At 66.0% G+C, this 653,609-nt stretch carries 484 protein-coding genes, 4 tRNA genes, 87 pseudogenes and 2 riboswitches (1 of these 577 only partly in view); of the genes and pseudogenes, 281 read left to right on the forward strand and 294 right to left on the reverse strand.

The annotated features are described in order from the left end of the window. From eccCa to SHTP_RS23395, 6 genes and pseudogenes are all read right to left on the reverse strand, one after another. Positions 1 to 891, reverse strand: the 5' end (the start) of a protein-coding gene (gene eccCa, locus SHTP_RS23370; protein WP_096371927.1) for a type VII secretion protein EccCa. The gene continues 3,108 nt to the left of window position 1, outside the view; only the first 891 of its 3,999 coding nucleotides appear in the window; its start codon is at positions 889 to 891; its stop codon lies beyond the left edge, outside the window. Continuing rightward, positions 888 to 2,489 (reverse strand): type VII secretion protein EccB, encoded by a 1,602-nt coding sequence (eccB, locus tag SHTP_RS23375; protein ID WP_096371928.1) that lies wholly within the window; start codon positions 2,487 to 2,489, stop codon positions 888 to 890. Before eccB ends, eccCa begins: the two co-directional genes overlap by 4 nt. Continuing rightward, positions 2,486 to 4,348: a type VII secretion system ESX-3 AAA family ATPase EccA3 gene (eccA3, locus tag SHTP_RS23380; RefSeq protein ID WP_231991205.1), complete on the reverse strand. Its 1,863-nt coding sequence runs from the start codon at positions 4,346 to 4,348 to the stop codon at positions 2,486 to 2,488. The genes eccB and eccA3 overlap by 4 nt, the downstream gene beginning before the upstream one ends. A 441-nt stretch (positions 4,349 to 4,789) precedes the next feature. Beyond that, a pseudogene (locus tag SHTP_RS23385) lies at positions 4,790 to 5,695 on the reverse strand (class I SAM-dependent methyltransferase). Between the two features lie 18 nt (positions 5,696 to 5,713). Further along, positions 5,714 to 7,324: a PPE family protein gene (locus SHTP_RS23390; protein WP_172900593.1), complete on the reverse strand. Its 1,611-nt coding sequence runs from the start codon at positions 7,322 to 7,324 to the stop codon at positions 5,714 to 5,716. Positions 7,325 to 7,551: 227 nt separating this feature from the next. Beyond that, positions 7,552 to 8,454, reverse strand: coding sequence for an oxygenase MpaB family protein (locus SHTP_RS23395; RefSeq protein ID WP_096371931.1), 903 nt, complete (start codon positions 8,452 to 8,454; stop codon positions 7,552 to 7,554). An 88-nt stretch (positions 8,455 to 8,542) separates the two neighbouring features. Between SHTP_RS23395 and SHTP_RS23400 the strand changes: the two genes are divergently transcribed. Then, positions 8,543 to 9,235 carry a TetR/AcrR family transcriptional regulator gene (locus SHTP_RS23400; RefSeq protein ID WP_172900594.1) on the forward strand — a complete coding sequence of 231 codons (693 nt, stop codon included), beginning with the start codon at positions 8,543 to 8,545 and terminating at the stop codon, positions 9,233 to 9,235. Here SHTP_RS23400 and SHTP_RS23405 read toward each other — a convergent pair. Continuing rightward, a pseudogene (locus tag SHTP_RS23405) lies at positions 9,189 to 9,736 on the reverse strand (hypothetical protein). The gene SHTP_RS23400 and the pseudogene SHTP_RS23405 sit on opposite strands and share 47 nt — an antisense overlap. A gap of 23 nt (positions 9,737 to 9,759) precedes the next feature. Here SHTP_RS23405 and SHTP_RS23410 point away from each other — a divergent pair. Both SHTP_RS23410 and SHTP_RS23415 read left to right on the forward strand, forming a co-directional pair. Further along, positions 9,760 to 11,946: pseudogene (locus SHTP_RS23410) on the forward strand (acyl-CoA dehydrogenase). A gap of 235 nt (positions 11,947 to 12,181) precedes the next feature. Continuing rightward, complete coding sequence (locus tag SHTP_RS23415) at positions 12,182 to 13,534, forward strand: WS/DGAT/MGAT family O-acyltransferase (protein WP_172900699.1); 1,353 nt, start codon at positions 12,182 to 12,184, stop codon at positions 13,532 to 13,534. A 445-nt stretch (positions 13,535 to 13,979) separates the two neighbouring features. On the opposite strand, the gene fadD2 is transcribed toward SHTP_RS23415, so the two are convergent. Beyond that, positions 13,980 to 15,653, reverse strand: a complete 1,674-nt coding sequence (gene fadD2, locus SHTP_RS23420) for a long-chain-fatty-acid--CoA ligase FadD2 (protein ID WP_096372632.1) — start codon at positions 15,651 to 15,653, stop codon at positions 13,980 to 13,982. A 67-nt stretch (positions 15,654 to 15,720) separates the two neighbouring features. On the opposite strand from fadD2, the gene SHTP_RS23425 reads away from it, so the two are divergent. Next, entirely contained in the window at positions 15,721 to 16,986 is a 1,266-nt protein-coding gene (locus tag SHTP_RS23425) for a DNA polymerase domain-containing protein (protein WP_172900595.1), read from the forward strand. Here SHTP_RS23425 and SHTP_RS23430 read toward each other — a convergent pair. Beyond that, positions 16,987 to 18,351: pseudogene (locus tag SHTP_RS23430) on the reverse strand (MFS transporter); the annotation flags it as partial. A 284-nt stretch (positions 18,352 to 18,635) separates the two neighbouring features. On the opposite strand from SHTP_RS23430, the gene SHTP_RS23435 reads away from it, so the two are divergent. The 8 genes from SHTP_RS23435 to SHTP_RS23470 all read left to right on the forward strand — a co-directional run bounded on the left by SHTP_RS23435 (position 18,636) and on the right by SHTP_RS23470 (position 25,996). Continuing rightward, positions 18,636 to 19,628, forward strand: coding sequence for an ABC transporter substrate-binding protein (locus tag SHTP_RS23435; protein WP_096371936.1), 993 nt, complete (start codon positions 18,636 to 18,638; stop codon positions 19,626 to 19,628). Positions 19,629 to 19,740: 112 nt separating this feature from the next. Continuing rightward, the gene (locus tag SHTP_RS23440) at positions 19,741 to 20,412 is read left to right on the forward strand and encodes a 5-oxoprolinase subunit B family protein (RefSeq protein WP_096371937.1); all 672 of its coding nucleotides are present in this window, start codon (positions 19,741 to 19,743) and stop codon (positions 20,410 to 20,412) included. A gap of 15 nt (positions 20,413 to 20,427) precedes the next feature. After that, a complete protein-coding gene (locus tag SHTP_RS23445; RefSeq protein ID WP_012392490.1) occupies positions 20,428 to 21,297 on the forward strand; it encodes a 5-oxoprolinase/urea amidolyase family protein in 870 nt (289 codons plus the stop codon). Positions 21,298 to 21,323: 26 nt separating this feature from the next. Further along, the gene (locus SHTP_RS23450; protein WP_012392489.1) at positions 21,324 to 21,869 is read left to right on the forward strand and encodes a GNAT family N-acetyltransferase; all 546 of its coding nucleotides are present in this window, start codon (positions 21,324 to 21,326) and stop codon (positions 21,867 to 21,869) included. A gap of 229 nt (positions 21,870 to 22,098) precedes the next feature. Next, on the forward strand, positions 22,099 to 23,502 hold the full coding sequence (locus SHTP_RS23455) for a nitrate/nitrite transporter (protein ID WP_096372633.1): 1,404 nt from the start codon (positions 22,099 to 22,101) through the stop codon (positions 23,500 to 23,502). A gap of 78 nt (positions 23,503 to 23,580) precedes the next feature. Next, positions 23,581 to 24,732: a uroporphyrinogen-III synthase gene (locus SHTP_RS23460; RefSeq protein ID WP_096371938.1), complete on the forward strand. Its 1,152-nt coding sequence runs from the start codon at positions 23,581 to 23,583 to the stop codon at positions 24,730 to 24,732. Then, positions 24,723 to 25,484 carry a sirohydrochlorin chelatase gene (locus tag SHTP_RS23465; protein WP_096371939.1) on the forward strand — a complete coding sequence of 254 codons (762 nt, stop codon included), beginning with the start codon at positions 24,723 to 24,725 and terminating at the stop codon, positions 25,482 to 25,484. The genes SHTP_RS23460 and SHTP_RS23465 overlap by 10 nt, the downstream gene beginning before the upstream one ends. Positions 25,485 to 25,540: 56 nt before the next feature. Further along, positions 25,541 to 25,996: a TetR/AcrR family transcriptional regulator gene (locus SHTP_RS23470; RefSeq protein ID WP_096371940.1), complete on the forward strand. Its 456-nt coding sequence runs from the start codon at positions 25,541 to 25,543 to the stop codon at positions 25,994 to 25,996. Between the two features lie 136 nt (positions 25,997 to 26,132). Here the strand turns inward: SHTP_RS23470 and nirD are convergent, their stop codons facing one another. Beyond that, positions 26,133 to 26,489 (reverse strand): nitrite reductase small subunit NirD, encoded by a 357-nt coding sequence (gene nirD / locus SHTP_RS23475; RefSeq protein WP_012392485.1) that lies wholly within the window; start codon positions 26,487 to 26,489, stop codon positions 26,133 to 26,135. A gap of 25 nt (positions 26,490 to 26,514) precedes the next feature. Further along, positions 26,515 to 29,091, reverse strand: a complete 2,577-nt coding sequence (nirB, locus tag SHTP_RS23480; protein ID WP_096371941.1) for a nitrite reductase large subunit NirB — start codon at positions 29,089 to 29,091, stop codon at positions 26,515 to 26,517. A 215-nt stretch (positions 29,092 to 29,306) separates the two neighbouring features. Between nirB and SHTP_RS23485 the strand changes: the two genes are divergently transcribed. Next, positions 29,307 to 29,765, forward strand: a complete 459-nt coding sequence (locus SHTP_RS23485) for an Hsp20/alpha crystallin family protein (RefSeq protein ID WP_015354258.1) — start codon at positions 29,307 to 29,309, stop codon at positions 29,763 to 29,765. Positions 29,766 to 29,839: 74 nt separating this feature from the next. Here the strand turns inward: SHTP_RS23485 and SHTP_RS23490 are convergent, their stop codons facing one another. Further along, on the reverse strand, positions 29,840 to 30,610 hold the full coding sequence (locus SHTP_RS23490) for an isocitrate lyase/PEP mutase family protein (protein ID WP_096371942.1): 771 nt from the start codon (positions 30,608 to 30,610) through the stop codon (positions 29,840 to 29,842). Positions 30,611 to 30,725: 115 nt separating this feature from the next. On the opposite strand from SHTP_RS23490, the pseudogene SHTP_RS23495 reads away from it, so the two are divergent. Beyond that, positions 30,726 to 30,863 (forward strand): annotated as a pseudogene (locus tag SHTP_RS23495) (hypothetical protein); the annotation flags it as partial. A 20-nt stretch (positions 30,864 to 30,883) separates the two neighbouring features. Here SHTP_RS23495 and SHTP_RS23500 read toward each other — a convergent pair. Then, positions 30,884 to 32,086 (reverse strand): ISAs1-like element IS2404/ISMul1 family transposase, encoded by a 1,203-nt coding sequence (locus tag SHTP_RS23500; protein ID WP_420873045.1) that lies wholly within the window; start codon positions 32,084 to 32,086, stop codon positions 30,884 to 30,886. A 144-nt stretch (positions 32,087 to 32,230) separates the two neighbouring features. Between SHTP_RS23500 and SHTP_RS29340 the strand changes: the two are divergent. From SHTP_RS29340 to SHTP_RS28095, 5 genes and pseudogenes are all read left to right on the forward strand, one after another. Further along, a pseudogene (locus tag SHTP_RS29340) lies at positions 32,231 to 32,398 on the forward strand (hypothetical protein); the annotation flags it as partial. Positions 32,399 to 32,476: 78 nt separating this feature from the next. After that, positions 32,477 to 33,298 (forward strand): succinate dehydrogenase subunit SdhC, encoded by an 822-nt coding sequence (locus SHTP_RS23510; RefSeq protein WP_096371944.1) that lies wholly within the window; start codon positions 32,477 to 32,479, stop codon positions 33,296 to 33,298. A 46-nt stretch (positions 33,299 to 33,344) separates the two neighbouring features. Next, positions 33,345 to 35,273 carry a fumarate reductase/succinate dehydrogenase flavoprotein subunit gene (locus tag SHTP_RS23515; protein WP_096371945.1) on the forward strand — a complete coding sequence of 643 codons (1,929 nt, stop codon included), beginning with the start codon at positions 33,345 to 33,347 and terminating at the stop codon, positions 35,271 to 35,273. Next, on the forward strand, positions 35,273 to 36,019 hold the full coding sequence (locus tag SHTP_RS23520; RefSeq protein ID WP_012392478.1) for a succinate dehydrogenase/fumarate reductase iron-sulfur subunit: 747 nt from the start codon (positions 35,273 to 35,275) through the stop codon (positions 36,017 to 36,019). Before SHTP_RS23515 ends, SHTP_RS23520 begins: the two co-directional genes overlap by 1 nt. A gap of 50 nt (positions 36,020 to 36,069) precedes the next feature. Next, positions 36,070 to 36,225: a hypothetical protein gene (locus SHTP_RS28095; RefSeq protein WP_015354256.1), complete on the forward strand. Its 156-nt coding sequence runs from the start codon at positions 36,070 to 36,072 to the stop codon at positions 36,223 to 36,225. 40 nt (positions 36,226 to 36,265) lie between these two features. Here SHTP_RS28095 and SHTP_RS23530 read toward each other — a convergent pair whose 3' ends face one another. The 3 genes from SHTP_RS23530 to SHTP_RS23540 all read right to left on the reverse strand — a co-directional run bounded on the left by SHTP_RS23530 (position 36,266) and on the right by SHTP_RS23540 (position 38,444). After that, positions 36,266 to 37,516: an MFS transporter gene (locus SHTP_RS23530; RefSeq protein ID WP_096371946.1), complete on the reverse strand. Its 1,251-nt coding sequence runs from the start codon at positions 37,514 to 37,516 to the stop codon at positions 36,266 to 36,268. Between the two features lie 6 nt (positions 37,517 to 37,522). Then, positions 37,523 to 37,726, reverse strand: coding sequence for a hypothetical protein (locus SHTP_RS23535; RefSeq protein ID WP_015354254.1), 204 nt, complete (start codon positions 37,724 to 37,726; stop codon positions 37,523 to 37,525). Positions 37,727 to 37,955: 229 nt separating this feature from the next. Further along, positions 37,956 to 38,444, reverse strand: coding sequence for a flavin reductase family protein (locus SHTP_RS23540; RefSeq protein ID WP_012392475.1), 489 nt, complete (start codon positions 38,442 to 38,444; stop codon positions 37,956 to 37,958). A gap of 543 nt (positions 38,445 to 38,987) precedes the next feature. Here SHTP_RS23540 and SHTP_RS23545 point away from each other — a divergent pair. Beyond that, positions 38,988 to 40,823, forward strand: a complete 1,836-nt coding sequence (locus SHTP_RS23545; RefSeq protein WP_096371947.1) for an acyl-CoA dehydrogenase — start codon at positions 38,988 to 38,990, stop codon at positions 40,821 to 40,823. 283 nt (positions 40,824 to 41,106) lie between these two features. On the opposite strand, the gene SHTP_RS23550 is transcribed toward SHTP_RS23545, so the two are convergent. Beyond that, on the reverse strand, positions 41,107 to 42,432 hold the full coding sequence (locus SHTP_RS23550) for an acetyl-CoA C-acetyltransferase (protein WP_096371948.1): 1,326 nt from the start codon (positions 42,430 to 42,432) through the stop codon (positions 41,107 to 41,109). A 169-nt stretch (positions 42,433 to 42,601) separates the two neighbouring features. On the opposite strand from SHTP_RS23550, the gene SHTP_RS23555 reads away from it, so the two are divergent. Further along, positions 42,602 to 43,966 carry a 3-oxoacyl-ACP reductase gene (locus SHTP_RS23555; protein WP_096371949.1) on the forward strand — a complete coding sequence of 455 codons (1,365 nt, stop codon included), beginning with the start codon at positions 42,602 to 42,604 and terminating at the stop codon, positions 43,964 to 43,966. Positions 43,967 to 43,984: 18 nt separating this feature from the next. Further along, positions 43,985 to 44,836, forward strand: a complete 852-nt coding sequence (locus SHTP_RS23560) for a MaoC/PaaZ C-terminal domain-containing protein (protein ID WP_096371950.1) — start codon at positions 43,985 to 43,987, stop codon at positions 44,834 to 44,836. 11 nt (positions 44,837 to 44,847) lie between these two features. Here SHTP_RS23560 and SHTP_RS23565 read toward each other — a convergent pair whose 3' ends face one another. The 3 genes from SHTP_RS23565 to SHTP_RS23575 all read right to left on the reverse strand — a co-directional run bounded on the left by SHTP_RS23565 (position 44,848) and on the right by SHTP_RS23575 (position 48,068). Beyond that, the gene (locus tag SHTP_RS23565; protein WP_172900700.1) at positions 44,848 to 46,143 is read right to left on the reverse strand and encodes a chloride channel protein; all 1,296 of its coding nucleotides are present in this window, start codon (positions 46,141 to 46,143) and stop codon (positions 44,848 to 44,850) included. Between the two features lie 18 nt (positions 46,144 to 46,161). Further along, positions 46,162 to 46,788, reverse strand: coding sequence for a TetR/AcrR family transcriptional regulator (locus SHTP_RS23570; protein WP_096371952.1), 627 nt, complete (start codon positions 46,786 to 46,788; stop codon positions 46,162 to 46,164). A gap of 86 nt (positions 46,789 to 46,874) precedes the next feature. Then, positions 46,875 to 48,068, reverse strand: a complete 1,194-nt coding sequence (locus SHTP_RS23575) for a glycoside hydrolase family 3 N-terminal domain-containing protein (protein ID WP_096371953.1) — start codon at positions 48,066 to 48,068, stop codon at positions 46,875 to 46,877. Positions 48,069 to 48,171: 103 nt separating this feature from the next. Here SHTP_RS23575 and SHTP_RS23580 point away from each other — a divergent pair, with 103 nt between their 5' ends. The 3 genes from SHTP_RS23580 (at position 48,172) to SHTP_RS23590 (ending at position 52,938) form a co-directional block, all read left to right on the forward strand. Further along, positions 48,172 to 48,429: a DUF2613 domain-containing protein gene (locus tag SHTP_RS23580; protein ID WP_015354250.1), complete on the forward strand. Its 258-nt coding sequence runs from the start codon at positions 48,172 to 48,174 to the stop codon at positions 48,427 to 48,429. 68 nt (positions 48,430 to 48,497) lie between these two features. Further along, on the forward strand, positions 48,498 to 48,671 hold the full coding sequence (locus tag SHTP_RS23585) for a DUF2613 domain-containing protein (protein ID WP_012392467.1): 174 nt from the start codon (positions 48,498 to 48,500) through the stop codon (positions 48,669 to 48,671). A 79-nt stretch (positions 48,672 to 48,750) separates the two neighbouring features. Continuing rightward, positions 48,751 to 52,938: an alpha-(1->3)-arabinofuranosyltransferase domain-containing protein gene (locus SHTP_RS23590; RefSeq protein WP_172900701.1), complete on the forward strand. Its 4,188-nt coding sequence runs from the start codon at positions 48,751 to 48,753 to the stop codon at positions 52,936 to 52,938. 3 nt (positions 52,939 to 52,941) lie between these two features. Here SHTP_RS23590 and SHTP_RS23595 read toward each other — a convergent pair whose 3' ends face one another. Next, a complete protein-coding gene (locus SHTP_RS23595; RefSeq protein ID WP_096372634.1) occupies positions 52,942 to 53,487 on the reverse strand; it encodes a carbonic anhydrase in 546 nt (181 codons plus the stop codon). Positions 53,488 to 53,665: 178 nt separating this feature from the next. Between SHTP_RS23595 and SHTP_RS23600 the strand changes: the two genes are divergently transcribed. Continuing rightward, complete coding sequence (locus SHTP_RS23600) at positions 53,666 to 54,427, forward strand: glycerophosphodiester phosphodiesterase family protein (RefSeq protein WP_197706259.1); 762 nt, start codon at positions 53,666 to 53,668, stop codon at positions 54,425 to 54,427. 124 nt (positions 54,428 to 54,551) lie between these two features. After that, positions 54,552 to 55,975, forward strand: a pseudogene (locus tag SHTP_RS23605) (lipase maturation factor family protein). 81 nt (positions 55,976 to 56,056) lie between these two features. Here SHTP_RS23605 and SHTP_RS23610 read toward each other — a convergent pair. Both SHTP_RS23610 and SHTP_RS23615 read right to left on the reverse strand, forming a co-directional pair. Further along, positions 56,057 to 58,429: a PE family protein gene (locus tag SHTP_RS23610; protein WP_096371956.1), complete on the reverse strand. Its 2,373-nt coding sequence runs from the start codon at positions 58,427 to 58,429 to the stop codon at positions 56,057 to 56,059. Between the two features lie 189 nt (positions 58,430 to 58,618). Continuing rightward, on the reverse strand, positions 58,619 to 59,803 hold the full coding sequence (locus tag SHTP_RS23615; RefSeq protein WP_096371957.1) for a PPE family protein: 1,185 nt from the start codon (positions 59,801 to 59,803) through the stop codon (positions 58,619 to 58,621). Between the two features lie 436 nt (positions 59,804 to 60,239). Between SHTP_RS23615 and SHTP_RS23620 the strand changes: the two genes are divergently transcribed. Continuing rightward, entirely contained in the window at positions 60,240 to 61,616 is a 1,377-nt protein-coding gene (locus SHTP_RS23620) for an NADP-dependent succinic semialdehyde dehydrogenase (RefSeq protein WP_096371958.1), read from the forward strand. Between the two features lie 121 nt (positions 61,617 to 61,737). Here SHTP_RS23620 and SHTP_RS23625 read toward each other — a convergent pair whose 3' ends face one another. Further along, positions 61,738 to 62,409, reverse strand: coding sequence for a TetR/AcrR family transcriptional regulator (locus SHTP_RS23625; protein ID WP_096371959.1), 672 nt, complete (start codon positions 62,407 to 62,409; stop codon positions 61,738 to 61,740). Positions 62,410 to 62,507: 98 nt separating this feature from the next. Continuing rightward, positions 62,508 to 63,541 (reverse strand): annotated as a pseudogene (locus tag SHTP_RS23630) (acyl-CoA dehydrogenase family protein); the annotation flags it as partial. Between the two features lie 144 nt (positions 63,542 to 63,685). On the opposite strand from SHTP_RS23630, the gene SHTP_RS23635 reads away from it, so the two are divergent. Then, the gene (locus SHTP_RS23635) at positions 63,686 to 64,888 is read left to right on the forward strand and encodes an ISAs1-like element IS2404/ISMul1 family transposase (RefSeq protein WP_420872975.1); all 1,203 of its coding nucleotides are present in this window, start codon (positions 63,686 to 63,688) and stop codon (positions 64,886 to 64,888) included. Between the two features lie 17 nt (positions 64,889 to 64,905). Here SHTP_RS23635 and SHTP_RS23640 read toward each other — a convergent pair. Next, positions 64,906 to 65,586 (reverse strand): annotated as a pseudogene (locus SHTP_RS23640) (acyl-CoA dehydrogenase); the annotation flags it as partial. Positions 65,587 to 65,727: 141 nt separating this feature from the next. Here SHTP_RS23640 and SHTP_RS23645 point away from each other — a divergent pair. Beyond that, positions 65,728 to 67,254 carry a PE family protein gene (locus SHTP_RS23645; protein WP_172900596.1) on the forward strand — a complete coding sequence of 509 codons (1,527 nt, stop codon included), beginning with the start codon at positions 65,728 to 65,730 and terminating at the stop codon, positions 67,252 to 67,254. A gap of 42 nt (positions 67,255 to 67,296) precedes the next feature. On the opposite strand, the gene SHTP_RS23655 is transcribed toward SHTP_RS23645, so the two are convergent. After that, entirely contained in the window at positions 67,297 to 68,517 is a 1,221-nt protein-coding gene (locus SHTP_RS23655) for an exonuclease domain-containing protein (RefSeq protein ID WP_096371961.1), read from the reverse strand. 723 nt (positions 68,518 to 69,240) lie between these two features. Here SHTP_RS23655 and SHTP_RS29345 point away from each other — a divergent pair. Further along, a pseudogene (locus tag SHTP_RS29345) lies at positions 69,241 to 69,666 on the forward strand (hypothetical protein); the annotation flags it as partial. 383 nt (positions 69,667 to 70,049) lie between these two features. Here SHTP_RS29345 and SHTP_RS29350 read toward each other — a convergent pair. Next, complete coding sequence (locus tag SHTP_RS29350) at positions 70,050 to 70,532, reverse strand: hypothetical protein (protein WP_231991207.1); 483 nt, start codon at positions 70,530 to 70,532, stop codon at positions 70,050 to 70,052. A 300-nt stretch (positions 70,533 to 70,832) separates the two neighbouring features. Here SHTP_RS29350 and SHTP_RS23675 point away from each other — a divergent pair, with 300 nt between their 5' ends. From SHTP_RS23675 to SHTP_RS30555, 7 genes and pseudogenes are all read left to right on the forward strand, one after another. Then, positions 70,833 to 71,132 (forward strand): hypothetical protein, encoded by a 300-nt coding sequence (locus tag SHTP_RS23675; protein WP_231991669.1) that lies wholly within the window; start codon positions 70,833 to 70,835, stop codon positions 71,130 to 71,132. A gap of 2 nt (positions 71,133 to 71,134) precedes the next feature. Further along, the gene (locus SHTP_RS23680; RefSeq protein ID WP_420866631.1) at positions 71,135 to 72,187 is read left to right on the forward strand and encodes a hypothetical protein; all 1,053 of its coding nucleotides are present in this window, start codon (positions 71,135 to 71,137) and stop codon (positions 72,185 to 72,187) included. Between the two features lie 46 nt (positions 72,188 to 72,233). Continuing rightward, on the forward strand, positions 72,234 to 72,503 hold the full coding sequence (locus SHTP_RS23685; protein ID WP_011739336.1) for a hypothetical protein: 270 nt from the start codon (positions 72,234 to 72,236) through the stop codon (positions 72,501 to 72,503). Positions 72,504 to 72,853: 350 nt separating this feature from the next. Then, a complete protein-coding gene (locus tag SHTP_RS29355; protein WP_083866393.1) occupies positions 72,854 to 73,147 on the forward strand; it encodes a hypothetical protein in 294 nt (97 codons plus the stop codon). Beyond that, positions 73,148 to 73,288: pseudogene (locus SHTP_RS29360) on the forward strand (hypothetical protein); the annotation flags it as partial. Between the two features lie 79 nt (positions 73,289 to 73,367). Continuing rightward, entirely contained in the window at positions 73,368 to 73,607 is a 240-nt protein-coding gene (locus SHTP_RS28100) for a hypothetical protein (RefSeq protein ID WP_020727865.1), read from the forward strand. Positions 73,608 to 73,709: 102 nt separating this feature from the next. Beyond that, positions 73,710 to 75,557: pseudogene (locus tag SHTP_RS30555) on the forward strand (PE family protein); the annotation flags it as partial. Between the two features lie 269 nt (positions 75,558 to 75,826). On the opposite strand, the gene SHTP_RS23710 reads toward SHTP_RS30555, so the two are convergent. Then, positions 75,827 to 77,071 (reverse strand): acyltransferase family protein, encoded by a 1,245-nt coding sequence (locus SHTP_RS23710; RefSeq protein ID WP_420866632.1) that lies wholly within the window; start codon positions 77,069 to 77,071, stop codon positions 75,827 to 75,829. 101 nt (positions 77,072 to 77,172) lie between these two features. Here SHTP_RS23710 and pgfA point away from each other — a divergent pair, with 101 nt between their 5' ends. Both pgfA and SHTP_RS23720 read left to right on the forward strand, forming a co-directional pair. Continuing rightward, a complete protein-coding gene (gene pgfA / locus SHTP_RS23715; protein ID WP_172900598.1) occupies positions 77,173 to 78,453 on the forward strand; it encodes a cell envelope lipid trafficking protein PgfA in 1,281 nt (426 codons plus the stop codon). Between the two features lie 10 nt (positions 78,454 to 78,463). After that, the gene (locus SHTP_RS23720) at positions 78,464 to 80,263 is read left to right on the forward strand and encodes an MmpA family trehalose lipid delivery protein (RefSeq protein ID WP_096371965.1); all 1,800 of its coding nucleotides are present in this window, start codon (positions 78,464 to 78,466) and stop codon (positions 80,261 to 80,263) included. 9 nt (positions 80,264 to 80,272) lie between these two features. On the opposite strand, the gene SHTP_RS23725 is transcribed toward SHTP_RS23720, so the two are convergent. Beyond that, positions 80,273 to 81,436 (reverse strand): glycosyltransferase family 4 protein, encoded by a 1,164-nt coding sequence (locus SHTP_RS23725; protein ID WP_096371966.1) that lies wholly within the window; start codon positions 81,434 to 81,436, stop codon positions 80,273 to 80,275. Between the two features lie 55 nt (positions 81,437 to 81,491). Between SHTP_RS23725 and SHTP_RS23730 the strand changes: the two genes are divergently transcribed. Both SHTP_RS23730 and SHTP_RS23735 read left to right on the forward strand, forming a co-directional pair. After that, complete coding sequence (locus tag SHTP_RS23730) at positions 81,492 to 82,259, forward strand: class I SAM-dependent methyltransferase (RefSeq protein WP_096371967.1); 768 nt, start codon at positions 81,492 to 81,494, stop codon at positions 82,257 to 82,259. A gap of 44 nt (positions 82,260 to 82,303) precedes the next feature. Further along, the gene (locus tag SHTP_RS23735) at positions 82,304 to 83,770 is read left to right on the forward strand and encodes an aldehyde dehydrogenase (protein ID WP_096371968.1); all 1,467 of its coding nucleotides are present in this window, start codon (positions 82,304 to 82,306) and stop codon (positions 83,768 to 83,770) included. 64 nt (positions 83,771 to 83,834) lie between these two features. Here the strand turns inward: SHTP_RS23735 and SHTP_RS23740 are convergent, their stop codons facing one another. Continuing rightward, complete coding sequence (locus SHTP_RS23740; protein ID WP_408582106.1) at positions 83,835 to 84,644, reverse strand: crotonase/enoyl-CoA hydratase family protein; 810 nt, start codon at positions 84,642 to 84,644, stop codon at positions 83,835 to 83,837. Positions 84,645 to 84,805: 161 nt separating this feature from the next. Between SHTP_RS23740 and SHTP_RS27690 the strand changes: the two genes are divergently transcribed. Both SHTP_RS27690 and SHTP_RS23745 read left to right on the forward strand, forming a co-directional pair. Beyond that, the gene (locus tag SHTP_RS27690; RefSeq protein ID WP_157756522.1) at positions 84,806 to 84,964 is read left to right on the forward strand and encodes a hypothetical protein; all 159 of its coding nucleotides are present in this window, start codon (positions 84,806 to 84,808) and stop codon (positions 84,962 to 84,964) included. After that, on the forward strand, positions 84,961 to 85,581 hold the full coding sequence (locus SHTP_RS23745; protein WP_096371969.1) for a TetR/AcrR family transcriptional regulator: 621 nt from the start codon (positions 84,961 to 84,963) through the stop codon (positions 85,579 to 85,581). The genes SHTP_RS27690 and SHTP_RS23745 overlap by 4 nt, the downstream gene beginning before the upstream one ends. A 77-nt stretch (positions 85,582 to 85,658) precedes the next feature. Here SHTP_RS23745 and SHTP_RS29390 read toward each other — a convergent pair whose 3' ends face one another. The 14 genes from SHTP_RS29390 to SHTP_RS23810 form a co-directional block, all read right to left on the reverse strand. Further along, the gene (locus SHTP_RS29390) at positions 85,659 to 86,474 is read right to left on the reverse strand and encodes a hypothetical protein (protein WP_231991671.1); all 816 of its coding nucleotides are present in this window, start codon (positions 86,472 to 86,474) and stop codon (positions 85,659 to 85,661) included. Beyond that, a complete protein-coding gene (locus tag SHTP_RS23750; protein WP_231991209.1) occupies positions 86,447 to 90,322 on the reverse strand; it encodes a thioester reductase domain-containing protein in 3,876 nt (1,291 codons plus the stop codon). The genes SHTP_RS29390 and SHTP_RS23750 overlap by 28 nt, the downstream gene beginning before the upstream one ends. Positions 90,323 to 90,433: 111 nt before the next feature. Further along, positions 90,434 to 92,188, reverse strand: coding sequence for a fatty acyl-AMP ligase (locus SHTP_RS23755; protein ID WP_096372636.1), 1,755 nt, complete (start codon positions 92,186 to 92,188; stop codon positions 90,434 to 90,436). Between the two features lie 549 nt (positions 92,189 to 92,737). Next, positions 92,738 to 93,034 (reverse strand): hypothetical protein, encoded by a 297-nt coding sequence (locus tag SHTP_RS23760; protein WP_012392439.1) that lies wholly within the window; start codon positions 93,032 to 93,034, stop codon positions 92,738 to 92,740. Beyond that, positions 93,031 to 94,518 carry a class I adenylate-forming enzyme family protein gene (locus tag SHTP_RS23765; protein WP_096371970.1) on the reverse strand — a complete coding sequence of 496 codons (1,488 nt, stop codon included), beginning with the start codon at positions 94,516 to 94,518 and terminating at the stop codon, positions 93,031 to 93,033. Before SHTP_RS23765 ends, SHTP_RS23760 begins: the two co-directional genes overlap by 4 nt. A 98-nt stretch (positions 94,519 to 94,616) precedes the next feature. Beyond that, positions 94,617 to 95,399, reverse strand: coding sequence for a crotonase/enoyl-CoA hydratase family protein (locus tag SHTP_RS23770; RefSeq protein ID WP_012392437.1), 783 nt, complete (start codon positions 95,397 to 95,399; stop codon positions 94,617 to 94,619). Beyond that, positions 95,396 to 96,835: a WS/DGAT/MGAT family O-acyltransferase gene (locus SHTP_RS23775; protein WP_096371971.1), complete on the reverse strand. Its 1,440-nt coding sequence runs from the start codon at positions 96,833 to 96,835 to the stop codon at positions 95,396 to 95,398. The genes SHTP_RS23770 and SHTP_RS23775 overlap by 4 nt, the downstream gene beginning before the upstream one ends. A 44-nt stretch (positions 96,836 to 96,879) precedes the next feature. Next, entirely contained in the window at positions 96,880 to 98,076 is a 1,197-nt protein-coding gene (locus SHTP_RS23780) for an alpha/beta hydrolase (RefSeq protein WP_172900703.1), read from the reverse strand. Between the two features lie 137 nt (positions 98,077 to 98,213). Beyond that, a complete protein-coding gene (locus tag SHTP_RS23785) occupies positions 98,214 to 98,732 on the reverse strand; it encodes a hypothetical protein (RefSeq protein WP_011739319.1) in 519 nt (172 codons plus the stop codon). A 1-nt stretch (position 98,733) separates the two neighbouring features. Continuing rightward, a complete protein-coding gene (locus tag SHTP_RS23790) occupies positions 98,734 to 100,080 on the reverse strand; it encodes a molybdopterin-dependent oxidoreductase (RefSeq protein ID WP_096371972.1) in 1,347 nt (448 codons plus the stop codon). Next, on the reverse strand, positions 100,077 to 100,778 hold the full coding sequence (locus SHTP_RS23795) for a class I SAM-dependent methyltransferase (RefSeq protein WP_015354213.1): 702 nt from the start codon (positions 100,776 to 100,778) through the stop codon (positions 100,077 to 100,079). Before SHTP_RS23795 ends, SHTP_RS23790 begins: the two co-directional genes overlap by 4 nt. A 318-nt stretch (positions 100,779 to 101,096) precedes the next feature. Then, positions 101,097 to 102,398 (reverse strand): amidohydrolase family protein, encoded by a 1,302-nt coding sequence (locus SHTP_RS23800; protein WP_096371973.1) that lies wholly within the window; start codon positions 102,396 to 102,398, stop codon positions 101,097 to 101,099. After that, the gene (locus SHTP_RS23805) at positions 102,398 to 103,564 is read right to left on the reverse strand and encodes a CoA transferase (RefSeq protein WP_231991672.1); all 1,167 of its coding nucleotides are present in this window, start codon (positions 103,562 to 103,564) and stop codon (positions 102,398 to 102,400) included. The genes SHTP_RS23800 and SHTP_RS23805 overlap by 1 nt, the downstream gene beginning before the upstream one ends. Before the next feature lie 68 nt (positions 103,565 to 103,632). Further along, positions 103,633 to 104,640 (reverse strand): MaoC family dehydratase, encoded by a 1,008-nt coding sequence (locus SHTP_RS23810; protein ID WP_096371974.1) that lies wholly within the window; start codon positions 104,638 to 104,640, stop codon positions 103,633 to 103,635. Positions 104,641 to 104,740: 100 nt separating this feature from the next. Here SHTP_RS23810 and SHTP_RS23815 point away from each other — a divergent pair, with 100 nt between their 5' ends. Together SHTP_RS23815 and SHTP_RS23820 are read left to right on the forward strand one after the other, a co-directional pair. After that, on the forward strand, positions 104,741 to 105,868 hold the full coding sequence (locus SHTP_RS23815) for an acyl-CoA dehydrogenase family protein (protein ID WP_096372639.1): 1,128 nt from the start codon (positions 104,741 to 104,743) through the stop codon (positions 105,866 to 105,868). Between the two features lie 110 nt (positions 105,869 to 105,978). After that, positions 105,979 to 106,377 carry a CD225/dispanin family protein gene (locus SHTP_RS23820; RefSeq protein ID WP_096371975.1) on the forward strand — a complete coding sequence of 133 codons (399 nt, stop codon included), beginning with the start codon at positions 105,979 to 105,981 and terminating at the stop codon, positions 106,375 to 106,377. On the opposite strand, the gene SHTP_RS23825 is transcribed toward SHTP_RS23820, so the two are convergent. The 5 genes and pseudogenes from SHTP_RS23825 to SHTP_RS23845 all read right to left on the reverse strand — a co-directional run bounded on the left by SHTP_RS23825 (position 106,374) and on the right by SHTP_RS23845 (position 113,589). Beyond that, positions 106,374 to 107,342 (reverse strand): enoyl-CoA hydratase/isomerase family protein, encoded by a 969-nt coding sequence (locus tag SHTP_RS23825; protein ID WP_096371976.1) that lies wholly within the window; start codon positions 107,340 to 107,342, stop codon positions 106,374 to 106,376. The genes SHTP_RS23820 and SHTP_RS23825 overlap by 4 nt on opposite strands. 2 nt (positions 107,343 to 107,344) lie before the next feature. After that, a pseudogene (fadD4, locus tag SHTP_RS23830) lies at positions 107,345 to 108,868 on the reverse strand (fatty-acid--CoA ligase FadD4). A 9-nt stretch (positions 108,869 to 108,877) separates the two neighbouring features. Beyond that, positions 108,878 to 110,707, reverse strand: coding sequence for a phosphoenolpyruvate carboxykinase (GTP) (locus tag SHTP_RS23835; RefSeq protein ID WP_096371977.1), 1,830 nt, complete (start codon positions 110,705 to 110,707; stop codon positions 108,878 to 108,880). 202 nt (positions 110,708 to 110,909) lie between these two features. Then, complete coding sequence (locus SHTP_RS23840; RefSeq protein WP_231991557.1) at positions 110,910 to 112,463, reverse strand: hypothetical protein; 1,554 nt, start codon at positions 112,461 to 112,463, stop codon at positions 110,910 to 110,912. Next, positions 112,460 to 113,589, reverse strand: a pseudogene (locus tag SHTP_RS23845) (hypothetical protein). The gene SHTP_RS23840 and the pseudogene SHTP_RS23845 overlap by 4 nt, the downstream one beginning before the upstream one ends. A gap of 144 nt (positions 113,590 to 113,733) precedes the next feature. On the opposite strand from SHTP_RS23845, the gene trmB reads away from it, so the two are divergent. The 3 genes from trmB to mmpL3 all read left to right on the forward strand — a co-directional run bounded on the left by trmB (position 113,734) and on the right by mmpL3 (position 118,333). Continuing rightward, positions 113,734 to 114,570: a tRNA (guanosine(46)-N7)-methyltransferase TrmB gene (trmB, locus tag SHTP_RS23850; RefSeq protein ID WP_172900704.1), complete on the forward strand. Its 837-nt coding sequence runs from the start codon at positions 113,734 to 113,736 to the stop codon at positions 114,568 to 114,570. Positions 114,571 to 114,607: 37 nt separating this feature from the next. After that, entirely contained in the window at positions 114,608 to 115,345 is a 738-nt protein-coding gene (locus tag SHTP_RS23855; RefSeq protein WP_096371980.1) for an NYN domain-containing protein, read from the forward strand. A 105-nt stretch (positions 115,346 to 115,450) separates the two neighbouring features. Continuing rightward, positions 115,451 to 118,333 (forward strand): trehalose monomycolate exporter MmpL3, encoded by a 2,883-nt coding sequence (mmpL3, locus tag SHTP_RS23860; protein WP_096371981.1) that lies wholly within the window; start codon positions 115,451 to 115,453, stop codon positions 118,331 to 118,333. Positions 118,334 to 118,393: 60 nt separating this feature from the next. Here the strand turns inward: mmpL3 and SHTP_RS23865 are convergent, their stop codons facing one another. After that, positions 118,394 to 119,563: an AI-2E family transporter gene (locus SHTP_RS23865; protein WP_096371982.1), complete on the reverse strand. Its 1,170-nt coding sequence runs from the start codon at positions 119,561 to 119,563 to the stop codon at positions 118,394 to 118,396. Between the two features lie 182 nt (positions 119,564 to 119,745). Here SHTP_RS23865 and SHTP_RS23870 point away from each other — a divergent pair, with 182 nt between their 5' ends. Continuing rightward, positions 119,746 to 120,963: a lysylphosphatidylglycerol synthase transmembrane domain-containing protein gene (locus SHTP_RS23870; RefSeq protein WP_096371983.1), complete on the forward strand. Its 1,218-nt coding sequence runs from the start codon at positions 119,746 to 119,748 to the stop codon at positions 120,961 to 120,963. A gap of 1 nt (position 120,964) precedes the next feature. Here the strand turns inward: SHTP_RS23870 and SHTP_RS23875 are convergent, their stop codons facing one another. After that, positions 120,965 to 121,474: a hemophore gene (locus tag SHTP_RS23875; RefSeq protein ID WP_012392419.1), complete on the reverse strand. Its 510-nt coding sequence runs from the start codon at positions 121,472 to 121,474 to the stop codon at positions 120,965 to 120,967. Positions 121,475 to 121,828: 354 nt separating this feature from the next. Here SHTP_RS23875 and SHTP_RS23880 point away from each other — a divergent pair, with 354 nt between their 5' ends. Beyond that, on the forward strand, positions 121,829 to 124,846 hold the full coding sequence (locus SHTP_RS23880; RefSeq protein WP_096371984.1) for an MMPL family transporter: 3,018 nt from the start codon (positions 121,829 to 121,831) through the stop codon (positions 124,844 to 124,846). Next, positions 124,843 to 125,382: a helix-turn-helix domain-containing protein gene (locus tag SHTP_RS23885; protein ID WP_096371985.1), complete on the forward strand. Its 540-nt coding sequence runs from the start codon at positions 124,843 to 124,845 to the stop codon at positions 125,380 to 125,382. The genes SHTP_RS23880 and SHTP_RS23885 overlap by 4 nt, the downstream gene beginning before the upstream one ends. Here the strand turns inward: SHTP_RS23885 and SHTP_RS23890 are convergent. Both SHTP_RS23890 and SHTP_RS23895 read right to left on the reverse strand, forming a co-directional pair. Continuing rightward, a complete protein-coding gene (locus tag SHTP_RS23890; protein ID WP_096371986.1) occupies positions 125,369 to 126,058 on the reverse strand; it encodes a hypothetical protein in 690 nt (229 codons plus the stop codon). The two genes, SHTP_RS23885 and SHTP_RS23890, sit on opposite strands and share 14 nt — an antisense overlap. Continuing rightward, a complete protein-coding gene (locus SHTP_RS23895; protein WP_012392416.1) occupies positions 126,055 to 126,702 on the reverse strand; it encodes a hypothetical protein in 648 nt (215 codons plus the stop codon). Before SHTP_RS23895 ends, SHTP_RS23890 begins: the two co-directional genes overlap by 4 nt. A gap of 42 nt (positions 126,703 to 126,744) precedes the next feature. Here SHTP_RS23895 and SHTP_RS23900 point away from each other — a divergent pair, with 42 nt between their 5' ends. After that, entirely contained in the window at positions 126,745 to 128,739 is a 1,995-nt protein-coding gene (locus SHTP_RS23900; RefSeq protein WP_012392415.1) for a M13 family metallopeptidase, read from the forward strand. A 56-nt stretch (positions 128,740 to 128,795) separates the two neighbouring features. Here the strand turns inward: SHTP_RS23900 and SHTP_RS23905 are convergent. The 5 genes and pseudogenes from SHTP_RS23905 to ricR all read right to left on the reverse strand — a co-directional run bounded on the left by SHTP_RS23905 (position 128,796) and on the right by ricR (position 134,611). Then, positions 128,796 to 131,032: pseudogene (locus SHTP_RS23905) on the reverse strand (molybdopterin-dependent oxidoreductase). Continuing rightward, on the reverse strand, positions 131,019 to 131,615 hold the full coding sequence (locus tag SHTP_RS23910) for a TetR/AcrR family transcriptional regulator (protein ID WP_012392413.1): 597 nt from the start codon (positions 131,613 to 131,615) through the stop codon (positions 131,019 to 131,021). The pseudogene SHTP_RS23905 and the gene SHTP_RS23910 overlap by 14 nt, the downstream one beginning before the upstream one ends. Positions 131,616 to 131,801: 186 nt before the next feature. Then, the gene (locus SHTP_RS23915) at positions 131,802 to 132,827 is read right to left on the reverse strand and encodes a L,D-transpeptidase (RefSeq protein WP_096371987.1); all 1,026 of its coding nucleotides are present in this window, start codon (positions 132,825 to 132,827) and stop codon (positions 131,802 to 131,804) included. A 119-nt stretch (positions 132,828 to 132,946) separates the two neighbouring features. Beyond that, positions 132,947 to 134,203, reverse strand: coding sequence for an MFS transporter (locus tag SHTP_RS23920; RefSeq protein ID WP_096372640.1), 1,257 nt, complete (start codon positions 134,201 to 134,203; stop codon positions 132,947 to 132,949). 117 nt (positions 134,204 to 134,320) lie between these two features. Beyond that, positions 134,321 to 134,611: a copper-sensing transcriptional repressor RicR gene (gene ricR, locus SHTP_RS23925; protein ID WP_096371988.1), complete on the reverse strand. Its 291-nt coding sequence runs from the start codon at positions 134,609 to 134,611 to the stop codon at positions 134,321 to 134,323. A 139-nt stretch (positions 134,612 to 134,750) separates the two neighbouring features. On the opposite strand from ricR, the gene ilvD reads away from it, so the two are divergent. The 3 genes from ilvD to mymT all read left to right on the forward strand — a co-directional run bounded on the left by ilvD (position 134,751) and on the right by mymT (position 139,778). Then, complete coding sequence (gene ilvD, locus SHTP_RS23930) at positions 134,751 to 136,445, forward strand: dihydroxy-acid dehydratase (protein WP_096371989.1); 1,695 nt, start codon at positions 134,751 to 134,753, stop codon at positions 136,443 to 136,445. 225 nt (positions 136,446 to 136,670) lie between these two features. Further along, positions 136,671 to 139,502, forward strand: coding sequence for a PE family protein (locus SHTP_RS23940; RefSeq protein WP_096371990.1), 2,832 nt, complete (start codon positions 136,671 to 136,673; stop codon positions 139,500 to 139,502). 114 nt (positions 139,503 to 139,616) lie between these two features. Further along, positions 139,617 to 139,778, forward strand: coding sequence for a copper-binding metallothionein MymT (gene mymT / locus SHTP_RS23945; protein ID WP_231389811.1), 162 nt, complete (start codon positions 139,617 to 139,619; stop codon positions 139,776 to 139,778). Positions 139,779 to 139,823: 45 nt separating this feature from the next. Here mymT and SHTP_RS23950 read toward each other — a convergent pair. From SHTP_RS23950 to SHTP_RS23975, 6 genes and pseudogenes are all read right to left on the reverse strand, one after another. Beyond that, positions 139,824 to 140,570 (reverse strand): annotated as a pseudogene (locus SHTP_RS23950) (glycoside hydrolase family 3 C-terminal domain-containing protein); the annotation flags it as partial. Between the two features lie 19 nt (positions 140,571 to 140,589). After that, complete coding sequence (locus SHTP_RS23955) at positions 140,590 to 141,792, reverse strand: ISAs1-like element IS2404/ISMul1 family transposase (protein ID WP_420873046.1); 1,203 nt, start codon at positions 141,790 to 141,792, stop codon at positions 140,590 to 140,592. Between the two features lie 142 nt (positions 141,793 to 141,934). Then, positions 141,935 to 143,276: pseudogene (locus SHTP_RS23960) on the reverse strand (glycoside hydrolase family 3 protein); the annotation flags it as partial. A gap of 56 nt (positions 143,277 to 143,332) precedes the next feature. Next, positions 143,333 to 143,857 carry a TIGR04338 family metallohydrolase gene (locus tag SHTP_RS23965; protein WP_012392407.1) on the reverse strand — a complete coding sequence of 175 codons (525 nt, stop codon included), beginning with the start codon at positions 143,855 to 143,857 and terminating at the stop codon, positions 143,333 to 143,335. Next, entirely contained in the window at positions 143,854 to 144,603 is a 750-nt protein-coding gene (locus SHTP_RS23970; RefSeq protein ID WP_096371992.1) for a DUF2786 domain-containing protein, read from the reverse strand. The genes SHTP_RS23965 and SHTP_RS23970 overlap by 4 nt, the downstream gene beginning before the upstream one ends. Before the next feature lie 46 nt (positions 144,604 to 144,649). Beyond that, a complete protein-coding gene (locus SHTP_RS23975; RefSeq protein WP_096371993.1) occupies positions 144,650 to 145,489 on the reverse strand; it encodes an alpha/beta hydrolase in 840 nt (279 codons plus the stop codon). On the opposite strand from SHTP_RS23975, the gene SHTP_RS23980 reads away from it, so the two are divergent. The 5 genes and pseudogenes from SHTP_RS23980 to SHTP_RS24000 all read left to right on the forward strand — a co-directional run bounded on the left by SHTP_RS23980 (position 145,437) and on the right by SHTP_RS24000 (position 151,546). Next, the gene (locus SHTP_RS23980; RefSeq protein WP_096372641.1) at positions 145,437 to 146,582 is read left to right on the forward strand and encodes a sigma-70 family RNA polymerase sigma factor; all 1,146 of its coding nucleotides are present in this window, start codon (positions 145,437 to 145,439) and stop codon (positions 146,580 to 146,582) included. The genes SHTP_RS23975 and SHTP_RS23980 overlap by 53 nt on opposite strands. Positions 146,583 to 146,584: 2 nt before the next feature. Beyond that, complete coding sequence (locus SHTP_RS23985; protein WP_096371994.1) at positions 146,585 to 148,009, forward strand: alpha/beta hydrolase domain-containing protein; 1,425 nt, start codon at positions 146,585 to 146,587, stop codon at positions 148,007 to 148,009. A gap of 199 nt (positions 148,010 to 148,208) precedes the next feature. Continuing rightward, positions 148,209 to 148,933: pseudogene (locus SHTP_RS23990) on the forward strand (pirin family protein). A gap of 49 nt (positions 148,934 to 148,982) precedes the next feature. Beyond that, positions 148,983 to 150,356: a YhgE/Pip domain-containing protein gene (locus SHTP_RS23995; protein ID WP_096371995.1), complete on the forward strand. Its 1,374-nt coding sequence runs from the start codon at positions 148,983 to 148,985 to the stop codon at positions 150,354 to 150,356. An 86-nt stretch (positions 150,357 to 150,442) separates the two neighbouring features. After that, positions 150,443 to 151,546, forward strand: a complete 1,104-nt coding sequence (locus SHTP_RS24000; protein ID WP_096372642.1) for a phosphodiester glycosidase family protein — start codon at positions 150,443 to 150,445, stop codon at positions 151,544 to 151,546. Between the two features lie 67 nt (positions 151,547 to 151,613). Here SHTP_RS24000 and SHTP_RS24005 read toward each other — a convergent pair whose 3' ends face one another. The 13 genes from SHTP_RS24005 to fadD5 all read right to left on the reverse strand — a co-directional run bounded on the left by SHTP_RS24005 (position 151,614) and on the right by fadD5 (position 166,491). Beyond that, the gene (locus SHTP_RS24005; RefSeq protein ID WP_096371996.1) at positions 151,614 to 152,408 is read right to left on the reverse strand and encodes a mammalian cell entry protein; all 795 of its coding nucleotides are present in this window, start codon (positions 152,406 to 152,408) and stop codon (positions 151,614 to 151,616) included. After that, complete coding sequence (locus SHTP_RS24010) at positions 152,375 to 152,932, reverse strand: Rv1363c family protein (protein WP_096371997.1); 558 nt, start codon at positions 152,930 to 152,932, stop codon at positions 152,375 to 152,377. The genes SHTP_RS24005 and SHTP_RS24010 overlap by 34 nt, the downstream gene beginning before the upstream one ends. Further along, positions 152,929 to 153,918 (reverse strand): RDD family protein, encoded by a 990-nt coding sequence (locus tag SHTP_RS24015; protein ID WP_096371998.1) that lies wholly within the window; start codon positions 153,916 to 153,918, stop codon positions 152,929 to 152,931. The genes SHTP_RS24010 and SHTP_RS24015 overlap by 4 nt, the downstream gene beginning before the upstream one ends. Then, positions 153,915 to 154,700: an Rv1363c family protein gene (locus SHTP_RS24020; RefSeq protein ID WP_096371999.1), complete on the reverse strand. Its 786-nt coding sequence runs from the start codon at positions 154,698 to 154,700 to the stop codon at positions 153,915 to 153,917. The genes SHTP_RS24015 and SHTP_RS24020 overlap by 4 nt, the downstream gene beginning before the upstream one ends. Then, positions 154,670 to 156,223, reverse strand: a complete 1,554-nt coding sequence (locus SHTP_RS24025) for an MCE family protein (RefSeq protein WP_096372000.1) — start codon at positions 156,221 to 156,223, stop codon at positions 154,670 to 154,672. Before SHTP_RS24025 ends, SHTP_RS24020 begins: the two co-directional genes overlap by 31 nt. Further along, the gene (locus SHTP_RS24030; RefSeq protein WP_096372001.1) at positions 156,217 to 157,368 is read right to left on the reverse strand and encodes a virulence factor Mce family protein; all 1,152 of its coding nucleotides are present in this window, start codon (positions 157,366 to 157,368) and stop codon (positions 156,217 to 156,219) included. The genes SHTP_RS24025 and SHTP_RS24030 overlap by 7 nt, the downstream gene beginning before the upstream one ends. Before the next feature lie 71 nt (positions 157,369 to 157,439). Continuing rightward, complete coding sequence (locus SHTP_RS24035) at positions 157,440 to 159,047, reverse strand: virulence factor Mce family protein (RefSeq protein WP_096372002.1); 1,608 nt, start codon at positions 159,045 to 159,047, stop codon at positions 157,440 to 157,442. After that, positions 159,044 to 160,609 (reverse strand): virulence factor Mce family protein, encoded by a 1,566-nt coding sequence (locus SHTP_RS24040; RefSeq protein ID WP_012392393.1) that lies wholly within the window; start codon positions 160,607 to 160,609, stop codon positions 159,044 to 159,046. The genes SHTP_RS24035 and SHTP_RS24040 overlap by 4 nt, the downstream gene beginning before the upstream one ends. Beyond that, positions 160,606 to 161,646: a virulence factor Mce family protein gene (locus tag SHTP_RS24045; RefSeq protein WP_096372003.1), complete on the reverse strand. Its 1,041-nt coding sequence runs from the start codon at positions 161,644 to 161,646 to the stop codon at positions 160,606 to 160,608. The genes SHTP_RS24040 and SHTP_RS24045 overlap by 4 nt, the downstream gene beginning before the upstream one ends. After that, positions 161,643 to 162,947 (reverse strand): MCE family protein, encoded by a 1,305-nt coding sequence (locus tag SHTP_RS24050; protein WP_096372004.1) that lies wholly within the window; start codon positions 162,945 to 162,947, stop codon positions 161,643 to 161,645. Before SHTP_RS24050 ends, SHTP_RS24045 begins: the two co-directional genes overlap by 4 nt. 4 nt (positions 162,948 to 162,951) lie before the next feature. Then, positions 162,952 to 163,821: an MlaE family ABC transporter permease gene (locus tag SHTP_RS24055; protein WP_012392390.1), complete on the reverse strand. Its 870-nt coding sequence runs from the start codon at positions 163,819 to 163,821 to the stop codon at positions 162,952 to 162,954. Position 163,822: 1 nt separating this feature from the next. Then, complete coding sequence (locus SHTP_RS24060; protein ID WP_015354177.1) at positions 163,823 to 164,599, reverse strand: MlaE family ABC transporter permease; 777 nt, start codon at positions 164,597 to 164,599, stop codon at positions 163,823 to 163,825. A 242-nt stretch (positions 164,600 to 164,841) separates the two neighbouring features. Next, entirely contained in the window at positions 164,842 to 166,491 is a 1,650-nt protein-coding gene (gene fadD5, locus SHTP_RS24065) for a fatty-acid--CoA ligase FadD5 (RefSeq protein ID WP_096372005.1), read from the reverse strand. A 159-nt stretch (positions 166,492 to 166,650) separates the two neighbouring features. Here fadD5 and SHTP_RS24070 point away from each other — a divergent pair, with 159 nt between their 5' ends. Beyond that, entirely contained in the window at positions 166,651 to 167,343 is a 693-nt protein-coding gene (locus tag SHTP_RS24070) for a GntR family transcriptional regulator (protein WP_096372006.1), read from the forward strand. A gap of 24 nt (positions 167,344 to 167,367) precedes the next feature. On the opposite strand, the gene SHTP_RS24075 is transcribed toward SHTP_RS24070, so the two are convergent. The 3 genes from SHTP_RS24075 to SHTP_RS24085 all read right to left on the reverse strand — a co-directional run bounded on the left by SHTP_RS24075 (position 167,368) and on the right by SHTP_RS24085 (position 169,730). Then, complete coding sequence (locus tag SHTP_RS24075) at positions 167,368 to 167,808, reverse strand: SRPBCC family protein (RefSeq protein WP_015354174.1); 441 nt, start codon at positions 167,806 to 167,808, stop codon at positions 167,368 to 167,370. An 89-nt stretch (positions 167,809 to 167,897) separates the two neighbouring features. Next, complete coding sequence (locus tag SHTP_RS24080) at positions 167,898 to 169,100, reverse strand: ISAs1-like element IS2404/ISMul1 family transposase (RefSeq protein ID WP_420873047.1); 1,203 nt, start codon at positions 169,098 to 169,100, stop codon at positions 167,898 to 167,900. 156 nt (positions 169,101 to 169,256) lie between these two features. Further along, positions 169,257 to 169,730: an acyl-CoA thioesterase gene (locus tag SHTP_RS24085; protein WP_096372008.1), complete on the reverse strand. Its 474-nt coding sequence runs from the start codon at positions 169,728 to 169,730 to the stop codon at positions 169,257 to 169,259. 38 nt (positions 169,731 to 169,768) lie between these two features. Between SHTP_RS24085 and SHTP_RS24090 the strand changes: the two genes are divergently transcribed. Further along, positions 169,769 to 170,875: an alcohol dehydrogenase catalytic domain-containing protein gene (locus SHTP_RS24090; protein WP_197706205.1), complete on the forward strand. Its 1,107-nt coding sequence runs from the start codon at positions 169,769 to 169,771 to the stop codon at positions 170,873 to 170,875. A 4-nt stretch (positions 170,876 to 170,879) separates the two neighbouring features. Here SHTP_RS24090 and SHTP_RS24095 read toward each other — a convergent pair whose 3' ends face one another. The 9 genes and pseudogenes from SHTP_RS24095 to SHTP_RS24135 all read right to left on the reverse strand — a co-directional run bounded on the left by SHTP_RS24095 (position 170,880) and on the right by SHTP_RS24135 (position 179,586). After that, positions 170,880 to 171,794: an alpha/beta hydrolase fold domain-containing protein gene (locus SHTP_RS24095; protein WP_096372643.1), complete on the reverse strand. Its 915-nt coding sequence runs from the start codon at positions 171,792 to 171,794 to the stop codon at positions 170,880 to 170,882. Beyond that, positions 171,731 to 173,323 (reverse strand): flavin-containing monooxygenase, encoded by a 1,593-nt coding sequence (locus tag SHTP_RS24100; RefSeq protein ID WP_096372010.1) that lies wholly within the window; start codon positions 173,321 to 173,323, stop codon positions 171,731 to 171,733. The genes SHTP_RS24095 and SHTP_RS24100 overlap by 64 nt, the downstream gene beginning before the upstream one ends. Beyond that, complete coding sequence (locus SHTP_RS24105; protein WP_096372011.1) at positions 173,320 to 174,054, reverse strand: SDR family NAD(P)-dependent oxidoreductase; 735 nt, start codon at positions 174,052 to 174,054, stop codon at positions 173,320 to 173,322. Before SHTP_RS24105 ends, SHTP_RS24100 begins: the two co-directional genes overlap by 4 nt. After that, positions 174,051 to 174,812: an HpcH/HpaI aldolase family protein gene (locus SHTP_RS24110; RefSeq protein ID WP_096372012.1), complete on the reverse strand. Its 762-nt coding sequence runs from the start codon at positions 174,810 to 174,812 to the stop codon at positions 174,051 to 174,053. Before SHTP_RS24110 ends, SHTP_RS24105 begins: the two co-directional genes overlap by 4 nt. Then, on the reverse strand, positions 174,809 to 175,777 hold the full coding sequence (locus SHTP_RS24115) for a zinc-binding dehydrogenase (protein ID WP_096372013.1): 969 nt from the start codon (positions 175,775 to 175,777) through the stop codon (positions 174,809 to 174,811). The genes SHTP_RS24110 and SHTP_RS24115 overlap by 4 nt, the downstream gene beginning before the upstream one ends. A 1-nt stretch (position 175,778) precedes the next feature. Beyond that, positions 175,779 to 176,987: pseudogene (locus SHTP_RS24120) on the reverse strand (cytochrome P450). Continuing rightward, the gene (locus tag SHTP_RS24125) at positions 176,984 to 177,688 is read right to left on the reverse strand and encodes a hypothetical protein (RefSeq protein WP_012392377.1); all 705 of its coding nucleotides are present in this window, start codon (positions 177,686 to 177,688) and stop codon (positions 176,984 to 176,986) included. Before SHTP_RS24125 ends, SHTP_RS24120 begins: the two are co-directional and overlap by 4 nt. A gap of 37 nt (positions 177,689 to 177,725) precedes the next feature. Further along, positions 177,726 to 178,274, reverse strand: a complete 549-nt coding sequence (locus SHTP_RS24130; protein ID WP_096372014.1) for a hypothetical protein — start codon at positions 178,272 to 178,274, stop codon at positions 177,726 to 177,728. 142 nt (positions 178,275 to 178,416) lie between these two features. Then, complete coding sequence (locus SHTP_RS24135; RefSeq protein ID WP_096372015.1) at positions 178,417 to 179,586, reverse strand: CoA transferase; 1,170 nt, start codon at positions 179,584 to 179,586, stop codon at positions 178,417 to 178,419. Between the two features lie 117 nt (positions 179,587 to 179,703). Here SHTP_RS24135 and SHTP_RS24140 point away from each other — a divergent pair. Together SHTP_RS24140 and SHTP_RS24145 are read left to right on the forward strand one after the other, a co-directional pair. Further along, positions 179,704 to 180,857 (forward strand): annotated as a pseudogene (locus SHTP_RS24140) (phosphotransferase). Beyond that, complete coding sequence (locus SHTP_RS24145) at positions 180,854 to 181,531, forward strand: DUF427 domain-containing protein (protein WP_096372016.1); 678 nt, start codon at positions 180,854 to 180,856, stop codon at positions 181,529 to 181,531. Before SHTP_RS24140 ends, SHTP_RS24145 begins: the two are co-directional and overlap by 4 nt. 22 nt (positions 181,532 to 181,553) lie before the next feature. Here the strand turns inward: SHTP_RS24145 and SHTP_RS24150 are convergent, their stop codons facing one another. Together SHTP_RS24150 and SHTP_RS24155 are read right to left on the reverse strand one after the other, a co-directional pair. Next, the gene (locus SHTP_RS24150; protein WP_096372017.1) at positions 181,554 to 182,474 is read right to left on the reverse strand and encodes an LLM class F420-dependent oxidoreductase; all 921 of its coding nucleotides are present in this window, start codon (positions 182,472 to 182,474) and stop codon (positions 181,554 to 181,556) included. A 14-nt stretch (positions 182,475 to 182,488) separates the two neighbouring features. Then, positions 182,489 to 183,378, reverse strand: a pseudogene (locus SHTP_RS24155) (acyl-CoA thioesterase). Positions 183,379 to 183,470: 92 nt separating this feature from the next. Between SHTP_RS24155 and SHTP_RS24160 the strand changes: the two are divergent. Genes SHTP_RS24160 through SHTP_RS24170 form a run of 3 tightly spaced genes read left to right on the forward strand, consistent with a single transcriptional unit; the run spans position 183,471 to position 185,787 of the window. Continuing rightward, a complete protein-coding gene (locus SHTP_RS24160) occupies positions 183,471 to 184,328 on the forward strand; it encodes an SMP-30/gluconolactonase/LRE family protein (protein ID WP_096372644.1) in 858 nt (285 codons plus the stop codon). A 39-nt stretch (positions 184,329 to 184,367) separates the two neighbouring features. Further along, complete coding sequence (locus SHTP_RS24165; protein WP_096372018.1) at positions 184,368 to 185,183, forward strand: thioesterase family protein; 816 nt, start codon at positions 184,368 to 184,370, stop codon at positions 185,181 to 185,183. A 58-nt stretch (positions 185,184 to 185,241) separates the two neighbouring features. Continuing rightward, positions 185,242 to 185,787, forward strand: coding sequence for a TetR/AcrR family transcriptional regulator (locus tag SHTP_RS24170; RefSeq protein ID WP_096372019.1), 546 nt, complete (start codon positions 185,242 to 185,244; stop codon positions 185,785 to 185,787). Between the two features lie 6 nt (positions 185,788 to 185,793). Here the strand turns inward: SHTP_RS24170 and SHTP_RS24175 are convergent, their stop codons facing one another. The 3 genes from SHTP_RS24175 to SHTP_RS24185 are packed head-to-tail and all read right to left on the reverse strand — an operon-like array spanning position 185,794 to position 188,997. Beyond that, positions 185,794 to 187,134: an FAD-binding oxidoreductase gene (locus SHTP_RS24175; protein ID WP_096372020.1), complete on the reverse strand. Its 1,341-nt coding sequence runs from the start codon at positions 187,132 to 187,134 to the stop codon at positions 185,794 to 185,796. Positions 187,135 to 187,154: 20 nt separating this feature from the next. After that, positions 187,155 to 187,895, reverse strand: coding sequence for a glucose 1-dehydrogenase (locus tag SHTP_RS24180; RefSeq protein ID WP_012392366.1), 741 nt, complete (start codon positions 187,893 to 187,895; stop codon positions 187,155 to 187,157). Between the two features lie 19 nt (positions 187,896 to 187,914). Continuing rightward, complete coding sequence (locus SHTP_RS24185; protein ID WP_096372021.1) at positions 187,915 to 188,997, reverse strand: NAD(P)H-dependent amine dehydrogenase family protein; 1,083 nt, start codon at positions 188,995 to 188,997, stop codon at positions 187,915 to 187,917. Between the two features lie 105 nt (positions 188,998 to 189,102). On the opposite strand from SHTP_RS24185, the gene SHTP_RS24190 reads away from it, so the two are divergent. The 3 genes from SHTP_RS24190 (at position 189,103) to SHTP_RS24200 (ending at position 193,319) form a co-directional block, all read left to right on the forward strand. Next, positions 189,103 to 190,011 (forward strand): alpha/beta hydrolase, encoded by a 909-nt coding sequence (locus SHTP_RS24190; protein WP_015354157.1) that lies wholly within the window; start codon positions 189,103 to 189,105, stop codon positions 190,009 to 190,011. Positions 190,012 to 190,138: 127 nt separating this feature from the next. Then, entirely contained in the window at positions 190,139 to 191,656 is a 1,518-nt protein-coding gene (locus SHTP_RS24195) for a PE family protein (RefSeq protein ID WP_096372645.1), read from the forward strand. A 151-nt stretch (positions 191,657 to 191,807) separates the two neighbouring features. Beyond that, positions 191,808 to 193,319, forward strand: a complete 1,512-nt coding sequence (locus tag SHTP_RS24200; protein ID WP_096372022.1) for a PE family protein — start codon at positions 191,808 to 191,810, stop codon at positions 193,317 to 193,319. Here the strand turns inward: SHTP_RS24200 and SHTP_RS24205 are convergent. Continuing rightward, positions 193,316 to 194,518: an ISAs1-like element IS2404/ISMul1 family transposase gene (locus SHTP_RS24205; protein WP_420811867.1), complete on the reverse strand. Its 1,203-nt coding sequence runs from the start codon at positions 194,516 to 194,518 to the stop codon at positions 193,316 to 193,318. The two genes, SHTP_RS24200 and SHTP_RS24205, sit on opposite strands and share 4 nt — an antisense overlap. 365 nt (positions 194,519 to 194,883) lie before the next feature. On the opposite strand from SHTP_RS24205, the gene SHTP_RS30560 reads away from it, so the two are divergent. Continuing rightward, on the forward strand, positions 194,884 to 195,384 hold the full coding sequence (locus tag SHTP_RS30560; protein WP_231991211.1) for a PE family protein: 501 nt from the start codon (positions 194,884 to 194,886) through the stop codon (positions 195,382 to 195,384). A 21-nt stretch (positions 195,385 to 195,405) separates the two neighbouring features. Then, positions 195,406 to 196,365: pseudogene (locus SHTP_RS30565) on the forward strand (PE-PPE domain-containing protein); the annotation flags it as partial. 13 nt (positions 196,366 to 196,378) lie between these two features. Here SHTP_RS30565 and SHTP_RS24215 read toward each other — a convergent pair. Continuing rightward, positions 196,379 to 197,002: a TetR/AcrR family transcriptional regulator gene (locus SHTP_RS24215; RefSeq protein WP_011742251.1), complete on the reverse strand. Its 624-nt coding sequence runs from the start codon at positions 197,000 to 197,002 to the stop codon at positions 196,379 to 196,381. A 167-nt stretch (positions 197,003 to 197,169) separates the two neighbouring features. On the opposite strand from SHTP_RS24215, the gene SHTP_RS24220 reads away from it, so the two are divergent. Next, positions 197,170 to 197,295 carry a hypothetical protein gene (locus SHTP_RS24220; RefSeq protein WP_012392360.1) on the forward strand — a complete coding sequence of 42 codons (126 nt, stop codon included), beginning with the start codon at positions 197,170 to 197,172 and terminating at the stop codon, positions 197,293 to 197,295. A gap of 42 nt (positions 197,296 to 197,337) precedes the next feature. On the opposite strand, the gene SHTP_RS24225 is transcribed toward SHTP_RS24220, so the two are convergent. The 5 genes from SHTP_RS24225 to SHTP_RS24245 form a co-directional block, all read right to left on the reverse strand. Beyond that, positions 197,338 to 198,762, reverse strand: a complete 1,425-nt coding sequence (locus SHTP_RS24225; protein ID WP_096372023.1) for an NAD(P)(+) transhydrogenase (Re/Si-specific) subunit beta — start codon at positions 198,760 to 198,762, stop codon at positions 197,338 to 197,340. Beyond that, positions 198,759 to 199,097, reverse strand: a complete 339-nt coding sequence (locus tag SHTP_RS24230) for an NAD(P) transhydrogenase subunit alpha part 2 (RefSeq protein WP_011742254.1) — start codon at positions 199,095 to 199,097, stop codon at positions 198,759 to 198,761. Before SHTP_RS24230 ends, SHTP_RS24225 begins: the two co-directional genes overlap by 4 nt. A gap of 15 nt (positions 199,098 to 199,112) precedes the next feature. Beyond that, positions 199,113 to 200,201 (reverse strand): Re/Si-specific NAD(P)(+) transhydrogenase subunit alpha, encoded by a 1,089-nt coding sequence (locus SHTP_RS24235; protein ID WP_096372024.1) that lies wholly within the window; start codon positions 200,199 to 200,201, stop codon positions 199,113 to 199,115. Positions 200,202 to 200,444: 243 nt separating this feature from the next. After that, the gene (locus SHTP_RS24240) at positions 200,445 to 200,906 is read right to left on the reverse strand and encodes a nuclear transport factor 2 family protein (RefSeq protein ID WP_096372646.1); all 462 of its coding nucleotides are present in this window, start codon (positions 200,904 to 200,906) and stop codon (positions 200,445 to 200,447) included. Between the two features lie 74 nt (positions 200,907 to 200,980). Continuing rightward, a complete protein-coding gene (locus SHTP_RS24245; protein ID WP_096372025.1) occupies positions 200,981 to 201,859 on the reverse strand; it encodes a hypothetical protein in 879 nt (292 codons plus the stop codon). Positions 201,860 to 202,013: 154 nt separating this feature from the next. Here SHTP_RS24245 and SHTP_RS24250 point away from each other — a divergent pair. Then, positions 202,014 to 203,234 (forward strand): annotated as a pseudogene (locus SHTP_RS24250) (acyl-CoA dehydrogenase family protein). Continuing rightward, positions 203,227 to 204,057: pseudogene (locus SHTP_RS24255) on the forward strand (tyrosine-protein phosphatase). The pseudogenes SHTP_RS24250 and SHTP_RS24255 overlap by 8 nt, the downstream one beginning before the upstream one ends. Positions 204,058 to 204,185: 128 nt before the next feature. Here the strand turns inward: SHTP_RS24255 and SHTP_RS24260 are convergent. Next, positions 204,186 to 205,388, reverse strand: a complete 1,203-nt coding sequence (locus SHTP_RS24260) for an ISAs1-like element IS2404/ISMul1 family transposase (RefSeq protein ID WP_420873048.1) — start codon at positions 205,386 to 205,388, stop codon at positions 204,186 to 204,188. A gap of 169 nt (positions 205,389 to 205,557) precedes the next feature. Here SHTP_RS24260 and SHTP_RS24265 point away from each other — a divergent pair. From SHTP_RS24265 to SHTP_RS24290, 9 genes and pseudogenes are all read left to right on the forward strand, one after another. After that, a pseudogene (locus tag SHTP_RS24265) lies at positions 205,558 to 207,209 on the forward strand (PE family protein). 99 nt (positions 207,210 to 207,308) lie between these two features. Then, positions 207,309 to 209,057, forward strand: coding sequence for a PE family protein (locus tag SHTP_RS24270; protein ID WP_096372027.1), 1,749 nt, complete (start codon positions 207,309 to 207,311; stop codon positions 209,055 to 209,057). 169 nt (positions 209,058 to 209,226) lie between these two features. Continuing rightward, positions 209,227 to 210,879, forward strand: a complete 1,653-nt coding sequence (locus SHTP_RS24275) for a PE family protein (protein ID WP_096372028.1) — start codon at positions 209,227 to 209,229, stop codon at positions 210,877 to 210,879. Positions 210,880 to 211,286: 407 nt separating this feature from the next. After that, positions 211,287 to 213,056, forward strand: a complete 1,770-nt coding sequence (locus SHTP_RS24280; RefSeq protein WP_096372029.1) for a PE-PPE domain-containing protein — start codon at positions 211,287 to 211,289, stop codon at positions 213,054 to 213,056. Positions 213,057 to 213,785: 729 nt separating this feature from the next. Then, positions 213,786 to 217,670, forward strand: a complete 3,885-nt coding sequence (locus SHTP_RS30210; RefSeq protein ID WP_338101591.1) for an acyl-CoA dehydrogenase family protein — start codon at positions 213,786 to 213,788, stop codon at positions 217,668 to 217,670. 45 nt (positions 217,671 to 217,715) lie between these two features. Then, the gene (locus tag SHTP_RS30215; RefSeq protein WP_338101617.1) at positions 217,716 to 218,372 is read left to right on the forward strand and encodes a condensation domain-containing protein; all 657 of its coding nucleotides are present in this window, start codon (positions 217,716 to 217,718) and stop codon (positions 218,370 to 218,372) included. A gap of 17 nt (positions 218,373 to 218,389) precedes the next feature. After that, positions 218,390 to 219,124: a condensation domain-containing protein gene (locus tag SHTP_RS30220; protein WP_338101592.1), complete on the forward strand. Its 735-nt coding sequence runs from the start codon at positions 218,390 to 218,392 to the stop codon at positions 219,122 to 219,124. Beyond that, positions 219,090 to 223,355, forward strand: a complete 4,266-nt coding sequence (locus SHTP_RS30225) for an amino acid adenylation domain-containing protein (RefSeq protein ID WP_338101593.1) — start codon at positions 219,090 to 219,092, stop codon at positions 223,353 to 223,355. The genes SHTP_RS30220 and SHTP_RS30225 overlap by 35 nt, the downstream gene beginning before the upstream one ends. Positions 223,356 to 223,360: 5 nt before the next feature. Then, positions 223,361 to 223,801 (forward strand): thioesterase II family protein, encoded by a 441-nt coding sequence (locus tag SHTP_RS24290; RefSeq protein ID WP_231507263.1) that lies wholly within the window; start codon positions 223,361 to 223,363, stop codon positions 223,799 to 223,801. Here the strand turns inward: SHTP_RS24290 and SHTP_RS24295 are convergent, their stop codons facing one another. After that, a complete protein-coding gene (locus SHTP_RS24295; protein WP_420873049.1) occupies positions 223,802 to 225,004 on the reverse strand; it encodes an ISAs1-like element IS2404/ISMul1 family transposase in 1,203 nt (400 codons plus the stop codon). A gap of 122 nt (positions 225,005 to 225,126) precedes the next feature. Between SHTP_RS24295 and SHTP_RS24300 the strand changes: the two genes are divergently transcribed. Then, positions 225,127 to 225,462 (forward strand): thioesterase II family protein, encoded by a 336-nt coding sequence (locus SHTP_RS24300; RefSeq protein ID WP_231991559.1) that lies wholly within the window; start codon positions 225,127 to 225,129, stop codon positions 225,460 to 225,462. 181 nt (positions 225,463 to 225,643) lie between these two features. Here SHTP_RS24300 and SHTP_RS24305 read toward each other — a convergent pair whose 3' ends face one another. The 3 genes from SHTP_RS24305 to SHTP_RS24310 all read right to left on the reverse strand — a co-directional run bounded on the left by SHTP_RS24305 (position 225,644) and on the right by SHTP_RS24310 (position 231,792). Beyond that, complete coding sequence (locus SHTP_RS24305) at positions 225,644 to 228,583, reverse strand: protein kinase domain-containing protein (RefSeq protein WP_096372032.1); 2,940 nt, start codon at positions 228,581 to 228,583, stop codon at positions 225,644 to 225,646. A 224-nt stretch (positions 228,584 to 228,807) separates the two neighbouring features. Further along, entirely contained in the window at positions 228,808 to 229,668 is an 861-nt protein-coding gene (locus SHTP_RS29410; RefSeq protein WP_231991213.1) for a hypothetical protein, read from the reverse strand. 45 nt (positions 229,669 to 229,713) lie between these two features. Then, on the reverse strand, positions 229,714 to 231,792 hold the full coding sequence (locus tag SHTP_RS24310; protein WP_231991214.1) for a protein kinase domain-containing protein: 2,079 nt from the start codon (positions 231,790 to 231,792) through the stop codon (positions 229,714 to 229,716). 608 nt (positions 231,793 to 232,400) lie between these two features. On the opposite strand from SHTP_RS24310, the gene SHTP_RS24320 reads away from it, so the two are divergent. Then, positions 232,401 to 232,976, forward strand: coding sequence for a nitroreductase family protein (locus tag SHTP_RS24320; RefSeq protein ID WP_096372034.1), 576 nt, complete (start codon positions 232,401 to 232,403; stop codon positions 232,974 to 232,976). A gap of 25 nt (positions 232,977 to 233,001) precedes the next feature. Next, positions 233,002 to 233,358, forward strand: coding sequence for a DUF6092 family protein (locus tag SHTP_RS24325; protein WP_015354139.1), 357 nt, complete (start codon positions 233,002 to 233,004; stop codon positions 233,356 to 233,358). An 81-nt stretch (positions 233,359 to 233,439) separates the two neighbouring features. Here SHTP_RS24325 and SHTP_RS24330 read toward each other — a convergent pair whose 3' ends face one another. The 8 genes and pseudogenes from SHTP_RS24330 to SHTP_RS24365 all read right to left on the reverse strand — a co-directional run bounded on the left by SHTP_RS24330 (position 233,440) and on the right by SHTP_RS24365 (position 241,569). Further along, positions 233,440 to 234,408 (reverse strand): NADPH:quinone oxidoreductase family protein, encoded by a 969-nt coding sequence (locus tag SHTP_RS24330; protein ID WP_096372035.1) that lies wholly within the window; start codon positions 234,406 to 234,408, stop codon positions 233,440 to 233,442. 4 nt (positions 234,409 to 234,412) lie between these two features. Beyond that, a complete protein-coding gene (locus SHTP_RS24335) occupies positions 234,413 to 235,273 on the reverse strand; it encodes an SDR family oxidoreductase (RefSeq protein ID WP_096372036.1) in 861 nt (286 codons plus the stop codon). A 72-nt stretch (positions 235,274 to 235,345) separates the two neighbouring features. After that, on the reverse strand, positions 235,346 to 236,830 hold the full coding sequence (locus SHTP_RS24340; protein ID WP_096372037.1) for an aldehyde dehydrogenase family protein: 1,485 nt from the start codon (positions 236,828 to 236,830) through the stop codon (positions 235,346 to 235,348). Between the two features lie 149 nt (positions 236,831 to 236,979). Continuing rightward, a pseudogene (locus tag SHTP_RS24345) lies at positions 236,980 to 237,916 on the reverse strand (SAM-dependent methyltransferase). After that, complete coding sequence (locus SHTP_RS24350; RefSeq protein WP_085981891.1) at positions 237,916 to 238,848, reverse strand: class I SAM-dependent methyltransferase; 933 nt, start codon at positions 238,846 to 238,848, stop codon at positions 237,916 to 237,918. The pseudogene SHTP_RS24345 and the gene SHTP_RS24350 overlap by 1 nt, the downstream one beginning before the upstream one ends. A 22-nt stretch (positions 238,849 to 238,870) precedes the next feature. Then, positions 238,871 to 239,803 carry a class I SAM-dependent methyltransferase gene (locus SHTP_RS24355; RefSeq protein ID WP_096372038.1) on the reverse strand — a complete coding sequence of 311 codons (933 nt, stop codon included), beginning with the start codon at positions 239,801 to 239,803 and terminating at the stop codon, positions 238,871 to 238,873. Positions 239,804 to 239,947: 144 nt separating this feature from the next. After that, entirely contained in the window at positions 239,948 to 240,583 is a 636-nt protein-coding gene (locus tag SHTP_RS24360) for a TetR/AcrR family transcriptional regulator (protein ID WP_012392337.1), read from the reverse strand. Further along, entirely contained in the window at positions 240,583 to 241,569 is a 987-nt protein-coding gene (locus tag SHTP_RS24365; RefSeq protein WP_096372039.1) for a pirin family protein, read from the reverse strand. The genes SHTP_RS24360 and SHTP_RS24365 overlap by 1 nt, the downstream gene beginning before the upstream one ends. A gap of 97 nt (positions 241,570 to 241,666) precedes the next feature. Here SHTP_RS24365 and SHTP_RS24370 point away from each other — a divergent pair, with 97 nt between their 5' ends. Further along, positions 241,667 to 243,112 (forward strand): chloride channel protein, encoded by a 1,446-nt coding sequence (locus SHTP_RS24370; RefSeq protein WP_231991215.1) that lies wholly within the window; start codon positions 241,667 to 241,669, stop codon positions 243,110 to 243,112. Positions 243,113 to 243,205: 93 nt separating this feature from the next. Here SHTP_RS24370 and SHTP_RS24375 read toward each other — a convergent pair whose 3' ends face one another. Next, on the reverse strand, positions 243,206 to 244,117 hold the full coding sequence (locus SHTP_RS24375) for a DNA-3-methyladenine glycosylase family protein (RefSeq protein ID WP_015354132.1): 912 nt from the start codon (positions 244,115 to 244,117) through the stop codon (positions 243,206 to 243,208). A 72-nt stretch (positions 244,118 to 244,189) separates the two neighbouring features. On the opposite strand from SHTP_RS24375, the gene SHTP_RS24380 reads away from it, so the two are divergent. Next, positions 244,190 to 244,591, forward strand: a complete 402-nt coding sequence (locus SHTP_RS24380) for a nuclear transport factor 2 family protein (protein WP_012392333.1) — start codon at positions 244,190 to 244,192, stop codon at positions 244,589 to 244,591. On the opposite strand, the gene SHTP_RS24385 is transcribed toward SHTP_RS24380, so the two are convergent. The 3 genes from SHTP_RS24385 to SHTP_RS24395 all read right to left on the reverse strand — a co-directional run bounded on the left by SHTP_RS24385 (position 244,578) and on the right by SHTP_RS24395 (position 246,593). Then, positions 244,578 to 244,958 carry a DUF427 domain-containing protein gene (locus SHTP_RS24385; protein ID WP_011742280.1) on the reverse strand — a complete coding sequence of 127 codons (381 nt, stop codon included), beginning with the start codon at positions 244,956 to 244,958 and terminating at the stop codon, positions 244,578 to 244,580. The genes SHTP_RS24380 and SHTP_RS24385 overlap by 14 nt on opposite strands. A gap of 109 nt (positions 244,959 to 245,067) precedes the next feature. Next, positions 245,068 to 246,090, reverse strand: coding sequence for an NAD-dependent epimerase/dehydratase family protein (locus tag SHTP_RS24390; protein ID WP_096372040.1), 1,023 nt, complete (start codon positions 246,088 to 246,090; stop codon positions 245,068 to 245,070). Continuing rightward, positions 246,087 to 246,593: a nuclear transport factor 2 family protein gene (locus SHTP_RS24395; RefSeq protein WP_096372648.1), complete on the reverse strand. Its 507-nt coding sequence runs from the start codon at positions 246,591 to 246,593 to the stop codon at positions 246,087 to 246,089. Before SHTP_RS24395 ends, SHTP_RS24390 begins: the two co-directional genes overlap by 4 nt. Positions 246,594 to 246,752: 159 nt before the next feature. On the opposite strand from SHTP_RS24395, the gene msrA reads away from it, so the two are divergent. Next, positions 246,753 to 247,289, forward strand: coding sequence for a peptide-methionine (S)-S-oxide reductase MsrA (msrA, locus tag SHTP_RS24400; protein WP_096372041.1), 537 nt, complete (start codon positions 246,753 to 246,755; stop codon positions 247,287 to 247,289). Positions 247,290 to 247,304: 15 nt separating this feature from the next. Here msrA and SHTP_RS24405 read toward each other — a convergent pair whose 3' ends face one another. Then, positions 247,305 to 248,630, reverse strand: a complete 1,326-nt coding sequence (locus tag SHTP_RS24405; RefSeq protein WP_096372042.1) for a cytochrome P450 — start codon at positions 248,628 to 248,630, stop codon at positions 247,305 to 247,307. Between the two features lie 129 nt (positions 248,631 to 248,759). On the opposite strand from SHTP_RS24405, the gene SHTP_RS24410 reads away from it, so the two are divergent. From SHTP_RS24410 to SHTP_RS24420, 3 genes are read left to right on the forward strand one after another with little or no spacing between them, the layout of a single operon-like run. Continuing rightward, entirely contained in the window at positions 248,760 to 249,365 is a 606-nt protein-coding gene (locus tag SHTP_RS24410; RefSeq protein ID WP_011742284.1) for a TetR/AcrR family transcriptional regulator, read from the forward strand. Positions 249,366 to 249,410: 45 nt separating this feature from the next. Continuing rightward, positions 249,411 to 249,623 carry a TOBE domain-containing protein gene (locus tag SHTP_RS24415; protein ID WP_011742285.1) on the forward strand — a complete coding sequence of 71 codons (213 nt, stop codon included), beginning with the start codon at positions 249,411 to 249,413 and terminating at the stop codon, positions 249,621 to 249,623. 6 nt (positions 249,624 to 249,629) lie between these two features. Next, a complete protein-coding gene (locus SHTP_RS24420; protein ID WP_096372043.1) occupies positions 249,630 to 250,673 on the forward strand; it encodes a zinc-binding dehydrogenase in 1,044 nt (347 codons plus the stop codon). Between the two features lie 63 nt (positions 250,674 to 250,736). On the opposite strand, the gene SHTP_RS24425 is transcribed toward SHTP_RS24420, so the two are convergent. Next, positions 250,737 to 251,627: an alpha/beta fold hydrolase gene (locus tag SHTP_RS24425; RefSeq protein WP_096372044.1), complete on the reverse strand. Its 891-nt coding sequence runs from the start codon at positions 251,625 to 251,627 to the stop codon at positions 250,737 to 250,739. A 38-nt stretch (positions 251,628 to 251,665) separates the two neighbouring features. Next, on the reverse strand, positions 251,666 to 252,829 hold the full coding sequence (locus SHTP_RS24430; RefSeq protein WP_231991560.1) for a sulfotransferase family protein: 1,164 nt from the start codon (positions 252,827 to 252,829) through the stop codon (positions 251,666 to 251,668). Between the two features lie 106 nt (positions 252,830 to 252,935). Here SHTP_RS24430 and SHTP_RS24435 point away from each other — a divergent pair, with 106 nt between their 5' ends. Both SHTP_RS24435 and SHTP_RS24440 read left to right on the forward strand, forming a co-directional pair. After that, positions 252,936 to 253,535: a TetR/AcrR family transcriptional regulator gene (locus tag SHTP_RS24435; RefSeq protein WP_011742288.1), complete on the forward strand. Its 600-nt coding sequence runs from the start codon at positions 252,936 to 252,938 to the stop codon at positions 253,533 to 253,535. Beyond that, entirely contained in the window at positions 253,532 to 254,644 is a 1,113-nt protein-coding gene (locus tag SHTP_RS24440; RefSeq protein WP_096372046.1) for a DUF1214 domain-containing protein, read from the forward strand. Before SHTP_RS24435 ends, SHTP_RS24440 begins: the two co-directional genes overlap by 4 nt. A 1-nt stretch (position 254,645) precedes the next feature. Here the strand turns inward: SHTP_RS24440 and SHTP_RS24445 are convergent, their stop codons facing one another. The 4 genes and pseudogenes from SHTP_RS24445 to SHTP_RS24460 form a co-directional block, all read right to left on the reverse strand. Further along, positions 254,646 to 255,695, reverse strand: a complete 1,050-nt coding sequence (locus SHTP_RS24445; RefSeq protein WP_096372047.1) for an LLM class flavin-dependent oxidoreductase — start codon at positions 255,693 to 255,695, stop codon at positions 254,646 to 254,648. Further along, the gene (locus SHTP_RS24450) at positions 255,695 to 256,219 is read right to left on the reverse strand and encodes an SRPBCC family protein (protein ID WP_096372048.1); all 525 of its coding nucleotides are present in this window, start codon (positions 256,217 to 256,219) and stop codon (positions 255,695 to 255,697) included. The genes SHTP_RS24445 and SHTP_RS24450 overlap by 1 nt, the downstream gene beginning before the upstream one ends. Positions 256,220 to 256,488: 269 nt before the next feature. After that, complete coding sequence (locus SHTP_RS24455; protein ID WP_096372049.1) at positions 256,489 to 257,622, reverse strand: fatty acid desaturase family protein; 1,134 nt, start codon at positions 257,620 to 257,622, stop codon at positions 256,489 to 256,491. Positions 257,623 to 257,657: 35 nt separating this feature from the next. Continuing rightward, positions 257,658 to 258,775, reverse strand: a pseudogene (locus tag SHTP_RS24460) (flavin reductase family protein). A 70-nt stretch (positions 258,776 to 258,845) separates the two neighbouring features. Between SHTP_RS24460 and SHTP_RS24465 the strand changes: the two are divergent. Continuing rightward, entirely contained in the window at positions 258,846 to 259,514 is a 669-nt protein-coding gene (locus SHTP_RS24465; protein WP_012392318.1) for a TetR family transcriptional regulator, read from the forward strand. A gap of 168 nt (positions 259,515 to 259,682) precedes the next feature. Here the strand turns inward: SHTP_RS24465 and SHTP_RS29415 are convergent, their stop codons facing one another. Together SHTP_RS29415 and SHTP_RS29420 are read right to left on the reverse strand one after the other, a co-directional pair. Beyond that, on the reverse strand, positions 259,683 to 260,072 hold the full coding sequence (locus SHTP_RS29415; RefSeq protein ID WP_231991216.1) for a hypothetical protein: 390 nt from the start codon (positions 260,070 to 260,072) through the stop codon (positions 259,683 to 259,685). Positions 260,073 to 260,093: 21 nt separating this feature from the next. Further along, on the reverse strand, positions 260,094 to 260,240 hold the full coding sequence (locus tag SHTP_RS29420; protein ID WP_231991217.1) for a hypothetical protein: 147 nt from the start codon (positions 260,238 to 260,240) through the stop codon (positions 260,094 to 260,096). Between SHTP_RS29420 and SHTP_RS30785 the strand changes: the two genes are divergently transcribed. Next, positions 260,234 to 261,742 (forward strand): cyclic nucleotide-binding domain-containing protein, encoded by a 1,509-nt coding sequence (locus tag SHTP_RS30785; protein WP_477497724.1) that lies wholly within the window; start codon positions 260,234 to 260,236, stop codon positions 261,740 to 261,742. The two genes, SHTP_RS29420 and SHTP_RS30785, sit on opposite strands and share 7 nt — an antisense overlap. On the opposite strand, the gene SHTP_RS24475 is transcribed toward SHTP_RS30785, so the two are convergent. Continuing rightward, positions 261,739 to 262,320 (reverse strand): GNAT family N-acetyltransferase, encoded by a 582-nt coding sequence (locus tag SHTP_RS24475; protein WP_096372649.1) that lies wholly within the window; start codon positions 262,318 to 262,320, stop codon positions 261,739 to 261,741. The genes SHTP_RS30785 and SHTP_RS24475 overlap by 4 nt on opposite strands. Before the next feature lie 161 nt (positions 262,321 to 262,481). Here SHTP_RS24475 and SHTP_RS24480 point away from each other — a divergent pair, with 161 nt between their 5' ends. After that, positions 262,482 to 263,777, forward strand: coding sequence for an acyl-CoA dehydrogenase family protein (locus tag SHTP_RS24480; protein WP_096372050.1), 1,296 nt, complete (start codon positions 262,482 to 262,484; stop codon positions 263,775 to 263,777). Between the two features lie 80 nt (positions 263,778 to 263,857). Here SHTP_RS24480 and SHTP_RS24485 read toward each other — a convergent pair whose 3' ends face one another. Beyond that, positions 263,858 to 264,313 (reverse strand): MaoC family dehydratase, encoded by a 456-nt coding sequence (locus SHTP_RS24485; protein ID WP_096372051.1) that lies wholly within the window; start codon positions 264,311 to 264,313, stop codon positions 263,858 to 263,860. 36 nt (positions 264,314 to 264,349) lie between these two features. Between SHTP_RS24485 and SHTP_RS24490 the strand changes: the two are divergent. The 4 genes and pseudogenes from SHTP_RS24490 to ag85C all read left to right on the forward strand — a co-directional run. Then, positions 264,350 to 264,751, forward strand: a pseudogene (locus tag SHTP_RS24490) (metallophosphoesterase family protein); the annotation flags it as partial. Positions 264,752 to 264,894: 143 nt separating this feature from the next. Then, positions 264,895 to 266,097: an ISAs1-like element IS2404/ISMul1 family transposase gene (locus tag SHTP_RS24495; RefSeq protein ID WP_420873050.1), complete on the forward strand. Its 1,203-nt coding sequence runs from the start codon at positions 264,895 to 264,897 to the stop codon at positions 266,095 to 266,097. Between the two features lie 21 nt (positions 266,098 to 266,118). Then, a pseudogene (locus SHTP_RS29435) lies at positions 266,119 to 266,223 on the forward strand (YfcE family phosphodiesterase); the annotation flags it as partial. Positions 266,224 to 266,575: 352 nt separating this feature from the next. After that, positions 266,576 to 267,616 carry a diacylglycerol acyltransferase/mycolyltransferase Ag85C gene (gene ag85C / locus SHTP_RS24505; RefSeq protein WP_011742299.1) on the forward strand — a complete coding sequence of 347 codons (1,041 nt, stop codon included), beginning with the start codon at positions 266,576 to 266,578 and terminating at the stop codon, positions 267,614 to 267,616. 79 nt (positions 267,617 to 267,695) lie between these two features. On the opposite strand, the gene SHTP_RS24510 is transcribed toward ag85C, so the two are convergent. From SHTP_RS24510 to SHTP_RS24530, 5 genes and pseudogenes are all read right to left on the reverse strand, one after another. Further along, complete coding sequence (locus SHTP_RS24510; protein ID WP_096372053.1) at positions 267,696 to 268,376, reverse strand: YoaK family protein; 681 nt, start codon at positions 268,374 to 268,376, stop codon at positions 267,696 to 267,698. A gap of 114 nt (positions 268,377 to 268,490) precedes the next feature. Then, positions 268,491 to 269,858: a maltokinase N-terminal cap-like domain-containing protein gene (locus tag SHTP_RS24515; protein ID WP_096372054.1), complete on the reverse strand. Its 1,368-nt coding sequence runs from the start codon at positions 269,856 to 269,858 to the stop codon at positions 268,491 to 268,493. Beyond that, positions 269,859 to 271,716 (reverse strand): annotated as a pseudogene (gene treS / locus SHTP_RS24520) (maltose alpha-D-glucosyltransferase). A 121-nt stretch (positions 271,717 to 271,837) separates the two neighbouring features. After that, positions 271,838 to 272,911 (reverse strand): S1C family serine protease, encoded by a 1,074-nt coding sequence (locus tag SHTP_RS24525; protein ID WP_015354116.1) that lies wholly within the window; start codon positions 272,909 to 272,911, stop codon positions 271,838 to 271,840. A gap of 112 nt (positions 272,912 to 273,023) precedes the next feature. After that, positions 273,024 to 273,524: a nuclear transport factor 2 family protein gene (locus SHTP_RS24530; protein WP_011742303.1), complete on the reverse strand. Its 501-nt coding sequence runs from the start codon at positions 273,522 to 273,524 to the stop codon at positions 273,024 to 273,026. Between the two features lie 61 nt (positions 273,525 to 273,585). On the opposite strand from SHTP_RS24530, the gene SHTP_RS24535 reads away from it, so the two are divergent. The 3 genes from SHTP_RS24535 (at position 273,586) to SHTP_RS24545 (ending at position 276,815) form a co-directional block, all read left to right on the forward strand. Further along, positions 273,586 to 273,996: a TIGR03668 family PPOX class F420-dependent oxidoreductase gene (locus SHTP_RS24535; RefSeq protein WP_011742304.1), complete on the forward strand. Its 411-nt coding sequence runs from the start codon at positions 273,586 to 273,588 to the stop codon at positions 273,994 to 273,996. A gap of 170 nt (positions 273,997 to 274,166) precedes the next feature. Continuing rightward, entirely contained in the window at positions 274,167 to 276,323 is a 2,157-nt protein-coding gene (locus tag SHTP_RS24540; RefSeq protein ID WP_096372056.1) for an elongation factor G-like protein EF-G2, read from the forward strand. Positions 276,324 to 276,338: 15 nt separating this feature from the next. Further along, positions 276,339 to 276,815, forward strand: a complete 477-nt coding sequence (locus SHTP_RS24545) for a DUF2231 domain-containing protein (protein WP_096372057.1) — start codon at positions 276,339 to 276,341, stop codon at positions 276,813 to 276,815. Here the strand turns inward: SHTP_RS24545 and SHTP_RS24550 are convergent. Beyond that, the gene (locus SHTP_RS24550) at positions 276,812 to 278,446 is read right to left on the reverse strand and encodes a FadD7 family fatty acid--CoA ligase (protein ID WP_096372058.1); all 1,635 of its coding nucleotides are present in this window, start codon (positions 278,444 to 278,446) and stop codon (positions 276,812 to 276,814) included. The two genes, SHTP_RS24545 and SHTP_RS24550, sit on opposite strands and share 4 nt — an antisense overlap. A 266-nt stretch (positions 278,447 to 278,712) precedes the next feature. On the opposite strand from SHTP_RS24550, the gene oxc reads away from it, so the two are divergent. Next, a complete protein-coding gene (gene oxc / locus SHTP_RS24560; protein ID WP_096372650.1) occupies positions 278,713 to 280,476 on the forward strand; it encodes an oxalyl-CoA decarboxylase in 1,764 nt (587 codons plus the stop codon). On the opposite strand, the gene SHTP_RS24565 is transcribed toward oxc, so the two are convergent. Both SHTP_RS24565 and SHTP_RS24570 read right to left on the reverse strand, forming a co-directional pair. Next, on the reverse strand, positions 280,460 to 281,392 hold the full coding sequence (locus SHTP_RS24565) for a LysR family transcriptional regulator (protein ID WP_036451764.1): 933 nt from the start codon (positions 281,390 to 281,392) through the stop codon (positions 280,460 to 280,462). The two genes, oxc and SHTP_RS24565, sit on opposite strands and share 17 nt — an antisense overlap. A gap of 182 nt (positions 281,393 to 281,574) precedes the next feature. After that, on the reverse strand, positions 281,575 to 282,777 hold the full coding sequence (locus SHTP_RS24570; protein ID WP_420873051.1) for an ISAs1-like element IS2404/ISMul1 family transposase: 1,203 nt from the start codon (positions 282,775 to 282,777) through the stop codon (positions 281,575 to 281,577). A gap of 406 nt (positions 282,778 to 283,183) precedes the next feature. Here SHTP_RS24570 and SHTP_RS24580 point away from each other — a divergent pair, with 406 nt between their 5' ends. Then, a complete protein-coding gene (locus SHTP_RS24580) occupies positions 283,184 to 283,939 on the forward strand; it encodes a L,D-transpeptidase (protein ID WP_096372061.1) in 756 nt (251 codons plus the stop codon). 51 nt (positions 283,940 to 283,990) lie between these two features. Here the strand turns inward: SHTP_RS24580 and SHTP_RS24585 are convergent, their stop codons facing one another. Both SHTP_RS24585 and SHTP_RS24590 read right to left on the reverse strand, forming a co-directional pair. Further along, entirely contained in the window at positions 283,991 to 285,739 is a 1,749-nt protein-coding gene (locus SHTP_RS24585) for an NRAMP family divalent metal transporter (RefSeq protein ID WP_011742310.1), read from the reverse strand. Positions 285,740 to 285,846: 107 nt separating this feature from the next. Next, a complete protein-coding gene (locus tag SHTP_RS24590; protein WP_012392300.1) occupies positions 285,847 to 286,062 on the reverse strand; it encodes a hypothetical protein in 216 nt (71 codons plus the stop codon). A 298-nt stretch (positions 286,063 to 286,360) separates the two neighbouring features. Continuing rightward, positions 286,361 to 286,531, reverse strand: a riboswitch (M-box (ykoK) riboswitch). 105 nt (positions 286,532 to 286,636) lie between these two features. Between SHTP_RS24590 and SHTP_RS24595 the strand changes: the two genes are divergently transcribed. Continuing rightward, entirely contained in the window at positions 286,637 to 287,302 is a 666-nt protein-coding gene (locus SHTP_RS24595) for an O-methyltransferase (protein WP_011742312.1), read from the forward strand. Positions 287,303 to 287,305: 3 nt separating this feature from the next. Here the strand turns inward: SHTP_RS24595 and SHTP_RS24600 are convergent, their stop codons facing one another. From SHTP_RS24600 to SHTP_RS24630, 7 genes and pseudogenes are all read right to left on the reverse strand, one after another. Further along, the gene (locus tag SHTP_RS24600; protein ID WP_096372062.1) at positions 287,306 to 289,318 is read right to left on the reverse strand and encodes an SGNH/GDSL hydrolase family protein; all 2,013 of its coding nucleotides are present in this window, start codon (positions 289,316 to 289,318) and stop codon (positions 287,306 to 287,308) included. 237 nt (positions 289,319 to 289,555) lie between these two features. After that, the gene (locus SHTP_RS24605) at positions 289,556 to 290,776 is read right to left on the reverse strand and encodes a CaiB/BaiF CoA transferase family protein (RefSeq protein ID WP_012392297.1); all 1,221 of its coding nucleotides are present in this window, start codon (positions 290,774 to 290,776) and stop codon (positions 289,556 to 289,558) included. Beyond that, positions 290,769 to 291,704 (reverse strand): SDR family NAD(P)-dependent oxidoreductase, encoded by a 936-nt coding sequence (locus SHTP_RS24610; protein WP_096372063.1) that lies wholly within the window; start codon positions 291,702 to 291,704, stop codon positions 290,769 to 290,771. Before SHTP_RS24610 ends, SHTP_RS24605 begins: the two co-directional genes overlap by 8 nt. Next, a pseudogene (locus SHTP_RS24615) lies at positions 291,704 to 293,557 on the reverse strand (flavin-containing monooxygenase). The gene SHTP_RS24610 and the pseudogene SHTP_RS24615 overlap by 1 nt, the downstream one beginning before the upstream one ends. Before the next feature lie 5 nt (positions 293,558 to 293,562). Then, complete coding sequence (locus SHTP_RS24620) at positions 293,563 to 294,744, reverse strand: LLM class flavin-dependent oxidoreductase (protein ID WP_012392294.1); 1,182 nt, start codon at positions 294,742 to 294,744, stop codon at positions 293,563 to 293,565. 14 nt (positions 294,745 to 294,758) lie between these two features. Further along, entirely contained in the window at positions 294,759 to 296,120 is a 1,362-nt protein-coding gene (locus SHTP_RS24625) for an aromatic ring-hydroxylating oxygenase subunit alpha (protein WP_096372651.1), read from the reverse strand. A 34-nt stretch (positions 296,121 to 296,154) separates the two neighbouring features. Beyond that, complete coding sequence (locus SHTP_RS24630; protein ID WP_096372064.1) at positions 296,155 to 297,030, reverse strand: SDR family NAD(P)-dependent oxidoreductase; 876 nt, start codon at positions 297,028 to 297,030, stop codon at positions 296,155 to 296,157. Positions 297,031 to 297,166: 136 nt separating this feature from the next. Between SHTP_RS24630 and SHTP_RS24635 the strand changes: the two are divergent. From SHTP_RS24635 to SHTP_RS24650, 4 genes and pseudogenes are all read left to right on the forward strand, one after another. Beyond that, positions 297,167 to 298,790, forward strand: a pseudogene (locus SHTP_RS24635) (SMP-30/gluconolactonase/LRE family protein). A gap of 12 nt (positions 298,791 to 298,802) precedes the next feature. Then, the gene (locus SHTP_RS24640; RefSeq protein ID WP_096372065.1) at positions 298,803 to 299,582 is read left to right on the forward strand and encodes a GntR family transcriptional regulator; all 780 of its coding nucleotides are present in this window, start codon (positions 298,803 to 298,805) and stop codon (positions 299,580 to 299,582) included. A gap of 9 nt (positions 299,583 to 299,591) precedes the next feature. Beyond that, positions 299,592 to 301,202 carry an AMP-binding protein gene (locus SHTP_RS24645; protein WP_096372066.1) on the forward strand — a complete coding sequence of 537 codons (1,611 nt, stop codon included), beginning with the start codon at positions 299,592 to 299,594 and terminating at the stop codon, positions 301,200 to 301,202. A gap of 1 nt (position 301,203) precedes the next feature. Beyond that, complete coding sequence (locus SHTP_RS24650) at positions 301,204 to 301,992, forward strand: SDR family NAD(P)-dependent oxidoreductase (protein ID WP_096372067.1); 789 nt, start codon at positions 301,204 to 301,206, stop codon at positions 301,990 to 301,992. Here the strand turns inward: SHTP_RS24650 and SHTP_RS24655 are convergent. From SHTP_RS24655 to SHTP_RS24675, 5 genes and pseudogenes are all read right to left on the reverse strand, one after another. Next, on the reverse strand, positions 301,974 to 302,435 hold the full coding sequence (locus SHTP_RS24655; protein ID WP_096372068.1) for an SRPBCC family protein: 462 nt from the start codon (positions 302,433 to 302,435) through the stop codon (positions 301,974 to 301,976). The genes SHTP_RS24650 and SHTP_RS24655 overlap by 19 nt on opposite strands. Positions 302,436 to 302,469: 34 nt before the next feature. Beyond that, a complete protein-coding gene (locus SHTP_RS24660) occupies positions 302,470 to 303,339 on the reverse strand; it encodes a rhomboid family intramembrane serine protease (protein WP_012392287.1) in 870 nt (289 codons plus the stop codon). A gap of 92 nt (positions 303,340 to 303,431) precedes the next feature. Next, entirely contained in the window at positions 303,432 to 305,027 is a 1,596-nt protein-coding gene (locus tag SHTP_RS24665) for a PE family protein (protein ID WP_231991218.1), read from the reverse strand. A gap of 27 nt (positions 305,028 to 305,054) precedes the next feature. Beyond that, positions 305,055 to 305,426 (reverse strand): annotated as a pseudogene (locus SHTP_RS24670) (ISAs1 family transposase); the annotation flags it as partial. 21 nt (positions 305,427 to 305,447) lie between these two features. Beyond that, positions 305,448 to 306,650 carry an ISAs1-like element IS2404/ISMul1 family transposase gene (locus SHTP_RS24675; RefSeq protein WP_420873052.1) on the reverse strand — a complete coding sequence of 401 codons (1,203 nt, stop codon included), beginning with the start codon at positions 306,648 to 306,650 and terminating at the stop codon, positions 305,448 to 305,450. A gap of 578 nt (positions 306,651 to 307,228) precedes the next feature. Here SHTP_RS24675 and SHTP_RS24680 point away from each other — a divergent pair. After that, positions 307,229 to 307,462 carry a hypothetical protein gene (locus tag SHTP_RS24680; protein ID WP_015354093.1) on the forward strand — a complete coding sequence of 78 codons (234 nt, stop codon included), beginning with the start codon at positions 307,229 to 307,231 and terminating at the stop codon, positions 307,460 to 307,462. 468 nt (positions 307,463 to 307,930) lie between these two features. Further along, positions 307,931 to 312,793, forward strand: coding sequence for a cation-translocating P-type ATPase (locus tag SHTP_RS24685; RefSeq protein WP_096372070.1), 4,863 nt, complete (start codon positions 307,931 to 307,933; stop codon positions 312,791 to 312,793). Here the strand turns inward: SHTP_RS24685 and SHTP_RS24690 are convergent. From SHTP_RS24690 to mrf, 4 genes are all read right to left on the reverse strand, one after another. After that, complete coding sequence (locus SHTP_RS24690) at positions 312,766 to 314,352, reverse strand: AMP-binding protein (RefSeq protein WP_096372071.1); 1,587 nt, start codon at positions 314,350 to 314,352, stop codon at positions 312,766 to 312,768. The two genes, SHTP_RS24685 and SHTP_RS24690, sit on opposite strands and share 28 nt — an antisense overlap. Before the next feature lie 2 nt (positions 314,353 to 314,354). Next, the gene (locus tag SHTP_RS24695) at positions 314,355 to 315,254 is read right to left on the reverse strand and encodes an SDR family NAD(P)-dependent oxidoreductase (protein WP_011742326.1); all 900 of its coding nucleotides are present in this window, start codon (positions 315,252 to 315,254) and stop codon (positions 314,355 to 314,357) included. A gap of 169 nt (positions 315,255 to 315,423) precedes the next feature. Then, complete coding sequence (locus SHTP_RS24700; protein WP_011742327.1) at positions 315,424 to 315,696, reverse strand: type B 50S ribosomal protein L31; 273 nt, start codon at positions 315,694 to 315,696, stop codon at positions 315,424 to 315,426. Continuing rightward, entirely contained in the window at positions 315,693 to 316,889 is a 1,197-nt protein-coding gene (gene mrf / locus SHTP_RS24705) for a ribosome hibernation factor-recruiting GTPase MRF (RefSeq protein WP_096372652.1), read from the reverse strand. Before mrf ends, SHTP_RS24700 begins: the two co-directional genes overlap by 4 nt. Before the next feature lie 129 nt (positions 316,890 to 317,018). On the opposite strand from mrf, the gene rpmB reads away from it, so the two are divergent. From rpmB to rpsR, 4 genes are read left to right on the forward strand one after another with little or no spacing between them, the layout of a single operon-like run. After that, positions 317,019 to 317,255, forward strand: coding sequence for a 50S ribosomal protein L28 (gene rpmB, locus SHTP_RS24710; protein WP_011742329.1), 237 nt, complete (start codon positions 317,019 to 317,021; stop codon positions 317,253 to 317,255). Then, the gene (gene rpmG, locus SHTP_RS24715; protein WP_011742330.1) at positions 317,255 to 317,419 is read left to right on the forward strand and encodes a 50S ribosomal protein L33; all 165 of its coding nucleotides are present in this window, start codon (positions 317,255 to 317,257) and stop codon (positions 317,417 to 317,419) included. The genes rpmB and rpmG overlap by 1 nt, the downstream gene beginning before the upstream one ends. After that, positions 317,420 to 317,725 carry a 30S ribosomal protein S14 gene (gene rpsN / locus SHTP_RS24720; RefSeq protein ID WP_011742331.1) on the forward strand — a complete coding sequence of 102 codons (306 nt, stop codon included), beginning with the start codon at positions 317,420 to 317,422 and terminating at the stop codon, positions 317,723 to 317,725. It begins immediately after the preceding gene. Positions 317,726 to 317,731: 6 nt separating this feature from the next. After that, positions 317,732 to 317,995, forward strand: a complete 264-nt coding sequence (gene rpsR / locus SHTP_RS24725) for a 30S ribosomal protein S18 (RefSeq protein ID WP_011742332.1) — start codon at positions 317,732 to 317,734, stop codon at positions 317,993 to 317,995. Positions 317,996 to 318,015: 20 nt separating this feature from the next. On the opposite strand, the gene SHTP_RS24730 is transcribed toward rpsR, so the two are convergent. Further along, positions 318,016 to 318,966 (reverse strand): oxygenase MpaB family protein, encoded by a 951-nt coding sequence (locus tag SHTP_RS24730; RefSeq protein WP_096372072.1) that lies wholly within the window; start codon positions 318,964 to 318,966, stop codon positions 318,016 to 318,018. A 187-nt stretch (positions 318,967 to 319,153) separates the two neighbouring features. Between SHTP_RS24730 and SHTP_RS24735 the strand changes: the two genes are divergently transcribed. Both SHTP_RS24735 and SHTP_RS24740 read left to right on the forward strand, forming a co-directional pair. Continuing rightward, positions 319,154 to 319,759, forward strand: coding sequence for a TetR/AcrR family transcriptional regulator (locus tag SHTP_RS24735; RefSeq protein WP_096372073.1), 606 nt, complete (start codon positions 319,154 to 319,156; stop codon positions 319,757 to 319,759). Between the two features lie 2 nt (positions 319,760 to 319,761). Continuing rightward, on the forward strand, positions 319,762 to 321,138 hold the full coding sequence (locus tag SHTP_RS24740) for a bifunctional lipase/adenylate cyclase LipJ (protein WP_096372074.1): 1,377 nt from the start codon (positions 319,762 to 319,764) through the stop codon (positions 321,136 to 321,138). Positions 321,139 to 321,207: 69 nt separating this feature from the next. Here SHTP_RS24740 and SHTP_RS24745 read toward each other — a convergent pair whose 3' ends face one another. Both SHTP_RS24745 and SHTP_RS24750 read right to left on the reverse strand, forming a co-directional pair. Next, the gene (locus SHTP_RS24745) at positions 321,208 to 322,725 is read right to left on the reverse strand and encodes a cyclic nucleotide-binding domain-containing protein (RefSeq protein ID WP_096372075.1); all 1,518 of its coding nucleotides are present in this window, start codon (positions 322,723 to 322,725) and stop codon (positions 321,208 to 321,210) included. Positions 322,726 to 322,878: 153 nt separating this feature from the next. Next, a pseudogene (locus tag SHTP_RS24750) lies at positions 322,879 to 323,775 on the reverse strand (phospholipase C); the annotation flags it as partial. Between the two features lie 147 nt (positions 323,776 to 323,922). Here SHTP_RS24750 and SHTP_RS24755 point away from each other — a divergent pair. Beyond that, positions 323,923 to 325,125: an ISAs1-like element IS2404/ISMul1 family transposase gene (locus SHTP_RS24755; RefSeq protein WP_420873053.1), complete on the forward strand. Its 1,203-nt coding sequence runs from the start codon at positions 323,923 to 323,925 to the stop codon at positions 325,123 to 325,125. A 229-nt stretch (positions 325,126 to 325,354) separates the two neighbouring features. Here SHTP_RS24755 and SHTP_RS24760 read toward each other — a convergent pair. Continuing rightward, a pseudogene (locus SHTP_RS24760) lies at positions 325,355 to 326,709 on the reverse strand (cytochrome P450). 863 nt (positions 326,710 to 327,572) lie between these two features. On the opposite strand from SHTP_RS24760, the gene idsB reads away from it, so the two are divergent. From idsB to SHTP_RS24825, 13 genes and pseudogenes are all read left to right on the forward strand, one after another. Next, a complete protein-coding gene (idsB, locus tag SHTP_RS24765; RefSeq protein WP_096372653.1) occupies positions 327,573 to 328,607 on the forward strand; it encodes a geranylgeranyl diphosphate synthase IdsB in 1,035 nt (344 codons plus the stop codon). Between the two features lie 12 nt (positions 328,608 to 328,619). Beyond that, complete coding sequence (locus SHTP_RS24770) at positions 328,620 to 330,008, forward strand: cytochrome P450 (RefSeq protein WP_096372077.1); 1,389 nt, start codon at positions 328,620 to 328,622, stop codon at positions 330,006 to 330,008. A gap of 115 nt (positions 330,009 to 330,123) precedes the next feature. Continuing rightward, positions 330,124 to 331,010 (forward strand): annotated as a pseudogene (locus SHTP_RS24775) (terpene synthase family protein). Between the two features lie 57 nt (positions 331,011 to 331,067). Beyond that, complete coding sequence (locus SHTP_RS24780; RefSeq protein WP_096372078.1) at positions 331,068 to 331,790, forward strand: hypothetical protein; 723 nt, start codon at positions 331,068 to 331,070, stop codon at positions 331,788 to 331,790. 119 nt (positions 331,791 to 331,909) lie between these two features. After that, complete coding sequence (locus SHTP_RS24785; protein ID WP_420873054.1) at positions 331,910 to 333,112, forward strand: ISAs1-like element IS2404/ISMul1 family transposase; 1,203 nt, start codon at positions 331,910 to 331,912, stop codon at positions 333,110 to 333,112. Between the two features lie 136 nt (positions 333,113 to 333,248). Next, positions 333,249 to 334,265, forward strand: a complete 1,017-nt coding sequence (locus tag SHTP_RS24790; protein ID WP_096372080.1) for a hypothetical protein — start codon at positions 333,249 to 333,251, stop codon at positions 334,263 to 334,265. After that, positions 334,262 to 335,261 (forward strand): annotated as a pseudogene (ispH, locus tag SHTP_RS24795) (4-hydroxy-3-methylbut-2-enyl diphosphate reductase). The gene SHTP_RS24790 and the pseudogene ispH overlap by 4 nt, the downstream one beginning before the upstream one ends. Positions 335,262 to 335,290: 29 nt before the next feature. Further along, a complete protein-coding gene (locus SHTP_RS24800) occupies positions 335,291 to 337,111 on the forward strand; it encodes a 1-deoxy-D-xylulose-5-phosphate synthase (RefSeq protein ID WP_420866681.1) in 1,821 nt (606 codons plus the stop codon). Next, positions 337,108 to 338,271, forward strand: a pseudogene (gene ispG, locus SHTP_RS24805) (flavodoxin-dependent (E)-4-hydroxy-3-methylbut-2-enyl-diphosphate synthase). Before SHTP_RS24800 ends, ispG begins: the two are co-directional and overlap by 4 nt. After that, entirely contained in the window at positions 338,272 to 339,567 is a 1,296-nt protein-coding gene (locus tag SHTP_RS24810; RefSeq protein WP_096372081.1) for a cytochrome P450, read from the forward strand. It abuts the pseudogene before it with no gap. Further along, positions 339,554 to 340,358: pseudogene (locus SHTP_RS24815) on the forward strand (amidohydrolase family protein); the annotation flags it as partial. The gene SHTP_RS24810 and the pseudogene SHTP_RS24815, both read left to right, overlap by 14 nt. 138 nt (positions 340,359 to 340,496) lie before the next feature. Continuing rightward, positions 340,497 to 341,699: an ISAs1-like element IS2404/ISMul1 family transposase gene (locus tag SHTP_RS24820; protein WP_420873055.1), complete on the forward strand. Its 1,203-nt coding sequence runs from the start codon at positions 340,497 to 340,499 to the stop codon at positions 341,697 to 341,699. After that, a pseudogene (locus SHTP_RS24825) lies at positions 341,663 to 342,193 on the forward strand (amidohydrolase family protein); the annotation flags it as partial. The gene SHTP_RS24820 and the pseudogene SHTP_RS24825, both read left to right, overlap by 37 nt. Positions 342,194 to 342,264: 71 nt before the next feature. Here the strand turns inward: SHTP_RS24825 and SHTP_RS29445 are convergent. After that, positions 342,265 to 342,552: a hypothetical protein gene (locus SHTP_RS29445; RefSeq protein ID WP_157756524.1), complete on the reverse strand. Its 288-nt coding sequence runs from the start codon at positions 342,550 to 342,552 to the stop codon at positions 342,265 to 342,267. Positions 342,553 to 342,684: 132 nt separating this feature from the next. Between SHTP_RS29445 and SHTP_RS24830 the strand changes: the two genes are divergently transcribed. The 4 genes from SHTP_RS24830 to SHTP_RS24845 all read left to right on the forward strand — a co-directional run bounded on the left by SHTP_RS24830 (position 342,685) and on the right by SHTP_RS24845 (position 347,524). After that, positions 342,685 to 343,896, forward strand: coding sequence for a cytochrome P450 (locus SHTP_RS24830; protein WP_231991673.1), 1,212 nt, complete (start codon positions 342,685 to 342,687; stop codon positions 343,894 to 343,896). A gap of 92 nt (positions 343,897 to 343,988) precedes the next feature. After that, positions 343,989 to 344,795, forward strand: a complete 807-nt coding sequence (locus SHTP_RS24835) for an SDR family NAD(P)-dependent oxidoreductase (protein WP_096372084.1) — start codon at positions 343,989 to 343,991, stop codon at positions 344,793 to 344,795. A 244-nt stretch (positions 344,796 to 345,039) separates the two neighbouring features. Next, entirely contained in the window at positions 345,040 to 347,313 is a 2,274-nt protein-coding gene (locus SHTP_RS24840) for a heavy metal translocating P-type ATPase (RefSeq protein ID WP_096372085.1), read from the forward strand. Beyond that, positions 347,306 to 347,524, forward strand: a complete 219-nt coding sequence (locus tag SHTP_RS24845; RefSeq protein ID WP_012392261.1) for a heavy-metal-associated domain-containing protein — start codon at positions 347,306 to 347,308, stop codon at positions 347,522 to 347,524. Before SHTP_RS24840 ends, SHTP_RS24845 begins: the two co-directional genes overlap by 8 nt. Before the next feature lie 16 nt (positions 347,525 to 347,540). Here the strand turns inward: SHTP_RS24845 and SHTP_RS24850 are convergent, their stop codons facing one another. Beyond that, positions 347,541 to 349,517: a cytochrome c oxidase assembly protein gene (locus SHTP_RS24850; RefSeq protein ID WP_096372086.1), complete on the reverse strand. Its 1,977-nt coding sequence runs from the start codon at positions 349,515 to 349,517 to the stop codon at positions 347,541 to 347,543. A 164-nt stretch (positions 349,518 to 349,681) separates the two neighbouring features. Between SHTP_RS24850 and SHTP_RS29900 the strand changes: the two genes are divergently transcribed. Then, complete coding sequence (locus tag SHTP_RS29900; protein WP_096372087.1) at positions 349,682 to 350,434, forward strand: DUF5134 domain-containing protein; 753 nt, start codon at positions 349,682 to 349,684, stop codon at positions 350,432 to 350,434. A 35-nt stretch (positions 350,435 to 350,469) separates the two neighbouring features. Here the strand turns inward: SHTP_RS29900 and sigC are convergent, their stop codons facing one another. Then, the gene (gene sigC / locus SHTP_RS24860) at positions 350,470 to 351,024 is read right to left on the reverse strand and encodes an RNA polymerase sigma factor SigC (protein ID WP_011742342.1); all 555 of its coding nucleotides are present in this window, start codon (positions 351,022 to 351,024) and stop codon (positions 350,470 to 350,472) included. A gap of 124 nt (positions 351,025 to 351,148) precedes the next feature. Between sigC and SHTP_RS24865 the strand changes: the two genes are divergently transcribed. Then, positions 351,149 to 353,440 (forward strand): heavy metal translocating P-type ATPase, encoded by a 2,292-nt coding sequence (locus SHTP_RS24865; protein WP_096372088.1) that lies wholly within the window; start codon positions 351,149 to 351,151, stop codon positions 353,438 to 353,440. A 20-nt stretch (positions 353,441 to 353,460) separates the two neighbouring features. Here the strand turns inward: SHTP_RS24865 and SHTP_RS24870 are convergent, their stop codons facing one another. Together SHTP_RS24870 and SHTP_RS24875 are read right to left on the reverse strand one after the other, a co-directional pair. Next, positions 353,461 to 354,174: a zf-HC2 domain-containing protein gene (locus SHTP_RS24870; protein WP_172900600.1), complete on the reverse strand. Its 714-nt coding sequence runs from the start codon at positions 354,172 to 354,174 to the stop codon at positions 353,461 to 353,463. An 81-nt stretch (positions 354,175 to 354,255) separates the two neighbouring features. Beyond that, a complete protein-coding gene (locus tag SHTP_RS24875) occupies positions 354,256 to 355,065 on the reverse strand; it encodes a class I SAM-dependent methyltransferase (RefSeq protein WP_096372089.1) in 810 nt (269 codons plus the stop codon). Between the two features lie 327 nt (positions 355,066 to 355,392). On the opposite strand from SHTP_RS24875, the gene SHTP_RS24880 reads away from it, so the two are divergent. From SHTP_RS24880 to SHTP_RS24905, 6 genes are all read left to right on the forward strand, one after another. After that, positions 355,393 to 356,811 (forward strand): PPE family protein, encoded by a 1,419-nt coding sequence (locus tag SHTP_RS24880; protein ID WP_096372090.1) that lies wholly within the window; start codon positions 355,393 to 355,395, stop codon positions 356,809 to 356,811. Between the two features lie 193 nt (positions 356,812 to 357,004). Further along, positions 357,005 to 357,874: a (3R)-3-[(carboxymethyl)amino]fatty acid oxygenase/decarboxylase gene (gene scoE / locus SHTP_RS24885; RefSeq protein ID WP_096372091.1), complete on the forward strand. Its 870-nt coding sequence runs from the start codon at positions 357,005 to 357,007 to the stop codon at positions 357,872 to 357,874. Beyond that, positions 357,871 to 358,425, forward strand: a complete 555-nt coding sequence (locus SHTP_RS24890; RefSeq protein WP_096372092.1) for an FcoT family thioesterase — start codon at positions 357,871 to 357,873, stop codon at positions 358,423 to 358,425. Before scoE ends, SHTP_RS24890 begins: the two co-directional genes overlap by 4 nt. Before the next feature lie 28 nt (positions 358,426 to 358,453). After that, on the forward strand, positions 358,454 to 360,049 hold the full coding sequence (fadD10, locus tag SHTP_RS24895) for a fatty acid--CoA ligase FadD10 (protein ID WP_172900601.1): 1,596 nt from the start codon (positions 358,454 to 358,456) through the stop codon (positions 360,047 to 360,049). Between the two features lie 4 nt (positions 360,050 to 360,053). Then, the gene (locus SHTP_RS24900) at positions 360,054 to 360,293 is read left to right on the forward strand and encodes an acyl carrier protein MmaB (RefSeq protein WP_041299872.1); all 240 of its coding nucleotides are present in this window, start codon (positions 360,054 to 360,056) and stop codon (positions 360,291 to 360,293) included. After that, positions 360,290 to 364,540 (forward strand): AMP-binding protein, encoded by a 4,251-nt coding sequence (locus SHTP_RS24905; RefSeq protein ID WP_096372094.1) that lies wholly within the window; start codon positions 360,290 to 360,292, stop codon positions 364,538 to 364,540. Before SHTP_RS24900 ends, SHTP_RS24905 begins: the two co-directional genes overlap by 4 nt. Positions 364,541 to 364,563: 23 nt before the next feature. Here SHTP_RS24905 and SHTP_RS24910 read toward each other — a convergent pair. From SHTP_RS24910 to SHTP_RS24940, 7 genes and pseudogenes are all read right to left on the reverse strand, one after another. Further along, positions 364,564 to 367,406 (reverse strand): annotated as a pseudogene (locus tag SHTP_RS24910) (MMPL/RND family transporter). Positions 367,407 to 367,556: 150 nt separating this feature from the next. Next, a complete protein-coding gene (locus SHTP_RS24915) occupies positions 367,557 to 368,360 on the reverse strand; it encodes an SDR family NAD(P)-dependent oxidoreductase (RefSeq protein ID WP_096372095.1) in 804 nt (267 codons plus the stop codon). A 101-nt stretch (positions 368,361 to 368,461) separates the two neighbouring features. Next, positions 368,462 to 368,947, reverse strand: coding sequence for an SRPBCC family protein (locus tag SHTP_RS24920; protein WP_096372096.1), 486 nt, complete (start codon positions 368,945 to 368,947; stop codon positions 368,462 to 368,464). Between the two features lie 357 nt (positions 368,948 to 369,304). Next, complete coding sequence (locus tag SHTP_RS24925; protein WP_096372097.1) at positions 369,305 to 370,060, reverse strand: 5'-methylthioadenosine/adenosylhomocysteine nucleosidase; 756 nt, start codon at positions 370,058 to 370,060, stop codon at positions 369,305 to 369,307. Between the two features lie 111 nt (positions 370,061 to 370,171). Continuing rightward, entirely contained in the window at positions 370,172 to 370,996 is an 825-nt protein-coding gene (locus SHTP_RS24930) for a hypothetical protein (protein ID WP_012392246.1), read from the reverse strand. Beyond that, on the reverse strand, positions 370,993 to 371,622 hold the full coding sequence (locus tag SHTP_RS24935; RefSeq protein ID WP_096372098.1) for a TetR/AcrR family transcriptional regulator: 630 nt from the start codon (positions 371,620 to 371,622) through the stop codon (positions 370,993 to 370,995). The genes SHTP_RS24930 and SHTP_RS24935 overlap by 4 nt, the downstream gene beginning before the upstream one ends. A 45-nt stretch (positions 371,623 to 371,667) precedes the next feature. After that, entirely contained in the window at positions 371,668 to 372,528 is an 861-nt protein-coding gene (locus tag SHTP_RS24940; RefSeq protein ID WP_096372099.1) for an SDR family oxidoreductase, read from the reverse strand. 69 nt (positions 372,529 to 372,597) lie between these two features. Between SHTP_RS24940 and SHTP_RS24945 the strand changes: the two genes are divergently transcribed. Beyond that, complete coding sequence (locus SHTP_RS24945) at positions 372,598 to 373,212, forward strand: PaaI family thioesterase (protein WP_096372100.1); 615 nt, start codon at positions 372,598 to 372,600, stop codon at positions 373,210 to 373,212. 24 nt (positions 373,213 to 373,236) lie between these two features. Here the strand turns inward: SHTP_RS24945 and SHTP_RS24950 are convergent, their stop codons facing one another. Further along, the gene (locus SHTP_RS24950; RefSeq protein ID WP_231991675.1) at positions 373,237 to 374,061 is read right to left on the reverse strand and encodes a DUF2127 domain-containing protein; all 825 of its coding nucleotides are present in this window, start codon (positions 374,059 to 374,061) and stop codon (positions 373,237 to 373,239) included. Between the two features lie 251 nt (positions 374,062 to 374,312). On the opposite strand from SHTP_RS24950, the gene SHTP_RS24955 reads away from it, so the two are divergent. Continuing rightward, positions 374,313 to 375,113, forward strand: a complete 801-nt coding sequence (locus SHTP_RS24955; RefSeq protein ID WP_096372657.1) for an enoyl-CoA hydratase/isomerase family protein — start codon at positions 374,313 to 374,315, stop codon at positions 375,111 to 375,113. Between the two features lie 57 nt (positions 375,114 to 375,170). Here the strand turns inward: SHTP_RS24955 and SHTP_RS24960 are convergent, their stop codons facing one another. After that, entirely contained in the window at positions 375,171 to 375,770 is a 600-nt protein-coding gene (locus SHTP_RS24960) for a class I SAM-dependent methyltransferase (protein WP_096372101.1), read from the reverse strand. Positions 375,771 to 375,886: 116 nt separating this feature from the next. Between SHTP_RS24960 and SHTP_RS24965 the strand changes: the two genes are divergently transcribed. Further along, complete coding sequence (locus SHTP_RS24965; RefSeq protein ID WP_096372102.1) at positions 375,887 to 376,699, forward strand: SDR family oxidoreductase; 813 nt, start codon at positions 375,887 to 375,889, stop codon at positions 376,697 to 376,699. 153 nt (positions 376,700 to 376,852) lie between these two features. Here SHTP_RS24965 and SHTP_RS24970 read toward each other — a convergent pair whose 3' ends face one another. After that, positions 376,853 to 378,460 (reverse strand): PE family protein, encoded by a 1,608-nt coding sequence (locus tag SHTP_RS24970; RefSeq protein WP_231991221.1) that lies wholly within the window; start codon positions 378,458 to 378,460, stop codon positions 376,853 to 376,855. Positions 378,461 to 378,610: 150 nt separating this feature from the next. Here SHTP_RS24970 and SHTP_RS24975 point away from each other — a divergent pair. Continuing rightward, positions 378,611 to 379,769, forward strand: a pseudogene (locus SHTP_RS24975) (Zn-dependent alcohol dehydrogenase). Here SHTP_RS24975 and SHTP_RS24980 read toward each other — a convergent pair. From SHTP_RS24980 to SHTP_RS24990, 3 genes and pseudogenes are all read right to left on the reverse strand, one after another. Continuing rightward, positions 379,653 to 381,329, reverse strand: a complete 1,677-nt coding sequence (locus SHTP_RS24980; protein ID WP_096372104.1) for a flavin-containing monooxygenase — start codon at positions 381,327 to 381,329, stop codon at positions 379,653 to 379,655. The pseudogene SHTP_RS24975 and the gene SHTP_RS24980 sit on opposite strands and share 117 nt — an antisense overlap. Further along, positions 381,326 to 383,125 (reverse strand): annotated as a pseudogene (locus SHTP_RS24985) (flavin-containing monooxygenase). Before SHTP_RS24985 ends, SHTP_RS24980 begins: the two are co-directional and overlap by 4 nt. 102 nt (positions 383,126 to 383,227) lie before the next feature. Then, the gene (locus SHTP_RS24990; protein WP_096372105.1) at positions 383,228 to 383,857 is read right to left on the reverse strand and encodes a TetR/AcrR family transcriptional regulator; all 630 of its coding nucleotides are present in this window, start codon (positions 383,855 to 383,857) and stop codon (positions 383,228 to 383,230) included. Positions 383,858 to 384,006: 149 nt separating this feature from the next. Between SHTP_RS24990 and SHTP_RS24995 the strand changes: the two genes are divergently transcribed. Genes SHTP_RS24995 through SHTP_RS25005 form a run of 3 tightly spaced genes read left to right on the forward strand, consistent with a single transcriptional unit; the run spans position 384,007 to position 386,278 of the window. Then, complete coding sequence (locus SHTP_RS24995) at positions 384,007 to 384,669, forward strand: TetR/AcrR family transcriptional regulator (RefSeq protein ID WP_096372106.1); 663 nt, start codon at positions 384,007 to 384,009, stop codon at positions 384,667 to 384,669. After that, a complete protein-coding gene (locus SHTP_RS25000; protein ID WP_096372107.1) occupies positions 384,666 to 385,676 on the forward strand; it encodes an LLM class flavin-dependent oxidoreductase in 1,011 nt (336 codons plus the stop codon). The genes SHTP_RS24995 and SHTP_RS25000 overlap by 4 nt, the downstream gene beginning before the upstream one ends. A 38-nt stretch (positions 385,677 to 385,714) precedes the next feature. Next, positions 385,715 to 386,278 (forward strand): pyridoxamine 5'-phosphate oxidase family protein, encoded by a 564-nt coding sequence (locus SHTP_RS25005; protein WP_096372108.1) that lies wholly within the window; start codon positions 385,715 to 385,717, stop codon positions 386,276 to 386,278. 23 nt (positions 386,279 to 386,301) lie between these two features. Here SHTP_RS25005 and SHTP_RS25010 read toward each other — a convergent pair whose 3' ends face one another. Beyond that, on the reverse strand, positions 386,302 to 386,775 hold the full coding sequence (locus SHTP_RS25010; RefSeq protein ID WP_096372109.1) for an SRPBCC family protein: 474 nt from the start codon (positions 386,773 to 386,775) through the stop codon (positions 386,302 to 386,304). A gap of 200 nt (positions 386,776 to 386,975) precedes the next feature. Here SHTP_RS25010 and SHTP_RS25015 point away from each other — a divergent pair, with 200 nt between their 5' ends. Genes SHTP_RS25015 through SHTP_RS25025 form a run of 3 tightly spaced genes read left to right on the forward strand, consistent with a single transcriptional unit; the run spans position 386,976 to position 390,455 of the window. Continuing rightward, the gene (locus tag SHTP_RS25015) at positions 386,976 to 387,206 is read left to right on the forward strand and encodes a heavy-metal-associated domain-containing protein (RefSeq protein WP_096372110.1); all 231 of its coding nucleotides are present in this window, start codon (positions 386,976 to 386,978) and stop codon (positions 387,204 to 387,206) included. Positions 387,207 to 387,223: 17 nt separating this feature from the next. Next, complete coding sequence (locus SHTP_RS25020) at positions 387,224 to 388,075, forward strand: DUF8832 domain-containing protein (protein ID WP_096372111.1); 852 nt, start codon at positions 387,224 to 387,226, stop codon at positions 388,073 to 388,075. Positions 388,076 to 388,085: 10 nt separating this feature from the next. Continuing rightward, entirely contained in the window at positions 388,086 to 390,455 is a 2,370-nt protein-coding gene (locus SHTP_RS25025; protein ID WP_096372112.1) for a heavy metal translocating P-type ATPase, read from the forward strand. A gap of 28 nt (positions 390,456 to 390,483) precedes the next feature. Here the strand turns inward: SHTP_RS25025 and SHTP_RS25030 are convergent, their stop codons facing one another. After that, on the reverse strand, positions 390,484 to 391,683 hold the full coding sequence (locus SHTP_RS25030) for an aromatic ring-hydroxylating oxygenase subunit alpha (protein WP_096372113.1): 1,200 nt from the start codon (positions 391,681 to 391,683) through the stop codon (positions 390,484 to 390,486). A gap of 44 nt (positions 391,684 to 391,727) precedes the next feature. Here SHTP_RS25030 and SHTP_RS25035 point away from each other — a divergent pair, with 44 nt between their 5' ends. After that, a complete protein-coding gene (locus tag SHTP_RS25035) occupies positions 391,728 to 392,534 on the forward strand; it encodes a PaaX family transcriptional regulator C-terminal domain-containing protein (RefSeq protein WP_096372114.1) in 807 nt (268 codons plus the stop codon). 44 nt (positions 392,535 to 392,578) lie between these two features. On the opposite strand, the gene SHTP_RS25040 is transcribed toward SHTP_RS25035, so the two are convergent. Then, complete coding sequence (locus SHTP_RS25040; protein WP_011742373.1) at positions 392,579 to 393,028, reverse strand: MarR family winged helix-turn-helix transcriptional regulator; 450 nt, start codon at positions 393,026 to 393,028, stop codon at positions 392,579 to 392,581. Between the two features lie 105 nt (positions 393,029 to 393,133). On the opposite strand from SHTP_RS25040, the gene SHTP_RS25045 reads away from it, so the two are divergent. After that, positions 393,134 to 394,045, forward strand: a complete 912-nt coding sequence (locus tag SHTP_RS25045; RefSeq protein WP_096372658.1) for an extracellular catalytic domain type 1 short-chain-length polyhydroxyalkanoate depolymerase — start codon at positions 393,134 to 393,136, stop codon at positions 394,043 to 394,045. Positions 394,046 to 394,095: 50 nt separating this feature from the next. On the opposite strand, the gene SHTP_RS25050 is transcribed toward SHTP_RS25045, so the two are convergent. From SHTP_RS25050 to SHTP_RS25060, 3 genes and pseudogenes are all read right to left on the reverse strand, one after another. Continuing rightward, entirely contained in the window at positions 394,096 to 394,704 is a 609-nt protein-coding gene (locus SHTP_RS25050; protein ID WP_096372115.1) for a TetR/AcrR family transcriptional regulator, read from the reverse strand. Between the two features lie 355 nt (positions 394,705 to 395,059). Further along, positions 395,060 to 395,679: pseudogene (locus SHTP_RS30570) on the reverse strand (hypothetical protein). 120 nt (positions 395,680 to 395,799) lie between these two features. Beyond that, a complete protein-coding gene (locus SHTP_RS25060) occupies positions 395,800 to 396,405 on the reverse strand; it encodes a TetR/AcrR family transcriptional regulator (protein WP_020727702.1) in 606 nt (201 codons plus the stop codon). Positions 396,406 to 396,465: 60 nt separating this feature from the next. Between SHTP_RS25060 and SHTP_RS25065 the strand changes: the two genes are divergently transcribed. Next, entirely contained in the window at positions 396,466 to 397,296 is an 831-nt protein-coding gene (locus SHTP_RS25065; RefSeq protein WP_096372116.1) for an alpha/beta fold hydrolase, read from the forward strand. Positions 397,297 to 397,359: 63 nt separating this feature from the next. Here the strand turns inward: SHTP_RS25065 and SHTP_RS25070 are convergent, their stop codons facing one another. Further along, positions 397,360 to 397,953 (reverse strand): TetR family transcriptional regulator, encoded by a 594-nt coding sequence (locus SHTP_RS25070; RefSeq protein ID WP_096372117.1) that lies wholly within the window; start codon positions 397,951 to 397,953, stop codon positions 397,360 to 397,362. 62 nt (positions 397,954 to 398,015) lie between these two features. Here SHTP_RS25070 and SHTP_RS25075 point away from each other — a divergent pair, with 62 nt between their 5' ends. Both SHTP_RS25075 and SHTP_RS25080 read left to right on the forward strand, forming a co-directional pair. After that, positions 398,016 to 399,113 carry a DUF1214 domain-containing protein gene (locus SHTP_RS25075; RefSeq protein WP_096372118.1) on the forward strand — a complete coding sequence of 366 codons (1,098 nt, stop codon included), beginning with the start codon at positions 398,016 to 398,018 and terminating at the stop codon, positions 399,111 to 399,113. Continuing rightward, positions 399,110 to 400,324, forward strand: a pseudogene (locus tag SHTP_RS25080) (sulfotransferase family protein). The gene SHTP_RS25075 and the pseudogene SHTP_RS25080 overlap by 4 nt, the downstream one beginning before the upstream one ends. Here the strand turns inward: SHTP_RS25080 and SHTP_RS25085 are convergent. Then, positions 400,290 to 401,492, reverse strand: coding sequence for an ISAs1-like element IS2404/ISMul1 family transposase (locus tag SHTP_RS25085; RefSeq protein WP_420873056.1), 1,203 nt, complete (start codon positions 401,490 to 401,492; stop codon positions 400,290 to 400,292). The pseudogene SHTP_RS25080 and the gene SHTP_RS25085 sit on opposite strands and share 35 nt — an antisense overlap. A 144-nt stretch (positions 401,493 to 401,636) precedes the next feature. On the opposite strand from SHTP_RS25085, the pseudogene SHTP_RS25090 reads away from it, so the two are divergent. The 7 genes and pseudogenes from SHTP_RS25090 to SHTP_RS25120 all read left to right on the forward strand — a co-directional run. Beyond that, a pseudogene (locus SHTP_RS25090) lies at positions 401,637 to 402,902 on the forward strand (aromatic ring-hydroxylating oxygenase subunit alpha); the annotation flags it as partial. Positions 402,903 to 403,219: 317 nt separating this feature from the next. Continuing rightward, positions 403,220 to 403,310, forward strand: a riboswitch (glycine riboswitch). Between the two features lie 256 nt (positions 403,311 to 403,566). Beyond that, positions 403,567 to 406,358: pseudogene (gene gcvP / locus SHTP_RS25095) on the forward strand (aminomethyl-transferring glycine dehydrogenase). A 17-nt stretch (positions 406,359 to 406,375) separates the two neighbouring features. After that, positions 406,376 to 407,503 (forward strand): annotated as a pseudogene (gcvT, locus tag SHTP_RS25100) (glycine cleavage system aminomethyltransferase GcvT). A gap of 46 nt (positions 407,504 to 407,549) precedes the next feature. Continuing rightward, positions 407,550 to 407,954, forward strand: coding sequence for a glycine cleavage system protein GcvH (gcvH, locus tag SHTP_RS25105; protein WP_096372121.1), 405 nt, complete (start codon positions 407,550 to 407,552; stop codon positions 407,952 to 407,954). Further along, a complete protein-coding gene (gene glyA / locus SHTP_RS25110; protein ID WP_096372122.1) occupies positions 407,951 to 409,228 on the forward strand; it encodes a serine hydroxymethyltransferase in 1,278 nt (425 codons plus the stop codon). The genes gcvH and glyA overlap by 4 nt, the downstream gene beginning before the upstream one ends. Beyond that, positions 409,225 to 410,610 carry an L-serine ammonia-lyase gene (locus SHTP_RS25115; protein ID WP_096372123.1) on the forward strand — a complete coding sequence of 462 codons (1,386 nt, stop codon included), beginning with the start codon at positions 409,225 to 409,227 and terminating at the stop codon, positions 410,608 to 410,610. The genes glyA and SHTP_RS25115 overlap by 4 nt, the downstream gene beginning before the upstream one ends. 117 nt (positions 410,611 to 410,727) lie before the next feature. After that, positions 410,728 to 412,341: an FAD-binding protein gene (locus SHTP_RS25120; protein WP_096372124.1), complete on the forward strand. Its 1,614-nt coding sequence runs from the start codon at positions 410,728 to 410,730 to the stop codon at positions 412,339 to 412,341. 58 nt (positions 412,342 to 412,399) lie between these two features. Here the strand turns inward: SHTP_RS25120 and SHTP_RS25125 are convergent, their stop codons facing one another. Then, positions 412,400 to 412,957, reverse strand: a complete 558-nt coding sequence (locus tag SHTP_RS25125) for a TetR/AcrR family transcriptional regulator (RefSeq protein WP_172900603.1) — start codon at positions 412,955 to 412,957, stop codon at positions 412,400 to 412,402. Positions 412,958 to 413,034: 77 nt separating this feature from the next. Then, positions 413,035 to 414,126, reverse strand: a complete 1,092-nt coding sequence (locus SHTP_RS25130) for a PPE domain-containing protein (RefSeq protein ID WP_420872922.1) — start codon at positions 414,124 to 414,126, stop codon at positions 413,035 to 413,037. Here SHTP_RS25130 and SHTP_RS25135 point away from each other — a divergent pair. The 4 genes from SHTP_RS25135 to SHTP_RS25150 all read left to right on the forward strand — a co-directional run bounded on the left by SHTP_RS25135 (position 414,044) and on the right by SHTP_RS25150 (position 417,832). After that, positions 414,044 to 415,246, forward strand: coding sequence for an ISAs1-like element IS2404/ISMul1 family transposase (locus tag SHTP_RS25135; protein WP_420811867.1), 1,203 nt, complete (start codon positions 414,044 to 414,046; stop codon positions 415,244 to 415,246). The genes SHTP_RS25130 and SHTP_RS25135 overlap by 83 nt on opposite strands. 112 nt (positions 415,247 to 415,358) lie before the next feature. Beyond that, a complete protein-coding gene (locus SHTP_RS28105) occupies positions 415,359 to 415,514 on the forward strand; it encodes a DUF6131 family protein (RefSeq protein ID WP_096372126.1) in 156 nt (51 codons plus the stop codon). Positions 415,515 to 415,635: 121 nt separating this feature from the next. Next, on the forward strand, positions 415,636 to 416,340 hold the full coding sequence (locus SHTP_RS25145; RefSeq protein WP_015357566.1) for a response regulator transcription factor: 705 nt from the start codon (positions 415,636 to 415,638) through the stop codon (positions 416,338 to 416,340). Continuing rightward, the gene (locus SHTP_RS25150; RefSeq protein WP_096372127.1) at positions 416,318 to 417,832 is read left to right on the forward strand and encodes a sensor histidine kinase; all 1,515 of its coding nucleotides are present in this window, start codon (positions 416,318 to 416,320) and stop codon (positions 417,830 to 417,832) included. Before SHTP_RS25145 ends, SHTP_RS25150 begins: the two co-directional genes overlap by 23 nt. A gap of 114 nt (positions 417,833 to 417,946) precedes the next feature. Here the strand turns inward: SHTP_RS25150 and SHTP_RS25155 are convergent, their stop codons facing one another. Then, the gene (locus SHTP_RS25155) at positions 417,947 to 418,432 is read right to left on the reverse strand and encodes a lipoprotein LpqH (protein WP_096372128.1); all 486 of its coding nucleotides are present in this window, start codon (positions 418,430 to 418,432) and stop codon (positions 417,947 to 417,949) included. 179 nt (positions 418,433 to 418,611) lie between these two features. Here SHTP_RS25155 and SHTP_RS25160 point away from each other — a divergent pair. After that, a pseudogene (locus SHTP_RS25160) lies at positions 418,612 to 420,491 on the forward strand (alkyl/aryl-sulfatase). A gap of 6 nt (positions 420,492 to 420,497) precedes the next feature. On the opposite strand, the pseudogene SHTP_RS25165 reads toward SHTP_RS25160, so the two are convergent. The 7 genes and pseudogenes from SHTP_RS25165 to SHTP_RS25195 form a co-directional block, all read right to left on the reverse strand. Continuing rightward, positions 420,498 to 421,467 (reverse strand): annotated as a pseudogene (locus SHTP_RS25165) (NADPH:quinone oxidoreductase family protein). After that, the gene (locus SHTP_RS25170; RefSeq protein ID WP_096372129.1) at positions 421,468 to 422,070 is read right to left on the reverse strand and encodes a TetR/AcrR family transcriptional regulator; all 603 of its coding nucleotides are present in this window, start codon (positions 422,068 to 422,070) and stop codon (positions 421,468 to 421,470) included. Next, positions 422,067 to 423,374: an acyl-CoA dehydrogenase family protein gene (locus SHTP_RS25175; protein ID WP_096372130.1), complete on the reverse strand. Its 1,308-nt coding sequence runs from the start codon at positions 423,372 to 423,374 to the stop codon at positions 422,067 to 422,069. Before SHTP_RS25175 ends, SHTP_RS25170 begins: the two co-directional genes overlap by 4 nt. A 17-nt stretch (positions 423,375 to 423,391) precedes the next feature. Then, positions 423,392 to 424,156, reverse strand: coding sequence for an SDR family NAD(P)-dependent oxidoreductase (locus SHTP_RS25180; protein WP_096372131.1), 765 nt, complete (start codon positions 424,154 to 424,156; stop codon positions 423,392 to 423,394). 1 nt (position 424,157) lies between these two features. Next, positions 424,158 to 425,210: a phosphotransferase family protein gene (locus SHTP_RS25185; RefSeq protein ID WP_096372660.1), complete on the reverse strand. Its 1,053-nt coding sequence runs from the start codon at positions 425,208 to 425,210 to the stop codon at positions 424,158 to 424,160. A 172-nt stretch (positions 425,211 to 425,382) separates the two neighbouring features. Continuing rightward, entirely contained in the window at positions 425,383 to 427,746 is a 2,364-nt protein-coding gene (locus SHTP_RS25190; protein WP_096372132.1) for a PE family protein, read from the reverse strand. A gap of 208 nt (positions 427,747 to 427,954) precedes the next feature. Next, positions 427,955 to 431,068 carry a PE family protein gene (locus SHTP_RS25195; protein WP_096372661.1) on the reverse strand — a complete coding sequence of 1,038 codons (3,114 nt, stop codon included), beginning with the start codon at positions 431,066 to 431,068 and terminating at the stop codon, positions 427,955 to 427,957. Between the two features lie 408 nt (positions 431,069 to 431,476). Between SHTP_RS25195 and SHTP_RS25200 the strand changes: the two genes are divergently transcribed. Together SHTP_RS25200 and SHTP_RS25205 are read left to right on the forward strand one after the other, a co-directional pair. Further along, the gene (locus SHTP_RS25200; RefSeq protein ID WP_096372133.1) at positions 431,477 to 432,085 is read left to right on the forward strand and encodes a histidine phosphatase family protein; all 609 of its coding nucleotides are present in this window, start codon (positions 431,477 to 431,479) and stop codon (positions 432,083 to 432,085) included. A gap of 85 nt (positions 432,086 to 432,170) precedes the next feature. Further along, positions 432,171 to 433,223 (forward strand): annotated as a pseudogene (locus SHTP_RS25205) (phosphotransferase family protein). A 62-nt stretch (positions 433,224 to 433,285) separates the two neighbouring features. On the opposite strand, the gene SHTP_RS25210 reads toward SHTP_RS25205, so the two are convergent. Next, the gene (locus SHTP_RS25210; protein ID WP_197706207.1) at positions 433,286 to 433,663 is read right to left on the reverse strand and encodes a LapA family protein; all 378 of its coding nucleotides are present in this window, start codon (positions 433,661 to 433,663) and stop codon (positions 433,286 to 433,288) included. A gap of 132 nt (positions 433,664 to 433,795) precedes the next feature. Between SHTP_RS25210 and SHTP_RS25215 the strand changes: the two genes are divergently transcribed. The 5 genes and pseudogenes from SHTP_RS25215 (at position 433,796) to SHTP_RS25235 (ending at position 437,870) form a co-directional block, all read left to right on the forward strand. Further along, a complete protein-coding gene (locus SHTP_RS25215; protein ID WP_096372134.1) occupies positions 433,796 to 434,725 on the forward strand; it encodes an ABC transporter substrate-binding protein in 930 nt (309 codons plus the stop codon). Positions 434,726 to 434,744: 19 nt separating this feature from the next. Next, positions 434,745 to 435,833: pseudogene (locus SHTP_RS25220) on the forward strand (ABC transporter ATP-binding protein). A 9-nt stretch (positions 435,834 to 435,842) separates the two neighbouring features. Continuing rightward, positions 435,843 to 436,523: an ABC transporter permease gene (locus SHTP_RS25225; protein ID WP_096372135.1), complete on the forward strand. Its 681-nt coding sequence runs from the start codon at positions 435,843 to 435,845 to the stop codon at positions 436,521 to 436,523. Further along, positions 436,520 to 437,266, forward strand: a complete 747-nt coding sequence (locus tag SHTP_RS25230; RefSeq protein WP_096372136.1) for an ABC transporter permease — start codon at positions 436,520 to 436,522, stop codon at positions 437,264 to 437,266. Before SHTP_RS25225 ends, SHTP_RS25230 begins: the two co-directional genes overlap by 4 nt. Positions 437,267 to 437,270: 4 nt before the next feature. After that, positions 437,271 to 437,870, forward strand: a complete 600-nt coding sequence (locus tag SHTP_RS25235) for a putative glycolipid-binding domain-containing protein (RefSeq protein WP_096372137.1) — start codon at positions 437,271 to 437,273, stop codon at positions 437,868 to 437,870. On the opposite strand, the gene SHTP_RS25240 is transcribed toward SHTP_RS25235, so the two are convergent. Further along, the gene (locus SHTP_RS25240; protein WP_051045895.1) at positions 437,833 to 438,777 is read right to left on the reverse strand and encodes a prephenate dehydrogenase; all 945 of its coding nucleotides are present in this window, start codon (positions 438,775 to 438,777) and stop codon (positions 437,833 to 437,835) included. The genes SHTP_RS25235 and SHTP_RS25240 overlap by 38 nt on opposite strands. A 131-nt stretch (positions 438,778 to 438,908) precedes the next feature. Here SHTP_RS25240 and SHTP_RS25245 point away from each other — a divergent pair, with 131 nt between their 5' ends. The 5 genes from SHTP_RS25245 to SHTP_RS30580 all read left to right on the forward strand — a co-directional run bounded on the left by SHTP_RS25245 (position 438,909) and on the right by SHTP_RS30580 (position 444,735). After that, complete coding sequence (locus SHTP_RS25245) at positions 438,909 to 439,430, forward strand: tRNA adenosine deaminase-associated protein (protein ID WP_011741974.1); 522 nt, start codon at positions 438,909 to 438,911, stop codon at positions 439,428 to 439,430. Then, positions 439,427 to 439,885: a nucleoside deaminase gene (locus SHTP_RS25250; RefSeq protein WP_012396801.1), complete on the forward strand. Its 459-nt coding sequence runs from the start codon at positions 439,427 to 439,429 to the stop codon at positions 439,883 to 439,885. The genes SHTP_RS25245 and SHTP_RS25250 overlap by 4 nt, the downstream gene beginning before the upstream one ends. Before the next feature lie 29 nt (positions 439,886 to 439,914). Beyond that, positions 439,915 to 440,004 (forward strand) — tRNA-Ser (locus SHTP_RS25255). Positions 440,005 to 440,461: 457 nt separating this feature from the next. Further along, complete coding sequence (locus tag SHTP_RS30575; protein WP_420866636.1) at positions 440,462 to 442,681, forward strand: PE family protein; 2,220 nt, start codon at positions 440,462 to 440,464, stop codon at positions 442,679 to 442,681. Then, positions 442,564 to 444,735 carry a hypothetical protein gene (locus SHTP_RS30580; RefSeq protein ID WP_420866637.1) on the forward strand — a complete coding sequence of 724 codons (2,172 nt, stop codon included), beginning with the start codon at positions 442,564 to 442,566 and terminating at the stop codon, positions 444,733 to 444,735. The genes SHTP_RS30575 and SHTP_RS30580 overlap by 118 nt, the downstream gene beginning before the upstream one ends. 91 nt (positions 444,736 to 444,826) lie before the next feature. Here the strand turns inward: SHTP_RS30580 and SHTP_RS25265 are convergent, their stop codons facing one another. The 3 genes from SHTP_RS25265 to SHTP_RS25275 form a co-directional block, all read right to left on the reverse strand. Then, positions 444,827 to 445,186 carry a hypothetical protein gene (locus tag SHTP_RS25265; protein WP_172900605.1) on the reverse strand — a complete coding sequence of 120 codons (360 nt, stop codon included), beginning with the start codon at positions 445,184 to 445,186 and terminating at the stop codon, positions 444,827 to 444,829. Positions 445,187 to 445,244: 58 nt separating this feature from the next. Then, positions 445,245 to 445,628, reverse strand: a complete 384-nt coding sequence (locus SHTP_RS25270; protein ID WP_020726924.1) for a YbjQ family protein — start codon at positions 445,626 to 445,628, stop codon at positions 445,245 to 445,247. 209 nt (positions 445,629 to 445,837) lie between these two features. Further along, positions 445,838 to 446,410: an NINE protein gene (locus SHTP_RS25275; protein ID WP_338101595.1), complete on the reverse strand. Its 573-nt coding sequence runs from the start codon at positions 446,408 to 446,410 to the stop codon at positions 445,838 to 445,840. On the opposite strand from SHTP_RS25275, the gene SHTP_RS25280 reads away from it, so the two are divergent. The 3 genes and pseudogenes from SHTP_RS25280 to SHTP_RS25290 all read left to right on the forward strand — a co-directional run bounded on the left by SHTP_RS25280 (position 446,316) and on the right by SHTP_RS25290 (position 449,588). Beyond that, positions 446,316 to 447,587 carry a sulfotransferase family protein gene (locus SHTP_RS25280; RefSeq protein ID WP_096372139.1) on the forward strand — a complete coding sequence of 424 codons (1,272 nt, stop codon included), beginning with the start codon at positions 446,316 to 446,318 and terminating at the stop codon, positions 447,585 to 447,587. The two genes, SHTP_RS25275 and SHTP_RS25280, sit on opposite strands and share 95 nt — an antisense overlap. A gap of 14 nt (positions 447,588 to 447,601) precedes the next feature. After that, positions 447,602 to 448,842, forward strand: a pseudogene (locus tag SHTP_RS25285) (MBL fold metallo-hydrolase). Continuing rightward, positions 448,839 to 449,588 carry an SDR family NAD(P)-dependent oxidoreductase gene (locus SHTP_RS25290; RefSeq protein ID WP_012396794.1) on the forward strand — a complete coding sequence of 250 codons (750 nt, stop codon included), beginning with the start codon at positions 448,839 to 448,841 and terminating at the stop codon, positions 449,586 to 449,588. Before SHTP_RS25285 ends, SHTP_RS25290 begins: the two are co-directional and overlap by 4 nt. 129 nt (positions 449,589 to 449,717) lie before the next feature. Here SHTP_RS25290 and SHTP_RS25295 read toward each other — a convergent pair whose 3' ends face one another. Further along, positions 449,718 to 450,101 carry a hypothetical protein gene (locus SHTP_RS25295; protein ID WP_012396793.1) on the reverse strand — a complete coding sequence of 128 codons (384 nt, stop codon included), beginning with the start codon at positions 450,099 to 450,101 and terminating at the stop codon, positions 449,718 to 449,720. A gap of 545 nt (positions 450,102 to 450,646) precedes the next feature. Here SHTP_RS25295 and SHTP_RS25300 point away from each other — a divergent pair. Beyond that, positions 450,647 to 450,982: a PE family protein gene (locus SHTP_RS25300; RefSeq protein WP_096372140.1), complete on the forward strand. Its 336-nt coding sequence runs from the start codon at positions 450,647 to 450,649 to the stop codon at positions 450,980 to 450,982. A gap of 64 nt (positions 450,983 to 451,046) precedes the next feature. Then, a complete protein-coding gene (locus tag SHTP_RS25305; protein ID WP_096372141.1) occupies positions 451,047 to 451,433 on the forward strand; it encodes a DUF2237 family protein in 387 nt (128 codons plus the stop codon). A 12-nt stretch (positions 451,434 to 451,445) separates the two neighbouring features. Here SHTP_RS25305 and SHTP_RS25310 read toward each other — a convergent pair whose 3' ends face one another. The 4 genes and pseudogenes from SHTP_RS25310 to SHTP_RS25325 all read right to left on the reverse strand — a co-directional run. Beyond that, entirely contained in the window at positions 451,446 to 452,753 is a 1,308-nt protein-coding gene (locus SHTP_RS25310) for a M1 family metallopeptidase (RefSeq protein WP_420866638.1), read from the reverse strand. A 14-nt stretch (positions 452,754 to 452,767) separates the two neighbouring features. Beyond that, positions 452,768 to 455,500 (reverse strand): annotated as a pseudogene (locus SHTP_RS25315) (Pls/PosA family non-ribosomal peptide synthetase); the annotation flags it as partial. 17 nt (positions 455,501 to 455,517) lie between these two features. Continuing rightward, positions 455,518 to 456,720, reverse strand: coding sequence for an ISAs1-like element IS2404/ISMul1 family transposase (locus SHTP_RS25320; protein WP_420872940.1), 1,203 nt, complete (start codon positions 456,718 to 456,720; stop codon positions 455,518 to 455,520). A 144-nt stretch (positions 456,721 to 456,864) separates the two neighbouring features. Beyond that, positions 456,865 to 458,070: pseudogene (locus tag SHTP_RS25325) on the reverse strand (AMP-binding protein); the annotation flags it as partial. A gap of 122 nt (positions 458,071 to 458,192) precedes the next feature. Here SHTP_RS25325 and SHTP_RS25330 point away from each other — a divergent pair. Further along, positions 458,193 to 459,227, forward strand: a complete 1,035-nt coding sequence (locus tag SHTP_RS25330; protein ID WP_096372143.1) for a D-2-hydroxyacid dehydrogenase family protein — start codon at positions 458,193 to 458,195, stop codon at positions 459,225 to 459,227. Positions 459,228 to 459,261: 34 nt separating this feature from the next. On the opposite strand, the gene SHTP_RS25335 is transcribed toward SHTP_RS25330, so the two are convergent. Beyond that, positions 459,262 to 460,035: an SDR family NAD(P)-dependent oxidoreductase gene (locus SHTP_RS25335; protein ID WP_096372144.1), complete on the reverse strand. Its 774-nt coding sequence runs from the start codon at positions 460,033 to 460,035 to the stop codon at positions 459,262 to 459,264. Beyond that, positions 460,032 to 461,117, reverse strand: a complete 1,086-nt coding sequence (locus SHTP_RS25340) for an NAD(P)H-dependent amine dehydrogenase family protein (RefSeq protein ID WP_096372145.1) — start codon at positions 461,115 to 461,117, stop codon at positions 460,032 to 460,034. The genes SHTP_RS25335 and SHTP_RS25340 overlap by 4 nt, the downstream gene beginning before the upstream one ends. A gap of 305 nt (positions 461,118 to 461,422) precedes the next feature. On the opposite strand from SHTP_RS25340, the gene SHTP_RS25345 reads away from it, so the two are divergent. Beyond that, entirely contained in the window at positions 461,423 to 462,958 is a 1,536-nt protein-coding gene (locus tag SHTP_RS25345; RefSeq protein WP_096372146.1) for a flavin-containing monooxygenase, read from the forward strand. 16 nt (positions 462,959 to 462,974) lie between these two features. Continuing rightward, entirely contained in the window at positions 462,975 to 464,324 is a 1,350-nt protein-coding gene (locus SHTP_RS25350; RefSeq protein WP_096372662.1) for a WS/DGAT/MGAT family O-acyltransferase, read from the forward strand. Positions 464,325 to 464,415: 91 nt separating this feature from the next. Here SHTP_RS25350 and SHTP_RS25355 read toward each other — a convergent pair whose 3' ends face one another. Further along, on the reverse strand, positions 464,416 to 465,435 hold the full coding sequence (locus SHTP_RS25355) for an AraC family transcriptional regulator (RefSeq protein ID WP_096372147.1): 1,020 nt from the start codon (positions 465,433 to 465,435) through the stop codon (positions 464,416 to 464,418). A gap of 259 nt (positions 465,436 to 465,694) precedes the next feature. Here SHTP_RS25355 and SHTP_RS25360 point away from each other — a divergent pair, with 259 nt between their 5' ends. Further along, positions 465,695 to 467,497 (forward strand): AMP-dependent synthetase/ligase, encoded by a 1,803-nt coding sequence (locus SHTP_RS25360; protein ID WP_096372148.1) that lies wholly within the window; start codon positions 465,695 to 465,697, stop codon positions 467,495 to 467,497. 16 nt (positions 467,498 to 467,513) lie between these two features. Here SHTP_RS25360 and SHTP_RS25365 read toward each other — a convergent pair whose 3' ends face one another. Both SHTP_RS25365 and SHTP_RS25370 read right to left on the reverse strand, forming a co-directional pair. Next, the gene (locus tag SHTP_RS25365) at positions 467,514 to 468,023 is read right to left on the reverse strand and encodes an adenosine-specific kinase (RefSeq protein WP_012396782.1); all 510 of its coding nucleotides are present in this window, start codon (positions 468,021 to 468,023) and stop codon (positions 467,514 to 467,516) included. 44 nt (positions 468,024 to 468,067) lie between these two features. Further along, complete coding sequence (locus tag SHTP_RS25370; protein ID WP_096372149.1) at positions 468,068 to 468,874, reverse strand: lysophospholipid acyltransferase family protein; 807 nt, start codon at positions 468,872 to 468,874, stop codon at positions 468,068 to 468,070. A gap of 185 nt (positions 468,875 to 469,059) precedes the next feature. On the opposite strand from SHTP_RS25370, the gene SHTP_RS25375 reads away from it, so the two are divergent. The 3 genes and pseudogenes from SHTP_RS25375 (at position 469,060) to SHTP_RS25385 (ending at position 472,065) form a co-directional block, all read left to right on the forward strand. Then, positions 469,060 to 470,139, forward strand: coding sequence for an SDR family oxidoreductase (locus tag SHTP_RS25375; RefSeq protein ID WP_096372150.1), 1,080 nt, complete (start codon positions 469,060 to 469,062; stop codon positions 470,137 to 470,139). A gap of 69 nt (positions 470,140 to 470,208) precedes the next feature. Beyond that, positions 470,209 to 471,575: pseudogene (locus tag SHTP_RS25380) on the forward strand (WS/DGAT/MGAT family O-acyltransferase). 7 nt (positions 471,576 to 471,582) lie between these two features. Beyond that, positions 471,583 to 472,065 (forward strand): NUDIX hydrolase, encoded by a 483-nt coding sequence (locus SHTP_RS25385; protein WP_096372151.1) that lies wholly within the window; start codon positions 471,583 to 471,585, stop codon positions 472,063 to 472,065. 19 nt (positions 472,066 to 472,084) lie between these two features. Here SHTP_RS25385 and SHTP_RS25390 read toward each other — a convergent pair. Then, positions 472,085 to 473,178, reverse strand: a pseudogene (locus SHTP_RS25390) (DUF2330 domain-containing protein). Positions 473,179 to 473,257: 79 nt separating this feature from the next. Between SHTP_RS25390 and SHTP_RS25395 the strand changes: the two are divergent. Then, positions 473,258 to 474,514, forward strand: coding sequence for a cytochrome P450 (locus SHTP_RS25395; protein WP_096372152.1), 1,257 nt, complete (start codon positions 473,258 to 473,260; stop codon positions 474,512 to 474,514). A 20-nt stretch (positions 474,515 to 474,534) separates the two neighbouring features. Here SHTP_RS25395 and SHTP_RS25400 read toward each other — a convergent pair whose 3' ends face one another. After that, a complete protein-coding gene (locus SHTP_RS25400) occupies positions 474,535 to 475,140 on the reverse strand; it encodes a hypothetical protein (RefSeq protein ID WP_096372153.1) in 606 nt (201 codons plus the stop codon). Between the two features lie 97 nt (positions 475,141 to 475,237). Further along, entirely contained in the window at positions 475,238 to 476,314 is a 1,077-nt protein-coding gene (locus SHTP_RS25405) for an ATP-dependent DNA ligase (RefSeq protein WP_096372154.1), read from the reverse strand. Between the two features lie 37 nt (positions 476,315 to 476,351). Here SHTP_RS25405 and ligD point away from each other — a divergent pair, with 37 nt between their 5' ends. Then, entirely contained in the window at positions 476,352 to 477,392 is a 1,041-nt protein-coding gene (ligD, locus tag SHTP_RS25410; RefSeq protein WP_096372155.1) for a non-homologous end-joining DNA ligase, read from the forward strand. Between the two features lie 38 nt (positions 477,393 to 477,430). Then, positions 477,431 to 477,826, forward strand: a complete 396-nt coding sequence (locus SHTP_RS25415) for a hypothetical protein (protein WP_096372156.1) — start codon at positions 477,431 to 477,433, stop codon at positions 477,824 to 477,826. A 17-nt stretch (positions 477,827 to 477,843) separates the two neighbouring features. On the opposite strand, the gene SHTP_RS25420 is transcribed toward SHTP_RS25415, so the two are convergent. Together SHTP_RS25420 and SHTP_RS25425 are read right to left on the reverse strand one after the other, a co-directional pair. After that, a complete protein-coding gene (locus SHTP_RS25420; protein ID WP_096372157.1) occupies positions 477,844 to 479,130 on the reverse strand; it encodes a PPE family protein in 1,287 nt (428 codons plus the stop codon). Beyond that, positions 479,130 to 479,441: pseudogene (locus SHTP_RS25425) on the reverse strand (PE family protein). The gene SHTP_RS25420 and the pseudogene SHTP_RS25425 overlap by 1 nt, the downstream one beginning before the upstream one ends. A gap of 246 nt (positions 479,442 to 479,687) precedes the next feature. On the opposite strand from SHTP_RS25425, the pseudogene SHTP_RS25430 reads away from it, so the two are divergent. The 5 genes and pseudogenes from SHTP_RS25430 to SHTP_RS25445 all read left to right on the forward strand — a co-directional run. Then, positions 479,688 to 482,081 (forward strand): annotated as a pseudogene (locus SHTP_RS25430) (ATP-binding protein); the annotation flags it as partial. Positions 482,082 to 482,163: 82 nt separating this feature from the next. Beyond that, positions 482,164 to 482,295 (forward strand): hypothetical protein, encoded by a 132-nt coding sequence (locus SHTP_RS29910; protein WP_265338857.1) that lies wholly within the window; start codon positions 482,164 to 482,166, stop codon positions 482,293 to 482,295. Positions 482,296 to 482,398: 103 nt separating this feature from the next. Continuing rightward, positions 482,399 to 482,700 (forward strand): annotated as a pseudogene (esxB, locus tag SHTP_RS25435) (type VII secretion system ESX-1 WXG100 family target CFP-10). Positions 482,701 to 482,736: 36 nt separating this feature from the next. Then, positions 482,737 to 482,838: pseudogene (locus tag SHTP_RS25440) on the forward strand (WXG100 family type VII secretion target); the annotation flags it as partial. Between the two features lie 143 nt (positions 482,839 to 482,981). Next, positions 482,982 to 483,822, forward strand: a pseudogene (locus SHTP_RS25445) (ISAs1 family transposase). Positions 483,823 to 484,001: 179 nt separating this feature from the next. Here the strand turns inward: SHTP_RS25445 and SHTP_RS25450 are convergent. The 7 genes and pseudogenes from SHTP_RS25450 to SHTP_RS25485 form a co-directional block, all read right to left on the reverse strand. Beyond that, entirely contained in the window at positions 484,002 to 485,147 is a 1,146-nt protein-coding gene (locus SHTP_RS25450; RefSeq protein WP_096372158.1) for a PPE family protein, read from the reverse strand. A 541-nt stretch (positions 485,148 to 485,688) separates the two neighbouring features. Beyond that, positions 485,689 to 485,976, reverse strand: coding sequence for a WXG100 family type VII secretion target (locus SHTP_RS25455; RefSeq protein ID WP_096372159.1), 288 nt, complete (start codon positions 485,974 to 485,976; stop codon positions 485,689 to 485,691). Positions 485,977 to 486,208: 232 nt separating this feature from the next. Next, positions 486,209 to 486,403 (reverse strand): annotated as a pseudogene (locus SHTP_RS25465) (WXG100 family type VII secretion target); the annotation flags it as partial. Positions 486,404 to 486,424: 21 nt separating this feature from the next. After that, positions 486,425 to 487,627 (reverse strand): ISAs1-like element IS2404/ISMul1 family transposase, encoded by a 1,203-nt coding sequence (locus SHTP_RS25470; protein WP_420873057.1) that lies wholly within the window; start codon positions 487,625 to 487,627, stop codon positions 486,425 to 486,427. Between the two features lie 141 nt (positions 487,628 to 487,768). Next, positions 487,769 to 487,981 (reverse strand): annotated as a pseudogene (locus SHTP_RS25475) (PE family protein); the annotation flags it as partial. A gap of 144 nt (positions 487,982 to 488,125) precedes the next feature. Then, positions 488,126 to 489,606, reverse strand: a pseudogene (locus SHTP_RS29915) (PE family protein). 174 nt (positions 489,607 to 489,780) lie between these two features. After that, on the reverse strand, positions 489,781 to 490,725 hold the full coding sequence (locus SHTP_RS25485) for a class I SAM-dependent methyltransferase (protein WP_020785583.1): 945 nt from the start codon (positions 490,723 to 490,725) through the stop codon (positions 489,781 to 489,783). A gap of 124 nt (positions 490,726 to 490,849) precedes the next feature. On the opposite strand from SHTP_RS25485, the gene SHTP_RS25490 reads away from it, so the two are divergent. Both SHTP_RS25490 and SHTP_RS25495 read left to right on the forward strand, forming a co-directional pair. Continuing rightward, positions 490,850 to 491,197, forward strand: a complete 348-nt coding sequence (locus tag SHTP_RS25490) for a nuclear transport factor 2 family protein (RefSeq protein ID WP_015357604.1) — start codon at positions 490,850 to 490,852, stop codon at positions 491,195 to 491,197. Between the two features lie 5 nt (positions 491,198 to 491,202). Next, a pseudogene (locus tag SHTP_RS25495) lies at positions 491,203 to 491,994 on the forward strand (phosphotransferase family protein); the annotation flags it as partial. A 15-nt stretch (positions 491,995 to 492,009) separates the two neighbouring features. Here SHTP_RS25495 and SHTP_RS25500 read toward each other — a convergent pair. After that, entirely contained in the window at positions 492,010 to 493,212 is a 1,203-nt protein-coding gene (locus tag SHTP_RS25500) for an ISAs1-like element IS2404/ISMul1 family transposase (protein ID WP_420872940.1), read from the reverse strand. A gap of 143 nt (positions 493,213 to 493,355) precedes the next feature. Between SHTP_RS25500 and SHTP_RS25505 the strand changes: the two are divergent. Beyond that, positions 493,356 to 493,607, forward strand: a pseudogene (locus tag SHTP_RS25505) (phosphotransferase family protein); the annotation flags it as partial. Between the two features lie 105 nt (positions 493,608 to 493,712). Here the strand turns inward: SHTP_RS25505 and SHTP_RS25510 are convergent. Next, positions 493,713 to 493,785: transfer RNA gene (locus tag SHTP_RS25510), tRNA-Arg, on the reverse strand. Positions 493,786 to 493,817: 32 nt separating this feature from the next. Further along, positions 493,818 to 493,906, reverse strand: a tRNA-Ser gene (locus SHTP_RS25515). Between the two features lie 86 nt (positions 493,907 to 493,992). On the opposite strand from SHTP_RS25515, the gene SHTP_RS25520 reads away from it, so the two are divergent. Continuing rightward, positions 493,993 to 495,078, forward strand: coding sequence for an aromatic amino acid aminotransferase (locus SHTP_RS25520; protein ID WP_096372162.1), 1,086 nt, complete (start codon positions 493,993 to 493,995; stop codon positions 495,076 to 495,078). Continuing rightward, positions 495,075 to 495,533, forward strand: a complete 459-nt coding sequence (locus SHTP_RS25525) for a DUF4334 domain-containing protein (RefSeq protein ID WP_015357607.1) — start codon at positions 495,075 to 495,077, stop codon at positions 495,531 to 495,533. Before SHTP_RS25520 ends, SHTP_RS25525 begins: the two co-directional genes overlap by 4 nt. Before the next feature lie 26 nt (positions 495,534 to 495,559). Here SHTP_RS25525 and SHTP_RS25530 read toward each other — a convergent pair whose 3' ends face one another. Next, positions 495,560 to 496,144: a TIGR03086 family metal-binding protein gene (locus SHTP_RS25530; protein ID WP_096372663.1), complete on the reverse strand. Its 585-nt coding sequence runs from the start codon at positions 496,142 to 496,144 to the stop codon at positions 495,560 to 495,562. A 23-nt stretch (positions 496,145 to 496,167) separates the two neighbouring features. Between SHTP_RS25530 and SHTP_RS25535 the strand changes: the two genes are divergently transcribed. Both SHTP_RS25535 and SHTP_RS25540 read left to right on the forward strand, forming a co-directional pair. Further along, a complete protein-coding gene (locus SHTP_RS25535) occupies positions 496,168 to 496,992 on the forward strand; it encodes a crotonase/enoyl-CoA hydratase family protein (RefSeq protein WP_012396834.1) in 825 nt (274 codons plus the stop codon). 36 nt (positions 496,993 to 497,028) lie between these two features. Then, positions 497,029 to 497,808 (forward strand): annotated as a pseudogene (locus SHTP_RS25540) (serine hydrolase); the annotation flags it as partial. Positions 497,809 to 497,884: 76 nt separating this feature from the next. Here SHTP_RS25540 and SHTP_RS29500 read toward each other — a convergent pair. Both SHTP_RS29500 and SHTP_RS25550 read right to left on the reverse strand, forming a co-directional pair. After that, positions 497,885 to 498,370, reverse strand: a pseudogene (locus SHTP_RS29500) (PPE family protein); the annotation flags it as partial. A gap of 510 nt (positions 498,371 to 498,880) precedes the next feature. Beyond that, positions 498,881 to 498,970 (reverse strand) — tRNA-Ser (locus SHTP_RS25550). A gap of 48 nt (positions 498,971 to 499,018) precedes the next feature. On the opposite strand from SHTP_RS25550, the gene SHTP_RS25555 reads away from it, so the two are divergent. Then, positions 499,019 to 500,002 (forward strand): NAD(P)H-quinone oxidoreductase, encoded by a 984-nt coding sequence (locus SHTP_RS25555; protein ID WP_197706261.1) that lies wholly within the window; start codon positions 499,019 to 499,021, stop codon positions 500,000 to 500,002. Positions 500,003 to 500,041: 39 nt separating this feature from the next. Here the strand turns inward: SHTP_RS25555 and SHTP_RS25560 are convergent, their stop codons facing one another. Further along, the gene (locus SHTP_RS25560; protein WP_096372164.1) at positions 500,042 to 501,238 is read right to left on the reverse strand and encodes a cysteine desulfurase-like protein; all 1,197 of its coding nucleotides are present in this window, start codon (positions 501,236 to 501,238) and stop codon (positions 500,042 to 500,044) included. A gap of 130 nt (positions 501,239 to 501,368) precedes the next feature. On the opposite strand from SHTP_RS25560, the gene SHTP_RS25565 reads away from it, so the two are divergent. Genes SHTP_RS25565 through wzm form a run of 5 tightly spaced genes read left to right on the forward strand, consistent with a single transcriptional unit; the run spans position 501,369 to position 506,483 of the window. After that, positions 501,369 to 503,342 carry a DUF6541 family protein gene (locus SHTP_RS25565; RefSeq protein WP_096372165.1) on the forward strand — a complete coding sequence of 658 codons (1,974 nt, stop codon included), beginning with the start codon at positions 501,369 to 501,371 and terminating at the stop codon, positions 503,340 to 503,342. A gap of 12 nt (positions 503,343 to 503,354) precedes the next feature. Further along, positions 503,355 to 503,888 carry a bacterial proteasome activator family protein gene (locus SHTP_RS25570; protein WP_096372166.1) on the forward strand — a complete coding sequence of 178 codons (534 nt, stop codon included), beginning with the start codon at positions 503,355 to 503,357 and terminating at the stop codon, positions 503,886 to 503,888. Between the two features lie 3 nt (positions 503,889 to 503,891). Then, complete coding sequence (gene wzt, locus SHTP_RS25575; RefSeq protein ID WP_096372167.1) at positions 503,892 to 504,734, forward strand: galactan export ABC transporter ATP-binding subunit Wzt/RfbE; 843 nt, start codon at positions 503,892 to 503,894, stop codon at positions 504,732 to 504,734. Then, the gene (gene glfT1, locus SHTP_RS25580; RefSeq protein ID WP_015357614.1) at positions 504,727 to 505,656 is read left to right on the forward strand and encodes a galactofuranosyltransferase GlfT1; all 930 of its coding nucleotides are present in this window, start codon (positions 504,727 to 504,729) and stop codon (positions 505,654 to 505,656) included. The genes wzt and glfT1 overlap by 8 nt, the downstream gene beginning before the upstream one ends. Continuing rightward, complete coding sequence (gene wzm / locus SHTP_RS25585) at positions 505,653 to 506,483, forward strand: galactan export ABC transporter permease subunit Wzm/RfbD (protein ID WP_015357615.1); 831 nt, start codon at positions 505,653 to 505,655, stop codon at positions 506,481 to 506,483. Before glfT1 ends, wzm begins: the two co-directional genes overlap by 4 nt. A gap of 44 nt (positions 506,484 to 506,527) precedes the next feature. Here the strand turns inward: wzm and SHTP_RS25590 are convergent, their stop codons facing one another. Continuing rightward, a complete protein-coding gene (locus SHTP_RS25590; protein WP_096372168.1) occupies positions 506,528 to 507,883 on the reverse strand; it encodes an alpha/beta fold hydrolase in 1,356 nt (451 codons plus the stop codon). Between the two features lie 286 nt (positions 507,884 to 508,169). Between SHTP_RS25590 and SHTP_RS30585 the strand changes: the two are divergent. Next, a pseudogene (locus SHTP_RS30585) lies at positions 508,170 to 510,467 on the forward strand (PE family protein). 110 nt (positions 510,468 to 510,577) lie between these two features. On the opposite strand, the gene SHTP_RS25600 reads toward SHTP_RS30585, so the two are convergent. Together SHTP_RS25600 and SHTP_RS25605 are read right to left on the reverse strand one after the other, a co-directional pair. Further along, positions 510,578 to 510,994 carry a VOC family protein gene (locus SHTP_RS25600; RefSeq protein ID WP_096372169.1) on the reverse strand — a complete coding sequence of 139 codons (417 nt, stop codon included), beginning with the start codon at positions 510,992 to 510,994 and terminating at the stop codon, positions 510,578 to 510,580. Continuing rightward, positions 510,991 to 511,296, reverse strand: coding sequence for an ArsR/SmtB family transcription factor (locus tag SHTP_RS25605; RefSeq protein WP_011738479.1), 306 nt, complete (start codon positions 511,294 to 511,296; stop codon positions 510,991 to 510,993). Before SHTP_RS25605 ends, SHTP_RS25600 begins: the two co-directional genes overlap by 4 nt. Positions 511,297 to 511,478: 182 nt before the next feature. On the opposite strand from SHTP_RS25605, the pseudogene SHTP_RS30590 reads away from it, so the two are divergent. Then, positions 511,479 to 513,324: pseudogene (locus SHTP_RS30590) on the forward strand (PE family protein). Positions 513,325 to 513,353: 29 nt separating this feature from the next. Here the strand turns inward: SHTP_RS30590 and SHTP_RS25615 are convergent. After that, positions 513,354 to 513,887: pseudogene (locus SHTP_RS25615) on the reverse strand (amidohydrolase family protein); the annotation flags it as partial. Positions 513,888 to 514,027: 140 nt separating this feature from the next. Between SHTP_RS25615 and SHTP_RS25620 the strand changes: the two are divergent. Together SHTP_RS25620 and SHTP_RS25625 are read left to right on the forward strand one after the other, a co-directional pair. Further along, positions 514,028 to 515,230 (forward strand): ISAs1-like element IS2404/ISMul1 family transposase, encoded by a 1,203-nt coding sequence (locus SHTP_RS25620; RefSeq protein ID WP_420873058.1) that lies wholly within the window; start codon positions 514,028 to 514,030, stop codon positions 515,228 to 515,230. A gap of 21 nt (positions 515,231 to 515,251) precedes the next feature. After that, positions 515,252 to 515,839, forward strand: a pseudogene (locus tag SHTP_RS25625) (NAD-dependent epimerase/dehydratase family protein); the annotation flags it as partial. A gap of 10 nt (positions 515,840 to 515,849) precedes the next feature. Here the strand turns inward: SHTP_RS25625 and SHTP_RS25630 are convergent. Next, positions 515,850 to 517,076 (reverse strand): peptidoglycan DD-metalloendopeptidase family protein, encoded by a 1,227-nt coding sequence (locus tag SHTP_RS25630; protein ID WP_096372171.1) that lies wholly within the window; start codon positions 517,074 to 517,076, stop codon positions 515,850 to 515,852. A 327-nt stretch (positions 517,077 to 517,403) separates the two neighbouring features. On the opposite strand from SHTP_RS25630, the gene SHTP_RS25640 reads away from it, so the two are divergent. The 10 genes from SHTP_RS25640 to SHTP_RS25685 all read left to right on the forward strand — a co-directional run bounded on the left by SHTP_RS25640 (position 517,404) and on the right by SHTP_RS25685 (position 535,198). Then, positions 517,404 to 518,537, forward strand: coding sequence for an SPFH domain-containing protein (locus SHTP_RS25640; protein ID WP_096372172.1), 1,134 nt, complete (start codon positions 517,404 to 517,406; stop codon positions 518,535 to 518,537). Positions 518,538 to 518,731: 194 nt separating this feature from the next. Continuing rightward, complete coding sequence (locus tag SHTP_RS25645) at positions 518,732 to 519,217, forward strand: GreA/GreB family elongation factor (protein WP_012396854.1); 486 nt, start codon at positions 518,732 to 518,734, stop codon at positions 519,215 to 519,217. 134 nt (positions 519,218 to 519,351) lie between these two features. Next, positions 519,352 to 519,717 carry a GtrA family protein gene (locus SHTP_RS25650; protein WP_096372664.1) on the forward strand — a complete coding sequence of 122 codons (366 nt, stop codon included), beginning with the start codon at positions 519,352 to 519,354 and terminating at the stop codon, positions 519,715 to 519,717. Between the two features lie 99 nt (positions 519,718 to 519,816). Then, positions 519,817 to 521,208 (forward strand): decaprenylphosphoryl-beta-D-ribose oxidase, encoded by a 1,392-nt coding sequence (locus SHTP_RS25655; RefSeq protein WP_096372173.1) that lies wholly within the window; start codon positions 519,817 to 519,819, stop codon positions 521,206 to 521,208. Then, positions 521,209 to 521,973, forward strand: a complete 765-nt coding sequence (locus SHTP_RS25660) for a decaprenylphospho-beta-D-erythro-pentofuranosid-2-ulose 2-reductase (protein ID WP_096372174.1) — start codon at positions 521,209 to 521,211, stop codon at positions 521,971 to 521,973. Between the two features lie 2 nt (positions 521,974 to 521,975). Next, complete coding sequence (locus tag SHTP_RS25665; protein ID WP_096372175.1) at positions 521,976 to 523,940, forward strand: galactan 5-O-arabinofuranosyltransferase; 1,965 nt, start codon at positions 521,976 to 521,978, stop codon at positions 523,938 to 523,940. Beyond that, entirely contained in the window at positions 523,940 to 527,212 is a 3,273-nt protein-coding gene (locus SHTP_RS25670) for an arabinosyltransferase domain-containing protein (RefSeq protein ID WP_096372176.1), read from the forward strand. The genes SHTP_RS25665 and SHTP_RS25670 overlap by 1 nt, the downstream gene beginning before the upstream one ends. A gap of 209 nt (positions 527,213 to 527,421) precedes the next feature. Further along, positions 527,422 to 530,763 (forward strand): arabinosyltransferase domain-containing protein, encoded by a 3,342-nt coding sequence (locus SHTP_RS25675; RefSeq protein ID WP_096372177.1) that lies wholly within the window; start codon positions 527,422 to 527,424, stop codon positions 530,761 to 530,763. Next, positions 530,760 to 533,987: an arabinosyltransferase EmbB gene (gene embB / locus SHTP_RS25680; protein WP_096372178.1), complete on the forward strand. Its 3,228-nt coding sequence runs from the start codon at positions 530,760 to 530,762 to the stop codon at positions 533,985 to 533,987. The genes SHTP_RS25675 and embB overlap by 4 nt, the downstream gene beginning before the upstream one ends. 65 nt (positions 533,988 to 534,052) lie before the next feature. Next, positions 534,053 to 535,198 carry an MBL fold metallo-hydrolase gene (locus tag SHTP_RS25685; RefSeq protein WP_420866639.1) on the forward strand — a complete coding sequence of 382 codons (1,146 nt, stop codon included), beginning with the start codon at positions 534,053 to 534,055 and terminating at the stop codon, positions 535,196 to 535,198. A gap of 120 nt (positions 535,199 to 535,318) precedes the next feature. On the opposite strand, the gene SHTP_RS29520 is transcribed toward SHTP_RS25685, so the two are convergent. After that, a complete protein-coding gene (locus tag SHTP_RS29520; protein WP_231991678.1) occupies positions 535,319 to 535,465 on the reverse strand; it encodes a hypothetical protein in 147 nt (48 codons plus the stop codon). Positions 535,466 to 535,607: 142 nt separating this feature from the next. Here SHTP_RS29520 and SHTP_RS29525 point away from each other — a divergent pair, with 142 nt between their 5' ends. From SHTP_RS29525 to SHTP_RS25700, 3 genes are read left to right on the forward strand one after another with little or no spacing between them, the layout of a single operon-like run. Continuing rightward, complete coding sequence (locus tag SHTP_RS29525; protein WP_231991679.1) at positions 535,608 to 536,036, forward strand: hypothetical protein; 429 nt, start codon at positions 535,608 to 535,610, stop codon at positions 536,034 to 536,036. Then, on the forward strand, positions 536,000 to 536,506 hold the full coding sequence (locus SHTP_RS25695; RefSeq protein WP_096372179.1) for a hypothetical protein: 507 nt from the start codon (positions 536,000 to 536,002) through the stop codon (positions 536,504 to 536,506). The genes SHTP_RS29525 and SHTP_RS25695 overlap by 37 nt, the downstream gene beginning before the upstream one ends. 52 nt (positions 536,507 to 536,558) lie before the next feature. Then, entirely contained in the window at positions 536,559 to 538,364 is a 1,806-nt protein-coding gene (locus tag SHTP_RS25700; RefSeq protein ID WP_096372180.1) for an acyl-CoA dehydrogenase family protein, read from the forward strand. Here the strand turns inward: SHTP_RS25700 and SHTP_RS25705 are convergent. Next, positions 538,350 to 539,552, reverse strand: coding sequence for an ISAs1-like element IS2404/ISMul1 family transposase (locus SHTP_RS25705; protein WP_420873051.1), 1,203 nt, complete (start codon positions 539,550 to 539,552; stop codon positions 538,350 to 538,352). The two genes, SHTP_RS25700 and SHTP_RS25705, sit on opposite strands and share 15 nt — an antisense overlap. 312 nt (positions 539,553 to 539,864) lie before the next feature. Between SHTP_RS25705 and SHTP_RS29935 the strand changes: the two are divergent. After that, positions 539,865 to 544,459, forward strand: a pseudogene (locus tag SHTP_RS29935) (PE family protein). Positions 544,460 to 544,488: 29 nt separating this feature from the next. Here the strand turns inward: SHTP_RS29935 and SHTP_RS25715 are convergent. From SHTP_RS25715 to glf, 11 genes are all read right to left on the reverse strand, one after another. Continuing rightward, positions 544,489 to 546,069, reverse strand: coding sequence for an acyl-CoA carboxylase subunit beta (locus SHTP_RS25715; RefSeq protein ID WP_012396866.1), 1,581 nt, complete (start codon positions 546,067 to 546,069; stop codon positions 544,489 to 544,491). Next, the gene (gene pks13, locus SHTP_RS25720; protein WP_096372182.1) at positions 546,069 to 551,420 is read right to left on the reverse strand and encodes a polyketide synthase Pks13; all 5,352 of its coding nucleotides are present in this window, start codon (positions 551,418 to 551,420) and stop codon (positions 546,069 to 546,071) included. The genes SHTP_RS25715 and pks13 overlap by 1 nt, the downstream gene beginning before the upstream one ends. Positions 551,421 to 551,442: 22 nt before the next feature. Continuing rightward, positions 551,443 to 553,332 carry a long-chain-fatty-acid--AMP ligase FadD32 gene (fadD32, locus tag SHTP_RS25725; protein ID WP_096372183.1) on the reverse strand — a complete coding sequence of 630 codons (1,890 nt, stop codon included), beginning with the start codon at positions 553,330 to 553,332 and terminating at the stop codon, positions 551,443 to 551,445. Positions 553,333 to 553,648: 316 nt separating this feature from the next. Further along, positions 553,649 to 554,662, reverse strand: coding sequence for a carboxylesterase Culp6 (gene culp6, locus SHTP_RS25735; protein ID WP_096372184.1), 1,014 nt, complete (start codon positions 554,660 to 554,662; stop codon positions 553,649 to 553,651). 236 nt (positions 554,663 to 554,898) lie between these two features. Further along, complete coding sequence (locus SHTP_RS25740; protein ID WP_096372667.1) at positions 554,899 to 555,804, reverse strand: esterase family protein; 906 nt, start codon at positions 555,802 to 555,804, stop codon at positions 554,899 to 554,901. A gap of 175 nt (positions 555,805 to 555,979) precedes the next feature. Then, positions 555,980 to 556,993: a diacylglycerol acyltransferase/mycolyltransferase Ag85A gene (gene ag85A / locus SHTP_RS25745; protein ID WP_096372668.1), complete on the reverse strand. Its 1,014-nt coding sequence runs from the start codon at positions 556,991 to 556,993 to the stop codon at positions 555,980 to 555,982. Positions 556,994 to 557,389: 396 nt separating this feature from the next. Then, positions 557,390 to 559,381: a terminal beta-(1->2)-arabinofuranosyltransferase gene (gene aftB, locus SHTP_RS25750; RefSeq protein WP_197706208.1), complete on the reverse strand. Its 1,992-nt coding sequence runs from the start codon at positions 559,379 to 559,381 to the stop codon at positions 557,390 to 557,392. Next, positions 559,356 to 560,264 carry a decaprenyl-phosphate phosphoribosyltransferase gene (locus tag SHTP_RS25755; protein ID WP_011742458.1) on the reverse strand — a complete coding sequence of 303 codons (909 nt, stop codon included), beginning with the start codon at positions 560,262 to 560,264 and terminating at the stop codon, positions 559,356 to 559,358. Before SHTP_RS25755 ends, aftB begins: the two co-directional genes overlap by 26 nt. Continuing rightward, positions 560,261 to 560,806: a phosphatase PAP2 family protein gene (locus SHTP_RS25760; RefSeq protein WP_096372185.1), complete on the reverse strand. Its 546-nt coding sequence runs from the start codon at positions 560,804 to 560,806 to the stop codon at positions 560,261 to 560,263. The genes SHTP_RS25755 and SHTP_RS25760 overlap by 4 nt, the downstream gene beginning before the upstream one ends. Continuing rightward, complete coding sequence (locus tag SHTP_RS25765; RefSeq protein ID WP_096372186.1) at positions 560,799 to 562,697, reverse strand: glycosyltransferase; 1,899 nt, start codon at positions 562,695 to 562,697, stop codon at positions 560,799 to 560,801. The genes SHTP_RS25760 and SHTP_RS25765 overlap by 8 nt, the downstream gene beginning before the upstream one ends. Beyond that, entirely contained in the window at positions 562,694 to 563,902 is a 1,209-nt protein-coding gene (gene glf / locus SHTP_RS25770) for a UDP-galactopyranose mutase (RefSeq protein ID WP_020726978.1), read from the reverse strand. The genes SHTP_RS25765 and glf overlap by 4 nt, the downstream gene beginning before the upstream one ends. Positions 563,903 to 564,190: 288 nt before the next feature. On the opposite strand from glf, the gene SHTP_RS25775 reads away from it, so the two are divergent. Together SHTP_RS25775 and SHTP_RS25780 are read left to right on the forward strand one after the other, a co-directional pair. Further along, positions 564,191 to 565,075 (forward strand): hypothetical protein, encoded by an 885-nt coding sequence (locus SHTP_RS25775; protein ID WP_096372670.1) that lies wholly within the window; start codon positions 564,191 to 564,193, stop codon positions 565,073 to 565,075. Positions 565,076 to 565,248: 173 nt separating this feature from the next. Further along, entirely contained in the window at positions 565,249 to 566,901 is a 1,653-nt protein-coding gene (locus SHTP_RS25780) for an LGFP repeat-containing protein (protein ID WP_197706209.1), read from the forward strand. 15 nt (positions 566,902 to 566,916) lie between these two features. Here the strand turns inward: SHTP_RS25780 and SHTP_RS25785 are convergent, their stop codons facing one another. From SHTP_RS25785 to SHTP_RS25800, 4 genes are read right to left on the reverse strand one after another with little or no spacing between them, the layout of a single operon-like run. Then, positions 566,917 to 567,744 (reverse strand): HAD family hydrolase, encoded by an 828-nt coding sequence (locus SHTP_RS25785; RefSeq protein ID WP_096372187.1) that lies wholly within the window; start codon positions 567,742 to 567,744, stop codon positions 566,917 to 566,919. Then, positions 567,741 to 568,526 carry a lysophospholipid acyltransferase family protein gene (locus SHTP_RS25790; protein ID WP_096372188.1) on the reverse strand — a complete coding sequence of 262 codons (786 nt, stop codon included), beginning with the start codon at positions 568,524 to 568,526 and terminating at the stop codon, positions 567,741 to 567,743. Before SHTP_RS25790 ends, SHTP_RS25785 begins: the two co-directional genes overlap by 4 nt. Before the next feature lie 33 nt (positions 568,527 to 568,559). Beyond that, the gene (locus SHTP_RS25795) at positions 568,560 to 569,315 is read right to left on the reverse strand and encodes a lysophospholipid acyltransferase family protein (RefSeq protein ID WP_015357646.1); all 756 of its coding nucleotides are present in this window, start codon (positions 569,313 to 569,315) and stop codon (positions 568,560 to 568,562) included. Positions 569,316 to 569,318: 3 nt separating this feature from the next. After that, a complete protein-coding gene (locus SHTP_RS25800; protein ID WP_096372189.1) occupies positions 569,319 to 570,098 on the reverse strand; it encodes a lysophospholipid acyltransferase family protein in 780 nt (259 codons plus the stop codon). A gap of 72 nt (positions 570,099 to 570,170) precedes the next feature. Here SHTP_RS25800 and SHTP_RS25805 point away from each other — a divergent pair, with 72 nt between their 5' ends. From SHTP_RS25805 to SHTP_RS25815, 3 genes are read left to right on the forward strand one after another with little or no spacing between them, the layout of a single operon-like run. Then, positions 570,171 to 571,001, forward strand: a complete 831-nt coding sequence (locus SHTP_RS25805) for a phosphotransferase (protein WP_157756526.1) — start codon at positions 570,171 to 570,173, stop codon at positions 570,999 to 571,001. After that, a complete protein-coding gene (locus SHTP_RS25810) occupies positions 570,965 to 572,515 on the forward strand; it encodes an MBL fold metallo-hydrolase (RefSeq protein WP_015357649.1) in 1,551 nt (516 codons plus the stop codon). Before SHTP_RS25805 ends, SHTP_RS25810 begins: the two co-directional genes overlap by 37 nt. Further along, on the forward strand, positions 572,512 to 572,844 hold the full coding sequence (locus tag SHTP_RS25815) for a hypothetical protein (RefSeq protein ID WP_096372190.1): 333 nt from the start codon (positions 572,512 to 572,514) through the stop codon (positions 572,842 to 572,844). The genes SHTP_RS25810 and SHTP_RS25815 overlap by 4 nt, the downstream gene beginning before the upstream one ends. A 4-nt stretch (positions 572,845 to 572,848) precedes the next feature. Here the strand turns inward: SHTP_RS25815 and SHTP_RS25820 are convergent, their stop codons facing one another. Continuing rightward, positions 572,849 to 574,426 carry a phytoene desaturase family protein gene (locus tag SHTP_RS25820; RefSeq protein ID WP_096372191.1) on the reverse strand — a complete coding sequence of 526 codons (1,578 nt, stop codon included), beginning with the start codon at positions 574,424 to 574,426 and terminating at the stop codon, positions 572,849 to 572,851. A 50-nt stretch (positions 574,427 to 574,476) separates the two neighbouring features. Next, on the reverse strand, positions 574,477 to 575,124 hold the full coding sequence (locus tag SHTP_RS25825; RefSeq protein ID WP_096372192.1) for a TetR/AcrR family transcriptional regulator: 648 nt from the start codon (positions 575,122 to 575,124) through the stop codon (positions 574,477 to 574,479). Positions 575,125 to 575,205: 81 nt separating this feature from the next. On the opposite strand from SHTP_RS25825, the gene SHTP_RS25830 reads away from it, so the two are divergent. Next, complete coding sequence (locus SHTP_RS25830; protein ID WP_096372193.1) at positions 575,206 to 575,688, forward strand: DUF2834 domain-containing protein; 483 nt, start codon at positions 575,206 to 575,208, stop codon at positions 575,686 to 575,688. Here the strand turns inward: SHTP_RS25830 and serS are convergent. Then, positions 575,685 to 576,944, reverse strand: a complete 1,260-nt coding sequence (gene serS / locus SHTP_RS25835) for a serine--tRNA ligase (protein WP_096372194.1) — start codon at positions 576,942 to 576,944, stop codon at positions 575,685 to 575,687. The genes SHTP_RS25830 and serS overlap by 4 nt on opposite strands. Before the next feature lie 120 nt (positions 576,945 to 577,064). Here serS and SHTP_RS25840 point away from each other — a divergent pair, with 120 nt between their 5' ends. The 3 genes and pseudogenes from SHTP_RS25840 (at position 577,065) to SHTP_RS29550 (ending at position 579,078) form a co-directional block, all read left to right on the forward strand. Then, positions 577,065 to 578,447, forward strand: coding sequence for a septum formation family protein (locus SHTP_RS25840; RefSeq protein ID WP_096372672.1), 1,383 nt, complete (start codon positions 577,065 to 577,067; stop codon positions 578,445 to 578,447). A gap of 4 nt (positions 578,448 to 578,451) precedes the next feature. Further along, positions 578,452 to 578,872, forward strand: a pseudogene (locus SHTP_RS25845) (metallopeptidase family protein). After that, positions 578,869 to 579,078 carry a hypothetical protein gene (locus tag SHTP_RS29550; protein WP_036451211.1) on the forward strand — a complete coding sequence of 70 codons (210 nt, stop codon included), beginning with the start codon at positions 578,869 to 578,871 and terminating at the stop codon, positions 579,076 to 579,078. The pseudogene SHTP_RS25845 and the gene SHTP_RS29550 overlap by 4 nt, the downstream one beginning before the upstream one ends. A 3-nt stretch (positions 579,079 to 579,081) precedes the next feature. Here the strand turns inward: SHTP_RS29550 and SHTP_RS25850 are convergent. Beyond that, a pseudogene (locus SHTP_RS25850) lies at positions 579,082 to 579,768 on the reverse strand (histidine phosphatase family protein). Further along, complete coding sequence (gene pheA, locus SHTP_RS25855) at positions 579,765 to 580,712, reverse strand: prephenate dehydratase (protein ID WP_096372196.1); 948 nt, start codon at positions 580,710 to 580,712, stop codon at positions 579,765 to 579,767. The pseudogene SHTP_RS25850 and the gene pheA overlap by 4 nt, the downstream one beginning before the upstream one ends. A 97-nt stretch (positions 580,713 to 580,809) precedes the next feature. Here pheA and SHTP_RS25860 point away from each other — a divergent pair, with 97 nt between their 5' ends. From SHTP_RS25860 to SHTP_RS25870, 3 genes are all read left to right on the forward strand, one after another. Then, entirely contained in the window at positions 580,810 to 581,607 is a 798-nt protein-coding gene (locus SHTP_RS25860; protein WP_096372197.1) for a DUF2470 domain-containing protein, read from the forward strand. Positions 581,608 to 581,687: 80 nt separating this feature from the next. After that, the gene (locus tag SHTP_RS25865) at positions 581,688 to 582,917 is read left to right on the forward strand and encodes an LCP family protein (protein WP_096372198.1); all 1,230 of its coding nucleotides are present in this window, start codon (positions 581,688 to 581,690) and stop codon (positions 582,915 to 582,917) included. A 192-nt stretch (positions 582,918 to 583,109) separates the two neighbouring features. Next, positions 583,110 to 583,655 carry a ferritin gene (locus SHTP_RS25870; RefSeq protein ID WP_096372673.1) on the forward strand — a complete coding sequence of 182 codons (546 nt, stop codon included), beginning with the start codon at positions 583,110 to 583,112 and terminating at the stop codon, positions 583,653 to 583,655. On the opposite strand, the gene SHTP_RS25875 is transcribed toward SHTP_RS25870, so the two are convergent. Next, a complete protein-coding gene (locus SHTP_RS25875; protein WP_096372674.1) occupies positions 583,652 to 584,497 on the reverse strand; it encodes a glycerophosphodiester phosphodiesterase in 846 nt (281 codons plus the stop codon). The genes SHTP_RS25870 and SHTP_RS25875 overlap by 4 nt on opposite strands. Positions 584,498 to 584,502: 5 nt before the next feature. Continuing rightward, positions 584,503 to 585,576 (reverse strand): DUF4328 domain-containing protein, encoded by a 1,074-nt coding sequence (locus tag SHTP_RS25880; RefSeq protein WP_172900608.1) that lies wholly within the window; start codon positions 585,574 to 585,576, stop codon positions 584,503 to 584,505. Positions 585,577 to 586,042: 466 nt separating this feature from the next. Here SHTP_RS25880 and SHTP_RS28115 point away from each other — a divergent pair, with 466 nt between their 5' ends. From SHTP_RS28115 to rraA, 9 genes and pseudogenes are all read left to right on the forward strand, one after another. Further along, complete coding sequence (locus SHTP_RS28115) at positions 586,043 to 586,198, forward strand: hypothetical protein (protein WP_012396896.1); 156 nt, start codon at positions 586,043 to 586,045, stop codon at positions 586,196 to 586,198. A 148-nt stretch (positions 586,199 to 586,346) separates the two neighbouring features. Further along, positions 586,347 to 586,970, forward strand: a complete 624-nt coding sequence (locus SHTP_RS25895) for a superoxide dismutase (protein ID WP_011742484.1) — start codon at positions 586,347 to 586,349, stop codon at positions 586,968 to 586,970. 216 nt (positions 586,971 to 587,186) lie between these two features. Beyond that, a complete protein-coding gene (locus tag SHTP_RS25900; RefSeq protein ID WP_096372675.1) occupies positions 587,187 to 587,720 on the forward strand; it encodes a peptidase in 534 nt (177 codons plus the stop codon). Between the two features lie 253 nt (positions 587,721 to 587,973). Beyond that, positions 587,974 to 588,640 (forward strand): annotated as a pseudogene (locus SHTP_RS25905) (TMEM165/GDT1 family protein); the annotation flags it as partial. Positions 588,641 to 589,140: 500 nt separating this feature from the next. Further along, positions 589,141 to 589,539, forward strand: a complete 399-nt coding sequence (locus tag SHTP_RS25910; RefSeq protein ID WP_096372676.1) for a transcriptional regulator — start codon at positions 589,141 to 589,143, stop codon at positions 589,537 to 589,539. A 124-nt stretch (positions 589,540 to 589,663) separates the two neighbouring features. After that, positions 589,664 to 590,320: a DUF6474 family protein gene (locus tag SHTP_RS25915; protein ID WP_096372202.1), complete on the forward strand. Its 657-nt coding sequence runs from the start codon at positions 589,664 to 589,666 to the stop codon at positions 590,318 to 590,320. A 6-nt stretch (positions 590,321 to 590,326) separates the two neighbouring features. Next, positions 590,327 to 590,644: a hypothetical protein gene (locus tag SHTP_RS25920; RefSeq protein ID WP_231991680.1), complete on the forward strand. Its 318-nt coding sequence runs from the start codon at positions 590,327 to 590,329 to the stop codon at positions 590,642 to 590,644. Between the two features lie 115 nt (positions 590,645 to 590,759). Then, positions 590,760 to 591,230 carry an Rv3852 family protein gene (locus SHTP_RS25925; RefSeq protein ID WP_096372677.1) on the forward strand — a complete coding sequence of 157 codons (471 nt, stop codon included), beginning with the start codon at positions 590,760 to 590,762 and terminating at the stop codon, positions 591,228 to 591,230. A 3-nt stretch (positions 591,231 to 591,233) separates the two neighbouring features. After that, positions 591,234 to 591,731: a ribonuclease E activity regulator RraA gene (rraA, locus tag SHTP_RS25930; protein WP_036456791.1), complete on the forward strand. Its 498-nt coding sequence runs from the start codon at positions 591,234 to 591,236 to the stop codon at positions 591,729 to 591,731. Positions 591,732 to 591,750: 19 nt separating this feature from the next. On the opposite strand, the gene SHTP_RS25935 is transcribed toward rraA, so the two are convergent. After that, a complete protein-coding gene (locus tag SHTP_RS25935; RefSeq protein WP_096372204.1) occupies positions 591,751 to 593,220 on the reverse strand; it encodes a flavin-containing monooxygenase in 1,470 nt (489 codons plus the stop codon). A 75-nt stretch (positions 593,221 to 593,295) separates the two neighbouring features. Here SHTP_RS25935 and SHTP_RS25940 point away from each other — a divergent pair, with 75 nt between their 5' ends. After that, positions 593,296 to 593,943: a TetR/AcrR family transcriptional regulator gene (locus SHTP_RS25940; RefSeq protein ID WP_011742493.1), complete on the forward strand. Its 648-nt coding sequence runs from the start codon at positions 593,296 to 593,298 to the stop codon at positions 593,941 to 593,943. Between the two features lie 31 nt (positions 593,944 to 593,974). After that, a complete protein-coding gene (dinB, locus tag SHTP_RS25945) occupies positions 593,975 to 595,174 on the forward strand; it encodes a DNA polymerase IV (protein WP_096372205.1) in 1,200 nt (399 codons plus the stop codon). Here the strand turns inward: dinB and SHTP_RS25950 are convergent. Continuing rightward, positions 595,163 to 596,170, reverse strand: coding sequence for a PHP domain-containing protein (locus SHTP_RS25950; protein WP_096372206.1), 1,008 nt, complete (start codon positions 596,168 to 596,170; stop codon positions 595,163 to 595,165). The genes dinB and SHTP_RS25950 overlap by 12 nt on opposite strands. Before the next feature lie 10 nt (positions 596,171 to 596,180). Continuing rightward, positions 596,181 to 596,612 carry a hypothetical protein gene (locus SHTP_RS25955; RefSeq protein WP_096372207.1) on the reverse strand — a complete coding sequence of 144 codons (432 nt, stop codon included), beginning with the start codon at positions 596,610 to 596,612 and terminating at the stop codon, positions 596,181 to 596,183. A gap of 200 nt (positions 596,613 to 596,812) precedes the next feature. Between SHTP_RS25955 and SHTP_RS25960 the strand changes: the two genes are divergently transcribed. Together SHTP_RS25960 and SHTP_RS25965 are read left to right on the forward strand one after the other, a co-directional pair. Next, positions 596,813 to 597,064 (forward strand): hypothetical protein, encoded by a 252-nt coding sequence (locus SHTP_RS25960; protein ID WP_036426103.1) that lies wholly within the window; start codon positions 596,813 to 596,815, stop codon positions 597,062 to 597,064. Positions 597,065 to 597,267: 203 nt separating this feature from the next. After that, positions 597,268 to 597,960: an esterase gene (locus SHTP_RS25965; protein WP_096372208.1), complete on the forward strand. Its 693-nt coding sequence runs from the start codon at positions 597,268 to 597,270 to the stop codon at positions 597,958 to 597,960. A gap of 13 nt (positions 597,961 to 597,973) precedes the next feature. Here the strand turns inward: SHTP_RS25965 and SHTP_RS25970 are convergent, their stop codons facing one another. Then, positions 597,974 to 598,894, reverse strand: a complete 921-nt coding sequence (locus SHTP_RS25970; protein ID WP_096372209.1) for a universal stress protein — start codon at positions 598,892 to 598,894, stop codon at positions 597,974 to 597,976. 263 nt (positions 598,895 to 599,157) lie between these two features. Here SHTP_RS25970 and SHTP_RS25975 point away from each other — a divergent pair, with 263 nt between their 5' ends. Beyond that, positions 599,158 to 600,009 (forward strand): LLM class F420-dependent oxidoreductase, encoded by an 852-nt coding sequence (locus SHTP_RS25975; protein WP_096372210.1) that lies wholly within the window; start codon positions 599,158 to 599,160, stop codon positions 600,007 to 600,009. Between the two features lie 367 nt (positions 600,010 to 600,376). On the opposite strand, the gene SHTP_RS25980 is transcribed toward SHTP_RS25975, so the two are convergent. From SHTP_RS25980 to SHTP_RS25995, 3 genes are all read right to left on the reverse strand, one after another. Further along, on the reverse strand, positions 600,377 to 601,843 hold the full coding sequence (locus SHTP_RS25980) for a glutamate synthase subunit beta (RefSeq protein WP_096372211.1): 1,467 nt from the start codon (positions 601,841 to 601,843) through the stop codon (positions 600,377 to 600,379). After that, entirely contained in the window at positions 601,836 to 606,419 is a 4,584-nt protein-coding gene (gltB, locus tag SHTP_RS25985; RefSeq protein WP_096372212.1) for a glutamate synthase large subunit, read from the reverse strand. Before gltB ends, SHTP_RS25980 begins: the two co-directional genes overlap by 8 nt. A 1,420-nt stretch (positions 606,420 to 607,839) precedes the next feature. After that, positions 607,840 to 609,042: an ISAs1-like element IS2404/ISMul1 family transposase gene (locus tag SHTP_RS25995; RefSeq protein WP_420873059.1), complete on the reverse strand. Its 1,203-nt coding sequence runs from the start codon at positions 609,040 to 609,042 to the stop codon at positions 607,840 to 607,842. 154 nt (positions 609,043 to 609,196) lie between these two features. On the opposite strand from SHTP_RS25995, the pseudogene SHTP_RS30595 reads away from it, so the two are divergent. The 6 genes and pseudogenes from SHTP_RS30595 to SHTP_RS26025 all read left to right on the forward strand — a co-directional run. Further along, positions 609,197 to 609,538: pseudogene (locus SHTP_RS30595) on the forward strand (hypothetical protein); the annotation flags it as partial. Between the two features lie 91 nt (positions 609,539 to 609,629). Then, positions 609,630 to 609,931: pseudogene (gene esxB, locus SHTP_RS26005) on the forward strand (type VII secretion system ESX-1 WXG100 family target CFP-10). A 36-nt stretch (positions 609,932 to 609,967) separates the two neighbouring features. Beyond that, positions 609,968 to 610,255: a WXG100 family type VII secretion target gene (locus SHTP_RS26010; RefSeq protein WP_015357697.1), complete on the forward strand. Its 288-nt coding sequence runs from the start codon at positions 609,968 to 609,970 to the stop codon at positions 610,253 to 610,255. A 115-nt stretch (positions 610,256 to 610,370) separates the two neighbouring features. Beyond that, positions 610,371 to 613,019 carry a MinD/ParA family ATP-binding protein gene (locus SHTP_RS30600; RefSeq protein WP_096372214.1) on the forward strand — a complete coding sequence of 883 codons (2,649 nt, stop codon included), beginning with the start codon at positions 610,371 to 610,373 and terminating at the stop codon, positions 613,017 to 613,019. Continuing rightward, positions 613,016 to 614,476, forward strand: a complete 1,461-nt coding sequence (gene eccD, locus SHTP_RS26020; RefSeq protein ID WP_265338859.1) for a type VII secretion integral membrane protein EccD — start codon at positions 613,016 to 613,018, stop codon at positions 614,474 to 614,476. Before SHTP_RS30600 ends, eccD begins: the two co-directional genes overlap by 4 nt. A 61-nt stretch (positions 614,477 to 614,537) precedes the next feature. After that, on the forward strand, positions 614,538 to 615,740 hold the full coding sequence (locus SHTP_RS26025) for an ISAs1-like element IS2404/ISMul1 family transposase (protein ID WP_420873060.1): 1,203 nt from the start codon (positions 614,538 to 614,540) through the stop codon (positions 615,738 to 615,740). On the opposite strand, the gene SHTP_RS29940 is transcribed toward SHTP_RS26025, so the two are convergent. After that, entirely contained in the window at positions 615,741 to 615,875 is a 135-nt protein-coding gene (locus tag SHTP_RS29940) for a hypothetical protein (protein WP_265338860.1), read from the reverse strand. A 43-nt stretch (positions 615,876 to 615,918) separates the two neighbouring features. Between SHTP_RS29940 and SHTP_RS26035 the strand changes: the two are divergent. Next, positions 615,919 to 616,086: pseudogene (locus SHTP_RS26035) on the forward strand (type VII secretion integral membrane protein EccD); the annotation flags it as partial. 126 nt (positions 616,087 to 616,212) lie between these two features. After that, positions 616,213 to 617,049, forward strand: a complete 837-nt coding sequence (locus SHTP_RS26040) for a hypothetical protein (protein ID WP_096372216.1) — start codon at positions 616,213 to 616,215, stop codon at positions 617,047 to 617,049. Here the strand turns inward: SHTP_RS26040 and SHTP_RS26045 are convergent. The 9 genes and pseudogenes from SHTP_RS26045 to SHTP_RS26075 form a co-directional block, all read right to left on the reverse strand. After that, complete coding sequence (locus SHTP_RS26045; protein ID WP_231991231.1) at positions 617,035 to 617,685, reverse strand: EspA/EspE family type VII secretion system effector; 651 nt, start codon at positions 617,683 to 617,685, stop codon at positions 617,035 to 617,037. The two genes, SHTP_RS26040 and SHTP_RS26045, sit on opposite strands and share 15 nt — an antisense overlap. Before the next feature lie 159 nt (positions 617,686 to 617,844). Further along, positions 617,845 to 619,047 (reverse strand): ISAs1-like element IS2404/ISMul1 family transposase, encoded by a 1,203-nt coding sequence (locus tag SHTP_RS26050; RefSeq protein ID WP_420811867.1) that lies wholly within the window; start codon positions 619,045 to 619,047, stop codon positions 617,845 to 617,847. A 147-nt stretch (positions 619,048 to 619,194) separates the two neighbouring features. Further along, a pseudogene (locus SHTP_RS26055) lies at positions 619,195 to 620,133 on the reverse strand (secretion protein EspK); the annotation flags it as partial. Between the two features lie 3 nt (positions 620,134 to 620,136). Continuing rightward, positions 620,137 to 620,283, reverse strand: coding sequence for a hypothetical protein (locus SHTP_RS27820; protein ID WP_153234315.1), 147 nt, complete (start codon positions 620,281 to 620,283; stop codon positions 620,137 to 620,139). A 318-nt stretch (positions 620,284 to 620,601) separates the two neighbouring features. Beyond that, a pseudogene (gene eccE, locus SHTP_RS26060) lies at positions 620,602 to 621,153 on the reverse strand (type VII secretion protein EccE); the annotation flags it as partial. Further along, positions 621,150 to 622,488, reverse strand: a pseudogene (mycP1, locus tag SHTP_RS26065) (type VII secretion system ESX-1 serine protease mycosin MycP1). The pseudogenes eccE and mycP1, both read right to left, overlap by 4 nt. A gap of 256 nt (positions 622,489 to 622,744) precedes the next feature. After that, positions 622,745 to 623,296 (reverse strand): annotated as a pseudogene (locus SHTP_RS26070) (type VII secretion AAA-ATPase EccA); the annotation flags it as partial. Further along, positions 623,294 to 623,398, reverse strand: a pseudogene (locus SHTP_RS28220) (hypothetical protein); the annotation flags it as partial. The pseudogenes SHTP_RS26070 and SHTP_RS28220, both read right to left, overlap by 3 nt. A 3-nt stretch (positions 623,399 to 623,401) precedes the next feature. Further along, positions 623,402 to 624,277, reverse strand: coding sequence for a transglycosylase SLT domain-containing protein (locus SHTP_RS26075; protein WP_086085812.1), 876 nt, complete (start codon positions 624,275 to 624,277; stop codon positions 623,402 to 623,404). Between the two features lie 883 nt (positions 624,278 to 625,160). Here SHTP_RS26075 and SHTP_RS26080 point away from each other — a divergent pair. Together SHTP_RS26080 and SHTP_RS26085 are read left to right on the forward strand one after the other, a co-directional pair. Next, positions 625,161 to 627,500: a putative alpha/beta hydrolase gene (locus SHTP_RS26080; RefSeq protein WP_096372219.1), complete on the forward strand. Its 2,340-nt coding sequence runs from the start codon at positions 625,161 to 625,163 to the stop codon at positions 627,498 to 627,500. A 10-nt stretch (positions 627,501 to 627,510) separates the two neighbouring features. Beyond that, on the forward strand, positions 627,511 to 628,359 hold the full coding sequence (locus SHTP_RS26085; RefSeq protein WP_231991232.1) for a hypothetical protein: 849 nt from the start codon (positions 627,511 to 627,513) through the stop codon (positions 628,357 to 628,359). A gap of 106 nt (positions 628,360 to 628,465) precedes the next feature. Here the strand turns inward: SHTP_RS26085 and SHTP_RS26090 are convergent, their stop codons facing one another. From SHTP_RS26090 to SHTP_RS26130, 9 genes and pseudogenes are all read right to left on the reverse strand, one after another. After that, positions 628,466 to 628,735, reverse strand: coding sequence for a hypothetical protein (locus tag SHTP_RS26090; protein ID WP_231991233.1), 270 nt, complete (start codon positions 628,733 to 628,735; stop codon positions 628,466 to 628,468). 44 nt (positions 628,736 to 628,779) lie between these two features. Next, entirely contained in the window at positions 628,780 to 628,989 is a 210-nt protein-coding gene (locus SHTP_RS26095) for a hypothetical protein (RefSeq protein ID WP_020785475.1), read from the reverse strand. Positions 628,990 to 628,993: 4 nt separating this feature from the next. After that, entirely contained in the window at positions 628,994 to 629,284 is a 291-nt protein-coding gene (locus tag SHTP_RS26100; RefSeq protein ID WP_096372221.1) for a WXG100 family type VII secretion target, read from the reverse strand. Further along, positions 629,277 to 629,588, reverse strand: coding sequence for a WXG100 family type VII secretion target (locus SHTP_RS26105; protein WP_096372222.1), 312 nt, complete (start codon positions 629,586 to 629,588; stop codon positions 629,277 to 629,279). Before SHTP_RS26105 ends, SHTP_RS26100 begins: the two co-directional genes overlap by 8 nt. Before the next feature lie 110 nt (positions 629,589 to 629,698). After that, positions 629,699 to 630,220, reverse strand: coding sequence for a lipoprotein LppJ family protein (locus SHTP_RS26110; protein ID WP_231991682.1), 522 nt, complete (start codon positions 630,218 to 630,220; stop codon positions 629,699 to 629,701). Positions 630,221 to 630,266: 46 nt separating this feature from the next. Next, positions 630,267 to 632,222 carry a putative alpha/beta hydrolase gene (locus SHTP_RS26115; protein WP_172900706.1) on the reverse strand — a complete coding sequence of 652 codons (1,956 nt, stop codon included), beginning with the start codon at positions 632,220 to 632,222 and terminating at the stop codon, positions 630,267 to 630,269. A gap of 428 nt (positions 632,223 to 632,650) precedes the next feature. Further along, positions 632,651 to 632,965, reverse strand: coding sequence for a DUF2563 family protein (locus SHTP_RS26120; RefSeq protein ID WP_096372679.1), 315 nt, complete (start codon positions 632,963 to 632,965; stop codon positions 632,651 to 632,653). Between the two features lie 131 nt (positions 632,966 to 633,096). Further along, positions 633,097 to 633,580 (reverse strand): annotated as a pseudogene (locus SHTP_RS26125) (pullulanase). A 24-nt stretch (positions 633,581 to 633,604) separates the two neighbouring features. Further along, positions 633,605 to 635,050, reverse strand: coding sequence for a CCA tRNA nucleotidyltransferase (locus SHTP_RS26130; RefSeq protein ID WP_096372224.1), 1,446 nt, complete (start codon positions 635,048 to 635,050; stop codon positions 633,605 to 633,607). A 165-nt stretch (positions 635,051 to 635,215) separates the two neighbouring features. Here SHTP_RS26130 and SHTP_RS26135 point away from each other — a divergent pair, with 165 nt between their 5' ends. The 8 genes and pseudogenes from SHTP_RS26135 to SHTP_RS26170 all read left to right on the forward strand — a co-directional run bounded on the left by SHTP_RS26135 (position 635,216) and on the right by SHTP_RS26170 (position 646,262). Then, a complete protein-coding gene (locus SHTP_RS26135) occupies positions 635,216 to 635,962 on the forward strand; it encodes an NUDIX hydrolase (RefSeq protein ID WP_096372225.1) in 747 nt (248 codons plus the stop codon). Then, the gene (locus SHTP_RS26140; RefSeq protein WP_096372226.1) at positions 635,959 to 638,340 is read left to right on the forward strand and encodes a hypothetical protein; all 2,382 of its coding nucleotides are present in this window, start codon (positions 635,959 to 635,961) and stop codon (positions 638,338 to 638,340) included. The genes SHTP_RS26135 and SHTP_RS26140 overlap by 4 nt, the downstream gene beginning before the upstream one ends. Next, positions 638,337 to 641,998 (forward strand): annotated as a pseudogene (gene murJ / locus SHTP_RS26145) (murein biosynthesis integral membrane protein MurJ). Before SHTP_RS26140 ends, murJ begins: the two are co-directional and overlap by 4 nt. Before the next feature lie 61 nt (positions 641,999 to 642,059). After that, the gene (gene sigM, locus SHTP_RS26150) at positions 642,060 to 642,647 is read left to right on the forward strand and encodes an RNA polymerase sigma factor SigM (protein WP_096372227.1); all 588 of its coding nucleotides are present in this window, start codon (positions 642,060 to 642,062) and stop codon (positions 642,645 to 642,647) included. Between the two features lie 75 nt (positions 642,648 to 642,722). Further along, positions 642,723 to 643,472 (forward strand): RsmA family anti-sigma factor, encoded by a 750-nt coding sequence (locus tag SHTP_RS26155; RefSeq protein ID WP_096372228.1) that lies wholly within the window; start codon positions 642,723 to 642,725, stop codon positions 643,470 to 643,472. An 89-nt stretch (positions 643,473 to 643,561) separates the two neighbouring features. After that, positions 643,562 to 644,560 carry a thioredoxin-disulfide reductase gene (gene trxB / locus SHTP_RS26160; RefSeq protein WP_096372229.1) on the forward strand — a complete coding sequence of 333 codons (999 nt, stop codon included), beginning with the start codon at positions 643,562 to 643,564 and terminating at the stop codon, positions 644,558 to 644,560. Beyond that, positions 644,557 to 644,910, forward strand: coding sequence for a thioredoxin (gene trxA, locus SHTP_RS26165; RefSeq protein WP_015357726.1), 354 nt, complete (start codon positions 644,557 to 644,559; stop codon positions 644,908 to 644,910). Before trxB ends, trxA begins: the two co-directional genes overlap by 4 nt. 131 nt (positions 644,911 to 645,041) lie before the next feature. Then, positions 645,042 to 646,262 carry an N-acetylmuramoyl-L-alanine amidase gene (locus SHTP_RS26170; RefSeq protein WP_020727088.1) on the forward strand — a complete coding sequence of 407 codons (1,221 nt, stop codon included), beginning with the start codon at positions 645,042 to 645,044 and terminating at the stop codon, positions 646,260 to 646,262. 39 nt (positions 646,263 to 646,301) lie between these two features. Here SHTP_RS26170 and SHTP_RS26175 read toward each other — a convergent pair whose 3' ends face one another. The 9 genes from SHTP_RS26175 to rpmH all read right to left on the reverse strand — a co-directional run bounded on the left by SHTP_RS26175 (position 646,302) and on the right by rpmH (position 653,078). Then, on the reverse strand, positions 646,302 to 647,033 hold the full coding sequence (locus SHTP_RS26175; protein ID WP_096372230.1) for an acetyltransferase: 732 nt from the start codon (positions 647,031 to 647,033) through the stop codon (positions 646,302 to 646,304). Positions 647,034 to 647,503: 470 nt separating this feature from the next. Further along, positions 647,504 to 648,487, reverse strand: coding sequence for a ParB/RepB/Spo0J family partition protein (locus SHTP_RS26180; RefSeq protein WP_096372231.1), 984 nt, complete (start codon positions 648,485 to 648,487; stop codon positions 647,504 to 647,506). After that, entirely contained in the window at positions 648,484 to 649,617 is a 1,134-nt protein-coding gene (locus tag SHTP_RS26185; protein WP_231991234.1) for a ParA family protein, read from the reverse strand. Before SHTP_RS26185 ends, SHTP_RS26180 begins: the two co-directional genes overlap by 4 nt. Beyond that, positions 649,614 to 650,300 carry a 16S rRNA (guanine(527)-N(7))-methyltransferase RsmG gene (gene rsmG / locus SHTP_RS26190; protein ID WP_096372232.1) on the reverse strand — a complete coding sequence of 229 codons (687 nt, stop codon included), beginning with the start codon at positions 650,298 to 650,300 and terminating at the stop codon, positions 649,614 to 649,616. The genes SHTP_RS26185 and rsmG overlap by 4 nt, the downstream gene beginning before the upstream one ends. Before the next feature lie 152 nt (positions 650,301 to 650,452). After that, complete coding sequence (locus SHTP_RS26195) at positions 650,453 to 651,001, reverse strand: Jag family protein (protein WP_011742526.1); 549 nt, start codon at positions 650,999 to 651,001, stop codon at positions 650,453 to 650,455. 113 nt (positions 651,002 to 651,114) lie between these two features. Next, positions 651,115 to 652,230 (reverse strand): membrane protein insertase YidC, encoded by a 1,116-nt coding sequence (gene yidC / locus SHTP_RS26200; RefSeq protein ID WP_096372233.1) that lies wholly within the window; start codon positions 652,228 to 652,230, stop codon positions 651,115 to 651,117. Beyond that, on the reverse strand, positions 652,214 to 652,552 hold the full coding sequence (yidD, locus tag SHTP_RS26205) for a membrane protein insertion efficiency factor YidD (protein WP_420866640.1): 339 nt from the start codon (positions 652,550 to 652,552) through the stop codon (positions 652,214 to 652,216). Before yidD ends, yidC begins: the two co-directional genes overlap by 17 nt. Next, complete coding sequence (gene rnpA / locus SHTP_RS26210; protein ID WP_096372235.1) at positions 652,549 to 652,911, reverse strand: ribonuclease P protein component; 363 nt, start codon at positions 652,909 to 652,911, stop codon at positions 652,549 to 652,551. Before rnpA ends, yidD begins: the two co-directional genes overlap by 4 nt. A 23-nt stretch (positions 652,912 to 652,934) precedes the next feature. Further along, positions 652,935 to 653,078, reverse strand: a complete 144-nt coding sequence (rpmH, locus tag SHTP_RS26215) for a 50S ribosomal protein L34 (RefSeq protein ID WP_011742530.1) — start codon at positions 653,076 to 653,078, stop codon at positions 652,935 to 652,937. Between the last annotated feature and the right edge of the window lie 531 nt (positions 653,079 to 653,609).

Here is a 653,609-nt window from a genome sequence, read left to right on the forward strand (position 1 = left end):
TATCGCGGGAGCCAACATTTCGACCAGGTCATCGGGGTCGGCCGCCAGGTAGCGGGCCGGGCCCACGCCGTCGGCCTGACCGGGGATGTCGACGTGCGGCAACCACTTCAGCCAGGACCACTGGCCGCTTTCCAGGTCGCGGGTGGCCAGCGCCACTCCCAGCACCGTCGGGTCGTGCCAGGTCACCGCTTGGGCAACCCAGGCCCGCAGCGCGTCGCGCACCTGGGCACGGTCCCCGACGAGGGTGACCCGCGAGACCTTGGTCAGATCGATCCCGGTCGGCACGTCACGAACCGTGCGTTGGGTGTCGAGCAGGCTACGTAATGCACTGTGCGACACCGGCTCCAAGTCGATTTCATCCGCGGTGTCGCTAACCCGCAGGGTGGTGGTGAGCGGCACGGAATGGCGGCCGGCCCGCAGCACCAGGAAGTCGGGATCGTGCGGGTCGCGCTCCCATTGCCGACGAGATCCGGGTACCGCGGCCAACGCGTCCGGGTCGGGATGGGACCACTGCGCCGCGGCCCGCTGCTGAGCCGCCTGGGCCCGGATGTTGTCCCGCACCACCGACAGATAACGCAGGTAATCGGCCCGTTCGGCGTCGACTTCCTCGGTGCGCATCTTCTTGTCGTTGCCGCGGAAGAGCGCGGTCGCGGCCAGCAGCAGCACGAAGGGGAAGAACAGGGTCTGCGGGGAAATCATCTTCATCCCGGTCGCCACCAGGGCGATGATCATTCCGACGATGAGGATCACGATCAGAACAGGCATCGCACGCCGCAACATCGACGGCGGAATCACCCGCGGCAACTCCGGCGGAGCTTCGATGGTGATGGTGCCCTTGCGGGTATTCGGCGGCGCCAGCCGCCGGCGGGCCTCGAAGATCAGTCTGCTCATCGGGGCTCCCCCTCGGCCGATGCCGGACGACCCGGCTTGCTGTCAGGTGCCAACCCGTCGTGGGCCATCAGTGCGTCGGCGCGGGACAGCGTCGGGCCTGGCGCGAACAACGACAGGACGGACCACGGAATCAGTACCGGGGGATCTTGCAGCCCAAGCGCCTCAACCGTCTTGCGGCCGCCTTCCCCTTCGGTGTCGATGCCGTAGCGCACCCCGGTGTCGGAGACCCAGAACAACGACCCGGTGGGCGGCGCCGCAGGGCCACCACCAGCGGTCTGGGTGAAGTAGCCGGTACCTGGCGCCAGGGCAACTCGGGTTGCCACAGCACCGTTTTGCGATCCGCCACCCACCAAGTCGACGGTGTGGACCGCGTCGGGCACCGGCAACGCCGCTCCGGACAACAAGGTCAGCGAGCTGGTCGTCGCACCGACCGGTTTGCTCCAGTAGGCGCAGGTGATGGGATTGCTTTCGGTGTCGACAAGGTGCATCGGTGTGGCGGGATAGCGGGTGGTATCCAGCATTCGCGACACCGGCAGCTTGGCGACGTCATCGGCACCGATCCGCGGCGGCTGCTGCAGACCGTAGGAGTTGGTGTTGCGCAGGATGGCAGCCAGCACCGGCGAGATCGGCTGCAGTCCGTCCGGCAGCACGGCATAGTACTGAATGCTGTTGTCACCCAGGGTGTAAGCCTGAACCACTGAGCCAATAGGCCCGGGCACGGCAAAGGCCGCCGGATTGCCTGCGTCGGGAATGGCCGGTGCCGCCAGCGGTGCCGCCTCCGGTATCGCGTTGAACAAACCCGGCGCGATGGGTCGCGGCGCGGGCAGGTCGGTGCCAAATCCCAGCGCATTGGTGACCGCATGGTCGGCCAGGTCCATCCGGCTGCGCTTGCCGTCCCACAGCAGCCAGCTACTGGTGCCGTCATTGACCAGAATCACCTGCCCGGCGCCGAGCGCGGTTGCCCGGTGGCCGCTGGGCTCCGGCGAGCCGGCGATCACCGTAACGCCGGTGCTGTGGGCGGCGCTGCCGCCTTGCGACCCACTGCTGATGGCGTCGCACACCGTCCAGTCGGAGTCGCGGGCCTCGCTCTGCACCATCCGCTCGGGGGCACCAGGAATGCCGATCAGGTTGCCGCGCGGAAAACGGTCCAGCTCAGTACTTTTCACCGTCGTGGGGTTGACGGGGTGGCCAACGATCAGCCGGGCGGAGGTCAGGTTGAGCACCGGGTGCAGGGTGTCTCCGACCCGCACGTACAGCGCGGCGGTGGACCGATCGGCGAATACCGCGTTGCTCCCCACCTGGCCGTTGGGCCGGATGAGCGAGAATACGAAGCAGCCAACCAAACCGGTGATGAAGATCAGCACACCCATCAGGACCGAACGCGACTGGGTGCGCAACGGGTCGACCAGCATCCGGGTGTCGTGCAACGCGATACCCGAAGCGATGCGGCGCATCACGAACCGCCAACCGGTCACCTGGTGACGGGTGACGAAACCGCGCCGGTACTCGACCTTGTCGGGGTTGTCGTTGACCGGGGTACGCGACGTGAACGATCGCCGGGCACCGGCCCATTCGCCATCGGGCTCATTGGTCGTCATGCGGGCACCGAAAGACCCAGGCCGCGCAGCAGCGGTTCAACCGACCTGCCCACGTCGGAGCCGGTGATTGTCATTAGCTCGTCATCGCTGAACTCGCCGGATCCAGCGTGCTCGGAGTGGTCGAGCCGGAATTCGCGTTCTTCTTCGGAACGTTCGACGATGTTACGCACGAACCGGCCGTTGCCGGCGATGTCGAGGCTGCGCCGCGAGACTCCGTTGGAGTCCGGAGTTGAGCCGGCCGCCAGCCTGGCGAACAGTCCCTCCAAGTCCTGCAGCGCCGCCGGTTCGAAGATGCTGTCGCGCTGTTCGGCCATCTTGTGTGCGATCTCCACCAGCTCGTGTGAGGTGTACGAGGGGAAGTCGATGCTGCGGGTGAATCGCGAGCGCAAGCCCTCGTTGGTATCCAGAAACTTGTCCAGGTCGGCCCGGTAACCGGCGATGATCACCACCAGCCGATCACGGTCGTTTTCCATGCGGGCCAGCAAGGTGTCGATGGCCACCAGCCCGAAGTCGTTCTTGGCGCCGGTTGCTACCAGCGCGTAGGCCTCATCGAGGAACAGCACCCCGTCCAGTGCGCTGTCGATGATGGCGTTGGTCTTGGCCTCGGTTTCGCCAATGTGTTGGCCGATGAGGTCGGCGCGGTGCACCTCCCTGATGTTCTCCCGCTTCAACAGACCAAGGCCGCAATAGATCTTGGCAACCACGCGCGCAATCGTCGTCTTACCGGTCCCGGGCGGGCCGGCGAAGATCAGGTGGTGGGTGCGCTGAGCTACGGCAAGCCCCCGCTGCTTACGCACCAGCTCCATGGCCACCGAACTCTTCAGCCGGGAAACCTGGTTTTTCACCTCTTCCAGTCCGATGAACTCGGCCAGCTGAAGCTCGGCCTCGTGCAGCAGCACGCCCTTGCGCTCGTGGGCGGAGGGGTCGACGAAGTCGTCGGCGCTAGGCTCGGTTTCGGGATCCCAGGGGTCCGTACGAGCGTCGATCTGACCTGTCGTGGTGGTCACAATCCCAAAGCTGGTGTCGGAGAGCGCGTGCTCGATTTGCTCGTTCTCCGGATGGGCGGCATACAGGTCCTGCAGGACTTCGCTTGCCGACTCCTCGTCCACGTGGGCACGCAACACCAACGCCTTGGCCAGTGCGCCATCGACCGCGGCGACCGGAACGGGGCCGTCCGGTTCCTCGAGGTAGGACAGCGCCGGGGCAAACATGCCCAACCGGGCCAGCGCGGTGCCCAGGGTGATCTTGGCCGCGTGCGCAAAGGCCTCGTCAAGTTCGGAGTCGTTGACGATCGGGGTCAGCAGCTTGACGACATCCGACCAACGCTGGGCGCGGTAGTTGATGCCGACCGCGAGCCAGCGCGCGTCGCGCCAGCTCGGCCGGCGGTCGACAATGCCCGACACCAACTCGTTGGCCTTGGCGAATTGCGTCGATTCGCCCGCCAGCGCCAGTGCCGCCGCGTACGCGAGATGAAAGCCATCCGGGTCGGTCGCCCGAAACCGCAGATAAAGGCCGGTGTCGTAGAGAAAGCCCAACGACCCGGCCGCCAACTCCACGTGGCGCTGCAACGTACCGGCCGTACCCGCGGTCCGCGAGACCGCCTCGAGGACTCCAATTGACTGATCTCCGGCGGCCGCCAATCCGGTCCATGCGTCACACTGATCGCTGGCGACCCGGGTCAGCGCACCGAAACCCGATCGTGCGGCGTCCAGGTCAGCTGGGCGCTTGCGGTCATAAACCGCGATGCCAAGCGCGCGGCAGCAGGTCGCGAACCGGCTGACAACGTCAGCGTCCACCCGGCCGCTTACCCGCGACGTAGGGGACTGAGCAGCAGGCATGCCGATATCACCACGTTTCACGCTTCTGCTGTCTCCTGAACCTCGCGTTGTTCTGAACTACCGTCAAAATCAGCCCTGAAGTTAGCATTGCATAAGCTAACTGTCGAGGTGATTGCGAGCACGTTACTCGCCACCGGACCTCGCGCCCCAGTGCGCTGAACTGCAACTTATAGTCCCCCGGCGGACTACTGCACACAGCTTGCATCCACATGATGAATATTTCCTCCCCAGACGAGCCCACCGAGCGTCACCAAGCACTCCAGAGTAGTGACCATGATTTTCATTATCAAACCTTGGTTGACGCCCGGACCACCCACCAGCCGACCCCTCACCACGGTTGATCACCCGCAGAACGCATCGCCTGGGCGGCGTAAACCACAAGCCGCCCAGTGGTCGGATCCGGGCATCCAGAAGTTCCGAGCCGAACCGAATCCGGCATCGATAACGGCATCGAATCGCTGATCAGGGCTTGGTGGCGCTCATCAGGGTGTTGCGCGCGAACATCGCCGCAACCTCGGACCCGGGACCGGGTACCGGTCGGCCCACCTCGCGCAGGTAGTTGTTCAACGGGGTGCCCAGCGCGGTCCAGCCGTGTTCGCTAAACCAGTCGGCGGCCGGGGCACATCGCTAGTTGTAGAGCAGCTCGAAAAACGGCCGCTCACCTCCAGCAGCCACGGCGGCGCGTTCTTCCTCCAACTTGGCGGCGAACTCCGCGTCGGGCAGCGGTGCACCATCCTCCACCGCGACATGACTGCCGAGGCAGGCCAGGCTGTCGATGCCGGTAAACAGTTGCTCTTGCGCCGCAGCGGGCAGATAAATCAGCAACCTTTCGGCGATCCACGCCGACGGAGCTTCGGCATCAAAGCCGCTGTCCCGTAGCGCCTGGGCCCAATCGTCTCGGAGATCGACGGCGATCTCCCGACGCTCGGTGCGCGGCCGAACACCATGGCCACCGAGCACCTCACGCTTGAAATCGAGGACCTGAGGTCGGTCCAACTCGAAGATGGTGGTCCCGTCCGGCCAGGACAATCGGTAGGCGCGCGAATCCAGCCCCGCCGCCAAGACCACCACCTGCCGCACCCCCGCCTCGACCGCGCGGCGGAAGTAGGCGTCGAAGTACTTGGTGCGGGCACCCTGGAAATTGACGAAGCGCTTGCCAAAGTCGTCGCTCTGCAATTCGTGGTCCGCTGCGTTGCCGTCCAAGACGTCGGCCCAGGAACCGCCGACGGCGCGGCAGAACAGCTCCGCGTACGGGTCCACGGCCAAGGGGTCGGGCTTCAGCACCTCTAGTGCACGTGCCGTGGCGACGAATAGTGCCGTCGACCCAACACTGGTGGTGATGTCCCAGCTATCGCCTTCGCTACGCACCCAACCGACATTACGCGGCTAGTCGCTCGGCGCATCCGAGTCGGTGTCCCAGGTACCCGGAAGCATCGGCATCTTCGGACCGCCACCGAACTCGTCGGCGACCAGGGTGGTCAACCCCGCCGCCGTGGCGGCCGATTCGCTGTGCACCGTGCCGGCGAATCCCAGTCGCCCGGCACCCTGCGTCGAGGCCACCGGCTCATCGTCACGGGGTCCGCCCCAGTCCGGATCGACCTCCACGTCCATGAACTCCTCGCCGTAGCCACGTTCCGTCTTGCGCTTGCGCCGACGCCGACGTGCCTCCTCGCGCGCGGCCGCCGCGGCGGCCAGCGCCGCGGAATCCGGCTCCGGCGCCTTTCTCCTGGCGCTCGCGGCCGCGCTGGCGCTCATGCCTTCGCCATAGCCGATACCGGGACCACCCCCCACCACGAAGGGGAACCCGAAGCCCGCTGCGGCCGGGGCGGGCGGGGGCGGCGGCGCGGCGTTGGCCACCGTGCTCGCCGCGGACGGCGGTGCAGATGGCGGCGTGGGCGCCGCCACCGACGCGGCGACCGTGGGGGCCAACGCAACGCCGGGCGGCATCGGCGCGGCGATCGGCGCGATGGCGGCCGGAAGGGCGGCCGAATGCAGACCGGCCAGCCCGGATAGCCCGGCCAATCCCGATATCGCCCCCAGATTGGCAACAACGCCGCCGAGTGCAACGGCGAGCAACTGCGGGGATTGCGCCAGCGCTTGAATGATCTGGGCGATGTGCGTCGGCCAATCGAACAAGACGAGTTCGACCATGAACTCGATGGCGCCGATCGGATTGGTGAACAATTCCTTGATGAAGGTCTGAAAGTCCTGACCGAACTCCAGGGCACGAACCAGCCACCAGATCGGTTGGGCTGCGTTGACGTAGTCGTCGTAGGGGATGCCGTTCACGGTCCCTTCGGCGGGATCCCAGATGATCCTGCCGCCGCTGATGATGCGCAGTACCTCGGCAACGAAGTAGTCGATCGGGGTGGGATCGCCCCCATGGTCATGGTCATGGTCATGGGCGGCGGCCGGCGCTGCCAGGATGCGCGGAGCCGGAGTGCTCGGTGGCGTCGACGCCACGGCGGCCGCGGATACCGCTTGATAGGTCGACATGGTGGTCGCCGCTTGAATCCACATTCGGACGTAGTCGGCCTCGTTGGCGGCGATCGGAATGGTGTTGATGCCGAAGAAGTTCGTCGCCATCAAGACCCCGTGGATGACGTGGTTGGCGGCCAGCTCCGGCATGGTCGGCATGGCCGCCAATGCGGTGGTGTAGGCGGCGGCCGCCGCCTCATGCTGTGCAGCCGCCTGCGCACTGGTCGCGCTGGCCCGCATCAGCCACATCAGGTATGGCACATGGGCGGCCACATACAGCTCTGCGCTCAACCCCTCCCAGGCCCTGCCCTGCACCGCTGCGAGCACGCCCATGAGTTCGTCTGCCACCGACGCGTACTCGGTGCTCAACCCCGCCCACGCCGCAGCCCCCGACAGCAGCGACGCCGGCCCCGGGCCGCTGCTGAGCAGGGCCGAATGCACCTCAGGCGGCGAGGCGAACCACACCGGAGCCACCACGGCCAGCACTGCCAGCACTGCCAGCACTGCCAGCACTGCCATAGATGAATATGATTGTCATTATCGACATTCGACACCACGGACGGCCACATTGCAAGTCCGGCGGGAAACCACTTCCTGGGGGTTTTGGAGGCCGCCATCAGGCCCATCAACGCCGGTGGGCGGCCCAACGGATCGGGCCGAACGGATCTGGTCAGGGCGCGCCGAAGTCCACGCCCCTTCCGCAAGATGGAGAGTCAGCCGCGTTGGCCGGACCGCCCGCTCGGGCGTTACACCAACCGACGGCCGGTCCTGATCCGGCGGTCCAGGTCCCAGAGCATGAAATTGAACGGGAACTCGCGCACGATTCGCGGCATCATCCGATTCAGCGCACCCACCACGGCAATCAACCGATCGAACCGCCGTTGCTTGGCCGCATCCCAGGGCAACCGCATCTCGTCACGGAACCGCTGCGGCAGAAAACCGGTGGTGATCAGCAGCGCCAAGCCTTCCGACCACCGCCGCAGCGGGCCCGGCAGGGCAACCCCGCGCACCCGGGACGCGGCGATCGGATACAGATATTCGCGCACGGCGTCATCAATGTGGATCTTCTGCAGCGACTCCTGCCAGTACCGATCAAAGGCGGCCCGATCCGGCGGCCACAGCTCGGCGGGCACCTGCAGGGTGGTGCCCATCGACATGCCGTCGCGATAGTGGCGATCGGCCTCCTCGTCGTCCATCTCGCCGACGAAAGTTCGATAGATATCAACGCCGCCCTTATACAGGCAGGCCGCCACCCACAGCTGCAGCTCCACGTCGAAGGCGCTGTAACTCACCGGGCTCTCCGGTGTCGAGTAGACCTGGGCATGGACCCGGTTCACGGCACGGCGAAAGGCGGCCTTTTGCTCATCGGTGCCGGCGCTGGCCACCGCAACGTAGGTGAAGGTGGTTCGGGCCCGTTTTATCGGGTGGCGGTCGATTCGACCGCTTTCGACCCGACTTTCCATCACGCCGTGTCCAACTCCAGGACGCGCCAACTCCATGATCACGTTGGCCGGACCGGCCAGCAGCGCCACCCCCATCAGCCCATTCCCGAAACCGCCGCGTTTTCGCTGCCTGACCTGGCGCGGCGGGTCAGAGATCGGCCGCTCGGCATGCGGCGCAAGCCGGCCCGCCGCCTCCTGGATCGTCACCGAAACCCCCTGCCCGCGGGTATCAATTGTGAAAACACCTGTTTCCCGATGGTGTCGTGCTACCGCTTTAATGTCAAGATATTTGGCAATGACTAGTAATACCGAGGGGTCCAGCGCCCCAAGCATGCGTCCGTACCGGGGAGTGGAGGCGACCGAACGGCTCGCAGCTCGCCGCAGCCAGCTACTCGAGTCCGGGCTGGAACTGCTCGGTTCCAGCGATCGCGATATCGCCGAGCTAACGGTGCGGGGCATCTGCCGCCAGGCCGGCCTGTCGGCACGCTATTTCTACGAGAGCTTCCCCGACAAGGATGAATTCATCGGCGGGGTCTTCGACTGGGTGGTCGGCGATCTGGCCACCACCATCCAGGCCGCGGTTGCGACGGTGCCCCCTCCCGAGCAGGCCCGCGCCGGGATCGCCGAAATTGTGCGCACCATCGTCGGTGACGCCCGCATCGGGCGGCTGCTCTTCAGCACCCACCTGGCCAATCCCGTGGTCGTGCGCAAGCGCACCGAATCCAGCGCACTGTTCGCCATGCTGTCGGGCCAGCATGCCGGCGATGCGCTCAGAATCCCGGCCAACGACCGGATCAAGGTGGGCGCGCACTTCATCGTCGGCGGCGTTGCCCAGACCATCAGCGCCTGGATCGAGGGCGACGTCGAACTCGAGCCCGGCCAGCTCGTCGACCAGCTGGCTTCGCTGCTCGATGAACTCTCCGATCCCAGGCTTTACGGCCTCAGGGGAAGAAGGGCAGGTGCCACAGCCGCGTCCCCGGCTCAATAAGCCACAGCCGCGCCAGCGTGAGTCGCATGATGCGTTGCGCCCCGGTGATCATCACGACGGCTATCGGTAGCTCGATGAACAGCGCGGACCCCACCGACCACCAGCGGTCGCTGGGCCCCGCCGTCATCAGATCGAACCAGGCGTCACAGATCAGCAGCACACCGGTGGTGAAAGCGGTCAGCAGCAGCAGTTGGCGGCGCAGATAGCCCAGCGCCGCGGTAGCCGCCATGAAGGCCACCAACAGGATGTCGAAGCCCACCCAAGTGGCCGGCCAGTTGTGCGCCACGTAGTTGCCCGCAAGGTCAGCCCCAGAAATACCGTCCACGGGATCAGCACCAGCGCGCAACTGATGATGAGCCGCAGTCGGATACGACGAGTCCGGGAGAGGATCGTCGGGTCCACCAACTCGCCAAGCGGCCGTTCCAGCCAGGAAATCAGATCACGCCGTTGCTGCGGGCTCAGTGCCGCGATTTGATCGTCGGTCAAGATAGCGTCGGTCACGCTTAAGCAAGGGAAGGCGAGCAATGCCGATCGCGATAACCCCTGAGCATCGGGACCTGGCCGATTCGGTGCGATCACTGGTAGCGCGCGTGGCGCCGTCGGAAGTGCTGCACGCGGCTATGGAAACTCCGGTCGAGAATCCACCGCCCTACTGGCAAGCGGCGGCCGAACAAGGCTTGCAGGGTGTTCATCTCGCCGAGTCCGTCGGCGGACAGGGTTACGGGATCCTCGAGCTGGCTGTGGCGCTGGCCGAATTCGGCTACGGGGCGGTCCCCGGTCCGTTCGTCCCGTCGGCGATCGCCAGCGCACTGATTTCGGTGCATGACCCCGAGGCCAAGGTGCTTTCCGAACTCGCCAGCGGTGCCGCCATCGCGGCCTACGCGCTGGACTCGGGGCTCACCACAACGCGCCAGGGGCTAGAGGACGGTGGCGTGCTGGTCATCCGCGGCGAGGTCCGCGCGGTTCCAGCCGCAGCCCAGGCCTCCACTCTGGTGCTGCCGGTCGCCATCGATAGCGGCGACGAGTGGGTGGTGCTGCGCGCCGAGCAACTTGAAATCGAACCGGTCCGCAGCCTCGACCCGCTGCGCCCCGTCGCACACGTCCGCGCCAACGCCGTCGAGGTTGGCGATGACGTGGTGCTGAGCAATCTGAGCATGACCACCGCCCACGCGCTGATGTCCACCCTGCTCTCGGCCGAGGCGGTGGGTGTAGCCCGCTGGGCCACCGATGCCGCGTCGGGTTACGCCAAGATCCGCGAACAGTTCGGCAGGCCGATCGGCCAGTTCCAGGCGATCAAGCACAAATGCGCCGAGATGATCGCCGACACCGAGCGCGCCACCGCCGCCGTGTGGGACGCGGCCCGCGCGCTAGACGAGGACAGCCCGCACATCGAGTTCGCCGCGGCCGTCGCCGCGACACTGGCACCGGCCGCAGCCCAGCGCTGCACCCAGGACTGCATACAGGTGCACGGCGGCATCGGCTACACCTGGGAGCACGACACCAACGTCTACTACCGCCGGGCCCTGATGCTGGCGGCCTATTTCGGCCGCAGCGTCGAGTACCCGCAGCGGGTGGTGGACACCGCGACCACCACGGGCATGCGAGCGGTGGACATCGACTTGGATCCCGACACCGAGAAGCTGCGGGCCGAGATTCGCGCCGATGTGGAGGCCCTCAAGCGGATGGATCGGGAGCCCCGAAAGGCCGCGATCGCCGAAGGCGGCTGGGTGCTGCCATATCTGCCCAAGCCCTGGGGACGGGCCTCCAGCCCGGTCGAGCAGGTCATCATCGCCCAGGAGTTCAGCACCGGTCGGGTAAAACGGCCCCAGGTCGGCATCGCGGCGTGGATCCTCCCGTCGATCGTGGCGTTCGGTACCGAAGAGCAGAAGCAACGATTTCTGCCGCCCACCTTCCGCGGCGAGATGATCTGGTGCCAGCTGTTCTCGGAGCCCGGCGCCGGCTCGGACCTGGCCGGTCTGAGCACGAAGGCGACACGGGTAGACGGCGGCTGGCGCATCACCGGACAGAAAATTTGGACCACCGCCGCTCAGTACTCGCAATGGGGCGCGCTACTGGCCAGAACCGACCCGAACGCACCCAAGCACAACGGCATCACCTAATTCCTGCTGGACATGAAAAACGAAGGCGTACAGGTAAAGCCGCTGCGCGAGCTGACCGGCCACGAAATGTTCAACACCGTCTACATCGACGATGTGTTCGTCCCGGACGAGTGTGTCCTGGGCGAAGTCAACCGGGGCTGGGAAGTCAGCCGCAACACCCTGACCGCCGAACGAGTATCGATTGGCAGCACCGACAACAACTTCCTGGCCACCTTGCCGCAGTTCGTCGAGTTCGTCCGGGACGGCCAGTTCGATCAGGTCGCCCAGCACCGCGCCGGACACCTGATCGCCGAGGGTCACGCCGCCAAGGTGCTCAACCTGCGCTCCACCCTGTTGACCCTCTCGGGTGGGGACGCCATGCCGTCGGCGGCGATATCCAAGCTGTTGTCGATGCGCACCGGTCAGGGGTATGCGGAGTTCGCCGTGTCGTCGTTCGGCACGGATGCCGCGATCGGCGACACCGACGAGTTGGCCGGTAAGTGGGGCGAGTACCTGCTATCCAGTCGCGCCACCACGATCTACGGCGGCACCTCCGAGGTGCAGCTCAACATCATCGCCGAGCGGTTGCTGGGCCTGCCCCGCGACCCGTAAGCCGCAAGCGGTCTGTCTGCGATTCGATTCGATCCGCGGCGGGCTTCGCGCACCGGCCAGTTCCTTGAACCAAGGCTCGATCAGGTTCAGCCAGCAACTCGACGTCGCCATGAAATGAAGATGCCGGCGGCGGCCTGTTGTGCGCCGCACATTTCACGATCTCTACTGTGGGATCCGCCGACAGTTTCATCGAGGCCGGTTGCTCGCCATGGGCCCCCGCTGTCTAATGACTTCGATGGAATTGATGATGCCGACCGATGCGTCCTTCCTGTTCACCGAGTCCCGCGAGCACCCCATGCATGTGGCCGGTTTGCAGCTGTTCATTCCTCCCGACGCGGCCGGTCCGGGATTTGTCGATGAGATCTATAGATGCCTGGCGGCAAATCGAGAGGGACAACCCGCATTCCGCAAGCACCCCGCAACATTGTTGGGCGGTATTACCAACCTGGGCTGGCAGTACGACAACGAGATCGATACCGACTATCACGTGCGGCGTTCGGTGCTTCCGTATCCCGGGAGGGTACGCGAGTTGCTCCAATTGGTTTCTCAGCTACACAGCCACCTGCTCGATCGCCATTACCCGTTGTGGGAAATGCACGTGGTGGACGGGTTGGCAGACGGCCGGTTCGCGATCTACTCCAAGTTCCACCATGCCCTGCTCGACGGTGCCTCGGCATTGATGCTGCTGCAGCGCGCACTTTCGGATGACCCTCGCGACACCGAAGTGCGGGCACCATGGAATCTGCCCCCGCAGCCGGATCACGCGGTTGGCTCTTCCAGGCTGGGATCGCTGGCCAACACGGCGGGATCTCTGATGGCACTCGGTCCATCGACAGTGTCCTTGATCCGCGCTGCGCTGGTTGAGCAGCAGTTGACCCTGCCATTTGGGGCTCCGCGCACCCTGTTCAACGTGAAGGTCGGCGGCGCGCGCCGATGCGCAGCGCAGTCATGGTCGTTGGATCGGTTCCGGGCCGTAGCGAAATGCGCGGGAGTCACCATCAACGATGTAGTGCTGGCAATGTGCGCCGGTGCGCTGCGCCAGTACTTGCTCGAGCAGAATGCGCTACCGGATGCGCCGCTAGTTGCCTTGGTCCCGGTTAGCCTGCGTTCGCAAACCGATGACTCCGGCGGCACCATGGTCGGGACCGTGCTTTGCGGTCTCGCGACCGACACCACGGATCCGGCGAAACGACTGGAAATGATCAGTCAGTCGATGCGCCGAAACAAGAAGGCATTTTCCGAATTGTCCCCGCTGCAGGCAAAAGCGTTGTGGGCCTTCAATATGGCGCCTTTGACGCTGACAGCTGTTCCGGGCTTCGTCCCATGGACAAAGCCGTCGTTCAATGTCATTGTGTCGAACCTGCCGGGACCGACCAAACCCATGTACTGGCACGGGGCCCGGCTGGACAGCATCTATCCACTGTCGATCGCTCACGACGGTCAGGCGCCGAGCATCACTCTGCTCAGCAACGCCGGCACGCTCGAATTCGGCCTAGTCGGGTGCCGTCGCAGTGTCCCGCACTTGCAGCGACTCCTGCTACACCTGGAGACGTCACTGTATGGCCTGGAACAGGCCGTCGGACTCTAGAAGTTCACTGCCAGCGTGGCGCGCCCGGCGAACTGCTCATCACGGATCGTCAGACAGGCAAGCAAGAATGAGTCGATCACTGATGAATTCGGCATGACTCCGTCCTCGTTTCCAAAGCGAGGCGCCTCCCCGGCTCAGCCGAGCACTGGGCATCGACGTGCCCCGCCCCGGATTGTTCACCGGTGATTGAGGTCGTCGTCCTGTAGATGTACGGAAGTGTCTGTCCAGCAGGGAATTCGTGGGATTGCGGCGGCTCAGGTTCTCGAACCGGAAGGCACTTCGTAGGTGCAGGGCAGTTAGTGGTGGTGGACACCGACCGCCCGGTGCGATGCCGGTGGGGATGTCGCCGACGGCCGGGCGATACCAGGCGGTCGTCACCAACACCGCCACCTGACAACTAGCGCAGCCGCTACGGGCAGCGATGAACTGCGGAGCCAGTGACCGGCTACTCGATCTCCATCTCACGCAGCTCGCGTTTGAGGATCTTGCCGGTGGGGTTGCGCGGCAACTCCTCGAGGAAGATCACTTCCCTGGGCACCTTGTAGCGGGCCAGGTGGTCGCGCACGTAGTGCTTGACGGTCTCCTCGTCGAGGTCGGTGTCGGGCTTCTTGACCACGAACGCGCGCAGCCGCGTGCCCCACTCCTTGTCGTCGACGCCGAGCGCGGTGGCCTCCACCACGTCGGGATGCCCGCTGATCAGATCCTCGACTTCGGCCGGGAACACGTTTTCCCCGCCGGAGACGATCATCTCGTCGTCACGACCGCTGACGTAGAGCAGCCCGTGCTCATCGAAGTAGCCGACGTCACCTGAGGACATCAGACCGTCGATGATCTGCTTGTGGCCGCCACCGGTGTAGCCCTCGAAGGGGAAGGCGTTGCCCACGAAGATCCGGCCGACTTGGCCCTGCGAGACCTCGTTGCCGTTGTCGTCGAGGATCTTGACCTTGACGCCTTTGACGACAGGTCCCACCGTCGCGGCGTTGCGTTGCAGGTCCTCGGGCCCGGCGATGGTGGCAAATGCGATCTCGGTCGAGCCGTACATGTTGTAGATAACGGGACCGAGGTCTTTGAGTGCGCGGCTGGCCAGTTCGGCGCCCAACTGGGAGCCGGATACGAACACGATCTTCAGGCTGGACAGGTCTGGCTTCTTGTCTATCTTCTCGACCGCGTCGAGAAGACGCGACAGCATCACCGGCACCACGACCATGGCGGTCACTTTGTGCTTCTCGATGTCTTCGAGCACCAGCTGCGGCTTGAACTTCCGTCGCAACACCAGCGTCGAGCCCAGGAACATCGCGATGGTGGCGTGCAGGTACCCCAGCGCGTGGAACATCGGCGCCGGCAGCGAGGTCACCTCGTTGGCCTTGAACGGGACGTGCGACAAGATGCCCCCGACCGGCGCCAGCGTCGGCGGGGTACTGCGGTTGGCGCCCTTGGGGGTGCCGGTGGTGCCACTGGTCAGAATGATGATCGACGCATGCTTGCCGGCCTTGGGCGCCGGCGCGGTGCTGCTGCGGGCGATGAGTTCGGCCAGCGTTTCGTCGGTGCTGCCCGAGTCCTCCTCGGAATCGGGGTTGACGCCCAGCGCCCGCAGCTTGCCCAACGGCGGCTCGGCTTTGCTGACCGCACCGGTGTACTCGTCGTCATAAATGATCAGCTTGGCGCCTTCGCGCTCCGAGACCTCTTTGATTTGTGGACCGGAGAACTCGCTGTTGAGCAAGATGATGCGGGCGCCTGCCCGGGCAGCGCCATAGTTGGCGATCAAAAACCAACGGTGGTTGCGCGCCAGGATGGCGACCCCGTCGCCGGCGGATACCCCCTTGGCCAGCAGGGCGTTGGCCACGGCGTGGGCGGCTTCGTCGAGCTGCTGGTAGGTGAATTCGCCCTCTTCGTCGATGCACGCCGCGCGGTGCGGATGACGTCTGGCGTTGAACGAGGGCAGCATGCCGAACTCGCCCCACTTCGCGATTTCGGTTGCCATCGCGGCGTAGTTCAGCGGCGACTCCAACCGGAACGCACCTGATTCGATGATCTTGCGCACGTAGTGCAGTTCGGCCGCCCCGCGGTCGACGTATTGCTGAATTTTTGCGACCCCGGGCAGGTCACTGAGGTTAGGCATAAGTTCACCATATGTGACGCCGGTCGCACCGCGACCATAGAGTGCATCGAAATTACGATTGATTCCCATGACCGGCCCGGTGGTGTCATTGGAGTTGGCCGGTCGGCAGGTCAAGATCACCCACCCAGACCGAGTGGTCTTCCCCGGCCAGGGCGACCGGCCGAGCCGCACCAAGCTCGATCTGGTCCGCTATTACCTGTCGGTGGCCGATGGCGCGCTGCGCGGGGTGGCCGGCCGGCCGATGATGCTCAAGCGCTTCGTCAAAGGGATCGACGTGGAAGCGGTGTTTCAGAAGCGCGCCCCCACCAACCGCCCCGACTGGGTGGACGTTGCCGAGCTGCGCTACGCGTCAGGCACCTCCGCCCAGGAAGCGGTCATCCACGATGCCGCGGGACTGGCCTGGGCGATCAACTTGGGTTGCGTCGATCTGAATCCACATCCGGTGCTTGCCCGCAACCTCGATCACCCCGACGAACTACGGATCGACCTGGACCCGATGCCCGGTGTCGAGTGGCGCCGCATCCTCGACGTCGCGCAAGTGGTCCGCGAAGTGCTCGAAGATTATGGGCTCACGCCCTGGCCCAAGACCTCTGGTTCACGGGGCTTCCACGTCTATGCCCGGATCGCGCCACAGTGGTCGTTTTCCCAGGTTCGGCTGGCCGCGCAGACCGTCGCGCGCGAGGTCGAACGGCGGATGCCCGGCGTGGCAACCAGCCGTTGGTGGAAGGAGGAACGCGAGGGAGTGTTCGTCGACTTCAACCAGAACGCCAAGGACCGCACGGTCGCCTCGGCCTATTCGGTGCGGGCCAACCCCGACGCCCGGGTGTCCACGCCGCTGCACTGGCACGAGGTGGCCGACTGCGATCCGCAGGACTTCACCCTCGACACCGTCCCCGATCGGTTCGCAGAATTGGGCGACCCGTGGTCGGGCATGGACGGCGCCGTGGGAGCGCTGGACCGGCTGCTGATGCTGGCCGAGGAACTGGGCCCGCCCCAGCGCGCTCCCGCCGGCGCGGGCAAGCGCAGCGATGGCCGCCGGCAGCCGAGCATGCCGCTGATCGAAGTCGCCCGCACCAAGACCAAGGACGAGGCGATGGCCGCCCTGGACACCTGGCGCGCTCGCCATCCCGCGGTGGCGGATCGGCTGCAACCCGCCGATGTGTTGGTGGACGGCATGCGCGGGCCGAGCTCGATCTGGTACCGCATCCGGATCAACCTGCAGCACATACCGCCCGAGGCGCGTCCCCCGCAGGAGGAGCTGATCGCCGAGTACAACCCGTGGCACGGCTACCGGCCCCCCGATGGCCGGGGCAGGCCCGGAGCCGACGGCTGATCACACCCCTAGCTGCGCCATCGGAGTCTTGGTGCGTAGGTAGCAGTGCCAGGTGACGAATAGCAGCGCGAGGAAAAAGACCACATAGAAGCGCAGCGCGGGTTCGATATTGCCGAACTGGGCCTTCGACCACGCGTAGGCCAGGGGCACCAGGAACCCACCGAAGGCGCCGACCGCCGAGATGACGCCCAAGGCACCGGCGGCTTGGCGGCGCATCTGCACCATCGTGTCGGGGTCACCGCCCGCGAGCTCACCTTTGACCTTGAAGATCCGCGAGATCATGCGATAGGTCGATCCGTTTCCGATGCCGGTGGCCACGAACAAGAACATGAAGCTGGCGAAGAACAGCGGCAAGTTGACGTTCTGCACCGACCACAGCGCGGCGGCCGCCCCGATCGCGAGCATCAGAAAGCTGACCGCGGTGACGCGGGCGCCGCCAACGCGATCGGCCAGCCTGCCGCCCAGCGGCCGGATCACCGATCCGATGCCCGCCCCCAGAAAGGCCCAGCCCAAGGCGATGTCGCCGCGATCGAAGACGGTCTTGAGCAGTGTCGGAAACGCCGCCGAGTAGCCGATGAAGGATCCGAAGGTACCGATGTACAACAGGGCCAGGATCCAGGTGTCGGCGTGGCGCAGCGACTGCCAAACCGGCTTCACGTCGGCCTTCGCCTCGGCGAGGTTGTTCATGAACGCAAAGGCGCAGACCGCGGCGACGACCGCCAGCGGCACATAGAACAATCCGGCCCGCGCCAGCGCCATCCCGCCACCGGCGACCACGATCGGCGGGATGATCTTTTGCACTACCGCGACGCCAATGTTGCCTCCGGCCGCGTTGAGGCCCAGTGCCCAGCCTTTGTCCTTCTCGGGGTAGAAGAACGAAATGTTGGCCATCGACGAGGCGAAGTTGCCGCCGCCCACACCGGCGGTCGCGGCAATCAGCGTCAGCAGCACAAAGGGTATGCCGGGGTGACTTACCGCCCAGGACAGCAGCAGACAGGGAATCACCAACAAGCTTGCGGAGATGGTCGTCCAGTTGCGGCCGCCGAAAACCGGGATCGCGAAGGTATAGGGCAATCGCAACAGTGCGCCGACACCGCTGGGAACAGCGACCAGGCACAGGGCTTGGCTGGGCGAAAGTGCCCAGCCCGACGCGGCGGGATGGCTGGGATGCCCCGGTGCGCCAACGGCCATCATCTGCACGACCACGATGCTCCACAACATCCACACGCTGAACCCGATGTGCTCGGCGAAGATGGAGAAAACCAAGTTGCGCCGGGCGATCGGCCGGCCGATCGTGTCCCAGAATTCGGGATCTTCGGGGCGCCAGTCATGAATCCAGTGGCGTCCGACGTGCTGCTCGCGCGGTGCGGTGTGCTGGCACCGGGGTGATGGTCATCTACGTCTCCTGTGCAAGAGAGCGGCCAATCCGCGGCCGAATGGGCCGAGGACGCACGAACGAGTCGACGCTAACGACGGGCTGTTACCGAACTAGGTGGTCGCAGTTACGTCGTCGCAACGCAAAAATCACAACGGTCGCGGCCCCGCTGTTAGAAAAATCGCCGCACCCACGCACGCACGGTGCCCCGGCCAAGCGTGCACCAGCCGGTGCTGTGGCGGGGTGACGGTCAGGCACGCGATAATCTCACGCGATGCAACAGGGATGGAGTCGGCGCGGATTCCTGCAGGTCGCGGCGGCCACAGGGCTGCTCGCCAACGGGGTCGCGGCGTGCTCGTCATCCAAGCCGCAGGCGGGCACCGCTGATACCGGGGCGGTGACCATCACCCACTTGTTCGGCCAGACCGTCATCAAGGAGCCGCCCAAGCGCGTGGTCAGCGCCGGTTATACCGAACAAGACGACTTACTCGCGCTGGGGGTCGTGCCCATCGCCGTCACCCGATGGTTCGGGGACCAGCCGTTCGCGGTGTGGCCCTGGGCGCAGCCCAAACTCGGCGCGGCACAGCCGGTGGTGTTGAGCCTCGACGACGGGATTCAGGTCGACCAGATCGCGAACCTCAAACCCGATCTCATTGTGGCCATCAACGCCGGAGTCGACGCCGAGACCTATCAGAAGCTGTCTGCGATCGCCCCCACCATCCCGCAATCGAGCGGTGACGCGTTCTTCGAGCCCTGGAAGCTGCAGGCCAGCACAGTCGGTGAGGCGGTGTTTCAGAGGGCGCAGATGAAGTCCCTGATCGACGCCGTCGACCAGAAGTTCGCCGCTGTGGCACAACAGCATCCGCAATGGATGGGCAAAAAAGCACTGTTACTGCAGGGGCGGCTTTGGCAGGGCAATGTCATCGCAACGATGGCCGGCTGGCGGACCGACTTTCTCAACGAGATGGGTCTGGTCATCTCCGAGGGCATCAACCCCTTCGCCGTCGATCAACGCGGTGTGATCCCGCGCGATCACATCAAGGAGGTGCTCGATTCCGCCGACGTGCTGATCTGGCTGACCGAGAGCCCCGAAGACGAACAGGCGTTGCTGGCCGACCCCGAGATTGCGGCATCAGCGGCGACCGAGCAGAAACGCCATGTCTTCACCACCGGCGATCAGGCCGGCGCGATCGCGTTTGCGTCGCCCCTGAGTTATCCCGTGGTGGCCGACGAATTGCCCGCGCTGATCGCGAAGGTATTGGGCTGAGATTGCCGATTATTCGGCCACCGACCGCGCGGGTCTGAGCATCCGCTAAGGCCCTTCTGGCAGTGCTCGAAAATTTCTCGCCCACCGTCGAATCCGGGGCTAACGTCGAAGAATGAGTATGACCGATATCTCAACCGAGCTTGCGGCGGACATGGTGACGCGCAACATTTTCGACTACGGCGATCAAGCGCTGATGCTGGAGTGTGACAGCACCGCGCAGGTCTTGGCGTGGACGCAGACCCTACGCGCCGCTGCGCTGCCCGGCGTGGTCGACATCGTCGGGGCCTCCCGCACGGTGTTGGTGAAGCTCGCCGGTCCCCGCTTCCAAGGGGTTACCCGGCAGCGGATACGCCGGCTGCCCGTCGACCCCGACCTGCTCGCGTCCGAGCACCAGGGCGAACCGCTGCCGGCGCCGGTCATCGACGTCATCTACGACGGCCCTGATCTTGCCGAGGTCGCCAGCCATACCGGTCTGACCACCGCACAGGTCATCCACGCCCACACCGCCACCCGGTGGCGCGTCGGGTTCAGCGGATTCGCGCCCGGGTTTGCCTACCTCATCGGCGGCGATCCTCGGCTGCAGGTGCCCCGCAGGTCCGAGCCGCGGACCTCGGTGCCGGCCGGGTCGGTCGCGCTGGCAGGCGAATACAGCGCGGTATACCCGCGGCACTCCCCCGGCGGGTGGCAGATCATCGGCCATACCGAAGCGGTGTTGTGGGACATTGACCGGCCCAACCCGGCCCTGCTCATCCAGGGCATGTGGGTACAGTTCCGGCCGGCGTAGCGAGGAGGATCTGTCGTGATAACCCTGGAAATACTGCGCAGCGGGCCGTTGGCCATCGTCGAGGACCTCGGCCGGGCCGGTCTGGGCCACCTGGGAGTCGGGCGGTCCGGGGCGGCCGACCGTCGCTCGCACACGCTGGCGAACCGCTTGGTCGCCAATCCCGACGACTGGGCGACCGTCGAGGTCACGCTGGGAGGCTTTTCGGCCCGGGTTCGTGGCGGCGACATCGACATCGCGGTGACCGGAGCCGACACCGACCCAACCGTCAACGGAACGTTGTTCGGCACCAACAGCATTCATCATGTCCGCGATGGCTCGGTAATCTCACTGGGAACTCCCAATGCGGGACTGCGTACCTATCTAGCGGTGCGCGGTGGTATCAGCGTCACCCCCGTGCTGGGTTCACGCAGCTATGACGTGATGTCGGCAATCGGCCCGGCGCCATTACGGACCGGGGATGTGCTGCCGATCGGCGACCGTTCGCAGGATTATCCGGAACTCGACCAGGCGCCGGTGGCCGCCATCACCGACCGGGTGGTCGAACTGCGGGCGATACCGGGACCGCGCGATGACTGGTTCGTTGATCCCGAAGCGCTGGTACACACCGACTGGGTGGTCTCCGGTCAAAGCGACCGGGTGGGAACGCGATTGGTCGGCCGCCCGCTGACGCACCGCAATCCAGACCGCCAGTTGCCCAGCGAAGGGACCACTCGCGGCGCAATCCAGGTGCCGCCCAACGGATTACCGGTGATCCTGGGGCCCGATCACCCGATCACGGGCGGCTACCCGGTGGTGGGTGTGGTGATCGATGACGACATCGACAAGGTGGCCCAGGTGCGGCCCGGTCAGCACGTATGGCTGCACTGGGCACGCCCTCGCCGCTGACGCGCGGGCACTGGTAGACAGAAATAGTGCATACCGAGGTTCACACGGCTCGGCTGGTCCATACCGCCGATCTGGACAGTGAGACGCGTCAGGGCATTCGCCAGATGGTCACCGCCGCCTTTGCCGGCGACTTCACCGATCACGATTGGGAACACGCCCTGGGCGGTATGCACGCCCTGATCTGGCATCGCGGCGCGATCATCGCGCACGGCGCCGTGGTGCAGCGGCGCCTTATCTACCGCGGTAGCGCCCTGCGTTGTGGCTATGTCGAAGGTGTTGCGGTGCGAGAGGATTGGCGTGGCCAAGGACTGGCGACTGCGGTGTTGGACGCCACCGAGCAAGTGATTCGTGGCGCCTACGAACTGGGGGCGCTCAGTTCCTCGGCGGGCGCCCGCCGGCTGTACACATCTCGAGGCTGGTTGCCGTGGCACGGCCCGACATCGGTGCTGTCCCCCACCGGCCCCACTCCCACACCCGATGATGACGGAACCGTGTTTGTGCTGCCGGTCGATGCCAGCCTGGACACCTCCGCCGAATTGATGTGCGACTGGCGCGCGGGAGACGTCTGGTAATACCTCGGCGCCGCGCCTTCCTGCCAGCCAGTTTTCAGATAACTGCGATTCAACTTTCAGCCCATATCCACCCCTTCGAGTTGACCGGCTTGCATGATCGATGTGAGCATCGAAACAGGCGGTGGCGCATGCCTCTTCATTCGTGATTCATCTCGAGACTCGCCTGACTTCTCAACGCATGCTTGCCGGAAAAGCGGCGCCACCGTCGGCGAAAGGTGCAGACGCCAACATGAACCGCAACCATCGGATCGAGCACTGGGATCCCGAAGACGCCCAGGCTTGGGAGGCCAGCAACCACGCCGTCGCTCGCCGCAACCTGCTGTGGATCACCGCATGCGACCACGTCGCCTTTGGGGTTTGGACGCTCTGGCCGGTGTTGGTGCTGTTCATGCCCTACGACGTTTACGGCTTCTCCGCTGCGGACAAATTCCTGCTCGGCGCCACAGCCACCTTTGTTGCGGCCTGCCGGCGCATCCCGTATCCGCTGGGTAACGCCACCTTCGGCGGCCGGAACTGGACCGTGTTTTCGATTGCGGTGCTGGCCATTCCCACCATCGGCACGATCTGGTTGCTGAGCCACCCGGGGTTGCCGCTGTGGCCGTATCTGGCATGCGCCGCATTGACCGGATGCGGTGGCACCAACTACGCGGCGTCGATGACCAACACCAACGCCTTCTACCCGCATCGGCGCAAAGGCTTCGCTCTCGGGTTCAACGCCGGCGCCGGCAATCTCGGCGTCCCCATGATTCAGCTGGTGGGGCTGCTGGTGATCGCGATCGCCGGCTATCACCAGCCGTATTGGGTGTGTGGACTGTATCTGTTGCTGTTGACGGTCGTCGCCGTCGGAGCGGCCCGCCAGATGGATAACCTGGCGCACGCCACCTATGGCGTGGGCCATTTGCGGGCCATCCTCACCCAGCGCGACACCTGGGTACTGGCCCTGCTCTATCTGGGCACTTTCGGCTCCTGGATCGGGTTCTCCTTCGCGTTTGGCCAGGTGCTGCAGATCAACTTCGTCGGTAGCGGACAAAGCCACGCACAGGCCGCCCTGCACGCGGCCGAGTTCGCCTTCATCGGGCCGGCGCTGGGCTCGCTGGCCCGGATCTACGGCGGCCGACTGGCGGATCGGGTCGGCGGCAGCCGGGTCACCCTGGCGGTCTTCATCACGATGGCGTTGTTTACCGGGCTGTTGGTGGCCATCAGTACCCACGGCGACCACACGCCAGGTCCGGCCACCGTGGCGATGACGGCGGGCTACATCGGCGGCTTCCTGGCCCTTTTTGCGTTCGCCGGCCTGGGCAACGGTTCGGTGTACAAGATGATCCCCTCGGTCTTCGAGGCGCTCAGCCACCGGAACCAGATCACCGAATTCGAGCGACGCCGCTGGTCACAGGCCATGTCGGGAGCGGTGATCGGATTTGTCGCCGCCTTTGGCGCCCTCGGGGGCGTGGGCATCAATCTGGCGCTGCGACAGTCCTATCTGAGCACCGGAACAGACACCTCCGCCTATTGGGTCTTCCTGCTGTTTTACGTCGGCGCCGCGCTTCTGACCTGGTCGAGATACGGGCGCCGAGCGGTCCCGGTCGCCGGTACCGCGGGGACGGCATCCGGATCCCGGCTGGCCCGAGTGTGACTGGGGTCGCAGGGGTGGGCAATGCGGCAGCAATTGCTTGGTAACGCATCCGAAACCTCACACGCTTAGACACGACATATGGCCCAGCAAAAATCTGAGCCACTGCGAGGCTACCGGATTGCGGTGACGTCTTCTCGCCGGGCCGAGGAGTTGTGCGCACTTCTGCGCCGCCACGGTGCCGACGTCTGCAGTGCCCCTGCGATCAACATGATCGCGCTGCCCAAAGACGACGAACTCCAGGGCAATACGGAGGCGTTGATCGCCAACCCACCCGACATCCTGGTGGCCCACACCGGTATCGGTTTCCGGGGCTGGGTAGCCGCGGCCGAGGGGTGGGGGCTGGCCGGCGAACTCGTTGATGCGTTGTCGGTAGGCCGGACCATATCGCGCGGACCGAAGGCGACCGGCGAGCTACGCGCGGCGGGCTTGCGCGAAGAATGGTCGCCAGAATCGGAATCCTCGGAAGAAGTTCTGGAATACCTGCTTGAATCCGGGGTCGCCGGTCAGCGGATCGCCATTCAGCTACACGGCGCGGCCGATGGCTGGGATCCCTTCCCCGAGTTTGTCGGCGGCCTCCGCGCGGCGGGGGCCGAGGTTGTGCCCATTCGGGTGTACCGCTGGAAGCCAACGCCATTGGGCGGCGCGTTCGACCAATTGGTCACCGAGATCGCCCGGCGACAGTTCGACGCGGTGAGTTTCACCTCTGCGCCCGCCGCGGCCGCGGTGCTCGAGCGTGGCCGCGAGCTGGATATCGAAGAGGAACTGCTGGAGGCGCTGCGCAACGACGTACACGCGATGTGCGTCGGCCCCGTCACCTCTCGCCCCTTGATCCGCAAGGGGGTGCCCACCTCATCGCCGGAGCGAATGCGGCTGGGCCCCTTGGCCCGTCATATCGCCGAGGAACTTCCGCTACTTGGCTCCTGCACCGTGAACGCCGCAGGCCACGTCGTCGACATCCGCGGAACCTGCGTGCTCGTCGATGGCTCCATCAAGACACTGTCGGGGTCGGGCATGGCGATATTGCGCGCCTTGACCAAGCGCCCCGGAGACGTCGTCGCCCGCAGCGAGCTGCTGAATGTGCTTCCCGGAAACGGCGACGACACTCACGCGGTAGACACCGCCGTATTGCGGCTGCGCACGGCGCTGGGCGACAAAAACATCATCGCGACGGTGGTCAAGCGTGGTTACCGGCTGGCGCTCGACACCCAGGACGACACCGCATGCACCTGATACTCACGGCGCACGGCACCCGCCGGCCGGCCGGTGTCGCGATGATCGGCGACCTGGCGGCGCGGGTGAGCGCGCTGCTGAAGCAGACCGTGCAGGTGGCGTTTGTCGACGTGTTGGGTCCCACACCCAGCGAAGTGCTCGGCCGACCTGCGCCGGGACGGGGCTCGGCGCAATCGGCAATCGTGGTACCCGCCTTCCTGTCCCGCGGCTACCACGTCCGCATCGACCTGCCAGCGCACGTCGCGGCCAGTGGCCACCCCGAAGTCACCGTCACCCCGGCACTGGGCCCCAGCCGGGAGATCGCCAGAAACCTCATCCAGCAGCTGCTGGAATCCGGCTGGCGCCCGGATGATTCGGTGATATTGGCCGCGGCTGGGACATCGGATCGACGGGCGCTCGACGACCTGCGCACGGCGCGCGCGTTCCTGTGCGCACTTACCGGTTCACCGATGACCCTCGGGTTTGCCGCAACCGGCCGTCCCGACCTCCGCACCGCTGTTCGCGCCGCGCGGCGCAACGGCGCCCGCCGGGTCGTGGTCGTCTCCTATCTGCTGGCCGAAGGCCTGTTCCAGGAGCGGCTGCGCGCCTGCGGCGCCGACGTGGTGACCCCGCCGCTGGGCAACCACCCCGGCTTGGCCGAACTGATCGCGACGCGGTTCCACAGCGCCATCTCGGCTGCGGTGCCTACGGTTCCACGATCACCGATGCACACCCGAGCCGAATCACATGAAACACAAAGCATTGTTGGTTGAGAACGCCGACGTGGACAATGCTTGATCTTTGACCATATCCGGGTGATCCTGACACCATGGCCAATAACGAAGAGCCCTCCCGCGGGCTCCTCGATCCGGTGGCGAAGATGCTGCGTTTGCCCTTCGGCACACCGGAGTTCATCGACAAGATTGTCGCCGGCAGTGTCAACCAGGTCGGCCGCCGGACTCTGTACATGCTGATCACCACGTGGGACGCGGCGGGCGGCGGCCCGTTCGCCGCCAGCGCTGTCGCCTCCACCGGCCTGGCCAAGACGGCCGAAATCGTCCAGTCGATGTTCATCGGGCCCATCTTCAACCCACTGCTCAAAATGCTCGGCGCGGATAAGATCGCCGTCCGCGCGTCATTATGTGCCTCGCAATTGGTCGGCTTGGGCATCATGCGCTACGGGTTGCGCTCCGAACCAATGCATTCAATGTCAGTGGATGCGTTGGTGGACGCCATCGGCCCCAACATGCAGCACTACCTTGTCGGCGACATCAGCCGGGGGTAGGCGCCCAAGCCGCCTGCCACGATATCGGGCGGGCATCCTGGGGCTTGACCGTGCGCATGGGGCGTCACATCGCGAGCTGGATCGCCACGGCTGCACCCCCGGATCCGTGGGCTCACGCCCAAATCCGTAGACCCGGTCAGGCGGCCAACCGCGCGACCTGAATCTTGCCTTCCGCAGTGACACGCGCCGGGTACACCGGCACCGAAACGCGTGGATCATCAAGGCAGCTACCGTCGTCGAGCGCGAACGCCTGTTTCTGAATCGGAGATTGAACTGCCGCACGGCCGTCCCGATCACCGACGATGCCACGGGACAGCACGGCCGCACCGGAGAACGGGTCGATGTTTCCCAGCGCGTGCACCGAGCCGTCGTCCAGCCGGAACAGAGCCGCCTGACTGCCGTCATCGAGCAGCACACCCACACCCCGGCCGGGGATCAGATGGTCGTATGCACAGGCGGTGGTCCATACCTGAATGTCGTTGAGAAGTGTCACACTACCTCCTAGAATCTTCGCGACTTCATGATCGGACCCGCGGAATGCCAATGGAGACAGGAACTTTACGTCCCGCACGCTCGGTGAATGTCACTGTCGGGTCGGCGGCGTCGGGGGCATTGACGAAAGAGACGAACCGCGACAGCTTGTCCGGGTCCTCCAGCACGCCCTTCCACTCGCACTTGTAGTTGGCGACGTGGTGCTGCACCGCCGCTTCGAACTCTTCGGCCAGGCCCAAGGAGTCGTCACACACGACCTCGCGGACGTGATCGAGTCCGCCCTCAAGTGATTCGACCCACGGCGCGGTGCGCTGTAGTCGATCGGCCGTTCGGACGTAGTACATCAGGAACCGGTCGATGTAGCGGACCAGCGTCTCAGTGTCGAGGTCGCTGGCCAGCAGCTGAGCATGCTTGGGAGTCATGCCGCCATTGCCGCCGACGTACAGGTTCCAGCCCTTTTCGGTGGCGATGACGCCGACGTCCTTGCTGCGGGCTTCGGCACACTCGCGCGCGCAACCCGAAACGCCCAGCTTGAGCTTGTGCGGCGCCCGCAGGCCTCGGTAACGCAGTTCCAGGTCGATGGCCAGCTGCACCGAATCCTGTTGCCCGTAACGACACCAGTCACTACCCACGCAGCTCTTCACCGTCCGCAACGCCTTGCCATAGGCGTGGCCGGACTCCATGCCCGCATCGACCAGCCGCTTCCAGATCAGCGGCAGCTGATCGACTCGCGCACCGAACATGTCGATCCGCTGGCCGCCGGTGATCTTGGTGTAAAGCCCGAATTCCTGGGCGATTTGGCCGATCAGAATCAGATGCTCCGGCTTGATGTCGCCACCAGGGACCCGCGGCACCACCGAGTAGCTACCGTTCTTCTGGATGTTGGCCAGGAAGTGATCGTTTGAATCCTGCAGCGAAGCCTGCTCGCCGTCCAGGATGTGGTCGGACCCGGTGGACGCCAGGATCGACGCGACCACGGGTTTGCAGATGTCACAACCCTTTCCGCGACCAAAGCGTTGTAGCAGTCCCGAGAAGGTCCGGATTTCGGTAGCCGAAATGATCTGGAAGAGTTCCGCGCGCGATTGGCTGAAGTGCTCGCAGAGCGCCTTGGACTGTTCGACACCCTCGGCTTCCAGCAGTTGCTTCAGCAGCGGCACGCACGAACCGCACGAGGTACCGGCCGCGGTGCACGCCTTGAGCGCGGGCACATCGGCGCAGCCGTCGGCGATCGCACACTTCAGCTCGCCCTTGGTTACGTTGTTGCAGGAACAGATCTGTGCCGAATCGGGCAGTGCGCCAATGCCCAAGGCACCAGCACCGTCGCCAGAGGCGGGCGAGATCAGCGCCAACGGATCGCCGGGCAACTTGCTGCCGACCATCGGGCGCAACACCCCGTACGCGGAAGCGTCGCCCACCAGCACGCCGCCCAGTAGCGTCTTGGCGTCATCGGAGAGCACCAGCTTGGCGTAGGTGCGATTCACCGCGTCGTTGACGGCTACCTCGAGGCAGTTCTCGGTAGCACCCATCGCGTCGCCGAAGCTGGCCACGTCAACGCCGAGCAACTTGAGCTTGGTCGACAGGTCGGCTTCGGGGAACTCCGCGACACCGTTGAGCAACCGGTCGGCCACCACCTCGGCGCTGGTGTAGCCGGGCCCGACCAATCCGTAGCAGCGCCCCTCGATGGCGGCCACCTCACCGACCGCGTAGATGTCGGGATCGCTTGTCTGACAGGACAGATCGGTGAGCACGCCGCCGCGCTCGGCGATCGCGAGGCCGGCCGCCCTGGCCAATTCGTCGCGGGGCCGGATACCCGCCGCGAAAATCAATGCGCCGGCGTCGATGACGTCGCCGCCGGCCAGCCGCACCCGTAGCGACGTCGCGCCATCGGAATGCTCGACAGACTCAATCGAGTCGGTGCCCGTCCCGACGTGCACAGCGATCTCGAGGTCGGAAACCATCCGGGCCAGTAGCGCGCCCCCGGCCTCATCGATCTGTTGGGCCATCAACCGCGGCATCATCTCGATGACGTGCGTCTGCAACCCGAACTGGCGCAACGCGTTGGCGGCTTCCAGCCCGAGTAGGCCACCGCCGATGACCACGCCGGCGCCACCGTGGCCATCGCGCAGTGCGCGTTCGGCGCAGGCATCGATAGCGTCGAGGTCATCGAGCGTGCGATACACGTGGCAGCCGGGCAGGTCATGGCCGGGCACCGGAGGGACAAAGGCGTAGGACCCGGTGGCCAGCACCAGGGCGTCATAACCGTGTCGCGTGCCGTCGGCGGTGACCACCGACTTGGCCGCGCGGTCGATCTCGGTGACCCGCGTGTTCAGCAGCACCCGAACCCGCTCGTCACCGGCGTAGTCGTTGCCCGGCAATGCCAGCTGAGCCCGATCCCAGGTTTCGGTGTAGGAGGTCAGGCCCACGCGGTCATATGCCGCATCCGCTTCCTCGGCCAGCACCGTGACCCGCCAGCGATCGTCGGTGTCGCGGGCCCGAAGCGCCTCGACCATCCGGTGGCCCACCATGCCGTGGCCCACCACGATGACGTGTCGCGGGACACCGGGGTTCGCATCGTGCGCACGCACAGTTCCGCCTGGGGCCATGGCATGAAGGCTAGAGGCGGGAAATTACCGAAAAATCGCCAAATGTGACACGTGGGTGACGTGGCGCTCACACCTGCCAACGGACTGTGTGACCCCGTTCGCTCTGGGCGAAACCCCAGATGGAACTTTAGCGTGGTCGACTCATGTTCTTGCTAGTAGCCGACCGGCGAGGAGCCGGACACAGCTAACTCACACGGAAGCATAAGGAGAAAATCATGAGCAATCTCGCGTTGTGGTCGCGTCCGGCCTGGAGCACCGATCGCTGGCTGCGGGACTTCTTCGGACCAGCGGCGGCATCCGATTGGTACAAGCCGCTGGCCACCGGATTCAATCCGGCCGCGGAGATCGTCAAGGACGGCGACGACGCAGTGGTCCGCCTCGAGCTGCCCGGCGTGGACGTGGAAAACGACGTCAATGTCGAGGTGGAGCGCGGCGAGCTGGTCATTCGCGGCGAACACCGCGACGAGCACGCCCAGGAAGCTGGGGAAGCCGACCGCCGCACGTTGCGCGAAATCCGGTACGGATCGTTCCGCCGGTCGTTCCAGCTGCCCGAACACGTCACCAGCGAGGCCGTCTCGGCTTCCTACGACGCGGGCGTGCTGACCGTGCGGGTGCAAGGCGCCTACCGGGATCCGGCGGCGAGTGAGCCGCAGCGCATCGCAATCACCAAGTAGGTCCGGCCGGCTCGCTGGGCGCACTGATCCGGCGGAGTGAACGGCTCCGCCGGGTCAGCGGCATTCGACTCCGGTCAGCGCCAGCGGGCCAGCAGCTCGGTCGCCCGGCCGGACAGGGCGGCCTGCAGAAAGGGGTCGAAGCTGATCCGGGCGACACCCAACCGGCCGAATGAGGCTGGATCGTCCTGGTCGGGCAGCGCGATCGCGTTGATCGGCAGCGGCAACTGCGCCGCCAACCGCCGCAACGTATCCGGGTCGTGACGGCCCACCGGGTACAGCACATCGGCGCCGGCGGCCGCGGCCTCGGTCAAGCTCGCCACGGCCCGCTCGAAGCGGTCTGCCGGGTCACCGTCGCGACGCAGGAAAAGATCGGTGCGCGCGTTGAGGACGACATGCACGCCGGCCGCGTCGGCGGCCGACCGTAACGCGCCGACCAACTCGGCGTGTTCGCGGCGAGACCTCAGTCTTGCACCTTCGGAGTGCACCGTGTCTTCGATGTTCAGCCCAACAGCGCCCACGCTCAGCAAGCCCTCGATCAACCGCTGCGCATCCAGCCCATACCCGGATTCGATGTCCACCGACACCGGGATGTCGACGGCCGCCGTGATCTGCGCGACCCGGGCGAGCACGTCGTCGAACGACATCCCCTCGTTGTCAGGTTTTCCGATCGAATCGGCCAGTGGGTGGCTGCCCACCGTCAGGGCGGCGAAGCCGGCGTTGGCGGCCAGCCGCGCCGACCACGCGTCCCACACCGTCGGCAGCACCACCGGGTTGCCGGGCTGATGCAGCGCGAGCAACGCCAGGGCGCGCTCGGCGGTGACATTCAAACCTTGCTCGGATGGCATGGCGACCTTAGTTTCCTGCCCGCGCTATGTCTTGACTACCGTCTGGCGGCGACTGTGGATAGTATCGGTGGGCGTACTGTGATCCGTAACACCATCAGCCCGTAGGGAGCATGCGTTGTCCCCCACAAACGAACTCGCCGAACTGCACGATCTCATCGGCGATCTGAGGCGGTGCGTGACCTCGCTGAAGTCGCGATACGGCGACGATTCAGGCATGCGCCGCGTCGTCATCGATGCCGATCGGATCCTCACCCAGGGCTCCGGCGTTGTTGATTAGCAGGCTTGTGAGCTGGGGAATTGTGGATTGAGGAGGTCTAGGCGGCGGTTGGCGGTCAAAGCGGTGATCCGGCAGGCTTCGGCGATGTTGTCGGCGCCGTTGAGGCGGTGCAGATTGATCGCGGTGTTGCGTAGCGTTGCTAGGACCTGTGCGCCGTTTCCGGTATGTGCCCTTTGACGGTCTTCGTCGAAGGTGACGTCGCGTATCCAGTGCAGGCTGTTCTCGATTCCCCAGTGTTGACGCATCCAGGTCATGATCGCGGTAGGGCGGGCGTGCTCGAACGGCAGGCTGCAGATGGCATAGACCACCTCCACGCTGCGCTGGTCGGTGGCGGTGATCAAGCGTTCACGAGTGATCCGGATGATTTGTTTTGCGTAGGGGAAGCCGATTCCTCGTGCAGCGGTGATGATTTGCAGGGTGCGGGTCTCGACACGGCCGTGGCCGCGGGAGTCGTCGGTAGCGGCTGCGGGCACCTCGGCCCAGGGCAGCGCGGTGATACGCGCAAGTATTTTGGCTTGGTTGGACTTGACGATCATCAGGTAGTGCGACTTCAAGGTGGCGCAGATCAACTTCGCGGTGACGACCTGGGTATGCATCGCATCCACGGTGACCAGCCACCGCAAGCTACCCGGCAGCAGCGTGAGCAGGGCACGTACACAGGGAATTTCATTGCTTTTCTCGGCGACAGCGAGTTGACCGAGCACCAATCGGGCACGGTGGGCGAACACCGACACGAGATGCGTGGCTGTCGCTTTGGCGCGTAAAGCACCACGCAGCATCTTGCCGTCCAACGCGATCGGCACCAATCCACTGGGGTCGCTGCTGGCCACGTGTGCAGTGAAGTAACTGCCCATCCTGGCGTTGAGGTCGGCGGGGTCTAGCCGAGACAAAACAGCGCGGAAGGTCTTCTCACTGGGCCGCCGGAACCGGACCCCTAATTGGGCCAACACATCATCGGGAGCGGTGGCCGCCCATGTGGCAAAACCAGCATAGCCGCGCATCCCCGCGGCAGTGGCCAGAACCGCGATCGCCAACAAAGCCATCAGCGAATACCTCCGACCGCGTGGGTCCCTCGGGTCTGGCACCGAGGCCAACACATCGAGAAACTCCGATCCGATGAGCCCGCTGCGCCCACCAGGACTCCAGCGGTCGAACACCTCTGGAACCGACGACACAGGCAATACTGAAACGGTAGGCACGGGCAACTCCAGACCAACGACGAACAGTAACCAACTCGATCGTTCTCCAGATAGCCCGTGCCTACACTCCGGCCCCAATAGCGCGGCACCAAAGATCATCAACCCAGCTCACAAGCCTGCTAATCAACAACGCCGGAGCCCTGGATCCTCACCGACATCCAATTACTCGACACCGATATCGCAGAATTGGACCTGGATCGAGCTTCGGTGCAGCAATCCGTCGAGAAGATCGCCATCCCCGCCACCGACTATGACCGCGATTTCTGGCGCGATGTCGACGACGAAGGTGTCGGGGGTCACAGTAGATACTGACAATCAAGCCCCGCCGAAATCAGGGTCCTCTATCTGTGTACCCTTCGACGAGATACCACTCGAAGAGGATCACACTAGATGAGCGCACCCACGGCGAACCGTCCTGATACTGGCGTTTTCTCACCCAGCCGGGCCAAAATCCCGCAGCGGACGCTACGTACCGACCTCTGGTGGTGGGCGCCGCTGGTCACCATCATCGGATTCCTGGCGTTCATCGTCTATGCCACCACCCGGGCGTTTTGGGGCAGTGGCTACTGGGTGGAGAAATACCATTACCTGACACCCTTTTACTCGCCGTGCGTCAGCGCGTCCTGCGCACCGGGCGCAAGCCACCTTGGTGTCTGGTTCGGGCACTTTCCCTGGTGGATTCCGTTGGGAAGTCTGGTATTACCGTTCCTGCTCGGTTTCCGGCTCACCTGCTACTACTACCGCAAGGCTTACTACCGTTCGGTATGGCAATCACCGACCGGCTGCGCGGTACCCGAACCACGCGCGCACTACACCGGGGAAACCCGTCTGCCGCTGATCATTCAGAACAGCCATCGGTATTTCTTCTACGTTGCGGTAGTGGTGTCACTTATCAACACCTACGACGCAATTATGGCCTTCCACTCGCCCACGGGTTTTGGATTCGGTTTAGGCAATGTCATTTTGGTGACCAACGTGCTCTTACTCTGGGCCTACACCATTTCCTGCCATTCATGCCGGCACGCAACAGGCGGCCGTCTAAAGCATTTCTCCAAACACCCAGTGCGTTACTGGATCTGGACACAAGTGAGCAAGCTCAATACCCGGCACATGCTATTCGCGTGGATCACGCTGGGCACCCTGTCGCTCACCGACTTCTACATCATGCTGGTGGCTACTAAAACCATCACAGATCTCAGATTTATTGGCTGACAAGCCGTTTCAGGATTTATCAAGAAATAGCTGAGCGAGGTTTTCAATGGTTGAGGTCGAACGGCACTCCTACGACGTTGTCGTGATCGGTGCCGGCGGCGCGGGGCTGCGGGCGGTCATCGAGGCACGCGAGCGCGGCCTGAAAGTCGCGGTCGTGTGCAAATCGCTGTTCGGCAAGGCCCACACGGTGATGGCCGAGGGTGGCTGCGCGGCCGCGATGGGTAACAGCAACCCCAAAGACAACTGGAAGACCCACTTCGGCGACACCATGCGAGGCGGGAAGTTCCTCAACAACTGGCGCATGGCCGAACTGCACGCCAAGGAAGCCCCGGACCGGGTCTGGGAGCTCGAAACCTACGGCGCGCTGTTCGACCGCCTCAAAGACGGCAAGATCAGCCAGCGCAACTTCGGTGGGCACACCTATCCGCGGCTGGCCCACGTCGGTGACCGCACCGGCCTGGAGTTGATCCGCACCATGCAGCAGAAGATCGTGTCGCTGCAGCAGGAGGACTTCGCCGAGGTCGGCGACTATGAGGCTCGGATCAAGGTGTTCGCCGAATGCACGATCACCGAGCTACTCAAAGACGGTCCCGAAAACGGCGGGCGGATCGCCGGAGCCTTCGGCTACTGGCGGGAAAGCGGCCGCTTCATCCTGTTCGAGGCGCCCGCCGTGGTGATGGCCACCGGCGGGATCGGCAAGTCCTTCAAGGTCACGTCCAACTCCTGGGAGTACACCGGCGACGGGCATGCCCTGGCACTGCGGGCCGGCGCGACGTTGATCAACATGGAGTTCGTTCAGTTCCACCCGACCGGCATGGTGTGGCCGCCCAGTGTGAAGGGGATCCTGGTCACCGAAGGTGTTCGCGGTGACGGCGGGGTGCTCAAGAACTCCGATGACGATCGATTCATGTTCGGTTACATCCCGCCGGTGTTCAAAAGCCAATACGCGGAGACCGCCGAAGAATCCGACCAGTGGCTCAAAGACAACGACTCGGCCCGTCGCACCCCTGACCTGTTGCCGCGAGACGAGGTGGCCCGCGCCATCAACTCCGAGGTCAAGGCGGGCCGGGGCACCCCGCACGGCGGCGTCTACCTCGACATCGCGTCGCGGCTGACCCCCGAGGAGATCAAGCGCCGGCTGCCGTCGATGTATCACCAGTTCATGGAGCTGGCCGGGGTCGACATCACCAAGGAGCCGATGGAAGTCGGGCCGACCTGCCACTACGTGATGGGCGGCATCGAGGTCGACGCCGACACGGGCGCGGCCACGGTCCCCGGGCTGTTCGCCGCCGGCGAGTGCTCGGGCGGCATGCACGGCTCCAACCGGCTGGGCGGGAACTCGCTGTCCGACCTGCTGGTCTTCGGTCGGCGGGCCGGCCTGGGCGCCGCCGACTACGTGCGCGCGCTGAGCAGCCGTCCGACCGTCTCACCGGAGTCCGTCGACGCCGCCGCCAGGCTGGCCCTGGCGCCGTTCGAAGGGCCCACCGACGGCACCGCTCCGGAAAACCCGTACGCGCTGCAGATGGACCTGCAGTTCCTGATGAACGACCTGGTCGGCATCATCCGCAACGCCGACGAGATCAGCAAGGCGTTGACCCTGTTACGGGAGCTGTGGGCACGCTACGAGCATGTGCAGGTCGAAGGCCACCGCCAGTACAACCCGGGCTGGAACCTCGCGATCGACATGCGCAACATGCTGACCGTCAGCGAGTGTGTGGCTCGGGCCGCGCTGGAACGCACCGAGAGCCGGGGCGGGCACACCCGCGACGACCATCCCGGCATGGACCCGAACTGGCGCAACGTCTTGTTGGTCTGCCGGGCCGCCCAAGAAGCCACCGACGGTTCCCACATCACCATCACCCGCCAGCCGCAGGTACCAATGCGGCCGGACCTGCTGGACCTCTTCCAGATTTCCGAGCTGGAGAAGTACTACACCGCCGAAGAGTTGGCCGACCATCCAGGACGGAGAACGTAATGGGTTACAACGCGAGCTTGCGCGTGTGGCGCGGCGACGAGAGCAACGGCGAGCTGCGCGACTTCACCGTCGAGGTCAACGAGGGTGAAGTGGTGCTCGATGTCATCCACCGTCTGCAGCAGACCCAAACGCCCGACCTGGCGGTGCGCTGGAACTGCAAGGCCGGCAAGTGTGGATCCTGCTCGGCGGAGATCAACGGCAAGCCGCGACTGATGTGCATGACCCGAATGTCGACCTTCGCCGAAGACGAGATCGTCACCGTGACGCCGCTGCGCACCTTCCCGGTGATTCGCGACCTGGTCACCGATGTCTCGTTCAATTACGAAAAGGCACGCGAGATTCCCTCTTTCGCGCCTCCCAAGGAGCTGCAGCCGGGCGAGTACCGGATGGCCCAGGTCGACGTCGCGCGCTCGCAGGAGTTCCGCAAGTGCATCGAGTGCTTCCTGTGTCAGAACGTCTGCCACGTGATCCGCGACCACGAGGAGAACAAGAAGGCGTTCGCCGGTCCGCGGTTCTTGATGCGCATCGCCGAACTGGAAATGCATCCCCTCGACACTCGGGACCGGCGCAACGAGGCACAAGAGGCGCATGGCCTGGGGTACTGCAACATCACCAAGTGCTGCACCGAGGTATGCCCGGAAAACATCAAGATCACCGACAACGCACTGATCCCGATGAAGGAGCGCGTGGTCGACCGCAAGTACGACCCGGTCGTGTGGCTGGGCAACAAGCTGTTCCGACGCTGACTTGGCGGCCCTAGCGTTAGGCCCGGGGCCGCACCGGGTACCCCGCAGTGATGCGAGAAACGACCAGCATTAGCGACATCCGAACCGCGATCCGCGAGTTGACCGTCCGCGCTGAACTCGCGCACAAGCAGGGCCGCCACGATGACGCCGCGGAGATCGAGCGCCGTATCGCGGGCTACCGAGACGAACTCGGGGACCGCCCGTAGCGGATTGGCCGCGGACAGAAATCGGGTAGCCGAGGCAGGCCTAGTCGGCGGGAGCGAGCCGCTTGGCCGAGTAGGCCGCCGCCACATTGAGCAGCAGAACGATCATCACCGGCCACACCACATCGTGGAACTGGGCGAGGATGCCTAGCAGCGAACTCAACCCCACCAGGCCCGCGCTGATGACAAGTCGCCCGAAGGCGATCAACGAGATTCTCAGCGTGGGATCGGCATTGTGGGCAATCCACAGTTGCCCCGCGGTGAACACGCTTTGGTTGGCGATTGACGCCAATGCGATCACCAGTCTGATGGCCACCAGGTTGGGCCAGAATCCGGCCAGCTGAAACGCGATGGCGATCACTGCCGCGGCGATGCTGAGAATCGCACTGCCCGCAAACAAGCCGACCAGCCCGAATCTTTCGCGGATCCGATTCCACACCCGTATCCCTCCCACGAGTCCGACACAGACGAACAAGACCAAGACGACGACGTTGTCGTGCTCGTCCCCGGGTATTGCGGCAACGCGGATGCTGTAGAACGAGCTCCCCAGCACGACCGATCCGAACAGCAGCTGAACTGCCAGGTAGCGGCGATACCAACTTTCGCGACGCAGGGCCGCCAGCCCGACGTGCACGACCTTGTTCAGTCCCGGGGCCTTGTGCACGGGCGGGACGATCCGCTGCGGCAACCCCAGACAAATCAGCCCGGAGATTGCCATCGCCGCAGTGGCGGTCCACAGCAGGCGGATGTTGTTGGGCAAGTGGTCTTCATGGGGCACGAAGGACAACGCCACGGTGACGATCGCCGTCAACGCCGCGCCGACGCCGGCTTCGGTGAGCAGCACCTGCGCCCTATCGGTTCCCGACGGCATCGCTGCCACCAAATCCGCGAACGCCACGAAGGAGAAGGCTGACACCGCCCCGATAAAGAGCACATTCACCAAGAACAGCGATCCGGCTTCGTTTTCGTCGCCCATGGTTGCGCCCATCGCATTGACGGCGGCCAGGACGGTCAGCCCGAACACAATAATGACCAATCGGCGGCGTCTCGGGACCGCGGCGAGCACGGCGGGCGCGAGCATATTTCCAATTGCCGCTCCGGCTGTGAACGCGGGAAAAATTAGTGCCGCCATCCACAATTCCGCGTGGAGTTCGGCCACCACAAACGGCAAAACGATGGGGACATTGCCAAGCTGAAGTGCCGTCCGGTAGAAGCCACTTTGCGTGATGACCAGCCACAGAACACGCTTGCTCGGGCCATCGATGCGTCCTTCCGGACGCGATGTTTCCACCACGTTCTGCTACCCGCCGGCCACCCGGGTCGCCCCCACGTCGGGCGCATTCGCAAACCAGCACGAATGGCCCGAGGGGCCCTTCCAGCGCATGGGTGACGCGATCAATCCGGCAACGCCCTCAGCCCCACCAATGATCGCCGCAAAAGCATCAGAATCTGCGGTATCGGGGGCACCAGGAATCGAGTGGGCGAAGTCGCGGTCGATTCCCATCTGCACCTCCTGCACGGGAACGCAAAAAAACAGGGTACTAATTAGTACCGCCGCGGCGCCAGGCATTCGTGTCCACAATTTGGCGCCCCACACCCGCACCCGCACGAAAAGAAAGCGACCCCCGCGCGCTACGCCGGCCCGAAAATGGTGCGCCGGATCATCACCGCCAGGTCAAGACCCGTGATTCCCCACCAGAACACGGCGGATCGTGTTCGAGAAGTTCGACTGGTCACACGCCCAGGCGACGAAACACACTTCGGTGAAATACGATCGGCGCCACCTGCGCGTCCACGGTGACCTCGCTGACCCGCAACACCACGATGGTGTGGTCCCCGGCGGGAATCAGCTGCTCAATGGCGCTTTCCAGCCACAAACTGGTGCCCTTGATGAAGACGGCACCGCTGTCGTTGCACACCGTCTCCAAACCGGCGAAGCGGTCCCCCGTCTTCGCGGCCAGCGTGCGCGCCGCCTCGTCATGAGCTTCGCCGAGCACGCTGATACCCAGCATGGGTGCGCCTTTGAGTTTGGGCCAGGTCGTCGAAACGTTCTGCACACAAAAAGAAACCAGCGGCGGATCCAGCGAGACGGGAACAAAGGTGCTGGCCGCGAGGCCTTCCCGCGCGCCATTGATCTCCGCGGCGATCGCCACCACACCGGATGGAAAGTGGCCAAACGCTTCGCGCAGCGACGATGGTGTCAGGTTGCTCTGTGGATTCACCAGACTTCAAGCGCCCCTTGAGCCGAGGACAATTTCTGGTCACCGACCCTACTCGCCGGATACCCGCGGGCAGTGACCAGATCGGGATGACCGGCAATCGGGCTGTCCAGAGCTGGCGGCGCGAGTCCGCACCCCCAACTGAGCCCGCCGCCCCGATCGGGGGAGCCGAACTAGGCATGAATCGCTGACCGACACCAATAAACGGGTCGCGCGCACCGCCTCCGAGGAAATGGCACAAACGCAGTGCGTGGGCGGCCACGCGGCGGCCATTACGCAGGCCCGGTCGGCCCGCAGATCCGCCATTCGACCCCGTGGTGACGCGCCCCACATCCGCCATGCCGCCGCCATCACCGCAGCTAGAGGACACCGCCGGTGGATCGGAAACCATGGTCCCAACCGGTTAGTTGGTTTGGTCGTGCAATGTACCTCACATCAACTTGCGAACAAGTATCAAACCGATAATATTTTATCGGTGTTACTGGTGGGTAACTTAGAACCTAGTACCCAACCATCATGTGGCATTCTTCAACGAGGAGGACCGTAGTGAGCCACTACAAGAGCAACGTCCGTGACCAGGTATTCAACCTCTTCGAGGTGCTGGGCGTTGACAAGGCTTTGGGCGAAGGTCAGTTCAGCGATCTGGACACCGACACCGCCCGCGAAATGCTGACCGAGATCAGCCGGCTGGCCGAAGGCCCGGTCGCCGCGTCGTTCATCGAGGGTGACCGCAACCCGCCGGTTTTCGACCCGAAGACCCACACGGTGACTCTGCCGGAGTCTTTCAAGGACTCGGTGCGTGCCGTCATCGAAGCCGGTTGGGACAAGGCCGGCCTGGACGAGGAACTCGGCGGCATGCCGATGCCCCGGGCCCTGATGTGGGCGCTGCACGAGCACCTTCTCGGCGCCAACCCGGCGGTGTGGATGTACTCCGGCGGCGCTGGCTTCGCCCAGATCATGTACCACCTCGGTACCGAGGAGCAGAAGAAGTGGGCCGTGATGGCCAGCGAGCGCGGCTGGGGTTCGACGATGGTGCTCACCGAGCCGGACGCCGGCTCGGACGTAGGCGCCGGGCGGACCAAGGCCGTCGAGCAGGCCGACGGTTCCTGGCACATCGACGGGGTCAAGCGGTTCATCACCTCGGGTGACTCCGACGACCTGTTCGAGAACATCTTCCACTTGGTGCTGGCCCGCCCCGAGGGCGCCGGTCCGGGCACCAAGGGGCTGTCGCTGTTCTTCGTGCCCAAGTTCCTGTTCGACTTCGAGACCGGCGAGCTGGGCGAGCGCAACGGCGTATTCGTCACCAACGTCGAGCACAAGATGGGCCTGAAGGTATCCGCGACCTGCGAGCTGTCGCTTGGCCAGCACGGCGTGCCGGCCAAGGGCTGGCTGATCGGGGAGGTACACGAGGGCATCGCGCAAATGTTCGAGGTCATCGAGCAGGCCCGCATGATGGTCGGCACCAAGGCGATCGCCACGCTGTCGACCGGCTACCTCAACGCACTCGAGTACGCCAAGTCCCGCGTACAAGGCGCCGACCTGACCCAGATGACCGACAAGACGGCACCCCGGGTCACCATCGCCCATCACCCCGACGTGCGTCGTTCGCTGATGACCCAGAAGGCATACGCCGAGGGCCTGCGTGCGCTGTACCTCTACACCGCCACCTTCCAGGACGCCGCGGTCGCCGAGGCCACGCACGGTGTGGACGCCAAGCTGGCGGTCAAGATCAACGACCTGCTGCTGCCGGTGGTCAAGGGTGTCGGCTCCGAGCAGGCGTACGCCAAGCTCACCGAGAGCCTGCAGACCCTCGGTGGGTCCGGCTTCCTGCAGGACTACCCGATCGAGCAGTACATCCGGGACGCCAAGATCGACTCCCTGTACGAAGGCACCACCGCCATCCAGGCTCAGGACTTCTTCTTCCGCAAGATCGTCCGCGACAAGGGTGTGGCGCTGGCCCACGTTTCCGGCCAGATCCAAGAGTTCGTCGACAGCGAGACCGGCAACGGCCGTTTGAAGACCGAACGCGCACTGCTGGCCAAGGCGCTCACCGACGTGCAGGCAATGGCAGCCACCCTGACCGGCTACTTGATGGCCGCGCAGCAGGACATCAACAGCCTCTACAAGGTCGGCCTGGGTTCGGTGCGCTTCCTGATGAGTGTCGGCGACCTGGTCATCGCCTGGTTGCTGCAGCGTCAGGCAGCGGTGGCCGTCGCGGCACTCGACGCGGGCGCCACCGGCGACGAGCGGTCGTTCTACGAGGGCAAGGTGGCGGTGGCGTCGTTCTTCGCCAAGAACTTCTTGCCCCTGCTGACCAGCACCCGCGAGGTGATCGACACGCTGGACAACGACATCATGGAGCTCGACGAAGCCGCCTTCTAGAGCACCCCGATCAACAGTTGAGCCCCCGTTCCAGGAACGGGGGCTCAACTTTTTTCTCAACCAAAAAGACCGCCGCTGGCTCCCCTCGTTCCAGCGGCGGCCCTTTTCGTACGCCCGTCAATACCGATGACCGGCGGTCGATCTAACGGATTGCCCCGCGTTGCGGTCGGGGTCGGGGATCAGACCACAACACGGGGCTTTCCAATCAGTTAGATACCCATCAGATGGGGTTACAAACCGCGGGCACCGAAGTTCCGCCGAGCGGCCGGCGTCAACTGGGGGTTCAGGCCTCCAGGATTGCGGCCACGCCCTGACCGCCGGCAGCGCAGATCGAGATCAGCGCGCGCACGGGCTGGGCCGATCCCTTGCGCTCGGCCTTCTTCTCGGCCAGCTGCTTGGCGGTCTGCGCCAGTATCCGTCCACCAGTCGCCGCGAACGGGTGCCCGGCGGCCAACGATGAACCGTTGACGTTGAGCTTGGACTGGTCGATCGAACCAAGCGCGGCGTCCAGTCCCAGGCGCTGCTTGCAGTACTCCTCGGACTCCCATGCCTGCAGGTGCGCCAACACCACCGAGGCGAAGGCCTCGTGGATCTCGTAGAAGTCGAAATCTTGCAGCGTCAACCCGTTGCGGGCCAGCAATCGCGGCACGGCGTAGGTGGGCGCCATCAACAGACCGTCGTTGCCGTTGACGTAGTCCACCGCGGCCGTCTCGGCGTCCACGAGGTAGGCCAGCGGCGACAACGAATGCTCCTGCGCCCATTGCTCGCTGGACAGCAACGCAACCGAGGCACCGTCGGTCAGCGGAGTCGAGTTGCCCGCCGTCATGGTGGCGTCGCCGGCCTTGACGCCGAATACCGGGCGCAGCGAGGCGAGCTTCTCGACGCTCGAGTTGGGGCGCAGGTTGTCGTCGCGGTACAGCCCCAAGAATGGCGTCACCAGGTCGTCGAAGAATCCGCGGTCGTAGGCGTCGGCCATGTTGCGATGACTGGCCGCAGCCAGTTCGTCCTGGTCAACGCGTTTGATACCCATCTGCTTGGCGGTGATGGCGGCGTGATCGCCCATCGACAGCCCGGTCCGGGGCTCGCTGTTGGCCGGGATCTCGACTCCCAGATTGGCCGGCAGCCCACCCACCAGGCGCAGCCTGTGCACGTTGGACTTGGCCCGACGCAGCCGCAGCAGGGTGCGGCGCAGGTCCTCACCCAGCCCGATCGGCGGGTCCGAGGTGGTGTCCACGCCGCCGGCCGCCGCAACCTCATAACGTCCGGCGGCGATCCCGTCAGCGGCAGCGATCGCGGCCTGCAGGCCGGTCCCGCAAGCTTGCTGCAGGTCACACGCCGCGGTGTACGGGGACAGCTCTGATCCCAACACGCATTCGCGCATCAGGTTGAAGTCGCGGCTGTGCTTGAGCACGGCACCACCGACGACGGCGCCCAGCCGTTGCCCGCGCAGGTCAAACCGGTCCACCAGCCCGGCCAGCGCCGCGGTGAACATGTCCTGGTTGGACGCTTCGGCGTAAGCGCCGTCGGACCGGGCGAAGGGGATTCGATTACCCCCCAGGACGGCGACTCGCCGCTTGGTCTGGGCATTCTTCTCAGCAGCAGGGGCCACTTTTCTCTCCGTAGGTACTTGAGCTCTCGGTATGTACGTATGTACTTGAGCTTTGGGTTTTGGGGGATCGGCAGTCGGGGGCCATACTACCCACTGTTCTTACTATGAAGTAAGTTCGTCCTCGATACGGTGGCTCCTACATCGCACACCCGACACGGAAGGCAGCTCAGTGGCACCCAGGCTCTCGTCCGATCTGTTCTCGCAGGTCGTCAACTCCGGCCCCGGAACGTTTGTGGCCAAGCAACTTGGTGTTCCGCAAGCCGAGACGCTGCGCCGTTACCGCCCGGGGGACCCGCCGCTGGCCGGTTCGCTGCTGATCGGGGGTGAGGGCCGGGTGGCCGAGCCGCTGCGCGCCGCCCTCGCCAAGGACTACGCCCAGGTGAGCAATAACCTGGGCGGGCGCTGGGCCGACTCGTTCGGCGGCCTTGTTTTCGACGCTACCGGCATTACCGACCCGGCCGGACTCAAAGGGCTGCACGACTTCTTCAAGCCCGTCCTGCGCAATCTGGGCGCCTCCGCGAGGGTGGTGGTGGTGGGCACCACACCCGACGCCATCGACAACAGTCATGAGCGGATCGCGCAGCGGGCGCTGGAGGGCTTCACCCGGTCGCTGGCCAAGGAATTGCGCCGGGGCAGCACCGCGGCGCTGGTCTACCTGTCGCCGGAGGCCAAACCGGCCGCCACCGGGCTGGAATCGACCGTGCGGTTCATCTTGTCGGCGAAGTCGGCATATGTCGACGGCCAGGTCTTCTACGTCGGCGCGGCCGACTCCACACCGCCGGCCGACTGGGACCGGCCGCTAGAGGGCAAGGTCGCCATCGTGACCGGCGCCGCCCGCGGCATCGGGCAGACGATCGCCGAGGTGTTCGCCCGTGACGGCGCCAGCGTCGTCGCGATCGACGTGGAGTCCGCCGCAGACGCGCTGGCCGAGACGGCCGCCAGCGTCGGCGGCACCCCGCTGTGGCTGGACGTGACCGCCGACGACGCCGTGGACAAGATCACCGAGCATCTACGCGACCACCACGGCGGGAAGGCCGACATCCTGGTCAACAACGCCGGCATCACCCGAGACAAGTTGCTGGCCAACATGGACGACGCCCGCTGGGACTCGGTCATCGCCGTCAATCTGCTCGCCCCGCTGCGCCTCACCGAGGGCCTGGTCGGCAATGGCAGCATCGGTGCGGGTGGCCGGGTGATCGGGCTGTCCTCGATCGCCGGAATCGCGGGCAACCGTGGGCAGACCAACTACGGCGCCACCAAGGCCGGCATGATCGGCATCGCTCAGGCGCTGGCACCGAGCCTGGCCGAGAAGGACATCACGATCAACGCCGTCGCGCCGGGATTCATCGAGACCAAGATGACTGCCGCCATTCCGCTGGCCACCCGCGAGGTGGGACGCCGGCTGAACTCCTTGCTGCAGGGTGGACAGCCCGTCGATGTCGCCGAAGCCATCGCGTATTTCGCCAGCCCGGCATCAAACGCAGTGACCGGAAACGTCATTCGCGTCTGCGGCCAGGCCATGATCGGCGCCTGACCGCGAAGGGGAATCAAAGTGAACCAGCCAAGCGGCCTGAAAAACATGCTGCGCGCGGCGGCAGGGGCATTGCCCGTGGTGCCGCGTGGGGACGCGCTGCCCAACCGCACGGTCAGCGTCGAGGAACTCCCGATCGACCACACCAACGTGGCGGCCTATGCGGCGGTCACCGGCTTGCGGTACCGCAACAACGTGCCGCTGACCTACCCGTTCGTGCTGGCCTTTCCATCGGTGATGACACTGGTCACCGGGTTTGACTTTCCCTTTGCCGCAATGGGATCGGTGCACACCGAGAACCACATCACGCAGTACCGGCCGATCGCGGTGACCGACACCGTCGGTGTCAAGGTGCACGCCGAGAACCTGCGAGAGCACCGCAAGGGCCTGATGGTCGACCTGGTGACCGACATCAACGTCGGCAACGAACTCGCCTGGCACCAGGTGACGACGTTCCTGCACCAGCAACGCACGAGCCTGTCCGGCGAACCCAAGCCGCCGCCGCAGAAGCAGCCCAAGCTGCCGCCGCCGGCAGCGGTGCTGCGGATCACGCCTGCCCAAATCCGCCGCTACGCGGCGGTCGGCGGCGATCACAACCCGATCCACACCAATTCGATCGCGGCGAAACTGTTTGGCTTCCCTACCGTTATTGCGCACGGGATGTTCAGCGCTGCAGCGGTATTGGCGAACATCGAAGCCAAGATCCCGGATGCGGTGCGGTATTCCGTCCGGCTCGGAAAGCCGGTGTTGCTGCCGGCCACCGCGGGCCTCTATATCGACGAGGCCGACGCGGCCGACCCCGGCTGGGAAATTGCGTTGCGCAACATGTCCAAGGGCTACCCGCACCTGACCGCGACCATTAAGCCGCTCTAGGGCGGTGGGGCTCAGCCCGCCCGGTGGTCGCGCAGGGGCAGTCGACGCCCCAGCACGAGCGTCTTGAGCCCGTGGGCGCCCACCGCGGTGACCAGAAAGACCACCAGCATCCAAATCGGTGGCCGGGCCAGCTCCCAGACGAAGATCGCCGCCCAGATGGGTGAGCCCTGAGTGACCGCGAGCACTCCGGCGGCAGCGGCCAGCGAGATCACCGGCCCATGCAGGTGGGTTCCGGCGACCGCGTCGATTGCCAGGACCAGCAATGATCCGGCGGCGGCGCCGGTGGCCAACGACGGCGTGAGCATGCCGCCCGCTCCCCCGACCCGCAAGAACAGCGCGGTGAGCAGCGGTTTGAGCACCAAGATCACGGCCGCGGCCGACAGCGTCATCCCGCTGGCAAGGCTGACCGTGAGGATGCTCTTGCCGTTGCCGGGTAGCTCCGGCCGCCAATGCGAACAGATGCCGATCGCCAGCCCGGCGGCGGCGAGGCCGGGGATCAACGTCCAGGACCGCACCAGGCTGGCCGGCCGCGCCGCGGCCATGATGCGATTGAAGGCCACACCCACCACGAAGGCCACCGGGGCCAACGCCAACGCATGTGCACTCAGTAGATACGTTGATTCCGCACTGGGCCAATCGAGTTCGGGCCGATCGTGGGTGACGAGCGAACCGATCGCGACGGCCAGGCTGGACGTGATCAGCGCCGCACCGAGGGCCCGGATATTCCAGGTGTTCAACATGATCCGCAGCGCGAAAAGCGCCCCTGCCAACGGGACGGCATAGACCGCCCCCAGCCCGGCCCCGGCCGCACAGGCCAGCAGAATCTCTCGATCTCCGGGTGACAGCCGCCTCAACCACGTAGTCGCGAAATCGCTTAACGCCGCTGCGAATTGACGTGGGGCGCCCTCTCGGCCCAGCGAAGCACCCGAGCCGACCAACACAACTTGCAGCAGCGCATCGATGCTCCAGGTCCGCCGCGGTATCCGGGCGTGATCGGCGATGGTTCCCGCCAGCGGCGGCACATCGGTTCTGCGGCGCAGTAACCACCAGCCCAGGCCCGCCAACGCTCCCCCAACCATCGGCCCCAGGGCCCGGCGAACGGGGCTGCTGCCAGTGATGCCTTCCAGCAGGGAGCCGAAAGCGTAGTGGTAGGTGAGGTGTTCGACGAAGCGCAGCACCACGGTGGTGGACAATCCGGCGACCCCGGCCAGCAGCCCGACAATGACTACCGCACAGAAGAAGTCGACATCGGGCCGGGATGCTCGCCTGAGGACGGACGCGAAGCGACCCGAGAAGGAGGCGGGCAATATGGTCACCGCCCGAATCTAGCCCGCGGCGAAGTTCGAGCCGATCTCCCGATCCGACGGCGCGCCCTTGAGGCCGCGCCAGAAGAGATCGATCATCATCTCGGCCGCCTCGTCGACATCGGTGTCACCAGCGCTGAGCCGGTTGGCCACGGCCTCGCCCGCGCCCACCAGGGCGGCCGCCATCATGTCGATTTCGGCGTCGGAGCGCGGGCTCCGGGTGCCGGCGCGCAGCATCCCGGCCACCAGTTCGACGATCTGCTCGCGCCCCGCCCGCACCGTCTGAGCGAAGGCCTGTGAGCTGACCGCCTGGGTGTACATCACGATCCACGACGCCTGGTTTTGGTCGATATAGCGCAGGAAGGACACGATGGCGTTGCGCAACAGGTCCTTGGGGCTCTGACTCAAGTCGATGTCGGCGCGCACCGCATCGATGAACCGGCTCATCTCACGGTTCAGACAGGCGCCGAACAAATCTTCCTTCGAGCCGTAGTACAGGTAGAGCATCGGCTTGGAGATCTGCGCCGCGGCGGCAATCGTGTCCATCGAGGTCTCGTGGTACCCGTTGGCCGAGAACATCTGCACGGCCGCATCAAGCATCTGCTGCTCACGGATGGCGCGCGGTAGCCGCTTGGTGCCACCTGCCATTGCTATCCCCTTTTTGGCCCTTTCTTGGCCTCACTAGCCGGTCTATCTGACCCTAGAGTAGGCAATACCGCCTCACCGCACACCCGCTAGTGCCCACAGCTGGCGCTGACGTTCTTCATCCGCGCCACCCGGACCAATGATGCGTCGACCGCCGACATCTGCAGCTCACCGGCGGCCAGCGCCTGTTCCAACCGATCCAGCACGGCGGGCACCTCTTCAGTACTTACCCACAATGCGATGTCGGTACCGGCCTGCAAGCTGCGCAGCACCGCCTCGGTCACGCCGTAGCGGTCGGAGATCGCGGCCATGCTGGATAGGTCGTCACTGAAGATCGGGCCATCGAACGGCGGTCCGCCATAACCGGTGCCGTTACGCAGCAGGTCCACCGCGTTCTTGCTGAGGCTGGCCGGCTCGTCGCCGGTCAGACCCGGGACCTGGAGGTGGCCGAGCATCACCGCCACCGGGGTTTGGGTCACCAGCGTCCGATAGGGCACCAGATCGCTGTCCTGCAAGTCACTCAGCGGCGGCGTAGCGACCCCGCCGGTGTGCGAATCACCCGAGGCACGCCCGTGCCCGGGGAAGTGTTTGAGCACCGGCAACAGCCCGGCGTCGCGCAAGCCGCGCGCGTAGGCACCGGCATATTCGGTGACCGTCTCCGGGTTAGAACCAAACGACCGGTCCCCGATCACGGTGTCGTCCGGGGCATCGGTGACATCAACCACCGGCGCCAGGTCAACGGTGATGCCCAGCTCCTTCATCTTGCGGCCCCGCTGCAGCGCCACGTCGTAGACCTGGTCGACGGTGTCGGTGCGGGCCAGCTCCCGCGCCGAGGGCCCCCGGCCTCCGAGCAATGACTTCAGCCGGGACACCCGGCCGCCTTCTTCGTCGACGCTCACCGCCACCGGCAGCGGGCCGGAGCCGGCAACGATGTCCTTCAGCACACCGTTGGTCAAGATCGACAAATCGGTGTCGCTACCGATGAGGATCCCGCCCACGCGGTAGTTGGTGACCACGGCCCTGGCGTCATCGCCATCGCGGACGCCGACCATGAGCAACTGGGCCAGTTTGTCTCGAACGTTGGGCATCGCCGCCGGCACGGCCGCGGGGTCAGCACAAATCCGGGGGGCCGCAGCGGCCATCGGGGTCGAGCTGGTGGCTGACGGGCTAGCACCCGCCGAGGTCGTGGTCGAGGAGGATCCGGTGCGTGTTCCGCCGTGGCTGCAGGCCGCCACCAGCGCTGACGCGGCGGCAAGTACCGCCAGTGTGCGCGGAAAAGCCATCCGGACATGCTGTCACGCTGTGTTTCATCGCGGGCCCGGGGGGCAACCCCTGTTACGTTGTCGACCGACCCCGTACCGAAGTGGGGCTAGAGGGACGAGCTGTATGCCCGGGTTCACCCTGGCCGCGGCGGCCAGCATCGCGGCCGGCCTGTCGATCGGTGCGGCGGCCACCGTTGGCCTAACCCTCGTGGTGCACAGCGGCAGCACGGTCTCCACCGATGTGCCGTCGGATCCCGCAGCGCCCACCATCGTGGAGTACGGGGACCGTTGCCTGCATGACTACTGCCCACCCCCATGCGGTGAGACGACACCGTGTTTGAACAGTCAACAACGCCCGGCCGATCGCTCCCGGCAGCCATGAGCGCTTGTTCTGCTAGGTTGACGGCTAGGTTTTTCTAGCCACGACCCCACGCCTCAAGGAGCCATTCGATGAACCGGATCGTCGCGCCTGCCGCCGCGAGCGTGGTGGTTGGTCTGTTGCTGGGCGCGGCCGCAATCTTCGGGATCACCGTGATGGTGCAGCAGGACACGAAACCGCCACTTCCCGGGGGCGATCCGTCGTCGTCAGTGCTCAACCGGGTCGAGTACGGCAACCGTAGCTAGTCCGGCGGCGCAGGCCCCCGAGGCCGGAGCTGCACAAACGGCAGCTCGCCCGCCGGTCACACCGCTTTCGCGCCGATGGCTGCTGCTGGTGGCAGCCGTCTCGTTGGCGCTGACATTCGCCCAATCCCCCGGGCGCGTCTCCCCCGACACCAAGCTCGATCTCACCGCCAATCCGCTGCGGTTCCTGGCCCGCGCAACCAGCCTGTGGAACAGCGAACTCCCGTTCGGCCAATCCCAGAACCAGGCCTACGGCTACGTGTTTCCGCACGGCACGTTCTTCCTGGTCGGACACCTGCTGCAGCTACCCGGGTGGATTACCCAACGGCTGTGGTGGGCGCTGCTGCTGACAATCGGTTTCTGGGGGTTGCTGCGGGTTGCCGAGGCGCTGGGCATCGGTAGCCCGACCTCGCGCATCATCGCGGCCGCGGCATTCGCGCTGTCGCCCCGGGTGCTGACCACCCTGGGCTCGATCTCGTCGGAAACCCTGCCGATGATGCTGGCGCCTTGGGTGCTGCTGCCCAAGATCTTGGCCCTGCGGGCGACATCGGAGCGACCACTACGAACGCTGGCCGCCCAGGCCGGGTTGGCGGTCGCGTTGATGGGCGCGGTGAATGCCATCGCGACGTTGGCGGGTTGTCTACCCGCGATGATCTGGCTGGCCTGCCATCGGCCCAATCGGCGGTGGTGGCGCTACACCGCATGGTTCATGTTGGCGCTGCTCCTGGCGACGCTGTGGTGGCTGGTCGCATTGACCCAACTGCGTGGTGTCAGCCCGCCGTTCTTGGACTTCATCGAATCCTCCGGTGTGACGACCCAGTGGTCTTCGCTGGTCGAGATGCTGCGCGGCACCGACAGCTGGACTCCGTTCGTGGCGCCCAACGCCACCGCCGGCGCACCGCTGGTGACCGGGTCCGTCGCGATACTGGGGACCTGCCTGGTGGCGGCCGCGGGACTGGCCGGTCTGGCGAGCCGGGAGATGCCGGCCCGGGGCCGGCTGGTGACGATGCTGCTGGTGGGGGTGGTCCTGCTGGCCGTCGGTTATAGCGGTGGCCTGGGTTCGCCACTCGCCCATCAAGTCCAGGCGTTTCTCGACGCCGAGGACACACCGCTGCGCAACGTGCACAAGTTGGGGCCGGTGATTCGGCTGCCACTGGTGCTGGGCCTCGCGGAGCTGCTGGGGCGCAGTCCGCTGCCCGGCAGCGCACCGAAGCCGGTGTGGCTGGGCGCATTCGCCCACCCCGAACGGGACAAACGGGTCGCGGCGGGAATCGTCGCGCTGACGGCGCTGCTGGTCAGCACCTCGCTGGCATGGACGGGCCGGCTCACCCCGCCCGGCACGTTCACCGCGATACCTGCGTACTGGCACCAGGCCGCCGACTGGCTCAGCGAGCACAACACCGGCGCTCCAGCGCCGGGGCGGGTGCTGGTGGTCCCGGGCGCGCCGTTCGCCACCCAGGTCTGGGGCACCAGCCATGACGAAGTGCTGCAGGTTTTGGGCGCGAGTCCATGGGGTGTGCGCGACTCCATTCCGCTGACCCCGCCGCAAACCATCCGCGCCCTGGATTCGGTGCAGCGCCTGATCGCGTCCGGACGCCCCTCGGTGGGGCTGGCCGATAGCCTTGCCCGCCAGGGAATCTCATATCTGGTGCTACGCAACGACTTGGATCCCGAATCATCCCGGTCGGCCCGTCCGATCCTGGCGCATCGCGCCATCACGGGATCACCGCGACTGCAGAAGGTGGCCGAGTTCGGGGAACCGGTGGGGCCGGGTTCGCTGGCGGGTTTCGTCAACGACAGCGGACTGCGGCCCCGGTATTCCGCCATCGAGATATTCCGGGTGATCGACCAGGTGGGTGGCGCCGGCAATCCGGGCTCACCGTATTTCGCCGACACCGCGTCGCTGCCGCGCGTTGATGGCGGCCCCGAGGTGCTGCTGCGCCTCGACGAACGCCGACGGCTCTTGGGACAGGCGGCGCTGGGCCCGGTGCTGCTGACCCAGGATGCTCGGGCCGCGCAGCTGCCGGTCCCCGTCGTCACGGTCACCGACACTCCGGTCGCACGGGAAACCGACTATGGCCGGGTCGATCAGCACTCCTCGGCGGTCCGGGCCCCGGGCGACGCCCGGCATACCTACAACCGGGTACCCGACTATCCGGTACCCGGCGCCGAGGTGGTTTACGGGGGGTGGACCGGCGGCCGCATCACCGTTTCGAGTTCGTCGTCGGACTCCACCGCCATGCCCGACGTCGCCCCGGGGGCCTCGGCGGCGGCCGCGGTCGACGGCGACCCGGCGACCGCGTGGGTGTCCAACGCGCTTCAAGCCGCGGTCGGGCAGTGGCTGCAGGTGGACTTCGACCATCCGGTGACCAACGCCGTCATCACATTGACGCCCAGCCCGACCGCCGTCGGCGCCCAGGTGCGCCGCATCCTGGTCGAGACCGTCAACGGCAGCACCACCCTGCGGTTCGACGACGCGGGAAAGCCCCTGACCGCGGCGCTGCCCTACGGGGAGACTCCGTGGGTGCGGATCACCGCGGCCGGTACCGATGACGGATCCCCCGGGGTGCAGTTCGGCATCACCGACCTGACGATCACCCAATACGACGCATCCGGATTCGCACACTCGGTCCAGTTGCGCCATACCGTTTTGGTGCCGGGGCCCCCACCGGGCGCGGAAATCGCACGCTGGGACCTGGGATCGGAACTGTTGGGCCGGCCGGGTTGCGCCCCGGCACCGGACACGATGCGCTGTGCGGCGTCGATGGCTCTGGCGCCGGAAGAGCCGGTCAATCTGAGCCGCACGCTGACGGTGTCGCACCCGATGACGGTGACCCCGACGGTCTGGGTGCGACCACGTCAGGGCCCAAAGCTGGCCGATCTGATCGCCCAACCGGACACCACCCGCGCCCGCGGCGATTCCGACGGTCTGGAAGTCCTCGGCTCGGCGTATGCGGCCACCGATGGCGATCGGGCAACCTCGTGGACGGCGCCGCAGCGGGTGGTACAGCGCAAAACGCCGCCGACGCTGACGCTCACCCTGCCGCGGCCCACCGAGGTGACCGGGCTGCGGGTGGCTCCCAGCCGGTCGGCACTGCCCGCCCATCCGACGATGGTGGCCATCAACTTGGGCGACGGTCCGCAGATCCGGAGCCTGAGCCCCGACGGCGGGCCGCAGACCGTCTCGTTGCATCCGCGCGTCACCGGCACCGTCACCGTCAGCCTGCTCGACTGGGAAGACGTCATCGACCGCAACGCTCTGGGCTTCGACCAGCTCAAGCCCCCCGGGCTGGCCGAGCTGGTAGTGCTGGGTGCGGGCGGTCGCCTAATCGCGCCTGCCGATGCCGCACACAACCGCGCGCGCGAGGTCAGGATCGGCTGTGACCATGGCCCGGTCATCGCGGTGGCCGGCCGTTTCGTGCACATGTCGGTGCGAACCACGGTCGGCGCACTGTTGGACGACGAACCGATTCAGGCGCAGCCATGCGAGCCCGAGCCGATTGCGCTGCCGCCCGGCCAGCAAGAGCTGTTGATCAGCCCCGGCACCCCGTTCGTCGTCGACGGCGCCCAGCTGACGCCGCCGGCGGCTGGCGAATTACCCGGCGCCGCGGCGGTACCCGCGAAGCCCGGCGCCTGGAGTGCGACTCGTCGCGAGGTGCGGGCCCCCGCGTCACAAACCCCCCGGGTGCTGGTCATCCCGGAAAGCATCAATCCGGGCTGGGTGGCCCGCACCGGCGCCGGAGCCCAGCTGACACCCGTCGCGGTCAACGGATGGCAGCAGGGTTGGGTGGTACCCGCCGGAGACCCGGGCACCATCACACTGAGCTTTGCCGCCAACTCGCTGTACCGCGCCGGCCTGGCGATCGGGTTGTCCTTGCTGCCCGTATTGGTTCTGCTCGTCCTGTGGCGGGCGCGCCGACGCGGTCCGGACGACCCACCGGCGCGGCCATGGACAACCGGGTGGGCGGCCGCGGTCGCGGCCCTGGCGGCCGGTGCGCTGATTGCCGGGCCCCTCGGAGCGGAGCTGGTGGGAGCCGCCCTCGGTGTCTGTTACGCCTTGCGCCGACGGGAGCGCCTGCGTGACCGACTCACCATCGCAACCAGTGCGGGTGGGCTGATCTTGGCCGGCGCGGCGCTATCCCGTCACCCCTGGCGCTCGGTGGACGGCTATGCCGGCCATTCCGCGATCGTGCAACTGCTGGCACTAATTTCGATCGCCGCGTTGGTGGCGGCCACGGTGGCGCCAGGCCTTACGCGTGGGGAAAAGTGAGCGCTACGGGCCGATCTTCTGGACCGTGCCATCAAGTGCCATCAACCAGGTCTCCACATCGATACCCGGATGGCGCCTGAGCGCTTCCTGCCGAAAAGTGCCGAGGATTCGTTCGTGGGTGGCGGTCTCGATTTCCGGCGTGGAGATCGAATCCTCGCCGTAAGCGATCTGCACGGCGCCGCAATCGCGGTGATTGACCGCAATCACTCCGTCAATCGAGTGCAGCTCGATCGAGGCCGCGACGTTATCCCAGAAGGTGTTGTGCCACGACTCCCAGTGTTGGGAAACGGCTCCGGCGGCGGCCCCGGCCAACGCAAACTGGCTGTACCGGTTGAGCAGACCGCGCTGCACCATGTACTCGTTGGTGGGGTGCACGAAGCGGGGGTCGATACACATCAGCAGCAACGCTACGTAGCCCTCCGGCGGCGGGTCGGTTGTCGCGTTGCCCGGCGCGTTGGAAGCCAGCGCACCCAGCCCGAGAGTCCCGGCGCCAAGCGCTAGTAATCGCCGGCGCCCCAATTTCAAGCCAATGTGTCCAGCGCTGTTCACGTTCCCCTCCATCAACGATCAAACGACGCGGATGATGAAACCTAGCAAAGGGGTCGCACCCCACATGCGCTGGCCCCGAGATGAGTCTGGCAACACCGCGACCGCCGATCATGCCGTTGGCTGCCGCCGCCGCATGGGAGATACTTAGCCGATGGGCGGAGATGTTCACCCGCAGGAGGTGGAATTCCTTCGCGATGCGCGGCGGATTGCCATGGCGCACCGAGGATTCACCTCGTTCAGGTTTCCCATGAACAGCATGGGAGCGTTCCACGAGGCGGCCAAGATCGGGTTCCGGTACATCGAGACAGATGTTCGGGCCACCCGCGACGGCGTCGCAGTGATCCAGCATGACCGCAAGCTGGCACCCGAATCGGGAGTGGCCGGCGCGGTCGACCAGTTGACCTGGCCGGAGGTCAGCATCGCGGACCTAGGGGGCGGAGAACCGATCCCGACCCTCGAGGAGCTGCTCGTGGCGCTGCCGCAGATGCGGTTCAATATCGACATCAAAGCCGATTCGGCGGTCGAGCCGACGGTCGAGGTCATCGAGCGGTTGCAGGCACATCGCCGAGTGCTGATCGCGTCGTTCTCCGAACGCCGTCGCCAACGCGCGCTGCGTCTGATGTCCCAGCGGGTCGCCAGCGCGGCCGGCATGGGGGCATTCCTGGGGTTCATGGCCGCGCGAACGGCCGGTCGACGGGCATCGGCGATGCGGATGCTGCGCGACAGTGACTGCCTACAGCTGCCCGCGCAATTCGGCGGCCTGCCCGTCATCACCCCGGCACTGGTGCGGTCGGTTCACGCATCGCGGCGGCAGGTTCATGCCTGGACCATCGATGACCCGGCCATGATGCACGCGCTGTTCGACATCGGCGTGGACGGAATCATCACCGATCGCGCGGATGTGCTGTGTGATGTGCTCGGCGCGCGGGGAGAGTGGTAGCGCGAAACCGCCTGGAGCAACAGACATGATTGATCTGTTGGACCGACGTGCCGGGGGCACTCGGGCAAGCACGCTTTGACTTGTTATGGGCTTCTAGGGCTGTCACCGGCTGAGGAGTACTGCCATGGAATGGTTTTCGGCATCCGAATACTGGCTGGGCCGCCTCGTGCTCGAACGTGGCGTTGCGGCCGTCTATCTCACCGCGTTTGTCGCCTCGGCACTGCAGTTCCGGGCCCTCATCGGCCAGCACGGCATGCTGCCGGTGCCGAGGTATCTGGACCACCGGTCCTTTTGGAGGACGCCGAGCGTATTTCACTTCCGCTATTCTGACCGGCTTTGCGCCGGAGTCTGTTGGTTGGACGCAGCACTGTCGGCGGCGGTGGTCGGCGGGACCGCCGACCTGGTGCCGCTGTGGGGCGCAATGCTGATGTGGCTGACGCTGTGGGTGCTGTATTTGTCGATCGTCAATGTGGGTCAGGTCTGGTACGGGTTCGGCTGGGAATCATTGCTGTTGGAAACCGGCTTCCTGGTGGTCTTCCTCGGCAATGACCGGGTTGCCCCACCGCTGGTGATGCTGTGGCTGGTGCGCTGGCTGCTGTTTCGGGTCGAATTCGGCGCCGGACTGATCAAAATGCGCGGTGACGCGTGCTGGCGCAACCGGACCTGCCTGTACTACCACCACGAGACACAGTCGATGCCGGGACCGCTGAGCTGGTTCTTTCATCGCATGCCCCGACCACTGCACCGTATCGAGGTGGCGGGCAACCACTTTGCTCAACTCGTGGTGCCGTTTGGACTGTTCGCTCCGCAACCGATCGCCAGCATCGCGGCCGTGATCATCATCGTCACCCAACTGTGGTTGGTGATGTCGGGCAATTTCTCCTGGCTCAATTGGCTGACGATCTTGCTGGCGTGCAGCGCGATCGAGCAGTCGCCGCGCGCAAGGTGCTACCCATACCCGTGCGGGCCGCACTGCCGCCGCCGCCAACGTGGTTTGCCGCACTCGTGCTGATCTTCGCGGCAACAGTGTTGGTCCTCAGCTACTGGCCGGCACGCAACATGCTCTCCCCCCGGCAGCGAATGAACATGTCGTTCAACCCCGTGCACCTGGTCAACACCTACGGCGCGTTCGGCAGCATCTGCCGCACCCGGCGCGAGGTGGTGATCGAGGGCACCAGCGAGGCAGAGCTCAACGCGCAGACGGTATGGCAAGAGTACGAATTCAAAGGCAAGCCCGGCCGGGTGGGGCGGCTGCCCCGGCAGTGGGCGCCCTACCATCTGCGCCTGGACTGGCTGATGTGGTTCGCCGCCATTTCCCCGGGCTACGCGCTGCCGTGGATGACGCCGTTGCTAACCCGGTTGCTGCGCAACGATCGAGCCACCCTGCGGCTGTTGCGTCGCAATCCATTTCCCGATACACCACCACGCTATGTGCGAGCCCAGCTCTACCAGTACCGCTTCACCACGCTGCAGGAGCTGCGCCGTGATCACGCCTGGTGGCATCGCACGCTGATCGGCAAGTATGCCGCCCCGATGTCGCTGGACTGACCCAGCCCCGAACGGATCCCGTTGTCCTGAAACGACCGCCCGGCAAGGCGGCTGGCGCCCGGTCCGGCAGGGCATATCCCACTAGGGCGACCCGTTTTGACCCGGTGTGCCGCCAACCTGGCCGGCGCTACCGCCCTTGCCGCCGCTTCCGCCGTTGACGCCGTTGCCGCCGTTGCCGCCGTTGCCGTACGGCGACGCTTCGTAAGTACCGTTGATGACCAACCCGGCGTTGCCGCCGTTACCGGTGGGCGCCGCACCACCGTGCCCGCCGGCACCGCCGATGCCAACCCCCAATCCACTGGCGGCCCCGCCCGCAACGCCGTTGCCGCCCGCCCCACCCGTCCCGGTGGCGGCTCCACCGTCTCCGCCGGCACCGCCGCTGTAGGCGCCGAAGAGCGGCGTCGTCCCCGAGCCACCGTTGCCGCCGGCCCCGCCGATTCCACCGGCACCGGAGGCCGCACCACCGGAGCCGCCGTCGCCGCCATGGGCCACACCGAACCCAAAGAAGTCGAAATTCTCGACGAAGCCACCATTTCCGCCGCTCCCAGCGGTCCCGGTGGTCGCCGTGCCGCCGTCGCCGCCCGCACCGCCCAGGTTCACGTCGATGGCAAAGATGCCCTCGGAAATGCTGACGCCGCCCGCGCCGCCGTCGGCGCCACTATTACCCGAACCGCCGTGCCCGCCGGCACCACCGATACCGATGTCGATCCCGATGGGGCTGTGGGCTACGGCCACTCCGCCGTTGCCGCCGAATCCACCGCCGCCGGTGGAAGCGTCGCCGCCGGCGCCGCCGGCCCCACCGATGCTGAAAAACAGGCTCTCCGCACTGCCACCGGATCCACCGAACCCGCCGAAACCACTGGTACCGGCCTGACCCTGACCTCCGGATCCGGCAATGGCGGCCAGCACTGCGTGGGCGCCACCGCCCCCACCACCGTCACCGCCGTTGCTGCCGACACCGGTGCCGGCGCCGCCACCGTCGCCGCCCGCCGCGATCAACCCGAAGCCCGTCCCGCCGAGACCGCCAGCGCCGCCGGTGCCAGCGGAAGCGGCGCCACCAGCGCCACCAGCGCCGGCGGTACCGCTCAACAACCCGAAGCCGTGAGCGCCGGCGCCTCCGGCGCAGCCGGTCCCCGCGCCTACCCCGCCGGCCCCGCCGGCCCCGCCGGTACCCGAGCCCACGGCCGCCAATCCGAGACCACCAGCGCCGCCGGCCGCGGCGGTCGCGCCGGCACCGGTGGCCGCCCCACCAACCCCGCCGACTCCGCCCACGCCCGAGCCCACGATCGCCACGCCGAGGCCACCACTGCCGGCGACCCCAGCGGTGGCGCCCACGCCGGTGGCGGCCCCACCGGTGCCGCCAGCACCGCCATGGGCCGCGGCAAAGCCGACGAAATCGAATGCGACGCAGCTGCCGCCGCTACCGCCCGCCCCGGCCATCCCCGTGCTCGCCGCACCGCCGATGCCTCCAGCGCCGCCTTGGCCGAAGGCGATTCCGACATAGCCCGAATAAGCGGAACCACCGCCACCTCCAGCACCGCCCGTAGCGCCGGCGCCCCCGTGCCCGCCAGCACCGCCGACGTTGAAATTGATCCCCGCGGGGATACGAGCGGTGGCCATGCCTCCGGCGCCGCCGGCACCGCCGATTCCCGTGGTGGCATCGCCGCCGTGTCCGCCGGCTCCGCCGAGGCTGACGATCAGGCCGTCCGCGTTGCCTCCGGCGCCGCCGACTCCGCCGGTTCCGCTGCTAGCGGCGCCGCCATCGCCACCGACTCCGCCGATCGCGATGAATGCCCCTCCCGCGCCTCCGGCCCCACCGGCCCCGCCGTTGCCGGCACCGCTGGCAGCCCCGCCGAGTCCGCCGGCCCCGCCGCCGCCCCACAACCATCCGCCGGCGCCGCCGGGGCCGCCTGCCGCGTCCGCGCCTCCGGCACCACCAGCCCCGCCGTTGCCGATCAGCCCGGCCGATCCGCCGGCGCCCCCGACCATCCCCGCCGAACCCGATCCGCCGTTGCCGCCGTTGCCGAACAACAGCCCGCCGGGTCCGCCGGCGTCCCCGCTTCCCGGGGCACCGTTGGTGCCGTTGCCGATCAGGGGGCGCCCCAACACGGCGGCGGCGGGCGCGTTGACCATCCCCAACAGGTCTTGCCCGAGGGTCTGCAACGACGCCATATTAGCGGTCTCGGCGGCCGCATACATCTGAACGCCACCGGTCAGCGCCTGGACGAACCGGCCGTGGAACGCCACCGCCTCAGCGCTCACGGCCTGGTACTGCAGGGCATGGTCGGAGAACAACGCCGCGATGTCGGCCGACACCTCATCACCGGCAGCGGCCATCAGCCGGGTGGTCGAAACCGCGGCTGCCGCATTGGCCGCATTGATAGCCGCACCGAGACCGGCCACATCCGTGGCGACCGCCGTCAAGGTGTCCAGGGCCGCGATCACACCAGACATGAGCTCCCCTTACCCCAGCCAGCCGTCGATCCAGATTCAAGCACAACTCCGGTGCCCCATCCGGGGATTGCGCTGACAGGCACTCCGGCCGACGCAGCCGCGGCTTCGCGGCACCGGCCAGCACCGCCCCCGGCACGGGCCCTGGATTGAAACTCCTTGCAGGACTGGATGGTTTGATGCTGACCGCGCTTACGCCAGTGCTACCCAACTGGCCGGCAGCATCGGCACCCGCGCGCCGGCGCACGGGTCGGCGCCGCCGACGGTGACCAACCCACCGGCCGGCAGGGTTGTCGGGTTGGGCATGGTTGCGGCGAATCCGACCAGGCCAACGCCTTGACCGGGCGCCGCGGCGGCTGCGGCGGTCACCGCTGCCGCGCTCGTCAGCACCCCCAGTGAACCCACCGCGGCATCCGCGACCGGCGCAGCCGCAACGGCCGGCAGCGCCAACCCCGCGGCAAGATTGGCACCCAACGCCCCAACCGAGCCCAAAGCCGCACCGCCACCGAGAATCCATTCGATCACCGCGGCGACGACCAACAACGGATCGAACACGATCTGCAGCGCCGGCAGCACGACAAAGCCAAACCAGAGCATTGCGTAATTCCATAGCAGGGAAAGCGCAACGGAAAAGTGGCCGGTCAAGAAATCCAATAGCGCCAGCGGCGGGAGTTTCAGTCCGTACGTCGACAGCACAACGATGCCGACAATCAATTCAAATACATTGATGAATTCGCCTCCGACCAGCGTCGCCAACTCGAGCAATAACCGCTGGATCGGCGTTTCAGCGACAGCCTGGACGACGGCGCTGGCGAATTGCGCTGCGGCATCGGCCCCGGGCTTGATGATGACCGGCGCCGGGGGCGTGCGCGGTACGGCGAGTAGCGCATCAGCCGCAACCGCCTGGTAGACGCTCATGGTGGTGGCGGCTTGGATCCACATCCGCACGTAGTCGACCTCGTTGAGCGCAATGGGGATGGTGTTGAGGCCGAAGAAGTTGGTGGCCACCAACACCGCGTGGGTGGCATGGTTAGCCGCCAACTCGCCCAGCGTCGGCATCGCGGCCAGGGCGCCGGTGTAGGCCGTCGCGGCGGCCTGATGGGCCGCTGCTGTTGCCGCACTGTCGGCGCTGGCCTGCATCAACCAGGACAGGTACGGGAGATAAGCCGCGATGCAACACTGCGCGCTGGGGCCGTCCCAGGCGCCGGCTTGGACACCGGTCAATATCGCGGTCAGTTCTTCGGCCACCGCCAGGTATTCGGCGCTGAGCTCCGTCCAGGTTTGCGCCGCCGCCAGCAGTGAACCTGGTCCCGGCCCCGCGCTCAGCAGCGCCGAATGCGCCTCCGGCGCAGAAGCCATCCACAGCGGCGCTGTCATGTCGAGTCCGCCGGGCCCGCGCTTCGCCCCTCACCGCGGCCCCCGAACGCCGTTGCCGCCCGCAACGGCGGCCGCGTCGCCGAACCGACAGTCAGCGACCCACCGGGATCTGCTTGAACGCCCAAAACTTGTCCTCGAGATGTGTCATATTCGCAGGCTGCACCGGGCCGCCGGCGCTGGAATAACCAATCACGGATCGCGTATTGCGAATCGATCTAAACAATCCGTTCGCAATGCCTGCAAGATCTGGTTAATTCGTTCTCGTTTTAACGTGATAAAGAAAAACTATGAGCGCAGGCGGCCTCGGCCACCGGCCCGATCTCCGGGCACCGTTGGCCCGGCCGCGCCCGCATCTGGCACCTCTCTGCAAGCGCCGTAGTGGCAGGCTGGATACTGGCCCGATTCATGTAATCAACCCAGCGATAAGGAAGTCAGCGTGCCAATCGCCACGACCAACCCGGCGACCGGGGAGACAGTCAAGACTTTCACTGCAGCATCCAACGATGAGGTCGACGCCGCGATAGCGCGCGCCTACGCGCGGTTCCAGGACTACCGCCGCAACACCACGTTCGCCCAGCGCGCCGAGTGGGCTCACGCCACGGCCGATCTGATAGAGGCCGAGGCTGACCAGACTGCCGCCCTGATGACGCTTGAAATGGGCAAGACGATCACATCGGCCAAGGCCGAACTCCTCAAGTCCGCCAAGGGTTTTCGCTACTACGCCGACAACGCTGCGGCGCTGCTCGCCGACGAGCCCGCGGACGCCGGCAAGGTGGGCGCCTCTCAGGCCTACACCCGCTACCAGCCGCTGGGTGTGGTGCTGGCCGTGATGCCGTGGAACTTTCCGTTGTGGCAAGCCGTCCGGTTCGCCGCGCCCGCTCTGATGGCCGGCAACGTCGGGCTGCTCAAGCACGCCTCGAACGTGCCGCAGTCCGCGCTCTACCTCGCCGACGTCATTGCCCGCGGCGGCTTCCCGGACGGCTGCTTCCAGACGTTGCTGGTCTCCGCCAGCGCGGTGGAAGGCATCCTGCGTGACCCCCGCGTGGCCGCGGCCACGCTCACCGGTAGCGAGCCCGTGGGTCAGTCGGTCGGCGCCATCGCCGGCGACGAGATCAAGCCCACCGTGCTCGAGCTCGGCGGCAGCGACCCGTTCATCGTGATGCCGTCGGCAGACCTGGACAAGGCGGTCAGCACGGCGGTGGCCGGACGGGTGCAGAACAACGGCCAATCCTGCATCGCCGCCAAGCGATTCATCGCCCACGCCGACATCTATGACGCGTTCGTCGACAAGTTCGTCGAGCAGATGTCGGCGCTGACAGTGGGTGACCCGACCGATCCGCAAACCCAGGTCGGTCCGCTGGCCACCGAACAAAGCCGCGACGAAATCGCCCAGCAGGTCGATGACGCCGCCGCGGCCGGGGCCGTGATCCGCTGCGGCGGCAAGCCCCTGGCCGGCCCCGGCTGGTACTACCCGCCGACGGTGATCACCGACATCACCAAGGACATGAACCTCTACACCGAAGAGGTCTTCGGCCCCGTCGCCTCGGTGTACCGGGCCGCCGACATCGATGAAGCGATCGAGATCGCCAACGCCACCACCTTTGGGCTGGGATCCAATGCCTGGACCCAGGACGAGGCGGAGCAGCGCCGTTTCATCAACGACATCGAAGCCGGCCAGGTCTTCATCAACGGCATGACGGTCTCCTACCCCGAACTCCCATTCGGCGGCATCAAGCGGTCCGGCTACGGCCGCGAGCTCGCCGGGCACGGGATCCGCGAGTTCTGCAACATCAAGACCGTCTGGGTCGGCTAGACGCGCGGCGGCTTCGGCTCGAGGTCGACGTTTTGCAGGAAGGTTCGAGCAACGTCCTGCGAAACGTCGCCCTGGCCGCGACGGCCTCACTCCGCCAGCGGCGCGCGCGCCCACACGCGCGTCAGGTGACCTTTCGAACCTCGACGGTCAGGCTCGGGGAGTAGGCCGCCGTCAGCACCGCCACCAGCCGACGCACGGCCAGCGCAGGCTGCTCCGGGGTGGGCTCATCGAGCCCGAGGATGGGGTCCAGACCACGCATGTAGGGCGCCAGCGCCAGGTGCGGAAAAATCATCAGCAGCAGCGACAACAACGCATCTGTATCCGAATCCGCACGCAGATCCCCGCGGCCCAGCGCATCTCGCACCAGCGGTCGCAGCACCTCCAGGTAATGGCGATGTATGACGCTGCGCACGCTGATGCGGGCATCGGTGTCGACCTCTAGGGTCGCGGCGGCATGCAGCGCGCGTTCGCGCGGCTGCTCGGCGAAGTAGGCCACCCAGCCGTCGAGTAGGTCGGTGAGGAATTCGAAGAATGGCCGGCTGGAGTCGAGTTCCCGGATCAGACCTTCGATGTGGGTGCGCACCCGCTGACTGGCGATGTCGGCGATGTACGCATACAGGTCGCGCTTGTCCGCGAAGTACTGGAACAGGCTGCCCTTGGCGACCCGAGCACGGCGGGCAATGACGTTCAGGCTGCCCTGGGAGAAGCCGTGTGCCCCGAATTCGGCCTCTGCGGCTTCCACGATGGCCGCCCGACGAGCCGGATCCACCCGCGCCCAAGTCACCGTCGGCATCAAGCCTCCTCGCGCCAATGACCGTTGGTCATTTCACTGTGCGGGGCTCACGGTCAACGATTACCGCCCCGCACCGAGGTTGCCACGGTTTTACCGAATCAGGGGCGCATTTCGTAGGCGCCGTTGAGCGGCAGGACGTGTTCCTTCCAGACCTGGTCGTAACGCGCCGCGTCATGCGCCGGGCGGCGGATCATCCGCATCGCGAACTGGGCCTGTTGGTCGGTCGTGGCCGCCTTGTCATTCAGTTCGACGGCGTAGCTGTTGAAGTCCCGCACCAGCAGGCCGAAGATCTCGTCGAGCAGCGCGTCGTCCACGCCCGACAGCGGCGCCTCCTCCAAGATCAGCTGCGCATAGGGCACCAGCGCGAAGATCTGGCCGACACCGAACGCGAAGGATGTCCTTCTGCTGGGACGCATCCGGGGTGGCGCCGGCCAGCATCTCGGTCAGCACGTCGATCTGCTCCCGCAGCAGCGCGACATTGGGCAGGTGACCGTAGCTGTCGAACGGGGCGCGCCAGTCGTGGAAGCGCACCTTGCCCAGCCCGCCGGTGGGGCCCTGGTTGAACAGGAAGGTGTCGTCGGCCGCGTCGTCGCGACGGGGAATCAGCGGCAGCGCGGCGTCGGGGGCGAACAGGAAGTTGGGCATGAACTTGGCCAACAACCCGATATTGATGTGGACGGTTCCCTCCAGCCTGGGCAGCAGGCCGATCTCGCGGGCCACGGTCTCGAAGAAGGTGTCCTTCTCCACTCCCTTGGCGGCGATGACGTCCCACAACGCGGCAATCACGCGCTCGCCCTCCCTGGTGACCTTGGCCTTGGTCAGCGGGCTGTAGAGCAGGTAGCGACGATCCTCGGCCGAGGCGCTGCGCATGTAGTCGCTGGCCCGGCTGGCCACCAGCCGCATGGCGACCAGGCGCGCATAGGCTCGGTCAACAACCGACGCACGTGGCTGAAGTCGGTGACGACGGTGCCGTACAGGTGGCGGTTGGCCGCGTGCGTGATGGCCTCGTAGAAGGCGTGGGTGCACATGCCGACCGCGCCCCAGCCCAGGTTGTACTTGCAGACGTTGACCGTGTTAAGCGCGGCATGGAAGGCCCCATCCCGCGGTGCAGCAGGTCGGCCTCGGTGACCGGGCAGGGCTCCGGCGTTGTTGATTAGCAGGCTTGTGAGCTGGGTTGATGATCTTTGGTGCCGCGCTATTGGGGCCGGAGTGTAGGCACGGGCTATCTGGAGAACGATCGAGTTGGTTACTGTTCGTCGTTGGTCTGGAGTTGCCCGTGCCTACCGTTTCAGTATTGCCTGTGTCGTCGGTTCCAGAGGTGTTCGACCGCTGGAGTCCTGGTGAGCGCAGCGAGCTCATCGGATCGGAGTTTCTCGATGTGTTGGCCTCGGTGCCAGACCCGAGGGACCCACGCGGTCGGAGGTATTCGCTGATGGCTTTGTTGGCGATCGCGGTTCTGGCCACTGCCGCGGGGATGCGCGGCTATGCTGGTTTTGCCACATGGGCGGCCACCGCTCCCGATGATGTGTTGGCCCAATTAGGGGTCCGGTTCCGGCGGCCCAGTGAGAAGACCTTCCGTGCTGTTTTGTCTCGGCTAGACCCCGCCGACCTCAACGCCAGGATGGGCAGTTACTTCACTGCACACGTGGCCAGCAGCGACCCCAGTGGATTGGTGCCGATCGCGTTGGACGGCAAGATGCTGCGTGGTGCTTTACGCGCCAAAGCGACAGCCACGCATCTCGTGTCGGTGTTCGCCCACCGTGCCCGATTGGTGCTCGGTCAACTCGCTGTCGCCGAGAAAAGCAATGAAATTCCCTGCGTACGTGCCCTGCTCACGCTGCTGCCGGGTAGCTTGCGGTGGCTGGTCACCGTGGATGCGATGCATACCCAGGTCGTCACCGCGAAGTTGATCTGCGCCACCTTGAAGTCGCACTACCTGATGATCGTCAAGTCCAACCAAGCCAAAATACTTGCGCGTATCACCGCGCTGCCCTGGGCCGAGGTGCCCGCAGCCGCTACCGACGACTCCCGCGGCCACGGCCGTGTCGAGACCCGCACCCTGCAAATCATCACCGCTGCACGAGGAATCGGCTTCCCCTACGCAAAACAAATCATCCGGATCACTCGTGAACGCTTGATCACCGCCACCGACCAGCGCAGCGTGGAGGTGGTCTATGCCATCTGCAGCCTGCCGTTCGAGCACGCCCGCCCTACCGCGATCATGACCTGGATGCGTCAACACTGGGGAATCGAGAACAGCCTGCACTGGATACGCGACGTCACCTTCGACGAAGACCGTCAAAGGGCACATACCGGAAACGGCGCACAGGTCCTAGCAACGCTACGCAACACCGCGATCAATCTGCACCGCCTCAACGGCGCCGACAACATCGCCGAAGCCTGCCGGATCACCGCTTTGACCGCCAACCGCCGCCTACACCTCCTCAATCCACAATTCCCCAGCTCACAAGCCTGCTAATCAACAACGCCGGAGCCCTGGGTGACCGGGTAGTCGTGCAGCGCGTAATTCGCCACGTAGTTCTGCGAATTCACCACGTTCTTCTTCAGCTCATACCGATCGTGCTGCGAGTCGGCGGCGAAGAAGACGTACTCCGGTTCCTTTGACGAGTCCTCGATCTTGCCGAAGGTCGAGACCATCCGCGCAACGTTGGCGTTGCCGATGTAGTACTTCTCGCCGCTGGCGGTCCAGCCGTGCTCGGACGGCGTCAGGATCATGTCGGTCTGGTAGACGTCGGCGCCGTGGGCCTGCTCGGACAGTCCGAAGGCGAAGACCTCGCCCTGCTCCAACTGCGCGGCCGCCTTGCGCTTGGCGTCCTCGTTGTCACTCATCCAAATCGGGCCCAGGCCCAACGCCGTCACCTGGAACGGGTACCAGTAGCTCAGCCCGTAGAAACCGATAATCTCGGCGAACTCACTGATGCGGTAGGTGTCCCAGCGGCAATCGTCAGCGCCATATTCGGACGGCGTCAACAACGAGGCGAAGATGCGGTGCTCGGCGATGTGGTTGAGAAAGTCCGAGTACCAGGCCCGGTCGTGGTCGTCGCGCTTGAGGCGCGCCTTTCCGCGGGACTCGAAAAAGTCCACTGTCGCGGCCATGATCTCCGCCGAGCGCGCGTCCGGGTATTTGCGTTGCAGGCGGTTGGGGTTGAGCAGCATGAGGGGAGCTCCCATGACCAGGGCTCCGGCGAAGCGCCGGATCGGCAACCCGGAATGCGATATGCTCGCCGCGCGGCCGAATACTCAATCCAGCTGACCAGGCACGATGGTCGGTAAGCGGGAGAAGAGAGGGGTAGCAGCGTGCCCTTTGTGGTCACGATTCCCGAGCAACTATCAATAGCAGCAACAAGTCTGGCGAACATCGGTTCGACCATCGGCACGGCCAATACGGCCGCGGCCGCCCCCACCACCACGCTGCTAGCCGCCGGGGCTGACGAAGTATCGACGGCCATCGCCGCACTGTTCGGCTCACACGGCCAGGCATTTCAGGCACTGAGCGCCCAGGCCGAAAACCTGCACGGACAATTCGTCACGACCCTCAACTCCAGCGCGTTCTCGTATGCGAGTGCCGAGGCCGCCAACGCGAGCCAGAACCTGGTCAACGCGCTCAACATGCCCGCCGAGGGGCTGCTGGGCCGGCCCCTGATCGGCGATGGCACCGACGGCGCGCCCGGGACCGGACAAGACGCTTGCGACGGCGGCATCCTGTGGGGCAACGGCGGCAACGGCGGCTCCGGCGCGCCCGGCCAGCGCGGCGGCGACGGCGGGGATGCCGGGCTGTTGGGCAAGGGCGGTTACGGCGGCAACGGAGGAGCCGGCCAAACCGGCGGAACCGGCGGGTCCGTTGGGCTATTCGGCAACGGCGGAGGCGGTGGCGGTGGCGGCGGCGGAGCCGGCGGCGGCGCCGGCGGACTCGGCGGGGATGCCGGCCTGGTGTTCGGCGTCGGCGGACCCGGCGGCGACGGCGGCGACGGCGGAGGTACCGGCGGGGCGGGAGGAGCCGGCGGCACCTTCTGGGGCCCGGGCGGCGCCGGCGGCAGCGGCGGCCACGGCGGAGCAGGTATCGCCGGCAACGGCGGGGCAGGTGGGCCGGGCGGCGCGGTGTTCGGTACGGGCGGCGACGGCGGGGAAGGGGGCCTTGGCGGCTCTGGCGGCAACGGCGGAGCAGGCGGCGACGGCGGCTTGCTGTTCGGCACGGGCGGGCAGGGCGGCGAAGGGGCATCCAACAACAACACGGGGGGCGCGGGTGGAGCGGGCGGCAATGGCGGCCTGCTGTTGGGTGACGGCGGGCAAGGCGGGGCGGGCGGAAAGGCGAGCGTCGCCGGCGGCGGGGCCGGCGGCGCCGGCGGCAGCGCCGGCCTGCTGATCGGAAACGGCGGAGCCGGCGGCGACGGCGGGATAGGAACCACCGGCGGCGGGCACGCCGGAGCCGGTGGCGGCGCGGCCCTGCTCATCGGCAACGGCGGCGATGGCGGACAGGGCGGCAACGGTATCAATGGCACCGGCGCGAACGGCGGGGCCGGCCGCGATGCTGGCCTGCTGCTAGGCACCGGTGGCAACGGCGGGGGCGGCGGGACCGGCACGGGTGCCGTGGGTGGAAACGGCGCGACTGGAGGCAAAGCCGGGCTGATCGGCGGCGGCGGAAGCGGCGGGGCCGGCGGGAACGGCAGCAACGGCGGTAACGGCGGCAACGGCGGCAACGCCCAGCTGATCGGCAACGGCGGCCACGGCGGACATGCGGGAATCGGGGCAATTCGGGGCACCGCTGGTACCGGCGGCTACGGCGGGCTGCTGCTTGGGCAGAACGGGTCGAACGGGTCCGCTTAGCAGGGTGGGCTGCGTGTGCTGCTGAAGCCGCGGGGTAGGACTTCATTCGCCAGAGGTTCGAGCTCCTAGCAGACGACTGAGCGCATCCTCGTTAATGATGGGGATGCCGTACTTGCGCGCCTTCCTTGCCTTTCCAGTGGCCGAGTCGGGATCGGCAGCGACCAACAGGCGCGTCCTGCGGGTAAGCGACCCGACCTCGATGCCGCGCTGAGCTAGTTCTGCCTCCCACTCAGACCGGCGGCGCCGCATCGACCCCGTGAGGCATAGAACGTCGCCCGCCGCCAACGCGAACTCGGCGCAGGCCGAACGTGCAGAAGCCATTGCCAGAGCGGCATCCACGCGGTCGGCGGACAGCCCGAGGAGTTCAGCGACCTGAAGCAGGTCAGCGCGCTCGTCGTCGGTGACAACCCCATCGGCAACCGCAACCCTCGCCATCGACCGCAGGTAGTCGTGGTGGATCTCGTCGAGCAGCCGACGCGAGAGGCCCAAGCTGTCGGCCATCTCAACCAGCGCATCCTCCTCGTGGCAGGACAGGTAACAGTCGAGGAGGGCGGATTCGAGGATTTCGAGGTAGGACTCGACGCGAGGGTCGTCCTCGTGGGGCATGCGCGCGACGATGCGATCAAGCCACCCTGCCGGGGGACGTGGAGGCGCTGCCCCCCACGCCGCGCGCGTCACCAACCGCACTTCCGGGCCGGCCACCTGCGGCCACTCAAAGTCCTCGGCGCCGTCTATCTCCTTAGCCCATGGCGGCGGGCTCCCGCAATGGTCGATAAGGTACTTCAGCAGACTCGTCGTAGCCCGGGCATCTGCGAGCGCGCGATGGGCGTCAGTGAGGACGACGCCAGCGGCATCGCAACAATCCGGCAGCTTCCGCGACGCAGCCGGAAGCAGGCGACCGGCCCACCTCATCGTGCACAATCCGGTCAGCCACGGGTTATCGAACGGCACTCCGGCCCGACGCAACTCTGCCAGCAAAAATCGCTGATCAAAGTTGACGTTGTGGGCCACGAAAACCCGCCCACGGAGGTCCCGCAACAACCTCGGGATGATCGCCTCGAAGGCGGGCGCGCCGAGTAAGTCACGCGCCCGGATTCCATGCCTCTCGGTAGCACCAACATCGCGATGAGGATTGATCAGAGTTGACCACTCGTCCTCGATGTCCCCCTCCGCCGACAGCAGCACGAGGCCAACCTCGACCACACGGTCGTACTCGGCGGCGAATCCGGTGGTCTCGAAGTCCAGGACGGCAAAACCGGCCACGTCTACTACTCCTCGATTCGGCGGCTCCCATCCTGCCGAAGAGTAAACGGACCCCCAACAGGAAGCCTGGCGTTCAATCAAATTAGAACGCGCGACGGGAACTACTTTGAAGTCATGGAGTTCACCACGAGACGGCTGTGGGGCCAATGTTTGACCCGTTCTGTAGAGAATTACCCACCAAGGAGCGGCCCGCTCCCCGAGCAGCAACGGCGACTACGCAAAGAGGGGCTGTTGCCCGAACTCGTCCCAAAGGGGCATTTGTTCGGGCGATCGTGGAATCACGAGGACTCAAAGATGACAAATAGGGATCACCGCGTCAGCGGGGCGCGCGGGATCATGTATGCACTCCAAATGCCCCCGTGTGGACCGGGCGCTTTTGGGAAACAATTTGGGGACAACAAGATTCGATTCTCACTCAGGTCGGTGATCGTTCGGGCCACGTCGGTCACGAAGCAGCCAAGCCGGTCGATGGCAGCAACGACCACGGTGTCTCCAAGGCGCGAATAGTCGGGCATCGCCGACAACCCGGTCGGGCCCCCTTGGCCGATCCCAACAGTTTGTCGGCAATGACGCGTTCCAAGGCATGCCTGGTCGCAGCAAGCGCCACGAGCAGGGCGTCGAGGTCCTGACCGGTGGTGCTGACGCAGGCGTAGCCCACGGTATGGCGCCAACGAAGAGACCGCAGCGGCCGAGATGGCCGCCGTGCGACCCAGGTTGGTCTAGATGGTGCTGACCCTTTCCCAAGTCCAGGCATGGAGCACCGAGCACCTGATCGAGGCGGCCACCTACTGGAGCAAGACCGCCGATCAGTGGGAAGACGTGTTTCTCCAAATGCGCAACCAATCCCACACCCTCGTGTGGGAAGGCGCTGGCGGTGATGCGCTACGGCAGCGAACCGGTGCTGACCTGGCGATCGTGAGCACCAAGGCCGACGAACTACGCCAAGCCAGCAAAATCGCCCGCGATGGCGCCGGAACCATCGGCATTGCCCAACGCAGGGTGCTCCATGCCGTTGAAGACACCCACAACGCCGGTTTCACTGTCGGAGAAGACTTCTCAGTCACCGATATCCGAACCAGCCGCAGCTCCGCCGAGCAAGCAGCCCGCCAAGCACAAGCACAAGCACTCGCTACCGACATCCGCCAACGCGCAGTCGAGCCGCTGCCGCCTCCTGCCCCGGGACGGCTGCCGCCCCTGACCCCAGGCGAAATGGCGACCCCCAGACTGCCAGCACCCCCACCGCAGCCTCCGATACGGGGCGGCGCCGATCTCGCGCCGGCCGAACCCCCACCTGTTGTGCGCACACCTATGGAGCCACCAGCCCGTCTAGGCGGCCCCATTGCGGGCGGCCCGGTACCGCCAGAATCCATCCCACACCCCGTTCAACCGCCGCACAGCCACCACGGGCCACCTGTGCTGGGCAAAGACGAGATACCGGACTTAGGTGAATTCAACCCAGGATGACAAGAGGAACTTAATTACTTTCTAAGACAACGGATTAGAGCGTCTCAAAGTGCTGCGTGACCAGACGATTACTCCCCAGAAAGGGACTGTCGCCTCCGCTGCTCGCGACGTATTCCTTCCCCCCACCGTTCGATATTCTCAATTTCCTCGGCCGTGCGGATGCGGCCGCCGTTCGGAAACAATAATTTGGTGCGCTCATAGCCGCCGATTTTGCGTTGCAGGCCACGCAGCAAGCCCATTGCCTCGGCGTCAGAGAACCTTGTACCGATCTCGAAATCCAGACCCGCACCGATCAAGCTGCTGGCGAACGTGACTTCAGACAATAACAGCACCCGCGCCCAATCCAGATCTGTCAAGGGCTCACGATCGGTGACAGCACGCTCAAGACGCACGATGAGTTCGCCGAACTGCTCCCAGGTTGATAACCCCAGCACCTGGAACGGAAACGGCTTCCCGGCCGCCGACCTCCGCCACTCGTCCAATGTCTGCCGAATGAAATCGCGCTCATCCCCGGTCAGATCGACCGCCACCAACTCAGAGGAATTTGTCATTGAGTCGATCGTACGGCCAGCACCTGACGTACGAGGGTGTCGACTGCCACGATGATGGGGCTACCTTGACCAGGTTTTAGCCAGTCCAGCAATCTTGCGACTCCCGACGACGACACGCCCGTAGTCCCTGACCCGTGTCTCGCGCCAACTCGACGCCCGTGAAGCCCTCCGGGTCCGGGCACCCTCTGAGACAAGATGTGAGGCGTCTCGGTTCTCTAGAAGTGAGACACGTCGGGCGTTCGCCCAAGCCCCTGGGATGGTGGCTGGCCGCCGTTGTTGTGTTTGCCTACACTTCGGTTCGTGGGGTCTTCGTTGCGTGTGTATACCGCGGGCGTGCAGGCGATGGCCTGGCGGTGGGGTATCGCAGCTGGGGAGCTGACCAGCATGGATGCGCCGGCGGGGCTGGGGTTGTCCTGCCAGCTCAGCGCGGCCGCAGTCGATGCCGCCCATGGTGAGGTGGCGGCGTTTACTACCGGGCTAGCCATTCAGGTGAACGCACGCACCGCGGGCGTGACTCAAGCCGATAGTGGCTATCTGGCCAATGAAGCTGCCTCGGCCGATGTGCTGGCAGCGGTGGCTCCATCGGTGACCCGCGTGTAGTAATGGCAGCGTCGGGAATTCCGGACCTGTCAGCGTTGTTGGCTTGGCCCACCGATCATCTCACTGAGGCGGCTGCTCATTGGGACAACGTAGGCGAGCACACCTATGCGGTGGCCCACCAGCTGTGGCGCGATGCAACGTCGATTGATTGGAGCGGCCATGCCGCCGGCGCGTTGCGCGCCGCAACGCACGCCGACCTGCAAACTACCAGCGCGGCAGCCGACCAGTTGCAGGAAGCGGACCGTGTCGCGCGTAATGGGGCCTCGGATCTTTACGCCGCCCGTTCGCGGGTGCGGTACGCAGTCACCGACGCCCAGGCAGCGGGATTTCAAGTAGAAGAAGACCTTTCGGTCACCGATCGCATGACGGGCGGATCAGCGGCCCAGCGCGCGGCCCGGCAAGCCCAAGCCCAGGCCTTCGCCGGCGACCTCCGTCAGCGTGCCGCCCAACTGGTGGGCCTGGACGCTCAAGTCGCCACAAAAGTTACGGCCGCGGTGGCCAGGATCGGCAGCAGTTTCCCGCAAATTCCTGCACCCGCCGCCCCGCCAATGGGCAACCCGGTCCGCGCCGTCGACAACCGCACGTTCAAACAAAACCCGCCACCAGCGCCGGTCGACCCCAAGGACATGACCGCAGAGGAGGCTCGCGCAGCATGGGCGGACATCAACAGTGAAATAGGCAAGTACAACGCCCGGTGCGGGCGCACCTTCGTCTTGCCGACCGAACAGGGCGCTTACGACGCCTGTATCGCCGACAAAGGACCCCTACTCGATCGCCAAGCTGCCATCCGAGCCCGCCTCGGGCAACTCGGTATACCCGTCGAAGGCGAAGACCCAACCCACCCAGGAACCGCGGAACCACCATTTCCACCACCCACCCGAATCAACGGGCTGACAGAACATGGAGCACAACGTGTCGAAGTGCGAGACGGCCACGGGGTCAACGACAATGCAATGCAAGACGCCGTCGCGCATCCGATAGAGCCACCACAGTTCATCCTGATCAATATGGTGGCACCTGGCGATATATCGGCAAAGACGCGACGGTTAGTCTGAACGAAAACGGGCAAGTGACAACGGCCTGGGCAAATAGCCGCAATGGATGGAGGAATCCGTGAACAACATTCTCGATGTCGTTCCATCCGAGCACCGCGTTCTTATCATGGATGAGCTGACACGCCGTAACCCCGATCTCCTTGCGGAGCTTCGCACCGTGCAGAAGCCAACCAACGACCAGAGCGACGCCGTTGTGGATGCGCTGTCGCATGCGTTGAGCGCGAACTACGGGCCAGGGCATGTACCAAACGACTATGGACTAGCGGTTGAACGCGCAATTGACGCCTACCTCGAAGCGTGGCCCATATACAGGTAGACACCGTGTCCCCGAGGACAGGACAGCGTTCCCATCATCGTGGCACCTTCGGCCGGGGACAAGAACCCAGTCGTCACGTTTCTTTATAAACGAGACTGTGCAAGGCGGGTGAGCTTGCAACAGTGGGCGGCTCGGCGGTCCAGCGATACGTCGGCAGGATCGAGACGAGATTCGAGCTCAAATCTCTAGAAAAGAGACATCCATAGCTGATCTAAGTAGCGTCACGTCGAGCAAGACTCCCGCGCGACCGCAGAGCACGGAACCGCGCGTGATTGAGCCATTGTGGCGCGATGGCCATCTGGCTTGCGATGTGAGTTGTTATCCATGAGCTCGCCGTTAAACCCCCAAGAATGCAACCGGGTCAGCTGCGGGTCGAGGTCCCTCAGCTAGAAGCCACGGCTGGCGAATGGAGTCAACGAAGCGCCACTCTGGCCGCCTTAACACCCCCTTCACCAGGACAGCCGTTTCAGCCCACCACAGCCGCGGTGAGCAGTGCCCACACAGCTGTTGGCCTCGCCGCAGCAGCGCTTACAACCCGCACCCAAGAGACAATCGTTGCCGTCGAGAGCGGTGCGACACGGTATGCCACCAACGAAACGACCTCACCAGCCGAGATGGCTGCCGTGCAACCCAGGTTGGTCTAGGTGGTGCCGACCCTGTCCCAGGTTCGGGCATGGAGCACCGGGCATCTGATCGAAGCGACTAGCTACTGGACTCAGACCGCCGATCAGCGGGAAGACGTGTTCTTGCAGATGCGCCACGAAGTAGCGTCGCACGGCCCGGGCCAGGTGGTCCGATTACGCGGCTGCACGATGGCTCGGCCTACGATGGGTGCCCCTGAGCCCGCCGTCACACTTTCCGGGGATGGAGCCGGGTCTGCTGCGGGTCGCTGTCCGACAGCTGCAAACCACCGCCATTCAATGGAGTCAACAAGCCGTTGAACTTGCCGCTGCCTCCCTCACCAGGGGAGCCGCTTCAACCCGCCGCGGCGGCGGGCAGGGCCGGGAGCGGTTGGCGCGTTCCACTGGGGGTATCAGCGTTCGGGCCCCAGGTCCGGCCGGCGGTGACGACATGCCCGACTACCAGCGCGTCAACGTTGGATGAACTGCCCATCGCGCCCACCAGATCGCGATACGCTGTATTCCTGACTGATTCCTCGACCCACTGACCAGGCGGCGGCCGGTGAGCTGACGAGAGGACTGGCTCATGTCGTTCGTTTCCGTCATCCCTGAACAGCTGACTGCGGCAGCCACGAACCTGGCCGGTGTCGGATCGACGATCAGCACGGCCAATGCCACCGCGGCCGGCCCCACTGCCGCGGCGTTGGCCGCCGGCGCCGATGATGTTTCGGCGGCCGTCTCATCATTTTTCGGCGCCTACGCGCGGGACTACCAGGCGTTCAGCGTGCAGGTCGAGGCCCTTCACGACCAGTTCGTGCGCGCCGTCACCTCCGGTGCGGCGTCGTATGCGGGCGCCGAGGCCACCAGCGTCCAACAGATCCTGCTCGACGCGATCAATGCGCCCACCCAAGCGCTGCTGGGACGCCCGCTGATCGGCAACGGCGCCAATGCGGCCCCGGGATCCGGGGCAAACGGGGGCGACGGCGGCATCTTGTACGGCAACGGCGGCGCGGGTGGCTCCGGAGCGGCCGGCGGCAACGGCGGGGCCGGCGGCGCCGCCGGACTCGTTGGCAACGGCGGCGCTGGTGGAGCCGGCGGGAACAATGCCGCGGGCGGCTCCGGCGGGGCGGGGGGGCCTGCTGTACGGCAATGGCGGGGCTGGCGGCATCGGAGGCACCAGCGCCGGCTCGGGCGGAGCCGGCGGGGCGGGAGGCCTGCTGTACGGCAATGGCGGGGCTGGCGGCATCGGAGGCACCAGCGCCGGCTCGGGCGGAGCCGGCGGGGCGGGAGGCCTGCTGTTCGGCACCGGCGGATCCGGCGGCACTGGCGGGTTCGGCGGCGGCCTAATGACCAGTGGGGGCGCCGGCGGGACCGGTGGGGCCGGTGGCTTGCTGTTCGGCACCGGCGGATCCGGCGGCGCCGGCGGCGGCAGCAACGCCTTCACCGCGGGTGACGGCGGGGCCGGCGGGGCCGGCGGCCTGCTGTTCGGCACCGGCGGATCCGGCGGAGACGGCGGGCTCGCTCCAGGCGCCATGTTCGGAAACGGGGGTCACGGCGGCACCGGCGGGGCCGGCGGCACGTTGTCCGGCATCGGCGGGCACGGTGGAGCCGGCGGGCTCGGCCAAGTCAGCGGGGGCGCGGGCGGGGACGGCGGAAACGGCGGCGTGTTCTTCGGTGGGGGCGGCGACGGCGGTATCGGCGGGCACGGCATAACCGGCAGCGGCGGCAGCGGCGGGAGCGGCGGGAGCGGCGGCTTCCTGCCCGGCGGCGCCGGAGTCGCCGGGCTGATCGGCGATGGCGGAGCGGGCGGACACGGCGGCAGCGGCGGCAGCGGCGGCGGGACCGGCGGCAGCGGCGGGAGCGCCGGCACGCTATTGGGCAATGGCGGGGCCGGCGGCGGCGGTGGATCGGGCAGCACCACCGCGGGCGGTGGCGGCAGCGGTGGCGACGCCGGCGCGCTGTTCGGCAATGGCGGGGCCGGCGGAGCGGGCGGATCCGGCGCCGCCACCGGCGGATCCGGGGGAACCGGCGGCTCCTCCGCGCTCCTGTTCGGCACGGGCGGGGTCGGCGGGGTCGGCGGCAGCGGCGGCGACAGCGGCGGGACCGGCGGGGCCGGCGGACAGGGGGGCGCGATGTTCGGCAACGGCGGGGCCGGCGGAGGCGGCGGAGACGGCATCAACGTCGGAGGCAAAGGCGGGGCCGGAGGAGCGGCCGCCACACTGTTCGGCAGCGGAGGCACCGGTGGGGACGGCGGAAACGCCGGCGCCGGCGTCACCTTCGGGGCGCCGGCGGGGAGGGCGGGGCCGCCGCCTTGCTCGGCGGAAACGGGGGTTCCGGCGGGCACGGCGGAATCGGAAATGTCGGCGGCAAGGGCGGGGCCGGAGCTGCCGGCGCGATGCTGCTCGGCAACGGCGGCGACGGCGGCGATGGTGGAAATTCCCTTGCCAGTCTCGCCGGTGCGGGAGGAGCCGCCGGTAACGCGGGGCTGATCGGCAGCGGCGGCACCGGCGGGGCCGGGGGCCAGAGCTTCTCCGGCACCGGCGGTAAGGGCGGCGATGGCGGCAGCGCCCTGTTGATCGGCGACGGCGGCAACGGCGGCAACGGCGGGACCGGGGCTACCGCTGGTGTCGGCGGCACCGCGGGCACGGGTGGCTTCCTGTTCGGACTGGACGGGATGAACGGGTCGCCGTAGCTGTGCGGCGCTCAGGGCGCAATCGCGTCCGCTTCCCGGTCGATGTCCTGCCCGGCGCTGTGCTCGGTCCGTTTCTCCCAGCGGCGCAATGCTTCTCGACAGGGTGACTCCACCAGCGCATAGCTGACGGCGGCGATCGCGAAGCCAAAGATCAACGTCAGCACCAGCACCGTCGGCATCCGTCCGGTGAACGCAAAGGTGCCGATCACCGGGAACACCATGTCCAGGGCGGCCAAATGCCAGATGAACAGCCCGTAGGACCAGCGCCCCAGGGTCACCATGGTGGTGCTGCCCAGTAGCCGGTGGGGCGTGCCGGGCCGGTCCAGCACCAACGGCGCCACCAGCGCGAACGCCACCACGGCACCCATCGCGGTCTTCACCGCGAATTGCGTCGCCGAGCCCTGGACCAGGCCGGCCGGACCGGCCAGCGGTGATGCCGCCACCAGATACGCCAGCATCGCCACCACACCGATCAGCACGCGGTGGCGCGCCAACCAGTGTACCAGCCCGATCGGGCTGTGCACCCACTCGGCCAGCAACATGCCGGCGGCGAACCAAGAGAAGAAGGCCGGCGGCCAGTTCAGCGGGTTCATCCCGGAACCGGCGGCCACCGGCAACCACGCCCAGGCCAGACTGAGCGCGGCCGCGGCGGCGATGACGGGCACCCGGGCCCCGACTGGCACACGGCGGGCCAGGAACGCGAGCATCGGCAACGCCAGGTAGAAGCCGACCTCGACGGACAGGCTCCACATTTGGGTGAGGCCCCCGGTCAGCGTCAATGGCACGTAGATCTGGGTAAGGGTCAAGTTCGCCAGCCACACGGTCAAACTCGCGTGGTCCGAATCCGGCAGCAGGGACAAGATCACAACCACCGCGACCACGTAGGCGGGCATGATCCGGACCGCCCGCGACCGCAGATAGTGACCCGTGCGGGGACGCGGTGATCCGCCCCGAGCGGCCGCAGCGTGCCCCCGCCACAACAGAAACCCCGACAGCGCGAAGAACACCGCCACCGCCAGATCGAAGCGGCCGAACAGCCGGCCGGCGACTCCACTGGAGTGGCCGGTCTGGAAGGCGACATGGGTGACGACCACCCCCATTGCCGCGCAGGCACGCATGCCCTCCACGGGAGGCAGAAAGCTGCGTGTCCCCCCCACCTGCTGGCCGTCGGTCACCATCACAGTCTGCCCGTCATCGACTGGCGGCCGAATCGGGTATACCGGCAAAGTTGGGGCAGGTTCGCACACCGGGACCATACGTTCTGCTGTTAGGGTCAAACGGGTTTGACTGCCTGCTTATTCGGGTGGGAACAGGTCGCGGCCAACGAGTCTTTGGTCCAGAAGGAGGTCACAGCAACGTGAACCGAGCAGTCATGTTGCGGATCGCCGCATTGGGAACGATCGGACTCGGGTCCGCTCTCCTGATCGCCGCGCTGCTGCTGTCGACCTATACCAGCAGCAAGATCACCAAAATCCCGCTCGATATCGATGCCACCCTGATCAGCGAAGGCAAGGGATCGGCGCTCGACTCGGCCTCGCTGGCCACCGACCACATCGTCATCAACCAGAACGCGCCGTTGGTGTCCCAACAGCAGATCACGGTCGAGTCACCGGCCAATGCCGATGTGGTCACCCTGCAGGTCGGAACCTCGGTCCGGCGTACCGACAAGCAGAAGGACACCGGTCTGCTGCTGGCGATCGTGGACACGGTCACCCTCAACCGGCACACGGCGATGGCCATCTCCGACGACACCCACACCGGGGGAACGGTCCAGAAACCGCGTGGCTTCGGCGACGAAAGCCCGCCAACCGCTATCCCGCTGCGGCACGAGGGCTTGTCCTACCGCTTCCCGTTCCACACCGAGAAGAAGTCCTACCCCTACTTCGATCCGATCGCACAGAAGCCGTTCGACGCCAACTATGACAGCGAAGAGGACGTCAACGGCCTGACCACCTACCGGTTCACCCAGAACATCGGCTACAACTCCGAAGGCAAGCTGGTCGCACCGGTCAAGTACCCGTCGCTGTACGCCGGCGACGAAGACGGCAAGGTCACCACGACCGCCGCGATGTGGGGTGTTCCGGGAGAGCCGGACGAAGAGATCACGATGACCCGCTACTACGCGGCGCAGCGCACCTTCTGGGTGGACCCGGTCACGGGCACCATCGTCAAGCAGACCGTGCACGCCAACCACTACTTCGCCCGTGAGGCGATGAAGCCAGAGGTAACCCTGGCCAACTACAAGGTCACCTCCAACGAAGACACGGTCGAGACCCAGGTCAACACCGCCCGCGGCGAACGTGACCGGCTGGCGCTGTGGTCGCGGGTGCTGCCGATCACGTTCACCGCAATCGGCTTGGTCGCGCTGGTCGGCGGCGGGCTGCTCACCTCGTTCAGCCTGCGGACCGAAAGCATCCTGATGGATCCGAGCCTGGACCGCGACGACACCGACTTCCTGCGGCGCGTCGGACTCGAGCAGCCGGTGCCGGGAGCCGAAGCCGAGACCGAGAAGCTGCCCGCGCAGCGTCCAGACTCGTCGGACGACGGTCCTGACTCGGACAAGACTCCGCCCGATTCGGCCGAATCGTCGTCGGAGTCGGGCTCGGCTGAGCCCTCTGGTCCCGAGGAACGGACCTAGCCCGCCGACGATGCGGGCCAAGATGGCCCGGGGAGAAGGCGCAGGTTGGGCCTCGCCGCGCTGCGCGCGCTGGTGGCGGCCGGGGTACGCGCTGGTGCTGGCGCTGCTGGTGGTCGGGCCGGTGCTGGGGCCCGGATATCTGCTGCTGCGCGACGCGGTATCCACCCCGCGGTCATATCTCTCAGACAGCGCCCTGGGGTTGATGGCTGCGCCGCGGGCGACGCCGCAGGATTTCGCGATAGCGCTGGCCTCCCAGGTGATAGACGGCGGGATCCTGGTCAAGGCACTGCTGGTCTTGGGGCTGTGGCTGGCGGGCTGGGGTGCGGCCGTGCTGGTAGCGCGGGCACTGCTTGCGGCCGGCGCCGGAGGCCAGTTCGTCGCGATCACCTTGGCGATCTGGAATCCCTACGTGGCCGAACGCCTCCTGCAAGGCCATTGGAGCCTGCTGCTCGGCTACGGCTGCCTGCCCTGGGTCGCGGCCACCATGCTGGGGTTGCGCGCACCGGAGGCAAGCCAGACCGGATTCTTCGGGCTGGCCTTCTGGATCGCGCTCGCCGGTCTCACCCCAACTGGGTTGCTGCTGGCCGCGACGGTAGCCCTGACCTGTGTAGCTGCTCCCGGTGGCGGCAAACCACGGTGGCTGTGCGCAACGGCCGCGTTAGCGGCCGCGCTGGTCGGTGCCCTGCCTTGGCTGACGGCGTCGGCCTTCGGTTCGTCGCTGACCACCCACACGGCCGCCAACGGACTCGGCGTTGCCGCGTTCGCGCCGCGCGCCGAACCGGGTCTGGGCACGCTCCTCAGCTTGGCCAGTCTTGGTGGAATCTGGAACGGCGATGCCGTGCCCGGTTCGCGAACCACTCTTTTCGCGGTGGCCTCCGCCGCGGTCCTGTTGGTCGTGGTGGCGGTCGGACTCCCCACCGTGGCGCGACGGCCGGCGCTGGTGCCGCCGCTAGTGCTGGCCGCGGTGTCGGTGCTGGTGCCCGCCGCCCTGGCAACCGGCCCGGGCCTGCACATCTTGGCTGCCGCGGTCGATGCCGCACCCGGGTTGGGGGTGCTCCGCGACGGGCAGAAATGGGTGGCGCTGGCGATGCCGGGTTATGCCGTATCCGCCGCGGCCGCGGTGTCGACCCTGTCACGCTGCAAGACGGCCGCAACGCCCCTGAAATCGACACTGGCGGCGTCGGCGTGCTGCCTGGCGCTCGTGCTGGCCCTGCCCGATCTGGCATGGGGCGTGCTGGGCCGGGTTGCGCCGGTGCATTACCCGCCGGGGTGGACCGCCGTGGCGACCGCGATCAACCATCAGCCTGGGACCGTCGCGGTCTTGCCCATCGGCACCATGCGGCGATTCTCCTGGTCCGGTCGGGCGCCGGTGCTCGACCCGCTCCCCCGCTGGGTTCGACCGGACGTGTTGAGCAGCGGCGATCTGGTCATCTCCGGGGTGCTGGTGCCCGGCGATGGCGTGCGCGCCCGAACGGTCCAAAAGTTGCTGCTCGCCGGGGCTGATCCGGAGGCCCTGGCCCAGGCCGGGGTGGGCTGGCTCGTCGTCGAAGTGCACGGCGGCGGCGAGGTGGGCGAAGCCGGACGCACACTGGACCGCCTGACGCCGACCTACCGCGACGATGAGCTGGCCCTGTACCGGATCGATGGCCGGTCCACGGGTGTCCCGGCCGGGGGTCGTCGGGCAATGATGCTCGCGCATTGGGCGTGGTTGTCGATGTTGCTCGCGGGTGGCGCCGGGATGGCCGCCGGCCGGGTCCGCCGACACTTAAGCGGTCGCGAGGAATCGCCGACGGATCTCGCAGCGGATTAAGTCTCGGGGCTACACAACGCCGCTGACGAACCGACCGGCCGGTACGGCTTCCAGGACGCTACGCATCCCGTCGACACTTTCCTGCCAGGAGAACTCGGCACTGCGCACCTGAGCCTTGGCGCCGAGCTGATCGCGCAGCACCGGATCGGCCAGCAGTCGTTCGAGCTGATCCACCAGTTCGGCGTGGCTGTCGACCAGGATGCCGGTCACTCCGTCGATGATCGAATCGGATAGACCACCCGAGGATCGATACCCGATGGTGGGCACCCCGTGTTGGGCCGCCTCGACCACCGCCAGCCCCCAGCCTTCCTTGCGCGACGGCAGCAGCTGCACCCATGAACTCTGCAGCACGTGGTGTTTGGTCACGTCGTCGACGTGACCGTGGAAAGTCACCGCGTCGGAAATGCCGAGCCGGTGCACATGATCGATCAGCCGTTGTCGCCACCAGCCGCCGCCGACGACGTCGATGTGCAGATTCGGGCTGCCCGGCGTGCGTCGCCGCAGCTGCGCGACAGCCTCCAGCGCGTCCTCAATCTGCTTGTGCGGCACCAGCCGGGACAACACCACCACCCGCGGCGTCGCCGCCCGCGGTCCGGACAGGGTTTGCCCGGGCGCCTCGTCGAGGCCGTTGCGGACCACGGCAATTCGCTCGTTGTCGACACCGAGCGCGACGAGATCGCGGGCCGAGGGCAGCGACACCGTCACGTACTGGTTGCGCCGGTTCAGCCATGGCGACAACTTCGACTCCACGAACCAGCCCAACCGCCCGAGCATCGGACCCGCCACCGGCCACTGCTCGCGATGACAGTGGTGCACCAGCACCACCACCCGCCGGCCGTACACCAGACGGGCCAGGAAAGGGAGCCCGTTCTGGGTGTCGATGACCGCCGCGGGCCGCACCCGTCGCAGCGGACCCAGACCCATTCGCGCCGCGACCATCGCCAACAGCGCCCACACGTATACCGAGTAGCGGCCACCCGCGCGGTTGACCCGCACCCCGTCGACCAGCTCCCATCGCGGAGCACCCGGGTAACGGGCGGTGCGCAAGGTGACCTCGATCCCCGAGGCCGCCAGTTGCGCGCCGATGCGCTGCAGATATGTTTCGCTACCGCCCCCCTGTGGGTGTCCGGTGTCGCGCCAACACAGCAGCAGCACGGAGCGCAGATCAGACATCAGTGGCTAGCCTAGCCCGCGCGAGCGTCCCCAACGCCAGCCGTAGGGTGTGCCGATGGCCGTCACCTACAGGTTTGCGCGGCGGGCAACGCTGTCCCGGTCGCTGCGGTTGCTGTCCGAATTCCGCTACGAGCAACCCGACCCGGCGCGCTTCTACGGAGCACTCGCAGCCGACACCGCGACGTTGGTGAGCGACTTGTGGCTGGCCGCCCGCGGTGAATCGGTGGCCGGCCGCACGCTGCTCGACGTCGGCGGGGGTCCCGGATACTTCGCGTCCGCGTTCGCGGCCGCTGGCGTCGGGTACATCGGCGTCGAACCGGACCCCAACGAAATGCATGCGGCCGGGCCCGCGCACGCGGGTGGGCCCGGTTCGTTTGTCCGCGCCTCGGGCATGGCCCTACCGCTCGCCGACGACTCGGTGGACATCTGCCTGTCTTCCAATGTCGCCGAGCATGTGCCGCGCCCCTGGCAACTGGGGGCCGAGATGTTGCGGGTGACCAGGCCGGGTGGGCTTGCCGTGCTTTCCTACACCGTCTGGCTGGGCCCGTTCGGCGGGCACGAGATGGGCCTGAGCCACTACCTGGGCGGCGCGCGAGCCGCCGCACGGTATGCCCGCAGGCACGGCCATCCGGCAAAGAATAACTACGGGTCGTCGTTGTTCGCGGTGTCAGCCGCCGAGGGCCTGCGATGGGCGGAGGGCACGGGAACCCTGATCGCCGCATTTCCCCGCTACCACCCCCGATGGGCCTGGTGGATGACTTCGGTGCCAATGCTTCGCGAGTTCCTGGTGAGCAATCTGGTCCTGGTGCTGTCGCCCCGGTAATGGAACGTGTTCTTGTTTTGCTTTCGCTTGGGTAGGGTGGCGCCATGGGCGAGAAGACCGAATACGACAAACTCTTCATCGGCGGCAGGTGGACGGAGCCGTCGACCTCGGACGTGATCGAGGTGCACTGTCCGGCCACCGGCGAGTACGTGGGCAAGGTGCCGTTGGCGGCCGCCGCCGACGTCGACGCTGCGGTTGCCGCCGCGCGCGCGGCATTCGACAACGGTCCGTGGCCATCCACGCCGCCAAAGGAACGCGCGACCGTCATCGCCAATGCCCTCAAGCTGCTCGAGGAGCGCAAAGACCATTTCGCCAAGCTGCTCGCCGACGAGACCGGCCAACCGCCGATGACCGTCGAAACGATGCACTGGATGGGCTCGATCGGGGCGCTGAACTTCTTCGCCGGCCCCGCCGTGGACCAGGTCAGGTGGAAAGAGATCCGCAACGGGTCCTACGGGCAGACCATCGTCCACCGGGAGCCGATCGGTGTGGTGGGCGCGATCGTGGCCTGGAACGTGCCCCTGTTCCTGGCGATCAACAAGCTGGGTCCGGCGCTGCTGGCGGGCTGCACGGTGGTGCTCAAACCCGCTGCCGAAACACCGCTGACCGCAAATGCGTTGGCGGAGGTGTTCGCCGAGGCGGGCCTGCCCGAGGGCGTGCTGTCGGTGGTGCCAGGCGGGGTTGAGACCGGGCAAGCCCTGACCTCCGACCCCGGGGTGGACCTGTTCACCTTCACCGGCAGCTCGGCCGTCGGCAAAGAGATCGGGCGACGGGCCGCGGAGATGCTCAAGCCGTGCACCTTGGAACTCGGCGGAAAATCGGCGGCCATCCTGCTCGAGGATGTCGATCTGAGCACCGCGGTCCCGATGATGGTCTTCTCCGGGATCATGAACACCGGGCAGGCCTGCGTGGGCCAGACCCGCATCCTGGCCCCCCGGTCCCGCTACGAGGAGATCGTGGAGGCGGTAAGCGCCTTCGTACAAGCACTACCGGTCGGGCCGCCGTCGGACCCAGCCGCCCAAATCGGGTCGCTGATCTCGGAGAAGCAGCGGGCCAGGGTCGAGGGCTACATCGCCAAGGGCATCGAGGAAGGCGCCCGGCTGGTTTCCGGCGGCGGCCGCCCGGAGGGTCTGGACAACGGATTCTTCGTGCAGCCCACCGTCTTCGCCGACGTCGACAACAAGATGACGATCGCGCAAGAGGAGATCTTCGGGCCGGTGCTGGTGGTGATCCCCTATGACACCGAGGAGGATGCGATCAAGATCGCCAACGACTCGGTGTACGGTCTGGCCGGCAGCGTATGGACCTCCAACGTGCCCAAGGGCATCGAGATCTCGGAGAAGATCCGCACCGGCACGTATGCGATCAACTGGTACGCCTTTGATCCGTGCTGCCCATTCGGCGGCTACAAGAATTCCGGCATCGGTCGCGAAAACGGGCCCGAGGGCGTCGAGCACTTCACCCAGCAGAAGAGCGTGCTGATGCCGATGGGTTACACGCTCGAAAGCTAGCCCACTTCGGTAGGAGGCCGAATACCACCGCAATTCGCCGCCCTTTGGAATCAGGAGCCTGGGCTTAGCGGCCGGTGAATCGGGCCTGTCGGCGTTCGATGAAAGACTGCACTCCCTCGGCGGCATCTGCGCTGGTGAATAGCGCCCGAATATCGGGGACCAGGCGCTCGATCGCCGCGGCCTCACCTTCCCGGCGAGCCAGATGCACCGACGCGAGGGTGGCTCGCACGCCCAACGGTGCGGCACGGTCGGCGATGGTCTGCGCGATCTCCCGAGCCCGGGTCAGAGCCGTCGCCGCATCGTCGGCCACCTCTTGGACCAGCCCGATGCGATGCGCTTCGGCGGCATCGAACTCGTCGCCGGTGAGCAACCAGCGCATCGCGTTACCCCACCCGGCGTCACGGGTCAGCCGGATCGTCGCGCCTCCGAACGGGTAGATCCCGCGCTGTACTTCGAGTTGACTGAATCGGGTTCCGGCCGCCGCGATGCGAATGTCGGAGGCCAGCAGCAATTCGATGCCCAACGTCATGCACCAGCCGTGTGCGACAGCGATCAGCGGTGTGCGCCACGGGCCGTCCAGCCGCCACGGGTCGCGACCATCCGCGGGGAACGGGGACTGCCCGGCCGCGATGCTGGGCGCAACGTCAACCAGATCCAGGCCGCCGGTGAAGTGGTCACCATGGGCGAACAGGACGCCGGCCCGCACCGAGTCGTCGGTTTCCAGCAGCGCGTAGGCGCGCGACAGGTCAGCAAACATTGCCCGGTCGAACGAATTGCGTTTCTGCGGCCGATTCAGGCCGATCAGCAGGACGTGGCCATCCCGCTCGAGGGACACGGTTGCCAGTTTGGGCAGGGAAGTTTCCGTCGTAGTCATCTGCACAGTGAACCGCAGAAATATGTCATATCCAATAGTTCATACCGTCCAATTGTCGGGACATTACGAGTTGGTTGCAGGGGTTGCCCTATATCCGCCCACGCTTATATGCTGCTTTGCATAATCATGGGCCGGCGGCCCCGGCGCATGGGATAACGCAGATGCCGGGAGATACCATGTGGATCATCGAGCTCAACGTTGCCGGCTATCGCTTCACCCACGAGATGCCCGATCTGCCCCGCAAGCAAGCCCGGTTGCGCCCCCGCCACCTGCATTGGCCGGTACTGCGCCACTCGCACGGACATTCCCCCGCCGCATGACACCGCCCAGCACATCGACGCCGAAGCGTGGCGGCACCCGCGAGAAGATGTTGATCAGCGCCGCTCAGGTGATGCGCGAGCGGGGCGCGGCCGGGGTCACCATTGATTCGGTGCTCGCCCGCAGCGGCGCCCCCCGCGGTTCGGTCTACTACCACTTTCCCGACGGCCGAAATCAGATCCTGATCGAAGCGCTGCGTTATGCCGGCGATTCCATCACCGCGGTGATCGACAAGGCCGCCAACAAGGGCGCCCGGGCCCTGCTGCGCGAATTCGTCAGGCTGTGGGAGCACCTGCTTACCGACGGGGGCTTTGCCGCCGGCTGCCCCGTGGTGGCAGCCGCCCTCGGCCCCGCCGACGATGAAGTCGAGCTAGCGGCGGAAGCCGGCACCATCCTCGACAGCTGGTGCGCCGCATTGGGCCGGGCCTTTGTTGCCGACGGATTCGACGAATCGACCGCAGCATCGCTGGCGGTGACCTCCATCGCCGCGTTGGAAGGCGCCATCATGCTGTGCCGGTCCACGCGTAGCGTCGAACCGCTACGCCAGGTCGGCGAGCAGCTCGAATTCTTGGTAAAAGCAAGGGGATTCGTCGCACAAAGCAGACTGGATAGCGAGTAGAAACCGCAGCGGTAGCCACTGGTCCGCGGTCGCGATCGGTCAGAAACGTCTCGATCGTCTCCGCGGCAGTGTGCCCTTCAGCACCTCCCCCTCACGATGCGGAACTCCCGCGTGGCGCCCGGGTTACGCACCTTTCGCGTTGACTCGAAAACCGCTGTGCCCCGGGCGATGCGCTGGTCATTCTTCCACCAGCCGCGGCCGGAGCGCTGTTCGATGTCGATCGTCACGTCCGCCTCGTCGGTGAAATGGGTGTAAACGTATTCGTCACCGGGCAACGGGCGGACCGACAGCAGCATGCGCGCCGGGTCCGCTTTGACACGCACCACGAAGCGGAGGTCGCCACGCTCGGCAACGAAGTCCCAAGAGTCCGTGGCTGAATCCAACTCGCGGTTGTGATGAAAAGCATCGATCAGGTTGCTCTCGATGCACTCGCCCTTGTAGCTGAAGGTCAGCCATAGCGAGGTCTGAGACCAATCGTTGAAGCGGGCGCCGAAGCCTTCGATGAGGAAGTCAGGATCACCCTCGAAGTTGGCGCCATGCACCCAGGCGGACTCGCGCAGATTCTTGGTGTTCCAATAGTGCCCGTCGCTCGCCACCGTGCGGCCGATCTCGTATGTCTGGCCACAAACCGTGACAACACCGCGAAGGTGCTGTCTTGCCCCGTTCGACTGGAAGTGTGGAAGCAAGTCGTAGGCCGAGGCTTCGGGTAGGCGATCTAAGGAGATCGCCTCGCTCCGGTCCAATTCGAGATCCCACTCGATCACCCCGTCCGCGGAATCCACGCTGCCCCATACCTTCTCTTCGCCATAGCCCGAAGGACCGATCTCAAGACGTACTTTCGCCGAGTTCTCGAGCCGGGCATGACCTAGTGGATAACGCTGGCGGATGGCCAACTCCGTACCCGGGCGCTGGCGGTCGCGGAACGTAGACCACACCTCCGCGAGTTTGTCGGACTCCAGAAAGCCGTTGTGCAGCACGTAGCGCGCCATAAAGCTGAGGCCCCGCACCGGATCGTTGAAGAGGACGTAATAGGTCTCGACGAAATCCAGCTGGACGCCATCGAAGCGCAGGCGATCATCCAAAGCCTGCCCGGATTCTCCCGGGGGTGCAGCACCAACGCAGGCTCGTCGGATAGGCCGGCACGCGGGTTGCTGGGCAGTTGGTCATAGTAGTCGCATGCCACAAAATGGCGCGTGTAGCGGGCCAACAGCTCCAGTTGATCGGGCACGTCGAAGTCCAGATCCGCTGTGGCGGAATCAAACAACGCGCGGCCGGTGGGCGGAAAGAATACCTGCTCCTCGGAGAGCGCGCGGATGAAGTCCACGAAGGGGACGAGCGCGTTTTTCCGCAGCCCCTCAGTACCAAGGCCGAGCAACTCCCTCTTCCAGACATCCCACGGCAATCCACGAATGTCGTAGCCCACCTCGCGGTGCCAATCGATGTAGTCCGAAACCTGCCTGAAGCGCGGATGCACCACAAAATAAGCCTGATTGAGGTTCTGCGGGCGTTTTGCGATGTGCACGATGGCCTTGGAAGTGAAGTCCACGGGCGCCATCTCCCAGGTGGTGTCCAGCAGCGGCCAGGCGTCGAGCTGGATGCATCCCTTGAGGAACTGGGGCAGGAATTCGTCGAGCTTGTGGTAGGTACCGTCGGATAGTCCAGACACCATGCCCGGCCGGTAGATGGCACCGGGTATACCTCGTTCGGCGAATGCTTGCCACATCATCACATCGCTGACGTATTTGGTCTGCTCGTAGCCGTTTAGCAGGTCGTCGCAGTGGGTGATCGCCTCCCGGTCCTGCACAACGGAGTGTCGACCGTAGCCGGTCGACATGATCACGCCAAGGGTTGAAACAAAGTACACCTGGATGGGGGCCTCGCTGGACACTGCCAATCGCAGGATCGTCTCCGTGGACTCCACATTGGTGGCCTTGAGATGCTGGTAGGGATAGACGAAGTTGACCCATGCCGCGGAATGCATGATGGTGTCGATGGAGCGAGCAAGCACTTGGAACGGCGCCAGGCCGTCCAGCCCCAGCCAGGGCGCGGTCAGGTCGCCCAACACGACGTCAACCCTCGATTCGAAGGTGACATCCCAGAGCCCGTGCCGGCAAAGGTTGTTCAGAATGCGCTGCCGCCCCTCCTCGGGGGTTGACGCACGCACCAAACAAGAGATTCGAGCCTCGGTTTGGATCAACAGCTCGCGGATGAGATATGCGCCCAGGTAGCCAGTACCGCCGGTCAGCAGAATGTGGTGCATGGGCCGGTCGTAGGTACTGGGGTCATAGCCCGGCCGACAAATGTCAGCGGCAAGATGGCCTTCTTCCTTGAGCGAGAAGGAATCAGCAAGCAGCTGCGGGGCGCGGCCGGCCTCCACGTCCCTTATCGCCTGGGCCAGCACGGCAACAGTGGGCTCGATGATGGTCTGCAGCGAGATTGACTCTTCTACACCCATGTCCCACATACGGGCAAAGGCCTCGGCGGCGCGCAGGGAGTCGCCGCCGAGTTCGTAGAAGTTGTCGTTCACTCCCACCCGGTCGATGCCCAGCACATCGCACCAGATGCGAGCGATCGCCTTCTCCTGGCTATCACGGGGTGTGACGTAGGGCGTGGCAAGCGCCGGACGACGCGCGTGGGCGGTCACCGCCAAGGCGGTCATCAGGGCATCGACGTTCGAGCCAATGCGGGCAATTTCAGCGTAACCACCGGCGGCCCGGGTCCGGGCGCCAGACCGGGACGGCACGGGCGCGGACTCATCCCGCGCCGGGTCGGTCTCCTCCCGCAAGATCACCCGGGTGGAAGCGAGCAGGTGAGCCTCGATATCGGCCACCTCGAGAATTATCTTCTGTACGTCGCCGACCCCCGCGGGCACACTGACGCCGGCAAGGCTGTCGTAGAAGCTGCGAACGGGAACGTTGCGCGCACTGGTCTCCAGCTCCAGCAAAAGCTGGTCGCAACCGGCCTCGCTGGCATCCACTGCCAGCCTGCGCACCAGCGCCTGCTCCACCCGACGGCCCAGTACGCGACAACTCATCAGGAAAAGATCGCAAACTAGGGCGCTGTCACGCGACACCGCGGATACCAGACCGACGAATCCATAGTCGCCGAAGCGATCACTGACGCGAGCGCGCCACGTGCGCCGGCCCGGCTCGCGACAGAACGCACGCAGCTCCGCCTCGGACATCGATCGTTTGCGGGCGTTGAACTGGTTGGTGCGGTGAGTGAGCTGCGCGGCGCGCGCAAGCTCGTCTTCCAGCGAGAGGGGTGCGAGGTCGATCTCGAGATCCAGCCGGGAAAGAAAATCATCGATGGTGGGCGCACTCGCCTCGATCTCGGCGCGCTGGACGCTCTGGCGCATCATCGCGGTGCGACTCCGATCCTCTTCGGTGGTACGCGCCGCGTCGAAGGCCCAATGATGGTTGAGGAATGACTCGAAGCACTCGGGCTGCGGCAGCTCGATGGCGAGCACCTGCGGCAACGCCTCGCTGACCTCGACGACTTCCATGGCACTGTCGTCAATGAAGATAAATGTGTCCAGCCCCAGTCCGAGTTCGTCAGCGAGCAAGCGCATGTTCTCTGATTTGGGTAGCCAGTTGATCCGACGAAGACAGATGTGTTCCAAGCCGAGCGGCATGTCAGGGTGAGCGGCGAAGGCGGCCAATACATCGGCATCGTTGTTCTTGCTGACAATGCATAGCAGCTTTCCTGCCTCTGCTTGGGCGACCATGAAACGCTGGAGGACCAGAAAATGCTCGGAGAGCGTGATGCCCTCCGGACCGTCTTCCCCCACCACGCCGCCCCACAAGGTGTTGCCACAGTCCAGCACGATCACCTTTGCCGGTTCGCTGAGCACGGCAGCGATGCGCCGGGCGATACAGGCCCCGATGGCACTGAAACACCCCTGAGTGAAGGGCAGGTGACCAAGGCTGTCACGGGCCTCATCCCAGATGCGCACAACCGGCCAGTCCTCGTAAACTCGGCGCAGGTCCACGGGGAAGAGACTGGGGTGGGAGCCAGCAGCGGCGATGATGCGTTGGTCCAAATCCTCCAGCAGCTCTGCCAGACCGAGTGCGCGTACCGAGTGGGGGGAGTGCGGCGCCAGAGCGACCAGAGTCGGCGCACCACTTCGGTCAGCATGGCCGAGCAGTGCGTCGCAAAGCTCCGCGACGGCACGCTCGAGTTCCTCCCGGCCGGGAGGCGTGTTGTGGTGCCGAAAGAGGTCCTCCACGCGCATGAGCACGACATTTATGCCGCCCTCGCCTGCGAATACACCCTCGGGGTTGAGCAAGGCCTGGAACACCTGGTTGTACCCGGCGAATTGGACGTTCGCCGGCATGCCCAAGCGACCGAGCAGGTTGCACACGGTCGGCTCGATCAGCTCAGCGGTGAATGAGGCGGCGACGCGCACCGTTTGCACGTAGGGCGCGTTGGAGTCGCGGTTACGCATTCCCTCGCGCATGCGGAAGAGAGTGACGCACATGGCATCGATGCTCTCGAATTCGGCGAGCAGGGTTGGCTCGATGTCGATTTCCAGTAGCTTTTCCAGTGCGCCGGCCAGACGTACGGTATGAACCGAACTGAACCCCAAGTCGGCTAGCGAGCGTGAAAAATCGACACCGGTGAAGCCGGCGTCGCTGCTCATGGCTATCTCATGCCGAAGCCAGTCGCGGAACGTCTCCAGACTGCGCACGGTCGTCGTGTTTCCACCGCTGGCCACGAAATCGACATCTTCCTTGAACATCGCGCTCCTTAGGAGTGGGTGGGTTTGACTTCGGGTGCTTAATCTCTTCGAGCCACTCGGCTACCCGCCGTGGGCACCGGAGCTCAACGCCTCAGGCCCAATCGGCCTGTCTCATTTCTCCAACGCGCCGTGCAAAGCGAGGCCACCCTGGGGCAGCAGCTCTCGGCACAAGGACCGCTGGATCTTGCCGCTGGTGGTCTTGGGAACCTCGCCGCATCGCGCGAGAAATACCGCGTCGACCGATACCTCGTGCTCTCGGGTGATGGCGCGCGCGATGCGTTGCCCTACGTCGCGCGGGTCCAGGCCCCGTTCTGCCTCCCGGCGGATCTCGGCAACGACAATGAGGGCCTCACGGTCCTCTCGCTCCTCGGCGAACACGGCCACGAAGTGTAAGCGCACAGCCGGATGGGCGCCCTCTGCGGTCTCTTCTAGGTCCTGCGGGTAATGGTTGGCGCCATGGACGATGACGAGGTCTTTCAAACGACCGACAACAAATAGTTCATCGTCGCGGCAGAAGCCGAGATCTCCCGTACGCAGATAGCGGGCAGGATCACCGGGTAGGCGCGCCGCAAAGACCTCCTCCGTCTGAATGCCCCTGCCCCAGTAGCCCTTCGCGACGCTCCTGCCGGTTAACCAGATCTCGCCCACCCGGTCCGGGCCCACCGGGTGTCCGGTCTCGGGGTCGACGATCTTCACCATCGTCCCCGCCAAGATGCGCCAGCTGCTCACCAGCCGCCGCGACGGGGAGTCACCGCGAGGTGCACACACCTGTGACTGCCGCAGAGCCGCGACATAGATCTCCACAACGGTTGGCTCAGTCGCAGGAATCTTGGTAGAGACCGCCAGGGTGTTCTCGGCGAGGCCGTACGAGGGCTGCATGCAGGTTGGAGCCCAGCCCAAGGGGGCAAGGGCCGCATTGAAGCGTTCCAGAGTGGTAGCGCGGATGGGTTCTGCGCCGTTGAGGGCGACATTCCAACAGGAGAGATCGATGCCGCTGAGATCGGCGTACGAGGCGGCGTCTGCGCAGAGGTCGTAGGCGAAGTTGGGGCCACCGGTGAAGGTGATGCGGTAGTCGGAGATCGCACGGAGCCAGAGGTCGGGACGCTTGACGAAGCTGAGCGGATCGGCGAGCACAACCGGGAAGCCCGCGAAGATGGGCGTGAGCACTCCGAGGATCAGGCCCATGTCGTGATACAGCGGAAGCCAGCTCAGCGCACGGTCTTCCGCGGTAAGGCCGAAGCCGTATTGTATTTGGGCACAGTTGAACATGAGGTTGTCGTGGGTGACGACCACCCCGCGCGGTGCGCTTGTGGAGCCGGAGGTGTACTGCAGTAGGCATACGTCTTTGGATGCCGGTGCGACGGGTTGCCAGTCTTCATCAGGGATGGCCAACAGCCAGTCGAGGCGCAGTACCGTCAGGAAGTCCAGGCGCAAATCGGCAGCCACGCTTGCCGTCAACTCTTTCGCCTCGGGCCCGCTCGTGAGCAAGACTTCCGCCCCACAGTCGGCCACGACGTGGGCGAGCCTATCCAGGTGTTTGGCACGGCGCGGCACGGGCAGATTCACCGCAACACGGCGAGCATAAGCACATGCCAGGAAGCCGACGACATAGTCGAGACAGTTGCCCATCACGAGTAGCACGCGATCACCTTGATTACCAAGCCTTTTCAGCTGAAACGCGATTGCCCGGGCGCGAGCGTCCAGCCGCGCGTAGGTAGCCTTGTCCGTCTCGCCACGCATGCCTCGCAGCTCGACCATCGCCAGCTCGTCAGGCTGATCGCGCGCGCGCCATGCCAGTCGCTCAACGAGATTCGGGTGGGGAGGAGGAAGGTGCGCCACTCGTCCCCCTGGAATCGATTCGTTCACAGTGTCTCCCTGACCTTCCTGCTTGATCGATGGCTTGGACGAAGCCCCGAACCGCGAGCAGCCGCGGCCCACCCCCCTTGCTCAGCATCAGGTTCGATACTTTGCACCAACCCAACGACAACGCCATCTTGACCATGAAAACAATTGCTGCTCAATGAATTCTTAACTGGCGCCGCCGGGGTTTCACCGCCCTTGGCGTTAGATCAGTTCGAACACAACCACTCTCGCGCCGGTAGGCCGGCGGGCTGGGGCACTAACGACGGCGCGGACAGCCAAGACCCCGGCAATGGCGGGGCGGCGACAACGGTGAGTGGCTGCAACAGTGGGGTTGGCGACGACGGTGGGTTCGGTGGGAACGCCGAATTGGGCGCCTTTGCGGCCATCGCCGCCTACGGAGGCAACGGTGGAACCGGCCGGCTGGGTTTCCAGGCCGGGTTCGGTGGTACCGACGGTGGAGCCGGACTCGGCGGGTTGTTGCTAGACCAAAACGCCAGACCTGGAGCAAAAACCCCGATGCGCGGGGGCACCGATTGCCATCGGCCGGCTGGATCAGTCGCTGGCCGGAAGCGGCTTGACCTCCTTGAGCGCCAGCTTGGTGGCACCGACACTCAACGACCCGGCGCCCGGTTTGGTGACCAGCAACTCGGCACCGGCCTCATCGACATAGCGTTTGCCCAGCACCGAGCCGTCGGCGAACTCGGGATCGAGTTGGCCCGAGCGCTGCACGCCAATCTCCACCATCGGCGCGCCTCCGCACCGCAGATCGTCGAGGGTGTCGGCGCTTCTGACCACGATGACCTGGGTGTCACACACCTGGCTGGCCAGCCGGGTTCCGTTCTTGATCATGATTTCGTACCTGCCAGTTCCTCGATGATCTCCCGGCGAAGGATTTTGCCGGTGGCGGTGGTGGGCAGCTCGCGACGAAACACTACCCGGTCCGGGGTGCGCGACCCCCGCAAACTTCTTCGCACGAATTCACGTAGTTCTTCCGGATCTGGGTCGACGCCGGCGACGGGCACCACGACGGCCACGATCTCCTGGCCCCACTGGGCATCCTCGACTCCGACCACGGCCACGTCGCGCACCTGCGGGTGCTCGATCAGCACTTCCTCGAGTTCGGCCGGCGCGATGTTCTCCCCACCGCGGATGATGGTGTCGTCGGAGCGTCCGCCGATGAATAGGTAGCCGTCTTCGTCGAGCATGGCGATGTCCTTGGTGCCGAACCAGCCGTGGCCGTCTAGCACCGAACCGATTCCGGTGTAGCGTCCGGACACCCGCTCACCCCGCACAAACAGTTCGCCGGTCTCACCGGGCCCGAGCACCCTGCCGTCCTGGCCCCGGATCTGCAGCTCGACGCCGGGCACCGGCCGCCCCACCGAGCCCAACCGCCTGGCCAGGCCAGCCGCCGCCGCGGACTGCGCGGCGCGATGGTCATCGGGCGTCAGCACGGCGATGGTCGAGCTGGTCTCGGTCAGCCCGTAGGCGTTGACGAAGCCCACGTCCGGCAACAGCTCGAGGGCCCGGCGCACCAGTGGCAGACCGACTTTCGAGCCACCGTAGGCCAGGTTGCGCAACGAGGGCAGCTTGTGTTCGCCGGTCTCGAGCACGGCGACGATGCGGTCCAGCATGGTCGGCACCACGGTGGCGGTGGTGACCTGTTCCGCATTGGTCAGCCTTACCCACTCGTGCGCGTCAAAGTTGGTCAGGTAGACCATCTTTCGTCCGGCATACAGATTCGACAGGGCGGCACTTACCCCGGCGATGTGATACGGCGGCACACAGATCAGCGCCGCGTCGGAGGGCGCGGCGCACCCGAACTCGACCGTCGTGGTGACATAGCTGGTCAGGTTGCTGTGGGTCAGCTCGACGGCCTTGGGTTGCGAGGTGGTGCCCGAAGTGAACAGCACGATGGCCACCGAGTCCGGGTCGGGAAACTCCGCGACCGGTTCGGCGCGGCCGGCTAGCTCCAGAAATTGCTGGGAGCTCAGCGACTGGTCGGCTGCGATCGTGTCCCGGTAGCGTTCGTCGACGACCACCAGGGGCCGTGGCAACCGGCGGATCAAGGCTGCGATGCCGTCGGCGGACAGCCGGTAGTTGATCGAGGTGAAGGGCAGCCCGGCGCGCGCCGAGGCGAAGATCAGCAGCGGCAGCATCGCCCCGCCGGTGCCGACGTACACCACATGCTGGGCATCGGATGCGGCGATGGCCCCCGCACCCCCGTCGGCGAGATCGCTGAGCTGCTGAGTCGTCAGCCGCAAGTCGCCCGAGACGACGGCGATGCGGTCAGGACTAGCTGACGCAGCCATTTCGAGCAGCAACGAAACGCTCATCCGGGACCCTTCAGGAAGCCCTCCCTTTACAAAACTTGGCCTCAGTGTAACCCATCGGCGGGCCCGGCTTCCCGGGGAGAAGCCGTGGTCGGCGCCGGTCAGGTACCGGTCCAGCGGGGCGGACGTTTCTCCGCGAACGCGATCGCACCTTCCTTGGCGTCATTGGAGGTGAAAATCGGGAACAGGATCTTCATCTGCTGGGCGAATCTGGTGTCCAGACTCCAGCCGCGGGATTCGGTGATGATCCGTTTGGTGGCGGCCACCGCGAGCGGACCGTTGGCAGTGATCTTCTCCGCCAACGCGATCGCCGCATCCAGGGCTGCCCCGGGTTCGGCCAGCACGTTGACCATGCCGAGTGCGTGGGCGCGTTCGGCGGACAGGTTGTCACCGGTGAGCGCCAGTTCCATCGCGATCGCGTAGGGAATGCGCTCGGGCAGCCGCAGCAATCCCCCACCACCGGCCACCAGACCCCGTTTCACCTCCGGTATTCCGAACGCCGAATCCCTGGCCGCCACAATCAGATCGGTGGCCAAGGCCAGCTCGGTGCCGCCGGCCAAGGCGTATCCTTCGACCGCCGCGATCAGCGGTTTGGCCGGTGGGCGCTCGGTGAACCCCAGCCCCCGGCCCTCGACCACGACATTCTCGCCGCGGGCAAACGCCTTGAGGTCCATGCCGGCACAGAACGAGCCACCCGCTCCGGTAAGGATCCCCACCGAGAGGCCGGCGTCAGCATCGAGGCGATCCATCGCATCGGCCAAGGCCCGGCTCACCGCGGCGTTGACCGAGTTCTTGGCCTTGGGCCGATTGATCGTGATGATCAGGATTCGGTCCCGCTGTTCGACCAGGACTTCGGGTTCGGTGTCGCCGTTTAGTTCACTCACGCGCTCCCAGCTCCTTCATTCATTGATCGAGCTTGCGCCATCGCTGCCTCGATGACCGTCAGCTCTGCGGAAAGCCCAGCCGCCCTTCGTATCTCGACGAAGTCAGCCATCATGGCTTCAGTCACTTCATGCGGATCCTCGACGGTGGCACCGTCTGTCAGGACCGAGATATTGAGCTGGTCGACATAGCCCCACACGGTGATGTTCAGGCCGCTACCCGCGGTCAGCGGCCCCACCGAATAGATCTCGGTTACCAGCGCACCACCCACCCTGCCGTGCTCGCGCGGGCCGGGAACATTCGAGATGTTCAGATTCAGGACCTTGTTTTGCCCGTCCCGGCTCGACGCCCACCGGAAGGTCGCTTCGGTTGCCCCCGGCGGCCAGTACGCCGCCCAGCGACTGATCAGCTCGGGCCCCAGCAGCTGGTGACTCTCCTTGGCCGATAACGCATTTTCATGACAGGCCTGTACCCGCTCCAATGGGTCCGCGCAGTCGGTGGGCAGCGCCACCATCATCCCGCTGAAGTAGTTCCCGCTGATGCGGTCCGGCGAGAAGTCGTAGCTCACCGGGACCGAGGCCAGCAGTGGCTCGGCCCGGCCGTCATAGCGCAACAGCAGGTTCCGCAGCGCTCCGGTGGACATCGCCAGCACCATGTCGTTGATCGTCGCGCCCAGCTGCTTACCGGTCTGCTTCACGTCGGCAAGCGCCAACGTCGCGGTGGCGAATCTGCGCTGCGGGGTGAGCATATGGTTCATGAACGTCGGTGGCGGGGTGAACGGGCGGGTCAGCTCGGGAGACAGCTTTCGCGAGCTGCGTCTCACGCGGGCCAGGCCCTGCGCGGTGTAGCGCATCGTCGCGGGGATACGGCCAAGGTGGCGCAGGTGATCCAGGAACGCCGAGCTCATCAATTCCCGCTTGGTAGGAGCCGGGTCGCTCACGTACGGATCGCCCTCGGGGCCGGGCAACAAGTCCATGCCGCGTGCCATCAGGTTCGCCGAGGCGACCCCGTCGGCGAGGACATGATGGATCTTGCCCACCACCGCGACTCGATGGTTGGCCAGGCCTTCGACGAAGTACATCTCCCACAACGGGTACCTGCGGTCCAGCGGCGTGCTGGCGATCTCACCGATCGCCTCGTCCAACTCGCGCCGACCCCCTGGGGGTCTGAGCTGCCAGGGGCGGATGTGGTAGTCGAGGTCAACTTCACAGTGCTCTCGCCACATCGGGTGATGGAACTTGAACGGGATGTCGACGAGCTGATACCCGAAAGGTTCCAGTTTGGCCATGCGTTCGCCGATGACTGCCCGGAACGCGTCGACGCCGAACGCGCGGCGGTCCGGATCGAGTTCGATAACAGCAACTTTGAGGGTGTGCATGTGCACGTTGGGCGTTTCGCTGTACAGCAGTACCGCGTCCCAACCGCTGAGCCGTTTCATCTCAGCCCTCTAGTCATGGCGTGACCTCACTGTCGACCGACGCGTTAGATGACCTCTTTCGACAGCTGCGCCCGAGTGCGATGAATCTGGTTGAGGAACAACGAAATCGCGTGCGTGGCCGAGCCTGTGCGGGCCCCGTCCAGCAGGTCGAAGCCGTGGCCGGCCCCGGGCAGTTCGACGTAGGCGACCAGTGAACGCGACACCGCACGCAACCGCTCGACGAAGCTGCGCGCTTGCGCCACCGGGATGACACCGTCGCGGCTGCCGTGAATGACCAGAAACGGCGGCGCGTTGGTGTGTACCCGGGCAACCGGTGATGCGTCGCGGAACACCTGCGGGTGACGTTTGATCGAGCGCTTGACCACCACTCGCTCCAGGAAGTCGACGAACCGCGCCCGTTCGGCGGTGGATCGATCCTCCCAGTCGTAGCGACCGTAGATCCCGACGGCCGCGTCCACCGACGTGTCGGACCCTTCGGGAAGCTCACTTTGATAATCCGGATCGTTGGCGGTCAGGCCGGCCAATGCGGACAGGTGACCGCCGGCCGAACACCCCGCCGCCGCAATGAAGTTGCGGTCACCGCCGAACTTGTCGACATTGGCGTGGGCCCAGGCGATGGCCGCTTTCACGTCGTGGATGTGGCGGGGCCACCGGTGATGCGGCGCGACTCGGTAGTCGATCGACAGGCACACCCAGCCCTGTTCGGCCAGCCGCGACAGCAATGCATACCCCTGGATTGCTCGACTGCCGTGTATCCAGGCGCCGCCGGGAACAAAAATCAGCACCGGCGCGGGCTCGGTGGGCAGGTCGTCCCGGCGCCACACGTCGAGCACCTGGGCCGGGCTGTTGCCGTAGTGAACCCCGCCCCGATGTAGGTAGCGGCGGTGACGAAATGCTTCGCACACTGGCGGCGTGCGCTGGGGCGCCGGCCATTCGACATCCAAATCCGCCGTTGAGACGATCCCCCGCAGCGCCGCCGCCGAGACTTCGTTCGTGCTGTACCGGTCGCGCTGACGCGTCACGTTGATACCCGGAGTGAACAGATCCTTTGCCCTTGCCGCGACGAACTCCGGGGTATGGCGCGCGCCCCAGACCCCCATTGCGGTGACGCAACCCAGCGGCTCGAGATGCTTGCCCACCACCGGTAGCGAAGCCCCGGCGACACTCATGGCCAGCAGATAGTCGGCAGGACGCGCGCGCAGCATCCATTTGACACGGGACATCATCGACGTCATCGACATCGTTGTCGGGCCGGTGGCAGCCATGTCGGGGAGCGTACTCCTGTTGGCCGCCACCGCACCGGCTCGCGTCCGGGTTGGGTCTGACGGCAAATGATTGCGCCCGACCGATGATTTGCCAGGGTCGCCAACCCCGCTATTCAACGGCTGAGCTGGACTTCGCTCACGCGCCGCCGATGCGCGAGCACCAGTCGGACGGCGTAGGTGGCCGCACTGAGCGCGAACATCACCGCGGTGAGCAACAGCCACCTACCCAAAAACGGCTGCTGGGTTTCGCCGGTGGCCGCGTGGTAGGTCGACGCACCTTGCTCGATGATGCCGGGCAGGAATATCAGCAGCGTCAGGGCGGACCCCATCGCCGGGATCCGCAGGTAGTTGCGGACCGAGACTTCTCGACTTCCGGAGCGGGCGCGGCCCCAGCGCACCGCAAAGATGCGATCAACCAGCGAATAGACTGGGAATGCGACGAGGTCGTGGCCGATGACGGCGGCCGCGAACCACACCGCGATCGACTGCCACCAGGTACCCGGATTCCACAGTGTGGCGATCTTGAAGGTCGCCACGATGTAGCCAACCAGCGCGAGGCCGGCGAGCATGGTCAGCAGATGCAGCGGGTGCGCGCCGTAATAGCGGCCGAAGCGCCTAGTGAGTTCGCGCATCTCAACCAGCCTCGAAATTGATCGAGGCGACCCATTTGGTGTTGTGCGCGCCGGGCAATGCGGGAACGATGATCCGCGCCGGATAGCCGTGATCGAGCGGCAGGTCTTCGCCGTTGACCCGCAACGCCAGCAGCGCATCCGAAGCGCCGACCTGATTGCCCTGCAGCGTCGCCTCACCAAAGGCGCCGCCGCGTTGCAGCGACGTCACCCGCGCCGACCGGGGCGCGGCCACTCCGGCCCTGCGGGCCAGCTCCGACAGTCGCACCCCGGTCCAGGTCTGAACCGTCGACCACCCTTCAACACAGGCGATCGGTAGGCGGGCGGTGTGTTGCGGCAATCCGGCCAGGGCGGCGCGGTCCAGCACGACCTCGTTGGGACCGCCACGGAGCACCAGCCGCCACGCCGGCCCCACGGCCTCGGGGGTGATTCCGGCGACCGCCGCGGTCTTGTTGACCGGGAATTCCCGGTTGCCCTGTGCGGGCCGGCCTCTTGGCAGCAGCAGGGCGATGTTGCGCAGTGGCCCGCCCAAGGTTTGGCCGACGGTCAAGACGCCGAGCAGCAGCACACCCGAACCGACCAGGGCCAGCGCTCCGCGCCTGCTCACGGTCGGTTCGGCGGGATCTTCGGACACCAGCCCCGATGCGTCGGGCGGCTCGGGGCGTGTGTCAGTCACATTGGTGCGCAAGACTTCTCGTATCGAGAATGACCGCAGTCCGGTGATCATCTTTGGCATCTTGACCGCGATATGCATGAGGAAACCGGCGATGAAGACCCAGGCGCCGAAGTAGTGGCCGTCGTAGAAGCTGAAGCCGAAGATGTAGTCGTACTGGATGTTGAGCACGCCGGTGACAATCTCGAACAGCACCCCACCGACCAGCATCAACAGCGACAGCCGCTCCAGCAGTGTGGCGATCGACCGCGCCGGCGGCCAAACAAACAATTTCGGGATCACCGACCAGAGCTTGGCCAGCACCACCGGGATCAGCACCAGACCCAGTCCTACGTGCAGGCCCTGGGTCAATCGGTACAGCCAAGACGGATGAGCGGGCCAGTCAAAACCTGGCAGGCGCAGCCAGCCGACATCGGCCGGGATCGCCTGCCCGAACTGCGGGGCATAGGCGATATAGGACAGCAATCCGGTAAGGATCACGATCGGCATTGCCACCAACAGCACCAGCCCGAACACCGAGGTCAGCCACGGTCCCCGCAGCGGGCTTCGAAACGCGGCCAATCGCCGCACCCCCGGCGGCGGGTGTCGCTCCAAGGTGCGCCACAGCCGGGCGGGAAACCCGTGGGCCGGCTCCGGTTCCAGCTCCCGCTCGGGGTCGTCTTCAGCCGGGCAGTTCACAGGGCCGCCAGGTTTGCGATCACCCGTCCGCCAAGCATCCTGACGCCGATCAGCGTCAGACCTACCTGTGCGGCCAGCATTGCGGCGCTGTCCACGCCGACCGACGCCCATCGAAACCAGGGCCCGACATCGCGCGCCGACTCCAGACGAACCCAGCGGGAGCAAACCCCGATGGTCTGGGCATCGAATTCGACCACGCACCGCCCGCCGCGGGACAACAACTCGGCGGCCCGGCCCAGGATCCGCAGCGGGTCCCCACCGAGGCCGACATTCCCGTCGACCAACAACACCGTCTGCCAACGCCCCATCCCGGGCAACGGCTCGAAAACATCGCCGAGTATCGCCGGCGCACCGCCGCGACCGGCCAATCGGATCGCGGTCACCGACCGATCGATGCCCAGCGCGGGGATTCCCCGCTGCACCAACCGGGCCACCAGCCGGCCCGGTCCACAGCCCAGCTCGATGGTCGGCCCGCTACACATCTGCGCCACGGCTTCATCGAAGTCCTCGTCGGACGCGGCGTCTTCGTCGCCGGTGCCGACGTCACCGGAAGAAGAACCCTCGGCCGAAGCGCAACCGCGCTCGGCTGCCCCGGCCCCCAACCAACGGTGAGTCGGCAACGGGCGGAGCTCACCGTCCTCATGGCGGATCCAGCACCGCTCGCCACCTAGCGCCCGCTCGTACAGATGCCCCAGCATTTCACGCCCCTTGCATCGAGCCCGACCAGGCCGGACGTCCACGCCCGGGTAACACGCTGACAGGAACCGCTTGCGCCAGCACTTCCACCGGTACCCCGATCTTTTATCGACTACACCAAGCCTGCAAGAGCTACGTAGACAACGGGCGGAATGGTACAGTAAGTAGGCAAATTTGGGCGCAACTCACACTTTTTGGGGCCGAAACCCAAGATCTGCTGACACATCGTTGGCGGTAGGGAAGGAATAATTGCCCGGTCCGTCGGCGACTCCGCCGTTGTACCGAACTCTGTGAGCACCGCCAGGCCGGTGCCGGCGGCGCTACGCCGCATAGGCGACTTCGCCACCGATGATCGTCGCGCTTACCAGGCTGGCGTCCAGCTCGGTCAGTACCACCGCCGGTGTCTGTGCCAGCACGCAGAGGTCCCCGGGCTGACCGGCGGCCACGGCACGCACCCGCCCCGGCTGATCCGGCCGGCCCAAGAACATGGTCAAAGCCGCACGCGCCGTGACGCATTCATCGACGCCCAGAACGACCCCGCGAGGGGTCCTGCGATGCACCGCGGCGCGCATCGCCGCCCACGGGTCGCCGGACCCGAACGGCAGGTCGGTGGACAAGGCCACCGGCACGTTTGCATTCAACAGTGAAGCGACCCGCCACAGCTGCCCGTGCTCGGCGGCGGGGATCTCGTCGAGGTACTGATCGCCGCGCTCGGCAACGAAGTTGGGCTGCGTCACCACCGTCAGCCCGAGCCCGGCCAAGTCGGCCACCAGGTCATCGGGCACCACCGCGGCGTGCTCGATTCGATCATGCGGATGGCGACCCACGGCGCGCACCGCCGCGATCGTCACGACCAGCTGAGCCGCGGTTACGCAGTGGATGGCAACAGGTTGTCCGGCGCCATGCAAGTCCGTGATCCAGGCCATCAGCGCTTCCAGGTCCAGGTGATCGTCACGCAGGATCTTCTTGCCGGGAGAAAGAAACCGGACCCGCGGACGAAACTCCCCGCGCTGATGCGCAACGGTGAGTGCGGCCATGTCCTCGTCGCTGAGATCCGGTGTGGCATCGGTGACTCCGGTGACCCCGGCCGCGGTGAGCCGGTCACCGAGCTCCGCGAGGTCGGTCTTGCGTCGCGGCAAAGCATCCGACCAGTCGGAGTCGGCGCTGCGCAGGCGGCCGTCGACATGACCGGCCAGCCCGATCCGGTTCAGTGCCGCCGAGTTCAGGATCCACAGCGCCCCGCTGCGATGCTGAACGCGCACGGGAAGGTGCGACACCAGCGCATCCAGCACGGTCCGGTCCAGTGGTCCGGCAACGGATTCGTGATAGCCGACGGCGCGGATCCATCCGTCCGGACCGGGCTGCGCGCTCGAAAGGTGTTGCCGAAATTTCTCTTTGGAATCAACTGTGGGCGGCCCCAGAGTCAACGAATCCAGGGCGGAGGCGGCCGAGCGCAGGTGCACATGGTGGTCGTGCAGGCCGGGCAGCACGGTTTGGCCGGCGGCGTCGAGCACCCGCTCCCCCGGCCGTGCGACCAACCCCTGACCGACTTCCTGAATGCGGGCACACACCCGGATGTCGGCCGTGGACCCATCCAGCAAGGTGGCTCGCCGAATCAGCACTAGTGCCCGTCCCTTTCGCGGACCAGCCGCCGCACCAGGTCACCGTCGGCCCCCGGCGCGGCGGCGGGTCGCGACGGCGGCGCCGGCGGTTGTGGCGGCAAGGCCCGATGCGTGGCCGCCGCGGCCCCCACGGGCAGTGCGGCATACGTCGCGGCAACGCCGGCCATGGAGACGTCGATGAGCTCACCACCCCCGCGCCGTAGCGATTCGGTGATGGCCCGGGCTGACTCCAGTCCGGCCAGCGGGTCGGCTATGGCATCCGCACAGAACACCGGGCCGTCGGCCGCGAGTCCTACCAGGCCACCGGCCACGGCGGCATCATCGCCGAAAGCGGGCCGCCGGGAGTGCTCTCCATATCCGCTGATGCGTAGCCAGATTCGCCCGGGCCGCGCTGCGATGTGCTCCGGGCCGAGCCGGCGTCGCGCCAGGGCAGCGGGACGCGAATCCTCGATCACGATGTCCGCGGCCTCCAACAGCTCGCGCAGCTCTTCCGCATCGTCGTCGAAATCCAGGCAGTAGGAGAGCTTTTGCGCGTTCATCCAGTCGAAGAAGGCGCGGTTGCCGGCGCGTGTGCCGTCCGGCCGGCGCGGGCTTTCGACCTTGACCACGGTAGCTCCCGCCCGGGCCAGCAGCTGACCGCACAACGGGCCCGCCCACATGGACGACAAATCGGCAACGAGCAGACCAGCGGGGTCACGCGCGCGAGCTCGCGCTCCGGCCCGACGGATTCGGGGCGGGGCGGGGTAGGCCGCCCCCAGGGCGGAAGCCGGGATGTCGAGCAATTCGGTTCGTTTGATGATGGCGGACTTGGGACGCGTTGTGGCCCACCTCTGCAGCGATCCCCATGGGTCGTCGGGCACCTCGTCGGCCCGCAGCAGCGCGGGGACCGCATCGACATCGTCCGGGCGCGACAGTGTGATTGCGAACCAGCCGTCGGCGGCCGCGAGCAGCCGGGTGGCGCCGCCCGCCGAGACCCGGCCCCGGCGAGTCAGCCCGAGCAGACCGGCCCGCCCGGTCAGCAAGGTGGCCGCGTCGGCGGCAATCGTTTCGGCGCGTCCCAAAATGTTGGCGCGCGAAAAGTCGGGCGGCCCGCCGGGCAAACCGGTCAGGTAGGCCAGCCCACTACTTCCCCACTTGCTGGCCCAGCGGGATGGCACCGCACTCACACCACCATGTTGCTCGCAGTCCAGGCCGGTGCCACCGGAATCGCCGGTAAACAAGCCCGGGAGTTCAGCTAGTACTGCAGTGCTGTGAACCGCCAGTCCAGCACCTGGCGGTCGGGCTCCGAGTCGCCGACGGCGTAGACCAGCGAACGCAGGCCAAGCACGCCCCCGTTGGCGGTCGGCTCCGCCGACTCGACGTGCAACTCGCTGTAGAGGGTGTCGCCCTCCCGTACCGGCCCGGTGTGGTCGCAGTGCTCCCACCCCAGCACCGTGACCAGGTTGGGCATCAGTCGGCTCGCCTGCGCCAAGGCCAGGCCGATGGTGTGCCCGCCGTAGACCAGCCGCTGCCCAGCCACCCGCGAATCATGATGTGTGGCAGCAATGTTGAGCGTGAGTCGGGCGAGCTCGGGCGCGCTGCTGACCAGATCTCCGGTGCTGTGCATGACCTTGCCCGCAATGCCGGCGTCAAAATGGGGCCCCGGGACCCGGGTGCGGTAGGTCTCGGCATCCCAGTGCGCCGTCGGATCGATCGCGGGTGGCTTCGCGTCGGCGCCGATGCCCGACAGGTCGTCGTCGGCGGCGCCGGCGGGATCCCAGTCCGCGCTAGCCGGCAGCATCGCGCAGCGATAGAAGTCGAGCACCAGTCGATCGGCCTGGTCGATGGTGGTCATCCGCAGCGCGGCCATTCCGGTCGGCGCCCGGCCCGGCTTGGCCGTGTTGGCCCGGAGCGCCACAACCTCGGTGCGGGTGTAGATGGTGTCTCCGATCAGCGGGTACCGATGAAAGGTCAGCCCGCGGTAGAACAGGTTGGCTTTGACCCGCTGGGTGACCAGGGTGGACTGCCCGATCGCCGCGTTGCACACCAACCCCGGATGCGCCAGCGCCGCCGGTGCGCCGGTTACCGCGCCACACAGGCTGCTGTCCAGGGCCAGCCGCAGCCGGTCCCCCAGAATCGCCTGATGGGCGGCCGCCAGGCCGGCCGACAGGGTCAACGCCGGCGCCCAGTCGAACACCTGACCCACGGACATGTCGTCAAAGTAGGGCCCGCCCTCACGGATGCCCATGTACCCAGTATGCACAACGCCACATGCTGGCAGGCTGTCGAACCGAGGGTCAATACGGAGGGCAATAACGGTGGACAACCAACGGGCAGACAGTCAGCTTGATGAGGACGAGGCGATGCTGGTGGCTACTGTGCGGGCCTTCATCGACCGCGACGTGCGGCCCAGCGTGCGCGAGGTCGAACACGCCAACACCTACCCGCAGGCCTGGATCGAGCAGATGAAACGCATCGGCATCTACGGCCTGGCCATCGGGGAAGCCTACGGCGGATCGCCGGTGTCGATGCCGTGCTACGTCCAGGTCACCCAGGAGCTGGCCCGCGGATGGATGAGCCTGGCCGGCGCCATGGGCGGACACACCGTGGTGGCCAAACTGCCGATGCTCTTTGGCACCGACGAACAAAAATCCACCTACCTGCCAGCCATGGCCACCGGCGAGCTGCGCGCCACCATGGCCCTGACCGAACCCGGCGGCGGTTCCGACCTCCAAAACATGTCCACCACCGCGATGGCTGACGGACCCGACCAGCTGCTGATCACCGGCGCCAAGACCTGGATCAGCAACGCCCGCCGCAGCGGGCTGATCGCCCTGCTGTGCAAGACCGATCCCCACGCCACACCCCGCCACCACGGCATCTCGATCGTGCTCGTGGAACCGGGCCCCGGCCTGAACATCTCAGCCGACCTGCCCAAACTGGGATACAAGGGCGTGGAAGCCTGCGAACTGTCCTTCGACAACTACCGGGCACCGACCTCCGCGATATTGGGAGGCCAACCCAGTCAAGGGTTTTCACAGATGATGAAAGGACTCGAAACCGGCCGCATCCAGGTCGCCGCCCGCGCCCTGGGCGTGGCCAGCGCAGCACTCGACGACGCCCTGGCCTACGCCCAGCAACGCCACAGCTTCGGCCAACCGATCTGGAAACACCAAGCCATCGGAAACTACTTGGCCGACATGGCAACCAAACTCACCGCCGCCCGCCAACTCACCCACTACGCCGCCCAACGCTACGACAGCGGCCAGCGATGCGACATGGAGGCCGGCATGGCCAAACTCTTCGCCTCCGAAACCGCCATGGAAATCGCGCTCAACGCCGTCCGAATCCACGGCGGCTACGGCTATTCCACCGAATACGACGTCGAACGCTACTTCCGCGACGCACCCCTGATGATCGTCGGCGAAGGCACCAACGAAATCCAGCGCAACGTGATCGCCAGACAACTGATAGCCCGCGGCGGAATCTAACCGCCACCGCAGCGCCCGTGCGGTATATTTGCTGCCTGACTTCGCCCACCAGCAAAGCGGCGCGGCACAACACTGTTGGACCACAGGTAACCCGAGGGAAGGCAGCCGCCATGAGTTATCCGCCAGGGCCCTACGGAGGTTCCCCAGAGTGGCAGAGTCAGCAGCCGGGCTGGCAGCCACCGCAACCCGGCTGGCCGGCCCAGCAGCCGGGCTACGCACCGGAGCCGGACAATTACCTCATCTGGGCGATCTTGACCACGCTGTTTTGTTGCCTGCCCCTTGGGATCGTCTCGATCGTCTACTCCTCCAAGGTTTCCGGCTTGTGGGCGCAAGGGCGCTACGCCGAGGCGCAGGCCGCCTCCGCCAGCGCCAAGAAGTGGGCCATCATCAGCGCAATCGGCGGAGTGGTGGTCGCGGTGGCCTTTGCGGTGATTTACATCGCCCTTATCCTGGTGGCGGTTTCGGTGGACCACAACACGGCTAGGCGGCAGCCACCTTTGGTGGGCTAGTCGCCGGTGACCGCGATCGAGTCGACCAACCCCCAGTCCCGTGCGGTGCCGGCGTCAATGGTTCGCCCGGAAAGCACCAGATATGCGGTGCGCCAGCGTCCGATTCGACGCGTCACGCTGACGGTGCCGCCGGCACCGGGGATCAGTCCCAGACTCAGTTCCGGTAGGCCGAATACCGAATCCGGTTGCGCCTGCACCCACCCACAGAACGCGGCCATTTCCAGGCCACTACCCAGCACCCGGCCATGCACTTCGGCGCGACAGGCCCGGCCCAGCCGGGCGGTGAGCGCAGCCAGCGCCAGCGCCGGGCTGTGCCTGGTGCGCGCCAGATGAGCGCTGGCGGGATCGGCGAAGGTACCGAGCTCGGCCAGATCGCCGCCACTACAGAACGATGGACCGTTGCCGCTCAACACGATCCCGCTCACCGAGGGGTCCAGCTGGGCTACGGTCAGCGCTTCCAGCAGCGCGGCCCGCGCATCGCCGGAAAATGCGTTGTGCCGTTGGGGCCGATTGAATCTGATTCTCAGGGTGTCATCGTCGCGCTCGGTCTGCACGGGATCGGCGATGTCGGGCAGGTCAGCGGGCCCGCGTTCGTCGAGCCAGCGAGCGAACTCCGGCCCGGCCTGCAATGTCGAATAGGCCAGCGATTCGGTCAGCACGCCGGCCAGTGTCGGGCCATCGGGATCTATCGTGCGCAGCACGTCGTCGCAGACGGCGCTGGCCTGCGGCCACCGTTGGCACCGCTGCCTTAGCTCGGCCAGAGTCTGTGACACCGACTCCACGGTGATCACCCTGCGGTCGGCACACGGGCCTTCGGCCAAGGTGAAAGTTGCCTCACTCAACCATGGTTCGGCTTCGGCGAGCTCGCTGGCCCAGCCGTGCGCCACGGTCACCCCCGGAGCCGAGATTTCGCCTGCGGCACGGGTGGCATCCGAGGCACGTGAGAGGTCAAACACACCGAACATGGTTATCCCGAATACTTTTCGATCAGTCCGTTCTTGTAGAGCTTGCCGGTGTCGGTGCGGGGCAGCTGCGCCTAGAAGGCAACCGATCGCGGACACTTGGAGTGCGACAGACGATCTCGCAGCCATTCCATGAGTTCGTCACCGAACTGGCTGGTCGCATCGGTCGGGTCGACGGTCTGCACGACGGCCATCACGCGCTGGCCCATCTCGTCGTCGGGTACGCCGAACACCGCCGCATCCATGACCTTGGGATGAGTCACCAAGATGTTTTCGGCTTCCTGCGGGTAGATGTTGACCCCGCCGGAGATGATCATGTGGTGGCGGCGATCGGTCAGGAACAGGTACCCCTGGTCATCCAGGTAGCCGACGTCGCCCACCGTCACCCAACCATGCTTGTCGCGGGAGGCGGCGGTTTTCGACGGATCGTTGAGGTACTCGAAGGAATAGCCGCCTTCGAAGTAGATTTCGCCGGCCTGGCCCGGCGGCAGCTCGACGCCGTCGGCGCCGAGGATGTGCACGCCACCTTGCATGGGTTTGCCGACCGAACCCGGGTGCTCGAGCCAGTCTTCGGCGGTGATCAATGTCGAGCCGATCGCCTCCGAAGAGGCGTAGTACTCGTCGATGATCGGCCCCCACCAGTCCATCATCTGTTTCTTGATCTCAACAGGACACGGGGCGGCGGCGTGCATGACTCGCTTCAGGCTGGATAAGTCATACGAATTACGAATGCTCTCAGGAAGTTTCAGCATCCGAGTGAACATGGCCGGCACAAACTGTGCGTGCGTTACCCGGTGGCGCTGGATCGCCTCGAGCGCCCCCTCGGGGTCGAACTTCTCCACCACGACCGTGGTGATTCCGCCGGCCTGCGCACTCATCGACCACACCGACGGCGCGGTGTGATAGAGCGGCGCCGGGCTCAGATAGATCGAGTCGGCGTCCATCCAATAGCCAACCAGGGCCGACATCATCCCGGGCGCAGCATCCGGGGCAACGTGGAGTAGTTCGCGCTTGATTCCCTTGGGCCGTCCGGTGGTTCCCGACGAATACTGCAGCAGGTCACCCTCGAGCTCGTCGTCGATCGCAGTGTCGGGTTGATCGGCCACGCATTGCGGATAGGGCTCCCAGCCGGTCAGGCAGCCTTCGGGCCCGGCCAGGATCAGCAGCTCGGGCGGGCCCGCCCGAAGATGTTCACCCAGACCGGCACAGGTATCGCGCAGCGCCGCCGAACCGACGATGGCCTTGGCACCGCTGTTCTCGATGATGTAGGCGGCTTCGGCCGCGGTCAGATGGGTATTGATGGGTACGTAATACAACCCGCTACGTCGAGCCGCCCACATGACCGCGTGGATGTGCTCGTTGTTTTCCATCAGGATGGCCACGGCGTCGCCCTCGCGCAGTCCCGCGCGGCGAAACCGATGCGCCAGCCGGTTGGCCCGCGCTTCCAGTTCGTCGAAACTGACTACCGTCCCCGAGGGATGCAGAATGACTGCAGGCTTATCCGCCCCGACGTGCTGGCGAATCTGCATGCTGCGACGTCATTCGGCGTCGCGCAGCCGCTCCTTGAGCGCGTCGAACTCGTCCTTGATGCCGGTCGGCAGCTTCTCACCGATGAACTGCAACCACTCCTCGATAAGAGGGAGCTCTTCGCGCCACTCTTGGGCGTTGACCGCGAGCGCTTCACTCACGTCGGCGGGGTTGGCGTCCAGCCCCTCCAGGTCCAGGTCCTCGACGGTGGGAACGGTGCCGATCGGTGTGGTCTTACCGCCGGCCTTGTGCTCGATGCGATCGACGATCCACTTCATCACGCGGCTGTTCTCGCCGAAGCCGGGCCACAGGAAGCGGTGGTCTTCGCCACGACGGAACCAGTTGACGAAGAAGACCTGCGGCAACTTGGACTCGTCGGAGTTCTTGCCGATGTCGATCCAGTGCTGGACGTAGTCGCCGACGTTGTAGCCCATGAACGGCAGCATGGCCATGGGGTCGCGCCGCACGTTGCCGACCTTGCCCTCGGCGGCGGCGGTCTGCTCGCTGCCCAGGGTGGCGCCGATGAACACACCGTGCTGCCAATCGCGTGCCTGGGTGACCAACGGAACGGTGGTCTTGCGGCGGCCGCCGAACAGGATGGCCGAAATCGGCACGCCCTGGGGGTCATCCCACTCGGGGGCCAGGATCGGGCATTGCGACATCGGGGTGCAGTACCGCGAGTTCGGGTGCGCGGCCGTGGTCTCGGTCTCGCGGACGTACCATTCGTTGCCCTTCCAGTCGACCAGGTGCTGAGGGTCGCCCTCCAGACCTTCCCACCAGACCTCGCCGTCGTCGGTCAGCGCGACGTTGGTGAACACCGTGTTGCCCGCGGCGATGGTGCGCATGGCGTTGGGGTTGGACTTCCAGTTGGTGCCCGGGGCCACCCCGAAGAAACCGAACTCCGGGTTCACCGCGTACAAGCGGCCGTCCTTGCCGAACCGCATCCAGGCGATGTCGTCGCCGAGGGTTTCGGCGCGCCAGCCCGGGATGGTGGGCTGCAGCATCGCCAGGTTGGTCTTGCCGCAGGCCGACGGGAACGCCGCCGCAATGTAGTACGCCTTGTTCTCGGGCGAAATCAGCTTGAGGATCAGCATGTGCTCGGCCAGCCAGCCCTCGTCACGAGCCATCGCCGAGGCGATCCGCAGTGAGTAGCACTTCTTGCCCAGCAGCGCGTTACCGCCGTAGCCGGAGCCGTAGCTCCAGATTTCCCGGGTCTCGGGGAAGTGGGTGATGTACTTGGTGTCGCTGCAGGGCCACGGCACGTCCGCCTGACCGTCTTCCAGCGGCGCGCCGACCGAGTGCAGTGCCTTGACGAAAAAGCCGTCCTGACCCATCTTCTCCAGCGCGGCGGTGCCCATGCGGGTCATCACCTTCATCGAAACCACGACGTATTCGGAGTCGGTGATCTCCACCCCGAGCTTGGGGTCCTCCGCACCCAGCGGACCCATGCAGAACGGCACCACGTACAGGGTGCGGCCACGCATGCAACCGCGGTACAGGTCGGTCATGAGCGTGCGCATCTCGCTCGGGTCCATCCAGTTGTTGGTGGGGCCGGCGTCGATCTCGCGCTCGGAACAGATGAAGGTGCGTGATTCCACCCGCGCGACGTCGGAGGGATCAGACAAAGCTAGGTAGGAGTTCGGGAATTTCTCGTCGTTGAGCCGGGTGAAGGTACCGGCGTCGACCAGTTGCGCGGAGAGCCGATGAAACTCCTCGTCGGAACCGTCAGCGAAAACAACCCGGTCGGGCTGGGTCAGTTCGGCGACCTCCTGCACCCAGGACAGCAGCCCCTGGTGATTAGTCGGCGCGGTGTCCAGACCGGGGATGGTCGCTGAGGTCATCGAACTCTCCTGGATTCTGTTACTTCGGTTCTTTGGTTTACTTACTTGCCATCGACTTCTTGGAATGCGATAGGTCTGCTCAAGTTTTTGCCGGCACGACTTTCGACCCGGTAGTGCTTTCATACAGGTTATCGCGCATCACTTGTGGGGGAAGCCGTGGGCGGGTATAAGCCTCCTCACAAGACCGATTCAGAAAGCCTCACTAACTCCCGAAATCGCGGCCATTTGCCTCAGAATGTCGCGGAAGCCCGGCCCCACCACCGGCCGTGGCGGTTCCCGGCGTAGCGGTACCCGATGATGTACCCGATTCGCCCAGTTCCGCACACACCGCCTCGAGCGCGGCCCGGATTGTCGGCATCTCGCGGTCGCGTCGCGCGGCGGCACGAGCCGCCGCCCTGGCATGCTCACGCAACTCGCTGTCGATGGCGCTGACCTGCGCGGCCGCCCGCGCGTTCGCGGCCTCGTCGCTGCCCCAGAGTGCGGTGGCCAACAGTGTTTCGGCGGCAAGCACCCGGCTGGCGACCAGTTGCTCCAGCGTGCAGCCCAGCGACGACAACACGTCAGCGGTCCAGCGTTCCAACACCGCACGGTCGGCGAGCAGGGCGCGGGTGCGCACCACCCATAGGGCCACGGCCAGGCCCACCACGACACACCCGAGGATTCCGGCCAGGGTCAGCCCCAGATCCAGGCCCGGAGCCAACCCGGCCAGCAGCCGGCTCAGCGTGAGCGCCACACCGAGTCCAAAACCGACACCCAAGACCATCATCAACCGCGTTTCCAGCCGCCGCGACGCCAACGGCGGGGCGGGCATCGCAACGGCCGGCAGCGGGTCGGCAGGCGGGAAGTCCACCGGCAAACTCATCTCTCGCGAGACGTCGACAAGCTGGGCGGTGATGCCATCGCCCACCTCGGTGACAATCTCGTCGATCCGGCCCCGGGCATAGCTCTGGAAATCGGCCAGCCGCCGCCGGGCCAGCCCCGCGATGTCCTCCTGCAGTTCGGTGCGCACCGACGCACAGCGGCTGCGCGCGAAATAGCACAACTGGACCCGCGCCTGCTGGATCTGACCGCGCAGCGCGATGGTGCGCCCGGTCCGGTCCTGACGCCGCCGCTGCAGGACAGAGCCGCGCTCTTCCCGCAATCCGTCCACGCGCGCCCGCCTGCCGGCACCCGCGGCGTCGCGGTTGAAGCGCTGCCCGGCCAGCAGCAGCCCGGCGTGCCAGGCGCGCAGCCTGTTGCGCCGGGCGATATCGGGGGCCGCCAGCTCGGTTCGCACGGTCGCCACCAGGTCGTCCACTCCCGGTGGGCCCAGTTGTGGCGCGGCGGCGACGCCCACCCAGGGCACCGCGCCGTAGCGCGGCGCGTGGGCGGCGAGCTTGGCGCGGTTCGCCGCCAGCACCTCCCGCCAGGTGCGGTGCAGGTCGATCTTCGTCACCGCGGCGATCACCACATCGGTGTGACCGGCGGCGGCATCCAGCAATGCGCAGTCAGATTCGGTCATCGGAGTCGCCGCGGACACCACGAACACCACCACTGTCGGCACAGCACCGGCTCCCAGCCGCGGCGATTCAACAAATCTGTGCTGTGGCAACCGCCGCCGCAATGCCGTGATCACACTGCTCGTCCCGGCCAGCCACGGACCGGTCACCAGCACCACATCGCGCCGGTTGATCGACGGCGCACCCAGCTTCGGCCCGATCGCTAGGACCAGCTCGTCAACCCGGGCCACCGCCTCGTGGTGGGCGCTGCCGATCACCGCGGCCGCCCACCCTCCGGCGGACCCGCGCACGCCAGCGATCCCGCGGCCCGGGACCAGAGCCGCAGCGATCCCCTGACGATGTCGGCACCGCACCAACGCCGTAGGTCACTGTCCGGGCTCTCAGCGGCGGGGCCGCGCTGAGACCGGTGGCGCCGCCAGCGCAGCGCCCGCTGCAGCTGGCGCCCGGATCGTCAGGGGGCACGGCCGCACCAAAGGGGTCGAGCCCCCACGTGGACGCCGCATCCAGGGCGGCCGACATGCGGGCCAGCACGGCGGCCTCACCGGCCAGGAACTCGCTGACTTGCTCGTCCGCCACGGCCAGGACCTCGAGTGCGGCGACTGCCTCGAGTACCCGGCCGTAGCGCACACCGGCACCGGCGGCGACCGCGTTCGCGACGACGGCATCGATTCCGCTGATCTTGCGCAACAACGCCCGTACCTGCGTCCGGGCCGCACCGCGCCGCAACGCTTCGATGGCGATCGCGACCCCGAACAGATCGAGTGACTCCAGCAATCGCAGCCGTTGCCCGGTGGGCACCCCAAGATCCGCGGACAGAAAGCCGGCATGGGAGCCATCGAGGGCGGCACCGGCCGCTGGATGGGCGGCCAGCGCGCGCAAGGCGCACCAGGACCGCTCATCGAGATCGTCGAGCGCGGCCACTGCCAACAGTGCGCTGATCGGCTCCACCGGCACGCCGGCCAGCGTCGACAAGAGCTCGCACCGCTGCAGCGCCCCGGCCATCGGCCCGGCACCCGCGAATCCGACGACATCGGTCTTGTCGGCCATGGTCAGGACCGCAAGCACCGGACGCTCGGTCGGCTCGAGCACGGCGATCCCTGCGCGATCCTCGGGCTTGACCACTTCGGCAAGGGCGTAGACCACCACGTCGGCGGGGTCGCCGCCGGACGTCACAGCCAGCCCCGCTGCGCTTCCCGCGCCGTCCAATGCCCGCGCCAGCGTGTTGCGGCCGACCCCGCGTCGTCCCCGCACGGCCACCCGTAAAGGTCGCGCGGCCCGCTCCGCGATCGCGCGAATACGCTGGTCAGCGGTGCTGGCGGCGAGACAGGTGAGCTCATCGACAAAAGCTTGATGCCCCGTCTGCATCGCAACCATCACCCCCATGGCATCCCCCTCGCGGCCACTTGCATGGTGACAGTTGCGGCGCGACGGCGCGAGTCACAACTAGTTAGAGATGTGCCGGCCGCTACCACCCCAAGACAACTGTTGGGTATCAATCTGGACCAGGAGCGGCTACGGCCGGGCTTCATGCGCCACGATGGACCAATGCATGTCCAGCCCGGGGTGGGGCTCCAGTCCGACACGTCGTCTTCGACCGGCACGGGGTCAGGCCCGGCGGACGAGCCAGAGGCCGAGAAGAGCGCGTGGGGCTATCTTCCCCCGACCGCCTTTCGTTCGCGCCATTCGGCACTGTCGAGCATCCAGCAGCAGACCTGGGAGCGGCGATGGCCGCAGCTGGGCCGGCAGGCAACGGCACACTCCCAGTCATCGGCACGCGGCCATGAGCCCATCAACCCCATCGACGCCCGGGCCTGGTTCGGCCGGGAGGCACCGGTGGTGCTGGAAATCGGCTGCGGCAGCGGCACCTCGACGCTGGCGATGGCGCAGGCCGAGCCCAACGTCGATGTGATCGCGGTGGAGGTCTATCGCCGGGGGCTGGCGCAACTGCTCTGCGCGATCGACCGGGCGGACCTGCAGCGAATCAACATCCGGTTGATCCGCGGTAACGGGATCGACGTGCTGCGCGATCTGATCGCCCCGGAATCCTTGACCGGAGTGCGCGTCTTCTTCCCCGATCCCTGGCCCAAGGCGCGCCATCACAAGCGCCGGCTGATACAGCCCAGCACGGTTGCCCTGATCGCCGACCGGCTACTCCCTGGAGGTGTTTTTCACGCGGCAACCGACCATCCCGGCTACGCCGAGCACATCATCGCCGCCGGCGATGCCGAGCCAGCGCTGGCACGAGTGGATCCGGGCGTCGATTCGCTTCCCGTCTCGGTGGTCCGTCCGACCACCAAGTACGAGATGAAAGCCCATAACGCGGGCAGCAGCATTAACGAGTTGATATGGAAAAAGCAGCGTTAGACGTGGCCGATAGGGAAACCTGAAATTAGATGAGCAAATGAGCCTGACCGAAGATGTGACCACACAGGGGTTCGATCCTGTGGCGGAGCCGCCGATGGTGGCCGGAGATTTGTCGCGCGACGGCCTGTCCGGCTCCGCGGCGCCGGCGGGCCGGGTCCTGTTGGTGTGGGATGCCCCGAACCTGGACATGAGGCTGGGTTCCATCCTCGGGCGACGGCCGACTGCGCTGGAAAGACCCCGGTTCGACGCACTCGGGCGCTGGTTGTTGGCCCGCACGACGCAGGTGTCCGCCACGGCACCGGACGGCCCGGACGTCAGGGTCGAACCCGAAGCAACCGTCTTCACCAATATCGCGCCCGGGAGCGCCGAAGTGGTTCGCCCATGGGTGGACGCGCTACGCAACGTCGGATTCGCGGTCTTCGCCAAGCCCAAGATCGACGAGGACAGCGACGTCGACCGTGACATGCTCGAGCACATCGATCAGCGGTACCGGGAGGGACTCGCGGCGCTGGTAGTTGCCTCCGCGGATGGCCAGGCATTCCGGCAGCCGCTGGAAAAGATTTCGCGAGCCGGAACCCCTGTTCAGGTGCTCGGATTTCGTGAACACGCCAGTTGGGCGCTAGCGTCGGATGCCTTAGAGTTTGTCGACCTGGAGGACATTGCTGGTGTTTTCCGCGAGCCGCTCCCGCGAATCGGCCTCGATTCACTGCCTGAGCAGGGAGCTTGGCTGCAGCCGTTCCGGCCGCTGTCCTCGCTGCTGAACTCGCGGGCGTGAGAATCGCGTGTGTGTGAAAAGGCCACGTCTCACCGACAATCGAAAAGCGCTGCGAAGCAAAGCAGAGCAATGCGCGGGTCGTTAACGATCCAGTAAGGAGCTCACGTGTTCGCCTGGTGGGGTCGAACTGTGTACCGCTACCGATTCATCGTAATCGGTGTCACGGTGGCACTATGCCTCGGCGGCGGCGTCTTCGGGCTGAGCCTGGGTAAGCACGTCACGCAGAGTGGTTTCTACGACGAGGGCAGTCAATCTGTGACGGCCTCGATCCTTGGCGACGAGGTCTACGGCCGCGACCGAACCGGCCACATCGTCGCGGTCTTCAAGGCCCCGGACGGCAAAACCGTCAATGACCCGGCGTGGTCGAAGAAAATCACCGACCAGCTGAACCAGTTTGTGAAAGACCACCCTGATCAGGTGCTGGGTTGGGCCGGCTACCTCAGGGCACCGGACAGCACCAGCCCGGTCATCAAGGGCATGGCCACCGATGACAAGAAGTACACGTTCGTCTCCATCCCACTCAAGGGCGACGACGACGACACCATCCTCAACAACTACAAGGACATCGCGCCGTCGCTGCAGAAGCTCGACGGCGGCACGGTCCAGCTCGCCGGCCTCGAGCCGGTGGCCGAGGGGTTGATCGGCACCATCGCCACCGACCAGCGCCGGATGGAAGTGCTGGCCCTGCCGTTGGTGGCCGTGGTGCTGTTCCTGGTCTTCGGTGGCGCGGTGGCGGCCTGCCTCCCGGTGATGGTGGGCGGGCTGAGCATCGCGGGCGCCCTGGGCATCCTGCGGCTGGTGGCGGTGTTCGGGCCGGTGCACTTCTTCGCCCAACCCGTCGTCTCCCTGATCGGTCTGGGTATCGCGGTGGACTACGGACTGTTCGTGGTCAGCCGGTTCCGAGAAGAGATCGCCGAAGGCTATGACACCGAGACGGCGGTACGCCGAACGGTGATGACGGCCGGGCGCACGGTGGCCTTTTCCGCGGTCCTGATCATGGCCTCGGGGGCGAGCCTGCTGATGTTGCCCCAGGGCTTCGTGAAATCGCTGACCTACGCCCTGTTAGCCGCGGTCGGCCTGGCCGCCCTGCTGTCGATCACACTGCTGCCCGCGTGCCTGGGCGTGCTGGGCAGGCACGTCGACGCGCTCGGCGTCCGGACCGCGTTCCGGGTGCCGTTCCTGCGGAACTGGAAGGTGTCGCGGGCCTACCTGAACTGGCTGGCCGACCGGCTGCAGAAGACCAAGACCCGCGAAGAGGTCGAGGCCGGCTTCTGGGGCAACCTCACCAACCGGGTGATGCGCCGCCCGCTGGTGTTCGCCATCCCGATCGTCCTCGGCATGATCCTGCTGGTCATCCCGCTGTTCAACCTGTCGCTGGGCGGCATGAGCGAGAAGTATCTGCCACCCAACAATGCGGTGCGCCAGTCGCAGGAACACTTCGACCAACTCTTCTCGGGATACCGCACCAATCCGCTGACCCTGGTGATCAAATCGACCAACAATCAGCCGGTCACCGACCAGCAGATTGCCGATATTCGCAGCAAGGCGATGTCGATCAGCGGGTTCATCGACCAGGACAACGACGCGGACAGTATGTGGCAGGAGCGGAGCTATGCGCCCGGTGGATCCAAGGATCCGTCGGTCCGGGTCCTACAGAACGGGTTGATCAACCCGGGTGACGCGCCCACCAAACTCGCGGAGCTACGCGCGATCACACCTCCCAAGGGCCTCGAGATATTTGTCGGCGGGACCCCGGCGCTGGAACAGGATTCGATTCACAGCCTGTTCGAGAACATGCCGGCGATGCTGGTCATCCTGCTCACGACCACCACGCTGTTGATGTTCCTGGCGTTCGGTTCGGTGGTGCTGCCAATCAAGGCGGCGGTGATGAGCGCGCTGACGCTCGGGTCCACGATGGGCATCCTGACCTGGATCTTCGTCGACGGACACGGGTCGGGCGTACTGAACTTCACCGCCACCCCGCTGACCGCGCCCGTCATCGCGCTGGTGGTGGCGGTCGGATACGGCCTCGCCACCGACTATGAGGTGTTCTTGATATCCCGCATGGTCGAGGCGCGCGAAAACGGCATGTCGACTCAGGAGGCGATCCGGATCGGCACGGCAACCACCGGTCGCCTCATCACCGCGGCCGCACTGGTGCTCGCCGTGGTCGCCGGCTCGTTCGTGTTCTCCGACCTGGTGATGATGAAGTATCTGGCGTTCGGGCTGATGGCGGCGTTGCTGCTGGATGCGACCGTGGTCCGGATGTTCCTGGTGCCGTCGGTGATGAAATTGCTCGGCGATGATTGTTGGTGGGCGCCGCGCTGGATGCGCCGCCTGCAGACCCGCATCGGGCTCGGCGAGATCCAGTTGCCCGACGAGCGGAAGCGCCCGGCCAACAACGGCAGCGCCCGCCCACCCGTCAAGGCCTCCCTGGCCGCGGCCACGGCCCGCGCACCGCATGACCCCACCCACCCGTCGGCCCCCGAGGCGGCTCGGCCGTCCCGTTCGGGCGGGCCCGCGCGAACTGAGCTCGGGTCGGCCCAGAGCGGTCCGTCCAGCGCCGGCACCAAAGAGATCCAGACCAGGGCCAGCCAGCCAAGCGACCCCCCGACCACCCGGCTCACGGCACCGGGGGCGCCACCCGCTCGCGGATCCAGCAATCCGACTCCACCGGCGCAGACCCGGCCCACCACGCCGGCGCCTCCCGCACCGGCCCCGCCGCCGGCGCCATCCGCCGGTCAGACGCGAGCCATGCAGATTCCGACAAACCGTTCCAGCGACACCGGCGGCGACCCGGCCGATCCAACGGCCGCGCTACCGATCCAGCGCCCGGAAGGGACCGACACGGAGGCCGCCACCGTGCAGCTGAATGCGCGCGGTAGGCAACCAGACGGCGGCGAGAATCCGCGGCCACGCCGCCGCGGAGCGGGCGGGGCCGGCGGGCTCAGCGCCCAGGATCTGCTGCGTCGTGAGGGACGCCTGTAGCAACGCCCCGGCGCCCGCAACCGGGCGCTGCGGGTACGGCCAGCGGTTCTACGCGACCGCCTAAGCGCGAGTTTGGTCAGCGCCGGCTTCGGCCTCAGTACCCTCGTCGGGCTCGTCGGGTTGCGCCGCGATGAGGGCCAGCGGATCCTGGTCCTGCTGCTGCGCTTCCGCGATCGGATCCTCGGCCAACAACACCCGCATCGCATTGTTGAAGAATGCGACGGTGGGGACCGCCAGCAAAGCACCGGCGATCCCGGCCAGCACGCCGCCGGTGGAAATGGCCAGCACCACACCCAGCGGGTGAATCGAGACCGCGCGGCCCATGACCAGGGGCTGAAGCAAATGCGCCTCGAGTTGATTGACGGTAATCAGCAAGGCCAGTGTGAGCAGGGCATACACCAGCCCCTTGGCCAGCAAGGCAACCACCACCGCCAACAAGCCGGAGATCAACGCACCGATCAGCGGGATGAACGCGCCCAGGAACACGATGGAGGCCAGCGGCAGGGCGAGCGGAACACCCATAACCGCCAACCCTGTCCCCACGCCGGCCGCGTCGGTCAGGGCCACCAGGAAGGTGGCCCGCACATACCCGATCAGTGACCCATAGCCCGCGCGTCCGGCCGCCATCGCGCGGTCACGGACATGGGCCGGGATGATCTTGGCGACGTACTGCCAGATGTTGCGGCCGTCGTAGAGGAAAAAAATCAGCGTGAACAACACCAGCACCGCGGCGGTCAGCAGTTCGGTGATGGTGGCCGCGGTGGAGATCGCGCCACTGGTCAACTTCGCCTGGTTGTTGTGCAGCGCTTCGATCGCGGCGTTGCCCGCGTTGTCTATCTGTTCACGGCGCAGGTGCGGCGGCCCCTCGATCAGCCATTTGCGGCTGGAGTCGATGCTGTGCTCCACCTGGTAGGCCAGATCGGGCAGACCAACGATGAACTGGCTGATGACGAACGTCAGGATGCCGCCGAGGATGGAAAACCCGCCCAGCAAGACCAGCGACACCGCGGCACCACGTGGCAGCCCCCTGGCGTCCAGCCAGTCCACCACCGGCACCAGCAATGCGCTGAGCATCAGCGCCAGCAGCACCGGCACGACAATGATTTCGAGCTTCTTGATCACCAGCAAGAGGGCCACCAGAGCGGCCAGGATGACAAGTAAGCGCCACGACCAGGCCGCCGTCTTGCGGACCAGCGGGGCTACCGAGGCATCGTCGAGGCTCGCCGACATCCGGCAAGCCTAACCGGGCGCCGGACCCGGCTCTCCCGCAAATTCCCCCGAGCTGATCGCGGGCGCCCGCGGCGCTTCGGGCTGCCACCGCCACCACGATCCGGTCACGACCCCAGAACGAGGCAGACACGGTCAGTGACGTGCGGCGATCGTGGCATCACCTGCGCGGTTACCCTTATTCGATGTCGTTTGACGCCCCCGTCCGCAAACTCCGCCAGCGTGTGGGGGCGCTGCCCCGCGCTCGCGGGACGGAGGCACCCCGTGGCAAGTACTGGTGGCTGCGGTGGGCCGTGCTCGGCATCGTCGCGATCGTGCTTGCCGTCGAGGTGGCGCTGGGCTGGGACCAGCTGGCCAAAGCCTGGATGAGCATGTATCAGGCCAAGTGGTGGTGGCTGCTCGCGGCGATGGTGGCCGCGGCGGCGTCGATGCACAGTTTCGCGCAAATCCAGCGCACCCTGCTGAAGTCCGCGGGTGTGCACGTCCGCCAACTTCGGTCCGAAGCCGCGTTCTACGCCGCCAACTCGCTGAGCACCACCCTCCCCGGCGGTCCGGTGTTGTCGGCCACGTTCCTGCTGCGCCAGCAACGCATTTGGGGCGCCTCTACGGTGGTGGCGTCGTGGCAGCTGGTGATGTCGGGAGTGCTGCAGGCGGTGGGCCTGGCACTGCTCGGCCTGGGTGGTGCCTTTTTCCTGGGCGCCAAGAACAACCCGTTCTCACTGCTGTTCACCCTGGGCGGGTTCATCGCGTTGCTGCTGCTTGCCCAGGCGGTGGCCTCACGTCCGGAGTTGCTCGAGGGAATCGGCCGCCGGGTGCTGACGTGGGTCAACTCGATCCGCGGCCGGCCGGCCGCGACCGGCATGGAGAAGTGGCGTCAGATTCTCATGCAACTCGAGTCGGTGAGCCTGAGCCGGCGCGATTTGGGAGTGGCATTTAGCTGGTCGCTTTTCAACTGGATCGCCGACGTCGCGTGTCTGGGCTTCGCCGCATACGCCGCGGGCGACCACGCGTCGGTCGCCGGGTTGACCGTTGCCTATGCGGCGGCCCGCGCGGTGGGCACCATCCCGTTGATGCCGGGTGGACTGTTGGTGGTCGAGGCCGTGCTGGTGCCTGGTTTGGTATCCAGCGGCATGGCCCTGCCCAACGCCATCTCCGCGATGCTGATCTATCGGCTGATCAGCTGGTTGTTCATCGCCGCGATCGGCTGGGTGGTGTTGTTCTTCATGTTCCGCACCGAGAAGGCCGCCGATTCCGACGCTGACGACCCGCCAACCGACCCAAATCTGGCGATCGTCATCCCCATCCCGGGCGAACTGTACGAGGACCCGGCCGAAACGGCCCTGCAAGGTCCGCTACCGCCCCCCGACCGCGGGTGCGAGGGCAACCCCGGACGCGTCGGCTAGCTCAGCCAGCGCGGTTCGCCGGCGCCGGCCCGGGCAGCGGGCCCGCCGCCACGGGCAGATTCCCCGGCGTCAGCGGCAGCCCAACGGCCGGTAGTCCCGACAAAGCACCGCCATCTTGGGCCGCCTGCGCCAGCCCCACCGCCTGCGACAGCGTGATCGGCAGCCGGCACTGCGTTGAGAGATTGGTCAGCGGCTGCGACAGCGACTGCAGGTCGCTGGCGACTTTGGGATTCTTCTCCAGATAGCTCTTCAGCGATCCGAACGATTGCGGGCCCGCGGAGCCCTGGAAGGCCGCGGTCATCGCCTGATTGGTCTCCGGATGCGAGTCCAGGTAATCGCCCGTCTGCTTGGCGACCGAACCGATCGTTCTGGCCACTTCACTGGCGGCACATGGATCGGTAGCACCGGTGGCCGTCGGCTCTGCCACCGTCACGAGCGCGAGGCCCGGCAGCCCGACGGCGACCAATGCGGCGAACAGCCCGCGGCGCTTTGTCGCATTGCCTGACTTCATGGATAACTCCTCATGGATTGCATAACGTACGAATTCCCTTGCCACGCCAGTGGCGGCGATCAGCGACGCATTCCGTCGCGATCTTTCTGGACTGTCCCGGGTTGGTACTCGGATCGACCCAAGTCCCCCGCGTGGACATCAGCCATACTGCCATCTCCGGCGCGGGCACCGCCAACTCGCGCCGCGGCCCTGCGGCCGCCCGGTGAACTTCACAGTGTCTTCCGAGCGTCCTGGCAGTGTCGGCATCGTTGCAGCTCAGCAACCAATAAACGGACCTACTCCACATTTGTCTGCGGTAGGCTCGCGAGCAACGCGTCGCGTGAGAATTACGGGGAGTCCGACATCCAGCAGTTTATGATGCGCCTGAGCCGCAACCTGCGCAGATTCCGCTGGTTGGTGTTCACCGGATGGATGCTGGCTCTGGTCCCGGCAATCTATCTGGCGCTGACTCAGTCAGGGAATCTCACCGGTGGCGGCTTCGAGGTCGCCGGGTCCCAGTCACTTCGGGTACACGATGTGCTCGAGGCGCAATACCCCGACCAGGGGGCATCCTCCCTGGCCCTGGTGGCGACCCCGCGCCCGGATGCCAGCTACCAGGACATCACCGGCGCGGTCGCGCAACTGAGACGAATTGCCGGCGAATTTCCCGGGGTCTCGGAGGTGCCCGACCCCACCCAGCGGCCCCCGCAACCCGATCGGCCCTACGTGGCGTCGCTGCGCCTGGACGCCCGCAACGCGGGCACCAGCGACCTCGCCAAGAAGCTGCGCGCGCGAGTCGGCGTGGAAGGCGACAAACCGGGACAGACGGCGGATGGCCGGGTACGGCTCTACGTCATCGGCCAGGGTGCGCTCAGCGCCGCTGCGGCGGCGAACACCAAGCACGACATCGCCGCCGCGGAACGCTGGAACCTGCCCATCATCCTGATCGTCTTGTTGGCGGTGTTCGGCTCGCTGGCCGCCGCGGCCATCCCGCTGGCGCTGGGGATCTGCACCGTCGTGGTCACGATGGGCCTGGTCTACCTGCTGTCGATGCACACCACGATGTCGGTGTTCGTGACGTCGACGGTGTCGATGTTCGGCATCGCGCTGGCCGTCGACTACTCGCTGTTCATCTTGATGCGTTTCCGCGAGGAGTTGCGCTCCGGCCGTCAGCCCCAGGAGGCGGTGGACGCCGCCATGGCCACGTCCGGGCTGGCGGTGGTGCTGTCCGGCATGACCGTCGTCGCCTCGCTCAACGGTATCTACCTGATCAACACCCCGGCGCTGCGATCCATGGCCACCGGGGCGATCCTCGCGGTGGCCGTCGCCATGCTGACATCGGCCACCCTGACGCCCGCGGTGCTGGCCACCTTTGCCCGGGCCGCCGCCAAGAGGTCGGCCCTGCTGCATTGGTCGCGCCGGCCGGAAAGCACCCAGTCCCGGTTCTGGACCCGCTGGGTGGGCTGGGTGATGCACCGGCCCTGGATCACCGCGTTGTCGGCTTCGCTCGTGCTGCTGCTGATGGCGGCACCGGCGGCGTCGATGGTGCTGGGCAACAGCCTGTTACGCCAGTTCGATTCCTCGCACGAGATCCGCGCCGGGGTGTCCGCGGCGGCCCAGGCCCTGGGGCCGGGCGCGCTGGGTCCGGTCCAGGTGCTGATCAAGTTCCCCGACGGCGGCGCCTCCACGCCCGCACACAGCCAGACGGTCGGCGCGGTCCGCCAGCGGATGGCCCAAGGTCCCAACGTCACCACGGTGGCACCGCCGAAATTCGCCGAGGACAACGACAGCGCGCTGCTGAGCGCGGTGCTGTCGGTGGATCCCGAGGACATGGGTGCCCGCCACACCGTCGACTGGATGCGCAGCGAGCTACCGCAGGTTGCCGGCGGCGCCCAAGTCGACGTCGGCGGATCGACCGCGCTGATCAAGGATTTCGATGACCGGGTGTCGGCGACCGAGCCGCTGGTGCTGGCCTTCGTCGCGCTGATCGCCTTCGTGATGCTGTTGATCTCGATCCATTCGGTGCTGCTGGCGCTCAAGGGCGTGCTGATGACCTTGCTGTCGGTGGCGGCGGCCTACGGCAGCCTGGTCATGGTGTTCCAATGGGGCTGGGGGGAACGGCTCGGCTTCCCCCAGCTGACCTCCATCGACTCCACGGTGCCGCCGCTGGTCCTGGCGATGACCTTCGGGCTGTCCATGGACTACGAGATCTTCCTGCTCACTCGAATCCGGGAACGCTTCCTGCACACCGGCCGGACCCGCGACGCGGTGGCCTACGGCGTGAGCACCAGCGCACGCACCATCACCAGTGCGGCGCTGATCATGATAGCGGTGTTCTGCGGATTCGCCTTCGCCGGCATGCCGCTGGTGGCCGAGATCGGCGTCGCCTGCGCCGTCGCGATCGCGGTGGACGCCACGATCGTGCGGCTGATCATGGTGCCGGCCCTGATGGCGATGTTCTCGCAGTGGAACTGGTGGTTGCCCAGATGGCTGGGCCGGATCCTGCCGTCGGTGGACTTTGACCGGCCGTTGCCCGAGGTCGACCTCGCTGACGTCGTGGTCATTCCCGAGGACATCGCCGCGACGATTCCGCCCGGCGCCGACTTGCGCATGGTGCTCAAGTCGGCGGCCAAGCTCAAGCAGCTGGCACCCGACACCATCTGCGTGGCGGACCCCCTCGCATTCACCGGCTGTGAGCGGGTCGGCAAGGGGCCGGAGCGGATTCCCGAGCTCGTCAAGGACGGCCTCAACCTGGCCGGCGGCACCGACACCGCGGGACCGGGCGGTGCCGCTGAGGCCAAGAACGGTTCCAACGGGCAGTCGGCCGCGCGAAAGGCCGTCGGCCTGGCCTACCGCAGCGGCATCGCGCGCGCGATGTCGTGGGCGGAGCGCCCGGTCCATCCGGTCACCGTGTGGCGCGGGCGGCTCTCGATCGCACTGGACGCGCTGGAAACCAACGCCTCCGAGCGGCGGGCCGGCCCGGGCAGCGGGCGAGAGCCCAGCTACCGGCGGCGCAGCCCGGTGGAAACCACCAACGTCCAATTGCCCACCGGGGACCGGCTGCTGATCCCGACCGGGGCCGAAACGTTGCGTCTCAAGGGCTACCTGATCATGAGCCGTAACAGCAGCCGGGATTACGCCGAACTTGCAGACATGGTCGAAGCGATGGAACCCGAGACCGCGGCCGTCGTACTGGCGGGGATGGACAGGTACTACTGTTGTCAACCGCCAAGGCGGCAATGGATCGCCGCCCAGCTGGTTCGGCGTCTTGCGGATCCGCATCCGTCTGATGTCGACGTTGAGTGGCCCCAGCCCGATGACAAGGCAGACTGGGAGGAAGTCCGGCAACGCTGTCTGGCGGTGGCAGTAGCCATGTTGGAGGAGGCGAGGTGACGTTGGCAACCGACCAGCGGAAACCTGCGCAAGTACAGCCGCCGCACCGCCCCGATGGTGACAACCGCGAGCACTTCGTTGACCAGCCGGTGGAATTTTGGCCGACGGCAGCCATCCGTTCCGCGCTACAGAGCGACGATATCGCCACCTGGAAGCGCATCGCCGCCGCGCTCAAGCGCGACCCCTACGGTCGCACCGCGCGCCAGGTGGAAGAGGTCCTCGGCGGAGCCCGGCCGATTGGCATCTCCAAAGCGCTGTGGGAGGTGCTGGACCGGGCCCGAGCCCATCTGGAAGCCAATGAGCGCGCCGAGGTCGCCCGTCACGTCAAGCTGCTGATGGATCGATCGGGTCTGGGCCAACAGGAATTCGCGTCCCGCATCGGCGTTTCGCCCGAGGACCTGGCCGCCTACCTGGACGGCAGCGTGAGCCCGTCGGCTTCGCTGATGATCCGGATGCGTCGCCTGTCCGACCGGTTCGTGCGGGTCAAGAACACCCGCGCGGCCGACTCCGACCAGGACGCGGCTAGCGGGAGTTGATCGGCACCACGTCGAGCACCAGCCAATCGTTGCCGCGCTTGGTCAAACTCACCCGCAACGCGGGCGCGGCCTGACTGGGCGGTTGACCGGGCGAGTTCTGGGTCACCCGCAGAATCACCGCGACACTGGCCGCCGACGGCCCCAGCGCCTCAACCCCGGCCGACAGCGTGTCGGCCTGGGCGGTGATCTTGTGTTGCACCAGATCGGCGCTGGATTTGGCGTACTGCGCTTTGAACTCCGCGACCCGCTCGGGCACCATCATCGCGGCGGCCCGGTCGGCTGACGCGTTGGGCGCACCCGACGAGAAGGAGGCCACCGCCTCGGCCATTCCGGTGGCGATCGCGACCACCCTTCGCGAGTCCCGGTTGAAGTCGCGGTCGGGGGACGTCCAGTGGGTGTATCCGGTCAGCACCGCGGCCACCAACGCAGCAGTGCACAAAAAGACCACCGCCAGGCGCAGCCCGGGCGCCTCGTCGTCGGTGCCTACAGTGACCGCATCGCGGCGGAACAGCCAAAAATTGACGGCCACCCCTTCCAGGACCAACAGGACCAGGACCGAGCACGCCGATATCCACCACCACGGCCAGCCCAGGATGAAACCGATCATGACCAGCGCCGCGATCGCGACCAGCGGGGCCAAGATGTCGAATGCGGCAAGCCGCCATGCGTTTCTCATCGGATCGAAGCCAGCCCGGAGACCAACAGCTTGCCGTCGACATCGGAGACTTCCACCCGCAGGCTCCAATGCACCGTCTGCGGCTTGACGCCGGCGTTCTCGGCGACCGATGTCGCCACCAGCAGCACCGAGTCTGTTCTGCTGGCAAACGGCGGCAGCTTGGTGGTCACCACCGGCCGAGCGGTACCGGGCCGGGTGTCCAGATCGCGGTGCACCGTTTCGATCGCCACCGCCTCGATCCGGCCGCTGCTGTGTGTCTGCAACTTCTCCACCACCTGCCGGTAGGGCTGCACGGCCGCGTCGAAGTCGGTGTTGAGCTGTCCGACCGTGCCGTCGTGCAGCTGCTGCAGGCTGGAGTCGATGTTGCCGGCGTTCATGTTGATCAGCACATCCGTCCATTCGGCGGCGGCCTGCATGACACGGGTCAGGTAGACGCGCTCGGAGATTTCGTCGCGGTGGCCGATCCAGATCAGCACACCGAGCACCACCGCGGCCACCGACAGCACGCCGAGGAAGGCCGAGCCGACGCCATAGCTGGAGAACATCCCTTCGCCGGACGACTCCCCCTCGGTAGCGGCGGGCGCTGAGTCTGCAGAATCCGGATCGGAGTCTTTGGCGGTATCGGCCGCGGCGTCGTCTGGCATGGCCCGATCGTCGCACTTGAAATGAGGTGAAAAGATGGCGGGGTGACGTATGCGGCTGTTCGCTCGGGTATCGACCTGAGCCATGTAGATCCTGATGCCCGTCCGCAAGACGACTTGTTCGGCCACGTCAATGGTCGCTGGTTGAAGGAATACGACATACCCGCGGACCGGGCGACCGACGGCGCATTTCGCCACCTGTTCGACCGCGCCGAGGAGCAGGTGCGCGAGCTGATCATCGAAGCCAGTCAGCAGGGCGCCGCTACCGGGACCGACGAGCAGCGCATCGGTGACCTCTACGCCAGCTTCCTCGACGAGGAGACCGTCGAGCGCGTCGGCCTGCAGCCGCTGCACGACGAAGTGACCGCGATCGATGACGCCGCCGATCGCGACGCCCTGGCCGCGGCTATCGGGGCCCTGCAACGCACCGGGATGGGCGGTGGCGTCGGGCTGTACGTCGACACCGATTCCAAGGACTCGACCCGCTATCTCATGCACTTCTCCCAATCGGGCATCGGCCTGCCCGACGAGTCCTACTTTCGGGAGGAGCGCCACGCCGCGGTGCTGGCCGCCTACCCCGGGCACATCGCCCGGATGTTCAGCCTGGTGTTCGGCGGCGACAGCACCGACCACGCCGACGTCGCGGCGCGCATCGTGGCGCTGGAAGCCAAACTGGCCGCGGCCCACTGGGATGTGGTGAAACGCCGCGATGCCGAACTCACCTACAACCTGCGCACGTTTGCCGAACTGCAGACCGAAGGGTCGGGATTCGATTGGACGGGCTGGGTCACCGCCGTGGGCACCACCCCGGCCGCCGTTGCCGAACTGGTGGTGCGCCAACCCGATTACCTACGGACCTTCGCGTCGCTGTGGACCAGCGAAAGCCTCGAAGACTGGAAGTGCTGGGCGCGCTGGCGGTTGATCCGGGCCCGCGCTCCGTGGCTGACCAGTGACCTGGTTGCCGAGGACTTCGAGTTCTACGGCCGCAGGCTGACCGGCGCCGAGCAGATTCGGGACCGCTGGAAGCGGGCGGTGGCACTGGTGGAGAGCCTGACCGGTGACGCCGTCGGCAAGCTCTACGTGCAACGGCATTTCCCGCCGGATGCCAAGGACCGCGTCGACAAGCTGGTGGCCAACCTGCGGGAGGCCTACCGGGTCAGCATCACCGACCTGGACTGGATGACCCCCCAGACCCGCGAACGGGCATTGACCAAATTGGCCAAGTTCACCGCCAAGGTCGGCTATCCCGTCAGATGGCGCGACTACTCCAAGTTGGTGATCGACCGCGGCGACCTCTACGGCAATTTCCGGCGCGGCTACGCGGTCGACCACGACCGGGAGCTGGCCAAGCTCGGCGGCCCGGTCGACCACGATGAGTGGTTCATGACGCCGCAGACCGTCAACGCCTACTACAACCCCGGGATGAACGAAATCGTGTTCCCGGCAGCGATTTTGCAGCCACCGTTCTTTGATGCGCAGGCCGATGACGCCGCCAACTACGGGGGAATCGGCGCGGTCATCGGACACGAGATCGGGCACGGATTCGACGACCAGGGCGCCAAATACGATGGCGACGGCAACCTGGTCGACTGGTGGACCGATGCCGACCGTACCGAGTTCGCACACCGGACCAAGGCATTGATCGACCAGTACGAGGCCTACGTGCCGCGGGATCTGGCGGCTTCCGAGGGCCCGCCGCATGTCCAGGGCGCGTTCACCGTGGGTGAGAACATCGGCGATCTGGGCGGACTGTCCATCGCCCTGTTGGCCTACCAGCTCTCGCTGCAGGGCAAGCGGGCTCCGGTCATCGACGGTCTCACCGGCGTGCAACGGGTGTTCTTCGGCTGGGCTCAGGTGTGGCGCACCAAATCACGTGACGCCGAGGCGATCCGGCGGCTCGCCGTGGACCCGCATTCCCCGCCGGAGTTCCGGTGCAATGGCGTCGTGCGCAACCTGGACGCGTTCTATGACGCGTTTGACGTCGCCGAGGACGACGAGCTGTTCCTGACTCCGCAGAGCCGGGTCAGGATCTGGAACTAGCCCCTGACCCCGGCGAGCAGACACAAACTCGCACGGTTTCGCGGCTGGATATGCGATTACGCGTCTGCTCGGCAGGCCTCGATTCGGGCCGGCACATGCTTGTGCCAGGGCGTCCCGGCGTAGGGGTCGCGCCATTTGGTCGAGGTGAGCGCGATCGGGGCGACTCCTGGAACAACGGTTCGGCCGTCGCCGTCGACGTAGTCCAGGCCGAAACCGTTGGGCAGCGAGGCATGCCCGGGCAGCATCACCTCGGTGACCTCCACCGTCGCCTCGGCGGCGCCGGCCGCGGTGGTGATCCGGGCCCGGCATCCGTCGGTAAGCCCGAGAGCCTGGGCATCCTCGACGCTGACACGCAGTGCGCCATCGGCGTCGCGTTTGCGCCACGACGGGTCACGGAAGATGTCGTTGGCGGTGTAGGCGCGGCGCTCGCCCACCGACAGCACGATCGGCAGCTCTGTGGTGGTCAACGACATCTTCAGGTCGGCCAGTGACCTTATCTCGTCCAGCATTTCGGGAATGCCCAGTGCGATCTTGTGATCGTCGTTATTGATGAGTTCGAAGTCGTCCTCGTAGTTGTGGGCGGTGAAGGTGACCCCGGAGCGACCGTTGAGGATCGCGTCGAACAGCGCGTTCCCGTCGGTGTGCCCAGCCCGCCGAACCGCATCCGGGTAGGTCATCGCCGCCTTCTGCGCCAGTCCCCACAGCGCGGCGGCGCCGGCCATACCGTCGGGCAAGGTGGGGCCCAGCGTTTCGTAGAGCACATAGGGAAGCAGTTTGGCCACGCTCGGATTGGAGGCCACCGCCACCAGGAACGCCTCGGTGTACGCCTGACGCCCCCGCTGCGCCGCCTCCCGCAGCGGCCGCAGATCATCGTCGGTGACAAAACCCAGGGCGCGCACCAACCGGGCCCAGATCTCGGGTTCGGGCAACGTGCCCGGCAACGGGTCCAGCAGTGGGTGCCGTAGATGCACCGCGTTGTGCGGGAATTCCAGGTTGAAGAAGATGGCTTCGGGCTTCTCGAATTGCGAAGCGGCCGGTAGCACGTAGTGGGCGAGCCTGGCGGTCTCGGTCATCGCCACATCGATGACCACCATCAGTTCCAGCGCCTCGAACGCCTGCCGGCAGGCCGCCGAATCAGCCAGGGAGTGAGCGGGATTGGCGCTCTCGACGATCATGGCGCGGAATCGGTCGGGGTGGTCGGTGAGAATCTCCTCGGGAACCACGTTGCCGGCACCAGTCCGGCGATGATCCGTGCCCCGGTGACCGGGGTGCGCCCGGAGGTCATGTTGAACAGCGGGGCGAACGACGAATGCAGGTGCTGGCCGCCCTTTTTCGCGAAATTTCCGGTGAGAATCCACAGCATCTTGTTCAGGTAGGAAACCAGCGTGCTGTTGGGTGCCTGCTGGACGCCGAGGTCCTCGAACACCGCGACGCTGGCGGCGCCGCCGATGCGCCGCGCGGCCGCGCGCAGCAACTCCTCGTCGACCCCGCAACGCTGCGCAGACTCGGCGACCGGCACCTCAGCCAAGACCTCGCGGACTTCTTCCACACCGCGCACATGCTCGGCGAGAAATGCTTCGTCACAGAGGTTTTCCTGGACCAGAACCGCCGCCAATGCGGCGACGCACCAGGCGTCGGCGCCGGGGTGCACCCGCAGGTGAAAGTCGGCCATCTTCGCGGTGTCGGTGACGACAGGGTCGATGACGATCATCGACCGGGCGGGATCTTTGGCGATCTCGTTGAGCACCACCCGCGCCCTGGGGAAGCTTTGCGACATCCAGGGGTTCTTCCCGATGAACACCGACACCTCGGCGTGTTCGAACTCACCACGGGTATGACCGCCGTAGAGCTTCCCGTCTATCCACGCCTCCCCGGTCTTCTCCTGTGCCAACGCATTTGACCGGTAGCGGGAGCCCAGGGCTTTCAGGAAGGCGCCACTGTAGACACCGCCGAGGTGATTGCCCTGGCCCCCTCCGCCGTAGTAGAAGATCTTGTCGCCGCCATGCACATCCCGGATGCGCTTGAACCCCTCGGCGATCTCGACAATGGCGGTGTCCCAGTCGATCTCCTCGTAGGTCCCATCCGGGCGGCGCCGCAACGGCGCCGTCAGCCGGCCTCGGCTGTTTTGATAGTGGTCCAGCCGCAAGGCCTTGTTGCAGGTGTACCCCCGTGACGCCGGATGCGCTTTGTCGCCACGAATGCGGGCCAACGTACGATCCTCGACCTGTACCACGATGCCGCAATTGCATTCGCACAGGATGCAGGCCGTGGGCTGCCAGTCAGTTGTGGTCATTGCGATTCCCTTCCGGCAGTTGCGCCAGCAGCATGCTGCGCAGTTGGCGGTGAACAACATCCAGCGGCGTCAGGTCACGCCGCACCCGAGCCAGCAGGAGTGCGCCTTCCAGCGTCGACATCGCCGTCACCGCCAACTCGTGGGCGCTATCCAGGGGTATGCCGTCGCTGACGAACCGCTGCGCGATCAGATCCGACCAGCGGTCGAACACCGCTGCCGCGTGCTCGACCACCGGAGCCATCCGTTCCCGATCCGATGGTTCGCCGGCTTCGACCGAGACCGCCGCGACGGGGCAGCCAGCGCGAAAATCGGTGGCGCGCAGCTGCTCACGATACTGATCGATGAGGGTGTCAAGCAGGTCCAAACTCCGGTTCGCCGAACCGATGATCTTTGCGACATGCGCGCCGGCGTAGTCGACGGCCTCACACAACAACTGAGTGCGTCCGCCCGGGAAGTAGTGGTAGGCCGACCCGCGCGGTGCGCCGCTGTGTTGCAGCACATCGGAGATGGCGGTGGCGCGCGCACCACGCTCGCGAATCAGAAGTACGGCTGAAATGACCATCCGTTCGCGCGGACTCGGGATATGTATGATGCTATACATAACACCCGGACCGGCGAAAGCCCTGTTCAGAAATCGACATCGGGAATTTGCGGTGGGTTCAGCAGTCCCCGACATGCGAGCGCACTCGCGAAATTGGGCGCCGGGCGCGATTCAGGGCCGATCTAGGGCCGGTATTGCGCCCTCAGGCGCGCACCAGCACCGGCACCGCTAGATCTGCCAATCTTGCGCGCCGTCGTTCTTGTTGTAGGTCCCCACCGAGTTCTTCACCACGATCGGGTCACCGCTGCCGAAGTTGTCGAAGAACCACTTGGCGTTGGTCGGGCTGAGGTTGATGCAGCCGTGACTGACATCGCGCTTGCCCTGGTCCCCTACCGACCACGGCGCACTGTGCACGAAGTTGCCGCTGTTATCGATCCGGACGGCGTCGGCGACGGTCACCTTGTAGCCCTGCGGCGAGTTGACCGGCACACCGTAGGTCGAGGAGTCCATCACCACCGTGGGCATCTTCTCCAGCACGTAGTACGTGCCGTTGGGCGTCTGGTGGTTACCGGCCGCCATGCCCATGGACGTCGGGAAGGTCTGCTCGAGGACCCCGTTGCGGGTGATCGTCATCTGGTGCGTGGCGTCGTCGGCGGTGGCCACCAACGAGTCACCGGTGCGGAAGCTCGATTTGGTCCCCGCCGCGTCGATGTTCACCGCGGTGTTGGCCGGCCAGAATTGGAACGGCCGCCAGCGCACCTGCGTCGGAGTCATCCAATAGAACTTGCCCGGCACCGGCGGAATCGACGAAATGTGGATGGCGCTTTCGGCCATCGCCTGGTCGGCGATCGGCACCTGGAAGTTGATGATGATCGGCTTGGCCACTCCAACCATCGCACCGTCAACCGGGTTGAACGACGGCGGCCGGAACGGGGGCGGGCCGAAGAACGGAGTCGGGTCCTGCCCGGCCACCGGACCGGCAGCGACCGGCACCAATGGCGGCGGGGCCAACGGGTCGGGGAACGGCGGCGGCGCCAGCGGGTCGGGCATCGGCGGCAGCGCCAGCGGCCCCGGCGGCGGGGCCAGCGGGTCCGGCGCGGGTTCGGCCGGGGCAATCACCGGCGGATCGCCGGGAGCGTCATCCGGGTCGGCAACAGCGGGGCCGGCGCCCAGCAGCAGCACGCCAACGACTCCGGCCGCATTGACAGCGGCGAAGAGGCTCCCCCTGATTCGGCCTCTCGTCCAGCGCGACATATGACATCCCTCCGGTCACGTCCTGGAACCCAGTGTGGCATAGCACAGCCACCCGATGCCCATTCCGCGACCGTCCAAAACCCCGTCAGCCGACGATTCCGAGTCTCTGACCTGCGACCTTACTGGTTGTGTGAAGTTGCGCCAGCAACCGCGACCGGGGCCTCGAACACGCGGCGAGCCGACGTCATCCCGACCAGCGCCACGCCCATCAAGCCCGCGGAAGCGGTCAGCATCATCGCCACACTCCGCTCATAGAGCAGCCCACCGATCAACGAGCCGGCCATGATGCCCACCTGAAATGCCGTCACATAAAGGCCGGAGGCGCCGTCCGGGTCGTCGGCCCCGCTGCGCATCGCCGCGGATTGCAGCATCGGCGACACCGCGGTCGCAGCGGCGCCCCACAGCACGATCGCCCCCGTCCCGACCACCAACGCCGTCATCGGGGCCAGGTGACCCCCGAATGCCAGCGCGGTCAGCAGCACGAACGCAAACGTCAGCCCGGCCACACAGAAAATGATGGTGCCCTTTGGCCGGCGGTCCAGCGGTCGCGCCACCAGCGCCACCGCTGCGACACCCGCGACACCGTAGGCGGCCAACAGCCAGGCCAGGCTGGGCCCACGCACACCGACGACTTGCCGGATGATCACCACGATGTAGGTATAGGAAACGAAATGGCCGGTGACGCCGACCATGGTGATCAGGCTGACGATGATCAGCGCCCGGTTGCGGTGATGCCGCGACCGCGGGCCCACATACTGCAACTGATCGGCGCTAAGCACCATTTCGGGGAGCAACAGCCGGGCGGCCACCGTCACAACGGCGGCCGCGACCGTCACACAAACCGCGGCCAGCCGCCAGCCCCACATCAGGCTCAGGGCCGCGGTGAGCGGGCTGCCGATCACCAGCGCCAGGCTGGTCCCGATGTAGATCGAGGTGGTGGCGCGTCCGGCGTGGCTGGGCGGCACCAATCGGGTAGCGATCGGGGCGATCACCGACCACAGCAAGCCATGGGTGATCGCGCACAGCGCCCGTCCGGCGGCCAGCACCGCAAAATTGGGCGCCAGCGCCGAGATGAGCTGCGAGATGGTCAGACACACCAGGCTGACCATCAGGGCGTGGCGGCGCGGCCAGTGCGCGGTCCAGCGCACCAGCGGAACCGTCGTCAGGGCCGCAACCAGCGCGTACCAGGACAACAGGGTCCCCACCAGTACCACGCTGATGTGCAGGTTCCGCGCGATGGCCGACAAGGCGCCAACCGGCAGGATCTCCGCGGTCACATAGATGAAGGCCGCCGCCGCCAGCACAGACAGTTGTGCAGCGACTCGTGGCGTCCACGGTCGCGCTGCGGTGGTTGCGGTTCGGGCTTCGGAAGTCATGGCGAGTGCGACGGGATCGGCCGGTACTGCGGTAGTGCTACGACCGATCACGCTGCTCTCACCGTACGCACCACACCGGCGGCATTAAACCCGGTGGCCCCGCAACACACCCTCGCGTTACGAACGAACAAGACGTGCGATGGCCGCGGACGCCTCCGCGAGCTTGCCGTCGGCGTCGGTGCCCCCCTCGGCCACCGCGCGGGTGACGCAGTGATTCAGATGTTCGTCGAGCAGGTTCAAGGCCACCGACCGCAGTGCGCTGTTGACGGCGCTGATCTGGGTGAGCACGTCGATGCAGTACTTGTCTTCGTCAATCATGCGGGCGATGCCGCGCACCTGACCCTCGATCCGGCGCAGCCGCTTGGCATACTTTTCCTTCTGCTGCGAATACCCGTGTGCGGTTGTCATAACTCTCCATACGCTCGGAACGCTCCCCCGACGGAAGTCTCTGATCACACTTGCCGGAGGGACTCAGTTGCATGATATACCCCGTTGGGGTATAAGGTCCCGATTTTGGCGACGATGACCCTGCGAGCATACTTGGGCAATGCCAGAAGCCGATATCAAGCCCCGTAGCCGCGACGTCACTGACGGACTGGAAAAAGCCGCTGCCCGTGGCATGTTGCGGGCGGTAGGCATGGTCGACGAAGACTTCGCCAAGGCACAGATCGGGGTTGCCTCGTCCTGGAACGAGATTACGCCGTGCAACCTCTCGCTGGACCGGCTGGCCAAGTCGGTGAAAGAGGGGGTGTTCGCCGCGGGCGGCTACCCGCTTGAGTTCGGCACGATTTCGGTCTCCGACGGCATTTCGATGGGTCACGAGGGCATGCACTTCTCCCTGGTGTCGCGCGAAGTGATCGCCGACAGCGTGGAAACCGTGATGCAGGCCGAGCGCCTCGACGGCTCGGTGCTGCTGGCCGGATGCGACAAATCCCTGCCCGGAATGCTGATGGCCGCCGCCCGTTTGGATTTGGCGTCGGTGTTTCTCTACGCGGGCTCGATCCTTCCGGGGGTCGCCAAGCTCTCCGACGGCAGCGAACGCGAGGTCACCATCATCGACGCGTTCGAAGCGGTCGGCGCGTGCTCGCGAGGGTTGATGAGCCGAGCCGACGTCGACGCCATCGAGCGCGCGATCTGCCCCGGCGAGGGTGCCTGTGGCGGGATGTACACGGCCAACACGATGGCCAGTGCCGCTGAAGCACTTGGCATGTCGCTGCCGGGCAGCGCGGCGCCCCCGGCCACCGACCGCCGCCGCGACGGGTTCGCCCGGCAAAGCGGTCAAGCCGTCATCGAATTGCTGCGCCAGGGCATTACCGCTCGCGACATCATGACCCGGGAGGCGTTCGAGAACGCCATCGCGGTGGTGATGGCATTCGGCGGCTCGACCAATGCGGTGCTGCACCTGCTGGCGATCGCCCATGAGGCCAACGTCGAGCTCACGCTCGACGACTTCAGCCGGATCGGCTCGAAGGTGCCGCACCTAGCCGATGTCAAGCCGTTCGGCCGCCATGTGATGTCCCACGTCGACCACATCGGCGGCGTGCCGGTGGTCATGAAGACTTTGCTGGATGCCGGCCTGCTGCACGGGGATTGCCTGACCGTGACCGGCCGGACCGTGGCCGAGAACCTGGAGGCCATTGCTCCGCCGGACCCGGACGGCAAGGTGCTACGCGCGCTGAACAACCCGATCCATGCGACCGGGGGCATCACCATCCTGCGTGGATCCCTGGCCCCCGAAGGTGCCGTGGTCAAGACGGCCGGCTTGGACACCGATGTATTCGAAGGAACGGCACGGGTTTTCGACGGCGAGCGGGCCGCGCTGGATGCCCTCGAGGACGGCACCATCACCCACGGTGACGTGGTGGTGATCCGTTACGAGGGACCCAAGGGCGGCCCCGGGATGCGGGAGATGCTCGCCATCACCGGCGCGATCAAGGGCGCCGGGCTCGGCAAAGACGTGCTGCTGTTGACCGACGGTCGATTCTCCGGCGGCACAACGGGCTTCTGTGTGGGACACATCGCACCCGAGGCGGTGGATGCCGGACCGATCGCGTTCGTGCGCGACGGCGACCGGATCCGGCTCGACGTTGCCGGCCGGACGCTCGACGTTCTGACCGACCCGGCAGAGTTCGCGGCCCGTCAACAGAATTTCACTCCTCCGGCGCCGCGTTACAAGACCGGCGTACTGGCCAAGTACGTCAAGCTGGTCGCCTCCGCCGCGATCGGCGCGGTCTGCGGCTAACCCGATAAGCCCGGATGGCTTGTGGTTGAGCGGTTCTGGAACCACCAGCCGCCCGGGCCGGTGCCCGCCACCCGGGCCGTACCCACGGCTGCGCCAACGGCGCCCTGGGATGCCGCGCGTTTCCGCGACAACCGCGACAGGCGCCACACCTTGGCGATACCATCGTGGAATCCATCGCCCAGCACCTGCTGGGCGATGGATTCGTGAGGTACAGCGAGGTGCGCGATGACGTTTGTACTGGTCTCCCCGGAAGCCATGGCGTCGGCCGCGGCCGACATAGAGCGCATCGGGGCGCTACTGACCCAGGGAAACGCCGCTGCGGCCAGCCCGACCATCAACGTGGCCAGCGCCGCGGCCGATGAGGTGTCCACAGCGATCGCGGCACTGTTTTCCCAGCACGCCAAGACCTATCAGCTGCTGGCCGCCGAGCTGGCCGCCATTCCTGACCGGTTCACAAAAACCGTTCTGGCTAGCGCGAATTCATATGCCTCTGCCGAGGCGACCAATGCTGCCGACGCCCTGCTCGGGGTGATCAATACGCCCACTCAGGCACTGCTGGGCCGGCCGCTGATCGGCAACGGCGCCAACGGCACCACGGTCAACGGGGTCGGGACGCCGGGCGGAGACGGCGGCATCTTGTACGGCAACGGCGGCAACGGCGGAACCAGCACCAACGCTGCAACGGCCGGCGGCGCCGGCGGATCCGCCGGCCTCATCGGCAATGGCGGCATCGGCGGCCAAGGCGGTGCCGGCGGGATCGGCGGCGCCGGCGGGTCCGCGGCATTTTTCGGCAATGGCGGTGCGGGCGGGCACGGTGGCGCCGGCGGGGCCGGTGGAATCGGGGGCAACGGCGGGTTCTTCGGCAACGGCGGGGCCGGTGGCAACGGCAGCACCGGTGGGGTCGGTCTGGCCGGCGGGGACGGCGGTGCCGACGGGGCCGGCGGGCGGGCCGGATTGCTTGGCTACGGCGGCGCCGGCGGGGCCGGCGGGCTCGGCGGTAGCGGCGGCGCGGCGCTGCCCAATCAACAGAGCGGGAACGGCGGCGGCGGTGGCCACGGCGGGGCCGGCGGAGCCGCCGGGTGGTTCGGGCACGCGGGTGTCGGTGGCGACGGCGGCACCGGAGGTGCGGGAGGTAATGGACAGGCCGGCCAGCTCAGCAACGACGTCGGCGGCGATGGCGGCCGTGGCGGTGCCGGCGGAGCCGCCGGGGCGGGCGGCGACGCCGGTCTGTTGGGTCTCAACCGCGCCGGCGGCCACGGAGGCGGCGGCGGGATGGGCGGCACCGGCGGTACCGGGGCGGCCGCTGCCGCCGGGATCAACGCGGCCGCCGGCGGCACCGGAGGTGACGGCGGCGCCGCGGGCGCGGGCGGAGCCGCCGGGGTCGGCGGGTTCGGCGGATCGGCCGGTAGCTACGGCAACGGCGGCGGGGGCGGAAACGGCGGCACGGGTGGGGCCGGGGCCAACGCGGTGGCCGGAACCGGCGACAACGGCAGCGACGGCGCCGCTGGTGGCCAGGGTGGCTCCGGCGGCAACAGCGGCGCCGGTGGGACGAACGGCAGCGGCGGCAACGGCGGCCTCGGAGGCGCCGGTGGCGACGGGGGCAGCGGCACCGCCGACACCGGCGGCGGCGCGGGCAACGGGGGCAGCGGAGGCAAGGGCGGTACCGGAGGGGCCAGCGGCGTCGCCGGTAGCGGAGGCGCGGGCGGCACCGGAGGCACCGGAGGCACGGGAGGGGCGGGCGGCACCGGAGGCAACGGCGCAGCGGGCAAGAGCGATACCGGAGACATCGGCGGCAGCGGGGGCTACGGCGACGACGGCGGGGACGGCGGCTACGGCGGCCCGGGCGACTACAACGAAAACGGCTATGCCGGGGGCAGCGGGGGGACCGGCGGCCCCGGCGGTGACCCGGGGACCGGCGGGACGGCGGCCGTCGGCGGCGACGGCGGCACCGGTGGCATCGGCGGAGGCGGCGGCTACGGGGGCACCGGCTTTGATGCGGCGGGCGCCATGGGCGGGATCGGTGGAACCGGCGGCACCGGTGGCAACCCGGGCCCCGGCGGTATCGGCGGCAACGGTGCCGATGGCGGCACCGGCGGCCCCGGCGGGTACGGCGACACCGGCTTCGGAACGGCGGGATACGCCGGCGGCACCGGAGGCACCGGCGGGACAGGCGGTGCCCCCGGGCCCGGCGGTAGTGCCGCCGGCAATGGTGGCGCCGGCGGCATCGGCGGCATCGGCGGCACCGGCGGCAGCGGGGCCACCTCAGCGGGGTTTGCCGGCGGAGATGGCGGCAAGGGCGGTACCGGTGGCACTGGCGGTTCGGCCGGTGCCGGTGCCGCTAATGGCAGCGGCGGCACCGGCGGCCAAGGCGGATACGCCGGCAAGGGCGGTTACGGCGGCATCACCAACGGCACCTACGAGGGCATGCCCGGCGGCGTCGGCGGAACCGGCGGCGCCGGCGGCGAGGGTGGTTTGCCCGGCACCGGCGCGGGCACCGCCGGCAGCATCGGAAGTGCCGGTAACGGGGGCGAAGGCGGGTTCGGTGGCATCGGCGGCAACAGCTACTACGCCGGAAACGCCGGCCCGGGTGGCCAGGGCGGCCAGGGCGGAGCCGGCGCCAACGGCGCTCCCGGCCTGGCCGGCGGCACCGGCGGCGCCGGCGGGTTCGGCGGCACCGGGGGAATCGCGAACGGCACCGGAAACGGCGGAACCGGAGGTAAGGGCGGAACCGGCGGCGACGGCGGGACAGGCGGCACCGCAACCACGGCCGGCCAGACTGGCGGCGACGGGGGGCACGGCGGCAAGGGGGCGGGCGGCGGCACCGGCGGCAAAGCAAACGGCGGCGACGGCGGCGACGGCGGAGGCGGGGGCGACGGCGGCGCAGGCGGGGGCGACGGCGGCGCAGGCGGGGCCGGCGGCAACGGCGACGGCGCTGTGGGCGGCATCGGCGGCGGTGGTGGCACCGGCGGCACCGGAGGCACCGGCACCCCGCCCGGCGGAGCCAACGGCGGACCGGGCAAGACCGGCGCGGACGGCCTCGGCGGCCACACCAGCTGAGCCCGACGACCCGATCGGCTACCCCAAAATCACCCATCATCCTTTACCGGATACCCGTATAGGGTATAAAATCTTGCGGAGGTAAACCGGAGGGACTTCAGTCCCATGACTTGGATGAGGGAGATACCGATGGCAACTCACGAGGCCGGGACCATGTTGACCTGCGGCCACGAAGGCTGCGGCTGTCGCGTTCGGATCGAGGTACCGTGCCACTGCTCGGGCTCCGGCGAGCCCTACCGCTGCACCTGCGGTGACGCCTTGGTTCCCGTCCAGTAGGCATGAGGGGCCGGCCGGATCCCGGGAACTCGTCGATTCCGGCGATCAGCGTCCGAATGTCCGGCCGGCCAGCTCCGCCTCGGCCACCGCGCTCAGCGCGGCCGCCGAGGCGCCCACCGCGACCGTGTGGGTGCCCGCTTCGATGCGCCAGCACCCGGCGGCGCCGTCGTAGCAGGCCAGCAGTCGTGGATCGGCAACGATCTCCACGGCACACGACTGGCCCGGTTCGAGTTCGACTCGCTCAAACCCCAATAGCCGCAGCCGCGGCTCACCGGTGACCGCGGTCAGGTACACCTGCGGGACATCCGCCCCGCTTCGATCGCCGGTATTGGCGACCCCGAACGTGACCGTCACCGTGTCGCCGCCGCTGACCGCCAGGTCCCGGTAGCCGAAACTGGTGTAGGTCAGCCCATGCCCGAACACGAAGTTCGGAACCTCTCCGGTGGTAGCGAACCAGCGGTAGCCGATATCGGCGCCCTCGCGGTAGTGGATGCGCATCGGCGCTCCCACCGGCGCCCCGTAGCCGGGGAGCTCCGGGCGCGGTGTCTGGCCGAGGCCGACCGGAAACGTGATCGGCAGCCGCCCGCACGGATTCACTCGGCCGGCCAGGACTTCCGCGATGACCCGGGCACCCGCCTGGCCCGGATACCAGGCCTGCACAATCGCGTTCACCGAGTCTTGCCACGGCATGGCCACCGGGTTGCCGGTCTCGAGCACGACCACCGTGTTCGGGTTTGCCGCCGCCACCGCACTGATCACCGCGTCCTGCCCCCACGGCAGCGTCAAATCGGCAGGGCTCCGGCGTTGTTGATTAGCAGGCTTGTGAGCTGGGGAATTGTGGATTGAGGAGGTCTAGGCGGCGGTTGGCGGTCAAAGCAGTGATCCGGCAGGCTTCGGCGATGTTGTCGGCGCCGTTGAGGCGGTGCAGATTGATCGCGGTGTTGCGTAGCGTTGCTAGGACCTGTGCGCCGTTTCCGGTATGTGCCCTTTGACGGTCTTCGTCGAAGGTGACGTCGCGTATCCAGTGCAGGCTGTTCTCGATTCCCCAGTGTTGACGCATCCAGGTCATGATCGCGGTAGGGCGGGCGTGCTCGAACGGCAGGCTGCAGATGGCATAGACCACCTCCACGCTGCGCTGGTCGGTGGCGGTGATCAAGCGTTCACGAGTGATCCGGATGATTTGTTTTGCGTAGGGGAAGCCGATTCCTCGTGCAGCGGTGATGATTTGCAGGGTGCAGGTCTCGACACGGCCGTGGCCGCGGGAGTCGTCGGTAGCGGCTGCGGGCACCTCGGCCCAGGGCAGCGCGGTGATACGCGCAAGTATTTTGGCTTGGTTGGACTTGACGATCATCAGGTAGTGCGACTTCAAGGTGGCGCAGATCAACTTCGCGGTGACGACCTGGGTATGCATCGCATCCACGGTGACCAGCCACCGCAAGCTACCCGGCAGCAGCGTGAACAGGGCACGTACGCAGGGAATTTCATTGCTTTTCTCGGCGACAGCGAGTTGACCGAGCACCAATCGGGCACGGTGGGCGAACACCGACACAAGATGCGTGGCTGTCGCTTTGGCGCGTAAAGCACCACGCAGCATCTTGCCGTCCAACGCGATCGGCACCAATCCACTGGGGTCGCTGCTGGCCACGTGTGCAGTGAAGTAACTGCCCATCCTGGCGTTGAGGTCGGCGGGGTCTAGCCGAGACAAAACAGCGCGGAAGGTCTTCTCACTGGGCCGCCGGAACCGGACCCCTAATTGGGCCAACACATCATCAGGAGCGGTGGCCGCCCATGTGGCAAAACCAGCATAGCCGCGCATCCCCGCGGCAGTGGCCAGAACCGCGATCGCCAACAAAGCCATCAGCGAATACCTCCGACCGCGTGGGCCCCTCGGGTCTGGCACCGAGGCCAACACATCGAGAAACTCCGATCCGATGAGCCCGCTGCGCTCACCAGGACTCCAGCGGTCGAACACCTCTGGAACCGACGACACAGGCAATACTGAAACGGTAGGCACGGGCAACTCCAGACCAACGACGAACAGTAACCAACTCGATCGTTCTCCAGATAGCCCGTGCCTACACTCCGGCCCCAATAGCGCGGCACCAAAGATCATCAACCCAGCTCACAAGCCTGCTAATCAACAACGCCGGAGCCCTGGTCAAATCGGCGCTGTCGAAGCCTTCGCCCTCGGCCCGGATTGCGAATACCACCGCGACGTCGGCCCGCCGGGCCACCGCCACCGCCTCCGCTGGGTTGATCCCCGGATCGAATTCGAGCTCAGCGTTGCCAAACTGGGTACGCAACTCATCGAGCGGGCTTGACCCAAGCAGATAGAGGTTGCGCACGCCCGCCGTCAGTCCTGCCCCGCCGATCGGAATCACCTCGGCGTAGCCGCCGGGGGGAACCACAGCGCTGGAGCCGTAGCCGGCCACCACTCCAAGCTGCGCGTAGCCGCCGATGACGGCGATGCGGGTGCCCGGCGCCGGCGTCAGCGGTAGCACTCCCCTGTTCTGCAGCAGAACAATTCCCTGGCGTGCGATCTCAGCGGCGACCTCGTCGTGGGCATCCATGACGGGCGCGGGTGCCGGCTCCCAGCGATCGACACCGACCGCGAACATCGACCGCAGGATGCGTCGGACCATCTCCGAGAGGCGAGCTTTGGGAAGCCGCCCCTCGTGGTACGCGGCCCGCAGCGGATCGCCGAATGCCTCTGATTGCCAAAGGATCGCATCGATCTGGGCGCCGCACTCCTGATCCAGGCCACCCAGCGCGCACTCCCATCCCGGCCGTGCCGCCCCAGTCCGACATCACCCAACCGCGATATCCCCAGGCCCCTTTGAGCACCTCATTGATCAACTCCCCGTTGGCGGTGGCATACACACCGTTGACTTTGTTGTACGCCGCCATCACCGCGCCGGGCTGGGCGCGTTCGATGGCAATCTCAAAGGCCAGCAAGTCCGATTCGCGGTGGGCATCGGGATCGATGACGGCATCCAACCAGTGCCGGTTGGTCTCATTGCAGTTCAACGAAAAGTGCTTGACCGTTGAGATGACACCCTGTTGCTGGATGCCGATGATCGACTCTGCGACCATAGCCGCCGTCAAAAACGGGTCCTCGGAAAGATATTCGAAGTTGCGCCCGTTGCGCGGGTCCCGAGCCAGGTTCATCGCTCCCGCCAATTGGACGTTGAACCCGCGGCTGCGGGCCTCGCGACCGATCACTTCACCCGCGCTACGGGCGAGCGCAGGGTTGAAACTGGCCGCCAGCGCAAGTCCGGCCGGCAATGCGGTGGCGGTGTCACCGGGGCGATACCCTGGATTGGTGACGCCCAGGCCGGCATCGCTCATCAGCAACGCCGGCACCCCGAGCCGCGCAATCCCCGGCACGTACCCGGCAGACATCGGCACGTCCGCGGGTATGCGTTCATCACGCAGCGGCCACAGGTCGCCGGCCCCCATCACACCCAGCAACAGCGAGAAGCGCTCCTCGTCGGTCATTTCGGACTCAACTTGGCGGGCACGGACGTCAGCGGGGGCATCGTGACCCGACGAGCTCACCGCACACCCTCTTTCGCGTACACAACCCGCAGCACGTGACCGAGTTCGGGCCCCATCACCAACTCGGCCAGGGTGCACATCGTCGCCACGAACTCCGGGCCGTGCGGCGGCGGCACCTGACACAGATGATGCGCCACTTCATGCAGCACCACCAGCTCGCGCATCGCCCAATCGCCGGCGCCACGGCCGGGACCAGCGCCGGGAACGGCAATGGTTCCCACGCCACCGCGGTTTTCGTAGTGCGCCGCGGTGGCCGCCTGGCGCGCCCGCACCCGCAGCGGTGACACGGCGGGCCAGTGTTGCCGCACCGCGGGCAGCCCCAGCACGGAATCGACATAACTCTGCACCGACGACACCGACGCAAACCGGCCTTCCGGCGGCAGTGTCAACTGCGTTCCGAAGAACTCCACGCTGGGTGTGCCGTGTTCGGCGGCACGATCGAACAGGGTCCGGACGAACTCCTCGGCCGCGTACACCTTGGCACGTTGGAAGTCCCTTTTGGACGACTCCGCCGCTGTCACCGATCCAGGGCGGTCCTCGCCCCGGGCAGTTCGGGGCTTTTCCCAAGCCGCGCCTGGCGCCCGGCCCGGTCGCCCGCGCGCCGCGCCGCCGATGAATACCCGGCAGAGGCCCTGGTGGCCCGCCAGGTACCACGCACCTGCGACGCACTGCGGTAATGGTCGCGCAATTCAAGTTCCTTGTCCCGCAGCGCGATCTCGGTGCCCGGCGCCCGGCTTCGGTCCATGGCAACTTCGGTTTTCGCCTGCTCGCGCGCCTCGGCCAGGCGCTGACCGACCCGCGCCCCGAACGCCAATTGAAAGTTGAGCCGGGCGGTGATCGTCGGGGTGGGCCGGTGCGCGCCCGTGGCCAGGTAGCCATCCGACGCCCGCACCATCTGGACCACCAGGCTGGCGTACAGCGCGTGGGTCGCATCGATGTCCTCGGTGAACCCATAGGCGTAGAGGAACGTCGAATTCGTTGCGATGTCACAACGCACGTCATTTGCCGCGCCGATGAGCACGAACAACTGGGCATAGGTCCGCAGACCGCGGGTGCCCGCCGTCCCGATGGTGATGGTGCGCTGGGTCGGCGCCGAAGCCGCGGACCGATGGGCCGAATGAGAGCGGGCCACGGCCAGGTCGATGGAGGCCGCGGTGGCCAGCCGTTGGGCAGCGCTCATGAAAGCATCGGCTTCGTGGGCGTTGTCGGTGCCTTCGGCCTGACGCAGCAGGGCCGCGATACGGGCCAGCATCTTGTCGTCGGTCATGGCGCCAAACTACGGAAGTGATCCGACATTTCCGGGTCCATGCGGTTTACAGCCGCGCAGTGATCCAGGAGACCACATCGTCGAGCACCTGATCACGCTCCGGCTCGTTGAAGGCCTCGTGGTACAGCCCGGGATACTCCTTGAGTTCGACGTCGGCGGATCCGACATGTCCGACCAGGCGACGACTGCCCTCGATCGGAATCAATCGGTCATCGGTGCCGTGTATCACCAGCAGCGGCGCCGTCAAGGCTGGAGCCCGCCGAGGCATGGTCTCCCCCACCTGCAGCAGCGCCCGACCGATTCCGGCCGGGACTCGACCGTGGTAGACCTGCGGATCGTTCTGGTAGGCCGCCACCACCTCCGGATCGCGGGATATGGCGGTGAAGTCCAGTTCCTGTACCGGCAGCACCGGCACCACCACGCCAAGAACTTTGGCGGCCGCCGCGATCACCGGTGACACCAGATCCTGGGCCGCCACCGCCGGCGCCGAGAGCACCATCAGGTCGTAGTTGTCCGGGCGCTCGACGCCGTAGGCGAACACGATCCCGCCGCCCATGCTGTGTCCGAGCACGATGCACTTCAGGCCCGGGTTGTCCCGGGTGGCGATGCCCACCAGGGTGTCGAAGTCGGCGGTGTACTCGGAGATGTCTCGAACCAGCACCCGCTTGCCGCCGGAGCGGCCGTGGCCACGGTGGTCAAGGGCATAGGTGACCAACCCGGCCGCTCCCAACCGTTGGGCGACGTGATCGTAACGGCGGGCATGCTCACCCAGCCCGTGAGCCAGCACGACGACCGCCTTAGGCGCGGCATCCGGCGTCCAGACGTCGTAGACGATGTGCACGCCGCCGACACCGTCGAAGGTCCGTTCAGTGCGGGTCGTATTCATTACCGGCAGCGTAGTTGCTCGAGGACTGGGAATGTCAGCGACTCTGCGTAGGCTCATTGACGTGAGTGCGCTCGCCGGGAACTCCACGCAGAACTCCATAGCGAACTTCACCGCCCCCACCGCCGAACGCGAGCGGCCGGCCGGCGACGAATTCGCTGTCCACGCCGAGCCCTACCGGCGTGAGTTGCTGGCCCACTGCTACCGGATGACCGGGTCGGTACATGACGCCGAGGATCTGGTGCAGGAGACGCTGCTGCGGGCGTGGAAGTCCTACCACCGCTTCGAGGGCAAGTCCTCGCTGCGGACCTGGCTGCACCGGATCGCCACCAACACCTGCCTGAGCGCGTTAGAGGGTCGGCAACGCAGGCCCTTGCCGACGGGGCTGGCGGCCTCGGGTTCGGATCCGACGGCACCGCTGGTCGAGCGCGCCGAAGTGCCCTGGCTCGAGCCATTGCCCGATTTGATGGCCGATCCGGCGGATCCATCGGTCATCGTCGGCTCCCGGGAATCGGTCCGGTTGGCCTTCGTCGCCGCGTTGCAGCATCTGTCTCCCCGGCAACGAGCGGTGCTGTTGTTGCGAGACGTGCTGCAATGGAAGGCCGCCGAGGTGGCCGAAGCGATCGGCACGACCACCGTCGCCGTGAACAGCCTGCTGCAACGGGCCCGGGCACAGCTCGAGACCGCCCAGCCCAGTGCCGATGACGGACTGGTCGCACCCGATTCGCCGGAAGCCCACGACCTGCTGACTCGCTACATCGCCGCATTCGAGGCCCACGACATCGACCGGCTGGTGGAGATATTCACCGCCGAGGCGATCTGGGAGATGCCCCCCTATGCCGGCTGGTATCAGGGCGCGCGCGACATCATCACGCTCATTCACCAGCAGTGCCCGGCCGAATGTCCCGGCGATATGCGACTTATTCCGTTGGTCGCCAACGGCCAGCCCGCCGCGGCCATGTACATGCGGGCCGGTGAGACCCATGTGCCCTTTCAGTTGCATGTGCTGGATATGGTTGACGGCCGAGTGTCACATGTGACGGCCTTCCTGGACGGCTCACTGTTCCCGAAATTCGACCTGCCGGCTTCGATTTGACGATGGCCGGTTCCTTGCGCGTCGCGCCCGTGCCCGGCAAGCCGGCGCTGCTGTTGGGCGCCTTCGATTTGGGCGGGCTGGGCTACCTCGTCGAGGAGTTCTTCGTCTCCGGAACGGCGCATTCCTATGTCCCCGCGGCCGAGCTCGGCGCCGATGGCCGTTGGGACGTAATACCTTCGGACACCGCCGATTACACGACCCGGATGGTGGTGCTGACTCCGGCGGCTCCGGCCAGGTTCAACGGCACGGTGCTGCTGGAATGGCTCAACGTCAGCGGCGGCATCGACGCTCCAGCGGTATGGATGATGGCGCATCGCGAAATTGTTCGCGCCGGATACGCCTACGTTGCGATCTCGGCCCAACGGGTCGGCGTCGAAGGTGGCCCCAGCCTGCTTGGCGCGGACCTGTCACTCAAGAACCAAGACCCAGCGCGCTACCGATCCCTGCACCACCCCGGCGACGCCTTCTGCTACGACATCTTCTCCCAGGCCGGCGGACTGCTCCGGGATGCCGATCCTCATGACCTGCTGCGCGGTCTGCGCCTACAACACCTGGTGGCCATGGGCGAGTCCCAATCGGCGATGTTCTTGACGACCTACATCAATGCCGTCGACCCGCTGGCCGAGATCTACGACGGATTCCTCGTGCATTCGCGATTCGCCTCCGCCGCACCGCTGGACGGCGGCTCCGTATTCGAGGAATCCGAAACACCACAAGCGGTCACCTTCCGTCCGGATCTTCGGGTCCCACTGATCACGATCATCACCGAAACCGACCTGTTCGGGGGTGTGCGCCGGGTTACGTCTACGCGTCAGCCCGACAATCAGTGGCTGCGGGTCTGGGAGATTCCCGGGGCCGCTCATGCCGACAACTACACGATCCAGGTCGCACCGATCGACACCGGCGACGCGCCGCTGGACGCGATCGTGGCCGCCTATGCGCCGACCGACACCCTGATGGGGCGCCAACTTGACTACTACATCAACTTTGCGCCGCAGCACCACTACGTGGTTCAGGCGGCGGTGAGCGCGCTGAGCTCCTGGGTCCGCACCGGCGAGCCGGCGCCACACGCGGCTCGCATCGCGATGCACGACAGCGATCTGGCCCGGCCCGTGCTGGATCGCAGCGGCCTGGCCACCGACGGCATCCGAACCCCGTGGGTGGATGTGCCGATCGCACGGACATCCGGCCACGGCGCCCAGGACAGCATCATGGCCGCCATCTTCGGCTCCGGCGAACCCTTCGACGCCGCCACCTTGGACCGGCTCTATCCGGGCGGAGCGCAACAGTATCTCGACAACTTCAGCGCCGCGCTGGACCGGACAATCGAAAGCGGATTCATCTTGTCGGCCGACCGCGGCGAGATCCTCCAACTCGCGACCGCCACCTTCCCCGGCTCCGGATCGCAGCGCCCAACGCGCCGCTAGCGCTGGGCGCATCGCCGGCCAAACCGTCAGGCAGCAAACGATATTGATGCCATTCCCGCGGCGCTGCGGCAGCACGCGTTCACCGGAAGGCAGGGCGGTTCGACTGCGGTGAATCTGAATCAACCTCGGCAACAAAGTGATTCGACGCACGACGCGGGGCGCACGCGCGGGGCCCCTGTACCGGATTAATGTGGAGACCATGCCCGCCACCGTGCAGATTAGGCGCGCGGCCGACCGAGCCGTCACCACCACATCCTGGCTGACGTCCAGACATTCGTTCTCGTTCGGCGACCACTACGACCCCGACAACACCCACCACGGCTTGCTGCTGGTCAGCAACGATGACGTGGTGCAACCCCGAAGCGGCTTCGACACGCACCCGCATCGGGACATGGAGATCGTGACTTGGGTACTCGAAGGCGAACTGACACACCGGGACTCCACAGGCAACCACGGCGTGATCTATCCCGGCCTGGCCCAACGCATGTCGGCGGGCAGCGGCATCCTGCATTCGGAGACCAACGATTCGCAGTCACAGCCGGTGCATTTCGTGCAGATGTGGGTCGCGCCCGACGAGACGGGCATCACACCGAGCTACCAACAGCGTGAAATCGATCACCGGTTGTTCGACGGCGGCCTGGTCACCGTCGCCTCGGGTATCCCCGGCCAGGACGCGGCGATCACCCTGCACAACCGCCACGCCGCGCTGCATTGCGCGCGGTTGCGCCCGGGCGACACCATCGACCTGCCGTCGGCCTCCTACCTGCACTTATTCGTTGCCCGGGGACGGCTCGGACTGGAATCATTCGGTGATGTGAGCACCGGAGATGCGGTCCGCTTCACCGACGTCGAAGCCCGCGCCTGAGCGCGCATGCGCCCGCGGAGGTATTGATCTGGGAGATGCGCTCGATCCTGGGCAGCTGAGGATATCCAGCAAGGCCACATAGAGTGGGCACGACAGACAGGAGCCCACATGTCTCAATCGCAGCCGCGCCATGCGGCGCCGAACCCCAAGCGAAGTATCAAGTCGCTTCGGACCGTGCGGTTCTGGACGGCGCCGGTCGTCATCACCCTGGCCTTGATGTCCGCGCTGGCGGCGCTGTACCTGGGCGGAATCCTGAATCCGACCACCAATCTGCGCCAGTTCCCCATCGCCTTGGTCAACGAGGACGCCGGGCCCGCCGGCAAGCAGATTGTCGACGGCATCGTCGCCGGATTGGACAAGAACAAATTCGATGTCCGGGTGGTCGACCACGAACAGGCCCAGCGGCTGCTGGACCGGGCCCAGGTCTACGGCTCGGCGGTAATACCGCCGACCTTCTCCTCCCAGCTGCGCGACTTCGCGGTAAGCGCGGTCCAGCCCGGTTCCACCGACCGGCCCGTGATCACCATCTTCACCAATCCGCGTGCCGGCACCCTGGCCGCCAGCATCGCCGGCCAGACCCTGACGCAGGCGATGGCGGCCGCCAATAGCAAAGTCGGCGAACGTGTTACGGCCGAGGTGGCGGCGCAGACCGGCGGCGCGCCACTGTCCGGCGCATCGGCGCTCGGGCTGGCCAGCCCCATCGACGTCAAGACCACCGTGTACAACCCGCTACCCAACGGGACCGGCAACGGCTTGTCGGCCTTCTACTACGCGCTGTTGCTGCTGCTGGCCGGCTTCACCGGCAGCATCGTGGTGAGCACCTTGGTGGACTCACTGCTGGGATACGTGCCGGCCGAGTTCGGCCCCGTCTACCGCTTCGCCGAGCAGGTCAACATCTCGCGATTCCGCACCCTGTTGCTCAAGTGGGGATTGATGACGGTGCTGGCATTGCTCACCTCGGCGGTCTATATGGCCATCGCCCATGGGCTCGGCATGCCCATTCCGGCGGGCTGGAAGTTATGGCTATACGGGGTGTTCGCGATCACCGCGGTGGGCGTGACGTCCAGTTCGCTGATCGCGGTGCTGGGCTCCATGGGCCTGCTGGCCAGCATGCTGGTCTTTGTCATCCTCGGCCTGCCGTCGGCCGGCGCCACGGTCCCACTGGAGGCGGTGCCGCCGTTCTTCCGCTGGCTGGCCAAATTCGAGCCGATGCACCAGGTATTTCTGGGCGTGCGATCGCTGTTGTATCTCAACGGTCAACCGGAGTCCGGGTTGTCGCACGCGCTGTTGATGACGGCGATCGGCCTGGTCATCGGCCTGTTGCTAGGTGGCCTCACCACCCACCTCTATGACCGCAAGGGCTTCCACCGGATTCCCGGCGCGGTGGAGATGGCGATTGCGGCGGAGCACCAAGCGCAGCATCAAGCCAAGGAGCGCGCCCGCGACCGTGATTCAACTGAAAGCTCAAGCGAGGAAACGTAATTAGGGTGCGGCCGTGCCGTCACCCCGCTGTGACTTTTGTTGACAGTGGGGCGGATGTGTCTGATGCTAGGGGGTTACTCCTCGACCTGGGCCGAAAGGGCTACCTCGTACTGACTGCATTTGCCAGCCTGCGCCGACTCACGGCCTGCTTTGCCGTCCTGGCGGTGCGCGCGACGTTGGCCACCACCACAGGACGGCCGCTGGCCCGCGCCGCTGACGGACGCGAGATGCTCGAGCACGCCATTGCCGCCACCCGGGGCTCCTATCTGGTCTACAACTTCGGCGGTGGCCATCCCATGCCGCTGCTCAACGGGGCCGGCCATTGGTATGAGATGAACAATGGCGGGCATCTGATGATCATCAAGAATGCGTCGCAGCGGTTGCAGCCGCATCTGTTGGTTGACACGCACACCGGCGACCAGGCCCGCTGCGAGCGCAACCCGGGGGCCCGCACCAGCGAAGGGCTATGGCAGGCGTCGGAGATCTACCCGCCGCTTCAGGCGTGGCAGCGGATGGGACAGCCGACCATTGCCATCAACGCCAATTTCTTCGACGTGCGGGGGCAGAAGGGCGGTTCGTGGCGGACCACCGGTTGCAGTTCGCCGCTGGGCGCCTTCGTGGACAACACCCACGGGATAGGACGCGCCAACCAGGCCGTGACCAGCACCGTCGCCTACGCGGGCAAGCAGGGACTGTCCGGCGGAAATGAGGTTTGGACGTCCCTGACGACCATGATCATTCCGGTCGGCGGCGCACCATATGTGTTGCGCCCCGAGGGTAGGCAGGACTACGACCTCGCCACCCCGGTGATCCAGGATCTGCTCAACAAGAATGCGAAATTCGTCGCGGTCGCGGGCATCGGCCTGCTGTCCCCCGGCGATATCGGACAGCTGCACGACGGCGGCCCTAGTGCGGCGCGGACGGCCCTTGCCTACTCCAAGCCGAAAGACGAGATGTACATCTTTGAGGGCGGCAGCTACACCCCGGACAACATCCAGGACCTGTTCCGAGGCCTGGGCAGCGACACTGCCATCCTGCTCGACGGCGGTGGGAAGTCCGCGATCGTGTTGCGCCGCGACACCGGGGGCATGTGGGCCGGGGCGGGAGCACCGAAAGGCTCGTGTGACACCCGCCAGGTCCTGTGCGATTCACACGAGCGGGCGCTGCCCAGCTGGCTCGCGTTCAACTAGCCCGCCGCTCCAGCACCTGGCCGTCACGTTCACGTTCACCGTCGGCCGTCGGTCCGCCGCGGGTGGACTAGACGCGCGGTGTCAGGTCCAGTGAGGTGATGGTCGTCATCCGGGTCACGAACCACCGGGACCGGTCCCGCTTCATGATCAGCCGATAGGACAGGTACTTCATCGACGGGATGTTCTTGGTGAGCGGGCTGGTCGTCGTGGTGTTGGTGTAGACAATCGCGATGGCGTTCGGGCCATCCAGCGATTCCACCGCTACCCCGGTGACCTCGGTGTTGTTGGTGATCTTGGCCTGCTTGTTGGGCGCCACGATGGTGTCGACGAACTTGCGGTACTGGGCTCCGAAGTCGCCACTGAGATAGGTCGCGGCGCGATCGGGCAGGCCGTCCATGTTCTCGGGGTTGTAGGTCCACAACGTGGTGATCGCGTTCGCGGCGGTGCGGGCCACGTTGAGCTTGATCGCCACCACCGCCCGATCGGCCAGGTAGGGCTGCACGGCGGCACCCGCGAATGCCGCGGAACCCACAAAGAGCAGCGCAGTGATCGCCGCGCCCACCGCCGCTAGCCGGCGGCCGGTCAGTCTCTTGGGGCGGGCCGCGGCCTTGCCCTTCGCGCCATCCGCTTCCGCATCCGTATCCGGGTCGGTGGAGTCGGCGCTGGCTTCGCCCGTGTCCTCCACGGAATCGGTCGTGGCCTCGTCGTCAGCGGCCCCCTCGGCGGGCTCGGCCCCGGCGGCCGGCGTCTGGACGGCCTCGTCCGGTTGAGCTTCGTCGTCGGATGCCGCGGCAGCAGCCTCGGTCTCGCCGTCGGAGACGGCGTCGGTCAGATCACCTGCAGCAGGTTGCTGATCTTCCACTGATTCCCTTCCCACTTTGCCGTGGCAGCCCAGCGATTCGTGTTCTCAAAGACCTGTTTGCCATCCGGTGACTTGGAGGTCACCTCGGTAGCCACCAGCACGTTGGCGCTGCCATCGTCATTCCACCGCTCCACGCCGGCATCCAGCACGGTGCCGGTGGCCGGCTCGGCACGGGCGATCTGTATCAGGATCTCGTTCGCCTTTTCGCGGTACTGCTTGGCGAAATCGCCGGTCGCGTGCGCCAGTATGCCCTCGATGTACTCGTTGGCGTGATACGGATCGACGGAGGTGAACTCGCTCATGAACGACTTCACCGAGTTGACCACCTCATGGTCTTTCCTGGCGGCGTGGTAGCGCGTGACGTGCGAGGCGAACATCAGACTGCACACGGTGATCGCCGCCGCCATCAGCACGGCGGCGGCGGTGGCCGCTAGTGGCAGCCCCCACTGTCGTTTCGGCACCTCCGGATAGGACGCGACCAGTAACGAGGCCGCGCCGGGAACAAACTTGCGCCGCGGACTCATTTCCCATTCCCAGGGGGTTTGGGCTTGGTCAGGACGGTGAGATCGTCCACCCGCCACTGGTTGGCCCCGTCTTTGGCGAAGCTCACCCGCACGGTTGCGCTGATGTAGCGGATCTCGGGTGGGCTGCCTCGACGGCCCTGCATGAACATCAACATGGTGGCGTGATCGGGCGTCGCCGCCTGTATCGAGCTGTCGGTCACCCAATACTCGTTGAGGACGGGGTGTCCCTTGGCCACGGTCTCCTGCTGAACGGCCAACTGCTCGCGGTACTTGTCGATGGTCAGCGACCGGGCGCGGGCGAAGTCCTCTTGCAGCGTGCTCGGGTCGTAGGTCAGCATCTGTGCGACGATCTTCGGCCCCTGCGTCGCGATCTCCGCGCGGGTTTGATCGGTCGCCTGGTCTCTGGCGTAGACCAGACCGTAGCTCAGCGCGGAGCCGCCGACGCACAGCGCCGCGGCGGTGAGCAACGCCGCCACCGTCCACTGCATGACGTGGGCCGGGCGCTGCTCGGGATCGCGGTAGCGAACCTCGGTGCGTAGCAGCAGATCGGCGAACGTGCGCCGCCGAGAGTCCCACAACGGCCACAGCCACCCGATCAACAGCGGAAGGGTATCCAGCAGGTGAGCCAGGTCTCTGACCAGCAGCAGCCACGGTCCGAGGGCATCATCGCCGTCGTGGCTGTCGCGGCGCACCACCGTGATTCCGCACAGGGCCCGTCCCAAGCTCCAGCCGAGGATCGGCGGCAGCAGCAGCCGGTTGGCCGCCATGACCAAAACGACCAGCGCCAGAAGGGAGACGCACACCCACCACCAGACGCTGTCCGGCGGCACAGTTTCGGCGACCAGCCCCAACGTGGCCACCACGGCGGCACCGGACAGCACGTCGACGGCGAAGGCTCCCAGCCGCAGATGCCAGGGGGCGAGAACCTTCTGGGGTAACTCTGCGACGACGTCCGTGGTCTCGATCTTGTCGACCACCACCGTCACTTCGCCACCTGATCAAGCTTGGAGATCTTGTACTGCCCTTCGGTGGGCGTCATCCGCACCCGCAGCCGGTAGCCGGTCTCCTGATTCTGGTCCTGATCGTTGGACATCTTGACGCGCAGCGCGACCAGCACGTCCACCGAGCCGTCCGGGTTGTTGCGCTCAACGGCTGCACGCATGTCGGTCAGTTGCACGTGCACGTTGGCGGCCTGGTAGGCCTGCACCAGCATGCTGCTGTAGAGCACGGCCTGAGAGCGGTACTGATCGGTGCCGCAATCGATGATCTTCTGTTCACTGGCGGCCATGGCGCTGGTGTCGGGGGCCTGGGTAGCCGCGACACAATCCTTCGCCGCTTCCAGGGCCGCCGCATCGTTGCGCGCAATCACCTGGCTCTCCTGGTGCGAACGCAGCGCCAGGTAGCCGCCGGCGCCGATGCCACCGGCGGCCAACAGCAGGACCGCGCTGATGCCCACCAGCCAGCCCCGCCCCAGCCGCGAAGGTCTGCGCTCGACACCGGGCTCGACAGCCTGGCCATCGCCGGACTGCTCGGTGTCCTCGGCTTGCTCTTGGGCAGCGTCGTGCGAACCGGCCGTGGCCTCGGGTTCCGGTTGTTCAGTCGAATCCGGTGCGGCCTCGGATTCCGCTGAATCCTCGGTCGTCACGTCGTGACTGATCTGTACGGCTTCGGCCTCAGATTCCGACGAATCCTCAGCTGTCGCCTCGGTACGCAACGAATCATCCGCGTCGGTGGGGTTCAGCCGGCTGGCGCCAGCATCTCCTTCCATCCGTCGTCTCCTGTTTTGGTCGAGTTTTCGACGGAGTATTTGACTCCGTCGGGCCCTACCAGTTTACCGCTCTGGGGACTGTAGACAGCCGTCGGGGGGCCCGGAGTGTAGACACACGGGTTGGGCTGCTGGCCGTTGCACTGCACCGTACCCGATCCCGGTCGCTGCAGCGGATCGCTGATCGGAGGTGGCGTTCCGCCCGGAGGCAGCTTGTCCGCCGGTGTCGGGTTCATCCCGTTGTTCACCGATGGCGCCTGCGCCACCAGGCCGGGCTTAACCGGCTGGTCGCAGCGCGCGCCGGGCGCCGGGCAGGTCAGCAGCTGGTTGGGGTCGCCGTACCACGGGTTGGTACCCGCCGGGACGTACGGCTTGGGGTCACGGCACTCACGCGGGGTCGCTGCCCGCTTGCCGGGGACGTCCACACACGGGATGTTGCGGGAGCCGCGCACACTGTTGGCCGGCGTGTCCATCGGAATCTTGCAGTAGGTGCCCTTAGGCAGCGGCTGCAGGCTGGTGTCGGCGAAGGAACGCCACTGCTCGGCCGGGATGAAGCCGGTCAGACAGGGTGGTGGCTGGTTGATCGCCAGCGCCATGTCCAGGGCGGCCATGTTCGGGAAGGGCGCGGCCACCGTCTGGGCGATCGAGGCACCCTGCGGCAGGAATACCAGCACCTGCTCCAGGCCCTTGTGGTAGCGCTTGAGCAGATCAAACACCACTTCCAGGTTCGCCAACGTCTGCGGCAGCGAGTCGCGCACGTCGCTGAAGACCGAGTTGAGCTGGTCGGCGGTGGGCGCGGCTTGAGTAAGAATGCTCTTCACGTTCTGGTCCCGCTCGGCCGTCTGGGTGGCCAGGACGTTGAGGTTGTGTGCCCAGCGCGAGATCGCATCGCCCGAGTTGACCTGACTGTCCAGGATCGGGCCCGAGTTCTGGATGATGTCGTTGACGTCGTTGATCTGGGTGTGGAAGTCCCCGACGATCGCCTGCGTGGCGTCGACCAGCCGCTGCAGGGCGGGCCCCAAGCCGCCGACCGCTTGCGCGGTCTCATCGAGCAGCACCGGGATCTTGTCTGCCGGCAGCACCTCGAGCCCGCGGTTCGCGGTGTCCAGCGCAGGACCGATTTCGCTGGGTACCGTTCCCTTGGTGATGGTCTGCCCGGGCGAGAGGAACTTCGCGGGGGCGCCGGTGGACACCAGGTCCAGGTACTGCTCGCCGACCGCCGACACCGAATGCACGTTGGCGGAAGCGTCGACCGGGATCTTGTAGCGGCTGTCGATGCTCATCGTGGCTTCGACACCGGTTGCCGTGGGTTCGACGCCGGTCACCTTGCCGATCGTGATGCCGCGATAGGTGACGTTGGCCGTGGGATACAAACCACCCGAGGCCGGCAACTCGGCCTTGAGCGGGTAGCGCCCCACCCCCAGCAACGCCGGGATCTGCAAGTAGTAGACGCCCAGGACCAGCAGCGACAGGACGGTCAGCGTCCCGAACATGATCAGCTGGCGCTTGATGAATGGAGTCAGCACTGCCTGTCACCCCTTTCCACCAGCGGACCGCCGGGTGCGTCGTTCGGGTTCGGGGTGTACCGGACGTCGGGAATCATCGTCTCCGGGTCACGGCCGAACGACTGCTCCAGGGCGCGCAGCGCGCCGGAGAAGCCGGTACCGGTGAGCACCGCGTTGTCCATGGCGCTGAACGTGACGTCCAGGGTGGCCGAGACGTTCTGATAGTCACCGCGGAAGACCTTCGGCACGGCGTCGATGTCGAACGGCTGGGTGAGGATCAGCTTCAGGGCCCCGATCAGGTACTGCGAGCCGCGACCGAGTTCCTTGAGCGGACACTGCAACGACTGCAGATCGGTGTGCAGGTTGCCCCGTGCCTCCGACAGGTAGCGGCCGGTGACGTCGCTGAGCTGTCCCACCGAGTTCACGGCGTTGATCAGCAGATCGCGGGTGTCAGCGAAATGCTTGATCAGCGGCGGCAGATCGGTCAACGCGCGATCCACCACGTCGGCCCGGCCACCCACGTAGGCCATCAGTCGGTTGGTGGAGTCGATGGCGTGAGTGATGTCATCGCGTTGTTCGTTGAGCTGCCGCGTGAAGGTGTCAAGCCTGGTGAGGAAGCCCCGGATCTGATCGCCGCGCCCGTGGAAGATGTCGTAGACCTCGTTTTGCAGCACTTCCAGGTTGGGGATGCCGCCGCCGCGCAGGATCAGCGAGATGCTGGCCAGCGTTTGCTCGGTATTGGGGTACGCCGAGGAATTCTTCAGCGGGATGGTGTCGCCGTTCTTGAGTAGCTGCGACGACGGGCTGGGCGGTGCGGCCAGCTCAACGTGCTGGGAACCCAGCAAACTGGTCTGGCCGATCTTGGCGAGCGCGTTCTTGGGCAGCTTGACGCCCTGGTCGATGCCCAACGTCAGGGTCGCCACCCAGTTCTTGAGCTGGATGTTGCGAATCGACCCGACGGGCACGTCGGCAACCATCACCTTGCTGTTGCCGTTGATCGCCAGGGTGTCGGGCACCTGCACATAAACGGTGTAAGACCCCTTGCCGGTCCCCGGCGCACCCGGGATCGCGACATTGGAGATGCCACGCCAGCCACAGGAGCTCAGGACCAGCGCCACCATCAGCAGTGCCAGGCCCTGCCAGGCCCGGCGCGATACCGCGCGCATCGCGCCTACACCGCGTCTGGCGGCCGATTGCTTCGACTTACCGATCGCACCCATCACGCTCACGCCGCGCCTCACTGTCCTGCCCCTGCCTCAGCGGGCAAAGGAGCTCCAACTGGTGCCGGTGCCGGTCCGGGCGCCGGTGTCGGGGCGACGGGACCTGGGATCACTTCCGGACCCGGCGGCGGTGGCTGTATTGGTACCGGAGCCTGCAAGCCGATCGGCGGCAGCACCGGGTACTCGTCGTAGGCGTTGGGCGGTCCGGGCGGTGACTGCAGGGTCGACTGGACGGGCTCGATGTCGGGCCCACCCATCAGCTCGGAAAGCGACTCGGGAGTCATCAGGCCCGCCGTGATCGGCCCGACCTGCTGGCCCTGCATTCCGGGAGCGACGATCCAGTCGGGTTGGGTGTTGCGGTGCGACAGCGGAGTGTCCGGCACCCAGATGCCCGGAACGGTCGTGTCCTTGTATCCGTTCGGCGGCTGCAGCCGGGGCTCGGAGTAGGCGACCTGCTTGGGCAGCACCTCGGCGGTGTTGAACGCGTTCAACCCGAACGGGAAGTAGTTGAACTTGATCGCATCCAGCACGGGCGCCAGATACTGCGCACACAGCTCGGCGGACTCCTGGTAGCCGAGCCGGCTGCCGGCCTGAATCGAGCTGCAGACGAACTGCATCGGGTTCGCGAAGGACGTGATTTCCGGTACGGCGACAACCGAACCGTGCGCCGGGTGGTAGATCTGGTTCACGTTCGACGCGGCCGTGGGAAGCACGTGCAACGCCGTCTCCAGACCGTTCAACGGGTCAGGTTGCAGGAGAGTGTTGGTCGCTTCGGCCAGGTTGTTGACGTCGTAGGTCAGCACTTCGCGGTTCTTGTCCAGGAACGGCCGCACCGTCGACAGCAGGCTGTCGAACTGCTGCAGCGCATTGGACAGGTCGCGGTCGTAGCCCACCAGCCGGCCGGTGACGTCGGCGAGGTTCTGGTTCAGCGCCACGAACTGTTTGTCGTCCTGGTGCAGCGCGTTGACGAACAGCGCCAGGCTGCGCACCACCGCGAAGAAGTCGCCACGGCCTTCGTTCAGCGCGGTCAATGCCCGCGACAGGCTGTCCAGCGTGGTGTTGATCTGCTTGCCTTTGCCCTCCAAGCCGTTCGCGAAGGATTCGAGAACCTCGCCAAACGGCCCGGTCGGCTGATCCTTGGTGGGGCCCAGCTTGTCGATGATGTTGGTGATGCTGTTGCGCAGCTCATCCCACTCAACGGGCACCTGGGTGCGTTCCAGCGGGATCACCGCGTTGTCGGCCAGCACCGGGCCACCCTTGTAGGGCGGCTCCAACTGGATGGTGCGCGATGCGACCAGGGTCGGGTTGAGGATCACCGCGGAGGCATTGGCCGGCACCTTGTACTTGTTCTGGTAGTGGAAGGTGACCTTCATCTTGTCGCCGGCCGGCTCGATGTTGTCGATCTTGCCTACCTGCAGGCCCATGATCTGGACCTTGTCCCCCGGGTAGAGGGCATTCGCACTCGGGAAGTAGGCGACCACGATGTTGTTGGTCAGCTTCTGATACAGCTTCAAGCCGACGAACGCGGCAACCAGGCCGAGCACCAACACCAGGGACCCGATGATGACGGTCGCCCGGGAAACCTTGGGTAGCCGAATGTTGCGGATGTCAAAGATGGTGCTCAATTCTGGCTACCTCCCGTCGCACCACTACCTCCCGTGCCACCTGGGGTGATGTACGGGTCGGGCAGCTGCGGCCCGGGCCCAGGCGGTGCGGGCGGACCCGGCGGCAGCCCGGGAGCGAACGTTGACGGGGGTGGCGTCGGCCCGGCCGGTCCGACCGGCTCGGTGCGGGCACCTGGCGGCGCATCCGGCGGCAACGGCACCGGGGTACCGGGAGCATCCGGCGCGGGTTCGCCCGGCCGCCCGGCGATCGGAATACCCGGCGTCGGCGGCAGGCCGTTAGGATTCGGCGGTGACGACTCGACACCGTCCAACGGAGCCGGGAAGCCGAACCCACCGAACGGACCTTCCAGCACGCCCGCGCAGGGCAGCGGGTTGTCCGGCCGGGGCAGCGCGTCGGCGGCCGGCGTGTACGAGCAGGGCGATCCGGGTGGCACCGCGGGAAGCGGGTGGTCCGGGGTACCTTCGAGCACCCGAGGCCCCGGGGGCGGAGCGCCGTTGGGGAACCGAGTGCCGTTGGGGTCGGGGAACCGGTACTCCGGCAGCCCAGCACTGCGCCAGAAGTCCTCTGGGGACAGGCCACGCTTCTTGAACGCTGCATCGATGAACGGCTGCAGGATCTGGCCCGGGACCAGGTTGTGAATGACGACCTTGAAGAACGGGCCCGACGCGATGGACTCGTTCAGCGATGGCAGGAATGCGCCGACCATCTCGAGGCCCTTGGCGAGATCTTCTTTGCGTTCGATCAGGACGTCGCTGACCGTGCGCAGTTGTTCAAGCACGTGATTGAGGTTGGGGTTGTCGTTGATCAGCCCCTGAACCTGCGCTGAAAACGATGCGATGTTCCCCAGCAGCGCGTCGATCGCGCGGCCACGTTCGTTGAAGGCGACCAGCAGAGTCTTCGCGTTCACCAGCAGCCGGTCGACCTGCGCGCTGCGGTCCCCGAGGACGCTAGCCACTTGGTTGGCCTGGGCGAGCAGGTGCTTGAGCTCGTCGTCGCGCTTACCCAGCGTGTCGGAGAACTTGGCGACACCGTCGAGCGCGGAACTCAGGTGCGGATAGGTCTGATCGATCGTCTCCGACAACACGTGCAGCGACTTCTTGACCGTGTCGATGTCCCAGCCGGTGGCGGCCCGGGTGACGTCGAAGAATGCGTCGTAGATCTGGTACGGCGTGGTGCTCTGGCCCAGCGGCAGCGTGCCACCCGGCCGCAGCGGCTGGTTGCCGCGCGCCTCGATCTCGACGACCTTCTTACCCAGAATCGTGTCGGTACGGATCGACAGCCGGCTATCGGTGCCGATGGTGTTGGTGCCGATCGAGAACTTCATGACGATGTGGTCACCGTCGATCCGCAGGCCCTCGACCTTGCCGACGTCCAGCCCGGCGATGCGTACCTTGTCGCCGTTGTTGATTCCGCCGGAGTCGGTGAACTGCCCGTAGTAGCTCGGCCTGGCGAAAATCATCGGCACGCTGGTGAAGCTCTGACCCACGCCGACGACCACGAGCATCACGACGATGCCCATGAGCCCGATGCGAAGCCGGTTGGGGGGTTCTAGTGTCCTCATTGCGGTGCGCACCTACCCGTCGGTTGCGAGAAAAGTCGAACCGTTCGGACGGGCCCACCAGGCTGCAGCCCGTTGATCTTGAGGCTGATGTCGCAGGAGTAGAAGTTCACGAAGTCTCCATAGGACCCGATCGCGCGCCCAATCATGTTCAATGCCGTCGGCACCTTGTGCAGGAAGTCGGCGAGCTCTTGGCGCTGGTCGATCAGCGGCTGCTGAACGGCGTCCAGGTAGTTGACCGTCTTGTGTAGCAGCGCACGGTCCTCACCCAATAGGTCGGCCACGGTTCCGGCCGCGTTGCTGACATGCGCGATGCCACCGGAAAGATCGTCGCGGTGCTCGTTGAGCCCGGTGATCAGCACCTCGAGGTTGTTGACCGTCTGATCGAAGTCCTTGCGATGCCGCACGGTCGCGTCCAGGACGGTGTTGAGGTTCTTGATCACCTCACCGATCGCCTGGTCGCGCTCGGCAAGCTGCGAAGTCAGCTGAGCGGTTTGGTCGAGAATGTCGTTGATGGCGCCGCCTTGCCCCTGAAATACGGTGACCAGGGCCGAGGCGATGGTGTTGACCTTGTCGGGGTCCAGCGCCCGGAACACCGGCTTGAAACCACCGATCAGGGCGTCAAGGTCCAGCGCCGGCGAGGTCCGCGACAACGGGATGAAGCCACCCGGCGGCATGATCCGATCCGAGCCGTCGCCCTCGCCGCGTTTGAGCTCGAGGTAGCGATTGCCGATCAGGTCGAGGTAGCGGATCTGCGCGCTCGTCGACTGGTACAGCGGCACCGATCGGTCGACGTCGAAATTCACCCGCACCCGTTTGCCGCCGTCGATCAGCGATACCGACTTCACCTTGCCGATCTCGACCCCGGAGGCGCGAACAAACTGGCCCGGCCGCAGACCACTGGCATTGCTGAACTCGGCCGAGTACGCATACGTACGGTCAAAGCGGATCTGACCGAACACGATGATGATCATCACGCTGAAGAGCATCAGCACCAACGAGAAGATGCCGAGTCTGATTGCAGTACCGGTGATTTTCATGGGTTGATCGTGTAATCCCCTACTTGACGGCCCCAGACATATTCCAGTACGAAGGGCGAACCGGTCTCCAAGTGGTTGTAGGGCGCAAGACTGTTGCCGGTGTCCATGACCAGCTCCGGCGCGGGCCAGAAGTCATGGGTGATGCTCTGCCAGCAGCCCGGCGCACCCCCAGGCCCGCCGTGTGCATTCACCCGTGGCAGGTTCTCGGGATAGATGTAGGGGTTGGGCGCCCCGCCGACCAGACCGGCAGCCAGGCCACCGACCTGCGAGATCAGCAGGGGCACAAGTGAGGCGGGGTTGAGCATCATTCCCAACGCGGAGAGCGGCGTCGTGTGGCTGTTCAGCGAGTAGCCGTTGCCGCCCAGGAACTTGTAGGCCTGCGGCTCGACGTCGTGGTAGTTGCGCAGGGTGCAGAACAACTCCGGGCTGTAGGTATCCAGCAGCTGGGCGCTTGGCACCAGGTCGGCGGCGCCGCGCGCCAGATAGGGTCCACCCCGCTCGAAGACGTCCGCGCCGGTGTTGCCGAATCCGACCGCCGCCAACAACGCCGCGTCCAAGTCGTGCTGCTGAGCATTGATGGTGCGTGCGGTCGGCACGGAGTTGTTGAGAAAGTCGAACAAATCCGGTGCGGCGTCGGCGTACACGTCACCCAGGGCCGCCAACTGTTGGATGTCGCGCCGCGCCTGAGGCATCTGCGGATTGATGTCGTCGAGGATCTCGTTGCCGTTGGCGATCGCCTCGCCGAACCGGTTACCCAGTCCGGTGAGGGCTTCCGCGGCGGCGCTCAGCGTCAGGTTCAGCTTGACCGGGTCCACCTTTTCGGAGATCGAGGTCAGGGTCTCGAACAAGGTGTTGATTTCGGTGGTCACCGCCGAGGCGTTGATGACGCTGTGGGCCGAAAGCTTCTTGTTCGACGGATGTTCCGGCGTTGTCAGTGACACGTACTTGCCACCGAACACCGTGGTCGCCTTGATCTGCGCGTCCACGTTTTCCGGTATCAGCGGCAGGTATCGCGGATAGACGTTCAAGACGAATTTTGCTGCCGGCTTGCCGTCCCTGGTGATCTCCGAGATGGTGTCGACTCGCCCGATCTGGACCCCGTTGTAGGTGACCTGCGAGCCCGGATCCATCACCAGGCCCGCGCGCTCGGAGAACATGGTCAGCTTGACCTTGCGATCGAAGTCGCCACGGAACTGGAGGTAGACCAAGGACAAGATAAGCAGGCCGACCAAGAACAGGGCGATGCCCGCGATCTTGTACGGCGGTTCGTTGACCTTGTTGAGCTTGCCCGGTTTTGTCATGGCGCTACACCGTCAGTGCGAAGTTGGGGTTGACGCCGTAGAGCGCCAACGCGGCACACAAAACAACAACATTGACCGAGACCAGTGAGAAACGCATCGAGCGCCCCACCGCCTCGCCCACACCCACCGGTCCACCGCCGGCGTTGTAGCCGTAGTAGCAGTGCGTGACCATGACGATCGCCGCGATGATGATGGCCTCCAAGAATGACCAGAAGACGTCGTCGGGACGCAGGAACGTCCGGAAGTAGTGCTCGTAGGTGCCCGACGACTGTCCGTAGAGCACCGTCGTGACCATCTGCGGGGAGAAGAACGACATGATCATCGCCAACGCATACAGCGGGATGATCACCACCAGGCCGGCCATGATGCGAGTGGACGCCAGGTAGGAAATGGACTTGATGCCCATCACCTCCAGGGCATCGATCTCCTCGCTGATCCGCATGGCTCCCAGCTCGGCCGTCGCGCCGGCGCCGACGGTGGCCGCCAGCGCGACCCCGGTCACCACGGGACCGGCGATACGCACGTTGACCAGTGCGGAGAAGAACCCTGTGAACGCCTCCACACCAATGTTTCCCAGGGACGCAAAACCCTGGATGGCGATCAGCGAGCTACCGGAGAGCGTCACGAAGCCGACGATCGCGGCGGTACCGCCGACGACGGCCATCGCGCCGGTACCCATGCCGATCTGGGCGATCAGCCGCAGAATCTCTTTGCGGTAGTAACGCAGCGCGTGACCCGACTGTCCGAGGCTGGTCAGAATGAACCACGCCAGGCGCCCCGATTCATCGAGTCCCCGGGTGACCGAGCCAGCGTAGCGATTGAAGTTCGCAATCGCCCTCGGGAAGCGGGCCCGCAGTACTGCGGCTGTCGACATGTCAGTGCCCCGTCCCGAATCGCACGCCGATCGTGGTCAAGATGACGTTGACCGCGTAGAGCGCGACCACGCACAACACAACTGTCTCGTTGACGGCGGTACCCAGACCCTTGGAACCGCCGCGCACCGTCAGCCCGCGGTAGCACCCGACCAGCCCGGCGATCAGGCCGAACGTCGCCGCCTTGACCATCGCGATCGTCACCTCGGGCATGCCGGTGATGGTGGTCAGCGTGGCCAGGTAGGCGCCGCCGTTGATGTTCTGCAGGTAGACACCGAACAGGTAACCGCCGACCAGGCCGACGGTGATCACCAGGGCGTTGAGCAGGGTGGCGACGAAGGTCGCGGCGATGACGCGCGGCACCACCAGTCGGTGGATGGGGTCGATGCCCAGCACTTCCATCGCGTCGATCTCTTCACGGATGGTGCGAGCTCCCAGATCGGCGCAGATGGCCGTCGAGCCGGCACCGGCCACCACCAGCACGGTGGTCAGCGGGCCGAGCTGGGTGACCGCACCGATCGCGGCACCGGCGCCGGAGATGTCGGCCGCACCGAACTGGGCGAGCAAGACGTTCAACGTGAAGATGAGCAGCACCGTCAGCGGGATGGAGACCATGATGGTCGGCAGCAGCGCCACCCGCATGACGAACCAGCACTGCAGAATGAGTTCCCGCCACTGGAACGGCCTACGGAATAGCGCCTTTCCGGTCAGCACACACATCCGGAAGAACCCGCCGACCATCGTCAGCGGTGTCTCTAGCTGGTCGCGAAGGTAGCCCATCAGGTGCGGGCCAGAAGACGTCGTCACCGTTGCCCCTTCCCGATAGGAGCACGCGGATCGCGGCTACACGGCCGATCTCGTCGCACGCCTCCTCCTTGCCCCGTCCCTAGGTGTGTGACCGACGGCTCACTACCGGCAGGCAGTAACCGAGACCACAGGAATCTACCTGATGCCTGTCTACGTGTGAACCGCATCCACACAATTAACACATCGTCTGCAGCCAGCGAACATTTTCGACCTTCTTAGCTTCCCTCTCTGAATTCAAATGACCTTGACACAGAAAGGCTTTCGGGGTAGACGCCTACTCCGTAGCGCAAACGCAATTCAGTTTTTAGCACCTTCCCGGAAGGGTTTCGCGGTAGTGCGTCTACAATCTCGAGCGCCTTCGGGTGCTTGTAACGTGCAAGCCGCTCGGTCAGGTACTCACCTAAGTCTTCGATGCGAAGGTGGTCTTTCGTTACAGCCGCGACCGCTATCGGTACCTCGCCCCACTTTTCGTCGGCTCGGCCGATCACCGCGACCTCGACAATGCTGGGGTGGCTGGCAAGCACGTTCTCCACTTCGGCGCAGTAAACGTTCTCTCCGCCGGAGATGATCATGTCCTTCTTGCGGTCCACCACCCAGACGTAGCCGTCCTCGTCCATCCGGACCAGATCCCCGGAATGAAACCAACCGCCGGCGAACGCTTCTGCGGTCGCTTCCGGGTTGTTCCAGTATCCGCTCATCAGTGTTGGTGCCCGGTAAACGATTTCGCCGACCTGACCGATGGGCACGTCGTTCATCTCGTCGTCGACGACGCGAGCGGAGACGGTCGGGATCACTTTGCCGACCGAACCTCGCTTTCGGATCGCATCTTCGCCGAGCAGCATGCAGGTGACCGGAGACATCTCGGTCTGACCGAACGCCGCCATGATCTGCGTTCCCGGGAAAACCTCTGACATCTGACGCAGCAACGCATCCGGTGCCGGTGCGGCCCCCCACGACATCACCCGAAAGCTCAGTTCACGTGGCCGGGCTTGTTGTTCCGCGCAGACGGCCTGCCACTGGGCGGGCACCAGAAAGATGCCGCTGACCCGTTCGGCCTCCAGCACGTCGAGCAGCTGGCCGGGGTTGAACGCGCCCAGTGGATAGATCACGGTGGGGACGCCGAGCAGCATTCCGCTGAGCATGTTGCCGATCCCGGCGATGTGGAAAAACGGGACGCCGATGAAACCCACGTCGCTGTTGATATTGGCACCGCCGGTGTAGAGCGCCGTCATCACCTGGCCGGTGAGGTTCGTGTGTGTCAGCACCGCGCCCTTGGGCCGGCCGGTGGTGCCGGAGGTGTACATGATCAGCGCCGGCGAGTCATTGGGGATGTCGACCGGTTCGGGTGGGTCACCGGTCTCACTGATGAGCTCGTCGTAGCCCACCACGGTGGGATCGGATGCGCCGCCGGCTACCACGATCGTGCTCAGTGCGGGAGCGATCTCGCGGACGCCCACGGCGACCTGGGCCAGCACTTCTTCGGTGATGACCAGACGCGGTGCGCAGTCCTCCACCAGGAACGCAATTTCGGACGGCGTGAGCCGGAAATTCAGCGGAACCGCGATGGCACCCAGCATGTTGGCGGCCAGAACAGACTCGACGAACTCGGTGCGGTTGAGCATCAGGATCATCACCCGGTCCCCGAAGCCGACCCCTCGGCGGCTTAGGGAACCGGCCAGCGCGGCAACCCGATATCGCAGGTCAGCCCACGTCACGGTGTGACCGAGGTACCTGATCGCGGTGGCCCGCGGCTGCATCATGGCATGCCGCTCGAGTTGGTTGACCCAGTTCTGCCGGCGAGCCAAATAAGGCTGCTCCAGGGCGTGAGCGGCCTGCGGCAGGTGGCTGGCCAGTTCCGCGGTCAACTATGCAGTCCCTTCACTTGCGCACCGCTTGCGTCAGACTGATATTTGATAAAACATGGTGTTGCCTGGGTCACATTAATGTGCCCGGCGGCCCCAAACAAGACCCGAGACAAGACCACGTAAAGCCCCGCCACGATCCGGAAAGACCTGGCAGGCCGTATGAACATACCGCTGTCCGCGCGTCGCAAAAGCCGGCGGCCACTACGCCGCGCGCAGTTGTCCGACGAAGTCGCCGGCCATCTGAGAGCGGCCATCATGTCCGGAACGTTGCGACCGGGAACGTTCATCCGCCTCGATGAGACCGCGGCCGAACTCGGGGTGAGCATCACCCCGGTTCGCGAAGCCCTACTGAAGCTGCGCGGTGAGGGCATGGTGCAGCTGGAGCCGCACCGTGGTCATGTGGTGTTGCCGCTGACCCGCCAGGACATCGACGCCATCTTCTGGCTGCAGGCCACCATCGCCCGCGAACTTACGGTCACCGCCACCGAACGAATCAGTGAAGTCGACATCGGGGAACTCGAGCACATCAACGATGCGCTCACCGCGGCGGTCGGGGCCAGCGATACCGAGGCGATCGCCGCGCTGGAATTCGCGTTCCACCGCGTCCTCAACCAATCCAGCGGGCGGATCAAGTTGGCCTGGTTTCTGCTCAATGCCGCGCGCTACATGCCCGCGCAGCTCTACGCCAGCGACCCGCAATGGGGTGCCGCAGCGGTGGACAATCATCGGCAATTGATCGCGGCATTGCGGCGCCGCGATACCGCGGCGGTGATCGAGCACAGTGTCTGGCAATTCACCGATGCCGCGCACCGGCTGACGCAAATGCTGGAGACCAACGGAATCTTCAACTGACCCCGTGGAATTCCGCCGAATTTTCTAGCCGGCGGTCAATTGTTCGGCACGCAATTTGAGATTTGCGGCGAGTTGCTCGAGCACATTGTTGAGTAGCAGCTTCACCATCGGCGGCGGCACCGGCATGCTGGGCTCGACGTCAATGTCCACCGTCAGCAAACTGGCGGCACCGGCTTCCACCACGCTGAACAACTGCTCCTGCTTGAGGAACAAATCGCCCTGCTGCATGACGGTTTGAATCTGATTCTCGCCCGGGTAGTACACGGCGTGGATGTAGACGCCCTCGAAGCCTTGAACCGAGGCGTCAAGCCGCACCTGGCTGGGACGGCCGTCGTCGTAGCGAGCCAGCACCCAGGCCCCTTTGACCCCTTCGTTCCATTCGGGGTACCGCTCGATATCTGCGACGATCCCCATGATCGATCCGGCGTCGGCGCTGACTTCGACGGTCTTGCTCAAAACTGGCATTGGCGAAGCATACCTGGGCACTCGGCAGGCGTCGGGCGTGCAGCCAGGCCGGTGATTAGGGTGTGCCGGCAGGGCTCCGGCGTTGTTGATTAGCAGGCTTGTGAGCTGGGGAATTGTGGATTGAGGAGGTCTAGGCGGCGGTTGGCGGTCAAAGCAGTGATCCGGCAGGCTTCGGCGATGTTGTCGGCGCCGTTGAGGCGGTGCAGATTGATCGCGGTGTTGCGTAGCGTTGCTAGGACCTGTGCGCCGTTTCCGGTATGTGCCCTTTGACGGTCTTCGTCGAAGGTGACGTCGCGTATCCAGTGCAGGCTGTTCTCGATTCCCCAGTGTTGACGCATCCAGGTCATGATCGCGGTAGGGCGGGCGTGCTCGAACGGCAGGCTGCAGATGGCATAGACCACCTCCACGCTGCGCTGGTCGGTGGCGGTGATCAAGCGTTCACGAGTGATCCGGATGATTTGTTTTGCGTAGGGGAAGCCGATTCCTCGTGCAGCGGTGATGATTTGCAGGGTGCGGGTCTCGACACGGCCGTGGCCGCGGGAGTCGTCGGTAGCGGCTGCGGGCACCTCGGCCCAGGGCAGCGCGGTGATACGCGCAAGTATTTTGGCTTGGTTGGACTTGACGATCATCAGGTAGTGCGACTTCAAGGTGGCGCAGATCAACTTCGCGGTGACGACCTGGGTATGCATCGCATCCACGGTGACCAGCCACCGCAAGCTACCCGGCAGCAGCGTGAGCAGGGCACGTACGCAGGGAATTTCATTGCTTTTCTCGGCGACAGCGAGTTGACCGAGCACCAATCGGGCACGGTGGGCGAACACCGACACGAGATGCGTGGCTGTCGCTTTGGCGCGTAAAGCACCACGCAGCATCTTGCCGTCCAACGCGATCGGCACCAATCCACTGGGGTCGCTGCTGGCCACGTGTGCAGTGAAGTAACTGCCCATCCTGGCGTTGAGGTCGGCGGGGTCTAGCCGAGACAAAACAGCGCGGAAGGTCTTCTCACTGGGCCGCCGGAACCGGACCCCTAATTGGGCCAACACATCATCAGGAGCGGTGGCCGCCCATGTGGCAAAACCAGCATAGCCGCGCATCCCCGCGGCAGTGGCCAGAACCGCGATCGCCAACAAAGCCATCAGCGAATACCTCCGACCGCGTGGGCCCCTCGGGTCTGGCACCGAGGCCAACACATCGAGAAACTCCGATCCGATGAGCCCGCTGCGCTCACCAGGACTCCAGCGGTCGAACACCTCTGGAACCGACGACACAGGCAATACTGAAACGGTAGGCACGGGCAACTCCAGACCAACGACGAACAGTAACCAACTCGATCGTTCTCCAGATAGCCCGTGCCTACACTCCGGCCCCAATAGCGCGGCACCAAAGATCATCAACCCAGCTCACAAGCCTGCTAATCAACAACGCCGGAGCCCTGGGTGTGCCGGTACCTAATTCACGCACGCGGTGGCCAGCAATGTGCGGATGGTCTCGGGGATCGGAACGGGTTTGCGGCTGACGCGGTCAACGTAGACGTGCACCCAGTGCCCCAGCGCGGCGATCGGCCCCGGCCCAGCCGGTCCCTCCCCGGCGCCGGGACTGGAGTTGAACACCGCAAGGCGGTAGGTGACGCTGCTGCGGCCCAGCCGCGTCACCGCCAGCCCCACCACGGGCTCTTGCGGGAAATGCAGTTCGGAGAAGTATCGACAGCCCGACTCCGCGACGATGCCCAGCGCGGCGGTGGTGAGCGGGTCAAGGCCGGTGCGGGTGTTGATCCAGGCGTTGATGGCCGTGTCGAACAGCTGGTAGTAGACGGCGTTGTTGAGGTGGCCGAACATGTCGTTGTCGGCCCAGCGGGTGAGCACCGGCCAGAGCACCGGAAAATCACCGCTGGACAGCTCGTCCGGGGACGGCCCCGCGGGCACCGATGGAACTGGGACTTCAGCCATGGTTGTATTCCAACATGATTCACATCCGGGGTGCGGTCCTGGAGCGAATCGGTTCGCCCCGGCCGTACGCCCAATCTCGTCCCATCAGCGTCGTCGATCTCGATCTCGATCCTCCGGGCGACGACGAGGTGCTGGTCCGCATCGAGGCCGCGGGCGTGTGCCACTCCGACCTGTCGGTGGTCGACGGCAATCGGGTCCGGCCGGTGCCGATGCTGCTGGGCCATGAGTCGGCCGGAATCGTCGAGCGGGTCGGCGACCGGGTCGACGATCTGGCCGTCGGCCAGCGGGTGGTGCTGGTGTTCCTGCCGCGCTGCGGCCACTGCCCGTCCTGCGCCACCGAGGGCATCACCCCCTGCGCACCGGGCAGCGCGACCAACGCCGCCGGAACCTTGCTCGGTGGCGGCATCCGGATCAGCCGTTCTGGGCAACCCATCTACCACCACCTCGGCGTCTCGGGTTTCGCGACACATGCCGTGGTGAATCGGGCCAGCGCGGTTGCGGTGCCCGACGAGGTGCCCCCGCAGGTGGCCGCACTACTGGGATGCGCGGTGTTGACCGGCGGAGGCGCGGTGCTCAATGTCGGCAAGCCGGTAGCCGGGCAGTCGGTCGCCGTCGTCGGGCTCGGGGGGGTCGGGATGGCCGCGGTGCTCACCGCCTTGACTCAGGACGGCGTCGCGGTATTCGGCGTGGACCAATTGCCCCAAAAGCTCTCGGCCGCAGAAGCCCTCGGGGCCAGCGCCACCTATACCCCACAGCAGGCCGCTGCCGCAGGCGTGAAAGCCGACGTGGTGATCGAGGCGGCCGGGCACCCGGCGGCGCTGGAGACCGCGATCGGGCTGACCGCACCCGGCGGCCGCACCATCACCGTCGGCCTGCCCCCGCCGGATGCGCGGATCAGCGTCGCACCGTTGGGCTTCGTCGCCGAGGGGCGCTCACTCATCGGTAGCTACCTAGGCTCGGCGGTCCCCAGCCGCGACATCCCGCGGTTCGTGTCGTTGTGGCAATCCGGACGCCTGCCGGTGGAATCGCTGGTGTCCGCGACGATTCGGCTGGACGACCTCAATGAGGCGATGGACCACCTGGCCGACGGCACCGCCGTGCGTCAAATCATCGTGTTCTGACCCACTAATCCGGGTAGAACGCGTCCGCCAGGGCATGACCCTGCATCGCGAACAGCCGCTGCGAGGTCGTCCATTCCGGTAGTAGCGAATCGAACCCGTGGCAGGCGCGCGGGAAGATGTGCAGTTCGGTGGATACCCCGGCTCCCAGCAGCCGCTGCGCGTAATCGAGCACTTCGTCGCGAAACGGATCGATCTCGCCGCAGGTGATCAACGTCGCTGGCAGGCCTGCCAGTTGACCGCGCCGGCCCGGGACCGACTCCGGTGAAGGTGTCTGCCCGGCCAGGTAATGACGCCACATGAGACTCGCCGCCTCACCATCGAAGGCCGGGGTGGCGCGGAACTCCGACCGGGATGCGGTGGGGCGATCGTCGAGCACCGGCTGGTGCAGCAGCTGGAAGATGACCGGTGGCAGCGACCCGTCGGCGGCGCCGTGCGCCAGGCCGGCGGCCAGGGTGGCGCCGGCGCTGCTACCGGCCACCGCCAGCCGCCGCGCGTCGAATCCCAACCGTGTCGCGTTGCCAACCACCCACGTCAGCACCTCGATCGCGTCGCGCAATGCCGCCGGGTAGGGGTGTTCGGGCGCCAGCCGGTAGTCGACCGAAACCACCGCACAGCGGGCACGACGAGCCAGCTCCAGGCACTGCCGGTGGTCGGTGTCGAGATTTCCCAAGGCGAAGCCACCCGCGTGGCAGTAAACGACTACCGGCGCCGGCGTCGGGGCAGCCCGGTAGATGCGGACCGGCACCGGCCTGCCGGCCTCCCCGGTGGCAACATCGTCGGCCACCGCTACCCCGGCGGCGGCCGTCTCGGTCGCGGCCGCCTCCCGGCGGCGCTGGTTCATCGACTCGCGCATCGTCAGGATCGACTCCGCGGTGAAGTCGATTCGCGCCGTCGCGACGGCGCGCAGCAAGGGGTCCAGCCGATCGACGGCCTCGGGTTGGGTCGCCGCTGCCCCGCGTTGCGGTCGCCACCGTCCGCGGCGAACACGACAGCGGGCTGGAAGCTGAAGTCTGCGGGCTTGAAGCGGCGCGTCATCCCCCAAAAGCTACGCGCGCTGCGCAGCCATTGCGTGACCACACGCCCGTTGGGCGCACGAAAGTAGTTGCTGCACTCGGTGGTCCAGACCGTCCCTGTCATCCACCGGTCGACCTTGGCTATGAATTCGGCCAGCACCCCCGGACGCACCGCGATGTAGGTCTTGGATTTGCGCCGCAGATGGGCCAGCGCCGCCACAATGCAGCGGGCCTGGGCTTCGAGCATGAAGATCACGCTGTTGGAGCCGACATTCGTATTGGGTCCGTAGAGCATGAAGAAGTTGGGAAAGCCGAGTACGGCAATCCCCAGATAAGCGTGCGCCCCGTCCCGCCAGACTTCATGCAGCCCAGCACCGTCCTCTCCGAGGACTTCCAGCTGACCCAGATAGTCGGCCGCGGCATAGCCGGTGGCGCACACCACGACGTCGACGTCGTATTCGGCGCCGTCCGCGGTGACCAACGATCGTTGCCTCAGGTAGCGGGCCGGGCTGGTCACCAGCTCAACATTCGGGCGGGTCAGGGCGGTCAGAAACTCCGATGAGAACACCAGGCGCTTGCAGCCCATCGGATGGTCCGGGGTGAGTTGGCGACGCAATTGCGGGTCGCTGACCGTGTTTTCGAGCATCCGCAACGCCAGCTCCGTGAATTCTTTGGTCTTCGGGCTGCCGTGCTCGATCACGGAGATATTCGACTCGCTGCGCAGCCACAGCCGGGTCCGGTATAGCCGCGCGGCAAACGGAACGTGGGCGAAGACCCAGCGTTCCCAGCGGGAGTAGGGCGGATCCGGCTTGGGCAATATCCAGGTCGGTGACCGTTGTATCGAGTACACCCGATCCGCGACCTTGGCCAACTCCGGCACCAGCTGCGCCGCGGTCGAACCGGTACCCAGCACCGCGATTCGGGCGCCCGCGAGCGGCACCGAGTGATCCCACCGCGACGAGTGCATCACGGTTCCGGTGAAGCGCTGCTGCTCAACGAGATCCGGATAGGCCGGCCGGCTGAAGATGCCGACGGCCGATACCACGACACTGAATTGGTGCTGTTCACCGTCCGCGGTGCTCAGGGTCCACTGCCGGGTCTGGCTTTCCCAACGTGCGGATCGTATTTCGGTGCCCAGCCGCAGATGGGGTCGCAGCCCGTACCGATCGGCGCAGCGCTGAAAGTATGCCAATATCTCGGGCTGTCCGGACCACAGCCGTGACCAGCCCGGATTGAGGTCGAACGAGTACGAGTACAGGTGCGACTTCACGTCGCAGGCCAGTCCCGGATAGGTGTTGATCCGCCAGGTGCCGCCCACGTCGGATTCTCGGTCGAAGATGGTGAAGTTCTCAAAGCCACGGTTTTTCAGCAGAATTCCCAGCGCCAGCCCGCCGGGGCCCGCGCCGATGATGCCGACCGATAGCGGGCTGGTCATGGCACCTGCAGGCACTGTCCGCCGTCGACCACGAGTTCGGATCCCGTGATGAATGATGAGTTCTCGGAGACCAAGAACGCCACCGCATCGGCGACTTCGGCGGGCCGGCCCAGCCGGCCGAACATCGAAACCGCCGCCAGCCGAGCCTGAGTCGGCTCATCGAGCATGGACGTCGCGATCGGCCCCGGGAACACCGCGTTGACCCGGAAACCGGCGGGCGCCAATTCGGCCGCAGCCGTTTGGGTCAGGCCCCTTAGTGCCCACTTGGCCGCACCATAGGCGCAGTGGTGTGGGAATGGCCGGATCGCCCCGGTGCTGCAGATGTTGACAATCACCGGGCCTTCGGCCGCGCTCAGCGCGCCGAGCGCCGCCCGCATGCCAAGGAAGGCACCCAGACAGTTGACCCGCCAGCCACTTTCGAAGCCGGCGGCCGTCTCATCGACCAGCGCCGCACGGTGCAGCACGCCGGCATTGTTGATCAGTGCGGTCAACGCCCCGAATCGGGTGACGGCGCGCTCGACGGCCTCCTGCCATTGCGCTTCATCGGTCACATCCAGGGCCAGGGAAATCACGGCATCGTCGCCCGACTCGGCGACCAGCGCATCGAGTCGGTCGGCGCGTAGATCGCATGCCGCCACCGAGTGGCCTTCGGCGCGCAGTCGTTGGACAATCGCCCACCCCTGCCCGCCGGCGGCTCCGGTTACCAGCGCGACGCGCCCGCCGCCGGTCATAGGGTGCCCGCCGTCGCCTCGTTCAAGTATTCCGCGGCTCCCCGGCGCAGCGCTTGGGACTCGGCCGCCAGGGTGATCATCTCGAATCCCAGCTGCGCCATCGCTTTACCCGCCTTTGCGGCGCCGGCGTGGATGCCGGTGTGTAGGCTCGCCGCCGAAGCCGCGCGGTGGATTCCGACGACGGCCTGCCGGACCGCTGCGTGATCGAGCGCGCCGACGACGCCGGTTCCCAGCGAAATCGCCAGATCCGCGGGTCCGACATAGATTCCGGCCAGACCGTCAACCGCGCAGATGTCATCGATGGTCGAGAGCGCCGCGGCGGTCTCGACCATCGCATAGACGCCCGCCCGGGATTGCAGCTCGGCGGGATCGGTGCCCAGGCTTGCCCGCAGCGGGCCGTAGCTGCGCACCCCGGCCGGCGGATAGCGGGTGGCGGCCACCGCCGCGGCGGCCTGTTCGGCCGACTCGATCATCGCGATGATGACGGCATCGGCGCCGGCGTCGAGCACCCGCCCTATCGGTCCCGGATCCGCATTCGGCAACCGCACCACGGTGGCGATGGGCACACCTTCGAGTCGCCGGAGCAGGCCGGCAACGTCGGCGTCGTCAAGGTAACCGTGCTGGGTGTCGAAACCGACGTAATCGTAGCCGGCCCTGGCAAATTCCTCCGGCCCCAGCCACGTTGGACCGGTGATCCAGCCACCCCAGAGCGGCGTGCCCCGGCCGAGCCGCTGTTGGAGGTTGCTGACGACCTTCATGCGGTGATCGCGATTTTCACCCGTTCGGGCACCGGCCGGCACGCCAGTTCGAACGCCGCCTGCACGTCTTCGACGTCGAAATTGTGCGTGAGATAGCCGCTGAGCAGTTCGGGGTGCTCGGCGGCGAACTTCCCGGCGAGTTCGAGCATGCGCCGGCGATCCTGGGTGACACCGGATTTCAGGGTCAGGTTGTTGCGCAGCATGGTGCGCATGCTGATCGGGTAGGCGTCGTCGTCGGCGACGCCGAAATAGAACACGGTGCCCCCCGGCGCCGCGGCGTCGATGGCGTGCCCCAGGGTAGCGACCTGATGTCCGACGGCTTCGATGACGATGTCGGCACGATCGCCGGCGCCCAGCTGGCTCACCCAGCGATCGCTGGTGGCCCGGACGGCGTCGTCGACTCCGAATGTTGCCGAAAGGTTCTCCCGGTCGATCGGCTCGACCCCCGTTACCCGGCGGGCCCCCGCCACTTTCGCGGCATGGGAGAAGAGCAGCCCGATCGACCCCTGTCCGATGACGGCGACGTGCCGACCCGTCAGATCCGGTAGTTGCGCGCAGGCGTACAGCACACAGGCCAGCGGCTGCAGGCCGACCGCTTGAGTGGGAGTAAGCCCCGGGTCATAGGGCGCCAAGCCGTCCCCATCGGCGATCACCCGCTGCATCAGGCCGTCGAATCCCGATGCCCAGCCCACCACGCGGTCGCCCTGGTGGTGGGCGCGATGCCTGCTGGCGATGACTTCACCGGCCACTTCGTGAATCGGGAAGCCGTCCTTGGCCGCCGCGCTGTGGCCGTCATCTCCGGGCAGGTGTCCCCTGGCACCGCGAAAGGCGGGCAGGTCGCTGCCACACACCCCGGCGGCCTGAAACCGCAGCAGCACTTGCCCTTCCGCCAAGCACTCGGGTGTCTTGTCGGCGATCGAGGTGCGCCCGAACAGGTAGGGGGCAATGATTCGATAGGACCACACGTCAAACCTCCACCGGGATCTTGTTCCATCCCCACTGGAAGCTGGATGGCAATCGGGTGGCCTGCGCTGCGCAGATCTGGAATTCGGGCACCCGCCGGAACCATTCCTGCAGTAGTACCGAGATTTCGAGCCTGGCCAGGTGATACCCGATGCAGAAGTGCTGACCACGGCCGAACGCCAGGGAGCGCCGGATCGGCCGATCCCAGATGAACTCGTCGGGATCCGGGTACTCACGCTCGTCGCGGTTGGCCGAAGCCAGCAGCGTGATGACGCGCTGGCCCGGCTCGATGGTTTGGTCGCCTATGGTGAACGGCTTGCGTGCGGTTCGGGCAAACCATTGTGCGGGGGCACAATAGCGGATCATCTCCTCGCGCGCGACGTTCACGTTGGACTGCGGGTCGGTGCGCACCGCCGCCAACTGGTCGGGACGCCGGCTGAGCTCCCACAGCCCGTGCGCCACGATCTTGGGCACGGTCTCGGTTCCCCCGATGAAGATGCAGAGCATCTGGGTGGCAACCTCGGTGTCGTCGAGCGCACTGCCGTCGGGCAATCGGTAGCGCATCAGGCCGTCAACAACCGGAAGCTCCCCGGTCGGATCCGCCCGGCGCTGCCGCACGACCGGGACCAGGAACTCCAGATAGTTGGGCCGAGTCTCGGCGGTGTCGACGCCGACGCCAGGTTCGGTGAGGCTGCCCGCATTGACGGCGGCAAGCACCTCTGGCGCCAAAGAGGCTGGCATTCCCAGTAGTTCGCATACGATGCTGGCCACCACCACACCGCCGTAGTCTTAGGTGAGGTCGAATGAGCCTTGCGGCAGCAGCCGGTTGAGTCGTTCGTTGGCTAGCTCGCGGATTCTGGCTTCGAGCCCGGCCACGGACTTGGGCCGAAGCGGTGGGGAGTGCGCGCGGCGGATCTCGCCGTACAACGGTGCGTCGAAGACCGCATGAAACGGCAGCGGATGCCACGGCGGGTCGTCCACCGGGCCGCTATTGTGCCGGGCCAGCACCGACGCGGCCGGCAACGTCCCCTCCGACGCGACGAACGTTCCGTCGTTGACTTCCAGTACCCGCCAGATGTCGTCGAAGCGCGAGATCGCGAAGGTATCCCATTGCGGCAGGTAGTACACCGGGTGTTGGTCGCGCAGGACGCGATACTAGGGCAACGGGTCGGCCATCACCCGGGCGCCGAAAGGGTCGTAGCTGAAGTTCACTGCAGCGGCGAAGGCGGTAGGGACTGCAGAATGGAGTCTTCCCAGCCGTCACGCAGCGCCGGGGCCACGCTCATCCATGTGACGATCTCGGCGGGCGGGCTCTCCTTCCAGGACGGGTAGTGGTTGGCAAAGCACTCCCAGCCGCCTTCCAGCGCCCAGTAGTGGATGACCTCGTTGTAGCGAAACGTCGTGGTGAAGGAGCCGAGCCAGTGTTTGCCCGTGCGCTCCGACCAGGGCACATAGAGTCGCTCGAGTTCTCGGATGTAGTCATCTTGGCGGCCCGGCTTGGTTTGCATGATCTCTTGAATCACCAGCGGGGCAGTGAAATTGGATGCGCGTAGCTGTGCCAGGGTCTTGTTGGCCGGACCCGGGTACATGATCCGCCCCTCGCCACGCGCTCCGATGTCCGCCAGGAATGCGGCCCACTTCCCGGCCGCGGCCTCCTGGCTGCCGCCTTTGGCCTGTGCGGCACCAATCCTGGAATAGTCGGCGAAGCCATCTATCTCCCAGATGATCGTCACCTCTGGCCAGCGGCCGTTGTAGGGGGTGGACTCCCAGATCGCGAACAGCCGGGCGCCAAGCTCCTCCATCATCGGCTGACAGACTTGGACAAACAGTTCGGTGAAGCGGTCGCTTCGCCCGGATCCCAGCTTGATCGTCTCGTGCAGATACAGCAGCGTATGCCCGTAATATTTTTTCATCGACCCTCAGGTTCCTCGGGTTCACCGGGTTCCCCGGCTAGCCCGACCACGCCGTGTCGGCGAGTAGCTGCTCGACGGAAACAACACAGCCGTAAGGAATTCCGGCCGCCGTTAGCGCCTGCCTTTTGAACGCCAGTGCCGCGGCACTGAGCACGTGTTGCACCGGGGCGATCGCGCGATCGACCCCCAGCGGCCACCCCTGACCCCACAGCGCAACTTCGGTCCACCGGCACTGCAGGGCTTCGGTTAGCTTCGCGCGCACTCGCTCATCGGCGGCAAAGGCGGCGGCGCCGACGGCCAGGCTGTGGCCCATCGGAGCGCGGCCGGTCAGACCCGCTTCCAGCTCCATCGCGGTTGCCCCGAGGATCTGCAGCGGCCGGATATCGTCGCCGCCGGGCACCAGCACTCGCACCTGCCAGCCGGCCATCACCCGGTCGCACAGCCAGCCTCCAGCCGCCTGAACTACGTCGATGAAGCTGGCGGCCACGACCTCGACCCGATAGTGCAGGCCGTCGTCGTCGGCATCGGTTCGTCGTAGCGTGCCCCCGTCCGCCGTGGCGCCGAGGTCCAAAGTTGGAGTGAGCATCGATCCATCCCTCTTGCACGGGACCACAGCCGGACCCGCGCGGACTGCCGCGTTTGCCATGGGCCGCCCGCCACACCGAGCCGCCCGCCCCTCATCGGACAGTGGGACACTTTCGGGATATTTTGTAAAGTCTCGCGCGCGGTCAGGACTTGCGGCGCGCCGCCAGTTCACCCAGCACTTGGTCGGTGTGCTGACCGAGCTGCGGCGCCACCGAACGTGGCGTGCATGGTGTGCCGTGAAAGTCGGCGGGGGTTGCCACCATCGGCACACTCGAGGCCCCGTCCGGCACGTCAACGATGCCGCCAGCGGCATGGAACTGCTCGTCGGCGACGATGTCTTCGAGGCTGTTGATCGGCGACCAGAAGAAATCCGGTTCAGCGTCGAAGATCTCGGTCCACTCGGCGAGAGACCTGGTCGCGAAGATCTGGTCCAGTTGCGCGATGAGCTCTACCGCGTTGGTCGCACGCCCGCGCGCATCGCCGTAGCGCGGATCGGCCAGCCAGTCGGGGCGTTCAACGACGCGACACAGGGCGGGCCAGTGCCGGTCGATCTCCAGTCCGACGATCCAGAATCGTCGCCCGTCGCCGGCGGTGTAGTTGTTCATGTACGGGTTGCCCATTGATTCACGTTGTCCGATTGCGATCTGCTGACCGGTGAGCAGGTAGGTGTTGAGGTCAAAGCTCACGGTGTAGGCCCCCTGGCGATACAGCGATGTGCTCACCAACTGGCCCGTCCCGGTCCGCTCCCGCGCCAGCAGCGCGGCACAGACGGCGGCGGCCAAGGTCATGCCGGTCGTGTGGTCCCCCATGCCGCCGCGCTGAAACGGCGGCGTGTCCCCGGGCCGGGTGAGCAGATGCGCGAGGCCACCGCGCGACCAGAAGGCCGCCACATCATAGGCGGCGCGATCGGCGTCGGGCCCGGTCTCTCCGTACCCGGTGATGAGCCCGTAGACGAGGCGTGGGTTGCGATCGGACACCGCAGCGAAGTCGAGCCCCAGCCGTCGCAACGCCGCCGGGCGCACGTTGGTGATGAAAACATCAGCGTCGGAGAGCAATTCGTACGCAAGCTCGCGGCCGGTGTCGGTGGACAGGTCCAGCACGACGCTGCGCTTGCAGCGGTTGTCCATCTCGAACGGCGGGTTCATCCCGAGATCGCAGCCCAGCATCCGGCCGAACAGCCGGCCCGGATCGCCGGCCGGCGGTTCTATCTTGATCACGTCGGCACCCCAGTCGGCCAGAATGGCGGCCGCGGCCGGCGCCGCGACCCAGACCCCGAGCCCGACAACCTTGATGCCTTCCACCGGTCCCGCCATGGCTCCTTCCTACTCCGGTAGGCACGCGGCATCGCGCCCGCATCGGCACCCAGGCTCTGCATTTACAATGTTTACAACATTTGTAAATGCAGGGGTGGTGCCTTGCCGGAGAACAGGGTGATCGCGCTGGCTCGCCTAGCCACTCATCTCGGCCGTGGCCTCGGCCGGGTGGCAACCGACGCCGTGCTGCGCAACGCCAGAGCATTCCCCCGCCGCATCCACGACCTGGATCCGCCGGCGTTGTCGGAAATCATGGGGCGCAGGGTGTCCTCGGTGTCGGTGCTCGATGACAGCAGTGGGACGACGTCGCGGGCCCGACTAGCGCTGAGCGGCAACGACGTTCCCGAGTCGGTGTTCGTCAAGATGGCGGCGGCTACGGCCGCGACCAGATTTATCGGCGAGCTGGGCCGGCTGGCCGAGACCGAGGTGAGTTTCTACCGCGACCTGTCCCCGAGTTAGCGCCCGACGCCCCAACGGCATACGGCTGCGCGTTCGATCCGCTGACCGGCCGATTCGTGCTTGTCCTGGAAGACTTGGCAGCTCCCGCCGAAGGGACATGCGATTTCTCGGACACGCTGCATCCGTTCGACAACGATCAGGCCGCCCTGGTGGTCGAACTGCTTGCCCGCCTGCACGCGACGTACTGGGTACGGCTCAATCACGGCGGTGTCCGACCATTTGGATGGCTGTATGCGGCCTCGCGTGATCCGAGCGTGCCGCTGGTTCCCACCATGCTGCGGGCCTCGTGGCGCAGGTTGGGCGGGCACGCCGCGGCGCTCCTGCCAGGTCGCGACTTTGTCTTCGAGCACTACCGGGCGATCACCGGACTCATCGACGCACCGCCACACACCGTGCTGCACGGCGACGCGCACCCGGGTAATTGGTATTTCCGCTCATCGGGCGGCCCGCTCGCGGCGGGTCTGCTCGACTGGCAGGCGGTCCGGCTCGGCCACCCCGCCCGCGATCTCGCTTACACGTTGATCACCGGCATGACCACCACCGACCGTCGGGTCACCGAGCGCGAACTGCTCGACGTCTACCGCCGTGCATTGGCCGCCGCCGGCGGACCGGAGCTGGACCGCGAAGAGCTATGGCTGCGCTATCGACAAGCCGCCGCCTACGCCTATGTCGCAACCACGATCGTGGCCGGCCTGGGCGGCATGCAGGCCGCAGACATCGCGCTCACCGGCCTGGACCTGACAGTCGCGGCCTTGCACGACCTGCAGACCGTGGCCGCGTTACGGGCCGCCGATCTAGGAGGAACGTCATGAGCCTGGCGGCCGGGCATGGCCCGCTCAGCACGCATCCGGCCGGGCTCTTCTGCCCGCCGGTGCCCGATGGTTTGGTCTACGTCGAGCCACATCCTCGGCGTATCCAGGCATTTCGCAATGGGCGCCTGGTAATCGACACCGAGCGCGCGCTGATGGTGCACCGACGGGGCCACCCGCTGCGCTACGTGTTTCCCACCGACGAGATCACTGACCTACCGACTCAGCCCGAGACCGCCGCACCCGGCTTCGTCCATGTTCGGTGGGATGCCGTCGACATGTGGCTCGAAGAGGGCCGCCGACTCGTGCACTACCCGCCGAATCCCTACCACCGCGTCGACTGCCGCCCGACCACGCGGCAGCTGCACGTCGAGCTGGCCGGCACCACGCTGGTGAACACCCAGGACACGGTGATCGTGTTCGAAACTTCGCTGCAACCACGTCTGTATGTGACGCCCGCGCAGGTACGCACCGACCTGCTGGTGAGGTCACAGACCTCCAGCCACTGCAACTACAAGGGCGTGGCGACCTACTGGTCGGCCGTCGTCGGCGACATGGTCGCCCCTGACATCGCCTGGAGTTACGAAGATCCGCCGCCGGAAAGCGTTCCGATCAAAGGGTTCTTGAGCTTCGACGAAGGGGTCGTGCAGGTCACCGCGGAGTTGCCAGCAAGGTAGCCGGCACATCGGGGCGCCAGGCTCAGGCCGCTTCGATCACCTGGACGCGAAATCGGTCGATACATTCCAGCGCGTGCGCAAGGCCGTCACCGGGCAGACCGACGTGCACCCACGTCACCCCGAGCGTCGCCAGCTTTTCCAAACCGCCCAGGTAGGCGTCGGCATTGAAGTCCGCGCTTGCCGGACCGCCGCCGTCGAAGTTGGTGAAGGTGACATCGATCGCGGAGAAGTCCCGGCCCGCCGCGTCACATTTGCGCCGCAAATCGTCGATACCGGCGGCGAGCCGATCCGCCGAGTCGATGGCCGCAGTGCCCGCCGTCTGCGCCAGCGGTGCCGGCGCAGGGAAAGGACACCAGCCGTCCCCGTGGACGGCGACGCGTCGGCGCGCTGCCGCCGTGTTACCGCCCACCCAGATGGGCGGGTAGGGATTGCTGGCCGGGCGGGGGTGGGCGGTGATTCCCCGCGCGCTGAAATGGCGTCCCTCAAAGGATATGTCGTCGCTGGTCCAGACCGCCCGGATCACCTGCAGTGCCTCGTCGAACAGCTCGGCGCGTTCGGCATGGTCCACACCCAGCGCCGCGAACTCCCGCTTGAGATAACCCACGCCGACCGCGAAGATGAACCGACCACCCGACAGTAGATCCAGCGTGGCAGCGGACTTCGCCACCACAAACGGGTTGCGATACGGCAAGACGACGATGTTGGGTATCAAGCGCAGTGACGTCGTTTGTGCCGCCGCAAAGCCCAGTGCGACAAAAGGATCCAGCGAGTCGTGGCCTCCCGCCTCGAGCCAGCGCTGCGACGGTGCCGGGTGGTCGGTGAAGCCGAAGCCGTGAAAGCCGGCCCGCTCGGCCGCCGCCGCGACGGCCGCGACGCCGGCGCCGGAGGCGAGTTCGGGGTGGTACGGATGACTGTGAATCGGGTGGGTGATGATGAAGCGCAACGATATTCCCGCCCCTAGAACCGCGACCGGGCATCGATCGAGGTGTCACTGGTACGAAGCGGCCGGATCAGCGCCTCCTGGGCGAACGAGGCGATGAGGGCGCCCTGTTCGGTGTGCACCGTGCCGCGCACATAGGACATTCCCGCGCCGACCTGAGTGCTCTCGTGGCTGTAGAGCAACCAACCGTCCCAGCGCACGGGTTCATGGAAGCGACCGAGATCGTCATCGGCGCGGTCGACACGCTCAGATGGGCTTGGCTGGTGCCGATGCCCGGATGCGCCCGCATGGTGGTTGAAATCCCAAGGTGGCCGGTGAAATACGCGATCAGCGCCTTGGCCAGGTCGTCGCGGTCCGGAATTGGTTCGTAGTGCAGCCACGCATACAGTTCCGGCGGCCCCACCTCGTCGGGACTGTTGACGTCGACGACATCGACGAGCCGCAACTGCCGGCCGGCCATCGGCATTTCCGAAACGTTGGCGTCGGCGGGCGCAACCACCGGTGGGCGCGGCAGGTGATGCTTGATCACATCCCCGGTGGGGATGTCGGCCAGCACCGTCACGGTCAAGCAGCGCTTGCCGTTCTGATTGGCCGCGACGATCGCGGTGGCCGTCGATCGGCCTTCATGGACTACGTCGAGGACCAGTTCGAGCGGCGGGCCGACGATGACGGCGCGGCAGAAAACGGCGTGCGCCGAGCGCACCGACTTGCCCTCGAACCGGCTCGCCACGGCCATGATGGCCTGCGCGACCACTTGGGTGCCTTCCACCACCTGCCGCCCGTCGTGGCCGGCGATTCCAGTGTCGGCGGTGAACCGATCGACCCCCTCGGCGCGCACCTGGAAAAGTTCGAGCAGGCCATCGACTGACCACTGGGCCTGTTCAGAATCTGTGGTCAATGCGCTCACCTCGCTGTCAGCTCCCGGCTCAGCGTGACATTTTGGACATTGTTTGTGAAGCACGGACGCCGGGTCGCCCCGCGTTGACAGCGGCACCCGAAGTGCATGACACTTTTGCCGTGATTTGTAACGGCACGCGTCGAGAGGTAAGCCCGCTGGCTCGCGGCTTCTGTTTCGGCGAGGGGCCGCGCTGGTTCGAGGGGCTGCTCTGGTTCTCCGACATGCTGGGCGAGGCCGTACACACCTCGGACATGCACGGCTCGCTGACCACCCTGCCGCTGCCCGGCCACTCCCCTTGCGGGCTGGGGTTCCGGCCCGACGGGACACTGTTTATTGCGTCGGCGCACGACCGGCTGGTCCTGCGCTACGACGGCGACACCGTGGTCACGGTCGCCGATCTGCGCGACTTGGCACCCGCCGACCTCGGCGACATGGTGATCGACCGTGCGGGCCGCGCCTATATCGGGTGCCAGTCCTTCTCGGGCGGCGTGATCATCCGGCTAGATACCGACAACAGCGCACAGGTCGTCGCCGAGGACCTCGACTTCCCCAACGGGATGGTCATTACCCCCGACCACGACACGCTCATCGTCGCCGAGTCGGTCGGCCGCCGGCTCAGCGCATTCACCGTCAGCGCCGACGGCGCGCTCAACGACCGCCGGGTCTTCGCCGCGGGCCTGGACGGGCCCCCCGACGGCATCGCCCTCGACGCCGAGGGCGCGGTCTGGGCGGCCATGACGCTGGCTCACCAATTCGAGCGGATCGTCGCGGGCGGGGTGGTGACCGACCGCATCGACATGGGTGATCGGGTTGCCATCGCATGCGCATTGGGCGGGCCCGGACGCCGCACGTTGTTCCTGCTGTCCAGCACCGACGCGTATCCCAAGCGGCTGATCGGCACCCGGCTTTCCCAGCTGGATGCCGTCACCGTGGCCACCCCCGGCGCCGGCCTGCCTTGATCGGCCCCGGCCCCGGCCCCAACACGGAAGAGTGGTGATATGACCGACTCCTATTACGAGCTGATCGATGACGCCGATGCGCTGGGCGAGAAGTTTGCCGCGACCGACCTGGTGCGCGGCACCTGGTCGGCCTCGATCCAACACGGCGCTCCGGTGTCGGCGCTGCTGGTCCGAGCGCTGCAGCGATGCGCCTGGCGTGAAGACACCCGGCTGAGCCGGGTGGTCGTCGACTTGATCGGAGCGGTGCCGGCCGACGGCGACCTTTGGGTGAGTTCGCGGATCGAACGCGGCGGCAAGCAGCTCGAGTTGGTCAGCGCCCAGCTGGCCGCGCCAGGCCCCGATGGCCGGCCCCGGGCGGTGGCCCGCGCCAGCGGATGGCGACTAGCCCAGTTGGACACCCAAGAACTCCGCCACGCGGCCGAACAGCCGCCCCACCCGCTCGCCGAGGCCCGCAACCGCAAGCTGGCGTCGATGAGTTGGGACCGCAACTACGTGCACAGCCTGGACTGGCGCTGGCTCACCGAGCCGATGACCCCGGGCCCGGGTGAATGCTGGATCAAGCCGACCGTGGATCTGGTCAACGGCGAGACCATGACGCCGCTAGAACGGCTGTTCGTGGTGGCGGACTGCGCCAACGGCATCGGCAGCAAGCTGGATATCACCAAGTGGACCTTCCTCAACACCGACCTAGCCGTGCACGTGTTCCGGATCCCGGCCGGGGATTGGATCGGCATTCGTGCCGAAACCAGCTACGGACCCGACGGAATCGGCACGGCGGCGGGCACCCTGTTCGACCAGCAAGGTGCGGTCGGCACCATCGCGCAATCGGTCCTGGTGCGCCGGCGGGCCCGATGATGTTGGAAAGCAGCGCCAAAATCGGTGACACCCGCGGATCTTTCGTAAGGTTTCAGACATGAGCCAGGCGTTTGGGGCAATCGACACCACTGACGGCGACACGTCGACGCGTCAGCGCATCCTCGCGGCCACCGCCGAAGTGCTGGCGCGCAGCGGCAAGACCAAGCTCAGCCTCTCCGAAGTCGCCGCCCAGGCGGGCGTATCGCGCCCCACGCTCTACCGCTGGTTCGCCTCCAAAGAAGAGTTGCTCGCCACGTTTTCACGCTATGAGCGCCAGGTCTTCGAAAGCGGCTTGAGCAAGGCCACCGCCGGATTGAAGGGCGTCGACAAGCTCGACGCCGCTTTACGATTCATCGTCGACTACCAATATTCCTACTCGGGCGTGCGGATGGTCGACATCGAACCGGAGCTCGTCATCTCCCAGATGTCGGGTGTGATCCCGGAAATGCGCGAAGGGCTGCAGCGGTTGTTGCCCGGCCCCAACGCCGCCGTCAAGGCGGCAACAGCGATCCGAATTGCCATCTCGCACTACATTGTTCTAAGCGATGACGCCGACCAGTTCCTCGCCCAGCTGCGCCATGCCGTCGGCCTCAAGGGCGGCTGAACGGAATCAATCGAACAGCACCGCGGGGTTGAGGTAGCCGGTCGGGTCCAGCGCCGCCTTGACGGCCCGCATCACCGCGATGTCGGTGTCCTCGCGGGACATCTGCAGATACGGTCGCTTGCGGCTGCCGATTCCGTGCTCCGGGCTGACATTGCCGCCGCACTGCGCGATGAGCGACATCATCTCCTGGTACAGCGCCGGCTCGCGCGGCACCGGGCAGCGCAGCACATTCAAATGCAGGTTGCCCTCGCCGATGTGGCCGAACAGCAGCGGAATCGCCTCGGGCACGTGCGCCGCGACCAACGTCGCCGCTGCGGCGGCAAATTCGCTGATCGCCGCCAGGGGCAGCGAAACGTCGAACTTCAGCGGCGGACCATATACACCCAACGCCTCGGCCAAGGATTCCCGGATGCGCCACAACCGTTGCTGCGCAGCAACATCCACGCCCACCGCCGGATCACCGCACAACCGTACGCCGTCGAGCAGATCGGCCAGCCGCTCGGTTTGGTCGTGGTCGGCGGCCAGTTCCACCAATAGCAGCCAGTCCCCCGGCACCGGAGCCGGCACCCCGAGATGCTCGCGGGTCAGCGCCGCGGCCCGGCCGTCGATCAGTTCCAGTGCCGCAATCCCGCCGACATCACGAAACACCCGGCCGGCTTCGACGAGTGCCTCGAGGTCGGCGAAGCCGCAGACCGCGGTCAGCCGGTGCGACGGGGTGGGGTGCAGCCGCAGGTCCAGCGCGGTGATGACACCGAGAGTTCCCTCGGCTCCCACGAATAGCGCCGGCAGGTCATAGCCGGTGTTGTCGCTGCGCACCAGGCTGTGCCGGCGTAACACCGAACCGTCGGGCAACGCCACGTCCAGGCCGACAACCTGCTCGCCCATGTTGCCGTAGCGGACCGTCCGCAGCCCGCCGGCGTTGGTGGATGCCATCCCGCCGACGGTCGCGGACTCCCGCGCCGACAGATCCACACCGAACACCAGTCCGGCCGCGGTCGCGGCGCGCTGCACCGCCGCCAGAGTCGCCCCCGCGCCCACCGCGACTCGGCGCTCGAGGGTGTCGACATCGGCGACGTCGCAAATCCGTTCGGTGGACAACAGCACGTCGTCGTGTTCGGGCACGGTCCCGGCGACCAGCGAGGTGCGGCCGCCCTGCACGGTGACGTGCGCCCCGGCATCCCGGCACACCCGCAGCACCTCGGCCACCTGATCGGCCGAAGCCGGGCGCACCAGCGCGCTGGCCCGGCCCCGATAGCGGCCGGTGTGGTCGACGCTGCGGCCGGCCAATACGTCCGGATCGGTGAGGACATGACTGGAACCAACCACATTCGCGAGACTGCGCAGCATGCTCGTGGTTATAGCAAGTGCTAAAACTGCTTGTGCGGCACGTCGGTGACCAGGCCCCCATCCATCACAAATTCGCTACCGGTCGCGTAGGACGCATCGTCACTGGCCAGGAACACGACGAAGGTCGACACCTCACGGGACTCCGCCGGTCGCCCCAGCGGAATGGTGACCATGTCGTCGGGCAGGTTGGCCGTCATCGGCGTCCGAATGAAGCCGGGGTGAATCGAGTTCACCCGGATGTTCAGCGGCGCCAACTCCAGGGCCGCCGACTTGGTCAAGCCGCGCACCGCCCACTTGGACGCGACATAGGGGTGTACCGCCGGCGCGCCGCGCAGGCCCTCGATCGACGACACATTGATGATCGAGCCTGAACCGGCAGCGGTCATGGGCTCGACCGCCGCCCGCATGCCTAGGAACGTCCCGGTCAAGTTGACGTCAATCACCTTCTGCCACTTGCCGAGATCGAACTTCTTGAGTTGCCCGAGCGCGACGATCCCGGCGTTGTTGACCAGCACGTCGAGCTTGCCGAACTCGTCGACGGCCGTCGCGACCGCGGCCTCCCACTGGTCGGGTTGGGTGACATCAAGGTGCACATAGCGCGCCGCGTCCCCGATCTCCTCGGCCAGCGCCTTGCCCTCCTCGTCGAGGATGTCGCCGATCACCACCTTGGCGCCTTCTTGCACCAGCAGTCGCGCATGTGAAGCGCCCATGCCCCGGGCGCCGCCGCTGATGAGTGCAACCTTTCCGTCTACCCGTCCCATGCCGTCGTGATCCTTTCGGTTAGTTGGAGACCATGGGCGTGTACAGCCTTTTACCCGTGATTAGGGGCAAGTCCAGTGTCGTCCTGATGCCCGGTGTCGCCGTGAGGACCGCCGGCATCGCGTTGACGATGCGGCCCGCGGCGCCGACGATGGCGGCGTGGTTGTGATCGCCGTTGCGGCTGCTCGGAACGATGTCCACGGCATAGGACGGCTCGCCGGTGATTTCGATGCGATAGGACCCTCCACCGGAGGCGGGTTGGGGCCAATCGGGTCGTAGGTCGGGCCGCAACCGGGTGATGTGCTCGATGACGATGGCGGCCTGCCCGTCGACCATGCCCCGGATCTCGAATTGCAGCACGGCTTGGGCGCCCTTGGCCACCGGCCCCACCGCGATCTCAAAATCTTCCGGCGCCGGTTCACGCTGATATGACTCGGTGATTTCGTCAACCTCGATACCCAGGCCGGCCGCCAACTGGCGGATCGCCGTCCCCCAGGCAATGCCGAGCACGCCCGGCTGCAGCAGCATGGGCACCTCGTCCAGGGATCTGCCGAACCCCATGTAGTGCATGACCTCTGCGCCGTCATAGGAGGCATAGTCGTGGATCTCCATGCAGCGCACCTGCTCGATGCGCTGACAGGTTCCGGCCAAGGCAAACGGCAGGAGGTCGTTGATGAACCCCGGGTCGACACCGGTGATGAAGATGCTCGAGTTCCCCTGCTCGGCAGCGCGTTGCACCCGGGCAATGTATTTGTCGGGGATAACGCCCCAGGGGTATTGCAGCAAGCCGGGCGAAGAGCCCACGACATTGCTGCCGGCCGCCAGGATGCGCATCACGTCCGCCATTGCGTCGGGCAGCCGGGTGTCTCCCATCGCGCAGTAGACGACGCACTCGGGCGCGGTGGCCAGCACCGCATCCAGATCGTTGATCGCCGCGATCCCGGTCTCGATACCCACCCCGGCGAGGTCGCCGGCGTCACGGCCCACCTTCTCGGGCGTGGATACACACACCGCGGTCAGCTCGAACGCCGGGTTGGTCACCAGCTCGCTCAGGTCCAGCCGCCCGACGTTTCCGGTTCCGACGTGAGCAACCCGGATCGCCATGGGGTGTCCTCCATCCCGCCGCAACGCTGCAACTTTTCTAGACAGTAGTCCATAATTCTTGGAGGTGACGAACGCCGTCGGCCCCTGCCGCAAAGGAGAGCCCCGATGACACAACGCCAGGACGTGCGGTTCCCCTGCGGCGAGGCATTGATCAGCGCGTGGCTCTACCGGCCCGCCGGCGCCGACCCCGCGCGCCCGGTGCCCATGCTGGTCATGGCGCATGGTCTGGGCGCGGTTCGCACCATGCGCCTGGACGCCTACGCACAACGGTTCAGCGCGGCCGGCTACGCCTGCCTGGTGTTCGACTACCGCAACTTCGGCGACAGCGAGGGCCAGCCCCGTCAGCTACTCGACATCAGAATGCAGCTGCAGGACTGGGCGGCGGCGGTGGCCTACGCGCGCACCTGCGACGGGGTCGACCAGGCCCGGATCGGCCTGTGGGGCACCTCTTTCGGCGGCGGGCATGTGATCGCGACGGCGGCCCGGCTACCGGGCATCGCCGCGGTGGTGGCGCAGTGCCCGTTCACCGATGGCATCGCCTCGGTGCTCGCGATCGCGCCGACCACGGCCATCCGTGTCACGGCGCGGTCGATGCGCGACCTCATCGGATCCCGGTTGGGCAGGCCGCCGGTGATGATTCCCACCGCGGGCAAACCGGGCGAGGTTGCCCTGATGACCGCTCCGGACGCCTACCCGGGCTACCTGGGCCTAATGCCGCAGGGCACCCAGGTGCCCAATGAGGTCGCGGCCCGGATCGGGATCAAGGTGCTTGGCTACCGTCCGGGACGCAGCGCGCGCAAGATCGCCTGCCCAATCCTGTTCTGCGTGTGCGAAACCGATTCCGTCGCGCCCGCCGGTCCCACCCTGCGCTACGCCGCCCGGGCTCCTCGCGGTGAGGTCATCCGTTATCCAGAGGGGCACTTCGCCATCTATCTCGGCGACGCCTTCGAACACGTAGTGGCCGATCAACTCGGCTTCCTCGACAAGCACCTGAAGCCGGCCGGCCAGCCCTAAGAGGTTGCCCAAACGCCGGAATTAACGGCGACACCGTTTTACCCTCTGATTGATACCTAATACCCGCGGTTCCGGGTTGGTCCTGATCGACCGGGCCTGGGCCCGGATTGCGGGGAAGGACGGGGAGATGTCGTACGTTCTCACAGCGCCCGACCTATTAGCGTCGGCGGCCACCGATGTAGACGGAATCGCCGCGACGCTCCAGGTGGCCAATTCGGCGGCCGCGGCCCCAACCTCGGGCCTGCTGGCGGCGGCACAGGACGAGGTATCGGCAGCGATCGCGAAGGTCTTCAGCGCCTACGGCCAGGAGTACCAGGCGGCCATCGCCCAGGCGTCGGCTTTCCATACCGAATTCACTCGCGCGCTGGCGGCCGCGGGAGCCGCCTATGCGCAAGCCGAAGCCGCGAAAGCGAGCCTGTTAACCGTCGGGGTGTCTGACGCGCTCACCGCCATCACCACACCGATCCAGTCGCTGTTGGGGCCGGCGGCCATCGGCACCGGAGGCGCGGGCAGCGCCGGTGCCCTCACCGCGGTCAGCTCGACCCTGATGGCCGATCCGGTAGTCGCGCTGATCATGGGCGGCACCAGCGTCCCACTGCCCGGGCCCGGCTACGTTTCGGACATCAACAACAACTACATCCAGCCGCTGTTCTCCGGAGCCATCCCACAAGCGTTGTTTACTCCCGAACAGTTCTGGCCGGCGACTCCCGGGCTGGGCAACTTGACGTTCAACCAGTCCGTCGCGCAAGGCGTGACGCTGCTGAACGACGCCATCAACACGCAGCTGGCTCTGGGCAACAAGGTCGTCGCGTTCGGCTACTCGCAGAGCGCCACCATCGTCAACAACGAAATCCTGGCGCTGATGGCGATGGGGACCGGTGCCCCCGACCCTGGCGACCTGTCGTTCATCATGGTCGGCGCCCCCAACAATCCCGACGGCGGCCTGCTGGCCCGCTTCCCGGGCTTCTACATCCCGTTCCTGGACGTGTCGTTCAACGGTGCGACCCCCGCGGCCAACCCCTACCCGACCTCGATCTTCACGGCGCAATACGACGGGATCGCGCACGCTCCGCAGTACCCGCTGAACATCCTGTCGGACATCAACGCCATCATGGGGTACTTCTACGTGCACGGGAATTACCCGGATCTGATGTCGGGACAAGCGATCCAGTTGCCGACGTCTCCGGGTTACACCGGCAACACCGACTACTACATGTACTTGACCCAGGACCTGCCGCTGGTCCAGCCGATTCGCGACATCCCCTATGCCGGACCACCGCTCGCCGACCTGATCCAGCCCCAACTTCGGGTGCTCGTCGACTTGGGCTACTCCGATTACGGACCGGGCCTGAGCTACGCGGACGTGCCCACCCCGGCCGGACTGTTGTCGGTGCCCAACCCGTTCGCCGTCAGCTACTACCTGCTCAAGGGGAGCCTGCAAGCGCCCTACGGTGCCGCGGTGGAAATCGGGGTCGAAGCCGGATTGTTGGGACCGGAGTCCTTCCCCAACACCTATCCATGGGTGCCCTCGCTCAACCCGGGCCTGAATTTCTACCTCGACCAGCCGAGCGTGACGCTGCTATCGCTGCTCAGCGGTGGCCTCGGAGACATATTTCATCTGATTCCGCCACCTGTCTTTCCATGAGTGGCTTCCATGAGTGGCACTAGCAAGAGCTTGCGGAAAATGCCGCGCTGGCCCGCGGATTCGCTCTACTGTCGGTTGCGTACCTCAGCTCCGCCGGTTCCGGGTTTGTCCCGGCCCAGCCGAGCGGCCCCGGTCTAGAAAGGGCGCGGATATGTCGTACGTGATCACGTCGCCCGAGATGTTGACGACCGCGGCAACCGACCTGGACGGGATCGGGTCGGCGATCAAGGCGACCAGCGCCGCCGTTGCGGGTCCGACCACCGGTGTGGCGGCCGCGGCCGCGGACGAGGTTTCGGGAGCCATCGCAAAACTGTTCGGCATGTTCGGCCAGGAATACCAGTCCGTCGTCGCGCAAGCCGGCGCATTCCAAACGGAGTTCACCCGGTTGCTGGCGACCGCGGGGGATAGCTACGCGATCACCGAAGCTTCCAACGCGCTTGGTGCGCTCAACACGCAAGCCCAGACGTTGCTGGGTGGGGCCTTCGGCACCGCCGCGGTGACTTCGGCGACGGGCCCACTGGCCGCGGGCACCCACGTCGCGTTCGTCATGGGCGGCACCGCAATACCCTGGCCCGACGCGACGTATGTGACGGCGGTCCAAGATCTCTTCATCGATCCCCATTTCCCGGGGTTCACCACACAGGTCCTCTTCACGCCGGAGCAACTCTGGCCAATTACCAGCAATCTGGGCAGCCTGACGTTCGGCCAATCCGTCGCCCAGGGTGTGGCCATATTGCGAGATGCGCTCAGTGCCCAACTCAGCGACCCGGCAAATACCGCCGTCGTCTTCGGCTACTCGCAAAGCGCCACGATTGCCACCAACCAAATACGCGCTTTCATGAGCCAGCTGAATCCGCCCAGTCCCAGCCAGTTGTCGTTTGTGCTGACCGGCAATCCGAACAACCCCGACGGCGGCGTCCTCGAACGCTTCAACGGTCTTTGCCTCCCGATTGTGGATGTGTTGTTCAATGGCGCGACCCCGCCGGATTCGCCCTATCCCACCGCCATTTACACCGCCCAATACGACGGCATAGCCAACTTCCCGCGCTACCCGCTCAATGTGGTGTCGGACGTGAACGCGATAATGGGCTTCCTTTATGACGAGCACTACTACGCGGGCCTGACGTCGAATCCGAACGCCATCGACTCCGGGCCCACCGTTGCCAACGCGGTGCAGCTGCCGACCTCGCCCGGCTACACCGGCAATACCGAGTACTACATGGTCCTGGCCCAGCATCTACCGCTCACCGACCCGCTTCGTCAGATCCCGTACGTGGGAACACCCATCGCCGATCTGATCCAGCCCTCCCTGCGGGTGATCGTGGACTTGGGCTACAGCGATTACGGACCGGGACAGAACTATGCGGACATCCCCACCCCCGCCTCGCTGTTCTCGCTGCCCAACCCGCTCGCGGTGAGCTATTACCTGGGTAAGGGCGCCGTGCAGGGGGTGCAGGCATTCATGGTCGATGAGGGATGGTTGCCGCAGTCCTACCTGCCCGACACCTACCCCTACGTGGCGTCGTTGTCGCCCGGGCTGAACGTTTATCTGGGCCAGCCGAGCGTGACCGGACTATCGCTGCTGACCGGCGCCCTGGGAACGGCGGCTCGCGACCTGGGATGGATTCCGTCCTGGGATCAGGGCTCCGGCGTTGTTGATTAGCAGGCTTGTGAGCTGGGGAATTGTGGATTGAGGAGGTCTAGGCGGCGGTTGGCGGTCAAAGCGGTGATCCGGCAGGCTTCGGCGATGTTGTCGGCGCCGTTGAGGCGGTGCAGATTGATCGCGGTGTTGCGTAGCGTTGCTAGGACCTGTGCGCCGTTTCCGGTATGTGCCCTTTGACGGTCTTCGTCGAAGGTGACGTCGCGTATCCAGTGCAGGCTGTTCTCGATTCCCCAGTGTTGACGCATCCAGGTCATGATCGCGGTAGGGCGGGCGTGCTCGAACGGCAGGCTGCAGATGGCATAGACCACCTCCACGCTGCGCTGGTCGGTGGCGGTGATCAAGCGTTCACGAGTGATCCGGATGATTTGTTTTGCGTAGGGGAAGCCGATTCCTCGTGCAGCGGTGATGATTTGCAGGGTGCGGGTCTCGACACGGCCGTGGCCGCGGGAGTCGTCGGTAGCGGCTGCGGGCACCTCGGCCCAGGGCAGCGCGGTGATACGCGCAAGTATTTTGGCTTGGTTGGACTTGACGATCATCAGGTAGTGCGACTTCAAGGTGGCGCAGATCAACTTCGCGGTGACGACCTGGGTATGCATCGCATCCACGGTGACCAGCCACCGCAAGCTACCCGGCAGCAGCGTGAGCAGGGCACGTACGCAGGGAATTTCATTGCTTTTCTCGGCGACAGCGAGTTGACCGAGCACCAATCGGGCACGGTGGGCGAACACCGACACGAGATGCGTGGCTGTCGCTTTGGCGCGTAAAGCACCACGCAGCATCTTGCCGTCCAACGCGATCGGCACCAATCCACTGGGGTCGCTGCTGGCCACGTGTGCAGTGAAGTAACTGCCCATCCTGGCGTTGAGGTCGGCGGGGTCTAGCCGAGACAAAACAGCACGGAAGGTCTTCTCACTGGGCCGCCGGAACCGGACCCCTAATTGGGCCAACACATCATCGGGAGCGGTGGCCGCCCATGTGGCAAAACCAGCATAGCCGCGCATCCCCGCGGCAGTGGCCAGAACCGCGATCGCCAACAAAGCCATCAGCGAATACCTCCGACCGCGTGGGTCCCTCGGGTCTGGCACCGAGGCCAACACATCGAGAAACTCCGATCCGATGAGCTCGCTGCGCTCACCAGGACTCCAGCGGTCGAACACCTCTGGAACCGACGACACAGGCAATACTGAAACGGTAGGCACGGGCAACTCCAGACCAACGACGAACAGTAACCAACTCGATCGTTCTCCAGATAGCCCGTGCCTACACTCCGGCCCCAATAGCGCGGCACCAAAGATCATCAACCCAGCTCACAAGCCTGCTAATCAACAACGCCGGAGCCCTGGTCCTGGGATTGATTCCCTCCGCGGTGCGCGGCGGCCGCGCATTCCAGCCGCACCGAAAACGAACGCACAATGTGCCATTGGCGTAAAAGCTTTTTTAAATCGCCCCAACTGTCGACTAGAACCGTTCTACGCTCGCACTAGAACTCAGGTTGCGTGATGACCGGGTTGAGTGTCGTCTCTGAACGACGGTGAAGCGCCCGGATTGCGGGGAAGGCGGCGATATGTCGTATATGCGAACCATCCCTGAATTCTTGAGCACGGCGGCCGCGGATATCGGCGGCATCGGATCGGCGCTCTCCGACGCCAGCTTGGCCGCCGCCGACCCGACGACCAACCTGCTGGCGGCGGCAGCCGACGAAGTGTCGACCGTCGTCTCGAAGGTATTCGGCGGCTACGGGCTGTCGGCCCAGGCGGTCCTGACCCAGGCAAGTGCGTTTCACAACGAATTCACCGAACTGCTGGCCAATGCCGGGAGCATATTCGCCCAGGCGGAGGTCGACAACGCCGAGGCACTGACGAACGCGGTGGGCGAATTCAGCGAGCCGTTCATACAGCTGTGGGACCCGGCTTATACCTATGTCGGCTCCAACATCGCCACCGGACCTAATCCGCAACCAAACGAGCCGTCGCTGACCTCCGAATTCGCGTTGATCATGGGCGGAACCTTCGACCCGCAACCGTTCCCCTTGTACGTGACGACCATCAACAACGCATTCATTTAGCCCTTCTTCCCCGGCGCGACCTCGGTGGGCCTGTCTTATCCCGCACAGTTCTGGCCGCTCACCTCGGGCCTGACGCTCAATCAGTCGGTCGCCGAAGGTGTCATCGATCTGAATAACGCACTCAGCGTGCAGATCAACGGGGGCCAGCACGTCATCAATTTCGGATTCTCACAAAGCGCGGTGGTGGCCACCCAGGAAATGCAGCGCCTGATGGCCCTGCCCGTCGACATGCGACCGGACCCCAGTAACCTGTCCTTCGTGCTGGCCGGCAATCCCGCCACCCCCAACGGAGGGATCTTCACCCGCTTCCCCGGAATGCACATCCCCTTCGTGGACTTGACGTTTACCTCGCCGACCCCGCCGGACACCCCTTACCCGACCACCATCTACGCCACCCAATACGACCCCACCAGTGATTTCCCTCGATACCCGCTCAACATCCTGTCCGACCTCAACACCTTGATGAGCCTCGGCCAACACGAGCTGTATCCGAATCTCGACGTCAGTAACGCCGTCCAGCTGCCAACCTCACCCGACTACACCGGCAACACCACCTACTACATGTTCATGACGAAGAACCTGCCGCTACTCGAACCGGTTCGCGCCATCCCCTTCATCGGCAACCCGATAGCCGACTTCATCCAGCCCGACCTGCGGGTGCTGGTGGACCTGGGCTATTCGGATTGGGGATCCGGCCAGGATTACGCGAACGTCCCCACCCCGGCCACGCTGTTCCCGATACCCAACCCCTTTGTGATCGGCACCGATCTGGTCATCGGGGCCGTGCACGGATCCACCGCCTTGGCGGTGGATCTTGGCCTGCTGCCGGCATCGGCGCTACCGAATGCCTATCCGTATCTTCCGTCCCCGGACACGGATCTGAATTTCTTCCTGGGCCAGCCGGGCGTCACCGACATTTCGTTGGTCACCAATGCCATCGGGCCGGTGCTGCAAAGGCTTCCGGCGATCAACCCCGGCTAGGAACCTGCCGACTTCACGACCCCAGCGGCGACTGGTTGCGAATGGATTCATCGCGAATGAGCCCGCGCAGCAAAGCGGTGCTGAACTCGGCCGCGATCTCTCTGGCCGTACGCCGACCGTGTGGCCGCAGCCAGCGGTAACTACCCAGCGTCATCCCGATATAGCCCAGCGCCACCACGTGCGAATCGCACTCGTAGAACTCCCCGCTGGCGATCCCGCGGTCGATCAGGCCATGCACGTGCTCGTGAACCTGGGCTTCCTTTTCGCGGACCTCGGCAACCTGCTCGGGGGTAAACCACTCGGCGATATAGGGCTGCTCCTGGAAGTACACCGCGGCGCGCTCGGGGTTGTCGGCGATTCCGGTGAGCAACCGGACGGTGTATTGATAGAGCGCCTCGCGAGCCGTCCACGACGGCTCGGCGTGCAACGCGCCCAGGGTGCCCTCGGCGGCCTGGCGGTAGATGTCGAACAGGATCAGCGACTTGCTGGCGTAATAATGGTAAACCGTCGCCTTGTTCAGCCCGATCACGTCGGCGACGTCGTCCATCCGAGTGCCGTGATAGCCTCTGGCAGCAAACAACTTAGTCGCTACTGCCAGCAACTCCTCACGACGTGAAAGTCCAGTTTCGGACGGCATTTGCCCTCGCTATCGTCACTGCCTGGCCGAGCCGGGCGGGCCACAGAATCAGGCATTTACCAATCAACTGGTTGGACAGTCTATGCAACGGCTGCACCGCCTGTTGCACCGGCGCGGTTGGGGCTAGACTCGCTAGCGGACGAAGTCGCGAGTCGAGAGGTGGAGTAATGGATCCGAGTCCTGACTACGACGCTAGCGACGAGATCGAGTTCTTCTTCAACTACCTGACGTGGGGCTTGCGCGGGGTAACCGACGGCAACGGCTACCCGCCACCGGCCTACCCGCCCGTCTAGGCGGCCCGAGCCGGGCCCGCCGAGCCCGGCTCTCGAGGCGCGCTACAGCGCCTTGAGTTCTTCGGCGACCTCCGTGACCGACTTCTTCGCGTCACCGAACAGCATCGTGGTTCCCTCGCCGTAAAACAGCGGGTTGTCGATCCCGGCGAACCCGGAGTTCATCGAACGCTTCAGCACGATCACCGACTTGGCCTTGTCGACGTTGAGAATCGGCATCCCGTAAATCGGGCTGGACGCGTCGTTGCGCGCCGCCGGGTTGGTCACGTCGTTGGCGCCGATGACGATCGCCACATCGGTGCGGGCGAACTCGTCGTTGATGTCGTCCATGTCCTTCATGGCGTCGTAGTCGACCTCGGCCTCGGCCAGCAGCACGTTCATGTGCCCGGGCATCCGGCCGGCGACCGGGTGGATCGCGTACTTCACCGCCACACCCTTGTCCTCGAGCAGCGAGGCCATGTCCTTGACCGCGTGCTGCGCCTGCGCGACGGCCAGACCATAGCCGGGCACCACGATCACCTGGTTGGCGTAGGCCATCTGAATCGCCGCATCGGCGGCCGAGGTGGCCTTGACGTGCTTGTCACCGCCGCCGTCAGCACTTGGAGACACGCCCCCGCCACCGAAGCCACCCGCGACGATCGCGGGGATGGAGCGGTTCATCGCCTTGGCCATCAGGTTGGTCAGGATCGAACCCGAGGCGCCCACGATCATGCCGGCGACGATCATCGCGGTGTTGTTCAGCGCCAGACCCGCCGCCGCGGCGGACAGCCCGGTCATGGCGTTGAGCAGCGAGATGACCACCGGCATGTCGGCACCGCCGATCGGCAGCACCACCATCAGACCCAGCACGCCGGCGGCGGCCAGCAGGCCGATCATCCACCACAGCGACACCCCGCCACTGCCCGGATGCGCATCCAGACCGATCACCACCGCTGCCACCACGGCCCCGACCAGCAGCAGCAGGTTGACCGGCTGCTGGGCCTTACCGAAGCCGATCGGCGCGCCGGAGATGAGCTCCTGCAGCTTGCCGAACGCGACAATCGAGCCCCAGAACGAGATCGACCCGATGATCGCCGCAAACAACGAGGCCACCACGATGTGCACGGTCGGCGACTCGCCGTGCTGGAACGCCGAGAATCCCTTGGTCTCGATGAACTCCGACAGCGCGATCAGCGCGACGGTGCCGCCGCCGACGCCGTTGAAGAACGCGACCAGCTGCGGCATCGCGGTCATCTTGGTCAACCGGGCCGGCGGCACACCCAGTGCGACACCCACGACCAGGCCCGCGATGATCAGCACCCACTGATCGGTGTGCCTGATCTTGACCAGCGTGGCGGCCACCGCAATAGCCATGCCCACCGCGGCGATCAGGTTGCCGCGCACCGCGGTCTTCGGCCCGGTCAGGCCCATCAAGCCGTAGATGAACAGCGAAAACGCCAGGATATAGAGGCCGATCGCCAAGTAGTTCATTTGGCGGCGGACCCTTCTGCTTTTTCGGCCTTGACGGCCGCGACTTTCTTCTTGCCCTTGAACATGCCCAGCATGCGGTCGGTGACGATGAAGCCGCCGATGACGTTGAGCGTGCCGAACACCACGGCGACGAACAGGATGATCTGTACCGCCAGCGACGGATGCTCGACCTCGCCGAACACCACTAGCGCGCCGAGCACGACGATGCCGTGGATGGCGTTGGTCCCCGACATCAGCGGGGTGTGCAAGGTGTTGGGCACCTTGGAGATGACCGCGAACCCGACGAACCCGGATAGCACCAGGATCGCCAGGTTGGCCAATAGCTCGTCGTACATCGTTGAGCAGTCCTCTCAGTCGTCGCCGCGGGTCACGCAGGAGTCCGCGATGACTTCGTCGTCGAAGTCCGGGGCCAGTTTGCCGTCGGTGAGCAACAGATCCAGCAGCGCGGTGATGTTCTTGCTGTAGAGCTCACTGGCGTGCTCGGGCATCGTCGCCGGCAGATTGAGCGGCGAGGCGATCGTGACATCGTGCTTGACCACGACCCGCCCAGGCTCGGTGAGTTCGCAGTTGCCTCCGGTCTCGCCGGCCAGGTCCACCACCACGCTGCCGGGCTTCATCGCCTCGACGGCGGCGGCGGTCACCAACCGCGGCGCGGGGCGGCCGGGAACCAGCGCCGTGGTGATCACCACGTCGAAACCGCTGATCGCCGCCTCCAGCGCCTTCTGCTGCTGGGCACGTTCCTCGTCGGTGAGTTCGCGAGCGTACCCGCCCTCACCGGCGGCATCGATACCGATGTTGAGCCACTGCGCACCCACCGAGCGCACCTGGTCTGCCACCTCGGGACGCACGTCGTACCCGGTGGTCCGGGCGCCCAGCCGCTTGGCCGTGGCCAGCGCCTGCAGACCGGCCACCCCGACGCCGAGCACCAAGACGGTGGCCGGCTTCACCGTGCCCGCCGCGGTGGTCAGAATCGGGAAGAACCGAGTCGATTCCGAAGCCGCCAGCAGCACGGCCTTGTAGCCGGCCACGTTGGCCTGCGATGACAACGCGTCCATCACCTGGGCACGCGAGATACGCGGGATGGCTTCCAGCGCAAAGGCCTGGACACCGGCTTGCTTCAACGCACCGATCGAGTTGTCGGCATTGCGGGGGGCCAGAAAGCCGATCAGGGTCTGCCCGCTGCGCAGCTTGCCGACCTCGTCGGCGCTCGGCGGTGCGACCTTGACGACTACGTCGGCGGCCCACGCATCACCGATGGTGGCGCCGGCTTCGGTGTAGAGATCGTCGGGCAGCAGCGCTCGCTCACCGGCGCCGGATTCCACCACCACGGCCACCCCGCTGTTCACCAGCGAGCCGACCGCCTTGGGTACCAGCGCGACGCGGCGCTCGTCGGGCGTGGACTCGGCCACCACGCCCACCGTCGTCTGCGGATCTGTCATGGCGCGTCTACTTTCCTCTAACTCTCCGGCGCGATTCATCTGCCGTTTTGCTCGGCTGCGCGCTTGGCTACCTTAACGTGTGCCAGCCGAAACACCGATTTGCGCTGTCCACGGGGAGCTGATCGCGAAGCATCAACTCAACGCTTGATGGTGCGCCGTTCACCCGGCCTCCGGTACCGGTCCAGGTGTTGTGGCGCCACAAGATGGCGTTGTGTTTTCCGCCGCGTCACACCGGCTGGCCGCTCACCACATCGGGATCTCTTGGCCGTGTTCAGCGGCCGGTCGCGGGCCGAAGAAGCGTCGCTGCGGTTCGGTGATCGCCACATTGTTGATGCTAGCCTCGCGGCGGGCCATCAGTCCCGAGGGGGTGAATTCCCACAGTTCGTTTCCGTAACTACGGTACCACTGACCCGTGGCATCACGCGACTCGTACTGGAACCGCACCGCAATGCGGTCCTCACCGAAGCTCCACAGGCTCTTTCGCAGCGAGTAGTCGAGTTCGCGCTGCCACTTGCGGGTCAAGAAGGCGACGATCTGTTCCCTGCCGACGACGTACTCGTCGCGATTTCGCCACCGCGAGTCCACTGTGTAGGCCAGGCTGACCCGCTGCGGGTCGCGGGTATTCCACGCGTCCTCGGCGGCCTGGACCTTCTGGGTAGCGGTTTCGAAGGTGAACGGCGGAAATGGGGGCCGGCTCTCAGTCATGGGGTTCATCGTGCGCCTCGACCGACGCGACACTGAAGCGGTTGCGCGGACACGCCGCAGCAAGTCGCAACCCCTTATGTCTCGCGATGGCCCCGCCGGGCCAGGGCTTGGCGGACCCGACGGACGACGTCTTCGGGTGCGTCCCCGGCGATCACCCGGATGACGATCCAGCCCAACTCGTCGAGCTTGCGCAGCCGCCACTGGTCGCGGGCATATTGCCGGCGGTCGAAGCGATGCTGGTCACCGTCATACTCGGCAGCCACTTGGTATTTCTGCCAGCCCATGTCGAGCACCGCGACCAGACGCCAGTTCTGGTGCACCGGTATTTGGGTGACGGGAACGGGCAGGCCCGCATCGATCAAGACCATCCGCAACCAGGTTTCCCGGGGCGAGGCGGCGCCCGCGTCGACCAGCGGAAGCGTGGCGCGCAGCCGCCGCAGCCCGCGCGCTCCCGAGTACCGCTTGGCGAGCAGCAGCACATCCTCGCCGGAGAACGCCGTCGACCGCATCAACGCGTCCAGCCGCGCCACCGACTCGCCGCCGGGTAGCTGCCGCCCCAGGTCAAAGGCCGTCCGCGCCAGCGTGGTCACCGCCAGCCCGGCAACACGCGTCACCTCGTCGGGCTCGATTCGCTGATTGCGCGTGATCACCCCGGCCGGGGGATGGGGGTTTCGCCAGATCAACTCGACCGGCTCGTCGTCGCCGATCCAGTCCGAGCCATGCAACCCGGCGGCCGCAAGCCCGCCCAGCACGCCCCGCCGGCCCGTCCATAGCCACGCCGCCTTGCAGCGCGTTCGAAACGACGGTGCGGCGTGGGCGGGCAGGTAGACGTCGGGGTAGATAGCGCGGAATTCGGTTCGCAGCCGATACGGGCTCAGCCTCCCCCGCCGCACCGCCTCGCTGCCCACGAACACGTCTTCGCTCCTGGCGGCCCTGGCCTCCCTGGCGTCCATGACCAGACCCTGGCAGGACCCGCCGACAGCCCCGCCCAGACTTAAGCCATTGCGATACCCAACGGCGTGTCTTGGCAGGCGTTTAAGTGTCGCGTTGACGACCTCAGATTCGGCGCCGTGACACGTGTCCTATCGTGGCGGAATAGACTTCGCGATGTCGGCCAAGGCCATCGATTACCACCAGCGGTTGTCCGACTTCATGACGGAATACGTATTTCCGGCCGAGGCGGATTACGACAAGTACCGCGAAGACGCCGGTCCGAACGATCACACCGTCCCGCCCGTCGTCGAGGAACTCAAGGCCAACGCCAAGGCGCGCGGCCTGTGGAACCTGTTTCTCCCGGCCGAGTCCGGCCTGACCAACCTGGAATACGCGCCGTTGGCCGAGTTGACCGGGTGGAGTCTCGAGATTGCGCCAGAGGCACTCAATTGCGCGGCGCCGGACACCGGAAACATGGAGATCCTGCACATGTTCGGCACCGACGAGCAGCGCCAGCAGTGGCTGGACCCGTTGTTGCACGGCGAGATTCGCAGCGCCTTCTCCATGACCGAGCCGGCGGTGGCCAGCAGTGATGCCCGCAACATCGAGACCACCATCTCGCGTGACGGCGCCGACTACATCATCAACGGCCGCAAGTGATGGACGTCGGGTGCCGCCGATCCCCGCTGCAAGATCCTCATCGTGATGGGCCGCACCAACCCCGATGCGGCCGCCCATCAGCAACAGTCGATGATCCTGGTCCCGATGGATACCCCGGGGGTGACGATCGCCCGGTCGACGCCGGTGTTCGGCTGGCAGGATCAGCACGGCCACTGCGAGGTGGTCTACGACAACGTCCGGGTGCCGGCCACCAATTTGCTCGGCGAAGAGGGAACCGGGTTCGCGATCGCGCAGGCGCGCCTGGGACCAGGGCGCATCCACCACTGCATGCGAGCGCTGGGCGGGGCCGAACGCGCGTTGGCGCTCATGGTGCACCGCGCCCGCAACCGGGTGGCATTCGGTCGGCCGCTGGCCGAGCAGGGCGTGGTGCAGCAGGCGATCGCCAAATCCCGCAACGAGATCGACCAGGCCAGACTGCTGTGCGAGAAGGCGGCGTGGACGATCGACCGGCACGGCAACAAGGAAGCCCGCCATCTTGTGGCGATGATCAAGGCGGTGGCCCCTCAGGTGGCCTCCGACGTCATCGACCGCGCCATCCAGGTGCACGGCGCCGCGGGCGTCAGCAACGACACCCCGCTGGCCCGCCTGTAGAGCTGGCATCGCGCGATGCGAATTTTCGACGGCCCCGACGAGGTGCACATGCGATCCATCGCACGTGCCGAACTCGGACGGGAAAAATCCGCGTTCGCGGCGGCGGTCACCTCCCATGGCTGAGACCGGTCCCGAACTTCCGGGCGCCTGGAATTTTCGCGACGTTGCCGACAGCACGGCGGCGCTTCGCCCGGGACGGCTGTTCCGGTCCAGCGAGCTGAGCGGTCTTGACGATCAGGGCCGTGCCGCCCTACGCCGATTCAAGATCACCGACGTCGCCGACCTGCGCTCGTCGCGCGAGGTCGCCCGGCGCGGGCCGGGGCAGGTGCCGGCCGGGGTCGACGTCCACCTGTTGCCGTTTCCCGATCTCGCCGACGACCAAGCCGGCACCGACGACAACGCGCCCCATGAGACGGCGTTCAAACGACTCCTGACCGACGGCGACGCGGGTGAATCCAGCGAGGCGATCGATCAGGTCGCCGCCCGCTACATGGCCGACGAATACCGGTAATTCCCGATGCGCACCGGGGCCCAGCGCGCGGTACACCGCGTGTTCACGCTGCTGGCCGCGGGGCGCCCGGTGCTCACGCACTGCTTTGCCGGCAAAGACCGCACAGGCTTTGTGGTCGCCACGGTGCTCGAAGCCGTCGGCGTGGACCGCGAGGTGATCCTGGCGGATTATCTCCGCAGCAACGACGCGGTTCCGCAGCTGCGTGACCGGATCTCGGAAATGATCCGAGAGCGCACCGACGTCGAACTGACGCCCGAGGTTGTGACCTTCACCAGGGCCCGGTTATCCGATGGCGTCCTCGGCGTCCGCCCCGAATACCTGGCCGCGGCATGGCAGACGATCGACGAGACTTTCGGCTCACTGGATGGCTATCTGGCCGACTCCGGCATCACCGAAGCCGACCGGCACCAGCTGCGCAGCGCGTTGCTCGGCTGACGCACCACGGGTCGGCGCTGACTGCTCCAAAAGCCCGAACGCGAGCGTGGAATCGCTTTACGCTCAACGGGTACCGGCATTGCGGGGTGAGTAACCGCCCCCGCTTGCCAGGGCTCCGGCGTTGTTGATTAGCAGGCTTGTGAGCTGGGGAATTGTGGATTGAGGAGGTCTAGGCGGCGGTTGGCGGTCAAAGCGGTGATCCGGCAGGCTTCGGCGATGTTGTCGGCGCCGTTGAGGCGGTGCAGATTGATCGCAGTGTTGCGTAGCGTTGCTAGGACCTGTGCGCCGTTTCCGGTATGTGCCCTTTGACGGTCTTCGTCGAAGGTGACGTCGCGTATCCAGTGCAGGCTGTTCTCGATTCCCCAGTGTTGACGCATCCAGGTCATGATCGCGGTAGGGCGGGCGTGCTCGAACGGCAGGCTGCAGATGGCATAGACCACCTCCACGCTGCGCTGGTCGGTGGCGGTGATCAAGCGTTCACGAGTGATCCGGATGATTTGTTTTGCGTAGGGGAAGCCGATTCCTCGTGCAGCGGTGATGATTTGCAGGGTGCGGGTCTCGACACGGCCGTGGCCGCGGGAGTCGTCGGTAGCGGCTGCGGGCACCTCGGCCCAGGGCAGCGCGGTGATACGCGCAAGTATTTTGGCTTGGTTGGACTTGACGATCATCAGGTAGTGCGACTTCAAGGTGGCGCAGATCAACTTCGCGGTGACGACCTGGGTATGCATCGCATCCACGGTGACCAGCCACCGCAAGCTACCCGGCAGCAGCGTGAGCAGGGCACGTACGCAGGGAATTTCATTGCTTTTCTCGGCGACAGCGAGTTGACCGAGCACCAATCGGGCACGGTGGGCGAACACCGACACGAGATGCGTGGCTGTCGCTTTGGCGCGTAAAGCACCACGCAGCATCTTGCCGTCCAACGCGATCGGCACCAATCCACTGGGGTCGCTGCTGGCCACGTGTGCAGTGAAGTAACTGCCCATCCTGGCGTTGAGGTCGGCGGGGTCTAGCCGAGACAAAACAGCGCGGAAGGTATTCTCACTGGGCCGCCGGAACCGGACCCCTAATTGGGCCAACACATCATCGGGAGCGGTGGCCGCCCATGTGGCAAAACCAGCATAGCCGCGCATCCCCGCGGCAGTGGCCAGAACCGCGATCGCCAACAAAGCCATCAGCGAATACCTCCGACCGCGTGGGTCCCTCGGGTCTGGCACCGAGGCCAACACATCGAGAAACTCCGATCCGATGAGCTCGCTGCGCTCACCAGGACTCCAGCGGTCGAACACCTCTGGAACCGACGACACAGGCAATACTGAAACGGTAGGCACGGGCAACTCCAGACCAACGACGAACAGTAACCAACTCGATCGTTCTCCAGATAGCCCGTGCCTACACTCCGGCCCCAATAGCGCGGCACCAAAGATCATCAACCCAGCTCACAAGCCTGCTAATCAACAACGCCGGAGCCCTGCCCCGCTTGCCAGGAGGGACAGCGCGTTGTCGTACGTAGTTGCGCAACCGCCGGCAATAGCGGCGGCGGCTACTGAGCTGACGGGTATCGGTTCGGCCCTGAGTGAAGCCACGCCGCTGCGGCGGGCCCCACCACCGCGATCCTGTCGGCGGCCGCCGACGAAGTGTCGACCGCCATCGCGCAACTGTTGGGCACGTTCGGCGCCGAATATCAGGGGATCAGCACACAACTGGCCGCGTTTCACGCGCAGATCGCTCAGCGGCTGGCCACGGTTGCGAATTACTACATCAATGCCGAAGAAATCAACAACGCCGCCCTGCTAGAAGAAGCGACCGCTGGACTTTATTCGCCGAATTCGCCGCCGACTGTGCCGGCCGTGTTCAACGACTACGTCGCGATCGCCATGGGCGGAACCGGAACACCAATTCCTTCGACCAGTTACCTCGACGCCGTCAACACGCTCTACATTCAGCACATTGCGCCCGGCGCGATCGCCAAAGCGCTGTTCACCCCCGAACAGCTGTACCCGATCACCGGCGTCAAGAGCCTGCCCTTCCAGACCTCGGTGCAAGAGGGCCTGAAAATCCTCGACATCTCGATCTGGAACGAAATCAATGCCGGAAACCATGTGACGGTTTTCGGCTATTCCCAAAGCGCGGTCATCGCCTCGCTGGAAATGTAGCATTTCATCTCCCTGGGCCCGAATGCCCCCGACCCCAGCCAGATCAATTTCATCCTGACCGGCAACGAGATGAATCCGAACGGGGGCATCTTGGCGCGTATCCCCGGTCTCAATGTCGCGAGCCTGGGTCTGCCGTTCTACGGGGCGACGCCGGACAATCCCTACTACACGACGACCTACACCCTCGAGTACGACGGCTTCGCCGACTTCCCGCGCTACCCGCTCAACGTCCTGTCCGACGTCAATGCCGTGTTCGGCATTCTCACGGCGCACCGAACCTACCCGGACCTCACTCCCGAACAGATCGCCTCGGCCACGCTGCTGCCGACCGAAGGTCCGACGACGGGCACCTATTACATGATCCGCACCGAGAATCTGCCGCTACTGGACCCGGTGCGCGCGATCCCCGTGATCGGAGAGCCGCTGGCCGCCCTGGTCCAGCCGGACTTGAAGGTGCTGGTCAACCTCGGCTACGGCGACCCGAACTACGGCTACTCAACGAGCCCGGCAAACGTTCCCACCCCATTCGGCCTGTTCCCGGACGTCTCCCTGCAGGTTGTCGCCGATGCGCTGGTCGCCGGAACACACCAGGGCATCAACGACTTTGGCGCCGCCCTGCCGACCGCTTTGAGCACCACACCCCAGATCGCTCCGCTGGAATTCCCGCCGTACGTGCAGTCGGCGCTGCCGCCCGCGCCGCCGCCGATGCCGGCCACGCCGATCAACATCGCCAACACGCTTGCCTCTGTCGTCTCGACCGGCTACTCGGTTCTGCTGCCGACCGCGGACATCGGTCTGGAATTCGTCACCAGCCTGCCCGCCTACAACCTCACCCTGTTCCTGAGCCAGCTGGCGCAGGGTGATCTCCGGGCCGCGATCGAACTGCCGCTGGCCGCCACGTTCGGGCTGGGCGCGCTGGGCGGCATGATCGAGTTCATCGCGGTGATGGAAGCCGCGGCCGAGATCGCCCAGGATCTGCAGAGTCTGTATCTCTAGTGGCCGCTCGGCGCCAAACGTCCGACAGACCGGCGAGACGGACTTAGGCTAGCTGGGCCACCCTTGCCAACCCTGGTTGTTGGGAGGACGAACGAACCCATGACGTACGTGTTCGTTGAACCAGAGACCATCACCACGATGGCCGCGGATCTCGAGGGCATCGGTTCGACGATCGACGCCGCCAGCGCCGCGGCCGCCGGCCCGACGTCAAGGCTGGTGTCCGCTGCCGCCGACGAAGTTTCGACGGCCATTGCCGGCCTCTTCGGCGGTTACGGCCAGCAGTACCAGGCCGTCGTCGCCCACGCCGCCGCGTTTCATCAGCAGTTCACGCAGACCGTGGCGGCCGCCGGGCTGGCCTATGCCCAGACCGAGGCTTCGTCGGTCGCCGCAATCTCCAACGCATTAGAAGCGTTTGGGACACAAGCCCATTCGCTGCTGGAAGGTGGCAATGCCGCGGCATCGGCCACGCCGTCCGCCTCGATCACCACCACCCCACTGACGGGACCCACGGTTTCGTTGGTCATGGGCGGCAGCGGGAACCCGTTGCCCGGGCCCGACTACTTGGCGGACTTCTTCAACTACATCACCCCGCAATTCGGTGTCACCACAAGTCAGGCACTGTTCACTCCCGAGCAGCTCTACCCGCTCACCGGCGAGAAGAGTCTGCCGCTGGCCATATCGGTGAGCCAGGGCGTCCAGATACTGCACAACGCGATCCTGGGTCAGATCGCCGAAGGCAACAGCGTCGTCGTCGGCGGCTATTCACAAAGCGCGATCATCGCTTCTCTGGAGATGCAAAATCTCGCGGCCATGCCGCCCGGCACCGCTCCGACCGCCGACCAACTCGGCTTCTTACTGCTGGCCAACCCGATGAACCCCAACGGCGGCCTGCTATCGCGCTTCGCCGGCCTGGCTCTGCCCAGTCTGGGCGTGGACTTCTACGGCTCCACCCCCGCCGACACGATCTATCCGACCTCGATCTACACCCACGAATACGACGGGTTCGCCGACTTCCCGCGCTACCCGCTCAACATCGTGTCGGATCTCAACGCCATTGCGGGCATAGCGTTCGTGCACACCGATACCCCGACGATCAATCCCGAGACCCTTCCGCCCGGCGACCTGATCAAATTGGACACGTCTGCCGATTACACCGGTAACACCTCGTATTACCTGATCCATACCGAGCGACTGCCACTGTTGGAACCGCTGCGGTTCATCCCGGTAGTCGGAAATCCGTTGGCAGATCTACTGCAACCGGATCTGACGACGATCGTCAATCTCGGCTACGGAGATCCCCGGTACGGCTACTCGACCGCGCCGGCCAACATCGAGACACCGTTCGGCCTGTTCCCGGAGGTCGACCCGAAGGTGGTCGCCCAACAGCTGGTCATCGGTACTCGGCAGGGATTCCACAGTGCCGCACACGATTTGGTCGCACCGCAGCCATCACCACCCACCCCGCGCCTGTTCCTGGACATCCCCAATCCGCTGGCGTCGATCGCGTTGCCACCGCCGGCCAGCTTGGTGGCACCGACGTCAATCGACGGCTTCATCAACGCCCTGCAGACGGCAAACACAACTGTCACCAACGCTTTCACCGACGTCCTGGCAACCAGCTACGCGAAGCTGCTGCCTACCGCTGACATCATCAATGCCGGCCTCACCACGGTTCCGTCCTACAACGTCAATCTATTTCTGGATGGGATCGAGCAGGCGGTCGATGGCGATCCCATCGGACTGATCAACGCCATCGGGTATCCGATCGCGGCCGACGCGGCGTTGCTCGGACTGGCGGGCGCCCTTGAAGCCCTGGTGCTCTTGGGCGCCATTGTCACCGACTTCTAGCCGCCTACCAGCGGTAAAGCCCGGGGGCGAGACTCCTCCCGAAAATGCGACGCCGGGGTTCTCGCTCCCGCTAGGCTACTGAAACCGCCCCGCCGCCATTGCGAATTGCCGGCAATTCGCAAGGCAGCAACAGGCCAGAAAGCTTGGGTCGTCGGGAAGGACGAGACCAATGTCGTATCTGCTCGCTGAGCCGGAATTGCTGGCCTCGGTCGCCACCGAGATCGACGGGATTGGATCGGCGATCAGCACCGCCGGCACGGCCGCGGCCGGCCCGACCTCGAGTCTGCTGGCGGCCGCCGGCGACGAGGTATCGGGGGCTATCGCCAACCTGTTCAGCGTTTATGGCCGGGAGTGCCAGGCCGTCCTCGCACAGGTCGAGGCGTTTCGCAGCGAATTCGCCCAGACATTGGCCGCCGCGGGGGTCGCCTACGCGCAGACCGAGGCCGCCAGCCTCGCCGCCCTGCGCGACGCGCTGGGAATACCCAGCGCCGCGCCGGCCGTATCGAGCGCGAGCACAATTCCGCCATTCACGGCAAACCTCACCTCATTGTTCTTGGGGCCCACCGGAGTTCCGATTCCCGACGAATCGTATGTGCAAGCCGCCAACAATCTTTTCGTCCGCTCATCCGATATTTTGCGCCCGCTGTATACACCGGAAGAGCTTTATCCACTCACCGGCGTGAAGAGCTTGACCCTCAACGCCTCGGTGGAGGAGGGCCTGACCATTCTCGACAACGCGATCATGGCGCAGCTCACCATCCCCGGAAACAGCGTCACCGTGTTCGGCTATTCGCAAAGCGCGATAATCGCATCGCTGGAGATGCAAAAACTCGCCGCCCTGGGGCCAAGCGCACCGACCGCATCCCAACTCAACTTTGTGCTCGTCGGCAACGAGATGAACCCGAACGGCGGAATGCTGGCCCGCTTCCCGGATCTATCCCTGCCGAGCCTCGGTTTGACGTTCTATGGCGCCACACCTTCCGATACGATTTACCCAACCGTGATTTACACCCTCGAATACGACGGATTCGCCGACTTCTCACGCTATCCACTGAATTTCATCGCCGACCTCAATGCGGTGATGGGCATCCCCTTCGTACACGTCAAATCTCTGGACCTCACCGCGGCACAGGTCGACAGCGCGATCGAATTGCCGACGTCGCCGGGCTACTCGGGCGTCACCAGCTATTACGTGATCCCGACGGAGAATCTGCCGCTGCTAGAACCGCTTCGAGCGATTCCGGTGATCGGCAACCCGCTGGCAAACCTGATCCAGCCGGACTTGAAGGTCATCGTCAATCTGGGCTACGGCGACCCGAACTACGGCTACTCGACCAGCTACGCCGATGTGCGCACGCCGTTCGGCTTGTTCCCCGACGTCAGCCCGGGCACCATCGTGGACGCCCTGGCCGCGGGAACCCAGGAAGGGATCCAAGATTTCACCGCCGACCTGCAAGCCATGTTCGGACAACCGATTCCGACCCCCGACATCGTGCCGCCAACCCCGGCCGACATCCTGGGCAAGTTGTCAGAGCTGCCGTCACCGGCACAGGTGGTGAATACTTTGACCGCGGTGGTCGCAAACGACTACGCGGTGCTGCTACCCACCGCCGACATCGGGCTTGTCGTTGTCACCACGTTGCCCCTGTACAGCACCCAACTTTTCTTCGACCAACTCCTGCAAGGCAACCTCATCGATGCGTTCGGGTACCCGATCGCAGCCACGGTGGGGTTGCTCACGATCGGCGGGGCGGTCGAATTCCTCACCATCGCCGCGGCAGCGCAGACGACTGTGCATGACATCGGCTCCCTCATCCCCTGAGGCCGGCCACCGGCCCACCGGCACGCACCTCCATGACTTCGCCGGCCATTGTTTCCGCCCCATCTCACAGGTATGACGTCCCGGTTAACGCAAAACCCGGACGCGGGCCCCGGTAGCGCCATAATCTGTCCCTGGCCGCTTCGGCCGAGGTGCGAGTCGCGGCGCGACCGGAAAAGAGGTCCGCTCGCCGGGTAGGACAACCGCCAGGTAGCTACTCGACAAGCCGCAGCCCATCGGCACCCCAGTTCGGGCCGGCCCAACACATCTGACGCACAACGCGCAGCAACACTCACAGGGAAACACACGATGCGGTCGACCGGACAGATTTACCCCGACAACATGACGAGCTGCGCGACGACCGGCGCGGGACCAGAGCGAAACGCCCTGCATCTGAAGGGAACCAGTCAATGACGTACATGATGGCGCAGCCGCAGCTGTTGACCTCCGCGGCCGCAGATGTGGAAGGTATCCGTTGGGCGCTGACACAGGCCAATGCCGCCGCGGCCGGGCCGACGACGAGTTTGGTTGCCGCCGCCGCCGACGAGGTGTCCACGGCCGCCGCGAAGCTGTTCGGCGGGTACGCCCTGGAATACCAGTCCGTCATCGGCCACGTGACCGCATTTCATGAGAAATTCGTCCGGACATTGGCCGCCGCCGGCACCGCATACGCGGGGGCCGAAGCGGTCAATACGGCAACGATCTCTGGTGCACTGAACGCGCTGAGGACACCCATCCAGTCACTGCTCGGCGGAGGTGCGGCCTCGACGGTCGCGGCGGGAGGTGCGGCGGTGGCGCCCGCGGCACTGGCCGACCCATTCGTCGCGTTGATCATGGGCGGCAGCGGCACGCCGATTCCGCCGCCGGATTACCTGCAGGACGTCGCCCCCTACATCCCCGGCATGCCCACCCAATTGCTGCCGCTGAACATACCTGAGGGGCTGTATCCGCTCACCGCCATCAAGGATCTGCCGCTGAACACGTCGGTGGCCAACGGTGTTCAAATACTGGACAACGCGCTGTTCGGGCCCCAGGGCCTGATCACCTTGGGCAACAACGTCAACGTCTTGGGCTACTCGCAAAGCGCCGTCGTCTCTTCGCTGGAGATGCGCAATCTGCAAGCACTCGGCAGCCCGAACACCGACAATCTCGCTTTCACCCTGCTGGGTAATCCGATGGCCCCCAACGGCGGCCTGCTGTCGCGCTTCCCCGGGTTGTCGCTGCCCGCGCTGGGTCTGGACTTCTACGGAGGGACACCGTCGAACACCGGCTACGAGCTGAATCAGTACACACTGCTGTACGACGGATACGCCGATTTCCCGCAGTACCCACTCAATTTGTTGGCCGACCTCAACGCATTCGCCGGCATCCAATTCGTCCACGGCGACTACCCGGATCTGGATCCAAACAACCTTCCTGCGGGCTACAACCTGGTGCAGTTGCCGGTCTCCCCAGGCAACAACGGCCTCGAGAACTACTACATGATCACCTACCCGGGCCTGCCAATCCTGGAGCCGCTGCGGGCAATCCCGGTGATCGGCAATCCGCTGGCGGATCTGGTCGAGCCCAATCTCACCTATCTGGTCAACCTCGGTTATGGCGATCCCAATTACGGTTACTCGACCGGGTATGCCGACGTAACCACACCGTTTGGCCTGCTTCCCCCGATCGACCCGGTGGACTTCGCCGGTGCCATGGTCAACGCCACCCAACAGGGTGTGACCGCCTTCGTCAACGACATCAGCGCAATTCCGGCGACACTGCCCAGCCTTTCGCTGCCGGACTTTTCGCAGACCGGCGGTTCGTCGGTGCCGTCGACCTTGCCGGCCGTGCCGACCGTCACGAATGCCTCGATCAACGGATTCATCGACGCCCTCCAGGCGGCCAACACGAATATCGCCAACGCCATCACGAATGTGTCCGCCGACACCTATGCCGCGTTGCTTCCGACCGCCGACATCATCAACACCGTGTTGACCACTGTTCCGTCTTACAACGTCAACCTGTTCCTGGACGGAATCCAGCAGTTCGTCAACGGTGACCCCGTCGGCCTGATCAACGCCATCGTCTATCCGATCGCCGCGGATGTGGCCGTGGCGGCGCTCGCCGGCGGCTTCGAGGTCATCGTCCTGGCCGACACCGCCCAGGAGGTGGTCAGCGACATCGTCGGCGCGTTCTAAGCGATTCTCTGCCCATTGTGGGGTCTGCCGTTTGTGTCCGGTTTGTGTTGCCGTGGGCCAGGCGGAAATGGTATGCCCGAACAAAAATTTGACCGCAAGGCATTTATTCGAGCGGTGCCCGCTATCCTCGCGCGGGCGCGGATCACCCCGCGGGCCAACGCGAGCGCCTGCTCCGCCGAGTTGCTCACAACTGACTCCCGCGGCAGGCCGCCACGGCCTTGATGCCGAAGAACGTGTCCGGCGCGGGCAAGGAGATCACCGACGCGCCGGACGGGTTCAATGCGGCGTTGGTGACCCCCCGAATTCATCAGTGCCGAGAATGCGCGAATCACGCCGTGCCGCTTTCCATTTCGCTACAGCGCACCAACACCCACCCGCGCGGGAGCATAAAGCGACGGCCTACCTGCGTCAGCACGCCGAATCCCGCCGGCCAACGGATACCTGCGGGTATGGACGAAAGCGATGCGGCTCGTGACAGTGGGCTGAATTCATCCGGTCGGCGTCGACGGCGGCGGTGTGGCCGCGGTCGGCAACCACCGGGTGGATTGTGACGACGACATGCTACATATCAATTGACATTCCTCAATATTCATCATCTACGCCCATATTCGGGCGCTACCTACTATTCTCGCGAGTGCCACATCGAAAGGCTCCCGCCGTCATGCAAGTCCAGCACGCCTTGCGGCGTGTGCGGATTGGGGGCTCCACGATCTACCCGAGGGTTCTTGCATGACGGTGAGAGCGGAGACGTCCGTCTCCGACGACGGTGAAAATCCCGAAACGGGTCGCGTGGACGGTCATCAGGTCGGACCGACCGCACCGCTGGACCCGCAGCTTGCCGAGTTCACTGACAGCGTCGCGCACTTCGGGCACGTGTCATCGACGGAACCCGGCGACCGGGTGGATCTCAAGGCCCTGCTGCCGGATGTGGAACGGACCGCCGGCACCGACGTGGGCCATGCCGCCGTCTTGACCGTGCATCACGCCGCTCTGCAAGCCGTCCTTCGGCACGGACACGAGGAGCTGCGGCGGCGCTACCTGGATCAACTGCTCGCCGGCAAGACTCTTGCAGCACTGGCCATCACCGAGCCGGAGGTGTCGAGTTCGAATCCACGGATGTTGGCGAGCAAGGCGACTCGCGATGCTGACGGCTGGGTTCTCGATGCTACGAAATCGTGCATCACCGCGGCCGGTTGGGCCGGCCTGTTGGTCACCGTTGTCCCGTTCACCGTCGACGAGGGCACAGCGCTGACCGCGGTGGCGGTTGCGGCAGACAGCCCCGGGGTGACCATCGCGCCCCGCGAGGACACCATCGGACTGCGGTCGGTGCCAGTGTGTGGCATCCGCTTCGATGGCGTCCGGATCGAACCCTGGCAGATTCTCGGCGAGATCGGCGGGGGGCTCGATGTCGTCGGCGAAGGATTCTTGATCGGGCGGATCTGCACCGGCGCAATCTCCGCGGGCGTGATGAAGCGTTGCGCGCAAGTCATGTATCGCTTCGCATCCCGCCGTGAGGTTGCCACCGGCCGACTCATCGCCGACCCGGTGGTAGTGCGCCGAATCGGCCGGATTACGTCGGAGATCACCGCAATCGAGGCGGTGCTGGCCGATATCGCCGCTAATCCCGCGGTGCCCCAGGATGTTTCGCTGGCACTCAAAGTGGCGTCATCGAAATTTGCCTATCGCGCCGCCGACGACGCCGTCCAAATGCTGGGCTGGCGGGGATACGTCGAGAACCATCAGGTGGCACGTCTGCTTCGCGACGCGCGCTTCCTGCGCATTGGCGAGGGCCCGTCGGAGGCCTTGCTGACCGAGTTGGGGGCACGACTGGCAGCCCGCTCCGACACCATCTATCACTGGATTGACGAGCGCACCGCCAACGCGGACCTGATCAGCAGGCTGCGCGAGGCCGTGGACGAGCTTGTCGTCGACGAGTCGGTCAATGCCTTCTATCATCTTGGCTGGCTGTGCGTCTGGGCCGTTCTCGAGGCGGTTGCCGAGCCGGGCTCTGCCGCGATGGCGTTCATCGCCGACGCCTGGCACAGCGAACGGGCGCGCGCGGGAGCCTCGGCAAGGCTCGAGGAGGCATTCGAGCAAGTCTTGCCCACCTACGCCGAGGCGGTCGGCACGCTCGATGAGAATCTGACCTCGCGGGCGGCGGTGGTCGACCACCAGCTGGCGCCGGTGGTCGACCTGGGCCAGCGCGGCGAACCCATAGTCGGCCCGGATCGACCGGGGTGGCACCACACCGTGCATGGGCTGGTCTATGGCCAGATTGACCGCACGCCAGATGCCGTCGCGCTCGAAAGCACGGGCCTGTCGATCACCTACGCCCAACTCGGCGAGCACGCCGACGCACTCGCCGGGCGACTCGCCGAACTCGGCGTGCTCAGCGGCGACGTCGTCGGCGTGTTTCTCAGCAACAGTGTTCATGTTGCGGTGGCGGCTCTGGCCGTTCAACGAGCCGCCGCCGTCCTGCTCATATTGAATCCCGCCCACCCGATCAGCCGGGTGGCCGGCATGCTCGCGGATGCCGCCGCCCGGTGCGTGATCATCGACGCCGAGACCCGCGAAATTCTTCCCTCCGACGCACCGGAATTGATCGAGGTCGACAACATCGGCGAGGTGGCGGTGCCACCGATGAGTACCGACCCAGATGCGCCGACATACATCAATTTCACCTCCGGCTCCACCGGCCGGCCCAAGGCGGTGATGGGTGCGCACCGTGCCTTCGCAAATCAGCTGCTTTGGCGGCGCGACGAGTTCGACCTCGGCCCCGACGACGCGATTCTGCAGAGCGCTTCCCCCGGTTTTGACATCTTCTTGTGGGAACTGTTCGGACCGCTCGTCGCGGGGGCCCGGTTGGTGTTCATGGATGCAGCTCGGCGGGAGTGGAACCCGTCGACCATCGTCGAACATGTTCTGCAGTTTGAAATCACCGTGCTACAGATCGTCCCCTCGCAGTTGGACGTCCTTCTCGACGAGCCCAGACTCAGCGAGTGCCAGAGCCTTCGGTACGTCTTCTGCGGTGGCGAGCCGCTATCGCTGGCCACCGCACGCCGATTTGCCGAGATCCTCCCCCATGCCCAGCTGGTGAACCTGTACGGTCCGACCGAGACGGCGATCGACGCCCTGTACTGGCGCGCCGACATAACCGATCAGGCATCCTGGGCACCGATCGGTCGACCGATCGCCAATGCGCGGCTCTACATCGTCGACACCGAAGGCGACCTGGCCGTCGAGGGACAGCCGGGCGAATTATGGATCGGCGGCGCCGGGGTTGCGCTGGGCTACTTGGGTGCGCCGGCCCTCACAACTCAACGTTTTCGTCGCGACGTACGCGCGCCCGAGCAGGGCCTGCGGGTGTACCGCACCGGTGACCGAGTGCGCCAGCGCGCGGACGGAACCGTGGAATTCCTGGGGCGCCTCGACCGCCAGTTGAAGGTCCACGGAGTGCGGATCGAGCCAGGCGAGATCGAACGGGCGCTCTGCGGGCACCCGGGCGTCCAACATGCGGTGGTCGACGTACGTGAACGCGCCCCCGGGCAGAAAGCCCTGATCGGGTACGTCGTCGCGGGCACACCCAACAAGATCCTGGACCCGGAATCCGTGCTCGATCATGTCCGCGACAAGTTGCCCACCACAATGGTGCCGGCCGCGCTCGTGCTGCTCGATTCGCTGCCGCGTACCCCCTCGGGAAAGGTGGATCTAGCCGCACTGCCGTCCGCATCGCTCGACGATGCCGGGCCCGGCGCCGGGCCGCTGCCAGAGGACTTGATCCCGCTCGCGCGTGTGTGGGAGGAGATTCTCGGCACCCCGGTAACCAATGCCGACGCCAACTTCTTCAACATCGGCGGGCATTCTCTCGCGGCTCTGCGCGTCATCATGCGGCTTCGGGAACGCATGGGTGTCACGCTTCAGATGCGGAACTTCGTGCGCGCCGGTAGCCTCACCGCCCTGGCCGCGCTCATCGAGGAGAAACGCGGCCAGGCCGAGCCCATCGATGACGCCGCGATCACCGGACCCGTGCCGATCGACCGCACCAAACCGCTGCCGCTGTCGCCCGTGCAGGCGAATCTGTGGTACCTGCAGCAGCTCGTGCCGACCATGGCGGCATACAACATTCCCGAAGCCGTTCGTATCCGAGGCCCGGTGGACGCCAAACGGCTACGGGCGGCGTTCGCCGAGGTGGTCGCTTGCCACGAGGCGCTGCGAACGGTTTTCCCGGCGCGCGAGGGCCAACCGGTGCAGGTCATCCTGCCACCGGGGCCCGTCCAGTTGGAGCATGTCGACCTCACCGACCTACCCGCCGATCAGCGGGAGGCGGCCGGTCAAGAGCGCATCGCCAAGTTGGCCGCGCGCCCGTTCGACCTCTTCCGAGACTCCCCGGTGCGGGTACTTTTGGTCACTCTCGCCGACGACGACCACTACCTGGCCTGGGTACTACACCACATCGTTGCGGACGGCTGGTCGGCCGCGGGCCTGCTGCCCGCCGAGATGAGCAAGGCCTACGCGGCGCTGGATGACGGCGAGCGGCTACCGAGCCTGGACGTCCAGCCCGTTGACTACGTGGAGTGGGCCGGCCGGCTACTCAGTACCGAGCGACGCGGCTAACTCGAGGATTTTTGGCGCGACCACCTCGACGGCGCACCACCGGAGATCGAACTCCCGCGCGACTTCCCCCGCCCCGCGCTCGGCAGTTTCCGGGGCGGCCGCGTCCGGATCGCCCTGACCGAGGCCGACCGCCAAGCCGTTCGCGCCCTGGCCCGCCAGCACAGCGCGACTCCCTACAGCGTGCTCGTGGCCGCGTTCATGGTGTGGATCGCTTCCTACGGCAGGCAGCGCGACATGGTTGTCGGGGCAGTGACCGCCGGGCGCAACCACCCCAGCGTCGAGCGCACGATCGGCAATTTCGCCAACATGGTCGCGTTGCGCTGCCAGTTGGGGGACGATCCCACGTTCGAAGAGCTCGTGGTGCGTACCCGCGACGAGATTCGTACGGTGGTCGACCACGCCGCCTTGTCCTTCCCGGAAGTCGTCAACGCGGTCAAACCCGAACGCGTCGGCAGCCGCAATCCCGTCTTCCAGGCCGCCGTCACGCTCTACGACGGTGATGTCACGCCTCTCGAAGTTGAGGGCGCGCACGTGCATAACCTGCCCGTCGACCCAGGATCAGCAAAGTTTGACCTGTTGGCGTCGTTTGTTGACGAGAGCGCCACCCTCAGCGGCTTCCTCGAGTACGACGCCGATCTGTTCCGGGCACGTACCGCGCAGCGGCTGCCGCCGAGTTCACCGCCGCCCTCCGGGAGCTGGTAACGAACTCGGAGTGCACGGTGGAGGAGCACGCCAAGCGTGTCCGGCCGGCCACGGACCGGAGCCAAGAACCGGCGCCGCTGACACAGGCGCAGCGCCGGATCTGGCTGCTCGACCGAATGAGCGGTGGCGGCAAGGAGTTGTGCTCGCAGCGGTACTTCAACCTGCTCGGCGATATCGACGCGGTGCGGCTGCGCAAGGCGCTCGAACTTCTGGCCCGGCGGCATCCCTCGCTGGCCACCATATTTCCCGAGCGTGACCAGGGTGTCGTGCAAATCATCGGGTCGCCGGGCCGGGTGCAGATGCACGACCTGCGTGACCGCGACGCAGCCATCCGCGAACAGCTGGCGCAGGACTTGATCGACGCCGATGCGCGCCGCCCGATCAATATCGCGGTCGATCCGCCGTTTCGGGCGATGATCATTCAAATCGACGACGACCGGCTGATCCTGGGGATGAATTACCACCACATCGTCGCGGATTTCTGGGCCGAAGCCCAATTGTTCGCCGAGCTCTCGGCGATCTACGCCAACCCGCGTCATGGCGCGTCAGGCCCTGGCCGGGACATCACGATGAGTGAGCTGGCTCGGGCGCAGGTTGCGAGATCGGCTGGGCCGCATAACAAGCAGAGCCTGGCGTATTGGGACCGCACCCTGACGGGCATGCCCGCGCGCCTGGAACTACCCACCGACCGGCCGCAGACCACTAGTCCCTCGTTCCGTGGCGCCCGGCGTCAGTCTGCAGTTGGAGAATGACGTCCGGATTGAGCTCGATGAGGTTGCCGGCCGCCTGGACGTGGATCGCTCGACGATCATCTTGGCGATGTGGCAATACCTGCTGCACCGCTACACCAGCCAGGACACGGTGGTCGTCGGCGTGCCAACCCCGAACCGGCCGCCTTCGGTGCCGTCGACGACCATCGGATACTTTGCCGACCTGTCGCCGATTCGCGCCGACTTCGCCGAGGGCTTGACGCTGGCGACACACGCCGCCCGCACGGCCGCGCGTCTGGGCGAGGCGCGCGCCCACGGCGATGTGTCTTTCGATGACCTACTGGAGCGGTTCGGCCCGCAACTGGCCAAGTCCGCACAGCTGATCGAGGTGTCCTTCGTACCGGAAATATCGGGCTCGTCGGGCCCGGTGATCGACGGTGTACGAGTAACCGCCGTGCCACACGATCCCGGCCGCGCCTTGTTCAAGTTGGGGCTGAGCGTGGAGCCCGACGCTGCGGGCGGCCTCCACCTGGTCTTCGATTTCAGCGTCGCGCTGTGGAACACCGACACCATCGAGCGGATGGCCGGCCACCTGGTCACCCTGTTGAAGTCCGCGCTGGCTCAACCGCGGATCGCGCTCGCCGGCTTCTCGATGTTGACCGATGACGAGATCGACGAGTTGGAAGTCCTCGACGCACGCCGCGACATTGCTCCGGCCTACCCGACGCTGCACCGCGGATTCGAGGTGCAGGCCGCAGCACACCCGGACGCAACGGCCGTGCGGTTTGCCGGCCGTGACCTGAGCTATGCGGTTCTTGACGCCGAGTCCAATGCCCTGGCCGCCCTGCTGATCGATAGCGGGGTCGCACACGGCGACAAGGTGGCACTGCTGCTGGAGCGAACCGACCGCCTACCGGTCGCGATCCTGGCCATCCTGAAGACCGGCGCTGCATACGTGCCCATCGACCCGAGCTGGCCAGCCGCACGCGTCGAGCTCGTCTTGAGCGATTGTGGTCCGTCGATGATCGTCACCGAGTCAGCCCTGCGGCACGTGGTGTCTGCACATGGCGCGCCAACGATCGAGGTCGACGTCATCAGTGCAACCCCCGCCCCAGCACGGCACGTCGAGGTGTCCGCCGACGACACCGCCTACGTGATCTACACCTCGGGTTCGACCGGTCGGCCCAAGGGCGTTGCGGTGACCCATCACAACGTCGTGCGGCTATTCAGCGCGACCGACGAACTCTTCGAGTTCAACAGCGACGACCGGTGGACGATGTTCCACTCGGTGGCGTTCGACTTCTCCGTGTGGGAGCTCTGGGGGGCGCTGCTGCATGGTGCGTGTGTGGTGGTCGTGCCCTACCTGGTGACCCGCAATCCCGCGGAATTCCGCGAGCTGCTGTCCAACGAGCGGATCACCGTGCTCAGTCAGACTCCGTCAGCGTTTCGTCTGGTCCGAGACGCCGACGCCGACATTGAAGGTGCCGCGAGCAGACTTTTCCTGCGGTATGTGATCTTCGGCGGGGAGATGTTGACGTTCGCGGACCTCATCCCGTGGGTCAAGGCCCACGGTGATGAGCATCCTGAGTTGATCAACATGTACGGCATCACCGAGACCACGGTGCATGTCACATTCCGCCGGCTGATGCGCGCCGACATCTTCGGTGCGCACAGCTCCATCATCGGTCGCCCGATACCTGACTTGGAGTGTCTGCTAACCGATTCGGTGGGCAACCTGGTCCCCTACGGCGTGCCAGGTGAGATCTGCGTGGGCGGGCCAGGCCTGGCGAATGGCTATCTTGGGATGCCCGAACTGACCGCGCAACGTTTCATCGAGCACCCGTTCCGCGCGGGCGAGCGACTCTATCGGTCCGGGGATAGCGGTCGACGGCTATCCAACGGGGAGATCGAGTATTTCGGCCGCTTGGACCACCAAGTCCAATTGCGCGGTTTCCGCATCGAACTCGGCGAGGTCGAGACGGCGGTCCTCGGACTCGAACAGGTAATGGCTTGCTACGCGATGGTCCGGACCGAGGGCGGCGAACCCCGCCTGGTGGCCTACGTTGTCACGCGTGGGGGCGAGGAACTGCCGGTTGCCCAGACCCGCCGAGCCCTCACTTCGCGTCTCCCCGACTACATGCTCCCGTCGTCCTTCGTCACCTTGGAATCCTTGCCGCTGACGGTCAACGGAAAGATCGATCGAGCGACCCTTCCAGCGCCCAGAGAACCGCAGGCCCGGACTGGTCCGAGTGCGCCGGCGGCAGGTGACACCGTCGAAGAGCTCACGGTACGAATTGATCTCAACGACACGATCCGGATAGCGCGGGACGCGACCATCAAGCTCATCAAGAAGTCGACGGATGACGTGGGGCCGGTGCTCGACCGGATCTGCGGTGTGTTCGCCGAGGTCTTGGAGCTGTCCTCGGTCGCCGCCGACGACAACTTCTTCGACATCGGCGGCGACTCGATGATGGCCGTGCGGGTATCGGCCAAGGCCAAGGCCCTCGGTCTGCAGCTGTCAGTCCAGGATGTCTTCCGGCACCAGACGCCCGCGGAACTCGCCACGGGGCTGGTACCAACCGAGACACCGCAGCAACCGGCGAGGATAGAACGCAAGGCCAAGCGGCTGCTGGTCCCGGAGGGCTCGGAAGGTGCCTTGCCCGCCGATGTAAGCGACGCCTATCCGCTGTCGGCGCTGCAGGCCGGCATGCTCTTCCACAGCCGCGTCGACGGGCCGAGTGTGTACCACGACGTGGTCAGCTACCTGGTGCAGTCGCCGTGGGATGAGAACGCGTTTCGGTCGGCGCTCTTCGAGATGACCCTGCGCCATCCGATCCTGCGCACAACGTTTGATTTGTCGGCTTATTCGGTACCGCTGCAGCTGGTGCACGAGTCCGTGTCGACGCCGCTGAAGGTCTTCGATCTGTCCGGTCTGACCGAGGCCGAACAGGAGGCGTCGCTGTCGGAGTGGATGGAAACTGAGGCCCGTCGCCCGATAGAGTGGCGCACTCGCACGCCGCTGGAGTTGATAGTCCATGTGCGTGGCGAGGACCGGTTCGACATGAGCCTGAGTTTCCACCACGCCTTGCTCGACGGGTGGAGCGTGGTGGAGTTGCAGCGCGACTTGCTCTGCAGCTACGACTCTTTCCGGACCGCCGGGCAGCCGCCGACCCGCGAGCGTCTGCAAACGCACTTCCGTGACTTCATCATGCTCGAGAGCGAGGCAGAGGGCAGCCCGTCGCGGGCGTTCTGGCGACACCAGTTGCAGGGGCTGATCCCGTGTCTTTTCCCGGCCACCCGCTCAGGGACCAGCCGCCTCGAGGTGATATTCCACGAGTTGCCAAGCGAGGCTGAGGGGCGCCTGCGCGATCTGGCACGACAGCGGCGAGTATCAATCAAGAGCACCCTTCTTGCGGCGCACCTGGTGGTCATGGGCCGGATGGCGGCTAGCGATGATGTGGTGACCGGACTGGTGGTCAACGGCCGCCCCGAGACCGAGGACGCCGAGAGTGTGCTGGGCATGTTCCTCAATACCGTCCCGCTGCGGATCAGATTGAACGCTGCGAGCTACGCGGCGCTCCTCGACGGCGTGTTCGCCGCGGAGCACGATGGCCTGCCCCACCGCCGGGTGCCGCTACGAACGATTCAACGCGACAACGGCATCGGAAGGCTCTTCGATACGGCGTTCAACTACGTGGATTTGGATCCCGCGAAGGCCGAAAACTCCGTAACCGAACAAGCCACGGTGCTGCGCCGCAAGATAATTGAACACACCAGTCTGTCGTTCGTCATCGTCTTCAGTCGCGAAGCGGGGGCGCTCGGAATAGGGGTGGAGTTCGATCCTCGATTGCTTGTCGCCGATTACGTCCACATGATCCTCGAGGCCTACGAGGAAGCCATCGCCGCGCTCGCGGACGGGAGATCGGCGCCGCTGCCTGATTTCGCCAGCGAAACACGACTGCACTACCCGCACGCCAGTCGTCGGGTCGCGCTACGCCAGGCCGCCAACGCGCAAGCCGCGGCCCGCGCACATCTAGGGCGAATCTGGGAGGACGTCCTGGGTAGGCCGGTGGGTGCCCACGACAGTTTGCAGGACAGTGGCGGCGACTCGATTCAGGCGTTGGTGGTCAGTGAGCGCATAGCGGTGGCGTTCGGTTGCGAGCCGCCGCTGCGAGAACTTCTCAATGGAGCCACCGTCGAGCGACTCAGCTATTGGCTGGCACGACCGCATGGTGCACCCCCGAATGGTGCGACCGCCCGGCGCAGCGGCTGAGCGTGATGCCGCCGGCGCTCCGGGTCTACTGTGTCCCGCACGCGATTGGCAGTGCGTCGCTCTATGGTGAGTGGTCTGACCGGTTGCCGTCCTGGGTTCGGGTGGTGCCGCTCGAGTACCCGGGTCACGGGCGGCGGTTCGGCCAGCCGCCACTGACCGCCATCGGCGAGATCGCCTGTGTGTTTGCTCGAGAGCTCGCGGCTGATCTTGACGGACCGTACGCATTGTTCGGGCACAGCATGGGCGCCCTGGTGACTTTTGAGCTGGCCCGAGAACTGAGGCAGCAACGCGCGCCGCTGCCGGTGAAGCTTTATGCAGCGGCCAGCCGCCCCCCGGTCGTTTTTTGGCCCCCTAATCGTGGGCAATATCTTTCGGCCTTGTCCGACAGTGCGCTGCTCAGCCGCCTCAACAGCTTCGGAGGTACCCCAGGGCTCCGGCGTTGTTGATTAGCAGGCTTGTGGGCTGGGGAATTGTGGATTGAGGAGGTCTAGGCGGCGGTTGGCGGTCAAAGCGGTGATCCGGCAGGCTTCGGCGATGTTGTCGGCGCCGTTGAGGCGGTGCAGATTGATCGCGGTGTTGCGTAGCGTTGCTAGGACCTGTGCGCCGTTTCCGGTATGTGCCCTTTGACGGTCTTCGTCGAAGGTGACGTCGCGTATCCAGTGCAGGCTGTTCTCGATTCCCCAGTGTTGACGCATCCAGGTCATGATCGCGGTAGGGCGGGCGTGCTCGAACGGCAGGCTGCAGATGGCATAGACCACCTTCACGCTGCGCTGGTCGGTGGCGGTGATCAAGCGTTCACGAGTGATCCGGATGATTTGTTTTGCGTAGGGGAAGCCGATTCCTCGTGCAGCGGTGATGATTTGCAGGGTGCGGGTCTCGACACGGCCGTGGCCGCGGGAGTCGTCGGTAGCGGCTGCGGGCACCTCGGCCCAGGGCAGCGCGGTGATACGCGCAAGTATTTTGGCTTGGTTGGACTTGACGATCATCAGGTAGTGCGACTTCAAGGTGGCGCAGATCAACTTCGCGGTGACGACCTGGGTATGCATCGCATCCACGGTGACCAGCCACCGCAAGCTACCCGGCAGCAGCGTGAGCAGGGCACGTACGCAGGGAATTTCATTGCTTTTCTCGGCGACAGCGAGTTGACCGAGTACCAATCGGGCACGGTGGGCGAACACCGACACGAGATGCTTGGCTGTCGCTTTGGCGCGTAAAGCACCACGCCGCATCTTGCCGTCCAACGCGATCGGCACCAATCCGCTGGGGTCGCTGCTGGCCACGTGTGCAGTGAAGTAACTGCCCATCCTGGCGTTGAGGTCGGCGGGGTCTAGCCGAGACAAAACAGCGCGGAAGGTCTTCTCACTGGGCCGCCGGAACCGGACCCCTAATTGGGCCAACACATCATCGGGAGCGGTGGCCGCCCATGTGGCAAAACCAGCATAGCCGCGCATCCCCGCGGCAGTGGTCAGAACCGCGATCGCCAACAAAGCCATCAGCGAATACCTCCGACCGCGTGGGTCCCTCGGGTCTGGCACCGAGGCCAACACATCGAGAAACTCCGATCCGATGAGCTCGCTGCGCTCACCAGGACTCCAGCGGTCGAACACCTCTGGAACCGACGACACAGGCAATACTGAAACGGTAGGCACGGGCAACTCCAGACCAACGACGAACAGTAACCAACTCGATCGTTCTCCAGATAGCCCGTGCCTACACTCCGGCCCCAATAGCGCGGCACCAAAGATCATCAACCCAGCTCACAAGCCTGCTAATCAACAACGCCGGAGCCCTGGGAGGTACCCCCAGCGAACTCTTGCACAACGCTGAGTTGATGGATCTCATGCTGCCGATCGCGAGAGCCGATCTGACCGCCTGCGAGGAATATCTGTACCGCCCGGCACCGCCGTTATCGTGCCCGATAACAGCACTGGGCGGGGTTGGCGACGTCACCTTCGACCAATCCGAGCTGACCCGATGGGGCGAAATGACCAGCGCGACATTCGAGGTGGTGGCCATGCCCGGTGGTCATTTTTTTGTCCGTACCGCAGCCGCCCTGTTGTCCTGGCTCGCCGAGGACTTTCGACGCGTGCTCGGATTTTCGCGCTGACCGGCCGGGCCGGTAAGCATCCAGACTGCGATTGCCGCGAAAGGGATACGCGTATCCCAGGTCTTGGACACCGATCTCGCCGCGGCGCCCACCCGTGATGGAGGCGCCCGCTGCGCCCGGCGAATACCCACCCCATGGCGAGGAGCCGGATCGCCTTGCGGCCGGGAAGGAAAGCTCCGCGCTACGGCTCGGTCAGCGCAACGTCCGCCGCCTCGTCGAAGCTCAGCGACTCACCTTCGACGCGGGCAGCCTCAAAGACGGCGTCGGATAGCTCTTCCCGTGCCGCGCGTTCGCACTGCTGGTGCATGGACCCCACCAGCGCTATGACGGTGGATCCCGCTCCGCTGGAGCGGCTCAGCGCGGCGGCCGCTGCCATCAGCACCACGGCACGTCGCAGGTTTCCGTTGGCCCCGGCGGTCCAGGCCAGCCCCTCCAGGTAGCTGGCCCCCGACCAGGGATCATCGATCACCTGACACAGTTTCAGGCCCTCCCGCAGGCTGCGCTCGGCGGACCCGGTGTCGCCCAGCATCAGGTGGCTCACCGCCAGGGCGCTCAAGGAGTATGTCCGCATCTGGACTTCGACACGCGATTCGGACACCGAGTGGGCTTTCTCCGCCCAGCGCAGTGCGGGTTCAGGATCGCCAACTGCCAAGTGGCGCAGCGACATCAGCCACATGCCGAGCACTTGCAGCTCAAAGTCGCCCGCGGCCAATCCTTGCTCGGCATCGGTCTGGACCTGCTCAACCTGCCCTTGCAGCAGAGCGCCGAGGCCCCGCGCAACCCCGAGCAGCGATTCGGCAATGGGGTCGGGCACCGCCGCGCCGTGTTCGTGTGCTTGCGCCACACATGATTGTGCGGTCGGCCAGTCAGTCTGTAGGACGGCAAACATTGCGAGGGCGGCAAGGGCGGCGATCCGTGCACCGGATGGCTGAGCGGAGGTCGTCGTGCTCAACGCCCGCTCCACCCAAAGCCTTCCGACCTGTAATTTCCCTGAGGCGACAAAGAGATTGCGGAGCTTGGCCGCCATCAGCAGGACGCTCTCCGGAGCCTTTTCCAGCCCGAACTGCAGCGCCTCCTCGATATTGGGAAGTTCGCTGCGCAGGCGGTGAATCCAGCAGACCTGCTTTTGACTGAACCATTCGAGGTGAGCCTGGGTCACCAGCCGCTCACACCAGTCGAAGTGTGACTGTTGCAGGCCTTGGTACTGCTCAGCGTCGATGCGTGAATTGCCATACTCACGCATCGTGCTCAGCAGCCGAAACCGCACCGCACCATCATCTTCGGTGCGAATGAGGATCGACTTGTCCACCAGTGCGCAAAGTTCGTCGAGCAGGTCGTCGGCGTCCATATCTTGCGGGGCGACGTATTGGGCCGCGTCGAGGTCGAAGCTGCCGGCGAACACCGATAACCGCGCCCACAACTGTTGTTGGATGGGCGTGCAGTGGTCGTAGCTCCAATCGATGCAGTAGCTCAAGGTTTGCTGACGGGTTGGTGCGCCGCGCTGGCCACGGGTCAGCAAGCCAAAGCGGTCCGAGAGCCGGTCGGCGATCTGCTCGACCGACATGGCACGCAGGCGTGCGGCGGCCAACTCGATTGCCAACGGCAATCCGTCGAGCCGCTCGCAAATACGGGCAACCGCGGCCGCGTTGCGCTGGGTCAAGGTGAAGCCGGGTCGGGCGGTGCGGGCACGCTCCACGAACAAAGCCACGGCGTCATAGCGGGCTACGCTGCTGCGGCTGGAAACGGACGCTGCGTCAGGGTAGGGCAGTGGGGACAGGGCCAGCACCGCCTCCCCGCCGATACCGAGGAGTTCGCGGCTGGTTGCCAGGATGTGCAGCTGCGGGCAGCCTTGCAGCAGTGTGTCAATGAGCTGGGCGGCGTGGTCGATGACGTGTTCGCAGCCATCGAAGATCACCAGCGCATCGCGTTCGGCGAGGGCGTCGGTGAGCACCTCGGTCAGCGGTCTTGCACCCTGATCCCGAATACCCAACATGCGCGCCGCCAGCCCGGCCAGTAGCGCCCCGTCGCTGAGCTCGCCGATGTCGACCAGCCACACGCCATCGTGGAAATGGGACACATGTTCCCCGGCAGCCTGCACCGCCAGGGAGGTCTTGCCGACCCCGCCCACCCCGGTCAAGGTGACCAGTCGCGACGTCGAGATCAGGGCACCAAGCTCGGCGAGTTCGGCCTGGCGCCCGACAAAACCCGCGAGCTTCGCGGGCAGATTTCCTCGAGTTTGTCTTGCCGATACGTGCCAGGCTGATTCGCTTGAGACGGAGGTGGACCGCTTGCCGCCCTCCAGCGCCATTGCGTCGACGGCCTGGCCATGGGCGGCCTGCAGACTCTGAATCGCCTCACCAAGCTCGACCATGGTGGGTCGAGCCGCTGGGTCACGAGACAGTGCCCTGTTCACCACCGACGCGACGTCTTCGGCGACGTCATACTCGGCTAGATCGGGAACTGGATCGTTGGCCACCCGCAATATCTGCGCGATCACCGATTCGCCCTTGCGGCGCTCAAAGGGAGGGTGACCGGTCAGCGCGCAAAACAGCGTCGCGCCCACTCCGTATACATCCGACGCACGATCGGGTTCACCGCCGCGAGCCAGCTCGCTGGCGGTAAAGGCCCGGGAGGCGGTGAACAGGCCGGTGGCTGTTCTGAATCCGCCGGCCATGTGGGCGAGCCCGAAATCGGTCAGGGCGGGCTCGCCGAAATCGGTGAGCAACACATTGGCCGGTTTGATATCCCGATGCAGGATATCCAGCCGGTGTGCCGATTCCAGCCCCGCCGCCAGGGCGACGCCGAGCTGCAAGACGTCCGCCAACGATAGCCGGCCCAACCGACTGATTTCGGTTTGCACGGAACCCCGCCGGCAATACCGCATCACCAGGTACAGGTGGCCGTCGCGGGTTTCACCGATCTGGAGCACAGAGACGATGTTGGGATGCCCGGTCAGCTTGGCCATCGCCCGCTGCTCACGCTCGAAGCGAGGCCGGTTCTCGTCAAGGTCGATGGTCAGCACCTTGATCGCCACTACCCGATCCAGATCGACTTGCCGGCAGCGATACACGACACCGAAACCGCCGCGACCGACTTCCGCGGCGTCGGCAAAGCCATCCACGTTGAGCTACTCAGCCAGAGGGTTGATCAAGCCACACGCCTTGCGTCGAACAGTCTTGCTCGCTAATTGACGAGTGTAGTGATTCTGTGACCGGTTCTGACCGCGATTCACCGATTCGATCGGTGCGCGATGTAGCCGACCCCGACCACTATGAGCGGTCCGATGCGTCGCGGCTTGGTCAGTGCGGCGGGCACGCCACGCATGGTCCGGCAAACTTCAGGCAGCTACCATTCGTGGCCCAACGCAAAAGCCACTGCCTCATCGAAGGTTAGTGATTCTCCCTGAATGCGAGCGCTTTCAAACTCCGTCTCGGATAATTCGGCGCGGGCCCGACGTTCGCAGTCGGCATGAAATGGACCCATCACAGCAAAAAATGTTGTGCTGGAACCGGTAGTTATCTGGCTGATCGTGGCGGCGGCCGTCATCAGGACCACCGCGCGTCGCAGATTGTTGTTGGCCGCCGACGTCCAGGCCATTCCCTCCAAGCATTGGGCGCCAGCAAAGGGGTAGTCGCTGGCGCGGCACAGCTCGAGGGCTTTCCGGAGCGCACTATCGGCGTGTTCAACATCGCCCCGCGTGAGCCAGCCGACTACGAGTGCACTCACGGTGAACGTCCGCATCTGCACCTCGTGGCGTGATTCGGCCAAGGCGTATGCCCGTTCAGCCCAGTGCAGCGCCTGATCGGCGTCACCGACCAGCGGGGAGTGAAATGACATCACCCACATGCACCCAATTCGGACCTGGTAATCGTCATAATCGCCGGTGATGGCAAGTCCGCGTTCGGCACTGACGCGGGCCTGGTCGATTTCGCCGCGCAGTAAGGTCGAGAACCCGTCGTAGCCGCAGAGCAAGCCATCCATCTCGGGATAAGGCTCGAGCTCGAGCAGGTTGCGGGCCTCGGCCAACCACTGCGTCACGGCCGGCCAGTCCATCTGAAAGTAAGCGAAACCGACTCCGGTGGTAAGCCCCCGGATCCGGTTCTTTGTTGAGCTCTCGGGGGTAGCGCTCAATGCCCTATCGAGCCAGCGGCGGCCCTCCTTCAGTTTGCCGGAGACAATAAAGAGCATGCGCAGGTCGGCGACCATTTCCAGGGCGGTGTCGGGGGCATGAGTCAGGCCGAACTGCAGGGCTTACTGGACGTTGGGCAGCTCGCGGCGCATGCGGCGGATCCAGTTGACTTGGTGCTCGCTGAACCATTCGGCGTGGGCCTTGGCCACTAGTTGCCGATACCCATCGAGGTGGCGTTGCCGTAGGAGCTGGTGGTCGGCCGCGGTCAGGCACGATGCGCCGTATTCGCGCAGTGTGGCCAGCAGTCGAAAGCGCACTTCGGCGTCGTCGTTGTTGTCGATGCGGCTCAGGATCGACTTGTCGACCAGTTCGCAGAGCTGGTCGAGCAGGTCATCGGGGCAGGTGTCGGGGGCGCAGACGTGGTGGGCCAGGTCCAGGTCGAAGCTGCCGGCAAATACCGAAAGGCGCGCCCAGAGTTGTTGTTCGGCAGTGGAACAGCGCTGGTAGCTCCAGTCGATGCAGCAGCGCAGGGTTTGTTGATGCGTCGGCGACCCGCGGTAGCCGCGGCTGAGCAGCGCGAAGCTTTCGGAGAGCCGGGCGGCGATCTGTTGCACCGACATGGCACGCACGCGCGCGGCGGCGAGTTCGACGGCCAGCGGGACCCCGTCGAGGCGCGAGCAGATGAGCGCAATGGCGCCGGCGTTGTGCTCGGTAAGGGTGAAGCCGGGCCGAGCGGCTTGTGCCCGCTCAACGAATAGAGCTACCGCGTCGTAGTCGGCGAAAGCGGCTCGGCTGGTGCCGGTGGTGGTGTCTGGGTAGCGCAGCGGGGAGACGGCGAACACGGCTTCGCCGTCGAGGCTGAGTAGTTCGCGGCTGGTCGCCACGATCTGTAACCTCGGGCAGCCGCGCAGCAGGGTGTCGATGAGCGCGGCGGCCTCGTCGATGACGTGTTCACAGTTGTCGAACACCAGCAACATTTCGCGTTCGCCGATGGCGTCGACCATCACCTCGGGCAGCGCCCTGCTGCCCTGATCGTGGATTCCCAGGGCGCCCGCGGCCAGCCCGGGCGGCAGGGCGCCGTCGCGCAACTCGCCGATGTCGATCACCCACACCCCGGCTGGATAGTCGGCGGCCCGGGTGCGCGCGGCCCGCAGCGCCAGGGTGGTCTTGCCGACCCCGCCGACCCCGACCAGTGTCACCAACCGCGCGGTCGAGAACAGCTCGGCCAGCGCCGCGAGTTCGGCGGCGCGGCCGACGAACTCGCTCAACGGAGCAGGCAGGTTGCCCCGGACTCGCGGCGGCGGCACGGGTCGGGCGGCGGCGGTCTTGCCCGTGTGCTTGGCGCCCTGCAACGCCATCGCGTCGAGGGCCAAGCCGCGGGTGGCCTGAAGCTCTTGCAGCGCCTCGCCGAACTCAACCATGGCCGGGCGGGCAGTGGGTTCGGGTGCGAGCGCCGCGCCAATCACCACGGCTAGGTCGTCGTCAACGCCGTATGCGCGCAGGTCGGGCGCGGACTCGGTGGCGGTGCGCAGCAGCTGCGCCATGAGCACTTCCCCGTCGCGGCGGGCAAACGGTGGTTGGCCGGTCAACGCGCAAAACAGGGTCGCTCCCAGCCCGTAGACGTTTGAGGCCTGGTCGGGTTCTTTGCCGCTGAGGACTTCCGGGGCGGTGAAGTCCGGGGTGGCTGAGAAAACGCCGCTGGCGGTGTGGAATCCGCCGACCATGTGGGCGATCCCGAAATCGGTCAGGGCCGGGTCACCGAACTCGGTGAGCAACACATTGGCCGGTTTGACATCACGATGAACGATGCCGAGCCGGTGGGCGGATTCCAGACCCGCGGCTACCGCCACCCCCAGCCGCAGCACCTCGCTGACCGCCAACCCGCCGCACTCGGTGATCACCTCCTGCACCGATCCGCGCGAGCAAAACGGCATCACCAGGTACGGATAGCCGCCGGGCGTGTGCCCCACCTGCAGCACCGAGACGATGTTGGGGTGGCCGGTCAATCTGGCCATCGCGCGCTGCTCACGCTCAAAACGTGGCCGGTTCTGTTCCAGATCAGCGGTCAGCACCTTGACCGCCACCACCCGATCCAATTCCACCTGCCGGGCCCGGTACACCACCCCGAAACCACCACGGCCCACCTCGACCGCGTCGGCAAACCCATCCGCGCCCAACTGCCCGATCAGCTGACTAACCATCCCACGATCCGCAATCGCGCATCCCGCCCTCGTCGAGCAATCACCCTGAGTAAACGCCGGTTAAAGCACTCTACCCGGCCATCGGCCGGTTCCTCGTCTCACCAAACCTTCGTCCAGCAGGTGCGCGCGGATCGGGATGTTGCCGGCTCGGCGATAGAAATTCACGTTCGCCTGGACAACACTCGCGCCGGTCTTGGACGGGCGGATTCCGCCGCGGTGGGCAGTGCTGGCCAACCAACTCTTCAATCTCAGACGGATAGTTGCGATTTCGTGCAGCAACTCCGAGGTCTCTGACCGCTACAGCACTCGGTGGCCCCACCAGAGGCATCAACCATTGCGACGATGACTCGACCGCACCCGGCAAACACCCTCCGCCTGGCGCGTCAGGGTGCCAAGCATCACGGTCTGTGATAGTCAGGAAGCGGACAGCCCAAGGTTCGGCACGAATCCTTGACCTGGTGGCCAGCGGCGACACGTGATGCGCGCGGTCTCGATGACGTTATGAGAAGTCATGACGTTTGCGCCGCTGATTATCTGGCGAAGCGCTGTCGGCTTGGCGGGCTGGCGGTGGAGGGGCTCGCTCAGACTTTGGACCGGGCTGGAGGCATATGGGTACCAGTGCTGATCACGACCACAGAGATCTGAAATTGTGGGACGCCTTCCGCAAAAGGCGCACTCACCGCGACTTCGAGCAAACAGAGCTTTCGACTGAAGCAATCGGTGCCCTGGTCGAGGCGGCGGCAAGTGCCCAGACATTCCGGCCGGGAGTTCGTCACATCGTCGTGGTTACCGAGCCCGCCTCGGTCGCAACACTCGGCGACGTCGTGCCCGGCTGGGTCAGCAACGCAACGGCGGCCATTGTTCTGGGCACCGATGTCGACAAGGCGGCTGCATTAGCGGGATCGCGCGCGGTGGACATCTACGCGAAACTCGATGCGGGTGCCGCCCTGGCGCATATCACCCTCGCAGCAGTCGGACTCGGCGTCGGAATCTGTACCGTCGGCAGCTTTACCGAGGGCGCGGTCCAAGCGGTACTGGATATTCCTGATCACATTCGGCCAGATGTCGTCATCGGCATCGGTATTCCGATCCGCAACCCACTGCCCGCCCCGCCCCGCGCCGCGTTCCAACCGGGGGTGCATTACAACCGGTTCGGGAAGCCGACCGAGAGCACCGCACCATGAATTGTGTAGAAGGGCGGGGATTTCCGTGAAGAAGCCCACACAGGACGAACTCGTCTCCATCGTCGCGTACCTTCTTGGATCGGCGGCGCTCACAGATCAAGAGGCGCCCGCGATTACCGCACTGCACTTCGTCGGCGCCGGCATGCGAATCCTTGAAATCGTGGCGCAGGAGACCGATGACGATTTCGCACAGGCGAAGATGAAAACGATCGAACAGCGAATACAACAGGTGCTCGGCGATCCGGCCGCGCTGTCGGAATACCTTCACTGCATCGCGAAGGAGTTCGCCAAAGAGGTCGCGAACCGACGCCAAGTAGCAGCGGGTTCCGGGCTGCCCAGCGATCGGGCGACCGAATCGCCCACCGAGCCACCAACCTCATAGCATCGTTGCCTTCGCGGCCTCGTCGTCCCACCTCTGTCCGACGAGCCGCAAATCACGCCGGCACGGGCCGGCCCGCACCCGCTACGGCTCCAGAACGATCTTGCCCAGCACGGCGCCGTCGGCCAGACTCTGCAGCGCGGCTTGCGCCTCGCTGAGCGGAAAACGCTGCGGCGGAGGCGGTCTCAGCCCCAGGGAAACCAGGTGATTGAGCCCCCAGGAGAACAAGTACACCGAACCGGGCACCCGGTTGAGGTATTCGCCCCACGCGACACCCAGCACGCCGACGTTGCGCCGCAGCAAGCGATTGACCGCGAGCGTCGGGATGCTGCCCGCGGCGAAGCCGATCGCCAGGAGCTTGCCGTCGATCGCCAGCGCGCGAATCGCATCATCGAAGACCGGGCCACCAATCGGGTCGACCACGATATCCACGCCCCGCCCGTGCGTGTGCTTGTGCACCTCCTCGACCCAGCCCTCGGTCAAGGGCAGCACCACATCGGCTCCCACCGAGGCGACATAGTCGATCGCACCCTCCCGGTGCACCACGGCTATCACCTGGCCGGCGCCCATCGCCTTGGCGATCTGGATGGCCGCCGTGCCAACTCCGCCGGCACCACCGAGCACCAACACCGTCTCACCCGGCCGCATCGCGGCCCGGCGAGCCAGTGCGAAGTACATGGTGTTGTAGTTGACCAGCAATGACACCGCTTCGGCGTCATCGAGTTCGGCCGGGCTGCGCACCACGTTGGAAACCGGAACCGCCACTTGTTCGGCGTAGCCACCGAGTACGCCGAACGCCGAAACCCGTTCTCCTACCCGAAAGCCCGACCTCGCGGGCGCCGACCGCACGACACCCGCGGTTTCCAGCCCCGGCACGAACGACGGCGGCAGCTTCAGTTGGTATTCGCCCTTGGTCAGCAGCAGATCCGGAAAGCACACCCCGGCCGCCCGAACGTCGATGACGACGTTGCCGGCGCCATCTGAGACGTCGTCTACCTCGGTGTAGACCAGGCCGGACGGACCAGAAAGCTCTTGTACGACACAAGCTTTCATATAGTTACAGCTTGAATCCGGCTTTTTGCGCGCCGGACAGATCGGTGATCTGAGCCCACTGCGCCGCAATGTCCTGCACCGACGGCGGCGTCTGGAAGTTGGCGCCGTCGTTCTGGAACAGCGCGGCGCGCTGCACCTTGCCGCCGCCGACGATGAACACCGACCCGTTGTCGGCGCACTCCTCGGTGCACAGGTAGGCCACCACGGGCGCGACGAATTCCGGCGTGAGCTTCTCGAGCACCTCGGGGGGCATGATGTCTTGGGTCATCCGGGTGGCCGCGATCGGGGCCACCGCGTTGGAATGGATGTTGTACTTGGCGCCCTCCAGCGCCAGGGTATTGATCAGGCCAACCAGCCCGAGCTTGGCCGCGCCGTAGTTGGTCTGCCCGAAGTTGCCGAACAGGCCGCTGGTGGAGGTGGCAACGACGACGCGGCCGTAGCTCTGCTCGCGAAAGTGTGGCCATGCCGCGCGGACGACGTTGTAGCCGCCGTAGAGATGCACCTTCAACACGGCGTCCCAGTTCTCCGACGTCATCTTGTGGAAGGTTCCGTCACGCAGGATGCCGGCGTTGCTCACCACACCATGCACGGCGCCGAACTCGTCGAGCGCGGTCTTGATGATGTTCCCCGCGCCGTCTTCGGTGGCAACACTGTCGTAGTTGGCGACCGCGCGACCGCCGACCTCACGGATCTCGGTAACAACCTGATCGGCCATCGCCGATCCGGCGCCCGTGCCGTCGCGAGCCCCACCGAGGTCGTTGACGACCACGCTGGCTCCCTCTCGGGCAAGGGTGAGCGCGTATTCGCGGCCCAGTCCCCCACCGGCTCCGGTGACGACGACGACGCGATCCTGTACTCCGGGCATCAGGTTCCTCTCTGTTGACACGGTCGGGTTCGGCCCGGCACCAGGCCGAAGCCGTTGGGCATGGGCGTCAGGCTAGAACAGCCGGCGAGCCAGCTTGAAGGCCCGCTCGGTGTAGGGCGGGTAGATGATGTTGGAGAGGTCGGGGCGAGTCGGCTTGGTCAACACCGACTTGCGGTGACTGAACTCATCGAAGCCCCACTTGCCGTGGTAGGCGCCCATGCCCGAGGCGCCGACACCGCCGAATGGCAACTTCGCCGTCGACACCTGGAAGGCGAGGTGGTTGACCATCATGCCGCCCGCGGGCACCTCGTTGATCACCCGTTCGCGGATTTCGCGCGACTTGGTGAACAGGTATGCCGACAACGGCTTGGGCCGTGAGTTGACGAAACCGATGGCCTCATCCAGCGATTTGACGGTGAGCACCGGCAGGATCGGCCCGAAGATCTCGTTGGTCATCACCGGACCGCTCGGATCGGGGTCGACGACCACGGTCGGCTGAATGCGCAGGCTCTCCGCCGTGCACTTGCCGCCCACCTCAACCTTGCACTTACCCCCGGCCTTGGCTTCGGATTCGGCAGCCGCGATGTAGCCGCTCAACCGGTCGAACTGGCGCCGGTTGACGATCCGCAGCCCGTCGGGGTCGTCTTGGGAGCGGAACTTGGTGACGGCGGCGCCGATCTTGCCCACGAGTTCGTCCCGAATCGTTGCGTCAGCCAGCACGTAGTCGGGAGCAACACAGGTCTGGCCGCCGTTGACCAGTTTGATCCAGGCGATCCGCTTGGCCGCGACATCGATGTCGACGTCCGCGGCGACGATCACCGGGCTCTTGCCGCCGAGTTCGAGGGTGACCGGGGTCAGATGCGGCGCGGCGCCTTCGTAGACTTTGCGGCCGATCTCGGTGCCGCCGGTGAACATCACCCGATCCAGGCCCTGCCCAATCAGCTCCTGGCTCACCGCGCCGTCGCCTTCGATCACCGCAATCGCGTCACGGTCCAGATAGCGGGACACCAATTCGGCCATCAAACGCGACGATGCCTCGGCGATTTCGGAGGGTTTGAGAACGACGGTGTTGCCGGCCGCGATCGCACCGACCGCCGGACCCAGCGTCAGATAGAACGGATAGTTCCAGGCGCCGATGATCAGCACGGTGCCGTACGGCTCGTACTGCACCCAGCCCCGGCCGGGCAACTGCGGCGCTTCGAGCAAGACGTGCTTGCGCCGCATCCACTTGCGTACCTTCTTGGCCGCATACTTCGCTTCGGCGATGGTCGTTGCGATGTCGGCGATGAACGCCTCTACCGGGTTGCGGTCCAGATCCTCGACCAGCGCTTTGGTGATGGCGTCTTCGTTTTCCTCCATCAACCTTTGCAGCTGCAGCAGTTGCTGTTTGCGCCACTGCACGTTGCGGGTCCGCCCGGAGGCAAACGTCTGGCGCAGCCGGGCGACGGTGGCACCGACATCGGTTGGCTTGGAATCGTCGGACGGGGCTCGAACTCCGCCGGCTCCGTTTGCTCCGCGCTCCTGAGCTTTGGCTGCAACCGATTCGGTGGTCATCATTGTCCTTCCCTTCCGGCGGTGCCCAGGCTACGTCGCGTGGTCGCACACCGGTGATAACCGCGATCCTAGTCATCCGGCCAGCGCAGCAATAGAAAGATCGTGCCGGATCCGGGCATCCGCCCGCACAACGCCAACGGTCGACGGATTCGTCAGGGCTTACCCGCGGTCACGAAACGGTTGACGAACGGCCCTTCCTGCGAGTGCGCCGTCCGGCCCAGCCGGAGGGCTTCCGCGCCCACCTGGATCGAATCCGTCGTCCAGCCGTGCGCGGCGAACCAATCGGCGGGGTCGGGCTGGCCTTCGTCGTCGAACCACAGGTCAAAGGGATCAAACGAGGTGTCCTGACCGCGGGCCTGGCGCTTGGCGCGCTGCCGGGCCCACCTCTGGGCCCGTTCTTCGGCCGCTCGGCGAGCGTCCTCGTCTACCCCGAACATCTCGACGGCCAACCGGCTGCCGGTCGCACTGTTGGCGTCGATGGCGGTGAACAGCGCGTGTTGGGCGGCCGCCGGCAGAAACGGCAGCAGCCCTTCGGCCAGCCAGGCCGTCGGAAGCGACGTCTGAAAACCCGCGTCACGTAACGCCTGCGGCCAATCGTGGCGCAGGTCGACCGGTGCCGCCCGCAGCGCAGCGACCGGTGCGGCGCCATGGCGGGCCAGGGTGTGTTCCTTGTAGTCCAGCACCTTGGGCAGATCGATTTCGTAGACCGTGGTACCGCCCGGCCAGTCCAGCCGGTAGGCGCGGGAATCCAGACCGGCCGCCAGGATGACCACCTGGCGGATCCCGGCCGCTACCGCATCGATGAAGTAGCTATCGAAGAAGTGGGTGCGCACGGCCAGATAGTCGGTCATCTGTTGGGAGTCGACGGTGAAGTCGGGATCATCGTCGTCATCGGTCTGCGCCCACCAGGCGGCGACCTGTTCGCGAACCGCCGCCAGCTCGGGGGTGGAGACCAACGGCTCGGCGAACTGGTCACGGATCAGTGGGGTCTCGCTGGCGATCTCGGCGGCCCGAGCCAAGCGCGACCATCACCGCGGTCGCTCCGACACTGGTAGCGATGTCCCAGGAATCGTCGGCGGTGCGCGGCATTACAGCCGTTCCGCGGTCACGAAGTCGGAGTAGGCCTGCTTGTCGTCGGCCATCGGCACGCCTTCGACCCAGCGCCCCACCCGGTGCATCTCGTCGCAGGCGTTCTGGGCGTTGGCCCGCCAGCCATGCTCGTTGAGCCACTGTCCGAGCAGCGCGCGGTCCGGGTCGTGGTAGATCAGCTCGTGCACGTCGATGGTTTGTTCGAGGCCGAGTGTCTGGGCGACCTTTCTGAATCGCTCCCGCATTTGTTCGCGCCGCTCATCGGCGTGGTTGCCCGCGGTTTCGGCCGCAATGCGGCTGCCCGCGCAGCTGAGTTCGCCAATTTGGGTGAACAGCCGGTCTTGCGCCTCGGCGGGCAGGTACATCAACAAGCCCTCGGCCAGCCATGCGGTTCGCGCACTCGGATCGAACCCGGCGGCGCGCAGGGCACTCGGCCAGTCCTGGCGCAGGTCAATGGCCACCTCACGGCGCTCGGCCGCCGGCGTTACCCCGTTTTCGGCCAGGGTGGCCGACTTGTAGGCCAGCACCTGTGGCTGATCGATCTCGTAGACAGTGGTGCCCGCCGGCCAGTCCAGCCGGTAGGCGCGCGAATCCAGTCCCGACGCCAAGATCACGACCTGCCGGATCCCGGCCGCGACCGCGTCGGCGAAGTAGGTGTCAAAGAAGTTCGTCCGGACCGCCTGGTAGCTGCGCATGTGCTCGACGGTGGCGGCGGTTTCGGCATCGATGGCCTCGACTTTGGCCACCATCTCCTGATCGAGCATCGCTTCCCAGATGACGCCGGCATTGGCGTTGGTGACCAGCATCCTGGCGTACGGGTCGCGGATCAGCGGCTCGGGCTTGCTGGTTTCGACGGCCCGGGCCGCTGCCACCATGACAGCGGTCGCGCCGACGCTGGTTCTGATGTCCCACGTGTCGTCGTGGGTGCGCATTGTGCTCATCGCGTCCTCCGCTCTATCGCGAAATCTCGAGTGATGCTCGTAGCAGTGTGGTCGTGATCGCCTCGTCCACCAGGTCCTCGGGAACCGGCCGACCCAGCCGGGCCATCTCTTCCCGGTTGCTCACGCTGTGCACCTGCCAGCCGTGATTGGCCAGCCATTCGGCCGCGTCCGCGCGGCCCGGTTCACGATAGGTCAACGCCTCGACGTTGATGTCCAGACCCAGCCGGTCGCGCATCCGATTCCAGCGTTGCTTGTTGCCGGTCAGGTTCATCGTGAACGACTCGACGGCGATGCGGCTGCGCGGCGCGCTGAGGTCCGTGATCATCTCGAAGAGTCGGTCCTGGGCATCGCCGGGCAGATATGGCAGCAAGCCCTCGGCCAGCCACGCCGTCGGCCGGTCCCGGTCGAATCCGGCGCGCAGCAGCGCGGCCGGCCAGTCCTCACGCAGATCCACCGCGACCCCATGTCGTGTCGCGGCGGCGGTCACCCCGTGTGATTCCAGGATCTGGGCCTTGTACTCCAATACCTTCGGCTGTTCGATTTCAAAGACCACGGCCTCGGGCGGCCAGTTCAAGCGGTAGGCCCGGCAATCCAGCCCCGCAGCCAAGATCACCGCTTGCTCGATCCCGGCACCGGCAGCGGCAGCGAAGTACTCATCGAAGAAGTGGGTACGCACCGCCTGGTAGTCACAGCCGAGCCGGTGCAGACGTTGCCCGTGCGGGTCGTCATCGAGCCAGCCGATGTCGGGATCGGCCAACCGGGCCCACGCCGGGCCGGCCGATGACACCAGGATCGGGGCGAACTCGTCGCGAATCAGGGGATTGGCACCGGCCGTCTCGACCGCCCGGGCGGCGGCGACGCCCAATGCGGTCGCGCCAACACTTTCGGTGACGGTCCAGCTGTCACCATCACTACGCAGGGAGTCGACCTCATCAAGTTCTGTCATGACCAAACCATGCTACCTAGTAAGTTAGGCAACCTATACTCTGTGTGGCCCAGGTCACGGCAAGCGGATCCACCGTTGGGGCTACAACCGGGCCTACACCGGCAATTGGCCAGTAATCCAGCAATTACGCCTGCGACCGCTCCGCTAGGACCGCGGCTTCCACAGCGTGCCGGCCATCATCTTGCACAGCGTGTCCAGGATGTTTTCCATGTCCCGGTAGCTGCCCACAAACCCGGCATAGAAGCCCACGCCGCACAGCAGGAGCAACAGCGCCTCCGCCAACTGAGACGCGTCAACCCCCGCCTCGAGCTCCCCCCGCTGGATCGCATCGCGAACGGCGGTGTCCAGAAATTCGCGGGTGGCCGCGACCGCGTCGTGGTCACTGCGCCGCAATTCCGGATGCCGCTGCGATTCGAGCACGGCCGTGGCCAGGAACGCCGTGGTGGCGGGATGGGAGGCATCGGCCTCCTTCGCCACCATCACGAACGTGCACAGCTGCCCCAGCAGGGTCTGCACCGAGCGAGCCCGTTCAACACCGGCGGCGACGACCAGTTCGTTGGTCTGAACCACCACTTCGCGATACAAAGCCTGCTTGCTGGCGAAGTAGTGATTGATCGCCGGCCGGGTCAAATCGGCACTGACAGCAATCGCCTGGAACGTCGCCCCGTCATATCCGCGTTCACTGAACACTTCGCGGGCAGCACCAACGATGCGCCGGCGGGTGTCGTCAGCTTTCGCGGCGGGGGGACGGCCTGGACCTCGGCTGGCCGTTAACTGCATCACTCAAGTGTGCCACCGCCGCGATGCGGCTCCAGCGCGTTCGCCGGGATGCTACGGAACTTCCCAGATTGATAATCCTCGAAGGCCTCGATCACTTCGGCCTTGGAATTCATCACAAACGGCCCGTAGTGAACGACCGGTTCCCGGATCGGACGACCGCCCAAGATGAGCAGTTCAAGAGCCGTACCACGATATTTGTCCGACGCAGAGTCGGCGACGACGGTAATCCGGTCCCCGGCACCCATGACCGCCAGTTGCCCCTGGTGAATTGGGTGGCCGGCCGGCCCCACCGCGCCACCGCCAGCCAGAACGTACACCAGCGAATTTAGATCACGCTGCCATGGAATGTTCAGCTGAGCACCAGCGTGGACAGTCGCGTGCGCGAGGGTGATCGGCGTATGGGTGATTCCGGGCCCGCGATGGCCGTCGATCTCGCCGGCGATAATGCGAACCAGAGCCCCACCATCCGCGGACGCGAGCAGCTCAACGTCGCCGCCTTCGATGGCCTGATAGCGCGGTGGCGTGAACTTCTTTTTCCGCGGCAGATTCACCCACAACTGAATGCCGTGGAACGTTCCGCCGCGCAAGACGGTATCGACAGGCGGTGTTTCTATATGTAGGATGCCCGATCCGACCGTCATCCATTGCGTCGCACCGTCGGTGATCAGGCCTCCGCCGCCATGAGAATCCTGGTGCGCGAGTTTCCCGTCGATCATGTAGGTGACCGTCTCGAACCCTCGGTGCGGATGCCAGTCGGTGCCCCGAGGCTCTCCCGGCTCGTACTCCACTTCGCCGATCTGGTCCATGTGCACGAACGGGTCCAGGTCGGCCATGCCGACCCCCGCAAAGGCCCGGTCCACCGGGAATCCCTCACCCTCGTAGCCGCGCGGGCCGGATGTGATCGAACGGACCGGACGCTCCGTGTCGACGGGCCGGGGCGGACGCACCCGGGGCAACGTGAGCGTGTCTGCGGTAACAGCGGGCATCACTACCTCCTATTCAAACGACTACCGGTATAGCCGGACTAGAGTCCGTTTATTCCGGTCTGTCATAGGATGGCCAAATGCTTGTCAGGGCCGTGCTGTGAGCGACCAGAAACCAAACCCCAACGAGTCAACAGAGGTGTCTCCCGCCGCCGCCGGCGGGAGATTCGGCGCCTCGATCAGGAATGCTGGCTACCTACAAAAGTGGTTCCTGTTGGGCATCACGATCGGTGGGATCGCCGGGCTTGGCGCGGTGGTCTTCTATCTCGCGCTGAAATACAACGGCGAGTTTCTGCTCGGTTACCTTGCGGACTACCACATCCCGACGCCGGTCGGGGAGGGCGGCAGCCACGGGTCCAGCGGTTTCGTGCGCCCCTGGGCGATTCCGCTGATCACCACCGGTGGTGCGCTGCTCTCGGCATTCATCGTGGCCAGATTCGCGCCGGAGGCCACCGGGCATGGCACCGACGAGGCCATCGAGGCGGTACACACCAATCCCCGCAGCATCCGCAGCCGGGCGGTCCTGGTGAAGATGGTGGCCAGCGCGCTGACCATCGGATCGGGTGGTTCAGGTGGCCGGGAAGGCCCCACCGCACAGATCTCGGCCGGCTTTTGTTCCTTTCTGACCCGCCGGTTGGGCCTATCCGACGAGGACGGCCGGACCGCGGTGGCCCTCGGTATCGGTAGGGGCATCGGCGCTATCTTCGCCGCGCCGCTGGGCGGAGCGGTGCTGGCCGCATCGATCACCTACCGCGATGACTTCGACTACCGCAGTCTGTTGCCCGGTTTCATCACCTCCGGCACGGCGTACGCGGTGCTGGGCGCGTTCATGGGTTTCGACCCCCTGTTCGGCTACATCGACGCCGAGTATCGCTTCGAAAAGGCCTGGCCCCTGCTGTGGTTCGTGGTGATCGGGGTGGTCGCCGCGGCCATCGGCTACCTGTACGCGCGGGTGTTTCACGCGTCGGTGGGACTTGCGCACCACCTGCCCGGTGGTCCGGTCATCAAGCCGGCGGTCGGCGGACTGCTGGTCGGGCTGATGGGACTCTTGATTCCCCAGATCTTGAGCAGTGGCTACGGCTGGGCGCAGCTGGCGGCCGATCGCAATGCACTCATGGCAATCCCGTTGTGGATCATCATCGTCTTGCCGGTCGCCAAGATCCTGGCCACCTCCCTGTCCATTGGAACCGGTGGCTCCGGCGGGTTGTTCGGCCCGGGAATCGTCATCGGCGCCTTCGTGGGGGCCGCGATCTGGCGACTGGGCGAGCTAACCGGACTGCCCGGTGTGCCAGACGCGCCGGGAATCTTCGTCGTCGTGGCGATGATGACCTGTTTCGGCAGCGTCTCACGTGCCCCACTGGCCGTCATGATCATGGTCGCGGAAATGACCGGCTCCTTCTCGGTGGTGCCCGGGGCCATCCTCGCGGTCGGGATCGCATCGCTGTTGATGTCTCGCACCAACGTCACCATCTACGAAGCGCAGCGGCTCAATCGCGAAACCGCCGAAGCCGAACGCGCAGCTAGGGCCGCCGACCGCGGAAACTGACGCGACACCGCGGGATTGGGCCGCACATCGGCGCCGGTTGCCGGGTCTTCGCGTCTGAGCCTCGATGGGGCCCCGACGGCTGCCACGACATCTTCAGAGGGAGCGGATGTTTTGCACCGGTAGCCGCGGCCCGCGGCGGGGTTCGCGCGCCAGTCCGCTGGCCTCGAGCAACCGAACCACCCGATGCCGGTGAGGCCGCATCGGTTCCAGCAGCTCCAGCATGCCGGCGTCATCGACCGGATGGCCCAGCAACGTCCAGCCGATCATCTTCGGGATGTGGTAATCCCCCACCGATACCGCGTCAGCATCACCGAACGCGCGTTGCACGGTCTCGGCGGCAGTCCACACCCCGACGCCGGGCAAGCTCGTCAGCGCGGCCAGGGCCTCCCCCGCGGGCCGCGTGACAAGCCGTTGCAGTGCCGACGCCCGCTGCGCGCAGCCCACGACCGTCCGTGCCCGCCCGGGATCGACGTTGGCGCGGTGAAACTCCCAGGACGGAATGGCCCGCCACGCATCCGCCGACGGCGGCACCCGCATCCCGTCCGGCGCCGGACCGGGGGCCGGGGTCCCATACCGCGTGACCAACAACCGCCAGGACCGAAACGCCTCCGCGCCGGGCACCCGCTGCTCGATGACCGCGGGAAGCACCGCCTCCAGCACCTGTCCGGTGCGCCCCAACCGCAAATTCGGCAGCCGTCGGTGCGCGGCGGCAACCGTCGGATCCCGCGGTACGAAATCCGCGGCGTCGTCGTCGGCACCCAGCAACGCCGGTAGCTGATCGATGAATTCCTCGGCGCCGCTCCCCCAGGCCTCGCAATGAGCGGTATCGGGCGCGCAGCGGCTGAACCGGGCGGCGACGGGGCCGGAGCCCAGCAGGCTGGTACGCCAGATCGTGCCGTCCCCCGGGACCCGAAAGCACGGGTCCCCGCGGCCGCGGCGAAGCGGCGCCAGGGTGTGCCCGAACCCAGCGGCCCCAGCGAACGTGACCGTGCGCTCAATCTTCACCTGAGAACTCCGTATTCCGACGGCCCGGTCAATTGACCGCAAACTGGCTTCCGAGACAGGATGACTTACGTGATGACGCCGTTCGATGACCCGCAGGCAGAACTGGCGTGGATGTTTCTGCAAAGTATGTGCGAGGGCGGGGATCTAGACGAGGGTTTCGCGCTGCTCAGCGACGATTTCACCTACTGGAGCATCATCACCCGCAGCGCGTTCGAAAAGGATGCGCTGCGCCGCGCGGTGGAACAACGCAAGAAGGTCTTCGAGATCAACATCGACCTGCGGCGCTGCGTCAACGAGGGCGAAACGGTGGTGATCGAGGGACAGTCCGAGGGCATGACGGCCACCGGCGTGCGCTACGACAGCCCGTTTGTCTGCATCTTCGAGACCAAGGACGGGCTGATCGTCTCGCTGCGGGAATACAGCGACACCCAGTCCTTCGCGGCGGTGTTCCCGGCCGGCGCTAATCCGGTATGACGCTGATTTCTGCCTTGTTGGGGTAGAAGGCCACGTGCCCGGCGATCTCGGCAACCGCGGGATAGGGCTGTTCATAAGTCCAGATCACATCCGCGACGGTGTCGCCGGTGCTGGTGGTCACGCTGTAGTAGCTGGCATCACCCTTGAACGGGCAATAGCTGCTGGTGTCGGTGCTGGTCAACCGGTCAGCAACCACGTCAGCACGCGGAATGTATTGCACCGCAGGCAAAGTAGCCTCGCGCAATTCCAGTGCCGCGGCGGTGTCGGCAATGAGCTCGCCGTTGACCCGCACCTGAACCCGTCCCTTGGTCGGCTCGATGGTGATCGGGTGCCCCGCCGAGGGCTCTAGAACTTTTCGATGGCTCATGGTCAGTACCTCCTCGGATCCGAGTCTTTGGTCTGCAACGCTCGATGGCGTTGCAGACTTCCCACCTTTGGTCCGGTGTTCGCACCGCTCGGGCGACGCGATCCCGCGGCTACTCCGACTGTCCCGTCCTGGCGCCTTGGGTGTTCTTGCGCATCGACGCCCAGAACCGCGCTGCCTCGCGTATCGATTCCTCGACGGGCCGCGGCTGCCAGCCCAACTCGCGCACCGCCTTGGCGTGGTCGACCTCGGCCTCGGCGCGCATCATCCGCACCGATTCCAGGCTGAGTTCGGCATCTTTGCCGGTGAGCCGCGCCCGCAAGCTGCCCAGCGCACCCAGGGCATAGAGCGTCGGCACCGAGATCGTCCGTTGCGGCGGTGCTACCCCGGCCTCGTCGGCCGCGATCCGCACCACCTCTTTCAACGCGATCATCCGCTCGGAGATCAGGTAGCGCTGGCCGCTGCGCCCGCGTTCGGCGGCCAGGATCATCGCCCTGGCCACATCGTCGACACCCACCACTTCCAGCTTGATGCCGTTCATCAAGAACGGCAGCTTGCCGAACACCGCACCGGCGATGAAGGCGCCGTGTGGGGTGCGACCCCAGTCGCCGCTGCCGTAGGTCGTCGAGACGCACATCGCCACCGCGGGCAGTCCATGTTGGGCCACGTAGTCCATGACGAGATCTTCGGCCTGAACCCGGGATTGGACGTAGGACGAGACCCGTCGTGACCCGATCCGATCCTCCTCGGTCGCCACGTGCCCATGCCGACGATCCACCGTCGCATAGCTGCTGGTGAACACGAAGCGGCGCAGGCCGGCGTTCTTGGCGACGTCGAGGACATTACGCAGGCCTTCGACGTTGGTGTGAAAAAGCGGCGCCGGGTCGCGTAACCAGGCGCGCGCGTCGACCACGCAGTAATAGACGTCGTCACAACCCTGCATTGCCTCGCGCACCACGGCCGTGTCGAAGATGTCGCCATGGAATCGGGTGACCGGCAGGTCGTCGATGCTGCGGGTGTTGGCGGTGGGCCGCACCATCACCCGTACCTGCGCGCCATCCTCGATCAGCATGCGGGTGACGTGCGAGCCGAGAAACCCATTGGCGCCGATGACGAGTTTGGGCCCGACACTCATTGCGAGCCCCCGTACTGCTGCATCCAGTTCGCGGCGGCTTCATCGATCGTGCCCAGCTCCGCGGCCTTTCGGCACCACTTCAGCCCGGCTCGCAGAAAGCGCAGCGGGTTGTAGATATCTTCTTGACGGCACCACTGGCCGTCGCCGGCATAGGTGATGATCGAAATGTTGATCGCGCTGATCACGCTGCCGTCACCCGGATCGCGCATCGGGTTGTCCAGTTCCAGAATGATCCGTCCGGTGGACTCGTCGATGACCGACCACAACGACGGGAACGCCACCATGTGACTGCCCGGAAAGGTCGTCATCGTTTGCCAAATCCAGGCGCGCACTTGCTCGCGGCCGCGCATCGTGCCGGCCGCATGTTCGATGTACTCGACGTCTGGCGTGTAGTGCTGCACCCAGGCATCCCAATCCCGCGACGCGGCCGCGCGGACAACGGTGTCCTCGAACTTCTCGAAGGCCGCCGCCAGTTCGCTGCGAGAAAACTCCGGCCCACTCACCACAAGACCATGAATCTGCTGGAAGAGCGAATTTCTTGGCCGGCATCGGGTCTCACGTCAAGCTTTCTGACACCGTTACACCACATCGCCGGAGTGTAGCCTGGGAACGGCCTGGGTCCCTGGGGTACCCGGAGTCCCCGGCTGGCGAGGAGGACCACGATGACGAGCCCGCAAAAGGCAATACTGGCCGGTGGCTGCTTCTGGGGAATGCAAGACCTGATCCGCAAGCAGCCCGGTGTGATCGCGACGCGAGTCGGCTACAGCGGCGGCGACGTCGCCAACGCGACGTACCGCAACCACGGAACTCATGCCGAGGCCGTCGAAATCATCTTCGACCCCCAAGCCACCGACTACCGCACGCTGTTGGAGTTCTTTTTCCAGATCCACGATCCGACGACGCCGAACCGCCAGGGCAATGACCGCGGCACCAGCTACCGGTCGGCCATCTATTACCTCGACGACGAGCAGAAACGAGTCGCGCTGGACACCATCGCCGATGTCGAAGCGTCCGGCCTGTGGCCCGGCAAGGTGGTGACCGAGGTAAGCCCGGCCGGGGACTTCTGGGAGGCGGAGCCCGAACACCAGGATTACCTGCAGCGTTACCCCAGCGGTTACACCTGCCACTTCATCCGACCGGGGTGGAAGCTGCCGCGACGGGCCACCGCCGGCCAACAGCCGCGGCGCCGCTGGCCCTGAAGCCCGGCCCCGGGATCAGCGACGGTGCACCACAATCCGGCCACCGTTCTTGGGGGTGTAGGCCACACCCCGGCAAAACAGCCGCTCGCCGGCAGCGGTGGTCGGTTCGATGGTGAAGTTGCGCAGCACCGTTCGCAGCACCACGTCCATTTCCATGTTGGCGAACGCGGCACCCACGCACCGCCGGGTTCCGCCACCGAACGGGATCCACCCGAAGGTGGACGGTCTACCACCAATGAAACGCTGCGGATCGAAGCGCTGCGGGTCTGGGAAATTGTCGGGATTGGCATGCATCTGCGCGATGTTGACGAGGATCGATTGCCCGCGCGGAATCATCCACTGGCCAAGCTGGTACTGCGGCGCATAGACGTGCCTGGCCGCGAAATCGATGACCGTCCTGGCTCGCTGCACTTCCAGGATGGTGGCCTGGCGTAGCTCGCCCCCCGCATCCTCGGCCTCGGCCACCCGGGCCGCCAGCAGATCGGGGTGGCGGGTCACCCGCTCAAACGCCCACGACAACGTGGACGCCGTCGTTTCATGCCCCGCCGCCAGCAATGCCAGCAGCTCGTCGCCAATATCCTTGCGCGACATACGTGAACCATCGTCGTAGGTGCTGCGCAGCATCAGGGCCAGCACGTCGGTCCGATCCGAGAAGTTCAGGTCCGACCGCTCCTGGTCGATCAGCCTGTCGATGATCACGTCGTACTGGCGCCGATACTCGGCGAGCCGACCCCACGGGTTGAAGCGGCCGTATCGCCGCTTCGGCTTCGGCATCGACGCCAGCCGTGAGCCCAGTGTGGTCCAGGGCGGAATGATCCGGCGCAGTTCGTCGAGTTCGGCGCCATCGGCACCGAAGACCGCGCGCAGGATCGCGTTGAGGGTGATGCGCATCATCGACGGCAGCGTCGGGAAAAGTTGCCCCTCGGGCCAATTGGCGGTTTCGCGCAGGGTCTCTTGTTCGATGATGATTTCGTAGTTCTTCATGCTCTTGCCGTGAAACGGCGGCGCCAACAGCCGCCGCCGGCGGCGGTGGTCGTCCCCGTCGAGCCCGAACACCGAGCCAGACCCGAACATCCGACTCAAATTGGGCTGGATGTTGCCCAGGTCCTCCGGGCTGGCGGTGAAGACCTGCTTGGCCAGTTGTGGGTCGTTGACCACCACCATGTGGCCATAGATCGGGACGTTGAGTGCGAAAACGTCGCCGTTGCGGCGGCTCAGCCAGTCCATCATCCGCCGCCGGGAGGTGGCAAAGGCCAGGCCCTGTAACATCTTCGGAATTCGGGTCGCTTGCGCCATTTTGACCGCCGGCACTGCCGGCGCGTCGGAGATCGCTTGATTCATGGGGGTATCGCTCCCAACACTTGCCCCCGAAACGGGGTTGGTACCACCGTGTACCACTCGCTTTTCTAGTACGGTACTCTTTGGTACCAGTCCTGACAAGGAGTTCGGGTCGACCGAGGAGGCGCGCTCGTGACGGCAGCTGCTAGCAGCCCGGCGGCCCTGGACAGCGACCCGTTTCGGCAGCGCCTGCTCGAGGGCTTGGTCGCCTCGATCGGCGAACGTGGCTACCACGCCACCACCGTCGCCGACATCGTGCGCCACGCGCGAACCTCCAAACGCACGTTTTACGACCGATTCGAAAGCAAGGAACAATGCTTCCTGGACTTGCTACGGGCGGACAACGAGCGACTCGCCAAGCGGATCCGCGCGGCCGTCGATCCCGAAGCGGACTGGCAGGCCCAGATACGCCAAGCCGTCGAGGCCTACCTGAGCCACATCGAATCCCGGCTGGCAGTCACCTTGAGCTGGATCCGCGAATTCCCCTCCCTGGGACCCATCTCCTACCCCGTCCAAAGGCACGGGATGAACCTGCTGACCAGCCTGCTCGTCGAGCTCAGCGCCAGCCCCGGATTCCGGCGGGCCGGCTTGCCCGCGGTGCCCGGGGCACTGGCGGTGATCCTGCTGGGGGGTTTGCGTGAACTGACCGCGCTGACCGTCGAGGACGGACGAGACATCCGGGAAATCGTCGAACCGGCGGTGGATGCGTCCATCGCATTGGTCGGCCCACGGCACTAGGCTCGGTGCCCGACTGTGTAGCTCTAGTAGACGGAGGACCTAACGATGCGACTGTCGACCCGAAACCAGCTCAAGGGCACCATCATCGAGGTGGACCTCGGCGCCGTGATGGCGGTTGTGAAGGTGCGGCTCGACGGCGGCGACCAGGTCATCACCTCCTCGGTCACCAAGAATGCCGCGACCGACCTCGGCCTCGCGGTCGGCCAACCGGCGACGGTGTTCATCAAGTCCACCGAAGTCACAATCGGAGTCGAGTAGTCCGACATGGCGGCCACGATGCGAGCCGAGCGCTTCTACGCCGATTCCAAAACAGTTGTACTCGAAGATGTTCCGATACCGGAGCCGGGGCCGGGCGAGGTCCTGGTCAAAGTGGCCTACTGCGGGATCTGCCACTCCGATCTGAGTCTGATCAACTGCACCTTCCCCACCCAGGCGCCAGTGGTGACCCAGGGGCACGAGGCGTCGGGCACCATAGCCAAACTCGGCCCCGAGGTTGACGGCTGGTCCGAGGGCGACCGCGTTGTGGTGGCCGCCGGCCGGCCGTGCCAGAGCTGCCCGAACTGCCGACGCGGTGACACGGTGAATTGCCTGCGGATCCAGCTGATGGCGTTCGCCTACGGCGGGGCCTGGGCGGAGTACACCGTGGCACAGGCGGCCGGTCTGACCCGGGTGCCCGACAATGTTTCGCTCGACCAAGCCGCGATTCTGGCCGATGCGGTGTCCACACCGTTCGGTGCGGTGGTGCGGACCGGCAAAGTGGCCGTCGGGGAATCGGTCGGGGTGTGGGGCGTGGGTGGCGTCGGAACCCACATCGTGCAACTGGCCCGTTTGGTCGGCGCGGTGCCGGTGATCGCCTTGGACATCAATCCCGTGGTGCTCGACCGGGCGCTGGAACTGGGCGCCGACTACGCCTTCGACTCCCGCGACGACCAACTGCACGACAAGCTCGCCGAGATCACCGGCGGCCGCATGCTCGACGTGGCGTTCGACGCGGTCGGTCTCAAGGCCACCTTCGAGCAGGCGTTCGGATCGCTGACCGCCGGAGGCCGGCTGGTCGGTGTTGGCATGAGTGCCGAATCACCGACCGTGGGACCCACCTCGATGTTCGGACTGACCCACAAGCAGGTACTCGGTCACCTCGGCTACCAGAACGTCGATATCGAAACCCTGGCGAAGCTGGTTTCACTTGGGCGCCTGGATCTTTCGCGCTCCATCAGCGAGATCGTCCCGCTTGAAGACCTGCCGTTGGGTATCGAGAAGCTGGAACGCCAGGACGGCAACCCGATCCGCATCCTGGTCCAGCCCTGACGAGCACGCGCCTCCACGACACTTAAACCACGCACCCGACGCGCCGAGAAGTGGCGCAACGGTTTAAGTCTCGATACGAAGGAACGCGCGCAGCCGGTCCAGTACCAGATCCGGCCGCTGCTCGACGATCCAATGGCCCACCCCGTCGACGAACTCGACCTCGAAATCGCTGATGTGGTCCTCGTATCCGCGCAACAGCTGCGGGGTGAGCACCGGGTCCTCGGTGCCGTGTAACCAGCGCACCGGAACATCGACCCGAGCGTCGGCGTATTCGCCGCGCATCCAGGGCAACGCTTCCGAACTCTGGAACGTGCGATACCACCGCGAGCCCGCCACCGCGTGCCCCGGCTGGCGCATGCGTTCGACATACATGCGAACAGCCTCGTCAGCAATGGTGAATCCCCCACCGACCCAAGACGTCAGCACCCGAAAGTAGCGAGCCTTGGGATCCGCGATCACCCGGGGGCCGATGACCGGCAGCAAGATGGGGATCTGATACCAAAACCGCCAGATGTCGCGCACCATGCCGAGATCGCGCGGGAACCACGGCGCCGCGGTGTTCATTCCGAAGAATCCGGTCACCTTGGCCGGGTAGCGCAGCATCATGATGAACGCCACCGGGCCACCCCAGTCGTGGGCGACGAGGCGCACCGAGGCGATGCCCAGCCGATCCAGCACACCCGCCAGATCGTCGGCCATCTCCTTTTTCGTGTAGCGCGAGCGCGGAGCCGAACTCCATCCGGCGCCACGCAAGTCGGGACACAACACCCGATACCCGTCCGCGGCCAGCGGACCGATCAGCTCGTGCCATTCCCACCAGTTCTCCGGAAAGCCGTGCACCAGCATCACCGCCGGGCCATCGGCGGGGCCGGCGTCTGCGACATGGATCGTGATGCCACCGTCGAGATCGACAAACCGGTGCTCGACACCGTCGAGGGCGGGAAGAGTGCTCATGTGTTGAGAAGGTAGTGGACGCGGCGGATCCCGGTCGGCTAACTGAGGAACCGCTTCAGGTAGGGCGCAAAGCGAGCCCGCAGACTCTCCTCGGTCAGCCCGAACATCTCGCAGGATGTCTGCACGGTGCCCAGCCGGCCTCGTTGGTGGCCCGCGAGGTAGCCGGCCGTTGCGGTGCGTACCGAGTCGGTGAATGGCTCGCCGGCCAGCGCGTATATCCGCTCCGCGACGCCGACCTCGTCGGCCATGAAGTCGTCGAACCGAATATCGATCGAGCGCTCGGGACCGATGGTGTCGCGATCGCGCACGAGTGTGGCGAGCATCCGGTCGAGGCGATCGACCCAGTAGTGGGCGATCCGCTCGACCGGGACCGGCCAGCGGTGCATCCGGGCCGAGTAGGTGATCATCGCGAGCATCGACAACGCCACCGGCACCGGGTCACGGTGCGTGAACAACACGATGCTGCCCGGGAACACCCGATCCAGCACCGGAACCTGTTCCAGATGCTGGGGCGACTTGAGCAGCCAGCGCCGGCCGCCACGCAGGAATTGCATCGCCTTGAGCTGGGTAGCCACGTATTGATAGTGCGGCGTCTGGTCGTGGGTCTGGTAGTAGTCGCGCCAGCGGGGCACGTGGCCAAGCGTTTCGAAGAGCATCGTCGAGAAGTCATTGGCCAGCAGTTGAATCTCTTCGTGGACGTGGTCGGCGGTCATCTCGTGCATCAGCGAAAAGTGCGGCATCACGGTGTTGATGACCCCGACCGCCACATCCATGCGGACCCGCCGCGGGTCCGGCTCCACCCCCACCTCTTGGGGCAGGGGAAACGGCTCCACGCTCTCCCAGTACGGCATGGTCCGGAATGTGGTCGGCGCCGCGAGCATGTTGTGCAGGTGGGTGGTGCCGGTGCGGGGCAGACCAGCGATCACCACCGGCGGTTGCAGTTCGATGTCGTCGATCTCCGGATGCCGGTGGCGCAGGTCGCTCAACAACAGCCGGTTCTTCAGCAGCTGCAATAGCTGCCCATAGAAGTTGACCACTCCGGCCGGCTGCATCCCGTCGATCTCGGCCAGGGCGGCCAGATAGACGTCGAGCCTTTCCCGGTAGTCGCCTTCGCCGAAATCGTGCAGCCCGGTGTCGGCGCTGGCCTTTGCGTGCAGCGCGTCGGAATCCAACGAACAGTCCGGGGCGAGGGCGGCCATCATGTCGAGGATCTGCTGAGCCTCGACACAGAACTGAGGCCGGGACAGATCGTCGAGGCGCACGAGCGCGGCTTTCGTCCTGGCAACTTATGTTACTCTGAGTTTCGTAATGGTAGCTGATTTTGGCCGGCCTCGTGACCCGCGCATCGACGGCGCCGTGCTGCGCGCGACGGTCGAGCTGCTCGCCGAAACCGGATACGCCGGGCTGCTGGTCTCCGCCATCGCCAAACGCGCCGGCACCAGCAAGCCCGCGATCTACCGGCGCTGGCCCAGCAAGGCGCACCTGGTGCATGAGGCGGTGTTCCCGATCGACGCCGCCACCGCAGTCCCCGATACCGGATCACCGGTCGACGATCTACGCGAAATGGTGCGGCGCACGACGGCCGTGCTGAGCACCCCGGCCGCGAAGGCGGCCCAGCCGGGGCTGATCGGCGAGATGGCCGCCGACCCAACGCTGCATTCCGCGCTGCTGGTGCGATTCGGCGAGATCTTCGGGCATGGGCTCACCACCTGGCTGGACAATGCCGCGGCCAGGGGCCAGGTCCGGGCCGATGTCACCGCACCCGAACTGGCCGAGGCGATCGCCGGCATCGTCCTGATCGGTCTGCTGACCCGCCCGGGCGAACTCGAGCCCGGCGTCGGGGACGCCTGGATCGACCGCACGACGACGTTGCTGCTGAAAGGAATCCGGAAAGGAACCCCGCAATGACATACGAGTCGACCGCCGCGTGGCAGGAGCTGCTGGACACCCTGCGCACTCTGGACAGCTCGTTCCTCGAGGGAGAGCGCGCCGTCACCGACGACCGTCACGTCGCCGACGGCTACCGCATGCTCGCCACCACGCTGGGCGTCGCCTTCGACGCCTACCTCTTTCCCGAGCCCGGTCGGCCCCAGTTCGTCGCGGTGAACACGCCGTTTCGCCACGACCGCAGATGGGGCGGCGACAACACCGACGCCTACTACTTCATGTGCCCGGTCGACCCCGATCGCCGCTACCGCATCAGCGGCAACAAGGGCGACAGCGTGTACTTCTCGGTGACGGCCTACAACGAACCAGCACCGGGCGCGTGGTCAGACCGGATCGTTGCGATCGTTCGCGATAGCGATCTCGACGTCGACGCCGACGGCAACTTCTCCTTCGAACTGGGCCCCACCCCCGACGCGGCGGTGTTGATGACCCGCGACTACCAGGCCAACCCACTGACCGGGCGCCCGATCACCTGGCACATCGAGGCGCTCGACGAGCCCGACCCGATCCGACATGCAGATCCGCAGACCGCTGCCGGCCTGCGGTCGGTTGCGACCTGGTTGCGCACCATGTTCGCCATCATGCCGCTGCCCGTTGGGACACGGGACCAGGACTTGCCAGACGAACACGCGCTTGGGCACAACACCGCCCACGCCGCGAACCAGTTCGCCGACCCCTACCAGGTGCCCGACGCCAACTTCGGCTGGTCGGCACGCGACGCGTGCTACTGCTACGGCAGTTTTGTGCTCGACGACGACGAGGCGCTGGTCATCACGCACCGACCGCCGTCGTGCCGGTTCTGGAACCTGGTGGTGTGGAACCAGTTCATGGCCACCTGTGGCGCCGCCGATGCCCGGTGCTCGGTCAACGGCCACAGCGCCATCGCCAACAGCGATGTCTCGGTGACCGTGGTGCTCTCCCGCGGGGTCACCACACACCCGAACTCGCTGACCACGCTGGACTATCCCCGCGGCAATCTCGCCTTCCGCTGGTTTCTCGCCGACGGCGTGCCGGCGCGGCCGGAGGTGAAGCTGGTGAAGCTCGCCGATGCCCCGACCGAGGTGGCTTGAATCACCCGACCGCACGGACCAACTCGATGGCCCGGCCCAGCGTGGAAAGCTTGGCGTCCATCGTGTCGCCCGCGGGATAGAGCCGCACCGTGTTCACCCCCGCGTCGCGCCACGCCACCAGCCGGGATCGGACCATCTCCTCGGTCCCGATCAGCGTGGTGGCCAGCACCATCTCGTCGGCGACCAGCCTGGCCGCCCCCTCGCGGTCGCCCCGTTGCCAGCGCTCGCGTACCGCGGCCGCGACCTCCGACCAGCCCTGCCTGCTGTAGGCCTGGTTGTAGTAGTTGGTGCTCGCCGACCCCATCCCGCCCAAGCTGAATGCGAGTTCCGTCTTGCGCGCCGCGACCATGTCCCGCAGCTCTTCGACACCGGATGCGAACGCCACTTCAGCGCCCTGGCAGAAGTCGATGTCGGCTCGGCTGCGACCGGCAGCGGCCAGCCCGGCATCCAGGTGCGTGAAATACGCGTCACCGGCGCCTTCGGGAACGAAGCTGGTACCCAGCCAACCGTCGGCAATCCGGCCGGTCAGCCGCAACATGGCCGGCGACAACGCGGCCAGGTAGATCGGAATGTCGTACTCGGGACGAGTCGACAATCGCATGGGCCGTGCCTCCCCGCCCCGGCGGGGAATCTGAAACTCACTGCCGGAGTATGTGACTTTGCCGCCCGCGAACACCTGCCGCACGATCTCGACCGTTTCCTTGAGCCGAGCCAGCGGCCGGTCGAACGCGACGCCGTGTAGACCTTCAATCACTTGTGGGCCGGATGCCCCCAACCCGAGTAGAAAACGGCCGCACGACAGATTGGACAGGGTGATCGCCGTTTGCGCGACCAGCACCGGGGATGGGGTACCAACCTGCAGCACCCCCGAACCGAGCTGCATCCGTTCGGTCCGGGCCGCTATGTAGCCCAGCGCGGATGGCGCATCGCTGCCCCACGCTTCGGCCACCCAGCAGGTGTGTAGGCCGAGCTTTTCGGCCTCGACGACGAAGTCGACCGTGTCCTTGCCGTCCTTGCCACCGGACAGCTCGACCGTCGTCGCCGTACGCATCAACGCACTCCGTGCTCAGCCAACCTCTTGATCGCGGCCAGGGTCTTGTCGATCGCCGCCTCGAACTCCCGCAGTCGCACGAAGACGATCTTTTCTTCCTTGTCCGGCATCGCATCGATGGCGTTGGGCAATCCCGAGCGCCCTGGCCCGATCTGCGTCCGGTAAGCCAGGTTGGTGCCACCGTCGCGGGGGACCAGACGAAACCGCCACACCGCGGCCGGATAGTCGGGTTCACCGACGGCCCAAGCGAATTCGCGGGGCGGATCACATCGGACAACTTGGGATGTACTGGTCCATTGCCCGAACGCCTCGTGTTGGTTGTGTCCGATGAACCGGGCGCCGACGCGTGGTTCGCTGACGCCGCCAACCCACTCCACGGCCTGCAGCTCGTTGCTGAGCGTCGGCATCAGCGCGATGTCGGAAATGAGGCTCCAGACCCGTTCGGGCTCGGCGTCAATCCACGTCGAGGCCTCCACGGTCGGCCTGTCCGCATAGCGTGCGCCCGTCCACTCCACGGATCCCATTGTCCTCCAGCGGGAACGTGCAATAGACGTGAGCGTCGCCACCACGGCCGCTCGACGGGGATTTCAGCCCTGCGGGTTCGCCGGCGATGCACGCAACGATCTGCGAGAACTCATCTGGCGTTAGGCAATTCCGCTGCCGGTGACCACGCTTGGGCCCAACGTACCGGTTTGGTCACGATTGGGGGAGCACATCGACAGCTCGCCGATGTCCACTTTCTGGACAAGGCTTGGTGCGGGTGCCGGCGTCGTCGGTAGCCACCGACACGGTGCTAGGCCAACGCGTGCGCTTCCTGTCGATCGGAGCCACGGAATGCCAGTTTGACGATCTTGCGAACAACCGTGCCGAACTGGCGCAGCAGCGGGCCCCGGTTGTAAGGAATGCCGTAGCGTTCGCAGATCTCCTGCACCTCGGGGGCAATCTCGGCGTACCGGCGGGCCGGGATGTCGGGGAACAGATGGTGCTCGATCGGGTGGGACAGGTTGCCCGACAGCAGGTGGAAGGTCTTGCCGCCGGTCAGATTGGCCGAGCCCAGCACCTGGCGGAAATACCACTGCCCCCGAGACTCGTTCTGGGTTTCTTCGACGCTGAACTCCTGGGTGCCGTCGGGGAAGTGGCCGCAGAAGATGATCATGTACGACCACACGTTGCGCATCAGGTTCACCGTGAGATTTCCGGCGAAAACGAACGGCGCAAACGGCCCGGCCAGCAGCGGGAAGGCGACGTAGTCCTTGAGGGTCTGACGTCTGGTCTTTTTCCAGATCTCCGTCAAGGTCTCACGCTTGTCGCGGAGCGTGATTTCGCCGGAGCGAATGCGCTCGGTCTCCAGTTCGTGCAGCGCGACGCCGTACTGGAACAGCACCATCAACAGGAACGCGTAGACGGGGTTGCCCAAATAGTACGGCTGCCAGGGCTGGTCTTCGCTCATCCGGATGATGCCGTAACCGATATCGCGGTCCATTCCCACGATGTTGGTGTGGGTGTGGTGCATGTAGTTTTGCGAAAGCCGCCATTGATCGGCGGGGCAGGCGGTGTCCCACTCGAAGGAGCGCCCGGAAATCGTGGGGTCACGCATCCAGTCGTACTGGCCGTGCATGACATTGTGGCCAATCTCCATGTTGTCCAGGATCTTTGACAAGCCCAGCATTGCGGTGCCCGCCAGCCAGGCCGGTGGCAGTATGCCGGCGAACAGCAGTGCGCGTCCACCGACTTCCAGCGCCCGCTGAGCCTTGATGACGCGGCGGATGTAGTCGGCGTCCGCTTCGCCGAGGTCAGCGATCACGCGTTCCTTGATGGCGTCGAGTTCGCGGCCGAATGCCTCGGCTTGTTCGGGCGTCAGGGCGAAATTGGCGCGGGTTGCGGTGTCTGCGGTTTCTGCAATGGTTGCGATGTTGTTGTTTCCCATGGGTTTCCCCTCCCAAGGTTGATGTGGATTGATGGCTAGAGCGATAGGTCGACGTCACCGACCGGAACCGATACACAGATCTGGACGTCCTCGTCCGGAGCGACCGATACCGCACCGGTGACCAGGTTGCGCACCGTGCCGGAGGTCTTGCGCCTCGTGCAGGTGTGGCAGATGCCCATCCGGCAGCCGTTTTCCGGTGCCAGTCCGGCCGATTCGGCCTGTTCGAGCAGCGAGCAGCCGTCGTCGACGACGTCAATGCCGCTGTCTGCGAACCTCACCCGGCCGCCGGATGGTTGCGCGGGCGCTTCGATCGGCGCCGGCACGAAGCTTTCGGTGAACACGTTTTCACAGTTCGCCCGCACGGCGTCCACCAAAGTGGTGGGACCGCAAACGAACACCGCGTCCGGGGCGTCCATCGCGGCGGCCAGGTGATCCGGGCCGAATCGGCCGACGAGGTCGCCGCCACCCGATTGGGTGTAGCCGTGCAGGACCCGCACCCCGGGCAGTGCGGCCAGCTCGGCGCGATAGCAGGCCTCGGCGGGATTGTGCGCGTAGTGGATGAAGGCGATCTCGGCACCGTGAATGTGCAGATGGTACTGGGCAACCAGGGTGCGCAGCATCGCCAGCACGGGCGTGATGCCGCTGCCGCCGGAGACGAACAGGATGCGGCGCGGCCGGCGCTGCGGCAGCACGAAGTCGCCGCCGACACCGGCCAGGCCCACCACCATGCCGCGACGGGCATGGTCATAGAGAGACGGGCATGGTCATAGAGATAGGTCGATACCAGCCCGCCGTCGTGGCGACCGATGGTCAGCTCGAGAGTCTCGCTGCCTTCGGCGTTGGCCGGCGAATAGCACCGGGTGTGACGTCGGCCGTCGATATCGACGGTGAGGTTGACGTACTGACCGGCCAGGGGGCCGGTACCCGCCGCCATGGCCGAGCGGAACGTGTCATTGGGGGCCAGCGTGAGGGTGACGCTGCGCGGCGTGGTGCGCCGCACGTCGATGAGCTTGGCGCGGGCCTCGCCCAGCGTCCACGTCGGCTCCACCAACTCGGTGTATCGATCGATTCCGTGCGGACCGGTGAGCAGGTCGACCAGGCCGGAACCCAGGACCCGCTTTGCCAGAGTTTGGGTCAAAGTTTGAGTGAACATATGTACACGGTGCGACGTGACGACGCTGGTCGTCAAGGTTTTTCCGCAGCTCTGTGGTACGGTTCACATAGTGAACGAACGTACTCCTAGCTCACGCCCGCACCGATCGGGCCGCTCCCGGGACAGCCCGTCACGCGAGGAGCGCAAGGAGGCCACCCGGCGCGCCATCATCGCCGCCGCCCTCAAGCTGGTGCATGATCGCAGCTTCAGCGCGCTGAGTCTGCGTGAAGTCACGCGCGAAGCCGGAATCGTGCCAGCCGCGTTCTACCGCCACTTCGAATCGATGGAAGCCCTGGGCTTGGTTCTCATCGACGAGTCGTTCCGAACGCTGCGCGACACCCTGCGCGGCGCGCGGGCGGGCCGCCTGGACCCGAACCGGGTGATCGAATCGTCCGTCGAGATCCTGATAGGCAGCGTGGCCGAACGCCGCGAGCACTGGCGATTCATCGTGCGCGAGCGCTCCACCGGCCTATCGGTGCTGCGCTACGCCATCCGTACCGAGATCCGGCTGATCACCTCGGAACTGGCCACCGACCTGGCGCGGTTTCCCGGGCTCAATGAGTGGAGCACCGAAGACCTCAACATCTTGGCGACGCTGTTCGTCAACGCCATGATTGTCACGGCCGAGGCGATCGAGGACGCGCAGAGCTCCGAGGCGCTCGAGGAGATCCGTAGGATCGCGGTCAAACAGCTGCGGATGGTCGCAATCGGTGTCGCCGGCTGGAAAAGCAGGCCCTGAGTCCGTTTCGGGCTGATGCCGCTTGATCACCCAGGCCCCGAACCGCGTTCGGGCGGCTATCGATTGAGGTGCGCGCTGGCCCCTCGGCAAACGAGCACTGCGCCAGATTCAAGCCGCTATAGTTCTACGCGTGGCTCTGGCCGCGACTCGCAAGTTGGTGCGCGATCCTCAGCTGCGCAGACTAATGGCGGTATGCGCCACCTTTCTCACCAGTAATTCCGCGCACGGCGTGCTGCTCACCATCTTCGCCTTCTCGGTGGGCGGTGCCGCCACCGTCGGCGTGGTGACCCTGGTCCGGATGCTGCCCAGCGCACTTCTGGCGCCGCTGGTGGCAACGCTGGCCACCAGTCCACGCCCCCAGGTACACCTGGCAATCGGGGTTGGCGCCCGCGGGATGACAACGATCGCCACCGTCATCGTGGTGGTGTCCGGGGCGCCGCTCGGTGTCGTCTTGGTGGTGCTGGGCGTCGACTCGCTGATGTCGGCGGCCGTGCGCTCCCTGCATGCCGCGCTGGTGGTGCGTCTGGCCACCAGCGTGGCCGAGGCGGCAACCGCCAACGCGGCGACCGGGGTTCTTCTCTATGCCAGCGCCCTGGCCGGGCCGGTGCTGGCCGGGGTGATGCTGGCCTTCGTCGGCGTCGGCTGGGCCTTGACCCTGCCGGCGGCGCTCTTCGTCGTCGGCACCCTGACGGCGCTACGGATCACCGTGGCGCCCATCGATGACATGCCCGATACCGGCCGGTGCCCGGCCATCCGGCGGTGTCGCGCGCGTCCAGCTCAGGGCGGTCGGAGCCGGGTTTCGCGCGATCATCGAAAGCCGTCCGGCCGCCGCAGCGGCGACCCTGTTCCTTCTCACCACGACGCTGCTCGACGGCTTCTGGTACGTCGCGAGCGCGCCGTTGGCCGCAGACCAATTTGGGCTCGGCCCAAGCGGTGTCACGACGATCATGACCATCTACGGCGTCGGCGGCCTGCTCGGTGCGGTGGCAATGCTGTCGATCGCGGGACGGGGCGGGCTGGCCCGCATGTTCACCTTGGCCCGGCTCAGCGAGGCGCTCCTGCTCGCGGCGATCGGTGCGGCCAGTCTGCCCGCATTGGGCCTGGTGCTGGCCGCCGGCGTGGGTGGGGGAAGCGCGGCCTCGTGGGCCATCGCACCGACGCTTGTTCAGCGCAGCGTCAACAGAGCCTCGATGGTGACCGCGGCGGCCAGTCTGCAGAGCGCGTCACAGCTGGCGATCGCCGCGGGTGCGGGGATCGCGGCGGTGCTGGTCGGCTCGTTGGGGCTGACCGGCGCCCTGGCCATCGTCAGTGGTGCCGCGGTGCTCATCACGGTGCTGGCCTGGCCACAGGTGCGCCGCGCCGACAAGCTCAGCGACGACGACAGCGCCAAGCTTGCGGTGATCCGGGCCACCCCGGTGCTGGCCCCGCTGCCCGCACTTGCTCTCGAGCAGCTCGCGCGCACGGCGACGCGGATGGCCGTGCCTGCGGGCTCCGACGTGATCCGCCAGGGCGACCGAGGCGACCGGTTCTACATGATCGCCAGCGGCCTGGCCGACGCCACCGTCAACGGTCGCCGGGTGGCCACCCTTGGTCCCGGCGGGTCGTTCGGGGAGATCGCCTTGCTGCACGACGTGGCGCGCTCGGCCACCGTGACAGCGCGAAAGGACCTCGACCTGGTCGCGGTGGATCGTGCCGAGTTCCTCACCGCGCTGTCCAGCAACACGGCAGCGGGTCTGCGGCTGGGCGGGCTCGCCCGGACCCGGCTGGGCACCGTGCCCGTCGAGGAGCGCCTCATCGAACTCGGCCCGGATCCCGCACTGAACAGCCAGTCGCTGTCTGAGCTGCTCGCCGCGCAGCCGGCGCTGGCGGGCATCGGCGACGGCGCGCTGCGCGAACTCGCCGACACCGCCAAGGTGCTGGCGGCCCCCGACGGTGCGCTGATCACCTGCGAGGGCGACCACGGCGATACCTACTACGTGATCCTCGAGGGCGCCGCCCAGGTCCTCGACGACGACACCGCAGTGCACCACCTCGGCCCCGGGGCGAGGGCTTCGGCGAGCAGGCGATCCTGCGCGACGTCCCGCGTACGGCGACCGTGCGAGCGGTGGGCGACACCACCCTGGTGGCCGTGGATCGCGAGGCGTTTCAGCGCGCGCGGCGTTGACACCGGCCGCAGCGACGGTGCCGTGACTGGGCCGGCTTACCGCGGGTCACGCCACATCGGCTAGATCGACGGACCACCGTGCGGCAGCGCGATCTCACCGGTAACGGTGAAACCGAAACGCTGGTAATAGGGCACATTTTCGGGCTTGCTCGACTCGAGGTAGGCCGGGCAGTACTCGGCGTCGCAGCGGTCCAGCCGCGACCGCAGCAGCGCCTGACCGAAACCCTGTCCGCGAACCGTCGGGTCGCTGCCGATGGCGGCCAGATACCAGTGTGGTTCTTCGGGGTGTGCGCGCTTCATCGCCGACTGCACGGCACGTCCCACCCCCGTTCGGAACCCGAACACCCGAAGCAAGGCCGGGGTCATCGCCAGTTCCCCGAGCCGTGTCTCGCGCCATTGGTTCGGCGGATCCCACAATGCCGCCGCGCCGATAACCGGTCCGTCGCAGGCCACCTCAACGCCACCGCGGGCCAGATGGTGGTGGCGTGTCATGGCCGCGAACAACCGGCACAATTGCGTGGTCCGGGCCCGGTCACCGGGAAACAGCCACGTCATCACGGGATCGTCGTAGAAAGCCCGGGCCATGGTTCGGGACAGCTCACGGATATCGGCCTTCTGCGCCGGACGCGCCTGTGGGGTCATCTCAGCGAGGGTATCTGGGACCGCCATGGCATCGCCGGGTCACCGCACCGCCGGGCGGCCCGATCCCGCCTGATACCCAGCAGCTCCACCGCGCCCTTACGATGGGGTGGCTCCATCATCGATGCCGGTGCGGCGCTGCGCCGGGGAACGGTTGGCCTACGGTGTGGGACTTCGAAACAGACCCCGAATACCAGGCGAAGCTGGACTGGGTCCAAGAGTTCATGGTCAACGAACTCGAACCACTGGATCTGGTAGCTCTCGATCCCTATGACAAGAAGAACCCCGAGATGATGGCCGTCCTTCGGCCGTTGCAGCAGCAGGTGAAGAACCAGGGGCTCTGGGCCGCTCACCTGCGACCGGAACTCGGCGGGCAGGGGTTTGGCCAAGTCAAGCTTGCGCTGCTGAACGAAATCCTCGGACGCTCGCGCTGGGCGCCCTCGGTGTTCGGTTGTCAGGCACCAGACTCGGGTAACGCCGAAATCCTGGCGCTGTTCGGCACCGAGGACCAGAAGGCCCGCTACCTGCAACCGCTGCTGGACGGCGAAATCACCTCCTGCTACTCGATGACAGAACCTCAGGGAGGTTCGGATCCAGGGTCGTTCGTCACGGCCGCCACCCGCGACGGAGACAGCTGGATCGTCAACGGGGAGAAGTGGTTTTCCACCAACGCCAAGCACGCCTCGTTCTTCATCGTGATGGCCGTGACCAACCCGCAGGCCCGCACCTACGAGAAGATGTCGCTGTTCATCGTCCCTGCGGAGACACCCGGTATCGAGATCGTCCGCAACGTCGGCGTCGGGACCGAGTCGAGCAAGCACGCCAGCCACGGCTACGTCCGCTACCACGATGTTCGGGTGCCGGCCGATCATGTGCTCGGCGGTGAAAGCCAGGCGTTCATGACCGCGCAGACGCGACTCGGCGGCGGTCGCATTCACCACGCGATGCGCACAATTGCATTGGCACGACGAGCCTTTGACATGATGTGCGAACGCGCCGTATCCAGGCAGACCAGACACGGCCGGCTTTCCGCCTTGCAGATGACGCAGGAGAAGGTCGCCGACAGCTGGATCCAAATCGAGCAGTTCCGGCTACTGGTGCTGCGCACGGCGTGGCTGATCGACAATCACCACGACTATCAGAAGGTGCGTCGCGACATCGCGGCGGTGAAGGTCGCAATGCCACAGGTGCTGCACGACGTGGTGCAGCGCGCCATGCACCTGCACGGCGCGCTCGGCGTTTCCGACGAGATGCCGTTCGTCAAGATGATGGTGGCCGCCGAATCGCTGGGCATCGCCGACGGCGCCACCGAACTGCACAAGATGACGGTGGCACGCCGGACACTGCGCCAATACGAGCCTGTTGCAACGCCGTTCCCGTCACAGCACATACCCACCCGGCGAGCGGCGGCCGAAGCGCGGCTGGCCGAGCGCCTGGAACACAGCATCGCGGAGTTCTGACACCGGACGCCGGCCGCTGGGCGTCCGGATGCCGAAAAGTGGTGCGGCGAATGGATTCTCACGGCTCCCGCCCCGACCGGTCAGGTGACGTACCGGACGACGCTTTCTGCCACACAGGCCGGCTTACCGGACCCTTCGACCTCGACGGTCGTGGCAACCGTCGCCTGGACCGCGCCGTTGCCGACGTCTTCAACACCGACCAGCGAACTCTGGGCGCGCACCCTGGAACCGACCGGCTCCGGGGCGGGGAATCGAACCTTGTTGAGCCCGTAGTTGATTGCCAGCTTTATGCCCTTGACCGTGTACATCTCGTGCTGCAGGCGAGGTAACAGCGACAGGGTCATGAAGCCATGTGCGATGGTGGTGCCGAATGGCCCTTTGGCCGCTCTTTCCGGGTCGACATGGATCCACTGATGATCGCCCGTCGCATCGGCAAACAGGTTGACGTCTTCCTGCGTGATCGTCACCCAGTCGCTTTGCCCGATGGTTTCACCCGCAGCGGCAGCGAGGTCGGCGACGGATTCGAAGGTGCGCATGGCTGTCTCCTCTGCTCGTGGGTAAGCATAGATGTTGTGAAGCTACTGCTGATCGCCGATACGCACGTCCCCAAGCGTGCCCGCGACCTACCCGACCAGGTATGGAAGCAAGTCGCCCGGGCAGACGTGGTGATCCACGCGGGCGACTGGGTAACCGTCGAGTTGCTCGACGAACTGCAGAGCAGGGCGGCCCGGCTGGTGGCCTGCTGGGGGAACAACGACGGACCCGATCTGCGCAGCCGGTTACCGGAGCGGGCGGACGTCGTGCTGGCGGGTCTGCGCTTCACCGTCGTTCACGAGACCGGCGCGGCGGGCGGTCGCGAGGCCCGGATGTCTCGGCTCTATCCCGATAGCGACGTACTGGTGTTCGGTCACAGTCATATCCCGTGGGACACCACAACCAGCACCGGTTTACGGCTGCTGAATCCGGGGTCTCCCCAGGGCTCCGGCGTTGTTGATTAGCAGGCTTGTGAGCTGGGTTGATGATCTTTGGTGCCGCGCTATTGGGGCCGGAGTGTAGGCACGGGCTATCTGGAGAACGATCGAGTTGGTTACTGTTCGTCGTTGGTCTGGAGTTGCCCGTGCCTACCGTTTCAGTATTGCCTGTGTCGTCGGTTCCAGAGGTGTTCGACCGCTGGAGTCCTGGTGAGCGCAGCGAGCTCATCGGATCGGAGTTTCTCGATGTGTTGGCCTCGGTGCCAGACCCGAGGGACCCACGCGGTCGGAGGTATTCGCTGATGGCTTTGTTGGCGATCGCGGTTCTGGCCACTGCCGCGGGGATGCGCGGCTATGCTGGTTTTGCCACATGGGCGGCCACCGCTCCCGATGATGTGTTGGCCCAATTAGGGGTCCGGTTCCGGCGGCCCAGTGAGAAGACCTTCCGCGCTGTTTTGTCTCGGCTAGACCCCGCCGACCTCAACGCCAGGATGGGCAGTTACTTCACTGCACACGTGGCCAGCAGCGACCCCAGTGGATTGGTGCCGATCGCGTTGGACGGCAAGATGCTGCGTGGTGCTTTACGCGCCAAAGCGACAGCCACGCATCTTGTGTCGGTGTTCGCCCACCGTGCCCGATTGGTGCTCGGTCAACTCGCTGTCGCCGAGAAAAGCAATGAAATTCCCTGCGTACGTGCCCTGTTCACGCTGCTGCCGGGTAGCTTGCGGTGGCTGGTCACCGTGGATGCGATGCATACCCAGGTCGTCACCGCGAAGTTGATCTGCGCCACCTTGAAGTCGCACTACCTGATGATCGTCAAGTCCAACCAAGCCAAAATACTTGCGCGTATCACCGCGCTGCCCTGGGCCGAGGTGCCCGCAGCCGCTACCGACGACTCCCGCGGCCACGGCCGTGTCGAGACCTGCACCCTGCAAATCATCACCGCTGCACGAGGAATCGGCTTCCCCTACGCAAAACAAATCATCCGGATCACTCGTGAACGCTTGATCACCGCCACCGACCAGCGCAGCGTGGAGGTGGTCTATGCCATCTGCAGCCTGCCGTTCGAGCACGCCCGCCCTACCGCGATCATGACCTGGATGCGTCAACACTGGGGAATCGAGAACAGCCTGCACTGGATACGCGACGTCACCTTCGACGAAGACCGTCAAAGGGCACATACCGGAAACGGCGCACAGGTCCTAGCAACGCTACGCAACACCGCGATCAATCTGCACCGCCTCAACGGCGCCGACAACATCGCCGAAGCCTGCCGGATCACCGCTTTGACCGCCAACCGCCGCCTAGACCTCCTCAATCCACAATTCCCCAGCTCACAAGCCTGCTAATCAACAACGCCGGAGCCCTGGGGGTCTCCCACCGATCGTCGCCGAGCTCCCCATTGCACTTACATGACCGCGACAATCGAAAGCGGCGCGCTTGCCGGGGTCACCCTGCACAACATCGAAAAGTAGCCGCTTCCATCGCACATATTCTTCAAATAGCAACGACTACAATGGTTTTGAGTTGCGCGACAAAGTCACTCGCAAGTGTCGACGACAGGCAATGACCACCCGAAACATCGCGCATTCGCGTTACCGAATTACGAAGCAAATAGTGCATCGCGGCCGAATTCTTCAAGTTTTCAACACCAATCTGAGCATCAATCGTTATCGTGTCGAAACGACTCGGCGCCGATTCTCAATCGTTAGATAACCGCGACATTCTTCTCCGGCCGCGACAGACGAATTGGGCCGCGGCCCTGTGTTTCACTCGCCCAGACAGATTTGACCGTGCCGTGCGGCAGATGAAAGTTGGGTAGGAGCTATGAAGTTCGTTGAGAAGTTGCGTGGCGCAGCGGCCGGCGCTCCGCGCCGGCTGACCATCGCGGCCATAGGGGCTGCCCTGTTGTCCGGACTTGTTGGGGCCGTGGGTGGCGCGGCGACCGCCGGGGCATTTTCCAGGCCGGGTCTGCCGGTGGAATACCTGCAGATTCCGTCGGCTGCGATGGGCCGCGACATCAAGGTTCAGTTCCAGGGCGGTGGAGCGCACTCGGTCTACCTGCTCGATGGGCTACGGGCGCAGGACGACTACAACGGTTGGGACATCAACACTCCCGCCTTCGAGGAGTACTACAACTCCGGGTTGTCGGTGGTGATGCCCGTCGGCGGCCAGTCCAGTTTCTACAGCGACTGGTACCAGCCCTCTCAGGGCAACGGTCAGGGCTACACCTACAAGTGGGAGACCTTCCTGACCCGGGAGATGCCCGCCTGGTTGCAGGCCAACAAGGGCGTCTCGCCAACCGGCAATGCGGCGGTGGGCCTTTCGATGTCGGGCGGTTCGGCGCTTGTTCTGGCTGCCTACTACCCCCAGCAGTTCCCCTACGCCGCGTCCTTGTCGGGATTCCTGAACCCCTCCGAGGGCTGGTGGCCGACGCTGATCGGTCTGGCGATGAACGACTCGGGCGGCTACAACGCCAACAGCATGTGGGGCCCGTCCACTGACCCGGCCTGGAAGCGCAATGACCCGATGGTCCAGATTCCGCGCTTGGTCGCCAACAACACCCGCATCTGGGTCTACTGCGGCAATGGCACCCCCAGCGACCTCGGTGGCGACAACATGCCGGCGAAGTTCCTGGAAGGCCTGACACTGCGCACCAACCAGACCTTCCGGGACACCTACCTGGCCTCGGGTGGGCGCAACGGGGTGTTCAACTTCCCGACCAATGGCACTCACTCGTGGCCCTACTGGAACCAGCAGCTGGTTGCCATGAAGGGCGACATCCTCAAGGTGCTCAACGGGCCTGCCGTCCCGGCGGCTCCGGCTGCCCCGGAGGCTCCCGCCGCCCCGGTCGCTCCGGCCGCCTGAGGGGCTCGCTAGCTCCAAAACCTGCATCGGCAGCAGCGCAACCGCCAGCGCTGCTGCCGATGCTTTTTTGGTGGCGCGGCTACTTCAACAGGGCCCGACGGTCGGAGTGGAAATAGGTGAAGCCGGTTGTCAGCGCACACACCGTTGAGGCGACCGCGAGCATCTGGGTTCCGCTGACCACCAAGCTGATGGTCCCACCCACGGTGGCGCCGAGAATGAAGCTGGCAAGCAACATGAAGTAGCCGAGCCAGTCCGCCGCCTGTCCGCCGGCGATATGGCGTTCGATGCCCTGCCCCATCTTGACCAACGTCCCGGTCACGTAACTCAACGGCACCGACACTTCGCCGTCCTTGACGAACGACGTGTTCAGCGAACCCACACCGAAGACCACGAGCATGATCGGCAGGAAGTCCAGCTGGCTGCCTTCCCATCCACCGATGACGATGTCCAGGGCCGTCGCGGCGACCAGGCTGAAGGTGGTCAGCACGGTCGGGCCGTGCGGGTGATCCACCCAGAAGTGCCGTCTGCACACCGATGCAACCACGACTCCCACCAGGAACCACACCAGGAGCAGCCCCGCCGTGACCGAAAGCCACACGTCGTCCCGAAAGTAGCCCAGCACAGCGCGTTGGGCGTTTCCCGTCATGAATGTCACGAAGTAGCCGGCAGAGTGGGTGAAAGCGGTTGCACCCAGCACGCCGGCCAGCACCGCCAGCACCCAGGACAGTCGCGCCTCGCTGTCGAAAATGTCACTCCTCACCCAGCCATGCTGTCAGACCCGTTCGACGACCGCAGAAATCAGCAGGCCAGACCATGCCCGTTCGGGCGCGCCACAGTCACCGGCCGAGCGCCGGCGGCCGGTGCGCCCGCCGACCTAGGTGGCGGTGAGCCGCGCGATCGAGCGCAGCGGGATCGGCAGCCAGCCGGGCCGGTGCCGCGACTCATAGCCGGCCTCATAGACGGCCTTGTCGAGTTCGTAGGCGGCCAGCAGCAGCTCCGAATCCCGCGGATCGTTTCCCGAGGCGGCCGCATAGCCTTCGCAGAACGCGGTGCGGTTGCGGGTGATCCATTCCCGGGCGCGAGCCGCCAGCTGCTTATCGTCGGCGTGGTCGACCAGCGGCCCATAGGCGGCGTACTCGAACGAGCGCAAGACCCCCGCGACGTCGCGCAGCGGCGAATCGGGGGCCCGCCGCTCCCGCAGCGGCTGCCCCGGTTCGCCTTCGAAGTCGATCAGCACCCAGCTCTCCGGCGTGCGCAGAACCTGCCCCAGATGCAGATCCCCATGCACGCGCTGAACGCTGATCGTCTCGTCGACCAGCTTGACGAACCGTTCTTCGATGGTGCCGGCGTACTGCTGCAGTTCGGGCACTGCCGCAGCGGTCGACGACAACCGCGCCAGTACGTGGTCCACCGGGAAGGTGGCCTGTGCCGTCCCCAGCTGCTCGGCCAGGGTCGCGTGCACCGACGCGACCGCTTCACCGAGCCGGCGGGACTCGCCGGCAAAGTCGCCGCCGACTTCGTGTGCGTACAGGTCGCCCTCGGCGAACAGGTCACGGACGCTGGCGGTGGCCATCGCCCAGCCTTCGGCCGCGTTGGCCGCGTAGGCGGTTGCCATGCCCAGCGGGCACGCGGCCTCCGGGGGCTCGCCGGGGATGCCGATTTCGTAGGTGCCCAGCAGCCGCGCCACGTGCGGATTGTGCGTCCGGCCCAGCACCCGGTTGAGTTCGATGTCGGGATTGATCCCGCTGCTCACCCGGCGGAAGACCTTCAGGATCGCGGCCTGCCCGCGGTCGAATATCACGCTGGTATTGCTTTGTTCGGCGTCAGAGACCCGCGGGTAGGCATCCAGCGGCAGCTCGACATCGGGCTCGCGAGCGAAGCTGACCTGCCCGTCGGACGAACTTCGCACGGCCGACGAGTCGATCAGCGAGAGCAGAACCTGCGGCGCCACCGGGTCATAGAGGGCGTCGAAGCCGGTGTGGTCGTCGGCGGAGCCGATGGTGGCCAGCGTGCTGAATTCCGAGACCGGCCCGGCATCCCAGCGCACCAGCACCTGGTAGCGCTCCGCGGAGCCGTCCGTGTAGCTGACATCCACCAGCACCAGGTCCAGATCATCGCGCAGCGCCACCACCGCACCCGGTTCGGCGGCGGCCAGTTCGCGGTTGCGTCCGGCGTACCAGCGTTGCTGCGGGAGCCATTCCGACCAGGGCAGCTTGGCTGCAAGCGTGGCTGGCGAGTTCATTTAGCGCCGCTCCTTCTCATTGCTTGGTCCCCCGCAAGCGGGCGGTGCCCCCAGTGCATCGTCACCGGCGCGGTCATCGTTCCTCCTCGGATGCGGACAGCTGAAACCAGTAGAACCCGTGCCCCGGAAGGGTGAGCAGGTAAGGCAGGTGCCCGATTTTGGGAAATTCCACTTGCCCGGTCAGCTCGACGGGCGTGTAGCTGTTCCACTGCTGCAGGTTGAGCTCGATGGGCTGCGGGAAGCGCGACAAGTTGTTCACACACAGCACGACGTCCCCGTCTTCGCCGGCCGGTCCCGGGGCCTCGCGCACGTAGGCCAGGATCGACGGGTTGGAGCCGCCCAGCTCCTGGAACGTGCCGACGGCGAACGCGTTGTGGCGGCGTCGTACCGCCAGCATGGTGCGGGTCCAGTTCAACAGCGATGTCGAGGTGTCCCGTTGCGCCTCGACGTTGACCGCCTGATACCCGTAAACGGAGTCCTGGCTTGGGGGCAGGTACAGCCGGCCCGGGTTGGCGGTGGAGAAACCGGCGTTGCGGTCCGGGGTCCACTGCATCGGAGTCCGCACCCCGTCGCGATCCCCCAACCAGATGACGTCGCCCATGCCGATTTCGTCGCCGTAGTAGAGCACCGGCGAGCCGGGCAGCGAGAGCAGCAGCGCATTGAACAGCTGGATCTGGTTGCGGTCATTCTCCAGCAACGGCGCCAGCCGGCGGCGGATCCCGACGTTCGCTTTCATCCGCGGGTCCTTGGCGTACTCCGCGTACATGTAGTCGCGTTCTTCGTCGGTGACCATTTCCAGCGTCAACTCGTCATGGTTGCGCAAGAAGATTCCCCACTGTGCCATATCGGGGATGGGCGGGGTCTTTGCCAGAATCTCCGAGATCGGAAACCGCGATTCGCGGCGGACCGCCATGAAGATGCGCGGCATCAGCGGGAAGTGAAAGGCCATATGGCATTCGTCGCCACCGGTGCTGGCCTCACCGAAGTACTCGACGACGTCGGCCGGCCACTGATTGGCCTCGGCCAGCAACACCCGGCCCGGGAATTCGTCGTCCACCACCTTGCGGACGCGCTTGAGGAAGGCGTGCGTCTCGGGCAGATTCTCGCAGTTGGTTCCCTCCCGCTCGAACAGGTAGGGAACGGCGTCCAACCGGAATCCGTCGATCCCCAGGCCCAGCCAGAACCGCAGGACGTCGATCATCGCCTCTTGCACGGCCGGGTTGTCATAGTTCAGGTCCGGCTGATGGGAGAAAAACCGGTGCCAGTAGAACTGGCGGCGCACGGGATCGAAAGTCCAGTTGGACTCTTCGGTGTCCACGAAAATGATCCGGGCGTCGGTGTATTTCTCGCTGCTGTCGCTCCAGACGTAGTAGTCTCCGTAGGGGCCGTCGGGGTCGTGCCGAGACTCCTGAAACCACGGGTGCGATTCCGAGGTGTGGTTCATCACCAGGTCGGTGATCACCCGGATGCCGCGCCGGTGGGCCGCGTCTACCAGGGCAACGAAGTCGCCGACGGTGCCGAACTCCGGCAAGACCTTGTAGAAGTCCCGGATGTCATAGCCGCCGTCACGCAGGGGCGAATCGTAGAACGGGGGCAACCAGATGCAATCGATACCCAGCCACTGCAGATAGTCCAGGCGCTGCATCAGGCCGCACAGATCGCCGGAACCGTCGGCGGTGCCGTCGTAGAACGCCCGGACCAGTACCTCGTAGAAGACCGCGTGTTTGAACCAGGTTGGGTCGGCGGGCAACGCGGCCGCGTTGCCGAAATCCTTGGCATCGGGGTGTTCGACCACACCTCCCTCGACGTGGCTGCCCTCGGCTGGATTGTGCTCGATGGTGTTGGTTGCCTCGTTCATCAATTCCACGATGCCACGGGTACCCGAGGCGCAACCATAAGAATCACGCCAAGATCGATGCGCGCAATCACGCCCGGTGCCATGCGAATTGGCTGACCGACGCGAAGAAGCCGCAGCGAGATCAGGCGGGCGGGCCCTCGGCAAGCGTCACGTTTTCGGTGCGCTGCCCACCCGAACTGGATGTCCAGCTGATCGAGACGATGTCGCCAGGGTGGTGCCCGTTGAGCGCATCCGACATCGCGGTCGCCGAGTTGATCGGGGCGCCACCGAGTGCGGTGATGATGTCGCCGGTGGAAATGCCGACCACCGCCGCCGGAGCGCTGCCAACCACGCGCGCAACCTTGGCCCCGGTGCCGTTGTTGTCGACGACACCCAGACCGAGGAAAGCGGTGGGCCCGATGTGCACCGTGGGCGACCCGCCGCCGGAGCGGATCTGTCCGGCGATGCCCATCGCCTGTCCGATCGGGATGGCGAAGCCCGTTCCGCCACCGGACATCTGGAAGTTGTCGGAGGCGGCGGTGTTCATGCCGACCACCTGACCCATGTTGTTGACGATCGGCCCGCCGGAGTCACCGGGGGCGATCGCGGCGTCCACCTGAATCAACCCGTTGAGCGTCTCTTCGGCGCCGGTCAGCGCGTCGGATGCCTCGACGGTCTGGTCCAGTGCGACCACGCGTCCGGGCACCGCGCGGGGCGTACCGCCCTGCCCGCCGGTGTTGCCCATCGCCACGATCGGCTCACCAACGGAGACGCCGCCGCCGATCGCGGCGGCGGGAAGGCCACCCGCGCCGCGCATCTGCAGCACCGCGACGTCGCGGGTGCGGTCGTAACCGACCACGTCGACGCCGTAGGTGCGGCCGTCACCGACACTGAAGACGGAGATGTCGGTGGCGCCCGAGATCACGTGGTTGTTGGTCAGCACGACGCCGGCGGGATCGATGATGATGCCCGTTCCGGCCCCGACCGCGTTGTTGTAGCCGAGCTTGGTGTTGACGTTGACGACCTGCGGGCCGACCTGCGCGACCATCGCCGAGGGGTCAAGCGGCAGTGTCGGGAAGTCGGCGAACCGATCCAGCGCCAGGTTCGACGGCGCCGCGTGCGCCGGCGCCGGCACGGTGGCCAGGCCCAGTCCCAGCACGGCCAGTACCGCCACTAGCCATGACCACCTCGGTGAGTGGTGGCGCAATTTACTCATCCCGCATCCTCCTGCGTCGGGGTAAGAATCAGAGAATTGTCCCAGCCTTCAGGTCCGGGCAGCAAAACCTAGTCTTACGAGAATAGTCCAAGGATAGCGATGTGTGGCCTTGCTAAGGCCCAGATCGCCGGTTATTCGCCGAGGTCGACGGACCGGGCTCCAGCGCATACCTGAGATGGTGGCTGACGTCACCCACCATGTCGATCAGAGTCAGGTCGCGGTAGGAAAACCGCCATTTGCCGTCGACGCAGGCGAAACGGTCGTGGTAGCGGCCCGTGACGATCGGCTGTAGCGGGAAGTCGTCGACCTGCTGAAAAACGGTGTAGTAGCTGCGACAACGAGCGATTCCGCACTGCGGGTCGATCTCGATGATCGGATTGCTGACCACGTGCTTGGTGCGCGGCGTCCCGTTGGGATACACAATGATCAGGGCCTCCCAGATCTTCAACAATCCCGCCGCATCGACGGTGTCCTGACCGCCGTCCTGATCACCGTCCGCGGCGATTCGGATGCGGGCGTGCTCGAAGAGCGCGGCGGCCGCCGGCAAATCGCCGGCGTCGATGCATTCGGCATAGCGATAGAGCAGGTTGGCGATCTGAGTCTCCGCCCGCATCGAGCAACGGTAGCGCGCCGGCCAGACCGACCGGCCCCACTCCGGGCCGTAGGCTGGGCCGGTGGGCGAAGTGTTCGACCCCGCGGTCAGGTTCACCCAATCCCCGGTGGCGCGGTTGGCAACGGTCACCCCCGAGGGCATTCCCCATGTGGTGCCGGTGGTTTTCGCGGTCGACAACGACCTGATCTTCACTGCCGTCGACGCGAAGCCGAAATCCACCCGCAGGCTGCGCCGGCTCACCAACATTGAGCGCACGCCGCAGGTCAGCCTGCTGGTCGACCATTACGACGACGACTGGACGCAGTTGTGGTGGGTTCGCGCCGACGGAGTCGCCCAAATCCATCCGGCCGGAGCGGTGCTGCACACCGGTTACCGGCTGCTGCGCGCAAAGTACGCCCAATACCAATCGGTGCTGCTGGATGGGCCGGTTATCTGCGTAGCCGTGCGGCGCTGGTCCAGCTGGCACGCGTGACCCGCCCCGCACGTGGCGGCATCTGGTCTCCGGTCCGCTCCGGTAGGCGCCCGTTACCGACCCTTGTGTTGCGGGGCAGTTGAGAGAAAAGTTGCTACTGCGTCCTGTGGGCTGGAACACACCGCGTACGGGAGTGGGCGGGCAACCCCGGGAAGAACGGGAGGCAAGTCATGGCCGACAGAGCGGGTAGTTCCTCGGGTTCGGGAACTGCGCCTACCGCCGAAGGTCCGGACGCTATCCGCAACGTGGTTCTGGTCGGACCGTCCGGGGGCGGGAAAACCACCCTCGTGGAAGCGCTTTTGGTGTCCGCCGGAGTGCTCTCTCGCCCCGGCTCGGTAACCGACGGCACCACGGTCTGCGACTTCGACGAAGCGGAGACCCGTCAACAGCGCTCGGTCGGCCTGGCGGTCGCCGCACTGTCACACCAGGGCATCAAGGTCAATCTGGTCGACACCCCCGGCTATGCCGACTTCGTGGGTGAACTGCGCACCGGGCTGCGCGCCGCGGACTGCGCGCTATTTGTCATCGCGGCAAACGAAGGTGTGGACGAGCCGACGAAGTCGCTCTGGCAAGAATGCAGCCAGGTTGGCATGCCGCGGGCGGTGGTGATCACCAAACTCGACCACGCGCGAGCGAACTACGCGGAGGCGTTGGCTGCCGCCCAGATCGCGTTCGGGGACAAAGTACTGCCGCTGTATCTACCGACCAGCGACGGCTTGATCGGCTTGTTGTCCCAAACCCAGTACGCCTACGCAAACGGCACGCGCTGCGAGACGGCACCCGGAGCTTCGGACGCGGACCGGATAGAGGAGGCCCGCGGGTCCCTGATCGAGGGAATCATCGAAGAGTCCGAGGATCAGTCGCTGATGGAGCGCTACCTCGGTGGCGAGCAGATCGACGAATCGATCCTGATCGAGGATCTGGAGAAGGCCGTTGCGCGGGGCTCGTTTTTTCCGGTGATCCCGGTGTGCGCCAGCACCGGTGTCGGCACGCTGGAACTGCTCGAAGTTGCCACGCGGGGCTTCCCCTCGCCCCGCGAACATCCGCTGCCGGAGGTCTTCACCCCACAGGGCGCCACCCACGCCGACTTGGCCTGCGACGTTGACTCGCCATTGCTCGCCGAAGTGGTCAAGACGACGTCGGACGCCTACGTCGGCAGGGTCAGCCTGGTCCGGGTCTTCGCCGGAACCATCAAGCCCGACGCCACGGTTCACGTGTCAGGTCACTTCTCATCCTTTTTCGGCAGTGACAACGGGAACGACGCGGCCGCCAGCACACACCCCGACCACGACGAGGACGAACGCATCGGGGTGCTGTCGTTTCCGCTCGGAAAACAGCAACGTCCGGCCACCAAAGTGGTGGCCGGTGACATCTGCGCGATCGGCAGGCTGAGCCGGGCCGAAACCGGCGACAGCCTGTCGGACAAGTCCGAACCGCTGGTGCTGAAGCCCTGGACCATGCCGGAGCCGCTACTACCGATGGCCATTGAAGCCCATGCCAAGACCGACGAGGACAAACTCGCGGTCGGACTGAGCCGGCTGGCCGCCGAAGACCCAACGCTGCGCATCGAGCAGAACCAGGAGACCCACCAGATCGTGCTCTGGTGCATGGGCGAGGCCCATGCCGGCGTGGTACTCGACGCGCTCGCCAACCGATACGGCGTCACCGTCGACACCGTCGAGCTGCGGGTGCCGTTGCACGAAACCTTCAGCGGCAACGCCAAGGGGCACGGCCGGCACGTCAAGCAGTCCGGTGGGCACGGCCAGTACGGGGTCTGCGACATCGAAGTGGAACCGCTTCCGGAGGGCTCGGGGTTCGAGTTCCTCGACAAGGTGGTCAGTGGAGCGGTGCCACGTCAGTTCATTCCCAGCGTGGAGAAGGGCGTCCGAGCCCAGATGGACAAGGGCGTGCACGCCGGGTACCCGGTTGTCGACATCCGGGTGACGCTGCTCGACGGCAAAGCCCACAGCGTCGACTCATCGGATTTCGCCTTCCAGATGGCCGGTTCACTGGCGCTGCGAGAGGCGGCCGCCGCGACCAGGGTGACGCTGCTGGAACCGATCGACGAGATCGCGGTGCTCGTGCCCGACGATTACGTCGGCACCATCATGGGCGACCTGTCCGGACGTCGCGGCCGGGTGCTCGGCACCGACACGGTGGGCCACGAACGCACGGTGGTCAAGGCCGAGGTGCCGCAGGTCGAATTGACCAGGTACGCCATCGATTTGCGCTCCCTGGCCCACGGGGCGGCGTCGTTCACCCGCTCCTTCGCCCGCTATGAGCCGATGCCCGAATCCGCCGCCGCCCGCGTGAAGACTCACGCATAGCGGCCCGGCGGATTCATGTCAACCATCAACGGACTGCCCGCGCACATCCTGCTCAATCACCTGGTCGTGGTGCTGGGTCCGCTGACCGCGATCCTGGCCATCGTGTGTGCCTTGTGGACACCGGCACTGCAGCGATTTGTCTGGCTGACGCTGCTGCTGGCGATCATCACACTCATCGCGACCCCGATCACCGCTGACGCCGGTGCATGGCTTCAGGCTCGGCTGGGCCCGTCACCGATGGTAGAAAAGCACCAGGAACTCGGTGAGACCCTGACCTATTTCATGGCGGTCCAGGCGTTGGCCGTCGCCCTGCTGGTGGTCATGCATGTTCGCCGGGAACGGGGGCGTGCGGTCAACACCGCGACGCACCTGACGATCACCGCGCTGGTGATCGTTGCCGCCGCGGCCACGCTCGTCGCGACCTACCAGGTCGGCGATTCCGGCGCGCAGGCCGCCTGGGGTTCCATCGCTTCGGCGCTGGGACCCTACTAGGCCTGCCCGCCGAACTGTTGGGCCACCGCGCGCCGGTCCAGCGACCCCTTCGCGGTATGCGGCAGCTCACTGGCCATCTGGAAGGTGGCCGGAATTTCGAAGGACGCCAGCTTCTCCCGGCAGAATTCGGTGAGTTCCTGCGCAGTGGGCGCGGGCTCACGCGGCACGATCACCGCCGCGACCGCTTCGCCGTAGAGCGCGTCGGGGACGCCGAAGACCGCGTTCTCCTGCACCCCGGGGTGGCTGGCCAGCACCCCTTCGACGCGTTCCGGGGAAATCTTCTCCCCGCCCCGGTTGATCAGTTCCTTGATCCGGCCGCGGATGCTGAGGTCGCCCGCCTGCGACAGGGTTCCGAGGTCGCCGGTGCGTAGCCAGCCGTCGGTGAAGTTTGCCGCGGTGATCTTCGGGTCACCGAGGTAGCCGCGCACCACCGTGGGGCCGTGCAACCAGACTTCGCCGACGGCGCCGGGCCCGACCGGATGCCCGTCGGGCCCGACGATCCGGATTTCGGGCCCCGTTGATCGACCGACCAGACCGGTAGACTCAGCGGGGTTTTCGTCGCAGCCGCTGCCCTCGACTCCGGTGCTTGCCACCTGGTGGGTGGCCTCGGTCATGCCGAATGCGCACAACACCGGGGCGGAGAACTCGTCATGCAACGCTTGCGCGGTTTCGGGCGTGAGTGGCGCGCTGCAACTGCGGATGAAGCGCAATGCGGCGCGAGTCCGGCCGGACGAGTCGGCTTCCCGTTCCGTCTTGGCGCGCTCCAACAAGATCTGGTGGATCGTGGGCACCGCGGTGTACCAGGTGGCGTGCGCGACGTGAATGTCGTCCCAGAATGTGTGCGCCGAGAATTTTCCGCGAGCCGGCAGCAGCACCGTGCCCCCCGAGACCAGGGTCGACAGCAACGCGGCCATCAGGCCGTGGCCGTGGTACAGCGGCATCACCGCAACCGTCGCGTCCTGTGGGCTCAGCCGGTATCCCGCGATGATGGACCGTATCGAGGTGGCGATGTTGGCGCGCGTCCAGGGAACCATCTTCGGCAGCCCCGTGGTTCCCCCGGTGAACATGATCATGGCGTCGTCGGCCCGCAACCCCTGGGGCGCCGACGCCACCGCGGTGGGCTCGCCGGCGGCGTCCAAATGGACCGACAGAATGCCGGTATCGCGCGCCACACTCACCGCGATCGGCCACCATCGAACCGCCGGTTCATCCCGGTTGCCGGGTCCGGTGCCGTCGATGAGCACCACGCGTGCCCCTGCGGCCCCGGCGCGGGCGCGTTGGTCAGCGACCGGCAGCGCCGGATCCAGCGGAACGACGATCAGATTCGCGCGTGACGCGGCCAGCAGCGCGACCACGAACTCGAGGTTGCTGCCCGAGCGCAACGCCACCCGCTCCCCCTGCCGCAGGCCGGCCCGAGTCAGCTGCCCGGCGAGGTCGTCGACCAGGCGGACCAGGTCGCGATAGCTGACCGCGACACGATCGGCGGTGAAGATGACCGCGGTTGCCTCCGGCAGCTGGGCCGCCGCCAGCTCCACCAGATCCGCCAGCCGAGGGCCGGCGGCCGAGTCGCAGGGTTGGGTCCCGACGTGCGCGGGCACTGCCTGGCCGCCGGTGATCGAGTCCGATGCCATCGCGTGCACTCCCTCCAGGTATTACCGGTGCAGTTGGCACCTGATCAGCACCCTGCCGGTGATCGGTACGCGTTGTCCAATACTGACCGGCTACCAGTCGATAGTCGACGGCTATCGAGTCGCGGTGGTGCCGGCCTACGCCGTAGCCGCCGCTCGATAGACGGAGTGAATCGTCGGATAGAGAACCGGTCTTGGACACAGCGGGGGCACCCGATAAGAGTGGTGATCAAGCCACCGGCCACCAACACACCCGAGGAGTCGCCACCATGACCACACAATCGGCATCTCCCAGCGACGCGACAGCCGCAGGCGGATTGACCGATGGTTTCCATCTGGTGGCCGACGCACTCAAAGCCAACGACGTCGCCACGATCTACGGAATCGTCGGCATCCCCATCACCGACCTGGCGCGCACCGTGCAGGCCCGCGGAATCCGCTACATCGGATTCCGCCACGAAGCCTCCGCCGCCAACGCGGCGGCCGCCGCAGGCTTCCTGACCGCCCGGCCCGGGGTGTGCCTCACCACGTCGGGCCCGGGTTTCCTCAACGCGCTGCCCGCACTGGCCAACGCAACCGCCAACTGCTTCCCGATGATCCAGATTTCCGGGTCCAGCCAGCGGGCGATCGTGGATCTGGCACGTGGCGACTATCAGGAGATCGACCAGCTCAACGCGGCCCGCCCATTCGCGAAAGCCGCGTACCGGATCAATCGGGTCGAAGATGTCGGGCTTGGCATTGCCCGCGCGTTGCGCACCGCGATCTCGGGCCGCCCGGGCGGGGTCTACCTCGACGTCCCCGGCGAGGTGCTCGGTCAGGCGATGGACGCGACGGCCGCCGCGGCGACCGTTTGGCGCCTCGTCGACCCCGCCCCGCGGCAATTGCCCGCACCCGAGGCCGTCGATCGCGCACTGACCATCCTCAGCCAGGCCCAACGTCCGCTGATCGTGCTGGGCAAGGGCGCGGCATATGCACAGGCCGACAACGCGATCCGGGACTTCATCGAGACGACCGGAATTCCGTTCCTGCCCATGTCAATGACCAAGGGGCTACTGCCGGATTCGCATCCGTGCTCCGCGGGGGCGGCTCGCTCGCTTGCCATCGCCCGCGCCGACGCTGTCCTGCTGATCGGGGCTCGGCTGAATTGGCTACTCGGCCACGGCGAGTCACCGCAGTGGTCGGCCGACGCCAAGTTCATCCAGGTCGACATCGCGGCATCGGAGTTCGATAGCAACCGCCCGATTGCCGCGCCACTGACCGGCGACATCGGCTCGGTGATGGCGGCATTGTCCGACGGCCTGGCCCGGCATCCGATCGCGACCAGGGCCCCGTGGACCACCGAGCTCGCCGAACGCAAGGCACGCAACGAAGCAAAAATGCTGCAACGCTTGGCCGAGGATCCGCACCCGATGCGGTTCTACAACGCGCTTGGCGCCATTCGCACTGTGCTGCACGATAATCCCGACGTGTATGTGGTCAATGAAGGCGCCAACGCGCTAGACCTGGCCCGCAATGTCATCGACATGCAGCTGCCGCGTCACCGTATCGACACGGGAACGTGGGGGGTGATGGGTATCGGCATGGGCTACTCCATCGCGGCCGCGGTGGAGACCGGCCGGCCCGTCGTAGCAATCGAAGGGGATAGTGCATTTGGTTTCAGCGGCATGGAGGTCGAGACCATCTGCCGCTACCAGCTTCCCGTCACCGTGGTCATCCTCAACAACGGCGGCGTCTACCGTGGCGACGAGGCCACCAAGGCCCAGGCCACAGACGCCAGTCCCAACGACCCCGCCCCCACTGTGTTGAGCGCCCACGCACGCCACGAGCTGATCGCAGAAGCATTCGGCGGCAAGGGATATCACGTCACCACCCCGACTGAGCTGCGGTCGGCGCTGACCGCGGCGCTCGCATCCAACGGACCCACCGTCATCGACTGCGAACTCGACCCGGCCGCCGGTGTGGAGAGCGGGCACCTAGCCAGCCTAAATCCCACTAGCGCGGCCACCCCAGCGCGGGTCAGCGCCGGCGGCTGATCTCCATCAGCCGCGTTTGGAAGAACTCATCCAACGCGAGCCCCTGGGCGCTGGTCATCAGCGCCCTGGCGACGGGAGATCCAGGCCCGGTGGAACTGGTAGCCAAGGCGACCTGGGCTTTCACCACCGGGCTGACCAGTTGGACCGGGCGTATCTCACCGCCCGCGGGTGTGGTCCATAGCCAGGTGTGCGGCACAATGGACGCCGAATTCCCCGTGGCGACCTGAGCGAACAGCGAAGCAACGGAATCGGTTTCAACCTGCGGACTGACCGTGATGGCGTGGTCGGCGAAGGCCGCGTCGATGATTTGCCGGTCTCGCATATCCGAGGAGAGCAGGGCCAGTGGTAGCTGCGCGGCATCGAGCCAGCTCAGCGTCGACACGCCCGGGGGCAACATCTCCGGCGGCGCCAGCAGCACATAGCGCTCCTCGTACAGCGGCACCAAGTCAACGTCATGACCATCGTCGGAGGACGTATACACGATGGCGGCGTCCAGCTCGAAGTCACGCAGCCGCCGGTACAGCTCGGTGACCGCCAACCGGGAACAGATCTGCGCCTTCACCAACGGGTGCGCCGAGCAGAAGTCCGACAGCACCAGCGACGCAGTTGTCGAGGCAGACGGAACGGTGCCCAAACGCAGCGTTCCGGTGATCCCCGATCGCACCGCGTCCACCTCTGCCTTGAAGGCGTCGTGCTCGGCGATGATCCGCTTGGCCCAGACCACCAACCGCTCACCCTCCGGGGTGAGCCCCTCGAAGCTGTGGCCCCGATTGATCAAGGTGACGTTGAGTTCACGTTCGAGCTTGGCGATTGCCGAGGACAAGGCGGGCTGCGACACATAACACTTCTCCGCCGCCCGGGCGAAGTGGCGTTCCTGAGCTACCGCGACGAAGTACTCCAGTTGACGGAAGAGCACTGACACCTCCTCGGTCATGTGTACCGATTCGCTGAGACTACCGCCCCCACCGGACCGTTGTCGCCCGCCGGTCCCCGATTGGGCCGCCAGGTCCTGCACCGTCGCGACAAGGTCCGCGCGCCATTGGGCGGTTCTCGTTACCCCGCAGCGCGGTTGGACCGCCAGGGCTCCGGCGTTGTTGATTAGCAGGCTTGTGAGCTGCGGAATTGTGGATTGAGGAGGTCTAGGCGGCGGTTGGCGGTCAAAGCGGTGATCCGGCAGGCTTCGGCGATGTTGTCGGCGCCGTTGAGGCGGTGCAGATTGATCGCGGTGTTGCGTAGCGTTGCTAGGACCTGTGCGCCGTTTCCGGTATGTGCCCTTTGACGGTCTTCGCCGAAGGTGACGTCGCGTATCCAGTGCAGGCTGTTCTCGATTCCCCAGTGTTGACGCATCCAGGTCATGATCGCGGTAGGGCGGGCGTGCTCGAACGGCAGGCTGCAGATGGCATAGACCACCTCCACGCTGCGCTGGTCGGTGGCGGTGATCAAGCGTTCACGAGTGATCCGGATGATTTGTTTTGCGTAGGGGAAGCCGATTCCTCGTGCAGCGGTGATGATTTGCAGGGTGCGGGTCTCGACACGGCCGTGGCCGCGGGAGTCGTCGGTAGCGGCTGCGGGCACCTCGGCCCAGGGCAGCGCGGTGATACGCGCAAGTATTTTGGCTTGGTTGGACTTGACGATCATCAGGTAGTGCGACTTCAAGGTGGCGCAGATCAACTTCGCGGTGACGACCTGGGTATGCATCGCATCCACGGTGACCAGCCACCGCAAGCTACCCGGCAGCAGCGTGAGCAGGGCACGTACGCAGGGAATTTCATTGCTTTTCTCGGCGACAGCGAGTTGACCGAGCACCAATCGGGCACGGTGGGCGAACACCGACACGAGATGCGTGGCTGTCGCTTTGGCGCGTAAAGCACCACGCAGCATCTTGCCGTCCAACGCGATCGGCACCAATCCACTGGGGTCGCTGCTGGCCACGTGTGCAGTGAAGTAACTGCCCATCCTGGCGTTGAGGTCGGCGGGGTCTAGCCGAGACAAAACAGCGCGGAAGGTCTTCTCACTGGGCCGCCGGAACCGGACCCCTAATTGGGCCAACACATCATCGGGAGCGGTGGCCGCCCATGTGGCAAAACCGGCATAGCCGCGCATCCCCGCGGCAGTGGCCAGAACCGCGATCGCCAACAAAGCCATCAGCGAATACCTCCGACCGCGTGGGTCCCTCGGGTCTGGCACCGAGGCCAACACATCGAGAAACTCCGATCCGATGAGCTCGCTGCGCTCACCAGGACTCCAGCGGTCGAACACCTCTGGAACCGACGACACAGGCAATACTGAAACGGTAGGCACGGGCAACTCCAGACCAACGACGAACAGTAACCAACTCGAACGTTCTCCAGATAGCCCGTGCCTACACTCCGGCCCCAATAGCGCGGCACCAAAGATCATCAACCCAGCTCACAAGCCTGCTAATCAACAACGCCGGAGCCCTGGTTGGACCGCAGGCGCGGCGCGACGAGCCAGCCCGGACGTACGCGGAATCGGTATCGCTACCAGCGAATCCGACCCCGGAATCTGCGCCAACGTCAATTCCGGATTGATTTTCGGCGCACCGAGGAGTTTCACCCGAGACCCCGAATATGGGCCCGAATCCCGACCCCCAGGCTAACTGAGAATTGTTTGCTACACCCCGCGAGTGGGCACCTAACAACTAGAATGCGTTTAGTTGCTCGCACCATCTCGAAGGGCGGACGCCATGCGTCGAATAATTCGTTATCGATTCGTTATGGTTGCGATTACAGTATTGGCGGTCGTGGCAGCGGGCAGTCCCGCCACCGCGGCCCTGCCGGCCGCAGAGCCGATTCCGGGCGTTGCTTCGGTGTTGCCCGCGAACGGAGCGGTGGTAGGAGTGGCGCACCCCGTGGTGGTGACGTTCACCGCGCCAGTGACCAACCGCCGCGCCGCCCAACGGACCATTCACGTCCTTTCACCGAGCAACATGACCGGACACTTCCAGTGGGTCCAAAGCAACGTCGTGCAGTGGGTGCCGGACCGATACTGGCCCACCCACACGCGCGTTTCGGTGGGGGTGCAGGAACTGACCACCGGCTTCGAGACCGGTGACGAGCTGCTCGGTGTGGCCAGCATCTCCGCGCACACCTTCACCGTCAGCCGCAACGGTGACGTGCTGCGCACCATGCCGGCGTCGATGGGCAAACCCAGTCGCCCCACTCCGATCGGCAGCTTCACCGCCTTGTCCAAAGAGCGCACCGTTGTCATGGACTCCCGCACCATCGGCATCCCGCTGAACTCGTCGGAGGGGTACATGATCACCGCCTCCTACGCGGTTCGGGTCACGTGGAGCGGAGTGTATGTCCATTCGGCGCCGTGGTCGGTGAACTCACAGGGCTACGCCAATGTGAGCCACGGGTGCATCAACCTGAGCCCGGATAACGCGGCGTGGTACTTCGACAGCGTCAACGTCGGCGATCCGATCGAGGTGGTCGGCTAGTCTTTGCGGCGCGCACAACGGTGCTGGCTGCCGGCTGAATCATCCAGCCGGTCAGCCGATCCCGGCCTGCACCACCTTGACAACCACCAGCACCACCGCGACCACGAGGTAGGCCCGCAGGGTGAATAGGCCCAGCCGGTGTGCCGGCGACATGGCCGGGCGGGCAAGGTCGGTCAGATTGGGGGTACACCACTGGGCCCGGTCCTGTTGGCGAATGGCACGCCGTTCGGCACGGCTGAGCAACTTGGCGTCGTTGATCTCATCGACCTCCCCGGGATCCAGCCCGCCGCCCAGGGATTGCGAGATGGCCTCCGCGTCGCGTCGGTCGCTGCGCCGGCGGCCGGTGATGAGCACCGCAGCGCCGCCCATCATGCCGATCGCCGCGCCGGCCACCAGACCTATCTCGATGGCGGCGGTCGACAGGCGCGGAAAGAAGGTCGTTACCGTCAGCGCCAGCGACAGCAAGACCAGACACCAGACCGTGGTCCAAGCAATAATGTTCTGCCGCAGGGTGTTTACCCACGGACCCAGTACCGCATGGTCGTTGCAGAGCAACACCAGAAATACCGTTGCCGACGGTAGCAGGATGCCGGCGAGGGCCTGCACACCCTGGGTCACCAAGCCGAGCAAGTAGTCGGGGCTGAACGCTACCGCGGCTGAAATCGCAAGTAGCGCCGCGTAGCCGCCGTAGAACAGCGGGGCCTCACTGATCTTCCAGTGCAGCGAGTGCCTTTTGCCCATCGCGTCGCCAACGGCATAGGTGGTGGCCAGCCCGATGGCGTTCGCGCCGATCAGCGATGCGTCGAGTAGCACGACTGCGAACAGGATGCCCACGGTGGAGCCGAAGTGGTTGGTCAAACTCGTTGCGACCGCGCCCGCGTCACTGAAGTAGCCGACGTCGGAGGTGCCGGCCAGCCCGAATGCGGTCACCGCCATCAGCGCTGTCGCCCCGACGATCACCACGACGATGCCGAGTACCAGATCCGCTCGTGCGTAGGGAATCCAGCGCGCCGTGATGCGCTTGTCCACCACGTTGGACTGCTGAAAGAACAACTGCCATGGTGCGATCGTGGTGCCGACGATCGCCACGATGAGCAACAGCACCGTGGAGTCCAGTCCTCCGGGGAAGCGTGGCACCAAACCACCCACCGTCCCCGAGAACGTCGGATGCACCAGTAGCGCCATCGGAATGATCACCACGTTGACCGCGATCAGCAGAAACATCATCTGCTCCCAGCGGCGAAATGAGCCGCCGGCGACCACCGCGAACAACAGCACCGCGGCGGCCGGGATGGCGACCGCCTTCGGGCAGCCGAGAAAGCCGAGGGCCATTGATACGCCGATGAATTCGGTGACGATGGTCAGCGCATTGAGGATCAACAGGTCGCCGACGCTAAACGCGCCCCAGAACTTGCCGAAGCGCTCGAAGATCAGCCGCGCGTGCCCGACCCTTACGACCGCACCCAGGCGCAACACCATTTCCTGGTTCACGTATAGCACCGGGATCAGCAAGGCCAGGGTCCAGAGCAGGGTCATCCCGTAGTTCTGGCCGGCCTGAGCGTAAGTGGCGACACCACCGGCGTCGTTGTCGCCGACCATCACGATCAGCCCGGGACCGCTGATGACCATCAGGGTCCGCAGACGCTGCCACCGCCGGGAAGCTACGCCGTCGCCATCCCGCCGGATCCGGCCGAACGCACCGACGATGTCGCCGGTATGGGCCGAATCCAGGACGGCGGCGTCGGCGGAGTGCACAGCGGAATTCGGGGCACCGCGACGCGAAGTGGATATCGAGGTCATCAACGTCTCGCTATCGATACAGAGGTGGCGAACCGGACAGCGCAAGCCACTCCCGGCGACGGACACCGGGTCAGCGTCCGCCGCCCAGTTCGTTGCGGCTCAGGGAATTAGCGGTAGTTGTTGGTGCCCAGATCTGGATGTCCACCCAGCGACGCGGTAACCACCGCGATCGGCATCCTGGACACGTAGCGGTTGGCGCGCTCCTGCGGTGTCAGGACGAAGTGGGCGGACCACTTGTTGGTCAGCCGCCGGCCCGCACTGAGCAGCGAACGTCCCGGAAAACCGGTCATGTAGGGAATACGTTGTGTAGCAACCAAAGCCATGATCTTACTCCTGGTGGGAAAACCGATCGGCTTACATCATTCAACGCGTCAAGGTGTCCCGGGCCTTCATGGCGCTGGTGCCCCACGGATTGGGCACAGATCCTGGTGATGGCCCGACAAGGCTTAGGCGGTAGAAGAAATGCCGGAACCGGATCGGGGGAAGACGGATTTCGGATAGGGACTATCGCCCGGACTGATGTCACTCATGTCTCGCCCTCACCTCCTCACGGCCATGACACACGGGGGTGTCGTCACATCACCTATGCAAGAGGGATGACCGTACGGCGACGCATCGTCGAACGCACCCCTCTCGTGGGAGCTTCGGCACTGCACGGCGTATCCGGACTATCCGGAAGCCACTTGGGCTCAACCCTTAGGCCGGGAAGAGCTGTCCTGACCCGGGGCGTCGCTCGACGTACGGGGTCAGTGGCCTGTATCCATGCAGACGCCTCGCCTACCGAGGTGCTTGCGGGAACCATGCTCGCACCGAAACCCGCTGCTCGTCAAACGGCTATTTGGTAACGGCCACCACCAACGATGGCACTGGCGATGGTGGCGGCCTACCCTCGCCGGCATGGGCACCACTTTGCAGGACGCCAAAGTCGCCGCGGCGCTGGACCGGATGTACGCCGCAGCCGCAAACGAAATGACGGCGCTGCGCGAGCGACGCGCTGAAATCGAACGGCTGTGGTCTGGGGATGCGCAGCAACGGGCCGACGCGATGAGCGAGTTCTACATCCCGGTGACACCGGAGGCCGGCCGACTCATGTATGCGCTGGTCCGTGCGATCCGACCCACGACCGTCGTCGAGTTCGGAATGTCGTTCGGCATATCCACCATCCATCTCGCGGCCGCGGTTCGCGACAACGGCAGCGGCCGGGTGGTGACCACCGAACTCAACGCCAGCAAGATCGCCGCCGCCAAGCAGACCTTCGCCGACACCGAGCTGGCCGACGTGATCACCGTCGCCGAAGGGGATGCGCTCGCCACGCTGACAACCGTGCCCGGACCGGTCCAATTCGTGCTGCTCGACGGCTGGAAAGACCTGTACCTACCCGTCGTCAGGCTGCTGGAGCCGGTGCTGCCGGCGGGTGCATTGATCCTTGCCGACAACACCGAGTCCGCCGGTTCCCGGCCGTACCTGGACTACATCCGGGACCCCGCCAACGGCTACGTGAGCTTCAACTTTCCCGCCAGAAGCAGCGACAGCATGGAAATCAGCTGTCGCACGGCCGATTAACGACTAGCGCAACGACTCCTCGAGCCACGGTATCAGCCACTTCACACCCTCTGGGGTGAGGTGAACGCCGTCACTGCGCACCTGAATCCCGTCAACCTTGGCCGTATAAACCCCATCTGGGGACAGCTTCTTGTTGAGGTCGATGATCCCGACGTTTCGGTGTTGGCTAACTGTCTTGCGCAACATGTCGTTCCATTGCCTGACCCGGTCCGGCTCGTCCTCCGGGTACAAGCGGCCATCCGGCTTCTCGCCGCCCCGGCTGTAGGGCACCGTGGCCACCATCACCCGGACACCGCTGGATCCGACGATCTTGAGCGCCCGCTGCAATTCGAAGTTGAGATACCCATCGAAGGTCGGGTCTCCGATGTGAGTCCACTTTCCTTCGTTCACCCGGTCCACGGTCTCCCAGCGACCGATGATCAGCAGCGCGACATCGGGCCGGTCTTGACTGACCTGGGCGGACCATCTGCTGGGCCAGGTATCGCACTCCGGCCGTTGCTCCAATGTCTGACCGATGTAGCGATACGGCGTGCCCCGCACCAGGCTGCAACCGATGACGGTGTGGTCGATAAATCGGAATCCGGGTGTGGCGGGCAGGTAATGCATCATGGTCCAGCCGATCGAGTCACCGAACACCGAAACGGTGAATGGCCGGTTCGGATCTCGTGGCGCGGCGGCTGGCCCCGGCGCGGCCGGCTCCGGCGGTGACGGTGAGACCGCGGCGACCGCCGAAACGCCGGGTGGCAGGCCTACCTCACGCAGGCCCGGGCCGGTGCCGACCGGGATAACCAGCATGGTGGCGGCGGCCGCGCTGGCGACGGTGGCCGCCGCCAGGGGTAGCAGCGGTACTCGCGCCGGGCGCCAGCGCCGGATCGGTTGCTCGAACAGCCACCACGACAACGCGGCGATAGCCACGGTGAGGGCACACCGCGCGGCGAACAGCCACATTCCGGTCCACCCGGTGCGCTCGCCGTTGAGGGCCAAAAAGATCGGCCAGTGCCACAGGTAGATGCCGTAGGAGATGGTGCCCAACCAGACCAGCGGGCGCCACGCCAGCAAACGCGCGACCGCTCCGCGTTGTTCCAGCGCAACCGGCGCCACCACGAAGACCGCGGCCAGGGCGACCAGGATCAGCAGACCGTGGCGGAACTCGTTGACGTTTCCGGTGGCAAAGTGGGTGAGCGCCGCCAAGCCCGCCACCCCGATGACCGGCAGAAAGCGGGCGACGCGCCGCCCCCACCGGGTCCGGACCAGGCACCAGCCGTGGTTGAGCGCCGTCCAATCGCGCACCAACAACGCCGCCGCCGCGGCGCCGACCAACAAGGCCTGGGCCCGAGTATCGGTGCCAAAATAGATCCGGTCACGCGTTGACTCGGACGCAAAGACAATGGCCGCCGCGCCAGAGGCCAGGGCCCCCAGGGTGCCGATCACGAATATGGTGAACCGGACGCCGCCGAGGGTGGCCCGCTGGAAATAGCGCCTGGCCCGGGCCGCCAAGAGCAGTGTCACCGCGATCAACAACAGCGGCCATACGATGTAGTACTGCTCCTCCACCCCCAACGACCAGGTGTGTTGCAGCGGCGAGGGGGGCGCGCCCTGGGTGAAGTAGTCGGTCTTCTGTGCGACGAACCACCAGTTGGCCATCCACAGGAAGGCCGCCAGCGCGTCGTTACGCAGTCCGGTGAGCGCCTGGTAGGGCAACAGCTCGCGGGCCGCGGCGACGGTGAGCACCATCAGCACCAGCGCCGGCAGCAGCCGGCGCGCGCGGCGAATCCAGAATCCGGTCAGATCGATCCGACCGGAGCGACCCAATTCGTCCAAGAGCAGCGAGGTGATCAGGAAGCCGCTCAGGACGAAGAAGACGTCCACGCCGATGAAGCCGCTGCCCACTCCGGGAACGCCGCCGTGCCCGACGAGCACCAGCGCGACGGCCACCGCGCGCAGGCCGTCCAGCGCAGGAATTCCGCGCTGTCGCCCCGCGCGGTCCCAGATTGCGGTGCGGCCCGCACGTCGCACCGGAGCAATCCAACGTTTGCGGGTAGCAGAAGAATCCGGCGCGGGGTCATACCCGCCCGGCTCAGTGCTTGCTGTTAGCGCGCCCGGAGCACCCTGTCGCCCCGCGCCAAAGTTGCTGCCGATACGTCGCTGCCCCTCCTCGTGATCCCAGCAAGCTTAGATGCGGCAGCGGTGGATCCTTTTGCAGACACGCCTAGGTGTAGCAAGGTTTTTCGACGACTTGGCCGCTATTTCGGGCTAGGCCGGGCCGGCCGGTTGCGCATCGGCAGCGTTGATGCCCAGTTCCTCCAACACCGCGCTGGTATCGGCGCCCAACTGCGGGGCCGGACCCGATACCCGGCCCGGGGTCCGGGAGAACCAGGTCGGCACTCCCGGGAAGCGAACCGGTCCGTGGGCAGTGTCGATGGTTTCGAAGAATCCGACGGCATTCAGATGCTGGTTGTCGAACAATTCCGCCGGACTCGACAGCGCTGACGCGGGTATCTCGAGCTCCTCGAGCAGATCCAGCCATTCCTGGGTGGTCCGCGCCGCAAAGGTCTCGGCCAGCAGCGCGTACACGGTGTCGATCTGGCGGGCCCGGCCCTCGAGGGTGGCGTACTGCTCGCTGGCCCATGGGGGCCGTACCGCATCGACGAAAGCGGCCCAGTGTTTGTCGTTGTAGATCAGCGCAGCAAGGTAGCCGTCGCTGGTGCGATACGGCCGCCGATTGGGCGCCACGGTGCGGGGATAGACCGCCGGGCCCAGCGGCGGATCGAACATCGCGCCGTTGGCGTGTTCGACCAGCATGAACGACGCCACGGCCTCGAACATCCCGATCTCGACCTCTTGGCCCTGCCCGGTACGTTCCCGGTGGAACAGGGCCATCATGGTCGCGTAGAGCGCGGTGAGTCCGGCGACCTTGTCCGCCATTATCGTTCCCACGTAGCTGGGCTCACCCGTGAGCTGCTCTTGCACGGACGGCAGTCCGCACGCCGCCTGAATGGTGTCGTCATAGGCCGGCAGATCCCGGTTGGGGCCGCGCCGGCCGTATCCGTAGCAGTTGGTGTAGACGATGGCCGGGTTGATGGCGGCGACCTCGGGGTAGCTCAGCCCAAGCCGGGCGATCGCCTTGGCGCGCATGGAATGGATGAAGACATCGGCCCCTTCGATCAGGGCCCGCACGGCGGCCTGGCCGGAATCGGACTTCAGGTCGATGACGGCGCTGCGCTTGCCCCGGTTGACGTTGACGAACACGCCGCTCATGCCGGCGGCCGGACCAACCGAGACGTACCGGGTGTCGTCGCCTTGCGGGGGCTCGATCTTGATGACATCGGCCCCCATGTCGGCCATGATCTGGGTGCAGTAGGGCCCCATCACCATCGCGGTGAGATCGACGACGCGCACGCCGGACAGCGGGCCGGTGCGCTTCCCGGCACCGGCCCCCAAACTAGAGTCGCAATCGGACCCGCAATTAGACATGGTGCGCGCTTCCTCGATTCGCCCACACGGCCGACTCGAAACTGTAGCGGATGTGGTCTGAATGTCCGCTGGGGACCACGGGAAAGACCAGTGGTGCGGCCAGATCTCGGATGGCGTAGAGCCCTTCGGCAACATCTTCCATCGACCAGGACAGGCGCTGCACGCCGGGACTTTCGGCGACCACCGCCCGCGCCACCCGGCCCGCGATGGCGATCAACATCTCACCGTTGACCGGACAGGACTCGTGCGCCAGCAAACCGACCACCGGGGCCACCAGCTCGGTGCCCATCGGCGGGTACGACGAAATATCCAGGCCGTCAGCCATTCTGGTCACCGCGGAGGGAACGATGACGTTGCACAAAACACCACTGGCCGCGCCCTCGACGGCGGCGACATTGGACAAGCCGATCAAGCCGGCTTTTGCCGCGGCGTAATTGGCGACCCCCTGGTTGCCGTACAGGCCGCCGATCGAGGAAGCCAACACGATGCGGCCGTAAAGTTGGTCACACATCAACCCGAAGGCCGGCCGCACGACGTGGAAGGCGCCCCGAAGATGCACGTCGATGACGGCATCGAAGTCTTCGTAGCTCATCTCCTCGAGCGGCGCGCTGCGCACGTTGCCGGCATTGTGGATCAGGATGTCGATCCGGCCGTAGTGCTCGAGCGCGGTTTCGATGATCGCCTGACCACCGGCGGGTGTCGTCACCGAGTCCAGCGACGCGGCCGCCTGCCCGCCGAGCGCGGTGATCTCGGCCACCACCTGGTGCGCGGGTGCGGGGTCGCCACCGGCACCGGCCAGCGAACCACCGGTGTCGTTGACCACGACTTTGGCCCCTCTGGCCGCCAGCAGCAGCGCGTACGCCCGGCCCAGGCCCCGGCCGGCGCCGGTCACCACGGCGACCCGATCGTCGAACCTGAGTTCAGTCATCACGATTCCAGAATGAGGCCATTCAGATCGCCTTTGCTTCGCCATTGGGCAAGCAGATCACCGAATGCGTAAAAACCCGGGCCGTAGGGTTCGCCGATGTGGGAACGGATTCCCTCGCCTTCGGCCGCACCGGGGCCGCCGCCTTCGTTGTTGTAGTAGCCGGGCGTGCACTCGAGATCGAACTGGGTGTTGTCGATCGCGGTTTCCCGAATGGTCCTGCACCACTAGTCTTGTGCCTGCTGGCTGGGTTCGACGACGGTCGCACCCCGGGCCAGCGCTTCGGCGATGATGTAGGCGATGTGCTCGCCCTGCAATTCGTAGTTGGCGGCGATGTTGGCCGAGACGCCGACCTGGGTGAATCCGGTGAAAAAATGATTGGGAAATCCGCGGCTGGTCATGCCGTGCAGCGTTTGGTACCCATTGCGCCAATAGTCGAACAGCGACACGTTGTCGCGGCCCCTGATCTCGTCGATGGAGTAGCGGCGGCTGATCTGTGTGGTGATCTCAAAGCCGCTGGCGTAGATGATGCAATCGAGCTCGTACTCGGTGTCATTGGCCACCAGCCCCGTTTCGGTGGCCCGCTGGACGCCCCTGGTCTGCGAGACGTCGACCAGGGTCACATTGGGCCGGTTGAACGTCTGCAGATAGTCGTCGTTGGTGCACGGCCGCTTACACAGGAATCGGTAGTAGGGCTTGAGCGCCTCGGCGGTCGACGTGTCATCGACGATGCTCTGGATTCGGCGCCTCAGCCGCTCCATGACTTTGTAGTCCTCTTCCTCACGGATCGCCATGAACTGCTCGGGGCTGAGTGCGGCCGGATCCTCGAGCGCCAGCACCCGCGCGGCGGTATTGCGACCCAGCTCGGTCCAGAAATCGCACACGTAGTCGGGTTGGCCCAGCGCCATCCCCTCGAAGGTCCAGGAATGGAAATTGCGCTGCCGCTGTTTCTGCCGGCCCGGCTGCAGTGACTTCGCCCATTCCGGGTCGGTGGGTGTGTTGTTGCGCTCCCCCACTGACGAAGGCGTGCGCTGAAAGACGTACAGGTGCTTGGCATACCGGCCCAGGAACGGCACGATCTGCACAGCCGTCGCCCCCGTTCCCACGACCGCGACGCGCTTGTCGGCCAGCCCGGTCAACCCCCCGGTGCTGTCCCCGCCGGTGTACTCATAGTCCCAACGTGCCGAGTGAAAGCTGTGACCACGGAAATCTTTGATGCCCGGGATGCCCGGCAACTTCGGCCGGTGAAACGGGCCCGAGGCCATGACCACAAAGCGGGCCCGGATGTCATCGCCGCGGTTGGTGCCGACGCGCCAGCGCCTGATCGCCTCATCCCAGTGCAGCTCCCGTACCTGCGTGCCGAAGATCGCGGAGTCATAGAGGCCGTAGTGCTTGCCGATGCGCCGGCAATGCTCATAGATCTCGCTACCGTCGGCGAACTTCTTGCTCGGCATGTAGTTCAGCTCTTCGAGCAGCGGTATGTAGCAGTATGACTCGTTGTCACACTGCAGGCCCGGATAGCGATTCCAATACCAGACGCCTCCGATGTCGCCGCCCAGTTCGATGATCCTGACGTCAGCGACGCCGGCCTTCTTCAGGTGGGCACCGCAGAGCAGACCGCCGAAACCACCGCCGAGTACCAGCACGTCGATGTCGGCCGATATCGGATCACGCTGTAGCGGTGGCGAATAAGGATCGGATTCGTAGTATCCGGCAAAATCGTCAACCAGCTCGATGTACTGCCCGGAACCTTCCGGGCGCAGCCGCTTCTCGCGCTCTTGACGGTATTTCTCGCGCAGCGCGGGAAGGTCGATGTCGCCGGGTGTCTGGCTGGGCGGGCAGTCAGGGGCGGTCATCTCAGTCACGCCAGGGCGTTGGCCGGCAGCGCCGCGGGGTGTAGCGGTGCGTCCATCCGGTGCACCGCGGGTAGCACCTCTTGGGCGAACAGGCGAGTGCTGGCCATCGCCTGCTCGTAGGGCATGGTGCCGAATTGCACAACGATGGTCAGCTCGCAGAACGAGCACGCCGCCTGGGCAGCGGTGATTCGGTGGTAGATCTCCTCCGGCGTCCCGATGAGCAGGTTCGATGCGTGATAACCGGGGGTTTTAGGGGGACCGCCCTTGGCGTCGCCGGTCACCGACGAGGCCAGCACCGCAGTCGCACTGGCCTCACGTGCGGCATAGGCCTCATAGCCCTTGACCCCCTTGAAGTTCGAGGCGTCGGCGAATCCATAGTGCACGGTGACATCGCGATTGGCCGTCCAGATCCACTCCTCGGATTCGGCGGCCTGCTCGGCGCTGGCCGTGCAGTACATGAACATGACATTCTTCGGCTGGCACGGCGGCAGGCCTTCCTCCTGGCGGAAGGTGTTCACTTGCTGCACCTCTCGCCCGGCATCCTCGATCGGCTTGTTGCCCACGAACAGCGGGACCATGCCGCGGCGGGCGAGGATCTCCAGGGATTCCGCGGTCGACGATGAGCTGTAGATCCGTGCGAAGAGGTCGGAGCTGAAGGGTTCGGGGCGAAGGGACATTTCTGGAACGGTGAAGATTTCGCCCTCATAGGCGAACCGCTTTCCACTGAAGGCCAGGGCGAGGATGTCCAGGGTTTCGTTGAACCGCTGCCGGCTTTCTTCACGCGGTACGCCGACCGCGGCGAACTCCCCCTTGGACACCCCGCGCCCGATGCCAAGCGTCGTGTATCTCCCGTTGGAGATGATGTCCAGGTAGGCCATCTGGTGAGCCAGCCGGATGGGATGCCACCAGGGCGCCACGGCCACGAACGTGCCGAGATTGACCCGCTCGGTTCTTCCGGCGAAGTAGCTCAGTGCCTGAATCGGGTTGGGCGTCATGCCATACGGTGTGCCGCAGTGCTCGGGCAACCAGATGCCGTCGAAGCCCAGTGGTTCGGCCAGGTCTCCGAGCGCGAGCGTGGCCTGGACGCATTCCCAGTCCGCAGTGCTGGGCGGGCGATCGTAGTCCTCGGCGAGCACCCGCTCCCAGTCCAGTGAATTGTGGGCGCCAAGTCCGATGTTGACCTTCATTGATCCGATCCCCTTCAGAGTTCTCGTGGTGCGCCGGTGCCCATGTATTCGGCAAGGTTGCGATGCAAGTTGGCGGTGCTGCGCTCCATGTACGGGTTTGGCTTGGGGCCGCCGAAGCCCCCCGACTTCATGCCCTGCTGGACCGCGGCCATGTTGGAGAAATCCTGTGGCAGCACGCTGCGACAACCCGGGTCATCCGGCGGCGCGTAGACCCACTCCGTTTGCGGCTCTTCACCTTTGGGATACAGCTCGTAGCAGGACGCTTCGAAGACACATTGGTCGGGGTCGTATCCGTGTGGCCGGGCGCTGTAGCACAGGGCGGTGGTGAGGCCTTGACCGATCTGGAAGTTGGGAAAGATCTGCCAGGCGGTGCCGCTTTGGGCCAGGTGTTCGGGATCGATGGTCGGCCAGAGCACGCCGCGGGCGGCGTCGTCACGCCGTGCCGACGTCAGCCAGTGATCGAGTACCTCACCCGCGGGTGCGTCTTCGGGCAACTCCTCGACCAGACGCAGCGCGGCGTCCACCAACGTTCTGGTGGTGGTCGCGTTGGTCTCCTCGAGCGTGTAGCGCTGCATTTCGGCGGTGGATACCCGCGGATCGGCTCCGGTTCCGAGCCGGATCTTGGACTTGGTCTGCGCCAGGTCCTTCGGCGCGTCGTAGCCGATGTTGCTGTGGCGGCCGTGGGCGGCCGCCCAGCCGCGGAAGTTGCCGAACTTGTTGAACTGCGGATGGGTGGTTGCGACGTGGTAGGTCTCGTTGAACGCCTCCATCGCCACCTTCCAGTTGCATTGGAAGGTCAGCCACTTTCGCCACTTGCAGCGCATGTCCTGCAACCGGAACGGGTCGAGCATGGTGGCCGCGGGCTCCAGGTACTGGCGCAATGGCTGCGCGGCCGGATCCATATTGATCCAGATCCAGCCGCCCCAGGTGTCGACGTTGACCGCGGCCAGGTGGGTGTTCTCCGGGGTCAGCGCGCCTTGCCAGTCCGGCTTCTCGGGGATGTGGATGCAGTTGCCGTCCTGGTCGTAGGTCCAGCCGTGGAACCCGCAGACGAACGATTTTTTGTGGCCGCAAACGTTTTTGGCTCCCGGGGGGATGTCGACGAGCCGACGGCCTCGGTGCATGCAGACGTTGTGATGGGCCTTGAAGGTGTCGGCTGCGCTGCGTACCACCACGATCGAGTCGTCGAGAATGTCGTAGGTGAGGTAGCTGCCAACCTTGGGAAGATCTTCCACTCTGCCGACTTGCTGCCATACCTTGCGCCACAGCTTGTCACGCTCGGCTCGGGCGTAGTCCGCGCAGGTGTACGCGTTGACCCCGAAGGTGACCGCACCGGTCAACGTCGCCTCGACATCGTCGTGGCGGGCCGCGTCCATCGGTTCTGCCCTCCCGTCGTTGTGATCGGTCACCTCAGGCCTCGTCCCAGCGTTTGATCGCGGCCCGAAACGACTCGTCCTTGAGGAACAACGAGGTGTTGTCGACACCCAGATGTCCCCATTTGAGGTTCAGGCCGCCGTCGACCAGCAGCGTCTGGCCGGTGATGTAGCTGGACAGGTCGGAGAGCAGGAACAGGATCACCCCGGCCACCTCGTCCGGACGTCCCCGCCGCCCCATCGCAATAGCGCGGCGATCACGTTCGGGGTCGACGTCGGTATAGGTGTGCGACGCCGGCGTCTCGGTCACCCCGGGTGCCACCGCGTTGACCCGGATCGGGGATCCCGCCGCGGTCTCGTCGCAGGCGAGTTCGAGGGCCATGGTGCGGGTCGCCGCCACGATCGCGGCTTTGGCTGTGCCATAACCGATGTGAAAGGGAGCGGCGTTCATCCCGCTGATGGAGGACAGCGAAACAATGGAACCCGGCCGCTGGCGACTCTTCAGTTCCGCGGCGATCGCCTGGCTCATGAAGAACATCGCCTCCAGATTCCTGGCGAACAGCTCATGCCAGGCGCTGCGCCGGACCCGGGTGCTCGGCATCCAGGTCGACGGGTCGGCGCCGCCGGCGACGTTGACCAGACCGTGCAAGTCGCCGTCGGCACGGCGCACGGCCTCGAGCGTGGCCTCGATTCCCTCATCGGTGCAAACGTCCGCGGCCACCGGCAACACCGCCAGTCCCTCGGCCACCAGCGGACCGACATGGCGGTCCAGATTGTCCTGGCCACGGCTCACCGCGACAACCGTCGCTCCCGCCCGAGCAACCATGCGCGTCACCGCCGTGCCGATACCGCCAGCCGCGGCACCGGCGACCACGACGACGCGCCCGGAGAGGCTCAGCAGATCAACAGTCATTGACCTGGCCGCTATTTGTCCGGACAAGATAATGGCGTGCACTCATTAGAGAGTACGATTCTCTCGTTTTGGCGGCCTCGTCAAGGGCAATGTTCGGCATGGCCGCGGCTATTGTCTGGACCAGATTCCGATTGCTATGGTCCGAGCAGTGATACCCGTAACCCGACGGTTGCAGCACGCGGGCCGCTACCCGGTCACGCGGGCACCCAACGTTGCCGAAGGCTGGACCCTGACCCGGCTCACCGCGCCCAGCCGGCTGTTCGGCGCCAATGGGTTGCGCACCGGTCCGGATGGCAGAGTCTACGTCGCGCAGGTGACCGGCAGCCAGATCAGCGCGCTGGACCTGAGCACCGGACGGCTGGACACCGTCTGCCCCAAGGGGGGGTGCGATCATCGCGCCCGACGACCTGGCCTTCTACCAGGACGGCAATCTCTACGCCACCGAGGTGATGGACGGCCGGGTGAGCGTGCGCGCGCCCGATGGCCACACCCGGGTGCTTCGAGACGACATTCCGTCAGCCAACGGCATCACCTTTCACCAGGGCCGGTTGTTCGTCGGTGAATGCCGCGACGGCGGGCGACTGCTGGAGCTGGACCTCAACGGCGGGGCACCCCGAGTGCTGGCGCGCAACCTGCCCTCGCCCAACGCCATGGAGGTCGGCCCGGACGGCTTGTTGTACTTCCCGGTGATGGGCGCCAACGAGATCTGGCGCATCGATCCCGACGGCGGTGTCCCGCAGTGTGTGGCCGGCGATCTCGGAGTTCCCGACGCGGTGAAGTTCGACCCCCATGGCCACCTCGTCTCGACCCAGGTGCACAGCGGTGAGGTGCTGCGGATCAATCCCCGCACCGGAGATCGCACCGTGCTCGCGGCACTGCACCCGGGTCTGGACAACCTGACCTTCGTCGGCGAGCGGCTGTTCGTTTCGAGTTTCACCGGCGAGATCACCGAGATTCTCGGTACCGGAGAAACGCGGACCACGCTGCCGGGCGGGTTGACCTGGCCGCTAGGGCTGGCCGTCGACTCGGATGGCGACCTCTACATCGCCGACGGCACCTACTTTTACGTTCTGCTCGCCGACGGCACCCTGCGTGTCGGCGGAATGCTCTTCTCGGCGGGGTACCCGGGGTTTCTGCGCGGAGTGGCCGCGCTGGGATCCGGCGAATTCGCGGTGACCACGTCCAACGGCGAGGTTGCGCGCTACCGTCCCTGGGCGTCCGAAAGCGAGGTGTTGGCCACGGGTTTGGACCAGCTCTACGGGGTGGCCGTGGCGGGTTCGGGCGCCCTGTTCGTGGCCGAGCGGGGCGCCGGACGGGTGCTGTCGGTCCGGCCGGACGGGGTCGAGGTGATGGCATCGGGCCTCAGCGATCCGGTTGGCGTGGCCGTCAAGGCCGACGGGAGGTGCGTGGTGACCGAGGCCGACGCCGGCCGGGTGCGCACGCTCGGCGATACCGGCACCTTGTTGGACGGATTGCAGTGTCCGCAGGGCGTGGCCATTTGCGACCGGCAGGTCTACGTCATCGACTTCGGAGCAAAGCAACTCGTCGCAGTCGATCTCGGCTCGCGCACCCGCCACACCATCGCGTGGGATCTACCGGTGGGAGCACCCGCCGGCGTCACCCCCAAGCCGCTGCGCGGAATGCCGCCGTTCTCCGGCCCGCAGGGACCGTTCGCCGCAATCACGCCCGGGCCGGACGCAACCCTCTACATCTCCGCCGACGCGGATGGCAGCGTACTGGCATTGCGCCGGGAATCCTGAAGGGCGCCAAAGTTGTCCGAGCCAAAGATCCTCGATCACCGCTATCTTCAGGTGGCGCGGACGCTACGCAAAGAGATCGTGGACGGTATCTATCCGGTGGGCTCGCAGTTGCCGACCGAACACGAGCTGTGTGATCGGTTTGCCGTGAGCCGGTACACCATTCGGGAGGCGCTGCGCCGGCTGCGGGAAGACAACCTGGTTTCCTCGCGCCCGCGCACCGGGACGCTGGTGGTACCGCGACCGTCGTCGGATTCGTACGTGCAGCATGTGATGTCGATCAACGATCTGCTGGCCTTCGCCACCGGCACCAGATTCGTGATCGAATCCATCGCCATGGCCACCATCGACGATGAGGTGAGCGCACAGACCGGGCTGACCAGCGGCGAGCAGTGGCTGAGCGTCTGCGGGTTTCGGCGGGCCGAGAACGCCGAGCCGGCCGAACCCGCACTTTGCCGCACCCAGTACTACATCAACCGCGCATTCGCGGCGGTCGGCAGGTTGCTACACCGCCACGACGGGCCGATCTTTCCGTTGATCGAGGACCTATTCGGATTGGGCATCGTTGAGGTCCAACAGGAAATCGCGGCCGTGTCAATCTCACCGGCGCTGGCCCACGGCCTCCAGGTCGAACCGGGATCTGCGGCCTTGCAGATCCGACGCGCCTATGTGACATCCGACGAGCAGGTGGCCCAGGTCACGCTCAACACCCATCCGGCGTCCCGGTTCCGTCACTCGATGACGATGCGTCGACTCCGCGGTGAAACCGGATCCTCCGGTGTGACAGACCAATAGCGCCGGCCGATGGGAGGGCCGAAAGTTCCACAACGCAGGCTCATCGATGGGCGCTGGGTTCGCTGGGATGCCGATCGCGCCGCAGGCGCCTACGCGCACCGCTGGTGGGTCCGGCGCACGCTCGCCGATGCGCTGCGCGAGGCCGCGCAGAGCACCCCGCAGCGGGTGGCGCTGGTCGATGCCGATCGGCAACTGGACTGCCAGGAACTGCACCGCCAGGCCATGGCCCTGGCGCAGCACCTGCGCTCCCGCATGCCGGCGGGCAGCGTGGTCAGCTTCATGCTGCCGAACTGGCACGAAGCCGCGGTGATCTATCTGGCCAGCACGCTGGCCGCAATGGTGGCCAACCCCGTCCTGCCCTCGCTGCGCGAGCACGAACTGCGGTTCATTCTCGAAGATGCGGGCAGCCGGATGATCTTTGCCCCGGCAGATTTTCGCGGTCACGACTACACCTCGATGCTGCGGCGGGTGGCCGCACAGTTGCCGTCGCGCCCGGAGGTGATCGAGGTGCGGGGGCAGTGCCCCGATGGCGTTTCGACCTTCCAATCCCTACTCGTCGGCCGGGAGGCCGCTGCGCCCTTGCCCACGGCGGATCCCGATGCGGTACGGATGATCTTGTACACCTCGGGGACGACGGGACGCCCGAAAGGCGTCCTACACACCCACAACTCGATCCACGCACTGATCTGTCAGATCCGGGATCACTGGATGGTGGAGCCCGGTGACGGGTTCCTGGTCGCTTCGCCGATCGCGCACATCGGCGGCTCGATCTACGCCTTCGAATGCCCACTTCTGCTCGGCACTACCGCCGTGCTGCTGGACCGATGGGACGCGGACCGCGCCGTGCAACTCATGACATCGAAGCGGTGTACCCACATGGCCGGAGCGACACCGTTCCTCGAGCAGCTGCTTGCCGCCGCACAGCGGGCGGGCACCAGATTGCCCGACCTGAAATTCTTCGTCTGCGGCGGCGCATCGGTGTCGCCGTCGTTGATTCGTTGCGCGACAGACTATTTCGACAAGGCCGTTGTCACCCGCGTGTACGGTTCCACCGAGGTTCCGGTGACGACGATCGGCGCACCCGACAGCAGTGCGCACGCCGCAGCCACCGATGGCCGGGTCGGTGCCGCCGACGTCAAGCTGGTTGCCGGTGAAATTCGGGTGCGCGGGCCACAGATGCTGGTCGGCTACCGGCACCCCGAGGACGAAGCCGGATCTTTCGACGCGCAAGGCTATTTCCGCACCGGAGACCTCGGACATTGGGTCGACGACGAGTATCTGGTGGTGGCCGGACGAGCCAAGGACATCATCATCCGCAACGGCGAGAACGTCTCCCCCAAAGAGATCGAAGACATCCTGATCACCCACCCCGGAATCGCCGACGTCGCGATTGTCGGCCTGCCCGATGACCGCACCGGCGAGCGAGCCTGCGCCGTCATCGTTGCCGCGGCTGACCCCCCGCCCGGCCTCCCAGGCGTGCGCGCGTTTCTCGAAGGCGCTGGCGTTGCGCGGTTCAAGATCCCCGAGCAAGTGGTTATCTGGGACCACCTGCCGAAGAACGACGCAGGCAAGATTGTGAAACACCGGATCAAAGCAGCGCTCATGAAGGCAGAGCAGTGACATGCAGGTAGCAATCATCACGGGGGCAACGGGCGGAATCGGATTCGGTTGCGCAGCAAAACTCGCCGAAATGGGTATGGCGGTGCTGGGCACGGGCCGCGACGAGCGCAGGCTTGCCGAGCTGACCCAGCTGCCCGGCGGCCCCGACCGGATAGCCACCCACCCGGTCGATCTCACCGATGATGACGCACCCGGCCAGCTCACCCGCGCCGCCCTGGACCGGTGGGGACGCATCGACTTCCTGATCAACGCCGCCGGGGTGGGCAGCCCCAAACCGGTGCACGAAACCGACGACGAATCCTTGGACTACGTCCTGAGTTTGATGCTGCGCGCACCGTTCCGCCTGACCCGTGAGGTGCTGCCACATCTGCGGCCCGGATCGGCGATCATCAACATCACGTCGACGTTTGCCGTGGTAGGAGGTCTTCGTGGCGGAGCATATTCGGCCGCCAAGGGCGGGCTCACCGCGCTGACCACCCACATCGCCTGCCAATACGGGGCACAGGGAATACGGTGCAACGCGGTGGCCCCCGGCGTGATCCAGACGGCGATGACCCAGCATCGCCTGGCCGATGAGCGATTCCGGCGGATCAACGTTGAAATGACACCGCATCAGCGGCTGGGCACCGTCGACGACGTGGCAAACACGGTGGCATTCCTGTGTTCTGAGGGCGGCGCCTTCATCAACGGGCAGACCATTGTGGTCGACGGTGGGTGGAACTCCACCAAATACCTTTCCGACTTCGCGCTGACCGCGCAGTGGAGCCCCGCTCAGGACGACTCGAAATAGCTGCGGATCCCGGCCAGCATCGCCGCGTGCGCCTGCACCGCCGCGCGGGTGGTGTAGGAGGCCAGCGGACGGGGCGCGGCGATCGCTATCCGCTCGGTGAGCCTGGTACCAGCGGCGACCGGCGCAAAAGTCACCGTCGCGCGCAGCCGCACGCGTGGGAACTGATCGGCCTCGGTGTGCACCGCACCGTGCACCGGGACGTGCAGCCGGGCCCGGTAGCGCACCTCGAGATTCAACGGTCCCATCGGAATGCGATCTATCACGCGGTAGCTCTGCCGGTAGCCATCCCGGGTTTCGGTTCGGGACAGCGCTTGCACCGCGACGATCAGCGGGTGCACCAGATTGAGGTTGTCCAGGTCCACATAGAAGTCGCGCACCCGCTCCGGTGGCGCGGGCACATCTTGTGACAGCGCCCGCTCAGCGTGGGCGATCCACCACGTCATGGCGACCAACCTAACCCGGCCCCGCCGCCGGGCGTCAGCCCAAGTTGAGGTGCCCACCGAACATCGCGAGCAACTCGCTGGTGCGCCACCAGATCAGCACCACGAACGCAACCGCAACGGTCAGGGTCACCGCACCTTGGATGAAATTACGGCGTTCTCGAGGCGCGTAGACGTAGGCCGCGGCAACCAGGGCGCCGGTAATCAGCCCGCCGACGTGCCCTTGCCAGCTGATCAGCTGGGAACCAACCGCGGGCGCGACAAACGTGATCGCGAGGTTGATCGCGATCAGGGCGACCACCCAGCGGATGTCGAGATTGAGCCGTTTTGCCACGACAAAGGTGGCACCGAACAGGCCGAATATCGCTCCCGATGCGCCGGCGGTCGCCGTGTTCAGTGGCGCAATCAGGTAAACCAGCACCGAGCCCCCCAGCGCGCTCAGCGCGTAGAGGCCGCCAAACCGCAACCTGCCCAGCCACATCTCCAGCGGCGGGCCCACGATATATAACGCCCACATGTTGAACACCAGGTGCAACGTGCCGTAGTGCATGAATGCCGAGGTAACCAGCCGGTATAGCTGGCCGTCGGCGACCGCCGGTGGCCACAGGGCCAGATGTGGCCCCAGTCCGGCAACGACCAACTGCAGAACGAAAACCAGCACGCTCACCGCGATCAGCGAGAACGTCACCACCGGGGTGACCGAACGCTGTCGGCCGCCGAATTGAGTACGGGGCTGGCGCACCGTGCGGGCGTCCGCGCGCACGCACTCGACGCACTGATGGCCGACGGCGCCCGAACGCATGCAGTCACCACAGATGTACCGATCGCAACGGGTGCAGCGGACATAGGTCGGCCGCCCGGGGTGCCGGTAGCAGGCGGGCGACTCCGGCGCGCTGGGGCCACTCATCGCACCATTGTCGCGTGCGCCGCCCGGCTTGGTATCAATGCGGTCGCCCCGCGCCGCCGCCTAGTAGACCAACGCGCAGGTCGGGGCCGTTGTTACGGCTGCGGGCCCCGGCTCGCGGGGCGATCAGCTGGGTCCGGCAGCGCCGGGGACTCCGGCCAGGGTGCCGCCCTGACCGCCGGTGCCCCCGGTGCCGCCGAAGATGCCGGGTCCGCCGTCGCCGCCGTTTCCGAGCAACCGCGCATTGCCACCGTTGCCGCCGCTGGCCGACTGGCCGATGCTGGTTCCCGCTGCGCCGCCGTCCCCGCCATTGCCGATGAGGGCACCGGTGCCGCCGTCACCCCCGTTGCCACCATGGTTTCCGGCGCCCACCGCCGCGCCGCCGGTGCCGCCCGCACCGCCCTGCCCGAACAGGCCGATGGCGTCACCGCCCTTGCCCCCGGCGGCCGCGAGCACCCCCAGCCACCGACGCCGCCGTCGCCGCCGTCACCGATGACCCGGCCCCCGTTGCCACCGATACCGCCCGCCGACGATGCTCCGACGCCGAACTGGCCGCTACCACCGGCGCCGCCATTTCCGAAGAAACCCGCGCCGCCGTCCCCACCGGCGCCGCCGCCACCGAAGAACCCACCCTGGCCGCCATCGCCGCCATCACCACCAGCCAGGTTCAGACTCGACCCTCCGGCACCGCCGTGTCCGCCATAGCCGAACAGCGTGGCGTTGCCGCCCTGCCCGCCGTTGCCGCCATCGCCACCGGCCGGGTCGAAACTCACGCCCCCGGCTCCGCCGTGTCCGCCGTCGCCGAACAGTCCCGCGTTGCCGCCGAGCCCGCCGTTGCCACCATCGAGGTTGGCGCCCGCGCCTCCGGCTCCGCCGTCGCCGCCGTTACCGAACAGCGCCGCGTTGCCGCCTTGACCACCGTCGCCACCGGTGGCGCCGCCCAGCCCGCCAACCCCGCCGGCCCCGGCGAAGCCCAGCAGCGCGGCGTTTCCGCCGGCACCCCCGTTGCCCCCGGTGCCGGTGGTGTTCTGGCCGACCCCGCCGGCGCCACCGATGCCCCCGTTGCCGAACAACCCCATCGCGTTGCCGCCCGCACCGCCTGTCCCACCGGGCGTGGTGGTGCCGACGCCCCCGCCGCCGCCGGACCCGCCATTGCCCCACAGCCAACCGCCGGTACCGCCCATCCCGCCCGATGTGCCGGCGAAGTCCGCACCACCCGCGCCGCCGGAGCCACCGTTGCCGATCAGCCCCGCCGCACCGCCGTTACCCCCGGCCTGCGCCAGCCCACCGGATCCCCCGTTGCCGCCATTGCCGTACAGCAGACCGCCCGCGCCGCCGTCTGCGCCGGTGTTCGGCGATCCGTTGGCGCCGTCACCGATCAGCGGACGGCCCAACACGGCCTGGGTCGGCGCGTTTACCGCGGCGAGCACGTTTTGCCCCAGGTTCTGTACCACCTGAAGCGGGGACGCGTTGGCCGCCTCGGCCGCGGCGTAGGAGCTGGCACCGGCGTTGAGCATCTGGACAAACTGATCGTGGAACACCAGAGCTTGGGCACTGAGTGCCTGATACGCCTGGGCGTGGGCATCGAAGAGACCCGCGATCAACGCCGATACCTCGTCCGCGCCGGCCGCCATCACGGCCATGGTGGGGCCGGCCGCCGCCGAGTTCGCGGCGCTGAGTACCGACTGCACCCCGGCTCAGGGCTCCGGCGTTGTTGATTAGCAGGCTTGTGAGCTGGGGAATTGTGGATTGAGGAGGTCTAGGCGGCGGTTGGCGGTCAAAGCGGTGATCCGGCAGGCTTCGGCGATGTTGTCGGCGCCGTTGAGGCGGTGCAGATTGATCGCGGTGTTGCGTAGCGTTGCTAGGACCTGTGCGCCGTTTCCGGTATGTGCCCTTTGACGGTCTTCGTCGAAGGTGACGTCGCGTATCCAGTGCAGGCTGTTCTCGATTCCCCAGTGTTGACGCATCCAGGTCATGATCGCGGTAGGGCGGGCGTGCTCGAACGGCAGGCTGCAGATGGCATAGACCACCTCCACGCTGCGCTGGTCGGTGGCGGTGATCAAGCGTTCACGAGTGATCCGGATGATTTGTCAGGGCTCCGGCGTTGTTGATTAGCAGGCTTGTGAGCTGGGGAATTGTGGATTGAGGAGGTCTAGGCGGCGGTTGGCGGTCAAAGCGGTGATCCGGCAGGCTTCGGCGATGTTGTCGGCGCCGTTGAGGCGGTGCAGATTGATCGCGGTGTTGCGTAGCGTTGCTAGGACCTGTGCGCCGTTTCCGGTATGTGCCCTTTGACGGTCTTCGTCGAAGGTGACGTCGCGTATCCAGTGCAGGCTGTTCTCGATTCCCCAGTGTTGACGCATCCAGGTCATGATCGCGGTAGGGCGGGCGTGCTCGAACGGCAGGCTGCAGATGGCATAGACCACCTCCACGCTGCGCTGGTCGGTGGCGGTGATCAAGCGTTCACGAGTGATCCGGATGATTTGTTTTGCGTAGGGGAAGCCGATTCCTCGTGCAGCGGTGATGATTTGCAGGGTGCGGGTCTCGACACGGCCGTGGCCGCGGGAGTCGTCGGTAGCGGCTGCGGGCACCTCGGCCCAGGGCAGCGCGGTGATACGCGCAAGTATTTTGGCTTGGTTGGACTTGACGATCATCAGGTAGTGCGACTTCAAGGTGGCGCAGATCAACTTCGCGGTGACGACCTGGGTATGCATCGCATCCACGGTGACCAGCCACCGCAAGCTACCCGGCAGCAGCGTGAGCAGGGCACGTACGCAGGGAATTTCATTGCTTTTCTCGGCGACAGCGAGTTGACCGAGCACCAATCGGGCACGGTGGGCGAACACCGACACGAGATGCGTGGCTGTCGCTTTGGCGCGTAAAGCACCACGCAGCATCTTGCCGTCCAACGCGATCGGCACCAATCCACTGGGGTCGCTGCTGGCCACGTGTGCAGTGAAGTAACTGCCCATCCTGGCGTTGAGGTCGGCGGGGTCTAGCCGAGACAAAACAGCGCGGAAGGTCTTCTCACTGGGCCGCCGGAACCGGACCCCTAATTGGGCCAACACATCATCGGGAGCGGTGGCCGCCCATGTGGCAAAACCAGCATAGCCGCGCATCCCCGCGGCAGTGGCCAGAACCGCGATCGCCAACAAAGCCATCAGCGAATACCTCCGACCGCGTGGGTCCCTCGGGTCTGGCACCGAGGCCAACACATCGAGAAACTCCGATCCGATGAGCTCGCTGCGCACACCAGGACTCCAGCGGTCGAACACCTCTGGAACCGACGACACAGGCAATACTGAAACGGTAGGCACGGGCAACTCCAGACCAACGACGAACAGTAACCAACTCGATCGTTCTCCAGATAGCCCGTGCCTACACTCCGGCCCCAATAGCGCGGCACCAAAGATCATCAACCCAGCCCACAAGCCTGCTAATCAACAACGCCGGAGCCCTGCACCCCGGCTAGATCCGTTGCCGCGGCCACCACCAACTCCGGCGTCGCGAATACATACGACATCTGCCCACCTCCACCGTCTGGGACACCATCTGGGGGCAACTCGGCAATTCATTCCCACACAACATTGGCGGTGCTCCGGTAATAAGCGTAAGACCGTTTCCGGGGTATCACTGACACCAATTTTGACGGCGCCGATAGTGAGCATTCGATTTGCGCGCTATCGCTTGCGTGGCAGGCATTCCCGAGTCGTCGCCCCTGGGGCCGGAGGCCGGCGAAGCGCCTCCTATCGGCGCACCGCCGCCGCACCGGCGCCGGCTCGACCGGCGAATGTGTCGCCAATTGTCGCCAGGACTCGCCGCGCCTCGCTGATCGGCAAGTTTGTTCCCGCGCGGGGTGTTCCCTGGTCGGCAGGATTGCCCTACTGTATTTCGCGTGGAGTCACACGGAACCCCTGAATTAGTGGCCGTCGAGAATTTGCACTCTGGTGACCCCATCACCGATGTCAACGGTGGCGGTCAAAGGTACATCGTTTTGGAGTCGAAGGCCGTTGGCGACGGCTGCGTCGTCCTCGAACTCGAGTCCAGAGTGGACCATCAGCTGCAGGTCATCGAAAAGTCCTTCCCGACCGGTTACCACGTCGGCAGGGCCAACCACCGAATTCTGTAAGCCCGGTTTTCCACCCGAAAATCGCGGTGCGGCACCCTTGCGCGGCGATGCGCGTATCGCATTTTTGCGGTACCCAACCACCACCCGGTGATTGACGATGTGCGTGCCCGGCGGCGCAGATTCCGTGGACGTGACGAACTCGCCCGCAACAGCCCCGAACCGTGGATGCGGACCACTGGGCCGTCTTGGGCCCCAGCCTGCGGTTTCCGGCAAATCTGGGTAAACGGCTGTTGATTTGCGGCCCGCGGTCGCACCGGCGCGGCACTATTGATCCGGAGTGCCAGGCGGGCCGAAGCGAACACCGGGTCGGTTCCATCGGCTCCCGCCGCCCCCAAGGTGGTGGCACCGGACCCACGGGGATCGATGCGCGGACGCCTCACCAGAGGCCCACACACCCGGGGGTCCGTGTGGACAGGTTGGTAAGACACCAGGAGGATTGGCGCGGTACACGTTATTGAAGGGTGGCGCATGAAGATTCCGGGTGTGGTCAACCCAGTGGCCAATCTGGTCGCTGGGGTGACCGGCGGAGCGGCACAGATGGTGCGGGCCGGCGTGCAGACTGCCGCCGATGCTGCCGGTGTTTTGCAGACGCTAGCCAGCCCAGTGGTGGAGCTGGCAGGTCCGGTAGTGCAATCGGTGGCCCAGACGACCAACCGGGCGATCGGGCGAAACGGTGCTGCCGACGGGGCCCCGGACGGCGTCACTCCGCCGCTGCGCTGGCACAGCGGTCGCCGGGTGCATTTCGACCTGGATCCGTTGCTGCCATTCCCGCGCTGGCATGAGCACGCGGCGGTGGTCGAGGAGCCGGTCCGCCGCATCCCGGGTGTGGCCAAGGCGCACGTCGAGGGGGCGTTGGGTCGGCTGGTGGTCGAGCTCGAGGACGGCGCCGACAGCGACACCGTGCTCGACGAAGTGTGCGACACCGCCGCCACCGTGGCCGCCGACATCTTCCTGTCCGGATCGCTATCTTCGCCCAACTCGGCGCCCTTCGCCGACCCGGGCAACCCGTTGGCGGTGCTGGTCCCACTCACCGCCGCGGCGCTGGATCTGGCCGCCCTGGGCGCCGCGGTGACCGGCTGGGTGATCCGGCTGCCCGCCGCACCGCAGACCACCCGCGCCGCCGCCGCCCTGATCAATCACCAGCCACGCATGGTGTCGCTGCTGGAATCCCGGCTGGGCCGGGTGGGTACCGACATTGCGCTGGCCGCCACGACCGCCGCCGCCAACGGGCTGACCCAGGCGGTCGGCACCCCGCTGCTGGATCTGGTGCAGCGTGGCCTGCAGATCTCGGAGGCGACGGCACACCGGCGGGTATGGCGAGACCGCGAACCCGCGCTGGCCTCCCCCGGGCGGCCGCAAGCACCGGTGGTTCCGGTCATCTCGTCGGCCGGCGTGCAAGCGCAGGAACCCCGGCACAGCTGGGCGGCGGCCGCTGCCGGCGAGGCATCACACGTCATGGTCGGCGGGTCCATCGATGCCGCCATCGACACGGCGAAGGGGTCGATGGCCGGCCCGGTGGAGAGCTACGTCAATTCCGCAGCCAACGGCGCGTTGATCGCCGCGGCGAGTGCGCTGGTGGCCGGCGGCGGCACCGAGGACGCGGCCGGCGCCATCTTGGCCGGCGTGCCACGGGCGGCGCACATGGGCCGGCAAGCGTTCGCGGCGGTCCTGGGCCGCGGGCTCGCCAGCGAAGGTCAATTGGTGCTTGACCCCGGCGCGCTGCGCCGGCTGGATCGGGTGCAGGTGGTCGTCATCGACGGCGCCGCGCTGCGCGGTGACCACCGCGCCGTCCTCCGCGCCCAGGGCGACGAACCCGGCTGGGATGACGACCGGGTCTACGAGGTCGCCGACGCGCTGCTGCACGGTGAAGAGGCTCCCGAACCCGACCCCGACGAGCTGCCGGCGACCGGCGCGCGGCTGCGCTGGGTTCCGCTGCGCGGTCCCTCGGCCACACCCGCCCAGGGGCTCGAACACGCCGATCTGGTGGTCGATGGCCAGACGGTGGGCAACGTCGACGTGGGGTGGGAGGTCGACCCCTATGCGATCCCGCTGCTGCAGACGGCGCATCGGACCGGCGCCCGGGTCGTGCTACGCCATGTCGCCGGCACCGAAGACCTGTCCGCCAGTGTCGGATCCACCCATCCGCCCGGCACGCCGCTGCTGAACCTGGTGCGTGAGCTGCGCACCGATCCCGGACCCGTCTTGCTGATCACCGCGCTGCACCGCGATTTCGCCTCGACCGATACGTTGGCCGCGCTGGCGATCGCCGACATCGGGGTCGCCCTGGACGATCCGCGCGCGGCGACCCCGTGGACTGCCGACATCATTACCGGTACCGACCTCGCCGCGGCGGTCCGGATTCTGTCCGCGATTCCGGTGGCCCGCGCCTCCAGCGTGTCGTCGGTGCACCTCGCCCAGGGCGGCACCACATTGGCGGGGCTGCTGCTGGTCACCGGCGAGCAGGCCAGAACCACCAACCCCGCCAGCTTCCGGCGCTGGCTCAACCCGGTCAACACCGCCGCCGCCACTGCCCTGCTATCGGGAAGCTGGTCGGCCGCCACCGTGCTGCGGCTCCCCGATCCCACGCCCCAACCGCTGACCGCCTGGCACGCCCTGGACCCCGAGATCGTCTATGCGCGACTGGCCGGTGGTGCACGCCCCATGGCCGTGGACCCTGGAACGCCGACCTGGCGTCGTCTCCTGGACGACCTCTCCTATGAACCGCTGGTCTCCCCGCTGCGTGGCCCGGCACACACGCTGGCCCAGCTGGCGGCGGCGACGCGGCATGAGCTCGCCGACCCGCTGACTCCGATCCTGGCGGTGGGCGCCGCGGCCTCGGCGATCGTCGGCAGCAACGTGGACGCGCTGCTGGTGGCCGGCGTGATGACGGTCAACGCGATCACCGGTGGGGTGCAGCGGCTGCGCGCCGAGGCGGCCGCGGCGGAGCTGTTCGCCGAACAAGACCAAATGGTGCGCCGGGTCGTCGTGCCGGCGGTCGCGACCACGCGGCGCCGGCTCGAGGCCGCCCGGCATGCCACCCGCACCGCCACCGTGTCGGCCAAGTCGCTGCGCGTTGGTGATGTCATCGACCTGGCCGCCCCGGAGGTGGTACCCGCCGACGCTCGCCTCCTGGTGGCCGAGGACCTCGAAGTCGACGAGTCGCTACTGACCGGTGAGTCGCTGCCGGTGGACAAGCAGGTCGACCCCGTCGCCGTCAACGATGCCGACCGGGCCAGCATGCTGTTCGAGGGCAGCACCATCGTGGCCGGGCGGGCGCGGGCCATCGTGGTGGCCACCGGCGCCGGCACCGCGGCGCATCGGGCGATCTCGGCGGTCGCCGACGTCGAGACCTCGGCCGGGGTGCAGGCCCGGCTGCGCGAGCTGACCAGCAAGGTGCTCCCCCTCACCTTGGCCGGTGGCGCCTCGGTCAGCGTCTTGGCCCTGATGCGGCGTGCCACGCTGCGTCAAGCGGTGGCCGACGGCGTTGCCATCGCGGTCGCCGCCGTGCCGGAGGGGCTGCCGCTGGTGGCCACCCTCTCGCAGCTGGCCGCCGCACAGCGCTTGACCGCGCACGGAGCGCTGGTGCGCGCGCCGCGCACCATCGAGGCGCTGGGCCGCGTCGACACCGTGTGTTTCGACAAGACCGGCACGCTCACCGAGAACCGGCTGCGTGTCGTGTGCGCCATTCCCAGCTCGACCAGTCCGCTGGATCCGTTCATCGACAGCGCCGACCCCCGCTCCACCGAGGTGCTGCGGGCCGCCGCCCGGGCCACCACCCAGCCCCACGATGGACAGGGGCACGCCCACGCGACCGATGAGGCAATCATCGTCGCGGCGAATTCTCTGGAAGGCCTGGATGATTCGGCCTGGACCGTGATCGCCGAAGTCCCATTCGAATCCAGCCGCGGCTATGCCGCCTCGATAGGCACGACCGGGACCAGCAACGGCCATCCGACACTCATGCTCAAGGGCGCCCCCGAGACGATCCTGCCCCGCTGCCGGTTCGCGGACCCCGACGCCGACCTCGAACATGCGGAAGCCTTGGTGCACAGCCTCGCCGAACGCGGGTTGCGGGTACTGGCGGTCGCCAAGCGCCCCTGGGAACATGACACGGCCGACGATGACGACACCGACGCCGACGCAGTCGATGCGGCGGCCCACGACCTGGAATTGCTCGGCTATGTCGGCCTGGCCGACACCGCGCGCCCGTCGGCGCGACCATTGATCGAGGCGCTGGTGGATGCGCAGCGCAACGTGGTGCTGATCACCGGCGACCATCCCATCACCGCGCGGGCAATCGCCCGCCAGCTCGGCTTGCCCGAGGATGTCCGGGTGGTCACCGGAGCCGAACTGATCGGTCTCGATGAGGACGCGTGCGCCAAACTCGCCGCCGACGTGCAGGTGTTCGCCCGGGTGAGCCCGGAGCAGAAGGTTCAGATCGTGGCCGCGCTGCAGCGTTGTGGACGGGTGACCGCGATGGTCGGCGACGGCGCCAATGATGCCGCCGCCATCCGGATGGCCGACGTCGGCATCGGAGTGAGCGGTCGCGGTTCGTCGGCCGCCAGAGGCGCCGCCGACATCGTCTTGACCGACGACGATCTGGGTGTGTTGCTCGACGCGCTGGTCGAAGGCCGCAGCATGTGGGCCGGCGTGCGCGATGCGGTGACGATCCTCGTCGGCGGCAATGTGGGTGAGGTGCTGTTCACCATCATCGGCACGGCTTTCGGTGCCGGGCGCGCCCCGGTGGGAACCCGACAACTGCTGCTGGTCAACCTGCTTACCGACATGTTCCCAGCGCTTGCGGTCGCCATCACGTCGCAATACGACGATCCCGAGGACGACAGCGATCTCAGCGATGAAGAGATCGAGGAGGCACGGCGCAGGCGCCAGCGGGCGGTACTGACCGCTCCGACCCCCTCCCTGGACGCGCCGCTGATGCGCCAGATCGCCAACCGGGGCGTCGTCACCGCCGCGGGCGCGACCGCCGCCTGGGCCATCGGCCGCTGGACCCCGGGTACCGAACGCCGCACGGCGACAATGGGATTGACCGCGCTTGTGACCACTCAGCTGGCACAAACCCTGCTGACCCGAAGCCACAGCCCACTCGTTTTGGCTACCGCGTTCGGTAGCGCCGGCGTCCTGATCGGCATCATCCAGACCCCGGTGGTCAGCCACTTTTTCGGATGCACACCGCTGGGACCGGTTGCCTGGACCGGGGTGTTCAGTGCCACCGCCGGGGCAACCGCGGTCTCGGTGCTCGCGCCCAAGTGGCTGGCCAAGACCGTTGACGTGGCCCTAGAACATCAGGACTGGGCTTCGGGTTCGGCGTAGCTCGCCAGCTGTTTGCGCAGCACCTCGCCGGCCGGATTGCGCGGAATGCTGCTGACCAGGTAGATGTCTCTGGGCTGTTCGAACCGCGACACCCGGCCCTTGAGGTAATCGCGGATCGCGTCCGCGTCGATGTCGCAGCCTGGGCGGGCGACGACGAATGCGGCCAGCCGTTGGCCGAACTGCTCGTCGGCAACGCCGATGAACGCGTTCTCGGCAACGTCGGGGTGGCTGGCCAGCGCGTTCTCCAGTGACCGCGGATAGACGTTCTCGCCGCCGGAGACGATCATGTCGTCTTCACGTCCGACGATGTAGAGCCGGCCCGATTCGTCGAGATAGCCCATGTCTCCGGTGCTGGCCATGCCGTCGATGACGGCTTTGCCGCCACCGCCGGAATAGCCGTCGGAATTCAGTTCGCCGCCAACGAAGATCCGCCCGGTTACCCGCGGCCCGACGGGCCGTCCGTTCCGGTCGAAAATCCGCACCGGGCACCCGGCGACGGGTCTGCCCACCGTCTCGGGCCAGTCGCGCAGCTCGGCCGGTGTGGCCAGTGCGCCGATGCCCACTTCGGTGGAGCCGTACAGGTTGTACAGAACGTCGCCGTAGGCCTCCATGAAGCGGCGCGCCAGGCTGGGATCGAGTCGATCGCCGCTGGATATCACCACCCGCAAGCACGGCAGCGGATTTCGCGCCCGCACCTGATCGGGCAGATCGAGGATGCGCGCCAACATGATCGGAACCACGCTCAAGCCGTCGGCGCGATGCAGCGATGTCTGGGCCAGCGTTGCTTCGGCATCAAAGTGCCGACGGGTCAGCACCGTTCCGCCCAGGCTGATGGTCAGCACCAGCATGCCAAATCCCAGACCGTGAAACATGGGCGTGGCCAGCGTCATTCGCGAACCGACACGCAGCCTGGTTCGCTCCAGAAGCGTCACGCTGACCCCGATCCCAGAACTCACCTTGGGCTTGCGCGGCACCCCCTTCGGGACCCCGGTGGTGCCCGAAGTCAACAACACGATTCGTCCGGAGGGGGCGACCTTGGGCCGCGCGCAGTCCCGGGCGGTGACGGTGCTCGGATCGATGACCAACACCGATTCGCCAGTTCCGGCCACCTGGTCGACAAACTCGTCGTCGCACAACATCACCCGCATCTGGTGTGCTTCCAGCGCGGCGGCGAGCGCGGTGGCGCGGAACTCCGTGTTCACCAGCACGACGTCGGCACCGACCAACCCGGCGGCAAACGCCGCCGCGACAAAGTTGCGGCCATTGCGGCACATGACGCCCACGGCTTGCCCGGGCCCGATGCCGGCAAGGGTGAGCTCCCCGGCGACCGATTCGGTCATCGTTTGAATCTCGCGGTAGCTCAGCGCACCGTCGTCGTCGACGATTGCGGTCCGCTCCGGCCACCGTGCCGCCGCGATAGCGAGCGGGGTGTAGAGGTTCGTACCGCCCCGGTACAGCTCGCGGACCAGCCGCAGCGCGGCGGCCGGGCTGGACGGGCTGAGCAGCCCCGATCCCAGTAACGCCCGCGCCGCGGTTGTGACCACGCCTGCAGCCATCATTGTCAGCTCTTTCCTGCCTCGGCGGTTGGGGCGAAGAACCGGCGGTGCCACACCCGCGCCGCCTGCTCGGCGGGCCCGGCCAGCAATACCGAGGCCAGTTCGGCCGGCCACAGCCAGGGCGGCTCGTTGGTGCGAGGCCGTTCGACGATCGCTTTCGCCACAGCGTCGGCGGCCTGATCGGGCTCGAGGCCGGGAAGCCGGCCCAGCATCGGCGTCGGTTCGATCATCCGCGTACGGACCAGGGCGAAGTAGACGGACGTCACGTCCACACCGTCGCCGTGTAGCTCCGGCGCCACGCTGCGCAGCCAGCGATCGAACGCCCCTTTGGAGGCCTGATAGGCGCCCCATTGCGGGCCCGGGACCAGGCGTACGCCGACACTGGAAACGTTCACCACATGGCCTCGGCCGCTCTCACGCATCGCCGGCAGCAATCCGAGCAACAGCCAAATCGGACCCAGATAGTTGATGTCGATGGTGCGCTGGAAATCGTGCGGACGGTCGTATTGGTCATGTAGCGACCGGCGCAACGACTTGCCCGCGTTGCTGACCACGATGTCCAGCGGTCCGTGATTCTGATTGACTTGCTTGGTCAGTACCCCGACGGCAGCCTCGTCGGTGAGATCGGTCGGGTAGGCGACCGCCGCTCCACCGCCCGCGGCGATGGCCGACACGAGGTCCTCAAGGCGCTCCGCTGATCGCGCCACCATCAGCACGGTGGCTCCGGCGGCGGCCAGTTTCCGCGCGGTTGCCTCGCCGATCCCGTAGGACGCACCGGTAACCAACGCGGTCTTGCCCGTAACTGCGCCGCGTAGCCGGTCGGGATCGGCCAGCGTCGCCGGGTTCGCCAGTCCGTTGCTGGCTCGTTCGAAGGCCTTCGCTAAGGCCTGCGTCGCCAGATTCATAGGAGCGGTTCCCCCGTTGCGGACTACTGTTTTGCCTATTGTGACCCATGGTCACTCTGGCATTTGCGGGTCCGGGGTGTGGGGGTTTGGCGACATCCGAGTCCCCGCCAGCGACCCGTGGCCGCGCCGCCGCGGCCACAATCAGCTCAGCCGCCCAGATTCGGGCAGGTCAGCCCGTTGCGGGCCGATCAGCGCGTCCATATCGTCGGTAAAACTTCTCGACGCGTCCCGCGGTATCGAGCGTGCGGCGGGTACCGGTCCAGAACGGATGCGAATCGGCGGACACCTCCACGACCACCAACGGGTAGGTGTGCACCCCCGAGGGGGTCTTCCAGTCAATGCTGCGAGAGCTGGTCAAGGTGGATCGCGTGAGAAAGCGGGTGCCGGTGGTCGCGTCCTCGAAGACCACCGGGTGGTAGTCGGGGTGAGTGTCGGATTTCATTCCAGTTCTCCTTTGTTGAGGTGCCCGGAGAACTGCCCGGATTCATCCGGCGTCTCGTGGCACGGGTCTTCATGCCAGTCGCCGAACGGGTCGTCGTAGGCCGGCCAATCCTGTGGCCGGGCCATCTCCCGGTCGGTGAGCAGCGCCCCGGTCAGCACCCGGGTGATCTCTGCCCGGTCGGCGCCGCAGGCCAGAACCGTCATCGCGGTGTGCCGGTCGCCGAAGCGGTATTCCCACATCAGCTCGGCAAACAGGCGTCGCTCCGGGTCGGCGTGGTCCACCTCGGCGGGTGACATCGCCGCCAGCCACTTGCCCGCCGAGGCGACCCGCAGGCCTCCACCCGCCGATTCGAGCCACATGACCTGATCGGGCCGATTTGCCAACCACAGGCGTCCACGGGTACGAATCACGCCATCGAGCAAGTGGTCGACGGCGTCATGCAGGCGCTCCGGCCGAAACGGGCGGCGGGCGTTGAACTCCACGATGCCGACCCCACCGTCGGTGCCCAACGGAGGCCGCCCGCCCAACAGCGAAGCGTGTGGATGGTCGCTGCGCCCCCTGCGTGAGTAGTCGTCGAGGTTGGCCAGCGCCAACTCGACCCGGTCGAGCCCGACGGTGATCCTCGCCCGCGGCGCCAGGCGCGGCAACACGGCCAGCGTGACCGGGTCGGGGCGGTTGAGCACCAGCACGTCGGCGAATTCGGCCTGACCAACTGTCACCTGAGCGAACGTCCGTCCGTCGGCTAGTTCCTCGTCGCCGAGAGACTGCGCCAGCCAGTTCGCCGAGTCCACACACGTCACCACCGCGCCGATCCGAACGTCGCGGCCGGCCGGAGCGTCCGGATAGCCGGGCCCGACCCGGACCCGCACGTGATTGATTGCCCAGCAGATGGGTTCGGGCTCCAGCCAGGGCGCCAGGTGCACCACGATCCGGTCCACGCCGTCTCGGCGGTGCAGCCTGCGCAGCAGAATCAGCAGATCGTTGCGAATGGTGCAGGAGACGCATCCATGCGCCAACTCCAGCGCCTCTTCGGCAGTGCTCAGTTCTCCGCGGCGAAAGGTGATGATGTTGCGCCTCACCACGTGCCCATCAATCCGATGCTCGACAACGACCGTTCCGGGCCGGCGCAGCAGTAGGCCGGTCACGTCGTCGGTATCGCCCTGCCCCGCCACCAGCACAACGGGAGTCCGCATCACCACTCCTTCCCGAGCTCTCCCGATCGTTATTAAAAACGATTTTCATTAAGACCGGACTCACGATACAGTGCGTCACACGGGGTTGTCGAAAATGATTTTCAATAAGCGTGCACTGAGGAGGCGCCCATGTCCGCACGATGCCAAGTCACCGGTCGCACGGTGAGTTTCGGCAATACGGTGTCGCATTCGCACCGCCGGAGCCGACGACGGTGGTCACCGAACATCCAGCTCAAGACCTATTACCTGCCGTCGGAGAACCGTCGCATCAAGCTGCGGGTCAGCGCCAAGGGCATCAAGGTCATCGACCGCGACGGCATCGAGGCCACGGTCGCGCGGCTCCGGCGGGCCGGTGAACAGATCTAATGGCGCGCAACGAGATTCGCCCGGCAGTCAAGCTTCGCTCCACCGCGGGAACCGGATACACCTACATCACCCGCAAGAACCGCCGCAACGACCCCGACCGGCTCATTCTGAGCAAGTACGACCCGGTGATTCGCAAGCACGTCCCATTCCGGGAGGAACGCTGAATGGCCAAGAAATCCAAGATCGTCAAGAACAACAAGCGCCGAGACATCGTCGCGCGCTACGCCCAGCGGCGCGCCGAACTCAAGCAGATCATCCAATCTCCCACCAGCAGCTACGAGCAGCGGCTCGACGCACAACGCGCCCTGAGCCGTCAGCCGCGTGACGCGAGTGCGGTACGGCTGCGCAATCGCGACGCCATCGACGGCCGTCCGCGCGGCCACCTGCGCAAGTTCGGATTGTCGCGGGTGCGAGTGCGCGAGTTGGCCCATGCGGGTCAGCTACCGGGTGTTCGCAAGGCGAGCTGGTAGCCGCAGATGAAAAAGAAACCCAGACGCACTCGGCGCCCCATCGCAGCCCCGGCAACGCCCGCCAAGAAGAACCTGCTGGATTCGCTCGGGGTCAGCGAGGTCGACTACAAGGACATCTCGCGGTTGCGCACGTTCATCTCCGATCGCGGCAAGATCCGCTCTCGTCGGGTCACCGGTCTCACCGTGCAACAACAACGGCAGATCGCCACCGCGATCAAGAACGCCCGCGAAATGGCGCTGCTGCCGTATCCAGCCTCCCGGCCCCAGTAGGGCCGTCCTCGCGGCGGCCGTTATGTCGAGACGGCGCGGCGGTGGAGCCTGCGCGGGTCAACCCCCGAGCGGGTCCACGCCTGCGCCGCCCATGGCAAGTAGATCAACCTGACCGGCAGCCGCACCAGCACCGGATTCAGCCCTCGTATGAGGGCGGCGGAACGCTGAAATCGCCTCTCCTTCTTGGCATTCCAATCGAGGTCACACACCTCGCGCATCTGCGGCGGCAGGGTTCCGACAATCACCAACCGGGCGTAGGCGTTCAGGGGCGCAGACAGGATCCTCCAGATCAGCGCAGGCAGCTTGCGGGGGCCAGGGATCCCTTTGCGTAGATAGCCGGTCCCGTAGAGCACGGTCTTGTGCGGGACGAACCGGTCGAGCATGCCGTCCCAGTAGGCCACGACCTCGTCATAGGTTTGCGGCTGACTTCGATCGCTGACGCCGTAAAGGCCGTACCAGATCTTGGTCTCCTCGAAGATCTGCTCCTTTTCCGCGCGGGACAGCCTCCGGATGAACGTGTCGGTGTTGTAGAGGATTTGGTCGACGAACGTGGCGTGGGCCCAGTAGAACAACTCCGGATTCAACGCGTGGTACCGAGAGCCATCACCGATGGTGCCCTTGATCGGCTTGTGGAAATCCCGCACCGTGCGACCCCACCCATGGGGGTCCTCGGAATACACGGTCCGCATCAAGGGCGATCCGGTGCGCTTGGCCCGGCCCAGGGTGTCGCTGAAGATCACCGAATGATCGAGGACTCCCTGACCGAGCTGTTCGATGCAGTTTTCGGTGCCGGCCGCGCGCTGGAATCCGAAGAGTTGAGTACGCACGTCTCCATAGAATTTCCAGATCAGCGAAGTCGGGCCCAGCCGCTGCGCGACGATCTCGTCGTCGACGGGCCGGTCGATCGGCATGGGTAGGGCCTCCCGGACACCGGTGTCGAAATCCACGCCCGCGGTCAGCTCCGTTGCCATCCACCCTCCTTGACGAATCCATGTGTCGTTAGTGAACCACTGATACACGTTCGTCTCTTTGTGTCAACCTAGCCACCGCGGCGGGCGGCCGCAAATGAGCGGTGCCCCGCGTCAGGCTCCAGATCAGGGGCAGTGATCTGGGAAAACGCGGCATTCGGGGGGATCCACAAGGCGGAGCCGATCTATCATGCAGTCCAGAATGGGCACCGAGACCAGCACCGACGGAGTCGAGTCGATCACCGATCTCGACCGCACCATCCTGGACACCGCACGCGCGGTTTTCGAGACCTACGGTGTCCGGCGGGCGAACATCGAAGACGTCGCCACCCGGGCCGGTGTCAGCCGCAGCACCATCTACCGACGCTTTCCCACCAAGGGCGAGCTGTTCGAACGGGTCGTGCGGCGCGAGGCGGAGTTGTTCTGCGCCGCCCTGAACCAGGCCACCAACGGCCACAACCCGCGTGAGGCGGTGATCGAGGCGTTCACCCTCGGGGTCCGACTCATCCAGGATTCCCCGCTGTACTCGCGGATAGCCGAAAGCGAGCCGGAGCTATTCGGCATGTTTTCCCGCTCCCACGTCTTCCCGATCGGCCAATTCGCCGACGGCATCGCCCACACGCTGCGTCGCTGCGGCGCCGATGCTCCCGACGCCGACCTCGCCAACATCGCCGACATCCTGCTGCGTGTTGCCGTTGGCATCATCATGTTTCCCACCGAGCGTCTCGATACCTCGGATGACGCCGCGGTCCGCGAGTACGCCGCCCGCTATCTGATTCCGATCATTACGTTGTAGCCGTGTCGCAGGCGCCCCGAACTCCCCGGACTCGCTACGCCAGGTGCGGCGACTTGGACATCGCCTACCAGGTGATCGGGGATCATCCGATCGACCTGCTCGTCATACCGGGGGCCTCGATTCCGGTCGACACCATCGATTCCGAACCGTCGATGTACCGCTTTCACCGCCGTCTGGCGTCGTTTTCCCGCCTGATCCGGTTCGACCATCGCGGCGTCGGCCTGTCATCGCGGGTATCGTCGCCGGATGCGCTCGGCCCGAGGTTCTGGGCCGAGGATGCGATTGCGGTGATGGACGCGGCCGGATGCCAGCAAGCCACGATTCTTGCCTCCGGGTTCACCGCGACGACCGCCCTGGTGCTGGCCGCCGACTATCCCGAGCGGGTGCGCAGCCTGGTGCTCATCAACGCCTCCGCGCGGACACTGCATGCGCCCGACTACGAACTGGGCATCAGGTCCAACACCGCCGAACCATTCCTCACCCTCGGAACCAATCCCGACGCGGTCGAGCAGGGGTTCGACGTGCTGCGCATCATGGCGCCCAGCGTGGCCCATGACGACGCGTTCCGCGACTGGTGGGATCTGGCCGGAAACCGGGCGGCCTCGCCCAGCACGGCGCGGGCCTTCATCAACGCGGTTCAAGCCTCGGATGCGCGCGACTCGCTGCCCCACATCACCGCGCCGACGCTGATCCTGCATCGGGTGGGCACCAAGTTCGTTCCGGCCGAGCACGGCCGCTATCTGGCCGAGCACATTGCCGGGTCGCGCTTGGTCGAGCTTCCCGGTTCCGATTCCTTGTATTGGGTCGGCGACACCGCCGCGTTGCTCGACGAGGTCGAGGAGTTCATCACCGGCGTCCGGGGCGGCTTCGTCACCGAGCGGGTACTGACCGCGGTCATGTTCACCGACATCGTCGGCTCGACCCAGCGCGCGGCCACCGCGGGTGACCTGCGCTGGCGCGACCTGCTCGATAACCACGACAACCTGGTCCGCCACGAGATCCAGCGGTTCGGTGGGCGCGAGGTCAATACCGCGGGCGACGGGTTCGTCGCGACGTTCAGCAGCCCGAGTGCGGCAATCAACTGCGCGGACGCCGTCGTCGACGCCGTCGCGGTGCTCGGCATCGAGGTCCGGGTAGGGATTCATGCCGGCGAGGTCGAGGTGCGGGGGGCCGACGTCGCCGGCCTGGCCGTACACATCGGTGCCCGGGTCTGTGCGCTGGCCGGCTCCAGTGAGGTGCTGGTGTCCTCGACGGTGCGTGACATCGTCACCGGCTCGAGCCACAGATTCGCCGAGCGCGGCGAACACGAACTCAAGGGCGTGCCGGGCCGATGGCGGCTTTGTGCGCTGGTCCGGGAGCACCTCACGGGCCAGCGGTAGCGATCTGATCGGCAGCGGTTCGGGGACGGGCTTCGGGCTGGCGATCGACGCCAAAGGGCCGCGGGTCTGCTAGACGCGCGATGACTTGGGTGCGCCGACCACGCGGCTGACCCGTGAATGAATGGCCTGGTGCGCAAGCTCGCGCATCGTGGCGTCCACTCTGAGGACCTCGCTGAAGGCCGCGGCGTCCAGCGACCACAGCACTGAGGGCTGGCTCGCCCGCACCGTGGCCGCCCGCCGCCAGCCGCTGAGCAGAGCGATTTCGCCGAAGTGATCGCCGGCGACCAGCCGCAGCACCAGCTGGCCGTCGACAAACGCTTCGAGTTCACCGGAGTCGACGACGTAGAAGTGTGACGCCGGCTCCCCTTGACGGAACACGATGTCGCCGGACCGCAGCTCGATGCGACGGTACCCGCCGACCGAGAGCAACGGCAGCCTGCCGAGAGCCTGCAGCGGGACATCGATGTTCAGAAACGACTGCACGATGTCGCCCTGGTCGGTCAGCCCGAGATGCGGATGATCGCAGTCGATATCGGCGGCTTCCGCGCTGGCCGCGTAGAGCACCGCCGCCGCCAGCAACGCCATGGTCAGCGACATGGACTCGTCACCGCACATTGCCGAGCCGTCGAAGTTGACCGGAAATCCCGAGTTCAGCAATGTCGCACCGAGCTTGCCGTCGGCGATGCGCAGGTCGGCATGGCAGTTGGGATCCGGAATCGCACGCCGGCGCAACGCGGCGCCCGAGAACTCGCGATCAGACGATGACGCCGACATCAACACCACGCCGGGGCGCAGTAGATCGTGCAACTCGGTGGGCACGCTGGTCGCTCCGGTGGCACCGATGATCACGTCGTAGTCACCGATCGCCTGGGTCAGATCGATCGGGCCCGGGTGGCCCACGCGGGTGTCGTACACATCCACCCGCTCATGACGGGGACGCAGCTGGTCGGCCAGCGCGCTGCCGATCGCTCCCGCACCGGTGATCAGGATGGCGTCACCGCGGTCGAGGCCCTCGATGCGACCGAAGGCGCATCGTGTCACGTTGCCCGCGATTATCGGCGACTCGTAGAGGAGCTTGGCCGACGAGCGGGCGATGTTGACGACGGGAAACCCGAGCGCGCAGTTGGCGATCTTGGCGTAGCCCGCCGACGTCTGCTCGATCCCGACGATGTTGGCCGTGCCGTCGAGTGCGGCACCAGCGGCGGCCAGCAACGAGCCACCGTCGTCGAGCAGCACGACTCGGCCGGCTCGGCCAGCCGCAAGCCGATCCCAGGATTGGGCGAAGAACCGTTCCACATGTCGCGTGTACTCGGTGTCGAAGGATTCGTGGGGCGCGTAGGCGGCGCTGAACTCATCGACGTGAACACCGTCGGCTCGCATGGCATCGGCGACTCCGAGATGAGTCGAGTAACACTTGCCGATCACCGCGACGTTGCGGGGGTCGAGCCCGACCCGAAACAACGAGCGCAGCATCGCATGCGTCGTCTCCAGCAGATGCTGTGCGGCGATGACGACAACGCCGTCCAGGCTGCCACCCCGACGCGACACGATCGCGTCGACTAGCGGAAAAGTGGTGACCTGCGTCACCTTTGGTAAGTTAGCACGCACTTTCGGCCCGCGACGGCGAATCCGGAGCACCGCCATGCCGGCACACACCCGACCGCGACGACTCCCGCCGGTAGTGCCCAGGGCGCCGATTACCGCAACAACCCGCCGGGTGGCCGGTGACGCCTTCGGCCGTTAGCAGGGACCGCTGGGCGTTCCGCGGGCGGGCGTGGTCTCCTGCGTGGGCGGCACCTGCGGGTAAGGCACCCGATACGGGTTGGCCACCGCCGCTCCCCCCAAGGATCCCAATACCGCGTTGGGGACGCATTGGGGCAGCCTGGGCAGCGCGTCGAGCAGCGGAGGATCCAACTTGGGTCGCGATGGGTTCGGCGGGACAGCAAAGTTGAACGCCGAGGTCATATCCTCGGTGACACTGCGTCGCCAAGGGGTCAGGTTGGGCACCGGCACCCCGAACCGTGCCTCGATCAATCGCAACTGCGAGGTGTGGTCGAAGGTGTCGGAGACCACCAGCGGCCCACGGCTATAGGGCGAAATGACGATGCACGGCACGCGATAGCCCAGACCGATCGGCCCCCGGATGCCACCGGAGCCGGACACCGCGTCGATGTCGGGCACCGTGACGTATTCGCCCGGCGTTCCCGGCGGCGCCGTGGGCGGTGTGACGTGATCGAAGAACGAACCGCATTCGTCATAGCTGATGATCAACGCGGTCTTTTCCCACACCGCGGGATTGGACAGCAAAGTCCGCAATATTTTCACAATCGCAACCGCACCGACGTTCACCGGCAGTGCCGGATGCTCGGATTGGATGATGTTGGGGACCACCCAGGAAACCTTCGGCAGCCTGTTGGCTTTCACGTCGAGAACGAAATCCTGAGGGTAGGTGGGGGCGATGCCGAATCGAGCGAGATTCGACCTTGGATCGGCGGTTTGCTTGAAAGCCTGAACCAGGCCGTTGTCGCTGATAGGCGAATTGATGTAGTGCCCGAAAAACTTGTTCTGGTACACCTTCCAACTAATGCCGGCATCCTCGAGATTCTCCGGCATGATGCGCCAGCTGAACGGCTGCAGCGCCCAGGGCTCCGGCGTTGTTGATTAGCAGGCTTGTGAGCTGGGTTGATGATCTTTGGTGCCGCGCTATTGGGGCCGGAGTGTAGGCACGGGCTATCTGGAGAACGATCGAGTTGGTTACTGTTCGTCGTTGGTCTGGAGTTGCCCGTGCCTACCGTTTCAGTATTGCCTGTGTCGTCGGTTCCAGAGGTGTTCGACCGCTGGAGTCCTGGTGAGCGCAGCGAGCTCATCGGATCGGAGTTTCTCGATGTGTTGGCCTCGGTGCCAGACCCGAGGGACCCACGCGGTCGGAGGTATTCGCTGATGGCTTTGTTGGCGATCGCGGTTCTGGCCACTGCCGCGGGGATGCGCGGCTATGCTGGTTTTGCCACATGGGCGGCCACCGCTCCCGATGATGTGTTGGCCCAATTAGGGGTCCGGTTCCGGCGGCCCAGTGAGAAGACCTTCCGCGCTGTTTTGTCTCGGCTAGACCCCGCCGACCTCAACGCCAGGATGGGCAGTTACTTCACTGCACACGTGGCCAGCAGCGACCCCAGTGGATTGGTGCCGATCGCGTTGGACGGCAAGATGCTGCGTGGTGCTTTACGCGCCAAAGCGACAGCCACGCATCTCGTGTCGGTGTTCGCCCACCGTGCCCGATTGGTGCTCGGTCAACTCGCTGTCGCCGAGAAAAGCAATGAAATTCCCTGCGTACGTGCCCTGCTCACGCTGCTGCCGGGTAGCTTGCGGTGGCTGGTCACCGTGGATGCGATGCATACCCAGGTCGTCACCGCGAAGTTGATCTGCGCCACCTTGAAGTCGCACTACCTGATGATCGTCAAGTCCAACCAAGCCAAAATACTTGCGCGTATCACCGCGCTGCCCTGGGCCGAGGTGCCCGCAGCCGCTACCGACGACTCCCGCGGCCACGGCCGTGTCGAGACCCGCACCCTGCAAATCATCACCGCTGCACGAGGAATCGGCTTCCCCTACGCAAAACAAATCATCCGGATCACTCGTGAACGCTTGATCACCGCCATCGACCAGCGCAGCGTGGAGGTGGTCTATGCCATCTGCAGCCTGCCGTTCGAGCACGCCCGCCCTACCGCGATCATGACCTGGATGCGTCAACACTGGGGAATCGAGAACAGCCTGCACTGGATGCGCGACGTCACCTTCGACGAAGACCGTCAAAGGGCACATACCGGAAACGGCGCACAGGTCCTAGCAACGCTACGCAACACCGCGATCAATCTGCACCGCCTCAACGGCGCCGACAACATCGCCGAAGCCTGCCGGATCACCGCTTTGACCGCCAACCGCCGCCTAGACCTCCTCAATCCACAATTCCCCAGCTCACAAGCCTGCTAATCAACAACGCCGGCGCCCTGGGAGTATACGTATTCCGCCAGTTGAAACGGCGCGCCAACTCGCCTGTCGCGCTTATTCTTTGAATTTGTTCGCAGGAACTTAAATTCAATCCCCAAGGGGCCATTGCCATTTCCCCACTGGACGGCTGCCGCGATGAACCCCCAGGCCACTCGGTCCCCCGTCGCGCGCCCTCACCGCATCCGACGAGTTTCCTGGGTGAAAAATCCGATCACCGGCGCGGGAACGGGATCATGCGCAGCCCGTGTGGTTGCACAATAGCCCCGGGTCGTTCACGGACGTGTGCGTTCGGCGCAAGCGACAGGCGCCAGTCACGCAAAGCCGTCGCAGCTGTCACGTGCATTTCCGTGATGGCAAACGAGTCGCCAATGCATTTGTGCTTGCCCATGCCGAAGGGAATGAACATATGCCGCGGCACATGCGCCGAGTTCTCCGATAGCCAGCGGTCCGGTTTGAACGAGAGGGGATCGTCATACACCGTGGATCTCGGTGAATTGCGGTGGGACTGAAGGCCACCTCCGCCCCGGCCGGAATCCGGAACTGTCCGAGTTGAACCTCCCGGACAGCCCGACGCGTCAGGATTGAGTTCGGCGTGTGCAGACGCAACGTCTCATCGACCACCCGTTTCATCAGATCCAGGTCGCGGAGGTTGTCGTGGGTGATGGACTGGTTTGCCAGCTTGTCATCGAGCTCGCGGGCGACCCCGCGCTCGATCTCCGGGTGCCGGTCCAGCTCATAGAAGAGCCAAGACAATGTGGTGGAAGACGTCTCGGTGGCCGCCAGCAAGAGCGTGAGCACTTCGTCTCGCACCTGATCGTCACTCATCGGCCGCCCCGTCTCCTCGTCGCGGGCTTGTAGCAGCATCGCCAGCACACCCTCACGGCCTTCGCCGGTGGTTCGACAAGCGGAAATGAGTTGCGTGACAAGGTCGCGGACATCAGTGATCGCACTCCGGAACCGGCGGTTGACCGGAATGGGCAACCGCGCGAGCCAGTCGAACGGGTACAACGTCTGCCAGATGACCCCTTGGTTGATACCGGTCAGCGCCCGCTCGACCCGTGACACCGCAGATCCGCCGAGATCGGTGTGAAACAAGCCCCGACAGACCACCGCCAGTGCCATCGTGTGTATTTCGTGGGTCACCTCGATCGGCACACCTGGCCGCCACGCCCGCGACAATGTCTGCGCGGCATCGGCCATGACCTCTGCATATCGGGGGGTTTGCCGATGATGGAAGGCGGGCTGAAGTAACCGTCGCTGACAGCGGTGGAACTCTCCGTCGGAGACGAGCAACCCTTGCCCAAGTGCCTTGCCGGCGCGCTCGAATACCGCGCCGCGCGTGAAGCACTCGGACTGGGAGACCAGCATGTCTCGTACCAGATCGTGGGAGGTGACCAGATAGGAAGGACGTGGGCCCAGATAGATGGTGACGACATCGGCCACTGAGCGCAGCCGTGCCAAGTACCCCAGCGGGTCACGAGCCAACGCACCCAGATGCCCCAGGCCCGGCAGCCGCCCCGGGGCAACGGGGGGTGTGCGCAGAGTTGGCGAACCGGCAACCGTCATCTCGGTCCTCCGCGGGAAAACAGCGCACCCACGCGCGTGCCATCTCCAGCCATCGACGCCAGGCGCTGGGCACCCCAAAGCCCTTCTGGCAGTTGAGCAAACGATCGGCTCATGGAGCCCGACGCTAACATGGGGACTCGGGAATTTTAAGTGTCTCGATGCAGCTCCCCACAAAATTGAGTCATTTGACTCAACCCGCTGTCAGACCAGCTAGCCCCGCCGCCGATCCACCAAACCCACCCCGCGGTCAAATCCTTCCCGTCCCCAGACGCCTTGTCCGACGGCCTACCGGATCCGCCGTCGCCGCCCGCGCTGGTCCATGCGGTAGCGGCCTTCCCCCCAGCCCACCGGACCCGTCGGGCCGTCGATGTGGCCGCAGGGGGTTACCCGGGTGCGCGATGTCTTCGATGCTGCGCCCGACACGTTTGAGTCATCTGACTGATCCCGCTAGGTCGGCTAGGTGCGACTCTTGGCATGTCTTCGCTATCAGGGGGGGCCACGGGGGCAAGGAGCAGTAAATGGAAAATGCCCGGGCACCAGTGATGTTCATCCGTGGGCTTTGGCCGGCCGAGTCTGTGGCTCGACGAGGCTTCCCGCCTGCACCCCCTTCCTCGCCACCGGCGGACGACCCGGCACATTCGGCCCCAGGGAGCGCCGTTCCCTAGTCGGTGCGGCGAGGGAACTGCCGGGTAGCACGCTTCACGCATCGCGTTCTGGTGGATGGCCGGTTGGCGCTACAGCTCGGAAAGCCAGCTGTTTCTGCCAAAAGTGCTGTCGACAAATAGCTTTCAGTTGATCTCACAGCGCTCAATACATGCTGAGGCTGTATGGGCCTAGCGACATGCGATGCCAGGAGGCCGTGGATGTCGGTCTCTACAACACACGTTGGCGAGGCACCTCGCGCTGGAATGGCCGTCTTGAGACGTTCTCAGCGTGAGTGTGAACCGTTCCTGCGGAATATAATTGGGTCGTCGGCCGAGCCGTTGGCCACGATGGCCCGATACCACTTCGGCTGGTGGGATGCCAACGGGCGCGACGCGGCAGGTACCTCGGGTAAGTCGCTGCGGGCCGCTCTTGCCTTCGGGGCGGCCCGGGCCTGCGGAGATGCTCGCGAAGCCGCCCCCGCGGCGGCAGCCGTGGAGCTGATTCACAACTTCACGCTGCTTCACGACGATGTGATGGACGGTGATTCGACCCGCAGGGGCAGGGCAACTGTATGGCGGGTATGGGGAGTGAATAACGCGATCCTGCTGGGAGATGCGCTACATGCCCTGGCGATCCGGACGCTTACCGACTCGCTTGGGCAGGGGGTGGCCGTGAACGCGATCACCCGTCTGGAGCAAACGTGCCTCGACCTGTGTGTGGGCCAGCACCAGGATTGCTCATTTGAGCGATGCGCGACCGTAACAGTGCCGGATTACTTGCGGATGGCGGCCGGAAAGACCGCCGTGTTGATGGCGTGTGCGTGCGCATTGGGTGCGGTAAGCGCCCGCGCGGACGCGGCGACCGTAGCCGCGGTGGAACGGTTTGGTTACGAGCTCGGCCTGGCGTTTCAGATAGTGGACGATCTGATTGGCATCTGGGGGGACCCTGCCCGGACCGGAAAACCGGTCGGCAGTGATCTGGCCAGTCGCAAGGCGACCTCACCGATCGTTGTAGCGCTTAGCTCTGACTGCGAAGCGGCCCTCGAACTGGCAAGGCTGTACAGGTCCGACCACGCCATGACCCACCGTGAGGTTGTTCATGCTGCCGAACTCGTAGAGACCGCGGGCGGCAGGCAGGCCGCGCAGCACTTTGCCGATGAACGGATGCGCGCCGCGATCGCGGCGCTACCCGAATCAATGAGATGCAGTGAGCTCGTGGCATTGGCGCAGCTGGTGATCGATCGGGACAAGTGAGGTGTGTCGACGATGCCTACCTCGATTCCCACCGCGCCCGCCGCGTTGCCACTACTCGGCCATACCTTGCCGCTGCTGCGTAACCCGTTGTCGTTCTTGCTGTCGTTGCCCGCCCGAGGCGACCTGGTGCGCATCCGAATCGGGCCGGCCACCGCCGTGGTGGCGTGCACGGCGGCACTCACCCACGAAATCCTCTGTGATGACCGAATTTTCGACAAGGGCGGCATCTTCTTTGACCGGTTCCGAGAGATGCTGGGCGATGGTCTGGGCACCTGCCCCCGTAGCCAACACCGGCGGCAGCGGCGCCTTCTGCAACCGGCCTTCCATACGCAGCGGTTGCCTGGTTATGCGCAGACCATTTCCACTCAGGTGGCCGCGACCGTCGGGCGCTGGCAGAACGGCCAGATCATCGATGTACCCGCGGAGATGATGGCGATCACCGGCCGGACCCTGCTCACCACGATGTTCTCGAATAGCCTCCCTAGCCCGGCATTGCGCCAGGCACTCGATGACCTGACCGCCATTTTCGCGGTCCTGTACTGGCGGATGCTGACGCCGCCACCGCTGGATCGGCTGCCCACCGTCGGCAACCGTCGCTATCATCGCGCCAGCGCTCGGCTACGCCATACCATCGGTTCGGCGGTTGCCGGCCGCCGAGCAGCCGGCGTCGACCGTGGCGACCTTCTCTCGGCGATCCTGGCCTCGCATGAAGTCGGCAGCAGCACAGTAGCTTTCACCGATACCGAGGTCATCGACCAGATCGTCTCGTTTTTCATTGCTGGGACCGAGACCACTGCCCTTACGGTGGCCTGGGCGCTGTACTTACTGGCCGAACATCCCGCCATCGAGCAACGCGTGCACGCCGAGATCGATCCGGTCCTGGCGGGCAGGGCGGCTACCCACGCCGACCTGCCTCGGCTAAGGCTGGTCAACAGGATCGTCACCGAGACCCTGCGCCTTTATCCGCCCGGGTGGATCATCAGCCGCGTGGCCACCGCCGATGTCTACCTCGGTGGGCATCGGATACCGGCCGGGGCGACGGTCATCTTCAGCCCGTACCTGATCCACCATCGTCCCGATCTCTATGCCGAGCCCGACCGCTTCGACCCGGACCGATGGCTACCCGAGCGTGCCCGGGCTATCGGCCGCAACACCTATATCCCATTCGGCGGCGGGGCCCGCAAGCGCATCGGCGACAACTTCGGCACCACAGAGGCGGCACTCGCCCTGGCGACCATTGCCGCCAACTGGCGGATGCAGCGCCTTCCCGGCCTGCCGGTCCGCCCGGCCGTGGCGGCGTCACTGCGCCCACGCAATCTCGCTTTGCGTGTCACCGCACGTACGGCCGACCGAACTCCTGGCGAACCCGGCCGGCGTCTAACAAGCCACGAAATCGGTTGAGCCGGAGGTGTCCGTGACCGCCATTTGCGAATTCGTCTTACTCGATATCTGCTGTCCTTTTCCCACCGCCTTTACTCACTCTCGTCATCCGGCAGCGACCGAAGTAGAGCTGGCCATGACGAGCGCGCTACCCGAAGACGGCAACACTCTGATTCGGCGCTCCGTCTCAGGCATTCATCTCGTGGATCATGCCGGGCGCCTGTATCCCGACGTGACCACAGCGGGGTTGCACACCGTCACCTGGTACTTTCTGCTCTTCTCCGTGCTTGATGAGTACTCCGAACAGCAAGACGGTGGCGGGCAGACTTTCAACCCCGAGACGCTACGTCACATTCACCGCACGGCCCTTCGGCTGCTGGATCAACCCGACGCGTCCAGCGACGATGATCTCGATATCACTCGAATTGTTCGGCCGTTGAGGCGATTTCTGAACGCCCTGGGCGATCGGAATGCGCGCAAAAACTTTCGCAACGCGTTCGAAAGGTCCCTGCAAGCGCGGATATGGGAACTCGATCACCTCCGAACCGCCAGTATTCCCTCCCTGGCGGTGTATCCCCGGTTGCGGCGGCAGAGCTCGATGGCTGTTCCTTTGCTCGAGCTTCATCCGGTGCTTTTCGGGCTGCCGGCTCTGTCCGTTCGCTGGACCATCCCGCAATCCGACAACTCCGCACGATGCTGCTCAACTGTGTGTTGTGGAGCAATGACCTGCTTTCGCTCGCAAAGGAGCTACGCGACGGGTCTTGCATGAATCTGGCCCTGGTCTTACAGAAAGACCGCGGGTGCGCACTACAGCAAGCCGTTGACGAGGTTGCATGGCTGATCGAGCGAGAAACCCTTGCCTATCTTGACCTCAAAGGGCAACTCCCTCGGATAGGCATTGGTTCATCGCAGGAATTGGCCTCCGTCACAGCGCTTCTCGATCGCGAAGAACGCTGGCACGCCGACTCCATCGAATGGCATAGCTGCCCGCGCTATCAAGCCGGCCCGTCGCAGCGGCGATAGCACGGCGGCGCGACATCAGTTGATCGGTCAAATACCCACCACGATTGGAGACCAACGATGACGATCGGCATCCGGGACACGACCGAAGCCCGCGACATCCGAGCCGCGGGGTGGGCAGCCATCATGGCAATCATCCCCGGAATCGTGGTGAACTTCCTGACTGGCACCCCGCTGGAACCTTATCCAAGTTGGGCCTGGACCGACGAGCGGATCGCCGGCTATTTCGCCGGTCAGCAGTCGGCCATCGCCGCACAGATCTTTCTCGCCAATGCCGGGTTTGTACTACTGCTATGGGCAGTCGCCGGGGTGAAACGAGCGGTGCTCACCAATACCCGTCCATCGCTATACACCGACCTGATCATCCCGTCCGCCGCCATGGCGACCGTCGCGCTGCTGGCCGGCAATGGCCTGTACTGGACCGCCGGCCTGCGCGGCCTCTCGTCGGAGTTCACAAGATTCGCTTGCGATTTACTCATTCCCTTCGGCTACATCGGATCCCTGGTCAGTCTGGCGATCACACTGTTCTGCGCGGGCATTGCGATGCGTCGCAGCGCCGTTTTCCCCAAGTGGCTGGCGGTCGCCACACCCTGGACGGCCATCCCGCTGGCCAGCGCCCAATTCTTCTTGTTGGCCGATACCGGACCGGCGGCGCCCATCAGCCTGATCAGCTTGATCCCGTACCTCTTGCTGTACCTCTGGCTGGCGACCACCGGCATCGCCATGTTGCGCCGCAGCGTCCCGATCACGCCCGGCACCCAGGGCTCCGGCGTTGTTGATTAGCAGGCTTGTGAGCTGGGTTGATGATCTTTGGTGCCGCGCTATTGGGGCCGGAGTGTAGGCACGGGCTATCTGGAGAACGATCGAGTTGGTTACTGTTCGTCGTTGGTCTGGAGTTGCCCGTGCCTACCGTTTCAGTATTGCCTGTGTCGTCGGTTCCAGAGGTGTTCGACCGCTGGAGTCCTGGTGAGCGCAGCGAGCTCATCGGATCGGAGTTTCTCGATGTGTTGGCCTCGGTGCCAGACCCGAGGGACCCACGCGGTCGGAGGTATTCGCTGATGGCTTTGTTGGCGATCGCGGTTCTGGCCACTGCCGCGGGGATGCGCGGCTATGCTGGTTTTGCCACATGGGCGGCCACCGCTCCCGATGATGTGTTGGCCCAATTAGGGGTCCGGTTCCGGCGGCCCAGTGAGAAGACCTTCCGCGCTGTTTTGTCTCGGCTAGACCCCGCCGACCTCAACGCCAGGATGGGCAGTTACTTCACTGCACACGTGGCCAGCAGCGACCCCAGTGGATTGGTGCCGATCGCGTTGGACGGCAAGATGCTGCGTGGTGCTTTACGCGCCAAAGCGACAGCCACGCATCTCGTGTCGGTGTTCGCCCACCGTGCCCGATTGGTGCTCGGTCAACTCGCTGTCGCCGAGAAAAGCAATGAAATTCCCTGTGTACGTGCCCTGCTCACGCTGCTGCCGGGTAGCTTGCGGTGGCTGGTCACCGTGGATGCGATGCATACCCAGGTCGTCACCGCGAAGTTGATCTGCGCCACCTTGAAGTCGCACTACCTGATGATCGTCAAGTCCAACCAAGCCAAAATACTTGCGCGTATCACCGCGCTGCCCTGGGCCGAGGTGCCCGCAGCCGCTACCGACGACTCCCGCGGCCACGGCCGTGTCGAGACCCGCACCCTGCAAATCATCACCGCTGCACGAGGAATCGGCTTCCCCTACGCAAAACAAATCATCCGGATCACTCGTGAACGCTTGGTCACCGCCACCGACCAGCGCAGCGTGGAGGTGGTCTATGCCATCTGCAGCCTGCCGTTCGAGCACGCCCGCCCTACCGCGATCATGACCTGGATGCGTCAACACTGGGGAATCGAGAACAGCCTGCACTGGATACGCGACGTCACCTTCGACGAAGACCGTCAAAGGGCACATACCGGAAACGGCGCACAGGTCCTAGCAACGCTACGCAACACTGCGATCAATCTGCACCGCCTCAACGGCGCCGACAACATCGCCGAAGCCTGCCGGATCACCGCTTTGACCGCCAACCGCCGCCTAGACCTCCTCAATCCACAATTCCCCAGCTCACAAGCCTGCTAATCAACAACGCCGGAGCCCTGGCCCGGCACCGATCTCCGGGCCGACGTGGCAGCGATAGGCAAACAGGGCGGCTGACGCAGTCCCGGCAGATCTCAGACTCCCCGAAAACCCCAACACCGGCACTTTGGAGAATGACATGGCGACGCACATTCAGCGAGCAATAGGGTATCTCACCGAACAGCACGCATTGGGTTATCCAAACGCCGTACACAAGATGGGGTCCTATTCCACGGCGAAGTTTGTTCAACTCGCCGCCGATCATCTTGACCTCACCGCGGATCAGGTGCACAGATTCTCCACATTCACCTGTGAGAACAAGGCGTTCCACGTGGCAATGATCACCGATGCCCTGCAAGATGCTCTCGACGCCGGCCACTCGGAATGCCAAGCCATGGTGGACGAGAACATCGATTACCTACTCGGCTGCCGGGATGAAATTTCTTGGCGCTATTTCCCCGGCTTCGAGCCATTGCCCTACGACGCCGACAGCCTTGGGCAAATGACGCAAGTGCTCGTTCGAGCAGGCAAAGCGACGCCCGAAACCTTAGCGGACGCGTTCAAGCTTGCAGCCCTCAACGCATGGGAGGACGGCCCGATAAGCACCTTTTTCGCGACCGACCCCGAAGACAGAATCGTCATCAACAAGATATGGGGGCGTGGGCGCGACGACACCGGACGTGACGCGGAAGTCGTCGCCAACCTCCTCTACGGCGCGACGCTGTATCAAGACCAGGTAGGCGACTCGCCATTGACCCCACTGCTGGAAATCGCAACCAAATGGTTGACAGTTCAGCAACAACCCATGGGGTTCTGGCGCGCGGCATGGTATGTCGGAACCTCGTACAGCACCTACGTCGTAGTGCGCCAGCTGGTGGCCGCGAGCGGCCACCAGTCATCAGTTGATCGTGCCGTCCGATTACTCCGGCAGGCGCCGGCGCCCGATCCGCTCAATCGTGCGCTGGCAATGCTGGCGATCACCGCGGCAAACTGCGCACCCGACCGCCACGACGCGTCGCTCCTGCACGACACCCAGTTTCACGACGGCTCCTGGGAAGCCATCCCCCTACTCGATAACCACGCACGGATCTGGGGAAGCCGAGCGGTCAGCACCGCCATCTGCCTCAAGGCATTGCTGCGGCAGGAGTCTCAATGACCACCGTCAACCCCTCATCGCGTTCGCGACCGCGCCCGCTCGCAGACGAGTCGGCAGCCACCACCGTTCTGTTGGCCTCGCCACGTTCGTTCTGCGCCGGCGTACACCGGGCGATAGAAGCGGTCGAGCGTGTGCTCGACCGTGCTACCGGGCCGGTGTACGTACGCAAGCAGATCGTGCACAACCGCACGGTGGTCGCCGAACTACAAGACCGCGGAGCAATTTTCGTTGACGAGCTCGATGAGATTCCCGATCCTCCCGCACCGGGTGCCGTCGTGGTCTTCTCCGCACATGGCGTCTCCCCGGCAGTACGCGCGGCCGCCAACGGGCGCGGACTCGAGGTCGTTGACGCCACCTGCCCGCTGGTCACAAAGGTTCATGCGGAAGCCGCGCGGTTCGCCTGGCGCGGCGATACCGTGCTATTGATCGGCCACCTTGGACATGAAGAGACCGACGGCACCCTCGGAGTTGCCCCGAATTCAATGTTGTTGGTGCAGAATGCCGATGACGTGACGGAACTGAATCTTCCCGAAGACGCCCAAGTGTCTTACCTAACTCAGACGACGCTGGCGGTGGACGAAACCACCGACGTCATTGACGCGCTGCGCAAACGGTTCCCAAACTTGCAGAACCGCCTACGAAGATATCTGCTACGCGACAACGAATCGGCAGCGGGCGGTTGAGGCTATTGTCCGGCGGTGCGATGCGCTGTTGGTGGTTGGGTCACAGAACTCGTCGAACTCGCAGCGGTTGGTCGAACTGGCGCGGCGCCGAGGCACCCCCGCATACCTCATCGACGGCCCCACCGATATCGACCCGCACTGGTTGGACTCGACGGCCACGATCGGCACCACGGCCGGCGCTTCGGCTCCACCCCGGCTGGTTGAGCAAGTGATCGATGCGCTGCGCTTGCGCGGGCCGATCAATGTGGTCGAAAGCCCGGTCACAACCGAATCGGTGCGCTTCGCCCTGCCGCCAAAAGTACGAGTCCCGTGAGCATCACCATGCGTGCCGATCGAGCCGACCTGCTTTCACTCATCAATGGTCCGCAGAATGTCCAGGCACTGCCCGCCGACCAATTACCGTTGTTGGCCGCGCAGATCCGTCGACGCATGATCGAGACGGTGGCCAGCACCGGGGGCCACCTCGGCGCGGGACTGGGTACCGTCGAGTTGATCATCGCCCTGCACCGGGTGTTTTCCTCGCCACGTGACATCGTGGTGTTCGATACCGGACATCAAACATACCCGCACAAACTGCTCACCGGTCGCGGCGACCAGTTTGTCACCCTGCGCCAACCCGGTGGCTTATCGGGATATCCCAGCCGCAGCGAATCCCACCATGATTGGGTCGAAAATTCGCATGCATCGGTGAGTTTGGCGTGGGTGGACGGCATTGCCAAAGCCTTGGCCCTGCAGGGGCGAGGTGATCGCCGTGTCGTGAGCGTGATTGGCGACGGCGCTTTTACCGGTGGAGTGGCATGGGAGGGCCTGAACAATCTGGGCGGCGCCGACCGCGCCGTGATCATTGTGCTCAACGACAACGGGCGCTCATACGATCCCACGATTGGCGCGGTAGCCACTCACCTGCAGGCGCTGCGCCATGGCGTCAGCTCAGGGCCCAAGCTGTTCGAAACATTGGGCTTTACCTACATCGGCCCCACGGACGGGCACGACGTCGAATCGATTTGTTCGGCGCTGCGGCAAGCGGCCGCACTGGACAAGCCCGTTGTCGTCCACACTGTCACCGCGAAGGGACGCGGCTACCCACCGGCCGAAGCGGATGAGAGCGACCGCATGCATGCCTGCGGTGTCATCGAGGTAGCCACCGGCCGGCCGGCCAAACCCACTGCAGCAAGCTGGACCGACGTATTCGAGCAAGAGCTCGTCCGAATCGCCGACGAACGGACCGATGTCGTCGGTATGACCGCGGCGATGCGGCTGCCGGCCGGCCTCGGCGCGTTGTCACGCAAATACCCCGACCGGGTTTTCGACTCCGGCATCGCCGAACAACACCTCTTGGCGTGTGCCGCGGGCCTGGCCAGCGCGGGCGCACATCCCGTCGTGGCACTGTATTCCACGTTCTTACATCGAGCCTTCGACCAGTTGCTATTCGACGTCGGACTGCACCAGCTCCCCGTGACCTTGGTCCTCGACAGAGCCGGGATAACCGGACCCGACGGCGCCAGCCATCACGGGATGTGGGACTTGGCGCTGCTGACGAATGTGCCCGGCTTGCGTGTCGCCTGCCCCCGTGACGCAGTAAGGCTGCGCCAGCAGCTGCGTGTCGCGATCGACGACACGTCACCGAACGCGCTGCGATACCCAAAAGGAGTGCCCGACAACGATATCCCTGCGGTGGGCCAGATTGACGGGGTCGATGTCCTTTTCGCCGGCGGGAAACCCGATCGCGACGTGCTGCTGATCGCCGTGGGTGTCATGGCGCACCCCTGTGTCGACGCCGCAGAGCGCCTTGCTGCGGCCGGGGTCGGGGTCAGCGTTGTCGATCCTGGCTGGGTGTGGCCGCTGAACCCGGCGCTCACCGAGCTTGCCCACCAACACCGCATCACCGTATGTGTCGAGGACGGGGTCGCCGACGCAGGGATCGGCTCACGCCTCAACCACCAGATCGGGTGGCTGAGCCCCCGGACCCGCACCCTTGTCCTGGGGCTGCCGCGCGACTACATCGCGCACGCGGGCCGCGACCAGATCCTTACTGAATGTGGGTTGTCCGGTTCCGCAATCAGCGCGGCATGCCAGTCGGCGCTGGCCGCGGACTCACCCGGCAGCCATGACAGATCCGAACCGCTGGATCCATTGGCGCCCTCCCCTCTGGAGACACCATGACCATTGGTCTGGGCATCCCCGCACCGCCCGCTCCTCGGCTAGCGCCGCGACGCGTGACTCGCCAACTGATGGTCGGCAATGTCGGTATCGGGAGCGACTATCCCGTTGCGGTGCAGTCGATGACGACCACCAATACTCACGATGTCAACGCAACTCTGCAGCAGATCGCAGAGCTGGCCGCCGCCGGCTGCAACATTGTGCGGGTAGCGTGCCCATGACAAGAAGACGCCGATGCCTTACCGCAGATCGTCAAGCACAGTCACATTCCGGTCATCGCGGACATCCATTTCCAGCCGAAATACATCTTCGCCGCGATCGACGCCGGCTGCGCCGCGGTGCGGGTAAACCCGGGCAACATCAAGGAATTCGATAGCCGGGTAAAAGAAGTGGCCAAGGCTGCGGCGGACACCGGCATCCCGATCCGCATCGGCGTCAACGCCGGCTCGCTGGGCAAGCGAATCATCCAGAGGTACGGCAAAGCGACCCCCGAGGCGCTGGTCGAGAGCGCGCTGTGGGAAGCATCGCTGTTTGAGGAGCACGGCTTCGGTGATATCAAGATCAGCGTCAAGCACCATGACCCGGTCGTTATGGTGGCCGCGTACCAGCTTTTGGCGACGCAGTGCGACTATCCACTTCACCTTGGGGTCACCGAGGCCGGGCCTGCGTTCCAGGGCACGATCAAGTCGGCGGTCGCGTTCGGCGCCCTGCTCTCCAGCGGCATCGGCGACACCATCCGGGTTTCGCTGTCGGCCCCACCTATCGAAGAGGTCAAGGTCGGCACCCAAATCCTCGAGTCACTGAACCTGCGCCCGCGATCGCTGGAGATCGTCTCGTGCCCGTCCTGTGGGCGCGCGCAGGTTGACGTCTACAGACTGGCAAATGAAGTCAGCGCGGGCCTAGACGGTCTTGGCGCTCCGCTGCGCGTGGCGGTGATGGGTTGTGTAGTCAACGGTCCCGGTGAGGCACGCGAGGCGGACCTGGGCGTCGCCTCCGGAAACGGCAAGGGGCAGATATTCGTCAAGGGCGAGGTGATCAAGACCGTGCCGGAGTCGCAGATCGTTGAGACGTTGATTGAGCAGGCATTGCGAATCGCCGAAGAGCGGGCCTCCGAGACCGAATGCACCGATCTCGTCGGTACACCGGTCGTGAGTGAGGTCTGAATGGAGGGCAATGAGCGGTTCGTTCCCCGGCTGGCGCCGTTGACCTTGGCGGTGAAAAGCCTTGCCAACCCACAGATTATTTACAACGCGAAAGCACAAGGTGTGCGTGCCGAACGCACCGAAGCGGGAGTGGTGACACTGTACCGTCGCGATGACCTGATGCGGATCAACCGTCATCCGGCGGTACTGGGCCCGGGTGGTCGCGGGGGGAATTTCGGCAACGACAATCCCCTGATCCCGTTGGAGATAGATGGTGAGGAACACAAGAAGTGGCGACGGCTGTTAGATCCGCTCTTCGCGCCCAAGCAGATGTCACGGTTGGAAGCCGCTGTTCGCAACCGTGCCGCGCAACTGGTCGACGGCTTTGCCGGCCAGACTAGCGCCGAACTGTATCAGGCCTACTGCGCGCCGCTGCCATGCTTTACGTTTCTGGAGCTCCTCGGCGCTCCCCTCGAAGACATTGAGTTCTTCACGGCATTCAAAAACGGCGTGTTGCATCCGCAAGGGGAGACCCGCGAGGAGATCCAGGCCAACCAGGCCGCTGCCGGGGCCATGCTGCTGGAGTACTTCACCAGGCTCGTGGCCCGACAACGTGCCGAAGGAGCTCAGGGCGAGGAAGTGCTCGCGGTGTTGTTGCGCTCACGGATCGACGGCCAACCGTTGGCCGATGCGGAACTGTTCAACATCATCCATCTGCTGATATTCGCTGGCTTGGACACGGTCACCGCGTCCATGTCGTGCATCCTGGCCTGGCTGGGCCAACACCCGCACGAGCGCCGTCGCCTGGTCGAGGACACCGCACGGATCCCGGCTGCGATCCAGGAGCTGATGCGCTACGAATCGCCGGCGCCCAGCGGCATCCGCTACGCCACAGCCGACATCGACCTCGGCGACGGGCTGACAATCCGGGCGGGAGAAGCGATCCACGTCAGCTGGGCGGCTGCCAACGTAGATCCCACCGCCCATCCGGATCCCCTGCACGTGGACTTCGACCGCGCCCGGTTCCACCACCTCGCCTTCGGCAGCGGCATCCACCGCTGTCTCGGATCGCATCTGGCGCGACTCGAATTACGGGTCGCTCTAGAAGAATTCTTGGCTCGCATTCCCGACTACGCGGTGGACACGGCCGGGCTGGTCTACGACAACGTGTCGGTGCGCACCGTGCAGCATCTGCGCATCACCTTCAACGCCAACACCCCATCGCCAGTTGATCCATCTCAACGCCATGCCTTCATGGCTCCGCTGACGGGGCAGCGGGACAGCGTCTTGGAAAGGAACGGCCATGAACACCGATGACATGATCTTGATCAGCGTCGATGACCACATCGTCGAGCCGCCCGATATGTTCGATAACCATCTGCCCGCGAAGTATCTGCGGGACGCGCCGCGGCTGGTGCGTAATCCAGACGGCTCCGACGTATGGAAGTTCCGTGACAGCGTGATCCCCAATCCGGCGCTCAACGCGGGAGCCGGGCGGCCGAAGGAGGAATACGGCCTGGAGCCGCAGGGTCTGGACGAGATTCGGCCCGGTTGCTATCAGGTGGACGAACGGGTCAAGGATATGAATGCCCGGGGGCATCCTGGCCTCGATTTGTTTTCCCTCCTTCCCAGGATTTGCCGGCCGGCGGTTCGCGACCGACGATCCGGATTTTTCGTTGGCATTGATACAGGCCTATAACGACTGGCATATCGACCAATGGTGCGGGGCATATCCGGTACGGTTCATCCCCATGGCGTTGCCGGTCATCTGGGATGCGCAGGCGTGCGCGACAGAGGTGCGGCGGGTCTCGAAGAAGGGCGTGCACGCGCTGACGTTCACCGCGAATCCCGCGACGATGGGTTACCCCAGCTTTCACAACGACTACTGGAATCCACTATGGAAAGCGCTGTGCGACACCAACACCGTGATGAACATCCACTTCGGATCCTCCGGCAACCTGGTGACGACAGCACCCGACGCACCGATAGATGTGTTAATGACTCTAGGGCCGATGAACATTGTGCAGGCGGCCGCGGATCTGTTGTGGTCCAGACCGATCAAGGACTACCCGGACCTCAAGATCGGGTTGTCCGAGGGCGGCACAGGGCTCCGGCGTTGTTGATTAGCAGGCTTGTGGGCTGGGTTGATGATCTTTGGTGCCGCGCTATTGGGGCCGGAGTGTAGGCACGGGCTATCTGGAGAACGATCGAGTTGGTTACTGTTCGTCGTTGGTCTGGAGTTGCCCGTGCCTACCGTTTCAGTATTGCCTGTGTCGTCGGTTCCAGAGGTGTTCGACCGCTGGAGTCCTGGTGGGCGCAGCGAGCTCATCGGATCGGAGTTTCTCGATGTGTTGGCCTCGGTGCCAGACCCGAGGGACCCACGCGGTCGGAGGTATTCGCTGATGGCTTTGTTGGCGATCGCGGTTCTGGCCACTGCCGCGGGGATGCGCGGCTATGCTGGTTTTGCCACATGGGCGGCCACCGCTCCCGATGATGTGTTGACCCAATTAGGGGTCCGGTTCCGGCGGCCCAGTGAGAAGACCTTCCGTGCTGTTTTGTCTCGGCTAGACCCCGCCGACCTCAACGCCAGGATGGGCAGTTACTTCACTGCACACGTGGCCAGCAGCGACCCCAGCGGATTGGTGCCGATCGCGTTGGACGGCAAGATGCTGCGTGGTGCTTTACGCGCCAAAGCGACAGCCACGCATCTCGTGTCGGTGTTCGCCCACCGTGCCCGATTGGTGCTCGGTCAACTCGCTGTCGCCGAGAAAAGCAATGAAATTCCCTGCGTACGTGCCCTGCTCACGCTGCTGCCGGGTAGCTTGCGGTGGCTGGTCACCGTGGATGCGATGCATACCCAGGTCGTCACCGCGAAGTTGATCTGCGCCACCTTGAAGTCGCACTACCTGATGATCGTCAAGTCCAACCAAGCCAAAATACTTGCGCGTATCACCGCGCTGCCCTGGGCCGAGGTGCCCGCAGCCGCTACCGACGACTCCCGCGGCCACGGCCGTGTCGAGACCCGCACCCTGCAAATCATCACCACTGCACGAGGAATCGGCTTCCCCTACGCAAAACAAATCATCCGGATCACTCGTGAACGCTTGATCACCACCACCGACCAGCGCAGCGTGGAGGTGGTCTATGCCATCTGCAGCCTGCCGTTCGAGCACGCCCGCCCTACCGCGATCATGACCTGGATGCGTCAACACTGGGGAATCGAGAACAGCCTGCACTGGATACGCGACGTCACCTTCGACGAAGACCGTCAAAGGGCACATACCGGAAACGGCGCACAGGTCCTAGCAACGCTACGCAACACCGCGATCAATCTGCACCGCCTCAACGGCGCCGACAACATCGCCGAAGCCTGCCGGATCACCGCTTTGACCGCCAACCGCCGCCTAGACCTCCTCAATCCACAATTCCCCAGCTCACAATCCTGCTAATCAACAACGCCGGAGCCCTGGAGGGCGGCACGGGCTGGATCCCCTACTTTCTGGAGCGGGCGGACCGCGTGTTTGAAATGCATTCGACGTGGACCCACCAGGACTTCGGCGGCAAGATCCCGTCCGAGGTGTTCCGGGAACATTTCCTGGCATGCTTCATCAGCGATCCGGTGGGTGTCAAGCTGCGCAACATGATCGGCATCGACAACATCGCCTGGGAAGCCGACTACCCACACAGCGATTCGATGTGGCCGGGTGCGCCCGAGGAGCTTGGGGAGGTTTTGACCGCAAACAGCGTGCCTGACCTCGAAGTGGACAAGATGACTCACCTCAACGCGATGCGCTGGTACTCGTTTGACCCGTTTAGCCGCATCCCTCGCGAGCAGGCAACGGTCGGTGCGTTGCGCAAAGCCGCAGCCGGCCATGATGTGTCCACGCGGCCACGTAGCCAACACAAGAGCGGTGAGCGGACCAGCATACTGGTCGAACCGTGATGTCTTGGGCAGCAAACGAATCAGCCTGCGGGACGTAATCGCGCGGACTAACCAGCCTCGAGAGCCGCGCGTCATCGCGCATCGCCGAACTCGGCGAGATGCGGCAGCGACCTCGGCCAGTCCGTGCGCGCGCGGATATTCCGACTCAATGCCGTTGCAATCCAGTTGATCTCGACAAACGCGGCGAGATCGGATTCGGCATCTTTAGGTTGGGCACGCGAGCAATTTGGCACCCGCGGGCAGCGCACCTTCGAGGCGGCGGGAGCGGAATTCGTGGGCGGTGACGGGGCTTTCGCGGGAGTCAGGTGGGGATCGTTTCGACTAGCTTTAATACCTTTTGCCCCAACAGGTTCAGTCAAATGACTCAATTTTGCGCAATGCAGTATCGCAGGCCTTAAAACGGCCGGGCCGCCGTGTTAGCGTCGAAACTTATGAGCCCATCGGTTGCCGAGTTATCACAAGAACTCGGGGAAGCCTTCCGCCTGTCAAGCATGGATGACCCCTACCCGATGCTCGCAGAACGCCGACGTGAGACACCGGTTATGAAGGGCGACATCATGGTTGCTCTTGGCGCGCCTTCATACACGGGTCAGCACGCCGGCGAAACGCACACGGTCTTTCGCCATGATGACGTGGTGGCCATCCTGCGCAACCATGAGACCTTCTCCAGCAGCATCTGGGAAATCTCGCAAGGACCTTTGATCGGCCGATCGATCCTCGCGATGGACGGCGCGGAGCACCGCCAGTGGCGCGGCTATCTCCAGTCCGTTTTTGGCGGCAAGTTGTTGAGCTCCTGGGACGAGAGCATCTTCCGGCCACTTGCCGCAAAGTACGTCGCGGACCTGGCTTCCAAGCGGGGCGCCGACCTCATTGCGATGGCGCTCGAGTACTCGTTGCGCGCGATCTACGAAATCCTGGGCTTAGAGGACTTCAAAGAAAACTACGAAGAGTTCCATGCTGACGTCCTGACCATCCTGCTCGCGTTGTGGTCCACCCCGGATCCGGCACAAGCAGACCAATTTCTGCTCAGGTTTCAAAAGGCGACCGAGGCGTCGGCCCGCAGCTGGGACCGGCTGCTTCCGATTGTTCAGCGCAAACGGGCGGCCGGCGCTTCGAGAAACGACCTCATTAGTTCACTCATCCGAGCCGAGTATGAAGGCGGCGTTCTTGATGACGAGCAGATCACTTCGTTTCTACGTTCGCTGCTGCTAGCAGCAACCGACACCACCACTCGACAGTTCTTGAACACGCTCACCCTCCTACTGCAACGGCCGGACGAACTGGACCGCATCCGGCGCGACCGCAGCCGCCTGCGGTTGGCGCTCGCCGAGGGTGAGCGCCTGGAACCGCCAGCACTCTTCATCCCTCGCATGATCACCCGCGATGTGGTCATTCGAGGCACGGAACTCACCGCCGGAACACCGCTGCTGCTAGCCATCGGGTCAGCCAACCGGGATCCGGAAGCATATCCGCCCGATCCTGACGAGTTCCGAATCGACCGCACGGGACCACATCACGCGACCTTCGGTTTCGGCACCCATATCTGCTCCGGCATGAACACCACGCGCCGCGAGATTGCCGCATTGATCGACGCGATGCTCGACGGACTTCCCGGTCTGCGTGTTGACCCCGACGCGCCGGCGCCGCTGATTAGCGGCATCCACTTCCGTGGACCGTCCGCACTTCCAGTGGTTTGGGACTAGCCAGCCGGTTCACCACGATCCGGAGGGCCCGCACCCGGCCGGGTTTGCATCGATCACGGCCGCGGTTACGCCGGGGGGAACGGGAGTGAGGCATGACGGCAGAACTCGAAAACAAAGTCGCGATCATCACGGGCGCGTGCGGTGGCATCGGACTCGAGACGTCGCGAGTGCTGGCGTGCGCGGGCGCACGAGTCGTTTTGGCGGACCTGCCCGAGACGGACCTCGCCGGTGCGGCTGCCTCCGTCGGTCGGGGAGCCGTCCACCATGTCGTCGACCTCACCAACGAGGTATCGGTGCGGGCCCTGATCGACTTCACGATCGACACATTCGGTCGGCTCGACATCGTGGACAACAACGCCGCGCATTCCGACCCCGCAGACATGCTGGTCTCCCAGATGACTGTCGATGTTTGGGACGACACCTTCACCGTCAACGCGCGCGGTACGATGCTCATGTGCAAGTACGCGATTCCCCGGCTCATCAGTGCCGGCGGCGGCGCGATCGTCAATATCTCTTCCGCAACCGCACACGCCGCCTACGACATGTCAACCGCGTACTCCTGCACAAAGGCCGCGATCGAAACGCTCACCCGGTACGTGGCAACGCAATACGGGCGTCACGGCGTGCGGTGCAACGCGATCGCCCCCGGCCTGGTCCGTACCCCGCGGCTCGAGGTCGGGCTGCCCCAGCCGATCGTCGATATTTTTGCCACTCACCACCTTGCCGGTCGCATCGGCGAACCACATGAAATCGCCGAGCTCGTCTGCTTCCTGGCCTCGGACCGAGCCGCCTTCATCACCGGACAGGTGATCGCGGCTGACAGTGGCCTGCTCGCGCATTTGCCCGGCCTGCCGCAAATCCGAGCGTCAGTCGCGGAACTTCAGAGTCAACCGTCGTAGCGGCGAAAAGTCGCTTGGCCCCAGCAGCGGGCCACCGCCGGGCCACTGTCGGCGGCTGGCAGTGGAGTGCCCGCCGGGCATAGTGACCACCGTCATATTCGATGCTGCCGTAACCACCCCAACCTGCGGCGATGACCCCACCGCGGCGACGGTGTCCGAGCACACCCGTTCCGAACGGAACTGACTGCGGCCCAGCTACGACTTGTAGTCTGACAGGGAGAAATGTGCTGATCTGAGGAGGGCCGTGGCGGCTCCGATTACGGGAGACCTCGATCTTGGCTCCGCGCGGCGTATCCAGCTCGATGTTTCGGGTATGTCATGCGCGGCGTGCGCGAGCCGCGTCGAAACGAAACTCAACAAAGTCCCCGGCGTACGCGCCTCGGTGAACTTCGCCACCCGGGTGGCCACCATCGACGCCGTCGACGTCGCCGCCGATGAGCTCTGCGAGCTGGTTGAGAAGGCGGGCTACCAGGCTGTTCCGCACGCCGAGTCGGCCGCCGACGACCGCGATCCAGATGCTGAGCACGCTCGCACACTGCTGCGCCGGCTACTGGTGGCGGCGGTGCTGTTCGTGCCGCTGGCCGATCTGTCGACCATGTTCGCCCTGGTGCCCAGCACCAGGTTCCCCGGCTGGGGATACCTCTTGACCGCCCTGGCCGCCCCGATCGTGACCTGGGCCGCCTGGCCCTTCCACTCGGTGGCGATCCGCAACGCCCGCCATCGCACCGCATCCATGGAAACGCTGATCTCGGTGGGCATCACGGCCGCTACCGTCTGGTCGCTATCCACAGTCTTCGTTGACCGGCAACCACGCCAGAGCCGGGGGATCTGGCAGGCGATACTCAACAGCGACTCGATTTATCTCGAGGTCGCCGCCGGCGTGGCGGTTTTCGTACTTGCCGGCCGCTACTTCGAAGCACGCGCCAAGTCCAAGGCCGGCGGCGCACTGCGCGCCCTGGCGGCGTTAGGCGCCAAGGACGTCACGGTTTTGCTGCCCGACGGCGCCGAGCTGGTGATACCGGCCGCCGAACTCAAAAAGCGGCAGCGATTTGTGACCCGTCCCGGGCAGACCATCGCCGCCGACGGCGTCGTGATCGACGGCACCGCGGCAATCGACATGAGCGCGATGACCGGTGAGTCCAAACCGGTGCGCGCCACTGCGGACGCGCCCGTCATCGGCGGCACCATCGTCCTGGACGGGCGTCTGGTCATCGAGGCCACCGCGGTGGGCGCCGACACCCAATTCGCGGCCATGGTTCGCCTCGTCGAGGAGGCACAAGCTCAGAAGGCGCGCGCACAGCGCCTGGCGGATCGGATCTCCGCGGTGTTCGTGCCGGTCGTCTTTGCGATCGCCGGACTCGCCGGCGTGGCCTGGCTGCTCAGTGGCGCCGGCGCCGACCGGGCCTTCTCGGTAACGCTGGGTGTGCTGGTGATTGCCTGCCCCTGCGCGCTCGGACTGGCCACCCCGACGGCAATGATGGTCGCCTCCGGACGCGGGGCGCAGTTGGGGATTTTCATCAAGGGCTATCAGGCGCTGGAAACCATTCACGGTATCGACGCCGTGGTATTCGACAAGACGGGCACGCTGACGGTGGGGAAGCTGACCGTCAACACGGTGACCACCACCGGCGGGCGGGTGCGCGAGGAAGTTCTGGCTCTTGCATCCGCGGTCGAGGCGGCTTCTGAGCACGCTGTCGCGACAGCGATCGTCGCGGCCTCACCACATCCGGCACCGGTCACCGACTTTGTCGCGGTGGCCGGCTGCGGCGTGTCGAGGATCGTCGACGGCCACCGCATCGAGGTCGGTAAACCGTCCTGGATTACCCGCAACACAGCAGCCGACGAGGTACTGGACACCGCTCGTGCGCAAGGCGAATCTCGCGGCGAGACAATAGTTTTCGTATCGGTGGATGGTGAGGTCTGCGCCGCTGTAACGATTTCCGACACGGTCAAGGACTCCGCGGCCGACGCGATCGCCGCACTGCGCAGCCGGGGCTTGCGAACCATCTTGCTCACCGGCGACAATCAGGCCGTGGCCGATTCGGTGGCCACCCAGCTGGGCATCGATACCGCCATCGCCGATGTACTTCCGGACGGCAAAGTCAACGTGATTCGACAGCTCCGCGACCAAGGCCATACGGTCGCGATGGTCGGGGACGGGATCAATGACGGTCCCGCCCTGGTATCTGCCGACCTGGGATTGGCGATCGGTCGCGGCACCGACGTTGCGATCGGGGCGGCCGACATCATCCTGGTGCGCGACGATCTGCACATCGTTGGGCAGGCGCTCGATCTGGCGCGAGCCACGATGCGCACGATCCGAACGAACATGATCTGGGCGTTCGGCTACAACGTCGCCGCGATTCCGATCGCTGCCGCTGGCCTGCTCAACCCGCTCATCGCCGGCGCCGCGATGGCGTTCTCGTCGTTCTTCGTAGTGTCAAATAGCCTGCGGCTACGCAACTTTGGACCACCTACCGCGCGCATTGTCGCGTCCAATGGAGAAATAGATGACTGAACAGACATTCGCCGTTACCGGTCTGCGTTGCGAGGGATGCGTGGAGACCATCACCAACGCCTTGAGCGCGCTGCCGTCGGTCCGGACCGTCGAAGTAGAGCTGGACGCCGCCGGCGCGTCGGCGGTGCGAGTTTGCACCGACACCGAGCTCACCCGCGAACAGGTCCAGGCAACGCTGGCCGACAACGGCGATTTCGCCGTTGTCGGCTAGTGATCCGTCCCCGCCTTCACTCCCGCATCCGCGCCAATTCGCGCAGCATCGCGTTGTAGGCCTCCAGGTCGTCGTCCGCGTAGCTGCTGTCGGCATGGCGATCCTGGCGGGCAGCCACCTGACGGTCCTGGCGCGCCCACTGGGCCACCAACGCCACGATCACGATGATGATCGGTAGCTCGGTTGCGCCCCAGGCGATTCCACCACCAAGGTGTTGATCGGATTCGATGCTGGCCAGCCAGGGCAGATTGACCGAACGGTAGAACGTGTCGCCGATCGCCGAATTCATTGTCATCAGCGCGATGCCGAAGAACGCGTGAAACGGCATCACCGCAAAGAGCAGCCCGATACGTCCGGGATAGGGGAGCCGCCGGGGCCCCGGGTCGATACCGATGATGGCCCAGTAGAAGAGGTACCCGACGATCAGAAAGTGCACGGCCATGAACTCGTGGCCCCAGTGATACCGGACGAGGGTATCGAAAAGCGGCGTGAAATAGACGATGTACGGCGAGGCCACAAAGAGGATGAACGCGATGATCGGGTGTGAGAAGAAGGCCGTCACCCGCGAATGCAGCAGCCATGTCAGCCATTCGCGGGGCCCGGGCGGCTGTCCCTCACCGGCGGCGGGCAATGCCCGTAGCGCCAGCGTGACGGGCCCACCCAGCACCATCAGCACGGGAATGAACATGTTCAGCGTCATGTGTTCGGCCATATGGACGCTGAACATCGCCGACCCGTAGGTCCGCACGCCCGAGCTACTCGTGATCACCAATACGGCACAACCGATCAGCCAGGACACCAGCCTGCTGACGGGCCAAGCATGGCCCCGCCTACGCAGCCGGACGAAGCCGGCCACATATCCGGCGGCCAGCACCACCCCGGCAACCCCGACCAAACTGTCGAACCGCCACAGGGTGATCAACCTGCCCACATCGGGCGGTTGCGGCAGTTCATATCCCAAAAAGACGTCCCACGCAGTGAATTGATGGGCAACGAACCGTGGCGCGGTCTGAACGGCCATCGCGCCGATCGCCGCCAGCACCGCCATCATCGCCAGTGCGGCCGCGGTGGCGCCGCGCGTCGATCGTGGCGGCCGGACGAAGAGCTGCCAGCAGTCGAACACCCACACCAGCACCAGCAAGAGCCCGGCCAGTAGACCGATTCGGGCGAACTCGGAACCGAAGTCCCAGCCGGGAACGAACAGGTAGAGCAGCACCGTACCGTAGGACACCGCAAGCGCACCGCAAGCCACCTGCATCAGTTGGACGGCGCGGGTCGGCGTCGCCCCGGTCAGCGCCGTCGCGGCCTTCAGACCGGTCAACGTGGCAGCCGCCAACGCAAAGACGATCGCCGCGCTGGTCGCAAAGTCGTGGTCGGGCCCCTGTCCCGCATTGCCGGTCACGGCCGTCGCGATCACCGCAATCACGGTGGGGATGAGCAGCACGACATGAGCGACCCAACGGGTGTTGAGGCGCAACGCCACCGCGACCACCAGGGCACAAATGGTGACGACAATCCAGGCGCGCGCGATCTCCGAGGTTGCGATGGCGTCGCGCACCGCCCCGCTGGCCAGCAGCCTGATCGGCGACACTCCGGAGTCGTGGGCGCCCTGGACCACCACCATCGACGCAGCCAGAACCAGCCACGCAACTGAAACCCGTTCTGTTACAAGGTGAATTCGGAATGCACCCGCATCGATCAGGCCGTCGTGCTCGGGCCGCGACATCATGACGACATAGATCAAACCGCCAAGACAGACAGCGCCGGACAAAGACGCGAGAAAGTAGCCGGTCGGCTCGGCGGCACTCAGAAACCAACCGGGGTAGGGATTGCCCACCGTGGCATAGCGCCGCACGCCGGAAACCACCCCGTAGCTCGCCAGTACTGCCGAGATGGCGAGCAGGCCCAGCAGCAGCCAGACCGACGTCAGCGAGCCGGACCGGGACGGCGGCGCAGCAGAAGACGCAACCACACCAGGCCCGTCAGTATCCATCCCTCGAGCTTACGACTGGATGTCGTAGCACACAGGTTTGGCCGGGAACCTCGGATCGGCCGGTAGCGACCTATAGAGCATGGACCGCATATCCTGCGGTGGCCATCGCCGCCGAGCCCGAGAGCGACACCGTGACCGCCCCACACCCCGGCAAGTGAGTCCACATGATCAATGACCTGCTGATTCGTTGGCTGGCCACCGGACTGTTCGTGTTCAGCGGTGCCGACTATGCCCTTTCAGCCCTTTCAGCCCTTTCAGCCCTTTCAGCGCTTCCGGCGCTTCCGGCGCTTCCGGCGCTTCCGGCGCTTTCGACATTTTCAGCCCTTCCAGCCTCTTCAGCCTTCTCCGGAGCCCCGACGGTCACCCAACAGCGGGCGTGGACCTCGGTCGTCAGCAATGGGTTGCACTTGGTGATGGCGATTGCGATGGTCGTAATGCTCTGGCCCGTGGGAGCGGCGTTGCCGACGACCGGTCCCGCGGTGTTCTTTCTGCTGGCAGCCGGCTGGTTCGCCACGCTCACCGCGCTTCGGGCCAAGACCATCACCGCGCTCGTGGGATGCAGCTACCACGCATTGATGATGCTGGCCATGGCCTGGATGTACGTCGCGATGAGCGACCAGCTCCTGGCCTGCCCGGCCGCGCATCAAACGATGGCGCCCGGCACCTCGATGCCCGGTATGCACATGTCGGGGACCGACATGGCCGCCGGTGCCACCGCGCCGGGCTGGGTCAGCGCCGTCAATTGGTTTTGGTTGTTGGCGTTTGCCATCGCCGCGATCATTTGGGCGGTCATGTCGGTGCGTGCGCGGCCACGCGCCGGGACGGAGTCCTGGCGCAGCTGCCTGACCCACGCCGGACGGGCGATGATGGCGGCGGGAATGGCGATCGCTTTCGCCGCCATGGTGTTCGGCATCTAGGACCACCCCGACGGCCGGCCAGCGAACGCCTCGAACTATCCAGCCCGCTCGCCCTCTCGGGCAGCCCGCAACAGATCGTCGCGGGCCCGTGCCACGCGAGAGCGGATGGTGCCGATGGGCGAACCACAAATCTGCGCCGCTTCGGCGTATGAGAGGCCCAAGACCTGCGTAAAGATCAGTGCTTCGCGGCGCTTCTCGTCAAGCCCGTCGAGCAGGAGCCGAATCTCAACGATGTCCTCGAACCGGCTGCCGCGACGAGCTTGCCCAAGCGCTTCGCCGAGGTCGGCGACATACGCCGGGCGGGGCCGGCGCGTCTTGTAGCGGATCTGATCGACAACCACGCGACGGGCGATCGAAAACAGCCAAGTGCGAGCGTTAGACCGACCGGCGAAGCGCGGCAGGGCACCGATCGCCCGCAGAAACGTTTCTTGCGTCAGGTCATCGGCGCAGGCCGGATCGCTGAGATAGGCGACCAGCCGCCACACATCGCGCTGTGTGGCCTCGATGAATTCCGCAAGCGCGGCCCGATCACCACGTCCGGCGGCCATGGCCAGGACAGTGATTTGCTCATCAGCGCCGCCGGTGACCACGATCGTTGAGCGTAGGCCATAGATTCGCGCAACGGCCAGGGAACTCCTGGGCTAGCGACAACGACCTGTGTGGGGAGAAGCTTGCATCGGCAAGCCACAGATCAGCAGGAGGTCAAGCCCCACGATGTCAACGACGACCGTGACGACCGACAAGCACTTGGAGCGCGACCAACAGGTCCAGCGGTTCCAACTCGGGATCACCGGCATGTCCTGCTTCGCATGCGCCCGCAAGGTCCAGTCGACGCTCAACAAGGTGCCGGGGGTTCGGGCATCGGTGAACTTCGGTACCCGCACGGCGACCGTGGAGACCGGCGAGGACGTCGACGCCGCTGCGCTGTGCGAGGTGATCCAGCAGGCCGGTTACCAGGCCGAGGTGCAGCCGGACGACGGTCAGGGCGCGGGCGATCCCGATGCTGAGCATGCTCGCCACCTGCTGATCCGGCTAGCCGTCGCGGCCGTGCTGTTCGTGCCGTTCGCCGATCTCTCGGTGATGTTCGCGATGGTGCCCAGCACTCGTTTCACCGGCTGGGAGTGGGTGCTCACAGCGCTGGCTCTGCCGGTCGTGACATGGGCGGCGTGGCCGTTTCACCGCATCGCGCTACGCAACGCGCGCCACCACGGCGCGTCGATGGAGACGCTGATCTCGGTGGGCATCACCGCCGCCACGATCTGGTCGCTGTACACCGTGTTCGGTAGCCACCAGCTCGCCGACCGCAAGGGCATCTGGCAGGCGCTGTTGGGCAGCGACGCCATCTATTTTGAGGTCGCCGCGGGCGTCACGGTGTTCGTGCTGGCCGGAAGGTATTTCGAGGCCCGCGCCAAGTCGAAGGCGGGCAGCGCGCTGCGGGCGTTGGCGGCGCTAAGCGCCAAGGAGGTTGCCGTCCTGCAGCCGGATGGGTCAGAGCTGGTGGTCCCCGCCGACGAACTCCAAGAGCAGGATCGCTTCGTGGTGCGCCCCGGACAGACCATCGCCGCCGACGGCCTCGTCCTGGACGGTTCGGCCGCGGTCGACATGAGCACGATGACCGGCGAGGCCAAACCCACCCGGGTGCGTCCCGGCGGCCAGGTCATCGGCGGCACCGTGGTGCTTGACGGCCGGTTGATCGTGGAGGCCGCGGCGGTGGGCGCCGACACCCGATTCGCCGGAATGGTCCGGCTGGTCGAGCAGGCGCAAGCGCAAAAGGCCGACGCACAGCGCCTGGCCGATCGGATCGCCTCGGTGTTCGTTCCGTGCGTGTTTGCCATCGCCGCACTGACCGCGGCCGGGTGGCTACTGGCCGGCGGTTCACCCGACCGCGCCTTTTCCGCCGCCATTGCCGTCCTGGTCATCGCCTGCCCGTGCGCCCTGGGCCTGGCGACGCCGACGGCGATGATGGTCGCCTCTGGCCGCGGTGCCCAACTCGGCATCTTCCTGAAGGGCTATCAATCCCTGGAAGCCACCCGATCCGTCGACACCGTCGTCTTCGACAAGACCGGAACACTGACCTCGGGGCAGCTCAAAGTCAGTGCGGTGGTGGCCGCACCGGGCTGGGACGCAGACGAGGTGCTCGCCATCGCCGCCACGGTGGAGGCGGCGTCCGAGCACTCGGTGGCCCTGGCAATCGCCGCGGCGACCACCCAGCACGACACCGTCACCGAATTCCGCGCCATACCCGGGCGCGGCGTCAGCGGTACCGTGTCCGGGCGCTCGGTGCGGGTGGGTAAGCCGTCCTGGATCGGTTCCTCCTCGAGTGACACGGCCTTGCGCGCCGCTCGGCGCAACGCCGAGTCCCTGGGTGAGACGGCTGTATTCGTCGAGATCGACGGTGCACCGTGCGGGGTCATCGCGGTGGCCGACGCCGTCAAGGACTCGGCGGCCGATGCGGTAGCCGCGCTGCGCGAACGCGGGCTCCGGACCATGCTTTTGACCGGTGACAACCCGGCATCGGCGGCCGCCGTGGCCGACCGGGTCGGCATCGACGAGGTGATCGCCAACATTCTGCCCGAAGGCAAAGTCGACGTAATCGAACAACTGCGTGACCGCGGCCATGTCGTCGCCATGGTCGGTGACGGCATCAACGACGGTCCCGCACTGGCCAGCGCCGATCTGGGAATGGCCATGGGGCGTGGCACCGACGTTGCGATCGGCGCCGCTGACATCATCCTGGTTCGCGACAACCTCGACGTCGTGCCCCTGGCGCTCGGCCTTGCCGCCGCGACCATGCGCACCGTCAAACTCAACCTGGCCTGGGCATTCGGCTACAACATCGCGGCCATCCCCATCGCCGCGGCCGGTGTGCTCAACCCAGTTGTCGCCGGCGCCGCGATGGCGTTCTCATCGTTCTTTGTCGTCTCAAACAGCCTGCAGCTGCGCAACTTCGGTGCCGCCACCAGCCAGACGACAACGTCCACAACCGAACCCGACGCCACCGAGTGATCCTGCGCCGCAGCGCCTGATCAGGCCGCCGATCCGTCGGTGGGCCACAGGTGGCCGTGGCGACGTCCGCGAGATGCGTTCTGCGGCAGAACGATATCGGGCTCGTCTGCCAACACGTCCGGCGCCGGCCGAGGAGCACCGCGGCTTCGCCACACCATGATTGCCAGGACGGTGCCCAACAGCACCGGCAGATGGGTCAGGACCCGCGAAGTCGTCACGGCACCGGACAGCGCATCCACAACCACATAGACGCTCAAAACCGCCACGAAGACCATCAGCACACCGGCGAGTCCCTCGGCGGCGCCCGGCCATATCGCCGCGACCACCATGGCCACACCCAGCGCGATCGTCCACGCCGTGGACTCGTTGAGCAGATGGTTGCCCGACCCGATCACATAGTGGTGGCCCAGGCCGAGGCTGAAGCCCAGTCCTTGCACGATTCCCACGGCGACCTGCGCGATCCCCACGCACAACAGTTCCCAGCGCTGCCAGCTCATTCGTTTGCGTTCCCGCGGCTGCGGCGTCGGCCGAATCCCGGCCAGATCAACCGCCCCGATGACCGGCCGGGATTCGATCAGGCGCTGCAGACGGCTAGCTTGGCCGGCCACCTGTTCGAACCAGAGACCACAGGCACCGCACTCATCCAGGTGCTCGTCGACTCTCGCCGAGGGCACCGGTTCTCGCTCGCCGTCGAGTCGGGCCGACAACGCTTCGCGCGCCACCTCGCAATCCATGACCTAATAGTCGCGTATTGCCGACGAATTGTTCCAGGGTGTTCGTTTCGCGGCGGCTCGGCGCGAACTTGCGCTGCCGAGTCAGCCGAATTCGACCAGCGTCACCGGGGCCCGCAACCGGCCCAACCCAGGCAGCCGGTACGCCAGCGGAAGTGCCCAGCGCAAGAACCTTCCGCGGCCCGCCGGCGCCGGCAACTCACGGACCGCGCGAACACCGGGGATGGCGCGCAGTTCGTCATAGTGGTCGGCGGTGAACCAAAACGGCTCCGGGGGCGCCGTGTATTGCTCACTGAGCTTGAACCCGCGCCGGCGCGAATACACGCTCAACAGCCAAGGGATGCTGTCGAAAACCAGCTGGCCATGGGGAAATCGTTTGGCGCAGGCCGCGATCAGCTCGAACACCACATCACGGCGCAGGTACTGGAACAGCCCCTCGGCGGTGATCAGCACGCCGTTGGTGTCGTCCACCTGCTCCATCCACGAGTAGTCGAACGCGGACTGAGCGCAGTAGCGAAGTCGGTCGCAGGCGGGAAGCAGCTGCTCACGCAGCCGCACGATCGGCGTCAGGTCTACCGAAAGCCAGTTCAGCTCACCATTGTCGAGACGCCAGAAACTGGTCTGCAGCCCCTCCGCCAGTGCGACCACGGTGGCGCCGGGGCGGGTCCGCAGAAAATCCCGGGTGCTGTTGTCAAATGCCAAGGCACGCAGGGCGGTAGCTTGGTGAGTACGGCCGAAGTGGTGGTAGGGGTAGTCGATGTCATTGCGCAGGGCGATGGCCATCGGGTCGTCGATGATGGCATCGGGCCGGGCGGCCTCGGTCGCGCGCTGATGCAGGGTCAGCAACGCAGTTTCGGATATGCCGTCGAGATGACGGGCGTCAATGACTGGCATGGCTGCACAATATAGGGCACCATGGTGCGGCAGCGCCCTCCCCGCAACGGGTGACGACGGGTGACGACGGCTGATTCCGAACCCGCTGCCGACCAGATGGATTCACCTGACCTCGCGAAATGACCGGCTTGCCCCGCCCAACCAGGGTGCGCCGCGCTCCTCCGGCAAGACCTGCCCAACCCGGATTCAGAACCACGGCCGCCACGGTGGGAACTTTTTGCTCACTCGCCCCGACTAACCCTGGTAAAGCCAACCAGCGTCAGCCCGCCCACGGCGCGCGCACCACGCTTACGCAGGAGAGGGTAAGCCCTGACCGCCCCGATATGGATGGCCATACCTCCCGAGGTGCACTCGGCCCTGTTGAGCGCGGGCCAAGGCCCGGGATCGCTGCTTGCTGCCGCCGCACAGTGGCAAGAGCTGAGCGCGCAATACAGCGCTGCCGTTGTCGAGTTGACCCAGCTACTGGCCGAGGTTCAAGCCACCAGTTGGCAGGGATACGCCGCCCACCAGTGGTTGGCCGCGCATGGCCCCTACCTGATCTGGCTGGAGCAGGCCGCGATCGATAGCTCGGTAACCGCCGCGCAGCACAGGATCGCGGCCGCCGGCTACAGCAGCGCCGTAGCCGCCATGCCCACGCTCGCAGAGCTGACCGCTAACCACGCCATCCACGGCGTGCTGGTGGTGACCAATTTCTTCTGCATCAACGCCATCCCCATCGCGCTCAACGAGGCCGACTACGTCCGCATGTGGGTTCAAGCCGCCGAGACCATGACCACCTATCAGGCAGTCAGTGAGGTCGCGGCCGCGGCGGTACCACCCACGCCACCGGCGCCGTCCATCCTGCGGCCCGGCGGCGAGAGCCAGGCCGCCGCGTCGGGCATCGGGAGTTGGATCCGTCAGCCGTTGAGGGACATCCTGAGTTTCCTTGCCGATCCGTACAAGTATTTCCTGGAGTTTTTCCAGCGGATGGGCTTCAGCCCGGCGGTCGCGGTCATCCTCGCCATCATCGCTTTGCAGCTATACGACTTTCTTTGGTACCCGTACTACGCCTCGTACGGGTTGCTACTGCTTCCCTTCTTCACTCCCGCGCTCAGCGCGTTGAGCGCCTTGAGTGCGCTGGCCTACCTGGCGAACAGAACGCCGATAACGGCACCCGTTGCCGCTCCCGCGGAGCGCAGTGTGGCCGACCTGGCCGGCCCGCAACCGGTCGTTGGTCTGACGCCGGCGGCGTCGGCGTTCGCCCCGCCAAGCCCACAAGCCACCAGCCCCGCACCCAGCGCCCCCTCCCCCGCCCCCACCGGCAGCCCGCCCAGTTCACCCGCGATCAGCTACGCGGTGTTGGGCCCCGCACCCCCGGGGGTGAGCTCGGGCCCCGGGGCCACCACCGGCGCGGCCGCCACCGCCACCGACACCACCCGCGCCGCCGCTCCAGCCGCGCTGAGCAGCAGCCGAGCCAGTCGCAGAAAGCGCAGCAAGAACAGGGTGGGGGTGCGCGGCTACCGCGACGAATTCCTGCAAGAACCGGCCACCATGGATTCGCCCATCGATGCTCCCGGCACCGCCGAGCCCGCCCCCAGCCCGAGCAGCCAGGGCGCCGGTCCGCTCGGCCTTACCGGCACCGCGGCGTCGCACGACGGTGCCGCCGCGGGAATGGTCCGGCTGTCGTCGCACGGCACCAGCACTGCTGTCCCGTTGCTGCCCGCCACCTGGACCAACGACTCCGAAGGAAGACCGGAAGGCGAATAGGGGGAACTTTTCATCACCGCATCCGACTCCTCCTGTAGCCGCACTCATCGCAGTGCCCAATCAGGAGGTACCACCGGATCGCCACCACCAGGGACGCCGAAGACCCGTTTGCGTGCGGCAGCCGACGCCGGCTTGGCGCAGTCCCAGAAATCTGTCCGAAGCAGCAGCGAAATGAACGAGGAGAAGACGGCCGATGACGCTCAACGTGAAAGGCGAGGGACTCGGTGCACAAATCACAGGGGTCGACCCAAAAAACCTGGACGACATAACCACTGACGAGATCCGTGACATCGTTTATGCGAACAAGCTGGTCATCCTGAAGGACGTCAACCCGTCGCCCGAGGAATTCCTAAAGCTCAGCAAGATCGTCGGACAGATCGTTCCTTACTACGAACCCATGTACCACCACGAGGATCACCCGGAGATCTTTGTCTCCTCCACCGTGGAGGGCCAAGGGGTTCCGAAGACCGGCGCGTTCTGGCACATCGACTACATGTTCATGCCGGAACCGTTCGCGTTTTCCATGGTGTTGCCGCTTGCGGTGCCCGGCCACGACCGCGGAACCTATTTCATCGACCTGGCCAAGGTTTGGCAGTCACTCCCGGCCGCCCAGCAGGCCCCGGCCCGCGGAACCCTCAGCACCCACGATCCCCGGCGGCACATCAAGATCCGCCCGAGCGACGTCTACCGGCCTATCGGAGAAGTCTGGGATGAAATCAGCCGCGCCACTCCCCCGATAAAGTGGCCGACAGTCATCAGGCACCCCAAGACCGGCGAAGAGATTCTCTACATCGGCGCGACGGGCACCACCAAGATCGAGGACAAGGACGGCAACCTGGTTGATCCGGCCGTGCTGGCCGAACTCTTGGCCGCGACCGGACAGCTCGATCCCGAATACAACTCGCCGTTCATCCACACCCAGCACTATGAAGTCGGCGACATCATCTTGTGGGACAACCGAGTTCTCATGCACCGGGCAAAGCACGGGACGGCCTCGGGCACCCTCACGACCTACCGCCTGACCATGCTGGATGGTCTCGAGACGCCGGGCTACCCGGCATGAGCACCACCGATTTGACCTCGCCCGCTCACGCCGCTGTCGAGTCCGCCGGCACCACTGCGATCGCCGAGGATCTGCTCGCCCGGGTTCTCGAGCCCTACTCCTACAAGGGGTGTCGCTACCTGCTCGACGCCCGGTACCACGCCGACGACGATTCGGTGCTGGCCTATGGGAATTTCACGATCAGCGAGTCCGCCTATATCCGCAGCACCGGTCACTTCAATGCGGTTGAACTGATTCTCTGCTTCAACCAACTCGCATACAGCGCCTTCGCGCCCGCCGTTGCCAACGAGGAGATTCCGCAACTGCGGGGCTGGTCGCTGGAGGACTACTTCCAGCATCAACTCGCCAGCATGTTCATCAGGAACTCGTCATCACGTTTCAACCGGCCCATCAACCCCGCGAAATTCTCCGCACGGCTGCAATGCCGGAATCTGCAGGTTGTCCAACGGACGTGGCGCTATCTCCTGGTACCGTGCGCCATCGAGTTTTGGGACGAGGATGGTGGAGCCGCCTCCGGCGAGGTCGAACTGGCGGCCCTGAACATCACCTAGATCGCTGGAAGGAAAGCGCTTTAGAGCTATGTCCGACTTACCCGCTACCGTGCTGGAACGGATCATCGAGCAGGCTCAGCGGCGGCCCGAGGCGATCGCCTTACGCCGCTGCGATGGCACGAGTGCGCTGCCATATGGCGAGCTGGCCGCCGAAGTGGATCGCTACGCCGGCGCGCTCCGTGCGCAGTCGGCATCGCGAGGATCACGGGTACTGGTTATCTCGGACAATGGACCCGAGACCTACCTAGCGGTGCTGGCCTGCGCGAAGCTTGGTGCCATCGCCGTGATGGCCGACGGCAATCTTCCGCCGGCAACCATCGATCGGTTCTGTCAGATCACCGACCCCGTCGCGGTTCTGATCGCGCCCGGGAGCAAGGTCGGGTCCTCGTCGCTACCCGAAGGCCTCGCCGCGATACCCGCTATCCGGGTCGACATCGGCTCTGGCACCGGGGAGTTCGCCCATTCGCCGGATACGGATCGTCCGGCGACCGAGCCCGGGCTTGGCGCCGACGATCCGCTGGCGATGATCTTCACCAGCGGCACCACCGGCGAACCAAAGGCGGTGCTGCTGGCCAACCGCACCTTCTTCGCCGTACCGGACATCTTGCGCAACGAGGGGCTCAACTGGGTCACCTGGGTCGACGGCGAAACCACCTACTCCCCGCTGCCGGCAACCCACATCGGTGGGTTGTGGTGGATACTTACCTGTTTGATGCGTGGAGGGTTGTGCATCACCGGTGGTGAGAACACCCCTTCGCTGATGCAGATTCTGAACTCCAACGCCGTCAACACCACATGCCTGGTGCCGACCCTGCTTTCGAAACTGGTTTCGGAGTTGAAGTCCGCGGCTACAACGGTTCCATCGCTGCGGCTACTCGGGTACGGCGGTTCGCGGGCGATCGCCGCCGATGTGCGGTTCATCGAAGCCACCGGTGTTCGCACCGCACAGGTCTACGGGCTGAGCGAAACAGGCTGCACAGCTTTATGTTTGCCGACAGACGATGGCTCGATTGCCAAGATCGAGGCGGGCGCGGTGGGCCGCCCCTACCCCGGCGTGGAGGTCTATCTGGCGGCCGACGACGAAGCGGACGGCGCCGGCCCCAACGCCCCGGGCGCCGGCCCTTCCGCGTCATTCGGCACGCTGTGGATCAAGTCGCCGGCAAACATGTTGGGGTATTGGAGCAATCCTCAACGTACCCAAGAGGTCCTGATCGACGGCTGGGTGAACACCGGCGATCTGTTGGAGCGCCACGAGGATGGTTTCTTCTACATCAAGGGGCGGTCCTCGGAGATGATCATCTCGGGCGGCGTGAACATCTCCCCCGACGAGGTCGATCGCATTGCGGAGGGCGTTCCGGGCGTCCGCGAGGCCGCTTGCTTCGAGATCCCCGATCCGGAATTCGGGGCGCTGGTGGGCCTGGCCGTGGTAGCTGCCACCGACGTGGACGCGTCAGCGGCCCGCAAACTCAAGCACACGATTGCGGCTCACTATCGCCGCGAGTCCGAATCGGTGGCGCGGCCGTCGACAATCGTGATCGTCAACGAGATTCCGCGAACACAGTCGGGCAAGGTGATGCGCACGTCGCTGGCGGCGGCGGCGAATCAGGTCCAAACCGGTGGCTGACCCGGTGCGCGAACGGATCCTGCTCGCCGTCTGTGACGTGCTCTACATCGACGAAACGGATCTGATCGACGGCGACGCTACCGATCTCAGGGATCTGGGACTCGACTCCGTCAGGTTCGTGCTGCTGATGAAGCGGCTGGGCGTGGACCGAGAGTCCGAACTGCCATCCCGATTGGCCGAGAACCTCTCGATCGAGGGCTGGGTTTCGGAGCTGTCGCAGTCCGAACTGGAAAGTCCTACGTGACCGCGCCCGAAATAGGCTGCGCGGAGGCCATTCCGCTAAGCAAATCGCAGCAGAAGCTGTACAACGGGGTGCTCCAGGACAACGACCCCGCGCTGTATCTGATCGGCAAGCGCTATCGGTTTCACCCGCTGGCGCTGTCGAATTTTCTTGTCGCGCTGGAAGCATCGGTGCTCAACAACCCCGTTCAGCTGTGCGTTCTGCAGATGGCCGCGACGGGCGCGGACTACCCACAGCTGGTGCCGCGGCTGCAATTCAGCGACCTTGTGCTCGTACGCTCGGCCGCCCAGGGCCAACCGGACGGGCCGGGCGCCGATCTGGAGCACACCTGGTCTTCGGGCATCCTGGACAGGCCGCTCGTGCGCTATACCGTCTCGACCGACGAGGGCGGCAATGTTTGCGGTCTCGACGTTCACACCCACCACATCCTGCTTGACGGCGGGGCGACCGGGATCATTGAGGCCGATCTGGCGCACTTTCTGGCGGCCAGCCTCGAACCCGCCGGGGTAGGCGAAATGCCCACCCTCAGCCAAGGATTGGCCAAGCTGGCGGCCGCGCATCTTCGTGAAACGGCCAAGGTGGCAGAAGCACTACGGCGACAAGCCGACGCCGTGCAGCGCGAGCTCACCGCCGAGGCCGGCCAGGATGGGGGTGCGCAAGGCGCCAGCGGTACCTCCGGGGCCGCGGCCAAGGGCGTCCTGCAAGAGTCGATCGCCCTCTGCGGTCCAGCCTATGACGCCCTGCGTGCCCTCTCGGAGGCTCAACAAGTACCGCTCAACGTTCTGGTGGCGGCGGCCGCGGTCGCGGTGCAGGCGGGGCTTTGGCAGAGCACCGAGAGCCTGCTGGTGCACGCCGCGGACAACCGGTTCGGCGACCCCGAACTCAATGTCGCCACGTGCCTGGTCAACTCGATTGCGCACGCCCTCCGATTTCGGCCTTTCGCGTCGGTGCGGGAGGTGGTCCGCGACCTTGACCGCGGCTACGTCAAGGCGGTGCGACGCCGATGGATTCGTGAAGAGCATTACCGCCGAACGTATCTGGCAATCAACCGGACCTCTCATGTGCAGGCCCTGACGCTGAATTTCATCCGCGAATCATGTGCGCCCGGCCTTCGCCCGTTCCTGTCGGAAGCACCCGTTGCGACCGAGATCGGCCCGATCGAGGGCACCACCGTGGCATGCGTGCTCGACGAACAACGGCACACCCTCAACCTGGCGATCTGGGACCGAGCCGATCTGCCCGAGCGCAACACCGGCGCCGGGGTCGCCGCTCGTATCGGCGCGGCGTTGGAATCGATGGCGGCGCTGTGGGATCAGCCGATCGCCATGACCGCCAACGAGTGGTTCGAGGTGGGCGCCGACGGCCTCCCCTGCCGCACCGAGACCGCGGGGCGACCGCGGCCACCGTCGGCACCTGCGTGGTTTGTCGATGCGGCACCGGGCCTGCGCCAGTTTCTGGACCGGCGTCGCCAGGTCTACCCGTGGGTCGGCTGGCTGGTGTGCCATGGGGTGGCGCCCGGTGATGTGCTGGCGTGCGCCGACGACAACACCGATAAGACCGTTGATCTGTTGTTGGCCTGTCACCTCGCGGGGTGCGGCTGCAGCATGTGCGAGTCGGTCGACGATCTTTCGTTACGAGCCAAGACAATTGGTGAGCACTGTGAAGGGATTTCGGCGCACCCGGTCGACGTGGCCGCGGTCCGGCTCGGGGCGGTCCCGGATCACGCCCTGCAGGAGCGCATTGACCAGCGCCTTGACCAGGTGGCACGAGATCCCCTGCTGGCCACCAAGGCGGCGTACATCATGCCCACGTCGGGGACGACCGGGCAGCCCAAGCTGGTGCGGATATCGCATGGGTCACTCGCTGCCTTCTGTGCCGCAATCGGCCCCAGCTACGGCTGGAACAGCCAAGACACCATCCTGCAATGCGCGCCCTTGACGTCGGACATCAGCGTTGAGGAAATCTTTGGCGCCGCTGTTTGCGGGGCGGAGTTGGTCCGATCCGCGGCCATGAAGACCGGCGACTTGGGCGGTCTGGCGCGCGATATCCACGCCTTGGGGCCGACGGTCGTCGACCTGCCGACCGCGGTGTGGCACCTGCTGTGCGAGGACGGCGACGCCGTCGACGTCATCGGCCGTTCGCGGCTGCGCCAGATCGTCATCGGCGGCGAATCCATCCGCACCAGCACCGTCGACAAGTGGGTCAACTCCCCCGCCTTGGCACCGATCTCACTTGTCTCCAGCTACGGTCCGACCGAAGCAACGGTGGTCGCCACACACCTTCCCATCGTCTACGACGGCATCGCGGCCGCCGCACACACTCGGCTCAGGGTGGGCCTGCCGATGGTGCCCAATACCGTGTTCATCGCCTTCGGCGAGGTGGTCATCGCCGGGCCCTTGGTCAGCGACGGATATCTCGGGATCGATGAAAGCAGCTTCGGTGCCGTGGCCCCCGGCGACGGATCGCAACTGCGCGCGTTTGCCACCGCTGACCGGGTGACCATCGACGAAGAAGGCTTTCCCGTCTTCGCCGGACGCAAAGACACCATCGTCAAAGTCGCCGGCAAGCGGGTCGACACCGCCGCGGTCGCCAGGCGCATCAGCGCTGACCCTACGGTCTGCGATGTCGCCGTCGAGCCTCATGACGGCCGTCTGGGGGTGTGGTTCGAAACCGAGCGGACCCGCGAAGCCGCCGAGGACGGTGCGACTGCGGGACGGATCGGGCTCGCCCTGGCAAGCCTGGGAGTGCCCGCGTTTTTTGTTGTCGCCGTGCCGAGTATCCCTCGCAAGCCAAATGGGAAGGTCGATGGCGCAAGGCTGCACACACTGCCGCAACTCGCCGACGCGGTACCAAGGGACGCCGAGGCCGGCGAGAGCGCGGCCGGCCTCGCGCGCGTGTGGAGTTGCCACCTCGGAAGGCCCCTCGCTGCGGACTCATCGCTACTCGGTGCGGGAATCGGCTCATTGGATCTCATCAGGATCCTGCCCGACACTCGCAGGTATCTCGGTCGACACCTCTCGGTGCTGGAGCTGATCAGTGCCGATACCGCCGCGAACCTGGTTTGCGACCTGGGCTCAAACCCGGCCGCGCCCGCGACCGATGGTTGGCTCGACGCTGAAACGGCCGCCGCGATCGAGCGTGACCTGGTGTCGTTGGGGAGCCAGTGCACCCCGCAGCCGTTGGGTGCCGACCCGCCGCCGCACGACCGGGCCGCGGCACCAATCGTCGTGCTCGGGGCATCCGGAATTGTCGGCACCGGATTTGCCCGCGCCGTCTTGCAGCGCAAGCAGGCCGGACTAGCCTGTCCGGAAATAGTTTTGGCCAGTAGGTCAAAGCCCCCCGAGCATGGCCCGTGGTCGGCCCTGCGGGATCTCGAAGGGATCCGGATCGAACAACTCGGCGCAGCGTTGGACGCGGCGGACCTCGATGCCCTGATACGCGACACCGGCGCACGGTCCCTGATCAACTGCATCGGCAACACCAACGTGCTGGTGCCCTACCGCGGCCTCCGGGCCGCCAACGTTGAGCTGGTTTCCACGGTTGCGCAGGTGTGCGCACAACGGGATGTGCGGTTGGTGCACCTGTCGACGTTCGTCATCAGTGCTGATGTCACCGCGCCGCGGATCACCGACCCCCGCATGTCGCCCTATCCATACGCGGCGTCAAAATCACTCGCGGAGTTGATCGTTGCCGCATCATCGCCGGCTCTGGATTTCACCATCGTGCGCCTGCCCCGGGTGCTCGGCGAGGACTACCAGTTGCGCGAGTCCGCCGACATCCTGGTTTCGGTGGTCGATGTTTGTATGGCATTGCGTGCCTTCCCAACCCTGACTTTGACCGAAGAGGTCACTACTGGCCGAGCCGCCGCGCAGGCGATTTTGGGGCTGTTGCCGCAATTCTCGGGCGCCGCCGGGCTGGGTCACGGAATCACCGTCGTGCGCGGCGCGGCGGTGCAATACCGGGAACTTCTCAGCGGCTATGCACTCGATGAAATCGACGCCGCCGAGTGGAAGCACCGGCTGGACCAAAGCGACTGGGCGAGAAGAAATCCGCAACGGTGGTCGGTGGTCGACGCGTGGGTCAGCCTCGGCATGAGGTTGGGTGCGCGCTCCTACTCGCAATACCTGGCCGGTTACCCGAGCATCCCCCTGCAAGTCGGAACCGTCGCCGAGATCGCCGAACCACCAACGGCGCTGCGGGCCTTGCTGGAGCAAGGGTGCGCACAGCCGCCAAGACCCGCACGGGCCTAGCCCTCCACCCGAGTCCCGGCGATCTAGCTCCCGGCGGTGGCCGGGGCACTCTCCACCGGCGCCGGCTCGGTGTCGCTCTGGGCGGCTCGCTGGATGGCTCCGCGGTCAGGTCGTGAGCGCACCCGCAGCGGCCACCAGAACCACCGACCCAACAGCGCAGCAATGGCCGGGGTCATGAACGCCCGCACCACCAAGGTGTCGAACAGCAGCCCCAGACCGATGGTGGTGCCCACCTGTCCGATCATCCGCACGTCACTGACCACCATGGATGCCATGGTGAACGCGAACACCAGCCCGGCGTTGGTCACGACTTTGCCGGTGCCGCCCATGGATCGGATGATGCCGGTATTGATGCCGGCGGGGATTTCCTGTTTGAACCGGGAGACCAGCAACAGGTTGTAGTCCGACCCCACGGCCAGCAGCACGATGACCGACATCGCGATCACCAGCCAGTGCAACGGCATGCCGATGATGTGTTGCCACAGCAATACCGACAATCCGAACGAGGCGCCAAGTGAAATCGCGACCGTACCCACGATCACGCCGGCAGCCACCAGCGCGCGGGTGAGGATCAGCATGATGACGAAAATGAGTCAGAGCGAAGCGATTCCGGCAATCAGAAGATCCCATTTCGCGCCCTCGGAGACGTCCTTGAAGATGGCGCCCACCCCGGCCAGGTAGATGGTGGCGTTCTCCAACGGAGTCCCCTTGAGTGACTCCTCGGCCGCGGTGCGGATCTTGTCGATACTGGCGATGCCGCTGGCCGAGGCGGGGTCGCTGCGGTGCAAGATGATGAAGCGAGCCGCGTGCCCGTCCGGCGACAGGAAGCTTCCCATCGCACGTTTGAAGTCCGCGTTCTCGAACACTTCTGGCGGCAGATAGAACGAGTCGTCGTTCTTGGCGGTATCGAACGCCTTGCCCATCGCGTTGGCGTTCTCGCTGAGCTCGGTCATCTGGTCGACCATGCCCGACATGGTGCTGTGCATGGTCAGCATCATGGTCCGGATGTGCTCCATGGATTCGATCATCGGCGGGAACGTCTCGGTCATCTGCGGCATCAGCCGGTCCACGTTCTCGAGGTCACCGACCATCACGTCGAGTTTCTCGTCGATCTGATCCAGACCGTCCAGTGCGTCGAAGAGAGACCGGAATGTCCAGCAGTTCGGGATGTCGTAGCAGTGCTTCTCTCAGTAGAGGTAACTGCGGATCGGACGCCAGAAGTCGTCGAAATCCGCGAGTTTGTCCCGCAGTTCGTTGGTGATCTGCTGCATCTCGATGGTGTCGCCGACCATCCGGTGGGTGTTGTCGGCCAGCTGCGACGACAGTTCGTACATGCGCCTGGTCAGCGCGATCGTCTTGGCCATCTCGTCGGCCTGGGTCAGTAGGTCATTCATCCGCGCGCGCTGGTAGTGCAACGACTGCACCTGACCGGCGTTTTGCATGCTGAGCCGAAACGGGATGGTGGTGTGGTCCATGGTTGTTCCGGAAGGCCTGGTGATGGCCTGCACGCGGGAGATGCCCGGAACCCGGAATATGCCCTTGGCCAGCTTGTCCAGCACCAGAAAGTCGGTGGGGTTGCGCATGTCGTGATCCGACTCGATCATCAGGATCTCCGGGTTGATCCGCGCCTGGGAGAAGTGGCGGTCCGCGACCGCGAGGCCCTGATTGGCGGGGATGAAGCTGGGCAGGTAGGCCCGGTCGTGTAGCTGGGCCGGTAGCCGGGCAGGGTGATCAGACCGACCAGCGCGACGGCGCACGTGACGGCGAGAATGGGCAGCGGCCAGCGTACGATGGCCGTGCCGACCCGCCGCCAGCCGCGTACCTGCAGCACCCGTTTGGGGTCGAACGCGCCGAACCGGCCGCCGACGACAAGGACGGCCGGCGCCAACGTCAAGGCGACGAGCAGGGCCACCAGCATCCCCACCGAACAGGGGATGCCCAACGTCTGGAAATAGGGCATCCGGGTGAAGCTCAGGCAAAACGTTGCCGCGGAGATGGTCAGACCGGAGCCCAGGATGACATGGGCGGTGCCGCGGTACATGGTGTAGAAGGCCGATTCGCGGTCTTCACCGGCCTGCCGGGCCTCCTGGTAGCGACCGACGATGAATATCCCATAGTCGGTTCCGGCGGCGATCGCCAGTGACGTGAGCAGGCTGACCGCAAAGGTGGAAAGCCCGATCAATCCGCTGTGGCCGAGCAGCGCGACGGCCCCGCGCACCGCGGTCAGTTCCAGGCCCACCGTGACGAGCAGCAAGAACACCGTGACGGGGGATCGATAGACAAACAGCAGCATGATCAGGATCACCGCGACCGTGGTCAGGGTGATCTTGGCCATGGATCGGTCGCCGCTCTTGTGTAGATCCGCGGCCATGGCCGGCCCACCGGTGACGTAGGCCTTCACCCCGGGTGGGGCCGGGGTGGCGTCAACGATCTTGCGGACCGCCTCGACGGATTCGTTGGCCAGCAGCTCACCTTGCTTGCCGGCCAGGCTCACCTGGACAGTGGCCGCCATGCCGTCGTTGCTCTGGGCGCCCGCCGCCGTCAGCGGATCCCCCCAGAAGTCCTGGATGCTCAGCACATGCTTCTTGTCGGCGCGCAGCTTGCGGATCAGCCCGTCGTAGAACTTGTGGGCATCGTCGCCGAGGGGCTTGTCGCCCTCCAGGATGATCATGGCCACGCTGTCGGTTTCGCCTTCGTTGAAGACGTGGCCGATGCGGTTGAGGGCCACGACCGACGGCGCGTCGGTGGGGCTCAGCGACACCGAACGCTCTTGTCCGACCACTTCCAGTGATGGGACGAACACGCTGAGCAGGACCACCACCGCCAACCAGAACAGGATGATCGGCACCGCGAGGGTGCGGATCATCCTGGCGACAAATGGCCGTTCGGCCGCAGTGGTGCCGGTCTGGCCGGGCACTGACTGTGTGGTACTCACGCGGTCTTCACCCTATCGAAAGTGGGCACTCCGCCCGCACGCTACCGAAACACAACTCGAGGACAACTCATTGCGCTGCGCTCACTGGCGCTTCATGGCGGGGTGGATGCGGGCCATGATCGAGCCCATCCAATCCGGTGGCGTTACCCGGATCAGTTCGGCCGAGATGCGGTTGGCAAGACCGGGGACGACGACGGCCTTGCCGGCTGCCAAACCGTCGATGCCGGCCTGCGCCACCTGATCGACGGACTTCCACATGATCTTGGGCAAGCTCTCGGTTTCCTGCTGGGTGAACCCGGCGACGTCGCCGAAGCTGGTGTCCACCGGTCCCGGGCTCAGCGCCGTCACCGAAACACCGCTGCCGTGCAGTTCGCCGCGCAGGCTGTGGGTGTAGGACAACACGAACGCCTTGGCCGCACCGTAGGCCGCCTGCCCGGGCAGGGGGGCGAATCCGGCCACCGACGCCACGTTGAGCACCGCTCCTCGCCCGCGTTCGACCATGGCCGGCAGAAACCGGCTGCACAGGTCGACCACCGCGGCCACACCGACCTCGACCAGGTTGAGTTCCTGTTCGGGAACCGATTTCGCCACCGGACCCAGCGTCGACAGCCCCGCGTTGTTGATCAGGATGTCGGGCACCAGGCCCAGCGCCGCCACCCGGTCGACCAGGCCGGCGCGGTCGCTGCGCACAGACAGATCGGCGGGCAGCGGGTGGGTATCCGAACCCAACCGTCCCGCGAGGGCTTCGAGGCGGTCGGCACTGCGGGCCACCAACACCACCTGGTAGCCACGCTGGGAAAGGATCCGGGCGAATTCCTCGCCGATGCCCGACGAGGCGCCGGTGACGATGGCGGCGCGGTCTTTTCCTGGTGGTGGGAGAGCCATAGGGTGACCGTACCGGCCCACTGGGCCGGATAGGCAAAGCCGCGGCAACTGGGCCGACTCGGGGCATTTGCCGGCCGGGGTTCCCGGTGGTGGCCCGGTGATCAGTCGCCGGCCGCAGCGGCCTCGGCGTGCCCCGCGAGGCGGTCCAGCGAAGCGCGCAGCTGCACGGTGGTGGTGGCCCGCGCCCGGGGGAACCGCGCCGGGTCGGACAGCTCCGTCCAGTCGTATGTGTGGGTGACCAGGGTGCGGGTACCGCTGATCGGGGTGAGCTCCCAGCGCCAAAGATGACCGGGCGGCGTTTTTCCAAGTTCTGATGGGCGCCAGGCGATCAACCGGGCCTCGGTGAACTCGACGATGTGGTTCTCGCGCACGCTGCCCAGGGTCAGCGTCATGCGGAAGACATCGCCGACCCGGTGTACCCGTTGTCCCGCGGCACAGTGGGCAAGATTGTCGTTGCCGTCCCAGCCGGGCTGGCGAGACGGGTCGGCGATCAGCTCGAATATTTGCGCCGCGCCGGCCGCAATTTCGCGGGTGGCACTCACCACACGTTCGGAGCGGTCGGGCAGCGGGGCGTCGGTATCAACCACCTACCCATCCAAACACTGCGCCGGCTCGGCGCGGGTACCGCGGCTGGCAATCGGTGAGGTGACTTTGGGCCGATCCTGGTGGGGACCTTTGGCCATCGACGCGCCGTTGTTTCGCTGAAATACTGATTGTTACCAGGACAACCTGGTGCTCTGTCCGAAGTGCAGTAAGCCCATTTTTGGGCGAGGCCCGCAAGGGCCTGCTTGACCCACCGTCAGAAGACGGGGATCTGCCTTCGGGCAGACCTCTTATGTGCGAGCGCCCAGATATACGTCACTGCGACGAGCCGCGGCGTTTCCTGTACATCAGGTATGTGTCGCGACGGGCACCACCCGCGCCGAGCCGCACCCGCGGATGGTTCAGTCCACCACCGACAGCAGGTGCAGCAATATCCGGGCCGAGCTGACCGAAACCTCGTCGACGAACCGATTGAAATCCAGCCCGGAACCGGCGCCGGCGAGGTCGGAGAGCGCGCGGATGACCAGCCAGGAAATGGCAAAGGACTCGCATACTTGAGCCAGCGCACCGCCTTCCATCTCGATGGCCATGCCGGCAAAGTCGTTGTAGAGCTGGCCCCGGGTGCGCGCGGAATGCAGATACTGGTCGCCGGTGAGGATGGTTCCGTAGTTGATCCGCGGTGGGCGGGCTCCGCCCCCGGCGGCGGCCGACAGCGCTGGCAGGGTGAAGTCCTCGAGGCGGTGTTTGACCCGATCCAGCAGTTCCGGGTCCACCCGATAGCCCAACTGTTCGGTGGGTTTGATGAACGGGACGTGGCCGGGCTGGTAGGGCTGCAGTCCGTCATCGGTGAGCAACCCACAATCATGCTGCACCACGCGATCGGCGATAACGATGTCGCCGATGGACAACGCCGGGTCCAGTCCTCCGGCGACCCCGGTGAAAATCACGGTGTGACAATCGAATCGGTCCGCTAGCAGGGTGGCGACCAGGCCGGCGTTTACTTTGCCCATTCCGGCCGCGGTCAGCACCACCCGCCGATCCCCCAGTTGACCGGCATAGAAACAAATTCGGGCGATCTCCTGTTGATCGGTGGCGACCAGATTGGTGCGCAGATAGGCCAATTCCTGCGGGACCGCGCAGATAACACCTATCGTCACCGTGAACCGTTGCCCTGCAAGTCAATCTCCCATCGCCGGCCAACTCCACCGGTGGCCCAAAAACCTGACCGCGATTGTCAGCGACAGGCCAAAGCGGGCTCGGCCGGTCTATCAGGGCAGCGCGGCTACAAAGGTTTCGTTTGTCAGGCCGGCGGCGAGCTCGTCGACGTCGAACGGCCGGTCCAGGCGGGCCCGAAACTTCGCCACATCGACGAGCAGACTTATCTCGTAGGTCTGGCGAGCGAAGAACCGTCCGACAACGGGGTACAGCCGGCGCATCGTGGCCCGGCCCGCGGCGTTGCAGCTTGCCGCGCAGTAGCCGACGTGGCCCAATTCGTCGGTGAGTATCTCGCTGTAGAGGCGCTCGATCCGGGCCGCCACCGCCGGTTCGTCGGCGAACAGTTCGACTCCGGCGCGTCGCAGCTCGTCGAACATGATGCAACCCGCCATCTCGCCCGCGCCCACGATTGGGAATGCGAGTCGATCCGGCAGGAACACGCTCATCTTGACGAACTGGCGCACCAGCAACGGTGGCGCAATCACCTGGAACGGCAGACCAAACATGTCCAGCACGTACGCCAGCAGCCGAGTGTGATAGTGCTCCTCGAGTTCGACGTAGACCCGCTCCGGCGGCAGGTCGGCACCGCTGTTGACTCCGTAGGTTTCGCCCAGGTTCACCCCAAACCGCTCAGCCTGGTTCAGCTTGGCGGTGGCCAGCAAGAACAACATCGCCCGGTCGAGTCCCGGCTCGGGTCGACGCCGCCGCAGGTTGCGCAGGAACACCTGCCGATCGACGCGGCGCGCCGAGCGAATGGGCTCGGCTACTAGCGCTGCAAAGAACTCTTCCCGGGTGGCAAGCCGGCGATGCAACAGGTCCGCCTCGCCGTCGCGTCGGGCCAGATATTCGCGGTAGCCCTCGATACCTGAACTGCTCATCGTGCCTCCATTCCGTGAACAACGGTCGTTACGAAGCGGTTCAGTAACGCGGTCCGCGCGTCCGGCGTCGTCGCGCCGGTGGCCAGCAACGCGAACAAACCGGTCAGGAAGATCACCCCCAGCTCACCCGCGTCGGCATCCGGTGGGACCCGATCCGCCCGCTGCGCCTGCGCGATCGTCTCAATGACGAATTCGGCCAACGGGTGTTCGCCCAGCTGGTCCTCGACCGGCCGGGTTGGGGCAAAGTGCAATCCGAGCATGTCCCGGAACACAAGCGGGCCCAGCCGTCGCTCGACGGCAACCACCTGGCGCGCCAGCGAACTCAATACCGATACCAGGTCGGTGGAATCGGCGGTTGGATCGCGCAGCTTTGCCACAATGGCGAGTTCCTCGGCGCGCTCCAACTCCACCAAGACGTGCTCCTTGGTGGGGAAGTGGAAGTAGAACGTCCCCCGTGCCACCCCGGCCGCCGCGGCGATCGCCGCCACATCCGCGCCGGCTAATCCGCGCCGACCTATCTCGGCGACCGTGGCATCGAATACCCGCGCCCGGGTGCGCAGCCGCTGAGCCTCGCGCACCTTTTGCTGTGGCGAGTGCGGCGCGGTAGTCGACGCGGTCGAGCCCACACCGATACCGTACGAGCATTAACTGACACCTGTCAATGACGGATGTCAGCGAACTGTGGTGCGGGAGCCTCGCCGGAACTTCAGCAGGTAGCCGGGCAGCCGGCGGGCCGGGACCGGCCTCGGCCAGTCGTCGGCGCGAAAGTACGCGTCGGAACCGCCATCCACGAACACCACACTGCCGCAGAGGAAATCCGCAGAGTCGCTGAGCATGAAACATATCCAGTCGGCCATGTGGGTGACCTCGCCGAATCCACCGACCGGGATCGGGAACGACCGGACGGCCTTGGCCTGAGTCGGGTCCGACAGCTGTTCGGCCAGCAGCGGCGTCATGATCGCGCCGGGCGCCAGAGCGTTGAGCCGCACCCCCGATCCGGCCCACTCCGGCAGCACCGCCTGACGCCGAACCCAATGGCTCACCGCGATTTTCGACGCCGCATACATCAGCGAAGGCGCGGCTCTACCGAACAACCGCACCGCGCGCACCGCCTTGTCGGCATCATGGTCGAGCAGCGCCCGCACGCTGCGCCGCGGCACCATCGGAACAGTCGTCGTCGAATTACTTGCGATCACAACCGCTTTGGCCCGTTCGGCGGCAGCTAGAGCGGGCCGCCACGCCTGCAATAGCTCCACCACACCCAGGTAATTGACCTGGGCGATGCGATGCAGCCGGCCCGGGCCCGGACTCGGCCCCAATCCCGCGGCCAGTACCGCGCCATCGAGCCTGCCGTCACAGGCCGCAATGACGTCGCTTGCGGCCCGTAACCGGCCCTGCTGTGTCGACAGATCGGCGACGACGTCGGCGTCATCGAGGTCGACGCCGATCACCCGATGGCCCGCTTCCCGAAGCCGACTCGCGGTCGCATTTCCCATCCCAGACGCCGATCCCGTGATCGCATAGGTCCCCATACCGACCTCCGTTCGTTGCTGAGCGCAGTATGCCTGCTCGCCGGCCCGCAGCGCTGTTAGGTTGCGAGGATGTCCGACGAATGGCCTGGCACCGATTTCGACCGGCTCGAGTCGGTCTACGGGCCGCTGACCGCATCGATCCGTCGCCTCATCGACGTCAGCATCCGCACCCAGGCGGATCCGGCGACGGTCACCGCTTCCATGGCCAAAATCGACAGTGCTGCCGAGGAATTGAGTGACGCGCTGCACCCGGGAGGGTTCGGCGTCCAGCTGACTCCGGAGGGTGAGACCGTCGCGTGGGGCAATGTTGTGGTGGGTGTGCGCAACCCGGTCGCACCACCGTTGTCGATCCATCACGAACCCGACGGACTGGTGTGGTCGGAGTTCACCTTGGGCGCGGCTTACGAGGGGCCGCCAGGCCATTTGCACGGCGGCGTGTGCTCGATGATCCTCGATCATGTGCTGGGCGCGACGGCCCATCTGCCGCGCCGCCCCGCCTATACCGGGACGCTGACCTTGCGCTACCGGCGCGGCACCGTGCTCGGACGGCCGCTACGCGCCCAGGGCCGCGTTGAACGTATCGAAGGGGTCAAGACGTTCTCGGTCGGCCACATCGCCGACGAAAGCGGCATAACGGTGGAAGCCGAGGGGATATTCATCCAGTCCAAGCAGATCCGGGCCTGAGCGTCGCCGCGCCGAGCCGGTCCGTCATGTCACCATGGCGGCGCGCTCCAGGTCCAGCAGCTGCTCACCATGCAGTTCCTCGTCATAGGCCTTGCGCCCACCGCGCAGACCGAACAGCCGCTTGGAGATCAGCAGGTAGAGGACGGCGGCCACATTGATGCTGAAGGTGACCACCCGGGTCATGGTGATCCCCCTGGCCAGGTCGTGGATCTCCAGCGGCAGGAAGACCGAGGTTGCCGCCACCGCGAAGTACTCGCCCCAGCGTTTGAGCAGCCACAGGCCCACCCCCTCGACCACCTGCAGGACGGCGTAGGCGGCGAGCATGAAGGTGATCAACGCGAGCGTCGATGGCTTTGCGGCCAGCGCCTTTTCCAGTTCCTGAACGACGAACACCTGATCGACCTTGAACCCGGCGGCGCGAAAAATCGGCAAATCCCGATCAAGGGTTGTCTGAATGGCTCCCCGCGCGCCGCGAAACTCCCATACCGCCCACGCCGCAAGCCCGAGCACCATCGCCCGAAACAGGCGTTCGACCGCCAACGTGCGAATGATGATGGCCTGACGCAGCGCCTTGCCACGCATGATCAACGGCGCGTCTTCCGGATGCCCGCGGCCACGCGGCGCACCGAGCGTGAAGTCACCACAGCGCAGACAGCGCCACACTTCACCCAACTCGGTGTCGGCGCTGAGCCGGTCCGCCAGTGCCCGGTCATCGGGTGCGTAGGTGGCATGACCGGTCACCGAGCAGACCAGCAGCTCCCAGCGATTCACACCATGATCTTCACGCTTGGTCACGAGCCGATCATTCAACGCGTTGCGCGAACCGTGCAAGCGGGCGCGCAGTGGCATTCCCTAGCCACCGACCAGCTTCGAAGTACGCCATGACCGAACGCAAAGATGGACAAGACATTTCCGAGACGGCCTGCGCTACCCGCTCGGCATCGCGTCTCGTCTTTGTCTCCACAGATCTCGTTTGCCCGCAACGTCATTGCCATGCCGTTGGTACAGCGCACGATATGGAAGTGGGTCGCGCGCGGAGGTAGCTGCGGGCGGCGAGATCGACAGCCGCACCGGCCACCGGGTGTAGGCTCGTGACGACTATGGATGAGCCCCTGCGGTACGAGAAGCTCGACGGCGGTGTCGCTATCGTCACCAACACGGATGCGCCACGGAAGCGGATGGGCCTGGCCTACGTTGAGCGGCTCAGCGAGGTGGTAGACGACATTGCCGCCGACGACGAGATCCGGGCCTTCGTCATCACCGCGGACGGTCTGGAGAACTTCTCCGTCGGGATGAACCTCAAGGAACTGCCAACCGGCATCCAGGCGGCGGGCAGCGTCGACGCGTTCTTCGATCGACGCCTCGATCTCATCCAGCGCATCGAGAACATGGGCAAGCCTTCCGTCGCCACGCTGTTCGGCCACTGCCTGGGAGCCGGCCTCGAACTCCCACTGGGCTGCACCTTCCGCCTCGCCGCCGAGGAAGGGGCGTCGATCGGGCTGCCGGAGTTGCACCTGGGTTCGACTCCTGCCTGGGGAGGCTCGGCTCGGTTGGCCAAGACCGTGGGGCGCCAGCATGCCCTCGGCATGGTCTTGCGGGCCAAGACCGTGACCGGGCCGCAGGCACATGCCATCGGTCTCGTCGATGAGGTGTGGCCACTCGACGAGCTGAAGGACCGAGCAACGCAGCTCGCCCTGGAGTTAGCGGGGCAACCCGCTCTTGCCGTGCGGGCCATGCTGGGAGCCTTTCATGACTGCGAGCACCGGACTTTGGACGATCTACTCGCCGCGGAGCGACGGGCCATCCACGCAACCTTGAGTTCCGATGATGCCCGCGAGGGGATGATGGCTTTTCTCGAGAAGCGCCCGCCGGTGTTCAACCGACCCAAACGGCCTCGGTGAGTCCGAAGCCGTTGCGCTGCTCACGCGGGCCAGCACCGTCGCCGTGAGCTCGGGCGGTCAGCCGGGCGCCTGCCAGGTGATCAGCACCCGCCCATAGAGCAAGCGCCGCACTCGGGCCCCGGGCAGCAGTTCCCGAACCAATTCGCGCAACTGTGAAAACGTCACCGGCGGTGGCCATTTGATGGCGGCGTTGTGGTCCCATTTCCGTCTGACTCGATTGGCGACGCCAGTAGCCAGCCACGCGGTGAGGTGCCACAGGACGTTTCGCGGTGACGGTCTGACAAAGGTCACCACCCCCAGCGTTCCGCCGGGCAACACCAGCTCCGCAAGCCGGATCAATGCCCCACGGGTGTCCTCGATGTGGTGCAACGACGCGCTGGCGAGCACCGCGTCGAAGCCGCGATGCGGTAGCTCGCCGGTCATGACGTCGCCGTGCACCCACCGGATGGAGGTGTCGGCGAATCGGTGTTCTGCGCGTCGCAGCACGTCCGCGTCGACGTCCAAAGCGGTGACATCGAGTACCCGGTCAACCAGCCGGGCCGACAGGAAGCCGTCCCCGCACCCGACGTCGAGAGCGGTTTGGGTACCCGGCGCGACGGTGGCAGCCAACAACGCGTCGTAATGAATGTTGATGTTCCACGGTTGTCCCGCCGGCACCTGTCGAAGATAGCCTCAGCCGCCCTATTGTTGGCCATTGGGGCGGCCCGGGCCGCGTTGCCAGTTCGCGCGGGTTCGGGGAGTAGGTCGGCGGGGCCGAAGAAGATGGGGTAGCTGTGAGCCGGAACGTTCTGACCGTCATCGGGGTCGGCGGCATGGGGCAGGCGATCGCCCGGCGGCTCGGCTCGGGCAAGACGGTGCTGTTGGCCGACAATAACGCCGACACGTTGGCATCGGTAGCCGAATCCCTTGCCGCGGAGGGACATGACGTCAGAAGCCGCGGCGTGGATGTCTGCGCCGCGGAGTCGGTTCACGATCTCGCCCAGTACGCCGCCACCCTCGGTGCCGTCACACAATTGGCGCACACCGCGGGGTTGTCTCCGGCGCAAGCGTCAGCGCAGGCAATCCTGGCCGTCGACCTAGTCGGCGTTGCGCTGGTGCTGCAGGAGTTCGGCGCGGTGATCGCCCCAGGGGGCGCGGGTGTGATCATTGCCAGCATGGCGGGCCATCTGTTGCCGCCGTCCAGCGCCGAACAAGAACACGAGCTCGCCCACCGCCCGCCCGGACAGTTGCTCGAACTGGACTTCGTCGGCAGCATCGTGGAGCCGGCCTTCGCCTATCCGTTCGCTAAGCAGGCCAATAGCATTCGGGTCCATGCGGCAAGCCGACAATGGGGGCAGCGGGAGGCACGAGTCAACTCGATCAGCCCCGGCATCATCTCGACACCCATGGGACAGCAGGAACTCGCCTCCCCGGTCGGCGATGGGATGCGGGCGATGATCGCCATGTCCGGGACCGGTCGAATCGGAACCCCCGACGACATCGCCGCAGCGGCGGCCTTCCTGCTGGGCCCCGAGGCAACATTCATCACCGGGGCGGATCTCCTGGTCGACGGCGGTGTCGTCGCCGCCATCAGGGCGAACGGCTAGCCGCACGAGCCAGACCGGGCAACCGGTCAGACCGTCATCTGGATGCTAGACCGTGGATGGCGCATCGAAGTTGTGCAGGTTCTGGTTTGTCCCCTCACTCACGGTCACGTAGCCGTTGCCGTCCGGGTGAAAGGCTATCGCTTCGCCCTGCGACTAATCCGGTGTCGGGCCGGCAACCGCTGGCTGCGCCAACGCCATCCAAATGTCTTGGGAAGGATCACGATTCCATAAGTAGACGTGGCCATAGGTGCGCACGGCCAGTTGCGTTCCGTCCGGCGATACATCGGCCCCGGTCACCAAGTAGCTAGAGCCGCTCGGCAATGCCAGCGTGCCCACGTCCTGCAGGGTGGTGGTGCTGCCGCTAGCCAGTCCAGTGGGCGCCGAATAGATCGCGGGATTGCCCCTCGAGGTCTTGTCAATGATGAGCATGCGTCCCGTGCGCGGGTCCACCATGAGCACCTCCGCGTTGTGTGGGCCGTCGGGACATTTGAGATTGAGCGTGTCCACACCGGTCAGCGTGGTGGTGACGGGGTTGGCGGCGGTGCCGGTGACTATCGGCTCCGGTACCCGATAGACGGCTATTGCGCTGCGGGAGAGCCCATTATCGCCAATGTCGCCCAGGTAGAGGTAGGACTGGCCCGGCACCGGTCCGAGACCGATCGCGATGTCCTCCCAGTCGGATGCCTTCGCACCGCTGAGCGTGTAGGTGCCCAGCGTGGCCCCGCTCTTGGCATCGATGGCGAATACCCGCGCCGTATCCCCGGAATCGTTGTGCACCCAATAGATGTTCGGGTTGGCGACGCCGGACTCGATGCCGGATATCTCGTCGAGTGAAGCATTCGTAATGGGTCCGGCGTTGGACGCCACCAGGTCTCTCCCGGCGGCCGCGTCAACCGCGTTCTGGCCTGCCCCAGAGCCCGGGTCCGGCGGATTGCCGGGGTCACCCGGCGCACCGACATGCGCGCCCTGGGCACCATCGGAACCGGCGTGGCCGTAGAACCGGCCGCCGTTGCCGGCGGCGCCGCCGGCCCCGGGGTCGACGCCCGACCCGCCGCTGCCCCCGTTTCCCCCGTCACCGATCCATTGGGCCGAGCCACCCGGGCCGCCCGGGCCGCCGGTTCCGCTGGTTCCACCGGAACCGCCCTGCCCGCCCAACCCGCCGTTACCGAACAACAGTCCGCCAGATCCGCCGCGGCCGCCCGCCTGCGCCGACGTCGTGCTCACCCCCGAACCGCCGTGCCCGCCCGCCCCACCGGTGCCGATCAACCCCGCATTACCGCCGTTGCCGCCGACCTGACCGGCGGCGCCGGACCCGCCGTCGCCGCCATTGCCGTACAACAATCCGCCGGGGCCGCCGTCGCGGCCGGTGCCCGGCGCACCATCGGCACCATCGCCAATGAGTTGGCGGCCCGTTAGCGCCTGGCTAGGCACATTGATCACGCCCAGCAGGTCCCGCTCGACGAGCTGTAGCGGCGAAATGCCGGCCTGCTCGGCGGCACCATACGCACCCCCGGCGCCACCCAACGCCTGCACGAATCGAGCGTGAAAGGCGGCCACCTGAACGCTGATCGCCTGGTACTGCCGCCCCTGGCCGGAAAGCAGCGTTGCGATGGCCGCCGAGACCTCATCACCGGCGGCCGCCAACAGTGCGGTGGTGGAGCCGGCGGCCGCCACGTTGGCCGCACACACCGACGAGCCAACGCCCGCCAGATCGGCCGCGGCACTGGCGAGCAGGTCGGGGATCGCGACCAGATGCGACATCGATGTCCTTCCGCCACGGGACGACCGGTCATATAATCAATCGATTGATTGTAAGAGACGGCCTGGCTTTCAGGACGAAATTGCGAAGCCACTTGGTGGCAAGGTTGTGCTGAGTTGTCGAGGCGACCTGCCAGAGGAGGACGACCTTCAATGAGAAGCCGCGCGGCCATCCTTTATGGGTACGGTCACCCCTGGACCGTCGAAGAATTCGAGCTCGACCCGCCGCGCGCCGGCGAGGTGCTGCTGCAACTGAGCACGACCGGACTGTGCCACTCCGATGAACACATCCGACGCGGCAACCTCGCGCCACCACCGGAGACACTGCGCTCTTTGGGGCTGCCGACCATGTCCCCGACCATCGGCGGCCATGAAGGATCCGGCGTCGTGCTCGAGGTCGGCGAGGGGGTGACCCGGTTCGCACCCGGCGACCATGTGGTGACGTCTTTCATCGCGGTGTGCGGCCAGTGCCGCTGGTGCGCAACGGGAATGGAATACCTATGCGATACCGGAGACGGCACCTTGGCACCCGGAATGCCCACCGACGGTACGTTCCGTCATCACAGCCTCGATGGACGCGACCTCGGCCACGTGTCCAAGATCGGCGCGTTCGCCGAACATACGGTGGTCTCGGCCGATTCGCTGGTCAAGATTGATCAGACGTTCCCGCTGGTGCCGGCAGCCCTGCTGGCCTGTGCGATACCGACCGGATATGGCTCGGCGGCACGACGCGCTCAGGTCCGCGGCGGCGACATCGCCGTGGTGATCGGCGCGGGCGGCATCGGAACAGCGGCCATCCAAGGCGCCCGTATCCAGGGAGCGACCCGCATCATCGCGGTCGATCCCGTTGAGTTCAAGCGCAAATCCGCGCTGACCTTTGGGGCCACTCATACCGCGGCGACCACGGACGAGGCCGTTGAGACGGTGCGCGAGCTAACTCGCGGCGTGATGGCGGATGTGGTCGTGGGTATCCCCCGCCACGATCGGCCCGGCCGACGCCGCGGCGGCACTGTCGCTGACCCGCAAGGGCGGAACCTGCGTGCTCACCGGTCTGCCGGACCCCGCGATGCACTCCATCGCCGTCGGTCTTCAAGACTTCGTGCTGATGAATAAGACGCTGTGTGGCACGGTCTTTGGCTCATGCAACCCAAAGAGTGACATTCCGCTGCTGGCCACGATGTACCAGTCGGGGCAGTTACTCTTGGACGAGATGATCACCAAGCGCTACTCGCTCGACAGCATCAACGACGCCTACGCCGATCTGGTTGCCGGCGAGTTGATCCGCGGGGTCATCGATTTCAGTCTGAGCTGACGCCGCGCTCCCCGGCCCGCCCCGTTGCGCCGCCGGCGACACCCCCTTGTGGTGCAACCAGTCCCGTGGCCTGATCCGCCAGGTTCGGCGCGCGTATTCCAGCTCGGTGTACGGCCACTGGGTGACGATGCGCCCCGAAGGTGAGCGGAAGTAGCTCTGGCACTGAGTCCAGATCGTGCGTTCCAAATCCGCGGAGATCTCGTCGTTGTAGCGCCTTTCCGCCTCCGGACGGACATCGAGGTATCCACCGCGGCGCGCCAGCCGACTGGCCGCGCTGGCCACCAGGCGTGCGCCGGCCTCGAGTATGTAGACGATCGAGTTTCCGCCCTGGTTGGTGTTCGGACCGTAGAGCATGAAGAAGTTCGGAAAGCCGCCGACTGCCGCACCCAGGTAGGCGGCGGGGTCATCACCCCACCGCTCGTGTAGGGACTGCCCTCCGGTGCCGATCACCTCGATGCCCGACAGGTAGAGCGACGTCTCAAATCCCGTGGCCAGCACCACCGCATCGACGGCTACGACTTGCCCGGCAGTCGTGACGACCGAGGTCTCGGTGACTCGCTCGATGGGATCAGTAACGAGTTCGACGTGGTCGTGCTGTAGCGCCCGGTAGAAGTCATCACCCAGCAGCACTCGCTTACAACGGAACGGATAGCCGGGCGTCAGCGCACGGCGCAGCCGCTCATCGGCGACGACGCGCTCCAGGAAGGAGGTAGCGATCTGGGTGCGCGATGTCACCACCGGATCATCGGCGAAGGTAGCGGTGTTGTCATGCTGGAACTTCCAGATCTGCCAGCGGGTCCGCCGAATTGCCAGCGGGTTGCGCCGAAACTGCCTCAATTCGGTTGCGGTGTAGCGGCGATCGTCCTTGGGAACCATCCAAGGTGGGGTGCGCTGAAATACCGTGAGGCGCCCAGCGAGCTTCGCCAGTTCGGGGACGACCTGCACCCCGCTGGCCCCGGTGCCGATCACCGCCACCCGTTTTCCCGTCAAATCGACACGGTGATCCCAGCCGGCGGTGTGCATCAACGTGCCACCGAAATCGGTCAGCCCGGCGATGTCGGGCAGCTTGCGCGGCCCGAACAAGCCGGTCGCACACACCACCACGTCGGCGTTCAAGATAGCGGTCCCCCCGGCCCGGTCCACCTGGCAGACCCACCCCCACGTGTCCTCGTCCCAGCGGATCGAGCGGATCATGGCGCTCAGCATCAGGTGGCGGCGTAGATCGAAATCGTCTACGACCGATTCCAGGTAAGCCAGGATCTCGGGTTGCCGAGCATAGGTGCGGCTCCAGAATTTGTTGGGCGCAAACGAAAATGAGTACAGATGACTCTGAATATCGCAGGCGGCTCCCGGATAGGTGTTGCGACGCCAGGTCCCCCCAACGCCGTCGGCGCCCTCGATAATCACCAAATCTTCAATGCCCGCGCCGCGCAGCGCAACGGCGGCGGCGATGCCGCCAAAACCGGCCCCGATGATGACGACCCGTGGTGGGCGCCCACGCCGGGTCGCCGCCCGGAGCCGGCCCGCGAAGTACCGTAGCCGGGCCGCCGGCCGGGTCATCGTGGCACCTGCGCACCACGAATCGCCAGACCTTCCAGGTCCCCTTTGGCCCGCCATGTCTCGAGGATGTCGGCGTATTCGGTGGGAGCGCCGAAGAAGAAGCTGCCCTGGCGAGTCTTGGCATCCGCCTTCCCCTCGCGGTTGTAATAGCCGCGGGTGCAGGTCTTGGCCCGCTCGGCGGTCGCCGCCGAACGGGTCACCACCGCCTCGACCCAAGCGGCCTCGGCCTCCGGCGAGGCCTCAACCTCGCTCACCCCGTGCTCGAGCGCCCAGGCGAGGATCCATGCGACATGACTGGCCTGCACATCGAGCAGATATGGAAAGTTCACCGTGAGACTGGCCTGGGCGATGCTTTCGATGAAGCAGTTCGGGAAACCGTTGGCACACAGTCCCTGAAAGGTGCGCACACCGTCGCGCCACCGGTCGGTCAGGGTGATGCCGTCCCGGCCGATCAGTTCGAAGCCGGTGCGACGGCAGTAGTCGGTGCCAACTTCGAACCCCGTCGCAAAGATCAGGCAATCCAGCTCGTAGGCCACCGAGTCGACCACCACGCCGGACTCGATGATGCGCTCTACGCCGCGCCCCTCGGTATCGACCAGCGTGACGTTGTCGCGGTTGAAGGTCTGCAGGTATTCGTCATGGAAGCACGGCCGTTTGCAGAAGTATCCGTACCACGGCTTGAGTGCTTGCGCGGTGACACGATCGGTCACCAGCTGATCGACCCGCGCCCTGATCTCCTCCATCTTGGCGAAGTCGGCGAACTCGATTTCCCGCGAGCGTTTCTCCGGGTCCGTCGTGCCGGCGCTGTCGTGACGCATCACGGGAAGCTTGCGGGTAATGCTCGTCCAGGCATCAGCGACCAGATCTTCGGATGCCTGCCCTCCGGCGGTCAGAACTTGAAAGTTCGTGATGCGTCTGCGCTGCCAGCCCGGCTGTAATGTGGCAGCCCACTCGGTATCCGTGGGTTCATTGGCGCGCACATCCACCGACGAAGGCGTGCGCTGAAACACGTAGAGCTGCTGGGCCGCCGCCGCCACGTGGGGCACGCACTGCACTGCCGTCGCGCCCGTGCCGATGATGCCGACCCGCTTGTCGGCCAGATTCTGCAAGCCCTGGCCGGTGTAGCCGTAGTCCCACCGGCTGGTGTGGAGCGTCTTGCCGCCAAAGCTGGCGATCCCGGCGATCCCGGGCAGCTTGGGCTTGGCCTGATATCCGTTGGCCACCGATACGAATCTGGCCCGGATCCGGTCCCCGTGATTGGTCCGAATGATCCAGCGGGATATGTCCGCATCCCAGCGGATTTCGTGGACGTCGGTCTGTAGGCAGGCATCTCGGTACAGGTCGTACTTCGCAGCGATGCACTGACAGTGCGCAAAGATCTCGGCGCCCTTGGCGTACTTTTCGGTCGGAATGTAGCCAAGCTCCTCGAGCAGCGGCATGTACACATACGACTCGACATCGCACGCGATCCCCGGATACCGATTCCAGTACCAGGTACCCCCAACGTCGGCCGCGCGGTCGATCAGCCGCACACTTTGCACACCGAGTTGGCGCAGCCGTGCACCGGTCAGCAGACCGCCGAAGCCGGCCCCGATGATCGCCACGTCCACCTCGTCGGTCAGGGGTTCGCGCGCGAATTCTTCATCCGCCCAGGGATCCTCGCCAAATCGGGAGAACTAACCCGCGATCTCCACGTACTGCGCGATCCCGTCGGGACGCAGCCGCTTCGTCCGCTCTTCGGCGTACTTCTGGCGCAACACATCAACGTCGAACGCGCACCCGACGGTTTCAGTCAAGGTCTCAACTCCGCTCTACGCGAGATGACCCTATAAGTGATCGCTTGATCATATCATGCGATCACCACGTATTCGAGGCCCCACAAATCGCCAGTTCGGCCATCAGCAGCGAAACAGCGTGCCCCTGATCAAACCCTTGGCCGCGCTCAGCGCGGCGTGGAATTGGTCCAGTGACAGGGTGGCCGCCAGTTCGGTCAGACCGTAGATGAGCGCATAGATCGCCTCTATCGCACCGGCCGTATCGGCCTGCTCGGCAAGCTCACCCCGGCGCCGGGCATCCTCGACCAGGCCCCTGATTATTTCTCGAAACGCGGTGAACCCGACTTCGCCGAGTTGGCCGCTCCCCTCCTGGGCGTCCACAGCGATGCCGTCTTCGGCCCGGATGGCGAACTCGAAGGCGGCCAGTTGCGGGTATTCCCGGATCAACTCGCCGCACTCGTCGAGCACCGCTTCGATGCGATCAACGATGTTGCCGCCGCCTTCGGCGGCCCGCCGCAGTCGCGGCATCGCCGCATCGGCCCTGGCCGCGATCGTCTCCTTGATCAGCTCGGACTTGTTCGGAAAGTAGTTGTACAAGCTGGCACTGGTCACATTCGCGGTGCGAGCGATCTCGCGGATGGTGGCTCGCGCATATCCCACTTTGCTGACACACTGCATCGTCGCGACGATGATCCGCTGACGGGTTTCCTCGCCACTGGCGCCCACCGGGCGGCCCAGCTGCGTGCGGGTCATTGCGGTCGGATCCTCACCAACGGGTCTTGCATATTCATCGGCCGTGGGCGCATTGCGGGCATAGTCGAATATATTCGAATGATCATGACTTCCGGCGTCCGCGGGGCCGCGGTGAGTGATCGACAGCCCGATTGCGAGTGCCGCCTGACATGACCGTCCCCACCTTCTCGACGAGATCCCAGCTCGGCCGGCCGGTGGGCGCGCGCGGCGAACAAACCCGTCAACGGATCATCACCGCGGCAATGCGTTGTGTGGCCGAGGCCGGCCCCGCCCAGGCGTCGATCCGCGAGATCGCCAACGCGGCCGACATGACCAGCGGCAGCTTGTACCACTACTTTCCGAACAAGTCGGAGCTACTCAATGCCACCGCCACGGAGATCGAAGAGATCGTCTTGCCCCGGCTCCATGCCGCCGCGGCCTCTTCCGATGACATCGTCGACCGGCTCGACGCGGTGTTGGATGAGTCGAAACGGTTGATGCGCGACTATCCCTACCTGGCCGGGTTCCTACGAGCGGTGCGCGCCGAGAATGCCGACCAGACCGGTGGCGGCCGCCGAACCTACCCGGGCTCCAAGGCCCTTCGCGACGTCATCACCGAAATCGTCGACGACGCCCGGGGGCGGGGCGTGCTGTCCGCCGGCATCGCCCCCGGCGCCGCGGTGGACGCCATCTGCGCACTGACGCGCGGCCTCACCGAGCAAGCGGCGAATCTGGGTCCGCAGTCCTACGACGTCACACTCGACTCGGCCAAGCAACTGCTCCGAGGATCACTGTTCGCGGGAGCCAAACCAACGGCCACGCACCGAACATGAGTTTGCTGACCGCGTTGCGGCTGAACATGACCAACATCGCCGATCCGGCGGCAGACCACGCCCAGCGCTATCGCGCCGCGCTCGACATGGCCGAATATGCCGACCACCACGGGTTCACCGCGGTCAGCGCCGAAGAACATCACTTGGCCGCGACCGGCTGGCTGCCGTCGCCGCTGATTCTGGCCGCCCCGGTGGCCGGACGCACCCGAAACGTGCGCATCAGCATCAATGCTCTGATCGTCCCGCTCTACGATCCGGTTCGGCCCGCCGAAGACATCGCCGTGCTCGACAACCTGTCCCAGGGCCGCTTCAGCTTCGTGGCCGGCATGGGCTACCGGCCCCAGGAGTACCACGCCGCCGGCAAGGACTGGTCGCGCCGGGGTGCCCTGATGGACCATTGCCTTTCGGTGCTGTTGCGGGCGTGGGGCGATGATCCGTTCGAATACGATGGCCGGCTGATCAATGTCACCCCCAAACCGCGGACCCATCCACACCCGATCCTTTTCGTCGGCGGGATGAGCGTTGCGGCGGCCCGCCGGGCCGCGCGCTTCGGCTTGCCGTTCTCCCCACCGATGGCGATGCCCGAACTCGAGGCCGTATACCACCAGGAGCTGGCCCGCCGTAACAAGCGGGGATTCGTCTACCACCCCGAAAACGGCAGCACCGTAACGCTATTGCACGCCGACCCCGACGAAGCCTGGTCCCGGTTCGGCGGTTTCATCATGAACGAGGCCACCGAGTACAGCGGTTGGAAGCGCGCCGATGTCCCCCGCCCCAACGAAGCACCGGCGGCTTCGATCGCCGAGCTGCGCGGCCTCGACAACGTGCAGATCCTCACTCCCGACCAACTGGTCGGCCAGCTGCAACGAGGCAGAAAGGAAGTCGTGATGAACCCGCTCATCGGAGGGCTGCCTGTCGAGGTCGGCTGGAGCAGCCTGAGGCTGCTGGCAGAAGAGGTGCTACCCCGCGTAGCCGACATTCCCGACTCCGCCACCACGAAGCCCTGACCCCTGGCCCGCCTACCCGAGAACAAGGATGGTTCATCATGCTCCTGCCCCTGTCAGCGCAGCCCTACACGGCACCTACCGACCGCGACATGCTGCCGTCCGAGCGCCGCGAGTTCGTCCGCACCCACCGCACGTGTGTGTTTGGATACCGTCGGCGCAACGACGGCCCGGGGATGTCGATCGTCTACTACATCCCCACCGATGACGACGAACTGTTGGTGGCCACCATGGCCGGGCGCGGCAAAGCCAGAGTCGTCGAGCGCGACGGCAAGGTCAGCTTGTGCGTCCTCGACGAGCGTTGGCCGTTCACCTATTTGCAGGTCTACGCCGACGCGATGCTAGATCCGGACCGTGAGCTGGCGGTCGACGTCATGATGGCCGTTGCCGGCCGGATGTCGGGGCAACCGCTCGACGCCCAGGCGCGCCCGAGCGTCGAGGCGATGTGCGAACGCGAGAACCGCGTCGTGATCCGCTGCCGGCCGTACTCCACCTTCGCGACGCCGCCACGACACCTGCACCGAAACGACCAGGTGGAGCAACTGACGCACTGGGTGTCGGGAGTCGTGCCCTGGGGCGCCGCGGACCCCGCGTCATCACGGTGAGTGACGGCGGGGCCGTCATTGACCTATCGCGCGGCGTAGCGATCACGCAGCTTGGCCAGCGTTGCTTCGATGCCGGCCGCGTTGGCCTTGCACGCGCCAATCCGCTCGTAGTACTTGAGCTTGTTCTTGAGCTCACCCGCCGCGTGGTAATCAAAGGTCTCGGTGACGCGGGTGAGCGTGGGCGAGAGAGACTCGAACTCCCATCTCCAGCGGTGCCCGGCCGGATGCCGCCATTCGACCAATTCGTTGGGTTTGAGAGCGGTCACCGTGCTGGTAATGCGGTACGGCACGCCGAACATCCGCATGTTTGTCGAGAACTTCGTGCCGGCCACCAGGGTCACCGGCGCCTTGATGTTGTCGCGAACCGTGCCGGAGCCGTCCAGTTCGCTGTGACGCCGCGGATCAGCAACGATTGCGAACAGCTCGGCCGCGAGAGCGGCCACTTCGACGGAACGACTGACCCGACGAGGGCCCGCATCGACAACCACGACAGTCATCAGTTCTCCTCGCGTCACGTGAACTCGCCCCAGCCTACGTAACCCGCTAGCCCATTTGCCTTGCCACCGGCCGGTAGCCGCTCCACACCCGGGACACCCGCTGGAAAAACATCACGCCCGAAGCCCTTGACAGATATACCCCCTGGGGGTGTATACAGACAGAGTGGTTATATACCCCTAGGGGGTATAAATGGAGAGTGATGAACACCAGCGAGTACCAGGTCGCCGGGATGCGATGCGGGCATTGCGAATCCGCCATCCGAAGCGAGGTGGCCCAGATCCCGGGCGTCGCCACGGTCGCCGTCAGCGCGCGAACGGGCAGGCTGCTGGTTGCAGGGTCGGCTCCGATTGATCCGACGACGGTGTTGGGTGCGATCGACGAGGCCGGCTACCAGGCGGTCCTGGTCGCACGAGCGCGCGCGCCAGACTAGCCCTGTACGCGACGGGCATGGCCGCGTTGTTCGGCGCGGCATTCCTAGTCGGGGGTGCGGTGATTGCGCACCCGATCTCGACGTCCTGGGCTCGGTCCGGGCACGCCGGTCACCAGGCTGGGACGCAACCGGTGCGCGGGGTGTCTCTCAGTGCGGGCGATCTGATGCTCGACGACGTCGCGGCCCCACCCGCGGTCGGAGTGCAGGGCACCTTGTCATTTCGGGTCCAGTCGCTCGGAGGCGTGCCGGTGACGAGGTATGCGATCGAGAACGCCAAGAAACTTCATCTCATCGTGGTCCGCAGCGACGGCACCGAGTTTCGCCATGTCCATCCCACGATGAGCACCGAGGGCCGCTGGTCAATCCCATGGGCATGGAACGCCGCCGGTACCTATCGGGTGTTCGCCGACTTCGTCCCGGAAGGCGGCAACCCCACGGTCCTGACATATGCGCTCAATGTCGGGGGCATGTTCACCCCGGACCCACCACCGTCGGCGACAAACGTCAGCCGGACCGACGGGTTCACCGTGACCATCGACGGCCCGTTCACGGCCCAGTCACCGTCAAGGCTGATCGCAACCGTCACCCGGGACGGCCAGCCGGTCACGACCCTGCAGCCCTACGTCGGTGCATACGGACATCTGGTGGTGCTGCGCGAGGGAGACCTGGCGTATCTGCATGCACATCCCGAGAATGGCGCGGCGTCGGCCGGATCGGCTAGCCCGGCCCAGATTGCCTTCACCACCGAACCGCCCACCCCGGGCCGCTACCTGCTCTACCTCGACTTCCAGGTGAACGGGCGAGTGCACACCGCCCAGTTCGTGCGCTGCGCCGCAGAGCAATCCAGCCATCCAGCAACACATCAGTAAGGAGCACACCATGCCCAAGACGACCGGTTTGCCGGCCACACTGAGCAACGTCGAGCTGGACATCGCCGGGATGACCTGCGCGTCATGCGCGATGCGCATCGAGAAGAAGTTGAACAAGCTCGACGGTGTCAGCGCGACCGTCAACTACGCGACCGAGCGGGCCACCGTCACTGCCCCGGCCGGGTATGACCCGCAGATCCTGATCACCGAGGTCGAGAAGGCAGGCTACGCAGCGGCTTTGCCGCAGCACCGGCAACAGCCCGCGGCGGCGGCAACAACGGACACGCACGGCGTCGACCCCGAGCTGGCGTCGCTGCGCGGTCGATTGGTCGGCGCGGTTGTGCTGGCCGGCCCGGTGATCCTGATGGCGATGCTGCCCGCCCTGCAGTTCCGGTACTGGCAGTGGGCCTCGCTGGCGCTGGCCGCGCCGGTCATCGTGTGGGCGGGCCGACCTTTCCACCAACCCGCGTGGGTCAATCTCAAGCACGGCACCGCCACCATGGACACCTTGATCTCGGTTGGGACCCTCGCGGCGTTCCTGTGGTCGTTGTACGCCCTGTTCCTGGGTACGGCCGGAGAACCCGGGATGCGCCACCCCTTCGAGCTGACCATCACACCCGGTGACGGCGCATCCAACATCTATCTCGAGGTGGCCGCGGGGGTGATCGCGTTCGTGTTGGCGGGCCGGTATTTCGAGAAGCGCTCCAAGCGGCGCGCGGGCGCCGCCTTGCAGGCGCTACTCGAGCTCGGCGCCAAAGACGTAGCGGTATTGCGCAACGGCGCCGAGATCCGGGTCCCCGTGCAAGAACTCACCGTCGACGACGAGTTCGTGGTGCGCCCGGGCGAAAAGATCGCCACCGACGGCACCGTCGTCGCCGGCTCTTCGGCGGTGGACGCGTCGATGCTCACCGGGGAGTCCGTCCCGGTTGAGGTCGGCCCGGGGGACACCGTCACCGGCGCCACCACAAACGCCGGCGGGCGCCTCGTGGTGCGCGCCACCCAGGTCGGTGAGCACACCCAGCTGGCGCAGATGGCCAAGCTCGTCGAGGCCGCCCAATCGGGCAAAGCCGACGTGCAACGGCTCGCCGACCGCGTCTCCGGGGTATTCGTGCCGATCGTCATCGCCATCGCCGTGACCACACTGGGTGTGTGGCTCGGCGCGGGCTATCCGGTCAGCGCGGCGCTGACCGCCGCGGTGGCCGTGCTCATCATCGCCTGCCCGTGCGCGCTGGGACTGGCGACTCCGACCGCACTGCTCGTCGGCACCGGGCGCGCGGCCGCGCTGGGGGTCCTCATCAAGGGGCCCGAAATGCTCGAGTCCACCCGCAGAGTCGACACGATCGTGCTGGACAAGACCGGAACCGTGACGACCGGCAAGATGACCCTGCTCGAGGTGATCACCGTGCCCTGCACCGACCGCGCAACGGCGCTGCGTTACGCGGGCGGGCTCGAGGCCGCCTCCGAACACCCCATCGCGGCGGCAATCGTCAAGAGCGCCAGGGCAGAACTGGGCACGCTGCCCGAGCCGGCGGATTTCGCCAACACCGAAGGTCAAGGGGTTCGGGGCATTATCGACGGGCACGCCGTCATCGTTGGACGCGCCAGCCTGCTAGCGGACTGGGCACAGCACCTCGACCCGGACCTGGCAGCGGCCAAGGATCGGGCCGAGAGCCAGGGCAAGACGGCGGTCGCGGTGGGTTGGGACGGTCGGGCGCGCGCCATCCTGGTGATCGCCGACACCGTCAAACCCACCAGCGCCGCGGCCATTCGGGAGTTCAAACGGCTGGGGCTAACCCCGGTGCTGCTAACCGGTGACAACCCCACGGTGGCGCGCCACATCGCCGACGAGGTCGGTATCGACGAGGTCATCGCCGATGTACTGCCAGCGGGCAAAGTTGCCGCGGTCAGGCGCCTGCAGTCCGAAGGCAAGATCGTCGCGATGGTGGGCGACGGCGTCAACGACGCAGCCGCGTTGGCCACCGCGGATCTGGGACTGGCGATGGGCACCGGCGCCGATGTGGCGATCGAGGCCGCCGATCTCACCCTGGTGCGCGGTGACCTGCGTGCCGCAGCAGACGCGATCCGGCTCTCCCGGCGGACCCTGAACACCATCAAGACCAACCTGTTCTGGGCCTTCGGCTACAACGTCGCCGCGCTCCCGTTGGCCGCTTTCGGTCTGCTCAATCCGATGCTCGCCGGTGCCGCGATGGCGTTCTCCAGCGTGTTCGTGGTGAGCAACAGCCTGCGGTTGCGCTCCTTCACCAGCGTCATCACGGACGCACCGCCAGCCACGGGCAGTCCGACGCGATGGGACGCCACACCGGAATCGCCTGCCGAACTCTCAACGCTGCCCGGCGAACCCTCCGGTTGCCCACGATAGCCGCCTTCGGCACGGCCGCCTCGAAACGTCACCCGGCGGAGGTCAACCGAGCCAACCGCCTACCGAGGGCGGCATGGAAACGTCCAACCGCACTCTCGTGCCGACCGAACTCGACGAAAGCGTTTGCTCCGGCGGCGAGGCCACGTTGAACGCCCTCGGACATCTCGTTGTCCTCGGAGAGGCCCTGTCCGATGAAGCTGCCCGCGCCGGCCAAGTTGCTCGACGCGTCGAGCGAATCACGCTCGGCGACATCGGGGGTGACCATCGAATAGATGGTCACGGCGGTGCGATCGACGCTCACCGGATCGATCACGACCATGGCGATCACATCCGGGAACGTCGCCAACATGACGTTGGGGAACAGCTGATACAAATACGTCACCCTGGCACCCGTGGTCCAGGTGTGCTCCGGACGGTCTCGGAGCCGTTCAATATTGCGGTACGGGAGGGTGATACGAGTGTTGGGCCCGAATGCCTCCACCACATTGAGATCGTCGTACTGGACGGGAAAGAACGTGTCTTTGTGGGTCGACCGGATATGGTAGCCCTCTAGGAACTGCTCTACGAGCACCTTCCAATTGATCTCCCGCAGCGTTGATTCAACGACAATCAGGCGCTCGGCCGGGACGAGCTTCGCCCGCCAGGGACTACCGACGGTCAGCCAGCCGATCGCTCCCTCGTCCTCGATCAGGCCAGCGTCCACGGGGTCGAGTGGACCAATCACGATGAGCCCGTCCACCTCGTGGCTTTCCACCTCGACCAAGCCACGCGCGGACATGTCCAGGTCGGGGAAGGCCTCCGCGTGCGGGACGTGCGACAACGACCCGTCCAGACGGTATATCCAACCGTGGTAGCGGCATACCAGCGCATGAGAACAGCCGGCGTTCTCCACCAGAGCAAAGCCGCGATGCCGGCAGGCATTGCGGAACACCCGCGCTCGCCCGTCGGCCCCGCGCACCGCGAACAGGGGCACCCCGAAGGCGGTCCGTTCCACGTGATCGCCGTTGTTCGGGATCGCGGCCGACGGCACGAACACACTCGGCATGCCGCGCAGCAACCGTAACTCGGCGGCGAAGCGCTCTGGACTGACGTAGTTTTCGACCGGCTCGCGCCAAGCCTCGCCCTCGTCGGTGGTCCCGGCATCGATATGGGCAAGGACGCGCCGGACGATCTCTGCATCCTCGGCAACCAACGGCTTCGTCGGCGAGCTCACGTATGCCAGTATCACACTGTGGAAATCACGCGTCAGCAATTCGGTGATATGGAGGTTAGGTGTCCACGACGTCCGCGGCCCGAGTACGCCGGCTGATCGGCAACCGGCCGCTCAGCGCACGTTCGGTGCTCGCATCGGCATTGCTGGGCGCCGACCAGGCCCGCCTCACGGTGGCCGAGTTGGTGGCGGTGGCCTCCCTGTTCGGCATCAGCGACGGCGCCGCCCGCACCTGCCTGTGGCGGATGGTCAGCAGCGGCGAACTGACCAGCGGCGAAGGCAGCTATGCGCTCGCCGGGCACCTGCTGGAGCGGCGGCAGCGTGTCGACGAGGCGTCTCGGATCGCTGACACAGCCGTTGGCTCCTGGGGCCGAACCTGGGAACTGGCGGTCGTCTCGCTGGATCGCCGCTCCGCGGCCGATCGCCTCGAGCTCAGAAAGGCAGCCATGGCTCTGCACCTCGCGGAGCTGCGCGAAGGCGTCTGGATACGTCCGGATAACCTTGACCCGCAACGTCTTCCGATCTCCCGGTCGGTGCTGGACCGCCAGTGCATCCATTTTCATGGCGCCGCTACCGATATCAGCGCCGACAAGGCCAGCAGCCTGTTCTCCCTCGACGAGTGGGCGGCCGATGCCCTGGCCCTCATCCAGGCGATGGATGCCGAACTGGACCGGAGTAGCCGCGACGTTTCGGCGCAACGTTCCAGCTACCAGTTCGCTTTGTCGATCGCGGTGGTCCGCCACCTCCAACGCGACCCATTGCTACCGGCGGAGCTGATCGGCGACGACTGGCCCGGGCACCCATTGCGCAGCACCTACCTGCGCCTCGACGAGGCATTCAAGCGGCGGATGAGTCACGCGTTTCGTTGAACCCAGTGGCCGGCACGGCCTTTGCGCCGCAGCACCGGCGGCCCCTACGCCCCGGACTCCGCATCGAGCAGGAGCTGCAGCGTCTCCCGAAGCTCGCCCAATCGTTGCGGTCCCAGGATCTTTTGCCACCGCCGCTGCGCATCGAGCGCGTTGGCGCGCATCACCCGAAGCGCCTGGCGGCCCCGTGGCGTCAACTCGATGATTCGCGCACGAGCGTCAGCCGGGTCCGGCGCCCGCAGGACATACCCGTGGCGTTCCAGTGCGGCTACCGCCTGGGCCACCGCCTGCCTACTCACCCCAAGCCGGTCGGCCAGGTCCGACGCATGCAGGCCCCCGCCGGCCAGTGGAACGAGGCCGATCGCTTGTGCCGGCCGGATCCCATCGAGTCCGGCCGCAGCGAACGCCGACCTCAACCGGGGAGCCGCTGTGGCCGCGACCAATTGCATCAGGGCCGGCACCGTGGGCTCCCACGCCGCATCCAGAACACGTCGCATGACACCGAGTCTGCCATTCACGACACTAATGACAAGTTGCTTGTCAAGTATGCGGCTGGGTGTCACCATGTGGCCGTGGCGGTTCGATGCGCTCGGGTAGTCAACGTGTGCCTGCTGGCCGCCTTGATCTTCTTGGCCAACACCTGCGTAGTCGGCACGCGGCTATCGGCAACGCCCGATTTCCCGATCCCGGCCGGACGGTCGGTTCATATCCTCAACTCGGGCGGGATTTTCCGGATCTATCGGGTGTACCGTCCGCGTGGCTTAACCGGCGCGGCGCCCCTTGTGGTGATGTTGCACGGCGGTTTTGGTGATGGCGCGCAGGCCCAGCGCGACTACCACTGGAACAGTCAGGCCGACAGCGGCGGTTTCGTGGTCGCCTACCCCAACGGTGTGCTGCGCGCCTGGAATGGCGGCACCTGCTGTGGCGCGCCGGAGAGCTTCGACATCGACGACGTCGGATTCATCACCGATATGGTCGCGACCATCCAGCGCCGGACCCCGATCGATCCGGCACGCGTCTACGCCACCGGCATGTCGGCCGGCGCCATCATGGCGCTTCGGTTGGGTTGCCAGTCCGACAAGTTCGCGGCGATCGCTCCCGTGGCCGGCACGCTGCTGACCGATTGCGCCCACGCGCGGTCCACATCGGTGCTGCAAATCCACGGCGCCGCCGACGATCGCGTCCCATACAACGGCGGGCCGGGCGCGGCCCGCTCGTTCGACGGCACTGCGCGTGTCGACGGCCCCTCAGCGGCCGCGGTCAATGCCACCTGGCGCGCCATTGATGCGTGCGCACCGCCGTCCTCAACCACTTCCGGAGTCGTGACAACCCAAACCGCTTCCTGCACCGACGCACGCAGGGTCACATTGATCTCGGTGGCCGGAGCCGGCCACCAGTGGCCCGGTAGCAGGCCCAAACCCGTCCTGGAAACGATCGCTGGCATCTCGCCACCGTCGACGGCGCTGGACGCGACCGCCACCATCTGGCAGTTCTTCAGTCAGGCCCACCTGTGAAAAGGCGTACAGCGCTTAGCTTCTCACCGTAGGCACATTGGCAGCCCGGGTCAGCGCTTCTGCGCCAGGATGGCGCCGCCGACCCACCGCCTGATAAAGCTTTTCAGCTCATCATCGGAGCGACTGGGCACATTGGGCGCGACAAAGAATGACAGCAACACCCGCAGAAGGAACTCCACCAGGTCGTGCCTGGCCAACTCGTCGGCGAATCCATACTCCGCCCAGTCGACGTCGAAACGCTCCAGCATCCGCACCCCGAATACCTGTGCCTCTTCGGAGGTGAGATTTTCCGGGTGTGTGTGGGCGTACGGTTGCGCGATCAGAATGCCGAGATGGGGCGTGCGCACCACGTCACGCAGCGTAAACATCACCGCTTCGGCCATCGCCTCCGCGGGATCGCGCATGCCGCGCACGGCTTCGGTGAGCCGATCAAGAAAGCCGTCCACCGATGCGATTGCCGCCGCGCGCATGAGCGCATCTGCGGTCGGATAGTAGCGGTAGACCGTCTGCCTGATGACCCCCAGAGACGCTGCGACCTGGGCGAGACTGACATCGGATCCGGTCTCGGCGATCAGCCTCACCGCCGTGTCGACAATGCGCCGCGATGCCTCTTCGTCCGAGGCCGGCGGCGCTCCATTCCATCCGCGCCTACGCGCCACCGAACATCACCTCCGAGCAAAGCATTGGGTGAGCATAGCGCGACATGATGAATAACACGAAGGCATACCTATGCTGCGGCAACCCGCAGCCACGAACCCCCGCGACGTGTCCAGATCCTCGACAAACCTGCAGCTAAACGGCGTGCGGGTGGCCACGAAGCGAACGCGCGAGCTGGCCATACTTGGACGTCCTGGCGCCCACGATATTTATTGGACATTGATTCCAGAGCAAACAAGGTGAGACGTCGACGATGTGGTCTGGCCACGGGCATTACCCCGGCGATGCCGGCGGACTCCCCGCCCGATGCGTGAAACGCCCCGCCGCTTCGGACGGCTTACCACCAGCGGTGAGTGCTCACGGCCAGTTGGTGACGAAATTTGCGTAGTCCTCGTCGAGCTTGGCACAGAAGTCGGCGGCGGTGCCGGCCAGCAGGATGTGGTAAGTCTCAGGGCGGTGGTCTTGCCCTGACGTCGGATAGGTCCATCCGTGGGCGCACATCGCGTTGGATCCACCGGCGGTTGCCGCGGGCCAGACGGACCGGATGCAACCGGTCAGCGCCTGCATGTCCGATGTAGCGCTCTCGGCGATGACGAGCATCGCCCCCCCCCCCCCGCATCGCTGCGCCGGTAGGCACGGGCCTCAAATGACGTGTTGACCTTCTGACATCCCAACGCGCGCTGCAGGGGGGCGAATGCGGAAGCCAGGCGTGTGTCGGCCACCTGCGCCGAGTCCATGATGAACGAGGCCGCGTCCGCGCCATCACCCTCTTGGACATCGGCATTACCCACGCTCATGAGTTGTCGCGCGATGCGGCTCTGGGCAGCCTCATCACCGCCACCGATGATCGGCCCGCCACCCGTGGATGGGATCGGGGGCAAGACGGCGCCGGGTGCGGCCTGCACCGGGGGCGCACCCACGACCGCGCCGGCGCACAGCACCCAGGCCGCGATATTCATGCCGATTCGAAATGCCATTGATTCCCCCAGGGTGGGCCGATGATCCGGGCTAGCGTACCCACCCGGGTGCAGCGCGCGACCGTGGTTCGCCGCGGCCGGAATCGGCCGGAATGGCCGAGCGCGCCCGAATGCCAGCTGCTAGTCGTTCAACATGCCGTCGATCAGCCGACGCAACACCTGTCGGCTCTCGCGGCGGGCACGCTTGGGATCATCGGCCGTCGCAATGAACATTGCCGCCTCGTCGAGCGCGCCGATCAACACATGGGCCAGGGGCCGCACCGGGTGGCGATCCAGCTGGCCCGCCCGGATGGCCTCGGTGATCAACTGCTCGGTCATGCCCAGGCTGTAGCGCTGTGCGACATCGCGGAAGCCCGCCCAGCCTAGCACCGCGGGTGCGTCCAACAGGATCAACTGACGCACCTCTGGATCGCCAGACACCTCCAGCCAGGCATCGACGGCAGCACGGATCGCGTCGGCGGGCGTGGCCGCCCCCGAGGTAGCCACCGAGGTAGCCATCCGCGTCATCACGTCCTGTTCCACCGCCTCGACGACCTCACCGAATAGCGCTGCCTTGTCAGCGAATTGGTGGTACATGGCGCCGCGGGTGACGCCGGCTTCCGCGGCGATCTCCGGCGTCCCCACCTCGGCATAGCCGCGACTGCCCCACAGCTTGCGAGCAGCGGTGATCAGCGCCTCGCGGGTAGCCGCGGAGCGCTCCTCTTGCGTGCGTCTCTTGATTTCCATACAACCTGTTGGTAAGTTACCGGCAGCGTGTGTGTAAGTGTATCGAAATGGGAGTCATCCATGCCGACGATCGACATTAACGCCGGAACCAGCCATTACGAAGTAACCGGACCCGAACACGGCAGACGGGTCATGTTCGTGCACGGGTACCTGATGGGTGGCCAGCTATGGCGCCAGATCAGCGAACGGCTTGCCGAGCGGGGCTTGCGTTGCTTCGCGCCGACCTGGCCCCTTGGCGCACACCCGAGGGCATTGGGCCCGGATGCCGACCGATCGATCACCGGCGTGGGTGACCTGGTCGCCGATGTGCTGGCAACCCTGGACCTGCATGATGTGGTGCTGGTAGGCAACGACACCGGTGGGGTCGTCGCACAGTTGGTGGCAGTGCATCATCCCGAGCGTCTTGGCGCGCTGGTGCTCACCAGTTGCGATGCTTTCGAACACTTTCCGCCACCGATTCTCAAGCCGGTGATCCTGGCAGCCAAGTCCAAGAAGATGTTTCGGGCCGCTATTCAAACCATGCGGTCGCCGGCGGCCCGCCGGCGCACCCACGGCGACCTTGCCCACGCCGACATCGATGAGCTGGCGCAGCGCTGGGTACAACCGGCGCTCTCGAATCCGGCGATCGCCGAAGACCTGCGTCAGCTAACCCTGTCATTGCATACCGACGTGTCCAGGGGCGTCGCCGCGCGGCTGCCCGAGTTCAGCAAGCCCGCCCTGATCGCCTGGTCGGCCGACGACAAGTTCTTTGCACTCGAGGACGGCCGGCGCCTCGCCGCCACCATCCCGAACGCCCGACTCGAGCTCATCGAGGGGGCCAGGACGTTTTCGATGCTCGACCGGCCAGATCGATTGGCCGATCTGCTATCAGCGGTGGCCGTACGCACCTAGGGTGCAACGCGCTGGGGACTGACGACGATCCAGCACCGCAACCGGCGCCCGGTTGGACGCCATTCACGCGATGACAATCGCCGCCAACCCCTGTTGCACCCGATCCGGCAGCGAGCCACCCTGACCAAGCCAGTCATCCAGCGCGATGCGCACCACGGCCATCGCCAACGCACCGACCAGCCGCGGCCTCGGGTCTTGGGGTACCAAATTGGGTATCCGCGCTGCAATCAAGTCGGCGATCGCCGATTCGTACCGCACATAGATGTGCAGCGTCCAGGCTTCCAACGTTTCCGAAGACCGGGTAAGCGTTGCCAATTCGCGTACTTGATCTTCCATCTCGGCAAATCCGACCGCGAGCCCACCGAAGGCGCCAACGACCGCCTCGACGGCGCTCAGATGCTCGGGTTGTGCCGCCAGAGCGGTAGCGATCCGGTCCAGCCAGTGCGCTGTCATGCCTTCTGCGACGGCGTCTTCTTTGGAGTTGAAATAACGGAAAAAGGTCGCCCGGCTGATGTCGGCGGTATCGGCGATGCGCTCCACCGTTGCCGCGGCCAACCCCAGATCGGCAACCAGCTGCGCCGCGGCCGTGGCAATGCGCTGGCGGGTCGCGGTGCGCTTGCGCTCGGCAAGCGAGGTGGCTGCGGGTGGCGGAGACATTCGCCCACTATATTCACGCGAACCACTACCGAATGTGTGAGACATAGTCTTATTGTGAGACTATGTCTCACCACCTCGCCAGGCCTGTCGCGGATGCCCCCCAGGCGCTTGCCGTGTGGCAGTTCTTTCAGCGGATGTTCGCAGACGTCACCAAGATCGTGACCGAGGACGCCGAGTCCGAGCCGGAACTCCTGGAAGGACTGCGGGTCATCGCCCGGGTGTCGTCGCTATGCGCGCAAATGTCGGTGGAGTCCGACCCCGCCCGGCCCGTGTTCTTCGATATGTGTCCGCCGAACCGCATGATTGGCGGCCCCAACCCGGAGGGCAACGACTTTCTGGCGATGATCCGCGGCGACCACCGTTACCGGATCACCGGTACCCGGGGCACCAGTTGTTACCTGGGAATACAGATACTGGCCGGCACCGGACTCACGCCGCGGCGAATGGCCGGCTACCTCAGCGACGCCGACTTAGCGCTGCAGTCTGGTGAATTCACGCTGCTGCTTTCGGCACTGGAACCCGGCGAGCTCGGCGGCGGGCAGTGGGTGCAAATCCCCGACGACGCATCGGCGATCGTCGTCCGGGAGTACGTCGGCGATCGCAGCCACGAAGAGCTCGCCAAAATGCGCATCGAGGCCTTCGACCCAGCCCCGGCGCCGCCACCAACCGACGACGAACTTGCGGGACAGTTCACGGCACTGGCGTGGTCCTTGATGAAGCTCACCACGCTGCACCGCACCATCAAGCCCGAACTGCTCGACCACCCCAACACCCTGCTGACCGCCCAGGCCGCCGATCTTGGCGCCGCCGACACCACCCCGGACAACCTGTACATGATCGGGACCTTCCGGCTAGCACCGGGGCAGGCTCTGGTGCCGGACTTCGAGCCACCGGAAACGCGGCACTGGAGTGTCGCCCTGGAAAGCATCTGGCACGAATGTCTGGAGCCGGACAGCAGGCACAGCTCGGTGACCAATCGGGCGGTACGTGCCGGCGCGGATGGCCGGGTGCGTATTGCAATTTCCGAGCAGGACTTCGGTTTTGGACATTGGCTCGACACCGGTGGCCGGCATCGGGGGTTCGTGATCCTGCGCTGGCTGGACAATCCCCAAGCGCCCGACGTCGAGGTGTCGGTACGCCACCGGGAGCAGCGGGCATGAGCATGCCGCAGGATCGGTTCAAGCCCGAACGCCTGATCGCCACCGCCTGCGAGGAAGCCGGAAGCGACGACTTCGGCGCCGACGGGTGGCAAGACGGATTGCAGCGGGTCACCGACGCACTGATCCACGAGGCGCGGTTGTCGGCTATCGGCGTCGAGATCGCCCACCTGGACCTGATGCGCGCATTGCGTAACCGGCTCGGCGTCATCGCGTGGCGCCGCCAGCACCCCGAAATCGCCACGAAGGCAATCGATCAGCCCATCGTCATCGTCGGCCAGCCCCGCACCGGAACGACGATTCTCTACGACTTGCTCGCCTAGGACCCCGACCTTCGGGCACCGCTGACCTGGGAAGTCGATGCGCCGTGTCCGGTCCCCGCGCCCGAGTCGTATCTCAGCGATCCACGAATCGCGCAGACAAAGGCCAGCATCGAACTCTCCGAGCAGATCATTCCCGGCTTCCTGTCCTTTCACCCGATGGGCGCACAGGTCGGACAGGAGTGCGTCCGCATCACGGCCAGCGAATTCACCAGCATGATCTATTCGGTGCAGTACCGGCTACCCAGTTACTACCGCTGGCTGCTGTACGAGGCGGACCACCGCGGCGCCTACCGATTCCATCGAATCTTTCTGCAACACCTTCAATTCGGCGTCTGGGGCCAGTGGCTGCTCAAATCGCCCGCGCATCTGTGGCAGCTGGATGCGCTATTGGCCGAGTACCCCGACGCGTTGATCGTGCAGACACACCGTGACCCACTCAACGTCATCTCCTCAATCGCGGCGCTGACCCATCACCTGCGCCGGATGGCCAGCGACGAATCCAGCATCGCCGAATGCGCGGCCCAGTGCTACGAGGAAATCGTGGTCGGCCTCGACCGGGAGATGGCGCTGCGCGCCGGTGGCGCCCTCCCCGCCGGCCAGGTGATCGACGTGCCCTACACCGACTTCGTTAATGACCCCTGGAACACGATCAGGGGCGTATATCGCAAGCTGGGCCGCGAGCTGGCGCCGGAAACCGAACAACGCATGCGTGACTTCCTGAGGGCTCATCCCGGTGATGGCGGGCGGGGTCGGTACACCTGGTCGGATACCGGCCTGGACGCCAGCGCCGTTCGCGACCGGGTGCGTCCGTATCAAGACCGCTATGGGGTACCCACCAGGGCTCCGGCGTTGTTGATTAGCAGGCTTGTGAGCTGGGGAATTGTGGATTGAGGAGGTCTAGGCGGCGGTTGGCGGTCAAAGCGGTGATCCGGCAGGCTTCGGCGATGTTGTCGGCGTCGTTGAGGCGGTGCAGATTGATCGCAGTGTTGCGTAGCGTTGCTAGGACCTGTGCGCCGTTTCCGGTATGTGCCCTTTGACGGTCTTCGCCGAAGGTGACGCCGCGTATCCAGTGCAGGCTGTTCTCGATTCCCCAGTGTTGACGCATCCAGGTCATGATCGCGGTAGGGCGGGCGTGCTCGAACGGCAGGCTGCAGATGGCATAGACCACCTCCACGCTGCGCTGGTCGATGGCGGTGATCAAGCGTTCACGAGTGATCCGGATGATTTGTTTTGCGTAGGGGAAGCCGATTCCTCGTGCAGCGGTGATGATTTGCAGGGTGCGGGTCTCGACACGGCCGTGGCCGCGGGAGTCGTCGGTAGCGGCTGCGGGCACCTCGGCCCAGGGCAGCGCGGTGATACGCGCAAGTATTTTGGCTTGGTTGGACTTGACGATCATCAGGTAGTGCGACTTCAAGGTGGCGCAGATCAACTTCGCGGTGACGACCTGGGTATGCATCGCATCCACGGTGACCAGCCACCGCAAGCTACCCGGCAGCAGCGTGAGCAGGGCACGTACGCAGGGAATTTCATTGCTTTTCTCGGCGACAGCGAGTTGACCGAGCACCAATCGGGCACGGTGGGCGAACACCGACACAAGATGCGTGGCTGTCGCTTTGGCGCGTAAAGCACCACGCAGCATCTTGCCGTCCAACGCGATCGGCACCAATCCACTGGGGTCGCTGCTGGCCACGTGTGCAGTGAAGTAACTGCCCATCCTGGCGTTGAGGTCGGCGGGGTCTAGCCGAGACAAAACAGCACGGAAGGTCTTCTCACTGGGCCGCCGGAACCGGACCCCTAATTGGGCCAACACATCATCGGGAGCGGTGGCCGCCCATGTGGCAAAACCAGCATAGCCGCGCATCCCCGCGGCAGTGGCCAGAACCGCGATCGCCAACAAAGCCATCAGCGAATACCTCCGACCGCGTGGGTCCCTCGGGTCTGGCACCGAGGCCAACACATCGAGAAACTCCGATCCGATGAGCTCGCTGCGCTCACCAGGACTCCAGCGGTCGAACACCTCTGGAACCGACGACACAGGCAATACTGAAACGATAGGCACGGGCAACTCCAGACCAACGACGAACAGTAACCAACTCGATCGTTCTCCAGATAGCCCGTGCCTACACTCCGGCCCCAATAGCGCGGCACCAAAGATCATCAACCCAGCCCACAAGCCTGCTAATCAACAACGCCGGAGCCCTGCGCGTTCGCCCAGCTCGAAATCGAACGAATGTGGCCCAAGGTGTGGCAGCTCGCCTGCATGCTCGACCATGTCGCCGCGCCGGGCGACTACTTCGAATACCGCTGCGGCCCCTATTCGGTACTGATCGTCCACGACTGCGACGGCGTGCTGCGCGCATTCCAGAATGTGTGTCGCCATCGGGGCAATTCGCTGTGCGCGGGCTCGGGTTCGGGCCTGCGTGAACTGAAGTGCGGCTACCACGGCTGGACCTGGGATCTGACCGGAGAACTGCGGCGAGTGCCCAATCGCAAGGGTTTCGGCTCGCTGCACATGCCCGACTTCCCGTTGCTGCCCGTGCGGGTCGAGACCTGGGAGGGCCTGGTCTTCGTCAGTCTCGACGTCACCGCGATGCCATTGATGGATTACCTGGACCCGATACCCGAAGACATCGCGTGGTGCGGGCTGAGTGATTTTCGCTGCTACGCCACGCTCACCGTGGAAGTCGATGCCAATTGGAAGACCATCGCTGACGGCTACAGCGAGACCTACCACATTCAGACGTTGCATCCCGAATTGTTGCGCTGTGTCGACGATATTCACGCCCCACAACAGATCTGGAGGCACGCTGGGAAGTCGGACCAGCCCTACGGTGTGCCGAGCCCACGCTTCGAAGGCACCCTGAGCGACCAAGAGGTCTGGGACGCTTACGTTTACACGCAGGGTGCGCTGATGGGCGCGGCCGAAGGCACGCCGTTGCCGGCCGACGAGCGCCGGCCCGGCCAGTCGGTTCAGGATCTCATTGCGGCACGCACCCGAGTCTTTGCCGCCACCCGCGGTGTCGACCTCGAGTGGGCCGACACCGATCGGATAACCCGGCTGCATCAGTACAACTTGTTTCCCAACATGACGTTTCTGGCCAACGCGGACCACCTGACCATCATGTGCTCGCGGCCCCAGCCGGAGCACTTCGCCGATCCCGACAAGGGCGAGATGGTGATGTTTCTGATGACGCGGATGCCGCCGGACGCGCCGCACAACAAGCCGACAGACGTCCGGATGGCCGCCGATCAGGCCGAGCCCGGGATCGTGCTCACTCAAGACATCCGAGTGCTCCCGGGTGTCCAGCGCGGCTTGCATCAGCCCGGCTTCACCCATCTGGTGCTGTCCGGCGAGGAACGGCGGATCATCAACATGCACCGCAACCTGGAGCGCTACCTTGATCTACCCGAACCCGAGCGGATGAGCGGGGGCGGACTTCGCCCCGGACCGGGAGCCCCGCGTGTGTGATGGTTCACATCGGGCGGATCGGATCAGCAATCGATCCGGCACCCACCACAGCTCCGGCCGCCGTTTTCGCAGCTGAACAGCGGTCCGAATGCGGCGCCGCGGGCCCCGAATATTATTGTGCGCATCCGCGTTTAACGCTCGATGGTCAAATGTGTCCGGTCTTGGTCGCCCCGGGCCTGCAGCCAACCGCCCGCCCGTGCGGTGTCCGGCCAACCGCCGGGCACCGCCAAATGTGGCCAATCGGGGGAGTGACAAGACGACGAGTCGGTGTGTATGTTAACTGCTCGTCACAACAAAATAGCCAACAACATTGCTGTTGACGCGACGCGGGAGAAACCTCGCTATCGAGGCGCCGTAGGAGCAATCTCCTCCCCGAGAATCTCTCAGCCCCAGTACCGCATCGCCGAGGCGACTCTGGAGACAAGGATCGGTCACCTAGACCGTGCCTTACCGAAGGTGTACGACGTCGCTGTAATGGCGGCGCCACAGACTCTCAGGTTTCAGGACAGAGCGGGGAGGGAGCAACCAGCCCGGTGCGATCCGGGCCCACGGAAACCGGAGTTGCCCCTTGTCTGAAACATATGAACAACTGCACGGCGGTCGCGCTGTCGCTTCCAGTCTCGTGCCCCGTCACATCGGCCCCGATCCTGCGGCGATTGCGCACATGCTCGCCACGGTCGGCTACCCCAGCCTCGATGACCTCATCGATGCTGCCGTGCCGGCGCGGATCCGAAACACCGCGCCGATGGCCCTGTCCGCGGCTCGAACCGAACAGCAGGTGCTCACCGATCTGGCCTCGATGGCCGAACGCAACACGATCCGGGTGTCCATGATCGGCCAGGGCTACTCGCCGTGTGTGACACCAGAAGTGCCGCGCCGCAACCTCATCGAATCGCCGGCTTGGTACACGGCGTATACCCCTTATCAGCCCGAGATCTCGCAGGGCCGTCTCGAGGCGCTGCTGACCTTCCAGACCATGATCGAGGACCTCACCGGGCTGCCACTGGCCGGCGCGTCGTTGCTCGACGAGGCGACAGCGGTCGTGGAAGCGATGCTGCTGATGCGGCGGTCCAACAAGAGCCCGTCTGCACGACTGTTGGTCGACAGCGACTGCTTCACCCAGACCCTGTCGGTGCTTCGGCCCCGTGCGGCAGCGGTGGGCATCGACATCGAACTCGTTGACATCGAAAAGAAGCTGCCCGAGGGCGACTTCTTCGGCATCGTGCTGCAAGCACCCGGCGCCAGCGGCGCGGTACGGCACCTGGGCCGGTTGATCGCCACCGCGAAAGCCCGGGGCGCCATGACCACCGTCGCCGCGGACCTGCTGTCGCTGACCCTGTTGACCCCGCCAGGGGAACTCGGCGCCGACATCGCGGTGGGCTCGGCCCAGAGATTCGGTGTTCCGCTGTTCTTCGGCGGGCCCCACGCCGGGTACATGGCGGTCCGGAGCGGGCTGGAGCGGGCACTGCCGGGCCGGCTGGTCGGGGTGTCCAAGGACGTCAACGGCGCACCGGCCTACCGACTTGCCCTGCAGACGCGCGAACAGCACATCCGCCGCGACAAGGCCACCAGCAACATCTGCACCGCCCAGGCACTGCTGGCCAACGTCGCCGCGATGTACGCCGTCTATCACGGACCGGAGGGGCTGCGCGACATCACTTCTCGAGTTCACGCCCATGCTGTGTCGATTGCGGCCAGCCTGCGCCACCACGGTTACACCGTGGCCCATGACCAGTTCTTCGACACCGTGCTGGTCGAAGTCCCAGGCCGCGCCGGCGAATTGATCGCACGCGCGGAAAGCCTCGGCATCAATCTGCGACGTGCGGGTTCTGATCATGTCGGAATCAGCTGCGACGAGACCACCACCACTGAGGTCATCACTTTGGTGCTCAAGGCCTTCGATGTCGAACGCATCGCGCCGAGCCGATCCCCCCCTGGGCTCGGAGTTGCTCAGGACAACGCCCTACCTGCAGCACGGCGTATTCCACGAACACCGCTCCGAGACCGCCATGATGCGGTTCCTGCGCAAGCTCTCGGATCGCGACCTGGCCCTGGACCGCACCATGATCCCGCTGGGTTCGTGCACCATGAAGCTCAACTCCGCGGTCGAAATGGCCCCGATCAGCTGGCCGGAGTTCGCGGCCATCCACCCGCACGCCCCGATTGGGCAGACCACGGGATATCGGGAGCTGATCGCCGATCTCGAGCGCTGGCTGGCCGAGATCACCGGCTACGACCGCGTCTCGCTGCAGCCCAACGCGGGATCCCAGGGCGAACTCGCCGGCCTGCTCGCCATTCACGGCTACCACGCCAGTCGCGGCGAGCAGCAACGCCGAATCTGCCTGATTCCGCAGTCGGCTCATGGCACCAACGCGGCCTCGGCGGTGCTGGCCGGCATGCAGGTGGTCGTGGTGACCACCGCCGCCGACGGCAGCATCGACCTAGCCGACCTGCGCGCGCCAAGATCAGCACCCATTCAGCGGAGCTGGCGGCCATCATGCTCACCTACCCGTCCACCCATGGTGTCTACGAGCCCGACGTCACCACCGTGTGCGATCTGGTGCACAAGGCGGGCGGCCAGGTGTACATCGACGGCGCCAACCTCAACGCGCTGGTGGGAATCGCGCGGCCGGGCCATTTCGGCGGCGACGTCTCACATCTGAACCTGCACAAGACATTCTGCATTCCGCACGGCGGGGGTGGACCCGGTGTGGGCCCGGTCGCGGTGCGGGCGCACCTGGCCCCGTTCCTGCCGGACGACCCGCACCAGGACACCAGTGACTCGTCGGTGGCGGCGGCGAACTACGGATCAGCCGGGATCTTGCCGATCACCTGGGCCTATATCGCTCTGATGGGTCCCGACGGCCTGGCCACGGCCACCAAGTCGGCCGTGCTGTCAGCCAACTACCTGGCCGCCAGGCTCAACGACCACTACCCGGTGCTCTACACCGGTCCACACGGATTGGTCGCCCACGAGTGCATTCTGGATCTGCGGGAATTGACCCGCCGCTCCGGAGTGACCGCAGAGGACGTCGCCAAGCGGCTCATCGACTATGGATTCCACGCCCTCACGCTGGCGTTTCCGGCAAGCGGCACACTGATGGTGGAACCGACCGAGTCCGAAGATCTGGCCGAGCTCGACCGGTTCGTCGATGCGATGGTCGCCATCCGCGGCGAAATCGACCTGGTCATGTGGGGCGAGTGCCCTTTGAGGCCAGCCCACTGCGCCAAGCCCCGCACACCGCCGAAATGGTGTGTGCAGATACCTGGGACCTGCCGTACCCGCGCAGTGTGGCCGCATTCCCGGCGCCCTGGCTGGTCACCGACAAGTACTGGCCTCCGGTGCGGCGCATCGATGGCGTACACGGCGATCGCAACCTGGTCTGCTCGTGCCCGTCGCCAGCGGCCTTCGAGTCAACGTTGCCGCCGAAATCCGCTTCACTTCAAGTACTTTGACCAGCAAGGGAATAGACATGACGACCAGCAGAATCACACCGGCCACTCCATTGCTGCAGCAGCACCATGAGCTGGGTGCCCGTTTCACCGACTTTGCCGGCTGGCAAATGCCGGTGCGCTACGGCAGCGAGCTCACCGAACATCACACCGTGCGCAGCGCCGCCGGATTGTTCGATCTGTCGCACATGGGCGAAATCGAGGTCCTCGGTCCCGGGGCCGCGGCCGCCCTGGACTACGCGTTGGTGGGCGCGTTCTCCGGCCTCAAGGTAGGAAAGGCCAAGTACTCACTGCTGTGCCGGGAGGACGGCGGTGTGATCGATGACCCGGTGGCATATCGGCTCGCCGAGGACAATTTCCTCGTCGTTGCCAACGCCGCCAACGTGGCGGCCGTCTACGAAGCGCTGGTCCAACGGGCCGCCGGATTCGACGCCACGGTGACCGACCGCTCCCAGGACACCGCGCTCATCGCGTTGCAGGGACCCGTCGCCGAGCGGATGCTGTGCAAGGTGGTCGCCGAGGCCGACCGGGCCACGGTCACCGAGCTCAAGTACTACGCGGCCACGCAAGTACAGCTGGGCGAGATACCAGTGCTGCTGGCCCGCACCGGATACACCGGCGAAGACGGATTCGAACTCTACGTCGACAACGCGCACGCCGCCCCGGTCTGGCACCTGCTACTCGACGCCGGTCGCGCCGACGGCGTCATCCCGGCCGGATAGGCCTGCCGCGACACGCTGCGGCTGGAAGCCGGTATGGCGCTCTACGGCCATGAACTCTCGCTGGAGACCAGCCCATACGACGCGGGACTGGGCCGAACGGTACGACTCGAGAAGTACTTCGTCGGCCGCGATGCCCTCGCCGAACTGGCCGCGCAGGGACCGCGACGCACGCTGATCGGCCTGCAGGGACTCGGCAAGCGCGCCGCTCGGGCCGGATATGCGGTGTACACCGAGGACGGCCAGCGGCAGATCGGGACGGTCACGTCGGGGGCCCTTTCTCCCACGCTGGGCTACCCGATCGCGATCAGCTACGTCGACGCCGGCACGGTAGACGCTGATTCCATTGTCGCCGTGGATATCCGGGGCAGCATGGAACGCTTCCGGGTAGTCGCGACACCGTTCTACGTGCGACCGCGCCCAGCCTGATCCTCATGACCATCGCGACCGCCCACGCATCCCAAGAAAGGCGACCATGACCGACCGCAAAATACCTGGCGACCGCAGCTACACCGCTGACCACGAGTGGATCGACATCGCGCCCGGTGCGGCCACACCCGACGGTCCCGTCCGCGTCGGCATCACCTCGGTGGCCGTCGAAGCCCTCGGCGACCTCGTCTTCGTGCAACTGCCCGAGGTCGGCGGGACCGTCTCCGCGGGCGAATCCTGCGGGGAAGTGGAATCGACAAAGACCGTTTCGGATTTGATCGCCCCCGCCAGCGGTGAGATCGTCGAGGTCAACACCGCCGCCGTCGATGACCCGGCAACCATCGCCACCGATCCCTACGGCGCGGGATGGCTGTACTCCGTGCAGCCGACGGCCGTAGGAGATCTGTTGACCGCCAGCGAGTACGCCGGACAGAACGGACTAAGCTTGTGAGCATCCTCAACGAATCCCTAAGCACCTTCGACCCCGACATCGCGGCCCTGATCGACAGCGAGCTCAACCGCCAGGAAACCGGGCTGGAAATGTTCGCCTCGGAGAACTACGCACCGCTGGCGGTGATGCAGGCCCAAGGCTCGGTCCTGACCAACAAGTACGCCGAGGGCTACCCGGGCCGGCGCTACTACGGCGGCTGCGAATTCGTCGACGGCGTGGAGCAATTGGCCATCGACCGCGTCAAAGCGCTCTTCGGCGCCGAAGACGCCAACGTGCAACCACATTCGGGTGCGACTGCCAATGCGTCCTCCATGCACGCGTTGCTCAATCCCGGAGACACCATTCTCGGGCTCTCGCTGGCTCACGGGGGCCACCTCACCCACGGGATGCGGATCAATTTCTCCGGCAAGCTCTACAACGTCGCGGCCTATGAGGTGTCCAAAGACGACTACCTCATTGACATGGATGCCGTCGCTCAAGCAGCCCGCGATCACCAGCCCAAGATGATCATCGCGGGCTGGTCGGCATACCCCCGGCAGTTGGACTTCGCCCGATTCCGTGAGATCGCCGACGAGGTCGGTGCCGTGCTGATGGTCGACATGGCACATTTCGCCGGCCTGGTCGCCACCGGCCTGCACCCCAGCCCGGTGCCGCACGCGCACGTCGTCACCTCCACCACGCACAAGACGCTGGGTGGGCCGCGCGGCGGCATCATCTTGTCCAACGATGCGGCCATCGCCAAGAAGATCAACTCCGCGGTGTTCCCCGGCCAGCAGGGCGGGCCGCTCGAACACGTCATCGCCGCGAAGGCCACCGCCTTCAAAATGGCTGCGCAGCCCGAATTCGTGCAGCGCCAACAGCGTTGCCTCGACGGTGCCCAAATCCTGGCCGATCGGTTGAACCAGCCCGATGTCGCCGAACGGGGCATCACCGTGCTGACCGGCGGAACCGACGTTCACCTGGTGCTGGTCGACCTGCGCAACGCCGACCTTGATGGCCAGCAAGCCGAGGACCGGCTGGCCGCCGTCGACATCACGGTCAACCGCAACGCCGTCCCATTCGATCCGCGGCCCCCGATGGTCACCTCCGGGCTGCGCATCGGCACCCCCGCGCTGGCCTCGCGCGGCTTCTCCCACGATGACTTCGGTGCCGTAGCCGACATCGTCGCGGCGGCGCTGACCGCTGCTGACGACGACCAGCTGGGTGAGCTGCGCAAGCAGGTCCAGGAGCTCGCCGCGCGCTATCCGCTGTACCCGGAACTGCACAAGCCATGACGATCAGCGTTTTCGAACTCTTCACCGTGGGCATCGGGCCCTCCAGTTCCCACACCGTGGGCCCGATGCGCGCGGCCAACGAGTTCATCGCTGCGCTGCGCAGCGCGGGGCAGCGCGATGCCGTCGCCGCGGTACAAATCGATCTCTTCGGCTCACTCGCGGCCACCGGCGCGGGCCACGGGACCATGTCCGCGGTGCTACTCGGCCTGGAAGGCTTTCAGCCCGAGGCGATCAGCAGCGAAGCCAAGGAGCGCCGGCTCGCCGAAATCGCCGAGTCCGGAGTCACCCGGATCGACGGCACCGTGGCGGTCCCCCTTACCGAGGGGGACGTCAAGCTGCATCCCGACGTCGTCTTGCCCACCCACCCCAACGGGATGACGCTGACCGCCACCGATTCCGGCGGGCGGGTGCTGGCCACCGAGACCTACTTCTCTGTCGGCGGCGGTTTTATCGTCACAGCGGGTTCCGATCACAGCGACAACCGCCATTCATGTCGCACCCCCCTGCCGTACTCCTCGGGCCAGGAGTTGCTCGACATCTGCGACCAATTCGGCATCTCGATCAGCGAGGTGGCGCTACGCAACGAATCATGCTGTCGTAGTGCACAAGACGTCAGAAGCGGTCTGCTGCACCTACGCGACGTCATGGTGGAGTGCGAACAGCAGAGCATTTCGCGCGACGGTTTACTCCCTGGCAGCCTGCAGGTGCGGCGTCGCGCGAAGAGCTGGTATGAGCGCTTGAACGCCGAAGACCCGAACCGCAAACCCGAATTCGCCGAGGATTGGGTCAACCTGGTTGCGCTGGCCGTCAATGAGGAGAACGCTTCCGGCGGCCGCGTCGTCACGGCGCCAACAAACGGTGCGGCCGGCATTGTGCCCGCCGTCCTGCATTACGCCGCCCACTACACACGGGCCGGTACCGCGGACTCCGACGACGCCACGGTTCGTTTTCTGCTGACCGCGGGCGCCATCGGATCCCTATTCAAGGAGCGGGCGTCGATTTCCGGGGCCGAGGTGGGCTGTCAGGGCGAAGTCGGCTCCGCGGCCGCGATGGCCGCCGCCGGACTGGCAGAGGTCCTCGGTGGCACGCCGCGGCAAGTGGAGAACGCCGCCGAGATCGCCATGGAACACAGCCTTGGCCTGACCTGCGATCCCATCGCCGGGCTGGTGCAGATCCCCTGCATCGAGCGCAACGCGATCTCCGCGGGTAAGGCCATCAACGCCGCCCGAATGGCGCTGCGGGGTGACGGTTTCCACCGCGTGACCCTTGACCAGGTGATCGACACCATGCGGGCTACCGGCGCCGACATGCACGCCAAGTACAAGGAGACCTCGGCCGGCGGCCTGGCCATCAACGTCGCTGTCAACATCGTCGAGTGCTGAGGACGTTTCGGTCGCTCCCCATGCCGCCGGTGCAGCCCGCCTCGATCCCCTTCGCCGCGCATTGGCACCTGTTACAGTCACCCGCGCCGGCAAGCGAAGACTGATTGGGGTAGCCGCATGGCTGATGACACACCGGAGCACATTGTCGAATCCACCGACGTAGTCGCGATCGGTTTTGGCGCGGCAGGTGTGTCCGCGGCCATCACGGCACGCGAACAGGGCGTGCAGGTGGTAGCGCTGGATCGGGCTAATGGTGGTGGCGCAACCGCGATATCGGGCGGCATCATCTATGCCGGCGGTGGTACGGCGGTCCAGCAGCAAGCCGGTGTGCGCGACAGCTTCGAACAGATGCTGACCTATCTCCGCCTGGAAGTCGCAGATGCAGTCAGCGAGTCGACCCTGGAATCATTCGTGCGCGGTAGCCCCGAGATGATCGACTGGCTGAGCAACTACGGCGTGCCTTTCGACTCCACCGTTTGTCCCTACAAAACCTCGTTTCCGAATAATCACTACTACCTCTACCACTCGGGTAGCGAGAATTCCGGGGCGTTTCGCAGCCACACTCCGCCCGTCCAGCGCGGACACCGAGTCAAGGGAAAAGGCACCTCGGGCAAGCAGCTATATGCGCCACTGGCCAAAGCCGCACTCTCCCTTGGTGTTCAGTTCTACCCCCACACCAAGGTGACAAAGCTGCTGCAGGACTCGACGGGTCGGGTGACCGGAGTCGAAGCGATGACGATGCACGATGCGCCACCCCGCATTCGGCGGGCGTATGCCGCGTTGGCGGCGGTGTCCACCAAGCCCGGGATCTACTATCCGCCGCTGCGAAACTTGATGGAGCGCCGCCTACGTGCCCTTGAGCGACGCTACGCCCGCGCGGTTCAGATCCGGGCACGCCGAGGGGTGATCGTGTGTGCCGGTGGCTTCATCGCCAACAGCGAATGGATCAAACGGTATGCCCCGCGCTACGTGACCGGGCTTCAACTCGGCACCAGCGGTGATGACGGCAGCGGTATTGCGCTGGCACAGAGCGTGGGAGCGGTCACCGAACGGATGGACAACGTCTCAGCGTGGCGCTTCATCACGCCACCGAGCGCATTCATCAGCACCGTCATGGTCGACCAGCAAGGTCAACGCGTCATCGACGAGAGTCGGTACGGCGCTGCGGTCGGCAAAGCCTTGGTGCACGATCACAACGCCAGGGCATGGCTGGTCGCCGATGCGGACTTGATGAATGAAGCTCGGCGCCAGATGCTCAAGCAGCCGTTGTGGTTTCAGCGCGCTCAAGCCGCGGCATTGATGGTCGCCGATTCGGTGAGGGCCGAGACGCTGGCCGACGTGGCGCGCAAGGCGGGCGTCGATCCCGACGGCCTGCAGGCCACCGTCGACGCGCACAACAACGCAATCGACGCCACAGCGACAGACCCCGCCGGTAAGCCCGCGGAATTTGTGCGCCGAGTAGCCCGCGCTCCTTTCACCCTGCTGAACATCTCGGTTCGGCCCAGCCTGCTCAACCCCACCCCGATGCTGACCCTCGGCGGGATCAAGGTCGATGAACAGACCGGAGCCGTGCTCGACGCATCCGGTGCGGCGATTCCCGGTTTGTTCGGTGCGGGTCGCACGGCAACCGGCATCTGCTCCAACTCCTATGTCAGCGGGCTGTCCATCGCAGATTGCGTGTTTTCCGGGCGTCGCGCCGGCACCCACGCCGCCAGCGCCGCGCTCGAATAGCCCACCGGCAGCGCAACGGGGAAGCCGGCTCGGGCAAGTTCGGATCCGGAAACGGTCGTCACGGCGCGGGGTCGGTCAGGTAATGCACGATCACCGGCCGCAGCCATCTGATGAGTTCCTCGTCGTCCATATGCAGCAACGGCGGGAGGCCGATTACGTAGCGGGCCGTCGCCACACCGACCATTTGCGCTGCCACCAGCGCGGCGCGTTCGGGCCCCCGGTCCGGCACGATCGCCGATAGCGCTGGGCCGACCCGGTCGACGAACACCTCGACCAGCGCGTCCGCCGCGTCACGGTTGGTCGCGGCCGCCCGCAGTAGCGGGAGGAATGTCCCCCTGGGCCCCCAGACCCTGAGGAAATTGGGCAGCAGCGCGTCGGCGATGCGGTCCATTGGGATGCCCGAGAGATCCGGGAATTTGATGTCGAATCGGGTGGCTGCCGTGAAGAGCCCCGCCTTGCTGCCGAAGTAGTGCATGACCAGCGCCGGATCGACCCCGGCGGCCTTGGCCACCGATCGGATGGTTGTTCGCTCGAACCCGTTCTCCCCGAACTGGGACAGTGCGGCGTCCAGGATCGCTGACCGGGTGGCGGTTGCGTCTCGCGTCTTCACGGGCATGCCAATCAGTGTATTCAACGATCGTTGACAGTGGGGATATTGAGATCTAACCCATAGCGGATTGCCATCTTGGCCGCTCAGTAGCCCAGTGCTTCGCGTAGTGCGGCGGCGCGTAGTGCTGCGGCTAGTTGCTGGTCGATCTCGGGGGGACTGGCTGTGACCGGCGCGTGGTCTGCGGTTTCGCCGGGCTCGTGGCCGCCGATGAGGGCCTCGGTCCAGGCCCGGTCCTCGGTGTAGAGCGATTCCTGGCCGGTCTGGTCACGCTTGTCTTTGGGGCTGCTGTGGCCGTGTCCGCCGTGACCCACCGGCGCCATGCCCATCCCGCCGCGGCCCGCGGCAGCGCCGGTCCCGCGAGCGGCCCCGCGGCCGGCGGCGACCCCACCCGCGGCGGCCGCCGAAGCCGGGGCACCGGCGCCGGACGGCGATTGCAGCGGCATCGCCGCGCCCGCACCAGCCCCACCACCGAGCGCGGCCGGTTTCAGCGCCGGCCCACCCGGCACCCCCGAGGCCGCGGCCAGACCCGCCTTCGACGCCGATCCCATCCCGCCCATCGACGGGATGCCGCCCATCATCGGCATCATCGGCAGGCCCCCGGTTCCGGTGCCCGACCCCGAGGTCGATCCCGGCGTGGGAGTCGGATCCGGTGTCGGAGTCGGGTCCGGAGTGGGTGCCGGTGGCGGGCTGTACGCGGTGGGCGGCACCGGTGGATTCAATGGCGACAGCGGTAGATTCGCCTTCTTGGTGTACTCGGTGAGCACCGACTCCGACTTGTTCTGGTAGTCGGTGTACTGCTTCAAAATCACGTCTAGTTCTTTATTTGCTATGGCCAACTCCATATTGCGCATCCACGCCTTGCTCTCATGCTCAGCTTTTATCTTGTATTCCTCGGCTTGCTCCCACTGTTTGTCGAGTTTGTCCAACTGCGCGACCGTGGGGTGCTGAGCAGGGCTCCGGCGTTGTTGATTAGCAGGCTTGTGAGCTGGGTTGATGATCTTTGATGCCGCGCTATTGGGGCCGGAGTGTAGGCACGGGCTATCTGGAGAACGATCGAGTTGGTTACTGTTCGTCGTTGGTCTGGAGTTGCCCGTGCCTACCGTTTCAGTATTGCCTGTGTCGTCGGTTCCAGAGGTGTTCGACCGCTGGAGTCCTGGTGAGCGCAGCGAGCTCATCGGATCGGAGTTTCTCGATGTGTTGGCCTCGGTGCCAGACCCGAGGGACCCACGCGGTCGGAGGTATTCGCTGATGGCTTTGTTGGCGATCGCGGTTCTGGCCACTGCCGCGGGGATGCGCGGCTATGCTGGTTTTGCCACATGGGCGGCCACCGCTCCCGATGATGTGTTGGCCCAATTAGGGGTCCGGTTCCGGCGGCCCAGTGAGAAGACCTTCCGCGCTGTTTTGTCTCGGCTAGACCCCGCCGACCTCAACGCCAGGATGGGCAGTTACTTCACTGCACACGTGGCCAGCAGCGACCCCAGTGGATTGGTGCCGATCGCGTTGGACGGCAAGATGCTGCGTGGTGCTTTACGCGCCAAAGCGACAGCCACGCATCTCGTGTCGGTGTTCGCCCACCGTGCCCGATTGGTGCTCGGTCAACTCGCTGTCGCCGAGAAAAGCAATGAAATTCCCTGTGTACGTGCCCTGCTCACGCTGCTGCCGGGTAGCTTGCGGTGGCTGGTCACCGTGGATGCGATGCATACCCAGGTCGTCACCGCGAAGTTGATCTGCGCCACCTTGAAGTCGCACTACCTGATGATCGTCAAGTCCAACCAAGCCAAAATACTTGCGCGTATCACCGCGCTGCCCTGGGCCGAGGTGCCCGCAGCCGCTACCGACGACTCCCGCGGCCACGGCCGTGTCGAGACCCGCACCCTGCAAATCATCACCGCTGCACGAGGAATCGGCTTCCCCTACGCAAAACAAATCATCCGGATCACTCGTGAACGCTTGATCACCGCCACCGACCAGCGCAGCGTGGAGGTGGTCTATGCCATCTGCAGCCTGCCGTTCGAGCACGCCCGCCCTACCGCGATCATGACCTGGATGCGTCAACACTGGGGAATCGAGAACAGCCTGCACTGGATACGCGACGTCACCTTCGACGAAGACCGTCAAAGGGCACATACCGGAAACGGCGCACAGGTCCTAGCAACGCTACGCAACACCGCGATCAATCTGCACCGCCTCAACGGCGCCGACAACATCGCCGAAGCCTGCCGGATCACCGCTTTGACCGCCAACCGCCGCCTAGACCTCCTCAATCCACAATTCCCCAGCTCACAAGCCTGCTAATCAACAACGCCGGAGCCCTGGGTCTCAACCCGAAAGTAAGGGACTGCCATTTGCCGCAACCTAGCGCAATGGAATCAATCGATCACGCACTCGCAATGTAAAGGAATTCGTCATGATCGTCGTCGGTGCCATCCTGTTGAACCTGGGATTTGTGTTCGGTATTCATTTGTTGACCACCCTTGGTGTCATCCTGTTGGTGATCGGTGCGGTGTTGTGGGTCATGGGTTCGGTGGGGCGCCCGGTGGCCGGCCGGCGGTATTGGTACTGACCGCCGGAGTTCAACGCCCGCCTTTCACAGCCTGCGCATAGCAACGGCATAGCTTCGGCCTAACCCGGAGCGGATACTGGAAACCGTGACCGCCCCCCGCAGTTCGGCTGAGCGCGTTGTGATGTGCCGGGCCGATGGTCAACCGGTAAGCGTGTTGGTCGTCGATGACGAACCCGTTCTGGCCGAGATGGTGTCAATGGCACTGCGTTACGAGGGCTGGAACATCGCCACCGCCTCCGATGGCGCGTCTGCGATCGCGTCCGCCCGCGCCGAGCGTCCTGACGTCGTCGTACTCGACGTGATGCTGCCCGACATGAGCGGGCTGGAAGTCCTGCATCGCTTGCGTAAGGAGAACCCACGGCTGCCGGTGCTGCTGTTGACGGCCAAGGATGCGGTGGAGGATCGCATCGCCGGGTTGACCGCTGGCGGAGACGATTACGTGACCAAGCCGTTCAGCATCGAGGAAGTTGTGCTGCGGCTGCGGGCGCTGCTGCGACGCACCGGTGTGACCACCGTGGACAGCGGGGCTCAGCTGGTCGTCGGGGACCTGGTGCTCGATGAGGACAGTCATGAAGTGACACGCGCCGGCGAGCCGATTTCGTTGACATCAACCGAATTCGAATTGCTACGGTTCATGATGCGTAACTCCAAGCGGGTACTGAGTAAGGCGCAGATTCTGGACCGGGTATGGAGTTATGACTTCGGCGGCCGGTCCAACATCGTCGAGCTCTACATCTCCTACCTGCGCAAGAAGATCGACAACGGTCGCGAACCCATGATTCACACGCTGCGCGGCGCAGGTTATGTCCTCAAACCGGCTCGTTAGGAAACCGGGCGCCTGGTCGCTTCGGCTGCGCCTGCTGGTCGGGCAGATCCTCGTCCTAGCCGTTGTCTGTGTGGGAATCACCGCCGCGACCGAACTGGCGCTGCATCACCACCTGGTCGCACAGCTCGACGGGCAACTGGGCGGAACGTCGCATCGATCGGCGTTGATGTACCCCGAGTCGTCCCATCGGTTCTGGCGGCACCAGCACCGATACTGGCGCCCCGGCCCCGGGCCGCGGTTTCTGGATGCCCCGGGCCAGCCGGCCGGCATGGTCGGCGCCGTGGTCAGGGACGGCAAGGCGATCGTTGCGGGGTATCTGACCAATAGTGGGGACCGTGCCGAAATCAGCCCGACGGCGCAGGCCCAGCTGGCGGCCGTCGCCGGCAGCCAAGATCCGGTGACACTGAACCTCGATGGGTTGGGCCGCTACCGGGTGGTGTCCGCCCTGAGCCGCCGCGGTTACGAACTCATCGTCACCGGCCTTTCGATGTCGGATGTGGACGCGACCATGATCCGAATGCTGATCATTTTCGGCATCGTCACCGTCGTCGCATTGGTCGCGGCCACCACCGCCAGCGCGATTATCATTCGGCGGGCACTGGCCCCGTTGCGCCGGGTGGCCCAAACCGCAACGGAAGTCGTCGATTTGCCGTTGGATCGCGGCGAAGTCGAATTGCCGGTGCGGGTATCGCAGACCGACGCCAACCCCGACACCGAGGTGGGTCAGCTTGGGTCGGCGCTCAACCGGATGCTCGATCACATTGCCGCCGCACTATCGACCCGGCAGGCAAGCGAGACGCGGGTTCGTCAATTCGTCGCCGACGCCAGTCATGAGCTGCGCACCCCGCTGGCCGCGATTCGCGGGTACACCGAGCTGGCGCAACGAATGGGTGACGACCGTGCCGCGGTCGCCCATGCGATGAGCCGGGTGGGGTCCGAGACGGAGCGGATCACCAGTCTGGTCGAGGACCTGTTGCTGCTGGCCCGGCTGGACTCCGGCCGTCCGCTGGAACGCGAGCCGGTCGATATGTCCCGGCTGGCGGTCGATGCCGTCAGCGATGCGCATATCGCCGGGCCGGATCAGCAGTGGGAGCTTGACCTGCCCGCAGAACCGGTAGTCGTCACCGGCGATGCCGCACGGCTACACCAAGTCGTCGCCAACCTGCTGGCCAATGCTCGTATCCACACCGGCCCCGGCGCCGTCGTCACCACCCGGCTCAGTAGTGGGCCGCCGCATGTGGTGCTGGAGGTGATCGACAACGGTCCGGGCATTCCCGAGGCGATGCAGTCGGAGATATTCGAGCGGTTCGCCCGCGGTGATACCTCCCGCTCCCGCAAGGGCGGCAGCACCGGCCTGGGCCTGGCGATCGTGGCGGCCGTGGTGAAGGCGCACAACGGCACCATCACCGTCAACAGCTCACCCGGACGCACCGAGTTTTCGGTGCGGCTGCCACTTGACGCGTGGCAACGATCCGGCGTGCCGCCCGGCTGAGTTGCCGACCGCAGTAGCCCCGGCAACTCAGCGGACGCTGTTGATCATTGGGCCAGCCGAATTGCTGGGCCGCCCACCGCGGGCGCTTGGGCCCGCATCGTCACCGTGGGCGGACTAGGGGCAGGTCACGTTGATTTCGAACGGCTTGTTCACCGGGGACATCGGGTTGGCCATGTCGACCCCGGTCGCCGTGCCGCTGATCTTGTACCTGCTGCCGTCCTTGGTCGCCGAGGCGTTGCCCTGGCCGGTGCCCGACGTGTAGCCCAGCGTCACGCCGTTGACGTTGCCGAGCCCGACCGACTTGACCTCCGGGGGGTTGGCGTCGGTGAGCACCGCGGCGATACCGGTGGCTGCTCCACCGATCGCGATGTTGACGTTGCCCGCGGCCGTCGTGCATACGACGGAGCCGGTCACGTGCTGGTCTTGCCCATCGATGAGGACCTTTGTGCCGGAGGCTTGACCGCCTCCGGTGCTTGCTGATGTCGAGCCCGTACTCGAGCTTTCGCCACCGCTTGTGGTCGACTTGTTGCTCGAACATCCGGAAAGACCCGCGACAAAAATGGCCGCTCCGGCAACCGCGACCGTCAGTCCACGCTTCACCTGTGCTCCTTTGCCCGTGTGTAGCGGCCATCGGCATTGAGGACGGCTTCGGCAGTATGCGGGTTAACTGGACCCGAGGTCTAGGGACCGCGAGAAAAATATTTCCGAGTTCGCTGGCACATCGCCGCGCAAAGTCGCTGCACCGGCCTATCGACGGCGGTGATGCTGATGGCAATGTAGTGCCGGTGGACCACAAACCCCCTACCGCGGCGATCGAATCGGCTCATGGCGAACACTCCCTACCGCTACAGGACACCCGAGATTTCGACGACGCTGACCGTGGCTTCATCGCGGCCTTGACCCCGTGCGTCATCAAGGCCGCCGACGGCCGAGTCGTGTGGGACAACGACGCGTATTCGTTTCTCGACGGCCCCGCGCCCACATCGGTGCATCCCAGTCTGTGGCGCCAATCGACACTGGCTGCCAAACAAGGCTTGTACGAAGTCGTGCCGGGCATCTACCAGGTTCGCGGATTCGACCTGTCCAACATCACCTTTGTCGAGGGTGACACCGGAATCATCGTCATCGACCCCTTGGTATCCACCGAGGTCGCGGCCGCCGCGTTGACCCTGTACCGCGCCCACCGCGATGCGGACCGGCCGGTGGTCGCGGTGATCTATACCCACAGTCACGTCGATCATTTCGGCGGAGTGCTCGGCGTTACCTCTCAGGACGACGTGGACGCGGGCAAGGTGAAGGTGCTCGCCCGCAAGGCTTCACCGAGCATGCCGTTCAGGAGAACGTCTACGCGGGACCGGCGATGACCCGCCGTGCGACCTACATGTACGGCACATTGCTCGAACGTGGACCGCAGGCGCAAGTGGGCTGCGGGCTCGGCCAGACGCCATCGATCGGCGAGGTCGCCATCATCAACCCGACTGTCGACATCCGTTCGACCGGGGAAAAACACACCATCGACGGCGTGGAGATCGAATTCCAGATGGCGCCGGGCACCGAAGCCCCCGCCGAGATGCACTTCTATTTCCCGAAGTTCCGCGCCGTGTGCATGGCCGAAAACGCCACCCACAATCTGCACAACCTGCTGACGCTGCGCGGCGCGCTGGTGCGTGACCCGCATGCCTGGTCGGGCTACCTCACCGAGGCGATCGATACGTTCGCCGACCGCGCCGACGTGGTCTTCGCATCCCACCACTGGCCGACCTGGGGCCGTGAACGCATCGTCGAATTCCTGGCGCTGCAACGAGACCTCTACGCGTACCTGCATGACCAGACGCTGCGGCTGCTCAACCAGGGTTACACCGGTGTGGAGATCGCTGAAATGTTCCAGATGCCGCCGGCATTGGAGCAGGCCTGGCATACCCGCGGCTACTACGGGTCGGTCAACCACAACGTCAAAGCCGTTTATCAGCGATACATGGGTTGGTTCGACGGCAACCCCGGCCGGCTGTGGCCGCATCCCCCCGAAGAGCTCGCGCCTCGCTACGTCGAGGCCATGGGCGGGATCGATCAGGTGGTTGAACTCGCCCAGCAGGCTTTCGATTCCGGCGACTTCCGCTGGGCGGCCACGCTGCTCGATCACGCGGTGTTCACCGACAGCGAGCATTCCGCGGCCCGGACTCTCTACGCCGACACACTGGAGCAGTTGGCCTATGGCGCCGAGAACGCGGTGTGGCGCAACTTCTTCCTGTGCGGCGCGGCCGATTTGCGCGACGGCAAGTTCGGCACCGCCGTGCAAACCACCTCGCCGACTCTGCTGACCCAGCTGACTCCGGAACAGATCTTCGACAGCCTGGCGATCCGCATCGACGGTCCGCGCAGCTGGGACCTGGACCTCACCATCGATGTGACGTTCGAGGACCTCAACGCCAACTACCGGCTTGCGCTGAGCAATGGTGTGCTGGTGCACCGCAAGGTCGCCGCGGATGAAGCGACGGCATCGGCAACCGTCAAGCTGCAGAACAAGTCTCGGCTGCTGGCCGTGGCGATGGGCGACGTCACCTCGCCCGGGCTCGAGGTCTCCGGGGACGAGTCGGTGTTGCAGACGCTGGCCGGTGTGCTCGATGAGCCGGACCCCGACTTCAACATCATCGTGCCCTAGCGGCCATCACGCGACGTCGATCACCACCTTGCCCAGCACCTTGCGTTCGGCGACGTAGCGCAGCGCGGCAGGCGTGTCGGCCAATGGGAAGCGGGCGCCGATGTGCGGCCGGATCTTTCCGGCGGCGAACATCTGTGACAGCTCTGCGACATCGCGGGCGCACTCGTCGGGGTAGTCGCCCATGAAGGTGCGGATCTCCATGCCGCGGATGGTGAGGTTCTTGAGCATCACCAGGTTGAGCGGAATGGCCGGAATGGATCCGGCCGCGTAGCCCAGGGTGACGAAGATGCCCCCGCGGGCCAGACCACGCAGCGCGGGTTCGGCGTACGATCCGCCGACGGGATCGAGGACGACGCGGGCGCTCTCTCCGGTCAGTTCCCGGATTCGCAGCTTCAGGTCCTCCTGGTCATAGTCGACGACGGCCTCGGCGCCGCGCTGGCGGCACAAACCCAGCTTCTCCGGACTGGATGCCGCTGCCAGCACCCGGGCACCCATCGCCACCGCCAGATCGACGGCGGCCAGGCCCACACCGCCTGCCGCGCCGAGCACCACAACCCAATCACCCTGCGACACTTGGGCTACCGAGCGCAGCGCATGATAGGCGGTGCGGTAGGTGACGCCGAACGCGGCGGCGGACGCGAAGTCGGCGCCGTCGGGGATGGGTTGGGCCGCGGCCCCGTCGAGCAGCGCCAACTCGGCGAACGCCCCGAACGTCGTGCCGAATACGCGTTGCCCCGGAACCAGAGTCACGCCCGCGCCGGCGCCCACGACTTCGCCGGCGATCTCGTTGCCGGGGACGAACGGGGGGTAGGATCTTGATCTGGTACTTGCCCGCGATGAACAGCACGTCGGGAAAGTTGACCGCCGCGGCGCGAACCCGCACCAGCACCTGACCGGGTGCGGGAACGGGATCGGGAACTTCGTCCAGCACCAGATCTTCCGGTGGACCGTAGGCGTTACAGACGATCGCGCGCATTCAACTGACTCCCAGCCCGAGCAGACAGAACTGTACGAGATGCTCGATGTCGTCTCGGCCGGGCCGCTCGGCCGAACCCACGTACCTGCGCATCGTCGCAACCGTGCAACCGTAGACCGCCTCGACGTCACGATCCACGTCGGAGCTGCCCAGTGCGGTGACCGGTGCGGTGAGTAGATCACGCAGCGGGCGCAGCATTTCCCGGTCGGTTGCAAGCCAATTCGACAGTTGCCCGGCGGCCGCGCGACTCATGCTGATCAGGTGGGGGTCGGCAACCTGGGCTAGCGTGCCCTCGATCCAGCGCGCGATCTTGGTGTCCGGGCGTGACTCCTTGGCCATCTGATGTTCCAGGTAGGACACCACAATGGCGACACCGCGCTCCATCACGGCCAGGATCAGATCGTCCTTGCCGGCGAAATACCGATAGAACGCCTTGTTCGACGAACCGGCCTCGGCGACGATGTCGCTGACCCGTGGAGGTTCGGGAGCGGCGCGTTCCATCACCCGCACCGCGGCGGCGAGAATGCGCTCCACTTCCTCGGTGGCCTCGCGCTGGCGGTCATCGAGCGCGCGCTCGACTGCGGCGGTGACTCGATCGCTCATGGTGAATCGGGAAGGGCCGGAACACGGTCGACGAGTTGGCCGTACTTGGCGCGGGCGGCCGCTTGCCGGACGGCCAGTGATTCGCTGGGCCACTGCGGGTCTTCGGGCTCGTAGTTCTTCAGCAGCATCCGCGCCAGGTTCACCTTGTGGGCTTCGGTGGGGCCGTCTGCCAGCCCCAGCGCAACACCGCCTAGTAGCACGCTGACCAGCGGTAGCTGATCGGTGGTGCCCAGCGCGCCGTGCACCTGGATGGCACGCAGACCAATCGATTTGAGCACTTGGGATGCCAGGATCTTGCAGGCGCCGATCTCGGCGCGCGCCGCGTGCTCGCCGGCGGTGTCGATCATCCAGGCCGCGTGCAGCACCGCCAGCCGGAACGGCATCAGCTCGGTGTAGGAGTCGGCGATGAACGCTTGCACCAACTGCTTATCGGCCAGCGAACTGCCCTGGGTGAATCGACTTTTCGCTCGACGTGACATCATCTCGACCGCACGCTGCGCCACCCCGATGGAGCGCATCGCGTGATGCAGCCGGCCACCGGCCAGGCGGGTTTGCAGGATCAGAAATCCCTGCCCCGGTTCCCCAAGCAGCGCATCCGCACCGACTCGAACGTCGTCGTATTGCACCAGGGAGTGACCCGGTTCGTGGGGCAGGGCGCCGACCAGGTGGTGGTTGGTTTCGATGGTCAAGCCCTTGGTTCCAGCCGGGACCAGGAACGTCGACGCTCCGTGGTGAACGGCCACATCCGGATTGGTGATCGCGACGACGATGAAAAACGATGCGACCGAGGCGTTGGACGAGAAATACTTGCGGCCGCTGATCACCCAATCGTCACCGTCGCGGACGGCGCGGGTGGTGAAGACGCGCGGATCGGCACCGCCCTGCGGCTCGGTCATGGAGAAGCAGGAGAAGATCTCGCCGGACAGCAAGCCCTGCAGGTAGCGGTCCTTTTGATCCGGGGTGCCAAACCGCGCAATGATCTCCGCGTTGCCGGTGTCGGGTGCCTGGGTGCCGAACACGATCGGAGCCCAGGGGCTGCGTCCCAGGATCTCGTTGCTTAGGGTCAGTTTCACCGCGCCAAAGCCCTGCCCGCCGAGTTCCGGACCCAAATGTGGGGCCCACAAGCCTTCGTCGCGAACTCGTTGTTTGAGGGGATCCACGATGCGGCGGCGTTCATCGTTGAGCGGCAGGAACTCGCAGCCGGGGAACACCACCTCGAGCGGTTCCACCTCCTCGCGCACGAACCCGCGGATCCAGTCGAGCTTCTTCTCGAACTCCGGTTCGGTGGAGAAGTCCCAAGGCATTCGCGTGCTCCTGTCTTTCAGGGAATGCCGCCGTCGGCGCGCAAGATCGATCCGGTGGTGAAGCTGGATGCATCAGAAGCCAGAAACAATGCCGCTCCGACGATTTCGGGTGGGTTTCCGGCGCGCCGCAGAGCTAGGTGGCCGAATGGATTCTGCGTGGCCGCATCGAGGTTCCAGGCCTTGCTGACATCGGTCAGAAACGGCCCGGCCATCAATGTGTTGACGCGCACCGTCGGTCCGAATGCCCGCGCCAGGCCCTCGGTCATCGCGTTGAGCCCGGCCTTTGCCGCGGCATAGGGAATGATGTCGGCGCTCGGGCGCAGCGAACCGGCCGAACTCACGTTGATGATGGAGCCTCCATCGGCAGCCACCATCCGCTCACCGACCAACGCCGAGAGCCGGAACGGGCCCTTGAGGTTGAGGTTGAGCACCGCATCGAACAGCTTCTCGGTGACGTCGCTCAGCTTGTCGTAGAGCGGCGACATGCCCGCGTTGTTGATCAGTGTGTCGATCTTGCCGAAGCGTTCGTAGGACGCCGCGACCAGCCCGTCGAGCTGATCCCAGCGCCCCACATGCACTTGATAGGCCAGGGCGGAGCGCCCGGTCTCGGACTCGATCTCGGTGGCGGTGGCCACGCAGTTATCCAGGTTGCGGCTGGTGATCACCACGTCGGCGCCGCAGCGTGCCGCCGCAAAGGCCATCTGCCGGCCCAGGCCGCGGCTGCCCCCGGTGATCAGGACGACGTGGTCGGTGAGGTCGAAAAGCTGGTCGGCATAACCCATTTCAACGCGCCTTGGTTGCGCGGGCCAGCTCGGCGGCGGTGGCGATCAGCCGGGGGATCATCGCAGCGAACGCGTCCTTGATCTTGGGATCCACCCCGCCTGTGTGGGGCCCGGCGCGCACGGCGGCGGCGTAGGTCTTCTCCAGCACGATGCCCAGTTTCCAGTTCGCCAACACCAGGTAGTAGTCGATGTTGTCGGTGGACAGCCCGCTGACCTTCTCGTAGTGCTCGAGCAGTTCGCTGCGCTTCGGCATGGCACTCATGTCCAGGTAGAACCCGTCGGCGCGCGGCTCTTCACCGTCATAGCGCAGCAGTGACCAGGCCAGATCCAGCAGCGGGTCGCCGATCGTGGTCATCTCCCAGTCCACAATCGCGGCCAGTCGGGCGGGTTCCCCGTGGGCGAACATGACATTGGCGAACTGGTAGTCGCCGTGCATGATGCCCGGCGTGTAATGCGCCGGCCGGTTGCGGCGCAACCAGTCCGAGGCCGCGTCCAGCCCGGGCAGTTCGCGCACCTGGTAGGCCGCGAGAAAGTGCAGCCACCGGTCGACCTGGCGCTCATGGAATCCGTCCGGGCGGCCGAAGCCCTCCAGGCCCTGGCCGCGCCAGTCCACCCGGCCCAGTTTGGTCGCCCCCTCGACGAGTTGCAGCGCCAGCCCGCGGCGGGCTGGCAGGTCGGTGTCGAAGGGTGCGGGCCACCCGCCGTCCATCGGGCTCCATCCATCGATGGCCCTCATCAGGTAGAACGGCATGCCCAGCACCGATCCGGTCTCGTCGGTAGCGATCAGTTCTGCGTGCGGCACGTCGGTGCCGGACAGGGCCCTTACCAGCCGGATCTCGCGCAACAAGCCGTCAATGCGGGCCGCGTCGGCACGCGGGCCGGGCATGCGCAGCACCATGCTCTGATCGCCGCGGCGCACCCGATACAGCGTGTTCTGCGAACCGCCCCCGAGCTGCTCGAGCACGGGCTCCTCGCCGCTGCCGGGCGCATGGCGGCTATCCAGCCAGCGCCCCAGAACAGCCGCATTCAGCGAGGTCCCGCCTTCGGTCTCCATCGGCCGCATTGCAAACTCTCATTTTGGAGAATAGCATTCTCGGTGGGAGTGGGGCGGGCCCGGACGAGCAGTGGCCGCACGGAACCCCGGTGGTCTGATACGCCGAGTATTCGGTGAACGCGCGCGAGCCGTGGATATAGCAGCGCCCCAGCGACGAGCAGGGCATCGCCACTTAGGGCCCAGGGACGCCGGGTCCGCCGTCACCCCCGTTCCCGTCGGGTCCACCGGCGGGGGGTCCGCCGGTGCCGGTGCCGGGGGTGGCGCCGGCGATGCCGTCTTGGCCGCTAGCCCCCATCGCCCCGGTTGCCCCGGGCTGACCGTCGGGGCTCTGGGTTGAGGGGGTTTCGCCTCCGGCGCCGCCGTTGCCGCCGGTGCCGCCGTCGCCTCCGCTGCCGCCGTTGCCGCCGTCTCCGCCGGTGCCTCCGGTAGCCCCGATGCCGCCGTTTCCGCCGTTGCCGCCCGTTCCGCCGTTGCCGCCGCCGTTGCCGCCGTTGCCGCCGTTTCCGCCGGTGCCGCCGCCGTCGCCGCCTGCCCCACCGTCACCGCCCCAGCCGCCGGCGATTGCGGCGTAGCCGCCTGTTCCGCCGGTGCCGCCGATGGTGCCGGGTCCGCCGCTGCCGCCGTCGCCACCGTTACCGCCGAAGGGCTGGTCGAAGTCGGCGTAGCCGTTGCCGCCGGTGCCGCCTGCTTGGCCGGCGTAGGCGCCGTTGTCGCCGGTGCCGCCGGTGCCGCCGTTGAAGAGGGTTTGATTGCCGGACGCGTCGGTTCCGGGGTTGGCGGTGCTGGTGACGGGGTGGGGGGTGGGGTTGGTGCCGGTGGTTCCGGTGGCGCCGTTTCCGCCGTTTCCGCCGTTTCCGCCGTTTCCGCCGTTTCCGCCGTTTCCGTAGTCGCCGCCGTTTCCGCCGGTGCCGCCGTTGCCGCCGTTGAGGGTGGGGTCGGTGGAGGTGTAGCCGTCTCCGCCGCGTCCGCCGCTGCCGTTGGTGGTGGTGGGGGTGGTGCCGTTGATGCCGTGGGCGGCGGTGTCGGTGCCGTCGCCGCCGGTGCCGCCGGCCCCGCCGAGTCCGCCGATGCCGGGGTTGGCGCCGTTGCCGCCGTTGCCGCCGTCGACGTGGGTGGCGTCACCGTTGGCGCCGGTGCCGCCGTTGAGGGTGGGGTCGGTGGAGGTGTAGCCGTCTCCGCCGCGTCCGCCGTCGCCGGCGTTGGTGGTGGGGGTGGTGCCGGCCAGGCCGTGGGCGCCGGTGTGTGAACCCGTCCCGCCGGTCCCGCCGGCGCCGCCGGCGCCGGGGTTACCGCCGTTGCCGCCGTCACCGCCGTCGAGGTGCAGGGCATCACCGTTGGCGCCAGCGCCGCCGTTGCCGGCGATCGCGCCGTTACCGCCGGCCCCGGTTATCCCGGTGCAGCCGAACCAGCCGGTGCCACCGCCGTTACCGCCGGCCCCGCCATCACCGCCGTTACCCCCGGCCCCGCCGTTACCGCCGTTGCCGCCGCTGGTCCCGGCGGTCGTCGCGGTTGCGCCCGCGCCTCCGGCTCCGCCCGCACCGCCGGCACTGAACAGCCAGCCGCCTCGGCCGCCGGCCCCGCCGGCCCCGCCGGCCCCGCCGTCGTGTCCGGTCTGGCCGGTTTGTCCGGTCAAACCCTGGGCACCCGCCCCGCCGGCCCCGCCGGCCCCGCCATCACCGAACATCCAGCCGCCTCGGCCCGCGCCTCCACCGGAGCCCCCGGCCCCAGTGTTGGAGGTGCCCCCGGTCCCGCCGGCTCCACCGTCGCCGGCCACCCAGCCGCCGTTACCGCCATGACCGCCGCCACCGCCCACACCCGTACCCGAGATGCCGCCGGCCCCGCCGGCCCCACCGGCCCCGAACAACCCCGTGCCGCCGCCATGACCCCCCACCCCGACGGTGGTCAGGCCATTGCCGCCGGTCCCGCCTTGGCCCCCAGCACCGAACAGCCAGCCGCCGGCGCCCCCGCCGCCCCCGACACCGCCGGCCCCGCTCGCGGAGGCCCCGCCGGCCCCGCCGACACCGCCGGTACCGATCAACCCGGCGCTGCCCCCACGGCCCCCGGCCTGACCGGCCGCACCCGATCCGCCCCGACCCCCATTGCCCCACAACAGGCCGCCGGCGCCGCCATTGCCTCCGGTGCCATCCACCCCATTGGCGCCATCACCGATAAGCGGGCGCCCCAACCAGGCCATCGTCGGGGCATTGAGGGCCCCCATCACATCGGCGCCGGCGCTCTGCAACACCGATACCCCCGCCGCCTCGGCCCCGGCATAGGAATCCGCGGCCGCATCCAACGCCGCGACAAATCGGCCATGAAACACCGCCGCCTGCGCGCTGATCGTCTGATAGGCCTGCCCATGACCATCAAATAGCCGGGCCACCGCCACCGACACCTCATCGGCGCCCAATGCTCCCGCCAACGCCGTGGTCGGCCCCGCCGCCCACGCCCCGGCGGTCTGCACACCCGAGCCGATCACCGCCGCCTGGGCGGCAGCGGTCCCCAACACCTCCGGGCTAGCAAACACAAAAGACATGACCGTCTCCCCCGGCTGGTAGCTCGCCCAACACCAACACGCAATCACCACACCGTGAGCACAGCGATACTAGCTATCTGAAAACCGACAATTCCGGTTTTCCGGGAAAATTCACCCATCCCCACCCAACCCGCTCATCTCCACCACGCGGCAACGCCGTCTCGTGGCTGCCGCGCCGGGGCCCTGTGGGCCAACATCACGTTGGCGACTAGCGGCCACCAGGGCGACCGCGACTGCCTCCCTCGCCGCCCGAGCGGTTTGGTCCGGGGCCTTCGCCGGGGCCACCGTCGCTGCCGACAACCTGCTGTCCGTTCAGGGTGCTGGTGCCGCCGTGGCCGCCATTGCCGCCGGAGCCGCCGACGGCGGAGCTCACCCTGGTGGTGCCGCCGTTGCCGCCCCACCCGCCCTCGCCGCCCCAGCCGCCGTAGCCGTCGGTGCCCAGGCCGCCGGCACCACCTAGGCCGCCGTTGCCACCGTTGCCGGCGAACGTGCCCGCCCCGTCTCCACCGGCGCCGCCGCTGCCGCCGCGCCCGCCGTCGCCGCCGGTGCCGCCGGTGCCGCCGGTGCCGCCGGTGCCGGGACTTGACCAGGGGCCACCGTTACCGGCGTAGCCGCCCGAGCCGCCGCGCCCGCCGTCGCCGCCCGCGCCGCCGGCTCCGTAGACGTTGTCTCCGCCAAGCCCGCCCTTGCCGCCGTGCCCGCCTTGGGCGCCAGCCTGTACTCCGCGGCCGGCGTCGCCGGCGTCGCCGCCAGCCCCGCCCTTGCCGGCGACGCCGTGGGCAGTGTTGGAGGAACCACCGTTGCCGCCGGTACCCCCGCTACCACCAACGCCGGCAGCGGTCTGGCCGTCACCGCCGGTCCCGCCGGTCCCGCCGTGGCCCCCATTGCCGGCGGTGGTTCCGGCGCCGCCGGTGCCGCCGACGCCGCCCTTGCCCCCGTTGCCGCCGTTGAACTGGCCGTTGGCGCCGTTGCCGCCGTGGCCGCCGACCCCGCCGTTTCCACCGACGCCGTTGAGGCCACCAACCCCACCGTTGCCGGCGGCACCGCCGGAACCGCCACTCCCGCCGTAGGTTTCATTGGCGCCGGCGCCACCAATCCCGCCGACGCCGGTGGCACCACCAGTCGCCCCGCGGTTGGACGCATTCTCGCCGCCGATGCCCCCATTGCCGCCATTCCCGCCGGCCCCGCCGTGCCCGTTGGCCAACAACGTGCTGCCGCCGCCGGCGCCACCGTTGCCGCCCGCGCCGCCGGCCGCGCCGTTGGCGTTGATCCCGCCGTTTCCACCGTCGCCGCCGTTGCCGCCGGTACCGCCATTGCCGCCATGGCCACCGACGTTTCCTCTTGGGGTGTATCGGGTGTTGCCGTCGCCCCCTCGGCCCCCGCTACCACCGTCGCCGCCAACCCCGTCATCGCTGGCGGTGCCGCCATCCCCGCCTTTGCCGCCGGTGCCTGCGGTGCCGCCGTTGCCGTTTCCGCCGGCGCCGCCGTTTCCGCCGGTGCCTCCGGTGCTGGCGCCGTGACCGCCGGCGCTGCCGTTTCCGCCGATTCCGCCGTCGACGTCGTTGGCGCCGTTGCCCTCACCGCCGGCGCCGCCGGCGCCTCCTGCGCCTCCTGCGCTGACTCCGGCAGCGCCGTTTCCGCCGTTTCCGCCGGCCCCGCCGGCGACGCCGCCGCCTCCGTTGCCGCCGTTGCCGCCAATGAAACCAGTACCGCCGATACCGCCATTGCCGCCGTTGCGGTTGGCGCCGAGTGCGGCATTGCCGTTGGCGCCCTTGCCGCCGTTACCGCCGTTACCGTCGTTTCCGGTGGCGCCCTGGGCGGCTCCGCTCGATTCATCACCGCTGAGGCCGCCGTAACCGCCCTGATTGCCACTCCCGCCGTGCCCGCCGGCACCACCGTTTCCTTGGCGCCCCAGTGCGGTGTGCAGGCCGTCACCGCCGGTGCCGCCGACACCGCCGGCGCCCGTGGTGCCGTCGTTGAATCCGTTTCCGGCGGTGTGCCCACCACCAACGCCGCCGTGACCACCGTTGCCGCCGAGGCCGCCGCGACCGCCGTCCCCACCGGAATGGCCGTCAACATTGAAGGGACCTAGAGGTGTATCGCCTCGTGAGCCGTCACCGCCGATGCCGCCGGTCCCGCCGATGCCACCTGCCCCGCCGGCGCCACCGTTGCCCTTGATCAGGCCGCCCTCGCCGCCAGCCCCGCCAACCCAGCCGCTACCCCCGAGACCGCCTTGAAACCCTTTGTCGCCCGGGGTGAGCCCGGCGCCGCCCGTGCCGCCCTGGCCGCCCTGGCCACCCGTGCCGCCGGCCCCACCGTGGCCGTAGTCGCCGGCGTTGCCTCCTTTGCCGCCGGCCCCACCGTCACTACCCCTGCCGCCTTCGAGATGGGTCGCGTCGCCGGGGGTACCGGTGGCGCCGTGCCCGCCGTCGCCGCCGCGACCACCATCGCCGATTTTCCCGGCGTCACCGCCGGCGCCTCCGGCGCCCCCGGCAACATTCGGGTCAAACGACGCCGCCCCGGGCGCGCCGGCCCCGCCGTCGCCGAGCAACAATCCACCGCGGCCGCCGGCTCCGCCGGCCATTGTGGCCGCACTCGAGCCAGCCAGACCCGCTCCGCCGGCCCCGCCGGTCCCGATCAACCCCGCATCTCCACTGCGGCCGGCAACGGTGGTGGCCGTGGCCGCCGCCCCCGTCCCGCCATCACCGAACAGCAAGCCACCCGCCTCGCCCGCGCCGCCGTTGACTCCGGCCACCCCCGGTGCGCCATTGCCGATCAAGTCCCGCCCGATTGCTGCCTCGAACGGCGCATTGATCACCGGATCCACCACCTGGCCCAGCGGACTGGTGATCCAGGCCTGGCTCAGCGTATGTGCTGGCTGCACCAACAATGCGTCAGATTCCGCGCCGATCACCGCCTGCACCACCCCCACCGGGCCCTCCCCGGCTTTGGCCGCGGCGGCCGCCGCCTCGTAGGCACCGGACAGCACTGCGGTCGGCCCGGCCGTGGCGTCCCACACCTGCCCCAACGCGGCGGCGCTGGCGGCCTCCGCACTCGCGTAGGCCTTCGCGGCGACGTCAAGGGTCCGCCCGAACCATCCCTGCAGGCCGTCCAGAAACTCCTCGAGCACCACCTCGTACTCCTGCGCGTGATCGGCGAACAACGCAGCGATCCCCACCGACACCTCATCGGCGCCAGCGGCCAACAACCCCATCGTCGGAGCCGCCGCCGCCCTGCTGGCAGTACTCACCGCTGACCCGATGCCAGCCACCTCCGCTGCCGCCGCACTCAACTGCTGCGGAGCCACATTCACAAACGACACAGCGCACCACCCATCGGTCGACAAGGCCTTTGGCCCAACAACATCGCTGACGATAAATGCGCAGGCCAGCGCCGTATTGGCGAATCAAATCCGCCATCAAATGTTGAGAAGGGCCACCCCGGACCACGCTCTCGCGGCCGTCTCAACCCCGCGGTGATGAACAGCAACATTGCTGACCGTCAGACACCGTTCGCGTCTCACGCACGCAAACCGGGGGGGCTCACCCGCGAAAGCCACAACCCGGCCAGCGCCTGCCCAAACCAGGCATGAACCCACGATTTCCGCGCTCGGACAATGGCCACCACAGCGGGCACCGGCCACCCCATGCGGTGAGGCCACGTGCGAGGCTGGGCCGAGCGACCCCGACCGTGGGCAGCGCACCACACCAACCACCGCATGGGAGCCCATATGCAGATGCTGCTGGTCCGGCACGCGCTGCCGCTGCGCAGCGAGCATGGCGAAGGTTCGGATCCGGTCCTGTCCGACACCGGGGTAGCGCAGGTCAGCCGCCTGCCCGAGGCGCTTTCCCGGTTCCCCATCACCCGGGTGATCAGCAGTCCACAGCGCCGTGCCGTCCAGACCGCCGAACCCGTCGCGACCGCGCGCGGCCTGGCCATCGACATCGACGGTCGCTTCGCCGAATACGACCGCGACCTGCCGCACTACATTCCCGTCGAGCAGATCCGCACCGAGAAGCCCCAGGAGTGGGCGCGGATGGCGCAGGGGAAGCTGCCCAGCGCGGTCGATGAGGACGCCTTTCGTGCGCGGGTTCGTGCGGTGGTTGACGACGTGGTGTCCGCGGCTGGCTCCGACGACACGGTCGCGGTGTTCAGCCATGGCGGAGTGATCAACGTGGTGCTGCACGAGATTCTGGGGACCGCGCGGCTCTTGTCGTTTCCTATCGACTACGCCTCGATCACCCGGCTGCTATTCTCGCGGACCGGCCAGGCCACGGTGGCCACGGTGAATTCGACCGAACACGTGTGGGATCTGCTGCCCCGAAACCAGCGGTGGTAGCCCAGCGGCAGCTGCCGCCGACGAATTTCGACGTGCCGACACGCCCGGAGAGCAAATGGATGGTGGGCGGTGGTAAACAAGTTCGGTGACTTCGGTAGACCGACTCGACGGCCTCGACCTGGCCGCGCTGGACGGGTATCTGCGTTCACTCGGTCTGGGGCGAGAGGGTGAGCTACGCGGCGAGCTGATCTCCGGCGGCCGCTCCAATCTGACATTCCGGGTCTACGACGATGCGACGAGTTGGCTGGTGCGGCGGCCACCGTTGCATGGGCTGACGCCTTCGGCGCACGACATGGCTCGTGAATACCGGGTGGTGGCGGCGCTGCAGGACACCCCGGTTCCGGTGGCCCGCGCGATCGCGCTGTGCGAGGACGACACGGTGCTGGGCGCGCCCTTCCAGATTGTGGAGTTCGTGGCCGGGCAGGTGGTGCGCCGGCGGGCCCAGCTCGAAGTGCTGGGTAGCAGGGCGATCGACGGCTGTGTTGACTCACTGATCCGGGTGCTCGTCGACCTGCACAGCATCGATCCGGGCGCCGTTGGGCTTGGCGATTTCGGCAAACCCGACGGCTACCTGCAGCGTCAGGTGCGTCGATGGGGGTCGCAGTGGGACCTGGTGCGGTTGCCTGACGACCGCCGTGACGGCGACGTCGCGCGACTGCATTCGGCTCTGCAGCAAGCTATTCCGACGTAGAGTCGCACGTCGATCGTGCACGGCGACTACCGGATCGACAACACCATCTTGGACGCCGATGACCCGACGCGGGTTCGCGCGGTGGTCGATTGGGAACTTTCGACGCTGGGGGATCCGCTCAGCGACGCGGCGCTGATGTGCGTGTATCGCGACCCCGCACTGGACCTGATCGTCAACACCCAGGCCGCCTGGACGTCCCCATTGCTACCGACGGCCGACGAGTTGGCCGACCGGTATTCGCTGGTTTCCGGGATGTCGCTGGGGCATTGGGAGTTCTACATGGCGTTGGCCTACTTCAAACTCGCCATCATCGCCGCCGGTATCGACTTCCGCAGACGCATGTCCGAGCTGGCCGATGGGAAAACCGATGCCTCCGATGAGGCCCCCGAGGTCGTTTCGCCGTTGATCTCTCGTGGCCTGGCGGAGATCAGCAAGCCGATCTCCTAGCCTCAGATCGAATGTCTGCCGGGGTTTTCCGGGGTGCGAGCCCGATTGGCGTGCGCGGCCGGTCAACGCCCGGGGTTGGTGGCCCGCAGTGCCTGCGCGTGACTCTTTTTCGCCTCGCGGCGCAGCTGCAGAATCCGCGCGGTGCCGACCGCGACGGTCAGCAAACCGCCCCCCACGGCCGCCAGCAGTATCGCCACGCCCAGGGGCAGGCTCCAATGCCAGCCGAAGAAGGCGAAAGCCGTCGAGGCGGTGTTTTGGGCGATGAAGATCAGCAAGACGATCAGCACCAGGAAGCCGGTGATCAGTGAGGACCACAACGCGGCCGCCCGGGTGAACTTGATCGGGGGTTCCCCCGAACTCGGAGCGGGCTTTGGCGCCGGCGTCGAGGGCGCTTTGGTCTGGGGTGGGGGACCAGCTGGGCCAGATTGGTTGCTGCTCATACCGTCATGTTTACCCTTTTTCCGCGGTGAAGGTAATTAAATCTCCGCTGGCAACTTTGCTGCGCTTTCACGTCTGCGCGGCAACACACCATTGCGGACGATAGTGTCGGGTGCAGGGGGACGCTGCGGCGCATGTGCCGCGCAACACTCGCCGCAGCGCTGTGCGTTGTGATGGTGTGTTCGGTCGCGGCCTGTGGCAGTTCGGACCCGTTCGGGACCACCAGCTGTGACATCAACTCGATCGTGGTCGGGTCTGGCGACTTCTCGGAATCGCAGATTGTCGCCGAACTCTATGCACAGGCGTTGCGGGCAAATGGCTTCGAGGTCGGAATGCGGTTGGGAATCGGCAGCCGCGAAACCTACATCCCGGCGCTCAAGGACCATTCCATCGATCTGGTTCCGGAGTACATCGGAAACCTCTTGCTGTACTTCGATCCACACGCCACCGTGACCCTGCTGGACGCCGTCGAACTGGAGCTCTACCGGCGGCTGCCCGGCGATCTGTCGGTTCTCACGCCGTCGCCGGCTTCGGATACCGACACGGTCACCGTCACCAGTGCGACCGCCGGCAAGTGGAACCTGAAGACGATCGCGGACCTGGCCCCGCATTCCGCGAATCTGCGGTTCGCGGCGCCCTCGGCGTTCCAGAACAGGCCGTCCGGATTGCGTGGGCTGCGCGAGAAATACGGGCTCGACATCTCACCTCAGAATTTCGTGACGATCAACGACGGCGGCGGCGCGGTAACAGTGCGCGCGTTGCTGGACGGAACGGTCGACGCCGCCGACATTTTCAGCACGTCACCGGCGATCCGGCAGAACCACCTGGTGGTGCTCGTCGATCCGGAGCACAACTTTCGGGCCGGCAACATTGTGCCGCTGCTCAATTCGCAGAAGAAGTCCGATCGCATCAAAGACGTCCTGGATGCGATGTCCGCGAAGTTGACCACCGAAGGCGTGGCTGAGCTCAACGCTTCGGTATCGGGCAACGGTGGCATCGACCCTAATGAGGCCGCACGGAAATGGCTGCACGACAACGGCTTCGATCATCCGATCCGGCCCTAGAGACCAACTGGGAAACGCATTGATCAGGTTTGGCAATGTCGACAAGGTGTACGCCGACGGCACCACCGCCGTGGACCAACTGAGCCTCGAGGTCGCCGACGGCATGCTGACCGTTTTCGTCGGCCCATCGGGCTGTGGCAAGACGACGGCGCTGCGCATGATCAATCGCATGGTCGAGCCGAGTTCGGGCGCCGTCACCGTCAACGGCACCGACGTCTCCACGGTGAACCCGGTGAAGGCTCGCCTCGGAATCGGCTACGTCATCCAAAACGCGGGGCTGATGCCCCATCAGCGGGTGATCGACAATGTCGCGACGGTGCCGGTGTTGAAGGGGCAGTCCCGCCGGGCCGCCCGCAAAGCCGCCTACGAAGTACTCGAACGGGTAGGTCTGAACCCCAAGGTGGCCAGCCGTTATCCGGCCCAACTCTCCGGTGGCGAACAACAGCGGGTCGGGCTGGCGCGGGCGCTGGCGGCTGACCCGCCGATCCTGTTGATGGACGAGGCCTTCTCTGCTGTCGACCCGGTGGTACGCCATGACCTGCAGAACGAAATCCTGCGTCTGCAAAGCGATCTACACAAGACCATCGTTTTCGTCACGCACGACATCGACGAGGCGTTCAAACTCGGTGAGGTTGTGGCGGTGTTCGCGCCGGGCGGTCGGTTGCAGCAATGTGACCAGCCCGCCCGACTGCTGGCCCGCCCGGCCAATGAGTTCGTGTCGAAATTCATTGGTTTGGGCCGTGGCTACCGGTTGCTGCAACTCTTCGATGGGGTGGGGATCGAGCTAGATGACCTCGAGCGGATCTGTGTGAGCAGTCTGGGGCGCTCGCAACCGCCCGATGGCTGGGCGCTGGTGGTCAGCGACGATGACGTCCCGGTGGGCTGGATTGACGCCGACGGATTGCGCCGCCATCGCGATGGTGCGACCTTGCCGGACGCCATGACCGTGGTCGGGGCGGTGTTCCGGCCCTACGGCAACCTTAGCCAGGCGCTGGATGCCGCGCTGTCGTAGCCGTCATCCATGGGTGTGGCCGTCGACGACGGCGGCAAGGTCATCGGTGGAGTGCTGGCCGATGACGTGCTGTCCGCGTTGAAAAGCCGGCGATAAGGCCCGGGTATGCATTACTTGATGACCCACCTCGGCACCGCCTGGGCGCTGACCATGGTCCATCTGCGGCTGTCGTTGATTCCGGTGCTGATCGGTACGGCGATCGCGATCCCGCTGGGCTTGTTCGTGCAGCACGCACCGACGCTTCGTCGGTTGACGACGGCAACCGCCAGCGTGGTCTTCACCATCCCGTCGCTCGCGCTGTTCGTGGTGTTGCCGCTGATCATCAAGACGCGGATCCTGCAAGAGGCGAACGTGATCATCGCGCTGTCGGCCTACACCACCGCCCTGCTGGTGCGTGCGGTGCTGGAGGCCCTGGATGCGGTGCCCGCGCAGGTCCGGGATGCCGCCGTGGCGGTCGGCTATTCGCCGATTGCGCGAATGCTGAAAGTCGAACTGCCGCTGTCAATTCCGGTGCTGGTATCCGGCCTGCGGGTGGTCGTCGTGACCAATATCGCGATGGTTTCGGTGGGGGCGGTGATCGGCATCGGCGGTCTGGGCACCTGGTTCACCGCGGGTTACCTGATGGACAAGAGTGACCAGATCGTGGCCGGCATCATCGTGATGTTTGTCCTGGCCATTCTGATCGACATGGTGCTCAACGTGGCCGGCAGGTTGGCCACGCCGTGGGAGCGCAGCTCGCGTGGCCGGCGTCGGTTCAGATCTCCGATCGTGGGTGGGGCTCGATGAACTTCCTGCAACAGGCGCTGTCCTACTTGTCCACCGCCGCAAATTGGACCGGATCGGCCGGCCTGGCCCACCGCACCGCCGAGCACCTGGAATACACCGCGCTGGCCGTGACGGCGTCGGCACTGGTTGCCATACCGATTGGGTTGATCATCGGCCACACCGGCCGTGGTCAGTTGCTGGTGGTGAGCGCGGTCAACGGGCTGCGCGCCTTGCCGACGCTGGGCGTGTTGCTGCTCGGTGTGCTGTTGTTCGGGCTGGGTCTGGGGCCGCCGATAGTCGCGCTGATGCTGTTGGGCATGCCGCCGCTACTTGCCGGCACCTACGCGGGCATCGCCAGCGTCGACCCGCTGCTGGTCGATGCCGCCCGTGCGATGGGGATGACCGAGGCCCAGGTGGTGTTGCGCGTCGAGATGCCCAACGCCCTGCCACTGATACTCGGCGGGTTGCGCAGCGCGACGCTGCAGGTGGTTGCCACCGCGATGGTGGCTGCCTACGCCAGCCTGGGCGGGCTGGGCCGCTACCTGATCGATGGGATCAAGGAACGTCAGTTCCATATCGCCTTGGTCGGTGCGCTGATGGTGGCGGCGCTGGCGCTGTCTTTGGACGGGCTGCTGGCGTTGGCGGGATGGGCGTCGGTGCCCGGTACCGGCCGCGTGAGCAGGTTCTGGCACCAGCCAGATGACCGAATTGACGTTGCAGTTAGTCCCAATTCCGCCGCGGTTGGTTCACACGTCCTACGGTAGAGATGTGAACTCAGTTTCCTCTGATCCGGCTCGGTGCCTCTGGACGGCTATGTTGACGTGGCGTGCTCAAGACGTCTCGCGCATGGAATCGGTACGAATTCAGGTGTCCGGCAAGCGGATCAGGGCAAATGGCCGCATTGTGGCGGCCGCTACCGCCAGCAATCCCGCATTCGGCGCTTTCTACGATCTGCAGACCGACGAGACCGGCGCCACCAAGCGGTTCGGACTGACCGTCACGCTGGCCGAGCGGGAACGTCAGCTCGCGATCGCCCGGGACGAAGAGAACATGTGGTTGGTCACCGACCACCAGGGTGAGAGCCGAGCGGGGTACAACGGAGCGCTGGACATCGACCTGGTGTTCAGCTCGTTCTTCAACGCGCTGCCGATCCGGCGCCTCGGAATCCACGAGCGTGCGGAGATGATCACCTTGCCGATGGTCTACGTCAACGTGCCGGAGATGAGTGTCGACGCGGCCACCGTGAGCTACAGCAGTGAGGGCCGCCTGGATGGCATCAAGTTGCGCTCCCCGGTCGCCGATACCACCGTGACCGTCGACGATGAAGGTTTCATCCTGGACTATCCAGGCTTGGCAGAGCGGATTTGATCACGCCGCCCGCCCGGCCGGCCGCCGCCAGTCGTTCGCGCCAGCGCGGCTCGCCGATCGTCACCGTGGAGATGTCGGAGCGCGGGAAGCTCTCGTAGCGGGTGCGCGCGGCGTTGCCCGCGTCGACCAGGTCGGCCACCGAGCCATTGCAGGCCAACGAATCGCGTGCGCGGTTGAGCAATTCGATGATTCGGTCCGCAGCCGGCACCAACTGTCCGGTGTTGGCCTCGCACATCGCCCGAACCAGGTCGGGAGCGGTGCCGGCAACGCGGGTGGCGTCCCGGAACGAACCCGCGGCGAGAGCAAAAGCCAGGGGGACTTCGGCGGCGGTGACCGCCAGTGCCTCGGCGAGCAGGTGGGGCAGATGTGAGATCGCCGCCGCGGCCGCGTCGTGCTCGTCGGACTTGGCCGGCACGACCACCGCTCCGCAGTCCAGCGCCAGCTGCATCACCATCGACCACACCACGGGATCCACGTGGTCGTCGACGCTGACGACCCAGGGTGCCCGCGTGAATAGGGCGCCGTGACCAGCCCCCCAACCGGAGTGTGCGGTGCCGGTCATCGGGTGACCGCCGACGAAGCGCTCGCGCAGACCGGCCTCGGTGACTTCCTCCAAGACGGCGGTCTTGACGCTGGTCACGTCGGTCAGCGGGCAGTTAGGGGCCAACTCGCGGATGTGGGTCAGCATGCTCGGCAACGCCGGCATAGGAACGGCCAGCACAATCAATGCGGTGGTGTCGGCGGCCCGGGCCAGTGTTTCGGCGAGATCGGTGGTGGCCTCAAATCCGTCCGACTGGGCGCCGTTGGCGCCTTCCACCGACCGGTTGTAGCCGAAGACCACACGATCTGCTGCAGCGGTGGCCCGCATGATGGAACCACCGATCAAGCCCAGCCCGAGTACACACACGGGTGTCGTCTGCACAGTCCCAAGGTTGGCACACTTGTATTGCTTGTGCGTGTCCGCCGCCGCGCTTGCCCAGCGGCGCTGGTCAAGGGTCATCTGGTCACAAACCTGGCCAGCGACTACCGTAAGCGCCCATGGGAGCACAACGGGCCGCAGCGAAAGGCCCGTCCGCGGAAACGCCGGACGGTTTCGGCGTTGCCGTGGTTCGTGAAGAAGGCAAATGGCGTTGCGCCGCGATGAGTCCGAAGGCCTTGGCCACGCTGTCGGAGGCCGAAACCGAGCTGCGGGAATTGCGCAGCTCGGGAGCTGTCTTCGGGCTCCTGGACATCGATGACGAGTTCTTTGTCATCCTGCGTCCGGCGCCTTCAGGGACACGGCTGCTGTTGTCGGACGCCACCGCGGCACTTGACTACGACATCGCGGCTGAAGTCCTAGACAGCCTGGACTCTGAAATAGATCCCGAGGACCTCGAGGATGCCGACCCGTTCGAGGAAGGCGATTTGGGCCTGCTGGCAGATATCGGCCTGCCCGAGGCCGTGCTGGGGGTCATCCTCGACGAGACTGACCTCTACGCCGACGAACAACTCGGCCGCATCGCCCGGGAAATGGGCTTCGCGGAGCAGCTGTCGGCGATCATCGACCGCCTCGGTCGGTGATCGCGGACGAAGATCTGGTCCGCGCCGCCCTGGCGGCAGCAGCGACGGCCGGTCCGCGCGACGTACCCATCGGTGCGGTGGTGATCTCCGCTGACGGGACCGAACTCGCCCGCGCGGTAAACGCCCGCGAGGAACTCGGCGATCCGACCGCCCACGCCGAGATCCTGGCGTTGCGGGCGGCGGCGCGAGTGCTCGGGGATGGGTGGCGGCTCGAAGGCGCCACGCTGGCGGTAACGGTCGAACCGTGCACCATGTGTGCGGGTGCTCTGGTGCTGGCGCGGGTGGCTCGTTTGGTGTTCGGTGCGTGGGAACCCAAGACTGGCGCGGTCGGTTCCTTGTGGGATGTGGTGCGCGATCGTCGGCTTAATCACCGCCCGCAAGTGCGCGGTGGTGTCCTCGCGCAGGAGTGCGCTGCGCCCCTGGAAGAGTTCTTCGGCCGCCAGCGATTGGGGTGACGGGCCATCGGTTCGGTAAGCTGCTCGGCGGTGGCGTGTCCGAGCGGCCTAAGGAGCACGCCTCGAAAGCGTGTGACGGCTAAAACCGTCCGAGGGTTCAAATCCCTCCGCCACCGCCAAGCGATGAGTCGACCCGTGGGTGACACCACGGGTCGCGTCATCGGCTACAGATTCCCCGGCCGTCGGCCGGGGTTTTTGTTCTTGGCGTGGATTGGCGCGCAATCTTCGACGAGCGGACCAAGGCCGGGCAGCATCACAGCCCCGTGGCCATCGTGGTCGCGCGAACGGTGACGCACCGGGTCGACCATAGAACTCTCCAGCCACTGCTCCCTCCAGTGGCGGGTGTCGCGTCCCTTCAACGTGTGGTCTCGGCCTAGAGCCGTTTTGAGGCGGCGCCTTCCCGTTCGAGACATTGGTTTCACGTACTAGACAGATTTGTTTCAAATAACCTGTGTGGCAATATATTTCGCCACATCGCTACTTACGATACGCGGGAATCGGCACTGGAGCCGATGGGTGACGAGCGGTTTTGCCCATTTTTCCGATGGTGCCCGCCTATCGCAGAGGAGTGGTGTGATGTCGTTTGTTTCGGTGGGTCCGGGTCTGTTGGAGGCGGCTGCTCGGGATTTGGCGGGTCTGGGTGCGGGGCTTCGGGAGGCCAATCTGGCGGCGGCCGGTGCCACGGTGGGGGTGTTGCCGGCTGCCGGTGATGAGGTGTCGGCCGCGATTGCGGAATTGTTTGGTGGTTTCGGTCGGGAGTACCAGGCGATGGGTGCTCGGGTGGCGTTGCTCCACGACGACTTCGTGCGGGCGCTGACCGCGGGCGGGAGCGCCTATGGGCAGGCCGAGGCGCTGAATATGTGGCCGTTGCAGGAGCTCGAGCAGCAGGCCCTGGGGGTGGTCAATGCGCCGAGTATGGCGTTGTTCGGCCGTCCGTTGATCGGTAATGGAGTTGATGGGGTCGCGGGCACTGGGCAGGCCGGTGGGGCCGGCGGGATCTTGTGGGGCAACGGCGGAAATGGTGGGTCGGGGGCGGCCGGAGCCAACGGTGGAGCCGGTGGTTCCGCGGGTCTTATCGGCACCGGTGGCGTGGGTGGTGCCGGTGGCGTCGGTGCTGCGGGTATGACCGGCGGGTCTGGTGGGGCCGGGGGCAGTGGTGGCTGGTTGTGGGGTGCGGGTGGCTCCGGTGGTGTGGGTGGTGCTGGGGGCGTGGGTGCCGGCGCCGGTGGCATCGGCGGGCATGGTGGTGCTGGTGGCGCCGGGGGTGTGGCGCGTTCGTTGTTGTTTGGCACCGGCGGAGCCGGCGGTGCGGGCGGGGTCGGTGGTGGTGGGGCAGCTGGCGTCGACAGCGGTACTCCAGGAGGCACGGGAGGTATTGGCGGTGTCGGTGGCGCGGGTGGTGCTGGTGGTGTCGGGGGTGCGAGCCGATCGTTGTTGTTCGGCGCCGGCGGGGTCGGTGGCGAGGGCGCTTCGGGCGGGCTAGGCGGCGGCGGAGGTGCCGGGGCCAGCGGTGTGGGCTTCGATATGGCGGGCGGTGCTGGTGGCGATGGCGGCGCCGGTGGTGCCGCCGGTGCCGGGGGTTCCGGAGGCTCCGGTGGATGGCTGTGGGGTAACGCCGGGCAGACCGCGGCTGCCGGTGTTGGCGGTGCTGGTGGCGCTGGTGGTGCGGGTGGCGCCGGTGACCAGGGTGTGTCTGGTGTTGCGCCGGGTGAGGCGGGTGCGGTTGGTTTTGCCGGTGGCGCTGGGGGCGCTGGCGGTGCGGGCGGTAACGGTGTTGGCGGTGGCGTGAACGGCAGTGGCGGCGCTGGTGGTGCTGGCGGCGTTGGTGGTGGCGGTGGCGCGGGGGCTAGTGGTGTGGGTGCGGGTGTGGCCGGCGGTGACGGCGGGACCGGGGGTGCTGGGGGTGCGGCCGGTGTGGGTGGCGCGGCCGGTACCGGTGGCGTCGGCGGTGCTGCGGGTGTGGCCGGTACCGGTGGTGATGGTGGTGCCGGGGGTAGTGGTGGCGCTAGTGATCAGGGTGCGGCCGGGGTGAATCCGGGTGAGGCGGGCACGGTTGGTTTTGCCGGTGGCGCTGGTGGTGCTGGTGGTGCCGGGGGTGACTCCGGTGCCGGTGGCGTGAACGGCAGTGGCGGTGTTGGTGGTGCTGGCGGCGCTGGTGGTGCCGGTGGCGCGGGGGCTAGTGGTGTGGGTGCGGGTGTGGCCGGCGGTGACGGCGGGACCGGGGGTGCTGGGGGTGCGGCCGGCGTGGGTGGCGCGGCCGGTACCGGTGGCGTCGGCGGTGCTGCGGGTGTGGCCGGTACCGGTGGTGATGGCGGTGATGGTGGCGCCGGCGACCACGGTGGCGTAGGCGTCAACCCGGGTGACTCGGGTACGGCCGGGTGGGCTGGTGGTGCTGGTGGTGCCGGCGGAGCCGGCGGCAGCGCCGCGTTCAACGGCGTCAACGGTGCTGGTGGTGCTGGCGGCAACGGTGGTGCCGGTGGCGGCGGCGGTGCCGGGGCCAGTGGTATCGGCGCCGGTGTGGCCGGCGGTGACGGCGGAACCGGCGGTACTGGTGGCGCCGCCGGAACTGGTGGCGCGGCGGGAGCCGGCGGCACCGGAGGCGCTGCGGGTGCGGCGGTAGCGCTGGTGATGGTGGCGCCGGGGGTGCTGGTGGCGCTGGTGACGACGGCAGCGCAGGAGTGGTCTCGGGCGACCCGGGCACGGCCGGGAAGGCCGGAGGTGCCGGTGGAGCTGGTGGCGTCGGCGGCAATGGTGTTGCGGGCGGAGTCAACGGCAGCGGCGGTGCTGGCGGTGTAGGCGGCGCAGGCGGCACGGGTGGTGCCGGGGCCAGCGGCGTCCCCGCTAGCGTGGACGGCGGCGACGGCGGCGCAGGTGGTGCCGGTGGTGCGGCCGGTTCCGGTGGTGCGGCCGGCACGGGTGGCAGCGGTGGCAGTGCGGGTAACACGGGTGCCGGCGGTGCCGGCGGCGATGGCGGCGTCGGGGGCGCCGGCGGCAATGCCGAAGGACCGGGCCTGTTCGGTTACGACGGCGGCATGGGCGGGGCTGGCGGTGCTGGCGGCAGCGCCGGGTCTACTGGCGTCAACGGAGACGGCGGTGCCGGTGGCGCGGGCGGTGTTGGCGGCCTCGGTGGCGATAGTGCGGCTACGGCCGGTGGTGGTGGAGCCGGCGGCGATGGCGGCGCTGGTGGTGCCGCGGGCGCCGGTGCGGGTATCGCGGGTTCAGCTGGTGACGGCGGGCACGCCGGTGCGGGCGGTGCCGGCGGTGCAGGCCTAAGCGGCGGATTCAACACCGGTGCTGCCGGTGGTATCGGTGGCGCAGGTGGTGCCGGGGGAACCGGCGGTGACTCCGGTGGCGTCGGTGGTGTTAACGGTGACGGCGGTGCCGGCGGCATAGGCGGCCACGGCGGCGACGGCGGCTCCAGTACGAGCACACCCGGTGTGGGTGGGGCCGGTGGGTCCGGCAGCGACGGCGGGTCGGCAGGTATTGGGGTTGGTGTCGCCGGTAACGGTGGTGACGCCGGCGCTGGTGGGGCCGGTGGGTCCGGCGGCGCGGGCATTGACGGAAGCGCCGCGACCGGCGCCCACGGCGGCGCGGGAGGTTCCGGCGGCGTTGGGGGACTAGCCACCAACAGCGCGGGTGTCCGCGGTGACGGCGGGGCTGGCGGGGCCGGCGGCAATGGCGGGGCCGGCGCGAACGGCACCGCCAGCCCGGGTGTCCCTGGCCCCGGGGCTGGCGGCGACGCCGGGGCCGGCGGGAATGGAGGCGCCGGTGGGGGCAGCGGCGCACGTAACGGTGACGGCGGTGACGGCGGAGTGGGTGGCCGCGGCGGCGATGGCCATATCCACCCGAGCGGTTTCCGTATCAACGGCGGCGATGGCGGGGCTGGCGGCGCCGCAGGACTTGCCGGCGTCAATGGCGCTAGTGCCGCTGGCGATGCCCGCCACGGCGGCGATGGCGGGGCCGGCGGGAACGGCAGTGTCGGCGAGTCGGGAGCAGATGGCGTGGGGGCAGGAGCTACCGGCGGTTTCGGCTCCCAAGGTGGCGATGGCGGTAAGGGTGGTGCCGGTGGGGCCGGCGTGAATGGAGTTGGTGGCGGCGACGGTGGCAAGGGCGGCACCGATGGTGCCGGCGGGGCCGGCGGAGCGGGTAACGATGGCATCATCCCGTCGAATGGCGGCCTCGGCGGCAACGGCGGCTCGGGCGGTCTGGGCGGGGCAGGTGGTGCCGGTACCGACGGCGGAGCGTCGGGCGCCACTGGCACCTACGGCACCGGAGGCGCAGGAGGGGCCGGAGGCGCCGGAGGAAACGCCACCGGCGGCGCGAGCGAGGGCGGCGGCCTCGGTGGCAACGGTGGCAACGGTGGTCAAGCATTCGGGGATGGTGTCGGCGGCGCCGGTGGTATCGGCGGCAAGGGTGGCAATGCCGCTATCGGCACCATCGTCATAGATGGTGGAGTTGGCGGGGCGGGCGGTTCCGGCGGCTTGGGAGGTGCCACCGAGGACGGGGTAGGTGGTGTCGGAGGCGCCGGCGGGGCCGGCGGCAATGGTGGTCGGGGCGACATGTTGTTCACGGTCGGCGGCAGTGGCGGCACCGGCGGTGACGGCGGCGGCGGCGGTAGCGCTAGCGGAAGCGGCACTGGTGGCTCCGGCGGTACCGGTGGCGTTGGAGGGATAGGCGGCGATGGCAAACTAGGCGGCTTCGGCGGCGACGGCGGCGACGGTGGTGACGGCGGGTTCGGTGTCATCGGCGGCCAAGGCGGCGGCGGTGGGTTCGGAGGCCTCGGCGGGACGGGCGCGGGTGGCGCGCCTTCCGATAACGGGATCAACGGTGAACCAGGCAACCCGGGCTGAGCGATGCCACACCCAACCATTCCCGGTCCGGCGTTAGAAGATGGCCTGCAGGACAAGCGAATAACTGGGATCTCGCCGAGCCGGGCCCGTTTTACCCGCTGATCAACAACGGAAGCGAGATCGCTCCCGCTCCTCCGGTCACCACAATTACCCAACGGCCGTCGGCGGGCAGGCTCACCTCAACGTTGAAGATGGCGAACCCGACCTCGGCGGTGGTTGCGGCGTCGGGCAGCTCGAATCCCATCAGCAGGGGTTCGTCATCGGTAGGAGGTCTGATCTCGACTTCGATCCGCTGGTGGGGGTCGTCGGTTTCGGTCTGGGTCAACACCACCAGCAGAAACCGTGCTGCCCGGTCGGTGTCGACCCAGTATCGGTACAAAACGCCGCCGGATACGTTGAGCTTGTTATCCACCGCAGCGGCCGCTTCGGCTAGAAAAGCCCCCACTATCACTCCCCGAACCTACAGCCTTGGTCACGGCACGCTCGGCGGGGCTCGGAGCGCCCCGCGGCTATTGCTGAGGCTGGGGTGCGCCGCCATAACCAAGCTGCGACGCGGTGTAGCGTGCGGCATCGGTGACCGGCACCGCCTGCACCGCAGTGCCGTACGCGCAGATCTCGGTCCATACGTCACCGAGCTCGGTGGTGTCGAAGCGCATCCCGATAATCGCGTTGCCGCCCTTGTTGCGGGCCTCGGTCATCAGCCGGGCCATCGCCTCATTGCGGCTCTCTGCCAGGTTCTTGGTCATGCCCTGCAACTCGCCGCCGAACATCGATTTGAATCCGGCGCCTATCTGGGAGAAGGCATTTCGGGAACGAACGGTCAGTCCGAAGACTTCGCCGCACACCCGCTGGATTTCCCAACCGGGAATGTCATTGGTCGTGACAACGAGCACCGGGCCACCTTTCTGCGGACGTTCGATACGACGTGATTGCGCTGCAAACTACCGCTGCGTGGGCGGGGCGCCTAGCGCAGCTTGCGGCCGTAGCTGTCGGCAACGTTGCCGGTGAAGATCATGATCGCGTCAACGATTCCCCACAGCACCGCGGCAATGAGAAACGGAAAGCCGATGAGGCAGAAAACGGTGAAGGCCAGGCCGCCGAGTCAGAGGCACAACTGAGCCGTGGCAACGGAATTCGAGCCGACGTAGAACCGGCCGATCCCGGCGAAACCGAAAAACAGCTGCAGCAGTCCGACGGTGGCGGCCGACTTATCGGAAAGGGGCACACCGCTGATCGGATCGCGTCCAAAGGGCGCCTGCGGATCTGGCGCCTGGGCGAAATTGGGGTACGGGTACGACGGGTTGCCGGGGTATGGCTGTGGCTGGCCCCCGGGTTGAGCCGGATACCCCCATGACGGTGGGAACTGGGGATTGGGGCCCGGCTGGCCGTAAGGCTGCCCGACCCAGGGGGGGGCTCGTCGGAGGAACCTCCGGGTTGATTCGGTGTCGCCATCGGCTAGCACTACCCCCTCGTAATCTCGCCTCCCCACGCTACCCCGGCCCCAGCCGGTGTCGCTTGACGAAACGGCCACACCCGCGGCTACCGTCTTTGGAGTATCTCGAAGTCGAAGTGGGGATCCGGTGGAACCTTCCAGCACTGACATCGCTGACATCGACTTTGACGATCTGACGAGGCCCGTGCTGACCGACGTCCAGCGCCAGGTTCTGCAGTTCATCGAGTCCAGACACGTCGAATTCGACATCGCGGCACTGCTCGCCGAAGCTGTGGACCAGGCCGGGGTCGGCGACGACCTTGGCGACACCGACGGCTTCGGAAACCGCTTGAGGGCCCATGTGGCAGCGATCGAAGGCGACCAAGGTCTCACCCAGCTCACCCGCTCGTCCTTGCGGCAGCGAGTGGTTCGGCTGCTGCGCAACCGCCTCTCATTGACCGACCTCATCCGCCGATACCCCGAGATCGAATCGATCCGGATCGAAAAACCGTTCGTCGTGGTGGGCATGCCGAGGTCGGGCACCACCCATCTGGTGAACCTGCTCGCTGCCGATCCGCGCCGGCGTGCGCTGCCGTACTGGGAGAGTCAAGACCCGATCCCGGCCCGAGGCCAAGGCCCCGACATCTTCGGCGTCGACCCGCGCTACACCAGGGCCAAAACCGAGCATGATGCATTGATGGCCACCGCTCCGGTGGTGGCCGCCATGCATGACCGGTTTCCCGAAGCGATCGAGGAGGAAGTGGAGCTCCTCGACCTGGACCTGGCCTCCTATGTCGTGGAATGGCATGCGCGGGTGCCCGATTGGCGCGACTACTATCTGGGGCTCGACCAACGCCGCCATTACGCCTACCTGAAGAAGGTGCTGCAGGCGCTGACGTTTCTGCGCGGCCCGCAAACCTGGGTCCTCAAGAGCCCGCAGCATTGCGAGCAGCTGGGCCCGTTGATGGCGACCTTTCCCGACGCCACGGTGGCTTTCACGCACCGTGATCCGGTGGCGGTGATCCAGTCGACCATCACCATGATGGCCTACACTGACCGGCTGCGCCGCACCAGCATCGACGCCGGCTGGCTGCTGGACTACTGGAGCGACCGCGTGTATCCACTGCTGTGGGCCTGCGTGCGTGACCGTGACATTGTGCCGCCCGACCGCAGCATCGACATCGGCTTCCATCAGCTCAACGGCAACGAAATGGCGCTACTGGACGAGCTTTACCGGTGCAGCGGCGTCGCGATAACCCCGAAGGTTCGCGGACTGTTTCAGCAGTATCTGGACGGCAATCCGCGCGGCAAGCACGGTCGGGTGCGCTACCACCTGCAACGTCATTTCGGCAGCTCGGCCGAGCAACTTCGGGAACGGTTCGACTTCTATTTCGACAGGTTTGATGTCCGCCCCGAGTGAAGGAGACGACCGCGATGTTCGAACCGGTCTACCGCAGCAGGCCGGGCGCCGATGCGATGCGCCCGGCGGCCGCTGAGCGGGCTGAGCAGATCGCGCCAGGCTTGTGGTGTTCACCGGGACTGTCGAACTCCTACTTGCTGACCACCGCTGACGGTCGGGTGGTGGTCAACACAGGGATGGGATTTGAGGGCCCGGTGCACCGCGCGAATTTCGATGCCGTGGACTGCTCGCCGGTGCGCTACATCATCTTGACCCAGGGCCACGTGGACCACGTCGGTGGCCTGGACAGCGTGCGCGACCCGGGACAAAGGTTGTCGCACAAGCGAACTGGACCCTCTGGCGCGACGACAACGAGCGCCTCATCCCGTATCGGGCCAGCCGCAGTGCCTTCGCCTTCAAAGACACGCTGAGCGCCGGCATCCAGGCGATCCAGCGACGTCTCGGTACCACCCGCCTGGCCGGCCAGAGCGTGCCCAACGTCGATCTTGATTTCGCGGACACGCTCGTCCTGGAAGTCGGCGGCCGACGGATGGAGCTGGTGTCGGTACCGGGGGGGGGAGAAACGACCGACTCGTTGGTGGTCTGGCTGCCGGAGGAACGAATATGTCTGTGCGGAAATACCTTTGGTCCGCTATTCGGCCACATCCCCAACCTCGTCACCATGCGTGGCGACCGGTACCGCGACGCGCTGGCTGCCATCGCCTCGATCGAGCGGGTGCGCGCGCTGCGCCCCGAAATTCTGGTGACCGGTCATTTTGACCCGATGACCGGCGCCGAGCTCATCTATTGCGAGCTCACCCGACTGCGCGACGCCATCACATACGTCCACGATCAGACCGTCGCCGGGATGAACGCCGGCAAGAATGTGGAAACCCTGATGCGCGAGATCGTGCTCCCCGCCGAATACGACGTCGGCCAGGGATATGGGACGGTGGCCTGGGACGTGCGGGCGATCTGGGAGAACTACTCGGGCTGGTTCCACCATCGCTGGATAACCGAGCTGTATCCGGTGGGATTCGACGCTGTCGCCGCCGATGTGGTGGACCTGGCGGGCGCGGATGCGATTGTGGATCGAGCCCGCGCTCATCTGGTCTCCGGCCGCCCGGTGCAAGCGATCCACCTTGCCGAGCTGATCGAGCGGGACCACCCGGGCGCCCGTGAGGTACTCAGACAAGCCCACGAAAACCTGCTCGCCTGCAGTACCAACTTCTGGGAAAGCGCATGGCTAGAGCGTCAGATAGCGAGCCACTCATGACGGCGCGGGTGAGCTTCGATTTCACTGGGACTGCGGCCCTGATCACCGGCGGTACCAGCGGGATCGGACATGGGATCGCGATGCTGTTCCGGGACGCGGGGGCCCAGGTCACCGTCACCGGAACCAAGCCGGGGTCCGCGGACTACGACACCGACTTGTCCGGCATGACTTACCGGCAACTGCAGCTCACCGACCCGGATTCGATAGCCCAGCTGACACAGCACTTCGACCGGCTGGATGTCCTGGTCAACAACGCCGGCGCGAATTTCCCTGGGGGACTTGATGAATCGAAGCCGGATGGTTTTGACGCTTCGGTACAGCTCAATCTGACCGGTCCGTACCGGCTGACCATGGGTCTCTACCGCTCGCTGAAGGCATCGACCGCGGTGGGAGGCGCCAGCGTGGTCAACATGGCATCGATGTCGGCATTGCGCGCGGTCACCTTGGTCCCCGGCTACGGAGCCGCCAAGGCGGGAATCATCTGTGTCACCAGAAACCTGGCGGTCAAGTGGGCGGCCAAGGGCATCCGGGTAAATGCCGTGGCGCCGGGCACGATCGATACCCCGATGACCGCGCCGATGCATCTCGCGACCGAGCTGGTGGATGCGGAGCTTGCTCATATTCCGGTGCGCCGCTTCGGATCAGTCGGCGACATCGCACCCACGGTGGCGTTCCTGTGCACCGAACACAGCAGCTACACCAACGGGGCGGTGTTCGTTGTCGACGGCGCCTCGGATTGCGTCTGAGGCGACGCTGCAGGGCAACGGCTATGCCCCGGAAGTCACCGCCGATGTCCCGAGCCCGCTTCCCGATCGGACCGCGTTTCTGGCGCTCACAGACCCCGATGGGCGGCCGGGGAGGGTACTGACGGGGGCCTAGAAGCCCAACTGTTGGGGCATCTCGGTGACCAGCACCGGAAGCGTGACCGACCCGGTGTCGGAGCTGGCCACGAGTTCCCAGCGGCCGTCGATGGGAAGGCGCAGCTGGATCTCGAAGAAGGCGAAGCCCGGAAACTCGGCCACGGCGGCCTCCGGAACCTCGAATTGCAGCCGGGTGGCTTCGGCATCCGCGGGAGGCCGTGCCTCGACAGTGAGCTGCCGATCCGTGCTGCCCGGGTTCGACTGGGTCAGCACTACCAGGACAAACCGGGCCAGACGATCAGGCCCGACCGCGAAACGGGACAGCACGCCGCCCGACACGTTGAGTTTGTTGTCTACCGCGGCAGCGGCGTCCGCGAGAAAGGCACCGGTAAGTATCACGCGGCTGAACCTACCGCGAAGTAAATTTGCCAGCAAACCCGAGGGGGGTATGGCCCTGGGGCGGCTTTGGTACAGCGTGCGTCGCACCTTCGTCGTGTGAAACCTCGGCCCGACAAACGTCAGTAGCGGGCCGCGCATCATCGGATGCTCGAAAGACGGGCCCGGCGGCGTCGGTGGGGGCGGGCAATGCCGGCCGGTTCGGGAGCCGCCTCGCGGCGATTCCCGGGGGTGCGATGAGCGCTGCGGCGCGGTTTGCGAGCGCACGCATCTGTCCTGCCCGCCCAGTCGTCGGGAGGGGCCTCCGAACGAGCCGAGTCGCGAAATATGCGGTGGCATAACGGCTACCGGCGTTGCCCCGGGCTCAACATCGGGAATCTAACGCCATGGTAAAAGTCTTGACGAATATAACTATGGCCAATTACTACTGTCGCTATAGACATTGGTCGTGGTGTCGCTCACACGGTCACGGTCCATCCGGGACTGGTGTGCGCTCATCCGGCCGTTGCGGTCATCGGGCCCAAGTCCGCGCAACTAAGGAGGACCAGATGCAGTCGATGTCGATCTATCCGGTCGCCGCCGATATTGGTGCGCAGTTGGCCGAAGGCGTCTTTCGGGGTCTGCAGGCCGACGCGACGGCGGCCACTTCCATAACTTCAGTGCGGCCGGCTGGGGCCGACGAGGTTTCCACCCAGGCGATGCTGGCGTTCACTAAACACGCCGGACAAATGCTTGCCCTCAATCAGGCGGCGCAGGAAGAGCTCAGGAGGGCCGGCGAGGCCGTCAACGCGATCGCGCGGATGTACACCGACACCGACGTGGCGGTGGCCAGAAACCTGATCGACGTCGGATGGCGTTCGGGATCGGCGTTGGCGAACGTCTGATCGTGTGGCTGGGTATCCCCGCCGCTTCAGCCAATTTCGCGCCTGAACGAGCGATACTGGGCAGGTGGCTGATCGCAACGTGCTGGGTAATCCGTTGGAGCAGTGTGGGACTAAGCCGCCCACCGGGTTCTATCGTGACGGCTGCTGTGCTACCGGGCCCGAGGACGTTGGCCGGCATACGATCTGCGCGGTGGTGACCGCCGAGTTCCTCGAACATCAGCGTTCGATCGGCAACGACCTGTCCACCCCGGTGCCGGAGTACCGCTTTCCCGGACTGCTGCCAGGCGACCGCTGGTGCGTCGTCGCGGTGAATTGGCTGCGTGCCCACTATGACGGCTGCGCCGCGCCGGTGGTGCTGGCATCCACCAACGAGCGGGCACTGGAAGTGGTGCCACTCGAGGTGCTGCAAGAACACGCCGTCGATGTACCCGATGACCTGGCCAACTTGTAGTGGCCGGCGGCGTCAGGGCACTGCGGTCGAATACAGCCAGGTGTCCCACAAGTCCCGTAGCGACTCGGTGGCGTAGTTGGCGGCCAGGCCGGTGAAGTCGTCGGTGATGACCGTGCCGTGCCGGTACCGCGTCGTCCAATCCCTGAGCAGGGCGAAGAATTTCGCGTCACCCAACCGCCCGCGCAGGCTGTGCAGGGCCAACGCGCCGCGCTTGTAGACGCGATCGTCGAACATCAGTTGGGGCCCGGGATCGGTCAGTAGCAGGTCTTGCGGTTTCCCCCGCAGCTCCTGGTGGTGATAGCGGGCCAGCTCATCGGCGCTGGGCCCGCCGCTGTGCTCCGACCAGAGCCACTCGGCGTAGCAGGCGAATCCCTCGTGCAGCCAGATGTCGCACCATCGCCGCGCCGTCACCGAGTTACCGAACCACTGGTGCGCCAGTTCGTGCGCGATGAGCCGTTCGCTGGAACGGGTGCCATCGCAGTGATTGGCGCCGAAGATCGAGATGCCTTGCGCCTCCAGCGGTATCTCCAGAGCATCGTCGGTGACCACGACCGTGTATCCGTTCGCCAGCGGATACGGGCCGAACAGATCGATGAACAACTGCATCATCGCCGGCTGCCCGGCGAAGTCGTGGTCGAACTCGGAGCGCAGCCGTTCGGGCAGCGCCGCCCTGATCGGCACCGGGGACCTGGACATCCGGGCCATGACGTAGACGCCGACCTGGAGGGTGATCAGGTAGGTCGAGGTGGGTTCGGGCTGCTCGTAGGTCCACACGGTCTGTGACGCCCGTACCCGCTGCCCGACGAGCTTACCGTTGGCAATCGCCCGGTAGGAGCTCTCGGTGCTGATCTGGATGCGAAACGCCGCTTTCGCGCTGGGATGGTCGTTACACGGAAACCACGAGGCCGCGCCGTTGGGTTGGCCGGCCACCAGCGCCCCTTCGGTCAGTTCCTCGAATCCGACTTCACCCCAGAGCGTTTGCAGGGGCCGCGGCGCTCCGCTGTAACGCACGAGAACCGAAAACGCCACTCCGGTAGCCAGCTTCGAGGTCAACCCGATGCGCAACTTGCCGTTGCGGCTGGCAAAGCGCGCGACGCGCTTGCCGTTGACCAACACCTTCGACACCGACAGCGCATCGGATAGATCGAGGGTGAATTCCTGCAACTCGGTCAGGGTCACCGCGGTGATCGTCGCCGTTCCCGCCAGTCGGTTGATCGCAACCTTGTATTCCAGGTCCAGCTCGTAGCGTGAAACCCGGTAGCCGAAGTTGCCGTTCTGGGGCAGGTATGGATCGATGATTTTGATAGCTTTCTTCGGCATCTTGGCGGATGCTTTCACGCGGCAGTGTCCTTTGCGCCGCCTTCGGATTGTTTTGTGCCGCTGGACTTCTTGCGGCGAGTCTGCCACGGCCTGATCGGATTGCCCTGCCAGCGCGTCGACCCGGGTACCTCGTCGCCGCGGACAACAAGTGAGGCCGGACCGACCGTCGCGCCCGAGCCCAACCGAGCCGCGGGCAACGCCACACAATGCGGGCCGAGGGTCGCGCCGGGTTCCAGAACGACGCTGTCCATCCGCATGATTCGGTCGTGGAAGAGATGGGTCTGCACCACGCAGCCGCGGTTGACGGTGGATCCCGCGCCGAGGGTCACCAGGTCCGCCTCCGGCAGCCAGTAACTTTCACACCACACCCCGCGGCCGATGTGGGCCCCCAGGCCACGCAGCCACATGTTCAGCACGGGTGTGCCGCCGGCCGCGCGGGCGAACCACGGAGCCGCGACGGTTTCGACGAACGTATCGGCCAGCTCGTTGCGCCACACGAACGACGACCACAGGGGATATTCGCTGGCCTTGATCCGGCCGACAACCAGCCATTTCACCACGACCGAGATCACCCCGGCGACGGCACCGGCGGCCAGCAGAACCAATCCGCCCAGCAGCGCGGCCCACCAAATCCCTGACGGCCCGAACGCCAACACCACCGCCTGCAGACCGCCCAGCACGGCCAGGCCGATCGCGACGGTCACCATCATGGGGAGCAGCCGGCATGTCTCCACCGCGGCCCGCATCAGCTTCAACCGCAGGGGCGGTTCAAAGGTGGTCGCGGCATCGGCTTCGGCGGGCTTGCGCCGCAACCTCATTGGCGGGCTGCCCAACCAGGAGGAGCCGCGTTTGGCCTTGGGCGGCGTAGCCGACAGCACCGCCACCAGCCCGTCGTCGGGGACGCGCCGGCCCGGTTGGGTGATGCCCGAATTGCCCAAGAACGCCCGCCGGCCCACCGTCGTCGGCGCGGCATATTTCCAGCCGCCGCCCAGTTCGTATGCGGCGACCATGGTGTCGTCGGCCAGGAACGCGCCATCCTCGATCACGGTGAACTTGGGGATCACCAGGGCGGTGGAGATCTCGGTGCCGCGGCCCACCTTGGCGCCCAGTATCCGCAACCAGATCGGCGTCAGCAGGCTGGCATACAGCGGGAACAGATAGTTGCGGGCAGCGTCCATCAGCCGCTCGGTCGTCCACAGTTGCCAGCCCGTCCGGCTGCGTACCGGGTGGTAGCCCGCGCGCAGCCCGATCGACATCGCGCGCACCGCCAGCACCGTCACCAGCACGTAGACGGCGGTGGCGGCCAGCGTCGCGGCCGGGGTCCACAACAGCGCCGGCAGCACCGCTTGGGACAGGCTGCGGGTGTGCCGGACCGCCGCCGCGATCACCGCAAGGCCGGTGACCGCGGCCAGCAGCGGCAGACCGGCAAGTAGCAGCGAGGTCAACCCGTACACGGCCACCCACTGCCCTCGGCGCGACGGTCGCTGGTCCGGCCACGGGTGATTGACCCGGCCCGATTTGGCCGCGGGTGACCCCTTCCAGTACTGGCCGTTCTTGATCTTGTCGATCACCCCGGAGCCGGGTGCCACATCGACGTTCTTGCCGACCACCGCGCCGGGCAACAGCGTGGTTCGCGACCCGATCGTTGCGTCGTTGCCGATCGTGATGGCGCCGACGTGAAACAGGTCGCCGTCGATCCAGTGTCCGCACAGGTCCACCTCGGGCTCGATCGCGCTGCGGTGCCCCACCGTCAGTAGTCCGGTGACCGGCGGCATCGCCTGCAGGTCGACGCCCTTGCCGATGTCGGCGCCCAGCGCGCGGGCGTAGTAGACTAGCCACGGGACCCCGGCCATGTTTTCGGCCCCGCTGGCCTCGGCCAGCCGCTCGGCGAACCACACCCGAAGGTGTACCGATCCGCCGCGGGGATAGCTGCCCGGTGTCACCTCGCGCAGCAGGATGCGTGCACACAGCACCGCGATGCCCATCCGGCCCAACGGTGTCACGAACGCGACGAACGCCACGACGATCAGCCACCAGTTCACCGACACGGTCCACGGCACCAGGTGCAAGTCATGGGCGATGTTGTTGCCCACCGCCAGCCAGGTCACCCACGGCAACGCCGCCAAGGTGGTCAGCGGTATCGCCGCGGCCGTCTGGATCAGTTGGGTCAGCCGGGGGGTGGGGCCAACGACACGTTCGTCAACCTGCGGCGGCGGCCCGAGCTCATCGAGGAACCCGGCCAGCGATCCGAGCCGGGGATGGTCATACAGATCGGCGACGGTGACCTGCGGATACTGGTGGCGCAGCATGGCGACCAGCTGCGCGGCCGCCAGCGAGCCGCCGCCGAGTGCAAAGAAGTCGGCCTCCGGGCCGGAGATGGCGGCGCCGAGCAGGTCACGCCACATTCCGGCCAGCCAACCCGTCGTGCCGGCCAGATCGGGTGTCTCTTCGGTGTCGCTGCTGCCGGGCGGCGGCCAGGGCAGCGCATCGCGGTCGACTTTGCCCGACGTGCGGGTGGGCAGCTCGTCGATTTGCACCAGGCGCGGTACCAGCGCGGCGGGCAGATGTTCGGCGAGTTGACGGCGCGCCGCGGCGATGTCGAACGCGGGATCGGCGCTGACCACGTAACCGACCAGCACCGGCGTGCCGGTGGCGGTGCGGCGTACGGCGGCCGCGCCGCCGCTGACTCCGGCCAGGTGGACCAACGCCGAGTCGACCTCACCCAACTCGATGCGCCGGCCACCCAGGGCTCCGGCGTTGTTGATTAGCAGGCTTGTGAGCTGGGGAATTGTGGATTGAGGAGGTCTAGGCGGCGGTTGGCGGTCAAAGCGGTGATCCGGCAGGCTTCGGCGATGTTGTCGGCGCCGTTGAGGCGGTGCAGATTGATCGCGGTGTTGCGTAGCGTTGCTAGGACCTGTGCGCCGTTTCCGGTATGTGCCCTTTGACGGTCTTCGTCGAAGGTGACGTCGCGTATCCAGTGCAGGCTGTTCTCGATTCCCCAGTGTTGACGCATCCAGGTCATGATCGCGGTAGGGCGGGCGTGCTCGAACGGCAGGCTGCAGATGGCATAGACCACCTCCACGCTGCGCTGGTCGGTGGCGGTGATCAAGCGTTCACGAGTGATCCGGATGATTTGTTTTGCGTAGGGGAAGCCGATTCCTCGTGCAGCGGTGATGATTTGCAGGGTGCGGGTCTCGACACGGCCGTGGCCGCGGGAGTCGTCGGTAGCGGCTGCGGGCACCTCGGCCCAGGGCAGCGCGGTGATACGCGCAAGTATTTTGGCTTGGTTGGACTTGACGATCATCAGGTAGTGCGACTTCAAGGTGGCGCAGATCAACTTCGCGGTGACGACCTGGGTATGCATCGCATCCACGGTGACCAGCCACCGCAAGCTACCCGGCAGCAGCGTGAGCAGGGCACGTACACAGGGAATTTCATTGCTTTTCTCGGCGACAGCGAGTTGACCGAGCACCAATCGGGCACGGTGGGCGAACACCGACACGAGATGCGTGGCTGTCGCTTTGGCGCGTAAAGCACCACGCAGCATCTTGCCGTCCAACGCGATCGGCACCAATCCACTGGGGTCGCTGCTGGCCACGTGTGCAGTGAAGTAACTGCCCATCCTGGCGTTGAGGTCGGCGGGGTCTAGCCGAGACAAAACAGCGCGGAAGGTCTTCTCACTGGGCCGCCGGAACCGGACCCCTAATTGGGCCAACACATCATCGGGAGCGGTGGCCGCCCATGTGGCAAAACCAGCATAGCCGCGCATCCCCGCGGCAGTGGCCAGAACCGCGATCGCCAACAAAGCCATCAGCGAATACCTCCGACCGCGTGGGTCCCTCGGGTCTGGCACCGAGGCCAACACATCGAGAAACTCCGATCCGATGAGCCCGCTGCGCTCACCAGGACTCCAGCGGTCGAACACCTCTGGAACCGACGACACAGGCAATACTGAAACGGTAGGCACGGGCAACTCCAGACCAACGACGAACAGTAACCAACTCGATCGTTCTCCAGATAGCCCGTGCCTACACTCCGGCCCCAATAGCGCGGCACCAAAGATCATCAACCCAGCTCACAAGCCTGCTAATCAACAACGCCGGAGCCCTGGCCGGCCACCCACTTTGACCTGGTCGTCGCCCCGCCCACAGAAGTAGAGCCCGTCACGTTCGAGGCGCACCAGGTCGCCGCTGCGGTAGGCGCGCGTCCAATCCAGGGACGGCATCGAGGCGTACTTTTCGGCGTCTTTGTCGCTGTCGAGGTAGCGGGCCAACCCCACCCCACCGATCACCAGCTCGCCGACCTCGCCGTAGCCGACCGGCTGACCGTTGGCGTCGACGACGGCCAGGTCCCACCCCGGCAACGGCAGCCCGATGCTGATCGGCCCGGTGCCGTCGAGCCGGGCGGCGCACGCGACCACGGTGGCTTCGGTCGGGCCGTAGGTGTTCCACAGTTCCCGGCCATCCACCGCGAGCCGCTCGGCCAATTCCGGAGGGCACGCCTCGCCGCCAAAGATCAACAGCCGCACCGCTTCGAGTGCCTCCGCCGGCCACAGCGCGGCCAACGACGGCACGGTCGAAACCACGGTCACGTCGCGGGTCACCAGCCAGGGCCCCAGGTCCATCCCGCTGCGCACCAGCGATCGCGGCGCGGGGACCAGACAGGCGCCGTGGCGCCAGGCCAGCCACATCTCCTCACACGATGCGTCGAAGGCGACCGACAAACCGGCCAGCACCCGGTCGCCGGGGCCAATCGGGTTATCTTGCAGGAACATCTGGGCTTCGGCATCGACGAACGCGGCGGCATTGCGGTGGGTGACGGCAACGCCTTTGGGGGTACCGGTGGATCCGGAGGTGAAGATGATCCACGCATCGTCTCGAACCAGCGGCGCCCCGGCGCGCCAGCCGCGCGATGCCCCGAGTGTTCGCTCGATGCCGCCCTCGGTGATCACCGCGACCACGTTGGCTTCCCCGAAGACCAGCTCGGCGCGCTCGTCGGGATCATCGGCGTCGACGGGCACGTAGGCCGCGCCGGCGGCAAGTATCGCCAGGATCGCGGTGTACAGCCCATAGCTTCCGGATGGCATCCGGATGCCGATCCGATCGCCCCGGCCCACGCCCCTGGCGGCGAGCCAGGCCACGCTGGCCTCCATGTCTTCGACCAGCTCGCTGTAGGTGAGCTGAACTGTTCCATCGTCGATCGCCGCGGCGTCCGGGTACCGCGCGGCCGTCTCGTAGATGATGTCGATCAGGGTGCGCGGGTTGGGTGCGGCGCTCGACAACAGATAGTGCGCGGGGATCTCGGGCGTCACCACCATAGGAACCCTACTCAACTGTGGCGAGATTGCCGCTCGAGCGCCACGGTGATGCGCCGCCGGGCCGGGCACAATGCAGTGGCGAGGGGGCGGTACACGAGTCGATAGCTGATAGGGGCCTGGAAATGAGCCAGCCGGCATCGCATGGCTTCGGCCAAGACCACGTTCTCCGGGTGGCGATTCTCGACGACTACGCGCGCGTGGCCACCGACCTCGCCGACTGGTCACCGGTGCGGGGCAGGGCCACCCTCACCGTTTTCGACCGCCATCTTGGCCAGGCCGAGGCCGCCGAGGCGCTGGCGGACTTCGACGCGGTGTGCACCATGCGCGAGCGGATGGCCTTTCCGCGCTCGCTGCTCGAGCGGTTGCAGCGCCTGAAGCTGATCACCATCGTCGGCATGAACCTGCCCAACCTGGACCTGGCCGCGGCCACCGAGCGCGGGGTGCTGGTCGCAAATTCGAACTTCGCCCATCCCCGATTCAGGGCCGCGCGCGACGCCACCGCTGAGTTTGCCTGGGGGCTGCTGATCGCGACGGTGCGCAACCTGGCCGAAGAGCATCGTCAGCTGCGTGCGGGTGGCTGGCAGACCACCACGGGCATGACGCTGTCCGGCAAGACGCTCGGACTGCTCGGTCTCGGCCGGGTCGGCAAGCGGATGACCGAATACGCGAAGGCGTTCGGGATGGACGTCATCGCGTGGAGTCAGAATCTCACCGAGGAGGCCGCCGCGGCCCACGGCGTGCGCCGGGTGGACAAGCCGGTGCTTTTCGCCCAATCCGATATGGTGTCCATCCATGTGGTGCTTTCGGAGCGCACCAGGGCCTTGGTCGGCACGGGCGAGCTGGCGGCGATGAAGCCCGGCGCCTACCTGATCAACACGTCCCGGGGCCCGATCGTCGACGAGGGCGCGCTGATCGGTGCGCTCGAGGCCGGGCGAATCGCCGGAGCCGGACTCGATGTCTATGACGTGGAGCCGCTTCCGGTCGATCACCGGTTGCGATCGCTGCCGAACGTGACCCTGTCGCCCCACCTCGGGTATGTCACCCGCGAAATGCTGAGTGCCTGCTACGCCGACACCGTGGAAGCGGTGGTCGCCTGGCTGGACGGCGCCCCCATCCGGATCGCCAACCCGCAAGCGGTTCGGCGGCCACCGTCATGACCGGCAGGCCAGTGCGTCCGCGCGCACCGGGCGGCTATCGGAAGCAGCCGGTTCCGCCGTCGACGTGAATCGTCTGCGCGGTGATGAAGGAGGCATTGCTGCTCAGCAGAAACGCCACCAGCGCCCCCACGTCGGTGCGAACATCGCCGATGCGCCGCATCGGAACCCGACGCAGTGCCTTGGCGTAGTCATCGGGGGCGAACTGCTTCCAGAGCTTGACCCCATCCGACTCGGCGAACGGGCAGATGACATTGACGCGGATGTTGTCGCGCCCCCACTCCAGCGCGGCGACTTTCGACAATCCGCGGATCGCCTCCTTGGCCGCGGCATAGCCACCCCACTTGGCTTCGCCGCCGGCGCCGGTTCCTGAGCCCAGGTTCACGATCGAGCCCCCGCCAGCCTCGACCATCACCGGGTACACCGCTTGCATCAGCAGAAACGTCGCCCGCGGGCCGACGTCGTGGTCCAGGGCCAGATCCTCGGTGGTGATCTCGACGAATGGTTTGGGCTCGTTGGTCGCGATGGCGTTGTTGACCAGGCCGTGTACCGTGCCGAAGGCGTCGACCGCGGCCGCGACGATCCGCTGCGCGCTGTCGGGATCGCGCAGGTCGGCGACCAGCATTTTGGCGCGACCCGTCGAATCGAGTTCGGCGGTGGTGGCGGCCAGGGCCTGGTCGAGGATGTCGACCAGCAGCACCGCGGCGCCACGTTCGAGGAGCGCGGCCGCGACGCCCTTGCCGACCCCGCGGGCGGCGCCGGTGACGATCGCGACGTGCCCCCGTAGTGATTCCGGATGCGAGTAGCTCACCGCTCGAGACCTCGACTGGCTCGTGCCGGCCGGCCGGCGAACAGCGGCAGATCCAAGTAGGTCGCGATGCCGGGATCGGCGGCGCAGACAACGGGGATGGCGTTGACGCAGTGATTGGCGGTCGCGACGACGCCGGGGTTTCGTTGCAGCCCTTCGGTAATCGATGTTGGCTGCAGGCTTTTGAACACCAGACTCACGCTCGGGTCGCTGGTGATCTCGATCTCGAAACGTTCGCCGCGCTCCCCGAACGACCAGTCCGGGTCCATGTCGGCCTGCCCCATCAGCCAGTTGACCGCGGCGGTGATCACCGGCTTTCCGTCGGCGAGTGCCTGCCAGCGGAACTTGCGGCCGGCGACGGTGTCCGCGGCGATGGGCAGCACATCGGAGGCGATGTCGGAGGTCGCCACGGCGATCTCGTGTGTCGCTCTGATCGTTGGGTCGATGTGAAATCCCATGTGGTCGGCGATCATTCGTACCGACATCTTGAATCCGGATTCGAGCAGCGCCGCCATCGGTCCCTGCATGGCTTGGGCAGGGGGCACGCCGAATCCCATGATGTCGCGCACCACATCGGGCGCGTTGTAGGTGCGGATGTCGGAGAACTCCTCGGCGCGGACATGGGTGATCGCGGACGAGAGCGAGGAGACCATCAGCGGAAATCGTTCGGTGATGCCGCCAGGGTGGATGCCTGACCCGTGCAGTGTCACCCCGCCGGCAACCGCCGCATCGGCGACCGCTTTGACGCGCGGTTTGCTGAGGTCGGGATAAACCCAGCCAACCGGGGTGACCACGTTCTTGCCCGAGCGCAGAATCGCTTTGACGTCTTGCTCATCGGCGACCAGCGGGCTGTACATGACGCAGTCGGCGTCCAGCGCCAGCAACTCGTCGACGTCGTTGGTGGCGGTAACGCCAAACCGGGCCGCGCCGATGATCGTTCCGACGTCGAGGCCGTGTTTGGCGGCGCTGTGCACCCAGCAACCGGCCAGCTCGAGCTGCGGGTGATTGAGTATGCACTCGATGGCGGCCTTACCAACGCCCCCGGTCGCCCATTGGATGACTCGAAGCTTGGCGGGACCACTCATCGGCGACCTCCCAAACGCACGGTATGTCGATATGGCAGGCACTGTCAACGACGGCGGCGGGAGGCGCGCAGCGGGTGCATCGGCGGCAGGGGAAGGGGCCCGGGCGCTCCGTGACGCGGGGTTGAAAACCACCACCGACCTGCTGTGACCTAGTCGGTACCCGGTGTCCTTGATGGTCAAAAAGTTGTCGCTTGCTGTCAAGACTGAGGGCCGTGTCCTGCCGCAAAGTGTTCTTGGTGGTTCAACCACCGCCCTGCGGACAATGCGGTCCGTGGGGCCAGCCAACCCGAACAGGACACGCGAAAATGAACTCCAGCAGCATCGAACACGTCGACGTGTTGATCGTCGGTGCCGGGATCTCGGGCATCGGCGCGGCTTACTACCTGCAGGAACATCAGCCGGCAAAGACGTTTGCAATCGTCGAGGCGCGCAACGACATCGGCGGAACCTGGGACTTGTTCCGGTACCCCGGGATTCGTTCGGACTCCGATCTGCACACGTTCAGCTACGAGTTCAAGGCCTGGGAAAACGAGAAGGCGATCGCCAGTGCCGGCGCCATCATGTCCTACCTTCGGGAGACGGTCGCAGAGAATAGCCTCGCACGGGCGATCCGCTTCGGGCACAAGGTGATAGAGGCCGCCTGGTCTACCCGGGATGCGCGCTGGCGGGTCACGATCGAGCGCCTCTGCTCCGGCGAACGCGTGACCATGAGCTGCGAATGGTTCTTCTGCGCCAGCGGCTATTACCGGTACGACGAGGGCTACACACCGGAGTTCCCCGGCCGCGAGCGCTTTGCCGGCCAGGTGGTGCACCCGCAACAGTGGCCCGAAAACCTGGACTACCGGGGCAAGCGGGTGCTGATCATCGGTAGCGGCGCGACGGCGGTCACCTTGGTGCCGGCGATGGCCGAGACCGCCGGCCACGTGACGATGCTGCAGCGGTCGCCGACCTACATCATTCCGGTGCCGTCCAAGGACCGCATCGCCAACACGTTGCCCAAGCTGGTCGGCCGGAAGCGGGCCTACGCCCTCACCCGCAAGAAGAATGTCGCCAAGCAACGACTCGTGTGGCACTTCTGCCAGCGCTACCCCGGGGCGGCGCGGCGAGTCATCCGCCATCTCAACGCCCGGCTGCTGCCAACCGGGTATCCGGTAGACGAGCATTTCCGGCCCGACTACAACCCCTGGGATCAACGGCTGTGCGCCGTGCCGGACGCCGACATGTTCCAGGCCATTCGCGACGGGCGGGCCTCGGTGGTCATCGACCAGATCGAGACGTTCACCGAGCGCGGGATCCGGCTGCAGTCCGGGCGTGAATTGGAAGCCGACATCATCGTCACCGCCACCGGCCTGAACCTGCTCGCCTTCGGCAGCATCGGCCTGTCGGTCGACGGTGAACCCGTCGATGTCTCCCAGAAGGTGGCCTTCAAGGGTTTCCTGCTCAGCGACGTCCCCAACTTCGCCTACGGCTTCGGCTACACCAACTCGTCATGGACGCTCAAGGTCGGGCTGGTGTGCGAGCACTTCTGCCGACTGCTGGCCCACATGGATGCCAACGGTCACAACATATGTCGCCCGCACGCGCCCGCGTCGATGCCGACCAGGCCGCTGCTGGAGATCACCGCCGGATACGTCAAGCGTGCCGCCGCCGCGTTCCCCCACCAGGGCACCGAAGGCCCATGGCGGACCTGCATGGACTACCGCGCAGACCGCGCGACGCTGCGCGAAGGTCCGGTCGACGATGACCACCTGCAATTCAGTGCGTCGGCCGCCGCCGACACACCCCCGCTGGCCTTGACGGGCTCACTGCCCGCAGACGGGCCGAGCCACCACGAGGAGTAACAAGACGATGGAACTGATGTCACCGGTTGACGCGCTGTTCTTGTCAGCAGAGTCGCGCGAGCATCCGCTGCATGTCGGTGCGCTGCAACTGTTCGAACCTCCCGAGGGGGCGGGACGGGCATTCGTGCATGAGACTCACCAGGCGATGCTCGACTGCCGCGAGGTGGCCCCGCTGTTCCGCAAGCGCCCCGCATCGTTTCAGGGCGTGCTCACCAATCTGGGCTGGTCGGTCGGCGATGACATCGACTTCGGCTTTCACGTGCGGCGTTCGGCCCTGCCGGCTCCGGGGCGGGTGCGTGAGCTGCTGGAACTGACCTCGAGGCTGCATGCCCACCTGCTCGATCGTCATCGTCCGTTGTGGGAGACACACGTCATCGAAGGCCTCAACGACGGGCGCTTTGCGATCTACTCGAAGATGCACCACGCGCTGATCGACGGCGCCTCCGGACTCGCGCTGATGCGCCGGTCGCTTCCGGCCGATCCCGCTGACACCAACTTCCGCGCTACCTGGTCGCCGGCGCCGGAGCGGCCGCGCGGGGTTCAGACCCGGCCCGGCCCGCTGCGCCAACTCGGCGGGATGCTCGGATCGGTTGCGGGGCTGGCTCCCTCGTCACTGCGCCTGGCGCGGTCCGCGCTATTGGAACAGCAGCTGACGTTGCCGTTCGCAACGCCGCGCACCATGTTCAATGTCGCCATCGGCGGAGCGCGGCGCTGCGCCGCGCAGTCATGGGACATCGACCGCGTCGAGACGGTCAAAAACGCTGCGGGAGTGAGCCTCAACGACGTCGTGCTGGCGATGTGCGCGGGTGCGCTGCGCTGCTACCTGGAAGACAACGACGCGTTGCCCGACGCACCGCTGGTGGCGATGGTTCCGGTCAGCCTGCGCACCGAGCGTGATTCGGTCGGGGGCAACATGGTCGGTGCGGTGTTGTGCAACTTGGCGACACATCTTGACGATCCGGCGCAGCGCTTGGCCGTCATCCACGCCTCGATGCGCGACAACAAGAAGGTGCTGGCACAACTGCCCCGGGCGCAGGCGTTGGCCCTGTCGCTGCTGCTGCTGAGCCCCGCTGCGCTCAATACGCTTCCGGGTCTGTCGACGGTGACACCGCCGCCGTTCAACGTCTGCATTTCCAACGTCCCCGGCGTCCGGGAGCCTCGATACTTCAACGGTGCCCGACTGGTCGGCAACTATCCGCTGTCGCTGCCAATCAACGGACAAGCGCTCAACATCACGTTGACCAGTACCGCCGACCGGCTGGACTTCGGGCTGGTCGGTTGCCGCAGCAGCGTGCCGCATCTGCAGCGGATGCTCGGACATCTGGAGACCTCGCTTAAGGAGCTGGTGCGTGCGGTCGGGTTGTGACGTAACTCGAGCGCCGATGTCTACCGCTGGCTGGGAACCGTCCGCACTCGCGGCGGTCCGGTAGTCGGTGATGCCGGAAGAGTCGTTGTCGCTATCTCCGTCGCGGGGTAGCCCGCACGCGGGTCTTGGCGCGATAGGCGGCCGGCCCGATTCCGAACCAGCGTTTGCACGAGCGGGTCAGCACGCTTTGCTCGGCGTAGCCGAGTTCGCGCGCCAGATGCGACAGACTCATGGCGGTGGTCCGCAGGTATCGATCGGCGGTCTCCTTGCGCACCTCGTCGATGAGTGCGGCGAAGGTGGTGGATTCGTCGGCAAGCCTGCGCTGCAGGGTCTTGGAATGCAGGTGGAATTGCGCGGCGACCACCTCGAGTGTCGCCGCCCCGGTGGGCAGCAGCTGGCGGGCCATGGTGCGCACCGATTCGACGATCCCGGCGCCCAGCGGGGTGATGCTGCTCAGGTAGTCGACCACCGCGCGGTGCGCCAGTTCGTCGCGGTGCAGCGGACGGACCAGGTCGGTGCTGCGCACCGTGAATCCGCTGCGGCGCTCCGCGAAGTGGGGCGTGCACTCGAAATACCGCACATAGGTGGTCGGAGGGGTCAACGGGTCGTGCGGCAGATGCACCGCCAGCGGGGCGTAGTCGGCACCCATCAGCAAACGGAACACCCCCAACGAGACGCCCAGTGCCAGCTCCAACGTGTGCGGGCAGGGGATCGGATCGTCGGGCACAATCTCGATGGCGACGAAGGAGCGCTGCGTATGGGCCAGCGGCGTGATCTCGATGTGGATGGCCGGACTGTAGGCGGCCATGAAGGTGTGAAAGATCAACAGGGCATCCGCCACCGTCGCGGCGGTGCGCGCAGCCACCCCCACCGGTCCGAGAATCTCGATGCCCTGCCGCTGCGCCAGCTGCCGCCCGAAGTCGTGCGTGCCCGTGGCGGCCGCGGCTGTCTCGATCGCTCGGCTGACCGCGCGCACCGGTATGAACGCGTCGTAGTTGCCGACGTCTTGCTCGCGGACACCGGCCGCGCGCAGCAGCGCCGCCGGGTCTCCGCCCAATTCGGAAACCAGGTTCGGGTAGTTCGTGAGCCCGGTCCCGCGCACCACGGACATGCACTCGACACTCTGCACAAGCTCGCGTCGTGTCAAGGACCAGAGTCGGCGTGGCCGGTGGTCGGCTGGATATCTACAGGTCAAAGTGTGAATGACGGCACAAGGGCCGATCCGCAACGTAGGCTTTCAGCCGGTACTGGGAACGTGGCGGCTGGGCGCCTAATCTCGAATGGGTGCGAGCCGACAGAGCTTGACTCAGTTGTTTGGCCCCGGCACCGCTATCTGACTTTCGGATCTGACTTGGGAGAGGTTGCTGAGCATGCGTGAATGGGATGTTCCCGCGGATTTCACCGTTACAGCAGAGGACAACGTCGCCAGCTGCGTGTACACGCATGAGCGAGACGACCCAGATCATGTGATCTTTCAGCGGCTTGTCGACGGCACCTGGACGGACGTGACCTGCGCCCAGGCCGCCCAGCAGATCCGGGCCGCCGCACTGGGTTTGATCGCCGAGGGGGTCAATGCCGGCGATCGGGTGGCCATCTTGTCGGCCACTCGCTACGAGTGGGTGATCCTCGACTACGCGATCCTCTCGGTCGGGGCGGTGACCGTGCCGATCTACGACACGTCTTCGGCTGAGCAAGTGCGCTGGGTCCTGGAGGATTCGGGGGCGGTATTGGCGGTCGCCGAGACCGATGCCCATGTCCAGCTGATCAAGCAACTCAGCGATGAGTTGCCCAGCTTGCGCAAGATCTTGCACCTCGACTCCGATGGGCCCGCGGCGCTCGACGAGCTCGCCGAAGCAGGGAAATCGGTAGCCCGCGACCAACTCGACGACCGGCTGGCAGCGCTGCGGTCCTCCGACCCGGCGACACTGATCTATACCTCGGGCACCACCGGGCGCCCGAAGGGCTGTCAGCTGACCCACTCCAATCTGCTCTACGAAGCGCGCGGCGCGGCGTCATGCTTTCCGACGCTGTTGCGCAAGGGCGAGCGACTGCTGGTATTTCTGCCGCTGGCCCATGTGCTGGCCCGGTCGCTGTCGATGTCTGCGTTCGCCAACAAAGTCACCATCGGCTACACCGGCGACATCAAGAACCTGGTGGCGACGCTGGGCGTCTTTAAGCCGACGGTCGTGGTATCGGTGCCCCGGGTATTCGAAAAGGTCTACAACACAGCCGAGTTGAAGGCTCGCGACAGCGGCCGCGGCATGATCTTCGATCTCGCCGTCGCAACCGCGATCGCCTGGAGTAAGGCGCTGGACACCGGCGGCGCAGGCCTGTTGCTGCGGGCCCGGCATGCACTGTTCGATCGGCTGGTGTACGAGAAGCTGCGCTCGGCGCTGGGCGGCGATTGTCACGCCGCCGTCTCCGGGGGAGCGCCGCTGGACACCCGGTTGTGTCACTTCTACCGCGGCATCGGGCTGACGATCTACGAGGGCTACGGACTGACCGAAACCAGCGCTGCCATCACCGCCAACCGGATCGGTCAAGAGCGAGTGGGCACGGTCGGAAACCTGTTGCCCGGCAACAGCATGGCGATCGCCGAGGACGGCGAGGTGCTGGTCCGCGGCGGGGTGGTGTTCACCGGCTATTGGCACAACGAGAAGGCCACCGCCGAGGCGATCGTCGATGGGTGGTTCCACACCGGTGACCTGGGGTCGGTCGACGACGCCGGATTCTTGTCGATCGTCGGTCGCAAGAAGGAGATCATCGTGACCGCCGGCGGCAAGAACGTGGCACCGGCGGTCCTCGAAGACCAGCTGCGGGCGCACCCGCTGATCAGCCAGGCGATGGTGGTCGGGGACAACCGGCCCTTCGTCGGCGCGCTGATCGCCATCGATCCGGAAGGCTTCGAGGTCTGGAAGCAGCACCACAGCAAGGCCGCCGCCGCCTCGGTTGCGGACGTCATCGATGACCCCGACCTCACCGCCGAGATCGATCAGGCCGTCAAACAGGCTAATCAGGTGGTCTCCCAAGCGGAATCAATCCGCAAGTTCTGCATCCTGCCGGTGGACTTCACCGTCCTCACCGGTGAGCTGACCCCCACGCTGAAGGTGAAGCGCAACGTGGTCGCCGAACGATTCGCCGGCGAGATCGATTCGCTCTCCCGCAAGCAGTGACCGCGGCGCGAGGCCGTCAAAGTTTGTAGCCGATGGCGCGAAGCAGTTCGCGCCGCTCGGTCACATCCACGTCGGTCTCCACGCCCAGCGGCGTCTGGCCGTCGATCACCGCGGCGATGCCGCGACCCCGGGGAGTCGCCGCGACCACGATTTCCACGGGATTGGCGGTGGCGCAGAAGATCGTGCAGACCTCGGGCACCGCCTTGACCGGGTTGAGAATGTTCACCGGGAAGCCCTCGCGCAGGAAGATCACAAAGCTGTGGCCGGCCGCGATGGCCAGGGCGGTGTCGGTGGCAAGGTCGACCAACTCGGCGTCGTTGCCGGTGCGGCGGACCAAGCGTGGGCCCGACGCCTCGCAAAAGGCCAGCCCGAACCGCAGCGACGGGCTGACCCCGACCAGGGCTTCATGCAGATCGTCGACCGTCTTGATGAAGTGCGCCTGGCCGATGACGACGTTGACATCCTCGGGCTTGTCAACCGAAACCACATCCCAGGACACCGTCGTCGTGGAAACCTTTCCCGTCACGGTTCCATGCTGCCATCAATTCCGGCGATTCGGCCCGCGGGTGATCAGCCCAGCACGGGAAATCGGCGCTGCTCGCCCAGCCGATCGAGGGCCGACTGCATCACCGAGCGCACGTGGGCGTCGACCTGCGCGACGTCGGGGTCGGTGCCGAACTGGGCGGCAATGTCGATCGGCTCCAGTACCTGATAGACGATTTTGGCCGGCAGCGGAAAATTGGCGGGAAAGAACATCGTCAGGCCGAACGGTAAGCCGATAGTGATGGGAAGAATCTCTATCCGGATTCGTTTGAGCCCCAACCGCTTTGCCAGCCAGTTGCCGTGACTGACAAATAGTTGAGTTTCCTGGCCGCCGATCGACACCGCCGGCACAATCGGCACGCCGGCCCGCATTGCGGCCCGGACGTAGCCCGTACGGCCACCGAAATCGATGACGTTCTGCGCCAGTGTCGGCCGGAACGCGTCGTAATCCCCGCCGGGAAAGACCAGCACCACCCCACCCGAACGCAACGCCGCCGTGGCGTTGTCCGGACTGGCATGAATGACGCCGAGGCGGCCCAGCGAGGCGCGAAACGGGGTGATGAACACGCCATAGTGGGCCAGCGTGTACAGCGGGCGCTGGTAGCCGAACTTGCCGTACAGGGCGGGGGCCAGCACGTTCCAATCGGGCGTTAACACCCCACCGGAATGGTTGGACACCACCAGCACGCCGCCGGTCGGCGGGAACGACTCCAAACCGCGCACCTCCGACCGAAACCACCGCTTGATGACGGGAGTGACCGCCCCGATCACCGTCGAGGTGAAGCCGCGATCCCACTTGGCGATCTCGGGGCCGTCGATTTCGTTGCGGTTCATGAGCTCCCGTCACGGCGAGGGTGTCGGCAATTTGATTATGCCTGGCAAAAGCGTGCCGTAACCGAGGACTAATGGCGTTCGATTGCGGGTCGAAAGGCCCATCCAAAAAGGCCCGTCAATCGATAACGTCGGTTCAGCGGTGGTGCCCCGGGGGGTCGCTTTAATAGGTGGCCAGGAGTGCGGCGATGAGCGTATTGATGACCGGTTTCCCCGGCTTTCTCGGCAGTGCCTTATTGCCCGGCATCCTCAGGCGCACCGACAGTTCGGCAATTTGTTTAGTCCAGCCCAAATTCGCCACCCAAGCCGGTGTGCGGGTGGCCGAGTTGAGCGCCGCCGAACCGGAGCTCGAGGGCCGTATCCGACTGGTTCAGGGAGATATCACCCGGCCCGGACTGGGCCTGGCGCAAGCCGATCTCAGCGATGTCACCGAGGCGTGGCACCTGGCGGCCGCTTATGACCTGGCGGTGGCACGCGACGTAGCGGTTCGAATCAACGTCGACGGCACCCGCAACGTCCTTGACGCGCTGGCACAGTGCCCCAACTTGACCCGTCTGCACTACTTCAGCACCTGTTACGTCAGCGGCCGTTACGCCGGTCCGTTCGGTGAGGATGACCTGGAAGTCGGCGCCCCGTTCAACAACTACTACGAGGAAACCAAGCATCTGGCCGAGGCCGACGTGCGGTCCCGGATGGCTGCGGGCATGCCGGCCACGATCTATCGCCCGTCGATCGTCGTCGGTGACAGCGCTACCGGCGAGACCCAAAAGTTCGACGGGCCATACTTTGTCATGCAATGGCTGTTGCGCCAGCCGCACCGGGCGATCCTGCCGGTCGCCGGTGACCCCACCATGACGCGAGTCAATGTGGTCCCGCGCGACTTCGTCATCGACGCGGTGGGTTACCTCAGCGGACTGTCGCAATCGCAGGGCCGCACCTATCACCTGGCCGATCCGCGGCCACTGACGGTGGACGAGATGACCGACGTCCTGGCCCGGGCCACCGGCCGGGACGTCACCAAGGTGCCGCTGCCGCGCAAGCTGGCCAAAGCCTCGCTGGCGCGACTCCCGGGGTTGTACCGTCTGATGCGGATCCCTCCCGAAGCCGTCGACTACTTCTCCCATCCCACCTTCTATCTGACCGACCACTGCCGTGCCGACCTTGCCGGCGGCCCGGTGGTCGGGCCACCGCCGTTCACCGCTTACGTCGATCGGCTCGTGGAGTTCATGCGCAACCACCCGGAGGTTGGCTCCGCGGCGATGTTCTGAATCGGCCGGATGCGGGCCCGCCCGGATGCGGGCTCACAATGCCGCACCAGGCGGGTGTCTAATAAGTGGATGGAATTGATGATGCCCACCGACTCGATGTTCCTGTTCGTTGAATCACGGGAGCATCCCATGCACGTGGGTGGCCTGTCGTTGTTTGAGCCCCCGGAGGGCGCCGGCCCGGATTTCGTCCGTAATTTCTACGAGGCGCTGGTGGCCAACGACGAATTCCAGCCCACATTCCGCAAGCACCCCGCGACGATCGGCGGCGGTATCGCGCGGGTGGCGTGGCCCTACGACGACGACCTGGATGTCGACTACCACGTTCGGCGGTCGGCTCTGCCCTCTCCGGGCCGGGTCCGCGACCTGCTCGAGCTGACCTCCAGGCTGCACACCAGTCTGCTCGACCGCCATCGCCCGCTGTGGGAACTGCACGTGGTCGAGGGATTGAGCGACGGCCGCTTCGCCATGTACGCCAAGATGCACCACGCGCTGATCGACGGCGTCTCGGCGGCGAAGCTGATGCAGCGCACCATGTCAGCCGACTCGTCCGACACCGAGGTGCGGGCGATGTGGAATCTGCCCCGGCCGCCGCGACCCGAGTCCAACGGCGGCGGCTCATCGCTGGTGGGTTCGCTGGTCAAGATGGCGGGATCGGTCGCCGGACTGGCGCCTTCGACGCTGAAACTGGCGCGCGCGGCGTTGTTCGAACAGCAGCTGACCCTGCCGTTCGCGGCGCCACACACCATGTTCAACGTCAAGGTCGGGGGAGCGCGCCGGTGCGCGGCGCAATCCTGGTCGCTGGAGCGCATCAGGGCCGTCAAGGAGGCCGCCGGCGTCACCGTCAACGATGCGGTCTTGGCGATGTGTGCCGGTGCGCTGCGGTACTACCTGATCGAACAGGACGCGCTGCCGGATACACCGCTGATCGCCATGGTCCCGGTGAGCCTGCGCTCCAAGGAACAGGCCGACAGCGGCGGCAACATGGTGGGCAGCGTCTTGTGCAACCTCGGCACCAATGTCGAGGATCCGGCGCAGCGAATCGAAATCATCTCAGCGCCTCCATGCGGGCGAACAAGAAGGTGCTCGCCGATCTGCCGCGCCTGCAGGTGCTGGCGTTGTCGGGGCTGAACATGGCACCGCTGACCCTGGCCGGCGTACCGGGATTCCTGTCGACGGTGCCGCCACCATTCAACATCGTCATTTCCAACGTGCCCGGCGGGGCGCAGCCGCTGTATTACGGGGGCGCCCGGCTGGACGGCAGCTACCCGCTGTCCAACATCCCTGATGGCCAGGCGCTGAACATCACCTTGGTCAACAACGCCGACCGGCTGGACTTCGGACTGGTCGGTTGCCGCCGCAGTGTGCCGAGCCTGCAGCGGCTGCTGGGGCACCTGGAAACGTCGCTGAAGGATCTCGAGCAGGCCGTCGGGGTCTAGCGAGTCGATGCCCAAGCTCAGCGCGGGTGTGCTGGTGTATCGCGCCGCGGCTGGCGTCCTCGAGCTGCTCATCGTCCATCCCGGAGGTCCGTTCTGGGCGCGCAAAGACGACGGCGCCTGGTCCATTCCCAAGGGCGAGTACACCCAAGACGAAGATCCCTGGGTGGCGGCCCGGCGCGAGTTCGCCGAGGAGATCGGTTTGCCGGTGCCGGACGGAGCGCGAATCGACCTGGGTTCAGTCAAGCAAGCCGGCGGCAAAGTGGTGACCGCGTTCGCGGTGCGCGGTGACCTCGACGTCACCGAGGCGCACAGCAACACCTTCGAGCTGGAGTGGCCGAAGGGGTCGGGCAGGGTGCGCGAATTCCCCGAGGTCGACCGGGTCGGCTGGTTTCCGGTCGCGACCGCGCGGGGCAAATTACTCAAGGGACAGCGCGATTTCCTGGACCGGCTGATGGCCGACCCGTCGGTTGCGGGGCAGGGCGAGGGGTAGTGAGCGCGGCGTGGCTGGCTCAGCCCGGCACCCCGCCGGCCCCCAGGCGGGTTCGCCGGCGCCGAAGGACCACGAGTAGGACCACCGCCGCCGCCATCACCGCCACCACGAACCCCGCGAACAGGATCACCACCAGGGGATGGCGACGTTGTCGTAGACGACGATCACCGGTCGGTAGGCGTCGTCGTTGGGCGCATCGGCAAAGGTGAAGTCCGAGGAGATTCGGGACGTCTCGTACACGTCCACCTGGGTCTTGGTCAGGTATGACCCGTGGTTGCCGACCAGTTCGCGCAGCAGCGGGTCGTGCACGTGGTTGGCGATGTTGCCGGCGAATTGGACCTCGGTGGCCTGGATGGCGGTGTCGGCGTCGGTGCGCACCTGCCGGCGATCGGTCATCGTGAAGACGACGACATGCTGTGGGTCCAATGCGGCGGCCGACAGCCGCATCGGATAGACCAACTGCGATGAACGAAAGGTCATGCGTACCGGATTGAGCCCACCAACGATCGGAACCGTGCTCGTCAGGCGCATCGCGACGAAAGCCCAGCCTTCTCGCACGTAGGGATCCAGTGCGGCCGCCACCGCCGGACGAAGCGCGTAGCCGTTGTCGGCCAGCCAGGCTTGCAGGCCGGGCAGGTCACCGCCGGCCAGGGTGGTGGCTTCTAGGGGGCCGAGGTGCACTTGATTGATCACTTCGGGGGAATGGGCGGCGCGCACCCCCTCATCCGGTCCGCCCGCCCTGAAGCCCAGATCCAGATTCCAGCGGCGCTGGTGGCGGATCTCTGGCGTGGTCAACGCGTCGAGTTCGAGAAAGGCGGCCTTGTCGCCCGGGGCGACGGTGGCCGGCATGGGGGTGGGCACGACCAGGGCGAGGTTGTCAGTCGTGGCGTCCACCGCCAATTGGATCACGATGGTTTCGGTCGTCCCATCCCAATGCACCAGCGCCACCTCATGATTCATGGTGGCCTGGGCGTCGCCCGGGGCGATCGCGGTACCGCACGCGCATGCGTAGCCCGGCGCGGCCAGCACCGTGGCGGCCAGTGCTACCGCAGCGGTTACACAAACCAGGAAAACGGCAACAAGCCCCGACCGGCACACGCGAAGCACCGTCATCTCGCAGATGCTACGCGGCCCGGTGACGGCCGCTACCCACTTTGACCACACGTTTTTCATGCGCAGGCACAATGTCAGCATGACCACACGGCCCATCGAGGCCATCGAGTTCACCGAGCAAGTCGAACCACAGGCATTTCTGTTCCAATTGCTGGACCCGGCGATCCGGGCCGACCCGTATCCGCTGTGCGCTCGGCTGCGTGAACATGGGCCACTGCATCTGCCCGAGGCCAACTTCGTCTTGTTCTCCAGCTTTGGGGACTGTGACGAGGTGCTGCGACACCCGTCCTCCTGCAGCGACCAGACCAAGTCGACGGTGGCCCAGCGGCGGGTGGAGGAGGAACCGGCCCTGGGCCGCGACTTCCCGCCCGGCTTCTTGTTTCTCGATCCCCCCGATCACACCCGGCTGCGCAAACTGGTCAGCAAGGCGTTCGCCCCCAAAGTGGTCAACGCGTTGCGACCTGAGATCAGCTCCCTGGTGGATGGATTGCTGGACCGGATCGCCGAGCAGGGCCGATTCGACGTGGTTTCAGACTTCGCCTACCCGCTGCCGGTGGCGGTGATTTGCCGGCTGCTCGGGGTGCCGCTGGAGGATGAGCCGCAGTTCAGCCAGGCCTCGGCGCTGCTGGCGCAGGCGCTGGACCCGTTCTTCGCCTTCACCGGCCAGAACGCGGAAAACCTCAATGACTCGCTGGAAGCGGGGCAGTGGCTGCGCGGATACCTGCGTGATCTGATCGCGCTGCGCCGGTCGCAACCCGGCGAAGACTTGATGTCGGGGTTGGTCGCCGTCGAAGAGTCCGGTGATCAGCTCACCGAGGACGAGATCGTCTCCACCTGCGTGCTGTTGCTGGTTGCCGGACACGAGACCACGGTGAACCTGATCGGCAACGCGATCCTGGCCATGCTGCGCGACCGTCGGCAGTGGGCACAGCTGGGCGCCGATCGCGACCGGGCCGCCGCGGTGGTGGAGGAAACCATGCGCTATGACCCGCCGGTGCAATTGATCGGCCGAATTGCCGGGGCGGACATGGTAATTGGGGACGTCGAAGTGACCAAGGGGGATGTGATGATGATGCTGGTGGCGGCCGCGCATCGCGATCCCGCCGAGTTCGACCGGCCCGAAGAATTCGACCCGGATCGGGGTTCTTTGCGGCACTTAGGATTTGGTCGCGGTGCGCACTACTGCCTTGGTGCTCCGCTAGCGAGGCTGGAAGCCGCGGTGGCGCTGTCGGCAATCGCGGCGCGCTTCCCACAGGCACGGCTGGACGGCGAGCCGCAATACAAGACGAACGTCACCTTGCGTGGGCTCGAGTCGATGACGGTGGCGCTTTCCTAATCGGCGGGCCGTGAATTGGGCTAGCCGCCCTGGCCTTCGCCCTGGGGCGGCACGTCTTCGTACTCGACCGGTACGCCTTCACCAGCGACCGGCGCGCCCTCGCCGGCGAACGGTACGCCCTCACCGGCAACCGGCACGTCCTCACCGGCGACCGGCACGTCCTCACCGGCGACCGGCACGCCCTCACCGGCAACCGGCATGCCTTCACCCTCGACCGGCGGCGGTTGGGTCAACAGGATGGTGATCGGTATCGGTGTGGACAGCTCGAACTTGCCCTGCTGGTCGTAGTAGGCGCCGATGGTGTACTCACCCGCGGACTCGATCGGGAACGAGAGCTCCTGGGTGAAGCACCGATATTTGGAGGCTTTGTCCACTTCGTCGGGCCAGTGCCAACTCGCCCGCAGGGTGCCGCGCGGCGCTCCGGAGGGGTCCTTGCACACCACGTGTAATTCCGGGTCGTAGTCCCCGCCGGCGGGCGCGTGCACCACCAGAACGATCGGAACCTTTGCCCAAAGCGGGACTTGATCGACCTCAAACCAGGTCATCGGAATGCGTGTAGCATTGATCGCACCGTGTTCGTCCAGATTGGCGCTACCTGCAACGAACAATGTGGATACGTGCAGCATCACGACATCTTAAAGGCGTTTGACGCGCCAATCCGGACCTTGGGGTTTTCAGGCGCGCCGCACCGGCGGTCGCTGCGTTCCTCGAATGCCCGTCGGGCTAGTGCCCGCAGCGGGGTCCGAGACCAGCAACGATGTCGTCGAGACTGAACATCAGCGGTTGCTCGAGCTGGGCGTAGGTGCAGGAACGTGGATCGCGGTCGGGACGCCACCGGTTGAACTGGGCGGTGTGAAGGAACCGTGGGCCCTCCATGTGGTCGTAGCGCACCTCGACCACGCGTTCGGGGCGCAGCGGCACAAACGAGAGGTCTTTGCCGGCGTTCCAGCGGGAGAACTCGTTTTTGCGTGGCGTGCGTTCGCCGGACTGGTGGGCGGCCCAGTTCCACGGATGGTCGTCGAAGCTGGTCACCAGCTCCTGCAGCTCGGTGAAGAGCCGCCGGCGTTCGGCCATCGGGAATGCCCCGATCACGCCGACCGACGCCAATTGCCCGTCGTCTTGGTAGAGGCCCAGCAATAGCGAACCGATGACGTCACCGCCGGATTTGTGGAGGCGATATCCGGCCAGCACGCAGTCGGCGGTGCGTTCGTGCTTGATCTTGAACATCACGCGCTTGTCCGGCTGATAGGTGACCGCCAGCGGTTTGGCGATCACTCCGTCGAGGCCGGCGCCCTCGAACTCTTCGAACCACCGCCGTGCCGTCGCCTGATCGGTGGTGGCCGGGGTGACATGGATCGATGGGCCGGAGCCGACCGCCTCGACCAGCGCCGCGCGCCGTTCCACAAATGGACGCGTCGTGTAGTCGTCGTCGCCGAGGGCCAGCAGGTCGAAGGCGATGAAGGATGCCGGGATGTGTTCGGCGAGCATCCGCACCCGGGAATCGGCGGGGTGGATGCGCTGTTGCAGCGCCTCGAAATCCAGGCCGTGGCCGGTGGCGATTACGATCTCGCCGTCAAGGACGTAGCGCCGCGGCAGCTCCGCCCGGACCGCCGCGACCAGCTCCGGGAAGTAACGGGTCAGCGGACGTTCGTTGCGGCTGCCGAGCTCTACCTCATCGTTGTCGCGAAAACAGATGGAGCGGAATCCATCCCATTTGGGTTCATAGGACGCATCGGCCGGGATCGTCTTGATCGCCTTGGCCAGCATCGGCGAAATCGGCGGCATGACTGGTAGGTCCATTAGTTCATTGTGGCGTGCGGCATGCTGGAATCCAGGTATGCCTGCTGCAGCAGAAGAACTTGACGTCGACGGCATCGCGGTACGCGTGACCAACCGGGACAAGGTGTACTTCCCGAAGCTGGGGAAGCAGGGCACCAAGGGCCGGTTGATCGACTATTACCTGGCGGTCGGGGGCGGTCCGATGCTGACCGCGTTGCGGGATCGTCCCACCCACTTGCAGCGATTTCCGGACGGCATCGACGGTGAGGAGATCTATCAGAAACGGGTGCCCAAGCACCACCCCGACTATCTGCGGACGTGTCAGGTGACCTTTCCGTCGGGACGCACCGCCGACGCGCTGCAGGTGACCCATCCGGCCGCGATCGTCTGGGCGGCGCAGATGGGAACCGTCACGCTGCACCCGTGGCAGGTGCGCTGCCCCGACACCGAGCACCCCAACGAGCTGCGCATCGATCTGGATCCGCAGCCCGGTACCGGTTTCGCGCAGGCACGTTCGGTCGCCGTCGACGTGCTCAAGCCGGTGCTCGATGACCTGGGATTGGTCGGCTATCCGAAGACCTCCGGCGGCCGCGGGATCCACGTGTTCTTGCGCATCGCGAGCGACTGGGACTTCATCGAGGTGCGCCGGGCCGGCATCGCCCTGGCCCGCGAAGTCGAGCGCCGCGCCCCCGAGGCGGTCACCACGTCGTGGTGGAAAGAAGAACGTGGCCAGCGGATCTTCATCGACTTCAACCAGAACGCCCGCGACCGCACCATGGCGTCGGCGTACTCGGTGCGGGCCACCCCGATCGCCACCGTGTCGACGCCGCTGACCTGGGACGAGCTGGCCGGCGCCGACCCGGACGACTACACCATGGCCACGGTTGCCGACCTGATTGCCCGCCGCGCGGACCCCTGGGCCGGCATGGACGACGTGGCCCAGTCGATCAGCGGGCTGCTGGATATGGCCGAAGCCGACGCCGAGCGCGGGCTTGGTGACATGCCCTACCCCCCGAACTACCCGAAGATGCCGGGCGAACCCAAGCGGGTGCAGCCCAGCCGCGACACCGACCTGAAACCCAAAAACGCCCACGACTAAACCCTTATGCGCCGGGCTGCGCCGGATACCATCGGCGTATGGCGCTGATCATTCCGGCGACCAAGGAACGTGACGACGACGGTTGGGCGGACTACGTTGAGCCCATCGTGCTCACGCCCGCCCAGGCGGCCGACCTGGCGGTAGGCAACGCCGATCCGGCGGCGGCAGTCGTCGGGTTCTACGCGGCGTTGATGCGCGGCGACGACCTGGCCGGACAACTGCTCTGGCCCGATGACAACATCATCATCGACAAGCTCGAAACCTTGCGCGGCTGGACATTTCACCGCTTGGAGGTGCTGGCCGTCCGGTTGCGCGGACAAAGCAAGGCGACCATTCGCGTCGCCGTCGAGATCGAGGTCGACGGCAAGCGCGACGGCGGTACCGATGAAGTCAAGCTGCAGCGCGGCGGGGACGGCGGCCCCTGGAGAATCTAGCGCCCGCCGACCTGAGTTCAGACCGGTATCGAGCCCGCAGCCCACGTGCTGGGCAGCAACGGCAAGGGCGCGTCGGCGCCAAATGAGCCGGCGCTTAGCGCGGACAATCCAACCGGCTGCGCAATCGATTGCTGTGGCGCGGTGCCGGCGAATCCCGCCGCCGTCATCGACCCGCTGGAAGACAGCTGCACCGCGGAAACCAAATGTGCGTTGGGTAATGCGGCCGCTGCCACGCCGGAATGTGCCAAACCGATGGCGCCGGTGGGGGCATTGCCCAGGGCGCTCGCTTGGGGCAAAAGCGGCGAAACTCCGCCCGCCTGAAACGCCATGGCCGCGCCACCGAGCAGTTCGCGGATCGCCTGCGCTATTGCTGCGATCGCGTGCTCGACTCCCAGCGACAGCGTCGTGAGCACCTTGTTGAGAAAATCCGCGACCAGCGTGACCATCGCAATGGTGCCGCGCAACGTGATGTAGAGGTACATGAGGACGAGTTGAACTTGATCCAGTGCCAATACGATCAGGTCGGCGATCAGCAGGTTCAGGATCTTCGTCATTTGAAGTGCGTAGCCCAGCAGCATGACCCCGTACGCCACCACTATCTGGCCGAGGTAGAAGACGAACTGCCAGGCGAAACTGGCCACCTCGCTGGCCAACTGGCTCACCGTCTGGGACACGATGTCGGCCAGGGTTTGCAGCAGCTGCCACAGGATGCTCCACCAGGGCGGGCTGGGCGGCGGAGGCAGGCTGGTGAGTGAGCTGGCTCCGGGTTTGAGGATGGGCGGGGCGTGGTTGGTGTGTGGTGTTGCGGCAACCGCAGCGGCGCTGGCGGCGTCATAGACGCTCATCGTGGTCGCGGCTTGAATCCACATTCGCGCATAGTCGGATTCGTTGAGCGCGATTGGGATCGTGTTGATCCCAAAGAAATTCGTCGCCAGCAACACGCCGTGGATGACGTGGTTGGCTTCCAGCTCCACCAACGTCGGCATCGCCGCCAGCGCGCTGACGTAGCCGGCCGCGGTGGCCTCGTGTGTTGCGGCCCGCGCCATACAGTCGGCGCTGGCCGCATTCAGCCACGCCAGATACGGGCCGTAGGCGCCAACGAAACTGGCGGCACTGGGCCCCTGCCAGGGCCCGGCTTGCACGGTGGCCAGCAGCGCTTCGAGTTCGGCGGCCTCCTCGGCGTAGCTAGCGCCCAGCGCTTGCCACGATTGCGCCGAGCCCACGATGGGGCCGGGACCAGGACCGGCGTACAGCAGCGCGGAGTGCACCTCCGGCGGCAGGGCGATCCATATCGGCATGGTCATCACAGGCCGCCAAAAGCGCCGTAGCCGGCTGCCGCGGCTTCGTCTCCAACGGTGTAGCTGATACCGGCCTCACCCACGCCGACCCCGGAGCGGCCCAATTCCTAGATGCCTTCGGTGGCCATGGCGGAATGCTCAACGCCGACGGCGCTAAACCCCGCCGCGTTGCGCACCGACACCGGATCGGCCGCTGGCGGGATCACCGCGGTAATGGCGGGCGCCGCAACGGCATGCGCGGCGGCCAATCGAGCCGTCAGGGCCGCTACCGCCGCACTGGCCCCCGCCAAACCCTCGGGAATAACTCGCAACATCACCACTTCGGCTCCTATTCGGCGCATCGGAGCCCGGAAGCCCGCGATGCATGCATATAGCAACGATTTCTATTGGCAACACAATGCGGAGCCGGCCGCGACCCTGGCAAGTCTCGACCTCGCCACCGGAGCGGCTCCACTTGACAAACGCCGCCTCCGTGTCAACTGAAAAATAACCGGGCCCCGGCAACCCCCGGCCACCTATCCTGGGAAGGCGAAAACTCTGGGTCAGGACCGACGGAGGCGTCGATGACGCCCGTACTGGCGTGCCGCTCGTGTGGTACCCAACCCCTCGAAAACGCCCGGTTCTGCCACGGATGTGGCGCGCCCGTCGCCGCCGCCGATACCCACGCCGAGTACAAGCAGGTGACGGTGCTGTTTGCCGATGTGGTGCATTCGATGGACATCGCCGCGGCGCTCTGTGCCGAGCGGTTGCGCGAGATCATGACCGAGCTGGTCAACCGCGCGGCGGTGGTGGTGCAGCGATATGGCGGCACGGTCGACAAGTTCACCGGTGACGGGATCATGGCGGTATTCGGTGCCCCGGCCGCTCTGGAGGACCACGCGCTGCGGGCGTGTTTGGCCGCACTGGGCGTTCAGGATGAGGCCAAGCGCCTTGCCGGCGAGGTCGATCGGCGCGACGGTGTCGTGCTGCAGCTTCGGGTGGGCCTCAATTCCGGGCAGGTCGTGGCCGGCGAAATCGGAACGGACGCGCTGGGTTACTCCGCGGTTGGTGAGCAAGTCGGGCTGGCGCAGCGGATGGAGGCGGTGGCCGCGCCGGAGACGGTGATGCCCGGTGAGTCCACCGCCCGACTGGTCGAGGGCGCCGCCGTGCTGGGCGAGCCGCAGCTGGTGCACATCAAGGGTGTCGAGGCTGCGGTGCCGGCGTGGCAACTGCTCGGCGTGGTTGATCAGTACCGGCAAAGCGGTCCCGCCCCGGCGACGTTGGTGGGACGCGAGTGGGAGTTGGACACTCTGACCACGATGCTGGACCGTTCCATTGCCGGGCGCGGGTCGGTGGTGACGCTGGTCGGACGGGCGGGCATCGGCAAGACCCGGCTGGCCAGGGAAGCCGCTCGGGTCGCGAAAACTCTTGGTGTTACGGTGTTTTCGACCTTCTGCGAATCGCACGCGACCGATATCCCATTTCGGGCGGTTACCCGTCTGCTGCGCGCCGCCGCCCAGGTGAGCCGGCTCGACGATGCCACCGCGCGGGTGCGGGTACGGGCGATCGTCCCAGACGGTGATCCGCAGGACCTGTTGTTGCTCTATGACCTGCTCGGTATCGCCGACCCCCGGGTGGAGCTGCCCAAGATCGCCCCGGAGGCCCGCCGCCGGCGGCTGGCCGCGCTGATCAACGCGGTCCAGCTGGCTCGCGCCCAACCCGCGGTGTACGTCATCGAGGATGCGCACTGGATGGACGAGGCCAGCGAATCGATGGTCGCCGAGTTTCTGACGATGATCCCACAGACCCACTCGATAGTGCTGGTGACCTACCGGCCCGACTATCGCGGAGCATTGCGGGGCGTGCGCGGCGCCCAGAGCATTGCCCTGGGCCCGCTCAGCGATGCCGAAACCTCGGCGCTGATCGCCGAACTGTTGGGCCCCGATCCCTCCGTCGCCCAGATCGCCGAGATCATCGCCACGCGTGCCGCCGGCAACCCCTTTTTCGCCGAGGAGATCATCCGCGAGCTCGCCGAACGCCGGGTGCTGGTGGGGGAGCGTGGCAGCTACGCGTGCACCGCCGAGGCCGACGACGCGATCGTGCCGGCCACGCTGCAGGCAACCATCGGCGCGCGCATCGACCGGCTCAGCCCGGCCGCCAAGCAGACTCTCAGCGCCGCGGGCGTCATCGGATCTCGCGTCAGCACCGAGCTGCTGATCGGCCTGGGCATCGAACCGCCGATCGAGGAGCTGATCAGCGCGGAACTCGTTGACCAGGTGCGGTTCACGGAGCCGGCCGAATACGTGTTCCGGCATCCGCTGATTCACACCGTGGCCTACGAGTCGCAATTGAAATCAGCTCGCGCCCAGATGCACCGGCGGCTCGCCGCGGTGATCGAAGCCCGGGTTTCGGAATCGGCGGACCAGTACGCCGCGCTGATCGCCGAACACCTCGAGGCCGCCGGTGAATCGCACGCCGCTTACGGCCGGCAGGTGCGCGCCGCCGCGTGGGCGACCAATCGCGACATCGCGGCCGCCCACCTCACCTGGGAGCGAGCCCGCAAGATCGCCGACGCATTGCCCGTCGATGATCCCAACCGGGCGGCCATGCGGACTGCCCCGCGCACCATGTTGTGCGGCATCGCGTTTCGAATCCACATCGACGTCGCCGGCGCGCGTTTCGAGGAATTGCGCGAACTGTGTGCCGCCGCGGGGGACAAGGCGTCCCTGTCGATCGGGATGGCGGGGTTGGTGATTGACCATCTGCAGCATGCACGAATGCGCGAAGCATCGCAGTTGGCGACCGAGGCCATGACGCTCATCGAATCGGTTGGCGATCCGGCCCTGACGGTCGCGTTGTCCATCGCGCTGATCTATGCCAAGAGTGAGTGCGCCGAGTGGTCGGATGCGCTGCGCTGGTCACAGCGGGTGATCGCCCTGGCCGACGGCGACCCGACGATGGGCGCTCTGATCATCGGGGGGCTACTGGACAAGCCGGCCGATCCGGCGGTGGCCCCCGTCGCGGCCGCGGGATCGTCGGCAACCAGTGGGGCCGGCCCCGGTGGGTGGGACCGGACTGGGCCGGGCGGCGGGCGCGGGTGAATCGTCGCGGCCCGGGCCGGCGGTGTCGGCGACGCTGACCCGGGAGCCCGATGAGGTCGACGACGACTGGGATGACGACGACGACTGGTGAGAGTCGTTGCTAGAAAGGACTTTCCGGCCATCCGGGCCGGAAGACTTGCCAGCAGCTTGGCGAGGAAGAGAAATAGAAGACCCAAAGAGATAGAGAGTCCAGCATGGCAGAGATGAAGACCGATGCCGCTACCCTCGCGCAGGAGGCAGGTAATTTCGAGCGGATCTCCGGTGACCTGAACACCCAGATCGACCAGGTTGAGTCGACCGCCGGTTCGCTGCAGGCCCAGTGGCGCGGTGCGGCTGGTACCGCCGCTCAGGCTGCGGTGGTCCGTTTCCAGGAACCGCCAACAAGCAGAAGGCCGAACTCGACGAGATTTCGACGAACATCCGTCAGGCCGGTGTCCAGTACTCCCGGGCCGACGACGAGCAGCAGCAGGCGCTGTCCTCGCAAATGGGCTTCTGATTCCCCTATCACGAGAAAGAAACGGAGCAATACGACATGACAGAACAGCAGTGGAATTTCGCCGGCATTGAGGCCGCATCCAGCTCAATCGGGGGAAATGTCGGCAGCATTCATTCCCTTCTGGATGAGGGCAAGCAGCAGGGCTCCGGCGTTGTTGATTAGCAGGCTTGTGAGCTGGGTTGATGATCTTTGGTGCCGCGCTATTGGGGCCGGAGTGTAGGCACGGGCTATCTGGAGAACGATCGAGTTGGTTACTGTTCGTCGTTGGTCTGGAGTTGCCCGTGCCTACCGTTTCAGTATTGCCTGTGTCGTCGGTTCCAGAGGTGTTCGACCGCTGGAGTCCTGGTGAGCGCAGCGGGCTCATCGGATCGGAGTTTCTCGATGTGTTGGCCTCGGTGCCAGACCCGAGGGACCCACGCGGTCGGAGGTATTCGCTGATGGCTTTGTTGGCGATCGCGGTTCTGGCCACCCCTGCTCACGCTGCTGCCGGGTAGCTTGCGGTGGCTGGTCACCGTGGATGCGATGCATACCCAGGTCGTCACCGCGAAGTTGATCTGCGCCACCTTGAAGTCGCACTACCTGATGATCGTCAAGTCCAACCAAGCCAAAATACTTGCGCGTATCACCGCGCTGCCCTGGGCCGAGGTGCCCGCAGCCGCTACCGACGACTCCCGCGGCCACGGCCGTGTCGAGACCCGCACCCTGCAAATCATCACCGCTGCACGAGGAATCGGCTTCCCCTACGCAAAACAAATCATCCGGATCACTCGTGAACGCTTGATCACCGCCACCGACCAGCGCAGCGTGAAGGTGGTCTATGCCATCTGCAGCCTGCCGTTCGAGCACGCCCGCCCTACCGCGATCATGACCTGGATGCGTCAACACTGGGGAATCGAGAACAGCCTGCACTGGATACGCGACGTCACCTTCGACGAAGACCGTCAAAGGGCACATACCGGAAACGGCGCACAGGTCCTAGCAACGCTACGCAACACCGCGATCAATCTGCACCGCCTCAACGGCGCCGACAACATCGCCGAAGCCTGCCGGATCACCGCTTTGACCGCCAACCGCCGCCTAGACCTCCTCAATCCACAATTCCCCAGCTCACAAGCCTGCTAATCAACAACGCCGGAGCCATGACTCATGCCCGAACGTTCTGACCGGTTCTGACGATATTGCGACAACCATCCGTCGCAGAAATCGGCAGCAAAAGCAACCGAAGCCCGAGGGTGCTGTGGCCGCCCGGGTGGGGCGACTCGAGATCGGCACCGTAGCGCCGCGGACCGGGCAGCATCGGGTCACCCTGCCGCTGGTGGATGCGCCATCACCGTCAGACGTACTCCGTAGCGGGGCACCACACTCGAGGCGCGCGATGAACTTCCCACCGGCATTCCGGGCATCCCCGGTATGCCATGTGCCACTTCCTCGGTCCCCGGAATCGTCGTCAAGCCGGCACTCGACAGTGCTGCCACCTGGCGAGTTGCCGGTGCGGCCCAGCTCGCCGGCACCGACAATTGACCGATCGAGCCCGCCCGGCCAACACTTACCAGCACCGCACCCGGCCCGGACACCGCACCACCGACACTGGGCGCCGAGCTCAAAACAGACCCAATGCCGATATCGCCCGGCGCAAGCTCAGCGGGGTTCTCTGAGGCGGCCCCCAACATGCCCAGGTTGCTCTCGGCCCCGATGATGCCGGCGATAATCGACTCGCAGTCCTGCGAAACACCCACCGTTGCATATCCGGCGAAAATGCCATCAAGGATGGAGAAGTCATCCGGGAGCAAGTTCGGGAATGCCCCAGCCAGAGCCGCCAGACCCTTTTGCACCAACGCGATCTGGTCCGACAGCGGGTTGGCGGCCGCCGCGGTTGCATCGGCTTGATTGACCGCAGCGCTCTGCGCCGACAGCCCAGCCGGATTGGCGGTCTGCTGTGGCGAGGAGAACGGTACCAACTGCGCCGCCATCGCCGCGCTCGTGGCGTACCCGTACATCGCGGCGGCATCCTGCTCCCACATCTCGGCGTATTGGGTTTCGAGGGCAGCGATCGCTGCGGTGTTCTGGCCGAAGAAATTCGTTGCTACCAGCGACATCAGCTGCATGCGGTTGGCCAGGATCACCGGCGGCGGAACCGTCATCGCATATGCCTGTTCGAAGGCCATCGCTGCCGCTCGGCATTGGGTGGCGGTCTGTCGCGTCTGTTCCGCGGTCGAGTGCAGCCACCAAACATAGGGAGCCGCTTTGGCTGCCATTGACTCCGATGCCGGGCCGGCCCAGTACATGCTCGTCAGGCCCGATAGCACCGATTCGTAAGTCTGTGCCGTGGTGCCCAACTCGATGGCTAGCTCATCCCAGCTGTTTGCAGCCGCCAATAGCGATCCCGCGCCTGGACCGGTGTACATTAGACCCGAGTTGACCTCTGGTGGAAGCATGGCTAAATCCATTGTGTCCGAGCTCCTTAGCTGGGGGCGCACAGGTCTTATGCGCCAAGAACTTGCCGCTCATCGTATGCGCCTGCGGCAAGAATGGAAGTTTTTGTTGACGAGGCGGCGCTGCCTACCGGTGCTGGGGGCGGGATTCACCCGGTGCGTCTGGGTTGGTTACCGTCACGGCGACCAGGGCATCGTTTCGACCGGGTGAACCCAGCGGTACGGGAAACATGTTGCGGCGCGCGTTATCTAGCGGCTAGTCGCAATGCTGGGCCGGCATCGCTGCTTTCCATGCTGGAAGGTCCACCTGGATACGGGGCTCGCGAGTGACGACACGCCGGCCGGTGCTGAATGGCTGGCTGGCGACCGACTTGCCGAACTCGAGCGGAGCCTGACCCGTTTGGATGCGGACCCGACGGCGGAAAGGAATCGGAGGGCTGATCTTGATCAGGACATTCTCGGCCGCCTCGATGCTGCGAGCTTGACGGCCAGCGTGCCATGAGGCGTCGTCATTCGCGGATCCTTCTGCGTGTGTTTGTCATTGGCTGTTGGTGAGCTAGGCGAACAGGGCCGCGAGGCCTGTTTCGGTGGTCAGCATTTCTTGGTTGGACTGGTGGATGGCGTGCGCGAGGGCCTGCAGCACGGCGTTGAGGTCAGCAGAGGCGCTATCCCATTGCTGTTGGACCTGTTGGTAGGCCTCAGAGCCGCTGCCGCCCCACACCTCGGTCAGGGTGGAAAGAACCTGGTTGGCGTCGTGGAGGTGCTTTTGGGTTTTGATGACCTCGGCCTGGATTTCGGCAACCCCGATCTCGATGGCGGCGAAGTTGTAATGCAGTACTGCCATGTCGCTGTTCCGTTTCTGATGCTCAGCAGGGGACTAGAAGTTCGTTTGGTTTGACAGCAAGCCGGTTTCGTGGTCATCGGTGTCGGTGTAGCCCTGCGCGGCAGTCCAGATCTTCGTTGAGATTTCCTTCTTCTCTGCACAATGCGGATCACACTGCCGGCCAAGAAGGGACGACAGGACTTGCCGCCCAACCGGCCGGCAAGTCCGTCGCCATCGCCGCCGACCAGTGCGGCTAGCCGAACATCCCCGTGACGTTGCCCTCGGTGGAGGACATTGCCTGACCGGCCTCGCTGATGGTGCGAGCCAGGTTCTGCAGCGCGTTGTTGAGCTCCTGGGCGGTGGAGTCCCACTTCTGCTGCACACCCTGGTAGGCCTCCGAACCGCTACCACCCCAGGCTGCGGCCAGCTTGTGCAGCGACTGCTTGCCCCAGGGCTCCGGCGTTGTTGATTAGCAGGCTTGTGAGCTGGGGAATTGTGGATTGAGGAGGTCTAGGCGGCGGTTGGCGGTCAAAGCGGTGATCCGGCAGGCTTCGGCGATGTTGTCGGCGCCGTTGAGGCGGTGCAGATTGATCGCGGTGTTGCGTAGCGTTGCTAGGACCTGTGCGCCGTTTCCGGTATGTGCCCTTTGACGGTCTTCGTCGAAGGTGACGTCGCGCATCCAGTGCAGGCTGTTCTCGATTCCCCAGTGTTGACGCATCCAGGCCATGATCGCGGTAGGGCGGGCGTGCTCGAACGGCAGGCTGCAGATGGCATAGACCACCTCCACGCTGCGCTGGTCGATGGCGGTGATCAAGCGTTCACGAGTGATCCGGATGATTTGTTTTGCGTAGGGGAAGCCGATTCCTCGTGCAGCGGTGATGATTTGCAGGGTGCGGGTCTCGACACGGCCGTGGCCGCGGGAGTCGTCGGTAGCGGCTGCGGGCACCTCGGCCCAGGGCAGCGCGGTGATACGCGCAAGTATTTTGGCTTGGTTGGACTTGACGATCATCAGGTAGTGCGACTTCAAGGTGGCGCAGATCAACTTCGCGGTGACGACCTGGGTATGCATCGCATCCACGGTGACCAGCCACCGCAAGCTACCCGGCAGCAGCGTGAGCAGGGCACGTACGCAGGGAATTTCATTGCTTTTCTCGGCGACAGCGAGTTGACCGAGCACCAATCGGGCACGGTGGGCGAACACCGACACGAGATGCGTGGCTGTCGCTTTGGCGCGTAAAGCACCACGCAGCATCTTGCCGTCCAACGCGATCGGCACCAATCCACTGGGGTCGCTGCTGGCCACGTGTGCAGTGAAGTAACTGCCCATCCTGGCGTTGAGGTCGGCGGGGTCTAGCCGAGACAAAACAGCGCGGAAGGTCTTCTCACTGGGCCGCCGGAACCGGACCCCTAATTGGGCCAACACATCATCGGGAGCGGTGGCCGCCCATGTGGCAAAACCAGCATAGCCGCGCATCCCCGCGGCAGTGGCCAGAACCGCGATCGCCAACAAAGCCATCAGCGAATACCTCCGACCGCGTGGGTCCCTCGGGTCTGGCACCGAGGCCAACACATCGAGAAACTCCGATCCGATGAGCTCGCTGCGCTCACCAGGACTCCAGCGGTCGAACACCTCTGGAACCGACGACACAGGCAATACTGAAACGATAGGCACGGGCAACTCCAGACCAACGACGAACAGTAACCAACTCGATCGTTCTCCAGATAGCCCGTGCCTACACTCCGGCCCCAATAGCGCGGCACCAAAGATCATCAACCCAGCTCACAAGCCTGCTAATCAACAACGCCGGAGCCCTGCATTCGCCTGCAAGCTAATCGATTGGTAGGCCTGCCCATAGCCGGCGAACAGCGACGCCACAGCCGCCGAGACCTCATCGGCTCCAGCGGCCAACATCCCGGTGGTCGGGACCGCCGCGGCCAGGTTGGCCGTGCTCAGCGCCGAGGCGATTCCTTCCAGATCGGTCGCCGCCGACGTCAGCAATTCTGGCGCCACCAAAAGATATGACATTTGCAGGCCTCCGTCGCTCTTCGTTGAGTAATTAACGCAGACTAAAACACGCGACGGGAACTAATTCTGGAGTTTGGCAAATACGCCGCCTGGAAAACGATAGAAGCGCACTCTCGGCTCACCAAAGGTCGGTATTCGGTCAGCTCAGCCGTAAAACAGTCCTGGCGAACCATTCGAACCGGCAACGCCGTCATCGGCGGTTCCCCCGCCGCCGGTACCCCCTGGGCCCCCGGCTCCGCCGTGGCCGGCGAACTGAGCATCACCGCCGTTGCCGCCCTCACCACCGTTCCCACCGGAGTGGTCGCCGCTTACCCCGCCGGCCCCGCCGAGGCCGCCGGCCCCGCCATTGCCGAAGACACCCGCGCCTCCACCGGCTCCACCGCCACCACCCGCACCGCCGGCAAACTCCACCACGGTGAGGCGGCCGCTTGGGCTGATGTAGGTTCCAGCACCGCCGGATCCCCCTGGCCCACCGGCGCCGGCGTTGCCGAATAGCCATCCGCCGTGGCCACCGATTCCCCCATCGCCACCGGTTCCCCCAGTGCCGAATAGGGAACCGATCGTGATTGTTGAACTAGAGCTCGCGATGATGAAATCACCGTTGTCGGTAGGCCCGGCGAGCCCGCCGATGCCACCGGCACCACCCGCCCCGCCGGCACCGAACAGTCCGGCGGCACCGCCCGCCCCGCCGTTGCCGGCGGAACCGGCCGCTGCGCTCCCACCCATGAAGTCGACCACACCGGTGGCTCCGTCGGCATTTGTGGCGAGGAACCCGTCGCCGCCGCCACCGCCCTGTCCACCGGTACCTCCCGAGCCATACAGCAGACCGCCATGGCCGCCATGGCCACCGGCGCCACCATCACCGGCGCTGATATCGAAGACGCCTTGGGCACCGGCGTTCAGCCCACCGACCCCGCCGGAGCCACCCGCGCCTCCCGAACCGAAGAGCCCGGCGGCACCACCGACTCCCCCGCTCCCGCCATTGCCAACGCCAAGGCCGTCCACCGCGGCCGCGCCAGCACCGCCTTGCCCGCCAACACCGCCGTTGCCGCACAACCACCCACCGCTGCCGCCGGCGCCGCCCACGGCGCCGATTCCACCGTTCCCGCCACTTCCGCCGTTGCCGATCAACCCGGCAGCGCCACCGGCGCCCCCCGCTACTCCGGCCGTCGTTTCGGAGTAGCCATTGCCGCCGTTGCCGTACAACAGCCCTCCGGCGCCACCGTTGGGGTCGGTCGCCGTCCCGGCGGCACCGTCGCCGATCAGCGGACGCCCGAAGATGGCCTGGGTGGGGCCATTGATCGCTGCCAGCAATTCCTGGCCGACGGCCTGCAGGGGGTGGTGTTCGCCGCCTCGGCCGCCGCGTACGACTCGGCACCCGTTGTCATCAACTGGACAAACTGCTGATGCAAGGCTTCCGCCCGGGCAACCAAAGCCTGATACTCCTGGGCGTGCCCGCCGAAGAGTGCGGCCACGGCCGTGGACACTTCGTCAGCACCGGCGGCCATCACCGTCGTTGTCGGCGCCGCGGCGGTCAGATTTGCTGCGCTGAGCGCCGAACCGATGCGCTCCAGCTGGTTCGCGGCCGAAGCGACAAGATCTGGGGCGACCGCGATGTGCGGCATCTGAGACAACGCTGCCTCCATCCGTGGTCGGCAATCGTGGGCATTCCGGAAGCGCAGCCGATTACGTTGAAATCCCTAGACCGACTACATTTCCATTCCAACCTAAGCCGAACCCGTGAGCGTCGTTCATCTCTTGGATAAATTGCGCATTAAATGCGTTCGGGCGTGCGCTAATCAGGCCGCGGGCCGGTGTGCGGACACGAAAAGGGTGGGCGGGACGGGTCCTTCGGCATCGTCGGGCACCGGACGCCCGTAGCGGGTCAGCAATTCGGCCGAGGTCGTGGCCGACGCGCGCCAGCCGTGCTCACCCAGCCAATCCGCGACCGGGGTGCGCTCTTCGGCGTACCAAAGGTCTTCGACGGCCGGCATCTGGATCTCCACCAGTCGTCCGGCCGCCGCTCGCATCCGCTGCATTTCCTCGTGTTGACGGCGCACCAGATCGGGATCCAAGAAGCCTTCCTGGGGCACGTTGGTTGCCAGCCAGCTTCCGGCGGGGCTGAGCGTATCGATGCGCTCGAACAGCAGATCCTGAGCCCGCGCCGGAAGGTAGCGCACCAGCCCTTCCGCCGACCAGGCAGTCGGCTTAGACGCGTCAAAACCGCTGTCCAACAAGGCCGCTGGCCAGTCTTGGCGCAGATCTATCGGGATATTCATCAGTTGCGCCGTCGGCCGGGCACCGTGCTGACGCAATGTGGCGGACTTGAATTCCAGCACCCTGGGCTGATCAAGCTCGTATACGACGGTGCCGTCCGGCCACGGCAACCGCCAGGCGCGCGAATCCAGACCGGACGCCAGGATCACCACCTGCCGCACACCGGCGTCGGCGGCACCCAGAAAGAACTCGTCGAAGAACGCCGTCCGCGTCGCCATGAAGTCGATCATCTGGCGGACCCGCGCCCCCACCTGTGACTCGATTTCTGGTGCGCCGGCCAGCAAAGCGGGGTTGGCGAACATGCTCCACATGCCATCGCCGGCGGCGTCGACAAAGACTCGCGCGAACGGGTCCTCGATGAGGGGGTTCTCGCTCTCGGTCTCCGCGGCCCGGGCGGCTGCCACACCCAAGGCGGTGGCTCCGACGCTCTCGGTGATGGTCCAGGAATCATTGTCGGTTCGTGGCATTGCCAGCCTCCCAAGCAGAAATGGGTTCCAGCCATCCAGTCTTACAGCCGCCGCGGGCCGTGGCCGCTCGCCGGGAGTGTCCTACGCTTTTTCCCAGAGGGTCTACAGGTTGCAAGGGAGCACCATGACACGGACGCCGCAGGAAGTATTCGCCCACCACGGCCGCGCGCTCGCCGCCGGTGACCTCGACGAGATCATCGCCGACTACGACGACGACTCCGTGCTCCTGACCGCTGCGGGTGTCGCGCGCGGCAAGGATGCCATCCGCCAGGTGTTCGTCAAGTTGCTCGACGACCTGCCCGGGGCCACCTGGGACCTGAAATCCCAAGTCTTCGACGGCGACCTGTTGTTCCTGGAATGGGCCGCCGATTCCGCGCACCACCGCGTGGACGACGGCGTGGACACCTTCATCTTCGACGGCGGCATGATCCGGGCCCAAACGGTTCGATACACGCCACAAGCCAAGGGCTGACGCCGATGCACCCGGTGGATCCCGACGCGGTCGCGGAATGGATGTCCGGGCAGGGACTGGGTGAAGGTCCCTTGTACGACGTCTGCGCGGTCACCGGTGGAACACAGAACGTGATGCTGCGGTTCACCCGCTCCGGACGCACCTACGTGCTGCGCCGCGGCCCCCGCCACCTGCGTCCGCGCAGCAACAGCGTGATCCTGCGCGAGATCAAGGTGCTTGCGGCGCTGGCCGGCACCGACGTTCCACACCCACGTTTGATCGCCGCCTGCCCGGACCCCACGGTGCTCGGTGATGCGGTCTTCTATCTGATGGAACCCGTCGAAGGCTTCAATGCCGGTGGAGGGCTGCCGCCGCTGCACGCCGGGGACGCGAGCATCCGGTTTCAGATGGGCCTGTCGATGGCCGACGCGCTGGCCAAGCTCGGCGCGGTCGACCATGCCGCCGTGGGTCTCGCCGACTTCGGCAAGCCGGCGGGATTTCTGGAACGCCAGGTGCCGCGCTGGCTTGCCGAACTGGAGTCCTATCAGCAGTACGACGGCTACCCGGGACCCGACATCCCCGGCATCGGGGAAGTGTCCTGCTGGCTGGACAGCCATCGCCCGACGGCGTGGACGCCCGGCATCCTGCACGGCGATTACCACATGGCCAATGTCATGTTCTCCCGCACCGGGCCGGAGGTGGTGGCCATCTGCGATTGGGAGATGTGCACCATCGGCGACCCGCTGCTGGATCTGGGCTGGCTGCTGGCCACCTGGCGGCAGTCCGACGGGGCCAGCGTGTTCGGCCACGCCCCAGGGCTCCGGCGTTGTTGATTAGCAGGCTTGTGAGCTGGGGAATTGTGGATTGAGGAGGTCTAGGCGGCGGTTGGCGGTCAAAGCGGTGATCCGGCAGGCTTCGGCGATGTTGTCGGCGCCGTTGAGGCGGTGCAGATTGATCGCGGTGTTGCGTAGCGTTGCTAGGACCTGTGCGCCGTTTCCGGTATGTGCCCTTTGACGGTCTTCGTCGAAGGTGACGTCGCGTATCCAGTGCAGGCTGTTCTCGATTCCCCAGTGTTGACGCATCCAGGTCATGATCGCGGTAGGGCGGGCGTGCTCGAACGGCAGGCTGCAGATGGCATAGACCACCTCCACGCTGCGCTGGTCGGTGGCGGTGATCAAGCGTTCACGAGTGATCCGGATGATTTGTTTTGCGTAGGGGAAGCCGATTCCTCGTGCAGCGGTGATGATTTGCAGGGTGCGGGTCTCGACACGGCCGTGGCCGCGGGAGTCGTCGGTAGCGGCTGCGGGCACCTCGGCCCAGGGCAGCGCGGTGATACGCGCAAGTATTTTGGCTTGGTTGGACTTGACGATCATCAGGTAGTGCGACTTCAAGGTGGCGCAGATCAACTTCGCGGTGACGACCTGGGTATGCATCGCATCCACGGTGACCAGCCACCGCAAGCTACCCGGCAGCAGCGTGAGCAGGGCACGTACACAGGGAATTTCATTGCTTTTCTCGGCGACAGCGAGTTGACCGAGCACCAATCGGGCACGGTGGGCGAACACCGACACGAGATGCGTGGCTGTCGCTTTGGCGCGTAAAGCACCACGCAGCATCTTGCCGTCCAACGCGATCGGCACCAATCCACTGGGGTCGCTGCTGGCCACGTGTGCAGTGAAGTAACTGCCCATCCTGGCGTTGAGGTCGGCGGGGTCTAGCCGAGACAAAACAGCGCGGAAGGTCTTCTCACTGGGCCGCCGGAACCGGACCCCTAATTGGGCCAACACATCATCGGGAGCGGTGGCCGCCCATGTGGCAAAACCAGCATAGCCGCGCATCCCCGCGGCAGTGGCCAGAACCGCGATCGCCAACAAAGCCATCAGCGAATACCTCCGACCGCGTGGGTCCCTCGGGTCTGGCACCGAGGCCAACACATCGAGAAACTCCGATCCGATGAGCCCGCTGCGCTCACCAGGACTCCAGCGGTCGAACACCTCTGGAACCGACGACACAGGCAATACTGAAACGGTAGGCACGGGCAACTCCAGACCAACGACGAACAGTAACCAACTCGATCGTTCTCCAGATAGCCCGTGCCTACACTCCGGCCCCAATAGCGCGGCACCAAAGATCATCAACCCAGCTCACAAGCCTGCTAATCAACAACGCCGGAGCCCTGGGCCACGCCCTGGGCGCCCAGGACGGGTTGGCCAGCACCGACGATCTGCTGCAGCGATATGCGGCCAACACCACGCGAGATCTATCTCACATCACCTGGTACACCGTGCTGGCCTGCTTCAAGCTGGGCATCGTCATCGAGGGCACGCTGGCACGCGCCTGCGCGGGCCAGGCCGAGAAAGAAGTTGGCGATCAGCTCCATGCCGCCACAGTGCACCTGTTCGAACGGGCACTGGGGCTGATCGGCGCCTAGCCCGCAACCCGGGCGGCGGCGCGGCGCCGACACAGAAAAGCCCGAACCCCCGTCGAGGATTCGGGCCGATTCCCGCCAACTCGGATGTCCTCAGACATCATCAAGCGCGCCCGAAGGGATTCGAACCCCTAACCTTCTGATCCGTAGTCAGATGCTCTATCCGTTGAGCTACGGGCGCCGATGTTCAGTTGTGTCCCCGAAGGAACCGCGCGGAGGCGAGAGGATTTGAACCTCCGGTCCCCTTGAAGGGGGACAACTCATTAGCAGTGAGCCCCATTCGGCCGCTCTGGCACGCCTCCTTTGGACTTCCTGAGGGTACCCGGCGCTGGGAACCCCCCGAGCCGCCGGAGGCTTAGCGTACACAGCCGCAACATATGCTGTCGAAGTGACCGCCCGCCTACGCCCCGTATTGGCCGGGTTGCCAGTCTACGTTCCCGGCAAAACAGTGCCGGGAGCCATCAAACTGGCCAGCAATGAGACGGTGTTCGGCCCCCTGCCCAGCGTGCGCGCGGCCATCGAACACGCCACCCAGTCGATCAACCGCTACCCCGACAACGGCTGCCTTGCGGTCAAGGCGGCGTTGGCCCGCCACGTTAGCTCGCTGAGCGCGGCGGACTTCGGCCCCGAGCACATCGCCGTCGGGTGCGGTTCGGTGAGTCTGTGCCAGCAGCTGGTGCAGATCACCGCGTCGGTGGGAGACGAGGTGATTTTCGGGTGGCGCAGCTTCGAGCTCTACCCACCCCAGGTGCAGGTGGCCGGCGCCACCGCCATTCAGGTGCCGCTGACCAACCACACCTTCGACCTCGAGGCGATGCTGGCCGCGGTGACCGAGCGCACCCGGCTGATCGTCGTCTGCAACCCGAACAACCCGACGTCGACGGTGGTGCAGCCGGAGGCTCTCGCCGAGTTCGTTCGCTCGGTTCCGCCGCACATCCTGGTCGCCATCGACGAGGCCTACGTCGAGTACCTGCGCGACGGCACGGTTCCCGACAGCCCGCACCTGGTCCGCACTCACAGCAACGTCGTGGTCTTGCGGACCTTCTCCAAGGCGTACGGCCTGGCGGGCCTGCGCGTCGGCTACGCGGTGGGGCAGCCCGACGTGATCGCCGCGCTGGACAAGGTCTACGTGCCGTTCACCGTGTCCAGCCTCGCCCAGGCCGCGGCCATCGCCTCGGTGCAGGCCGCCGATGAGCTGTTGGCCCGCACCGACGCGGTGGTGGCCGAACGCGGCAGGGTCAGCGCCGAACTGCGTGCCGCCGGCTTCACCGTGCCGCCGTCACAGGCCAACTTCGTGTGGCTACCGCTGGAAGACCGGACCACCGACTTCGTCACACAGGCCGCCAAGGCGCACATCGTGGTCCGCCCTTACGGGGCCGACGGGGTGCGAGTCACCATTGCCGCTCCCGAAGAGAACGACGCCCTGCTGCGGTTCGCCCGCTGCTGGATCACCCACCGCGACGGTGCGCGATGAACGCCCGTGACACGTTCACCGAGTTCAAAAACCGCGTGGGTGCGATTCCGGATGCCGAGCTCGACGACTTCTGGGCGACCCTGGAACCGGCAAGCATCGACGGCATGATCGGCGAGTGGAAGGGCGGTGAGTTCGACACCGGTCACAAGATGAACGGGCAGTTGGAAAAGGCCCGCTGGTTCGGCAAGACCTTCACCTCCCCCACCGATGTGCAGCCGCTGGTGTGCCTGGACGCCGATGGGCAGAAGTTCTCCAACGTGGCGATGGGCAAGGGCGAGGCCAGCCTGTGGCTCGAGGACTTTCGGGGTGAAACCACCGCCACGATGGTCTACGACGGCCAGCCCGTGCACGACCACTTCAAGCGGATCGACGACGACGCGGTGATGGGCATCATGAACGGCAAAGGCGTTCTCGATAACGGCCGCTACTACTACTTCTATCTGGAACGGGTGTAGGGCCCGCGCAGAGGCGTCGAGGGTGCCTACCTGATCGGGTTGCGGCCGGTGAAGGCGACCAGCCGGTGCAGCCCGCGGACATCGTCGCCAACCTGGACCGGATCATCGATCCCGGCGGCACCGCGTTCGTGCGGCTGGATCAGGTTCTGCGCTAAACCCAGGACATAGTCGGCCAGCGAGTCCGGGACGTGAATGTCATGCCCCACCGCCGTCGCGTAGTCCCACGCGTGCACCAGGAATTCAATCGAGAACACCGAGACGGCCACCCTGGCGGGCATCGAGGCGGGGCCCAGCGGCACGTCGCCATCCATGCCGCGGCGATGCCAGGCATCCAGTGCCGGGCGCGCGACGCTGACCACCTGGCCTTCCGGCGTGGAGGTGTGGTCGCGCATCGTGAATTCGGCGCCGGCCATACCGCCGAGGACCACGATGGAGTTCAGCAAGTGCCCAGTCAGCCCGGACACGTCGTACTCGGGGCACGGCGTTGGCCGGAACAGGTCACCATCTCCGATCGGGTGCAGCACCTGCTGCAGGACCGCCAGGGCGCGTTCGGCGCTGGCCAGCTCGTCGGTCGGCGGAGAATCTGGTCCGGGTCGCAAATCAGAGGCCATGTCCGCCACGCTACGGTCTGGACATGGGCGAAACATACGAATCTGTCACCGTCGAGATCAAAGACCAGGTCGCACAGGTGACGTTGATCGGGCCGGGCAAGGGCAATGCAATGGGGCCCGCTTTCTGGTCGGAGCTGCCGGAAGTCTTCGCGGCGCTGGACGCCGACCGTGATGTGCGGGCGATCGTCATCACCGGGTCGGGCAAGAACTTCAGTTACGGACTGGACGTGCCGGCGATGGGCGGAACTTTCGCCCCGCTGATGGCCGAAGGGGCGCTCGCGCGTCCCCGCACCGACTTTCATGCCGAGGTGCTGCGGATGCAGAAGGCGACCAATGCGGTCGCCGATTGCCGGACCCCGACCATCGCGTCGGTGCACGGCTGGTGCATTGGCGGCGGCGTCGACCTGATCTCGGCGGTGGACATGCGCTACGCGAGCGCCGATGCGAAGTTCTCGATACGCGAGGTCAAGCTCGCCATCGTCGCCGACATGGGCAGCCTGGCCCGGCTTCCGATGATCCTCAACGACGGGCATCTGCGGGAGCTGGCGCTGACCGGTCGGGATATCGACGCCGCTCGGGCCGAGAAGATCGGCCTGGTCAACCAGGTGTTCGAAGACGCCGATGCAACCTTGGCCGCCGCCCACGCCACCGCCACCGAAATTGCCGCCAATCCCCCGCTGGCGGTGTACGGCGTCAAAGACGTCCTCGACCAGCAGCGCGCGTCGGCCGTCGCGGAAAACCTGCGCTACGTCGCGGCCTGGAATGCGGCGTTTCTGCCGTCCAAGGACCTCACCGAGGGAATATCGGCGACCTTCGCCAAGCGGCCTCCCCAGTTCACCGGGGAGTAGGCGGCGGCCTCCACGTACCCTCGCGGTGTGGCGAGTATGACCGAAGACGGCAGGATTCGAGTCCCGGCCGACCTTGACGCCGTCACGGCGCGCGGTGCGGAAGATCACTCCGAAATCGACAGTGCGGCTATCGAGCGGATCTGGCAGGCCACTCGGTACTGGTACCAAGCCGGGATGCATCCGGCGATCCAGTTGTGCATCAGGCACAACGGCCGGGTGGTGCTCAACCGGGCGATTGGCCACGGCTGGGGTAACGCACCCAGCGATGCGCCCGACGCCGAGTAAATCCCGGTCAGCACCGATACACCGTTCTGTACGTATTCCTCGGCCAAGGCCATCACCGCCACGGTCGTGCACATGCTGGCCGAACGCGGGCACTTCTCGCTCGATGACCGCGTCTGCGAGTACATACCCAGCTACACCAGCCACGGCAAAGACCGCACCACCATCCGGCACGTGCTGACCCACAGTGCCGGCGTCCCCTTCCCCACCGGGCCCCGCCCCGACGTCACCCGGGCCGACGACCACGAGTACGCCGCACGCAAGCTGGGCGAGCTGCGGCCGCTCTACCCGCCGGGGCTGGTGCACATCTACCACGCGCTGACCTGGGGACCGTTGATGCGCGAGATCATCTGGGCCACCACCGGCAAGGAGATTCGCGACATCCTTGCCACCGAGATCCTCGACCCGCTGGGCTTTCGCTGGACCAACTTCGGCGTCGCCGAGGAGGACCTCCCGCTGGTGGCGCCCAGCCACGCCACCGGGCGCCCGTTGCCCCCGGTGATCGCCGCGGCGTTCCGCAAGGCGATCGGCGGCGACCGCCAGCCACCGCCGAGCTGACCGACCGGCCAGACAGGCCCGCCAACATCCGATGAAACGGGGTCAACTGTTCGGCGGCCGCCGAGCTGGTCGAGTGATAACCGACCATCGCGGTCACGTCCTGCGCCCACATCTCCTCGTAGTCCGACTCAACCGCCGCGATCGCGGGCGCGTTCTGCCCGAAGATGTTCGAGAGCGCCAGCGACACAAACTGAGCGCGGTTGGCCGCGACCAAGGCCGGGTGCACCGTGGCCGCGCGCACCGCCTCAAAGGCGCTTGCCACTACCCGGGCCTGGGCGGCGGCCTGTTCGGCCTGGCCCGCCAGGCCCTGCAACAGTCCCGCATGGGGAGTAGCTACTGCCGCCATCGCCGTCGCCGACGCGCCCTGCCAGGCCCCAGCCATCAGGTTTGCGGTCACCGACTCGAACGAGGACGCCGCCAGGCGTAACTCCGCAGCTAACCCATTCCAGGCCTGCGCGGCCGAGAACATCTGCCCCGAACCCGGACGGGAATAAATTCGCGCCGGCGTTAATTCCGGCGGATCGACCAAGAAATTCACTAATGCTCTCCCTGTCCTCGAGGGGTGCCATTAATAACCAAATGCGCGGCAGTGCAGCGGCCGCCTTCTGCCACCACTTTCTATACGAAATGCCCTCCAGTTGCCAGTTTTTCGTGACAGGAACGGTGGCGTCGCCGGGGTTTTGATCCCGAAGTTACGAGACTCCGGAAGATGCCAAAATGCGACTACTCGGTTGCGAATACCCAGCCGCGAATGCTCAAACAAGAATGCGTAGTTGCGAATTCTCAAAGGCGCTGCCGAAAACTTGCCGGGGGTCGATCTTGCTCACGAAAATCCTCGGCCGGCAAAGTCTCTACGGCACGTGCGGGCCGCGCCAGCCGACTGCTCACCGCGCGGAAGTGCGGTCCGGGTGCCTTGCTACTGAGCCGCTACCGGGCTGCTATCGAGCCGCTACTGAACCGCTACTGAGCCGCTACTGAGCTCCGCATAGGGCGCGACCACGCGGTAGCGCGACCGCCAGCACGGTCGCCGACGGCTCGATCGATCACATGGCGGTGACGGAGGGATTTGAACCCCCGGACGGTTTTAGCCGTCTCTCGCTTTCAAGGCGAGTGCATTAGGCCGCTCTGCCACGCCACCGCTGCTAAGGGTAACTGGGCCCGATTCCGAGGTAGTAGCGTGGCGTTCGTGCACGCCATCGTCGCCGAATCCGCGGATCATCTGGTTTGGCAGCAAGTACCCGATGTCACGGCCGGGGCAGGCGAGGTGGTCATCAAGGTCGCCGCCGCCGGCGTCAACCGCGCGGACGTCTTGCAGGCCGCCGGCAAGTATCCCCCGCCGCCGGGAGCCAGCGAGATCATCGGCATGGAAGTCAGCGGCACCATCATCGATATCGGCGACGGTGTCACGGAATGGTCTGCCGGACAAGAGGTTTGCGCACTACTGGCCGGTGGTGGCTACGCCGAGTATGTGGCCGTTCCGGCCGGCCAGGTGCTACCGATGCCCCCCGGAGTCAGCCTGATCGACGCCGCGGCACTGCCCGAGGTCGCCTGCACGGTGTGGTCGAACCTGGTGATGACCGCGCACCTGGGGCCGGGTCAGCTGGTGCTGATTCACGGTGGCGCCTGCGGCATCGGCAGCCACGCAATCCAGGTCTGCACCGCGTTGGGCGCCCGAGTGGCGGTCACCGCGGGGTCGTCCGAGAAGCTGCAGCTGTGTCGCGATCTGGGAGCCCAGATCACCATCAATTACCGCGACGAGGACTTCGTGGCGCGCCTGAAGCAAGAGACCGACGGTTCGGGTGCCGACGTGATCCTCGACATCATGGGCGCGGCCTACCTGGACCGCAACGTCGACGCGCTGGCCGTGGACGGACAGCTGGTGATCATCGGCATGCAGGGCGGGATCAAAGCGGAACTCAACCTGGGCAAACTGCTGACCAAACGTGCTCGCGTCATCGGCACCACGCTGCGGGCCCGGCCGCTGCAGGGTCCGAACGGCAAGGCCGTGATCGCCCAGGCCGTGACGGCCTCGGTCTGGCCGATGATCGCCAGCAACCGGGTGCGGCCCATCATCGGCTCCCGACTGCCCATCGGGCAGGCGGCACAGGCGCATCAACTGCTGCTGTCAGGTCAGAGCTACGGAAAGATCCTGCTCACCGTCGACGGCTAGCCCGAACGTAGGCCGTCGGGAAACCCCCAACCCCCGGGCTCAGCCCAACGAGGCCAGCGCACGCACCAGCTGGTCCACTTCGGCCATCGTCGAATAGTGGGCCAACCCGACGGTCACCGCGCCGCCGGCATCGTTGACGCCCAACACATCGAAAACCCGCGAACTGGAGTTGGAAACCGCCAGGATGCCGTTGTCGGCCAAGCGCTGCACCACCCGGTCGGCCGGCACGTCCTGCAGCGCGAAGCTGACCACCGGTATCCGCGCCTCCGGTCGGCCGATCAACATCACCAGCGGCAGCGACCGTAGCGAGACCATCAGGTAGTCGAAGATCCGGTTCAAGTAGGCCGACGCGGACTGCATCGATACCGACAGGCGCTCGCGCCGCGTTCCGCGCGCCGACTCGTCGAGCGAGGCGAGGTATTCGATGCTGGCGACCACACCGGCCAGGAATCCGAATTGGTGTAAACCGGTCTCCAGCCGTTCCGGGCCGGTCGCGTGCGGATCGGTCGACACCGAGCTGAAGCTGTGCATGAGCGCCGGTTCCCGAAAGACCATCGCCCCGATGGGCGGACCGCCCCAGCCGACCGCGTTCATCGCGACCACGTCGGCCTCGGTCTCCTTGATGTCGAAAAGCCGGTAGGGCGCCGCGGCGGAATGGTCGACGACGACCAGGCCGCCGATGTCGTGAACCAGCTTGGTCATCGCCCGCAGATCGGTGACAGCGCCCAGGGTTCCCGAAGCCGAGGTGACGGCGACCAGCCGGGTCGACTTGCTGATCAGGCTCTCCCATTGCCAGGTCGGTAGCTCACCGGTCTCGATGTCGACCTCGGCCCACTTCACCTTGGCCCCGTAGCGGTGGGCGGCGCGCAGCCAGGGGGCGATGTTGGCTTCGTCGTCGAGGCGGCTGACGATCACCTCGTACCCCAGCCCCGCGCGTGAGGACGACGCCTCGGCCAGTGCCGACAACAGCACGGCACGGTCGGCGCCCAGCACCACACCGGCCGGGTCGGCGTTGACCAGATCGGCCACCGCCTCCCGCGCCGTTTGCAGCACGGCGGCGCTGCGCCGGGCGGACGGATGCGCGCCCGCGGTGCTGGCGGCCGAACGCCGGAAGGCCGTGGACACAGTGGTCGCGACCGAATCGGGAATGAGCATGCCGGCGGGTGCATCGAAATGCACCCACCCGTCGCCCAAGGACGGGTGCAGTCCACGCACCCGGGCGACGTCATATGCCATGCCTGCCACCTTAGAGAATCTAGCCACTCACGCGGATTGGTGACGTTTAGCGGGTGGCCCGGATCGTTCCAGACATTCCAACCGTTCCGGCTTCCGGAGCCAGGTCACCCGGCCCCGCCATACTAGTCGAGTGACCTTGTGGTTTGGAACGCTGATCGCATTGATCCTGCTGATCGCGCCGGGGACCCTCATCGCACGTATCGCGCAGCTCCGTTGGCCGATCGCTATCGCGGTGGGCCCGCCGCTGACCTACGGCGTGATCGCACTGGCGATCGTCCCCTACGGCGCGCTCGGCATCCCGTGGAACGGCTGGACAGCGCTGCTGGCGCTGGCGGTCGTGGCCGCGGCGGTAACGGGTTTCCAGCTGCTACTCGGCCGCTTTCGCGACAAGGAGGCAGAAGCCCGCGGTGTCAGCCGCGGCCCGGCGCTCACCGTCGCGGCGGGCGTGGCGCTGGGGACGCTGTTCATTGCCTGGGCGGCCTACCGGGGCATCCCGCACTGGCAGTCCATCCCCAGCACCTGGGACGCGGTCTGGCACGCCAACACCGTGCGCTTCATTCTCGACACCGGCCAGGCCTCCCCTACCCACATGGGCGAGCTGCGCAACGTCGAAACCCATGCGCTGCTGTACTACCCCTCGGTGTTTCATGGCCTGACCACGGTGTTCTGCCAACTCACCGGCGCGGCGCCCACCACCGGCTACACACTGAACTCGCTGGCCGCAGCGATCTGGCTGTTTCCGGTCAGCGCGGCAACGCTGACCTGGCGCGCGATGCGCGGCCACCTGACGGAATGGCGCACCGCGGGCTCCGCGGCGACAGCAGCGGCGCTGTCCGCATCGTTCACCGCGCTGCCCTACGTGGAATTCGGCACCGCGGCCATGCCCAATCTGGCCTCCTACGGCGTCGCGGTACCCGCGATGGTGTTGATCACCTCGACACCGCGGCACCGCGACCGCATTCCGATAGCGGTGCTGGCACTGGTGGGGGTGCTGTCGGTGCACATCGCGGGCGGCATGGTGGTCGTGCTCTTGGTCGCAGCCTGGTGGTTGTTCGAGGCGCTGTGGCATCCGGTGCGGGGCCGGCTGGCCGATCTGGCGACGCTGGCGGGGGTGGCCGCGATTTCCGGGTTGATCATGTTGCCACAGTTCATCAGCGTGGAACAGCAGGAAGACATCATCGCCGGTCATTCGTTTCTCACCTACCTGAGCAAGAAGCGGGGCGTGTTCGATGCGGTGTTCCAGCATTCGCGCCATCTCAACGACTTCCCGGTGCAGTACGCGCTGATTGCGCTGGCCGCGATCGGCGGGTTCATTCTGCTGATCAAAAAGATTTGGTGGCCGCTGGCGGTGTGGCTGCTGCTGGTCGTCATGAACGTCAATGCGGGAACCCCCTTGGGCGGTCCGATCGATGCGATGGCCGGGTCGCTCGGCGAGTTCTTCTACAACGATCCACGCCGCATCGCGGCCGCCACCACGCTGCTGCTGATGCTGATGGCCGGCGTGGCTTTGTTCTGGATCGTCACGCTGGTGGTGGCGGCGGCGCGGGGACTCACGGATCAATTCCGGCCACTGCCCCAACCGTTCTGGGTCTCGGTCACCGTGGCGCTACTGCTGGGGGTCTGCCTGGTCAGCACCTGGCACTACTTTCCGCGCCATCGGTTCCTGTTCGGCGACAAGTACGACTCGGTGATGATCGACCAGAAGGACCTCGACGCCATGGCGTACCTGGCGACGCTGCCCGGCGCGCGCGACACCATGATCGGCAATGCCAACACCGACGGCACCGCCTGGATGTACGCCGTGGCGGGTCTGCATCCGTTGTGGACCCACTACGACTATCCCGTGCAGCAGGGGCCGGGATACCACCGGTTTATTTTCTGGGCCTACGCAGGTAGAGGCGATTCCGATCCCCGGGTAGTCGAGTCGATCAAGGTGCTCAATATTCGCTACATCCTGACCAGCAGCCCGACGGTCAGAGGGTTCGCCGTTCCCGACGGGCTAGTCTCTCTGGAGAATTCCCCGTCGTGGAAGAAAATTTACGACAACGGTGGAGCCCGAATTTACGAGTGGAGCGGCAAGACCGCACAGACGCACTCCAAGTAGGTACGTAAGAGGATGGTGACTGGATTGAGTACCGGCAACGATGACCCGGAGGCCGAGGACGTCGAGGTCATCGGTGGCATCGACCCGAGGCTCATGGCGGTAACCGACGGAGACTCCGACGAGCGCTCACTGACCGACCTGGTGGAACAGCCCGCCAAGGTGATGCGCATCGGCACCATGATCAAGCAACTGCTCGAAGAGGTCCGGGCCGCACCGCTAGATGAAGCCAGCCGCAACCGGTTGCGCGACATCCATGCCACCAGCATCCGCGAACTCGAAGACGGTCTGGCACCCGAACTGCGCGAAGAGCTCGACCGGCTGACCCTGCCGTTCAACGAGGACTCCGCGCCGTCGGACGCGGAGTTGCGCATCGCACAGGCGCAACTGGTCGGATGGCTCGAAGGGCTGTTCCACGGCATCCAGACCGCCCTGTTCGCCCAACAGATGGCAGCGCGCGCGCAGCTGGAGCAGATGCGCCAGGGTGCGCTGCCTCCAGGCATCGGCAAACCGGGACCCCACGGTCACGGCACCGGACAGTACCTCTAGACCGTGTCTGAACTGCCACGGATCGAAACCCGCGACGCGTGGGTCGAATTCCCCATCTTCGATGCCAAGTCGCGCTCGCTGAAGAAGGCCTTCCTGGGCAAGGCCGGCGGTTCCATCGGCCGCAACAGCTCCAACGTCGTCGTCATCGAGGCCCTGCGGGACATCACCATGTCCCTGGAACACGGTGACCGGGTCGGCTTGGTCGGCCACAACGGGGCCGGAAAATCCACGCTGCTGCGCTTGTTGTCCGGCATCTACGAGCCGACCCGTGGGCTGGCCAAGGTCACCGGCCGGGTGGCGCCGGTCTTCGACCTGGGGATCGGCATGGACCCCGAAATCTCCGGCTACGAGAACATCATCATCCGCGGCCTGTTCCTGGGGCAGACCCGCAAGCAGATGCTGGCCAAGGTCGACGAAATCGCCGAATTCACCGAGTTGGGCGACTACCTGTCCATGCCATTGCGCACCTATTCCACCGGCATGCGCGTCCGGCTGGCCATGGGCGTGGTGACCAGCATCGACCCGGAAATCCTGCTGCTTGACGAAGGCATTGGCGCGGTGGACGCGGAGTTCCTCAAGAAGGCCCAGTCCCGGCTGCAGAGTTTGGTGGAGCGTTCCGGAATCCTGGTTTTTGCAAGCCATTCCAACGAGTTCCTGGCGCGGCTGTGCAAGACGGCGATGTGGATCGACCACAGCGAGATCAAGCTCAGCGGCGGGATCGAGGACGTCGTGCGGGCCTACGAGGGCGAAGACGCGGCCCGCCACGTGCGCGACGTGCTGGCCGAAACGCAGCGTGACAACGTCGCTCAACAGCCGCTGGCGCACAAAGCTTCCGGGGATGAGTGACACCGTCATCGCCGTCGTGGTCACCCACCGGCGCCCCGATGAGCTGGCCAAGTCGCTGGACGTGCTGAGCACCCAGACCAGGTTGCCCGATCACCTGATCGTGATCGACAACGACGCTGCCGAGGGCTCCGGCGCCAACCGGGTTGGCGATCTTGTTGCGGGACAACCGATCCCCACCACCTACTTGAAGTCACGTCGAAACCTCGGCGGCGCGGGCGGTTTCGCGCTCGGCATGTTGCACGCGCTGGCGCTGGGGGCCGACTGGGTGTGGCTGGCCGACGACGACGGGCGCCCCCGGGACACCGGCGTATTGGCGACCCTGTTGGCATGCGCCGAAAAGTACGGGCTGGCCGAAGTGTCGCCGGTCGTCTGCAACATGGACGACCCGCAGCGCCTGGCCTTTCCGTTGCGGCGTGGCCTGGTGTGGCGCAGGCACGCCAGCGAATTGCGCACCGAGGCGGGCCAGGAGTTGCTGGCAGGAATAGCCTCGCTGTTCAACGGAGCGCTGTTCCGCGCGTCGACGCTGGAAGCGATCGGCGTCCCGGACCTGAGGCTTTTCATCCGGGGTGACGAGGTGGAGATCCACCGCCGGCTGGTTCGGTCCGGACTACCCTTCGGAACCTGCCTGGACACGGCCTATCTGCACCCGTGCGGATCGGACGAGTTCAAACCGATCCTCGGCGGCCGGATGCACACCCAATACCCTGACGACCCCGGCAAACGGTTCTTCACCTACCGCAACCGCGGCTACGTGTTGTCTCAGCCCGGCCTGCGTAAGTTGCTGCCCCAAGAGTGGCTGAGGTTCGGCTGGTTCTTCCTGGTGACCCGCCACGACCCCAAGGGTCTGCGGGAGTGGATTCGGTTGCGCCGCTTGGGGCGTCACGAGAAGTTCGGAAAGCCCGATCTTGGAGGATCCAGATGACGTTCATCGACGCGGCGGCCCAGTCCAGGACGTTCGCCCGCGCCCGGGGTGACCTGCTGGAGGGCTTTCGGCGCCACGAGCTGTGGTTGCACCTGGGCTGGCAGGACATCAAACAGCGCTACCGCAGATCGGTGCTGGGGCCGTTCTGGATCACCATCGCGACCGGCACCACCGCCCTGGCGATGGGCGGGCTGTATTCCAAGCTCTTCCACCTCGAGCTGTCCGCACATCTGCCCTACGTCACCCTGGGGCTGATCATCTGGAATCTGATCAACGCGGCCATCCTGGACGGCGCCGACGTCTTCGTCTCCAACGAAGGCTTGATCAAACAGCTGCCGGCACCGTTGAGCGTGCACGTCTACCGGCTGGTTTGGCGGCAGATGATCTTCTTCGCACACAACATCGTGATCTACTTCGTCGTCGCGATCATCTTTCCCAAGCCGTGGTCCTGGGCGGACCTGTCGGTGGTGCCGGCGCTGGGGTTGATCGTGCTCAATTGTGTATGGGTGTCATTATGTTTCGGCATCCTGGCGACTCGCTATCGCGACATCGCACCGCTGCTCAATTCGCTGGTGCAGCTGCTGTTCTTCATGACGCCGATCATCTGGAACGACGAGACCCTGCACCGCCAGGGCGCGGGCCGGTGGGCACGCATTGTCGAACTCAATCCCCTGCTGCACTACCTCGACATCGTCCGCGCGCCATTGCTGGGTGCCCATCAAGAGCTGAGGCACTGGCTGGTGGTGATCGCACTGACGATCGTCGGCTGGGTGCTGGCGGCGTTCGCGATGCGGCAATACCGCGCGCGGGTGCCCTACTGGGTGTAGCGCCGCCAGCGGTATCAACCCAACCCGTCTTGGTGCTTTGCCTATCAGCCGCCGCCGGTTTGGTGCCGTAGCCGGGGCAGGCTGTAGAAACGCCAGGTCACATCCAGCACGGCGGCCAGCAAGCGCCCGGGCAACCACGCCGGGGTGTCGAAGCTGATCGAGTAGTCCAGCTGTGTGCCGCGTCCGGGGACGGCGGCGAGTTCGATGCGGCCGAAATGATTGCGCACCGGGCCGCGAATGGTCCGATATTCGATCAGCCGCGCCGGCCGGTGACCGACAATCTCCTCCTGGATCGGCCAGACGCCCAACGCGCGTTGCGCCCGGACCGACCGCAGACCGTCCGGCGCACGGGGATGCACCCCGGCCCGCACCCGCCGGTGGCGTACCGGCCACAAAGTCGCCCAATGGTGGGTGAGCACGTCGAAGGTCCACTCAGGTGGAGCGTCGAGTTCGACGGTGTATTGCAGGCGGTGCCGCCCGACCGGGGCGGTAGCCGCGGTGTCCGGCGGGCACTCGTCGAGGCGCGCGGAAAACCAGTCACGTAGGAACGGAAACACGTCCGCACTCGCCGAGGGATGCAGCAGCGGGGATTCGTGGTTGTGATTGCGGGCGAATCCGTGGCGGCGTGCGGCGGATTGGATGCGCCGGTCAGCGCTGCCGAATGCCTGCGCAAGCCGCTTGCAGCGCCCAGCGGGGGCGATGACGTCGCGGGGAGCTGTGATGGCCAGTGCGGGCACGTGTACGGCCTGCAGCGCCGCCGACAACTCGCCGCCAGCGCGTTCGGCACGGCCCCAGGAGATCGCGTCTTGGAAGGCGGCCACTGGCTCGTCTTCGGGACCGAGCCGAAACAGCCGGGCCCGGAACATACCGCGCCACATGCTGGCCTGCACGGTCGCGGCCACCACCCGATTCGCCAGCAACGGGATATCGACGGCGCTTTCCACCAACACCAGCCCCGCGACCTGCGCTTGTTGCATCGTCTGTGCGGCGGCGCGGGCCAATGCCACCCCACCAAACGAGTGCGCCACCCAGAATGCCGGACGACCGTTGTGGGTGGCGATCAGCCGTTGGACGGCCGACAGATCGATGCGAACCATCTCCTCCCAGCCCGCGCGGACCCCGGTATCGACGGCTACCCCACCTGCTCCGCGCCGCTCGACGATCCATACGTCCAGGCCGCTATCGGCCAGTGCTTCGGCCAGCCCACCCCCACCCGGCCACAAATACAGACGACGGTTGTCGAACATCCCGGGGAGCAGCACCACCGGAGATCCCTGACCCGCACCGACTCGGGTGACCCGAAACCGGCCCCCGTCTGCTACGGTCATTGCGGTGCTCTGCACTGGTTGCCGCCAATGCTGCTCGCTGATCCATTCAGCCAGCTCTGAATCGTCGTTCATGGTCTCCTAAGTCGCCGACCGTAGTCGTGGCATTCGTCGCGGCGGCATTGGTCCTGCGCCGGCCCTTCGCGAGTCCGTCGGGGAGTTGCCCACCGTACCGACCGGACATCTGGCAGCCATTCTTCTATGACCGCGATGAGGGCGACCCACACCGTCCAAAAACTTCTTGCTCCAATTCAGGAAACATCGGGTCTCACACCGCTACCATCTGAGTTTCGTTGATGGTCACCTCCGGTGAATTCCGGGCGGTGTGGTCTTGGTCCGTTCCGGGGTGGGGTGATCAGTGATGTCTTATCTGGTGGTTTCTGCGCAGGAGCTGGAGTCGGCGGCCGCGCTACTGGCTGGTGTCGGTTCCAATGTTGGTGCGGCCAGTTCGGCTGCGGCGGGTCCGACCGCGGCGGTGTTGGGCGCGTTGGGTGCCGATGAGGTGTCGGCAGCGGTGGCGGGGTTGTTCGGTGGCCACGCTCAGGCCTATCAAGCGGTCAGTGCGCAGGCGGCGGCGTTTCATCAGCGGTTCGTGGCGGCGTTGGCCGCGGCCGCGGGCTCCTATGGCCGGACCGAGGCCGCTGGTGCGGCGGTGTTGCAGACCGTCGGCGACGATGTGCTCGGTGCGGTGAACGCGCCGACGATGGCGGTGTTGGGGCGCCCGTTGATCGGTGACGGTGTTGACGCGGCCGCGGGCAGCGGCCACAACGGCGGGGCGGGCGGCCTCTTGTGGGGCAACGGCGGCAACGGCGGGGCCGGGGCGGCGGGTCAGGCCGGTGGCCGCGGTGGCGACGCCGGGTTGATCGGCAGCGGCGGAGCCGGCGGCGCGGCCGGGACGGGCGGCGCGGGCGGCGCCGGCGGGCACGGCGGTTGGCTGGCCGGCACAGGAGGCGCCGGCGGGGCGGGCGGGGCCGGTGCAGCCGGCGGAAACGGCGGTGTCGGTGGGGCCGGGGGGCGCGGCGGACTGGTGTTCGGTGATGGCGGCGCGGGCGGGGCCGGCGGGGCGGGTGCCCAGGGTTTGACCGGACAAACCGGCCAGACCGGACACGACGGCGGGGCCGGCGGGGCGGGCGGGGCCGGTGGCCGAGGCGGCTGGCTGTTCAGTGCCGGCGGCGACGGTGGAGCCGGCGGGGCCGGCGGTGCCGGCGGTGCGGGCGGAGGCGGAGGCGCGGGCGCAACCGCGACGACCGCCGGGACCAGCGGCGACACCGGCGGTAACGGCGGGGCCGGCGGTAACGGCGGTGATGGCGGGGCCGGCGGGGCCGGCGGTGGCACCGGCTGATTCGGCAGCACCGGGATAACCGGGGCCGGCGGTAACGGCGGCACCGGCGGTAACGGCGCGATCGCCGGCAACGGCGGCGCCGGCGCCAACGGTGATGCCCTGCACCTCGACGGCGGTGACGGCGGCAACGGCGGTAACCCCGGCGCCGGCGGCGCCGGCGGGACCGGCGGGACGGGTTCACACACCGGCGCCCACGGCCTGGCCGGCGCCACCCCCACCACCACCAACGGCAGCGGCGGACGCGGCGGAGACGGCTACACCTCCACCGACCCCACCCTCAACGGCGGCAACGGCGGCAACGGCGGCACCGGCGGAAACGGCGGCAACGGCGCCACCGGCACCACCGGCACCAACCCCACCCCCCACCCCGTCACCAGCACCGCCACCTCCGGAACCGACGGCACCACCACCAACGGCGGAAACGGTACGACCGGCAGCGACGGCACCACCGCGGGACAACAAGGCGGCACCGGCGGCGACGGCTACAACAGCGGCGGCCAGGGCGACACGAATCCCTTCGGAGGCAATGGCGGAACCGGCGGTATCGACGGCCCCGGCACCCAAGGCGGCGCCGGCGGCACCGGCGGCACCGGTCCCCTGGTAGGCGGCTGGGGCGGCGACGGCGGAGCAGGCGGCGACGGCGGCGGCGCAGGCGGCGACGGCGGCACCGGCGGCACGTCGTCCGGCGCCAACGGATTCACCGGCCAAGCCGGCGACGGCGGCAACGGCGGCAACGGCGGGTACGGCGGGGGCAGCGGCGGCAACGGCGGCGCCGGGGGCGACGCCAACTACGTCATTCCCTGGGGCAACTCCGCCTACGCCGGCGACGGCGGCGACGGCGGCACCGGCGCCACCGGCGGCACCGGTAGCAATGGCGGCGCGGGCGGAGCAGGCGGGTCCGGCGGCCTCTACGGCAACGGCGGCAACGGCGGTACAGGTGGCGCCGGAGGCGACGGCGGCACCGGAGCCACCGGGGGCACCGGAGACAACGGCGGCGACGGCGGCGCCGCGGGTGCTGGCGGCAGCTACGGACAATCCGGCACCAACGGCACCGGCGGCGCAGCCGGCAACGGCGGAACCGGCGGTGAGGGCGGTGCCGGTGGCGACGGCGGCAGCGGCGGCGTTAGCTACGACCCCGTCGACCCCCGTCCCCCCTACGGCACCAGCGGCCTGTCCGGGGATACCGGGGCCACAGGATCTATCGGCCAAGCCGGTATGGCCGGTACCTCCCCCGGAACCGGTACCCCGGGCCCCGGAGGCTCCGGCGGCGATGGCTCCGGAGCCAACGGTGGCGACGGCGGACCTGGGTTCCCCTGATACGCGACACCCGCCTACGGAGTAACCACCGGTGGGCCAGGCCAGTTGGCACAGCGCCGCGGCCCGGCAGAATCCTTACTTTTCGCGCGCACCCGAGATTTCGGCATCTATCAACCGCCCGACCCTTCACTCGCGGGCTGCGAGCCGGCCTGTTGGATCTGAATGAGATTGCCGCAGGTGTCGTCGAGAACCGCGGTGGTCACCGGCCCCATCTCGGTGGGTTCCTGGGTAAAGCGAACACCGAGGGCCTGGAGTCGGTCGAACTCGGCTTGCACGTTGTCGACCGCGAAGGCCGTGAACGGAATCCCGTCGGAGCTCAGCGCGTCCTTGAACGGCTTGGCCGCCGGGTGCTCGTCGGGCTCGAGGACCAGCTCGGTGCCGTCGGGGTCCTCCGGTGAGACAACGGTAATCCATCGGAACTGGCCCATCGGAACGTCGTGTTTGGTCTGGAAACCGAGGATTTCGGTGTAGAAGCGCAGTGCCTTGTCTTGGTCGTCGACCAGGACACTGGCCAGATTGATCCTCATGTAGTCCCTCTTCCGGAGTCGGCGGTATCGATGCGCCACCTCTTGGCGATCTGGCCAAGGGGAGCGGTGTTGAGATAGTGGAATTTTTGCCGGCCGCCGCGCTGCGTTTCGATCAACCCAGCCGCCTCCAGCACATCGAGGTGCTGCGAAATCGCCTGTCGTGTCGAACAAATCCCATGTTTCGTAGTCAGACGAGCGCAGATCTCGAAGAGAGTTTGGCCGTTCCGGTCGGTCAGCTCGCCGAGGATGACACGCCGGGTGGGATCCGCCAGCGCCTTGAAGACATCGCCCACCTCCCGCACGATATGCAAGCCGTTACTTGCCTGTCAACGGATAAGGGTTTGCCGGCCGCTCACGCCCAGGTGGGCAATCGTTACCCAAACTCGGAAACGTGTGTTATCACTTTGCTAGTGAGTGCTGTGCCCATGGTGCGGTCATCGCGGATTTGGTGGTGTCGGGCGCCTAACGGTCGGGGGAACTAACGATGTCTTATGTCTTCGCGAGCCCGGAGGTGCTCAACGCCGCCGCTGCCGAGGTCTCGACCATCGGATCCAGCCTGCAGACGGCCAATGCGTGGGCGGCGGCGCCGACCACGGCCCTGTTGAGTGCGTTGGGCGCTGATGAGGTCTCAGCGGCGGTCACCGCGATGTTCGGCAACCACGCCCAGGCCTATCAGGCCGTCAGCACCCAGGCGGCGGAGTTTCATGACCGCTTCGTGGCCGCGTTGACCGCGGGCGCCGACGCCTACTCCGGTGCGGAAGCCTCGAGTGTCGCAACGTTGCAGAGCCTGCCCCAAGACCTGCTCAACGTGGTCAACGCGCCCACCCAGGCACTGCTGGGGCGGGCCCTGATCGGCAACGGCGCCAACGGCGCCGACGGGACCGGGCAGAACGGGGCCGATGGCGGCCTGCTGTGGGGCAACGGGGGTAACGGCGGAACCGGAGCGGCGGGGCAGGCCGGCGGCAACGGAGGCGCGGCGGGCCTAATCGGCAATGGCGGCGCTGGTGGGGCCGGTGGTTTCGGCGGCATCGGCGCGGCCGCCACCACGCCCGGCGCCACCGGAGGCGACGGCGGCAACGGCGGGCTCGGCGGGACCGGCGGCACCGGTGGAAACGGCGGCGCCGGCGGACAAGCCGGCCTGTTCGGCGCCCAGGGCCAACAGGGCGCGGGCGGGGCCGGCGGCAACGGCGGGACCGGCGGGATCGCCGGCGACGGCGGCACCGGCGGGGCCGGCGATGCCACCCATCTCGATGGCGGCAAGGGCGGCAACGGCGGAAATCCAGGGCTCGGCGGGACCGGCGGCGCCGGGGGCACCGGAGCCAGCACCGGCATCCACGGCTCCGACGGCGCCACCCCCACCACCGTGGCCGGAAACGGCGGCAAAGGTGGCGACGGCTACACCCCCACCACACCCGGCGCCGGCGGCGGTAACGGCGGCGCCGGCGGAAACGGCGGTCTTTACGGAAACGGCGGCAACGGCGGAAACGGCGGAAACGGAACCGGTGGCGCCGCCGGCGTCAACCCCACCCCAAACCCGGTCTTCGAGCAGGCTGACCGACGGCATTGACACCACCGGTATCGGTGGCGACGGCGGACCGGGTAGCCCGGGGGTGTTCGCCGGGCAGCAGGGCGGCAACGGCGGTGAGGGTGGCACGGGCGTCGACCTGGGTGGCGGCGGTGGTGATGGCCAAACCGGCGGGCCCGGCACCCTGGGAGGCAATGGCGGCAACGGCGGCACCGCCAGCATGGGCGGGTCCGGCGGCGGCGGCGGGTCCGGCGGCGATGGCGGCGGCGGGGGCGGTGCCGGGGGCAACGGTGCGATCGGCGGCTTTTCCGGCGGCAACGGTGGGGCCGGCGGTAGCGGCGGGTCCGGCGGCGGGGCGGGGGGCAACGGCGGCGATGGCGGCAACGCCACCGACCTCATGATCGGCAACGGCAGCAACGGCGGCAACGGCGGCACGGGTGGCTCGGGTGCCGCCGGTGGCGCCGGCGCCATGCGCGGTAACGGAGGAAATGGCGGCAGCGCTGGCACTGGCACGACTGCCGGCACCGACGGCAATGGCGGCAACGGCGGCACGGGTGGCACCGGCGGCAATGGCGGCAACGGCGGCACGGGTGGCGCCGCCGGCAATGGCGGCAACGGCGGCACGGGTGGCGCCGCCGGCTCGGGTGGAATGTTCGGCCAGATGGGCGACGCGGGCGACGGTGGTGACGCCGGCACTGGCGGCGAGGGCGGCGACGGCGGGACCGGCGGCAGCGGCGCAATGTCGGGCCAGACCGGTGACCAGGGCGCCGGCGGGACACCGGGCACCGGCGGCGCATCGGGCTAATCAGGGACGGCCCGCTCGCCGCACGCGCTTTACCGGTCCTGGGCCTCGGCCAGCCGATAGAACGCGGCAGAGTTCTCCCACAGCACCTTGCTGGCGCCCGCGTCCCCGAGCGCCTCGCTGATCAGATCGATGTCGCTGTCCTCGAACGGGCGCCGAGCACGCGTCGAGGGCAGGTCAGTGCCGAACATCAGGGCATCGGGGTTGACCGCGTGGATCTTCTTCACCGTGTCCCGCACATCCAAACCGACCCGGCCAAAGCCGGTCGCCTTGACCCGAATCCCCTTGTCCACCAACGGCAGCAACAGCTCAACCCCTTCGGCTGACATGCCCAGATCGTCGATGCTGACCGCTGGCAGCGCAATGAGCTGATCGGCCAACTGCCCGAGGTGCGCGGCATCGACATAGAGCTCGACATGCCAACCCGCAATGTCGTGAACCCGGCGGGCGAACGAGTTCAATTCGTCGATGGTCTCGGACCCACCGCGATAGAGATTGAACCGGACCGCACGGATTCCGGCGGCATCAAGATCGCGTATCTCCGCGTCCGAAGTCGTCGAGGGCAGGGCTCCGGCGTTGTTGATTAGCAGGCTTGTGGGCTGGGTTGATGATCTTTGGTGCCGCGCTATTGGGGCCGGAGTGTAGGCACGGGCTATCTGGAGAACGATCGAGTTGGTTACTGTTCGTCGTTGGTCTGGAGTTGCCCGTGCCTACCGTTTCAGTATTGCCTGTGTCGTCGGTTCCAGAGGTGTTCGACCGCTGGAATCCTGGTGAGCGCAGCGAGCTCATCGGATCGGAGTTTCTCGATGTGTTGGCCTCGGTGCCAGACCCGAGGGACCCACGCGGTCGGAGGTATTCGCTGATGGCTTTGTTGGCGATCGCGGTTCTGGCCACTGCCGCGGGGATGCGCGGCTATGCTGGTTTTGCCACATGGGCGGCCACCGCTCCCGATGATGTGTTGGCCCAATTAGGGGTCCGGTTCCGGCGGCCCAGTGAGAAGACCTTCCGCGCTGTTTTGTCTCGGCTAGACCCCGCCGACCTCAACGCCAGGATGGGCAGTTACTTCACTGCACACGTGGCCAGCAGCGACCCCAGTGGATTGGTGCCGATCGCGTTGGACGGCAAGATGCTGCGTGGTGCTTTACGCGCCAAAGCGACAGCCACGCATCTCGTGTCGGTGTTCGCCCACCGTGCCCGATTGGTGCTCGGTCAACTCGCTGTCGCCGAGAAAAGCAATGAAATTCCCTGCGTACGTGCCCTGCTCACGCTGCTGCCGGGTAGCTTGCGGTGGCTGGTCACCGTGGATGCGATGCATACCCAGGTCGTCACCGCGAAGTTGATCTGCGCCACCTTGAAGTCGCACTACCTGATGATCGTCAAGTCCAACCAAGCCAAAATACTTGCGCGTATCACCGCGCTGCCCTGGGCCGAGGTGCCCGCAGCCGCTACCGACGACTCCCGCGGCCACGGCCGTGTCGAGACCCGCACCCTGCAAATCATCACCGCTGCACGAGGAATCGGCTTCCCCTACGCAAAACAAATCATCCGGATCACTCGTGAACGCTTGATCACCGCCACCGACCAGCGCAGCGTGGAGGTGGTCTATGCCATCTGCAGCCTGCCGTTCGAGCACGCCCGCCCTACCGCGATCATGACCTGGATGCGTCAACACTGGGGAATCGAGAACAGCCTGCACTGGATACGCGACGTCACCTTCGACGAAGACCGTCAAAGGGCACATACCGGAAACGGCGCACAGGTCCTAGCAACGCTACGCAACACCGCGATCAATCTGCACCGCCTCAACGGCGCCGACAACATCGCCGAAGCCTGCCGGATCACCGCTTTGACCGCCAACCGCCGCCTAGACCTCCTCAATCCACAATTCCCCAGCTCACAAGCCTGCTAATCAACAACGCCGGAGCCCTGGCGCCTCGACGAACACGCCGAACTGAAACCGAATAGCCCCTACGCCGCGTCCAAGGCCGCCGCCGACCGGCTGTGCTACTCGTATTTTCGCTCCTTCGGAATCGACGTCACCATCGTCCGCCCGTTCAGCATCTTTGGAATTCGCCAAAAGACCAGCCGATTCGGCGCGCTGATTCCGCGGCTCGTCCGGCAGGCAATCAATGGCAAGAACCTGACAATTTTCGGCGCGGGCACTTCGAGCCGCGATTATCTCTATATCAGCGATATTGTGAACGTCTACAACCTGATATTGCAGACCCCGTTCCTGCGTGGCCAGACGATCAATTTTGCCAGCGGTAAAGACACCTGCGTGAAGGATATCGTCGAGTACGTCGCGGGTAAATTCGATGCCACAATCGAACATCGCGATGCCCGCCCTGGGGAGGTCCAGCGATTTCCCGCCGATATCTCATTGGCGAGAAGCATCGGATTCGAGCCGCAAGTCGATATTTGGGAAGGCATCGACCGGCACATCGCCTGGGCTAAGGATCAGCCCCAGCACGCATACGAGCTGGACGGGCTCGGCGACAGGTCGACCGCGAACGGATGACCGTCCCCCACTAGCGCTGGGGCGCGGTAATCGTGCACGGGGTGGCCGGCGGATAACTGCCCGACACCGCCCGCAGCCGCCCGGGCGGCGGCCACGGCCGCAGCCCCAGGTTGGCGAGATAGCGCAGCGGGTTGACGTGCGAGCCGCGCTGGCGGACCTCGAAATGCAGATAGCCGTCGTCCGAGTCGCCCTCCGCGCCGATCGCGCCGAGCCGCGCACCCGCGCGCACCCGATCCCCAACCGACATCCCGTTTCGCTCTACCGGGCGAAACACATAGACGACGTCGAGGTCCGGGCCCTGCGAGATCGTCATCGACAACAAGCCGTCGACATCAGCGACAGCGCTGACCGCCCCGGACACCACGGCGTACACGGGTGTTCCCGGGTCGGCGGCAAAGTCGACACCGGGGTGAAAACCACCGGCGCGTTGCCCGTATCCACGGCCGATGGCCCGCGGTTCCCGGTCAATCGGCAGCCGCCCGCCCGGCTCGAGCGGGTCGAAGTCGCCGCGGATGCGCCGCTGATAGTCGGCTTTGAGCAGGTCGACCTCGTCGAGCGCGTAACCGAATAGCAGGGACCGGTCGTAGGCCACCCCGAAGTTGTGCCGGTAATCCGGATCGAGCCGGAGATAGTGCTCGACTCTCGAGATCCGCTCCGCCAGCGTCGACCAACCGTCGTGCACCAGCCGGACCCCCTCCAGCCGGCCGATCCGACCGTGGTCGGTGATATTGGCCGGCCAGTGCGGGTTGTGCATCAGCTTGATCCCGGCACGCAGACCCGGAGACCAGCGCCAGAAGGGCCCGCGCAGCGCTTCAGCGGTTCCCATGACCGGAATCAGCTCGGGGTATTCGGGATCGTCCCAACTGGACACGATCGGGCACAGCAGCGCCGCCACGTCCTCGGGGGTGCGGGCCAGGGCCGCACGGACATCGATGTCGGTCTCGACAAGCCAATCCGCGTCGACCATCATCACCCAGTCCGGGCGACAGAAATCGGCCATCCGATACAGCAGTTCCAGCCCGGTGGACTCCGGAATCAGCCAGGGCGTGGCGGGAAGATCAGAACGGGCACGCACCACATTCGTCACCGCAGGGTGGTTCGCCAGAATCTCGGCGGTGTCATCGGTGCTGCGGTCATCGATCACATAGATGTCGTCGCTGAACGCAGCCAACGAGTCCAACGTGCGCACCAACGTCCGTCCGGCGTTGTGCGCGCGTGTTACCGCCAGAAGCCGCATGCAGTCTCTCTATCACCCGAGAACGCAAAAGCCAGTAGCTGGAAGAATATGCAAGTGTGAGCGACGCCTTGGTGATCGGTTGCGTCGGGACGTTGGTGGTCGCGACCCGCGGCAAACACGGTGCCGGCGAGGTCCTGCCACCGTTCGGGGCTCCAAGGAGGCCTTCCTGGCACGATCTGACCATCCGTTACCCAAAGGCACCACGGTGCTGGTGGTAGGGGTTCGGGGAGCCCGGACGGTGCTCGTCGTGCTCGTCGAGCCCTGGAACGATCTGGTCGTAACCGAACTTCTCTGATCCAAACCACGAAAAATTCAAGGAGTCCAACAATGCTCGGTTACAAGGTTCCCGATCCGGATGAGGCGATGCTGATATCCGGGGGCCGGGTCAAAGGCAACGCGCCGTTTCGCGTGGTAACCGGCCGCGGGTCCTTCGTCGTTCCGCTCTTCCGTAAGGTCCGCTTCCTCACGCTGGCGATGTGTGAAGCCGAGGTCGCCGAGAAATGCGTGACCCAGCAGGGCATCACGCTCAACGTCCGGGCGGTCATCGCCTTCAAGGTCGGCAACGACACCGAGAGCATCATCGCCGCGGCGCAACGACTCCTCTCCGAACAAGACCAGATGTCGGTCTTGACCGGGCGCATCTTTGCCGGCCACCTGCGCTCGATCATCGGCTCCATGACCGTCGAAGAGATCATCCGGGAGCGCCAAAAGCTCGCGACCGAGGTGCTCGACGGTTCCAAGGAAGAGATGGCCCGAATCGGCCTTAACGTCGACGCCCTGCAGATCCAGTCGATCGACGACGACGGGCTCGGCTACATCGACGCGATGTCGGCACCGCACAATGCGGCGATCCAGCAGCAAGCACAGATCGCCCAGGCGCAGGCCAACCAGTTGTCCGCCGAGGCAGAGCAGGAATCGCAGCGCAAGCAAGCCGATTTCGCCCGTGAGACCACCATTGTCAAGGCGCAATACAAGGCCGAGGTCGACAAGGCTCAGGCCCAGGCCGCCCAGGCCGGTCCGCTGGCCGAGGCCCAGTCCCAGCGCGAGGTGCTCGAGATGCGCACCGAACTGGCCGAGCGGGCCGCCGAGTTGCGCCAGCAGGAGCTGGTCGCTGAGGTGGTCAAGCCGGCCGAGGCCGAAGCCGAGCGGGTCCGCATCCTGGCCGTCGCCGACGCCGAGAAGATGAAGATCCAGGCCGAGGCTGCGGCGTCGCACAACCGGGTGGCGCTGGATCGCATGCTCATCGACCAGCTGCCCGACATCGTCGAAAAGGCCGCCCTGGGTCTCTCGGGCGCAAATCTCACCGTGCTCAATGGCGCCGACGGGCTCAGCCAGGTGGCCGCGGGGCTGGTCTCTCAAGGGGTCGCCATTTTCGACGCGATGCGCGGCAGCGTCGCTGACGACAACGACGGGGAGAACGCGGTGGCGCCCTGGAACGCCGGAACCACAGACAACGTCTAGCAAGGCGGTTGGCGCCACCGGCGGGTGGCCACGACGGTCCGAGGCAAGCCGCAGGACTTTATCGGGCTGTAAACGCTTCACGAATACGGGTGACGGCGGCCTGTCAGTGGTGTAACACTGGAACGCCACATGGCCGATGAGTTATTGGCAAACGGAACTACGGGCAACCCACATCGGACGAAAGGTCGACGGACGTGAGTGAGGAAGTCCAATCACCAGGGCTGGCGGAGGCAGCGCGCGATAACCTCGCCGCCGAGCTGGCCCGGCTCCGGCAACGCCACGACCGGCTGGAGATCGAGGTCAAAAACGACCGCGGAATGATCGGCGATCACGGCGACGCGGCTGAGGCGATTCAGCGCGCCGACGAACTGGCCGTGCTGACCGAACGGATCCACGAGCTCGATCGGCGACTGAAAGCCGGGCCATCCAACGCGACCGGGTCCGAAACGCTGCCAAGTGGCACCGAGGTCACCTTGCGCTTCGACGATGGCGAGGTGGTCACGATGCACGTGATCGCCATCGTCGAGGAGAACCCGGTCGGCCACGAGTACGAGACGCTGACCGCGCACAGCCCGCTGGGGCAGGCCCTGGCGGGGCGCCAGGCGGGTGACACGGTGACCTACTCCACCCCGCGCGGACCGAGCCAGGTGGAACTCCTCTCGATCAAGTTGCCCACCTAGTAGCGCCCGTTCCCGACAGAACGCCAGAATCGCTCGCCAACCTGGTTAGACTTCCCCCGATGATCCCGCCAGAGCCCGCTGCCGCGCCCGCCGAAGAGCACCAGCGCCAGCATTTGCATCTGACGACTCAGATGATCCGCTTCATCGTGACCGGCGGTTTCGCGGCATTCGTCGACTTCAGCGTGTACGTGGTGCTCTACAAGGTGGTCGGCCTGCAGGTCGACCTGTCCAAGTTCATCAGCGTCGTGATCGGCACCATCACCGCCTACCTGATCAATCGCCGGTGGACGTTCCAGGCGGCACCAAGCGGGGCGCGATTTGCCGCCGTGATGGCTCTCTACGGGGTCACCTTCGCCGTGCAGGTCGGAATCAACCACCTCTGTCTTGCACTTATGCACTATCGCGGGTGGGCGATACCGGTCGCATTCGTGATCGCCCAGGCCGTTGCTACGGTGATCAACTTCGTGGTGCAGCGGGCCGTGATCTTCCGTAGACACTGAGCCGGTCCCGCCCAAACTGCACTTTCCCGCCGGCAAAAACGCCCGCTACCGGCGTGAGCGTGGGCATCCTTGCCGAACCAAGCGGTACCCTCTTTGACGATGTTTAGCGCGCCCGTTCCCACCACACCCACCCGGCTGACCGGATGGGGTCGAACCGCGCCGTCGGTGGCCGAGGTGCTCCGCACCCCAGATCCCGAGGTGATCGCGACGGCTGTCGCGCGTGTCGCCGACACCGGCGCCAGGGGCGTCATCGCCCGCGGCCTGGGCAGGTCCTACGGCGACAACGCGCAAAACGGCGGCGGGTTGGTGATCGACATGAGCCCGTTGAACAAGATCCACTCGATCAGCGCCGACAGCACGCTTGTCGACGTCGATGCCGGGGTGAATCTCGACCAGCTGATGAAGGCGGCGCTACCGCTGGGCCTGTGGGTCCCGGTATTGCCGGGCACCCGGCAAGTCACCATCGGCGGTGCGATCGCATGCGACATCCACGGCAAGAACCACCACAGCGCGGGCAGCTTCGGCAACCATGTGCGCAGCCTGGACCTGCTGACCGCCGACGGCGAAGTCCGCCACCTCACTCCGACGGGCACCGAGACCGCAGACACCGAGCTGTTTTGGGCCACCGTCGGCGGCAACGGCCTGACCGGGATCATCCTGCGCGCCACCATCGAGATGACACCCACCGAGACGGCGTACTTCATCGCCGACGGGGACGTCACCGCCAGCCTGGACGAAACCATCGCGTTGCACAGCGACGGCAGCGAAGGCCACTACACCTATTCCAGCGCCTGGTTCGACGCGATCAGCGGGCCGCCCAAGCTGGGCCGTGCCGCGGTGTCGCGCGGCTGCTTGGCCACCATCGACCAGCTCCCCACCAAGCTGCAACGGGATCCGCTGAAGTTCGACGCGCCGCAACTGCTCACATTTCCCGACGTATTCCCCAATGGGCTGGCCAACAAATACACCTTCGGGCCCATCGGCGAGCTCTGGTACCGCAAGTCCGGCACCTATCGGGGCAAGGTCCAGAATCTGACGCAGTTCTACCACCCGCTGGACATGTTCGGTGAGTGGAACCGCGCCTATGGTCCGGCGGGTTTCCTGCAATATCAGTTCGCGGTTCCCACCGAGGCGGTCGACGAGTTCAAGCGGATCATCGGCGACATCCAGGCCAGCGGGCACTACTCATTTCTCAATGTGTTCAAGTTGTTCGGCGCCGGGAATCAGGCCCCGCTGAGCTTCCCGATTCCCGGCTGGAACATCTGCGTCGACTTCCCGATCAAGGCGGGTCTGAACGAGTTCGTCAGCGAACTCGATCGCCGGGTCATGGAATTCGGCGGCCGCCTCTACACCGCCAAGGACTCTCGTACCACCGCTGAAACCTTTCACGCCATGTATCCGCGCATCGACGAATGGATCGCCGTGCGCCGCAAGGTGGACCCCTGCGGGGTGTTCGCCTCCGACATGGCCCGGCGTTTGGAGCTGCTCTAAATGGTGCTGGACGCCGTAGGAAATCCCCAGAGCGTGCTGCTGCTCGGCGGCGCCTCCGAAATCGGTCTGGCCATTTGCCAGCGCTACCTGCGTAACGCTCCGGCCCGGATCGTGCTGGCCTGCCTGCCCGACGACCCTGGCCGCGACGACGCGGTCGCGCAGATGAAGGCCGCCGGCGCCTCCTCGGTCGAGCTGATCGACTTCGACGCGATGGACACCGACAGCCACCCGAAGGTGATCGAGCAGGCATTCGGCGGCGGCGACGTCGACGTGGCCATCGTCGCGTTCGGTTTGCTCGGCGATGCCGAAGAGCTGTGGCAAAACCAGCACAAGGCCGTGCAGATCGCCGAGATCAACTACACCGCGGCGGTGTCGGTGGGCGTGCTGCTGGGCGAGAAGATGCGGGCCCAGGGCTTCGGTCAGATCATCGCCATGAGCACGGTGGCCGGTGAACGCGTACGACGCTCCAACTTCGTCTACGGATCCACCAAGGCCGGCCTGGACGGCTTCTACCTCGGGCTGTCCGAGGCTCTGCGTGAACACGGGGTTCGTGTCCTGGTGATCCGGCCGGGTCAGGTGCGCACCCGGATGAGCGCACACGTCAAGGAAGCTCCACTGACGGTGGACAAGGAGTACGTCGCCAACCTCGCGGTGACCGCCGCCGCAAAAGGTAAGGAACTGGTTTGGGCGCCAGCAGCATTTCGCTACGTGATGATGGTGTTGCGTCACATCCCGCGGAGCATCTTCCGCAGGCTGCCAATCTGAGTATGCGTAATGCACTGGCCACCCTCGGCCAGATGGCGGCCGCGGTCCTGGTGGCCGTGACGGTCGCGGTGGTCGCCCTATCCGCCATTTCGCAGGTGCAGTGGCCGGCCTTTCCGTCGTCCAACCAGCTGCACGCGCTGACCACCGTCGGCCAGGTCGGCTGCCTGGCCGGCCTGCTCGGCGCCGGCTGGGCCTGGCGACGCGGCGGCCGGCTGCGGCGGCCGGCTCAGCTGGGTGGCTTGGTGTTCGTCTCGGCGTTCACCGTGGTGACGCTCGGCATGCCGCTGGGGGCCACCCGGCTGTACCTGTTCGGCATCTCGGTGGACCAGCAGTTCCGCACCGAATACCTGACCCGGCTGACCGACAGCCCGGCACTGCACGACATGACCTACATCGGACTGCCGCCGTTCTACCCGCCGGGCTGGTTCTGGATCGGCGGTCGCGCCGCGGCGCTGACCGGCAGCCCCGCCTGGGAAATGTTCAAGCCGTGGGCCATCACCTCGATCGCGGTCGCGGTCGCGGTCGCGCTGGTGCTGTGGTGGCGAATGATTCGCTTCGAGTACGCGCTGCTGGTCACCATCGCCACCACGGCGGTGACGCTGGCCTACAGCTCGCCGGAGCCCTACGCCGCGATGATCACGGTGCTGCTGCCGCCGGTGCTAGTGCTGACGTGGTCGGGCCTGCGCGCCGGCGCCCCGCCCGCCCCCGAACGTCACGCCAGCGTGGCGCCCGACGCCGAAAGCCACGCTGACGTGACGCGGGGCGCCGAGGCGGCTCGGGGCTGGGCCGCGGTGGTCGGCGCCGGGATCTTCCTCGGCTTCGCCGCCACCTGGTACACGCTGCTGGTGGCCTACAGCGCGTTCACGGTCACGCTGATGGCCGCGCTGTTGGTCGTGTCACGGTGGCGCCGCGGCGGGCTCAGGGCCGCGGTGGATCCGCTGCGACGGCTGGCCGTGATCGCCGTGATCGCTGCGACGATCGCGTCCACCACCTGGCTGCCCTACCTGTTGCGGGCGGCCCGTGCCCCGGTCAGCGACACCGGCAGCGCCCAGCACTACCTGCCCGCCGACGGCGCCGAACTGACCTTCCCGATGCTGCAGTTCTCGCTGCTGGGCGCGCTGTGCATGCTGGGCACCCTGTGGCTGGTGGTGCGGGCACGGTCCTCGACCCGGGCCGGCGCCCTGGCCATCGGCGTGCTGGCCGTCTACCTGTGGTCACTGCTGTCGATGCTGACCACGCTGGCGCGCACCACCCTGTTGTCGTTCCGGTTGCAGCCGACCCTGACCGTGCTGCTGGCCACGGCCGGGGTCTTTGGCTTCCTGGAAGGAACGCGTGCGCTGACCGTCCGCAGCCGCGCCGCGCTGCCCGTCGCCGCCGCGATCGGACTGGCCGGGGCGATCGCGTTCAGCCAGGACATTCCCGACGTGTTGCGGCCCGACCTCACGATTGCCTACACCGACACCGACGGTTACGGCGAGCGCGGCGATCAGCGCCCGCCCGGTTCCGAGAAGTACTACTCGACGATCGACACGACCATCCGCAAGGTCACCGGCAAGCCGCGCGATCAGGTCGTCGTGATGACCGCCGACTACAGCTTCCTGTCCTACTACCCCTACTGGGGTTTTCAGGGTCTGACGTCGCATTACGCCAACCCGCTGGCGCAGTTCGACAAGCGCGCGGCCCAGATCGAGAGCTGGGGCAAGATCAAGACATCCGACGAGTTCGTCCAGGCCCTGGACAAACTGCCCTGGCCGGCGCCAACGGTTTTCCTGATGCGACGCGGCGCCGGTCCCGGTTCGGGCGCTAGCTACACCCTGCGGCTGGCCGAAGACGTCTACCCCAACCAGCCCAACGTCCGGCGTTACACCGTCGACCTCAAGGCCGCGCTGTTCGCCGACCCACGCTTCACCGTCGAGACCATCGGCCCCTTCGTGCTGGCCATCCGCAAGCCGGCGGCGAGCGCCTGATGGCGACCGAGACCGCACCCGGCGCATTGGAACAATTACCATCTACGTCCGTGAGCGATTCGGGAGCAAAGTACCGGATTGCCCGACTCGTCGCCGTGGTCACGGGTCTGCTGGGGACCCTTCTGGCGCTGGCAACCCCGCTGCTGCCGGTCGACCAGACCACGGCCAAGCTGAATTGGCCGCAGAATGGCACGTTCAGCAGCGTCGAGGCACCGCTGATCAGCTATGTGGCCACCGACCTGGAAGTCACCATCCCCTGTTCGGCGGCCGCCGGGCTGGCCGGCCCGCAGAAAAATGGCAAGACGGTGCTGCTGTCGACGGTGCCCAAGCAAGCCCCCAACGCCGTCGACCGTGGACTACTCGTTCAGCGCGCCAACGACGATCTGGTTCTCGTGGTGCGCAACGTCCCGGTGGTCTCCGCGCCGCTGAGCCAAGTGCTCAGCCCCGCCTGCCAGCGTTTGACCTTCACCGCGCACGCCGAGAGCGTCACCGCCGAATTCGTCGGGCTCAAGCAGGGCCCCAACGCCGAGCATCCGGGCGAGCCGTTGCGCGGCGAACGCAGCGGCTACGACTTCCGGCCGCAAATCGTCGGGGTGTTCACCGATCTGACCGGGCCGACACCGCCGGGCCTGAGCTTCTCCGCGACCATCGACACCCGCTACAGCAGCAGCCCCACCCCGTTGAAGATGGCCGCGATGATCATCGGCCTGCTGTCCACCGCGGTCGCCCTGGTCGCTCTGCACATCCTCGATACCGCCGACGGCACCCGGCATCGGCGCATCCTGTCGCCGCGCTGGTGGTCGATCGGCGCGCTGGACGGGCTGGTCACCGCCGTGTTGGTGTGGTGGCACTTCGTCGGCGCCAACACCTCCGACGACGGCTACATCCTGACCATGGCCCGGGTGTCCGAGCACGCCGGCTACATGGCGAACTACTATCGCTGGTTCGCCACGCCCGAGGCACCGTTCGGCTGGTACTACGACCTGTTGGCGATGTGGGCCCATGTCAGCACCGCCAGCGTCTGGATGCGCCTGCCCACCCTGGCGATGGCATTGACCTGCTGGTGGGTGATCAGCCGGGAGGTCATCCCGCGGCTGGGGCACGCCGTCAAGACCAACCGGGCCGCGGCCTGGACGGCCGCGGGCATGTTCCTGGCGGTCTGGCTGCCGCTGAACAACGGGCTGCGCCCAGAGCCGATCATCGCCCTGGGCATCCTGCTGACCTGGTGTTCGGTCGAGCGAGCGGTGGCCACCAGCCGGCTGCTGCCGGTGGCAATCGCGTGCATCATCGGTGCCCTGACCCTGTTCTCCGGGCCTACCGGCATCGCCTCCATTGGCGCGCTGCTGGTCGCGATCGGGCCGCTGCGCACCATCCTGCACCGCCGCTACAAACAGTTCGGCGCGCTGCCGCTGCTGGCGCCGCTGCTCGCCGCGGCCACCGTCACCGTGATCCTGATCTTCCGTGACCAGACCTTCGCGGGCGAGGCTCAGGCCAGCGTGCTCAAACGCGCGGTCGGCCCCAGCCTCAAGTGGTTTGACGAACACATCCGCTACGAGCGACTGTTCATGGCCAGCCCCGACGGCTCGGTGGCCCGTCGCTTCGCGGTCCTGGCGCTAATCCTCGCGCTCGCCGTCGTGGTGGCGATGTCGCTGCGCAAGGGCCGGATTCCTGGCACTGCGGCAGGCCCCAGCCGCCGCATCATCGGCATCACGATCATCTCGTTCTTGGCGATGATGTTCACCCCGACCAAATGGACCCACCACTTCGGGGTGTTCGCCGGGCTGGCCGGCTCGCTGGGAGCGCTGGCCGCCGTCGCCGTGACCGGGGTGGCGATGCGCTCGCGACGCAACCGCACCGTGTTCGCCGCCGTGGTGCTGTTTGTGATGGCGCTGTCGTTCGCCAGCGTCAACGGCTGGTGGTATGTCTCCAACTTCGGCGTTCCGTGGTCGAACTCGTTCCCCAGACTGCGGTGGTCGCTGACCACCGCACTGCTCGAGCTGTCGGTGATCGTGCTGGTGGTGGCCGCCTGGTTCAACTTCGTCGCCACCGGGGGCGGGCCGCCCAGGACCCGCCTCGGGGCGCGGCTGGCGCCGATCGTCCAAGCGCCGCTGGCCATTGCCACCTGGTTGCTGGTGACGATGGAAGTCGTCTCGTTGACCCAGGGCATGATGTCGCAGTACCCGGCGTGGTCGGTGGGCCGTTCCAACCTGCAGGCGCTGACCGGCAAGAGCTGTGGGCTGGCCGAAGACGTGCTGGTGGAGCTGGATCCCGACGCGGGAATGCTGCCCCCGGTGAGCGCTCCGGTGGCCGATGCGCTGGGCGCCGGCCTGTCAGACGGGTTCACCGCCAACGGAATCCCCGCCAACGTCTCCGCGGACCCGGTGATGGAGCGCCCGGGCGACCGCAGCTTCGTCAACGACGACGGTCTGGTCACCGGCACCGAGGCCGGCACCGAGGGCGGCACCACTGCCGCACCGGGCATCAATGGCTCGCGCGCGCGGCTGCCCTTCAACCTCGATCCGGCGCGCACGCCGGTGCTGGGCAGCTGGCGATCCGGCATCCAGGTGCCTGCCATGTTGCGGTCGGGCTGGTATCGACTGCCCCCCGCGGATCAGCGGAAGAAGACACCGCTGCTGGTGGTGTCCGCGGCCGGCCGGTTCGATCCCCGCGAAGTCCAGGTCCAGTGGGCCACCGATGAGCAAGCGGCCGCTGGAAAGCACGGCGGCTCGATGGGGTTTGCCGACGTCGGGGCGGCACCGGCGTGGCGCAACCTGCGGGCGACGCTGTCCGCCATCCCCGACTCCGCCACGCAAATCCGCCTGGTGGCCGACGACAACGACCTGGCTCCGCAGCACTGGATCGCCCTGACCCCGCCGCGGATTCCGCAACTGCGCACCTTGCAGGAGGTGGTGGGCTCCAAGGATCCGGTGTTCCTGGACTGGCTGGTGGGCCTGGCCTTCCCGTGCCAGCGGCCATTCGGCCATCAGAACGGTGTCGATGAATCACCGAAATGGCGGATCCTGCCGGACCGGTTCGGCGCGGAAGCCAACTCGCCCGTGATGGACAAGAACGGCGGTGGCCCGCTCGGCGTCACCGAGCTGCTGTTCCATGCGACGACGGTCGCCAGCTACCTCAAGGACGACTGGTTCCGGGACTGGGGCGCGTTGCAGCGCCTCACCCCGTACTACCCGGAGGCCGTACCGGCACGGCTGCAACTGGGCACGGCAACCCACAGCGGTCTGTGGAATCCGGCACCCCTGCGTAAGGGTTAGCGGGGCCCCGAGGCGGTGGGCAACCGCTTTGCGGACTCGCGGCCGCGCCGCACCCAATCCGCCTGTCCGACCCTTCGCCACGGCGCCGGAATCGCTTTGCGGCGGCGCGTCCTGACGGCGCTGGATCCGCCGGTCCGGGCCCTCCCCGGAGCCGCTTTGCGGCCCCGCGTCCTCACCGCGCTAAGCCGCGTCGCCTACGATCGACCATCGTGTCCCTCGACGGTAATGAGCGATCTCAGCGGATCGCCCGGTTAGCAGCCGTCGTCTTGGGAGTCGCCGGGCTGGTCCTGTGCGCCTTGGTTCCGCTCCTTCCGGTGAAGCAGACGACGGCGACGATCCTGTGGCCCCAGGGCGCCTCCGCGGACGGCGACATCAGCCAGATCACCGCCCCACTGGTGTCCGGCGCGCCGCGCGCATTGGACATTTCACTGCCTTGCGCGGCGATCGCCACCCTGCCCGCCAACGGCGGTCTGGTGCTGTCCACCCTCCCCGCCGGGGGCGTGGATACCGGCAAGAACGGGCTGTTCGTCCGCGCTGTCAAGGACTCGGCCGTGGTCGCATTCCGCGACACGGTGGCCGCGGTGGCACCGCGCGCCGCGATCGCCGAGGGCCGGTGCAGCGCGCTGCACATCTGGGCCGACGCCACCGGCGCACACGCGGATTTCGCCGGCATTCCCGGTGCCGCGGGCACCCTGCCCCCGGAGAAGAAGCCTCAAGTCGGTGGCATCTTCACCGACTTGAAGGTCCAGGCCCAACCGGGGTTGTCGGCGCGCATCGACGTCGACACCCGATTCATCACCGCGCCCACGGTCACCAAGACCATCGCCATGATCCTCGGTGCGATCGCGGTCCTGGGCGCCATCGTGGCCTTGGCCGCCCTGGACCGGCTCAGCCGCGGCGGTGACGCGCTGCGCGACTGGCGCTCCCCCATCGCCTGGCTCTCCAGGTACCGGCCGCGGCTGCCCCGGCTGTCGCGCTGGCGCGTCGGGTTCGCAACCTGGCTCACCGACGCCGCGGTGATCGCCACGCTGCTGCTCTGGCATGTGATCGGAGCCCTTTCCTCCGACGACGGCTACGACCTGACCATCGCCCGGATCGCACCCCAGGCCGGCTACGTGGCCAACTACTACCGATACTTCGGGCCCACCGAGGCCCCCTTCGACTGGTATCACGAGCTGCTGGCACACCTGGCCCAGATCAGCACCGCCAGCGTCTGGATGCGGTTGCCCGCCACCCTGGCCGGCATCGCCTGCTGGCTGCTCATCAGCCGTTTCGTGCTGCGCCGGCTCGGCCCCGGCAAGAACGGCCTGGCCGCCAATCGGGTGGCCGTGTTCACCGCCGGCGCGGTCTTCGTGGCCGCCTGGCTGCCATTCAACAACGGCCTGCGCCCCGAGCCGCTGATCGCCCTTGGCGTGCTGGTCACCTGGGCACTGGTGGAACGCGCCATCGCGCTGAGCCGGCTGGCTTCGGCCGCGATCGCGATCATCGTCGCGATGCTCACCGCGACGCTGGCACCGCAAGGTTTGATCGCGGTGGCCGCGCTGCTGACCGGGGCGCGCGTCATCGCCGGGATCATCCGTAAGCGCCGCGGCACCGACGGGCTGCTGGCCCCGCTCGCCGTCCTGGCCGCATCGCTGTCGCTGATCACCGTCGTGGTGTTCCGCAACCAGACGCTGGCCACCGTGGCCGAGGCGGCGCGGATCAAGTACAAGGTCGGCCCGACCATCGCGTGGTACCAGGACTTCCTGCGCTACTACTTCCTGACCGTCGAAACCAACATTGACGGGTCGATGACCAGGCGCTTCGCCGTGCTGGTGCTGCTGCTCTGCCTGTTCGGCTCACTGGTGGTGCTGCTGCGGCGGGGCTGGGTGGGCGGTTTGGCCCGCGGCCCGGCCTGGCGACTGATCGGCACCACCGCGGTTGGTCTGCTGCTGCTGACCTTCACGCCGACCAAGTGGGCCGTGCAGTTCGGCGCCTTCGCCGGGCTGGCCGGTGCGCTGGGGGCGGTGATGGCATTCAGCTTCGCCCGGATCGGCCTGCACAGCCGACGCAACCTCACGCTCTACGTGACCGCCCTGTTGTTCGTGCTGGCGTGGGCTACCTCGGGCATCAACGGGTGGTTCTACGTCGGCAATTACGGGGTGCCCTGGTACGACATTCAGCCGGTGATCGCCAGCCATCCGGTGACCTCGATGTTCCTGACCCTGTCGATCCTGACCGGGCTGCTGGCCGCCTGGTACCACTTCCGGATGGACTACGCCGGGCACACCGAAGTCAAGGACAACCGGCGCAACCGCGTGCTGGCCTCCACCCCGCTACTGGTGGTCGCGGGCATCATGGTCCTGGGCGAAGTCGGCTCGATGGCCAAGGCCGCGGTTTTCCGCTACCCGCTCTACACCACCGGCAAGGCCAACCTGGCCGCCCTGACGTCGGGGCTATCCCCGAACAGCTGCGCTATGGCCGATGACGTGCTGGCCGAGCCCGATCCCAATGCCGGGATGCTGCAACCACTTCCGGGGCAGACCTTCGGGCCGGGCGGACCGCTGGGCGGCATCAACCCGTTCGGGTTCAAGCCGGAAGGGGTCGGCGAAGACCTCAAGTCCGACCCGGTGGTCAGCAAGCCCGGCCTGGTCAACTCCGACGCATCGCCCAACAAGCCCAACGCCGCCATCAGCGACTCCGCCGGCACCGCCGGCGGCAAGGGCCCGGCCGGCATCAACGGATCCCACGCGGCGCTGCCGTTCGGACTGGACCCGGCCCGTATCCCGGTGATGGGCAGTTACGGGGAGAACTCGCTGGCCGCCACGGCGACCTCGTCCTGGTACCAGTTGCCCGGCGATTGGAAGGCCAACATCGCCGCCCAGCCGCTGGTCGTGGTCACCGCGGCCGGGGCCATCTGGTCCTACAAAGAGGACGGCGACTTTATCTACGGGCAGTCCCTGAAACTGGAGTGGGGCGTCACTCGCCCCGACGGCACCACGCAGCCGCTGGGGCAGGTATTCCCGATCGACATCGGGCCACAACCGGCGTGGCGCAACCTGCGCTTCCCGCTGGCCTGGGCCCCGCCGGAGGCCAACGTGGCGCGCATCGTCGCCTACGACCCAAACCTGAGTCCCGAACAGTGGTTCGCCTTCACCCCGCCCCGGGTGCCGGTTTTGGAAACCCTGCAGCAGTTGATCGGATCGAAGACCCCGGTGTTGATGGACATTGCGACCGCAGCCAACTTCCCGTGCCAGCGGCCGTTCTCCGAGCACCTCGGCATCGCCGAACTGCCGCAGTACCGCATCCTGCCTGACCACAAGCAGACCGCGGCGTCGTCGAACCTGTGGCAGGCCGGCCCGACCGGTGGGCCGTTCCTGTTCACCCAGGCGCTGCTGCGAACCTCGACCATCGCCACCTACCTGCGCGGTGACTGGCATCGCGACTGGGGATCGGTGGAGCAGTATTACCGCTTGGTGCCGGCCGATCAGGCGCCGGAGGCCGTTGTGCAAGAGGGTGTGATCACATTGCCCGGCTGGAGTCGCCAGAGACCGATTAGGGCGCTGCCATGAGCGTCACGAACGAAACCGAACAGGCCACCGCCGCCACCACCGCTAGCGCCCGTGAGGTGCGGGTGACCCGATGGGTAGCCACGATCGCGGGCCTGATCGGCTTCGTGCTCTCGGTGGCCACCCCGCTGTTGCCGGTCGTGCAGACCACCGCGATGCTCAACTGGCCGCAAAACGGGCAGCTGAACAGCGTGACCGCGCCGCTGATTTCGCTGACGCCGGTGAATCTGACGGCCTCGGTGCCCTGCAGCGTGGTGCGCGACATGCCCGCCAAGGGCGGGGTGGTGCTGGGCGCCGCACCCAAGCAGGGCAAGGACGCCAACCTGCAGGCGCTGTTCGTCGTCGTCAACAGCAAGCGCGTCAACGTCACCGACCGCAACGTGGTGATCCTGTCGGTGCCACGCGAGCAGGTGGATTCCCCGCAATGCGAGCGCATCGAGATCAGCTCGACGCATGCCGGTACCTTCGCCACCTTTGTCGGCCTCAAGGATCCCTCCGGCGCCCCGCTACGCAGTGGCTACCCGGATCCCAACCTGCGCCCTCAGATCGTCGGGGTCTTCACCGATCTGACCGGACCCGCGCCGGACGGGCTGCGGCTCTCGGCCACCATCGACACCCGGTTCTCCACCACACCCACCACGCTGAAGTTGCTGGCGATCATCGGTGCGATCCTGGCCACCACCGTCGCGCTGATCGCGCTCTGGCGCCTCGACCGACTGGACGGGCGCCGGCTACGCAGCCTGTTCCCGGCTAACTGGCGCACCTTCACCCTGGTCGACGCGGCGGTGATATTCGGATTCCTGCTGTGGCATGTCATCGGGGCGAACTCGTCCGACGACGGCTACATCCTCGGCATGGCCCGGGTCGCCGATCACGCCGGCTACATGTCCAACTATTTCCGCTGGTTCGGCAGCCCCGAGGACCCGTTCGGCTGGTACTACAACCTCCTTGCGCTGATGACCCACGTCAGCGACGCCAGCATCTGGATGCGGTTGCCCGACCTGTTCGCCGGGCTGGTGTGCTGGCTGTTGCTGTCGCGCGAGGTGCTGCCCCGGTTGGGGCCGGCGGTCGCGGCCAGCAAACCCGCCAACTGGGCCGCGGCGATGGTGCTGCTGACCGCGTGGATGCCATTCAACAACGGACTGCGTCCCGAAGGCATCATCGCGCTGGGCTCGCTGGTCACCTACGTGTTGATCGAGCGGTCGATGCGTTACGGCCGGCTGACACCGGCGGCGCTGGCGATCATCTCCGCCGCGTTCACCCTCGGTGTGCAACCGACCGGGCTGATCGCGGTGGCCGCGCTGGTGGCCGGTGGCCGCCCCATCCTGCGGATCCTGGTCAAACGCCGGCGCCAGGTCGGCACGTTGCCGTTGCTGTCGCCGATGCTGGCGGCCGGCACCATCATCCTGACCGTGGTGTTCGCCGACCAGACCCTGTCGACGGTGTTCGAAGCCACCCGGGTGCGCGGCAAGATCGGGCCGAGCCAGGCCTGGTACACCGAGAACCTGCGGTACTACTACCTGATCCTGCCCACCGTCGACGGGTCGCTATCGCGCCGGTTCGGCTTCCTGATTACCGCGCTGTGCCTGTTCACAGCGGTGTTCATCATGCTGCGGCGCAAGCGCGTCGCAGGCGTGGCGCGCGGACCCGCGTGGCGCCTGATGGGCGTCATCTTCGGCACCATGTTCTTCCTGATGTTCACCCCCACCAAGTGGGTGCACCACTTTGGGCTGTTCGCCGCGGTGGGAGCGGCGATGGCGGCGCTGACGACGGTATTGGTGTCTCCAACGGTGCTGCGCTGGTCGCGCAACCGGATGGCATTCCTGGCGGCGCTGCTGTTCACCCTGGCGTTGTGCTGGGCCACCACCAACGGGTGGTGGTATGTCTCCAGCTACGGGGTGCCGTTCAACAGCGCGATGCCCAAGATCGCCGGAATCACGGTCAGCACCATATTTTTCGTGCTGTTCGCGCTCGCCGTGCTGTACGCGGCCTGGCTACACTTCGCCCCGCGCGGCAGCGGTGAAGGCCGGCTGACCCGCGCGCTCACCACGGCGCCGGTTCCCATCGCGGCCGGCTTCATGGCGGTGGTGTTCGTCGCATCGATGGGTATCGGGATTCTCCGGCAATACCCCACCTACTCCAATGGCTGGGCCAACCTGCGGGCCTTTACCGGCGGCTGCGGCCTGGCCGATGACGTGCTCGTCGAGCCGGACACCAACGCGGGTTTCATGACGCCGCTGCCCGGCGACTACGGCCCGCTGGGACCGCTGGGCGGGGTGAACCCGGTCGGGTTCTCCCCCAACGGGGTCCCCGACCACACCGTCGCCGAGGCGATGGTCATGAAGCCGAACCAGCCCGGAACCGACTACGACTGGGATCAGCCGGTGAAGCTGAAGACCCCGGGTATCAACGGGTCCACCGTGCCGCTGCCCTACCAGCTCGACCCGGCGCGGGTTCCGCTCGCGGGTACCTATGCCACCGGGTCACAGCAGCAAAGCAAACTCACTTCGGCGTGGTACCAGCTGCCCAAGCCCGACGATGGGCACCCCCTGGTGGTGGTGACCGCCGCGGGCAAGATCGCCGGAAACAGTGTGCTGCACGGCTACACCCCCGGACAGACCGTGGTGCTCGAGTACGCCAAGCCCGGTCCCGGCCCGCTGGTGGCCGCCGGACGGATGATGCCTGACGACCTGTTCGGCGAGCAGCCCAAGGCCTGGCGCAATCTGCGCTTTGCCCGCGACAAGATGCCGGCCGACGCCGTCGCAGTCCGTGTGGTGGCCGAGGACCTGTCGCTGACACCGGAGGACTGGATCGCGCTGACCCCGCCGCGGGTGCCGGACCTGCGCTCGTTGCAGGAGTACGTCGGTTCGACGCAACCGGTGCTGCTGGACTGGGCGGTCGGGCTGGCGTTCCCCTGCCAGCAGCCGATGTTGCACGTCAACGGCGTCACCGAGATCCCGAAGTTCCGTATCACGCCGGACTACAACGCCAAGAAGCTGGACACCGACACCTGGGAGGACGGCGTCAATGGCGGTCTGCTCGGTATCACCGACCTGCTGCTGCGGGCCCATGTCATGGCGACTTATCTGTCCCGCGACTGGGCGCGCGACTGGGGGTCACTGCGTCAGTTCGAGACCCTGGTCGATGCGCCGCCCGCACAGCTCGACTTGGGCACCGCGACGCACAGCGGGTTGTGGTCGCCGGGCAAGATCCGCATCGGTCCGTAGCTGCCGCGAAGGACCGGTTCGTGGAAGTGAGTCGCACACCGCTCTTCGGACCGGCGGCCTCGGCCATGACGCAACCTAAGCTGCACGGTATGCACCAGGCGTGCGACCACAGTGGCGCATCGATAGTGGCCGCGGTCTCTTCACGGCGGTCCGCCCTGACCGCGGCGGGGTTAGCCGTCGTCGGCGCAGGCGTTTTGGCCACGTCGGCCTGCGGTCCGGGCGAGTCGCCGGCGCCGCCCAGCCCGGCCGCGTTGCCCGAAAATGCGCTGATCACTCTCGGGGTCGCCGCGGGCCCGCCGCCAACGCCCAATAAGATCGGAATCTCGTCGGTGCTGAAAATCGGCGGCGATCTCTATCTGATCGATTGCGGCTTGGGCTCGCTGAACGCGTTCACCAACGCGGGCCTGCAGTTCAATGACCTCAAGGCGATCTTCATCACCCACTTACACACCGACCACATCGTCGACTACTACAGCTTCTTCCTCTCCGGCGGCTTCCAAGCCCCGCCCGGGCGGGCGCCGATCCCGGTTTATGGTCCCGGTCCAGCCGGCGGATTGCCGCCAAGCGAAATCGGCAACCCGAATCCCGCCACCGTCAATCCCGCCAACCCGACGCCAGGGCTGGCCGCGACCACTGAAGCGCTGCACCAGGCCTTCGCCTACAGCAGCAACATCTTCATCCGCGACTACGGCATCGATAACGTTCAGGATCTGGCCAAGGTCATCGAAATCCCGGTGCCGGCGGGGTCGGACTATCGCAACACAGCGCCGAAGGTCAGCCCGTTCCCCGTGATATCGGACGACAACGTATCGGTCACCACGACGCTGGTGCCCCACTACGACGTCTATCCCGCATTCGCCTTCCGCTTCGACGTGAAGAACCCCGCTGTGTCCATTACCTTCTCCGGCGACACCACCAAATCCGACAACCTCGTTGCGCTGGCGAACGGCACCGACATCCTGGTCCACGAAGCGATGTTCAGCCTCGATACCGCCTACTACGGCAACGTCTTCCCGCCGGACTATCTGCCCAAGTCACACACCTCCGCCGAGCAGGTCGGCGAGGTAGCCGCAGTGGTCAAACCGAAGCATCTGATCCTGAGTCACTACGCACCCGACGACCTGCCCGATTCCCAATGGCTCGACAAGATCAACCAGAACTACTCGGGCAGAACCACAGTCGCCAAGGACGGGCAAATCTTCGCCCTGTGATCCGCTAACCCATGACGGCGTTGCGTGAGCTGCGGGCGGTCGAGCCTTGTTGCCGAGCCATTTTCGATTCGTGGTCACCCGGTAGGTGCCATCGGTGAGGTTTCAGCGTCAGCGATCCGGTCAATATCCCAGTTCGGGCGGGCAAATCAAACGCACATAGACGGCGGGGCTGATGCGCAGGCTGGTACGGATATTGATGGTGTCCACGGCAATCACACTGGCAATCTCTGCGGCGGCAGCTTTTTCGGCGGGCACCGCGGGTGCCATTCCGGATCCTGGAGGCGCTACTCGGGTTGGGTTACGGGCGGCTGGGCGACACTGCGACTTCAGCATCACCGCTTTCGCGCCCCAGGTGCCGCCAGGCCCCACCGGCACCGGCTCGGCCCTCATCCGCACGGCCGGTTCCACGGTGATCGCCGAGGTGCATCTGGTGAACACCGCGCTACCAGGCATGCACTATGACGTCGGCCTGATTCAGGCGCCCCGCCCGTCGTCGGCCCCTTGCGGCCCCGGCGCGCCGGACACCGCCTTCACCGGACTGGACCTCGACGGGTCCGGCGCGGGGACGGTGACCATTCGAAACGCCATCCGTCCGGGTGCCACGGGGGTCTGGGTGCTGGTGCAACGTCCGAGCAGTTTTTCCCAGGACCCCGCCGAGGTCTACACCTCCGACTTTCTGGCTTCGATTCTAGCGGGCATCGGGCCCGCCCGGGGCCGCACCGACGGATCTGCCGGCAAAAACGGGACTTCGTACCCTATCGCCGCAGCGTGTTGTGGTGATCCGATGGAGGTGATGCGCCAATGGCGGCCAATGTGGTCAAAGGAGGTACAGCCATGAGCGTCTCACTGGATTCGCAGGCCAGGACCCGGATGTTTTGCCGGGTATTGGGTCCACTGCTTGTCATCGTCGATGTCACGGCGGTGGCCCGCGCCTCCGACATGCAGAACCTGCTGTCGCAATTCGAGGCGAATTCCCTGTGGACATGGGTCACCGGCGCCTTTGTGCTGGTGCTGGTGCTGGGGCTGGTGATGGTGGCCGGTCACCAGTACTGGCACGGTGCAGCGGCGATCATCGTGTCGGTGCTGGTCTGGATCGTCACGCTGCGCGGGGTGCTGCTACTGGCGTTCCCCAAGGCGTTTGTTTCGGCGGCCAACAGCATGATCGGTGCGCAAGCCGTGTGGGTGAGTCTTTGCATCGTCTTCGCGCTGCTCGGGCTCTATCTGACCTATGTCGGCTGGGCGCCGGCGGCCAGCGGGCCCAGCCAGCACGAAGCGGCGGCGTCGCGAGACCTGCCGCGCGCTCCCTGAGCACCCGGCGCAACGCCTTCACCCGGCAGCACAGGTGTAATACCGTCGCGTCATGAGCCAGCGCGACGGCGAGTACGAGACGGAGGGCGTCGACCGGTTGCCCTTCTCGACGCCCGAGAAGGCCCAGCGCTACCAAACGGAGAGCTATCGCGGGGCTGTGGGCCTCAACTGGTACCTGACCGACCCCACGTTGCGATCGACCGTGGCGTACTACCTGCAACCCGACGAGCTGGCGGTCGTCGAACCGCACCTGATCCGCACCGGCGAGCTGATGGGTGGTGCGGTGGCGCGGTGGGCCGAGGAAACCGACCGCGACCCCCCGCGCCTGCAGCGCTACGACCGCTGGGGCCACGACGTCAGCCGGATCGTCATGCCGGCATCCTTCACCCAGTCCAAGCGCGCCGTCCTGCATGCCCAGGCGGCATTGCGTGATGAGGCGCGAGGTGCCGGGATGCGACCGACCGTGGCACTGTTTGCGGCCAACTATCTGCTCAACCAGGCCGACATCGGCATGGGCTGCGCGCTGGGTACCGGTGCCGGGATGGTGCAGTCGCTGGTGGCCGCCTTCGCGCCGGCCGACGTGCGCGATCACGTCCTGGCCAAGTTCGACTCCGGCGAGTGGGCCGGCGAGACCGCCCAGTTGTTGACCGAGCGCACCGGCGGCTCGGATCTGGGCGCGCTGGAGACGACGGCCACCCGCGATGGGGACTCCTGGCGGCTCAACGGCTTCAAGTGGTTCGCGTCCAACTGCGCCGGGCAGGCCTTCGTCGTGCTGGCCAAACCCGAGGGCGCTCCCGACACCACCCGAGGGGTCGCGAATTTCCTGGTGCTGCGCACCCGCCGGGACGGATCGCGCAATGGCGTACGGGTCCGACGCGTCAAGGACAAGCTCGGCACCCGATCGGTCGCCTCCGGCGAGGTGGAATTCGTCGACGCCGAGGCCTTCCTGTTGTCCGAGGAGCCATCCGGCCCGCAATCTCAAGCCGGCCCGTCTGGCGGGCGCGGCCTGGCCCGGATGATGGAGCTGACCAACGCGGCCCGGCTGGGCATCGCGTCGTTCGCGCTGGGTAACGCGCGCCGCGCCTTGGTCGAATCGCTGTGCTATGCCCGCCAGCGCCGGGCCTTCGGCGGCGCACTCATCGATAAGCCGCTGATGCGCCGCAAGCTCGCCGAGCTGATCGTCGACGTCGAAGCCGCCCAGACGTTGGTGTTCGACGGCCTCGGAGTGGCCAACCACCGCCAGCCCAGGACCATCCGCCAGCGCATCGCCGTTCCGGTTACCAAGCTCAAGGTCTGCCGGCTCGGGATCAGCGCCGCCTCGGATGCGATCGAGATCCACGGCGGCAACGGCTACGTCGAGAACTGGCCGGTGGCCCGCCTGCTGCGCGACGCGCAAGTCAACACGATCTGGGAGGGCCCGGACAACATCCTGTGCCTGGACGTACGGCGGGGTATCGAACAGACCAGCGCCCACGAGACGCTGCTGGCCCGACTGCGTGACGCGGTATCGGTCGCCGACCACGACGACACCACGCGACTGGTCGAGGCCCGCATCGACGATCTCGACGCGGCAATCACGGCATGGACCAAGCTCGACAGGCGCCTTGGTGAGGCGCGGCTTTTTCCGCTGACCCAGTTCATGGGCGGCGTCTACGCGGGGGCGCTGCTCATCGAGCGGGCCGCCTGGGAGCGCGAGGTCAACGGCACCGACCGCGCGACGCTGGTCGCCCGGCTCTACGCGGAACGGTATCTGGCTGATCGTGGGCCGCTGCGCGGCATCGACGCCGACTCCGGAGAGGCCCTGGATCGGTTCGGTGACCTCGCAGGGCTCCGGCGTTGTTGTTTAGCAGGCTTGTGAGCTGCGGAATTGTGGATTGAGGAGGTCTAGGCGGCGGTTGGCGGTCAAAGCGGTGATCCGGCAGGCTTCGGCGATGTTGTCGGCGCCGTTGAGGCGGTGCAGATTGATCGCGGTGTTGCGTAGCGTTGCTAGGACCTGTGCGCCGTTTCCGGTATGTGCCCTTTGACGGTCTTCGCCGAAGGTGACGTCGCGTATCCAGTGCAGGCTGTTCTCGATTCCCCAGTGTTGACGCATCCAGGTCATGATCGCGGTAGGGCGGGCGTGCTCGAACGGCAGGCTGCAGATGGCATAGACCACCTCCACGCTGCGCTGGTCGGTGGCGGTGATCAAGCGTTCACGAGTGATCCGGATGATTTGTTTTGCGTAGGGGAAGCCGATTCCTCGTGCAGCGGTGATGATTTGCAGGGTGCGGGTCTCGACACGGCCGTGGCCGCGGGAGTCGTCGGTAGCGGCTGCGGGCACCTCGGCCCAGGGCAGCGCGGTGATACGCGCAAGTATTTTGGCTTGGTTGGACTTGACGATCATCAGGTAGTGCGACTTCAAGGTGGCGCAGATCAACTTCGCGGTGACGACCTGGGTATGCATCGCATCCACGGTGACCAGCCACCGCAAGCTACCCGGCAGCAGCGTGAGCAGGGCACGTACGCAGGGAATTTCATTGCTTTTCTCGGCGACAGCGAGTTGACCGAGCACCAATCGGGCACGGTGGGCGAACACCGACACGAGATGCGTGGCTGTCGCTTTGGCGCGTAAAGCACCACGCAGCATCTTGCCGTCCAACGCGATCGGCACCAATCCGCTGGGGTCGCTGCTGGCCACGTGTGCAGTGAAGTAACTGCCCATCCTGGCGTTGAGGTCGGCGGGGTCTAGCCGAGACAAAACAGCGCGGAAGGTCTTCTCACTGGGCCGCCGGAACCGGACCCCTAATTGGGCCAACACATCATCGGGAGCGGTGGCCGCCCATGTGGCAAAACCAGCATAGCCGCGCATCCCCGCGGCAGTGGCCAGAACCGCGATCGCCAACAAAGCCATCAGCGAATACCTCCGACCGCGTGGGTCCCTCGGGTCTGGCACCGAGGCCAACACATCGAGAAACTCCGATCCGATGAGCTCGCTGCGCTCACCAGGACTCCAGCGGTCGAACACCTCTGGAACCGACGACACAGGCAATACTGAAACGGTAGGCACGGGCAACTCCAGACCAACGACGAACAGTAACCAACTCGATCGTTCTCCAGATAGCCCGTGCCTACACTCCGGCCCCAATAGCGCGGCATCAAAGATCATCAACCCAGCTCACAAGCCTGCTAATCAACAACGCCGGAGCCCTGGGTGACCTCGTGGCGGGGGCGCTGGCGACCGCCTGATCGGCCTGGCCCATGCCCGCGGGGCGGCCGAACCGACCAACTCCCAAGTAGAGACGAAAGTCCCTATTGGTCCGCGGCGAATTAGCGCGACCGTAAACGCCAACGCATCACGCTTGGGGTAAGGGGACACGGGATGTCGTATGTGATCGCGACGCCAGACATGCTCGCGGCGGCGGCATCGGATTTGACCAATATCGGCTCGGCTCTTGGCGCCGCCAATTCCGCGGCGCTGGCCCGGACCACCGGGCTGCTGGCCGCTGCCGAAGACGAGGTATCCACGGCCATCGCGTCGCTGTTTTCCGCCAGCGCCCGGGAATACCAAATGGTCAGCACCCAGGCTGCCCACCTGCACGCCGAATTCGTGCATTCGTTGACCAGGGCCGGCGCCGCCTACGCGGCTGCCGAGGCTGTGAATGCCTCTCCCCTGCAAACGCTCGAACAGAACGTCCTCGCGGCGATCAATGCGCCCAGCCAAGCGCTGACCGCACGTCCGCTGTTCGGCGACGGTGCCGATGGGGCGCCCGGCACCGGGCAAAACGGTGGCGATGGCGGCTGGCTGATCGGCAACGGTGGCAACGGCGGTTCTGGAGCACCCGGCGGCAATGGCGGTGCCGGCGGTTCGGCTGGATTGTGGGGACGCGGCGGCAATGGCGGAGCCGGGGGTACCGGTGTGGCTGGCGGGGCCGGGGGCAACGGCGGCTCCGGCGGGGCCAACGGGCTGCTCGGCGGCGGCTGGGGCCCGTCCGGCGGCGCTTCTGGCGGGGCCGGGGGTGCTGGGGGGCCGGTGGAATCGGGGTAGCCGGCGGGCTCGGCGGCGACGGGGGTGCCGGTGGCGCCGGTGGCGCAAATAGCCAGCTGTTGTCGCTTTGGGGAAGTGCCGGTGCCGGTGGCGCCGGCGGCATCGGCGGGGCCGGCGGGGCCGGCACCGACGGGTCAGCTGGTGGTATCGGCGCTGACGGCGGGGCTGGCGGCGCCAACAACGCATGGTTGGGCGGCGCGGCCGGCAGCGGCGGAACAGGTGGCAGCGGCGGAACAGGTGGCCTCGGTGGGGCCGGCGGCAGCGGCATCGGCTACAGCACCGGCGGTGGGGCCGGTGGTGCTGGCGGGGCGGGCGGCGACGCTGGCACCGGTGGGGCCGCAGGTGCTACCGCATTCTTGGGGAGCGCCGGTGTCGCGGGTTCGGCGGGCAACGGCGGTCACGGTGGCAACGGCGGCAGCGGTGCCGACGGAGACATCGGCGTGGCCGGTATCGGCGCCGGCGCCGACGGCGGCAACGGCTTCGCCGGCGGCAACGGCGGCGACGGCGGAACCGGCGGCAACACCACCGGCGGCACCAATGGATCCGGCGGCAACGCAGGCCACGGCGGCAACGCCGGCAACGGCGCCGACGGCAACGTCGGGGACTACTACGTCTCCGGCGGAGCCGGTGGCATGGGAGGTGACGGTGGCGACGCCGGCACCGCAGGACTGGCCGGCACCGGCGGAAGCGGCGGCACCGTGGGCGCGTACAGCACCGGCGGCGCCGCGGGTAACGGCGGCACCGGCGGGGCCGGCGCTCAGGGTGCCCCGGCCCAGTTCGGCTCTACCGGCTTTGCGGGCGGTGATGGCGGGGCCGGCGGGGATGGCGGCACCGGCGGCGGCGGCAATGGCGGAACCAACGGCAGCGGTGGCGACGGCGGCACCGGCGGGGCCGGCGGCCAAGGAGGCGTGGGTTACACCGACGACGGCGGCAACAACGCCACCACCGGCGGCGACGGCGGCCAAGGCGGCCAGGGCGGGGTGCCTGGTGCGACCGGCACCGGCGGCACCGTGGGGATGGCGGGCAACGGCGGAGCCGGAGGTGCCGGTGGCCAGGGCGGCGCCACCACCACCAGCGGCAATTCCGCCGGCTTTGGCGGCCAGGGCGGCCAGGGCGGCGCCGGGTTGTCCGGCCTGACCGGCGGCGACGGGTACGACGGCGGGCAAGGCGGTGCGGGCGGTACCGGTGGTGCCGGCGGCGACGCCGTCTCCGGCGCATACAACGGCCATGGCGGCGCGGGTGGCGACGGTGGGGCCGGCGGCCAAGGTGGTACCGGCTACGTCGACGACGGCAGTAACAATGCCGGCGCCGGCGGCAACGGCGGGATGGGCGGTCAAGGCGGTCAAGGGGGTGGCGCCGGCGCCCGCGCCGGCGCGGGTAGCGGCGCGGGCAGTGCGGGCACCGGCGGAGACGGCGGTACCGGCGGCGATGGCGGTGCCACCACCACCATCGGTCATACCGCCGGGGCCGGCGGAGTCGGCGGCCAGGGTGGCGACGGCGGCGATGGTCTGGCCGATGCGGCCAGTAGCGGCGGCAAGGGCGGTGCGGGCGGTCTCGGCGGCAACGGCGGCGACGCCGTCTCCGGCTCATACAACGGTCAGGGCGGTATGGGCGGTCAAGAGGGTACCGGCGGTCAAGGTGGTGACGCCGGCCCCGAAGGCAACGGCGGCAACGGCGGTGACGGCGGTACCGCCGGCGCCGCGGGCACGGCCGGTCTCGGCGGCACCGCGGGCACCGCGGGTACCGGCGGCACCGGTGGCGGTGGCGGCCGGGGCGGCGACACCACCACCGCCGGGCACACCGCCGGCTGGGGCGGCAATGGCGGCTATGGCGGCCAAGGAGGCGGCGGCGCCGCCGGCCCTGCCGGTGGCAGCGGCTCCGACGGTGGGCAGGGCGGCCAAGGAGGCGCCGGCGGCGACGGCCGCGACGCCGTGGCCGGAGCAACCAATGGCAGCGGCGGCACCGGTGGCTACGGCGGCCAAGGAGGCCAAGGAGGCGCCGGCGGCACCGATGACGGCGGCGACAATGCCGGCACCGGCGGTGCCGGCGGCGCTGGAGGCACCGGGGGCGCGGCCGGTGCGACCGGCAGCGGCGGCACGGTGGGCTTGGCATTCCCCGGCACCGCGGGCCACGGTGGTGACGGGGGTGCCGGCGGCGAAGGCGGTGCCACCACCATCGTCGGGCACACCGCAGGTACCGGCGGGAGCGGCGGTCAAGGTGGTGAAGGCGGCGCTGCTGCCGACACCGGCGTTCCCGGCGCCGCCGGGTCCACCGGCGGTTTCGGCGGCACCGGGGGTGACGGAGGTACTGGCGGCGATGCCGTCGCCGGCGCAACCAACGGCAGCGGCGGCGTCGGCGGTCAGTGCGGCGCGGGGGCCAAGGGCGGGCAGGGCTACGACGACGACGGCGCCAACAACGCAGGTGTCGGTGGCAACGGTGGCGAAGGCGGCACCGGCGGCGGCGGAGCGGCCGACACCGGAGGTGACGGCGGCACCGCGGGCGCCGCGGGCACCGGCGGTACCGGTGGTGACGGCGGCAAGGGCGGTGCGACCACCATCAGCGGTCATCATGCTGGCTACGGCGGCAACGCCGGCGGCGGCGGCCAAGGTGCCGATGGTGGCGCCGGCCCGGCCGGCGGCAATGGCTACGACGGTGGCCAGGGCGGCGCGGGAGGCACCGGCGGCCAGGGCGGGGATGCCGTCGCCGGCGCGACTAATGGCTACGGCGGCCAGGGCGGTATCGGCGGGACCGGTGGCCAGGGTGGTGGCGGCGGCGCCGACGATGGCAGCGACAATGCCGGCGCCGGTGGGAGCGGCGGCGTCGGCGGCCTGGGCGGTCAGAGCGGCGCGGCCAGCACCGGCGGCATCGTCGCCACCGGCGGCATCGGCTTCGCGGGCGACGGCGGCGACGGCGGCGCGGGTGGCCAAGGAGGCGCCACCGCCGTCAGTGGTCACACCGCCGGGGCGGGCGGCACCGGCGGCACCGGCGGCGATGGCATCGATGGCCCCGCCGACCGTCCCGGCGGTCGCGGCGGCCAAGGCGGTCACGGCGGCGACGGCGGTAGCGGCGGCAGTGCCGTCGCCGGCGCGACCAACGGCAGCGGCGGAGCCGGGGGCGCGGGCGGCACGGGAGGCCAAGGTGGCAACGGCTACGACGACGACGGCAGCGACGCCGCAGGCGCCGGCGGCTTCGGCGGCGTGGGAGGCAGCGACGGCGCGGTGGGCTCGGGTGGCTCCGGCGGCACTGCCGGTACCGCGGGAATGGGCGGCGACGGCGGCGACGGCGGCAAAGGCGGCGCCACCACCACCATCGGCAGTTCCGCGGGCTCCGGCGGCGATGGCGGGAACGGCGACCTAGGCGGCGCCGGTGCTATCGGCCCCGCTGGCGCTGACGGCTCCACCGGCGGTCAAGGCGGCGCCGGCGGCCAGGCCGGCGATGGGGGCGACGCCGTCGCCGGCGCCACCAACGGCTTGGGCGGGGACGGCGGAGATGGCGGTAGCGGTGGCCAGGGCGGCGCCGGAGGGGTCGATGACGGCGGCGGAGCCGACACCGGCGGCCAGGGCGGTGAGGGTGGTCAAGCCGGCGACGGCGGCGTGTCCGGTAGTGGCGGATTGTTCGGCGGTGGTGGCGACGGCGGCCAGGGCGGCCTCGGCGGCACCGGCGGTGACAGCGCACTGGGTACCGGCGGTGACGGTGGCCAAGGCGGCCAGGGGGGAACTGGCGGCACGGGCGGCGATGGCGCCTTCGAGGGCGGCTTCGGTGGCGACGGCGGCGACGGCGGAACCGGACGGACCGGCGGCGTCGGACAGAGCGGCCTTCCCGGCACCGGTGGCACCATCGGCATCGCGGGCGTCCCGGGCAGCCTTCCTTCCGGCACTACCGGTGGCGCCGGCGGCGACGGCGGCGACGGCGGACCGGGCTCGCCCTAGCCGGGCGAGCTACTGGGGGGCGGTACTCGCTAGACCGGGATCAGGCCGTGCTTGCGGCCCACCCGCCACCACAGCTGCTTGTCCCGCAGCAGGTGCATGGACTTGCGCAGCAGCAGCCGGGTCTGGTGTGGGTCGACGACGGCGTCGATGAACCCGCGCTCGGCGGCGATCCACGGGATCGCCATGTTCAGGTTGTAGCCCTCGATGAAGTCACGCTTGATCTTCTGGGCCTCGGGCGTGGTCGGATCCGGGAAACGCTTCATCAGCAACTGCGCGGCACCGTCGGCACCGATCACCGCGATGCGCGCGGTCGGCCAGGCGAAGTTGAAGTCCGCGGTCAGCTGCTTGGAGCCCATCACCGCGTACGCACCGCCGTAGGACTTGCGGATGGTGATCGTCACCTTCGGCACGTCGGCTTCCACCACGGCGTACAGGAACCGCCCACCGCGCTTGATGATCCCGTTCTTCTCCTGCTCGGCCCCCGGCAGGAAGCCGGGTGTGTCCACCACAAAGACCAGCGGGATCTTGAACGCGTCGCAGAACCGGACGAATCGTGCGGCCTTGTCGGAGGCTTCGTTGTCGATGGCGCCGGACATGTGCATCGGCTGGTTGGCCACCACCCCCACCGGGCGTCCGTCGACGCGCGCGTAACCGGTGATGATCGCCTGGCCCGCCTGCGCGGCGACGTCGAGGAAATCCCCATCGTCGAAGATCCGCAGCAGAATCTCGTGCATGTCGTAGGCGGTGTTGTCCGAGTCCGGCACGATCGAGTCGAGCTCGAGGTCACTCGGGGTGATTTCGGGCTCCAGCCCGGGGTTGACCACCGGCGGGTCGCCAAAGCAGTCCGATGGCAGGAATGACAGGAAGTCCCGCACGTACTGGAATGCGGCGGCCTCGTCCTCCACCACCTGGTGGATGTTGCCGTAGCGGGCCTGCGAGTCGGCGCCGCCCAATTCGTCGAGGCTGACGTCCTCGCCGGTGACGTCTTTGATCACGTCGGGCCCGGTGACGAACATGTAGCCCTGGTCGCGCACGGCGACCACCAGGTCCGTCTGGATCGGCGAATACACCGCTCCCCCAGCACATTTGCCGAGGATGATGGAGATCTGCGGTACCTGGCCGGACAAGATCTCGTGGCGCCGGCCCAGCTCGGCGTACCACGCCAGCGAGGTCGCCGTGTCTTGAATACGGGCACCGGCGGAATCGTTGATGCCGATGATCGGGCAACCGACCATCGAGCACCACTCCATCAGGCGGGCCACCTTGCGGCCGAACATCTCACCGACCGAGCCCTGAAACACGGTCTGGTCGTGGGAGAACACCCCGACCGGCCGGCCGTCGATCATGGCGTGCCCGGTGACCACCCCATCGCCGTACAGCGCGCCCGGGTCACCCGGGGTCTTGCACAGCGCACCGGTCTCGAAGAAGGTGCCCGGGTCCACCAGCGCGTGCACCCGGGCGCGGGCGCTCGGAATGCCCTTCTTGTCACGCTTGGCAGCGGCCTTCTCACCGCCGGGTTCTTTGGCCAGCTCCAGGCGTTCCCGCAGTTCCGCGAGCTTCTCGGCAGTGGAGTGCACCACAGGAGCTGGGCCTGGAGCTGTATCCGTCACTACTTGCCTACCTCACTGGTCGGTTCAGCCTTGATGTTGTCCACAGCGCGGCTCATGTGTTCGCCGACCTTGGCGATGATCGGCTCGTCGATGGCCTGGATGTGCTCGCCACCGATCGGCACGACCTCGAGGTCGGAAACATACTCGCCCCAGCCGCCGTCCGGCTGGCGAACGGCATACCGCGGCTCGAACATGATCGCGTCGTCATGGTAGCGATCGGCCATGTAGAGGGTGACATGCCCGTCGTACGGGTGGATCTCGGCGGTGTCGATCGCCCGGTTGTCCAGGTACGAGGTGCGTTGGTGCTCGATGATGCCGGCCGGGATCTCCACCCCGCTCTGGCTGACGGCTTCGAGAACGAACCGGACCTGACCTTCGTCGTCGAGCTCCTCGAGATGCTCGTACGGGATCGCCGGAACGGTGACGTTGAACGTCTTCTGGGCGAACTTGGCGTAGCGGTCCCAGCGCTTGCGGATCTCTTCCTTGGTCTGGGGGATCTCCTCCCCCGCCCGCACCGCGTCGATCAGACCGACAAACCGGACGTCTTTGCCCAGGCGCTTCAGCCCGATCGCGCACGCGTAGGCCAGCACGCCACCCAGCGACCAGCCGACCAGGATGTAAGGCCCGTCGCCCTGCATCTCGATCAGCTTCGGCACGTATTGGGCCGCCCGCTCTTCGATGGATCCCTCGACCCGCTCGAAGCCGTACATCGGCGTGTCCGCCGGCAACCGGTTCAGCAGCGGCTCGTAGACCACCGTCGAACCACCGGCCGGGTGGAACACGAACACCGGCACCTTGGAGCTGCCCTCGGGGCGGGGCCGCAGGGTGCGCACAAACCCGTCGATGGTGCCCGCCTCCAGGTATCCGCGCACCTTCTCGGCCAGCGCCTCGATGTTCTGCGAACTCAATACGTCCTCGGTGGTGATGGAACCTTCCGCCCGCTCGGACAGGCGCTGTGCCATCTTGGCGGCCTTGTCCTTGTCCAGCTTGGGCAGCGGGTTGAAGATGCCCCCCGCGGACTTGCCGGTGACGATCGCCCAGGTAGCGAAGACGACACGCTCGGCGGCATCACGCGGCGGCACGTCGGCGTTCAGCGCCTTGGCGACCGCTTCCTGGTTGAGCGCATCGGCGGCGCCCTTGAGGTCGGGCGTCGAACTGGACTGCCCGCTGGGGGACGGGCCGGCCGGGTTGGTGGGCGGCGGCGGCAGCGGCACGTCCGACGCCGGCGGGGCGGCCGCCTCCGACTCCGGCGCCTCGGCCTCCGCCTCCGCGGCGGGAGCCGGCGCGGAGTCGTGCTTGGCGTGCATCAGCTCCGCCTGCGCCCTGGCGATTTCCTCGGCCGTCTGGGTCTTCTGGTGTTCGTGTAGCTGCTCGACCTCATCGCGGTGTTCGACCGCGTATTCGATCAGCTTCTCCACGTTGTAGAGGTTGGCGTCACGCACCGCCGTCAACTGGATGGGCGGCAGGTCGAAGTCGTACTCCACACGGTTCTTGATCCGCACGGCCATCAACGAGTCCAGGCCCAGCTCGATCAGCGGCACCTCCCAGGGCAGGTCCTCGGGCTCATAGCCCATGGCCGATCCGACGATCAGGCCCAGGCGATCGGCGATGGTTTCGCCGGTATCCGGAGTCCATCTGCCCATGCCGCTCGGCATGTAGCGGTTGGTCAGGCTGTCCGTCAGCGTCTCCGCGTCGGATTCCTCGGTCGCGTCCGCGGACGGTGCCACGGCATCGACGGCACCGTCGACAGCCGCCGCAACGGCGGTACCCGCGCCGACCGCGGCCGGCAACACCGCGTCCTGGCCGCCCCGGGCGACCAGGGCGTCATAGACGAGGGTGAACGATTCATCGATGCGGGCGTGCACCTGAACCGACGCGCCGCCGGGATGGCGGGCCAGGGTCGTCACCAGCCGCGCGCCCTCGCCGGGCAACGCGCGCTGCTCGGCAGCGCTGAGCCGGGCGTCCGGAAGCACCTGCGTGGCAGCGGCTCTGACCAGTGCGGCCAGATCGGTGGCCTCGCGCGGGGCGAATTCCCAGACGTGCCGGCCATCGGGCAAGGCGACATGGTTACCCGGCATGATCACCGACGCATCACCGGAGAACTTTGCGTCCAACCAGTGCTCTTTGCGCTTGAATCGGGTGGGCGGAATGATCGCGTAGTCCGCCGGCCCGGCCGGCCCCTGGAACAGGGTGCGCATGTCCAGGTCGTGGCCGTGCACGTAGAGCTGCGCCAGCGTCGAAATCATCGACTCGACTTCGTCTTGCTTGCGGGCCAGTGTCGGAATCAGCTGGGCGTCATGCAGACCGGCCGAGGCCGTGGTCAGACCAACCTGCATCAGCGCGACGGGGTTGGGTGCCAGCTCCAGGAAGGTGGTGTGCCCGCTGTCGACCGCGTTGCGGATGCCGTGGGTGAAGTAGACGCTGTGGCGCAGGCCCTTCTTCCAGTAGTCGACATCGTGGATGGGGTCACTGCCGGGTTTGACGTAGCTGCCCTCGTGCACGGTCGAGAAGATGCCGGCGGTCGGGCTCATCGGCTTGATGCCCTGCAGCTCCGCGGCGAGTTCGCCCAGCAGCGGGTCCATCTGCTGAGTGTGGCTGGCGCCCTTGGTCTGGAACTTGCGGGCGAACTTGCCCTCGGATTCCGCGCGGGCGATGATCGCGTCGACCTGCTCGGGCGGGCCGCCGATGACGGTCTGGGTGGGTGCCGCGTAGACACACACCTCCAGATCGGGGAAGTCGGAGAACACCGTCTTGATCTCGTCGGCGGAGTACTCCACCAGCGCCATCAACCGGATGTACTCGCCGAACAGCATCGCCTCGCCCTCGCCCATCAGGTGCGAGCGCGAGCAGATCGCCCGGGTGGCGTCGCGCAGCGACAGACCGCCGGCGAAGTAGGCCGACGCGGCCTCGCCCAACGACTGGCCGACCACCGCGGCGGGCTTGGCGCCGTGGTGCTTGAGCAGCTCACCGAGCGCGATCTGGATCGCGAAGATGGTGACCTGCGTGGTCTCGATGCCGTAGTCCTGCGAGTCGTCCAGAATCAGCTCGAGCACCGAGTAGCCCAGCTCGTCCTGGACCAGCGCGTCGACCTTCTCGATCCACTCGGCGAATACCGGGTTGCGCAGGTAGAGGCTCTTGCCCATCTTGCGGTGCTGCGCGCCGAACCCGGCCAACACCCACACCGGGCCGTTGGTCACCGGACCGTCGACGCTGAACACGCCGGGACGCTGCTTGCCCTCGGCGACCGCGCGCAGGCCCTTGATGGCCTCTTCATGGTCGTGGGCCAGCACCACCGCGCGGGACCGGCCGTGGTTGCGCCGCGACAGCGAGCGGCCGATCGACTCCAGCGAGGACGCCTGGCCTTCGGGGCTTTCCATCCAGTCCGCCAATTCGGCGGCGGCGGCCTTCTTACGCGAGGTCAAAAACGCCGAAACCGCGAGCGGAATCAGGGGCTTGGTGGGCCCTTCGGGCTCTTCCTTGGCCGCGAGCTCTTCCAGCGCGACTTCCTTGAGCCGCAGCGCTTCCTCGGTGACCCCGGGCAGCTCGGGCTCCGCCTCTTCGGCTTGCCCGTAGCTGGGCGCGTCGGTGATGATCTCGCCGTACTCGTCGAAGCGCAGTGCGTGGCCTTCGGCGCTCGCCGCCTCGGACTCGCCGGCCTGCGCGGGTGCGGCCGGCGCCGACTCGGGATCGGGTTCGCGCTCGATGACGTCGCGCGGCAGTACCTCGCGCACCACCACGTGGGCGTTGGCGCCGCCGAATCCGAAGCTCGACACCCCGGCCAGCGCATAGCCGCCGTATCGCGGCCAGTCGGTGGCCGCGTCGACCACCTTCAGGCGCATCGCGTCGAAGTCGATGTAGGGGCTGGGTCCGGCGAAGTTGATCGACGGCGGCAGCTTGTCATGCTGCAGCGCCAGCACCACCTTGGCCATGCTGGCCGCACCGGCGGCCGACTCCAGGTGTCCGATGTTGGTCTTGACCGCACCGAGCAAGGCGGGCCGATCCGCCGGACGCCCCTTGCCGACCACCCGGCCGAGCGCCTCGGCCTCGATCGGGTCACCCAGGATGGTTCCGGTGCCGTGCGCCTCGATGTAGTCGACGTTGCGCGGGTCGATGCCCGCGTCCTTGTAGGCCCGGCGCAACACGTCGGCCTGGGCGTCCTGGTTCGGCGCGATCAGGCCGTTGGACCGTCCGTCGTGGTTGACCGCGCTGCCGGCGATGACGGCCAGGATCTGGTCGCCGTCGCGGCGGGCGTCATCGACGCGCTTGAGCACCAGCATGCCGGCACCCTCGGAGCGGGTGTACCCGTCGGCGTCGGCCGAAAACGACTTGATCCGGCCGTCCGGGGCCAGCACCGCGCCGATCTCATCGAAACCAAGCGTCACCATGGGGGTGACCAGCGCGTTCACCCCGCCGGCCACGACCACATCGGCCTCACCGTTGCGCAGCGCTTGCACGCCCTGGTGGACTGCCACCAGCGAGCTCGAGCACGCGGTGTCGATCGCCACCGAAGGCCCGCGGAAGTCGTAGAAGTAGGACACCCGGTTGGCGATGATCGACGTCGCGGTGCCGGTGATCGCATACGGGTGGGCGATGGTCGGGTCCGACACCGCCAAGAAGCTGTAGTCGTTGTTGGAGACGCCGACGTAGACGCCGACCGGGCCGCCACGCAGGCTCGACGGTGGGATGCGGGCGTGCTCGAGCGCCTCCCAGGTCAGCTCCAGCGCCATCCGCTGCTGCGGGTCGATGTTGTCGGCTTCGGTCTTGGCCACCGCGAAGAACTCGGAGTCGAAGCCTTTGATGTCGCTGAGGTAGCCGCCGCGAGTGCGGGCGTTTGCGACCCGCTCGGCGATCCGCGGCTCTTCCAGAAATTCCGACCAGCGCCCCTCGGGCAGGTCGGTGATCGCGTCGCGGCCCTCCAGCAGCGCCCGCCAGGTTTCCTCCGGGCTGTTCATCTCGCCGGGCAGCCGGGTCGCCAGACCCACAATCGCGATGTCGACCCGCTCGGCCGGGCCGTTGCGCGTCCAGTCGATGTTATCGATGCCGTCGTCGGCGACTTCGGGCTCACCCTCGATGATGCGAGTGGCCAGCGACTCGATGGTCGGATGCTGGAAGGCAACCGCGACCGACAGCGTGACGCCGGTCATGTCTTCGATGTCGGCGGCCATGGCCACCGCATCCCGTGACGACAAACCGAGCTCGACCATCGGCACCGACTCGTCGATGGAGTCCGGCGACTTCCCGACCGCCTTGCCCACCCAGTTGCGCAGCCACTGCCGCATCTCGGGGACCGTCATATCGGACTTGTTGGCTTGCGCGTCCTCGTTCGACTGAGGTTGGTCTGTGTCAGCCATGGCTACCTTTGCTTACGCTTGCTTACGATCCGGTGGCGAAGACTGTCGGGGAGCTGACGCCGCTGCGCAGGCTGCCGTCGATGTAGGCGGTGCGGCAGGCGCGGCGGCCGATCTTGCCACTCGAAGTCCGAGGAATGGTCCCGGCCGACACCAACAGCACGTCCCGCACGGTCACTCCGTGCCCGACGGCGATGGCCGCCCGAATGTCATCGGCGATCGGCTGGTACTCGAGCTTGTGGGTACCCGCGGCGCGTTCGCCGACGATCACCAACTGCTCGGAGGTGTCCTCGGGGTCGAAGCTCAGTCCGGCATGCGGGTCGTCGAAGACCTTCTGCGGCAATTGGTTGGCCGGCACGGAGAAGGCCGCGACGTACCCGACCCGCAGCGCCTTGGTGGATTCTTGCGCCGTGTATTCGAGGTCCTGCGGGTAGTGGTTACGACCGTCGATGATGACCAGGTCCTTGATCCGGCCGGCGATGTAGAGGTGGCCCTTGAAGTAGGTCCCGTAGTCGCCGGTGCGCACCCACAAGCCATCGTCGGGAGCGCCCTCGGCATGCGACTCGGGAACCCGCGACTTGAGGATGTTGCGGAAGGTCTGGGTGGATTCTTCTTCCTTGCCCCAGTAGCCGATCCCCAGGTTGTTGCCGTGCAACCAGATCTCACCGATCTGGCCGTCCGGGAGCTCACTGGCCGTCTCGGTGTCGACGATGACCGCCCATTCATCGACACCGACCTTGCCCGCCGAAACCTGCGCGACGGCGTTTGGCGCGTCGGCGGCAACCTCGACGAAGCGCTGTTTGTTCAGCTCGTCGCGGTCGACGTGAATGACCGTCGGCACCTCGTCCATCGGTGTGGTGGAGACGAACAGGGTGGCCTCGGCCAAACCGTAGGACGGCTTGACCGCGGTCTCGCGCAGGCCGTAGGGCTCGAACGCCTTGAAGAACTTGCGCATCGAAGCCGGCGACACCGGCTCGCTGCCGTTCAGGATGCCCTTGACGTTGCTCAGGTCCAGTGGCGGTTCGTCGTCGCGGGGCACACCGCGCATCGCGGCGTGCTCGAACGCAAAGTTCGGCGCGGCCGAGAAGGTGCCGCCGGTCTCGCCCGGTTTGCGGGCGAGCTCACGGATCCAGCGCCCGGGCCGGCGCACGAACGCGGCCGGCGTCATGAAGGTGAAGCTGTGCCCGAGCACCGACGCCAACAGCACCGTGATCAGGCCCATATCGTGGAAGAACGGCAGCCAGCTGACCCCGCGGTCACCTTCCTGGCCTTCCAGCGCGTTGAGCACCTGCAGCACGTTGGTGGGCAGGTTCAGGTGGGTGATCTGCACGCCAGAGGGGACGCGGGTGGAGCCGGAGGTGTACTGCAGGTAGGCGGTGGTCAACTCGTTGGCTTCGGGTTGCTGCCAGGTGGAGGCGACCTCGGTTGGCACCGCGTCGACCGCGATCACGCGGGGCCGCTCTTTGGCCGACCGGCTGCGGATGAACTTCCGCACGCCCTCGGCGGAGTCGGTGGTGGTCAGGATGGTCGACGGCGTGCAGTCGTCGAGCACGGCGTGCAGGCGGCCGACGTGGCCCGGCTCGGCCGGGTCGAACAGCGGCACCGCGATCCGGCCGGAGTAGAGCGCACCGAAGAACGAGATGAGGTAGTCCAGGTTCTGCGGGCACAGGATCGCGATGCGGTCACCCGGCTGAGTCACCTGCTGCAGCCGCGCACCGACGGCGCGGTTGCGGGCGCTGAACTCCGACCACAAGATGTCGCGCTCGACACCGTCGCGCTCGGTGGAGAAGTCCAAGAAGCGGTAGGCCAGCTTGTCACCACGAACCCGTGCCCATTTCTCGACGTGACGAACCAGGTTCGTGTTCTCCGGGAACCTGATCTTTCCATTCACGATGAACGGGTTGTGGTGCGCCATGGGGCCCTCTCCTGTCACAACACTGCTCAGTCGGCTACGCCGACGGGGTTACATTTCGGTCGGCTGGGCCGACGTTTTACATCTGTGCGCGGACCAGCCCTCGAGCGGCGAGCGCGAGCCACAGCTCGCGCGACGGTGCCAGCTTCGACCCGATGCGGCCTTCCACATGCTCTTAAATTTCTCTTAATATTAAGGGGCGGGGCGCGACAGACCAAATCACAAGGTACCGCTGTTTGCGCCCGCCATCGCGAGCGAGTCGCTGTGTCCCCCTGGCGAGGCCCGCTGGCGGTCGCCGATCGCTACTACCGGGACTCGATCACCCGTGTTTGGGATGCGGTGCCTTGTCGATGAGTTCATGGGCCCAGTTCAGCGTCCACTCGGTAGCCGGCTCCCCATCGGAGCTCCAGAAGTCCGGGGTGGCATACATCGCGTGAACCGGCTGACCCGCTCCGCCGGCCAGGGTGTTCAGGGTGGTCGGCAGGTTGGCGGGGCTGAAAGCTTCTTGCGGGGCGGCGCAGATCAGGTCGCCCTCGGCGCAGATTTCGTTGGTCCGGTCATCGAGCGCACCGAATCCGCCGGGCCGGGGGCCGGTCATGGTCAATCCGAGCCCGGACAGCACCGGCACCTCGTGCAGGGTGATTTCGGCGCCTTCGCCCGGCGGGCTGGGCGGGATGTGGTTGCCCACCCCGGGCTGCCGGCGCCCGTCGGCAATCAGCGTCACACCCAGCACCAAGTCTTCGTCGACGGGTCCGCGGCCGTTGCCGATATCGCTGGCCACGTCGCCGGCGATCACTGCGCCCTGGGAAAACCCGACCAGTACGTAGCTGGTCAGGGGGCACCTGTTGTTCATGTCCGTCATTTCCGCGACCATCGCGCGGGTGCCTTCGGCCCGGCTGTCGTTATAGGACATCTGGCCGTCGGCACTCAACGGATTGTGGAACTGCGCGGTGTAGGGAACCGTGTAGGTCTGCACCCGGGATTCGGGGAAGTCCGTGGAGATCGGCCCGGTGACCTTGAGCAGCAACGCTTTGGGGAACGTCAGCGGGTTGAGCGGGTCATCCTGGGGCGATGACTCCCAGGTGCCCGGAACCGCGATCAACTGCACGTCGGGGCACGACGCATCCTGGAATGCCGGCCGGGGCTTGCGCGGGTGGGGGGTGGTGGGCGCCGGAGTCAAGATGCCCGGCGGTACCGCGCTCGGCGGGGTTTCGGAATGGCGCAGCAGGATCACCCCGGCCACGATGACCAACGCCACCACCGATGCCATCGCACCCGCGGCGACCCAGGCAAGGATCCGGTGTCGGCGTCTCCGCCGGGAGTTCGTGGCCATGTTCTCCTGCTGCAGGGTCGGTACTTATCAGTGTGGGTACAGGTGCTGGGGGCGGCGGTGTCGCGCCCGCTCACCACCCGAGCCACCCGAACTCACCCGCACCGCGTATTGACGCGGCGGTACCGCCCTTAGCTGCACTCCATACACGGTACCGGCTCACCACGGGGTTACTTCCCGGCTGACAGATACAGCGGGTGTCGGAGCAGCGCCGTCAGCCGAGGTCGTACGCCGGCCGGCTAGCGGATTGCGCCGACGATATCACCAGACATCGCACCCAGCTGCGCTGACCACGAGCCCCAGCCGTTGTCGCCGCCGCCCGGGAAATCAAAGTGGCCGTAGTGCCCGCCAACGTTGCGATACTGCTGGTAGAACGACCGGCTGTCGCCCATTGCCGCACCGGCCTGGCCGATCATGGCCGCGGGGTCACTGGCGCCCGGGTTGGTCGGACTCCACACCCACACTCGGGTGTTGTTCTGCGCCAGCAGGGCGGCGTGGACCCACGGGTCGTGCCACTTCCACCGACCCAACTGTGGGGCACCCCACATGCCGTTGCCATCCACTCCGCCGAATTGCTGCATCCCGGCCAGGATCGCCCCGTTGGTGGTGGTGCTCGACGGGTACAAGAACCCGGACAGCGATCCGGCGAAACCGAACCGGTCGGGGTGGAATGCGGCCAGCGCCATCGCGCCGTAGCCGCCCTGGGACGCACCGACCGCGGCGTGGCCGCCGGGCGCCAGGCCCTTGTTGGCAGCCAGCCAATCGGGCAGCTCACTGGAGAGGAATGTGTCCCACTGCTTGCTGTCGTCCTGTTCCCAGTCGGTGTACATGCTGAACGCGCCGCCCGCCGGCGCGACCACCGAGATTCCTTTGCCGCCGAGGGTGTTCATCGCGTTACCCGCGGTGACCCAGTTGCTGACATCGGGGCCGGCGTTGAAGGCGTCGAGAAGGTAGGCCGCGTGCGGCCCGCCGGCCAGGAAAGCCACCGGGATGTCTCGGCCCATTGCGCCCGAGGGGACCATCAGGGTCTCGTACGGAGCGGCGTTGGCCTTTCCGGTGGATCCCGTGGCCACCGTGATACCGCCCAACGTGACTGACAGCACGGCAACGCAGAGCAGCCGTATCACCACTGACACACCCCTCATGTCCACCTCCATCGTGTATCGCTGCGTGCTCACAGCAAGGCTCGGCCCGCACGTAGCTAACCACACCGGCTACGGCCGGATAAAGGGGAGATAACGCCAGAAATGATTAACGGCGGCGACCCCTGAGGGCCGCCGCCGTTAATCGCTGTTCTGTTAGTACGCCGAGCGCTTGGTACTAGGCGCCCTGGGTGTCACCGGTGTTGGGTGTCGCACCCAGCGTGTGCTGCAGGTCAGGCTTCATAGCGTTGAGCTGCGCACCCCAGTACTCCCAGCTGTGCGTGCCGTTGTCGTCGAAGTTCCACACGGCGTTGTGGCCACCGGCAGCGTTGTACGCGGCCTGGAATTTCATGTTGCTGGTCCGGACGAAGCCCTCCAGGAACTTCGCGGGCAGGTTGTCGCCACCCAGGTCAGACGGCTTGCCGTTACCGCAGTACACCCAGATCCGGGTGTTGTTGGCAACCAGCTTGCCGACCTGAAGCATCGGGTCGTTACGCGCCCAGGCCGGGTCGTCCTTCGGGCCCCACATGTCGGAAGCCTTGTAGCCGCCCGCGTCACCCATGGCCAGGCCGATCAGCGACGGGCCCATGCCCTGCGACGGGTCCAGCAGTGCCGACAGCGAGCCGGAGTACACGAACTGGTCGGGGTGGTAGGCCGCCAGGATCAGGGCCGACGAACCCGCCATCGACAGACCAACCACGCCGCTGCCGGTGGGCTTGACACCCTTGTTGGCCGACAGGTACTGCGGCAGCTCGCTGGTCAGGAAGGTCTCCCACTTGTAAGTGGTGCAGCCAGCCTTACCGCAAGCCGGGTTGTACCAATCCGAGTAGAAGCTGGACTGGCCACCGACCGGCATGGCGACCGAGATGCCCGACTGGTAGTACCACTCGAACGCGGGGGTGTTGATGTCCCAACCGCTGAAGTCGTCCTGCGCACGCATGCCGTCCAGCAGGTACAGCGCCGGAGAGTTGGCGCCACCGCTTTGGAACTGGACCTTGATGTTGCGGCCCATCGCCACCGAGGGCACCTGCAGGTATTCCACCGGCAGGCCCGGCCGCGAAAACGCACTCGCGGTCGCCGAGCCGCCGACGAAGCCGACCAGACCCGATAGCAGGGCCGCGCCAACGGCTCCCACCATGAGTCGGCGCGACGTACCCGTCACGGCGCCACGAAACCTGTCAACAAGCTTCATCCTTGCTTCCTCATCCTCATTCATTTAGGCGCATCCGGTTAGATCGGGCGCATCCTCAACTAGGTCAGACTGCGCGCGCTGGGCCGCAGTGCCCGTGTAGTCAACCACATCTTTGGGCCGATCCTCTCATCGAAGACGGCGCGCAGTTCGTTACCCAGCGGGGATCCGGACCGATTTTTCGGACCCGCCCGCCACCGCAACGTTGCGTTTTCGCACGTGCCCGCGGTTCCGTGCGCGCGGGTGACAGATCAAATGTGATGTTTCTGTCAGTATCCGATCAAACCAGGGTCAGCCCCGGCGTGCGGTGCGATCGAATCCGACCCAAATATTTACCAAATCGAATATTGCGCCGCGCAGCGGCACCCCCAAAACGGTCCGGCGCCACTACCGACTTGCTCATTCCCGAGGCGGGGCGGGCGGGACGTCGGGCACCTCGAGGCCACACCTGACCAGCTCATACAGCGGCACCCGGTTGATCCGGTACCGGGTGAACTCAAACGAGTGCACCACGTTGGACACGAACCGGTGCAGGCTCATCGGTGCCCGCACCGAGTTCAGCACCGCCTGGGTGGCGGGGCATCGCAGGGCGGCCTCGGCCTGCGCGACCCACTGCTGATCGAGGTAGGCGGGGACACCCGGATACCACTTCACCCACGGACCGTCGGCGATCACCCAGTCCGGGAACAGGTTCTTGTCGTGGCCGATACGGCCATACTCGAGCCGCTCGGTGTGCGCGGCCAGCGGGTTTGCCAGACCGATCTGGTCCAGCACCCGGACGTCGAGCCCGACGTTCATGCCAACCATGCCCAAGTTGGTGAAAAACACCGTGTGCTGCGGCTTTTCGCTGGCCGGGATGCCGGGGGCCGATCCGGGCTTGATCATCGGCACCAGATCCCACTGGGTGTAATTGCCCGACGGCAACAGCAACGCCCCGTCCGGGGTGTTGTTGAGCGCCGTCAGAATGGCGGCCATCCGCGGGTAGTCGAGGTAGTCGGCGGCGGTCAGCGGGTGCGCGTGCCCGGTGGCCTGAGCGTAGAAACGGCGCTCATCGACGATCCCCGAATAGCTGACGTGGGTGGCGTCGTCACCCATCCCCGGCGAATTCGCCGCCCACAGTGACCAGCCCGCAACGCCCAACCACAGCACGCTGACGGCACCGGCCACCCAGTAGCCGGTCTCACGCGAATAGTCCTTGCCATCGGGCACGACCAGGGGAATGACGGCGACGGGCGCCAGCACGCAGAACAGCGGCGCCAACAGCACCCGGCCATGCATGAAGTCGCCACCCTGGCGAATCCAGTACAGCGCCTGCAGTACGCCACTGCCGACCATGAAGACCACCACCGCGGTCGGGCTCTGCACCGCGCGGGCAAACCGTCCGTAATCGGGTGCCAGCACCGGGCGCAGGAACGCGGGCCGCCGCCGCGCGAACATCACGACCACTCCCAGCGGCACCACCAGCACCAGCGGCAGCCAAAGCGCATACGGCCGGTTGAAGTTCGTCAGGTAGACCATGCCCTGCGACCATTTGTCCCCCGCGGCGTCTTTGGCCAGCGCCGTGCCGGGAACCAGCAAGCCGTAGTAGCCCATCCGGAAGATCTGGTAGGCCACCGGCAGCAACCCACCGGCGAGCACGATCAACCCGCGACGACGCCAACTGCGGGCCGCGATCAGCATCATGATCAGGGCCAGCCCACCGATCAGCGCCAGCTCCGGGCGCACCAGCACACTGCATCCGGCGACGAAGGCCAGCAGGCCGATGAAGACCGGGTTGTCCGAGCGACCCCGCAGCGGCTGCGACCAGCAGACCATCATCCACCACAGCAGTCCCAGGTAGGCCAGCACCAGACCGCTTTCCAGGCCGGACGTCGCGAAGTCACGCGCCGGGGGTACCGCGATGTAAACCAGCGCCCCCGCGGGCAACATGATCGCCCGACGGCCACGCAGGCTCGGCGCATACAGCCGGCCGGCGCCCAGCATCACCAGCACCACACCCAGCACCGACAGCGTCAGCGCTACCGCCAGCGCGACGTACTCGAGCCGCATCGGCCCGCCGACCCAGCTCGCCGCGTAGAGCAGATAGGTCCACACCGTCGAGGTGTTGGCCTCCACCCGTTCGCCCATGTTGAACACCGGCCCGTTGCCGGCCAACAGATTGCGCACCGTGCGCAGCACGATGAGTCCGTCATCGGCGATCCAGCGTCGTTGCCAGGCTCCCCACCCGAACAGCAGGGCAATGATCGCCACACCGATCCACAGGCTGATCCGGACCCAGGGGTCATACGGAAACGCCGGCCACCTGATTGGCCGCAGCACTGGCCGCCGTGCCAGCGCACCGGCCTGCAGGGCCTTGAGTCTGGAGCTAGCCGAAGGCAACGGCGGCCCCAACTGTTCCTATCCACGCCAGCGCCAACAGCTGCAACACCCGGTCCCGCAGGGCGATCTCCTCGGGCTCCCCGGCCAATCCCCCGTCGACATCGACCGCGTAGCGCAGGATGGCGATGGTGAACGGCACCATCGACGCCGCGAACCAGGATCCCGAGTAGTTGTCCCGCTCGAACGCCCACAGCCCGTAACACACCACCACGGCGGTGGCCGACAACGTCCAGACGAACCGCAGATAGGTACTCGTATAGCTTTCCAGCGACTTGCGGATCGCCGCACCGGTGCGCTCGGCGAGCTGCAGCTCGGCGTAACGCTTGCCGGCCACCATGAACAGCGACCCGAACGCCGCCGTCAGCAGGAACCACTGCGACAACCGGATGTCGGTGGCCGCGCCGCCGGCGATGGCGCGGATCAAATACGCCGATGACACGATGCAGATGTCGATCACCGCTTGGTGCTTGAGGCCGAAGCAGTAGCCCAACTGCATGGCGAGGTAAACGACCATCACCACGGCCAGGCTCGGGGTCAACCACCAGGCCAGCCCCAGTGACGTCACGCCCAGCGCCACCGCCAACGTGTACGCCAGCCATTCGGGCACCACGCCGGCGGCGATGGGGCGAAACCTCTTGGTGGGGTGCTCCCGATCCGCCTCGACGTCTCGCACGTCGTTGATCAGATAGATGGCCGAGGCGGCCAGGCTGAACACCACGAAGGCCACCAAGACCTCGAACAGCACTTCCGCGTAGCCGTACCGGACCCCGCGGCCCGCCGCGGCCAGCGGGGCGGCCAGCACGAGCACGTTCTTCACCCACTGACGTGGGCGCATCGCCTTGACCACACCGGCCACCAGGTTGGTCGGGGGTCCGGTCACCACGTCTTCGCTCATAGCGACATACCTTTTGTCGAGACCTTGTCGAGTCGCGCGGCGATGGCCGCGACGCCGGCACCCACGGCGATGCCGGCGGCCACGTCGCTGGGATAGTGCACCCCCAGCAGTATTCGAGACAGAGCCATCGGCGGCACCAACACCGCCGCGCCCGCAGCTTCGGACACCCCGGCCGCCCTGCTGAGCAGGATGGCCGCGGCGGCCGTCGAGGTGGCGTGCGCGGACGGGAAACTCAGCTTGCTGGGCGTGCCGACGTTGACCGTCACGGCCGGGTCATGGGGCCGTTTGCGCCGCACCACCCGCTTGATCACCACGGCGGCGGCGTGCGCGACGAAGGTGCCGGCCCCCGCGACCACCCACTCCCGGCGCCGGCTCGGGAACAGCATCGCGCCCAGCGCCGACACCAGCAGCCAGCCCACGCTGTGCTCGCCGAAGTGGGAGAGCCCGCGCACCGTGCCCAGCACCCCGGGGCGATCAGCCAGTGCCGACTGAACCGCGACGATCGCCGCGGCTTCACCGCGCGGTGGCGCCGGTTCAGGCATGCTCGGGCTCGTGGCTCGTCGCCGGCAGCAGCGCCGTCTCCCATTTCTGCTTGCTCGACAGCACCGGCAACGCGTTGCGGTAGGTCCTGCGCATCTCGTCGAATCGCTTGGACAGCTCCCGCTGACGGCGCAGCGATTGCCACAGCAGTGAGAGCATCTTGGCCCGGTCGCGCTGCCGATAGACCACGCCACACCCGTCGGCCGTCGTCACGGTGACGCCGTCGACCGTGCACAGCCGGAACCAGCGGGCGTCTTGGGTCGGCACGTTGAATTCCGGGCGGCCATGGTGGGCCGGGTCGGCGGTCTTGAGGTTGTGCAAGATGCCGCGGGCCAACCGGTAGCCGATCGTCACCGGGTTGGTGGGGGGCTTGTTCACGATGTTCTTGTGCAATGGCGGGGGCAGCTCACTGGCCGCGGGCAGCACCACCGCATCCGGGTAGGCCTTGCGAATGCAGTGCACTTCCGGCAGCGCCGATTCCAGGATCGAGAAGATGTGTTCGGGGCCGGCGAGGAAGTCGTCGATGGCCTTGTTCTGGATCTCCACCGTCGAATACTCGAGGCAAGCGAGGTGTTTCAGCGTCGCCTTGAGGTGACTGCGGACCAGTCCGGTGACGTCACCGTCCCAGTGCATGGCCGCGACCACCAGCCGGTTGCGCAGATGGAAATAGGCCTGCCAGTCGATGGCATCGTCCTTGTCGCTCCAAGCCATGTGCCACACCGCCGCCCCCGGCAGGGTGACGGTGGGGTAACCGTGTTCGGCGGCCCGTAGCCCGTAGTCCGCGTCGTCCCATTTGATGAACAACGGCAGTGGCTGGCCCAGCTCCTCGGCCACCTGCCGCGGGATCATGCAGGTCCACCAGCCGTTGTAGTCGACGTCGATGCGCCGATGCAGCAGCTTGCTCTTGTCTTCGTTGTCGTTCAACGGGTATTCGGCGAAGTCGTGGTCATACTCGGCGTGCGAGGCCGCGGTCCACATGAAGTTCGCCCAGTTCACCACTTCGCCCATGATGTGCAGGTGTGACGGCTCCTGCAGGTTGAGCATCTGCCCACCCACCAGCATCGGGCTCTTGGCGAAGCGGTGCATCGCCAGCACCCGCAGGATCGAGTCCGGCTCGATGCGGATGTCGTCATCCATGAACAAGATCTGCTGGCAGTCGGTGTTCTTCAGCGCCTCGTACATGACCCTGCTGTAGCCACCGGAACCGCCCAGGTTGGGCTGGTCATGGATGGAGAGCCGGTCGCCCAAGCGGGCTGCGGCGGCCGGGAAGTCCGGGTGATCGCGCACTTTGTGGGTGCCTTGGTCCGGCACGATCACCGCGCCGACGACCTCGTCCACCAAGGGGTCCGCGGTGAGTTCGCGTAACGCGTTGGCACAGTCCGCGGGGCGGTTGAACGTCGGGATGCCGACCGCGATGTTGGCCGTTCCCGGCGCGGGCTCGGCCGCGTACCAGCCCGCGTTGAGCAAGGTCACCGCGGTGTCGGTGGTGATGTCGAACCAGATCCAGCCGCCGTCTTCAAACGGCGTCAGCGCCACCTCGATCTCGAGCACGGCCGGCTTGTCCTCATCACCGGCAAATGCGCGCCCTTCGACGAAGATGCGCGCTCCGGTGGCCTTGGTCCGGTAGACGTCGACGCGCCCGGCACCGGACAACTCGACGCGCAGCACCACGGACTTACAGATCGACCAGCGTCGCCAGTAGCTGGCCGGAAACGCATTGAAGTAGGTGGCGAAGGAGACCTCGGATTCCGGACCGATCTGCAGCGAGGTCCGGCTGGTCGCATGCGCGCGCCGAGCGTTGGTGGTCGACTCCTCGAGGTACAGCTTGCGCACGTCGAGCGGTTCGCCCGGACGCGGCAGGATGACTCGGGACAAAAGGCTTACGGCACTCATCCGCGCGCACTCTCCTCGGCCGGCGGTTCCGCCAGCGGTCTACCGTCGCGCAGGTGCGGCGCGAGGACGTTGTCATACATGCTCAAAGCGCTGGCAATGGCCATATGCATATCCAGATATTGATAGGTGCCCAAGCGCCCGCCGAACAGAACCTTCGATGACGCGGTCTCGGACTTCGCCCGGGTCCGGTAGGCGGCCAACAGGGCGCGGTCGGCCTCGGTGTTGATCGGATAGTAGGGCTCGTCCTCGTCTTCGGCGAACCGGGAATACTCGCGCATGATCACCGTCTGGTCCGACGGGTATTCGCGCTCGGGATGGAAGTGGCGGAATTCGTGGATGCGGGTGTAGGGGACGTCGAGATCGTTGTAGTTCATCACCGACGTGCCCTGGAAGTCTCCGATCGGCAGCACTTCCACGTCGAAGTCCAGGGTGCGCCAGCCCAGCCGGCCTTCGGCGTAGTCGAAGTAGCGGTCTAGCGGGCCGGTGTATACGACGGGAGCCTCGGGGTTGGCCGCGCGCAACTCGTCGCGGACGTCGAACCAGTCGGTGTCGAGCCGGACCTCGATGCGGTCGTCGGCGGCCATGTTCTGCAGCCACGCGGTGTAGCCGTCGACGGGCAATCCCTCGTAGGTGTCACTGAAGTACCGGTTGTCGAAGGTGTAGCGCACCGGCAGGCGGGTGATGTTCGCCGCCGGCAGCTGCTTCGGGTCGGTCTGCCACTGTTTGGCGGTGTACCCCTTGACGAACGCCTCATACAGCGGGCGCCCGATCAGAGAGATGGCTTTCTCCTCGAGATTCTGGGCGTCGGCGGTATCGATCTCGGCGGCCTGCTCGGCGATGAGTTGGCGCGCTTCGGCGGGACTGAAGTACTTGCCAAAGAACTGCGAGACCAGACCCAGCCCCATCGGGAACTGATAGGCCTGCCCGTTGTGCATCGCGAACACCCGGTGGCGATAGTCGGTGAAGTCGGTGAACTGCCCCACGTAGTCCCACACCTTCTTATTGGAGGTGTGAAACAGGTGCGCACCGTACTTGTGGACTTCGATACCGGTCTGCGGCTCGGGTTCGGAATATGCATTACCGCCGATGTGCGGGCGCCGCTCGACAACCAGGACACGCTTGCCGAGTTGGGTAGCCACGCGCTCGGCGATCGTCAGGCCGAAAAATCCGGAGCCGACGACGAAGAGGTCAAAGCGTGCGGTCATCGGTTGCCTAGGGTATCCGACCTTCCTGCGAAAACCCGATTTGGCAGGACAACAAGGTCAGGGTTGCACCGGCTTTCGACAACCCAAGCAGGCCCTCAGCAGGTCTAAAGCGGGTCCGATGACCCCGATGGGCCGAAGATGCCACCTTAGGTAGCGATTGCCTCACGATTCGATATAACCACACTAGTCTCACCAACCTCACTCGTACCATCGAGCGTGTGGGTTCGAGCCGCCGAGGACAGCCGGCGCGAACCGACGCTACACATAGTCCAGATTGAGGAGACTTCCGTGCCGAATCGACGCCGACGCAAGCTCTCGACAGCCATGAGCGCGGTCGCCGCCCTGGCAGTTGCGAGTCCATGTGCATACTTTCTTGTTTACGAATCGACCACCGAGACCAAGCCGACCGAACACCACGAGTTTGTGCGGGCGGCCAGCGTGGCCGACCTGCCCACCGAGTTGATGACCGCGCTGTCGCAGGGTTTGTCCTCGTTCGGGATCAATCTGCCTCCAGTGCCCAGCCTCACCGGCGGTACCGGCACCGGCATGAGCCCGGGGTTGACCAGCCCCGGCTTGACCAGCCCGGGTCTCACCAGCCCAGGGCTGACCAGCCCGGGTCTGACGCCGGGAATGCCGGGAGACTTGGCCCTGCCGGGCACGACGCTGCCCCCGACACCGGGCGCCGCCGTCAACCCCGCACTCACCAATCCGGCGTTGACCAGCCCGACCGGGTTGGCACCCGGCTTGACCAGTCCGACTGGCCTGGACCCGTCACTTGGTGGCACCAACGAGATTCCCATCACGACGCCGGTCGGCCTGGACCCCGGGATGGACGGCACCTATCCGATCCTGGGTGACCCCAGCCTGGGATACGGGCCGGGGACCTCATCCCTGGGCGGCAGCGGCCTGGGCAGCAGCGGCGGCGGCGGCGGAATCCTCAACGACGTGATGCAGGCCGCCAACCAGCTGGGCGCAGGCCAGGCCATCGACCTGCTCAAGGGCGTGCTGATGCCTTCGATCATGCAGGCCGTCCAAAACGGTGGCGCAGCCGCGCCGGCGGCCGCAGCGGCGGTGCCCGAACTACCCGCCGCGGCAGCGGCACCCGCGGCGGCCGCACCTGCGGCAGTCGCACCGGCTGCGGCGGCTGCCGCAGCCGCGGTACCGCCGATCTAATCGGCACCTAGCGAAAGGCCCCAGAACCTGTCACCTGACGACACCGCAGAGTCACGCTGGACCCGAACCCACCCCCCAGCTACTTATCCTCTGCGGTGTCGTCGACAGGTTTTCGGCCCATTACCCCGTGTCGCCTCACAAGAAACATCAGACACACAAGTAACATCCCTTTGGTGCCGTCCCGCAGTCGCGCACCGACCATGCTGCTCACCGCCATCGCGGCGACGGTCGTCATCGTCTCGTGGGTGCTGACCCGTCCCCCTCCCAGCACCCACGAGCAGCCGTCGGCTCAGGACACCCGGCTGGTCGAGCAGCCGCTGGTCGGCCTCGGCGGCGGCGTCGCGGTGCGCCAACTCACCCAGGACGAGCCGTTCTCCCTAGTGGCGCTGACCGGGGATCTGGTCGGCACCTCGGCACGGATGAGGGCCAGGCAGTCGGACGGTTCGTGGGGGCCGTGGTACCAGGCGGAGTACGAAACCGCCGCGCCCGACGAGCAAGGCGCCGGGGCACCGGCAACGGCGGGGACCTCGGAGCGACCGCGTAGCACCGAACCGGTCTTCGTGGGCACCACCAACACGGTCGAGATCGCGGTCACCAGCCCGATCGACGCCCCGGTGACTCAGCCGCCACCCACCGGCGAACCCGAGCCCGTTGACCTTGGTTACCGTCCGACCACCAAGGAGCTGCCGTTCGGGCAGAACATTTCGGCGGTGCTCATCTCCCCGCCGCAGACCCCGGCCGGCACCCACTGGACCCCGCCCACCGGGGTCACCATGCCTGGCCAGGCGCCCCCCATCATCAGCCGCGCGGATTGGGGAGCGGACGAAGCGTTGCGCTGTGAGAGCCCGGAATACGACCGGGCGGTACGCGCCGCGGTGGTCCATCACACGGCGGGCAGCAACGACTATTCCCCGTTGGAATCGGCGGGCATCGTCAAGGCGATCTACACGTATCACAGCAAGACGCTGGGCTGGTGCGACATCGCCTACAACGCGCTGGTCGACAAGTACGGTCAGATCTTCGAGGGCAGTGCCGGCGGGCTCACCAAACCGGTCGAAGGGTTCCACACCGGCGGATTCAACCGTGACGCCTGGGGTGTCGCGATGATCGGCAATTTCGATGACGTGGCGCCCACGCCGCTGCAGATCCGTGCCGTCGGACGACTGCTGGGGTGGCGGCTGCGCATCGCCGAAGTCGACCCCAAGAGCATGGTGGAGCTGGAGTCCACGGGCAGTTCGTACACCACCGTTCCCGGCGGCGCCATCGCGAAACTGCCGGCCATCTTCACCCATCGCGACGTCGGCAACACCGATTGTCCCGGCAACGCCGCCTACGCCCTGATGGACGAGATCCGCGAAATCGCATCCCATTTCAACGACCCGCCGGAGGAGCTGCTCAAGTCCTTGGAGGGCGGCGCGATCTACCAGCGCTGGCAGGAGCTGGGCGCGATGAACAGCGTGCTGGGGGCACCGACATCTCCGGAAGCGGACGGGGCCGACGGCGCGCGCTACGCCACCTTCGCCAAGGGCGCGATGTACTGGTCATCGACCACCGGCGCCCAACCGGTGACCGGCGCGATCTATGACGCGTGGGCCTCGCTGAGCTACGAACGCGGCCCGCTCGGATTGCCGACCAGCGCCGAGATACAGGAGCCGCTGCGGATTACGCAGAACTTCCAGCACGGTGTGTTGAACTTCCAACGGCTCACCGGCAACGTCTCCGAGGTCGTCAACGGGATCACCACACCGCTGGCGACCAAACCCCCGAGCGGGCCGATGGTGCCACCCGGGCACTTCTCGCTACCAATCCACCCGATCATTCCCTGAGGCGCGGCGACGCGCTCAGAACCACCAGCGCTCGAGCACCTTGGCGACACCGTCCTCACTGTTGGGGGCGGTGACCTCGTTCGCGGCGGCCAACGCGTCGGGATGGGCATTGCCCATCGCCACACCCAAACCGGCCCGCAACAGCATCGGCACATCGTTGGGCATATCGCCGAACGCCACCACGTCCGTATCGGCAATGCCCAAGGGCGCCGCGACGTCGCGCACACCGGTGGCCTTGCTGATGCCCAGCGGCACGATTTCGACCAGCCCGTTGTTGGTCGAGTAGGTGATGTCGCCCTCGATGCCCACGTGCTTGGCCAGTTCGGCCGCCATGTCCGCGCTGGCGGCACCGGCCTTGCGGATCAGCAGCTTGATCGCCGGGGCACTGAGCAGGTCTTCGATCGACACCTCGGTGTTGTCCGGGTTGAGCCAGGCGTGCTCGTAGCCGGGCGAGCTGACGAACTGTGGGGCCGCCGTGTCGTGGGCTCGCTCGCCGATTCGCTCGACCGCCAACCCAGACCCGGGAATTACCCGACTGGAAACCTCCGCCAACGTGGCCAGCGCCTCAACCGAGAGGGTGTGCGCCGACACCACCCGGTCGGTCGCGGGATCGTAGATGACGGCGCCATTGGCGCACACCGCCATCGGCGTGAACCCGAGTTCTTCGACGACCGGCCGTACCCAGCGCGGCGGCCGGCCGGTGGCCAGAATGAAGGTCGCGCCGCCGGCAACCGCGGCGCGCACCGCATCGCGGGTGCGTCCGGAGACGTGTTCATCATCGTTTAACAAGGTGCCGTCGACGTCGCAGGCGATGAACGCCGGCCGGCTCTCCGGTGTGGTCAGTGTGGTCCGCCTTCGCTGGAACTGCGTGAGGTAACGCCGTCATATCCGCGCTTGCGGGCGCGTTCGGCCAACTCCGCGATGCGGAATTGGCTGGACTGCTCTGGACTGGGCGCGCCGCCGCCCAGCCGCTGTGGCACCCAGAATTCCCCTTCGGGGTGAGGGTACTGCTCCTGCACCCAGTGCAGCATCGATTCCATCGCTTGCCGCAGCGTGGCGTTGAGTTCCGTCGGATCGCCCGCCGGCGGCAGCCCGGGCCCAATGGCCACACTGATCGGAACCTTGTTGCGGAACAGATTCTTGGGGTGACCCTTCGGCCAAATCCGCTGCGCGCCCCAGACGATCATCGGAACTATCGGTACCTGGGCCTCGAGCGCCATCCGGGCCGCCCCGGTCTTGAATTCCCGTAGTTCGAGGCTGCGGCTGATCGTCCCCTCGGGGTGTACCCCGACCAGTTCACCCTCACGCAGTCGTTGGACGGCGACCCCATAGGCGTTGGCGCCCTCGGCGCGGTCAACGGGAATCAGCTGGGCGTGCTTGATCACATAGTTGACCGACCTCACCTCCTGCATCTCGGCCTTGATCATGAACCGCAGCCGACGATTGCGTTCCTTGGCGGCAATGGAGGCAGGGACCCAGTCCACATAGCTGGTGTGGTTGAGGGCGATCAACGCGCCGCCCCGGTCGGGGATGTTCTCCAACCCGTAGTAGGTGATCTTGTTTCCGTTAGCGGCAACGATCGACGGAACAAGCACTTCCATCATTCGGAAGAATGGCTCTGCCATCCTTCGGTTCCTCCTTCTGTCCTTCAGCCGCCGCTACCGCGATTGATGCGGTGTCCGGCCGGCGGCCCTGGCGGCAGCCTCGTCAGCGTCCAGCCGAGCTGCCTCGGCCGGAGTCGGCGCGGTGCCGCCAAGCCGGCGCGGCACCCAGTACTGCCCTGCTGGCTGCGGGTAGCTCCGTTGCGCCTCCTGCAGCAGCATGGTCATCGCTTGGCGCAGGGCGGCGTCGGTCTGCGCAATGTCACCGGCAGCCGGTAAACGCGGGCCAACCTGCACGACGATCGGAACCTTGGCGCGTCCGATGTGCCTGGGCTGGCCCTTGGTCCAGATCCGCTGAGCACCCCAAACAATAACCGGCACAATCGGCACGTCTGCGTCCAGCGCCATCCGCGCGGCCCCGGTCTTGAACTCCTTGAGCTCGAAGCTCCGGCTGATCGTCGCCTCTGGGTAGACGCCGACCAGCTCCCCTTCGCGAAGGCGCTGCACCGCTAGGGCATAGGCGCCCGCCCCCGCGCCGCGATCCACCGGAATGGTCCGAGTGCGCTTGATCAGGAAGTTGACCACCTTCACTCGTTGCATTTCGGCCTTGATCATGAACCTCATGCGACGGTGCCGCCGATTCATTGCCAGCGCGGCCGGAAGCCAGTCGACATAGCTGGTGTGATTGATCGCGATCACCGCGCCGCCCCGCTCGGGCACATTCTCGACGCCGACATAAGTAATCCGGGTCCCCGTGGCCAGCACCAGCAACTTGGCCAGGATCTCGAGGGTCCGGTAGGTCGGCTCCGCCATGGGCTACTGCTCCGGCGCTCCCGCGGGATGGGCTCGTTGGGCACGGCGAGCGGCCCGCTCCGCCGCCTCCTGCGCATCCATCTGCGCCGCCTCGGCCAGCGATGGCGCGCTGCCGCCCAGCCGGCGCGGCACCCAGAACTCCCCGGACGGATGCGGCCCGTACTGCTCCTGCGCTTGGTCGAGCAGGTGCTGCATCCGGGAGTGCAGCAGATTGCTCAGCTCCGCGGTCGGCAGCGTGGGTTCGATCGGTTCGCCGACGACCACCACGATCGGCACTTTCGGGCGGAACAGCTTCTTCTTGTGGCCTTTGGTCCAGAACCGCTGGGCGCCCCAGACGATGTGGGGGACGATCGGCACCCCAGCCTCGAGCGCCATCCGCGCGGCGCCGGACTTGAATTCTTTGATTTCGAAACTTCGGCTGATCGTTGCCTCCGGATAGACCCCGACCAGCTCACCGGCCTTGAGCAAGCGGACCGCAGCATCATAGGACGCGGCGCCGTCGGCCCGGTCCACCGGGATGTGTCGCAGCTTGCGCATGATGGGACCGGTGATCTTCTGGTCGAAGACCTCCTGCTTGGCCATGAACCGCACCTTGCGCCCCAGCCGCTGCTGGTAGGCCGGCAACCCGCCGAAGGTGAAGTCGAGGTATCCGGTGTGGTTGATTGCGATGACCGCACCACCCTGGACGGGTATGTTCTCCACACCAGTCACGGTGATGCGGAGCCCCTGGATGCGCCACGTCAAGCGGGCAAGCTGAATGACCGTCCCGTATACCGGTTCCACAGCAGTCAAGCCTAGTGCTCCCGGCCGGCGGTCGGTTGAAGTGGCGAATTTGAAGTCCGAAAGAGGAGTGCTTTGTCCTTCCCCGCCGCACCTCCCGCGGTGCCCCCGGTTGTTCGGCGGCTTGCCGCCGGGCGCCCCGTGCAAGCCGTCTGGGCCAACGAACTGGGCGGTGTGACCTTCCGGGTGGGCCCCGGCGCCGAGTTCATCAAGGTGGCCAGAACCGGCGTCTTCGACTTCACCGCCGAGGCGCAACGCTTGCGCTGGGCGTCAGCACACCTCACCGTGCCGGCGGTGCTGGACTTCGGGGTCGAGCAAGACTGGGCGTGGCTACGCACCGCGGGGCTACCCGGCGTCTCGGCCGTGCACCCCCGCTGGGTGGCCGCACCCGATGTCGCCGTGCGGGCCATCGGTGTGGGGCTGCGCACACTGCACGAGCGCTTGCCGGTCCGAGCGTGCCCATTCGACTGGTCTGCGCAAAGCCGACTGGCGCGGCTGACCGCGGCGGGCCGGGCTAATGTCGGCGCCCCGCCCCCGATCGATCGGTTGGTGGTCTGCCACGGCGACGCGTGTGCACCCAACACCCTGATCGCCGAGGACGGCAACTGTTGCGGCCACGTCGACCTCGGCACGCTGGGCGTGGCCGATCGATGGGCCGACCTGGCGGTAGCAACGTTGTCGTTGCAGTGGAACTTTCCCGGCCACGGTTGGGAGGCGAAGTTCTTCGCCGCCTACGGAGTGGCGCCGGACCCGCGGCGAATCGATTACTACCGGCGGCTGTGGGGGCCGAGGATCTCGACTCAAGCTAAGCTCGATGCTGCATTTGGCGCCGAACATGCGTCAGCAGTAGCTGTTGCAGGAAGGTATTTGTGCAGGTCACAAGCGTCGGCCACGCCGGCTTTCTGATTCAGACCCAGTCCGGCAGCATTCTGTGCGACCCCTGGGTCAACCCGGCCTACTTTGCTTCTTGGTTCCCGTTTCCGGACAACAGCGCACTGGACTGGGACGCCATCGGCGACTGCGACTACCTATATGTCTCGCATCTGCACAAGGATCACTTCGACGCCGAGAACCTGCGTTCGCACGTCAACAAAGACGCGGTGGTGCTGCTCCCGGACTTCCCCGTGCCGGATCTGCGAAATGAACTCGAGAAGCTGGGATTTCACCGGTTCTTCGAAACCACCGACTCGGTCAAGCACCGGCTCAGCGGGCCCCGCAGCGATCTCGACATCATGATCATCGCGCTGCGGGCGCCGGCCGACGGTCCGATCGGTGACTCCGCGCTAGTGGTTTCCGACGGCGAGACCACCGCCTTCAATATGAATGACGCACGACCGATCGAGCTGGACATGCTGGCATCGGAGTTCGGCCACGTCGATGTGCACCTGCTGCAGTACTCCGGCGCGATCTGGTACCCGATGGTCTACGACATGCCGGCCCGGGCCAAGGAGGCGTTCGGCACCCAGAAGCGACAGCGCGGGATGGACCGGGCGCGCCAGTACGTCGCGCAGGTGGACGCGACCTGGGTGGTGCCGTCGGCGGGACCACCGTGTTTTCTGGACCCCGAGCTGCGCGAGCTCAACGACGACCGCAGCGATCCGGCCAACATCTTCCCCGACCAGATGGTCTTCCTGGACCAGATGCGCATCCACGGCCATGATCGCGGTTTGCTGATGATTCCCGGATCGATCGCGGATTTCACCGGATCGACCCTGAATTCGCTGAGCCACCCGCTGCCCACCGAAGACGTCGAGGCCATCTTCACCACCGGAAAGTCCGCCTACATCGCCGATTACGCCGACCGGATGGCTCCGGTGATCGCCGCCGAACGGGCGAGCTGGGCCCCCGCGGAGGGCGAGCCGCTGCTGGAGCCGTTGCGCGCGCTGTTCGAGCCGATCATGTTGCAGAGCAATGAGATCTGCGACGGTATCGGTTACCCCGTGGAACTGGTCATCGGCGCCGAAACCGTCGTACTGGACTTTCCGAAAAGGGCGGTGCGCGAGCCGATTCCCAACGAGAAGTTCCGCTACGGGTTTGCCATAGCGCCGGAGCTGGTGCGCACGGTACTGCGCGATCAAGAACCCGACTGGGTCAACACCATCTTCTTGTCCACCCGCTTCCAGGCCTGGCGCGTGGGTGGTTACAACGAATACCTGTACACGTTCTTCAAGTGCCTCACCGACGAGCGGATCGCCTACGCCGACGGCTGGTTCGCCGAGACTCACGACGACTCCGCTTCAATCACTCTGGACGGCTGGGAGATTCAGCGCCGCTGCCCTCACCTCAAAGCCGACCTATCGAAGTTCGGTGTGGTAGAAGGCGATACGTTGACCTGCAACCTGCACGGGTGGCAGTGGCGCCTGGAGGACGGCCGCTGCCTCACCACCCGCGGTCACCAGCTGCGGAGCTCGCGGAAATGATGCGGTTCTACGACGACGGCGTGGTCCAGCTCGATGGCGCCGCGCTGACGTTGCGTCGCTACCACTTCCCGTCGGGCACCGCGAAGATCACCGCGCTGGACACGATCCGCGGCTACCGTGCCGAATCGCTGGGACTGCTCACCCATCGCTTTCGCATCTGGGGCAGCTCGGATCTGCGCCGCTGGCTGCCGATGGACATGAAGCGGCCGTTCAAGTCGACGTTGATCACCCTCGACATCCCCGATGCTCGTTGGCAACCGGCCTTCACCCCGGCGCGTCCAGACGATTTCATCGCGCTGCTCGACGAACTGCTCAGCGACCGGCGCTGACCCGCTAGCGGTCGGCCAGCGCCGCACGACCGGCGTTGAAACCGGGGATGAAGGTGATTCCCGGTCCGCCATGGCATCCCGCGCCGCCCAGGTAGAGCCCGGCGATCGGGATCGGCTGGCCGATGAAGCCTCTCGGACCCGGCCGGTTCTGACCTATCTGGTCGGGGTGCAACAAGCCGTGGCAGTAGTCGCCACCGGGCGCTCCGAACATGACGCCCATGTGCTTGGGAGTGAAGGTGGTGTGCCGGATGATGCTGCGCTCGAAGTTGGGCGCCAAGCGGGTGACCTTGTCGATCACCCGTTGCCCCATTTCGGTCTTGGCCTGTCCGTACTCATGGGAGTCTTGCTCGCCCTCGATCGGGAACCACATCGCGAACGCCGATGCGGCGTGCTTGCCCGGCGGCGCCAGGTCGGGGTCGTGCACCGACGGTACCTGCAACACGACGGTCGGGTCGGCCGGCACGATCCCGCGGCGGCAATCCTCCCACTGCTGCTGCACTTCCTCTGGCGTGCAGAAAATGCCGATCGAGGCCTGCATGGCCGGATCGTTGAGGGCCTCATACGGCGCCGCGAACGCCGGGGCTTCCTCGAGGGCGAAGTGCATCTGCAGGTAGCTACCGCGGTGGTCGATGTGTGCGTAGCGGTCCCGGACATCGCTGGGCAGCACCGTCGGATCGATCAGGTCGTTGATCGTGACGTCTGGGGCAATCGCGGAAACCACGATCGGGGCGGCCACGATGTCGCCCGCCTCGGTGCGTACGCCACTGATCCGCGCTCCGGCCTCGGCGCTGTCGACGAGGATCTCGCTGACCTTGGTGCGCAACCGCAACTCGCCGCCGTCGCGCTCGAACAGCCGGCACAGATGTGCGGTGAGTGCGCCGATGCCCCCACTCAGCTTCTTCATCTGCACGAAGTCTCCGTCGGGGATACCCAGACCGAAGGCAAGCGCGGCGGCGCTACCCGGCGTGGCCGGTCCCCGGTAGATGGTGTTGACGGCCAGGACCGTCATCGAACCCCGTAGTGCGGCGTGCTTTTCCCGGTCCGGAAAGTACCGGTCCAGCACGTCGGTGATCGACCCGAACAGCATGTCGTCGATGGCCGATCGCTCGAATTCGTTGGTGGCGCACGCATACATCTGGTCGAAGGTCTTGGGGAGCGTGTCGGATTCGAACCGCCCGAGCGCCCGGGTCGGCGCCTGACTCCAGGCCAGCAGGCCCGCCATCCCGGTGACCGCGTCGGCCCCGTGCACCTCGTTGAGGTGGGCGAACATCTTCATCGGGTCGGTGTACTGGACCAACGGATCGTCGCCCACGCCGCGTAGGGCTACCGACATCACTTCCAGATCCACGGTCGGCAAGGTGTCCAGGCCGAGTTCGCTGATCACCGCGGCCGCCGTCGGGAACTGCACCGATCCGGCAATCTCGAACCGGTAGCCGTCAAACAGTTCGACGGTGGAGGCCATGCCGCCGGCGTAGAGCTTCGCGTCCAGGCAGAGGGTGCGCAGGCCCGTTCGCTGCAGCAGCACCGCGGCGGTCAGGCCGTTGTGCCCCGCGCCGATCACTATCGCGTCATACTCCGCCATGCTCTCGACCTCCCGAGTTGGAGGCTGGCACGGTCCGAAAGTTTTGTCAATTATGACGAAACAGTCCGGGGCCGGTCGGGGCACCAGGTGTTGGTGAGCCCGGCCCGCAACGTCTCCAGCGCCAGCTGACACACCCGCGCCAATTCGCCGAGGGACCGGTCTTCGCCCAGCATCCACACTTCCATCGCGCCGAACACCGCGGCCGCGATGCAACGCGCGGTCACCGCGGTGCGAACCCGGGCATCCGGGGTTTGCGCCGACGTTCCCGCCGCGGCACAGCTACGTCGTAGCAGCTGAGCCGCGATCACCTCGGCGAAGTCGGCCTGGACCTCCTTAATGTGCCGGACGATGCGGCTTGGGTCCAGCTCCCCACCGCGCAGGGTGGCGATTTTCGCTACGGCTTCAACGTCATACGGGAAGGCGAAGATCGCGGTCTGTACCGAGTCGATGATCGCCTCGTCGACGGGACGGGCGTCCAGCGCCGCGCGAAACCAATGCAAACCGATGTAGTCGGCAAACAGCAGATCGTGCTTGGACCTGAAGTGGCGATAGAACGTGCGCAGTGACACCCCGGCATCGGCGGCGATCTGCTCGGCCGACGTCTCCTCGACGCCCTGGGCCAGGAATCGCACCACCGCGGCCTGGCGCAGGGCCTCGCGGGTGCGTTCGCTGCGCACCGTCTGCGCGGGCCTGACCATGGCAGTAAGGTACCTCAACCCGCGACCCCGACACTTATGTCAATATTGACAAAACTTCGGGATAGGGGTGAGACTGCGCCCATGGTGTCGCTTCTTGTCCACGCGGTTCTCGGAATTGCCGTCATCAGCTGGATCATCGCGTCGAACCCTCAGGTGTATGCCCGGCCGGCCGCAGGTGCGTGGTTCTCCCCGCTGGAATGCGTGTACTACGCGGTCGGCATCGCCTCGATCGCCTTTGGCTGGTACTTCAACATCCGCTTCGTCCGGGAGTACTCGCACGGCGCGACCAACCCCATCTGGGGCCCGGGCAGCTGGGCGGACTACATCCGGCTGATGTTCACCAACCCGGCCGCCGGTTCGGCCAGCCAGGACTACACGATCGCCAACGTGATCCTGCTGCCGCTGTTCTCCATCGTCGATGGCTACCGACGCGGTCTGCGCAGGCCCTGGCTGTACTTCGTGTCCAGCCTGTTCACCAGCGTCGCCTTCGCGCTGGCGTTCTACTTCGCCACCATCGAACGCCAGCACCGCCACGAACAGGCTCGCGACAAGGTGGGCGTCTAGCCCTTGGGCTCGAGCACCTCGGTGCCCACGAACCCAACCAGGGCCGCGGGAACCCGCACGCTGCCGTCGGGCTGTTGGTGGTTTTCCAGAATCGACACCAACCACCGCGTCGTGCCCAGCGTGCCGTTCAACGTGGCCGCGATCTGCGGCTTGCCGTTGGCGTCGCGGTAGCGCGTCGCCAGCCGTCGGGCCTGAAACGTGGTGCAGTTCGAGGTGGACGTCAGCTCGCGGTAGGTGCCCTGGGTCGGTACCCACGCCTCGCAGTCGAACTTGCGGGCGGCCGAGGCGCCGAGATCGCCGGCCGCCACGTCGATCACCCGATAGGGGACCTCGATCTGCGCCAGCATCTCGCGCTGCCAGGCCAGCAGCCGTTGATGTTCGGCCTCGGCGTCGGCGGGGGCGCAGTAGACGAAGCCTTCCACCTTGTCGAACTGGTGCACCCGGATGATGCCGCGGGTGTCCTTGCCGTAGCTGCCGGCCTCGCGCCGAAAGCATGACGACCATCCGGCGTAGCGCAACGGCCCCTCGGACAGGTCCACGATCTCGTCGGCGTGATAGCCCGCCATCGGCACCTCAGAGGTGCCCACCAGGTACAGGTCGTCGGCCTCGAGCCGATAGACCTCGTCGGCATGGGCCCCGAGGAATCCGGTGCCGGCCATCACCTCGGGACGCACCAGCACCGGCGGGATCATCGGGATGAAGCCGTTGTCGACGGCCAGCCGCAGCGCCAGCTGCAACAGACCCAGCTGCAGCAACGCACCCTGACCGGTCAAGAAATAGAATCGCGACCCTGCCACCTTGGCGCCGCGCGCCATGTCGATCAGGCCCAGCGATTCGCCGAGTTCCAGGTGGTCTTTCGGATTGTCTAGCGCGCGGGGTTCGCCGACCACGTCCAGCACCGCGTAGTCGTCCTCCCCGCCGGCGGGCACGCCGTCGAGGATGACGTTCGGTATTGCCATGTGCGCTGCGGTGAAGGCCGTCTCGGTTTCGGACTGCGTCGCCTCGGCGGCCTTGACCTGCTCGGCGAGATCCTTGGCCCGTTGCAGCAAGGCGGGACGCTCTTCGGGCGATGCACCACCCACGCTCTTGCTGGCGGCTTTCTGCTCGGCCCGCAGGGAGTCCGCGGTCGAGATCGCGGTCCGGCGGGCCGTGTCCGCCGTGAGCAGGGCATCTACCAGCGCCGGGTCTTCGCCGCGGCTGAGCTGGGATCGGCGTACGACGTCGGGGTCTTCCCGGAGCAGTTTCAGGTCGATCACGGCCGCAAGACTACTTTTGACGGGTTGGCCGCGTCGCGTCAGCTCGGCTTCTGTCGGGCTCTGGTATCACATGTGCAACATTGGTCACGTGGCTATGTGGGCCCTGTAAGAATGGAACTGATGTTGGACGCGCCCGAGAAGGAGCTCGCACCGGATAGCGAGCCTGACCCCGACGCCGAAGCCGACGCCGAAACTGCCGCCGAAGCGGAGCAGCCGTCGGCCGGCTTCCGGTGGCCGCGTGCCCTGCAAGCGTCGGCGACCAGGCGCGGGTTGCTGCTCACCGCACTAGGCGGCCTGCTGATCGCCGGGTTGATCACCGCGATCCCCGACGTTGCCACCGGGCCGGGCCGGCTGGCCGGCTACATCGACAACAACCCGGTGCCCAGCACCGGCACCAAGAGCAACGCCGCTTTCAACCGCGCCACCACCGGCGACTGCCTGATGTGGCCGGAAGGCACACCGGAGGCGGCCACCATCGTCGACTGCGGCGATGAGCACCGGTTCGAAGTCGCCGAGTCCATTGACATGCGAACCTTCCCCGGTTCGGAGTACGGGCCCGACGCCTCTCCCCCATCACCGGCCCGCATTCAGCAGATCAGCCAGGAACAGTGCCAGGCCGCGGTGCGCCGCTACCTCGGCGCCAAGTTCGATCCCAACAGCAAGTTCACCACCAGCATGCTCTGGTCCGGCGCCCGGGCGTGGCGTCAGGCCGGCGAGCGCCGCATGTTGTGCGGCCTGCAGTTGCCCGGTCCCAACAACCAACAGACCGCGTTCAAGGGCAAGGTCGCCGACATCAATCAATCCAAGGTCTGGCCGGCCGGCACCTGTTTGGGCATTGATTCGACCACCAATCAGCCAATCGATATTCCGGTCGACTGCGCGGCGCCCCATGCCATGGAGGTCACCGGCACGGTCAATCTGGCGGAGAAGTTCCCCGACGCCCTGCCTACCGAGCCCGAGCAGGACGGGTACATCAAAGACACCTGTACCCGGATGACCGACGCCTACCTCGCCCCCATCAAGTTGCGCACCACCACCCTGACCCTGATCTACCCCACGCTGTCGCTGCCGAGCTGGTCCGCGGGCAGCCGCGAAGTCGCGTGCAGCATCGGCGCGACGCTGAGCAATGGGGGCTGGGCCACGTTGGTGAACAGCGCCAAGGGGGAGCTGTTGATCAACGGGCAGCCACCGGTGCCGCCGCCCGACATTCCCGAAGAGCGGCTCACGTTGCCGCCCATTCCGCTGCAGGTGCCGCCCGCCGGGCCCGCGCCCGCGCCCCGGCAGACCCAAACGGCTCCGCCGAGCAATCAGCATCTGCCCAATCAGCAACCGGTGGTGACGCCGTCGCGGGCACCCGCCGCCCCGGCCACCACAACCCAGGCGACTCAGCCGCCGCCGGCGACCCAAAGTCAGCCGCCGCCCGCCGATGGCGGCGCACCACCGCCTGCCCAAGCACCCGAACCCGAGGCCCCCGCGCCCGCGGAACCCGCACCGGGAGGCTAGCCGGGTGGCGGTGCGGATGGACCCCCGGCTGTTCGACGAACTGGTCTCTTACGCACTGGACCTGATTCCACCCCAGCTGGCGGCCGCTATGGACAACGTCGTGGTGCTGGTCGCCGACCGCCACCCCGACGAACACGACCTGCTCGGCCTTTACGAGGGGGTCGCCCTGACCGAGCGTGATTCCGACTACGCCGGAGCCCTGCCGGACGCCATCACGATCTACCGGGAAGCGCTGCTGGATGTCTGCGAGTCCGCCGACGAGGTTGTCGACCAGGTGGCGATCACGGTGATCAACGAGATCGCCCACCATTTCGGTATCGACGACGACCGGCTGGGCCAGCTGGGCTGGGCGTGATCGGCCATCGAATTACGATGGGCGCGCCAACCCGGCGATGTCGGGGTGCGGTGCTATGAACGGTCTATGAGCACAGGCTGCCGCGACTGCCGGGCAGGCTTGGAACACTGCCACGGGACCTTGATTCGGCACGTGGAGGGTCCACTATCCGGCCGGTCGGAATGCACCGAATCTGATTGTGACGACGCCGAGCTGATACCGCACACCTTCGTCGTCGACTGCGCGGCCATCGGCTGCACTTGCGGCGAGAGCGCCGCGGTCACCCTGGCGGGGTGACCGTCAGCCCATCGGGTCGCCGCTGGACGCCATGAGGTCGCCGGCGGCGGAGTCGACCTCGACGCAGAAGGGCGGCGTTTTCGTTCCCCACCGGACACAACTCCAGCGACCGTCGGTGATCGGGGTCGGCACCACCGATTCGGCGTTGTCCAGGTGGTTGTCCAAGGCGAAGTTGGCGTCCACCCCGGCGAGCACAGCACCGGCCAGCCGGATGGCCGCGCCGTGGCTGACCACGACGAGATCCCCGGTTCGGTCTTCGTCGTCCAGATAGCGCATTCGCAGGTCGTTGAGCACCGGCACATAGCGCGCCAGCACGTCGTTGGCGCTCTCACCGCCCGGCAACGGGACATCCAGCTCGCCGCAATGCCACCGCTTGTAGATGGCGTTGAATTCCGCGACGGCCTCGTCATCGCAGCGGTTTTCCAGCTCGCCGACCTGTACCTCGTGAATGCCGATCACCTCGTGGGCCGAGACGGTCAGTGCGGCGGCGATCACCTCGGCCGCCTGCGACGCCCGAGTAGCGATCGAGTGCACCAGCATGGCGGGTCGAATCAAACCGCCGCGCGCGAAGGCCTATGCCTGCGCCCGGCCCGTCGGGGTCAACTCCGCCCCCGGCGGCAGCGTGTCCAAGCGACGCTCGACATTGCTGACCGACTGACCGTGGCGAACCAGCACCAGACGACCGCTCATAGCGGCGGCTCCGGGCTTGCTTCCGGCTTGCCTTCGCGCAGCTGCTGCAGCCAGATCGCCGCCTCGTCCGCCGGCGGCGGCTGCGCCGCATAGGTCTGACCCGTCGGCCAAGAACCCAGGTATCGCACATCAGCACAACGACGGTGCAGCGCCTTGAGTGCCTCAGCCACAGCATCGTCGGCGATGTGACCCACACAGTCGATGAAAAACATGTACGTGCCCAGCCCGGTACGGGTGGGCCGGGACTCGATTCGGGTGAGGTCGATGCCGCGCATGCCGAACTCGGTCAGTGCATCCAGCAGGGCACCGGGCACGTTGGCGATACGCAGCACCGCCGAGGTGCGATCGGTGCCGGTGCGCGGCGGCGGCGGTCCCGGTACACCGATGAGCAAGAACCTGGTGCGGGCGTTGGACTCGTCAACGACGCCGTCGGCCAGCGACTGCAGCGCCCAGTGCGCGGCGGCCAGCGGGGAGGTCACGGCAGCGTCGACCTGCTCCTCCGCCACCTGGCGGGCCGCGTCGGCGTTGGAGTACGCCGGATGCAACTCGACGTTGGGCAGATGAGCGGTCAGCCACTGTCTAACCTGCGCCGCTGCCACCGGGAAAGCCGCCAGGGTCCGTACGTCGGCCGCGCCGACGCCGGGCTTGACCACGATGCTGAAGGCCACGTCGAGCGTTGTCTCGGCGAACACCTGCAGCGGCGACCCGATGGCCAGGCTGTCCAGGGTGGGGGCCAGCGAGCCGTCGATCGAGTTCTCGATGGGCACGCAGGCGAATTCGGCGGCGCCGGTACGGACGGCGTCGAGCGCGGCGGGAGTGCTTTCGACCGGCAGCGGTTGCGCGCCGCCGTCGTCGTGGCCTGGGACCAGCCCGGCAGCCGCTATCTCGAGCAGCGCCGCTTGGGTGAATGTCCCTTCCGGACCGAGATATGCGATGCGCGCCACGCACACAACATTAACGGCGGCGCCCGCCCTTTCGGTGCTTGCAGCCACCACCCCAGTAAGTTAGCTTAGGCTTACCGAAGATCACGAGGAGTTTGTGATGCTGCCGCTCACCAGCCCGGCGCCGACGACCGCCGAACGTATTCGCAGCGCATGCGCCCGGGCCGGCGGTGCCCTGCTGGCGGTGGAACGGGACGGCCCCGTCGCCACACCCATCCATCACCTGATGCCCGACGGGTCTTTTGCGGTGGCCGTTCCCATCGAGCACCCGGGTGCGGGCACCGGCGATCCCGGGCAGCCCCCGTCGCAGGCCCTCCTCGAACTAACGGACTACGCCCCACTGCCGGTGCGTGAACCCGTCCGCTCGCTGGTCTGGATACGCGGGCGCCTGCACCCCGTTCCCGCGGACATGATCGACGCTGCGCTCGACCTGATCGCCACCGAGAACCCCAACCCAGCCTTGCTGCAAGTCCAGACACCTAGATCCGCACCGGCGCACGGCGCGGAGATCCGATACGCATTGATGCGACTGGAGATCGAGTCGGTGGTCGTCACCGACTCCACCGGCGCGGAACCGATCAGCGTCGTGGACCTACTGGCCGCGCGACCGGATCCGTTCTGCGAGATCGAGTCGAGCCTGCTGCGCCACCTGACGACCGACCATCAGGACGTGGTCGCGCGGTTGGTGTCGCGCCTGCCGGCCCCGCTGCGACGCGGTGAGGTCCGCCCGCTTGGCCTCGACCGCTACGGCGTGCGGTTTCGCATCGAAAGCAACGACGGCGACCGCGATATCCGGCTGCCATTCCATCGCCCGGTCGACGACATGCACGGGCTCAGGCAGGCCATCCGGGTGCTGCTGGGCTGCCCGTTCGGCAACGGTCTGCGCGCCCGGCGATAACCGGCCGCGGCCAACCCGTTGCGCCCCGCGCGCCGTGGCGGCCGGCTGCGTTCCGGTGTCCTGGCACGTACGTTGTCCAGGTGAACGGCGATCGACCCGCTCAGTTTCGGCGACCCCAGCCTCCGATCCCGCCGCAATCGGAACCCTCGCAGGTCATCCGGCGCGACACGCTGCCCCTGCGCCGTCCGGCGGAACCCAGCGGGGCGCCACCGCGTCAACCAACCTCAGCGCCACCTCCACCCAAACCGGCCACCGGCCCCGTCGGCCCCCGACGCCGGCGGCGCACCCCCACCCCGGCGCCGCCGCCACGTCCGGCCGCACCCAAAGCGCGCCGCAAAAAGACCAAGCGCCGCTGGGGCAAGATCGTTGCGCTGAGCCTGCTGACCGCCGTGTTGCTGGCCGGCGCCGGCATTCTCGGCGGGGCTTTGTGGCTGGACACGGCGCTGCACCGGGAACCGGTATTGCGCGACTATGCCGACCGGCCCGGCCCCGGGCGCGGCACCAACTGGCTCATCGTCGGCTCGGACAGTCGCCAGGGTCTGACCACCGAGCAACAGCAGGAGCTGACCACCGGCGGAGATCCCGGAGACGGGCGAACCGACACCATCCTGCTGGTCCACCTGGCCGGACTCGGATCGAGCACCCCGACGGCCCTGGTATCGATCCCGCGCGATTCATATGTCCCCGTTCCCGGGTATGGCCGCGACAAGATCAACGCGGCATTCGCCATAGGCGGGGCGCCCTTGCTGGTGCAAACGGTCGAACAGGCCACCGGCCTGCGAATCGACCACTATGCCGAGATCGGATTCGGCGGATTCGCCGAACTGGTCGACGCGCTCGGCGGTGTCCGGATGTGTTTGACGGAACCGATCGGCGATCCACTGGCCGGCATCGACCTAGCGCCGGGCTGCCAGCAACTCGACGGCCGAAGCGCACTGGGCTACGTCAGGTCCCGAGCCACACCGAGAGCCGACCTGGACCGGATGATCGACCAGCGCCAGTTCATGTCCGCGTTGCTGCGCCGGGCCGAAAGCCCCGCGGTATGGCTCAATCCGTGGCGTTGGTATTCGGTGCCGCGCGCCGCAGCCGCGGCGCTCACCGTCGACCAGGGGGCCCACGTATTCGACCTTGCCCGGCTCGGGTGGGCGCTACACGGGCACCCGACGGCCCTGACGGTGCCGATCGGCGAATTCACCACCACCGACGTCGGCTCGGTCGTGGTGTGGAACCACGACGCGGCCGCCGAGATGTTCGACGCGCTGGCTTCCGACACGCCGATACCGGCCGACGCTTTCGACGGGCCACCATAACAACGCAATTTCGGCGCCCCGGGTGTGTTGTAGGTCATAAAAATGCGGAAAATGCGCCCATGATTCCGGCCCGGCTAGGTTTACTTAGGCAAACCTGACCTTATTGATTTCGCGCATCGGCTTAGGAAAACCTTTCCTGAGTAAGTCATGCCTTCGTTGCAGGTGGCGTTTTACCTGCACTATTCTTACGGTATGACCGACTACGACGGACCAAAGACGAAATTCCATGCGCTGGTGCAGGAACAAATTTTCAACGAATTCACCGCGGCCCAACAATACGTTGCCATTGCCGTTTATTTCGATAGCGAAGAATTGCCCCGATTGGCGAAGCGCTTTTACGCTCAGGCGGTCGAGGAGCGCAACCACGCGATGATGCTGGTGCAGCATCTGATCGACCGCGACCTCCGTGTCGAGATTCCGGGAATCGACTCGGTACGAAATCACTTCGACAAGCCGCGCGACGCCCTGGCGTTGGCCCTCGATCAGGAGCGGGCCGTCACCGATCAGGTCAGTCGGCTGACCGCGGTGGCGCGCGATGAGAGCGACTTCCTCGGCGAGCAGTTCATGCAGTGGTTCCTGCAGGAGCAGATCGAAGAGGTGGCGCTGATGGCCAGCCTGGTGCGCATTGCCGACCGGGCCGGGGCCAACCTGTTCGAGCTCGAGAACTTCGTTGCGCGTGAGGTCGGCCGGGCTCCGTCGGGCGCAGCCGCTCCGCGTGCCGCCGGAGGCAACCTCTAGGCCTCCGGCGGGGCGGCGGGACCGCTACTCACGCCCGGCCGGCCATGCTGCAACCAGGCCTTGGCGCGGCCGGGGTGGTCGGTGGCCATCCACGCCACGCCGACGTCCCGGCAGAAATCGATGTCTTCGTACTCGTCGACACCCCAGCAGTAGACCGCTCGCCCCTGGGCGGCGGCGCGATCGACGAGTTGTGGATATTCCCGCAACACCGCCAGCGACGGTCCCACGGCGGTCGCTCCGACAGCCGAGGCGGCACCGCTGGCCAGATAGCGAGCCGTTTTGCCGAGCAGCACCGTTGGCAGCAGCGGTGCTGCTCGGCGAATCCGCCACACCGCGGCCGCCGAAAACGACATCACGACGGCGCGGGACCGGTCTGCGGACGCAGGTTGGGCAATGCCGAAGCGCTGCAGCAGCGCCAGCACCTTGCTTTCGACCAGCGACCCGTACCGCACCGGATGCTTGGTCTCGATGAAGACCTTCACCGGCCGTTTCCAATCCAGCACCAGCGAGATCAGCGCGTCCAGGGTCAGCAGGCTGGTATCTCCGTGGGCACCGTCCGGCCGCCAGCTGTCATGCCAGGCGCCGTACTCCAACTCACGCAGCTGATCCAGCGTCATCGTGCTGACCAACCCGGCCCCGGTCGAAGTCCGATCCAACCGGCGATCGTGCACGCAAACCAGATGACCGTCACGGGTGAGCCGGACGTCGCACTCCACACCGTCGGCCCCCTGCTTGAGCGCAAGGTCGTAGGCGGCGAGCGTATGTTCCGGCCAGGCGCCCGACGCCCCGCGGTGGGCCACCACGAAAGGATGCCCGGCGATCACCTCGTCGGCCCAGGTCATACCCATTATGCTGCCGGTTCCTGCCCCTCCAGCTCAACCGCATCAGCATCAGGGGCCGCATCGACCCGATCGTCTTCATCCGTGGCGGACCGGCCGGGTTGATCATCCTGACCCATCACCAGCCAGCGGTGCGCGGGCCGTTGCACCGGCTTGCACTCGAATCCCTCGAAAACGCGAGAAACGGTGCCCACGGCGGCTGCCGCCAGTGCATACGCGACGACCACCATGACGGTGTTGTTCGCGATGCCCTGAGCGTCGCTGGAAAAGCTGGTGGCGATGGCGAACAGCGACGTCGCGGTGCTGACTACCCATGCGATCCACCACACCAGGATGGGTTTCTTCAACCGTTGATAGGTGTCCTCGACCACCGCGAGTTCGATGAGATACACCGGCGCCCACAGCAGGTTTGCCAGCGGCGTCAGGCAACCAGCCCACAACTGCAGGGTGGAGCGGTGCTCGGGTAGGCCGTAGTAGGCGAAGGCGGCGGCCCGGCGCGCGACAAGCCACTTGATCAGTACGACGAAGCAGACGCCCATCGCGGCGAGCGCGGCGAAACTGACCGCCACTCCCACCCAGACCGCGATGCCGGCCAGCACGGAATTCAGCAGAATGTCGCGGTTGATGATCAGCAACACGTATCGCACCGCGTAGACGAATGCGGCGGCACCGAGAACCAGCATGGTGGCGAACAACAGGGTGCGTACGGTCGCGGCCGCCGGTCCCGTCTTGGTCGCTACCGGCACGGGCGAAGTGCCGGGCTGCGCGACGCGGTCGCCCAGTCCCCAGCGCGGCATCACCGTGTACCGGGGGGTGGGCCCGTACGCGCGTCGCCGGGGCCGGTGCGGTGGCGCAGCGCCCGGACGCACCGCTATCCAGCGAAAACCTGGTGGTAGCCGGGGCGCCGCCCGCCGCGCGGTAGACGTCACCCGTTGCGGGCCGACCGAGGTTCGCGACTGCGGGTCGGCGGCCGCAGCCCCGGTCAGCGGCGCCATCAGCGCTCCCCGACAACGGGGACACCACACGCGCTGTCGCTCGCGTACGTTCCACCAAGTGCCGCACTGGGAGCACACCTGTATCACCGGACCAGCGTAATGCGAGTCGGCACTCGAGGGCATACGGGCCGCGCGATCTCCGACTCAGCTACTTGTGGGTATCCACAGTTTCCACAGGTTCATCCACAACATGGGTTGGGCGGGTTTTGGTTATCAACACAGCGTCTGTCGGTCGAGATCGGCCGTCGCTGTGGATAACCCCCGCCACCAACACCCGCCGATCGACAGCCCTGGCCGGGCCCGAGCGAAATGCATTGCCGCGCTAAGCACTTGTACCCAGTTGGACGACTCGACAAACGTGACCGACCACGGCCCACCGAACAGCGTCCGCCGGCGGCCCACATCGCCGCATTGGCGCTCTCACCTGGTGCGGTTGCCGACCCGCCCAGGCAAGAATTTTTCAAGCCGGGCACCAGGGGTTATGATCGCGGACGCCAGGTTCAGTGTGAGTCACCTCACTGTTGGAGGTGACCGTGCAGGTGAAAGGCGCTCGATGGCGACACATTCCTACGGCCCCGGATCGACTCCCTCACCGAAGTCGCACTCCGGATCGCCCACCTGGAATCACGCCTACGTCATAGCCGCCCTGCGTGCGGGCCTGATTGCGCTGGCATTACTGGGAGTTCTCGCCCTCATCGTCTTGTATTAGATCCCCGACCAACCGGGTACCCGGCAGTATCAGCCCGGTGGGGCGTCCTTGCGGCGCGAGCGCTCATGAAGCAAGGTTAACTACTGCAGCCCGCTGCGTGGCGGTCCCCACGCGAATGACTTATCGGACGATCGAAGGAAGGAATGCCGTGGCTGAATACACCTTGCCCGATTTGGACTGGGACTACGGAGCCCTGGAACCCCACATCTCAGGTCAGATCAACGAGCTTCACCACAGTAAGCACCACGCCACCTACGTCAAGGGTGCCAATGACGCCGTCACCAAACTCGAGGAAGCGCGCGCTAAGGAAGACCACTCGACGATCCTGCTGAACGAGAAGAACCTCGCTTTCAACCTCGCCGGCCACGTCAACCACACCATCTGGTGGAAGAACCTCTCCCCCAACGGTGGCGACAAGCCCACCGGTGAACTCGCCGCGGCCATCGATGAGGCGTTCGGGTCGTTCGACAAGTTTCGGGCCCAGTTCCACGCCGCCGCGACCACCGTGCAGGGGTCGGGTTGGGCAGCGCTGGGCTGGGACACCCTCGGCAACAAGCTGCTGATCTTCCAGGTCTACGACCACCAGACCAACTTCCCGCTGGGCATTGTCCCGCTGCTGCTGCTCGACATGTGGGAGCACGCGTTCTACCTGCAGTACAAGAATGTGAAGGTCGACTTCGCCAAGGCATTCTGGAATGTCGTCAACTGGGCCGACGTACAGTCGCGCTACGACGCCGCCACCTCGAAAACTCAAGGATTAATCTTCGGCTGACTCGAATACCCGAAGGCTTGGGCGCCGCGCACACCATTGCGCGGCGCCCTTGCGTTTTAACCGGGCCTTAATATTTCGCGCTTACGAACACCGCCGGACACCCGCCGTGTCGAGTTGCACGGCGCCAAAACCCCGCGCATGCTTGATCATTCGAGCTACCATTTATTCGAGCTACCAGCGTGGTTATTTCGGATGGAGGCGTCAACGGAGGGCGAGATGGATGCTGGGTCAGATGGGCCTATCGGTGTTGCACCCTTTCATTCTCGTGGTTCGCTGAAAGGGTTTGTCATCTCCGGGCGTTGGCCTGATTCAACGAAACAATGGGCTCAACTGTTGATGGTCGCCGTGCGCGTCGCATCTTTGCCCGGGTTGCTTTCGACCACCACGGTATTCGGGGCGCGCGAGGAATTGCCCGATGAGCCCGAGCCCGGCACCGTCGGACTGGTGCTGGCCGAGGGCACGGTGTTCGGCGAATCCGCGATCCAGCCGGGATACTTCGCCGATCATCAACCCCCTGCATTGCCCATGTTGCATCCGCCATCGGAAACGACGCCGTCGCTGCCGGAGTGCACCGGCGCCGCCTCGGGCTGTGTGCTGCTACCGGGGTTGCCGTATCTGGGATTGGAACATCGGGCGGCGTGGGTGGAGGCCGAAGCCGACGGAACCATCACCTCGATGGTCAGCCGCGTCGGCGTTGACCCCATCAGTCATCCCGACACCGCAATTCTGGCGATGCCGCTTGCCGCATAAGGAGATTCGAACCAATAAGTTCGCGCGCCGAATCGACGGATACGGCCGCCCGAACTTCATCGCCACGGTGGCGCGCATCGAATCCGGCCGCTAGCCTGGGAAACTGTTAGCGAAGGGGAGTAGCCCCGAATCGTTGGGTCGACATACTGGCGCACAGCCCGGCCCGCGAACCGTCACACCGGACGGTGGGCGAGACCTTCGACCGATGTTCGATGACCGGACGGTCATCGGCACGTGTCGAGAGGTCGCCCGCATGCTTTCCGCCACAATGCTGAGTCTCGGAGTGGTTTTCCTCGCCGAGCTGGGCGACAGATCGCAGCTGATCACGATGACCTACGCGTTGCGGTACCGCTGGTGGGTGGTGCTGACCGGGGTAGCGATCGCATCCATCACCGTGCATGGTGTCTCGGTGGCGGTCGGCCACTTCCTGGGCACCACGGTGCCGGCCCGGCCGATGGCGTTTGTGGGAGCGATCGCCTTCCTGATATTCGCCGGCTGGGCCTGGCGCGAAGGCCGCGAAGACCCGGCCGGCGCCGACGAGGTCGCGCATCTGCCCAACCCCCGATTCGCGCTGCTCACCGCGGTGTCGTCGTTTGTCCTGGCCGAGCTCGGCGACAAGACAACCCTGGCCACGGTCACCTTGGCCAGCGATCACAACTGGGCCGGCGTATGGATCGGCACCACCTTGGGCATGATCGTGGCCGACGGCCTGGCAATAGGTGTCGGACTACTGCTGCATCACCGGCTGCCCGAACAGCTGCTGCATCTGCTGGCCAGCCTGCTGTTCCTGCTTTTCGGCTTGTGGATGCTGTTCGAGGGGGCGCTGGGATGGCGCTCGGTCGCCATCGGTGTGACCGCGGCGGTGGCGCTGGCCGCCGCTGCCGGAGCCACGGCGCAAACTCTCCGGCGGCGTCGCAGCGTTTCCGCACTAGGCACGAATTCACCCTCGGGCCGGTAGCCGGCACCAACCGGCATCGGCCGGGCTCCGACCATCTCGACCACCGCCCCCGACATCGTCGCACCGGTCCCCCGCCCGCCCCGGTTTCGCGCTGCCACCCGCCGAGGCTTCATAGACAGCAAAGCGCCCAATCCGACGTCCGCCGTTGGCGTCTGGTTGCCCAGAATCGAGCGCGTTCCGCCGACGGGCAGCACCTTTGTTCCTTGCCAGCGCCGGTGCTCGTGGGCTTTCGATGCCATCCGAAGGCCGTATTCTGCGGATAACCTGTGAAATTCGTTCATCTTATGGACACCCCACCGAATCGGTTGGATGCTCGTCGGAGGCGGCTTGGGCACCTGTCCGACGCACCGGCACCCAATCGCCTCAGGTTTGCACTTGGTTGTTGACATAACTGTCGCTACCATGATCAGCAAATATATATAGATAAGCGTTCAATTTTGCAGCCCGGTGGAGGTCATATCGATGAGCACGACGTTCGCTGCCCGCCTGAACCGTCTGTTTGACACGGTGTACCCGCCCGGACGGGGGCCGCATACCTCCGCCGAGGTGATTGCGGCGCTCAAGGCGGAGGGCATCACGATGTCGGCTCCTTATCTATCGCAGCTACGCTCCGGCAACCGCACAAACCCTTCCACCGCGACCATGGCCGCCCTCGCCAACTTCTTTCGCATCAAGGCGGCCTATTTCACCGATAACGAGTACTACGAAAACCTCGATCAGGAACTGCAGTGGCTGGCCACGATGCGTGACGACGGCGTGCGCCGCATCGCCGTTCGTTCCCAAGGGTTGTCCACCCAAGCGCAGCAGGAGATCGTGGAGCGAATCGAAGAACTCCGCCGGACGGAACGCCTCGACGCTTAACGCGATTACCGCAGGGCCGGTCCCCCGACCTGAGGGATTGCCGACGCCCCTCCCGAATTAGGGTTGGGCCCAGCGAGCGCGCACGCACCGCGATAGTCCACGAGATACCGGGAGGCGGCCGGGAATGGGCCTGTTCCGCAAGCGAAAGAGCCGCGCGACGCGTCGCGCCGAAGCCCGCGCGATCAAGGCCCGCGCCAAGCTGGAAGCCAAACTGTCTGCCAAGAATGAGGCGCGCCGCATCAAGTCCGCGCAGAAGGCGACCGACAAGGCGCTCAAGGCGCAGCTCAAGGCGCAGCGCGACAGCGACCGGGCGGCATTGAAGGTCGCCGAGACTCAACTCAAGGCGGCCCGCGAGGGCAAGTTCCTCTCGCCCGCTCGAATCCGCCGGACACTGACGGTGTCTCGATTACTCGCCCCGATCCTTGCGCCGGTGATGTATCGCGCGGCCATCGCGGCCCGCGGACTGCTGGATCAACGGCGGGCAGACCAGCTCGGGGTGCCGCTGGCTCAGATCGGACAGCTCTCGGGCCACGGCGCACAGCTGTCCGCCCGGGTGTCCGGTTGTGAGCGGTCGCTGCGGATTGTGCAGGAAAAGAAGCCGAAGGACGCGGAGACCAAGCAGTTCGTCTCGGCCATCAGCGAGCGGCTCTGCGAACTCTCGGCCGCTATCACAGCAGCCGAGAACATGCCGGCCCAGCGGCGTCGAGCCGCGCATTCCGCGATCTCCTCGCAACTCGACGGCATCAAGGCGGACCTGATGGCGCGTCTAGGGCTAGCCTGAGTCAGCATGCCGGTCCTGCGCAGTTGGGTTTCGAGCAGCCGTGTTCAGTCACGAGCCAGATATTCGCGTGGTGTGGTTGCGCAGGTGCTCGGGAAGTTGCGGTTCGCGCCGTTATTCGTCGCCATCACGATTGTCGTCGCGCTGCCGGTTCCGGCGGCATCCGCGCAGGCTGGAGGCATGGCGGCGCACGAATCGGTGACCGTCGGCGCCAGTGGTGATGGCGGTGGCGATTCGGGCGAGGACCTGCCCGCCTGGCCGTTCGCGGTGGGAGTGGTCGCTGCGGTAGGCGCGGCAGCGCTGTGGGCTACGCGGCGCCGGCCGTAGCGGCTTGGGCCGGCGACCTGGTAGGCGAGGCAGACGACGAACCGTGTCCTGGCATGATGGACCCGAGTGTTTCGCGATCTAGTGAGCAATGAGGAAGCTGCAAAGGAGCGGCCGCATGGCAGACCCGCAGGATCGACCCGACGGCGAACCCGACGCGACACCGGGACAGCCGGCCAAGAAGCCGCCCGCCGACAAGGCTGCGAAGACACCGGCCAAGAAGACACCTGCGAAGAAGACGCCGGCCAAGAAGGCCCCGGCGCAGAAGGCGCCAGCCAAGAAGGCCCCCGCCAAAAAGGCACCGGCCAAAAAGGCTCCGGCGACCAAGCCGCCCGCACAAAGCCCCGAACCGGCCCCGCAACCGACCGCGCTGGCCAACGTTTCACAGCAACAACCGAGCGCCAACGGCCAACTCGCCGAAGCCGCTAAAGATGCGGCCGCACAAGCTAAGTCGACGGTAGACCGCGCCAACAACCCACTTCCCCGGGTCGCCGATGAGCAGCCAGGCCACTCCACCGTTCCGCTGGTCGTCGCAATCGCATTGAGCCTGTTGGCGATGCTGCTGATCCGCCAGCTGCGCCGGCGCTGATCGATGGGAAACGTGGCGTTTCGGCCAACGGCCGATCTCGTTGACGACATCGGGCCCGATGTGCGCAGCTGTGATCTTCAATTCCGCCAGTTCGGTGGCCGCGCCGAGTTCGCCGGACCGATCAGCACCGTGCGGTGTTTTCAGGACAACGCGCTGCTGAAATCGGTGCTCTCGCAGCCGGGTGAGGGCGGGGTGCTGGTGATCGACGGTGCCGGTTCCCTGCATACCGCCCTGGTCGGTGATGTCATCGCCGAACTGGCGCGCTCCAACGGCTGGGCGGGGCTGGTGGTGCACGGCGCGGTCCGCGATTCGGCCGCACTGCGTGGCATTGACATTGGCATCAAGGCACTGGGCACCAATCCGCGCAAGAGCACCAAGACCGGGTCGGGTGAACGCGACGCCGAAATCACGCTGGGCGGTGTCACGTTCGTGCCGGGCGAGATCGCCTACAGCGACGACGACGGCATCGTGGTGGTCGCCGCCGTCGCAACCGAATCCTGAATCGCGGCTAAGCCGGCGACTAAACCGGCACTGCGACCGGCTTTTTGGCGAATCGCAAACCCTCGTCGTCGATCTTGCCGCGGCGAATCAGATGAATATCGCGCAGATAGTTCTGGTTGAGTCGCCACGGCTTGCGTGAACCCTGCTTGGGAAGTTCGTCGATCACGCGCAGCACATAGCCCGGAGTGAACTCCATGAATGGACATTCCTGCACATCCGAACCCGGGCGCTCGACGACGACGGACTCATAGTCATTGGCGTCCATGTAGTTGAGCAGACGGCAAACGAACTCCGACACCAGATCCGCCTTCAGTGTCCACGACGCGTTGGTGTAGCCAACGGTGTAGGCCATGTTGGGCAGGCCGGAAAGCATCATGCCCTTGTAGGCCATCGCCTTGGTGAGATCCACCGACTCTCCGTCCACGGTGACCGCCGCCCCGCCGAAGAGCTGCAGGTTCAAACCCGTTGCGGTGACGATGATGTCGGCCGGCAGCTGCTGGCCCGAGTTGAGCCGGATGCCGGTCGGCGTGAACCGGTCGATCGTGTCGGTGACCACATCGACCTGTCCGTGGCGAATGGCCCGGAACAAGTCGCCGTTGGGCACCAGGCATAGCCGCTGATCCCATGGGTTGTAGTGCGGGCCGAAATGCTTTCGCACGTCATAGCCTTCGGGCAACTGACGCTGGGCCAGTCCCATGAAGTTCTTCCGCATTCGCCGCGGCCACTTGCGGCAGGCTCCGTATACGGCGGCCTGGCGCAGCACGTTCTTCCACCGCACCATGGCGTAGGCCATGTTCTCGGGAAGCCAGCGGTTGAGGCGCTCAGCGATGCTGTCCCGTTCTGGCTGGGAGACTATGTAGGTCGGCGAGCGCTGCAGCATCGTGACGTGCTTTGCCCCCGAGTTCGCCAGCGCCGGGACCAGAGTGACCGCGGAGGCACCGCTGCCGATCACGACGACGTTCTTGCCGTCATAGTCGAGGTCTTCGGGCCAGTGCTGCGGATGGATGATCGAGCCGGCGAAGTCCTGCGCGCCGGCGAAGTTCGGGGTGTAGCCCTGGTCGTAGTTGTAGTAGCCGCTGCAGAGAAACAGGAACGAACAGGTGACGGCGCTCATGGCACCGTTGCTCTCGATCTGCAGCGTCCAGCGGTTCTGCGCGTTCGACCAGTCCACGCTGATGACTTTCTGGTTGAGCCGGATGTGCTTGTCGATGCCGTACATGGCCGCCGTGCCTTTGACGTATTCGAGGATCGGCTTGCCGTCGGCGATGGCCTGGCGCTCGGTCCACGGACGAAAGCGGAAGCCCAGCGTGTGCATATCGGAGTCGGATCGGATGCCGGGGTAGCGGAACAGATCCCAGGTGCCACCCATGGCGGCGCGCTTCTCCAGGATCGCGTAGGACTTGGTCGGACAGCGGTCTTGAAGATGCCAGGCTGCACTCACGCCGGAGATACCCGCCCCCACGATCACGACGTCAAGATGCTCAGTCATGGCGCCACGCTATCAACGCTGTGTTGAGTCCGTCAACGGGGTGTCGAAACTCTCGACGCGCGGTAAGCTGCCGTGGTGTCTACTTCCACTGCCAGTCAGGCATCGCTGAGCCGGGGCCGCCGTAGCGCGCGACCATCCGGTGATGAGCGGGAGCTGGCGATCCTCAACACGGCCGAGAAGCTGCTCGAGGACCGTCCGATGGTCGACATCTCGGTCGACGACCTGGCCAAGGGAGCCGGCATCTCCCGCCCCACCTTCTACTTCTATTTCCCGTCCAAGGAAGCAGTGTTGCTGACCTTGCTGGACCGGGTGGTCAATGAGGCCGACGCGGCGCTGGACAACCTCGCCCAGGCACCCGACGTCGACCACGTGACGATGTGGCGCAACGGAATCAACGTGTTCTTCGAGACCTTCGGATCGCACCGGGCGGTCGTGCAGGGCGGTCAGGGCGTCCGAAGTATCAGCACCGAAGTCCGGGAGCTTTGGTCGACATTCATGCAGAAGTGGATCGCCTATACCGCCAAGATCATCGAAGCCGAGCGCGAACGGGGCGCCGCGCCGGTGACGCTGCCCGCCCTGGAACTGGCCACCGCACTCAACCTGATGAACGAGCGGACTTTGTCGGCGTCGTTCCTGGCTGAGGAGCCGTCCGTGCCGGAGACACATGTGGTCGACACCCTGGTGCACGTCTGGGTCAGCAGCATCTACGGCGCGGCTCGCTAACCAGGAACTTGTCGGTCCGCGGTGCGAACATATGTTCGCGCACGGCGATGCCTCCATCCTGCACGCGGACCTGGATTCGTTCTACGCGTCCGTCGAGCAGCGTGACGACCCCTCGTTGCGGGGTCGGCCGGTGATCGTCGGCGGCGGTGTCGTGCTGGCGGCGAGCTATGAGGCCAAGGCATACGGGGTCCGCACCGCGATGGGCGGAGCTCAGTCGCGGCGGCTGTGCCCGCAGGCCGTGGTGGTGCCGCCGCGTATGCGCGCCTACATGCGGGCCAGTGATGCCGTGTTCGAGGTGTTCCGCGACTGCACTCCACTGGTGGAGCCGCTTTCGGTGGATGAGGCGTTTCTCGATGTGGCCGGCTTGCGCCGGGTCTCGGGCACACCGGTGCAGATCGCGGCGCGGCTGCGGGAAGACGTACGCGGGCGGGTCGGGCTGCCCATCACCGTCGGCGTGGCGCGGACGAAGTTTCTGGCCAAAGTCGCCAGCCAAGAGGCCAAGCCGGACGGCTTGCTGCTGGTGCCGCCGGAAGATGAGCTGGCATTCCTGCATCCCCTGCCGGTGCGCCGGCTCTGGGGAGTGGGCGCCAAGACTGCCGCGAAACTGCAGTCGCACGGCCTGTGCACCGTCGCCGACGTCGCCGAGCTCAGCGAATCGGCACTGAGCTCGATGCTGGGTGCGGCGATGGGGCGCCAGCTGTATGCCCTGTCCCGCAACATCGATCGGCGCCGGGTGAGCACCGGTGTGCGACGGCGTTCGGTGGGCGCCCAGCGCGCACTGGGGCGAGCGGGCAACGCCCTGTCGCCGGCGGAGTTGGACGCGGTGGTGGTCACGTTGATCGACAGAATCACGGGCCGGATGAGAGCGGCCGGCCGCACCGGCCGAACCGTGGTGCTGCGACTACGATTCGACGATTTCAGCCGGGCGACCCGGTCCCACACGTTGCCGTGGGCAACGTCGTCTACCCAGCCGATCCTCGCCGCGGCGCGCCAACTGGTGCGCTCGGCCGCGCCGGCTATCGCGCAGCGGGGATTGACGCTGGTCGGCTTCGCCGTGTCCAGCATCGACCCCGGCGGTGCCCAGCAACTGATGCTGCCGTTCGGCGGCGAACCCGAGGCCATTGACGCGGCGGTGGACCGGATTCGGCGTCGATACGGCAACTCCGCGCTCACCCGCACGGTGCTGGTGGGCCGGGCCCCGGACCAGGAGGTGCCCCGTCTACCGGACTAAAGCCCAGTCGAGGAGTCTGTCGACCGGCCAGGTATTGATGATGCGATCGGCCGCAACTCCCGCGTCGAGCGCGCGCTGAGCGCCGTAGCCGAGGAAGTCCAGCTGGCCGGGTGCGTGTGCGTCGGTGTCGATGCTGAAGACACAGCCGATGTCGCGGGCCAGGTTCAGTAGCCGGGTCGGCGGATCGCGCCGCTCCGGACGCGAGTTGATCTCCACCGCGGTGCCGTGGTCACGGCAGGCGGTGAACACCGCTTCGGCGTCGAATTTGGATTCGGGCCGGATGCCACGGTTGCCCGTCACCAACCGGCCCGTGCAGTGGCCGAGCACATCGGCATGGCCGTTGGAAACGGCCCGCACCATCCGCCGAGTCATCGCCGCCGACTCCATCGAGAGCTTCGAGTGCACGCTGGCCACCACGATGTCGAGACGGTCGAGCAGCTCCGGTTCCTGGTCGAGGCTGCCATCCTCGAGAATGTCGACCTCGATTCCGGTGAGGATGCGCATCGGGGCGAACCTCTCGCGCAGTTCGTCAATGACATCGAGCTGCCTGCGCAATCGCTCTGCCGACAGCCCGTTGGCGATCGTCAGCCGCGGCGAGTGGTCGGTTAGCGCGCAATACTCATGCCCCAACGCCGCCGCGGTGTCCATCATCTCCTCGATCGGCGCCGAGCCGTCCGACCACTCCGAGTGCAGGTGCAGATCCCCACGCAGCGCGCCGCGAATCTCACCGCCGCCCAGATCTTGCGCCGCAGACGGCAGTTCGACCAGCAGATCGGGCTCCTGACCGGACCACGCTTGGCTGATGACCTTTGCGGTCTTGGGACCGATACCCGGCAGCGATTGCCAGCTGTTGGCCCGACCATGCCGCTGGCGCGCATCCTCGTCCAGTCTTTCGATGATGTCGGCGGCGTTGCGATAGGCCATGACCCGTCTGGGGTCCTGACGGCTTCGGTCCTTGTAGTAGGCGATCTGCCGAAGTGCGGCTACCGGATCCATGCCTTGTCGCTCACCTCAGCTGACCGACGATGAACCCCACGAAGACCACCGTGAAGCCCCCAATCTCCCCCAGCATTAGCGAGACCATGAACACGCCGGTCCCCGGCACAGCAGGATCGAACTGATTCTCGGTGTCACGACGCGCGCCGTGGAAGATGTATGTCGCGATCGCAGCGACGAAAAAGAACACCATGACCATCGCCGCCGTGAGATTGAGCCACGCTGGCCAGACGCTCAGCTCGACGAAGACGGCAACCAGCAGCGTTGCGAACGCGTAGAGCAGCGCGGCCCGATGCGCGATATCGACGTAAACGTGGGCCCGGTGCCCATCGCTGACCATGACCTGCCGGTACTTCCACACTCCGAGCGCCAGGGCCAGCAGAAACATGGCTCCCGCCGCCACCAGCGTGATGGCGGTGTCGACCCCGAGGATGTGGCTCATCGTTGTACGGAGTCTAGTTGCGCCCCGGGCTTCATGGCGTTCTCCGACGTCACGCCATCGGGCACCGCGGTGGTTATGGATTCTACATGTGTGTCACCCATTTGCTTGAACCGTCGATCACCCGGCAAATACCGTCGAATACAGCTGCGTGACGAGTTAGTCGTCCGTGAGATACCGACAATTCTGAAGGAGAGGCCGTCATGTCGATCGCGAAGCACGAACGGCCAAACGTGGGATTCCCCATTCTGAAGCGCCCCGCGATGAGAATGGTGTTGGTTGGCGCTGCCGTCATTATCGGCTGCCTGGTTGGGGCGACACCGGCCGGCGCCAGTCCCGGTGAAGTCATCGAAGAGCCCAACCCCTTCGGCGGCTTCAGCTGCAATTGTGGGCCGGCCGAGAGCCCGATCATGCCCGAGGAGATAACCCGCGGGCTAAGGGCAGGCCTCACCTAAACCGCCGGGAGCCGCACGGCCTGCGCGCCGGTCGTCTGCTGCGCGTTAGCGGCCAAATCCAGATGATCTGCTAGCTTGGGTCACGTCGGTCACCGGGGTCCGCACCAGCTGGCCCCGCCTTGTCGTCGATGCAAATCTCGCGGCAAGCCAATCCCTTGTGTCTATGCCGTCGCGCCGCGATGTGCTCCCGGAGGAATTTCGACATGCGTCCCATCATGATGTTCGTGCTGGTCACGTTTGCCACGCTCTTCGGCTCTACCGGCCTCGCCGCGGCCGCGCCGCCCAAGAGCTACTGCGACGAACTCAAAGGGGCCACCACCGGCGAGGTGTGCAAGACTCAGATGACCGAACCCGGCTACACCGTCGATATCAGCCTGCCAAGCAACTACCCCGACGGGAAGTCGCTCGAGAGCTTCGTCCGCGAGACGGGCGAGCATTTCCTCGACAAGGCGAAATCCTCCACTGCGCGCGACGCACCCTACGAGCTCGACATCACCTCGACCAATTACGAGTCGGCGATTCCTCCGCGGGGAACGCAGAGCGTGGTGCTCAAGATTTATCAAAACGGCGGTGGCCCGCGCCCCCAAACCACATACAAGGCGTTCAATTGGGACCAGGCCTATCGCAAGCCGATCACTTGGGAGAAGTTGTGGCAGCCTGAAACCGATCCGCTGAAGGTCGTTTTCCCAATCGTGGAAAGCGAATTGTCAAAGCAGTCCGAGGAGCAGGTGGTGATCGCATCCAGCGCCGGTCTGGACCCGAAGAACTACCAGAATTTCGCCATCTCCAATGACGGGATCACGTTCTTCTTCAGCCCGGGGGAACTGCTGCCCGAAGCCGCCGGCGCTCGCCAGGTGCTGGTCCCCCGCGCTGCGGTGGACCCGATGCTGGCCTAGCCGCGGCTTGGCCTCAGGAGTTTGGGGGCGTGCGGGCGATGATGACCGGAATCCGTGCCGAGTTGACGACCGCTCGGCTGACCGAGCCGAGCAGCATGCCGGGGAACCCACCGCGACCGTGGCTGCCCACAACCACAAGCTGAGCGTCGTGGGCGTGTTCGAGCAGCCGAGGTGCTGGTCGGTCGCTCACCACAACCTTGTGCGTAACCACATCGGGATAGCGTTCCTGCCATCCGCAAAGGCGTTCCGCTAGGACTTCTTCCTCCTGGTCCTTGATGTTGCTCCACTCGATCGGCGCCCAATTGATGCTCGGGAAGTCGAGGGGACCCATGTCGGTCCAAGCGTGCAATGCCACCAATTCCGCGCCGCGCCGAGATGCCTCGTCGAAAGCGATCTCGGTGGCCAACTCCGAGGTGGGCGAGCCATCGACGCCCACCAGCACCGGCGCCTGTGCGGACCGCGGCGGCAGCGGTTCATCGTCATGGATGATCGCGACGGGGCAATGTGCGTGGTGGGCCAGCCCGGAACTGACCGACCCCAGAAGGGCACTAGCCACCCCGCCCTGGCCGCGGCAACCCACCACGACCATCTCGGCCTGCTGGGACAGCTCCACCATGGCGGGCACGACCGCGGCATAGCGCACCTCGCTCGTGACGTGCGCTGCCCGACCCGGCGCGGCCGCGTCGACCGCCACCGCGTGGGCCTGCTGCACAATCTGGTGCGTCTGGTCTTCTCGCCAGCGCGCATAGTCGGCGGGCATCGCAACGTCTGCCCATCCGTTAGCGGGAGCCACCATGGGCGCGAAGACGTGCACCACCTTCAGCGGCACATTACGCATCTCAGCGTCCCGCGCGGCCCACTCCACCGCCAACGTGGAGGCCGGCGAGCCGTCGACGCCGACCACAATTGCCGGGCTCGTGGACTCGGTCGACATAGACAACCTCCCTGTTCGGGCATCGCTACCGCATGTGGTGGACGTTCAAGCTTTGCCGGCTAACACCGACGTTAGTTAATCCGCGCGCGGGTGGCAGGAGGCGTTGGCCCCTTCTCCGTGGGCACTATTGCTCGCAGGCAAGTGTGCGAGGTTTCGTGTTCGGTAGGTCTAAAACCGCTGGCGCACAGGGCAAGTCATACGCGCGGCGACCGTGGACCTGCGCGGGCGTTTGCGGCAGTTGCACCGCGACTACCGTCGAAGGCATGCGTTTCGCTTTCAAGACCTCACCGCAGAACACCACCTGGGAGCAGATGCTGGCGGTCTGGCAGACCGCCGACGGCATCGACGTCTACGAATCCGGTTGGACCTTCGACCACTTCTATCCGATCTTCAGCGACCCCACCGGCCCCTGCCTGGAAGGGTGGACAACGCTGACCGCGCTGGCTCAGGCCACCACGCGGCTGCGGCTAGGCACCCTGGTGACCGGCATTCACTATCGCCATCCCGCGGTGTTGGCCAACCTGGCCGCCGCACTCGACATCATTTCCCATGGGCGACTCGAGCTGGGGATTGGCGCCGGCTGGAACGAGGAGGAGTCCGGTGCCTACGGAATCGAGCTGGGCAGCGTCAAGGAGCGCTTCGACCGATTCGAGGAAGCCTGCGCGGTACTGACCGGGCTGCTGAGCCAACCGAGCACCACCTTCGACGGGAAGTACTACCAGCTCGAGGACGCGCGCAACGAGCCCAAGGGCCCGCAGCGTCCGCACTCGCCGATTTGTATCGGTGGTAGCGGGGAGAAACGTACGCTGCGGATCACCGCCCGCTATGCCCAACACTGGAATTTTGCGGGCGGAACTCCGGAGGAATTTGCCCGCAAGCGCGACGTATTGGCGGCCCATTGCGCCGATATCGGGCGCGATCCGAAAGAGATCACGCTTTCAGCCCACCTGGGTTTGGCGCCGGAGCGCGATTTCGGGCAGGTGATCAAGAACGCCGCCGCGCTGGCGGCCGAGGGATTGGATCTGGGAATCGTCTATATCGCGCCACCGCATGACCCGGCCGTGCTGGAGCCGATGGCCGAGGCGATCCGCGAGTCGGGATTAATTGACGGATAAACGATGCTTCTAATAACAACTCGATGAAGTCGAGCAAACCCGTTTGGCGCCGGCAAGTGCGCCGGGCCAGGCGCTAGACCGCGAACCGCAGCAGCTCTTCGGCCGTTGCCAGGCGCTCGTGTTTGGCAGGAAACTCGTGGCTTTTGACGGGGTGGCGAAACCATGACCAGGCGATTCGCCCCATCCTTGACCGGGGTAACGGGTTACTACGCACAGTGACACTCCCTGTGATCGGACAAACTACTTGGACCCCATGTGCGACGTCTATGTGACGGAGCCCACATCGGCCAATTAGACACCCCGGCTCTGGCAAACCGAAAACGACGCGCCGAGCAATTATCAAATGTTTCTAATGTGGCTGTTGTGATTATTGAAGCGATGCAGCGGTCGGTTTGATTGGGGCTGGCAGCGCCGTGGAACCCATCAAATAGCGGTCCACTCCGGCCGCCGCCGCCCTGCCTTCGGCAATCGCCCAGACGATCAATGACTGGCCACGACCCATGTCTCCGGCAACAAAGACGGCCGGTGCTGAGGTCTCGAAGTCGTCGCCGCGGGCCACGTTTCCGCGGTCGGTGAGCTTGACCCCGAGGTCAGTGAGCAGACCGGGCTTCTCCGGACCGACGAAGCCCATCGCCAGCAAAACCAGGTCGGCCTCCAATTCGAAGTCTGACCCTTCGACCTTGACGAACTTGCCGTCTTGCATCGCGACTTCGTGCGCCTTGAGCGCACGCACGCGCCCATCGTCACCGATGAACTTCTCGGTGTTGACCGAGAACACCCGCTCGCCGCCCTCTTCGTGTGCCGCGGACACCCGATACATCAGCGGGTAGGTCGGCCACGGGGTCGACGCAGCGCGGGCTTCCGGCGGACGCGGCATGATCTCGAACTGGTGGATGTTGGCCGCACCTTGGCGATGCGCGGTGCCCAGGCAGTCCGCGCCGGTGTCGCCGCCGCCGATGATGACGACCTTCTTGCCTTGGGCGGTAATCGGTGGTTGCCCGTCGGGCCCCAGCACGTCGTCGCCCTCCTGCAGCCGGTTGGCCCACGGCAAATATTCCATCGCCTGATGGACGCCATCCAGCTCCCGGCCGGGGATGGGCAGATCCCGCCACGCGGTGGCACCACCGGCCAGCACGACCGCATCAAAATCGGCGCGCAGCTGCTCGGCCGTGATATCAACCCCGACGTTGACGCCGGCCCGGAACTCGGTGCCCTCGGCCTGCATCTGCTCGAGCCGCCGATTCAGAACACGCTTTTCCATCTTGAACTCGGGGATGCCGTAGCGAAGCAGACCACCGATGCGGTCCTCACGCTCGAAGACGGTGACTTTGTGCCCGGCCCGGGTGAGCTGCTGCGCGGCCGCCAGACCGGCCGGACCGGAGCCCACAACGGCAACCGTCTTACCGGTCAGCGTCTGCGGCGGCAGTGGCTTCACCCAGCCTTCATCGAAGGCGTTGTCGATGATTTCGAGCTCGATCTGCTTGATCGTCACCGGATCCTGGTTGATCCCGAGCACGCACGCCGGCTCGCACGGCGCCGGACATAGCCGCCCCGTGAAGTCCGGAAAGTTGTTGGTGGCATGCAGCCGTTCGATTGCATCGCGCCAACGCCCCTGGCGCACCAGGTCGTTCCATTCCGGTATCAGATTGCCCAACGGACATCCGTTGTGGCAGAACGGAATACCGCAGTCCATGCAGCGTGTCGCCTGCTCACGCAGCGTCTCGTTGTCGAAGTCCTCGTAGACCTCGTTCCAGTCACGTAGCCGCAACGGGACGGGCCGACGGGTCGGCAGTTCGCGATGCGTGTATTTCAGGAAGCCGGTCGGGTCAGCCATGCGAAGCCGCCATGATCGCTTTGTCGATATCCACACCGTCGCGTTCGGCCTCGGCAATCGCCTGCAGCACCCGTTTGTAGTCGCGCGGCATCACCTTGACGAAATGCCGTTGCTGCTGCGGCCAGTCGGCCAGGACGCGCTGGCCGACAGCGGAATCGGTGGCATCGACGTGAGCCTGGACGATGCCGTGCACGAACTCGGAATCATCGTCATCGAGCGTCTCGACATCGACCATCTCGGTGTTCAGGTTGTCCGGCAGTTCGCCGTCGGGGTCGTAGACGTAGGCGATACCGCCCGACATTCCGGCGGCGAAGTTGCGGCCGGTCTGGCCAAGGATGACGACCCGGCCGCCGGTCATGTATTCACAACCGTGATCGCCGACGCCCTCAACCACGACATGAGCCCCGGAGTTGCGAACCGCAAAGCGCTCACCCACCACGCCGCGCAGGAATACCTCTCCGCTGGTGGCACCAAAAAGGATCACATTTCCCCCGATGATGTTGTCTTCGGCGACATAACCCGGTGGCGCATTATCCGATGGCCGCACCACGATCCGGCCACCCGAGAGGCCTTTGCCGACGTAGTCGTTGGCGTCGCCGTAGATGCGCAAGGTAATCCCCTTCGGCACAAACGCACCGAAGCTGTTGCCAGCAGATCCCTCGAATGTGATGTCGATGCTTCCGTCCGGCAAGCCTTGGCCGCCATAGGCTCTGGTCACCTCGTGACCAAGCATGGTGCCCACCGTGCGGTTGACGTTGCTGATGGTGGTGGCAAACCGGACCGGTTTGCCGGAATCCAGGGCCTCCCTGCTCATCACGATCAGCTGCTGGTCGAGCGCCTTGTCCAGCCCGTGATCCTGGCTGGAACTGCAGTACAGGTCCTGGTTCATGAACGCCGACTCAGGCTCATGCAGCACGGGCGTCAGATCCAGCCGGTGCGCCTTCCAGTGCGCCCGCGCCAGCGTCGTGTCCAGTGCCCCCGCTTGGCCGACAGCCTCGTTGATGGTGCGGAAGCCCAACTGCGCCATGTATTCGCGCACTTCTTCGGCGATGAACATGAAGAAGTTCTCCACGAATTCGGGCTTTCCGTTGAACCGCTCCCGCAGCAACGGATTCTGGGTGGCCACGCCGACGGGACAGGTGTCGAGGTGACACACCCGCATCATGATGCATCCGGCCACCACCAGCGGCGCGGTCGCAAAACCGAACTCCTCGCCACCGAGCAGCGTCGCGATCATCACGTCGCGCCCAGTCTTGAGCTGACCGTCCACCTGAACCACGATCCGGTCACGTAATCCGTTGAGCAGCAACGTCTGCTGCGTCTCGGCCAGGCCCAGCTCCCAGGGCGCACCGGCGTGCTTCAGGGACGTCAGTGGCGTCGCACCCGTACCACCGTCGTGCCCGGAGATCAGCACCACATCGGCGTGGGCCTTCGAGACGCCGGCGGCGACAGTCCCCACCCCGTTCTCGGAGACCAGCTTGACGTGCACCCGTGCCGACGGGTTGGCGTTCTTCAGGTCGTGGATCAGCTGCGCCAGATCCTCGATGGAGTAAATGTCGTGGTGCGGTGGCGGCGAGATCAGGCCGACACCCGGGGTGGAGTGGCGCACCTTCGCCACCCAGGGATAGACCTTGTGCCCCGGAAGTTGGCCTCCCTCACCGGGCTTGGCACCCTGCGCCATCTTGATCTGGATATCGGTGCAGTTGGTCAGGTAATGCGAGGTGACGCCGAAACGCGCCGAGGCGACCTGCTTGATGGCGCTGCGACGCCAGTCCCCATTGGGGTCCTGCTCGAATCGCCCGACGTCCTCGCCGCCTTCGCCACTGTTTGACCGGCCGCCGAGCCGGTTCATGGCAATCGCCAGCGTCTCGTGTGCCTCGGCCGAAATGGACCCGAAGCTCATCGCTCCGGTCGAGAAGCGCTTCACGATTGCACTAGCGGGCTCGACCTCGTCCAGCGGTATCGGGGGCCGTACGCCGGCCCGGAACTTGAGCAGTCCGCGCAGCGAGGCCATCCGTTCGCTCTGGTCATCGACCAGGCGGGTGTACTCCTTGAAAATCTTGTATTGGCCGGTGCGGGTGGAGTGCTGAAGCTTGAAAACGGTCTCGGGGTTGAACAGGTGGTACTCGCCTTCGCGACGCCACTGGTACTCCCCGCCCACTTCAAGCTCTCGATGTGCGCGTTCGTCGGGCCGGTCCAGATAGGCCAGCGTGTGGCGGCTGGCGACATCGGCGGTGATGTCATCGAGGGTAATCCCGCCGGTGGCGCAGGTCAGTCCGCTGAAGTACTCGTTGAGGACTTCTTCGGACACCCCGACCGCCTGGAACAGCTGGGCCCCGGTGTAGGAAGCCAGCGTTGAAATGCCCATCTTGGACATCACTTTCAACACGCCTTTGCCGGCAGCCTTGACGTAGTTGCTCAACGCGGTGTTGCGGTCGATGCCGTCGATGACCCCCCGGTCGAGCATGTCCTCGATCGACTCGAAGGCCAGATAGGGGTTCACCGCCGCCGCGCCGCAGCCCAGCAGCATCGCCATGTGATGAACCTCGCGGGCATCGCCGGATTCGACCACCAGCCCCACCTTGGTGCGACTTCGCTCGCGTACCAGGTGGTGATGCACCCCGGCAACGGCAAGCAGGGCCGGTATCGGTGCCATCCGCTCATCGGACTCGCGGTCCGACAACACGATGATCCGGGCGCCATCGGCGATCGCCGCCGACGCCTGAGCACGTACCTCATTCAACGCGGCAGCCAGCCCGGCACCACCTTCGGCGACCGGGTACAAGCAACGAACCACCTTGGATTTGAGCCCGTGTGGCCGTCCGTTGATCACGGTCTCGGGGTCGAGGTTGATCAGCTTGGCCAGCTCGTGGTTCCGCAGAATCGGCTGGGGCAGCTGGATTTGGTGGCAGGAGTTCTCGTCGGGGTTGAGCAGGTCTCGCTCGCCACCGGTGGTGCCCTGCAGGCTGGTCACCACCTCTTCGCGGATCGCGTCCAGCGGCGGGTTGGTCACCTGCGCGAACAGCTGCTGGAAGTAGTCGTAGAGCATCCTGGGACGCCGCGACAGCACCGCGATCGGGGTGTCGGTGCCCATCGACCCGATCGGTTCGGCACCGGTGCGGACCATCGGCGCCACCAGCAGGTTGAGTTCCTCGTAGGTGTATCCGAAAACCAGCTGCCGCAGGACCACCCGTTCATGGGCCATCCGGGCGTATTCGCCCGACGGCAACTTCTCCAGCGGCACGAGGTTGTTGTCGAGCCATTCCTGATAGGGATGCTCGGCAGCCAGCTCCGCCTTGATCTCCTCGTCGGAGACGATGCGGCCTTGCGCGGTGTCGACCAAGAACATCCGGCCCGGCTGCAACCGCATCCGCTGCACCACCGTCGACGGGTCCAGGTCCAGCACACCAGCCTCGGAGGCCATCACCACCAAGCCGTCCTCGGTGACCCAGATCCGAGACGGGCGCAAGCCGTTGCGGTCCAGCACCGCGCCGACCATGGTGCCGTCGGTGAATGTCATCGACGCCGGGCCGTCCCACGGCTCCATCAACGAGGAGTGGTACTGGTAGAACGCCCGCCTGCTCGGGTCCATGCTCGCGTGGCGTTCCCAGGCTTCCGGGATCATCATCAACACGGCATGGGCCAGGCTGCGCCCGCCCAGGTGTAGCAGTTCGAGCACCTCGTCGAAACGCGCGGTGTCAGACGCGCCCGGGGTGCAGATGGGGAACAGCTTCTCCACGTTTGCTTCGGTGCCGAAGACATCCGTCTTGATCAACGCCTCGCGGGCCCGCATCCAGTTCTCATTGCCGGTGACGGTGTTGATCTCCCCGTTGTGGGCGATGCGCCGGAAGGGATGCGCCAACGGCCAGGACGGGAACGTGTTGGTCGAGAACCGCGAGTGCACGATCCCCAGGGCACTGGTCAGCCGATCGTCCTGCAGATCCAGGTAGAACGCCTTGAGCTGTGGGGTGGTCAACATGCCCTTGTAGACGAACGTCCGGCCGGACAGGCTGGGGAAGTACACGGTCTCCCGGCCCGGGCCGTCTTGGCCGGGGCCCTTGGTCCCCAACTCGTGCTCAGCCCGTTTGCGGATGACGTAGCAGCGCCGTTCCAGGGCCATGTCAGAGGCTCCGGCCAGGAAAACCTGGCGGAATGTCGGCATTGCGTCGCGTGAAAGTGCGCCCAGTGACGAGTCGTCGGTGGGCACGTTGCGCCAGCCCAGCACCTGCAGGCCTTCGGCTTCGGCGATCTTCTCGACGGCCGCGCAGGCCGCGGCCGCGTCTTTGGACGACTGCGGCAGGAAGGCGATGCCGGTGGCGTAGCTGCCCGGGGCCGGTAGCTCGAAGTCGACGACCTCCCGGAGGAATGCATCCGGGACCTGAATCAAGATGCCGGCACCGTCACCGCTGCGCGGCTCGGCACCAGCAGCGCCCCGGTGTTCCAGGTTGAGCAGCGCAGTAATCGCCTTGTCCACAATGTCGCGGCTCCGCCGGCCATGCATGTCGACCACCATGGCTACCCCACACGAATCGTGTTCGAATGCGGGGTTGTATAGCCCGACGCGCTTGGGCGTCATACCCACCTAACCCTTCAGCAGACTTAACTGCGCGGACTCACCAGCAGCCCGTAGGCCACCTCGCCCCGACGTTGCCCGCGTTGGCCCCTTCGGTCTTGTCGATAGGCTTGCCCTCGTGCGGGATGACCCAGTCAGGGATTCGTCCGTGCAGCGCTGAACGGTGCCCCTGTAACCGATCACGACAAGTCGTAAAACGATATGACAAAGCCCGCCTGACATGCCAACTTACCAATGGTAACCCGCCCAGTGGTGATGCCGTACGGTCAGTGCAGCCAATGATCGAAGGCCGCGCTCACGTGCCGTTTTCCGGTGAATTATCGGCGTGCCAACCGCCGCCCCCAACCCCGCGACGAGCCACAGTAACTGCTTAGACTAATTTGCTGGACCGGCGCCGAAGCGCACTCGGCCACAGCGGAGACCGCGTCACACAACAGTCACTTCGGCAACACGTTCCACGATAAGGCTTGGCAGTTATCGTGCAGGAATTTTGGGATCACCGTGCACGCGCCATGGCCACGACGCCACGACATCCCCGGTTGCCGCCGGTCATGTTTGCGCAATATTAAGAAACCGCTAAGACCAGCGGTCCGAGTCGGCGATTCGCCCCGCCTCGCCCAATAGCTAGCGGCCAATTCTGGACCGACCCCAGTTCAGCGTCCATCGACAGTCCGCGAGAGTGTGATCGGACACACCTGGCCGTGGCCGGTGAGCCCGACAACGACAACCACGACAACCACACCGCCGACTCCGGCCCGTTGGGTGTGCCTAGATCACCGCCTCTAGCGCGCGGTCCAATGCCTGTTGATCGCGCCGACACACCCACACCCCCGCGTCGCCGTGATCGCCATACGAATCGCGGGATCCAACGAGTGGGCACACCCTCCGCTGTGACGACAACTGCATTGACTATTTAACACTTGCCCCCGCCAGGTCGCCTTGACGCAATGTATCAGAAGCCGTGCATATCGTTTTATTTCAGAAGGTAATTCTGATTTATCCTGGAAGGCCGTTCTGCTTTCTTGGATGAAATTTGGCGTGGGGATCACCGCATTTCGTCTCCCATAATAGATGTGCACGGCGGATAGAAATTCGGGCACGCCAAACGAGAATCCATTCGAGCGCACCTCCGGTAAGCCCATCGAGCCGAGCCGGCGCAGCCTGAACCGCAGCAACGAGAACACCAGATCAGAAGGAACTTTGCAGCATGCAGCCTTTCAATCCAGCAGGCAATGACGCGCCGGTGCCTGGCGGAAACAACAACCCGCCGGAACCGGAATTACGTGGCGAACCTGGATCAGTGATGTGCGCCTGCACCGAGGCCGTCCTCTTCGCCTGGTTGATCTACGCTTTGGCACATCCAACACCCCCCGAAGAGGGTGACAGCGTCGTGCGCAGCGGGGCAGGGCTCCGGCGTTGTTGATTAGCAGGCTTGTGAGCTGGGGAATTGTGGATTGAGGAGGTCTAGGCGGCGGTTGGCGGTCAAAGCGGTGATCCGGCAGGCTTCGGCGATGTTGTCGGCGCCGTTGAGGCGGTGCAGATTGATCGCGGTGTTGCGTAGCGTTGCTAGGACCTGTGCGCCGTTTCCGGTATGTGCCCTTTGACGGTCTTCGTCGAAGGTGACGTCGCGTATCCAGTGCAGGCTGTTCTCGATTCCCCAGTGTTGACGCATCCAGGTCATGATCGCGGTAGGGCGGGCGTGCTCGAACGACAGGCTGCAGATGGCATAGACCACCTCCACGCTGCGCTGGTCGGTGGCGGTGATCAAGCGTTCACGAGTGATCCGGATGATTTGTTTTGCGTAGGGGAAGCCGATTCCTCGTGCAGCGGTGATGATTTGCAGGGTGCGGGTCTCGACACGGCCGTGGCCGCGGGAGTCGTCGGTAGCGGCTGCGGGCACCTCGGCCCAGGGCAGCGCGGTGATACGCGCAAGTATTTTGGCTTGGTTGGACTTGACGATCATCAGGTAGTGCGACTTCAAGGTGGCGCAGATCAACTTCGCGGTGACGACCTGGGTATGCATCGCATCCACGGTGACCAGCCACCGCAAGCTACCCGGCAGCAGCGTGAGCAGGGCACGTACGCAGGGAATTTCATTGCTTTTCTCGGCGACAGCGAGTTGACCGAGCACCAATCGGGCACGGTGGGCGAACACCGACACGAGATGCGTGGCTGTCGCTTTGGCACGTAAAGCACCACGCAGCATCTTGCCGTCCAACGCGATCGGCACCAATCCACTGGGGTCGCTGCTGGCCACGTGTGCAGTGAAGTAACTGCCCATCCTGGCGTTGAGGTCGGCGGGGTCTAGCCGAGACAAAACAGCACGGAAGGTCTTCTCACTGGGCCGCCGGAACCGGACCCCTAATTGGGCCAACACATCATCGGGAGCGGTGGCCGCCCATGTGGCAAAATCAGCATAGCCGCGCATCCCCGCGGCAGTGGCCAGAACCGCGATCGCCAACAAAGCCATCAGCGAATACCTCCGACCGCGTGGGCCCCTCGGGTCTGGCACCGAGGCCAACACATCGAGAAACTCCGATCCGATGAGCTCGCTGCGCTCACCAGGACTCCAGCGGTCGAACACCTCTGGAACCGACGACACAGGCAATACTGAAACGGTAGGCACGGGCAACTCCAGGCCAACGACGAACAGTAACCAACTCGATCGTTCTCCAGATAGCCCGTGCCTACACTCCGGCCCCAATAGCGCGGCACCAAAGATCATCAACCCAGCTCACAAGCCTGCTAATCAACAACGCCGGAGCCCTGGCCCCGGAGCGGGCGCGCTGTCCAATCACCCGCTGGCAGGTGGGTCAGGCCCGACCACCGGCGCGGGCCTGCTGCGCGGTGAATCACTACCCGGCGCCGGCGGAACCCTGACCCGCACGCCACTGATCAGCGAACTCGTCGAAAAGCCGATGGGTCCGTCAGTGCAGCCGGCCGCGGCTGCCGGATCGTCGGCAAGCAGTGGCGCCGCCCCGGTGGGCGCCGGCGGAATGGGGGCAGGAGCTGGCGCCGGTGCTGGCGGTTCGTCGCGGCCAGGCATGGGCGCCCCGGCGGCGCTGACCCAGGAGCGGGACGAGGCCGACGAAGACGACTGGGATGACGAGGACGACTGGTGAGCGTCGTCAACACGAACAGACTTCCCGGCCACCCGGGTCGGAAGACTTGCCAACAATTTGGCGAGGAAAGAAAGAGAGAAAGTAGTCCAGCATGGCAGAGATGAAGACCGATGCCGCTACCCTCGCGCAGGAGGCAGGTAATTTCGAGCGGATCTCCGGTGACCTGAAGACCCAGATCGACCAGGTTGAGTCGACCGCCGGTTCGCTGCAGGCCCAGTGGCGCGGTGCGGCTGGTACCGCCGCTCAAGCTGCGGTGGTCCGTTTCCAGGAACCGCCAACAAGCAGCGGGCCGAACTCGACGAGATTTCGACGAACATCCGTCAGGCCGGTGTCCAGTACTCCCGGGCCGACGACGAGCAGCAGCAGGCGCTGTCCTCGCAAATGGGCTTCTGATTCCCCTATCACGAGAAAGAAACGGAGCAATACGACATGACAGAACAGCAGTGGAATTTCGCCGGCATTGAGGCCGCATCCAGCTCAATCGGGGGAAATGTCGGCAGCATTCATTCCCTTCTGGATGAGGGCAAGCAGTCGCTGCACAAGCTGGCCGCAGCCTGGGGTGGTAGCGGTTCGGAGGCCTACCAGGGTGTGCAGCAGAAGTGGGACTCCACCGCCCAGGAGCTCAACAACGCGCTGCAGAACCTGGCTCGCACCATCAGCGAGGCCGGTCAGGCAATGTCCTCCACCGAGGGCAACGTCACGGGGATGTTTGCTTAATCCCCCCTCTCGTTCGCGTAGAATACCGAAGCACGAGATCGGGGCGAGTTTCAACCTTTCGGAATCTCGCCCCTTCTCGTGCTTCGTTCTATTGGCGAACTTCTGAGAGGTTCCGATGCCGGCGGACTACGACGAGCTATTTCGGCCCGCCGAGGGTTCCGGACCTCCAGATGATGAAACTGGGCAAACCTTCTTTGATCCTGGTACCGCGTATCCGCCGCCCGTAAAACCCAACGGCGACGGGCACTCGGCGCCTAAGGGCTGGTCGCGCGCATTTCCGCCGGCGGAAGATGAGTCGCCGTCAGACTCCGCAGAGCCGGCAGCTGGCCCCGCCAAGTCGCCGTTGCCCCCCATGCCCATCGGCGGGCCTGCGCCGATACCCCCAGAGCCACCACCGGCCCCCCCGGAGCTACCACCGGCACCCCCGGGACCGCCACCGGCTCGTCCGGAGGCACCTCCGCAATCGCCGACAGCCGAGGCTGAACCTCCGGACGAGGCAATGCCCGTTAGCGGGCCCCCGCCTGGCGGCAAGTCGCCGCTGCCTCCGATGCCTATCGGTGGGCCGCCACCGGCATCTCCGGAGCCACCCGCGGCTCCACCGGAACCGACGGCGCCAGCAGAGCCACCGCAGCCGCCGGAGGCTGCTGCACAACCGCCGCAGGCCGTCGAGGAACAGGCCCGCGCAACCGCCGAACCCCCCGCGGCACCAAAACCGCCGCGTCCCCCCATGCCCATCGGCGGGCCCCCACCCACACCCCCGGCCGCGCCGCAACCACAACAAGACATAGAAGAAGACCCGAATCCGGCGCCCGCCGAAGCCCCAGCGGCACCACCGAAATCACCGCTACCGCCCATGCCGGTCAGCGGACCGCCACCGGAACCGCCCGAACTGCCACCGGCTCCACCGGAACCGACGGCCTCAGCAGAGCCACCGCAGCCGCCGCAGGCCGTCGAGGAACGGGCCCACGCAACCACCGAACCCCCCGCGGCACCAAGACCGTCGCGTCCCCCCATGCCCATCGGCGGGCCCCCACCCACACGGGAACCACAACAGGGCGCGCCGCACCCGCACCAGGACATAGAAGAAGAACCGAAACCGGCGGCCGCCGAAACCCCAGCGGCACCACCGAAATCACCGCGACCCCCCATGCCGGTCAACGGGCCGGCACCCACCCGGCCCGAGCCACCGTTACCACCGGGCCCCCCGCGTCGCCGCGCTCAACCGCCAACGGCGCCACCCAACCAGCCCGGGCAACCGAAGCCCATCAGCGTACACCCGCCGCCCCCACCAAGGCCAGCGGCGTTCACACCCCCAGCACGCGGCGCCACGCCAAACCGGCATGAATCGGCCAAACCTCCGCCACCGCGCCGGGTCCGGATCGGTGGCCCGCCTCAGCCTCCAGGGCCACCGGAGGCTGAATCCGAGGCTCCTCGGCACTCGCGGCATGCCCGACGGGCGCATCGTTATCGGCCCGAGCCCGAAACCGATGACCTCGAGGCCACCGCGGTACGGCCGCTTCCGACGCGCGAGCCAATGAGGCGAAACGGACCCGCGGCGGACGAAAGCTCAACCGCGTCCTTCGCGTGGCTGCAGCAGAGCCAACCAACGCTCGATCGGCCTTCCGGACCCATGCCCGCCGCCCCTGGGGCCCCCGTCGAGTCCGCGCCGGGGCGCCCTGATGGTCGTAGGGCCAGGCGGCGCGCCGAATCCCGGACTTCTGCCGCTTCGACACCATCTCCGCTGGTGCCAACCAGGGCTCAACCGCCGGGCCCCACCAGGGCTCAGCCGCCGCGCACCGCCGCCGCGGCTCAACCCGCTACTGAGGCTACTGAGCCCCTGCCGGACGCCGGTGCCCCGGCCAAGCAGCCGAAGAAGCCGAAGAAGCCGGTGCCACAACGGGGTTGGCGGCGGCGGGTTCACGCGGTCACGCGGATCAACTTCGGCCTTTCTCCCGATGAGAAGTATGAATTGGACCTGCGCACGCGGATCGGTCGAAAGCCCCGCGGCTCGTATCAGATCGCGATCTTGGGCCTGAAGGGCGGCGCCGGGAAGACGACCACGACGGTCACTCTTGGCACCACACTGACGCACGTGCGCGGGGATCGGATCCTGGTGCTTGACGCCGATCCGGGCGCCGGAAATCTCGCCGAACGTTCGGGACGTTCGTCGCCATCATCGATTGCCGATCTGCTGGCGGATCCGCGGCTGTCGCACTACAACGATGTCCGCGCACACGCCAGCGTCAATGCCGCCAATCTCGAGATTCTCCCCACCGCGGAATACACCTCCGCGCAGCGCGGGCTCAGCGGCGAAGACTTGCGATCGGCCGTCGATACCGTGTCGAAGTTCTACAACCTGGTCCTGGCCGATTGCGGGGCAGGGCTATTCGATCCGGTGACACTGGGTGTGCTCGATACCGCCTCAGCGATCGTGATCTTGACTAACGTTTCCATCGACAGTGCGCGCCAAGCCGCAATCGCGCTGGACTGGTTGCGCAAACACGGTTACCAGGATTTGGCGAGCCGCGCATGCGTAGCGATAAACCATGTCGCCGTTGGCGAAACCAACGTGTCGGAGCAGCAGTTGGTCCGGGACTTTGAACAGCAGCTCCAACCCGGGCGCGTAGTGGTCTTGCCATGGGACCGGCACATCGCGGCCGGCACCGAAATTCATCTCGACCAGCTTGGCCCCGTCTACCGACGACGGGTTCTCGAGCTGGCCGCGGCTCTGTCCGACGATTTTGAAAGCGCTGGACGTCGTTGAGCGCACCTGCAGTTGCCGCACCCTCCGCCGCCACGGGAACAACCCCACCCAAGCCGGCAACCACCCGGGTCACCGTCCTTACCGGCAGACGGATGACAGATCTGGTGCTGCCCGCGGCGGCACCCATGGAGAGCTATGTCGACGAGACCGTCGCGATCTTGGCTGATCTGCTCGAAGACACTCCCGCGGAGGTGCTGGCCGGCTTCGACTTCGAAGCTCAGGGCGTTTGGACGTTCGCTCGGCCCGGATTCCCGCCGCTGAAGCTCGACCAGTCCCTCGATGAGGCCGGCGTTGTCGACGGATCGCTGCTGACCTTGGTCTTGGCCAGTCGCACGGAGCGGTATCGGCCCCTCGTCGAGGACGTCATCGACGCGATCGCGGTGCTCGACGAGTCGCCCGAGTTCAACCGCACCGCTCTGGAACGCTTCCTCGCCGTGGCAATCCCCCTCTTCGCCCTGCCGATCACCGCCGTTGCCATGCGGGCCTGGTGGCAAACCGGGCGCAGCGTGTTCTGGCCGCTGGCGATCGGCCTAATTGGGCTCGCCGCCTTGGCCGGTTCCTTCGTCGCAAAACGGTTCTACCAAAACTCGCGGCTCGCCGAGAGCCTGCTGGTTACGTCGTACGGCGTCATCGCCGCGGCGGCAGCGATCGCCGTTCCCCTGCCGCGCGGGTTCCATTCGCTGGGGGCGCCCCAGCTCGCCGCCGCCGCCACAGCGGTGTTGTTCATCACTTTGATGATGCGCGGCGGGCCGCACAAACGCCACGACATCGCGGCGTTTGTGGTGATTACATCGATCGCGGTCATTTCGGCGGCGGTCGCCTTCGGATACGGATATCAGCAATGGGTGCCGGCCGGGGCGATTGCGTTCGGGTTGTTCATCGTGACGAACGCGGCCAAACTGACTGTCGCCGTCGCGCGGATCGCGCTGCCGCCCATCCCCGTTCCCGGAGAGACCGTGGACAACGAGGAATTGCTCGATCCCATCACCGCCCAAGACGCGACCAACGAAGAGACACCGACCTGGCAAGCCATCATCGCCTCCGCGCCGGCGTCGGCAGCCCGGCTCACTGAGCGCAGCAAATTGGCTAAGCAGCTCCTCGTCGGCTACGTCACCGCGGGAACGCTGATTCTTGCGGTCGGTTCGATAGCCGTGGTGGTACGCGGCCACTTTTTCCTACACAGCATGATTGTGGCGGGTCTGATCACGGTGATCTGTTCGTTCCGATCGCGGCTGTACGCGGATCCGTGGTGCGCATGGGCGCTCCTGGCGGCGACGGTTGCCATCCCGACCGGGCTTGCCGTGAAGCTGAGCCTTTGGTATCCCCACTATGCCTGGCTGTTGTTGACGATCTACCTCGCGGCGGCCCTCGTTACCAGGGCTCCGGCGTTGTTGATTAGCAGGCTTGTGGGCTGGGTTGATGATCTTTGGTGCCGCGCTATTGGGGCCGGAGTGTAGGCACGGGCTATCTGGAGAACGATCGAGTTGGTTACTGTTCGTCGTTGGCCTGGAGTTGCCCGTGCCTACCGTTTCAGTATTGCCTGTGTCGTCGGTTCCAGAGGTGTTCGACCGCTGGAGTCCTGGTGAGCGCAGCGGGCTCATCGGATCGGAGTTTCTCGATGTGTTGGCCTCGGTGCCAGACCCGAGGGACCCACGCGGTCGGAGGTATTCGCTGATGGCTTTGTTGGCGATCGCGGTTCTGGCCACTGCCGCGGGGATGCGCGGCTATGCTGGTTTTGCCACATGGGCGGCCACCGCTCCCGATGATGTGTTGGCCCAATTAGGGGTCCGGTTCCGGCGGCCCAGTGAGAAGACCTTCCGTGCTGTTTTGTCTCGGCTAGACCCCGCCGACCTCAACGCCAGGATGGGCAGTTACTTCACTGCACACGTGGCCAGCAGCGACCCCAGTGGATTGGTGCCGATCGCGTTGGACGGCAAGATGCTGCGTGGTGCTTTACGCGCCAAAGCGACAGCCACGCATCTCGTGTCGGTGTTCGCCCACCGTGCCCGATTGGTGCTCGGTCAACTCGCTGTCGCCGAGAAAAGCAATGAAATTCCCTGCGTACGTGCCCTGCTCACGCTGCTGCCGGGTAGCTTGCGGTGGCTGGTCACCGTGGATGCGATGCATACCCAGGTCGTCACCGCGAAGTTGATCTGCGCCACCTTGAAGTCGCACTACCTGATGATCGTCAAGTCCAACCAAGCCAAAATACTTGCGCGTATCACCGCGCTGCCCTGGGCCGAGGTGCCCGCAGCCGCTACCGACGACTCCCGCGGCCACGGCCGTGTCGAGACCCGCACCCTGCAAATCATCACCGCTGCACGAGGAATCGGCTTCCCCTACGCAAAACAAATCATCCGGATCACTCGTGAACGCTTGATCACCGCCACCGACCAGCGCAGCGTGGAGGTGGTCTATGCCATCTGCAGCCTGCCGTTCGAGCACGCCCGCCCTACCGCGATCATGACCTGGATGCGTCAACACTGGGGAATCGAGAACAGCCTGCACTGGATACGCGACGTCACCTTCGGCGAAGACCGTCAAAGGGCACATACCGGAAACGGCGCACAGGTCCTAGCAACGCTACGCAACACCGCGATCAATCTGCACCGCCTCAACGGCGCCGACAACATCGCCGAAGCCTGCCGGATCACCGCTTTGACCGCCAACCGCCGCCTAGACCTCCTCAATCCACAATTCCCCAGCTCACAAGCCTGCTAATCAACAACGCCGGAGCCCTGCTGAAACGGTAGGCACGGGCAACTCCAGTCCAACGACGAACAGTAACCAGCTCGATCGTTCTCCAGATAGCCCGTGCCTACACTCCGGCCCCAATAGCGCGGCACCAAAGATCATCAACCCAGCTCACAAGCCTGCTAATCAACAACGCCGGAGCCCTGCCCTCGTTACGCTCATCTCGGTCGGCGCGATGAACCAGGTACGTCGCGTTTCGCCAGTCATGAAACGGGCCCTGGAATTGTTCGATGGCGCGATGGTCGCATCAATTGTCCCGCTGCTGCTGTGGATTACCGGCGTCTATGACCTGGTTCGAAACATCCGATTCTGAGTCACCGGAGGGCTACGTCAGGGCGGTCGTGGCAACGGATCGGCCCGCACCGAAATTGGCGCAATCGGGCTTGTTTCAGGTCGGGTAAAATTTGCTCAACCCATTACGTACAGGAGGGATTCTGCGATGGCTGAGCCTCTGGCCGCCGATCCCGCCCGTCTGATTGCTGCGGGAAGCAAGCTCGCCGAGCTGGTTTTTCCGGCGCCACCAGCGCCGATAGCAGCAACTGGAGGGGATCCGGTTTCGGCTGCAATTAACGACACAATGCCTGGCATCGAGTCCTTGGTATCCGACGGGATGCCCGGTGTAACCGCCGCCTTGAAACGAACCGCTTCCAGCATGTCGACTGCCGCAGACATCTACGCGAAGGCCGACCAAGCCCTTGGCGATGCACTGACGCAGTACCAATTCGGCGGCGACGGCCAAGCGCTAGGCGCAAGCGGTACAAACGCTGTGGCACAGAGCCAGGCCGGACAGACCGTGCAATCGTTGGCCGCGCCCGCCGCTGGGCTATTGGGCGCGCCCGTGGCGCAAGCATTGGCCGCGCCCGCGACCGGGCTGCTGGGTGTACCCGCGGCGGCGGCGACACAGATCGGCGAGGCGGTCAGCGCTCAGGCGGAAGCCCTGTCGCCCCGAGTGGCCGCCACAATTCCCCAGCTGGTGCAACTGGCCCCGCAAGCCGGTCAGATGGCGCAGCAGGCCTCACCGATCGCGCAGACCATCAGTCAGTCGGCCCAACAGGGTTCCTCGCAGGGCGGCGCAACGCCGGCACAGCTCGTCTCGGACACCAAACCCGACGAAGACGCGGAGCTGGCTGACGAGACCAAAGAGGGCGAGGAAGACGCCCTGGCAGCGGCCGGTGCAGAAGGCGCCGCGGCTGGCCACGCCACACTGGTGAGCGCTCCCGTCGAAAGCGCCGGCGGTGGCGAGACGTCGACGGGTTCGGTCTCAGCTCCGATCTAATAATTCGGCGTAAGCCGCACCCCGATCGGGCGTACGGCGGATACGCGCGGTGTCACCGGCGACATCCAACCGCGGCCGGGCGCCGGATGGGGGCGTGCCCACATCGGGCGCCGTCATACCGGCCGACCCGGGGATCGCGTCCGAGCGTGCCGACCGTGCCGCCAACATTTCGGTCACTCGCTGTGTCGCCGCCCGCAGGCTACTGGCGTTCGAGGAGGTCTTGTTCGCCAACCCGATCAGGGTGGCGGCGGCGGCAACCTGCACAACACCGCATGCGGCGACCGCAATGTGGAAGGACGGGAGCTGGCCCTCGGGCCCCCCTAGTTCCAGGCCGGCACAAACCACCAGCACACCCAGGACTACCGCGATCAGTACCGACAGCCGCTCGCGGGCTTGCTTGACGGCATCGGCTTGGGAGGACACCAGCCCGGCGGTGAGCCGGTCCAGGTCGGCCATCAGCGTGGCGTGCCGCGACTGTGCGAGGTTCTGAACCCAATAGGCCTGCGCCGCATTGCCCCGCCAACCGCCGTCCGGACCAAGGGCGGCGACCTGGGCGCCGACGTCGTCGAACAATGACCCACTGCTCGCCAAGCGATCACCCTGCTCGGGCGACTCACCTCCAAGCCATCCCCACATGACACCAAGGATGGTCAGGGTCGCCCCGCAAACAACGGTTCCTGGGCATAGCTCGTGGGGATTATCGGCTGCCCCCGCTTCCGCTTCTCGCTCAATCTCCCCTACGTCCGATTCGAATCCGTCAAATTGGGTCTCCCATCAGGGCTCCGGCGTTGTTGATTAGCAGGCTTGTGAGCTGGGGAATTGTGGATTGAGGAGGTCTAGGCGGCGGTTGGCGGTCAAAGCGGTGATCCGGCAGGCTTCGGCGATGTTGTCGGCGCCGTTGAGGCGGTGCAGATTGATCGCGGTGTTGCGTAGCGTTGCTAGGACCTGTGCGCCGTTTCCGGTATGTGCCCTTTGACGGTCTTCGTCGAAGGTGACGTCGCGTATCCAGTGCAGGCTGTTCTCGATTCCCCAGTGTTGACGCATCCAGGTCATGATCGCGGTAGGGCGGGCGTGCTCGAACGGCAGGCTGCAGATGGCATAGACCACCTCCACGCTGCGCTGGTCGGTGGCGGTGATCAAGCGTTCACGAGTGATCCGGATGATTTGTTTTGCGTAGGGGAAGCCGATTCCTCGTGCAGCGGTGATGATTTGCAGGGTGCGGGTCTCGACACGGCCGTGGCCGCGGGAGTCGTCGGTAGCGGCTGCGGGCACCTCGGCCCAGGGCAGCGCGGTGATACGCGCAAGTATTTTGGCTTGGTTGGACTTGACGATCATCAGGTAGTGCGACTTCAAGGTGGCGCAGATCAACTTCGCGGTGACGACCTGGGTATGCATCGCATCCACGGTGACCAGCCACCGCAAGCTACCCGGCAGCAGCGTGAGCAGGGCACGTACGCAGGGAATTTCATTGCTTTTCTCGGCGACAGCGAGTTGACCGAGCACCAATCGGGCACGGTGGGCGAACACCGACACGAGATGCGTGGCTGTCGCTTTGGCGCGTAAAGCACCACGCAGCATCTTGCCGTCCAACGCGATCGGCACCAATCCACTGGGGTCGCTGCTGGCCACGTGTGCAGTGAAGTAACTGCCCATCCTGGCGTTGAGGTCGGCGGGGTCTAGCCGAGACAAAACAGCGCGGAAGGTCTTCTCACTGGGCCGCCGGAACCGGACCCCTAATTGGGCCAACACATCATCGGGAGCGGTGGCCGCCCATGTGGCAAAACCAGCATAGCCGCGCATCCCCGCGGCAGTGGCCAGAACCGCGATCGCCAACAAAGCCATCAGCGAATACCTCCGACCGCGTGGGTCCCTCGGGTCTGGCACCGAGGCCAACACATCGAGAAACTCCGATCCGATGAGCTCGCTGCGCTCACCAGGACTCCAGCGGTCGAACACCTCTGGAACCGACGACACAGGCAATACTGAAACGGTAGGCACGGGCAACTCCAGGCCAACGACGAACAGTAACCAACTCGATCGTTCTCCAGATAGCCCGTGCCTACACTCCGGCCCCAATAGCGCGGCACCAAAGATCATCAACCCAGCTCACAAGCCTGCTAATCAACAACGCCGGAGCCCTGGCCCCGGAGCGGGCGCGGGCTGCGGTGCCGGCGCTGGGGCAGGTGCCGGCGCCGGGGCCGGGGTTGGCTCGACCGGCAAGACCGGGGTGTCGGGTTTCCCTGGCTTCGGCTTGCCGGGGGTGACTGGGGTGATCTGCGTCACCGGGGTGCCCGGGGTGATCGGAGTACCCGGGGTGATCGGAGTAACGGGGATGCCCGGGGTAACCGGGTGCGGTGGCCCGCCGGGTGTCGGAACCACCGGAGTACCCGGCGTCGGGTTCACCGGCGTGCCCGGGCCGCCAGGGGTAACCGGCTTGTGCGGGTTGACCGGCGTGGGTTCGAATGGCTTGGGTCCGGGTGCCCCGGGGGTTGGCTGTCCTGGTGTCGGCACGGTCACGGACGGAATGCCCGGTGCCGGGTGCGTCACCTGGTGCAGCAGATCCTTGAGCGCATTGTGCGGCGGCTTCCAGTTTCTGGATGCCAGAACCTGCTCAGCGGCTTCGGCCACCAGACCCGAGTTGGCCTCGTGAGCTGAACGGATCAGGGATGCGATCGCCGCCTTGCGCTCCTCGGGATCAAGGTCGGCGTTGCCCTCCAGAACCCGTATTTCGCGATGAGCACCGTCCACGTTGTTGTCAATGTTTGCCTTCGCCTCGGCGATCAACCCGGCCACATGCTGGTGCCAGGTAATAACCGTGGCGAGATAGTCCTGCAGCGTGCTCATTTGCTTGAGATTCCCGCCCAGCGCACCGTTGGCCGCACTGGCAGCACCACCGGACCAGACACCACCGTCGAACACCTCGACCTGCTGGTGCCGGCAGGCGTCCATCACGCCGGTAAACAGGTGCAGGACCCGGTTGTACTCGCGAGCCCGGTCGTAGTGGATGTCCTCGTCGGCGTCGGGCCACCCACCCGCCTCGAGCATCCGCCCGGCGTACTCCCCCGTCGGCCTCGGAATACCCATCGCCTACTCTCCTCCCCGCAGCATCCAGGCCGCAGCGACCAGACCTGTCAGGTAGGTACCCGCAGTGGATCGTTGGACCGGCGCGCACACCGCACCGCCGTTGCGCTGGCTTGCGGGCCGCGTCAGCTGGTCAGTGGTACCGGACGTCATGGTTAACAAGCCTAACCGAGGTTAAGACCAGCTAGATGCGCCAATTTGGGGATCGGGACGGTCCGACGAAAATGACACCACAGCACGGCAGACCGCCGTATCGGAGAGATTTCGCGCAGGCTTGAGCCGCGCGCAGAACGACGCAGACGCCGCGACACGGAGGCACCACGGCGGTCGCGTCAATGGTCCGCTAGCGCGAACCAAAAGCCGCTGACAGGCGCGCCGAGGGGACTGTTTCCACCCCGGCGCAGGGACGGATCAGACCATCCCGTTGTTCATTGTTTGAGACATTGAGGACAACACTGCGGTTAGTTTTTCTCCCGCCGCGTCGTTGTACTTGGATGCGGCGTCCTGGGCGTTCTTCAACGCCTGGTTGACCCGCGCACTAACGCCAACGCGGTAGCCCGCCGAGACCACATCTGCTTCCAGGTCCGGGCAATGCACCGACAGCAGGTCCTCGAGTAGGCGGGTGTCCAGCACGTCGTCGGTGTGAGCCTTGCCGTCGACGATGACCGTCGGGGTAAACGGGCGAGGCTTGAGCTCGATCACCGCAATCAGGTGGTCGCGTCGCCAACGCACCGCGACGTGATCACCCGGCTTCACGGTGGCACCGACCACCGGTTCGGACGGCACATCCGGCGGTCGGCGACGCCGACGCAGCCAGGCGAACACGGTGGCCACCCACCCGGTGACCCGACGACCGGAAAAAGTCACCGTCGCCACGATGACGCCCAGCGCTACCAGCGCGATGCCCACCCACCAGTAGCGCATGTGCAGGAACATCATGATGCAGGGCGGCGCCAGCACCGCAACGACAAGTGTGTGGCCGGTGCTGACCCGGAACCGTATTGAACTGAAGGGGTTCCTCATCGGCGCCTCAGCGCCCGGGCGGCCAACGTGCCCAATCCGAGCACCAGCGTCAGCCCCAGTAGCGACAACGCCACCATGGTGATCGGGCGGTGATCCGGGCCGGGTTCGATGCGTGGGGGCGGTAGTCGTCTGACGCTGGGGGGCACCGAGGCCGGGCCCGGCGGGATGTCCCAGGTCAGCGCCGCGACGGCATTGACCACGCCGGAGCCGACGAGATTGTCGATACCGCCTCCGGGATGTCGCGCGGTGGCGGTGATCCGGTTCATCACCTGCACCGGCGTCAGTTCCGGAAACCGTTGCCGGACCAGCGCGGCCAGACCGGAGACATAGGCCGCCGCAAACGAGGTGCCGGCGATGGGCACGGGTCCTTCTCGACCTTGCAGGGCGTTGACCGGTTCGCCGTGATCACCGAGCGCGATGATGTTCTCCGCGGGTGCCGCTACCCCCACCCACGGTCCGTGCATGGAAAACGAACTCGGCACCCCGTTCTGGCCGATGCCCCCGACAGTCGGCACCAAGGGCGCATACCAAGCCGGTGACCACGGTCTGCACCTTGTTCCAGCCCCGGGGATCATTGGGTGTCGACGCGTCGGGCATCGGATTCTGCGAGCAGTCGCCGCCGGTGTTACCCGCGGCGACGACGACCACGGCGTTCTTGGCGTTGACCGCATAGTCGATGGCCGCGCCCAGACTTATTTCGTCGATCGGCCTGCTCACCTTGTAACACGCCGCCTCGCTGATGTTGATCACTCCCGCCCCGAGGTTGGCCGCATGCACCACCGCACGGGCAAGATTGCGAATGGACCCGGCCGCCGGCGTCGCGTTGGGATCATTGGGGTTGGGTTGCGAGCCAACCGGTTCGAAGGCCTCCGATGTCTGGCGCAACGAAAGCAGTCGCACGTCGGGGGCAACCCCGACGAAACCGTCGGTCGGTGCGGGGCGCCCGCCGATAATCGAGGCCGTGAGCGTGCCGTGCGCATCACAGTCCGACAGTCCGTCGCCGGCCTGATCGACGAAGTCCCCGCCCGGCTCGGCCGGGACCCGTGGTGAGGCGTCCACGCCGGTATCGATCACCGCCACCGTCACGCCGGCCCCGGTCGCAAACTTGTGGGCCTCTCCGACACCCATGTAGGCGTTGCTCCACGGCGGATCGTGAAAGCTGGAATCGGGCAGCGTCGTGGGACTGGTACAGAGCACTCGCTGCTCGGTGGGTTGGTCGGGACCGGTTACATCCGGTGGTACCGCGCCGGGATCAATCGAGGGAGGATCGATTGCAAAAGCCGGCGGTGCGGTCAGCAACGCCAGCGCGACCATCGTCAGCAAGGTCCGGTGCACCCCGGAATCATTCCGTTCTTTAGCCGCAGTGAGGCTCTGGCACGCTCGTGTCAGTCCTGCCTGCATTTTAGACGTAACGGGCGCGTAAACGACGCTATTCAACCCGGTGCCAGCCTGTTCATCCTGAACTGTGACCAAGCGGCGTCGGCAACCGGCTCCGCACACAGTGCCGTACCGGTCCGGGTGTCATTCAAAGATGCACGAACACATGCCATTCCACGCGCCGGGGCTTGCCCTCGCCAACCGGCGCGATCCGTCACCAAACGATGGCGGCCATGTCACGGTTGTCCGCGCACACGCTGCGCACCGCGGCTTCGACATCACCAGCGGCGATCATCTGAAGATCCTCGACCGACACCGCTCGCCCCGCTCGCTTCTGGGCGACCACTCGAGTGTCCCGATATCCCTCGGCGCGCTCGATGACGTTGCGCGCGAACCGCCCGTTCTGCATGGCATCGATCCCGTGTTGCCCACCCGGGGTGGTGTAGTTGCGGATGGTGGTGGCCGCGTCCAAAAAGATCTCGCGCGCCGCCTCATCGAGCAGGCTGGCGCGCGGCGCGGCATAGCGCTCCCCGATCTCGACGATTTCCGGCGGCGAATAGGACTCAAAGCGCAGCTTGCGATTGAATCGTCCGGCCAAACCCGGATTCACGCTGAGGAATTCGTCGACCTGATCCTCATAGCCCGCACCGATGAAACAGAAATCGAATCGGTGGGTCTCCAACTTGACCAGGAGCTGGTTGACCGCCTCCATGCCCATCATGTCCGGTGTTCCGTCCTGGTGACGTTCCACCAGGGAGTAGAACTCATGTTTCATCCGCACCGAGAAGCGGGTGGTCGCCGCACGCAGCCTGCGGTTGTAGAAGAGGTGCCCGGAGTTTTGGTCCCGGTTGGACAAGCTCAACGGCATTGCTCAGTACCCCCTTGGGGAACGACGTGGATCGGCTTGCTGGATCCGATCAGCCAGGTTCGATGCATCAGCGGCAACCCCGTAGCGGCCCTGCGCGTAGTTGATGAACGCGCATGCCTGGGCCACCAGGTTGGTGATGTTGGTCGAGGTGCCCGGCTGGTGGTAGGCCGCGAAGGTCGGTGCGATGAACTGCCACGCTCCCCTACTCGACGTGCCCTGGGCCGCGTTAGCGTCCCAGTCGTTCACCGCGCTGGCGTTGTAGCCCGACTCTCGGCGGGCCACCAAATCCATCCCGCGTGTCCAGCGCGCTCGTGCTGCAGGGTCGTGAATACCCTTGATATCGAGGGCTTTACGGATCGCCGCCAACACAGCGGGCCGGCCCGTGGGTGAAACGTGATGATGCTGTCGCCTAGCGGCTGCCTGTAGGTACCGCAGCCGGCGCAGCCGCAACACCAGTTGTCGCGCCCGTGCACGCGACCGCACGATGTGGCGGCGCTGGGCTCGCAGTCTTGCCGCCATGCGGACCATGGCTTCGCGCCGGCCAAGCGGCGTATCGGCCGCGAGCGCGCTATCGGCGTGGGCTGCCTGCAGGATGGCGCGCGTGGCCCTTCTCGCGAGCGCGTGATCGGCCTGGGCTATCGACATGATCTGCGCGAGTTCCCGGTCGGTGTCGATGGACCGTCGTACGGCCTGGACGACGGCGTGCGATCGCGCTGCGGCCCGATCGGGAAGCCGGTCCCCTCCTGTCTGCGATACGGAGTCGGCCAGTGCCTGAAGCTGCGGCTCGTGGCGGCTTCTTTCGTCGACTAAGCGACCGGCGAACAGCCCGTGCCCGCGGGACAAGGTCGCCAGCGTCTGAAGGATCAGCGGATCAGTCAAGAATTCCTCCGCCGCCGTGCCGAAACCGGCCCACGTCTGTCAGCAGACCACTCCGCCTGGAAACAAACACCCAAGCCACTACTCCCGTACCTCCGGGTCAGCGAAACACGGCGCACCATGGGCGCGGACACCGTCGCCCGCCCATCGCAGGGTAGCTGCAGCGAATTTGCGCGCGCATTTCGATTGCCGGGCCACCATCGGTAATGGCGACACCCGTGACGAGATTACTTCGGCTCGGAGGAGCCGACTAGTCACCTAACCACACGGTTGGCGACGACTGACCAGGTAGCTAAGAGGTCGCCGGGGACACTTGAGAGAGGTCATTTCGCGGAACGCACGTTTTCCTGCGTGCGCTGCCGCGGGGTGGGCGGACCATCCCGCGCGTTGCTCCCAACTGGGCAAGCATGAACTCATGCCGGCGCGCACCTTCCGATATCTGGGCGTAGTCGGCTTCATGAATCGGCCAGAATCGATGTCCGCCGAGCTATTGTCACTAGTCCTCGGCGGCTACCAACTAATGAATGCGTTCAAAGTTGCGCGAATTCGCGTCCGTTTATTTGGATGCTCCCGGATGCCCCGGCGACGGGCCTCATAAGGCAATACACCCCGCCCTTCATCGGATGGCCATCGCCACCGCGGTGTATCGAAGGCTCGACAAGTGGGGGCGCAGACGGGCGGTCAGCGCTGAGAGTGAATTGACGCGCCGACGCACGGTATTAATGTTGCCGCCGATCGACAAGGGGGTGAAGGGCCGTTCGTAGCATGATGTCGTGCCAGGAAGCAGGTGCGCTTGGCTACAACGTCACATTGCAGGGCCGTAGCTGCTGGAGAGCGCGTTGGACAACACCCCGAACGCAGCTGGTAGCACTCGTCGGATAGCCCAGTGCACCTTCGACATATAAGCCAGGCTGCGCTGATTACCTTCGCTGGCGGCGATCCGTGGAAGATCAACGCCACCCTGCAAAGCGGGCGACCGGCGCAGATTTCCGATCTTGCACAGGCGTTTCACGATGCGGGGCAATCCACGGCCGAGGCCGACACCGCCTTCCGTCAGGCCCGCGAGCGCTTCGAGAAATCCTGGACCCACGAAAACGGCGAGAATCCGATCAACGACTCGGCCGAGGTGCGGCGCACCGTCACCACGCTAGGCGTGCAAGCGGCTCAGCTGCCGAAGATCGCCGCCGACCTGCAAAATGTCGCGGCCACCCTGGCCGAGGCGCAGCGCTCAGGCAAATCAGCTCTCGCCGCGCTCGAGGACGAACTACATCGTATTGACGATCAGCTCGACGAAGCCCTTCAGCTGGAGCGGGATCCGAACCTGACCCGAGTGGAACGTGACCTGCTCGAGGAGTACATCACCGGTTGTGAGCAAAAGGCCATCGACAAGACCAGAGCCGCGATAGGCGACCTCGAACGCATCCGTGACGATTACGCGGGCAAACTGCAGCAGGCCGAGTCCAACTTGCACACCGACGGCTACGACACCACATTGGTAGCCGGCCTCGACGGTCATACTCCCGAGACTCCGCAGCAGGCCGAAGAGGATGTGCACAAGGCCCTGGCCGGCGACAAAGCCGCTGCCGCCCGGGTAGCGGCGGTGCTGGATTCGATCACCGCCGACCAGCGAGCGGGCAACCTACCACTGACGCCAGAACAGGCGTCCGTGTTGAGTCAGATGCAGGCGCAGCAACACGGCATGTCGATCGACGATCTCAAGACGGCCGAAGAACGCCTCGACGACCAACGACATGTCATCGGCGATTCCTGGCAGTTGATGAGCACGCCGACGATCTCCTTCCCCAAGACGCCATTGGACCCTGGTGCCAAGGAAAGGTCGGAAACGGTGCAAGGTGGGTTCGCGCAACTGCCCGAAAGCGTGCAGCGGACACTGACCGCACCTGGGATCCTGTTTGCCGACCAGACCAGGACGATCGCCGACATCGTCAAAGGCGGCAACCCCATGCTGCAGCACAACACACCACTGGACCAGAACCTGCTGCACAAGGGCGCGCAAATCATGAGCTCGTTTGATTGGACCCGCAACACCTTCGACCCGACGGTCGAGGCCGCTTTCTGGGCAGCCGGGCGAGACCATGGTGCCGTCAACTGGATGGTCAACGACCTTGGCATGTGCGACGCCGCCAGCGGAGACTTCATGCTGAACATCACCCACCAAACGTGGGCAGACGACGGTGCCGCCGCAGGATCATTGTTCAGTTGGACACAAAACGCCACCGGACCGGAAGCCGGAATCGCCGGCCAGACCGCCCAAACCTATGCCGCATACCTCGGGCAGAACTCCCACGAGTTGCTCGACCTGCCGGGACATCAAACTCTCGGTCAGATGAACCCGAAGTTGGTGCAGGACTTCGCCAAAGGCCTGGCGCCCTACGTCGCCAACATCGCCGGTGACAGCAATGATTTGTCGCAGTACTTTCACACCCCGGACGCGAACCAGGACGTGGAGACGAGACTTCCTGTTGCAAAAGGCATTTTCTCTGTCCTTAGCACCGACAAGGACGCCTCCGATATCTTCAACGGGGCCGCGATGCGGCAGATCATGCAAGACCAAAACGACTACGCCGCAGCGGTAGCCAACCACACGCCGGGAGCAGTCGCCCACGATGCCGATTTGCAGCAGGCAGCGACCTTGAAGGCCCTGGTCGACTGCGGCGTCAACAACGCGGCCCACGCCCAGGGGCTCAACGGGGATCAGCTAGCAGCCGAGGCCTACGCGCGTAAGCAGTCGGCGTATGGCTCAGTCGTCAAAGGGCTCAGCACCGGAGCCGGGATCGCGGGCGGTGCGCTGCCACCGCCCTTCAACATCGTGGGCAAGCTTTCCGGTCCGGGTGTGTCCATGGCTGGGAATGCGTTGCAGCAGGACATTATCGGTGCCCCGCCGACAGCCATGACAACATCGGAGATCGTGGCGAACATGCCAGACAGCGTCGCCTATTCCCAAGTGCTCAACGGGCTGATCGCAAACCACGCCCCGATTAGCGGACTGGACAGCGACTTCTTTGTGCACACGGTTCCCGGCGACCCGAGTAGTCCGTTGCGGATAGCGACGTACGACGAATATCGGCGTATCAGTGGGGGCGGGAATACCTTCGAGTACAACCAGAAGCTGAGGGATGCGGTGCAGGGAGCGCTGGGTGATGGAACCGTGATTCCGCATATGCAGAACCACTACAACGACGTGGTCCAAATACCCAACCCCTAGGAACAGGCAGATGAAGCTCAGACGGTGGCGGCTCCGGCTCGCGATGGCGTGCGGGATGCTGCTGGTTGCATTGTTGGGCGGCTGCGGGCCGGCGCCCAGCCCCCAACCATCCACACCGCCAGCGAAGCTGCCCTGGACGGGAATGCTGGCCGATGTGCGCGCGGTATGGAGTGCCGAACCGGGCATCGATCTACTCACCGCACCGGCCGTCACGGTCCGCGCCTACCTCGAGTCGATCTATCTGGCGGACTACGGCGGTGACATCGCCTATGCGTACCCGGGATTCGCCCAGGCGGTGCCACCGAATGTTCCGGAAGGCCACCCGCACAGCACCCGCGATCGCTGGCCGGACACCCAACACCCCATCGGTATCCCCGTCGTCGGTACCCGCGGCTATCACATCCTGCGGGTTGATGAGATAGATCGGCAGGTGACCGCGGTGGTGTGTGTGTGGGCCTACACCACAGCGCTCGATCTAGGCCACGGGAAGTATGGCTGGATGCACGAGACGGCATTCACGGCTCCTTCTAGCGGGATTGGGATGCAATGGGTGTCGATGACCGCCCCACAAGGTGGCACGGGATCACCCCTGGCGGTGCAGAAAGGAACCGCCCCAGCACCGGTCGATGATGTCTTCGGCGCCTGGCGAATCGACGGCGCCCTCATCATCGACGCCTCTCCAACCCGAATCACCGAGTTTCCGGAGTGGCCATCGCGGCCAGCCGACGCCCAGTCCTGTGTCGAAAAGGCACCAGATCCTCTAGAGCGCCGGCTATTTCTCAGCAACGGCGTGCATCCCCGTTCAGACTTTCCCACCCTGCCACCATTTCCCGGCTGGCCCGCAGCAGGAGCACTGTGATCAGCTATGCAATTCCCAAGTGCTCAACTGGCTAGTCGCCAACCACACCTCGGTTCGCGGATTAGAGGACAAGTTCGTTGAGCACGGTTACCAGCGGATCTTACAACTAGCCATCCATGCTGATGCCGGTTTCCCGACCTGATGTATCGCCCCAGAATTTGGGCGATACTTCTTTCACCCGATCAGGACCTACCGCATCTACTTTCGCTTGAAACTCTTCGAAAAGACGTTGTGCGCGCGCAATCTGATCGTCCATCGGCGCTGTGAAGCCCTCGCGCTCCGCTTCCTCGGCTGTGCGGAAAATCTTGCCCGTAAATCCTGCACTCACCCGATAACTCCGTTCGTTCATCATTCCTGCACGGATCGACCAATTCATCTACCACACAACAGTCCGTGGAAGCGGCCTTGGTGAGTTCTCATTCAGTTGGAAACGTAGAAGCGACAGTCCAATCTCATCTCCACTGCCGCACAGCCTGTTTCGGCTAGCTCCATAGCTGCCAGGACCTTTGCTGCCGCCCCATCAGAAGCACGACCAGAGGATGCGATCACCGGCTCCAGCCCCTCGTCGGCAGCCAACACCGCGGCGCCAGCGCCATCGAGGGCCGCGGGATCCACGGCCAGCGGCGCCATCAGCTCATGACCACATGCTCTGATTCGCTGACATGACCGCGGTGTAGTTGGTGTGCGCGCTGTGTCCCGCGGACCGCAACTGAGCAAGCGCTTCGCGCACAATCGCTTCGCCACCGGCCCAATGCCGATGCGCCTCGGCATGGGCTGCCGCGCCCTCGCCCGTCCATGTCACGTGCAATCTGGTTACCAGGGATTCGATTTCAGCAATCATGGCCTCCGCGTGACGACCAAACTCCGCCATCTGCGCTACCGCATCGGACAGCGAGGCGGGATCCACCCGGAAGGGATCAGCCATGGCCCAATTCACGTAGAGCCCGCGCCGACGCCGCCTCGTTGGCCTGATAGCCCGCGCCCGCTTGGCCTACCGACTCCGCCAGCATCGACAGCCCCAACTGCACCTCTCCGGCACCACGGCGCCACAATTCCCATGCCGAGGCAAATGCACTCCCCGCCGCGACGCGCCACCCGCCCAACATGTCGCCAACCTGTCCTTCGAGCTCAGCCAGTTCGCCTTGAAGATGTTCGGCAGCACCATGCAGCGATTCCGCGAAGCCAAGCATCGCAGCGGCATTCGCACCTAGCATGCCGTCAGCATCCATGTCGGCAACCTAGCCACCCGGAGGCGCGTCCGCAATTCGCCTGGCCGCCCCGCCCTGGGCCCACCCAGCGCACCTGGACAGCCATGTCCAGCTCAATGCCACATGGCTTGTTACTTTCCGCGGAGCTGCTCGTCAATGCGGGAGCCCATCGTCGTGCCCTCGAGGCGATGGTTGGTCATATTGCGGCATTCGCCGTAGAGCTGGATGCTGCCCTTCCCGCTAGCGGAGCTTTGGGTCAGCACCGCCACCACCCCGTTCTTGTTCAGGACGCGGCCAAAGGAGTGCCAATCAGGCGGAGGGCCATCACTCCAGCCGTGAGCAACCATGTCGGTCGCGATCTGTTGAAAGACCGTATTCGGTTCGGCTGCAGCGGGATAGCCCCCGGTGTCGTCAGTGGGCCACGCGAAGCTCATGGAGACCAGACCGCGATATGGCGGATCGCCTTGGTCATTGCATGACGAGAAGTCGAAGCGTCCGGTTGGATCCTGCAGGCCTGCAAAGCTGGCGATCTGTTTGGCCGGTTCGATGACTTGATCGCGGGCCTGTTGGTCCGACAGCGGATGAGCCGGCTGATCGATCTCGGGACGGTGCGGTCTCATCAGTGAACATCCTCCCAAGACGAGCACAGCCATCGCCACCCCGATATGCCGCAGTGCAGTGCGGGATCGGGCGCGGTGATCAGCGGGGCGGTTGGTAAGCGGGATAGTGGTGGTCATCATGGACGGTGTCTCGTGGACGGTCGCTTTCTGGATCGATGTATGCCGGAACGCCGGGGACCCGGAACGGTCCGACGTGCGGCTGCCGCCGCCCCTCGGCAATCAGGTCGTCGCTCGCAAGTCGGTCTGGATGGCCGCTGGAGATATCGGTAATGCTGCGCAGCGACTCGCTGCCCATCACGTAGTAGTGCGAATGGTCGTGTCGGTCCATCGTTCCAGAGCCAGGTACTTCCGCGTGAAAGCGGACTGATCCAAAGCCGTCGCCGGCCGGATCACGACCCAAGCCGGCATCCAACGGAATCGGCACCCCATACTCCCTGAGTTTGCCTTTGAGTAATTCGCCAGGTACACCGCTGGATTCGCCGATCCAGCTGACCGGGTCCGTAGAGGCCGACCCGACGTAGACCTGTCCTCCGTCGAGATGGAAGTCGGCTGCACTGCGTGCGAGATCGGTTCCAGGACATCCTATGAGGATTGCGTCGTTCGCTTGCATGCCGCTGCCGGCAAACGCATCGGCTACCGTTGTCGATCCGTAGGAGTGTCCAATTACGGTGACATGTTGGGGCGTCAGGCTGTTGTGGGTGACCCAAAGCCCGTTCACATCGTTGGCCAGCAGTGCACCGCCGCTGCGCGCGAGCCCTGGCTCTGTGACTCTCACGTCGGAAAATCCGTTGGGGGCGTCATATCCCATCCAGGCGATCACCGCTGTGTAGTGGTGTTCAGGGTCTGCGGCGAGGGCCTGATCATAAAGGTTGGTTGCATCGTCGTGGTCTGACATCCAGCCCTGCGCCACGCTGCTGCCGGTTCCCGGCACGATCACGGCGGTATTGCGTGCATAGTCCGGGTTGCCGATGGCGATCGCCGCTTTGCCCTCGCCGTTGAAGGCCAACGGGTCGTATGACCACAGCATGACGGGCCTCGGGTCATCGGTCGCGTGCTCCCGGTCATAGATGAGACCGTCGCGGGTCCTGATGGCATTTCGATAGCGCGTGACATCCGAGCCCGAAAGCCCATACTTCTGCGGGTTGTTCACGATGTCGTCAGCCGAGACGCCGCGTTGCATTGCCACGCTTTCCACCCGGGTGATGTCGTCGTCCATCACGGCCTGGTTCACCAAATCACGAGTGATGGCGTTGATGCCGTTGAGATTGCCCAGTTCTGGTGGATGTTCGTCGATCAATCGCCCTCGCTGTTGCGGACTCAACGAATCCCACCACTTCTTGACCTCCTCGGCACTCGCGGTAGGCGCCGGGATCGCAATCACCTCAGCGGGTTCAGCCGGAGACTGCGGGGCGTCCAAGGCCTGGATAGCCGCCGGATAGAAGCCGTCGGCGCTCAGACTGGTCAGGGCTTGGTGCAGCAGGCCCGCGTATCCCGCTCGTATCGAATGCAATTGACTCACTGCCGATTGCGTGTCGCCGACGGCTTGATCTTCAAGCGTGCAAACAATCGCCTCGAGGGCCAGCCTGTCCGCAGTTGTCAGTTGGGCGCCGTGTTCCAGCGCCAGCACCTCGCCAATTTCACTGTCGATGTCGCACAGCTGCGCCTCCAGGCCCACAATCTGGCCAGTCGCTGACCGCTGCGCCCCGGCCAGACCGCCGGCAATGTTGTCCAGTTGGAGCCCGATTTCCGGCAGCCTGGCAGCCTGCGATCTCAACGAAGTGGTCAGCCCCTGGACCTGGGGCGAATCGTTGATCGGGTGAGCGCCGTTCTCCCGATTCCAGGACGTCTCGAAACGGCGTCGTGCTTGCTCGAAGGCCGTGTCCGCCTCGGTGGTCGATCTGCCCGCATCGTGAAATGCCGTTGCTAAGTCTGATATCTGGGCCGGGCGACCAAGCTGCAGACTCTGATTGATCGCCCACGGGCCACCGCCGGCCTCGGCAATCAGAAGCGGGTTGCTTATGTACCGGAGTTGCATCGCACCGTCCACAGCGTCGTGGCGTGACTCGAGCCTCTTGAGGTGGTTGATGCGCGCGGCGTGCGACGTGCGCTGAGTCGCGCCCGCTGCGGCGGCAAATCGAGGACGATACCCGGCATCAGCGCTCGACACCCGAACTGAGGCGCACTACTTTGGATATGCCCGTGCGTCCGGCGACATCCATCGCTCTCCAGCAATCCGGTGTCGACCAACATCGTGAACCCTCCCGCGCCGGCAGAAAGATTACTACCGAGAAATCGCCGGTCAAGTCACCTTGCGGACGCTACGGCCTATGGCAATGAGTGGCGCAAGGGCCGGGGGCGGGTCGGCCGCCGCTGAAATAGCGAAGGTCCGGTAAAGGGTTTGTCCCAGAACGGATATCGTCCCTGGACGGCGGATCTGCAGTTCGTTCGCGATGCTCGGGATACCTATGTACCCGCACCCCACCGCACCGCTTGCAGCGCTTGGGCGTTGTGCCCATCCATGGCGGTGAATCCCTTGGCGGCCAAGTGTGCGTTGCTGCCGACCGCCGTCAGTGCTTCCTGATGGGCCTGCAGGTTCCGTACGTGTTGCGCATGCGCCGAGTGCACGGAGTTGTGAAACGCATCGGCGGCGGCGAAGTCGCCGAACATTCCTGACATGAGCGGCCCCAGCGCGAGACGATCGGCGCCTTCTTCGGCGTGTCCCCCGGCTCGGTGAGATTCGTTGCCCCCCAGGTGCAGCAGTCCGGTGTCAACAAACATGGCCAGCCTTGTCTCGTCCAAGTCGCCCGGCAACGCCCTGTCGCGGTCCCCGAAGCGTCGCCGTCCCTCTCATCCTGGCCGCCACGCTAGTGACGCCCACCTTTGGTGGTCAATTCACCTTGATCAAGTCCTCACAATGCGCTGGCACCATCGGCGGTCCCATCACCGTCGGAATCGGTGATCCCCACATCCCATTCGCCGTCGCCATCGGTATCGACGTACCCGGTGATCCCCTCCTCTTCCGGACACAGCGCCCGGTCGGCAACCCCGTTGCCGTCGGTATCTATCAGCTGATCCTCGGCTTGCCCGAGCCCGTCGAAGTCAACCAAGGGGCCACCGGTGTGCTCGACGCCCGCCGCGCTCAGCGCCGACCGCCCACGTCCCCGAGCCGTCGTCGGTAAAGACGGCTTCGGGGGTTCCGTCGTTGTCGAAGTCGAAGATGCCATGGTCGGCCATGCCGTCACCGTCGAAGTCCGCCAATGCGTCATCGCGCATGCCGTCGCCGTCGAGGTCCAGCCCGATGGCGTCAAGCCGCCCGTCACCGTCCAAGTCGAGATCGGGCAGGCGCTGCCAGATGGCCGCCGTTCCGTCCTCGCCACCGATGCAGTAGTCCACTCCTACTTGGACGCCACACCGCCGCTAGGGGTTCCCCCGCGATTGCCACCAGGACAGCAGTTCGGCCTTGGCTTCCTCGATGGTCAACGGTCCACGCTCGAGCCGCAGCTCTTTGAGATAGCGCCACGCCTCACCGACTTGAGGGCCGGCCGGAATGTCGAGCAGCGTCATGATCTGGTTGCCATCCAGATCCGGCCGCACCCGGTCCAGGTCCTCCTGGGCGGCCAGTTCGGTGATCCGCTCCTCGAGCCGGTCATAGCTGGATTGCAGGCGCGCGGCCCGACGCTTGTTGCGCGTGGTGCAGTCAGCGCGTACCAGCTTGTGTAGTCGCGCCAGCAGCGGTCCCGCATCGGTGACATAGCGCCGCACCGCCGAGTCCGTCCACTTCCCATCGCCGTAGCCGTGGAATCGCAGGTGTAGATACACCAGCTGCGAGACGTCGTCGACCATCTGCTTGGAGTACTTGAGGGCCCGCATCCGTTTGCGCACCATCTTGGCGCCCACCACCTCGTGGTGGTGAAAACTCACGCCGCCGTTGGCCTCGTGGCGTCGGGTGGCCGGCTTGCCGATGTCATGCAGCAGCGCCGCCCACCGCAGCGCCAGGTCCGGTCCTTCGTCTTCCAGTTCGATCGCTTGGCGCAGCACGGTCAGCGAGTGCTGGTAGACATCCTTGTGCTGGTGGTGTTCGTCGATGGCCATCTGCATGCCACCGATCTCGGGGAGCACCACCTCGCCCATTCCGGTGTGCACCATCAGGTCGATGCCGGCCACCGGATCCTCGCCCAGCAGCAGCTTGTCCAGCTCCGCGGCGACTCGTTCGGCGCTGATGCGTGCCAGTTGCGGGGCCATTTCCTCGATCGCGTCCCGCACCCGCGGTGCCGCGGCGAAGCCGAGCTGGGAGACGAACCTCGTGGCCCGCAGCATTCGCAGCGGGTCGTCACCGAAGGACACCGAAGGCGCGGCCGGCGTGTCGAGCACCTTGTCGCGCAGCACCGACAAACCGCCCAACGGATCGAGGAACTCGCCCGGGCCACTGGCCGTGATCCGCACGGCCATCGCATTCACGGTGAAATCGCGGCGCACCAGGTCGTCTTCGAGGCGCTCGCCGAAACGGACCTCGGGGTGCCGTGAAACCTGGTCGTAGCTGTCGGCCCGGAAGGTCGTGATCTCCAGGCGGTAGTCGTTCTTGGCGATGCCAATCGTCCCGAATTCGATGCCCGTGTCCCACACGGCATCGGCCCAGGGGCGCACGATCTTCAGTATCTGTTGCGGGCGGGCGTCGGTGGTGAAGTCCAGGTCGGGGGACTTCAACCGGCCCAGCAGGGCATCGCGAACCGAACCACCGACCAGATACAAGTCGTGACCCGCATCGGCGAAGGCCGATCCGAGTTCACGAAGCACGGCGGCGTGCCGATTGAGGGCTACCGCGGCAGCGGTCAGCAGGTCGGCATCCTGGACGGTTTCAGGCACGTTCGATCAGCCTAGTCACCAGACTCCACCGCGCGACCAGACGGCCGGTAACGGGTGCCCGCCGCCCTCGGATCCGGCACCGAAATCGGGCCGCAATGCCGTCGATGCGGCCGGCGACGGCGAGTGCGTCCTGAAGACCCGCTCCCGCCAGCTAATATCGCTTGGGTGTCGGAGGGCGAACAAGCCAAACCACGTCGACGCCGAGGCCGGCGTCGCGGACGTGGCGCTGCACGCTCAGCCGAGAATCATACGGACAACGCCGGGTCCACCGACCCGAACCCAGCACCCACCAAGGGTCGCAGACCCCGCCTACCCCGTCGCGGCCGTCCGGACCGGTTGCGGACCGTGCACGAAACATCGGCCGGTGGCCTGGTCATCGACGGTATCGATGGACCGCGCGACGCGCAGGTCGCGGCGCTGATCGGTCGGATAGACCGGCGCGGACGCATGCTGTGGTCACTGCCCAAGGGCCACATCGAGATGGGTGAAACCGCCGAGCAGACCGCGATCCGCGAGGTCGCCGAGGAAACCGGCATTCGCGGCGGCGTGCTCGCCGCGCTGGGTCGCATCGACTATTGGTTCGTCACCGACGGCCGGCGTGTACACAAGACCGTGCACCACTACTTGATGCGGTTCTTGGGCGGAGAACTCTCCGACAATGATCTCGAGGTCACCGAGGTTGCGTGGGTGCCGATTCCGGAACTCCCGTCCCGGCTGGCCTACGCCGATGAACGTCGGCTGGCCGAAGTCGCCGACGAGTTGATCGACAAGCTGCAGACCGACGGTCCCACCGCGCTCCCGCCGTTGCCGCCCAGCGCGCCCCGCCGACGGCCCCAAACTCACTCACGCACTCGTCACGTAGCCGAAGGATCCCCACCCGGACGCAAGAACGGTCACGGACCGGGGCCGTGACCGCGTTGCGACTCCCTTGGTCCGGGATGTGGCGCCTCGCCGCCGTGATCGGCATCGTTGCCGGGTTCGCGGTAGTGCTCACTGCGCCCGCCGCGCCCCGCGCATCGGCGGGCGAGCCCGGTGCGACGCCGTTCGTCCAGGTCCGAATCGATCAAGTGACCCCAGACCTGGTCACCACCACAAGCGACCCGGTAATCACGGTCAGCGGCATGGTGACCAACATCGGCGACCGCCCGGTTCGCGATGTCATGGTCCGGCTAGAACACGCCGCCGCGGTCACGTCGTCGTCGGCGCTACGCACGTCGCTGGACGGCAGCACGGACCAGTACCAGCCGGCCGCGGACTTCCTCACGGTGTCCTCGGAACTGCGGCGAGGCCAACAAGTCGGCTTCACCCTGTCGGCGCCGTTGCGCTCGCTGACCACACCATCGCTGTCCATCGATGGTCCCGGAATCTTCCCGGTGCTGGTCAACGTCAACGGGACGCCCGACTACGGTGCGCCGGCCCGTCTGGACAACGCGCGCTTCCTGCTGCCCGTCGTCGGGGTGCCCCCCGACCGTGACGCCGACTTCGACGCTCCCGTCACGCCCGAGACCGACAAGCCGGTTTGGATCACCATGCTGTGGCCATTGGCCGATCGGCCTCGATTGGCCCCCGGCGTTCCCGGCGGGACCATTCCGGTACGGCTGATCGATGACGACCTGGCCAACTCGCTGGCCAGCGGGGGCAGGCTGGATACCCTGCTCTCCGCCGCCGAACTGGCCACCAGCCGCGACGTCGACCCGGAGGGCACCGTCACCCGCTCTATCTGTCTGGCCGTGGACCCCGACCTGCTCGTCACCGTCAACGCGATGACCGCGGGCTACGTCGTATCCGATTCCCCTGACGGCCCCGCTCAATTGCCCGGCACCCCGACACATCCGGGAACCGGCCAGGCGGCCGCAAACATCTGGCTGGACCGCATGCGCACGCTGGCCCGGCGGACATGCGTGGTGACACTGGCTTACGCCCAGGCCGACCTGGACGCCTTGCAGCGCGTCAACGATCCCCGGTTGAGCAACATTGCCGTCATCAGCGCCGCCGACATCGTCGATCGGATCCTCGACGTCAAGTCGGTACGGGGCGCGGCGGTGCTGCCGGACGGACCGCTGACCAGCCGCGCGGTCGACCTCCTCAACGCCGACGGCGGAATGGTCACCATCGCGGCCGCCGACTTCTCCGCGCACGTCGCCACCGAAGGCGGCCGGGCCACCGCCGATACCGCACCCCGACGGTTGTCGGCTGAGGTGGTCGCCGCCCCGTTCGACCCGGCCGTCGGCGCCGCCCTGGCGGCCGCCGGGAGTAACCCGACCGTTCCCGCCTACCTGGACTCCTCGCTGTCGGTACACATCGCCCACGACTCGCCAACCGCACGCCGCCAAGACGCCCTGGGTGCCATGCTGTGGCGCAGCTTGTGGGGGGAGGCGGCACCACGCACCCAGATCCTGGTCCCGCCCACCACCTGGGACCTGCACAGCGATGACGCACAGCTGATCCTGACCGCATTGGCCACCACCATTCACTCCGGCCTGGCGGTGCCGCGGCCGCTGTCGGCCCTGATCTCCGAGGCGGCGGCGCACACCGAGCCGCCGGAGCCGCCCGGTCCCTACCCTTCGGCACGGGGCCGATTCGACGATGACGTCACCGCCCAGATCTCCGATCAGAGTGGTCGCCTGTGGAAACTGACGTCGGCCATGACCACCGACGACCGCACCGGACTGACCGGGGCGCAGTACACCGCACCACTTCGCGAGGACATGCTGCGCGCTTTTAGCCAGTCGGTACCGCCCGATACCCGCAATGGCTTGGCTCAGCAACGGCTGGCGGTGGTCGGCAACACGATCAACGACTTCTTTGGTGCGGTCACCATCGTCAATCCGGGTGGCTCCTACACCCTGGCCACCGAACACAGCCCCCTGCCCCTGGCCCTGCACAACGGCTTGGCGGTGCCCATCCGAGTCAGGCTTCAGGTCGACGCGCCGCCCGGCATGACGGTCACCGATCTCGGTGAGATCGAGCTGCCGCCGGGGTACCTGCCCATTCGGGTACCGATCGAAGTGAATTTCACCCAGCGCGTCGCTATCGACGTGACGCTCAAGACTCCCGACGGCATGGCGCTCGGCGAACCCGTGCGGTTGTCCGTGCATTCCAACGCCTACGGCAAGGTGCTGTTCGCGATCACGCTGACGGCCGCCGCTGTGCTGGTGGCGCTGGCGGGACGGCGGCTTTGGCATCGCTTCCGCGGTCAGCCCGACCGTGCCGACCTGGACCGGCCCGATCCTCCCGCCGCCCGGCACGCCGCGTCCGACCATCGGGTCGATGAAGAGCACCGAGTATGAAACCGGCTCCGCGGCGAATCCCACCAGCGCCGCAGGAAAGCCCTCCGGCGCGACCGCCCGCACCACGGGGTCCGGTTTCAGCGCCGGACCCTCGACGGCTTCCCGAGCGGCTCCCGGTGCCCTACGGCCAGGCGGCTGCGGGGCCACCGAAGCGCGCTGAACTCTCCGATGCCGCGCTGGTATCGCGGTCGTGGGGCATGGCCTTGGCGACGTTGGTCAGCCGGATCACGGGTTTCGCCAGGATCGTGCTGCTGGCCGCCATTTTGGGCGCGGCGCTGTCGAGTTCCTTCTCGGTGGCCAATCAGCTGCCGAACCTGGTCGCCGCGCTAGTGCTGGAGGCGACGTTCACCGCGATCTTCGTGCCGGTCCTGGCTCGCGCCGAGCAGGACGATCCCGACGGTGGGGCCGCCTTCGTGCGGCGGCTCGTGACGTTGACAACCACGCTGCTGATCGTGGCAACCACGCTGTCGGTGCTGGCCGCGCCACTGCTGGTGCGGTTGATGCTGGGCCGCGACCCACAGGTCAACGAGCCGTTGACCACCGCCTTTGCCTACCTGCTGCTGCCTCAGGTGCTGGTCTATGGGCTGTCGTCGGTGTTCATGGCGATCCTGAACACCCGAAACGTGTTCGGGCCGCCGGCCTGGGCGCCCGTCATCAACAACGTCGTCGCCATCGCGACCTTGTTGGTGTACCTGGCAGTCCCCGGCGAGCTGGCCGTCGATCCGGTGAAGATGGGCAATGCCAAGCTGCTCGTGCTTGGAGTCGGCACCACGCTAGGCGTGTTCGCGCAGGCCGCGGTGCTGCTGGTCGCGATTGGGCGCCAGCACATCAGCCTGCGGCCGCTGTGGGGAATCGATCACCGGCTCAAGCGGTTCGGCGCCATGGCCGCCGCCATGGTGCTGTATGTGCTGGTCAGCCAGCTCGGGCTGATTGTCGGCAACCAGATCGCCAGCGGGGCCGCGGCTTCGGGGCCGGCCATCTACAACTACACCTGGCTGGTGCTGATGCTGCCGTTCGGCATGATCGGGGTAACCGTGCTGACGGTGGTGATGCCGCGGCTGAGTCGCAACGCCGCCGCCGAGGACATCCCGGCCGTGCTCGCCGACCTGTCGCTGGCCACCCGTCTGACGATGATCACCCTCATCCCCACGGTCGCATTCATGACCGTGGGCGGGTCGGCAATGGGAAGCGCGCTGTTCGCCTACGGAAACTTCGGCAAGGTCGACGCCGGATATCTGGGCGCGGCGATCGCACTGTCGGCCTTCACGCTACTCCCCTATGCGCTGGTGTTGCTGGGACTGCGGGTGTTCTACGCCCGCGAGCAACCCTGGACTCCGATCCTGATCATCATCATCATCACCAGCGTCAAGATCGGCGCCTCGGTGTTGGCGCCGCACCTCACCAATGACCCCGACATGGTCGCCGGTTATCTGGGACTGGCCAACGGGCTCGGATTCCTGGCCGGCGCGATCGTCGGCTACTACCTGCTGCGACGCGCGCTGCGCCCCGGTGGCGGCCAACTGGTCGGCACCCGTGAGGTGCACACCATCCTGGTGACCATCGCCGCGTCGCTGCTGGCCGGACTGCTGGCCTATGTGGTGGATCGGCTTGCCGGGCTGGGCCAGTTGACCGTGTTCGATGGCGGAATCGGTTCGCTGCTGCGGCTACTCATCCTGGGCGTGATCATGGCGCCCATCGTGATTGCGGTGCTGCTCGCCGGGCAGGTGCCCGAGGCACAGGCGGCTCTCAACGTGGTCCGCAACCGGATCGGAACGCGCCTTGGCAAACCGGGTCCACGCAGCGTAGCTGTGCTGGATGCATCGTCTGGCGATCACGACGTCACGTACCCTGAGCAAAGGAAGTCGTCCCTGCCGGGGAAAATGTGGTCCAGGAGCCGATCCGGCGCAAACCCCCGGTGATCAGGGCCGGGATAGCGAAAGGACCGTCGGTGACCGACCGCCCATCGGATAGCACCGCCTCATCGAGTTCCGCGTCGGATATCGATCTGCCGCGGCCAGTCGCCGACGATTTTCAACCCGACATTCCGGCCGGCCCAGACCGGGGCCGTGGCGCGAGTCAACGCCCCTCGGATCAGTCCAACGGCGATTCCGTCGGATACACCCGCGGACCCATTCCGTTCGACGCTCCACGCGAGTGCAGTGCGGAACCCTCGACGCCGCAAGACGATGTCAATCTGGTCCCGGGTGCCCGCATCGCCAACGGCCGCTACCGGCTGCTCGTCTTCCACGGCGGTATCCCGCCGTTGCAGTTCTGGCAGGCACTCGATACCGCCCTGGATCGACAGGTGGCGCTGACCTTCGTCGACCCGAATGGCACCCTGCCCGAAGATGTCCTGCAGGAGATTCTGGCCCGCACCCTGCGACTGAGCCGGATCGACAAGCCGGGCGTCGCCCGGGTGCTTGACGTACTGCACACCGCCTCCGGCGGGCTGGTGGTGTCGGAGTGGATTCGCGGCGGCTCGCTGCAGGAAGTCGCCGACACGGCACCCTCGCCAGTCGGGGCCATCCGGGCCATGCAGTCGCTCGCGGCGGCCGCCGACGCCGCCCATCGGGCCGGCGTGGCCCTGTCACTGGACCACCCGGGCCGGGTCCGGGTCAGCATCGAAGGTGATGTGGTGCTCGCCTACCCGGCGACCATGCCCGACGCCAATCCGCAGGACGACATCCGAGGCATCGGCGCCGCGCTGTATGCCTTGCTGGTCAACCGGTGGCCGCTGCCAGAAGCTGGGGCAGACAGTGGGTTTGCGCCGGCCGAACGCGATGCGTCCGGCAATCCCGTTGAGCCCGCCGCCGTCGATCGCGACATCCCGTTCCAGATCTCGGCGGTCACCGTCCGATCGGTTCAAGAGGACGGCGGGATACGCAGCGCCTCAACACTTTTGAACCTGCTACAGCAGGCGACCGCGGTGGCCGACCGGACCGAGGTGCTGGGCCCGATCGAACCACCCGCGTCGCCCGCCCCCGCCCGCTCCCCCGCACCCACGGGTGCAACCTTCGGGCGCCGCCGCCGCAACCTGCTGATCGGGATCGGCGCGGGCGCCGCGATTCTGCTGGTAGCGCTGCTGGTGTTGGCCTCGGTGCTCAACAAGATGTTCGGAAACGTCGGCGGCGGCCTCGACCAGGACCAGCTCGGCCTCAACGCCCCCACCACGTCCACCTCTGCGGCCGCCAGTTCGGCGCCGGCGGGCAGCGTCGTCAAACCCACCAAAGCCACCGTCTTCTCACCGGATGGTGAAGTCGATAACCCGGGCCAAGCCGACATGGCCATCGATGGCGATTCCACCACGTCCTGGGAGACCGACACCTACAACGACCCGGTTCCGTTCCCGGGCTTCAAGAATGGTGTCGGGTTGATGCTGCAACTTCCGCAGCCCACCGTGGTCGGCTCGGTCACCCTCGACGTTCCCAGCACCGGCACCAAGGTGGAGATTCGTTCGTCACCAACTCCCAACCCGTCGAAGCTGGATGACACCACCGTGCTCACCTCGGCTACCGCACTCAAGCCGGGTTCGAACACCATCGCGGTCAATGCCTCCTCCCCCACCTTCAACCTGCTGGTGTGGATTTCAACGCTGGGCACCAAGGACGGCAAGAGCCGCTCCGCCATCTCCCAGCTCACGATCCGGGCCGCCTCCTAACGCAGCGCACCGCGCGTCGGGGTGAAGTGCTCGACGGCCCGGCATTGGTTAATGTCCGCCCGTGGCTTTCGGGGGCAAGCGGCAACGCAGGGACACCGCGCGACAGCGCACCGATGCCGAGTTGTTGGCGGCTTTCGTCGCCGGGGAACAGCTCGCGTTCGAGGAGCTGTTTCGCCGCCATCATCGGCAGCTCTACCACCTGGCGCGGCTCACCAGCCAAACCCCGGAGGACGCCGAGGACGCGCTACAGGAAGCGATGATCTCGGTGCACAACTGTGCCGGCTCGTTTCGCCAGGACGCGGCGGTCACCAGTTGGCTGCACCGCATCGTCGTCAATGCCTGCCTGGACCGGCTGCGCCGGGCCAAGTCCAGGCCAACCGTGCCACTCGAAGATGTCTACCCGGTGCCCGATGCGACAACCCGTGTCGAGACAGCGATCCTGGTGCGCCGCTCCCTGATGCGCCTTCCCGTCGAGCAACGTGCCGCGGTGGTCGCCGTCGATATGCAGGGGTATTCGATCGCCGACACGGCATTGCTTTTGGGCGTGGCCCAAGGCACCGTCAAGAGCCGTTGTGCCCGCGGTCGGGCCCGGCTCGCGCGGCTGCTGAGCTACCTCGACGCCGACATCAACGCCGTGGACATGAACTAGCCCGACCGGCCCGGATACCCGCCGGGCGGCGACTGCCCGTAGCCATCGGGCCCGCCATGGCGGACACTGGGGCGGATGAATGAGGCCGAGGACGAAACGGACACGGACCCGGCGCTGACCGTCGACCTCCTTGCCGACCTGCAGGCCGGTCTGCTCGACGATGAAACCGCCGCCCAAGTCCGGCGCCGAATCCGCACCGACCCGCAGGCGGCGGCAACCCTGGAAGCGTTACAACGCGTGCGCCGCGACGTCGCCCAGGCGGGCACCGACACGTCCGGGTTGGGCGATCCTCCCCCGCACCTCCCCACCAGGATCACCGATGCGGTCCGGTCCGCGACGTCGGGTGGCCCCACCGCCGCCCACGCCGCGCGCCCCCGCCCCAACTCGAACAAGATCCTGGCCGGCATCGCCGGGCTGATCGCGCTCATCGCCGCGATGGGACTCGGTACCGCCGCATTGATCACCGCACCCGGGCCGACCCCAAACGGCCCGCCCACCGCGATGCACATCACAGTTTCCACGCCGCCTCCAGTGATTCCGCTCTCACACGACCAGGTCCTCGACCTGCTCCAGCGCGCCCCCGACTACGGTCCGTTTGCCGATCCCTCGCGACGCACCTCCTGCCTCAGCGGCCTCGGCTACCCGGCATCCACTCCGATCCTGGGCGCGCAGCCCGTCGACATCAATGCCCGTCCAGGCGTATTACTGGTGCTGGCCGGCGATGCCCCCGCCGATCTGGCGGTCTATGCGGTCGCGCTCAATTGCAGCGCGGCTGACACCGGTCTGCTCGCCAGCACCACGCTGCCCCGACTCCCCGACTCCTAGCGGCATGCCGGTGCGACGCAGCGGGCGGGAACAGCAGTGCTTACGCTTGCGTTCATAGTCGTGATCGCCTCCGTACCCGAAAGGCCCGTATGACTACCGACTCTTCTGCTGACGCCACCATCCACGACGTAATCGTCATCGGCTCCGGTCCCGCCGGATACACCGCGGCGCTCTACACCGCCCGTGCTCAGCTGGCTCCGCTGGTATTCGAGGGCACCTCGTTCGGTGGCGCGCTGATGACCACGACGGAAGTGGAGAACTATCCCGGTTTTCGCGAAGGGATCACCGGCCCGGAGTTGATGGACGAGATGCGCGAGCAGGCGCTCCGTTTCGGCGCCGACCTCCGCATGGAAGACGTCCAGTCGGTGTCGCTGGATGGACCGATCAAATCTGTTGTCACCTCTGACGGAGAGACCCATCGGGCGCGCGCGGTGATCTTGGCGATGGGCGCGGCCGCGCGTTACCTGCACGTGCCCGGCGAACAGGAGCTGCTGGGGCGCGGAGTGAGTTCCTGTGCCACCTGTGACGGATTTTTCTTCCGCGACCAGGACATCGCGGTGATCGGCGGCGGCGATTCCGCGATGGAGGAGGCAACCTTCCTCACTCGGTTCGCCCGCAGCGTGACCCTGGTGCACCGTCGTGACGAGTTCCGGGCCTCCAAGATCATGATCAATCGGGCCCAGGCCAACGACAAGATCCGCATCCTGACCAACAAGATCGTCCTCGCGGTGGACGGGGAGACGACCGTCACCGGACTGCAGTTGCGCGACACCGTCACCGGGGAAGAAACCACCCTGCCGGTAACCGGCGTGTTCGTCGCGATCGGGCACGAACCGCGATCGAGCCTGGTGCGCGACGCCGTCGACGTCGACCCCGATGGCTACGTGCTGGTGAACGGGCGCACCACCGGCACCTCGCTGGAAGGTGTTTTCGCCGCCGGCGACCTGGTGGACCGCACCTACCGGCAGGCGGTCACCGCCGCCGGCAGCGGGTGCGCCGCGGCCATAGACGCCGAGCGTTGGCTGGCCGAACATGAAGCAACTGGAGACGCCGAAAGTACCGACACGCTGATTGGAGCACAGCAATGACCGATTCCGAAAAGTCCAGCGCCACCATCGAGGTGTCAGACGCCTCCTTCTCCACCGAGGTGCTTTCCAGCAACAAGCCTGTGCTGGTGGACTTTTGGGCAACGTGGTGTGGGCCGTGCAAGATGGTGGCGCCGGTGCTCGAAGAGATCGCTACCGAGCGTGCGGACAATTTGACCGTGGCCAAGCTCGACGTGGACGCCAACCCGGAAACGGCCCGCAATTTTCAGGTCGTCTCCATCCCGACGATGATCCTGTTCAAAGACGGCGAGCCGGTGAAACGCATCGTTGGGGCCAAGGGCAAAGCGGCGCTGTTGCGTGAGCTATCCGACGCGGTTCCCAACCTGGGCTAACTGTCGTTCGCACCACCGAAACGGCTCCCCGACTGGCTTGGGGTTTCCCGAAATCGGCGAGGATCTGCGACAATGCCAATTAATTGTCGTGCACTTGTCAGCGATGTCCGCTAGTCCCGGAGGGCCCTTGTATGCCGAGTCCGCGCCGCGAAGACGGCGACACGTTGCGCTGTGGTGACCGCAGCGCCGCCGTCGCGGAGATCCGGGCTGCACTGGCCGCATTGGGCATGCTGGACAATCCCGACGAAGACCTGAGCACCGGGCGCCACATCGCGCTCGAGCTGTTCGACCCCGAGCTCGACCACGCGGTGCGCGCCTTCCAGCAACATCGGGGACTGCTTGTCGACGGCATCGTCGGTGAGGCAACCTATCGAGCGCTCAGAGAGGCCTCCTATCGCCTCGGTGCACGCACGCTCTATCACCAGTTCGGTGCGCCGCTCTACGGTGATGACGTCGCGACGCTGCAGGCCCGCCTACAGGACCTGGGTTTCTACACCGGGCTGGTCGATGGATATTTCGGGCTGCAAACCCACAATGCGCTGATGTCCTACCAGCGCGAGTACGGGATGTCCGCCGACGGTATCTGCGGTCCAGAGACGTTGCGGTCGTTGTACTTTCTGAGTTCACGCGTCAGCGGTGGCTCACCGCATGCGATTCGGGAAGAGGAACTGGTCCGCCGGTCAGGTCCCAAGCTGTCGGGCAAGCGCATCATCATTGATCCGGGCCGCGGAGGTAGCGACCGTGGCGTGATCGCGCACGGTGAAGCCGGACCGGTCAGCGAAGCTGACGTGCTGTGGGACTTGGCAAGTCGACTTGAAGGCCGGATGTCGGCAATCGGCATGGAGACCTTCTTGTCCCGGCCGGCGAACACCAGCCCGTCGGATGCCGAGCGGGCCGCTACCGCTAATGCCGTTGGTGCAGACCTGATGATCAGTCTGCGCTGCGAAACTCAGACCAGCGTTTCGGCCAACGGTGTCGCATCCTTTCACTTCGGTAATTCGCACGGTTCCGTATCGACCATCGGCCGCAACCTCGCCGACTTCATTCAGCGAGAAGTTGTGGCACGCACCGGCTTACAGGACTGCCGCACACACGGACGCACCTGGGATCTGTTGCGATTGACCCGGATGCCTACCGTTCAGGTCGACATCGGTTACATCACCAACCCGCTCGATCGCGAGCTGCTGGTCTCGACACAAACCCGCGATGCCATCGCCGAAGGTATTCTCGCCGCGGTCAAGCGGCTCTACTTGCTCGGCAAGAATGACCGGCCCACGGGCACATTCACATTCGCCGAGCTGCTGGCCCACGAACTGTCCGTGGAGCGAGCCAGCCGCCTCAGCGGTTCCTAAGCCAGCCCATACCGCCAGAACCGTTGGCGTTCTGTCTACTTACGGACTGCAACTCGCAGCGCCGGCTCCCACCGGCTCCTGCAATTGAGCATTCTCCAAGAGCCGTTCCAGCGCGGCCTCGACTTCGGCCTTCCACCCCAGGCCCTTGTCCAACTCGAGGCGCAAGCGAGGGAAGTACGGATGCGGCCCCACCACAACAAAACCCACGTCGATCAAGAAGTCGGCGTCCAGCATGCAGTGCTCCACCGAACAGTCACCGAGAGCCGCCAGCACCGGTTGCAGCTCAGGGGTGACGGCATTCGAGTCTTGTAGCACGGCGGCGGCGGTGGTGCGGCCGAACGCCTCCACGGCACGCACACCGCGGCGCACCAGTTCGTCGATGACTCCGGCGATCAGACTGTGCGACAGGTCATCGGTGTCCTCGCCGGCCTCGATGCCCATCGAGGTCAGCAGGATGGCGTCGGCGGACACCGGCCCGGACGGAAAGCGATGGGCCCGCGGTACCGCTCGTGGCGGCGCGTAAAACACATAGCCCAGACAGGCCGGTTCAGCGTCGCTACGCTCGTCCGGGATTGCGGTGGCGATCTGGCCGCACGATCCCCACTCCAACATGACCATCGACAGCCAGGCTTCCTTTTCGAATTCCGGGTCGGCGAGGTGGTCGTTGTTGCCCAGGGTCGCGGGATCCACTTCCCAGAAGACGCACCGGCGCGCATGCTTGGGAAGCTGCTCGAAGGCTTCGAGCCGCAGCGCTGTAATACGAGCAGACACTAGTCTCCTGGCCTCCGTGCGGTACTGCAGCAATCGTTTCTTGCACCTCTGCTAAGCCGGCCGGCCCGCGTCGTTGCAAGGCGATGTCGGCAGCCCCGCTCCTCCACGAACCGCCCCGCGGCTCGCCTTGTCACACGGCGATAGCAACAGCCAGTTGTCTCCCGGCTGATGTACCAACGGCAACCTCTCCAGAATAAGAGAGTGGGCCGGGATGGGGCCAGTGTTGGCCTAGCCACTCCAGACCGCCCGGGGCTTGTGTCGGGCCAGTCCAACGTCAGACCCCCCCGAACCAGGCCGGCCGCTCGGCCGGGACTCGGCTGCGGTTCCGCCGCGCTGGTCCGAGAGTCGGTCCAATCACGAATTCGACTGAGCCACAGCAGTTCTCCACCCGGTTTGGATTCCGAGGATGGATTTTTCTGCGGTCGCGACCGACGCAGTGTCACAGTGACGTAATTACCGCTTATGGCTGGTCACGCCTCGGCATCGATCATTATTCCAATGATTCGTTGCAAGTCGTCCACCGACCCGAACTCGACCACGATCTTGCCCTTACGTTTGCCAAGACTGACTGTCACCCGGGTATCGAAGGCGTTCGACAGCCGGTCAGCAACGTCTTGCAGTCCCGGCATCTGGATCGGCTTACGCCGCGGCGGTGTCGGGGTGCTTGCGTCGCTGCGGTTGGCCAGAGTCACCGCCTCCTCGGTGGCTCGCACCGAGAGTCCTTCCGCAACGATCCGGCTTGCCAGTTCTTCCTGAGCCTCCGGGCCGGCCTCCAGCGATAGCAGTGCGCGGGCATGCCCCGCGGACAGCACGCCCGCAGCCACTCGCCGCTGGACCGGGATCGGCAGTTTCAGCAACCGTATCATGTTGGTGATCAGCGGCCGAGAGCGGCCGATCCGGGCGGCCAGCTCATCGTGGGTGACGCCAAACTCATCGAGAAGTTGTTGATATGCGGCGGCTTCCTCCAAGGGATTCAGCTGTACCCGGTGGATGTTTTCCAGCAGAGCATCGCGCAGCAGGTTGTCATCGCCGGTTTCCCGCACGATGGCCGGGATGGTGGCCAGCCCCGCCTCTTGAGCCGCTCGCCACCTCCGCTCCCCCATGACGATCTGGTAGGGCGCACCGCTTTGCGCTCCGTCGACCGTGCGCACCACGATCGGCTGTAAGAGGCCGACCTCGCGGATGGAATGCACCAATTCCGAGAGCGCTTCTTCATCAAAGACCTGCCGCGGCTGGCGGGGGTTCGCCTCGATATCCCCCGGCGCAATCTCTCGGTACACCGCGCCCATCGCCGCGGCATCCGCGACGGGGCCACCGATAACGACATCGGCGGCGGCCGAACCCATCCGGGGTCCAAAGCCTTGCGCGCCGGATTCGCCTTCGGCGGGGCCGGTGGGTATCAGCGAGGCCAGTCCCCGGCCGAGGCCGCCCTTTCTGCGCGAAGGCTGCGTCATGCCCGTTCCTTCCCGGTCTGTGGTCGATCACGCTGGGCGAGTTCGCGGCTGGCATCGAGGTAACTCATCGCCCCGCGCGAGCCGGGGTCGTAATCGATGATCGTCATGCTGTAGCCCGGCGCTTCGGAGACTTTGACGCTGCGCGGTATGACGGTGCGAAGGACCTTGTCGCCGAAGTAGCTGCGGACTTCTTCGGCCACCTGGTCGGCCAGTTTCGTCCGCCCGTCGTACATCGTCAAAATGACGGTGGTGACTTCCAGGTCCGGATTGAGGTGAGCCTTCACCACCTCGATGTTGCGCATCAGCTGCGAGACGCCTTCCAGTGCGTAGTACTCGCACTGGATCGGGATCAGGACCTCCGGGGCCGCCACAAGCGCGTTGATTGTCAGCAGGCCCAACGATGGCGGGCAGTCCACAAAGACGTAGTCAAAGTCGAATTGGTCGAGCTCGGCCAGAGCGTTGCGCAAGCGCTTCTCGCGCGCGACCATGCTTACCAACTCGATCTCCGCGCCGGCCAGATCGATAGTGGCCGGTACACAGAAGAGTCGGTCGCTGTGTGGGCTACGCCGTAGCGCCTCGCGTAATGAGACTTCACCAATCAGCACCTCGTATGACGATGGGGTGCCCGACTGACGATCGGTGATCCCGAGTGCGGTGCTCGCGTTGCCCTGCGGGTCGAGATCGATAACCAGTGTCTTGAGTCCTTGGATCGCCAGGGCCGCCGCGAGGTTGACGGCGGTGGTGGTCTTGCCGACGCCCCCCTTCTGGTTGGCGATAATGAAGACCCGGCGTTGATGCGGCGGTTTCAGGGGGTCATGGGTCGTATGCAAGACCCGCATCGCTCGCTCGGCGGCAGCGCCGATCGGGGTATCAAACTCACTCGATGTTTCACGTGAAACATTCACCGTCGGATTATCCGCCGATTCCGCCGCGGACGCTACCCCGCCCGCGTCCGGCCCGGTCGCCTCCACCGCTTCCGCCGCATCGGCCTCGCCCGTGGCGACACCAGCCGGTGTCCCGGTAGCGGCGTCCGATCCCTTGTCCACCCCGGCGGGACCGCCGGGTTCAGCGTCAACCTTCGCCGCCGCGGACCCTCCCGCACCGGGCACGGGAATTCGTAATAGCCTCATGCCGGTGCTCCCCCCGTTCGCCGCGGAGAGACCCGTCGGTTGGGCCCACGGGTGTCCCCACGTCGGGCTACCACCACGGTTGCGGGCGGTTGCAAGTAGTTCGCGCCACATGGCACTACCCTGACATCCACGGCACCCAACGACTCCATTACACGCCGGTTCTCGCGCACTTCATCGGGAGCTCGCTCCCCTTTGATCGCCAGCATTCGCCCCTCCCGCTTCAACAACGGCATACTCCACTTAGTCAGTTTGTCCAACGCGGCCACCGCTCTCGAAACCGCGGCATCACTGCCGCCGAGGCGCTCTCGCACCGACCGTTCCTCCGCGCGGCCTCGCACGACTTCCATGGCCAAACCGAGGTCTGTGACGACCTCCTGCAAAAATTCGACGCGCCGCAGCATTGGCTCCAGCAAGACGACCTGGAGGTCGGGGCGCGCTATCGCCAACGGTAGGCCCGGCAGACCCGCCCCGCTTCCGATGTCTACGACGCGTTCGCCGTGATCGAGAAGTTCACCGATCACCACGGAGTTCAAGACGTGACGTTCCCAGAGCCGGTCCACCTCACGCGGTCCGAGCAATCCCCGCTCGACCCCGGCGGTGGCCAGCCAATCGGCATAACGTTGGGCGAGCTCGAGGCGCGGTCCGAAAATCGCCGACGCGGCATCATCGAGGGGCTGTGTCATCGCTCCGAACCCTCGGCCGGCTCGTGAGTCGGGCCATGTTTCACGTGAAACATTCTCCGCTCTTCTTGCACCCAACAGACCGCAACCGCAATAACTACATCACTGTAACTCGATCGGCACCCGTTACGGCAGGGTCCCGATCCGCTTACGGATCAGTCGCGCAGAACGACGACGCGCCGTGCCGGCTCGACGCCTTCACTTTCGCTGTGCACACCCGGCACCGCCGCCACCGCGTCGTGCACGATCTTGCGCTCGAACGGGGTCATCGGCGACAGCTCCTCGCGTTCACCGCTGTCGGCCACCCGACGCGCCACCTTGTCGCCTAGCGCCGCCAACTCCTCGCGACGCTTGCGCCGCCAGCTGGCGATGTCGAGCATCAGGCGGCTGCGCACACCCGTCTTCTGGTGCACCGCCAGCCAGGTGAGTTCTTGGAGCGCATCCAGGACCTCTCCCCCACGCCCTACCAACTTGTTCAGGTCGTTGCCACCGTCGATGCTCACCACCGCACGGCTGCCCTCGACGTCCAGATCGATATCCCCATCGAAGTCGAGCAGGTCCAACAACTCTTCCAAGTAGTCACCGGCGATCTCGCCCTCGGCGACCAAACGCTCCTCGAGGTCGTCTCCCTCGGCGGCGCCATCGGCCGGCGGTGTCTTCTCTGCCACGTCACTTTCCAGTTCGGTGATGTCAGCCTCGGTCATAGCCCTATCTCCCCTCAGTCACGGGTTGGTGGTCGCGAAAATTCGCGGGGTCTTTTCTCTAGTGGCTCAGCACCGGTGCTCCGGCTGAGCCGACGGCGCTGGCACGCCTACGGTTACCGTTTACGTTTTTTGGGACGCACACCCGGGCGCGGAGTTCGATTGGTTGGCGAGCTGTTGCGCGCGGTCGAGTTCGGCTTGTCCCGCTTGGTGTCGCCGAACGGAGCTTCCTCGCCCGAAGTCTCGGTCACGTCGGTGTCCGAGACGTCCTCTGACTCCGCTGGCGATCCATTGCTGCCCGCCACGGCTTTGGGTGTGCGCTTCGGCTTGGCTCCCGGCGCGGGAGCGTTGGCCGCCCGCCGCTCCAAGGCCTCCTGCTTTTTGGCCTCTTCCTCTTTCTCGATCATGCTGAAGACGTAGTGCTGTTGACCGAACGTCCAGATGTTGTTCGAGAACCAGTACGAGATGATGGCCAGCGGAAGAAACGGCCCACCGACAACCACGCCCAGCGGAAAGACGTAGAGAGCCAGTTTGTTCATCATCGCGGTCTGCGGGTTGGCGGCCGCCTCGGGACTCTGCCGAGCGACCGAGGCCCGACTGTTGAAGTAGGTTGCGACACCGGCCAGAACCATCACCGGAACACCCACCGCGATCACCGCGGGCCGACTGAAATCGACGAACGCGTCCAGCCCGCCCCGCTGCGTCATCGAGGCACCGATCGGCGCGCCGAACAGGTTCGCGTCCAGGAAGTGGCCCACATCGGTCGGGGTGAAGACATAGTTTCCGGTGAGCCGGTTCTCCACCACTGATAAGTGCGGCTGACCGAACCCACCCGTTGTCCGATTGAACGAACGCAACACGTGGTAAAGCCCCAAGAACACCGGAATCTGCGCAAGCATCGGCAGACAGCCCAGGATCGGGTTGAACCCGTGCTCCCGTTGCAGCTTCTGCATCTCGAGCGCCATGCGCTGGCGATCCTTGCCGTACTTCTTCTGCAACGCCTTGATCTGTGGCTGCAGCTCCTGCATTTGCCGCGTGGTCCGGATCTGGCGCACGAACGGCTTGTACAGCAGGGCGCGCAATGTGAAGACCAAGAACATCACCGACAGCGCCCAGGCGAAGAAGTTCGAGGGGCCTAGCACCAAAGCGAACAGCTTGTACCAAACCCACATGATCCACGACACCGGGTAGTAGACGAAGTCGAGGCTGAAAAAATCAAACAAAAAACTCACTCTCCCCTTGCTTCACCGCGGGACTGCACCCAGCCTCGTCGGCCCGGCAACCCTGGCGCCCCGGTATCGGATCCCAACCCCCTTGGTGCCACGGCCCACACTTTGCGAGTCGGGCGACCGTCAGCCAACTGCCCCGAATCAGTCCGTACTCGGAAAGCGCATCCACCGCGTACTGACTGCAGGTTGGGATAAAACGACACGAGGCCGGCCGCAACGGCGAGACCATGTGCCGATAAAGCTCGATCACATAAATGAGTCCGCGCGCTGCCAACCGGCCGCTGGTTCTCACCATGCCTGGGCCACTCGATGCCGACGAGGTCACCGGTCGGCACCCGCCGATTCGAACGCCCGTCGCAATCCGCTACGCAGTTGCTGCTCCAGCCATGCCGAGGACACGTGGCGGCTGCTCGGCAACGCACGAATCACAACTCGATCGCACGCGTGAAGGTTCATCAGCATCGGACGGGCGACATGTCGCAGTCGACGCGCAACTCGGTGACGTTCCACTGCTGTACCCACGGACTTGGCGATGATCAGCCCAACCCGGGGGCTGCTGTCTGCAGCGCATTCCTTGGCCCGACGGACGTGAACGATGACGTCGGGCTGCACGGTGCGCACCCCTTGTCTGACCGTCGCGTCAAACTCAGTCGACCGCCTCATGCGGTTGCGTGCGGAGAGCACCGCTGGGAAACCCGGCGCTGCGATCAGGCAGTTAATGCACGGCGGCCCTTACGGCGCCGACCAGTAACAATGGCCCGCCCAGCGCGGGTCCGCATCCGCAGACGGAAGCCGTGAACGCGGGCTCGCCGCCGGTTGTTCGGCTGGAAGGTCCGCTTGCCCTTGGCCACGACATTCTCCTCGGTGTCTCTGGCATAACCAACCGGCCGCCAACATCCTCACTGTCGGCCGGAGGTGGTCTCGCTACTGGCCGGCGCGGTCCCTCAATACAAGATTCAGGTCGCAGCCGCATCGCCTACTTTCGGGCGACTGTTTGAGGGTACTGACGAGCCTTCTCCTGGTCAAACCTCGCCAGCCTCAATAGACCCACCCTGAACCGAGTCGACCGCCAAATCTGAGTCACAAAACCACCCTCACAGCCAACCCTCAACCGAATACCAGAGAACTGTTGGCAACCGCACCGAAAACTGTTAGCTTCGGGCAGTGCTGTTTTCGGATTGAAACGGCGGCCGACAATGAAGCGAGGATGGCGGATCAACTAGCTGCCCAGACAACCGCTTGGTTGTACGCAGCGCGGAGATCGCGAGCCGTTGCCGATAGGCTGCGGCCCGCCATTGGTCGTCCTTTCCGCACCTGTGCATAACGGTGTGGATAGTGTGGCCCATAATTCCACTGCTATGTCGGATCAGGGAGATGCGTCG

The sequence above is a fragment of the Mycobacterium ulcerans subsp. shinshuense genome (genome assembly GCF_002355775.1).
Classification (GTDB): domain Bacteria; phylum Actinomycetota; class Actinomycetes; order Mycobacteriales; family Mycobacteriaceae; genus Mycobacterium; species Mycobacterium marinum.

What these genes read in the sequence shown, in the direction of transcription:
- eccB (WP_096371928.1), bottom strand. Translation starts at nt 2,489, where the DNA reads ATGACGACCAATGAGCCCGATGGCGAATGGGCCGGTGCCCGGCGATCG.
- SHTP_RS23390 (WP_172900593.1), bottom strand. Translation starts at nt 7,324, where the DNA reads ATGGCAGTGCTGGCAGTGCTGGCAGTGCTGGCAGTGCTGGCCGTGGTG.
- SHTP_RS23400 (WP_172900594.1), top strand. Translation starts at nt 8,543, where the DNA reads ATGACTAGTAATACCGAGGGGTCCAGCGCCCCAAGCATGCGTCCGTAC.
- SHTP_RS23415 (WP_172900699.1), top strand. Translation starts at nt 12,182, where the DNA reads ATGGAATTGATGATGCCGACCGATGCGTCCTTCCTGTTCACCGAGTCC.
- fadD2 (WP_096372632.1), bottom strand. Translation starts at nt 15,653, where the DNA reads ATGCCTAACCTCAGTGACCTGCCCGGGGTCGCAAAAATTCAGCAATAC.
- SHTP_RS23425 (WP_172900595.1), top strand. Translation starts at nt 15,721, where the DNA reads ATGACCGGCCCGGTGGTGTCATTGGAGTTGGCCGGTCGGCAGGTCAAG.
- SHTP_RS23435 (WP_096371936.1), top strand. Translation starts at nt 18,636, where the DNA reads ATGCAACAGGGATGGAGTCGGCGCGGATTCCTGCAGGTCGCGGCGGCC.
- SHTP_RS23440 (WP_096371937.1), top strand. Translation starts at nt 19,741, where the DNA reads ATGAGTATGACCGATATCTCAACCGAGCTTGCGGCGGACATGGTGACG.
- SHTP_RS23455 (WP_096372633.1), top strand. Translation starts at nt 22,099, where the DNA reads ATGAACCGCAACCATCGGATCGAGCACTGGGATCCCGAAGACGCCCAG.
- SHTP_RS23460 (WP_096371938.1), top strand. Translation starts at nt 23,581, where the DNA reads ATGGCCCAGCAAAAATCTGAGCCACTGCGAGGCTACCGGATTGCGGTG.
- SHTP_RS23465 (WP_096371939.1), top strand. Translation starts at nt 24,723, where the DNA reads ATGCACCTGATACTCACGGCGCACGGCACCCGCCGGCCGGCCGGTGTC.
- SHTP_RS23470 (WP_096371940.1), top strand. Translation starts at nt 25,541, where the DNA reads ATGGCCAATAACGAAGAGCCCTCCCGCGGGCTCCTCGATCCGGTGGCG.
- nirB (WP_096371941.1), bottom strand. Translation starts at nt 29,091, where the DNA reads ATGGCCCCAGGCGGAACTGTGCGTGCGCACGATGCGAACCCCGGTGTC.
- SHTP_RS23485 (WP_015354258.1), top strand. Translation starts at nt 29,307, where the DNA reads ATGAGCAATCTCGCGTTGTGGTCGCGTCCGGCCTGGAGCACCGATCGC.
- SHTP_RS23490 (WP_096371942.1), bottom strand. Translation starts at nt 30,610, where the DNA reads ATGCCATCCGAGCAAGGTTTGAATGTCACCGCCGAGCGCGCCCTGGCG.
- SHTP_RS23510 (WP_096371944.1), top strand. Translation starts at nt 32,477, where the DNA reads ATGAGCGCACCCACGGCGAACCGTCCTGATACTGGCGTTTTCTCACCC.
- SHTP_RS23515 (WP_096371945.1), top strand. Translation starts at nt 33,345, where the DNA reads ATGGTTGAGGTCGAACGGCACTCCTACGACGTTGTCGTGATCGGTGCC.
- SHTP_RS23520 (WP_012392478.1), top strand. Translation starts at nt 35,273, where the DNA reads ATGGGTTACAACGCGAGCTTGCGCGTGTGGCGCGGCGACGAGAGCAAC.
- SHTP_RS28095 (WP_015354256.1), top strand. Translation starts at nt 36,070, where the DNA reads ATGCGAGAAACGACCAGCATTAGCGACATCCGAACCGCGATCCGCGAG.
- SHTP_RS23535 (WP_015354254.1), bottom strand. Translation starts at nt 37,726, where the DNA reads ATGGGAATCGACCGCGACTTCGCCCACTCGATTCCTGGTGCCCCCGAT.
- SHTP_RS23570 (WP_096371952.1), bottom strand. Translation starts at nt 46,788, where the DNA reads ATGGCAGGTGGCACCAAGCGGCTACCGCGCGCCATCCGTGAGCAGCAG.
- SHTP_RS23575 (WP_096371953.1), bottom strand. Translation starts at nt 48,068, where the DNA reads ATGGCTTTTCCGCGCACACTGGCGGTACTTGCCGCCGCGTCAGCGCTG.
- SHTP_RS23580 (WP_015354250.1), top strand. Translation starts at nt 48,172, where the DNA reads ATGCCCGGGTTCACCCTGGCCGCGGCGGCCAGCATCGCGGCCGGCCTG.
- SHTP_RS23585 (WP_012392467.1), top strand. Translation starts at nt 48,498, where the DNA reads ATGAACCGGATCGTCGCGCCTGCCGCCGCGAGCGTGGTGGTTGGTCTG.
- SHTP_RS23610 (WP_096371956.1), bottom strand. Translation starts at nt 58,429, where the DNA reads ATGTCTGGTGTGATCGCGGCCCTGGACACCTTGACGGCGGTCGCCACG.
- SHTP_RS23615 (WP_096371957.1), bottom strand. Translation starts at nt 59,803, where the DNA reads ATGACAGCGCCGCTGTGGATGGCTTCTGCGCCGGAGGCGCATTCGGCG.
- SHTP_RS23625 (WP_096371959.1), bottom strand. Translation starts at nt 62,409, where the DNA reads ATGCCGACGGTGACTTGGGCGCGGGTGGATCCGGCTCGTCGGGCGGCC.
- SHTP_RS29350 (WP_231991207.1), bottom strand. Translation starts at nt 70,532, where the DNA reads ATGACAAATTCCTCTGAGTTGGTGGCGGTCGATCTGACCGGGGATGAG.
- SHTP_RS23680 (WP_420866631.1), top strand. Translation starts at nt 71,135, where the DNA reads ATGGCAGCGTCGGGAATTCCGGACCTGTCAGCGTTGTTGGCTTGGCCC.
- SHTP_RS23685 (WP_011739336.1), top strand. Translation starts at nt 72,234, where the DNA reads ATGGAGGAATCCGTGAACAACATTCTCGATGTCGTTCCATCCGAGCAC.
- SHTP_RS29355 (WP_083866393.1), top strand. Translation starts at nt 72,854, where the DNA reads ATGCAACCGGGTCAGCTGCGGGTCGAGGTCCCTCAGCTAGAAGCCACG.
- SHTP_RS28100 (WP_020727865.1), top strand. Translation starts at nt 73,368, where the DNA reads ATGGAGCCGGGTCTGCTGCGGGTCGCTGTCCGACAGCTGCAAACCACC.
- SHTP_RS23710 (WP_420866632.1), bottom strand. Translation starts at nt 77,071, where the DNA reads ATGGTCCCGGTGTGCGAACCTGCCCCAACTTTGCCGGTATACCCGATT.
- SHTP_RS23720 (WP_096371965.1), top strand. Translation starts at nt 78,464, where the DNA reads ATGCGGGCCAAGATGGCCCGGGGAGAAGGCGCAGGTTGGGCCTCGCCG.
- SHTP_RS23725 (WP_096371966.1), bottom strand. Translation starts at nt 81,436, where the DNA reads ATGTCTGATCTGCGCTCCGTGCTGCTGCTGTGTTGGCGCGACACCGGA.
- SHTP_RS23730 (WP_096371967.1), top strand. Translation starts at nt 81,492, where the DNA reads ATGGCCGTCACCTACAGGTTTGCGCGGCGGGCAACGCTGTCCCGGTCG.
- SHTP_RS23735 (WP_096371968.1), top strand. Translation starts at nt 82,304, where the DNA reads ATGGGCGAGAAGACCGAATACGACAAACTCTTCATCGGCGGCAGGTGG.
- SHTP_RS23740 (WP_408582106.1), bottom strand. Translation starts at nt 84,644, where the DNA reads ATGACTACGACGGAAACTTCCCTGCCCAAACTGGCAACCGTGTCCCTC.
- SHTP_RS27690 (WP_157756522.1), top strand. Translation starts at nt 84,806, where the DNA reads ATGCCGGGAGATACCATGTGGATCATCGAGCTCAACGTTGCCGGCTAT.
- SHTP_RS23745 (WP_096371969.1), top strand. Translation starts at nt 84,961, where the DNA reads ATGACACCGCCCAGCACATCGACGCCGAAGCGTGGCGGCACCCGCGAG.
- SHTP_RS23750 (WP_231991209.1), bottom strand. Translation starts at nt 90,322, where the DNA reads ATGTTCAAGGAAGATGTCGATTTCGTGGCCAGCGGTGGAAACACGACG.
- SHTP_RS23760 (WP_012392439.1), bottom strand. Translation starts at nt 93,034, where the DNA reads ATGATCAAGAACGGAACCCGGCTGGCCAGCCAGGTGTGTGACACCCAG.
- SHTP_RS23765 (WP_096371970.1), bottom strand. Translation starts at nt 94,518, where the DNA reads ATGAGCGTTTCGTTGCTGCTCGAAATGGCTGCGTCAGCTAGTCCTGAC.
- SHTP_RS23775 (WP_096371971.1), bottom strand. Translation starts at nt 96,835, where the DNA reads ATGAAACGGCTCAGCGGTTGGGACGCGGTACTGCTGTACAGCGAAACG.
- SHTP_RS23780 (WP_172900703.1), bottom strand. Translation starts at nt 98,076, where the DNA reads ATGTCGATGACGTCGATGATGTCCCGTGTCAAATGGATGCTGCGCGCG.
- SHTP_RS23785 (WP_011739319.1), bottom strand. Translation starts at nt 98,732, where the DNA reads ATGCGCGAACTCACTAGGCGCTTCGGCCGCTATTACGGCGCGCACCCG.
- SHTP_RS23795 (WP_015354213.1), bottom strand. Translation starts at nt 100,778, where the DNA reads ATGCTGGGGCATCTGTACGAGCGGGCGCTAGGTGGCGAGCGGTGCTGG.
- SHTP_RS23815 (WP_096372639.1), top strand. Translation starts at nt 104,741, where the DNA reads ATGCTGGTGGCTACTGTGCGGGCCTTCATCGACCGCGACGTGCGGCCC.
- SHTP_RS23820 (WP_096371975.1), top strand. Translation starts at nt 105,979, where the DNA reads ATGAGTTATCCGCCAGGGCCCTACGGAGGTTCCCCAGAGTGGCAGAGT.
- SHTP_RS23825 (WP_096371976.1), bottom strand. Translation starts at nt 107,342, where the DNA reads ATGTTCGGTGTGTTTGACCTCTCACGTGCCTCGGATGCCACCCGTGCC.
- SHTP_RS23835 (WP_096371977.1), bottom strand. Translation starts at nt 110,707, where the DNA reads ATGACCTCAGCGACCATCCCCGGTCTGGACACCGCGCCGACTAATCAC.
- trmB (WP_172900704.1), top strand. Translation starts at nt 113,734, where the DNA reads ATGCGCCACGATGGACCAATGCATGTCCAGCCCGGGGTGGGGCTCCAG.
- SHTP_RS23855 (WP_096371980.1), top strand. Translation starts at nt 114,608, where the DNA reads ATGAGCCTGACCGAAGATGTGACCACACAGGGGTTCGATCCTGTGGCG.
- SHTP_RS23865 (WP_096371982.1), bottom strand. Translation starts at nt 119,563, where the DNA reads ATGTCGGCGAGCCTCGACGATGCCTCGGTAGCCCCGCTGGTCCGCAAG.
- SHTP_RS23870 (WP_096371983.1), top strand. Translation starts at nt 119,746, where the DNA reads ATGTCGTTTGACGCCCCCGTCCGCAAACTCCGCCAGCGTGTGGGGGCG.
- SHTP_RS23875 (WP_012392419.1), bottom strand. Translation starts at nt 121,474, where the DNA reads ATGAAGTCAGGCAATGCGACAAAGCGCCGCGGGCTGTTCGCCGCATTG.
- SHTP_RS23880 (WP_096371984.1), top strand. Translation starts at nt 121,829, where the DNA reads ATGATGCGCCTGAGCCGCAACCTGCGCAGATTCCGCTGGTTGGTGTTC.
- SHTP_RS23890 (WP_096371986.1), bottom strand. Translation starts at nt 126,058, where the DNA reads ATGAGAAACGCATGGCGGCTTGCCGCATTCGACATCTTGGCCCCGCTG.
- SHTP_RS23895 (WP_012392416.1), bottom strand. Translation starts at nt 126,702, where the DNA reads ATGCCAGACGACGCCGCGGCCGATACCGCCAAAGACTCCGATCCGGAT.
- SHTP_RS23915 (WP_096371987.1), bottom strand. Translation starts at nt 132,827, where the DNA reads ATGTCGCGCTGGACGAGAGGCCGAATCAGGGGGAGCCTCTTCGCCGCT.
- SHTP_RS23920 (WP_096372640.1), bottom strand. Translation starts at nt 134,203, where the DNA reads ATGACTTCCGAAGCCCGAACCGCAACCACCGCAGCGCGACCGTGGACG.
- ricR (WP_096371988.1), bottom strand. Translation starts at nt 134,611, where the DNA reads ATGACAACCGCACACGGGTATTCGCAGCAGAAGGAAAAGTATGCCAAG.
- ilvD (WP_096371989.1), top strand. Translation starts at nt 134,751, where the DNA reads ATGCCAGAAGCCGATATCAAGCCCCGTAGCCGCGACGTCACTGACGGA.
- SHTP_RS23940 (WP_096371990.1), top strand. Translation starts at nt 136,671, where the DNA reads ATGACGTTTGTACTGGTCTCCCCGGAAGCCATGGCGTCGGCCGCGGCC.
- mymT (WP_231389811.1), top strand. Translation starts at nt 139,617, where the DNA reads ATGAGGGAGATACCGATGGCAACTCACGAGGCCGGGACCATGTTGACC.
- SHTP_RS23970 (WP_096371992.1), bottom strand. Translation starts at nt 144,603, where the DNA reads ATGACCGACGACAAGATGCTGGCCCGTATCGCGGCCCTGCTGCGTCAG.
- SHTP_RS23980 (WP_096372641.1), top strand. Translation starts at nt 145,437, where the DNA reads ATGTGCACGCCGCCGACACCGTCGAAGGTCCGTTCAGTGCGGGTCGTA.
- SHTP_RS23975 (WP_096371993.1), bottom strand. Translation starts at nt 145,489, where the DNA reads ATGAATACGACCCGCACTGAACGGACCTTCGACGGTGTCGGCGGCGTG.
- SHTP_RS23985 (WP_096371994.1), top strand. Translation starts at nt 146,585, where the DNA reads ATGGCCGGTTCCTTGCGCGTCGCGCCCGTGCCCGGCAAGCCGGCGCTG.
- SHTP_RS23995 (WP_096371995.1), top strand. Translation starts at nt 148,983, where the DNA reads ATGTCTCAATCGCAGCCGCGCCATGCGGCGCCGAACCCCAAGCGAAGT.
- SHTP_RS24010 (WP_096371997.1), bottom strand. Translation starts at nt 152,932, where the DNA reads ATGAGTCCGCGGCGCAAGTTTGTTCCCGGCGCGGCCTCGTTACTGGTC.
- SHTP_RS24020 (WP_096371999.1), bottom strand. Translation starts at nt 154,700, where the DNA reads ATGGAAGGAGATGCTGGCGCCAGCCGGCTGAACCCCACCGACGCGGAT.
- SHTP_RS24030 (WP_096372001.1), bottom strand. Translation starts at nt 157,368, where the DNA reads ATGCGCGCGGTATCGCGCCGGGCCTGGCAGGGCCTGGCACTGCTGATG.
- SHTP_RS24040 (WP_012392393.1), bottom strand. Translation starts at nt 160,609, where the DNA reads ATGAGGACACTAGAACCCCCCAACCGGCTTCGCATCGGGCTCATGGGC.
- SHTP_RS24045 (WP_096372003.1), bottom strand. Translation starts at nt 161,646, where the DNA reads ATGAAAATCACCGGTACTGCAATCAGACTCGGCATCTTCTCGTTGGTG.
- SHTP_RS24050 (WP_096372004.1), bottom strand. Translation starts at nt 162,947, where the DNA reads ATGACAAAACCGGGCAAGCTCAACAAGGTCAACGAACCGCCGTACAAG.
- SHTP_RS24055 (WP_012392390.1), bottom strand. Translation starts at nt 163,821, where the DNA reads ATGTCGACAGCCGCAGTACTGCGGGCCCGCTTCCCGAGGGCGATTGCG.
- SHTP_RS24060 (WP_015354177.1), bottom strand. Translation starts at nt 164,599, where the DNA reads ATGGGCTACCTTCGCGACCAGCTAGAGACACCGCTGACGATGGTCGGC.
- SHTP_RS24070 (WP_096372006.1), top strand. Translation starts at nt 166,651, where the DNA reads ATGAACATACCGCTGTCCGCGCGTCGCAAAAGCCGGCGGCCACTACGC.
- SHTP_RS24075 (WP_015354174.1), bottom strand. Translation starts at nt 167,808, where the DNA reads ATGCCAGTTTTGAGCAAGACCGTCGAAGTCAGCGCCGACGCCGGATCG.
- SHTP_RS24090 (WP_197706205.1), top strand. Translation starts at nt 169,769, where the DNA reads ATGATTCACATCCGGGGTGCGGTCCTGGAGCGAATCGGTTCGCCCCGG.
- SHTP_RS24100 (WP_096372010.1), bottom strand. Translation starts at nt 173,323, where the DNA reads ATGACCAGCCCGCTATCGGTCGGCATCATCGGCGCGGGCCCCGGCGGG.
- SHTP_RS24105 (WP_096372011.1), bottom strand. Translation starts at nt 174,054, where the DNA reads ATGACCGGCGGCGGGCGCGTCGCGCTGGTAACCGGAGCCGCCGGCGGG.
- SHTP_RS24110 (WP_096372012.1), bottom strand. Translation starts at nt 174,812, where the DNA reads ATGAAGGTCGTCAGCAACCTCCAACAGCGGCTCGGCCGGGGCACGCCG.
- SHTP_RS24125 (WP_012392377.1), bottom strand. Translation starts at nt 177,688, where the DNA reads ATGAAAAAATATTACGGGCATACGCTGCTGTATCTGCACGAGACGATC.
- SHTP_RS24130 (WP_096372014.1), bottom strand. Translation starts at nt 178,274, where the DNA reads ATGCTCACTCCAACTTTGGACCTCGGCGCCACGGCGGACGGGGGCACG.
- SHTP_RS24135 (WP_096372015.1), bottom strand. Translation starts at nt 179,586, where the DNA reads ATGGCGGGACCGGTGGAAGGCATCAAGGTTGTCGGGCTCGGGGTCTGG.
- SHTP_RS24145 (WP_096372016.1), top strand. Translation starts at nt 180,854, where the DNA reads ATGAGCCTGGCGGCCGGGCATGGCCCGCTCAGCACGCATCCGGCCGGG.
- SHTP_RS24165 (WP_096372018.1), top strand. Translation starts at nt 184,368, where the DNA reads ATGACCGACTCCTATTACGAGCTGATCGATGACGCCGATGCGCTGGGC.
- SHTP_RS24170 (WP_096372019.1), top strand. Translation starts at nt 185,242, where the DNA reads ATGAGCCAGGCGTTTGGGGCAATCGACACCACTGACGGCGACACGTCG.
- SHTP_RS24175 (WP_096372020.1), bottom strand. Translation starts at nt 187,134, where the DNA reads ATGCTGCGCAGTCTCGCGAATGTGGTTGGTTCCAGTCATGTCCTCACC.
- SHTP_RS24180 (WP_012392366.1), bottom strand. Translation starts at nt 187,895, where the DNA reads ATGGGACGGGTAGACGGAAAGGTTGCACTCATCAGCGGCGGCGCCCGG.
- SHTP_RS24185 (WP_096372021.1), bottom strand. Translation starts at nt 188,997, where the DNA reads ATGGCGATCCGGGTTGCTCACGTCGGAACCGGAAACGTCGGGCGGCTG.
- SHTP_RS24190 (WP_015354157.1), top strand. Translation starts at nt 189,103, where the DNA reads ATGACACAACGCCAGGACGTGCGGTTCCCCTGCGGCGAGGCATTGATC.
- SHTP_RS24195 (WP_096372645.1), top strand. Translation starts at nt 190,139, where the DNA reads ATGTCGTACGTTCTCACAGCGCCCGACCTATTAGCGTCGGCGGCCACC.
- SHTP_RS24200 (WP_096372022.1), top strand. Translation starts at nt 191,808, where the DNA reads ATGTCGTACGTGATCACGTCGCCCGAGATGTTGACGACCGCGGCAACC.
- SHTP_RS30560 (WP_231991211.1), top strand. Translation starts at nt 194,884, where the DNA reads ATGTCGTATATGCGAACCATCCCTGAATTCTTGAGCACGGCGGCCGCG.
- SHTP_RS24215 (WP_011742251.1), bottom strand. Translation starts at nt 197,002, where the DNA reads ATGCCGTCCGAAACTGGACTTTCACGTCGTGAGGAGTTGCTGGCAGTA.
- SHTP_RS24220 (WP_012392360.1), top strand. Translation starts at nt 197,170, where the DNA reads ATGGATCCGAGTCCTGACTACGACGCTAGCGACGAGATCGAGTTCTTC.
- SHTP_RS24225 (WP_096372023.1), bottom strand. Translation starts at nt 198,762, where the DNA reads ATGAACTACTTGGCGATCGGCCTCTATATCCTGGCGTTTTCGCTGTTC.
- SHTP_RS24230 (WP_011742254.1), bottom strand. Translation starts at nt 199,097, where the DNA reads ATGTACGACGAGCTATTGGCCAACCTGGCGATCCTGGTGCTATCCGGG.
- SHTP_RS24235 (WP_096372024.1), bottom strand. Translation starts at nt 200,201, where the DNA reads ATGACAGATCCGCAGACGACGGTGGGCGTGGTGGCCGAGTCCACGCCC.
- SHTP_RS24240 (WP_096372646.1), bottom strand. Translation starts at nt 200,906, where the DNA reads ATGACTGAGAGCCGGCCCCCATTTCCGCCGTTCACCTTCGAAACCGCT.
- SHTP_RS24245 (WP_096372025.1), bottom strand. Translation starts at nt 201,859, where the DNA reads ATGGACGCCAGGGAGGCCAGGGCCGCCAGGAGCGAAGACGTGTTCGTG.
- SHTP_RS24270 (WP_096372027.1), top strand. Translation starts at nt 207,309, where the DNA reads ATGACGTACGTGTTCGTTGAACCAGAGACCATCACCACGATGGCCGCG.
- SHTP_RS24275 (WP_096372028.1), top strand. Translation starts at nt 209,227, where the DNA reads ATGTCGTATCTGCTCGCTGAGCCGGAATTGCTGGCCTCGGTCGCCACC.
- SHTP_RS24280 (WP_096372029.1), top strand. Translation starts at nt 211,287, where the DNA reads ATGACGTACATGATGGCGCAGCCGCAGCTGTTGACCTCCGCGGCCGCA.
- SHTP_RS30210 (WP_338101591.1), top strand. Translation starts at nt 213,786, where the DNA reads ATGACGGTGAGAGCGGAGACGTCCGTCTCCGACGACGGTGAAAATCCC.
- SHTP_RS24290 (WP_231507263.1), top strand. Translation starts at nt 223,361, where the DNA reads ATGCCGCCGGCGCTCCGGGTCTACTGTGTCCCGCACGCGATTGGCAGT.
- SHTP_RS29410 (WP_231991213.1), bottom strand. Translation starts at nt 229,668, where the DNA reads ATGGTCGCCGACCTGCGCATGCTCTTTATTGTCTCCGGCAAACTGAAG.
- SHTP_RS24310 (WP_231991214.1), bottom strand. Translation starts at nt 231,792, where the DNA reads ATGGTTAGTCAGCTGATCGGGCAGTTGGGCGCGGATGGGTTTGCCGAC.
- SHTP_RS24320 (WP_096372034.1), top strand. Translation starts at nt 232,401, where the DNA reads ATGGGTACCAGTGCTGATCACGACCACAGAGATCTGAAATTGTGGGAC.
- SHTP_RS24330 (WP_096372035.1), bottom strand. Translation starts at nt 234,408, where the DNA reads ATGAAAGCTTGTGTCGTACAAGAGCTTTCTGGTCCGTCCGGCCTGGTC.
- SHTP_RS24335 (WP_096372036.1), bottom strand. Translation starts at nt 235,273, where the DNA reads ATGCCCGGAGTACAGGATCGCGTCGTCGTCGTCACCGGAGCCGGTGGG.
- SHTP_RS24340 (WP_096372037.1), bottom strand. Translation starts at nt 236,830, where the DNA reads ATGATGACCACCGAATCGGTTGCAGCCAAAGCTCAGGAGCGCGGAGCA.
- SHTP_RS24350 (WP_085981891.1), bottom strand. Translation starts at nt 238,848, where the DNA reads ATGCGCACCCACGACGACACGTGGGACATCAGAACCAGCGTCGGCGCG.
- SHTP_RS24355 (WP_096372038.1), bottom strand. Translation starts at nt 239,803, where the DNA reads ATGACAGAACTTGATGAGGTCGACTCCCTGCGTAGTGATGGTGACAGC.
- SHTP_RS24360 (WP_012392337.1), bottom strand. Translation starts at nt 240,583, where the DNA reads ATGCAGTTAACGGCCAGCCGAGGTCCAGGCCGTCCCCCCGCCGCGAAA.
- SHTP_RS24365 (WP_096372039.1), bottom strand. Translation starts at nt 241,569, where the DNA reads ATGCCCGCTGTTACCGCAGACACGCTCACGTTGCCCCGGGTGCGTCCG.
- SHTP_RS24380 (WP_012392333.1), top strand. Translation starts at nt 244,190, where the DNA reads ATGACGCCGTTCGATGACCCGCAGGCAGAACTGGCGTGGATGTTTCTG.
- SHTP_RS24385 (WP_011742280.1), bottom strand. Translation starts at nt 244,958, where the DNA reads ATGAGCCATCGAAAAGTTCTAGAGCCCTCGGCGGGGCACCCGATCACC.
- SHTP_RS24390 (WP_096372040.1), bottom strand. Translation starts at nt 246,090, where the DNA reads ATGAGTGTCGGGCCCAAACTCGTCATCGGCGCCAATGGGTTTCTCGGC.
- msrA (WP_096372041.1), top strand. Translation starts at nt 246,753, where the DNA reads ATGACGAGCCCGCAAAAGGCAATACTGGCCGGTGGCTGCTTCTGGGGA.
- SHTP_RS24405 (WP_096372042.1), bottom strand. Translation starts at nt 248,630, where the DNA reads ATGAATCAAGCGATCTCCGACGCGCCGGCAGTGCCGGCGGTCAAAATG.
- SHTP_RS24415 (WP_011742285.1), top strand. Translation starts at nt 249,411, where the DNA reads ATGCGACTGTCGACCCGAAACCAGCTCAAGGGCACCATCATCGAGGTG.
- SHTP_RS24420 (WP_096372043.1), top strand. Translation starts at nt 249,630, where the DNA reads ATGGCGGCCACGATGCGAGCCGAGCGCTTCTACGCCGATTCCAAAACA.
- SHTP_RS24425 (WP_096372044.1), bottom strand. Translation starts at nt 251,627, where the DNA reads ATGAGCACTCTTCCCGCCCTCGACGGTGTCGAGCACCGGTTTGTCGAT.
- SHTP_RS24430 (WP_231991560.1), bottom strand. Translation starts at nt 252,829, where the DNA reads ATGATGGCCGCCCTCGCCCCGGACTGTTCGTTGGATTCCGACGCGCTG.
- SHTP_RS24435 (WP_011742288.1), top strand. Translation starts at nt 252,936, where the DNA reads ATGGTAGCTGATTTTGGCCGGCCTCGTGACCCGCGCATCGACGGCGCC.
- SHTP_RS24440 (WP_096372046.1), top strand. Translation starts at nt 253,532, where the DNA reads ATGACATACGAGTCGACCGCCGCGTGGCAGGAGCTGCTGGACACCCTG.
- SHTP_RS24445 (WP_096372047.1), bottom strand. Translation starts at nt 255,695, where the DNA reads ATGCGTACGGCGACGACGGTCGAGCTGTCCGGTGGCAAGGACGGCAAG.
- SHTP_RS24450 (WP_096372048.1), bottom strand. Translation starts at nt 256,219, where the DNA reads ATGGGATCCGTGGAGTGGACGGGCGCACGCTATGCGGACAGGCCGACC.
- SHTP_RS24455 (WP_096372049.1), bottom strand. Translation starts at nt 257,622, where the DNA reads ATGGGAAACAACAACATCGCAACCATTGCAGAAACCGCAGACACCGCA.
- SHTP_RS30785 (WP_477497724.1), top strand. Translation starts at nt 260,234, where the DNA reads ATGACATGCCCGATACCGGCCGGTGCCCGGCCATCCGGCGGTGTCGCG.
- SHTP_RS29420 (WP_231991217.1), bottom strand. Translation starts at nt 260,240, where the DNA reads ATGTCATCGATGGGCGCCACGGTGATCCGTAGCGCCGTCAGGGTGCCG.
- SHTP_RS24475 (WP_096372649.1), bottom strand. Translation starts at nt 262,320, where the DNA reads ATGACCCCACAGGCGCGTCCGGCGCAGAAGGCCGATATCCGTGAGCTG.
- SHTP_RS24485 (WP_096372051.1), bottom strand. Translation starts at nt 264,313, where the DNA reads ATGCGCACCTTCGAATCCGTCGCCGACCTCGCTGCCGCTGCGGGTGAA.
- ag85C (WP_011742299.1), top strand. Translation starts at nt 266,576, where the DNA reads ATGAAGTTCGTTGAGAAGTTGCGTGGCGCAGCGGCCGGCGCTCCGCGC.
- SHTP_RS24515 (WP_096372054.1), bottom strand. Translation starts at nt 269,858, where the DNA reads ATGAACTCGCCAGCCACGCTTGCAGCCAAGCTGCCCTGGTCGGAATGG.
- SHTP_RS24525 (WP_015354116.1), bottom strand. Translation starts at nt 272,911, where the DNA reads ATGAGTAAATTGCGCCACCACTCACCGAGGTGGTCATGGCTAGTGGCG.
- SHTP_RS24530 (WP_011742303.1), bottom strand. Translation starts at nt 273,524, where the DNA reads ATGCGGGCGGAGACTCAGATCGCCAACCTGCTCTATCGCTATGCCGAA.
- SHTP_RS24540 (WP_096372056.1), top strand. Translation starts at nt 274,167, where the DNA reads ATGGCCGACAGAGCGGGTAGTTCCTCGGGTTCGGGAACTGCGCCTACC.
- SHTP_RS24545 (WP_096372057.1), top strand. Translation starts at nt 276,339, where the DNA reads ATGTCAACCATCAACGGACTGCCCGCGCACATCCTGCTCAATCACCTG.
- SHTP_RS24550 (WP_096372058.1), bottom strand. Translation starts at nt 278,446, where the DNA reads ATGGCATCGGACTCGATCACCGGCGGCCAGGCAGTGCCCGCGCACGTC.
- oxc (WP_096372650.1), top strand. Translation starts at nt 278,713, where the DNA reads ATGACCACACAATCGGCATCTCCCAGCGACGCGACAGCCGCAGGCGGA.
- SHTP_RS24580 (WP_096372061.1), top strand. Translation starts at nt 283,184, where the DNA reads ATGCGTCGAATAATTCGTTATCGATTCGTTATGGTTGCGATTACAGTA.
- SHTP_RS24585 (WP_011742310.1), bottom strand. Translation starts at nt 285,739, where the DNA reads ATGACCTCGATATCCACTTCGCGTCGCGGTGCCCCGAATTCCGCTGTG.
- SHTP_RS24590 (WP_012392300.1), bottom strand. Translation starts at nt 286,062, where the DNA reads ATGGCTTTGGTTGCTACACAACGTATTCCCTACATGACCGGTTTTCCG.
- SHTP_RS24595 (WP_011742312.1), top strand. Translation starts at nt 286,637, where the DNA reads ATGGGCACCACTTTGCAGGACGCCAAAGTCGCCGCGGCGCTGGACCGG.
- SHTP_RS24605 (WP_012392297.1), bottom strand. Translation starts at nt 290,776, where the DNA reads ATGTCTAATTGCGGGTCCGATTGCGACTCTAGTTTGGGGGCCGGTGCC.
- SHTP_RS24610 (WP_096372063.1), bottom strand. Translation starts at nt 291,704, where the DNA reads ATGACTGAACTCAGGTTCGACGATCGGGTCGCCGTGGTGACCGGCGCC.
- SHTP_RS24620 (WP_012392294.1), bottom strand. Translation starts at nt 294,744, where the DNA reads ATGAAGGTCAACATCGGACTTGGCGCCCACAATTCACTGGACTGGGAG.
- SHTP_RS24625 (WP_096372651.1), bottom strand. Translation starts at nt 296,120, where the DNA reads ATGGACGCGGCCCGCCACGACGATGTCGAGGCGACGTTGACCGGTGCG.
- SHTP_RS24630 (WP_096372064.1), bottom strand. Translation starts at nt 297,030, where the DNA reads ATGACTGTTGATCTGCTGAGCCTCTCCGGGCGCGTCGTCGTGGTCGCC.
- SHTP_RS24645 (WP_096372066.1), top strand. Translation starts at nt 299,592, where the DNA reads ATGGGAGGGCCGAAAGTTCCACAACGCAGGCTCATCGATGGGCGCTGG.
- SHTP_RS24650 (WP_096372067.1), top strand. Translation starts at nt 301,204, where the DNA reads ATGCAGGTAGCAATCATCACGGGGGCAACGGGCGGAATCGGATTCGGT.
- SHTP_RS24655 (WP_096372068.1), bottom strand. Translation starts at nt 302,435, where the DNA reads ATGACGTGGTGGATCGCCCACGCTGAGCGGGCGCTGTCACAAGATGTG.
- SHTP_RS24660 (WP_012392287.1), bottom strand. Translation starts at nt 303,339, where the DNA reads ATGAGTGGCCCCAGCGCGCCGGAGTCGCCCGCCTGCTACCGGCACCCC.
- SHTP_RS24685 (WP_096372070.1), top strand. Translation starts at nt 307,931, where the DNA reads ATGAAGATTCCGGGTGTGGTCAACCCAGTGGCCAATCTGGTCGCTGGG.
- SHTP_RS24690 (WP_096372071.1), bottom strand. Translation starts at nt 314,352, where the DNA reads ATGATGGCTGCAGGCGTGGTCACAACCGCGGCGCGGGCGTTACTGGGA.
- SHTP_RS24695 (WP_011742326.1), bottom strand. Translation starts at nt 315,254, where the DNA reads ATGAATCTGGCGACGCAGGCCTTAGCGAAGGCCTTCGAACGAGCCAGC.
- SHTP_RS24700 (WP_011742327.1), bottom strand. Translation starts at nt 315,696, where the DNA reads ATGAAATCCGACACTCACCCCGACTACCACCCGGTGGTCTTCGAGGAC.
- mrf (WP_096372652.1), bottom strand. Translation starts at nt 316,889, where the DNA reads ATGCGGACTCCCGTTGTGCTGGTGGCGGGGCAGGGCGATACCGACGAC.
- rpmB (WP_011742329.1), top strand. Translation starts at nt 317,019, where the DNA reads ATGTCCGCACGATGCCAAGTCACCGGTCGCACGGTGAGTTTCGGCAAT.
- rpmG (WP_011742330.1), top strand. Translation starts at nt 317,255, where the DNA reads ATGGCGCGCAACGAGATTCGCCCGGCAGTCAAGCTTCGCTCCACCGCG.
- rpsN (WP_011742331.1), top strand. Translation starts at nt 317,420, where the DNA reads ATGGCCAAGAAATCCAAGATCGTCAAGAACAACAAGCGCCGAGACATC.
- rpsR (WP_011742332.1), top strand. Translation starts at nt 317,732, where the DNA reads ATGAAAAAGAAACCCAGACGCACTCGGCGCCCCATCGCAGCCCCGGCA.
- SHTP_RS24730 (WP_096372072.1), bottom strand. Translation starts at nt 318,966, where the DNA reads ATGGCAACGGAGCTGACCGCGGGCGTGGATTTCGACACCGGTGTCCGG.
- SHTP_RS24735 (WP_096372073.1), top strand. Translation starts at nt 319,154, where the DNA reads ATGCAGTCCAGAATGGGCACCGAGACCAGCACCGACGGAGTCGAGTCG.
- idsB (WP_096372653.1), top strand. Translation starts at nt 327,573, where the DNA reads ATGTCGGTCTCTACAACACACGTTGGCGAGGCACCTCGCGCTGGAATG.
- SHTP_RS24770 (WP_096372077.1), top strand. Translation starts at nt 328,620, where the DNA reads ATGCCTACCTCGATTCCCACCGCGCCCGCCGCGTTGCCACTACTCGGC.
- SHTP_RS24780 (WP_096372078.1), top strand. Translation starts at nt 331,068, where the DNA reads ATGACGATCGGCATCCGGGACACGACCGAAGCCCGCGACATCCGAGCC.
- SHTP_RS24790 (WP_096372080.1), top strand. Translation starts at nt 333,249, where the DNA reads ATGGCGACGCACATTCAGCGAGCAATAGGGTATCTCACCGAACAGCAC.
- SHTP_RS24810 (WP_096372081.1), top strand. Translation starts at nt 338,272, where the DNA reads ATGGAGGGCAATGAGCGGTTCGTTCCCCGGCTGGCGCCGTTGACCTTG.
- SHTP_RS24830 (WP_231991673.1), top strand. Translation starts at nt 342,685, where the DNA reads ATGGATGACCCCTACCCGATGCTCGCAGAACGCCGACGTGAGACACCG.
- SHTP_RS24835 (WP_096372084.1), top strand. Translation starts at nt 343,989, where the DNA reads ATGACGGCAGAACTCGAAAACAAAGTCGCGATCATCACGGGCGCGTGC.
- SHTP_RS24845 (WP_012392261.1), top strand. Translation starts at nt 347,306, where the DNA reads ATGACTGAACAGACATTCGCCGTTACCGGTCTGCGTTGCGAGGGATGC.
- SHTP_RS24850 (WP_096372086.1), bottom strand. Translation starts at nt 349,517, where the DNA reads ATGGATACTGACGGGCCTGGTGTGGTTGCGTCTTCTGCTGCGCCGCCG.
- SHTP_RS29900 (WP_096372087.1), top strand. Translation starts at nt 349,682, where the DNA reads ATGATCAATGACCTGCTGATTCGTTGGCTGGCCACCGGACTGTTCGTG.
- SHTP_RS24865 (WP_096372088.1), top strand. Translation starts at nt 351,149, where the DNA reads ATGTCAACGACGACCGTGACGACCGACAAGCACTTGGAGCGCGACCAA.
- SHTP_RS24870 (WP_172900600.1), bottom strand. Translation starts at nt 354,174, where the DNA reads ATGGATTGCGAGGTGGCGCGCGAAGCGTTGTCGGCCCGACTCGACGGC.
- SHTP_RS24875 (WP_096372089.1), bottom strand. Translation starts at nt 355,065, where the DNA reads ATGCCAGTCATTGACGCCCGTCATCTCGACGGCATATCCGAAACTGCG.
- SHTP_RS24880 (WP_096372090.1), top strand. Translation starts at nt 355,393, where the DNA reads ATGGCCATACCTCCCGAGGTGCACTCGGCCCTGTTGAGCGCGGGCCAA.
- scoE (WP_096372091.1), top strand. Translation starts at nt 357,005, where the DNA reads ATGACGCTCAACGTGAAAGGCGAGGGACTCGGTGCACAAATCACAGGG.
- SHTP_RS24890 (WP_096372092.1), top strand. Translation starts at nt 357,871, where the DNA reads ATGAGCACCACCGATTTGACCTCGCCCGCTCACGCCGCTGTCGAGTCC.
- fadD10 (WP_172900601.1), top strand. Translation starts at nt 358,454, where the DNA reads ATGTCCGACTTACCCGCTACCGTGCTGGAACGGATCATCGAGCAGGCT.
- SHTP_RS24915 (WP_096372095.1), bottom strand. Translation starts at nt 368,360, where the DNA reads ATGGCTCTCCCACCACCAGGAAAAGACCGCGCCGCCATCGTCACCGGC.
- SHTP_RS24930 (WP_012392246.1), bottom strand. Translation starts at nt 370,996, where the DNA reads ATGAGCAGTTCAGGTATCGAGGGCTACCGCGAATATCTGGCCCGACGC.
- SHTP_RS24940 (WP_096372099.1), bottom strand. Translation starts at nt 372,528, where the DNA reads ATGGGGACCTATGCGATCACGGGATCGGCGTCTGGGATGGGAAATGCG.
- SHTP_RS24945 (WP_096372100.1), top strand. Translation starts at nt 372,598, where the DNA reads ATGTCCGACGAATGGCCTGGCACCGATTTCGACCGGCTCGAGTCGGTC.
- SHTP_RS24950 (WP_231991675.1), bottom strand. Translation starts at nt 374,061, where the DNA reads ATGCCACTGCGCGCCCGCTTGCACGGTTCGCGCAACGCGTTGAATGAT.
- SHTP_RS24955 (WP_096372657.1), top strand. Translation starts at nt 374,313, where the DNA reads ATGGATGAGCCCCTGCGGTACGAGAAGCTCGACGGCGGTGTCGCTATC.
- SHTP_RS24970 (WP_231991221.1), bottom strand. Translation starts at nt 378,460, where the DNA reads ATGTCGCATCTGGTCGCGATCCCCGACCTGCTCGCCAGTGCCGCGGCC.
- SHTP_RS24980 (WP_096372104.1), bottom strand. Translation starts at nt 381,329, where the DNA reads ATGACCCGGCCGGCGGCCCGGCTACGGTACTTCGCGGGCCGGCTCCGG.
- SHTP_RS24990 (WP_096372105.1), bottom strand. Translation starts at nt 383,857, where the DNA reads ATGACCCGCACGCAGCTGGGCCGCCCGGTGGGCGCCAGTGGCGAGGAA.
- SHTP_RS24995 (WP_096372106.1), top strand. Translation starts at nt 384,007, where the DNA reads ATGACCGTCCCCACCTTCTCGACGAGATCCCAGCTCGGCCGGCCGGTG.
- SHTP_RS25000 (WP_096372107.1), top strand. Translation starts at nt 384,666, where the DNA reads ATGAGTTTGCTGACCGCGTTGCGGCTGAACATGACCAACATCGCCGAT.
- SHTP_RS25005 (WP_096372108.1), top strand. Translation starts at nt 385,715, where the DNA reads ATGCTCCTGCCCCTGTCAGCGCAGCCCTACACGGCACCTACCGACCGC.
- SHTP_RS25010 (WP_096372109.1), bottom strand. Translation starts at nt 386,775, where the DNA reads ATGACTGTCGTGGTTGTCGATGCGGGCCCTCGTCGGGTCAGTCGTTCC.
- SHTP_RS25015 (WP_096372110.1), top strand. Translation starts at nt 386,976, where the DNA reads ATGAACACCAGCGAGTACCAGGTCGCCGGGATGCGATGCGGGCATTGC.
- SHTP_RS25020 (WP_096372111.1), top strand. Translation starts at nt 387,224, where the DNA reads ATGGCCGCGTTGTTCGGCGCGGCATTCCTAGTCGGGGGTGCGGTGATT.
- SHTP_RS25025 (WP_096372112.1), top strand. Translation starts at nt 388,086, where the DNA reads ATGCCCAAGACGACCGGTTTGCCGGCCACACTGAGCAACGTCGAGCTG.
- SHTP_RS25040 (WP_011742373.1), bottom strand. Translation starts at nt 393,028, where the DNA reads ATGCGACGTGTTCTGGATGCGGCGTGGGAGCCCACGGTGCCGGCCCTG.
- SHTP_RS25060 (WP_020727702.1), bottom strand. Translation starts at nt 396,405, where the DNA reads ATGGAAATCAAGAGACGCACGCAAGAGGAGCGCTCCGCGGCTACCCGC.
- SHTP_RS25065 (WP_096372116.1), top strand. Translation starts at nt 396,466, where the DNA reads ATGCCGACGATCGACATTAACGCCGGAACCAGCCATTACGAAGTAACC.
- SHTP_RS25070 (WP_096372117.1), bottom strand. Translation starts at nt 397,953, where the DNA reads ATGTCTCCGCCACCCGCAGCCACCTCGCTTGCCGAGCGCAAGCGCACC.
- SHTP_RS25075 (WP_096372118.1), top strand. Translation starts at nt 398,016, where the DNA reads ATGTCTCACCACCTCGCCAGGCCTGTCGCGGATGCCCCCCAGGCGCTT.
- gcvH (WP_096372121.1), top strand. Translation starts at nt 407,550, where the DNA reads ATGACCGACCGCAAAATACCTGGCGACCGCAGCTACACCGCTGACCAC.
- SHTP_RS25115 (WP_096372123.1), top strand. Translation starts at nt 409,225, where the DNA reads ATGACGATCAGCGTTTTCGAACTCTTCACCGTGGGCATCGGGCCCTCC.
- SHTP_RS25120 (WP_096372124.1), top strand. Translation starts at nt 410,728, where the DNA reads ATGGCTGATGACACACCGGAGCACATTGTCGAATCCACCGACGTAGTC.
- SHTP_RS25125 (WP_172900603.1), bottom strand. Translation starts at nt 412,957, where the DNA reads ATGCCCGTGAAGACGCGAGACGCAACCGCCACCCGGTCAGCGATCCTG.
- SHTP_RS25130 (WP_420872922.1), bottom strand. Translation starts at nt 414,126, where the DNA reads ATGAGCTCGCTGCGCTCACCAGGACTCCAGCGGTCGAACACCTCTGGA.
- SHTP_RS28105 (WP_096372126.1), top strand. Translation starts at nt 415,359, where the DNA reads ATGATCGTCGTCGGTGCCATCCTGTTGAACCTGGGATTTGTGTTCGGT.
- SHTP_RS25145 (WP_015357566.1), top strand. Translation starts at nt 415,636, where the DNA reads ATGTGCCGGGCCGATGGTCAACCGGTAAGCGTGTTGGTCGTCGATGAC.
- SHTP_RS25150 (WP_096372127.1), top strand. Translation starts at nt 416,318, where the DNA reads ATGTCCTCAAACCGGCTCGTTAGGAAACCGGGCGCCTGGTCGCTTCGG.
- SHTP_RS25170 (WP_096372129.1), bottom strand. Translation starts at nt 422,070, where the DNA reads ATGAGCGATCGAGTCACCGCCGCAGTCGAGCGCGCGCTCGATGACCGC.
- SHTP_RS25175 (WP_096372130.1), bottom strand. Translation starts at nt 423,374, where the DNA reads ATGCCTTGGGACTTCTCCACCGAACCGGAGTTCGAGAAGAAGCTCGAC.
- SHTP_RS25180 (WP_096372131.1), bottom strand. Translation starts at nt 424,156, where the DNA reads ATGGGTTATGCCGACCAGCTTTTCGACCTCACCGACCACGTCGTCCTG.
- SHTP_RS25185 (WP_096372660.1), bottom strand. Translation starts at nt 425,210, where the DNA reads ATGGAGACCGAAGGCGGGACCTCGCTGAATGCGGCTGTTCTGGGGCGC.
- SHTP_RS25190 (WP_096372132.1), bottom strand. Translation starts at nt 427,746, where the DNA reads ATGTCTTTTGTGTTTGCTAGCCCGGAGGTGTTGGGGACCGCTGCCGCC.
- SHTP_RS25200 (WP_096372133.1), top strand. Translation starts at nt 431,477, where the DNA reads ATGCAGATGCTGCTGGTCCGGCACGCGCTGCCGCTGCGCAGCGAGCAT.
- SHTP_RS25210 (WP_197706207.1), bottom strand. Translation starts at nt 433,663, where the DNA reads ATGAGCAGCAACCAATCTGGCCCAGCTGGTCCCCCACCCCAGACCAAA.
- SHTP_RS25215 (WP_096372134.1), top strand. Translation starts at nt 433,796, where the DNA reads ATGTGCCGCGCAACACTCGCCGCAGCGCTGTGCGTTGTGATGGTGTGT.
- SHTP_RS25225 (WP_096372135.1), top strand. Translation starts at nt 435,843, where the DNA reads ATGCATTACTTGATGACCCACCTCGGCACCGCCTGGGCGCTGACCATG.
- SHTP_RS25230 (WP_096372136.1), top strand. Translation starts at nt 436,520, where the DNA reads ATGAACTTCCTGCAACAGGCGCTGTCCTACTTGTCCACCGCCGCAAAT.
- SHTP_RS25245 (WP_011741974.1), top strand. Translation starts at nt 438,909, where the DNA reads ATGGGAGCACAACGGGCCGCAGCGAAAGGCCCGTCCGCGGAAACGCCG.
- SHTP_RS30575 (WP_420866636.1), top strand. Translation starts at nt 440,462, where the DNA reads ATGTCGTTTGTTTCGGTGGGTCCGGGTCTGTTGGAGGCGGCTGCTCGG.
- SHTP_RS25275 (WP_338101595.1), bottom strand. Translation starts at nt 446,410, where the DNA reads ATGAACTGCAGAACCTGGCGCTGGACGTCGGTCAGCACGGGCCTCGTC.
- SHTP_RS25290 (WP_012396794.1), top strand. Translation starts at nt 448,839, where the DNA reads ATGACGGCGCGGGTGAGCTTCGATTTCACTGGGACTGCGGCCCTGATC.
- SHTP_RS25300 (WP_096372140.1), top strand. Translation starts at nt 450,647, where the DNA reads ATGCAGTCGATGTCGATCTATCCGGTCGCCGCCGATATTGGTGCGCAG.
- SHTP_RS25310 (WP_420866638.1), bottom strand. Translation starts at nt 452,753, where the DNA reads ATGCCGAAGAAAGCTATCAAAATCATCGATCCATACCTGCCCCAGAAC.
- SHTP_RS25330 (WP_096372143.1), top strand. Translation starts at nt 458,193, where the DNA reads ATGAGCCAGCCGGCATCGCATGGCTTCGGCCAAGACCACGTTCTCCGG.
- SHTP_RS25340 (WP_096372145.1), bottom strand. Translation starts at nt 461,117, where the DNA reads ATGAGTGGTCCCGCCAAGCTTCGAGTCATCCAATGGGCGACCGGGGGC.
- SHTP_RS25345 (WP_096372146.1), top strand. Translation starts at nt 461,423, where the DNA reads ATGAACTCCAGCAGCATCGAACACGTCGACGTGTTGATCGTCGGTGCC.
- SHTP_RS25350 (WP_096372662.1), top strand. Translation starts at nt 462,975, where the DNA reads ATGTCACCGGTTGACGCGCTGTTCTTGTCAGCAGAGTCGCGCGAGCAT.
- SHTP_RS25355 (WP_096372147.1), bottom strand. Translation starts at nt 465,435, where the DNA reads ATGTCCGTGGTGCGCGGGACCGGGCTCACGAACTACCCGAACCTGGTT.
- SHTP_RS25360 (WP_096372148.1), top strand. Translation starts at nt 465,695, where the DNA reads ATGCGTGAATGGGATGTTCCCGCGGATTTCACCGTTACAGCAGAGGAC.
- SHTP_RS25370 (WP_096372149.1), bottom strand. Translation starts at nt 468,874, where the DNA reads ATGAACCGCAACGAAATCGACGGCCCCGAGATCGCCAAGTGGGATCGC.
- SHTP_RS25375 (WP_096372150.1), top strand. Translation starts at nt 469,060, where the DNA reads ATGAGCGTATTGATGACCGGTTTCCCCGGCTTTCTCGGCAGTGCCTTA.
- SHTP_RS25385 (WP_096372151.1), top strand. Translation starts at nt 471,583, where the DNA reads ATGCCCAAGCTCAGCGCGGGTGTGCTGGTGTATCGCGCCGCGGCTGGC.
- SHTP_RS25395 (WP_096372152.1), top strand. Translation starts at nt 473,258, where the DNA reads ATGACCACACGGCCCATCGAGGCCATCGAGTTCACCGAGCAAGTCGAA.
- SHTP_RS25400 (WP_096372153.1), bottom strand. Translation starts at nt 475,140, where the DNA reads ATGCTGCACGTATCCACATTGTTCGTTGCAGGTAGCGCCAATCTGGAC.
- SHTP_RS25405 (WP_096372154.1), bottom strand. Translation starts at nt 476,314, where the DNA reads ATGGACCTACCAGTCATGCCGCCGATTTCGCCGATGCTGGCCAAGGCG.
- ligD (WP_096372155.1), top strand. Translation starts at nt 476,352, where the DNA reads ATGCCTGCTGCAGCAGAAGAACTTGACGTCGACGGCATCGCGGTACGC.
- SHTP_RS25415 (WP_096372156.1), top strand. Translation starts at nt 477,431, where the DNA reads ATGGCGCTGATCATTCCGGCGACCAAGGAACGTGACGACGACGGTTGG.
- SHTP_RS25420 (WP_096372157.1), bottom strand. Translation starts at nt 479,130, where the DNA reads ATGACCATGCCGATATGGATCGCCCTGCCGCCGGAGGTGCACTCCGCG.
- SHTP_RS25450 (WP_096372158.1), bottom strand. Translation starts at nt 485,147, where the DNA reads ATGGATTTAGCCATGCTTCCACCAGAGGTCAACTCGGGTCTAATGTAC.
- SHTP_RS25455 (WP_096372159.1), bottom strand. Translation starts at nt 485,976, where the DNA reads ATGGCAGTACTGCATTACAACTTCGCCGCCATCGAGATCGGGGTTGCC.
- SHTP_RS25485 (WP_020785583.1), bottom strand. Translation starts at nt 490,725, where the DNA reads ATGCCACGAACCGACAATGATTCCTGGACCATCACCGAGAGCGTCGGA.
- SHTP_RS25490 (WP_015357604.1), top strand. Translation starts at nt 490,850, where the DNA reads ATGACACGGACGCCGCAGGAAGTATTCGCCCACCACGGCCGCGCGCTC.
- SHTP_RS25525 (WP_015357607.1), top strand. Translation starts at nt 495,075, where the DNA reads ATGAACGCCCGTGACACGTTCACCGAGTTCAAAAACCGCGTGGGTGCG.
- SHTP_RS25530 (WP_096372663.1), bottom strand. Translation starts at nt 496,144, where the DNA reads ATGGCCTCTGATTTGCGACCCGGACCAGATTCTCCGCCGACCGACGAG.
- SHTP_RS25535 (WP_012396834.1), top strand. Translation starts at nt 496,168, where the DNA reads ATGGGCGAAACATACGAATCTGTCACCGTCGAGATCAAAGACCAGGTC.
- SHTP_RS25560 (WP_096372164.1), bottom strand. Translation starts at nt 501,238, where the DNA reads ATGGCATATGACGTCGCCCGGGTGCGTGGACTGCACCCGTCCTTGGGC.
- SHTP_RS25570 (WP_096372166.1), top strand. Translation starts at nt 503,355, where the DNA reads ATGGTGACTGGATTGAGTACCGGCAACGATGACCCGGAGGCCGAGGAC.
- glfT1 (WP_015357614.1), top strand. Translation starts at nt 504,727, where the DNA reads ATGAGTGACACCGTCATCGCCGTCGTGGTCACCCACCGGCGCCCCGAT.
- wzm (WP_015357615.1), top strand. Translation starts at nt 505,653, where the DNA reads ATGACGTTCATCGACGCGGCGGCCCAGTCCAGGACGTTCGCCCGCGCC.
- SHTP_RS25590 (WP_096372168.1), bottom strand. Translation starts at nt 507,883, where the DNA reads ATGAACGACGATTCAGAGCTGGCTGAATGGATCAGCGAGCAGCATTGG.
- SHTP_RS25600 (WP_096372169.1), bottom strand. Translation starts at nt 510,994, where the DNA reads ATGAGGATCAATCTGGCCAGTGTCCTGGTCGACGACCAAGACAAGGCA.
- SHTP_RS25630 (WP_096372171.1), bottom strand. Translation starts at nt 517,076, where the DNA reads ATGCGGCTTCTGGCGGTAACACGCGCGCACAACGCCGGACGGACGTTG.
- SHTP_RS25640 (WP_096372172.1), top strand. Translation starts at nt 517,404, where the DNA reads ATGCTCGGTTACAAGGTTCCCGATCCGGATGAGGCGATGCTGATATCC.
- SHTP_RS25655 (WP_096372173.1), top strand. Translation starts at nt 519,817, where the DNA reads ATGTTTAGCGCGCCCGTTCCCACCACACCCACCCGGCTGACCGGATGG.
- SHTP_RS25660 (WP_096372174.1), top strand. Translation starts at nt 521,209, where the DNA reads ATGGTGCTGGACGCCGTAGGAAATCCCCAGAGCGTGCTGCTGCTCGGC.
- SHTP_RS25665 (WP_096372175.1), top strand. Translation starts at nt 521,976, where the DNA reads ATGCGTAATGCACTGGCCACCCTCGGCCAGATGGCGGCCGCGGTCCTG.
- SHTP_RS25670 (WP_096372176.1), top strand. Translation starts at nt 523,940, where the DNA reads ATGGCGACCGAGACCGCACCCGGCGCATTGGAACAATTACCATCTACG.
- embB (WP_096372178.1), top strand. Translation starts at nt 530,760, where the DNA reads ATGAGCGTCACGAACGAAACCGAACAGGCCACCGCCGCCACCACCGCT.
- SHTP_RS25685 (WP_420866639.1), top strand. Translation starts at nt 534,053, where the DNA reads ATGACGCAACCTAAGCTGCACGGTATGCACCAGGCGTGCGACCACAGT.
- SHTP_RS29520 (WP_231991678.1), bottom strand. Translation starts at nt 535,465, where the DNA reads ATGGCACCCGCGGTGCCCGCCGAAAAAGCTGCCGCCGCAGAGATTGCC.
- SHTP_RS25695 (WP_096372179.1), top strand. Translation starts at nt 536,000, where the DNA reads ATGGCGGCCAATGTGGTCAAAGGAGGTACAGCCATGAGCGTCTCACTG.
- SHTP_RS25700 (WP_096372180.1), top strand. Translation starts at nt 536,559, where the DNA reads ATGAGCCAGCGCGACGGCGAGTACGAGACGGAGGGCGTCGACCGGTTG.
- pks13 (WP_096372182.1), bottom strand. Translation starts at nt 551,420, where the DNA reads ATGGCTGACACAGACCAACCTCAGTCGAACGAGGACGCGCAAGCCAAC.
- fadD32 (WP_096372183.1), bottom strand. Translation starts at nt 553,332, where the DNA reads ATGGCGCACCACAACCCGTTCATCGTGAATGGAAAGATCAGGTTCCCG.
- culp6 (WP_096372184.1), bottom strand. Translation starts at nt 554,662, where the DNA reads ATGGCCACGAACTCCCGGCGGAGACGCCGACACCGGATCCTTGCCTGG.
- SHTP_RS25740 (WP_096372667.1), bottom strand. Translation starts at nt 555,804, where the DNA reads ATGAGGGGTGTGTCAGTGGTGATACGGCTGCTCTGCGTTGCCGTGCTG.
- ag85A (WP_096372668.1), bottom strand. Translation starts at nt 556,993, where the DNA reads ATGAAGCTTGTTGACAGGTTTCGTGGCGCCGTGACGGGTACGTCGCGC.
- SHTP_RS25755 (WP_011742458.1), bottom strand. Translation starts at nt 560,264, where the DNA reads ATGAGCGAAGACGTGGTGACCGGACCCCCGACCAACCTGGTGGCCGGT.
- SHTP_RS25760 (WP_096372185.1), bottom strand. Translation starts at nt 560,806, where the DNA reads ATGCCTGAACCGGCGCCACCGCGCGGTGAAGCCGCGGCGATCGTCGCG.
- SHTP_RS25765 (WP_096372186.1), bottom strand. Translation starts at nt 562,697, where the DNA reads ATGAGTGCCGTAAGCCTTTTGTCCCGAGTCATCCTGCCGCGTCCGGGC.
- glf (WP_020726978.1), bottom strand. Translation starts at nt 563,902, where the DNA reads ATGACCGCACGCTTTGACCTCTTCGTCGTCGGCTCCGGATTTTTCGGC.
- SHTP_RS25790 (WP_096372188.1), bottom strand. Translation starts at nt 568,526, where the DNA reads ATGGCAGAGCCATTCTTCCGAATGATGGAAGTGCTTGTTCCGTCGATC.
- SHTP_RS25795 (WP_015357646.1), bottom strand. Translation starts at nt 569,315, where the DNA reads ATGGCGGAGCCGACCTACCGGACCCTCGAGATCCTGGCCAAGTTGCTG.
- SHTP_RS25815 (WP_096372190.1), top strand. Translation starts at nt 572,512, where the DNA reads ATGATGCGGTTCTACGACGACGGCGTGGTCCAGCTCGATGGCGCCGCG.
- SHTP_RS25820 (WP_096372191.1), bottom strand. Translation starts at nt 574,426, where the DNA reads ATGGCGGAGTATGACGCGATAGTGATCGGCGCGGGGCACAACGGCCTG.
- SHTP_RS25825 (WP_096372192.1), bottom strand. Translation starts at nt 575,124, where the DNA reads ATGGTCAGGCCCGCGCAGACGGTGCGCAGCGAACGCACCCGCGAGGCC.
- SHTP_RS25830 (WP_096372193.1), top strand. Translation starts at nt 575,206, where the DNA reads ATGGTGTCGCTTCTTGTCCACGCGGTTCTCGGAATTGCCGTCATCAGC.
- SHTP_RS25840 (WP_096372672.1), top strand. Translation starts at nt 577,065, where the DNA reads ATGTTGGACGCGCCCGAGAAGGAGCTCGCACCGGATAGCGAGCCTGAC.
- SHTP_RS29550 (WP_036451211.1), top strand. Translation starts at nt 578,869, where the DNA reads ATGAGCACAGGCTGCCGCGACTGCCGGGCAGGCTTGGAACACTGCCAC.
- SHTP_RS25860 (WP_096372197.1), top strand. Translation starts at nt 580,810, where the DNA reads ATGCTGCCGCTCACCAGCCCGGCGCCGACGACCGCCGAACGTATTCGC.
- SHTP_RS25870 (WP_096372673.1), top strand. Translation starts at nt 583,110, where the DNA reads ATGACCGACTACGACGGACCAAAGACGAAATTCCATGCGCTGGTGCAG.
- SHTP_RS25875 (WP_096372674.1), bottom strand. Translation starts at nt 584,497, where the DNA reads ATGACCTGGGCCGACGAGGTGATCGCCGGGCATCCTTTCGTGGTGGCC.
- SHTP_RS28115 (WP_012396896.1), top strand. Translation starts at nt 586,043, where the DNA reads ATGGCGACACATTCCTACGGCCCCGGATCGACTCCCTCACCGAAGTCG.
- SHTP_RS25900 (WP_096372675.1), top strand. Translation starts at nt 587,187, where the DNA reads ATGGATGCTGGGTCAGATGGGCCTATCGGTGTTGCACCCTTTCATTCT.
- SHTP_RS25910 (WP_096372676.1), top strand. Translation starts at nt 589,141, where the DNA reads ATGAGCACGACGTTCGCTGCCCGCCTGAACCGTCTGTTTGACACGGTG.
- SHTP_RS25915 (WP_096372202.1), top strand. Translation starts at nt 589,664, where the DNA reads ATGGGCCTGTTCCGCAAGCGAAAGAGCCGCGCGACGCGTCGCGCCGAA.
- SHTP_RS25920 (WP_231991680.1), top strand. Translation starts at nt 590,327, where the DNA reads ATGCCGGTCCTGCGCAGTTGGGTTTCGAGCAGCCGTGTTCAGTCACGA.
- SHTP_RS25925 (WP_096372677.1), top strand. Translation starts at nt 590,760, where the DNA reads ATGGCAGACCCGCAGGATCGACCCGACGGCGAACCCGACGCGACACCG.
- rraA (WP_036456791.1), top strand. Translation starts at nt 591,234, where the DNA reads ATGGGAAACGTGGCGTTTCGGCCAACGGCCGATCTCGTTGACGACATC.
- SHTP_RS25935 (WP_096372204.1), bottom strand. Translation starts at nt 593,220, where the DNA reads ATGACTGAGCATCTTGACGTCGTGATCGTGGGGGCGGGTATCTCCGGC.
- dinB (WP_096372205.1), top strand. Translation starts at nt 593,975, where the DNA reads ATGTTCGCGCACGGCGATGCCTCCATCCTGCACGCGGACCTGGATTCG.
- SHTP_RS25950 (WP_096372206.1), bottom strand. Translation starts at nt 596,170, where the DNA reads ATGGATCCGGTAGCCGCACTTCGGCAGATCGCCTACTACAAGGACCGA.
- SHTP_RS25955 (WP_096372207.1), bottom strand. Translation starts at nt 596,612, where the DNA reads ATGAGCCACATCCTCGGGGTCGACACCGCCATCACGCTGGTGGCGGCG.
- SHTP_RS25960 (WP_036426103.1), top strand. Translation starts at nt 596,813, where the DNA reads ATGTCGATCGCGAAGCACGAACGGCCAAACGTGGGATTCCCCATTCTG.
- SHTP_RS25965 (WP_096372208.1), top strand. Translation starts at nt 597,268, where the DNA reads ATGCGTCCCATCATGATGTTCGTGCTGGTCACGTTTGCCACGCTCTTC.
- SHTP_RS25970 (WP_096372209.1), bottom strand. Translation starts at nt 598,894, where the DNA reads ATGTCGACCGAGTCCACGAGCCCGGCAATTGTGGTCGGCGTCGACGGC.
- SHTP_RS25975 (WP_096372210.1), top strand. Translation starts at nt 599,158, where the DNA reads ATGCGTTTCGCTTTCAAGACCTCACCGCAGAACACCACCTGGGAGCAG.
- SHTP_RS25980 (WP_096372211.1), bottom strand. Translation starts at nt 601,843, where the DNA reads ATGGCTGACCCGACCGGCTTCCTGAAATACACGCATCGCGAACTGCCG.
- gltB (WP_096372212.1), bottom strand. Translation starts at nt 606,419, where the DNA reads ATGACGCCCAAGCGCGTCGGGCTATACAACCCCGCATTCGAACACGAT.
- SHTP_RS26010 (WP_015357697.1), top strand. Translation starts at nt 609,968, where the DNA reads ATGACAGAACAGCAGTGGAATTTCGCCGGCATTGAGGCCGCATCCAGC.
- SHTP_RS30600 (WP_096372214.1), top strand. Translation starts at nt 610,371, where the DNA reads ATGCCGGCGGACTACGACGAGCTATTTCGGCCCGCCGAGGGTTCCGGA.
- SHTP_RS29940 (WP_265338860.1), bottom strand. Translation starts at nt 615,875, where the DNA reads ATGATCTTTGGTGCCGCGCTATTGGGGCCGGAGTGTAGGCACGGGCTA.
- SHTP_RS26040 (WP_096372216.1), top strand. Translation starts at nt 616,213, where the DNA reads ATGGCTGAGCCTCTGGCCGCCGATCCCGCCCGTCTGATTGCTGCGGGA.
- SHTP_RS26045 (WP_231991231.1), bottom strand. Translation starts at nt 617,685, where the DNA reads ATGTGGGGATGGCTTGGAGGTGAGTCGCCCGAGCAGGGTGATCGCTTG.
- SHTP_RS27820 (WP_153234315.1), bottom strand. Translation starts at nt 620,283, where the DNA reads ATGACGTCCGGTACCACTGACCAGCTGACGCGGCCCGCAAGCCAGCGC.
- SHTP_RS26085 (WP_231991232.1), top strand. Translation starts at nt 627,511, where the DNA reads ATGAAGCTCAGACGGTGGCGGCTCCGGCTCGCGATGGCGTGCGGGATG.
- SHTP_RS26090 (WP_231991233.1), bottom strand. Translation starts at nt 628,735, where the DNA reads ATGAATTGGTCGATCCGTGCAGGAATGATGAACGAACGGAGTTATCGG.
- SHTP_RS26095 (WP_020785475.1), bottom strand. Translation starts at nt 628,989, where the DNA reads ATGGCGCCGCTGGCCGTGGATCCCGCGGCCCTCGATGGCGCTGGCGCC.
- SHTP_RS26100 (WP_096372221.1), bottom strand. Translation starts at nt 629,284, where the DNA reads ATGGCTGATCCCTTCCGGGTGGATCCCGCCTCGCTGTCCGATGCGGTA.
- SHTP_RS26105 (WP_096372222.1), bottom strand. Translation starts at nt 629,588, where the DNA reads ATGGATGCTGACGGCATGCTAGGTGCGAATGCCGCTGCGATGCTTGGC.
- SHTP_RS26110 (WP_231991682.1), bottom strand. Translation starts at nt 630,220, where the DNA reads ATGGCTGTGCTCGTCTTGGGAGGATGTTCACTGATGAGACCGCACCGT.
- SHTP_RS26115 (WP_172900706.1), bottom strand. Translation starts at nt 632,222, where the DNA reads ATGCAACTCCGGTACATAAGCAACCCGCTTCTGATTGCCGAGGCCGGC.
- SHTP_RS26120 (WP_096372679.1), bottom strand. Translation starts at nt 632,965, where the DNA reads ATGTTTGTTGACACCGGACTGCTGCACCTGGGGGGCAACGAATCTCAC.
- SHTP_RS26155 (WP_096372228.1), top strand. Translation starts at nt 642,723, where the DNA reads ATGAATGAGGCCGAGGACGAAACGGACACGGACCCGGCGCTGACCGTC.
- trxB (WP_096372229.1), top strand. Translation starts at nt 643,562, where the DNA reads ATGACTACCGACTCTTCTGCTGACGCCACCATCCACGACGTAATCGTC.
- trxA (WP_015357726.1), top strand. Translation starts at nt 644,557, where the DNA reads ATGACCGATTCCGAAAAGTCCAGCGCCACCATCGAGGTGTCAGACGCC.
- SHTP_RS26170 (WP_020727088.1), top strand. Translation starts at nt 645,042, where the DNA reads ATGCCGAGTCCGCGCCGCGAAGACGGCGACACGTTGCGCTGTGGTGAC.
- SHTP_RS26180 (WP_096372231.1), bottom strand. Translation starts at nt 648,487, where the DNA reads ATGACGCAGCCTTCGCGCAGAAAGGGCGGCCTCGGCCGGGGACTGGCC.
- SHTP_RS26185 (WP_231991234.1), bottom strand. Translation starts at nt 649,617, where the DNA reads ATGAGGCTATTACGAATTCCCGTGCCCGGTGCGGGAGGGTCCGCGGCG.
- rsmG (WP_096372232.1), bottom strand. Translation starts at nt 650,300, where the DNA reads ATGACACAGCCCCTCGATGATGCCGCGTCGGCGATTTTCGGACCGCGC.
- SHTP_RS26195 (WP_011742526.1), bottom strand. Translation starts at nt 651,001, where the DNA reads ATGACCGAGGCTGACATCACCGAACTGGAAAGTGACGTGGCAGAGAAG.